This window comes from Sporosarcina sp. FSL W7-1349, from assembly GCF_038003045.1.
Lineage (GTDB): Bacteria > Bacillota > Bacilli > Bacillales_A > Planococcaceae > Sporosarcina.
The window spans coordinates 57672-940282 of the sequence record NZ_JBBOOK010000002.1 but is presented as its reverse complement, the minus strand read 5'-3'; the positions used below and the strand labels follow the sequence as shown (position 1 = coordinate 940282).

The 882611-nt window shown below is 45.7% G+C and carries 823 protein-coding genes, 13 tRNA genes, 6 rRNA genes, 9 pseudogenes, 2 CRISPR repeat arrays, 9 riboswitches and 3 other annotated features (1 of these 865 only partly in view); of the genes and pseudogenes, 649 read left to right on the top strand and 202 right to left on the bottom strand.

Annotated features, from left to right (window positions below):
* Positions 1-308 precede the first annotated feature (308 nt).
* The 7 genes from MKY41_RS18495 to dnaA form a co-directional block, all read right to left on the bottom strand.
* Positions 309-1412 (bottom strand): HD-GYP domain-containing protein, encoded by a 1104-nt coding sequence (locus tag MKY41_RS18495; RefSeq protein WP_340746458.1) that lies wholly within the window; start codon positions 1410-1412, stop codon positions 309-311.
* Positions 1413-1550: 138 nt separating this feature from the next.
* A complete protein-coding gene (gene gyrA / locus MKY41_RS18490; protein ID WP_340746457.1) occupies positions 1551-4046 on the bottom strand; it encodes a DNA gyrase subunit A in 2496 nt (831 codons plus the stop codon).
* Between the two features lie 84 nt (positions 4047-4130).
* A complete protein-coding gene (gene gyrB, locus MKY41_RS18485) occupies positions 4131-6053 on the bottom strand; it encodes a DNA topoisomerase (ATP-hydrolyzing) subunit B (protein WP_340746488.1) in 1923 nt (640 codons plus the stop codon).
* 84 nt (positions 6054-6137) lie between these two features.
* Positions 6138-7256, bottom strand: coding sequence for a DNA replication/repair protein RecF (gene recF, locus MKY41_RS18480; protein WP_340746456.1), 1119 nt, complete (start codon positions 7254-7256; stop codon positions 6138-6140).
* Entirely contained in the window at positions 7246-7485 is a 240-nt protein-coding gene (gene yaaA, locus MKY41_RS18475) for a S4 domain-containing protein YaaA (protein ID WP_041072400.1), read from the bottom strand. Before yaaA ends, recF begins: the two co-directional genes overlap by 11 nt.
* A 160-nt stretch (positions 7486-7645) precedes the next feature.
* The gene (gene dnaN / locus MKY41_RS18470) at positions 7646-8782 is read right to left on the bottom strand and encodes a DNA polymerase III subunit beta (RefSeq protein ID WP_340746455.1); all 1137 of its coding nucleotides are present in this window, start codon (positions 8780-8782) and stop codon (positions 7646-7648) included.
* A gap of 165 nt (positions 8783-8947) precedes the next feature.
* Entirely contained in the window at positions 8948-10300 is a 1353-nt protein-coding gene (gene dnaA / locus MKY41_RS18465; protein ID WP_340746454.1) for a chromosomal replication initiator protein DnaA, read from the bottom strand.
* Positions 10301-11099: 799 nt separating this feature from the next.
* On the opposite strand from dnaA, the gene rpmH reads away from it, so the two are divergent.
* From rpmH to MKY41_RS18410, 11 genes are all read left to right on the top strand, one after another.
* Complete coding sequence (rpmH, locus tag MKY41_RS18460) at positions 11100-11234, top strand: 50S ribosomal protein L34 (protein ID WP_084212392.1); 135 nt, start codon at positions 11100-11102, stop codon at positions 11232-11234.
* 151 nt (positions 11235-11385) lie between these two features.
* A complete protein-coding gene (gene rnpA / locus MKY41_RS18455) occupies positions 11386-11733 on the top strand; it encodes a ribonuclease P protein component (RefSeq protein ID WP_340746487.1) in 348 nt (115 codons plus the stop codon).
* A 125-nt stretch (positions 11734-11858) separates the two neighbouring features.
* Positions 11859-12665 carry a membrane protein insertase YidC gene (yidC, locus tag MKY41_RS18450; RefSeq protein WP_340746453.1) on the top strand — a complete coding sequence of 269 codons (807 nt, stop codon included), beginning with the start codon at positions 11859-11861 and terminating at the stop codon, positions 12663-12665.
* Positions 12662-13435: an RNA-binding cell elongation regulator Jag/EloR gene (gene jag, locus MKY41_RS18445; protein ID WP_340746452.1), complete on the top strand. Its 774-nt coding sequence runs from the start codon at positions 12662-12664 to the stop codon at positions 13433-13435. Before yidC (MKY41_RS18450) ends, jag begins: the two co-directional genes overlap by 4 nt.
* Positions 13436-13750: 315 nt before the next feature.
* Positions 13751-15136 (top strand): tRNA uridine-5-carboxymethylaminomethyl(34) synthesis GTPase MnmE, encoded by a 1386-nt coding sequence (gene mnmE / locus MKY41_RS18440; protein ID WP_340746451.1) that lies wholly within the window; start codon positions 13751-13753, stop codon positions 15134-15136.
* 49 nt (positions 15137-15185) lie between these two features.
* Positions 15186-17075, top strand: a complete 1890-nt coding sequence (mnmG, locus tag MKY41_RS18435; protein ID WP_340746450.1) for a tRNA uridine-5-carboxymethylaminomethyl(34) synthesis enzyme MnmG — start codon at positions 15186-15188, stop codon at positions 17073-17075.
* Between the two features lie 77 nt (positions 17076-17152).
* Positions 17153-17869 (top strand): 16S rRNA (guanine(527)-N(7))-methyltransferase RsmG, encoded by a 717-nt coding sequence (gene rsmG / locus MKY41_RS18430; protein ID WP_340746449.1) that lies wholly within the window; start codon positions 17153-17155, stop codon positions 17867-17869.
* Between the two features lie 89 nt (positions 17870-17958).
* The gene (gene noc / locus MKY41_RS18425) at positions 17959-18822 is read left to right on the top strand and encodes a nucleoid occlusion protein (protein ID WP_340746448.1); all 864 of its coding nucleotides are present in this window, start codon (positions 17959-17961) and stop codon (positions 18820-18822) included.
* Positions 18823-18977: 155 nt separating this feature from the next.
* Entirely contained in the window at positions 18978-19739 is a 762-nt protein-coding gene (locus MKY41_RS18420; RefSeq protein WP_041072386.1) for a ParA family protein, read from the top strand.
* A complete protein-coding gene (locus tag MKY41_RS18415) occupies positions 19732-20571 on the top strand; it encodes a ParB/RepB/Spo0J family partition protein (protein WP_340746447.1) in 840 nt (279 codons plus the stop codon). Before MKY41_RS18420 ends, MKY41_RS18415 begins: the two co-directional genes overlap by 8 nt.
* 167 nt (positions 20572-20738) lie before the next feature.
* The gene (locus MKY41_RS18410) at positions 20739-21446 is read left to right on the top strand and encodes a DUF554 domain-containing protein (RefSeq protein WP_340746486.1); all 708 of its coding nucleotides are present in this window, start codon (positions 20739-20741) and stop codon (positions 21444-21446) included.
* A 1-nt stretch (position 21447) separates the two neighbouring features.
* Here the strand turns inward: MKY41_RS18410 and yyaC are convergent, their stop codons facing one another.
* Positions 21448-22002 carry a spore protease YyaC gene (yyaC, locus tag MKY41_RS18405; protein WP_340746446.1) on the bottom strand — a complete coding sequence of 185 codons (555 nt, stop codon included), beginning with the start codon at positions 22000-22002 and terminating at the stop codon, positions 21448-21450.
* Between the two features lie 185 nt (positions 22003-22187).
* On the opposite strand from yyaC, the gene MKY41_RS18400 reads away from it, so the two are divergent.
* The 3 genes from MKY41_RS18400 (at position 22188) to ychF (ending at position 24381) form a co-directional block, all read left to right on the top strand.
* Positions 22188-22973 carry a mechanosensitive ion channel family protein gene (locus MKY41_RS18400; protein WP_340746445.1) on the top strand — a complete coding sequence of 262 codons (786 nt, stop codon included), beginning with the start codon at positions 22188-22190 and terminating at the stop codon, positions 22971-22973.
* Between the two features lie 18 nt (positions 22974-22991).
* A complete protein-coding gene (locus MKY41_RS18395; protein WP_041072384.1) occupies positions 22992-23189 on the top strand; it encodes a DUF951 domain-containing protein in 198 nt (65 codons plus the stop codon).
* A 91-nt stretch (positions 23190-23280) separates the two neighbouring features.
* Entirely contained in the window at positions 23281-24381 is a 1101-nt protein-coding gene (gene ychF / locus MKY41_RS18390; protein WP_340746444.1) for a redox-regulated ATPase YchF, read from the top strand.
* A 221-nt stretch (positions 24382-24602) separates the two neighbouring features.
* On the opposite strand, the gene MKY41_RS18385 is transcribed toward ychF, so the two are convergent.
* Positions 24603-25169 carry a DUF3267 domain-containing protein gene (locus tag MKY41_RS18385; protein ID WP_340746443.1) on the bottom strand — a complete coding sequence of 189 codons (567 nt, stop codon included), beginning with the start codon at positions 25167-25169 and terminating at the stop codon, positions 24603-24605.
* Positions 25170-25394: 225 nt separating this feature from the next.
* Here MKY41_RS18385 and rpsF point away from each other — a divergent pair, with 225 nt between their 5' ends.
* The 30 genes from rpsF to MKY41_RS18235 all read left to right on the top strand — a co-directional run bounded on the left by rpsF (position 25395) and on the right by MKY41_RS18235 (position 62108).
* The gene (gene rpsF, locus MKY41_RS18380) at positions 25395-25682 is read left to right on the top strand and encodes a 30S ribosomal protein S6 (protein WP_041072381.1); all 288 of its coding nucleotides are present in this window, start codon (positions 25395-25397) and stop codon (positions 25680-25682) included.
* A gap of 47 nt (positions 25683-25729) precedes the next feature.
* Positions 25730-26251 carry a single-stranded DNA-binding protein gene (gene ssb, locus MKY41_RS18375; RefSeq protein WP_340746442.1) on the top strand — a complete coding sequence of 174 codons (522 nt, stop codon included), beginning with the start codon at positions 25730-25732 and terminating at the stop codon, positions 26249-26251.
* Positions 26252-26299: 48 nt separating this feature from the next.
* Entirely contained in the window at positions 26300-26536 is a 237-nt protein-coding gene (rpsR, locus tag MKY41_RS18370) for a 30S ribosomal protein S18 (RefSeq protein WP_340746441.1), read from the top strand.
* Positions 26537-26740: 204 nt separating this feature from the next.
* Positions 26741-27679, top strand: coding sequence for a YybS family protein (locus tag MKY41_RS18365; protein WP_340746440.1), 939 nt, complete (start codon positions 26741-26743; stop codon positions 27677-27679).
* Between the two features lie 13 nt (positions 27680-27692).
* Entirely contained in the window at positions 27693-29663 is a 1971-nt protein-coding gene (locus MKY41_RS18360) for a DHH family phosphoesterase (protein WP_340746439.1), read from the top strand.
* Position 29664: 1 nt separating this feature from the next.
* Positions 29665-30111 (top strand): 50S ribosomal protein L9, encoded by a 447-nt coding sequence (gene rplI, locus MKY41_RS18355; RefSeq protein ID WP_041072372.1) that lies wholly within the window; start codon positions 29665-29667, stop codon positions 30109-30111.
* Between the two features lie 15 nt (positions 30112-30126).
* Entirely contained in the window at positions 30127-31479 is a 1353-nt protein-coding gene (gene dnaB, locus MKY41_RS18350; protein ID WP_340746438.1) for a replicative DNA helicase, read from the top strand.
* A 231-nt stretch (positions 31480-31710) separates the two neighbouring features.
* Positions 31711-33753 (top strand): sigma-54 interaction domain-containing protein, encoded by a 2043-nt coding sequence (locus tag MKY41_RS18345; RefSeq protein ID WP_340746437.1) that lies wholly within the window; start codon positions 31711-31713, stop codon positions 33751-33753.
* A 172-nt stretch (positions 33754-33925) separates the two neighbouring features.
* Positions 33926-35071, top strand: coding sequence for a M20 family metallopeptidase (locus tag MKY41_RS18340; protein WP_340746436.1), 1146 nt, complete (start codon positions 33926-33928; stop codon positions 35069-35071).
* Complete coding sequence (locus MKY41_RS18335; RefSeq protein WP_340746435.1) at positions 35068-35829, top strand: SDR family NAD(P)-dependent oxidoreductase; 762 nt, start codon at positions 35068-35070, stop codon at positions 35827-35829. The genes MKY41_RS18340 and MKY41_RS18335 overlap by 4 nt, the downstream gene beginning before the upstream one ends.
* A 101-nt stretch (positions 35830-35930) precedes the next feature.
* A complete protein-coding gene (locus tag MKY41_RS18330; protein ID WP_340746434.1) occupies positions 35931-37289 on the top strand; it encodes a glutamine synthetase family protein in 1359 nt (452 codons plus the stop codon).
* Positions 37290-37304: 15 nt separating this feature from the next.
* Positions 37305-38741 (top strand): NAD-dependent succinate-semialdehyde dehydrogenase, encoded by a 1437-nt coding sequence (locus MKY41_RS18325; RefSeq protein ID WP_340746433.1) that lies wholly within the window; start codon positions 37305-37307, stop codon positions 38739-38741.
* Positions 38742-38763: 22 nt separating this feature from the next.
* Complete coding sequence (locus MKY41_RS18320) at positions 38764-40167, top strand: APC family permease (RefSeq protein ID WP_340746432.1); 1404 nt, start codon at positions 38764-38766, stop codon at positions 40165-40167.
* Between the two features lie 21 nt (positions 40168-40188).
* Complete coding sequence (locus tag MKY41_RS18315) at positions 40189-41601, top strand: amidase family protein (RefSeq protein WP_340746431.1); 1413 nt, start codon at positions 40189-40191, stop codon at positions 41599-41601.
* A 128-nt stretch (positions 41602-41729) separates the two neighbouring features.
* Positions 41730-42926: an amidohydrolase gene (locus tag MKY41_RS18310; protein WP_340746430.1), complete on the top strand. Its 1197-nt coding sequence runs from the start codon at positions 41730-41732 to the stop codon at positions 42924-42926.
* A gap of 21 nt (positions 42927-42947) precedes the next feature.
* On the top strand, positions 42948-43862 hold the full coding sequence (locus MKY41_RS18305; protein WP_340746429.1) for an alpha/beta fold hydrolase: 915 nt from the start codon (positions 42948-42950) through the stop codon (positions 43860-43862).
* A gap of 484 nt (positions 43863-44346) precedes the next feature.
* Complete coding sequence (locus tag MKY41_RS18300) at positions 44347-45789, top strand: peptidoglycan DD-metalloendopeptidase family protein (protein WP_340746428.1); 1443 nt, start codon at positions 44347-44349, stop codon at positions 45787-45789.
* 244 nt (positions 45790-46033) lie between these two features.
* Positions 46034-46744 carry a response regulator YycF gene (gene yycF / locus MKY41_RS18295; RefSeq protein WP_041072366.1) on the top strand — a complete coding sequence of 237 codons (711 nt, stop codon included), beginning with the start codon at positions 46034-46036 and terminating at the stop codon, positions 46742-46744.
* A 3-nt stretch (positions 46745-46747) separates the two neighbouring features.
* Positions 46748-48571 carry a cell wall metabolism sensor histidine kinase WalK gene (walK, locus tag MKY41_RS18290; protein WP_340746427.1) on the top strand — a complete coding sequence of 608 codons (1824 nt, stop codon included), beginning with the start codon at positions 46748-46750 and terminating at the stop codon, positions 48569-48571.
* On the top strand, positions 48562-49926 hold the full coding sequence (locus MKY41_RS18285; RefSeq protein ID WP_340746426.1) for a YycH family regulatory protein: 1365 nt from the start codon (positions 48562-48564) through the stop codon (positions 49924-49926). Before walK ends, MKY41_RS18285 begins: the two co-directional genes overlap by 10 nt.
* Positions 49913-50719, top strand: a complete 807-nt coding sequence (locus tag MKY41_RS18280; protein WP_340746425.1) for a two-component system regulatory protein YycI — start codon at positions 49913-49915, stop codon at positions 50717-50719. The genes MKY41_RS18285 and MKY41_RS18280 overlap by 14 nt, the downstream gene beginning before the upstream one ends.
* Positions 50720-50730: 11 nt before the next feature.
* Positions 50731-51519: an MBL fold metallo-hydrolase gene (locus MKY41_RS18275; protein WP_041072358.1), complete on the top strand. Its 789-nt coding sequence runs from the start codon at positions 50731-50733 to the stop codon at positions 51517-51519.
* Between the two features lie 432 nt (positions 51520-51951).
* Positions 51952-53223, top strand: a complete 1272-nt coding sequence (locus MKY41_RS18270; RefSeq protein WP_340746424.1) for a S1C family serine protease — start codon at positions 51952-51954, stop codon at positions 53221-53223.
* Positions 53224-53381: 158 nt separating this feature from the next.
* Positions 53382-53546: a CxxH/CxxC protein gene (locus MKY41_RS18265; RefSeq protein WP_340746423.1), complete on the top strand. Its 165-nt coding sequence runs from the start codon at positions 53382-53384 to the stop codon at positions 53544-53546.
* 79 nt (positions 53547-53625) lie between these two features.
* Positions 53626-54105, top strand: coding sequence for a 23S rRNA (pseudouridine(1915)-N(3))-methyltransferase RlmH (gene rlmH / locus MKY41_RS18260; protein WP_340746422.1), 480 nt, complete (start codon positions 53626-53628; stop codon positions 54103-54105).
* 144 nt (positions 54106-54249) lie between these two features.
* A complete protein-coding gene (locus MKY41_RS18255) occupies positions 54250-55080 on the top strand; it encodes a DUF6414 family protein (RefSeq protein WP_340746421.1) in 831 nt (276 codons plus the stop codon).
* Positions 55070-56182: an AAA family ATPase gene (locus MKY41_RS18250; RefSeq protein ID WP_340746420.1), complete on the top strand. Its 1113-nt coding sequence runs from the start codon at positions 55070-55072 to the stop codon at positions 56180-56182. The genes MKY41_RS18255 and MKY41_RS18250 overlap by 11 nt, the downstream gene beginning before the upstream one ends.
* A gap of 1354 nt (positions 56183-57536) precedes the next feature.
* Positions 57537-58982: a GGDEF domain-containing protein gene (locus MKY41_RS18245; RefSeq protein WP_340746419.1), complete on the top strand. Its 1446-nt coding sequence runs from the start codon at positions 57537-57539 to the stop codon at positions 58980-58982.
* A 401-nt stretch (positions 58983-59383) separates the two neighbouring features.
* On the top strand, positions 59384-60070 hold the full coding sequence (locus MKY41_RS18240; protein ID WP_340746418.1) for a response regulator transcription factor: 687 nt from the start codon (positions 59384-59386) through the stop codon (positions 60068-60070).
* Positions 60057-62108, top strand: a complete 2052-nt coding sequence (locus MKY41_RS18235) for a HAMP domain-containing sensor histidine kinase (RefSeq protein ID WP_340746417.1) — start codon at positions 60057-60059, stop codon at positions 62106-62108. The genes MKY41_RS18240 and MKY41_RS18235 overlap by 14 nt, the downstream gene beginning before the upstream one ends.
* A gap of 419 nt (positions 62109-62527) precedes the next feature.
* On the opposite strand, the gene MKY41_RS18230 is transcribed toward MKY41_RS18235, so the two are convergent.
* The 5 genes from MKY41_RS18230 to MKY41_RS18210 form a co-directional block, all read right to left on the bottom strand.
* Complete coding sequence (locus MKY41_RS18230) at positions 62528-63280, bottom strand: iron ABC transporter ATP-binding protein (RefSeq protein WP_340746416.1); 753 nt, start codon at positions 63278-63280, stop codon at positions 62528-62530.
* Positions 63277-64341: an iron chelate uptake ABC transporter family permease subunit gene (locus MKY41_RS18225; protein WP_340746485.1), complete on the bottom strand. Its 1065-nt coding sequence runs from the start codon at positions 64339-64341 to the stop codon at positions 63277-63279. Before MKY41_RS18225 ends, MKY41_RS18230 begins: the two co-directional genes overlap by 4 nt.
* Positions 64342-64343: 2 nt before the next feature.
* Positions 64344-65360 (bottom strand): ABC transporter permease, encoded by a 1017-nt coding sequence (locus MKY41_RS18220; RefSeq protein ID WP_340746415.1) that lies wholly within the window; start codon positions 65358-65360, stop codon positions 64344-64346.
* 19 nt (positions 65361-65379) lie between these two features.
* On the bottom strand, positions 65380-66417 hold the full coding sequence (locus MKY41_RS18215; RefSeq protein ID WP_340746414.1) for a siderophore ABC transporter substrate-binding protein: 1038 nt from the start codon (positions 66415-66417) through the stop codon (positions 65380-65382).
* A gap of 426 nt (positions 66418-66843) precedes the next feature.
* Positions 66844-67482 carry a hypothetical protein gene (locus MKY41_RS18210; protein ID WP_340746413.1) on the bottom strand — a complete coding sequence of 213 codons (639 nt, stop codon included), beginning with the start codon at positions 67480-67482 and terminating at the stop codon, positions 66844-66846.
* 428 nt (positions 67483-67910) lie between these two features.
* Between MKY41_RS18210 and MKY41_RS18205 the strand changes: the two genes are divergently transcribed.
* Complete coding sequence (locus tag MKY41_RS18205; protein WP_340746412.1) at positions 67911-68639, top strand: DarT1-associated NADAR antitoxin family protein; 729 nt, start codon at positions 67911-67913, stop codon at positions 68637-68639.
* Positions 68640-68741: 102 nt separating this feature from the next.
* Positions 68742-69788: an ankyrin repeat domain-containing protein gene (locus MKY41_RS18200; protein ID WP_340746411.1), complete on the top strand. Its 1047-nt coding sequence runs from the start codon at positions 68742-68744 to the stop codon at positions 69786-69788.
* A 167-nt stretch (positions 69789-69955) separates the two neighbouring features.
* Here MKY41_RS18200 and MKY41_RS18195 read toward each other — a convergent pair whose 3' ends face one another.
* Together MKY41_RS18195 and MKY41_RS18190 are read right to left on the bottom strand one after the other, a co-directional pair.
* On the bottom strand, positions 69956-70156 hold the full coding sequence (locus tag MKY41_RS18195; RefSeq protein WP_340746410.1) for a hypothetical protein: 201 nt from the start codon (positions 70154-70156) through the stop codon (positions 69956-69958).
* A gap of 60 nt (positions 70157-70216) precedes the next feature.
* Positions 70217-70363 carry a nucleotidyltransferase domain-containing protein gene (locus MKY41_RS18190; protein ID WP_340746409.1) on the bottom strand — a complete coding sequence of 49 codons (147 nt, stop codon included), beginning with the start codon at positions 70361-70363 and terminating at the stop codon, positions 70217-70219.
* 143 nt (positions 70364-70506) lie between these two features.
* On the opposite strand from MKY41_RS18190, the gene MKY41_RS18185 reads away from it, so the two are divergent.
* Positions 70507-70863, top strand: a complete 357-nt coding sequence (locus MKY41_RS18185; protein ID WP_340746408.1) for a nucleotide excision repair endonuclease — start codon at positions 70507-70509, stop codon at positions 70861-70863.
* Between the two features lie 80 nt (positions 70864-70943).
* Here the strand turns inward: MKY41_RS18185 and MKY41_RS18180 are convergent.
* From MKY41_RS18180 to MKY41_RS18165, 4 genes and pseudogenes are all read right to left on the bottom strand, one after another.
* A pseudogene (locus tag MKY41_RS18180) lies at positions 70944-71054 on the bottom strand (DNA alkylation repair protein); the annotation flags it as partial.
* Between the two features lie 45 nt (positions 71055-71099).
* Positions 71100-71423 (bottom strand): hypothetical protein, encoded by a 324-nt coding sequence (locus MKY41_RS18175; RefSeq protein WP_340746407.1) that lies wholly within the window; start codon positions 71421-71423, stop codon positions 71100-71102.
* A gap of 124 nt (positions 71424-71547) precedes the next feature.
* Positions 71548-72855 carry a stalk domain-containing protein gene (locus MKY41_RS18170; protein WP_340746406.1) on the bottom strand — a complete coding sequence of 436 codons (1308 nt, stop codon included), beginning with the start codon at positions 72853-72855 and terminating at the stop codon, positions 71548-71550.
* Positions 72856-72905: 50 nt separating this feature from the next.
* Positions 72906-73274: a DUF2500 domain-containing protein gene (locus MKY41_RS18165; RefSeq protein ID WP_340746405.1), complete on the bottom strand. Its 369-nt coding sequence runs from the start codon at positions 73272-73274 to the stop codon at positions 72906-72908.
* 313 nt (positions 73275-73587) lie between these two features.
* Here MKY41_RS18165 and MKY41_RS18160 point away from each other — a divergent pair, with 313 nt between their 5' ends.
* Positions 73588-75621: a hypothetical protein gene (locus MKY41_RS18160; RefSeq protein WP_340746404.1), complete on the top strand. Its 2034-nt coding sequence runs from the start codon at positions 73588-73590 to the stop codon at positions 75619-75621.
* A gap of 14 nt (positions 75622-75635) precedes the next feature.
* Positions 75636-75956 carry a hypothetical protein gene (locus MKY41_RS18155; protein WP_340746403.1) on the top strand — a complete coding sequence of 107 codons (321 nt, stop codon included), beginning with the start codon at positions 75636-75638 and terminating at the stop codon, positions 75954-75956.
* Between the two features lie 92 nt (positions 75957-76048).
* On the opposite strand, the gene MKY41_RS18150 is transcribed toward MKY41_RS18155, so the two are convergent.
* Positions 76049-76753: an SDR family oxidoreductase gene (locus MKY41_RS18150; protein WP_340746402.1), complete on the bottom strand. Its 705-nt coding sequence runs from the start codon at positions 76751-76753 to the stop codon at positions 76049-76051.
* 348 nt (positions 76754-77101) lie between these two features.
* Here MKY41_RS18150 and MKY41_RS18145 point away from each other — a divergent pair, with 348 nt between their 5' ends.
* The 24 genes from MKY41_RS18145 to MKY41_RS18030 all read left to right on the top strand — a co-directional run bounded on the left by MKY41_RS18145 (position 77102) and on the right by MKY41_RS18030 (position 101480).
* The gene (locus MKY41_RS18145; RefSeq protein WP_340746401.1) at positions 77102-77596 is read left to right on the top strand and encodes a PaaI family thioesterase; all 495 of its coding nucleotides are present in this window, start codon (positions 77102-77104) and stop codon (positions 77594-77596) included.
* Positions 77597-78436: 840 nt separating this feature from the next.
* On the top strand, positions 78437-79441 hold the full coding sequence (locus tag MKY41_RS18140; protein WP_340746400.1) for an ABC transporter substrate-binding protein: 1005 nt from the start codon (positions 78437-78439) through the stop codon (positions 79439-79441).
* Positions 79442-79534: 93 nt separating this feature from the next.
* Positions 79535-80386: an ABC transporter ATP-binding protein gene (locus tag MKY41_RS18135; RefSeq protein WP_340746399.1), complete on the top strand. Its 852-nt coding sequence runs from the start codon at positions 79535-79537 to the stop codon at positions 80384-80386.
* The gene (locus tag MKY41_RS18130; protein ID WP_340746398.1) at positions 80376-81161 is read left to right on the top strand and encodes an ABC transporter permease; all 786 of its coding nucleotides are present in this window, start codon (positions 80376-80378) and stop codon (positions 81159-81161) included. Before MKY41_RS18135 ends, MKY41_RS18130 begins: the two co-directional genes overlap by 11 nt.
* Complete coding sequence (locus MKY41_RS18125; protein WP_340746397.1) at positions 81158-81904, top strand: ABC transporter permease; 747 nt, start codon at positions 81158-81160, stop codon at positions 81902-81904. The genes MKY41_RS18130 and MKY41_RS18125 overlap by 4 nt, the downstream gene beginning before the upstream one ends.
* Before the next feature lie 64 nt (positions 81905-81968).
* Positions 81969-82757, top strand: coding sequence for an alpha/beta fold hydrolase (locus tag MKY41_RS18120; protein ID WP_340746396.1), 789 nt, complete (start codon positions 81969-81971; stop codon positions 82755-82757).
* Between the two features lie 148 nt (positions 82758-82905).
* Positions 82906-83664, top strand: a complete 759-nt coding sequence (locus MKY41_RS18115) for an IclR family transcriptional regulator (RefSeq protein ID WP_340746395.1) — start codon at positions 82906-82908, stop codon at positions 83662-83664.
* Positions 83665-83866: 202 nt separating this feature from the next.
* On the top strand, positions 83867-85141 hold the full coding sequence (locus MKY41_RS18110) for an MFS transporter (protein WP_340746394.1): 1275 nt from the start codon (positions 83867-83869) through the stop codon (positions 85139-85141).
* 213 nt (positions 85142-85354) lie between these two features.
* Positions 85355-85891: a cupin domain-containing protein gene (locus tag MKY41_RS18105; protein ID WP_340746393.1), complete on the top strand. Its 537-nt coding sequence runs from the start codon at positions 85355-85357 to the stop codon at positions 85889-85891.
* Between the two features lie 77 nt (positions 85892-85968).
* Positions 85969-86895 carry a VOC family protein gene (locus tag MKY41_RS18100; protein WP_340746392.1) on the top strand — a complete coding sequence of 309 codons (927 nt, stop codon included), beginning with the start codon at positions 85969-85971 and terminating at the stop codon, positions 86893-86895.
* Positions 86896-87003: 108 nt separating this feature from the next.
* A complete protein-coding gene (locus MKY41_RS18095; RefSeq protein ID WP_340746391.1) occupies positions 87004-87795 on the top strand; it encodes an SDR family oxidoreductase in 792 nt (263 codons plus the stop codon).
* Between the two features lie 28 nt (positions 87796-87823).
* Positions 87824-89503, top strand: a complete 1680-nt coding sequence (locus MKY41_RS18090) for a thiamine pyrophosphate-binding protein (RefSeq protein WP_340746390.1) — start codon at positions 87824-87826, stop codon at positions 89501-89503.
* Between the two features lie 14 nt (positions 89504-89517).
* Positions 89518-90963: an aldehyde dehydrogenase family protein gene (locus MKY41_RS18085; protein WP_340746389.1), complete on the top strand. Its 1446-nt coding sequence runs from the start codon at positions 89518-89520 to the stop codon at positions 90961-90963.
* A 15-nt stretch (positions 90964-90978) separates the two neighbouring features.
* Positions 90979-91764 carry an aspartate dehydrogenase gene (nadX, locus tag MKY41_RS18080; RefSeq protein ID WP_340746388.1) on the top strand — a complete coding sequence of 262 codons (786 nt, stop codon included), beginning with the start codon at positions 90979-90981 and terminating at the stop codon, positions 91762-91764.
* 22 nt (positions 91765-91786) lie between these two features.
* Positions 91787-93097 (top strand): aromatic ring-hydroxylating oxygenase subunit alpha, encoded by a 1311-nt coding sequence (locus MKY41_RS18075; RefSeq protein ID WP_340746387.1) that lies wholly within the window; start codon positions 91787-91789, stop codon positions 93095-93097.
* Positions 93098-93121: 24 nt separating this feature from the next.
* The gene (locus MKY41_RS18070; RefSeq protein WP_340746386.1) at positions 93122-93631 is read left to right on the top strand and encodes an aromatic-ring-hydroxylating dioxygenase subunit beta; all 510 of its coding nucleotides are present in this window, start codon (positions 93122-93124) and stop codon (positions 93629-93631) included.
* A gap of 72 nt (positions 93632-93703) precedes the next feature.
* Positions 93704-94492, top strand: coding sequence for an SDR family NAD(P)-dependent oxidoreductase (locus tag MKY41_RS18065; protein ID WP_340746385.1), 789 nt, complete (start codon positions 93704-93706; stop codon positions 94490-94492).
* 24 nt (positions 94493-94516) lie between these two features.
* On the top strand, positions 94517-95467 hold the full coding sequence (locus tag MKY41_RS18060) for a VOC family protein (RefSeq protein WP_340746384.1): 951 nt from the start codon (positions 94517-94519) through the stop codon (positions 95465-95467).
* Between the two features lie 76 nt (positions 95468-95543).
* Complete coding sequence (locus MKY41_RS18055) at positions 95544-97304, top strand: 2-oxoacid:acceptor oxidoreductase subunit alpha (protein WP_340746383.1); 1761 nt, start codon at positions 95544-95546, stop codon at positions 97302-97304.
* Positions 97285-98154 (top strand): 2-oxoacid:ferredoxin oxidoreductase subunit beta, encoded by an 870-nt coding sequence (locus tag MKY41_RS18050; RefSeq protein ID WP_340746382.1) that lies wholly within the window; start codon positions 97285-97287, stop codon positions 98152-98154. The genes MKY41_RS18055 and MKY41_RS18050 overlap by 20 nt, the downstream gene beginning before the upstream one ends.
* A gap of 50 nt (positions 98155-98204) precedes the next feature.
* Positions 98205-98450: a ferredoxin gene (locus MKY41_RS18045; RefSeq protein WP_340746381.1), complete on the top strand. Its 246-nt coding sequence runs from the start codon at positions 98205-98207 to the stop codon at positions 98448-98450.
* Between the two features lie 284 nt (positions 98451-98734).
* Positions 98735-99805 (top strand): ABC transporter substrate-binding protein, encoded by a 1071-nt coding sequence (locus MKY41_RS18040; protein ID WP_340746380.1) that lies wholly within the window; start codon positions 98735-98737, stop codon positions 99803-99805.
* Between the two features lie 18 nt (positions 99806-99823).
* Positions 99824-100630, top strand: coding sequence for an ABC transporter ATP-binding protein (locus MKY41_RS18035; RefSeq protein ID WP_340746379.1), 807 nt, complete (start codon positions 99824-99826; stop codon positions 100628-100630).
* Between the two features lie 10 nt (positions 100631-100640).
* On the top strand, positions 100641-101480 hold the full coding sequence (locus MKY41_RS18030) for an ABC transporter permease (RefSeq protein ID WP_340746378.1): 840 nt from the start codon (positions 100641-100643) through the stop codon (positions 101478-101480).
* A gap of 200 nt (positions 101481-101680) precedes the next feature.
* Here MKY41_RS18030 and MKY41_RS18025 read toward each other — a convergent pair whose 3' ends face one another.
* On the bottom strand, positions 101681-103039 hold the full coding sequence (locus MKY41_RS18025) for an IS1182 family transposase (protein WP_340745675.1): 1359 nt from the start codon (positions 103037-103039) through the stop codon (positions 101681-101683).
* A gap of 802 nt (positions 103040-103841) precedes the next feature.
* Here MKY41_RS18025 and ltrA (MKY41_RS18020) point away from each other — a divergent pair.
* Positions 103842-105128 carry a group II intron reverse transcriptase/maturase gene (gene ltrA, locus MKY41_RS18020; RefSeq protein ID WP_340745601.1) on the top strand — a complete coding sequence of 429 codons (1287 nt, stop codon included), beginning with the start codon at positions 103842-103844 and terminating at the stop codon, positions 105126-105128.
* A gap of 177 nt (positions 105129-105305) precedes the next feature.
* On the opposite strand, the gene MKY41_RS18015 is transcribed toward ltrA (MKY41_RS18020), so the two are convergent.
* The gene (locus MKY41_RS18015; RefSeq protein ID WP_340746377.1) at positions 105306-106202 is read right to left on the bottom strand and encodes an EamA family transporter; all 897 of its coding nucleotides are present in this window, start codon (positions 106200-106202) and stop codon (positions 105306-105308) included.
* A 217-nt stretch (positions 106203-106419) separates the two neighbouring features.
* Positions 106420-107007: a hypothetical protein gene (locus tag MKY41_RS18010; RefSeq protein ID WP_340746376.1), complete on the bottom strand. Its 588-nt coding sequence runs from the start codon at positions 107005-107007 to the stop codon at positions 106420-106422.
* A gap of 156 nt (positions 107008-107163) precedes the next feature.
* On the opposite strand from MKY41_RS18010, the gene MKY41_RS18005 reads away from it, so the two are divergent.
* Together MKY41_RS18005 and MKY41_RS18000 are read left to right on the top strand one after the other, a co-directional pair.
* Positions 107164-107442: a hypothetical protein gene (locus MKY41_RS18005; protein WP_340746375.1), complete on the top strand. Its 279-nt coding sequence runs from the start codon at positions 107164-107166 to the stop codon at positions 107440-107442.
* Between the two features lie 92 nt (positions 107443-107534).
* Positions 107535-108260, top strand: a complete 726-nt coding sequence (locus tag MKY41_RS18000; protein WP_340746374.1) for a 3-ketoacyl-ACP reductase — start codon at positions 107535-107537, stop codon at positions 108258-108260.
* 60 nt (positions 108261-108320) lie between these two features.
* Here the strand turns inward: MKY41_RS18000 and MKY41_RS17995 are convergent, their stop codons facing one another.
* Entirely contained in the window at positions 108321-108485 is a 165-nt protein-coding gene (locus MKY41_RS17995; RefSeq protein ID WP_340746373.1) for a hypothetical protein, read from the bottom strand.
* Positions 108486-108690: 205 nt separating this feature from the next.
* Here MKY41_RS17995 and MKY41_RS17990 point away from each other — a divergent pair, with 205 nt between their 5' ends.
* Positions 108691-109887 carry a DUF4317 domain-containing protein gene (locus tag MKY41_RS17990; protein WP_340746372.1) on the top strand — a complete coding sequence of 399 codons (1197 nt, stop codon included), beginning with the start codon at positions 108691-108693 and terminating at the stop codon, positions 109885-109887.
* Positions 109888-110010: 123 nt separating this feature from the next.
* Here MKY41_RS17990 and MKY41_RS17985 read toward each other — a convergent pair whose 3' ends face one another.
* The 3 genes from MKY41_RS17985 to MKY41_RS17975 form a co-directional block, all read right to left on the bottom strand.
* Positions 110011-111345, bottom strand: coding sequence for a CitMHS family transporter (locus tag MKY41_RS17985; protein ID WP_340746371.1), 1335 nt, complete (start codon positions 111343-111345; stop codon positions 110011-110013).
* Positions 111346-111555: 210 nt separating this feature from the next.
* A complete protein-coding gene (locus MKY41_RS17980) occupies positions 111556-112263 on the bottom strand; it encodes a response regulator (protein WP_340746370.1) in 708 nt (235 codons plus the stop codon).
* Positions 112256-113911, bottom strand: coding sequence for a sensor histidine kinase (locus tag MKY41_RS17975; RefSeq protein ID WP_340746369.1), 1656 nt, complete (start codon positions 113909-113911; stop codon positions 112256-112258). Before MKY41_RS17975 ends, MKY41_RS17980 begins: the two co-directional genes overlap by 8 nt.
* Positions 113912-114097: 186 nt before the next feature.
* On the opposite strand from MKY41_RS17975, the gene MKY41_RS17970 reads away from it, so the two are divergent.
* The 5 genes from MKY41_RS17970 to MKY41_RS17950 all read left to right on the top strand — a co-directional run bounded on the left by MKY41_RS17970 (position 114098) and on the right by MKY41_RS17950 (position 120468).
* A complete protein-coding gene (locus MKY41_RS17970) occupies positions 114098-116473 on the top strand; it encodes a polyprenyl synthetase family protein (protein WP_340746368.1) in 2376 nt (791 codons plus the stop codon).
* Between the two features lie 139 nt (positions 116474-116612).
* Positions 116613-117596, top strand: coding sequence for an MBL fold metallo-hydrolase (locus tag MKY41_RS17965; RefSeq protein ID WP_340746367.1), 984 nt, complete (start codon positions 116613-116615; stop codon positions 117594-117596).
* A gap of 37 nt (positions 117597-117633) precedes the next feature.
* The gene (locus MKY41_RS17960; protein ID WP_340746366.1) at positions 117634-118017 is read left to right on the top strand and encodes an FAS1-like dehydratase domain-containing protein; all 384 of its coding nucleotides are present in this window, start codon (positions 117634-117636) and stop codon (positions 118015-118017) included.
* Positions 118018-118153: 136 nt separating this feature from the next.
* Complete coding sequence (locus MKY41_RS17955; protein ID WP_340746365.1) at positions 118154-118714, top strand: FAD-dependent oxidoreductase; 561 nt, start codon at positions 118154-118156, stop codon at positions 118712-118714.
* Positions 118715-118974: 260 nt separating this feature from the next.
* On the top strand, positions 118975-120468 hold the full coding sequence (locus MKY41_RS17950) for a malate:quinone oxidoreductase (RefSeq protein ID WP_340746364.1): 1494 nt from the start codon (positions 118975-118977) through the stop codon (positions 120466-120468).
* Positions 120469-120519: 51 nt separating this feature from the next.
* Here the strand turns inward: MKY41_RS17950 and MKY41_RS17945 are convergent, their stop codons facing one another.
* The 3 genes from MKY41_RS17945 to MKY41_RS17935 all read right to left on the bottom strand — a co-directional run bounded on the left by MKY41_RS17945 (position 120520) and on the right by MKY41_RS17935 (position 122837).
* A complete protein-coding gene (locus tag MKY41_RS17945) occupies positions 120520-121062 on the bottom strand; it encodes an ECF transporter S component (protein WP_340746484.1) in 543 nt (180 codons plus the stop codon).
* A gap of 177 nt (positions 121063-121239) precedes the next feature.
* Positions 121240-122661 (bottom strand): amidase, encoded by a 1422-nt coding sequence (locus MKY41_RS17940; protein WP_340746363.1) that lies wholly within the window; start codon positions 122659-122661, stop codon positions 121240-121242.
* Positions 122658-122837: a hypothetical protein gene (locus MKY41_RS17935; RefSeq protein WP_340746362.1), complete on the bottom strand. Its 180-nt coding sequence runs from the start codon at positions 122835-122837 to the stop codon at positions 122658-122660. The genes MKY41_RS17940 and MKY41_RS17935 overlap by 4 nt, the downstream gene beginning before the upstream one ends.
* A gap of 584 nt (positions 122838-123421) precedes the next feature.
* On the opposite strand from MKY41_RS17935, the gene MKY41_RS17930 reads away from it, so the two are divergent.
* The 7 genes from MKY41_RS17930 (at position 123422) to MKY41_RS17900 (ending at position 131048) form a co-directional block, all read left to right on the top strand.
* Entirely contained in the window at positions 123422-124444 is a 1023-nt protein-coding gene (locus MKY41_RS17930; RefSeq protein WP_340746361.1) for a methionine ABC transporter ATP-binding protein, read from the top strand.
* A complete protein-coding gene (locus tag MKY41_RS17925; protein ID WP_340746360.1) occupies positions 124441-125094 on the top strand; it encodes a methionine ABC transporter permease in 654 nt (217 codons plus the stop codon). The genes MKY41_RS17930 and MKY41_RS17925 overlap by 4 nt, the downstream gene beginning before the upstream one ends.
* A gap of 15 nt (positions 125095-125109) precedes the next feature.
* Positions 125110-125937: a MetQ/NlpA family ABC transporter substrate-binding protein gene (locus tag MKY41_RS17920; RefSeq protein WP_340746359.1), complete on the top strand. Its 828-nt coding sequence runs from the start codon at positions 125110-125112 to the stop codon at positions 125935-125937.
* 95 nt (positions 125938-126032) lie between these two features.
* The gene (locus MKY41_RS17915; RefSeq protein WP_340746358.1) at positions 126033-127226 is read left to right on the top strand and encodes a M20 metallopeptidase family protein; all 1194 of its coding nucleotides are present in this window, start codon (positions 126033-126035) and stop codon (positions 127224-127226) included.
* 136 nt (positions 127227-127362) lie between these two features.
* Positions 127363-128352 carry an alpha/beta hydrolase gene (locus MKY41_RS17910; protein WP_340746357.1) on the top strand — a complete coding sequence of 330 codons (990 nt, stop codon included), beginning with the start codon at positions 127363-127365 and terminating at the stop codon, positions 128350-128352.
* A gap of 117 nt (positions 128353-128469) precedes the next feature.
* Positions 128470-129498 carry a spore photoproduct lyase gene (gene splB, locus MKY41_RS17905; protein WP_340746356.1) on the top strand — a complete coding sequence of 343 codons (1029 nt, stop codon included), beginning with the start codon at positions 128470-128472 and terminating at the stop codon, positions 129496-129498.
* Positions 129499-129590: 92 nt separating this feature from the next.
* Positions 129591-131048, top strand: coding sequence for a protein adenylyltransferase SelO (locus MKY41_RS17900; protein WP_340746355.1), 1458 nt, complete (start codon positions 129591-129593; stop codon positions 131046-131048).
* 26 nt (positions 131049-131074) lie between these two features.
* On the opposite strand, the gene MKY41_RS17895 is transcribed toward MKY41_RS17900, so the two are convergent.
* Together MKY41_RS17895 and pgeF are read right to left on the bottom strand one after the other, a co-directional pair.
* Complete coding sequence (locus tag MKY41_RS17895) at positions 131075-131563, bottom strand: SRPBCC family protein (RefSeq protein ID WP_340746354.1); 489 nt, start codon at positions 131561-131563, stop codon at positions 131075-131077.
* A gap of 15 nt (positions 131564-131578) precedes the next feature.
* Positions 131579-132337 (bottom strand): peptidoglycan editing factor PgeF, encoded by a 759-nt coding sequence (gene pgeF, locus MKY41_RS17890; RefSeq protein ID WP_340746353.1) that lies wholly within the window; start codon positions 132335-132337, stop codon positions 131579-131581.
* Between the two features lie 146 nt (positions 132338-132483).
* Between pgeF and MKY41_RS17885 the strand changes: the two genes are divergently transcribed.
* On the top strand, positions 132484-132864 hold the full coding sequence (locus MKY41_RS17885) for a VOC family protein (protein WP_340746352.1): 381 nt from the start codon (positions 132484-132486) through the stop codon (positions 132862-132864).
* A gap of 52 nt (positions 132865-132916) precedes the next feature.
* On the opposite strand, the gene MKY41_RS17880 is transcribed toward MKY41_RS17885, so the two are convergent.
* Positions 132917-133804, bottom strand: a complete 888-nt coding sequence (locus MKY41_RS17880) for a PhzF family phenazine biosynthesis protein (RefSeq protein WP_340746351.1) — start codon at positions 133802-133804, stop codon at positions 132917-132919.
* A gap of 389 nt (positions 133805-134193) precedes the next feature.
* Here MKY41_RS17880 and MKY41_RS17875 point away from each other — a divergent pair, with 389 nt between their 5' ends.
* From MKY41_RS17875 to MKY41_RS17865, 3 genes are read left to right on the top strand one after another with little or no spacing between them, the layout of a single operon-like run.
* Entirely contained in the window at positions 134194-135231 is a 1038-nt protein-coding gene (locus MKY41_RS17875) for a hypothetical protein (protein ID WP_340746350.1), read from the top strand.
* Positions 135224-137200 carry an McrB family protein gene (locus tag MKY41_RS17870; RefSeq protein ID WP_340746349.1) on the top strand — a complete coding sequence of 659 codons (1977 nt, stop codon included), beginning with the start codon at positions 135224-135226 and terminating at the stop codon, positions 137198-137200. Before MKY41_RS17875 ends, MKY41_RS17870 begins: the two co-directional genes overlap by 8 nt.
* On the top strand, positions 137184-138893 hold the full coding sequence (locus tag MKY41_RS17865) for a DUF2357 domain-containing protein (protein ID WP_340746348.1): 1710 nt from the start codon (positions 137184-137186) through the stop codon (positions 138891-138893). The genes MKY41_RS17870 and MKY41_RS17865 overlap by 17 nt, the downstream gene beginning before the upstream one ends.
* A gap of 59 nt (positions 138894-138952) precedes the next feature.
* Here MKY41_RS17865 and MKY41_RS17860 read toward each other — a convergent pair whose 3' ends face one another.
* Complete coding sequence (locus MKY41_RS17860; RefSeq protein WP_340746347.1) at positions 138953-141025, bottom strand: helix-turn-helix domain-containing protein; 2073 nt, start codon at positions 141023-141025, stop codon at positions 138953-138955.
* A 196-nt stretch (positions 141026-141221) separates the two neighbouring features.
* Here MKY41_RS17860 and MKY41_RS17855 point away from each other — a divergent pair, with 196 nt between their 5' ends.
* Genes MKY41_RS17855 through MKY41_RS17820 form a run of 8 tightly spaced genes read left to right on the top strand, consistent with a single transcriptional unit; the run spans position 141222 to position 149490 of the window.
* Positions 141222-141665: a MaoC family dehydratase N-terminal domain-containing protein gene (locus tag MKY41_RS17855; RefSeq protein ID WP_340746346.1), complete on the top strand. Its 444-nt coding sequence runs from the start codon at positions 141222-141224 to the stop codon at positions 141663-141665.
* Positions 141666-141677: 12 nt separating this feature from the next.
* Complete coding sequence (locus tag MKY41_RS17850) at positions 141678-142109, top strand: MaoC/PaaZ C-terminal domain-containing protein (RefSeq protein ID WP_445683349.1); 432 nt, start codon at positions 141678-141680, stop codon at positions 142107-142109.
* A gap of 50 nt (positions 142110-142159) precedes the next feature.
* Positions 142160-143323 carry a thiolase C-terminal domain-containing protein gene (locus tag MKY41_RS17845; protein WP_340746345.1) on the top strand — a complete coding sequence of 388 codons (1164 nt, stop codon included), beginning with the start codon at positions 142160-142162 and terminating at the stop codon, positions 143321-143323.
* 11 nt (positions 143324-143334) lie between these two features.
* Positions 143335-143766, top strand: coding sequence for a Zn-ribbon domain-containing OB-fold protein (locus tag MKY41_RS17840; protein WP_340746344.1), 432 nt, complete (start codon positions 143335-143337; stop codon positions 143764-143766).
* A 16-nt stretch (positions 143767-143782) separates the two neighbouring features.
* Positions 143783-144976: an acyl-CoA dehydrogenase family protein gene (locus MKY41_RS17835; protein ID WP_340746343.1), complete on the top strand. Its 1194-nt coding sequence runs from the start codon at positions 143783-143785 to the stop codon at positions 144974-144976.
* 21 nt (positions 144977-144997) lie between these two features.
* Positions 144998-146161, top strand: a complete 1164-nt coding sequence (locus MKY41_RS17830; protein WP_340746342.1) for an acyl-CoA dehydrogenase family protein — start codon at positions 144998-145000, stop codon at positions 146159-146161.
* A gap of 38 nt (positions 146162-146199) precedes the next feature.
* Complete coding sequence (locus MKY41_RS17825; protein ID WP_340746341.1) at positions 146200-147678, top strand: aldehyde dehydrogenase family protein; 1479 nt, start codon at positions 146200-146202, stop codon at positions 147676-147678.
* Between the two features lie 57 nt (positions 147679-147735).
* Positions 147736-149490: a class I adenylate-forming enzyme family protein gene (locus MKY41_RS17820; protein ID WP_340746340.1), complete on the top strand. Its 1755-nt coding sequence runs from the start codon at positions 147736-147738 to the stop codon at positions 149488-149490.
* Positions 149491-149627: 137 nt separating this feature from the next.
* Here the strand turns inward: MKY41_RS17820 and MKY41_RS17815 are convergent, their stop codons facing one another.
* On the bottom strand, positions 149628-150575 hold the full coding sequence (locus MKY41_RS17815; RefSeq protein WP_340746339.1) for a YsnF/AvaK domain-containing protein: 948 nt from the start codon (positions 150573-150575) through the stop codon (positions 149628-149630).
* Positions 150576-150852: 277 nt separating this feature from the next.
* Here MKY41_RS17815 and MKY41_RS17810 point away from each other — a divergent pair, with 277 nt between their 5' ends.
* Positions 150853-152247 carry a vWA domain-containing protein gene (locus MKY41_RS17810; protein WP_340746338.1) on the top strand — a complete coding sequence of 465 codons (1395 nt, stop codon included), beginning with the start codon at positions 150853-150855 and terminating at the stop codon, positions 152245-152247.
* Between the two features lie 132 nt (positions 152248-152379).
* Here MKY41_RS17810 and MKY41_RS17805 read toward each other — a convergent pair whose 3' ends face one another.
* The 4 genes from MKY41_RS17805 to MKY41_RS17790 all read right to left on the bottom strand — a co-directional run bounded on the left by MKY41_RS17805 (position 152380) and on the right by MKY41_RS17790 (position 156301).
* Complete coding sequence (locus tag MKY41_RS17805; RefSeq protein ID WP_340746337.1) at positions 152380-153876, bottom strand: tripartite tricarboxylate transporter permease; 1497 nt, start codon at positions 153874-153876, stop codon at positions 152380-152382.
* Between the two features lie 21 nt (positions 153877-153897).
* Entirely contained in the window at positions 153898-154350 is a 453-nt protein-coding gene (locus MKY41_RS17800; RefSeq protein WP_340746336.1) for a tripartite tricarboxylate transporter TctB family protein, read from the bottom strand.
* A 76-nt stretch (positions 154351-154426) separates the two neighbouring features.
* Complete coding sequence (locus MKY41_RS17795; RefSeq protein ID WP_340746335.1) at positions 154427-155437, bottom strand: tripartite tricarboxylate transporter substrate binding protein; 1011 nt, start codon at positions 155435-155437, stop codon at positions 154427-154429.
* A gap of 75 nt (positions 155438-155512) precedes the next feature.
* On the bottom strand, positions 155513-156301 hold the full coding sequence (locus MKY41_RS17790) for an RraA family protein (RefSeq protein WP_340746334.1): 789 nt from the start codon (positions 156299-156301) through the stop codon (positions 155513-155515).
* A 112-nt stretch (positions 156302-156413) separates the two neighbouring features.
* Between MKY41_RS17790 and MKY41_RS17785 the strand changes: the two genes are divergently transcribed.
* On the top strand, positions 156414-157349 hold the full coding sequence (locus MKY41_RS17785; RefSeq protein ID WP_340746333.1) for a LysR family transcriptional regulator: 936 nt from the start codon (positions 156414-156416) through the stop codon (positions 157347-157349).
* Between the two features lie 177 nt (positions 157350-157526).
* Here MKY41_RS17785 and MKY41_RS17780 read toward each other — a convergent pair whose 3' ends face one another.
* Positions 157527-158723 (bottom strand): coenzyme F420-0:L-glutamate ligase, encoded by a 1197-nt coding sequence (locus MKY41_RS17780; RefSeq protein ID WP_340746332.1) that lies wholly within the window; start codon positions 158721-158723, stop codon positions 157527-157529.
* 207 nt (positions 158724-158930) lie between these two features.
* Here MKY41_RS17780 and MKY41_RS17775 point away from each other — a divergent pair, with 207 nt between their 5' ends.
* The 3 genes from MKY41_RS17775 (at position 158931) to MKY41_RS17765 (ending at position 160687) form a co-directional block, all read left to right on the top strand.
* Entirely contained in the window at positions 158931-159818 is an 888-nt protein-coding gene (locus MKY41_RS17775) for a LysR family transcriptional regulator (protein ID WP_340746331.1), read from the top strand.
* Between the two features lie 153 nt (positions 159819-159971).
* On the top strand, positions 159972-160409 hold the full coding sequence (locus tag MKY41_RS17770; protein ID WP_340746330.1) for a hypothetical protein: 438 nt from the start codon (positions 159972-159974) through the stop codon (positions 160407-160409).
* A complete protein-coding gene (locus tag MKY41_RS17765; RefSeq protein ID WP_340746329.1) occupies positions 160397-160687 on the top strand; it encodes a YxcD family protein in 291 nt (96 codons plus the stop codon). The genes MKY41_RS17770 and MKY41_RS17765 overlap by 13 nt, the downstream gene beginning before the upstream one ends.
* A 64-nt stretch (positions 160688-160751) precedes the next feature.
* Here MKY41_RS17765 and MKY41_RS17760 read toward each other — a convergent pair whose 3' ends face one another.
* Both MKY41_RS17760 and MKY41_RS17755 read right to left on the bottom strand, forming a co-directional pair.
* Positions 160752-162425 (bottom strand): ABC1 kinase family protein, encoded by a 1674-nt coding sequence (locus MKY41_RS17760; protein ID WP_340746328.1) that lies wholly within the window; start codon positions 162423-162425, stop codon positions 160752-160754.
* Positions 162426-162678: 253 nt separating this feature from the next.
* Complete coding sequence (locus MKY41_RS17755; protein WP_340746327.1) at positions 162679-163980, bottom strand: uracil/xanthine transporter; 1302 nt, start codon at positions 163978-163980, stop codon at positions 162679-162681.
* Positions 163981-164144: 164 nt separating this feature from the next.
* On the opposite strand from MKY41_RS17755, the gene MKY41_RS17750 reads away from it, so the two are divergent.
* Positions 164145-164756: a methyltransferase gene (locus MKY41_RS17750; RefSeq protein ID WP_340746326.1), complete on the top strand. Its 612-nt coding sequence runs from the start codon at positions 164145-164147 to the stop codon at positions 164754-164756.
* A 34-nt stretch (positions 164757-164790) separates the two neighbouring features.
* Here MKY41_RS17750 and MKY41_RS17745 read toward each other — a convergent pair whose 3' ends face one another.
* Positions 164791-167238 carry an EAL domain-containing protein gene (locus tag MKY41_RS17745; protein WP_340746325.1) on the bottom strand — a complete coding sequence of 816 codons (2448 nt, stop codon included), beginning with the start codon at positions 167236-167238 and terminating at the stop codon, positions 164791-164793.
* 447 nt (positions 167239-167685) lie between these two features.
* On the opposite strand from MKY41_RS17745, the gene MKY41_RS17740 reads away from it, so the two are divergent.
* The 3 genes from MKY41_RS17740 to MKY41_RS17730 are packed head-to-tail and all read left to right on the top strand — an operon-like array spanning position 167686 to position 170016.
* Positions 167686-168849 carry an ROK family transcriptional regulator gene (locus MKY41_RS17740; protein WP_340746324.1) on the top strand — a complete coding sequence of 388 codons (1164 nt, stop codon included), beginning with the start codon at positions 167686-167688 and terminating at the stop codon, positions 168847-168849.
* Between the two features lie 58 nt (positions 168850-168907).
* The gene (locus MKY41_RS17735) at positions 168908-169486 is read left to right on the top strand and encodes a chromate transporter (RefSeq protein WP_340746323.1); all 579 of its coding nucleotides are present in this window, start codon (positions 168908-168910) and stop codon (positions 169484-169486) included.
* Positions 169486-170016 (top strand): chromate transporter, encoded by a 531-nt coding sequence (locus tag MKY41_RS17730; RefSeq protein WP_340746322.1) that lies wholly within the window; start codon positions 169486-169488, stop codon positions 170014-170016. The genes MKY41_RS17735 and MKY41_RS17730 overlap by 1 nt, the downstream gene beginning before the upstream one ends.
* A gap of 90 nt (positions 170017-170106) precedes the next feature.
* On the opposite strand, the gene MKY41_RS17725 is transcribed toward MKY41_RS17730, so the two are convergent.
* On the bottom strand, positions 170107-170424 hold the full coding sequence (locus MKY41_RS17725; protein WP_340746321.1) for a winged helix-turn-helix transcriptional regulator: 318 nt from the start codon (positions 170422-170424) through the stop codon (positions 170107-170109).
* A gap of 161 nt (positions 170425-170585) precedes the next feature.
* Between MKY41_RS17725 and MKY41_RS17720 the strand changes: the two genes are divergently transcribed.
* The 10 genes from MKY41_RS17720 to MKY41_RS17675 all read left to right on the top strand — a co-directional run bounded on the left by MKY41_RS17720 (position 170586) and on the right by MKY41_RS17675 (position 181263).
* The gene (locus tag MKY41_RS17720) at positions 170586-171440 is read left to right on the top strand and encodes a VOC family protein (protein ID WP_340746320.1); all 855 of its coding nucleotides are present in this window, start codon (positions 170586-170588) and stop codon (positions 171438-171440) included.
* A gap of 29 nt (positions 171441-171469) precedes the next feature.
* Positions 171470-172066, top strand: coding sequence for an NADPH-dependent FMN reductase (locus MKY41_RS17715; protein WP_041072241.1), 597 nt, complete (start codon positions 171470-171472; stop codon positions 172064-172066).
* Between the two features lie 270 nt (positions 172067-172336).
* Positions 172337-173521, top strand: coding sequence for an MFS transporter (locus MKY41_RS17710; protein ID WP_340746319.1), 1185 nt, complete (start codon positions 172337-172339; stop codon positions 173519-173521).
* Positions 173522-173998: 477 nt separating this feature from the next.
* Positions 173999-175174, top strand: coding sequence for an ABC transporter substrate-binding protein (locus MKY41_RS17705; RefSeq protein WP_340746318.1), 1176 nt, complete (start codon positions 173999-174001; stop codon positions 175172-175174).
* A gap of 69 nt (positions 175175-175243) precedes the next feature.
* Entirely contained in the window at positions 175244-176116 is an 873-nt protein-coding gene (locus MKY41_RS17700; RefSeq protein WP_041072235.1) for a branched-chain amino acid ABC transporter permease, read from the top strand.
* 18 nt (positions 176117-176134) lie between these two features.
* Positions 176135-177166, top strand: coding sequence for a branched-chain amino acid ABC transporter permease (locus MKY41_RS17695; protein WP_340746317.1), 1032 nt, complete (start codon positions 176135-176137; stop codon positions 177164-177166).
* A complete protein-coding gene (locus MKY41_RS17690; RefSeq protein ID WP_041072233.1) occupies positions 177159-177926 on the top strand; it encodes an ABC transporter ATP-binding protein in 768 nt (255 codons plus the stop codon). Before MKY41_RS17695 ends, MKY41_RS17690 begins: the two co-directional genes overlap by 8 nt.
* 1 nt (position 177927) lies before the next feature.
* Positions 177928-178653, top strand: a complete 726-nt coding sequence (locus MKY41_RS17685) for an ABC transporter ATP-binding protein (RefSeq protein ID WP_340746316.1) — start codon at positions 177928-177930, stop codon at positions 178651-178653.
* Positions 178654-179021: 368 nt separating this feature from the next.
* Positions 179022-179402 (top strand): RNA polymerase sigma factor, encoded by a 381-nt coding sequence (locus MKY41_RS17680; RefSeq protein ID WP_340746315.1) that lies wholly within the window; start codon positions 179022-179024, stop codon positions 179400-179402.
* 115 nt (positions 179403-179517) lie between these two features.
* Positions 179518-181263 carry a TolB family protein gene (locus tag MKY41_RS17675; protein ID WP_340746314.1) on the top strand — a complete coding sequence of 582 codons (1746 nt, stop codon included), beginning with the start codon at positions 179518-179520 and terminating at the stop codon, positions 181261-181263.
* A gap of 364 nt (positions 181264-181627) precedes the next feature.
* Here MKY41_RS17675 and MKY41_RS17670 read toward each other — a convergent pair whose 3' ends face one another.
* The 4 genes from MKY41_RS17670 to MKY41_RS17655 form a co-directional block, all read right to left on the bottom strand.
* Positions 181628-182176 carry a hypothetical protein gene (locus MKY41_RS17670; protein ID WP_340746313.1) on the bottom strand — a complete coding sequence of 183 codons (549 nt, stop codon included), beginning with the start codon at positions 182174-182176 and terminating at the stop codon, positions 181628-181630.
* Positions 182177-182195: 19 nt separating this feature from the next.
* On the bottom strand, positions 182196-183419 hold the full coding sequence (locus MKY41_RS17665) for an FAD-dependent oxidoreductase (protein ID WP_340746312.1): 1224 nt from the start codon (positions 183417-183419) through the stop codon (positions 182196-182198).
* A gap of 134 nt (positions 183420-183553) precedes the next feature.
* Complete coding sequence (locus MKY41_RS17660) at positions 183554-184333, bottom strand: IclR family transcriptional regulator (protein ID WP_041072223.1); 780 nt, start codon at positions 184331-184333, stop codon at positions 183554-183556.
* Complete coding sequence (locus MKY41_RS17655; RefSeq protein ID WP_340746311.1) at positions 184333-185133, bottom strand: IclR family transcriptional regulator; 801 nt, start codon at positions 185131-185133, stop codon at positions 184333-184335. Before MKY41_RS17655 ends, MKY41_RS17660 begins: the two co-directional genes overlap by 1 nt.
* Before the next feature lie 173 nt (positions 185134-185306).
* On the opposite strand from MKY41_RS17655, the gene MKY41_RS17650 reads away from it, so the two are divergent.
* The 6 genes from MKY41_RS17650 to MKY41_RS17625 all read left to right on the top strand — a co-directional run bounded on the left by MKY41_RS17650 (position 185307) and on the right by MKY41_RS17625 (position 191658).
* Positions 185307-185735, top strand: a complete 429-nt coding sequence (locus MKY41_RS17650) for an acyl-CoA thioesterase (RefSeq protein ID WP_340746310.1) — start codon at positions 185307-185309, stop codon at positions 185733-185735.
* A gap of 32 nt (positions 185736-185767) precedes the next feature.
* Positions 185768-187030 carry a phenylacetate--CoA ligase family protein gene (locus MKY41_RS17645; RefSeq protein ID WP_340746309.1) on the top strand — a complete coding sequence of 421 codons (1263 nt, stop codon included), beginning with the start codon at positions 185768-185770 and terminating at the stop codon, positions 187028-187030.
* A 66-nt stretch (positions 187031-187096) separates the two neighbouring features.
* On the top strand, positions 187097-188527 hold the full coding sequence (locus tag MKY41_RS17640; RefSeq protein ID WP_340746308.1) for an MFS transporter: 1431 nt from the start codon (positions 187097-187099) through the stop codon (positions 188525-188527).
* A gap of 299 nt (positions 188528-188826) precedes the next feature.
* Positions 188827-189873: a TRAP transporter substrate-binding protein gene (locus MKY41_RS17635; RefSeq protein ID WP_340746307.1), complete on the top strand. Its 1047-nt coding sequence runs from the start codon at positions 188827-188829 to the stop codon at positions 189871-189873.
* Between the two features lie 16 nt (positions 189874-189889).
* A complete protein-coding gene (locus MKY41_RS17630; protein ID WP_041072216.1) occupies positions 189890-190387 on the top strand; it encodes a TRAP transporter small permease in 498 nt (165 codons plus the stop codon).
* Positions 190384-191658 (top strand): TRAP transporter large permease, encoded by a 1275-nt coding sequence (locus MKY41_RS17625; RefSeq protein WP_041072215.1) that lies wholly within the window; start codon positions 190384-190386, stop codon positions 191656-191658. Before MKY41_RS17630 ends, MKY41_RS17625 begins: the two co-directional genes overlap by 4 nt.
* Positions 191659-191734: 76 nt before the next feature.
* Here MKY41_RS17625 and MKY41_RS17620 read toward each other — a convergent pair whose 3' ends face one another.
* Entirely contained in the window at positions 191735-192484 is a 750-nt protein-coding gene (locus tag MKY41_RS17620; protein ID WP_041072213.1) for an IclR family transcriptional regulator, read from the bottom strand.
* A 361-nt stretch (positions 192485-192845) separates the two neighbouring features.
* Between MKY41_RS17620 and MKY41_RS17615 the strand changes: the two genes are divergently transcribed.
* The 15 genes from MKY41_RS17615 to MKY41_RS17545 all read left to right on the top strand — a co-directional run bounded on the left by MKY41_RS17615 (position 192846) and on the right by MKY41_RS17545 (position 212923).
* Complete coding sequence (locus tag MKY41_RS17615; protein ID WP_340746306.1) at positions 192846-193790, top strand: fumarylacetoacetate hydrolase family protein; 945 nt, start codon at positions 192846-192848, stop codon at positions 193788-193790.
* 484 nt (positions 193791-194274) lie between these two features.
* Entirely contained in the window at positions 194275-195399 is a 1125-nt protein-coding gene (locus MKY41_RS17610; RefSeq protein WP_340746305.1) for a cupin domain-containing protein, read from the top strand.
* Positions 195400-195497: 98 nt separating this feature from the next.
* The gene (locus MKY41_RS17605) at positions 195498-196709 is read left to right on the top strand and encodes an FAD-dependent monooxygenase (RefSeq protein WP_041072207.1); all 1212 of its coding nucleotides are present in this window, start codon (positions 195498-195500) and stop codon (positions 196707-196709) included.
* Positions 196710-196917: 208 nt separating this feature from the next.
* Positions 196918-199104, top strand: coding sequence for a helix-turn-helix domain-containing protein (locus MKY41_RS17600; protein ID WP_340746304.1), 2187 nt, complete (start codon positions 196918-196920; stop codon positions 199102-199104).
* A gap of 163 nt (positions 199105-199267) precedes the next feature.
* Positions 199268-200122, top strand: a complete 855-nt coding sequence (locus tag MKY41_RS17595) for a 3-hydroxyacyl-CoA dehydrogenase family protein (RefSeq protein ID WP_340746303.1) — start codon at positions 199268-199270, stop codon at positions 200120-200122.
* A 17-nt stretch (positions 200123-200139) separates the two neighbouring features.
* Positions 200140-200919: an enoyl-CoA hydratase-related protein gene (locus tag MKY41_RS17590; RefSeq protein ID WP_340746302.1), complete on the top strand. Its 780-nt coding sequence runs from the start codon at positions 200140-200142 to the stop codon at positions 200917-200919.
* Between the two features lie 97 nt (positions 200920-201016).
* A complete protein-coding gene (locus MKY41_RS17585) occupies positions 201017-202573 on the top strand; it encodes a class I adenylate-forming enzyme family protein (RefSeq protein ID WP_340746301.1) in 1557 nt (518 codons plus the stop codon).
* Between the two features lie 14 nt (positions 202574-202587).
* Complete coding sequence (locus MKY41_RS17580) at positions 202588-203013, top strand: acyl-CoA thioesterase (RefSeq protein WP_340746300.1); 426 nt, start codon at positions 202588-202590, stop codon at positions 203011-203013.
* The gene (locus tag MKY41_RS17575) at positions 203010-204713 is read left to right on the top strand and encodes an acyl-CoA dehydrogenase family protein (RefSeq protein WP_340746299.1); all 1704 of its coding nucleotides are present in this window, start codon (positions 203010-203012) and stop codon (positions 204711-204713) included. The genes MKY41_RS17580 and MKY41_RS17575 overlap by 4 nt, the downstream gene beginning before the upstream one ends.
* Positions 204714-204842: 129 nt before the next feature.
* Complete coding sequence (locus MKY41_RS17570; RefSeq protein WP_340746298.1) at positions 204843-206018, top strand: acetyl-CoA C-acetyltransferase; 1176 nt, start codon at positions 204843-204845, stop codon at positions 206016-206018.
* Positions 206019-206586: 568 nt separating this feature from the next.
* Positions 206587-207873, top strand: a complete 1287-nt coding sequence (ltrA, locus tag MKY41_RS17565; RefSeq protein WP_340745601.1) for a group II intron reverse transcriptase/maturase — start codon at positions 206587-206589, stop codon at positions 207871-207873.
* Positions 207874-208469: 596 nt separating this feature from the next.
* Positions 208470-209738 carry an MFS transporter gene (locus tag MKY41_RS17560; protein ID WP_340746297.1) on the top strand — a complete coding sequence of 423 codons (1269 nt, stop codon included), beginning with the start codon at positions 208470-208472 and terminating at the stop codon, positions 209736-209738.
* A 67-nt stretch (positions 209739-209805) separates the two neighbouring features.
* Complete coding sequence (locus tag MKY41_RS17555; protein WP_340746296.1) at positions 209806-210450, top strand: LytTR family DNA-binding domain-containing protein; 645 nt, start codon at positions 209806-209808, stop codon at positions 210448-210450.
* A 128-nt stretch (positions 210451-210578) separates the two neighbouring features.
* On the top strand, positions 210579-212093 hold the full coding sequence (locus MKY41_RS17550) for an acetyl-CoA hydrolase/transferase family protein (protein ID WP_340746295.1): 1515 nt from the start codon (positions 210579-210581) through the stop codon (positions 212091-212093).
* A gap of 212 nt (positions 212094-212305) precedes the next feature.
* Positions 212306-212923 carry an NAD(P)-dependent oxidoreductase gene (locus MKY41_RS17545; protein WP_340746294.1) on the top strand — a complete coding sequence of 206 codons (618 nt, stop codon included), beginning with the start codon at positions 212306-212308 and terminating at the stop codon, positions 212921-212923.
* 4 nt (positions 212924-212927) lie between these two features.
* Here MKY41_RS17545 and mgtE read toward each other — a convergent pair whose 3' ends face one another.
* From mgtE to MKY41_RS17530, 3 genes and pseudogenes are all read right to left on the bottom strand, one after another.
* Complete coding sequence (gene mgtE / locus MKY41_RS17540; RefSeq protein ID WP_340746293.1) at positions 212928-214286, bottom strand: magnesium transporter; 1359 nt, start codon at positions 214284-214286, stop codon at positions 212928-212930.
* Between the two features lie 836 nt (positions 214287-215122).
* Entirely contained in the window at positions 215123-215827 is a 705-nt protein-coding gene (gene rluF / locus MKY41_RS17535; RefSeq protein WP_041072193.1) for a 23S rRNA pseudouridine(2604) synthase RluF, read from the bottom strand.
* Between the two features lie 240 nt (positions 215828-216067).
* A pseudogene (locus tag MKY41_RS17530) lies at positions 216068-216847 on the bottom strand (amidohydrolase); the annotation flags it as partial.
* On the opposite strand from MKY41_RS17530, the gene MKY41_RS17525 reads away from it, so the two are divergent.
* From MKY41_RS17525 to MKY41_RS17515, 3 genes are all read left to right on the top strand, one after another.
* Positions 216761-217144 (top strand): GAF domain-containing protein, encoded by a 384-nt coding sequence (locus MKY41_RS17525; protein WP_340746292.1) that lies wholly within the window; start codon positions 216761-216763, stop codon positions 217142-217144. The pseudogene MKY41_RS17530 and the gene MKY41_RS17525 overlap by 87 nt on opposite strands.
* Positions 217062-218303: a PucR family transcriptional regulator gene (locus MKY41_RS17520; protein WP_340746291.1), complete on the top strand. Its 1242-nt coding sequence runs from the start codon at positions 217062-217064 to the stop codon at positions 218301-218303. Before MKY41_RS17525 ends, MKY41_RS17520 begins: the two co-directional genes overlap by 83 nt.
* A 122-nt stretch (positions 218304-218425) precedes the next feature.
* Positions 218426-219364, top strand: a complete 939-nt coding sequence (locus tag MKY41_RS17515; protein ID WP_340746290.1) for an MBL fold metallo-hydrolase — start codon at positions 218426-218428, stop codon at positions 219362-219364.
* A gap of 163 nt (positions 219365-219527) precedes the next feature.
* Here MKY41_RS17515 and rpoN read toward each other — a convergent pair whose 3' ends face one another.
* Positions 219528-220856 carry an RNA polymerase factor sigma-54 gene (gene rpoN, locus MKY41_RS17510; RefSeq protein ID WP_340746289.1) on the bottom strand — a complete coding sequence of 443 codons (1329 nt, stop codon included), beginning with the start codon at positions 220854-220856 and terminating at the stop codon, positions 219528-219530.
* A 218-nt stretch (positions 220857-221074) separates the two neighbouring features.
* Here rpoN and MKY41_RS17505 point away from each other — a divergent pair, with 218 nt between their 5' ends.
* The 12 genes from MKY41_RS17505 to MKY41_RS17450 all read left to right on the top strand — a co-directional run bounded on the left by MKY41_RS17505 (position 221075) and on the right by MKY41_RS17450 (position 234985).
* Positions 221075-221854 (top strand): riboflavin kinase, encoded by a 780-nt coding sequence (locus MKY41_RS17505; RefSeq protein WP_340746288.1) that lies wholly within the window; start codon positions 221075-221077, stop codon positions 221852-221854.
* A 247-nt stretch (positions 221855-222101) separates the two neighbouring features.
* Complete coding sequence (locus MKY41_RS17500) at positions 222102-222962, top strand: 3-hydroxyacyl-CoA dehydrogenase NAD-binding domain-containing protein (RefSeq protein ID WP_340746482.1); 861 nt, start codon at positions 222102-222104, stop codon at positions 222960-222962.
* Positions 222959-224152 carry a thiolase family protein gene (locus MKY41_RS17495; protein ID WP_340746287.1) on the top strand — a complete coding sequence of 398 codons (1194 nt, stop codon included), beginning with the start codon at positions 222959-222961 and terminating at the stop codon, positions 224150-224152. The genes MKY41_RS17500 and MKY41_RS17495 overlap by 4 nt, the downstream gene beginning before the upstream one ends.
* 22 nt (positions 224153-224174) lie before the next feature.
* Complete coding sequence (locus MKY41_RS17490; RefSeq protein WP_340746286.1) at positions 224175-224939, top strand: electron transfer flavoprotein subunit beta/FixA family protein; 765 nt, start codon at positions 224175-224177, stop codon at positions 224937-224939.
* A 15-nt stretch (positions 224940-224954) separates the two neighbouring features.
* The gene (locus MKY41_RS17485; RefSeq protein WP_340746285.1) at positions 224955-225926 is read left to right on the top strand and encodes an electron transfer flavoprotein subunit alpha/FixB family protein; all 972 of its coding nucleotides are present in this window, start codon (positions 224955-224957) and stop codon (positions 225924-225926) included.
* Between the two features lie 58 nt (positions 225927-225984).
* On the top strand, positions 225985-227403 hold the full coding sequence (locus MKY41_RS17480) for an NAD-dependent succinate-semialdehyde dehydrogenase (RefSeq protein WP_340746284.1): 1419 nt from the start codon (positions 225985-225987) through the stop codon (positions 227401-227403).
* Positions 227404-227736: 333 nt separating this feature from the next.
* Entirely contained in the window at positions 227737-228792 is a 1056-nt protein-coding gene (locus tag MKY41_RS17475; protein ID WP_340746283.1) for an LLM class flavin-dependent oxidoreductase, read from the top strand.
* A 98-nt stretch (positions 228793-228890) separates the two neighbouring features.
* A complete protein-coding gene (locus MKY41_RS17470) occupies positions 228891-229967 on the top strand; it encodes a TRAP transporter substrate-binding protein (protein ID WP_340746282.1) in 1077 nt (358 codons plus the stop codon).
* A 65-nt stretch (positions 229968-230032) separates the two neighbouring features.
* Positions 230033-230518 carry a TRAP transporter small permease gene (locus tag MKY41_RS17465; protein ID WP_340746281.1) on the top strand — a complete coding sequence of 162 codons (486 nt, stop codon included), beginning with the start codon at positions 230033-230035 and terminating at the stop codon, positions 230516-230518.
* 11 nt (positions 230519-230529) lie between these two features.
* A complete protein-coding gene (locus tag MKY41_RS17460; RefSeq protein WP_340746280.1) occupies positions 230530-231837 on the top strand; it encodes a TRAP transporter large permease in 1308 nt (435 codons plus the stop codon).
* Between the two features lie 15 nt (positions 231838-231852).
* Positions 231853-232794: a phosphotriesterase family protein gene (locus MKY41_RS17455; protein WP_340746279.1), complete on the top strand. Its 942-nt coding sequence runs from the start codon at positions 231853-231855 to the stop codon at positions 232792-232794.
* 265 nt (positions 232795-233059) lie between these two features.
* Positions 233060-234985 carry a sigma 54-interacting transcriptional regulator gene (locus tag MKY41_RS17450; RefSeq protein WP_340746278.1) on the top strand — a complete coding sequence of 642 codons (1926 nt, stop codon included), beginning with the start codon at positions 233060-233062 and terminating at the stop codon, positions 234983-234985.
* Between the two features lie 143 nt (positions 234986-235128).
* Here MKY41_RS17450 and MKY41_RS17445 read toward each other — a convergent pair whose 3' ends face one another.
* The 12 genes from MKY41_RS17445 to MKY41_RS17390 all read right to left on the bottom strand — a co-directional run bounded on the left by MKY41_RS17445 (position 235129) and on the right by MKY41_RS17390 (position 248229).
* Entirely contained in the window at positions 235129-236313 is a 1185-nt protein-coding gene (locus MKY41_RS17445) for a CaiB/BaiF CoA transferase family protein (RefSeq protein ID WP_340746277.1), read from the bottom strand.
* Between the two features lie 19 nt (positions 236314-236332).
* A complete protein-coding gene (locus tag MKY41_RS17440) occupies positions 236333-237502 on the bottom strand; it encodes an acyl-CoA dehydrogenase family protein (RefSeq protein WP_340746276.1) in 1170 nt (389 codons plus the stop codon).
* A 5-nt stretch (positions 237503-237507) separates the two neighbouring features.
* On the bottom strand, positions 237508-238269 hold the full coding sequence (locus MKY41_RS17435; protein ID WP_340746275.1) for a carboxymuconolactone decarboxylase family protein: 762 nt from the start codon (positions 238267-238269) through the stop codon (positions 237508-237510).
* The gene (locus MKY41_RS17430) at positions 238266-238778 is read right to left on the bottom strand and encodes a flavin reductase family protein (RefSeq protein WP_340746274.1); all 513 of its coding nucleotides are present in this window, start codon (positions 238776-238778) and stop codon (positions 238266-238268) included. Before MKY41_RS17430 ends, MKY41_RS17435 begins: the two co-directional genes overlap by 4 nt.
* The gene (locus MKY41_RS17425; RefSeq protein ID WP_340746273.1) at positions 238775-239329 is read right to left on the bottom strand and encodes an NADPH-dependent FMN reductase; all 555 of its coding nucleotides are present in this window, start codon (positions 239327-239329) and stop codon (positions 238775-238777) included. Before MKY41_RS17425 ends, MKY41_RS17430 begins: the two co-directional genes overlap by 4 nt.
* A gap of 18 nt (positions 239330-239347) precedes the next feature.
* Positions 239348-240106, bottom strand: a complete 759-nt coding sequence (locus MKY41_RS17420) for an SDR family NAD(P)-dependent oxidoreductase (RefSeq protein WP_340746272.1) — start codon at positions 240104-240106, stop codon at positions 239348-239350.
* 33 nt (positions 240107-240139) lie between these two features.
* Positions 240140-240952 (bottom strand): enoyl-CoA hydratase-related protein, encoded by an 813-nt coding sequence (locus MKY41_RS17415; protein WP_340746271.1) that lies wholly within the window; start codon positions 240950-240952, stop codon positions 240140-240142.
* A 20-nt stretch (positions 240953-240972) separates the two neighbouring features.
* Entirely contained in the window at positions 240973-242208 is a 1236-nt protein-coding gene (locus tag MKY41_RS17410) for an acyl-CoA dehydrogenase family protein (RefSeq protein WP_340746270.1), read from the bottom strand.
* Between the two features lie 16 nt (positions 242209-242224).
* On the bottom strand, positions 242225-244336 hold the full coding sequence (locus MKY41_RS17405) for an acetate--CoA ligase family protein (RefSeq protein ID WP_340746269.1): 2112 nt from the start codon (positions 244334-244336) through the stop codon (positions 242225-242227).
* Between the two features lie 478 nt (positions 244337-244814).
* Positions 244815-245561: a glucose 1-dehydrogenase gene (locus MKY41_RS17400; protein WP_340746268.1), complete on the bottom strand. Its 747-nt coding sequence runs from the start codon at positions 245559-245561 to the stop codon at positions 244815-244817.
* Between the two features lie 47 nt (positions 245562-245608).
* A complete protein-coding gene (locus tag MKY41_RS17395; RefSeq protein WP_340746267.1) occupies positions 245609-247033 on the bottom strand; it encodes an NAD-dependent succinate-semialdehyde dehydrogenase in 1425 nt (474 codons plus the stop codon).
* 14 nt (positions 247034-247047) lie between these two features.
* Positions 247048-248229 (bottom strand): iron-containing alcohol dehydrogenase, encoded by a 1182-nt coding sequence (locus tag MKY41_RS17390; RefSeq protein WP_340746266.1) that lies wholly within the window; start codon positions 248227-248229, stop codon positions 247048-247050.
* 469 nt (positions 248230-248698) lie between these two features.
* Positions 248699-248945: a binding site (T-box leader), on the top strand.
* A gap of 73 nt (positions 248946-249018) precedes the next feature.
* On the opposite strand from MKY41_RS17390, the gene MKY41_RS17385 reads away from it, so the two are divergent.
* Genes MKY41_RS17385 through trpA form a run of 6 tightly spaced genes read left to right on the top strand, consistent with a single transcriptional unit; the run spans position 249019 to position 254833 of the window.
* On the top strand, positions 249019-250383 hold the full coding sequence (locus MKY41_RS17385; protein WP_340746265.1) for an anthranilate synthase component I family protein: 1365 nt from the start codon (positions 249019-249021) through the stop codon (positions 250381-250383).
* Positions 250384-250415: 32 nt separating this feature from the next.
* Positions 250416-251444, top strand: coding sequence for an anthranilate phosphoribosyltransferase (gene trpD / locus MKY41_RS17380; protein ID WP_340746264.1), 1029 nt, complete (start codon positions 250416-250418; stop codon positions 251442-251444).
* Positions 251441-252229, top strand: a complete 789-nt coding sequence (gene trpC, locus MKY41_RS17375) for an indole-3-glycerol phosphate synthase TrpC (protein WP_340746263.1) — start codon at positions 251441-251443, stop codon at positions 252227-252229. The genes trpD and trpC overlap by 4 nt, the downstream gene beginning before the upstream one ends.
* Positions 252226-252840, top strand: a complete 615-nt coding sequence (locus MKY41_RS17370; RefSeq protein ID WP_340746262.1) for a phosphoribosylanthranilate isomerase — start codon at positions 252226-252228, stop codon at positions 252838-252840. The genes trpC and MKY41_RS17370 overlap by 4 nt, the downstream gene beginning before the upstream one ends.
* Positions 252841-252842: 2 nt before the next feature.
* Positions 252843-254048 carry a tryptophan synthase subunit beta gene (gene trpB / locus MKY41_RS17365; RefSeq protein WP_340746261.1) on the top strand — a complete coding sequence of 402 codons (1206 nt, stop codon included), beginning with the start codon at positions 252843-252845 and terminating at the stop codon, positions 254046-254048.
* Entirely contained in the window at positions 254045-254833 is a 789-nt protein-coding gene (gene trpA, locus MKY41_RS17360) for a tryptophan synthase subunit alpha (RefSeq protein WP_340746260.1), read from the top strand. The genes trpB and trpA overlap by 4 nt, the downstream gene beginning before the upstream one ends.
* Before the next feature lie 406 nt (positions 254834-255239).
* Here the strand turns inward: trpA and MKY41_RS17355 are convergent, their stop codons facing one another.
* From MKY41_RS17355 to MKY41_RS17345, 3 genes are all read right to left on the bottom strand, one after another.
* Complete coding sequence (locus tag MKY41_RS17355) at positions 255240-256214, bottom strand: transposase (protein WP_340746259.1); 975 nt, start codon at positions 256212-256214, stop codon at positions 255240-255242.
* 189 nt (positions 256215-256403) lie between these two features.
* Positions 256404-256652, bottom strand: a complete 249-nt coding sequence (locus MKY41_RS17350; protein ID WP_445683348.1) for an AbrB/MazE/SpoVT family DNA-binding domain-containing protein — start codon at positions 256650-256652, stop codon at positions 256404-256406.
* Positions 256653-256796: 144 nt separating this feature from the next.
* Entirely contained in the window at positions 256797-257606 is an 810-nt protein-coding gene (locus MKY41_RS17345) for an aminoglycoside N(3)-acetyltransferase (RefSeq protein ID WP_340746257.1), read from the bottom strand.
* Positions 257607-257714: 108 nt separating this feature from the next.
* Here MKY41_RS17345 and MKY41_RS17340 point away from each other — a divergent pair, with 108 nt between their 5' ends.
* From MKY41_RS17340 to MKY41_RS17310, 7 genes are all read left to right on the top strand, one after another.
* Positions 257715-258695: a DUF4003 family protein gene (locus MKY41_RS17340; protein WP_340746256.1), complete on the top strand. Its 981-nt coding sequence runs from the start codon at positions 257715-257717 to the stop codon at positions 258693-258695.
* Between the two features lie 237 nt (positions 258696-258932).
* A complete protein-coding gene (locus MKY41_RS17335) occupies positions 258933-259376 on the top strand; it encodes a GNAT family N-acetyltransferase (RefSeq protein ID WP_340746255.1) in 444 nt (147 codons plus the stop codon).
* Between the two features lie 121 nt (positions 259377-259497).
* Positions 259498-260421: a S66 peptidase family protein gene (locus MKY41_RS17330; RefSeq protein ID WP_340746254.1), complete on the top strand. Its 924-nt coding sequence runs from the start codon at positions 259498-259500 to the stop codon at positions 260419-260421.
* A gap of 3 nt (positions 260422-260424) precedes the next feature.
* A complete protein-coding gene (locus MKY41_RS17325) occupies positions 260425-261510 on the top strand; it encodes a mandelate racemase/muconate lactonizing enzyme family protein (RefSeq protein ID WP_340746253.1) in 1086 nt (361 codons plus the stop codon).
* 23 nt (positions 261511-261533) lie between these two features.
* Complete coding sequence (locus MKY41_RS17320) at positions 261534-262451, top strand: C40 family peptidase (RefSeq protein ID WP_041072177.1); 918 nt, start codon at positions 261534-261536, stop codon at positions 262449-262451.
* A 65-nt stretch (positions 262452-262516) separates the two neighbouring features.
* Positions 262517-262975 carry an acyl-CoA thioesterase gene (locus MKY41_RS17315; RefSeq protein ID WP_173426040.1) on the top strand — a complete coding sequence of 153 codons (459 nt, stop codon included), beginning with the start codon at positions 262517-262519 and terminating at the stop codon, positions 262973-262975.
* A gap of 229 nt (positions 262976-263204) precedes the next feature.
* Positions 263205-264896, top strand: coding sequence for a methyl-accepting chemotaxis protein (locus MKY41_RS17310; RefSeq protein WP_340746252.1), 1692 nt, complete (start codon positions 263205-263207; stop codon positions 264894-264896).
* 656 nt (positions 264897-265552) lie between these two features.
* A riboswitch (cyclic di-AMP (ydaO/yuaA leader) is annotated at positions 265553-265692 on the top strand.
* Between the two features lie 74 nt (positions 265693-265766).
* Here MKY41_RS17310 and MKY41_RS17305 read toward each other — a convergent pair.
* The 3 genes from MKY41_RS17305 to MKY41_RS17295 are packed head-to-tail and all read right to left on the bottom strand — an operon-like array spanning position 265767 to position 269470.
* The gene (locus MKY41_RS17305) at positions 265767-266870 is read right to left on the bottom strand and encodes a Ger(x)C family spore germination protein (RefSeq protein ID WP_340746251.1); all 1104 of its coding nucleotides are present in this window, start codon (positions 266868-266870) and stop codon (positions 265767-265769) included.
* Positions 266857-267990: a GerAB/ArcD/ProY family transporter gene (locus MKY41_RS17300; RefSeq protein WP_340746250.1), complete on the bottom strand. Its 1134-nt coding sequence runs from the start codon at positions 267988-267990 to the stop codon at positions 266857-266859. The genes MKY41_RS17305 and MKY41_RS17300 overlap by 14 nt, the downstream gene beginning before the upstream one ends.
* A 4-nt stretch (positions 267991-267994) precedes the next feature.
* A complete protein-coding gene (locus MKY41_RS17295) occupies positions 267995-269470 on the bottom strand; it encodes a spore germination protein (protein ID WP_340746249.1) in 1476 nt (491 codons plus the stop codon).
* A gap of 353 nt (positions 269471-269823) precedes the next feature.
* On the opposite strand from MKY41_RS17295, the gene MKY41_RS17290 reads away from it, so the two are divergent.
* From MKY41_RS17290 to MKY41_RS17240, 11 genes are all read left to right on the top strand, one after another.
* Complete coding sequence (locus MKY41_RS17290) at positions 269824-270405, top strand: hypothetical protein (RefSeq protein ID WP_340746248.1); 582 nt, start codon at positions 269824-269826, stop codon at positions 270403-270405.
* A gap of 241 nt (positions 270406-270646) precedes the next feature.
* Positions 270647-271441 carry a hypothetical protein gene (locus MKY41_RS17285; protein WP_340746247.1) on the top strand — a complete coding sequence of 265 codons (795 nt, stop codon included), beginning with the start codon at positions 270647-270649 and terminating at the stop codon, positions 271439-271441.
* 12 nt (positions 271442-271453) lie between these two features.
* Positions 271454-272248, top strand: coding sequence for a hypothetical protein (locus MKY41_RS17280; RefSeq protein WP_340746246.1), 795 nt, complete (start codon positions 271454-271456; stop codon positions 272246-272248).
* A 2-nt stretch (positions 272249-272250) separates the two neighbouring features.
* Complete coding sequence (locus MKY41_RS17275; protein ID WP_041076267.1) at positions 272251-272619, top strand: GntR family transcriptional regulator; 369 nt, start codon at positions 272251-272253, stop codon at positions 272617-272619.
* Positions 272612-273310 (top strand): ABC transporter ATP-binding protein, encoded by a 699-nt coding sequence (locus MKY41_RS17270; RefSeq protein WP_340746245.1) that lies wholly within the window; start codon positions 272612-272614, stop codon positions 273308-273310. Before MKY41_RS17275 ends, MKY41_RS17270 begins: the two co-directional genes overlap by 8 nt.
* Complete coding sequence (locus MKY41_RS17265; protein WP_445683356.1) at positions 273267-274235, top strand: ABC transporter ATP-binding protein; 969 nt, start codon at positions 273267-273269, stop codon at positions 274233-274235. The genes MKY41_RS17270 and MKY41_RS17265 overlap by 44 nt, the downstream gene beginning before the upstream one ends.
* Positions 274213-275148, top strand: a complete 936-nt coding sequence (locus MKY41_RS17260) for an ABC transporter permease (RefSeq protein WP_340746243.1) — start codon at positions 274213-274215, stop codon at positions 275146-275148. Before MKY41_RS17265 ends, MKY41_RS17260 begins: the two co-directional genes overlap by 23 nt.
* A gap of 73 nt (positions 275149-275221) precedes the next feature.
* The gene (locus MKY41_RS17255; RefSeq protein WP_340746242.1) at positions 275222-275968 is read left to right on the top strand and encodes an ABC transporter ATP-binding protein; all 747 of its coding nucleotides are present in this window, start codon (positions 275222-275224) and stop codon (positions 275966-275968) included.
* Positions 275965-276357 carry an ABC transporter permease gene (locus MKY41_RS17250; RefSeq protein WP_052483861.1) on the top strand — a complete coding sequence of 131 codons (393 nt, stop codon included), beginning with the start codon at positions 275965-275967 and terminating at the stop codon, positions 276355-276357. The genes MKY41_RS17255 and MKY41_RS17250 overlap by 4 nt, the downstream gene beginning before the upstream one ends.
* 812 nt (positions 276358-277169) lie before the next feature.
* On the top strand, positions 277170-278249 hold the full coding sequence (locus MKY41_RS17245) for a nuclease-related domain-containing protein (RefSeq protein ID WP_340746241.1): 1080 nt from the start codon (positions 277170-277172) through the stop codon (positions 278247-278249).
* A gap of 584 nt (positions 278250-278833) precedes the next feature.
* The gene (locus tag MKY41_RS17240) at positions 278834-280750 is read left to right on the top strand and encodes a DUF2207 domain-containing protein (RefSeq protein WP_041072142.1); all 1917 of its coding nucleotides are present in this window, start codon (positions 278834-278836) and stop codon (positions 280748-280750) included.
* Positions 280751-280960: 210 nt separating this feature from the next.
* Here MKY41_RS17240 and mscL read toward each other — a convergent pair whose 3' ends face one another.
* Genes mscL through MKY41_RS17225 form a run of 3 tightly spaced genes read right to left on the bottom strand, consistent with a single transcriptional unit; the run spans position 280961 to position 282363 of the window.
* Positions 280961-281347: a large conductance mechanosensitive channel protein MscL gene (gene mscL, locus MKY41_RS17235; protein WP_340746240.1), complete on the bottom strand. Its 387-nt coding sequence runs from the start codon at positions 281345-281347 to the stop codon at positions 280961-280963.
* An 18-nt stretch (positions 281348-281365) separates the two neighbouring features.
* On the bottom strand, positions 281366-281695 hold the full coding sequence (locus tag MKY41_RS17230) for an MGMT family protein (RefSeq protein ID WP_340746239.1): 330 nt from the start codon (positions 281693-281695) through the stop codon (positions 281366-281368).
* Positions 281692-282363, bottom strand: coding sequence for a phosphatase PAP2 family protein (locus MKY41_RS17225; RefSeq protein WP_340746238.1), 672 nt, complete (start codon positions 282361-282363; stop codon positions 281692-281694). Before MKY41_RS17225 ends, MKY41_RS17230 begins: the two co-directional genes overlap by 4 nt.
* Positions 282364-282578: 215 nt before the next feature.
* Here MKY41_RS17225 and ytxJ point away from each other — a divergent pair, with 215 nt between their 5' ends.
* The 7 genes from ytxJ (at position 282579) to MKY41_RS17190 (ending at position 288394) form a co-directional block, all read left to right on the top strand.
* Entirely contained in the window at positions 282579-282905 is a 327-nt protein-coding gene (ytxJ, locus tag MKY41_RS17220; RefSeq protein WP_340746237.1) for a bacillithiol system redox-active protein YtxJ, read from the top strand.
* Positions 282906-283044: 139 nt separating this feature from the next.
* A complete protein-coding gene (gene fabG / locus MKY41_RS17215) occupies positions 283045-283785 on the top strand; it encodes a 3-oxoacyl-ACP reductase FabG (RefSeq protein ID WP_340746236.1) in 741 nt (246 codons plus the stop codon).
* Positions 283786-284222: 437 nt separating this feature from the next.
* A complete protein-coding gene (locus MKY41_RS17210; protein ID WP_340746235.1) occupies positions 284223-284507 on the top strand; it encodes a hypothetical protein in 285 nt (94 codons plus the stop codon).
* A gap of 396 nt (positions 284508-284903) precedes the next feature.
* A complete protein-coding gene (locus MKY41_RS17205) occupies positions 284904-285959 on the top strand; it encodes a fatty acid desaturase (protein ID WP_340746234.1) in 1056 nt (351 codons plus the stop codon).
* 156 nt (positions 285960-286115) lie between these two features.
* Positions 286116-286463: a hypothetical protein gene (locus MKY41_RS17200; protein WP_340746233.1), complete on the top strand. Its 348-nt coding sequence runs from the start codon at positions 286116-286118 to the stop codon at positions 286461-286463.
* 187 nt (positions 286464-286650) lie between these two features.
* Entirely contained in the window at positions 286651-287781 is a 1131-nt protein-coding gene (locus MKY41_RS17195) for a sensor histidine kinase (protein ID WP_340746232.1), read from the top strand.
* A gap of 1 nt (position 287782) precedes the next feature.
* On the top strand, positions 287783-288394 hold the full coding sequence (locus MKY41_RS17190; protein ID WP_340746231.1) for a response regulator transcription factor: 612 nt from the start codon (positions 287783-287785) through the stop codon (positions 288392-288394).
* 45 nt (positions 288395-288439) lie between these two features.
* Here MKY41_RS17190 and MKY41_RS17185 read toward each other — a convergent pair whose 3' ends face one another.
* Positions 288440-290470, bottom strand: a complete 2031-nt coding sequence (locus MKY41_RS17185; RefSeq protein WP_340746230.1) for a hypothetical protein — start codon at positions 290468-290470, stop codon at positions 288440-288442.
* Positions 290471-290642: 172 nt separating this feature from the next.
* On the opposite strand from MKY41_RS17185, the gene MKY41_RS17180 reads away from it, so the two are divergent.
* The 3 genes from MKY41_RS17180 to MKY41_RS17170 all read left to right on the top strand — a co-directional run bounded on the left by MKY41_RS17180 (position 290643) and on the right by MKY41_RS17170 (position 293269).
* Complete coding sequence (locus MKY41_RS17180) at positions 290643-291536, top strand: D-alanyl-D-alanine carboxypeptidase family protein (RefSeq protein WP_340746229.1); 894 nt, start codon at positions 290643-290645, stop codon at positions 291534-291536.
* Between the two features lie 63 nt (positions 291537-291599).
* Positions 291600-292901, top strand: coding sequence for a D-serine ammonia-lyase (locus tag MKY41_RS17175; RefSeq protein ID WP_340746228.1), 1302 nt, complete (start codon positions 291600-291602; stop codon positions 292899-292901).
* Between the two features lie 89 nt (positions 292902-292990).
* The gene (locus tag MKY41_RS17170) at positions 292991-293269 is read left to right on the top strand and encodes a hypothetical protein (protein WP_340746227.1); all 279 of its coding nucleotides are present in this window, start codon (positions 292991-292993) and stop codon (positions 293267-293269) included.
* Positions 293270-293304: 35 nt separating this feature from the next.
* Here MKY41_RS17170 and MKY41_RS17165 read toward each other — a convergent pair whose 3' ends face one another.
* On the bottom strand, positions 293305-294039 hold the full coding sequence (locus MKY41_RS17165; RefSeq protein ID WP_340746226.1) for a YqcI/YcgG family protein: 735 nt from the start codon (positions 294037-294039) through the stop codon (positions 293305-293307).
* Positions 294040-294245: 206 nt separating this feature from the next.
* Between MKY41_RS17165 and MKY41_RS17160 the strand changes: the two genes are divergently transcribed.
* On the top strand, positions 294246-295646 hold the full coding sequence (locus MKY41_RS17160) for a hypothetical protein (RefSeq protein WP_340746225.1): 1401 nt from the start codon (positions 294246-294248) through the stop codon (positions 295644-295646).
* Positions 295647-295807: 161 nt separating this feature from the next.
* Positions 295808-296776: an NAD(P)H-dependent flavin oxidoreductase gene (locus tag MKY41_RS17155; RefSeq protein ID WP_340746224.1), complete on the top strand. Its 969-nt coding sequence runs from the start codon at positions 295808-295810 to the stop codon at positions 296774-296776.
* A gap of 226 nt (positions 296777-297002) precedes the next feature.
* On the opposite strand, the gene MKY41_RS17150 is transcribed toward MKY41_RS17155, so the two are convergent.
* Positions 297003-297554, bottom strand: a complete 552-nt coding sequence (locus MKY41_RS17150) for a Uma2 family endonuclease (RefSeq protein WP_340746223.1) — start codon at positions 297552-297554, stop codon at positions 297003-297005.
* A gap of 216 nt (positions 297555-297770) precedes the next feature.
* On the bottom strand, positions 297771-299225 hold the full coding sequence (locus tag MKY41_RS17145) for an amidase (protein ID WP_340746222.1): 1455 nt from the start codon (positions 299223-299225) through the stop codon (positions 297771-297773).
* A 105-nt stretch (positions 299226-299330) separates the two neighbouring features.
* Between MKY41_RS17145 and MKY41_RS17140 the strand changes: the two genes are divergently transcribed.
* A complete protein-coding gene (locus MKY41_RS17140) occupies positions 299331-300086 on the top strand; it encodes a response regulator transcription factor (RefSeq protein ID WP_340746221.1) in 756 nt (251 codons plus the stop codon).
* Between the two features lie 170 nt (positions 300087-300256).
* Here MKY41_RS17140 and thiW read toward each other — a convergent pair whose 3' ends face one another.
* Genes thiW through thiM form a run of 4 tightly spaced genes read right to left on the bottom strand, consistent with a single transcriptional unit; the run spans position 300257 to position 303051 of the window.
* The gene (gene thiW / locus MKY41_RS17135; protein WP_340746220.1) at positions 300257-300754 is read right to left on the bottom strand and encodes an energy coupling factor transporter S component ThiW; all 498 of its coding nucleotides are present in this window, start codon (positions 300752-300754) and stop codon (positions 300257-300259) included.
* Positions 300751-301419: a thiamine phosphate synthase gene (gene thiE / locus MKY41_RS17130; RefSeq protein WP_445683347.1), complete on the bottom strand. Its 669-nt coding sequence runs from the start codon at positions 301417-301419 to the stop codon at positions 300751-300753. The genes thiW and thiE overlap by 4 nt, the downstream gene beginning before the upstream one ends.
* A complete protein-coding gene (gene thiD, locus MKY41_RS17125; protein ID WP_340746219.1) occupies positions 301409-302242 on the bottom strand; it encodes a bifunctional hydroxymethylpyrimidine kinase/phosphomethylpyrimidine kinase in 834 nt (277 codons plus the stop codon). Before thiD (MKY41_RS17125) ends, thiE begins: the two co-directional genes overlap by 11 nt.
* Complete coding sequence (gene thiM, locus MKY41_RS17120; protein ID WP_340746218.1) at positions 302239-303051, bottom strand: hydroxyethylthiazole kinase; 813 nt, start codon at positions 303049-303051, stop codon at positions 302239-302241. Before thiM ends, thiD (MKY41_RS17125) begins: the two co-directional genes overlap by 4 nt.
* 82 nt (positions 303052-303133) lie before the next feature.
* A riboswitch (TPP riboswitch) is annotated at positions 303134-303241 on the bottom strand.
* 135 nt (positions 303242-303376) lie between these two features.
* Here thiM and MKY41_RS17115 point away from each other — a divergent pair.
* From MKY41_RS17115 to wrbA, 3 genes are all read left to right on the top strand, one after another.
* Complete coding sequence (locus tag MKY41_RS17115) at positions 303377-304573, top strand: DUF3238 domain-containing protein (protein WP_340746217.1); 1197 nt, start codon at positions 303377-303379, stop codon at positions 304571-304573.
* A 74-nt stretch (positions 304574-304647) separates the two neighbouring features.
* Positions 304648-305259: an alpha/beta hydrolase gene (locus MKY41_RS17110; RefSeq protein ID WP_340746216.1), complete on the top strand. Its 612-nt coding sequence runs from the start codon at positions 304648-304650 to the stop codon at positions 305257-305259.
* Positions 305260-305317: 58 nt separating this feature from the next.
* A complete protein-coding gene (wrbA, locus tag MKY41_RS17105; RefSeq protein ID WP_340746215.1) occupies positions 305318-305923 on the top strand; it encodes an NAD(P)H:quinone oxidoreductase in 606 nt (201 codons plus the stop codon).
* Between the two features lie 52 nt (positions 305924-305975).
* Here the strand turns inward: wrbA and MKY41_RS17100 are convergent, their stop codons facing one another.
* Positions 305976-306530, bottom strand: coding sequence for a hypothetical protein (locus MKY41_RS17100; protein ID WP_340746214.1), 555 nt, complete (start codon positions 306528-306530; stop codon positions 305976-305978).
* Positions 306531-306649: 119 nt separating this feature from the next.
* On the opposite strand from MKY41_RS17100, the gene MKY41_RS17095 reads away from it, so the two are divergent.
* Positions 306650-307237, top strand: coding sequence for a TetR/AcrR family transcriptional regulator (locus MKY41_RS17095; protein ID WP_340746213.1), 588 nt, complete (start codon positions 306650-306652; stop codon positions 307235-307237).
* A 265-nt stretch (positions 307238-307502) separates the two neighbouring features.
* Here the strand turns inward: MKY41_RS17095 and MKY41_RS17090 are convergent, their stop codons facing one another.
* From MKY41_RS17090 to MKY41_RS17080, 3 genes are all read right to left on the bottom strand, one after another.
* Positions 307503-308921 carry a sensor histidine kinase gene (locus MKY41_RS17090; RefSeq protein ID WP_340746212.1) on the bottom strand — a complete coding sequence of 473 codons (1419 nt, stop codon included), beginning with the start codon at positions 308919-308921 and terminating at the stop codon, positions 307503-307505.
* The gene (locus tag MKY41_RS17085) at positions 308918-309619 is read right to left on the bottom strand and encodes a response regulator transcription factor (RefSeq protein WP_340746211.1); all 702 of its coding nucleotides are present in this window, start codon (positions 309617-309619) and stop codon (positions 308918-308920) included. The genes MKY41_RS17090 and MKY41_RS17085 overlap by 4 nt, the downstream gene beginning before the upstream one ends.
* A gap of 145 nt (positions 309620-309764) precedes the next feature.
* Entirely contained in the window at positions 309765-310919 is a 1155-nt protein-coding gene (locus tag MKY41_RS17080; protein WP_340746210.1) for a S1C family serine protease, read from the bottom strand.
* Positions 310920-311198: 279 nt separating this feature from the next.
* On the opposite strand from MKY41_RS17080, the gene adh reads away from it, so the two are divergent.
* Both adh and MKY41_RS17070 read left to right on the top strand, forming a co-directional pair.
* On the top strand, positions 311199-312740 hold the full coding sequence (gene adh / locus MKY41_RS17075) for an aldehyde dehydrogenase (protein WP_340746209.1): 1542 nt from the start codon (positions 311199-311201) through the stop codon (positions 312738-312740).
* A 28-nt stretch (positions 312741-312768) separates the two neighbouring features.
* Entirely contained in the window at positions 312769-313125 is a 357-nt protein-coding gene (locus MKY41_RS17070) for a DUF779 domain-containing protein (RefSeq protein ID WP_340746208.1), read from the top strand.
* Between the two features lie 37 nt (positions 313126-313162).
* Here MKY41_RS17070 and MKY41_RS17065 read toward each other — a convergent pair whose 3' ends face one another.
* Complete coding sequence (locus tag MKY41_RS17065; protein WP_340746207.1) at positions 313163-313552, bottom strand: thiol-disulfide oxidoreductase DCC family protein; 390 nt, start codon at positions 313550-313552, stop codon at positions 313163-313165.
* A 185-nt stretch (positions 313553-313737) separates the two neighbouring features.
* Here MKY41_RS17065 and MKY41_RS17060 point away from each other — a divergent pair, with 185 nt between their 5' ends.
* On the top strand, positions 313738-313908 hold the full coding sequence (locus MKY41_RS17060; protein ID WP_340746206.1) for a hypothetical protein: 171 nt from the start codon (positions 313738-313740) through the stop codon (positions 313906-313908).
* A gap of 139 nt (positions 313909-314047) precedes the next feature.
* The gene (locus MKY41_RS17055) at positions 314048-314356 is read left to right on the top strand and encodes a hypothetical protein (RefSeq protein WP_340746205.1); all 309 of its coding nucleotides are present in this window, start codon (positions 314048-314050) and stop codon (positions 314354-314356) included.
* Positions 314357-314620: 264 nt separating this feature from the next.
* Here the strand turns inward: MKY41_RS17055 and metH are convergent, their stop codons facing one another.
* Both metH and MKY41_RS17045 read right to left on the bottom strand, forming a co-directional pair.
* The gene (metH, locus tag MKY41_RS17050; RefSeq protein ID WP_340746480.1) at positions 314621-318070 is read right to left on the bottom strand and encodes a methionine synthase; all 3450 of its coding nucleotides are present in this window, start codon (positions 318068-318070) and stop codon (positions 314621-314623) included.
* Positions 318051-319910: a bifunctional homocysteine S-methyltransferase/methylenetetrahydrofolate reductase gene (locus MKY41_RS17045; RefSeq protein WP_340746204.1), complete on the bottom strand. Its 1860-nt coding sequence runs from the start codon at positions 319908-319910 to the stop codon at positions 318051-318053. Before MKY41_RS17045 ends, metH begins: the two co-directional genes overlap by 20 nt.
* An 80-nt stretch (positions 319911-319990) precedes the next feature.
* Positions 319991-320095: riboswitch (SAM riboswitch) on the bottom strand.
* 188 nt (positions 320096-320283) lie between these two features.
* Between MKY41_RS17045 and MKY41_RS17040 the strand changes: the two genes are divergently transcribed.
* The 5 genes from MKY41_RS17040 to MKY41_RS17020 all read left to right on the top strand — a co-directional run bounded on the left by MKY41_RS17040 (position 320284) and on the right by MKY41_RS17020 (position 323566).
* On the top strand, positions 320284-320469 hold the full coding sequence (locus MKY41_RS17040) for a histidine kinase (RefSeq protein WP_340746203.1): 186 nt from the start codon (positions 320284-320286) through the stop codon (positions 320467-320469).
* A 204-nt stretch (positions 320470-320673) separates the two neighbouring features.
* Complete coding sequence (locus MKY41_RS17035) at positions 320674-321267, top strand: biotin transporter BioY (RefSeq protein ID WP_340746202.1); 594 nt, start codon at positions 320674-320676, stop codon at positions 321265-321267.
* The gene (bioB, locus tag MKY41_RS17030) at positions 321268-322272 is read left to right on the top strand and encodes a biotin synthase BioB (protein ID WP_340746201.1); all 1005 of its coding nucleotides are present in this window, start codon (positions 321268-321270) and stop codon (positions 322270-322272) included. It abuts the gene before it with no gap.
* 417 nt (positions 322273-322689) lie between these two features.
* On the top strand, positions 322690-323163 hold the full coding sequence (locus MKY41_RS17025) for a MerR family transcriptional regulator (RefSeq protein ID WP_340746200.1): 474 nt from the start codon (positions 322690-322692) through the stop codon (positions 323161-323163).
* Entirely contained in the window at positions 323144-323566 is a 423-nt protein-coding gene (locus MKY41_RS17020) for a hypothetical protein (RefSeq protein WP_340746199.1), read from the top strand. Before MKY41_RS17025 ends, MKY41_RS17020 begins: the two co-directional genes overlap by 20 nt.
* A 321-nt stretch (positions 323567-323887) precedes the next feature.
* On the opposite strand, the gene MKY41_RS17015 is transcribed toward MKY41_RS17020, so the two are convergent.
* Positions 323888-324589: a hypothetical protein gene (locus MKY41_RS17015; RefSeq protein WP_340746198.1), complete on the bottom strand. Its 702-nt coding sequence runs from the start codon at positions 324587-324589 to the stop codon at positions 323888-323890.
* Between the two features lie 131 nt (positions 324590-324720).
* Between MKY41_RS17015 and MKY41_RS17010 the strand changes: the two genes are divergently transcribed.
* The 67 genes from MKY41_RS17010 to rpsI all read left to right on the top strand — a co-directional run bounded on the left by MKY41_RS17010 (position 324721) and on the right by rpsI (position 379214).
* Entirely contained in the window at positions 324721-326403 is a 1683-nt protein-coding gene (locus tag MKY41_RS17010) for a hypothetical protein (RefSeq protein WP_340746197.1), read from the top strand.
* 51 nt (positions 326404-326454) lie between these two features.
* The gene (locus MKY41_RS17005; RefSeq protein WP_340746196.1) at positions 326455-326652 is read left to right on the top strand and encodes a hypothetical protein; all 198 of its coding nucleotides are present in this window, start codon (positions 326455-326457) and stop codon (positions 326650-326652) included.
* Between the two features lie 230 nt (positions 326653-326882).
* Positions 326883-327353, top strand: coding sequence for a CtsR family transcriptional regulator (locus MKY41_RS17000; RefSeq protein WP_340746195.1), 471 nt, complete (start codon positions 326883-326885; stop codon positions 327351-327353).
* A gap of 32 nt (positions 327354-327385) precedes the next feature.
* Entirely contained in the window at positions 327386-327943 is a 558-nt protein-coding gene (locus tag MKY41_RS16995; protein WP_340746194.1) for a UvrB/UvrC motif-containing protein, read from the top strand.
* Positions 327933-329021 carry a protein arginine kinase gene (locus MKY41_RS16990; protein ID WP_340746193.1) on the top strand — a complete coding sequence of 363 codons (1089 nt, stop codon included), beginning with the start codon at positions 327933-327935 and terminating at the stop codon, positions 329019-329021. The genes MKY41_RS16995 and MKY41_RS16990 overlap by 11 nt, the downstream gene beginning before the upstream one ends.
* A gap of 225 nt (positions 329022-329246) precedes the next feature.
* Positions 329247-331703 carry an ATP-dependent Clp protease ATP-binding subunit gene (locus MKY41_RS16985; protein ID WP_340746192.1) on the top strand — a complete coding sequence of 819 codons (2457 nt, stop codon included), beginning with the start codon at positions 329247-329249 and terminating at the stop codon, positions 331701-331703.
* Positions 331704-331781: 78 nt separating this feature from the next.
* A complete protein-coding gene (gene radA, locus MKY41_RS16980) occupies positions 331782-333152 on the top strand; it encodes a DNA repair protein RadA (protein ID WP_340746191.1) in 1371 nt (456 codons plus the stop codon).
* Between the two features lie 255 nt (positions 333153-333407).
* Positions 333408-334520 carry a PIN/TRAM domain-containing protein gene (locus MKY41_RS16975; RefSeq protein ID WP_340746190.1) on the top strand — a complete coding sequence of 371 codons (1113 nt, stop codon included), beginning with the start codon at positions 333408-333410 and terminating at the stop codon, positions 334518-334520.
* Between the two features lie 68 nt (positions 334521-334588).
* The gene (ispD, locus tag MKY41_RS16970) at positions 334589-335305 is read left to right on the top strand and encodes a 2-C-methyl-D-erythritol 4-phosphate cytidylyltransferase (RefSeq protein ID WP_340746189.1); all 717 of its coding nucleotides are present in this window, start codon (positions 334589-334591) and stop codon (positions 335303-335305) included.
* Positions 335280-335756, top strand: coding sequence for a 2-C-methyl-D-erythritol 2,4-cyclodiphosphate synthase (gene ispF, locus MKY41_RS16965; RefSeq protein WP_340746188.1), 477 nt, complete (start codon positions 335280-335282; stop codon positions 335754-335756). Before ispD ends, ispF begins: the two co-directional genes overlap by 26 nt.
* 71 nt (positions 335757-335827) lie before the next feature.
* On the top strand, positions 335828-337291 hold the full coding sequence (gene gltX, locus MKY41_RS16960) for a glutamate--tRNA ligase (protein WP_340746187.1): 1464 nt from the start codon (positions 335828-335830) through the stop codon (positions 337289-337291).
* 83 nt (positions 337292-337374) lie between these two features.
* Positions 337375-337593: a binding site (T-box leader), on the top strand.
* A gap of 96 nt (positions 337594-337689) precedes the next feature.
* Positions 337690-338346, top strand: a complete 657-nt coding sequence (cysE, locus tag MKY41_RS16955; protein ID WP_340746186.1) for a serine O-acetyltransferase — start codon at positions 337690-337692, stop codon at positions 338344-338346.
* Entirely contained in the window at positions 338343-339743 is a 1401-nt protein-coding gene (cysS, locus tag MKY41_RS16950) for a cysteine--tRNA ligase (RefSeq protein WP_340746185.1), read from the top strand. The genes cysE and cysS overlap by 4 nt, the downstream gene beginning before the upstream one ends.
* Before the next feature lie 5 nt (positions 339744-339748).
* The gene (locus tag MKY41_RS16945) at positions 339749-340171 is read left to right on the top strand and encodes a Mini-ribonuclease 3 (RefSeq protein ID WP_340746184.1); all 423 of its coding nucleotides are present in this window, start codon (positions 339749-339751) and stop codon (positions 340169-340171) included.
* Positions 340168-340926 carry a 23S rRNA (guanosine(2251)-2'-O)-methyltransferase RlmB gene (rlmB, locus tag MKY41_RS16940; RefSeq protein ID WP_340746183.1) on the top strand — a complete coding sequence of 253 codons (759 nt, stop codon included), beginning with the start codon at positions 340168-340170 and terminating at the stop codon, positions 340924-340926. The genes MKY41_RS16945 and rlmB overlap by 4 nt, the downstream gene beginning before the upstream one ends.
* Positions 340923-341438 (top strand): NYN domain-containing protein, encoded by a 516-nt coding sequence (locus tag MKY41_RS16935; RefSeq protein WP_340746182.1) that lies wholly within the window; start codon positions 340923-340925, stop codon positions 341436-341438. Before rlmB ends, MKY41_RS16935 begins: the two co-directional genes overlap by 4 nt.
* A 71-nt stretch (positions 341439-341509) precedes the next feature.
* On the top strand, positions 341510-342157 hold the full coding sequence (gene sigH / locus MKY41_RS16930; protein WP_340746181.1) for an RNA polymerase sporulation sigma factor SigH: 648 nt from the start codon (positions 341510-341512) through the stop codon (positions 342155-342157).
* A 147-nt stretch (positions 342158-342304) separates the two neighbouring features.
* On the top strand, positions 342305-342451 hold the full coding sequence (gene rpmG / locus MKY41_RS16925; protein ID WP_084212380.1) for a 50S ribosomal protein L33: 147 nt from the start codon (positions 342305-342307) through the stop codon (positions 342449-342451).
* Positions 342452-342503: 52 nt separating this feature from the next.
* Positions 342504-342689 carry a preprotein translocase subunit SecE gene (secE, locus tag MKY41_RS16920; RefSeq protein WP_340746180.1) on the top strand — a complete coding sequence of 62 codons (186 nt, stop codon included), beginning with the start codon at positions 342504-342506 and terminating at the stop codon, positions 342687-342689.
* A 132-nt stretch (positions 342690-342821) separates the two neighbouring features.
* Complete coding sequence (gene nusG / locus MKY41_RS16915) at positions 342822-343355, top strand: transcription termination/antitermination protein NusG (RefSeq protein ID WP_340746479.1); 534 nt, start codon at positions 342822-342824, stop codon at positions 343353-343355.
* Between the two features lie 169 nt (positions 343356-343524).
* Positions 343525-343950 (top strand): 50S ribosomal protein L11, encoded by a 426-nt coding sequence (gene rplK / locus MKY41_RS16910; protein ID WP_340746179.1) that lies wholly within the window; start codon positions 343525-343527, stop codon positions 343948-343950.
* Positions 343951-344070: 120 nt separating this feature from the next.
* On the top strand, positions 344071-344769 hold the full coding sequence (gene rplA / locus MKY41_RS16905; RefSeq protein ID WP_340746178.1) for a 50S ribosomal protein L1: 699 nt from the start codon (positions 344071-344073) through the stop codon (positions 344767-344769).
* A 44-nt stretch (positions 344770-344813) separates the two neighbouring features.
* Positions 344814-344959, top strand: a sequence feature (ribosomal protein L10 leader region).
* Between the two features lie 34 nt (positions 344960-344993).
* On the top strand, positions 344994-345494 hold the full coding sequence (gene rplJ, locus MKY41_RS16900) for a 50S ribosomal protein L10 (protein WP_340746177.1): 501 nt from the start codon (positions 344994-344996) through the stop codon (positions 345492-345494).
* Positions 345495-345560: 66 nt separating this feature from the next.
* On the top strand, positions 345561-345926 hold the full coding sequence (gene rplL, locus MKY41_RS16895; RefSeq protein WP_340746176.1) for a 50S ribosomal protein L7/L12: 366 nt from the start codon (positions 345561-345563) through the stop codon (positions 345924-345926).
* A 102-nt stretch (positions 345927-346028) separates the two neighbouring features.
* Positions 346029-346631: a class I SAM-dependent methyltransferase gene (locus tag MKY41_RS16890; protein WP_340746175.1), complete on the top strand. Its 603-nt coding sequence runs from the start codon at positions 346029-346031 to the stop codon at positions 346629-346631.
* A 220-nt stretch (positions 346632-346851) separates the two neighbouring features.
* Positions 346852-350394 carry a DNA-directed RNA polymerase subunit beta gene (rpoB, locus tag MKY41_RS16885; protein WP_340746174.1) on the top strand — a complete coding sequence of 1181 codons (3543 nt, stop codon included), beginning with the start codon at positions 346852-346854 and terminating at the stop codon, positions 350392-350394.
* Positions 350395-350848: 454 nt separating this feature from the next.
* Positions 350849-354451 carry a DNA-directed RNA polymerase subunit beta' gene (gene rpoC / locus MKY41_RS16880; protein WP_340746173.1) on the top strand — a complete coding sequence of 1201 codons (3603 nt, stop codon included), beginning with the start codon at positions 350849-350851 and terminating at the stop codon, positions 354449-354451.
* A 131-nt stretch (positions 354452-354582) separates the two neighbouring features.
* Positions 354583-354831, top strand: coding sequence for a 50S ribosomal protein L7ae-like protein (locus MKY41_RS16875; protein ID WP_340746172.1), 249 nt, complete (start codon positions 354583-354585; stop codon positions 354829-354831).
* Between the two features lie 102 nt (positions 354832-354933).
* Positions 354934-355353: a 30S ribosomal protein S12 gene (gene rpsL / locus MKY41_RS16870; RefSeq protein ID WP_041072020.1), complete on the top strand. Its 420-nt coding sequence runs from the start codon at positions 354934-354936 to the stop codon at positions 355351-355353.
* A gap of 38 nt (positions 355354-355391) precedes the next feature.
* Positions 355392-355862, top strand: a complete 471-nt coding sequence (gene rpsG / locus MKY41_RS16865; RefSeq protein WP_340746171.1) for a 30S ribosomal protein S7 — start codon at positions 355392-355394, stop codon at positions 355860-355862.
* Between the two features lie 259 nt (positions 355863-356121).
* Positions 356122-358200, top strand: a complete 2079-nt coding sequence (gene fusA, locus MKY41_RS16860; protein WP_340746170.1) for an elongation factor G — start codon at positions 356122-356124, stop codon at positions 358198-358200.
* Positions 358201-358328: 128 nt separating this feature from the next.
* The gene (tuf, locus tag MKY41_RS16855) at positions 358329-359516 is read left to right on the top strand and encodes an elongation factor Tu (protein ID WP_340746169.1); all 1188 of its coding nucleotides are present in this window, start codon (positions 358329-358331) and stop codon (positions 359514-359516) included.
* A gap of 772 nt (positions 359517-360288) precedes the next feature.
* Positions 360289-360597 carry a 30S ribosomal protein S10 gene (rpsJ, locus tag MKY41_RS16850; RefSeq protein WP_041072006.1) on the top strand — a complete coding sequence of 103 codons (309 nt, stop codon included), beginning with the start codon at positions 360289-360291 and terminating at the stop codon, positions 360595-360597.
* Positions 360598-360640: 43 nt separating this feature from the next.
* On the top strand, positions 360641-361270 hold the full coding sequence (gene rplC / locus MKY41_RS16845; RefSeq protein ID WP_340746168.1) for a 50S ribosomal protein L3: 630 nt from the start codon (positions 360641-360643) through the stop codon (positions 361268-361270).
* Between the two features lie 28 nt (positions 361271-361298).
* Entirely contained in the window at positions 361299-361922 is a 624-nt protein-coding gene (gene rplD, locus MKY41_RS16840) for a 50S ribosomal protein L4 (RefSeq protein WP_340746167.1), read from the top strand.
* Positions 361922-362206: a 50S ribosomal protein L23 gene (rplW, locus tag MKY41_RS16835; RefSeq protein WP_340746166.1), complete on the top strand. Its 285-nt coding sequence runs from the start codon at positions 361922-361924 to the stop codon at positions 362204-362206. The genes rplD and rplW overlap by 1 nt, the downstream gene beginning before the upstream one ends.
* Before the next feature lie 45 nt (positions 362207-362251).
* Positions 362252-363082, top strand: a complete 831-nt coding sequence (gene rplB / locus MKY41_RS16830) for a 50S ribosomal protein L2 (RefSeq protein WP_340746165.1) — start codon at positions 362252-362254, stop codon at positions 363080-363082.
* A gap of 60 nt (positions 363083-363142) precedes the next feature.
* Positions 363143-363421, top strand: coding sequence for a 30S ribosomal protein S19 (rpsS, locus tag MKY41_RS16825; RefSeq protein WP_340746164.1), 279 nt, complete (start codon positions 363143-363145; stop codon positions 363419-363421).
* A gap of 19 nt (positions 363422-363440) precedes the next feature.
* Positions 363441-363785: a 50S ribosomal protein L22 gene (gene rplV, locus MKY41_RS16820; RefSeq protein WP_340746163.1), complete on the top strand. Its 345-nt coding sequence runs from the start codon at positions 363441-363443 to the stop codon at positions 363783-363785.
* A 3-nt stretch (positions 363786-363788) separates the two neighbouring features.
* Complete coding sequence (rpsC, locus tag MKY41_RS16815) at positions 363789-364445, top strand: 30S ribosomal protein S3 (protein ID WP_041071992.1); 657 nt, start codon at positions 363789-363791, stop codon at positions 364443-364445.
* Between the two features lies 1 nt (position 364446).
* Positions 364447-364881, top strand: a complete 435-nt coding sequence (gene rplP / locus MKY41_RS16810; protein ID WP_041071990.1) for a 50S ribosomal protein L16 — start codon at positions 364447-364449, stop codon at positions 364879-364881.
* On the top strand, positions 364871-365071 hold the full coding sequence (gene rpmC, locus MKY41_RS16805; protein WP_009499049.1) for a 50S ribosomal protein L29: 201 nt from the start codon (positions 364871-364873) through the stop codon (positions 365069-365071). Before rplP ends, rpmC begins: the two co-directional genes overlap by 11 nt.
* 17 nt (positions 365072-365088) lie before the next feature.
* Positions 365089-365352, top strand: coding sequence for a 30S ribosomal protein S17 (rpsQ, locus tag MKY41_RS16800; protein ID WP_041071986.1), 264 nt, complete (start codon positions 365089-365091; stop codon positions 365350-365352).
* 40 nt (positions 365353-365392) lie between these two features.
* Positions 365393-365761 (top strand): 50S ribosomal protein L14, encoded by a 369-nt coding sequence (gene rplN / locus MKY41_RS16795; protein ID WP_041071984.1) that lies wholly within the window; start codon positions 365393-365395, stop codon positions 365759-365761.
* A 35-nt stretch (positions 365762-365796) separates the two neighbouring features.
* On the top strand, positions 365797-366108 hold the full coding sequence (gene rplX / locus MKY41_RS16790) for a 50S ribosomal protein L24 (protein WP_041071982.1): 312 nt from the start codon (positions 365797-365799) through the stop codon (positions 366106-366108).
* A 27-nt stretch (positions 366109-366135) separates the two neighbouring features.
* Complete coding sequence (gene rplE, locus MKY41_RS16785; protein ID WP_041071981.1) at positions 366136-366675, top strand: 50S ribosomal protein L5; 540 nt, start codon at positions 366136-366138, stop codon at positions 366673-366675.
* A gap of 20 nt (positions 366676-366695) precedes the next feature.
* Complete coding sequence (rpsN, locus tag MKY41_RS16780; protein WP_007085277.1) at positions 366696-366881, top strand: 30S ribosomal protein S14; 186 nt, start codon at positions 366696-366698, stop codon at positions 366879-366881.
* A gap of 30 nt (positions 366882-366911) precedes the next feature.
* Positions 366912-367310, top strand: coding sequence for a 30S ribosomal protein S8 (gene rpsH, locus MKY41_RS16775; RefSeq protein ID WP_340746162.1), 399 nt, complete (start codon positions 366912-366914; stop codon positions 367308-367310).
* A gap of 30 nt (positions 367311-367340) precedes the next feature.
* Positions 367341-367880 (top strand): 50S ribosomal protein L6, encoded by a 540-nt coding sequence (gene rplF / locus MKY41_RS16770; RefSeq protein WP_340746161.1) that lies wholly within the window; start codon positions 367341-367343, stop codon positions 367878-367880.
* Positions 367881-367914: 34 nt separating this feature from the next.
* Positions 367915-368277, top strand: coding sequence for a 50S ribosomal protein L18 (gene rplR / locus MKY41_RS16765; RefSeq protein WP_340746160.1), 363 nt, complete (start codon positions 367915-367917; stop codon positions 368275-368277).
* 22 nt (positions 368278-368299) lie between these two features.
* The gene (gene rpsE / locus MKY41_RS16760) at positions 368300-368800 is read left to right on the top strand and encodes a 30S ribosomal protein S5 (protein ID WP_340746159.1); all 501 of its coding nucleotides are present in this window, start codon (positions 368300-368302) and stop codon (positions 368798-368800) included.
* Between the two features lie 13 nt (positions 368801-368813).
* Complete coding sequence (gene rpmD / locus MKY41_RS16755; protein ID WP_340746158.1) at positions 368814-368996, top strand: 50S ribosomal protein L30; 183 nt, start codon at positions 368814-368816, stop codon at positions 368994-368996.
* A 32-nt stretch (positions 368997-369028) separates the two neighbouring features.
* On the top strand, positions 369029-369469 hold the full coding sequence (rplO, locus tag MKY41_RS16750; protein WP_041071970.1) for a 50S ribosomal protein L15: 441 nt from the start codon (positions 369029-369031) through the stop codon (positions 369467-369469).
* Positions 369469-370761, top strand: coding sequence for a preprotein translocase subunit SecY (gene secY / locus MKY41_RS16745; RefSeq protein ID WP_340746157.1), 1293 nt, complete (start codon positions 369469-369471; stop codon positions 370759-370761). The genes rplO and secY overlap by 1 nt, the downstream gene beginning before the upstream one ends.
* Positions 370762-370803: 42 nt before the next feature.
* On the top strand, positions 370804-371460 hold the full coding sequence (locus MKY41_RS16740; protein ID WP_041071966.1) for an adenylate kinase: 657 nt from the start codon (positions 370804-370806) through the stop codon (positions 371458-371460).
* Positions 371461-371876: 416 nt separating this feature from the next.
* The gene (gene infA, locus MKY41_RS16735) at positions 371877-372095 is read left to right on the top strand and encodes a translation initiation factor IF-1 (protein WP_041071954.1); all 219 of its coding nucleotides are present in this window, start codon (positions 371877-371879) and stop codon (positions 372093-372095) included.
* A 38-nt stretch (positions 372096-372133) separates the two neighbouring features.
* Positions 372134-372247 carry a 50S ribosomal protein L36 gene (rpmJ, locus tag MKY41_RS16730; protein WP_084212378.1) on the top strand — a complete coding sequence of 38 codons (114 nt, stop codon included), beginning with the start codon at positions 372134-372136 and terminating at the stop codon, positions 372245-372247.
* Between the two features lie 24 nt (positions 372248-372271).
* The gene (gene rpsM / locus MKY41_RS16725; protein ID WP_041071951.1) at positions 372272-372637 is read left to right on the top strand and encodes a 30S ribosomal protein S13; all 366 of its coding nucleotides are present in this window, start codon (positions 372272-372274) and stop codon (positions 372635-372637) included.
* 25 nt (positions 372638-372662) lie between these two features.
* The gene (rpsK, locus tag MKY41_RS16720; protein WP_041071949.1) at positions 372663-373052 is read left to right on the top strand and encodes a 30S ribosomal protein S11; all 390 of its coding nucleotides are present in this window, start codon (positions 372663-372665) and stop codon (positions 373050-373052) included.
* 136 nt (positions 373053-373188) lie between these two features.
* Complete coding sequence (locus MKY41_RS16715; protein ID WP_041071947.1) at positions 373189-374133, top strand: DNA-directed RNA polymerase subunit alpha; 945 nt, start codon at positions 373189-373191, stop codon at positions 374131-374133.
* Between the two features lie 32 nt (positions 374134-374165).
* Positions 374166-374546, top strand: coding sequence for a 50S ribosomal protein L17 (rplQ, locus tag MKY41_RS16710; protein ID WP_041071945.1), 381 nt, complete (start codon positions 374166-374168; stop codon positions 374544-374546).
* Positions 374547-374949: 403 nt separating this feature from the next.
* A complete protein-coding gene (locus tag MKY41_RS16705; protein ID WP_340746478.1) occupies positions 374950-375795 on the top strand; it encodes an energy-coupling factor ABC transporter ATP-binding protein in 846 nt (281 codons plus the stop codon).
* Entirely contained in the window at positions 375771-376637 is an 867-nt protein-coding gene (locus tag MKY41_RS16700) for an energy-coupling factor ABC transporter ATP-binding protein (RefSeq protein ID WP_340746156.1), read from the top strand. Before MKY41_RS16705 ends, MKY41_RS16700 begins: the two co-directional genes overlap by 25 nt.
* Positions 376637-377434 carry an energy-coupling factor transporter transmembrane component T family protein gene (locus MKY41_RS16695; RefSeq protein WP_041071943.1) on the top strand — a complete coding sequence of 266 codons (798 nt, stop codon included), beginning with the start codon at positions 376637-376639 and terminating at the stop codon, positions 377432-377434. Before MKY41_RS16700 ends, MKY41_RS16695 begins: the two co-directional genes overlap by 1 nt.
* A 12-nt stretch (positions 377435-377446) precedes the next feature.
* The gene (gene truA / locus MKY41_RS16690; RefSeq protein WP_340746155.1) at positions 377447-378199 is read left to right on the top strand and encodes a tRNA pseudouridine(38-40) synthase TruA; all 753 of its coding nucleotides are present in this window, start codon (positions 377447-377449) and stop codon (positions 378197-378199) included.
* 165 nt (positions 378200-378364) lie between these two features.
* The gene (gene rplM / locus MKY41_RS16685) at positions 378365-378802 is read left to right on the top strand and encodes a 50S ribosomal protein L13 (RefSeq protein ID WP_041071939.1); all 438 of its coding nucleotides are present in this window, start codon (positions 378365-378367) and stop codon (positions 378800-378802) included.
* Positions 378803-378821: 19 nt separating this feature from the next.
* Positions 378822-379214, top strand: coding sequence for a 30S ribosomal protein S9 (gene rpsI / locus MKY41_RS16680; protein WP_340746154.1), 393 nt, complete (start codon positions 378822-378824; stop codon positions 379212-379214).
* A gap of 68 nt (positions 379215-379282) precedes the next feature.
* On the opposite strand, the gene MKY41_RS16675 is transcribed toward rpsI, so the two are convergent.
* The 5 genes from MKY41_RS16675 to MKY41_RS16655 form a co-directional block, all read right to left on the bottom strand.
* Complete coding sequence (locus MKY41_RS16675; RefSeq protein WP_078818355.1) at positions 379283-380323, bottom strand: tyrosine-type recombinase/integrase; 1041 nt, start codon at positions 380321-380323, stop codon at positions 379283-379285.
* Between the two features lie 318 nt (positions 380324-380641).
* Positions 380642-381748 (bottom strand): replication initiation factor domain-containing protein, encoded by a 1107-nt coding sequence (locus tag MKY41_RS16670; protein ID WP_078818353.1) that lies wholly within the window; start codon positions 381746-381748, stop codon positions 380642-380644.
* An 81-nt stretch (positions 381749-381829) separates the two neighbouring features.
* On the bottom strand, positions 381830-383164 hold the full coding sequence (locus tag MKY41_RS16665) for an FtsK/SpoIIIE domain-containing protein (RefSeq protein ID WP_217698593.1): 1335 nt from the start codon (positions 383162-383164) through the stop codon (positions 381830-381832).
* Positions 383148-383534 carry a hypothetical protein gene (locus MKY41_RS16660; protein ID WP_078818352.1) on the bottom strand — a complete coding sequence of 129 codons (387 nt, stop codon included), beginning with the start codon at positions 383532-383534 and terminating at the stop codon, positions 383148-383150. The genes MKY41_RS16665 and MKY41_RS16660 overlap by 17 nt, the downstream gene beginning before the upstream one ends.
* 19 nt (positions 383535-383553) lie before the next feature.
* Positions 383554-383841, bottom strand: a complete 288-nt coding sequence (locus MKY41_RS16655; protein WP_078818351.1) for a hypothetical protein — start codon at positions 383839-383841, stop codon at positions 383554-383556.
* Between the two features lie 152 nt (positions 383842-383993).
* Between MKY41_RS16655 and MKY41_RS16650 the strand changes: the two genes are divergently transcribed.
* The 9 genes from MKY41_RS16650 to MKY41_RS16610 all read left to right on the top strand — a co-directional run bounded on the left by MKY41_RS16650 (position 383994) and on the right by MKY41_RS16610 (position 395323).
* The gene (locus MKY41_RS16650; RefSeq protein WP_078818350.1) at positions 383994-384710 is read left to right on the top strand and encodes a hypothetical protein; all 717 of its coding nucleotides are present in this window, start codon (positions 383994-383996) and stop codon (positions 384708-384710) included.
* Positions 384711-384757: 47 nt separating this feature from the next.
* Positions 384758-385873 carry an adenine-specific methyltransferase EcoRI family protein gene (locus MKY41_RS16645; protein WP_078818349.1) on the top strand — a complete coding sequence of 372 codons (1116 nt, stop codon included), beginning with the start codon at positions 384758-384760 and terminating at the stop codon, positions 385871-385873.
* Positions 385874-387043, top strand: coding sequence for an HNH endonuclease family protein (locus tag MKY41_RS16640; protein ID WP_078818348.1), 1170 nt, complete (start codon positions 385874-385876; stop codon positions 387041-387043). It abuts the gene before it with no gap.
* Between the two features lie 418 nt (positions 387044-387461).
* Complete coding sequence (locus MKY41_RS16635) at positions 387462-388217, top strand: class I SAM-dependent methyltransferase (protein WP_340746153.1); 756 nt, start codon at positions 387462-387464, stop codon at positions 388215-388217.
* 468 nt (positions 388218-388685) lie between these two features.
* The gene (locus MKY41_RS16630) at positions 388686-391799 is read left to right on the top strand and encodes a hybrid sensor histidine kinase/response regulator (protein WP_340746152.1); all 3114 of its coding nucleotides are present in this window, start codon (positions 388686-388688) and stop codon (positions 391797-391799) included.
* A 399-nt stretch (positions 391800-392198) separates the two neighbouring features.
* A complete protein-coding gene (locus MKY41_RS16625; protein WP_340746151.1) occupies positions 392199-392567 on the top strand; it encodes a GntR family transcriptional regulator in 369 nt (122 codons plus the stop codon).
* 18 nt (positions 392568-392585) lie between these two features.
* Positions 392586-393275: an ABC transporter ATP-binding protein gene (locus MKY41_RS16620; protein ID WP_340746150.1), complete on the top strand. Its 690-nt coding sequence runs from the start codon at positions 392586-392588 to the stop codon at positions 393273-393275.
* Positions 393272-394102 carry a hypothetical protein gene (locus tag MKY41_RS16615; protein WP_340746149.1) on the top strand — a complete coding sequence of 277 codons (831 nt, stop codon included), beginning with the start codon at positions 393272-393274 and terminating at the stop codon, positions 394100-394102. Before MKY41_RS16620 ends, MKY41_RS16615 begins: the two co-directional genes overlap by 4 nt.
* A 15-nt stretch (positions 394103-394117) precedes the next feature.
* The gene (locus MKY41_RS16610; RefSeq protein WP_340746148.1) at positions 394118-395323 is read left to right on the top strand and encodes a hypothetical protein; all 1206 of its coding nucleotides are present in this window, start codon (positions 394118-394120) and stop codon (positions 395321-395323) included.
* 544 nt (positions 395324-395867) lie between these two features.
* On the opposite strand, the gene MKY41_RS16605 is transcribed toward MKY41_RS16610, so the two are convergent.
* A complete protein-coding gene (locus MKY41_RS16605) occupies positions 395868-396386 on the bottom strand; it encodes a YfiT family bacillithiol transferase (protein ID WP_041071930.1) in 519 nt (172 codons plus the stop codon).
* A 229-nt stretch (positions 396387-396615) separates the two neighbouring features.
* On the opposite strand from MKY41_RS16605, the gene MKY41_RS16600 reads away from it, so the two are divergent.
* Positions 396616-397992: a VWA domain-containing protein gene (locus MKY41_RS16600; protein ID WP_340746147.1), complete on the top strand. Its 1377-nt coding sequence runs from the start codon at positions 396616-396618 to the stop codon at positions 397990-397992.
* 270 nt (positions 397993-398262) lie between these two features.
* Positions 398263-400383 (top strand): ATP-dependent Clp protease ATP-binding subunit, encoded by a 2121-nt coding sequence (locus MKY41_RS16595; RefSeq protein ID WP_340746146.1) that lies wholly within the window; start codon positions 398263-398265, stop codon positions 400381-400383.
* Between the two features lie 192 nt (positions 400384-400575).
* Here MKY41_RS16595 and MKY41_RS16590 read toward each other — a convergent pair whose 3' ends face one another.
* From MKY41_RS16590 to MKY41_RS16580, 3 genes are all read right to left on the bottom strand, one after another.
* A complete protein-coding gene (locus MKY41_RS16590) occupies positions 400576-400977 on the bottom strand; it encodes a GNAT family N-acetyltransferase (RefSeq protein ID WP_445683355.1) in 402 nt (133 codons plus the stop codon).
* A gap of 367 nt (positions 400978-401344) precedes the next feature.
* Positions 401345-402049: a dihydropteridine reductase gene (locus MKY41_RS16585; protein WP_340746144.1), complete on the bottom strand. Its 705-nt coding sequence runs from the start codon at positions 402047-402049 to the stop codon at positions 401345-401347.
* A 413-nt stretch (positions 402050-402462) separates the two neighbouring features.
* Positions 402463-403311, bottom strand: coding sequence for a pyridoxamine kinase (locus tag MKY41_RS16580; RefSeq protein ID WP_340746143.1), 849 nt, complete (start codon positions 403309-403311; stop codon positions 402463-402465).
* 460 nt (positions 403312-403771) lie between these two features.
* Between MKY41_RS16580 and MKY41_RS16575 the strand changes: the two genes are divergently transcribed.
* The 3 genes from MKY41_RS16575 (at position 403772) to MKY41_RS16565 (ending at position 406728) form a co-directional block, all read left to right on the top strand.
* Positions 403772-404356, top strand: coding sequence for a response regulator transcription factor (locus MKY41_RS16575; protein WP_340746142.1), 585 nt, complete (start codon positions 403772-403774; stop codon positions 404354-404356).
* Positions 404353-405753 (top strand): sensor histidine kinase, encoded by a 1401-nt coding sequence (locus tag MKY41_RS16570; RefSeq protein ID WP_340746141.1) that lies wholly within the window; start codon positions 404353-404355, stop codon positions 405751-405753. The genes MKY41_RS16575 and MKY41_RS16570 overlap by 4 nt, the downstream gene beginning before the upstream one ends.
* A gap of 78 nt (positions 405754-405831) precedes the next feature.
* A complete protein-coding gene (locus MKY41_RS16565) occupies positions 405832-406728 on the top strand; it encodes a hypothetical protein (RefSeq protein WP_340746140.1) in 897 nt (298 codons plus the stop codon).
* A gap of 282 nt (positions 406729-407010) precedes the next feature.
* Here the strand turns inward: MKY41_RS16565 and MKY41_RS16560 are convergent, their stop codons facing one another.
* Positions 407011-407517 (bottom strand): GNAT family N-acetyltransferase, encoded by a 507-nt coding sequence (locus tag MKY41_RS16560; protein ID WP_340746139.1) that lies wholly within the window; start codon positions 407515-407517, stop codon positions 407011-407013.
* Positions 407518-407581: 64 nt separating this feature from the next.
* On the opposite strand from MKY41_RS16560, the gene MKY41_RS16555 reads away from it, so the two are divergent.
* Positions 407582-408361 carry a DUF2268 domain-containing protein gene (locus tag MKY41_RS16555; RefSeq protein WP_340746138.1) on the top strand — a complete coding sequence of 260 codons (780 nt, stop codon included), beginning with the start codon at positions 407582-407584 and terminating at the stop codon, positions 408359-408361.
* Positions 408362-408410: 49 nt separating this feature from the next.
* On the opposite strand, the gene MKY41_RS16550 is transcribed toward MKY41_RS16555, so the two are convergent.
* Positions 408411-408518 carry a YjcZ family sporulation protein gene (locus MKY41_RS16550; RefSeq protein WP_340746137.1) on the bottom strand — a complete coding sequence of 36 codons (108 nt, stop codon included), beginning with the start codon at positions 408516-408518 and terminating at the stop codon, positions 408411-408413.
* Between the two features lie 184 nt (positions 408519-408702).
* Between MKY41_RS16550 and MKY41_RS16545 the strand changes: the two genes are divergently transcribed.
* From MKY41_RS16545 to MKY41_RS16535, 3 genes are all read left to right on the top strand, one after another.
* Positions 408703-408957 (top strand): hypothetical protein, encoded by a 255-nt coding sequence (locus MKY41_RS16545; protein WP_340746136.1) that lies wholly within the window; start codon positions 408703-408705, stop codon positions 408955-408957.
* 371 nt (positions 408958-409328) lie between these two features.
* A complete protein-coding gene (locus MKY41_RS16540) occupies positions 409329-409958 on the top strand; it encodes a nitrite reductase (RefSeq protein ID WP_340746135.1) in 630 nt (209 codons plus the stop codon).
* A 42-nt stretch (positions 409959-410000) separates the two neighbouring features.
* Positions 410001-410585, top strand: coding sequence for a beta-class carbonic anhydrase (locus MKY41_RS16535; RefSeq protein WP_340746134.1), 585 nt, complete (start codon positions 410001-410003; stop codon positions 410583-410585).
* A 57-nt stretch (positions 410586-410642) separates the two neighbouring features.
* Here MKY41_RS16535 and MKY41_RS16530 read toward each other — a convergent pair whose 3' ends face one another.
* Positions 410643-411206, bottom strand: a complete 564-nt coding sequence (locus tag MKY41_RS16530; protein ID WP_340746133.1) for a cysteine hydrolase family protein — start codon at positions 411204-411206, stop codon at positions 410643-410645.
* A 121-nt stretch (positions 411207-411327) separates the two neighbouring features.
* Between MKY41_RS16530 and MKY41_RS16525 the strand changes: the two are divergent.
* The 8 genes and pseudogenes from MKY41_RS16525 to fni form a co-directional block, all read left to right on the top strand.
* Positions 411328-411429: pseudogene (locus tag MKY41_RS16525) on the top strand (AsnC family transcriptional regulator); the annotation flags it as partial.
* Positions 411430-411601: 172 nt separating this feature from the next.
* Complete coding sequence (locus MKY41_RS16520) at positions 411602-412018, top strand: MarR family winged helix-turn-helix transcriptional regulator (protein WP_340746132.1); 417 nt, start codon at positions 411602-411604, stop codon at positions 412016-412018.
* 58 nt (positions 412019-412076) lie between these two features.
* Entirely contained in the window at positions 412077-412718 is a 642-nt protein-coding gene (locus MKY41_RS16515; RefSeq protein ID WP_340746131.1) for an SDR family oxidoreductase, read from the top strand.
* 43 nt (positions 412719-412761) lie between these two features.
* A complete protein-coding gene (locus MKY41_RS16510; RefSeq protein ID WP_340746130.1) occupies positions 412762-413757 on the top strand; it encodes an LLM class flavin-dependent oxidoreductase in 996 nt (331 codons plus the stop codon).
* A 90-nt stretch (positions 413758-413847) separates the two neighbouring features.
* On the top strand, positions 413848-414288 hold the full coding sequence (locus tag MKY41_RS16505; RefSeq protein ID WP_340746477.1) for a MarR family winged helix-turn-helix transcriptional regulator: 441 nt from the start codon (positions 413848-413850) through the stop codon (positions 414286-414288).
* Positions 414289-414530: 242 nt separating this feature from the next.
* Positions 414531-415931 (top strand): DHA2 family efflux MFS transporter permease subunit, encoded by a 1401-nt coding sequence (locus MKY41_RS16500; protein WP_340746129.1) that lies wholly within the window; start codon positions 414531-414533, stop codon positions 415929-415931.
* A 161-nt stretch (positions 415932-416092) separates the two neighbouring features.
* Positions 416093-416911, top strand: a complete 819-nt coding sequence (locus tag MKY41_RS16495) for a phytoene/squalene synthase family protein (RefSeq protein ID WP_340746128.1) — start codon at positions 416093-416095, stop codon at positions 416909-416911.
* A gap of 84 nt (positions 416912-416995) precedes the next feature.
* Positions 416996-418027: a type 2 isopentenyl-diphosphate Delta-isomerase gene (fni, locus tag MKY41_RS16490; protein ID WP_340746476.1), complete on the top strand. Its 1032-nt coding sequence runs from the start codon at positions 416996-416998 to the stop codon at positions 418025-418027.
* Between the two features lie 69 nt (positions 418028-418096).
* Here fni and MKY41_RS16485 read toward each other — a convergent pair.
* From MKY41_RS16485 to MKY41_RS16475, 3 genes are all read right to left on the bottom strand, one after another.
* Positions 418097-419424, bottom strand: a protein-coding gene (locus tag MKY41_RS16485; RefSeq protein ID WP_340743350.1) for an IS3 family transposase whose coding sequence is annotated in 2 segments (ribosomal slippage) — positions 418097-419046 and positions 419046-419424 — 1329 coding nt in all. Because the reading frame shifts where the segments join, the coding sequence is not laid out codon by codon here.
* A 144-nt stretch (positions 419425-419568) separates the two neighbouring features.
* Complete coding sequence (locus MKY41_RS16480) at positions 419569-420528, bottom strand: hypothetical protein (protein WP_340746127.1); 960 nt, start codon at positions 420526-420528, stop codon at positions 419569-419571.
* A gap of 139 nt (positions 420529-420667) precedes the next feature.
* Entirely contained in the window at positions 420668-421210 is a 543-nt protein-coding gene (locus MKY41_RS16475) for a manganese efflux pump MntP (RefSeq protein WP_340746126.1), read from the bottom strand.
* A 230-nt stretch (positions 421211-421440) separates the two neighbouring features.
* Here MKY41_RS16475 and MKY41_RS16470 point away from each other — a divergent pair, with 230 nt between their 5' ends.
* The 11 genes from MKY41_RS16470 to MKY41_RS16420 all read left to right on the top strand — a co-directional run bounded on the left by MKY41_RS16470 (position 421441) and on the right by MKY41_RS16420 (position 431812).
* Positions 421441-422691 carry a diguanylate cyclase domain-containing protein gene (locus tag MKY41_RS16470; RefSeq protein WP_340746125.1) on the top strand — a complete coding sequence of 417 codons (1251 nt, stop codon included), beginning with the start codon at positions 421441-421443 and terminating at the stop codon, positions 422689-422691.
* A gap of 134 nt (positions 422692-422825) precedes the next feature.
* Positions 422826-423278 carry a cupin domain-containing protein gene (locus MKY41_RS16465; RefSeq protein ID WP_340746475.1) on the top strand — a complete coding sequence of 151 codons (453 nt, stop codon included), beginning with the start codon at positions 422826-422828 and terminating at the stop codon, positions 423276-423278.
* Positions 423279-423488: 210 nt separating this feature from the next.
* Positions 423489-423785 carry a rhodanese-like domain-containing protein gene (locus MKY41_RS16460; protein ID WP_340746124.1) on the top strand — a complete coding sequence of 99 codons (297 nt, stop codon included), beginning with the start codon at positions 423489-423491 and terminating at the stop codon, positions 423783-423785.
* Between the two features lie 349 nt (positions 423786-424134).
* Positions 424135-425106 (top strand): aldo/keto reductase, encoded by a 972-nt coding sequence (locus MKY41_RS16455; protein WP_340746123.1) that lies wholly within the window; start codon positions 424135-424137, stop codon positions 425104-425106.
* Between the two features lie 28 nt (positions 425107-425134).
* Positions 425135-426463: an LLM class flavin-dependent oxidoreductase gene (locus tag MKY41_RS16450; RefSeq protein ID WP_340746122.1), complete on the top strand. Its 1329-nt coding sequence runs from the start codon at positions 425135-425137 to the stop codon at positions 426461-426463.
* Positions 426464-426470: 7 nt separating this feature from the next.
* The gene (locus MKY41_RS16445) at positions 426471-427250 is read left to right on the top strand and encodes an ABC transporter permease (protein WP_340746121.1); all 780 of its coding nucleotides are present in this window, start codon (positions 426471-426473) and stop codon (positions 427248-427250) included.
* A 17-nt stretch (positions 427251-427267) separates the two neighbouring features.
* Positions 427268-428275: an ABC transporter substrate-binding protein gene (locus MKY41_RS16440; RefSeq protein ID WP_340746120.1), complete on the top strand. Its 1008-nt coding sequence runs from the start codon at positions 427268-427270 to the stop codon at positions 428273-428275.
* 10 nt (positions 428276-428285) lie between these two features.
* On the top strand, positions 428286-429059 hold the full coding sequence (locus tag MKY41_RS16435; RefSeq protein ID WP_340746119.1) for an ABC transporter ATP-binding protein: 774 nt from the start codon (positions 428286-428288) through the stop codon (positions 429057-429059).
* 11 nt (positions 429060-429070) lie between these two features.
* Positions 429071-429865: a sulfurtransferase gene (locus MKY41_RS16430; protein WP_340746118.1), complete on the top strand. Its 795-nt coding sequence runs from the start codon at positions 429071-429073 to the stop codon at positions 429863-429865.
* A 97-nt stretch (positions 429866-429962) separates the two neighbouring features.
* Entirely contained in the window at positions 429963-430676 is a 714-nt protein-coding gene (locus MKY41_RS16425) for an N-acetylmuramoyl-L-alanine amidase (protein WP_340746117.1), read from the top strand.
* A 77-nt stretch (positions 430677-430753) separates the two neighbouring features.
* Positions 430754-431812, top strand: a complete 1059-nt coding sequence (locus MKY41_RS16420) for an Mrp/NBP35 family ATP-binding protein (protein WP_340746116.1) — start codon at positions 430754-430756, stop codon at positions 431810-431812.
* 16 nt (positions 431813-431828) lie between these two features.
* Here MKY41_RS16420 and gerD read toward each other — a convergent pair whose 3' ends face one another.
* The gene (gene gerD, locus MKY41_RS16415) at positions 431829-432443 is read right to left on the bottom strand and encodes a spore germination lipoprotein GerD (protein ID WP_340746115.1); all 615 of its coding nucleotides are present in this window, start codon (positions 432441-432443) and stop codon (positions 431829-431831) included.
* Between the two features lie 143 nt (positions 432444-432586).
* Between gerD and MKY41_RS16410 the strand changes: the two genes are divergently transcribed.
* Positions 432587-433270, top strand: a complete 684-nt coding sequence (locus tag MKY41_RS16410) for a KinB-signaling pathway activation protein (RefSeq protein WP_340746114.1) — start codon at positions 432587-432589, stop codon at positions 433268-433270.
* A gap of 136 nt (positions 433271-433406) precedes the next feature.
* Here the strand turns inward: MKY41_RS16410 and MKY41_RS16405 are convergent, their stop codons facing one another.
* Positions 433407-434069: a hypothetical protein gene (locus tag MKY41_RS16405; RefSeq protein WP_340746113.1), complete on the bottom strand. Its 663-nt coding sequence runs from the start codon at positions 434067-434069 to the stop codon at positions 433407-433409.
* 182 nt (positions 434070-434251) lie between these two features.
* Here MKY41_RS16405 and MKY41_RS16400 point away from each other — a divergent pair.
* The 14 genes from MKY41_RS16400 (at position 434252) to MKY41_RS16335 (ending at position 445275) form a co-directional block, all read left to right on the top strand.
* Positions 434252-434326: transfer RNA gene (locus tag MKY41_RS16400), tRNA-Asn, on the top strand.
* Positions 434327-434333: 7 nt separating this feature from the next.
* A tRNA-Thr gene (locus tag MKY41_RS16395) sits at positions 434334-434406 on the top strand.
* A 270-nt stretch (positions 434407-434676) separates the two neighbouring features.
* A tRNA-Glu gene (locus tag MKY41_RS16390) sits at positions 434677-434751 on the top strand.
* 49 nt (positions 434752-434800) lie between these two features.
* Positions 434801-434885, top strand: a tRNA-Tyr gene (locus MKY41_RS16385).
* Positions 434886-435048: 163 nt separating this feature from the next.
* A tRNA-Gln gene (locus MKY41_RS16380) sits at positions 435049-435123 on the top strand.
* A gap of 190 nt (positions 435124-435313) precedes the next feature.
* Positions 435314-437047: a sensor domain-containing protein gene (locus tag MKY41_RS16375; RefSeq protein WP_340746112.1), complete on the top strand. Its 1734-nt coding sequence runs from the start codon at positions 435314-435316 to the stop codon at positions 437045-437047.
* A gap of 78 nt (positions 437048-437125) precedes the next feature.
* Entirely contained in the window at positions 437126-438031 is a 906-nt protein-coding gene (gene rocF, locus MKY41_RS16370) for an arginase (RefSeq protein WP_340746111.1), read from the top strand.
* Positions 438032-438234: 203 nt separating this feature from the next.
* A complete protein-coding gene (gene sigW, locus MKY41_RS16365) occupies positions 438235-438798 on the top strand; it encodes an RNA polymerase sigma factor SigW (protein ID WP_340746110.1) in 564 nt (187 codons plus the stop codon).
* Between the two features lie 12 nt (positions 438799-438810).
* Positions 438811-439446, top strand: a complete 636-nt coding sequence (locus tag MKY41_RS16360; RefSeq protein WP_340746109.1) for an anti-sigma factor — start codon at positions 438811-438813, stop codon at positions 439444-439446.
* Positions 439447-439629: 183 nt separating this feature from the next.
* Entirely contained in the window at positions 439630-440466 is an 837-nt protein-coding gene (cdaA, locus tag MKY41_RS16355; RefSeq protein WP_041071890.1) for a diadenylate cyclase CdaA, read from the top strand.
* On the top strand, positions 440459-441757 hold the full coding sequence (locus tag MKY41_RS16350) for a CdaR family protein (RefSeq protein ID WP_340746108.1): 1299 nt from the start codon (positions 440459-440461) through the stop codon (positions 441755-441757). Before cdaA ends, MKY41_RS16350 begins: the two co-directional genes overlap by 8 nt.
* A gap of 26 nt (positions 441758-441783) precedes the next feature.
* Complete coding sequence (gene glmM, locus MKY41_RS16345; protein ID WP_340746107.1) at positions 441784-443133, top strand: phosphoglucosamine mutase; 1350 nt, start codon at positions 441784-441786, stop codon at positions 443131-443133.
* A gap of 144 nt (positions 443134-443277) precedes the next feature.
* A complete protein-coding gene (locus tag MKY41_RS16340) occupies positions 443278-444873 on the top strand; it encodes a diguanylate cyclase (protein WP_340746106.1) in 1596 nt (531 codons plus the stop codon).
* 36 nt (positions 444874-444909) lie between these two features.
* Positions 444910-445275 (top strand): response regulator transcription factor, encoded by a 366-nt coding sequence (locus MKY41_RS16335; RefSeq protein WP_340746105.1) that lies wholly within the window; start codon positions 444910-444912, stop codon positions 445273-445275.
* 101 nt (positions 445276-445376) lie between these two features.
* Here the strand turns inward: MKY41_RS16335 and MKY41_RS16330 are convergent, their stop codons facing one another.
* The 8 genes from MKY41_RS16330 to MKY41_RS16295 form a co-directional block, all read right to left on the bottom strand.
* A complete protein-coding gene (locus MKY41_RS16330) occupies positions 445377-445775 on the bottom strand; it encodes a VOC family protein (protein WP_340746104.1) in 399 nt (132 codons plus the stop codon).
* Positions 445776-445853: 78 nt separating this feature from the next.
* Positions 445854-446561 (bottom strand): DNA alkylation repair protein, encoded by a 708-nt coding sequence (locus MKY41_RS16325; RefSeq protein ID WP_340746103.1) that lies wholly within the window; start codon positions 446559-446561, stop codon positions 445854-445856.
* Between the two features lie 315 nt (positions 446562-446876).
* Complete coding sequence (locus MKY41_RS16320; protein WP_340746102.1) at positions 446877-449702, bottom strand: hybrid sensor histidine kinase/response regulator; 2826 nt, start codon at positions 449700-449702, stop codon at positions 446877-446879.
* Between the two features lie 111 nt (positions 449703-449813).
* On the bottom strand, positions 449814-450632 hold the full coding sequence (pstB, locus tag MKY41_RS16315; RefSeq protein ID WP_041071879.1) for a phosphate ABC transporter ATP-binding protein PstB: 819 nt from the start codon (positions 450630-450632) through the stop codon (positions 449814-449816).
* 13 nt (positions 450633-450645) lie between these two features.
* Positions 450646-451521: a phosphate ABC transporter permease PstA gene (pstA, locus tag MKY41_RS16310; protein WP_340746101.1), complete on the bottom strand. Its 876-nt coding sequence runs from the start codon at positions 451519-451521 to the stop codon at positions 450646-450648.
* 1 nt (position 451522) lies between these two features.
* Positions 451523-452461, bottom strand: a complete 939-nt coding sequence (pstC, locus tag MKY41_RS16305; RefSeq protein WP_340746100.1) for a phosphate ABC transporter permease subunit PstC — start codon at positions 452459-452461, stop codon at positions 451523-451525.
* A gap of 474 nt (positions 452462-452935) precedes the next feature.
* Entirely contained in the window at positions 452936-453874 is a 939-nt protein-coding gene (locus MKY41_RS16300; protein ID WP_340746099.1) for a PstS family phosphate ABC transporter substrate-binding protein, read from the bottom strand.
* A 132-nt stretch (positions 453875-454006) separates the two neighbouring features.
* Positions 454007-454447: a YtoQ family protein gene (locus MKY41_RS16295; RefSeq protein WP_340746098.1), complete on the bottom strand. Its 441-nt coding sequence runs from the start codon at positions 454445-454447 to the stop codon at positions 454007-454009.
* A gap of 167 nt (positions 454448-454614) precedes the next feature.
* Here MKY41_RS16295 and MKY41_RS16290 point away from each other — a divergent pair, with 167 nt between their 5' ends.
* The 8 genes from MKY41_RS16290 (at position 454615) to MKY41_RS16255 (ending at position 463357) form a co-directional block, all read left to right on the top strand.
* Positions 454615-455223 (top strand): class I SAM-dependent methyltransferase, encoded by a 609-nt coding sequence (locus tag MKY41_RS16290; protein WP_340746097.1) that lies wholly within the window; start codon positions 454615-454617, stop codon positions 455221-455223.
* Positions 455223-455417 carry a YwbE family protein gene (locus MKY41_RS16285; protein ID WP_340746096.1) on the top strand — a complete coding sequence of 65 codons (195 nt, stop codon included), beginning with the start codon at positions 455223-455225 and terminating at the stop codon, positions 455415-455417. The genes MKY41_RS16290 and MKY41_RS16285 overlap by 1 nt, the downstream gene beginning before the upstream one ends.
* Before the next feature lie 120 nt (positions 455418-455537).
* Positions 455538-456686: a PstS family phosphate ABC transporter substrate-binding protein gene (locus MKY41_RS16280; RefSeq protein ID WP_340746095.1), complete on the top strand. Its 1149-nt coding sequence runs from the start codon at positions 455538-455540 to the stop codon at positions 456684-456686.
* Positions 456687-456697: 11 nt separating this feature from the next.
* Entirely contained in the window at positions 456698-457705 is a 1008-nt protein-coding gene (locus tag MKY41_RS16275; RefSeq protein ID WP_340746094.1) for an NAD(P)H-dependent flavin oxidoreductase, read from the top strand.
* A gap of 239 nt (positions 457706-457944) precedes the next feature.
* Positions 457945-459684 carry a sensor histidine kinase gene (locus MKY41_RS16270; RefSeq protein ID WP_340746093.1) on the top strand — a complete coding sequence of 580 codons (1740 nt, stop codon included), beginning with the start codon at positions 457945-457947 and terminating at the stop codon, positions 459682-459684.
* The gene (locus MKY41_RS16265) at positions 459684-460415 is read left to right on the top strand and encodes a LytR/AlgR family response regulator transcription factor (RefSeq protein ID WP_445683346.1); all 732 of its coding nucleotides are present in this window, start codon (positions 459684-459686) and stop codon (positions 460413-460415) included. Before MKY41_RS16270 ends, MKY41_RS16265 begins: the two co-directional genes overlap by 1 nt.
* A 140-nt stretch (positions 460416-460555) precedes the next feature.
* Positions 460556-462013: a carbon starvation CstA family protein gene (locus MKY41_RS16260; RefSeq protein ID WP_340746092.1), complete on the top strand. Its 1458-nt coding sequence runs from the start codon at positions 460556-460558 to the stop codon at positions 462011-462013.
* A gap of 264 nt (positions 462014-462277) precedes the next feature.
* Positions 462278-463357, top strand: coding sequence for a serine hydrolase domain-containing protein (locus MKY41_RS16255; RefSeq protein ID WP_340746091.1), 1080 nt, complete (start codon positions 462278-462280; stop codon positions 463355-463357).
* Positions 463358-463370: 13 nt separating this feature from the next.
* Here the strand turns inward: MKY41_RS16255 and MKY41_RS16250 are convergent, their stop codons facing one another.
* Genes MKY41_RS16250 through MKY41_RS16235 form a run of 4 tightly spaced genes read right to left on the bottom strand, consistent with a single transcriptional unit; the run spans position 463371 to position 465134 of the window.
* Positions 463371-463805 carry an SMI1/KNR4 family protein gene (locus MKY41_RS16250; RefSeq protein WP_340746090.1) on the bottom strand — a complete coding sequence of 145 codons (435 nt, stop codon included), beginning with the start codon at positions 463803-463805 and terminating at the stop codon, positions 463371-463373.
* Entirely contained in the window at positions 463805-464545 is a 741-nt protein-coding gene (locus MKY41_RS16245) for a hypothetical protein (protein WP_340746089.1), read from the bottom strand. Before MKY41_RS16245 ends, MKY41_RS16250 begins: the two co-directional genes overlap by 1 nt.
* The gene (locus tag MKY41_RS16240; RefSeq protein ID WP_340746088.1) at positions 464542-464931 is read right to left on the bottom strand and encodes a hypothetical protein; all 390 of its coding nucleotides are present in this window, start codon (positions 464929-464931) and stop codon (positions 464542-464544) included. The genes MKY41_RS16245 and MKY41_RS16240 overlap by 4 nt, the downstream gene beginning before the upstream one ends.
* Entirely contained in the window at positions 464928-465134 is a 207-nt protein-coding gene (locus tag MKY41_RS16235) for a helix-turn-helix transcriptional regulator (RefSeq protein ID WP_340746087.1), read from the bottom strand. The genes MKY41_RS16240 and MKY41_RS16235 overlap by 4 nt, the downstream gene beginning before the upstream one ends.
* 248 nt (positions 465135-465382) lie before the next feature.
* Here MKY41_RS16235 and MKY41_RS16230 point away from each other — a divergent pair, with 248 nt between their 5' ends.
* The 18 genes from MKY41_RS16230 (at position 465383) to MKY41_RS16145 (ending at position 490689) form a co-directional block, all read left to right on the top strand.
* Positions 465383-466123 (top strand): MerR family transcriptional regulator, encoded by a 741-nt coding sequence (locus MKY41_RS16230; RefSeq protein WP_340746086.1) that lies wholly within the window; start codon positions 465383-465385, stop codon positions 466121-466123.
* 236 nt (positions 466124-466359) lie between these two features.
* Positions 466360-468732: a CRISPR direct-repeat array (repeat unit 32 nt; unit sequence GTCGCACTCCTTGCGAGTGCGTGGATTGAAAT).
* Between the two features lie 357 nt (positions 468733-469089).
* A complete protein-coding gene (locus MKY41_RS16225) occupies positions 469090-469374 on the top strand; it encodes a transposase (RefSeq protein ID WP_340746085.1) in 285 nt (94 codons plus the stop codon).
* Between the two features lie 163 nt (positions 469375-469537).
* Positions 469538-471991 carry a CRISPR-associated helicase Cas3' gene (cas3, locus tag MKY41_RS16220; protein ID WP_340746084.1) on the top strand — a complete coding sequence of 818 codons (2454 nt, stop codon included), beginning with the start codon at positions 469538-469540 and terminating at the stop codon, positions 471989-471991.
* A 15-nt stretch (positions 471992-472006) separates the two neighbouring features.
* The gene (gene cas5c, locus MKY41_RS16215) at positions 472007-472735 is read left to right on the top strand and encodes a type I-C CRISPR-associated protein Cas5c (protein WP_340746083.1); all 729 of its coding nucleotides are present in this window, start codon (positions 472007-472009) and stop codon (positions 472733-472735) included.
* On the top strand, positions 472732-474690 hold the full coding sequence (gene cas8c / locus MKY41_RS16210; RefSeq protein WP_340746082.1) for a type I-C CRISPR-associated protein Cas8c/Csd1: 1959 nt from the start codon (positions 472732-472734) through the stop codon (positions 474688-474690). The genes cas5c and cas8c overlap by 4 nt, the downstream gene beginning before the upstream one ends.
* Positions 474665-475543, top strand: a complete 879-nt coding sequence (gene cas7c, locus MKY41_RS16205) for a type I-C CRISPR-associated protein Cas7/Csd2 (RefSeq protein ID WP_340746081.1) — start codon at positions 474665-474667, stop codon at positions 475541-475543. The genes cas8c and cas7c overlap by 26 nt, the downstream gene beginning before the upstream one ends.
* On the top strand, positions 475530-476189 hold the full coding sequence (gene cas4 / locus MKY41_RS16200) for a CRISPR-associated protein Cas4 (protein WP_340746080.1): 660 nt from the start codon (positions 475530-475532) through the stop codon (positions 476187-476189). The genes cas7c and cas4 overlap by 14 nt, the downstream gene beginning before the upstream one ends.
* A complete protein-coding gene (gene cas1c, locus MKY41_RS16195) occupies positions 476186-477217 on the top strand; it encodes a type I-C CRISPR-associated endonuclease Cas1c (RefSeq protein ID WP_340746079.1) in 1032 nt (343 codons plus the stop codon). The genes cas4 and cas1c overlap by 4 nt, the downstream gene beginning before the upstream one ends.
* A 10-nt stretch (positions 477218-477227) precedes the next feature.
* Positions 477228-477518, top strand: a complete 291-nt coding sequence (gene cas2, locus MKY41_RS16190) for a CRISPR-associated endonuclease Cas2 (protein WP_340746473.1) — start codon at positions 477228-477230, stop codon at positions 477516-477518.
* A gap of 167 nt (positions 477519-477685) precedes the next feature.
* Positions 477686-480851: a CRISPR direct-repeat array (repeat unit 32 nt; unit sequence GTCGCACTCTTCATGAGTGCGTGGATTGAAAT).
* Positions 480852-481513: 662 nt separating this feature from the next.
* Positions 481514-481765, top strand: a complete 252-nt coding sequence (locus MKY41_RS16185; protein ID WP_340746078.1) for a hypothetical protein — start codon at positions 481514-481516, stop codon at positions 481763-481765.
* Between the two features lie 536 nt (positions 481766-482301).
* Entirely contained in the window at positions 482302-483591 is a 1290-nt protein-coding gene (locus MKY41_RS16180; protein WP_340746077.1) for an ABC transporter substrate-binding protein, read from the top strand.
* 140 nt (positions 483592-483731) lie between these two features.
* Positions 483732-484598 (top strand): branched-chain amino acid ABC transporter permease, encoded by an 867-nt coding sequence (locus MKY41_RS16175; RefSeq protein ID WP_340746076.1) that lies wholly within the window; start codon positions 483732-483734, stop codon positions 484596-484598.
* 6 nt (positions 484599-484604) lie between these two features.
* The gene (locus MKY41_RS16170) at positions 484605-485606 is read left to right on the top strand and encodes a branched-chain amino acid ABC transporter permease (RefSeq protein ID WP_340746075.1); all 1002 of its coding nucleotides are present in this window, start codon (positions 484605-484607) and stop codon (positions 485604-485606) included.
* Positions 485593-486369 carry an ABC transporter ATP-binding protein gene (locus MKY41_RS16165; protein ID WP_340746074.1) on the top strand — a complete coding sequence of 259 codons (777 nt, stop codon included), beginning with the start codon at positions 485593-485595 and terminating at the stop codon, positions 486367-486369. Before MKY41_RS16170 ends, MKY41_RS16165 begins: the two co-directional genes overlap by 14 nt.
* Positions 486353-487057, top strand: a complete 705-nt coding sequence (locus MKY41_RS16160) for an ABC transporter ATP-binding protein (protein WP_340746073.1) — start codon at positions 486353-486355, stop codon at positions 487055-487057. The genes MKY41_RS16165 and MKY41_RS16160 overlap by 17 nt, the downstream gene beginning before the upstream one ends.
* A gap of 26 nt (positions 487058-487083) precedes the next feature.
* Positions 487084-488595, top strand: a complete 1512-nt coding sequence (locus tag MKY41_RS16155) for a class I adenylate-forming enzyme family protein (protein WP_340746072.1) — start codon at positions 487084-487086, stop codon at positions 488593-488595.
* Positions 488596-488607: 12 nt separating this feature from the next.
* Positions 488608-489762 (top strand): acyl-CoA dehydrogenase family protein, encoded by a 1155-nt coding sequence (locus MKY41_RS16150; RefSeq protein WP_340746071.1) that lies wholly within the window; start codon positions 488608-488610, stop codon positions 489760-489762.
* A gap of 42 nt (positions 489763-489804) precedes the next feature.
* On the top strand, positions 489805-490689 hold the full coding sequence (locus MKY41_RS16145) for a 3-hydroxyacyl-CoA dehydrogenase family protein (RefSeq protein ID WP_340746070.1): 885 nt from the start codon (positions 489805-489807) through the stop codon (positions 490687-490689).
* Positions 490690-490723: 34 nt separating this feature from the next.
* Here MKY41_RS16145 and MKY41_RS16140 read toward each other — a convergent pair whose 3' ends face one another.
* Positions 490724-491353, bottom strand: coding sequence for a TetR/AcrR family transcriptional regulator (locus tag MKY41_RS16140; RefSeq protein WP_052483848.1), 630 nt, complete (start codon positions 491351-491353; stop codon positions 490724-490726).
* A 220-nt stretch (positions 491354-491573) separates the two neighbouring features.
* On the opposite strand from MKY41_RS16140, the gene MKY41_RS16135 reads away from it, so the two are divergent.
* Genes MKY41_RS16135 through MKY41_RS16125 form a run of 3 tightly spaced genes read left to right on the top strand, consistent with a single transcriptional unit; the run spans position 491574 to position 495059 of the window.
* The gene (locus MKY41_RS16135; RefSeq protein ID WP_340746069.1) at positions 491574-493073 is read left to right on the top strand and encodes a class I adenylate-forming enzyme family protein; all 1500 of its coding nucleotides are present in this window, start codon (positions 491574-491576) and stop codon (positions 493071-493073) included.
* A 14-nt stretch (positions 493074-493087) separates the two neighbouring features.
* The gene (locus MKY41_RS16130; RefSeq protein ID WP_340746068.1) at positions 493088-494263 is read left to right on the top strand and encodes a thiolase family protein; all 1176 of its coding nucleotides are present in this window, start codon (positions 493088-493090) and stop codon (positions 494261-494263) included.
* Between the two features lie 13 nt (positions 494264-494276).
* Positions 494277-495059 (top strand): enoyl-CoA hydratase-related protein, encoded by a 783-nt coding sequence (locus MKY41_RS16125; protein ID WP_340746067.1) that lies wholly within the window; start codon positions 494277-494279, stop codon positions 495057-495059.
* A gap of 386 nt (positions 495060-495445) precedes the next feature.
* On the opposite strand, the gene MKY41_RS16120 is transcribed toward MKY41_RS16125, so the two are convergent.
* Entirely contained in the window at positions 495446-495682 is a 237-nt protein-coding gene (locus MKY41_RS16120; protein ID WP_340746066.1) for a hypothetical protein, read from the bottom strand.
* Positions 495683-495965: 283 nt separating this feature from the next.
* Between MKY41_RS16120 and MKY41_RS16115 the strand changes: the two genes are divergently transcribed.
* The 4 genes from MKY41_RS16115 to MKY41_RS16100 all read left to right on the top strand — a co-directional run bounded on the left by MKY41_RS16115 (position 495966) and on the right by MKY41_RS16100 (position 500759).
* On the top strand, positions 495966-496562 hold the full coding sequence (locus MKY41_RS16115) for a hypothetical protein (protein WP_340746065.1): 597 nt from the start codon (positions 495966-495968) through the stop codon (positions 496560-496562).
* 89 nt (positions 496563-496651) lie between these two features.
* The gene (locus MKY41_RS16110; protein WP_340746064.1) at positions 496652-498769 is read left to right on the top strand and encodes a DUF2339 domain-containing protein; all 2118 of its coding nucleotides are present in this window, start codon (positions 496652-496654) and stop codon (positions 498767-498769) included.
* Between the two features lie 103 nt (positions 498770-498872).
* Positions 498873-500069 carry a class I SAM-dependent rRNA methyltransferase gene (locus MKY41_RS16105; protein WP_340746063.1) on the top strand — a complete coding sequence of 399 codons (1197 nt, stop codon included), beginning with the start codon at positions 498873-498875 and terminating at the stop codon, positions 500067-500069.
* A 69-nt stretch (positions 500070-500138) separates the two neighbouring features.
* Positions 500139-500759 carry a LysE/ArgO family amino acid transporter gene (locus MKY41_RS16100; RefSeq protein ID WP_340746062.1) on the top strand — a complete coding sequence of 207 codons (621 nt, stop codon included), beginning with the start codon at positions 500139-500141 and terminating at the stop codon, positions 500757-500759.
* A gap of 261 nt (positions 500760-501020) precedes the next feature.
* Here MKY41_RS16100 and MKY41_RS16095 read toward each other — a convergent pair whose 3' ends face one another.
* The 4 genes from MKY41_RS16095 to MKY41_RS16080 form a co-directional block, all read right to left on the bottom strand.
* Positions 501021-501428, bottom strand: a complete 408-nt coding sequence (locus MKY41_RS16095; RefSeq protein ID WP_340746061.1) for a DUF3021 domain-containing protein — start codon at positions 501426-501428, stop codon at positions 501021-501023.
* On the bottom strand, positions 501425-501883 hold the full coding sequence (locus tag MKY41_RS16090) for a LytTR family DNA-binding domain-containing protein (protein WP_340746060.1): 459 nt from the start codon (positions 501881-501883) through the stop codon (positions 501425-501427). The genes MKY41_RS16095 and MKY41_RS16090 overlap by 4 nt, the downstream gene beginning before the upstream one ends.
* Positions 501884-501944: 61 nt before the next feature.
* Entirely contained in the window at positions 501945-502691 is a 747-nt protein-coding gene (locus tag MKY41_RS16085) for an ABC transporter permease (RefSeq protein WP_340746059.1), read from the bottom strand.
* A gap of 12 nt (positions 502692-502703) precedes the next feature.
* Complete coding sequence (locus MKY41_RS16080) at positions 502704-503417, bottom strand: ABC transporter ATP-binding protein (protein WP_340746058.1); 714 nt, start codon at positions 503415-503417, stop codon at positions 502704-502706.
* Between the two features lie 341 nt (positions 503418-503758).
* Between MKY41_RS16080 and MKY41_RS16075 the strand changes: the two genes are divergently transcribed.
* The 4 genes from MKY41_RS16075 (at position 503759) to MKY41_RS16060 (ending at position 506184) form a co-directional block, all read left to right on the top strand.
* Complete coding sequence (locus MKY41_RS16075) at positions 503759-504574, top strand: VanW family protein (protein ID WP_340746472.1); 816 nt, start codon at positions 503759-503761, stop codon at positions 504572-504574.
* Between the two features lie 98 nt (positions 504575-504672).
* Positions 504673-505059 carry a hypothetical protein gene (locus tag MKY41_RS16070; protein WP_340746057.1) on the top strand — a complete coding sequence of 129 codons (387 nt, stop codon included), beginning with the start codon at positions 504673-504675 and terminating at the stop codon, positions 505057-505059.
* A gap of 62 nt (positions 505060-505121) precedes the next feature.
* Complete coding sequence (locus tag MKY41_RS16065; protein WP_340746056.1) at positions 505122-505670, top strand: hypothetical protein; 549 nt, start codon at positions 505122-505124, stop codon at positions 505668-505670.
* A 280-nt stretch (positions 505671-505950) separates the two neighbouring features.
* A complete protein-coding gene (locus MKY41_RS16060; protein WP_340746055.1) occupies positions 505951-506184 on the top strand; it encodes a hypothetical protein in 234 nt (77 codons plus the stop codon).
* 71 nt (positions 506185-506255) lie between these two features.
* Here the strand turns inward: MKY41_RS16060 and MKY41_RS16055 are convergent, their stop codons facing one another.
* The 4 genes from MKY41_RS16055 to MKY41_RS16040 form a co-directional block, all read right to left on the bottom strand.
* Positions 506256-506975, bottom strand: a complete 720-nt coding sequence (locus MKY41_RS16055; protein WP_340746054.1) for a YebC/PmpR family DNA-binding transcriptional regulator — start codon at positions 506973-506975, stop codon at positions 506256-506258.
* A 111-nt stretch (positions 506976-507086) separates the two neighbouring features.
* Positions 507087-507779: a Crp/Fnr family transcriptional regulator gene (locus MKY41_RS16050; RefSeq protein ID WP_340746053.1), complete on the bottom strand. Its 693-nt coding sequence runs from the start codon at positions 507777-507779 to the stop codon at positions 507087-507089.
* 12 nt (positions 507780-507791) lie between these two features.
* Positions 507792-509678 carry a heavy metal translocating P-type ATPase gene (locus MKY41_RS16045; protein WP_340746052.1) on the bottom strand — a complete coding sequence of 629 codons (1887 nt, stop codon included), beginning with the start codon at positions 509676-509678 and terminating at the stop codon, positions 507792-507794.
* A gap of 14 nt (positions 509679-509692) precedes the next feature.
* Positions 509693-509914, bottom strand: a complete 222-nt coding sequence (locus MKY41_RS16040) for a heavy-metal-associated domain-containing protein (protein WP_340746051.1) — start codon at positions 509912-509914, stop codon at positions 509693-509695.
* A gap of 165 nt (positions 509915-510079) precedes the next feature.
* Here MKY41_RS16040 and MKY41_RS16035 point away from each other — a divergent pair, with 165 nt between their 5' ends.
* The 4 genes from MKY41_RS16035 (at position 510080) to MKY41_RS16020 (ending at position 513740) form a co-directional block, all read left to right on the top strand.
* Positions 510080-510760 (top strand): phosphoribosylaminoimidazolesuccinocarboxamide synthase, encoded by a 681-nt coding sequence (locus MKY41_RS16035; RefSeq protein ID WP_340746050.1) that lies wholly within the window; start codon positions 510080-510082, stop codon positions 510758-510760.
* A 688-nt stretch (positions 510761-511448) separates the two neighbouring features.
* Positions 511449-511982, top strand: coding sequence for a diaminobutyrate acetyltransferase (ectA, locus tag MKY41_RS16030; protein WP_340746049.1), 534 nt, complete (start codon positions 511449-511451; stop codon positions 511980-511982).
* 73 nt (positions 511983-512055) lie between these two features.
* On the top strand, positions 512056-513336 hold the full coding sequence (gene ectB / locus MKY41_RS16025; RefSeq protein WP_340746048.1) for a diaminobutyrate--2-oxoglutarate transaminase: 1281 nt from the start codon (positions 512056-512058) through the stop codon (positions 513334-513336).
* 14 nt (positions 513337-513350) lie between these two features.
* On the top strand, positions 513351-513740 hold the full coding sequence (locus MKY41_RS16020) for an ectoine synthase (RefSeq protein ID WP_340746047.1): 390 nt from the start codon (positions 513351-513353) through the stop codon (positions 513738-513740).
* A gap of 9 nt (positions 513741-513749) precedes the next feature.
* Here MKY41_RS16020 and MKY41_RS16015 read toward each other — a convergent pair whose 3' ends face one another.
* Positions 513750-514064, bottom strand: a complete 315-nt coding sequence (locus MKY41_RS16015; protein WP_340746046.1) for a hypothetical protein — start codon at positions 514062-514064, stop codon at positions 513750-513752.
* A 128-nt stretch (positions 514065-514192) separates the two neighbouring features.
* Between MKY41_RS16015 and MKY41_RS16010 the strand changes: the two genes are divergently transcribed.
* Positions 514193-514738, top strand: a complete 546-nt coding sequence (locus MKY41_RS16010) for a superoxide dismutase family protein (RefSeq protein WP_340746045.1) — start codon at positions 514193-514195, stop codon at positions 514736-514738.
* 161 nt (positions 514739-514899) lie between these two features.
* Here MKY41_RS16010 and MKY41_RS16005 read toward each other — a convergent pair whose 3' ends face one another.
* From MKY41_RS16005 to MKY41_RS15995, 3 genes are all read right to left on the bottom strand, one after another.
* Positions 514900-515067: a hypothetical protein gene (locus MKY41_RS16005; RefSeq protein ID WP_340746044.1), complete on the bottom strand. Its 168-nt coding sequence runs from the start codon at positions 515065-515067 to the stop codon at positions 514900-514902.
* A gap of 122 nt (positions 515068-515189) precedes the next feature.
* Entirely contained in the window at positions 515190-516329 is a 1140-nt protein-coding gene (locus tag MKY41_RS16000) for a zinc-dependent alcohol dehydrogenase (RefSeq protein ID WP_340746043.1), read from the bottom strand.
* Between the two features lie 67 nt (positions 516330-516396).
* Positions 516397-517524 carry a CAP domain-containing protein gene (locus MKY41_RS15995; protein ID WP_340746042.1) on the bottom strand — a complete coding sequence of 376 codons (1128 nt, stop codon included), beginning with the start codon at positions 517522-517524 and terminating at the stop codon, positions 516397-516399.
* Positions 517525-517753: 229 nt separating this feature from the next.
* On the opposite strand from MKY41_RS15995, the gene MKY41_RS15990 reads away from it, so the two are divergent.
* From MKY41_RS15990 to MKY41_RS15970, 5 genes are all read left to right on the top strand, one after another.
* Positions 517754-518620 carry a putative RNA methyltransferase gene (locus MKY41_RS15990; RefSeq protein ID WP_340746041.1) on the top strand — a complete coding sequence of 289 codons (867 nt, stop codon included), beginning with the start codon at positions 517754-517756 and terminating at the stop codon, positions 518618-518620.
* A gap of 117 nt (positions 518621-518737) precedes the next feature.
* Positions 518738-518896, top strand: a complete 159-nt coding sequence (locus tag MKY41_RS15985) for a hypothetical protein (RefSeq protein ID WP_340746040.1) — start codon at positions 518738-518740, stop codon at positions 518894-518896.
* Positions 518896-519033 (top strand): hypothetical protein, encoded by a 138-nt coding sequence (locus tag MKY41_RS15980; protein ID WP_340746039.1) that lies wholly within the window; start codon positions 518896-518898, stop codon positions 519031-519033. The genes MKY41_RS15985 and MKY41_RS15980 overlap by 1 nt, the downstream gene beginning before the upstream one ends.
* 168 nt (positions 519034-519201) lie before the next feature.
* Positions 519202-519672, top strand: a complete 471-nt coding sequence (locus tag MKY41_RS15975) for a hypothetical protein (RefSeq protein ID WP_340746038.1) — start codon at positions 519202-519204, stop codon at positions 519670-519672.
* On the top strand, positions 519669-519839 hold the full coding sequence (locus tag MKY41_RS15970) for a hypothetical protein (protein ID WP_340746037.1): 171 nt from the start codon (positions 519669-519671) through the stop codon (positions 519837-519839). The genes MKY41_RS15975 and MKY41_RS15970 overlap by 4 nt, the downstream gene beginning before the upstream one ends.
* A 23-nt stretch (positions 519840-519862) precedes the next feature.
* Here MKY41_RS15970 and MKY41_RS15965 read toward each other — a convergent pair whose 3' ends face one another.
* The 4 genes from MKY41_RS15965 to MKY41_RS15950 form a co-directional block, all read right to left on the bottom strand.
* Positions 519863-522013, bottom strand: a complete 2151-nt coding sequence (locus MKY41_RS15965) for an MMPL family transporter (protein ID WP_340746036.1) — start codon at positions 522011-522013, stop codon at positions 519863-519865.
* Positions 522014-522267: 254 nt separating this feature from the next.
* A complete protein-coding gene (locus MKY41_RS15960; protein ID WP_340746035.1) occupies positions 522268-522468 on the bottom strand; it encodes a cold-shock protein in 201 nt (66 codons plus the stop codon).
* A gap of 156 nt (positions 522469-522624) precedes the next feature.
* Positions 522625-523623 carry an inorganic phosphate transporter gene (locus tag MKY41_RS15955; protein WP_340746034.1) on the bottom strand — a complete coding sequence of 333 codons (999 nt, stop codon included), beginning with the start codon at positions 523621-523623 and terminating at the stop codon, positions 522625-522627.
* A gap of 12 nt (positions 523624-523635) precedes the next feature.
* Positions 523636-524256, bottom strand: coding sequence for a DUF47 domain-containing protein (locus tag MKY41_RS15950; protein WP_340746033.1), 621 nt, complete (start codon positions 524254-524256; stop codon positions 523636-523638).
* A 166-nt stretch (positions 524257-524422) separates the two neighbouring features.
* Between MKY41_RS15950 and MKY41_RS15945 the strand changes: the two genes are divergently transcribed.
* From MKY41_RS15945 to MKY41_RS15925, 5 genes are all read left to right on the top strand, one after another.
* Positions 524423-524956 carry a hypothetical protein gene (locus MKY41_RS15945; protein ID WP_340746032.1) on the top strand — a complete coding sequence of 178 codons (534 nt, stop codon included), beginning with the start codon at positions 524423-524425 and terminating at the stop codon, positions 524954-524956.
* Between the two features lie 90 nt (positions 524957-525046).
* On the top strand, positions 525047-526591 hold the full coding sequence (locus MKY41_RS15940) for a flotillin family protein (protein WP_340746031.1): 1545 nt from the start codon (positions 525047-525049) through the stop codon (positions 526589-526591).
* A 253-nt stretch (positions 526592-526844) separates the two neighbouring features.
* The gene (locus tag MKY41_RS15935; protein ID WP_340746030.1) at positions 526845-528056 is read left to right on the top strand and encodes a multidrug effflux MFS transporter; all 1212 of its coding nucleotides are present in this window, start codon (positions 526845-526847) and stop codon (positions 528054-528056) included.
* Positions 528057-528145: 89 nt separating this feature from the next.
* Positions 528146-529528 (top strand): class II fumarate hydratase, encoded by a 1383-nt coding sequence (fumC, locus tag MKY41_RS15930; protein ID WP_340746029.1) that lies wholly within the window; start codon positions 528146-528148, stop codon positions 529526-529528.
* Positions 529529-529620: 92 nt separating this feature from the next.
* Positions 529621-530121 carry a PCYCGC motif-containing (lipo)protein gene (locus MKY41_RS15925; protein ID WP_340746028.1) on the top strand — a complete coding sequence of 167 codons (501 nt, stop codon included), beginning with the start codon at positions 529621-529623 and terminating at the stop codon, positions 530119-530121.
* Positions 530122-530165: 44 nt separating this feature from the next.
* Here the strand turns inward: MKY41_RS15925 and MKY41_RS15920 are convergent, their stop codons facing one another.
* Both MKY41_RS15920 and MKY41_RS15915 read right to left on the bottom strand, forming a co-directional pair.
* Positions 530166-531050 (bottom strand): DUF3298 and DUF4163 domain-containing protein, encoded by an 885-nt coding sequence (locus tag MKY41_RS15920; RefSeq protein ID WP_340746027.1) that lies wholly within the window; start codon positions 531048-531050, stop codon positions 530166-530168.
* Positions 531047-531544 carry an RNA polymerase sigma factor gene (locus tag MKY41_RS15915; RefSeq protein WP_340746026.1) on the bottom strand — a complete coding sequence of 166 codons (498 nt, stop codon included), beginning with the start codon at positions 531542-531544 and terminating at the stop codon, positions 531047-531049. The genes MKY41_RS15920 and MKY41_RS15915 overlap by 4 nt, the downstream gene beginning before the upstream one ends.
* A 163-nt stretch (positions 531545-531707) precedes the next feature.
* Here MKY41_RS15915 and MKY41_RS15910 point away from each other — a divergent pair, with 163 nt between their 5' ends.
* From MKY41_RS15910 to MKY41_RS15890, 5 genes are all read left to right on the top strand, one after another.
* A complete protein-coding gene (locus MKY41_RS15910) occupies positions 531708-532697 on the top strand; it encodes a GNAT family N-acetyltransferase (RefSeq protein WP_340746025.1) in 990 nt (329 codons plus the stop codon).
* Complete coding sequence (locus MKY41_RS15905) at positions 532697-533365, top strand: Dph6-related ATP pyrophosphatase (protein WP_340746024.1); 669 nt, start codon at positions 532697-532699, stop codon at positions 533363-533365. Before MKY41_RS15910 ends, MKY41_RS15905 begins: the two co-directional genes overlap by 1 nt.
* Entirely contained in the window at positions 533362-533943 is a 582-nt protein-coding gene (locus tag MKY41_RS15900) for a hypothetical protein (protein ID WP_340746023.1), read from the top strand. The genes MKY41_RS15905 and MKY41_RS15900 overlap by 4 nt, the downstream gene beginning before the upstream one ends.
* A 3-nt stretch (positions 533944-533946) precedes the next feature.
* A complete protein-coding gene (locus MKY41_RS15895; RefSeq protein WP_340746022.1) occupies positions 533947-534252 on the top strand; it encodes a hypothetical protein in 306 nt (101 codons plus the stop codon).
* A gap of 349 nt (positions 534253-534601) precedes the next feature.
* Positions 534602-535162 carry an integrase gene (locus MKY41_RS15890; RefSeq protein WP_340746021.1) on the top strand — a complete coding sequence of 187 codons (561 nt, stop codon included), beginning with the start codon at positions 534602-534604 and terminating at the stop codon, positions 535160-535162.
* A gap of 165 nt (positions 535163-535327) precedes the next feature.
* Here the strand turns inward: MKY41_RS15890 and MKY41_RS15885 are convergent, their stop codons facing one another.
* Together MKY41_RS15885 and MKY41_RS15880 are read right to left on the bottom strand one after the other, a co-directional pair.
* Positions 535328-536392 (bottom strand): DUF4179 domain-containing protein, encoded by a 1065-nt coding sequence (locus tag MKY41_RS15885; RefSeq protein ID WP_340746020.1) that lies wholly within the window; start codon positions 536390-536392, stop codon positions 535328-535330.
* A complete protein-coding gene (locus tag MKY41_RS15880) occupies positions 536367-536915 on the bottom strand; it encodes a sigma-70 family RNA polymerase sigma factor (RefSeq protein WP_340746019.1) in 549 nt (182 codons plus the stop codon). The genes MKY41_RS15885 and MKY41_RS15880 overlap by 26 nt, the downstream gene beginning before the upstream one ends.
* A 172-nt stretch (positions 536916-537087) precedes the next feature.
* Here MKY41_RS15880 and MKY41_RS15875 point away from each other — a divergent pair, with 172 nt between their 5' ends.
* Both MKY41_RS15875 and MKY41_RS15870 read left to right on the top strand, forming a co-directional pair.
* The gene (locus MKY41_RS15875; RefSeq protein ID WP_340746018.1) at positions 537088-539739 is read left to right on the top strand and encodes a BTAD domain-containing putative transcriptional regulator; all 2652 of its coding nucleotides are present in this window, start codon (positions 537088-537090) and stop codon (positions 539737-539739) included.
* Between the two features lie 67 nt (positions 539740-539806).
* Entirely contained in the window at positions 539807-540607 is an 801-nt protein-coding gene (locus tag MKY41_RS15870; protein ID WP_340746017.1) for an SDR family NAD(P)-dependent oxidoreductase, read from the top strand.
* Positions 540608-540727: 120 nt separating this feature from the next.
* Here the strand turns inward: MKY41_RS15870 and MKY41_RS15865 are convergent, their stop codons facing one another.
* Complete coding sequence (locus MKY41_RS15865) at positions 540728-541273, bottom strand: 2,4'-dihydroxyacetophenone dioxygenase family protein (protein WP_340746016.1); 546 nt, start codon at positions 541271-541273, stop codon at positions 540728-540730.
* A gap of 193 nt (positions 541274-541466) precedes the next feature.
* On the opposite strand from MKY41_RS15865, the gene MKY41_RS15860 reads away from it, so the two are divergent.
* Together MKY41_RS15860 and MKY41_RS15855 are read left to right on the top strand one after the other, a co-directional pair.
* The gene (locus MKY41_RS15860) at positions 541467-541799 is read left to right on the top strand and encodes a zinc ribbon domain-containing protein YjdM (RefSeq protein WP_041071762.1); all 333 of its coding nucleotides are present in this window, start codon (positions 541467-541469) and stop codon (positions 541797-541799) included.
* A 127-nt stretch (positions 541800-541926) separates the two neighbouring features.
* Positions 541927-542196: an excalibur calcium-binding domain-containing protein gene (locus MKY41_RS15855; protein ID WP_340746015.1), complete on the top strand. Its 270-nt coding sequence runs from the start codon at positions 541927-541929 to the stop codon at positions 542194-542196.
* A gap of 44 nt (positions 542197-542240) precedes the next feature.
* On the opposite strand, the gene MKY41_RS15850 is transcribed toward MKY41_RS15855, so the two are convergent.
* The 7 genes from MKY41_RS15850 to nfsA form a co-directional block, all read right to left on the bottom strand.
* A complete protein-coding gene (locus MKY41_RS15850; RefSeq protein WP_340746014.1) occupies positions 542241-543218 on the bottom strand; it encodes an aliphatic sulfonate ABC transporter substrate-binding protein in 978 nt (325 codons plus the stop codon).
* 122 nt (positions 543219-543340) lie between these two features.
* Positions 543341-544336, bottom strand: a complete 996-nt coding sequence (locus MKY41_RS15845; protein ID WP_445683345.1) for an aliphatic sulfonate ABC transporter substrate-binding protein — start codon at positions 544334-544336, stop codon at positions 543341-543343.
* A gap of 24 nt (positions 544337-544360) precedes the next feature.
* Positions 544361-545113: an ABC transporter permease gene (locus MKY41_RS15840; RefSeq protein WP_340746013.1), complete on the bottom strand. Its 753-nt coding sequence runs from the start codon at positions 545111-545113 to the stop codon at positions 544361-544363.
* A complete protein-coding gene (locus MKY41_RS15835) occupies positions 545046-545888 on the bottom strand; it encodes an ABC transporter ATP-binding protein (RefSeq protein ID WP_340746012.1) in 843 nt (280 codons plus the stop codon). The genes MKY41_RS15840 and MKY41_RS15835 overlap by 68 nt, the downstream gene beginning before the upstream one ends.
* A gap of 74 nt (positions 545889-545962) precedes the next feature.
* Positions 545963-546892 (bottom strand): cysteine synthase A, encoded by a 930-nt coding sequence (gene cysK, locus MKY41_RS15830; protein ID WP_340746011.1) that lies wholly within the window; start codon positions 546890-546892, stop codon positions 545963-545965.
* Between the two features lie 121 nt (positions 546893-547013).
* Complete coding sequence (locus tag MKY41_RS15825; protein WP_340746010.1) at positions 547014-548201, bottom strand: class I SAM-dependent methyltransferase; 1188 nt, start codon at positions 548199-548201, stop codon at positions 547014-547016.
* A gap of 97 nt (positions 548202-548298) precedes the next feature.
* Positions 548299-549030 (bottom strand): oxygen-insensitive NADPH nitroreductase, encoded by a 732-nt coding sequence (gene nfsA, locus MKY41_RS15820; RefSeq protein ID WP_340746009.1) that lies wholly within the window; start codon positions 549028-549030, stop codon positions 548299-548301.
* 212 nt (positions 549031-549242) lie between these two features.
* Between nfsA and MKY41_RS15815 the strand changes: the two genes are divergently transcribed.
* On the top strand, positions 549243-550886 hold the full coding sequence (locus tag MKY41_RS15815; protein ID WP_340746008.1) for an AMP-binding protein: 1644 nt from the start codon (positions 549243-549245) through the stop codon (positions 550884-550886).
* Positions 550887-550941: 55 nt separating this feature from the next.
* Here MKY41_RS15815 and MKY41_RS15810 read toward each other — a convergent pair whose 3' ends face one another.
* From MKY41_RS15810 to MKY41_RS15800, 3 genes are read right to left on the bottom strand one after another with little or no spacing between them, the layout of a single operon-like run.
* Positions 550942-551406, bottom strand: coding sequence for a nucleoside deaminase (locus tag MKY41_RS15810; protein ID WP_340746007.1), 465 nt, complete (start codon positions 551404-551406; stop codon positions 550942-550944).
* A gap of 27 nt (positions 551407-551433) precedes the next feature.
* The gene (locus MKY41_RS15805; protein ID WP_340746006.1) at positions 551434-551943 is read right to left on the bottom strand and encodes a 3-isopropylmalate dehydratase small subunit; all 510 of its coding nucleotides are present in this window, start codon (positions 551941-551943) and stop codon (positions 551434-551436) included.
* Positions 551943-553187, bottom strand: coding sequence for a 3-isopropylmalate dehydratase large subunit (locus tag MKY41_RS15800; RefSeq protein WP_340746005.1), 1245 nt, complete (start codon positions 553185-553187; stop codon positions 551943-551945). Before MKY41_RS15800 ends, MKY41_RS15805 begins: the two co-directional genes overlap by 1 nt.
* Positions 553188-553480: 293 nt before the next feature.
* Between MKY41_RS15800 and MKY41_RS15795 the strand changes: the two genes are divergently transcribed.
* From MKY41_RS15795 to MKY41_RS15730, 14 genes are all read left to right on the top strand, one after another.
* Positions 553481-554815: an MmgE/PrpD family protein gene (locus MKY41_RS15795; protein ID WP_340746004.1), complete on the top strand. Its 1335-nt coding sequence runs from the start codon at positions 553481-553483 to the stop codon at positions 554813-554815.
* A 16-nt stretch (positions 554816-554831) separates the two neighbouring features.
* Positions 554832-556214: an FAD-dependent oxidoreductase gene (locus tag MKY41_RS15790; RefSeq protein WP_340746003.1), complete on the top strand. Its 1383-nt coding sequence runs from the start codon at positions 554832-554834 to the stop codon at positions 556212-556214.
* Entirely contained in the window at positions 556214-556918 is a 705-nt protein-coding gene (locus MKY41_RS15785) for an isochorismatase family protein (protein WP_340746002.1), read from the top strand. Before MKY41_RS15790 ends, MKY41_RS15785 begins: the two co-directional genes overlap by 1 nt.
* Complete coding sequence (locus tag MKY41_RS15780) at positions 556915-558297, top strand: dihydroorotase (RefSeq protein ID WP_340746001.1); 1383 nt, start codon at positions 556915-556917, stop codon at positions 558295-558297. Before MKY41_RS15785 ends, MKY41_RS15780 begins: the two co-directional genes overlap by 4 nt.
* Positions 558298-558353: 56 nt before the next feature.
* Complete coding sequence (locus MKY41_RS15775; RefSeq protein WP_340746000.1) at positions 558354-559592, top strand: ABC transporter substrate-binding protein; 1239 nt, start codon at positions 558354-558356, stop codon at positions 559590-559592.
* 60 nt (positions 559593-559652) lie between these two features.
* Positions 559653-560525, top strand: a complete 873-nt coding sequence (locus MKY41_RS15770; RefSeq protein ID WP_340745999.1) for a branched-chain amino acid ABC transporter permease — start codon at positions 559653-559655, stop codon at positions 560523-560525.
* Entirely contained in the window at positions 560522-561487 is a 966-nt protein-coding gene (locus MKY41_RS15765; protein WP_340745998.1) for a branched-chain amino acid ABC transporter permease, read from the top strand. Before MKY41_RS15770 ends, MKY41_RS15765 begins: the two co-directional genes overlap by 4 nt.
* A gap of 1 nt (position 561488) precedes the next feature.
* Positions 561489-562214, top strand: a complete 726-nt coding sequence (locus tag MKY41_RS15760; protein ID WP_340745997.1) for an ABC transporter ATP-binding protein — start codon at positions 561489-561491, stop codon at positions 562212-562214.
* Positions 562207-562917 carry an ABC transporter ATP-binding protein gene (locus MKY41_RS15755; RefSeq protein ID WP_340745996.1) on the top strand — a complete coding sequence of 237 codons (711 nt, stop codon included), beginning with the start codon at positions 562207-562209 and terminating at the stop codon, positions 562915-562917. Before MKY41_RS15760 ends, MKY41_RS15755 begins: the two co-directional genes overlap by 8 nt.
* A 43-nt stretch (positions 562918-562960) precedes the next feature.
* Positions 562961-563725: an IclR family transcriptional regulator gene (locus tag MKY41_RS15750; RefSeq protein ID WP_340745995.1), complete on the top strand. Its 765-nt coding sequence runs from the start codon at positions 562961-562963 to the stop codon at positions 563723-563725.
* The gene (locus tag MKY41_RS15745) at positions 563722-565050 is read left to right on the top strand and encodes an MmgE/PrpD family protein (protein ID WP_340745994.1); all 1329 of its coding nucleotides are present in this window, start codon (positions 563722-563724) and stop codon (positions 565048-565050) included. The genes MKY41_RS15750 and MKY41_RS15745 overlap by 4 nt, the downstream gene beginning before the upstream one ends.
* Positions 565051-565129: 79 nt before the next feature.
* Complete coding sequence (locus tag MKY41_RS15740) at positions 565130-565744, top strand: flavin reductase family protein (RefSeq protein ID WP_340745993.1); 615 nt, start codon at positions 565130-565132, stop codon at positions 565742-565744.
* A gap of 106 nt (positions 565745-565850) precedes the next feature.
* Complete coding sequence (locus tag MKY41_RS15735) at positions 565851-566999, top strand: CaiB/BaiF CoA transferase family protein (protein WP_445683354.1); 1149 nt, start codon at positions 565851-565853, stop codon at positions 566997-566999.
* Positions 567000-567028: 29 nt separating this feature from the next.
* Positions 567029-567970 carry a hydroxymethylglutaryl-CoA lyase gene (locus tag MKY41_RS15730; RefSeq protein ID WP_340745991.1) on the top strand — a complete coding sequence of 314 codons (942 nt, stop codon included), beginning with the start codon at positions 567029-567031 and terminating at the stop codon, positions 567968-567970.
* Positions 567971-568021: 51 nt separating this feature from the next.
* Here the strand turns inward: MKY41_RS15730 and MKY41_RS15725 are convergent, their stop codons facing one another.
* Entirely contained in the window at positions 568022-568387 is a 366-nt protein-coding gene (locus MKY41_RS15725; RefSeq protein ID WP_340745990.1) for a hypothetical protein, read from the bottom strand.
* A 45-nt stretch (positions 568388-568432) separates the two neighbouring features.
* Complete coding sequence (locus MKY41_RS15720) at positions 568433-568909, bottom strand: nucleoside deaminase (RefSeq protein WP_340745989.1); 477 nt, start codon at positions 568907-568909, stop codon at positions 568433-568435.
* Between the two features lie 167 nt (positions 568910-569076).
* Here MKY41_RS15720 and putP point away from each other — a divergent pair, with 167 nt between their 5' ends.
* The 16 genes from putP to MKY41_RS15640 all read left to right on the top strand — a co-directional run bounded on the left by putP (position 569077) and on the right by MKY41_RS15640 (position 588674).
* Entirely contained in the window at positions 569077-570564 is a 1488-nt protein-coding gene (gene putP, locus MKY41_RS15715) for a sodium/proline symporter PutP (RefSeq protein ID WP_340745988.1), read from the top strand.
* 339 nt (positions 570565-570903) lie between these two features.
* Positions 570904-572001, top strand: coding sequence for an IS200/IS605 family element RNA-guided endonuclease TnpB (gene tnpB, locus MKY41_RS15710; RefSeq protein WP_340745987.1), 1098 nt, complete (start codon positions 570904-570906; stop codon positions 571999-572001).
* A 270-nt stretch (positions 572002-572271) separates the two neighbouring features.
* Positions 572272-573543 (top strand): GTPase HflX, encoded by a 1272-nt coding sequence (hflX, locus tag MKY41_RS15705; protein WP_340745986.1) that lies wholly within the window; start codon positions 572272-572274, stop codon positions 573541-573543.
* Positions 573544-573798: 255 nt separating this feature from the next.
* On the top strand, positions 573799-574728 hold the full coding sequence (locus MKY41_RS15700; protein WP_340745985.1) for a DUF6612 family protein: 930 nt from the start codon (positions 573799-573801) through the stop codon (positions 574726-574728).
* 329 nt (positions 574729-575057) lie between these two features.
* On the top strand, positions 575058-576008 hold the full coding sequence (locus MKY41_RS15695; protein ID WP_340745984.1) for an ABC transporter permease: 951 nt from the start codon (positions 575058-575060) through the stop codon (positions 576006-576008).
* The gene (locus tag MKY41_RS15690; protein ID WP_340745983.1) at positions 576001-576951 is read left to right on the top strand and encodes an iron chelate uptake ABC transporter family permease subunit; all 951 of its coding nucleotides are present in this window, start codon (positions 576001-576003) and stop codon (positions 576949-576951) included. Before MKY41_RS15695 ends, MKY41_RS15690 begins: the two co-directional genes overlap by 8 nt.
* Positions 576948-577709 carry an iron ABC transporter ATP-binding protein gene (locus tag MKY41_RS15685; RefSeq protein WP_340745982.1) on the top strand — a complete coding sequence of 254 codons (762 nt, stop codon included), beginning with the start codon at positions 576948-576950 and terminating at the stop codon, positions 577707-577709. Before MKY41_RS15690 ends, MKY41_RS15685 begins: the two co-directional genes overlap by 4 nt.
* A gap of 56 nt (positions 577710-577765) precedes the next feature.
* The gene (locus tag MKY41_RS15680; RefSeq protein WP_340745981.1) at positions 577766-578743 is read left to right on the top strand and encodes a siderophore ABC transporter substrate-binding protein; all 978 of its coding nucleotides are present in this window, start codon (positions 577766-577768) and stop codon (positions 578741-578743) included.
* A gap of 162 nt (positions 578744-578905) precedes the next feature.
* Positions 578906-580936 carry a FapA family protein gene (locus tag MKY41_RS15675; RefSeq protein WP_340745980.1) on the top strand — a complete coding sequence of 677 codons (2031 nt, stop codon included), beginning with the start codon at positions 578906-578908 and terminating at the stop codon, positions 580934-580936.
* A gap of 120 nt (positions 580937-581056) precedes the next feature.
* Positions 581057-581866, top strand: coding sequence for a zinc transporter ZupT (gene zupT / locus MKY41_RS15670; protein ID WP_041071728.1), 810 nt, complete (start codon positions 581057-581059; stop codon positions 581864-581866).
* Positions 581867-582396: 530 nt separating this feature from the next.
* Entirely contained in the window at positions 582397-583602 is a 1206-nt protein-coding gene (locus MKY41_RS15665) for an MFS transporter (RefSeq protein WP_340745979.1), read from the top strand.
* A gap of 218 nt (positions 583603-583820) precedes the next feature.
* Positions 583821-584477: a uracil-DNA glycosylase gene (locus tag MKY41_RS15660; RefSeq protein ID WP_340745978.1), complete on the top strand. Its 657-nt coding sequence runs from the start codon at positions 583821-583823 to the stop codon at positions 584475-584477.
* Between the two features lie 8 nt (positions 584478-584485).
* A complete protein-coding gene (locus MKY41_RS15655) occupies positions 584486-586219 on the top strand; it encodes an ABC transporter ATP-binding protein (protein ID WP_340745977.1) in 1734 nt (577 codons plus the stop codon).
* Positions 586220-586275: 56 nt separating this feature from the next.
* On the top strand, positions 586276-586869 hold the full coding sequence (locus tag MKY41_RS15650; protein WP_340745976.1) for a DNA-3-methyladenine glycosylase: 594 nt from the start codon (positions 586276-586278) through the stop codon (positions 586867-586869).
* A 69-nt stretch (positions 586870-586938) separates the two neighbouring features.
* The gene (locus MKY41_RS15645) at positions 586939-587457 is read left to right on the top strand and encodes a type 1 glutamine amidotransferase domain-containing protein (RefSeq protein WP_340745975.1); all 519 of its coding nucleotides are present in this window, start codon (positions 586939-586941) and stop codon (positions 587455-587457) included.
* 161 nt (positions 587458-587618) lie between these two features.
* Entirely contained in the window at positions 587619-588674 is a 1056-nt protein-coding gene (locus MKY41_RS15640) for a YkvI family membrane protein (protein ID WP_340745974.1), read from the top strand.
* A 60-nt stretch (positions 588675-588734) separates the two neighbouring features.
* On the opposite strand, the gene hmpA is transcribed toward MKY41_RS15640, so the two are convergent.
* A complete protein-coding gene (hmpA, locus tag MKY41_RS15635; RefSeq protein ID WP_340745973.1) occupies positions 588735-589922 on the bottom strand; it encodes an NO-inducible flavohemoprotein in 1188 nt (395 codons plus the stop codon).
* A gap of 198 nt (positions 589923-590120) precedes the next feature.
* On the opposite strand from hmpA, the gene MKY41_RS15630 reads away from it, so the two are divergent.
* Together MKY41_RS15630 and MKY41_RS15625 are read left to right on the top strand one after the other, a co-directional pair.
* Entirely contained in the window at positions 590121-590564 is a 444-nt protein-coding gene (locus MKY41_RS15630) for an Rrf2 family transcriptional regulator (RefSeq protein WP_340745972.1), read from the top strand.
* Between the two features lie 44 nt (positions 590565-590608).
* Entirely contained in the window at positions 590609-591535 is a 927-nt protein-coding gene (locus MKY41_RS15625) for a manganese-dependent inorganic pyrophosphatase (protein WP_340745971.1), read from the top strand.
* Between the two features lie 154 nt (positions 591536-591689).
* Here the strand turns inward: MKY41_RS15625 and MKY41_RS15620 are convergent, their stop codons facing one another.
* Positions 591690-593060 (bottom strand): FAD-dependent oxidoreductase, encoded by a 1371-nt coding sequence (locus MKY41_RS15620; protein WP_340745970.1) that lies wholly within the window; start codon positions 593058-593060, stop codon positions 591690-591692.
* A 157-nt stretch (positions 593061-593217) separates the two neighbouring features.
* Here MKY41_RS15620 and MKY41_RS15615 point away from each other — a divergent pair, with 157 nt between their 5' ends.
* Together MKY41_RS15615 and murB are read left to right on the top strand one after the other, a co-directional pair.
* A complete protein-coding gene (locus tag MKY41_RS15615) occupies positions 593218-593859 on the top strand; it encodes a DsbA family oxidoreductase (protein WP_340745969.1) in 642 nt (213 codons plus the stop codon).
* Positions 593860-594364: 505 nt separating this feature from the next.
* Positions 594365-595276 (top strand): UDP-N-acetylmuramate dehydrogenase, encoded by a 912-nt coding sequence (gene murB / locus MKY41_RS15610; RefSeq protein ID WP_340745968.1) that lies wholly within the window; start codon positions 594365-594367, stop codon positions 595274-595276.
* A 70-nt stretch (positions 595277-595346) separates the two neighbouring features.
* Here murB and MKY41_RS15605 read toward each other — a convergent pair whose 3' ends face one another.
* A complete protein-coding gene (locus MKY41_RS15605) occupies positions 595347-596018 on the bottom strand; it encodes a histidine kinase (protein ID WP_340745967.1) in 672 nt (223 codons plus the stop codon).
* Positions 596019-596356: 338 nt separating this feature from the next.
* Here MKY41_RS15605 and MKY41_RS15600 point away from each other — a divergent pair, with 338 nt between their 5' ends.
* From MKY41_RS15600 to MKY41_RS15570, 7 genes are read left to right on the top strand one after another with little or no spacing between them, the layout of a single operon-like run.
* Entirely contained in the window at positions 596357-598756 is a 2400-nt protein-coding gene (locus MKY41_RS15600; RefSeq protein ID WP_340745966.1) for a Na+/H+ antiporter subunit A, read from the top strand.
* Positions 598743-599165: a Na(+)/H(+) antiporter subunit B gene (locus tag MKY41_RS15595; RefSeq protein ID WP_041076199.1), complete on the top strand. Its 423-nt coding sequence runs from the start codon at positions 598743-598745 to the stop codon at positions 599163-599165. Before MKY41_RS15600 ends, MKY41_RS15595 begins: the two co-directional genes overlap by 14 nt.
* A 3-nt stretch (positions 599166-599168) precedes the next feature.
* Positions 599169-599507: a Na(+)/H(+) antiporter subunit C gene (locus tag MKY41_RS15590; RefSeq protein ID WP_340745965.1), complete on the top strand. Its 339-nt coding sequence runs from the start codon at positions 599169-599171 to the stop codon at positions 599505-599507.
* Positions 599500-600975, top strand: a complete 1476-nt coding sequence (locus tag MKY41_RS15585; RefSeq protein ID WP_340745964.1) for a Na+/H+ antiporter subunit D — start codon at positions 599500-599502, stop codon at positions 600973-600975. Before MKY41_RS15590 ends, MKY41_RS15585 begins: the two co-directional genes overlap by 8 nt.
* Positions 600976-601033: 58 nt before the next feature.
* The gene (locus MKY41_RS15580) at positions 601034-601516 is read left to right on the top strand and encodes a Na+/H+ antiporter subunit E (RefSeq protein WP_041071686.1); all 483 of its coding nucleotides are present in this window, start codon (positions 601034-601036) and stop codon (positions 601514-601516) included.
* Complete coding sequence (locus MKY41_RS15575; protein ID WP_041076197.1) at positions 601516-601800, top strand: Na(+)/H(+) antiporter subunit F1; 285 nt, start codon at positions 601516-601518, stop codon at positions 601798-601800. Before MKY41_RS15580 ends, MKY41_RS15575 begins: the two co-directional genes overlap by 1 nt.
* Positions 601778-602155 carry a Na+/H+ antiporter subunit G gene (locus tag MKY41_RS15570; protein ID WP_041071683.1) on the top strand — a complete coding sequence of 126 codons (378 nt, stop codon included), beginning with the start codon at positions 601778-601780 and terminating at the stop codon, positions 602153-602155. The genes MKY41_RS15575 and MKY41_RS15570 overlap by 23 nt, the downstream gene beginning before the upstream one ends.
* Positions 602156-602196: 41 nt before the next feature.
* On the opposite strand, the gene MKY41_RS15565 is transcribed toward MKY41_RS15570, so the two are convergent.
* On the bottom strand, positions 602197-602616 hold the full coding sequence (locus MKY41_RS15565) for a universal stress protein (RefSeq protein ID WP_041071680.1): 420 nt from the start codon (positions 602614-602616) through the stop codon (positions 602197-602199).
* Positions 602617-602863: 247 nt separating this feature from the next.
* On the opposite strand from MKY41_RS15565, the gene MKY41_RS15560 reads away from it, so the two are divergent.
* From MKY41_RS15560 to MKY41_RS15550, 3 genes are all read left to right on the top strand, one after another.
* Positions 602864-603235 (top strand): ArsR/SmtB family transcription factor, encoded by a 372-nt coding sequence (locus MKY41_RS15560; protein WP_173425989.1) that lies wholly within the window; start codon positions 602864-602866, stop codon positions 603233-603235.
* Positions 603222-605336 (top strand): heavy metal translocating P-type ATPase, encoded by a 2115-nt coding sequence (locus tag MKY41_RS15555; RefSeq protein WP_041071676.1) that lies wholly within the window; start codon positions 603222-603224, stop codon positions 605334-605336. The genes MKY41_RS15560 and MKY41_RS15555 overlap by 14 nt, the downstream gene beginning before the upstream one ends.
* A gap of 110 nt (positions 605337-605446) precedes the next feature.
* A complete protein-coding gene (locus MKY41_RS15550; protein WP_041071674.1) occupies positions 605447-606559 on the top strand; it encodes a GNAT family N-acetyltransferase in 1113 nt (370 codons plus the stop codon).
* 56 nt (positions 606560-606615) lie between these two features.
* On the opposite strand, the gene MKY41_RS15545 is transcribed toward MKY41_RS15550, so the two are convergent.
* Positions 606616-606771 carry a lmo0937 family membrane protein gene (locus tag MKY41_RS15545; RefSeq protein WP_173425988.1) on the bottom strand — a complete coding sequence of 52 codons (156 nt, stop codon included), beginning with the start codon at positions 606769-606771 and terminating at the stop codon, positions 606616-606618.
* A 125-nt stretch (positions 606772-606896) separates the two neighbouring features.
* Between MKY41_RS15545 and mntR the strand changes: the two genes are divergently transcribed.
* The 5 genes from mntR (at position 606897) to MKY41_RS15520 (ending at position 610640) form a co-directional block, all read left to right on the top strand.
* Positions 606897-607322, top strand: coding sequence for a transcriptional regulator MntR (gene mntR, locus MKY41_RS15540; RefSeq protein ID WP_041071672.1), 426 nt, complete (start codon positions 606897-606899; stop codon positions 607320-607322).
* Entirely contained in the window at positions 607319-608167 is an 849-nt protein-coding gene (locus MKY41_RS15535; protein ID WP_340745963.1) for a CvfB family protein, read from the top strand. Before mntR ends, MKY41_RS15535 begins: the two co-directional genes overlap by 4 nt.
* Before the next feature lie 65 nt (positions 608168-608232).
* The gene (locus MKY41_RS15530) at positions 608233-609120 is read left to right on the top strand and encodes a DUF1002 domain-containing protein (protein ID WP_340745962.1); all 888 of its coding nucleotides are present in this window, start codon (positions 608233-608235) and stop codon (positions 609118-609120) included.
* 133 nt (positions 609121-609253) lie between these two features.
* Positions 609254-610216 (top strand): ring-cleaving dioxygenase, encoded by a 963-nt coding sequence (locus tag MKY41_RS15525; RefSeq protein WP_340745961.1) that lies wholly within the window; start codon positions 609254-609256, stop codon positions 610214-610216.
* 142 nt (positions 610217-610358) lie between these two features.
* A complete protein-coding gene (locus MKY41_RS15520) occupies positions 610359-610640 on the top strand; it encodes a GNAT family N-acetyltransferase (protein ID WP_340745960.1) in 282 nt (93 codons plus the stop codon).
* 339 nt (positions 610641-610979) lie between these two features.
* On the opposite strand, the gene MKY41_RS15515 is transcribed toward MKY41_RS15520, so the two are convergent.
* The gene (locus tag MKY41_RS15515) at positions 610980-611474 is read right to left on the bottom strand and encodes a GNAT family N-acetyltransferase (RefSeq protein WP_340745959.1); all 495 of its coding nucleotides are present in this window, start codon (positions 611472-611474) and stop codon (positions 610980-610982) included.
* Between the two features lie 276 nt (positions 611475-611750).
* Between MKY41_RS15515 and MKY41_RS15510 the strand changes: the two genes are divergently transcribed.
* The 8 genes from MKY41_RS15510 (at position 611751) to MKY41_RS15475 (ending at position 621308) form a co-directional block, all read left to right on the top strand.
* The gene (locus MKY41_RS15510) at positions 611751-612098 is read left to right on the top strand and encodes a hypothetical protein (RefSeq protein ID WP_340745958.1); all 348 of its coding nucleotides are present in this window, start codon (positions 611751-611753) and stop codon (positions 612096-612098) included.
* Positions 612099-612229: 131 nt separating this feature from the next.
* Positions 612230-613681, top strand: a complete 1452-nt coding sequence (locus MKY41_RS15505) for a hypothetical protein (protein ID WP_340745957.1) — start codon at positions 612230-612232, stop codon at positions 613679-613681.
* A gap of 23 nt (positions 613682-613704) precedes the next feature.
* A complete protein-coding gene (locus MKY41_RS15500; protein ID WP_340745956.1) occupies positions 613705-616248 on the top strand; it encodes an LPXTG cell wall anchor domain-containing protein in 2544 nt (847 codons plus the stop codon).
* Between the two features lie 9 nt (positions 616249-616257).
* The gene (locus MKY41_RS15495; protein WP_340745955.1) at positions 616258-616854 is read left to right on the top strand and encodes a class D sortase; all 597 of its coding nucleotides are present in this window, start codon (positions 616258-616260) and stop codon (positions 616852-616854) included.
* 570 nt (positions 616855-617424) lie between these two features.
* Positions 617425-618711: a group II intron reverse transcriptase/maturase gene (gene ltrA / locus MKY41_RS15490; protein WP_340745601.1), complete on the top strand. Its 1287-nt coding sequence runs from the start codon at positions 617425-617427 to the stop codon at positions 618709-618711.
* Positions 618712-619139: 428 nt separating this feature from the next.
* Positions 619140-619970 carry a membrane protein insertase YidC gene (gene yidC / locus MKY41_RS15485; protein WP_445683353.1) on the top strand — a complete coding sequence of 277 codons (831 nt, stop codon included), beginning with the start codon at positions 619140-619142 and terminating at the stop codon, positions 619968-619970.
* Between the two features lie 48 nt (positions 619971-620018).
* Positions 620019-620270: a hypothetical protein gene (locus MKY41_RS15480; RefSeq protein ID WP_340745953.1), complete on the top strand. Its 252-nt coding sequence runs from the start codon at positions 620019-620021 to the stop codon at positions 620268-620270.
* A gap of 165 nt (positions 620271-620435) precedes the next feature.
* Positions 620436-621308 carry a M15 family metallopeptidase gene (locus MKY41_RS15475; protein WP_340745952.1) on the top strand — a complete coding sequence of 291 codons (873 nt, stop codon included), beginning with the start codon at positions 620436-620438 and terminating at the stop codon, positions 621306-621308.
* Positions 621309-621345: 37 nt separating this feature from the next.
* Here the strand turns inward: MKY41_RS15475 and cls are convergent, their stop codons facing one another.
* Positions 621346-622818 carry a cardiolipin synthase gene (gene cls / locus MKY41_RS15470; protein ID WP_340745951.1) on the bottom strand — a complete coding sequence of 491 codons (1473 nt, stop codon included), beginning with the start codon at positions 622816-622818 and terminating at the stop codon, positions 621346-621348.
* 379 nt (positions 622819-623197) lie between these two features.
* Positions 623198-623830 carry a LexA family protein gene (locus tag MKY41_RS15465; RefSeq protein ID WP_340745950.1) on the bottom strand — a complete coding sequence of 211 codons (633 nt, stop codon included), beginning with the start codon at positions 623828-623830 and terminating at the stop codon, positions 623198-623200.
* 136 nt (positions 623831-623966) lie between these two features.
* Here MKY41_RS15465 and MKY41_RS15460 point away from each other — a divergent pair, with 136 nt between their 5' ends.
* Both MKY41_RS15460 and MKY41_RS15455 read left to right on the top strand, forming a co-directional pair.
* The gene (locus tag MKY41_RS15460; protein ID WP_340745949.1) at positions 623967-624080 is read left to right on the top strand and encodes a helix-turn-helix transcriptional regulator; all 114 of its coding nucleotides are present in this window, start codon (positions 623967-623969) and stop codon (positions 624078-624080) included.
* Positions 624081-624339: 259 nt separating this feature from the next.
* Positions 624340-626034 carry an HD-GYP domain-containing protein gene (locus tag MKY41_RS15455; protein ID WP_340745948.1) on the top strand — a complete coding sequence of 565 codons (1695 nt, stop codon included), beginning with the start codon at positions 624340-624342 and terminating at the stop codon, positions 626032-626034.
* A 243-nt stretch (positions 626035-626277) separates the two neighbouring features.
* Here the strand turns inward: MKY41_RS15455 and MKY41_RS15450 are convergent, their stop codons facing one another.
* On the bottom strand, positions 626278-627456 hold the full coding sequence (locus MKY41_RS15450) for an MFS transporter (RefSeq protein ID WP_340745947.1): 1179 nt from the start codon (positions 627454-627456) through the stop codon (positions 626278-626280).
* A 400-nt stretch (positions 627457-627856) separates the two neighbouring features.
* On the opposite strand from MKY41_RS15450, the gene MKY41_RS15445 reads away from it, so the two are divergent.
* The gene (locus MKY41_RS15445) at positions 627857-627997 is read left to right on the top strand and encodes an Lmo0850 family protein (RefSeq protein ID WP_173425987.1); all 141 of its coding nucleotides are present in this window, start codon (positions 627857-627859) and stop codon (positions 627995-627997) included.
* Positions 627998-628244: 247 nt separating this feature from the next.
* Positions 628245-628646, top strand: coding sequence for a hypothetical protein (locus tag MKY41_RS15440; RefSeq protein WP_041071651.1), 402 nt, complete (start codon positions 628245-628247; stop codon positions 628644-628646).
* A 103-nt stretch (positions 628647-628749) separates the two neighbouring features.
* Here MKY41_RS15440 and MKY41_RS15435 read toward each other — a convergent pair whose 3' ends face one another.
* Both MKY41_RS15435 and MKY41_RS15430 read right to left on the bottom strand, forming a co-directional pair.
* On the bottom strand, positions 628750-629931 hold the full coding sequence (locus MKY41_RS15435) for an FtsW/RodA/SpoVE family cell cycle protein (RefSeq protein WP_041071649.1): 1182 nt from the start codon (positions 629929-629931) through the stop codon (positions 628750-628752).
* Positions 629932-630036: 105 nt separating this feature from the next.
* Positions 630037-631230 carry an FtsW/RodA/SpoVE family cell cycle protein gene (locus tag MKY41_RS15430; protein WP_041071647.1) on the bottom strand — a complete coding sequence of 398 codons (1194 nt, stop codon included), beginning with the start codon at positions 631228-631230 and terminating at the stop codon, positions 630037-630039.
* A gap of 225 nt (positions 631231-631455) precedes the next feature.
* Here MKY41_RS15430 and MKY41_RS15425 point away from each other — a divergent pair, with 225 nt between their 5' ends.
* The 6 genes from MKY41_RS15425 to MKY41_RS15400 all read left to right on the top strand — a co-directional run bounded on the left by MKY41_RS15425 (position 631456) and on the right by MKY41_RS15400 (position 638880).
* Entirely contained in the window at positions 631456-632523 is a 1068-nt protein-coding gene (locus MKY41_RS15425; RefSeq protein WP_041071645.1) for a D-alanine--D-alanine ligase, read from the top strand.
* A gap of 12 nt (positions 632524-632535) precedes the next feature.
* Positions 632536-633912: a UDP-N-acetylmuramoyl-tripeptide--D-alanyl-D-alanine ligase gene (locus tag MKY41_RS15420; protein WP_041071644.1), complete on the top strand. Its 1377-nt coding sequence runs from the start codon at positions 632536-632538 to the stop codon at positions 633910-633912.
* Positions 633909-634598, top strand: a complete 690-nt coding sequence (locus MKY41_RS15415) for an alpha/beta hydrolase (protein WP_340745946.1) — start codon at positions 633909-633911, stop codon at positions 634596-634598. Before MKY41_RS15420 ends, MKY41_RS15415 begins: the two co-directional genes overlap by 4 nt.
* Before the next feature lie 464 nt (positions 634599-635062).
* Positions 635063-636547, top strand: a complete 1485-nt coding sequence (locus MKY41_RS15410; RefSeq protein WP_041071640.1) for a DEAD/DEAH box helicase — start codon at positions 635063-635065, stop codon at positions 636545-636547.
* Between the two features lie 358 nt (positions 636548-636905).
* Entirely contained in the window at positions 636906-637385 is a 480-nt protein-coding gene (locus MKY41_RS15405; protein ID WP_340745945.1) for a PH domain-containing protein, read from the top strand.
* Positions 637375-638880 carry a PH domain-containing protein gene (locus MKY41_RS15400; protein ID WP_340745944.1) on the top strand — a complete coding sequence of 502 codons (1506 nt, stop codon included), beginning with the start codon at positions 637375-637377 and terminating at the stop codon, positions 638878-638880. Before MKY41_RS15405 ends, MKY41_RS15400 begins: the two co-directional genes overlap by 11 nt.
* A gap of 56 nt (positions 638881-638936) precedes the next feature.
* Here the strand turns inward: MKY41_RS15400 and MKY41_RS15395 are convergent, their stop codons facing one another.
* Positions 638937-639560 carry a rhomboid family intramembrane serine protease gene (locus MKY41_RS15395; protein ID WP_340745943.1) on the bottom strand — a complete coding sequence of 208 codons (624 nt, stop codon included), beginning with the start codon at positions 639558-639560 and terminating at the stop codon, positions 638937-638939.
* Positions 639561-639629: 69 nt separating this feature from the next.
* Between MKY41_RS15395 and acpS the strand changes: the two genes are divergently transcribed.
* The 29 genes from acpS to tsaD all read left to right on the top strand — a co-directional run bounded on the left by acpS (position 639630) and on the right by tsaD (position 660428).
* A complete protein-coding gene (acpS, locus tag MKY41_RS15390) occupies positions 639630-640010 on the top strand; it encodes a holo-ACP synthase (RefSeq protein ID WP_340745942.1) in 381 nt (126 codons plus the stop codon).
* Between the two features lie 236 nt (positions 640011-640246).
* Positions 640247-641245, top strand: a complete 999-nt coding sequence (locus MKY41_RS15385; RefSeq protein WP_340745941.1) for a LolA family protein — start codon at positions 640247-640249, stop codon at positions 641243-641245.
* A gap of 330 nt (positions 641246-641575) precedes the next feature.
* A complete protein-coding gene (alr, locus tag MKY41_RS15380) occupies positions 641576-642721 on the top strand; it encodes an alanine racemase (protein WP_445683344.1) in 1146 nt (381 codons plus the stop codon).
* A 133-nt stretch (positions 642722-642854) separates the two neighbouring features.
* Entirely contained in the window at positions 642855-643145 is a 291-nt protein-coding gene (locus MKY41_RS15375; protein WP_331711256.1) for a transcriptional regulator, read from the top strand.
* A gap of 4 nt (positions 643146-643149) precedes the next feature.
* On the top strand, positions 643150-643500 hold the full coding sequence (locus MKY41_RS15370; protein WP_041071628.1) for a type II toxin-antitoxin system PemK/MazF family toxin: 351 nt from the start codon (positions 643150-643152) through the stop codon (positions 643498-643500).
* Between the two features lie 144 nt (positions 643501-643644).
* Positions 643645-644472, top strand: a complete 828-nt coding sequence (locus tag MKY41_RS15365) for an STAS domain-containing protein (RefSeq protein ID WP_340745939.1) — start codon at positions 643645-643647, stop codon at positions 644470-644472.
* Positions 644472-644834: an STAS domain-containing protein gene (locus MKY41_RS15360; RefSeq protein WP_041076187.1), complete on the top strand. Its 363-nt coding sequence runs from the start codon at positions 644472-644474 to the stop codon at positions 644832-644834. Before MKY41_RS15365 ends, MKY41_RS15360 begins: the two co-directional genes overlap by 1 nt.
* A gap of 2 nt (positions 644835-644836) precedes the next feature.
* Entirely contained in the window at positions 644837-645238 is a 402-nt protein-coding gene (locus MKY41_RS15355; RefSeq protein ID WP_340745938.1) for an anti-sigma regulatory factor, read from the top strand.
* A 14-nt stretch (positions 645239-645252) separates the two neighbouring features.
* Entirely contained in the window at positions 645253-646287 is a 1035-nt protein-coding gene (locus tag MKY41_RS15350; protein WP_340745937.1) for a PP2C family protein-serine/threonine phosphatase, read from the top strand.
* 53 nt (positions 646288-646340) lie between these two features.
* Positions 646341-646679 (top strand): anti-sigma factor antagonist, encoded by a 339-nt coding sequence (locus MKY41_RS15345; RefSeq protein ID WP_340745936.1) that lies wholly within the window; start codon positions 646341-646343, stop codon positions 646677-646679.
* Positions 646666-647139 (top strand): anti-sigma B factor RsbW, encoded by a 474-nt coding sequence (rsbW, locus tag MKY41_RS15340; RefSeq protein WP_340745935.1) that lies wholly within the window; start codon positions 646666-646668, stop codon positions 647137-647139. Before MKY41_RS15345 ends, rsbW begins: the two co-directional genes overlap by 14 nt.
* Positions 647114-647899 carry an RNA polymerase sigma factor SigB gene (gene sigB, locus MKY41_RS15335; RefSeq protein WP_340745934.1) on the top strand — a complete coding sequence of 262 codons (786 nt, stop codon included), beginning with the start codon at positions 647114-647116 and terminating at the stop codon, positions 647897-647899. The genes rsbW and sigB overlap by 26 nt, the downstream gene beginning before the upstream one ends.
* Positions 647899-648495, top strand: a complete 597-nt coding sequence (locus MKY41_RS15330; RefSeq protein ID WP_340745933.1) for a PP2C family serine/threonine-protein phosphatase — start codon at positions 647899-647901, stop codon at positions 648493-648495. The genes sigB and MKY41_RS15330 overlap by 1 nt, the downstream gene beginning before the upstream one ends.
* Positions 648496-648572: 77 nt before the next feature.
* Positions 648573-650738, top strand: a complete 2166-nt coding sequence (locus MKY41_RS15325) for a Tex family protein (RefSeq protein ID WP_340745932.1) — start codon at positions 648573-648575, stop codon at positions 650736-650738.
* Between the two features lie 8 nt (positions 650739-650746).
* A complete protein-coding gene (locus MKY41_RS15320; protein ID WP_340746470.1) occupies positions 650747-651208 on the top strand; it encodes a SprT family protein in 462 nt (153 codons plus the stop codon).
* 203 nt (positions 651209-651411) lie between these two features.
* Positions 651412-651483: transfer RNA gene (locus MKY41_RS15315), tRNA-Glu, on the top strand.
* Between the two features lie 54 nt (positions 651484-651537).
* Positions 651538-651612 (top strand) — tRNA-Gln (locus MKY41_RS15310).
* 175 nt (positions 651613-651787) lie between these two features.
* Positions 651788-651863: transfer RNA gene (locus MKY41_RS15305), tRNA-Lys, on the top strand.
* 67 nt (positions 651864-651930) lie between these two features.
* Positions 651931-652017: transfer RNA gene (locus MKY41_RS15300), tRNA-Leu, on the top strand.
* A 20-nt stretch (positions 652018-652037) separates the two neighbouring features.
* A tRNA-Arg gene (locus tag MKY41_RS15295) sits at positions 652038-652114 on the top strand.
* Positions 652115-652132: 18 nt separating this feature from the next.
* Positions 652133-652206: transfer RNA gene (locus MKY41_RS15290), tRNA-Gly, on the top strand.
* Between the two features lie 212 nt (positions 652207-652418).
* Positions 652419-653970: ribosomal RNA gene (locus tag MKY41_RS15285) — 16S ribosomal RNA — on the top strand.
* A gap of 360 nt (positions 653971-654330) precedes the next feature.
* Positions 654331-657263 (top strand): 23S ribosomal RNA (locus tag MKY41_RS15280).
* Between the two features lie 73 nt (positions 657264-657336).
* Positions 657337-657452 (top strand): 5S ribosomal RNA (rrf, locus tag MKY41_RS15275).
* Together the 16S, 23S and 5S rRNA genes with 7 tRNA genes alongside form the textbook arrangement of a ribosomal RNA operon.
* Before the next feature lie 103 nt (positions 657453-657555).
* Positions 657556-657631 (top strand) — tRNA-Asp (locus MKY41_RS15270).
* A 179-nt stretch (positions 657632-657810) separates the two neighbouring features.
* The gene (tsaE, locus tag MKY41_RS15265; protein ID WP_340745931.1) at positions 657811-658263 is read left to right on the top strand and encodes a tRNA (adenosine(37)-N6)-threonylcarbamoyltransferase complex ATPase subunit type 1 TsaE; all 453 of its coding nucleotides are present in this window, start codon (positions 657811-657813) and stop codon (positions 658261-658263) included.
* Positions 658260-658964 (top strand): tRNA (adenosine(37)-N6)-threonylcarbamoyltransferase complex dimerization subunit type 1 TsaB, encoded by a 705-nt coding sequence (gene tsaB, locus MKY41_RS15260; protein WP_340745930.1) that lies wholly within the window; start codon positions 658260-658262, stop codon positions 658962-658964. Before tsaE ends, tsaB begins: the two co-directional genes overlap by 4 nt.
* Positions 658951-659415: a ribosomal protein S18-alanine N-acetyltransferase gene (rimI, locus tag MKY41_RS15255; RefSeq protein ID WP_041071612.1), complete on the top strand. Its 465-nt coding sequence runs from the start codon at positions 658951-658953 to the stop codon at positions 659413-659415. Before tsaB ends, rimI begins: the two co-directional genes overlap by 14 nt.
* Positions 659412-660428, top strand: coding sequence for a tRNA (adenosine(37)-N6)-threonylcarbamoyltransferase complex transferase subunit TsaD (gene tsaD, locus MKY41_RS15250; RefSeq protein ID WP_340745929.1), 1017 nt, complete (start codon positions 659412-659414; stop codon positions 660426-660428). Before rimI ends, tsaD begins: the two co-directional genes overlap by 4 nt.
* Positions 660429-660743: 315 nt before the next feature.
* Here the strand turns inward: tsaD and MKY41_RS15245 are convergent, their stop codons facing one another.
* Positions 660744-662678 carry an ABC transporter ATP-binding protein gene (locus tag MKY41_RS15245; protein ID WP_340746469.1) on the bottom strand — a complete coding sequence of 645 codons (1935 nt, stop codon included), beginning with the start codon at positions 662676-662678 and terminating at the stop codon, positions 660744-660746.
* 123 nt (positions 662679-662801) lie between these two features.
* Here MKY41_RS15245 and MKY41_RS15240 point away from each other — a divergent pair, with 123 nt between their 5' ends.
* The 3 genes from MKY41_RS15240 to tatC all read left to right on the top strand — a co-directional run bounded on the left by MKY41_RS15240 (position 662802) and on the right by tatC (position 664544).
* A complete protein-coding gene (locus MKY41_RS15240) occupies positions 662802-663452 on the top strand; it encodes a redox-sensing transcriptional repressor Rex (RefSeq protein ID WP_340745928.1) in 651 nt (216 codons plus the stop codon).
* 67 nt (positions 663453-663519) lie between these two features.
* A complete protein-coding gene (tatA, locus tag MKY41_RS15235; RefSeq protein ID WP_041071608.1) occupies positions 663520-663702 on the top strand; it encodes a twin-arginine translocase TatA/TatE family subunit in 183 nt (60 codons plus the stop codon).
* Positions 663703-663719: 17 nt separating this feature from the next.
* Positions 663720-664544, top strand: a complete 825-nt coding sequence (gene tatC, locus MKY41_RS15230; RefSeq protein WP_340745927.1) for a twin-arginine translocase subunit TatC — start codon at positions 663720-663722, stop codon at positions 664542-664544.
* A gap of 124 nt (positions 664545-664668) precedes the next feature.
* Here the strand turns inward: tatC and MKY41_RS15225 are convergent, their stop codons facing one another.
* Both MKY41_RS15225 and MKY41_RS15220 read right to left on the bottom strand, forming a co-directional pair.
* Entirely contained in the window at positions 664669-665853 is a 1185-nt protein-coding gene (locus MKY41_RS15225; protein ID WP_340745926.1) for an NAD(P)-dependent alcohol dehydrogenase, read from the bottom strand.
* Between the two features lie 362 nt (positions 665854-666215).
* On the bottom strand, positions 666216-668048 hold the full coding sequence (locus MKY41_RS15220) for a sigma-54-dependent Fis family transcriptional regulator (RefSeq protein ID WP_340745925.1): 1833 nt from the start codon (positions 668046-668048) through the stop codon (positions 666216-666218).
* A gap of 320 nt (positions 668049-668368) precedes the next feature.
* On the opposite strand from MKY41_RS15220, the gene MKY41_RS15215 reads away from it, so the two are divergent.
* Complete coding sequence (locus tag MKY41_RS15215) at positions 668369-669871, top strand: aldehyde dehydrogenase family protein (RefSeq protein ID WP_340745924.1); 1503 nt, start codon at positions 668369-668371, stop codon at positions 669869-669871.
* A 66-nt stretch (positions 669872-669937) separates the two neighbouring features.
* Here the strand turns inward: MKY41_RS15215 and MKY41_RS15210 are convergent, their stop codons facing one another.
* Entirely contained in the window at positions 669938-670675 is a 738-nt protein-coding gene (locus MKY41_RS15210) for a CPBP family intramembrane glutamic endopeptidase (RefSeq protein ID WP_340745923.1), read from the bottom strand.
* A gap of 195 nt (positions 670676-670870) precedes the next feature.
* Here MKY41_RS15210 and groES point away from each other — a divergent pair, with 195 nt between their 5' ends.
* From groES to MKY41_RS15195, 3 genes are all read left to right on the top strand, one after another.
* Positions 670871-671155, top strand: a complete 285-nt coding sequence (groES, locus tag MKY41_RS15205) for a co-chaperone GroES (RefSeq protein ID WP_041071599.1) — start codon at positions 670871-670873, stop codon at positions 671153-671155.
* A gap of 63 nt (positions 671156-671218) precedes the next feature.
* Positions 671219-672847, top strand: coding sequence for a chaperonin GroEL (gene groL, locus MKY41_RS15200; protein WP_041071597.1), 1629 nt, complete (start codon positions 671219-671221; stop codon positions 672845-672847).
* A gap of 277 nt (positions 672848-673124) precedes the next feature.
* Complete coding sequence (locus MKY41_RS15195; protein WP_340745922.1) at positions 673125-673742, top strand: hypothetical protein; 618 nt, start codon at positions 673125-673127, stop codon at positions 673740-673742.
* A gap of 119 nt (positions 673743-673861) precedes the next feature.
* Here MKY41_RS15195 and MKY41_RS15190 read toward each other — a convergent pair.
* Positions 673862-673948, bottom strand: a pseudogene (locus tag MKY41_RS15190) (hypothetical protein); the annotation flags it as partial.
* Between the two features lie 253 nt (positions 673949-674201).
* Here MKY41_RS15190 and pdxR point away from each other — a divergent pair.
* Positions 674202-675638, top strand: a complete 1437-nt coding sequence (pdxR, locus tag MKY41_RS15185; protein WP_340745921.1) for a MocR-like pyridoxine biosynthesis transcription factor PdxR — start codon at positions 674202-674204, stop codon at positions 675636-675638.
* A 683-nt stretch (positions 675639-676321) separates the two neighbouring features.
* Here pdxR and MKY41_RS15180 read toward each other — a convergent pair.
* Positions 676322-676819: pseudogene (locus MKY41_RS15180) on the bottom strand (MBL fold metallo-hydrolase); the annotation flags it as partial.
* 37 nt (positions 676820-676856) lie between these two features.
* Positions 676857-676928: transfer RNA gene (locus MKY41_RS15175), tRNA-Asn, on the bottom strand.
* A 210-nt stretch (positions 676929-677138) separates the two neighbouring features.
* Here MKY41_RS15175 and MKY41_RS15170 point away from each other — a divergent pair.
* On the top strand, positions 677139-677567 hold the full coding sequence (locus MKY41_RS15170; protein WP_340745920.1) for a hypothetical protein: 429 nt from the start codon (positions 677139-677141) through the stop codon (positions 677565-677567).
* A gap of 69 nt (positions 677568-677636) precedes the next feature.
* Here the strand turns inward: MKY41_RS15170 and MKY41_RS15165 are convergent, their stop codons facing one another.
* The gene (locus tag MKY41_RS15165; protein WP_445683343.1) at positions 677637-677903 is read right to left on the bottom strand and encodes a YqhV family protein; all 267 of its coding nucleotides are present in this window, start codon (positions 677901-677903) and stop codon (positions 677637-677639) included.
* A 329-nt stretch (positions 677904-678232) separates the two neighbouring features.
* On the opposite strand from MKY41_RS15165, the gene MKY41_RS15160 reads away from it, so the two are divergent.
* The 6 genes from MKY41_RS15160 (at position 678233) to MKY41_RS15135 (ending at position 684716) form a co-directional block, all read left to right on the top strand.
* Positions 678233-679240, top strand: coding sequence for an iron-siderophore ABC transporter substrate-binding protein (locus MKY41_RS15160; RefSeq protein WP_340745919.1), 1008 nt, complete (start codon positions 678233-678235; stop codon positions 679238-679240).
* 5 nt (positions 679241-679245) lie between these two features.
* Positions 679246-680316 (top strand): FecCD family ABC transporter permease, encoded by a 1071-nt coding sequence (locus tag MKY41_RS15155; RefSeq protein WP_340745918.1) that lies wholly within the window; start codon positions 679246-679248, stop codon positions 680314-680316.
* 52 nt (positions 680317-680368) lie between these two features.
* Positions 680369-681415 carry a FecCD family ABC transporter permease gene (locus MKY41_RS15150; protein WP_340745917.1) on the top strand — a complete coding sequence of 349 codons (1047 nt, stop codon included), beginning with the start codon at positions 680369-680371 and terminating at the stop codon, positions 681413-681415.
* Between the two features lie 37 nt (positions 681416-681452).
* Positions 681453-682289, top strand: a complete 837-nt coding sequence (locus MKY41_RS15145; RefSeq protein ID WP_041071585.1) for an ABC transporter ATP-binding protein — start codon at positions 681453-681455, stop codon at positions 682287-682289.
* A gap of 654 nt (positions 682290-682943) precedes the next feature.
* Positions 682944-683087, top strand: coding sequence for an IDEAL domain-containing protein (locus MKY41_RS15140; RefSeq protein ID WP_340745916.1), 144 nt, complete (start codon positions 682944-682946; stop codon positions 683085-683087).
* A 214-nt stretch (positions 683088-683301) separates the two neighbouring features.
* A riboswitch (cobalamin riboswitch) is annotated at positions 683302-683497 on the top strand.
* 151 nt (positions 683498-683648) lie between these two features.
* Positions 683649-684716: a methyltransferase domain-containing protein gene (locus MKY41_RS15135; protein ID WP_340745915.1), complete on the top strand. Its 1068-nt coding sequence runs from the start codon at positions 683649-683651 to the stop codon at positions 684714-684716.
* A gap of 75 nt (positions 684717-684791) precedes the next feature.
* Here MKY41_RS15135 and MKY41_RS15130 read toward each other — a convergent pair whose 3' ends face one another.
* Complete coding sequence (locus tag MKY41_RS15130; RefSeq protein WP_340746467.1) at positions 684792-685247, bottom strand: GNAT family N-acetyltransferase; 456 nt, start codon at positions 685245-685247, stop codon at positions 684792-684794.
* 255 nt (positions 685248-685502) lie between these two features.
* Here MKY41_RS15130 and MKY41_RS15125 point away from each other — a divergent pair, with 255 nt between their 5' ends.
* From MKY41_RS15125 to MKY41_RS15080, 10 genes are all read left to right on the top strand, one after another.
* Positions 685503-685892, top strand: coding sequence for a VOC family protein (locus MKY41_RS15125; protein ID WP_340745914.1), 390 nt, complete (start codon positions 685503-685505; stop codon positions 685890-685892).
* Positions 685893-686349: 457 nt separating this feature from the next.
* On the top strand, positions 686350-687357 hold the full coding sequence (locus MKY41_RS15120; protein WP_340745913.1) for an ABC transporter substrate-binding protein: 1008 nt from the start codon (positions 686350-686352) through the stop codon (positions 687355-687357).
* 65 nt (positions 687358-687422) lie between these two features.
* On the top strand, positions 687423-688439 hold the full coding sequence (locus MKY41_RS15115) for a FecCD family ABC transporter permease (RefSeq protein WP_340745912.1): 1017 nt from the start codon (positions 687423-687425) through the stop codon (positions 688437-688439).
* The gene (locus MKY41_RS15110) at positions 688432-689466 is read left to right on the top strand and encodes a FecCD family ABC transporter permease (protein ID WP_340745911.1); all 1035 of its coding nucleotides are present in this window, start codon (positions 688432-688434) and stop codon (positions 689464-689466) included. The genes MKY41_RS15115 and MKY41_RS15110 overlap by 8 nt, the downstream gene beginning before the upstream one ends.
* A 68-nt stretch (positions 689467-689534) precedes the next feature.
* On the top strand, positions 689535-690284 hold the full coding sequence (locus MKY41_RS15105; protein ID WP_445683352.1) for an ABC transporter ATP-binding protein: 750 nt from the start codon (positions 689535-689537) through the stop codon (positions 690282-690284).
* 15 nt (positions 690285-690299) lie between these two features.
* Complete coding sequence (locus MKY41_RS15100; protein ID WP_340745909.1) at positions 690300-691352, top strand: NAD(P)/FAD-dependent oxidoreductase; 1053 nt, start codon at positions 690300-690302, stop codon at positions 691350-691352.
* Positions 691353-691747: 395 nt separating this feature from the next.
* Positions 691748-692986 carry a mechanosensitive ion channel family protein gene (locus MKY41_RS15095; RefSeq protein ID WP_340745908.1) on the top strand — a complete coding sequence of 413 codons (1239 nt, stop codon included), beginning with the start codon at positions 691748-691750 and terminating at the stop codon, positions 692984-692986.
* A gap of 15 nt (positions 692987-693001) precedes the next feature.
* On the top strand, positions 693002-693733 hold the full coding sequence (locus tag MKY41_RS15090; protein WP_340745907.1) for a pirin family protein: 732 nt from the start codon (positions 693002-693004) through the stop codon (positions 693731-693733).
* A gap of 23 nt (positions 693734-693756) precedes the next feature.
* Positions 693757-694422: a ferredoxin reductase gene (locus tag MKY41_RS15085; RefSeq protein WP_340745906.1), complete on the top strand. Its 666-nt coding sequence runs from the start codon at positions 693757-693759 to the stop codon at positions 694420-694422.
* Between the two features lie 101 nt (positions 694423-694523).
* Entirely contained in the window at positions 694524-694823 is a 300-nt protein-coding gene (locus MKY41_RS15080; RefSeq protein WP_340745905.1) for a hypothetical protein, read from the top strand.
* 166 nt (positions 694824-694989) lie between these two features.
* Here MKY41_RS15080 and MKY41_RS15075 read toward each other — a convergent pair whose 3' ends face one another.
* Complete coding sequence (locus MKY41_RS15075) at positions 694990-695763, bottom strand: IclR family transcriptional regulator (protein ID WP_340745904.1); 774 nt, start codon at positions 695761-695763, stop codon at positions 694990-694992.
* Positions 695764-696718: 955 nt separating this feature from the next.
* On the opposite strand from MKY41_RS15075, the gene MKY41_RS15070 reads away from it, so the two are divergent.
* The 24 genes from MKY41_RS15070 to MKY41_RS14955 all read left to right on the top strand — a co-directional run bounded on the left by MKY41_RS15070 (position 696719) and on the right by MKY41_RS14955 (position 724749).
* A complete protein-coding gene (locus MKY41_RS15070; protein ID WP_445683342.1) occupies positions 696719-697558 on the top strand; it encodes a fumarylacetoacetate hydrolase family protein in 840 nt (279 codons plus the stop codon).
* Positions 697559-697576: 18 nt separating this feature from the next.
* Positions 697577-698677, top strand: coding sequence for a cupin domain-containing protein (locus tag MKY41_RS15065; protein ID WP_340745902.1), 1101 nt, complete (start codon positions 697577-697579; stop codon positions 698675-698677).
* Positions 698678-698704: 27 nt separating this feature from the next.
* Positions 698705-699934 (top strand): FAD-dependent oxidoreductase, encoded by a 1230-nt coding sequence (locus MKY41_RS15060; protein WP_340745901.1) that lies wholly within the window; start codon positions 698705-698707, stop codon positions 699932-699934.
* A gap of 236 nt (positions 699935-700170) precedes the next feature.
* Positions 700171-701289 carry a TAXI family TRAP transporter solute-binding subunit gene (locus tag MKY41_RS15055; RefSeq protein WP_340745900.1) on the top strand — a complete coding sequence of 373 codons (1119 nt, stop codon included), beginning with the start codon at positions 700171-700173 and terminating at the stop codon, positions 701287-701289.
* A gap of 141 nt (positions 701290-701430) precedes the next feature.
* Entirely contained in the window at positions 701431-703440 is a 2010-nt protein-coding gene (locus MKY41_RS15050; RefSeq protein ID WP_340745899.1) for a TRAP transporter permease, read from the top strand.
* 24 nt (positions 703441-703464) lie between these two features.
* Positions 703465-704904 carry an aldehyde dehydrogenase family protein gene (locus tag MKY41_RS15045; protein WP_340745898.1) on the top strand — a complete coding sequence of 480 codons (1440 nt, stop codon included), beginning with the start codon at positions 703465-703467 and terminating at the stop codon, positions 704902-704904.
* A gap of 26 nt (positions 704905-704930) precedes the next feature.
* Entirely contained in the window at positions 704931-706661 is a 1731-nt protein-coding gene (locus MKY41_RS15040; protein ID WP_340745897.1) for a thiamine pyrophosphate-requiring protein, read from the top strand.
* A 386-nt stretch (positions 706662-707047) separates the two neighbouring features.
* A complete protein-coding gene (locus MKY41_RS15035; RefSeq protein WP_340745896.1) occupies positions 707048-707242 on the top strand; it encodes a hypothetical protein in 195 nt (64 codons plus the stop codon).
* 20 nt (positions 707243-707262) lie between these two features.
* Positions 707263-708345 (top strand): sensor histidine kinase, encoded by a 1083-nt coding sequence (locus tag MKY41_RS15030; protein WP_340745895.1) that lies wholly within the window; start codon positions 707263-707265, stop codon positions 708343-708345.
* A 292-nt stretch (positions 708346-708637) separates the two neighbouring features.
* Positions 708638-709999: an ethanolamine ammonia-lyase subunit EutB gene (locus tag MKY41_RS15025; RefSeq protein WP_340745894.1), complete on the top strand. Its 1362-nt coding sequence runs from the start codon at positions 708638-708640 to the stop codon at positions 709997-709999.
* 16 nt (positions 710000-710015) lie between these two features.
* Positions 710016-710873, top strand: coding sequence for an ethanolamine ammonia-lyase subunit EutC (gene eutC, locus MKY41_RS15020; protein ID WP_340745893.1), 858 nt, complete (start codon positions 710016-710018; stop codon positions 710871-710873).
* A gap of 80 nt (positions 710874-710953) precedes the next feature.
* A complete protein-coding gene (locus tag MKY41_RS15015) occupies positions 710954-711241 on the top strand; it encodes a BMC domain-containing protein (RefSeq protein WP_340745892.1) in 288 nt (95 codons plus the stop codon).
* Positions 711242-711270: 29 nt separating this feature from the next.
* Positions 711271-711933: a phosphate propanoyltransferase gene (pduL, locus tag MKY41_RS15010; protein ID WP_340745891.1), complete on the top strand. Its 663-nt coding sequence runs from the start codon at positions 711271-711273 to the stop codon at positions 711931-711933.
* A 637-nt stretch (positions 711934-712570) separates the two neighbouring features.
* The gene (gene ahpC, locus MKY41_RS15005; protein ID WP_340745890.1) at positions 712571-713140 is read left to right on the top strand and encodes an alkyl hydroperoxide reductase subunit C; all 570 of its coding nucleotides are present in this window, start codon (positions 712571-712573) and stop codon (positions 713138-713140) included.
* A 175-nt stretch (positions 713141-713315) separates the two neighbouring features.
* Complete coding sequence (gene ahpF, locus MKY41_RS15000) at positions 713316-714845, top strand: alkyl hydroperoxide reductase subunit F (protein ID WP_340745889.1); 1530 nt, start codon at positions 713316-713318, stop codon at positions 714843-714845.
* A gap of 133 nt (positions 714846-714978) precedes the next feature.
* Positions 714979-715425, top strand: a complete 447-nt coding sequence (locus tag MKY41_RS14995; RefSeq protein WP_340745888.1) for an SRPBCC family protein — start codon at positions 714979-714981, stop codon at positions 715423-715425.
* A gap of 16 nt (positions 715426-715441) precedes the next feature.
* A complete protein-coding gene (locus MKY41_RS14990) occupies positions 715442-716200 on the top strand; it encodes an AAA family ATPase (protein ID WP_340745887.1) in 759 nt (252 codons plus the stop codon).
* Between the two features lie 199 nt (positions 716201-716399).
* Complete coding sequence (locus MKY41_RS14985; protein ID WP_340745886.1) at positions 716400-717023, top strand: TetR/AcrR family transcriptional regulator; 624 nt, start codon at positions 716400-716402, stop codon at positions 717021-717023.
* Between the two features lies 1 nt (position 717024).
* A complete protein-coding gene (locus tag MKY41_RS14980) occupies positions 717025-717414 on the top strand; it encodes an OsmC family protein (RefSeq protein ID WP_340745885.1) in 390 nt (129 codons plus the stop codon).
* Positions 717415-717443: 29 nt separating this feature from the next.
* Positions 717444-718793: a cytosine permease gene (locus tag MKY41_RS14975; protein WP_340745884.1), complete on the top strand. Its 1350-nt coding sequence runs from the start codon at positions 717444-717446 to the stop codon at positions 718791-718793.
* A gap of 24 nt (positions 718794-718817) precedes the next feature.
* Positions 718818-720926 (top strand): hydantoinase/oxoprolinase family protein, encoded by a 2109-nt coding sequence (locus tag MKY41_RS14970; RefSeq protein ID WP_340745883.1) that lies wholly within the window; start codon positions 718818-718820, stop codon positions 720924-720926.
* Entirely contained in the window at positions 720923-722395 is a 1473-nt protein-coding gene (locus MKY41_RS14965) for a hydantoinase B/oxoprolinase family protein (protein ID WP_340745882.1), read from the top strand. Before MKY41_RS14970 ends, MKY41_RS14965 begins: the two co-directional genes overlap by 4 nt.
* Positions 722392-724140: a hydantoinase B/oxoprolinase family protein gene (locus MKY41_RS14960; RefSeq protein ID WP_340745881.1), complete on the top strand. Its 1749-nt coding sequence runs from the start codon at positions 722392-722394 to the stop codon at positions 724138-724140. Before MKY41_RS14965 ends, MKY41_RS14960 begins: the two co-directional genes overlap by 4 nt.
* 111 nt (positions 724141-724251) lie before the next feature.
* Positions 724252-724749, top strand: coding sequence for a hypothetical protein (locus MKY41_RS14955; RefSeq protein WP_340745880.1), 498 nt, complete (start codon positions 724252-724254; stop codon positions 724747-724749).
* A 96-nt stretch (positions 724750-724845) separates the two neighbouring features.
* On the opposite strand, the gene MKY41_RS14950 is transcribed toward MKY41_RS14955, so the two are convergent.
* Positions 724846-725025: a hypothetical protein gene (locus MKY41_RS14950; protein ID WP_340745879.1), complete on the bottom strand. Its 180-nt coding sequence runs from the start codon at positions 725023-725025 to the stop codon at positions 724846-724848.
* 165 nt (positions 725026-725190) lie between these two features.
* Here MKY41_RS14950 and MKY41_RS14945 point away from each other — a divergent pair, with 165 nt between their 5' ends.
* The 7 genes from MKY41_RS14945 (at position 725191) to MKY41_RS14915 (ending at position 731711) form a co-directional block, all read left to right on the top strand.
* A complete protein-coding gene (locus MKY41_RS14945) occupies positions 725191-725310 on the top strand; it encodes a YjcZ family sporulation protein (protein WP_144399635.1) in 120 nt (39 codons plus the stop codon).
* Between the two features lie 164 nt (positions 725311-725474).
* Positions 725475-726308 carry a DUF2971 domain-containing protein gene (locus MKY41_RS14940; RefSeq protein WP_340745878.1) on the top strand — a complete coding sequence of 278 codons (834 nt, stop codon included), beginning with the start codon at positions 725475-725477 and terminating at the stop codon, positions 726306-726308.
* Between the two features lie 121 nt (positions 726309-726429).
* Positions 726430-727887 carry an aldehyde dehydrogenase family protein gene (locus MKY41_RS14935; protein ID WP_340745877.1) on the top strand — a complete coding sequence of 486 codons (1458 nt, stop codon included), beginning with the start codon at positions 726430-726432 and terminating at the stop codon, positions 727885-727887.
* A gap of 163 nt (positions 727888-728050) precedes the next feature.
* Complete coding sequence (gene thiD / locus MKY41_RS14930) at positions 728051-728896, top strand: bifunctional hydroxymethylpyrimidine kinase/phosphomethylpyrimidine kinase (RefSeq protein ID WP_340745876.1); 846 nt, start codon at positions 728051-728053, stop codon at positions 728894-728896.
* A gap of 14 nt (positions 728897-728910) precedes the next feature.
* Positions 728911-729207, top strand: coding sequence for a YciI family protein (locus MKY41_RS14925; RefSeq protein ID WP_340745875.1), 297 nt, complete (start codon positions 728911-728913; stop codon positions 729205-729207).
* A 260-nt stretch (positions 729208-729467) separates the two neighbouring features.
* Positions 729468-730757, top strand: a complete 1290-nt coding sequence (locus MKY41_RS14920) for a purine/pyrimidine permease (protein ID WP_340745874.1) — start codon at positions 729468-729470, stop codon at positions 730755-730757.
* A gap of 375 nt (positions 730758-731132) precedes the next feature.
* On the top strand, positions 731133-731711 hold the full coding sequence (locus MKY41_RS14915; protein ID WP_340745873.1) for a hypothetical protein: 579 nt from the start codon (positions 731133-731135) through the stop codon (positions 731709-731711).
* A 16-nt stretch (positions 731712-731727) separates the two neighbouring features.
* Here MKY41_RS14915 and MKY41_RS14910 read toward each other — a convergent pair whose 3' ends face one another.
* Together MKY41_RS14910 and MKY41_RS14905 are read right to left on the bottom strand one after the other, a co-directional pair.
* On the bottom strand, positions 731728-732972 hold the full coding sequence (locus MKY41_RS14910; protein ID WP_340745872.1) for a dicarboxylate/amino acid:cation symporter: 1245 nt from the start codon (positions 732970-732972) through the stop codon (positions 731728-731730).
* A 153-nt stretch (positions 732973-733125) separates the two neighbouring features.
* Complete coding sequence (locus tag MKY41_RS14905; protein ID WP_340745871.1) at positions 733126-734007, bottom strand: LysR family transcriptional regulator; 882 nt, start codon at positions 734005-734007, stop codon at positions 733126-733128.
* Positions 734008-734156: 149 nt separating this feature from the next.
* On the opposite strand from MKY41_RS14905, the gene MKY41_RS14900 reads away from it, so the two are divergent.
* The 7 genes from MKY41_RS14900 (at position 734157) to MKY41_RS14870 (ending at position 742532) form a co-directional block, all read left to right on the top strand.
* The gene (locus MKY41_RS14900; protein WP_340745870.1) at positions 734157-735920 is read left to right on the top strand and encodes a thiamine pyrophosphate-requiring protein; all 1764 of its coding nucleotides are present in this window, start codon (positions 734157-734159) and stop codon (positions 735918-735920) included.
* The gene (locus tag MKY41_RS14895) at positions 735907-737400 is read left to right on the top strand and encodes an aldehyde dehydrogenase family protein (protein ID WP_445683341.1); all 1494 of its coding nucleotides are present in this window, start codon (positions 735907-735909) and stop codon (positions 737398-737400) included. The genes MKY41_RS14900 and MKY41_RS14895 overlap by 14 nt, the downstream gene beginning before the upstream one ends.
* A 129-nt stretch (positions 737401-737529) precedes the next feature.
* Complete coding sequence (locus tag MKY41_RS14890) at positions 737530-738441, top strand: malate dehydrogenase (RefSeq protein ID WP_340745869.1); 912 nt, start codon at positions 737530-737532, stop codon at positions 738439-738441.
* A gap of 201 nt (positions 738442-738642) precedes the next feature.
* Complete coding sequence (locus MKY41_RS14885; RefSeq protein WP_340745868.1) at positions 738643-739719, top strand: TRAP transporter substrate-binding protein; 1077 nt, start codon at positions 738643-738645, stop codon at positions 739717-739719.
* A 76-nt stretch (positions 739720-739795) separates the two neighbouring features.
* Positions 739796-740272 carry a TRAP transporter small permease gene (locus MKY41_RS14880; RefSeq protein WP_340745867.1) on the top strand — a complete coding sequence of 159 codons (477 nt, stop codon included), beginning with the start codon at positions 739796-739798 and terminating at the stop codon, positions 740270-740272.
* Positions 740272-741543 (top strand): TRAP transporter large permease, encoded by a 1272-nt coding sequence (locus tag MKY41_RS14875; protein ID WP_340745866.1) that lies wholly within the window; start codon positions 740272-740274, stop codon positions 741541-741543. The genes MKY41_RS14880 and MKY41_RS14875 overlap by 1 nt, the downstream gene beginning before the upstream one ends.
* Positions 741544-741593: 50 nt before the next feature.
* Positions 741594-742532 (top strand): ketopantoate reductase family protein, encoded by a 939-nt coding sequence (locus tag MKY41_RS14870; protein WP_340745865.1) that lies wholly within the window; start codon positions 741594-741596, stop codon positions 742530-742532.
* A gap of 524 nt (positions 742533-743056) precedes the next feature.
* Here the strand turns inward: MKY41_RS14870 and MKY41_RS14865 are convergent.
* On the bottom strand, positions 743057-744736 hold the full coding sequence (locus tag MKY41_RS14865) for a hypothetical protein (protein ID WP_340745864.1): 1680 nt from the start codon (positions 744734-744736) through the stop codon (positions 743057-743059).
* Between the two features lie 665 nt (positions 744737-745401).
* On the opposite strand from MKY41_RS14865, the gene MKY41_RS14860 reads away from it, so the two are divergent.
* The 7 genes from MKY41_RS14860 (at position 745402) to MKY41_RS14830 (ending at position 754109) form a co-directional block, all read left to right on the top strand.
* Entirely contained in the window at positions 745402-747123 is a 1722-nt protein-coding gene (locus tag MKY41_RS14860) for a sulfate adenylyltransferase (RefSeq protein WP_340745863.1), read from the top strand.
* A gap of 253 nt (positions 747124-747376) precedes the next feature.
* Positions 747377-747805, top strand: a complete 429-nt coding sequence (locus MKY41_RS14855) for a MarR family winged helix-turn-helix transcriptional regulator (RefSeq protein WP_340745862.1) — start codon at positions 747377-747379, stop codon at positions 747803-747805.
* Between the two features lie 4 nt (positions 747806-747809).
* Positions 747810-749003, top strand: coding sequence for an MFS transporter (locus MKY41_RS14850; RefSeq protein ID WP_340745861.1), 1194 nt, complete (start codon positions 747810-747812; stop codon positions 749001-749003).
* A gap of 56 nt (positions 749004-749059) precedes the next feature.
* Positions 749060-749587 carry a hypothetical protein gene (locus MKY41_RS14845; protein ID WP_340745860.1) on the top strand — a complete coding sequence of 176 codons (528 nt, stop codon included), beginning with the start codon at positions 749060-749062 and terminating at the stop codon, positions 749585-749587.
* 329 nt (positions 749588-749916) lie between these two features.
* A complete protein-coding gene (locus MKY41_RS14840; protein ID WP_340745859.1) occupies positions 749917-752109 on the top strand; it encodes a YcdB/YcdC domain-containing protein in 2193 nt (730 codons plus the stop codon).
* 153 nt (positions 752110-752262) lie between these two features.
* Positions 752263-753819: an ABC-F family ATP-binding cassette domain-containing protein gene (locus MKY41_RS14835; protein WP_340745858.1), complete on the top strand. Its 1557-nt coding sequence runs from the start codon at positions 752263-752265 to the stop codon at positions 753817-753819.
* 134 nt (positions 753820-753953) lie between these two features.
* Entirely contained in the window at positions 753954-754109 is a 156-nt protein-coding gene (locus MKY41_RS14830; protein WP_340745857.1) for a hypothetical protein, read from the top strand.
* Positions 754110-754526: 417 nt separating this feature from the next.
* On the opposite strand, the gene MKY41_RS14825 is transcribed toward MKY41_RS14830, so the two are convergent.
* Positions 754527-755630 (bottom strand): nitric oxide synthase oxygenase, encoded by a 1104-nt coding sequence (locus MKY41_RS14825; RefSeq protein ID WP_340745856.1) that lies wholly within the window; start codon positions 755628-755630, stop codon positions 754527-754529.
* Between the two features lie 296 nt (positions 755631-755926).
* Here MKY41_RS14825 and MKY41_RS14820 point away from each other — a divergent pair, with 296 nt between their 5' ends.
* The 8 genes from MKY41_RS14820 (at position 755927) to MKY41_RS14785 (ending at position 764120) form a co-directional block, all read left to right on the top strand.
* Positions 755927-756649, top strand: a complete 723-nt coding sequence (locus tag MKY41_RS14820) for a hypothetical protein (RefSeq protein WP_340745855.1) — start codon at positions 755927-755929, stop codon at positions 756647-756649.
* A gap of 95 nt (positions 756650-756744) precedes the next feature.
* On the top strand, positions 756745-757488 hold the full coding sequence (sigI, locus tag MKY41_RS14815; RefSeq protein ID WP_340745854.1) for an RNA polymerase sigma-I factor: 744 nt from the start codon (positions 756745-756747) through the stop codon (positions 757486-757488).
* A complete protein-coding gene (locus MKY41_RS14810) occupies positions 757488-758552 on the top strand; it encodes an anti-sigma factor domain-containing protein (protein ID WP_340745853.1) in 1065 nt (354 codons plus the stop codon). The genes sigI and MKY41_RS14810 overlap by 1 nt, the downstream gene beginning before the upstream one ends.
* A 227-nt stretch (positions 758553-758779) precedes the next feature.
* Positions 758780-760735 carry an aconitate hydratase gene (locus MKY41_RS14805; protein ID WP_340745852.1) on the top strand — a complete coding sequence of 652 codons (1956 nt, stop codon included), beginning with the start codon at positions 758780-758782 and terminating at the stop codon, positions 760733-760735.
* 17 nt (positions 760736-760752) lie between these two features.
* Positions 760753-760920 carry a hypothetical protein gene (locus MKY41_RS14800; protein WP_340745851.1) on the top strand — a complete coding sequence of 56 codons (168 nt, stop codon included), beginning with the start codon at positions 760753-760755 and terminating at the stop codon, positions 760918-760920.
* A 317-nt stretch (positions 760921-761237) separates the two neighbouring features.
* Positions 761238-761954, top strand: coding sequence for a (Fe-S)-binding protein (locus MKY41_RS14795; protein ID WP_340745850.1), 717 nt, complete (start codon positions 761238-761240; stop codon positions 761952-761954).
* Positions 761955-761973: 19 nt separating this feature from the next.
* Positions 761974-763401: a LutB/LldF family L-lactate oxidation iron-sulfur protein gene (locus MKY41_RS14790; RefSeq protein ID WP_340745849.1), complete on the top strand. Its 1428-nt coding sequence runs from the start codon at positions 761974-761976 to the stop codon at positions 763399-763401.
* A complete protein-coding gene (locus MKY41_RS14785) occupies positions 763401-764120 on the top strand; it encodes a LutC/YkgG family protein (RefSeq protein WP_340745848.1) in 720 nt (239 codons plus the stop codon). The genes MKY41_RS14790 and MKY41_RS14785 overlap by 1 nt, the downstream gene beginning before the upstream one ends.
* Before the next feature lie 54 nt (positions 764121-764174).
* Here the strand turns inward: MKY41_RS14785 and MKY41_RS14780 are convergent, their stop codons facing one another.
* Complete coding sequence (locus MKY41_RS14780) at positions 764175-764936, bottom strand: collagen-like protein (RefSeq protein WP_340745847.1); 762 nt, start codon at positions 764934-764936, stop codon at positions 764175-764177.
* Positions 764937-765128: 192 nt separating this feature from the next.
* Here MKY41_RS14780 and MKY41_RS14775 point away from each other — a divergent pair, with 192 nt between their 5' ends.
* From MKY41_RS14775 to MKY41_RS14740, 8 genes are read left to right on the top strand one after another with little or no spacing between them, the layout of a single operon-like run.
* A complete protein-coding gene (locus MKY41_RS14775; protein WP_340745846.1) occupies positions 765129-765545 on the top strand; it encodes a hypothetical protein in 417 nt (138 codons plus the stop codon).
* A 48-nt stretch (positions 765546-765593) separates the two neighbouring features.
* Positions 765594-766010: a hypothetical protein gene (locus MKY41_RS14770; RefSeq protein WP_340745845.1), complete on the top strand. Its 417-nt coding sequence runs from the start codon at positions 765594-765596 to the stop codon at positions 766008-766010.
* Positions 766011-766024: 14 nt separating this feature from the next.
* Complete coding sequence (locus tag MKY41_RS14765) at positions 766025-766606, top strand: SCO family protein (protein ID WP_445683340.1); 582 nt, start codon at positions 766025-766027, stop codon at positions 766604-766606.
* A 15-nt stretch (positions 766607-766621) separates the two neighbouring features.
* Complete coding sequence (locus MKY41_RS14760) at positions 766622-767380, top strand: hypothetical protein (RefSeq protein ID WP_340745843.1); 759 nt, start codon at positions 766622-766624, stop codon at positions 767378-767380.
* Positions 767381-767671 (top strand): hypothetical protein, encoded by a 291-nt coding sequence (locus tag MKY41_RS14755; RefSeq protein ID WP_340745842.1) that lies wholly within the window; start codon positions 767381-767383, stop codon positions 767669-767671. It abuts the gene before it with no gap.
* Positions 767672-767684: 13 nt separating this feature from the next.
* Complete coding sequence (locus tag MKY41_RS14750; protein WP_340745841.1) at positions 767685-767975, top strand: hypothetical protein; 291 nt, start codon at positions 767685-767687, stop codon at positions 767973-767975.
* 16 nt (positions 767976-767991) lie between these two features.
* Positions 767992-771633: a multicopper oxidase domain-containing protein gene (locus MKY41_RS14745; protein ID WP_340745840.1), complete on the top strand. Its 3642-nt coding sequence runs from the start codon at positions 767992-767994 to the stop codon at positions 771631-771633.
* Between the two features lie 55 nt (positions 771634-771688).
* On the top strand, positions 771689-772330 hold the full coding sequence (locus MKY41_RS14740) for a hypothetical protein (RefSeq protein WP_340745839.1): 642 nt from the start codon (positions 771689-771691) through the stop codon (positions 772328-772330).
* Positions 772331-772375: 45 nt separating this feature from the next.
* On the opposite strand, the gene MKY41_RS14735 is transcribed toward MKY41_RS14740, so the two are convergent.
* The 5 genes from MKY41_RS14735 to MKY41_RS14715 all read right to left on the bottom strand — a co-directional run bounded on the left by MKY41_RS14735 (position 772376) and on the right by MKY41_RS14715 (position 777808).
* On the bottom strand, positions 772376-772636 hold the full coding sequence (locus MKY41_RS14735) for a hypothetical protein (RefSeq protein ID WP_340745838.1): 261 nt from the start codon (positions 772634-772636) through the stop codon (positions 772376-772378).
* Between the two features lie 336 nt (positions 772637-772972).
* Positions 772973-774070: a 3-phosphoserine/phosphohydroxythreonine transaminase gene (gene serC / locus MKY41_RS14730; protein ID WP_340745837.1), complete on the bottom strand. Its 1098-nt coding sequence runs from the start codon at positions 774068-774070 to the stop codon at positions 772973-772975.
* Positions 774071-774728: 658 nt separating this feature from the next.
* Positions 774729-775478, bottom strand: a complete 750-nt coding sequence (locus MKY41_RS14725) for a cyclase family protein (RefSeq protein ID WP_445683339.1) — start codon at positions 775476-775478, stop codon at positions 774729-774731.
* Positions 775479-775496: 18 nt separating this feature from the next.
* Positions 775497-776690: a cystathionine beta-lyase gene (metC, locus tag MKY41_RS14720; RefSeq protein ID WP_340745836.1), complete on the bottom strand. Its 1194-nt coding sequence runs from the start codon at positions 776688-776690 to the stop codon at positions 775497-775499.
* Entirely contained in the window at positions 776687-777808 is a 1122-nt protein-coding gene (locus tag MKY41_RS14715; RefSeq protein ID WP_340745835.1) for a methionine biosynthesis PLP-dependent protein, read from the bottom strand. The genes metC and MKY41_RS14715 overlap by 4 nt, the downstream gene beginning before the upstream one ends.
* Before the next feature lie 313 nt (positions 777809-778121).
* Positions 778122-778226, bottom strand: a riboswitch (SAM riboswitch).
* Between the two features lie 155 nt (positions 778227-778381).
* Here MKY41_RS14715 and MKY41_RS14710 point away from each other — a divergent pair.
* The 26 genes from MKY41_RS14710 (at position 778382) to MKY41_RS14585 (ending at position 811358) form a co-directional block, all read left to right on the top strand.
* Positions 778382-779233, top strand: a complete 852-nt coding sequence (locus MKY41_RS14710; protein ID WP_340745834.1) for an aldo/keto reductase — start codon at positions 778382-778384, stop codon at positions 779231-779233.
* Between the two features lie 450 nt (positions 779234-779683).
* Entirely contained in the window at positions 779684-781156 is a 1473-nt protein-coding gene (locus MKY41_RS14705) for a nicotinate phosphoribosyltransferase (RefSeq protein WP_340745833.1), read from the top strand.
* Between the two features lie 231 nt (positions 781157-781387).
* Complete coding sequence (nadE, locus tag MKY41_RS14700; RefSeq protein WP_340745832.1) at positions 781388-782212, top strand: ammonia-dependent NAD(+) synthetase; 825 nt, start codon at positions 781388-781390, stop codon at positions 782210-782212.
* Between the two features lie 160 nt (positions 782213-782372).
* Positions 782373-783326 carry an AAA family ATPase gene (locus MKY41_RS14695; RefSeq protein ID WP_340745831.1) on the top strand — a complete coding sequence of 318 codons (954 nt, stop codon included), beginning with the start codon at positions 782373-782375 and terminating at the stop codon, positions 783324-783326.
* A complete protein-coding gene (locus MKY41_RS14690; protein WP_340745830.1) occupies positions 783323-784525 on the top strand; it encodes a DUF58 domain-containing protein in 1203 nt (400 codons plus the stop codon). The genes MKY41_RS14695 and MKY41_RS14690 overlap by 4 nt, the downstream gene beginning before the upstream one ends.
* A complete protein-coding gene (locus MKY41_RS14685) occupies positions 784522-786726 on the top strand; it encodes a transglutaminase-like domain-containing protein (protein ID WP_340745829.1) in 2205 nt (734 codons plus the stop codon). The genes MKY41_RS14690 and MKY41_RS14685 overlap by 4 nt, the downstream gene beginning before the upstream one ends.
* Before the next feature lie 30 nt (positions 786727-786756).
* Positions 786757-786858: riboswitch (purine riboswitch) on the top strand.
* A gap of 126 nt (positions 786859-786984) precedes the next feature.
* Positions 786985-788388, top strand: coding sequence for a glutamine-hydrolyzing GMP synthase (gene guaA, locus MKY41_RS14680; RefSeq protein ID WP_340745828.1), 1404 nt, complete (start codon positions 786985-786987; stop codon positions 788386-788388).
* A riboswitch (purine riboswitch) is annotated at positions 788382-788482 on the top strand. It overlaps the preceding gene by 7 nt.
* A gap of 109 nt (positions 788483-788591) precedes the next feature.
* Entirely contained in the window at positions 788592-789926 is a 1335-nt protein-coding gene (locus MKY41_RS14675; protein ID WP_340745827.1) for an NCS2 family permease, read from the top strand.
* Between the two features lie 339 nt (positions 789927-790265).
* Positions 790266-791817 (top strand): 16S ribosomal RNA (locus MKY41_RS14670).
* A 360-nt stretch (positions 791818-792177) separates the two neighbouring features.
* Positions 792178-795110 (top strand): 23S ribosomal RNA (locus MKY41_RS14665).
* 70 nt (positions 795111-795180) lie between these two features.
* A 5S ribosomal RNA gene (gene rrf / locus MKY41_RS14660) occupies positions 795181-795296 on the top strand.
* A 508-nt stretch (positions 795297-795804) separates the two neighbouring features.
* Positions 795805-796332, top strand: coding sequence for a DUF2179 domain-containing protein (locus tag MKY41_RS14655; RefSeq protein ID WP_445683338.1), 528 nt, complete (start codon positions 795805-795807; stop codon positions 796330-796332).
* A complete protein-coding gene (locus MKY41_RS14650) occupies positions 796329-796517 on the top strand; it encodes an NETI motif-containing protein (protein ID WP_340745825.1) in 189 nt (62 codons plus the stop codon). The genes MKY41_RS14655 and MKY41_RS14650 overlap by 4 nt, the downstream gene beginning before the upstream one ends.
* A gap of 85 nt (positions 796518-796602) precedes the next feature.
* Positions 796603-796702, top strand: a riboswitch (purine riboswitch).
* 182 nt (positions 796703-796884) lie between these two features.
* Entirely contained in the window at positions 796885-797373 is a 489-nt protein-coding gene (purE, locus tag MKY41_RS14645; RefSeq protein WP_340745824.1) for a 5-(carboxyamino)imidazole ribonucleotide mutase, read from the top strand.
* Complete coding sequence (gene purK / locus MKY41_RS14640; protein ID WP_340745823.1) at positions 797370-798491, top strand: 5-(carboxyamino)imidazole ribonucleotide synthase; 1122 nt, start codon at positions 797370-797372, stop codon at positions 798489-798491. Before purE ends, purK begins: the two co-directional genes overlap by 4 nt.
* 108 nt (positions 798492-798599) lie before the next feature.
* Complete coding sequence (gene purS, locus MKY41_RS14635) at positions 798600-798854, top strand: phosphoribosylformylglycinamidine synthase subunit PurS (RefSeq protein WP_340745822.1); 255 nt, start codon at positions 798600-798602, stop codon at positions 798852-798854.
* Positions 798851-799543 (top strand): phosphoribosylformylglycinamidine synthase subunit PurQ, encoded by a 693-nt coding sequence (gene purQ / locus MKY41_RS14630; RefSeq protein ID WP_340745821.1) that lies wholly within the window; start codon positions 798851-798853, stop codon positions 799541-799543. The genes purS and purQ overlap by 4 nt, the downstream gene beginning before the upstream one ends.
* Complete coding sequence (gene purL / locus MKY41_RS14625; RefSeq protein WP_340745820.1) at positions 799527-801755, top strand: phosphoribosylformylglycinamidine synthase subunit PurL; 2229 nt, start codon at positions 799527-799529, stop codon at positions 801753-801755. The genes purQ and purL overlap by 17 nt, the downstream gene beginning before the upstream one ends.
* Positions 801731-803155, top strand: coding sequence for an amidophosphoribosyltransferase (gene purF / locus MKY41_RS14620; protein ID WP_340745819.1), 1425 nt, complete (start codon positions 801731-801733; stop codon positions 803153-803155). The genes purL and purF overlap by 25 nt, the downstream gene beginning before the upstream one ends.
* Positions 803156-803166: 11 nt before the next feature.
* Positions 803167-804225, top strand: a complete 1059-nt coding sequence (gene purM, locus MKY41_RS14615) for a phosphoribosylformylglycinamidine cyclo-ligase (RefSeq protein ID WP_340745818.1) — start codon at positions 803167-803169, stop codon at positions 804223-804225.
* Complete coding sequence (gene purN, locus MKY41_RS14610; RefSeq protein WP_340745817.1) at positions 804222-804791, top strand: phosphoribosylglycinamide formyltransferase; 570 nt, start codon at positions 804222-804224, stop codon at positions 804789-804791. Before purM ends, purN begins: the two co-directional genes overlap by 4 nt.
* Before the next feature lie 57 nt (positions 804792-804848).
* Positions 804849-806384: a bifunctional phosphoribosylaminoimidazolecarboxamide formyltransferase/IMP cyclohydrolase gene (purH, locus tag MKY41_RS14605; RefSeq protein WP_340745816.1), complete on the top strand. Its 1536-nt coding sequence runs from the start codon at positions 804849-804851 to the stop codon at positions 806382-806384.
* Between the two features lie 12 nt (positions 806385-806396).
* Positions 806397-807656 (top strand): phosphoribosylamine--glycine ligase, encoded by a 1260-nt coding sequence (gene purD / locus MKY41_RS14600; protein ID WP_340745815.1) that lies wholly within the window; start codon positions 806397-806399, stop codon positions 807654-807656.
* A gap of 91 nt (positions 807657-807747) precedes the next feature.
* Positions 807748-807845: riboswitch (guanidine-I (ykkC/yxkD leader) on the top strand.
* 60 nt (positions 807846-807905) lie between these two features.
* Positions 807906-808247: a DMT family transporter gene (locus MKY41_RS14595; RefSeq protein ID WP_340745814.1), complete on the top strand. Its 342-nt coding sequence runs from the start codon at positions 807906-807908 to the stop codon at positions 808245-808247.
* The gene (locus tag MKY41_RS14590) at positions 808247-808561 is read left to right on the top strand and encodes a DMT family transporter (protein ID WP_340745813.1); all 315 of its coding nucleotides are present in this window, start codon (positions 808247-808249) and stop codon (positions 808559-808561) included. The genes MKY41_RS14595 and MKY41_RS14590 overlap by 1 nt, the downstream gene beginning before the upstream one ends.
* Before the next feature lie 229 nt (positions 808562-808790).
* Positions 808791-811358: an EAL domain-containing protein gene (locus tag MKY41_RS14585; RefSeq protein ID WP_340745812.1), complete on the top strand. Its 2568-nt coding sequence runs from the start codon at positions 808791-808793 to the stop codon at positions 811356-811358.
* Positions 811359-811400: 42 nt separating this feature from the next.
* Here the strand turns inward: MKY41_RS14585 and MKY41_RS14580 are convergent, their stop codons facing one another.
* The 4 genes from MKY41_RS14580 to MKY41_RS14565 form a co-directional block, all read right to left on the bottom strand.
* The gene (locus MKY41_RS14580) at positions 811401-812519 is read right to left on the bottom strand and encodes a Ger(x)C family spore germination protein (protein ID WP_340745811.1); all 1119 of its coding nucleotides are present in this window, start codon (positions 812517-812519) and stop codon (positions 811401-811403) included.
* The gene (locus MKY41_RS14575) at positions 812498-813616 is read right to left on the bottom strand and encodes a GerAB/ArcD/ProY family transporter (protein WP_340745810.1); all 1119 of its coding nucleotides are present in this window, start codon (positions 813614-813616) and stop codon (positions 812498-812500) included. The genes MKY41_RS14580 and MKY41_RS14575 overlap by 22 nt, the downstream gene beginning before the upstream one ends.
* Positions 813613-814986: a spore germination protein gene (locus tag MKY41_RS14570; RefSeq protein ID WP_340745809.1), complete on the bottom strand. Its 1374-nt coding sequence runs from the start codon at positions 814984-814986 to the stop codon at positions 813613-813615. The genes MKY41_RS14575 and MKY41_RS14570 overlap by 4 nt, the downstream gene beginning before the upstream one ends.
* Before the next feature lie 146 nt (positions 814987-815132).
* On the bottom strand, positions 815133-815825 hold the full coding sequence (locus tag MKY41_RS14565; RefSeq protein ID WP_340745808.1) for a class I SAM-dependent methyltransferase: 693 nt from the start codon (positions 815823-815825) through the stop codon (positions 815133-815135).
* 245 nt (positions 815826-816070) lie between these two features.
* Here MKY41_RS14565 and MKY41_RS14560 point away from each other — a divergent pair, with 245 nt between their 5' ends.
* From MKY41_RS14560 to MKY41_RS14495, 14 genes and pseudogenes are all read left to right on the top strand, one after another.
* Entirely contained in the window at positions 816071-817789 is a 1719-nt protein-coding gene (locus tag MKY41_RS14560; RefSeq protein WP_340745807.1) for an adenine deaminase C-terminal domain-containing protein, read from the top strand.
* 9 nt (positions 817790-817798) lie between these two features.
* Positions 817799-818860, top strand: a complete 1062-nt coding sequence (locus tag MKY41_RS14555; protein WP_340745806.1) for a DUF3048 domain-containing protein — start codon at positions 817799-817801, stop codon at positions 818858-818860.
* Positions 818861-818890: 30 nt separating this feature from the next.
* Positions 818891-819211 (top strand): YerC/YecD family TrpR-related protein, encoded by a 321-nt coding sequence (locus MKY41_RS14550; protein WP_340745805.1) that lies wholly within the window; start codon positions 818891-818893, stop codon positions 819209-819211.
* 620 nt (positions 819212-819831) lie between these two features.
* Positions 819832-820524, top strand: a complete 693-nt coding sequence (locus MKY41_RS14545; protein ID WP_340745804.1) for a heptaprenylglyceryl phosphate synthase — start codon at positions 819832-819834, stop codon at positions 820522-820524.
* A gap of 50 nt (positions 820525-820574) precedes the next feature.
* Positions 820575-822812, top strand: coding sequence for a DNA helicase PcrA (gene pcrA, locus MKY41_RS14540; RefSeq protein ID WP_340745803.1), 2238 nt, complete (start codon positions 820575-820577; stop codon positions 822810-822812).
* 92 nt (positions 822813-822904) lie between these two features.
* Positions 822905-823303, top strand: a pseudogene (gene tnpA, locus MKY41_RS14535) (IS200/IS605 family transposase).
* 11 nt (positions 823304-823314) lie between these two features.
* Positions 823315-824415: an IS200/IS605 family element RNA-guided endonuclease TnpB gene (tnpB, locus tag MKY41_RS14530; RefSeq protein ID WP_340745802.1), complete on the top strand. Its 1101-nt coding sequence runs from the start codon at positions 823315-823317 to the stop codon at positions 824413-824415.
* A 136-nt stretch (positions 824416-824551) separates the two neighbouring features.
* The gene (ligA, locus tag MKY41_RS14525) at positions 824552-826564 is read left to right on the top strand and encodes an NAD-dependent DNA ligase LigA (protein ID WP_340746464.1); all 2013 of its coding nucleotides are present in this window, start codon (positions 824552-824554) and stop codon (positions 826562-826564) included.
* 6 nt (positions 826565-826570) lie between these two features.
* Positions 826571-827695, top strand: a complete 1125-nt coding sequence (locus MKY41_RS14520) for a CamS family sex pheromone protein (protein ID WP_340745801.1) — start codon at positions 826571-826573, stop codon at positions 827693-827695.
* Between the two features lie 332 nt (positions 827696-828027).
* Positions 828028-828315 (top strand): Asp-tRNA(Asn)/Glu-tRNA(Gln) amidotransferase subunit GatC, encoded by a 288-nt coding sequence (gene gatC / locus MKY41_RS14515; protein ID WP_340745800.1) that lies wholly within the window; start codon positions 828028-828030, stop codon positions 828313-828315.
* Positions 828316-828340: 25 nt separating this feature from the next.
* Complete coding sequence (gene gatA / locus MKY41_RS14510) at positions 828341-829807, top strand: Asp-tRNA(Asn)/Glu-tRNA(Gln) amidotransferase subunit GatA (protein ID WP_340745799.1); 1467 nt, start codon at positions 828341-828343, stop codon at positions 829805-829807.
* Positions 829807-831237, top strand: coding sequence for an Asp-tRNA(Asn)/Glu-tRNA(Gln) amidotransferase subunit GatB (gene gatB / locus MKY41_RS14505; protein ID WP_041071397.1), 1431 nt, complete (start codon positions 829807-829809; stop codon positions 831235-831237). Before gatA ends, gatB begins: the two co-directional genes overlap by 1 nt.
* 160 nt (positions 831238-831397) lie before the next feature.
* The gene (locus tag MKY41_RS14500; RefSeq protein ID WP_041071394.1) at positions 831398-831967 is read left to right on the top strand and encodes a thioredoxin family protein; all 570 of its coding nucleotides are present in this window, start codon (positions 831398-831400) and stop codon (positions 831965-831967) included.
* A 43-nt stretch (positions 831968-832010) separates the two neighbouring features.
* Complete coding sequence (locus MKY41_RS14495) at positions 832011-832922, top strand: diacylglycerol kinase (RefSeq protein ID WP_041071391.1); 912 nt, start codon at positions 832011-832013, stop codon at positions 832920-832922.
* A 502-nt stretch (positions 832923-833424) separates the two neighbouring features.
* On the opposite strand, the gene MKY41_RS14490 is transcribed toward MKY41_RS14495, so the two are convergent.
* Complete coding sequence (locus MKY41_RS14490; RefSeq protein WP_340745798.1) at positions 833425-833853, bottom strand: NUDIX hydrolase; 429 nt, start codon at positions 833851-833853, stop codon at positions 833425-833427.
* Between the two features lie 425 nt (positions 833854-834278).
* Here MKY41_RS14490 and MKY41_RS14485 point away from each other — a divergent pair, with 425 nt between their 5' ends.
* From MKY41_RS14485 to MKY41_RS14465, 6 genes are all read left to right on the top strand, one after another.
* Entirely contained in the window at positions 834279-835625 is a 1347-nt protein-coding gene (locus tag MKY41_RS14485; RefSeq protein ID WP_041071386.1) for a cytochrome ubiquinol oxidase subunit I, read from the top strand.
* On the top strand, positions 835622-836647 hold the full coding sequence (locus tag MKY41_RS14480; RefSeq protein ID WP_340745797.1) for a cytochrome d ubiquinol oxidase subunit II: 1026 nt from the start codon (positions 835622-835624) through the stop codon (positions 836645-836647). Before MKY41_RS14485 ends, MKY41_RS14480 begins: the two co-directional genes overlap by 4 nt.
* 12 nt (positions 836648-836659) lie before the next feature.
* Complete coding sequence (gene cydS / locus MKY41_RS20820; protein ID WP_442852882.1) at positions 836660-836779, top strand: cytochrome bd oxidase small subunit CydS; 120 nt, start codon at positions 836660-836662, stop codon at positions 836777-836779.
* A 168-nt stretch (positions 836780-836947) separates the two neighbouring features.
* Positions 836948-838312: a 23S rRNA (uracil(1939)-C(5))-methyltransferase RlmD gene (gene rlmD / locus MKY41_RS14475; RefSeq protein WP_340745796.1), complete on the top strand. Its 1365-nt coding sequence runs from the start codon at positions 836948-836950 to the stop codon at positions 838310-838312.
* A gap of 886 nt (positions 838313-839198) precedes the next feature.
* Entirely contained in the window at positions 839199-839408 is a 210-nt protein-coding gene (locus MKY41_RS14470) for a YuzF family protein (RefSeq protein WP_041071377.1), read from the top strand.
* 24 nt (positions 839409-839432) lie between these two features.
* Positions 839433-840323 (top strand): manganese catalase family protein, encoded by an 891-nt coding sequence (locus tag MKY41_RS14465; protein ID WP_041071374.1) that lies wholly within the window; start codon positions 839433-839435, stop codon positions 840321-840323.
* Between the two features lie 64 nt (positions 840324-840387).
* On the opposite strand, the gene MKY41_RS20815 is transcribed toward MKY41_RS14465, so the two are convergent.
* Together MKY41_RS20815 and MKY41_RS20810 are read right to left on the bottom strand one after the other, a co-directional pair.
* Positions 840388-840570 carry a transposase domain-containing protein gene (locus tag MKY41_RS20815; RefSeq protein WP_445683351.1) on the bottom strand — a complete coding sequence of 61 codons (183 nt, stop codon included), beginning with the start codon at positions 840568-840570 and terminating at the stop codon, positions 840388-840390.
* A gap of 66 nt (positions 840571-840636) precedes the next feature.
* Positions 840637-840947: pseudogene (locus tag MKY41_RS20810) on the bottom strand (IS66 family transposase); the annotation flags it as partial.
* 61 nt (positions 840948-841008) lie between these two features.
* On the opposite strand from MKY41_RS20810, the pseudogene MKY41_RS14455 reads away from it, so the two are divergent.
* A pseudogene (locus MKY41_RS14455) lies at positions 841009-841560 on the top strand (IS66 family transposase); the annotation flags it as partial.
* 106 nt (positions 841561-841666) lie between these two features.
* Here the strand turns inward: MKY41_RS14455 and MKY41_RS14450 are convergent.
* Both MKY41_RS14450 and MKY41_RS14445 read right to left on the bottom strand, forming a co-directional pair.
* The gene (locus MKY41_RS14450) at positions 841667-842107 is read right to left on the bottom strand and encodes an Hsp20/alpha crystallin family protein (RefSeq protein ID WP_041071372.1); all 441 of its coding nucleotides are present in this window, start codon (positions 842105-842107) and stop codon (positions 841667-841669) included.
* 527 nt (positions 842108-842634) lie between these two features.
* Positions 842635-842853: pseudogene (locus MKY41_RS14445) on the bottom strand (transposase); the annotation flags it as partial.
* Between MKY41_RS14445 and MKY41_RS14440 the strand changes: the two are divergent.
* The 15 genes from MKY41_RS14440 to ltrA (MKY41_RS14370) all read left to right on the top strand — a co-directional run bounded on the left by MKY41_RS14440 (position 842840) and on the right by ltrA (MKY41_RS14370) (position 854857).
* On the top strand, positions 842840-843262 hold the full coding sequence (locus MKY41_RS14440; RefSeq protein WP_340745794.1) for a hypothetical protein: 423 nt from the start codon (positions 842840-842842) through the stop codon (positions 843260-843262). The pseudogene MKY41_RS14445 and the gene MKY41_RS14440 overlap by 14 nt on opposite strands.
* 31 nt (positions 843263-843293) lie before the next feature.
* Positions 843294-843515: a CPCC family cysteine-rich protein gene (locus tag MKY41_RS14435; RefSeq protein ID WP_197539996.1), complete on the top strand. Its 222-nt coding sequence runs from the start codon at positions 843294-843296 to the stop codon at positions 843513-843515.
* Between the two features lie 198 nt (positions 843516-843713).
* Positions 843714-844142: a DUF4275 family protein gene (locus MKY41_RS14430; protein WP_340746463.1), complete on the top strand. Its 429-nt coding sequence runs from the start codon at positions 843714-843716 to the stop codon at positions 844140-844142.
* A gap of 318 nt (positions 844143-844460) precedes the next feature.
* Entirely contained in the window at positions 844461-844895 is a 435-nt protein-coding gene (locus MKY41_RS14425; protein WP_340745793.1) for a hypothetical protein, read from the top strand.
* 284 nt (positions 844896-845179) lie between these two features.
* Positions 845180-845740: a DUF4256 domain-containing protein gene (locus MKY41_RS14420; RefSeq protein ID WP_340745792.1), complete on the top strand. Its 561-nt coding sequence runs from the start codon at positions 845180-845182 to the stop codon at positions 845738-845740.
* A gap of 236 nt (positions 845741-845976) precedes the next feature.
* Positions 845977-846132 carry a PhoU domain-containing protein gene (locus MKY41_RS14415; protein ID WP_158333628.1) on the top strand — a complete coding sequence of 52 codons (156 nt, stop codon included), beginning with the start codon at positions 845977-845979 and terminating at the stop codon, positions 846130-846132.
* A gap of 35 nt (positions 846133-846167) precedes the next feature.
* Positions 846168-846458 (top strand): phosphate signaling complex PhoU family protein, encoded by a 291-nt coding sequence (locus MKY41_RS14410; protein WP_340745791.1) that lies wholly within the window; start codon positions 846168-846170, stop codon positions 846456-846458.
* 417 nt (positions 846459-846875) lie between these two features.
* On the top strand, positions 846876-847403 hold the full coding sequence (locus MKY41_RS14405) for a nitroreductase family protein (RefSeq protein WP_041071358.1): 528 nt from the start codon (positions 846876-846878) through the stop codon (positions 847401-847403).
* A gap of 133 nt (positions 847404-847536) precedes the next feature.
* The gene (locus MKY41_RS14400; protein ID WP_041071355.1) at positions 847537-847737 is read left to right on the top strand and encodes a hypothetical protein; all 201 of its coding nucleotides are present in this window, start codon (positions 847537-847539) and stop codon (positions 847735-847737) included.
* Positions 847738-847891: 154 nt separating this feature from the next.
* Positions 847892-848419 (top strand): YceI family protein, encoded by a 528-nt coding sequence (locus tag MKY41_RS14395; RefSeq protein ID WP_340745790.1) that lies wholly within the window; start codon positions 847892-847894, stop codon positions 848417-848419.
* 121 nt (positions 848420-848540) lie between these two features.
* Entirely contained in the window at positions 848541-849524 is a 984-nt protein-coding gene (locus MKY41_RS14390) for a ring-cleaving dioxygenase (protein WP_340745789.1), read from the top strand.
* 134 nt (positions 849525-849658) lie between these two features.
* On the top strand, positions 849659-850600 hold the full coding sequence (locus MKY41_RS14385; protein WP_340745788.1) for a ring-cleaving dioxygenase: 942 nt from the start codon (positions 849659-849661) through the stop codon (positions 850598-850600).
* Between the two features lie 67 nt (positions 850601-850667).
* A complete protein-coding gene (locus MKY41_RS14380) occupies positions 850668-851300 on the top strand; it encodes a nitroreductase family protein (protein ID WP_340745787.1) in 633 nt (210 codons plus the stop codon).
* Between the two features lie 261 nt (positions 851301-851561).
* A complete protein-coding gene (locus tag MKY41_RS14375) occupies positions 851562-852971 on the top strand; it encodes an alanine/glycine:cation symporter family protein (RefSeq protein ID WP_340745786.1) in 1410 nt (469 codons plus the stop codon).
* 599 nt (positions 852972-853570) lie between these two features.
* The gene (gene ltrA, locus MKY41_RS14370; RefSeq protein ID WP_340745601.1) at positions 853571-854857 is read left to right on the top strand and encodes a group II intron reverse transcriptase/maturase; all 1287 of its coding nucleotides are present in this window, start codon (positions 853571-853573) and stop codon (positions 854855-854857) included.
* Between the two features lie 86 nt (positions 854858-854943).
* On the opposite strand, the gene MKY41_RS14365 is transcribed toward ltrA (MKY41_RS14370), so the two are convergent.
* Entirely contained in the window at positions 854944-855111 is a 168-nt protein-coding gene (locus MKY41_RS14365; RefSeq protein ID WP_340745785.1) for a hypothetical protein, read from the bottom strand.
* 105 nt (positions 855112-855216) lie between these two features.
* Here MKY41_RS14365 and MKY41_RS14360 point away from each other — a divergent pair, with 105 nt between their 5' ends.
* Positions 855217-856140, top strand: a complete 924-nt coding sequence (locus tag MKY41_RS14360; RefSeq protein ID WP_340745784.1) for an SDR family oxidoreductase — start codon at positions 855217-855219, stop codon at positions 856138-856140.
* Positions 856141-856471: 331 nt separating this feature from the next.
* Entirely contained in the window at positions 856472-857605 is a 1134-nt protein-coding gene (locus tag MKY41_RS14355; protein WP_340745783.1) for a response regulator, read from the top strand.
* Positions 857606-857646: 41 nt separating this feature from the next.
* Here MKY41_RS14355 and MKY41_RS14350 read toward each other — a convergent pair whose 3' ends face one another.
* Positions 857647-859194: a methyl-accepting chemotaxis protein gene (locus MKY41_RS14350; protein WP_340745782.1), complete on the bottom strand. Its 1548-nt coding sequence runs from the start codon at positions 859192-859194 to the stop codon at positions 857647-857649.
* Positions 859195-859400: 206 nt separating this feature from the next.
* On the opposite strand from MKY41_RS14350, the gene MKY41_RS14345 reads away from it, so the two are divergent.
* Entirely contained in the window at positions 859401-859754 is a 354-nt protein-coding gene (locus MKY41_RS14345; RefSeq protein ID WP_340745781.1) for a hypothetical protein, read from the top strand.
* Positions 859755-860057: 303 nt separating this feature from the next.
* Here MKY41_RS14345 and MKY41_RS14340 read toward each other — a convergent pair whose 3' ends face one another.
* The gene (locus tag MKY41_RS14340) at positions 860058-861074 is read right to left on the bottom strand and encodes a hypothetical protein (RefSeq protein WP_340745780.1); all 1017 of its coding nucleotides are present in this window, start codon (positions 861072-861074) and stop codon (positions 860058-860060) included.
* Between the two features lie 389 nt (positions 861075-861463).
* On the opposite strand from MKY41_RS14340, the gene MKY41_RS14335 reads away from it, so the two are divergent.
* The 4 genes from MKY41_RS14335 to MKY41_RS14320 all read left to right on the top strand — a co-directional run bounded on the left by MKY41_RS14335 (position 861464) and on the right by MKY41_RS14320 (position 867033).
* On the top strand, positions 861464-862459 hold the full coding sequence (locus tag MKY41_RS14335) for a YecA family protein (protein ID WP_340745779.1): 996 nt from the start codon (positions 861464-861466) through the stop codon (positions 862457-862459).
* Positions 862460-863014: 555 nt separating this feature from the next.
* On the top strand, positions 863015-864997 hold the full coding sequence (locus tag MKY41_RS14330) for a methyl-accepting chemotaxis protein (protein ID WP_340745778.1): 1983 nt from the start codon (positions 863015-863017) through the stop codon (positions 864995-864997).
* Positions 864998-865067: 70 nt separating this feature from the next.
* The gene (locus MKY41_RS14325) at positions 865068-866045 is read left to right on the top strand and encodes an MBL fold metallo-hydrolase (RefSeq protein WP_340745777.1); all 978 of its coding nucleotides are present in this window, start codon (positions 865068-865070) and stop codon (positions 866043-866045) included.
* A gap of 262 nt (positions 866046-866307) precedes the next feature.
* A complete protein-coding gene (locus tag MKY41_RS14320) occupies positions 866308-867033 on the top strand; it encodes a 3D domain-containing protein (RefSeq protein WP_340745776.1) in 726 nt (241 codons plus the stop codon).
* Between the two features lie 63 nt (positions 867034-867096).
* Here MKY41_RS14320 and MKY41_RS14315 read toward each other — a convergent pair whose 3' ends face one another.
* Complete coding sequence (locus tag MKY41_RS14315) at positions 867097-868620, bottom strand: Na+/H+ antiporter NhaC family protein (protein WP_340745775.1); 1524 nt, start codon at positions 868618-868620, stop codon at positions 867097-867099.
* Between the two features lie 13 nt (positions 868621-868633).
* Positions 868634-869797 (bottom strand): saccharopine dehydrogenase family protein, encoded by a 1164-nt coding sequence (locus MKY41_RS14310; RefSeq protein ID WP_340745774.1) that lies wholly within the window; start codon positions 869795-869797, stop codon positions 868634-868636.
* Between the two features lie 196 nt (positions 869798-869993).
* On the opposite strand from MKY41_RS14310, the gene MKY41_RS14305 reads away from it, so the two are divergent.
* The 11 genes from MKY41_RS14305 to MKY41_RS14255 form a co-directional block, all read left to right on the top strand.
* Positions 869994-870800 carry an alpha/beta hydrolase family protein gene (locus tag MKY41_RS14305; RefSeq protein WP_340745773.1) on the top strand — a complete coding sequence of 269 codons (807 nt, stop codon included), beginning with the start codon at positions 869994-869996 and terminating at the stop codon, positions 870798-870800.
* An 89-nt stretch (positions 870801-870889) separates the two neighbouring features.
* The gene (locus MKY41_RS14300) at positions 870890-871441 is read left to right on the top strand and encodes a DJ-1/PfpI family protein (protein ID WP_340745772.1); all 552 of its coding nucleotides are present in this window, start codon (positions 870890-870892) and stop codon (positions 871439-871441) included.
* Between the two features lie 187 nt (positions 871442-871628).
* Positions 871629-872549, top strand: coding sequence for a peptidase U32 family protein (locus MKY41_RS14295; protein ID WP_340745771.1), 921 nt, complete (start codon positions 871629-871631; stop codon positions 872547-872549).
* Positions 872550-872567: 18 nt separating this feature from the next.
* Entirely contained in the window at positions 872568-873815 is a 1248-nt protein-coding gene (locus tag MKY41_RS14290) for a peptidase U32 family protein (protein ID WP_340746462.1), read from the top strand.
* A 107-nt stretch (positions 873816-873922) separates the two neighbouring features.
* Positions 873923-875650, top strand: a complete 1728-nt coding sequence (locus MKY41_RS14285) for an AAA family ATPase (protein ID WP_340745770.1) — start codon at positions 873923-873925, stop codon at positions 875648-875650.
* Positions 875651-876097: 447 nt separating this feature from the next.
* The gene (locus MKY41_RS14280; RefSeq protein WP_340746461.1) at positions 876098-876940 is read left to right on the top strand and encodes an STAS domain-containing protein; all 843 of its coding nucleotides are present in this window, start codon (positions 876098-876100) and stop codon (positions 876938-876940) included.
* Positions 876941-877516: 576 nt separating this feature from the next.
* The gene (locus MKY41_RS14275) at positions 877517-878290 is read left to right on the top strand and encodes an ABC transporter ATP-binding protein (protein WP_340745769.1); all 774 of its coding nucleotides are present in this window, start codon (positions 877517-877519) and stop codon (positions 878288-878290) included.
* A 15-nt stretch (positions 878291-878305) separates the two neighbouring features.
* A complete protein-coding gene (locus MKY41_RS14270) occupies positions 878306-880204 on the top strand; it encodes an AMP-binding protein (protein WP_340745768.1) in 1899 nt (632 codons plus the stop codon).
* A gap of 3 nt (positions 880205-880207) precedes the next feature.
* Positions 880208-881092 carry a branched-chain amino acid ABC transporter permease gene (locus MKY41_RS14265; RefSeq protein WP_340745767.1) on the top strand — a complete coding sequence of 295 codons (885 nt, stop codon included), beginning with the start codon at positions 880208-880210 and terminating at the stop codon, positions 881090-881092.
* Between the two features lie 4 nt (positions 881093-881096).
* The gene (locus tag MKY41_RS14260) at positions 881097-882158 is read left to right on the top strand and encodes a branched-chain amino acid ABC transporter permease (protein ID WP_340745766.1); all 1062 of its coding nucleotides are present in this window, start codon (positions 881097-881099) and stop codon (positions 882156-882158) included.
* Positions 882159-882230: 72 nt separating this feature from the next.
* Positions 882231-882611, top strand: the start of a protein-coding gene (locus MKY41_RS14255) for an ABC transporter substrate-binding protein (RefSeq protein WP_340745765.1). It continues 894 nt past the right edge of the window; only the first 381 of its 1275 coding nucleotides appear in the window; the start codon lies at positions 882231-882233; its stop codon lies beyond the right edge, outside the window.

Genomic DNA, 882611 nt, shown 5'->3' with positions numbered 1-882611 from the left:
AAAGATTCGTTTTGTTCGTTTCACCGACGGGGTCGGCTTCCGAACTTTATTTGTTGACGTTTTGCTGTTCAGTTTTCAAGGTTCATTTCGTTGCCGTTGTGTTTCGCAGCAACTCTTATATCATACCAAGCTGCATTCATAATGTCAACAACTTTTTTCAATTTCTTTTTTCGTTGTTTGCCGTTATGTGAAGCGCAACGTTCTCTACTATACTCCGATGTCTTCTACTTTGCAACCCCTAAATTAAAAAAAGTTGTTTCTTTGATAAAGAACAGCTACCGAGCTGATATGCCCGTAGCTGTTCCTCTTCACTCTAACACTCTTTCGATAGCTAAGTGACGATTGGTTGTGAGGTCGATAATCGATTCATCATCGTTTTTCTTCACCATCGGTCGTAGCCGGGCATCACGGTGAACGAAAATGACTTCCCCAACATCGCCATTCGTCAATTTGACTTTCGTGCCGATCGTAATATTGGCGACAAGGTCATGCAATGCTTGGACAACTTTGATATCGAATTTGCCAAACTCCTCTTCCTTGATCATTTCAATCACTTTGAAGGGCGACTCTCGTTTTCGATAGACACGTTCCGATGTCATTGCATGAAAGACATCTGCCACGGCAAGAATTTGCGAGAAGATGGAAATGTCGTTCATTTTAATACCTTTTGGATAGCCGCTACCGTCTAGCCGTTCATGATGTTGAAAGATCGCTATTTTCATTTCTGGGCGTAGAAATGGAGTTTCTTGTACCATTTGATAACTATAGACGGTATGTTTTTTTACTTCTTTGAATTCATCTTTCGTTAGAAAGGAAGCTTTTTCTGTTATCGACCGGTTGATTTTGGCCATGCCGCAATCCGCCAGAACTCCGGCAAGACCCAATTGCAAGACTTGTCCTTTCGGAAACTCCAATTGCTTACCGATCATGGCTGCCAAGATACCGACCGCAATGGAATGATGATAGAGATAATCCTTTGAATTGGAAAACTCATTCAGGACAGTCAACATTTTTTTCTGTTCAATGAAGGTTTCTACCAGTGGAAGAGCAAGTGTACGAACTTTTGCAATATCCGGCTTTACTCCCGCACGCCAACCTTGAAACTCTTTTCGGAAACTTTGAACGACCGACTCATAGCGGTCCTGCAAGTTCAACTTTTCCATCGGGATAATTGCCAACACATCATCCGGGCTCAAGGACTGGGTTCCAGCCGACACGTTCTCCTCTTTATTGATCTGCACTCGTTCTTCCACTTTGACTTTACGTATACCGAACGCTTGGAGAATTTCAAAATGCTCCAGTACAAGCATCGTCCCTTTACGGACGATGGGATCCTTCGTATTTACGAATATATCCTCACTTAAAATAAAACCCGGACGCAAATCACTAACGTCTGTATAAGTTTCTACCATCGCTTTCCCCCGCTTTCAATCCTTTTTGCTTCCTTAATCATACTCCAAATTTTGGACATTGACGATAGGGAATAATTTGCCGCCCTAAATAAAAAAAGTTATTGAAACGCCCACTCAGGACGTTTCAATAACTTCAGTTCATTCATCATTCATTTCATCTTCATCTTCTGGCATGAGATCTTCTTCATGCTCTTCCTCTTCCAACACTTCTTTTTCAACCTTCGCAACAGTGGCGACCAGTTCATCTTCCCCTAACCGGATCAGCCGTACACCTTGCGTACTCCGACCAATGATGGAAATGTCATGGACGTCCATCCGAATCAAAATCCCATGGATCGTGATCAGCATCAAGTCTTCCGACCCGTCTACCGTCTTCATCGCCACTAGCAGGCCATTCCGATCGGTGACATGCAATGTCTTCAATCCATACCCGCCACGGGTCTGAATCCGGTATTCGTCTTCCGGTGTCCGTTTACCGAATCCTTTTTCTGTAACGACCAGAATTTCATCGCCTTCATGGACCGTATCCATGCCGACTGCATAATCCCCTTCACGCAGACGGATCCCGATGACTCCGCCTGCAAGACGACCCATGGAACGGACATCCTCTTCATTGAATTTGATGAGCATGCCTTCTCTCGTTCCAATGACAATATTATCTTTGCTATTCGTCATTTTCACGCCGATCAATTCGTCTTCGCCGCGCAATGTAAGAGCAATCAGTCCGTTGGAGCGGATATTGGCGAATTCAGCTACCGGTGTCCGCTTTACGATTCCATTACGAGTTGCGAAGAACAGATATTTATCAGCATCGAATTCTGGTACCGCAATCATCGCTGTTACTTTCTCGTCCTTGTCTACGCCTAACAGGTTAATAATCGGCAAACCTTTCGCAGTCCGGCTGAATTCCGGTACTTGGTAACCTTTCGTCTTGAAGACACGGCCCCGGCTTGTAAAGAACAAGATCGTATCATGCGTCGACGTATTCAGGAGATGCTCCACAAAGTCATCGTCATTCGTGCCCATTCCTTGAATTCCGCGCCCGCCCCGGCGTTGACTACGATATGTGCTGGCCGGCAACCGTTTAATATACCCGTTATGTGTAAGTGTCAAAACAGAGTTCTCGACAGGGATCAGATCTTCGTCTTCGAGCATTTCAGCACCGCCTGAAGTGATTTCCGTCCGACGTTTGTCTGAAAAACGTTCTTTCACTTCCAGCAATTCCTCCCGGATGATCTGGACCAGTTTCTCTTCATCTGCCAATATGGCGCGAAGCTCAGCAATCAACAACTGAAGCTCCTGATATTCGTCCTCAATCTTATCCCGTTCCAAACCTGTCAATCGTTGCAGTCGCATGTCCAAGATGGCTTGTGCCTGGCGTTCGCTCAAGTTGAAACGTTCCATCAAACCGCTTCTAGCTTCATCCGTCGTTTTGGATCCCCGGATCAAGGCGATGATTTCATCGATATGATCAAGCGCAATTCGCAGACCTTCCAAAATATGTGCCCGATCTTCCGCCTTGTTCAAGTCGTACTGTGTCCGTCTCCGGATGACGACTTTTTGGTGCTCCAAATAATGATAGAGGATCTCTTTCAATGCGAGCACTTTCGGAACGCCGTCCACGAGTGCCAGCATATTGATACCGAAGCTCGACTGGAGGGCTGTCTGTTTATATAAATTGTTCAATAGTACATTGGCGTTTGCATCTCGTCGGACTTCGATAACGATCCGCATGCCTGTCCGGTCGGATTCATCCGCCAAATGTGTGATGCCGTCGATTTTCTTCTCGCGGACCAGCTCCGCGATCTTCTCGACCAAACGGGCCTTATTCACCTGATAAGGCAGTTCGGTGACGATGATCGTCTCCTTGCCGTTCGCTTGCTGTTCGATTTCCACTTTCCCGCGGATAATCAAAGAACCTCTGCCTGTTTCATAGGCTCTGCGGATTCCGCTTCGTCCCATGATGATCCCGCCTGTCGGGAAGTCAGGTCCGGGTACGATTTCCATCAGCTCTTCCGTCGTAATGGCGGAGTTGTCGGCCAATGCCAAAACCGCGTCAATCGTTTCCCCCAAATGGTGTGGAGGGATATTAGTCGCCATTCCGACCGCGATCCCGGACGTTCCATTGACGAGCAAGTTCGGAAACCGGCTTGGCAGGACTATCGGTTCTCTTTCTTGACCATCATAGTTATCCTGGTAATCAATCGTATCTTTATTAATATCACGTAATAATTCCATCGCAATACGGGACATACGGGACTCCGTGTACCGCATCGCGGCTGCCGAGTCCCCGTCTACGGACCCGAAGTTCCCGTGGCCATCGACGAGCATATAGCGATAGTTGAAATCTTGTGCCATCCGGACCATCGTATCGTACACAGCGCTATCACCATGCGGATGATATTTCCCGATGACGTCGCCGACAATACGCGCGGATTTTTTATGTGGTTTGTCCGCCGTATTCCCCAAATCCTGCATTGCATAGAGAATACGGCGATGTACCGGCTTCAACCCATCCCTGACATCGGGGAGCGCCCGGGAAACGATGACGCTCATTGCGTAATCGAGGAATGAGGTTCTCATTTCAGAACTGATATTGATGCCTTGGACACCACGTTTCGGCATATCTGCCATATTGTTAAGCTCCTTTCAGAAGTCGTCTAAACGGAAAAAGCAGGCCGTACAGTATTACGGCCTTACCTTCTCATCTACCATGTATTACGTATCTAAATTTTTCACATACAGTGCATTATCTTCGATGAATCTGCGTCGGGGTTCGACTTCATCACCCATCAGTTGCTCAAATGTGGCATCTGCATCCAACGCGTCCTCTAGCTGGACTTGCAGCAATGTACGTTGCTCCGGATCCATCGTCGTATCCCATAGTTGCTCCGCGTCCATTTCCCCAAGCCCTTTGTAGCGGGTAATGACGGGTTTCGGAGACGCCGGCAACCGGTTGATGATTTCTTGCAGTTCCTCTTCATTATAGCAATATTCTTCATTTTTTCCTGATTTCACGCGGTACAAAGGAGGCTGTGCGATATAGACGTACCCCGCCTCGATGAGCGGCCGCATGAAACGGAAGAAGAATGTCAGAAGCAACGTACGGATATGCGCTCCGTCCACATCGGCATCCGTCATGATGATGATTTTGTGATAACGTGCCTTCTCCAGTGCGAACTCTTCTCCGATCCCCGTGCCAAGCGCAGTGATCATCATGCGAATTTCTGCATTGCCTAAAATCCGATCCAACCGAGCCTTCTCGACGTTCAATATTTTACCACGAAGGGGGAGGATTGCTTGGAAATGGCGGTCCCGTCCGCTTTTTGCGGAGCCTCCCGCCGAATCTCCCTCAACGATATACAATTCACTGATAGCCGGGTCCCGTGAGGAGCAATCCGCCAGTTTCCCAGGCAGGCTGGACACTTCAAGTGCAGATTTCCTTCTTGTGAGCTCCCGTGCATTTTTCGCTGCCAGCCGTGCACGTGCCGCCATCAAGCTCTTATCGACAATTTTACGTGAGACATTCGGGTTCTCTAACAAGAAACGTTGGAATCCTTCTGAGAACAAGGAATTGGTAATCGTGCTCACTTCAGAGTTCCCTAGTTTCGTTTTTGTCTGTCCCTCGAATTGCGGGTCCGGATGCTTGATGGAAATGATAGCGGTCAATCCTTCCCGCACATCATCCCCCGACAAGTTGGGATCAGCTTCTTTCAGCATGCCATTTTTACGCGCAAAATCATTAATGACACGGGTCAATGCCGTTTTAAATCCGGATTCATGCGTCCCGCCTTCATACGTGTTGATATTATTGGCGAATGAAAACAGATTTTCTGCATATCCTGCGTTATATTGCATGGCAATTTCAATTGAAATCCCATCCTTCTCGCCTTCGATGAAAATCGGTTCCTCATGAATCGGTTCTTTATTTTTATTCAAATGCTCGACATATGATTTGATGCCGCCTTCGTAGTGGAAAATATCCGAGCGGATTTCCACGCCGCGCTCATCGGTAATCGTAATGCGAAGACCGCGGTTCAAATAGGCAAGCTCACGAAGACGATTCGCTAAAATGTCATATTCATAGACAGTCGTTTCTGTGAAAATTTCCGGATCGGCTTTGAAGCGAATTCGTGTCCCAGTTTCATCCGTTTCACCGATGACAGTCAGTTCCTTCGTCAAATTTCCACGTTCAAATTCGATTGCATGAACTTTTCCATCTAGTTTCACATAGACTTCCGTCTTCTCGGAAAGAGCGTTGACGACAGATGCCCCGACGCCATGGAGCCCGCCGGAGACCTTATAACCGCCTCCACCGAATTTCCCCCCGGCGTGCAGAACCGTCATGATGACTTCAACTGCGGGCCGACCCGTCGATTCTTGGATACCAACCGGGATTCCGCGTCCATTATCATCGACTCGGATCCAATCATCCTTCTCGATAGTCACTTCAATATGGTCACAGTAGCCGGCAAGTGCCTCGTCAATACTATTGTCCACAATTTCCCATACGAGATGATGAAGACCTTTGGAACTTGTTGTCCCGATATACATGCCGGGCCGCTTGCGGACAGCCTCCAGCCCCTCCAGAACTTGGATCTGATTCGCATCATAGGCCACTTGCATGTCTTTTTCTTCCATTGCCAAACTGTTCACCTTTCCTTCCCCGAACATTGATCAAAGTCATTTCCGGACAAAAACCTATATATATCAATAAACCGATCATTATGTGATCTTTGTTGCTTTGCCTGCCGATACTTCAAAAATTTCGGCTTGCCGGATGGTGTCATGGTCAATCCCGGCAATATTCGTCGTGGTGACGAAGGTTTGTACTTGCCCTTGGATCGTGTTCAATAAATGGGATTGCCGATAATCATCCAATTCGGATAATACATCATCGAGCAGAAGGACCGGCGCTTCGCCGATCTCCTGTTTTACCAGCTCGATTTCCGCAAGTTTAAGGGACAGCGCTGTCGTCCGCTGCTGCCCCTGCGAGCCATACGTCTGGATGTCATAGCCGTTGACGAAGAAATGGAGATCGTCCCGATGCGGACCGACAAGCGTCATGCCGCGTTCCAATTCCCGCCTCCTCACTTCATGCAAACGCTTTGCGAGTATTTCTTCCATTTGCTCCACAGTCTGCCCGGATTCAAGCTCTTTTAAAGTCCCATATGACACTTCAAGCGTCTCCATTCCCCGGGAAATTCCCCGGTGGATAGGTTCCGCCCATTTCTGCAAGAGATCCATGAAGTAGAACCGTTTACGAATAATTTGTACGGCCACTTGAATATACTGCTCTGTATAAATATCAAACATGACATCGGTGAAGTCTAGCCTGCCCCGATTGTCTTTCAGAATTGCATTCCGTTGCTTTAAGACTTTTTGAAATGTCAGAAGGTCATGCAAGTAAACCGGAGAAATCTGGCCAATTTCCATGTCCAAGAATCTCCTTCGCACTTGCGGACTTCCTTTTACAAGATTCAAATCTTCCGGCGCAAACATGACAACGTTCAATTGACCGATATAAAGGCTGAGGCGATTCTGTTCCAGATGGTTCACACGCGCCTTTTTCCCTTTTTTTGAAATGGTCAACTCTAACGGCACCTTACCGTATTTCCGTTGGATGTCCCCTTTTATTTTACCATGTTCTTGATCCCAGCGTATCAATTCACGATCATTTGAAGTCCGATGGGATTTCGCCATCGATAAAACATAGACCGCCTCCATGATATTTGTCTTGCCTTGCGCGTTTTCGCCGATCAGCACATTAATTTGAGGAGAAAAAGATAAATCGAGAGAAGCGTAGTTCCGGTAGTCGGTCAGTTCCAAACGTTCAATGTACATCCGTTTGTCCAGCGGGCAATCCATCTATTTTAAATTTACCGATGCCTGGTACATTGACGATATCACCATGCCGAAGTTTTTTGCCACGACGGCGTTCTTCTTCGCCATTCACATAGACAATATTCTCTTCCAAGAACCATTTGGCCATGCCGCCTGAACTGATTGCATTGGTCATTTTCAGCAATTGGCCAAGCGTTACAAATTCAGCATCGATTTTCAATAATTCCATCGACTCTCAACCCTTCACAATTAATGTATATCCTTATTTTACAGGAGTTTTCGCGGTAAGTAAAAAGGATAGTCATTTTGAATGACTATCCTGACCTATTTACGCTGGTGGCTTATCAATACTCAGCAAGCATTTGGATACCCGCTGAATAAAGACAAAATCAGTAGGTTCTGACAGGCAAGATCAGTTGAAGGATCGAATCGTCATCAACCGATTTTAAGATGAACGGGCGCATCGCTCCTGTGAAATGGAGGACGACATCTTGTCCATCGATTGCCTTCAGCGCATCCATCATATATTTAGCGCTGAATGAAATTTTCAGATCTTCCCCGGAAATGTCAAGTGCTTCGATCAGTTCCTCGACTTTCCCTACTTCAGGAGAATTGGAGGAGACTTCAATCGCTTTTCCTTCGTCAGCAACGAAACGGACGATGTTATTCCGCTCTTCGCGTGCGAGCAAAGAAGCCCGATCGATCGCCTGCAATAGCAGTTTACCGTTCACTTTCACCGAAGTTTGATACTCCGATGGGATCAGACGGGAAGTATCTGGGTAATTCCCTTCCAATAGCCGGGAATAAAACAATACATTACGCGTTTTGAACAAAACTTGGTGATCCGCAATGACGATATCCACAAGTTCTGCATTATCGGGCAAGATCTTGCTCAGTTCCTGAAGGCTTTTCCCTGGAATGACGACACTGAACGGCACGTCAGAAAGACCTTCCGGAGAAGTGATCCGCCGGGCCAAACGGTGACTATCCGTCGCCACACATTCCAAATTTCCATCTTTCGATAACCAGTGGACCCCTGTCAAAATGGGTCTTGTTTCATGTTGGGATACAGCAAATACCGTTTCGCGAATAATGGATTTCATCAAATCTGCTGGAAACGTAAAACGATATTCATCCCGCATTTCAGGAAGGATTGGATAATCTTCCGCATCAGATCCGATCAGATGGAATTCCGATTTGCCGGAACGAATATGTACTTGAAGTCCATTGGCAACTTCAATCGTAACATCATTGGTCGGCAACTTCCGGACAATTTCACTAAATACCTTTGCTTGCATGACAATCGAACCTTTTTCAATAACCCGTATGATCTGCTCCCCATCTTCCTCAGCAGGGATAAACGTGCAAATCGTTATATCTGAATCGCTTCCTGTCATCGTAATGCCATTTTCCGTCACTTCGATTTTTATCCCCGTCAGGATCGGAGTGGCAACTTTTTGGCTGATCGCCTTCATTACATCTCCGATTCCGTCGAGCAGTCGATTACGCATGATTTCAAATTTCATGTTCTACCTCGCTTATATATTTATTAATTAAATAAAGTAATAGTAATAGTAGTAGGGCGTGTGGATATGTGGATAAGTGATTTCAACTAAGAAATTCAAAGGTTTTCCACATGTGTATAACCTGTTTACGAAGTGGTACACGTTATCCCAAGTTATTCACAGCCCTCAGCCACGGCCAAGCGCGTTTTTGATTTCTTGCAGATCTTGCTGCAGCGCTTCATCGTCTTTTAACATTTTTGAAATTTTTTCATGGGCATGAATTACGGTGGAATGGTCGCGGCCCCCGAACTCAGAGCCGATTTTGGGCAATGAGGCGTCCGTTAGTTCCCGCGATAAAAACATCGCAATCTGCCGAGGGAAGGCGATGGAACGAGTTCTCTTTTTAGCAGTGAAATCTTCCAGACGGACATTGTAATGTTCTCCGACGGATTTTTGGATATCCAAGATTGTCACAGCGCGCGGTCTAGTATTCGGGATGATGTCTTTCAGTGCTTCAGCTGCCAAATCGATATTAATATCCGTGTTCACGAGTGAAGAATACGCCACGACTCGGATGAGGGCGCCTTCCAGCTCTCGGATGTTCGAGTCAATCTGGTTGGCGATGTATAACATCACTTCATTCGGGATATCAATAAGCCCATCTGCTTTCGCTTTTTTCCGTAGGATGGCAATCCGTGTTTCCAGATCCGGAGGGGCGATATCTGTGATCAATCCCCATTCAAAACGCGATCGGAGCCGATCTTCCAGCGTAGGGATCTCTTTGGGCGGCCGATCACTGGAAATGACGATTTGTTTGGATTCCTCGTGTAGTGTATTGAATGTATGGAAAAATTCCTCTTGCGTTTGTTCTTTTCCGGCAAGGAATTGAATATCGTCTATCAAAAGGACATCCACGTTCCGATATTGATTGCGGAATTCGACAGCTTTGTTATCCCGTATAGAGTTAATGAATTCATTCGTAAACTTTTCGGATGATAAATAGACAACCTTAGCTGAAGGATTCTGCTCCAGGACATAATGGCCGATTGCATGCATCAAATGGGTCTTGCCGAGCCCGACTCCTCCATAGATAAAGAGCGGGTTATAGGCCTTGGCAGGCGCCTCGGCGACAGCGAGTGATGCAGCATGGGCGAATCGGTTTCCTGATCCGATAACGAAAGTGTCAAAGGTATATTTCATATTCAACATGGCAGGGGATGACATCGATGGCCCTTTTTCTACCGGCGGTTTCACGGATGGTTTAGGCATCGCAAAATCATTCGACTCCATATCTTCCGGTACATAAAATTGGATGATCCGGTCTTCCCCGGTCAATTCGGAAAGAATGCCTGTGATCAGGTGTACGTAGTTATTTTCTAACCAATCCTGAGCAAAGGCATTGGGGGCTGCTATCGTGACAATCTCATCACCATAGGACATCAATTTTGTCGATTTCAACCATGTTTCAAAGCTGGGTCTCGAAATTTTCTTCTCGACTTTCGCCAAAACCTCATTCCATAGTTCCTCAAAATGTTCCAAGCCTGCGCCTCCTTTGCAAATAATAAAAAAGCCGAAGATATGTATTATACACAATTTCCAGGCTTGTGGATAACAATTATCAAATTATGTTGAAAAAATTATCCACAACCTATCAACAATTGTGGATAACTAAACATGTATAAAAATGTGTGAACAACAAAATCCATTACATTGTAACAGGAAACGACAAGCAATACAAGGAGTCAAACGACTTATCCACATCATCCATTCATGTGGATGAAACCTTTATCCACAGGGCTTGGTATGTGAAAAACCTGTAGATAAACGATGTGAATAAAAAAATAGGACAAGGGAACAATTCACAGAGACATCCTCCGAAAAAATCTCAGGGCTGTTGATAACTTTCGAACAGGGAAAAGAAAAAAGAATGCACTCGGAATTTGGTAAAATCGGATATAGATTTCGCGGACCGGTGAAATTGCGTGGAGTTCCTTAGTTGGATCTGAATAGCGGGTCAAACTGATGCCAAGAGATGATATTTCTCGAGAATCGCCGATAATCTGGATCAAGGGCTGATAATTCCGGGGGACTGCTGATATTTTGTGTCAAGTGCTGATAATTTTGGAGAACTGCTGATACCTTACGCCAAGCGACGATAATTCCATAGAACCGCTGATAACTCGTTCCCAAGCGTCCATAATAACGCTCATAACTTCCCCCGCCAACCGGGGATTCGTCCGTGAATTCACAAAAAAAAGTTGACTATCGTCGGGATGACGGATATACTATTCAAGACTGTCACACAGGAAACAGGCAATTATCCAGGAGGTGTCTATAGATGAAACGTACATTTCAACCAAATAAACGTAAACGTAGTAAAGTTCACGGCTTCCGTGCGAGAATGAGCACGAAAAGCGGACGTAGAGTAATCGCAGCACGTCGCCGCAAAGGAAGAAAAGTGCTTTCAGCATAAGGCCACTGACATCAGTGGTCTTTTTTCTTGTCCTAGATAGATGAATAGGTAGTTTCTTGAGCGGTGTCCGTCACTGGAAATGCCCGTTTGAAGAGCAGCCTTTTATGGAAGAAGAGCTGTCATTTATGAGGAAGCAAGGCAGGTGCAGAGGTTGAATAAACGCCAGCGGATTAAAAAGAATGAAGAATTCCAGCAAGTCTTCAAAAAGGGAAAGTCATTTGCCAATCGGCAATTTGTTGTCTATTCCTATAGGAAGGAAGAGCAAAATGAGTTCCGGATCGGCCTATCCGTCGGAAAAAAAATCGGGAATGCCGTAACACGGAATCGCATCAAACGTTATATTCGGCAAACGTTCCTCGAATTGCGGGATGAAGTGCGAAATGACATGGATTATATCATCATCGCCAGACATCAGGCGGCCAGTCTTGATTTTCATGAGACGAAAAAAAGTTTACAACATGTTTTGCGAATCGCACGAGTTCTAAGGAAGAATAAGTAGAATGACACATTTGAAAATGATAGACTGAAAATAAGATCTTTCTGTCCGATCCAGTGGACAAGCCCGTCTGCTCGATGGGGTACGGAAAGTAAGAAGTAGAGTAGAAATGATTTGGGGGAAAAAATTTGAAAAAGAAACTGACATTGCTCCTCTTGCTGACCGCCGTGTCGGTGTTCCTTGCAGGCTGTTCGGAATTTAATCAGCCGATTTACGCGGAGAGCGAAGGGTTTTGGAACCGTTTTATCGTCTGGCCTCTCGTCTCTCTAATTGTCACATTTAAAGATTTGCTTGGGACATACGGTCTGGGAATCATTGCAGTGACGGTCATCATCCGGCTCATCTTGTTGCCTTTGATGATCAAACAGACACAAAGCTCCAAAAGGATGCAGGAAATCCAGCCGGAATTGAAGGCATTGAAAGAGAAGTATGCGTCAAAAGACGCGGTCACTCAACAGAAATACCGTGAAGAAATGCAAAAGGTCATGACAGAGCGGAAGATCAATCCGGCTGCGGGTTGCTTGCCGATTCTCATTCAAATGCCGATTCTGATCGGATTCTACCATGCAATCAGCCGGATGAACGCTACACCGGAAATCAATCTCGGCAACTTTTTCTGGTTCGAGTTGGCTGCACCGAGCATTACGTTAGCCATCCTCGCGGGACTCATGCAGTTTCTCGTCCTACGAACCGGGCCGGCAATTGATAATCCGCAGATGAAAACGATGATGTACATTATGCCGTTCATGATCATGGTCTTCGGTACGTTCTTGCCAGCAGCTTTGGCATTATACTGGGTAATCGGGAACATCATCTCCATTGTCCAAAACTTCTTCATTTATAAACCATTCAAGAAAAAAGAAGTGGAACCTGTAAATGAACCTGTGAAAAAGCAAGGTAATAAACCTGTTAAAGCGGGAGGGAAGCGGAAATGACAAGTTTGACGCGAAGGGGAGCCACTGTGGAATTGGCGATCTCGGCAGCATTACAAGCACTTAACGTATCACGTGATGAAGTGGAAATCGAAGTCATCGATGAAGGGAAAAAAGGATTTCTCGGTTTCGGTGCCAAAGAGGCTGTAGTGACCGTTACCGTAAATGAAGTGAATGAACCTTCCGTCTCAGAACTACCGATCATCGACGAATCGCAACTGAAACAAGAAGAAGTGGATGTAGCAGAGCCTGATTCTACGAAGGTTTTAGAAGAAGAACCTTTGGAAGAGGAACCAAATTTGGAACCTATTGCAGACGATCAATCGGCTGTCGAAACAACCGAAGCCTATTTGCAATCGGTTGCCAAAGAAATGAAAATCGATGACTTGCAGGTGGCCCATGAGGTCAACGGCAAATACGTTACATTCCAATTAGATAGCAAGAAAGCGGCCATGCTGATCGGAAAACGGGGTCAGACATTGAACGCCTTGCAGCAGCTGGCCCAATTAGTCGCCAATAAATCATCCGATCAGTTTAAAGTAGTCCGCATTGACATCGGAAATTATCGGGAACGCCGGGAGCAATCATTGCAACAACTTGCCGAACGGATGGCTGACAAAGCTGTACGTAACGGACGGAAAGTGCAACTCGAACCAATGCCTTCCCATGAACGTAAAGTAATCCATCATGCCCTATCGAACCGGCTCGATATCGAGACCTATTCGGAAGGGGCGGATCCGCACCGATATCTCGTCATCGAACCGATCAAATAATGTAATAACTGAGGGCTATCCAGAATCAGTGAAAGCTGATTCTCTGGATAGCCTTCTTTTTGTTAGGTTACAATAGGAAACTCGGCCGGGAAAGCGAGCCGCGGAAAATGAAACTTCCCGGCTGAGTTGTCAATCCATAAGGATGATAGCTCAAAATGTGGATAACATGACAGCATATAATGTTGTAACTTATCCACACTTTTTTGATCTTGGACGCTATGAGAAATGACCGATTTGTGATACTATATTATGTTAGATAGTTGAATCTAACGATGTTATCCACATGTGAGTAACTGGCCAGGAAGGATGAAGAGCGTGCATTTTGATACAATAGCTGCCATTTCGACTCCAATGGGGGAAGGGGCAATCGCCATCGTCCGGCTAAGTGGGGACGAAGCTATCCATATTGCAAATAAAATATTCCGTTCGCCATCAGGAAAGCAACTGATGAACGAACCATCCCATACGATCCATTACGGCCACTTGGCAGAGCCGGCTACAGGAGAAATCGTGGAAGAGGTCATGGTTTCTTTGATGAAAGCGCCAAAGACCTTCACGAGAGAGGACGTAGTCGAGATCAATTGCCACGGAGGCCTTGTCGCGGTCAATCGCGTTTTGAAGTTGGTGTTGAAGGAAGGGGCCCGATTGGCAGAACCGGGAGAATTCACGAAACGTGCCTTTTTGAATGGCCGGGTCGATCTTTCCCAAGCGGAAGCGGTCATGGACTTGATCCGTGCCAAGACAGACCGGGCCATGAATGTTGCATTGAACCAGATGGAAGGAAAATTATCCAGGCTGATAGGGGATTTGCGACAGGCGCTGCTCGAAACGTTAGCCCAGGTGGAAGTCAATATCGACTACCCGGAGTACGACGATGTAGAGGAAATGACGGTCCCGCTTATGATTGAAAAAAGTACTTGGGTACGGGACGAAATCGATAAGCTGTTGCGAACTTCCTCCCAAGGGAAAATCCTGCGGGAAGGGCTTTCCACTGTCATCATCGGACGGCCGAACGTCGGGAAATCATCTTTATTGAACAGCATCGTTCAGGAAAATAAAGCGATTGTCACCGACATTGCGGGGACAACCCGTGATATTATTGAGGAGTACGTCAATGTTCGCGGTGTTCCACTCCGTCTCGTCGACACGGCGGGCATCCGGGAGACAGAGGATATCGTCGAACGGATCGGGGTCGAGCGATCGAGACAAGTATTGAAGGAAGCCGATTTAATCCTCCTCGTACTGAATAGTTCCGAGGACCTGACGGAGGAAGACGAGCGGCTTTTCGAAGCGGTGGCCGGAATGGATACGATCGTCGTCATCAATAAAACCGATCTGCCGCAAAAAATCAATATGGATCGAGTGCAGGAACTCGCCGGCACCGGAAAAATCGTTACCACTTCCCTGTTGAAGGAAGAAGGCGTCGATGAACTGGAAGAAGCGATTGCCGGCTTGTTCTTTGAAGGTACCATTGAAACGGGAGATTTGACGTACGTTTCTAATGCTCGGCATATCGCCTTGCTGCATCAGGCACGTGCCACGATACAGGATGCCCTTCATGCAGCAGAAGCAGGTGTACCGGTCGATATGATTCAAATTGATGTCACCCGTACATGGGAAATCCTCGGGGAGATAATCGGGGATACCGTTCAAGATAGTTTGATCAATCAATTGTTCTCGCAATTTTGCCTTGGAAAATAAATAAAATGTCGAAGGACATTATTCTATAAATTAGGAAGGATGAACGAACATGCCGAAATTTGAAGCGGGCACGTTCGATTGTATTGTCATCGGAGCTGGCCATGCCGGCGCAGAAGCGGCATTGTCTGCAGCAAAGATGGGTGCATCGACATTAGTGTTGACTATGAACTTAGATATGATCGCTTTCATGCCATGTAACCCGTCACTTGGCGGTCCTGCAAAGGGGATCGTCGTACGTGAAATCGATGCGCTCGGCGGTGCCATGGGGAAAGTGATTGACAAAACACATATCCAAATGAGGATGTTGAATACAGGGAAAGGTCCAGCCGTACGGGCTCTCCGTGCGCAAGCGGACAAAGTGCTGTATCAACAAGAGATGAAACGTATTATGGAATCGCAAGAGAATTTGACTCTGCGGCAAGGCGTCGTTGAAGAATTGATTGTCGAAGAGGATGAAGTGAAAGGCGTCATCACTCAAATCGGGGCAATCTACCGAGCGAAAACGGTCATTATTACAACCGGGACTTTCCTCCGTGGTGAAATTATCATCGGGGACTTGAAATATTCGAGCGGTCCGAACAACCAAATGCCATCCATCAGCTTGGCGGACAATATCCGGGAACTTGGATTTGAAATGGTCCGGTTCAAAACCGGAACTCCTCCGCGTATCAACAGCAAAACGATCGATTACAGTAAAACGGAAATCCAACCGGGCGATGATGTACCCCGGGCTTTCAGTTATGAAACAACAGAATTCATCATGGACCAGCTTCCTTGCTGGCTGACATACACTTCCCCGACCACCCATCAGATCATCAATGAAAACCTTCATTTATCCCCGATGTATTCGGGAATGATCAAAGGGAAAGGGCCGAGCTATTGCCCATCGATCGAAGATAAAATCGTACGCTTCGCGGATAAATCCCGCCACCAAATTTTCTTGGAGCCGGAAGGGCGGAATACGAACGAAGTATACGTCCAAGGTTTATCGACCAGTTTGCCGGAACATGTGCAACGGAGATTGATCGAGAGTGTGCCGGGACTTGAAAAAGCGGAAATGATGCGTGCGGGATATGCCATCGAGTACGATTCAGTCGTCGCAACTCAATTGTGGCCGACCTTAGAAACAAAACGGATCCGCAACCTGTACACAGCCGGTCAAATTAACGGCACGTCCGGGTATGAAGAGGCGGCAGCACAAGGTCTGATGGCGGGCATTAACGCAGCTTGCCGGGTGCTTGGCAAAGAGGAGCGCGTCCTCGCCCGTTCGGATGCGTATATCGGTGTCTTGATCGATGATCTTGTTACAAAAGGGACAAGCGAGCCATATCGACTCCTTACATCCCGTGCCGAATACCGTCTTCTTCTCCGCCATGACAATGCCGACATGCGTTTGACGGAAATCGGCTATAAACTTGGATTGATCAGCGAAGAACGGCATGAAGCATTCCTTGTGAAAAAGCAACAAATCGAGGAAGAAATCGAACGGCTACGTAAGATTTCCATCAAACCGAACGAAGAAATCCAAGAAATCATCCGTGCGGCAGGCGGAACGGAACTTCGGGAGTCCATCAAAGCAGCAGACCTCTTGAAACGTCCAGAGATGAAATACAATGATATCATCCGCATCACTCCATCAGAGGAACAACTTTCTGAAGAAGTGGCGGAGCAAGTGGAAATCTTCATCAAGTATGAAGGCTATATCCAAAAATCGATGCAGCAAGTCGAAAGATTGAAGAAAATGGAAAATAAGAAAATACCGGAAAATATCGATTATGATGCAATATCAGGAATTGCAAAGGAAGCAAAAGCTAATTTGAACCAAGTGCGTCCTTTGTCCATTGCACAAGCATCTCGTATATCCGGCGTCAATCCAGCTGATATTTCAATTCTACTTGTGTATATTGAACAAGGGAAAATTGCAAAAATATCAGGCTAAATTCCAAGCTGGTGCGGATCAAATCTCCGCACCTCTTTTTTTGAGGAAATCCATGTCTAGTATAGGAGGGAAGATTGGTGAACGAAGAGACATTTCTCCAAGCACTTACGGAGCAAGGGATTGAATTGAATCCAACCCAAATTCATCAATTCAAGCGGTATTTTGAACTGCTTGTCGAGTGGAATGAAAAGATGAACTTAACGGCGATTACCGATTTGCCATCTGTGTATCTCAAACATTTTTATGATTCCATCTCCGCAGCTTTTTACGTCGATTTCACAGGGAAGAAGACGTTATGTGATGTCGGGGCTGGGGCGGGCTTCCCTAGCATCCCGTTAAAAATCTGCTTTCCCGAGTTGAATGTGACAATAGTTGATTCATTAAACAAACGAATCGGCTTTTTAACTAACTTGGCAGAGGAATTGCAACTACAGAATGTTCACTTTGTCCATGCCCGAGCGGAGGATTTTGGTCAAAATGCAGCATATCGGGAGCAATTTGACATGGTGACTGCGCGTGCCGTTGCACGGTTATCGGTGCTCGCTGAATTATGTGTTCCACTTGTGAAATCAGGCGGGATCTTCATTTCCATGAAAGGCGCTGCCGCAGAAGAAGAATTGGCTGATGCAAAAAAAGCACTCTCCGTTTTGGGTGCTTCTCTCCAAGAGCAATTCCGTTTTACATTGCCTGTTGAAGAGAGTGAACGTAATATTTCCGTATTTGTCAAAGAAGGGAAAACTCCGAAGAAATATCCCCGTAAACCCGGAGTTCCTAATAAATCCCCAATTCAATAATTTGTTTCACGTGGAACAATAAAAGGGATATACTATTCTTATGACGAACTATTGGATTAGAGAGCAGTCAAAAAAAGGTGGTGCCGGGAATGAAAAGTCCTTTTTCACGTTTTTTCGGAGGCGGAGACAAAGAATCAACTAGTTTAGTGAATGAAGAAAATAATCAAGAGAAAATTGAGCAAGTTAAAATAGATTGGATTAAACCAAATAAATATCAACCTCGGACAATCTTTTCAGAAGAGAAGATTGAGGAATTAGCAAGAACAATCCACACACATGGGGTCATCCAACCGATTGTCATACGGAGAACCGGCGAAGAAAAGTATGAAATCATCGCTGGGGAACGCCGATATCGGGCCATGAAAAAGTTGGGTTGGACAGAAGTGCCTGCTATTATCCGTGACTTAGATGATAAGGAAACCGCCTCCATCGCACTCATCGAGAACTTGCAGAGGGAAGAACTGACAGCAATCGAGGAAGCATACGCCTACGAAAAATTATTGGAACTTCATTCGCTCACACAAGAGGCATTGGCCCAGCGATTGGGAAAAGGGCAATCGACAGTTGCCAATAAATTACGATTGCTGAAACTACCGGAAGAGATCCAAAAGGCCATTATGGAAAAAAAAATATCCGAACGGCATGCACGCGCACTGATTCCATTAAAAGAGGTTGAGTTGCAATTACTCGTCTACAAGGAAATAGTGGAACAGCAACTGAATGTCAAACAGGTGGAAGAAAGAATCCAGCAATTATTGAATCCAGATGAGAAAGTTAAAGAAAAAAACAAGGCGCCACGCCGCAAGTCCGTGAGCAAAGATGTCCGCATTGCAGTCAACACGATCCGGCAATCGTTGGCGCTCGTCACAAAAAGCGGGATTCACGTCAAAACCGAAGAAGAAGACACGGAAGATTTTTACACCATTACGGTAAAAATACCAAAGAAAAAATAGATCGATCAACTCTTGCTGGACGAAAGCAGGAGTTTTTTTAAAGTTTCGGCAGTTAACCTTTCCCTTTCTAAGGTTTTCTCACACTTCTACAAGTATCTTTGATAAACTAGGAATATGGAAAATGAACTTTTAAACAGATAGAAAGAGGTGCAAGCGTGGGCAAAATAATAGCAATCGCCAACCAAAAAGGGGGAGTCGGAAAAACGACGACATCCGTGAATTTAAGTGCTTGCCTTGCCCATATCGGCAAAAAAGTTCTTTTAATTGATACCGATCCACAGGGGAATGCCACCAGCGGGGTAGGCGTCAATAAAGGCGATGTGCATCACTGTATTTACGATATTTTAATTGATGACGTTGATATTAAGGAAGTAATTCATCCGACCAAAGTAGAAAATTTGGACGTCATTCCCGCTACAATTTCATTGGCAGGGGCTGAAATTGAACTGGTTTCCACGATTTCAAGAGAAGTCCGATTGAAGCATGCAATCCAGGAAGCTAAATCGATGTATGACTATATCTTGATTGACTGTCCTCCCTCCCTCGGTTTATTGACAATCAATGCTTTGACGGCTTCGGACTCCATTATCATTCCGGTCCAATGTGAATATTATGCCTTGGAAGGGCTTAGTCAACTATTAAGTACAATTCGCCTCGTACAAAAGCATTTAAATGAACATCTCATGATTGAAGGCGTATTACTCACCATGTTCGATGCCAGAACGAATTTAGGAATCCAAGTCATTGAGGAAGTAAAGAAGTATTTCCAAGACAAAGTTTATCGGACAATCATTCCAAGGAATGTACGGCTAAGTGAGGCACCGAGTCATGGCGAGCCGATTATTATGTATGATGCACGTTCTCGAGGAGCAGAAGTTTATTTAGAGTTGGCAAAGGAAGTGGTACAAAATGGCTAAAGGGCTTGGAAGAGGATTAAATGCTTTATTCCCCGGCGAGTCTATGGCAAAAGGGGAAACGATTGAACAAGTTCATGTGAAAAGTATCAAAGTAAACCCGTACCAGCCTAGAAAAAAATTCGATGAAACGGCAATACAGGAATTGAGCGACTCCATTAAAGAACACGGTATCCTTCAACCGATCATTTTGCGCAAGATGGGGACGACCTACCAAATAGTAGTCGGAGAGAGACGTTTTCGGGCAGCTAAATTGGCAGGTCTGAAAGAAGTGCCCGCTGTTGTTCGGGAATTGACGGATACTGAAATGATGGAACTGGCAATTCTCGAGAACTTGCAGCGAGAAGACCTTACGCCGATTGAGGAAGCGGAAGCCTATCAAAACTTGATGGATAATTTAAATTTGACACAAGAGCAGCTTGCATTCAGACTCGGAAAAAGCAGGCCTCATATAGCGAATCATATCCGACTTCTGTCGTTACCCGAGAAAATCAGGAACTATATTACTGACCATAAGCTCTCCATGGGACATGGCCGAACATTATTAGGCCTCCGTCGGAAAGAACAAATACTCCCCGTTGCGGAAAGGACAATCGAAGAAGGCCTGAATGTCCGGCAACTTGAGAAACTCGTGCAACGATTAAATGAAGATGTTCCACGTGAAACAAAGCAGGATAAAAAGAAAGATATTTTCCTAGTAGAGCAAGAAACTAATTTAAGAGAGTACTTCGGGACGAATGTTACCATTAAAAAGACGAAGAACAAAGGGAAAATTGAAATTGAATTTTTCTCAGAAGAAGACTTGGACCGGATTCTTGAATTACTAAATGAGTGAGTATTGTACCTATTTTGCGATATGGGCAGAATAGGTTTTATTTTTAATTTACTATGTAACTGTATTGAACGAACAAATGATTTGTACGTGGTGACTCCAGTTGCTTGGAGTGGAAGGCAACGGTGGTGCAAAAAGAGACGTAATTGGTTGGAAGGTGAATGGAAGTAATGGTGCTGTTTGGAACGTTAGTCAACTTCTTTTTAATTCTGATCGGGGCATTGATCGGAAGGTTTCTACATAATATCCCCGAAAAGATGAGAGAAACGGTTATGTATGGAATCGGACTAGCTGTCGTGGCGATTGGATTACAGATGACTTTTGAAAGTACGCAAGTATTAATTGTCATCATTTCCATAGTCGTAGGAGCGGTTCTAGGGGAATGGCTTGATTTGGACAAGAAGGTAAATGAACTGGGCGAATGGATTGAATCTAAAATGCCAGCATCGGATACGAAAGGGCTGGGAATTGCACAGGGCTTTGTGACAGCCACTCTCATTTTCGTTGTCGGATCGATGGCCATTATCGGGGCAATCGATAGCGGTCTCCGCAATGATCATGATGTCCTCGTCATGAAAGGGATTATTGACGGATTCACTTCGATTATCCTCAGTTCGACTTTAGGCATCGGTGTTGCATTTGCAGCGATACCTGTATTAGTATACCAAGGAGTCATCACGTTGTTTTCAACACAAATAGGTCGCATCGTACCAGACGAGCTGTTGCAGTTTTTTATATCTGAAATGACAGCGACGGGGGGACTGATGATTGCAGCCATCGGATTGAACTTGCTTGGGTTAACAAAAATTCGGGTCGCCAATCTAATCCCAGGAATCTTCGTAGTCGGGATTATCGTGACGATTGTCTTTTTGTTTTGAATCAAGCATTGCGATTGTAAGCGAGTTGTAGGGCGCGAGCAATGACCCGGCTCATTTCATAAGGCAAGTGAAGGCGGGTGCTTTGCAAGACCGCATGCTCCATAAATCCGCCGATATTTACAATCCCTTTGATGGAGACATCTCCGACGGGAGGCAACTCCTTTCCTACCGCTTTTCCGGGTTGGATGGGACCGCTATGGAAAAGCAATTGTCCGATAGAACTGCCTTTCCCAAGGCAAGCATCAATGGCGACAATGAAGGCATCCGGATTGGCTTCCCTGCAAGCATCCAAATGCTGTTGCAAATTAAGGGCATGCAAGGGGTTTTCCAATGTTCCGATTACGGGAAAAGGGAAAAGTGGACTTTCCGAAAGATGCAAACCTGTCAATGGACCGAGAGAATCGCCTGTCGAACGATCGGTTCCAATACAGAAAAACACGATTTCCTTGGAGGTAAACGGGATATGCTGAAGAAACAAAGAACTTAATTTCCAGACGACTCCTGTTTCCTTGTAATGGATCCGGTAATCATGAGATGAAGCAATCATAGCATGCATAGAAAAACTCCAATCATCTGTTTTAAAAACGCATGAAGATTCCTCCATGCAGTTTACGCTAATTTTCAGATAATTATACGGGAGGGAGAGAAGAATTAGTGGCTCTGCCAAAAGTAGATATACCTGAAGAGGTAGAAAAAGCGAGTAAGTTCATATTCAGTCCAGAGACTTGGGAGAAAATCGGAATGACATCTCTGCGAATTTTCCTCATTGTCTTGTTAGCGGTGCTAGTCGTCAGAGTGGGAAATGTGTTTATCAATCGTATTTTCAAGTTGAAATGGAAAGGTCCGCTCCGTCATTCGGAACGAAGAGAAATCACGCTTCTCCGACTGCTGCAGAACACGCTGTCTTATATCGTTTACTTTTCCGCTATCTTGGCAATCCTGTCCTACTTCATGGATATAAGAGGGCTTCTCGCTGGGGCCGGGGTGCTTGGGCTTGCAGTCGGATTCGGGGCACAAAGTTTAGTGAAAGACGTCATTACCGGCTTTTTCATCCTTTTCGAGGATCAGTTTTCCGTCGGGGATTATGTGAAGATTGGATCGGCAGAAGGAACGGTTGAGGAAATTGGATTGCGGACGACGAAGGTCAAGTCGCCGACGGGGGAAGTGTCCATCATTCCGAACGGCGGCATTACCCAAGTGGTCAATTATTCATTGGAGAACTCATTGGCCATTGTCGATGTGCATATTCCTTTTGAGGCCGGCATCGACAAGACGGAAAGCTTGATGGAGAGCTTTTTGGCCAATTTGCCGAGCGGACATGAAGAGTTCATCACGGCGCCCAAGCTGATCGGTGCCCAGGAATTCACCGATACCGATATGACAGTCCGCATTATTGCGGAGACGCAACCGATGAAGCACTATGATTGTGCGCGCGTGATTGCAGTTGGCTTGAAGAAATATTTGGATTCGGAAGGGATTCAAATCCCTTACCCGACACTCATCACGAAATCATTTACCAGTTCATAGGAAAGGGATGTGGGAAGGATGAAGGAATTTGGCCTGCACGATATTGTAGAAATGAAAAAACAACATCCGTGCGGAACGAATGCTTGGAAAATCATCCGCATGGGTGCCGATATCCGCATCAAATGCGAAGGCTGCGGACATAGTGTCATGATTCCACGAAACGAATTTTCCAAAAAGATGAAAAAAGTGCTAGTGAAAGCCGAACCAGAGGCTTGAACGGATAGACATCCCGGTTCGTTGTCCTTATAATGGAAGAGTTGACTACGAAATCAATTGAATTGATATATATGGAAAGGTTGTGGAAACAATGGCGTTAACAGCTGGGATTGTCGGCCTGCCAAACGTGGGGAAATCGACGTTGTTCAATGCAATTACAAAGGCAGGGGCGGAAGCGGCGAACTATCCGTTCTGTACGATCGATCCGAACGTCGGCATCGTCGAGGTGCCAGACGAACGGTTGCAAAAGTTGACCGAGTTGGTCACTCCGAAAAAGACGGTACCGACCGCGTTCGAATTCACCGATATTGCAGGGATCGTCGAAGGGGCGAGTAAAGGGGAAGGGTTGGGAAATAAATTCCTTTCCCATATCCGGGAAGTGGATGCCATTTGCCAAGTCGTCCGTTGTTTTGCGGATGAAAACATTACACACGTCTCCGGGAAGGTCGATCCAATCGCCGATATCGAAATCATCAACTTGGAATTGATCTTGGCTGATATGGAGAGTGTCGACAAGCGTTTGGTCCGCGTATCGAAGATGGCCAAACAGAAAGACAAAGAGGCCATGATCGAGGAACCGGTTTTATTAAAACTGAAAGCGGCGTTCGAAGAAGAGAAACCGGCGCGTTCGGTGGAATTGTCCGAGGATGAGTACAATGTCGTCAAAGGCATGCACTTGTTGACGATCAAGCCGATGCTCTACGTGGCGAATGTATCGGAAGATGAAATTGCCGACGCGGACAACAATGAATATGTCCAAGCTGTCCGGGAATTTGCGGAGAAAGACAATGCGCAAGTCATCGTAGTGTGCGCGAAGATTGAGGAAGAAATGGCGGAGCTGGAAGACGATGAGAAAGCCATGTTCCTTGAAGAGCTTGGCATCAAGGAGTCAGGATTGGATCAATTGATCAGAGCTGCTTACCATCTTCTCGGGTTGGCCACGTATTTCACAGCGGGCGTGCAAGAAGTCCGGGCTTGGACTTTCCGCAAAGGGATGAAAGCGCCGCAATGTGCGGGCATTATCCATACCGACTTTGAGCGCGGGTTCATCCGGGCAGAAACTGTCGCCTACGACGATCTCGTAGAAGCAGGCTCCATGGCATCTGCCAAAGAAGCGGGGAAAGTTCGCCTCGAAGGTAAAGAATACATCGTCAAAGACGGAGACGTCATGTTGTTCCGCTTTAATGTTTGATTGAATAGTAAGAAGCCCTGCCGTGGAATACCGCGGCAGGGCTTTATTTTTGAGGAGGCTGGTAAATTTCTGGGGTGCGCTCATAAGTCGAGGTCTCGTGCTTATAACTCTGCGTTCCACGCCCATAAGTCGAGGCTCTGTGATTATAACTCTGTGTCTCGCGCTCATAAGCCATCATCACCTTATGATTCACGTCCACCACCCCAGTTCCCACCCTCAACTCACTCCTGTACTTTCCTTTGCTCAGGTCTGAATAAATACAGCTTAGGCATTTGGGGATCATCTTTCACAAGCCACTCATCCGGCAACTTCCGCAGTTCCCGGTACATGGCAAAGTCCCCCGCCGCCCCGCCGATCAGGAAAGCGGCGAGCCCCAACAGAAGGCCGTTGCTCATGGCGAGCCCGGCAATGGCCGGCACCACTCCCGTTGTCCAGAATGGCAGGAGCAATGCTTTTCGGATGGCCCGGTTCGTCATCAACTGGTCGGTAGTGGCATAGGCGACCCCCATCTTCCAATTGACCCCGACCACCATCCGCTTCCAGGGCACGTTGCCAAAAATGCGGAATCCAAGCAAATGGAATCCTTCATGCAATACGATCAATACTACATAACCGACGATAAATAACAGTGTATTCCAGAGCGTGATCTCGATTGAAAAGCCTTTATCGATCAATATTTTCGTCACGAATAAAAGAACTAGGGACACTCCTGTCAGCAGCATACTGAACTTCGCCACTTTTGGCAGATCTAGTTCCACAATATGATCCGGACTGTTTTGTTCATCCATCCTACCCACCACCTACCTCGTTGTAAAGGTGACAGTCACCTTTATAAATCTGAAACGATTCAGAATCATTTTTAAATTGTTTAGGTGACTGTCACCATTATACAAGAAAAAAAGTTGTAAGCCTAACGGAGATGTGATAGAATGTGTTGATGTGAGTAATAAACATTACTTACTCCTTGCCCGCTGGTCACAGCAGGGCCCAAGTCCATAAGGAGGTGACTGAAGATGAGAACGTACGAAATCATGTACATTATCCGCCCAACGGTAGAAGATGAGGCGAAAAAAGCATTGATCGACCGTTATGATGAAATCCTTACTTCGAATGGAGCGGAAATCATCGAGTCGAAAGAGTGGGGCAAGCGCCGTCTTGCATATGAAATCGACGACTTGCATGAAGGTTTCTACCAACTTGTAAAAGTGAACGCAGGAACTGAAGCAATCGATGAGTTTACACGTCTAGCGAACATCAACGAAGATATCCTTCGTCATATGGCTGTTCGCCTTGAGAAATAATTCAAATAGAGTGGCACTTACAAAATGATGAGGGAGGTTGAATTGTATTGATTAACCGAGTTGTTTTAGTAGGAAGGTTGACCAAAGATCCGGAACTCCGTTATACGCAGACAGGCATTGCCGTTGTCCGCTTCACATTGGCGGTCAATCGGGCTTTCCAGAACCAGTCAGGTGAACGGGAAGCGGATTTCATCAATTGCGTCGCATGGCGGAAACAGGCCGAGAACATCGCGAACTTTTTAAAAAAAGGCAGTCTTGTCGGAGTGGATGGCCGTATTCAGACGGGCAGCTTCGAAGGACAAGATGGCAAGCGCGTGTACACAACAGAGGTCGTTGCCGACAGCACGCAATTCTTGGAACCGCGCAATGCCAGTGCGAACACGGAAAGAGCCGGATCGTACCAACAAGGCGCACCGTCTTATGGCGGCCAGCCGCAGAACAACCAACCTTACTACCAGCCAAATCAACCACAACACCAACCGAGTCAGCAAAACTATACACGTACCGATGATGATCCGTTTTCGACAGGCGGTCCGATTGAAGTATCAGATGACGACCTGCCGTTCTAAGACCGGGCAGCAGCGGACGAATCTAAGTGAATAAGGAGGGAATACGATATGGCACCACGTCGTGGAGGCAAAAGACGCCGTAAAGTTTGTTATTTTACATCTAACAACATTACACACATTGATTATAAAGATACTGACCTACTCAAGAAATTCGTTTCTGAGCGTGGAAAAATCTTACCTCGCCGTGTGACAGGAACAAGCGCGAAGTACCAACGTAAGTTGACAACTGCAATCAAACGCGCACGTATCATGGCACTTCTTCCTTTCGTAGCGGAAGATAAATAATTTCTTTCATCATGACCGCCTTGTCAGTCCGGCACATCCGGCTTACAGGCGGTTTTTTGCTCTTTTTATTTTACTATTTGACGGGAATGTATGTTCTGTTTTTGGTCTAAATGAAAAAAGCATGATACAATTGAAAGATTGAGGGAAATAAAATCAGAACAGGTGAATGTCAGGTTCCCTGCTGCTGACCGGAGGAACGAACCTATGCCAGATAATGCAAGAAAGATCACATATGGAGCGATGATGATTGCACTCTTTGCCATCTTGCTTGCGGTCTCTCTCTATGTGCCCTTTATCGGAAATGTGACGATGCTCTTCATCCCATTGCCGATCCTGTTATACCGGCTCACCTATGACCGGGCATCGTCCCTGCTCGTTACGTTTGCAGGCGTGCTGTTGTCAATGTTGGTCGGGGGGCTCTTCCTGATTCCGCTCGCTTTTATCCTCGGCCTGCTCGGTTTTGTAATTGGAGAAACCGTCAAGTTGGGAAAATCGAAATTGTATATCTTCATGGCAACTGCTTTGTCTTTACTCATTACTACTATCCTTATGTATGTAGGGGCCGTTTTCTTATTCCAATTCAACTTTGTGGATGAACTGTTCCGCATCCTACGCGAAATGCAAGACCAAATGACGGAAACAATGAGGACGTTTGGCGGACTGCCGGAGGGCTACGAGCAGATGATGGAATCGACGTTCACCATGTACGAGAACACCATCCCGGCCATTTTCATCTTGGGGATCTTTTCAGTCGCATTTATCCTTGTCTCCTTGAATCTGGCGGTGGCTCGGCGTCTGCGGCATGAAGTCCCGAAATTTCCGCCATTCCGGAATATGAAACTTCCCTTCATTACTGCGGTCGTTTATGGAATACTAATCCTGATCACCCTTTTTGTCAAAATGGAGCCGGGTTCCGACCTCTATTTGATGACGATGAATGCGACCATCATCTTGCGGGTCCTATTCTTGTTGCAAGGGATTTCGTTGATCCATTACTATATGCACACGATGAAGGTCCCGAAGGCCGTGACCGGGCTGCTGACGGTCCTAGCGCTATTGCTAAGCCCGATGACGACATTCCTTGGAATTGTGGACACGGGCGTGAATATTCGTGCCTGGATCGGAAGAGACAAGACAAAGTAAGGAGCTGGGAACGATGACATCTTTTTTTAGAATAAGAGCAATCCGGTATCCATTACTAGCCCTTTCTCTTCTTGGTGTCTTGGCGGCCGTGTTGCTGTTCTTGTCCAATTTCTGGTTCGGTCTTTTGTACACCGTCCTGTTCGCCATCTTCATCGGGGCTGCATGGAAAGCGGAAGAGCGCACCTACCTCGAAACGGAAAAACATATCGAAACCCTGTCGTACCGCATGAAAAAGGTCGGCGAAGAAGCATTGTTGGAAATGCCGATTGGAATCATTTTGTTGAATGAAAACCAGGTGATCGAATGGGCCAACCCTTTTGCCGCCAAGATGTTCAACATGGAAACGTTGATCGGCGAAGAATTGTTCAGCTTATCCGACCAATTCGAGCCTTTGGTGAAAAGTGAAACATCCGAGCATTCCCTGCTGACGATTGGAGATCGCTCGTATAATATTTTTTATAAAGTGGAAGAAAAACTTATTTATTTATTTGACGTCACAGAACAAGTAGAGATGGAATCGTTGTATGACGCGGATCGGACCGTGCTCGGCATTCTACTCGTCGATAACTACGACGAGGTTGCCCAGACAATGGACGACCAAACGCGAAGTCAGCTCAACTCTCTTGTTACCTCGTTGGTCAATGATTGGGCAACGAAGAATGGAATCTTCGTGAAACGAATCGCCTCCGACCGGTTTCTCGCCGTTTTCAATGAAGGGACCTTGGTGGTGCTGGAGAAATCGAAGTTCTCCCTTTTGGATGAAATCCGGGAAACGACAGCGAAACAGAGCACTTCCCTGACGCTCAGTATCGGGGTTGGAACAGGATCGGACTCCCTCATTGAGCTGGGAGAACTGGCGCAATCCAGTTTGGACTTGGTGTTAGGCCGGGGCGGCGATCAAGTCGCCATCAAACGGTCCGACGGCAAGTTGAAGTTTTACGGTGGGAAAACGAATCCGGTGGAAAAACGGACGCGTGTCCGGGCACGCGTCATCTCCCATGCGTTGCGCGATCTAATCCAAGGGAGCGACAAAGTGTTTGTCATGGGGCATCGCATGCCGGATATGGACGCGATTGGCGCATCCATCGGTGTCAGGAAGATGGCTCGCATGAATAATGTAGAAGGATATATCGTCATCAATTTCAATGAGCTGGATGGTAGTGTCACGCGGTTGATGGATGAAATCGAGGGCGAGCCGGAGCTTTTCCGGCAATTCATCAGCCCGGATGAGGCATTGGCGATGATGACGAGTAAATCGCTCGTCATTGTAGTCGATACCCATAAACCGAGCATGGTCATTGATGAACGGATTGTGGACAAGGCCGAGAAAATGGTCGTCATCGATCATCATCGACGCGGTGAGGAATTCATCAAAAACACGATGCTTGTCTATATGGAGCCATATGCCTCGTCAACTGCCGAACTCGTTACGGAATTGATCGAATATCAACCAAAACATGAGAAGCTGACAATGCTCGAATCAACCGCATTGCTAGCCGGTATCATTGTTGATACGAAGAGTTTTACGCTCCGTACAGGTTCGAGGACGTTTGAAGCGGCCTCTTATCTTCGGACGAACGGGGCGGATACAATTCTCGTTCAGCGCCTGTTGAAAGAGGACATCGACACGTATGTCAAACGGGCAAAATTGATTGAGACCGTCGATTTAGACGACGATGGTATTGCCATTGCCACCGGGGCGGATGGGGTTGCCTACGGTTCGGTCTTGATTGCACAAACGGCCGATATCTTGCTGACGATGCAAGGCGTGACGGCATCGTTTGTCATTGCACCGCGTGCCGACGGAAAGATTGGTATCAGTGCCCGGTCTTTAGGTGAATTCAATGTCCAGTTGATCATGGAAGAGCTGGGCGGCGGTGGGCATCTGACCAATGCGGCCTGTCAATTGGAAGTCGATTCAGTAGAAGAGGCCGAAGAAATGTTAAGAGCAGTCATTCAAAATCATACGGAGAGGGGAAATTGAGATGAAAGTGATTTTCTTGAAGGACGTAAAAGGGACAGCGAAGAAGGGCGAAATCAAGGAAGTGTCTCCTGGATACGCACAGAACTTCCTGTTTAAAAATAATGTGGCTGTTGAAGCAACGCCAGGAAACTTAAGCAAATTGGAAGGCCAGAAAAAGCGTGCCGCCCAAGATGCTGCTGAAGAGTTGAAAGAAGCCCAAGCCTTAAAAGAGAAGCTGGACAATATCACCGTCGAGATGAAGGCGAAATCGGGAGAAGGCGGACGCCTCTTCGGATCGATTACAACGAAGCAGATTGCGGAAGCTCTAAATAAAAGCGAAGGCATCAAAGTGGACCGTCGGAAAATGGAATTGCCGGATGCCATCCGTGCGCTTGGTTACACGAATGTCCCGGTGAAACTGCATCCAGAAGTGACGGCAACTTTGAAAGTCCATGTAACCGAAGAATGATAAGGAGATAGTACGATGGACCAGATGATCGATCGCGTCCCCCCACATAATAACGAAGCGGAACAGTCGGTCATCGGAGCAATTTTCCTTGAACCGCAAGTGCTCATCACAGCGGCGGAAATCCTCACGCCAGAAGATTTCTACCGGATGGCGCACCGGAAAATTTTTGATACGATGATCGGCTTGAGTGATAAAGGCCAAGCCATTGACGTCGTTACGGTAACTGAAGAATTATCGGCTAAAAAGGAATTGGAGGATGTTGGCGGCATCTCCTATTTGACGGAGCTGGCCAATGCCGTTCCAACCGCTGCCAACATTGTCCACTATGCAAAGATTGTAGAAGAGAAAGCTTTACTGCGCCGTCTGATACGGGTAGCCACTTCCATTGTCGAGGATGGCTATACGAGAGAGGACGAAGTCGAGGCGCTTTTATCCGAAGCAGAAAAGAAAATGATGGAAGTCTCCAATCGCAAAAATGCGGGTGATTTCCGTCATATCAAAGACGTGTTGGTCGAAACATACGACAACATCGAGCTACTTCATACACGTAAAGGTGAAGTGACCGGGATACCGACCGGCTTCCGGGATCTGGATAAAATCACTGCCGGTTTCCAGCGCAATGACCTAATCATCGTTGCCGCCCGCCCCTCCGTCGGGAAGACGGCGTTCGCATTGAATGTGGCACAAAATGTTGCTACGAAGACAGATGAGAATGTAGCCATCTTCAGTTTGGAGATGGGTGCCGAGCAACTCGTCATGCGGATGCTTTGTGCGGAGGGCAATATCGATGCGCAAGTGCTGCGGACCGGAAACCTGGAGGCGGAAGACTGGCGGAAGTTGACAATGGCTATGGGAAGCTTATCCAATGCGGGGATCTTCATCGATGACTCCCCCGGAATTCGGATCAATGAAATCCGTTCCAAATGCCGACGTCTCCAGCAGGAACATGGCCTTGGCATGATCATGATCGACTATTTGCAATTGATCCAAGGAAGCGGTCGTTCCGGAGAGAACCGCCAGCAAGAAGTTTCCGAGATTTCCCGTTCCTTAAAGGCGCTCGCCCGTGAGTTGAAAGTGCCTGTCATCGCATTGTCCCAGCTATCCCGTGGCGTGGAACAGCGTCAAGACAAGCGTCCGATGATGTCGGATTTACGGGAATCGGGAAGTATCGAGCAAGATGCTGATATCGTTTCGTTTCTGTATCGTGAAGACTATTATGATAAGGAAACAGAGAATCAGAATATGATTGAAATCATTATAGCCAAGCAGCGGAACGGTCCGACTGGTACTGTAACACTCGCCTTCGCCAAGGAATATAACAAGTTTGTCAATATCGACTGGAGCCAGCATGCCCCAGCAGCGTATTAAAATTGCAAAAACACGAACGTCCAGATAAAAGATCGGGATGTTCGTGTTTTTTAATAGGGTTGTATTGCCTAGTTGATTGTGTTGATGATTTTGATCTATCATATAAGGGACACCTCTTCCAATTAGAACGAGGTGTTTTTCCTATTATAAAAATTGCTAGCAACGTTAGGGATAAACTGAAAATCCAATATAGCATATCAGTGTTAAATTACTGAAAATAAAAAGTTTGGGGTGATTATCATTAACAGACATATTAGCATAGCTATTATTGCTGGAAGAGAAGAAACGGCAGTGGGTTTAACAAAACAACTAAGGAACTTAATTGGTGATTATATTTCATTTTCCCCCTTTTCAATGGAGCAGTGGTCTAATAATACGACTAAATTTGATTTGGTTTTAGTAAGTACACAAACTATGTTTATGCATAAAGGTTCTCTTAATATTAATATGGACACTGAGATTCTTTATATTAGAAGAACGTTATTAAAAGACAGTTGGGAAAAGTTGCTTTCCCTTACTCCAGGAAAAGACATTCTATTAATTAATGACAATAAAGATTCCGCGGTGGAAAGTATTTCATTATTATATGAATTGGGAGCTAGACATATCAAGTTTATCCCAGCATATCCGGGCATGAAGAATGTGCCCAATGTTAGTGAGGCAGTAACTCCTGGAGAACAAAATGAAATCACAGAGAATGTAAAAAGCCTTATCAATATTAAGGAGCGAGTAATAGATACAAGTACAATTGTAGACATATTATCTCGGTTCGATTTATTAAATAGCGAATTACGAAAAAAAATGAAGGACTATTCCGATAAAATTGTTCCCAGGTCAATTGGTTTACAAACAACAATGCAAAATCTTATGGACAACACAGATTATTTAACGCAGACGTTAAATAATGTTCAAGATGGAGTAGTAGCTTTTGATGCAAGTAATAAAATTACCATCTTTAATAAAGTGGCGGAACATCTCTTTCAGCAAAACTCTTGGGATCTTATAGGGAGAAAAATTGATTACTTACTAAGCACTGTTAGTAAAGACTTTACAAATTTAAATGATATAAAACATAAGGTATGTTTTATTAACAAGCAAAAGGTGATTATGAATGCAGTTTTTTTACAAGGAGATAACAGTAAAGATTTAGGAGGTATCATTACTTTTAAAATTGCAAAAGAAGTAGAAGAACTGGAAATCAAGTTACGTTTGAAGATAAAAGAAAGAGGACATGTCGCGAAATACAAGTTTACTGATATTATTTCAAAGTCAAATAAGATAGAGAAACTAAAAGGGCTAGCTAATAAAATGTCAAGAAGTGATTCTAATATTTTAATAATAGGAGAAAGTGGAACAGGAAAAGAATTATTTGCTCATTCAATCCACAATTATTCTTCTAGAAACCTATTTCCTTTTGTTGCGGTAAATTGTAGTGCTTTACCGGAGAACTTATTGGAAAGTGAATTGTTCGGTTATGATGAAGGTGCTTTTACTGGAGCAAAAAAAGGGGGAAAACAAGGACTATTTGAGCAAGCACATAAGGGAACAATTTTTTTGGACGAAATTGGTGATATTTCACCTAATATGCAGAGTAGGTTATTGCGTGTGTTACAGCAAAAAGAAGTTCTAAGGGTAGGCGGAACCAAAGTAATCCCAGTAGATGTACGAGTAGTAGCGGCTACGAATAAGAATTTATTTCAATTAGTTCAAGAAGGAAAGTTCAGGGATGATCTATATTATCGCTTAAAAGTTCTTCAATTGGATATCCCACCATTAAGAGATAGGATTGAAGATATTTGGCCCCTCACAAATCACTTTATGTTGAAAAGAGGGGCAAGCCTGATATTCAGTTCTGAAGCAAAACATTATTTTGAGACCTATAACTGGCCGGGTAATATAAGAGAGTTAGAAAATGTAATTGAATATTTATCTATAATGTCCAATGGAGAAATAGATAAAAAAGATCTCCCATTTTCAAACTTATCCTTGGAAGAGGTTAAGAAAGAGGAAGAGAATGATAAAGGCCTACGTCGATTATCCAAACAGGATATAAAACAATTTTTGTTAATATTAATTTATGAAATGAATCAGTATGGACTGTCGGCTGGTCGAAGATCATTATTAAAAGAAGCAAGGGATAATGGCATCAGTATTAGTGAGATGGGGATTAGAAAAGAATTAAAAATACTAGAGGAGGAGGGATATATCTCCATCGGCAAAGGTAGGTCTGGTTGTTCATTAACAAATAAAGGAATTGAAGTAGCACAATTATGAATAATAATTGGGATAACAACGGGATTATAATTGGATTAAATCCCGTTGTTATCCCCTTTTTTTATTCCTTTACACCATTTATTACTGAATTAACTGAACATTTATCTTGGCACAGTTCTTGCATATAAGTTTATGAGGTGAACTTTTATAATAAGTAGGGGGTTGTTTTTGAATGGTTAGTAAATCTGGGGAGGTGAAGCAATTGGATTATTGTAAGCCGATGGAAAGCAGTAAAGAGATAGAGTTAACAAAAACTCTTATCAAGTATAAAGCAGTGAAACCAAATGAAATCAATTCTTGTATGGATTTTTGTTCTGCCTGGTTGCAAGAACATGGTATGAACGTTGAGGTATTAGAAAATGAAGGACTTAAAATAATTGTTGCAAACTTGCCGAATAAAAATAAAAGTCTCCCAAAAGTAATTTTAAATGGACATATTGATGTTGTCCCAGGAGGAGAGGGTGTTTTTCAACCAAGAATAGAAGATGGTAAATTATACGGAAGAGGAAGCTATGACATGCTTGGCGCGGTTGCGACTATGATGTTAGTCATGAGTGATCTTACGAAGAGGGACAACCTCAAATATAATGTTTCCTTAGTTCTAGTTCCTGATGAAGAAAAGGGAGGAGAAAACGGCAGTAAATTTTTAGTCGAGAATGGATATTTGGCGGATTTTGTAATTTGTGGAGAACCTACTAATTACAATATTTCCATCCAAGCCAAAGGTGTTTTACAATTAAAAATTACCGTAAAGGGAAGGTCTGCCCATGCGAGCCGACCATGGCAAGGGGACAATGCTATTGAAAAAGCGATGGAAGTCTATCGAAAAATAAAAAATTTACCATGCTTTCAGGAAACAAACACCTTTTTTCCAAAGGAATCTTTTAATCTTTCCACTATTATTGGCGGAGGGGTGATCAATCAAGTCCCTGATGTATGCTCTTTTGATCTGGATATTCGATTACTTCCGGAGCAAAATCCAGAAGAGATTTACAATCTTATCAAATCTGAGGTTCAAGGTGCAGAAATCACTTTACTGAAAATGGGTGTACCAGTCTTGGTTGATGAAGATAATATTTTTGTTAATCAATTAAAGACTATTGCTAATAAGGTAACAAAAAAAGATATCCATTTTATCGGTCAATACGGAACGGCTGATACAAGATTTTATTCAGAATACGGTGTTTCCGCAGTAGAGTTTGGACCGGCGGGAGCAGGCCATCATGGACCAGATGAATTTGTTTATGTGCAATCTCTAATTAATTATAGAAAGATATTAAATGATTTTTTACTACATTCCAGGAGGGAAACTTTATGAAACTAAAAAATAAAACAGCAATTGTGACAGGTGCTGGTTCAGGAAATGGCAGAGCTATCGCATTAAAATTCTTCAGTGAAGGGGCAAATGTTGTTATTGCAGACTTGAATGAGGAAGGTGCACAAGAAACCTTAAGACTAGCGGGCGCTGAGAGTAATGGATTAGTGATTAAAATGGATGTCACAAAGAGAGATGAAGTTCAAAGAATGATCGATGAAACGGTACGTACTTTTGGAACGATAGATATTTTGGTAAACAATGCAGGAATCGTAGGTTTCACACCTTTTTTGGAATTGGGCGATAAAGAATGGGATCAAGTTCATGACGTAAATTTGAAAGGGCCTTTTTTATGCTCACAAATTGCTGCCAAAGAAATGATTAATGCAGGTAATGGCGGAAGAATTATTAATATTACATCTGTGGAGGCTCATGTAATTGTGTCAAGTAGCGGAAAATGCCAACCACATTATAATTCGTCAAAAGGAGGATTAAATTTATTAACTAAAGCGATTGCAATAGAACTGGCCCAATACGGTATTACGGCAAATAACATTGCACCTGGAGTGGTAGAAACACCTTTTACAGCGTCGGGATTAAGTAATCCAGAAGCGAAACGTTGGGTATTAGATCGTTTGCCTGTAGGCCGAATTGGTAAACCAGACGATATTGCCAATGCCGCATTATTTTTAGCTTCCGACGATTCTAGTTATATGACGGGAAGTACCGTTTTTGTCGATGGCGGCTGGACAGCAATTTAATGCTTTTGATTGGGTTGAGGGAGCCTCGACCATTTCCTATGGAAATCCATCAGGCTCTTCATCACCCCTGTCGAAAAAGCTTACGAGGGAGGATTACGAAATTGAATTTAAATGCTGATACGTTAAAAGATTTTATTAATGAAAAGAAAATAGAGTCAATGATTGTAGCTGGGATTGATATGCAGGGAAAATTATTTGGGAAAAAGATTCCGGCCAAACACTTTCTGGATATTATGAATGAAGGCGTTTACACGTGCGCTGTAAACTTGGCGTGGGATGTAAACTTGAACTTCTTGGATAACTATGATTTCTGTAGTATGGAAACGGGCTTGCATGACATCAAACTAGTACCTGATTTGACAACGTTGCGTCTTTATCCGGGGGTTGAGAAAACAGCGATCGTTTTGGGGGATCTGTTCGAAAAAAATCAGGAACCGGTTACGGTTGCTCCCCGGAATATATTGAAAAAGCAGATTGAAAAAGCGGAGGGTCTTGGTTTCAAGGCATTTGCCGCCTCGGAGTTGGAGTTTTATGTATATAAGGAAAATCATGATTCGGTAAGGGAAAAAGGCTTTAATAACTTACAACCTCTCTCTCCCTATCCAATCGATTATTCTATTTCCCGTTTAAATATAGATGATTGGTTTTTAAGTAAAATTGTAAATGAGTTTGAAAAGGCGGACATTGATATCGAATCGGTTAAAGGAGAATTGGGGAAAGGTCAGTATGAGATTAACTTTAAGTATAGTGATAGCCTAACAATGGCCGACCAGACAGCGATATATAAAAGCGGCACAAAAGAGATTGCAGCGGTAAATGGCCTCTTGGCAACGTTCATGGCGAAACCGGATACGAATGATGCTGGAAGTAGTGGGCATACACATATCAGTCTTTGGGATAGTAACGGTGAAAACAATCTGTTCTATGATCCAAGCAGTACAGATGGATTATCCAAGATTGCTAAACACTTTTTGGCCGGAATGTTAGAACTGACGCCTGAACTGATGGTGCTATATGCCCCTTATATTAATTCCTATAAGAGGATTATAAACACTGGTGGTGCTCCATCGACAAATACATGGGGAATCGATAATCGTACGACTGCCTACAGAATTGATGGGAAAAACAACTCCTGCAGGGTTGAGAACAGAATTCCTGGCGCAGATGCCAACTTTTATTTAGTCATGGCGGCGTGTTTGGCATCCGGTCTATACGGAATAGAGAATGAGCTGGAATTGCCGTCCATGACGACTACTGATGCTTATGTGGACCCGAACGTGCCTCAACTTCCTACTAACTTGGTAGAAGCATTGGACCGCTTTAAAACTAGTGAAAGGGTCAAGGAAATTTTAGGCGAAGACGTGGTGAAACATTATACAACCGCTGTTGAGAATGAGATAAGGGATTATTTCTTTGAGGTCACGGATTGGGAGAGAAGGAAGTACTTGGAGCATATCTGAATAGTGGAGGTTATTATGAGAAATTGGGATTATCTATGGATAAATGGAAAGCAAAAAGAGATTAGCGAGTCAATAGCTGTTTTAAATCCGAGGAACGAAGAAGTGATCGGATATGTACCCTTGGCAAATCTTGAGACAGTGGAAGAGGCGATACAAGCAGCGACAACCGCCTTTCCCGATTGGTCCAGTCTATTGGGAGAAGAACGCTCAAATTATTTGGAAGGTTGGGCAAATCTAATAGAGGAGCAGGAGCAATCATTAGCAGAGTTATTATCATTGGAACAAGGAAAACCCTTAAGCGAAGCAATAGGTGAAATTAAGGGAACTTGTGTTATCATTCGATGGTTTGCCCAAGAAGGTAAAAGAATATATGGTGAGATTCTTCCTTCAATAGGACAAACCCAACAATTAATGGTTTTACAAAAACCGGTTGGATGTGTAGGTTTGATCACTCCTGCCAATGTTCCGGCAGCTATATTGGCAAATAAGGTGGCACCCGCACTAGCAGCAGGATGCACTTTCGTGTTGAAGCCGGCAGATCAAACGCCGATGATCGGACTTGCATTAATTGAATTACTTAATAAAACGGGTATCCCGAAGGGCGTTGCAAATATTGTAACGGGAAATGGAGAAGAAATTGGGCAACGGATTGTTGCCGACCCGCGCCTCAAAAAAATTGCATTTACGGGTTCAACGGTAGTGGGAAAAAAGATTGCTGCACAAGCTTCTAATTCAATTAAAAGATTAACGCTTGAACTGGGTGGTAATGCACCAGCAATTGTATGTAAGGATGCAAATATTGAGGATGCTGTCGCTAAAATTATGTCAAATAAATTCGAGAACTCAGGGCAAGTTTGTAATGGTATAAACGTTGTTTATGCGCATGAGTCTATAAAAGAGGAAGTTGTAAGATTATTAAAAGAAAAAGTGGAAGGGCTTTCTTTTAATACTCATACCAATCCTCAAGGTACGATTGGCCCCTTAATTGACAAGTCTTATATTTTAAGAGTCGAGACTATTGTTAAAGACGCGAAAGAAAAAGGGGCGTCCATTCTTGTTGGTGGTAATAAATCTGATACGGCGGAAACATCAGAAGGCTATTACTTCGAACCAACATTAATAGATGATGTAACTCAAGAAATGAGCATCACTCAAGAAGAAGTGTTTGGCCCTGTGTTGCCTGTTTCCAGCTTTAGCAGCGAGGAAGAAATTCTTGAAGTGTGCAACAACATTACAAATGCTTTAGCGGCCTATGTCTTTACTTCGGATCTTCAAAAAGTAAATGTCATGATGAACCAACTCGAGTTTGGAAGTATAGGTATTAATCAAACCTCCTTGGCATTTCCACAAGCCCCGTTTGGCGGCCTAAAAGAAGGCGGCATTGGTCGGGTAGGTGGAAGAAGAGGATTAGAGGAATATTTGGAATTACGTTATATAGCTTTAACAACATAACCTGGAGAGGTGAAATGAAAATATGCAAGTACAAGATACAAGTGTAAAGGTGGAATCATATGCTCAACAAGAATTAAACCAAGATACAGGATATAAACAAGAACTAAATCGTGCATTAAGTCTTAAGGATTTGATCATATACGGTCTCATAACGATGCTTCCGATAGCACCCATTCAAGTATATGGCACAATAGCAAAAGGAAGCCTTGGAATGGTTCCGTTAGTTTATTTGGTTGGGATTATAACTATGATGTTTACAGCGTTTAGTTATCGTTCCATGAGTCAAGAATTTCAAATCTCGGGTTCAACCTATTCTTATGTTCAGCGTGGGTTGAATCCCCATTTAGGCTTTTTAACGGGATGGTTAATTGTCATAGATTATCTGTTAGTTCCCTCCTTGCTTACGCTATTTGCAAGTATATGGATGAATAGCATTGTGCCAGCCATTCCCGTTTTCCTATGGGTGATTACATTCGTTGCAATCAATACATTCATTAACGCTAGGGGAATCACACTGGCCGCTAAAACGAATTCAATATTCTTGGTATTCGAGATGATTGCCGTTTTGTTATTTATCGTTTTTGCGATTAAGTTTGTCTTCATTGATGGAAATGGAATGGGAGGATTCTCTTTAGCTCCAATCTTCCAAGCCGATGTAATCGATTTAGGCTTTATAGCTACGGCCACCTCGATTGCTGTGTTCGGGTTTTTGGGATTTGATGTAATCAGTACACTTTCGGAAGAAGCTAAGAATCCATCTAGAAATATTGGTCGGGCAACCATCCTTGCGTTACTGATCATAGGGATAATATTTATGGCACAGACTTACATGGCGTCATTGGCACACCCTAACTTTGAAGATCTAGATGTTGATATGGCGTTTTTTGATATTGCGAGAGAAATAGGCGGCAACTTTTTATATTATCTTTTCCTTATTGTTGGTGTTTTCGCAGTTGGTATTGCCAATGCACTTGTTGTACAGTCTGCTATTTCAAGGGTTCTCTATTCGATGAGTCGTGATAAGGTCATTCCATTTTCGGGCGTATTGTCAAAAGTACATCCCAAATACAAAACTCCATTCAATGCAACTATCTTTGTCGGGATTATTACAATCATCATCGCTTTATTTGGTTCGGTTGAGGAAGTTCTGAAGCTAGTGAACTTTGGGGCTCTTACATCCTTCATGATGCTGAATCTAACAGTATTTGTTTACTTCTTTATCAAAAAGAAGAGAAGAGATGTAAAGGGCACTTTTAAATATTTAGTGATGCCTTTAGTCGGTTTAAGTATTTTAACATACGTTTGGAGCGGTCTAGGAACACCGACATATATTGTAGGTTTCAGTTGGCTGTTCATCGGAGTTGTCATTGGATTTATAAAATCAAAAGGATACAAAGAAGTGCCAACCACTATGAAGGGTTTATAAACATATAATGGAGGGATTTCATTGGGGAGTGACAAACTATGGAAGTGGACAGCTGTAGAACTTGCCGAGGCAATTAGAACAAAGAAGGTATCCTCCCGGGAGGTTACTTTAAGTTGTTTAAATCGTATTGAAGAAGTTAACCCAAAAGTAAACGCGCTTGTGGAAGTTTCTTCAGATGAAGCCCTAGCAAGCGCGGATGCTGCTGACCGGGCGATAAGCGCAGGAAAACCTCTTGGTTCCTTACATGGAGTACCAGTTTCAATTAAGGTAAATACCGACGAAGCTGGTCACGCAACAACGGAAGGGCTTCCAGCTTTTAAGGATAATGTTGTTGGAACGGATAGTCCGCAGGTCGCAAATCTTCGGAAGGCTGGAGCTATTTTTGTGGGTCGAAGCAATACACCTTCTTTTTCGTTCAGATGGTTTACAAATAATGAACTACATGGCAAAACCCTCAATCCTTGGAACAATTCGCGAACACCTGGAGGGTCCAGCGGCGGGGCTGCCGCCTCGGTAGCCACTGGCATGACACCTATCGCACATGGGAATGATTTAGCAGGTTCTCTTCGTTATCCCGCTTATGCGTGTGGAGTGACAACTATCCGCCCTACTGTGGGACGTGTACCCAGTTGGTCCAGTCTGGGTTACAGCCTGTCCATCCAAAGTATGGGTGTCCAAGGGCCAATAGCTAGAACAGTGGGTGACCTTCGTTTAGCCCTTGCAAGTATGAGTAGGTTTGATCCGGGTGATCCGGCTTTTGTACCAGCTCCTTTAATCGGTAAGCCGCTGCCCCGCCCTATCCGTGTAGGATTATTGAGGGATGTCGGCATAGCAACACCAACTTCCGCAGTTAATAAAGCTTTGGATGAAGCTGCAGATCGGTTATCGGATGCAGGTTATATTGTGGAGGAGGTAGAGTTGCCCCTCTTCGACGAGGCTTTTAAGCTTTGGCATTTGCTTTGTTTGGAGGATTTTAGACAAGCTATGCCGTTGGTTGAACAATTTGGTGATGAAGAGATAAAACAATCAGCAAAGAACTGGTTCACTGTGAACGAGGAATGGTGGGGAGAAGCACCACAACTTTCCGATATACTCGGCGGTTATCAGCAACGTGGTGCACTTATCGTTCAACTTCAACAGTTCCTTGAGAAGTATCCATTATTACTGCTTCCAAATTCCGCCGAACAGGCATTTGAGCAAGATGCGGATATTATTAGTACAGAGCGTACGCGCCATGTAGTGGTAGCACAATGGCCGATGATTGCGGTAGCACTTTTTGGGGTTCCTGCAATCTCAGTTCCGACATCTGTTGAAGATGGCCTTCCTATGGGTGTTCAGATTGTCGGTCGAAAATTCCGGGAGGATACCCTATTTGAAGCAGCTGAAATTATTGAAGCACATGCTAGCATAGCAACACCGATTGATCCAAGGTAAACATGAAACCAGTGTTCGAGCACTGCAATTTGGCGGAGTAGTATGAATTTAATAGGTGTGCGGGAACCGGGCGCCTGCGCACCAAGCAAATAGCAATTTGGAGATAAAAGTATAAAGGGTGAAAAGGTATGAAAGAACTCCTGAAACAACTTCATAAAGCGATTGATGAAACGAAAGAAGAAATGATTACAATTCGCAGAGACCTACATAGACATCCTGAACTCTCATTTCAAGAAGAAAGGACACCGAAAATAATTGCCGATTATTTGGAAGAGTTGGGTGTGGAGGTTCGTCGAAATGTTGGAGGAAGAGGGGTTGTAGGAATCTTGAAAGGGGGATTACCTGGCAAAACAATCGCTTTAAGGGCAGATTTTGATGCACTTCCTATTCAGGAAAAAACAGACGTGCCCTATAAGTCTACTGTTCCAGGTGTTATGCATGCATGTGGTCATGATGGACATACAGCCGCATTGTTGGCAACGGCCAAAGCCCTTGCGAAGAATAGTGATAGTCTACCGGGTAATGTTGTATTTATTCATCAATTTGCGGAGGAAGTAGTTCCTGGGGGAGCAAAGCCCATGATTGAAGATGGATGTCTTAATGGCGTAGATGCCGTGTTTGGATGTCATCTTATGAGTGGAATGCCATTTGGTAACGTGTATTACCGAGAAGGATATATACAAGCGGCGGCTGATACTTTTGCCATTCGGGTAAAAGGAAAAGGCGGACACGGGGCTACTCCACATAACACAGTAGATCCAATTATTATTGGCTCGCAAATCGCCATGAATCTCCAAACAATTACAAGTCGCAGGCTTGATCCGTTGAAAGAATTGGTAGTATCAATCGGCTCCTTTCACGCAGGCGAAGCATCTAACGTAATTCCTGATAGTGCCGAACTAACTGGAACTGTCCGTTCCTTTGACCCCGAAGTAAGAAGTATGGCAGAAAGGAGCCTGAAAAAAATCGCCTCCTCGGTAGCGGAAGCGAATGATGCAATAGCGGAAATTTCGTATGAAAGAGGATATGACTCACTATGGAACCATTGTGAAGAAACAAAAATTGTAAAAGAATCCCTTGAAAATGTTGCAGAAGTAAAGGAAGTACTTGAAACACCGCCAATAATGCCGAGTGAAGACTTTTCTTACTATACTCAACAAGTTCCTGGATCATACTTTTTCATAGGAGCTCAAATGGAAAACCCATCCGATGTATTTCCACACCATCATGAAAAATTCAATTTTGATGAACGGGCGATGACGATTGCCGCGAAAGGTTTCTGCTCAATTATTCTATCTAGCCAACAACAGACGTTTGTGAATTAAATACAAAAAGGGGTGTAGAAGATGTACGCAAAGATCAATGGTACAAGAATCTATTTTGATGTCGAAGGGATGGGCAGTGTACCCGATGGACCTATTATGAGGCAAAAGCCTGTTTGTTTTGTGCTACACGGAGGTCCGGGTGGGGATCATACCTTATACAAGCCTTATTTGACACCTCTATCTGAGATGATGCAGCTCGTCTATATCGACAATCGTGGAAGCGGCTTTTCGGATGAAGGGCCCCAATCGACGTATACGCTGGAAAATAACGTGAAAGACGTGGAAGCGCTACGGGAACATCTAGGCTTGGAAAAAATCGTGATTTTAGGACAATCATACGGAGGAATCACAGCTTTAAGCTATGCCGTAAAATATCCTGAGCGAATAGCAGGCTTGGTCCTTATAACCACATCTTCAAGCCACCGTTTCCTAGAGCGATCCTATAAAATACTGGAGGAAAAAGGGACCGAACAGCAGAAAAGTATTGCGGAGAAGGCTTTGGGTGGTAAATTCGAATCGAACGACGAATACTTTAAGTACTTGGAAGAGACTGGTTCCCTTTATTCGCACGCCATTAAAACAGCTCCGCCCCCAACTCAAGAAGAAATCCGGATGATGCAAGATGCCATGGCCAGATGCAAAGTTAATTATCAGGCGGCAAACGAAGGATTCCGGGAGGGAGGATTTTTGAGGAGTTACGATGTCACTGATCAATTACAGAAGGTAACTTCTCCAACACTAATCATTTCGGGTCGCCATGATTGGATTGCTCCTGTCCAAGAGGCGGAGGAGATGGCAGAAAAACTCCCCGATAATGAGTTAGTGTTCTTTGAGCAGAGTAGTCACATGGTTATGAGTGATGAATACGAACTATTCATCTCCACTGTGAAAGAGTTTGTTGATAGAAGATTAACAGAAAAAACGTTTGTTAGTTGAATTTTATTTTAGGATTTCAAATCGGTCAAGAAACTGCTGACGGAATGGGGACTGTCGAAATCGGGCAGTCCTTGTCTTTTGTCGTGAAGGCCGTAAAAACCTCAAACACTTATAATATAATCCCCCTTCAATCGCTTATAACAGGGCCACGAAGTTCCTATAGAAGGGTGCCCTCTCACCTTTTTCCCTATCCTATCCACAAAAATAAAGAATAACAAAGAATTCTCATGCTATTTATCCTGCGAAAAAACCAATTATATGGTATAAACTATTAAAAATTGGATGCAATGATACAATTGCATTACAAAATGGTTGTTTTGCCCAAGTGTCTTGCTAACTATGATAGATTGGAGAAGTGTGAAAAAAGATATACCGATGTAATTGGATTTACAACAGAACGAGTTGTATAGAAAGTACCCGGTCAGATGAGCTGACGGCAGGGTGTTACAGATCGGTTGAACAATGGAAGGAGTACGGAGGATCCATGTTTTCCAAGGAAGTCCGAAAAGGAAATAGGATAGCAAAGGCATTTCCAAAATTCATACTTATCGCTGTATTGTTAACGGGGATTGGATTGAACGTAGGGTTTGCCAACGAACCGGAGAAAGACAACCTGGCAACAGTCTATCATGTCTATACCAATGATGAATACATAGGCAAGATTTCAGATAAAGAGAAGATTGAACAATTGAAAGAACAGAAACTAGAAGAAGCTGCTACACAATATGAAGACCTGCAATTGAAAGTAGCAGATCTATCGGTTATTCCGGAAAAAGTATTTGAAACCGGCTCCGAAGACGATACAGTCCTGGATACCTTACAGGAAAAAATGGCTGTCGAAGCGGAAGCGGTTGGCATTCTCGTTGACGGAGAACCAGCTCTCTATGTAAAAGACATGGATGCATACCGAAATGTGATCCGAGATCTGAAATTGCAAACTGTCACAGAAAAGGAACTCAACGCATTCGAGAAACGCCAAGCGTACAATGAACCTTTACCCCCTTTGAAAGAGAATGAAACACGCGTTGCGGATATTATGATGAGCAGCGACATCCAGGCGGACGAAGGACAAGCCGCACCGGAAGATGTGTTGAATGTGAAAAAGGCCGTTCAGCTATTGAACAAAGGGACATTGGAAAATAAGAAATATGTCGTTCAACCAGGCGATGTCCTAGGAAAAATAGCGGCAGCTCATGACATGACGACCAAACAGCTATTGGAATTGAATCCGGACTACAAGGCGGATACCGTTCTGCAGCTGGGTGATGAGTTGAATGTTACGAAGTTTGAGCCGTTCGTTGAAGTGGAAGCTCATTTCGAATCAAAACGGAAAGAGCCGATCCCCTTTAAAACAATAAAAGAGCAGGACAAAACCCTATTAAAAGGGGAAAAGAAAGTAACGCAAAAAGGCGTTGACGGAGAGAAAGTCGTCACCGAATTGATTCGCAAGCAAAACGGCGAAGTGGTTGGGCGCTCCATCCAAGAAGAGACAGTCACCGCAGAACCGACGGATAAAGTGCTGGTCGTCGGCACGAAAGTGATCGCCTCGCGAGGGACAGGTTCGTTCGTATGGCCGGCAGTCGGTGGTTATATCTCAAGCCATATGGGATCACGCTGGGGTCGGACGCATCTCGGAATCGATATTGCCCGCCCTTCCAACCGGACGATCAAAGCTGCCGATAATGGTGTCGTCACTGCTGCGGGTCCAAGCGGTGCATACGGAAACCGTATTATTGTCAGCCACAAAAATGGCTATGAAACGTTATATGCACATTTGTCTTCCATTGATGTTAGTGTCGGACAAACCGTGGCACAAGGCGCGAAAATCGGCGTCATGGGTTCCACGGGCCGATCCACCGGCGTCCATCTCCATTTCGAAGTATTGAAAAACGGAGAAAACATCAATCCAATGAGTGTTTTGAAATAAAATGCGGGGGCTGTCCAAAAAGGACGGTCCCTATTTTTTATCCCCCCGATATGTGTCTTAGCCTATGCCCTTCATCCCGTTTGCGAACTATTCGACAAAAAACGGGAAATATTGCCCGGGAAATAGCATCGAAAAGTCTTGATAGCACGTGCGAAACAGCACAAACAGTGATAGAGTTAAAGGATGACCACAACATCTAATCTCATAGAAAATAGACGCAAAATGGCGAGAAAGGGAAGTGGATATGCAAGACAAAACGATATTAGTTGTAGACGATGAGAAACCGATTGCCGATATACTTGAATTCAATCTGAAAAAAGAGGGATTCAATGTATATTGTGCATATGACGGGGAGCAAGCGTTGGAACAGGTCGAGGAAGTAAAGCCTGACCTGATGCTCTTGGATATCATGCTTCCAAAACGCGACGGAATGGAAGTCTGTCGGGAAGTACGTAAAAAATACGATTTTCCGATTATCATGTTGACTGCCAAAGATTCCGAAATCGATAAAGTGCTAGGGTTAGAACTCGGTGCGGACGATTACGTGACGAAGCCATTCGGCACACGGGAACTGATTGCGCGGGTGAAAGCGAATCTGCGGCGCCATATGAAAGTGGTTCAGGAAGAGCAAGGGGAGTCGACGAATGAAATCACGGTCGGGAATCTGGTTATCCAGCCGGATGCTTACCTCGTGCTAAAGCGGGATGAGACGATCGAATTGACACACCGGGAATTCGAACTGCTTCATTATTTGGCCAAGCATATCGGTCAAGTGATGACACGTGAACATTTACTGCAAACGGTCTGGGGCTATGATTATTTTGGCGATGTCCGTACTGTCGATGTCACCATCCGCCGTTTACGGGAGAAGATCGAAGATACTCCGAGCCATCCGGCATGGATTGTGACGCGGCGTGGGGTAGGTTACTACCTGCGTGATCCGGAACAGGAGTAAGCTATGCAGAAGGTCGGTTTCTTCCGTTCGATCCACGTCAAACTCGTATTGATATACGTATTGCTGATCATGGTTGCTATGCAAATTATCGGCCTTTACTTTGTCCAGAAACTTGAGCAGACATTGAAAGACAACTTCACGAATTCAATCACCGATAAGATGAACCTTGTGGAATTCAGCGTGCGTGAGGAATTAATAAAAGAGCGTTCAACGGACGATCCGACACTCGAACAGAGTTTACGGACCGTCCTTTCGGGGTTTAACTCGGATGATATCAATGAAATTAGGGTCGTCAATCCCAGATACCGCATTCTGGCGACATCGGTCTTGGATAATCAAGTGATGGTCGGTCAACGATCGTTGGATGACACCATTAAAAGATCGATTGCATCGGAATCACCCTACGAAAATATCTACTATGATGAAACCATGCGGGAGCGGATTATGGTCCGGGCGCAACCGATCCTGTTTAATGGTGAAGTGATCGGGACGTTGTATGTAGTATCGAATATCGAGAACGTCTATCAGCAGATTGATGAAGTCACTCAGATCCTTGCGGGCGGTACCGCGTTTTCATTAACCATTACCATTATCATCGGCATTTTCATCGCCCAGACAATTACGCGACCGATTTCTGATATGAGGCGGCAGGCACAGGCGATGGCAAAAGGGAATTTCTCGCGCAAAGTGCGGGTGTATGGGAATGATGAAATCGGTCAGCTGGCGATTGCGTTCAACCATTTGACAAATCAGTTGCAAGAATCCCAGTCCACGACAGAAAGCGAGCGTCGGAAACTGGCATCCGTCCTTGAGAACATGACGGATGGCGTCATTGCAACCGACCGGAAAGGACGCGTCAGCCTGATTAATGATTCGGCCCTGTCCATGTTCCGCTTGACGCGCGACCTTGTGCTCAATCGCCCGATTGCGAGCATTCTTGGGCTGGAACAGGAGTACACATTCGAGGATCTGATCCAGATCAAGGATTCAATCGCTCTCGATTTCAGTACAGATGAAAGACCGTATATTTTGCGGGCAACATTTTCCGTTACACAGCGGGAGACCGGATTTGTGAACGGGCTGATTGTCGTTCTGCATGATAATACGGAACAAGAAAAAATCGATATGGAACGCCGGGAATTCGTCTCCAACGTCTCCCATGAATTGCGTACGCCGCTGACGACGATGCGCAGTTATTTGGAAGCTTTGGCAGAAGGGGCTTGGCAGAATGAGGAGATCGCCCCCTCTTTCCTTCATGTAACCCAGACGGAGACGGAGCGGATGATTCGATTGGTGAACGATTTGCTGAAACTATCGCGGATGGACAGCCAGGACTATGACCTAAACCGGGAATGGGTGGATTTCAACCAGTTCTTCAATGCCATCATCGATCGTTTCGAATTCTCCAAATCGCAAAATGTACATTTTCGCAGACTGTTGCCTTCCACTGAGTTATTTGTCGAAATCGATCCGGATAAGATGACGCAAGTCTTGGACAATATCATCTCAAACGCGTTGAAATATTCACCGGACGGCGGAGATATCCGGTTTGGATTGAGTTTGCAAGGCGACTTTATCAAAGTGATGATTTCCGATGATGGGATGGGTATCCCGAAAGAGAATGTCAATCGTATTTTCGAAAGGTTCTACCGAGCGGACCGCGCTAGATCGAGGGCAATGGGCGGCACGGGCCTCGGCTTGGCCATCGCCAAGGAAATGATCGCTGCCCATGGCGGTGAGATTTGGGCGGACAGTGAAGAAGGACAAGGGACAACCATCTTCTTCACATTACCATTTGAGCAACAAGAGGAAGGTGAATGGGATTGAAATATATCGAACCGATTAAGTCTGTGATCCTGCTATTGCTTGTCGTTTTGAGTGTCACTTTCACCTTCTCCATTTGGACGTATACTCCGCGCCTAAAATCGATTGAGGAGTTGCCGACTATTGATATCTCGATTGCCGACCGGATGGAAATAGATAAAGTCATTAAGCCATACAAAATCGTTTTTAATTTTGATGATGGATTGAAAGGAACGTCCCAGGCCGAAGAAATCGATTCTGTCATGGAAGAGATGAAGAAATGGCGAATTTCGGACCTCACCTTGGCAGACGGAAATTTTGGAATGGATAAATGGGCAACATTGATGAGAAAACACCATCATTTCTCATTGCATTTCCAAGGGTTGGTTCCCATTCCGCTCTACGACAAAGTCTTGAACATCGAAGAGGAAATAGTGCCGGAAGCTTCCTTCGACCGTCTTGTTGTCGATTGGAAACCGGAAGCAGAAGGAGTCGACTTGAACCTTTTCTTTGTCAACAGCAAGGACGGTCTGCTCTATAGGGCGAAAGGGAAGGTCGATGACTATCGGACATTCCAACAGAGCGTTGTTGCTTGGGCAGCGGAGTTTGAGGAATATACGGACGTCAATCCGGAAAATCCAGCAACTTTTATCGCAGTGCCGGCTGTGCCGGTGGAAACCGTCCGTACGAAATATTTCCAAGAGGAGATCAGCCCGAACCGGAATCGTGATTCTTTGCCGAACCGCTTCCGGGATGCGCTCTTCACCGATCCGAACGCGGTCCGTCGCAGCCAGGTCGATTCGGTGACGGAGGAATTCGCGGACGATCACGCACAGATGAAAGTTGATACAGAGAAGAAGATGTTGAGTTTTGTCCTCCCTGCTGCCCAAAGTACCGAGAGGGCAATCCCTTCCGAACTATTAGAGAAGACAATTGATTTCATCAATGAACATAGCGGATGGACATCGGAATACCGTTACATTTTCATGAATCCAGACTCCCGCTTCGTAAAATTCCAATTGTATATCCATGGGTTGCCCGTTTACAGCGAGACTCCCGGTTCTACGGAAATAATGGGGATTTGGGGGGATAACCGGATTTTCCGTTATGACCGACCGTATTATACGCTCGATTTGCCATTGACATCCGAAACGGAGACGATTTTCCTTCCATCCGGCCGGGACGTCGTGGAGACGCTAAAACAGTTGAGCGATGAAGATTTCAGTCAAATTGAGGAGATCATACCAGGCTATTACATGGAGCGGGACATAGATCGTAGGCTATTTACGATGGAACCTTCCTGGTTTTATTTAAAAAGTGGCACGTGGATTCGTTTTTCTGATGAAATGACCGGGGGTGAGGATTATGGATTGGAGTAAGACCAAAACGATCTTCATCGTTATTTTTTCCATTTTGAATGTCTTTTTGTACTCTCTTTACCTCAATCGGCATATGGAGTCACAAAACTTGCAGGTGATGGGGAAAACGTCGATTGAGGAAGCGCTGAAGATGGATAATATCACGCATGATCCCCTTCCCCCCCATCAGAATGACGCTTCTTATATTTCAGCCAAAGCGGTCGCTTTTGACAAGGAGGAAGTCGGGAAACTGGAAGGCCAGTCTGCCGTCATCGTAGGTGAAACGGTCCTCCAGTCGGTGTTGGACAGCCCTGAAACGGTTCGCAATGCGAAAGGCGATTACAATTTCACCGATTTCCTCAGCAAGTATGTGCTCAATGGAAAGGAATATCAGCTGTGGGAGGTGGACGAGGAGGAAGGAACAGCCCTCTTCTTCCAACAGGCACTGGGCGAACCGATTTACTTCAGCACCCATGCAATGCTGACGGTCTATTTGAACAAGGACGGCAAAGTGATCAGCTACGAGCAGCGGATGTGCGAAGAATTTGTCAGCTATAATCGGAAGAAGGACCTCCTCTCTCCAATCGAAGCAATCGGTTCATTGTCCAACCGTGGTTATATAAAACCTGATTCGAAAGTGAAACGGGTCACACTTGGCTATTCCACGTTGCTGACCGAAACGCTAGTATTTGCTCCGACTTGGAATGTTCGTGTAGAATTGAAGGATGGAACGATTGAAAATCACTTCATCAATGCAATTGAAGGTAAAGTCCTAGAGTTCCAATTGGACGCTTCCGATGAAGAGAAGGAATGAGGTTTTGAACCATGCGCTTTAGTGTACTTGCCAGTGGTAGTACAGGCAATGCGATTTATATAGAGAACGAGCAGCATGCATTTTTGGTTGACGCCGGTTTCAGTGCGAAAAAGTTGGAGGGGCTCCTGGCTGGCATCGACCGTTCTTTGAAACAAGTTGACGGTATTTTTGTCACACACGAGCATAGCGATCATATTAAAGGGATTGGCGTCGTAGCGCGGAAGTATGGCATGCCGATCTATGCAAATGAAAAGACGTGGAAGGCAATGGACGGGCTCGTCGGCACGATTCCGCTCGAACAGCGTTTCCAGTTCGACATGGATACTGTCCAATCATTCGGTTCCTTGGACGTCCAATCCTTTGCCGTTTCCCATGATGCGGCGGACCCGATGTTCTACGTGTTTCATGAAAATGATCGGAAATTGGCGATCATTACGGATACCGGTTATGTGAGCGATCGGATGAAAGGAATTATCCAAGGCGCTGATTCTTTTGTATTTGAAAGCAACCATGACGTCAGCATGTTGCAGATGGGCCGTTATCCGTGGTCGGTGAAACGGCGGATCCTCAGCGATGTCGGCCACGTCTCCAACGAAGACGCGGCGGTCGCCATGAGCGAAGTCGTAAAAGAAAAAGAGACGAGAATTTATCTGTCCCATTTGAGCAAAGATAATAATATGAAGGACTTGGCCAGGATGAGCGTATCCCAGACATTGGAGACATGCGGCATCCGAACTGGCGAATTCGTTCATCTGTACGACACGGATGCAGAAAAGCCGACCGAGTTGGTCACAGTATAAGAACCTCACTTCGGTGGGGTTTTTATTTGAATTAAAAATCTGCGGCCGTGCTCATAACTTCAGGTTTCGCGCTCATAAGTGTCCGTGCCGCGCTTATAACTTCGGATATCATGCCCATAAGTGCCCGTGCGGCGCCGATAGTGTCGGATTCCACGCCTATAAGAGCTCGTGCTGCGCTCATATTGTCGGTTCTCGCGCCCATAAGTGTTCTTGCTACGCTCATAACTTCGGATACCGCACTTATAGGTGTTCATTCCACGCCCATAACCTCGGGAATCACGCTCATAAGCGTTCGCGCCGCCGCACTCATAACCTCGGTTCCCGCACCCTTCGCTTCCGCATAAAAGCATCCCATTTGAAACACTTCTCGATTTTTGAAAAAATGGAATAAGGGTAAGGTAAGTAAAAGACTGTATGGAAAGGAAGAGGCGCATGGATGAGTTCAAAAATTATCCGGACGATCGGGAGCGTCAACCTTTGAATGAAACCGAACCGGTAATTGAAACGAGAAGGGAAACCGCAACTCCACCTCCCCGGCCGCCAAAACGGAGCGGTGGATTTCTCCCGGGCTTGCTGGGTGCCATCGTCGGGGGGCTGCTCGTTTGGTTGTTAATGACCAATGTCGGCGGGACGGGCGAGAAAGCGACAAGCGGGAATGATGAAAAGTTGGGCCTCACCGACAATGTCCAGTCGGAGCGTGTTTCGCTCGATATATCGAATGACGTGACAGAGGTGGTCGGAAAGGTGACGGACGGCGTCGTCGGTGTCACCAACTTGCAGACGGTGCGCGATTTCTGGTCGACCACCGAAACGACTCAGGAAGCGGGTGTCGGTTCGGGCGTCATTTATAAGAAAGCCGGAGATAAGGCATACATTGTCACCAACCACCATGTCGTCGAAAATGCACAGCAGCTGGAAATTACATTTGACGATGGATCGAAAACCGAGGGGAAACTGATCGGCAGCGATATTTGGACCGACCTGGCTGTTATCGAAATCGATGCCAAGCATGCGAAGACGGTTGTCGAATTCGGTGATTCGGATGCCTTGAAACGGGGAGAGACGGTCATTGCCATCGGGAATCCGCTCGGTCTCGGATTTTCGGGTTCGGTGACGGTTGGAGTCGTTTCAGGGAAGGACAGGTCAATCCCAATCGACCTGAACCGGGACGGCATCATTGATTGGCAGGCGGACGTGTTACAGACCGATGCTGCCATCAACCCGGGCAACTCCGGCGGAGCGCTCATCAATATGGCTGGTCAGCTGATTGGCATCAATTCAATGAAAATCACGGAATCGACTGTCGAAGGGATTGGGTTGGCCATCCCGACCAATCTCGCGGTTTCCATCATCGAACAGTTGGAGACTACCGGAACTGTCAACCGCCCGACTATGGGTGTCACCCTGCTCGATTTGCGAAGCGTGCCGGCTAGACAGCAACAGGAAGTGCTGAAATTGCCGGAAGATGTGACGGATGGCGTGGTTGTCACCGACGTAGCTCGGAATTCCCCGGCCCAGGAGGCAGGTGTCCAAAAGTATGATACAATTGTCGAGATGGACGGCGAGAAAATCGAGGACATGGTCACCTTGCGTAAACATCTTTACAATACGAAACGAGTCGGTGATACAATGACCATGAAAGTATACAGGGAAGGCAAATTGCTCGAAATCGATATGAAGCTGCAATCGGGAAATTCATTCTGATGTCATGACGTTACAAATAGTTTTCAACAGATAATTATCCACAGCGGGTAGAGTAGCCAACAGACAGCTATTTCACCCGCTTTTGCTATGTTTTCAATCGATGTGGATAAATCAAAATATTTGTGCATAACTTTGTGAAAAAGAAAGCAGGTGGTAAAATGAAGATAGTGAGCTGTCAAACCCATATAAATCATGCGTTAGACGTCTATGTTGCCAAGGAAAAAACCTTGCCACAGATGAAGTTTGTACCGGAAGAAGAGAAGTTATCCACAAAGTGCGACTACTGTGAACAGCCTGCTTTATATGTTGTGGCGAACGAATAATCGGGCACAAGATGTTGAGAGGGCCTGTGGATATGTGAATAACTTCTGTGAATAACATTTTAAAAAGGGTGGACAACCTGTGAATATTACAATTGTGACAGTAGGAAAACTAAAAGAAAAATATTTAAAAATGGGAATTGACGAATATGCAAAACGCCTTGGTGCCTACGCCAAAGTCGACTTAGTGGAGGTTGCGGACGAAAAAGCACCCGAATCGTTAAGCGAAGCCGACATGGAAATAGTGAAAAAGAAAGAAGCCGAGCGGATTTTGTCGAAAATCGGAGCGGATGCCTATGTCATTGCGTTGGCGATCGAGGGAAAAATGAAAACATCCGAGGAGTTGGCGGCGGGACTGGAGTCGTTGATGACGTACGGTCGCAGCAAAGTCGTATTCGTCATCGGTGGATCACTGGGGCTTCATGACAGTGTGTACAAACGGGCGGATGAATTATTGTCGTTTTCGAAGATGACGTTTCCACACCAGTTGATGAAGTTAGTGCTGTTGGAGCAAGTGTATCGAGGGTTTCGGATTATGCGGGGGGAACCGTACCACAAGTGAATGGCAAACAGGAAATAGTGCTGAAGCTTACTAATAAAATTTTAAATCACATAATTTGGTATAATTGATGTAAAGACAGCAATGAGAAGTAGGAGGTGATTACTCCTACTTTTTTTATAAGACTCTGGGGGAGGTATTATATTAATGAAAGCTAACTCAAAACCCACCTTTCTAAAAATTGTATATTTTGACGAAGGTTCAGCATTAGATTATTTAGAAGCTAAGCATGGGGGAAGATATGATAAAGTTTCTTCCGATATTATTCAGCGGGCTAAAACACTTGCAGGAGAAGTAGGTTTAGAGGTTTCAACCGACCCAAAGTTATTTTCTTTTATAATTGATTCATTAATAGGAATAAAAGGTCGGGTTTCTGGCAGGGCAGCTTATGATAGGAAAAGTGAAACTAATATTAGTGAAACAGTAAGTAGTACTGTATTGTCAAATTTTATTGACGATGTATATGAGAGTGTTCAAGATAGTAACTTTGGGATATTTAATAAAATCAACTTATCTTTTATCCCAAATTCAATTACATTTCTTAAAACAATCTCTCCAATGCTTAAAATAATAAAAGAGGAATCATTTGAACAACAAATGCCAATCCATTTAGGTGCATTAGACCAAATATTTAGTGATGCAAAGGGCTATTACGAATTAATATCCCAGGAAGAGGGAGAAAAGAGGGTTTTTAGATTTAACATTAATGCTTTAAGAAATAACTATAGATTAAATGATTTAACTAAAATGGATATTACAATCATTGGAATAAAAGTGGGGGAGTGTACAGAAGAACAGCTGGAATGGGAAGCTGAGTTTAACGAAGAAAAAAGAAATGAACAAAAAGCGGAAAGAAAGAGTAGAGTAGCTCATATTATTGAGGATGAATTACAAGATGAAGAAAAAGTACCTGACGTTATAAAAACATTGGATATTTATGATGTCATTTTAGCTGGAGTGGTTAATAATGAACGTTAAGGTTTTTTATGGACCAGATAATGCATTTAAAGAGTTTATTGAAGAAACAACTTTTGTAACAATGAATGATATTATGCTACAAGTTATTGAAATTGACCGCTCGTTTACAATTCGAAGTGAGGGCTCTGAATATGAGCCAAAAGAATTTTTTTATGAAACCATTGTCTGTCATAGACAAGAATACTCATCAATGTCGATTAATTCGATTAATAACATAATGTTAATCTTGAAAAATGTGAAATTTAACACTTTATATTTTCAAAATCCTCCAAATAATATTATTGAGGTAATACGAAGAAATTTCGTTGTCGATTTTATTTATTATGACTACGGGAAAATTGGCGTTCAAAGCTTAATTGAATTTAAAAGACTCTTTAGGGATAGATTGATAGGACAGGAAAAGGCACTAAATGTGCTGCTTCCTGTTCTTAATATCCCGAAGGTAAGGTCATCACAAAAACCAATAGTAATAATGTTTTATGGACCTCCTGGTGTAGGTAAAACAGAAACTGCAAAGTTAATATCACAAGCAATATATGGAAGTGATAAAATTAAGAGATTTCAACTATCAATGTTTCAAACAGACCAAGCGTATAGATTTCTATTTGGTTCAAAACCACAAGAGGATAGTTTAGCAAAAAGTTTGATGAGTAGGGAAACAAATGTCATTTTATTGGATGAATTTGATAAAGTACATCCTAATTTATATAGTGCATTTTATGAACTTTTTGATGAAGGTCAGATAGTTGATGGTAATTATACTGCTAAGGCTGATAATTCAATATTTATATGTACGTCGAATTATCTAACTACGTCCGAAATTGAAAAAAACGTTGGTGGAGCAATATTTTCAAGAATAACAGAGTGTATTAAATTTGAACCATTAAACGAGAATGAAAAATTAAAAATAATGACAACAGAGTTTAAGCGGAGTTTCGAAAGTCTTGCTCTAGACGATAAAGAAAAGCTCTCACATTTAGAAGAAGAAATGTTATTAGAATTATCATCGGATATAGATGAATACGTGAATACAAGGGATATTAAAAATACAGTTGACATGTATCTAAGTTATAAATTATTAAAGGAATTACGTGTATTGTAAAAATACAATGCAAAGGTATTTGAGGTGAGGGCATAGATATAGAATATAAGTTAAAGAACCTTGGGGTGTGACCGACAAGTAGAAATGAACCCTTTCTTATCTCAAAATGCTGAATAAGATTGAACCCTACTTTCCAGTATGAACTTGCATGATGGCCTTGTTTGGCTGAGCCAGTATATTGGGGCTACATGGCTTATAATTTTGCTCACAGAGGCCCGTGTAAAGTGACAATGTGTACGCTCTATCTTCCAGTTGTAAAGTGTTCACTTTAATTTAGCTAATAGTGTTTAAGTTTATATGACGGTTACATGGGGTTTTGATTGACGAATATACGATTAATATAAATGAATCAGATTACTTCTTGTTTCCACATTGAAATAAAAAGGTAATTCAAGCTACACAAAAAATTGAAGTTCATAGCAAAGAAAAAATAATTTGAGTTTTTTAATAAAACGAGGCTGGATAATTTGTTTACTTTGATAAATAATATTAAAGAAATAAAAGATTTCTCACTGAAAAAAATACAATTTATTCTTATATTTACTTTGTTGTTTCTTTTTTATATAAAAGAATTTCATGAGGTATACTTTATTAGTTTATATGAAAACATAGAAAATATAACCATGAATCTGAATTATTACTCATGGGAATACTTAATTATGATATTACAATTATTCCTTATTTTATCCATGGTAATTACTTTAATTTTAGTAATCTTATTAAATATATTTGATAATACTTTATGGAAATATAACGAAAGAACTAAAATATTGTCATTGGAAAGGATTATTGCCAAAAAAAAGTGTACTCAGTTATATGTTGATTTTTCTATTTGGTATTTTATTATACTCGGATATAATTATTTGTTTGATGGAAATTATATTAATAATAGAATTATTATTTTTATTGCATCATGGAGTATTCTAATGTTATTTATTAAATTATTTCTTTTTCTTTTTGCTACTAATGATGATGATTGGATATACAAAGATTATTAAACATATATAGAAAAGTAGAGAAAATAAAAACTCATTTTGATACACCATGGCGAACCGTATCATAAGTAATTGAGGTTTTTTAAAAATTTTGGTGACTATATGCGGTTTCATAAAATAACTTGTCCAGTGATGAGTAAGCAGGAAAAACACCGCATTCCCTTCCGTTTCCGCCAAATTCCAAGTATTTTACTCGCTTAGGAAAGAGCCGTATTATTTCTTCTGCCCTATTGTCTTCGTGAATAATAGGGCTTCTTTATATTTAGTTACGAAAAAGGATCTATTCTGTTGACTCACAGTGTATAATAATCTTAATTGTATTAAAATACTTAAAATACACTAAAAGGAATTTGAGAAAAATGGGATTCTATTCAATTAAACATATTGACGACCAACAAGATTTTATTTCGTACTCAAATGAGTTATTTTTTGAACGACTTAAATTGGTTTCTTTTATGCTCATTTTCACCTATCCCGGCTTCTTTTACTCTGATGTATTTCTATTAAATAAGACAGACCCGGTTTATAGATGGGTTCTTGCCTCTATTCACCTTACAGGTTTTTTTCTGTCCATTATTTTTATTCTCATTTATTATTTTTACAAGAGTGCGCCTATAGGTCCCATTATCCATATCTACACCGTGTTATTCTTATTTATTGGCGCGACGGCTTCTATAAACAGTCAGTTATTGAATGGTAATATTTATGCTTATATCATTCTTTTACTTGGGGTTTCTGTTGTTTTTCCTATTCATCCTGGCCCGCTTTTAATTTATTTCAGCAGTAATCATATTTATTTTTTGATTGGGTTGCTTTTCATGGACCCTAACCACTTTTCGCTGAATACAAACATAATTAATTCAACCGGGGCTGCTGTAATTTCCTATACGATTGCATTTATGCTCTATCGGCTGCGAAAAAGGGATTTTGAAAGTAAATGCAAGTTAAGAAGAAATACGGATAGTTTTAGAAGACTATTTCATATGAATCCATATCCATTAATTCTTACAAACCTACAAAATGATGAAATATTGCTTATCAATCATCAGGCAATTGAATATTATCATTTGCAGGATCAAGACATGACGAAAGTGGATGGAAAATTTTTATTCGCCAGTCCCTATGAAAAGCAGATTATATTAAAAATGCTTGAAGAGCATCAAAGTATCAAAAATTATGAACTGGAGTATCAAGTAAATCCCAGTCTAAAAAAATGGGCTATGCTAAGTCTGGAATTGGTCGAGTATTTGGATCAGTCCTGTATTCTAATTGGGGTTACGGATATTACCAACCTGAAGATAAAGGAAGAAGAGCTGCTTAAGCATGCTTCTTTCGATACACTGACAGGTGTGATGAATAGGCGGAGCGGAATGGCTTTGTTGGAAGAAAAAATTCACGGGCCTTATCAACAAGAATTTTATGTTTGTTATATTGATATAAATGGGTTGAAAACCGTCAATGACAACTTCGGTCACTCAGCTGGAGATGATCTCATCAAGACAAGCTGCGAAATCATTAATTGCAATATTGACTCCGGCGATGTGCTATTCCGAATGGGCGGTGACGAATTTATCATCGTTTTCTTCGGTAAGAATAAAGAAAAAGTGGAAGAGACATGGATGGATATTACACGAGATTTTCATCGTTTTAATCTGTCGGGGGAAAAGACCTATGAACTTTCAGCGAGCCATGGAATCGCCTATTATAAGCCCGGCATGCTGACCACTGTAGAGGAAATCCTAGAAGCGGCAGATCAAACTATGTACGAAGAGAAAATCTCAATGCGGAGGATACCGTCCAGCTAAACTCCTAAACTCAGTGCTTGCCCATTATGATTATGTTAGTTGAAACAACACTCATAATTATTGTATTAAAAAATCTATATAAAACCTCATTTAGATACATCACGGTGATATTTTTGCTTTAAATTTATCAAATTAGATATGAATACAAAACGAAAGCCGATTTTCTGGGCAAACAGAAAATCGGCTTTTTCAAATTGTTTACGGATTTTTTCATATATTTAGAGTTATATAATTTTCTATGTTCACGGCGTGTATTTGGCATAGACAGTTGTTTAGGATAAACACTAAGAAAATATTAAGAATGGGTATGTGTGTTTGTTAAGATTTAATGAGTATCATATCTTTATACGAAGCCTATAGGGATGACACATGAACCGAAAGAGATGGAGGAGAGAATGTAGTTGAACATTTTGATTTGTGATGATGATAAAGAAATTGTAAGGGCAATTAGTATTTATTTAGAAAATGAAGGCTATCAAGTATTCAAAGCTTACAATGGGCTAGAGGCCATCGATCTGATTCGAGATCATACTATTCACCTAATTATTATGGATATTATGATGCCAAAAATGGATGGGATCACGGCGACGATGAAGATTCGGCAAGATAATATGATTCCGTTAATCATGCTTTCTGCTAAGTCGGAGGATCATGATAAAATACTCGGATTAAATATCGGAGCAGATGACTATATGGCCAAGCCGTTTAATCCGTTAGAACTTGTGGCTAGAGTGAAATCGCAGCTACGAAGGTATACGACATTTGGCAGTCTTGAGGTGAGTAGTCATGTATTTCAATCGGGCGGGCTCATGATTGATGATGAACAGAAAGTCATTACGGTTGATAAAGAAGAGGTTCATTTGACACCAGTGCAGTATAAAATTGTAAAGCTTCTCACAGCAAATGCCGGGAGAGTATTTACAATTGAAGAGATTTACGAAAAGGTATGGAATGAAAGGGCCATCAATCCAGAAAACACTGTTTCAGTCCATATTCGAAAGATTCGAGAAAAAATTGAAATTAACCCGAAAGAACCGAGGTATCTAAAAGTTGTATGGGGAGTTGGGTATAAAGTTGAAAAATATTAGTCATGCACGTATTACGAAAGTGGTTGTGTTTCTCGTGGCAATCATTTGCTTAACAGGTATAGCGAGGGCACTGATTGACTTGGAATACAATAGGGTCCAACTTAGTGATGTAAATACGGATAGTTATTTTGAAAGCCAGTCGTTCGCCAAGGAAAATTACGGCCTGTTTCACACCTTAACGGAATTAATCGGAACATATAAAAGTGAGGCCTATATTTTAAGTGGTAAGGCACTGACGAAAGCAGATAGCCGAGTCATTGAAGACGAGTTATACAATGAATATTATTATTCAAATGAATATGATCACGATCTAAAAGAAGCAGATAATAAGCGCATTTTCAAAGAAGAATATGCGGATAAGATCAAGCGTAAAAAAGAAGAACGTATGCGAATGCAAGTCAGGGAATTTTATCAGTTAGTCGAGAGACTAGAAACCTATGAAGGTATCATCTATTATGCGAGTGATGGTGAACATGTATTTTCCAATAGTGAAATGAATAAGAAAGAGCAGTTTGAAACCTATGATGCCTATATGTTAGTCGGGGATTATCAACAAAAAATGTACCCATCTAAAGTGGCGAAAAGTCACTACTATGATTATTTTACGCCTACAGTTGATCAGTTGAATTCACAAACAGATGCGATATATGTCGCATTTACGGATGCTTTTCTACAGAAAAAAATACAAGAATGGGAAACAGATAAAGCAGAAGCCAAAAGGCTTTTAAATGAATCCATAGCATTTTTAGTAGGACTTATTGTATCTTTTATTTATTTAATGATTGTGATTGGAAGAACATCGTTTAAAGATAAGGACATTCATTTTCATGTTATTGACAAACTCTATAATGACCTTAATGTGGCGATTGTTGTTTGTTTACTGTCGATGTGGTTCGTCATGATTGTTGAAGTGTTCCGTGAAATCTACCTGCTTCTCACGGTACCTATTTTTATCATTGCCTTACTGCTGATTTTATCGCTCGTCAAGCATATTAAAAATAAAACAATCCTTTCGCATACACTCATCTATCAAATTTTTAAAAAGGTATTTCTTGCGATAAAACATGTATTTGACAGCGGTAGCTTAGCCGTGAAAACCGTACTGCTTGTCATTGGTTATCCAATAGTAGTTGCGGCAACGTTTTTTATGTTTCCGATTACGATTGGTCTAGCTGCCTGGCTTGCGCTAAAAAAGGTGAAGTCGTTTAACCGCATTAAAGAAGGCGTAGAGCACATTAAAAATGGTGATCTTCAGCATAGAATTGAAATAGACGGAAAAGGGGAGTTTAGCCAACTCGCGGGGAACATTAATCGTATTACCGAGGGGTTAAATAAATCAGTGGATAGTGAAATTAAGAGCGAGCGTTTAAAAACAGAGCTCATTACAAATGTTTCGCATGACATCAGAACGCCATTAACGTCAATCATTACGTATGTCGATTTATTAAAAATTGAAAACGACCCTGAAAAAATTGCCGAATATGTAGATGTATTAGATCAAAAATCAAAAAGACTCAAGCACTTAACGGATGACTTATTTGAGGCGGCTAAAGCATCAAGTGGAAGTATGCCTGTTCAGTTAGAACGGATTGACATCGTATCATTACTAACGCAAGGAATAGGAGAAATGGATGAAAAAATTGAAGCATCGGCATTAGAATTTAAGTTTGCTCATCCAACAGAAAAAGTGTATGTGAAGGCTGATGGCAAATTGCTGTGGCGTTCCATCGAAAACTTATTTTCGAATATTTTTAAGTACGCACAGCCTGCATCAAGGGTATATATTGATGTTGAAGACTTAGGCAATGAAATACGCGTGACGCTTAAAAATATTTCAGCCTATGAATTAAATATTTCAGCTGATGAGCTAATGGAACGCTTTAAACGAGGCGATGAATCTAGATCAAGTCAAGGTAGCGGATTAGGGTTGTCGATTGCTGAAAGCCTTATTTACAACCAGCGCGGAAAGTTCTTAGTTCAAGTAGATGGCGATTTATTTAAGGTGATGATTTATTTACCAAAATTTCTAAATGAATAATGTATCAAAGGAATAGGATATGTGAGTGTCCTATTCTTTTTCTATGTGTAGATGCGAATAAAAGTGCTAGAAATGTTGTTGAAAAGTTTCAACGTTTTTCAGGCTAAGAAAAACATGCTTATGCGACGTACAGATCGAAAATTATTATCAAATTTTAAAAAATATCTTATTCATGCGAAATGGATAAGGTACTTTTTTTCATGAAAAACCGCACTTGGCTACATCTCGGAGAATCATATTATAAGTAACGGCAAACCAAGTAAGAGTGAAAATACTTCAAAAAATAATGAAAGACCAATTCTCGTACTGAAGAAAGACATAGGTTAAATTCATTTATACACTCTTTTAGAGGCATATTTGGCAAGTAGGCAATGGTAGTTTGGAAATTAAAAATGTAGCTACTTGCCAACCCAACATAATTAATAAATCGCTACGGGCCCATAAGGACTGTCGATAATTTCTATTTTCGTTTCAAAAATATCTGATAAAATTTCTGGGTCCATGATCTCTTCTACTGTTCCAAAAGCGGCAATTTGTCCATCTTTCATCGCACAAATTCGATCAGAATATTTGGCTGCAAAATTTATATCGTGCATAACGGTTAGAATCGTTCTTCCAAATTCATTCGCAGCTTGTCTTAAATGCTCCATCATTTGAACAGAACGAGCAACGTCAAGATTGTTCAGAGGCTCGTCTAACAGTACATATTCAGTCTCTTGGCACAAAACCATTGCAACATATGCCCGTTGCCTTTGACCACCTGAAAGCTCATCTAAATATCTATTTTCCAGATCAGTCAAGTCCAAAAAATCGATATACTTAGAAATAATAGCCTCATCCTCTCTCGTTAACCTTCCCTGTGAATGAGGAAAACGTCCATATCCAGCCAGTTGTCTAACAGTAAGCCTCGTGACAAAATGGTTTTCTTGTCGCAAAATAGTCACGATTTTTGCCAAGTCTTTCGATTTTGATTTAGAAACATCCATATTTGCTACCCTAATTTGACCTTCATCCATATCCAAAAGTCTTCCAATCATCAAAAGGGTCGTAGACTTTCCCGCACCATTTGGTCCAATTAACGAAGTAAAACCGGCTTTTGGTATTTCAATATCTAAAGGTCCTATTTTTACCTTGTCCGTATACAACTTTCTAGCATTCTCAATTTTTATCATAGTGCCCTCTTCCTTAAAATTACAATTAGAAATATGATTCCACCAAACAGTTCGATAATGACTGAAACTACACCTTGCGCATTGAACACATGATACATAACAAAGTATGCGCCCGTTAGTATCAAAAATCCTATAGCGAGAGCCATTGGAAAAATATATCTGTGATCATGAGTAGGTGCCGCTTGATAACTCAAAGTTGCAACTAAAAATCCAAAGAAAGTAAGCGGTCCAACCAAAGCCGTTGAAATTGACATCAACACAGCAACTAAAATAAGTGTATAAATGATACTAGGTTGATGTTTAACTCCAAAAGTAGTAGAGACATCCTTTCCAAGTGACAATACATTTAATTTCTTGGAATATGTAAGAAGTAAAATTCCTACAATAATTACCATTGGAATGACAATCGGAAAATAGGCAGCATCCGCATTATTAACAGAACCAAACAATCTTGCCTGTAAAATATCAAACTCGGACGGTGAAAGTAATCTTCTCATAAAAGTAGACACGGATCGCAGCCCAGTTCCAATAATGATCCCAACCAAAAGCATAAGTTGTAAATTGCCATACTTACCGGAAAGCAACCATCCGTAAAGGATCAAGCTCATTAAGACCATAGCTGTAACTTGAAACAGAAATGATCCAGTACCACTGAAACCTATTAATGCACCGGCACCAAAGAAAAATATCGTACTCGTTTGAATGGCTGAGTACAGTGATTCAAAGCCTAGAAGTGAAGGTGTTATAATCCGATTATTTGTAATCGATTGGAAAGCAACGGTCGACAAACTATGACAAACTGCAGCAATAATCATTGCAGTAAGAGCTACGATTCTTCTCATTACAACCGGGATAAAAGAAGGTGAATCTACTGGAACCGGATTGTTATAAACTAAAAGTCCATACGAAGAAAGAACGCCCAAAGCAATCAATGTGATTAGCAAAATCCAATAACGTTTTTCCTCCTTCCTAGAACGAAAAGCTCTAGCGGATCTCTTTTCCTGACGAAGGCTAGAATCGATTTCGACACTATCTGTACTTCTATATCCCAATGCGTTCATCTTCATCTAAGCCTCCTTGGTTTTCTTCGTCTCAATAAAATAGCAATAAATACGACTGCCCCCACTGTTCCAAGTATTAAAGAAACAGGCACTTCAAAAGGCATGATAATTGTTCGAGAAATGATGTCACAAACCGTTATCGTACCCATTCCGATTACACATACCCAAGGCAAATTACTTCTAAGGTCATCTCCTCTGAACATGGAAACAATATTCGGAACAATTAAACCTAAAAAAGGCAAGTTTCCAATCACAGCTGCAACAATTCCAACTGCTAAAGAAATTAGACCCGTAGCGAAAAGGACGAGCCAATTATAATTTACTCCAAGACTTGTGGCTACATCTTCCCCTAGTCCAGCTAAAGTCAATCGATTCGCATACATGAAAATAAGAATCGTAACGATAACAATTACCCATAAGTATTCATATCTTCCAATTTGGACAGCCGCAAAAGAACCTACAAACCAATTTTCAATACTTTGTGTTGCTTGAAAAAGGAGTCCGATAAAAGTGGAAACTGCGGAAATGACTGCTCCTAGCATCAGCCCAATGATCGGAACAATTAAAGACGAGCGAAGTTTAACTCTTCTTAAAAACAAAAAGAAAATCATCGTACCTATAAAAGAAAAAATGATTGCACCCGTCATTCGTAAAGCTAAAGTGGGTGCAGGAAATACTAAATACACAATAAGGAGTCCCAAACCAGCCCACTCAATAGTCCCTGTTGTGGTAGGTTCAACTAAACGATTCTGTGTAATAAGCTGCATGACGAGCCCCGCCATTGACATGGCAGCTCCAGTAAGCATGAGTGCCGCTGTTCTTGGAATACGCGTTATGAAAAACATATCCATTCCATCTTCTTGTCCGCGTATATCATAAACGCCGGTAAACAGTGAGATGATGCCTAAAATAAAAACAACTATCACAGCGAATATAAAAGGTTTTGTCCATATCTTATTGTAGTTATAAAGCTGGGGTTGAGAATAATTCCCAACCCCAGTAACACTATTCTTTTGCACTATGTGATACTCCTTTAGATTACTTAGCTAGCGTATTTGCAAGGTTTTCAAATAACTCTAGATAAGTTTGGATGGATTCGTTTGTGTAAGTGTCATTTGGTGCATAAACGATCTTTCCTTCAGTAATAGCAGTTACGTTTTGAAGAGCAGGCGCATTATCAATAACATCTTGGGCAGGAACCGCATCAGATTCAGATGATACTGCCGCATCACGATCCATTACAAAAATCCAATCAGGATTACTTTGTGCAATTGCTTCGACAGAAACTTCATCACCTTGGTGATCTGATGTAGATTTGTCAACTTCTAATGCCGGAGTCCAGCCAAAAATTTCATACATTGGTCCCCAAACACGTCCAGAATGAGGAGCCGCAAAACCAATATTTCCGCCAGAAACGATCACACTCATAACTGTATCCGTTCCATTATAGGCAGACTTAGCATCTTCGATAGCTTTATCAAAATCAGCATTCAATTGTTTAGCCTCTTCATTTTTATCAAAGATTTGGCCCAAAGTAGTTGTCGCATCTTTAAGCCCATTTACTAAGTTTTCACCCGGTGTAGAAGCTTCCTCAGAAACATCAATATTCAGATCAATAACAACTGCATTTGGTACTAACTTTTTTATGTCTTCATAATAGTTACCAAATCTTTGACCAACAATTACAAGTTCAGGATCCACAGCCGCGATAATTTCAAGATTTGGTTCACGGTGATTTCCGATGTCTTGAACTGACTCATCACTTACATATGGTGAATCCGCAGGCATTACAGCTTTTGGAGCAGCCGCTAACTTAATTTCCCAATCAGATAAAGTTTCATACGTTCTATTATCCAAAGCAACTACATTCTTAGGATTTATCGGAACAGTAACCGTTCCATGAGCATCCGTGATTTCAACCGTTGTTGCCTCTTCTGTTTCAACTTCAGTAGAATCATTTACTTGCCCATCGGTTTCGGTTTCACTCGTTCCACCAGTTTCATTCTTTGAATTTGAACAAGCCACCAACACCAAAGCAAAAATCGCCATAATGACAGTTAATTTAAACTTCCTCATTTCTCTACCTCTCTCCTTATGTATTAAGTTTTACAGACATACAGATTATTGAATTGATAAGGTCACTATCTAGGTTTTATTTTTATGCGTGCCTTTACATACGAATTATCTTTATCTCTATTTCACATAGTGCACAGCAACGGCATAAAAACAATTGATAATGATTATCAGTATCAATCTTCTACTCAAGTATAACCAAGAAAAAAATATTATCAACCTGAATTATTCTGTGAGTTAGATAAATTTTAATTGTTGCGCTTTGTTGAAGGCATTCTAAAAGGAGTGAGGGTAGACGGTGAAAAGTGCACCCTGTCCTCGAATGAGCCGGGATGAACCATGCCACGAGTGAATAGCAAACGAAGTTCGTGCGGTTCAAAAAAACCACTTAGAACATTGATACAACAACGTTCTAAGTGGTCAACATATTTAGTCATGTAATTTGTAATGTTTAAATGCTTGAATAGGAGGCTTGCGCTTTTCAAAGAAGTCGGGGTCATGATAGGGAGGGTCTAATTGGCTCAGATCAAAGGAATCTTCGGTACATGAAATATATAAACTATAACCTTCTTCATCTTCAGGGAAAAATACTTCTTTTTTCTCGCCAAACTGAAGTGCTTGATCAATCGTATCCTTTAACCTTTGTAAGGCTGCACGATTGCCAACGATAAAGGCATCACCATGCCAACTTGGCTGTCCATAAATGTGTAGGTATTCATCTTCCTCACTATAGGTTAAGGAAGTTTCAATTTGCTGTATGATTTTTTCAGGTTCATCTTCAGTAATAAATATATCTTGATGAAATCCTACGAATGCCTTTGACTTAAGATTACAAATGAATTCCTCTTTTACATCGCATTCCTGTATAAATAAATACATTTCTTCATGAACTTCGCTTGCATATAAAATAACTTGAATCTGTTGAGTGTTTTTTTGGAAGATAAGTTGTTTGAAGTGAGGTAACGAAACTTTTTCTTCTACAAGTGTAAAGCCTTTCGAAACAATCGTTTGCTTTGGAAAGGTTAAGTAGTTTTTATGGCTAAAAGTATACCAATATAAATTATTCATAACAGCCTCCTTTATTAACATTACGAGTGTATCTGTAGTATACAGGTTCACTGGAAAAAGCGCATTTAGGCATGTCGTGTTAAATATTTCTATAAGTAATACTTGGGTTAATTTCATAACTAGTTTTGTCACTTGAGGGGCTTTTGGAAAACTAATTGGTTATACAGGCGTCCTACAAGTTGCTAATATATAAGTTGAAATAAATAACTTCTTCTAACTGTTGATTTCCGTTCCGAGCGGACGCTTTCCGCGGGCACGGCTTCAATCTCCTCGTCGCTGCGCTCCTGTGGGGCTTTCAGCTCGTGCTGTTCCCGCTGGAGTCGCCGCTCTGCACTCCAATCAACTAGGTTAATAGCTAAAATAATAAATTCAATCTATATATATGAATAATAAAAAGACTTTAAATACAGTGAGTAGGAGGAGGATATATGGCACAAAGACCGGTTTTTATATCAAACAAAGATGAAAAAGAATTGGTAGAAGCGAAAAACATCGAATTCGAATGGTTTCCTGGATTCTCGGTAAAGCAAAAACAAAGATCCATACAATCTTTACATGAAAGTATCTTGGAAGAATACCCTACCCTAAAAGTTTTAGAAGTTTCCAGTAAAGCAGATAACGAATTGGGAATAGCGCTCAGCGCATTTAATCTAATGATAGAGACAAAGAAGATTAAGTCATTTAGTGTGGAAACCGCATTTCAGGCAAGTAAGGTTTTTGAATTTGGCGGCCCCTTTCTGGACCTTTATGAGAAGACATCGAGAGAAGCTAAAAAAGATCCAAGAATCAAAAACAGTGGCAAGCTAATTCGTTTTCAATTTTTTAAAAGAGAATTTGACCTTGAACCTAAGACATTTTTCTATGATTGGTTGTATATCAATGCCTTGTCTTTAAACAAGGAGCTTAGTGAACAAGTAGTTGAATATGATGCCTTTACAGATATTGAATTTAATCCGCAAAAGTCTATCAATTGTCAAGCAAGGTCTGTGGCCCTGTATGTCTCTTTGTATAGACTAGGCTTACTCAACAAAGTATTGTTATCAGTTGAGGATTACAAGGAAATAGTCGTTGGAGAAGTTGGTCTGAAAAACGTAGAAGTAGGAGAGAAGGAGGAAAATGAGCAATTAAATATTTTTGATAAATTAATCGATGAATAAAAGACGGGGGCGAGTAATCCAACGGAATTCAAGCATTCAGCACACACGGAGTAATCAAGGAATAGCTCGAATTTTATACAACAAGGCAGGGGGGCTGGACTTATGAATAACCTTGAAGATTTAGTAGAAGCAATTATCAATGAGCCAATGTTACGGGAAAAAACGTATACGTATTTCATTTTAGGGACTGAGAACTCGTTTACGAGCGGATATTTTACAATCGTTGAAAATGAAGCTTCATATGACGGTGACATCACGGTTGCTCTCTTTAACAAGTATGCTGATACGATTCAAACTTTAATGCGGGGACAAGGCATTCTTTGTATCAAAGCAGATGCGGGTATATTGGTTGACCATAGCTTGGTGAAAGATATAAATCCTGAGTTATTTGATGCGGATCTCTTTGAGCTGCTCAATTTCCAAAGATATAATTTGGAGCCCGCGGAGGGGGAAAGAAAGGAGGTCTTGCGGGAATCATTAAAAGCTGAAAAAATTAAACAAACATTAGTTTTTGCTTGTTATATGAATGACATCGGGCGGATTAGAGAGCTCGCCCCCAGTGCGAAAAAATCCCAGTTAGACAAGGTTTTGAAATATAGCGGTACGCCGCTGCAATTTTGCAGTAAACACGATAATGTGGAGGCATTTCAGCTGCTTGCTGAAAAGGGTGCAAATGTTGGAAAGCGCGCTTTGGCCCAAACGTCCCTAGAAATTGCTTTTCAATATTCCAGTGATATCGTGAATTATATCCATTCTCATTTTCCGGATGTTTATGAAAAAGAGGTAAAAAAGAAAGGTTTTGGGATTGCCCTTCGTTGTCAGGATGAAGCGCTGCTGGAAGACATTTTAAAAATGGACTGTGACTTGAACCAGGAAGGAAAACCGTTCCCTCCGCTGCATAGCTTTGCGGATGCTCATAATGTGGTCGGGATCAAATTCCTTCTAGATCACGGGGCTGCGATTGAAGGTAGAAATCAGTATAAACAAACGGCTTTGCACAGGGCGATTCAAGCTCAAAATGCGGCTGCTGTAGAAATACTATTACATTATGGTGCAGACATTCATGCTGAAGATCACACCGGGAAGACAGCTAGGGAGTTGGTGCAAACCTGTGACAATCAAGATATTCTTTCTATCATGCAGTTCTAGCTACTGGTGAACAAATGGTTACCTCACAAACGATGGAAATATTGAAGTATGTCATCATTTATACACTCGTCAATACTTCCATCCTGCTTTTTCTAGGTTTGCCTTCGTACACTTCCCGAATCCTTTTCACACAACGTTCAATCGTAGCTACTTTATTCAAAATAACATCATTCATCCAACACACTTCCTCGTTCCTTAATCGCCTCAAGAAGGGGTGCGCGCTGCTCGTTCAATGTCGCATACATGCTGTACGCTCTCATCCTTTGCCGGATGTATTCACTTTCGTCTTGGATGTAAATAGGTGTTCCTTGCTCAAAAATTTGCATGGTGAATACCGTGTCGATTTCTCCAATATTGACAACATCCACCTCCCGCCCGCAAATGAGGGCAAGCTCGCCTGCAAGGATGAACTGATCGTAAAACGATAGCTACTTGTCGCTGAAATAAGCAAGATCTACGTCACTTTCCTCATGTACGGTCCCTTTTGCGAAAGAACCAAAAAGGATGATGAAATCAGGATTCACCTGTTGTTTTAATTTTTCTATAAGTTGTTCCTTAATGTCATTGCTTGGCATGCAATCACCACCTTATAAACTTTAATCAGAAAAACAGTACTTACCTTACCGCTTCGCTTAAGTAGGCAACCGCATTACAATTACATGAGTATCCCGATTCAAGGTATGATAAGGTTTAATAAGAAATTGAAGGAGGAACGTCATTGATAAACATAACTATTCCAGAACCCGCGGTGACCATCACTAAACGAGACAACCTTGAAGAAAGTAATACGTACGGATTTTCGGATTTCCATTCGATTCCTCGGGACAAGGGCGGCATCTTCATGTTCTATAACAAAAACCAAGAGCTCTTATTCGTCGGGAAAGCAAGGAAGCTGAGACCGAGAATTAAAAAACATTTTGAGGATACGGTATCCCCGATCAAAAATCACCGGGATGAAGTCACCAAAATTGAGGTATGTGTCGTAGAAGACCCTGTACATCGGGAAATTTACGAAACGTATATTATCAATGAGCTTAAGTCGAAATACAATATAGACAAGGCTTTTTATAGATAAGGGTGCCTGTGATCAAACTTTTATGGTTGTTTAAACTTTAAGTGGAACAAACCTGTGAGTTTCCGCACAGGCGCCGGTTTTTAACATCTTATATAATTCCGTTTGAAACCAATTCTACCTTTATCTATCTCTTTTTGAATACTGTCGTAAGCGTTGAGGAAACTGCTTTTTTTCTTACATTTTTTTCGTTCGTTCCTTGCCTAGAGCTTCCGGCTACTGCATCTTGGTATCAAGATTCAATTTTCTTCATCACCATCCCGTATTTTGTAATAGCCCAACATCGCCAATCCATTCAAACCGATCGTCACCAACAGGAGTATGATTGCAGCGGTTCCGACAGCACCCATTGTGTCCAAAAGGGACGACCAATCCTCTTTTTTGACGAGATGATGGGTATATATGATTTGGAAAGCGAAGGAAATCGAACACGCTCCCATACTTATTACGGAGAGGATGACCCATTTCCGATGGCCGGGCCGATCCATTCGCTTTAAATAAACAATTGGCAGGATCCACGCAATAAGGCCGAGTGTGATGCTGGCGAAATTGAGCATACCCATTTAACTTTTTCCTCCTTTGCCTTGTCGCCTTTCTGTAGTGGACCACCTGTAAACAGATAAAGTTCCACAGTGACAGCAAAAAGACACCGGCCATCCGTAGGGCCGGTGTCTCTGTTTACCATGCTTAATCCACATAATAATTCCTCAACCCGATCTGGATATCCTTCACATCCGAATTATGCAGGAAGAACAAGGTTCTATGGAGTTTCCCATTGTCGCTTATCATCGTAATCGTATTGTTTTGAATCTCATACGTCCCTTGCTCCTCTTTACCGGTTTGGCTGGCATGGGTTGAAATATCACCGGTTACCGTCAGACTGCCAAGGCTCAAGCCGGACAGTTCGAAGGTGCCATCCGTGCGCAAGGTCAATGTGTATCTCCATGAATTGGCGGCCGGCGTAATGCCGATCAAGCCGGAGTATCCCAAATACGTGTAGGTGTCATTCAAATTCATGTCGCTCGAGACGGGTTCCACATGATCCAATGAAATTTCATTTATGACAAGCGAGCCTTTCTCCGACTTCTCGATAGGCAATGATTCTCCGGTGCTCAGCTTGAGCTGACCGTTGCTGATCGAGTACGTCAGGCACTCCTCCTTTTTACAATCAATCGTCTCCGGCCCTCCATTTGCTGGCAGGCCGATGAATACCTTTTTCTTCGGCAGGAACGTATAGAAATCCCAACACATGCCGCCGCATTCATATCCGCCCATATCACTTCTAAATCCCGCATACATCCCGTCCAGTTTCTTCAGATCGACAGGGGGTTTCGGCTTCTTTTCTATTTGAGGCTCTACGCTTTCCGTAGACTGTGAATCCTTCTGTTTCGCAGCAGCATCTTCCAAATATTCATGGATCGCTTCATCCAAGTCAGCCCTGCTAATATTGTTTTCATTCATGAATTTTCTAGTAATAATGGAGACTTCGGAAGTATAGGGATCCCAGTAAACAGCGGCTCCCGTGGCATCCTGCACCAAATGCAGCGGCACTTGCAGCGTTCCATCTATTTCCTCGGCTGCCGCTTGAAGGGGGAACCTCAGTTCATTCACTTCCGCCTCGTTTTCTCCAATAAATAATGTGATTGTCTTCTCACTATCTTGTAACGTAAGCAATTGTTCCTCCGGATCCCAGCCGATATTCATTCCCAATGATTTGAAAACCGGCTGGACCGGTACGTACGGGAGCTCATTCATCAACATGGCAGGGGTTGGGGTTTTCAACTCTTTCGTATCAAGGAAGATCTTTTGGATGGAAACAGTCGTCTCAATAGGAGTAGCAGTCAAATCTGTTGTAGGATCGGCGGAATGGGAAGAACTCTCGGACTGCTCGGCAGGCCCGGGCGGATCCGTAGCAACTTTCGACTCTTGCGAACAAGCTCCCAAAGCCAAAATTGCGGCAAGCCACATCATTTTAAAGAAAGGTCGGGCAGACATTCTACATCCTCCTTACATACAGGTCGCCGTAATTTTTGAAGCTTTGCTCTTTAGGAATGTCGCTCAAACCCCAAGTACCGCGCGCCTTTGAAACGCAACATCCCCAACATATCCTTCTCCAGTCTGCTATAGTCCGCTTGAGGCACCCTCAATTCCATCTCGTCGCTACTTTCGACTTTAAAGGTAACATAATACATCGTCGCATACGGCCTTGCGCTGTCCTTGCGACTCCGCTCTTTCACTTGCTTGCCGACGACCCAGGCAGGAACAGCAAGCTCCGGGGAGTTCTTCGTAAGCCGCCATTGCTGGATGAACCTTACCCCACGGAAGATGAACTTAATAATGAAGACCGCAAAAAATATAGCAATGAACAGTGGAAAATATGTAAACATCGCTTGGTGAAAACTGACGAAATCCATTGCAACCCCTCCCTTCACTGTAAAGTATATGAAACCGCAGTGAAAAGCTGCATAAAGAATCCTGTGTAAGACCTCCATTACAATCCGGTTTCTAGGAGTCATTGTGGAATATCTTCCATTCAATTAAAATAGACCTATGACAGAGTTTTAGACTTAGGAAAATGGTAGATGACAGGTAGAATATGTATAAATCTTTTTAGCTATATAGAATGAACAAAAATTTGGACTTGGCCACTCCCGTTGCTTGTGCTCATTTCTTTAGTTTATTTTATATAATAATAAAACAACTTGGAAATAAGGGGGGAACTAATGAGTGAATAATGATTATGAATCAGCCCTGCGCAATTCATTTTTCCACAAAGGCTTCCTTGTCTATAATGGAGATCTCATTAGGACTGACTATTCATACCATGATGGAGTCATCACAGTTCAAGAGGCAGGTATACAGCCCATTGCATTGGAGTCCATACTGGAAGTAAAAGTAGAGGAATTTGACACGGGCTTATACAACTTTCACTTACTTGGGATTTTCTACATCAATAATCAAATGGTAAATGAATTGGAAATTCGTCAGTATAATCGTCATAATAATACGGTGTTGTGGAAGTTATTAAAAAATAAAATCGTTGAGGAATGCCAATGTAAATTGGTTATCGCAACTGAAGAAAAAAGTATCGACTTAATAGTTGACGTAAAAAAGACTGAGGATAAAATCACAATAAAAGATACCGTTTATAAGAGAAACATAGTTATTTTTCATAAAGACGATGAGATATACCTATCTAACAATGTTATCGTGACGTCTGATGAGAAACAATTATATTATTTACTATTTAGCGAGAATGAAGTCCCGTTTGATTTATCTACCTACAATATAGTAAAAGACCGTTATTTCTACGAATGCTGTGGAGTGAGCGGTTCCTTAAATGACTTGAAATTGAATGAAGACAAAATCAGTTTAATGGTGTTTGATGAGGAACTCTGGATCTTCCTAGACTATGGAGACATCCTTAGTCTCAACTTGGCGCAGCTAGCGGTATGCTTACAACGGGATGATGGAAGTACAGTTATTCAATTTACAAACCAACATAATATGAAATCGTATTTTACTTTTACAAAGCTCCTTGAAGAATTGGAGACGAAAATAGAAAAGGCTTGGAACGATCGGGAGGATAGTGGAAATCAAAAAAATATAGTCATTGATGAAACCGGAGATCCGTACCTCATTGAGTACAGGGACGAAGAGTGGTGTTTTTATCAATCCAATGAATATGGTTTTGTCATTTCTGCTGTCAATATAATGGGAATTAAAATTGTGGAGCATAGAAGTTCTGAGGAGATTTTAATTGCCATCCGTGATTCCTCTTCTGTCGAAAATGAACATAGATTGTACGTTCGTGAAAGTGTCTTGGCTGATTTAATCGGGATCACTTATATGGTGAAAAAATTCCCTTTAGTAAAGGAAGCATCCGTAACAGACTTATATACAAGTTGGTGCAGGCAAATCAATGATTATTTAATCTATAATTTGTTTGGACAACTGGCCTTATTACATAAAGGCATTAAAAAAATAATGGAAAACGAATCAGTAAACGATAAAAACCACCAGATCTTAAATTTTATGTACCATGCAATAAAAGAGCAAAGAAAATTGTTGGATATCATTTCGATCGAATTTCCGAAGGCCTTGTCGAGAGAAGAAGAAATTTTTTTGCAAACTAAACAGGTGGAGAAGTATGAGTGGATGCAGACGCAGTTGCTGACGTTATCCAGTCAGATTCAACGTCATCTAACGGAAATTGAGCAATCGCTAAACGCTTTGAGCTTTGCGATCATTCCCCGAAAAACGATGAACTCAGTACAGAAGGATAAATCAAATAAAAGTTATTGGACAGCCGGTATTTTAGCCGGTCTAGGAATCGTGACGGGGGGTATCAGTCTCGTTGCGGTGGGCGGCGTGTTGGGGTTAAATACGCATTTATCAAATCAAAGTAATATAAAAAGAAACCAAATTATCGAGGAAAACGACAATAGCAAAATAGATTTTTATATTACGAAGGCATTGGATTCCTTTGAACATCTCATGCAAAATATGTTACCTTATTATATTTACCAAGCGAGCAACATCTATTATTCCACCTCCCGTCACCATGGAAAATTTCTACTGAAGGACAGTTCTTTGGAGGAAGACGATATTAAGAAAAAGGCCATGTTTAATAGGTTGATTGAATTGTATATTACCAAGTCGATGCCGTTGGAGGAGGGCAGCTTAGTAAACAGGGCGGATGTCATAGAGGAGCTAATGAAATCCAGGGATAGCAATGCCGCAATACTGATAGGATACTGAGGGAGGCTATAGGTATGTTGAACAAAAATCCGTTTAGACCTGATGGATGGACGCAAACTGATCCTTTTCTGGATATGAATCAAAATAATATCCCGGATACCCATGATTTATTTGTTGATCTTGATCGGAATGGGATTCAAGACGACCATCAAGTGACACTCGATCTTGATAAAAATAATATAGATGATCGAAATGACCCTTTTTTTGACTTGAATCAAAATGGCATACCAGACCATCTGGAATTAAGCCTAGACATGGATAACGATGGCATCCCGGATGAGCATGATATTTTTGTTGATTTAGACGGAAATGGCATTACCGATGGAATCGTATAATTGAGGAGCCTGTGCGCCGGACTTTCATGCTTGTTTAAATATCGTGTTTATTGAAAAACAAACATGTTAGCTCTGAGCACAGGCACCTATTTTTAAATTGGTCTGACCGTGATTTCGTTGACATTCACATAAGCTGGCTGAGTCACTGCATAAACGACTGCCCGGGCGATGTCAGCCGCCTCCAGCTTTTTCCGATCGTCGTCGAACGGACTGTTTGAACTCAACGGGGTTTCCACCATGCCGGGTGAAATGTTGGTGACACGTACGCCAGTTTTGGCCAGCTCTTTTTCCAGTCCCATGGAGATGGCGCGTATAGCAAATTTCGTTGCACAGTATACGGTCAGCCGCTCCGTGACCTCAAATCCCGATTCGGAACCGATATTGACGATATGGCCGCTTCCCCGCTCCACCATCTCAGGTAAAACAGAATGAACGCCGTACAGGACGCCTTTAATATTAATATCAATCATCTGCTCCCAGTCAGCGACCACACCTTGCAATACTCGGCTCGACCCCATGCTCCCGGCGTTGTTTACATAGATATCTACGCTGCCGAATGCTTGTTTTGCTCGCTCGGCTAGGGAGTCCACGTCCTGTTGCTTGGCCATGTCTGCTGGGACACAGAGTATTCTTCCATCCTTATCTAACTCTGTTGCTATCTGTTTAAGCTTTTCTTCATTTCTCGCAGCTAGCACTACATTCGCACCGTGTCCGGCAAGCTCTTTTGCAATCGCCGTTCCGATTCCACTACTGGCACCGGTCACGATGGCTGTCCTACCTTTCAATTGGTCCGTCATTGTCATTTCCCCCTTAATCCAGAAAATATTACGCTTAAAAAGAATTTATTGGTGTTTAGGATGATGCGTCTATACAAACATTGCCAAGGAAATTCTTTTGTTGCTCACTGTAACGCAAAACTTCTTGCACTTCAAACGTTCTACGTTAGTCCTTTGCATAGGCGTCGGTTTACTAAGATTCCCCCCTGATTGTTCAATGCGTAAAAATCTTTACTTCCACTTTAGAATATTCTAATTTTTATTGATAAAAAGAAAATAATGGGTTATACTTAAGCAACTCAAATGATTGAGCGCTCGCTCGGTGTAGGGAGAGGAGTCTATTTACTAGACTTTTAAGGAGGAAGAAAGATGGAAAAACTTGTTGTAGAAAAAGCGATTCAAGATATTTATCCAGATGATTTCGCTTGGTGCTATGGGTGTGGCCGACTGAATGAAGAGGGCCACCACCTTCGAACTGGTTGGGAAGGAGACAAGACAGTCACCTACTTTACGCCGGATTCAAAATACTCGGGAGGGATTCCAGGATTCATCTATGGTGGCTTAATCGCTTCTTTAATTGATTGCCATGGATCAGGATCTGCTGCGCTTGCGCTGCACCGTAAAAACGGGAATGAAATTGGCGACGGGTCCGTACCACCCCGATTTGTCACGACTACGCTCAATGTAGAATACCTGAAACCGACTCCTCAAGAGGTTCCATTAAAAGCCGTGGGGACTGTCGAGGAAATCCACCCGAAGAGATGGAAAGTCGAGACCGAAATGTACGCCGAAGATACTCTTTGCGCCCGGGGTACAGTAGAGCTTGTCATCATGCCTAGCACTTTTCAAAAAAAGGATGATTAATCTCATCTACAAAACAAGTTAACCGGATGAAGGTTAACTTGTTTTTTTGTGGTTTATTTATATTCGCTCACTATTACACTTTCAGGTTATATAGTAGAATGAACCTCTATTTTTCTCTCAATAAAATCTTCCCTCACAATATACATTCTTTCTTTTTACTATTGTTTGCTAAACAAATCACGATACGTGAGGCGTTCTAGTAGGCGGTGATAAATGTCCTCGTCCACCTAATATCCAATACACTGAGAATCCATTAATTTCAGCCTATATAATTGACCCTATTTAGGATACCGATGTTCGCATAATAAAGTAGTGAAACAGGCAATGTCTCTTCTGGAAGAGATGAATGTTCAGCATAGTTTTAATTCAATAGGCCATGCAGAAAAAGTATTTAGTAATACAGAGCAACATAATGTGCGCCTGGATACAGTTTGGTGAGATAAAGCAAATGAAAGATGTAAAAGAAATTTTTGCGTAGGGTTATAAGGGTTATCTCCCCTATAAGTTTTGCGAGTCTATAGGGGGGATTTCACTTAAACAAGGCAAGAACGCCCCCTACGTACCACTTTCGATGTGCAGGGTTGTTCTATATAGAATACAAGTGTTTTTCTAGAATTATTTTTCATTCTACTATTGCCCTTAGCTTGGAAGTTTGTAAAAGAGAGAAAAAATATTGTATATGTGGTTGACAAATCTGAATTTGCTGATAATAATTATAAGACCGTTACTTACAACATAGTTTTGCATATGAAACAAAATGTAAGCGGTTAATATTATTGGTGGGAGGTAGAAGCTGGACACAATCCTACGTATTTTAATATACAAAAAGAGGGGGATAAGATGAAAAGGTTAATGTTAGGCATGTTAATGAGTCTATTTGCAGTTGGAATGATAGGTTGTAGTTCTGCAAGTGAAGCGGGTTCTTCTAGCGGCAGTAAAGAAGATGGTCCGGTGAAAATTAGAATTGGAATTGGTTATGCAACAGAGGAACCTCTTTGGCTGATGAGTGCGGCGCCTGAACTTACAAAATATAATGGGGATAAATATGAGCTGGAATTTCAGCAGTTTAGAGCAAATGCGGACCGACTTAATGCGTATCGCGCAGGCCAACTTGAAGGGGGATCCCTTGGTCAAGGGGCTCTAATTATGGCAGCTGATCAAGGCGTAGATTTGAAGGTTGTGGCAAGTATAGCAAAAGACACTCCGAATAAAGGGTTCAACTTTCCCTTCATGGCGAAAAAAGGATCAGGTTTAGAGTCAGCAAAAGATTTAAAAGGAAAAACGATAGGAATACCCGATTTCAAGTCCCCAACCGACATGTGGGCACGTACTGCTCTTAGAAATGCTGGGTTAGATCCGGATAAAGACGTGAAATTCTCTGTTTTGCCAACTCCAGCTGTTGAGGAGTCCATAAAAAGCGGAAAAATTGATGCTGGTCTAGTACCACAGCCGTTTTATGCTGAATTGGAGCCGAAAGGTGAACTTCAAACTGTCTTCACTTCCAAAGATGGAGTTCCTGTCGATGAGGACTTTTTGTCTCTTTTCTTTAATCCTAAGTTTATTAGTGAAAATGAAGAGGCATTCCAAGCCTTTATTGAAGATTATCAAGCTACTATGAAATATTATTTGGAAAATGAAAAAGAGGCACGCCAAAAATTGCTGGATAAAGAATTCGTGTTGGCGGACCAAGAGATCTACCTGAATATGCTTGACAGTAACCGTTCCGAGGACCTTTCTTTAAATCGGGAGAGCTGGGAAGAGGTGCAGCAAATCATGCTTGAAGAGAAATGGATTGAAAATAAAGTGGACTTGGATAAGCTCTTGGACGAATCGTATTTAAAGTAATTTCTGTGTTAGCGTTGCAGTCATGGTTTGCAGGTGCCTTGCTGACATGAAGTAGTGTGCAAGGCGCCTGTATATTTGAGCGGGGGTGCAAATATGAAAAACAGCAAAGTGGTGGCAAGAAGTTTTCCAACAGAGGTCAATAAGGAAACTGCTATTAAAATCGAAGGTCTCCGTAAAGTTTTTGCGAAGAAAAATGAAGAAGTTGAAGCGATTAAAGGGATTGACCTCGACATAAAAGAAGGTGATTTCGTCAGCATCGTAGGTCCAAGCGGTTGTGGGAAAAGTACTTTTTTGCATATAGTAGGCGGTTTTATTGATAAAACTTCAGGTAAAGTGATTGTTAGAAAGAAAGAAGTTGATAAACCAGGGCCAGATCGGGGGATGATGTTTCAGGAGTCGGCTTTATTCCCCTGGAAGAAAGTATACGGGAACGTTGCATGGGGATTGGAGGTCCAGGGTTATTCTAAAAAAGAAATAAAAGATCGTGTGGAGCACTATTTGTCTTTGGTAGGATTATGGGATTTCCGTAACCATCTTCCCTCGGAGCTTTCAGGGGGGATGAGACAAAGGGTTTCTTTGGCAAAAGTACTTGCATTTAATCCGGATGTACTTTTGATGGACGAGCCATTCGGTGCTTTGGACGCGCAAACTAGGGAAAAAATGCAGGCAGAACTTCAGAGAATCTGGTCGGAGTCGAGAAAAAGTGTTCTCTTTGTAACACATGATATTGAGGAGGCTGTTTTTTTAAGTGATTACGTAGTAGTCCTAACGAAGCGACCGTCTATAGTAAAAGAAATTATTCAGATACAACTCCCGCGACCGCGCGGAATTGAGATAAGAAAGTCTTATGAATTCGTAGATTACCGAAATCATATTTGGGATTTACTCCATGCTGAAGAAAATGTCAAGAGTATAGGGGGAGGGGGCATCTCATATGCAAGGTAATATGAATGCTGTCAGGTTCACTGTTTATGCAATAATTGAGCTGGTGTTATTCATATTGCTTTGGCACTTTCTATCAAAAATGAGTACGTTTCCGACATATCTTTCTAGCCCGTCAGCAGTTTTAGGTAACATCTGGGAAATGTTCTCCACAAAAGAAATATTTCCTCATATAGAAATTAGTCTATACCGCACACTTGTAAGTTTTCTTTTGGTTGTCATTATTGGAACCGGATTAGGAATATTGGCTGGATATTTTAAACCGATTGGTAGGTTTTTCGATCCGCTTATTTCATTTTTTAATCCGGTTCCCAAAATAGCTCTGCTACCGGTTTTTTTAGTATGGTTTGGGGTTACTGACACAACAAGGATCCTTATAATTTTTACATCCGCCTTTTTCCCTTGCTTCATTGCCACAATTGATGGAGTACGAAGTATTGATAAATTGCACTTTTGGTCGGCTAAAAATATGGGAGCTAGTCAATTACAAGTTCTCAGACGGGTTATTTTACCGGCTGCTCTGCCAAAAATCTTTGACGGCTGGAGAGTGGCGCTTGCCTTATGTTTTGTTATGATGTTTTCTTCTGAAATGATCGGAACATCTTCAGGACTAGGATTAGGATTTTTGATCTTGAATGCGGATGCCTATGGACGTACTGATATTGTCCTTGCGGCAATATTTGTTATCGCCGCCTTAGGCTTTATTTTTGATCGCCTGTTAATTGGCATACGTTCACGTGCTCTTTGGTGGAATAGACAGGAGGAGGGTAAGCAGTGAGCAAAGTTTGGCAAGGAATTAGTAAATACCAGTCACTCATTCTTATTGCGGTGCTTTGGCAAATCGTGGCTATGACTCATCTTTTTCCGGAACAGTTATTCCCCGATTTAAAAATCATTTTTACATCCTTAATTGAGTTATTCGTCTCTTCCAACTTATGGACTAACATTTCTGTTACATTATACAGAATTTTAGGCGGTTTTTTCCTAGCGGCTTTAATAGGTGTGCCTATTGGAATATTTATGAGTCGTTCCACAGTGTTTGACAATATAATGCAACCGATTTTCACTGCTGGGTATCCAATTCCCCGAGTTGCTATCTACCCAATTATAGTCTTGCTTTTTGGATTAGGCTCGGCTTCTAAAATATTTATCATCTTTTTGGAATGTATATTTCCAATTGTAGTTAACACTTATTATGGCGCTAAAAGGGTAGATCGTTTACATATTTGGAGTGGAAAAAATATGGGGGCAAATGATCGACAACTGTTTTGGAAAGTTTTTATACCAGGAACAATGCCTGCTATATTTACAGGCTTTAGAATTGCCCTTCCCATAGCAGTTGTCATAGCGGTGTTAACGGAAATGATTAGTTCAAGCAATGGAATCGGCTACTTGCTTACGTATTTATCAGCCTCATTATCACAAAGTAAAGTATTGGCTGCTGTTATTATAGTTTCTACTTTAGGATACCTATTAGATCGTTTGTTGTTGTTTATTAGGAAAAAGTTTGTTTACTGGTGAGATGTAGACAAACAAATGATTCTTTGCCCAAGATAAAAAATTCAAAATTAGTGAGGTTTTAAGAATGCCAACGGTTCAACTGAAAGATTTTACGATACATTATAAAAAAGAAGGGAACGGACATCCTCTTATTATTTTACATGGCTTGGGAAATAACTCCCAGTCATGGAAAAGTCAACTTGAATTATTAAGTCATAAATTTACCGTTATTGCTTGGGATGCACCGGGCTATGGCGAGAGTTCTGACCCGAAGGAAGAGTTTAAACATTTCTCACAGTTTGCGGACGTGCTTAAAGAATTTGTCGATAAGCTAGGCTACAAATCTATTTATCTTTTGGGACATTCTATGGGTTCAGCAATTGCCATTGATTTTACAAGCCGATATCCTGAAACGGTAAATAAGCTAATTATTGCCGATCCCACAAGGGGGGCAGCGGGCTTGTCAGAGGAAGAGAATCAAAAAAAACTGCAAAATCGCCTCGATTCGATAAACAATCTGAATCCGACAGAACTGGCGAGACAGCGGGCAAGAAACCTACTTTCATCCAATGCCTCGCCAGAAGTAATAAAAGAGGCCGAACGGATAATGTCCCAAGTGAGACCGTCGGGATACCGCTCTGTAACTTATTCGCTATCTAATTTGAATAATATGGATTTGCTGCCGACAATATCTGTTCCAACACTTGTTATATGTGGAGAAGAGGACAAAGTAACGCCTGTTAGCGAATCAGAAGTGTTTCATCAATCCATTCAGGGATCAAGGCTCGAAATCATTCCAAACGCAGGCCATTTATGTTATCAGGAAGATCCGGATACATTTAATGAAAAGGTTATTAACTTTTTAGGAGAATAACAAGTAGTGTATTACAGAAACTGGTAGAGGATTTAATGTCTCTGCCAGTTTTTTGTATTATTTCAAGACAGAATAATGTTGTGCCATCTTAGTTTTGACTTTATGATTAGGTAAGACGCTGAAAATGTTATAAGGAGATGCATTATTAATGAGTGAAGTAGAGACAGAGAAATATACCGTGAATTCCCTAGTTAGAGGACTAGAAATATTAAAGCTTTTCAATGAAGAAACCCCTACTTTATCTTTACTGGAAATCTCAAAAAGTCTAGGGGTCAGCAGGACTGTGCCCTACCGTTTTCTCCATACACTACAAAGTATGGGGTATCTCGATCAGGATGAAAGCACTAAGCGGTATAGCTTGACCCCAAAAGTACTAGAATTAGGATTTGCCTATTTGAACAGCTTGAAATTGCCAGAAATTGCACAACCATATATTGAAAAGCTGAGAGACGAGCTGGATACGTCTTGCCATTTATCCATCTTAGATGGCCCAGAAGTCGTTTATATAGGCACTGCTCCGGTAAGGCATGTTTCAGTTGTTAATGTGAATATAGGAACGAGGCTGCCGGCACAATCGCTTGCAAATGGAAGAGTGCTGCTAGCATTTCAACCGAGGGAAAGATTGATAGAAAAGTTTGCAGCGAACCAGGAAATAAATAGTTCTTCTTTTCAAAAGGAACTTGAAAAAATTAGAAAACAAGGTTATGCAATAACAGAAGGAGATTTTCTACCAGGTGTTCGTTCAGCTGCCGCTCCTATTTTTGATCATACAGGAAGCGTGAAGGCGGCGCTAAACGTGGTAGCAACGGAGGCTTTGTTACCGGAGAAACTCCTTATAGAAGAGGCTTTGCCGAAAGTACTTGAAGTATCGGCAAAATTATCCGAGTACTTAGGGTATAAGAAATAACTAGAAAAATCTTACGTGTCTGCTGACAAGTAAGATTTTTTTTATTAAAGACTATTGACAATATATTTTGAAACTATTAAGATTTTTCATATGTAAAACAGTGTTTCGGTTATGAAGAACTCTATAACTACATGTCAGAACAGTTAAAATAGTTATAAAAGAGAAATAATCGGAAATTGATTTTTGGAAAGGGGAGAAACATATGATTCAAAATAACAAACGGTGGCTGTATGTGGCTTTGCCTATTTTCTTTTTCTGGTTTTTTGGTCAAATTGATAAGATGGGTATTTCTATCATTCAGACAGACCAAGAATTTTTAAATGCTTTGGGGTTAACAGGTGATGATCGGAGCGCAAAAATAGGATTGATCACATTTGTTTTTACTATTTCGTATGCGCTTTCAAATCTATTCTGGGGCGTTATTATCGATAAGCTGGGTGCTCGGCAAACGGCTATTCTGGGGTTAGCGGTCTGGACTGTGACAATGATTATGGCGGGATTATCGACTACATATGAAATGTTCTTGATTAGTAGAATTATTCTCGGGTTGGGGGAAGGGATGATGATCCCTGTTTCGGGAAAATTCATTTCAAACTGGTTTAACCGACGAGAATTAGGAAAGGCTCAAGCTTCCTGGATTACGGGGAATTACTTGGGGCCTGCTCTGGGGGCATTGATTCTTGTTTTTATCATCTCAACTCTGCATTGGCAGGCGGCGTTTTTCATTCTTGCTGGTTTTAACTTGTTTATTAATATTCCGATGTTCCTATTCTTAACAAGAAATACTCCTGAAGAACATCCAAGGGTAGGTAAAGATGAGCTGGAATACATTCGAATGACAGATTTCCAAGATGAGGCACCGACTCGAAGCTTTACACATGATTTCCGTTATTGGGTTGTTTGGTTTGGAATGTTGGTTGCCTCATTTTTATTTTTTGGTATTAGCATATGGTTACCAACTTATTTGTCCGAGGGACGCGGTTTTGCTCAAGAAGGCATGAAAAACATAACCTCGATATCATGGTTGTTTGCTCTCGTTTTTGTTTTAATTTCCGGCTATTTATCTGATAAGACGAGAAGACCAAGTTTAATGGCTACTGTTTTGTTTGGAATCACAGCATTATTTCTCGCTTATGCTATTATGGCCCCGAATGCAATCATTGCTGGCCTTTGTATGGGACTGGCTATGGGAGCGCAAGGCGGGGTTTTCCATCTAAGTAATCTATTTATCGTTAAGTTTTCAACACCTGAAACTGCTGGACGGGCTGCAGGTCTTATGGGCTTCACAAATATAATGGGAGGCTTTTCAAGTTATATTATGGGCTGGTTGCGTGATGCGTCTGGAGGGAGTTTCAGTTCTTCCATTATTATGCTGATCGTGGCCTCAATTCTCGGTTTACTCGCTTATCTTTTTACTCTTAAAAAAGAAGCAGCAGATTGCCGGGTCTACAATCAAACGGCTGAACGAATTGGCTAAGAAACCTATACGCATAGACGCTATTTTTAGCGTCTATGTTTTTTTTGTTAAATTTGCTATTTTTCATATCGATAAAGTTACCATTAAATTATATGTAAACATTCTAAAAATTTAATCTTGACAGCGTTATCATTATTTATTAACATAGAGTTGTAAATGAAACATTGTTTTGTATATGAAACAACATTAGGAAACAAAAGGGAGGAAATTTAGATGGCAAATGAAAAATTTTCAGTTGAAGAGTTTGAAAAAAAGCATGTGGCAAGACTTAAGGATCGGACGTTGGATTGGAACGTTTTGAAGTTTCAAGAAGAAATTGATCCAAAGTATAAGCGTGCACAAATGCGTTACATTGGACGGGGTGCGACAGCCAATGCAGATGCAAACGTAATTGCTGCGGAACATTTTACATTAAGCACAATGGTTTTACCTCCAGGATGCGTAGGACCTTTGCATTTGCATGATGATGTAGAAGAAGTTTTCTTCATTTTAAAAGGTAACGTCACGGCGATGATTAAGGAAGTCGACAATGACGAAGTATATGAAATCAAACTGAGCGAAAGAGATTGCATCAGCAGCCCTCCTGGCGTGCATCGCGGAATCCGCAATGACAGTGATGAAGAAGCGATGATGCTTGTCATGCTGGGTGCAAGCAAGCCGAATCTTCCGACTTATCCGGAAGGCAGCGAGCTTGAAGAGCTCCGCAAGCAGCGTGCGGCTGAACGTGAAGCAATCATAAACAAAGGCTAAGTTTTAACCACATATATTGCATGCGACCTTCTAGTTTTCAAGAGAGATAATTTAAAGATGATGGGAGGTTAAACCAAATGCTTGGAATTACTCATTTGCGCCATATCAGCTTGATCACTCCAAATTTTGATGAGCAAGTCGCTTTTTACAGTAATGTTTGGGGACTGGATCGAGTGGAGACTTCGGAAGAGGATACGGCGTACTTTCGGGGGGCTGGTCCCGAGCATCATATCTTAAGTCTTCATAAAGGAGATAAAACGGGACTGCATCATTTCGCTTTTGGAATGGTGGATAAAAATGCTGTTGACCGAGCAGCCGAAATTCTCCAATCCAAAAATGTAAGATTGGTTGACCCGCCAGGCTATCTGGAAGAAGCGGGCGGAGGATACGGACTTAGATTCCTAGATCCTGAAAACCGGTTGATCGAATTGTCTGCTTGGGTGGAAGTGCAAACATCCATCTGGAGTAAAAAGAACGTCGATCCCGTTAAACTAAATCACATTGTCATGAACACAACAGATTTAGATGGGATAGTGGAATTTTATACAGATGTGCTGGGCTTCAAAATTACAGACTGGAGCGAGCACCAGATGTCTTTCCTCCGCTGCAACAAAAAGCATCATTCCATAGCCTTCAACCAAGCGCCTCATACCTCTGTGAACCACATTGCGTACGAACTCGACTCGGTAAACGAAGTGATGAGAGGGATTGCGAACGTCCGGGAAGCTGGCCTGAAAGAACTCTGGGGTCCGGGGAGACATGGGCCGGGAGATAACATCTTCTGTTATTTCCAAGATCCAGGCGGATTCGTTATGGAGTATACATGCTACTTAGAGACGATTGAAGATGAATCCGAATGGAGAGCGAGAGTATGGAAACGTGTTCCCCACTTGATGGATCAATGGGGCATCGCTGGACCACCATCGCCGGAAGCAAGGAAAGCGATGGGCGGAGAACCTGACTTGGGCTGGGCTGTCGTAGACAGTATTCATCCATCCATTTAGTATTAATTAAATTATTCAGTGAATTGAACAAGCAAGAAGCGAATGGAGACATTGCTTCTTGCTTGTTCTGCACTAACTATTAAGAAGTGCTTGAAAGGAGTAGAGGAAATGGATCTGGGGCTTATGGGAAAAGTGGCCGTTATAATGGGAGGCACTTCAGGCGTGGGGTTAAAGACAGCGGAAACATTCTTGCAGGAAGGTGCTAAAGTGGCCATCTGTGGACGTAGCGAAGAGCGAATGGAGAAGGCTGTTCAGCATTTGCTGGCATACGGAGACAAGGAAAATATATTCGCTGAACAATGTGATGTCACGTCGAAGGAAGATGTTGATTCTTTTATAAATGGAACGGCTGAAGCATTTGGCGGAATCGATATCCTTGTAAATGCAGCCGGTCAAAGTGTGATGGGCTACTTCTTTGATATTACAGATGAGCAATGGCAAGAGCAAATTCAATTGAAGTATTTTGCCATTATCTATGCGGTGCGGGCTGTTCATCCTCATTTAGTGAAAAGAGGAGGAGGCAGGATTATTAATATCAATGCTACGCTCGCAAAAGAACCGGAAAGACATATGGTTGCTACAGCGGCTACACGTGCGGGTCTCTTAAATTTAAGCAAAACATTATCACAGGAACTTGCTGGAGATAACATACTGGTGAACTCTGTCAGCTTAGGACTGATTCGAACTGATCAGTGGGAGCGCAGACGATTAAAAAATGCGCCTGATATGGATCCGGAAGAATATTATGCTGAATTGGCGAAAAAGCGGAACATCCCGCTTGGCAGAGTAGGTGAAGCGGAAGAAGTGGCTGACGTGATTGTTTTCTTGGCTTCAGAAAAAGCAAGCTACGTTGCAGGTTCAGTAATTGAAACGGCAGGAGCGCTTGGAAAGGCACTTTAAAAATAATGGATTGAGAGTTGAATCTATAATGGAAACTAACTTGAATTTTACAGTTGCGGATGCGGTGGTAAAAGAGCTAGTGCGGGCAGGGGTCGAAGTTGCATTTGGTATCGTGAGTATACATAATATGCCCATTTATGACGCAATCTTGAGGGAAGGTACCATACAGTTAATCTGTTCAAGAGGAGAAAGCGGAGCGGTAAACATGGCTGACGGCTATGCTCGGGCTACCGGAAAATTAGGTGTCGTAATAACGAGTACCGGCACAGGTGCTGGAAATGCAGCGGGTTCGTTGGTCGAGGCATGGGCTGCTGGCGTGCCGCTTCTTCACTTGACGGGAGAAGTGGCATCTCCTTACCTGGGAACGGGAAGAGGATACATCCATGAATGTAAAGATCAATTATCGATGATGAGTGGAGCGTGTAAAAATGCAGTTCGATTGCGGCAGCCGGATCAGGCGTCTTCTTTAATGAAGAAATCCATTCAAGAAGCTCTTACTGCGCCTGCCGGACCGGTGTCCGTTGAAATACCAATCGACTTTCAATCTGCCATTGTTGATGATGTAACCATTGAAGAATTGAAGAGTGAATATGCAAGCCTTTCTAATCTAGTTATTCCGGAAAAGGCTGCTAAGTTAATTGCCGAAGCAAAAAGGCCGGTAATCTGGGCAGGCGGCGGCGTGAATTCTGCAAAGGCATCGAAAGAGCTGCAAAAACTAGCTGAACAAATTGGAGCCGCTGTCATTACGAGCCAATCCGGAAAAGGAAGCATTCCGGAAAATCATCCGCAGTGCATTGGTCATTTTGCGGCGTATGAAGCTACAAAAGAGTTTTTGAAAAATGCAGATTTGCTCATTAGTGTAGGGATTCGGTTCAGAGGAAATGAAACATCCAACTGGAAAGTACCTGTCCCTGAAAAACATATCGCAATCGATGCGGATTGGATGGCTATCAATCGAAACTATCAAGTGAATGTCGGTTTAGTTGGAGATGCAAAAGCTATTTTGGGCAGCTTGAGCGAAACGGTGGAACAGCAGTCGATCACACCGGATGCTTCCTATTTGGAGGAAGTGCTGGAGTTAAGAAACAAAGTCCGGGCCGAACTAAGAGCAACGCTTGGTCCTTATGAGAAAATTTTGGATGGCATGTCGGAAGTATTGCCTCAAGATACGATTCTCGTTCGAGATGTAACAGTACAGGCGAACGTTTGGGGAAGCCGTTTGTACGAAATCTATGAATCGGGTACTTCCATCCATGCTTCCGGGGGCGGAATCGGTCAAGGGCTTCCAACAGCAATCGGAGCTCAAATAGGTTGCAAGAATAAAACCGTTGTTTTAATGGCAGGCGACGGGGGCTTCATGGTCAATGTAGGGGAAATGGTGACGGCGGCTGAAGAAGAACTTCCATTGATCGTTGTTCTATTCGATGATTCCGGGTATGGTGTCCTTCGCAACATTCAAGATGCAGCTTACGGACGCCAGGTGGCTGTAGATCTATTAAGCCCGGATTTCGTAAAATTGGCTGAGTCAATGCACTTTGATGCAGTCCGAATTCAGTCGGCGGATGAGTTTGCAACCGAATTACAGAAGGCGGTAGAGAATCGTAAACCTTCCATGATTGTTGTGGATATGGATAAAGTTGGGCCGATGGCGAAACCATTTGGAGGACCTCCAGGAGCAGCAGAGGCGTTCAAACCAAAGAGAATTTAACAGGAGGTAAAAAAATGATTGCTACTTACCCTGAAACATCAGGAAAATGTCTTATTAATGGCGAATGGCGGAGCGTAGATAAAAAAGCAAATGTTATCAATCCAGCCCATACGGATGAAGTGGTCGGGGAAGTTGCCTTATGTTCTAACGAATTAGTTAATGAGGCAATTGAGTCCGCAACACAAGCGTTTAAAAAATGGTCTCGTTCCGATATAAATGATCGTTCAATCCGTATGAAAAAAGCAGCGGATGAGCTTGCCCAAATTGTGGAAGAGAGTGTATCCCTGTACGTCAGGGAAAACGGGAAGGCGTTAGTCGAAGCGAAGAAAGATCTGCTTAGATGTGTGGATGTCATGAGAGGCTCAGCCGAGGAGTTGCTCGAGTGGTGGAAACCCGAAGAGTATACCGATGGGCAGAAAGTGCAAATCAGAAGACGACCAAGAGGAGTGGCAGCGGTTATTACGCCTTGGAACTCACCGATGATTTTGACTTTTAAAAGGGTCGTTCCAGCCATTCTTGCCGGAAATCCAGTCGTAGTGAAACCGGCTACAAACTGCCCATTAACTATCATGAAATTTCTCAAAGTGGTAGCGGCGTATTTTCCAGAAGGGGTCATCAATGTCGTGACAGGGTCTGGCAGGGAAATCGGAGACCAACTTTGTACCGACTCCCGTGTAAGAACGATCGCTTTCGTAGGCGGTACTGAAACTGGAAAGGACATCATGAAGAAGTCCTCCGGTTCTCTTCAAAAAGTATTCATGGAATTGGGAGGAAACGACCCGGCCATTGTCCTCGAAGACGCCAACTTGGACAAAGAGACAATTGAACGGTTGAAAGGCGGCATTTTGCGGGCGGCCGGCCAAGTATGCTCCGCCATTAAGCGGATTTATGTCCACGAATCTCGTCATGATGAATTAGTGGGAAAATTGACGAAAGCATTTGAAAGAGTTGTCGTAGGCGACGGCATTCAGCCGGATGTGACAATGGGACCGTTGAATAATGAATCCCAATTCAATTATGTAAATGGACTGCTTGAAAGAATATCCCAAACAGACGCGACTGTTGTGACGGCTGGAATCCAATTGGATCCGGAGACATGGGAGCAAGGATATTATATGCTGCCATCCATTGTAACAGGAGTGCAACAGGACAGCGAAATCGTCCAAGCGGAACAATTCGGCCCGGTCATTCCTATATTGTCGTTCTCCACGATCGACGAAGCTGTGGAAATGGCGAATGATAGCCAGTTCGGTCTGCGGGCTTCCATTTGGACCCTTGATGAGGAAAAGGCAGTGGAGATGGCAGACCGGTTGGAAGCGGGGGCGGTATTCCATAACAATCATACCGTCTTCAAAGACTTAAGACTGGATTTCCCTGGACTGAAAGAGAGTGGAGTGTCGAGAGAGACTAGACACGGCAGCTTGGAGTTATTTGCAGATTCATATGGATTTGCTGACTAGGAAGGATGAAATTGTATGAGGTTAGGTTTAATCGGTTGCGGCAATATTGGGGAATTTCTCTTGCAATCAATCAATATTGGCAATCATCTTCCAGGTGTGAAAATCACATCCGTATTTTCTCGCCGCAGTGAGGTGGCAAGTCGAGTTGCAGAAAAATACAATGCAGCTGCTTATGGAGAGATTGAGGATTTTCTAAAATCTGGTATTGATACAGTCGTTGAAGCGGCTACCATCAAGGCTGTACAAGAGTATGGCGTAAAAGTCTTGGAGAGCGGTTCGGATCTAGTTGTTAGTAGCATCGGCGCAATGGCTGATAATTTGTTTTTGGAGAAAGTTCAAGAAGTCTGCGATAAAAAGAGTGTTGCCGTGTACCTACCATCCGGCGCAGTGGGGGGGCTTGATATTTTAAAATCTGCCAAAGCGGCTGGTGGTTTGGATTCTGTCTCTTTGACTACAAGAAAGCCCCCGACAGCTCTGCCGACGGGAGAAATAGTAGAAGGAGAAAAAGTCTTATTTGAAGGTTCTGCCAGTGATGCAATCAAACAGTTTCCGAGAAACATAAATGTCGCGATTGTACTCTCGCTTGCAGGACTAGGACCGGAAAAAACAAAAGTAAAAATCATCGCGGATCCGGCTGTCGTCCAAAACAGGCATTTGGTAGAGGCGGAAGGATCATTTGGCAACTTCAAGCTTAATATTGAGAATAATCCAATGCCGACCAATCCGAAAACAAGTTTTCTTGCAGCGTTAAGCGTTCTCTCGACACTTCAAAATAAAGGTCAATCCCTACAGATTGGCTAATAAAAGCGGGGAGGAATAGAAAATGATCAAAACCGAAAAGAAGCAGCAGTTATCAAGCGAGATGACAAAAGTGGAATTGACGGATCATATAAAAGAGACGGTCCATCCTGAAAAGGGTGTCGTCCCGGCGTATATTTTGGGCGATGAATCCGTCTATCAACTGGAACATGAAAAAGTATTTCTGAAAACGTGGGTGTTCGTCGGACACGAATCGGAGATCCCGAAAGAGAATGACTTCATGACGCGGGAGCTCTCAGGATATTCCATTATTATCACACGTACCAAAGGCAATAAAATCAACGCTTTTTACAATATGTGTACACACCGAGGCATGAAGCTTTGCCGTGCTGACAAAGGAAATAAAAAGGCATTCCAATGCCCGTATCATGGCTTCAACTTCAAAAACACGGGCGAATGTATCGGGGTTCCGCTCCAAAAAGACATTTACGGTGAAGACTTCGACCGTTCGAAAATGGGCTTGAACGAAGTGCGGATCGAATCATATAAAGGACTATTATTTGCTACATGGAATGATGAAGCAGAGCCGTTGAAAGAATTCTTGGGAGATTTTACATGGTATTTGGATCTTCTCGTTGGCCGTGCAGAAATGGAAGTTGTTGGCGAACCTCAACGTTTTATCGTAAACTCCAACTGGAAAGTCGGGTCGGACAATTTTGTCGGAGATTCTTACCATACAATGGTCACTCATGGATCGATTGCGAAGCTGGGTATGGTCCCTAGCGCGACCTATTCCAAAAAAGGATATCAAGTCCACACAGAGAATGGCCACGGTCTGAACTTGGGAATGCCGAACCCTGTATTCGCCTTCCCCGAGGAATTGAAGGAAGAGTTCAAATCGAATCTTACGGATGATCAATTCGATGTTTTAAGCAATATGAAGAATATGATTGGAAACGTATTCCCGAACCTTTCTTTCCTTATTTCTCATACAGAGATAAAGGGACAACACATCTCGAATACCTCTGTCAGAATGTGGAGACCAATTGGTGTAGATAAAATGGAAGTAACGGCTTGGATGCTTGTTGAAAAGGATGCTCCGCAAGAATGGAAAGACCGTTCAAGAGACGCATTTGTTCTCACATTCAGCCCATCCGGTATCTTCGAACAGGATGATACGGAAGTCTTCACGGATATCACGTTAACGGCATTGGGCACGATGCCGTTTGAAAAGAATTTGACGTATAACTATACGATGGGTCTACAACGAAAGCCTGTAGATTTCGTAGGTCCAGGCGTCGTGTATGATGATAAATTTTCCGAAGCGAGCCAACGGAACTTCTATAAATACTGGCTTGAACTCATGACGAAGTGATGAAATTTTTCAAGGGGGATTGAAATGAATATTGAAAGAATGCTGATCAACGCTGAGTTTGAACAATGGCTGTATCATGAAGCTTCATTGTTAGACAATATTGAGTTTGACGATTGGTTCCATTTGATGCATTCAAGCCTTCGGTACCGCATGCCTGTCAGAGTGAATAAGGAAGGAACTGAAAGGCCGGACTACTCGGAAAGCATGTTCGCTTTCCATGATGATATTGAACTTTTGAAGTTGCGAGTGGATCGTTTGAAGACGGACTACGCATGGGCAGAAATCCCTCCATCTAGAACCCGCCGTTTCGTCAGCAACGTGCGAGTTACTGAGTATGAGAAAGAGAAAAGCGCCAAGGTGAATAGTTATTTGCTCATTTATCGCAGCAGAAGCACTGACATTCACCATGACTTGATTTCCGGTGAACGAATCGATGAGTTTTTGTATGAGGATGGAGAATGGAAATTGGCAAAACGGGATTTCATCGTCGATCAATCCACAATCAATACACGGAATCTTGCCATTTTTGTCTAACTTGCGACTGATAATAATATATGGAGTCCTGCCAGAATGCCGAGACTCCAAGGTTGAAAAGAGGTATCCATGATGGGAACAGGTTTGCGGGAAAAAGTTGTAATCGTTACAGGCGGCACATCAGGAATCGGAGAAGCTGTCACGAGAAGGTTCATCCAAGAAGGAGCACGTGTTAGCGTGATGGGCCGTTCCAAAGACAGACTGGATAAGATGGCAGAAGAATTCGGCAACAATCTGCTGACGATTCAAGGAGATGTTAGCAACTACGAGGATAATCGGAAAATAGTAGAGGCGACGGTTAAGAAATTTGGAAAGCTGGATGTATTTATCGCAAATGCGGGTGTATTCGATGGCTTTGCAAAATTCATGGACGCTGATCCAAAGGCAGTAGAAGAAGCGTATCATTATTTGTTCGACATCAATGTTAAAGGTTCTTTTTTAGGGGCAAAAGCAGCGGTTGATGAATTGTTGAAAACAAAGGGGAACATTATTTTCACCGTGTCGGGGGCAAGTTTTTATCCCGATGGTGGGGGCGTCTGGTATACGGCAAGCAAACACGCCCAAATTGGCCTATTACGTCAGCTTGCCTTTGAATTGGCGCCAGATGTGCGGGTGAATGCAGTTGCTCCGGGCGGCACATTGACAGCATTAACTGTTATTCCACCGCTGCAGCCGTTTGTGAAGATTATTGACAATGAAACAAAAGCAAAAAATATAAAAAAACGCAATCCGCTACAAATTGCCATGTCATCCGAGGACCACGTCGGGGCCTATGTTCTTCTGGCTTCAGACGAAGCCAGAGCGATTACGGGAGAAATTATTTCAAGCGATGGCGGTTTATCGGTTCGCGGGTTGGGCTGATTTTGAAATGTAAGGTGTGTTGATATGAAACCATTGCTTGGAAACGATAAAATCAATCAATTAGCCTTTGTCGTGAAAGATATTGACGCGGCAAACGGAGCCTTTACAGAACTATTGGGAATCAAAAAAAATGAACCTTTTTTGACTGGAGATAGTTCCATTTCCAAAGTGGTCTTTAAAGGGGAACCAACAGAGTCAAGATCGAAATTGGCTTTTCTGAACACACCGACCATCCAATTCGAACTGATCGAACCGGATGAGAATCCTGGTACGATGCGAGAATTCTTGGATATCGTCGGAGAAGGCCTACATCATATCGCTTTTGACGTTAATTCCATCGCTGAATATGCACCGGTCATGCAGCAGAACGGCTACCCTGTTCTGCAGACGGGTGAATTTACTTTCAGCGATGGCCGTTACGCCTATGTGGATACGTTGGAAGATTGCAAGACATTAGTAGAGCTGCTGGAAAGCGCGGACCCGCGTGAGACGGAATGGGAAAGACCTCAAGATTCCAACGTCCAGCCTCTTCTCGGAACTAACAAAGTCGAACAGTTGGCTTTTGTCGTGAGAAATCTCGATGAGGCCGCCGATGCTTATTGCAAATTGCTTGGGGTGGAGAAGCCGGAGGTAATTCATTCGGGTCCAGGCGAATTGACCAACGTAATGTATAAAGGCAAACCGACAGAAGCGAAGTCCAAATATATGTTCATCAACACCCCTATGATTCAAATTGAATTGATCGAACCGGGCGACTCTCCAAGCACTTGGAAAGATTACCTCGATCAGCATGGCGAAGGGGTCCATCATATTTCATTTGTCGTGGAGAATATGGAAGAGAAAATGAAACTGCTTGAAGAAAAGGGCTATCCCGCTATTCAAACAGGGAATTTTTACAACGGCAAAGGGCGGTATGCCTACATGGATACAACGTCGACTTTTAAAATAATCATTGAACTGTTAGAGCGTTTTTGATCAAGAGCAACAATAAATGTTTGACTAATCAAATTCCTCAATGTCGGCAGATGGGAGTATAGGAGTGAAAATTACGATGAAGAAGCAACTAACTTGGAAAGTCGGGGGGCAACAAGGAGAAGGGATTGAAAGCACAGGTGAAATCTTCTCCATTGGTTTGAACCGGCTTGGCTACTATTTATATGGATACCGCCATTTTTCTTCAAGAATCAAAGGAGGCCATACAAATAATAAAATCCGCGTAAGCACTGAGAAGGTGGATGCGGTTTCCGAAACGGTAGATATCCTTGTCGCTTTCGACCAAGAAACAATTGATTTGAACCATCATGAATTGACCGGAGAAGGCATCATTATTGCAGATGCGAAGTTCAATCCTCAAAAACCGGAAACGACAGATGCTCAGTTGTTCTCTGTTCCGCTTACTGAAATAGCTTCCAATTTAGGCACATCATTAATGAAAAATATGGTCGCAATTGGTGCTACTTGCGCAGTCATGAACCTGGAAGTCGACGTATTTACAAGTGTCATCAGAGAGATCTTCGGAAGAAAAAGCGAAGAGATGGTGCAGAAAAACAGGAATGCAATGCAGGAAGGTTTTCAATTTATGAAAGAAAACCTTGGGGGCGCTGCGGGCTTGTCCTTGGCGGAGGCTGACGGTACAGGCAGAATGTTCATGATCGGAAACGACGCGATCGCGATGGGTGCATTGGCTGCAGGTGTACGGCTTATGCCTGCTTATCCGATCACTCCCGCTTCTGACATAATGGAATACCTAATCAAAAAGTTGCCGAAAGTCGGGGGTACTGTTATTCAGACGGAAGATGAAATTGCGGCGGTGACAATGGCGATCGGTGCCAACTATGCGGGTACCCGCTCTTTTACAGCTTCTTCTGGTCCGGGTTTGTCTTTGATGATGGAAGCGATTGGGCTGGCTGGCATGACAGAGACACCGCTTGTCGTTGTTGATACACAACGGGGAGGTCCTTCCACAGGGCTTCCAACAAAGCAGGAGCAGTCTGATTTGATGCAGATGATTTACGGGACACATGGCGAAATCCCGAAAGTAGTCATTGCGCCGAGCACTGCGGAAGAGGCTTTTTATGACACGGTGGAAGCGTTCAACATTGCGGATGAATATCAGTGCCCGGTCATTCTCTTGTCTGATCTGCAGCTTTCGTTGGCGAAGCAGACTGTTACACCATTCGATTTAGACCAAGTTGAAATCCGAAGAGGCAAAGTAGCTGAGGTAGTGGGAGAACCGGAAGACAAGACGGCATATTTCAAGCGCTACGAAGTCACAGAAGATGGAATTTCACCGCGCGCCCTTCCTGGAACAAAGTATGGAATTCATCATGTAACAGGCTTGGAGCACGACGAAGAAGGAAGGCCGAACGAATCTGCAGCGAATCGTCAAAAACAAATGGAAAAGAGAATGCGCAAATTGAATTCGCTGGTGGAAAAATTCCCGACCCCGATTACAGCATATGCGCCTCATGAAGAGCCGGATCTACTTTTGATGGGATTCAATTCTACGCGTGGCGCCATTGAGGAAGCAATCAAGGAGCTGAGTCGGGAAGGAATCAAAGTCAATCATGTGCATATCCGGTTGATCCACCCGTTTCCAACCGATCAAGTCAAATCGTATATCGAATCTGCCAAAAATGTCCTCGTGCTGGAGAACAATGCGACAGGACAGCTGGCTAATTTAATTAAAATGAATGTGGGACATATCAATAAAATTAGCAGTAAATTGAAATTTGATGGAGATCCATTCTGTCCAAAAGATGTGTATACTGCAAGCAAGGAGGTACTGGAACTTGAGTACATCAACATTTAAGGATTTCAGAAACTCTGTAAAACCGAATTGGTGTCCGGGCTGCGGGGACTTTTCCGTGCAGGCGGCTATTCAGCGGGCTTCCGCAAATGTTGGAATTACTCCTGAGGAACTTACCCTCGTATCAGGGATTGGATGCTCCGGCCGCATATCTGGCTATATCCGATCGTATGGGTTTCATGGAATTCATGGACGCGCGCTTCCCATTGCGCAAGGAGTAAAAATGGCGAATCGCGACCTCACAGTCGTTGCTGCTGGTGGAGACGGCGATGGGTTTGCGATTGGGATCGGTCATACGATCCACGCGATGCGACGCAATATGGATATTACGTATATCGTAATGGACAATCAAGTGTATGGATTGACGAAAGGGCAGACGTCCCCGCGTTCGGATAGTGGGTTCATTACAACTACGACACCGGAAGGATCCATTGAAAAGGCCATTTCACCAATGGAGACGGCATTGATCAGCGGTGCAACATTTGTGGCTCAAAGTTTCTCCACGGATATTAAAGAGCTGACCTCCATCATTGAAGCAGGTATCCAGCACAAAGGCTTTTCTATTATCAATGTATACAGTCCTTGTGTAACTTACAACAAAGTGAACACATATGACTGGTTCAAGGAGAACTTGGTGAAATTGAGCGATATTGATGGATATGACCCTACAAATCGCACAATGGCTATGAATGTTCTCATGGAGAATAACAGCTTGGTAACAGGGATTATCTATCAGGAAGAAAGACCTTCTTACCAATGTATGGTGAAAGGGTATGCAGATGCTCCTTTATCCAAATCGGATTTGAACTTGGATCCAGAGCTTTTTCAAGAACTTATCAATGAGTTTATGTAAGTTTTAATGAAGTGCAGCCTACGTCTACTTAATAGGAAGGAGTTGCTGAAATGGCTAAATACACACGAGTAGACCAAGAGACATGCATAGCCTGCGGCGCTTGCGGCGGGGTAGCCCCGGATATCTTCGATTATGACGAAGAAGGCATTTCATATAGTATTTTAGACGATAACCGAGGCATCACTCCGATAGATGGGGACCTTCAGGAAGACTTGGTCGACGCCTTGGATGGATGTCCAACCGATTCCATCAAAATCGCGGACGTTCCGTTTGCAAGTGAAGAAAAAGCGGGTTGAATTCAAGAATATTAATCGTGTTCTCTATTCAAGTACATGAGAAGATAAAGTATTCTGTAGAAGATTGTACTGTTGGAAGTTAGAGAGCGGCAAATTTTACAGGAAGTAGCATGAATGGCATGTTTTTTAAGTGGCCGGAACGGAAGCTGTTCTTCATAACGGCTTTCGGTTCGGCCAATTCCATTCTAGCAGGAGTTTCTTATTGTTTCGTTGCAGATAGGAAAAAAAGTATGGCCTGAAAATAAAAAAGAGTAAATTCACTGAAGAAAAGGAGATCTGCCAAGATGAAGAAAATCGGAGTAACCCTACTTATAGCAATTATAGCTCTGTTGCAAGCTTGCGGAGGGGACGCTACTTCCTCGTCAAGTTCTAATGGTTCCGAAGGTGCTGTGTCTTCGGATAACCCAGTAGATATCACATTTGCTGAACCGGCAAGAATTTTATCCTTCGCCCCGCTTTATATTGCAATTGAGGAAGGATATTTTGAAGAGCAAGGCATCAATGCCAAAATATCCTCCGGAGGGGGTGGAGCGCAAGTCATTGCCACGCTTCTCTCAGGGGACTCACAGTTTGCAATTAACGCGCCTCGTGCCATGTTTTCCGCTTTGGATTCTGGTGAAGACTTAATCGCGATTCAATCGCTAAACTCGGCATTGACTTATGAAATTGCACTTTCGGAAAAGTATTTGGAAAACAAAAATATTGATTTTGAATCTCCATTAGAGCAAAAATTAGAAGCTCTTCAAGGAGCTACAATTGGAATAGACCAAGTTGGAGATTCAAGCGATGTCTATTTGCGTTATTTAATGGAAAAATACAATCTGGATCAATCCGGCGTAAAAGGAGTCAAATTAACAGGCAGTGGCCCTAAAATCGGGGGCATGCAAGAAGGGATTATTGACGGTGGAATCCAATCCCCTCCATTCGCAGCGCAAGTCGATGCCAACGGAGGCGGAGAGCTGGTCCTGCGCCTAAGTGAAGAAGAGATGTATGCAGATTTAGTTTGGGAAGTCGTCTTTGCCAAAAAAGAATATATCGAGAAAAATCCAGAACTTGCAAAGAAAGTAGTAAAAGCATTAGGGCTTGGAATTGAGCTTGCACGTGATAATCCTGAAAAAGCGGCTGCTTCAATTGTTTCTTATTTTGACGGTATTGATGAGGAAATGATTGCATCCTCCTTAAAAGGACTTCAAGCCACTTATGTAGGAAACGGGGAAATGACAAAAAGCGGCTGGGATAATGCACAAGGACCACTTGTGGAATTCAGTGAGCTGTCCGGTGTTTCAAAAGAGCATGATACGACAGAAGATGTCCTCTGGACGAATAAATATATCAAAGAAGCATTTTCTGAATAAAGAACGGAGGCTGTGAGGATGGTACAAGCCGTTAAAAATGAGTATAAACTGAGCACTCAATATCTTGACGTCACTTATATTAATAATAAAACAGGCGCCGAAGTTGTCGCTTTGCAAAACATTAATTTGAATATCAAGGAAGGGGAATTCATCTGTATTGTAGGTCCCTCTGGATGTGGGAAGACTACCTTTCTGAACACGGTTATCGGATTTATAAAACCGAGTAAAGGAAGAATCTTATTGGACGACAAAGTTATCGATGGCCCGGGCAAGGACCGAGCCATGGTTTTCCAATCCGCAAGCCTTCTGCCTTGGAGGACCGTAAAAGACAATGTTTTGTATGGTGTGCAATTGCAAAAAAGATTAAATAATGAAACAAGGAAATTAGCACAAGAATATATTGAAATGGTCGGTTTGAAAGGTTTTGAAAACTCATATCCTCATGAGCTCTCAGGCGGTATGCAGCAACGCGTGAATTTGGCTCGTGCCTTAACGGTGGATCCTTCTTTGCTCCTATTGGATGAGCCTTTCTCGGCGTTGGATGCACAAACACGTGAGTTCATGCAGAAAGAACTGCTGAGAATATGGAGTGAAACAAAGAAAACAAGTATTTTTATTACCCACCAGATTGATGAGGCAGTATTTTTGGCAGACCGGGTATTCGTGTTTGGTGCAAGACCTGGCCATCTAGTAGAAGACATCCCGATTGAATTGCCAAGGCCTAGAGATTTAAATATTAAACGTGAAAGAAAATTCTTGGAATACGTTGATAGGATTTGGGAATTGATTGAAAGAGAATCTCCGAAACAGGGGTTCGATATGTAGGAGGGATAGAATGTCAAAAGAAGGTGTAATCGAAACAGAAAGACATTCCAATAATGAAAGAAAAGGTAACAAAAGAGATAAAAAAATATCTAGCGGCCAGAAGAATCTTTTGATTAGTACGTTGTCTGTCATAATGTTTTTGGTCTTATGGGAGACAGCTTCCTATTATCGTTGGATTAATCCTTTATTCATTAGTTCACCGATCGCTATCCTGGTAGCGGCCAAGTCTTTGATAGTCGATGGGACGTTTTGGACGAATATCGGCGTCAGTGCTTATGAGTTTTTGTGGGGATTTGTTTTGGCAGCGGCTATTGGAATTCCTATGGGTATTTTTGCCGGCTGGAATGCAACATTTAATTCGATCATCAGTCCTTTCATATCAGCCCTTTATGTGACGCCTAAGGTTGCATTACTGCCTGTTATTGTAATCGCTTTTGGCATTGGATTGACTTCAAAGATCGTAATTGTATTTTTAATGGCGTTTTTTCCGATTGTAATGAGTGCTCAAAAAGCAATGAGTACGCTGGATCAAAACTTGATTAAAGCTGCTCGAAGCTTTTCGGCTAGCGAATTTCAAATTTTTACGACCATTGCCTTGCCTTCTACTGTTCCCTTCTTGCTAAATGGAATCCGCTTGGGGTTAGGACAAGGGCTAATTGCCATTGTAGTGGGTGAAATGTTCGCTTCCACTGCTGGAATCGGATACCAACTAACAAACGCGGGCCAAAATCTACGAACGGATGAAATGTTTGTTGGCGTTTTAGTAATAGCCCTGACCGGTGTCCTGTTAAACGCATTAATCGGCGTAATTGAGAAGCGTTTTTCCTTATGGAAACCAGAGCAGAACTGATCACAGCTTAAAAGTGTGCACCACAAAATTCGAGTGCTATTCAAAATAGCTTTACATTTTAAAACAAACGTCAATGTTACACATTGACGTTTCAGACTGTAGACAAAAGGGTTGGAAATCAATTTGATTTCCAACCCTTTTCCTGTTTTAAGCGTTTTTTTACGGAAATGAGCCCTACCACTCTTCTATTTTTCTTTCTATTACGCCGTGGCTGGCGCTTTCCACGTCCAGCTGGCCAACTTCTTAAGATTCAAAGCAGCAAACGTAAGCATCGCCTGCATGGACAATTTTTTTAGCCCTCGTAGGGTTGTCCATCGCATGCCATGCTTTTCTTTGGCGTCGGCAAAGACACGTTCAATCGTCTCTTTACGCCTCCCGTATATCTCTTTGATCTCATGATGATGTCTCAAATCCTCCGCTACATCCAGGTAATCCTGCCAGATATGACGTTGAATGATCTTCTGCTGATTCTTACTTTGAGTGCATTGACTGATCACCGGGCACGATGCACAAATGGATGGTGCCGAGGCATACTGACGGTATCCCTCCCTTGTGGTCGTCCTATAGGGTAAGACTTGTCCTTCCGGACAGAGATAGCAGTCATAGTGCTCGTCATAGACATACTCGTGTTTTCGGAAGAAACCCTCCTTGGTCATTGGCCGTTTGTAAGGAAGTGCAGGAAGGATCTGATGTTCAATCAGGAAGTTCGCAATCGCGGGCGTCTTGTAGGCTGCATCGGCGGCAACGGCAATTGGCCGCTTCACTTTGTCGATGATCTTCTGTACCAGCGGCTCAAGCATATGGCTGTCATGGACATTACCTGGAGTGACGATGTTTGCGAGAACAAATCCCTTTTCATCCGTAGCTGCATGGAAGGAATAGGCGAACTGCTTGGTCCGTTCGTCCTTTACATAGTAGCCACTCTCCGGGTCTGTCGTTGACTCCTTGATCTCTTTATGTTCTTCCTTTTCGAACTTCTCCGGAGGGAACGGTTTCTTCCCATTCTCTTCTCGGTCCATGTTGAGCTCCTCCTGGAGCTTCTTCTCATATGCCCGGGTCTCTTTCCGAACCACTTTCTTTTGAAACTTGCGCTTGTTCGCACTCGCTTTCACATGGGTGGAGTCGATAAAGACATGATCCGGGCTAAGAAGCCCACGATCTGCGACCTCCTTCAGCACCCGATAGAAGATCTGTTCAAATAGATCCGTATCTTTAAAACGGCGAATGTAGTTCTTCCCGAATGTGGAAAAATGGGGCACCTCTGTATGAAAGCCAAAGCCGAGAAACCAGCGGTATGCCATATTCGTTTCAATTTCTTTGATCGTTTGGCGCATGGATCGTATGCCGAAGGTATATTGGATGAATGTCATTTTGATCAGTACCACCGGGTCGATACTGGGTCTCCCGATTGTCGAGTACAGGTCTTCCACCAATGGATAGATGAACGCGAAGTCAATGGCTGCATCCAGTTTACGTACCAAATGATCCTGGGGCACCAACTGTTCAATAGTCAGCATTTCCAACTGTTCTCGTTGGTTCATTTGATTCTTCGTCATCATATCCATCACCTCTGTAAGTTTGAAGGAAAAACTGTTGATTGGAGCGGAGGATGGCGACTCCAGCGGGAACAGCACGAGCGGAAGACCCTGGACTGAGCGCAGCGAGGGAAGCGGCTGAAGCCGTGCCCGCGGAAAGCGTCCATCCGCAGCGGAAATCAACATTTCCTAAGATTACTTCCATTGTAAAAGAAAAAAGACTGTAGGCAAACTCCAAAATTTCTGGAGTTTGTCTACAGTCTGAAACGTCAATGTTACACATTGACGTTTGTCTAGGGTGTGCCCGGCATGGGCTATAACTTGGTGGTGAAAGTCCACTACAGGCTTGGCAGTAGGAACTGTTAGCTTAAGGCAAGGGTGTCCACCGTGAGGTGGAATCTGAAGGAAGCCGGCGGCAAAATCCCGAACCGACGGACAGAAACTGCATATGAGGCTGAATTGGAACGGACGAGTTTGCCGTACAAAACAAAGTCCAATACTGCCCGAGTTCCATACAGTAAATGCAGCGGTTACATGGGAGGAAGGTTATAGCTCTTACCCGGGGAGGTCTTACAGGGGTTCCCGACAAGAGGGATGGAATATCCCACAGGAACAAACCGGTCAGTGATGGCAGGTTGAACTGTAAGAAGTCAGCAGAAGCCATAGTAGTCCATAAGGACGAAGGGCTGAACAATAATAATCCTGAAATGAAATGGAGGTAAAGACAGTGCAAAGACCACAGAAAACATCGGCAGATGGCTGGCCGCAAAGGGATAGGTTGGAAACCGAAGAATATGCGGGAGCGTGCAGTCCTGTCTTTACAGAAATGGAGCGACAGGATGGTATCGATTTGATTGATAAAGTAGTCGACATCAACAACCTCTTTAACGCTTGTAAGAAAGTGAAGGCAAATAAAGGGGCGCCGGGTGTCGATGAAATGACAGTAGATGAACTTTTAGGTCATGTAGCCAAATACCGAACCCAACTTATTAGAAAGCTGAAAGACGGTTCGTACGAACCACTGCCAGTAAAACGTGTTGAAATTCCAAAGTTAGATGGGTCAATGCGAAAACTCGGCATACCGTGTGTACGGGATCGAATGGTTCAACAAGCCATCTATCAGGTGATTGGTAAAATCATTGACCCTCATTTTTCGGAGAGGAGCTATGGTTTTCGTCCAAAACGGAATCAGCATCAAGCCATTAAGCAATCCATCACATATTATGAACAAGGTTATAGAGTGGTAGTCGATTGTGATTTAAAAAGCTACTTCGACACCATTAATCATCAGAAGCTGATGGAATATCTAAAAGAGTTCATAAACGACAAGATTGTCCTAAAGTTGATATGGAAGTTTCTAAAGAGTGGCATCCTTGAAGATGGACTTATCAGTCCAACAGAAGAAGGTGCTCCGCAAGGTGGCGTACTCTCCCCGATTCTTAGCAATGTCTATTTGAATCAATTAGATAGGGAACTTGAAAGACGGGGGCATAAATTCGTACGATTTGCGGATGATTTCTGCATATACGTGAAAAGCAGGCGAGCAGGGGAACGTGTTTTGGAAAGCATTACAAAGTTCCTTGAACATGATTTGAAGCTGACAGTGAACCAAGAAAAGAGCAAGGTGGGTTCTCCGGTCAAACTCAAGTTCCTCGGTTTCTGCCTCCATTCCACATCTAAAGGTGTGGGTTGTAGACCACATCACTCCGCAAAAAGTCGATTCAAATCAAAATTAAAGAAAATCACCAAACGGAATCGCCCGGGCCGCTTTGACGAGATTGCCAAAGAAATCAACCAAGTGACAATAGGTTGGATAAACTACTATGGAATTGGCTTTATGAAAAGTTTTATCAAATCCATGGCACAATGGCTGAACCATCGGTTACGTCAACTGATATGGAAACGTTGGAAGAAGATATGGACAAAATACCGTCAGTTACGAAGGCTGGGAATTTTACATGAAGAAGCTTGGAAAGTATCAAATTCCCGAAAGGGATATTGGAGAGTCTCCAAAAGCGAAACTCTACATAAAGCAATCAAAGCAGAAACGCTCACCAAGTGGGGTCTGAAAGACCTGAATCACTTGTATGAGCGTCGATACTTAAGTTATTGAACCGCCGTATACGGAACCGTACGTACGGTGGTGTGAGAGGTCGGGAGCTAATCACTCCCTCCTACTCGATTACCGTTGGTAAAACGTTACTCTTCAAATGCTCCTTCCCTCGCTTCAAGGTCGCCACAATTGATTACAGTTAATCTAGGCCATTCAATAACCCCTGAATAATAAACACTAACTATGCTTCCGAATCCGGAAAAGGTTTGGGCCGATTTCATTAAACGCAATCGCGGCCAGGATAATGGCGGTGCCTAGCCACTGAAGTGGTGTTACGGTTTCCGACAAAATGATGCTGGCGGATAGGATGGCGATCGGCAATTCAATAGATGTCAATATATTTGCGATTCCTCCCGACACTAACGGTGCGCCCAATGCAAAAAAGAGCGGAGGGAGGACTGCTCCAAATAATGACACCCCGGCGGCTGTAGTTAACAGGTTTTGTTCCAAAGGCAGGATAGATGGAAGATCACGCATAAATATGACAAGCACCATGATAGTCGATCCGGTTACCATCAAAGAGCTCCGAGTCCAGGCATCGACTTTTACAGCAACCTTTCCACTGAAAAAAATAAAACCTGCATATGTGAATGCAGATAAAATACCGAATATAAAGCCTTTTATCGGCAGACCTTGTATGTCTCCATTTACAATATTTGAAGCGAAAAAGACCCCTATTAAAATTAAAATAATAGACAGGACTGTGATGGGGGCGGGCTTCGCTTTGCTAAAAATCCATTCCAACAGGAAGCCGATCCAAACGAATTGGAACAATAAAATGATAGCCAAGGAAGCGGGCAGATACAGCATGGAACCATAATAAAAAATACTGGTTAACCCGACAAAGCAACCGGTCATCATAATTTGAAGGATATTCTTTTTATGGAGCCCTTTGAAACTGGAGCGTTTCATTAAAGTGATAGACCATAAAAGGAATGAGGAAATTACCATTTGTACGATATTGATTTGGCCGAGTGTATAGCCGTAGCTAAACCCTAACTTCGCAAATATCGGGGTAAACCCAAAAAACGAAGCGCCTATTAATATAAATAAAATACCTTTATTTACGTTCATGATGAAGACCCCCTTGGTGCTGAAGCATAACTACATTATTTTATCATATAAGCAGGGATCGGAGGCTTTTAATTCGGAAAATTGTCGCATTGAAGCAAAATAGCCTAGCTCATTTTGAACTAGACTATAATTAGTATTCAAATTGAATCTTTCGCTATGATGGGTCATTTTTTAAGTCAGCCAACACCGCGTAAAAATCAGGGCCCCATCGGAATACTTATTCTATAATATTTTCAACCTTAATAATCGTGTTTGTGGCATCTAAATAAGTGAAACGATACGGTTGCCCTTTATAGATCCGAAAACTCTTCCCATGGAGTATCATTTCGCCTTCGTCCGTTTCAATTAGTACATTCTTCGAACGTCGAGGTCCTCTATATACATCCCTTACTACTAATTCTTTAACCTGCCATTCACCATTGGCATAATCTCTCATATCCTGAATCGATTTTTTTGTTTCATTGCCACTGAAAACTAATAGAAATATGGCAATGAGCAAGGTGAAGATCCCACCAATTGCGAATTTGATGACCGAAGATTTTTTGATCTTTTGAGGATTATAAATAGTTATGACAAAGGAGAGATACAGGAAAAACGAACAGAGCACCAAAGCAGCAGCGTACACAAAGGTTATTCCAATGAAATTGATGACGAACGCGTTATAAAGATCCGTCGCGGATCGATTCCAAGTAATTAGAATGGTTCCTATGAAAACCAAAACAACGGGGATGAGTAAAAAGCGAAATATGATCCGTAGTTGCTTTTCGTTCTTTTCTTTATTTCCCTTTACTGATTTCTTTTTCATAAACAACCTCACATTCACCTAGTTTGTCCCGCTTACACAAAGAATATCATAACCATCCTCCTTCCAAGTAGTCCATTCCCTTCTGTCCACGCATATTTCCAAGACATTTCACAATACTAAGCTCGTCGTTAAATATCAGGAAGGGAAGTAATATCAATGGCCAAAGATACACCAAGTTGGAAAAAGCTACATCCAGGTACGTTTTCAAACAACTCTGTTCAAAAGGCAGAACGTTCCGTGAAACAAGCGATGTCGCATCCAGAAGAGATAGCGATCGAGCATGCTTTCAATTCAATAGCACGTGCGGAAAACGCCGTCGTGAATGCGGAACAACATGATGAGCATAAGGATACGGTTCGGCAAAACAAAGAACAGTTGAACTTGATGAAACAGCAATTGAACGAAGTGCAGGAGATTGTGGAAGATCAGCCATAACATTCGAATCTCAAAACCAAATCCATGCCTCTAATCCCCATTCATCGTATAATGGGAGCGATCGTACAGACAGCATGGAAGGAGACAGCAAAATGGCACAATCATTACATGGAAAAGTCGCGTTCATCACGGGCGCAGCACGAGGAATCGGGAAGGCGACTGCGATCGCATTAGCAAAAGAAGGCGTACATGTCGGGTTGCTCGCAAGAACTGAGTCCACGTTGAAAGAAGTGGCCGCGGATATTAAAACATTAGGTGTCAACGTAGCGTATGCTGCGGCCGATGTGTCCTCGAAAGAGCAAGTGGAAGCAGCGATTGCTTCCTTAACGAATGACTTAGGGTCTGCCGATATTTTAATTAACAATGCAGGAATTGCTTCATTTGCATCTGTGTTGGATATGGATCCGGAGGAATGGAAGAAGATTATTGATGTGAACTTAATGGGGACTTATTATGTGACCCGTGCCGTTTTGCCTCAGTTAATCGAAAAAAATGGGGGAGACATCATTACGATCTCCTCGACGAATGGTTTAAATGGGGCAGCGACATCCAGTGCATATAGTGCATCCAAGTTTGGCGTGATCGGGTTCACCGAATCATTGGCGCAGGAAGTTCGCCGAAATAATATTCGGGTTTCTGCATTGACCCCTAGTACGGTTGCCACGGATTTGGCATTGGATTTAAGTTTAATTAAAGAAAATGACGATGCTAAACTAATCCAAGCTGAAGATATTGCCGAAGTTATCGTCAACCAATTAAAGCTGAATCCACGTATTTACACGAAAACAGCAAGCTTCATCGCAACAAATCCATTCTAATTGTTAATGAAAAGCTAATTATCCATTCCTGATGGGTAGTTAGCTTTTTGCTTAGGCAGTTCAACGGTTTCGCTTTTCTTCTTTAACGGATAAAATTTTTACTTCAGCTCCCAATTCCCCTCTGACGACTTTTCTCGCGCCGATGGAGTTTCTTGCAGTGACTTGCTTGATTTCCCTCGTCCCTTTCACTTCCATGTCCACTAGGAAGCATTTTGATCCGCACATCATCGAAATCCCTAATTTCCTCAGCCCTTTCCTATCATTGTAGGTTAAAACTTACACGATAGGAATTAATCTGCTAACTCCACGTAACGTCGATTCATTCCTGCCTATGTCGGAACCCTGTTATAATAAATGAGCGTCACAAGCTGAACGGTTAGCTTTGGATGCTCTTTTTTTGAATCTTACTAACCGGGGAGTGGGAACATAGATGAACAAGAAGGATATCGCGGATATTCGCAAACATTTCAAGTTGGATACCGATTTACTGAAAATCAATGATATTTACAACGTATACATCAGACAGGAAAGCAGTGAAATCTATCATGAGAAGGGCCAGCCGTTTTCCCTGTTGGATCGGGAGCAGCAGGAACTGTTTCTCGCCAATTTCAAGAAAGTGTTAGGCGGGAAATTGGATATGAAGCTGTTTGAGGTGAAGTTCCAGCGTCCAGCGGAGGAGCAGACGGATCATGCGCAACAGCTTTTGTATGCGGGGCTTCATGCTGAGGACGTCGTAGATTGGAAGGCGGATATGCAACGCCTTGCCCTGAAGATGGTGCAGGACGTCCAATATGAAAAGGATTTAGTCGTCACTTTCATTCGCGGCACCTATTTCAAGCCGACGAAACGGCATTCGGAAGAATATGAGGTTGCGGAACGAGATGAGGTCTATTCCACCCCCTTTATCCTCTGCAGCATGAATCAGACCGAACAGCCGAAGCGGTCCCTCGTGTTCGATTTTACCGAACGGGAGTTTAAGTCGAGTTTTATGAGCGATCCCATCATCAATCTCACTTCTCCGATTGGCGGTTTTTTATTCCCTTGCTTTACGAATAACGCTGCGGATGTCAATCACCTCCTGTATGCAGCTGGCAAAGCGAATAAGCCGGATTTCCATCTTATCGAAAATGTCCTTAATGGTGAGGAAATCATGACAGCCGAAGATGATAAAGCTGTCTTTGAGGAGATCGTCAAGGAAGTGGTCGGGGAAGAAGTGAAAACACGAACCCTCGCCAACGTCTACGACGAAATCAACAGTTTGTTGGTTGTGGAAGAGGAGAATGAAAAAGAAGATGAGAGTCTCCCCACGTTGGACACGAAAGAAGTGGAACGTGTGCTGAAGGCGAGCGGTGTGAAAGATGTAAGTACGGAAAAAGTGGAAAGGGCCTTTCAGAAAGTGGTCGAAGACAAATCATATGAGTTGAAAGCGACGCATATCGTCCCGAGCTATACATCGAAATCGATCAAAATCGAAACGAAAGTAGCCAATATCGCTATCAGCCCGCAAGACTTACGGTTTGTGAGACAAGTTACTGTCGACGGCAAGCGCTGCTTATTGATCGAGGTGGAGGAGGATGCGGTAATCGAGGGGTTTACGCTGCTTTCGGAGGAGTTGTTGGAGAAGTAGAAAGTTGCCGACGGCTCAAGAGGATTATACGAAGTAGTTTTGGCCTGATAAAACCCTTCCAGAGATAGCAAGAAAAAAGGTATCAGCACAACCGCTCGGGAGTGTCTGATACCTTTTTTGCTTTTAAATTACAATAACACCAAGCAAAACTGCAATAATTAACAGAACAATGCTGAGTCCCCACATCATCATGAAGGAATAACGGATATGTTTCCCCATTTCCAGGCCAGCGAGCCCAAGCGCTAACCAAAGTGCAGGTGATAATGGGCTTACGAATGTACCGACAATGTTTCCGATGATCATTGCGTAAGCCGTGGAAAGTGATGGGATGCCGAATGTAAGGGCAACCTGATCAATAATTGGCAACAGGGCAAAATAGTATGCATCCGTGCTTAGCAGCAAGTCGAAAGGTACGCCGAATATACCGATAATGAGATGTAAATACGGAGCAACAAATGCCGGTAGAACGGTTACTAAATCTGTGGCAATTGACGTCAGCATATTCGTACCGTTTAAAATACCTAAGAAAGATCCAGCGGCCAAAATAATCGTCGCCATCATAATTCCGCCTGGTGCGTGCACTTTAATGCGTTCCATTTGATCTTTTACTTTCGGGAAGTTGAGTGGCAATGCAATACTGACACCGATCATGAACGCAAAACCTGCCGGAATAATGCCCCATACAAGCACGCCGATCACAGCAATCGCCAGAAGGGCATTGATCCAAAGAAGTTTTGGACGTAATAAATCATTCTCTTCTGCTACAGCCGCCGCCACTTGTGCATCAGCAATCGTTGCCTCAGAAATTTCATCCTCAAGCTCTTCTCCTGCTACAGCTCGTTTCGCAATCAATCGTTTTTCACGATAGCCCAATATGACGGCAATCATGACTAATAAAACAAGACCGATAATTTGAATTGGAATCAATGGTTTCCAAAGTTCCGTAACATCCAGATCCAGCACAGAAGCCGTTCTACCAAGCGGACCTGCCCAAGGAACCATATTCATGATAGATGCGGCAGTTCCGACAAGCATTAGAAGTAAATAAGGGTTCATTTTCAAGCGTTTGTACAATGGCAACAATGCAGGAATAGTAATAAGGAATGTCGATGCACCGGATCCGTCCAAGTGCGCAATTGCGGCAATGATAACGGTCGCAATTGCAACTGCAATGACATTCCCACGTGAAATCGCAATCATCCGATTAATAAGCGGGTCGAATAATCCGACGTCTTGCATAATTCCAAAAAATAAAATGGCAAAGATGAACATAATGGCAACGCTTGCAACTTTCGTAGTTCCTTCTGTGAAAAACACACCAATTTCATCGAAACTGAAGCCTGCAGCAAATGCTCCTACAACTGGCACTAACACAAGCCCGACTATGGGAGAAACTTTTCCGCTTATGAGTAGTGCTACAATGATGACAATCGTTATTAAACCTATAATACTGAGCATATTATCTCCTTTCCAGTGAACAGAAGTGCACTTATGAAAGAGAAGGGCATTCATTTCTGCAAGCGGATACATCCTTGATGCAAAAACATCGCCGTACAAAAAAATAACCATCTCTATTTCAAAATATTCTAGTTAGAAATTTATCATAGAAAGGTTATGAGTATAAGTTTATTTAATTAAAAACACTAATGTGCATTCTGAACGTTTTGTTCATTTTGTCCACGGCACGTATTTTCGCTCGGGACGCCCGATATCCCCGTACTTCAACTGGGCATCCGCTTCTTTTATGGACACTAAATATTCCAGATATCGCCTGGCGGTCGATCGGCTCACCCCTACGTTGCTTCCGGCATCCAATGCCGTGATGCCAGATTCACCGCTTTCTTGTAAAATCCGCTTTATCTTGTCCAAAGTCAGTTGATCGATTCCTTTCGGCAACCTTTCATCATCTTCTCTTGGTGGCATTGAGGTAATCTGCAAGCCCGTCAGCAGGTCGATTTCTTCTTGCATGAGCTCTGTCTTTGTCGTCAAAAGATGCCTTTGGTTTCGGAAACTCAATAGCGTTCGTTCAAATCGGTCAAAGTCCACTGGTTTTACCATGTAATCGAAAATTCCGCCACGCAGTGCTTCTACAATGGTCTCCACTTCATTTGCAGCTGTCATCATAATGACATCAATTTCAGTAAACTCGTTTCGCAATGTCCAAAACAAATCTAATCCTTGAACGTCGGGAATGTAGACATCCAATAAAATAAGCTGTGGCAAATCGCTGGCGCCGCGCAAATAAGTGAGTGCCTCATCTCCTGTTTTTACGATCCCCGCTACGACAAATCCTTCCACACGATTAACAAATTGACGGTTGATCTCCGCGATTCGAAAGTCGTCTTCCACAATTAATACTTGAATCGCATCAAGCATCCGATTCACCCCTTTCTTTTGGCATGGAAAGCACGAAGCTTGCCCCGCCCAGATCACCTTCTTCTAAATAAAGTTCTCCGTTTACTCCCTCAATCAGTTGCTTTGTCAGCGCCAACCCGAAACCGCCATGTTCGCCCTTCTTTAATGTAAATCCTTGGTCAAAAATCATTTTTACATATAAATCAGGTACGCCCTCACCCGCATCGTCTATTTCAAAAATGATATCCTTTCCGATATCCGTAAAAAATATCGCGATTTTCCGATCATCTGGTGGATTTTTTCTCACTGCATCCATCGCATTATCAATCAAATTCCCGATGGCAGTCAACAGGGCTTCTCTTTGCTTTTCATATAAAGGGGTTGCCAGTCTGCTATCCTCTTGAATTCTGATTTCGATCCCTAACTCACTCGCCTGATTTATTTTGCCAAGTAAAAGGCCGCTTACTTGTGGGTCAGACACTTTCTGAATGAGCAAACGAATCCAGTTTTTTTGCAGCGAGCTTTCCTGATGAATATAAGATAGCGCTTCTTCCTTTTTATCGAGCTGTAATAATCCAAGGATCGTATAAAGCTTGTTTGAAAATTCATGCGTTTGGGCTCGCAACGCATTTGTATATTGTTTTATCGATGTCAGTTCCTTTGTTAACAAATCAATTTCAGTTTTGTTCCGAAATGTGAAGACTGTCCCGATCAATGACTTTTCGTGAAAAATAGGAACTTTATTAGCAAAAACAATTGTTTTGCCAATCACCAGCTCTTGATCGATTCGATCATTTTCATCTTGAAGAAAATGGAGTAATTGCTTTGCCTGTTCCAATTCCTTGATGGACTTTCCTTCATATTGATTGGGATGAGTGACTTGATTGAACAATAAACGCTGCGCCGCAACATTAATCATCGTAATCATACCGTGTTGATTCACCGCAATAATGCCTTCATGCGTTGATTGGAGAATCGTCTCTTTTTGGACGAATAGATGAGCAATCTCTTCCGGTTCTAAACCGAACAATACTTTTTTAATATAAGATGCAATAAGAATGGCACCGATTACCGCGGCTATCGCTATATTTAATAAGACAATCCATAAGTGGATATTATAAGACCTTATGATCGATTGGATATCATTCACTAAAAATCCGACCGATACGACGCCCACAATTTTTCCGTCCAAATATACGGGGACTTTGGCTCGCACCGAGTCACCCAAGGACCCTGCAGCTTTCGAGACATACGACTCGCCATCAATCAACGCTTTTTCATTGTCTTCTCCGACCATTTTCTTTCCGATTTTGTCGATGTCAGGGTGGGCATACCGAATTTCCTTCGTATTGCCGACGACAATGAATTCAGCCTTTGTCGCTTTTTGAATGGGTGCAACAAGGGGATTGATAATAGATGAGGGATCCTCTTGCCCGAAGGCCTCGGCCAGTTCAGGAATATGCGCAACACTTTCAGCTACACTAAGCGCGCGGTCCCCGACTTGAGCTTCCATCGTGACGGATATGAAATGACCAATAAAAAGTCCGATTACCGTAATAATCGCCATGGAAAGGGCAGCTACTAGTAAAATCATTTTCATTTTGAAGCTAATAATGATATTTGGTTGAAGATGCGGGTTTTTACCCTGTCTTTTATGGATTAGACTCATTTTTGTCGGCTCCTAACAATGCTATGCCATCCAATCATAATAGTAATCCCGGATAATATGTTAGTATTTGTTTAGGTTTGTAATGCCAAGGCATGTACATCATTCAGACAATGCTTTGCAATTGCATATAGTAGAAATGGTTATTATCACAGACATCCAAAAAATACGAAGTTGAGGTCATGTAGTGTGAATGAAAAGTTACTAAAAAATGCCGATGCCTGTTATCGGCTTGCTGAGAAGAAGGCTGTCGATTATTTTGCATCACTTTCTGTACAGCTCGTAAACAAGATCTATGCTACTACCTTGACAAAAGATATACAAACTTGGAAACAGAATCATTTACCTTCTTCGTGGGTCTCCTTGTTGCTGCGTGGAAGGGAAAAAGCTGATTCGCAGGAGTATTTCAGTTATATCCGATGGTTGGACTACACCGGGAAACTGGATCATTACTTGGATCGAAGCATTTCCTATATTTTCTTGCGAGATTTGGGCAAGGACCTGAATTCATCGCATACGCAGAACCGGATTCGGGACATGGCAGCCAAATTAAAAAAACAACTGCCCCTATCCGCTGACGGGGGCAACGCTGACTTGTTCAGCATCACCGGGTTGTACCGTTGGGCTCAGAAGGAAAGCGTAGAATCGACGATGATCTGGGTGATGAACAAATTGAAGACCGTGTCTTCCCTTATTCCACAGGGGATGAATGCTGAAGAGGCTCAACGGAAACTGATTAAAATCATTGCGGGAGTCATCCTGCACCAAGTTGAAGAAATGGACGATGATCTGCCGGCTGAAGAACGGACCCGGAAATTGGATGAAGCGATTAGACTGGGCTATTCCTATGGTTTGACATACCCTTTTATTGATGATCTTTTGGATTCGGAAGCCTTGTCAGGTGAGGAGAAAAAACAATATTCCGGTTTGATACGCACCACCCTTATTACAGGGACTGTACCTGAATTAGGAGATTGGATCGGAATGAATAAAGAGCTGATCCGGTCGATTCATTCAGAACTCCGTGACGCTTTTATGTATATTCAGGCATGTCTGCGACAAGAGACAAACGAAAGTTTCTTCGAGCAATCGTATGTGTTTTTTCATTCCCAGGAAGTGGACCGGGAAAAGAGTTTATCCAATGCTAATTACACCAATGAAGAGCTTTATGTACCGATCATTTTAAAATCTGCTTCGTCCCGTTTGATTGTCCGTTCCGTGCTGAGTGCTGGGGAGGATGAGGGATTTGACAACCGAACATTCTTTTACGGCATTTACAACCAGCTGGCCGATGATTTCGCCGATATGTTTGAGGACTGGGAGGCCGATGCAGTCACCCCCTACACCTATTACATGAAATACCATCGGTCGCGTCCGGATCTTATCAACCCTTTTGAATTATACTGGACGGTCATCACCAATCTGATCCATACCGTGTATCACTCGGACGTCAAGACAGGTGAAGTGATTTTAAACCGTGCAATCAATGGGCTGAAAAGATTTAAAAAGCGGATGGGAGACAAAACATACAACGAAGTGATGGAGCTCTTTGCACCGGGAGATCTCAAATTCGATCGGCTTATCCAAAAGCTGGTTCGACAAGCGGACGACGTGGATTTCTTTGATAAACTGCTTCGGGACCATATGTTAGCCCATTTTAAAGAGGAACGGAAAGAGCGGGAAGACTTTTTACACATTGCTGAAACCGTACGCAACGAGATAAACAACATCTTACCTATCCATGAAAACGGGGATGCCGCTTTCATGGAAGAAGAACCAATCGTGAATGCTGCAAACTACAGTCTGGAAGGCGATGGAAAGCGCCTTAGACCAATTGTGACTTGGGTTACCGGTGTTTATGAATATGGCTTGGAAAAGTCTGCAATCATGCCGCTTCTAAAATCATTGGAATATATGCACACAGCTTCCCTGATTTTCGATGATCTGCCAGCCCAAGATAATTCTTCTGTCCGCAGAGGGCGTCCAACGCTGCATCATGTGTATAATACAGCCGTTGCCGAATTAACTGGCCTTTATCTGACCCAAAAGGCGGTTGAGGAACAAGCGTCACTTGAACAGTTTGACCCGGGAGCGGTGCTTCGCTTGATTCAATATTCGGCCGGAAAGACAGCGGATATGTGTAAAGGGCAGGCAATGGACTTGAATTCCAAAGGCAAACTGTTGACATTGGAACAATTGAATACGATGTGCTTTTATAAAACCGGCATCGCATTTGAAGCTTCTCTCGTCATGCCAGCCATTTTAGCAGGGAAACAGGAGCGGGAACTAAAAGCGTTGAAAAGATTTGCCTACCATGCCGGTATCGCGTTTCAGATTAAGGATGACTTGCTTGACGTGGAAGGCAATCTGGCTGTACTCGGCAAACCAGTTGGAAAAGATGTCGAAAACAATAATTCAAATTTCGTAACAATCCTAGGTGTCGAGGGCGCCCGAAAATCACTATGGGACCATTATTGTACCGCAATGGAAACGTTGCAGGAGATGCAGTTTAACACTCCCTATTTGAAACATATATTACATTATATTGTGAATAGGGATTATTGAAGGACGTTGGCTTCTTTGCTCATAAAGAAGTCAGCGTGTTTTTATTTAGGTCAATTCAGTGAAAATTTATTTGAATTTTTCAGTGAATTCTATATAATGGAATTGAGTGAGCGTTCGTTCATAAAGGAGGGAGTAAATTTTGGGGAAATCCGGAGTCATTTTCTTTGAAAGGACATTTCCAAGTGCCAATATGGTTCTTATCAACGATCAGCAACCCATTCTGATTGATACTGGTTTTGGTAGTGATGCACTGGAGACCGAGCAGTTGATCAGAGAAGCAGGCGTTGCATCAGAGGATTTGCATTTGATTGTAAACACCCATTATCATAGCGACCATGTAGGTGGCAATTTTCATTTCCAAAAAAATTACGGTACTCGGATTGCGGCTCACAAATGGGACGCCGAGTTGATCAACTTACATGACCAAGAAGCGTGCGCAGCAGAATGGCTAGACCAACCTTTAGAGCCTTACCATGTCGATACTAAACTTTCCGATCATGACGAAATCCATACAGGAAGCAGAACTTTGCAAGTCTTACACACGCCGGGACATACATTGGGACATATTTCTATATACGATCCGGAAGCCGAGACATTGATTTGCGGGGATCTCTTCCACGGCAATGATATTGGGTGGCTGAATATTTTCCGGGAAGGTGTTTCATCGATTCAGCGGTCGTTGGAAAGTCTGGATCGGTTGTCTAAACTTCGAATTCAACAGGCATATTCAGGGCATGGACCGCAAATCGATGATCCTTTGGCGGCTATTGACGCGGCGAGAGGCCGCTTTGAAAAATGGCTTGGATCGCCGGAGAAAATTGCTTGGCATGCTTGCAAGCGGATTTTTTCATTTACTTTGATCATGAAAGATGGAATGGCGAAGGAAGAGATTGCTCCTTACTTGCTCAGCTGCGGTTGGTTCCATGACTTTGCGCGCCATTCCTTTCAATTACAGCCTGAGGAATTTATTCAGGTCTTGCTGGATGAAATAATCCGTTCGAGAGCAGCAAGTTGGCATAATGACCGGTTGATCGCCACTGCTCCATACAAAGCGCCGGAAAAGAACTGGATGGATCAGAACGTTAAGCCAAAAGATTGGAAAGCTCAAGATATTTTCACATAATCGGATCCTATGATTTCATTCCTGGGGGGAGTTCAGGTTGAGTTTACAAGTTGGCGAGGTTATTCATTTTGAACGGACCTTTACAAAAGAAGATGTTGAACTGTTTACAAAAGCATCGCGTGATGAAGGGGATCACCATATTACCCCAGATGAACAAGGGAGACTTGTCATTCAAGGGTTGTTGACCGCTACCCTGCCGACAAAAGTGGGCGGCGATCATAATGTACTCGCCCGGACGATGAATTTTGAGTTTTTTAGACCCGTTTTTACCGGAGATACTATACTATGTGCCGTCACGATTGAGAGATATGAAAAGACTGAGAATGGCAGGATATCCATTTTAACCTCCTTTGAATGCACCAATCAGGATGAAAAACTGGTATTGAAAGGGAACTTTGAAGGGGTCATTTTAAAACAATAGAATGCGAAAGGTCTCTTATATGGGACTCTTTTTTGTGCTTGGCACCAAGCGGTATGTATGCAAAAAGTTTCGATTATTACTATAATTATAAGGGAGATTATGTAACATACTTAATTGAGAGCAGGGGGAGACAGGAATGTATGAAATCGCAGTAATTGGAGCAGGGCCGGCTGGAGGCAGCGCTGCCTTATATGCAGCAAAAGCGGGAAAGAAAACGATTATGTTAGATAATGATAAAGGCGTAACAAAAAGGGCGTTGTTGAAGAATCACTATGGGGTGGCTGAAATTACCGGACCCGATATGGTAGCAGTCGGTATTGAGCAGGCAAAACAGTTTGGAGCCGAGTTGATCAATACAACCGTAACTGCCATAAGATCTACTGAAAATGGCTTTGAAATCGAGACAGAAGGCCAAGTCGTCGAGGCCCAACATATCATTTTGGCGACTGGGATGCTGACGGATTTAGCGGAAGCTGCTGGTTTACAGACAAAGCCGGGAACGGAACCGAGGATTAAAACCATCTTTGATGTGGATGCTGCCGGGAAAACGAATATAGAAGGAATTTGGGCAGCCGGCACTTGTGCAGGCGTCAGCATGCATACGATCATTACTGCCGGAGACGGAGCAAAGGTTGCCATTAATGTAATCAGTGAACTAAATGGAGAGCGTTATGTAGACCATGATATATTAAAATAATTTGAAGCCGTACATGTATTTGAAAACAAATACATGTACGGCTTTATTTTTCCTATTTTGCTATAATAAAATAGGAAATTAAATAAACGGACTTATACACACATTTGTCGATATTTGTGATATAATATATAAAGTTTGTGAGACTCTACACAAAGTCATAATATACAGAAAAGATTAGAAGTCATGTTTTGTCTTGCTATGACGCCTTAGTAAGAGTGACCGCATCTTTTCTGCAAATTCTATAGAAGGATATGGTAAAGATGAGCAACGGAAAAACCCAAACAGACGTTATCTTAATTGGTGCTGGAATCATGAGTGCGACTTTGGGGACACTGCTGAAAGAATTAAGGCCGGACTGGAAAATTACAGTGTTTGAAAAGCTCGAAGATGCAGGAGTGGAAAGCTCGAACGAATGGAATAATGCCGGAACAGGGCATGCAGCATTATGTGAGCTTAATTACACGACCGAAAAACCGGACGGAACCGTTGATATTAGCAAAGCTATCAATATCAACGAACAATTTCAGCTTTCTTTGCAGTTTTGGTCTTACTTGGTCAATAGTGAATTGATCCGTAATCCGGAGGACTTTATTATGCAATTGCCTCATATGAGCATGGTCCAAGGGAAAGACGATGTAGAATTTTTGAAGAAACGTTTTGAAGCAATGACGAAGAATCCATTGTTCCAAGGGATGGAATTCTCCGATAATCCGGAAAAACTGATGGAATGGATTCCGCTCATTATGCAAGATCGGCAATCGAATGAACCAATCGCGGCTACGAAAATCGACACGGGGACAGACGTCAATTTCGGTGCATTGACGCGTATTTTATTTGACCACTTGAAGAGCAAGGGCGTGGAATTGCACTATCAACATACAGTGAGTGACATTAAACAGACGAGCGACGGTGCATGGGAACTGAAAGTGCGCAACTCCAGTGGGATCAATCGCCATACTGCTAAATTTGTTTTCATTGGCGGCGGCGGTGGAAGCTTGCACCTTTTACAGAAGACAGGTGTTCCGGAAGCGAAGCATATCGGCGGATTTCCGGTCAGTGGGATCTTCATGGTATGTAACAATCCGAAAGTCGTCGAGCAGCACCATGCAAAAGTGTACGGCAAAGCAAAAGTCGGTGCTCCACCGATGTCCGTGCCGCATCTCGACACACGCTTCATCGACAATAAAAAATCATTGCTCTTTGGACCGTTCGCCGGCTTCTCTCCGAAGTTCCTAAAAACGGGCTCCAATATGGACTTGATCACTTCTGTGAACCCGAGCAATGTGTTTACGATGTTGGCGGCAGGCGCGAAAGAGATGTCTTTGACAAAATATCTGATTCAGCAAGTGATGTTGTCAAAAGAGCAGCGCATGGAAGAGTTACGGGAATTCATCCCGAATGCGAAAAGCGAAGATTGGGATCTAGTTGTTGCAGGCCAACGTGTACAGGTCATCAAAGACACAGAGGCAGGCAAAGGGACCCTTCAATTCGGTACGGAAGTCATCACGGCTGCTAACGGCACAGTTGCCGCGCTCCTTGGTGCTTCTCCAGGTGCATCCACGGCTGTCCATGTCATGCTTGAAGTACTTGCTAAATGCTTCCCGCAACATATGGAAGAGTGGGAACCGAAAATCAAAGAAATGATTCCTTCCTATGGAAAATCCTTAATGCAAAACCCGGATCTTCTGGAAGAGATTCATGCCTCTACTGCCGAATCCCTTGGTTTACACAATCAAGAGTTGGCTCATAGTTAACTAAATGAAAAATGCTTGCGGGAGATCGTCCACCGCAAGCATTTTTTGTTTTCATTTAAAGATAGGAGTTTTTTTCAACATCGCGCAAACCGGAATGGCGATCGCAAGTCCGATAAAGTTTTGAATCAAGTCTCCTGGAATGGACGCCAATGGAACGATGAGGCTATGGAACATGATGGCTTCCCCAATATAGTAAACTGCCACCATTAGAGGGATGGAGACAACTGTCGCGATTAAGTTAAACGCGAAGCTATTGCCTCGGCGGCCGTTCGACCAGGCAATCTTCCCGACGACGTAGCCTTGCAAACCGCGCGCCGCAATCGTGATCGGCGCCCAGATCGCATAGCCTCCGAGCAAATCGAAAAGCCCCATGCCAAGCGCCCCGGCGATGGCCCCTTTCTTCGGCCCGAATAAAATGGACGCTATGAAAAGCATCGCCGTTCCAAGGTGAATCAAGCCGCCGCCGTTTATCGCCATGGGCAGCCTTATATTCAATAACATCGTTGACACAAGTACAAGCGCCGCTAACACGGCAGTCAATACGAGGTCAAACGTTTTCGTTCGAGTACGCGAATAACTCTCTGTTTTTTGCATCATCTGTCACCTTCCCTATCCGGAAATTCTATGAATTTAGATTAAGGGAGAACTGACATTTTTAAAAGTGTCAAATTAGGCTAAAGTTTAGTGGTCAGATTAAGGAAGGTAGATAGATGAAAAAGTTCCACGTGAAAAAATGCTTGCGCGATGACTGATCACGCAAACATTTTCATATTACGACAATTGTCCAATTCCTGTCGGAGTTTGGCGGAATTCCGGATGGATCTGTTCCAACGCATGAGCTACATTGAGCAATCGTGACTCTTGGAAAGCTGGACCGACAATCTGCATGCCGACCGGAAGATTCCTCGCAAAACCGCATGGAACGCTAAGCGCCGGCAGTCCGGTTAAGTTGAACGGCCCCGTGAAGCGAATAATATGATCTAGGAAGCCGACATCCTCACCGTTCAGCTGGACGATATCTTGTCCGATTTTCGGAGTCAAAATAGGGGTTGTCGGTGAAATAAAGACATCCACTTGTTTGAAAAGGTCATTAAATTGGCGATTCAGCTGCATGCGAATTTGCTGTGCTTGCAGGAAGTCTACACCGGAAGGAATTTCTCCGAGTTTCAGCAAGAAACGGACGTCATCTCCGAAATCCTCCTCCCTTTCAACAAGATTATCATGATGGATGGCGCTCGCTTCCGTAATGATTGTAATTAGTTCGGCGAATTCAGCGTACGCCAAGGCAGGAATTTTGACGATTTCTACGACTGCCCCCTCTTTTTCCAAAGATATAAGCGCCTGGCGGACAGTTTTCTCCACATCCGAATCGACATTATGGAAGAAGTAGTCTTCATTGATTCCAATTTTTAATCCTTTGATGGATCCAGTCAATTCATTCGAATAGCGGGTCGAATTCACACGCACCGAAGTCGGATCTTTTGGATCGTATCCCGAGATAGCCTCGAGCACATACGCGGCGTCTTTCGCACTTTTCGTCATCGGGCCGATATGATCCAAAGACCAGGCAAGTGGAAATGCACCATATTTACTGACCAAGCCATGGGTCGGCTTTAACCCGGTGATTCCACAGAAGGAAGAGGGGATGCGAATGGAACCGCCTGTATCGGTGCCTAATGTGGCAATCGTCATATCGGTCGCAGTCGATACGCCCGAACCGCCGCTAGACCCTCCGGAAATGCGCTCTACATCCCATGGATTTCGACAGGCTCCGAAATGCGGATTATTATTCGTAGCTCCCCATGCGTATTCATGCAAATTCAGCTTACCGGTAAATACGACACCAGCTTTTTCGAGCTGATTGACGACCGTTGCATTTTCAGTCGGAATAAAATCCTGATGTATTTTGGAGCCCATCGTAGTCGGCTCATTGGCAATATAAATATTATCTTTAATGGCCATCGGAATCCCATGAAGCGGCCCCCGATAACGGCCTTCCTGTATTTCCTTTTCAGCAAGTCGGGCTTGGTCGAGAGCCTTTTCTTTTGTGATTGAAATGAACGCATTCACTTCTTCATTGAGTGCCTCGATTTGGTCGAACACATCATTTGCCACGTCGACTGGCGAGACTTCCTTGTTTTCGATCAAAGGAGCTAATTCCGTAATGGTTTTCTCATTCAATTTTTGGCTCATTCCACTTCCTCCTTTAATCGATGAACAAGTCCGATATCATGCTCTTTCCCATCCGCATGGCGTAGGCCGTCCCGTAAACTTTGAATTGTTCCCCATTGATTTGTCAGTGCTTCCAGTTCGATTGCATTCACTTTTACGTCCTTGGCTAACAACAATTTCTCAATAGTACTCTTCAAAGAAGTCCCTCCTCTTTTTTCACTACGTAGATTACTATTCTGAATAGTTTGCCAAAGTCCTGCATAAAAAAAGCGTGTCTGCAAATAAATCTGCATACGCGCTAGGGAAGTTGTGATGAAAATGATTGTAAATAGGTGGATTAAAGTCGGTGAAACAAATTGTTCAGTTTCATGTCGTGGCGTCCTGTTTTGGAACTTAAATAAGCGATGTCCACTTTGAGCCCTTTTATCTCTCCTGAGATAGTTTCAAATAGCCCCCTATGCTCGTCCATTTTGTCGTCGAGTATTTAAAGTTGCTACGCATTTCGGTAGTTAAATGATCCATTTTAGATTCCATGTTCTCCATCCGAGTTTCCAGCTTATCCATTCGTGTCTCAAGCCGGAGTTGTCCCGATTTCCATCTTTGATTTCCGATAGAATTTGATGTAAAAGTTCTTCCATATTTATCAGCTCAACCCAGTGTAGTCTTTCAATAATGGTTATTATTTCAAAAAGTGATTGACAACCAGAAAAAAAAGGAAGATAATAATTAACAACTCCTATAAGTTAAGTAGGTTTAATTTCTGAAGAGGAGGCTTTTATTTTTGATAGAGTTTCAAGGGATTCATAAAGAATTTAAACATAAGGGAAAGAGCATGGTCGCTTTAAACGATGTTTCCTTGAAAGTTGAAAGAGGGGATATTTATGGAGTGATTGGGTATAGCGGAGCCGGAAAAAGTACTCTTCTCAGAATGGTCAATGCCTTGGAAGTGCCGACGACAGGAAAAGTGATGGTCAAAGAAAAAGAATTAGGTGCTTTATCCAACCATGAACTTTCACAGGTGAAGAAAAACATCAGTATGATATTCCAACATTTCAATCTGCTGGAGTCTAAAACGGTTTTCGATAATATTGCCATCCCCCTTATTTTAAATAAAGTGACCAAAAAAGAAATCCAGAATCGGGTCGCTGAACTTTTAGATTTTGTTGGATTATCCGACAAGAAAAACAGCTATCCAAGCCAATTATCCGGTGGACAAAAACAGCGGGTTGGGATTGCCCGAGCATTGGTCACGAACCCGGAAATTCTGTTATGTGATGAAGCTACGTCGGCACTGGATCCGAAAACGACTGTTTCCATCTTGGAATTATTGAAACGGATCAATGAAGAATTTCATATTACTATTCTCGTTGTCACCCACGAGATGGAAGTAATCCGTGAAATCTGCAATAAAGTTGCGGTTATGGAACAAGGCCAAGTGATTGAATCCGGAAATGTTATTGATGTTTTTGGAAACCCGCAAGATCGTACAACGAAGGAATTTGTAAAGACCGTGATTCACGATGAGATGCCCCAAAGTATCGCACAAGAGCTCCGGCAATCGACGAGGAATAAGAGGGTGTACCAATTTAAATTCTTTGGAAAAACAACGACGAATTCCCTATTATACGAGCTTGCTAAAAAGTTTGATGTCGAATCCAATGTTGTTTTTGCCAATGTGACAGAACTTCAAGGGACAACGTTAGGGATTTTTACAGTGGCGTTTTTTGGAGAAGACACGGAAATTGACCGTGTATATCAATACGTGAAAGAAAAGGATATTCCTGTACAAGAGGTGAGGCTATGAATGGCGTGTCAACCGAATTAATTATCCGATCTATTTATGAAACCATTTATATGGTATCTGTTTCTCTATTGATCGGTACACTGATCGGTGTTCCGTTAGGTATTCTATTGGTTATGACACGATCAAATGGGATCAAGCCGAACCGGGGATTTTTCACCATACTGAATGGCTTCATCAATATTTTAAGGTCGGTTCCATTCATTATTTTACTGGTCGCCATTACCCCATTGACACGATTTATTGTGGGGCAAACATATGGTTCAACCGCTGCGATTGTTCCTCTTTGCGTATATATATTTCCGTTTATAGCACGATTAGTCGAGAATTCATTGTTGGAGGTGGGGCAAGGCATTATTGAGCTTTCAAAATCCTTAGGCGCCTCTACGTTTCAGACGATCCGTTATTTCCTTTTGCCCGAAGCGATGGGCTCGTTGGTATTGACTTTGACAACCGCGACAATTGGGCTTATTGGGGCGACAGCCATGGCAGGAACCATCGGTGGTGGCGGCGTCGGAAGCCTAGCCATCACCTACGGATACGAGCGATTCAACACGTTTGTCATTTTCTTGACGGTCATTATTTTGATCATCATTGTTCAGATTATCCAAGGGTTCGGCAATCGATTAGCAAAAAAACTTAGACATGAGTGAAGGAGATAAGGAATAATGAAAAAATTATCTTTAGTCATCAGCATGCTAGCATTGTTTGTGTTCGTTCTCGCTGCTTGCGGCAAGAATGACGACACAGCTGGGGAAGAAAAAACGAATATTAAAGTCGGGACATCACCTGGTCCGTATAGTTTATTATTTTTGGAGGCGGTTAAGCCGATTTTGGAGGAAAAAGGGTATACGGTGGAACAAGTAGAGTTCAATGATTTGCTTCAAGCCGACGTGGCGTTGGCAGATGGAGGCGTCGATCTGAATGTTGATCAGCACACCGCTTATATGGATAACTTCAATGAAAACAAAAACGCAGATCTTGTCAGTTTAACTCCGATTCCAACGGTTCCAGCGGGATTGTTCCCTGGTAAAAAGACTTCTTTGGATGAGTTAGCGGATGGTGATACAATCGGCATTCCGAATGATGCTTCCAATGCAGCGAGGGCCTATGCGATTCTTCAAAAAGCCGAACTTATCAAAATGAAAGATGGCGTGGAGGTAATGAAGGCAACTTCCCAAGACATCGAAGAAAATCCTCGTAACTTAAAAATTGTCGAAATGGACTCCGCTCAAATTCCTCGATCGTTAACTGACCTGGACTATGGCGTTGTACCGGGAAGCATTGTATATGCTTCCAATATGGACCCTTCAACAAAGCTAGTTTCTGAGGATGTATTGGATCATTTGGTATTAGTGGCGGTCACCACGGAGAAGAACAAAGATCTACCTTGGGCAAAAGATGTAGCAGCAGCGTATCAATCTGATGAATTCAAGGCGTATATGGAAGAACATAATAAAGACGATTACTGGTTTATTCCAAAAGAATTACAATAAGAAATGAAAAGGTCGGGCCTGTGGGGACTAGTAGATGGAAAATCTGCAATTGATCCCTACAGGCTTTTTCAGTAGGAAGAGAGGAGAACGAGTAAATGGTAGTGAATAGCGGGATATCGAATCAAATCAATGAGAAATTATCGGAGAGCTTCGAAGAGATGGTGGATTGGAGACGGCATATGCATCAGCATCCGGAGCTGTCCTTCCAAGAGGAGAAGACTGCCCATTATATTCAGGAAAAACTAATCAGCTTTGGATTGCAGGTCAAGACACATATTGGCGGGTTTGGTCTAATAGGTATTCTAGAAGGGGAGAAACCTGGAAAGACGGTTGCCTTGCGGGCGGATTTCGATGCCTTGCCTATTCAAGATGAAAAGGAAGCCCCTTATAAATCGCAAAATTCGGGAGTGATGCATGCGTGTGGGCACGATGGTCATACTGCTGCCTTGCTGGGAACTGCAAAAGCATTAAGTGAGTTTCGTCAACATTTGAAAGGAACAGTGGTTTTCCTCTTTCAACCGGCAGAAGAGACACCGCCCGGGGGAGCTAAGTCCATGGTGGAGGATGGCGTTTTGGAAGGAGTTGACTACGTATTCGGCGCTCACTTGGATTCGCAGGCTCCAATTGGCACAGTATCGGTCGGATCAGGATATCAAATGGCGGCAGTCGATAAATTTTCGATTTGTATTCAAGGCCAAGGCGGGCACGGGGCCAGACCACATGACACAGTAGACGCGATCGTGATTGCAAGCGATGTCGTCAATGCCTTGCAGAAAGTTGTAAGCCGTCATGTAGACCCTCTGCAATCCGCGGTTGTGACCATTGGCGTGCTACAGGCTGGGAGTGCATTCAATATCATTGCCGATAAAGCGACGCTCGAAGGAACAGTCCGCACCTTTGACGCAGCTATTCGCAAACAAATAGAAAAACAGATTCAACGTATCGTCGAAGGGGTTACTTCTGCATTTGGTGCTTCTTATACCATTGACTATTTGAATGGTTATCCGGCTTTATACAATCATCCGAAAGAAACGGAAACCGTTCGAAATTTGCTGAAGGCTGCTTTTACGGAAAAACAGGTAGTAGAAATGCAACCTTCCATGGGAGCGGAGGATTTCTCTTACTTTTTACTAAAGAAGCCCGGAACTTATTTTAGAGTCGGCTCCCATAATGAAAATAGTTCCACTCAATTCCCGCACCACCATCCGAAATTCGATTTTGACGAAAGAGCATTATTGAATATAGGAAAATCTTTTATATCGATAGTGGCTCACTATTTGGTTGATTAAGATTCCGTCAAGCGGACCTGGCTGCATATTTTGAAACAATTGCGCTGAATCTTCTTCTTTTCAGTAGAAACAGGTATGCTCTTTTTCATTTTTCAAGTATAATAATAGTAAGTGATATAGAGAAAGGGAAGAAGAGATGAAACGAAAAGGCTGGGGTCGGTTGATCGGGGCGTTGGTGGGGATTTTGCTTGTGGGAATGATAGCCGCCAGTTTCTTTTTTTATGATTTGGCGATTAAGCGAGGGCCGAAAGAATACTTGCAGGGGAATACCGATTTGGAAGTTTCCGATAAGGCGATGGATGTGTTTTTGAATGGCGATTGGAAACAGTGGGTCGCAGTTCAACCATTCGAGCAACTGCATATGCAATCGAGGGACGGCTTGGAGCTATCCGGTTATTTTTTGCCGGCAGCTGTGCCGACCGATAAGTTAGTCATCTTGACGCATGGGTATTTGGGGAATGCAAAGCAAATGGGCCTGTTCGGCCAGTTTTATCATGATACATTACAGTTCAATATTTTCATGCCGGATGCACGCGGGCATGGCAAGAGCGGTGGAGATTATTACGGCTTTGGCTGGCCGGATCGACTGGACTTGATCGACTGGACGAATCTGTTAGTGCAAAAGCTTGGAACCGATACCGAAGTGGTCTACCATGGATTGTCGATGGGTGCGGCAACGGTGCTGATGACGAGCGGGGAAGATGATTTACCGGAACAGCTGGAAGCGATCATCGCGGACAGTCCATATGCGTCGGTATATGATCTCTTTGCTTATCAGATGAAGCGGATGTTTCACCTTCCGGCATTTCCTGTATTGGATAGCACGAGTGTCGTGACGAAGATGCGGGCGGGTTATTCGCTCCGGGAAGCGAACGCGTTGCGGGAAGTGGCGAAAACGGATGTTCCGATTTTGTATATCCATGGAAAGGGCGATACGTTTGTGCCCACGGAGATGTCGGAAAATCTATATCGCCATACGCGAAGCGAATCGGAAATCTTCTTGGTCGATCTCGCCAATCATGGGGAGTCCTATGTATTGGAAAAGGGAGTCTATCAGTTGAAGGTCCGTAATTTCCTGTCTTCACATTTGAATGAGGACTTACCGAAATTGGCCAACCAAGAGTAATTCGAAAAAACACTCACTTTTGTGGAGTGTTTTTTTGTTTGGTGTCCGTCCTGCGGGGGCATAAATTCCCCGCCTTTCGGCAACCTAACAAAAAGACGTGAGAAAGGTGTGAAAGTCATGAAACAACCTTTCATGCCCCAGTTAGTCTATTTTGAGCCGAATGCGCTGGACTATCCACTTGGGAAGGAACTGAAGGAGAAATTCGAGAAGCTGGGGATCGAAATCCGTTACACCACTTCGCATAATCAAGTCCGGAATTTGCCGGGGGAAACGGATCTTCAAAAGTACCGGATCGCAAAGTCGACGTTAGTCGTCGGAATCCGGAAAACGTTAAAGTTTGATACGTCCAAGCCATCCGCCGAATACGCCATCCCCTTCGCGACGGGGTGCATGGGCCATTGCCATTACTGTTATTTGCAGACGACGATGGGGGCCAAACCGTATATCCGGACGTATGTGAATGTCGAGGAGATCTTGGAGGCGGCGGATCAGTATATCGAGGAACGTGCTCCGGACATTACCCGGTTCGAAGCAGCATGTACGTCGGATATCGTTGGAATCGATCATCTGACACATACTTTGAAAAGAGCGATCAATCATTTCGGCCAGACGGAATTGGGCCGGTTGCGCTTCGTAACGAAATTCCATTATGTCGACCATTTACTCGATGCCGAGCATAACGGCCATACCCGCTTCCGATTCAGTGTCAATGCCGATTATGTCATCAAGAACTTCGAACCGGGCACGTCACCTCTGGACAAACGGATCGAGGCGGCAGGAAAAGTGGCACGTGCCGGGTATCCGCTCGGGTTCATCGTCGCACCGATCTATCTCCACGAAGGATGGCAGGAAGGGTATTATCATTTATTTGAACGGCTTGATGCGGAATTGCCTCAGGATGCGCGGGACGATATTACATTTGAATTCATCCAGCATCGGTTCACGAAGCCCGCTAAAAAGGTAATTGAAAAAAACTATCCGAAGACGAAGCTGGAATTGGATGAATCGAAAAGGCGCTATAAATGGGGCAAATACGGCATCGGGAAATATATTTATCAAAAAAATGAAGAGGATGAAATAAAAGAGCGGTTGGAGGCGTATTTGGAGGAGTTTTTCCCTGCTGCGAAGCTGGAATATTTCACCTGAACTATGCAAGCCGCCCTTTGTTTGTCGTCGGTCGTTCGTGGTATAACTTCAGTAGGAGCCTTTTATCCAAATAAATCAATGTAGGAGAAGATATGGGAACTAATAAAGTAGGATGGAATTTTGACAATAGCTATTCCCGTCTGCCTGAGTCGTTTTACACGAAAATCGAACCGGTACCTGTAAACTCACCTGAACTTGTCATCTTGAACGATGCGTTGGCAGAATCCCTTGGTTTGGACCTTGCTGCGTTGCGAGGAGAAGGAACGGCTATCTTTGCGGGCAATCAAGTTCTGGAAGGTGCTATACCTCTTGCCCAAGCTTATGCCGGTCATCAATTTGGCCATTTCAATCGGTTGGGAGACGGTCGGGCAGTCTTGCTGGGCGAACAGTCGACGCCTTCCGGGGACCGTTTTGACATTCAGCTAAAAGGCTCGGGCCGGACGCCGTATTCCAGGGGCGGAGATGGCCGCGCGGCATTGGGACCGATGTTGCGCGAATACATCATTAGTGAAGCAATGCAGGCGCTCGGCATTCCGACGACCCGCAGCCTGGCAGTCGTGACCACTGGGGAGCCGGTATATCGCGAAACCGTTCTGACTGGCGCCATTCTCACTCGGGTGGCGTCCAGCCATCTTCGTGTCGGCACGTTCCAATATGTGGCGGCCTGGGGCACCGATGAAGATCTGCAGATTCTTGCAGATTATGCAATTGAACGGCATTATCCAGCCATTCGGTCTGCCGCGAATCCGTATCTTGCTTTGCTGGAGGAAGTCATGAAACGACAGGCCAAGCTTATTTCCCAATGGCAGCTCGTCGGGTTCATCCACGGGGTCATGAACACGGACAATATGACGATCAGCGGGGAAACAATTGACTATGGCCCGTGTGCATTCATGGATACGTATGATCCGAAAACAGTATACAGCTCCATCGATGTCCAAGGACGATACGCCTATCGCAATCAACCCCCAATTGCCGCATGGAATCTATCGCGATTTGCAGAAGCGTTATTGCCGTTGATTGATGAAGATACGGAACAGGCGATTGAAATGGCCCAAGAGGTGATTTCCGGTTTTGCTTCCCTGTATCAATCCGAATGGTTGGCGGGCATGCGGGCGAAACTGGGGATACGTAACGAAGAAGAAGGGGATCGGACCCTATTTGAAGCGTTACTGGATATGATGGAAGAGCATGAGGCGGATTTTACAAATACGTTCCGGGCCTTGACGTTCGGGACGTTCGAAGGTTCATCCCTTTTCCAATCGTCGGAGTTTACCGAATGGCACGGAAATTGGCAGGAACGGTTAAGCCGACAGCCGGAAGGCAAGGATGACTCCTTCAAGTTGATGAAAGACAGCAACCCGGCCGTAATTCCGCGGAATCATCGAGTGGAGGCCGCTCTTTCCGCAGCGGAGCAAGGGGATCTTAGTGTGATGAGACGGCTGTTAGGCATCCTTTCGACCCCCTATGCGCATTCACCAGAACAGAAGGAATTTGCAAACCTTCCACCTCGGACGATGGTTCCGTATCAGACATTTTGCGGGACATAACAAAAACCTCATGCCGCCTGGGTTCTTCAGGTAGCATGAGGTTTTATTTCATCGATTGCATTTGTATATTTTTCATACCAAAACTTCCATTCATCCTTGCGGTTATCGACGCTTTTTCCATCGGCCAAAGCGCAGATCACATCTAGGCAAACATGCCATCCTGCCAAATCCTTCGGGGTGTGATCTGTCAGGTGTGCGATTTTTTCCTGCATTAGTAGTCGGCTACCGGCAGACTCTTCGGTCAGCTCAAACCGGACATGTTCCGCCCACCAATTGAATTCTAAAAGATGCCCCATTTGGAAATCCGTAATTTCGAGTTCTTCCAAGTGGCCATCCTGCATGTCAAATGCCATGAATCCCCCTTTCCGGAGATCGCCGGCGCGCAGTTCAGGAAACCACTGGGCCAACTTGTCATTTTCGGTTAACCATGTCCAAACTTCTTCGGCAGGGTGCGGGAGATGGCGTTCGAATTGTGCCATGTAACCTTGTTGCGTTTTGCTGATCTTCGCTATCACAATGTTCCTCCTCGATTATTTCCTCATAATAAAGCTTAAATGCCTTCCACACTGTTTATCTTGCCGATAGGAAAATCCCGAGGGGCTATCATAGGTGCAAGTCGTATCCATAGCGATTTGCTCCAGTGGGATGCCCGCCAGCTCACACTGCTGTTTCACTGTAAGTTGGTTATCGATATGATATTTCCGGGTAGTTTCGTTGTAGTACATAAACTCATCCGCATAACCGAGGGCCTTGAATTTATCATAGACATCTTGATCGACTTCAAACCGTTCTTGACTGAGGGATGAACCGATCTGCACATGAAAGTCGGCCGGGTCGCATTGTTCGGCTTGTTGTAAATGTGAAAAGACTTTTCGAGTGATTTCTTTGACGGTTCCTTGCCAACCTGAATGGATGACACCGACAAGGCCCTTCACTTCATTATAAAAAATGACGGGGACACAATCTGCCGTGAAGCCGCAAAGTACAAGATTGGAATCCAGCGTGTACAAGGCGTCCGTGTCGGCGATGGCAGTGTCCAGGCGTTCCGCTCCTCGCCCTTTGTCTGCAAGCGACACCTTTTGCATATTCGAGCTATGGGTTTGATTGGCGCAAACAAAATCCTCAAGTGTGCATCCTAAGGAAACGGCTAGGTTTCTTCGGTTTTCAATCACGTCATTTGGATTGACACAAGCATGCAGCGCCATATTATTTTTTTCCGGTTCCATTTCAGTCTTTAGCGTTATACCCGCTTGGAACTGTCCATTGTCAATGTATAGTTTTGTTTTCATATTATCACCTGCCTTTACTATACATTAGGCATGCCCCGAAGTTCACCTGGGACCTTAAATTCATTAATACTTTCAATCTATGCAGGAAAATTTAGATCATAACGGGAATACTTCAAATTAGATATAGCGTAAAGGAGGAATAGCATGTGATTCATCAGTTGGGACAAGTGATGTTGTATGTTACGAATCAGGATGATGCCTTGAAATTTTGGAAGGAAAAAGTGGGGTTTGCTGTCATTTCCGAGGAGGATAACGGACAGGGAATGCGATGGATTGAAGTCGCTCCGACTCCGGAAGCGGAAACAAGTATCGTTCTTCATAATAAGGAATTTATAGCGAAAATGGAACCCGAATTAAACCTTCAAACCCCGTCACTGCTGTTTTACACAGAAGATCTTGACAAATTCCGTGAAAACTTATTGAAGCAAGGCATTACGGTAGGAGAAGTAATGACGATGCCTACGGGAAAAGTCTTTAATTTTGCCGATGACGAAGACAATTATTTTGCTGTGCTCGAGAAAAAGTAAAAATTGTATCTGGAATGGCAGTTCTACGAAGGCGGAACTGCCATTTATATTTTCATATCGTTATTTTAATTCCCTCGACAAATACAGCTGTTCCCGAAATCGCAATGCTCAGGTCATCTTGCGCATTGACATGGACAATTACACGTCCGTCCTTCCCCATTTCCTGGCCTTGTTCTACGACTATATCGTATGTTTCTTTTAACTCAGGTTTGAGGTAAGTTGCAATATATGCACCTAACACACCGGATGCCGTACCTGTGACAGGGTCCTCGATTATACCTGCGTCAGGCGATGAAAAGTGCCTGGCATGAAGATCCGCATCATCGTTTAATGCTGTGAAACTGAAAGGATGAATGGACGACTTTGGAAGTTCTTTTAAAATTTCCGGAAATTGTGCCGTTTGCGGTTTCATTTGCTTAAATACGTTGACATCTACAATGGGAACACATAAGGTCCACTGCCCCGTACTGCCATAGACAATTGGATATGTTGTATCGATGGCGGAAACAGGGATGTTTAGACTTTGGGCCAAATCCTCTATTATCCCTTCGAAATACCGGAACTGCGGTTTTGCGTGATGCATCCGAATTTGATAAAAGGCATCATCCTTTGAAACACTTACCGGAAGGACACCGGCTAATGTTTCAATTAAATAGTTTTCTTTCAGGGGAAGAACGTTTTGATCGAGGAGAGCCGCAATGGAAGCCATTGTCGCATGTCCACAAAGAGGTGTTTCATAACCGGGTGTAAAATAACGGATCCGAATGTCTGCATGATCCGATAAGATGGGAAATGCACATTCACTAAACCCGACCACTTTGGCCACCTGCTGCATTTCTTCGGTAGAAAGGTGTTCCCCGTTCAGTATAATTCCGGCTGGGTTCCCTTTCCCCGGTTTTATTGAAAAAGCATCATAATGATAAACCTGTATTTCTTTCAAAGGACATCCTCCTTGCAAAATCCGTTTATCCTATTCTACCGTACCTGTTTCGTAAGTAATATTATTTTGTTGGAAAACTCAAAGGCGCTCTATCAAGGGATGCAAATCACCAACATCATAATTAGGATGGCGAAGAAGGAAAGTTTCTGCCAGCGGAATAAGGGCATTGCCAAAAGAATATGAGGCCGGGAAGCGCAATGATTATAATAAGAAAAAAGTGGTTTTTCACGGTAGAAGGGGCATTGAAATGTCCCCACGAAATGAAATTTTATTCTTAATTATATAGGTAGGAGGACCTGTTGCGATAGGAAGTAATTAAAAAAGTTTGAAGAACATCCGCAAATTCAAAACCATTATTATAGTATAATAGACTTAAGGAGGGGGAAGTATTGAGTGAACTTTTAGAAATTGATCAGGAACAAGTAGAACGGTTAGAAGATAGGGATTTTATTAAATGGATGATTGAGGAGTTGTCCAGCGAGGAGCTGGCCATGTTGCTTTTTGTCACCAAAACAGAGAAAAACGTAAAAAAACTAGTCAAATTGCCGATTCCATTTTTACAAAACAAAGTGTTAGCAAAAGCTGTGCGATCCAAATTAAGAAGTATGGAGTTAATACCGCCATTTCCTTTTTATATTGAAAAAATGGGAGAGAAAGAGATTGAATCCAAAGACGAAATAATGGAAGTGGTTCAAGAAGAGAATTGCGATGCCAGGAAGGCAGCTCTCATATTTTATCTACAAAATCATTATGAGGAGGCTTGGGAATACTATGAAACTAGAGACGAAGAAGAGACGGCGGCGAAAGAGGCAGATGTAGTGGAAAAAGAGAGTGAGCCGGAAAAGCCGAGTGAAAAGCAGGTCGTTTCAGCGAAAATCGAGAACAAACTACAGTCAAAAATCGAAAAATTGACAATAGAGAAAGAGGAATTGATTGCCCGTAACAACCAACTGAAACAAGAAGTGAAAGAGAAAAACACAGAATATATTAAGGATCTGAACCAAGCGAGACAAGCATTGGCCGAAGAGAAAAAGTTAGTAACCGAATTGGAAGAGCAACTGACGAAATTTAAATCGGATATCGAGAAGCTGCGGGCTGAAAATGCGGCCTTACGGGTGGAAAATTCGAACGCAGTGGAACAAGCAAACTTACCGCCTCGAGCCAAAGAAAAATTAGCCATGATTGGCCATCCAAAAAATAGCCGAATTTTAGAGAATGAAGCATTTCATATTACTGTTTTCGAATTGGACGAACTGCAAAATTTCATAGAAGAGGCAGATCAGTATGCCTACATATTTTACCTTAGCTATGTGATCGATGAAGTAGTCTATGAAGAGATGGTACCAGAAACGATTAGAGAAAATATTAAACGAATTGAAAGTTTTATGCAACTGAAAAAAGTGATGGGGGAAATTACATATGTATAGATTTTGGGAGCCATTTATCTTAGGAGTAGTAGCTGAAACGGCGGAAGCACGGTATCCGGGCCAACGCTCTGTTTTTATTAATAACTCGAATGAGATCCAGTTTTCAATCCGGATTCTTTCGACTCCGCCCCATAGCTTCCCAAACAGTCAGCGGGTAATCACTTGTTGGGGCAGCGACTTGGAGCAACATGGATTTGAGGATCATTATTTCGACAAGGAACAGCGGATCCAAAGCCTAATAGATTTTCTCGATGGACAACTTCTTGTTTTTCAAGTGGAAAAGCGGATCGGTCCAAATGTCGAGTATTTTACGGCGAAAAACATTCATCTTTTACCGAAAAAAGCATCGTTCACGCCGGAATCCAGTTATATTCCCGTACCTCTTTTCACGGAGAACAAGGACAAGGCTACACAGGAGGATTTCACATGGGAACAGTTCATCCAGAACTTGAATGATGGAACATACATAGGCCGGAATGAGCATGTTTCGAGAGAGCCGGAAGATACACCTCGCATTCTCTTGTATAAGACGATTGACAATGAATATTATGCAGTCGGAGAATTCATTAGCCACCATTATGCCCATGGCGGCTTTAGTTTTGAATCGGAAGATAAAACCATCAAATACAATTTGGTGGATAAAAAAGTTATGAATGAAATCTATAATTTCCAAGATGTCATGTTCGTAGGCATGGATCAAGACCATGAAATTATCACGTCGCTGCAGGATGAGAGTGCGACCGCGAAGACGACGACGGTCCAAGTCCCCATGCAGGATGAAGCGGTCCTAGAGGAAAAGGAAGTTGTCCATGTCGAAAAAATGCCGGAACCTGTCTCAGTGAATGAGGGCGAGGATAAGCTCAAAGGGATGGAAGAGGCATTCATGGAGCAATTTTTAACTGAAACAAAAAAGATGAATCTGATGTACAATACCGAGGATTTGTACAACTTTCATACTTGCGTCAAAACGGGCGGACTGACTATTCTGGCAGGGATGAGCGGGACGGGGAAATCCCAGTTAGTCAATGCCTATCAGAAGGGTCTGCATTTGGATGCCGATAAGTTCTTGATGATCCCGGTTAGCCCGACATGGACAGATGACACCGACTTAATTGGATATCCGGACATTGTCAATAATGTCTATCGCCCGGCGGACACGGGTCTCGTCAACTTGCTGATCGAGGCGGAGAAGAATCGCTCGGAAACGTTCGTCGTCTGTTTTGATGAGATGAACTTGGCAAAAGTGGAACATTATTTTTCTCAATTTCTTTCCGTCCTGGAAATGGAAAAAGGCCGCCGGAAACTGAAGTTATACAATCGGGACCTGCAAAACAAATTTTATAACGGTTCCTATTACCCGCCGGAAGTGCTGATCGGGGATAATGTCATCTTTACAGGTACGGTGAACTTGGATGAGAGCACCCATCAATTTAGTGATAAGGTTCTGGATCGCTCCAATCTTCTCACCTTGCACGTAGAACCTTTTACTAAGATGTTGCTCATGGACAGCCAGCCGGAAAAAGGAGAGTCGAAGACGAAAAATTCCTATGCGGTCCATGCCTTTATTTACCAAGACCGAAAGTTGACTCTGTCCGACTATGAGCTTGAGTTTTTATGGAATGTCCATCAATTATTGAATACCGTCACCCCGAATATGGGAATTGGTCCACGGATTGTGAAACAAATTGATTTATATATTAAGAATTTGTCTCATTTGGATGGTTGTCCAATCGACCGGGAGAAGGCGTTCGATTTGCAGTTTGCGCAACGGATTCTACCCAAAATACGGGGGTCGGAAGAAATGCTGCAACATCTGTTGGGTGTTTACAATCCGGACACAAAAGAAAGCCAAAACTCCAAGCTAATTCAGCTATTTGATGAATATGACTCCATTTCTGAATTTGAGAAATCCCGGTTAATCCTTTCAGAAAAAGCGAAGGAGCTTACGAGAAATGGTTACACAATTTAAAGTCGCGTTCATTGAAACATACGGGGCTGTACAAAAAACGATTGCTTGCGACCATTTCCGTAGAAGAATGGATCTCGATTATTTGGCAGATGAAGTGCAGTTGATGGAAAACTCGGTGCTGCAGTTGCAGTTCGACGCGCCTGCCGGCTACCGTTTGTACATGGACGGGTTAGACCAATTGGAAGTGGATTTTGTCCAAGAGGATGAGAGGGGATTATATCTCCACCCATCCTCCGATCCGTATGTCTTGTACAATCCGGAGCGGTATAATAAGCCATATCCATTCATACCGGGCACTTACTTCCTCATGATTACAACCGACCAGGAGGAAGTGTATGAAGCAAGGGCGAAGGTGACGACAAAGCGAATCACGGAAGACCAGCATGTGAAAATGATTGAAGAGATAGAGGAAGCGGTCAAAGGCTTGTCTAGCGAACTGACAAGCCGCCGGAAGATTTTCAGTGAAGTCGCTTTGGATATTTTCGGTCCTGAGAAGGTCGAGGAATACTCTGTCATCTTGTCGCGACGGGATAATATCATTAATGGACTGAATATTATCGAGAAGAATAGAAGGTATTCAGTCATCAAAAGCTATCCGGTCATCCCGAAAGCGAAGGCGAAGAAAATCGACAGCAAATCCATAAAATATTTGATGATGCATCCGGAGCAGCAAAAGACGATCCAAGCGCCGATTTCTACCGTGACATATGACATTCCGGAAAATCGGATGATTAAAAAAATCGTGCTTCTAATTTTGAACTATGTTAATGAAATGAGGAACTGCTTTTTGCATCCCTACGCTAGATCGCATAATAAGGTCCAGGCCGATTTGCTAAAAAAAGAAATCCTCATCTTGCAAAATCGATTGACTTTATTTTTGAATGAACGATGGATTCGGAATATCCCGGAGAGCGCCACCGGAGAGATCCCGATGGCGTTCTTCTCAGTAGGAACGTATAACACATTCTATAAGTTGTATCGCATGCTGAAGAAAGGGTCCGCGCAAAAAGCGAATGCGCCGAAGTTGCAATTTCACTATAAACGATCGGATTTACTATACGAAATATGGGGCTATTTGCGTGTCATCAAAATCTTAAAAGAGGAGCATGGATTTGAGATTACACGCAACTGGTTCCAAATCGACCAGAACACCTTGGACCAAGTGATTGTGCCGAGACAGCATGACTCCGACTATGTCGAATTGAGTAAGAACAATAAAACGATCCGGATTTTTTACGATGAGAGGATACCGGAACGAAGAGGTGACATTTCACCGCTCCGCACAATGTACACGATGAGCAATAATAGACCAGATTGCAGAATCGACGTATGGGTGGATGCCAAATACAAAGGTTCATTGATCATTGATTTTAAGTATCGGAAGAAAGAATACTTATGGAACGATGATTTGCTTGGCAATCGCCAGCCATCCAAAGTGATGAGGCAGCTAGAGTCCTATTCAAGCGGTATGAAATCCCATACGCTGACATTGAATGAGGAGAAAAATCCATTGATTGACGCGCAGCCCGTCACCGAAGTGTGGGCTGTCTATCCGATCAGAAGAGAGACGACGGATACAGATTACGAGCTGAATGAATACGACGTCCGATTAATCGACTTGAGTCCCGATGTCGAAATCGAGCATTTCAGCCAAATGCTCGAAAAAACGCTTCAAGAAATCATACAAAGGTGACAGTCACCCTTACAATTCAGACACTATTCCGAATCGTTTCCAAATTGTATTGGTACCTGTCACCCGATTCCCATCGATTCTTTCAGGTAGCAGGCTAGTTGGAGGCGGAGGACGTCTTCCGGGTTTTTGAAGGAGAGGTCCAGGCATTCTTCTATCTTTTTGAGCCGTTGGTAAAGCGTATTGATATGGACGTGTAGCAACTGGGCGGCTTCGACAGCGGAGCGGTTACATTCAAAATAGGTCAGTAATGTCTTTTCCAATGTCTGATTTGTTTTGTCCACCATTCGGAGCGGTTCGAAAATCTCGACGAGGAACCGTGAAATTTCTTCTGTGTTTTGATTGGTAAAGAGACGATTGATGCCGATATCCGAATACTTTACCAAACGTCCCCTGATTTGCCGGGAAGCCGGATTGGATAATGCAATTTGCGCTTCCTGGTATGATTTTTCGATGAGATGAATGCCTTCGTAAATGCTCCCCATGCCGCCGCTCAGCTTGAATTTCTTTGTCGACGACGACTCCATCAGTATGTCGTTCAGTTGTTTCTCAAATTGGATGCAATCTGAAGAGGTCGGCAAGGCGGCTAGGACAATAACTTTGTTTTGATACCCGAAGATGGTTTGAATGTAAGGCGCCCCATTTTTCTTGATTTGTGCGATGAGCCGGTGTACATAAGCTGCGAGCAATTGGGAATCCGTATAATCCGTGTACTGGAATACGACTGTGGCGAATTGGTTGTCTTCCTGTATGCCCAATTCGGATGCGGTCTGAAGGCGTACTGTCGGATCGGTTGTCTGGATCAGACTGTTAAAGAGTTCCCGCTGGTTTTTATAATAAAATTCACTGATGTTCTGTTTCTGGACGAGTTCAAGCGCGAGGACCGAAAGCCCTTGCTCTATCGCCATTTGACCCAACCGGCTTAGCGGTTTTTGGGCGTTGATAATGAGACAGCCCAAAATAACGGTCCCGGAACGGATCGGATACAAATGATGCGTTACTTCTCCGTCCTTCATAATTTCATATGAATTTGTCCCTCTTCGTTCTGCCGCAATTTTCAATAATTCTTTGAACGGTATATTATGCGGAATTTTTTGGCTGGCAGGGAACCATTCATGCTCCATTAGATCGACAAACAGTAATTTCTGCCCGATCATGCGGCTGAGTTCCTGCACGATTTTCTTCGCTCCCATATTCCGGATCGATAAATTCGTCAAGGTCGAGTGAATATCATCCCTTTTGATGAGATGATGGTTCAGTTCTTTGATGTCAGCGAATTGTCTGGCGTTCCGGATGGCAATCCCGACTTGAGTCGTAAAGACTTTTAGCAACCATAAATCTTGCTCATCTAATAGATTCTCTGTCCTCAACTGCCCCAAATACATGACACATTCCACTTTTCCATCGACAAAAATCGGATAGGCCAATACCGATTTGATTGTCGTTACATAATCGGAAGTGCTGTCCCAAAGTCGGGCATTTTCCACAGATATTCGTCGAATCCCCTTTTTGCTCATATCGGTCGGATCTTGAATAAGGATCGGAATGCCCCATTGAAAAGAATGCCCGATCGGCCCCTCCCCGATTTCGAATTGCATCTGCCAAATCCCATCTAGTAGATACCCTTCGGATGCTTTGCACACAAGCCGGTCCGATTTGGAATCATGCAGCCAAAGTGTCCCATAATCCGCATTCGTGATGACTTCCAATGTATTGACCAAGATATTGGAAAATACCTTATCCAAATCAAGGGATGATGTCGTATCGCTTATACTCTCGATGATTGTGTTCAGCTTTGCCTGTCCGTTGTCGACCACATAATCAGAATAGAGCGGATAAAGCAGATGATAGAGCACTTGCAAGTCCTGCAATCTGAAATGGGTTTCGCTTTGAAATGTTATCGTCAGATGATAATCCGCCGAATAAATGAAATAAACGAACGTTTGTCCATGGAGCGAGAGCTGTTGGATAGAAGGATACAATGAATCCGGACGAGGCGGTACATGGATTGTTCGTTGACTGCTCTTTCCAATCGGCCGGCCGGATGGATTTTCAAAAGTAGTTTCCCAAATTTGAAAGGCGATTGGTACTTCTCTCTCCTGCAAAAATGATTGGATTAGCTGTAAATCAAACAAGGCATTCGCCCTCCTCTGTCCCTGTATGTTGGTATATTACTTCAAAACTCTACTAACTCCTCTTTAATAATGTAAATTCCTACAATTAAATAAATCTAAATATATATGAACCTACATTGTCATACCATTCTGGTTGGCATAAGATTTAATCAATAAGGAATATTTAGAAAATATTATCAGCTAGGGGGTGCTGTATTTGGACTTGGATAAAAGTCTGATTGGTTTGAGAGGCCAACCATATATCGTGGATGTGGAAAGAAGACATATTCGTCAATTTGCAGAGGCAATCGGTGATTCGAATCCACTGTACAAAGACGAAGAATACGCGGCAAACTCACCGTATGGCGGAATTATTGCACCGCCGACCTTCCTCATTGCGTTGAGTGAAGGGAATGATTTGCCGCTGGATCTGGATTATCGGCGTATGCTTCATGGAGAACAGGAGTTCATCTATCATCGTCCAATTCGCTTAGGGGATCGACTAGAATGCCAGATGGTCGTTTCCGATTTATACGAGCGGAAAGGAAAGAGCGGGCCAATGCAGTTTTTAGTGCTAGATACTGAAATAAAAGATGAGACTGGTGAATTGGTGGCAGTTTCACGGAGCAATATCATTTATCGACCATTACCTGCAAAGTGAGGAGGCGCATCAGTGAGTATAAATTTGACGATCAAGCCGGATTTATTGGAAGAGGGCCAGCAGTTGGAACCGATGACGAAGCCCCCTGTAACGAAGGTGCAATTGGTGAAATATGCAGGGGCTTCGGGAGATTTTAATCCGCTCCATACAGATGATGAATTTGCTCGAAGTATCGGAATGGACGGAGTGATTGCCCATGGGATGCTCGTGATGGGCTTTTTGGGCCAGTATGCGATGGAACTGGCGGGCGAGCAGGCCGAGATTGCCCAGTTCAACATGCGATTCGGTGCGGTGACACGGCCGGGCGACGAAATTACTTGCAAGGGCAAGGTAGACAAGCTGTATGAAGGGGACGGAATACAATTTGCCCGCCTGGAACTGTATGCAGAAAAGGCACCGGGAGAAGTGGTTGGCAGCGGGAATGCTATTTTGCGTTTCCGGTAGTGAGAGCTAAATAAATTTGAAATGCAATGGATTAAAGAGGAGGGGTTCCAATGGATAAGATATCCAATAAGTATGCCGTTGTCGGAGTGGGAGAATACGAACGATCCAGAAAGTCAGGGACAACACCGCTGCAAATGGCATTGGTGGCTGCCCGAAACGCCTTGCAAGACGCGGGGCTGGAGGCATCAGATATAGATGGCATCATGAATTATTCAACAGGCGGCGACTCCTGCACATCTCATGAGGTCGCTACCTATTTAGGCGCCCGTCCGAAGTATGTCAAAGACATAAGTGGAGGCGGAAGCAGTACGGAAATGCTAATTGGAGATGCGATCGGCATGATCGACGCGGGTTTGCTGAACACTGTTTTGATTTACCGATCGATGAATGGGGCTTCAGGTCAACTCGTCGGACGGGGCTATGACCCCAACATGCTGCAGAACGCGTTGCCGGGCGGAAGTTTCATCATCCCGTATGGATCGGCCAGTCCGTCTCAATGGTTCGGCATATTCGCCACGCGCCATATGCACCAAACCGGTTTGACAAAAGAGCATCTGGGACAAGTGTGCATTGACTTTTATGAACATGCGCAGCGCAATCCGAAGGCTCATTTGAACGGCAAAACGCTGACGATGGAAGAGTATCTTAATACGCCGGATATCAGCTCTCCCTTCAATATCCATGATTGCTGTTTGGAATTGGATGAAGCGAATGCCATCATCGTCACTTCGGCGGACCGGGCGAAAGATTGTAAATCGCGGCCGGTCTATATTATGGGAATTACCCCACGGGAAACACATCCCCATGCCCATTATTGGTCTGATCTTGACCAAGTTGCCGCAGATCATGTGGCGCCTGCACTCTATCAATCAGCCGGCGTAAAACCGGAAGATATCCAAGTGGCGGCTATCTATGATTGTTTCAGTTGGGTCGTGTTGCGCCAGTTGGAGGCCTATGGTTTAGCGCCTCGCGGTGAGGTAGGCGATTTCGTAGCAGCCGGGAACTTGAAGATGGGAGGCAAGTTGCCGACGAACACGGCGGGCGGCATGTTGGCAGAAGGTTATACGCATGGCATGAATAATGTCCTGGAAATCGTCAGGCAGTTGCGACATGAATATAAAGGGTCCGATCGCCAAGTGGAAGATTGCGAGATCGGGATTTGTACCGGTTGGAGCGGTCCAGATCTGGCAGGGGCCATGATTCTTGGAAACTAGGAGGTTTGACAATGACTATACAAACAAAATATGAAAAGCCGATCCCTTTGAAGAATGAGGATAACCGACCTTACTGGGATGCAGCCGACCGTCATGAGTTGGAAGTGCAAAAATGCAATGATTGCAAGTCGTACTTACACCCACCGGGGCCTGCCTGTCCAAAATGTGGGAGCGCGGCTGTCGAATGGGAAAATCTCGGATCAGACATTAAGGCAACCCTCTCTTCCTACGTCATTTCCTATAGACCATTTCTTCCTGGCTTCCAGAATGACTTGCCGACCATCATTGCGCAGGCGGCTTTGGACGACAAGCCGGATGTCCGGATTTTATGTAATTTGCTCGAATGCAAGCCGGAAGATGTCAAAATCGGAATGCCGGTCCAAATGACTTGGCAAGACATAACAGAAGAGCGAGCATTGCCACAATGGAAACCGACTGATTGAAAAAGGATGTGAGTTCATGAATTTCACTTTTACGAAACAGGAAGAAGCGTTCCGATTGGAATTGCGTTCCTGGTTGGAAGAAAATTTACCGGATGGCTGGAAAGCTGGAAATCGGGAATTGCCTCGGGATAAAGGGGAGTATTCCAAGTTCCTAAGGCAATGGCAACGCACGTTGTATGAAGGCGGATGGGCCGCTATCTCTTGGCCGAAAGCCTATGGGGGACGGGAAGCCACGTTAATGGAGGAAATCATCTATCACCAGGAAATGGTCAGGATTCAGTCCCCTCCACTCGTGAATTACGTCGGCATTCATATGGTCGCTCCCACTTTGATGCAGATGGGGACGGAAGAACAGAAGCGTAATTTTATTGAAAAGATCCTAACGGGCGAGCATGTCTGGAGCCAAGGGTATTCAGAGCCGAATGCCGGTTCGGATTTGACGGCAATCGAAACGACTGCTGTGAAGGACGGCGGTAAATGGGTCATCAATGGTCAAAAGGTGTGGACGAGTTTCGCCCACGTTTCTGACTTCTGTTTCCTGCTTGCCAAGACAGGCCAGTCCGAAAAGAAACACGAGGGAATTACTGTCTTTCTCCTCGACATGAATCAACCCGGGGTGGAAACAAGACCGATTATTCAAATGGACGGCAAGCAGGAATTTAATGAAGTCTATTTGACGGACGCCATTGCCTACGATTCGGACGTTGTGGGGGAAGTCGGCAAGGGATGGGCGGTGCTGATCGCCCTTATGCTACATGAACGCTCGGGCATAGCCGCGCAAGTATTCACGTTGGAAAGACAATTCGACGATCTAGTCGAAATGGCGAAACAAGTGAAAATCGACGGAGTTCCACTTGTGGAAGACCCGATTGTCCGCAATAAAATGGCGGGCCTATATGCACGCATCCGCGGTGCCCTTTTGACGTATTACCGCAACATCACCCACACGTTGAAAAATGGGCGACCCGGCCCTGAAAGCTCGCTGGATAAATTGCTGGTCAGTGAACTGACAAAGGAATTATTCGAATTTGCTATCGCCATCCAAGATCATCATGGAGTGATGACGGAAGAGGATGCAATTTCAAATAAGTCATGGCAAGAGGGCTACTTAAGCTCGTTCGGTGTCACAATCGGCGGAGGAACAAGCGAAGTCCAGCGCAATACGATTGGAGAAAGAATACTTGGGCTGCCAAAAGATCTAGGCCGTTAAGGAAGGAGAGGTGAAAGTTAGATGGATTTTTCATTAAGTGAAGATCAAGAGATGTTTCGCGGAACATTGCGCAAGTACTTGAATCATGTAGGCGGGACAGACGTTGCACGGGAGTTCATCAAAGGGAATACGACGCTGGTCGATGAAGTGTCTACTGGGTTGGCCGAACTCGGCAGTACAGCCATCCCGGTGTCCGAGGAGTACGACGGGCTTGGGCTGGGACCGTTGGATCTCGTCCCTTTCTTTGAAGAAAGCGGCCGGGTGCTCGTGCCAGGCGTGCAAGCAGAGACGTTGGCCTTAGCGGTCCCTCTGCTGGAGAAGTACGGGACGGAGGAACAAAAGAAGAAATACTTGCCTGGAATTGCAAGCGGTTCCATAACAGTCACACTTGCTTGGTTGGAAGCCGGCAAAAGCTATGGGCCGGATGAGATCACATGCCTTGCCCGTCAAGAAGGGGATGATCTCATTCTGGACGGTGTCAAAATGCTCGTTCCCCATGGAGATGTCTACCTCGTCTTGGCAAAGACAGCTGAAGGCATAGGAGGAGAAGGCCTTTCCTTAATTCTGGTCGATCAAACAGAAGGGATCACGACGCGGAGGCTGAATGTGTTGGATGAAACCCAATATGTCGTGGAATTGACGATGGACCAGGTGAAAGTGCCGAAGTCGCAAGTGCTAGGGGCGGTTGGCCAGGGTTGGGACGTCCTGCAGGAGGGGTTGCTTTCATTCAATGCGGCTCTAAGTGCAATGATGGTCGGCGCGATGGATGAAATCGTCTCCATGGCGGCGGAGTATTCGAAAATCCGTATCCAGTTCAATCAACCAATTGGTCGCTTTCAAGCGATTAAGCATCGAATCGTGAACATGAAATTGGACTTGGAGACTGCCCGTTCTCTTAGCTATTACGCCAATTGGGCGGTAGAGAATCAAACAGCTGACCGGGAAGCGGCAGTGTATAGTGCCCGCTCGTTTACTACGGAGGCGTTCGCACGCCTGGCAGCCGATAATATCCAGATCCACGGCGGCATTGGGTTCACTGAAGAAATCGATTGTCATTTGTTCTTGAAGCGAGCCCGTTACTACCAGAATTACTTGGGGTCTGTACGGAAATCAAGGGAACGGATTGCGGAAGGATTGGATTGGTCAGCTAAGAAAAGTGAGCGGGATGTTGTGTCGATCGGGTAATCGCTTTACGGAAAAGATCCATAAAGGGAGGAATAGCATTGGCAATCGCAACGGAAATGAAGGAGTATTACAATTTAATCGATGGAAAAGTAATTCCTGCTGCTTCGGGAGAGACTTTGGAAAGCATTAATCCGGCAACGGGAAAAGGGTGGGCCAAAATTCCGAGAAGTAAACAGGAGGACGCGGAGGCGGCCATTCTAGCTGCAAGGAAGGCGTTTCCCGCGTGGAAGGCTTTGCCTGCCAGTGAACGTGCCGACTATTTGCGCCGTGTTGGCGACTTGATTGTTGAACATGGCGAAGAATTGGCTGCGTTGGAAACGCAGGACAATGGCTGGGTCATCCGGGAAACGACATATGGCCTGATTCCCGTACTGAAGCAATTATGGGCAGACGCGGCGGGAGCTACCGCTGTAGCCAGCCGGGGCGAAACGGTGCCAGTCGGTCCGACTAGTTTCGGCTATACGCTTCGTGAGCCTCTCGGTGTCGTCGTCGGAATTGCGCCATGGAATGCCCCGCTGTTCACTTTTACGATTAAAGCAGCATATGCACTTGCCGCAGGAAACACCGTCGTCATCAAACCGTCGGAACAGGCGGCTGTCTCTTCCTTGCGCTACGCGGAACTGCTCAATGAAATTCTCCCGCCAGGCGTTGTTAACGTCGTCTGTGGATCGGGGAGGGAATTAGGGGATGTTCTAGTAAGTCACGATGAGGTCAATAAAGTGAGCTTGACGGGTTCAGGCGGGACTGCCCGAGCCATCGCCAAAGCGACGGTCAACCGACCGAAGCCGCTTGTTCTAGAGCTTGGGGGGAAATCGGCGAATATCGTATTTGAAGATGCCGATCTTGATAAAGCGGTCGAGGGCATTACAATCGGAAGTATTTTCACGGGCAATGCAGGGCAAATTTGCGTAGGCGGTTCTCGGATTTTAATTCAACGTTCAATCTTTGATGAAGTTGTGAAGCGGATGAAAGAGCGGATGACGGATCAGTCCCTCAATCAATTAGGGGATACGATGAATATAGAAACGACAATGGGGCCGGTTGCGAATGCATCCCAGTATGAAAGCGTCCGTTCCTATATTGAAGTCGGAGTGGAAGAAGGCGGTGAAATCATTTTCGGTGGTCGTCATGGCGGAGAGCTGCTAATTCCCGATCAGCCGGAAATGGCGGGAGGATATTGGATCGAGCCGACGCTGTTGAAGGTGAAAAATAATACGAAACGGGTTTGCCAGGAGGAGATTTTCGGTCCGGTTGCTGTTGTCATGCCATTTGACACGGAAGAGGAAGCCATTCGGATTGCCAATGACACGGAATTCGGTTTAGCAGCAGGAATCTGGACAACTGATCTGAGCCGTGCCCATCGGATGATTCAATCGATGGAAGCTGGAAACGTCTGGGTGAATACGTATGCTCGCGTGGGAGCGGACTTGCCGTTTGGCGGCGTGAAGGCCAGTGGACAAGGGACGGACTCGGCATTGGAGTATACGTATGAGAAAGCCTGTGTGATTGAAATGTAATTACAGGTCCAGCTCACTTTAGGCTTTTCCACTTAAATTAGATGGGGGCGGTAAAATTTGAAGGTTGATATAACGAAAAATCGAAGTTATGACGAAGCCATGCCGGAAAAAATCGATATTCCGAATGTGCCGGTCAACGCCATCTTGAAAGGGAGCGTGAGACGCTATGCCCGAAAAGATGCTTACATCTACCGTGATCGCCGGATTACGTACGAGCAGGTTTACCGTGAGTCCTGGAAGTTCGCGAATGCATTGCGCAAGATGGGTGTCGGCAGAGGAACGGTCGTTTCCGCCCATTTGCCGACGTGCCCTCAGTACATCGCAGCCTATTATGGGATTGTGTTGTCGGGTGCCACCTATTCGCCCATCAACCCGTATCTTCCGGAAGCTGATCTGCTCTTTCAGCTGAATGACTCGGACACGGAAGTTGTAATTACACATGAATCCGTGGCTGATTCAGTACGGAGGTTGTTCGATCGCACTAAACTGAAGAATGCGATCGTGACGGGAGATCAGGAGATGTTCTCGAATGATGACCCGATCAATACCTCTTTATATGGTGAAAAATGGCATAGTTTCGCGGCTTTGAAAGCGGCTAACAGCGAGGAAGAGTTCAATCCGGGAGTTGATCCGGAAAACGATCTCGTGCACATCGCCTATACAGGGGGGACGACGGGAAGCCCGAAAGGTGTCATGATCACTCATGCAAACTTGGTAAGCAACGTGTGCCAAATGGCGGGATGGGTTGCGGGATGCCTGCCACGTGTGGAAGACGACGGAGCTCTCGTATTCGAGCCAGCTGAAAAGGATGAAGCAAACTATATAGAGAAATATAAAATTCCGCTTGGTGAAGAAATAAGACTCAGCCCTTCCCCGCTATTTCATATTACGGGAGGCATCGGACTTATCGTTTCACCAATGGCACAAGGGGCGACGACTGTATTGCCCGACCGGTTTGAACCGGTGCAGTTCTTGGAATTCATCGAGAAATATAAGGTCTCTTCTGTCACAGGGGCGCCGGCTATGTGGAATGTCTTGTTGAATATGCCGACTATTAAAGAATACGATTTCTCTACCATCCGGAATGTCAGTTCAGGGGCCGCTCCACTTTCCAACGAAGAGGTGAAGCGATTGAAATCGACGTTCCCGAATGCCCGGGTTGTGGAAGGATATGGGCTGACCGAAGCGACAGCCTCCGTAGCCACGGGTGTCTGCGTAACAGGCGGGATTTTCAAATTAGGGACAGTCGGATTGCCTTCCTATAACACTGAAATTAAAGTCGTCTCTTTGGAAGGAGAAAGTGATGAGCCGTTACCAGCGAATCAGGGTGGTGAGATTTGTATCCGGGGTCCGCAGGTGATGAAAGGGTATTATAAAAAGCCGGAAGAGACGGCGGCAACAATTAAAAATGGTTGGCTGCACACGGGGGATATCGGGATCATTGATGAAGATGGTTACTTGTCCATTATCGACCGGAAGAAAGATATGCTCATCTATAATGGCTATAATATTTATCCGAGCCGAATCGAAGAGATTCTAGTGACACATCCGGACGTGGTAAATGCTATTGTTATCGGCAAGCCGGCAAAAACGGTCGGAGAAATCCCAAAAGCATTTGTCATTCCAAGACAAGGAGCAACCGTGTCAGAAGAAGAGATAATGGAGTTTATCAATACGCGGGTTGTTCATTATTCCAAAGTTCGGGAACTGGAATTTGTCGATCAATTTCCAATGACAGCTGCCGGAAAAATATCAAAAGTCGCGTTAAAAAACAAGGAACTTGAAAGAGATTTAGAAAAAATGAAAGAGTGAACCATGTGGGTAAGAAGATAAATAAAATAATGGCTAGGTAGACTGTCCTCCACTCGCATATTGAATTGGAGGGCTTTCTTTTTATTTTCATAAAAACAACCGTGGCAGGAAATATGCCACGGTTGTTGGTATACCTCTTATAGATTGTCCCACTTCTTCGAACGGGTTTCGTCGAAATCGCCTTCTACTTCGACATTTCCGTCCCGCTCCAGATGGGCTTCTTCCCGTCTTACCGTATCATCGACCGTTTCCATGCGCTCGACATCGCGTTTTTTCACTACGATTTCTTCCGTGACGACCGGTTTTTTCGTTACTTCCAGGCGTTCTTCGGTAATTGGAATGTGAATGGATTCGTCGTCCTCCATCAGTCCGGCGCGACCTTCGTAAATGTCTCCATCCACGACGGGACGACGCTCCACATAGACTTCCTCATGTGACACGGGCACATCCATCGATTGACGCTCTTCCACAACATCCTTCTCGAGGGAAACATGCCCGGTTTCGACATTGCGCTTGTTCACCTGAAGGCGCTCCTCGCGCAGAAGCATACGTTCCTCGTCCGTCATGCTTGGCGGTGTCTCATAATCGGTGCGATCCAGCAAGGCCTCCCCGCCGACTCGTCCAAGTTGGTCGGCATCGATACGATCGACATCCAGATCATCCGCCATATAAGTGCCGGTCCGCTCGATATTCGGGTTCATGCCATGATCATGGGAGCTGAAATGTTCGCGGTCCCCTTCATACAGTCGGTACGCCTCTCCTTCATCGACGTACAACAGAAGGGCGCCGTTGTTAATGTCGTTCGAATATTGTCTTGCCTCGGTTTCATCGATTCCCAAGCGGTCGAACATGCTCCACACATGGTCCTCCCCGCTGATGAAACTCATGAAACGGTCCAGCCAAGATTCGTGGGCGGTTTCCACTTCCGCTGACGTCCCACTGCGGAGCATCGACAGATTTGTATCATCCTTGGCAATGACATACATATTATCTTCAGAATAGCCTTCTGTTCGAAGTTGATCCATTTTATCCATTAACGCAGATTCACTATGAAACAAGCCAACAAATCGTTTTTCGTTGTTCATTGAAGTTCCTCCTCCTATATTTTGCTTACACCTTCTATTTACCCCGGTCTATTACAATAAATCTTACATTATGAAAAGAGTTGTAATGTTTTTGTAAATTCTTTGTAATCTGGTGCCTGGCACCCAAACAAACGTGAAAGTTCAAATATTCACGTTTGTTTAAACTAACATGAATGTTTGCGTGCCTGGCACCTTTTTCACAGGCTTAAAATAAGGAATAAATTCTCAGGAACTCCCTTCCTATCAATGCGTAAATAAGAGGAGGAGGGGTTTACACATGGCTCAAACGAAACGCTTACTTATCATATCGGCTTTACTTGCCAGCTTGTTGTTCATTGCGGCGTGTCAGGGAAAGACGGCACCAAATGAAGAACCTGTGGCTTCCGCCGAGACGGAAGAAAATAAGGAAGGTACGCAAGATGAAATTCCTGTTGCTGCGTCAGATATCGAAGGAATGCTTGCCCAACAGCCGGGAGAATTGGTTGAAGCGCATATGGATCCCGAAATCGAGGCAGCACGAACGGTTAATTTTACACAGTACATGAACTACTACGACAAAGATTTCAAGGAAGTCATGGAAAAGGAATTGCCTTCATACTTTCAAGGACAAAAAGATCTGGACAGTGAGCAAATCTATAATTATCTAGTCCACCAATTAGGTTCAGGACAATACCAAACTTTGTATGATCAGCTGCTTGCTATCGAACACGGCTTTGAAATGCCGGAGTTGCCTGAGGGGGAAGACGAAGTTGAAATGGCGAAAAGATCAAAAACGAACGTCGTCATTTTAATGGATGCGAGCGGCAGCATGAAGGCAGAAATTGCAGGCAAGTCCAGGATGCAGTTGGCCAAGGAAGCGATCGGGAAATTCACGGAAGGGCTGGACGATGAAGTGAACGTGTCGCTGCTCGCCTACGGACATAAAGGAGCGGGGACCGAGGCTGACCGAGAATTGTCTTGTACAACCGTCGAAGCCGTCTATCCATTAAGCGGGTTGGACCAAACCGGTTTTCAGAAATCGCTTGATTCCTTCCAAGCAAGTGGCTGGACACCTCTCGCAGGCGCTATTGAGGAAGCTCTCGACATTCTGGAGCCATACGGGAATGAAGAATACCGGAATATCGTCTACATCGTCAGTGACGGTATCGAAACATGCGGCGGTGATCCGGTGGCGGCTGCGAAACTTCTGCATGAAAGTAATATAGAAGCGAAAGTCAATATCATCGGATTTGATGTGGACGATGAAGGGCAGAACCATCTCAAACAAGTGGCCGAAGCAGGTGGGGGCCAGTACGCGACTGTACGGGACGAAGCCGGATTTGAAGAAGTGCTCGTGAAAAAGTGGAAGCCAAGCATTTTCCAAGTTATCGGACAGCAAGGCGTCAAGCTGCATGAATCGGTACACTTCAAGGAAGACCTCATCAACACATACAGCTTGCTGACCAACCTCTCCGACCGGGAGGCAGTCCGGATCAGCGATGCAGCCTATCTGTTGAAGCGAAACGAGTTAATCGACGAAGAGGTTGCCCAACAGGTCATTGAACGTGCGAAGGAAATGAAAGAACTCCGAAACTCGCATTTCAAGGAGATTGTCGAGCAGAAAGAAGCGGAAGCCGAGGCTGCAAAACAGGAAATCGATCAAAAGGTGGAAGAATGGAAGGCGAAATGGTGACAGGTACCCGAACAAACATGAAAGTTTAAACAAACGAAAAAACTCAAACAATCATGTTTATTGAAACTAACATGATTGTTTGAGTGAAGCTTAAGTAATTAAATAAATTACTGTATTCTATTATGGTTGTATTTAAATAGGAGTTACAGTACTGTTCTTCCTTTTTTTAATGGAAGATATAACACTTACTAATATGATGATTAGAATCAGGGTCAAGATTACTAAGGAGAATGGCCGTGTGAAGAATATGGAATAGCTACCTTTAGCCATCATAAGAGCTCGACGGAGATTTTCTTCAATAATGTTGCTTAATACGAAAGCGAGAATAAACGCTGGTAAAGAAAAATCCAATTTTTTCATAAAGAAAGCAATAATTCCGACTATCAAGGCTAACCAAAGTTCAAAGAAAAGAGATTGAGCCGTGAAAACACCAATAATGGAAAACATTAAGACAATCGGTATTAAAATTGTATTAGAAACCGTTAGAACTCGTGCAAATAAAGGTGAGATAAATTTTCCTAAAATGAACATTGCAATCGAAGTCAATAGAAAACCATAAAATATACCTAAAACAAGATCTTGGTTTTTAGAAAAAACATCTGGCCCTGGTGTAATCCCATGAATAATAAAAGCTCCCATAATAACAGCAATAGCCGGTGAACCGGGAATACCCAATGTAAGTAATGGAAGCAAAGCTCCTCCTACAGCGGCATTGTTCGCAGATTCTGGACCAGCAATCCCTTCCGGATTTCCTTTTCCGAAGGATTGTGGATCTTTTGAAAGCTTTTTTGCACTTGAATAACCAAACCAAGATGCAGTGCCCGCACCTAAACCTGGGAATATTCCAATAATTGAACCGATGATTGAACCTGAAAAAGTAGGAAGTGATATCTTTTTGAACTCCTTAAAATCTATACCTACCTTAACTTTTTTTGAATCAGTTTTATAGGTTTTATTTAAATCATTGCTAATCATTGAAAAAACTTCAGAAAAAGCAAAAATCCCAACAATTAACGCGACCATTCCTATTCCATCAAGTAATTCCAGTCGACCCATAGTAAATCTGGGGGCTCCAGTAAATAAATCCATCCCAACTGTTCCTGCCATCAATCCGAGAACAACTGAAATCATGCTTTTAATAATGTCCTTTGAACTTAAAGCAGCTACTGCTAATATACCTAAGACACCGACTAAAAAGTATTCAGGAAATGATAACTTAAGGGCTAAGGACGACATGGGAACTGACAATAGAATAAGTACAAATCCTCCAAATAATCCTCCAATTGTGCTGGCTACCAAAGAATATCCTAATGCTTTTCCAGGTGATGTTTCTCTTGCTAAAGTATTGCCGTCTAATATAGTAGCCGCTGCTGCAGGAGTACCGGGGATTCCTAAAACGATTGAGGAGATTGAACCCCCATATTCACATGCTTGATAGGCAGCCAACATAAGTAAAACAGCGGCTAAAGGGGATAAGGTATAGGTAACGGGTAGTAGTAAAACAAGGGTAATCATCGAACCGAGACCCGGTATAGCACCAAATAATAAGCCTACAAAGGTTCCTAGCAAAATAACAAGCAAAATTTCTAAGCTAAATAAACTAGAAATATCAAAGTTAATGTAATCCATAAGATGCACCTCTTCAAATAATTAAAGATTGATCGAGATAATAACATCAAACAAAAGATAAACAACCAGCGTTACACCGAGAGCTATTGAAGCTTTATTAAAAAGATGGCGTTTATTTCTTTTCTCTTTAGGGCTATACAGTGTGAATAAAGTTAATAGAAATATAAAATTTAGGATATAGAAGTATCCGATTGAATACCAAGATATAAAGAAAATCATCGTTAAACCGATAGTCAGTAAGATTAATTTAAAGTTTGGAAAGGTGATCTGTTCTACTTCTTTTTTTGCTTTTGTTTGAATAAAACTGATGATGCAAAGGATAATTAGGGCCACCCCTAATATAGTCGGGAAGAAACCTGGGCTTACGGAAGTTGTACTAGATAACTGAGATTTATTACCTGCGGACAGAAGGTAAATAACAGCTAAAATCGCTAAAGCCGAAAGCATAATATAGGTTGCTGTTTTCTTATTCATTTTGAAACCTCCAAGTACTATCAAATAACGACAAATGTAACTAAAGGTTTAGTTACATTTGTCTCAAAAAAGATTCTTATTCAACTAGGCCCATACCTTTTAAGATTTCACCTTCCGAGTTGAAACTATCTGAAATTACGCTTTGAAATTCTTCCGGGCCAGCAAAATCCGGTTCAACGCCTGCGGCTATCAATTGTTTCTTTAGCTCTTCATCTTCCATCGCTTGCTTGAAAGCATTATTTAAAATCCCAAGTTCCTTATCAGGTATACCTTTTGGCGCTAGTACTCCGAAAAATATATCTGTAGAGGCGTTTATACCATGCTCCTTCAAAGTAGGCACATCTTTATAAGCGTCTCCCTTGATACTTCCCATATTCGCTATAACATGGATGTCCTCTGAATTCATTTGCCCTGCAAATTGTTGTGCAGAACCACTTGTACCTTGAACATGCCCTCCTAGCATAGCGATAAATGCCTCACCACTTCCTTCAGCGGGGATGTTTACTGTCTTTCCTCCAATCTCTTTACTAAATTTCTCCATTGCTATATTTGCTGGATTACCTGAGCCTGATGATGTATAGGTAAATTCCTCCGGGTTTTTTTGGATATATTCTATTAAGTCATCCAAAGTCGTCCAAGGGGAGTCACTCTTAACGGCTAGAAGTATCGGGCTCGTTGCGATTCTAGAGATGGGCTGGAAACTATCATGAGTATATGATGTGCTTCCATAATGAGGCTGATTAGTAATCGCACCGCTAGCAGTTAAACCTATTGTATATCCATCCGGTTTAGCATTAAGAACTTTGGTAAGGCCAATTACGCCTGCGCCTCCCGGTTCATTAATAATTTGGATAGTTTGTCCATTCGGTAGATAATCATTTACGGATCTTTGGATTAATCTAGCAATTTGATCTGTAGACCCACCGGCACCATAGGGTACTATCATTTCAATTGGTTTTGTCGGGAAGCTATCTTCTTCCGTTTTCCCGCCTGTTGCATTAGTTTCTTTAGAGCTGCCGCAAGCAACCAATACAATAGATAAAACAATAAGAAGAGATATAATTGAAAACGCTTTCTTTATCGGCATATTAATTCCTCCATTGTAGAAGTTTTAAAAAAATATTTTGGGGGATTTAAAATCCCCCAAAACTAACCACCCAAATTACCCATCGTATCTTTTTCTAAATAAAGTCTTTAATTGATCAATAGGAGCTTTATTAATAATCAGATCGTGCATCCGCTCTTCTTCATTCACTATGGATTGAGCCTGTTCCAAAACATATTCAATCTTGTCATAGGGTATCACACAAATTCCCGAGTCGTCGGCTACCATTAAATCTCCTGGGTTAACTACCACATCATGCAATGTAATAGGACCGTTTACCTCTATAGCTTCAATTCTAAATTTTCCAGTGATAGGTGTTTTACCGCAACTCCATACAGGATAATCAATATTTTTAATTGTGGTAACATCCCTTACAGCCCCGTTTACAATATTTCCAGCTAAACCAAGGGATTGTGCGACTGTACAGGAGTGACCACCCATATTAGAAATATCTAAATTACCTCCCGTATCAGTTACAAGTACGTCGCCGGGCTCAGCTAAATAATAAGCATCACGTGTGGACATTTTAATAAAATCTTTGTCCACATATCCTTGGGTAGGAGTTTTTCTGGCCCGTATATTTCTCACAGTTACCGCTGGTCCAGCTATTTTTTTTCCAGGTATGACGGGAGGGATATACGATGCTGGAATTGCCCCGGAAATCCCAAGTGAATCAAGAACATCTGATACTGTCGTTGTTAGATCTTCAATTTCTAAAAATTGATCAATTATTTCCTTGCTCACGCGAGGGAATTTAATTTTTTTAATACTTTCCTGTGGGACCAACCCCCATATTCTACCGCTCTCTTTATATTCTTGGTACTCCTTTTCTAACTGAGTATTCATAGAGTTATTCCTCCTTTTATGTGTTGAATAGAGCTTATCATATAGTTCAAACTAATGGTAAATATCAAATATTAATGATAATATAGGTGAAAACTATGGGAAGGGATGCTTAATGAATATTGAACAGCTATATTATCTAATTGAAATAGCCGATTCAGGCTCCATCACGCAAGCTGCAAAGAAACTACATATTTCACAGCCCAGTATTAGCCAATCCATAACTAAATTAGAGGAAAAGTTACAAGTGACTATATTCAAGCGATCAAGGATGGGAACATATCCAACGGAAATTGGTGAAACAATTATAAAAAAAGCAAGAGAAATTATTTTCAAAATAGAAGAATTAGAGAGAGTGGGGAAAACAAAAGATTCTTTGATAGCGGGAAGTCTTTCATTAGCTGCGATTCCAAGTTTATGTATAACACTGTTACCGAAAGCATTGGAAATTTACAAGAATAAATATCCCAACGTCAAGATAGAAATAGTGGAAGGAGGATCCATGCAAGTAAAAGAACTCGTAAAGACCGGCAAAGTGGATTTGGGACTAGCTTCTAGTCGTGAAATATCGGATTATAACGAAGAACTCATTTTTGAATCGTTATTGACCGGACAAATTATGGCTTGTGTAGGGAAGCAATCAAAATTATCTAATCGGAAGGAAATTTCTTTTAAAGAAATTGTGAAACATTCGATTGTGATATTCAATGAGCAATATAGGATGAACCCTTATATACTGAATAAATTGAGGGAATATGGAGAACCGGACATATTATTAACAACGGGTAACACAGAAATCTTAAAAAAGGTAGTTATCGAAGGACTTGCTATCGGTTTTTATGCAGATATTGCGTTGAAAAATGATCCGTATGTATACAATGGCGATATCATCCCATTGTATATTGTTGAGCAGAAAAAAGATCCAAGTACGAATACGCATTTTGGGATATTATATAAAAGTAAAACACATTTATCGGCAGCCTGTGAAGAATTTATAAAGGAATTGAGAACCCAAGGAATGAATTTAAAAAGAGTATCTAATATGAAATAGTTAAATGACTCAAATTAATGGGAGTAGAAATAAGGATATTTGGACAAGTGAAAATTTATTCGGTCCAGATAGTATGTTATTTAATACCTATAGTAAGAGGAGATTATAGCTAATTTTCGACGTTCAATAGACACGACAAGCCGACGATAGATTTAATTATCGTCGGCTTGCATGTTTTTATTTCGTGTAGTTATCAAAATATCCTTGGATGAACACAATTGGTGTTCCTTTGTCGCCACTTCCCGACGTAAGATCGGAGAGTGAGCCGATTAGGTCGGTCAGTTTCCGCGGGGTTGTCCCCTGGGATTCCATTGCTCCGACGAGATCGTCTTCTTTGTTTTCAATGAAGTCCGCAATCGCTTTTTTCAGTTCGTCACCGCGAAGGTCGGCAAAGTTGTTGTCCGCCAAGTATTTCAATTTAATTTCATTCGGGGTTCCGTTCAGGCCGGCTGTGAAGGCCGGGGAAACAACGGGATCCGCCAATTCCCAGATTTTACCGACCGGGTCTTTGAAAGCTCCGTCGCCGTAGACCATGACCTCGATTGTCTTTCCGGTCTTATCGGATAGCATTTGCTGAATGTTGTCGACGATCGGCTGGCAGTCTCGCGGAAAGAGCTTGATACTGTCTTCAGTCGCTTTGTTTGATCCGAGCAAGCCAAACTCTTCGTTATAGCCGCTGCCGTTGACGGATTCAGCCAAGATGTCGTCCAAGCTGTAAATCTTCTCTCCGCCGTTCTCTTTCAAAATCCGTTTCGTCCGATTCCGTGTATGAATATCACAAGTCAGCACGCTTTTTGTATATTGCAGAATCGTTTTGGCATTATTGGAGAAGACGACTTCACATTCGATGCCCTGTTCTTCCACAATCGATTTATAATATTCGATGTAATCGACACCTGTAAAGGTATGTTTATTGTAACCGAAATGCTCGCGGAATTCTTTTTCCGTCAATACATCCGTCCATGGATTGACTCCCTTTTCGTCGAGATGATCGATCTCTACCAAGTGGTTGCCGACTTCATCCGATGGATAGCTCAGCATGAGAACGATTTTCTTGGCTCCTTTGGCGATACCCCGAAGACAGATAGAAAAACGGTTCCGGCTCAAAATCGGGAAAATGACACCGATTGTATCATCTTCGAACTTAGATTGAACGTCTTGGGCGATGTCGTCCACTGTTGCATAATTGCCTTGAGCTCGGGCCACAATGGATTCCGTTATGGAGACGATATCCCGATCATTGAATGAAAAACCTTCGACTTCAGAAGCTTTCAGCACACTATCCACAACAATCTGTTCGATGTTATCGCCTTTGTTGATGATCGGACAGCGCAGACCTCTCGAAACAGTTCCCACGATTCTCTCTTTTTCCAATATGATCGCTCCTTATAACTGTTAACATTAATATCAATTATGCCTCGGCATACGTAAGTTGTCTTCTTTAGCTTTCCCAAAAAGATCCGGGACAACCGTCGGAGACTTTATCTGAATTCAGATAAGCACTACCTATTTGTACTATACAATGGATTCATGGTATAAGTAAAATTAATATATCTTATAATGGCCATAAGGGGAGTTTATATGGTAAGCAAATTGGATTTATACCGTGTCTTTTGCATTGTCGCGAAAAGTGAAAGTTTCTCCAAAGCAGCAGTCGATTTATCCATGACGCAACCTGCCGTCAGCCAGGCTATCATGCAGCTCGAGCGAGAATTGGACACCCGTCTTTTCAACCGGACACCTAAAGGGGTTACGTTGACTAGCGAAGGCAGACTGTTATTTGAATACGCAAATTCCGCCCTCAACTTACTTGATACCGGTGAAAAGAAAATTTTAGAGTATAAAAATCTAGTAGCGGGTGAATTGAAAATCGGGGTAGGTGATACGATTTCCAGGTATTTTCTTCTACCCTATCTCGAAGCATTCCATACAAAATACCCGAACATCAAATTTAAAATCGTCAATGGAACGACTGTTGAACTTATCGCCTACTTGAAATCCGGAGAGGTCGACATTGGCATCTGCAATTTCCCGATTGACGATCCTACATTGGAGTTCGGCCCCCGCATCGAAATACAGGATACGTTCGTCTACGGGGACAAATATAGAAGGATTTTATCGAAACCTGTCGATTTTGCTGAACTAGTGAAGCTGCCTTTGATCTTCTTGGAATCCAAATCGAATTCGCGTCAATACGTGGAAGACTTTATCCTCTCCAAAGGAATCAAGATTTCCCCCGAATTCGAGCTGGGCTCCCATGAACTATTGCTAGAGTTTGCGAAAATCAATCTGGGGATCGCCTGTGTGACAAAAGAATTTTCAATGGATTACTTGAATCGGGGCCTTGTGCATGAAGTGAATCTTATCGAAAAAATTCCAAAGCGCCATATCGGGGTCTGTTACATGAAGTCGGTCCCTCTTTCCTCCGCTTCTACGAGATTCGTCCAGATGATTGGGAATAAAAAATGAACCACTTGTGAATAAAGTAAGAAATGGAATAAGAAAAATCAAGAAAAACAGCTTTCTTTATTTTGTTTTTCACTGAAAATCGAATATGATTAGTGTAGAGGTTTCTATTTATATAATGAAGCTAAAAATTGAAACATAATGGAGGACTTGAAATTGAAAAAACTTATCGCTGCTTTACTTGCTGTCACTTTAATTCTATCCCCTGCGGGGAACTTCATTTTCCAAGACCATATCACTGCCGAGGCGAAATCCTATAAATCCGGCAAGAAAAGCTTCAATGCTCCTAGCAAACCGGCGCCTTCCAAGGCGGAGAAGAAGAAAGAGGATTCGGCCGTCCCAAATAAGGCTACGAATACACCGACTGGGAAAGGCGGTTTCTTCTCGGGCGGCTTGATGAAAGGGTTATTCATAGGCGGACTGGCAGGTCTGCTATTCGGAAGCCTGTTTGCCAATATGGGCATGCTCGGTTCCATCTTAGGGTTCGCAATTAATATGCTGGCCATTTTCTTTTTAATTTTCCTGATCCGTAAAGTGTTCGCTTTATTGAAAGAGAAAAAGAAGAAAGAAGATGTCAATCCATGGAGAAGCTGATCATTCCGGAACAGGATATCATTAATGCCTTATGTGTTTTAGTATCACGGAAAGAACGAGTAGAGCCTGAAGACGTTGAGGTGGAACTGCTCTATGATGATGTGAATGGCTATCATGCCGAGGCTTTTGTAAATGGCTCAAGGCAGAATTTGCAGACGTATCATCTGATCGAAGCGCTGCGGTCGTGGCTGAAAGATTACTTGAACATCGATCCATTCGCCGCAGGGATTCAACTGCAAATCGACGACGAACAAGGTATGATTGCTGTCATTCATTGAAAATCGGGAAAAGGGACTGTCCGGCATGGGCAGTCCTTTTTGAATCTTGAAATCCGTGGGCCTCCTACATCCGGCCCGATCGGAATATCGATACGATCATATAGAAGAACATCAACGCCGCGATGATCGATCCCGCTTCGATGACAGGCATCCGCCAAATCACATTCTTTTGCCCGGCAATCGCTGAGCCGATAATCAGCCCCGTCATGAGAATGCTGAAAGCGAGCAGAATGATACTGAACGATAGACGGTTGCTAATTTGGTCAAATCGGCGCAAAATGATTTTTACTTGTTGGACATTGATATTTAATTGCAGTTTACCGCGCTGGATCGTCTGTGTCGCTTTTTTCACATCTTTCGGGAGATGAAGCAAGACGTCCACATTTTCAATGAGCCGATGCCATGATTTCTTGGCCAGTCGCAAGGGGCTAAATCGTTCTAGAAGCAATTTTTCCCCGTATGGCTCAATCGCCTTCATTATATTGAAGTCCGGGTCCAAAGTGGCTAGGATATTCTCCAGAGACAGGATCGCTTTTCCAAGAAGGGTGATTTCCGACGGAATGTTGATTTGATGGCGACGGGCGACGGCGAACAACTCCACTAGCACCTCGCCCAAATTCAATTGTTCAAAGGACATGTCATAGTAACTCCATTGAAGATCATCCAAATCATGCTCCAGCTCTTTCAAGTCTGTTTCATTGGATAGCAGTTCCATATCCGTAAACGTCCTGATCATCCCTTTCGAATCCCCTTTTCGTAGGTGGATGATCAATGAGGCAAGATGGTATTTCATTTCCTTCCCTAACCGACCGACCATTCCGAAGTCGATATACGAAATGACATTGTTCGGTAAAATGTACACATTTCCCGCATGCGGGTCCCCATGAAAGAATCCATAGACCAGCACTTGATGGAACATCGAATCGACGAGCCGTTCGGCAATCAATTTCCGATCATACCCTGCTACCTCCAATCGATCCACTTGTGTCACCTTGATTCCATCAATCCGTTCCATGGCCAATACTTTCGGTGTGGTCGCTTCCCAATACGTTTTCGGGATATAAATATGGGGATTGTCATTGAACTGCTGGGCAATTCGCTCACCGTTTCGGCCTTCCGTAGTGTAATCCAATTCCTTTCGCAACGAAAGGGCCACTTCACGGATCATTTGGCGAATTCGATAGGGCTGGGCCCACTCTGTATTTTCCTCCAAAAATCCGGACAATTCATCCAGAATCGCCAAATCAGTCTCAATGGTCGGTTGGATATTGGGGCGTTGCACCTTGACGGCAAGCGGCTCACCCGTCGGCAAGGAAGCGAGATGCACTTGCCCAATCGAGGCTGTCGCCAGAGGCACTTCATTGAAATCGTCAAAAAGGATTTCCAGGGAATTTCCCAACTCGGCTTCTACGATTCTCCGGACCTCGGAGAACGGGAAGGGCTCCACATGATCTTGCAGCTTCTCCAGTTCCCGGGTGATTTCAATAGGAATCAGGTCGCGCCGGGTGCTCGCAATCTGCCCGAGCTTGATGAAAGTAGGCCCCAACTCTTGTAAGGCTAATCGAAGCTTGATCCCGATATTTCGCAAATTCATATCCAATTCATCATCGATCTGTCCGGCTCGAGAATCTCGTTCCGTGAGCCCGACCCGAAACAGGAAATGACTGAAGCCATTCCGTAAAAACGCATTGATGATTTCTTGATAGCGTTTCGTATGTTTGAGTTTATCGCGTAACATTGAAAATCCCTCCAAATCGGAATGCCAGTAAACGTAATATTTCGTTCGCGCCCATAACGAGGGATTGGCGCTTATAACTAGGCTCCCCGTGCTCAAAAGCCTATATTCTGCGCCCATAACCCCGACAAACGTCCATAATCTCCATCCTTGTGATAGAGATCGCTTACTGTACAATACCCGAATGAAGAGAAGAGAATCGTTTCGTCCCCAAATAAAAAGAGCCGCAACAAAACTGCGACTCCTGGTAAATAATCTAAGAATTCATTTGTAACCTTGCCCCGATCCAATAAATCATCTCCATCAGCAAGGCGGCCAATATGCCCATCAATAATCCGTTTGATACGAGGGGCTGGATCAGTTCGGGCATCGTGGCGAAGACGCTGGCGGGCAACGTCATGATGGATAGCCCCAACAATGCCGGCAAGGCCACGCGATAAACGGTTTTCGGTTCGAATGTCAGCCCCTCGATATTGCGGAGGGCAGAGCGGAATAATTGTAAGTAGGCGACAAATAACACCGTATTCCCGACGCTATGCGGGATGGTTGAGAAGAATGCGCTTAAAGGTGGCACCAGCCCGAGAATGATGAATAATACGGAGCCGACGACGAACGGGGCCCGTTCCTTGATTCCAGTGGATTGCAAGAATCCTAATGACGACGCATACGGCGCATAGGGGACGAGGCCGAGCACCCCTGAAATGGTCGTCAAGGCACCGGTGATGAAAAAGGAGCGCTTGTATTGTGTCGGCGTCGTCTCCTTCTCAAAGATGTCCTCCGCCCCTTTCAGCGTAGCGACGGTGTTTGTCGTATTCAGCAGGCCCGTGATGACAACGGTAAGTACAATCCCCCATTCCAGTGACGGGGGTCCCCATGGAAACCAATTTAGAAATGGAGTCGTCCGAATTGTCTCCGCAGCTTCCCCTGGGAATAGCAGGATGGCCCCGACCCAACCGATCGTCATGCCAACTAGCAAATTCAAACTACTGACAATCCCTTTCCCCTTCACGTGAATGAAAATTGTCAACGCAGCCAGTAGAAATGAAAAGCTGGCCATCTTCAAATCGATTGCATCGCCCGTATTCAGGCCGACCATCCCTTTTAGAAAAATGGTAATGAGTTGATTGGCCAATAAAAGCAAGAAGACGAACATGACAATCGGGGTGAACCACTTTTTCAGGACTTCCCCCATGCCGAGTAAGCCTAACACCATGACAAGCACACCGGAGATGAGGACACCGACGGCAATACTTCCGCCGACAGTCAATAAATCGAGGTTCAACGTGCTTGCCGTAGCGGCCAAACTGAGAATGACCCCCCACCACAATCCGGATTGGCCTTCCATTAACGCCAAGCGATGCCCCGCAAATCCTTGGAGCAGGCACGCGATTCCCGTAACAATGAAGGAACGTTGGATGGCGGATACAATTTCGACTTGTTCCAATCCGAAAGCGCCTCCGACGGAAATCGGAATGACGACGGTGTTGGCAAACATGAAGAACAACCATTGAAAACCGGCCAACCCGGTAACTGACCATTTTAATTGATTTGACTCCATCCAACCAATCCTTTCCGAAGCAACCAACCGCACTCCTATAGCAATTTGTCGAAAAAGTTGCTGAACTATCGGACTATTATAACATAAGAAAGAAAAGGGTTGAATGAAGTTTGATAGAATAGAACTACTACTGGAAATTTTGCTAGGATAGGCGGGTGGCCACAATGGATGATAAAGAATACGATCGATTATTAGGGGTCCAAACAGCGGGGATGCGGGAATGGCTGACACAGTCATCGCATTATAACCGGTACGAAGCGACTCCTTATTTGGCGTTGGAGGCATTGTTCCAGGAATATGATCTGAGCCGGGAAGATGAGGTTGTCGATTTTGGCAGTGGCAAGGGGCGTCTCGCTTTTTATATCGCGAATCGGTTTCGTGCAGCTGTTGTCGGCATTGAAATGAATGGGCAGCTCTATCAGGAGGCGCTTGAAAACAAGGCCAAGTTCGAAGCGAAAGGGAGCCGTCGTGATCCTGCACTGATCCAATTTGAATGTTGCCGGGCTGAGGAATATGCGATTCAGCCGATGCAAAATAGGTTTTATTTCTTCAATCCTTTTTCTGCGCCGGTTTTCATGACAGTGGTAGGCCGCATTTTGCAAGCGACAGAAAATCGGGAAGCCGATATTATTCTCTATTATCCGACGGACGCCTATATAGAATTCTTGGAAATGCGGACGCCCTTCCGATTGGCCAAGGAAGTTCCGGTCCCTGGCTTATTTGAAAAAGATGAAAACGAGCGGTTCCTAGTCTATCGCAAAGAAAAAACAGAATAACGCAACCGGGGTTGCGCCGCCGGTTGCGTTGTGATTAGCTGGAGACTTCCGAGTTGGTATGTGCCTCGATGAGGAGTTCTTCCACTTCGTTGATGGGAAGAGGTTTCGAGAAAAGATAGCCTTGTACTTCATCGCATTGTAAATTGCTAAGGAAGAGGGCCTGCTCCTCGGTCTCCACGCCTTCGGCAATGACGTTGAGGTTCAAGTTTTTTGCTAAGTCGATGATGGACTTGACAATGACCCGGTTTTTAGGCGACATCTCCCGTACAAAGGATTGGTCGATTTTCAAATGGCTAATCGGAAAGGATCCCAAATAGCTAAGGGATGAATAGCCTGTTCCGAAATCATCGATGCTAACGCTGACCCCGATTTCGTTCAGCTGGGACAGGACGGATAAGCAATGGTCCACATCCATCGTCATACTTTCAGTGATTTCGATATTCAACTTTTTAGGATGTAGTCCTGTTTCATGGAGTATGTTTTGGACTTGCGATACAAAAGCCGGCTGCATGAACTGCCGCGGAGAGACGTTGACGCTAATGCGGACAGACGGGAGGCCTTTCTTTTCCCAATTCTTCACTTGCGTGCAAGCGGTTCTCATGACCCAATTCCCGATAGGCAAGATCAGGCCTGTCTCTTCCGCAATCGGGATGAAACGACCTGGTGAGATGGGGCCGAGTGACGGGTGATCCCACCTTGCGAGTGCTTCCAACCCTTTCAGTTGTCCGGTTTTCGTATTGAATTGCGGTTGATAATGCAGGTAGAGCTGCCCTTTTTTCAATGCCTGGCGAAGCTCCATTTCGAGAAGCGTTTTTTCCAGCATAGCCTCCCGCAACTCTTTGGTGAAAAATTGATAGGTGCTCTTCCCATACTCTTTCGATAAATACATGGCAGAGTCCGCATTGCTCAATAAGGTGTCGTAATCATCTCCGTCTTGAGGGAACATGCTGATGCCGATGCTTCCAGAGATATAAACTTCAACCGAGCTGAATAGGAACGGCTCCGAAATCTCATCGATGATCCGGGCGGCGACGGACTCGACTTGAGCTGTATTAGTGGACGGGAACATTATGACAAATTCGTCCCCATTCAAGCGGGCGACCACGTCTTTGTCGCGCACACAAACTTTGAGACGCTCACCCACGGCTTTCAGCAATTGGTCTCCCACAAGATGGCCCATCGAATCATTGACGTTTTTGAACCGATCCAAGTCGATGAACATGATAGCCAACTTTTCTTCTTTCAATTTCGCCTTTTGAATTGCTTCCTTGACACATTCCTTTAAAAGCCTCCGATTCGGCAAACCTGTCAGTGAATCGTAATAGGCCATGCGCTCAATTGTTCTCTCCGCCTGCTTCCGCTCGGTAATATCGCTTGCCGTCCCGACAACTTCCACCACTTGTCCATCTTCAAAGATAGGAGACAAGTAAAAAAGGAAAGTGAAATCACGAAAACTTAATTCGAAATCGGTCTCTTTTCCTTGCATGCCGAGCATCAAATGTTTGTATACATTGTCGGTGGTCGTCTTTAGATGTTTGATCTGCTTCATATTTACGTTGAGCTTTTCCGCTGTAAAGTTGAATTTTTCGGCAATTTTCCCTTCAATCAGCGTGAAGACGATCTCTCCATCCTCATCCAAAGTGTATTTGAAGATGGCATTTTGTAGATTTTTGACGGTTTGTCGAAAATCGTTCTTCAATGCTTCTTGTAACGACTCTTCGGCCTCTTTCTTTGCCGTGATATCCGTCCTGATGGCGATATACTGATAAGGTTTTCCGCTTTTATCGAGGAAAGGCACGATGGTTGTATTGACCCAATAGGCACTTCCGTCCTTTGCCTGGTTTCTAATATCCCCTCTCCAAATCTGGCCGCTCCGAATTGTCTGCCACATGTCCCTGAAGAAGTCTTTCGGGTGGTGGCCCGAGTTGACGACTCGATGTGTTTTTCCGATCAGTTCTTCAGATGAATACTTGGAGAGCTTGAGAAACTTATCATTAACATATGTGATTTTGCCTGCAGGGTCGGTCACGACAACAACGGAGGACTGGTTTAACGCATTTTCTATGTTTCTAAGATTTTCGACCGCTTCCTTGTATTTGAAATCGGTCAACTCTTTGCTTGTAATGTCCGTATCAACTGATAAGAAATGGGTCGTAGCGCCATGTTCGTCCAAAATGGGAATGACAGTGGCATAAACCCAAAAAGGAGAGCCGTCTTTCGCAAAGTTCTTCAAATTCCGCTGCCAAACTTTCTTTTCGGCAATTTCCTTTTCCACTTGTGGAATGGAACGCTCCGCCGCAAAGTGTGGGTGGACCATACTGAAGCTCTGCCCAATAAGCTCGCTTTCCTCGTACTGGGACAAGAGGCAGAAGTTTTTATTGACATATGTGAACAATCCTTGGCGATCTGTGATCCATACACAAAACTTCTCATCCAACAGAAGAGAGATAGACGGGATATTTTTAATTGCATCTAATACCATGGCACTTCTTCCTTTCTCTCACATATTGAATGACGGTTCGATGAGGGCTGTTTCGCAACAAATAGTCGAAAATGTATACAATATAGCGAATTATAGGTACTATGTATTATAACACCTTGCATAATATATTTCTATTAAAAGAAGATAGATTCTGATAATTGGAAATGGAAAATATGGATGCTCTTTACACAGAAATAATAAAAACGCCTATCATTCACAAAGTGTTGCAAAGCTAATCGATTCCAAGGTTTCTTTTTGGATGGGGAAGTACGTAAATATGTATCAAAAAACGTGGATATATACAGTTTTTCTTCAAAAGATGGAAAATAGGAACTGCAAAATTATGAATGTACATTCATCGATAGTATTATATAAATAGCATTATTTTATTTCAAAAAATATTGAAAATGCCTTATAATGAAAAATAGAAAGAGTAGGTGAATGGGAATGAAGGAATTTTTAACGGATGATTCAAGGAAAAATGAGTTACCGAAAAAGATCTATAAATTGATTCATCGTTTCGGACCCATCACCAAGATCGATTTAGCGCAGCATATTCAACTGAAGCCGACGACGATGACGCGACTGATTGACGAATTGCTGCAAGCAGGATACATACGGGAGGCGGGCATCGGGCCTTCCAGTGGCGGTCGACCACCCATTCTGTATGAAGTGATTGAAACCGCCGCATGGATAATCGGTATCGACCTTTCCCGAAATGTAAGTCGGATCGTCTTGACGGATATGCAATTCAATATGGTGGATCAGCATGTAATGCTTATGACAAATCGCCATACGCCCGATATCGTGTTTGATGAAATTACTGGCGTCATTCGAAAGTGGCTCCAAATTTATTCGATATCCGACGATGCACTTCTCGGAATTGGCGTCGGGGCGGTTGGACCAATTTTGAGGACGGAAGGAAAAATTGTGGGTGCTGAATCTTTTCTGGCATCCGGGTGGGAGCAGGTCAGTATTCCGGCAAGGCTTTCTGAATTCCCAGCTGTCTTGTCGGTCGATAACGGGGCGAACTCCGCTGCGATTGCCGAACATTATTTCTATGACGAACTCTATTCAAATCTCATATATTATATTAATGGGTACGGAATACGGGGCGGCGTCCTCCATGATGGAAAAGTCATATCCCATCGTCAAGGAGATACGAGTGCTTTAGGACACATCATCGTGCAGGCGAATGGCAAGGTCTGCGTTTGTGGGAAAAGTGGTTGTCTTTCCGCTTATGCGACATTGGCTGCCATGTTGGAAGAATTCGAGGCTGCGAGTGATAGATCCGGTCTATCCGCGGAGCAATTTATAGAGGAAATCTCTGCTGGAAATGAAATAGCAGTTTCTATTGCAAAACAGGGTGCCTTTTATTTGGGAATTGGGTTAGCTAATATGGTCAATACGCTCCGTCCGGAAATGGTCGTCCTTCATGGCGCGCTCGTTTACGGGACCTCTTTTTTCTTCGATGAGGTTATTCAGAGCGCCAAGGCCCATATTTATTCGAATGATGTTTCATTCCCTACATTCAAAGAAGGTTCCTTGCGGGAGCAGGCCATTGCCCTTGGCAGCGCCATCCAACTTTTTCAATCGTTTTTTAACGAATAATATTTATTTGTATACTTTTGTCCGAAATAGTGAAAAGAATTCAAAAGGGGATGCCTGTATGAAAGATAAAAAATTTCGCCTATTACTTCACTTGTTCTGGACTTTTTTTAAGATTAGTCCCATCACATTCGGAGGCGGATTTGCGATGATGCCGATGATTAAAAAAGCAGTGGTGGAGCAGCGAAAGTGGCTGGAGAAAGAAGAGATTATTGATGCTTTTGCTTTGGCCCAGTCCGCGCCAGGATCGGTCGGTGTCAACTCCTCCGCTTTCATCGGCTACCGGATTGCAGGATTCAAGGGAGCTTTGGCTGCAACGATTGGCATCATGATTCCGACATTTTTCATCGTCATCGCCTTAAGTCTGCTCTTCTTTACAGTCCGGGATCAGCCGGCCGTGGAGGCAGCATTTAAGGGGATTCGGCCTGTCGTTGTGGCGCTTATCGCTTATGCGGCCATCCTGACGTTTCGCTCCTCGGTTCCAGACAAAGCGACGTTGGTTCTTTTATTGACGGCTCTTTTGTTGTTGATCGTTCTGCATATCCATCCGGTTCTCCTCGTGTTTGCCGGCTTGGCAAGCGGAATCGTCGTTCATTTTGTAAGAAGATCGAAAAAAAGAGTCGAGGAGGCGAAGTCGTAATGCTCTGGAATCTGTTCATTACGTTTTTTATCGTTGGGTTTGTTTCTTTTGGCGGCGGATATGCCATCATTCCGGTGATCGAACATGAAGCGCTTCGTCATGGATGGATGACCTCTCAGCAATTGATTGATATTATCGCAATTGCGGGAATGTCGCCGGGACCGATTGCGACCAATACCGCTGTCTTCATAGGCTTCGAGGCAGCGGGATTATGGGGCGCCATCATTTCTGCTATTGCTATCACTTTGCCATCCGTCTTGATCGTGTTTCTAATTGCGACGTTCTTTTACAAAATTAACGACATGCCAATCGTCCAATCCGCATTTTACGGCTTGCGTCCTGTCATCACGGCATTGATCCTGTTCGCAGCCTTTTCATTTTCCCGGACGAACGGGCTCCTCTCAATTTCGTGGGATGCAGCAGTCGGCATTGGCCTCTTCGCCCTTGGTCTCTTTGCGTTGTGGAAGTTGAAATGGCACCCCGCTCTTATTATATTGATTGCGGGTGTGGTGGGTGTAGTAGTGTATTGAAGAAAATGGATCATGTAAGCTAGAAACAGGTGAAGGAAAACGTTTTGTTTTTCTCCACCTGTTTTATTTTAGCTTGCTTTTGCAAATAATTTACTCAGCTCCATCTTCCAGCCAGTTCTGTGACCAATTCTCTATTTCCTTCATGAGAGGTTCCAATGCAAATCCTTTATCGGTCAATGAATATTCGATACGGACCGGGGTTTCAGGGTACACTTCCCGTTTGACGATACCCTCGTTCTCCAAGTCTTTTAACCGCTCGGATAGTACTCTTCCACTGACGCCGATGGTGGATTCAATATTGCAAAAACGCTGTGGACCGGCTAGCAGTTGATAAATAATCAGGCCGGTCCATCGTTTATTTAATAGAGACATGGCTTTTTCGAATCTGGGACAAATTGATTTATTCAATGATATCAACTCCTTACTTCTATTATACCCATATTTATAAATAATTAAATTGTATTTTGTTTATCACTTACTTGACATACTATATTAACGGTAGTATAGTTGCTTACATAAAGTAAGTATTGAGGACTTTGTAGTATCAAAATATATGAGGAGGAACTGTAATGAACTTTCATCAACCCCCATCCACTTTTGTCGGGCAAGTAAATTTGAAAGTGGAAAGCTTGGAAAAGGCTATGAAATTTTATACAGAAATCATTGGCTTTCAGATCATAAATCAAACCGAAAAAACAGCGGACTTGTCTGCAGATGGAACGACGGTCTTACTATCGTTGGAGCAGCCGGAAAATGTGATGCCTCCACAAGGAAGAACGACGGGGCTGTATCATTTTGCCCTGCTTTTGCCAAAACGCTCTGATCTGGCGAATATTGTGTTTCACTTCATTGATAAAGCGATTCGCATTGGCTCCTCGGATCACCTTGTGAGCGAGGCGCTATATTTGTCAGATCCGGATGGGAATGGGATTGAAATTTACACGGATCGTGATCCGTCTGTCTGGAGTTGGAAACAGGACGAAGTAGCCATGACGGTAGATCCGTTGGATTTTCAAGACCTGCTGTCGACTGGAAAACAAGGCGACTGGAAAGGATTACCGTCAGGCACGGTAATGGGTCATATCCATTTGCATGTTTCTGAATTGCAGAAAACAGAAGAGTTTTACAGCAAGGGGCTAGGCTTCGAAGTCGTTAACCGCTATGGTGGACAGGCGCTTTTCATATCTACAAGCAAATATCATCACCATATCGGATTGAATACATGGAATGGCGTCGGGGCCCCTGCGCCAGCAGCGAATAGTGTTGGATTAAAATCATTTACGCTCATACTGCCGAATGAAGAAAAGAGGAAGCAGATTATCGAGCAACTGACACAAATTGGAGCAGCTGTTACAGAAGAAAATGGATCCATTTATACAGTGGATCCTTCCGGAAATCGAATTGTCCTACAGATCAAGAGGTAAGCCAAATTATTGGATAGGTGGTAAGAACATTGGGTTTTTTTGATAAATTATTCGGGAAACAAGTAGAGGAGAATGAAAACATGGCTGAAAAACTAAACATTGGAATTATTTTAGGAAGCACACGTCAAGGCCGGGTAAGTCCGCAAGTTGGAGAGTGGGTAAAAGGAATTGCAGATCAACGTGACACTGCCAATTATGAAATTGTGGACATTGCTGATTTCAAATTACCGTTTTTAGGGGAAACCGATGGAACAGAGCCCGGAATTGCAGCTTGGAATGAAAAACTTGCTAAGTTGGACGGATTTGTTTTTATCGTGCAAGAATACAACCACAGCATCACAGGCGCATTGAAAAATGCTCTCGACTTTGCTCGGGAAGCTTGGAACGACAAAGCAGCCGGAATCGTTAGTTACGGATCGACTGGCGGAGCGCGTGCGGCAGAACATTTACGCGGCATCTGTGGAGAATTAAAAATTGCTGATGTCCGTACTCACCCAACACTATCTCTATTTACGGATTTTGAAAACGGAACAGAGTTTAAGCCCCAATCGCTACATCTGGATAATGTAAACGCCATGCTCGAAGAAGTGGAAGCGTGGAGCGGTGCGTTGAAAACTTTGAGATAATAAGGCCATCCGGACGAACTTAGTTTTTCAGAGAGTCGAGCGATAGCGTGACAATTTCCGCGAAGCACGGGATAGCCTAAAATTTGAAAAAAAGCGAGTTTATTAGTTAGCTTTCTAATAAACCCGCTTTTTCTTCATGTACTCACCTTTTGAAGGGGACAAGCTAAATAGTAAGAAGTACTTCTCCAAGTCTTGTATAATGATACGATTGAAACCGACGGCGATTTTTTTAATAGTTTCATACACTAGGAAAGGAAGAGGGGGGATTACGTGAATAGTGGACCGTTATGGACAAAGGCTTTTATCTTTGTGTCATTATCGAACTTTTTCTTGTTTATCACGTATTATTCATTACTTATTACTCTACCGTCTGCGGCGATTAGCCACTATGGAGCATCGGGGACAGAGGCAGGGCTTTTTACAGCAGTTTTTTTAGGAGCAGCGATTATCATTCGCCCTTTTCTTGGCCCTTGGATTGAAAGGGTAGGAAAACGATACATATTTATCGCTTCGTTACTTGTATTTACCGCAGCTTCCTTTTCGTATGGGTTGTTTGATTCCATTTTCCCTTTACTAGTTATCCGCTTTGTGCACGGACTCGGTTTCGGAATCGCCACGGCGATCACGGGTGCCATCATTGCGGACATCGTGCCGGAGTCTAGAAAAGGGGAAGGCATGGGGTATTTTGTCATGTCCAGCAATCTCGCAATGGTGATCGGCCCATTTATCGGATTGACGGTCTTTGGAGAATTCTCAATCTTTGTATTGTTTTGGGTAGGAGCCGCCTCCTCGTTGCTAGCTTTAATTTTAGGGGTGGTGACAAAACTCTCTAAAGAAACAGCGGTTCCATCCGTTTTAGAGGCAAAGCCGAAAGTGTCTGTGTTTGAAAAAGCCGCGATGCCAATTGCGTTAACAGGGGCATTTTTTGCTTTAGCCTATTCAACGATTCTGTCATTTATGGCGGTCTTTGCGATGGAACGGGGATTAGAGGACGAGGCGAGTTACTTTTTTGCCGTGTTTGCGGTCGTTCTCATTCTATCTCGCCCGTTTACCGGTCGCTGGTTTGATCAATACGGAGCAAATATCATCATTTTTCCTTCCATCCTATTGTTTGGATGTGGGATGTTGTCGCTCGGTTTATCCCATAGCGCGCCCCTATTTTTTGTCGCGGCAGGTTTGATCGGGCTTGGTTGGGGAACGCTCTTCCCGCTATTTCAGACATTAGCCATTCAAAGTGTAGAACCGTCGCGTCGACCGGTTGCCATGGCGACGTTTTTATCGATATTTGATATTGGGATCGGCGGCGGATCATTACTAGCCGGAACTTTGGCAGGTACAATGGAGTTGGGAACTCTCTATGTGTTTAGTGCGTTCTATATTTTCCTAGGCACTGCCGTTTATTATTGGACGTATAAGAAAGGGCAAAGGGCTCGTTTGGTTGAAGAGGTCCAATAGAATAGTTGATTGTAAATACGGATGTAGGAAAAGGAGTGTAGAGCACGTACAGCCTTTAAATGTTTAGTTAAGTAACAATCTGCTATGTTCATCACTGTCAAAGAAGTAAGAATAAAGGAATACCAGAAAAGCCGTCATGGGAAATGGGTTGCCCGATTTTCCATGACGGCTTTTTCTTTGTTTATATTGATATTTCCGAATATTCATCACTTATGCGGATAAACGAAATTGATTTTCCTACATAGTGAGGATGCTTGTGATTTTGCATTAAATTATACTGGGGGTACTTAGCTGGTAGGAATTTCAGCATTCCTGCTTCCGTATTGGAAGCGCTTCCAGTGGCGGCGATAAAAATGATGCACCTCGGGTTGCCGAGGGGTCTGGACAGAGGAGGTTGAAAAGCGGGAGAGATGCCGGACGCTGCGTGTTAGATAAAATTTTCTGCACTACAAAACGATTATAGGGGGCTGGGTTCAGATGAAAAGATATGTAAAGGCAAAGAGTTTGGCTATTTTGGCCATGGTACTGTTATTGATAATGGCGGGCTGTGGATTGGATGAGGAAACAAGTAGTGCCGATACGGGTAAAAAGGATGACGAGGTTATCAAAATTGGGGTCATCATCGCGGAAACAGGACCTGCCTCCACTCTTGGCAGTACGCAGGTCAACACAGTGAAGCTGCTACAAAAGCAGTTGGAGGAAGCAGGTCCGATCGACGGCAAGAAAATCCAGCTCGTCAAGCATGATTATGAAACGGATGACACGAAAGCGGTCGTTGCGATGGACAAACTTCTTTCCGAAGGGGTCGTAGCAGTCGTCGGTGCGACGCAGACGAGTACATCAATGGCCATCATGCCAAAAGCGATTGAACATAAAGTCCCGCTGTTTACCGTTGCTCCGATTGAACAGGACAATGAGTACGTTTATAGCATGGCGCATAGCAACACGGTAATTGTCACTCCGATTGTCGAGTACTTGAACAAGCATAATATCAAGAAAGTCGGCTGGCTGAATGCCTCGGACGGGTTCGGCGTAGTTGGTCTTCCGGCATTCAAGGAATTGGCTGAGCAAAACGGCATTGAAATTGTGGCTCATGAAGAATTCGACGCGACTGCAACGGATATGACGATTCAGTTGACGAAAGTGAAGAGCAAAGATCCGGAAGCTGTCATTGTTTGGTCCAGAACACCAGGTGCCGGTATTGTAGCGCGTAATTTCAAATCACTCGGTTTTGATGTTCCGATGATCCAAAGTACCGCGGCGGCCAACCAAGGATTCTTGGATCAAGTGAAAGACGACAATGAAAATGTCATGGTCGTCGGAAGTAAGCTGAGCGTTGTGGAACAATTGCCGGATTCCGAACAAAAAGAGATGTTGCTTGCTTTCCGTGATTCCTATGCGGCTGAATTTGGCGGCGGTGAGCCGGATCTCTTCGGTGCGCATGCAATGGATGGGATGGAAATCATCATTAACGCCATCAAAGCTGGAAACTTTACACCGGAAGATATTCAAAACTATTTGCAAAACGAATCCGGAGAATATTTGGGTAAAACAGGTACATTTAACTTCCAGGAATCCCAAGCAAGCTCGCTGGCGGATGGAATCTCGGTTTTGGCAATCGAGAACAATGAGTGGAAATATATCGAAGAATAAACACGAAAGCATTGCATGGACCTATGGTAAAACCACCTACCATAGGTCTCTTTCGAAAGGGGTATCAATATGGATGTATTCATGCAATATTTGATCACTGGTTTGACAGTTGGCAGCATTTACGCTTTACTGGCTGTCGGTTTCGTCACCATTTATAATGTAACGGGCATCTTGAATTTGGCACAAGGCGAATTTGCTATGATCGGCGCCTTGTCCTGTGTGACGTTTGTCAATTTGGGCATACCGATCCTCGGTGCCATTCCGTTGGCTATCTTGTTGACAGCTGCCATCGGTTTTGGTGTGGAACGGTTGGCCATTTTTCCGGCCAGGAATGCCACGACGATTATCCTGATTGTCATTACATTAGGAATTTCAATCTTCTTGAAAGGAATGGGCTTAATCATTTGGGGAACATCGCCGAAGCCGCTGCCATCCGTCATTGAAATGAAGCCAATCCAGTTCATGGGAGCGGTCATCAATCCGCAAAGCATTTTCATTTTTGCGGTTCTTATCATTTTATTGGTCGTTCTCTATTGGTTTTTCGAGAAAACATTCATCGGTTCCGCGCTAAGGGCAAGTGAAAAGAACCCACGTGCTGCAAGCTTGATGGGGGTCAATATTAATACGATGTCTTCGTTGGCTTTTACTTTGGCGGCTGCATTGGGCGCCTTGGCAGGTGTCATGATCGCTCCATTGACGGATGCCACGTATGAAATGGGATTTTTCATTGGAATCAAGGGCTTCGTCGCGATGATTTTCGGTGGCATGCATAGCATTCCGGGAGCTGTTGCAGGCGGCTTGCTGTTAGGAATTATCGAAGCTTTTTCCGGCGGTTATATTTCAACGTATTATAGCGATGCCATTGCGTTCGCTTTCTTGCTCTTTGTTTTATTCTACAAACCGAATGGATTATTTGCGACAGCTACAGGTGAACGGGTATAGAAAGGGGGAGGCGGCATTATGGAAAATATCGATAATCTATTATACGGAAGCCGGTGGAAAGGGTTTTTAGGGTTGATGGCCGTTGTCCTGGTTCTACCGCTTTTCGTCCGTTCCCAATATCTCTTCACGTTGTTAATCCTAATTGGGATCTATTGCATCGTTACGATTGGGTTAAGTTTGCTGATTGGGTATGCGGGACAGATTTCGCTCGGTCATGCAGCATTTTTTGGAATCGGGGCGTATGCATCGGGCATCTTGACGGCAAAATATGATATGTCGGCTTGGCTCGCCATGGTCATTGGCATGGTCGTGACATTCATCATCGCTTATCTCATCGGTATTCCGATCCTGCGATTGAAAGGACATATCCTCGCTTTGGCGACCATTGCGGTGAATATTATCGTCTACACGTTGATGCTTGGCTTGAGTGAGTATACGGGCGGCGCAGGCGGATTGGTTGGCATTCCGAACCTATCGCTGTTCGGATTGAATTTAGGCAATCAACTCTATTTCTACTTTTTCGTCTGGGCGGTTGTCGCCTTGGTTATCCTGTTTTCAATGAATATCATCCGCTCCAATGTCGGACGTTTGCTGCGCAGTATCCATGACAGTGAAATTGGGACGGAAACATTGGGAATCAACTCGGCGAAATATAAAGTGCTGATTTTTGCAATCAGCGCCGTTTTCGCATCATTGGCAGGTAGCCTCTATGCTCACTATATTAACTTTATCGCCCCACCAACATTTTATATTACGTTTTCCATTCTGTTATTGGTCATGGTGATGGTCGGCGGCGTCCATTCCATTTGGGGAGCCATGATCGGTACGGCCGCAATCATGTTTTTGAATGAACTCATCCGCTTCGTCGGTCATACATATTTCAACATCGGCGGAGAGGTGGAAATTGTCGTATATGGACTCATTATCGTCATCGTCATGATTTATATGCCGAAAGGGTTGATTGGCGTGCTGGATTCCATAAGGAAAATGGTGTGGAAGGGCAGGAAGAAGGAAGCTGTCATTCCCGAGGAAGGGGTTAATTATGAATAAGCTCCTGGAAGTGAAAGGGTTAACGAAGCGGTTCGGTGGAGTTGTCGCGGTCAATGACGTCAGTTTCACGGTCGGCGAAGGGGAAATCGTCGCGGTGATCGGTCCGAATGGTGCGGGGAAAACCTCGCTGTTCAATATGATTTCTTCGTATTCCACACCGACGGAAGGCGAGGTCCTGTTCAAGGGGGAACGGTTGACGGGGAAAAAAATCTATGAACTGGCCAAACTCGGCATCTCCCGGACTTTTCAAAACTTACAGATTTTCAGCAATATGACAGTGCTGGAAAACGTCATGATGGGAACGTACGTCGATTTGAAAACGAATATTTTCGGGGCGGGTTTCCGCTTTCCAAGCGTCAAGCGCAATGAAGAGAAGGCGTATCATATCGCCATGGATGTCCTGAAAATGGTCGGACTCGAACCGTTGAAATTCGAGCAGGCGGGCCAACTCTCCTATGGGCAGCAAAAGAAATTGGAATTCGCCCGTGCCATCGTTTATAAACCGTCACTCATCATGCTGGACGAACCGATGGCTGGCCTGAATGACGCGGAAACGAATATGATGGCGGGCTATATTTCGGATTTGAAAAAACAGGGGCATTCCTTTTTATTCGTCGAGCATAAGATGGCGACCATCATGGAACTGGCCGATAAAATCGTCGTGTTGGACTTCGGCTCCAAAATTGCGGAAGGCACGCCGGAAGAAATCCAAAAGAACGAAAAAGTCATCAGTGCGTATTTGGGCGAGGAGGCGGTGTAATATGTTTACAGTACGTGATTTGAGCACGAGGATCGGGAAGATCCAAATCTTGCATTCCCTTGATTTTCATGTGGAAGAAGGGGAAATCGTATCGATTATCGGGGCGAATGGCGCGGGCAAAAGCACATTATTGAATACGCTGGCGGGCTTGTATCCTGCTGCCACGGGAGAAGTGACGTTACGCGGGGAGAAGATCAGCGGGCTGCCTTCACACAAAGTGGTCGCCAAGGGATTGAGCCTCGTTCCGGAAGGGCGCCAAGTCTTTTCCAACCTCACCGTGAAAGAAAATCTGCTTTTGGGCATGTACACCAAGTATTACAAAGACAAAGAGCAGGTTAGTAAAAATTTGGAGCATATGTTGGAGATGTTCCCGGGGTTGAAGAAACATTATACCAACCTAGGGGGAAACATGAGTGGGGGCGAGCAGCAAATGCTTGCCATTGGCAGAGCGCTCATGTCCAATCCGAAGATTATCCTGCTGGACGAACCTTCCATGGGCCTGGCCCCTAAAATCGTCAGCGAAATATTGGAGATTTTATTGCGAATTAAAGAAGAGATGGGCACGATGGTCATCCTCGTCGAACAAAACGTCAAAGCGGCATTGAAAGTGGCAGACCGGGCGTATGTCATGGACCAAGGGAAATTCATCTTGAACGGCACGAATGAAGAAATCAACTCCAACGAACAAGTGCGGTCGGCTTATTTGGGGATTAAAGCGACGGGGTGAGTTTTGGCATGAGGTTAAGCTGAAACGTTTCAAGGTTGTGTAGGTATATTGTGAGGTATGGCGGAAGTGTTTCGAAGTCGTGTGGATATGTTGTGAAGCAGGACGAAAACGTTTCGGAGTTGACCGTGAATGTTACGAAGTTAGTCAAAAACGTTTCAAGGTATATAGGAAATACTGCAAGGTTGAATAGTACCCATTATGAGATCTGTTGTTAGGTAGTCCGAGGAGTCAGTAAATTATGACTTCCCGGACTTCTTTTAATTGCTTCTATAAAATTCTCGCAAACGTAAAGTGAAGTGAAAAGATTTATCATCCGTTGTTACGTTTTTTAACCAAGAAACGTTTATTTCATTTTTGGGGCTGCCATAGTGCATGTGAAATTTATTCAATTGTATGATGCGTATTTTGATGACGTGTATCGATATGTGTATGTGAAGACAGGGAACAAATGGGACGCGGAAGATCTGGTGAGTGATATTTTTCGAAAAGCTTTTGAGAAGCGCTCTTCGCTAGCCAAGCATCCGAATCAAAAAGCTTGGCTTTTTATGATTGCCCGCAATACAATTATCGATTTCTATCGGAAAAAGAAAAACGTACCGATTGGGGATTGGATGGAGCATTATGTGAGTCCAGTGGATTTTGAAGATCCCTTTAAGGGGCGAATGAAAAAGAATGTTTGCAGAAAAGCTTGCCCCATCTGTCAATGGAAGACCTGGAAATCACCCAGTTGCGGTATTTTGCTAATCTGAAATTCAAAGAAATGGCCATGATTTTAAACAAAGAGGAAGGTTCCCTTCGCGTCAAGTCAAATCGAATTACGAAAAAATTAGGCATTCTAGTTAGAAAGTGTTTGGGGGAATCATAATGGGACAGGAGAAAATTGAAAACTATCTTCATGAATTACGGGAAAACATAGAGGTGGATGAAGAAGTAAAAAGGAAGCTCCGTGCTTCATTTATTAAAAAAGAAAAAAACAGAAGGAATTCATGGCTTCCTCTAGTAGCTGCAGCCATCTTGTTTTTAGCCGTTTTGCTGCCTAATCTATCGACGAAACAAGTGCGGGCCGGCTCCTTGATGGTGGAAAACGGAATTTCTTTTTTTGATATTGGAAGTGGAGAGATTATGGCGTATACGCATGTTGATGGCCATTTCTATCTTTCGTTGAAGGACAAAGGTATTTTCATTTATGAAAATGAGGGGTTGGAGAGGATTTCTGAACAGACGGCTGATCGTTTTAGCCGAACTGCCCAAGGGGAACATTTGCTGTTCGTCCGAAACGGGGATGTTTTCCTATTGCATTTGAAAACATATGATACGGAGCAAGTATTGAAAGGCGATTATAGTGAACCTGAATGGAAGGACGAGGATCATTTTTATATTACGTCGAATCAAACCATTATGGAAGCCGACTTGCAGACAAAAGAAGAGAAAGCCATCGTAAAGGGAGAACGGCCTTCTTTTGTGACGAAAGAACAAAAACTTGTATTTCACCGTGACGGCAAAATCCTTCTATATGAACTAAAAAAAGGCGACGAAGAAATCGTGGATGACGGCAAGAGTCCGTCCATTTCAAACGATGAAAATTATATATCGTATGTCAAGACAAGTTCGGGAGTGGAGGATGTGTGGATAGCGGATCTAGATTTGGAAACTAAGAAAAAAGTGACGACCAATCCGCCGCCGCGATATGAGTCTACGGAGAAGGCGATCTATCGCTACCAATCCCCGATTTGGGGCGAAGAAGAGCGGCAGCTGTATGTCATGAAAACGAGAATTGACGGTGACCATGAGCCCGTGCAGATTATGAAAATCGAGTTGAGCGATGAAGAGATGACTGCAACACAAACGGTAAAGAGCTTTCTCCAAGCTCTCGTTGTGAAAGATGATGATTATGCGATGGGGTTAATGAAGAATCCTCCTGCGTTTTTAACGTATTCGAATCCTCGGCAAATTGGATTTCAAATCATTGGAGTGAAAGAACAACAGCAGTCGGCAACGGTCGAAGCTGAAGTGGATTGGACGGATACCGCTCTACCGTATTATCAAATCACAACATATGAATTTGCCTTGGTGAAGGAGAAAGGACGATTTGTTATTAACCAAGTGAAAGAAATGCCGCAAATCGAGTTGTCCGCTAATGATCAAAATCAAATTCAGTTAGCGAAGGGTGAAAATAAGGAAATAATTTTTTCACTTCAAGATGTCCCTCAAGCGTTTATTGCAGATGAAAACGTCCGTTTTAGCTCGTTGGTCATCACGCATGATGAAAAAACAGTCATTTTCAGTTTACAAGGCGAGGAGCAAGTCGTGGTTTTGGCATTTGATCGGGAAACAAAAAGTTTTAATTTGTTGACAGCCATTCCAGATGCGGTGATGACACAATTGGCTTTGGATTCCACAGGCCGTTATGTGGCGGCGGATTATTATACAAATTCTTCTGGATCAAACCTGACTCTGTTCGATGTAGCCAAAGGCAAGCAAATCGTGCAATTTGCCGACACATATTCCGTACTTTGGAGAGGCAACCGACTCATTGTGCAGGAAGTGGCCGAGTCACATGCGTTGCTGTATGAATATGATCCTCAAACGGAACGCAAAAAAAAGTATTAAGACATTGTTACGAATGATAAGATTCCCCGTTATATAACATGAAAGACAAAGGGCCCTTGTCAAAAACAATGCCAGGAGGATATGTTAGGATATTTCGATTTTGTGCAACGGCGTTGTGGGGTTTGGCGAAAACGTTTTGAGGTTGTGCAGTTACGTTGTGGGGTTTGGCGAAAACGTTTTGAGGTTGTGCAGTTACGTTGTGAGGTTTGGCGAAAACGTTTTGAGGTAGTGCAATAACGATGGGGGCATTGGTTGATACGTTGCGATGTTCGAGTAAAATGTTGTGAAGTGAAGCAGGTACGTTGCTGAGTAGAATGAAGGGGAAAAAGGGAGATCTCACGACATGGGGATCTCCCTTTTTGATTCATACAATGTAAATCGTATTGCCCTCTAGTCCGAGTACAGTATGTCCGGATTCGACGATGTCGAGCACAGGTTGGAAGAGTTCGGTTTCGGCTAAAGCAGCGGTGCCCGCCATCACACTGATATACATCGCGTTGCCGACGAGATAGCTGATTGCTTTTTCTTCGGTCAATTGGTTGAATGCCCCTGCGTAGGACGGGTGGAATACCGCTTCCGGCAAGGCGTCAACCATTGATTCCAATAACGCATTTCGTTCTTTTTCGTCAATCTTCTTTTTCAACTGATCTGGGATGTCTTTTAGCGCTTGCCAGACGTCGCTGTTTTCGAAAGTCAGTTTTCCAATAGTCGCCGCGATGTCTTCCTTGGCTACCCATTCTACATTAAATTGCTGAACGTCCAATGCTTCGACGAACTGCCGCACCTGTTGTTTCACCGCTGTATCTGTAATTCCAATTTTGCTAAACCAATTAAGAGAAGTCAGTTTTTCCGCAAGGTCGGTCAACGATAACGCTTCCGGGCCGTAGGTTTCTTCTTTGAATTGTACAGTCATCTTCCATGCCGCCTCCTTTTTAATATTTTGTCGTCAGTTCAGGCGGGCCGAATTTGGGTCCGTATGGGCCCTCATCGAGCCAACGTCCGAGTCTCGGCACGATGGAAACGAGGGAAGCTGCGAGTTCCCGTTTCATGTTCATTTCCGGTGAGTCGCCTTGGATATGGTGAAGGGCCGTTGTCGAGCCATCGCGATTCCAGAGGGCGGCGATTCTGCGTTCTTTCGCTGCTGCGTCGATGGCTTCCCGACGCTGTTCTTCCTCGTCCGCATGAAGTGCTGCCTGGATGCCGCGCACCGCAATGATGGCGTCGGGCACACCGGAATTTAATCCGCGTGCACCGAATGGGGCGAATAAATGGGCGGCTTCCCCTGCCAACAGTACACGTCGTTTTTCGTCGGTGAACGAATCCGCGACGACTTGATGGAATCGATAGGACGAGACCCATGTGATCCGCTCTGCATATTTCGGATCCATCACTTTCGGCAGCCATTCTTTCACACCTTCGATGCTCGCGAAGTCTTCCTCTTTGTCATCCGCCAACAGTTGCAGATCGATTCGCCAGCCGCCTTTGAATGGGACATGCAAGACATTCCGATGACCCATGGCCGGGTGTTGGTAATGAAAGACCCGTTCGATCGGAAGCGGATTCTCTTCGTCTTCCGTCACATCGACGACGAGGAATGTGTCATGCGTCCGCGGTCCTTCGAATGTCAATCCTGCCTCTTGCCGGACAACCGAACGGCCACCATCGCAACCGATTACATATTGGGCATCCCAGACATCGCCCGTCGTTGTCTTCACTTTGACGCCGTCTTCCCCGATATTCAGTTTTTCCACCGGCTGTCCATAGACGAACTGCACACCTGCTATTATGCAGGCTTCGTACATATGCTTCTCGATTTCATGCTGATGAAGGGACGTAAAATGCGGCAAACGGTTCGGATCTTGTGTATCCGTCGCGCCATAGTGGCGGACATATACTTCTTTCCCGCGATAGAGCGTCCGTTTGACGGGCCAAATAATTCCGTTTCTTGCCAAGGTGAAGCCGAGTCCTTTCGAAGCTTCTTCCAATAACTTCAATGTTGCGCTATGCAGGTAGATTGCCCGACTTCCCGCACGGGGTGCATCTTTTTCTTCCGCTTCGATCACCACACAGGAAATGCCTTGGTTTTGCAAGGCGAGGGCCGCCGTCAAGCCGACCGGCCCGGACCCTACAACTACCACTTCAACATTTTTCACCATATTAAAAACTCCTTTGTCTCGTTTTTTAATCTGTCTTGATTATAACGAAACCAAAGGAAGCGAAACATAGTATCGTTCTTCTATGCGGAACACTTTTCATGAAATTTATTGAATAGAATTAAAAATTAAAAAACCTAAGCCTCGTAATATCCTAGATGCTCGGAAATCTCTTTAGCTGCGCTGACCACTCTTTCGATCAACTCCGGGAATCGGTCGTGCGTGATAGTCGAAGTGGAGCCGATGATGGCGAGGGAGGAAACGACGTGTTGGGAGTAATCACGAATCGGTGCGGAGATTCCCATGAAGCCTTCGAAGAATTGTTCGATCGAGATTGCATATCCTCTTTTGCGAATCAGCTCCAACTCTTGTAAGATTGCCTCCTTTTTCGTCAACGTCCTGGGTGTATAGGGATACAACGGATTGGACAGCACACGCTCAATAGTCCTGTCATCTTGGAAGGCCAGGATGCAGAGCCCTTCCCCGGTACAATGGATCGGGTTTTTCCTGCCGATCGAAGTGATGAGCCGGTTATGCCGTTCGCTCTCTTTTCGAAACAGGTAGACGACCTCATCGTTTTCCAATAAACAAATATGAGCGGTTTCATTCACCTCGTTGACTAGTTCGCTGACGACAGGAAAGGCTTCCCGGTACATTTCCCGGTGGGTGGAGACGACCCCGCCCAATGTCAAAAGCGACAGGCCCAGCCGGTATTTACCGCTTCTCGGGTTTTTGGACAGGAATCCTTCCTTTACCAATAAGGCAGCGATTCGATGGGCTGTGCTTTTGGGCACGCCGATTTGTTCGGCAATGCTCGTCAGCCCGATCTCGGTTTGTCTTCTATTGAATAATCGCAGCATGCGCATGGCATTTTTCACGGATGTAATCAAATATTTATCGGATGGTGTCTGTGTCATCACGCTTTCCCCTCCTCGAACAGTCTTTTCCGCAGTTTGACGAGATTGGATATCCGTCTTGCGGCTGCCACCACTTCTTCCACGCACTTCCGCTGCGCTTCCTTTTCTTTCAACCGGATCACTGGACCTGTGATGTTCACGGAAGCCATGACTTCATCTTTGCTATTGAAAATCGGCGCGCCGATGGAAATCACCTTTTTCTCGAAACCTTGGATATCGATGACGTAACCTAAGCGCTTGATTTCTCTTAATCTATCCCGTAATTGCTGGGGATCGGTAATGGTATGTTCCGTAAATTTTGGTAAGGGGCGAGATAGTATTTCATCTACCACTTCGTCTGATTCAAAAGCTAGGATCGCTTGCCCGGTGCTCGTGCAGTGAACAGGATTCCGGCGACCGATATGAGTCGTCACATGAACGGAATATTCATTATCGATCTTTTGTAAATAAATAACCTCTTGTCCTTCCCGTATCGCCATATGGGAACTTTCCCCCGTTTTTTCTGTTAACGCATTCAGGATGGGGGTGGCTTCTTCCACGATGGGCAATTGGGAATTCACAATATTCGTCAAGGCCAAGACTGAAACGCCGAGGCTGTAATGGTTGGATTGCGGATCTTTGTAGACGAACCCTTCACTCGCCAATGTCGAAAGCAAACGATGCGCCGTACTTTTTGCGATGTCTAATTGTTCCGCGACATCGACCACCCGCAGTTCGGGTTGATCCATGGAAAAGGCTTTTAAAATACGCATCGAATTTTCAATAGATGAACTTCGTTGAAGACCTTGTCCGGTTTTCATGAAAATCCTCCTTTTTTAGTCAGTTAAGAACGAATTATCAGAATAAAAATAAAAAAGTTATGTTTTGTTCCATATAGAAGAACAAAAAGGTATAAATGCTAAAACCATCATACTAAGATTGTCAATACACACGCAAATAAGACTAAATTGTGAACTTCTAAGGAGTGTGGAAAATGTCAGGAATTACGTATGAATGGAGCGTGCAGTGGGGGGACACGGATGCAGCGGGGATTGTTTTCTATCCGAACTTTTACAAATGGATGGATCAGGCGACGCATCATTTTTTCAAGTCGATCGGGTTTGCGACTTCCATTTTGATGACAGAAGAACAAATCGGATTGCCCTTACTCGAAACAAACTGTAAGTTTTTCCGGCCGCTAGTATTTGAAGATTCTTTTACTATTCGTACAACGGTCGTAGAAATGCGGGATAAAGTCTTCCAACTTCAGCATCGCTTTTACAAAGAAGACGAGTTGGTGGCGGAGGGAAGCGAGATTCGCGCATGGACTTCGTTTGCAGGAAAGAAGCCGAAAGCAGTTTCCATCCCTGGAATGGTCAAAGATAAAATGGCTGCTGCCGAGTCCGGTGCCAGCAGAGTGTAGTCTGTAACAAAACACAAAAAGGATGGGATCATATGATTACGCAAAGTTCTTCTCCAAACAAATTACATCAGGACCAACTTGCTCGATTAAATGACTTGCTTGCGTTTACTAAAGGGCAAAATGCGTTTTATCAAAAAAAACTGGAACAGGTGCAATTGCCGCTTTCTTCATTAGAACAGCTACAGGGCCTTCCTCTAACGCTGAAGCAAGAGTTGGTGGAGGATCAAAAGAATAATGGTATGTATGGCAGTAACCATTCTTATCCTGTTGAGGACTATATCCGTTATCACCAAACCTCGGGAACATCGGGTTCTCCGCTGAAGGTATTGGATACGGCTGAAAGTTGGTCATGGTGGGAGGATTGTTGGTTGGAGGTGTACCGTTCCAGTGGTGTTACGAAGGCGGATCGCGTGTTTCTCGCATTTTCATTCGGCCCGTTCATCGGGTTTTGGGCTGCGTTCGAAGCGGCGAAGAGAAACCAGTCCCTCGTTATCACGGGAGGGAGCCAATCCACGAAAGAACGTCTATATTGCATGATGGAAAATGAAGCAACGGTTCTCCTCTGTACGCCAAGTTACGCTTTGCATCTGGCGGAAGTGGCGGAAGAACTGGAAGTGGATCTACAGAATAGTACGATCACCAAAATTATAACAGCGGGTGAGCCGGGCGGTTCCGTACCTTCCACCCGGAAGCGGATCGAGACGCTTTGGGGAGCGAAACTGTTCGACCACGTAGGCATGACCGAGATGGGGGCATATGGGTACTCTTGCTCCGAGCAAAACGGAATTCATGTCAATGAAGCCGAATTCATCGCCGAAGTGTTGGATCCAGAAACGTTGGAACCGGTTGCTGTCGGAGAAAAAGGGGAGCTCGTGTTGACCAATTTGGGGCGCTATGGTTACCCGCTCATTCGGTATCGGACAGCGGATGTCGTGTTGAATTCCGAGGAAGTTTGTGCATGCGGCAATCCATTCAAGTTTTTCCCGGGAGGCGTACTGGGACGCGCCGATGACATGGTCGTCATCCGGGGCATCAATATCTATCCTTCCTCCATTGAGGCGATTGTCCGGGAGTTCGCTGAAGTGAAGGAGTTCCGGATTGTCTACTACACCGAGAACGGAATGGACCAGATTAAAGTTCAAATCGAATCGGATTCCAATATAATTGCGGAATTGGCTGCACTTTTACGAGATCGTGTCGGGTTACGGATTGCTGTTGAAAATGTGGCGTCCGGTTCGCTTCCACGCTTTACAATGAAATCAAAACGGGTGCTAGACGAGCGAGTGAATAGATAATAAGTAATACTGAAATGTAAACGATTACAAGGAGACTATCCATTTTCAATTTAGGGGAGGAAAACGATGACTACAACTGGGAAACCGTATTACCGCGTTTGGGGATTATTATTTGTCGGTTGGTTTATTTCCTATTTTGACCGGACGATTACAGGGCCGATTGTCACATGGATGATTGAAAATGATGTCGCCTTTCTTGCATCCGTTGACAATCCGTACGCACTTGGGGGATTGTTAGGAAGTCTCTTTTTTGTCGGCTATATGCTGACTCAATTTCCGGGTGGGTATTTCGGCGACAAATTCGGTTACCGGAATATGATTTTGATTAGTATTTTCTGGGCAGGGGTTACAACGTTGCTTACCGGACTGTTCAACGGGCTCTTTCTGTTCATTGCCCTTCGGATTTTGACGGGACTTGGGGAAGGTGTCCTTTATTCCAATGACCGTTCATTCATTGCACAAGTGACACCGCCTAAAAAGATGGGGTTGGGCATGGGGGTCGTCATCAGCGGTCTGTCGGTCGGCTTGACGGCGGGTCTGTTGGTCACGCCTTATATGATTGAAATGTCGCGCGGCTTTCTCGGTAATGATGCGTGGAAAGCACCTTTCTTCATTTTAGGTGCGTTGACGATCCTCATCGGCTTTGTCCTAAAGAAGTATTTGATCAAAACGGAAGAACGGGAACCATCCGATGTGAAAATGGCTTTGCTCAATATTGGCCGCTATTCTCTCGTCTTTCTCGCCATTATATTGGGCGTGTATTATATAGCAGACTTCTTCAAGCTGGGCGAAGTAAATATTGCCATCATTTTTACTCTGTTCGCCTTTTTATTTATCGCTTATATTTACAAAACGAAAAAAGAAGTTGCACCCGTATTGCGAAATCGCAATCTAGTTCTCTTGTATTTGTCTGCCATCCCGATCCTCTGGCATTTATGGTTTTACGGATTTTGGTCCGTTGCAATTGTCCAAGAATTTGGCGGCAGCGGGTTCTTGGCTGCGGCGCTCATCGCATCTTTTAATGCGGTTGCTGGTCTGATCGGTTTTCCATTGGGTGGAGCGATTTCAGACCGAGTAGCCCATAAGGAAAATGGGCGCAAGAACGTTCTTGTTTGGTTAAGTGTCGGGTTGACCATTTCCGTTTTCGTATTTGCCTTTTACATGGTCAGCGGCAAGAACAATCCAGTTATCATGTCGACCATCCTCTTTGTCTCCGGTTTGTTATTTTTTGCAGTACAAGCGGTTCAACATGCCATGGTGACTGAATTGGCTACGGAAAAACAGAGAGGTTCAGCGTTTGGTATGTGGAATCTGATTGCAGAAATCGGCGCTTTGCTATCCCCCGTCATTTCGGGTGTTCTCCGGGATAGTACAGGAGGGTGGGGCGCACCGCTTTTTTTAGATGCAATTTTACTAGGCATCAGCTGTCTCCTCATCGTCTGCATCGGGCAAACGCGGGTCGTTTCGCTGAAACAATCTATTCAGAAATCAATATGAGTTATTGAGGGGCGTCATTAGGAAATTTCTAAATGGCGTCTTTTTTGATTGCATAGCAAATTATAAACTTCCGGCTTGTGCAACTACTACATTTGCTTAACGGTTGTTTTGTTTTTCATCTAGTAAGCATTGTAAAAATTAAAAAATAGGTTGACTTCGCAATTGAATGAATTATATTATAAGTGAAGCAAGTCCACTATTTGTACAAAAATACGGGCTTGCTTTGTGGTCTATGATAGGATTTATAAATATTATCAAAAATCACAAGACATTTTATTAAAAAAAGAGGGGGAAGAACAATGTCATTCTTCAAAAAAATGAAATCGGTTGCATTCGTTTCGGTTTTGGCGTTGGCAGCCATGTTAGCGGCATGCGGCAATGGCGGTGATACTGCTTCATCAGATAAAGGCGGCGACACAGAAGGAGCTGCGGCGGGTGAAAAGTATACTTTTAAAATTTCTCACGTTACTCAAGAGTCTCATATTTGGCATAAAACTGCTGAAAAATTTGGTGAAGAACTGAAAGCACTTTCAGACGGTCGGATGGATGTCGAAATTTATCCTGCTTCCCAACTAGGCCAAGAGAAAGACATGGTACAACAACTTGAAACGGGTTCATTGGATTTCGGCTTCTTGACAAATGCGTACATGAGTACCCGTCAAGATTCCCTGAATGCTTGGTTCATGCCATTTGTTTTCAATAACTTGGAAGAAGCAAATGAACTTCGCAGCTCGGATGCTGCAAAACAAATGTTGGAAGAATTAAGTTCACAAAGCCTAGTCGGAATGGACTTCATCTTTGCTGGTAACCGTCACGTACTTTTAAAAAGCGGTACTGTAGAATCTCCGGCTGATTTGGCAGGTAAGAAAATTCGTATTATCGGCAGCCCGTCCATGCAGTCTTTCTGGGAAAAAACAGGTGCCGGTCCTACTGCGATGCCACTTCCTGAAGTGTATACATCCCTTCAGACTGGCGTAATCGATGGAATCGACATTGACTTGGACGCACTGGTTACTGAAAAGTACTATGAAAACGCTGAAAACCTGACACTTACAAACCATATGACATTCCCGGCGGTTATCGTTATGGGACAACCTTCTTACGATAAACTCTCTTCCGAAGATCAAGAGATTGTAAAAGAAGCAATGCAAAAAGCAGTAGACTGGGGAATTCAAGAGTCGATCGCGCGTGAAGAGAGCAACTTGCAAACATTGAAAGACAGCGGCGTCAACGTTGTTGAATTGACTGACTCCTCTGCATTTGATGCTATTTCACAGGAAGTTCGCGACGAATACTCTGCGAAATCCGATGTGATTAAATCATTCCTGGAGGCCGCGGCAAAATAAAATCGGGGGAATTTCTATGAAAGCTTTACACCGCCTGAGCAATTGGGTGTATTCCATTGAAAAATTTGCTGCGATCATCCTATGTGGCACCATGCTGTTTTCATTAGCAGCTGGTGTCCTTTATCGCTATGTCCTGAGCTCGCCGCTGACTTGGTCAGATGAGATCGCCATTTTTTCACTAGTCTGGCTTTCTTTTATCGGCGGCAGTATGAGTATTAAGCGTAAAGAGTCCGCAGCAGTTTCAATTTTAATGGATAAAATGAAAGGGAAGCTTCGCACTGTCCTTTTAGGGATCGGCATGCTTGCACTGTTGGCGTTTGTCGCATATATCTTCTATTTGTCTATCGGTTGGTTATCCTCGCCAAACATTCGGGTGCAAAAGTCCAGTTCAATTGGCTTGCCAATGATTTACGCTTATTTGAGTATACCGGTATGTTTCTTGTTCATGGTGATTCATACACTGGAACTCGTTCTGGATAACTTTTTCGGCAAGCAAGGAGGTTCCGCGTCATGACATTTGCACTGTTGGCTTTTATTGTCCTGCTCCTTCTGCAAGTGCCGATTGCTTTTGTATTAGGTTTGACGACCATTGTTTACATTATCGCATCTAATAATATGGGGTTAATGGCAACTGCTCCCCAACGACTGTATTCAGGTTTAGAGAACTTTGGTTTGCTCGCCATCCCGCTGTTCATGCTCGCTGGGGAATTGATGAACTCGGGGGGCATTACAAAACGCTTGATCGAGTTTTCGAAAACGCTTGTCGGGCATTTTCGAGGCGGTCTTGCATATGTCAATGTTATTTCCAATATGTTGCTCGCGTCTATTATCGGTTCGGCAACCGCTCAAATTGCCATGATGAGCCGGACGATGGTTCCTTCTATGGAGAAGAATGGGTATACGCGGGAATTTAGCTCGGCGACAACTGCCGCGGCAGGTCTTCTTGGACCGATTATCCCGCCTAGTATGATGTTTATCATCTATGGGGTGGCGTCAGGTGCTTCCATTGGCGATATGTTCATCGCCGGGATTCTTCCGGGCGTAGTGCTTGCCGTTTCGTTTATTGTATTAATCGGCTATGTTGGTACAAAGGAAAAATGGCCGACGCAAGAAAGAGCGAAATTTGCCGAAGTGGTCAAAGCCTTTCTTAATGTCATTCCGGCATTGGCCGTTCCGGTTATTATTATTGCGGGTATTTTAAGTGGAGTATTCACTCCGACAGAATCCGCAGCATTTGCCTGTATCGTTGCGTTATTGGTCGGTTTCTTCTTTTACCGCGAATTGAAAATCTCGCAAATTCCAACGATCTTTATTAACACGGCGGTAACGACTGCGACGATTACAATGCTCATTGCCATGGCGAATTTGTTTGGATGGATGCTGTCTTTTGAAAGAATTCCACAACAAATTGCAGAATGGATGGTTTCTTTAACAGATAACCCTCTCGTTTTCTTGTTGATCGTCAATATATTCCTACTCATTGTCGGTATGTTCATGGACGGCATGGCGGCATTGATCATTCTCGTTCCAATTTTTACACCGCTTATCGCGAATTATGGAATTGATCCGATCCATTTCGGGGTTATTATTTGTATTAACCTGACAGTCGGCTTGTTGACGCCGCCAGTAGGCGCTGGGCTTTACATTGCCTCTGCGCTTGGAGATGTCAAACTGGAAACGCTCATCAAATCGATTTGGCCGTTTCTCATTGCGTCTTTTATCGCATTGCTAGTCATTACGTATTGGCCGGATCTCGTACTCTGGCTGCCATCCGTTTTAAAATAAACAAAAGAAAAAGCAGTATCGGCGTGAAGTTGCCTGATACTGCTTTTTTCATCCATATAAATAGTGTTGGGAACGCTTACCCTTTGTATCCGAAAATTCCGGAGATCTCTTTTTGCCGTTCCACTAAATATTGGCTCAGTGGCTCGTTGAAGGAGACCGGGATGTTATCGGAAAAACCGACGACTGTGATGGAACCGACGAGCTTCTCATTAAAAGTGAGGATGGGGATCGAGACAGAGGAAACGGATGTAATCAGGGGTTCCCTAGCAAACGCTATTTTCTCTGCAAGGATTTGACGTCTCTCTTCTTCGCTCAGGGGAGTGGACGTCACTTGTCCTTCTTGCTGTCTGAATTGTTTTTGGCTTTCCAAAAACGTATTAAAGATTTTACCGGATGATGATTGCTGCGGCAGAAGCGTCCCGATTTGAGCACCAATGTTCAGCACTTGATCGGAGTTCCAGATTTTTGCCACGATCGGTCCATCGATGCTCCAGACGGCAAACAGGGTCGAGCATTTGGAATGCTGGCTGATGGTTTGTAAATAAGGCGTGATGAGCGCAATCGTATCTTCATTCCGGATGGCGGCCGTGCCGTATTGAATCAGTTTATTGCCAAGATGGTAAAGACCTGTGGATTTATCGCGAAATAAAAGCTCAAGATGGACGAGCGTGTTCATATATTTATATAAGTTACTTTTCGTGATTTCCGTTTTTTCCTGTATATCTGAAAAGCTCATCGGCAATTCATTTTCTTTAATAACGTCCACTATTTTAATCCCGATCTGCAGGGATTGAATCATGGAGCCGTTTTTAATAATTTCTACCATATCGTTCCTCCAAATATTTTCTTTTCTACTGCTAAGTATAGGTAATCCTATGGGGCAATACAAAGTTTAATTTAAACCACTCCTTAGAATTTACGGAAATTTAAATAAGATAGAATATTGACATTCCCCTTTACATTATAATATTATATATATAGTGAACATCTTATCAAATAGATATAAAAAGTGAAAGGGGTTGTTTTGTTAGAGAATTCCCCATCTTGAGAACTGATCATGCAGCGCGCCGAAAAAATGGCTCAGCTGTAAAGAAGTTTTAAGAGAAAAATGAATGCGTTTACTTGAGAGACAACTTACAGTTAGGTGCAAACGGCCCTAAACTACTGACAAGGCAAAGGAGATTCCAATGAAACTTATTACATTTACGACAGCAGGTCATTCACGTATCGGAGCAGTTGTGGAAGAAAACAAAGTGGTGGACTTGAATTATGCGTACCAAGCTTTACTGAAAAGCCAAGAGAAATACCGTTATAAAGAAATTGCTGAAGCTTTCGTTCCAGCAAAAATGGAAGCGTTTTTACAAGGCGGCAAAGAAAGCATGGGCTTGGCACAAGAAGCGATTGGTTACGCTCTTGAGAATCCGGACAGCTTTGAGCATCAACTCATTTATGAAAAATCGGCGGTCAAAGTGGAAGCGCCTGTGACGGCTCCTAGCAAAATGATCTGCGTAGGTCACAACTATCGGGAACATATCTTGGAGATGGGCCGTGAAATTCCTGAATTCCCGGTTGTATTCGCGAAATTTGCCAATACAGTAATCGGGCCAGAAGACGATATCCCGTTCCATCCAATTTCTGAACAATTGGATTATGAAGCGGAGTTCACGTTCGTAATCGGGAAACAAGCGCGTAACGTATCCGAAGAAGATGCACTTGATTACGTGGCGGGTTACACAATCGCAAACGATGTCACATACCGTGATATTCAACGCCGCACACTCGAATGGCTGCAAGGGAAATCGGTTGACGGCAGCGCACCGATGGGACCTTGGCTTGTGACAACTGACGAACTGACAGATCCATCCGGTTTGGACGTTGTATTGACGGTGAACGGAGAAGTCCGACAAAAAACGAATACGGCGAACCTCGTGTTCTCTGTTCAGAAACTTGTTGCCTTCCTATCCAACCTGATGACTCTTGAGCCGGGAGATGTTATTTTGTCCGGTACACCAGGTGGAGTAGGCGTGGCAATGGATCCACCAACCTTCTTGAAAGATGGCGACGTGGTGAGAATTGAAATTGACAAAGTCGGAGTGCTTGAAAACCGGGTAGCTTTGCAAGAAGAAAACTAAGTTGTCAACCGTTGCCAATATGCCCTCCACTTTCTATTGAGTGCCGGGCATTCGCCTGAATTCGTAGGGTAGTGAACATATGGAATGCACAAAAGACTTGGACTCGGTAACTCTAGTTGCTTGAAGTGGAAGGCGGCGACTCCTGCGGGGTGAAGCGCGAATGGTGAGACCCCGCAGGAAAAGCCGTTACGAAGAACGGCTTTTGCGCCAAAAAGCGAAGCGTTTGGCAGCAGCTTTTTACTTCGGAAGAATGTAGCGTTGGCAATGCTGGATGCCTTAATCTCTGCAAAGTGCGCAGGAATACGGCAAATCGAACCCTTCGCTGTTCGATTGGCTCACCCGCGCCCCGCGGAAAGCGTCCGCCTGCTCCTGTCGCTGCGCTTTCGTCGCAAAAGAAATTTGGAACGGAAAGCAACGGTCGGTTGTTCTTGTTTCTTTAGTTTATTTTATATAGTTAAAAATAGGGAAGAAGGATGTGGGGAAGATGGCAGAACAAAATGTTGATGTTAAAGAGTTCATGAAGAGTGATACGGTTAAAGACTTCACAAAAGATATCCAGCAATACAATCTTGGTCCGCTTTGGGAAGCGATTCCGGAAATCATGAATAAATCACCGAAACCACATGCGGAAGCATACCTTTGGAGCGCAGAGCTTCTGCATAAAAAGTTAATGGAAGCTTCCGAGATTTTCACACCGGAACGCGGGGGAGAACGCCGTGCGATCTATTTCCAAAACCCGGGTTTGACGTATCGCCAGCCTTGGGGTTGGGCGTCAACTACACAAACGCTTTACGCGGCCGTCCAGTTGCTTCTTCCTGGTGAGGAAGCACCATCCCATCGTCACTCGCAAAGCGCCCTTCGTTTCATTTCCGAAGGGGAAGGGGCTTATACGATCGTTCAAGGAGAGCGGGTATATATGCAGGAAGGAGACTTCCTCATCACACCGAAAACCTTGTGGCATGGCCACGGTCATGTCGGCGACAAACCGATGATCTGGATGGATGCGTTGGATATCCCGACAATCTACTCTATAGGCGGTACATTCTTTGAGCCCTACGCGGATGGCCTGCAACAGCCGAATGTTCCGGATAATTTCTCCGAGCTTCGCTATGCTGGCGGCATGATGCGTCCGGTCGGAGACGACAAATATACCGTTGCTCCGCTTGCGAACTATAAATGGAGCCGCACGGTCGACGCGATCAAGGGCTTGATGAATTTTGACCCGGATCCGAATCACGGCTTTGCAATTGAATACATCAACCCATCGACAGGAAAATCGGCGAACCCGACAATGGGCTCCCGTATGCAGTTCCTGCCGAAAGATTTCCATACAAAAGCGCTTCGTCATACTCATTCGACAATCTATCATGCACATAAAGGTTCCGGTTACACCGTCATCAACGGCGTGCGCTTCGATTGGAAAAAAGGCGACTATTTCGTTGTTCCGAACTGGGCTTGGTATGAGCATGTTGCCTCTGAAGATTCCTATCTCTTCTCTGTCAACGACTTGCCGATCATGGATCGTTTTGAGCTAGAACAAGAAGAGAAAATGGAAGCGAATAATGGATTCCAAGAAGTCACAGGCGAATTTAAAGCAGCATTCAGATAAGCCGCTCGTGTATATTTTGGGAGGTCCCCCTCTGGTCCGCCACGAGGGGTCTCCCCTTTTCATCAAATTAATTTATTTTTAAATTTGGAGGTCATCCTATGGGAAACAGTAAAAACAATCCGTTCATCGTAATCGGCGGAGGAATCGGCGGTCTTGCCACTGCCTTAGGTCTCGCGCAAACGAATCAATACGTAAAAGTATTGGAGCAAGCCCCTGAGTTTTTGGAAATCGGGGCGGGAATCCAACTCGCGGCGAACGCCACAAATGTACTCCAACGCCTTGGTGTAATGGACCGGATCAACGATATCGCAGTATTCCCGAAAAGGCTTGTTCTGATGGACGCTTTCACAGGAGAAGAGCTATCTGCATTGGATTTAGGCGATGTGTACAAAGAGCGCTACGGGGCTCCGTATATTGTCTTGCACCGTTCGGATCTACACAAAGCACTCTATGAAGCTTGCTTGGAAAACTCGTACATTGAATTGCATACAGACCACTCGATCGTCAAAACGGAACAGGACGGTGACCAAGTGACGGTCACGGCGGCAAACGGAAATGTCCATACTGGAATGGCAGTCGTCGGTGCAGACGGCATCTGGTCCAAAGTGCGCCCACTTTTCAGTGATGACGAGCCGGTCTGCTCGGAATATGTCGCATACCGTGGAGCAATCCCGATGGAAGAAGTGACGAATATCGGCAATCTGGATGATGTGTATATGTGGATCGGGCCGAATCTTCATCTTGTTCAATATCCAGTTCGTCGCGGCGAGCTGTACAACCAAGTGGTCGTGTTCAAAAGTAACCAATACCGCAAAGAGATTGAGAAAACGGACGACTGGGGCACGCCGGAAGAAATGGACGAAGTGTTTGCTGGAACTTGCGATCTAGTGCAAACCGCTATTTCCTTCATTCAACGTCAAAAAAGATGGCCGATGTATGATCGGGTTCCAATTTCCAACTGGACAGAAGGCCGCGTGACATTATTGGGCGATGCAGCACACTCCATGCTTCAATATTTGGCACAAGGCGGTTGTCAAGCATTGGAAGATGCCGCGTACCTCGCTGATATGATTGAAGAAAACAGCACTGTGGAAGAAGCATTCAAGAAATACCAAGAAGAGCGTATTCCGAGAACTGCGTTCGTTCAAAATAATGCACGGATGTGGGGAGAAATCATCCATGCAGAAAGACCGGAAACGATTTTGCTTCGCAATACCATTTTAGAAAATCGCACATCCCAAGACTTTACATTTATCGATCAGTTCCATGGCTACAAAAACTATAAGACCAAAGTGAATAACAAAGGATAATCGATTTCCTATCTTGACTACTGAGTACTATTCCCGACGCAAATAATCGGGAATAGTTTTTTTATCTTTAAGCAGTAGTATCTCGCTTTTGTATATGGGGACGGATTCGGCTTAAGATAAACGCCTCTGAATACAGAGAAAGCTCCGTCGCATATCCAATACATGGTACACTGAATAGTGAGAATAAACGGAGAGTGGTGACTATTTCATGTCTGGAATTGTCAGGAATAAGGTCATACAGCGACTGGAACATCATTTACGGACCACTTCACGGCAACTGATCAAGATCGATACGGAAGAGGAAGCGATCCAGTTCTTGCTCGATTCATTCAAAACGGAGCTTTATTGCGATTTTGTCGGAGTCATCCTGGCCGAGTCGGATGAATTCATTCCGAAGGCGTGGGCAGGAGAAGTGGGAAACATCCGCACGGCATTTCCGCTTCCGATCGAGGCTTGTTCGTCCCGGCTGCTTTCCTATAGTACGAAGGATAAGGAAACGGAAGGGCCGGAAACTTGTGCTTTGACGAAAGTGCTGAATGGCTCGGATGTGAAAACATGGTTCACAGTTCCCTTGATCGATGGCTCGAATAAATACGGGTTTTGTATCATCGGGTTTTTTACATACATCCCATTGCTCGAAATGGACACGATCTTCGATGAATTTGGGAAGGATGTGGCCGTCGCAATCGGGGTGGCCAGGGCCAAGGACCACCAGTTGAAGAAAGTGGAAGGAATCGAATGGATCAGTAAAAATTTGTCCATCAATAAATCTCTGGAAGACAATATCCGAGAATTCACGCTTCGTGCAGCAAAGGGTACAGATGCCGCCTCGGCTTGCATTTATTTATACAATGACAGCGAAGGGTGTTTCGAGCTACAGTATCCGGTGTTTGGCTGTTTTGCCCATACCGAAAGAATCTCCATCCGAGATAAAAACTTTTTGAATGAATATTTCCCGTTTCTGGAGCAAGTCGGCGGAACGCAGCTGACCATTCCAATCGTAGTCGATTTGAAAACAATTGGGGTGTTGCACGTCGAGCGTAAAAAAGGGGATTTGCTGTTTGCGGACGATGATGTGCAATCGTTGAAGCTCTTAAGCGATCATATCGCCATCTTGCTGAAAAACGCACAATTGTATCAAACGGAAAAAAATCACCGGGAGCGATTACAGGTCCTTCTGGATTACCAACAGGCGCTCGTTAAGGAAACCGTTGTCAATGATGGATTCCAAGGTGTGGCGGATATGCTGGTCCAGTTGTACGAGGACTCTGTCATTCTATTAGACCGGTTTTTCCGACCCTTGTTCTATAGAATGGAAGGGTCCGCTGAAGAAGTTTTGGAACAATTTATAAATGCAGCGGAAAGCAGGCGTAGCACTGTGGAAGGATTCCATGTGACTCTGCCAGGCGGCGAGCATTTCTCCATTTGGCCGATCAATGGCGTCAATTCGCTGTTGGGATATTTAGCGATTCAAATGAAAGCGCAGGAGCTGGATGAATTCGACCAATTGACCATTGAATTGGCCCGGAATATTTGCTCCATCCAATTCATTAAACAAAAACTTGTATTGGATGCGAATGAACAGGCGAAGGATACGTTCATGGGAAAATTATTAGTGGAAACGATCGAAGATGAAAAGAGCATCCTGCAATACGCGAATCTGTTCCAATGGGATATGTATCAGCCACATCGTGTAGCGACCTTATCAATTACATTGGACGAGGATGAATTGGAAGGCTCGAACTTGCTGGAACAAAAAGCGAAAAAGACGTTGGCGTGGGAATATATCATGGATCGGATCACGGCTAGATACCGGGGCATCCTGACCGCCACATACCATGAGAATTATCTATTCATCGTCCCGGTGGCAGAAGAGGACAATCGGAAACGTTCTTGGAGAACCTTCTATAATCATGTGGAAGAAGCGGCTGCCAAGAGTCCGACCAACTGCAGAGTTCATCTTGGCGTCGGAAGCAAAGTAGCTGAACTCGACCAATACTACATCAGCTACGAACAGTCTCTCCAAGTGTTGAATGTCGTCCAAAACCGCTTCTTGTCCATCGGCTATTCATTGTTCGAGGAGTTGGGATCCTACACAATCCTTTACCACCTTGATCATCCGGTTGTCGATATCTTCATGGACAGCCAGCTTGGCATTCTCCTCGACTATTCAGAAAGCAAGAACATCGATCTGTTGAATACACTGCGCGTGTATTTGCAAAACAATGGGAACGCCAAAAGCACCTCCGAGGAACTATTTATCCACCGCAGTTCGCTTATTTATCGTCTGGAAAAGGTGGAGGAACTCCTCGGTGTTGACTTGAACGACTCCGAAGTTCGCTTTAATTTGATGATGGCGTATAAATTATATGATATGAAGCGACAGGCGCTTTAGGAATAGTAGACAGGCCTCCACAATATGATGCCATAGCGGAGTGCCTGTCTTTTTCATTGAAAATGACGGGAAAGCCAGATTCTATTCCTACACTTTGTAGGTACTATTCGAATTGATTGAATTTTATAATGAATATACAAATTAGAAAATTGAGGTGTATATCATGACGATTCAAACAATTGGAGTAGTGGGAGCGGGTTCCATGGGAAGCGGCATTGCCAACTTGGCAGCGCTAAATGGATTTAACGTGATTTTGCGGGATATCGAGGACCGCTTTCTGGATAACGGCATGAAACGGATTGCCGGTTTCATGCAGAAGAGTGTGGAGCGCGGCAAAATGACGGAAGACGAAAAAGAAGCGACGCTTGGTAGAATTCGGACTACTACAAATATGGAAGATTTTAAGGATGCCGACCTCGTCATCGAAGCCGTCATTGAAAATATGGACTTGAAAAAAGAAGTCTTCCAGCAACTCGATGAAATTACGCGGGATGAGGTCATTTTGGCAACGAATACCTCCTCCATGTCCATCACGGAGATTGCTGCGGTGACGAAGCGACCTGACCGTGTGGCCGGTCTTCATTTCTTCAATCCGGCACAATTGATGAAATTAGTTGAGATTGTGCGAGGCTACAACACAAGTGATGAAACGGTCGAGCAATTGAAAGCGGTTGCAGAACAATTGAAAAAAGAACATGTTGTCGTCAACAAAGACACACCTGGGTTCATCGTCAATCGGGTCATGATTCCGCACTTCATCGAAGCTATCCGTCTGTTGGAAGAAGGAGTGGCCTCTGCTGAAGACATCGACAAAGCCGTAAAATTTGGTTTGAACTATCCGATGGGGCCTTTCGAACTTCAAGATTATGCGGGGGTGGATATCGGTTATTTCGTCATGGAATATTTCCAGAAGGAATTTGACGATACCCGTTTCGCTCCACCGTTGTTAATGAAACAAATGATGCGGGCCGGCCGCGTTGGTAAAAAAGCGGGTGCCGGATTCTACGACTACGAATGATAAAGGAGTGCAGAAAGATGACATTTGAACACTTATTGGTAGATATCAAAGATTACGTAGCAACGGTCACGATAAACCGGCCGCCGGTCAATCCGCTAAACAGTGCGGTTTTCAAAGAGCTTGGGAATTTAATTGACCAATTGGATCAGAACGACGAAGTACGGGCCATCGTCTTGACGGGCAGCGGGGAAAAAGCGTTCGTCGCGGGCGCCGATATTATGGAAATGGCATCCTTGGACCTGGCGGGGATCAATCAAATGAACAAAGTTTCCCGGAGCGTCTTCAATAAGATAGAGCAATCGACCAAACCGATTATCGCGGCCATCAATGGATTGGCGCTAGGTGGCGGTCTTGAGTTGGCGCTCACCTGCGATCTCCGGATATCGACGGAGCGGGCAAAATTTGCATTTCCGGAAGTGGGTCTCGGCATCATCCCGGGCGGCGGCGGTACGCAACGCCTTCAAAAAATCACCGGCATGGGCGTCGCCAAGGAAATGTTGTTCTTTGGCGAAATGATCAGCGCAGAACGGGCCTACCAATTGAATCTTGTCAATAAAATCGTTCCGCAAGAGGAACTTCTGCCAACGGCGCAAGCATGGGCTGCCAAACTCGCCTCGAAACCGCCGATTGCGCTGCAAATGGCGAAGTTGGCAGTGAACACGGGCAGTAACACGGATATTGACTCGGGGTTGATCGTGGAAGCGGCTTGCTTCGGAAACGCTTTTTCGACCGAGGATCGGAAGGAAGGCTTGACCGCATTCGTTGAAAAGCGCGAGCCGGTCTACGCAGGTCGATAATTTCACACCATACTTTGCCGGCGGGTGACTGTCTCAGGATTCAGTCGCCTGCCGCGCCTATCTTGGATAATAGATCTGAAGAAAGGGGCTGGAACCGTTGAAAAAACGAGATGATGTGAGTGTTTATGGGTTACTCGAATATGTAAGCAACGAAATGCCTGATGTCGAAGCGATCTATGATTTTATCACTCCCCGCAAGACGTATAAAGAACTGAAGCAAGATGTCGATCGGTATGCGGATTTATTGACTGCGCAAGGGATTGAAAAAGGAGATCGCATTGCGGTATCTTTGCCGAATTGGTACGAAACAGCCGTCTTGCTGTTCGCTGCCGGAAAGGTCGGTGCCATTACGGTCCCTTTCAACCCAGGTTACCGCTCATATGAAATTACATATATTTTAAGAAACGCCACCCCGAAGATTCTTTTTATTACGGATAAGTTTGCGGACAATATGTCGTATGAGGAGGCGTATCAGATAGTTCCCACCATAGTGGGGGTGAAATTCTCGGACGAACGCATTGATTGTCTGGAGGATTGGCTTCATGAAGAAGTGCTGGCTGTTCCGGAAGTGCCGATCGACCCGGCAGAGGATGTCTATCTGATCCTTTATACGTCTGGGACGACGGGAGATCCGAAAGGGGTTATGTTGACGCATCGTTCGTGCGTCATGTCAGGGAATGTCGGGGCGGATGGACTGCAATGCACGGAGAAAGATGTCTTTATCATTTCTGCCCCCTTATTCCATATCTTCGGCATTGCGATGAATTTATTCACCGCTACGGCAGCGGGGGCCCGGATGGTGCTGATCGAAAAGTATAATCCGAAATTGATCTTCGAAGTGACGGAGAAAGAAAAAGGAACCATCAAGCAAGCGGTGCCGACGATGTATTTGAAGGAGTTGGAATACGAGGATTTTGATAAATATGATCTATCTTCGCTACGGGCTGGCGTTGTGGCGGCTTCCCCGATTTCACCGGATAAAGTGAAAGAGATCCGGAAAAAGTTCAATATTAATCTGATCCAAGCATTTGGAACGTCGGAAACGGCTACAACGACAGTGGGCGCCTTGGATGATCCGGAAGAAAAGATCCTCAATACTCTAGGCCGTCCGATTAAAGGTGTAGAAATTAAAATTGTTGATGCCAACCGTGTAGAAATCCCGGCGGGCGAAGTCGGCGAAATTGCAATCCGCGGCGTGACGAATATGAAAGGATATTACAATATGCCGGAACAGACGGCTAAGGCGGTGGACCACGAAGGCTGGTACTATTCGGGCGACTTAGGTAAGGTGGATGAGGAAGGGTATCTCACTTTCGTGGGACGCCAAAAAGAATTGATCATCCGCGGCGGGTTCAATATTTATCCGCAGGAAATTGAAAACCTCATCATGCAGCATCCCGCAGTCGGTACCGCCATCGTAATCGGATTACCGGATAAAGTGCTCGGGGAAGTGGTATGCGCGGTCATTAAGTTATTGCCGAATGAAAGCTGTACCGAGCAGGAGATCCTGGACCATTTGAAAAGTAAGATTGCAACCTATAAGTTGCCGAACCATGTCCGGTTTACAGACGAGTTTCCACTGACGCCAAGTGGGAAAATCCAGAAGATGCGAGTGAAAGAACAGATTGTAAATGAAGGAAGCGTTCGCGTATAAGAGGAGGAACGAAAATGGCGATTGATTATAGATTTAAAGTGAGATGGGGCGACACCGATCCCGCGACGATTGTATTCTTTCCTAATTTCTATCGTTGGATGGACGAAGCCTCCCATGAATTTTTCGAAGAGATCGGTTATCCGACGTTGGAATTAATGGAAACCGAACAAGTGGCCATCCCATTGCTTGAATCGAAATGCAAATTCAATACACCGCTCCGTTTCAATGACGATGTCGTGGTGAAGACGGAAGTGGCAGAATTGCAAAAACGGATTTTCAAGCTGTCGCACCGATTCTACAGAGGAGAGACGTTCATCGCGGAAGGCTATACGCTGCGCGCCTGGACATCTTTCGAAGGGGAGACCCCGAAGGCCGTCCCGATTCCCGATGACGTCCGCGAGAAACTGGCGGCCCATCTGGAAGGGGTGGAGTCCAAATGACCACTGTCCTGAAGCATATTAATGATTTCATGAAAACGGATGAAAACGTCGATATCGTTTTCACGCCGGAAGACTTTACGGATGAGCATCTTATGATGAGGGATGCACTGAAAAAATACTTGGAAAACGACCTGCTCCCTGTTCTTCCTCAAATCGAACGACAGCAGTTTGAAGAGACGAAGAAAGCGGTGAAGAAAGCAGGGGATGTTGGCTTGCTCATGGCGGATATCGAGGAAGAAGACGGAGGCCTGGGCCTCGGGAAAATCACAGCGGCCATTATCAATGAAGACATTGCTCTTGGACGCTCGTTCTCTATCACATTCGGCGGCCAGACCGGCATCGGGGCATTGCCGATCGCCTATTTCGGCTGTGAAGAACAGAAGGAGAAATACTTGCCATGCTTGCTTTCGGGCGAGAAGATCGCGGCCTATGCGCTGACCGAACCTTCTTCCGGAACGGACGCGATGAGCTTGCGGACTACCGCCAAATTATCCGAAGACGGAACGCATTATATTTTGAACGGAGAAAAGCAATGGATTACTAATTCGGCGTTCGCTTCCATTTTTATCGTTTACGCCAAAGTGGATGCTGAGAAGATTACGGCCTTTATCGTTGAATCGGATTACGAAGGTGTATCCACCGGCGCGGAAGAGGATAAGATGGGCTTAAAAGGCTCTTCCACGCGCTCGCTAATTTTGGAGGATGTCGAAGTCCCAGTCGAAAACGTCATCGGCGAAATCGGCCGGGGCCATATTATCGCGTTCAATGTTTTGAACCTAGGCCGCCACAAGATCGCCTTGACGTCGCTCGGAACGGCGAAGCGAGCTCTGGAATTGGCCGTGACGTACGGAAACGAACGGAAGCAATTCAACCGTCCGTTAACCCAGTTCAATTTATTGAAAAACAAAATCGCCGACATGGCCATTCTCTCCTATGCGAACGAAAGCCAGCTATACCGTACCGCGGGCGCTATGAATCAAGCGTTCGAGCAGCGCAAAGAATCGGACGGCTCCTACGCCAAAACGATTGCACCGTTCGCTGTCCTCTGTTCCATCAACAAAGTGTTTTCTACGGAAGTGCTCGACTTTGTAGTGGACGAAGCGGTCCAAATCCACGGCGGCTACGGCTATATGGCCGAGTACGAAGTGGAAACCCTTTATCGGGATTCCCGCATCAATCGAATCTTCGAAGGAACCAATGAAATCAATCGGATTCTGATTGCTTCCACTTTATTCAATGAATACGAGAATACAGAGGAAACGGAATTCGGGTCAGACGGCATCCTGGCTGCTGAAAGACAAAAGCTGAAACTGTTCCGGAAGCTCTTCCATGAAATGGGGAAAGCCGTAAAAGCCGCCGGATTGGAACAGTTAAATGAAGAACAGGAAATTGCTGCATTTCTCGCAGATCTAGCGATTGCCATTTATGTAGCGGAAAGCATCATCTTGCGTACGGAAAAAGCGATTCATGCACAAGGTGAATTGAAAAGCGGACAAAAACTAGATTGCGCAAGAGTTTTCATTCACGAAAAGGCGCAGGAAATCGGAACCGCTACATTGAACATAATGAATTTCTTCAAAGATGGGGAGGTTTTCTCCAATATCGTCTCCCGTCTCATCACGAGCAGCCCGATCCATATCGTGGAAACGAAACGGCGCGTGGCAGATCGGGTCATCTCGGTGGAAAAGTATGTAGTGTAACTTGAATCAGCTAAATACGATTTGTAGATTCAAGTTATGTCTTCGGCGGATCTCAATGAAGGGGAAGCTTGATCATTTAATCTGGCCGCCATTACGCCGAGGCGTAACTGATAGAATAGGGGTGGAAACATGAGAGAAATAGTTGTCCTGCAAGGAGCGAGGACACCATTTGTAAAATTCATCGGAGCATTTAAGGATATTTCAGCGACCGACCTTGGCGCCATCGCGGCAAAAGGGGCTATTGAAAAGTCGGGTATCTCTGTGGAGGACATCGACCAAGTCGTGTTCGGAAATGCGCAGCAATCTTCTAAAGACGCGCACTATTTCGCCCGCCATGTCGGATTGAAAGCGGGAGCGAAGCAGGAAACCCCGGCACTGACCGTAAACCGCATTTGCGGGACGGGAGTCGAGGCGATTCTCACAGGCGCCCGCTATATTTTGACCGGCGAAGCGGAAGTCGTATTGGTCGGCGGGGCGGAAAGCATGACGAACACTCCGCATGTGCTGAAAGGTGCGCGTTCAGGCCATTCGCTCGGCGGCGCTCAAATGGAAGACTGGCTGTGGGATGGATTGTACGACACGTACGCAGATTGCACGATGGCGGAAACGGCTGAAAATTTGGCAGCCAAGTATAAAATCCCGCGAGAAGAAGTAGATCGGCATGCGCTGTCCAGCCAACAACGTGCCTATGCCGCGCGGGAAAAAGGGTATTTGGCAGAGGAGATTGTGCCAGTTGCGGTGAAGACGCGAAAAGGCATGGTAGACGTGACGGAAGATGATCATATCCGTGAAACGAGCATGGAGCAACTAGCCAAACTGCCTGCCCGGTTCGTCGAAGACGGTGTCGTCACCCCGGGAAATGCCAGCGGAATGGTGGATGGAGCGGCAGCGCTCGTCATCGCATCGAGGGAATATGCGGACGCGCACGGGTTAAAGCCAATCGCCCGCCTCGTTTCGTGGGATGTCGTCGGTGTGGAGCCGAAGTACATGGGCATCGGCCCGGTCCCGGCCATCCAAGGCGCGCTGAAAAAAGCGGATCTGACAATCGAGGACATGGATTTGATTGAAATCAATGAAGCCTTCTCTGCTCAATACTTGGCTTGCCAGAAGGAATTGGGCTTTGACTTGGACATCGGCAATGTCAACGGCGGCGCTGTCGCCATCGGCCACCCGCTCGCCGCAAGCGGAACACGGATCTCCTTAACTTTGATCAATGAATTGCGTCGCGGAAATAAAAAGTATGGTGCTGCCGCAGTCTGCATCGGTGGCGGACAAGGCATCGCCGCCATTTTCGAAGCATTGTGAGTGATTGAACCGTATCCTGGGCTGGGGTACGGTTTTTGCGGTGTGCCCGGCATGGGCTATAACTTGGTGGTGAAAGTCCACTACAGGCTTGGCAGTAGGAACTGTTAGCTTAAGGCAAGGGTGTCCACCGTGAGGTGGAATCTGAAGGAAGCCGGCGGCAAAATCCCGAACCGACGGACAGAAACTGCATATGAGGCTGAATTGGAACGGACGAGTTTGCCGTACAAAACAAAGTCCAATACTGCCCGAGTTCCATACAGTAAATGCAGCGGTTACATGGGAGGAAGGTTATAGCTCTTACCCGGGGAGGTCTTACAGGGGTTCCCGACAAGAGGGATGGAATATCCCACAGGAACAAACCGGTCAGTGATGGCAGGTTGAACTGTAAGAAGTCAGCAGAAGCCATAGTAGTCCATAAGGACGAAGGGCTGAACAATAATAATCCTGAAATGAAATGGAGGTAAAGACAGTGCAAAGACCACAGAAAACATCGGCAGATGGCTGGCCGCAAAGGGATAGGTTGGAAACCGAAGAATATGCGGGAGCGTGCAGTCCTGTCTTTACAGAAATGGAGCGACAGGATGGTATCGATTTGATTGATAAAGTAGTCGACATCAACAACCTCTTTAACGCTTGTAAGAAAGTGAAGGCAAATAAAGGGGCGCCGGGTGTCGATGAAATGACAGTAGATGAACTTTTAGGTCATGTAGCCAAATACCGAACCCAACTTATTAGAAAGCTGAAAGACGGTTCGTACGAACCACTGCCAGTAAAACGTGTTGAAATTCCAAAGTTAGATGGGTCAATGCGAAAACTCGGCATACCGTGTGTACGGGATCGAATGGTTCAACAAGCCATCTATCAGGTGATTGGTAAAATCATTGACCCTCATTTTTCGGAGAGGAGCTATGGTTTTCGTCCAAAACGGAATCAGCATCAAGCCATTAAGCAATCCATCACATATTATGAACAAGGTTATAGAGTGGTAGTCGATTGTGATTTAAAAAGCTACTTCGACACCATTAATCATCAGAAGCTGATGGAATATCTAAAAGAGTTCATAAACGACAAGATTGTCCTAAAGTTGATATGGAAGTTTCTAAAGAGTGGCATCCTTGAAGATGGACTTATCAGTCCAACAGAAGAAGGTGCTCCGCAAGGTGGCGTACTCTCCCCGATTCTTAGCAATGTCTATTTGAATCAATTAGATAGGGAACTTGAAAGACGGGGGCATAAATTCGTACGATTTGCGGATGATTTCTGCATATACGTGAAAAGCAGGCGAGCAGGGGAACGTGTTTTGGAAAGCATTACAAAGTTCCTTGAACATGATTTGAAGCTGACAGTGAACCAAGAAAAGAGCAAGGTGGGTTCTCCGGTCAAACTCAAGTTCCTCGGTTTCTGCCTCCATTCCACATCTAAAGGTGTGGGTTGTAGACCACATCACTCCGCAAAAAGTCGATTCAAATCAAAATTAAAGAAAATCACCAAACGGAATCGCCCGGGCCGCTTTGACGAGATTGCCAAAGAAATCAACCAAGTGACAATAGGTTGGATAAACTACTATGGAATTGGCTTTATGAAAAGTTTTATCAAATCCATGGCACAATGGCTGAACCATCGGTTACGTCAACTGATATGGAAACGTTGGAAGAAGATATGGACAAAATACCGTCAGTTACGAAGGCTGGGAATTTTACATGAAGAAGCTTGGAAAGTATCAAATTCCCGAAAGGGATATTGGAGAGTCTCCAAAAGCGAAACTCTACATAAAGCAATCAAAGCAGAAACGCTCACCAAGTGGGGTCTGAAAGACCTGAATCACTTGTATGAGCGTCGATACTTAAGTTATTGAACCGCCGTATACGGAACCGTACGTACGGTGGTGTGAGAGGTCGGGAGCTAATCACTCCCTCCTACTCGATTTGTGTTTAACGTTCCTTGGAGGGCGAGAGAGTGCTGATAATGTGATGGGAATCCTGATAAGTTGTGGGAAGTGCTGATAAGTTGTGAGGAATGCTGATAAGTTGGGAGGAATGCTGATAAGTTGTGTGGTATGCTGATAAGTTGTGAGGAGTGCTGATAAGTTGTGAGGAGTGCTGATAAGTTGTGAGGAGTGCTGATAAGTTGTGAGGAGTGCTGATAAGTTGTGAGGAATGCTGATAAGTCGCGAGGAATGCTGATAAGTTGTGAGAAGTGCTGATAAGTTGTGAGGAGCGCTGATAAGTTGTGAGGAGTGCTGATAAGTTGTGAGGAGTGCTGATAAATCGTGGGGAGTGCCGATAAGTTGCGGGGAGTGCTGATAAGTCTGGTTCTCTCGCTCATAACCCCGAGTCCCGCTCCCATAAATCCTCACCAAACGCCCCCACCCTTTCCTAATCTCATTTTCCTATTATTTTCAGACATATAGTATTGTAAACTAGATGTAGGAAGTGGAGAAGGGGTGAGAGGTTGAGGAATTATAGCAAGGAAGAGAATAGTTGGATGATGTATGACTGGGCGAACTCAGCATATTCCGTTATCATCACGACAGCGGTGTTTCCGCTGTATTACAAGTCGGTTGCAACGAATGCCGGGGTGGGCCTGGCCGATTCGACGGCTTATCTTGGATATACGGTCGCCATTGCGACGTTCATCTTGGCGATGATCGGGCCGATTTTGGGCACGATTGCCGATTACCAGGGGATGAAGAAGAAGTTTTTCCTCTTCTTTTTCGCGACGGGCACGATGGCGACAGCTTCGCTTGCCTTGGTCCCGACGGATAAGTGGCTGCCCCTGTTGATCATCTACACGTTGACCGCCGTCAGTTTCCATGGGGCGAATATTTTCTACGATGCGTTCCTGGTTGATGTGACAACCGAAAAGCGGATGAATATGATTTCTTCCCGCGGTTTCGGTCTCGGCTATATCGGGAGCACGATTCCGTTTATCATCAGCATCGCCATCATCATACTGGCGGGAGCCGGAACTATCCCGCTTTCCACATCGGCTGCGAGTCGGATCGCTTTCGTCATCACTGCGGTTTGGTGGCTCGTGTTCACCATTCCGATGGTAAGGCATGTACATCAAATCCATGCCATCGACCGGGAACCGCGTTTGTTGGCGGGCAGCTTCCGCCGGCTTGGGAATACGTTTAAAGAAATCCGCAATTATCGTGCTGTCTTTTTATTCTTGCTTGCATATTTTTTCTACATTGACGGTGTCGGAACGATCATTTCCATGTCAACGGCGTACGGAACGGATTTGGGGATCGGTTCGACGAGTCTACTGATCATTTTATTCGTCACGCAAGTGGTGGCCGCCCCGTTTGCGGTCCTCTATGGAAAATTGGCGCAGAGATTCACCGGAAAAAAGATGCTCTATGTAGGGATTTTCGTATATATGATTGTTTGTTTTTATGCGTTCTTTATGAAGACAACGCTTGATTTCTGGATATTGGCGATGTTGGTCGCTACATCCCAAGGGGGTATCCAGGCGCTAAGCCGGTCTTATTTTGCCAAGCTCGTGCCCAAAGAGAAATCCAATGAGTTTTTCGGGTTCTATAATATTTTCGGCAAATTCGCCTCGGTCATGGGGCCTTTACTTGTTGCAATGACCGCCCAATTGACGGGAAGTTCCGCATACGGCGTGTTCAGTCTCGTCATCCTCTTCATCATCGGAATCATTGTGCTGAAATTTGTCCCGGAACCGGCCGCCCAGATGGACGAAACCGTGTCGTAAGGTTTGTACCTGCGCCTTTCCATCTTCTATAATGAAGTGGAATCTGTGTAGGGAGAGGATCCATCTGATGGAGATGCTTAGTATAAATGGGTTGTTGGACGTCATTGGGGAATTGTTCTCGGATGAAATTTCAATCGCTGTTTCCAATAAGGAAGAGTATATTTATTATCGGTCCAGCAAGCGGATTGATTTGAAAATCAGGCCAGGCGACCCTGTGCGAGAAGGGACGATTGCCTACAAAGCGATCAAGGAGAAGCAGAAGGTGTCCGAATTCATCAATCGGGATGTATTCGGCGTGCCGTATCATGGGATGGCCGTACCGTTTCAACAGGATGGCGTGCTACAAGGGTGTGTGATGGCAATTTATCCGGCTTATACGGAAGGGAAATCGGTCATTACGGTGAAATCCCAAGATGGCTGGGTCCCTGTGCCTTTTGCCAAAGTGCAATATGTGGAAGTGAAAGACCGGAAAACATTTGTCGTATCCGATGAAATCGTCGGCATCCATAAGAATTCATTGCAAAGCTTCGAGTATTTGTTGCCGCGGGATTCTTTCGTGCGATGTCATCGCTCTTTCATCGTCAATGTCCATCATATTAAAGAGATTTACCCGGACACTCACTCCACGTTCGTCCTGTCGATGGAAGACGGCACTCGGATTCCGGTCAGCCAGTCGTATTCGAGCTATTTCCGCAAATTATTAGGTTTTTGAATGAACTGTTCTAAACACGGGAGTCGCTGTCTCAGGCTCCTTTTTTGCCGTTCAAGCCATGAAATCTCTTTTGTGAAAGCGATTTAGATAGAATTATCTAAATGAGATAAACGAAAGAGGAAGATAAAATGGATAAACAGCTAGAGCGTATCAAATGTAAGCCCTTACAAGATGTAGTCGTCACGCCTGGAGAGGCAGCTTCCTGGGTCAAGGACGGTATGACGTTGGCGTTAAGCGGTTTCACTCGTGCAGGCGATGCGAAGGCGGTTCCGATGGCATTGGTCGAACGTGCGGAAAATGAATCCTTTAAAGTGAACGTCTATACAGGCGCATCTCTTGGCTCTGATATCGATAAATTATTTGCGGAAGCGGGCATTGTTAACAAACGTCTCCCTTTTCAAGCTGACCCGACAATGCGCAAGAAGATCAACGAAGGCGCGCATTTATTTGTAGATCATCACCTGTCCCATACCGCGGAGTGGATTCGTTCCGAAGTGATCGATCCGATTGACTTTGCCATTCTGGAAGCGATTTCAATTACAGAAGACGGAATGATCATCCCGACAACGTCCGTCGGAAACTCGCTGACGTTTGCCCAACATGCCAAATCGATTATCGTGGAAATTAACTTGGCCCACTCTGAACTTTTGGAAGGCATCCATGATTTGTATGCACCGGGCAAGCAAGGGGAACGCGACCCGATTCCGTTGACAAAAGCGGATGATCGCATCGGCACGATTGGCATCCCGATTGACGTAGAGCGGGTGAAAGGGATCGTTTTCACGAACCAACTCGATTCTCCGTCCACGATTGTTCCGCCGGATGAGGAGACGGAAATCATGGCTGGCCACTTGCTGAACTTCCTCCGTTCGGAAATTCAGGCAGGCCGCTTGACTGAGAAATTGGCACCGCTTCAATCGGGAATCGGCTCCGTTGCGAATGCGGTTCTTCACGGCATGGTCCATTCAGAATTTGAGGAGTTGGAAGTTTACTCTGAAGTGTTGCAGGACGCAGTATTCGACTTGATAGATGCCGGAAAAGTACGTTTCGCTTCCTGCGCATCCATCACGCTATCTGAAGACAAAGCAAATCAGGTGTTCCACGACTTGGAAACGTACCGGGATAAACTCATCATGCGCCCGCAGGAGATTTCGAACCATCCGGAAATCATTCGGCGTCTTGGTTTGATTTCTATCAATACGGCATTGGAGTTGGATATTTACGGCAATGTCAACTCGACACATGTGTCCGGGACGAAAATGATGAATGGCATCGGCGGTTCCGGAGATTTTGCACGGAATGCCAGACTCGCGATTTTTGTTACGAAATCAATTGCCAAAGGCGGCGCGATTTCAAGCATTGTCCCGTTTGTCACACATGTGGATCACACAGAACATGACGTCGATGTCATTGTAACGGAACAAGGCTACGCCGATCTACGCGGGTTGGCTCCCCGGGAACGGGTGGAGTTGATCATCGAAAACTGCATGCACCCGATGTACCGCGAGCAAATGCGGACATATTATAATGAAGCGCTGCAACGAGGCGGCCATACACCGCACGTCATTGAAAAAGCATTCTCCTGGCATACCCATTTGGCAACCCACGGCACGATGCTTCAAAAAGTGGCGCAACCGGTGTGAATGAAATAGAAGAAAGCCGTCTGTTTTGTCATTTTGGCAAGATGGGCGGCTTTTTTATGGGTTTATACAATGGGAGAGTATGTTTTTTCTTGGGGTGTGTGAGTTTGCCTTCGAGGTGTGTCAGTTTCCCGGGGTTCCCCAGTGATCCATACTTATGTCTTTGTATCCCGAAGAAAATTCGGTATGGTGGAGGGAGAAGGAGGCGTTTTCCAATGAAAATCGCATTATTTGGGGCAACGGGCCGGGTCGGAGGCGAATGGTTGCGACTTGCCCTCGCTGACGGACATGAAGTAACAGCCCTTTCCCGGTCACCAGAAACATTGGCATCTCATGAACAGCTCCGGGTGATTGAAGGGGATGTCCGTCATTTTGAAGCTGTAAGCAGGGCCGTCGCTGGGGCGGAAGCCGTTTTCAGTGCACTAGGCACCGATCGGACGACGACTTTGACAGAAGCAACGCCCCACTTCATCCGGGCGATGGAGCAGTCGGGGGTCCGTCGGATTGTCACGATTGGGACAGCGGGTATCCTGCAAAGCCGAACAACCCCCGAATTGCTCCGTTACGAAGCGGGTGATTCCAATCGTCGGTTGACGTTCGCTGCCGAGGAACACCATAAAGCATTTGGGATGCTGCGACAATCGGGATTGGATTGGACAATCATCTGTCCAACCTATTTACCCGACGGTCCTGCCGCCGGAGCCTACCGTATTGAACGAGATTTCTTACCAGAAGAGGGCAAGGAAATCTCAGTCGACGACACTGCCCAATTTGCGTACACTGAATTAGTGGAGGGCGACCACATCGGCTATCGCGTCGGTATCGCCTACTGAATTCCTAGCTTAATTTGGAAAGGAACATCGTGGCGATTCCGAAATAGATAAGAAGGGATAAAATATCGTTGATGGTCGTAATCAAAGGGCCAGAAGCTACCGCCGGGTCGACTTTGAATTTATTCAAAATCAACGGGATGACGGTACCGGCAATCGTCCCGATAATCAATGTTGCCAACAGCGAGGAACCTACGACGAGGCCGAGCGTGAAGCTGTCCTGCCAGATATACGCAATGATCGAGATGACGACGCCGCAAGTGAGTCCAATGATAATGCCGACAATCAATTCTCGGAACAGGAGCTTCAATGATTTTTTCATATCGACATCCTCCGACACAAGGCCGCGTACGACGACGGCGAGCGATTGGGTCCCGGTGTTCCCGGTCATGCCGGCAATCATCGGCATGAAGAAAGCGAGTGCGACTACCGTTTCCAACGTCTCTTCAAATTTTGAGATGATGCTGCCTGACACCAAGCCGATAAAAAGAAGAAGAATGAGCCAAGGCAGCCTTCGTTTGGCCGCTACCAACGGTCTCGTTCGGAAATCGATTGATTTACCCGAAGCCAAAAGCATCTCAATATCTTCATTCGCTTCCCGTACGACGATATCCAGGACATTCTCGACGGTAATGGCGCCGAGCAGCACATTGTTTGAATCGACAACCGGCAGTGAATCGAAATCATACTTTCCGATTAACCGTGCGACATGCTCCTGCTTCATCAGCACATCGGCTTTCACGAGCTTCGTCGTCATGATATCGCTAATTTTCGCTTGGGGATCAGCCAAGATCAGATCCCGATAGGAGACGACACCGACGAGCTTCCGTCCCTCGTCGACGATATACAGGTAATTCAAGTATTTGGCGAGTTCCTGGAATTTTTTTAATTCCTGTTCCGCCTCTTCTACTGTCATTGTCGGGAACACCGCAAGATAGCGGCTGTTCATAACCCGCCCGGCCGTCTTCGGCGGATAATCCAGAATGTGCAGAATCTCTTCCATTTGCTCGCGTTTCATATGGGCAATCAACCGATCCACTTTGGAGTTGGAAAGACCAGAAAAAAGGAAAGCGAGCTCATTGCTCTGCATCAGTTCCAAAATATCGGTAGAGCGCTCGGGACCGATCATTTCCAGCACGCCCAATTGTTCGTCTTGATTCAAGTATTTTAGTAAGGAAGTCAACTCTTCAATTGTCAGGAATTCCAAAAACAATGGCCGCCGCTTTTTAGGCAAGTCTTTATACTGTTTGGCAATTTCATAGGGATCCAACTCTTTCAGAAGATCATGGAAGGTTTCTTTTTTCCCGTCCTTCAACACTTGTATGAGGGCGCGAGCTACTTCCACTTCATCCATTTTCGGCTCCATTGCATCCACCTCACTCAACTATTCAAAATGGTGACTCTCTCTCCTATTCCCCTAAATGTGCAGGAAGGAAACTATATAAAACGTACTAAAGAAGTGGACACTACCAGCCAACCGTTGCTTACCGTTCCAGGCGGACGCTTTCCGCGGGCACGGCTTCAATCTCCTCGTCGCTGCGCTCCTGCGGGGCTTTCAGCTCGTGCTGTTCCCGCTGGAGTCGCCGCCTTTCACTACAAGCAACTGGAGCCACCCATTACAAATCATTTGTTCGTTCTATATAGTTTCAGCATTGACTTGCCGGTTTCCCGGTTTTCTGAGAATTTTTCGTAGCCAGTTTGGGACTGAGCTCTGAAAGTTCGCGGGGTTGCCCTAACAGCTGGCGAAATAGCACTGAGAGTTTTCCCGCGTCCTTATAGTTTGGGACCGGGGTCTGACAGTTCGTAGGATTGCCCTTACAGTTGGTGGAATAGCCCTGAGAGTTTCTCCGCGCCCTTACAGTTTGAAGCTGGGCCCTCACAGTTCGTGATATTGCCCTTACAGTTAGCGGAATAGCCATGAGAGTTCCCCCCGTGCCCTTACAGTTTGACGCTGAGCCCTGACAGTTCAACGAATTGTCCTTACAGCTGGCGAAATAGCCCTGAGAGTTTTTTCGCGTCCTTATAGTTTGGGACCGGGGTCTGACAGTTCGTAGGATTGCCCTTACAGCTGGCAAAATAGCCCTGAGAGTTTCTTCGCGCCCATACAGTTTGGGACTGGGCCCTGACAGTTTCAGGCTAAGCTCTCACAGTTCCATAAATAAGAATGACCCACCCCACTATCGGGGCAGGTCACTTGATGTGCTATCGTTTCGGTGCATAATTCAACATCTTGAACATCGTTTCCAATTCCGCGTCCGTCAAGTCACGCCATTGGCCAACAGGTAAGTCGCCGAGATGGATATTAAGAATGCGGGTTCGCTTCAGTTTTTGCACATGGTAGCCGAGCGCGGCGCACATGCGGCGGATTTGGCGGTTGAGTCCTTGCGTCAGCGTAATATTAAACGTGCGGGGGCCGAGTTTTTTCACTTTGCAAGGTTTGGTCGTCGTGCCGAGGATTTTGACGCCTGACTCCATTTTCCCAATGAAATCCGAAGTGATGGCGTGATCCACGGTGACGATATATTCCTTCTCATGCCCATGTTCCTCGCGCAGAATTTCATTGACGATATCGCCGTCGTTCGTTAGCAGCAGAAGGCCCTCGGAATCTTTGTCGAGTCGGCCAATGTGGAAAATCCGCAGTGGATGGTTGATGAAGTCGACGACATTGCCTTGAATATGCCGCTCGGTCGTGCTTGTGATGCCGACGGGTTTATTCAACGCGATATATACGAGTTGTTCTTCCGTCTGGACGGGTTTCCCATCTACGTAAACTTCATCGCTGGGTTCCACACGGCTGCCGAGTTCGGCCGGCTGTCCGTTAATAGTTACACGGCCGTCCTCGATCCACTTGTCTGCACCCCGGCGGGAAACGATGCCCGCTTCGCTTAGGAATTTATTGATTCGCATGCCTGTCATCCTATCTATGAAGGTTTTCTTCATTGTACCGACAGTTACTCATTTTTTCAAAAATAGGCAAGGAGTTGTCCCAAAGCCCGGAAAATCACCAGAAAGGGCTCACTTCCCGCGGAGTCTCGCCGTTTTTGGCGATTTTCCGAGATGTATCCTACAAAGAACAGGCTTCAGAAAATTGATACACTTTTCTAAAGCCTGTTTCTAATTATCTAGACAGCCTCAATTCAATTAAAATTACTCATGGCCGTAGTAATCACAAACAACATGAGCTACGGATTTTGCTGATACAAGTAGTGCCTCTTCATCAATATCAAATTTAGGATGGTGGTTCAGATACGGTTTGACAACCCCTTTCGGTTGGCAGCCGATAATATAGAAAGTTCCCGGTATTTTTTGAGTGTAATAGGATAAGTCTTCAGAGCCGGAATTGATCGGAATCTCCGTAATCTCGTGAATGACCGGATCATTTGCCTGTTCTAGAATGGAGACGACTTTCGCTGTCACCGTCGGATCATTGTATAAGGGTGGATAATCCGGAACATACGTGAGCTCGCAGTGGACGTCGAATTCCAATTCAATTCCATTTGTAATTCGGTGGATTTCCTCGGCAATGATCTTCTGGCTGTCTTCCGTCATATATCGGACATCCCCTTCCAGTTCAACACTATGCTTGATAACGTTAAATGCTCCTTTTCCGTCGAATGAACCGATTGTAACGACTCCCATTTCATATGGATTTAATCGACGACTAATAATAGTTTGGATTGCGGTGACGAAATAAGCGCCTGCTACAATCGGGTCATTCGCTTGATGCGGGGATGATCCATGGCCTCCCTTGCCTTTGATGGCCAGCTTGAAGTAGGTCCTGCCCACCATGGAGAAACCGCTTCGGTAGCCAATTACCCCTGTCGGTAAATTCGGCATTAAATGCGTGCCGAAGACAGCGTCCAAATCATCGAGGACTCCAGATTCCACAATGCTTTTCGCGCCACCTGGAGGTGTTTCTTCTGCATGTTATTTCAAGATGGAATCGGGAGACTTTTTAAATCTGAAGAAGAAGTTGAAAGGGGAATGCGCCGCAACAATATATCGGAAACAAACTATGTATCTTTAACTACATCATCACATCCTGGCTTCCCCAGTTCCTTCATTGCCGTTCCTATTTCGATAGCGGAGAAAAGAATCGGTGTAATGACTGTCCATCAATGGCGTGGAAAACAACCGTTCGATGAACATGACCTCCTGTTACTGCAAGGATTTGCCGAGCAAGCAGCTGGAAGAACGGAACTTCCAGCTTCAAAAAAGGTATGAAGTCCATGAAGCACTGACCAATATCTCACTGGAGAATAAGGGTCTGGAAACGATTATTCGTGAATTCAATCAGATGATATCCAGGCCCGTCTTTTTTTACAATGTCATTGATAATTTGTTTTATTTTGCCTACCCAAGCCAAGCATCCGATTTTACGACGGAAGAATTAAAAAAAATGTTCGCGGCCAACCGGAAACCCCAATATGTGGAGAAGGGCGTGTCCTCACTTGAAACGTATTATCTGCTTCCCATTCACAATGGGAGTGTTTTCCTTGGATGTTTCATTATCCCGACAAATGGTGTCATTTCTGAATCGGACCGCATGATATTGGAACAAGGAAGTTCGATCATTGCCATGGAATTAATAAAAAAGCAGACCGTGACAGAATACTTTTATAAAAAAACATATGAACAGTTTCGGGAATTGCTTTCACATAGAATCGCGGAACATTTACAAAGCTTTGGAAGCCGGATGGGGGTTGATATCAATTCCTATTGGTATATGGCCATCATTGAAATCCCCAGCTACAATGATTTACAGCAACTTGAAATTGAAATACATCAACTGGTCCTGAAAATACAAAAAGAATTGCGCTCACAAGGAAAAATGATCTTTGGGATCCAAAATCGGGTATTCATCCTTTCTCCATTACCAGAACCTGATGCACTGGATACAGTGCAGGAAACGTTGGCGACTATACAAGAACAATGGGTGAAGGGCAAAAACTCCCCATTCCTTGGAGGAATCAGTGCCGTTTATAAAGGATTAGAGAACGTTGGAAAATGTTACGACGAAGCCGAAGATACGATAAACTACTTGTCCGGACACAATCGATTTGAGTTAATGCAATATGAAAACATAGGCTTGAACCGTTTGTTTTTGCATCAACAACCGCATATAATCGAGCAATTTATCAATGAAGTTTTTTTCCCATTATCTCATGAAGCGAATAGCGAGTTGGAAAGAACGATTCTTGTGTATATGAAAACAAACCGTTCTGCAAGAGAAGCGGCCAAAAAGCTTCACATTCATCCCAACACTCTTTACCAACGCATTAAAAAAATTGAGGATTTGTTACAGATTGACTTGGATAACAGCGATGACATTCTGAAGATTCATTTAGCTTGTTATTTGAAGTTGTCCAAGTCATTTTTATGAATTCTCTTTGCGAACAAGGAGCTAGTTACAGGTCGGTGTCACATATAGGACTTATTGGCATAGATTTTGCTTGGATTTTAGGTAAGAATAGAAAAATTTATTAAATTGTATGGAGGTGGAGTATGGGGATTACAGAAATTATGGACTCTATTTATAAAATAACATTGCCCTCTGTTTATAACGCAGCAGTCAATTGTTATTTAATAGAGCATGAAAATTCTTATGTACTTATAGATACAGGCGAAAATAATGATGAAACTAAAAGATTTTGGGAAGAATTCCTGCCAACATTGGAAAAACCAATTTCTCATATTTTATTAACACATATCCATACAGATCACGCCGGTTGTTGTCACTTTTTGTTACAGAAAGCAGGTCCAAAAATCATCGCTTCCTCGAAAAGTAAGGAAAAGCTTAAAACCATGAAAACAGATCCTACAAATGTCGGTTTGATAGAAACTGCCATGCGATATGGCTATACGTATCCTTATTCTCCGAAAACGCTTATAAATGAACAAGAAGCCTATGACTTTGAGATTGATGAGACTGTTGAAGATGGCGATATTCTCCAGATTGGCTCCTTAAAATTTCAAGCAATTGCAACGCCGGGTCACGCAGTCGATCAATTTTGCTTCTATGAACAAAATAGGCAAGTGCTATTCGCAAGTGATCATCTAATTCAAGATTTCAGTCCGCTTCTAATAGTTGAAAATATTCAATTCAATCCACTTGAAAACTACCTTCGATCGCTGAAAAAAGTTAAATATATTCCATGTAAATTAGCTGTATCGGGTCATGGCGACGTCATTGAAGATACTGTTGATTTAATCAAAAGCATTGAGACGAGACATGTAGAGAGGCTTCATCAATTTAAAGAACTGCTCATACAGAAACCACATACGTTTGAGCAAATAATTCAGTTTCTCTATAAAAAAGATATTACAAAGTCTTCTCCGCAAATTATGCAAACATTGAGCTACTTAAACTATCTTTTAGAGGAGGGGAGTTTGCAAATAATAAACAATAAGGATGGAATCGCACTCCAAATAAATCATATATAAACATTGTTAATTAAATGAAGAACTCCCTCAACACAACTTGCCATTAAGCAACTAACGTTGAGGGAGTTATATTTTTTATTTGCTTTTGTACGGAATACTGGGTGTGTTACTACATGATGAATTTATTACTAGCTGTGCGTTAGGCTCGGATGGTCATTACAATTTATAAATATAAACGTTTATTAGAATTTGGGATATTTAGTTCTTTACGATATTTTGTGACAGTCCTTCTCGATATTTGAATCCCTTTTTGGAGTAACCCTTCCGTTAATTGCTGATCGGATAACGGAGAATCTTTATATTCCTTAGATACCAATTCTTGTATGTGTTGTTTTATCTGAGATACTGAGTCCGTTTTCCCGAAGCCATTCGTAAGGCCTTTTGTAAACAATGAACGGAAGGGGAAGATACCAAGAGGAGTATGAATATACTTTCCTCGGATAGCCCTACTAATAGTTGATTCGTGTAGCTCGAGGGCGTCTGCCATATCTTTGAGCCGCATTGGTGTAAGCGCTGTCATTCCGTGTTCAAAAAAGTTCGGCTGCAATTCGAGCAATAAACGAGTCAAGCTGTAGATTGTTTTATCCCTTTGTTCAATGCCCTGCATGAGTAACATAAGGTCCTTTAAACAATTTTGATAGTAATTTTTATACTCCGGGTTTGTTTTTAACAAATCCGCATAAACCTCATTAATTTCAATCTTGGAGCGGGAATTGGTATTCAATTCTATAACCCATTCATTATGTACCTTTTTGACATACACATCGGGTATTACATAAGTCGGACCAACCGCACGTTCGTTGATCGAAGGAGGGTTTAGGCTGCGTATATAGTCCAACGTTTCTTTGACCTGTTGGATGGAGGCTTTATAAGTTGTGCTTAAAAACTTGATCGATAGATCTGCAACTTCAGACAAATGTTGCTCTACAAATGTTTGTGCCAGCGGCGGAGCATTTACATCGTTCTTAATTTGGATTACTAAATATTCCTGTATATTTCGTGCTCCGACTCCAATTGGTTCGAACGTCTGGAGCAGATGCAACATCCGTTCCACTAGTCCCGCTTCTTTGCCCAATTGATTTGCGATGTCGAAAATATTCTCAGATAAAAAGTATCTTTCATCCAGATGATGAATGAGGTACTTAATAACTCTGATTTCGGTTTTACATAAGTTACTATCCAAAGGAATTTGTTCGAGTAAAAAATTTTCAATAGGCTCTTTCTGCGGTAATGCTGTCTGGATCCTGTCAAAGTATTGGTCCTGCTGTTTTGGAATCGTCGGATTGCTTTTTTGAATGGTCGAGAAATCGACTATATTATTCATATGTTTCAACTGGGGTTCTATCACATTTAAGAGTGGATTCTCATTTGCTTTCTCATAAATATGCTTTTCCAGTTCGTAGTCTGAAAACTGTAAAATCTCAAGATGCTGAATCAAATCGACTGTTAACGTTTGTGTTAATTGAGTTGTAACCTGCATGCTTAAATTCATTTCCCGTTCCCTCATTTCTCAACTGTTTTACCTATCCCCAATCCATGAACTGTTAGCAAAGAGCGATAATTATTCGAATTTCTTCCTCTCCCTTGCGGAATTATGACAAGTTCGTGGCAGAAAACTCTGTTGCAAGCAATCTTACTATCCTTTCTCGGAAAAATCTACTAATAATTAAATATTTTCTGTTTGTTACGTATATTTGGTATGAAAGTTGCTTGGGGTTTGGTAGAGGGTTCTACTTAATTCTGAAGCAACTAAGGAGGTATTTCATGAATCGTATACCAGATATTCAAACAACTTTTACCGGAATGGTGATTAGGGGCAATCAAGTGGGAAGGACATTAGGTTTTCCGACTGCAAATCTGTCCTTGCAATCGAAGGCTAACTTTCCTGCCCTTAATGGCGTATATAGTGTATTTGTCAAATACCAAGATGAGCAATTTATGGGTGTGATGAACGTTGGCGTAAAGCCCACATTTGAAAGCGAAATGCGGGAAAAAATATTTGAGGTGCATATTTTTGATTTCAATAAAACAATTTATGATGAAATGCTGGAAGTGGAGGTCTGCCAATTTATACGTAATGAACAAAAGTTCGGCTCAATCAAAACTATGATTCGTCAGCTCAATAAAGACTGTTCAACCGCCAAAGAGTATCTGAATGAGTTGAGAGATAAAACGAAGAAGCTCAAACAGTATCCTTCTTCCTTGCAAGATAAGAAGCACGAAATGATTATTCATATGCCGGATCTCGAATTTGCCCGATTTTGTGATGAAACATACGGGGTCAACCGTGGCATTTATAACACGGTCGACAAATGGTTTGCCGATCATCAAGTGAGCAATATTGTAAAGCGGCGTGAATCCATATTGCATTTTTTGGATTGGGTCACCTTCTATTTTCCCGAAGCCAAAAGGGTGAAATTCGGATCGAAAGGGTTATCCGAGCAGCTGGAGCACTTTTTGTACAATGTTCGAAACAAAGCACTGGCATGAGAATTGCTCTGTGCAAGAAGAAGGGAGGGATTAAATGACTTGCTTGGCTCTATTGCTGGAAAGCTTGTACGAGCCATATTGTCTGATAGGAAAGATAAACAGGAAGGGACAACCGCTTTCATTGAAAAACGGGTTCCACAGTTCTAAGGACAATTATCTTTCGTCTCAATATGAAACGTTGATTTTCATTTTGAAACAAATTAATGCAGAAGAGAATATATTCGAAAGACGGGGGAAGGAATTACTTATGAAAAAAATCAGTGTTATTGGCGCGGGGGTAATGGGACGGGGCATTGCTTACACAGCTGCTCTTCATCAATTTGATGTCATCCTGCATGATATCCATGAAAGTTCATTGGAAAATGCTATGAAGCAAATGGAAGTCGATTTGGAAAAGGCGATTCAAAGGGGTTATGCAAAGGAGACGGATAGACAATCGTTAAAGCGCATTTCCTTGACGACGGATTTAGAAGTTGCCGGTAAAAATGCCGATTTGGTTATCGAGGCTGTTTTGGAGGATATGACATTGAAAATTGATGTCTTTCAGAAGCTGGATGAAATCTGCCCGGTACATACTGTTCTAGCGACCAACACTTCAACGATGAGCCCGACGGAAATCGGAGCGCAGACAAAGCGCGCTCCCCAAACAATTGCAATGCACTTTTTTAATCCTGTGCCTCGGATGAAACTAGTGGAGATTGTGAGAGGGCTGGACACATCTGATGAAACATATGAAATCGTTAAAGAAGTTGCGTTGCAAATGAACAAGGAAGTGATCGAAGTAAATGAGTTTCCCGGTTTTGTCACAAGCCGGATGAACTGCATGATCGGGAATGAAGCCATGAATATGTTGATGGAAGGGGTAGCCTCCGCTGAAGATATCGATAAGGCTTTGAAACTTGGCTTGAACCATCCGATGGGTCCGCTCGAGCTGGCAGATTTGGTAGGGCTCGACTCTCGTCTGCGCAATATGGAGTATTTATATGAAACGCTAGGAGAGAAGTATCGCCCTTGTCCGCTTCTCATTAAATATGTGAAATCAGGTAGACTGGGAAGGAAATCGGGGCAAGGATTTTATGACTATAGCAAGCAGGAGGAACATGTATGAGACAGGCAGTCATTCTTGATTCAGTCCGAACCGCTATTGGGAGATTGGGCGGAGCCTTGAAGACAGTGGAGGCTGATTACTTAGGTGCTGATGTCATCGGTGAAATTCTCCGCCGTACTAATATGGATGCGAATTTAATTGATGAAGTGATATTGGGCCAAGGGAAGCAAAGTACGGATACTCCAAACTTGGCCCGTGTGGCATCCCTTCGTGCCAAACTACCGCTCGAAATCCCGGGTTATACGGTGCATCGTCAGTGCGGTTCCGGAATTCAGGCTATCAATAATGCGGCACAGCAAATTCAAACAGGTCTTGCGGACTTTATTGTTGCAGGCGGAGTGGAAAGTATGAGCACAGCCCCTTACTATATCCGAAATGCGCGGTACGGTTATGGGGCGGGCAATGGTTTGCTGCTAGATCCAAATACGGAAAGCCAGCCCCGTTCTCAGCCGATTGACCAATATGGCTCGTTCACGATGGGTGAGACCGCAGAGAACCTAGCGGAAAAATATAATATATCCAGAGAAGAGCAAGATGAATTCGCACACCGCAGCCAGCAGTTAGCGCAAGAAGCGATCAGCGGTGGAAAATTCAAAGATGAAATTATGGATATTGAAGTGAAGGAGCGCAAATCGTCGACACGGTTCAATGTGGATGAACACCCGCGTCTGTCTTCGCCGGACCAATTGGCAAAGCTCAAGCCTGTTTTCAGAAAAGATGGAACCGTCACAGCAGGAAACAGCAGTGGACGGAATGATGGGGCGTCCGCAGTGATTGTTGCATCAGAAGATGCGGCGTTACAGCATGGTTTCAAGCCGAAAGCCCGTATCATTGCGCAGGCTGCAGCGGGTGTATCTCCCGATATTATGGGAATCGGCCCTGTTCCCGCAACGGCAAAGGCATTGAAACAGGTCGGCTTGTCACTCCGAGATATCGGCTTAATCGAATTAAATGAAGCATTTGCAGCGCAATCTTTAGCGGTTGTGAAGGAGTGGGATATCCCGCTCGATCGCATCAATGTCAATGGTGGTGCGATTGCGCTCGGACACCCGATCGGAGCGACAGGAGCTATTTTAATGACGAAGCTGTTGCATGAGATGGAACGCCGGGGAGAACGGTATGGACTTGTATCGCTCTGCATTGCAGGCGGTTTGGGAATTACAACAATTGTTGAAAACTTACAAGTTTAATAATAGTGAGGAGAGAAGTATCGTGAATATTTATGTTTTGCTTAAGCGCACTTTTGATACCGAGGAAAAAATCGATATTCAACAAGGGAAAATCCGCGATGATGGAGCTGAATTTATCATCAATCCGTACGACGAATATGCAATTGAAGAAGCTATTTTATTGCGGGATCAGCATGGCGGAAATGTAACCGTTCTTACCGTGGGTGAGGAAGAGGCGGAGAAGCAGTTGCGTACTGCATTGGCGATGGGGGCAGATGAAGGCATGCTCATTAGCGATGAGGACCTAGAGGAAGGAGATGCGTGGACGACTGCTTCCATTATCGCAAAATATTTAAAAGATAAAGAGCCGACGATCATTCTGGCCGGCAACATGGCGATTGACGGTGGATCCGGACAAGTCGGCGCTTTAGTCGGGGAATTGCTGAATATCAGCGTTGTCACGACAATTACAAAGCTATCTATTGACAATGGGATTGCAACAGTGGAACGCGACGTAGAAGGCGATCATGAAATTGTCGAAGTGGCATTGCCTATATTGGTGACTTGTCAGCAAGGCTTGAATGAACCACGATATCCATCATTGCCCGGCATTATGAAGGCAAAAAAGAAACCGCTGGAAACTTTGGAGCTTGATGATCTGGATATGGAAGACATCGAGAGCATGACAGAAGTTACGGAAGTCTTTTTGCCAAGCGCAAAAGCAGCGGGCCGGATTTTGGAAGGTGAAGTGAATGAGCAGGTAAAAGAATTGGCAACTATTTTACGGACAGAAGCAAAAGTACTTTAAGGAGCTGACAAAAAGATGAGCAAAATTTTAATAGTTGGAGAGTACCGTGAAAATGAATTGCGCAATGTTTCTCTCGAAGCCATTGCTGCCGCAAAACAATGGAATCCTGACAGTGAGGCAGTGGCAGTTCTATTGGGGAATGGAGTCCAAGAACACGCACAAAAAATGATTCAGCATGGAGCGGACCGCGCAATTTTACTTGAAAGTCCCAACCTTTCCCACATAACGGCAGAGGCCTATACGCAGGCGCTATTACAAGCTATCGAATCCGAACAGCCGACTGCCGTCATCCTAGGTCATACATCTCTTGGCAAGGATATAGCACCGAGACTAGCCGGTCGCTTAAACGCAGGCTTGCTCTCTGATGTGACAAAAATTGAAGGACAGGGCAATGAGGCGCAATTTGTACGGCCGATTTACTCTGGAAAAGCATTTGAGAGGCGAAAAGCAAAAACGGAAAAAGTGTTCGTTACGATTCGTCCTAATAATATTGAATCGCTTCCTATAAATGCTTCCCGTTCTGGTGATATTACGACGCAAGCTGTTGAGCTGACAGATTTGCGCGTCCTCATTAAAGAGGTTGTGCGGAAAGCGACAATGGGAGTAGATTTATCGGAAGCGAAGGTGGTCGTATCGGGAGGACGTGGGGTCAAGGGTACTGAAGGATTTGAGTTGCTGCAGCAATTGGCGGACGTATTTGGAGGAGCTGTCGGTGCTTCCCGGGGAGCTTGCGATGCGGATTATTGTGATTATGCATTGCAAATTGGACAGACGGGCAAAGTGGTCACCCCGGATCTCTATATCGCGTGCGGCATTTCAGGAGCCATCCAGCATGTTGCCGGAATGTCCAATTCCAAGATTATCGTAGCCATTAACAAAGATCCGGAAGCGAACATTTTCTCCATTGCGGATTATGGTATTGTAGGCGATCTCTTTGAAGTTGTTCCGCTTTTAATTGAAGAGTTTAGCAGTATTGCAGTTTCCTAAGGAACGGGGTAGCCAGCTATGGTTACCCTTTGGAGGCCTAATGTAAGGAGGAAGACAAATGATGGGTGGCAGTTGGACCATAAAAGATCACATGATCCGAGTAGAAAATCCCGCCACAGGCGAGTTGGTGGCGGAAGTCAGCAAAGGGCAGAAAGAGGATGCATTCGCAGCACTGGAAAGTGCCAAGGCGACATTCCCTTCCTGGTCTAAGACAACCGGTCTGGAGCGTTCCCGGATTTTGGAAAAGGTGGCCCATCGGATAGAGGAAGACAAGGATCGGCTGGCCCAACTGATTACGAAAGAGATGGGAAAGCCTTTAGCAAACTCTTACTATGAGGTGGAAAGTTCGGCATCGTATTTCAAATGGTTTGCAGAAGAAGCGCGCCGGATATACGGCGAGCAAATACCGAGTTCAGCTAAGAACAAGCGGTTGCTCGCTATTAAACAGCCGATAGGAGTAGTGGCTGCCATCACTCCGTGGAATTTCCCACTGCAGATACTAAGTCGGAAATTGGCTCCCGCCTTGGCGGCTGGTTGTGCATGTCTGATCCGCCCTTCCAATCAGGCTCCGTTAAGTGCTTTGGAATTGATGAAAATCTTCGAAGAAAGCGGGATGCCGAATGGAGTTGTTAATATCGTCATCGGAGAAGCTGAAGAAATTACCGATGTCTGGCTATCCAGCCCGGAAGTGAAAAAAATTTCATTTACCGGTTCAACAGAAGTTGGCATTGAGCTAATCAAAAAATCGGCAGATACGGTGAAAAAAGTATCGATGGAATTAGGAGGGCATGCCCCTTTTATCGTTTTTGAAGATGCAGACTTGGAGCTGGCGGTCGAGGGGGCGGTCAATATTAAGTTTAGTTCGTCCGGGCAGCAATGTGTATGCGCGAACCGCATTTACGTACATGCCAGCGTTTATGATGAGTTTGTCTCACGGTTCACTGAAAAGGTAAAGCAACTACCTGTTGGAAACGGAGAGGATATGCGGAACCGGGTAGGTCCACTCATTAACCAACGTGCGCTTGTGAAAATGGAAGAACAAGTACTGGATGCGGTTGAAAAAGGAGCTGTTCTACTATGTGGAGGCAAAAGATGTACGGAAGACCATTTAAAGGAAGGTAACTTTTACGAACCGACTGTCCTAAGTGAAGTCAATGATACGATGCTGATTACTAAGGAAGAAACTTTCGGACCGATTGCTCCGATCATGAAATTTGAAGAAGAAGAGGAAGTGCTCTACCGGGCCAATAATACCAACTTCGGACTCGCGGCTTATTTCTATACAAATGACTTATCGCGCTCACATCGGGTTTTTGAAGCGCTGGAATATGGAATTGTTGGCATTAATGATGCCTCCCCTTTTACTGTGCAGGCGCCATTCGGCGGGTGGAAATTAAGCGGGCTGGGAATCGAAGGCGCGCATGGGATTGATGAATATCTGGAAACGAAAGTGGGATCGTTTTTGATGTCCATCTGATTAAATTCACTAAGTAATCGTTTCTTACATAGAACGATTCGTTTCAAAAATGGAACATTAGTTATTTGTAGTAATCCATGATTAACCCTAAGACCATTGAAGAATTTAGGACACAAGTCAACAAGCGTCTATTAATAGGTGAAATTAGTAAGAATTGAAGATAAAAATTTAAAAATAGGCCATGGAACACTTGTGAAGCAGTATATTATCGAACGAATTTAAATTTTACAGAAAAGATACTTGTTTGGTATCTAAGTTGCTTGTAAGTGAAGAAGAGTTTAATTTCTCTAATAAATTGAATTCTATTAAATATTTTAAAAGGAGATGGACAAAATGGCTGAACTAGGAAAAGATATGACATTCGGGTTGTTTTTCTTAAACTCAGTACCCCCTAATAAAACCGATGCGGAAGAACTACGAGATGGATTGGAACAAATCAAGCTTGCTGATGAATTAGGTTATCATTCTGTATGGGTAGCTGAGCACAATGCCAGAGCATATGGGGTGGTCAGTTCGACATCTGTCTATTTATCTGCCGCGGCAGCAACAACCAAAAAAATCAAATTGGGATCGGCCGTTACACGCTTGCCTCTTCATCATCCACTCCAGGTGGCTGAAAATATGAATCTCGTCGATGTCATTAGTGATGGACGACTCTATTTGGGGGTCGGAAAAGGGTACGACAAACTAGAGTTCGACGCTTATAATATCGATTTTGAAGAACGCCATGATCGTTACTTGGAGTCTCTTGATATTTTAACAACGGCGTTGCAAACAGAAAAGGTTTCGTACTCAGGAAAATTCTATAACATTGAAAACATCCCGGTGTACCCGCGACCGGTTCAAAAAGACGGCCCGCCGATTTTTGTGATGGTATCCTCCAATGATGCGTCGATGGTCAATGCGGCTAAGCAAGGGCATTCCTTCGTACTGGGAGGCATCACAAACGAGGACACGAACCACAAGATCAAATTGTATCGTGAAGAGGCCCTTTCCTCGGGCTTGACACAAGAATATGTTGAGGAAGCAGTCGCACGTTCCGGCAAGCTCTTGTTCTGCTATGTGGCCGAAACTACGGAACAGGCTCAGGAAGAATACCGCCAGGGACTGGAATGGTATATGAGCGAACGTGACAACCGCCCAACGTTCGGCGTCATTAGCCGGGAACGCAATGTCGATTATGACCGTTTCCTTCAATCCGAAAATACTCTGGTTGGTTCTCCGGAAAAAGTAATCGAGGATATTAAGCGTTACAAGGAAGAAACGGGCCTTAACAATATCATTTTGTGGATGAACATCGGGGGACAACCGCAACATCAAGTTCTTAAATCTATGGAACTGTTTTCTGAAAAAGTAATGCCTTACTTTGATAGTGTCAAAATCAAGTGATTTATGCCGTCAATTGGGTCAAGTAGAGAAAACCGCTGTAGATAGAAAAACAATGGATCCTTCGGTCACTAACAAATTCGTATAAAGGAGATGAAGAAATGAAAAAGAAAAATCTTGTGTTCTTACTTGTTTTGACCTTGTTTGGTGTACTGATGGCAGCGTGTGGCGGAGGGGACGATGCTCCTAATGCTTCAGCGGATAGCAGCAAGACTTATGAATTTGATTTGAATGTCTCCGCATCGGCATCCAGTACATTTGTCAAGGAAGTGGCAGAGCCGTGGGCGGAATATGTCGAAGAAAAATCGGACGGCCGATTGAAAGTGAATGTATATTCTGGTGCGGCATTGGGATCATTTAGCACAAGTTATGCGGATATTAAAGGGAATGTATATGAATCAGGCTTCATCATTCCAGGCTTATTTACAGATACTGATCTATTCCCTCTTACAATTGGTGATATCCCGTTTCTATTGCAATCACCCGAAGTTGCGGAGAAAGTCCTAACGGAATATATAAATGAACATGTAACAGAAATCTCAGATGACGTGACCTTCATCAGTGTTACTTCTACAGATGCCTTCCAAATATTTGGGAAAGAACCGATGAAAAAAGCATCCGATCTTAAACACAATAAAATTTCCGATACGGTTGCTGGTCGAATCGAATTGTTCAAAACTTTGGGGGCTACGCCGGTATCCATGACAAACACGGAATTGTACGAGTCGCTTGAACGTGGTATTACAGACTTATCCGTCTACACAGCAGTAGGTGCACTTGGTTATAAATTTGACGAAGTGACGAATTGGATGACTAAAGTGGACCTGGCTGTCAGCGTATTGCCGTTCTTTGTCAGCACGGAGTTTTTAGATTCACTGCCTGAAGACCTACGAGACCAATTCATTACCGATATTGGGCCGAAATATACTCAGCTGGCAACGGAAGTCTATACAAATGATGCAGAAGCTAGCATAGCCAAATATGAAGAGCTTGTTTCAGATCGGAATGGAGGCGTTTACATTCCAACGGAAGAAGAGTTGAAGGAATGGAAAGCGCCGATCAAGAAGCAAATGGACGATTGGGTAGCGGAAGCGAATAAGCGTGGTTACGACGGACAAGCCATGATGGATACGTACGTAGAATTACTGAAGAACGAAGGGGTCATAGTTCCGGAATAAGAAACACTCGGCAAAAGTGCATAATGGATATGCACTTTTGCTTCCTATAAAAGGGGGGAGAGAATATGACAATCATTAATAGATTCATCAAGGGACTTGCATTCATCAATGCATACATAGCGTATGGGGCCTTACTCTTCATGATGGCTTTTGTCGGACTTGCAGCAATTTCTAGGGCGTTCAACCATCCAATTATCGGGGATATGGAACTCGTTCAAATAGCGATGGTCGCTTTAGTCGTCGGGTCTATGGCATATACCGAGTTTCGAAACGGGCATGTTGAAGTAGGAATTCTGGTAGATAATTTCCCTCCGTTTATTCAAAAGATATTGAATATCTTTTCTCTGGTTTTAACAGTGATTTTTTGTGCTGTTGTCTCGTATGCCTTTATCGTAAAATTTGACCCTATGCATTCATCTGTCTTACTGGGGATTAAATTTTACCCGCTCAAAATCTTGCTCATTGTCGGGTTTATTGCATGGGCTTTAGTGGCACTTCAAAAGACCATCGTGTTACTCACATCCAAAGAATACAAGAAATTTGACGAATAGGGGGGATATGGATGGGTGTAGAAATGGTAGGGGTTTTAGTCATTGTTGCTGTGTTTCTCTTGATGTTTTTACGAGTACCTATTGTTCTGTCGATGGCTCTCCCTTCATTTGTGGCCATTTTGTACTTGAAGAGCAGTAATACTTTATTTACATCAATAGAAAGCGTCATTTGGGAACAGAGTTATAACTACACACTAAGCACGATCCCTCTATTTGTTTTAATGGGCCAATTATTATTTGTTTCCGGATTCAGCGATGAGTTATTTCAAACGTTCCGGAACTGGTTTGGTCGTCTCAAGGGCGGATTGGCTATGGCGACGATCGGCGCTTCTGCAGTATTTGCCTCTTCGTCAGGTTCCAGTCTAGCAACGACAAGTACAATCGGACTTGTATCATCGAAAGAGATGCTAAATAGGGGCTATTCCAAGATGCTGACAGGCGGTTCGATCGTGGCTGGAGGAACGCTCGGTATATTAATCCCACCTAGTACGATGTTCATCATCTATGGGATGATTACAGAACAGTCAATTGGAAAACTGTTGATTGCAGGCATCGTGCCAGGTATTTTGTTGACTCTTTTCTTCATATTAACTATTTACTTGGCAATTTTAATCAATCCTAAACTCGGCCCGTCCGAGGGGGAAGCCAAAGTCTCTTGGAAAGAAAAGTTTCGGTCGATTAAGTCCAATATTTGGATCATTTGTTTATTTATTGTGGTCATGGGCGGCATTTACTTTGGTTGGTTCACAGCAACGGAGGCTGCAGGGATCGGTGCGTTAGGTGCATTCCTGATTGCGTTGATGCGCAGAAAGTTAACGAAAGCGAGTTTGTCGGAAGCTGTATTTGGTACAATTAAAACAACCGGGTTCATTTTTGCCATTGTGTTTGGCGCATTTGTACTGAACTATGTGTTGACCATCACCCGTGTGCCGAATCTGTTAGCGGATTTTCTATTCTCTAGCAATCTATCGCCATTTACTTTCTTCCTTTTGCTCGTAGTGATGTATCTGATACTCGGTGCCATCATGGATACATTGGCGATGGTGGTCGTGACGATTCCAATTTTGCTGCCGACCTTGGCATTGTATGATTTTGATTTGATCTGGTTTGGTGTGATTATTGTGCTACTTGTGGAAATGGCCTTGATCTCGCCTCCAGTTGGCATGAACTGTTTTGTATTACGCGGAGTTGTGAAGGAACTCGATTTAGGAAGCATTTTTAAAGGGGCCTTTGTTTTTGCGGTTCCGATCATATCGTTAATTTTTTTACTATACTTTTTCCCGGATATTGCAACATTCCTGCCGAATGCTGTGAAATAGAGAAGGGGGACATCCATGAAAATCAATTCAGTAACAGGTGCATTGGATCTCGATAATCTAGGCTATACATTGATTCACGAACATATGAGAACGAGATCCGAGGCGGTGGCGGTTCAATTCCCCCATTTGTACGATGAACAGGAGGAGTTTGAATTAGCTGTAAGGCAAGTCGCTGAGGCGAAGCGTTTCGGTGTAAAAACGATATTTGACCCGACCGTGATGGGGCTGGATCGGGATGTCCAACTAATGAAACGAATTTCTAGGGAAACAGGGGTGCAAATTATTCCGGCAACCGGTGTGTATACTTTTAATTTTCTCCCTTCCCGATTTGCGGTAAATAGCATCGCCTTTTTGGCGGATCAGTTTATTCGGGATATTGAAGTCGGCATACAAAACACGGGGATTAAAGCTGGGTTTCTGAAGTGTGCGGCAGATGCACAAGGGATTACTCCTGACGTGGAGAAGGTCATTCGAGCGGTCGCGCGTGCCCACTTGCAAACCGGTTTGCCTATTATGACGCATTCGCATCCCGCCACGGAAACGGGACTCAGACAAGTAGAAATCTTCAAAGAAGAGGGCGTCAATATGGGGCGGGTTTTGATTGGCCACTGCGGAGACACTGATAACCTTGAGTATATCGAAAAAGTTCTCGATTACGGAGTTTTCATCGGGATGGACCGTTATGGGCTCACCAAAGCGTTATCAACCGAGAAGCGGAATGAGACGGTCAAGAAGCTGGCCGATAAAGGATATGCTGACCGGATGTTCCTATCCCAAGATTATTGTTGCACCACTGATATGTATAAGCCGAACCATTTGAAAAAAGAAGCGTATCCAGATTGGTCTATGACGTTTTTATTGAGAGAGGTTATTCCAACATTATTGGAACAAGGAATAACGGATGAACAAATCCAGATTATGATGGTTGAGAATGTAAAGTCTTGGTTTAGCAAATGAGGCATACCTCAACTAAGAAATTTGCATCGATGCTCTGATGAATTAAAGGAGAAACGCTCCATTCTTTGGCATGCAGTCAAAGAAGGGGCGTTCTTCCTAGGATGAATGAGGAAGTGGCGACCAGAACAGAGACTTCGGCTTTCATCAAAGTGGCGGCTTCCCTGTTTTTCAAAGGATGAATAAAAAGTGTACAATACTAATCAGTTGGCAGGCAACGAATGCTCAACTGATTATTTATTTTCCGGGGGAATGGAGTGGAGTTTCAATGCTGAAAATATTAGTTGCGGGTTCTTATCCGCTCGTAGATTATATGAAGCAAGAAATTCAGAAAAGAAGAGATACGATTAAAGAACTAACAATCCAAGAAGTTGAATCAACACATATTTTAAACCATCCTCAATATATTGGCAGCGAGGACGTTCTAATTTGTGGTGTCGTATTGGCGGAGAGATTAAGAAGTATGAATGTCAGAGGCCGTATTATTCCGTTGCGGTTACAGACAAAAGACTTTTTAAATGCTTTGATCGAAGCATCCAATTACTCGAAAAAAATCTGCATCGTCAATTACTATAAGGAGTTTATCGAGTCCAACACTGTCAATGACCAGCATTTAAATAATATATTAGGACTGAATATTCAGCAACGTGTCTATACAACAAGAGAACATGCCGCTGAAGTAATTCAATCCTTATCTGCCGACAAAGATTTGGTGGTCATCGGTTCGGGCTTAATTGTAAACATGGCTAAGGAAGCCGGCATGCAGGGGGTGCTTTGGTATGGCGATGAAACGATTAAACTGGCGGTAGATATTGCTTTTAATATTTTGAATGCTAGAGTGGTCGAAAAGAGCAACCTGAAGCGGCTTGAGTTGATCATGGAGAATTTCCAAGAGGGCGTGATCAGTTTAAATGTCACAAGCCGAATTATAAGTATGAACCAGGCAGCCATCAATTTCTTGGAATTGGACGATTTGCATGACCCGACTTCACTGCTGATTACAGACATCTTGCCCGAGAGTGAATTTCTAGGAGCCTTGCAGTCGCAGAAAGTCCTGTCGGATGTTGTGATGAATTATAAAGGTAAAAACTTTTTGGTGAATACTCATTTGATATATGTCGATGGTCTTCTGGATGGTATGGTAGTCATATTTTCGGATGTTGAATTGTTGCAACAAAAAGAGAATAAGGTGCGGCGCAAGTTAAATACTAGATTTGAGGGGGCAAAATATAATTTCTCAGATATTATTGGAGAAAGCCCGCAAACAATGAAGGTTATTTCAAAGGCTAAGCAATTTGCCCGAACCCATTCCAATGTGCTGATTTTAGGGGAGACCGGGACGGGGAAAGAGCTGTTTGCCCAAAGCATCCACAACGCGAGTCAACGAGCCAAACACCCATTTGTCGCTGTAAACTGCGCGGCTATCCCGGAAAATCTTTTAGAAAGCGAATTCTTTGGTTACAGTGAAGGTGCTTTTACAGGAGCTTCAAAGGGCGGGAAGGCAGGGCTGTTTGAAGTGGCTCATAACGGTACAATTTTCCTCGATGAGATCGGGGAATTACCATTAAGCATGCAGGCCAAATTATTGCGTGTACTGCAAGAGAAAATGGTGCGCCGCGTCGGTAGTGCCACCGCAACGCCAATCAATGTACGTGTGATTTCTGCAACCAACGTGAATTTAATCGAAAGCATCCAAGCGGGAGAGTTTCGCGAGGATTTATATTATCGGATCGCTGTGCTCAATCTCTTTTTGCCGGAACTGAGAAATCGCAGAGAGGACCTGGGCTTATTGTTAAAACATTTCACCAAGTACCATTACCCGCAATATTATCCAATGGTGGAGAAATACTATTTAGATGTACTTCCACTGCTCGAGCAGCATCAGTGGAAAGGGAATGTGCGCGAGTTCGAAAATACGATTGAGAGATTGTATGCGTATGTAGAAAACCCAAATAAAACTTCGAGGGAAATGTTTCTCGGTTTTTTGCAGGAAGCGATTGAGGAAAACTTCTTCTTACTGGGACGTGGCGAGGAGGATAATCATTCATTTCACCAGGCATTAAAAGAAGTGGAGATTGCAAAAATCCAGGAAGTATTAGAACAGACGAATGGTAATAGACAAGAAACGGCCAGAATATTAGGAATCAGCAGAAGTACTTTATGGAGGAAGTTGAGTGAGGCGGGAATTAAGTAACCAAAAGAGGAGCTAAGTGAAGTGACAGCTTGTAAACAAGCGGTTGGTAAAAACGTGCGATCTGAAAGGCGAATAAAACTTCTGCATCTGCAACCAATCGGCCGCCAGATACAGAAGTCTTCGCGAAAATCATATGTTGCACGTCATATAACCTCTCGAGCCCGCAGCTCTTTAATGGTTTCTTCTGTATAGCCGAGATCTTGTAATACATCATTTGTATGTTCACCTAGCAATGGGGGAGCATACCGTACAGTCGGCGGGGTTTCTGAAAACTTTACCGGGAAAGCCGGTACTTTCAAATCCGGTATGTTCGGGTGCTCTATTTCGACCATCATTTCTCTAGCGATGACTTGGGGGCTCGTCATGACTTCTTCAATGTTTTGAATTTTGCCGCATGGTACTCCAAATGACTCCAGCCTTTCGATGATGTCCGCGCTATCAAGTTGAGAGAATCGTTCACTGATTAAACTCTCCAATTCCTCTCGGTATTGGACACGGTTGTAATTCAAAGTATAACGCTCATCGCTTCCCAAGTCATGCCATTCGAGAGCCTGGCAAAACTTTTTCCATAATCCATCATTTGCGACAGCCACTACGACAATTGCATCTTTTGCATGAAAGCCGCTGTACGGAACAAGGGAGGCATGAGCTGTTCCCATTCGTTTCGGATATGTACCATTAGCCATATAGCCTGTAGCCATATGATTTAACAGGGCAACTTGACAATCGAGTAAACTAACATCTAAATATTGTCCAACATCATTTCTTTGGACTCCCATCAAGGCACTGACAATTGAAAACGCTGCAAATGTGCCGGTAGACAAATCTGCAATAGACATGCCGGCTTTCGCAGGCTCCTCTTCGGTCCCTGTAATGCTCATGAGACCGCTGATTGCCTGCAATAATACGTCGTAACCAGCTTTATCCTTGTCGGGCCCAGTCCGTCCAAAACCAGAGATTGAGCAAAAGACGAGCTTGGGGTTGATCTCCTTCAAGACTTCGTAACCTAATCCTAGTTTCTCGATTGTCCCGGTTCGGAAGTTTTCAATGACCACATCGGCATCTTTAACAAGTTGTTTTACAATCTCCACCCCTTCTGGAGATTTCAAATTTACCGTAATGCCTCGTTTATTACGGTTTGCTGATAGGAAATAGCAGCTTTCCTCATTCCATTTTGGGGGAGTGAATCGTCTTGATTCATCTCCCGATTTTGGCTCTTCCACTTTAATGACGTCCGCTCCCATGTCTGCCAGCAACATGGTCGTATAGGGTCCGGCTAACGTCCGGGATAAATCGATTACACGAAAACCTTCCAAAGGCAGTTTCACGGCTATCCCTCCTAATGATTCACGATCTAACTTGACTATATTTATTGAATTCCTTTATAAGCTGAGAAGCAATAATGTTTTTCTGGATTTCTGACGTACCTTCGTAAATTTTGGTGATGCGTGCATCACGGTAATAGCGTTCAATCGGATACTCGCGGATATAGCCGATACCACCGTGAATTTGAACCGCCTTGTCTGCGATTCGGTTATATACTTCCGATCCTAGCAATTTTACCATGGCGGCTTCCTTAATGACTTTCTTGCCGGAATCGACCAAGTTTGCCACATGATACGTTAGGGCGCGTAAAGATTCGATGTCTAGCGCCATCTCCGCCAAATAGTGCTGGATGATTTGCTGTTCTATAATTGGCTTTCCAAACTGGGTACGTTCACTGGCATATCGAATAGACATTTCCAGTAGTTTTTGGCAGGAGCCTAAATTACGGGCAGCCAGACCGGCACGGCCATTTGCCAAAATTTTGAGTGCGTTGACATAACCTAATCCCTCTTCGCCTAGTACATTCTCAATGGGGACTTCGCAATCCTCGAAAAACACTTCGGCTGAATGTGAGCCGCGCAAGCCCATTTTTTCTTCGTGTTTGCCAATCACCAAGCCTTTAAAGTCCTTTTCGACGATGAAGGAGGTGATCCCTTTAGCACCTTTTGATTTATCCGTTACTGCCATCACGGTAAACACTTGGGCTTCGGGAGCGTTTGTAATATAGTGTTTTGAACCGTTTAATATAAACTTATCGCCTTTACGGACTGCTGTTGTTTGCAATGCGGTGGCATCCGACCCCGCACTTGGCTCGGTCAATGCAAAGGCTCCAATATATTCACCAGTTGCCATTTTCGGAAGGTATCTACGTTTTTGTTCTTCGTTTCCAAGCTCGACGATGCCGACCGAACCGATGCCGGTATGTGCGCCGATCAAGGTCGTATATCCATTGCTCGTTCTTCCTAATTCTTCGTAAATGCCGCATTTACCGACCATATTTAACCCAAGGCCGCCGTATTCTTCGGGAATACTGAGACCAAACAATCCCATTTCCTTGCTTAACGCAATGATCTCTTCGGGGATTTTATCTTCCCTTTCAATTTGATCCGCATATAAATCTACCTTATTGTCAATAAAGTCCCTTACGCTGATTTTCATATCCAAAATTTCTTCTTGAAAAATAGTTACCATGCCGTTCATCCTTTGCTTAGATTTTTCTGTCGGCGTACTTCTTCCTCTAAAATCGGCAATCCCATTGATAACGAATGGTAGCCGAGGGAGGAGGTGAGCTGGAATACTTCCAGAAGCTCGCCTTGCGTAGCACCATGCTTGAGAGCATTTTCAATATGCACTTCAATGCCCTTTTCAAATAAATGCGTTGTGGATGAATCGATTGCAATATAGATGAATTCAATTATCTTTGGTTCAAGTATCCCGCGGCGCATGGGCTCTGTCAGAAACTCATAGTAGTATTGGAAAAACGCGGTATCCATCTGAATCAAGTCATCTCTGAATTGATTCCAATAGCCCATCGTCTTGATGAACTGTTCTTTTAATTGCTCGCGTTCGCTGTGATTGTGGGATTCGTCTATCAATTGTCCAGAACCTCTGAAATGTTGCATCATAATTGGAACGCCAACTGCGCACGTATGGACGCCTAAAATACTAACTACTTTCAAAACTTCGGAAATCTCTTCTTTTGTGGCCCCGAGTGATAATGCTTTTTGGATATGAGTCCGGGTTGCCTCGGCATACAAATGAGTGGGGGAGGCGCTGATGGCAATATTGAGAAGTTCTTTGATCTTCGGCTCGAGATATCCGTTTCGCCAAGGCGACGAAACAAAGTTTTTGTAAATTTCCAAGAACTCCGGATCATCGGCCAACAGTTGTTCAACTTGCTCATCCCAGTATGCCTCGTGGCTGGAAGACTGGACTTCCTTTACATGCTTGCCGTTCATGATTGACTACCAAATTCTAAAGGAACCGCGCCTACTTTCCGTTTAAAATAAAGCATCGGATCCAATTCGGATTTTTCAATATCAATGACTTCACCGATTAAAATATAATGATCTCCCGCATCAACTTCTTGGACTTTTTTGCATTCCAATGATGCAAAGGAACCTGTTAAAATCGGCAATCCGTTTTCTGAAAGGGACCAATCCTGTTTCCCAAATCGATCCGCTTCTGTTTTGCTTGCAAAGGTCCAGCAGGCTTCCGCTTGGTCTGCGGCCAAAATGTTCACTGCAAACTTATCGGCTGGGCCAAATGCTGAGTAGCTATTGGCACGTTTGTCGATGCACCAGAGGACAAGCAGTGGCTCAATCGAGACAGAAACAAATGAATTGGCAGTGAGGCCGATAGGATTACCCTTTTGATCTATTGTAGTGATGACCGTGACACCGGACGGATAGCTTCCCATGACTTCTTTGAATAGCTGTTCGGACATTTCCTTATTTTTCACTTTCATGATAGTTCCACCTTTCCCGCATGGATTTGTTTCAAAACTGTAGTGTACCGATCTATAAATGAATCGACTTCTCCAAGTTTCAACTCTCCCGTTAACCGGTTCTCTTTATTAAAATCCGATGATAAAACAAACAGGTATTCAGGCAGTGACCACATTTTCAAGTAACTGGCAATCGGTTTTACATAGTTTTCGATCGCTAAATAGTGAAGGGGATTTCCGCCATTCGCTGCGAATGCTGTAAATTTATCTGAAAATGCGGAGACGGGCACTAATTCAAACAGATTCTTGAGGGCGCCCGGCATGGAGCCGTGCAAAATGGTAGTCCCGATGAGAAATGCGTCGGCTTCTTCAATCTTGCGGATAACCTCTTTTGTATCACTGCCGTATTGCTCTGTTGGGCGACCATCACAAAGTTCAAGCGAGTATTCCTTTAGATCGACGAGATCCGTCTCACATTCGGGATATTGTTGCTTCACTTGCTGCATGAGATGCTCGACAAGAACACGGGTCTTCGAACCGACGAGTGTACCGCTAATTCCAACCACTTTCATTAGACATCCTCCTCAAATTTAAGGTGCTCCTGTCACGTATAAGGTCTGACCCGTAATATAGCTGGCCTGTTCTGACGCCAAAAATAGAATGGCATAGGCTACGTCTTCCGGTTTGCCAGTACGGCGGATCGGATTGTGCTGTATGAACGCTTCTTTTGCCTTCTGAAAATCAGCAATGCCCCGTTTCGCCGCCGAATTTGCAGAGACAAGACTCATTTCAGTATCAATAAAACCTGGAGCAATTGCATTCACATTGATGCCTTTTGGTCCGAGTTCCATCGACAGTGAACGTGTGATGCCTTGCACGCCTGCTTTGGCAGCCGCATAGTTGACACGACCCACAGCCCCTAGAGCGGCTTGGGAAGAAATAAGGACAATCTTCCCAGTGCCCTCTGCTGACATATAAGGGGCTGCCGCCTGGCATATCAAGTAGCTTCCTTTCAAGTTCACATCAATGACAACATCCCATTCTTGTTCGGTCATTTGGTCAATCAGGTTATCCTGTAGCACACCAGCACAGTTAATTAAAATATCAATCTGGCCAAAGTGGGCATATGTCTTGGAAACGGCTTCCTTCACTTGAGCTGCTTTTGTGAGGTCAACAGTTTCCGCGATGACTTCAGTACCTGTTTCCTGTAGGTCGGCAACAATCGAGGAAGTGTCCTGGACATCAAAGATTGCGATTTTTGCTCCTTCTTTGGCCAGCAACTGTGCTGTCGTTGCCCCGATACCACGGGATCCGCCCGTAACTATAGCCACTTTATCTTGAAAACGCATTGACAACACTCCCGTTCTGGCAGAGTTTCTCTCTTACACATCCTGTTCGTTGAACCACTGAATTGCCCCTTTAAGGCCATGTTCCTCAATCTTTTGCTGTACTAGTTTGATGCCATCCGCAGTATGGATGATTGCATCTTGCTCAGGGCCGAACATAATGCCTGTGCGGAATCCTTGCAAGTCCATGATGCGGTTATGCGCTTGCTTCTTTAGTTTCAAAATATCCAAAGGCGTCTTTGCAATGCCGCGTGCAATGTTCAAAGCTTCCTCTTCCAACTGACCGGCAGGCACACATTTTGCTGCGATGCCGTACTGCTCCGCTTCCTTACCGTTAATCCGGCTGCCAGCAGTGAGATCAAGCATCTTTGCACGCTGATGCCCGACATGCCAACCCCAATAAATGCCGACAAAGCCGCCGCCAAGCGGCAAGGAAGGGAATCCGAATTGCGTATCTTCATCCGTCACGACGATGTCACAGCAGGCGACTAGTTGTGTGCCGCCCGCAAGTGCATATCCATGGACTTGGGCAATAATCGGCTTTGGATATTCCCAAATACGAATCCAGCGGCGAGTATAAGCTTCAAGTTTATTCTTATCTTCAATGACTGTCGGGATATTGTACTTGGTTACGTCATATCCAACGCTGAACGCTCTTCCATTCCCTTTGATGATCAAGACGCTGACGGAATCGTCTTTTTCCAATAAATCCAACGCTTCATCCAACTCCTCGAACAATGCTGGGTTCAAGGCGTTTAACTTTTCAGGACGGTTTAAGATGATGTAAGCAATTTTTCCTTTTTTCTCAACTAAGATTGCTTTTTCCGTTACAGATTGGTTTTGTGTCATGCTCAGTTCCTCCTCTATAATTAGCTGAATGTCAAATCACCTTTTAGCAAGCTACGTGCGACGGTACGACGGTGGATTTCGGAAGTTCCATCTGGAATGCGCATGAGGCGGGCCATTCGATAGCCGGCTTCCAGCTCCAATTCATTGGAAAGTCCCATACCGCCATGTATTTGAATGGCTTTGTCGTAAACGCGTCCTACCATTTCCGTACAATATGCTTTCACCATGGAAATCTCTTTAGCAGGCGTTTTCTTAGAGTTTTCGATTTTCCATGCGCAGTGCAAAGCCATATTCCGTGCTGCATAAATATCCATTGCGCATTCGGCAATCATATTTTGGATCATTTGATGTTCGGCAATTGGTTTGCCGAAAGTTTTTCGGATTTGTGCGTATTCTACGGCTTTCTTAAGTGCCCATTGTGCCGAACCGATACATTTTCCACTCATACCGAGACGCCCGTTATTAATCCCGTGAATGGCTTTTGTGAAACCATGGTCCACTTCACCGATGACATTCTCGTGAGGCACACGCAAATTATCAATTGTAATGATGGCCGCATCCCCACCAAGCGATCCCATTGTGGCAATTACGGAATCTACCGTAAATCCTTCCGATTTTGTTTCCACAAAGAAGCAAGAGATGCCGCCTTTACGCTGTGCATGTAGTTCTGGATTCGTAATAGCGAACAGCATGCAGTAGTTCGCGTAAGGAGCATTTGAAATCCATTGTTTTGTCCCGTTAATGACCCACTCATCGCCGTCGCGAACTGCTTTCGTCCGGATACCCCAAACGTCGGATCCTGCATCCGGCTCTGTCAATCCGAAACATAGTGTCTCTTCGGCACTTGCAATTTTCGGCAAATATTTTTCCTTCAATGATGGCTTCAATCCGCGCAATACAGGGGTTAATCCATTTGTAAAAGGAGATGGAATAATGACCTGATCGATTAACTTCCGGTTCGGGTAGAATTTATTGATGGCTTCGGCAACGAGAAGGGCAGTAATTGGCCCAAGCTGCTCTCCGCCAAGCTCTTTGTCCCCAAGCATTGTGTAGAAGCCGGCTTTAGCTGATTCCATCCGGACAATTTTCCGGAGTTCCTCTACCTTTGGATGGCGTCGGCCGTCTTCCAAATAGTAATTCCGCTCATTATATAAGAGGTCGTGGTTCTCTTCCTCGAGAGGAATGACCACTTTTTCGATAAATTGCTTTAACGCGTTAATAATTTCTTGTGTATCTTCAGGAATTGTGAAATCCATAGTTATATTCTCCTTTTTAATTAATTGCTATTTTATTTTGTTGTGCGAATGTCATTAAGCCGTCTGCGATTTTGACACCTTGCCCTTTACTGAAAACCATGATGGGATTCAAATCTGCTTCGAGAAGGTCATCATCTAGGCTGACGATTAGTTCACTGAACTTAGCGATGACTTGGCTCAGTTCATCGATGTCTTTGGCAGGCTTGCCGCGGAAGGCTTCCAGGACTTTGCCGGCTTTCAGTTCTGCTATCATTTCTCGTGCATCAGCTGAAGAGATAGGAGCTTTCCTCATGGAAATGTCCTCTAAGACTTCTATATAGATACCACCTAATCCGACAATCACCATTTGTCCAAAAATGGGATCTTTCTTCGAGCCGACGAATAGTTCTGTATAATCCCCTTTGAGCATTTCCTGGATCAGTACACCTTCAAAGGCGGCATCCGCAGTGTCTTCAATTATCTTTTTTAGTTTTCTAAATTCAGAAATGACATGTTCTTCTGATTGGATATTCAAGCTGACGAGGCCTTTGTCCGTTTTATGTAGGATTTGAGGCGACATGCCCTTTAGGACAAGCGGATAACCGATTTTATTTGCATTGATAACCGCCTCTTCCTCGGTAAGGGCTAAAAACTCGTTCGTAATCGGCAAATCAAATTGCTGCAGAAACTGTTTGGTGCCAAATTCAGTCAACACAGTATCCAATTTCGTCATATCGATGTCTTGTTTTTCGATATGTCGAGGAGTAGGGGCATTTTTGAACTCTTCAAATTGTTTCATTGCTTTTAGAACCGTCACTGCTCTAGTAGGGTCTTGCAAAACGAATACGCCTGCTTCGCTGAATGCTTGACTGGATTCAGGACTGTTAATGGTTACTGAAACTTGCGGTATACGTGGGTATCGGTCTCGCATTTTTTGCAAGGAGGCAATACGGCCTTTGATCGAATCATGTTTGAGTCCGGCAAATCCTAAAAAGACGATGGTTGCATCATATTCACCGCTTGATAAAACCGCTTCCATAAAGTCTTCCAACAAATTAGGGAGGTAGGATATTTGCGCAGTTGTATCAATTGGATTTTGAGTTCCGGCAATTGGTAAAATTGATTGTAACTGTTTTTTAACCATTGGAGGCGTTTCGGGCAGTTTAAACTGCTGCTGTGCAAGTTGATCTGCTAATAAAATTCCTACGCCGCCCGAAATGGTAAATACGGCTACTCGATTCCCTTGCAAGGGTGGCAATTGGGAAACGGCATAGGTTACATCCAGAAATTCATCAATCGTCTCGGCTCGGAAGACACCATTTTGGCTGAATATCGTGTCAAATACACGGTCTGAGCCTACAATTGAGCCAGTATGAGACATGGCGGCCTTCATACCTACTTCAGTACGACCAACTTTCAAGGCAACGACAGGCTTCTGATTAGCACGAGCCAATTGGAAAGCTTTAATCAATTTCTCCCCGTCTTGCACTCCTTCGATATAACATGCAATAACATTGGTATTCGGATCGGTCGCCAAGAACTCAATACAATCGGCTACATCAATATCCGCTTCGTTTCCGGTTGCTACGAAATAGCTGAACCCAATATTTTGTTTTCTAGCCAATGTAAATACATGGGAACCGAACGCTCCGCTTTGACTGACAAAGCCGATAGAACTCTTTAAAGGCTTTTCCTCTTCAAGGATCGTAGAAAAAGTTCCATAAAATCCGCTTTCTACGTTGAACAGTCCAAGACAGTTCGGTCCTAGCACTCGAATATTATGCTCTTTTGCAATCTGAAGAATTTTATCTTGTTCCTGTTTGCCGGCTTCTCCGATCTCTCCAAAACCCGCACTGAAAATAACAACGGACTTTACGCCGTGCAAGGCGCACATCTTGAGATTCTTAATAACGACTTGACTAGGCAGTGCAATAATTGCAACATCAACCGGTGACGGCACTTGTAAAATATCTGAATAACAGGTGAGACCATTAATCTCTTCATATTTTGGATTGATTGGATAAATGGCTCCCTTGAAACCATATCGTTGAAGATAGCTTAAAGGCCTTCCGCCAATTTTCTTGGCATCCGGTGAAGCGCCAATAATAGCTACACTTTTCGGATTAAATAACGCTTCTAGATTATTCAAATCAGTTTACCCCCTTCCAATTTCTTTCCATGAGTCAAAGCTAGAGCTTTTTAACAACAAAGCCTTGTTACACTCTCTTTAGAAGCAAGACAGGTGCCAAACTCAATAAAAGAATAAGGAAAAATTTTTAATAGTCTAATTTGTAATAAAGTGTTATTTAAATTGTCATTTTGAAGATTATGTTATGGATATTAACTTATTTTGGTAACGAGGTAATTGAGTAAAGCTGAAACTTTGATGTATGTTCCAACATTACGTTTCATTTTTGAAACAATGGAGTATTGATTGGGAGACCAAGAATGAAAGGAAAAACATAAAAGAGGGATTATCCGACTTTTTAACGAAGGCTTTCGCCACCCACCGCCATTGTAAGGCTGCTTATAACTCAAATGAAAAAAGTGAACCTCGCATCGTGTTTGTAGACTAGACAAACGACGAAAGGAGTTTCACTTGTAAATTTACTCATTGAAAGGAATGGCTAAATTTCGGCAAGTAATCCACCATCCACAACAAACTCCGAGCCTGTTGAATAACTTGATTCATCTGATGAAAGGTACAATATCATATTTGATACTTCATCCGTGCGGCCAAATCGTTGTGCCGGAATTTGCTTTGCCCGATCATCAATTTCTTTTTGACTATTGTAAGCCAGATTCGTTAATTCGGTTCTAATGCTGCCAGGATGGACTGAGTTTACACGAATATTATATTTTGCGAATTCAAGGGCGGCAGTTTTTGTCATTCCTCTTACAGCAAATTTTGAAGCAACATAGGCAATGCTATTTTCTCTTCCTGCTATGCCGAGTATGGATGATACATTCACAATGGATCCGCCTTTTGTTTTTTTCATAGAAGGAAGAACTGTTTTGAGTCCTAAAAAAATGGATAGTTGGTTCACTTCAATTACTTTCTTATATTCTTCCTCGGATAATTCTTCAATTGATCCCTTTATGGACATGCCGGCATTGTTGACAAGAATATGAATGGGCCCAAATGATGCCTCAGTCTCTCTTACAACATTCTCCCAGTCGGAAAGCTTAGATACATCATGCTTGAAAAACTTTGTATGACTTCCAAGTTCTTTTTCCAACTGTTTGCCTTCTTCTTCGAGTATATCGGTAAACGCCACTTTCGCACCTTCTGCGACAAATTTTCTAATATGCGAGGCGCCTAATCCTTTTGCGCCTCCTGTAATAATTGCTACCTTCCCATCAAGTCTTCCCACTATAAAAACCCCTTTTTATAGTAACTATTACTCGCTTCCAGCATGGATTAAAGTTTAATGCCGACAGACACTAACTTTGTTTCCAAATAATCATCCAGCCCGTAAAAGCCGCCTTCCCGTCCTAATCCGCTTTCTTTAACGCCGCCAAACGGTGCTTGTACCGTAAACGGACTGCTGTCATTCGCTCCTACCATTCCGTACTCCAGCTTCTCAGAAACTCGATATACTCTCGATACATCATTTGTATAGAAGTAGGCGGCAAGCCCATATTCAATATTATTTGCCTTCTGGATCACTTCTTCTTCTGAGGTGAAGCGAATGAGCGGTGCAACCGGACCGAACGTTTCCTCGAAGCAAATTTTCATATCGTCCGTCACATCAGCCAACAATGTAGGAGAATAGAAATAGCCGTCTGCGAAATCGCCTTCAGTCAGCCTATGGCCGCCGTGCAGAACTTTCGCTCCCTTTTCTAGAGCATCTGCTACCTGTTCTTCTACTTTTTCAATGCCGCTTTTGTTCGCCATGGAACCGATTTGATTGGATTCGTCTAACCCATTTCCAACCTTAAGTTGTTCAACTTTCTCTAGAAAGCGTTTCGCAAATTCGTCATAGATAGAATCGTGTACATAGACACGGTTGGCACATATACATTGTTGGCCTGTAGAAGCAAATTTGCTGCTGACGACCCCATTTAAAGCCAAATCAAGATCAGCATCCTCAAATACTATGAACGGAGCATGGCCCCCCAATTCCATCGAAACTTTCTTCACTGTATCGGCTGATTGACGTATTAAAATTTTCCCCACTTCTGTAGATCCGGTGAATGAAACTTTCCGAACGACTTTGCTTTGCATAAGGACGTCCCCAATTTCACTCGATTTGCCAATTGTTAAATTCACTACTCCTTTAGGAATCCCAACTTCGTCGAATATTTTAAACAATTCTACTGATGATAAAGGTGCTTCAGAAGATGGTTTAATAATAACTGTGCAGCCCACGGCTAAAGCAGGGCCCAATTTTCGTGCTGTCATTGATAAAGGAAAGTTCCACGGTGTAATAGCTGCAACAACCCCGACAGGCTGGTGGATTACGGTGATGCGTTTGTTAGGTGCGGATGCTGGGATCGTCTCTCCATAGACCCTTCTCGCTTCTTCTGCATACCATTTAAAGAAGGCGATTGCTCCATTAACTTCATTGCGTGCGTTATGGATAGATTTTCCCATTTCTTTCGTAATCACTTGAGCAAGATGTTCTTTCTTTTCTTTGAGTTTGTCTACAATTGCTTCTAAATAAGCTGCGCGTCGATCTGCGGTCAGAGCCGTCCATGCCGGGAATGCGGCTTCTGCGGCTTGGATCGCTTCCTCTGTCTCTTTGCTACCTACCAAATCGACATAATCCACTACTTCACCTGTTGCAGGATTTGTAACGGCCAGTTGCTTGTCTGTTTTAATCCATTGTCCATTAATATACATTCTAAAATTCCTCCTTATTGTGGTAACACTTTGTTGTATATGTTAATAACATCTTCTTTGAGCACTTGTCTTGAGTTAGCTAAAATCATTCGTTGCTCATCCAGTGCATCATTAGCCAACCGTTCCATCACTTCTTCAGTCACGTCAATATTTAAGTAGCTAAAATCATTCGGGATTTCCAAAGATGTAATCAATGATTTGATCAAATCCGGAAGTTTATTCGCGGCAGTCTGATCTTCTTCCATTACTAACTCTCGTCGAAATATCCTGGCAATATCCGCATACTTCCGATAGTTGGAGATTAAGTTGAATTCTACGACGTGCGGCAGGAGAATGGCATTAGCTACTCCATGTGGCACATTATAAATTGCTGACATAGGGTGGGAGCAAGAGTGGACAAGGCCTAATCCGGCTAAACTAAAAGCCATCCCGCCAAGAGTGCTTGCTAAATGAATTTGTGCCCGAGCTTCTAAGTTATTTGGCTGTGCGTAACTCTCCGCTATATTTTCTGTTATCATGCGCATTGCCTGCAACGCTAGTCCGTCAGATATCGGGTGGGCTCTCACGGACGTATAAGCTTCAATGGCATGGACGAGCGCGTCGATAGCGGTGGCGGCGACAATATGTCGCGGCAGGGTAACTGTTAATAACGGGTCGATGAAGGCAATCTTGGGAATTAGATTTGGTGAGGATACCGCACATTTCCGACCTGCCAAATGGTCTGTCACAATCGCAACCGCTGTCACCTCCGACCCCGTACCGACTGTTGTAGGCACCGCAAACAATAGAGGGATCGGATTTGTAATCTCTATTCCTCCTCTACGGAAATCAAGGATATGACCAGTATGCGCCACAACGACGCCGACTGCTTTGGCAAAGTCCATTGCGCTGCCGCCGCCAATCGCCAAAATCATGTCACAGGCATTTTCCGCATATACTTCAGCGCCTCGCATAATAGTCTCCGCCCGCGGATTAGGCTCCACTTCTGAAAAAATGATCGTCTCAATTTTATTTTCTGTTAAAGGGGCAGTAATGGAGTCAATTAATCCAGCCTTAACTAAGCCGACGTCTGTCGCGATGAACACTTTGCTTTTCCTTGCTTGTTGAATCTCACGAAGAAGTTCATTTTTTACAACATTTAAACCGAAACGGACATTTGCGGGGAGGCAAGAATTGAAATTTAAATTTTGCAACATGCTCTAAATCACCCTTTTATAAGTTTGTTTTTGTTACTGAATGTAGCATTGAAGGATAATATAATCTCTTAAGAGACTGCTATTACGATGAATGCCTGTGCTTCAAATTTGTTCATACAAGAGTTTTCAACTTTTCTAGGTCAATTATTGTTTAAGCAAAGGACATGCCAAGCAATAAAGTAATCTGCAAACAATACAAAAAAATGTGAAATAAAAGTATGATAAACGCTTTTAATAGAACGTTTTTAAATAGATTAATTATCTGTATATACCTAGGAGTAGTGTTTCTTTTAGTAAACGCCCGTTTCAATGTGAAACAAATCTATTTTAATGGAATAACAGAAAAGCTTGACAATTATAGCAGTTCATAATAAGATAGACACAACTTTTTTGTTCGGTCAACGGGTAGAAGGTGCCGGGAGCGGTGCCGCCCATAGGACAGATGAGTCTAGTAGAGAAGAGCATAGCTGAGAAATTGATGAATAAGAAGAGTAGCACCGGTGTGCGATTGTAGAGAGTCAGTGGATGGTGGGAACTGATACGCAGCGGGTGTGAATGGGCTTAGGAGAGTCACCGATGACGGCCGTTTTCGGTCTGTTGGAGGTGGACGTGGATCCCGCGTTACGGGATGCATGCACGCTTTTTCAGTAGTGCATTCGAGAGGGAGCGAAGGAGCTCCAATATGAGGTGGCAACGCGGTGAAATCCGTCCTCTGCTAATGGATGAGTCTGTCCATTGGCAGGGGACTTTTTTATTTCCAACTAGTCAACGAGCAGAGGAGAGAGAATGATGAGTGTAGAGAAGACGAGTTTGCGGATGACGATGAAAAAGCTGGAGGGGGATTCCCTGACGCCGATCCTGATTTTCCGGAGATTGCAAGGCAAGCGGAAATTTTTGTTGGAGAGTTCCTCCCTCCATGACGGGCCCGGACGGTATTCTTTCATCGGCGTGGAACCGTTGAAATGTTATCGCGGCGGCAATGGACAAATCGAGGAAATTATCTATGGATCTGATAAACAATATGTTCACGAAGGAGATTTATACACCCTGTTAAAACGGCTCATGCCTCGGGTGACCAATGATCTGGAGTTCCCGTTCACTGGCGGTGCGGTCGGCTACGTCAGCTATGACGCCACGCAGAAGCAGTCCAAAGAAGGGCTCGGAACGCCGGACGTCAACTTCAATATTTATGATTCGATCGTCATTTTCGACCATGTATTGAATGAAGTGACCCTTTTGCACACGCAGATCAATCCCGAACATGGAGCACCTGACCTGGAGGCACTCGCTGAACAGATCATGACGGGCGCGGTGGAGGAAGAGACGGAGTTTTCTCTTTCAGAATATCGAAGCGATACATCGCAAGAGGAGTACGAGGAACTGGTCCGTCAATCGATCGTTCATATCGAACAAGGGGAAATCGAGCAGATTGTCCTATCGAGACGAATGGAAGCCGATTTCGAGGGGGATCCTTTCTCGATTTATCGGAAATTAAGAAGGCGCAACCCGTCTCCTTATATGTACTATATGGAATTCGACGATCATACCGTAATTGGTACGTCTCCCGAAAGTCTCGTCAGCGTATCGGATGGAACCGTGATGACGAATCCGATTGCCGGTACGCGCAGGCGGGGCCGGGATGATGCGGAAGACCAGGCGCTCGAGGAGGAGCTGCGCAATGATCCGAAAGAGCTGTCCGAGCATGATATGTTGGTGGAACTGAGCAAGCGGGAGATGGCGGCTATCTGTGATACGGCAAGCATCGAGATTGCGAGTTATATGAAAACCGTCCGCTATGAACATGTCATGCATCTTGTGTCTGAAGTGGAAGGGGACTTGGCGCCGGGGCTGCATGCGTTGGATGCGTTAAAAGCGACTTTGCCGGCAGGAACGGTTTCGGGTTCGCCGAAGCGGCGGGCGATGGAATTGATTGAGGAATTGGAAAGTGCGGGCCGCGGCATTTACGGCGGGGCGATCGGTTACATCGGCCTCAACGGCAATATCGACTTCGCCTTGACGATTCGCACGATGGTCATCAAGGACGGAAAAGCATACGTCCAGGCAGGCGCGGGCATCGTGGAAGCTTCCATTCCGGCATTGGAGTACAAGGAAACGGTGAATAAAGCACGATCCCTTTTGGAAGTCGTAAAGTAAGACTAGAAAAGCTGAGATGAGGAGAGATAGCAATGAAGAAATTTTTGAGAATAGTGGAGAACAACCGGAATTTGACGTTTGAGGAAATGACAGAAGCGGCGACGTTGTTATTCGATGAGGAGACGGACGTGCAGGAAATGACCGAGTTTTTGATTGCGTTGTCCCGAAAAGGCGAAACCGCGCAAGAAGTGGCGGCGTTGGCATCGGTCATGAAATCCTTGGCAGTCGATCTCGGCGTGCCGGCCGGCAATTATTTGGATAACTGCGGTACTGGGGGCGACGGATCGAATAGCTTCAATATTAGCACGACATCCGCTTTTGTTTTGGCGGGTGCCGGCGTGAAGGTCGCGAAGCATGGTAACCGGAAAGTGTCGAGCGCGGCGGGTAGCCATGATGTGTTGGATGCACTTGGCATCCGTTCGGATTTCAGCCCGTCGGAGATCAGGGAGCTGCTTGACGAAGAGGGGATTGCCTTTTTATTCGCCCCGCATGTCCATCCGAAATTGAAACGAATCGTAGGTGTGCGGCAGCAGATTGGCAAGCCGACCATTTTTAACTTGGTTGGTCCTTTGACGAATCCAATTGACTTGAAAACCCAGTTCACAGGCATCAACCGTCCGGATTTCATCATGGAGTATGCTTCGGTGCTGCGCATGCTTGGCAGGGAACGTGCGATTGTCGTGTCGGGCACCGGCGGGATGGATGAGGCGTCGCTTGCGGGGCAGAATGCGTTTGTCCTGCTGGATAAAGGAGATTTGATCCCTTTCGCGTTGCGGGCGGAAGATGTTGGTTTAACCCAGGCCGATCCTTCAACTATTCGCGGGGGCGATGGGCAGGAAAACGCGGCGATTATCCGGTCGGTGTTGAGCGGTGAACGCGGACCAAGGTTTGACACGGTCGTGTTCAATGCGGGAATCGGACTATTTGCCAATGGGCGGGCGGCCACGATACAGGAAGGCGTCGATCGGGCGATTGACAGCATCCTATCCGGAAGAGCGATGGAGAAGATGGAAGCGATCATCGCCTATAGTCGAAATGAACAGAAAGCGGTGGCAAGATGACGATTTTAGATAAAATTATAATTAAAAAAAAGCAAGAAGTGGAACAGATGCTGGCTGCGGATGAGTCGTTTCCCAAAAATGAAACGATCCGGCCATCCCTTTTTGAGAAACTGCGGAAGGCAGAGCAATTACAAGTCATTTCAGAAATGAAACGCGCCTCACCTTCCAAAGGGTTAATTGCCGAAGGCGCGGATCCGGTGGCACAGGCAAAAGCATATTACGAAGCAGGGGCTGCCTGCATTTCGGTTTTGACGGATAATCCGTTTTTCCAAGGCAGCTTCGAAGACTTGGCGGCGGTGGCGGAGGCGGTGCCGATTCCGCTGCTTTGTAAGGATTTCATGATTCACCGGGTGCAGATCGACAAGGCAAAAAGCGCGGGCGCGTCCGTCATTTTGCTGATTGTGGCGGCGCTGGATGATGAGACACTTGCGGACCTTCATGCGTATGCGACATCCCTCGGCTTGGATGTGTTGGTGGAAGTCCATGATTTGGCGGAGTTGGAGCGTGCGTTGGCGGTGGATGCCAAGTTGATCGGCGTCAATAACCGTGATTTGCGGACATTTGAGGTGGATTTGATTCAGACCGAAATGGTTGCGGCACGTTTTCCGTTCGATGAGGAGCGGGTGCTAATCAGCGAGAGCGGCATTTGGGGGCCGGAAGATGCAATTCGTGTCGCCAAAGCGGGGGCCAGTGCGGTATTGGTCGGCGAATCGCTCATGCGCAGTGATTCGGTGGGATCGGCACTGCGTTCGTTGCAAGTGGCGAAAGCGGGCGTCGCAGAATGACGAAAGTGAAGATTTGCGGCCTGAAGGAGCGCAAGCATGTTGAGGCCGCAGTCGAGGCGGGAGCCGATGCGATCGGCTTCGTCTTCGCGCCGAGCAGTCGGCGTGTGACGGTGGAGGAGGCCCGGGAACTAGCGAAGTTTGTTCCCGAAGGCGTCCTGAAGATCGGCGTGTTCGTCGATGCGACGGAGGCGGAATTGAAGCGCACTTTCGCGGAGGTGCCGCTTGATTTCATCCAATATCATGGCGATGAGGAGCCGGAGTTCATTCAACAGGTTGGATTGCCGGCGATTAAAGCGGTGTCCGTCCATGATGAAGAGGATGTGCGGCGGGCCGCCCGGTATGATGTGGAATATTTCTTATTTGATACGCCCGGGACGGAATTCAAGGGCGGCAGCGGGAAAACGTTCGATTGGACCTTGTTGGAAGAGGCGGGGGTCCGGCCGGAGCAATTGATTTTGGCTGGCGGGCTGACGGTCGAAAATGTCGGCGAGGCGATTGTGCGTGTTCATCCGTATATGGTGGATGTCTCCAGTGGAGTGGAAATCGATAAAAGAAAAGATGTGGGCTTGATCCGCAGTTTTCTGGATGCGGTCAAAATGAAGGAGCGATAATGATGGGACAACTGACGAAGACAGCGGAGACGAAAGGGCGCTATGGTAAATTCGGCGGCCAATATGTACCAGAGACATTGATGACGGCTCTTTTGGAACTGGAGCAGGCATATGAGGAAGCGATCGCCGATCCGGCATTCCAAGAAGAACTGGACTATTATTTGAAAGATTATGTAGGGCGGGATAATCCACTGTATTTTGCGGAACGGCTGACGAAAGAGCTTGGCGGAGCGAAAATCTATCTAAAACGGGAAGATTTGAACCATACAGGCGCACATAAGATTAACAACTCCCTCGGTCAGGCGCTTTTGGCTGCACGGATGGGGAAAAAGAAAATTGTTGCAGAAACGGGCGCGGGACAGCATGGCGTGGCGACCGCCACAGCGTGTGCATTGCTCGGCTTGGAGTGCGTCGTCTTCATGGGAAAAGAGGACGTCCGGCGGCAGGAGCTCAATGTGTTCCGGATGGAATTGCTCGGCGCTACCGTTGTGTCGGTCGACAAAGGTTCGGGCACATTGAAGGACGCGGTGAATGAGGCGCTGCGCTACTGGGTCGCGAATGTGGAAGATACGCATTATATCCTCGGTTCGGCGCTCGGACCCCATCCATTCCCACGAATTGTACGCGATTTCCAACGGGTCATCGGAGATGAGACGCGGAAACAAATTCTTGAAAAAGAAGACCGATTGCCTGATGCCATCGTAGCGTGCATCGGTGGAGGCAGCAATGCGATCGGCATGTTCCATCCGTTTGTCGATGATGAAGAAGTGGCGTTGTACGGCGTGGAAGCGGCGGGCAGTGGAATTTCCACGGGCCAGCACGCGGCGGCGATCGCGGGTGGACGGGAAGGTGTCCTACATGGTGCCTATATGTATATTTTGCAAGACGGCAACGGGTTCATCCAGGAAGCGCACTCGATTTCCGCTGGGCTGGATTATCCGGCGGTCGGTCCCGAGCATTGCCATTTGCACGACATCGGCCGGGTGAAATATGAATCGGTGACTGACGCGGAGGCGCTCGAGGGCTTACAATTGCTTTCAAGGATTGAAGGAATCATCCCGGCATTGGAAAGTGCCCACGCAATCTATTATGCAGCAGAGCTGGCGAAGGAAATGAAACCGGATGAAGTTCTCGTCATTTGCCTGTCGGGCCGCGGGGACAAGGATGTACAAACGGTGCGCGATGCTTTAGGAGGTGCGGAGAAATGAAGAAATCCGATTTGACCCAGGCGATTATTGGCTGCGCAGAGCGAGGGGAAAAAGCATTCGTTCCGTATATTATGGCGGGTGATGGTGGACTTACGACGTTGAAAAAGAATATTTTATTTTTACAAGAGGCGGGTGTGACGGCCATCGAGGTCGGGATTCCATTCTCCGATCCTGTGGCGGATGGCGAAGTCATCCAGGCTGCGGGGGAACGTGCCCTTGCACACGGCATTAACTTGCGTGCCGTGATGAAGGAGCTTGCTTCCTTCCAAGATGAAGTGACGGTGCCGCTTGTCATTATGACGTATCTGAATCCGGTGTTGAGCTATGGGCTGGAGACGTTCGCTCGGGATTGCGAGGCGACCGGGATTAGCGGATTAATCATCCCGGACTTGCCGTTGGAGGAGAGCGGTCTCGTACGGGAAGCGCTCGAAGGAACGGGTGTCGGTCTGATTCAGCTTGTCTCGTTGACGAGTCCACAGGAGCGTATCCGGAATATCACGGCTGCGGGGGAAGGGTTCATTTACGCCGTCACAGTCAATGGGATCACAGGGGTCCGGAACGAATTCCGCGACGACCTCGGCATCCATTTGCAGCAATTAAAAGAAGTAAGTCCTGTGCCGGTGCTAGCCGGATTCGGCATTTCTACGCCGGAGCAAGTGCGTTCTATCGGCGCGTTGGCGGATGGCGTCATTGTTGGCAGTGCCATTGTGGATGCTTTCCATCGGGGAGATTTGCAGGCGATTGAGACGCTGGTGAAGGCGGCGAAGGAAAAAGTGCATAGTTGAGAGGAAGGGCTGTCCGGGAAACGGGACAGCTTTTTTGTGTGCGATGGGTAATCGCACACTGTGTACTGGTATAACCAGGGCTTTGGTTTTTGTACCAATATTTGTATAAAAAGATAGGATAAGGTAGTGTGGGGTTAAATAAAATGAAAGGGATGTGAAGTACTAAATGAGATGGGTCAAAGTAATAGTAATTATAATAGCGATATATTTAATATTATGGTTCGGTCTAAAACCGCAACATAAACCTGAAGATATTAACAAAAATGAAGTGATACCCGAGGTGCAAATTGAATAATAAAGCAAATTCTTAAATTCGTTAATGTTGCATGAATGAGTTCAAAGTATTTCGATTATGTTTTTTACTTTAAAAAGAAAAAAGAGAAGAGCCAAAACAGAGGCAAGTAAGTTATATGGCCAAAGTGAGAAGAGCATTTCCACACCGGCGCAAGTGCGTTCCATCGAGGGGATTTACAGGCGATCGAGGCGCTGGTGAAGGCGGCCAAGGAAAAAGTGCAGCGACGCTTTTGCCCAGGCGAAGGGCTTGCGACATCCCTTTCATGTGAAGGTCCTCGATCACGACGCCGTCATAGCGGTCTGCCAATTTTCGGGCCTCCTTATGCAGGTAGTCCTTTCGCTGGTTCGCCGCTTTCTCATGCAGCCGGGCCACCTTGATCCGCTGTCTGTTCCAGCGAGAAGAGCCTTTTGTCCTTTTGGATAAAATCCGTTGTTCTTTTGCTAGCTTCTCTTCCATCTGTCGGTAGAACCGCGGGTAATTGGATTTCTTACCCCTTTCACTTTCGACGAACAGACCCTGCATGGCAAAATCCAATCCGACCACTTCCCGGATCTCTTTTTTACTTGGTGCATGTTCGTATTTGGTCAAAATGGAAACATGGTATTTTCCTGTCGCAGAGCGGGAAAAAGTGCAGGACTTGATGATGTGGTGCGTCGGGATGTCACGATGCTGTTTCATTCTGAGGGGTTGGAGTTTCGGCAGTTTGATGGAGACATCCAGAAGCTTAATGTTCCCGTTGACCATATTAGTCGTGTAGGACTGTCTGGATCTGCGGCTTTTGAATTTAGGGTAGCCGGATTTGCCGGAAAAGAAACGGGAGAACGAATTTTGCAGGTTCAACTGGGCGTTCGCGAGTGCCAGACTATCCACTTCCCTGAGCCACCCGAACTCCTTCTTGTACTTGGCAGGTGTCGGAAACCTCTGTTTCTTTAGCAATTCCTTGTCCTCTTTGAATCGCTCATAGGTTTCCTGGCGTTCGGCAAGCATTTTATTGTAGACAAAACGGACGCAACCAAATGTCTTGACGAGAAATTCTTCCTGCTCCTTTGTCGGATACAACCGGAATTTGTAGGCTTTGTGTGCCATTTTATGTCACCTCGCTCCCCCCATTACAGCGGGAATGTATGTTCCTATTATAGCAGAGAATAAAGTTTTGGCTACCGCCAACCGAAATTCATCTCTCCCTTACCGTTGTGCTTGCCCTTCACACACTTGAAGAGGGAGACTTCTTTCGGAGTGCTGTTAAATCGCCTCTCTTTGGCAAAGCTTCGGGCATTACAGGTATTCACGCCCTTCGGTTTCGAAATCAATCTCTTCGTGTCGATTTTCGGGGGTAATTTGTGCCAATAGCTCTTCCAATGTGTATTTTTTTCGGGGTCTTTTTGGTTTCAATGTGATACTCTCACGACCACTCACATGTAATTCCAGCTCAGAACCTTGGTCGATGCCGATCCAATCAGCAACTTCTTTTGGAATACGAATACCTAAACTATTTCCCCATTTTTGGACAGTAACTGTAGCCATGTAATCAGCTCCTTTACTTTGAGTCGTTTTAGTTTCCAGTTGCTTCCTCGGATTCATTATACCATCTTCGGTAAGGTGCCCCAAGCAGCCGTGTTTGTTTTTAACATGATTGTTTCGAACAAACGTGAATGTAGAAATTGGCACTTACCGCCGTACCGCAATCCAACCTGTCCCGAAGCGAATCAAAGGCTGCATCGGGATGATTTTGCAATTCGCTTGTCCGAGTTTTCGATTTTGTACGATGCCAGGGTTCGCTGTTTCAAAAGCAGTCCCTAATTCCGGAAAGACGCCGGAGTCGACGTCGACCATTTCGTATGTAGCCCAAACTCGTTTTCCATCTTGCATCATAGCGGAGCCTTGTGAGATCATCGGCGGTCGGTGTGCCAAATATTCACTTAGATGAAGGGCGGTGCAAGAATCATAGCCGACGCCGATCAGCAGGATTTTGACATCCGTCTCGATCATCTTGCCGAGAGGTGAACCCTTCCCGAACGAATCATCCAGCGGGTGTGTCTCCATCCATTCTTCCGCATGCTTGCCCCACGCCATGAACGAGTGGGCAGGGTGGGGACTGCGGATCGTCTCCGGGTGCCGATGGAAGCAGTCCGCAATCTTCCCCATCTCCCGCAGGTGAGTCAAATGGGGATCGTATGCGGGCATCGTTTGGCGAATCGGTTCATGCCAATCTTCCGGTACAGCTGGCATCATCCAATACGATGGATCCGAATTGTCCGTCGATTGAGCAGGCATGACGATCGTTCCTTCCGACGTCACAGTTTCCATCAATGCCTCGACGACCGCCTGTGCTCCGCCGGCGACCCAGCCGATCGATTTCAATGAAGAATGGACCATGATCGCATCGCCCGATTGGATGCCCATTTCTCGAAGATTATTCTTTAAAGTTTCTTTTGATTGGAACAAGTTTGTATGTAAAATGACTTCGAATTCCGACATGCTCATCACTCCTTGTAAGCCAAGAATAGCAAGCCAGCGCGGTTTCGCCAAGCCTCTCTGAAACTTTTCCCATATTGAATCGTACATATAGGAAAGGGGGCGTGCGGATTGGATGCGAATCGGATTAAACAAGAAGTGGAACTGACCTATAGTAAAGTGAAATCATTGGCGGGTTGGACGGTGGATAAAAACATTGTGTTGACGATTACATCGTATTATGTGACATCGGATCGGGAATTTGATGCGGTCCGATTGAACCGTTCCATGGATGCGCTTAAACAACGATCCGGCTGGTTTTCTCCGCTTCGCGGCCATCTACTGCCTATGATTGCGGCATTTCTAGATCGCCGTAGCTTGCCCATCGAACAGGGGGTCGAGCGTTTATTGGCGAAGCAGCAGGTGTTGAAGAGTGCCGGCTTCCGCAATACGATTCATTCTTATTTGGCCGCCCTTCTTATGACGGACGACCTGGATGTGTATGAGCAAGAGGCGCGGCAAGCGAAAAAACTCTATGATGCCATGAAAAAACAGCATTATTTCCTAACGTCGGACGATGATTACGCCTATGCGCTCCTTCTCAGCAAGCGAGGGGAAGACCCGACCGAACATGCGAAAGCGATGCGTGCCTATTACGATGCACTCCGTACTGCCGGATTCAAGTCGGGGAATGAACTGCAATGGCTCTCCCAAGTGATGACCTATATACATATTGAATTCGATGAAACACTCGTTGCGCGGGCTGCCGAAACCCTAGACCGATTTAAGCGGGATACGAAAGTTCGGCCCGTCCACTATCCGATGATCGGCTTCTTGACCGTTTTCAAAGTGGCGGATGCAGATGTGGCTGCGATTATTGATTTGACCAAGGTGTTGGAAACGGCGAAGCCGCTGAAATGGAACCGGGAAATGGCCTTATCGATCGGCATCGGGTATATTATGCACCAACTGGTCGACCCGGCTCATGTCGATGAAACAGGCATCAGCCTGGCGGCGTCCATCGAATTGATCATCCAGGCGCAGCAAGCCGTCATGGCCGCCACAATCGCAGCGATGGCCGCTTCCTCCGCCAGCAGTTCGTCCAATTCGTAAGGAGCGGGGGACTCGAAAAAATTCATAAGAAATTGATGTTGGATAATTTCCAACATTACATACTGAAAAAGTCGGCACCGAATGATAATTTATATGGTTTTAATGTGATTTATGAAAATGATGAATTGATGTCATTAACATTCTGCCATCGCGTTCAAAGCGGAAACGAATAGACTAGATCATGAGCAGGGCCGGGTTGCAGAAGAAGACTTATCTAAAGGGTGGGGGAGAATTCAAATGGAAATATATCGAGCGACGACTGAAGATCTAGAAGGGGTATCACATTTATTCAACTCATATCGCATGTTTTATGCACAAACATCTGATTTGGGAGGCGCGAAAAGCTACCTGAAAGAACGTTTAGAAAACGAGGACTCTATAATATTCGTTGTGAAGAACGAGCAAAGATATGTAGGATTTACACAGCTTTACCCTACATTTTCATCAATATCAATGAAAACAGCATGGATATTAAATGATTTGTATGTTGATCCAGAAGTCAGGAAACAAGGAATAGGAGAGATGCTTTTACATAGAGTGAAAGAATACGCTATTAAAACAGGTGTTATAAGCATTAGCCTAAGCACAGCGCCGGATAATTACTCTGCCCAAAGGCTGTACGAGAAAAATGGATATGAACAAGATTCACAATTTTATCACTACGAATTAAGTTTGACATAATAATTATCTGATTCGTTTTTTAGTTATAGGACACGATTTCTGAATAGAATAAAAGAACCGATTCTGTTCCGCGCCGGGACAGAATTTTTTACAGATCGGAATGGAAAGGATGTCATTGAAAATGAGAATACGACCACGACGTTTACAAAAAGGGGATACAGTCGGCATTATTGCCCCTTCCAGCCCACCGAATCCAGAGTCGCTGGAGCGTTCGCTTGCTTTCTTGGAACAGCTCGGTTTGAAATGGAAGTTCGGAAAACAGGTATACAACAGAAATGGATATTTGGCAGGGACTGACGAAGAACGGATGGCGGATTTACATGATATGTTCACAGATCCGTCTGTCCAAGGGATCTTCTGCGCAGGCGGCGGGTACGGATCTGCACGATATATCGACCGGCTTGATCTGCCTTCTATGAATGAAAACCCGAAGATCTTCTGGGGCTTCAGCGACATTACCTTCCTCCATACGGCGATTGGGCAATATTCCGATCTGGTGACGTTCCATGGGCCGATGCTCGCGTCTTGTGTCGGAAAGGATACCTTCCATGAATTGTCGGGCAAGATGTTCCGCCAGCTGTTCGAACCGATGGAGCTTCATTACACAGAAGCCATTTCCCCGCTTTCGACCATCCATGGCGGTGCGGCGCAAGGCGAGCTCGTCGGAGGGAATCTTTCTCTATTGGCAAAGACGATCGGTACGAAATTCGAAATTGAAACGCGTGGGAAGCTGCTGCTCATCGAAGACGTCGGAGAGGAGCCGTATCGGGTAGACGGCTTGTTGAACCATATGCGAATGGCCGGCAAACTTGATGAAGCGGCCGGCATTGTCGTCGGTGATTTTGCGAAAGCGGAGCCGAAGAACGAGAATGATTCTTTATCGCTCGACGAAGTGTTCGACCATTATTTAGGCCGTCTCGGGAAACCGGTTGTGAAAGGTTTCAAAATCGGTCATTGCGAACCGCATTTTGCCGTACCACTTGGCGTAGAGGCAAGGCTTGACGCAGACAATCGGTCCCTCACCATTTTGCCAGGGGTGGAATGAAGGATGAAAATCCGGTCCATCGATACATTCCCGGTCGCCGTTCCCTTGAAAAAGCCATTCAAAACGGCCCTCCGGACGGTGCATACCGCGGACGCCATCTACGTGAAAGCGACGAGTGAAAATGGGAGCGTTGGCTGGGGCGAGGCGGTTCCGACTCATGTTATCACGGGAGAGTCGTTCGGCAGTCTAACCTATGTCATTCAGGAAGTCTTAGCTCCCCGGCTGATCGGCATGGATATTCGATATCGGGAAGCACTGTTTGAAAGGCTTACCCGCTCCATCATCGGCAACACAAGTGCCAAAGCGGCCATCGATATGGCCATCTATGATTTATGGGGGCAATTGGCAGGAATGCCGCTGTACCAACTGTTGGGCGGTTACCGGCAGGAGGTGGAAACCGATTACACCGTCAGCGTCGACAATCCGCAAACCATGGCGGAGGATGCGGAACGTTATATTGCAGAAGGGTTTCATTCATTGAAAGTGAAAGTCGGCATTGGAGAAATCCGGGACGATCTTGAACGGATCCGGGCCATCCGGGAACGGGTCGGGAACAAGCCGAAAATCCGGCTCGACGCCAATCAAGGCTGGCAGCCGAAAGAGGCGGTCCTCGCCATCCGGAAGATGGAGGACGCAGGATTCGATATTGAACTGGTCGAACAGCCGGTACATGCCGATGACCTGGAAGGATTAAAGTTCGTAACGGATCAAACGGGAACGCCCATCATGGCTGACGAAAGCATGTTTTCCGCGAATGATGCGTTACGGATTTGCCAACTGCGCGCGGCGGATCTATTGAACATTAAATTGATGAAGTCAGGCGGCATCCGAGAGGCGCTGAACATCAATGCGATTGCGGAAGCGCATGGCATCCAGTGCATGGTCGGCAGCATGATCGAGACCAAACTCGGTGTCACGGCCGCCGCCCATTTCGCGGCAAGCCAACCGAATATTACCAGCTACGATTTCGATGCTCCCTTGATGTTGGCATCCGACCCAGTGTCAGGGGGCATTCTCTACAGTAAAAGCAAAATCCGTCTTCCGGGCGGACCAGGTTTAGGTGTGCATCAAATAAAGGACATTGGATAACCAAAAGGAGGCGAGATGCCGAGATGTCAACTCCTACGTGGTATTGTGCTGTTTCTGTCGCAACAGTCTGGACATCGCCTGAAGCTGTACGCCCGCAAGACGAGGCAGGTCTAGCGAATCCGGCACGCCCGCAGGAATGGATTGGTAGCTTGCGTTTAGCAGATCGGTTGGAGTTAAGCGAGGCCGACCGCGTCCAGACCCAATTAGTATACGGCGAGCCTGTTGCCGTGTTGGAAACGAACGGGGAATGGGCAAAAGTGTGTGCCGTTTGGCAGTCATCCGGCAAAGACAATCGGGGGTATCCCGGCTGGGTTCCGCTTCAGCAATTGAAAGAAGCGCAACCGATCCGCGCGGAAGGATTCGCAAAGGTGACGGCGGGCAAGGCGCAGCTATGGAATATCGATGGTTCACCTTCCCTCGTCTTGCCGTTCAATGGGATGTTGCCTTACCGGCATGTAGTGGATGGGAAGGTCCATGTGTGCACGCCGGGTGGGGAAGGGATTTTGCGGTTAGCTGATGTGGAGTTGGCCCCCTCGGTTCACCAATTCCCGAAGTTGCCTGCAGAAACAGCAGTCGAAAAAGGGCTGGCATTTCTGGAACTTCCCTATTTATGGGGCGGGACCTCCTCGTACGGCTTTGATTGTTCCGGTTTCACCTATTCCATGATGAAAGCATGCGGCCGTTTCATTCCCCGGGATGCAGCCGATCAAGCCCGTGAAGGTATGGCCATTTCAACAGGGGATCCGTCTTTGTGGCGAAAGGGGGACTTACTATTCTTCGCGTCGGATGAAGGGCGCGGGAAGGTACGCCATGTCGGGTTTTATTACGGAAACGGGTTGCTTTTCCATGCACCTTCGACCGGTAAATCGATTGAAATCATCCGGCTGGCTGGGACCCCGTATGAAAGGGAGCTTTGTGCGGTCCGCCGGTTGGGTGTTTGATTCGACAAATGAGGGAAACGGGTTTACGATAGGGAAAAGGAGGGAGACCATTGGAAAAGAAACCGATGAGTGCATCCCGCACGATTCAAACGAAGATCATCCTGCCTTCGGATATCAATCATTTACAGACGATTTTCGGGGGACACGTCTTGGCCTACATCGATGAGATTGCCGCCATCACTGCCATGAAACACGCAAAGACGGCGGTCGTTACCGCCTCAATCGACTCTGTCGACTTCCTGTCGAAAGCGCGGGTCGGGGAAGTGCTGGAACTCGAAGCGGTCGTCAGTTCCACAGGTCGTACATCGATGGAAGTGTTTGTTTCCGTCTGTTCGAGCAACTTGCTGACCGGCGAATCGAATTTGACGACAGAATCCTTCCTTACGATGGTCGCCATGGATGAAAACAACCGACCTGTCCCTGTGCCGGCCATCTATCCGGAAACCGAAGCCGAAACAAAATTATTCGAATCGGCACCCGCCCGGAAGGAACTCCGAAAACAACGGAGAAACATGAGGCATTAATCAATGATCATAGAAGGCCATCCGCAAAGGGTGGTCTTTTATGCTGTCTGAACATTCCTTTTTCAGCAAAACTTCCCTCAAACTTTAATAATTGGATTGCCTTCTACCTCAATAAGTCCTATAGTAAGAATAGAGCTAATTGCTTGGTAAAGGAAATTACATAATAGCCAATAGACCTAGTGGGGAGAGAAAGACACCGGGGGAAGAAAGGGCTTGTCGGGGGAGAAAAATGAAACTGAATTCCATTTCGAAAAAATTATTTGTCAGCTTTACCTCTATTATTATCCTTACGATTATCGTAGGGGCAGTTGGATTTATGTCTGTCATGCAATTGAATAAGAATTACTCCAATTTGTTTGACGAAAATATAAAGAAGGTCGATTTGGTCGATGAGTTGATCAGCCATAATCAGAGCATATCGGCTAATCTATATAGCTATGTTCTATTCAAAGAGCAACGGTATATAGCTAATATTACTAACGAAGCAGAACAGTACAGTCAAACCTATGAAGAACTGAAGGCGATGCTTACGGGCAGCCCTGATATGGAAACAATTGAAGAGATGGGAGAACGCAATGATAACTATATGAACCTTGTCCAGACCAGCATAGATAGTTTTATCCAACAGGATCAAGGCCAATTGGATATCAATGTACGTGGGACGAGTACTGCCATGGTTCTATTTATGTCGTTGGCGGAAAGATTGAAAGAGTCGCAGTACGAGGAAATGAGTGAAACACGGCAAGCGCTTGACCAATTGTCGGATACGACTTATCTGATCATTGTAGTTCTAAGTGGGCTGGTCGCTTTGATCAGCAGTGTAATCGCTTTAATCATCAGTAGGAATATTGCGCGTCCGGTCAAAGGCATGACGGAGGCGCTCGAGCAAGTGGCAGAGGGCAATTTGCAAGTGGAAAAGATAAATATTAAAAACAAGGATGAAATCGGTGTGATGGCGACGGCGTTCAATAAAATGACGGATGATCTTCGTCAGGTCGTTGTCCATTTGCATGATTCGGCGGTCCGTCTTGCAGCGCAGTCAGAGGAGTTGTCGGCCAGCTCCGAGGAAAGTGCCGCTTCATCCGCGATGGTCGCTCATGTAGCGGATGAAAACATGCGGGGCAGTGAGCGGCAATTGGAAATTGTCGGGGAAACAACTGCATCCGTAGAGGAGATGTCGGCAGGAATCGAGCAAATTGCTGAGAACAATGCCAAAATGCTGCAATCATCCAATTTGGTAGGATCGCTTGTCGAACAAGGCTCGGTCACATTCCAGCAAATGGCGGATCAAATGAAAGACATCCAAAGTTCTATTACAGACACCGCTTCCACCATGAAAGTGCTAGAGGAGAACTCCAACAGCATTCAAACGGTGACGGCTTTGATCACGGACATTTCCGAACAAACCAATTTACTCGCCTTGAACGCCGCGATTGAAGCTGCACGGGCAGGTGAACATGGAAAAGGATTCGCCGTGGTGGCGGAGGAGGTCCGCAAATTGGCGGAGCAATCCAAGCAATCGGCTTCGGAGATCGAGCATATTGTGAAGTTGATTCAAACCGATACGGAGAAAGCATCCCAATCCATTCAAACAGGAAGCCATAAAGCAGATGATGGCCTGAATTCCGTTACGGACTCGTTGCAATTATTCGAGCAGATCGAGGGGGCTACTGCCGAAACAGGACAAAGCGTACGCCTTGTATCGGCGGCAATCGAAGATATCCAAGCGAGAACAGCGACAGTCATGACAGGCTCAACGCAAGTACGTGATTTGGCAGAGCAGGCAGCTGCCAGTGCTAATGAATCGAGCCAGTCCGTTCGCGAACAGCTGGCGACCATGGAGGAAATTACAGAAAGCGTTCAATCCTTGGCATTGTTAGCCGAAGATTTACAGATGGAAGTAAGCAAGTTCCGAATTTAAGGATAATTAGAAGAGGCGGCTCGGCGTTCGTTATGGAACGTCCGAGCCGCCTTATTTTATTCCACTTGAAAAGGGGCGGCGACGGAAACTTCATGAAAGGGTTCCCCTTGGGAAAGGAATGTTTTGACGAGCCGATAGCTCCCCGGCATGAGGGTGATTCCAAGATCTCTCACAGAAAATGACTGACGAGCCTCGCTTCCGGCGGCCAGGACATTTCCGAAGTCTCGAAATTGGGGGTTTTTCAAAAAGACGGCATCTGAATAGGTGAGGATGTACCACTGGTGTAATTTTAAGTATAACTTTGCCGCACTGGCAAGGATATACTTAAATTTATTTTTGGCAAGAAATATACTAAATAGGTTATTATCAAGTGAAGGAACATGAAATATCAAGAAGTTATGGTAGTAAAAATTGTTTTTCTATGACTAAAATTGAATCTGTGACGTAAAGCTAAGTTTTCCAAATGGAAAGCTTATGCTTTATTTTTTTATGGAAATCTTAGGGTTGTTTTTAAGAAAAACTATGGCGTTATTTTTTATCCTTGATAAACACATTCAACAAACGGGCCAGGTTGTTGAATAACATTTTTAAAGAAAAGTTGGTATTGTGAATACAAGTGTTATAAACAGGAGTAAAATAAGCTCGTAATTAAGAAAACTATCAAAGCCAAATCTCAACAATTGAGAACGGAGGACCCAATCTTTTGGGGTTAATTCTGCATTGCAGAAAGGATGATATATATACTCTTTCGCCATCCTAACCCGTCGGCTAATGCGAAGGAGATGGTAAAGGACTTCCATTCCTAGATGCGTTATTTACAGCTACTTCTGCTATATTTTGTTTACGTTATAAGTTATTCAATAGGAAAAATTAAAAGTTTTGCCTTTTTGAATTGGCATCCGTCAAAGGATCAATATTAATTTTGTATTTTATTTTAATGTCCATCTTCTCAAACATTTCAATCCATTTTTTTTCTTCCATTGGTTTTGAGAATGGTCTTTTTGTTTGTATGCCAAGCTGTAATGGATCCACTTTCAATTCTTGCATCTTTTTAATTAGTTCATGTGTTTGTTTTTCAAGATGGATTTCGATATCTTTTTTCATATTTTCTAACTGCTTTGGGTCAAATAATTGCTTCTCTCCCCGGTATTCTTCAATCCTAGTGTCTATTTTCACGGTATAGGTCATTGTAGAATAGCTGCTATCGATATCTACTATTATTTTAGATCTAACATGACCCAGTACAACTTCAAATTCTGGAATCGGTAAAACGCTTAAGTAGTGATTGTTGTTTATCAGCTGGAAGATACGATCATCTAAAGATGAAATCGTTTCAACTAGCTTGTCATCTTGAAACAAGGCTGTACCTTCATAGTTGACCCCATCCTCTTCTATTTTGAATACAGGCAAGAAAGGATCTGAATAAGGAGTATAGAGCAAATTTTTAAATTGATGAAGATTAACGACAGTTAATTCTCCTTGGTTTTTTTCTTCGTAATGCTTCAGCATTCGGTAAAACGAGTAATCAAAGTTTTCATCTTTGTCCAATTGACTTTCCAAGTATTCATCAAAATTTCCTTTTACGATAACTAAATAGATTCTCAAAGAAATATCCGGATCAGTCAATAATACATTTATAATGGACATAATCCCGTCTTTTCCAAGTTCATCACTAATTAACAGCATCCGCATTTGTCCGTATTTAATTTCCTGGTAGAAGTTTAAGTTGTACTTCTGTACTCCCTCCTTTAATAAGCTGACTTCCTGCGACATAACAAACTTATTTTCTTTACTTAGAGGAGGCATAATTGTACTGACTTTTAATTTCCCTTCATCCCCCTTACTAATTGACAAAAAAGTAACGGGAGAAATCTCTTCAATAAGGTTATTTTCGGTAAAAGGGGCACAGCCAGATAACCAAAATGTCATAAAAAGGAGTATCAATCTTTTACATATCTTTTTATATAGACACATGTTTTTTAACCCCCTGTTCTTTTTTCATTACTAAAACAATAACAAGTGGAACAAGAAAATAGCTTATGCTTCCAGCTATAATTTGAAGATTAAGTAAAAAGTTCTCCTTCTCCCAGGGTTTCCAAAATAATTCATTCAGAAGAACCATTCCGATAAAAATAAGGATTACACTGAATAATAAACCTTTTCCACTGGATGGCTTGCTCATTTTACCAAAAGCTATTTTAGATGCTCCATAAAACAATAGTAGAAATAGAGAAACCGCAAAAACTAAGTTAAATAATTCAAAGGAAAGCATGATCATATCAATTCGTTCAAACACTGGGTTTTGATAATAACGGAACATATTAATAATTGGATATTGACTTTTACTTAAATAATTGGAACCGAAATAAAGTAGGGATGCTATAAATAGGAATACATACTCTACAACGGTGAGAGCGTTGCCGTAAGATAAATAGCGAAAGGTTTTATTGTTTGTTTTAAGCCATGGTCCCAAAAACACCAGAAATTCCGGCCCAGAATAGGAAGACAAAATTAAAAAAAAAGCTTTCCAATTTTCTACTTTCCACTCCATTGGAATAAGTGGATACAAATCACTAAGTTGAGCTATTGGGGGAAAGAAGAAAAAAACGAAAAATGTGGCCATCCAAAATGTACAGAAAAAAGAAATCAACACAAAACGAATGGTATGTTCAATGCCCTTACCTGCGACATAAAAACAGAACAACAAAATAAAAAAGACAAGAAAATTTGTATCTGTTGATGGAAGTATAAATGTTTGAACAATTTCGCTGAATCCTAAGGTTATGACGGAAAGTTTAAGTAGAATAAAGAACAACCCGATGAAAGAGAGAAATCGCACCAATTTTTTCCCGAACAATTGGACAAATCCATTATATCCATTGCTAGATAACCGGGTTAAAAGCCACTTAGATAAAAGAAGAAGGTTTAGTTGGGATAATATCCCGACAGCTATAAGCACCCAAATCATATATGGATTGATCAAGATGTTTGGCATAATCAGAAAAAAGTATAGCATTTGGAGGCGATTTACCAACAACATGGCATAGAGCCCATTATAAGTTTCATTCTTTTTAAATAATTGGTGGGTTTCCATCAAGTCATCTCCTAGTTTTATATCTCTTCAGTTTTAGAGGTTTAAGATGCTTTGGACGCTCCAACATTTTGTCTAATGGCCCTCGTATGAATAAGTCAATCCAATCCTTTCCAAAGAAAGGGGAAACTGGTGAAAAATAGGGTTGCTTGATTGAAGACAAGCTATTAAGATGGGCCAAAATGGCAATGATCCCAAGTGCGATCCCAATTATCCCAAATAAAGAAGAAAAAACAAGAAGCATCAATTGAATGAATGAATTTGCTTTTGTCATAAGGTAATTGGGAATAAGAAAGGAAGCTATCGTCGAGATCCCAACCATGACAATTAATACGTTGCTAGCGAATCCAGCCTCAACAGCCGCTTGACCAATCACAATACCACCAATAACCCCAAGTGTTTGACCTGTTTTTGTAGGCATCCTTAAACTGGCTTCTTTTATGATTTCAATAAAAATTAACATGATAAATGCTTCCCAAAAAGGAGTGAAAGGAAGCTTGCTCCTTGAGTCGACCAAGACCAGCAGTGTTTGTATAGGAATCATTTGATAGTGATGAGTTGTCAATGCCACATAGAAAGGAATCAATGTGATTGACAGAATGAAGCTGATATATCGGAGGATTCGCAAAAAACTGGAAACTGCCCATCGATTAATATAGTCCTCGGGTGATTGGAACAAATGGAAAAAAGTAATGGGTGCAACAAGAGCAAATGGTGTATTGTCTACCAGAAGGGTGATCTTTCCTAATCCCAGAGAATAAGCAACTACATCCGGCCGGTCAGTTTGCTGTAACTGAGGAAAAATACTGTTTTGATTTTCCTCCATGAATGCCGCAATTTGAGAAGAGTCAAAGAAGAGATCAAAATTAATTTCAGAAATCTTCTCTTTGACTGTTGAAACAAAATCTGGATTAGTCAACCCCTCTATGTACATTAAAACAACACTTGTCTCACTCATAGAACCGACAGTAAACTTCTCTGCTTTCAGTTCATGTATGGGGAGTCGTCTTCGAATAAGCGTAATATTTTGTTCTATTTGTTCACTAAAGCTGTCCTTCGCTCCGAACAAGATGGTTTCTGTTTCGGAAGTTTCAATGGCACGTCCAATAGGATTTTGTAACGGCACAGCTAACCAAAGGTTTTGAGAAGAATCAAATAACAAAATGGACCCTGAAAACAACTGTTTTTTTGCCTCTATAAAAATAGGAATGGGAATAATTGAGGAATTCACAATGCAATCTTGAAGATCAGGTTTGGAACAATTAGTTAAAGGTTTTATAATGCTTTCATTTAATTTTTCTTGGTCAATAAGAGTTCGTATGTAAACAAGATGAATTTTTCGAATATCGGAAACGTCAATTTCGACAAATTCTGCATCATCCATTTGAACGAGGCTTTTTTTCAGAGCTTCTATCGATAATTCTGATTCAGCTATTGATTGAGCAGCAAGCTTACTTTCAATTCGTTTTTTTTTCCAAAACATGTACATCCCACCCCTCTAGTCTTACTTAAATATTCATACACATTATTAGCAATTTAATATTAAAATATACATAACACGTAGAGGAGCATAACGACCCAAGAATTGTTAACCATACATATGCCAAAAATAAAATAATTATCTAAAATGATGCCAAAAGTTAAAGAGTTAAAGATAAACCCAATTCAATCAATCTAATACTTATAATTTGAGTGGATATAAAAATCGAATGCGTTGAAAGGGTTGATATTACTGTACTGGCAAAAATATCGCTAAGTAAACGGCGAAGAAATAATTAAAATCACACCGGGAAGCGAAAAAATGAACAATCCCGATTTCACCTATATCGAGGAGGAATGGAAGATTTCCTGAAAGAGAAAGCGGCGTGGATCCGGCAACATGGTTCAGTGGCACAGCAGACGTTGCAAAAGATTGCCGATGATCGGGTGCGGCTCCGTTCGTTGCTACGGGAAATCGAAGAAGCTTTCGATTATGGGAAAATCGCGGTCCATGCATTGGACAAAGCGATGGATAAGCTAGGTTCCGCCGAAGGGATGTCGATATGGGATACGTTCCTAGACGGCGGCTTGGTCGTCTCCGCACTTAAATATTCAGAAATGAACAGCTCAGAAGACTTGATCCATCAAGCGCAACGGGCATTGCGCCATTATCGGACCGAGTTGATGGATGTCCAAAATATTGCAGCTGAATCCTTCACAATCAGTCAAAATGACATCTTTACGTTCACAGATCTCTTCTTTGACAATATCTTCTCCGACTGGACGATCCATTCCCGGATCACCGATGCGCAGAATCAAGTGCAGAATGTACTTCGGGATGTACGGCGAGTGCAGGACCAGTTGGCCAGGAAACGCGATGAAGCGCAAGAGGAACTGGGCCGACTCGACCAGCAGGAGAAGGATATTATTGTTTCTTAATCGAGGAAGTCGCCTACCTGGACCGTATTTGAAAAACGGGAGCTCCTGTCAATCGGGAGTCCCACTCAAACTTCATAGCTAGCTTCTTCAATACGAATCCTTAATTCGTCCAGCGCATCCAAGCTTCACCGGGATGCGTTTTTTGTGTTGTTTATATGTTCATATACATTCATCCTTTACACATCCTGCGCATATAGTGTACTATATAACTAGAACACCGATACAGAAGGGGGTTACCACGTTGAAGCAGTGGAACGGGTTGTTGAAGAAAGAGTGGATTTCGATGAAGTGGCCGTTGCTTGCAATGGTCATTATAGGCATTGCCGTCCTGACGGTTTTTCCGTTTTTATTCATTCGGACATTCGGTTTGGATGTTCATTTCTATGAAATTACGTTGGTCATGAGTTTTCTTTGGGCGCTTGCTGGTACTCTGGTCCCGGTGGGAACGTTGCTTGTTTTGTTGGAGCGGGAGATGAAGCGGCCTGATGTATGGCTGCATTCAACGGTATCGATTTTTAAGTTGATTGGATCCAAAATGGCTTTTGCTGTACTGATTGGTATTATCAGTTTCTTAATACCGACTTTGGTGTTGGCCATCGAATACAATTTTGTCTACTTGCCGATTTTTGTGATGGGCGATATGTTCCGTTTCGGCGTCTGGTTTTTGATCACATTGTTTTACGCATCCGTCGCCGTCATGGGCTTTGGATTTTTCTTATGGGTGCTGTACCGATTGTTGAAACAAGTGATCAGAGGGTTTGCGGTGCCGGCGACTCTCTTGCTATTCGTCTTCTTTATATGGCTGGCGGCCCGTGTCGGACAAACGGAACTGTATGAGCGGATCGTGCAGGTCGGTAAAGTGGATTTATCGAAAGTGGCAACTCTTCAGACACCAGCCGGGGAATCATATGAATCCGGCCATTCCTTGTTTTATACAGCGGAGTTCTACACTGGGGAACTCGTGTTAGACGTCCTGCTCATGTTGGCAATGTTCATCGGTGGAGCCGTCTTGTTCGAGAAGAAAATACGGTTATGAGGAGGTTAGAAGATGAAAAGCTGGCGGGGGTTGATATGGAAAGAGTGGTTGCTGCTCCGATGGGGAGTAGGTCTTATCGCGGTCCTATCCTTTTTTGTGATACTAGGCGGGCCTCTAGCGATTCAGAAGCTGTTAGGTGTCCCGGGGAGTTACTTCAGTCATGCTCTAGTTTTTGGGGGAACTTGGATTGTCCTTCATTTGTTTGTTGGACTGTTCCTCCTTTTTACGAGTTTGGGAAATGAAATGAAACAGCCGGAAATTTGGCTTCATTCTCCTGTCCCGATGGCCGGGCTTGTTGGAGCGAAAGTGGCGTTCGCTTCAATTGTTACGACCGCTTCCCTGTTGTGGAATGGTCTGTTGCTCGGAATCGCCTTTTATTTATCGGAAGGGGGCGGCACGATTCCATTTGAGGAAGGGGTCCTTCCATTGCTCAGTGTGATGGTTGCCCTGTTTCTCCGCTCCCTCTTTGTCATGGGACTCGGCTTTTTCTTCTGGTCTGTCTATCAAGTATTGCATTCGCGGATTGGTAAATTCCTAGGCGCAACAGCTTCTTATATAATCTTCTTCCTAAGTACGATCTTATGGGAGAAGGTTCGGGTCTCGGGGATCCTTGACTCGTTGAAGGCGTTTGGACCGGTCAAATGGACGGATGCCGCCTTCTTCAATGAATCTGACAGTTATTTCTTCATGGGCATTGTTCCGGAAGGCGTTGTCTTCACCATCGGCGGGTTGCTGGTCTATGGTGCGGTGACCGTTGTCCTATTCATGGCCGGCGGGGTTTTATTTGAAAAGAAAGTGAGGTTATGACGATGGGCATTGAATTTCTACCTGATAAACCGATTTATCAACAGCTCATCGATCGCATTATCGGCGAAATTATCCGAGGCACTTTGCAACCAGGAGAGAAATTGCCTTCCGTCCGTGATTATGCAGTGGAGGCCGGGGTCAATGCCAATACGATGCAGCGTGTGTATAAGGAGTTGGAGCAAATGGAAATCACCGAAACGAGAAGGGGCCAAGGGTCGTTTGTGACGGAAGATGAAACGAAAATTGCGAAGGTCCGGGATGCGATGAAGGATCAATTGATCACGTCCTTCATCCAAAGTGTGGAGGCGTTCGGCTTTACGACGGATGAAATGATCCATCATTTACAAGAGCGGGGTGGGAACGATGATTGAGCTGAAAAACGTGTCGAAAAAGTATGGTAGCCGCAGGGCGCTCAACGATTTGACGCTTGCGCTGCCGAAGGGGAAAATCGTCGGATTGGTCGGGGAAAACGGTAGTGGCAAGACGACGTTATTGAAACTCATCGCAGGGCTGTTGACGCCGAATTCCGGCAGTGCCGAGTGCAATGGTGAAAAAATTACGCGGCGAATTGCCTCTTCCGTAGCGTATATGCCGGATGCGGATTTATTTTATCCCTATTTGACGGTGGGGCAGTTGTTTGAGTTTTATGAGTCGCAATTCGCCGATTTCAATCCGGTCAAGGCGAAAGAGATGGCCCAGTTTTTAAATATCGGGCTGGATTCGAAAATGAAGAACTTGTCCAAGGGAAATCGTGGTCGTGTGAAAATTGCGGTGACGCTTGCACGGGAGGCTGACTACTATTTGCTGGATGAGCCGTTTTCGGGACTGGACCCGATGGTGCGGGAGGATATTTCCAAGGGGCTGATCCGCTTCACAGATACGGAACGGCAAACGATTGTCATGTCCACACATGAGTTGAAGGAAGTGGAACCATTGCTCGATGAAATTGTCGTGTTACGCGGGGGCCGCCTGCTTGCGCATGAGTCGGTTGATGAAATCCGTGATGTCCATGGAATGGATGCGACCGCTTGGATGGTATCGCTGTTTAGGGAGGGAAAGTGAAGTGGAAACGAAACCGATTGTAGAGTTGCGCGGATTATCGAAATCAATCCGCTCGAAGAAACTGGTCGATGATTTGAACTTGGCGCTATATCCGGGTCAGATCACCGGATTTCTCGGGCCCAATGGTGCGGGGAAAACGACGACGATCCGGATGATGGTCGGTTTGATGAAACCTTCAGGCGGAGATGTGGTGATCGATGGGGTGTCGCTGGCAGAGTCATTCGAAGAAGGGATGGGGAAAGTCGGGGTCATCGTCGAAAATCCCGAGATGTACGGATATCTGTCCGGCTATAAGAATTTGCTCCATTTTGCCCGGATGCACAAGGGTGTGGCGAAGGAGCGGATTACGGAAGTCGTCAGTCAGGTTGGACTGCAAAACCGAATTCACGAGAAAGTGTCCACATATTCTCTCGGGATGCGCCAACGTTTAGGTTTAGCCCAGGCATTGCTGCACCGCCCGCGGTTTTTAATATTGGATGAGCCGACGAACGGGTTGGATCCTGCGGGTATCCGCGAGTTCCGGACGTATTTGCGGGAGATCGCGGAGAAGGATGGGATTTCCGTGTTCGTATCGAGCCATATGCTGTCGGAAATCGAGCTCATGTGCGACCGGATTGCCGTCATCCAGAATGGTCGATTGATTGATATCCGCAATATGGAGGAGTCGAATGAAAGCCATTACTATATAGAAGCATTTCCGGTGGATTCTGCGGAACGCTTGTTGGTGGAGGAAGGATTTACGGTGGAACGTTATAAGGAAGGATTGACGTTTGCCGCGGAGAAGATGCAGATTCCCGGGCTGATTCAGCAGTGCATGGAGAAGGGGCTTCGGTTATTCGAAGTACAGCCGTTCCGCAAGACATTGGAAGATCAATTTTTGGAAATGACGGGAGGTGGGCAGATTGCTGAAGCTCGTACAAAATGAATGGATGAAATGTTGGGCAAGGAAAGGGACCTGGGTCATGGCCGGATTGTTGGTCGTTCTCATCGCGGGGATGCTTGGTTTGACGAAATGGGTTGCATCTTCGGAAGGAACGGAGGATTGGCGGTCAGCGGTACAGGAAGAATTGGCGGGAGTTCAGGAATTGGCACAGGATCCGACCCTGACAGCCAGTGAAAAGGAGCAATTGATGGGGGAAGAGAAGGTGTTGGAGTATCGGCTCGCCCACGATATCGCTCCGATTGACTCTAATAGCCGGGAGGGCATCATCATGGATTCCGCCGGCATCGGATCCATAGCGGTCCTTTTTACAGTCATTGTGGCAGCGGGCATTGTCGCTTCGGAATTTTCACAGGGAACGATTAAAATGCTGCTCTCCCGTCCTGTCAAACGGTGGAAAGTGTTGACGTCAAAATATGTGGCGGTCGTGGCCTTCGGGATTTTATTGATGTTTATCGGGTTTGCGATATCGATTATCGGGGCGTACATCTTATTCCCGTCGGGGGGCGGCCAGGAGCTTGTTTGGAATGGACAGGAAGTCGTGACAGCTTCGATTTGGGGCAAAGGCTTATATTTATTGCTTTTGTCCTTCGCGAATGTGTTCATCATCGCCACCTTCTCTTTCATGATCGGCAGCGTGTTCCGTTCCAGTTCTCTCGCTATCGGGTTGTCCCTGTTTATTTACTTTATGGGATCCACCGTCGTTGTCCTGCTGTCCAAATACGAATTCGTGAAATATATCGTGTTCACTCATATGGATCTGACTATGTATGAGACAGGTTACCAAATCGTGGAGGGGATTACGTTGCCTTTCTCTTTGGCAGTGCTTGCAGTGTATCTCGTACTGTTCCTGGTCATCAGCTATTCGACCTTTACCCGGCGGGATGTGGCGGCATGAATGGGTGCTGAATGAAGAATAGTAATGTTATGCTATAATCCTCGTATTCTTACAAAGAACAGAGGAGAATGAAATGGAAATTGTTCAAAACTCTCCGTCCGATGAGCCGGCATTGCAGCTTCGGGACGTTTCCTATTCAACAGAGGGTATCGATATTTTACGAGGGGTGACAGGTCCTTTCCGGTGCGGGGAGATTACCACCCTGGTCGGTCCTTCCGGCGCGGGAAAAACGACTTTGCTGAAACTATGCAATGGGTTGGTGAGCCCGACTGGCGGGAACATTTACGTGGAGGGACGGGAGATTACCCATTTTTCGCCTACGGAACTTCGGCGCCATGTCGGGATTGTGCTGCAAAACTCGCCTATGACAACAGGCAGCGTGTTGGATAATATAGCGTTGCCCCTTCGATTAAAAGGCCAGGAGCTTTCGGCGGAAGAAGCGGTAGATGTGCTCGAGCAGGTTGGCTTGGATCCCGATTTTATCCATCGCGATGCAAATGGCCTTTCGGGAGGACAGCGGCAGAAAGTGTCGATTGCTCGGACTTTGCTCAATGATCCCCAAATTCTCTTGCTGGATGAAATCACGTCGGCTTTGGACCCATCGTCGGTACGTGAAATCGAGGCATTGATCCGCAAGCTGAATACGGAAAGAGGAATCACGGTCATTTGGATTACGCATAATTTCGAACAGGCCAAACGGATGGCCCATTCGGTTTGGGTGATGGTCCGGGGAGAACTTGTGCAGACGGGTGAAATTTCGCTATTGGAGAAATCCAGCAATCCGATGGTGGACCGTTTTGTAAACGGGGTGTCCGAATGACTCCGTTGGCATTGGCGCTCACCTTGGTATTTGTCCTGATTCCATTGGCTTTATCCAAAACGCTCGGTTTGCGGCTGGAACGGGATACGATGATCGCGACAATCCGTTCCATCGTGCAATTATTGCTAGTCGGGTTCGTCCTGCAATTCGTATTCGACTCGGAAAGTTATTTATTCATCGTGCTGATGGTTGCCTTGATGATTGCCGCGGCTGTGCAGAACGCCCGCAAGAAAGGGGGAGGCATCCGGGGCATTACATGGAAGTTGGCTGTGACCTTTGTTGCGATTGAGCTGCTGACGACGGCCGCCACGAGGAGCGTCTGTCTCGGCTTCTTATCCTATCCATCTCTTTTCAATGAGAGGATGCAACTGATCCGCCTGGGCCGATAGGCCGTTCCAACGAAAAAAGCCCTCCATTGTGGGGGGCTTTTTTCGTTGGCTCAATTATTTGAACTGAATGTACGAACGAGACCTAAAATTGTGCCGATTCCAATAAATGCGAACAAGAAATACATGATGTATAAGAACCACATACTGAACGTCACTCCTTTTATACAGAATCCTCTTTCCATTGTATCACCTAACCGATGGCGAGGCAATGCTGCACGGGCGGGGAGCGGCGGAATTGTGGCGGAATGGTTGCGGAGGTCGCGAGTGAACTGGCGAGTGCAAGCAAATCCAGGTGGGGCGCAAGGATCGTGGCTCCAGTGCAAGTACCCTGTGAGTGAGTGCAAGGAATCGGGCGTGGAGTGCAAGCAAAATAGGGAAAGCAAGCAAATCTAATTGGAGCGCAAGGAACCGTGGCTCCAGTGCAAGCACCCTGTGAGTGAGTGCAAGGAACCGGGCGTGGAGTGCAAGCAAAATGGAGAAAGCAAGCAAATCTAATTGGAGTGCAAGCAGCCGTGGCCCCAGTGCAAGCACCCTGTGAGTGAGTGCAAGGAATCGGGGGTGGAGTGCAAGCAAAATGGAGAAAGCAAGCAAATCTAATTGGAGCGCAAGGAACCGTTGCTCCAGTGCAAGCACCCTGTGAGTGAGTGCAAGGAACCGGGCGTGGAGTGCAAGGAATTATTAGTTGAATACAAGAAATCGCAATCTGTAAACGAAAAAGTTTTATAAAAACTAGTCAAAATCAGAATTTGAAGGAGTTAAAGAACGGTTTAGCTATCCAAAATCGTATTTTGCCGCTTAATAAGGGGGATTTGATGACAAAAATAGGATCAAATTATAACTTTCTATTTCCATATGGTTTCCAATTGAAGTCTGTGTTACGCTCAGCAGAGGAGGTGAATGGACAGTTGATAGTCAAAAAAAGGTCTGTTCCATACAATTTAATCGGAATGCATGCTATGCAGGAGAGGATTTTACCCACCCACCCATTTGCAGAGAAGCTTAAAGAGCGGATCCGGATTGCTCAAGCTGGTATCGTGGATCAAATCTTTTTGAAGTATCAATTTGGTTTCGAGCATTATATATTCCACGACTTGAATTTAACTTCAACCGGAAAATTTCAACTGGACACGCTGTTTCTTTCTCCTCAAGGTGTTTACATCTTGGAAATTAAAAATATTGCGGGCCGTATTCATTTTCCAAATGAGTGGAATCAAATGGTCCGTGTCCTGGATAACGGTCAAACGGATGCTTTCGAGTGCCCCTCCGTCCAGCTGGAGCGGAATTGTTTTCTATTGGAAGATTGGTTTCATTCCAGAAATCTTTCTGTTCCGATTACAGGCGCTGTCGTCTTCACTCAATCCAGGCAGTTGATCGAGAATTCCCGGCCTCGTTTGACCATGCTTTTCCCATATGAGCTTCCAAATGTTCTCCGAAAACGAGAGCAAAAGCCCCCCATCTTAGATAGTAAAACCTTATCAGTGATAGTACATGAACTATCGAGTGCACACCAGGATTTCAATCCATTTCCACTATGTAACACGATGAATATAAGTCCACTTGATATAAAAAGTGGTGTTCAATGCGAGAATTGCGGGATGCTTGGCATGGATAAAATATTCCGTGGCTGGATTTGTCCGGGTTGTCACCATGTTAGTAAACGAGCGCATCAGCGGACTATCCAGGATTGGTTCATGCTGGTAAGTGAAACTATGACAAATCGGGAGTGTCGGGAATTTCTCCATGTATCAGCGAACTATACTGCTGCCCGATTGCTCGGCGAGTTGCCTCTTGAACCAGAAGGGATGAGCAGGGGGAGATTTTATCGTTTTCCCTTAAATCTGATGAAAGAGGATTATGAGAAAAGCCCTGATTCGCAAGGAACGCTCCACTGAGTGCACGAACCTGCCATCCGAGTGCAAGGAATCCCTGGTTGAGTGCAAGCAAAGGCGTTGGGAGTGCAATAAAACCGTCTGCCTAGCGTAAAATCTAACGCCCTGCAAGGAACGCTCCACTGAGTGCACGAACCTGCCATCCGAATGCAAGGAATCCCTGGTTGAGTGCAAGCAAAGGTGTTGGGAGTGCAATAAAACCGTCTGCCTAGCGTAAAATCAAGTGTCCTGCAAGGAACGCTCCACTGAGTGCACGAAACTGCCATCCGAGTGCAAGGAATCCCTGGTTGAGTGCAAGCAAAGGCGTTGGGAGTGCAATAAAACCGTCTGCCTAGCGTAAAATCGCCCTGCAAGGAACGCTCCACTGAGTGCACGAAACTGCCATCCGAGTGCAAGGAATCCCTGGTTGAGTGCAACGAATCCTGCTGGGAGTGCAATGAACCATCTTCTGGGTGCAAGCAAAACCATTTCGGCCATCCCATGACCATTTCACCACACACCCCTGTCTTTCCGCTCTATTTCCGCTTGCCATGAAACCGTCCGCTGGCTCCAGCCGTATACGTAGCAACAGAAATGGGGGTGTTCGGATGAGAAACGTGGTAGGGGTTCTTCTGGCAATCCTGTTTTTCATGCTGCCGGCTCCTCTCGTGGAGGCGAAGTCTTATACGATTGATCAGGTGCAGATTAAAGGATGGCTTCAGCCGAACGGGGATATGGTCGTCAATGAAATCTTCACGTATACGTTCGACGGCGAGTTCACGCAGCTGCATCGATCCTTCCCGCAGAGGCATAATTCGCAAGTCGATACGTTCGAAGCTTATTTGCTTGATCGCAACGATGCTGTTGTCGGCGAGGTGACGAATGAGATGTTGACGCCGGCTGCCGTGACGCAAGAGGGCTTGACCCGGACGACGGCCGTCCAAGCGAAGGATCAAACGATTTCTGTCCTCTACATCTATTATTTGCGAAATGCGGTGCAATCCACCGATACATATAGTGATCTCAATCTCACTTTTTTCGAAGAGGGCTCGAATCATGATGAAGATATTCAAAATATTAGCATTGCGTACGTTCTGCCCGGTGCTGTAGGCGAATCCAACATCCATGGGTTTATGTACGATCGAAACGGAGGAGTGAGCCATCTGTATGAGGATGGCATCATCTTTGAAACGCCAGCGTCCGAGGCCCGAACCTTAACGGCGACGCGGGTTCTATTTCCTTCAAGCATTATGACGGAGCAGCAAAAGTCAGCAGAATCGCAGTCCTTTGAAAAGGTCGTTGCCGAGGAAACGCAGAACTGGGAGGCCTATCAGAAGAGGTTGGCCCGTACCCCGACGATTAAAATGATGGTCAAAGGAGGAGCCATTTTCTTCGCCCTCCTCGCTGCTTTGTTCTTATTCATGCGCCAGCGCCGGGTCGTGCCGTTCGGCAGCATCGATTTCGTTCTTCAAACCGATCCCGTCTATCTAGCATATATCGATCGGAATGGTGCCTATCAATCGAGGAATTTCTTGGCGGGACTGCTCTCTTTGGCGGAAAAAGGCCATGTGAAAATCATGACGGAACCATCCGCAGAACGGTTTAAGAGACATCCTTCCGCCCCGGAAAAAACCCTTGCCTTCCAATTGGTGCCGAGTACGCAACCATTGCTGCCTCATGAGAAGACCTTGGTAGCTTGGTTATTTAAAAGCGGTTTGAAAAATAGGACGTTCCATTTGCAAGATATCGCAGGGCAGGCAAAAGGGGAGAAAGAGCGGAAAATGATGTATTTGCGTCGCTATTATACCTTTGATAAAAATCATCGTATTTGGCACGAGGAAGTCCGGACCCTTCTTGAAGAGGCGGGTACGTTGTCCAATAAACTCCCGACTGTTCTTGGTTGGATTACATTTATCCTTACCGCAATACTGATGTCATCGGCTTTTTATGTGAACAATCCAAGCACCTGGAACTTTGTGCTTCCGGCCATTCTCTTAGCTATGGCCCTTGCTGGATTTAGAAAAAATCGTCTTGTTCCGATTTTTTATTTTGGTGTGTTGTTTTTCCTCTCGCGGGAATGGGCACCGAGCGATCTGCAAAATGCGACCTTATTCCTTCTCTTGTCAGGGGCGATTTTTATTGGCAGCCTTTCCGATTCCCTCATTGTTTCAAAGAGTGGCCTGCATGCAAAAATTAGCATCCGAAAATTCCAAGCGAGCCTATCCAAAGGATTACCATCCCATCTTTCGGAAGAGGACCAGAATCGCTGGCTGGCACGTGCGTATTTATTGAATAAAGAGAAGAGGACACTTCCGAAGCTCAATGCGTCCGTCTTACCCGCCGTTCCTATGGCCACTTTGTTCGCTTTGGAAGAAGACCCGATGCAGTTCATCCGTTCCACTTGGGACTCGATGAATATCCCGACGGGTGGCGGGTCCAGTGGCGGTACATCCGACTATGGCGGCGGCAGTTACAGTGGAGGCGGAGGTGGAGATGGCGGAGGAGGCGGCGCAGGAGCGGATTGAACAAAAAGGGGCTGTCTAGAAAGTGGATTTTCCGGTTAAACACGCAAAAAGCAAGGGCTCTGGTCGCTTTCCGCGGGCCAGCCGACGAGCCTCCTCCGGCTTACAGCCGTGCGGGGTCTCGTCGGCCGGCTTTCCCGCAGGAGTCTCCCGGCGCCCTTGCTTTTTGCTAGTATCCAACTCTGTGCCTGGACTTTTCGTACAGCCCCTTTGTCATGCGCGCCGTTCTTCTTTTAATAGATCACGGATTTCCTCAAGGAGGACTTCCGTCTTATCCACTACCACTTCTTCTTCTTCTTCTTTGACTTCCTCTTTCCGCTTAAATTTCAGCAGGAGGCGGATGACGAAGAAAATCGAAAAGGCGACCAGAAGAAAATCGATGATCGATTGAAGGAACAATCCGTATGTAATGTTAACTCCCCCGATTTCCTGATGAAGTTTGGAAACGTCGATCTTCCCGGTCACCGCACCGATGATAGGCGTGATGATGTTTTCCACGAGGGAGGTCACGATTTTACTGAAAGCTGCTCCGATTACAACAGCAATCGCCAGATCGAAGACGTTGCCTTTGAAGGCAAATTCCTTAAATTCTTTCCACATATTTTTCTTCCCTTTCTTTTAAAATTCTTCCGTGTCAGGTGGAAACCAGCGGTACACCGCCAGATCCACTTTCCCATCCGGCGTAAAGCGGATTCCTTCCGTCTCCAGCAAATCCTGCTGACGGGTCCCTTTTGCCTCGGCATCCGGGGGAAATGAAATCCCACCTTGCGTATTGATGATCCGATGCCATGGCAAGTCATACTTGGCGCTCATTGAATGCAGGATGCGCGCTACTTGACGGGCCCCCCGGCGATTTCCGGCGGAGGCTGCCACTTGTCCGTATGTCATGACATAGCCTGCTGGAATGTCCCGGATGATTTGGATAACACGTTCAGTAAATGGGCTCATGACGGATCTTCGGCCTCCTGTTGTCCGACTTTTATCCTTTTTCGTTCGTACGCTCCATAAAAAACGGACGAGATGATGAACCAGGTGGCGCTGATGCTCATTCCGGCTACCACATCACTTGGATAATGGACTCCGAGATAAATGCGGCTCGCCCCGATGGATACCATCATGACGCCGGCAAGGAACAGGACAAAGATGCGTCCGCTCGACTTTTTGATAGCTTTCCATGACAGGTATGCCAAGACGCCGTATAAGCTGACCGCCAACATGGCATGTCCGCTCGGGAAGCTGTAGCCTCCGATTTCCGCAAGGCGGTGCAGAGTCGGGCGCTCCCTCTGGAAGATGATTTTCAAGATTTGATTCAAAGCTCCGCTTCCAATAACGACGACCAACACGAAAAGGGCTTGCTCCCGGCGGTTCCCGAAAAAGAGGGCAATCGCGAGGAGGATGGCAAGAGAAACGACTACGGAACCAGATCCGATGGTGGCCAAGAAGTTGGCCCATTTCGTCAGCCACGGTTCTTCCACTCCTTGGATGAGGGCTATGATCGGGCTGTCGAAAGAGCCGATCGTATTTCGGCTGATGGCCATTGCCAGGTAAGCAAACAGTCCAAGGAGCGGAATGCATGAAAGCAACGCCCATACATGGCGCGAATCAGATGTACGCAATGAAAACCCTTCCTTTCCTCTGTCCCATATTGTACCGTTACGCGGAAATGACATCAAGCGAGCCCTTGCCATTCGAAAAAGGTGGATGAATTGATGCTAGCTGCTTTCCCCTCGGTAGGGCTGTTGCTCTTCGCACATAGAAAAGAGCTGAGCTGAAGTTTACCATGTTCAGAGCCGGGAAATGTATGATGAAAGTAAAAAGGAGTGGATGGTAAATGAAAGAGATACAGACAAGCCGAGAATGGAAAGAAGCGTTAGAGAAGTCGAATGAAGCGCCGCAGTTTGTCATGAAACATAGCTCGACCTGCCCGATCAGCGCCTCCGCTTTCGGAGCCTTCCGAAATGTGGAGACGGACGTGCCGAAGCAATACTTGGTCGTGCAGCAGAGCAGGTCCTTGTCCAATGAGATGGAGGATGAGCTTGGCATCCGGCATGAATCACCTCAATTATTCCTATTGAAAGACGGTGAGGCGATTTGGAATGCATCGCATCATGACATCAGTGAACCGAAAATCCAGCAAGCGATTCAAGAATATTGTTAAGTGAAACCGGGTATCTTGTACAAAGGTGCCCGGTATTTTATTCCAATGGAAAGAGGCCGTCGCCCATCCGGCTTCACAGGTCGGGTACTATGATAGAGCGAGGTAGCTCACATTTGGAGTGAGAGAAAGGGGATGCGGATTGCGCTTACAAGACAAAGTAGCCGTCATTACAGGCGGTGCCAGGGGAATTGGCGGAGCCGCCGCTACGTTATTCGGAAAAGAAGGGGCCCGTGTCGCGGTACTTGATTTTAATGAAGAAATCGGCCGCAGCAAAGTGGAGCAACTGCTAAAGGATGGCGTCGAGGCATCTTTTTTCCAGGTAGACGTTGCCGATTACGACAATGTCAAGCAAGTGGCGAAGCAGGTGCTAGAGACGTTCGGGAAAGTGGATATTCTCGTGAACAATGCGGGAATCACAAAAGATGCCATGTTGGTGAAATTAACTCCAGAAGCATTCAAACAGGTACTTGATGTGAATTTGACCGGCATTTTCAATTGCACGCAAGCATTCTTGCCTTCCATGATCGCTCAAGGAAAGGGCAAGATCATCAATACATCCTCGATTTCGGGCACCGGCGGGAATGTCGGGCAAACGAATTATGCCGCCTCCAAGGCGGGAATCATCGGGATGACCCGGACGTGGGCAAAGGAGTTCGGGCCGAAGGGGCTCAATGTCAATGCCGTCGCACCGGGTTTCATTGAAACCGGAATGATCGACACCATTCCCGAAAAGGTGTTGAATCAAGTCCGGGCGCTCACCCCGTTCCCTCGGCTGGGAAGACCGGAAGACATCGCAAATGCGTATCTATTTCTGGCTTCGAATGAGTCGGACTTTGTAAACGGAACCGTCTTGGAAGTGGACGGCGGCATGCTGAAATAGTAGGAAGAGAAGGCCTATCCTGGGGGATAACAGGTTCGGTTCACGGAGAGAAAACATTAAGGAACAAGCTAATCGGGGACACAATTCACATACGAATTGGTGTCCCCTATTTTATTGATATACCAATGTTTTGAAGGGTTTAGTGCGATAAACTGCACTCAAATTCGCATCCACATTAACAACACCACATAAATTTATGTGATGTTGTTAATCGCTATGCTAAAGCGATTGCGAATTGTATAACCAATTATGTTGCAAGTTTTAAGGGGAATAAAGATTTTCGAAGGATTTTAGGAACTCTATGCTAAAACAAGTTAAAAGAGTTTGGGAGTAATTGTTATTCAACAAACGAACCGTTTTGTTGCAATTATGAAACTATTTACTATCTCGTTCCGTCTTAATTAATAAGAATTTTTAGTATGAATGGAGATATAATTATGTGGTTAATACTAGGACTTGTCGCAATAATAGCGACTTTTATTAATCTTTACATGTATGGAACTGGCAAAGATTATAAATTGGCAATGGCAATGGGATTATCATTTACAGCACTAACACTTGTTGCAGAATACAGTATGGTGTCTGATTGGGTAAAAGTGGAAGATTGGTCTGCTTTATTAGATGTAGTGCCCTCGATGGAAACAGTGTTATGGGTTTTGACGATTATATCGATTTTATTAAATATAACTCCTATACTTTTAGAGCTGAAAAACAAAAAATAATTACTTATTGTCGCATCACTTATATAATGTTCAATTATTGTATAAATCTGTATGTAAAACTAGCGGGTGCGGTTGTGGAACAATCAATACGAACTTTCTAACCGCAAAATATTATAACAAGAACGTTCAAAGTTTTGAGCGTTTTTTTGTTTTTTCTATTACTGATCCGTTGTCGAAACATATGCTTCTTAGGCCGTTATTTACATTGATTTTAGCGTTTTTCTCCCCCTCAACCGAACCCGTTATCTGAAGGAGAGGGCCTTTTTTTGTGAAAAGATTCACAAAATGTGACATCTATCATCTCTCCTGTCATGACGTTTATGTCTGTTGCGGAAGGGTAGGATTTCTTATGATTGAATCATGAAATAGAACGAGTATCAGATTAGGAGGATTTGCATGAGTAAAGAAAAAACGAAGAAGTTACATCAAGACGTTGCTCCTTTTGCAAAATCGGATAAGAAAAAAAGCGTTTTGCAACTAATCAATACGATTCCACCGGTGATCATTCTTTGGTTTTTGGCGTATCAGAGCTTGGATGTCTCCATTTGGTTGACGTTGGCTCTTTGTGTAGTGAATGCTGGATTTGTTGTCCGGACATTCATCATTTTCCATGACTGTACACACGGTTCATTTTTCAAAAATAAAAAAGCGAATGATATTGTAGGAACGATGACAGGTGTCCTGACGCTATTTGCCTATGAGAAATGGAAGCGGGAGCACTCGATTCACCATGCGACAAGTTCGAATTTGGATAAACGAGGCGTTGGGGATATTTGGGTGATGACAATTGAAGAATACGTTCAAGCATCGAAATGGCAACGGCTGGCGTACCGTTTCTACCGGAACCCGCTAGTCATGTTCGGATTGGGACCGATGTATCTCGTCCTCATCTCCAGCCGATTCAATCGGAAAGATGCACGACGGAAAGAGCAGTTAAATACGTATTTGACGAATGTGATTCTTGTTGGCCTATACACGGGACTGATCCTGTTGATCGGCTGGCAGTCGTTCTTGCTAATCCAAGGCTCGACCATGTTCGTGGCAGGGATGCTCGGCATCTGGTTGTTCTACATCCAGCATACCTTCGAGGACTCATACTTTGAGGAAGAGTCGGAGTGGGATTATGTGAAAGCGGCAGTTGAAGGAAGCTCTTACTACAAGTTGCCACGTGTTTTACAATGGGTGACTGGCAATATCGGATTCCACCATGTGCATCACTTGGCACCGCGCGTTCCAAACTACAATTTGGAAATGGCACATGAATTGACGCCGCCTCTTCAACAGGCAACGACAATTACTATCAAGACGAGTCTGGAATCCCTCAAATATCGATTGTACGATCCAGCTCGCAAGACATTTGTCACGTTCAAAGATGTGAAACATTTGGTCCGTGCGAAGAGCAAAGGGGTTTCCATCGATTTGAAACCGAAGCGAACAAGTTTGAGCAAATGAATGATCGAAGGGGCTGTTCGCTAAAACGAACAGCCCTTTTGTCGTGAAGCGGAGCGACTGGTCACTGTTTATGGCATATGTTTATTGGCGGGACATCTCTAGACATATCAGCGGTTGTGGGAAGATATCAGCGTTCGTCCGTAGTTATCGGCGGTTGTGGGTAGTTATCAGCAGTCGTCCGTAGTTATCGGCGGTTGTGGGAAGATATCGGCATTCGTTCGGAGTTATCAGCGGTTGTGGGAAGATATCGGCGTTCGTTCGGAGTTATCAGCGGTTGTGGGAAGATATCGGCATTCGTCCGGAGTTATCAGCGGTCGTGGGAAGATATCGGCAGTCGTCCGTAGTTATCGGCGGTTGTGGAAAGTTATCAGCATTCGTTCGGAGTTATCAGCGGTTGTGGGAAGATATCAGCGTTCGTCCGTAGTTATCGGCGGTTGTGGAAAGTTATCAGCATTCGTTCGGAGTTATCAGCGGTTGTGGGTAGTTATCAGCATTCGTCCGTAGTTATTGGCGGTAGTGAGAAGATATCAGCGTTCGGATCCACCAACGTTTCCCCAACTTATCACCGCAAGCTGTGATTTTCAAGCGTGCGCAATAGAGGAGCTGAAGGAGAAACCAAATGCAATTAACACGAGACATATTGAAAAATTTGGTACAATGAAAGAATTAGACAGGGCGGTGAAGGTGAGGCATGCACAGTTGGTATAGTATATTCCCGAGAAATCCATGGCTCAGTATTTACGCATGGGTCATCTTTTGTTTATTGCCGTTCTTTTTCATTTTCCGCTCCTCCTCTCCGATTGAGATTGCGGTTGGCATTTCGTTGTTATTCCTCTTTTTCCTGTCGTACATGTTTTCATTCAAATCGAAGAGCGGGCTTGTGTATATGTGGCTTAGCTTTGAAATGGTCATCAATATTGCCATGACGCTATTGTTCGGCTATGTGTACTTGTCGTTATTCACGGCGTTTTTCATTGGTAATCTCCGCAATCCCGTCGGTTTTTTCATCGTGTATGGGCTGCATATTGCCTTTACGATTCTGGCGATCGTGGCAGGTTTCTTTTTGGAAATCAACCTCTTCCTTCCATACGTGCACTTTATTTTGATTACGGTGATCGGCGTTGTCCTGTTGCCGTTCAATTTATACAATCGGAACAAGCGGGAGAAGTTGGAGGACCAGTTGGAAGATGCGAAGGAGAAGATTTCTGAACTTATCATCCTGGAAGAACGGCATCGGATTGCACGTGATCTGCATGATACACTTGGCCAAAAATTATCGATGATCGGTTTGAAGAGCGACTTGGCAGCCAGACTTTTGACGCGGGATCTGGAGGCTGCGGGGAAAGAACTGCAAGAAATCCGGCAGACGGCCAGCACCGCCCTGAAGGAAGTGCGGGAACTGGTAGCGGATATGCGGACGGTAAAGTTAGAGGATGAATTAATTCGGATTCGTCAAATCCTGAAAGCCGCTGAAATGGATTGCACTATTGAAGGAGATCCCGTGTTCAGCAAGATTCCTACTATTGCGGAAAATGTCTTGAGCATGTGCTTGAAGGAAGCGGTGACGAATGTCGTAAAACATAGCTTCGGGACCGCTTGCCATATTACATTTGCACAGTTGCCGAACGAGTATCTCATCAAGGTCGAAGACGATGGAATCGGCATTTCCGGGCGCGGCGAGACATCGCCGGGAAGCGGGCTGAAAGGGATGCGGGAGCGTCTCGAATTCATCAACGGCAGCCTGCATATAGAAGGCGGGGCAGGGACGAAGCTGTATATACGTGTTCCTGCGGTCCTAAAACAAATTGTGGAGGAGGATTAAGATGATCCGGATTGTCATAGCAGAAGACCAAGGAATGATGCTGGGTGCCTTAAGCTCCCTTTTGAATTTGGAAGAGGATATGGAAGTCGTCGGTAAAGCGAAAAATGGAGAGGAAGCGGTCGCACTTGTCCAAGAACTTCAACCGGATGTGTGCATCATGGATATCGAGATGCCGATGAAGACCGGACTGGATGCGGCGGAAACTCTCCAGGGAAGTGCCTGCAAGATTATCATTTTGACGACCTTCGCCCGGACCGGCTATTTCGAACGTGCGCGAAAAGCGGGGGTGCGCGGCTATTTATTGAAAGATAGCCCGATTGAGGAGTTGGTCAGCTCGATTCGGACGATTATGGACGGTCGGCGGATTTATGCACCGGAACTTGTAGACATTGCGTATGGTGACGACGATGACACGGAGAATCCGCTGACAGAGCGTGAAAACCAAGTGCTCAGTCTCGTAGCTGAAGGAAAAACGACGAAAGAGATTGCGGGTGAACTCTTTCTAACGCCCGGCACAGTCCGGAATTATATCTCCACCATTCTTGACAAGCTCGGCGTAGGCAATCGCATCGAAGCGATTTCCCGATTTAAAGAAAAAGGCTGGTTTAAATGAAAGACGGACGGTCTCCAGATAAGACCGTCCATCTCCAATTTCCTGTCATATCGAAATTTCCTCGAAGGATACCTTCCTTAATTCTCCGCCTTTCATTTGAAGAAGGGCTGGCTGAACGGCATTTTCCCCTATTATCAATTGTCCTATATTATTACCTGTCTCGACGATAGAGCTTCCTGGACGTTTCGATACATAATACAACTCTTCTTGCCAAGGCGCATCACATGGCGGCTCGGATCCGCCATTCCGAATGTTGAAGGAATCATCGCAATGGCGACGGATCGTCACTCCTTTCCGTTTGTTGCTATTCCAACGGATTGCGGTGCGCATGAGGAATCCCCAAAGCCCGGAAAAACTCATATTGTTGGAAGGGCTGCTCGTCACTTGCAAAATACTTGCGTTAAATCCGTTCTTCCACCGAATCCGGGAGTGAACGACGGACGCATAATGGACATCTCCTGATAGAATGATGCACCTCGAAGGACGCCATTTCACAATATGCCGCAGAAACTCGTTGAACGCTTTCCCGTTATATTTCCATGCTTCGAAATCCATCATTTCATGCACTGGAATCCCAACGGAGCGCAATGGATAGACATAGGAATGAAGGAAGGACTCGATGATGCCCATTCCGTATAGCGGGGTCGGGGAGATGATAATCAATGGATCGCCACGTTTCCAGCCGGACGCATGCAGCGTTGACGAAATGGCTTTCCATCCGGCTGGGCCAATCAATCTGGGACCGCGGACATTTTCTTTATAGATCCAACCAATCTTCACCGGCAATGGGTTCGCGTCGTAGAAACGCATCGTGCGCGTGTTGAGGAACAATGCCGCCGGCCGGGTAGGTGCGACGAAATGCCAATGGCGGAACGACCAAATGCAGTCCATCCAATCCGTGTGGGCAGGTGTACCGACAATGAGCCTGTCGAAGTAATTTCTCATCGACTGAAGGAACGCCTCCTCGTACCGCTGCGGCTCATTGCCCCAACCTTGGAATGCCCAATACGCACACAAACCATTTGTCACGACGTGCTTTCCGAGAGGCGATCGGGAAACATGATCTCGCCAATCGGCCGTCAAATTCCAATCATCCGTCACATCGTGATCATCAAAAATCATATACGTCGGCATATTTGCCAATAATCTACGAATCCGTCGTACATCCCCGATTGTCTGCAGAAGATCCTCTGTTTGCCGTTCATAGTTGCGCCTCTGCTGATCTCTTTCCTTTTCATCGTCCGGAAAAATGAAATGAAATTCATCCTTCTTCACAAGTTCATCGAAAGAAGGCAGCGCGACAGCTTCCCATAATACAGGGCTCCAAGACAACAAATACATAGCCGCATACTCGCCGAAGGTCATTAAATGATTAAGAGGATTGGACGATGTGAAGCGGCAAAACTGTTCCATGATGAATTGCCGCCCGTTCACTTTGTATAGCGAGCGGTGAAAAGGGGGTTGCCCCAACCGATGATCCAAGCGGGATAGCTCCTCCTCGCCGATGAAACTTGAAGCGACAGTGCGAATGACTGGAAACAGGGGGCTAGCCACATCATCTGCATAAATCTGATCGCCTACGAGGAAGAGCGCACTCGGACGCTCCTGCAAGCGGCTTGCGGCTGTATGCAGGAGTTCATCGCCTGCCGTGAGCGAATCTTCTCCTTTCCCATGAAATTTACGGCAAGATGCATAGAGGAAGTTCGGAGAGGACGATTCGGGGAGATAAAAGGAAGGATACGGAATGCCGGGATAGACAATAGACTGGGCATCCTGTTCGGATAGGTATCCGAGGCTGGCCAAGTCATGGAATTCTCCATAACCGGCGAAAGTCAAGTCGTAGCCAAGAAGGGTATCCATGGGAAAATCCCCGTACACTTGCACGAGGTGAATAAATAATTTTTCTCCGGCACGGACGGATTCGGTTACAGACCAAGTCGGCAAGAGGGATCCATCGACCAAGTTGAAAAGCGCTGCTTTTATTTGAAAAGAGCGGCTTGTAGCAATCCATATGGAAACCGAGTTCTTTTCGACCCGTCGTAAAATTGGACCTGCCAGCACAATGAGATTTTCCATTCAAACGACACCACCACTACGATTGATTACTTTAGCATATTCGCGTGGGAGCAGGTGGTGTGTGCGTAAGGACTAGAGGAAAAGTTAAGGAATTCTTCAGAATTGCAATAGCCAATTCTTCAAGATTATGTCGCATGCTAAAAATAGAGAATCTTACAAAGGCGTGATGACATTGTTAAAGAAGTGGGGATTGATTCTTCTTATTCTAGTAAGCAGTGTGGTAGTAGTTGTGAAGAAGGAGGTCACCTTTACAAAGGAAGTCGTTTCACTGAGTATTCCCGCCAAAGCTGTCCTCGTGATGGAGGCGGATTCGGGGAATATCCTTTATGAGGAAAACGGCTCGGATTCGTTGCCAATCGCAAGTATGACCAAGTTGATGACCCAATATCTTGTATTGAATGCGGTGAATAGCGGGGCGCTGTCTTGGGACAGCCTTTACGCGCCCAGTGAGTATGTATTGCAAATTGCCGGGACACCCGGGGCGGTCAAGCTTGGAGTGGAGGCAGGAGTCGATTATAGCGTCCGCGAGCTTTTTACCGCGATGACGGTCATTTCGGCAAATGATGCCGCAGTCGCTCTCGCTGAAATGGTGGCGGGGACGGAAGAATCCTTTGTCGAGATGATGAATGCACAAGCCAAAGCTATCGGCTTACGTGAAACCATCTTTTATAATGCAACAGGCTTGGATGGCGATTATATCGGCAGAAGTGCGGAGGAAACGAATCATTCTTCTGCTCGGGATGTCGGGGTTATTGCGAAGGAATTGATTGCACGACATCCGGAAGTGCTGGAGTTTACGAAGGTTCAGGATTTCACAACACGCCAGGGGGTTAAAATGTGGAGCACTAATTTGATGTTAGAAGGGATGTCGCAGGCGTTGCCCGGAATCGACGGGTTGAAAACAGGTTATACGGAAGCAGCTGGCTCTTGTTTTGCAAGTACCGGCGTATTTGACGGAAGGCGTATCATTTCAGTCGTCATCGGAGTGGAAGCTGTGGAACAGGATACGATTCATCCCCGGTTCGAACTGACGCGGGAATTGATGGACCGCTTCGTGTTGGATTAACAACTCGATCGAGTCACATGCTATACTATGGCTACTACTTTTCCAAAAAGGAGTGGCTAACACATGGATGTGAAAGTGTGGAAAGAGAAAATCCCGCAAATCGGGCAGATGATGGAGGGAGAGGAGATTGTCTGGATAAATCCTCTTCTGGAATCGACCGAAAGCGGCTTGGCAAAAACAGAATTGACGGCTGCGGACGTCCGGGATGCATCAGACCGCCTACGCCGATTTGCTCCTTATATAGAGCGGGTTTTTCCGGAAACTGAAGATTCAAAAGGTTTGATCGAGTCACCGCTTACAGCCATCCCCGAGATGAAAGAGGCATTGGCTGTCCAATACGGGGTTTCGATACCAGGTGAATTGCTTTTGAAGCAGGATAATCGTTTGCCGATTTCCGGTTCCATCAAGGCAAGAGGTGGCATTTACGAAGTGCTGAAACATGCGGAAACGCTTGCCTTCCAACATGATTTGATATCCGAAGGGGAGGACTATAGCCAATTTGCAGAGCCGGTGTTCCAGGAACTGTTTGCGAAACATAAAATTGCGGTCGGATCAACGGGGAATTTGGGATTGAGCATCGGGATCATGAGCGCGAAGCTCGGATTCCATGTCACGGTCCATATGTCGGCCGATGCAAAGCAGTGGAAAAAGGACATGTTACGTGAAAAAGGGGTTACCGTTGTCGAATACGCGGATGATTACAGCAAGGCTGTCGAAGAAGGGCGGCGTCAGGCGGAATCTGATCCGTATTGCCATTTCATTGACGATGAGAATTCGAGGGATCTTTTCTTAGGCTATGCAGTTGCGGGCGAACGGGTCGCGCAGCAATTGAAAGAGCGGGGAACGGTCGTGGATGCGGGACATCCTTTATTCGTCTATTTGCCTTGTGGAGTCGGGGGTGGCCCGGGCGGCGTGGCATTCGGGCTGAAGCTCGTTTTTGGCGATCACGTCCATTGCTTATTCGCCGAACCGACCCATTCCCCTTGCATGACACTCGGGATGATGACCGGGTTGCATGATGCGATTTCCGTACATGATTTTGGGCTCGACAATAAAACCGCAGCGGACGGTCTGGCAGTCGGAACCGCATCAGGATTTGTCGGGAAAACAATGCAGCCATTCATAGATGGCTGTTACACCGTATCCGACAATAATTTGTTCTCCTTATTGAAGTTGCTGGCGGACAAAGAAGGGATCTATCTGGAGCCATCCGCGCTTGCGGGTATGCCGGGTCCGGTGAATAGTATCCAGGCGGAAGCGGAAAAGGCGGATGCTGTCGAAGCGACCCATATGGTGTGGGCAACAGGTGGTGGCATGGTGCCTGAAGAAGAAATTAAACGCTATTATGAAATGGCGGGGAAATAATTCGTTTTATTTCCCGGGAAATCGACAGCAAACGGGAAATAATCGGAAGCTTATTGCCTATACTAGGAATGAAATTGAGCGGTGGAGGGATGACTGTGAATCAAGACGGCATGAATTCAAAGATATCGCTGCAACAAATTGTACCGATCGGGGATTCTTTTGGTGTCACTCTTACCGAAGAAATGCTTAGCCATCTGGGAGTCGTCGGCTGGGAAGAGGTCCAAGTGGAGATGAGAAAGGATGAATTGGTGATCAAAAGAATCGGCTCATCCGGATCTCCTGAATCATTGACACAAGAGTTCTTCGAAGTCTATAATGAACCATTGGACAATTTTGGGCCAACGATGGAAAATTTGAAAAATGAATAATAACCAAGAGGAAAGCCGTCCATCGTGGACGGCTTTCATTGCATTTCCTTATGGGAGAACGGGCATTTCCCGACAATCGGCTCACTATCGTCCCCGATGAAAAACTGTTTCCATTCATTATGCTCGGGGTCGCCGTAATGGCTGATGTCGGGGTGCTTCGGCAACTGATCCCACACTTCGACACGTTCGCGGACTTTTTCACGCGACATGATGCCACCCTTTTCCGTCCCTTTCAACCCTTTAAAAATCTTGCGCGGTTGAAAACCGATGACCATGGCATTTCCGAGATCACGAGTTTTTCGCTGCTTATAGGCAGGTGTGTTGCCGAACGCAAAAATCGGTTCTCCGTGAAAATGGAAGTCCCATAAATAATGGTCTGGATCTCGCGGGCTATCCGCCGGCCATTCGACTTCATCCTCATCATGTAAGTATTGCAGGATTTCCCAGAACTGCTTTCGATACTCTTCCAAAGTACCTTCCTTCTCAAACGGCTCGACAAACACGAATAACCCATGCCGTTTATGTTTGGGATCCTCGAACAGCTGCAAGAAAGACTGGAGTGCTTCCGGTAAATTGGACCAGTCATCCTGCGTCACATACGCATAGCGCAGCTCCCCCTTCAGTTCACCGCTCATTCCGAAATAACAGGGAAATGTTTTATCTGTCACTGTTCTGTGGAAGGTCTCATACTCTCGCAATAACCAATCCGGCAAATCTGTACGATTGAAAAAATCCTCTTTTGTTAATAAAGCCCCATATTTTGTAATCAAATCGACACCCCCAATTCCAGCTATGACTTTCGTTATTCCCTTAAAAAGGAGAGATGAAACTCTGTCTACGACCTTTCACCATATGCGGAAGTACAAACGAACGTAACTTGCCGAGAAATCAAAACCTTTCTTCTTTTGAAAGTTACGGGTATGATAGAATTTATTATAGAAGATTCAGATTATACATAGAAAGAAGTAATCATACCATGGGCCAGACAATCGTTCTTCGCAATCAATTGCGGATGACTAAAATGGAATATCGCGGGATTTTAGCTATTCTATTAGTCGTCAATTATATATTGATCCAGCTGCTGGATAACCAGATTATCCGAAATTTTGCCAGTGTGTACACTTGCTTTTATATTTTGGTCTCACTGCCCACTTTGAGAGGGATGGTCGGGCGAATGACGTATGTCCTGCTCATCTCGACAGTCGCCTTATTAGTCGCGCAACCTAATTTTGTGCCGATATTGTTAGAAGGAGCCATCACGAACCTATCTATCGTTTGCATTTTAGTGTTAGCCCCCTTGCTCGGCATTCCGGTTAGGACGGGAGATTATATTGAGAGTTTACAAAGGGTATTGTCCAAGTTAGGAAACCGGACAGGCATCTCTTATGTCATATTCCTATTGCTGACGCATCTGCTGTCGGTTGTCTTGAATGTCGGCTCCATCGTCATCAACCTGCATTTACTTTCGAGTTCCAACTTGAAGTCGAAACGATTGATCGCCAGTATTCTAGTGCGAGGTTACACGACCATTACGACATGGTCCCCGTACTTGGCGATCATGATTTTGGTGATCGGCCAGTTGGACCTTGCATGGAGTTCAGTGGCTCTGCATTCATTCGGCTTTGTACTTATTTCCCTAGCGGTCGCTGTTGTGTTGGAAAGCAAAGCGTTCCGTAGCGAAAAGGCTTTGATTCGGGCAGATGTCCAGCAAATGAAGGAAGACGATTCGCCGAAGAAGACCGTCCTGAAACTGGCTGAGTTGGTGGCCGTCCTATTTTTATCCACCGGGTTAGTCTTATCGGTGATGCAGATGACCGACATCGGGATGGTCATGTCCATTGCGGCGGTATCTATCCTATTTCCTTTAGTCTGGTGCCTGCTCAAAGGGCAATCCGGAAAATATGTAGAAGAGGTGAAACGGCATACGACGAGCGCTATACCAAGTTTACAGGGGGAGTTTACGCTATTTCTGGTTGCGGGGATATTCAGTTACGTATTCGTCCGTTCGCCGCTAAGTGACCAATTCATCGGTCTTTTAAATTGGGCATTCGGCTCTTCTACACTATTACTCGGTATCTTTCTCTCTATCACGATGATCGGGGCGGCGGTGGCCGGACTGCACCCAGTCGTCTTGCTGACGGTTTTTGTCATGACAATTGATCCGGCGGTCATCGGATTTTCCTCGATGCAATTCGCTTTCCTCTTATTAGGAAGCACCGCAGTAGCCAATACAATTTCACCGAGCACAGCAGTGAACAATCTATTGTCCAAAGAATTGCGCATCGATCTGTTCACCATCTCGTTCAGGTGGAACTGGCGCTACGCCGTCGTGCTGTTCTGCATTCTTCATGTTTATTTGCATGTGGTGGTGGCGTAGTTGGGGAGTGCTGATAATTTGTCGGGAGCGCTGATAACTGGCCGGGACTGCTGATAACTTCGCGATAGTGCTGATAACCCGGCGGGAACACTGATAACTTGTCGGAAGCGCCGATAACTTCAAGCGAGTGCTGATTCATTTCAAATGGGAGGTATGTACATATGGTCGAGACTCAAATTACGAAGCTGTTCAACATCCGCTACCCCATAATCCAAGGAGGGCTGCAAGGGCTCGGTACGTCGTCATTGGTTTCCGCGGTTTCCAATGCGGGAGGTCTCGGGTTGATCACCGCGGGGAGTTACGGGACGAAGGAGGAGATGGTGCGGGATATCGAGGAGACGCGAAGTCTTACAGATCAACCGTTTGGCGTCAATATCGCCATCGGGACGCGCAAGTCGATGGACGAATTCGTCGAAGGAGCGATTGAAGTGCGAGTGCCGGTCGTCTTCACATCGGGGAATAATCCGACTCCATACATGGCTGATTTGAAGTCGGCGGGCATGAAGGTCGTTCACGTGGCACCCTCTGTCCGCTTCGCGAAGAAGGCGGAGTCGCTCGGTTGTGATGCGGTTGTTGTCAACGGATTTGAGTGCGGTGGACATCCCGGCATGGAAGACACGACTAGTTTGACGCTTGTTCAAAAAGCGGTGAAAGAGCTTTCGGTTCCTGTGATAGCGGCTGGCGGATTTTCTACGGGCCGCTCCGTATTGGCGGCGCTCGCTCTTGGAGCGCAAGGCGTGCAGATGGGATCCCGGTTTTTATTATCGAAGGAAGTCCAACTCCCACAGCGGCTCAAGGGTTTATTGCGGGAGGCGAGCGAAACGGACACAATCCTTGTAAAGAAATCGATTGGTCGGACGGCGAGGGTATTCAAGACGGAACATGCGATGGAATTGGCCCGACTCGAAGAACAAGGCGCGACGTTTGAAGAAATCTTCCCGTATATAAGCGGGGAGGCCTACGAGGAAATGCTAAAAACGGGCAACACGGATGTGGGCGTCCTCTCGCTCGGCCAAACAATTGGGCTCATTGATGAAATCAAATCCGTTGCAGAAATTATCGAGGAAATAATGACGGACTACCAGACGGCATTGAATCAATTGGTGAATTTGCAGTCGGCCGTCCGGTAATTGAAAAAGGCAGCTCTCCTCGGAAAGCTGCCTTTTTGTATGAGGTTATTTCCCTGAGGAGGCATCGTAAGCGATCAAGATGACTCCTAATTTTTGCTCCAGTGCCGTCAGTTCCTCCAATTGCTTGGCATCCAAATTCGCCACTGATGTCCGATTTGATGGCATCGCGAACCCTCCTTTTTTGCTATACGCGATAGTGTATCCAAAGAGGAGGAGGCTTATCCTGTCAATCAGAGAAGACGGCGTCTAAATCGATGGCCAAATTTCTAAAGTGGAAAGAGGTAAGAGAATCCTCTTTCCCAAACACGGCCCGTTTTCGATATCGACCTTCCGCCAGCCCGTAGACTTCAATGGTTTTATTAACTGGATCGACAAGCCAGTATTCAGAAATGGCTGTTCGCTCGTATAAATTAAACTTGTGGTTCCGATCCCGTAAAGCGGTTGCTGGAGAAGGCACTTCGACAACGAGCTCGGGAGCTCCGATAGCCCGTTTGTCCCCAATCCGATCCTGATTGCAAAAAACGGAAATGTCTGGCTGGACCAAGGTATAGGGGTCCGTTTCGTCCAATTGCACATCAAAAGGTGCCATATACACAGAGCAGTCCCCTTTTCCATAGTGGGATCGCAATGAAAAAAACAGCTCGCCCACAACCCTTTGATGAAGAGGCGATGGAGCAGGCGTCATATTATACGGTGTCCCGTCAATCAATTCCCAATATCCATCCCGCTCACTGATTTCCGCGACGGTCATCCGATGATCCGAACTTGACTGAGCCATAAAAACACCCCCGCACGTTTTCATAAAGTATAGCACATCGGCATGTAAACCTATCCCGAGAGAACATTTGGCAGTATAGAAATTGAATAAGAAACGAAATAGGAATTGGTGAGGAACGGTAGGAAGTGTGGGTAGGGGAAGAGGAGAGGCGGCAGAAGCCAATCCATCTTACAATTGAAAAGCCCGTCGTCTCCACATCAGACAACGGGCTTTTCATCACGAAATGGTCATCAATTTACGAATGGGAGGCTTCTTCTCCTTCCACGGTTTCGCTTCTTCCAATTGCGCCGCTAATTGCAGAAGCGTGGTTTCATCCGCAAATCGGCCAGTGAACTGCATGCCAATCGGTAAACCTTCGTTACTCCATCCAATCGGAAGGGAGATGGATGGTTGTCCCGTTGCATTGAACAGGTTGGTGAATGGCGCATAGGTGAAGATTTGTTCTGTCCATTCGACCGCATCTATTGAAGGATTGTTGGAATTCAGCAATCCTAATGGCGTTGGCAGCGTAGCAATGGTTGGCGAGAGTAAAACATCATAGTCCGTGAAAAATTGTCCGACTTGGCGGGAGACGGCTGCATTGGTGTCAATGGCTTCCAAAAGATCAGACGCTGGCATCGCTTTCCCGTATTTATAACATTCCCAGATGGCCGCTTCTATATTATCTTCACCCGGCTGACGACCTAAGGCAGACGCGACTCCATTGATCATATGGTGAATGTTAGCTGTCCAGATACGGACGGTTGCCTGGCTAAATGACTCCGCATCGTATTGAGGAGCGGCTTCCACTACTGTATGGCCTAAATCCTCCAGAAGTTTGACGGTTTCATGCAGCTCACGAAGACATTCCTCGTCAACGGGCACTCCTGATGCCGGCTTTCCTGTCCATGCAATTTTCAATGGCTTCGGTGTTGTTTTCATTGCCTGGGCGTATGGGGTTTTCGGCGGTTCTGCCCAGGCGTAGCAACCGACATCCGGGCCGGCGACCGCATCCAACAAGGTGGCTGTGTCACGGACAGTCCTGGATAGTGCAAACTCGATGGCGATGCCATTGAGCGGTTCACTGTTGAAAGGCCCGGCTGGAATGCGCCCTCTCGTCGGTTTCAACCCGACTAATCCGGTACAGGCGGCGGGAATCCTAATCGACCCTCCGCCATCATTAGCATGGGCAAGAGGTGCGATGCCGGCCGCGACCGCGGATGATGAACCTCCACTGGACCCGCCCGGACTGCGGTTTGTATCCCACGGATTTTTTGCCGGCTCGCCATAGAAGGTTGCCTCTGTCGTCGCATTATAGCCGAATTCCGGCGTTGGCGTTGTCCCGACCGTTACGAGACCGGCTTTGCGGAAACGGGCCATCAATTCACTATCTACAGGGAATGTCATACCTTCTGCTAGGCGGCTTCCCATATTGGCGGGAACCCCTTTGGCATGAAGGACTAGCTCTTTTATTAGGAATGGTACTCCTTCAAACGGGCCTTTCGGCAGTCCTTGTTTGATTTCCTCCAACGCTTGGTCTTCGATTGTTGAGGCGACTGCATGGAGTGCAGGATTCAAATCTTCGATGAGATCGAGTGATGTTTGAACCAGTTCTTCGGGTTTTACTTCCTTATTCTTCACTAGTTCCGCAAGACCGATTCCATCATAATTCACATATTCTGATTTTTTCATCTTCTCTCCTCCTTTTTTTCATTGTAATCAAAGAGGATAACGGATACTATTACCCGAAAGAGTTACATGACCATTTAAAATATTCTGAACCAGGAGGAAGATCACTTGTTGCAATTGACGCAAAAAGAGTACAAGAAGATCATGGAAGGTTTGGACCGGGTTGCATTTAACTCGGATAGTAGCAACTTAACAGCGTATCGTCAGAAAGTGGTTGATTGTCTGTTTGAAGTGTTTGGCTATACCAATTTATTTTGGCTACTTGATGACGAAGGGCGGCTAATGGATCCGATCTTCACTAATATTGAAGACAAATCGATGTATGAGTATTTTGAAACGTATCACACCCATGATGTATTGGCGCCGGGGAATATACCGAATGGAGTGCCCACAGCTCCAATCCTGAAAATAAAAGATGTTATGCCGTATACCCAATTTAAAAAGACGGAATACGCATTACACTATTTCGATCGGTTTGGTTATATCGATGAGATGGGAATTTACATTTATGATAAATCGAAGTTGGTCGGGGTAATCGGATTGGTCCGGAAGAAGGAAGAAGGCCATTTTAGTGAGGTCGACCGAAACTGTATCCAGTTCCTTATAAAGTCGATTGAGGGGGCTTTTAATGCAGCGGCCATGATTAGTCAGGAGCAGAGAGAACCGATTTTGGAGGCAAGATTAACTAGTCGAGAAAAGGAAATAGTGAAACTGGTTCGGCAAGGTTTATTGAATAAGGAAATTGGAGAGGCGTTGTCCATCAGTGTAAATACCGTGAAAAAGCATTTGCAAAACGTCTTTCAAAAGATGGGGGTAGAGAACCGGACCGAATTGGGATATCTATTGTCTCGGATAAATCTATGAGTAAAGTCCTCATTTAGGAATAAACTTGTGAACTTGACGAATATCCGCTCCAAAGTGACGGATACCTATGCCGCAGTGACGGATATTCCATCAAAAGTGACGATTATCCATCGATAAGTGACGATAAAATAACGCCAGCACCCGCTTCCGGGATTACTGGCGTTGCATGTTCATTCCATCTGTCCAATCTTCGACGAAATCCGGGTATCCTGCAAACGGGCGGCTAGTACAAGGCCGAGCAGGGCGCCGCTGACGCTCGAAACGAGGAAGGGCGGGACGAAGAAGAATGCTGTGAACGTCGTGCCCATCAGAATTTTGGCGTACGGGACGGCGAACAAGGAGGCGAGGATGCCAGTACCGACCATTTCACCTACGCCGGCGAGCCAGGCCTTTCCAAATCGTTTATATAGTATACCCGCCAAGAACGCGCCGATCATGCCGCCGGGGAATGCCAACAGGGAGCCGGTGCCGGTCAAAATCCGCACCAATCCCGTTAAAAAGGCAATGATGACGGCGGGCACTGGTCCGAGCAGGATCGCCGAGATGACGTTGACGGCGTGCTGGATCGGATAAGCCCGTGCGATACCTGCCGGGAATGAAACGAACGTCGAACCTGCCACCGCAATCGCGACGAACATCGTCATGATGACCATCTTGCGAGTATTCATGATGAAGCCCCTTCCCTCTGTACGATTTCTCCGATCGCTGCCGCAAATTTCTGGGCCGTGGCGAAAGGATCGTCTGCCGACGCAATGGCCGAAATCAAGGACACCCCGCTGGCACCGGCTTGAATGACGGGCTCGAAGTTATCTAGTGTGATGCCTCCGATGCCGACAATCGGCAGATCGGGATGAAGTGAAGTCGTTTTCCGGATCAACCCAGTTCCCGCGACCGGCTTGGCATCCGCTTTCGAAATGGTCGCATAAACGGGACCCATGCCGACGTAATCCGCGCCGGCTGCTAACGCTTGTTGAACCTCTTCCAATGTGTGGGTAGAGACGCCTAGGATTTTATTGGACCCGAGCCGTTCCCGCACGCGTCCCGCTTCCATGTCGTCCTGTCCGACATGGACGCCGTCTGCATCGACGGCTATCGCCAATTCCACGTCATCATTGACGATGAACGGGACGTTGTAGCGCTGACAGAGCTGCTGGCATTGCTGCGCAAATTCCCGTTTTGCCTCTCCGGTCAACGCTCCTTCCCCTTTTTCCCGTAATTGAAAACAGGTTACACCTCCCTGGAGTGCCGCTTCCAACACATTGAGCGGTTCGACTGCTCCGGTATTATTCGATCCCATGATGAAATATAATTTCAACTGCTCTTTAATCGACAAGGACGACACCCTTTCCTGCGTTTTCGCCAAGGCGACGATAGGCCCAATGATTGGTCGGGCCGTGTCCGGCGCCCAGTTCCAATCCATCCCGAATGGCCGCTTGGATGAATTGTTTCGCCTCCGCCACGGCTTCTCCAGCCGTTTTTCCGTTTGCCATCCATGCCGTGATGGCTGCTGAGAACGTACAGCCGGTACCATGCGTATCCTTCGTGTTAATCCGCTCCGAGCGGAGAATGAACCGCTCGCCATCCGCGGAGAGGAATAGGTCTTCCGCAAATTTTTCGTTGTGGCGATGGCCGCCTTTCATAACGACTGCCTGGGCCCCGAGCTCCAACAATTTCTCCGCCGCTTCCAAGACGTCGTCATCCGTTTCGATGGAAACCCCTGTCAGGACTTCTGCTTCCGGGATGTTCGGTGTGATGACTGCCGCAATCGGAATAAGTTCCTGTTGTAACGCATGCACTGCCTCTTCTTGCAAGAGGGAAGCGCCGCCTTTTGCAATCATGACTGGGTCAATGATCAATGCCGGTGGTCCGTACATTCGTAATGTCTGTGCCACCGTTGTAATGATGTCAGCCGAAAAGAGCATCCCCGTCTTCACCGCACCGACATGGAAATCCTCCAAGACTGCCTTTATCTGCGCAATGACACCAGCTGCTTCAATCGGATAGACGCCATGTACGCCAAGTGTATTTTGTGCCGTGACCGCGGTCAGTGCGGATGTACCGAATACATCCAATTCCTGAAAGGTTTTCAGATCGGCTTGGATGCCGGCCCCGCCCCCGCTATCTGAACCAGCGATCGTTAACGCTACTGCTGTCATAGTGAAATGCCTCCTTGTGAAATAAAATCCCCTATTGTAATCAATCGGTCTTCCGTTAAAGCCAATCCATTCAGAAAATGAACTGCAAAATCTCCGGGTCCTGTGGCCGCTTCTGCCGCATGTTCCCCAACTTGTTTATAGAAAGCCAAAGCCGTGGCGGCCGCCTCCAATGGTTTTTCATTCGCCACGGTTAAAAAAGCGCCTACTACGGAACTTAACAGGCAACCCACGCCAGTCACTCGCGTCATTAATGGGTGTCCGCCAGTAATGGACAAGAGATTCTGTCCGTCCGTGACGATATCGACTTCGCCAGATACCGCAACGAGGCAATCGTGGGTAGTTGCGACTTGTTTTGCCAATTTCACCACGTCCGCTTCTCCCTCTCCGGCGTCGACGCCTTTCGCCTGCCAATCAACACCTGCAATGGCCGCCAGTTCCCCTGCGTTACACCGAATGAGCGTGACATCGACCTCCTCCAAAATACGCAGCACAGACTGCTTGCGGAACGCAGTCGCTCCGGCTCCGACCGGGTCCAGAACGACCGGTTTCCCATGCGCATTGGCACTCTTGCCAGCGAGAATCATCGCCTCGACCGTGACCGCCTTCAAGGTGCCGATATTCAGGACGGTACAAGAAGAGACGGCCGCAATTTCAGCAGCTTCCTCGACCGCATCCGCCATCACCGGAGACGCACCCAACGCAAGCAGGCCGTTCGCCTGGAAGTTGGCCACGACAATATTCGTGATGCAGTGAACGAGAGGTTGGTCCTTCCGTAATTGTTGTAGAAGAAGTTTTGGTGAGTTTGACATGACAATCCACTCCTTTTTTGACATTAAAAAATCCGCCTCCTGATCGGATCAGGAAGCGGACGTGTTGGAAAAATGAACGATTGCAATTGCCACTCCACTTCCCTCCGCTGGCATCAACCAGATCAGGTTCCAAGGGTCCGCATATCCATACGCGTCTCAGTCCTTCTACAGGACTCCCCTAGTGGTGAAATATGAATTTATTTTCCACTTCACTATAACATAGTTTCAAGTGATAGCAATAAGGGAATTCGGAATAAGATGCCCAACCAGGTTTAGTCTCTTCCAAAACAAGCAATTATGAAGAGTAGAAGGAGGCTTCGCGTCCATGCAGTCATTATTTGAGATTCAGACAGTCTTGCACAAGGCGGATCTCATTTCATTCACATGGAATGATGTCGGCGGACTGTATCGTGTGTATAAAGATGGAACGCATTTGTACGAAGGGACGGTCGCGGAGTTCAGTGATGGGGATTTCACCCATGCGAAATTCTATACGTACACGGTCGAACGGCTTGAAAATGGGGAAGTGGTCGATGTGATCGTTCTTCAAACATCTGCGTTCGCAGAGGAAAAGAATAAGGAGAATCCCCTGCAATCCATCGTCATGACAACAATTGTTGCCAAGACACAGATTGCGCTGTCTTGGGAGAAGATCAAAGACATCGAAGAATATCATATTTTCCGCAACGGGGTTTATGTAGAAACGGTGAGAGGGAATCGTTATATTGACCGGGACATCCTAGTAGACGAACCTTCCATCTACTCCATCCACGCAGAACGCCCCTTGGCCCAGTCCGAGGAACGGTTGAACGTCAGCAAATCCGTTGTGTCACAAGTGTTTGGCGCCGTCAATCCGTTTGCTACGAAAGAAGAGGCGGAAGTAGAGCAATTTTTAATGACAAAGGAAATTGCATCCCCGAGTCAGTTGCTGTTGCCTGTCAAGGAGAAGAAAGCTCGGAAACGGGTGGACCACTGGAAATTCCGCTATACGACTTTCTTGCAAGAGCAATGGATTACGAACCCCAATGTCCTGTCGCCGAACCATTATTTCAAAGGAGATGGCCGAGGTTTTGCTTCGGACGGCAAAGGTTTCCGGACGCGGGTCGATATCGAACTTACCTATGATTTAGCTCGTTCTCCATTGACCTTTACGAAGCAGGTCGGGGAGTCGGTCGCCTATAATTATTTGAAGCGTTTTCGGGAACGGGCGACCGCTTCACCCGACGGTATCACGCTGGAACGATTGGATCACGGGGAAGATGAGACCGGCTTTCTCCTTCAGCATGCAGTCGGCAATCCGCTGACTACAGCACCGCAAATCGACTACGAAGTAACGGCGGTCATGCGGCGGGACGGTTTGTTCGATATTTGGGGCTATCATGATCAAGCCCCACATCATGAAGTCTATTTGGCTAGAGGCGATGGAGATTGGGAAGACATCCACCTCGCGGCAAGCAAAGGACTTGCCTGGATGTCGCGGATTGTCGCTTGGCAATATTGGCGCATTTCGAACCTGCAGTGAAACAGACTTTTTGACAGCCGGGAGAAGCACTGATATATTTATCTTGAATTAAAGATAAATTACGAGGTGAAGAAATGATCCATATATTCAAAGAAGGACAGAATCCGAAAAGGCCAACCTTGCTTCTGCTGCACGGCACGGGCGGAACGGAACAGGATTTATTGCAATTGGCGGAGTGGGTCGATCCGCAAGCATCGGTGTTGAGTGTGCGTGGGAATGTGTCGGAACACGGCATGCCCCGTTTCTTCCGGCGCTTGGCGGAAGGAGTGTTTGACGAGGAGGATTTGATTGCCCGGACGGCAGAATTGCACCAATTCCTTGACGAGGCTGCCGAAAAATATAACTTCGAGCGTTCCAATGTGGTGGCGATCGGGTATTCAAACGGTGCCAATATTGCGGGGAGTTTGCTATTCCATCATGCAAACAGTTTGAAGGGGGCCATCCTGCATCATCCGATGGTTCCTCGACGCGGGGTGGAGTTGCCCGATTTGGCAGGGGTCCGGGTGTTCATAGCTGCAGGGAAGAACGATCCGATGTGTCCGCCGGAAGAAGCGGAGGAATTGGCGAATTTATTGAATGGGGCAGGTGCGAAAACGGCGATTCATTGGGAAATGAACGGTCATTCACTCACCCGATCGGAAGTGGAAGCCGCGGCGGATTGGTATGGAAAGAACATCGTCCAGTGAATAAAAAGAAGATCGGATAGACATGCTATTTTGGAAATCAAGAGAGGAGAAGAGGAATATGGTGAAAACAGCCATTGTGTATTATAGCTCGACGGGGACCAATTACCAGCTCGCTCAATGGGCGGCGGAGGCGGCGAAGGAAGCCGGCTCGGAAGTCAAGGTGTTGAAAGCTCCTGAGACTGCACCTCAAGCAGCTATTGATTCTAATGAGGCATGGCGGGCGCATGTGGACGCGACAAAAGACGTGCCGGATGTTGCTCCAGCGGATTTGGAATGGGCGGATGCCATCATTTTCAGCGTACCGACCCGGTTCGGCAATATGCCCGGGCAGATGAAGAACTTCCTGGATACGACAGGCGGTCTTTGGGCGCAAGGCAAGCTTGCGAATAAAGCCGTGAGCGCCATGTCCTCTGCACAAAATCCACATGGCGGCCAAGAAGCGACTATCCTCTCTTTGTACACGACCATGTATCACTGGGGAGCGATTGTCGCAGCACCGGGCTACACGGATGCCGTCACATTCGGGGCGGGTGGTAACCCATATGGAACAAGCGTCACGGTGGGACAGGATGGCAAAATGATTGAGGACGTGCAAGCTGCTGTCAAACACCAAGCTAAACGCACTGTACAAGTGGCAGAAGCATTGCAACATCTGAACGCATAAGAACAACCGGCCTGCGGGGGCCGGTTGTTCTTTTTTAGGTGCGCCCGTACCATTAGGAAACATTATGTTTCTTTTTTTCCGGCCGTGGCCAAATGAAATACGAAACAGAAATTGCGAAGTCGATGCCAAGGATAAGTGCCCATGTTTTCAGCACGCCGGATAGGGCGGTCGTTTTTTCCGAATCACCGATGAGATAAATCATCAGCAGTAACAGAGCACCACCGATTAAGAAAGCAACAAGATGCTGGAATGACCCTTTCATGGAGTGGCGTGCGTATGCCCAACCGGTTTTTCGCTTTGGCTTCTCGCCTTGTTTTTTGACATAGTAGCGAAACCGTTCATCAGCCCAACGAATCATGCTTTTACCGAACGCAATCGATACGCCCAGGTACACAGCGGCCAAGGCATGGATCTGTGTTGCCGCTGCGCCGTTGTATAAATCTATTGCGGTGACGGTCAATAATAGAAGATCGATAACGGGAGTCAGGGCCAAGAAAAACAAGCCGAGCTGTTTCCGGTTGAACACATAACGGGTCAGTAACCCAAGCAGGATGACGATCCAAAAACCAATCTCACATGCAATAATCGTCCAGGCGATCAAATTCATAAGCGCACACTCCTTTTTAATACAATTGTATTAATTTAAAGTTATTATACATTATTTGTTTTATTTAATACAAGTGTACTATATATTGCGCAGAAAAATTAATTTGCTAAAATAAAAGTATGCCGAAAATTGTCGATCACGAGAAAAGACGCGAGCAGATTGCCGAGGCAATGTGGCGGGTCATTTTGGATAAAGGGATGGAAGGGGCAACAGTGCGGAATATTGCGGAGGAGGCGGGGCTCTCGCTCGGAGCGCTCCGTCATTATTTTTCGAACCAAGATGATTTGCTAGTCTATGCAATGACTCTCGTGCAAGAGCGGGCGACCGCGCGAATCGGATCTGTCGTAACAAGGGATTTGCAGCCGAAAGAAATGGTCATCGCCGTTTTGTTGGAAATTGTGCCGGTGAATGCCGAGACACGTGCTGAAATGGAAGTGTGGTTTGCGTTCATGGCTCATGTCCGGCATCGGAAAGATACATTAGCGATACCAGAGGATATGATTTTGGAAGGTGTACAAAAACTGGTGGGCCATTTAGCGGCAAGCGGGGTGTTGAAAGAAGGGCTTGATTTTGAGTTGGAGGTTGAGCGGCTTTATTCCCTCATTGATGGAATTGCCATCCATGCTTTCTTCGAGCCGAAGCGTTTGAAGAGTGAACAAGTGATTGCCACGATCCGCTACCACATCGATTCCATCTGTCAGCAGTGAAGAAATTTTTGTTTGTCGTAAGTTTGATGTCATTCAAAGAGAAGGGATTATTTATTTGGCCCAAGCAGAATGAAAGGCTGTCTCCAAGATGTACAAGGGGACAGCCTTTTTAAGTTGCAACGGATGCCAGACGGAGGTTAATTGAATTGGTTCGAGGTTTGATTGCATTGCCGACCAGCTTGCTTGCATTCCGTAGCCGGTTGCTTGTACTTTAGTCCGGTTCGCTTGCAAGTCGGCACTTTCGCTCGGGAAAACATCCGGACGTTCAAGAATCTCCCGCAGTTTTCGGCAAGGCAATGGTGAACACGGTTCCTTGTCCCTTCGCACTGGCGACTTCGATCGTTCCGCCGTGGAGGGTGATCAGTTGTTTGACGATGGACAGGCCGAGGCCGAATTCCCCGTATGGATTCGTTGTCCGGGAGACGATCGCCTTGTAGAAGCGGCTCCAAATCTTTTCAATTTCTTCCGGGTCCATGCCGATTCCGGTGTCCTCGATTTCAATGATGGTGTATTCTTCTTCGTCGAAGCCCCGTAGTCGAATCAATCCATTCTCTGTGAACTGGATGCTGTTTTTTGTAATATTGATCAGCACTTGCAGAAGCCTGTCATAGTCGGCCAGAACATGGATTGTCGGCTCGACCTCGATCTGAATGCTATTCCCTCTGTTCTGTGCCTGTCCTTCCAATTGTTCCTTCGTAATCTCGAATAAATCGATGAGCTGGATGCTCTGCTTATCGAGTTTCACTTGATTGGCCCGAATCTTTTCGTAATCGAGGTTTTCATTCACCAGACGGATGAGCCGCATTGTTTCACTGCTCGCTAGGTTCAAGCCTTTTTCCTTTTCCGATTCAGAAATCATATCATTGCGCAACCCTTCCATGATGCCGCGGATTGTCGTCAGCGGAGTCCGCAACTCATGGGAGACATCCGCCATGAATTGCCGCCGCCGATTTTCCAGGTTCTCGATTTCTGCTTGCGACGCTTCCAACTTTTCCACCATCCGATTGAAATCACCGGACAACTCCCCGATTTCGTCAAAATTCGAGGAAGGGATCCGGACAGTATAATCTCCTTGGGCTACATGTGACGCACCTTGCCGCAATCGTTCGACACGTTTCACATGGAACGTCGACAAAATCCAACTGATGAGAAGTGCTACTCCTAAAGCGATCAATGTCGTGTAAATCAAATAATGATTCATCTGCGAAATGATCTCCCGAGATCCTTTGATGGGGGAGGTGAGCAGGATGCCACCGATGAACTGGTTGTTATGGATATAAGGAAGCAAAACGAACGTGACGCCGACGTCAAATCGTTTATAATCCTGCTTGACGATGACGGAATGTCCATTTGTAATGAGGTTCCACTCTTTTTCATTCAACTCCACCAAAGGCGTTTTCAAGCCGGTGGAATAAATGATTGCGGAATTCTCGTCGAACAGGCTGTATTGGATATCCCGCCCGTTCAGCACATGACCGTACGATTGGAGAATCCGGTTGGAATTCGGCCGATCCCTTTCGATGTCGCGTAAGATTTCCTTGCCGTACAAGGTGAGCTCTTCAGTTTTATTGTCATAGACGAATCGCTCAATATAATGGGAAAACAGCAGGCTCAACAGCAGAAAGGCGATTAAGATGACGCTAATATGGCTGGCGAGCTGCTGGTAGAGGACCTTCACTTTCATGCCGGGTCACCACTTGTTTCATCAAATCGGTAGCCGACCCCCCAAACAGTATGGAAGAAGGGGCGGTCTTCCGTCGAGATTTTCGTGCGCAGCCGTTTGATATGGACATCGACGGTGCGATCATCCCCGTAAAAATCATAACCCCAGACACGGTCGAGGAGCTGCTCCCGGGAAAACACCTGTCTCGGATGTTGAAGGAAGAAATGAAGCAGATCGAATTCCTTCGGTGTCAAGTTGGGGATCGGCTTTCCGTCAAGCAACACTTCCCGGGTGTTGGTGTCCATTTTAAAATGGATTGTCCGGAGAACCCCTTCTTCCTCGGGAGGGACAGGCGGCTGAGCATAACGTCGGGTCACCGCCCGGATACGCGCCATGAGGGCGAGGGGGCTGAACGGTTTCGTCACATAATCGTCCGCACCCATTTCCAAGCCGAGCACTTGATCGGATTCACTATCTTTGGCGGTCAGCATGATAATCGGAATATCGACATCAGCTTGCCGTAGTTTCCGACAAATCGTGACACCGTCCATGCCGGGGAGCATCCAATCGATGATCAGGCAATCCCAATGTTCGCCGCTTGCCCGCTGATAGCCTTCCAATCCGTCCTGGACAAATTCCCCGTCGATCCCTTCCTTGGAAAAGAAGAGCTCAATCATCGAGGCCACGCTTTCATTGTCTTCAATCACTAATATTTTCATGGGCCGCCCTCCTTGTCCTTTCATTCAAGGTAAAACGATTTCGGGAAATAATCAACCTTGGAGGATTATCAAGGAAGTCGGCGTTTCAAGAAGTACGGGCAATTTCCGATCAATACTGTAAATAAAAAGTGTTGCGCTTTTGTTTTTACCCTTCTCTAGATGACGTGCTCGTCAAGGTCAGTTCGATGGTCTGTTTTTCATTGCCACGATAGATTGTGAACTTCGCTTTGTCGCCGACCGATAACTCGGAATAGAGAAATTTACGGAGTTCTACGGAATTTTCGATGTCTGTTCCGTTGATCGCCGTGATGACATCCTGTTGTTGCAAGCCGGCTTTTCCTGCTGCTGAAGAAGGATCGACGCTTGTAACCAAGACACCGCCTGTCACGGATTTTGGAAGGTCTTGAACGTACATGGCCGGTACTTCGGCAAGATCGGCAAGACCGATGCCGATATAGGCCCGTTCCACTTGGCCGTGTTCGACCATCTCCTCAAGAAGCGGGATGACGTCATTGCTCGGAATGGCGAAGCCGAGGCCTTCCACACCGTTCTCGGCAATTTTCAAGCTGTTGATGCCGACCACTTTTCCGTCCGTATCAAGCAGAGCACCGCCGCTGTTACCGGGATTGATGGCTGCGTCTGTTTGGATAACGTTCATTTCCCAGTTGCCCGCCGAAGTTTTGACGTCTATCGACCGGTTGACCGCACTGACAATCCCTTGGGTGACCGTTCCGGAAAAATCAAGTCCGAGCGGATTCCCGATCGCGATGACCTGATCGCCAGCACGGAGGGTGTCTGAATCGCCGAATTCCAGCACGGTTTCGGCATATTTGGCATCAATTTTCAAGACAGCGAGATCGCTTAACGCATCTTTTCCGATGATTTCGGCATCCGTTTTCTTACCATTGTCCAAGACGACTTCCACTTTGGCCGCCCCATCGATTACATGGTTGTTTGTGACGATTAGCGCATTATCTCCATCAATTTTATAAATCACGCCTGAGCCGGAACCGGCCTCGATACTTTGGCTGGCCTGTGCAAACCGATTCCCCGTATTTTGATAATTGACGATGCCGACAATCGCTCCGGAAGCTTGTTCTACCATATCCGATAGGGAAGCCGCACTTTTTACGGAAGTAGGTTGCACTTGATAATTGGCCGTTGCCGTTTCACTTCCCGAAACCTCTTGCGTCTTAGCGGTGAGCAAGTCGGTGTTTGCAACAACGCCCAATGTCAACATCGAGCCGAGGACACCTGCCGCCAGAGTAGATAAGAATTGTTTGCCTTTTGAATGTTCCATTGTATCCGTCTCCTTTGTAATTCATCTGCTTCAATCTTACGAATGAATTATGAACAAATTATTACGGGTGATTGAACAAACCTTTACAACCCGACATTTCTAATTTTACATAAACTTAATAGTTGAAAAATTTGAGGTAGTCTGACAGAATGATAGGACAAGCTCCAATATGTAAATGAAAAAGAGGACATATCAGGGAAGCTTGCAGCATATGGTAATCTTGCGTGCAAATTGAGCCGCCGGTTACCAAACGAAAAATAATCAAGGGAGGAATGGAATTTGGTACAAGCCACAGAAAGTCAAGTTTATGCGTTTCCAAACACGGATGGAGCAAAGGTGAACTTCAAGGAACGGTACGACAATTTTATTGGCGGTAAATGGACAGCCCCTGTAAACGGGGAGTACTTTGATAATGTCACACCGGTGACAGGAAAAGTATTTACCCAAGTTGCCCGGTCGACGAAGGAAGATATCGAGCTTGCCCTGGATGCAGCCCATGCGGCGAAGGATTCATGGGCGAAGACGTCGGTGACGGAACGTGCGAATATTCTTTTGAAAATCGCCGATCGCATGGAAGAGAACTTGGAAATGTTGGCTGTTGCAGAAACTTGGGAAAACGGCAAGGCGGTCCGTGAAACATTGAACGCCGATTTGCCGCTCGCCATCGATCACTTCCGGTATTTCGCGTCGGCTATCCGTTCGCAAGAGGGCGGTGTAAGCCAGATTGATGACGATACAGTTGCGTACCATTTCCATGAGCCGATCGGAGTCGTCGGCCAGATCATCCCTTGGAATTTTCCACTTCTCATGGCGGTTTGGAAACTGGCACCCGCCCTTGCTGCAGGGAACTGTGTCGTATTGAAGCCGGCAGAGCAGACTCCTTCTTCGATCATGGTCTTAATTGAACTTATCGAGGATTTATTGCCGGCAGGCGTAGTCAATGTCGTCAACGGTTTCGGATTGGAAGCCGGAAAACCGCTTGCCTCCAATCCGCGGATCGGCAAGATTGCGTTTACAGGAGAGACGACGACAGGTCGACTCATCATGCAATATGCTTCGCAAAATATTATTCCGGTCACGCTGGAACTAGGCGGAAAATCGCCGAACATCTTCTTTGAGGATGTGATGGCGGAAGACGATGAATTCCTGGATAAAGCGATTGAAGGCTTCGTCATGTTTGCGCTGAACCAAGGGGAAGTGTGCACATGCCCTTCGCGCGCCTTGATTCAGGAGTCGATTTATGATGAATTCATGGAGCGTGCTCTGGAACGTGTCAAAGCGATTAAAATTGGAAACCCGCTTGATCCATCTGTCATGATGGGTGCCCAGGCATCGACGGAGCAACTGGAGAAAATTTTGTCCTATCTCGATATCGGCAAGCAAGAGGGCGCAGAATGCCTGACCGGCGGGGAGCAGAACCGACTGGAAGGGGAGTTGGAAGGCGGCTACTACGTTCAGCCGACAGTCTTCAAAGGGAATAATAAAATGCGGATTTTCCAAGAGGAAATCTTCGGTCCGGTCTTGTCGGTGACGACTTTCAAGACGAAAGAAGAAGCGTTGGAAATCGCGAATGATACATTGTACGGTCTCGGTTCGGGCGTCTGGACACGTGACATCAATACGGCGTACCGGTTCGGTCGGAAAATCGAGGCGGGACGCGTCTGGACGAACTGCTACCATGCTTACCCTGCCCATGCAGCGTTTGGAGGCTATAAAGCATCGGGAATCGGACGCGAAAATCATCTGCAAATGCTTTCGCACTATCAGCAGACGAAAAACATGCTCGTGAGCTACAGCCCGAATAAGCAAGGGTTCTTCTGATCGGATCAATCGAAGGGATGTGGAAGCTTTGCCGGATCGCGTCATCGCAACGGACGCAGCTTTGGAACTGATCGATTTCCTGAAGCGGAAACACGGTCCGCTTCTGTTCCATCAGTCAGGCGGTTGCTGTGACGGCTCTTCACCGATGTGTTATCCGGAGGGCGACCTGATCATCGGCGATCAGGACGTGCTGCTTGGATCTATCGGCGAAGTCCCGTTCTATATGCACAAAAACCAGTTCGACTATTGGAAGCATACCCAGCTCATCATCGATGTCGTGGAAGGTCGGGGCGGCATGTTCTCGCTCGAAGGTGTGGAAGGGAAACGCTTTTTAACGAGATCCCGTGCCTTCACGGCAGAGGAGAATCAGCAACTGCAAGCTTAATACAAAAAGGCTGTCCGAGACATCGGACGGCCTTTTCTTAAATGAACCGTTTTCGAATCTCAGGAGGCGGAAGCATGCAGGCATCTTTTTTCCCGAACCACTTATAACGATTTTTTGCTACATAATCATAGACAGCATCCCGGATTGGACGCGGAACGAGGATGAAAAGGAACAATAAATGCCAAAGCCCATCCAGCTTTTTCGCGATATGGAGGGCCGCAGAGGATTTGGTATACGCTTTTCCCTTTTCAATCAAAACGATGCTGTCGACATCATCGGGGATATGATACTGTTTTTTGAGTTGCTCCCCGGTTTCGCTTTGCAGCGAGGCAAACAGGAAATGGGCAGCTGGATCACGTTTCAGGATGAACTGTACACTGGCGTCACAGAAATTGCATTCTCCATCAAACAGAACAATACGTTTCATCTCTACACCTCCTGCATAATCTTCTCTATCTTATAGTATAACCTCTGCCATCCCATTGAAACGTCTTCTGCATATACCTTTACAAAAGACAGAATACTCCGTATAATAGAGTATAAGAATAGATTGCAAGGTTTAGGTGTTTCAACGTATTCTGTCACGGAATAATGGTTGAGGAGTGATCGATGATGGAACGCCAGTTTATTGATCCAACAGAAATGGAGCTTCGCAGGGATGAGGATTTTATCGCTTCCTTGGGCATGGTCGGAGAAGGCGCGCCTGACTATGAAACGGCCAGGCCAAAAAGGTCCGAGCCTGAAGGATTTGATGAAGAGGATTTGCCAGCTGCTTACCAGTAAGAAACCTCACAATGGTTGTGGGGTTTTTATTTTTTTGCATGTAAATATGGAATTTTTACGGTAAAGTGCTAGGCTCTGGTTGCTCGCCCGTGCTTTTGCTTCCCTTCCGCATGTAATAGAGGAAGGAGGAGGTGAGAATATGATGATGCATCACGGACATCACCATGGACATTGCCACGGTCAGGTCATGCCAATGAGCCAGGCGGAGGCGGTTGTGTGCCCGACCCAATATCGTTGCCACAATTCATTTATTCCACGAGAGGTCCCTTATATCCATCCATTTGTCAATGTGAACGTACAGCACTACGTTGACGTGCCAAGACATTATTATACAGAATTGAATGAAACGGTCATGGGCCCACCAGTTCAGGCGCGCCCGGGATTCGGACCGACGATGGGTGGAGGATTTGGCCGGGGGTTTGGCCGAGGCCGCAGACCTTGGAGATAATAAAGAAATGAGCATGATTAATAAAATTGCCCTGTCCGCCGGTTATTCACCCGCGGACGGGTTTTTTTGTTGGGAATGACAAATCTTGGCTGGGGAAATGAGAGGTTAAGGTTTTCAACTAGGCGTGAGAGATGTCCAACGAACTGACCAAACTGTGCAACCAATCCAGGAAGTTGTCCAACAACCAAGTGCCGTTATCCAACAACCCCGCCAAACCGAAAAACCCCACCAAAACGTTTTCGTTTTGATGGGGTGACAGTCAAATTAATCCACATTAAAGTAGCGTGCATCCGGGTGGGCGAAGACGATGGCAGAGACGGAGGCTTCTGGCTCCATCATAAACTCTTCGGTGAGGTGGACGCCGATATCTTCCGGCTTCAGCAAACCGAATAGTTTCGCCTGGTCTTCCAAGTTTGGACAGGCCGGGTAGCCGAAGGAGAAACGTTGGCCTTCGTATTTCGCCGCGAACCGTTCGCGCATTGTGAAGTCGGTCGGATCGGAAATTCCCCATTGGTCGCGCATTTCTTGGTGAACCCGTTCGGCGAATCCTTCCGCGAGCTCCAACGCGGTCGCTTGGAATGCGTGGCTCTCCAAAAATTTCCCTTCTGCTTTTAATCGGTTGGCATATTCGCGGACGCCATGTCCCGCGGTCACTTGCATGAAGCCAACATAGTCCATGATACCGCTGCTGACCGGTTTCAAATAATCGGCCAGGCATAGGAAAGGTTCCTTGCTTTGGCGCGGGAAAGTGAAACGTTCGATTTCCGTTTTCCCATCTTCCGGGTCATAGATGATGACATCGTCGCCGTCGGATTGAGCCGGGAAGAATCGATACATCCCGGACGCTGTCAGATTGCCGGACTCCAGGAAGCCGGTGACCATTTGATGCAGCTCGACTGCCCGCGGTTCCCGCTCTTCCAGCATTTTATCGACATTGCCACGCAGGCCGAGATGATGGCCGATCAACGTGCGCATATTGACGTATGGATACAGATGAGAAACGGAATAGTCTTTCAAGACGCGTCGACGCAAGTCGGTCGGCATGCGAACCGGCACGTCTTCCCGAACCGTTTTCACCGGACGTACCGCCACAGCGACAGCTCCTGCATCGGCTTGTTTCGCCGCTTTAATCGCGTCGTTTTCAGCCCGGCGCTCTTGCTGTTCAATCAATTCATTCAACAAAACTTGTTTTTCTTCTTTATCTTGAAGACGGTTGGCCAGTTCGAGTCCGTACATCGCGTCTTTCGCATACAGGACCGGACCATCGTATTCTGGTGCAATTTTCGTTTCAGTGAATCGGCGCGTCAAGGCAGCACCGCCGACAAGGACCGGCAAGTCGATTCCCACGGCTTTAAAATCTTGCGCCGTCAACACCATTTGTTGTGCCGATTTAACAAGAAGTCCCGATAGGCCAATGATATCTGGCTTCTCTTTACGAATGGCTTCAATCAGAGTGGTAGGGGTCACTTTGATGCCGAGATCGACGACTTGATAGCCGTTATTGCTTAAAATGATGTCGACCAGGTTCTTCCCGATATCGTGGACGTCCCCTTTGACGGTCGCCAGGACGATTTTCCCTTTGCCCGTATCATCCGCGGATTTATCCATGAACTGCTCCAGGAAGGAAACGGAAGCCTTCATCACTTCCGCACTTTGCAACACTTCCGCCACAATCAGCTGATTATCGTTGAATAAACGGCCGACTTCCGCCATGCCTTCCATCAATGGCCCATTGATGATATCCAATGGGGCATCATACATTTTCAAAGCGGCTTCCAAGTCGGGGATCAATCCCTCTTTCGTCCCTTCCACGACATAATAGCTCAGTCGCTCCGGCACGGTTTTCGGGATATCGTCTTCCGTCTTCTCTTTTTTCTTGCCGCGATAGAAGTTCGTGAACTCGGCCAGCGTTTCATCAGTTGTGGAGAATAATAGATCGTTCGCCATCTGCACTTCCGCTTCCGGGATCGAAGCATAGCGTTCCAATTTTTCCGTATTGACGATCGCGTAATCGAGTCCGGCTTGCGTACAATGGTACAAATACACGGCATTCAGCACTTCACGTCCGACTGGCGGCAGTCCAAATGACACGTTACTCACCCCGAGGATCGTCAACGCACGAGGCATTTTCTCCTTAATCATGCGGATGCCCTCAATCGTCTCTACAGCGGAGCCGATGTATTGCTCGTCCCCGGTACCGACTGGGAAGACGAGCGGATCGAAGATGATGTCTTCTGGAGCCAATCCCCATTTATTGACCAATAGCTCATAGGAACGCTCCGCCACTTCCAACTTCCGTTCGCGGGTGACTGCCATTCCGATTTCATCGATCGTTCCGACGACGACGGCCGCCCCGTATTTTTTCACGAGAGGCATAACGGCATCGAAACGCTCTTCGCCATCCTCCAAGTTGATGGAGTTGATGATCACTTTCCCTTGGGAATATTTCAAAGCTTCTTCGATGACCTTTTCATCCGTCGAGTCGATGACAAGAGGCACTTTCACCTTCTTGACGACTTCCTGCATGAATTTCTTCATATCTTCTAGTTCGTCCCGGTCCGGATTCGCCAGACAGATATCGATAACGTGAGCACCGCCGCGCACTTGGGCACGCGCGATTTCGGATGCCTCTTCAAACTTCCCATCGACAATCAATTGCTTGAATTTCCGGGAACCGATGACATTCGTCCGTTCGCCGATTAAAAGCGGGCGCATCGTATCGTCATAGAGAAGGGGGTCGATTCCGGAAACGGCATGGCCATGCGATTCTTCCGGACGTGGACGAGGCGCTTTCCCATCAACCGCTTCCCGGATGGCGCTGATATGTGCTGGAGTCGTTCCACAGCAACCACCGACGACGTTTAACCACCCTTTATCCGCAAATCCTTCCAGCTTTTTGGAGAGGGATTCAGGCGATTCATGGTAATGACCTTCTTCATCCGGCAAGCCGGCATTCGGATAACAGCTGACAAAGCTTGTCGCCAAATCGGATAGGGAACGCAGATGGTCCGTCATGAATTCCGGCCCTGTTGCGCAGTTCAAACCGACGGAAAGCGGCTTAATATGCTCGATGGAAATATAGAATGACTCGATTGTTTGGCCGGCGAGCGTTGTTCCCATCGGCTCGATCGTACCGGAAATCATGACAGGGATTTCTTTCCCAGTCTCTTCGAATGCACGCTTGATGCCGAGTGTCCCGGCTTTGACATTCAGCATATCTTGGCTCGTTTCCATTAAAATCAAGTCACAGCCGCCTTCGATCAGCGCTTTCGCTTGCACGTAGAAGTCTTCAGTCAGTCCGTCGAACGTCGCGCCGCCTGTAACGGAAAGCGTTTTGGTCGTTGGCCCCATCGCACCCGCGACAAACCGCGGCCATTCCGGGGTGGAGAAATCCTCCGCACATTTCTTCGCGATTTGGGCCGCTTGGAAATTGATTTCATGCGCCCGGTCGCCCAAATCATAATCATCGAGGACGATCGGAGTGCCGCCGAATGTGTTCGTGCAGATGATGTCCGCGCCCGCTTCCAAGTATTCGCGGTGAATCCGATCCAGCACATCCGGACGTGTAATATTCAAAAACTCATTACAGCCGTCGTACTCTTCGCCGCCGAAATCGTCCGGCGTCAAGTCGGCTGCCTGCAGCATTGTGCCCATTGCACCATCTATGATGAGAATTCTCTTCTGAAGTTGTTGTTCAATTGGATGAGTCGGCATGGACAAGTTCCCTCTCCTTCTTTGCATCTAGTTCTTTAATGTGTTGAATCAATTCCAAAGACATATCGTAACGAAGGAAAGGCGTGATGATATAGATGCCGTTGAATAACCGGGCCGCTGTATCGACCAGTTCCTTGGCGATTTGAATACCTTCCTCTGTCGATTTCTGACGGTCGTCTCCGCAAGCGCGCATCCGTTCCAATACTTCGTCCGATAATTTGATGCCTGGCACTTCATTATGCAGGAATTCCGCGTTTCGGATATTCGTCAACGGCATGATGCCGATGAAAATCGGTGTATCAAGATGTTTCGTCGCTTCGTAGATTTCCTCAATCTTCTCTTTTGAATAAACCGGCTGGCTGATGAAATAATCTGCGCCGCTTTCAATTTTCTTCTCCAACCGCTTGACGGCACGCTCTACCACCCGGACATTCGGGTTGAAGGCGGCTGCGACCGAGAAGGATGCTTTCTTCTTCAGCGGTTTGCCGGAGAAGGAAATCCCTTCATTCAACTGCTTGATCAGTTGTGTTAATTCCATACTGTTGACGTCGTAGACATTGGTTGCACCCGGGAAGTCGCCCACTTTCGTCGGGTCTCCCGTAACGGCTAGAATATCTTGGATATCGAGCGCATCCAGCCCCATCAAATGTGATTGTAAGCCGATCAGGTTACGGTCACGGCATGTAATATGGATGAGCGGCCGGATGTTGTACTGTTGTTTCAAGATTGCGCCCATTGCAACATTGCTGATCCGCGGCGAGGCGAGCGAGTTATCGGCCATTGTGATGGCATCGACACCTGCTTCGTTCAGCAAGTTGGCACCTTCGACGAATTTTTCAATTTCTAGTGTCCGCGGCGTGTCGAGTTCGACGATGACAGACCGCTCCCGCTTCACTTTTTCGTGGATCGGTTCGTTGACAGCCGGTTTTGCTTCCCGGATGACGACCGGTTTCTGCTGTTTCACTTCTTTCGCCACGACTGGCGCCAGTCCGGCGAGCTGTTTTTTCGCCGCTTCAATATGCTTCGGTGTCGTACCGCAGCAGCCGCCGATCAAACGGACCCCTTCATTGCGAAGGGACAGGGCGGCCCGGCCGAAATAATCCGCTTCGGATACATAGACGATCCGGCCATCTTCTACGTCAAGAAGGCTCGCATTCGGGTAGGCGGATAAAAATGCCTTCTCCGGCAAAGTGACTTCTTCAAATGCTTGGTTTGTATGGAACGGGCCGAGACGACAGTTGACGCCGACTACATCCGCACCGAGCGCCTCCAATCGATGAAGTGCTTCATTCAAGGAAAGACCGTTTTGCAACACGCCCGGTTCATCCATCGATACTTGGGCGATGATCGGGGTGTCGGTCATAGTGCGAAGCAACTGGACGACAGCGGATAATTCCTCAAAATCGTAATATGTTTCGAGCAAAATTCCATCTGGATCTCCCATCAGCAAATGTTGCGCCTGTTGCTGGACGATCGACTGGATTTCTTGCAAGGTAGCATCGCTTTTCCGGATGCCGCGAATGCCCCCAATCGTACCGAGCACAAACTGTCCGCCGGGAGCCGCCGCTTTCTTCGCAATCTGGATGGCTGCCTCATTGAACTCTTTCACCCGGTCTTCCATGCCATAGCGTGCCAGTTTCAGAGCGTTCGCGCTGTAAGTGTTCGTCTGAATGACGTCTGCTCCCGCCTGGATATAATCTTGGTGGATCTTTTCAATAATTTCAGGCTTTTCAACATTCAATTCTTCATAGCAAAAGTCGATTCCATACGAATAAAGTAGAGTCCCGATGGCACCATCAGCGGTCAGCACATCGGTTTTCAATTTATCTAGCAATGACATGGATTTTGTTCTCCCTTTCTTAATTAAAGTAAAAAAAGCCTTCATTCAGAAAGAAGGCTTTAGACGTGTATATTCACTCCTTCTTATCTTCCAGGCGATTGAGGCCTGCTGGAGGTAGCACCTTGCCGCCCGGCTGGTTGCTGAAGCTTCCCCGGGCCAGTTCCCTCAGCTTCTCTTGATAAGAATCATTATTTTATTTGAATTGTTGAAAACATCGTATCGTTAAAAAGCCCTGACGTCAAGTCTTTTCTGAAAATCCCGAGTAATGTATCGGATTAGGAGGAGTAGGGTCTGTTTTACCAAAAGCGAATTCTGTTCCAGGAGTGTGGTATTATAGAAAGCATCAGAACAAAGCAAGCAGAGGGTGAAATGATTGAGAGCTTTGAAATTTATCATCCCGATTATGTTCGTTGTCGGCGGGTTCAGCTGGATGATGTTGAGTAAAAATTATCAGGAAGTCCCGCCGACATCTCGTGTATTCATTACCATTGGAGCAATGATCGTGAGCGGGGGCATTTCGTTTTTCCTTTTCCCGAAAAATGAAGGAGGAAAAAACTGACGGGTGGCGATAAGCCATCCGTTTTTTTTTTTTTGTCAGGAAATTATTAAATCTTGGCTCGGGGCTAGCTTTCTAATCAGGCATGTTTACGATCAGGCCACTTTTAAGACACTCTATGTGTTAACTATATTTAATATTACATTGACACAAAATGAGTTATATTTTATTCTGATAAAGATAACTGAACGCGGGGGGGTGTGGGAAGTGGGGACAGCAACAGTGAAGTCGAAAAGTGGCATAAGTGCCTTGACGCTTGTGTATAGTGGGATGTTTGCCGCACTGATGATGATCGGTGCCAATATTACGTCGTTTGTACCGTTTCTTGTTATCGGTGGAGTGCCGATCACTTTGCAGACGTTCTTTGCGATTCTCGCCGGGCTTCTACTTGGAAGTCGGATTGGCGCAATTGCGATGACGGTCTATATGTGTATCGGACTCGCAGGGGCACCGGTATTTTCGAAATTCCAAGGCGGATTCGGGTTTATCTTAAATCCGACATTTGGATTTGTCGTGTCCTTCATCTTAACAGCGTATGTAGCAGGGGAAATCGTAGAGAAAAACGGGAAATTGCAAAGGTACATCGTAGCTGCTCTTGCCGCGATGGTGGTCAACTACGTCCTAGGCACGAACTGGTTGTATTTTGCGTATAAGTTCTGGGCAGCGGCCCCAGATGCGTTTACGTATAAAGTAGCTTGGATTTGGATGATGCCGCCGCTGCCAAAAGACATCTTGCTTGCGGTTTTGGCTGGGATTTTCGGTCATCGCATGTATAAGATATTGAAAGTGAGGCATGGATAAATGAGGGATTATAACAAGTTGGCCGAACAAGTGCTGAAGGGCTACCAATTGACGGACGAAGAGGCGCTGGCCATCCTAGACAGTCCAGATGAGGATTTATTGCCGCTTCTGCACGGAGCGTACCAAATTCGCAAACATCACTTCGGGAATAAAGTGAAGCTGAACATGATCATCAATACGAAATCCGGTCTCTGCCCGGAAAACTGCGGCTATTGTGCGCAGTCCATCGTGTCCAAGGCACCTGTTGAGAAATACGCCATGATGAAACAGGAAGAGATCGTGGCGGGCGCCGAGCGCGCAGCTGCAGTCAACGCGGGCACATACTGCATCGTGGCGAGCGGACGCGGGCCGGTTAACAGCGAATTGGAAATTGTCATTGATTCCGTAAAGGAAATCAAGTCAAGACATCAAGACATGACGATCTGCGCATGCCTCGGCATCCTAAAGCCGGAGCAGGCGGTACGGCTGAAAGAAGCTGGCGTCGACCGATACAATCACAATTTGAACACATCCGCCAATCATCATGAGAACATCACGACTTCGCATACATACGATGATCGGGTAAATACGGTCGGCCTGGCAAAAAACGCGGGCATCTCCCCTTGCTCGGGTGTCATCGTCGGGATGCGCGAAACGAAAGAAGACGTTGTTTCGATGGCACGCAGCCTTCATGCGCTCGACGCCGATTCAATCCCGGTGAATTTCCTCCATGCAGTGGAGGGGACACCGCTCGGCGGGACGGATGAATTAAACCCGCGCTATTGCTTGAAAGTATTAAGTCTGTTCCGCTTCATCAATCCTTCGAAGGAAATCCGGATTTCCGGAGGCCGCGAAGTAAACTTGCGCAGCTTGCAACCGCTGGGACTCTACGCGGCGAATTCGATTTTCATCGGGGATTATTTGACGACAGAAGGGCAAGAAAGCGACCGCGATCGCCAAATGCTCGAAGATCTTGGCTTTGAAGTGGACTTGGAACCATTGAATAGAGAACCTGTTTCGGTTTGATTAAACGAAGGGACTTCCTGATCGAGGGAGTCCTTTTTCGTATACGGCGCCATTTGCAGTGCTGATCCCGCATTAATTCAAAATCCGGTGTCGGGATTTATATGCCTTTGATTTCTTTCAAATAATCTTCATTCACGTTTGAAAACCGTAGGATCGCCATTTCAAGCGGTATTTCCCAAATCAAAAAAAGCACAAAACCCAGAGACGATTGAAACAGGTTAACCAACCGATACCAAACAGACATTAAAAGAAATGATAAAACGTCCACTTGCGGAAATGGAAGAAGCTCGACCGAATATGGGAGAGGGGCGAGGTAGCGTTTAATCGAAAAATGCACCGGGCATAATATTTTGATTTAAAAAGGAATTCAAAAAAATGAATTGACACTGGAGTCAACTCAAATGTTATTCTGGATTCATGGAAAAACTTTATTCTATACAAGAGGCTTCGCAGATACTTGGGATGTCTAAGGATACACTTCGGTATTATGACCGGATCGGGATTATTTCGCCGTCTCGGAAAGACAATCGGTACCGCAGGTATTCGAAGGAGGACCTCATAGACTTGATGAATGTTCAGATTATGCGGTATGCGGACTTTTCTCTTGACGAAATCAAAGGGAAATTTGGTTTCCACAAGATGGAAAGCATGGATTCCGTATACTGCGAAGAGGTTGCTGCGTTTCTTGATGCCAAGAACGCAGCAACGCGCAAGAAGATTAAGCATCTGGAAAAGGTCATTCAGCTACTCGATATAGCAGCTGAAACGTTAAGAGATTTTAATAACGAAAGCGATCAAAGGTTGGCAGAATTCGTCCGTGAACTTTACAAGGATATCCGAGAGGTTGAACCAAAAATATTTGAGGAGGGTTGTGATCAACATCAAGGTTAGGAATTTTTATTATCTGATTGCAGGCATTCTTGCGGTGCTGTTTGCCGTCACGCATGCATGGAACGGGCAATCCGTTGTGCTGCCGACGCTCGACTTTGGAGCCATGCCGATAGATACCCGGACGGTATTTACGTATGTTTGGCACATTATAACGGCGGAAAATCTGGTCTTCGGCATCGCATTCATATTCATGTCATTTCAAAGTGAGCGATCGAAGGTCCATTTTGCTGCATGGATGATCGTGGCCATCCTAATCGTCCGATTGATGGTCATTCTTGGCATAACGGCACTACTTGAAGTTTCAGCACTCAGGAATACGTTTATAGATTCAATTGCCATCGTAATCTATGTTACCTTGATCATACTGGGCACCACTATGAAGAAAAGACAGCCCACTGGTTAGCGCTACAGTGACAGAAGTGTTCGAAAATTTCTGTAACATAAAGTCACGATGGATATGGTACTTTACCCTTTGGATATGCTTTGTCTAAAGGGTATTTTTATAGTAAAAATACACAGCTTTGTTAATCTACAATTATCAGGCGTCATTTTTGCATAGCGATGTATCGGAATTGGGGTTATTCGTTGTATTTCACTTGACCTTGATTGCGCCTGCCCTTGGGTTGCTTACAAGTCATCCAGTTTCGCTATCGGCACAGACTGTGGATGAACGAATATCTAGCCCAGACAATAAAAAGCGCAGAGTTCAATCTGTGCTTTTTACTTATATTCTATCTGAAAGAGGGTCCCTATCCGCATGCCACATGACAAGCTGATCCTGTCTCTCAAAAAACTCTTTGACTGAGAAGCTGCCATCAAAAGGCTGGGCGTCGATTGTTTGGAAGAGCGTGTCGAATTGTTCCGGCAGCACTTCCGAAATGATGAGGGACGTAATGGACGCGGGGATGGCGAACTCTTGGATCCGTTCATTCCACCCGGTCAGGACCTCTTCGTCGAAAACAACAGAAGAAGTATAGATCATTTCTCCGTCCGCGTCAGGGTGGCGAATGATGAGCCGGGCTCCGACGTAATCGCTTTTTCGGCCTTTGAATCCGCGATTTGTCCAAACGCCGATCAGTATCCGATCCATGGTCCCGTAGTGGATTTTTGTCACCTTCTCCTCTTCGGTCCATTCATTGATGGCGTAAATGGTGTACGCTTCCTCCTCTGCCACCGCAATGATCTTCGTCGGCTTTTTATTTTGCGTCAGACGGTAAATCTTGAAGGCAATTCCAAGGAATAAAGCGAAAAAGCTGCCGAATAGAAGAACCATCCACCATTCGCCCATGACGAGAAATGAATAAGTGGCATAGCCTGTCGCGTAGAGCCCCGATCCTAAAAAGATCGCGATGATGATTAAATAAAAGAACCACTTCGGCTTCATCTTCCCCGTGGCAATCGTTTCGTCATATAAATTCCTTCCCATGCCAGTTCCCCTTTCCGCTTTTCTTTCTTACGACCTGCCCATTTGAAAAGTTTCAACAATCCGATGAAACGTTCCGGTCTTTCCATCGTATAATAGATAACCAAATCTTAATACGGAAAAGAGTGTTTCATATGATCAATTTGCTTATTTTTTCGATTGTTGCAGGAATTCTAGCGATGTTGATCGTTGTACCTTTAACGTCAGCGGCAAAGGAGAAAGACACACGGCTTCATTTCAATAAATGGCAAGCGTCGGCTGGCTTGGTGATTGTTGCAGCGCTCGCTATCTTCGCATTCTATTACATCACCAACATGGACAGGAATTGGACATCCCTTTGGATTGTACTTGTAGTGGCGGCTCTATTGGGAACCTTGGCAGCGACTGGCAAGGAGCGCTTCTTGAAAGGTGTTCTGTTCCTTGGCACGCTAATCCTTGGAGTGTATATGCTTAGCGCGCCGCTGTTCAATGCCAACCAGAAATACAAGGCGGTGGAGATGGACCAGCAAGTGGAGATCCAAGCATTTGATGAGACGAAGACCCCCGCAAGCGTTCCGCCGAAATTCGCGCGGAATAAAATGAAAAAGGCATTCGGCCAAGTGCCGAACACGAGCTATTATGAGCTCGGGCATTTGCAGATCCAGAAAGTGAACGGCGACTTCGTCTACATCGCGCCTGTCGAATTTTCGGGCTTTTTCAAATGGCTGAACGGGAAGACGACACCGGGTTATTTCACGATGAGCGCGACCGATTCGGCGGATAATCCGAAATTTGTCAAATCGGAAATGGCCTATACCCCGTCCTCCTTCTTCCACAAACAAGTGGAACGCCATATTCGGATGGATTACCCGGACTTGATCTTCTACGGGGATGTCCAACTGGAGATTGACGAGGAAGGGAAACCGCATTATATCCGGACGTACGGGGATTTTATTACAGCCCGGAATGGGTTTGACGTGAAAGGGATCGTGATGGCGGACCCGGCGACAGGTGAGACGAAGAAGTACGCCCTGTCGGATGTGCCGGAATTCATTGACGGGGCGGTTTCCCCGGAAGCGGTCAGCTTGCAGAACAGCTACTTCGGAAAGTACGTCCATGGCTTCTGGAATTCGGTTGTCGGGAAGAAGGACGTGAAACTGCCTTCGGATGAAGGGACGGAATCGAATGTCAGCCCGGTGTTCGACGAGACGGGGCATATGTATTACTTTACGGATTTCACAAGCCCGAAAGAAGGGGTGGATTCAATGCTCGGCTATGCGCTCACGGATGGCCAGACCGGGGAGGCAGTTTATTATACGGGGAATCTGGAAGAGTCCTATATGGATTCGCAAGGGACGTTGCAGATCATCGAGAAGAAATTCATTGAGAAGAAGTGGACGGGCGAAATGCCGGTATTGTACAACTTTTACGGAGAAGCGAGCTGGCTGACGCCGGTGTTGGACTCCAACGGCTTCCTGCAGAACTACTTCATCGTTTCCGCAGCAAATCCCGAAATATCGGTGTACGGCAACTCACCTAACGAGGCGCTAAGATTGTACAAAACGGCTTTGCAGCGGGGTGGCAGCACGGTGGACGGAAGTTCGAATGCGGAAGAGGCCAAAGCGGCGGTAACTGTGAAACGCGTGTTCAAAGAGCGTGTCGGCGAATTCACTCTCGTATCCATTTTGGCGGATGACGGTCGGAACTTTATCATTTCGACGGAGGCGGCACCGCTGGCAGTATATGTCCAGGAGGGTGACCGATTGGTGCTGACGTATTTGGAAACTGGCGAGTTGTTCCTGCCGGTGAAGGAATTAATCAATACGTCGATCGAATAAGATGCCTGTTTTATGAAAATCGCTTCCTGGCCTTGGTCTGGGGGATCGACGTTGAATAAACAGAACTGCGAAAAAAGCAGCTGGCAGAATGATTTTCGCCAGCTGCTTTTTATATTATCCGGTCAATCGGTTCGTATTGAACATCAAAAAATATCCCATCCTGATATGTATAGCGGTCTTTTCTCTTTCCATCTTCTTATCAGTTTATCCTTGAACTTCATTTCTTCCAGCGGCGAAATAGGTGTTTAATTCATGTGTAAAAGATCTCCTCTATGGGTATTGGTGAATCTGGAGCTTTTTGTTTCGAACGTTAGAGTCATAAAAAATTCTAGATTTTCACTTTACCCGGCTGGCTGTAGTCTAAACCGATTCCGTCCGCGTTGCATATCAATTGCAATAAAAGGGTTTATTCGTGTACAATTAAGTCAAAGATAGTCAAAGTCAACGGATTCTGACCTGAGGAAGAAAGAGGTGAGGATATGCGAAACATTTCTGACATTATTGAAGGGTATTTAAAGGCGATAATCGAAGAGGAAGAGAAGAGTGCCATTGAGATTAAACGCAGCGAAGTCGCGGAAAAATTCCAGTGCGTCCCCTCACAAATCAACTACGTCATTAAAACACGATTTACGGCGGAACGCGGGTATATTGTCGAGTCCAAACGCGGAGGCGGAGGGTATATCCGCATTATCCGGGTCCAGGCCAATTCGCATAAAGAACTGATTGAACATATTTTGGAAGGAATCCAGGGTGGCGCCTCTTACACGATGGCCGAAGATGTTGTCCACCGACTCGTGGAAGAAGACGTCGTATCGGAACGGGAAGCGCGGATCATTCTTGCCGCAGTGGACCGGGCGACCATTAAACAACCATTACCCGAGCGCGATACGATGCGCGCCCGAATTTTACAGGCGATGCTCCTGACACTCCTGTATGAGCAGATGGACTGAACGTCAATATTAGAACGAGGTGGGTGCTCCATATGATGATATGTGAAAATTGCAAAGAACGTCCGGCTTCCGTCATCTTGACCCAGGAAAGTATGGGAGGGTCGATGGAACGCCAATTATGTGAGAAATGTGCATTCCATTCCCAATCCCTTCAGTTTGATCCGAACCAGGAGCCGTTATCGATCCAACAATTCCTTTCGCAATGGTTTGGCGGGCCAGATTCGTTCCAAAGCCAGCCTCAGACGAGAGGGGAGATGATGCGGGGGCCGGAATGTCCGAACTGTGGGCTGACATTCCAGAAGTTCCTGGACATCGGGAAGTTTGGATGCGCAACGTGCTATGCGACCTTCCGGGAAAGGCTGCCGCGTATTTTCGGGAAGCTTCATAACGGTCATACGAAGCACGTCGGCAAAATTCCAGTCTCCTTCAATGAAATCTACGCGGTGAAAAAGAAAATAGAAGAAATTCGAGTGAAAATGCGGGAAGCAGTTGAAGCGGAGCGTTTTGAAGAGGCAGCCATTTTGCGTGATGAAGCGAACGCATTGAAATTGCGGCTTCAGGCGGGAGGTGAAGAGAGCGATGTCAATTGAACGATTCATGCAGCAATCCGTGACAGGGTGGATGACTACTCATGGAGAACATTCCGATATTGTCCTATCGACACGGATCCGGCTCGCTAGAAACTTGACGGGGTACCGGTTCCCGATCGCATTTTCGGAAGAGGCGGCCATGCAGGTTGATAAAGAAATCTCGGCAGCCTTGCTTGATTCGAGCCAAAAAGGGTACACCTATATGAAGATGGCAGATTTACCCGCCATGGAACGGCAAGTCCTCGTGGAAAAGCATTTGATCAGTCCGCAACTTGCAAATCCGGAACGGAACGGCGCGGTCATCCTATCGGAGGACGAAACTGTCAGTGTCATGGTGAATGAAGAGGATCATATCCGGATCCAGTGCATTTACCCCGGGCTTCAACTGGAAGCGGCCTATGAACAAGCGGACCAAGTGGACGATCAGCTAGAGAAGGTGCTGCCATACGCGTTTGACGAGGAGTTCGGCTATTTGACGAGCTGCCCTTCTAACACGGGAACGGGAATGCGTGCTTCGGTCATGATGCACTTGCCCGCGCTTACTATCACGAAGCAGATTGACCGGATCATCCCTTCGATTGCCCGGCTCGGCATGGTCGTGCGCGGCAGTTACGGAGAAGGGAGCGAGGCGCTGGGTAATATTTATCAAGTATCGAATCAGACGACTTTAGGCAAGACTGAACAAGAAATCATAACAGATCTTGGTAATATAACCGATCGTCTGATTGCCCATGAACGGAAATCCCGGGAACTGCTCCTTTCCAAATCGCGGATTGCCTTGGAGAATCGCTTGTACCGATCGCTCGGCACGCTTCTCTATGCGCGGCTCCTGCCCTCGGGTGAAGCGGCGCGCTGCTTGTCGGATGTCCGTCTTGGCATCGATCTCGGCATCATTGAGGACGTCGACATGTCCATTCTGAATGAACTTATGATTTTCATGCAGCCGGGCTTCCTGCAACAATACGCTGGAACTGATCTTTCAGAGGAAGAACGCGATATCCTTCGGGCCCAGTTATTCCGGGAAAGGCTGGATGTCCAAAATGCAAAAGCTTCTTCGGAAGGAAACGCGGATAGTTGAGCATCTATTTTGCGTAACGGTTCCACAGCAGGTATAATCTAAGTCAAAGATAGTCAAAGTCAATTTGATGGATAGCGGTTTTCATTCCGGTCCCTATGAATACACTGAAACAGGCTATCTTTAATTCAACCCGAAATGCTAGTATGAACGCGTTTTACCTTCACTCCTTCGGCTTTTGCTGAAGTGGATGGAATAGGATCATATATAGATAGGAGAGGAATGAATATGATGTTCAACCGATTTACACAACGTGCACAAAAGGTATTGCAGCTTGCGCAAGAAGAAGCCATTCGCATGAAACATGAATCGATCGGCACGGAGCATATCCTGCTCGGATTGATCCGGGAAGGCGGCGGCATCGCAGCAAAAGCGCTGGAAGCGATCGATGTTAGTTTCGAAACCATTGAACAAGGCGTAGAAAAATTGGTCGGCACCGGCTCCAAAGACGTCGGCCCGATCGTCCATTACACACCGCGCGCTAAAAAGGTAATTGAACTATCTGTGGATGAATCCCGCAAGTTGGGCCATTCGTACATCGGCACAGAGCATATTCTACTTGCGTTGATACGTGAAGGGGAAGGCGTGGCCGCACGGGTATTGAACAACGCAGGGGTCAGCCTCAACAAAGCTCGTCAACAAGTCTTGCAATTGCTCGGCAGCAACGACAGCTCCGGCGGCAGCCAAGGCGCCGCTAATTCTGCCGCTACGCCGACCTTGGATAGTTTGGCTCGCGACTTGACTGAAATCGCGCGTGAAGGCACTCTCGATCCAGTCATTGGCCGCGGCAAGGAAATCACACGCGTTATTGAAGTGCTGGCACGTCGCACAAAAAACAACCCGGTCTTGATCGGGGAGCCAGGCGTCGGGAAAACGGCGATCGCAGAAGGGCTGGCCCAGCAGATCATTAACAATGAAGTCCCGGAAATCCTTCGTGACAAGCGTGTCATGACGCTGGATATGGGTACCGTCGTCGCGGGAACGAAATACCGCGGCGAGTTCGAAGACCGCATGAAAAAGGTAATGGAGGAAATCCGCCAAGCCGGCAATATTATCCTCTTCATCGATGAGCTCCATACGCTGATCGGTGCTGGAGGAGCGGAAGGCGCGATTGACGCTTCCAATATCCTGAAACCGTCCCTTGCCCGAGGCGAGTTGCAATGTATCGGTGCTACGACGTTGGATGAATACCGAAAATATATCGAAAAAGACGCTGCGTTGGAGCGCCGTTTCCAACCGATCCAAGTCGACGAGCCGACTGTCGAGGAAACCGTCCAGATTATCTACGGTCTGCGCGATCGCTATGAAGCGCACCACCGTGTGAAAATTACGGATGAAGCAATTGAAGCGGCGGCGAAAATGTCGGATCGCTATATCTCCGACCGTTTCCTTCCGGATAAGGCGATCGACTTGATTGACGAAGCGGGCTCGAAAGTGCGCCTTCGCTCGTATACGACTCCTCCAAATCTGAAAGAGCTGGAGGCAAAGTTGGAGGCGATCCGCTCCGAGAAGAATGCGGCCGTCCAAAGTCAGGAATTCGAAAAAGCGGCTTCTTTCCGCGACAAAGAGCAGAAGATGAAAGAAGAACTGGATAAGACGAAAACGGCTTGGAAAGAAAAACAAGGCAAAACGGAGTCGGAAGTGACGGTTAACGACATTGCCGAAGTGGTAGCGATGTGGACTGGAGTGCCTGTCTCGAAGATTGCGACGACGGAAAGCGCCAAATTATTGAACATGGAAGAATTGCTCCATAAGCGTGTCATCGGCCAAGGTGAAGCAGTAACTGCCATTTCACGGGCGATCCGCCGGGCGCGTGCTGGTTTGAAGGATCCAAAACGCCCAATCGGTTCCTTCATCTTCCTTGGACCGACAGGGGTCGGGAAAACGGAACTTGCGCGAGCGCTCGCTGAATCGATGTTCGGAGACGAAGATGCGATGATCCGGATTGACATGTCCGAATACATGGAGAAGCATTCGACCTCCCGTCTCGTCGGTTCGCCTCCGGGATATGTAGGTTACGATGAGGGCGGCCAGTTGACGGAAAAAGTCCGCCGCAAACCGTACTCAGTCGTCCTATTGGATGAAATCGAGAAGGCCCACCCAGACGTCTTCAACATCTTGCTTCAAGTGTTGGAAGACGGCAGATTGACAGATTCGAAAGGCCGTACAGTAGATTTCCGCAATACGGTGCTGATCATGACATCGAACGTCGGTGCCGAAGCGTTGAAGAAAAACCGCTATGTTGGCTTCAATCTGCACGGCACGGACCGCGACTACGAGAGCATGAAATCGACGATGCTCGACGAATTGAAGAAAGTATTCCGTCCGGAGTTCTTAAACCGTGTGGATGAAATGATTGTCTTCCACTCACTCGAAAAAGAACATTTGCGCGAAATTGTTTCACTTATGTCTAACGAGCTGGTCAAACGTCTTGAAGAACAGGAGATCGAACTGCAAGTCACAGACGCAGCGAAAGAGAAAATCTCCGAGGAAGGCTATGATCCGGACTACGGAGCACGCCCATTGCGCCGTGCTATCCAGAAACATATCGAAGACCGCTTATCGGAAGAGCTCTTGAAAGGCACTGTCCTGACAGGCGGCCAAGTGGTTATCGACGTAGAAGACGGGGAATTCACCGTCCGGACGAACAAGAAAAACGAAGCAGTAGAAGTTGGAGAAAAATAAAGGATGAAACGGATAGCCCGCCCGCCGAATTAATTTTTCGGCCGGGATGGGCTGTCCGTTTCACGTTGGGGGAGCTTTATGGCTAAACGGAAAACGAAATTTATGTGCCGCTCCTGCGGTTATGAGTCGCCGAAATGGATGGGACGCTGTCCGGGCTGTGGAGAATGGAATACGATGGATGAAGAAGTGGAAATCGTCCAAAAAGGACCGCGTGGGGCGTTCCAGCACTCTGAAAATATACGGCAAAAGGCGATGCCGATCAGCGCAGTCGAAACGGTGGAAGAACCGCGGGTGGAGACGGAGCTCGGGGAACTCAACCGGGTGCTGGGCGGCGGTATCGTCCCGGGTTCATTGATCCTGATCGGGGGCGACCCGGGCATTGGGAAATCAACCTTGCTGTTGCAAGTGTCCTCGCTTCTCTCAAATAAAAAGCAACGCGTCTTGTATATTTCCGGAGAGGAATCGATCCGCCAGACGAAGCTGCGGGCGGAGCGGCTCGGGGTCGCGTCAGATGAGCTTTTCATTTACGCTGAAACGGACTTGGGGCAAATCCATGAAACCATTTCGGATGTCAAGCCGCGCTTCGTCATCGTGGACTCGATCCAGACCGTCCATCATCCGGAAGTGACATCAGCTCCAGGCAGCGTGTCACAAGTCCGGGAGTGTACGGCTGAATTGATGAAAATCGCAAAAACACAAGGGATTGCCATTTTCCTCGTAGGTCACGTGACGAAGGATGGCCAGATCGCGGGTCCGCGGCTGTTGGAGCATATGGTGGATACCGTCCTGTATTTCGAAGGGGAGCGTCACCACACATACCGGATTTTACGCAGTGTCAAAAACCGGTTTGGCTCGACGAATGAGATCGCCATTTTCGAGATGTTGCAATCTGGTCTGAAGGAAGTACTGAACCCGTCCGAACTGTTTCTGCGGGAACGGTCCCAAGGTGGGGCCGGCTCGACCGTAGTCGCCTCCATGGAAGGGACGCGCCCGATCCTAGTGGAAATTCAAGCGCTTGTTACTCCGTCCAGTTTCAATTATCCGAAGCGGATGGCCACTGGAATCGATCAAAACCGGGTATCCTTGCTTATGGCGGTACTGGAAAAACGGATGGGCATGCTATTGCAGGCACAAGATGCGTATATCAAAGTGGCCGGTGGCGTAAAACTAGATGAACCTGCTATCGATTTAGCGGTATTGATGAGCGTCGTCTCCAGTTATAAAGACGCTGCTGTGGGGGTATCCGACTGTTTCATTGGCGAAGTCGGATTAACGGGAGAAGTCCGTAGGGTATCCCGAATTGAACAAAGGGTTGTGGAAGCCGCCAAACTAGGGTTCGAGCGGGCTATCGTCCCATCCTCCAACCTCGGCGGATGGGACTATCCGAAAGGTATCCAAGTGGTCGGTGTCGATACGATTAGCGAAGCTTTGAAGGTTGCATTTGGATAACAAGATGGATAGAGCTTGCGAGACAGCCGGAGCATGGCTTCCCGGGAGTTTGGCTCGCATTTCCTAGGAACCTCGGAAGGTGATCGGCAGTCTTATGAAGATAGGGCTAAATTCGGCTCCAGCCTATGTTCAAAACAGCTTTCAAAAGGATAAACATGTATAATGACAGGCAACGGAGATGTCGGAAAATGCTTTCTCCATGCAAGAATCGGCTTTTTCGACATCCTTCGCTAAACAGGAAAGGAGGTCGTAGACATGTTGAAACGTGTAGTGCAAGTTGGGCTTCTGCTGATCGGCGGGACGCTTGGTGTCTTATTTTTACCGCATTTATTTACCTTATTTTCATTCACCTCCAAGCCGATGATCAACAATCCGTATGTATCCGCTATTCTCGGGGCCGCTATTTTTTACGTCGTCAATCTCTTTTTAACCGAACCGATTGTCAATTTCATCAAATGGATGGAAGATCGTCTCTTAAAGGCGCCGATTTTCGATTTGCTCTTCGGGACAATTGGTCTTATTGTCGGCTTAAGTTTGGCTTTTCTCGTCAGTTTCGGATTGGGAAACATCGAAATTCCGGTCATCGCATCCATCACACCAATTCTGTTATCCATCCTGCTCGGTTATCTTGGATTCCAAGTAGGTTTCAAGAAACGGGAAGAATTCATCCAAGCGATCTATGCGGCCAGAAATGCGGGGCAGAAAAAGAAGGAAGTGGAAGGTGGAGATACTTTGGCGCCTTCGCAACAAAATAAGCCTTACAAAATTTTGGATACCAGCGTCATTATTGACGGACGCATCGCGGATATTTCGACGACCGGTTTTTTGGAAGGAATCCTCGTCGTCCCCCAATTTGTCCTGACGGAACTGCAGCATATTGCAGATTCATCTGATACATTAAAGCGGACAAAAGGGAGACGCGGGCTCGATGTCTTGAAAAAGCTGCAAACGGATGAAGGTCCCAATGTCCAGATCACGGATGAAGATTTCAGCGATGTAGCGGAAGTGGACCTGAAGCTCGTCCGCCTTGCAAAACGCATGGGCGGCTATGTCGTGACAAATGATTTTAATTTGAATAAAGTCGCGGATTTGCATGGTGTCTCGGTGTTGAATATCAATGACCTGGCGAATGCGGTGAAACCGGTCGTCATCCCGGGAGAGGAAATGCACGTCGTCGTCATCAAGGACGGCAAGGAGCATAACCAAGGTGTTGCCTACTTGGATGATGGGACGATGATTGTAGTGGAAGACGGCAAACACCATATCGGCAGTGCGATAGACGTTGTTGTGACGAGCGTATTGCAGACGTCGGCAGGGCGCATGATTTTCGCCAAACCGAAAAATGGCAAGTCGGCCCGAGCGAACTAAGGCTTGGAATTTTCTTGATTCAGCTAGAGCCAGCGAGGCGTAATTGATAAAGTAGAGGAAGATGGATAGTGGAGTATACGGTCATGTTGCCTGCCGCCGGAAGCGGGAAGCGGATGGGAGCAGGCTTCAATAAACTTTTCTTGGAGATCGGCGAGACGCCGATCCTCATTCATACACTCCGGGTATTTGACAGCGACCCTGCATGTGCGGGCATCCTGCTTGCCGTCAAGCCCGAGGAACGTGAACAGATTCGCAACATGCTTGAACGGTTCGGAATTACGAAAGTGAAAGCGTTTGTCGAAGGAGGCGAGGAGCGGCAACATAGCGTCGCTTCCTGCATCGGCGCGCATGAGGGGGGCGGTATCGTCCTCGTCCATGACGCGGCTCGACCTTTCATCCGGCGCGAAGTCATCCGGGAGCTTGTCCGCACGGCTGCTGCGCAGGGAGCGGCCATTGCGGGCGTCAAAGCGAAAGATACGATGAAGATGGCGCGCGATGGAGTAGTGGAAAAGACGGTCGACCGAGAGGCGCTTTGGATCATCCAGACGCCCCAAGCTTTCCGCTATGAAGTATTGCAAGAGGCAGCGCAACGGGCGGAAGTGGACGGCTTTCTTGGCACGGATGAATCGATGCTCGTGGAGCGGATCGGGCATCCGGTCCATCTCGTGGAAAGTACGTATGATAATGTGAAAATGACGACACAGGAAGATCTCGCATTTGGCGAGATCCTATTGAAACGAAGACTAGAGGAGGATTTGAATGATGCGGATCGGACAAGGCTTTGATGTGCATAAATTTGCGGAAGGGCGGCCGCTGATCATCGGAGGGATCGCGATTCCTCACGAGAAGGGATTGACAGGCCATTCCGATGCGGATGTCCTATTACATACGATCACGGATGCGGCGCTTGGCGCAATTGGGGAAGGTGATATCGGCAGGCATTTTCCGGATACGGATGCGGCCTACAAAGATGCCGATTCAGCAGTGTTGTTGATGGAGATTTGGGAATTGGTAAAGGAAAAGGGCTATCGATTGGGGAATATCGATTGCACGATCATCGCCCAAAAGCCGAAAATGTCCCCTTATATCGAACAGATCCGGACGCGTGTCGCGGAATTATTGGAAGCGGACGTCTCCCAAGTTAATGTGAAGGCGACGACGACAGAACAACTGGGATTCACGGGACGGGAAGAGGGAATCGCTTCCATGGCAACGATCCTGCTCGTGAAATCTTGACATCTTCCAAAGGCAGCGGCCGAGTGGTAAAATGGCACAGTAAATAAATGAGAACGGAGATGGAATCATCCATGACAACAGAGGTACGTGTACGTTATGCACCGAGTCCGACTGGACATCTACATATCGGCGGGGCACGGACGGCGCTTTTCAATTATCTATTCGCCCGCCATCATGGCGGCAAATTCATCGTTCGCATCGAGGATACCGATACAGAGCGGAACATCGAAGCCGGCGAATTGTCACAGCTTGATAACTTGAAATGGCTCGGCATCGAGTACGATGAATCCGTCGATGTCGGCGGTCCATACGGGCCATACCGTCAGATGGAACGACTCGATCTTTATTCAAAACATGCGCAGGATATGCTTGATAGCGGCCATGCGTATAAATGTTTCTGTACGACGGAGGAGTTGGAAGCGGAGCGGGAGAAGCAGAAGGCATCCGGCATCGCGGCTCCGATGTATGCTGGCACATGCCGGAATTTGACGGCGGAAGAAGTGGCAGAGAAGGAAGCGGCGGGCATGCCGTATACGATCCGTATGAGAGTGCCGGAAAATGTGACGTATAAAGTGGAAGATCTTGTCCGTGGTACGGTTGCGTTTGAATCCGAAGACGTCGGGGACTGGGTACTTGTGAAAGCGAATGGCATCCCGACCTACAACTTCGCGGTGGTCATCGACGACCACTTCATGAGAATCTCCCACGTCTTCCGTGGAGAAGAACATTTGACGAACACACCGAAGCAATTGATGATCTACGATGTCTTCGGCTGGGAGTATCCACGTTACGGCCATATGACATTGATTGTTAATGAAGATCGGAAAAAATTGTCGAAACGGGACGAATCGATCATTCAATTCATCTCACAATATAAGAATCTTGGGTATCTGCCTGAAGCGATGTTCAACTTCTTCGCCCTGCTCGGCTGGTCTCCGGGCGGTGAAGAGGAGATTTTCACGCATGATGAGCTCGTAAAGCTGTTCGATGAAAGCAGATTGTCCAAGTCCCCTTCCATGTTCGATAAGCAGAAATTGACATGGATGAATAACCAATATGTGAAGAAATTATCGTTAGACGAAGTCGTTGCCTTGGCGTTGCCGCATTTACAGGAGGCGGGACTGGTGAAAGGCGAGCTGACGGAAGCGGAAAGTGCATGGGTCCGTGATCTGATTGCCCTGTATCATGACCAGCTTAGTTTTGGTGCAGAAATTGTCGAGTTATCCGCCCAGTTCTTCAAGGATGATATTGAATATGATGAACAATCCCAGGAAGTCTTGGCAGGGGAACAGGTTCCGGAAGTGATGGCTTCTTTCAAAGGGCAGCTAGAAGATTTGGAAACGTTCGATGCTGCGTCGATTAAGGACGCTATCAAAGCGGTCCAGAAGGAAACGGGCCATAAAGGGAAGAACTTGTTCATGCCGATCCGGGTGGTGACAACGGGTCAGACGCATGGTCCGGAGTTGCCGGCTGCTATTGCGTTGATCGGTAAAGAGAATGTGCTGGATCGCGTTTCGAAATACGCTAAACAATAATATTGACTTTCATTGTTCGCGATGTAAAATGATAGGTAATTGATTTGACCTAATGCGCCTTTAGTACACTGAAATATAGAGTATATAAATCGTCGAGAAGGAGAAGTACGTATGGCAAGCACTTCAGAGAGGATCATCACCGGCTGTAAGTGATCCGTGCCTCTGCCATACCGAAATGCCCCTTTGAGAGCCGTGCCGAAATGCAAGTAGGCCGGACGTATCGCCAGCGTTACAGGCGTTCAAGCGGAAAGGTATTTGTCCTTTCAAGCGGAGTGGAACCACGCATGCAATGCGTCTCTGTCATTTTTTGGCGGAGGCGCATTTTTTTATTGTCATCATCCAGCTCCGGGTGCTTGAATCGGTGTCTGTGCTTTTGGTTAAAAAAGGAGGGAAATAAGGTGTTTGGAAGGATGAAAGAGGATATTCAGTGCATATTCGAACAGGATCCGGCGGCGCGCAGCACGATTGAAGTCGTGTTGACGTATTCGGGGTTGCACGCCATTTGGGCGCATCGGATTGCGCACGCCCTGTATAAACGAAATTTCCGGTTCCTGGCGCGGGTCGTGTCGCAAGTGAGCCGATTCTTTACAGGCATCGAGATCCATCCGGGTGCGAAGATCGGACGTCGCTTTTTCATCGACCACGGGATGGGAATTGTCATCGGAGAAACTTGTGAAATCGGCAATGACGTGACGATCTACCAAGGAGTGACCCTCGGAGGAACCGGGAAGGAAAAAGGGAAACGTCACCCGACACTCCACGATAATGTGTTGGTGGCCACCGGAGCGAAAGTGCTCGGATCGATCACCATTGGGGAACGAAGCAAGGTTGGAGCGGGTTCGGTCGTCTTGAAAGATGTGCCGCCCGATGCAACGGTTGTCGGCATCCCGGGCAAGGTCGTCATGATGAACGGCATGAAAGTGGAGCGGCATGATCATCAGAACTTGCCGGACCCGGTCGCGGACGTCTGCAGCCGTCTGGAATCTGAAATTCAACGGTTGGAAAAACGGTTGGCAGAACTGGAGAAAGAAGAAGTGAAGGAGGGGCGGCTATGAGTATTCAAATTTATAATACGCTGACACGAAAGAAAGAGCCTTTTATTCCCATTGAAGAGGGAAAGGTGAAAATGTATGTGTGCGGGCCGACTGTTTATAACTACATCCACATCGGGAATGCGCGACCCGTCATCGTATTTGATACCGTCCGCCGTTATTTGGAGTACCGCGGGTATGACGTAACATACGTCTCGAATTTTACGGACGTGGATGACAAGATCATCAAGGCGGCCAATGAGCTCGGGGAAGAGGTTGGAGAACTGACCGATCGGTTCATCGAAGCTTATTTCGAGGATGTCGGGGCGCTCGGTTGCGGGAAGGCGGATGTCCATCCCCGCGTCACCGAACATATAGAAGATATCATCCGCTTCATCGGCGTCTTGGTCGAGAAAGGGTTTGCGTATGAATCGAAGGGAGATGTCTACTACCGGACCCGCAATTTCGAAGGATATGGCAAGCTGTCCCACCAATCAATCGACGAATTGAAAGTCGGAGCGCGTGTCGAACAAGGGGAGAAAAAGGAGAATGATCTCGATTTCGCCCTATGGAAAGCGGCCAAAGAAGGGGAGATTGCTTGGGAGAGCCCATGGGGTGCCGGCCGTCCGGGGTGGCATATCGAATGTTCCGTCATGGCGCGCGAGCATCTGGGCGACACGATCGATATTCATGCGGGCGGACAAGATTTGACGTTTCCGCATCATGAAAACGAAATCGCGCAATCCGAGGCGATGACGGGCAAAACATTCGCCAACTACTGGATGCATAACGGCTACATCAATATCGATAATGAAAAAATGTCGAAATCACTCGGTAATTTTGTCTTGGTCCATGATATTCGCAAGCAGATTGACCCGAAAGTATTGCGCTTCTTCATGCTGTCCGTCCATTATAGACATCCTGTCAATTTCTCGCAGGATCTTGTGGAAAGTGCGGCGAACGGCTTAGAGCGGATCCAGACGGCTTATAATAATTTGCAGCACCGTCTGAAGACATCCGCCGATCTCGGCGATCAGAAGGATATCTGGAACTATAAGATCGATGAACTCGTCCATACTTTTGAGACAGCGATGGATGACGATTTCAATACAGCAAACGGCATTGCCGCCATTTTTGACTTGGTGAAGCTGGCGAACGTGTATTTATTGGAGAAAAACACACAGGCTGAAGTGTTGGAACGGTTCATCGCGACATTTGACCGATTGATGGGCGTATTGGGATTGCCGTTCTCTGATGAAAGCGAATTGCTCGATGAAGAAATTGAGGCGTTGATTGAAGAACGGCTGGCGGCTCGTCGTGAACGCAACTTCGCCCGTGCGGATGAAATTCGGGATGAATTGAAAGCGAAAGGCATTCTGCTGGAAGACACCGCGCAAGGCACACGTTGGAAAAGGGGATGACGGCGATGTACACGTTGCGCGACCAGGACGTCAAACAGCTGAATGCTTTAGCGCTTGCCTATATGGGAGATGCCGTCTATGAACAGGCGATCCGCGAGCATCTGCTCCGTTCTGGCAGAGTGAAGCCCCAGGTCCTGCATAGGGAAGCGACGCGCTATGTATCGGCGAAATCACAAGCCGCTATCATCAAGGACATGGAACAGTCCGGATTTTTGTCGGAGGAGGAAGCGGCGGTCCTCCGACGCGGCCGCAATGCGAAGTCCGGCTCGGTCCCGAAAAACACGGATGTCGTGACGTATAACTACAGTTCCGGATTTGAGGCAGTAATCGGCTTCCTGCATTTGCTTGGCAGGAAGGAACGGGTGGAAGAGCTGATCGAGGCCTCTATCCGATTTGTCGAACAACCGAAGGAGGAGGGGTCGCGATGACAGCGCCCGAAACAGAATTAATCGGAGGGAAAAACCCCGTTGCTGAGGCTTTGCGCTCGGGCAGGGAATTGAACAAGATCTGGATTGCAGAAGGTTTAAATAAAAAAAGCATTGGGGAAATCCTTGCATTGGCGAAAGAGGCAGGGGTCCTCGTCCAAGCGGTTCCGAAACAGAAGTTGGATGCCATGCTAGACGTCAATCATCAAGGGGTCATCGCCTCGGTCGCGGCTTATACCTACGCAGAGCTGGAAGATTTGTTCAGTGTGGCTGAGAGACGGGGGGAAGATCCGTTTTTCCTCATTCTCGATGAATTGGAGGATCCCCATAACCTCGGTTCCATTTTGCGCACCGCCGATGCGACGGGAGTGCATGGGGTCATCATTCCGAAGCGACGTTCCGTCGGGCTGACAAGCGTCGTGGCAAAAGCGTCGACAGGGGCGATCGAGCATATTCCGGTCGTGCGGGTGAATAATTTGTCGCAAACTGTCGAGGAACTGAAAAAGCGGGGAGTCTGGATAGCGGGGACGGACGCATCCGGTTCAGCCGATTACCGGATGATGGATGCCACGCTGCCTTTGGCTGTCATTATCGGCAGTGAAGGAAAAGGGATGTCCCGGATCTTGAGGGAGAAGTGTGATTTTCTCTACCAGCTACCAATGATAGGGCATGTCACATCGCTGAACGCTTCAGTGGCCGCTTCCGTGTTGATGTATGAAGTATTACGGAAACGCCAGCCACTACCGTCGCAGAGATGAAAAAGGATATCCTGCTGGTGGACGGGTATAACATCATCGGTGCATGGAAAGAACTCCGCCGCATCAAAAAAGAACGGCTTGCCGATGCGCGGGACCGTCTGATCGAACTGATGGCAGAATATAAAGGGCATACGGGATGGCGGGTCATCATCGTCTTTGATGCCCACCTCGTCCCGGGCATCGAAAAACGTAAACGGCAGTATGAAGTGGAAGTTGTGTTTACGAGGGAGAATGAAACGGCGGATGAACGGATTGAAAAACTTGTCTCGGAATTGAGTGGTCGTCGTGTCCAACTCCATGTAGCCACCTCCGATTTAACCGAGCAGTGGGTCATCTTCGCGCAAGGAGCTCTTCGGAAATCGGCGCGTGAGTTAGAAATTGAGATGGAAAAAATTCAAAAAGATATTTCTTCCAAGGTGAAAGATATTCAAGAGAAACGCCCGATTTCAAAGATTCCCTTGTCGGATGAAGTGGCGGAAATATTCGAAAAATGGCGGCGTGGAATCGAATGAACGGTTGACTGTAAAATTTTCCTTACGGTATACTTGTTAAAATAGCTACAATGAACCGGGGTGATCAGTTGGTGGAGAAAGCATACGTCAAAGGTGATATGTGGGATTTCACCGGCCTTTCCGATGCGGAGATCATAACGATCATCCATGAAGGAAATACAGAGGCGCTAGATTTTCTAATTACAAAATATCAACCATTTGTCAGATTGAAAGCGCGCTCATACTTTCTCATGGGTGGAGATCGGGAAGACATCATTCAGGAAGGGATGATCGGGCTTTACAAGGCGATCCGAGATTTCAAGGAAGACAGATTAAGTTCGTTCAAGGCATTTGCGGAGTTGTGCATCACGAGACAAATCATCACGGCCATCAAGACCGCGACCCGGCAAAAGCACATCCCGTTGAATACGTCTGTTTCTTTGGATCGGCCGGTTTTCGATGAGGAGTCGGACCGGACTTTGCTGGATGTTATTGCAGGGCCTGTGCTTGATGATCCGGAAGACCTGATGATCCATAAAGAGGACTTCATCCGGATGGAGGAAGAGATGAACAAAGTGCTGAGCGGCTTGGAAAAGCAAGTACTGGCTCTTTATTTAGAAGGGCAATCCTATCAGGAGATTTCCGATGGATTGAACCGCCAAGTCAAATCTGTCGATAATGCGCTGCAGCGGATCAAACGGAAACTCGAACGCTACATGCAGGTTGGTGCGGTGCAATAGCCACCGGGACCCCATTGTATTGACACTATCTCCGTTAGGTGGTACTCTTTAGCATGACCATAGGGAAAATGGGTAAACCTGATTGATGTGGAGACTAGCGGATTTACAAGTCCGTTTATCGAATAGAATGTTGTAGGATGAGGAACTATGAAGAAAATCAGTTTGAGTTGCGATCAATGTGGATCTCGTAACTATTCCGTCCCTGCCCAGAACAATCGGCCGACGGAGCGTTTGACGATCAAGAAATTCTGCAAACATTGCAATCAACATACCGTACACAAGCAGACCGCATGAGAGTCCGCTCGGTTGACAGGCAATACATCTTTACTCGGAGGGTTACAGTATAATGGGCAAGTTAACGGGTTTTTTCAAAAACGTCGTCTCGGAAATGAGAAAGGTCAGCTGGCCGAAACGCAGAGATTTGACGCGCTATACAATTGTCGTCATTTTTACCGTCATATTCATGGCAGTGTACTTCGGACTCATTGACCTCGGTATTTCACGGATCATGGAATGGTATATTGCTATCTAATCAGTGGCATGAATAATCCCCTTGAAAAATATCCCGTCTGTGTATGAACGGGTTTTTTCATTTGTCCGGGAATTCGGTGCCTTACGCTTTTCTAGTAAAGGAGGGACGGGCGAGTAGTCCGCGTTTATGGAGATGGAGAAAAATTGGTATGTCGTTCATACGTACTCAGGTTATGAGAATAAAGTGAAGGCCAACCTGGAAAAGCGTGTGGAGACGATGGGAATGCAAGATAAGATCTTCCGCGTCATCGTTCCGGAAGAAGAGGAAACGGATTTCAAAGACGGAAAAAAACGGACCGTCATGAAGAAGACATTCCCGGGCTACGTTCTCGTGGAAATCATTATGACGGATGACTCCTGGTATGTCGTCCGGAACACGCCGGGCGTAACCGGGTTCATCGGATCCTCAGGCGGGGGTGCGAAGCCGACGCCATTGCTTCCTGAAGAGGTTGAATTCATTCTCAAACAGATGGGCGTCAAAGACAAGAAAACCGAAGTTGATTTCGAGCTTGGCGAAATGGTGCAAGTGCTGGAAGGACCGTTTGCGCACTTCCAAGGGAAAGTGGAAGAACTCGACATGGACAAAGGCAAAGTGAAAGTTTCCGTCGACATGTTCGGCCGTGAAACGAAAATGGAATTGGACTTTGATCAGATTGAAAAATTATAACTGATTTACACTTGCATGGATTGTGTAATAGTGGTATCATTTCAAAGGTCAGACTGTAATCTGATAGTCTGGACGGATTAACCAATTCTACCGGCGTAAGCCGGCAGGCACATATTGAGTGGGAGGGGCAACCCATTTACCACATCACGGACTTAAGGAGGTGTGTCTCGTGGCTAAAAAAGTGATCAAAGTTGTTAAATTGCAAATCCCTGCTGGGAAAGCGAATCCGGCACCACCGGTTGGACCGGCGCTAGGTCAAGCGGGTGTGAATATCATGGGATTCTGTAAAGAATTCAACGCGCGTACGGCGGATCAGGCAGGTCTTATCATTCCTGTTGAAATTTCCGTATTCGAGGACCGTTCATTCACATTCATTACTAAAACTCCACCGGCAGCAGTATTGCTGAAGGTTGCAGCTAATCTTCAAAAAGGTTCGGGTGAGCCGAACAAAAAGAAGGTTGCTACTGTAAAACGCGATAAAGTTCGCGAAATTGCAGAAACAAAAATGCAGGACTTGAATGCAGCGTCAGTTGAAGCGGCGATGGCAATGGTTGAAGGTACTGCTCGCAGTATGGGAATCACGATCGAAGACTGATTTCGATTCCGTTATGCGGTTTCTTTGGTAGTGGGGGTTGCGCTCGTTCCTTGGAACACGCAACCCTTATTCGTGGGAGGTTTAATCCGTTAAAACCACAAACAAGGAGGAAAATTTCAAATGGCTAAAAGAGGTAAGAAGTTCACAGAAGCTGCGAAGCTCGTGGACCGTACAAAAGCATACGACTTGAAAGAAGCGATCGAGCTTGCGAAGAAAACAAGCACGGTCAATTTTGATTCAACAGTAGAAGTGGCATTCCGTCTTGGAATCGACACTCGTAAAAACGACCAGCAAATCCGTGGAGCGGTCGTGCTACCACATGGTACTGGTAAAACACAACGTGTACTCGTTTTCGCAAAAGGCGATAAACTTAAAGAAGCGGAAGCTGCTGGTGCAGACTATGCAGGCGATGCTGAATATATCACTAAAATCCAACAAGGTTGGTTTGACTTCGACGTAATCGTTGCAACACCTGACATGATGGGTGAAGTCGGTAAAATTGGTCGTGTTCTCGGACCGAAAGGCCTTATGCCTAACCCGAAAACAGGAACTGTAACATTCGACGTTGCGAAAGCGATTGAAGAGATCAAAGCGGGTAAAGTAGAATACCGTGCGGACAAAGCGGGTATCATCCACGCGCCGATCGGTAAAGCGTCGTTTGATAACGAAAAATTGGAAGGCAACTTCAAAACAATTTTCGAAACGATCCAAAAAGCGAAGCCGGCAGCAGCAAAAGGAACGTACATGAAGTCTGTCAATGTGACGACTACAATGGGTCCTGCTGTTAAAATCGATCCTTCCAGCGTTGATATTAAATAATTATTGACATACGAGAATTAAGCTGATAAAATAACTCTCGTTATGATTTATATCCATTTGTACCGTAGACAGCAGGGGCGGCTTGCCGCTTAATGATCCTGCCGAGGACAAGACGCTCTTTAATTTTAAAGATGACGACTTTTCTGCCCTCGTGTCTACTTCTGTAGACCGGGGGCTTTTTCATATCGGTATAAGTGACCCCAAACTTTTTAGGAGGTGTCCAGATGAGCAAGGTGTTAGAAGCTAAACAAGCTGTTGTTGGTGAAATTTCGGATAAGTTGAAAGCATCGGCGTCTGTCGTTGTCGTAGACTACCGTGGTCTTAACGTCAGCCAAGTTACGGAACTGCGTAAACAGCTTCGTGAAGCAGGCGTTGACTTCAAAGTTTACAAAAACTCAATGACGCGCCGTGCTGCTGAAGCTGCAGGACTGGAAGGGTTGAACGAACATCTGACAGGACCGAATGCGATCGCATTCTCAACGGAAGATGTAGTAGCCCCTGCGAAAATCTTGAATGATTTCGCAAAGAAAAACGAAAAGCTTGAAATTAAAGCTGGTGTAATCGAAGGGACAATCGCTACAGAGGCAGACGTCAAAGCATTGGCAGAACTTCCATCCCGCGAAGGTCTACTTTCTATGCTTCTCAGCGTACTTCAAGCTCCAATGCGCAACTTCGCGCTTGCAACAAAAGCAGTTGCAGACCAGAAAGAAGAACAAGGCGCGTAAGAAAGCCGCCTGAACGAATAACCCAGGCCATTGCCTGACACAAAACAATTTTAGGAGGAAACACAAATGACTAATCAACAAATCCTTGACGCGATCAAAGAAATGACAGTTCTTGAATTGAACGACCTTGTAAAAGCAATCGAAGAAGAGTTCGGCGTAACAGCTGCTGCTCCAGTTGCAATGGTAGGCGGCGCTGCTGGTGGCGAAGCTGCTGCTGAGCAAACTGAATTCGACGTAATCCTTGCTGCTGCAGGACAAGAAAAAATCAAAGTTATCAAAGCGGTTCGTGAAATCACAGGCCTTGGCTTGAAAGAAGCGAAAGAAGTCGTTGATAACGCTCCAAAACCAATCAAAGAAGGCGCTTCTAAAGAAGAAGCTGAAGAGATCAAAACAAAACTTGAAGAAGTTGGAGCAACAATCGAACTTAAGTAATCTCGTAATATGGAAGAAAAGCTCGTCGAAAACGGACGGGCTTTTCTTCGTTTTGTCTTATCGTAGAGCTGTGTGATTGAATAAGGAGGGTGCGAAGACGGCATGTCTGAACATTATTACTCGGTTGACCCGAAAGTGAAAAGCGATCCGAAAGAATGGACCGCTGAAATACGTGGCATTCGATTGAAATTCAGGACAGATGCAGGCGTATTCAGTAAAGGGGATGTCGATTTCGGTTCGAGACTATTAGCGGAGGCCTTCGAATTGGCTGAAGCGGAGGGCGATCTTCTGGATGTTGGGTGTGGCTACGGGCCGATTGGCTTGTCGCTTGCTGCTTCATTTCCTAAACGGACAATTCAGATGGTCGATGTGAATGAACGTGCACTTGCCTTGGCGAAACATAACGCACAGCAGAATGGGATAAACAATGTGAAGATCTATTCGAGCGATGCACTGGATTCCGTAATAGTGGAAGGGTTTGCGGCGATTTTGACGAACCCGCCAATCCGGGCTGGGAAAGAAACGGTATTCAAGATTTACGGAGAGGCTTACTCAAAACTTGGAGCCGGCGGTGAACTTTGGGTTGTCATTCAGAAAAAGCAGGGAGCCCCTTCGACGATGGCCCGTTTAGAGGAGCTGTTCGGCAACGTGGAGACGGTCGTGAAGAGGAAAGGGTACTTCATTTTAAAGGCAATAAAGTCTTGACTTGCGCTCTTATTTGCTCTATAATTGTTAAATGCAGAAATTATTATATTGCGGTCGTATGCCCTTTTGCATGAAATTTGGAAATGAAAGGCATACTGACGATAGATAACGGATTGTCAAACCGAAAATGAGCTCTTGCCGGAACTCGTTTTCTTTTTGTTTTTTCGATATCATACAACATTTTTATGATTTCGCAAAGGACTAATATATGTTTTGAGGGGTGAAAGAGTTGACAGGTCATTTAGTTCAGTATGGTCAACACCGTCAGCGCAGAAGTTTCGCACGGATCAGCGAAGTGCTCGATCTGCCGAATCTGATTGAAATCCAGACGGCATCTTATGAGTGGTTCTTGGAAGAAGGATTGCGGGAGATGTTCCACGATATTTCTCCGATTCAGGATTTCACTGGAAACCTTTCGTTGGAATTCATCGATTACCAATTGGGCGAGCCCAAATATCCGGTCGATGAATCAAAAGAGCGTGACGTCACATATGCGGCACCATTGCGTGTGAAAGTACGCTTGCATAACAAAGAGACGGAAGAAGTGAAAGAGCAAGACGTCTTCATGGGGGATTTCCCTCTCATGACAGAAAACGGGACATTTATCATCAATGGTGCGGAACGGGTTATCGTTTCCCAGCTCGTCCGTTCTCCGAGTGTCTATTTCAACGATAAGACAGACAAGAACGGGAAACGCGGCTTTGGAGCAACAGTCATCCCGAACCGCGGTGCATGGCTCGAGTATGAAACAGATGCCAAGGATGTCGTCCATGTGCGGATTGACCGTACGCGGAAACTTCCAGTCACCGTCCTGCTTCGTGCTCTCGGGTTTTCTTCCGATCAGGAGATCCTCGAGTTGATTGGGGATAATGAATACCTCCGCAATTCGCTCGAAAAGGATAATACCGAAGGGTCTGAAAAAGCCTTGCTCGAGATTTACGAGAGGCTGCGTCCGGGTGAACCACCTACGCTGGACAGCGCGAAAAACCTCCTGTTCTCCCGTTTCTTCGATCCGAAACGCTATGATCTGGCCAATGTCGGCCGTTATAAAATGAATAAAAAGCTTCACTTGCAAAATCGCTTGTTCAATCAAACCATCGCCGAAACGCTAGTGGATCCTGAAACAGGGGAAATCCTTGTCGAAAAGGACACGCTTCTCGACCGGCGTACGCTCGATCGCCTGATCCCTTATTTGGAAAAAGGCATCGGTACGGAAGAATTGACACATGCAGGCGGCATCCTAGACGAACCGATCGTCATCCAGACGGTGAAAATCTATGCGCCGAAAAGTGAAGAGAAACAAGTGATCAATGTCATTTCAAATGCAAATGTGGACGAATCGGTCAAGCATGTCACACCTGCGGACATCGTGGCGTCCATCAGCTATTTCTTCAACCTCCTTCACGGAGTGGGGAACACAGATGACATTGACCATCTTGGGAACCGTCGTCTCCGTTCGGTGGGCGAGCTCTTGCAAAACCAATTCCGGATCGGTCTTTCCCGAATGGAACGGGTTGTCAAAGAACGGATGTCCATCAACGACACGCAATCGATTGTGCCTCAGCAACTGATCAATATCCGGCCGGTCATCGCGTCCATCAAGGAGTTCTTCGGAAGCTCCCAACTATCGCAGTTCATGGATCAGACGAATCCGCTTGCCGAATTGACGCATAAGCGGAGACTATCCGCACTCGGACCTGGTGGTTTAACGCGGGAACGTGCAGGGATGGAAGTCCGGGACGTTCACTATTCCCACTACGGGCGGATGTGTCCGATCGAAACACCAGAGGGTCCAAACATCGGACTTATTAACTCCCTGTCGACATTCGCGAAAGTGAATAAATTCGGTTTCATCGAAACGCCGTACCGGAAAGTCGATCCGGTAACAGGGAAGGTTACTTCTCAGATTGATTATTTGACCGCGGATGTAGAAGACAACTATATCGTCGCGCAAGCGAATGCCATCCTCGATGAAGATGGGTCATTCGTCAACGATGAGATTGTCGGCCGTTTCCAAGGGGATAATACCGTATTCAAGCGCGAACAGATTGACTATATGGACGTATCACCGAAACAGGTTGTATCGGCCGCGACGGCTTGTATCCCGTTCCTCGAGAACGATGACTCGAACCGTGCCCTTATGGGAGCGAACATGCAGCGGCAAGCTGTCCCTCTTCTAAATCCGGAAGCGCCGCTCGTCGGTACAGGAATGGAGCATGTGTCCGCACGTGACTCCGGGGCAGCTGTCCTTTCGAAAGTCGACGGTATCGTAGAACATGTAGAAGCGAAGGAAATCCGTGTGCGCCGGATTGAAACGGTGGATGGAAAAGAAGTAAAGGGTGACCTCGTGACGTATCGTCTCGAAAACTTCATCCGTTCCAACCAAGGGACTTGTTACAACCAACGTCCAATCGTTAGCGTCGGCGACCGGGTCAAGCCTCTCGATATCTTGGCTGACGGACCTTCGATGGAAAAAGGGGAACTTGCGCTTGGACGCAACGTTCTGACTGCATTCATGACATGGGATGGTTTCAACTATGAGGATGCAATCATCATCAGTGAACGTCTCGTCAAGGATGATGTCTTCACTTCCGTCCATATCGAAGAGTACGAATCCGAAGCACGTGATACGAAACTAGGACCGGAAGAAATCACGCGCGACATTCCGAACGTCGGTGAGGATGCACTCCGCAACTTGGACGACCGAGGAATCATCCGTATTGGTGCAGAAGTGCGTGATGGCGATATCCTAGTCGGAAAAGTAACACCAAAAGGGGTTACAGAACTGACTGCCGAAGAACGTCTTCTTCACGCTATCTTTGGTGAAAAAGCACGTGAAGTCCGCGACACTTCGTTGCGTGTGCCGCACGGTGCCGGCGGGATTGTCCTGGATGTCAAAGTGTTCAACCGAGAAGACGGCGACGAGTTGCCGCCAGGTGTGAACCAATTGGTCCGCGCCTATATCGTCCAAAAACGGAAAATCTCCGTTGGGGATAAAATGGCCGGACGTCATGGTAACAAAGGGGTTATTTCCCGGATCTTACCTGAATCGGATATGCCGTACTTGCCAGACGGCACGCCAATCGATGTCATGCTTAACCCGCTTGGGGTTCCATCGCGGATGAACATCGGGCAAGTATTGGAAATGCACCTTGGCATGGCGGCCCGCAACCTTGGCATCCACACTGCTTCCCCTGTATTTGACGGGGCGAATGAAGAGGATGTCTGGAATACGATGGAAGAAGCCGGCATGAACCGTGACGGTAAAACAATCCTTTATGACGGACGTTCAGGAGAAGCGTTTGATAACCGCGTTTCTGTCGGAGTCATGTACCTGATCAAACTGGCTCACATGGTCGATGATAAACTCCATGCCCGTTCCACTGGTCCTTACTCGTTGGTTACCCAGCAACCGCTCGGCGGAAAAGCGCAATTCGGTGGGCAACGTTTCGGGGAGATGGAAGTGTGGGCGTTGGAGGCGTACGGCGCCGCGTATACACTTCAGGAAATCCTGACAGTGAAATCGGACGATGTCGTCGGACGTGTGAAAACATATGAAGCAATCGTCAAAGGGGAAAGCGTTCCGCAACCGGGCGTTCCAGAATCTTTCAAAGTTCTAATCAAAGAACTTCAAAGCTTGGGCTTGGACGTCAAAATGCTATCCCTTGACCTCGAAGAGATCGAGCTTCGTGACCATGATGAAGACGATGATATGCAGCCGACTGATGCGCTGAATCTTATCAAAGAAGACCAGCCAGTCTGATTTCCGGAACGATGAAGAAGTGCTGAGAAGGGGCCCCATTGGTGCTCCTTCTCAGTATCTGCAAAAGTCCGGATTTAATGTGTACGGAAAAGTTTAGGATATATAGGATGAGCAAATGATTTGTACTCAGTGTCTCCAGTTGCTTGAAGTGGAAGGCGGCGACTCCGGCGAAGGACGTTACGAAGAACGGCCTTTGTGCCAAAAAGCGTAGCGTTTGGCAACAGGAAGATGCCTTAATTTCTGCAAAATGCGCAGAAATACGGCAAATCGAACACTACGCTGTTCGATTGGTTGAAGCCATGCCCGTGCAAAGCGTCCGCCTGCTCCTGCCGCTCCGCTTTCGTCGCAAATGACTTTGGAACGGAAAGCAACGGTTTACAGTGATGTGCATTTCATATAGCGATTGATTTGGGAAAGCCAACTGCAGTGATAAGACTAGAGGGAGGTAGGCTCCTTGATAGATGTTAATAATTTTGAGTATATGAAAATCGGCCTCGCTTCACCGGATAAGATTCGATCTTGGTCCTATGGTGAGGTGAAAAAGCCGGAAACGATCAACTATCGGACATTGAAACCTGAAAAAGACGGTCTGTTCTGTGAACGTATTTTCGGACCTACAAAAGATTGGGAATGTCATTGCGGTAAATACAAACGAGTGCGCTATAAAGGCGTAGTCTGCGATCGTTGCGGCGTAGAAGTGACTCGGCAAAAAGTCCGTCGTGAACGAATGGGGCATATCGAACTTGCTGCACCAGTAACGCATATTTGGTATTTCAAAGGGATTCCAAGCCGAATGGGCCTCATCTTGGATATGACACCACGTGCGTTGGAAGAAGTCATTTATTTCGCCTCGTACGTCGTGGTGGACCCGGCGGATACGCCGCTTGAAAGAAAGCAATTGCTTTCTGAAAAGGAATATCGCGTGTACCGGGAAAAATACGGTAATAAATTCCAAGCGTTAATGGGTGCGGAGGCGATTGAACGTCTTCTGATGGCCATTGATTTGGAAAAAGAGATGGAAACACTTAAAGAGGAACTGAAGACTGTCCAAGGACAACGCCGTACGCGTGCAATTCGTCGCCTGGAAGTCGTCGAGTCGTTCCGAAATTCCGGCAATAAACCGGAGTGGATGGTTCTTGAAGTGCTACCGGTCATTCCTCCTGAATTGCGTCCAATGGTTCAACTTGATGGGGGACGATTTGCGACGTCCGACTTAAACGATTTGTACCGTCGTGTCATCAACCGGAACAACCGTCTAAAACGCCTGCTTGACCTCGGTGCGCCTGGCATCATCGTCCAGAACGAAAAACGGATGCTGCAGGAAGCTGTCGATGCCCTCGTCGACAATGGCCGTCGCGGCCGCCCGGTCACTGGACCAGGAAACCGCCCATTGAAATCCCTCTCTCATATGTTGAAAGGGAAACAAGGACGTTTCCGTCAGAACTTGTTAGGGAAACGGGTAGACTATTCCGGACGTTCGGTTATCGTTGTTGGACCAAACTTGAAAATGTATCAATGCGGACTGCCGAAAGAAATGGCCGTCGAGTTATTCAAACCGTTCGTCATGAAAGAACTGGTCGAGCGCGGTTTGGCGCATAATATCAAAAGTGCGAAACGGAAAATCGAGCGGCTCCATTCGGAAGTATGGGATGTCCTCGAAGACGTCATCAAGGAGCATCCGGTCTTGCTTAACCGTGCCCCGACGCTTCACCGTCTTGGAATTCAAGCGTTCGAACCGATCCTAGTGGAAGGCCGCGCCATCACACTTCACCCGCTCGTATGTACGGCATATAATGCTGACTTCGACGGTGACCAAATGGCCGTTCACGTTCCGCTATCAGCTGAAGCCCAGGCGGAAGCGAGACTACTCATGCTTGCGGCTCAGAATATCTTGAACCCGAAAGACGGAAAACCGGTTGTTACACCGTCCCAGGACATGGTATTAGGGAACTATTACCTCACATTGGAACGGGAAGGCGCAACGGGAGAAGGAGCTGTTTTCCGTGATGTGAACGAGGCGTTGATCGCCTACCAGAACGGTCATGTCCATCTTCATTCCCGGATTGCGATTCAAGCCGGTTCTTTGAAAAACCCGACGTTTACGGAAGAGCAGAATAGACAGCTTCTCCTGACGACTGTCGGAAAAATCGTCTTTAACGAAATCTTGCCGGAATCATTCCCTTATATTAATGAACCGACGGATTTCAACTTGCAAATCGAAACGCCGGAGAAATATTTCATTCCGGGAACGGTGGATCCGAAAGAGCATTTGAAAGAAATGAAAATCGTTCCGCCGTTCAAGAAGAAAATTTTGGGGAATATTATCGCGGAAATCTTCAAACGTTTCCACATTACAGAAACGTCCCGGATGTTGGACCGGATGAAAGACCTCGGTTTCAAATATTCCACACGGGCTGGTATTACAATCGGTATTTCCGATATCGTCGTATTGCCGAACAAGGACGAAATCTTACAGGAAGCGCAAGATAAAGTAGATAAAGTCATGCAGCAATTCCGCCGTGGTTTGATCACGGAAGAAGAACGGTATGACCGTGTCATTTCGTATTGGAGCCATGCTAAGGATGTCATTCAGGATAAGCTGATGGACTCCCTGGAACATACGAACCCGATTTACATGATGAGTGACTCCGGTGCCCGGGGTAACGCATCCAACTTTACACAGCTCGCGGGAATGCGTGGTCTGATGGCCAACCCGGCTGGGCGGATCATCGAACTTCCGATTAAATCCTCGTTCCGTGAAGGGCTGACGGTACTCGAGTACTTCATCTCCACGCACGGTGCGCGGAAAGGTCTGGCGGATACGGCGTTGAAAACTGCCGACTCCGGTTACTTGACTCGTCGACTTGTTGACGTGGCGCAAGACGTCATCGTCCGTGAAGACGATTGTGGCACGGATCGCGGATTGGAAGTCAAAGCGTTGACAGAAGGTACGGAAATCATCGAAAGCCTCGATGAACGTATCGAAGGCCGCCATGCGAAGAAAACGATCTACCATCCTGAAACGAATGAAGTGATCTTGCAGAAAGATGCGTTGATCACTGCAGATACCGCCCGTATCATCATGGAAGCGGGCATCGAAGAGGTATCGATCCGTTCTGCATTCACTTGTAACACAAAACACGGCGTATGTAAGAAATGTTACGGTATCAACCTTGCGACAGGCGAAAAGGTCGAAGTCGGCGAAGCGGTCGGAATCATTGCGGCTCAATCGATCGGTGAACCGGGAACACAGCTTACGATGCGTACGTTCCATACAGGTGGGGTTGCAGGGGACGATATCACACAAGGTCTTCCGCGTATCCAAGAGATTTTCGAAGCGCGGAATCCGAAAGGGCAAGCGGTTATTTCGGAAATCAAAGGGGAAATCGTCGACATCGATGAAATTCGGGAAGGCCAGAAAGAAATCACGATTCAAGGCGAAGTGGAAACGCGCAAATACTTGGCTCCATATAATGCCCGTCTGAAAGTGGAAATCGGCGATACGATTGACCGAGGCGAAGTTATTACGGAAGGTTCGATCGATCCGAAAGAATTGATTGTCGTAAAAGATGTTGCAACGGTTCAGGAGTATCTGCTGAAAGAAGTTCAGAAAGTATATCGTATGCAAGGGGTTGAAATCGGCGATAAGCACGTCGAGGTCATGGTCCGTCAAATGCTGCGGAAAGTCCGCGTCATCGAAGCGGGAGACACCGATCTGCTTCCAGGATCCTTGCTCGATATCCATCAATTCGCTGAAGCAAATGCAGAGGTATTGCAAGTTGGCAAAGTGCCAGCTACATGCCGACCTGTCATTCTCGGGATTACAAAAGCCTCGCTCGAGACGGAATCCTTCCTATCGGCGGCGTCTTTCCAAGAGACGACGCGTGTCTTGACAGATGCGGCGATCAAAGGGAAAACCGATGAATTGCTCGGCCTGAAAGAGAATGTCATCATCGGGAAACTGGTGCCGGCTGGAACAGGAATGCAGCGTTATCGCCATATTGAAATGGTGCATGACGAAGAGGATAGCATGTCCGAAAAAGTTGCAGCGGAATAAAGGCAAATCCGGAAAACGGGGGGCATAAAAAAATCCCCCCGTCTTTTCCATTATGTGTTGACAGTTTTATCTTCAGGTGATAATATACAAAAGGTTGATAGTTAAATGTCTGCGCTTTGGAGGATATGCTCATGTCTTATGAAAAAGTCGAACAGGCAAAAAAGACGATCATCGGTACAAAGCAGACAGTGAAAGCAATACGCGCCGGCAACGTGATTGAGGTCATCATTGCAAAGGATGCCGAAGGGCGAGTCGTCACTCCGGTATTGGAAGCAGCGGAATCTCACGGCGTACCTGTCAACTACGTAGAGTCGAGGGAAAAGCTCGGAAATGCGTGTGGCATACAAGTCGGAGCAGCAGTAGTTGCAATCACTGGATAATGGTTTTTGTGTGAATTAACACAAAGACTTTGTTTTTACCCAAAAAATGAACCACCTGGATGTGTGGTATTACTAAACCATGTTCGAAAGGAGGAAAAACCGATGCCTACAATTAACCAATTGGTCCGCAAACCACGTAAATCGAAAGTGGCAGGATCTAAATCACCAGCGCTCGGAAAAACTTACAACAGCTTCAAAAAGTCAATGACCAACGTAAACTCTCCACAAAAACGGGGTGTCTGCACACGTGTTGGTACAATGACACCGAAGAAACCGAACTCGGCTCTTCGTAAATATGCACGTGTACGTTTGACGAACTCGTTGGAAGTTAACGCATATATCCCGGGTGAAGGCCACAACCTGCAAGAGCACAGCGTTGTGCTAATCCGCGGCGGTCGTGTAAAAGACTTACCGGGTGTTCGTTACCACATCGTTCGTGGTGCGCTTGACACTGCTGGAGTTACAGGTCGTATGCAAAGCCGTTCTATGTACGGTGCGAAAAAACCAAAAGAAAAGAAATAATCATTCTGAACTGATCATCTCGAAAGGAGGAAAACAACATGCCTCGTAAAGGTCCTGTTGCAAAACGTGACGTACTTCCGGATCCAATTTATAATTCGAAACTCGTCTCACGTCTCATCAACAAAATGATGGTTGACGGTAAAAAAGGTACATCCCAAAAAATCCTCTATGGTGCGTTCGAACTTATCAGAGAACGTTCCGGAAAGGATCCAATCGAAGTATTCGAAGCAGCGCTTAACAATGTTATGCCTGTACTTGAGGTCCGCGCACGCCGTGTAGGTGGAGCGAACTACCAAGTTCCAGTTGAAGTCCGTCCGGATCGCCGTACGACTCTCGGCCTTCGTTACCTTGTGAACTATTCCCGCAGCCGCGGTGAAAAAACGATGGAAGAACGTCTTGCGAACGAAATTCTTGACGCTTCCAACAACACAGGTGCTTCCGTAAAACGTCGTGAAGAAATGCACAAAATGGCGGAAGCGAACAAAGCATTCGCTCACTACCGCTGGTAAGATCGGATGGTCTAATTTAACAGGTCTTTTCGTTAGGCGATCGAGGGTCCATCCGGATTCAGGATTGCCTGCCGAAAAGTCCGGGCAATCATCAACGGCGCTTTCAATGCGCAATTTCACATTGCCCCGTTTGAATTGGACATCCATTTTTACATTCAGCTGGCCACTAATCCAAAGGAGCGGGTGGCATCTGTTTCAGCCGCTTCTATTTGCTGAATGAAGTGAATACTCTAATCCGAATCGGAAGGAGATATACAAAATGGCTAGAGAGTTCTCCTTAGAGAATACTCGTAACATTGGTATCATGGCTCACATCGACGCCGGTAAAACGACGACGACAGAGCGGATCCTTTTTTACACTGGTAAGATCCACAAGATCGGTGAAACGCACGAAGGGGCTTCCCAAATGGACTGGATGGAGCAGGAGCAAGAACGTGGAATCACGATCACTTCCGCTGCCACTACAGCACAATGGAAAGGCCACCGTGTTAACATCATCGACACACCAGGACACGTAGACTTCACAGTCGAAGTAGAACGTTCACTTCGTGTACTTGATGGTGCAGTTACAGTTCTTGATGCTCAATCAGGTGTTGAGCCTCAAACTGAAACGGTATGGCGTCAAGCTACGACATATGGTGTTCCACGTCTTGTATTTGTCAACAAAATGGACAAAACGGGTGCGGACTTCCTATATGCAGTGAAGACACTTCATGACCGTCTTCAAGCGAATGCACATCCAATCCAATTACCGATTGGTGCGGAAGATACATTCAGCGGAATCATCGACCTTGTCGAGATGAAAGCGACAATGTACGGGAATGACCTTGGAACAGATACAACTATTGAGGAAATCCCGGAAGAGTACCGTGCGCAAGCTGAAGAATACCGCGAGAAACTAATCGAAGCAATCGTTGACTTTGATGAAGATCTCATGGAAAAATATCTCGGCGGCGAAGAACTAACAGTGGAAGAAATCAAGACTGCAATTCGTAAAGCAACACTTGCAGTTGAGTTCTATCCGGTCGTTTGTGGTACTGCCTTCAAGAACAAAGGGGTCCAACTTGTGCTTGACGCGGTTGTCGACTACCTTCCATCACCGATTGACATTCCTCCGATGAAGGGGATGAACCCTGACTCTGAAGAAGAGGAAGAACGTCATTCAGACGACAACGAGCCATTCTCTGCTCTTGCGTTCAAAGTTATGACAGACCCGTTTGTCGGGAAACTTACATTCTTCCGTATCTATTCCGGCGTACTTCAATCCGGTTCATACGTATTGAACTCGTCAAAAGGCAAACGTGAGCGTGTAGGTCGTATCCTACAAATGCACGCGAACAGCCGTGAAGAAATCTCGGAAGTGCATGCAGGTGAAATCGCTGCAGCAGTTGGTTTGAAAGACACAGGAACAGGCGACACGCTTTGTGACGACAAAGCGCCAATCATCCTGGAGTCCATGGAATTCCCCGAGCCGGTTATTTCGGTTGCGATCGAACCGAAAACAAAAGCGGACCAAGACAAAATGGGTCAAGCCCTTGCCAAGTTGCAAGAAGAAGACCCGACGTTCCGTGCACATACAGACCAAGAAACAGGCGAAGTTATCATTGCTGGTATGGGTGAACTTCACCTTGACATCATTGTTGACCGCTTGAGACGTGAATTTAAAGTGGAAGCGAACGTAGGGGCTCCACAAGTTTCCTACCGTGAAACATTCCGTCAATCTGCTGAAGTCGAAGGTAAATTCGTACGTCAGTCAGGTGGTCGTGGTCAGTTCGGTCACGTATGGATCGAATTCTCCCCGAACGAAGAAGGAAAAGGTTTCGAATTCGAAAACGCAATCGTCGGTGGGGTTGTTCCGCGTGAGTACATCCCAGCAGTTGAAGCAGGTCTACGTGACTCGCTTGACAACGGGGTTATCGCCGGCTATCCATTGATCGATATTAAAGCACGTCTATTCGATGGTTCTTACCACGATGTTGACTCCAACGAAATGGCGTTCAAAATTGCCGCTTCCATGGCATTGAAAAACGCTGTATCGAAAGTTAACCCAGTTCTTCTTGAGCCGATGATGAAAGTAGAAGTCATCATTCCGGAAGAATACATGGGCGACATCATGGGTGACATCACTTCACGCCGTGGACGCGTAGAAGGTATGGAAGCCCGCGGTAACGCACAAGTCGTACGTGCAATGGTACCACTTGCTGAAATGTTCGGTTATGCAACATCTCTTCGTTCTAACACGCAAGGCCGTGGAGTCTTCTCCATGGTATTCGATCACTACGAAGAAGTTCCGAAATCCATTTCAGAAGAAGTTATCAAGAAAAATAAAGGTCAGTAATAAGAACTCGTTCTTGTTTCCGACCATGAATCCTTGTAAGATATGGGTAGTTGGTGGAGCCCCTTGCTCCGCTGGCACCCGTAGCTATAGAAATACAAAACTTTTATATTTTAAGGAGGATTTCCAAGATGGGAAAAGAAAAATTTGACCGCTCCAAGGAGCACGCTAACGTTGGTACAATCGGTCACGTTGACCATGGTAAAACAACTCTAACTGCTGCAATCGCGACAGTTCTTTCGAAAAAAATGGGTGGAGAAGCGAAATCATACGCAGACGTTGATAACGCACCAGAAGAAAAAGAGCGTGGAATCACGATCAATACTTCACACATCGAGTACGAAACTGACAAACGTCACTACGCACACGTTGACTGCCCAGGTCACGCCGACTATGTTAAAAACATGATCACTGGCGCTGCTCAAATGGACGGCGGTATCCTAGTAGTATCTGCTGCTGATGGCCCAATGCCACAAACTCGTGAGCATATCCTTCTTTCACGTCAAGTAGGTGTTCCTTACCTAGTTGTGTTCATGAACAAATGTGACATGGTTGACGACGAAGAACTTCTTGAACTAGTTGAAATGGAAATCCGTGACCTTCTTTCTGAGTATGAGTTCCCTGGCGATGACATTCCAGTTATCAAAGGTTCTGCTCTAAAAGCTCTTGAAGGCGAAGCAGAGTGGGAAGAGAAAATCGTTGAATTGATGAACGCAGTTGACGAATACATCCCAACACCACCACGTGACACTGAAAAACCATTCATGATGCCAGTTGAGGACGTATTCTCAATCACTGGTCGTGGTACAGTAGCAACAGGCCGCGTTGAGCGTGGACAAGTTAAAGTCGGCGACGTAGTAGACATCGTCGGTATCGTGGACGAAGCAAAATCTACAACTGTTACAGGTGTAGAGATGTTCCGTAAACTTCTTGACTATGCAGAAGCTGGTGACAACATCGGTGCACTTCTTCGTGGGGTAGCACGTGATGACATCCAACGTGGACAAGTTCTAGCTAAACCAGGAACTATCGTTCCACACACTAAATTTACTTCTGAAGTATATGTTCTTTCAAAAGAAGAGGGTGGACGTCACACTCCATTCTTCTCAAACTACCGTCCACAGTTCTACTTCCGTACAACGGACGTAACTGGTGTTATCGAACTTCCAGAAGGCGTAGAAATGGTTATGCCTGGAGATAACATTGAAATGACAGTAGAATTGATCGCTCCAATCGCTCTTGAAGAAGGTACAAAATTCTCAATCCGTGAGGGTGGCCGTACTGTAGGCGCTGGCGTTGTAGCAACAATCCAAGCTTAATCATACATTCGCGCGAATGAAAACCCGCCCCCCGTGGCGGGTTTTTGATTTGCTTGGAAATAGCAGGTTGCAATAAGGAAGAAAGGGCGCCTGGTGTCTAATAGAAGGTGCTCGCAACTTGGGAATTGGGTTAATCAAATTTGGGCGCCGCACTGATGGATGTGCAAATGTTGATAACTATGATGAGGTGCTGATATTCGTATCAGGGCTGATAACATTAAAATTGCGCAAATGCTGATAACTTTTCGCTAGAGCTGATAACTATGGCGGAATGCCGATAACTTCGCGCAAGTGCTGATAACTCGGTGCCAAAGCTGATATCTTTGATAGAACGCTGATAACTTTGTACAAGCGCTAATAGATTCTACAGGATAACGAAACTATTGTGGAATTACTGATACGGTCTTTTCAGACAACGCTGTTCGCGCTCATAACCACGTATCCCGCGCTTATACCCACTTGTCCTCCCGAAAATACCCCATACAGCACCCTCTCAATCGCCACTCCACTCACTCCCCGTCTAGCAAAAATGTTCGGACTATTAGTGACAACCTTGCATTACAAGCGGGATGAGTTTATAATAATAAAGTCTTAGAAAGAATTTCGGCAAAAGGCTTGCGGGATTCTTTTTCTTTATGTATAATGTTGAATGTTGGTCTTTGACTGCGATGAAGCGGGAGGTTGCCGACACACCCGGCCGCTTTGCCATGGCATGTGTGTGGGAAATTTCCGTGGAGAATGTCTAGAAAATAGGCGAGAAGGAGGGAAAATAATGGCAAAACAAAAGATTCGTATCCGTTTGAAAGCATATGATCATGGGATTCTTGATCAATCGGCAGAAAAGATTGTAGAAACTGCAAAACGTTCGGGTGCTAGTGTGTCGGGTCCGATTCCACTACCAACTGAAAGATCGGTTTACACAATCCTTCGTGCGGTACATAAGTACAAAGATTCGCGCGAACAGTTCGAGATGCGTACACACAAACGTCTGATCGATATCGTCAAACCGACTCCACAAACAGTCGATGCGTTGATGAAACTTGATTTACCATCTGGCGTTGACATTGAAATCAAACTCTAATTGATAAAAAATATTATTCACATTAATTCAGGAGGTGTGACAAATGACCAAAGGAATCTTAGGAAGAAAAGTCGGTATGACGCAAATCTTTGCTGAAAACGGCGATCTGATCCCAGTGACTGTTATCGAAGCTGCTCCAAACGTAGTTCTTCAAAAGAAAACTGCTGAAACGGACGGTTACGAAGCAATCCAACTTGGATTTGAAGATAAACGTGAAAAGCTTGCAAACAAACCTGAAAAAGGCCACGTTGCAAAAGCTGAAACGGCACCTAAGCGCTTCATTCGCGAATTCCGCGGATTAGACGTAAATGGGTACGAAGTTGGTCAGGAAGTCAAAGTCGATACATTCGCAGAAGGCGATATCGTCGACATTACAGGAACATCAAAAGGTAAAGGATTCCAAGGTGTTATCAAACGCCACGGACAATCACGCGGACCTATGTCCCACGGTTCCCGTTACCACCGTCGTCCCGGTTCCATGGGTGCGGTTGACGGACAACGCGTATTCAAAGGGAAAAAGCTCCCTGGACGTACTGGCGGTAAAACCGTAACAATCCAAAACCTAGAAATCGCACGGGTGGATGCAGAACGCAATCTGCTACTCGTTAAAGGAAACATTCCTGGAGCACGCAAATCACTAATCCAAGTGAAAAGTGCCGTAAAAGGAAACTGATTATCAGTAAAGGAAGGAGGAAAACAGAATGCCTAAAGTATCCGTACTAAACCAGACTGGTTCTGCTGTCGGCGACATCGAACTGAACGATGCGATCTTCGGAATCGAGCCGAATGAAGCAGTCCTATTCGAAACATTGGTTCAACAACGCGCTTCTTTGCGCCAAGGGAACCATAAAGTAAAAACACGCGCGGAAGTCGCTGGCGGCGGCCGTAAACCATGGCGCCAAAAAGGGACTGGACGTGCACGTCAAGGTTCCATCCGTTCACCACAATGGCGTGGCGGTGGTATCGTATTCGGTCCAGCACCACGTAGCTACAGCTACAAATTGCCGAAAAAAGTCCGCAGATTGGCTCTTCGCTCTGCACTTTCTTCAAAAGTACGTGAAGAGAACCTAATCGTTCTTGAAGGACTTTCATTTGATGCGCCAAAAACAAAAGAATTCTTGAAAGTTCTATCCGCTCTTTCTATCGACAAAAAAGCATTGATCGTCACAGCTGATCTAGATGAAACAGTTGCACTATCTGCACGTAACATCCCTGGTGTCAGCGTCGTCACTGCAAACGGCATTAACGTTCTTGACCTTGTCGGACATGACAAACTTGTCATGACGAAAGCAGCAGTCCAAAAAGTAGAGGAGGTGCTTGGTTAATGGAAGCACGTGATGTATTAAAACGTCCGGTCATTACCGAGCGTTCTTCTGAACAAATGGAATTCAGGAAATATACATTCGAAGTCGACACTCGTGCGAATAAAACGCACATCAAACAAGCAGTCGAAGAAATCTTCGGTGTAGACGTTGAAAAAGTCAACGTTCAGAACTACAAAGGCAAGTTCAAACGTATGGGTCGTCATGCAGGTTACACAAACAAACGCCGTAAAGCGATTGTTACTCTAACTGCAGACTCGAAAGACATCGAACTTTTCGAAATCTGATTGAAATGACATTAGCTAGTCAATTATACGAAGGAGGGAACACCAATGGCGATTAAGAAATACAAACCTACCTCCAACGGACGTCGTAACATGACTTCTTCGGACTACTCCGCGATCACAACGGATAAGCCGGAAAAATCATTGCTTGCACCGATTACACGGAAAGGCGGCCGTAACAATACAGGTAGGACTACTGTTCGTCACCAAGGTGGCGGCCATAAGCGCCAATACCGGATCATCGATTTCCAACGTCGCAAAGATGGCATTCCAGGACGCGTTGCTACAATCGAATACGATCCAAACCGTTCGGCGAACATCGCTCTAATCAATTATGCAGATGGGGAGAAACGTTACATCCTCGCACCGAAAGGATTGCAAGTCGGCATGACAGTCATGTCTGGTCCGGATGCAGATATCCGCGTGGGTAACACACTTCCACTAGAAAACATTCCAATGGGTTCGACAATCCATAACATCGAGTTGAAACCAGGTAAAGGCGGACAATTGGTACGCTCTGCTGGTACTTCAGCACAATTACTCGGACGTGAAGGCAAATATGTCATCATCCGTCTACAATCTGGCGAAGTCCGGATGATCCTATCCACTTGCCGCGCTACAATCGGTCAAGTCGGAAACGAACAACATGAATTGATCAACATCGGTAAAGCAGGTCGCTCCCGCTGGTTAGGCAAACGCCCAACAGTCCGCGGATCTGTCATGAACCCGAACGATCACCCGCACGGTGGTGGGGAAGGCCGTACACCAATCGGTCGTCCGAGCCCAGTTACTCCTTGGGGTAAACCGGCACTTGGTCTTAAAACGCGTAAGAAAAACAAAAAATCCGACAAACTCATCGTTCGTCGTCGTAAAAAATAATGTGGATGCACTGCGGTTCAATGATTGGACCGTAGTACACACACGGAGGGAGGTTCCGACATGGGCCGCAGCTTGAAAAAAGGACCTTTTGTTGACGATCACCTAATGAAAAAGGTGGAAGTACAAAAGGATTCAGAGAAAAAACAGGTAATCAAAACTTGGTCTCGCCGTTCAACAATCTTCCCGTCGTTCATCGGAATGACGATTGCTGTATACGACGGTCGTAAGCACGTACCTGTTTATGTGACTGAAGATATGGTAGGTCATAAACTAGGTGAATTCGCACCGACGCGCACATACAAAGGACATGGCGCCGACGATAAGAAAACAAGACGTTAATTGAGAGGAGGTTATTTCGATGCAACAAGCAAAAGCTACTGCCCGCACAGTCCGTATTGCTCCTCGCAAAGTCCGTATGGTCGTTGATCTTATCCGGGGCAAAAAAGTCGGTGAAGCTGTCGCGATTCTACGCCTGACGCCAAAAGCGGCATCTCCGGTTGTAGAGAAGGTATTGAATTCAGCTCTAGCAAACGCTGAACACAACTATGAAATGGATGTCGAAAACCTAGTAGTTAGCGAAATCTTCGTTGACGAAGGTCCGACAATGAAACGTTTCCGTCCACGCGCACAAGGTCGTGCAAGTGCGATCAACAAACGTACGAGCCACATCACTGTAGTGGTATCAGAAAAGAAGGAGGGATAATTCGTGGGTCAAAAAGTACATCCTAACGGGTTGCGGGTCGGTATCATCCGTGACTGGGAGTCAAAATGGTACGCAGAAAAAGACTATGCGACTCTTTTACACGAAGACTTGAAAATCCGTGACTTTATCGAAAAACGTCTTGTAGACGCTTCTGTTTCTAAAGTGGAGATCGAGCGTGCTGCAAAACGCGTTAATATTACAATTCACACTGCGAAGCCAGGTATGGTAATCGGAAAAGGTGGCTCCGAAGTCGAAGCACTTCGTAAAAGCCTGAACGAATTGACTGGCAAGCGTGTACACATCAACATCGTTGAAATCAAACGCGCTGACCTTGATGCGAAATTGGTTGCAGAATCAATTGCACGTCAATTGGAAAGCCGTGTATCATTCCGTCGTGCACAGAAACAAGCGATCCAACGCACAATCCGTGCTGGCGCGAAAGGAATCAAAACACAAGTATCCGGACGTCTTGGCGGTGCTGACATCGCACGTGCGGAACACTACAGTGAAGGTACTGTTCCACTCCATACGCTTCGTGCAGATATCGACTATGCGCACGCAGAAGCAGACACAACTTACGGTAAACTAGGTGTCAAAGTATGGATTTACCGTGGAGAAGTCCTTCCAGTGAAGAAGAACTCTGAGGAAGGAGGCAACTAATATGTTAATGCCTAAACGCGTTAAATATCGTCGTGTATTCCGTGGAAAAATGCGCGGAACTACAAAAGGCGGAGCATCAGTTCAGTTCGGTGAATACGGTCTGCAATCATTGGAATCTTCTTGGATTACAAACCGTCAAATCGAATCTGCACGTATCGCCATGACACGTTACATGAAACGTGGCGGTAAAGTTTGGATCAACATCTTCCCGCATAAACCATATACCAAAAAGCCTCTTGAAGTCCGGATGGGTTCCGGTAAAGGTGCTGTTGAAGGTTGGGTAGCGGTTGTTAAACCTGGCCGTGTAATGTTTGAAATCGCAGGTGTTTCAGAAGAAGTTGCACGTGAAGCGCTTCGCCTGGCATCTCACAAACTTCCTGTCAAATGTAAGTTTGTAAAACGTGAAGAAATTGGTGGTGAATCTAATGAAAGCTAAAGAAATCCGTGACTTGACAACTGCAGAGATCGAGCAAAAAGTGAAATCACTGAAAGAAGAGCTTTTCAACCTTCGCTTCCAATTAGCGACAGGACAATTAGAAAACACTGCACGCATCCGGGAAGTCCGCAAATCCATTGCGCGCATGAAAACCGTAATACGTCAAAGAGAAATCAGTGCAAATAACTGATGAAGGAGGTTGCAGCCATGACTGAGCGTAACCAGCGCAAAGTATATACAGGCCGTGTCGTATCCGACAAAATGGATAAAACAGTTACTGTAATGGTCGAAACGCAAAAGAAGCACTCTTTATACGGCAAGCGTGTAAAGTATTCTAAAAAGTTCAAGGCCCATGATGAATTGAACGAAGCGAAAATCGGAGACATCGTCCGCATTATGGAAACTCGTCCATTATCGGCGACAAAGCGTTTCCGTGTAACGGAAATCGTCGAGAAAGCGATCATCATCTAAATTACGTTCGGAGATTTAAATCCGAGAGGAGGGTACCTCAATGATCCAACAGGAAAGTCGTATGAAAGTTGCCGACAACTCAGGCGCTCGTGAAGTTCTCACAATCAAAGTACTAGGCGGAACAGGCCGTAAGATTGCAAATATCGGTGATGTTGTCGTATGTACAGTGAAGAAAGCTACACCAGGCGGCGTTGTCAAGAAAGGCGACATCGTAAAGGCAGTTATCGTTCGCACAAAAAGCGGAGTTCGTCGTAAAGACGGTTCCTACATCACGTTTGACGAGAACGCATGCGTTATCATCCGTGACGACAAGAGCCCGCGTGGAACTCGTATTTTCGGACCAGTTGCTCGTGAACTGCGCGACAGCAACTTCATGAAAATCATTTCACTCGCTCCAGAAGTTCTTTAATCCCATGAGAGTGCCAATCAAGGAGGTGCGACAGAATGCATGTTAAAAAAGGTGATAAAGTGATGGTCATCACTGGTAAAGACAAAGGTAAAACCGGTGTGATTCTTGCTGCTTTCCCTAAAAAGGACCGTGTGCTTGTTGAAGGTGTGAACATCATCAAAAAACATACGAAACCGAATCAAGAAAATCCTCAAGGTGGAATCATCAGCCAAGAGGCGACGATCCATGTATCGAACGTCATGGTCATCGATCCTAAAACAGGCGAGCCAAGTCGGGTAGGATACAAGTTCGAAGATGGCAAAAAAGTTCGTGTTGCTAAAAAATCCGGTGAATCACTGGATAAATAAGCGACAAGATGAAAGGAGGTCCAATAGATGAGCCGTTTAAAAGAAAAGTTCAATACAGAGATCACACCTGCTCTCATGAGCAAGTTTGACTATACATCCGTAATGCAAGTACCAAAAGTGGACAAAATCGTCATTAACATGGGTGTTGGTGATGCGGTCCAAAACGCTAAAGCACTTGATGCGGCAGTGGAAGATTTGACAATCATCTCCGGTCAAAAGCCGGTCATCACAAAAGCGAAGAAATCGATCGCTGGATTCCGTCTTCGTGAAGGAATGCCAATCGGAGCGAAAGTTACATTACGCGGTGAGCGTATGTACGAATTCCTCGATAAGCTGATCTCAATTTCCCTACCGCGTGTACGTGACTTCCGTGGTGTTTCCAAGAAAGCATTCGATGGTCGCGGAAACTACACACTTGGTGTGAAAGAACAACTTATTTTCCCTGAAATCGACTACGATAAAGTTTCTAAAATTCGCGGTATGGATATCGTCATCGTTACGACTGCAAACTCAGACGAAGAAGCTCGTGAGCTCTTGACGCAGTTCGGCATGCCGTTCCAAAAGTAAACTAAGAGGGAGGCGAAAACGTGGCTAAAAAATCAATGATCGCTAAACAACAACGTACGCCAAAGTTCAAAGTGCAAGAGTACACACGCTGTGAGCGCTGTGGCCGTCCGCACTCTGTCTATCGTAAATTCAAACTTTGCCGTATTTGTTTCCGTGAACTAGCATACAAGGGACAAATTCCAGGCGTTAAAAAAGCTAGCTGGTAATCCCCTAAATTTGGGAAGGAGGTAAATGGAATGACAATGAGTGATCCGATCGCAGATATGCTTACACGCATTCGTAACGCGAACATGGTTCGTCACGAGAAGCTTGAAGTACCTGCTTCTAACATGAAAAAAGAAATCGCAGAAATCTTGAAACGTGAAGGTTTCGTCCGCGATGTTGAATACGTGGAAGATAGCAAACAAGGCATCATCCGCATTTTCCTTAAATATGGTCAAGACAACGAGCGTGTCATCACTGGTCTAAAACGTATTTCGAAACCAGGTCTTCGTGTCTATGCGAAATCGAACGAAGTGCCAAAAGTTTTGAACGGCTTAGGCATCGCCCTCGTTTCCACATCACACGGCGTGTTGACTGACAAAGAAGCGCGCGCGAAACAAGTAGGCGGAGAAGTAGTAGCATACGTCTGGTAATCCGCAACAAATGAATGGAGGTGCAATGGAATGTCCCGTATTGGCAATAAGCCGATTGAGGTACCTGAAGGCGTGACAGTCACTATCGCTGATAACAACTTCGTCACTGTCAAAGGACCGAAAGGCGAACTTACAAACACATTTAATTCGGATATTAAAATCGAGCAGGAAGGCAACGTGATCACGTTAACACGTCCTACTGATTCCAAAGAACACCGTTCCATCCACGGAACAACACGTTCTCTTCTTGACAACATGGTAACAGGTGTTTCAAAAGGATTCGAACGTTCATTGGAATTGATCGGGGTCGGGTATCGTGCTCAGCTTCAAGGAAAGAAACTAGTCTTGAACGTCGGTTACTCACATCCAGTTGAGTTCACACCAGAAGATGGCGTCGAAGTCGAAGTTCCTTCCAACACGAAAGTCATCGTTCGCGGTATCAACAAAGAACGCGTTGGTGCACTTGCATCGAACATCCGTCAAGTACGTCCACCAGAGCCATACAAAGGCAAAGGGATTCGCTACGAAGGCGAACACGTACGTCGTAAAGAAGGTAAAACAGGTAAATAATGCCGCTTAAAGGCATCCGGAAGGAGTGACCACGATGATTACGAAACAAGACAAAAACGCAGTGCGTAAAAAACGTCATAGCCGTGTCCGTACGAAAATCAGCGGAACTGCAGCTCGTCCACGTTTGAACGTTTTCCGTTCCAACAAGCACATCTATGCGCAATTGATCGACGACGTCAACTCAGTGACAATTGCAAGTGCTTCAACAATGGATAAAGAGTTTGCCGGCGAATCGAAATCAGACACTGCGGCAGCAGCCAAAGTGGGCGAAATGATCGCGAAAAAAGCGACTGAAAAAGATGTGAAAACAGTTGTTTTCGACCGTGGCGGATACTTATTTCACGGCCGTGTAAAGGCTCTTGCGGACGCAGCTCGTGAAAACGGTCTGGAATTTTAATTAAGAAGGAGGGACATATTTCATGCGTCGTAATGATCAAAATAAAAGTGAATTCGAAGAGCGCGTAGTTACGATTAACCGTGTAGCTAAAGTTGTGAAAGGTGGACGTCGTTTCCGCTTCACTGCTCTTGTCGTAGTCGGAGATAAAAACGGACGTGTCGGTTTCGGTACTGGGAAAGCACAAGAAGTTCCAGATGCAATCCGTAAAGCAATCGAAGATGCGAAAAAGAATTTGGTTGTCGTACCGATGGTCAAAGGAACTACTCCACACGAAGTAATCGGTCGCTTTGGTGCAGGACAAATCCTCATCAAACCAGCTGCACCGGGTACTGGAGTTATCGCAGGTGGACCTGTCCGTGCGGTACTTGAACTTGCAGGTATCACAGATATCCTTTCAAAATCCCTCGGATCCAGCACGCCGATCAACATGGTCCGTGCAACAGTAGCAGGATTGAAAGAATTGAAACGCGCTGAGGAAGTAGCCAAACTACGCGGTAAATCTGTAGAAGAACTGCTAGGTTAAGGGGGGAAACACAATGGCGAACAAACTTGAAATCACCCTTACAAAAAGCGTAATCGGCTCGAAGCCGGCACAACGCAAAACAGTCGAAGCACTTGGACTACGCAAACTGAACCAAACAGTGGAGCACGAGGATAACGTCGCAATCCGCGGCATGATCAACAGAGTGAATCACTTGGTCACAGTCAAAGAACAATAATTCCTATCTTGAAATAAGGAGGTGCCAAAAAGATGAAACTACACGAAATGAAACCAGCCGAAGGTGCTCGTAAACAACGCAAACGTGTTGGACGCGGAACAGGGTCGGGTCACGGTAAAACATCTGGTCGCGGTCATGACGGTCAAAATTCACGTTCCGGCGGTGGCGTGCGTCTAGGGTTCGAAGGTGGACAAATCCCACTTTTCCAACGTCTGCCTAAACGTGGGTTCACAAACATCAATCGCAAGGAATATGCGATCGTTAATCTTGATACTTTGAATCGCTTTGACGAAGGTGCGGAAGTGACTCCAGAGCTTTTGATCGAATCAGGCATCGTGAGCAACGCCAAATCTGGGATTAAGATTCTTGGAAACGGAACTCTTGAGAAAAAGATCACTGTCAAAGCTCACAAATTCTCCGCTTCTGCAAAAGAGGCCATTGAGAAAGCGGGCGGGCAAACCGAGGTGATTTAATGTTTCAGACGATCTCCAACTTCATGCGTGTTAGAGATATCCGGTCTAAAATCATTTTCACACTGCTTATGCTCATCGTTTTCCGTCTCGGGACATTCATTCCCGTACCGAACGTTGATGCAACTGCTTTACAACAGGAAACAAACCAATTTATTGGGTTACTAAACACTTTTGGCGGTGGCGCGTTAGCGCAATTCTCCATCTTTGCGATGGGAATCATGCCATACATTACGGCATCCATCATTGTGCAGCTTTTGCAAATGGATGTTGTGCCGAAATTCACTGAATGGGCGAAGCAAGGGGATGTCGGAAGACGGAAACTTGCGCAGTTCACACGGTATTTCACTATAATCCTTGCGTTTATCCAAGCGATTGCCATGTCTTTCGGTTTCAACCGGATGTATGATGGCAAGCTGATCATAAGCGAAGGTGTTTCGACATATGTGGTTATCGCGATCGTATTGACGGCAGGAACTGCATTTCTTCTATGGCTGGGCGAGCAAATTACGGCGAAAGGTGTCGGAAATGGGATTTCCATTATCATCTTTGCTGGGATTGTGTCGGCTATCCCGAATGCAGTCAACCAACTTTACGCAACTCAGATCCAGGATGCGGGCGATGCGCTATTCATCAAACTGGCGATCATGCTCCTATTGCTCCTTGTGATCATAGCGGTAATTGTCGGAGTCATTTACGTCCAAGAAGCCTTGCGTAAAATTCCGATCCAATATGCGAAGCGTGTCACAGGACGCGGCCAAACGACGGCTGGCCAACAGACACATTTACCATTGAAATTAAATGCTGCAGGGGTCATTCCCGTGATCTTTGCTGTGGCGTTTTTCATAACACCACAATCGATTGCTGCATTTTTTGAACCGAACAGTGTGACAGCGTTCATCATGAACACGTTCGATTACGAGAAGCCATTAGGTTTGGTCTTCTATGTTGCATTGATCCTCGCGTTCACGTATTTCTATGCGTTCATCCAGGTGAACCCGGAAAACATTGCAGACAATCTGAAAAAACAGGGCGCATATATCCCGGGCATCCGTCCAGGGAAGAACACGCAGGACTACTTGACCAGCACGCTGTACCGACTTACGTTTGTCGGTGCGATCTTCCTGGCGACCGTTGCCGTCATGCCGATTTTCTTCATCAAGTTCGCAAATCTCCCGTCTGCCATGCAAATTGGCGGAACAAGTTTGCTCATCGTCGTCGGGGTTGCTCTGGAAACGATGAAACAACTGGAGTCGCAGCTCGTGAAGCGGCATTACAAAGGGTTTATCAAATAATGTCCACTGGAAACACCCGGTGGCATGAGGAGGGCAAGGCGTATGAATATCGTATTAATGGGTCTGCCTGGAGCCGGTAAAGGAACACAGGCGGACGGTATTGTCGAAAAGTACGGAATCCCTCATATTTCTACAGGCGATATGTTCCGTGCTGCTATCCAAGAAGGCACGGAACTTGGAGTCAAAGCGAAGTCGTTCATGGATCAGGGTGCTCTTGTTCCTGATGAAGTGACTATCGGAATTGTACGTGAACGATTAAGCAAATCCGATTGCGATCAAGGTTTTCTACTCGATGGTTTCCCGCGGACTGTACCACAAGCGGAAGCGCTCGACGCGCTGCTTGCTGATATGGGTCGCAAAATCGAGCATGTTCTCAACATCCAAGTAGAGAAAGATGAATTGGTCGCAAGACTGACAGGTCGTCGCATCTGCAAAGTGTGCGGTACTTCTTATCATTTGCAATTCAACCCTCCGAAAGTCGAAGGGAAATGTGATAAAGACGGCGGCGAACTCTATCAGCGTGCGGATGACAATCCGGAAACTGTTACGAACCGTCTGGAAGTAAATATGAATCAGACGGCACCGCTTCTAGCTTATTATGAAGCTGCAGGTGTGCTGTCGAACATCGATGGGCAACAGGACATCAAGGACGTTTTCAATGACCTGGACGCAGTATTGAAAAAAGCGAGCGTTCAGTGATCCTTTCCGGGCACAGAGTGTCATTGCAGGTTTTCACTGTGTCAGCTGCACGGAAGGGACATTACAACGAGCTGCAAAAGCATATGGTGCCCGGTATAGGAACTGGTCGGAGTTCAGTGGGTATGCCGTTCTGGAGCACACCGAATGCATTTTCCTGCATGTGCATGTATAATGTGTTTTGTGGAAAGAACTGTATAACACAATGAAAACTCATCCACGGCCACTTGGTTATCTGCCATCAACCTTGATGCGGATACCAATTTGTGAGCCAGGAGCGGCCAGCGGGAAACGAAATGTGACAGACGTCTTTCGAACATCATTCATGCACTCCGGACATATGTTGTAGGATGCTGAAAAGCGACCGAGGCCGCTCGATGGTGAGAACCTTTATTGTATATAGAAGGGAGACAGGATTGATGGCGAAAGACGATGTAATTGAAGTTGAAGGAACCGTAGTCGAAACGTTGCCTAACGCGATGTTTAAAGTGGAGCTGGAAAACGGCCACACGATTCTTGCGCATGTATCCGGTAAGATTCGTATGCACTTTATTCGCATCCTGCCTGGCGACAGAGTGACGATGGAACTTTCGCCTTACGATTTGACACGTGGTCGTATCACATACCGTTTCAAGTAAACTTTTGCACTCCGGACTATTGAAGGAGGTTGGGTAAGATGAAAGTAAGGCCATCTGTAAAACCGATCTGTGAGAAATGTAAAATCATCCGCAGACGCGGCCGAGTCATGGTAATCTGTGAAAATCCAAAACATAAACAACGACAAGGTTAATTCAAAAGGAGGTGCACACTGTATATGGCACGTATTGCTGGAGTAGACGTTCCGCGCGATAAGCGCGTTGTCATTTCATTGACTTACATTTACGGTATTGGTAAAACAACTGCACAAAAAGTGTTGGCGGGAGCCGGCGTTTCTGAAGAAACACGCGTTCGCGACTTGACTGATGCAGAACTTGATAAAATTCGTGAGCAAATCGACAGCTTGAAAGTCGAAGGGGACCTTCGCCGTGAAACTTCCCTCAACATCAAACGTTTGATGGAGATCGGTAGCTTCCGTGGAATCCGTCACCGTCGCGGCTTGCCGGTTCGCGGTCAAAACACGAAAAACAACGCACGTACACGTAAAGGTCCAAAACGGACAGTTGCTAACAAGAAAAAATAATAAGTAAAGGAGGGTTCTTCTTAACATGGCACGTAAACAACAAACTCGTAAACGTCGTGTGAAAAAGAATATCGAATCTGGAATCGCGCATATTCGTTCGACGTTCAACAATACAATTGTAACTATTACTGACATGCAAGGAAATGCACTTTCATGGTCCAGTGCGGGTGCACTAGGTTTCAGAGGTTCCCGTAAATCGACTCCGTTCGCTGCTCAAATGGCTGCAGAAACAGCTGCAAGAGCTTCCATGGAACACGGACTTAAAACGTTGGAAGTAACTGTTAAAGGGCCAGGTGCTGGTCGTGAAGCGGCAATCCGTTCACTTCAAGCAGCAGGTATCGAAGTTACTGCAATCCGTGACGTTACTCCAGTTCCGCATAACGGATGTCGCCCACCAAAACGCCGCCGTGTATAATGGCTTTTATTCCATTTGATTGAGAAACACAATTTTTGCCAATACTAGAATTGTGCGATTGCAATTTGCCGTCTGTGAAAATCGATTTCAATATGGAACGGCCTATACATTCGACGTTTTGAAGGAGGGTAAATGAATGATCGAAATTGAGAAACCGAAGATTGAAACAGTTATGATCAGTGAAGATGCCAAGTTCGGTAAATTCGTTATCGAACCGTTGGAGCGTGGGTACGGAAACACGTTAGGAAACTCCTTGCGCCGCATCCTTCTTTCCTCATTACCAGGGGCTGCCGTAACGTCTATTCAAATCGATGGGGTCCTTCACGAATTCTCGACAATTGAAGGTGTCATGGAAGACGTTGCCACCATCATTTTGAATGTGAAGAAACTGGCTCTCAAAATCTATTCGGACGAAGAGAAAGTGATTGAAATAGATGTTAAAGGGGAAGGGACGGTCACTGCTGCTGACATTACGCATGATAGTGATGTGGAAGTACTGAATCCGGAACTTCATATTGCGACCCTCGGTAAAAACGGACATCTGCGCATGCGCATGTATGCCATCCGTGGGAGAGGCTATGCACCTTCCGATCAGAACAAACGTGAGGATCTTGCGATTGGTGTTATTCCGATCGACTCTATTTACACTCCAGTTTCACGCGTCAACTTCCAGGTGGAAAACACTCGTGTCGGTCAAATGACAAACTTCGATAAGTTGACACTTGATATATGGACAGATGGCAGCATCGGTCCAAAAGAAGCGGTTTCGCTCGGGGCAAAGATCCTGACAGAGCATTTGAATATTTTTGTCGGCATGACAGATGAAGCACAAACTGCTGAAATCATGGTGGAAAAAGAAGAAAACCAGAAAGAGAAAGTCCTTGAGATGACGATCGAGGAATTGGATCTTTCCGTCCGTTCTTATAACTGCCTGAAACGTGCAGGCATCAATACCGTCCTCGAACTTGCCAACAAGACCGAAGACGAAATGATGAAAGTGCGCAATCTTGGCCGCAAATCACTAGAAGAAGTCAAAGCAAAACTAGACGAGCTGAATCTTGAGTTGCGTACTGAAGATTGAGCGATCATATAGATTGAAGGAGGGAAACTTCGATGGCATACAGAAAATTGGGTCGTACAAGCTCACAACGTAAAGCGATGCTTCGCGATCTTGCTACAGATTTGATTGTACATGAACGGATTCAAACGACAGAAGCACGTGCGAAAGAAGTGCGTTCCGTTGTTGAAAAAATGATCACGCTTGGAAAACGCGGTGACTTGCATGCACGCCGTCAAGCTGCACAATTTATCCGTCGTGAACTTGTCACAACTGAAGATGCAGAAGGCAACGAACAAGAAGTGTTTGCACTTCAAAAACTATTTGACAACGTAGCACCTCGCTATGCAGAGCGTCAAGGCGGCTACACTCGTATCCTGAAAATGGGACCTCGTCGTGGAGACGGCGCACCTGTTGTGGTAATCGAGCTTGTCTAATTTCATGCAGCTAGCATGAACTGAAACTTACGGCAACTGCCGAAGGTTTTCGGATCGGATCCTTTTGGATTCGTTCCACTTTCAAAAAGGGTGTGTCTGACTTGTGCAGAGCCACACCCTTTTTGAAAATAAATCTCCATTTATACGACAATTTGAAAAGCTGAGTGTTATGATCAGCGGCGGAGCTATTGCCGACTGGTCTAGCTCTACGCACCTCATCCGCTGGGTCGGATTGAGCACCCGGCACCAGTCATAGATCTGTGCGCATTTCTTCGGATGAGGTGCGCGCTTTTTTTTATTGCTTAGAAAACTATAAACTTTCTACAAGCTATAAATTAGTTTCTAAGTTGAGGAAATTATGTCTTAGGCGCCCTACGCTTTTGTTAATCGGAGGTGGTTGATGATGAAGGAAATTCTGTCCATGGACCAAGTGAGCTTTTCCTATCACGTGGAAGGCGAAGAAGCGAGAAAAGCGGTCGATCAGGTGTCCTTCACGGTCAAAGAGGGAGAATGGATCGCCATTGTTGGTCATAATGGATCGGGCAAGTCCACTCTCGCCAAATTGATGATCGGATTGCTCTTTCCGAGTGAGGGACAAGTCAATCTGTTCCTGGAACGGTTGACGGAAGAGAACTTATGGGAACTCCGTTCGCGGATGGGGATTGTCTTTCAGAATCCGGACAACCAGTTTGTCGGTTCGACCGTGCAAGATGATGTAGCATTCGCCTTGGAGAACAACGGAGTCCCTTTTGAAGATATGGTGGCCCGTGTGCACGAATCGCTGGAAAAAGTGAAGATGGCCGATTTCCTTGATCATGAACCGCATCATTTATCAGGGGGACAGAAACAACGGGTGGCCATTGCCGGCGCGCTTGCCTTGCGTCCGGAACTTCTCATTTTAGACGAGGCGACATCGATGCTAGATCCCCAAGGGCGGGATGAGGTCATTCGGGTTGTCAGCGAACTGAAACAGGAAACGGGACTGACGGTCATCTCGATCACCCATGACTTGGAAGAAGTGCTGCTCGCGGATCGGATCATTGTCATGAACCGAGGCAATATGCTGAAGGTCGGCACCCCGGAAGAAATTTTCGCAGACGGGAAGGAACTCGAGAAGATCGGACTGGATTTACCGTTCGCTTTGAAGGTGTCCGGATTGTTGCGGGAGGCAGGGTTGCCGCTAGATGGCGAGCATATGACGGAAGAAGAGTTGGTGAATGAATTATGGACATCTCACTTCAGCAAGTAGGGTATTTGTACGGGAAGGACACGCCGTTCGAGAAGCGGGCTTTGCAAGACGTGAACGCGACAATCGCCTCGGGTTCCTATACGGCGATTATCGGACATACGGGATCCGGGAAATCGACATTGCTCATGCATCTGAATGGCTTGCTCAAGCCGTCTGAAGGGGCCGTGCAGATTGGCACAGCGAAAATTTCCGCCGGGACCAAGGCGAAGGGATTGAAGGACATTCGGCGCAATGTTGGGATTGTCTTTCAATTTCCGGAGCATCAGCTTTTTGAAGAGACCGTGGAAAAGGATATCATGTTCGGCCCGATGAATTTCGGCGTCCCTGAAGAGGAAGCGCGGAGACGGGCACATGAATTGATCAAGCTGCTCGGCCTTCCTCCCGAGGTTGCCCAGAAGTCCCCGTTCGACCTTTCCGGCGGCCAGATGCGCCGTGTCGCCATTGCGGGTGTCCTGGCCTTCAATCCATCGATCCTCGTCTTGGACGAACCGACGGCGGGCCTGGATCCCCGGGGGCGCAAGGAGATCATGGATCTTTTTTACCGTCTGCATAAGGAGAAGAACCTGACGACGGTCCTTGTCACCCACAGCATGGAGGATGCAGCCCGTTACGCCGATCATGTGATTATCATGCACGGAGGACGGTCCGTCATGGACGGAACACCGGAAGAAGTGTTCAGCGATGCAGAGAAATTGGGTGCCTACCGGCTCGGTGTTCCGCGTTCGGTCAAATTTCAGCGGGATATCGAGAAGTTGATCGGCCGGCCGCTGCCTGGATTGGCATTGACGGAAGAACAGCTGGCCGCGGCGATTGCTGCCGCTGCAAAGGAAGGTGGCCGCTAATGCTCGAGAAGATGATTTTCGGCCGCTATATCCCGGGGGATTCGTTTGTCCATCGATTGGATCCCCGTTCGAAACTATTATTCGTCTTTTTATTCATCATTGCCGTCTTTTTGGCGAATAATGTCGCAACGTATGCGATATTGTTGGGCTTCACGTTATTGACCATTTTCAGTTCCCGGATCCGTCTTTATTTCCTGATCAATGGGTTGAAGCCGATCATTTTTCTGATCATCTTCACGATGCTCATGCACATCTTTTTCACGAAGGACGGCGCCTTGCTGTTCGATTGGAAATTCATCAAAGTGTATGAGGAAGGGCTGCGGCAGGGGATTTTCATCTCTATCCGATTCCTCGTCCTTGTCTTGATGACATCGGTCTTGACGCTGACGACATCCCCGATTTCCATAACGGACGGGATGGAGGATTTATTGGGGCCGTTCAAGCGGTTGAAGTTGCCGGTCCATGAGTTGGCCCTCATGATGTCCATTTCGCTCCGGTTCATCCCGACCTTGATGGACGAGACCGATAAGATCTTGAAAGCGCAGTTGGCCCGCGGATCCGATATCAGCACGGGTTCTCTCAAAGAGCGGGTTCGTGCGGTCATTCCATTGCTCGTACCGCTCTTCGTCAGTGCCTTCAAGAGGGCGGAGGATCTGGCGGTCGCGATGGAGGTACGAGGTTACCGCGGAGGCGAGGGAAGGACGCGCTACCGTCAGTTGCATTGGCATTGGCGGGATACGGTCACGATGGCTCTCCTCGTCGTCCTTGGCGTGATCCTCGTGCTGTTCAGATCGTAAGGAGTGGAAAGAATGCGGACGAAACGTGTGAAAGCTACCGTTTCCTATGATGGGACCCATTTTGCCGGGTATCAGTTTCAGCCGGGCATGCGGACCGTCCAGTCGGAAATCGACAAAGCGCTGCGAAAAGTGCATAAAGACAAAACCGTCTATTCAGTGGCGAGCGGCCGGACTGACGCAGGCGTCCATGCCTATGGACAAGTGATCCATTTCGATACGAAGCTCGCGTTGGAGCCGGATCGATGGATCATGGCATTGAATGTGTTATTGCCGAAAGATATCCGGATTGTCGGGGCGGAATATGTTGACGACGACTTCCATGCGCGCTATTCAGCGACGGGAAAGACTTATATTTTCAAATGGTCGTACAGTGAAATCCAAAGTCCGTTTGAACGCAATTATGCCGTTCATCTGGGAAGGTGGAAGCCCGACGTGGAACGGATGCGGGAAGCGGCGGCGTATTTCCTCGGCGAGCATGATTTTACAAGTTTTTGCTCGACGAAAACGGCGACGGCCAGCAAAGTGAGGACAGTCCGCTTGCTGACGCTGGAGGAACGTGAGAATCTGCTCGTCTTGACGATTGAGGGAGACGGCTTTTTATACAATATGGTACGGACGATTGCGGGGATGTTATTAGCGGTTGGCATCGGCTGGAACGCCCCGGAGGATGTCAAGGAAATCTTAGAGTTGAAGGACCGGAAAAAGGGCCCGAAAACCGCGCCAGCACACGGTTTATACCTTCATAGTGTGACCTATGAAGCATGAGGCAACTTTTCCTGGCGTTTTTCCGGAAATTGCTTGACTTATTGTGGAATACCCTATAAGATGAATAATGGTATTTCAATAACCCCACAAAAAAGCCCCGGAAGGTTTCTTGTGTTTAGGGATAGAGAAAACGGAACAGATTGATTTATTAGGAGGATAACGACTATGCGTACAACATTCATGGCGAAAGGTCAGGAAGTCGAACGTAAATGGCTAGTGGTAGACGCTGCAGGACAGACACTTGGTCGTCTGGCTTCTGAAGTGGCTTCCATTCTTCGTGGAAAACATAAACCGACTTTCACACCACATGTTGACACAGGTGACTATGTCATCATCATCAACGCGGATAAAATCGAATTGACAGGTAATAAATTGAAAGATAAAATCTACTACCGCCACACTGGACATCCAGGCGGCATCAAGCAACGTACAGCGCTTGAAATGCGTAACAACTACCCAACAAAAATGCTTGAATTGGCGATCAAAGGGATGCTTCCAAAAGGTCCACTCGGCCGTCAAACAGGCAAGAAACTTTACGTCTACGCTGGAGCGGAACATCCGCATGCGGCACAAAAACCGGAAGCATACGAGCTTCGCGGATAATTAAGAGGAGGAACCACCTTTGGCACAAGTACAATATCTCGGCACTGGCCGTCGTAAAAGCTCAGTAGCTCGTGTACGTCTCGTTCCTGGAGATGGCAAAATCGTCATCAACAACCGCGACGTCGAAGACTACGTACCATTCGAAACACTTCGCGAAGTCATCAAGCAACCACTCGTTGCAACTGAAACTCTTGGAAGCTACGATGTCCTTGTAAACGTCCACGGCGGCGGCTACACAGGACAAGCGGGCGCAATCCGTCACGGCGTTGCACGCGCACTACTTAACGTAGATCCTGACTTCCGTCCAACATTGAAATCTGCTGGATTGCTCACACGTGACGCTCGTATGAAAGAACGTAAAAAATACGGTCTTAAAGGCGCTCGTCGTGCACCTCAGTTCTCAAAACGTTAATCAATTCCTTATTGCATCAACGTTTACAAAGGTTTTTTGGTTCAAGTTGGCGCAAATCAGCTTGAACCTCATAAAGAACTTAACAGAGTTAAAGCATCAGCATCTTGCTGGTGCTTTTTTTCTGGCATTAATTCCAGATAATAATTCTGTGTGGTTTGGATATTGACGTGTCCTAATCGTTTGGAGACATATACAAGATCAATGTTCTGTGCAAATAAAAATGATGCGTGAGTATCCCTTAAACCATGAAAAGTAGTTCTCTCAATGCTTAGCATTTCTAAAAGCTCTGCTAATTGTTCAGACTGTTTAAAGCCACCAAATCCAAATATATATCCGTTTTCTTTTACAGGTATTTGCTGAATCAGCTCATACACGTCTTTATTTATCGAAACATCACGTTTTGCATTTGGTGATTTAAGTGAGGTATCGACAGACGTCGGACTGATTGATTGTCTCACTTGTATACCGTGTTCGTATAGGTTCTCTGGGCGAATCCCCAGCAGTTCTCCGCGACGCATACCAGTTTCAAGGGCTACGAGTACAAGCAAGTTAAACTCGTCTTCTGGATGCTCTAGAACGTATTTACGGAGCTTCTTAAAGTCAGTGATGGATAGAGCTTTATTTCGTTTTGGTGGATTCACTCCGCGTGTTTTTAACAAGCCGGCAAAGTCGTTCGTAATATAGCCACGTGCATAAGCATCACGTAGTGCTGTTCTAATTTTCAAAAGAACTTCATGCGTAGTTTTTCGGGAGTGAGTTTCCGCGTATTCGTCAATTTTGCTTTGTACCACAATGTCATTCAGATCTTTCAACTGAATGTCTTTAAAAAGATTTCTGATTACTCCAAGTACCCGTGTGTAGTTCTGGAATGTTGTTTCTTTTACGTCTTTGATCTTCACTACATAAATCCAATTCTCGAAGAAGTCAGCAAAGGTAGTATTTCTGTGCGCAAGCTCCTTACCTCCGCCTTTTGCCAATTCCATTTCTAAACTCCAGAGTTGAGCTTCTTTCTTAGTCGGAAACGTCTTAGATATTTTACTGTGCTTACCGTGTTTATATAGGGAAATTTGCGCCCTGTAAGATTTCCCTCTTTTTATGATACTAGCCATGCTATCAATTCCTTTCGTGCGAATAGTTGATAGATGCTAGTTGAATACAATTGTATTGTATTCTGAAACTAGCATATTATCAACCAAAGGTGAATTATATAGACTGGTTTTCGATGAAGTTAATCAGTGATTTGATTGTGTAGCGTTCTTGTCTGCCAATCATGAATCGGCTAAGTGTGTCGTGTTGCCTGATGTATTTATCGAATGATTTTGGATCAAGACCTAGAAAGCGTGAAGCTTGTTCTCTAGTTAGCAAGTATGGGTAGTCTTGTACAATTGAATCTGCTCTCATATAGACAACATCTCCTTTTATGAAGTTTACTTAAACGGACAGCCTTGCATTTGGTACAGGACAGTATATTTGTTTAGCCATGCTATAACGTCATCATTTGGTTCGTAATTTTCAAATTCGTCATATAGAAAATTCATACATTTCTTTAATCCTTCATCTCCCCAGATACGCCAAACTTTAAATAGGTAGGGAAACAAACCAGACCCATTTAAAATGTGCTTCTGAGACTGCTCTAATAAATTCGTACGGGGAGAAGGTGAGCTGAACATAAATGATCTCTGCTTTAACAAATCAAGCATCTTTTTTGTATAGGTCGTTAACTTCTGTGATTTACTATAGTAGAACTGGTAACGATCGGTTAAGGCTGAAACTAATAAGTCTTTAAGCTCTGTATCATTAGTGATGTCCTGTATTCTATCTGATAAGTCATGTGCGTAGGGCCCTTTATAGACAGCTTCAAAGCGTACCCAGTCGTCATAATGAATTGCTTCATCGTATCGGACGCCCATAGTTTCTACCTGCTCTTTCTTTTTATCATAGACCCTTAATAAAGCTTTTATATTTTTTGCTTTAGAGCCTAGATAAAAAGTAGAGGTGATATTGTCTTTAGTTATTGCAGACAATACGGAATTGTTTTTTCTTCCAGCGGCAGTTTTAACAATCTGATTCTTTTTTGAAAGCTGATTATAAATTGTATTCACATTTAATTTTTCATTTATAAAATCGATTGCAATGTCGATTCTTGAAAGACGAGAGGTGTATAATGAACTTTTGTTTACGTTATTGACGAACTGGTGCAACTGCATAGTTGAGGTATATAGTGATTCATAGCTCTTTCTATATTGCATCCAAGCGTGTGCTGAAAACTTTATGCAAATGCCCATCTGTATAAAATCAGGATGATAAGCAATTGCTAAGTAATATGGAGCATTGTCACATACAAAACCAATCGAATAACCTTGCGGTAAAGAGTATGTCGTTTCTTTTAAATTACCTAGTACGGTTTCTAATTCAGATAGGGTGACAAACTCATTAATAATGTTGATCGCTATACTCTCCCAACCTTCTACATGACTGGGCTTTGTCGTTGATTGTAAGACTAGAGTAAACTCATCGACTTGAACATCTAGCAAAGGTCATCACTCCTTTCAAGTCACGAAACCTTGCCATATCAAGCATAGACGTGATTTTTTTGTGAGGAGGAGCGGGGGTTGTTACACAACCCCTCGCTCCTTTTTTAAAAAGGTCACAGCTTCTAAAATGTCAAAATCTAAATAACTGAAGTGACATATTTTCGGTGTGTTAGCTACAATCGGACAAGTGAAGACACCCTGACCCAAGTTGAAATCTCTTGATGGGATATCTACTCCAGTACCAAATGCAGTTGTATAGGTTTGATTTTCCGCATTGCCAAGAACGAACTTAACGGGAAGATTTTCACGTAAATTAGTCGGCAATAAAGTGGCATCTGACTTCTGCATTACAATCCATAGGAAAAAACCTAACTGTCTTCCTTGTAGAACGACCTGAGACATTAGCTTCATAACTTCATCACGTTTCTTTTTTTCCATCGTCTGTAATACGGTTTGGAAGCTAGCAAATTCATCAAAAATAAATATATACGGTTCGTATTGAAAATCAGCATAGGTAGCTTCTAACTTTGTGTTCAATTTATTTTTAAGTTCAGTTTTTCTATCTTCCATACTTTTATTGAAACTTTGTAGTAAGGTGATGATATCTTCCATACTTGTGGCAGTACATTCAGCTGAAATTCTTTCACCGAGCACAGCGAGACTTGAGTTTTTGGGATCAGCGAAGTAAATATTATACTTCACGTTTTTAGTTAACATTTGAAGAATTAGCGAGTACAGTGCATATGTTTTGCCTGATCCAGTTTGACCAACAAGCAAAGTACCGTACAATGAAATATTTGTAGATTTATCGATGACTAATGTGTAGTCGTCTAATTGTAAGGAATAACTTCTAATTGCTTGAAGGTCGTTAAATTTAAGTTGCTGATCTATAGTGCTGTCATAAATTTCGAAAACAAAGAAATTTTCATTTTTAGATAAATATGCTCTGTCCACAATGAAATTCTTTAGCGCAAAAGAGATACTCACATCGCCAATGTCTTTGTTAATATTTATGTTTTCAATGGACAAAATTGCATTTGAAAAATTGGTCTTGAATTCTATGTTGATTTTTGGTAACTCGGCTATTTCTGTATTGAGGTAAAGTCTTTTATTGAAGTAGTTAGCATCCAAGAATGCTCTTCTTAGTCTTAGTACGTTTACATAGTGATTAAAAGCATACTTTAAACCCCTATATGCTTTATTACGGTACAACCAAACAACCGCTTGAAACAATACAACTACAGCTACCAATCTAGTGATTAAAGTACTCATGTCTTTTAATTGATCGACTCCCAACATGAGTTGGGAGTCGATTAGATTCAGGGAATAAGCTACGACAGTAAGCATTAGCAAAGAACTGTAAAGCAAGATTGCATTTTGCTGCCTTTTAGTTCGTAACTTACTTTGGCTTAACATTGATTTTCTCCACATTTTTAAAGCGAAGAATCAAGTCAAACCCGATCACAAAAGACTTTTCATTAATGAAGTCGATCAATCGTACATACTCGCCTTTGCTAACTTCAATACGCTCTTTACCATTTAAGACGGTAACATCAAAGGTATTCAGGATATTGTTGTCTCGTTTCATACCTGTTTTTTTATCAATACCGTATTCAGTCTCATCTTTGGTGATTGACAGAGTTAACGTAATGCCTTTTTCATCTGGGTCTTTTTTGCTGATATAAGGGCGTTGGGATACCAGACGATACATATTTCCAGTATTTTTTAGAAATTCTTCTGCTTTGAACTTAGTTTCAGTGAATACCCATGCGTTTGCGATCGGCATATTTCATAACCTCTTTCTTTTATTTTTTCTTTTGACTGATTTTTTGTAACTGATCGAGAGCGTATTCGAGTCCATAGATTGTGTTGACGACTTCGTCAATTCCTTTAACTGCTAGTTCACAGTTTTTAAAGATGAGTGTGATTTTGTCGTCGCCAAGTCTATCTCTGTAACTTTTTAGGGTTTCTAAGTTTTCATTGAGGTTTTCTATCGTTAGTTCTGATGAGAAATCCTCTAGGAAGTGACCGATACTTACTATTGCAGGGTATGACCATTTCGCCGACCCTAAGTGATAACCTGCAAAACTCATGAGGCTTCTCCTCCTTTCTGGTATACTTGAGAAAGTAATTGCTTAAAAACTTTCTAACTCAATTATAAAACTAGTGATTTTTCGGGAAAAATGAAGTTAAATGCTAACAACGTTGATATATGTAGGGTATTAATTATGTGAGGTGATTTTAAATGAACTTTTGGAAAGGAGAGTCAAGTCAAATAGAGGATTTAAAGAATCAATGGTTTTCAATGGAAGAAGCTATTGAAGAATTGGCGCTCGATGGAAATAAGATAACAGAGTCTTCTTTTCGTAGAGAGGCAAATCGAGTCGATCTAAATAAAGAATTTGCTCAAATTGGTAAGCCGCAAATTAAAGATGAAAAGTTAGAGGGTAAAGGAAGACCTAGAAAACTATATAATCGTGCATTTGTAGAAGCTCTAAGATCATTCGCAATTAGCAATACCTACGTGCGGGTTGAGGAGGAACCAATTGACTACTTTATAAGTAATGACTGGAAAGATGATATCGAAGTCGAATTTAAAGAAGTTATGAACAACTACTTAGACAATAAGCATATCTATAGTGCTGTTGATGAGCTGACCAGAATTGTCGGTGAAACTATAATACAAAAATACAATGCTATAATTGGACAAAATAAGTTTTTAATACATCAAAATAAAAAATTAGAAGACTCTAAAGAGTATTATATTGGTATGTACCGAGGAGTTGAAGAGAACGCCAATATGTTAAACAATCTTGCAGGATTTATTAAAAGCGACATTTCAGAATCCTCAGCAATGTTAAGCAAAAAAGAAGAGTACCACATTAAATTAACACTAAATATTAATCAACAATTAGAAGAAATACTAGAATTATTAAATGATATCAAAAGAAGTGGCAAGTAAGTATATAATACAAGCTAATGACGAGTATAAAAAGTGAGGGAGAAAAAATGACAAGAAAGGCAACGAACAAATACTTGCACAAGGCGAAAAAATCAAAAAGCGATGAATTTTATACATTGTATAGTGATATTCAAAAAGAAGTTGAAGCGTATCTAGAATATAATCCTGATGTATTCAGGAATAAAGTTGTATATTGTAACTGCGATGACCCATATGAGAGTAACTTTTTTCGTTATTTTGTTTTAAACTTTAAAAGAATTGGCTTGAAAAAGCTTATTACTACCAGTTACAAACCTTCTCCTGTCGCCAATACACAATTGGAATTGTTTAGCGACGATGAAAGTCTTACAGAATTATATGATCACCTCCCTAAGGTAACTGCCAACAGATTTATTATTAATGAAGTAGGCGACATAGATGGAGACAACGAATTTAACTTGAAAGATGTGGCATTGCAGCTCAAAAAAAATAAGCAAAATGAATGGATGCCACTAGAAGGCGATGGTGATTTTCGTAGTGAAGAGTCCATAGCTTTATTAAGGCAATCCGATATCATAGTTACTAATCCACCATTTAGTCTGTTCCGGGAGTATGTACAACAACTCGTTGACTATAATAAAGAATTCTTGATAATAGGAAATATAAATGCTATTTCGTATAAAGAAGTATTCCCTTTAATTAAGGAAAACAAAATTTGGTTAGGAACTGGAATGGGTAGATGGATATCAGGTTTTATTGTTCCCGATTCATACGAGCTATATGGAACAGAAGCTCGAATAGATGAGGAGGGAAATAGAATCGTTTCCACCAATAATTGTTTATGGCTTACAAATTTAGATCATGGAAAGAGACACCAGGAATTACCACTAATGACCATGAGTGATAATATTAAGTTTAGTTCCCATAAGAATGTTAGAGGGAAAGAATATGAAAAGTACGATAACTATGACGCGATAGAGGTTCCTTATACTGATGCTATACCCAGTGATTATGACGGTGTGATGGGAGTACCTATCACTTTTTTAGATAAATATAACCCGGAACAGTTCGAAATTGTGGGAGGTTACAACTATTCCCTAGATTATGATGGAAATACATGGAATGGGAAAGTTAATGGAAAGTACGTTTATAAAAGAATTCTGATTAAAAAGAAGGCTGACTAAATGAAAACTATATTAAGAACAGATATTACAGTCGAGAATATATGTGAAGGCTTTGTTTATAATGAGCTTGAAGGGCGAGGCTTGTTTGGACTTTCAGGGAAGCTTGTTATACAACCAGAATACCAAAGGAATTATATTTATGCTTCCGAAGATGGTAAAAGGGAAGTTGCTGTTATTGAGTCAATATTAAAAGGGTACCCTATTGGTTTAATATACTTTAATAAAGTCAGCGAGGATAATTTTGAAGTCCTAGATGGACAACAACGCATCACAAGTATTGGTCGCTTCATTACAAATAAATTTGCAATAAAAGACGAGAATGGTATGGAGCAAATTTTTGACGGTTTGGCATTAGATAAAAAAGAACAGATATTAAGAACAAAACTTCTAATCTACGAGTGTGAAGGAACGGAAAGTAAGATAAAAGAATGGTTTAAAACAATAAATATTGTTGGTGTTCCTCTTAATGATCAGGAATTACTCAATGCTGTATATTCAGGTCCTTTTGTTACTCTTTGTAAAGCAGAATTTAGCAATAGCCGAAATTCAAATATTCAAAAATGGAGTGCCTATATAAAAGGAAATGCCCATCGACAGGATTTTTTAGAACGTGCTCTTGAGTGGGTGAGTAAAGGGAATATTAGCGAATATATGACTCGGCATCGTTATGACAATAATATTGATGAATTAAAAACTTACTTCAATACGGTTCTTGATTGGGTTTCCAACATATTTATAGATGTTGAGGATGAAATGAAGGGATTAGAATGGGGTAGACTTTACGAACAATATCATAGTAAATCGTATAGTCCAAAAAAGGTTTCTGAAGAAGTGCGAAAACTATACGGAGATCCATATATTAAAAAACGCAAAGGAATTTTTGAGTATATTCTTGGCGGTTCCTTAGATACAAAGTTGCTTGAAGTAAGAATTTTTGACGAGGCTACCAAAAAAAGTGTGTATTCGCAACAGACTACAAAAGCGAAGAAAAAAGGCAATTCAAATTGTCCGCTGTGTGCGATAGGTCATGATTCAAATAAAAATAAAATTTGGACATTAAAAGAAATGGACGCCGACCATGTTACTGCATGGAGTAAAGGCGGAGCAACTGACGTTAAAAATTGCCAGATGTTATGCAAAATTCACAACCGTGCAAAAGGTAATAAATAATTTATACTTGACCATTTATCTAAGGATTAGGAAAGTAGTTTTTGTAGTATTCAACTAGCATCTACTTATTGTTGTGGTGCAAAGTGGTTCAAGTAATGTGAATTACAATCCATTTACATACATCTTAATCCATTTAAAAATTCCTGAAATGTCGGTATAAATGGATATTGATGTATACAATATGCTTGGAATTTATTTGTATATTTCTCAAAACGTTAATATCAGCATCATATCAACGTTTACAGCCTCTTCCCGGGATAATCGGGAAGGGGTTTTTTCATGTTGAGAATTGGATTGAATACCCTTAGTTAAAAATCAATGTAATCCCCGAATAATTTTGCCGTTGTTTCCTTTTGTATTAACAGGGGAGACTAATTTTAAAGAGAATGAAACCATTAAAAATGGAAAAGGTGATTTTATGAAATCAACTGATAAATTCACAGACAAAGCTGAGGTATATGCAAAATACCGTCCTAGTTACCCCCCTGAATATGTAGAGTATTTAATTGCGGAATCTGGTTTACAGGAGGGGTGTATGATTGCAGATATTGGTTCGGGAACTGGAATATTTAGCAGGCAGCTGCTGGAGAGGGGATTTACTGTCATCGGGGTGGAACCAAATGATGATATGAGAACTTTGGCGGAACAATCGTTGCAGCCCGATTCCCGTTTTATTTCGCTTAGGGCAACGGCTGAAAACACAACTATTAATGATCATAGTGTCGATTTAGTAACCGCAGCACAGGCATTTCATTGGTTTGACAAAAACAAGTTCAGCGTAGAATGCCAACGGATTTTGAAACAGGATGCAAAAGTGGCCCTTGTATGGAATAGCCGAGACGAATCGAGCGATATAAACAAGGAAAGTGCTGAAGTTTGCCAAAAGTACTGCCCCAATTTTAGCGGGTTTAGCGGTGGAATAGAGGAAACTCCAGTTGTATATCAGCAATTTTTTAAAGATGGCAAGTATGAGTTAAAGAGTTTTCGCAATGACTTGCAATTTGATTTCAAAGGATTTTTGGGCAGGTATTTATCCGCTTCCTTTTCCCCCGAGAAGACCGACAAGAAGTACAATCCCTTCATTGCTGCATTAACGAATTTATTTGAGAAATATAGCGAAAATGGCAAAGTAATTATCCCCAATAATACAAAAAGCTATTTGGGGGAAGTATGATGATTTCAAAATTCCCCAATCGGGTGTATAAAGAGCATGCTTACGAAGCCCTTGCGTTCGACTTTTTTCGGATGCAGGGCTATTTATCTTTTCCAATTTCCACAATTATTTAAGGGGAATTATGCTGTCAGTACATTTCTTTATAGCCTTATAGTCTAATTTCTCATTCCTCAAATTAAAAAATTATACTTTTTTTGCTTCGGAAAGACAACTTTATAAAATCAAAGCATCCTAATGATAATTGGTCCTAAGCATCTACTATGGGTTCCTTTTCCACTAGAGACCTTTTCAAACAAGCGATGAACTTCATCCTATTTCTACCCAGACCATGCTAAGATGAATATAGAAGATATAACAACATACGGAAATGGGACATCGATACAGAAGACATTCAAACCTGTTTGAATTAATAGAAGCTCTTAAACAAACAAGTCTATTTCTTGGTCGAGTCTTTTAGGAGAGTGTTGGATGGGGTTTATATATAAACTGCGGTCGTTCGTTTTTATTGCTATTTTATTTTTAATGATGGGGTTTGGCAGTGCCAGTGTTTCGGCAGAGCAGCCCGATTCGTTGCAAATGCTTGATTTTGAAGATGAGCTAAACTCGAAAACTTTTTATACGGCATTAGATGGAGAATGGAGCTTTTTTGATAAGGAATTGCTGTCGCCTGAGGAAGTGAAAGCAAGGGGTAGAAGCGGAACGGGACGAACCGTTTCGTTGCCCAGCTCGTTTCAAACCCAAACGGGGGAGGTCAATTCTTTTGGAACTTATAGTGTAATGGTCAAAATTCCAGAGGAATATGTCGGAAAAACATTGGCAATTCATATCCCGTTTCAATATAGTGCCTATACACTTTTCGTCGATCAAACCGAGATTGTCGACAACGGCATGGTGGGGAGGGATTCTACTTCCCATCGCAGTGAAATGGCGCCGAGGACGGGTTATTTCATTGCACAATCAGATGAAGTACAGCTTACTGTCCAAGTATCTAGTTTTGACCACATCCGGGGAGGGTTTGAGAACTCTATTTATATGGGGGATGCTTCGGTTGTTTCCAAACAATTCAATACGAATATGATTGGCACCCTATTTATGAATGGGTGTATTTTCATTATGGGCATGTTCATGATTTTATTTGCCTGGTATCGGAGACAGGAGCATGTGTTTTTCATATTCGGAATTTTTTCCATGCTCATCTCTGTTCGGGCCCTATTTTCCGTTCCCTTTTACTACACGCTCGTCTTTTTGGATATGTCTTGGCTCTGGGGAACCCGGCTGGAGTATATTTTGACGGAAGCGACCTCCATGTGTTATGTCATTTTACTATGGAAATGGCATGAAAAGGAGTTTTCCAAAAAGGTGATGTATGGACTCGTCCTCGTGCATATGGCGACCATCGTGGCGACTTTATTTACACAGCCTGTCTTTTTCCAAGCACTTTTCTTCAAGGTATTTAATTTGGCTATCCCTACTTTTTTCTATCTATTATATGTTATTTATAAAAGCATCCAGAACAATAACAAGACCGCGAAAATCAACCTGGTCGGGATGCTTCTCATATTTTTTGCATTCTTCAATGATTTTGCCATAGGGAACAATTGGTACCAAGGGACGGAGCTGATGCTGCCAGCGGTCGCTGTCTACATACTAATCCATGTCATCTTGATGAGCAAAGGTTATGCGGAGACGACCCGGAAAACGGAACAGCAGAATAGGCAATTGCTTGCTTTAAACTCGTCCAACGAAAAACTTGCGGCTAAACTCCAAAAAGAGATTAAACACAAGGATGATTTCCTTGCGAACACGTCCCATGAACTTCGCAATCCGTTGCACGGCATTCTTAATATCTCGCAATCCATTTTACAAAATGGATCGGATCGACTGGATGAAAAGACATATAATGATTTGGAACTTCAACTGACAATCGGCTATCACATGTCACGGACACTGGAAGATTTGCTGGATGTCACCCGTTTGAAGGAGCATCGTATTCAGTTGCAAAAGGATCGTCTCGATATACAGGCAATCGCATTGGCTGTTGTCGACATGCTTAAAGTTTTAATTGACAATAAAAATATTCAATTGGAAGTTCGCATCTCAGATGATTTTCCCGATGTATTGGGGGATAAAAACCGGCTTATTCAAATTTTGTTCAATCTTCTTCATAACGCGGTGAAATATACGACGGAGGGTATCGTTACAATCGATGCGGACATTCAAGGAGAAACAGCCCGCGTCCATATTGCCGATACGGGCATAGGGATAAGCGAGAAAGCACTGCGTACGATTTTCAATCCGTATGAACAAGTAGATTCCAGCATGACGGCAATCGGAGGCGGGCTCGGTCTAGGTCTTAGCATATGTAAACAGTTGGTCGAATTGCACGGAGGTACGATAAAAGCAAGTTCGGTCCAGGGGAAAGGTTCGGTATTTACGTTCACCTTGCCATTGGCGGGAGATTTCGTCGAGGAGAAAGTTGCGGAATCAGCAATTCCGACAAGCACGAGCGGGGTTCTCGTTAAAGGGACACCGGTTGCCATGCATCAGGCGATGTTTCAGGCATTTTCAAAAAAAGCAGCTTCCTCCTATAGACCGAAAATTTTGGCTGTCGACGATGATCCGGTGAATTTGAAAGTGTTAACCAATATCCTTTCACAGGATTATTATGAGGTGAAGACCGTCACAAGCGGGAAAGAAGCATTACAACAGCTGGAACTAAAAAAATGGGATTTGGTCATCTCAGATGTTATGATGCCCAACCTATCGGGATATGAATTGACCCGCGCCATCAGAGAGAAATTTTCAATATCCGAACTTCCCATCCTTCTTTTGACGGCGCGAAGCAACCCGGGGGATATCTACACAGGTTTTCTGGCAGGAGCAAATGATTATGTGACAAAACCGGTTGACGCAGTGGAATTGAATGTTCGGGTTCATTCTCTAACAGACTTACAAGCATCCATCCATGAACGATTACGTATGGAAGCGGCCTGGCTTCAAGCGCAAATTCGCCCACATTTCATGTTGAATACACTTAATGCGATTGTTTCATTGAGCGAAATGGATATACCGCGCATGAGCCGTCTCCTGGAGAGGTTCTCCCATTATTTGCAAAGCAGTTTTTATCTCAAAAATTTGGACAAGGTCGTCCCGCTTCAAGATGAACTCGATTTACTTACATCTTATTTATATATTGAGAAGGAACGATTTGGGGAACGGCTTCATATAGAATGGGAATTGGACAAAATCGAAGAGAAAGTCATGGTGCCGCCCTTGTCGATTCAAACATTAGTAGAAAATGCCGTTAATCATGGAGTATTAAAGAAGATAGATGGAGGTACGATCCACATACAAATCCGAAAAAAGGACGGTTATGTGGAAATCGCTATTATAGATGATGGAGTAGGAATGGAAGAAGAAATGATTAAACAACTATTTACGATGCAACCAGACCAGAAAAAAGGTATTGGATTACTCAACACTGAGCAACGCCTGAAGCGATTATATGGCAAGGGGTTGCATGTTTCCAGCACACCAGGCGTCGGTACGGCTATTAAATTCACAATACCAACGGACATCTAAAAGTGACAATAGTAAAGAGTATAAAATATACAGTTTTAAAGTCGCCCGTAGTGTACTACAAATATTGAACATGGTTATATATGATTCTCTACAACCCTTTCCTGGTCTTATCCGGGGGAGGGTTGTGGCGTTTTCCGAGCGGATGTTTTATTGGAGGTGTGATACTTACTTGCGTCAGGTCAAACGTGAAAAATGCTGTTTGACATTAAAAGTGTATTAAGTGTATAATACAAAACATGAAGTGTATTAACACATTAATACATAACAGCTATTTTCCAAATGGATTCCATTATGGCAGGCTTCATACAATATTTGCAGATGGCGTCTTGTACATTTTTTTTGCGGTTGATGTATTACGCTCTTAATACAGTGTATTAATAAATTTTAGGAGTTGGGTCTATGGCGGTAAAGTTTAATAATCGAGATCCTGTTTATGTGCAAGTGATTCGGCATTTTAAAGAACAGATTGCAAAAGGTACCTTTGAGCCGGGTCAGGAGATTCCGTCAAGAAGGGAACTGGCGAATCGGCTTAAGATTAATCCCAATACGGCGCAGCGAGCGTATAAAGAAATGGAGGAACAAGGGTTGATTTTCACAGAGGGGAATTTACCTAGCCGCATTACGAAAGATGAGCAGGTGCTAAAAATGGTAAGAGAGGAACTGATTTTGGAGGCGGTTGAGACGTTTGTTCAGTCGGTTCGAACCATCAATGTACCTGTACACGAGGCTTTGAATTTAGTGAAGGATACGTACGAAAAGGGAAATTAATTAAATAGGGGGATCTTCATGATTGAAATAAAAGATGTAACAAAGAAGTTTGGCAAGAAGAAAGTGTTGAAAGGCGTGTCTTTTACCGCAGAAAAAGGGAAGATTACTTGTTTAATTGGCATCAATGGTGTCGGGAAAACAACTATTATGAAAGCGATTATGGCATTAACGCCGATTAATAGTGGTGAAATCCTCATTGATGGTGCCAAAATTCATAAAGAGAGCTATGAAAAAATTACCTTCATACCGGATACCATAACAATGCTGCCGCATATGCAAATACGAGAAGCCTTTGTATTCATGGCCGACTTTTACGACAGCTGGAACAAGGCCCGTGCCAGTGAACTTCTTCACTTTTTTAAACTGAATGAAACAGATCGAATTTCTGAACTGTCAAAAGGAAATACCGCCAAAGTAAACCTGATTCTCGGGTTAGCCATGGATGTCGATTATGTCTTAATGGACGAACCTTTTTCAGGGATTGATATATTTAGCCGTGAGCAAATTGCCGACGTATTTACGAGTCATTTAATTGAAGGCCGCGGCGTTATTATCACGACGCATGAAATTAATGATATCGAACATTTGATTGATAAAGCGGTTCTGCTAGATAACGGTGTAGTTTTAAAAGAATTTGATACAGAAGAAGTAAGGGAAACAGAAGGGAAATCGGTAATTGATGTCATGAGAGAGGTGTATCAAGCATGAATCGCTATTTGAAGTTAGTCAATTTCGAGTTTATCCGTTTTTTAAAGCTATATCTCGTTTTAATTGGACTTACGATTCTTTCGCAAGTTATTGGGGTTATTGTGGAAGCCCAATTGTATGTAAATCGGGCGAATGAGTTGATTTACAAGGAATTCATGCCAAAGAGTGAGTTTATCGAAAGCTATGGGCCGATGTCTTTTTTTAATATTACTCAGACAGCGTGGTTTATGGGACCCATTGTAGTTTCCGGCGTTATATTAGTGATTTATGTCTTCTTTATTTGGTATCGTGATTGGCTTGGAAAAAACACATTCAGTTATCGTTTGTTCATGTTGCCAACAGCGCGTATTCATATCTATTTAGCAAAAGCGACAACGATTTTACTTTATGTTTTAGGCCTCGTTGCCTTACAACTAGTATTATTGCCAGTTGAAATTCAGGTGTTACAGTGGATGGTTCCAAGTGAGTTTCGTACGGATCTTTCTGTTAGTGAGATTACGAATATCAACAATTTGGATATCTTGTTTCCAAATACTTTTATTGAATTTATTCTTTATTACGGCACTGGTATTGCAGCTGTATGTATTGTGTTTACAGCCATTTTGTTTGAACGTTCTTATCGCCTAAAAGGGATTGTGTATGGTCTTCTGTATTGTGGTGTTTCCCTTTTCGTCTTTTTTGCACCGATACTAGTGAATGAGTTCATGTTAAAAAGTTATTTTTATCCAAAGGAACTGTTTTTCATGGAGTTATCGGCAGGTCTTCTTGTCCTAGCTTGTGCAATTTGGATAGGCCACTTTCTGATGAAGAACAAAGTAAGGGTTTGACGGGAGGTCATACAGATGAAGCGCTATTGGAAAATCATTTCGATTTGTTTGGTTACGCTGCTTGTTATCGGAACTTTTTACACACAATCAAGTTTCGCCGCAAATAAGCGTGTGGAAATTGAATTTGAAAAAGTAAGCGGCAATGAGGATGAAGTGAAGAACGTAATGATAGACGGTGTTTATTGGGATCGCTCGTCCCAGCCCATACAAATTACTAATGAAGAAACCAGAGATCTAAATAATCAATCCTTTCTACAAAAATTGGATAGAATACATGTACCGCCGATGTTTGATGATTTAGTGAAACAGCAAAAGAATTTTATGCGGAGCAAGGATCTGGTGCCTAATTATTTTTTTGAAGATGAAAAATTACTGGCATATGCCAATGTTACAGCGAAAACCTATGTGCATCCTGCAAAGGATTTATCCTTTGATATTGAAGTGCTGAATAAAGAAACAAAAGAAAGTACAGCACTCCGGCTAGATGTCCCAGAAAGAGAGAGTTACGGTTGGATGCAGGTGGAGGCTGTTCAAGTAGTAGATGGTGAATTAAAGGTGATCACCCAGGGGTATCGAAAAGATAGCAAGGGGGAATACCAATTCCATGTCTATACAATTGATGTGGAAGAGGGGAAACTGGTAAGTGATAACATCATTGCTTCTACTCCCACAGTAAAGAATGGATGGTCTGACATGCAAGTAATCAATAATGTTGAACCTTTCCAACGATTTAACTATCTTTTGATTCGAATCGAGGCTTTTGAAGAGGAATTGGTACAAAGCGATGGTCAACCAACTACAGTCGCGTCTGAATACCTGGTGTACAATATAGAAAAGAATCGATCCGAAAAGTTAGTGGGACCTGACGACATACTGGCAACTATAGACGGCGCATCGACAATCATTAACTCTACAATTTATGTTCCGTCACAAGCAGCGAATGGTTTAGAGGTCAACCGGTATGATATCGAAACTGGTAAATGGGACGAAAAGTTGACCTTTGATTTACCAGATAGTACGGGTGAAGAGCAGACATCTTATAGTAAGGTGATGAATGGAAAAATATATATTGTTTATGCTACAAGTAGTGGACAAGCCCTAATTATAAGTGATTTGCCAACAGGGGAGTCATTATATGAAGGAAAATTAAAATTGAAACATCAACAAGAAGACCATCAGGATTTTCAACTTTATATAAATGAAATAGGGTTTACTCAATAAAAAGATAGGATGCTTTTTTCGATTGTCGTCTCGTACAAACCTAAGAATGTTGTTGGCAGAACAGCATCTTTGTAAGATATTAAACCTAATAAAAGAAATGGTACAATAATTATAGTTACCATGAAAGTCGGCAAAAACCATCCTAATTTCAATGTGATTCTATTTTTTTTCATGAAATTCACCTTTCATTTTAAGACCGAATATAATAGGTATTTTTATTCGAATGAATTTGAGCTACTTTGTACCCTCCTTTAAGAGCCCTTATGATTGTACAACATACTATACTGAAATAGTAGCTATATTTAACAATGAAGATATATCGTAAAACTATTGAGGTATAAAGAGTAGATAAGAGAGGAATGAGAGGCAATGGTTTTGAAAGATGCTTCTACCAGTCTTGGTAGCACGTTCTACAAATTTTCAGGCTCCCATAGGCAGCATGGACTTGCACAGTGGATGAAATAAAAGCCAGGCATCTGCCTTTTAAGGATGCCTGGTGTTTTGCAATCGTAAACAACGAATGTTTGCTATAAGGTTAAAGCGGTCAAGACTTTCCGTCTGCCAATGCAAGTTTGATATGGGCTAAGTGATGCTCTTCATGCCATGCTAATTTCGCCAATTTTGTTGCCACGGTAATCTCACCGTTTACTTGATGAATGAATGACCGATTTAGCTGCTCTTCCGTTATATTGCCGAACAGTGCTGCGAGACGTTCATTTATGCCTGCCAACATTTTAATGGAGCTTTCTACGGGAAGCTCGGTATCCGGCTGGACGGCCCACTTGTCCTGATTGAAAGCCGGGACTGTCGGAGTGTCTTCTGTCAAAGCCAGTTTCAGGCGTTGGTACATATTCAGCTGGGAATCCGCTATGTGATGAACAAGCTGACGTACAGTATAGCTGCCTTCGCGGTATGTTTTCTCTAATTCCTCATCGCTTAATGAGCCAACCGTTTGTCTTAGTCGATCCGCGTATGTCTTGATTTCCTTCCACCATTTTTGAATATCGGCTACGCTTACGTTTTCGGGAACTTGCAATGGCCCGATTGGAAACTTTACATCCATTTTGCCATACCTTCTTTCTGTGCTATTTGTTTTGCTTCTCCACTAAATATATCATTAATCTTACAATTGATGAATTATTCCGGAAATTTTAGCCGATTCAAACCAATTGAAACTACCCTGAATGCACAGACACTGGCTGCGTCATTCGGATGATTTTACAAATCCGGTCTTTTGTCGACTGCTAAATTCGCTATAATTCAATTAATACAATGACAAAGGAGAAAGAAGGATGAAAAAGCTTTTATATGGCCTGATTTGTACGCTTATCCTGTTGGCAGGCTGTACGGCTAAAGAAGAAACGCAAGTTCAGGCGGAAAATCAGGCGCAGACAGAGACAAAAACGGCGGCTGAACAAGAATCGAACGAATTTGAACTAGCGAAGCCCGAGTATTACGAGGTTGCTGGCGTTGATCGTGAATTGACGGACGTGGAAAAAAAACTTCTCCGGAAACCGGGTATTTACGGCGGAAATAACTACGATGAAGAAAAAGTCAAGGAAGCGATGGACGAGTGGCCGGATAATCTGACGGAGGAGCAGTATTTGAATGAAATGCTGCATCTTCTTGGAGAAGATTATTATGAGGGGATGAAGACTTTTCTAACATTCGATCCAACGGTGGCGGTAGATTATGAAAGGCCCGATGGACAAGTGAACGAGCCGAAGCTGAAAACGGCACATTACGCCATTTTGATCGATGCGAGCGGAAGCATGAAAGCGATGGCGGACGGCAAATCACGTATGGATTCGGCGAAGGATGCGGTCTTGGATTTCGCCAAACAGATACCGGAGGATGCGACCGTGTCGATGCGGGGGTATGGCCATAAAGGCTCCGGCAACCAATCGGACAAGGAGCTTTCCTGCAGCAGCACGGAAAATTTCTATAATGGGAAGTTTGAAGAGACGGCGTTCCGGGAGGCACTACACAACGTGAAACCCGCAGGCTGGACGCCGATCGGACTTGTCCTGGAAACCGTGAAAGAAGATATTCCGGAAGATACGGATGAAGCGGTTGTCTACGTAGTAAGCGACGGCATCGAAACCTGCGGCGGCGATCCGGTGAAAGCGGCGGGAGAACTCGTTTCGGGCAATATTCAGACGGTCGTCAATATTATCGGCTATGATGTCGATAATGAAGGGCAGACCTTGCTGAAAAAAGTGGCCGATGCAGGGAACGGGGAATTCATCTACGTTAATTCCGAGAAAGAACTGAAAAAATATATGCGGAAGCAATACGAAGTGATTCAGCAGCAATGGTGGGACTGGAAAGAGAAAGGCCAAGACGAAGCATGGGATCAGAAAGTCGTCCTCCAAGATCTTGCCTGGGATACAAAAGTTGAGCTGCAGGAAAAGTCGCTAAGGGAAAAAGAACGGATGCAGGCTGCAGAAGAGTATCTTCGAACGAAGTATGAGGACAGCGGTCATCCCGCCCGCAATCTGTCACGTAATTTGATTGCCGATCAGCATGCAAAATATAATTATGTCACAAAGACGGGCAACGATCTCTACAGTGAAAGTACGAGAAACGGCAATAAACTCTACAATGACATTACCAAAGAGGGAAACCAGAAATATAACGAAACGATTCAAAAGAAAAACGCGGAGTAAGTGAAATTCAGAAAATTACTTTTATATGAAGCGCCTGCTAATCGATAATCGATGGGAGGCGCTTTTTCCTTGTTGTTCTGTAGGGAGGATAGTCTAGCCGACTCTACCTCCCTTCAAAATTTGTCTAATATCACAAGCATATCTCTTGAAAGTCAAACAAGGTCAGGGTAAAATGGTATCAAGGTCAAAGTTAGTCAACATCAATGACCTTTTATTCTAAAATATGCTGTTTGAAATAAAACCCTATATAAACAAAAGGAGGAGCTTATTATGAAATGTCAACATTGCGGCAAAAACGAAGCAACGGTGAACTTTAGACTTCAACTGAACCGGCAGGCGATGCAAATGCACATATGCCAGGCATGCTACCAAGAGATGCAAGGTCAATTTGCGGCAGGACATATGCCTTCCTTCAGCAATGAAATGAATCAATTCTTCCAGGAGAACGGGGGGAAACAAGCCCAGACTCAAGTAAGACAAGCAGAAGGCCGTGCTCCCGGCCTGTTGGACCAGCTTGGCAAAAACTTGTCCGACGAAGCGAGAGAAGGGAGAATTGACCCTGTCATCGGGCGGGATACAGAAATCAAACGTGTCATTGAAACATTGAATAGAAGAAATAAAAACAATCCTGTCTTGATCGGGGAGCCTGGCGTCGGTAAAACAGCGATTGCTGAAGGGCTGGCGGTGAAGATCCAGGAAGGCAATGTGCCAGCGAAGCTGCGGAACAAAGAAGTGTATGTTCTTGACGTAGCGTCACTTGTGGCAAATACGGGCATTCGCGGCCAGTTTGAGGAACGGATGAAACAGCTGATCGAGGAATTGGAATCACGGTCGGAAGTATTGTTGTTCGTAGACGAAATCCACTTGCTGGTAGGAGTGGGGACTGCGGAAGGATCCAAAATGGATGCGGGGAATATTTTGAAACCGGCATTGGCGCGTGGTACTTTGCAGCTGATCGGCGCGACCACTTTAAAAGAATACCGTCAAATTGAAAAAGATGCGGCACTTGAACGACGTTTCCAACCGATTATCGTGAAAGAGCCGTCTGCGGAAGATGCCGTCCAGATTTTGAACGGTATTAAAGATCGCTATGAAAGTTACCATGAAGTGCTCTATCCGGATGACGCGGTGCGGGCCTGCGTAACTTTATCGCAGCGTTATATCCAAGATCGATTCCTGCCGGATAAAGCGATTGACTTGATGGATGAAGCAGGGGCCCGTTTGAATTTAGTGCAAGTCGATGAAGATTCCGATTCCATGCGGGCTCGCCTGCAAGACATCATCCAGCGAAAAGAGCAGGCGGCAGAACAGGAGAATTATGAAAAAGCTGCACAATTGCGCGAAGAAGAAATGCAGCTCCGAGAAAAACTGGAAGCTGCCGTGCAAAACGGTGAAATTCAACAAGCTGAAGTGACTGTTGCCCATATCGAACAGATTATAGAAGAGAAGACAGGGATACCTGTAACGAAGCTACAGGCGGCAGAGCAAGTGAAAATGAAAGGACTTGCGGAAAACCTCAGCAAAAAAGTCATCGGACAAGCGGAAGCGGTCGATAAAATCGCGAAAGCAATCCGCCGTAGCCGGGCCGGTCTCAAATCGAAAGACCGTCCGATTGGATCCTTCCTGTTTGTCGGCCCGACCGGTGTCGGGAAAACGGAAATTACGAAAGTGTTGGCGGAAGAGTTATTCGGCTCGCGCGATTCGCTCATCCGTCTTGACATGAGTGAGTATATGGAAAAACACGCGGTGTCGAAAATTATCGGTTCGCCTCCAGGCTATGTCGGCCATGAGGAAGCGGGTCAGTTGACGGAATTGATCCGCCGCAATCCATACTCGATTGTCCTGCTCGATGAAATCGAAAAAGCACATCCTGATGTGCAGAACATGTTCTTGCAAATCATGGAAGACGGGCGGCTGACTGATTCCCACGGCCGGACTGTCAGCTTCAAAGATACCGTCATCATTATGACGAGCAATGCCGGTACAGGCGTGAAGACGTTGAGCGTCGGTTTCAATAAAACCGAACATGAGTCAGTGACGATGCTTGAAACATTGGGTGACTACTTCAAGCCAGAGTTCCTGAACCGCTTCGACGCCATCGTTGCGTTCAATGAATTGACGGAAGAAAATCTTCTGGAAATCGTAGACTTGATGTTGGAAGATGTACAAGAGGCGATTGAAGAGCATCAGATCGACATCACCATCACGCCGGAAGCGAAACAGATGCTGGTCAAGTTGGGCTATGACAAACGGTTCGGCGCCCGTCCGCTCCGCCGAGTCATCCAGGACAAAATCGAAGATCCATTGACAGACCTTCTATTGGAAGGGGATCCTGTTGAAAAGATCCTCGTTGAGGCAGCAGAGGAAGACATCACAGTTCGGAGAGTATAATCAGGCACCAGGCCCCTTAGCATTCAGGGGCCAGGTTTTTAGATTTGAAATGAAAGAGACGAAGCCCCCTTCCCGGTAAGATTAGGGAAAGGGGCTTCGCGTCTGCAGAAAGGACATTCAAAGACTTAGAAGAACGAGCGCCGACATGCCTCCAGCCCGAACAGCAACGTGGTTCTTGTATCGCGCAAGGAGTTAAAGCACTTTCTTCATTAACATAATGGGAAGGGTGACACCGTTTGGTCTCTGTATGCTCTCTTCCTCGCAAATCCGGTACCCGATGGACTTGTATAACTGGATATTCTTCGCCACCGCCATTCTGACTTTGCATAGCATGGCGGGCATGCCTTGTTCCTTTGCACGGTCCTCCAATGTTTTCAGCATCATTTTGGCGATGCCTTTCCCTTGTTTGTCAGGGAGGACGGACAGCCGGAAAAAATACAAACCCTCTTCTGTCAGTTGGAAACGTACCATTCCGACCGGTTCGTTTTCCTCATAGGCAATCAATGCGTTTTCGCCGGTTCTCATGGCGTCTGCAATAGACTGGACAGTTTCCTCCAATGCACTGGATGGCGGGGTTTCATTTTTATACACCATGAACGCTTGGATCATGACATCGTGGATCACTGCTGCATCAGTAGAAATCGCTGAATGTATCCTCATTACTAACCTCTCCTTTTATAATAATTATTCATTATAACTAATTTTTATGCGAAAAGGAAGAGGTGGTGCAGTCGGTGCTCTTTCGGTTGTTACACCGATTTATAGGGATCGGAAAGAAAAGTATGAATGGGTAGTAACGAGTATTCAACGTGGTCACTGCCAAATGGGGCAAATGATAGCCAAAAGCGGTGAGATAAAAGGTAAAAAAAGAAAACGCACAAAATTAATCTGTGCGTTAGTGTGACAAGCTATTTTTTTATTTCACAATCGCTCTTGTTACCAAGGAAACAGTCTGTCTAGCTTAGATTGATAAAAACTCAGGCAGTTGTTGTTCACGCTTATCGAGCACAATTTGTTCCGGCTTGATGCCCTGCTCACGTAGTACTTCAATGTTCTGTACGAGAAACTCGTCGCTACCGACAACATAGAAGAGTCCATCCTTGTCTGCAGCGAGATTTTTCACTTCTTCATAGTAGTCTTTACGGTTATCGACGAACTGTGAGGTGAAATTCTTATCAGGTGCGGACTCAAAGATAGTAGTGAATAAGAAGTCTTTCGATGAATCGATGTTCAAGGAATGAATTTGATTGACGTTGTCAGCACGTTCGAAATAATCAAGTACAAGAGGTCTGAAAGTTGCTAGTCCGACACCAGATGACAGCAGGTAAACATTTTTGCCATCTCTTTTAAGTGGTACATTCGAATGAGTTTTAAATATTGCAACCTCATTGCCGACTTCAAGATTTCTTAAAATCGATTTAAACTCAGAGCACTGCTCTCTGATACGTGTGGTAATACCGATAGAATTTTCGTGCGGTAAAGTGGAGATGGACATATGGCGAATCAGGCTGCGGTTCGGTTTATCTCCGGCATTAAAACCTTCCAATGCGAAGTGGGTGTGGGAACCTTCTTCCCATGTAAATCCTTCCGGACAGTCGAGCAGGTACGTTTTAACCTCGGGCGTTTCTTCAATAATCTTATTTATTTTAGTCCAGTAAATTTGCATTATCTATTCTCCTTACTCAATGATATATCGTTTCTATAACCTAGTATACATTAATTGATAACTATTCTCAATTAAGTGGATTGATTATTCCAGATAATTTATTCAAATTAAACTTAGAAGGGAGTACTGAACCTGAATAATTCGTAGTTCCGAACGACGTGCTAATTACAAAAAGGATGGGGAAAAGGAGGATATTAATACGAATGAAATGAAAGAGGAACATATATATCGAAAAGAACGTTACGTCGGCCATTCCTAGAGCACCGTTCCTAATGAAGGGGTCAAGGCAAGCTATAAAAATGGTATTTTGAAATTAGTCATGCTGAAATTAACAGACAGGCACTAAAAGAAAATTGATATGAAATCCCAATAGACCGGCATATGCCGGCCTATTTGGTCGATAAAAGTATTCTTCACAACAACAACCTCAAATACTTCTCAAAATTCACCCCCGCCACGGCAGGTGTTCCTTCCGCGTCCGTATCCTGAATGGCCGCAGTTAAAAATGTTTCTGCAGTTTGGATTGCTTGCGTCAATTTTTCCCCGCGCATCAGACTGCCCATGATGACGGATGCAAATAAATCCCCCGTACCGGAATAGCTTTTCCCGTTAAACGGCACAGAACTGTAAAAGGATCGTTCACCGTCCACATACATATTGCCGATCAACCGGGAATCCGTCAGGCTGGATGGCGGATCGATCCCGGTAATGATAATCTGGGCGCCGGTTTCCCGCTGCAGCTGCTGGCCTGCTTCTTGAATCGCTTTGAAGAAGTCGTTTTCATTTTTATAGCGGTGCAGTCTACCATACGATAATCCGGTCAGCAGGCAGCATTCCGTTACATTTGGTGTTATGACATCGGCCTGTTTGATGAGTTCCTTCATTTGCGCCAGCAGGTCCTCATCAAAGTTTTGATACGCTTCCCCGATATCTCCCATTACTGGATCCACAAGCAAAAGGGTATCTTCCTTGTAAAACGTATCTAAAAAACGAAGGATATGGGCAATTTGCTCTTTTCCCGTAATGAACCCGGTATGGATGCCGTCAAAATTCGCATTCAGCTTGTCCCATTCTTCTGTGAAAAATGGCATTTTCTCAGTGAGATCCTCGCCGAAATAGCTCGGGTATTCTGTTTGCGCAGAGAAGATGGCGGTTGGTAAAGGGCATGCCTGGACACCCATGACCGAAAGCACGGGAATGGCTGCTGTGAGTGAGCATTTACCAAACGATGATAGATCTTGGATGACCGCGACTTTTTTCATAATTTCCTCCGTAGTTATGTGACTAGTCAATTACCTTCATCATATCAAAAGGGGCGGTGTCTGTGTATGAAACAATTACATCGAGTCCAATTAGGTGCAAAACAAAGTATGAAGTGATTCCAGTAAATCAAATTCGATATTATTCTAGATGAGAAGATTCTTAGCAATGAAATCTCCAGACGAAGCTGCATTGATCCCCTGCCAACAGAACTTCGAATCAATATCCAAAGAATGAGTCAAACTCGGGATTTTCAATCAGGAATGGTAGTTGTTTCGAGGTTATTTCGCAAAAATAATAGGAGGAAAAGGACAAGAGTAACTGTAAGCCACGATTCAGTCTTTACAACTCCATAACAAATCAGTAGTACCATTAGTGTTAAAAGGGGTGGTGAAACTATTGTGGCAGCCATTTTAATAGTGGAAGATGAAATAGCTATCAATGAATTAAAATTTACAGCTGGTGGGGCATCAATGTACTTCTGTCTTTGACGGGGAAGCCGCCGCTTCTACCATACAAAACCAACAATTCGACTTGATTATTTTAGATATCATGCTGCCGGGGCTAGACGGTTATTCCGTATTTGAACAAGTTAAAGATACGCCGACGATCTTCTTGACGGCACGGACTAGCTTGGCTGACCGTGTAAAAGGGTTATCTATGGGAGCGGACGATTATTTGACAAAGCCTTTTGAAATGTTGGAACTGTTGGCACGTGTGGAGGCGGTGTTACGTCGAACTAAAAAAACGAAAAGTTGTTTTGAACTAGGCAGTGTGAGGATAGATTTTGATAGCTATCAGGTGTTTTACAAGGGTCAACTCGTTGCATGCACACCGAAGGAATTTGAGTTATTAGAGGTATTGGTTAATAATCGCAATATTGCACTGTCTCGAGACAGACTTCTTGAGCTTGTGTGGGGGTATGATTTTGAAGGCGATACTCGAACAATTGACGTTCATGTCCAAAAGCTGCGAAAAAAATTAGGATGGGAGAATGTGATTAAAACGGTGTACAAAGTAGGGTACCGCTTAGAGGTCCAGCTATGAAACATCGTACCTTTTTAACAACCTTTTTGCTTTTCCTATTCGCTTTCAATCTAGGCATACTAGTGATCTCTTTTACAATGTTCAAAGATGTGGTTAGACATGCAGAGGAAAGAACTTTGGCAGAACATTACATTATGACATCTGCGATGTTGAAAGATCTCCAGGCTTTGGAAAGCCGTGGGGTTTCTATAGAAGAATCTGTAGACTCTCTGCTCCAACCATATAGTAATTTTTCGGGTGATAAAAAGGGAAGGTTAGCGCTTTATAAGGATGATCAGCTTGTCTATTCCAGTCGACAAGAAATCGTATGGCGGAATGATTTTCTGCACATGCCGAGGGACGGGAGTCGACTCGTGCAGTTTGAGAAGTCGGATGACCGTAACTATGTCATCGTTTCAGGCAAACTTCCCGTACCCTACGATTCGTACGCAATGGTCTATGTGTATGACACGACAGATGCTGTCAAAGCTTGGGGGAAAACGAAGAACCTCTTGTTTCTAGTAGGATTGTTAATTTCCATTTTGCTTGCTGTAGGTCTTCTAGTGTCGCTTAATCGAATATTTAAGCCTTTATCGCAGATTTCCGAGACTTCTCGAAATATTGCGGCTGGTGCATATGAAACAAGATTGCCGGTTTCGGGAAAGGACGAGCTTTCCGAAATGGCGCAAAGCTTCAATTATATGGCGGAGGAAATCCAACGTCAGATGGGAGAACTAATTGCAGCCGCAGAAAAAAAGCAACAGTTTATTGATAATTTTGCCCATGAACTCCGCACACCGTTAACGGCCATTTATGGATATGCCGAGTACATGCAAAAGGCTGCTTTGACCGAGGACGACAGGCTGTCATCCATCAGTTATATTATGTCGGAAAGTCGACGTATGCAAGCATTGGCGAATCAATTGCTCGATCTCGCCAATCTAAGAAATGATCAAATCATCCGGGAAGCCCAGCATGTGACCGACCTTTTTTACACTGTCCAACAGACGTTACATAATAAGATAAGAGAAAAAGAAATCCAAATCGAATTTTATAGTGAATTGGATGTCATTTGGGGCGATGTTCACTTGTTGAAAAGTTTGTTTGTCAACCTAATGGATAATGCCATCAAGGCGTGTGGACCGGGAGGCCATATTATTGTACGTGCTGCTATGGAAGCCGGGAAGCTAACCATTAGTATTCAAGATAACGGGCAGGGGATGCCTCCTGAAATTCTCCCGCATATTACGGAGCCTTTTTATCGTGTAGAAACATCACGAAATCGGAAAGAGGGCGGAACTGGATTAGGACTTTCCATTTGCAAACAGATTGTTTTGCTACACGATGCAGAAATGGAGTTTATCAGTTCCGTTGGTGAAGGGACAACAGTGAAAATTATTTTTACAACTTCATTATAACTCTATGATTATTCTGTAATATGGCCATTTTATACTGCTTATGTGATCACATAATAAAAGGATAAAGGAGTAAATCAAATGGCGAAAAACAGATCAGAACGAAAAGGTGTTACAAAAACGGTTCTTTCGGTCACGACAGTCATTGGAGCAAGCACATTGCTTTCCTTGGGAATCTTGCAAGCAGCAACAGCGGCGGAATTTAAAAAAACAAATACAGTTCCAACGATTTACGCAAATTATATTGGAGATTTGTTACAATCCGAAGAACACAGTTTGCCTGAAGGGTACAAAAAAGCAAATTATACGGTAGAGGCTATTGATCTTGAATACTATCACAACCAAACGCCAACGAGCAAAGATATGAGTAAAGTAGATGCAGCGGAAATTGGTGCACAGGCTCTCTGGAGAGTATTTGACGTGAATTTGGAGGGGCAGGTGGTTGAAATGGGCTACCAACAAGCAACCGACAGTCTTCCTCGCTCGGCTTGGCATGGTGAAGCGATCATTAACGGGGAACTCCTTTATTATTTCACTGTGGACTCAGTGACGGGAGAATTATTTGGGATAGGTCGGGGAGACAGAACACTGGATGGGAATGTTTCAGTAGCCTTTGATGCAGCCCTTGATAAAAATCCACAGGAATTCGTTACATTAGCCAAAGAATTGGCGGAGGAATATAACATTGTTCACGGCGCAGTCGGTTCAGTAGAGTACAATGGCCAAGGTTATTCCAATAATGATCCGACTATTTCTGTTGATGTTACGGGTGAAAATGGTGAGATTGCTTTGATGACTTTTTCTCGATACGATAAGGAACTGCTTGGTATTGGTTATAGTACATCTTATAAACACACCCTGGAGTACTCGGAAAAGATTCAAAAAGAGCTGCAGGAAAAAGTTAAAGAGCTTGAAAAGTCAGTGCCTCCTACCACTGAAAATGAGGCACCTATTTTGAAGAGCATTGAGTTGGAATGAAAAAATAACATTCTGGCATATGCGAATTTCCAGTGAAGGATAGGACAGGACTAGAGTTTAGAAAATTCCGGGAGTGCTATTTTTTAACTCCACTTAACAAAACCCAAGAATGTTGTTTGAACAGCATATTGGGTTTTGTTTTTCTATTGATTAACTATTTACAGATAGAAATTTAGTTGTGTATGTATTGTTTTTTTAGCCTGATCCTGGGGAATCGTATAGCTGACTCCTTTTGCAAGGTTTAGAGATGAACGGCTGTTTTGATAAGTTGTGGTTGATGTTTCATTGACAGGTTTGATCGTTGTCGAAAGCTGTGCTAGTGGATCCCAAATCCAACTTCTTCTCCATCAGAGTAGCGACATTGACAAATCCCAGTTTTCGATAAAGTTCCTGTGCCCGATTTCCCATAAAGACATTCAATTGCACTTTGCTGCAACCGTCCGCTTTCAGTAGTTCAAATGCTTCGTGACAGAGCATTTCCGCAATCCCTCGCCCGCGTTTGTCGGGCAGTACATAAATTTCATAAATGAATCCTGTCATTTCCTCCGAGAATGGATCACTCGTCTGACAAACGCCAATCCAACCCGCCACCGCATTTTGTTCGGCAAATACCAAAAAGTATCCACCATCCGCTAAAAAAGGTGAAAGCATCCCCATCGCGATCTCTTCCGTCGGCTCCAAAAATCCCATTGTCGCTTCTTTCATTACATCCACGGCCTGTTTGATAATGTCCATTGTCTCGATCTCAGTTGCCCTTCTGATTGTCATTCCGACTCTCCGTTCTTTCACTTATTCACTCCTGTACCCGGATGCTGCCGGCATCGCATAGAATACGGCAAAGGAGTGTGAACCCATGGGTGTGGTCAAAACAAACGACTGGCTGAGGGAATCGGACGGAAATCCCATCGGACTTTGCAAGAAACTGTCATCCTTCTTTCCCAACGCTTCTGTTACGGATATTTATTATCATTTATTGGCATACGGTATGTACACCTCGGCGCAAAACGGAAGGGACATGAGGGAAAAGCTCGAGGAAAATAAAGTCTGGACCATCGCCCAACATGAATTCGAGCAGCTGCAACAGCTATGGCAAGGTCCCGACGTACCCATCTTCATTTTCCCGTCGGATTCAGACAATGAACTACTGATGCGCGAGTTCAACGGAAAATCGGGGATCGCTTACCAAGATAAGCTGTTCTTGTTCATAGCCCCTCATAATACGAAATCGGAAATCCAGGCATTATTGACACATGAATACAGTCATGTCTGCCGATTAACAAAATATCCAAAAAGGGAAGAGGAGTATGTGTTACTAGATACGATCATCTTGGAAGGGCTGGCCGAAATGGCTGTCTATGAAAGGCAAGGGGAGGGTGCAAATCCCGCCTGGCTTTCATTGTATGCCGACGAGGTATTGGAGAAGTTGTGGAAAGAGTCAGTGTATCCGGAGAAGGATCAGGCAAAAAGGACAGCGATCCATCAAGAGGTGTTATATGGCTTGGGGTCATATCCTAAAATGACCGGTTATTGTGTGGGTTATTATTTAGTCCGCAATTTTTTGAAAGGCAAGACGTTGCATACTGGTGATCTGTTCACCTATCCATCATCCCGAATAGCGCAACTGCCCACTTAAAAAAGGGAAAAGCGCATAAAACTGCGTGCTTTTCCCTTTGCAAATTCTATTAATAGTATCCTCCACCCCAATATGAGGCACCAACAATGATTAACAGGATGAACAGTACAACGATCAAGGTGAATCCTCCTACGTAGCCTCCGACGGATTCCGACATGCTTCCACACCTCCAAATAACCTGATGCTCATATTCTATGTATAAGAAATGTGCGCGCACTGGACAGTATCCCAATTTCCGTAGCATTTTGAATTTCCACGAAGCTGTGGTGTGTTTGTCCCCTAAGAGGCATCGTTATCCACATATGATGATGTATGTTCAAGTGAAATGAGGTGACAACAAGATGTCAATTCAACATTACCACTCCTTATGCACTCGGCATGTCGGGAGGGCGGTCGTAATCGGAACGCGGGATGGAAAAACCCATAGGGGTATCATTCAAGGTGTCCGGAATAACAGAGTCTATTTGCAACCGATTGGCGGCCGGAACTTGGGTGGGTTTGGATATGGATTCGGTTTTGGTCGCGGCCGTGCCTTCGCTTTCGGTATTGCTCTAGGCGCTATCGCTACCTTCGCCTTACTGCCTTTTTGGTGGTGATTCAATGGAAAAACCGGATGGCAGACAGATCCTACGTCGTCCATCCGGTTTTTGATGTCTGTGCTCTCACGTAATATATATAGAAGGAAGTGGAGAAAGAGGCTGAAGGATCCGATGTGCATGAAATCTCATCTGCACTCCGGCTGCATGGAGAGGATATGGATCCCCACAAATCTCCTTTTTATTTCCCCGCTGAATTTTACTTCTTTACATACCTGACGGGGGTAGGGTAATATGAAAACAGAACAGAAGGATAAGCTGTTGGAAAACTTAATAGAGACTTACCATATAGATTTCAAGGCTGTTTGAAAAAGTGGAATAGAATCAGGAGTAGGACGCTGAAAATAGATTAGAAAGGTGTGAGAAGTGGAATGAATCAAATAGAGAGAAAGGTGAAACTGGCTGTAAATGGGGGTATTTCATTTGGTGCTAAATTAAATGCGAAACAACTGGCTGTCATTGTGGAATATATGGGTGATCACGATGAACTGGAGTTGACCACTTTTCAACAACTATACATCGAGGTATCTGAACAAAAGGTGGAATACGTCAAGGAAAAATTTAAGGAGGTGGGATTGTCCTGTTATCCGGTTGGGAATTTTGTCAAAAGTCTTCGAACCTGTAATTTTTGTAAAGGGGAAGAACAAGAAGGAATGCCAGTAGCCATTGAACTAAATGAGCGAATAGCAGGAAAACCAGTCCCCTTTACACTACGGCCTGCCTACACGGGTTGTCCAGTTGGCTGTGGCGAACCTTTAGTAAATGATATCGGCGTCATGAAAGTAAAAGATGGGTATAATTTACATATTGGCGGAAAAGCCAAGGGAAAGGATGCTCAAATTGGCACGTTATTGCTGGAGCAACTAACACCTGAACGGCTTTATGAGGTTGTCGAAAAAATTATTCATCTCTATGCTGAACAGGGCAAAAAGAGGGAGTCATTTGTAAAGTTTATTAATCGTTTTGGTTTTGAAAATTTGAAAGATGAAGTAGCTGGATAAAGAGAAGGATTCAGTTGAGAAGTAAAAAATAGGAGGTACAATATGTCTTCACTGACAGATATATTAGAATTCAACAGCCGATTCGTCGAAGAAAAAGAATATGAGCCCTACATTACAACAAAATATCCAAATAAAAAGCTAGTTGTATTATCTTGCATGGATTCGCGACTCGTCGAACTTTTACCAAAGTCGATGAATCTACGGAATGGTGACGTAAAGATTGTGAAAAGTGCAGGGGCAGTCGTCAACCATCCATTTGGCAGTATTATGCGTAGTATTCTCGTCGCGCTTTACGAACTAAATGCGGAGGAAGTGTTCATAGTTGGTCATTATGATTGTGGGATGAGTGCAGTGGATCCTGATATCATGATTGAGCATATGAAAGAACGTGGTATCCCGGACAAAACATTTGATACATTAAAATATTCGTCGCATGATATTAAAGGTTGGCTTCGAGGCTTTGGCGATGTAAAAACAAGTGTGTTAAAAAGTTGTGAAGTTGTCCGGAATCACCCATTACTAGCAAAAACTATTCCGGTACATGGACTTGTCATGGATCCAAAAACAGGACTTCTCGATCTGTTATCAGATGGCAATGCTTATATCGAACAGTCGAATAAAGCATGATGAAGAAAGGCTGTTCAGAAGAAATAATCTGGACAGCCTTTCGCATGTAATGGTTCTTTATAATTTGCTAGCTTCTAGTTGTAGGAAGTCTTCAGTCGATTTTACCTCGCAATACATGCCATTAAGTGCACCGACAAACGCATAATGGACTTGTTCGGCCGGAACAACCTTATCTTGATAGGATAAAGTTCTTGTAGCACAAGCATCTTCAATAAGTGTCGTCTCAAAGCCTAGGTCAACAGAAGCTCTGACTGTTGCATCAATGCACATATGAGTCATCATGCCGACAACAACTACTTTGGTTACGCCGTTTTCTCTTAATTTGCTTTCCAAATCAGTCTGTAGATAGCTGTTCGGGAAGTTTTTCACGATGATGTTTTCATCTTCCAAAGGTTGAACAGTTTCATGGATTTCAGCGCCCTCTGTATCCGGGAGGAAGAATCCTAATGACGGATCGGCTGCAATATGCTGAACGTGGAAAATGTTTTCCTTGTTGCTTTTTCTAAAATGTTCAAGCACTTTAGCAGCATTCGCAGCCGCTTTATCTGGGTTCACTAACTCCATTCTTCCGTTTTGGAAATAGTCATTTTGAATATCTACAATGATTAGAGCTGTACTCATAATTCTCCACCTCATTTAGCGTATTTTGTTACATCCCAATCATATACCGTGTGCGGTATTTTATCGATAGGTTGACGAAACGCTTTTGAACAAAACAATTTCATGGTGAAAGGAATTTATTATGGAACTCGATAACATTGATTTTCAGATCCTTCGGTTATTATCCGAAAACTCACGTATCCAATGGAAAGACTTAGGGGAACAAATTCATATGACGGGGAAAACAAAAAGGTATAATTCCTCGCGTTGGGGAATTATGAATATATCATTGATTTTGAGAAGAAGAAAAAATCATACCGGCTCCTGAGTATAGTCCATCTAATCTTTTTACTTGAAATAAAAAAAATTTCCCGATATGGTTAGCCTACTAACTAATCATGGAAGAAGGTGAACTTTTGATTGAGGATGAAATTCGGGAACTTCTCGATGACATATCCGCCAAAAAGCGAAGAAGTTATTCGGAAATGTTGCGTCAATTGGATCTTCATATCGGCCAAGATCAGCTATTATGCCGGTTATGGAACGAAGACAGTATTACACAGAGCCAGTTGAGTGAACGGTTGAATTGTGAACCGCCCACTGTTGCGAATACGGTCAAGGCATTAGAAAGTTACGGTTTGATTTATCGGCAGCGTGATCCATCCGATGGCAGGATTAACAGAGTGTACTTGTCACCGAAGGGTCAAAATATGAAAGAGCCCATTGAAGCTGTTTGGAGAAAGCAGCAGGATAAGTTATTGGAAGGCATGTCTTCCGAGGAACTTGCAACATTGAAAAAACTTTTGAAAAAAATGGCTGAGAATTTATCGTAGGCTCATTTTTTTATTGGAACCATTAGCATACTAATGAATAGTGGAGGCATGATCATTCATGAAAGTTTTTGTAGTTGGCGCAAACGGACAGATTGGTCAACATCTTGTCCAGTTACTTAAAGCTAGTACGGAACATACGGTAAGAGCGATGGTTAGAAAACAAGAACAAGCGGAAGCGTTTGAAAAGGCAGGCGTCGAAGCAAGATTAGCCGATTTGGAAGGCAGTGTAGATGAAATAGCGAAAGCGGCCAAAGGTTGTGACGCCATCGTCTTCACGGCGGGATCCGGCGGACATACGGGCGCCGACAAAACATTGTTAATCGATTTGGATGGGGCGGCGAAAACGATAGAAGCTGCGCAGAAAATCGGCATCCATCGTTTTATCATGGTCAGTGCGATCCATGCTCATAGGAGAGAAAAATGGAACAGCATTAAACATTATATGGTTGCCAAACATCACGCAGACAAAATCCTTGAGCAAAGCGGCTTAACGTATACAATTATCCGCCCGGGTGGATTGTTGAATGAACCAGGCACCGGAAAGGTTTCCATTGCGGAAGACTTAGAAACCGCTTCGATTCCGCGGGAAGATGTAGCGCAAACCATCCTTGCTGCTTTGCCGATGGAAAATACGTTTAACCGTTCATTTGACCTTGTGTCGGGAGAAGATGCAATTTCAGATGCGCTGGATCAGTTATGAAGCGCTTTTTGAGGATTAAATTAATTGGAAGGATACTGAAAATATGAGATTAAGTATATTGGACCAAGCCCCGGTTACAACCGGGAATAAGGCGGCGGATGCTTTACTCAAAGCGGAAGAATTGGCTGTTTTAGGCGATCGGTTAGGCTACCATCGGATGTGGATGGCGGAACATCATGCGACTAGGGATTTTGCAAGTTCCGCTCCAGAAGTGATAGCCGCCCATTTAGCTGCGAAAACGAAAAATATACGGATCGGCACGGGTAGCGTAATGATGATGCATTACTCCCCACTCAAATTGGCCGAGGTGTTTAAAACGTTAAGCGCCTTTTCACCGGGCCGCATAGATTTTGGCGTGGGCCGTGCTCCGGGTGGGGACCAGCTCTCCATCTATGCGCTATCTGAAGGACGTCAGCCGATGGTACACAATATGTATGAAAAATTTGATACGGCTTTGCAGTTGATCAACGATGAAATTCCCGCAGATAACTTGTATCAGAAAACAATTGCGACCCCGTCCGAAGTCGTTTTGCCCGAAGCTTGGCTGTTGGGCTCGACGGGCAATAGCGCTGTGCAAGCGGGGGTGAGGGGTGTCGGCTATTCATTTGCCCAGTTTTTCAATGGCGAAATGTCCAAGCCTATTTTAGATGCCTATAAAAAGAACTTTAAACCTTCCGCCTTCATGGAGAAACCACAAATCAATGTTTCCTATATGGTGACGACCGCGGAGACTAAAGAAGAAGCGGAGTTCGAAGCGAAGCCCCAAGACATTTGGCGTCTACTGTTCATGAGAGGCAAGCTCGCCCCAGTGTTGACACCTGAAGAAGCCCGGGATTATCCGCTGACGGAAATGGACCGCATGATCATCCAAGATAACCGTAAAATCCATTTAGTAGGAGATGCAAAAGAAATCGCGACGGTGCTGCAAGCCGAACAGGAGCAATATGGATTTGATGAAGCGATGATTGTCAGCATCCCCCATTCACAAGAAAAGCGTTTGGATGTGTATCGTTTATTGGCGCGGGAATTGTTCGTATGAACTTCATCATCCAAGAAAAACGTCAACCAAATTGAAATTCAATTGCAGGTTTTGTATAGTAGGGGCGAGAGTAGGATTGGAGTGAATGACTTGATCCCAAATTCCGAATTACAAGACTTGGATTTGATTGATTTATTGAGTGAGCGTCACAGTTTACTCCGTAGAATAACGGAAAAAGCTTGGAATGATCAAAGTGAGATTTATATTTCCAATTCTGAGTGGTATATCATGGCCCGGATTTATAAAAAGCGGCCCACCATTTCATATGTGACCAAAAATGTGGAAATCTCACGCCAAGCCATCCATAAGTTCATCAAAAACCTTTCCGCAAAAGGTTTAGTCGAAATCCATGATGTTGAAAACAATAAGAAAGAAAAATGTGTCCAGTTAACCGCTTTAGGTGAAGAATGCTATGAAAAGAACATCAACTTGAAAGCCGAGCTTGAACATAAAATTGCAGAAAAAATAGGCAGTGAACGAGTCGCTCTCCTTCATGATTTACTAAAATTAGACTGGGGAATAGAAGAATAACGAAAGCCCTTCTTTGTCAAATGGACTTGACGAAGAGGGGCTTTTTGCTATTGCGGTTTCAATCTTTATTTTACTGTCTCCTATGTTAACTAATTTTATAATATCGAAATAAAAAATATTGTCAACAAGGTTGACGATGTGGATTTTTATTTGATATAGTAACTAAGCTAGTGTGTGGGGGTGTACTACGGAATGGATACAAAATCGCTGAAAAAGAACATCGCGACTAAGAGGAGATTTTTATGGGTACACAGATTCAAGTGAAAAATCCAAAGACCATGACCTTTATTCTCATGTTAGGTGCCTTTATCGGGTTGTTTGGTGAAACAGCATTAAATATGGCATTAACAGATATTATGGATCAATATTCGATCAAACCCGGCACAGCGCAGTGGCTCACTACGGGATATTTATTAGTGTTAGCGATCTTAGTACCAATCACGGCATTGTTGATGAAATGGTATAGTACAAGACAATTAGTGATCTGCGGATTGGTGATTTCGCTGGCAGGGGCGATTTTAGCCGCATTGTCTCCCAGCTTTATTGTGTTACTGCTTGGCCGTCTCGTACAAGCAGTTGGAACAGGCCTGATCCTACCTGTTATGACAACTGTTCTTTTGATTATCTTCCCGGTTCATCGACGTGGGGCGGTCATGGGGATCATGGGTCTTGTTATCACGCTAGCTCCCGCTTTGGGGCCGACGCTTTCAGGGGTTATCATCAGTACATTGGATTGGCCGTATATCTTTTGGTTCAGCTCGGTTTTCTACGTGCTCTTGACGATATATGCTATCGCTAAAATCGAGGATGTCTCTGAAATCACGAAGCCGAAGATCGATTTTCTGTCGATTCTATTATCGACGATCGGTTTTGGTGGATTAATATTTGCCTTGAGTACGATGGCTGAAAAGCCCATCTCGGCACCTATCGTATGGGCGCCTTTACTTGCAGGAATCATCGCGCTTGTTTTATTTGGCGTTCGTCAAATGACAATGGAACAGCCGATGGTGAATTTACGCGTCTTTAAGTACCCGATGTTTACACTAGGAACTCTTATGATGTTCCTTGGAATTTTGATCATTTTATCAACGGCTATTTTATTGCCGATTTATTTAAAGAGCGCCTTACTGTTCAGTGCGGTAGTGGCCGGATTAATATTGCTTCCCGGGAATGCAGTCAACTTTATCATGTCACCGATTGTCGGTGCATTATTTGATAAATGGGGGCCACGCGTTTTCATAAGGACTGGGTCTATTATTGTATTGATTGGGAATATCATTTTTATGTCCGTCATTTCAGCAACGACTCCAACTTGGCAAGTCATCGCAGCGTTCATGGTGCTATTCTTTGGGCTGACGATGGTCATGATGCCTTCACAAACAAATGCCCTCAATCAGTTGCCGCGCCAATTGTATGCAGATGGCTCGGCGGCGATGAACACATTGAATCAGGTAGCTGGAGCTGCCGGTACGGCCATTGCGATAACAGTGTTTACAGCTGGACAAAGCGGACATATCGCAGCCTTTCCGGATTCCTCCGAACCGATGATTGTAGCGGCTGGAGTAAAATATGCCTTCCACTTCATCACGGCAATTTCAGCTGTTGGGTTCCTAGGCTCGTTCTTTGTCAAGAAAGCAAGGTGACAGTCACCCATACAATTCGGACACTATTCCGATTAGTGTCCAAATTGTAAAGGGGACTGTCACCTTTTTCAGCCTTTTTTTCTGTTTTATTATATTTTTTTCAGAAATTGAGTTACGATGGTGTATAGGAGAAAAACTTAATAGGGAGAAAGGAGCTCATCATGGCTGAATTAGCATTTCCGAAAGATGCGATGCGTGTACTTAAAGAGACGAGCCGTACCTTTTATATTCCGATTACCTTTTTAAAAAGGGAGTTAAAACATTCGGTTGCATCCGCTTACTTGATATTCCGTGCAATAGATGAAATTGAAGATCATGCAGACTTGGACAATGATGCCAAATATACAATGTTGATGAAAGTCAGCGAATTATTCGAACAACCATTTAATAATGAAGAATATTTCCGGATTCTAGGATCGGAAAAAGCGAACCTGCCCGACGTTACCGTTCGTTTGGAAGAATGGGTACAAGCTTGCCCGAAGGACGCGCAGCCGATTGTCATGGATGCTGCTCGGGAAATGGCATGGGGTATGGCGAAATGGGCAAAAGAAAACTGGAATATCCAGACACGTGAAGATTTGGATGACTATACATATTACGTGGCTGGACTCGTTGGCGTCATGCTTTCCGATCTCTGGGCGCTTTACGCAGATGAACAAACAGACCGTGAACTGGCGATTGGCTATGGACGCGGGCTTCAGGCTGTAAATATTTTGCGGAATGAAGAGGAAGATTTGGACGAACGGGGTGTCAATTTCGTGCCCGAAGGTTGGACCCGTGCGGAGCTGTTCAAATATGCAGAAGAGAACTTGGCGAAAGCGGATGAGTACATGAAGTCTCTCCATAAGAGAAGCATTGTGTTATTCTGCCGTCTGCCCCTTGCCTTGGCCCACAAAACATTGAAGGCCATGAAAGAAGGACGGGAGAAAATGACACGCGCCGAAGTGGAACAAACGGTTGAGGAAGTAAAAAGCGAGTAACGGATATGAAAAAGATTTCCCGGTATGAACCGAAGCACCTTGCGCACAGGTTCATTCCACAAAAGATAAGGCAGGTGTCAGATGGTGACTGATTCGATCCAACAGCGAAAATCCGAGCACATCACGATTTCATTGAATGAAAAAGTGACGGGAGAGTCCATCTCCACAGGATTTGACTCGCTCTCTTTTATTCACAATGCGCTTCCGGAAATCGATTTTGATGAAATTTCCATTGAAACCGAATTTCTGGGCCATCGATGCAGAACCCCGTTCCTCATCAGTTCCATGACCGGGGGAACGGCATTCGCGGAGACGATCAATCGGAATCTGGCGGAAGCTGCCGAGGAGCGGGGCTGGGTGATGGCACTCGGATCGACGAGGGCACTCCTCGACAAAGACGCACATCATGCCTCGTTTGAAGTGAGGAAATACGCCCCGAATGTTCCGATCATCACGAACTTGGGCGCAGTTCAGCTGAATTATGAGTTCGGCATCGAGGAATGCCGGAAAATTATCGAGATGACGGACGCGAATCTGCTTGTTCTTCATTTGAACAGTATCCAAGAAGTCATCCAGCCAAACGGAAACACGAATTTTGCCGGCCTGCTGGGGAAAATTGAGCAACTGTGCGGCGCGTTGGATGTTCCGGTTGGCATCAAAGAAGTCGGATGGGGAATTGACGGGAAGACGGCGAGGAAGCTATGTGATGCAGGAATCTCCTTCATTGACGTGGCGGGGGCCGGCGGAACGTCCTGGAGCCAGGTGGAGAAATTCCGCTCCGGTGATCCGGTCAAGAAGGAGGCGGCTGAAGCGTTTAGCGAATGGGGCATCCCGACGGTCGAAAGCATCCGGTCGGTCCGCGCATCGATAGACGAGCAGCCGATCATTGCGAGCGGCGGATTACGGACGGGCCTCGATGCTGCCAAAGCGATTGCGCTTGGCGCCGACATGGCAGGATTCGGACGGTCCCTTTTAAAAGAAGCGACCGAAAGTACGGAAGACGTTCTCCGAGTTCTTGAAACGCGCGAATTGGAACTCAAGATGGCGATGTTCGGCATCGGCGTGTCGTCGATAGAAGCATTAAAAGGAACTCCGCGTCTCATAGAACGGAATTGAAAACAGCCCTTCCCTAGGATTTGAACTGAGCCCCATATAATGGACAGTTTAAAAAAACGACGTTTTAATCTAGGCAGCTAAGAGATGACTTCGGTATTGTTCCGGAGTCATCTTTTTTAAATCCCATTGTTTGCGTGTGCAGTTGTAGTGACCCATATATTCATCTATCATTATTTTCAGCTCTAACAGACTGGATGCTTCCTTGTAGTCTACATCGTCCTTAAAATGACCAAAAAATGATTCGATAGGTGCGTTGTCCAAACAATTCCCCCTTCGGGACATGGACTGTGTGAGTTGCATTGCTTTCACACGTGCTTGGTATTCTGGGTGTGTATAGTGAAAACCTTGATCAGAATGAATCATTGCTTCTGGATGGACATTTCCGTCTAATGCTTCCTTAAGCTTACGTAAGGTTCGATATACAATACCCATACTTAAGCTTACTGAAAGTTCATAAGCGATTATTTCACGGCTAGCTATATCCTTTACACAGGAAAGATAAGCAGTTTGTCCAGTTTTCATTTGGAGATAAGTAATGTCTGTGACGAAGATTTTGCCTGGTTCATCTTGAGTGAATTGTCGATTCAAGTGGTTTGGCACCGTACGGTGTTCTTGAGTAGCCTGAGCTATATTTCTATAAGGATTTTTTCTTCGTATTTTGGTAAAGAGATTAAACTTACGCATTAAACGAAGGATCTTCTTATGATTCATAGGGGTCTCCAGTAATCCCTCTAGCGTCATATAGAGGCCTCGATAGCCGATTTTCCCTTTGAATGCATCATAAACACATTTAAGTAACAGGTAATCTTGATAGTCGTTTTCCTCGCGGACGGCATGACTCTCCGATTTTTCTAGCCATGCATAGTAACCACTTCGATGTACTTTTGCCACTCTGCACAGGTGCGCTGTGAATCCCTTTAATTGAAACTTGCGAATCACTTCATTAATAACCTGATATTTCTCAGCTGATGTCAGTATTACTTCTTCGCCTGCCTTTCTAGTTCTTCTAGCTTTTTTAACAACTCGACCTCAGCTTCAAGATATTTAATTCGTGCTTCAGCTTTTTCAAGTTTTTTCTCAGGAGATAATCCTTTAGTTGATGGACGTCCAGTACTTCCTTTTCCACGGCGTTCCTCAAAAAATCCCTCTTCACCGTGAAGCTTATAGGTTCTTCTCCAACGACTAAGAGATTCTTTAGCTTTCTTCGTACCAATCATTTCTAAGTCAAATCCATTTTCAATAAAAATTTGAGAAGGACCTTTACCGCCCTGATTCTCTTTGACAGCTAACAATTTGAATTCGGGATTGTATTGGATCGAACGATCAGAAACTGATTTCACATTAGGATTAGCTTCTAATATTCTACGTTGGTGTTCATTGAAGATTATTTTACTCATTGAAAACACTCCTGTCAGGATAGTCATTTTAGTATACTTAGGCTTTTAGACAGAAAAAACCCCAAATGGGGTCACTTTTTTAAAAGTGTCTACCATTTGGGGTTCAGTTCAATTAATGGGGAAGGGCTGTTTCTGTATGTCTCGTTATTTGTTCTTCCTTTTCTTCCGCTTCCACAATAAATAAGGAAGCACGCTCAGGAGGATTGTTAAGATCAGGGAAACGACCATGATCGTGACGGTATCGGTCAGTGATATATAGAAGATATCCATGAAATCCATTTCCTGCGCGAATACCTGATACGGATTTTGGGTGTTGTAAACGATTGGCATTTCGTCTTGGTATTTATTATACGTATGCCAGGTGACCCCTTTGGCGACAAAGAGGTTCTCCTGGCTGTTCGGCTTGTACATGAGTGTCAGGTAATATTCATGGTCTCCATACAAGGACGGGTTATGATCGATTCCCCGATCGATGACGAGCGCGGTCGTCTTTGTGTGGGATTCCCCGAAAAACTTTTCATAGCCATTGGCTAAGGCGTCTTTCCATTCGATTCCCCCAAATAGAAGGAGGACGGCGAGGACTCCGTAGAAAAGAAAAGTCAGGGAGACATTTCCGATTGCATTGACAAACTTTCGGATGGCGGGCCGTTCGAACAGTTGCCGGAAAGGTTTGATTTTCAGGAGGACATACAGGATGTAGCCGATTGGATAGAGGCTGAATAGGGCCAGCAACAGGTAGAACCACATCTCTTCTTCCTGCAGCAGTGTATCCGTATAGAATTTTCCCTCTACCGCATACCCCGTAATTGTATCTCCGACTTCCACCTGCTCATATTGCTCCCGATCGACGCCGATCAGAGAAGAGTTGGCTGGTTTCGGCACCCTGCTTTTCGGGATGGCGTCCAATTGGAAAGAGTACCGGGGACCTTCCAACAGATCAAGGACGACATATTTTTGGACGACCCGCTTTTCCATCGGATGCTGTTCTGCTTCATCCATGAATGCCCGGTGCTCCTGCCAGTTTCCATAATTTATATAAATTAAAAACAGGAACACAGCAAAGGCGATTAACTTCGGTCCCGTCAGTGTCCACTTCTGCTTCATGCGGATGTCTCCTTCTATCCGTGCGCTCAAGTTACTAGTTTCAAGAGAAAGCGTTGAGCTTAGTGTACCATGGTAGACCGCGCTGGTGGGAGAGAGGGTGAGAGAAAGTGCCTGGTACCGATTTTGAGATGCCAAGCATCTAAGAGAGTGCTTCCACGATGCCGATGAATATTAACAGAATTCCGCCGATGCGTTCCGCGCGCTTGCCGAACCACGTGTGGCCAATTGTTTTTCCAAGGCTGACGCCGATTGAAATAGAAATAAAAGAGAAGAGGCCGATCACAAATGACGTGACGAAGGGCGGCATGCCGGTAACCCCTGCCCCGAACCCGATGGAGAGGCAATTGAGGGAAAGAATGAATCCTAGAACAATCGATTCTTTCCATTGAATCGTTCCCAATCCCTCTCCCTTCGGAGAAAAGGGCGCAATCGATTTCTTGAGAAGGATCCAGGCACCCAGGCCAATCAGCAAAATGCCACCGAGCACATTTGCAAGGAAGGCGGAAAAGTATTCCGCAAGCCAACTGCCCGCCGTCATGGAAAGGTAAGCACACCCCATGGATATTAACGAAATGACAAGATTATATAGGAACGGAATCCGGTTGGAGCGCAACCCGTACGCCACACTGATCCCCAAATTATCAAGATTCGCAGCTACGCCGATGATCAAGACCGTCAGCATTGTATCGCCCCCTCAGCACGAATTCCTATTCTACAAGTATATGAGGGAGATGAAGAGGGGGTGAATTCTGGTGAATCTAATGCGGTTCTTTAGGCTATTATATAAAAATAATTTTAATATTGTTGCCATGCCTTTCGATCTGTTATTTGGTGAAAATTGTATTTCTAATCTATCTTACATTTGATATAATCAAACCAAAATTACAGAAATCATCAGAGGATGGTATGAATATGAAAGAACCGATCGAGCAAATAGGGACGGATGAAGACAGATATCGCATGTTGGTGGAACATGTCAGCGACTGGATCTGGGAAGTGGATGGAAATGGCATTTATACGTACGCAAGTCCCCGTATCCAAGACATATTGGGATATACACCGGCCGAGGTCATCGGGAAAACTCCTTTCTATCTGATGGAGGAGTCGGAAGGGAAGCGGATCGCCCCGATATTTGAATATCATGTCGCAAACCGATTGCCGATCAAAAGCCTCGAAAACATCAATCTTCACCGGGCTGGCCATGAAGTAATATTAGAAACGAGCGGTTCTCCGATCTTGGATGAAGAAGGAAATTGCGTCGGTTACCGGGGGATCGATCGGGATATTACGTTACGAAAACAGTATGAACGCAGACAGCAGCAACTGTTAGATATAATGGAAGCTTCTCCCGACTTTATTGCCACGTTGGACATTTCGGGGAATGGCTTGTATTATAACCCGGCCGCCCGTAAAATCATGGGGATTCATGAGGAGGACGCCATCAGGGGCAAATCAAACCTCGTGTGGGAGACAGGTATTATAAAAAGCAAGGGAATTCCAACTGCAATTGAAAAAGGATTTTGGAAAGGGGAATCCGTGATCCTCGATAAGGATGAAAACGAAATCCCTGTATCCCAAATCATTGTGGCCCATAAATCTCAAGAGGGCGTTGTCGAGTTCTTATCGACAATTGCGCATGATATTTCGGAAAGAAAAGAACTTGAAAAAGTCGTTCATTATCAAGCGAACTATGATTTGCTCACGGACTTGCCGAACCGAAGATCGCTTCATCATAAGTTAGCGCAGATGGAAAATCTGGCCGGGGACCGGAAAGTCGCCGTGCTGTTTATCGATCTGGATAATTTTAAGGAGATCAATGATCGCCTAGGTCATGAAGTCGGGGACCGGATACTCCAAAAGACGGCTTCTCTTTTGCGGAGTTGTGCCGGTGTAGGGGATTTCATCTACCGCTATGGAGGCGATGAATTTCTTTTGATTACTGAAAATATCGACAACTATAATGACGTAGAAGAAAAGATGAACCGGATTATGAAGGCCTTCCAGGAACCGTTCCAGTTGAAAGGGCAGTCGTTCCAAGTGAAAAGCAGCATCGGAATCAGTGTGTATCCCGATGATGGAAAAGACATGGCATCGCTCATCCAAAATGCCGATCATGCGATGTATCGAGTAAAACGGGAAAGAAAAAACCACTTTACAAGGTGACCGTCCTCATACAATCCGGCAAACTGTGGTCATTACGCCACCTTCGGCATATGCTAATACGATCAACTTTGAAAGGATTGGGGTCTATCTATTTCGTTCCGTATTGGTGTCCACACCATTATCACCGGTGTGTCATCCCGCATTTTCCGGTCGGGCAGCAGCCGGTTGCCGGGCATGGAATTATGTTACAGGACCGTGGAAAGCAGCCGTTCGTCATCAATATCAATGAGGCGGCAAGGGTGAATGATACATTCCGCACGGCGATCTGGACAGGAGATCATCTGCAAGTGACCGTAATGAGCATCGGAGTCGGGGAAGACATTGGTCTGGAAGTTCATCCTACGGTGGATCAATTTTTGCGGGTGGAAGAGGGGCAAGGCCTTGTGCAAATGGGAGATGCGAAAGATCGATTGAATTTTGAGGTGCCTGTACGCGATGACGATGCCATCATGGTACCAGCGGGCACATGGCATAATTTGATCAATACGGGTCATACTCCGTTGAAACTCTACACTATCTATGCCCCGCCTGAGCACCCGTATGGCACAGTCCATCGGACGAAAGCGGACGCCATGGAGGATGAATGAGGGTCAGCAGATTCAAAAACAGAACGTCCACGGAAAGCGTTGCGCATCGTGGACGTTCTGTAAGCTATACGGAGCTGGGTATGGGACAGTGCCGAATTCCTGAATAAACGCCGGAAAACCAAAACTCCCAACTTCGGTTTGGAAGAGTAGACGAAACCCGATTGGCTCGCTATGATAGGTCTATGACCGAATGTAGGGAGGCTTTTTGGAATGAAGGAAATTACAGCTGCAGAAGTGCAAGAACGTTTGGAAAACGGTGAACAGCTTCATTTGATCGACGTACGGGAAGCTGATGAAGTCGCTGCGGGGAAAATCCCGGGAGCGGTGCATATCCCGTTAGGTGACATTCCGCTGAAAATGCGGGAATTGGAAGAGTCTACGCCGTATATCCTCGTTTGCCGTTCGGGCGGTCGTAGCGGTCGCGCACAAGAAATTATGGCCGATGAAGGCTACGACGTGACGAATATGGTGGGCGGCATGCTTGATTGGAAGGGCACAACAGAATAATAAATTAGATGATGGGACCTTTGCGGAGGTCCTTTTTTGCTTGTTTTTTACGCATTAATCGCGAGAAATACCTTTCAAAGCCATAAGGCTAAGGTGTAGGTGCAAAGGATCGGAGGCAGTCAACCGTTGCCAAATAATATTTTGAACCCGGGCTGAACTTCTTTAATAGGTAAGCGCTTTGAGCCTACTATTATCAACTTTCATCTACGCTCCCTGTTTTCTAAGGTGTTTTGGTTGAAAAGAGTAGTTGACTATAAAACTTCTAGTAGCTATAATATTAAAAATACTTATAATACCGATAAGACAAGTATACATTATAAGTTTTATAAGTTTGATAGGGGTGGAGTGAATGGAATATCGAAGGCTGGGTAGAACTGGAGTGCAGATTTCGAAAGTTAGCCTAGGTACCATGGCGTTCGGACGCTGGATTGACGAAAAGGCATCAGCAGATATTTTATATAAGGCGCTTGATTTAGGAATTAACGTCGTTGATACAGCTGATATTTATGGAAGAGGGATGGATAACGGCAATTTCGATCAATTGGGTGAGTCTGAAACCATTCTAGGCAATATTCTCAAACAGAAACGGAAAGATGTTCTCATTTCCACAAAGTTGAATAATCGGATGGGACCGTTCATTAATGATCGTGGTCAGAGTAGACATCATATTTTTCGTGCGGTTGAAGCGAGTCTACAACGATTACAAACAGATACTATTGATATCCTCCACGTTCACCGATTTGACCCTAACAGTACATTCGAAGAATCGTTACGGGCTCTGGATGATTTAATTTCACAAGGTAAGATCCGTTATATTGCTTGTTCAAACTTTGCTGCGTGGCAGGTAGCGAAAGCTCATGGCGTTAGCGCCTTGCATCATTTTGCCCGTTACGAAAGCATTCAAGCGGAGTATAGTTTAATCTCGCGTCAAATCGAGCAGGAAATATTGCCGTTTGCAAAATCGGAGCAGGTCGGCATCCTTGCCTACAGTCCTCTAGGTCGTGGTATTTTAGCGGGCAAGTATTCGTCGGCGAACCCACCACCTAAAGATTCGCGATTAGCGGCTGGAGAAGTAAAGTTAAAAGAATTGATTGCCCAAAAGCATATTTTTGAATACGTAGACGCGCTTGATGACATTGCCAAACAGATAGGGTGGAGCTTGCCGCAACTTGCGTTTAACTGGGTAGCCAATCATCCAGATGTCACATCTGCGATTCTTGGCGCAAGTAAATTATCACATTTGGAAGAAGCATTGAAATATGTGGATCATCGATTAACCAATGATGAACTTGAACTCATTAATAATGCTTATCAAATCTAAAAAAATCATGAAGCGAGGCATAGTGATAATGAATAGACAATTACATTTAGGATATTTTTTATTTGGTACAGGTTATCACCCCGCTGGCTGGCGACTACCTGAAGGGAAAGCGGATGGTTCATATGATATTGATTTTATTGTGGAAACGGCTCAAAAGTTGGAAAAAGCAAAGTTTGACTTTTTCTTTTTAGGAGATCGATTAGCGACCACACCATCGATGCAGCATATCTTCCCTTCCCAGATGACGCGTTTAGAGCCGTTTACGCTTATCTCCTATATAGCGGCGGTCACGAAGCAGATCGGTTTAATAGCGACAGTCAACACGACATATTCGGAACCTTATAATGTGGCTCGTTACACGACATCGCTTGACCATTTAAGCAAAGGCCGTGCCTCATGGAACGTGGTGACGGGTTCGGATCCCAATGCAGCTTTGAACTTTAGCCGGGATAAGCATTGGGATAATGAAAAACGTTATGATTATGCGGAAGAATTTATTGAAATTGTAAGAGGCCTGGCGGATACATGGGAGGATGATTCACTTCCCAAAAACAAGAAAACAGGTCAATTTGCGGACCCGGCAAAGGTTCATGAGTTAAATCATGTCGGTGAAAATTTTTCTGTCCGTGGTCCATTGAATGTGCATCGTCCCATCCAAGGCCAAGTTCCTCTTATCACGGCGGGGTATTCGCCTCGCAGTCAGCAATTGGCTGCCAAGTATGCGGATATGGTATTTACAGGTGGGAATGATCTCGAAGAAGCGAAACGATTCTATCGAGAAGTGAAAGCGAAGTTGGCGACGTATGGCCGCGAGGAACAGGATTTAAAGGTTTTGCCTGGACTCGTGCCGATTGTTGAAGAAACCGATGAGGCTGCCATTCAGAAATATAACCAATTAAATGAATTACTCGTCACAGATTTCGATTTGACAGCACTCTCTGAAAGGATTGGTTATGATTTTAGCCAACATGACATTCTAGATGCTGTACCGAATTTAGTCGGCACAAAGCAAGGCGAGAAGTGGCTCAAATTAACAAGTGCAGCTATTGGAACAGAGGACATCACCATTAAGGACTTATTCTACTTCTTCACTTCTGCTGTCCGTGGCCATTTGTTCGTCGTGGGCGGAGCGGATAAAGTTGCCGATTTGATTGAAATGTGGTTTGTAGAGGAAGCGGCGGATGGATTTAATCTATGCCCGCCATACTTGCCGGGCGGACTTGATAAATTTATCGATTTGGTGATTCCGCGTTTACAACAGAAAGGGATTTTCCGAACGGACTATAGCGGAAATACATTCCGGGATCATCTAGGTTTGGAGCGGCCGGAAAATCGATTTAATCGTGTAAAGGTGTGAAGTGATCGTGGCGAAATCAAAAAACAAAAAGCAGGCCTTGCTTCTCGCTTTCCAGCTCTTGTTCTTGGTTATCATTCTTGGAGCTGTTGAAATGCTTGTGCGTAAAGGCATGATCAACAGCCTCTATATACCGGCGCCTACCAGTATTATTCAAGATCTATTGAAACTATTCGAGGGTGGGTTTATCTGGCCGCATTTCTATGCGACCTTATCAGAGTTTGTCGTCGGTTATAGTATTGCGGCGGTGTTAGGGATCGGGTTCGGTATGTTTTTACTGTTAGTTCCGTGGGCAGAGCAATTTTTTCAGCCTTTCATCTCGGCATTGATGGCCATTCCTAAAGTCACGATTGTACCTTTATTAGCCCTTTGGCTTGGAATCGGTTTGACTCATAAAATTACGATCGTCTTTCTTTTTTGCTTCTTTACTATTCTGGTGAATACAATGACAGGCATTAAACAAACAGAAGAACGGCATTTGAAAGTGGCTAAAGTATATGAAGCAACAGTATGGCAAACAATTTGGAAAGTAACTCTTCCTTCTGCAGCGCCAACCATTCTAGCGGGATTGAAAATCTCTGCCGCCGCAGGGCTGGTCGGAGCCTTATTTGCAGAAATGCTTGCCTCCAAAGCAGGCTTGGGAAATGTATTAGTGAAGGCGACCACTCTATTTGATACATCACAAGCCTTTGCGATTGTCGTCCTCGTCACAATCATGTCCGTCTTAATCATTTCAGTGATTGATGTATTGGAAAAAAATATATTTTTAAGATGGAAAAACAAAATCTGATTTGGAGGAGACCTGACATGGGAAAGAAATTTCTTATCACTGCGCTTTTAATCCTGACTGTTCTTATTGGTGCTTGTGGGAATAAAGGGAAGCAGGCGTCGACCAATCCCAATAGTAGTCCGGAACAGAGCGGTGGAACTGGGGAAACTGAACGCATTACTATTAAATATGCTCCTCTAAGTGGTGTTAGCGGTATTGCGGTGCAGTTCGGCGCTGCTAAAGGTTTTTTTGAAGAGGAAGGCTTGGATGTTGAATTTATTAGTGTTCAAGATCCTATCACGGGTTTGTTGAGCGGGGATATCGATATAGCGGATGCACCTACTACGAATGCCATTCTATCAGCTGGTAAAGGGGCGCCAATTAAAATGGTTTCCTCTCTGTTCCGTTCTAAAGGGGCATTTTACTTAATTGGCCAGGGAGATATTGAATCCATTGAAGAGTTGAAAGGGAAAACAATTGGGGCCGCGAAGTTTGGCAGCGGTCTTGACGTCTATACACGGACGATTCTTCAAGAGCATGGACTCGATCCGGATAAGGATGTCACACTTGTGGCGAACGGAACTCATCAAGAAGCTTATGCTTCCTTCACAAATGGTCAAGTGGATGCCACTATCATTCATGAACCGTGGGTGTCGTATGCGGAAAGTGAGAAAACCGGTAAATTGTTAGCGCGTGGTTGGGATTACTTACCTACGTTCCACACAGGTGTGTTAGTAGCGAGTGACGATGCAATTGCAGAAAAACCAGAAGCCATTAAACGTCTGTTAAGAGCTTACTTTACCTCCCAGAAATATGCCAAAGAAAATACGGAAGAATTTAAAGAGTTTTATTTAGCGAATAGTAAAGTGGATGCCGGGGTATTGAGCCTCGCATTGGAACGGGAATTGGAAATTTGGGAAAATGATCCGAATGTCTCGATTGATTCATTGAATGACACGCAAAAAATTCAACAAGATTTGGGATTTCAGGATGAACTATACGACGTCGAAAAGTTTGTAGATTTACGATTCATTCCAGAAAACTAGGAGGGGTTGCATGGCCCAGTTTAAAGTTCAGGGGGTATCGAAAGTATACGAAGGATCAGTACCCACGGTCACACTTCAGGATATTGATCTTCAATTTGAAGATGGTGAATTTATATGCATTCTTGGTCCGAGCGGTTGTGGGAAAAGTACGCTTCTGGAATTATTGGCAGGCCTTCAAAAAACGTCGCGAGGTCATATTTATATCGACGACGAAGAAGTGACAGGTCCCAATAAGAAATTGGGTGTCGTATTTCAAGATCCTTCCCTATACCCTTGGCGGACCATCTCGAAAAATGTAGGGCTCGGCCTTGAATTCGCTCGGCATCACAAAAAAGAAATTCCGAAGCTTGTCGAGGAGTATCTGAAATTGGTGGGGCTTGAGCAGTTTGGTTCCAAGTATCCGCATCAATTATCAGGTGGAATGCGGCAACGTGCAGGAATTGCCCGCGCGTTGGTTGGTTCTCCTGAAGTCCTTTTAATGGATGAACCATTCGGTGCGGTCGATCACTTAACACGATTAGGTCTGCAAGATGACTTATTAAAGATTTGGGAGACTGAAAAGAAGACGATCATTTTTGTAACACATGATGTAAGCGAGGCTGTCTATTTGGCAGATCGAGTTGTCCTCTTATCGCCGCGTCCCGGGAAAGTGCAAGAAATATTCCAAATTCAAGCACCGCGCCCCCGCAAACGTGATGATATTGTCTTATCGGATATTCAAAACAAGATCTATCAATCCATTAACCATGTGAAAACAAATGAGGATCTTGAATATATGATTTAGAGGTGGAGCGAATGTCGAATTTCGTGGATACGGCTTGGTTGAAAGACTCTTTGGAAAATGAGGATGTCATTATTTTAGATGCACGTTATTCGCCGACTGACGCGGATTATGGGTTTTCTCACTATATAAAAGGACATATTCCGAATGCTCGCCATGTAGACATTTCGGCCATTACAGACGAGCAATCCGATTATGGCGGGGCAAAGCCGCTGCCGTATCCGGATCAGCTGGCGGGGATATTTGGTTCTCTAGGTATTCATGAACAGTCCACCGTAGTGATATACGACGATTATATTAAACCGGAATCCGCAAGAATTTGGTGGTTGCTGAAATTCATTGGCCATGAAAAAGTATTTGTATTGAATGGTGGATTTGCCCAATGGAAGGCGGATGGCTATCCGATAGTGCAAGAAGAGACTATCGTTCAGGCGAAGGAATACATACCATCGCCTCGCTGGGAAATTGCATTAAAAAAAGACGATATAGCGGGGGTTATTGAGCAGCAATCAGCTCACTTAATCGATGCACGAAACGAAAAGGTGTATGCCGGTACCCTAGGGAAGTCTGGCCATATCCCGACAGCTGGCAATTACTTTTGGCGACGCCATTTGAACGGCAACCAATTGAAACTAAAAGACGATATACAAGTGGGTATTCAGCATTATAAAATTTCGGATTCAATCGTACATTACTGCGGGTCCGGTATTTCAGCATGCTTCAACTATTTGTTGTTTGATGAAATTGGGTATCAAAATATTAAACTTTATCCGGGTAGTTTTACTGATTGGTCTGCTTCCTCAGACTAATTCTATCTTTCTACCTCACCATACCTTCCTTGTGAAAGGTAAGGGCATATCCCACTCTCTTCCCGCGTATAGTGATGGAAAAAGGGCGGTGTCGAGAATGAAGCGATGGGTTATCATTTGTATACTTTTCGGTTTCTCTTTAGGGATTGTGCTATACGGTGCGAACGCCTCGGATCGGGGCTTTTTCATGCCGGCTGAGCTGGGCGGGGTCAAAATCGTCATCGATCCGGGACATGGAGGGCTAGATGGCGGGGCCTCATCGGGAGATGTGGTGGAACGAGACATCACCCTGAAAATCTCGCATGAACTGAAAAAACAATTGGAGAAAAAGGGATCTACCGTTGTCATGACCCGGTTGAAGGAAGGGGATGCCTTGGCGGAGCATGCGCCGGGTGAGGAATTCGGGACGACGCGGGAACGGAAGTTGGCGGACTTGAAATTGCGTGAACAGATTGCGCTGGACGAAGATCCGGATATGTTCATCAGTGTCCATGTCAATGCGATTCCGGATTCGAAGTGGCGGGGTTCGCAAGTGTTTTATCATCCCGAGGGCCATCCGCATGGAGAACAGCTGGCTAAATCCATCCAATCGTCCTTTCAGGAGAATTTGAAAAATACAAACCGGGAAGCCTTGGCGATCAAGGGTGTTTATTTATTGAAGAAAGTTCCGACGCCGGCTGTGCTGGTGGAGACGGGGTTCATTTCAAACGATGAGGAACGCACGCTTCTCACCGATACGGCCTATCAGAAAAAGGTCGCCGAAGCGATCCTAGACGGAATTATTCAATTCCACCAATCGGATGAAAAATAAAGCCTTCTAATCGTGACACTTCGTGGGCTATGGTATACTTGGGAGGTGAATAATTAAACCTCCAAGGGGTGTCTGAATTGATCAATGAACAACAAGTTCGGGAATTGCTAGGTCCTCTAATGGATCCGTTTTTACATAAAACGCTTGCGGAGACCAATGGGATCGCAGAAGTTACAATTAAAGAAGAAAAGCAGCATGTCAGCGTCAAGCTGGCTATTGCAAAAATCAATACAGCTGAACAAATGGCACTTCAGATGAAAGTCGTGGAAACGTTGAAAGAGGCAGGCGCTGAATCTGTCGGCATCCGTTTTGAAGAGTTGTCTAAAGAAGTGCTTGAACAATTTCGAGGCACGGCTACTGCTGCGGAAGCGCAAGATATTCTGTCCCCGCTCAGCAACGTGGAGTTCATCTCGATTGCATCCGGTAAGGGGGGCGTCGGGAAGTCGACGGTTTCCGTCAACCTCGCCGTCTCTTTGGCGCGTCTTGGGAAGAAAGTCGGCTTGATCGATGCGGATATTTACGGATTCAGTGTGCCGGACATGATGGGCGTCACGGAACTGCCGGTTGTCCAAGGAGATCGGATTATTCCGGTAGAGCGTCTTGGTGTGAAAGTGATTTCCATGGGATTCTTCGTAGAAGACAATGCACCGGTCGTCTGGCGCGGCCCGATGCTTGGTAAAGCATTGGACCAATTTTTCCGTGACGTGGAATGGGGCTCGCTCGACTATCTCATCCTAGATTTACCGCCGGGTACAGGGGACGTAGCCTTGGATATCCACCAAATGATCCCGATGTCTAAAGAGATTGTCGTGACGACTCCACATCCAACGGCCGCTTTTGTCGCAGCGCGTGCGGGGGCAATGGCGCTTCAGACCGATCATGGATTGCTCGGAGTTATCGAAAACATGGCCTGGTTCGAATCTAAAACGACTGGAGAAAAGGAATATGTCTTTGGTCAAGGGGGCGGCGTGCGCCTTGCCGAGGAATTGCGCACGGAACTGCTCGGCCAGATTCCACTTGGACAGCCGGATTGGAACGAAGAGGATTTCGCTCCATCGGTGTATGCAGAAGATCATCCAATCGGTCAGATTTATATGGACATTGCTAAAAAAGTGGTTGCCAATACAGGTAAATGAAAAAAGATGGAGGGGGTCATTGACCGCCTCCACCTCCACTTCCTCCAGACTCCTCTTCTTGGCCACCTCCACTTTCGCCACCACCTCCGCCGCTTTGCCCGCCTTTTGTCTCGCCAGCTTTCATAATAAGCTCCTGCCATTTGGTTTGCAGTAGCGGGCTGCTAATCGTTTCTTGAACGACTTTTTCCAGATGCTTTTTCATATTTGCGGACTGCATTACGGTTTCCAGTTGCTTCTGCATATCGGGTTGTCCAAAAAACTCCTCCATTTCTTTCTGGAAGGAGGAATCATTCATGAGTGCTTTCATCACATCTTGTTGCTGTTCTTTCATGCTTTTGGCAATTGTTTCCGTAAACTTCGGATCTTCAAACTTTTTCTTCCAAAACTCATCGCCCTTTTTGGAGAGCAGCGTATCTTCAATGGATTTCTTCACTTCGGCCTGCTCCAAAATGAGCAATTCCCGGAATTCCGGGTCGGCCAGCATTTGCCGGATTGCCTTTTTCCCATCTTCCGTTTGGAGTGCATCCGTCGTCATCTTTTTCAGCTCATCGTATGTCGGTCCGGATTGCTGCATACTGCATCCAGTCAAGAGAATCGCCGCTAATAGAAAATGAAAGCCCTTGTTTTTCATGGAATTGAACTTCCCTTCCATCACCATTTTCATTTATTGTTCACAAAATGGCGCAGAATATGCATCGTTTGTGTAATGAAATAGATTTTTGAAGAAAACGTTGTTACACTAAAGACAGTATGTACAAACGGAGGAACCAGGTCGTGACAATACGAAATTGGATAAAATTCTTTTTTAACGCCTTATTCATAGGGGGAGCCATCACAGCGATCGTTGGTTTGATCGTGCGTTGGGAGTTCTTTTCTACATATTTAGCAAACGGTGAGATTTGGCAATTTATCGGTGCGTTTCTCTGGATGATCTTCCTTGGATTTACGATGAGTGTGGTAGCGCAGATGGGCTTTTTCGCCTATTTGACCGTCCACCAATTCGGAGTCAATATTTTCAAATCATTGACGTTATGGAATTGGGTCCAGTTGTTAATCATCACGGTCGTGTTATTCGACCTTGTCTTTTTTAGATTCCAGCTAACTTCCGGTGAGCCAGGACGTACGTTGCTGTATATCGGTTTGCTCGTCTCCCTGATCGGAGTAGCGGCCGTCACAGCGTATTTCAAAGCGAAATGGACGAAAAAGCATACGCTTATTTCAGCGCTATTTTTCATGATTGTTATCACGACGTTGGAGTGGCTGCCGGCTTTGATGGTGCGTTCGGGCAATATCGACACATGGGTGACAATCTTATTGTTCCCGCTTCTTGCGGTCAATTCTTATCAAATTCTTGCACTGCCGAAATACAATCGACAATCGGATGAAGATAAACAGCGGTTGGATGAACGGAAACGGCTGCGCAAAGCGGCGAAAGCAAAAACGGCCAAAGCGAAATAAGAAAACAGCACAGGACTGCTCCTGTGCTGTTTTCTATATTAAGAGGAAAGTTCCCGTTCGCAAGAAAAGCGGCATGGAATGCAAGCAACGGTACAGTAGTGCAATGAATCCCTGATTGAGTGCAAGCAATTCGCTTTCACTCTGGGATTTTCTTCGTTTTCACCGTCGTGCCGAAGAGGACATCTTCCATAGGAAGGAAGGTTCGCCCTTTATACAATGGATCGAGGGTGTCTAACTTCACCCGTTCGTGGCGATGGTGAGGAACGGATATAATCTCTCCCTCTTTCGGGGGCGGCACTGCTCCGCCTGTCCAAATGAAAGAGGATCCGAGCGCATTCACTTCCGCTTCCCATAATTGTTTTTGCAAGGATTGAGGGAAGCGCTCATCGATTGTTCGGAACCAGAGGGGCTTCACTCCAAATGTCTTTTCAAACCGTTTTAGTTGAGAGGCAAGCAGTTCAGGACTCTCTTCGTAGGCTGTGCCACTGTCGCCAAGCAATCCCACCGGAATATTTTTTTCATTGATTTGCCTAACGGTTTCTGGGAAGCGGTCTGTCCAATCCATATCAACCATCAGTAGTGGATAGGGTGCTTGCAATTCTTTGATCCAGTTTTCCACTTCAACATCCCCAAACGATATATTGACGGTCAGGGCCGAGCCGCTTGTTCCGCGCACAATGGCAGCCGGTTGATCCGTGACCCGGAAGACCGAGGTAAGCGTTCCCGACTCGAGGGATGGGGGGAGGAAAAGAAAAAGTGTGCAGAACACCATGCCGAAAAAAGCGATTTTATAGCGCATCCGAAACCCCCTGTTTGCAAAGTTACTCCATCTTATGAAAAAGGTTTGACGGATATGCCGAGCGCATGGTAGACTAAAAAAGTCGTCAGGAACAGGATGATCCATTTCCGGTAAAATGATGTTGAAAAAGTAAAATTAACTGGTATAATGGAGTTTGTCGTTAAATGAATACATATTACGATTCCGCAGTAGCTCAGTGGTAGAGCAATCGGCTGTTAACCGATCGGTCGTAGGTTCGAATCCTACCTGCGGAGCCATTTACATGCTTCCATAGCTCAGCAGGTAGAGTGCTTCCATGGTAAGGAAGAGGTCGCCGGTTCGAGCCCGGCTGGAAGCTTATTTTAATTCATGATAAGTTGCGATTTCCGGTAGAGGAAATCGCTTTTTTTGTCCAAATTGGATAGGAAGTATGGGGGATAATATCCATGAAGGGGAAGATAACGAGGGAGAAAATATTCCGAATAATGGGATTATAAAAACTTGCGGAAAGCGCTTGCGCATTTCTGGCGAATTTGCTAATATAACACTTGTGCCGTTCAGCTTGATAGTCCGACAAGAAAACAATGATTGTCGAATTGAAGAGGAATGGATCCATCATATTGAAAATGGCCCCTTGGTCAAGCGGTTAAGACACCGCCCTTTCACGGCGGTAACACGGGTTCGAATCCCGTAGGGGTCACCATTTTTTTTGGATTGTAACACATAGTTTCCGGAAAATGATTCATATTACTGGTGGGGTAGCGAAGTGGCTAAACGCGGCGGACTGTAAATCCGCTCCCTCCGGGTTCGGCGGTTCGAATCCGTCCCCCACCACCATTTATTTTCAAAAGAGATGCGCAGCTTATCGCCTCGTTAAAATGGGGAGAAGCAAGCAGGTCGCGGAAGCGATTGAGAGAAGGAAGGAGCGTACTCAGGTACGTGACTGACTGAGCGAAGGAAGCTGACAAAGAGATGCGCAGCTTATCGCCATTTTAACCATTGGGGTATAGCCAAGCGGTAAGGCAACGGACTTTGACTCCGTCATTCGTTGGTTCGAATCCAGCTACCCCAGCCATTTTCTGTATCATTTTACCAAACCATGTTTATGTATATTTCGACGAAATCCTTAATTTTAAATTAAGGATTTTTTTCTATTTATTTAAGAGTGAATTAGGAGAAGTTTAATAGATTTTACGGTACAATAGAAGAAATCCATGATACGAAAGTAATAAATGTGGGAATATTCGTTATGATGAGGCGATACCATGCAGGAAAAAACTAACAAAAGTATACAAGATGTGATACGTTTCGACGGCACACTAAGCGACCAAAAGATATTTGAAGACATCGCCTACGCACTTGACCAGTCTGCCATCGTCGCGATTACGGACAGGACCGGTAAAATTTTGTACGTGAATGAGTTATTTACCAAGATATCCCAATACAAGGCAGAGGAGCTCATCGGTTCGACCCACAGCATTGTCAATTCCGGCTATCATTCGGCACGGTTCTTCAAAGAGATGTGGGCTACGATCGGGAAAGGGAAGACGTGGCGGGGGGAAATACGGAACAAACGGAAAGATGGGACATTTTATTGGGTGGATACGACGATTGTTCCTTTTCTGAATAAAAAAGGAAAGCCGTATCAATATATTTCAATTCGGAATGATATCACCCAGCGTATCGAATCAGAAGTGATGGTCCGGAACTTGGCATACAATGATCAATTGACGGATCTGCCCAACCGGATCTCCTTTCGCAAGCAAGTCCATCATGCGGTGGATAAGGCCGAAAAGAAGAGGGAGAAATTGGCTTACGTCCGGGTCAACATCGATCGTCTTCGATATATTAACGATTCCCTTGGCTTCGAGGCAGGGGATTATGTCCTTTCCGTCATCGGCAGAAGACTGCGGGCGTTCTATCCAGCTAAACAGATTATCGGCAGACTGTCGGGCGATGAGTTTGCCCTTTTATTACATGGATGTAGAAACCATGAGGATGTCGGACAGCAGATGCAAGAAGTTCTTGCCTATTTGGAGGAACCGATTGAAGTGATGGGCCAATCGTATGTGCCTTCCTTCAGCATTGGCATCGCCCTATATCCGGAGCATGCGACGAAGGCTTCGGAACTGGCGATGAAGGCGGAAAAGGCGATGTCGATCAAAAAAGAACATGGAGGGGGCGGCTACGAGCTTTATCAGCAAGGAACCGCTACGAAATCCTTGGAACGTATTTTGTTGGAAAATGAACTGAGGAAAAGTGTGAAATTGGGACAGTTCCATATCGATTACCAGCCGAAGATCAATCTGCGCACAAATGAACTGGCTGGAGTGGAAGCACTCGTTCGTTGGAATCATCCAGATCTTGGGCGCATTCCTCCTGATAAATTCATCCCAGTGGCGGAAGAGACGAAGATCATCGTCCCGTTGGGGGAATGGATTTTGCGGGAAGGATGCAGACAGGTGAATGATTGGATACAGAAAGGATTCGCGCCATTCCGGGTGGCCATCAATATGTCTCCCGTGCAAGTGGAAGATCCGGGTACTGTGTCAATGGTTCAAAAAATTCTCGACGAGACCGGTACGCCTGCGGAATTAATTGAGATTGAAGTGACGGAAACCACATTTGCAGATCGGGAAGGACTGCGGGAAAAGATGCAGACCCTCCGTGATATGGGCATCACCGTGGCAATCGATGACTTTGGAACCGGATATAGCACGTTCAGTTATATCAAGGATTTGCCGGCGGATACTTTGAAGATCGATATGTCCTTCATCCGGGATATCCATGAGAATGAGGAGAGCCGTGCCATCGTCAAAGCGATCATCGCCTTGGCGGATACGGTCGGCTTGCGGGTCGTGGCGGAAGGGGTCGAGTACGAGGAGCAGGCCGAGATTTTACGATCCTTCGGTTGCACGGAAGCCCAAGGGTATTTATTCAGCAGGCCCATTCCTCCGGAAGTCTGTGAGCAGTTCATGAAACGGGCGGAAGATGTATAAATATCCGGGAACCTGTTGAGTTGAGCCAACCTTACCGAAAGCCTTAAAATAGGTTCAACTAAAGGGGAGGTATGGGGAATGGACAAATTACACATTTCATTGATCGGGGTTCCTCTCGATTATGGACAGAGCCGCCGCGGCGTGGATATGGGGCCGAGCGCCATGCGGTACGCAGGAGCGGTGGCCCGATTGGAAGCAATCGGACATGAAGTGAAGGATGAAGGGAATATATATGTAGGTGCAGCAGCCAGCGAGAAACCGAGCCATTCGAACTTGAAGAATTTAGAAGAAGTAGTTCAAGCAACCACCGCTCTGGCTAAAAAAGTGGAAAAAGTTTTGGAAGCGGATCGGTTCCCGCTTGTCTTGGGAGGCGATCATAGCATCGCAATCGGGACGCTTGCAGGGCTTGCGACGAAATATGAAAACTTAGGCGTCATCTGGTATGATGCGCATGCAGATATGAATACGGAAGAGACGTCCCCATCCGGTAACATTCACGGAATGCCCCTTGCCGTTAGCATGGGCCTCGGGCATGAGAAGCTTGTCGCCATCGGGCCGGCAGGGCCAAAAGTGAAGCCGGAGAATATTGTCATCATCGGAGCCCGCTCAGTCGATCCGGGTGAACGGGAATTGATCAAGGAAAAAGGGATTAAAGTGTATACGATGCACGAAATCGACCGGGATGGGATGACGGCAGTCATGAAGGATGCTATTGCTTACTTGCAGTCACGCCATTTGGATGGTGTCCATCTGTCGTTGGATCTGGACGGGCTGGATCCTCTCTACACGCCAGGGGTCGGCACGCCGGTGCCCGGGGGCATTAGTTATCGGGAAAGTCATCTCGCCATGGAAATGCTGGAGGACGCGCGAATGATCACATCGGCTGAATTCGTCGAGGTCAACCCGATTTTGGATGACAAGAATAAGACGGCAGATGTGGCAGTCGGCCTGATGGGTTCCTTGTTCGGGGAGAAGTTATTATAAACGCGATCGGATTGTACACGAACCCGGAATCCGCGGGGCGTGGCAATCCTTTTTAAGTTCCTTGAAATGGGAGGTATTTTACAAAACTTTAGGAGAAAAACATCGCCATCTTTGATAAAATAAAAAATAGTGATAAAAAATGAAACCTGTCGATACCTTCGGCCGTATATGAAGGGACAGCCGCACCGGGGGATGAAATAACAATGGATGACCTGGTCAATAAAAGGATTAATGAAGTTTTAAAAGGCAACCAGGATGCCTTTGAGGAAATTGTAACCTTATTCCAGCATCGGCTGTATCAGGTGTGCTATCGGATGCTGGGGAATGCGCAGGAAGCGGAAGACATTGCGCAAGAAGCGTTTGTGCGTGCTTATATCAATATCCATACATTTGATCAAAAACGGAAATTTTCTACGTGGCTCTTTCGAATTGCGACCAATTTGTGCATCGACCGGATTCGGAAGAAGAAGCCGGATTATTACCTGGACGCCGAAGTGCCGGGGACCGAGGGCTTGAATCTGTACTCGCAAGTGGCGGCAACCGATGAATTACCGGAGGACCAAGTGGAAAAGATGGAGTTGCAGGAACGCATCCACTATGAAATCGGCAGACTTCCGGACAAATACCGATCTGTGATTACGCTTCGTTACATCGAGGAATTGCCGTTGCAGGAAATTGGAGATATTTTAGAATTGCCGCTTGGGACCGTAAAGACCCGGGTCCATCGCGGGCGGGAAGCACTTCGAAAACAGTTGGGTACTATGTAGGAGGGAATTGGTATGAATACGTGTCCTGAATATGTTGTCGAATATATGCACGCGTATTTAGACGGAGATATCAGCCGGGAAGAAGAGCGGCTGCTACGAGAGCATTTGGATACTTGTCCCGAATGCAAAGAAATTATGAATGGATTAAGCGAATCCATCGCCTTTCTAGGGAGTGCTACCCAAATACAAGCTCCGGAAGGATTTGTGGAAGGGGTCATGGCAAGGCTCCCGAAAGAGAAATCCCAAGCCGGTTTTAACCGTTGGCTACGCAGACATCCGCTATTCGCAGCGGCTGCGTTGTTTTTTATCTTGATGAGCGCTACGTTATTCTCGAGCTATGGCAATGACCAACAATTCTCCGTGACGAAGCAACCGAATCTGATTGTGGAAGGGGAGACAGTGATTGTGCCAGAAGGGCAAGTCATCGAGGGCGACCTAGTCGTGAAAAATGGTAATCTTCGCATCGAGGGACAAGTCGAAGGCAACGTCACTGTTATCCGCGGTACGAAATATATGGCTTCCACGGCGGTGGTCACCGGCAATAGCGAAGAAATCGATGAAGTCTTCGATTGGCTTTGGTATAAAATCAAGAAAACGGTGAATGATGTCATCCCTTCCTCGGGTGGGGATCGTTCGACCGATGAGTGATAAACGAAAGGGAATGACCGGATCGCCGTGGCGTCCGGTTTTTTGGATGGTGGAATTATTAGGATCCTCATGAAAATCGCTTATCGGGGCCGAGCAGGCGCCCCGTGCTTTTGGCATTACATGAGGCGCTTTTATGCTATACTGTACGCATAGGAAATTGTGTAAGGAAAGTAGGCGAAGCACATGCCCAAATGGCAAGATTTTATTGATTTAAGTCCGGTCGCACCACTTATCACTATTGTGGATGTGCTTCTTGTCTGGTATGTTTTTTATAAACTGATAACGATCATCCGAGGGACAAAGGCAGTCCAACTGTTAAAGGGAATTATCGTTCTGATTATCGCCCGGCTGCTGACGGATGTGTTCGGACTCGATACATTGCGTTGGATGATGGACCAAGTGCTGCCGTACGGGTTCTTGGCGATTATCATCATTTTCCAGCCGGAGCTGAGACGGGCGCTTGAGCAGCTCGGGCGAGGCCGGCTGTTTGCGCGAACGATGACGCAGGAACTGGAAGAGCGAGATCGGCTGATTGAGGCATTTGTGAAATCGGTCAGCTATATGGCCAAACGTCGCATCGGAGCCCTAATTTCCGTTGAAAAGGAAACGGGCTTGAGCGAATATATTGAAACCGGGATTCCGATGAATTCCGATATTACGTCCGAATTGCTCATCAATATTTTCATCCCGAATACTCCCCTTCATGATGGAGCCGTTATCGTTACAAAAAATCGGATTGCGGCAGCCGGCTGTTATCTTCCGCTTTCCGAGAGTCCCTTCATCTCAAAAGAATTGGGGACGCGGCACCGGGCGGCCCTGGGCATCAGTGAAGTGACGGATGCTGTGACGATCATCGTTTCGGAAGAGACCGGAGCTGTCAGCATAACGGCGGATGGGGATATCAACCGGAATCTGGATATGGAGGAATTTGAAGTTCAATTGCGTCGACTCTGGTTTGGTCCGGAATCCAAGCAAGCGGAAACGCCTATCTGGAAATGGAGGAAGAAAAACAATGGATAAACTTATGGATAGCCCTTGGTTTCTCCGTTTCACGGCATTGTTCCTTGCCATTGTGCTGTTTTTCTTTGTCAAAGCAGGGGAAGAGAAGACGGCAGGAAAATCGATCGGCGACACGATGGAGGACATCCGCGATGTCCCGGTCGAAGTGTTTTATGATACAGAGAATTTAGTAGTGACCGGGGTGCCGGAAACGGTAAATATGAGCATTGACGGTCCCGCCAACCTGGTTCAATCAACGAAACTCCGAAAGGACTTCACGCTGCGGCTGGATTTGAGCAACTTGCCGATTGGCCGGCATTCGGTGGAGATCAAGACGGAAAATATCTCGGATAAGTTGCTAGTCCAGCTGGATCCTGCGACAGTTACGGTCGATATCGAAGAGAAAATTACAGAAAGCTTCCGCGTCGATCCCGAACTGAATGATCGGTTGCTGGCGGAAGATTATTATATTGTAGATATGAAAGCCGATCCTTCGGTCATAGAAGTGACGGGTGCGAAAAGTGTCATCGAATCGATTAGTTTTGTGAAAGCGACTGCCACCGCGGATCAGGGCATTTCCAAATCATTCGAACAACAAGCCCGTGTCCGCGTTTTAGATAAAGATTTGAATAAGTTGAATGTCACCATTGTTCCAGAACAAGTGACTGTCAAGGTCGAGGTGGCTCAGTACCAGAAAGAAGTACCGATTGTCCTCCGTACCGCCGGAACGCCACGGGAAGACGTCCAAATCCGTGGACTCTCGACAAATGCGAAAACCATCACATTGACTGGCTCGCGGAAAGCATTGGATCAAATCGATGAATATACTGTGGATGTGGATATATCCAAAGTGGATGGACAAGGGCAGCTCGATGTACCGTTGAAAAAGCCGAAAGGTATATCGAAGATGTCCTTGGATAAATTGAAAGTGAGCGTTGACGCTACTACGACGGACCAGAAGCAGGATCAGGAAGAAGAGAGTGACTCATCCGAGCAAGCGGAGTCTCCGCCGCCTGCTCCTGAACCGGTCGTCACGAAAGAATTTAACAATATCGCGGTAGAGGTAAAAGGGCTGGATGAAAAATTTAAAAGTTCCTATCAGAAACCGCAAAACGGTTCCGTCTCCTTGAGCGTGACCGGAGAAAAAAGTGTCGTCGATCAGATGGCGTCTTCTGATTTCAATGTCTATGTCGATGCCTCCGGAGCAGAGGCGGAAGGGGAGCTGACACTCCCCGTTTCCGTAGATGGCCCCGAACAGGTACAATGGAAGCTTTCTGAAGAAAAGGTGACGATGAAAATCGAACTTGCCTGATATATGTTTTGAAAGGGAGTTAGGAGATGACAAAGTATTTTGGCACGGATGGTGTCCGTGGAGTTGCAAATAAGGAATTGACCCCTGAGCTGGCATTTAAGTTAGGCCGTACGGGAGGTTATGTGCTAACGAAAGAAATCCAGGAGAAAGCGACGGTGCTCGTCGGAAAAGATACACGGATTTCAGGCCAACTGTTGGAAAGTGCTTTGATTGCCGGCTTGTTGTCAACTGGGGTGGAAGTGATGACGCTTGGCGTGATCAGCACACCGGGAGTTGCCTACTTGACCCGGGCGATGAACGCGCAGGCGGGTGTCATGATCTCCGCTTCACATAATCCCTTTGAAGATAACGGAATCAAGTTCTTCGGCTCGGATGGTTTTAAATTGACAGATGAGCAAGAAGAGGAAATCGAACGGCTGTTGAACGAGCCGGAAGACACACTGCCACGTCCGGTCGGAGCAGATGTCGGTACCATTACAGAATATTTTGAGGGTGGCCATAAATACATCCAATACTTGAAGCAGACAGTGGATGAGGAATTTACAGGCATCCATATCGCTTTGGATTGTGCGAACGGCGCGACATCGACTTTGGCGACGCATGTGTTTGCGGATCTGGATGCCGATTTGACGACAATGGGAACTTCTCCTAATGGAGTGAATATTAACGCCGGAGTCGGCTCCACGCATCCGGAAGAACTTTGCAAACTGGTCTTGGAGAAAGGTGCCGATATCGGATTGGCCTTCGACGGTGACGGGGATCGGTTGATTGCGGTAGATGAGCATGGAGAAATTGTGGACGGCGATCAGATCATGTATATCATCGGAAGCCATTTGCACGCAGAAGGGCGCCTCAAGTCGGGCACAGTCGTTTCAACGATCATGAGCAATATGGGCTTTTACAAAGCACTTGCCGACAAAGGAATGACAAGTGTTCAAACAGCGGTGGGTGATCGCTATGTCGTCGAGGAAATGAAAAAAGGAAATTACAATCTTGGCGGGGAGCAGTCCGGGCATATCGTCTTCCTGGATTTCAATACGACAGGCGATGGACTCCTCACTGGCCTTCAGTTGGTCAATATTATGAAACGCACAGGGCGTAAGCTGTCCGAACTGGCTGCCGAAATGCGGGTCTATCCGCAAAAACTCGTTAATGTGCGGGTCACTGATAAAAACGCGGTGACCGAAAATGATAAAGTCGCTGCAACGATTACCGATGTAGAGAAAGAAATGGCCGGCAACGGGCGGGTACTCGTCCGTCCATCCGGAACAGAACCGGTTGTCCGGGTTATGGTCGAAGCGCCGACGGAAGAAGCGTGTACCCAATACGTGGAACAAATTGCAGATGTCGTTCGTCAAGAATTGGGAACAGAATAACAAATGTCTAGGTTGGATTTCGTGTCCAACCTTTTTTCTATGTGTCTTTATTCTTAATTTGTACATTTTAGGAAGTTGGTTTATAATTTGAGTATGTCTATGTATCTAGTGAGTGAGGAGTAGAATTAAGCTGGAGGTTTTTAAATGGGTAAGAATTATCAAGACTTGCTGCGTGAACGAGTTCAGGGAACATTTGCGGAGTGGGAAGAGAAAACAGTCATCACCGAAAAAGAGTTATACAAATTCGTACATACATTAAAAGGCACGTCGGGTACCATCGGATTGGACGCCCTGTCCGCTTTTTGTTCCGCGCAACTTGATATTTTATCTGCCCACAATGAAAGCACAATTCCTGTCCACACGCTCAATAACTTCAAAAACCGGATTTGGCGTGTTATGGAAGGGGAGCAGGATTTGAATGAGTTTCAACTTCCACCCGTGTATTTGAATAGCCTGGATGAAGAGACGGCTGTCTTGATCATTGATGACGATTTGGAATTTGTTTCGTATGTCAAGGAGCCGCTTGAAAAGATGGGGGCGCAAGTGATCATCGCATTGAACGGCAAACGGGGAATCGAGCAATTTTACTCCGTCCGGCCGCAGTATGTGTTGATCGATTTGTATTTGCCGGATATGATGGGTTTTCAAGTGCTCGAACATATATCCGAAACAGCACAAGCCCGCCAGGTGATCACGATCATTACAAGCGTCGACGCTTCCCAGGCCAATCGAGTGTCAGCATATCAGAGCGGGGCAATGGACTTCTTGAAAAAGCCGTTTGATATGGATATTTTCATTCCATATCTGTTGAATCGCGATAAAATGCGCAAAATGATCGGCCAGTCGGTCATCACAGATGGGCTGACGGGTGTCGGAAACCGTCGTCACTTCGATGAGATGATCTCCTACTTTGCGGAGTTGTCGGAACGGTCAGGTGTCGGCTTTTCACTTGTCATGCTGGACCTCGACCACTTCAAAAAAGTGAATGACCAATACGGCCACCCGGCGGGGGATGAAGTGCTAAGGATGTTAGGGGCGATCGCCTTGGAAGAAAAACGGGAGACCGATCACGTCTTCCGATATGGCGGGGAAGAGTTCTCCTTCATTCTACACGGGGCGAACGCGGAAAAAACTACCGTATTTCTCGATCGATTGCGGGAACGGTTCAATGCCGTCGAATTTGTAGAAGGGGACCACCGTTTTTCCGTCACATTCTCTGCCGGGATCGCGACATTCGGGGGCAGTATCGAAACGGCGATCTCCGAAGCTGACCAAGCTCTCTATGAAGCGAAGCGGAGCGGCCGAAATCGGACGGTCGTATACGATGCCACAGTGCGGGCCAAACGGAAACTCCATATTATAGTCATTGACGATGATACATTGATCCGTACGATGCTTTCTGAACAACTCGCTACACTGAAGTTGCCGGGAATTGAAATTGATGTTCAAGCGTATCCGAACGGACCTGCCTTTTTGGATTCGGATTGGTACCGGCCAGAGGAATATTATATTGTTCTGCTGGACGGCATTATGCCGGAGATGGACGGATTGGAAGTGCTCAGCCGATTGAAGCGAGACGTGGATCAGAAGAATGTCCTCGTCTCCATGATGACCGCCCGTACCGGTGAATCGGATATCAAGGCTGCCTTGTGGTTGGGGGCCGATGATTATATTATGAAACCTTTCCAGCCGAAGGGCATCGTGACACGCGTACAAAAGCTGTCAACACGGATTTTATAATAGATGGGGAATGCAGGAGAGGAGTTTGACGGGTCGATGGAAACCAAAAGAATTCTGGTCGTGGATGATGAAGAAATATTGCGGATGCTCATTATGGATACCCTCGAATTTGAAGGGTATGCGGTCGAGGAAGCCGAAGATGGAAAAGAGGGGTTCGAGCGCATTGCAAATGAATCGTATGATTTAATCATCCTGGATTATATGATGCCCCATTTGACGGGGATGGAAGTGCTGGAAAAGATCCAGCCCCTCCAACTTGAAGTGCCGATTATCATGTTGACCGCCAAAGCCCAACAACAGGACCGAGACATGGCCTATCAGTTCGGCGCCAAATATTTCATGCCAAAACCTTTCAGCCCTTCTGAACTCGTTGCTTTGGTGAATGAAATTTTGAATGGATAACTAGTAAAAAGCCCAATTTCTTAGGTTTCATGAGAAATTGGGCTTTGGGTGTTATTTTGGGAAAGCGCCTGATGGGAGATGCCGCACCCATTGCAACTAAATTACTCAGGTAGGTTCAACTGCCAAGATACGCCGAACTGATCATTCAGCCAACCGAATTTTTTGCTGAACCCATAATTATCGATAGGCATGAGTACTGTGCCATTTTGCATCATTTTATTATAAAGACTGTCGATTTCCTCTTCTGTATCACACGTAAGATAGATTGAAAAAGAAGGAGTGAACGTAAACTTATGGTCAACATGACTGTCGATGCACATGAACTCCTGCCCTTTTAACGAGAATACAGCTTGCATCACTGTACCTTCTTTGCCGGGTCCTTCAGCTCCATATCGAGTAATGCTTTTAATTTCTGAATCCTCAATGAGTGATGTGTAGTAATTCATAGCTTCTTCTGCAATACCGCCTTGAAACATTAAAAATGGCATTACGTTTTTCATATGTAACGTCCCTTTCCCTACTAAATTTTATTGTTTCAACCCGTTGTTTAATTCCCAACACCTTGATGTAAAAAAGCATTAACATCTTACGTATTTACGTTTGAAACCAAGTCTCCCTCGATCCATTTCTTTCTGAATACTTTCGTAAGCATTTAGGAAACTGCTTTTTTTCTTGTCTCGTTTGACTTCTACTGTACCGACTTCCTTTGCAGTCTCGACGGCCTTTTCATGGAGCGGCACATATGAAATCCCCACGGTGTACAGAAAATGGTTCATAGAAGATTTTGTTCGTTCCGGCGAGTCATGAATCGTGTTTTTCACGAGATCCAACATGTGGGAAATCTTACTCTCCGTAAATTCATTGTCCTTCCGATTCCCTAATAGCCAGCAGTAGCAACTCCAGCCCGCTGACATCCTCAGTTCATCGCCGCTCGCAATCCATTTATCCGCAACGTTTTGTGCAATGTCTGACTCTGATAAAGTGACTGCTACAACATAATCGGACAGCATATAGAAATAGGCTCTATCTATCCAGCGATCAAAATTCGACGCAGACATAGCTTTCGGGTCTGCAATAATGCCTGCAAAGTACATGGCATCATAGTTGCCTGTTGCATAAAGTTCTTCCGCTAACGGTTGATTTATTTTTATTTTCTTTGCGATTGGTTTCATAGCTCCTGTAGCTACACCAAACAGGGGCTCATGTGCACCGTTGTTGATGTAAGTCTTTTTGATGCGCTCCTTACCAAGCGTTTCCAGTTCCTGCATCACCATTTCGAAATCCATCGTATTCTACGCCCCTCTCTATAATCACCTTAGACCGACTCTTTAAATCGTATTAGATCCAGCTCGCAACATTTCGGTTGAACCTTACCACAATATTATCGAACTTCCCAACGTTTTGCGCCGACCTTGCAACGTATTCCTCGAACTTCACAACGTATCCAGCATCTCACCACATATTTCCCAAACTTCCCAACATCTAAGCGCAACTAAGCAATGAAATACGTTCACCTCGCAACATTTTGCATCCACTTCCCAATGCTGAATGTATCCGCCCAAGTCCAAAACAGGGAACCCATATTGGATTCCCTGTGTCTCTTACTCGGTTGCCGCAGCCTCGTCCGGATAGAGAATCAGGCCATCGCGCTTTTGCAGGGCTTGTGCGATGGTGTTGGATAATTCTTGGAGCGGATACGGTTTAGTCATGTAATGGTCGACGTGGAACCGGTTGACAAGATCCTTCTGTTCCTCCAAGGCAGAAGAGATGACGATCGGGATATGCCGAGTGGCTTCTTCTTCTTTCAACCGCTGAACGAGGTCCCAGCCTGTCTGTTTCTCGCCAAGAAGCAAGTCGACGACAATACAATCGGGCTGTTCTTCCTTAGCATAGGTGAAAGCTGGATTTACTTTGGATTGGTGGATGACCGAGTAGCCCTTCATCTTCAACTCTTCCCCGAGCAACAGGGCGATGCTGGAGTCATCTTCCACAATCATCACCGACGGGCTATTGGCTGACAGAAGCTCTGTTTTGGCCAATGCCTTCAATGGTAATGAAAAGAATACCGTCGTGCCGATATTTTCTTCGGATTCGATCCAGATCTTCCCTCCATGCTGTTCCACAATTTCCCGGCAAATGGCCAGTCCCAGGCCCGTTCCGCCGATTTTGCGGCTATAGCTATTATCGAAGCGTTGAAACTTCTCGAACATTTTCCCGATTTGATTAGCCGGAATCCCGATTCCTTCATCCTCGATGGAAACGACGGCCCGGTCCTCCTCGGTTGTAATGGTAATGCGAACTTTTCCTCCGTCCGGCGAAAATTTCAAAGCATTGCTCAACAAATTGGTGAACACTTGGACTAATTTGTCATGGTCTGCCGTGATGACCGGCTGAATGGCTTTGTCGACAATCATGATGGAATGGTTGTCGTCCACTTGGATCATGTCCATCACTTCTTTCGCCACTTCGGAAAGATTCATTTCATCCATTTGATAGGATTGGCGGCCCGATTCCATCCGTTGCAGATCCAGGAAATCGTTAATGAGGCTCGTCAGCCGTTTTGCTTCTTTGTGGATTGTTTCCAAATAGCGCTTCTGCCGTTTGCCGTCCATCTCTTTCGATAGTAAAAGCTCCGTGAAACCGAGCACGCTGGAAAGAGGGGTCCGCAATTCATGGCTCACTGTGGAAACAAGTTCTGTCTTCATCCGGTCGATTTCGTATTCTTGGGTAATGTCACGGTGTACAAAAATTGTGCCAATCCGTTCCTGATCGATGATAACGGGCACGCTGTACACATTCATCACTTTCAAGTCGTCTCCTGAAATTCTATAAGACGTTTGGGAGACATGGTCCGAATCAAGGGCTGCTTTGAAAAACAACTTTAAGTCGCCATTGTCCCTTGCCTTGTCCAACACATGGTCGAGCCATTTTTCCGGGTCGATCCCTTGTGTCTCCGATTCTTTTGGAAACTCGAATAAGCGGAAGAGGGATCGGTTGTAGATATCCTGTACGCCGTCCTTTGAAACGAATCGGATTCCTTCGTTAATGTTATCCAAAATTGTCTGACTCAACATCCGCTCCCGGTTGACTTTTTCATATTGTTCCACCCGGTCGATCGCCAGCACAACCCGTTTGAGCAGCCCGTATATATCAAGCGTATCTTCCTCCGAGAACGGCCGCCCGATCCGCGAGAAAGCTACGGTCACGTCGAGTTGTGTTGAATGTTCCTTAATTCCGGCAAAGTAGTCATAGACATACGTCCGGCCAGTGGAAATGCCTTTTTCGTAATTCGCTTCTCGCTTCATCACAAAATAAGGCTCCTTGCCTAATCGTAGCTGAATATATTCGAACTGCTCCTGCTTGAAACTTTCGAAGCGTTCATCCGACAGTCCCTTCAAGCTGCACTCTCCGCTTTGCGGCAACCAGACAGCACCCAGATCGAGGTTATACAATTCATCAAAGTATTGGAGTACGATACCCAAAATCTCTTGTTTGTCCAACGAAAATGACAATTGGTGATTCAGCCCATTATAGCGCTCCAATCGAATTTTAGTGTGCCGTGCCGAAGACAGCGCCGATTCCATGCGGGTTTGCTTATCCATCAGTTCTTCCTGTTGGGAAAGGAGTTCTTCGTTTTGGGCAGTCAACTCGTCTTCCTTCGTTTGGATCGTATGGATCATCCGGGCGAAGGAATCGGAAAGCGCACCAATTTCATCTGTCCGTGCTATTGGATTGAATTGGAAGTCCAGCCCATCCTGATACCGATCAGCCGCCCACTTCATCTGTTCGATCGGACGGATGATGTCAATGATGACCCGTCGGATGATCCAGAGGATGGCGAGCAATAGCGCCGTCCCGCCGAGCAAGATGTAGAGATAGAACAGATTCAATTGCTTCGTCAGTTTTCCAAACATGCTGAGAAGTCCGTCGTTTAGGTTTCCCTTGTATTTTTCCGAGTAGTCAATAAATTTATTGACGGTATCATTCGTGCCGCCAATGGAAAGTTTCCGCAATCCTTCATAATCATTTGCTTGGACAAGGGAAATGCCGTAAGGAAGGGTGACTTCCTCATAGCGGGTGAGGAACCCCTCAATTTCGTCAATTAATTTCCGTTCTTCTTCATTTAATTGGCCAGCCCGTAAGTGATCGATTGCTTGACGGATGTTTTTCATTTCCGCATAGGCTGCGTCCAATTCGGCATCGATTTGGAAGGCGTAATATCCTCGCGCCCGCAAGAAAAGGCCGTTGACGGAACGGGACAGATCCTCCATAGCCATTGCTTTTTCATAGGTGGTTTGCCGTTCCGCGGCCAAGTTTTCCCACTTATGATGGAGGAATAAATAAGTCCCGAAGATAATGGGTGCCAAAATGATCAGCAAGACCAACGTTGAGCGTTGATATTTTCTCCGCAACCCGCCTTTACTCATAAAAAGTCCTCATTTCTTTTTGAAATTCCTTCTAGTTGTCTACTATTCTACCATGAGGACATAAAAAAAGTTATCCGCTTCTTGTGGGGCGGATAACTTTCTATGGATGATTCAACCGAACCGGCCGTTGATATAATCATCGGTCCGTTCGTCGGTAGGTGTGCTGAAGAGGGTGGTGGTACGGTCGCATTCGACGATTTCCCCATTCAGGAAGAATGCGGTTCGGTCGGAGATGCGGGCCGCTTGCTGCATATTATGAGTCACGATGGCAACTGTGACATCGTTCTTAATTGAATTGATCAATTCTTCAACTTTATGGGTTGAGACAGGGTCAAGGGCGGATGTCGGTTCATCCATCAGGATCACTTCAGGATCAATCGCGAGACAGCGAGCAATGCAGAGCCGTTGCTGTTGGCCGCCGGAAAGGCTGTATGCACTCTTATGGAGACGGTCCTTCACTTCGTCCCACAGAGCCGCTTTCCGTAAACTGTCTTCGACAATGGAATCCAGCACGGATTTGTTACGGATGCCATGGATTTTCGGACCGAACGCCACATTTTCATAGATCGATTTCGGAAAGGGATTCGGTTTTTGGAAGACCATTCCGACTTTCGAACGCAACTCTTCGACGGGCATCGCCTTGCCGAGAATATTATTGCCCATCAAGGTGATATTTCCCGAAATCGTCACATCCGACGCGTTCTCGACCATTCGGTTCAACGTTTTCAAATAAGTGGATTTTCCGCAGCCGGAAGGCCCGATAATGGCGGTCACTTCTTTTTCGTTGATGGTTAAATCGATATTTTTTAATGCATGGGACGTGCCGTACCAGACGTTCAGGCCATTTGTTTCATAGACAGGCTTCTGCCAGTTGGTGTTTTTCACCACGCGAAGCTGTTTCTCTTCTTGTCTGTCTCTCAATAAAGTCATCGGGAGGTTCCTCCTATCGGTTTTGAAGCTTTTTTTCTGATCTGTTTCGGAAATAAATTGCAACTGCATTCATAGAGACGAGAATGACGAGCAACACGATGATTCCGGCAGAAGCGGCGTCGGCAAATTCAGGCTGCGGTCGCTTAGCCCAATCGTAAATTTGCATTGGCAAGGCAGTGAACGTGCTCAGTGGCCCGGTCGGTAGAAAGTGGACGATGACCGGAATGCCAAGGACGATAAGCGGTGCCGTTTCCCCGATGGCGCGCGAGAACGATAAGATGCTGCCTGTCAAGATTGAGCCAATAGCAGATGGGAGAACGACGTGCACAATCGTCTGCCATTTCGTTGCGCCCATTCCGTATGACGCTTCCCGCAGGGCGTCTGGAACAGAGCGGATCGCTTCTTGCGAGGCAACGATGATGATTGGCAAGATTAACAGACTCATCGTCAATCCGGCAGCGAGTATGCTGTTGCTGAGCGAGAACGCACGGACGAAAACCGTCAGTCCGAGCAATCCAAAGACGACGGATGGGACGCCGGCGAGATTGCTGATATTCATCTCAATAAAGGCGGTCCATCTGTTTTTCGGCGCATATTCTTCGAGATAGATGGCGGAACAGAGACCTAGGAACAGGGAAACCGGAATGACGACCGCCATAAGGGCCAAGGTACCGACGAGCGCCGCTTTGATACCGGCTTGCTCAGGGAAGCGAGATCCGAAATTCGAGAAGAACGAAAGGTTCAACCGTCCGACGCCATCTGCTGCGATTCCGTAAAAGAGGAAGGCGATGATGGCGAGTAAAAGGACAGCCGCCGCGCTGAACAGCCACTTCACAGCAGAATCTTTGGCGAGCCGCCGGTTGGTCTTCGATGGAAGAACACGTACCATATCAATACTCCTCCCTGAATTTGGTCTTGATGAACAAAGCGATCCGATTCATAGCGAACGTGAAAAGGAACAAGGTGAAGCCGACCGCATAAATGGAATAGTAGATTGTTGTGCCATAGCCGGCATCCCCCGTGGCCACTTGGACGATATAAGAAGTCATCGTCTGGATGGAACCGGTCAAGTCCAGATTGAATGCGGGTGTCGAGCCGGCGGCGAGCGAGACGATCATCGTTTCCCCGATGGCGCGGGATGCTGCCAAGATGATAGAGGCGGCGATTCCCGAAATAGCGGCCGGAAAGACGACTTTGACGGCCGTCTCGAATTTGGTGGCACCAAGTCCATACGCACCTTCGCGGAAGGAGGCGGGCACAGCGGACAGCGCATCTTCCGACAGCGAGACGATCATCGGCAGGATCATAATGCCGACGACGATTCCTGCACTTAGCGCGTTAAACAGTTTCAAGGCGGGAATGAAAGACTGTAACCAAGGTGTGACGAATGTCAGGGCGAAGAAACCATAGACGATCGTCGGGATTCCCGCAAGCAATTCAATGACAGGCTTGATAAATTTCTTGATGGTTGGCGAGGCGTATTCACTTAGGAACAAGGCGCAAGCCAAACCGGCCGGAACGCTGACGAGCAAGGCCACGACAGCGATTTTCAGCGTGCCGACAACGAGCGGCAAGACACCGAATGCTGGTGCTGCATTGGAAAAGGGTGCCCATTCGGTGCCGAACAGGAAATCCGCCACTTTCACTTGGCCGAAAAACGTGAAGGTCTCTTTCAATAAGGTAAACACAATGCCGAACGTCGCCAGGATCGTGACGCACGTGACCGCCAGCAAGAGATGCGGCACGAGTTTCCCGAACGTCTCCCTCTTTTTCGCGGCGGCAATGAGGTCACGGGTCCTGGTCTTCTCAACCGGTTGAATCGCAGTCAACACGAGCACTCCTTTAGGGTGGAATTTTTTAAAATGGCATAGGCCATGGATGTTTCGTAGTTGGTCTTGAATGTTGGGTGGTTCTTTGTAAACGTTTCGAGGTAGGACTCGAACGTTGCAAGGTTCTTCTGAAATGTTTTGGAGTAAGCTTCAAACGTTATGAGGTTTCCAAAACGTTTCGAAGTTAGTTTCGAATGTTATAAAGTTTTTTGTAAACGTTTCGAGGTAGAAATCGAATGTTGCAAGGTTCTTCTAAAATGTTTTGAACTTGGCTTTAAACGTTGTTAGGTTCCTGAAACGTTTCGAAGTTGGTCTCGAATGTTGTGAAGTATCTTGAAAACGTTTCGAGGTAGGACTCGAACGTTGCAAGGTTCTTCTGAAACGTTTTGAACTTAGCTTCAAACATCATTAGGAACCTGCCCCCGAATAAAGAAAGCTGCTCGATGAATCAGGAGCAGCCTGGGGTGGGGCTGTTTAGTTTACAGCGTCCAATGCGTCACGTGTCTTTTTATATTCTTCTTCCGGCAGTTGGACGTAGCCGACTGCTTTGGCCATATCAGCTGAGTTGTCGATGACAAACTCCATGAAGTTACGTACTTCTTTTTTATTTTTGACAGCATCATTATTCACGTAGACGAAAAGCGGGCGGGAGAATGGTGTGTATTCACCGGATTCGATTGTTTCCGAGTTCGGTTCCACCCCGTCGATCAGAACGGCTTTCAATGAATCTTTATTTGCTTCATAGTACGCGTAGCCAAAGAATCCGATTGCGTTGACATCGCCTTTGATTCCTGTCACAAGGACATTGTCATCTTCAGAAAGTGTTGCGGCTTTGACGAGGTCGCCATCTTCTAGGACGACTTCATTGAAATAGTCGTAGGTTCCAGAATCTGTACCCGGTGCGTAGAATACAATTTCTTCATCCGGCCAGCTTGGGTCAATGTCTGACCACTTTTTGGTTGTGCCATCTTCGACCCAGATGTTTTTCAGGTCTTCCACTGTCAAGGAGTCGATCCAGTTGTTCTCTTTATTCACAACGACGGTCAGGCCGTCATACGCGATTGGCAATTCCGAATAATCAATTCCAGCTGCTTCTAACTTTTCTTTTTCCTCATCTTTGATGGGACGGGAGGCATTGGAGAAGTCCGTCTCGCCTGCGATGAATTTTTCAAATCCGCCGCCAGTTCCCGATACGCCGACTGAAACCAATACGTCTTTTTCCACTTGGGCGTATTCTTCCACGATTGCTTCCATGATCGGTGCGACTGTCGACGATCCGTCACCCGCGACTTTTCCGCTCAGTGCATTCCCTTCTGACGTTTGGGCGGCTGTGTTTCCGTCCCCTCCGTTACAGGCAGCCAAAAATAGCGAGCAGGCTAGTCCGAGCGATGCAAGTACTGTCGTCTTCTTCATCTGTTGTAATCCCCCTCAACTCATTTTCATTACACTTCAAATCGTAAGGGACAAATATTGAGGGGGTATGAATAAGATGTAAAGGTTATGTAAATAAAAAACCTTGCTGATGCCTCAGCAAGGTCCAATCGTTCATTCAAAAATATAATGCAGTGCTTTAATAGCCTGGTCGACATTTTCCAACGTGGCATGCGCTTTGCGGGAGATTTCTTTCAGCGCGTGGTGATGGGCCTCTGGGCGGATGAGGATCAAAGGCTTCCCGAGTGCGACGGCCGTGCTTGCGTCCATAGCTGTGTTCCATTGCTTATACTTCTCGCCGAAGAGCGCAATGACAAGGTCGGCTTTTTTCATCAACAGCTCGGTCCGTAAATTATTGAAGCTGGAGGCCGCTGCATCTTTGAAGATGGCATTCGGCTGCTTGCCCAATATTTCCTCTCCGATGTTATCGGAACGGTCATGATCTTCCATCGGCCCGACAAAGTCGATCGGCAAATTCAAAGCGGCGCTCTTCTGTTTCACTTCTTCGCGCCACGACGAATGGATCTCTCCGGCCAAATATACAGTCAGTCTCATTTTATCATTCCTCCATTACTTGATACTCCAAGTATAGCATTCATTATCAGAAAATTGCCCCCGCTGCATTGACGGTTTACACTTAAAGGAGGAAGGTTAAGGATGAGAACCTTATGCCTTTTATATACGATGTATCCAGCGAAATAATATTTAAAGGAGGCAGTCCAATGACGAATTCGTGGCATGATCGATTTTCAGCGGACGAGTATGTATATGGAAAAGAGCCGAATCATTTTGTGATGGAAGCTGCACCGGTGTTGACGGGAGGCAAAGTGTTGTGCATCGCGGAAGGGGAAGGGCGCAATGCGGTCTATTTGGCCTCGCGCGGCTTGGATGTAACCGCCTGGGATTTTGCGCCCGCCGGATTGGAGAAGACCCAGCGGTTAGCGGGGGAGAAAGGTGTCCAGGTGCATACCGAACTTCATGATTTAGCGGAGGTGGATTGGCAGGCCGAAGAGTGGGATGCCATTGTCCATGTTTTCGGCCATGTCCCGCCGGCTGTGCTAGAACGGACCCTGACGGGAATCAAGAAAGCGTTGAAACCGGGCGGGGTCTATATCAGTGAATTATATACGAAGGAGCAGCTGACATATGGCACGGGCGGACCGCGCGACGAGTTGCTGCTCATCGATCCGATTCAACTGCTGCAAGCGTTCGATGGATATTTCATCAAGCATTTCCACGTCGGTGAAGTGCATCGGGAAGAGGGCAAGCTCCATACCGGTACGGCTCATGTAGTGCAAAGCATTTTCAGGAAGAGAGAGGGGACCTTGTAATGAATGGACGCAATCGAGCAGATGTGAAGCCGGGTTTGAGAGTCGCTGTCATCTTGAAAAAAGACCAGCGGACCGGTGTGAAGACGGAAGGCGTTGTGAAAGATTTATTGACCAACTCCAGCTTCCACCCGCATGGCATTAAAGTGAGGTTGCAGGACGGCCAGGTTGGGCGCGTCTGTGATATTTTGGAGTGATTCAAAATCAGGTCAATAGGGATGGAGGAGAACAAGCCATCTGAAATAGGGGCTACATAGGAGGTTTGTTTGCAACCCTGGTTAATCCGCCAGTGTCTTTCATCAAAAGGGGGAATCGATTTGGGGAAATTCGGGAGTGTTGTGTATGTTGTTGTAGTCATGGCATTTCTGTTGCCATTTGTTCTGATTGGCGGACTGTATATCTTCTTCATGGGTATGAAATTCCTGCTGCCGTTGATCGTAGTTTCCTATCTCATCATCGGGACGTTGATGGTCATGAGTTTTTTCCCGGTGACCCGTCACAAGAAGCTTATAAACCGTATCATGCTGGCTGCGATGGTACTGGCAGCCGCTATTGCTGTACCGGGAATTTACCATAAAACCCGGCCGGTCATCCAAGACGGATATGTTTCTACATACGATTATGCGCCTTTTCAAGAAGGTACAAAAGCAGTCTCACTCGATCAACCAGCGACACTGAAACTGGCAGAAAATCTTCCAATCTTAGACGGGGCGACTGCCTTGTATCCGGTCTACTCCGCTTTCGCGCAGGCAGTCTACCCTGAAAAGGAGTATGACCAATACAACAGCGAGGTGATGTCGAACCGGACCGGAAAAGCTTATGACAATCTACTCAATGGTCGGGCGGACATCATCTTTGTCCTCAGTCCTTCCGAGGCGCAGTTGGCAAAAGCCGAGCGGATGGGCAAAGAGTTGAAGCTAACTCCGATCGGACAGGAGGCGTTCGTCTTTTTCGTCAATGCAAGAAATCCGGTACAAGGTTTGACGACGGATGAATTGAAAGGGATTTATTCTGGGAAGATCACGAACTGGAAAGAAGTCGGCGGGAAGAAGAAATCGATCCGCGCTTTTCAACGGCCGGAAGATAGCGGAAGTCAGACTGCCCTGCAACATTTTATGGGGGATGTTCCGATCATGGATCCGCCGGTGGAAGACATCGCATCGTTGATGGGCACAATCATCGATCAGGTATCTGACTATAAAAACTACAATAATGCCATCGGGTTTACGTTCCGCTATTATTCCACGCAAATGGTGAAAAACAATGCCATCCGGTTGCTGCAAGTGGATGGGGTGGATCCGAATGTCGACACAATCCGGTCGGGAGATTATCCGTTGACCAATGAATTTTACGCAGTGACGGCAGGAAGTGATAACCCACATATCGAACCTTTCCTAGAGTGGATTGTATCGGCGCAAGGACAGGAAATTGTAGAAAAGACTGGATATGTGCCGATTTCCGAATAGGGGGAAGCGAGATGACTGTGTTGGAATTATTGGGAATCAAACATCCGATCATCCAAGCGCCGATGGCCGGGGTGACGACACCTGAATTTGTGGCAGCATCCGCGGAAGCGGGGGTGCTTGGTTCGATCGGAGCCGGGTATTTATCAGCGGAGCAGACACGGGATGTCATTCGCCAGGTGAAGATGCGGACGGATCGGCCGATTGCAGTAAATCTATTCGTGCCGGAGACAGTCGAAGTAGGAGAGACCGGCTTACAGGAAGCTTATGAAGCGTTGCGGCCAATCGGCGAGAAATTGGGGATGGCTTCGTGGGAGATCCCGATGTCGAAGTCTGAATTCGACGCGCAGATCCAAGTCCTGCTCGAAGAAGGGGTAGCAATTGCTTCATTCACTTTCGGGCTGCCCGATGACGCGGCGGTTCGGAAGTTGAAGGAGGGCGGACTGGTGCTCATCGGGACGGCGACAACCGTGGAAGAGGCGATACTAGCCGAGCGGGCGGGAATGGATGCGGTCGTGGCGCAAGGCAAGGAGGCGGGAGGACACCGGGGTTCATTCGACGGGGAACTGCAATTCATCCCGTTGGACGAGCTGCTTCCAGAAGTCGTGGAAGCTGTCCAGATTCCCGTTATCGCGGCGGGCGGCATTGGGAATAAAGGACAAATGGACCGGGCGCTGCGACAGGGTGCGCAAGCGGTGCAAATTGGGACTGCCCTGCTGGCGGCAGAAGAAAGCGGGGCTCATCTGCTCTATAAAGAAGCAGTGTTGAACGCCGAGGAAGGAAGCACCGTGTTGACAAAGGCGTTCACTGGCAAGACGGCGCGCGGTATTCGCAACGAATTCATTGAGCGAATGGAAGACGCTGTTATCGCCCCGTATCCTTACCAGAACGACTTGACAAAAGCGATCCGGGCGGAAGCGGCGAAGCAAGGGAAGCCGGAATGGATGTCATTATGGGCGGGGGAGAGCGTGGAAACGAGTACAGACGGAACCGTACGGGAAATCATTGAACGCTTTTTATAAGGAAAAGTGCCTCGGCGAGACGGGAAACCGTGAGCGTTGAGGCATTTTTTTGATTTCGATAGGGTTTCCAACCAAATAGGGCAGATGTACAACGAACGGGACCGGGTGTCCAATCAATTGCCCGAGATGCCCAACGAACCAGCCAGCCTTCCCACATTATCTGAAAATATAGATACCGGCACCCGCGATAATGCAGTATACTTTATTCAATATGATATCTGTGGGAAAGGGGGATTGCCATGCTGGATTTGCTGGTCATCATGCTGGAGCGCGTCGGGATGATTGTGGCGGTCGCTTTCATCCTGACCCGTTTGGAGTTTTTTAAAAATATGGTGCATCAGGATACGCTCAATCGGAAACAGGAAATGAACGCCATCCTCTTTTTTGGTTTCTTCGGAGTGATCGGCACGTATTTTGGGGTCGCATTCAACACGGATACTTTGCATTTCAATAGTGTGGCGCTCGAACTGGCGGCGGATGAGGCGATCGCCAATTCCCGTGTCATCGGGGTCGTTGTCGCCGGATTGCTCGGCGGCTATAAGATGGGAGTGGGTGCCGGATTGATCGCCGGATTGCACCGGATGTCGCTCGGTGGATTCACGGCCATCTCCTGCGGTTTGTCGACGATCATTTCTGGCTACATCGCGAGCGCATTCTATAGAAAAGGGAGACATGTAAAGCCGCTTGCCGCGTTCGGCATCGGAGCCATGGCGGAAGCGGTCCAGATGGGCCTCATCTTAATTATCTCAAAGCCGTTCGACAAGGCGCTGACATTGGTTCAGACGATCGGCATCCCGATGATCCTTGCGAACGGAATCGGCGCGGCGATTTTTCTCGCCATCGTTTACAATGTCATCAGCGATCAGGAGAAGACGACTGCCCTGCAAGCGCAGAAGACGCTGCGCATCGCCGACCAGACCCTCGGCCATTTGCGCCAGGGCATGAATCATGCCACCGCTCTCGCTGTTTGCAATATCTTGTACCGGGAATTGAAACCGAGCGCCGTCGCCATGACGAACAAAACTGAAATCCTTGCTCACGTCGGCGAAGCGAGCGATCATCATCAGGCGAGCAGTGCCATCCAGACCGATGTTACGAAAGAGGTTGTGCGGGAGGGCCGGCTTGTCGTTGTGAATGAAGACGCCATCCATTGCATCCGGGACGACTGTCCGCTCGGGGCGGCAGTCATTGCGCCACTGGAACAAGGCGGGAAGACGATTGGCACATTGAAGCTCTATTATCCATCCGAGAAAGCGATCACCGACGTCACGGTCGAACTTATCTCAGGGCTTAGCTCCTTGCTGAGCAATCAACTCGAAATCGCCGAAGCGAACCGGCTGCAACAACTGGCGAAAGATGCGGAAATCAAAATGTTGCAAGCCCAGATCAGTCCCCACTTCCTGTTCAATTCGATGAATATCATCGTGTCGTTGATCCGGACCGATCCGGACCAAGCCCGCAAACTGCTAACCTCGCTGTCCTATTTCCTCCGTCAGAACTTGGAGGGGACGACGGCGGAAAAGGTGACTCTGGAACAGGAACTCTTGCATGTCGAGGCGTACCTGAAAATCGAAGAGGCGCGCTTCGTCGATAAACTGACGATCTGCTACGATGTGGACAAACGGATCCTCGGCGAAATGATCCCGCCGCTTACGCTCCAGCCGATCGTGGAGAATGCCATCAAGCATGGCATTCGGGACATGGAAAAAGGAAGCGTCGTGAAAATTTTGATGCGGAAACTGAAAGACGGTATCGAAATCGCTGTGCAGGACAACGGCCGGGGAATCCCTTCCGAACGGCTAGTTGAACTGGGGGCCCATCAAATCTCTTCAGCCACTGGTACAGGAGTCGGCTTGTTCAATGTCAACCGCAGACTCGTCATGACGTTCGGAGAGCAGGCGGCCCTGCAAATCCGCAGCGATAGCACAAGAGGGACGAATGTGTTCTTTACCATTCCGAAAAGGGAGGTGGCCAGCTGATGCGTGCCATTCGGACGTTGATAGTCGATGATGAACGCTATGCACGGGAGGAGTTGACCTTCCTGCTCGGCAATTTCCCTTCCATTCAAGTCGTGGGAGAGGCCGATTCGGGGGAAGCGGCAATCATGAAGACATTGCAGTTGCAGCCCGATGTCGTATTCCTCGATGTGGAAATGCCGAAGATGGGGGGCATGGAAGCGGCCAAGTCCCTTCTTGAATTGAAAAAGGTGCCGCTCATCGTGTTCGCGACCGCCTATCCGCAATTTGCAGCGGAAGCGTTCCGCATCAATGCGGTCGATTATTTATTGAAACCGTATGATGAAGATCAGTTGAAACAGACGATTGGAAGGATTGAGAAATTATTAGAAACACCCCAAACGCCGGGCGACGTGGCAAGCCATATCGGGAAGCTGGCGGTTGAGATGGACGGCGAGATCGACTACATCCTCATCCGGGACATACTTTATATGTACAGGGATGAGAAGGTGACGAAGATCATTACTTCGCGGCGGGATTATGAAGTTCGTACTTCATTGAAAGAGTTGGAGAGCCGGCTTGCTTCCTTTCCTTTCTTCCGCATCCATAAGAGCTATTTGGTCAACTTGAATCATGTCAGCCGCTTGACGCCTTGGTTTAACGGAGCCTACCAGTTGGAAGTGGAAGGACGGCAGGAAAAGCTGTCCGTCAGCCGAAATTACGTCAAGGACTTGCGTCAGCGGTTGGAGCTATGAACCTCTCTGCATGTCAGTCTATCTTGGCAGCATAATAATCCGGTATTCCTACATGTTGCGACGGAATCGGTCTTTTCGTTGCCTTCCTCTTTTATAATAAATGAAAGCGTTGTCATTTATTGAGAAAAGGGGGAGCATTCATGTATACATTTCTATTTGGCATCGTCTTGCTAATTGTCGGGTACTTCACGTATGGCAAATTCATAGAGAAGATGTTCGGCGTGAAAGAGCAACGGGCTACTCCGGCTTATACGAGCGGGGACGGCGTCGACTATGTGCCGATGAGCACGACAAAAAACTCGTTGATCCAGCTGTTGAACATCGCAGGGGTCGGTCCGATTTTCGGTCCGATCATGGGGGCGCTCTATGGCCCGATCGCGTTTATCTGGATCGTCATTGGCGCCATCTTCGCCGGAGCGGTGCATGATTATTTGACAGGCATGATTTCCATCCGCAACCGCGGCGCACATTTGCCGGAGCTAGCGGGCAAATTCCTTGGTAAATTCATGAAGCACGTCGTAAACGCATTTGCTATCCTGTTGCTAGTCCTGGTGGGGACAGTATTCGTTTCGGCACCGGCAGGTCTCTTATATAATTTGATGAACGGCTGGGCGGCGATGGGCATTATCGTAGCGGCCATCTTCATTTATTACATTCTGGCAACCTTGCTGCCGATCGATAAGATCATTGGCCGGTTCTACCCAATCTTCGGTGCATTGCTCATTATCAGTGCAGTAGGTGTCGGCGGCGGGATGGTCCTGACAGGCGCCAATATCCCGGAATTGACGCTGGCGAACCTGCATCCGGATAAACTGCCGATCTTCCCGCTTCTGTTCTTGACGATTTCCTGTGGGGCGCTGTCCGGCTTCCATGCAACCCAATCGCCAATCATTTCACGGACGACGCAGAAAGAGGGCCAAGGACGGAAGATTTTCTACGGCATGATGATTGCGGAAGCGATCATCGCCATGATCTGGGCAGCAGCAGGCATGAGCCTTTTCAACGGTCCAGTCGGGTTGAATGAACTTCTAGCTGCAGGCGGTCCTGCCATGATCGTCAGTGAAGCTTCCACAATGATGCTTGGTGCTGTCGGCGGAACATTGGCGATCCTCGGGGTCATCATCCTGCCGATCACTTCCGGCGATACCGCATTCCGAAGCGCACGCATGATCATTGCGGACTACTTCAAAGTATCTCAAGTCAAACTGGTCAGCCGTCTATGGATCGCATTGCCAATGTTCGTCATCTCTATCGTCTTGACTCGCATTGATTTCGACATCCTGTGGCGCTATTTCTCTTGGGCGAACCAGTCGACCGCGGTCATAGCACTGTTCGTCGGGGCGATGTATCTCTTCATTGCCGGCAAGAACTATTGGGTCGCCCTCATACCCGGGACATTCATGCTCATGGCGACCACGACATATATACTGAACGCAAAGATCGGATTCAACTTGCCGATGGGCGTCGCTTACATCGGAGCGACCGTCATCTCGATAGCTCTCGTGGCCATCTTCTTCGTCGCCGCCAACAAAGCGCGCGCCGAACAGATTCCGCTGGAGGAAGACGTATCGAATTGGAAAGGTATGACTACGGTCTGAGTGAAGAAAAGCTATCCCTTTGGTCGAGGGATAGCTTTTTTAATGGGATGGTGGGGGCGGATATCCGTCCAGTTCACAAGTTTATCCGTCAATTTTTTGGGGGAATCCATCAAGTTCACAAATTTATTCGTCAGATACGCTAGCATATCCATCACTTTTCATAGTTTATTCCCGAATCAGGACCTCCGTCCCAGTATGGGCATCATCATGATATAATGGACGCTTAAAGAATAGATTGGATAAAAAAGGGCGGGGGATGAAGAAGTGGGGGCTTCCATTGAAAGCTTTTTTAGGAAAAAAGTGCGGAGAGATCCGAAAATACATAATGCGTTATTGCTGGTGTATTCCGAAAGGCAGGGCATTGATGTGCAGCTGTCGGAAGGCAATGTGGATCATCATCCCCGTCAGCCGTATTATATCGCCAGCGTCAGCAAGCTGATCACCGCCGTTTTGGTCGGGATGCTGGCGGAACGTGGCACGATTCGTTTTGACGACCCGATTTCCAAGTATATTGACCCTGCATTGATGAGGGATCTCCATGTCTATAAAGGGACCGATTACTCCGGAGACATCCGGGTGAAGCATCTGTTAAACCATACGTCAGGTCTGCAGGATTTCGTCGAAGAGCGGCCGAAACAGGGAAAGTCGATGATAGATATTTTACTAGAGGAGCCTTCCCGGCAATGGACGCCGCGCGGGGTGGTTGAGTGGGCCAAACAGCATTTGACGCCGCATTTTCCGCCGGGCGAGGGGTTCCATTACTCGGATACGGGCTATCATCTGCTCGGCCTGGCCGTTGAAAAGGCGACGGGGCAGCCGCTCGGGGATGTATTGCGGAAGATGATCTTCCAACCGCTCGGAATGACCCATTCCTATCTCGCCTTCTCGGACGCTGTCGTGGAAACGGAGCTGCCGGTGGCCCGTTTATATTTGCAGAACGGGGATATGACTGATCGGACCAGCTTAAGTTTCCTGTACGCGGGAGGGGGCATCGTCTCGACAACGCAGGATCAGCTCCTTTTCATGAAAGCGTTGGTCCATCATCAACTGGTGAATGAAAAGACGCTTGCCATGATCAAAAGCGATTGGTCGAAGTTCTTTATCGGCATCGAGTACGGCTATGGGGTGATGAACATCAAAACTGTCCCGTTTGTCATGCCTGCGAAATATAACGTCTGGGGCAACGCAGGATCGACAGGTTCCTTCCTGTTCTATCATCCGCGGATGGACGCCTACGTGATCGGAAGCTTCAACCATTTCCGCTATGATAAAAAAGGAATCCGCTTCATGCTGCAGGTAGTCGATCATTTGTTGAAAGGGGAAAAACGGAAAACGTCATTGTGAGAGGCTTTCGCTTTTACACGGTAATCCGGTCATTCACCCAGCCGTCGATGAAGTCTTTCAAAGACGACGCAACCCAAGTGCGGCTGTCGTCCTCGTGATTCCAGACGAAAATATCATCCCGCTGGATCTGCCCATTCAAAATAGAATAACCGAACAGGTCGCCCGCTCCACTGTCCGAGAAAAACAGAAGATGGTCGAAAGGCATGTAGAGATCCTTGTAATCTGCAAAATTCCGGAAGAACAGATTCTCCTCTACTATTTTATCCGCAGGCCAGATGAGCGGACAGTTGAATTCGTCGAAGACACCGTCCGTTTCATTTAGCAAGGTTAGCAGATCTGGAGGAAGAAATACATGAAGCTCCTGGTGGACCCTTGCGATAGAAGCATGATCAGCGGGTTCTGTGAAGTGATATCCGTTTGCGATGCTTCGTATATATGATTTCCACATTAGATGTTCCGACCTTTCCTTGTTTTTTTATTCAGCCGAAGAGCTAGGATCAGCAGGATGACGCCAAGCAGTGCGGTAAAGAACGGGTAAAGAAATGGGAAGAACAAGCTCGGAAACCCTTGGAGGATGTCCGAATGAAACCCCATCGCCATCAACCCGGTGTTCGAGAAGTTCACCAGTTTCACACCTAACGGGTTGCGGTGGCGTTCCTCATATGTCAAGGTCTCTTCGGTTGTCTTGTCCTCCTGGATCGTGAGGATTTTCCACTTCCGTTGTTCCATTTCATTGTCGTCTGTAAGCCTCTGGATGATTTTGACCTGATCCACTCCCGTTAGTCGATCATGGACCTTCACGACGTCGAGCCAGGAAAAATAGCGGCTGCCCCGCTGCCGGTTGGAAAGCCAAATCGGATCCGCGGTGGAGGCTTCTTTGTTATTTATGAACCAATGGATATTTACAATATCGCCAGGCGGAACCTTTTCCTCCCGATCCCACGGTGTCAAAGGCGCTTGGTTGCCGGTTTCCTCCTCCTCGATCCGGATGGTCTGCCCATCGATATCCAGTTGTTGGGTGTCTATAATGTCCTCGAAACCAAATTCATCGATATAGGCATGATGGAGCGAATACCGCATTTTCACGATCCAGTCGATCCACCCTTCCCGCAGAATGACAAACAACGGGCCGAAGGAAACAGCGAGGAGCAGCACAGCTGCGGCTAGCAAGAACGTTGGTCGCTTCATTGATATTTCCTGGCCACGAGAAACTCGACGAACGGCAACGTGCACATGGCAAGCGCCAGAATGATCAGAAGAAAGATATTGGAAGAACCATAGATCCATTGTTCAGTGGCCACCGCAAGCAGGATGGCGACAAGCAAGATAAAATAGCTGATTTTTGCACTTTTTTCAGTAATCCGCTGACCAAGCTCCTCTTCTTGCAAGATCCCGTCCTTCTCCTCTTTCGTTCCCCATGTTATTGCTGAAAAGTACATCATTAACAGGATGCTGATTGACCCGATTTCATTGAACCCGATTTCCTTCCCGGCTGCTAATTTATAAATCGTGAAAATGATGACGCCAAGCGTCGCCAATCCGATCAGGGTGGCACCGATTTTTCGTGAACTCATTCCGATCCCTTCCTTTCATCCAAAAATAATTCATCCACCCGAACTCCCAATATACGAGCCAGATCGAATGCCAACTGCAGACTCGGGTCATATTTATCGTTTTCGATCGCATTGATCGTCTGCCGGCTCACATCACACAAGTCCGCCAGCTTCCCTTGCGACAGCCCTCGTTGTTCCCGGTATGTTTTTATGAGATTTTTCACGCATCATACTCCTCTTGGTGTTAAACATCTTTTACACCCCTAAGTATAAGTGGTATGGTTGTAGGTGTCAAATATGTTTTACACTTAGAAGTTTTGGGGGATGTCAAATAGACAGCCGGGCTAGTCTGAGGTATGGGTCATGCTGATTACCAAGTGACCGCCTGGGTGATGATATTTTTATATAAATCGCTGTTGACCCTCACGTTACGTGATAGCTCATAATGGAAATCAGAAAGGAGGTAGGGGCTATGAAAGTGAAGGAAGTATCGTCGTTGACTGGAGTAAGCGTGCGGACGCTACATCACTACGACGAAATCGGACTGCTCGTGCCCGATGGGGTGACTGAAGCGGGATACCGGTTGTATTCGGACGATAACTTGGCGACGCTGCAGCAAATTCTATTCTTCCGGGAACTCGGTTTCCCGCTGAGGAAAATCAAGGAGCTGCTTGAAAGTCCATCCTTCGACCGGCAGGAAGCGTTCGAACTGCAGCGCGACATGTTGATTGCCAAACGAAACAAATTGGACGTAATGATTGACACAATCGAAAAGACCATCCGACATGAGAAAGGGGAAAGAACGATGACGAATGAGGAAAAATTTAAAGGATTTGATTTCAGCCATAACCCATATGAACAAGAGGCAAGGGAACGATGGGGGGACCAGGCCGTTGATGAGTCCAATAAAAAGATCGGCCAATTCGGTCCAGAACTGCAAGAGGAGATGAACCGCATCTATTTTAAGTTGGCCGATCTGCGCCATCTCCCTCCGGCATCTGCAGAAGCACAGGAAGCAATCGGTGAGTGGTATGTTTTTTTGAATAAAATGGGTTCCTATTCCTTGGAGGCATTCAAAGGGTTGGGGGAGATGTATGTGGCGGATGAGCGGTTTACCAAGAATATTGATCAGTTCGGGAAGGGATTGGCGGAGTGGATGCGAGATGCGATGGGCGTGTATGGGGGAGAATCGAAAAACAGGAGTAAGGGGTGAGATAGGGGTAGCTAATCACTTAACAGTCTATAAGTATGATTAAGCATTTAAAGGTATTGATTTTTTAGTGCGAACCTAAAGCGATCATGAAATTATCGGGAGATTCGCACCTGGAAAAATTGAGAATAAAGTATTTTATGGATATAATTGGTGATGAAGAAATGTAGGTAAGAACAAAATTGCTTAATTTCCAACGTTAATTTGTTGAATTTCACTTTTTACACGTCTTTTTCGCTGTCGCACTCCTTGCGAGTGCGTGGATTGAAATGTAAATATGGGCTGACCGCCTGCGTCACTGGCTCGTCGCACTCCTTGCGAGTGCGTGGATTGAAATAGGCTCTTCTGTTATTACGCCTTCGAAGACTGATGTCGCACTCCTTGCGAGTGCGTGGATTGAAATCTGTGTTGTTGGCTAATAAATATTTAAACACATCAGTCGCACTCCTTGCGAGTGCGTGGATTGAAATTCGACTGTCACGAGAATACAACTTTCCAAAATTGCGTCGCACTCCTTGCGAGTGCGTGGATTGAAATTCGACTGTCACGAGAATACAACTTTCCAAAATTGCGTCGCACTCCTTGCGAGTGCGTGGATTGAAATAAGAATGAAGTTCTTTACATTTATGATAAGGAGAATGTCGCACTCCTTGCGAGTGCGTGGATTGAAATAATATACTCATAAAACACGTCAATCGGCATTGCTTCGTCGCACTCCTTGCGAGTGCGTGGATTGAAATAATGTCGGCATGATTCGCAAGGCGTTTTTGGAGAGTCGCACTCCTTGCGAGTGCGTGGATTGAAATTCGTTAGAAGCTCCTGATAGAACAATTGAGCGGGGTCGCACTCCTTGCGAGTGCGTGGATTGAAATCACCCTTCGAGTTTGGTAGGAATGTGCATATTCTGTCGCACTCCTTGCGAGTGCGTGGATTGAAATCACAGTCGCTACACTTTAAATAGTGAACATCACTAGTCGCACTCCTTGCGAGTGCGTGGATTGAAATCATTTGACTCACATTTGTTTATGATTACTTTATAGTCGCACTCCTTGCGAGTGCGTGGATTGAAATAAATTTAAATTGGATGAATAAGGAGGCGTGTTTATGTCGCACTCCTTGCGAGTGCGTGGATTGAAATTAATGCTTGACGGTATCCAAATTCAAGACCAAATGTCGCACTCCTTGCGAGTGCGTGGATTGAAATTTAAAGGCCTTATTTTTGATTCGCTCTTTACGTGGTCGCACTCCTTGCGAGTGCGTGGATTGAAATTCTTCAATCTGCAAACGAATTGGTTCAAGAATTTCGTCGCACTCCTTGCGAGTGCGTGGATTGAAATGGTGGTGATCGATGCCGATAGCGTCCCGGGTGCCAGGTCGCACTCCTTGCGAGTGCGTGGATTGAAATCAACGGGCACTCAATCGGATCGTAATCGTAAAAAGTCGCACTCCTTGCGAGTGCGTGGATTGAAATCGCCGTCGTGATCTCGTGATGGCAATCGGCACAACGTCGCACTCCTTGCGAGTGCGTGGATTGAAATACCAATTGGCGCTATAATTCCACCAATCAAAACAGGTCGCACTCCTTGCGAGTGCGTGGATTGAAATCCTTCAGTCGAAAGAATTGGAAAAGGAAAAACTGGTCGCACTCCTTGCGAGTGCGTGGATTGAAATCGTATTTATAGCGACGACTACGGATGCGAACTCGAGTCGCACTCCTTGCGAGTGCGTGGATTGAAATCCCAGAAATACGGCAGGTCGGCCGGTGCCGAGCGAGTCGCACTCCTTGCGAGTGCGTGGATTGAAATCATCATGCTAATCAGCATTGGGATAATTAGGGCTCCAGTCGCACTCCTTGCGAGTGCGTGGATTGAAATTCCGTCGATCAATTTGTCTGTGACAGGATTTTCTGGTCGCACTCCTTGCGAGTGCGTGGATTGAAATCACAGGAGCAATATGCACCCGCCCCGGCACCCTGCCAGTCGCACTCCTTGCGAGTGCGTGGATTGAAATTTTAGAAAACCTAAAACCAGATATATCTAAAGACGTCGCACTCCTTGCGAGTGCGTGGATTGAAATATCTAAGTATGATTCCAGATTGAATTATTATCGTGCGTCGCACTCCTTGCGAGTGCGTGGATTGAAATACCTGCATTTCGAGGTACACGCGGGGCGTTGGAACAGTCGCACTCCTTGCGAGTGCGTGGATTGAAATGTCCTACTGCAATTGACCAAGCTTTTATCGATGCGTCGCACTCCTTGCGAGTGCGTGGATTGAAATTTTAACAAACACACCATTGACCATTTTGCCTTTGGTCGCACTCCTTGCGAGTGCGTGGATTGAAATAATACTGTCACCTCCCCACGTCTCGACGAATCGCAGGTCGCACTCCTTGCGAGTGCGTGGATTGAAATTCTGATACATAAGCAGAAAAAGCGCCCACAAGGAGGTCGCACTCCTTGCGAGTGCGTGGATTGAAATCCCGCAAATGCTTTCTCCCGGATATGGTCCTGGTATGTCGCACTCCTTGCGAGTGCGTGGATTGAAATCTACGCTTCCACAGGCTTTTAAAAGGATGGTGAGTCGCACTCCTTGCGAGTGCGTAGATTGAAATCGTAACGGGACTTGATACTCAACCACTTCGGAAGCGTTGCCATTCCTTGCGAGTGCAATCAAAATGATCACCCAATAGTATCGTTTAGTCGCCACATTCCGTGTGAGTGTACAAAGGGAAAACTTTTAATAATTTGTGTTTGTGTTATAATTCTGTTGTCGTACTCGGATAAGTACGTGGATTGAAAATAAGTTTTATTCAATAAAAATAGGGGATTGCCAAAAAAAGTCGGTAAAATTCGATTTTGGCAATCTCCTTTTTTATTTATAATAGTTTGACAACTTCCAATTGTATAGTTATATTTATCAATAAATATATGGATTAATTATTTAATAAAACTTAGAAAGGAGAAATTTTGTGCTTAAAAAAAGATCAAGAAGGACGTTTCCTCCCGAATTCAAAAAACAAATTATCCAACTCTATGAAGCTGGAAAACCTAGAACTGAGATAATGCAGGAGTATAATTTATCGGCTTCTTTGTTTAGTAAATGGGTGAAACAATATCAAACCCTTGGATGCCATAGGGAGAAGGAATGGGAAAAACCTATAGAAGCTGAGCTGGTCAGGTTACGTTTTGAAACTCAACACTTAAAGTGGCAAAATGACATCCTAAAATTAGCAATACAAATTATGGGGCGGTGAGCAAAGTTCAATGAGGGGGGACTTGTTATTTATTATTGAAACTACATACTCTAGGGAAAATAGATTAGGTTTATAAGATGAACCCAAAAATAGTATATTTAGATTACTTTTGCCAGCTAATATGGTAGAATATTGGTATGATATTACTGGAGATGGTGTAGCTATGATTGCCCATATGAGGAAGACGGATCATAAAATTCAAGCAGTACAAGATCATTTGACATCAGTTGCATCGCTTGCAGAAAAATATGGGGAAAAAGCAGGGTTTGCATCGATGGCTGCTCTTTCTGGTTTTTTACATGACATGGGTAAAAACACGAATGCTTTTAGTGTTTATATTGAAAATGCAGTGAAAGAAACTGATCAACCCTTGGAAAGGATTGATCATTCGACGGCAGGTGCGAAATATCTGTACGAAACCTACTATGTTGGCAAGCCGCAAAATCATGCTGAGGTTATTAATAACCTGGTTGTAGAAGTCATTGGCATGGTTATACTATCCCATCATTCGGGCTTACAAAACTTTATACAAACGGACGGTAGCCAATCTGATTTTTTTAGAAGAGTATGCAGAAAAGATTTGCCTTACTATGAAGAAGTGTGTGCTGAGTTCCTCAAAATTCCGGGAAATAGAGAGAAGGTCGATAAATTATATCATGACTCATTGGAAGAAATGAAAGCGTTTTCTACTGGTGTTCAACAGATTATGCAAAACTATCGGACAAAGGGAAATGGAACTGTACAGGATATTTCCCCGTTTGTTTTTAATAGCTTGGCAATGAAATATATTTTTAGCTGTCTAATCGATGCGGATCGAACAGATTCTCGACGATTTGATGAAGGGGATACATTACCTGTGCATACATCAAATCAAGCATTCTTTATAGAGAGCTATAAGCACTTGACTAATCAATTAGAAGAGTGGGAAACAGGTCCAAAGGCATCAAAACCTATTAACAGACTGCGGGCAGAAATGTCAAAACGATGTGATGATCTTGCAGAAGAACCATCCTTTATTTATCAATTATCCATTCCGACAGGCGGGGGGAAAACATTTGCAAGTTTACGATATGCCCTGCAACACGCCAAATCAAGCCTAAAGCCAAAAGACCGGATTATTTATGTAGTTCCCTATACCACAATTTTGGAGCAGAATGCTGATGCGGTTAGGGGAATCATAAAGAATAAAGAAATGGTATTGGAACATCATGCAAACGTAATTGATGATGTCGCTGGTGAGGACGAGCCCGACTATTATCGGCAATTGGCAAAGAAGAAAATGCAGCTTGCTCGGGACAATTGGGATTACCCAATTATTTTTACGACAATGGTTCAGTTTCTAGATACTTTCTATGCCAAGGGGACACGCAAAGCCCGAAGACTACATAATCTCACAAATGCAGTCATTATCTTTGATGAAGTGCAGTCCGTGCCTGTTAAACATATTCCTTTGTTTAACAGCGCAGTGAACTTCCTTCACCATTTCGGCAATAGCAGCATTTTACTCTGCACTGCGACGCAACCGACACTTGCGAAGACAAAGTATCCGATCCTTATGGGAGAAGACGCGGAAATGGTGAGAAATCTGCCAGACGTCGTGAAGGCCTTCGAGCGAGTGTCTATTGAAAATAAGGTGGAGACTGAGGGGTGGACAGCTGAAAAGATTAGCCGTTTTGCGATAAATGAGTTGGAGGATAAGCAATCATTGCTTATCATTTTGAATACAAAAAAAGCGGTTTTAAATGTATACCAGCAACTAAAAAATACAACTGATATTCCTGTTTACCATTTAAGCACATCGATGTGTCCCCAGCATAGAAAGGATATTTTAAAAGAAGTGAATGACAAGCTTAACTCACCCGAGGAGCGAGTGATTTGTGTTAGTACTCAATTGATTGAGGCTGGGGTGGATATCAGCTTCGAATGTGTCATTCGGTCGCTAGCGGGCTTGGATTCCATCGCGCAGGCGGCTGGCCGATGTAATCGGCACGCTGAAAGGGAAAAAGGAATCGTCTATATAATTCATGCTAAAGATGAGGAGCTATCCAGATTGCCCGAGATTGCCCTCGGTCAAAAGGTGATGGAGGAAGATATCCTTAGCCGCGAGGAGTTTGCTAAAGATTTGCTGAGTCCGGCCGCTATTCAAACTTACTTTGCCTTTTATTTGAAAAAAGCGGAACGGGAAGTTCAAATGACGGATTCGTTACTGAATGTTGAACTCGTTGAATTACTGGAACGCAGTCCCAAATACTTAGCAGCAATGTCGCAAGAAAGCCCTAAAACATTAATGGGTTCAATGTTCAAAACGTTGGAATCGCATTTTGAGGTGATCGAAGCTCCGACAACTGCGATTTTGGTACCTTATGGTGAGGGAGAAGATTTGATTGGCAAATTAAATGAAGATATAGATGACTATGACAAGCTCAATGAATATCTGAAAAAGGCTCAACAATATTGTGTGAATGTCTATCGCCATACACTTCAGCAGTTGGCGTCGGATGGATTGATTGTATCCCTCTATAATGACTCGATCTATGCCCTGAAAGACGGTGGCTATCATGATGAGTATGGGTTGGAGACGGAGGGAGAAGGGAAGTTAGGTCAATTAATTTTTTAATGGGGGTGAGTAATTATGCGAAATCAAATTGAATTCATCGTTTATGGTAAATACGGACTGTTTACGGATCCGATTACTAAAATCGGAGGAGAAAAATTCACATACCAGATTCCTACCCACCAGGCCCTTAAGGGAATCGTAGAGTCCATTTACTGGAAACCTACCATTGTCTGGTTTATCGACGAAGTAAGGGTAATGAATGCCATTCAAACAGAAGTGAAGGGAGTACGTCCGACCAAGTATCAGGACTCAAGCAATGAACTTGCCTATTACACATATTTGCGAAATCCGGCTTATCAAGTGCGAGCTCATTTTGAGTTTAACGAATTTCGTGAGGATCTTGCCTATGATCGCAACGAGCACAAGCACCATAATATTGCCAAACGCTCGGTGAAACGGGGCGGACGCCGAGACATCTTTCTCGGCAGCCGGGATTGCCAAGGCTATGTGGAAGAATGTGAATTTGGAAGCGGGACTAGCTTCTATGACGGGTATGGGGAAATTAGTTTTGGTCCTATGTTCCATGGATTTAATTATCCAGATGAAAGCGGGAGAAATGAGCTAGAGGCGAGAATATGGAATCCTGTTATGAAAGATGGGGTTATTCTATTTGACCGTCCGGAAGAATGTCCAATTGTTCGGCCGATTAAAAAACAAAGTTCAAAGGCATTCGCATTAGGTGAGAATTTCAAATCGGTTGAAGAAGAATATTATGAAGTGTTTCCAGAGGAGGTGAACAAATGAGCTGGATGAAACATTTATATGATGTCTATGAAAATAATGATGAGAAAGTGGGGGATTTTGAACAACGGGGAGAAGGACAGCGCTTTACATTGCTGCCCGTGTCCCATGTTACACAAAGTGCGCAAATTGAGGTGGTGCTCGATCGGGAAGGGAATTTCTTTAAAGCGACTGTCGTGCCGAAGGAAAAGGCACGGACAATTGTACCTGCCACGCTTGACTCGGCAAACCGGGCGGGTTCGACCGTCGCCGCACACTTTTTGCATGATAAATTATTTTATGTAGCAGCCGACTACATGAAGTATGGGGGAGAAGAAAAACGTTCTCAAAATTATCTTTCTTATATTGGACAGATGAGAGACTGGGCTGCAAGTGAGTTTACTCACTCAAAAGTAACGCATATCTATAACTATGTAAAAAAAGGGACATTAATCGAGGACCTTGTCGAAGAAAAAATTTTATTTATTGATGAAGATAATAAATTAATTGAGAAATGGACATCACAGGATGATAAGAAATATGGTATCGAAAAACCCGATATCTATAAAGTCGTCACAGGACAGAGCAGTGAGGCGCTTGTGCGCTTTAATATCTTAAGCGAAACGCCAGATGACCCTCCTCCGTGGGAGGATAAAACACTTTTCCAAGCTTTTCAGAAATATCTTGAGAATAAAATGAAAGAGACGGCAGAATCGGGATATTGCTATATAAGCGGAAAATTCTTGCCGTTGACTGAGCGGCATGGATCGCGACTGCGGAATGCCGGAGATATGTCAAAATTGATCTCTTCCAATGACAAAAGGGGATTTACATACCGCGGGCGCTTTGACCAGCCGAGCCAAGCGGTCCAAATTGGATATGACGTTTCCCAAAAAGCGCATAACGCATTGCGCTGGCTTATCCAGCGACAAGGCTACCGTGCTGACACAAGAAATTTTGTGACATTCGGTGTCGAAAAGCCTGTCGATGTGCAAGTGTTTGACGGATCAACCGATTTACTTGCATCGTTTTATGGGGTAGATTCTACAAAAATTGAACAGGATGAGACGGGTCTCGTCATTGCGGAACAGGTACAGCAAGCGCTGAAAGGGAAAAAACATAATTTTCAGCTTGAGGGAATTAAAAATATTCTTGTGATGGCGGTAGACGCCGCAACGACTGGAAGATTAGCGATTATTTATTATCAAGAGTTGGATAGCAAGTTGTTTTTGAATCGATTGGCTCACTGGCATGACACATGTAAATGGCACCAAGTCTACTTTGATTCGTCGCGCAGGAAGATCACTTATAATGTGGGGACCCCGTCAACCTATCATATTGTTGAATCCGTGTATGGCGAAAGAGCGGACGAAAAAGTGAAAAAAGAATTATATACTCGATTGCTTCCTTGCATTGTGGATGAGGCTCCGATTCCGAAAGACGTTGTTCGGTCGATCTTCAATAGGGTCAAAAATCCAATGAGTTTTAATAAAGATCTATCCAATCCAATAGGTGAATGGCAGCGGACACTACATATTGCCTGTGCATTGATTCGTAAGCAATATGAGAAGGAGGAGATTGACATGGCGCTAGAATTGAAAAACCGGGAACGAGACTACTTGTTCGGAAGGCTGCTAGGTGTGGCAGAAGTTTTTGAAGCTGAAGAATTAAAGCAGAAAAATGATGCAAGGGCAACAAATGCTGCTCGCTATTTCAATGCTTTTAGCCAACACCCTGCACGCGTATGGCTGACTATTCAGAAGCAGCTTCATCCCTATAAAGTGAGGCCATCAAAATTTAGCAGACGTTACATTAAATTATTACAAGAAATAGAAGATCATATCAAAATTGAAGATATGAACAACACGGCATTAGGTCCATTATTCCTGATCGGTTATAGTAGCCAGGTCAGGGATTTGTACACAAAAAAAGATCGGAAAGAGGAGAAGAACGATGACGCCCATCCAGAACAAAATTGATTTTGCAGTTGTGTTTACAGTCGATAAGGCCAATCCGAACGGTGATCCGTTGAACGGAAACCGACCGCGTCAGGATTATGACGGGTTTGGAGAGGTTTCAGATGTTGCCATTAAACGTAAAATCCGAAATCGCTTGCAAGATGAAGGTGAGTCGATCTTAGTCCAATCAGACGAACGTCGAAATGATGCGTACCGGAGCATATTAGCTAGAGTAGAGGGAAATGAAGAAGTGGCCCCGTATTTTGCCAAGAACAATAAAGAGCCGAATAAAGAGGAACTGGTTGAAACATTTGCGAGTAAAGCCTGGTACGATGTCCGAGCATTTGGACAAGTATTTGCGTTTAAAGGGACAGATGTTTCTGTAGGTGTGCGGGGACCTGTATCGATTCATACCGCAACAAGCGTTCACCCTGTGGATATCACAAGTTTACAGATTACAAAAAGTGTAAACTCCATTACAAATACGAAAGATCCAAGTCAAAAAACATCCGATACGATGGGAATGAAGCATCGGGTGGATTTTGGAGTATATACTTTTTGTGGCAGTATTAATCCTCAATTGGCAGAGAGAACCGGTTTTTCACAAGAGGATGCAGAAAAGCTTAAACAAGCGCTGATTACCCTTTTCGCAAACGATGCTTCCTCGGCCAGGCCTGATGGAAGCATGGAAGTGAATAAAGTGTTTTGGTGGGAGCATAATTCGAAACTAGGCCAATATTCTTCGGCGAAAGTGCATCGATCAGTAAAAATCGAGCTAAAAGATGAAGATAAACTTCCGAAGTCGCTAGAAGACTACACCATTAATGTTGAAGAGCTTGAGGGTCTGCCTGTGAAAAAATATGACGGTCTATGATTCCTCTGAATTCTTGTCGCTCTCCGGCATCCAACATTTCGAGTTTTGTGAAAGGCAATGGGCGTTAATTCATATTGAGCAAGAATGGGAAGAAAATGTGCTGACCATAGAGGGAAATCAATTGCATGAGAGAACGGATGACCCTTTCATTAGAGAAAAACGAAAAGGCGTTCTGTATGTACGTGGATTACCTGTTCACTCTGCAATTCTCGGATTAACTGGAATCTGTGATGTAGTAGAATTCTATAAAGATGAGAATGGTGTCACATTGGACAAAGAGGAAGGGAAGTACCTCCCAATCCCTGTTGAGTATAAAAGAGGAAAACCCAAAAAAGACCAATCGGATATTTTTCAGCTAACGGCGCAAGCGATTTGTTTAGAAGATATGCTTTTTTGTAAAGTTTCGCAAGGAAGTTTATTTTATCATGAAATTCGGCGTCGGATTGATGTGGAAATCACTGAGGAACTGAAAAAACAGGTGAAAGAGACAGCTCGGCGCATGCACGAGTATTATCAAAGACGGCATACACCCCGAGTGAAAACTGGGAAGCACTGTAAAAACTGTTCGCTTCGCCATATCTGTTTACCTGAATTATTAACGAAAGAGTCAGTTGCAAGTTATATGAAAAGGATGTTGGCGGAATGAAGAAGTTGCTAAACACGCTGTACATCACATTACCGGATGCCTATCTTGCACTAAAAGGTGAGAATGTTGTAATCGTGCAAGACGAAGAGGTCATTGGTCGGGTGCCACTTCATAACTTGGAGGCCATTTGTACGTTTGGTCGACAGGGTGCGAGTCCGGCGTTAATGGCAGCTTGTATGGAAAAGTCGATTGCAATTACCTTTTTATCTACTAGTGGACGATTTAGGGGAAGGGTCATCGGTTCTACAAAAGGGAATGTTACATTGCGAAGAACCCAATATCGGTTTGCGGACGACGAGGAAAAGAGTACTGAGATTTCGAAACACTTTTTAATTGGAAAGCTCTATAATGCAAAATGGTCTTTAGAGAGAATAACAAGAGATCACGCTTTACGCATAGACTTGGAAAAATTTAAAACCAAATCTGCTTTTCTCTCGGAGTCGATTCAGCAACTTACGGTAGCCGATAACTTAGAAGTATTGCGAGGGATTGAGGGAAATGCCGCAAGCGCCTATTTTTCTGTAATGGACGATATGATTTTACAGCAGAAAGAAGATTTTTTCTATAAGGGAAGAAGTCGTAGGCCGCCACTTGACAATGTAAACGCATTATTATCATTCGTTTATACTTTACTCGCTTCTGATGTTGGTGCAGCACTTGAGACCGTAGGCTTGGATGCGTATGTCGGTTTTTTGCATCGTGATCGTCCTGGTCGCATGTCCCTCGCTCTTGACGTAATGGAAGAGCTAAGAAGTGTTTATGCAGACCGATTTGTTTTATCACTAATTAATAAAAAGCAAGTACAAGCCTCCGATTTTCTGAAAAAAGAGAGCGGTGCAGTTATCATGACTGATAAAGCGAGAAAAGAGATATTACAATTATGGCAAAAGAGGAAAGAGGAACAAATTACACATCCATTTTTGAAAGAAAAGATTTCATGGGGATTGGTGCCTCATGCGCAAGCGATGTTGCTGGCTCGCTTTTTAAGAGGGGATCTTGACGCATATCCACCATTTTTATGGAAGTAGGTGTGTTTCTATCTTAGTATTGATCACGTATGATGTGAGCATAACGTCAGAGGGAGGAAAGAAGAGGCTAAGAAGAGTAGCAAAAAAGTGTGAAGACTTTGGGGTGCGCGTTCAAAATTCAGTCTTTGAATGTGTATTAGATGCAACGCAACTCAAAATATTGGAGATCGAATTAGAAAAAATAATCAACCCGGAAGTAGATAGTCTCCGTTTTTACAGGTTGGGCAATAATTATAAAACGAAAGTGAAACATGTAGGTGCTAAGCAAAGTTTAAGCGTTGATGAACCATTGATTTTTTAGTGCGAACCGGAAGCGCCCATAAAATCCCCAGGAGACCCGCACCAAAAAAAGAACCGAAAACCGTTAAGTCTTGGTAGAATGTTATGTTTAATAGCTAAAAAATAGCGAATTGGATCATTTTCACTGTAAACTAAGTTGAAATTCACCTTTTTTACTGCTTTTTCGCAGTCGCACTCTTCATGAGTGCGTGGATTGAAATATCCTCCAATACATCAACAGCCGCCTCCAATGCGGTCGCACTCTTCATGAGTGCGTGGATTGAAATTACATCCACCTCTGTATATTTTACATCTTGATTGCGTCGCACTCTTCATGAGTGCGTGGATTGAAATTTCGACCATCTTTGTTTATTGGTGTTCATCAGTTCGTCGCACTCTTCATGAGTGCGTGGATTGAAATACCTGGAATGTAACTCCAAACGGTTTCCCATTTATGTCGCACTCTTCATGAGTGCGTGGATTGAAATATTAGTTGCTAGTACCTGTGCCTGACGGGAACCAGTCGCACTCTTCATGAGTGCGTGGATTGAAATCTTGTTTGTATATCTTTATTATACACTAACTAAAAGTCGCACTCTTCATGAGTGCGTGGATTGAAATTATAGCCCATCATTTTGGCTTTGCTTAGTGACTCGTCGCACTCTTCATGAGTGCGTGGATTGAAATAACGCGAGTGGAGTATCACAACATCTTTTCAACTCGTCGCACTCTTCATGAGTGCGTGGATTGAAATGACAAATCAAAACTCATAGGATACAGTCATTAAAGTCGCACTCTTCATGAGTGCGTGGATTGAAATAAACATAATCATCCTCCTAGTGGCTATTTAGACACCGTCGCACTCTTCATGAGTGCGTGGATTGAAATCATAATACTTTTCATTTCATTTTTGTCATAGACGAGTCGCACTCTTCATGAGTGCGTGGATTGAAATACTGAGTAAAAGTTATCTTTATGTTTAGTGATAAGTCGCACTCTTCATGAGTGCGTGGATTGAAATCTATTTAGAGCATGGTATTTAGTTAATTGGAGGCAGTCGCACTCTTCATGAGTGCGTGGATTGAAATTAGAGTTTTAAGATATAGATTCACACACGAATTCGTCGCACTCTTCATGAGTGCGTGGATTGAAATCTCAGCTCGTCTCTCTTTAATAACTCTAGCAATCGTCGCACTCTTCATGAGTGCGTGGATTGAAATACCTTTTTCATAGTCAAACATAGATGGAATATACGTCGCACTCTTCATGAGTGCGTGGATTGAAATTGTTTTCCATGTATTGCTTTGGAGCTGTAAAGGGGTCGCACTCTTCATGAGTGCGTGGATTGAAATTGATAGTGTCTCGTCACGTAATAACTTTCCATCTTGTCGCACTCTTCATGAGTGCGTGGATTGAAATTACACTGTGAATGTTAACATGAATATTGAATTACTAGTCGCACTCTTCATGAGTGCGTGGATTGAAATATGATACATCTTAGTCATATCTAAATCTGACATTGGTCGCACTCTTCATGAGTGCGTGGATTGAAATTAAAACAGAGTTTAATCCATTAGAGAACTCATCTTGTCGCACTCTTCATGAGTGCGTGGATTGAAATCGAGAAGCATGTAATACCTTTTGATCTGCCAAAGTAGTCGCACTCTTCATGAGTGCGTGGATTGAAATTCCAATGAAAAATTTATAAGCTTCATTCCAAAAGAGTCGCACTCTTCATGAGTGCGTGGATTGAAATCCATCGATGTCATCTTTAATTGATCCTTTGTAAACGTCGCACTCTTCATGAGTGCGTGGATTGAAATTCTTGTTTCATCTGCAACACCCCCAAGACAAATTGTCGCACTCTTCATGAGTGCGTGGATTGAAATACAAAAAGAAGCTTTATTAAATCTGAATCATCTTGTCGCACTCTTCATGAGTGCGTGGATTGAAATCGCTAATAGACGACTACTCAAAAGACGAGTCGGCGTCGCACTCTTCATGAGTGCGTGGATTGAAATCGAAGGCCTGTCCGTGTAGGCTCGACGTTATATAGTCGCACTCTTCATGAGTGCGTGGATTGAAATTTGTGCCATAGCTACGGTCTTGGGCTTCGCTACCGGTCGCACTCTTCATGAGTGCGTGGATTGAAATGATAGTGGAGGTGGTCTAATGAGTACAGTAATAGCACGTCGCACTCTTCATGAGTGCGTGGATTGAAATGATGTTGAAAAGGAGTTTATTGCGGCCCAATACGGTCGCACTCTTCATGAGTGCGTGGATTGAAATGTCAAATGCCCATGAATGACCCGCCGCTCCCCAGTCGCACTCTTCATGAGTGCGTGGATTGAAATATCGAGTTTTGATTCGATGGATATGACTTCTTTTGTCGCACTCTTCATGAGTGCGTGGATTGAAATCGATTTACGCGGAACTAATTCGCGCGCAACATAAGTCGCACTCTTCATGAGTGCGTGGATTGAAATAATTGATATTGAGGATAAATTGCACGTTGCCGAAGTCGCACTCTTCATGAGTGCGTGGATTGAAATCTCGCTACCCTCTACTTCAATAGCTCTTGCATTACCGTCGCACTCTTCATGAGTGCGTGGATTGAAATAGTTTGTATCCGAGAGGGCTGGACATAAAGATGTTGTCGCACTCTTCATGAGTGCGTGGATTGAAATAATAGACGGATACTCTCAAAGTAATTTAAATGCCGTCGCACTCTTCATGAGTGCGTGGATTGAAATCGAAATGGACCAACATTTTTCTCAAAACTCTAGTGTCGCACTCTTCATGAGTGCGTGGATTGAAATAATGGATTCTTCTAAATTAGCAGCTATGGATTCTGGTCGCACTCTTCATGAGTGCGTGGATTGAAATGCTTTATTCCCCTCAGAGCAAAGTTGCGAGCAGTGGTCGCACTCTTCATGAGTGCGTGGATTGAAATCAACAAAGCTACGAATCTTTTGCAACCCTCGTCGTGTCGCACTCTTCATGAGTGCGTGGATTGAAATCCTTCGTTCTTCGTAATAATGCAGGACAGCTTTTGTCGCACTCTTCATGAGTGCGTGGATTGAAATATTATTGCGTCGATCAATGCTTGGTCAAATTGATGTCGCACTCTTCATGAGTGCGTGGATTGAAATATAAAGTAAAATCATATCCGCCGCCTGGTCAGCATACGTCGCACTCTTCATGAGTGCGTGGATTGAAATATATAAGCGTCGCTCACCCGTATCAATGCCGTTTTGTCGCACTCTTCATGAGTGCGTGGATTGAAATTTGAGGATCCCGCTTGTATGGGCCGGGATCCCCACGTCGCACTCTTCATGAGTGCATGGATGAATGGTGTTCAAGTGATTTCATTCCCTATGTATTCTTACGGAAATCCTGGCAAAAGGTCCTACTCGAATTAATGAAAAAATGGTTTCCTGATCACTCGAAGGCCCAGGAATTAAACAATGATTTATATAGACGATATCCGAAAGGATTCTATGTGAACGCGGAGCAGAAAATGAAGGATGCCAAAGGAGCAGCCAAATACATAGGTAGGTAATAGGCGAGACTGGCCATCGCCGAATCTCGAATTGGTGGATACGATGGGAAGGTAGTCGAATTCTGGTACGAAGATCATAAGACAGAGAAACGGGTTGGCGTGAAGCAGCCGGTCTATCGATTCCTGTCCCATATTTGACAGCACATCCCACCAAAACACTCCAGATTGGTGGGCCGTTTTGGGTTGTATAGCAGAAGGTGGTCGTATCAGAAGGCAAATCAAATCCCAAGCCTTCATGTCTTCATGCGTACAAAGCAGCTTCCCTTACTTTTGGAAAGAAGGAAAAAGAGAAAAACGTATCGGGAACGGACGATAAAGCTTTTGATTAAGATTCGTTTATTTGTCCGTGTTGCCATCTGGAGATGGGACCAGGTCGAGATCTGACATGCCGACTACGGTATCCTCTATCATTATATGGAAGCGAAAAATGATCAAAAGATAGGAGAAATCCAACGATGCCAACAGACGAAGAGCTGGATGAACTGAATCGGGCATTTTTACGATCATTAGAAGAGGATGACTCGTTCGGATTGAACGGAAAAATAAGTACAATTGAATTTAAGTGTAGGGGTTGTCGGGAAATAGATGACGTTCCCGATCTTGTAGTGGCGGGCTTTCAAGGCGACTTAAAACAGAATGAGGAAGTCGAAATCGAATATCCTTTTTGTGGGGGAACCATACATAGATCAAAAAAAGATTCCAAGTGAATCGACTTCACTTGGGACGGGGAGAGAAGCGCTTTAGCGCTTTTTTTCTTTTAGTTGAAGAACCATTCATTATGTAATATTTATGAATTGGGGTTTGGTAATAAAACTCTCATTTTTTTAATTAAATGCAGAAAATAATTGATATCCTATTCAATTACCGAATAATTCGTTTGAAATAACTGTTGACAATATTCAAATATTAAACTACTATACATTTAAAGTGATGGTTAGTTCATTGTTGAAAATGCTAATAAACATTGGGGAATATGGATTAATTTATGTTTGTGTTGGAGTTTATGGGTAAATAGTGAATCGTATTCATTGAGAGTATTTTGGTTTGCTGAATTATATTTATTAACAAAAATGTAAGCGTTTCCTGATGTTAAGTATAGAAAGTTGAGGAAGATCGGTTTTAATTTAATGAATGTAACGTCAATATTCCGGAATGGAGGTGGTGGTTCTTGTGTAGAAATGGAATTGCGAGGCCGCAAGGACAAAGTTTTTAACCAAAATAAATCTTAGGGAGGAAATGCAAAATGGATAAGCGAGGATATCGGAAAAAATGGCGGAAGATTGGTATCAAAGGCTTCTTATGTTTAATGATCATTATGTTATTGGCCGCGTGTAACGGTGAGCCGGAGGGAACTTCAAGCAGTGCGGATGCTTCGGAAGGAAAGAGCGATTTGCCGCAAGGGGTAACGGATAGTGAAATTCTTGTTGGTTTTGTAGGTCCGCAAACCGGGGCTACTGCCATTTATGACTCGAGCCGGAAAGCGGTTGAATCCTATTTCAATTACATCAATGAAAACGGGGGAGTCAATGGACGGACGTTGAAGTTGGTTGCCTATGACAATCAAGGGGAACCAGCGAAAACCGTTCAAATGGTAAAAAGACTTGTGGAGCAGGATAAAGTGTTTGCAATGGTTGGAAACGTAGGATCCAGTGCCAACTTAGCGGTTTTGGATTATTACAAGCAGACAGGCATTCCTGTCATTATGCCAGGGACAGGAAATAAACAATTGATGGATCCGCCGATTCCAAACGTATTGGGTGGCAGTGTCATCAATTACTCCATTGAAGCGAAACTTCTTTTGGATTATGCGGTCAATCAAGCGGATGCCAAAACGATTGCCATCGCCTATCAGAATGATGATCTAGGAAAAGAAGGATATGAAGCGATCAAAGAAGCAATCGGTAATTATGCGGATGTAGAAATTGTAGAAGAAGTGAATTTCTTGCAAACGGATGTAGAGTTCAGTTCGCAGGCTCAAAAGATTCAAAATGCAAAACCGGATGCTGTCATTGTATTGAGTACACCGAATCCGGCAGCTAACTTTAAAAAGGCTCTTTATCGGATCGGGGCAAATGATATTACGTATATTGTTGCGTCTGTAGGCGGTAATGACTCGAACCTCTTTGAACTTGCGGGAGAAGATGTTTGGAATGGAACGATTTCAGCTGCTACGATTCCGATCCCGGGTGGAGGAGATGAAAGCGACAGTTTGAAGTTGTTTGTTGAACGATTCGGGTCCGATCATCCGAAAGAGCCGTTGGTTGGTGTAAGTCAATCGGGCTGGGGAAGTGCGGAAGTGTTCGTTGAGGGCTTGAAACGGGCCGAGGATAACTTAGACTGGCCAAGCTTTTTGGAAACCTTCTATACATTTGACAACTGGAAAGATTCCATTTACGCAGGTGTTTCATTTTCCGAGGAAAATCACTATGGCGTCACATCGTTGTATTTGACAGAAGCGAAAGACGGAAAAATCGAATCTACTTCTGTCATTATGACAGTCGATCCGAAAACGGGTGAAGTTACTTCGGATTAAAAGAGAAAAGAAGAAAAGGCGTCGAGTCTCTTCTTCTTTTTCTACAAGTTGGGTAAGTTGATTTGGTATATATCGGTTGAGTCAGGACGTCATGATGTAGAGATGTAATTGAATTTGAACGCGAAAAGGTGGGACGCAAAATGCAAATTATTATCAGTGGATTGATCTTCGGCTGTGTGTATGGTCTGGCAGGATTAGGGATGGTGCTCATTTATAAAACGACCGGCGTAGTGAATTTTGCGCAAGGGGAGATGGCGATGATCACGACATTTGTCAGTTTCCTGTTTCTATCCAGCCTGAACTTGCCGTATCTGGTCTCCTTTTTCCTTGCACTCGCCTTTGCCGCGATACTCGGTATTGTCATTTATCAAGTGTTCATGAAGCGGATTCAGAACCAATCCCATATTTTCCAGATGGTAATGACGCTAGGATTGTTTCTCATTCTGAATGGGGTTGCCGGATTGATCTGGGGGCATCATCCGACGAGTTATCCGGAAGCTGTGCAAGGGGCTCCTTTTCAAATTGGCTCGGTTTTTGTGACGCCAAATGAGTTGTTTGTTGTTGGATTGACTGCTGTTTTAATGTTGCTGTTCTTCTTTTTCTTCAAATATAGCAAAGTGGGGTTGGCGATGCGGGCCTCGTCACAGGATATTACGGCAGCCGAACTGATGGGGGTGAAAGTGTCGACGGTCTTTCTGTCCATTTGGGCAATCGGAGCTATCCTTGGTGGAGTAGCCGGCATGATGACTGCGCCTATCACTTTCTTGAATATTAATATGATGTTCACAGTTTTGGTAATGGCTTTTGCGGCCGCGGTACTTGGCGGGTTTGTCAGTTTGCCCGGTGCGTTGGTCGGCGGATTGATCGTTGGGGTGTTTGAAAATCTAGTCAGCTACTACGGTGCTCCGGAAATGAAAATGGTGTATACCTTCCTGTTGATCGTGGCAGTGCTTTACATTCGTCCACAAGGCATATTCGGCGGAGAAAAAATGGTGAAGAAGGTGTGATGAACAATGAAACAACTTCTTGGGAATAAAAAAGCGTGGGTCAGCTTGTTGATTTTATTTGCCCTGGCATTTCCGATGTTGGTCGGGAATTCGGGTTATTTCATGACACTCTTCGTCCTGGCTTGTGTGTATGTCATCGCGGCGATGGCTTTGAACTTACTAGTTGGTTTCGGTGGACAGATCTCCGTCGGAAATGCAGCTTTCCTCGTAATCGGGGGATATACGGTCGCCATTTTAGCGGGGAAATATAATTTGCCGATTTGGCTGTTGCTTCCGCTTTCTGGAGTGGTGACAGGCGTGATCGGTTTGGTTATCGGCTTGCCGGCTGTCCGATTGAGTGGCCACTTTTTAGCCGTGGCGACGCTTGGGTTCGGTTTATCTGTTCCGCAGATCGTATTGAATTGGGATACCATGACGAATGGTTATTCGGGTCTCTCGGTTTCCCGGCCCGCCTTCCTCTCTTCCGACATTCAGTTTTTCTATGTCGTCGTCCTCATAACCCTCCTAGTTATCTGGGTCATGAATAATATTGTGAAAAGCGGATTGGGCAGGGCATTTATTGCCATTCGTGACAGTGAAGTGGCTGCGCAGGCAAACGGTATTCATATTGCATTTTATAAAACGATGATGTTTGTCATCAGTGCCTTTTTCACCGGCATCGCGGGCGGATTATACGCGTATTGGATCGGGTTTGTCAGTCCGGATGATTTTAGTATCGTGACGTCGCTTATGTTACTTGCCATGATTGTGGTTGGCGGGATGGCTTCCATTCCTGGTGCCATCATTGGTGCCGTGCTCTTTACGATTATTCCGCATTTCACGAATGCGTTCGTCGGGATTACGAATATTGTCATTGGTTTGGCGGTCGTGCTCGTGCTGTTTTTCCGTCCGAAAGGGATCGTGTCCCTCTTTGATTTTGCGAAAAAACCACATAGTAAACAAGAGTCGAGTGAGCCTGCATCGGCTTCCGCGTCTGTGAAAGGGGTGGCGAGAGATGTTAACCTTTGAAAATGTGACTGTCCAATTTGCGGGATTGACTGCTGTTGATCGTCTGTCGTTCACAGTACCGGAAGGCAGTATTTATTCCATCATCGGGCCAAACGGAGCGGGAAAAACGACCGTGTTCAACTGCATTAGCCGTTTCTACACACCTACAGGCGGCCGTATCCTTTTCAATGAAAAAGATTTATTGAAAGTGAAACCGCATGAGGTCGTACGGGAAGGCATTGCCCGAAGCTTCCAAAATGTCGAGTTGTTTTCCGAAATGACGGTGTTAGAAAACCTATTAACCGGATTGCATCCTTTGATGAAACGCAATATTTTCTCCATTTCCGTCCATTTGCCTTCTGTCCGGAAAGCGGAAAAAGAAGCGAAGGATAAGGCGTATGATGTGATGGAAATGCTCGATATTACGGAACTTGCTCATGAAAAGGTATCCGATCTTCCTTTCGGTTATCAGAAGATGGTCGATATCGGCCGTGCGATGATGGCGGAACCGAAACTGCTGCTGTTGGATGAGCCGGTTGCGGGTATGAATCCTGTTGAAACGCAGCAAATCAGCGAATTGATCATCCGTCTGAAAGAGGAGATGGGATATACCATTTTATTGATCGAGCATGACATGTCATTGGTGATGAAAGTGTCGGATTATTTGACTGTTGTCAATTTTGGTCAAAAGATTGCGGAAGGGCTGCCGCAGGAAGTGCAAAATGATCCGGTTGTCATCGAAGCCTATTTGGGGGAGGTGGAGCCTCTTGTTGAAGCTAACTGATATTCATACGTATTACGGAAAGGTTCATGCGTTGAAAGGAATTTCCATTCAAGTGGAGGAAGGATCCATAGTGTCACTAATCGGCGCAAATGGAGCTGGAAAATCGACTACACTGAAAACAATTTCCCGACTGATCCAGCCGAAACAAGGTCATTTCGAATGGAAAGGGTCTTCCTTCATTCGAAAACCTTCCAATGAAATCGTCAAACAAGGGATCATTCATTGTCCGGAAGGGCGCCGTGTGTTTCCATTGCTAACGGTTGAGGAGAACTTGAAAATCGGAGCGTATCAATCAAAAGATAAGAAAACGGATGAACGTAATCTGGAAAAAGTGTTCACGTATTTTCCACGGCTGAAAGAGCGGCTTCAGCAAAAAGCAGGTACTTTGAGTGGTGGAGAACAACAGATGTTAGCGATTGGCCGGTCTCTGATGGGGAATCCAAAAGTATTATTGTTGGATGAACCATCCCTTGGGATTGCACCAATCATCGTCCGGGAGATTTTTGAGATTATCAAGGCGATCAATAAGGAAGGGACATCCATCCTGTTAGTGGAGCAGAACGCTCATATGGCATTGGAGATTTCCGATTACGCGTATGTATTGGAAAACGGTCGGATTGCCTTGGAAGGAAAAGCAGAAGATCTGCGGCAAAATGAGGAAATTAAACAATTATATTTGGGCAAGTAGGATTGAGTTTTTCGGGAGGTGGATGTATGATTTCGACCATTTTAAAGGAAGGATTACAAAAAAATCCTCACAAAATTGCAATATACGAGAAAGACAAAGCATTCTCTTATGAAGAACTCGATCAGCGGATTGGTCAGTTGGCGGAAGGGATGAAAAAGTCTCTCCGTCTCGAACAAGGGGATGTCTTGGCCATCCAAGCTTCCAATCGGATTGAATTTGTTTGGACGTTATATGCGTGCTGGCGACTGGGCGTGGCGGTGACAACGATGAATCCTGCTTTGAAGCCTGATGAAATCAAACATCAGCTGGAAAACTCAAACGCCAAATGTTTTTTCTATGAAAACTCATGTAAAGAGAAAGCGGCGGAAGCTATGCGCAATATGGAAATCCATCCGGTTCAAGTATTGCTGGATGGGCCGGTGAATGAGAGCGAAATTCGTTTTTCATCCCTGTTTATAGGTCGAGGAATTTCAGAGCAAGAGATCGATCAAGACGCGGTCGCACTCATTATTTATACGTCTGGAACGACAGGTAAACCAAAAGGGGTTTTATTGACCCATCGGAATGTTGTGAGCATGATCCATGGTGTGATCGAGAGCCTTCATTTACAGGAGAGTGACCGTTCGTATTTAATTTTGCCGTTATTCCATGTCAATTCCATTCATTTTACACTAAGCGCGCCTATTTATCTTGGGGCAAGTGTGGTGCTGACAAACCGTTTCGATCCGAATGAGTTTTTACGAAACGTTGAGCAGTTCAAGCCTACCTATACAGTAGGTGTGCCGACTGTCTATAAACTGCTGGCGGATCTTCCCTCCGAAGAAATCCAGAAATATGATCTAAGCCCATTGAAATTCGGCCTATGTGGTGGAGCTCCTCTTACAGAAAGTGAATTTCATAGATTTCAACAAAACTATCCATTTCAATTTTTGGAAGCTTGGGGATTGTCAGAAGCGGCGGCTTGTTCGACATCCAACCCTTTACATGGCACGCAAAAGATCGGCTCCATTGGTATCCCGCTTCCGGGCCAACAAGTGAAAGTTGTAGATGAACAAGGAGGGGAAGTCCCACGGGGCGAGCGGGGAGAATTGATTGTCAAGGGAGATGTCGTCATGGCGGGTTATTTGAATAACCCGGAGGCGACGGAGGAAGCGTTGCGGGATGGCTGGCTATACACCGGGGATATTGGGTATGAAGACGAAGATGGCTATTTCTATCTCGTCGGAAGAAAAAAGGATGTCATTATTCGGGGCGGCATTAATATTTATCCGAAGCAAATCGAGGAAGTTCTTTATGAAATTTCTTCTATTAAAGAGGCGGCAGTCGTCGGGATTCCTGATGAAAAATACGGGGAAGAAGTGGTCGCTTATGTCAGTGTTCACGAAAGTGATCAGTTGAGCGAAGAGGCTATTATTACGTACTGCAAAGAAAAAATGGCGAATTATAAATGCCCTGTGAAAATATACTTTTTGGATGCTTTGCCGAAAAACTCGGTTGGTAAAATCGTGAAACACGAACTAGGCAAAATTACTGTGTAAGGGGTTGGGGAAATGGCGGTAAAAGAGAAAGAAGTCCAAGAGGAATTAGATATATTTTCTAGTACAATACGAGGATTTGCGCAGGAGAAAATCGCTCCTGTGGCAGCGTCCATTGATGAAAATCATCAAGTCCCTTCTGGTTTGATGGAAGAGATGAAGGAAATGGGGATGTTCGGCGTTCCCTTTCCGGAAGAACACGGAGGCAGCGGATTCGGGTGGCGGGCGTATTACATGATGGTGGAGGAGCTTGCGAAAATCGAAGGCTCGATTCCGGCGATTATTGGAGCACACACAACGATTGCATCGAATACGATTTATGTCGCAGGGACAGAAGAGCAGAAAAGGAAGTATTTAACGCCGCTCGCTCAAGGGAAGTATTTGGGCGCCTTCGCTTTGACTGAACCGGGAGCAGGTTCGGATGCGGCGGGAATTCGGACTGTGGCGAAGAAAGATGGAGACGATTGGATCATTAATGGAAGCAAGTGTTTTATTACAAACGCGCCTTCCGCAGACGTTTTCGTCGTGTTTGCCAAAACGGATATGGAAAAAGGAGCCCGCGGCGGAATCACAGCGTTCATCGTCGAAAAAGGGGCAGAGGGCCTATCCATCGGGAAAGTGGAGAAAAAATTGGGAATCCGGGGCTCGGAAACGAGTGATGTCATTCTGGATAACGTTCGTGTTCCTTCCTCCCAAGTCCTCGGCGAAGTGGGGGAAGCCTTCAAATATGCGATGAGAGTCATGCAGAATGGCCGGTTGTCCATTGCAGCCCAATCGCTCGGCTTGGCCAAAGGGGCTTTTGAAATGGCAGTAGAATATGCCAAAGAGAGACAGCAGTTTGGAAAATCGATTGCGAGCTTCCAGTCGATCCAGAACAAAATTGCCGAAATGAAAATGGAGATTTTCGCTATCGAATCTATGCTGGAGAGCGCCATCCGGCTGATGGAAGAAGGGAAACCATTTAACTTGGAAGGGTCCATCGTGAAAGCCTATGCTTCGGAAAAAGCGGATGCAATTATCAATGAATCGCTTCAAGTATTTGGCGGTTACGGCTATACGATGGATTTTCCAATCGAAAGAATGCTTCGTGATTCGCGGATCAATCGTATTTATGAAGGAACGAGCGAAATTCAGCGAGTGGTTATTGCGAAGGAAGTCTTTCGTGGATGAACGAATAAGCATCATGATAAATTCACAATTCCGGAGGTTCGTATGAAAAAGATCAAAGAAATTACCCAGGTCGCCGTGGTAGGCGCAGGAGCGATGGGGAGCGGCATCGCCCAAGTATGTATTCAATCTGGCTACTCTATCGTCTTGTATGATGTCAATGAGAGTCAGCTAAAACTAGCGGCTTCCAATGTATTGAATCGATTGAAAAAGTGGGCCGAAAAGAAAAATAGGCAAGAAGAGTTCCAACTTTTAGAAGGACGTCTGGTAATTGGGGAAAGATTGGAAGATATCGAGAGTGCGGATATTGTAATTGAGGCGATTGCAGAACAGTTAGATGTAAAACAATCCTTATTTAACCGATTGGAAGACATTGTTTCTTCTGATACGATACTGGCTTCCAATACTTCAGGTATATCAATAACAGATATTGCGCTCGGCTGTAAGAACAAGGAACGAGTGGTTGGCACACATTTTTTTAATCCGGCGCCTATTATGCCTGTCGTGGAATTAATACAAGGAAAACATTCTTCAGAGGAAACTATTAAAACGGCAACAGCTTTTATTGAGAGCCTGGAAAAGAACGTAGTGCTGGCAAAAGATGTCCCCGGCTTTATCGTCAACCGGATCATCACGCCCATGTTGAACGAAGCGATGCTTTCTTATGAACAAGGGATTTCAACGAAAGAGGATATTGATACAGCATTGAAGAAGGCGATGGGACATCCGATGGGGCCGCTGGAGTTATCCGATTATATCGGCTTGGATACGCTACTGTACTTCATGGAGCATGTCTATGCCGAAACTGGAAACGAAGCGTATAGACCGGGAGAGTTTCTCAAGGAACTAGTGAGGAAAGGGCATCTAGGCTTGAAAACGGGAAAAGGTTTTTATGAATATGAAGAAGCAAATGCAAAAATAACAGGCTGACTAAAAGAAGCGGCGTGTTTGCCGCTTCTTTTGGTCAATTTTTTCTGGGAGATGCAAGCCATTGTTCTCTTTCGTTGTTGGAAAAGTTATAGATGGATTGCAAGAGCATTTTATAGGCATCCTCCACTTTGCGCATCAATGAATATTTATGTTCCGATAGAACCCAAGCTGTTACGAATTCATCCAATGTGCCGAAGATAAGTATTTGCAAGGAAGAGGTCGATACATCCGTTCGGAATAAACCTTCTTCTTGTCCTTTTTCTATAATTTTCCTCAATAATTGGAAATAACGTTTTGTTCCTTTTTTGACAACGCTTCTTGACGATTCGGTAGGTTGGCGTGATTCGATCTGAACCACTTTTGCCATGTCATAATCTTCACCGAAAAAGTCAAAATGATTGCGGATTAATTCATACAGCATAATCCGTGGATCTTGAAGTGGTTCGATTAAGCTCTCTGATTTTGGAACATGACGATGATAAATGGCCGTGTCAAATAATTGGATCAAGATATCTTCTTTATTTTTAAAATATAAATAAACAGTGCCGTCACCAATATCAGCTTCTTTAGCTATTTTTGAGATGGAAGCACCATGATATCCTTCCTGGGCAAATACTTTTTTGGCAGCTTCCAAAATACTATAATACTTGTCATTTTTCTTCATAAGCTCTCACTCCAATTTATTTAATTGAGGACAAATTCACTTGATGATATAAAAGTAGCTGGAATTAAATAATATTTTGACAATTTAATCGATTTGAAATAGAATAATGAATATAAATTCATTTATTGAACATTGTAAAACAAAGGTTTAAACTAGTCAAATTAGTTTTAAGAGGAAATTTTTGAACTGGTATTCATTTAAATCGATTGGAGGAATCATAATGAATGTAATACATGAGATTACGAGATTTTCCATTTCTAGTCCCGACAAAATTGCTTTAAAAAATCTGCATTCTACAATTACATATGAAGAATTGGAACAGAAGATCAATCAGACAGCCAACGCATTTCTGTCATTTGGTGTTGAAAAAGGTGAACGCATCCTCATTCAAATAGGGAACCGATTTGAATTCATCTATTGTTATTACGCCGCCATGAAAATCGGTGCCATCATCGTGCCAATCAATCCTCTCTATACCCCCAATGAAATGAGCTTTATAGTGGAGGATTGCCAGCCGGTCGTCTATGTCTGTGAGCAATTGGCGAAAAACAATATCGAGACAGTAAACAAGCATTCAGAAAATGTAAAGAAGATAGTCGTGCTCGATGATAAATTGGAAGAATTGAATTTTGAAAGATATATGACCGAACAATCCGGGGTATACGAGGCGAATATTGAAGATGATGATGCTGTCTGTCAAATCCTCTATACGTCTGGAACGACAGGTCATCCGAAAGGGGCAATGTTAACGCATGATGGACTTGCTGGAAATGCTAAGACCTATAGTGAGCATTTAAAGTGTACATCCGATGATATTGGATTGATTGTCGCGCCTCTTTATCATGCAGCGGCGCAAACGAACTGCTTGAATACGATGATCCTATCGAATGCAGGTTGCTACATCATGGAGAAATTCGTCCCGATAGTTGTATTGGACACGATGGAAAAGGAGCAAATTACGTATTTTTTTGGTCCACCGACCATGTATGCGATGCTGTTAAATGACCCAAATATCGAGAACTATCAATTCAATTTACGGATTGCTTTCACGGGTGCGGCGTCCATGCCTGTGTCGGTCCACAAACGATGGAAGGAATTATTCGGGTTTGACATCTTGGAAGGCTATGGCTTGACCGAATGTTCGCCTGTCGTTAGCAATCACGGTCCAGATGGTCCGATTAAACATGGATCAATCGGTCCTGCGATTGAAGGGGTATCGGTCAAAATTTTTGATGAAAATGATCAAGAAGTGCCAGTGGGTGAAATTGGGGAAGTCGTTGTCCAAGGGCCGAATGTCATGAAAGGGTATTGGAATAGGCCGGAAGCTACAAAAGAGGCATTGCGTGGAGGGTGGTTCCATACGGGTGACGTTGGTTATCAGGATGAAGATGGGTATTTTTATATCGTTGATCGGAAAAAAGATATGATCAACCAAGGCGGTTTGAAGATCTATCCACGGGAAATCGAGGAAATCCTCTATCAGTACGGTAGTTTTCTCGAAGTGGGTGTTGTCGGAGAACCGGATGCGATTAAAGGGGAACAAGTTGTTGCCTATGTAACATTGAAGGATTCTAAAGGTTCCGTTGATTTTGAGGATGTTGAAAAGTTTTGTAGAAAGAATTTAGCTCCTTATAAAATCCCGAAGAAATATTACGTTCTTGATGAAATGCCGAAAACACTGAGTGGAAAAATATTAAAGACGCAACTGGTGAAAGCCTGAAGGGGGTTAGAACAATGAAAGAAGTAGTCATTGTCAGTGCCAAACGAACAGCGATCGGCACATTTAATGGAATGTATAAGAATGTATCCGCCAAAGAATTGGCCAAAACGGTAATGAAAGCAGTAGTCGAAGAAAGCAACGTGCCTCCTGAAGCAATTGACGAAATCATTGTCGGAAATGTAGATCAATCCTCCGCATTCTCGAATGTCGGTCGAATTGCCGCCTTGGAATTGGGGTTCCCTGAAAAGATTTCGGCCCATACAGTTGGACAAAACTGTGCTTCTGGTATGCAAGCTTTGGTGAATGGCATCCAGGCGATCAAATCGGGAGATGCTGAAACGATTCTCGTCGTTGGTACAGAGAATATGAGCCAAATCCCGCATTTATTAAAAGGGACCCGGTCCGGCTATCGGCTGGGGCATCATCAAGTGACGGATAAGATTGTGGAAATGCTTCATGACCCGTTCGTCGATATGACAATGGGGGAAACGGCGGAAGTAGTGGCGGAAGAACACGGCATTACACGGGAAGAGCAAGATGCCTTTGCACTTCGCAGTCATGAACGGGCATTGCAAGCACAGCGAGATGGCGTATTTGCGAAAGAAATCGTTTCCGTCACGGCGACAAAGCGAAGAGAAACCGTGACATTGCAAGAAGACGAAGGCCCGAATGAAAGAACATCCCTCGAAGTGCTTTCCACATTGCGGACAGCTTTCAAAAAGGATGGAACAATCACCCCTGGCAATGCGTGCGGATTAAATGATGGGGCTGCCGCTGCGCTGATCATGTCCAGGGAAAAAGCAGATGAACTTGGGGTCAAGCCGATTGCACGGATTGTGGCGAACGCTTCAGTCGGGGTTGATCCGAAACGGATGGGCTTGGGACCAGCTTATGCCGTGCCGAAAGTTTTGGAAAAGGCAGGCTTAACGATGGAAGACATTGACCTCGTCGAACTGAATGAGGCGTTTGCTGCACAAGCGCTTGCTTGTGTGAAGCAGTTGGAGCTCGATCCGGAAAAAGTGAATCCGTTCGGTGGGGCCATCGCGTTGGGGCATCCCGTCGGAACGACCGGCCTGCGTCTGATCGTCACCTTGCTAAACGGTTTGCAGCATTTTGAGAAAAAACGCGGCATCGCCACATTGTGTGTCGGGGGCGGCATCGGCGGCGCGGTCATCGTTGAGAGAGTATAGGGGGGAGAATTTAATGAAAACAATTGATATTGTAGACATCGAAATCAAAAATGAAGTGGCCATCCTGACAATTGAAAATCCGCCGGTCAATACGATCAGCAATGCGACGATGGCATCGTTAAATCTGGCGCTCGATCAGGTGGAAAAAGCGGATGACGTCAAAGTGGTCTTATTACGCGGCGCCAATGGCCATTTTATGGCGGGAGCGGAACTGAAGGAATTTAACGAAATCGAGACAAAAGCAGAAGCGAGTCGCGTATCGTATATCGGGCATCATTTGATGAACCGCATTGAGTTTTTCAAGAAGCCGGTTATCGCGCTAATCGAGGGAGCTTGTCTAGGCGGAGGCTTGGAACTGGCGTTAGCTTGTCATATGCGGATCGGTAGTTCCAACAGCCAATACGGATTCCCGGAAATCACGCTGGGTATCATTCCAGGAGCAGGTGGTACCCAACGGCTGCCCAAACTCATCGGAATCGGAAAAGCCCGGTATTATATATTATCAGGGGAGCGGATCCGCGCTGAACAAGCGGAAGCATTAGGCATCATCGACCGGGTCGTCGAAGTGGAGGAGTTGCTCGAAGCAGGAATGCAATGGGCGGAAGCCATCGCGAAAAATAGCCGCATCGCCATCCACCACGCCATGGACGCTATGAACACCGGACTGTTCGGCACCCACTTCGAAGGCTATAATCGCGAAGCCGAGCGCTTCGGCGAATGCTTCGAAACGGAAGATAAGAAAGAGGGCGTCGCGGCATTTTTGGAGAAGAGAGAGCCGAAGTTTCGGAATTGCTGAAGTAAAGGAGCGTCAGGTATCCAAAGCCTGGCGCTTTTCTTATCTTCAATCACTCCTCATCCTGATAAAGCTCAAACCAATTCCTTTCATACGGTTTTTAAACATCCCGACATAATAGCCCTGGCGTAAAGCGGCGGTTTTTTGTTTGATGACTCGGAGAGTGAAAAGTAGTGCCAGATAGCCAAGGGCCTCGTCAAGCCCCTCGAATTATGGGAAGGACCAGATCGCCTAGCAACTCAAACTACTATTGACTCCATATAATTGGCTGACTATTTTTAGTTTCTATTTCCGTACTTGTCAAAAATAGCAGCTTTAAAGTTCTGATAAAACGTCACTGGTCGTTTTATACCCAGCTTATCCACGTTACCCACATTATCCACAAACCCTTAATTTTTCTTTCGGCAATACATATTGTGTAATAATTCTTGGTTTTTACTTAAAGAATAATCGATACCGTTCTTTGAAAATGAACCTTCATAGCTTGTGCTGCATAGCTTTTCTGCATCCAGCCAATCTATCATATAGGGGATTTCATCATAGTAAAAAATAATAAGATTGTTGGCGCCGCAGCCTTGGATATATGATGTATTGTGGATAACTTGTTGATAATTTTTAATTTTCATAATGTCCGCCGGATGGTCACTTCGTATTTTTTGATTTCTTTGCAGATGGTTTCGCCTTTCGCACGCATTGCCGGGTAGTTCAACCCCTCTAACCTGTAATTTGGAAAAAATTTATTGAAAATGAAACGTTTCCCGGTTAGAAACGTTTAGTTAGATAGAGTCGAAATCATGTCGTGCATGCCGTCTACGTCTGGAGTCTGAGTCCATTTCCAACTGCAGCCGGTTCCGATGGATTGTCGAACTGAGCATACTGGAAATAAGAGATTGGCAGAGGGTGGACGTTATGGAAAAGACGATTTATATTGTGCTGACTGATACGGGGACGTTGTTGTCCAAGGGGATCGCTTTGTATACGAAGGAGCGATTGAATCATGTATCAGTAGCGTTCGACGCGGAGCTGCGCGATATGTATAGTTTCGGAAGGAAGCAGCGTCATAACCCGTTCGTCGGTGGTTTTGTGAAGGAGAACGCGGTTGCCGGCATTTTCGGGCGGGCGGATTGTGCGGTGTATAGTTGTACGGTGACTCCTGAACAATATGAAGAGATTCGGGGTGCAATCGGCCGGTTCGAGGAAAATCCGGATCAGTACCGCTATAATTTCATCGGCTTATTTGCTGTAGCCCTGAAAAAAGAGATCCAGCGGGAGAACGCATTTTTCTGTTCCCAATTTGTAGCCACTGTTATGAATGAAGGCGGGGTCCCCTTGTTTTCGTGGGAACCGCATTTCGTGCAACCTCGGCATTTTGCCCGGTTGCCTCGCTTGCGGAAGAAGTACGAAGGGGATTTGCGGACCTATCTGCGGCGAATGAGAGGGGACGAAGAGCGTCAGCCGTTGCCAAGCGGCCTGTGGAGAGGGTTGGCGCTGCGGCTGTTGGCGTGAAAGAGCGATTGTCCAGGGAGGCAGTTGCTCTTTTTTAAATAGGTTTGGAATATTATGTTACAATCGAATGAAAAAAAGGGGGGAGTGCCATGCAGGACGACTTGCAATCGGTAGTGGAGCGGGTAGCCCATCTGGAAGCGGAAGTGGCATCGCTTAAGCAGGAGTTGGCGGACCTTCGTTCGCAAGCATCCGTGACGCCTGCACGACCAGTAACTCCACCGCAGCCGGCAGAAATGCCGAAGCCCATCCCGAAAACCGGCTTCCGGCCGCTCCGTCCGAAGGAATCCGCAGAACCGGATCAGCCGAGGCAACCGAAGCCCGAATCCAAGCCAAGGCCGGAATTCAATTTGGAACAGGCGCTTGGCATCTGGTTGCCGCGGGTGTTCATGTTTATCCTTCTGCTCGGCTTGCTATGGGGATTGAAAGTGGGCATGGACTATGGGGTCATCACCAATCCGGTGCGCATAGCGCTCGGGTACGGCGGAACGGTTCTTCTCTATTACTTAGGGGTGCGGTTCATCCGGAACGGGAAAACAGGGTTCGGTTTAACGCTGCTCGGCGGTTTTCTGGCGCTTGGCATCTTGACGACGTTTGCTGCGCATCATCTCTATGGCTATTTCTCTTTCGCCGTCGCGTTTGTCGTCGGCGTCGCCTATATTGTTGCGGGCTTGTGGATGTCGCAGAAGATGCGTTCTGAGACTTTAACAATCTTTTCCGCGCTCGCTGGGTTCCTGTTGCCGTTCCTGCTGGAGGGGGAAGGTGCGACCGCCGTCCAATTTTGTTTGTATATCTTGTTGCTGTTCCTGTCACTGTTCTACGTTTCGCTGAGTCAGAAGCATAAGTATACATTTTACGTGACTTTCCTGTTGTTCCATTTGACGCTATTGATCTATGGCATCCTAGATGGGACATATGGAGATGAAACGATTCTCGTTGGTACGGTCATGATTCAGCATTTGGCTCTCCTATTCTTTTATGTCCGTGGTAGAGTTTCCCGGCATGTCTTTACCGAAGCGCTTCTTTATACGAATTTCGTCTTTTCCATCGGCTGGATCAAACTGCTGCCTCACACCGAGGAAGTGGCGGTCTATGGACTGCTGGCATTGCTGTATATTGTTCTGGCCGGCATGATGTTCCGTAAACAAGACGATTTGCTGCAAGGGGTATTGTCCGCTGTCGCGGTCTTCGCAGTGAGCGTGTTCATCCTGTCTTTCCGAATGGAGCATTACCCGGTGCGCCTGATGCTGCTCCTGGTAAACGGCGCAATTGGTATCTGGATTGGGTTGCGGTTCCGGACGTTGCGCACGGTGGTGACAGGATCGCTCGTGTACGGCTGGGTCTCGCTGACCATTTTCGGGATGTTGCCATTGCAGGAATTCATTTCACTGGAGCATGGCGTTTGGCTAGTTTTCCTTGGCTCGCTGCTTTGGATCTATCATTTGTTGTACCGGTTTCCGCCCGCTAAGTTGGAGGGTAAGCTAATTTTGTTGGACCGGAGTTTGATTGTTGGCCAACTGATCTTCCTGTTCTATCTCTATCAACTTGTGCACTTGTGGACCATCCAGTCTTCGCTCTCCCATGCCACGGCAACACATGTCCAGTACCTTGTGTTCATCGGCGTGTTTCTAGCGATGTACGGGTTCCATAAGTGGAAGCATGGGCTTTACCTGACCCATGCCGCGGTGTTCGGATTTTTGCTGATCGGCCTTTTCCTTCTGCCGATGGGGCTGACGTATTCATTTGAGGATGGCGGGTTTTTATTCAACCTGGTGGTGCAAATCTTGTATGTTGTTCTTCTGACGGCGATGATCCGTGCGATTTTGATGGATACCTTCTATATGAAACAGGAAGCTTTGAGACTGAAGGTCTCCGGTTTGGCGGTCGTCATGCAGATCCTCTATTTCCTGTTTTTGAATAAATGGTATTTCGCCTGGGTGGATCGGTATGGCTGGGACTCGGAGTTTGTCCTGCTGGTCCATACTTTCCTTTTATTCGCCTTTGCCTTCCTATCCGTGAGCATCGGGCGGAAGCTAGGATGGCGGCAAGTGAAAGTGCTTGGCGTCGCATTGATCGGGCTTTGTATCCTAAAGCTGTTTTTCGTGGATCTGGCGGCTATATCCATCATGATTCGCGCCATTCTGTTCATCGTCGTGGGAATTGTCGGGCTTGTCTATTCACGGACGTTGTTGAAGGAAACAGGGGAATGAAAAAGGAGAGGGATGAAAAGATAACGGTTCTAGTTCCTCCGCTTTTCGCAATTTAGCCGCAAACATGCGATAATGAAACAAACTACGAAATAAGGATGAAATCATGGCGAAAACAATTGATGTACAAGTGAATGCGAAACATAGTGCGGAGCTGAAGAAGGGGTATCCGCTCATTTTGAAGGATGCGGTCCTCAATCCAGATGTCTTAGTGAAAGAAGGCAGCCTGCTACGGTTGTTGGATAAAGATCGCCGTTTTATCGCGAAGGGGTATTACGGTGTCCAGAATAAAGGCATCGGCTGGGTGTTGACGCGCAAGGAAGAGGAAGAGATCGATTTTGACTTTTTCCAGTCCAAAATCCAGGCGGCGCTGGCTCGGCGCGAGGCACTGTTTGCCGATCCGGAGACAACCGCATTCCGTGTGTTCAATGGCGAAGGCGACGGGATCGGTGGGCTGACAATCGATTATTTTGCGGGCTACTATATGGTGAGTTGGTATAGCGAAGGGATTTATTCCCTAAAACATCATGTATATGGCGTATTCGAGAAAGTGGTCGACTACAAGGCGATTTACGAGAAGAAGCGGTTCGATACGAAAGGCCAGTATATCGAGCAGGATGACTTTGTCAAAGGGGAGCCGGGAGATTTTCCGATCATTGTCAAGGAAAACGGCATGAACTTCGCCATCGATTTGAATGACGGGGCGATGACCGGGATTTTCTTGGATCAGCGGGATGTGCGGAAGGCAATCCGCGATCATTACGCGGAAGGGAAACAGGTGCTCAACACATTTTCCTACACGGGCGCGTTTTCCGTGGCCGCGGCAATGGGCGGCGCCATCAAGACGACGAGTGTTGATCTGGCGAAACGTAGTGTGGCGAAGACGATCGAGCAGTTCAGTGTAAATGGCATCGATTACGAACAGCAAGATATTAAAGTGATGGATGTCTTCGATTACTTCCGGTATGCGAAGCGGCATGAATTGAAGTTCGACCTTGTCATCCTCGATCCACCGAGCTTTGCCCGTTCGAAGAAGTACACGTTCAGCACGGCGAAGGACTATCCCGCCTTGCTGATGGATGCGATTGCAGTCACTGAGAAAAACGGAATCATTGTCGCTTCCACGAATAATTCAAGCTTCGGGATGAAAAAATTCAAAACGTTTATCGAGAAGGCATTCGCAGATGCCGGATCAAAATATAAAATTCTCGAAGAATCTTCTTTGCCGAAGGACTTCCGGACGAATCGGGATTTCCCGGAATTCAATTATTTGAAAGTTGTTATCTTAAAGAAGTTGAAATAAGTCAAAGACCGCGCGGGTTTGTGCTGCGCGGTCTTTCCGTAGACTGAAATCGGTTTGGAAGTGGAACAATTGTTAGAAGCCATCATACATGGAATCATTCTTGCCTTCGGGCTTATTGTGCCGCTAGGCGTGCAAAATGTGTTTGTGTTTAATCAAGGCGCGCTGCAGCCTGTGTTCAGCAGGGCATTGCCCGTCGTCGTGACAGCCGCTGTCAGCGACACAATCCTCATTCTCGCCGCGGTGTCGGGCGTTTCCTTGCTCGTCCTGACATTTGGCTGGCTGGAAAATATCATTTTTGGTTTCGGTATCCTCTTTTTGCTATTCATCGGATTCTCCCTATGGCGCAGTGAGGCCGCGTCGCCGGAAACGGAAGCCGAACGGTTTACCGCCAAACGGCAAATCATCTTCGCGGCATCAGTCTCTCTTTTGAATCCGCATGCGCTTCTGGATACGATCGGAGTCATCGGCACGAACTCACTGAACTACGAAAACGAGGAAAAATGGGCATTTACTATGGCCACTATCATAGTTTCATGGCTTTGGTTCATCGGCCTGGCTGCGGCGGGGCGCTTCCTCGGAAGGCTTGACGCCAGCGGCAAGCTCATGCATGGGTTAAATAAAATCTCAGCCCTCATCGTATGGGCAGTCGCCGTTTATATGGCGATCCAACTTATTGAGAATGTCACATAACGTAGAAAATGAGAAACCTAAGCTTGCTATTTAAACGGCATGCCTAGGTTTTTATTGGGATATGGAGTCCCGGGCGGCCTCGAAACGTATTCAACGGACCTCATGGCATTTCCGCGGAACCTCACAACATTATCAGGGAATTTTCCAACGTTTTGGTTGAACTTCGAGACACATTCATCCAACCTCCCAACATTTTCGAAGGACCTCCCAACATTCCTGTACGACTCCGAAACATATTCTAATCCTCACTCGCTAAACGACTCATTCCGCCAATTCGGCATTCAGTTTCTCCGCTTGCTTCCTGAAATATAGATAGAAGGAAAGCCAGATAATCGTATAGACGACTACGAACAGCAACAGGACGAGCAAAGCATTGCGGAGGGAGAACGGAATCCATTGCAGGCCAAATGTGACGATGAAATAAAGAATAGCTACTGTGATGAAATGGGCGGCGGTCTGTTGCGCGAGGCTTAGCTTTTCATTTTCAAAATAGAGTGGGCTGACGGTGAAAAACCAGCCGGAGAAGATGCTGCCTAGCGTGTTTTTGACGAAGATTTGGGCATCGAGCGTTTCGGCGCCGCTCGCATAGATGAAAAGAAATGTGAACGCTACCGAGAGGAACGCTCCGAAGAAGATGCCGAGTATGCTGCGGGTGAGAAATGTTTTCATCCGTTTTTCCTCCTGTTCAATTTAAGTGCTTCTTTGATCGTATTGACGTAGGTGCGGGAGACGTATTCTTTCGCACCTGATTTGAAATGGACGCAGAGCGTTCCGTTGAAGGAGGCTTCGAATCGGCTCAGTTCATGCAGATTGGCGATGACCGATTTCGACAGTCGGATGAATTTCGAGGAAGGCAGCAGCTTCTCCAATTCATACAACTTTTCCTTCAACTTGAACGTCCCATCATTGGTCACTGCCATGACGGAATCGCCTTCTGCGTAAAAATAATGGATCTCGACCGGCTTTAGAATATGCTGCATTTCTCCGTCCTTACCGACGAGGAATTCGGTTTCCTGGCCTTTTATGAAATCAAGCAATTCTTGGATAGAAGAATCCAATTCATTGCACTGAATGATAATCTTTGTTTCTTCGTAGTCGGAATCGATGCTTAAAGATATTTTCATAGCACTCTCTCCTTTCGACAATAGTGTACCGGACATGGTAGCTATTGTCTGTAAGAAGTTTTCAGGCGACTCGCTTTTTTGAAGCTAACCGCAGGACGAGGAGAGCGATGATCGACAATCCTGCTACATAGCCGATCGATCGCCAGGTATCGGTGTTCCACTGCCATTGGCCGTTCCAGACGGCGATGAATAATTGATTCATATGATAAAGCGGGTTGACGCCCGCAATCAGCTGAACGAACTGTGGCATAAGGTCGACGGGCATCGAAAATCCGCCTGTGATCATGACGATCTGGAACAGGACGATGGAGAACACCAAAGCGCCGTTCAGACTGTTGAAGAAGGAGTAGATTGCTGCCGAAATGACGAGCAACAAGGCATTCAGCACGATGAAAAAACTGTAGGATAATATAAATTGCAACGGACGAAACGCGAGATCGTAAGCGATTATGCCGATGAGCAGCACAAACAAATAGCCGAAACTTGTAATGATGATAGATTTTAGAATGCTGGAGACCAGCAACGTCCTTGCAGGAACGGGTGAAAGGCTAATGCGCTTTTCCACTCCAGACACCCGGTTCATCACTTGGTCGAAGCCGAATGCGAAGAAGACGACACCGAATGTAATAAGCAGGATGAATGACGGCGTGTATGTCTCAGCGTAAGATAAGTTCCCTGCATATGTGGCATCCCCGAACAATTGGCCCATGAAAAGATACGTGGCAGGCGGTACAATGATCGTAAAGATAACATAGAACAATTCTCTTGAAAACATCAGCAAGTCGTATTTTAATTGGGTCGCTAACATGTGAACTCCTCCTTAAATAGATACCTTTTGTAAGTAGAAATCATGTATGGATGAAAAGCCGGAAGCCAAAATTTCATCCGTCGGTCTGAATACTTCAGCGACGCCTTCGTTGATCAGCAGCACTTTGTCGCAATACAGTTCGACCTCATCCATGTTGTGGGTTGTCAAAATGACGGTGCCGCCGGTCGATTGATTGTACGCTGTGATGTACTGCCAGAGCGTGTTCCGCATATGCGGATCGAGGCCGGTCGTCGGTTCATCCAGAATCAGGAGTTTCGGCTTGGACAGGAAGGCGATGGCGAGGCTGACAATCTGCTTCCACCCGCCCGATAGTTTGTCGAAATACTTTTTGCGATGGGGCTCCAGCTTGAAGTCGACCATGATTTCCCCGATGTCGATAGAGGAGCGGTAGTACGCCTTGAACAGTTTCAGCAGTTCCTCGACCTTCAGTGTTTTATAAAACTGGGTCGGTTGCAGAACCACGGAAATCTCTTTCCGCAGTCCTTCCAGTTCGCCGATTGTAAGAGACTGAATGTTTTGATCAAAAACAGTGACTGTTCCACTGTCATAAGATTTCAGCGTCATGAGAATTTCGAGGAACGTCGATTTGCCGGCACCGTTTTTGCCGATAACGCCGATGATTTCCCCGGCCTGCGCTTGGAAATTCACTCCTTTGAGGACGTGGTGGTTGCCATATGATTTTTGAAGATCGTTCACTTGGATCATCGTAAATCCCTCCGTGCTTTTGTTTGATGTCCAGCTCCGAGCGCCAGAGAATCGAACAGCGAAGGGTCGATTTGCCGTATTTCTGCGTTCTTTGCAGAAATTAAGGCACCTCCGGGGTCATAAGCCATGCCAGCCATGCGGCAAAGAACGCCGCCCGTCCGGCATGGCTTATGCCTGTCGCCTCTATGCGGGCGCCCTGCGCTTTTCTTGTTACTGAAAGTATATGGTGGTTTTATAAATGGCACAGCCGGTTCTCGGTGAGATGCTACTTTCTACAGGTGAGTTGCAGAAAAGACCGGGTGAAGTACAGAAAGAAATGGGAGGGGAAATCCGTGGATTCAATGAAACCGAAGAAGCGCAGTGCTTTGCGGATATACATGGGGACGAAAGCGTACCGTTTGAAACGGTATGCAGAGTGGATGTTGGATAGGAAAATGTATGCGAGGACAAAAGGGGAGGACAAGCTTGGGCATGTGTGGTTTAAGCATCAGACCCCGTTGATGCGTCAGTTGAAAGACGTCGAGATGGAATTGCAATCCAATAAGGTGACGAATCTAAAAATTGCGGCGCAACGGGTGAATCGGATTGTCATCAAACCGGGGGAGACGTTTTCCTATTGGCGGCTGATCGGCAACACGACAAAACGGAAAGGGTACGTCGAGGGGATGGTGCTGCATTACGGGAAGGTGACGGTCGGTGTCGGGGGCGGTCTGTGCCAGCTGTCGAATTTGATTTATTGGATGACGCTTCACACGCCATTGACGGTGACGGAACGGTATCGCCATAGCTACGACGTATTCCCGGATTCGAAACGGAACCAGCCATTCGGCAGCGGAGCGACATGTGCGTACAATTATTTGGATTTACAAATTAAGAACGAAACGAATGAGACCTATCAGCTCATTGTCTATCTGACCGATTTGAACTTGGTTGGGGAGTGGCGATCAACGGCCCCGGCGACACGGAAATATGAAGTGTACGAGAAGGACCATAGTTTCACTCGTGAGTTTTGGGGCGGCTATGTACGGCATAATTCCATTTATCGAAAAGTGTTTGATTTGGACGGCGAGCAGATTGAGGATGAGTTCATCACCGAAAATCATGCTATTACGATGTACGAACCGTTTTTGACGTATGAGGAAGCCGGTGATGTTTGAATTTCCAAAATGTCACAAATCCGTTGGATGACAAGTACCGCAGACCCTAGTAAGCTGAAGATAATAAGCTGTGAAGTTTCTGTGAGGAGGTTGTCGCAGTGAAACGGATGCTGGTTTTAGTACTAGTCGTGGCGGCTTTTGGATTGGCGGGATGTGCCTATACGTATAGCGATGAGGACGGGTATCGGATGGCAGTCATCAATTCGGGTTTCCCCGTACCCAAAAATGCGTATGAAATCAAACCTGAAGCATGTACGGGGGAAATCGCCAAATCGGCAAAATATAAATTGAAAGACATCGGTGACGCAGAAGGCACACCGCCTGCTGCATACTTGGGAGAGATTGAAAAATGGGGCTGGACGGAAGTGGAAGAGAGCCGAGTTGGCAATGTCCACTTTTTCAAAAAGGAAGGCAAGATCATGTCTATCGTCGTTCAGAAGAATATTTTCGATTTGTATGAGTTGACGGAGGATGTGAAGTTGTAAGATTCATTTGAAACATAATAGGGTTTCCATACGTACAGTGGATAAGTGGAAGGGAGAGCGCTATGCGGAGACGGAATCCTTTGCTGTTCGCTGTTGTCTTGGTGGTCGGCGCCGTAATACTGTTCTGGATGAGAGAGAAGCCGCTCAACGGGAATGATGCAGAATCGATAGGCCGGATACTTCTGGAGCAGGAACAGCACGGAGATGTAACGATTTTGGAGATTAAAGATGTTGAAAAGTACCGGGTCGTTACGTATTTGCATAATGACACCAATCAGGCGCTGGCGATGTTCCGGAAGAATGCAAAAGGGAACTATGAGTGGGTGCGAAGCGAGAAACAGACAGGTGAACCGCTCGCTATCTTCAACACTAGTCTTCTTTACATGGACGTCCAAGAAGGACCGTCATTCATTTTTGTGACTAATTCGGAAAATCAGGTGGCTGCCGTGCAAGTAGAGGTGAACGGATTTTCGGAAAAAATCGAACTGCCGGTCGGTGAGGCGGCTGTGAAGTGGTTGGATATACCGAAATCGGGAGAAGGACAGTATGCCTTTACTTTTACTTATTTCGATCAGGACGGGAATGAAATAGAAGAGATGGGGAACGGATGATGTGACACGGCATCATCTTTTTTGTTTCTCTTGAAACGTATGTTCGCGTTTGGTATATTAGATTTAATAGTCTGAATAAAAGGGATGGAATTATGCTGGCTGAATTCGTGTTGGAACAAACGGATGACTATGAAGCGGATGGGGATTTTGTAAATCAGGATGGGTTATGGAAAAAGGTGATTGGTTTTATTTTATAGATTATTTATTACAACTTCCGGTTAATTTGAGGAAAAGGCTTAGTGGCAACATGATTCCATTATTGAAAAAGGAGGACAGCCAGATGCTACAATCCGATAAATGGGAGTTATCCCCGACGTTGGAAGAGGCACTTGCCATGAAACAGAGGGAGGGCGAGGAGAAGGGGAGGCTTGAAGGAAAAATCGAGGGGCAGTTGGAAGAACGCCGGAACTTAGCAAAGGCCATGCTAAGCGAAGGGTTTGCTGCCGAGCAGATTATCAAATTGACCAAGCTGAGTGCGGAGGAAGTGGGACTGCTTAAGAAAGGCTTATTGTAGGAAAATTGTATTTTATATCTATGAAAAAACAGTCCCATGGTCAAGGTGACTATGGGACAGCGGAATCTTGTTTATTCACTTAATTCAACATTGTGATACACTTGCTGAACGTCTTCTAGATCATCTAGCGCATCAATCATTTTCTCGAATTGGGCTTGTGCTTCTTCGGAAAGTGCAATTTCGCTTTGTGCGAGCATCGTCAATTCCGCAACTGTAAACTCGGTAATGCCTGCTTCTTGGAAAGCTTCTTGCACTACGTGAAATTGGTCGGGTTCGGCATAAATGATGACTGTGTCATCTTCTTCCAAAATATCGCGAACTTCTACATCGGCTTCCATCAAAAGCTCGAGCACTTCATCGGCGGTCTTCCCCTCGAGACCGAAAACCGCGGTGGCATCAAACATATAAGATACGGATCCGCTGACCCCCATATTCCCGCCGTTTTTCCCGAACGCAGCACGGACTTCGGAAGCAGTCCGGTTCACATTATTCGTCAACGCATCAACGATGACCATTGAACCGTTTGGCCCAAATCCTTCGTATCGGAGCTCGTCGAAGTTCTCATCCGATCCGCCTTTTGCTTTTTCGATGGCCCGGTCGATAATGGCACGTGGTACGCTGTACGTTTTCGCCCGTTCCACTACGATTTTCAACGCCTGATTCAATTCTGGATCCGGTTCGCCTTGTTTGGCAGCTACATATATTTCACGTCCGAATTTCGCGTAAATACGACTTGTATTGGCATCCTTCGACGCTTTCTTTTCTTTAATATTATTCCATTTACGGCCCATCTGTCTTCACTCTCTTTCAATAGCATAGAGTTAACTGTACTATTATACATCCATTGTTTAGATGGAAACAAGTAGAAAGTCGTGTGAAGCCGGCTGGTAGTCTGGAACCCTTCACACGAGCAACAACGCATCCAAGTCGATGATCTCGATTTGGCGCTGTCCTCTTTGACGGATCCAACCGGCGTCTTCGAAATCGGAAAGTTTGCGGCTGACTGTTTCGGGGGAAGTGCCGAGGTGGGAAGCGATGTCCTTCCGTGTCATCGGCAAGGCAACCATCAGCGATTTCTGCCCTTCCGCTAGGTCTGCCAAGTAGAGGGCGACCCGGGTTTCGACAGGTTCCAGCGCAATGATCGTAGCTTGTTTTTCTGATTTTGCAAGACGGGAGGAGAACTCCGTCAACACTTTCAGGGAAATGGCGGGGTATTTCAGAAGAAACTGTCGAAAGTTGTCCCGTCCCATGACGCATAGCTCGACCGGCTCCAATGCTTCAGCGTAGGAATCATGGACTGATTCGGTGAATAAAGAGAGTTCCCCCGTGAAGTCGCCGGGCTCCAATACTCGGACGAGTTGTTCTTTACCGTTTTCCGCCAACCGGTATATTTTCACGCGCCCTTTATGGACGATGTACAGTCCGTCCGACCGCTCTCCGGCGCGGTAGATCGTATTTCCGCGGCGATGCGCGACAGAATTGGTTTCTTTGACAATCTCCGCCATCTCGGACTCATCTAGATGATTGAAGATCGGGACGATGGATATGCACATTTTCTGTATCTCCCCGTTACCGCCTTTATTAGGTTCTGCCAACTATCTCCCTCCTCATTCCAATGCGGGCTCTGCCAGTGTGTGTTCCGTTACCTTCTTTTTTCCATTATAACGGATCAAACGGATGGCATTCAAAATAACTGCTAGGACGCTCAGTTCGTGGATGAGCATACCGGTTGCGAGGAACACTTTTCCGAGCAGGACGCCAATCAGGAGCAGGATGACTGTTCCGACTGCGAAGAAGGTGTTTTGCTTCATATTGCGGACGGTCGCTTTGGCAAGTGAGTAGGCGTGCGCGAATTGGTCGAGTCGGTCTGCCATAAGGACCACATCGGCGGTTTCCATCGACACATCTGTCCCGCCTTCACCCATCGCGAGTCCGATATCCGCTGCCGCGATGGCAGGGGCGTCGTTGATGCCGTCCCCAGCCATGGCGACCCGGTTTCCGGCTTCCCGCAGCTTTTGTACCATGGCGACCTTATCCTCGGGGAGCAGATCGGCATGGACTTCATCCAGACCGAGTTGAGAGCCGACGAGTTGTGCCGTATGGCGGTTGTCTCCCGTAAGCATGATCATTCGTTTGACGCCGGCCGCTCGCATATGAGCCAAAGCGTTTTGGGCTTCAGGACGAATCCGGTCGGCGATGGAAAAGATACCTGCCATTTGTCCGTCGATGGCCGCGAAAATTGCCGTATTCCCCGCTTTTTCGCGTTTCACCGCATATGCTTCCTCGGCAGTTTCAATGACGATGCCTTCCGCTGCCATCAATTTTCGGTTCCCGATGACTAGTAAGCGGTTTTCAATGCGAGCGCAGATTCCGTTCCCTTTGATCACCTCCGCCTCTTCAGGCTCTCTGACGATTGCCAATCCCCGCCGTTTCGCTTCCTTGACGATCGTCTGGCCGAGGTGGTGTTCGGAAATCATTTCAGCTTCCGCAACGATGCGGAGCAATTCCTCTTCATTCCCCCCGAGGGCATGGATGTCCGTCACTTCGGGGCGTCCGCGTGTGAGCGTGCCGGTTTTGTCGAATACGACCGTGTCGATTTTTGCCAGCTTCTCCATGATGTCGCCGCCTTTGATGAGGACTCCGTTCCGTGCGCCATTTCCGATCCCTGCAACAATCGAAACGGGGGCGGAGATGACGAGTGCACCCGGACAAGCGATGACAAGGAAGGTGAGCGTCATTTCAATATTGCGAGTGAAAATATAGACGAGAATGGACAGGACGACGATGGACGGCGTATAGATATTGGCAAACCTATCGAGGAATTTCTGCGTTTTCGACTGAGATTCCTGGGCCTCTTCCACCAGCTCGATAATCCGGGCGAACGTCGTATCGTCGCCGACGCGGTCCGCGATGACTTCGATGTAGCCATTGTCGACGATTGTCCCGCTGAACACGCGGTCGTCCGCCATTTTGGTTGCCGGGACGGACTCACCTGTGATGGCGGCTTCATTCAAAGTCGCTTGGCCTGTCAGGATTTGTCCGTCGACTGCGACTTTTTCACCGGAGCGGATGAGGACATGATCGCCTTCCTCCACTTCATCGACCGGAATCGTCACAGATTCGCCGTCACGGATGACGGTCGCTTCGAGCGGTGCCATGTCGATAAGTGATTTCAGGGACGAACGGGTTTTTTCAAGCGTCCGGGCTTCCAAATAGGCACCGAATAAAAACAGGAACGTCACGGCAGCCGATTCGATGTATTCACCGATGAACAAGGCACCAACGACTGCGATTGTTACTAATAATTCAATGCTGAATGCTTTCATCCGAAGCGCCTTGAGCGCTTTGAAAGCAATCGGAATGCCGGCGACGATTGTCGAAGCGATCAACAGTCCTTGCTTCCAGTCGGGCAGGTCCAGGAAGTGGAGGGCGATGGCCGCCGTGAGTAGGATCGCTGTGACAGCCGTGATTCGGAATGTCCATTTGGCATTCATATTCAACACTCCAATCAGGATACTTTTTGTGATAGGACGGGGTAACCCAAGTTGACGATCACTTGCTGGATGTCATCTACCTGGACGAGATTTTCATCGAACTGCGCCCGAACCTTCCCGGAATGGAAAAGCACTTTCGCTTCTTGGACGCCATTCATTTTCTTCAATGAACTTTCGATCTTTTTAATGCAGGATGGACAGCTCAACGGTTCTAAACCAAATACGACTTTTTTCATTTTTTATTCCTCCTTGTTTTCTTCTTGTCTATAGCATAAGGGAAGACTTGGATTGAATCCTTGACCCCCGTCAAGTTAGGAACAATCTTTACTTTTTCTTCTAGCCGAAGTGCTTTATACTAAGGATGGCACTACATTTTCGAATGGAAAGGAAACGTGGCACCCATGAAACTCGTGTACCAAGGCAAGACGAAAGATGTATACAAATTACAGGATGGCAATGTGTTATTGAAATTCAAAGATGATGTAACCGGCGAAGATGGCGTCTTCGATCCGGGTGCGAATACAGTGGGTTTGACGATTGAAGGAGCAGGGAAATCGGGGCTTCGAATGACAAAATATTTCTTCGAAAAGCTAGTGGACAAGGGGATTCCGACCCATTATGTCGAGGCAGATCTCGAGAGCGTGACGATGACGGTCAAATCTGCGACTGTTTTCGGCAAAGGGCTGGAAGTCATTTGCCGTTATCGGGCAGTGGGTAGCTTCCTCCGCCGATATGGCGCTTATTGCGAAGAAGGAAAACCACTTGATGCCTTCGTCGAAGTGACGATCAAAGATGATGACCGCAACGATCCGCCGATATCGGAAGACGGACTTGCGCAGCTTGGCATCTTGACGAAAGACGAATATGCAACGCTGCAACACCTCACGCAAGAGATTTCAGGTGTCGTAAAAGAAGAGCTTTCTGCAAAAGGCCTCGACTTATACGATATCAAATTGGAATTTGGCCGGGATGAAGAGGGGCGAATTATGCTCATCGACGAAATTTCGGGTGGGAATATGCGTGTCTATAAAGACGGAGAATATATCCTTCCGCTTGATTTGGAAAAATTATTTTTTGAATAAAAATTCAGGACCCCGCGAAGTGAAGCACTCGCGGGGTTTGTTGCTGTTTTTTGCCATCTTGCTCTATGAAAATTTTGATAGAATCGTTTGACTTTTAGAATTTGCTACTCTATACTAGGCAACTAGTGTCACATATGGCACTAAAATGAATCGTTTACTTCTTCGCCTAGACGAATGAAAACCCCATCACGAAAGGCAATGATGGCCTTTGGCAGGGTTGCCGAAGCCTATTTGATCGAGTTGGTTGGGTGGATGAACGAGTATGGCAGTGAAATTCAAGATATCGAAAGTGTCTTTCATATCAGCGAATCCTGTGCACCAACAAGCTGTTTCTGTAATGAACAAAAGGATGCCCGATCCTTTTGCAAAGGCGCTATTTTTTGCTCTTCATACTGCAAGGCAGAAAGCAAGCCCATTTTTGTTATCGTCCCTCATTTTCCCGAGGCGGCGATTCCTACGTAAGTTCCCTTGCTAATCCACAATGTAAAACCCACGTATGACCTGTGAGGACGGCCGTTTGGCGACTCACGCTCTAAATTCAACAACAAATCCAACTTTACTTTATTTACAATTCGTCTGGCAGAAGAGGTGAATGGTTTTTCGACAGCTGAGAACGGCATCAGGAAGCCAATAGGGGTTTCCAAGAAAAAACATCCCCATGGATGATAGGACTTGGAGGAAATCATTTTTGTCAGTAGGAAAAGGAAGTGCAACCGCAGTAGTCGAAAGCGATTCCCTTGTATTTCGGTTACCGACGGAAGAGGACGGCAAAGAGATTTGGCAGCTCATTAAAGAGACAGGCGTCTTGGATCTGAATTCTTCGTACAGTTATTTGATGTGGACGAAGTATTTTGATGAGACGAGCGTTGTCGTCGAAGCGGATGAACAACAGATTGTCGGATTCATCTCTGGATTTATTCCACCGAAGGCACCGGATACGCTTTTCATTTGGCAGGTGGCGGTGGATGCGTCCCAACGGGGGAAAGGCATCGCGTCCCGCATGTTGCAGTCGATTTTACAAAGGGATGTATGTCGGAATATTCGGTGTTTGGAGGCGACTGTAAGCCCTTCCAACAAAGCGTCGGACGCTCTGTTCCGCAAATTGGCGAGAGACTTGGAGACTGGATGCCGGGTGACGGAGTGCTTTACGGAAGAACAATTTCCTGGAACCGGGCATGAAGCCGAATGGCTTTATACGATCGGCCCATTTGAAAAGTTTTGACAAGGAATGAGACGAGAACAGCTTTATTTAAAACCCTATTAAACAAATTTATTTAATGGAGGAATGTCAACCAATGGTACTGACAATGGACCGAAATCCGATGGAAATTTTCGAACACCATGAGTCACAAGTAAGGAGTTACAGTCGCAGTTTCCCGACCGTATTCAAGAAGGCGAAAGGCTATAAGATGTGGGATACGGATGGGAAGGAATATATCGATTTCTTCGCGGGAGCGGGTGCTCTGAACTACGGCCACAATAATGAAAAAATGAAACAGAAATTGATTGAATATATTTTGGAAGATGGAATTTCACATAGCCTGGATATGGGAACGGAAGTCCGCGCCCAATTCCTCCAGCAATTCCATGATGTCATTTTGAAGCCGAGAAACTTGAATTATAAAATCATGTTTCCTGGACCCACAGGTACAAATACGGTGGAAAGTGCTTTAAAGATTGCACGCAAAGCGACAGGAAGGCAGAACATCATTAGCTTCACGAACGGCTTCCATGGAATGACGCTCGGCGCGTTGTCTGTGACGGGGAATTCATTCAACCGCGAAGGGGCAGGGGTTCCGTTGACGAATACGGTTGCAATGCCGTTTGACACGTTCTTGGATGAAGGGGATTCAATCGCTTATTTGAAACAGTATTTGCAAAATGCGGGCAGCGGCATGGACTTGCCGGCAGCGGTCATCTTGGAAACGATCCAAGGGGAAGGCGGCATCAACGCAGCTAGCTTCGAATGGCTGCAAGAGATCGAGAAACTCTGCCGTCGTTATGACATGCTGCTCATAGTGGATGATGTGCAAGCGGGCTGCGGGCGGACCGGAACTTTTTTCAGTTTCGAACCGGCGGGCGTCCAACCAGATGTCGTCTGCCTGTCCAAGTCGATTGGCGGTTATGGCTTACCATTTGCGATCACGCTGATCAAACCGGAATACGATATTTGGGGTCCTGGCGAACATAACGGGACGTTCCGCGGTAATAATTTGGCAATCATCGCGGCGACAGAAGCGCTGTCTCATTGGGAAACGGATGAGTTCGCCAAATCGGTCCAAGAGAAATCGAAGATCATTAAAGCGCGAATGGAAACGATTGTCGACAAATACCCGCAATTGAAAGCGACGGCGCGTGGACGTGGATTCATGCGCGGCATCGCTTGCGGGGAAGGCAAGGAAGATTATGCGGGGAAAATTTGTGCCAAGGCATTTGAAAAAGGATTGATCATCGAGACATCTGGGCCTTCCAGCGAAGTCGTTAAGTTTTTAGGATCATTGACAATCGATGAAGAAGGACTGCATAAGGGATTCGATATTTTAGAAGAGGCGATTGAAGAAGTCGTCCGGAACTAAAGGGAGATGAGAAAATGATTGTACGCACATTGGATGAAGTTATCGGGACGGAAAACGAGATGAAGGCAGAGACGTGGTCGAGCCGCCGCTTTTTATTGAAGAAAGACGGCATGGGCTTTTCCTTCCACGAAACGATCATTTACGCTGGGACGGAAACGCATATCCACTACCAAAACCATTTGGAAGCTGTCTATTGCGTGGCCGGAGATGGAGAGATCGAAACTATCGCGGATGGCAAAGTGTACCCGATCACAAACGGGACGATGTACGCGTTGAATGAAAACGACGAACATTATTTGCGGGGAGGCAAGGAGGATATGCGGCTGATCTGCGTATTCAACCCGCCGCTCGTCGGTTCGGAAACGCATGATGAAGAAGGCGTTTATCCATTGTTGGAAGCATAAGAGAATCCCTCACGATTCCGGGAAATCGTGAGGGGTTTTTCGCTTTTCGGTTGAAAGCGAGATGGCGACGATGATATTGATCGTCCCGAAAATCATGACGGCGACATCGGGCAAGATATTGCCGCTGCCGTTGAGCTCGTCGGCAATCGTCCCTTGCACAAGACCGAGATTCCAAGTGATAAGAACGATAATTCCAGAAATGAGGCCGAGGCAAAATCGGGTGACGCGCCGGGCTCTGTTCTTAAAGAGCATGAGGAAGATCAGTAATAAAATGATGATAAGCATGACGTCGATTTGAATCAGCAATTGATTAATTGTATCCAATCAGAGAGCCCCCTTTCTCGTGTTGGACGAGAAATCAGGGAAATGGTTCCGGAGGGGAAATTTCCCACACATAATTATACCGTTTTAGGCCATCCTAACTTGTGAGCAATTTTCAAGGAGGAATGGAAATGAAAACTAAGTATGGCATAGTAATCCTAGTGGCAGTATTAGCATTGACAGGGTGTGGGAAATCGGCGCAAATGCCGGTAAGCGGAGAATCGATGGAACCGGTTTCCGCAACACTACTCAATACGAAAGGAGAGGAAATCGGAAAAGCCCACCTGGAGGAGCAGACGGAAGGCGTAACGATCAGTTTGCAGGCAGAAGGGCTGTCGCCGGGAATCCACGGTATTCACATTCATGAGACGGGTGTCTGTACGCCGCCCGATTTTGAATCGGCAGGGGCGCATTTGAACCCGGCAGGTAAGCAACATGGCTTCGAAAATCCGAAAGGTTTCCACGCGGGCGATCTGCCGAATATTGAGGTGCCGGAAGATGGAAAAGTAGTCACCCAAATCACGACGGCGGAAGTTACATTAAAAAAAGGGGAGCCGAACTCGCTGTTGGACGGCGACGGCAGTGCGTTGGTCATCCATGCGGACCCGGATGATTACAAAACGGATCCAGCAGGCAACTCCGGTGCGCGTATCGCCTGTGCTGCCATAGGGAAATAAGTAGTAGGGCCGATTGTCACGTCTTTTGCCCGAACTGTCATGGCAATCGTCCGAACTGTAAGGTCCCGGGACGAAACTGTCATGTCTCGCCCGAACTGTCATGGCAAATCGGCTAACTGTCATGGCAATCGTCCAAACTGTAAGGGCTCGGAATGAAACTGTCATGTCTCGCCCGAACTGTCATGGCAAATCAGCTGACTGTCATGGCAATCGTCTGAACTGTAAGGTCCCGGGATGAGACTGTCATGGCTCTCCCAGACTGTCATGTCAATTAGTTCAACTGTAACGGCACTCGTTCGAACTGTCAGGGCCCGGTATGAAACTGTCATGCTCGGCCACCAACTGTCATGTCCCACCCGTACTGTGAGGTCTCAAAACTATCACGTCTAAATCAACCAAAAACCAGCCCGAGCGACAACTCTCGCTCCGGGCTGGTTCATGTCCACATCATTCACGGTTTCAGAATGACTTTCACACACTCGTCGCCGTGTTCGTAGAAATGTTTATAGGCCAGTGGCGCTTCTTCGAGTGGCACGACGTGTGAGATAATTTCCGTCGGGTTGAATTCGTCCTTCGTAATCTTGTCAAAGAGCATTGGCATGTAATGGATGACAGGTGCTTGTCCCATTTTTAGCGTAATGTTCCGTTCAAACATATCGCCGAGTGGGAACATATTGTATAGCAGCCCGTAAACTCCGGTCAATTGGATTGTGCCAAATTTCCGGACGGAATTATGGGCGATGTCGATGGCGCTAAGGGTGCCGCCTTGGAGTTTCATCTTCTGACCGACTTTTTCCAATATATTCTTTTTCCCGTCCATCCCGACGCAGTCGATGACGATATCCACACCGCCGCTTGTCATTTCTTTAATATGGCCCCCAATATCGTCAAAGTCCTCAAAGTTCAACGCTTCGACTCGATTCATCTTAACAGCGCGTTCAAGCCGATATGGGACGTGATCGACGGCCAGTACCCGTTTAGCGCCTTTCATCCAAGCGAATTTCTGCGCCATCAGCCCGACCGGCCCGCAACCGAGCACGGCAACGGTATCCCCGCCTTTTACGCCTGCATTCTCAACACTCCAATAGGCAGTCGGAAGGACATCCGACAGGAACAACAATGCCTCATCCGGCAGTTCGCATGATTCGGGGATGACAAATGGAGTGAAGTTTCCATAAGGCACCCGCAAATACTCAGCTTGTCCCCCCGGATAATTCCCGTAGCGTTCCGTGAAGCCAAAGTAGCCGCCCGTGTCGATATGAGGGTTCCGATTCGAATTGTCGCATTGGCTCTCCATATCATGTTCGCAATAAAAACATTGACCGCAGGATATGTTGAACGGGATGACGACGCGGTCTCCCTTCTTCACTTTCGTCACGGCAGGGCCTACTTCCTCGACGATGCCCATCGGTTCGTGTCCGATTACATAGCCTGGGTGTGTTGGCAAGCCGCCCAAATAAATATGCAAGTCCGATCCGCAAATGGCGGTCGACGTCACTCTGACAATGATGTCATCATTTTTCTCAATGCGCGGCGCTTCCACTTGTTTTACTTGGATGTCCTTAACACCTTGAAAAGTCACAGCTTTCATGAAGTCCCTCCTCGGTTCAGGTTAACCTTACCGTTCCCTTCCCAAGTCTGGACTAATCCCGTTGAATTTATTTCGTCAAAAAATTCTCCGTGAAATAGGGTTGTGATTTTTCATTGAACGCGACGCCTGTGCCGAGGTGGCTATAGCCGGTGAGTAAAATATTTTCCCGATGGCCTTCCGAGTTCATCAGTCCTTCGTGGGCAAAGATACTGCTCGATTGCCCGTACGCCAAATTTTCGCCTGCCCCCCGGAACTTGATGCCGTCATCCGCCATCCGGTCGAACGGCGATTGCCCGCGTAGGTTTTCATGGCTGAAATAATCATGGTCGGCCATATCGACACTGTGCTTACGGGCGGTTCCAGCCACGACTGGTTCCCATTTCAACGCATTCAGGCCATGCCGGACACGTGCCGCATTCGTCAAATCGAATAATTGTTGCTCGAACCCGTTGCGCAATGTTTTATCCCCGACTGCATACAGAGCGTTCTTTTTCTGTTCCAATGAAGCTGCGATCAATTGGATGGCCGTCACGGTTTCCCCTTGATGCAGATCGTAAAAGACATACGTATACAGATCTCCTGTTTTAAACACATCATATCCTTCGCTCTCTTGCAAAATATAAATATTGAACCCTTTGCGGATCTCTTTCAACGGTTCCCCGTAAATCTCCCGCACTTTCGACTTCGGAGAGCCATACTGAATCCCGGTTGTCGAGGAAATGAGGTCGTCATTCGTATAAAGGGCGTTCACCCGTTGTTCCGCATCGACGGACACCATGACAAAATTTTGATAATGCTCGTGGTAGGTCCGCCAATCGGTTCCATATTCGTTTTTCGTTACGTTTTTCGGCTCTCCAAGTTCGGCGGCTACCTTTTCCAGCGGATCGCCCAATTCAATATTATGAATAGATAAAGAGGCGTGTTCGGGTTGAGTCAGCACTGGTTTTTCAACCTTGGGAACGGGCTCATCTTCTTCGAATGAACGGGTCTTCAGGTAGAGGACCGCTTTGTTCACGGCCTCGCTTATCGTATCGATTGCATTGGCAACCGTGTCATAATTGATAACCGATTCGACTTTTTCATCAATCGGATCGAGGAAGGAAAGATCGATCACCTTTGAAACAGGTTCTTCCCATAATGGTTTTGCAAAATACAGTGCGAATAGAAGAAAGATAAAAAGAAATAATCGCTTCATCAGTTCGCCTCCTTTGCCATATTGTAACCTTTTCAACCAACCAGAATACAGTCAATCGAACCGCGCAGGGTTCGATTTGCCGAAATAAAGCATTTTCCGCTCGCGGACCTTTTGGTGTACCAGTGCATGTCGAGGCCAAGCGGGCACCTTGCGCTTAGGTTTCGGATCTGGCCGAAAAACGGTATACTGGTAGCACTATAGTATAGGGGACGATTTAGGAGGTTCCAGGATGGCAGTATTGAAAAAAATGATAGCGGCGGAACTGTTGGAGGCCAATGAAGGGCTTTTCCGTTGCCCGATTTGCATCGCAGATATGACGTTGCGGGACAAGGCGCAATTCGTTTGCCAAGCAGGGCATTCATTTGATTTGGCCAAGCAGGGGTACGTCAACTTGGCACCTCAGGCACATGCGACGAAATATGATAAAGAGCTTTTCACGGCACGGAGCCATGTGATGGCGTCGGGATTTTTTGATTCAGTCGTCGATTTTATTGCAAAAGCCATTCAGGAGCGGCTTGGTGACAAGAATAAGCTGACTATTTTGGACGCGGGTTGTGGGGAAGGAACCCATCTGATGAATGTTCTCGGTGCACTGGGCGGAGAACGGGTCGGGGTCGGAATCGATCTGGCGAAGGAAGGGATTGTAGCGGCGGCCAAAGCCTATCCGGGCACCATTTGGACAGTGGCGGATCTAGCGAATTGTCCGTTCCGTGACGCCGGGTTCGATGTTATCCTGAATATTTTATCGCCAGCAAATTACGCAGAATTCACACGGCTTCTCCGTTCGGGCGGGTGGATAGTGAAAGTGGTACCAGAAAAACAGTATTTGCAAGAGCTGCGCGAGATTTTCTATGCCGGGAAGGAAGCCAAGGAGGAGACGGATCCGGTAGGACGCTTTTCGGAACAGGTGTCTGACGTTCATGTTGAACACATCACCTATCCGTTTGAGCTGGACCGGGGATTACTAGCTTCGCTAATTCGGATGACGCCATTGACTTGGGGGGCCGACGAGGAAAAAGTGGCGGAAGCGCTGCAAAGCGGCCTTTCTTCGATCACAATCGATTATAAAGTTCTGATCGGGCAGAGAGCGGAATAGGAAGGGGAAGATAAATATGTTTGGAACAGGTGTCACACCTACTTGGTTTTTTATTGTGGCGATTGCGGTTATTTTATTGTTAGTTATTTTCATTGAGTGGAAAACGAGGTGAGTGGAGTGGCGACGATGAAAAAGGTCGGGAAGCGGCAGCGGCCCAAACTTACCGCTGAGCAGGAATTGTGGCGGACGAGCGATATTTTGGATCAGGATGGATCGATTGAACATGCCCGGTTCGAAGGGGGGGGCAGGTCGGGAGTTCGAGTGGTGAACGATTGATGTTCGATGACGTCCGATTCCGGGATGTGTCCTTTGCCGGAAGTGATTTAGCGGGCGTGGAGTTTGTCGATGTGGTATTTTGCGAGGTGCTAGCTGGATCGGATCAATTTTTCCGAAACCAGCTTGAACGGGGTTGATTTATCGGACAGCTCATATGAACAGCTGGAAGTGACATTAACCAAAATCGCGGGGTGCATCGTATCGAGGGAGCAAGCCATAGGTTTCGCCCGTGCGCTCGGTGTAACCGTAGTGGGAGAATAATGCTATACTAGAATCGAAATCCGAGTGGAAAAGAGTGACGACGTATGCTAACTTTTGAAGAAAAACAAGCGATTATTGAATCATTTCCCGAATTGACAAGGAAAGACGTGTCGATGAAACGGGTGAACTATCATTATGAAGACAGTCTGTTTGAGAAGACGGTCGTCGTCCAGCATCTTCATCCGAATGGGAATGGTTTCGTCTACGTGGCGGGCATTCCCGGCTATAATCCGGATGAACGGGGCCTCGTCAATATCCGGGAGGCGACCGAAGAGGAGTTGCGTACAACGGTGGCAGATGCAATTCGTGCACTATCCGAAGAACCGGAGGAAGCTCCACCGTTCGAGCAGGCATGGGTGAACAAAGCGGGGGAGGAACTTATCTTGAAAGAAGAGATGGGCTTCTGGAATCTATACCATGGGTTGAACTTGGAAGAGAGCTTCGGTGATCATGCCGAGGCATTGGCATATTTGCGGGAGGAGCAGTTCAAACCATCTGGAGGTGAAGGGGAATGAAGGGCCAACATCTTGTCATTGGCCTGATTGTCCTTGTTCTGGCTGTTATCGCTGTCTTATACTTGACGATGACGTCCACCTTTAAAAAGGATGAAACCGGAATGGAACCGGCCGCTTTGGTTATCGAAATGGTGGATGAAACAAAAGCGCTGGCAAATCTAAAATGATTTGTCAGCGCTTTTTGCATTTATTATTTGTCTTCCAAATGCCTATTCCCGGATCGATACAGCCCCTTGCCGAAAGGCAGCCACCAGTTCCATTTCCCGAACAGTTTCATTAAGCTCGGCACAAGCAGGAGGCGGATGACGGTCGCATCAATGGCCACGGCAATCGCGATGCCGACACCAATCTGTTTGACGGGCAGGACATCCGTGAAGGCGAAAGCACCTGTCAACACGATCATGATCAACGCCGCGGACGTGATGACCTTACTTGTTGTCGCCAGTCCTTCGACGGTGGCCTTGTCATTGTTGAAGGATTTCGCATATTCCTCTTGCATCCGAGAAATTAGGAATACCTCATAGTCCATGCTTAGGCCGAACACGAGACTGAAGACGATCACTGGAATGATCAGTGCGATAGTTCCGGCCGGAATACCGAAATGACCGTATTGGAAAATGTAGACGAGGATTCCAAACGTGGCGGACAGGCCGATGACATTCATCACGATCGCCTTGAGCGGGATGATCACCGAACGGAAGGCAAACATGAGAATGAAGAACGTCGAAATCAGGATCACTGCCAAGACAAGTCCGATTTTATCCCAGATTTCATCGAAGATTTCCTGATTGAATTTTGGTTGGCCGCCGATCAATAGATTCCACTCTGTTTCCTTCTCAGCCCAATTCCGTACCCAATCTTGGGCTTCATCGGATGTTCCGTCGGCCGCAAGTGTGACAGGCACCATCAGTTTTTCATTCTGTACAAATGCTTCCTGTACCGGTTCGAGCTGGGTTTTCATTTCCGGTACGAGGTTTGCTTGTGTCCACTCTTCCGGAGATGCAATGCCGCTTGCGGTGAAGAGGGTCGTCACTTCATCGACCAATGGATCCTCGCGCAATGTCTCCTCGAGCGATTTCATCGAAGCGAGTCCATCTTCGTCCGTCCAGCCGCCTTCGCGTTCTGCAATGATGTAGACGGATGATTGGTCGCCCAGTCCGAAGGTGTCCTCCATCAACTCGTACGCGGCTCGGGTGTCATAAGATTTCGGCAAGGAGTCGATTTGCGGAATCGTCAGCTCCATATTCTTCACCGGAATCAAGGCGATGCCGAGCAGCACTAAGGCCGCAATCGTAATAAGGATCGGCCGCTTGATCACTTGGTTGGCAAATTTTCGCCAACCGTCCTCACCGGTCGATTTTGGTTTGATCAATTGCCATTTGTCGATCTTCTCACCAAGTGCGAGAAGGACGGATGGCAATAAAGTGATGGAACTGAGAACCGCCATGCCGACGACAATCATGCCACCGACCGCGATATTCTGAAAAATATCGACGCGGATGAGCAGCATGGCACCCAAACCGATGAAGACACAGAATGCGGAGAAAATGACGGAGCGTCCCGCCGTCCGGATCGTAGTCGTGACCGAATCCGCAATGTTCTCGGTCCGCCGCTCTTCGCGATATCGGCTGATGAACAAAAGGGCGAAGTCGATACTGAGCGCAAGTCCCAACATCGGAATGATGTTCATGACGAAGATGGATAAATCGAACCGCCCGCCAAGAATAGTTAAAATCCCGAAAGCGGAAACGACCGTCACGACCCCGATAATAAGAGGGACAAATGAAGCGACGACGGTGCCGAACGCAAAGAGCAGAACAATAATCGCAATCGGCAAACCAATCGCTTCCGCGGTCATCAAATCTCGCTGGCTTGCCGTGTTGATGTCTTTCGAGATAGCGGAAGCACCGGTTAACGTGATTCCGGGTTCGTTGCCAATGGTCTTCCGGATATCGGAGACAACACCGGACATACTTTCCACATCGCCATCGAAATGGAGCAGGGCATACGAGACTTTGCTGGCAGTATCCGCTTGTTCCGGATGGTCTAGTGGGGAAACAATGTCCGAGGTGACCCCGAGTTCCCCGACTGCATCGAGCACGGTCTGGATTTGTTCATCGGACGTCTGGTCGAACACGAGAAACATCGTCTCCGCAGGCATGCCAAATGAGTCGGATACGATATCCATTACATCCGAATGCTCGCCGTCAACGCGGAACCCATCGCCCTCCAGCATGCTCGGCAGACGAATGGCAAACACAGCCATGATGAGAAAAAAAGCGAGCCATGCGACGATGACCGCTTTGTACCTTTTCGTTACAAAACGTGCAAGAGCGCGCATATCTGTCATCCTTCCTATGTACATAGATTCTATTCTTCTATAATAAAGGAAAACGGGTGGAAAGTCTTTTGATACAAATAGGGGCAGGCGGGAGTGAGAAGCGAAAACGGTTTCAGGGTCGTGCAACAAAGGGGGTTCCAACGAAATCCCTAAATTGTGCGATAAGTCCGCGAAAGTAGAGCATTTCCGTTCTATTTTTAAATATAAAAAAAAGCCATCCCCTCGAAAGGAAATGGCTCTTGAGTGTGTAAAAATTAGTTTTTAGTTACGTTTGTAGCTTGAAGACCGCGTTGGCCTTGCTCGATTTCAAATGTAACATCTTGACCTTCTTCAAGAGTTTTGAAGCCGTCGCCTTGGATAGCAGAGAAGTGTACGAATACGTCGTCGCCGTCTTCACGTTCGATGAATCCAAAACCTTTTTCTGCGTTAAACCATTTTACTTTACCTTGTTCCATGTTTGTTTCCTCCTCGTGTGCATCGCACACATTGTGTTACTATCCTTGCTCAAGTCTTGAAGCGGTCTAGATGAAGTCGAGACCATCGCGCCGAACAAAAATAATTCTCTTTTATAATAACATGGGCATTTCCACAATGCAAGAGAAATGATTCACTTAAAAAAATAATGCAAGCAATTGGTAGACGATTGCCGCGATTGTTGCGGAAATCGGCAATGTGATAATCCAAGTCATGACGATCTTTTTTGCCACTCCCCATTTGACGCCTTTGACCCGCTGCGCTGACCCAACCCCCATGATGGAGGAGGAGATAACGTGCGTCGTACTGACCGGCAGATGGATGAGCGTTGCTCCGAAGATGATCGCAGCGGAGGACAGGTCGGCCGCGGCTCCGTTGACGGGACGGATTTTCATGATTTTCCCGCCGACGGTTTTAATGATCTTATAGCCGCCGATTGATGTCCCAAGCCCCATCGCCGTGGCGGCTGCAATTCGGACCCATAATTGGATATCGTCTGAAGTTTGAAGTTCCGCGGCAATCAGGGCCATCGTGATGATCCCCATCGCCTTTTGTGCGTCGTTCGTCCCGTGAGTGAACGATTGCAAAGCGGCAGTCCCGATCTGTAAATAGCGGATCCTCTTATTCTGCTTGAATAAATTCCGGTTTTTCATAATGACCTTGAATAGCGACATCATTAAAAAACCGCCCGCCAATGCGATGAAAGGCGATAGGATCAATGCCTGCATGATCTTCAGAAAGCCGGTATAATTCAAGATGCCAAAACCGGCTGCCGAAATGGCGGCCCCTGCAATGGAGCCGATGAGCGCATGCGAAGAACTGGAAGGGATCCCGTAATACCAAGTGATCAAGTTCCAGGCGATCGCAGCTATCAAAGCCGCCAAGATGACAAGGGATCCGTTTTCCAGAACGAAGGGATCGACAATGTCTTTCGAAATGGTTTTTGCCACTCCGGTGAACGTGAGCGCCCCGACGAAGTTCATCACCGCTGCCATATAGACGGCGGTCCGTGGTTTAAGTGCCCGTGTCGACACCGATGTCGCAATCGCATTCGCTGTGTCATGGAATCCATTAATGAAGTCGAATGCGAGCGCAAAGACGACGACCAATATGGTCAGGAAGATTAAAGTATCCACTACCGCTCCTCCTTAGGCGTTACGCATGATGATTGTTTCGATTGTGTTGGCTACGTCTTGGCAATGGTCAGCGATATCTTCCAACTGTTCATAAATATCTTTATACTGAATGATGAGGATCGGGTCTTTTTCCCGGATGAAGAGTTGTTTGATAGATGTCCGATGCACTTCATCGCAAATCCGTTCATATTCTTTGATTTGAACGGCATGGTCCCGCATTTCGACCAATTTCTTCCGCGCTAATAATTCCATCGCTTTGACGATTTCATCTGTGCTTTTCACGATATTTTCCATGAAGCTTTGGATGTACTCATCAATTTCGATTAGGGAGAACATTTCCAAATGGGCAGCAAAATGCTCAATTCCATCCAAAATGTCGTCCATTTTAATGGAAAGTTGCAGGATATCCTCTCGCTCGATTGGTGTCATGAATGACTTATTCAACTTGGCGATCAGATCGTGGATCAGGTCATCGCCTTCCGTTTCATATTCTTTTAATTTGACCGTCACTTCTTTTAGATCTGCGACCGAGTGCACCTTGAAATCGTGGGCGTAGTGCATCGCTTCCCGAACGTGCTGGGCAATCGTCAAAAGAGCTGTAAAAAAAGGATCGGGTTTTCTTGGACTGAACATACTTGTGCCTCCATCCGTTTCCGGAAATGATTTTAATCTTTTCCATCATAACAAATCACGCTCGTCTTGTTGCAAATTTCGACATGATTATATTACAAAATTTCATCAGGTTGAAACTTTTGGTAAGTTGGACCGTAAATTAAGGTAGAAGTGGGGAGGTGATGGTTTGGAGATTTTCGGCATGTCGCTTGTGCAAATGTATCTCGTCGTGCTCATTATATCCGGTCTGGCCACAGTGCTTTATGTGCTATTCAGCGATTTGGCGGAAGGAATCGGAGAGGGGACGCCATTATTGGATCCCGCCGTCCTACTGCCATTCATCACCTTCGTTTCTGCATCCGGCTATGTGTTGGAGCTGACCACATCCTGGCATAGCGGCCTTATTATTAGCATTGCTTTGATTATTGCGGTCATACTTGATTTTTTACTCTATTTCTTTGTGCTGCTTCCGTTAAGGTCGGCCGAAGTGTCGCTTGCCTATACGGATGAATCGCTCGTCGGGCAAGTCGGGAAAGTCATCGTGCCAGTTCCGAAGGATGGTTTTGGTGAAATTGTCATTGAATCGGTGAACGGAATCATTTCCAAACGGGCTGCGGGGTACGAAAACGAACCGATTGAGTACGACAAGGAAGTGTTGATCATGGAAGTGCGGGATGGCACCTTCATTGTGAAAGAGTATGAGCCTTTCCGTTTCAAATAATGAGAGCGAAGGTTGCCCGATGCCAAGCTTGGCAGATGATCAACAAGATTGGATTTAATTAGTTCTTATAATGAAGAAGGGGGAATTGAAATGGGTATTTGGATTGCAATTGGGGTCGTCGCCTTTGTTTTATTGGCGGTTATCCTCGTCTACATTTCGAAGTATCGCACGGTCGGGCCGGATGAGGCGCTGATTGTGACGGGGAGTTATTTAGGATCGAAAAACGTGCACACGGATGACTCGGGCAATCGGGTCAAAATCATCCGGGGCGGCGGGACTTTTGTGTTCCCGGTATTTCAACAGTCAGAGCCGCTCAGTCTGTTGTCCAGTAAATTGGAAGTGACCACGCCGGAAGTGTACACGGAGCAGGGTGTGCCGGTGATGGCGGACGGAACGGCGATTATTAAGATCGGCGGTTCGATTGCTGAAATCGCCACAGCAGCCGAGCAGTTTTTAGGCAAATCAAAAGAAGATCGCGAAAACGAAGCGAAAGAAGTGCTGGAAGGCCATCTCCGCTCGATCCTAGGTTCGATGACGGTGGAGGAGATCTATAAGAACCGGGATAAATTCTCCCAAGAAGTGCAGCGTGTCGCTTCCCAAGACCTTGCGAAGATGGGACTAATCATCGTATCTTTCACTATCAAAGACGTCCGGGATAAAAACGGCTATCTCGACTCGCTCGGAAAGCCGCGTATCGCACAAGTAAGGCGGGACGCCGACATCGCGACCGCAGAGGCGGAAAAAGAGACGCGCATCAAGAACGCCGAGGCTTCCAAAGAAGCGCAGAAAGCGGAATTGGAACGGGCCACGGAAATCGCGGAAGCGGAAAAGGAAAACCAGCTGAAAGTGGCGGAATTCCGATTGGAGCAAGACGTCGCGAGAGCCCGAGCGGACCAAGCATATGAATTGCAGACCGCCCGCTCTAAACAGGAAGTTATGGAACAGGAAATGCAGATCCAAATTATTGAGCGGCAAAAGCAGATTGAATTGGAAGAGAAAGAGATCCTGCGCCGGGAAAGACAGTATGATTCCGAAGTAAAGAAAAAAGCGGATGCAGACCGCTATGCCATCGAGCAGACGGCAGCTGCCGACAAGTCGCGGCAACTCGCGGAAGCTGATGCGGAGAAATACCGGATTGAGGCCCGGGCGAAAGCGGATGCGGAAAAAGTTCGGCTCGATGGTTTGGCGAAGGCCGAATCCCAGCGTGCGCAAGGGGAGTCGGAAGCTGACATCATCCGTCTGAAAGGTCTCGCGGAAGCCGAGGCAAAACGCAAAATTGCTGAGGCATTCGAACAATACGGTCAAGCGGCAATGCTCGATATGATCGTGCGAATGATGCCGGAATACGCGAAACAGATCGCAAGCCCGCTATCGAATATCGATAAGATCACAGTTGTCGACACGGGCGGCGGTGAAGGTGGCGGGGCCAATAAAGTGACATCGTACGCCACGAACCTGATGTCCTCCCTTCAAGAGACATTGAAGGCCTCTTCGGGCATCGACGTCAAGGAAATGCTCGAAAACTACGCCGGCAAGAACAACTTGCGTCCAAGCATTGACCAGTTGGCGCAGGAAGTCCGGGTTAAGGATGAGAAACCTGTGGAAAAGGAATTGCCAGTTGCTGAAGAGGTATAACAAAGGGCTCGATCCCGTCCAGAATTCCGGGCGGGATCGGGTCTTTTTTTCGATTCCGAGTGCATACATTTTTGCAAGCGCTCATATATTTGTGTTCCGCACCTATAACCCCGTCTCCCACGTTCATATGTTTGAACCCCTCCGCCCGACTCCCTAAGCAGTTGCCTTTTCCTCTATCAACCCCGCATGATATAATGGCAGACAGCTATATTAGTGAAAATTCCAAATAGAATAATAGGAAGTGGGATGGTGCATGAGACAAATAGAAACGAATCTGGAAGGTTCCAGATCGCTCGCAAAAGGCTGGATTGTCATCCTGCTTGGTTCATTGACGGCATTCGGCCCGCTGTCAATGGATATGTATTTGCCGGCCTTGCCGACGGTGGCCAAGGATTTGACGGCTACCACTTCGCTCGTCCAGCTCAGTTTGACGGCCTGCTTGCTGGGCCTCGCAGCCGGGCAGCTGATTTTCGGACCGCTCAGTGATATCCGGGGAAGGCGTAAACCGCTCATTTCAACGCTTATTACATATGCCATCGTATCTGTGCTCTCTGCCTTCAGTCCGAATATTATCGTCTTTATCGTATTGCGTTTCATCCAAGGGCTGACAGGGGCAGCGGGAATCGTCATTGCACGGGCGGCGGCTCGTGATTTGTATTCGGGGAAAGATTTGACTAAATTCATGGCGCTTTTGGCGCTTGTTATGGGGGTAGCCCCGATTTTGGCTCCGATCGCCGGAGGAGCGGTATTGCAATTTTCTTCGTGGCCAACCATTTTTATCATTTTAGGCTTGTACGGCTTGCTCATGTTCTTTTCCGTCCTGTTCTTTCTGCCGGAAACCTTGCCGGAGGAAAAACGTTCGGAAGGCAGCATCCTCGCCGTTTTCAAAACGTTTAAAAGTTTGCTCAGCAATCGGACGTTCATGGGTATCGCCCTGACTCAGTCTCTCGTCATGTCGAGCATGTTCGCTTATATTGCAGGTTCGCCCTTCGTATTGCAGAACATCTATCAGATTACGCCGCAGCAGTTTTCTTTGCTTTTTGCACTAAATGGCCTCGGCATCATCATCGCTTCCCAGACGGCGGGGCGGCTGTCGAGTACCGTACGGGAGAGTAAATTACTCCTTGCTGGGTTATGTATCTCCCTCGCCGGCAGTGTTCTGCTCTTGCTCGGCATTTTGCTTGGCTTGCCATTGCCTGTCATCGTAACGGCATTATTCCTAGTGGTATCCAGTGTCGGAATGGTATCAGCAACCGCATTCTCGCTTGCCATGGAGAGTCAAGGGAAAGTTGCGGGGAGTGCCTCGGCGTTTCTTGGGCTGCTTCCTTTTATCGGGGGGGCCATCGTTTCGCCACTTGTCGGAATCGCCGGTGACCAAACCGCCCTCCCTATGGCAATCGTCATCATAGTGTGCAGTTTCTCAGCTTTGTTTATTTATGTAACATTGGGAAGAAGCCGAAGCTAGGTTAGTCAAGGGCTTATCATTTTATTTCTCCGCCCAATAGGTGCATGATAGATAGTAGTGGTAAAAAACTTTTTAAGAGGTGCTAATAAATGGACTATCGTATTGAACATGACACATTCGGTGAAATCAAGGTTCCGTCAGACAAACTGTGGGGCGCCCAGACGCAGCGGAGCAAGCAGAACTTCAAAATAGGCGGAGAACGGATGCCGATCGGTGTCGTACGTGCATTTGCACACTTGAAAAAAGCTGCGGCCATCGCCAGCCATGCACATGGCAATCTCTCTGAAGCGAAGATGAAAGCTATTTCCGCGGCGGCGGATGAAGTACTGGAAGGAAAATGGGACGATCATTTCCCGTTAGTCGTCTGGCAGACTGGAAGCGGTACCCAATCCAATATGAATATGAACGAAGTCCTTGCCAATCGAGGCAATCAATTACTCGAGGAATGGGGCGAAACGGAGCGTCTTCATCCAAACGATGACGTCAATAAATCGCAAAGCTCGAACGACACGTTCCCGACGGCGCTGCATGTTGCGGGCGTTACAGCGGTCGAGAAGCAGCTATTGCCGGCACTCGACAAATTGAAAGCGACACTCGGGGAAAAATCCGAAGCTTTCATGGATATCATTAAAATCGGCCGTACGCATTTGCAAGATGCGACGCCTTTGACACTAGGCCAGGAAATCAGCGGCTGGCATCGCATGCTCGAGAAAACCGAGTCGATGATCCGGACCAGCGTCGAATCGATGAAAGAGCTGGCCATCGGCGGAACAGCGGTCGGCACCGGCTTGAATGCACCGAAAGGATTCGGCGATCAAGTCGCGGAGGAAATCTCGAAATCGGTTGGCATCGCCTTTTCATCAGCGGAGAATAAATTCCATGCGCTCACTAGCTACGATGAAGTCGTCTACACGCATGGCGCATTAAAAGCATTGGCGGCGGATCTGATGAAAATCGCCAACGACGTTCGCTGGCTGGCAAGCGGTCCGCGCTCGGGCATCGGGGAAATTACAATTCCAGAAAATGAACCCGGTAGCTCCATCATGCCCGGAAAAGTGAACCCGACCCAGAGTGAGGCATTGACGATGGTCGTCTCTCAAGTGATGGGGAATGACGCGACAATCGGATTTGCGGCAAGCCAAGGGAACTTCGAATTGAACGTCTTTAAACCGGTTATTATTTATAACTTCCTTCAGACGGTCACTTTGTTGAGTGACGCAATGATCAGCTTCAATGACAATTGTGCAGTCGGAATCGAGCCGAACCGTGAGGAAATCGACAATAAAGTGAAAAACTCCCTCATGCTTGTAACGGCGTTGAACCCGTACATCGGATATGAAAACGCCGCGAAGATTGCCAAGAAGGCGCATGCGGAAGGGACGACTTTGAAAGAAGCGGCACTTGCGACCGGATTATTGACTGAAGAGCAGTTTGACGAATATGTCGTTCCGTCGAAAATGATTGGGAAGTAAGAAAAGAGCTTGTCCACAAATCTGTAACCCCTCAATGCCAGGAATTCAGGTAAAATGGGGGAAATGGTGTAGATGAAGGAGTGGACAGCACGTTGAAGAAATCAGCAATCCTAGTATTGTTTTCATTCATGCTCCTATTGGGGGCTTGTGGCTCCGAATCGGGAACAAGCGGGGAAGCCCATGAACTGGCGCATGGCGAGCAGCATCACTTGCCAAACGGCGATTTGCAGGAAGTGACTGCGTCAGCGGATGACTTACCAGCATTTTTGGATGACAAGCCGGAAGATATGCGGCTTGTTTACCAGCTGGCCGGGAAGTCGGCGGATATTCTGGAATGGATGCCCTGCTATTGCGGATGCGGCGAAAGTGCGGGCCATGGCAGCAATTTGAATTGTTTTGTCGATGAAATACGGGAAGACGGATCCGTCGTGTGGGATGATCATGGTACACGATGCCTCGTCTGTCTGGAAATTGCGGTGAAATCCGTGCAACTGGACCAGGAAGGTAAATCATTGAAAGAGATCCGTGAATTCATTGACGAAACATATCAGGAAGGCTACGCTAAGCCAACCGATACGCCGATGCCAGCATGAAAAAAAGCAGACACCCAGTCGGGCGTCTGCTTTTTTCATTTTCCTTATTTTATATACAAATCGCTCACAAGTACATCTTTAATGACGTCTGTCGGAATCTCGAATGTCACAACACCCATGTAACCTGGGGCGACTTCATATTTATCGAACGAGACGACCAGCTTGTTTTGTGCGGTAATGTAGAATGGCTGATCGGGCCGGATTTGTTCGAACCCTTCTATAAATTCGTCATCTGGCAGAAAGTATGCTTTCATGTCATCCTTGGCCATTTGGTCTTTCATTTCATACAGAATATAGGCGCTGATGATCGCCACATAACTTTCATCTTTGAAGAGACTCGGCAACGTGATCAACAGTCCATTCTCCTTATCGACCGTATCATATTTCATGACGGTGGACGAGGAACCGACGATATTCACTTCGTAACGGGCGATCGACAACAGTTGGTCGGTTTCCGTCAGCACTTCATATCCCGAGTCTACACCAAGATGTCCGCCGCCCGCCCATTGTTCCATGTCGGCAACGTCTTTTTCGAATTGTTCATAGAGCGCTTTGTTTTCCGCTATATATTTCTCGTTCAGGGCAGTTTGCAGCTCGGGATTGTTCAATCCTTCCAGTGCCGGGGTGTTCAGATCCGCTTGGTAGGTTCCTTGGTCCACTTTAATTTGCTGCACGGTGATTACTTCCACAATTGACCCGAGGAACGGCACGTTGGCCATCGTTTGGGCGAAGGTGGGACTGACGTTGATGCTGCCGACAAATAGGGCGGCGGCTGCGGCGGCACCGATTACCCACTGCGGCGCACGTCTCCTTTTCTTTGGCTGATGCTTTTGTTTCGCTTGCCGGATGGCCGATTGGACAACCTCCTCCAGTTCTGTAGGGATTTCGATGTTCTCATAGTCTTGTTTTAGTGGTTTTAGCTTTTTCATACGTTGAACTCCTCTCCGACTGTCAAGCGTAGCTTCTTTAATGCTGCATAGAGCCTTGTTTTCACTGTATTGACATTGTCCCCTGTAATGTCTGCAATTTCTTCGATTTTCAAATCCTCGAAAAAACGCAAAAGAATGATGGTTTTATAAACGGGCGGCAATTCATCGATCGCTTGCTGTAAATCCAAATCGGCCCATTCCATTTCTGTCGTTGGCAGATGAATGCCTAACACATCGTCCTCCATCACCGTCATCCGCTTATTTTTGCGAATAAAATCAATGGCGGTGTTGACGAGAATCCGGTAAAACCACGTTTTCAAATATCGGATCTCTTCTAGACGATCGACGGATTGTAGCGCTTTTAAGATAGCTTCCTGCACGATATCGAGTGCATTTTCTTTGTTGCGGACGTAGCCATAGGCAAGCCGGTAATGGGACGCTTTATTTTCTAGAATAAACTGCTCGACGAGCTCGAAATTTGTATTCCTTGTCATGACAATCAATCACCTTTTCTATGATCCAACGCTTCGCGAAACGTTCTAAATGATTTGACGGAGCAGTATGTGAAAAAGTTGTCAGGTTCTTTCATTCAGAAAATTAAAACGGGTTGCTGGAAATTATGGTACAATTTCAGTAATGAAGAACGGGGGGATGACGATGATCCGGTTTGTTCAATTTGATGAAACGTACATACCACAAATGGCGGAATTGCTGGCGGAACGGCATGCCTTGGAACGTAAACGCTTTCCGTTTCTGCCCGACCGCTTTGAAAGCCCCATCGCCGCGGCTGAGTTGTTGATTGAAGAAACAGCCCGGCCGTATGCTGCAGGAGTGGTGGCGCTCCGACACGATGAAGTGATCGGGTATATGCTGTATGAATTCAAGCAAGACGCGGCAAGGGGAAGATATGTGTCGATCGGTTATCCGTCACTTGCTGTCAAGAACGGGGAGCATCCGCAGCTCGTCCGTCTTCTATACGCGGAAGCGGGGGCGGAATGGGTGCGCAATGGATATTTCGAGCATGTTCTTTACGTACCGGTCGGAAATGACGCCATCATCCTGGAATGGCTGGAGCAGTCATTCCGTTTCGACCAGCGGTATGCTGTACTGCCGTTGGAGGACTATGAACCAAAAGGGAATGGAACCACAACAGTGGAATTCCGGAAAATTGAGGACGATCCTGCTATCCTGCAAAAGATGGCTCACTGGAATAGTTTGCATCAGGCAACAGCCCCGGCCTGGAAGCCGATTACAAAAGAGAACCTAGAAGAAGAGCGGAAAAACTATGAAGAGCTGGCTGGGAATCGAGGAATCCAACTCTGGATTGCGGAGCAAAATGACATCCCCGCGGCTTTCCATGTCTACAAGCCGCAAGAGGCGAACACGATGGTCGCTTCAGAAAATGCCGCATATCTCGTCTCCGCCTCCACTAATATGGAACTGCGTGGCAAGGGAATCGGGAAAGCCATTGCGGATCATTGCTTCCGGGAGATGCGAAATCTCGGCTATGAATACATTTTAGTGGATTGGCACACGCCGAATCACTTGTCCTCCTACTATTGGCCAAAATTAGGTTTCCAATCGTACATGATCCGGATGGTACGAACTGTGGATTCCCGGATCGCCTGGGCGCACGGGAGCCAATGATGGAAAATAAAACATTTGTCGCTTCCTGGAGTGGAGGCAAAGACTCTGCCATGGCTTATTACCGGGCCGTGCAATCCGGTGCACGCCCGGTGAGGTTATGGACGATGTTTGAAATAGGCGAGGAGATTTCAAAATCCCATGCTCTCCCGATTGAATTAGTGGAAGCGCAAGCCGAAAGCCTTGGCGTCCCTTTGATGACTCGTGGGGCGGATTGGAATGGGTATGAGGAACAGTTTTTGGACGCGATGCGGGAATGCAAAGAAGCAGGGATCGATATTGGTGTTTTTGGCGATATCGATCTGGAGGACCACCTGGAATGGGTGCGCAATTCCTGTGCCAAAGCGGGATTGGAGGCGGTCCATCCGCTTTGGAAGGAGTCCCGGCGAAAAATTTTGGAAGAATTCATCGAGGCGGGATTTGAAGCGTATCTTGTCGTGGTCAATACGAAAATGATGCCAGCCCGTTTTGTCGGCCGCCGGTTCACGATCGAGTTGATGGATGAACTCGAAGCGCTCAGTATCGATTCTTGTGGAGAATCCGGCGAATTTCATACCGTCGTCGTCGACGGCCCCATTTTCAATAAGCGGGTGCCGATCAAGCTTTCTAGTCCATACGAGCGGGACCACTATGTCTTTGTCAAAGCCGGATTGCAGGAGGGGGCCCGTTGAAAGTGAAATGGAAATTGGCGCTCGGCGTGGCGCTATGCGTCTTTCTTCTAGCGGCTTGTTCGTCAGCGAAGGAATTATCCATCTCGACGAGGAGTCTGACGGAGAAGGAACAGATTCTCGTGAAAAATTCAGGTGGTGCCGATATGGAGTATTTTGTGATTAACGGAGATCTGCCGGAAGGGCAAACTCTAGGAATCACGCTTGAAGTACATGAAAAGGGAAAATTGGTTTCGGAAAATGAACCAGGGGTGTTTAACGAGGACTTCTTGGCAGATCGGAATATCAGTTTTGGTATCCGGCAGGGCTGGGGAGACCAGAACGATGAATTGATCTTCAGTTCTTCGGGTGGATTGATCGGGTTACAGTTGGCCCCGTTGAAGGGAGCATCTTCCCATGGGGCTTTGATTGATGAAAAAGTGGTTTTGCAGATGGGGGAGCCCGTTTATCTTGCGTATTGGATCACTTCCGAAGATTTGAGCATTCGCGGTTTCGGAAATGCAATCGATGAGGAAGAATTGGCAGCACTGAAAGCGTATGATCGTGCTGTTTTATTGAAAGCCGAGCTGCGGGAGGATTAATGTATGAAGAAATTCGGTCTTTTATGTTTTTTTCTCCTGCTCAGTGCTTGCAGCAAGCCCGAAGTATTCGAACATATCGAGGTATCCAGCTTCGAAACGATGACCGAGTCTACAGGCTCCGTGATCAAATTCATCCCGTCAGGTTATGTAAATTCTAATAGCATCACCTATACAAAAGATTGGCGGGATAAAACAAAGATGGAAGTATCGGCAATCGAGGATCATTATGATGTGGATGGCAACTATATAAAAACCGTTGTTTTCTCTTCTTCAGATGAATATAAAAAGTTTCACAATCAAGTTGGCTGAGAAAGAGAAGAGAGGGAACTAAACGAACCAGCGACTATTTTGCTGCCGTCTGAATTTAAACAAACGACTATTTTGGAATTGACAGAGGAAGAGAAAAAACAAGTGAAGCAGCATGTGGAGGATTTTGTGAAACCTCTGGAATAAGTAAAACAACTGTCCATGAATTTGACATAAAGGACAGTTTTTTTATCCTAATATAGTTTATCTCCCTTGAATTCAATCTATTTTTCTTGCATAATAATAAATAGAAAAGAACGTATTTATACCATTTACCCTGTTATATTCCCGTCTTTATGAATTGCAAACCTGCCATGTGTAAAATATAGATAAGAGAGTAAGGGAAATGTGAATGAAAAAAAGAATAATGATGAAGCGCATTAAGCAATGGATTCGTTCCACAGCGGATGCCGTCCATATGGATACTGTCATGAAACGTCAACAGACTGGAGTCAACATGACGTATGACTTCATACAGGACATGGTCGGCTATGACTTGGAGCGATTGCAAAAAGCGCGACGGGAAATGAAACAACCGGTTTCGCTGGAAACCTATGTCCGCACACTGACGATGCATGAACTCGGCCATGCGGTAGACCGTGAGGCATTGCTGGCCTCATTCGATAGAACGGTTGAAATTTTCAAGATGAAAAAAAACTATTCTGCCGCGGAACAGCGTCGAAATCCCGATACATTTGCCATGCTGATCGAAGAGCATGAGATGAACATCACCTTTGAAGAAACGGCTTGGGATAACGCCGAAAGGATGAACCGCCTATATGGCATAGCGGACTGGAACGATTTCTATAATGTGAAAGCGCATAGCCTTTCGACATACAAAGCTTACTATGAACGGGATTTGCATTCATATCAACGATTAGTGGAAGCAGCAAGCGTCCCGGTTGCTGGATAAAAAACTGTCCAACCTCGAATGGGTGGACAGTTTTTTGTTCTTAAAGTCTTTATTGTAAGCTAATGGTGGTTGGGCGCAAGGAACTTGAGCGCAGTGCAAGCAAACGATGGTTGAACGCAACTATCCCGCTTCCGTTTACAATCAATACACTATCCGCTCACCAATTTATGGAAATTCCACAGTGAAGCTCTCAAATTCGATCGGTTCACCGGAATACGGTTCGAACTCCAATTGCGTCTCGGTGCCGTCCTCTTCAATAGAGACTCCGCCGCCTCCAGACGCGTGTTCGACCACTGGCGTAATCGTCAACTTCTTCACGTCATCTTCGATTGGATCAAATAGCCGATTCCCGGTAAAGAATTCCCTTCCGTCTTTTACCGTGCCTTGGCTTCCGCCGGAGTGGGAACCAAGTTCATGACCCGTATCGTCGACGACTTTGAAATCAATGTTGCTCATTAGGAAGAAATCCTCATCCGCTTCCGCATCAAACCGGATGAGCAAGCCCGCTGGACTGCTTTTCAATTCAGTGATGGACAAACTGATATCTCCGGCTTGCTGTATCTCGTCAATAGCCAACACATTCACATTCGATTGGGCCTTGACCGGAATTTTAAACTTCCATCGGTGCCCTTCCTCGCTTTCGAACTTCAATCCTAAGGTGAATTCATCGGGCAAATCTGTCATGGCATCGATGCTAACCAAGCCAGTCCGATAAGTCGGTGTGATGTCCTTTTCCTCCAAACTGCCGCCATAACTGCTCGGGCTCCTGCCGTTTACAAATATATCAGGAAACCCTCTTGTAAAATAAAACTCGTCCATTGGTTCTTTCGTTTCCAATGAATAACTGACGGTCAACCGCGTTTCATCGTAAAAGACTTCATTGATCGTAAGTGTGTCGCCTTTCACCGTCTTGGAGGCATCGACAATCTGGGTCATGCCGAGATCACTCACCTGCACCAAGCCGGCGTCCCCCGACTCACTGAAAATGGATCCGATCAGTGGAATCTGCGATACGATGTTGGCCATGGCCGGTGAAACAGAGGCAGATCCGACCAGCAACCCAAACGCAACTGCGGCTGCGCCGGCTGAATACACCGTCTTTCTCCAAAATGATTTCTTCCGCTTCGGCGCATGTTCTGCAACCGTCGTTGCGATGATCGCATCCAATTTATCGACAGGCACCGGAATGTCGTCAATCTCCTTTTTAAATGCTGGAATGTTGTCTGTCATCCAAATACACCCCTTTCAATTTTGTCCGCAAGATCGTTAATCCCCGCCGGATATTCGTTTTCACGGTGCCTTCGGGGCAGCCGAGAAACGTCGCAATCTGACCGACCGTATAATCCTGGTAATATCGCAAGAGCAGCACGGTTTTATACTTCTCTTCGATTTCATCCATCGCCTGCAAAAGATCCATCTGGTCTTCCGATTCCGGTGAACTTGACTCTCCCAAGCTCTCCAACATCTCCGGGCTCAATGGAACCACTTTTTGCTTTGTTCTCAAGGATGCAATCGCTGTGTTAATTAAAATTCGGGTAATCCAAGTCGAGAAATACGCATCCTGCTTTAATGAAGCGATCGACTTCAACGCTTTATAAATGGTGTCTTGGAATATTTCCAGCGCTTCTTCCTCGTTTTTCATATACACATATGCCATCTTGTACAACTTCTCTTTTTCTTCATGAATGAGCGCCTGAAAAGCCTCTGTATCGCCTTTCTTTGCCCGCGCCACCAACTTCAACTTCGTGGTCAACCGACCCTCCTCCTTTCCCGCTTACTTATTAGAGCAATTAGGGGGGTGAAACGATTCAATATTTAATGGAAATTAACATCAAGACGTTTGTTTCGCTGCGTTGCACTTTTATCTATCTATTGCTAACATTAAAAATACGGTTAGAACAATTAGTTTTTAGGGGGAGAGAGTCATGTCTCAAGTAGCAACGAACGTATTGCACGGCGATCAGCTTATGCCACGGAATCGATTATTTTCATTGCTATCATCGCGCTCTTCGAAACACATTTTTCTCCTTACGGCGGGAGCCGGGTACGGAAAAACGTCTTTGCTGGTCTCTTTTTTTCGGGAATATCCCCAACAGGTCTGCTGGGTGAAGTTATCTGAACCGGTATACGATTTTGCTTCGTTTCAACAGCTTATACCGGTCGGTTCCATAGAGCAGGCTTCCTGGATTGTTGTAGATCAGTCGGAAAATCTGTTGTTCAATGCGAAAGAAACGGAAAAATTTATTGCTTGGATTGAACAGTTGCCTCCTGCAAATTCAATTGTTTTATCTGGTCGAAAACTTCCCGATGAACTCCCCGTGAGCCGTTGGAAAGTCCAACGGCTCGCTTCAACGATATATAAAAACGAGTTGGCGTATACAGTTGAAGAAGCGGAAGAAGTACTGGGACATGTTTATAAATTGCAACTTAGCAGCTATGAAATTGGAAAATTACATGCTGATTTAGAAGGATGGCCAGCCGGATTTACTTTATTTAATGAAAGTAGAGTGAATGATTCATCCTTTACAATCGAAGACTCGACATCTGATCTGTATCATTACATAACTGCTGAAGTTAGTGGTAACTTACCGGAGGAATTTCGATTATTTCTCATGCGGATATCGTTATTCCGTACCTTGCAAGCGTCTTTCTTGCAAAGCTATTTACCCGAAAGCCCAATTTATGACTATATAAAAGAAATGGAACGCACTCAGTTATTGTTATCAACAAAGCAAGGGGATGCCCTTCAGTTGCATCCTCTATTCCGGAAATATTTTTATAAACTTGCCGAGAAAAAGTGGGGCACTCTGAGGATGCAATCAGACCACTTGAAAATTGCCTATTTATATAAGGAACAATATCAGTTTTTCGAAGCGCTGTCACAAGCTTTCGTCGCCCGAGATGAGGAATTCATTACGGATATTTTTGTGGAAATAATAGATCGATATGAACCGATTGAATTCCTTCGCTTGCTGGATGGGTGGCTGGAACAGCTTTCTCCGTCTATTGAATTATCAAGTATGAGCTTATTTTTGTTTCGCTGTATTCCTGTTGAATTGGCAAGCCAATTGAGGAAACCGTTGCAATCAATTGCAGAACGATATGAGGAAGAAGATGCCTCTGTTTGTGCAGACTTTTTTCATCGTTTGGCGAATATTACATTTTATCAAGGCGAATTAAAGCAAGCGGTTACGTATTACGAGAAAAGTCTTCACTACTCGGAGTTGAATGGAATCGAATCTCTGACTGCACTCAATATGAGCATGCTCGCTCAAACGCACCGTTTCATGAACAATATGGAAACGGCGTTAGTTCTTTGTCGCCAAGCTTTAGTAATGTCCGAATTAAAAGGGTTTAAGCACTCACAGATGCATTCCCTTTGGACGATGGCCGAGCTGCTAATTGAAGCAGGTGACTTGCGGAAAGCCCGAAGATTTACGGAACAAGCGATAAATGTGTCACAGGAAATTGACGAAACATCAATCGTCTATCCATTATGTACAATGAGTAAATATTACCGTAAGAGTGGCCAAAATGATGAGGCACTCCATTGGGCCAATCAAGCGATTGCTCAAGCTGATCGTATTGGGGTGAAAGTGGATAAAGGCTGGGCTCTCGGAGAATTGGCTTTATGTTTTCATGCTAATGAACAATTCAATGAAGCAAAACAAAGTATAGAAGAGGCTGCTGATTTCTTTAAGGAGCTCCGCCATCATCTTTGCATAATCCAACAAAAACAGATTTGGATGTTAAGGGACCAAGGGTACATCGGGGAGGCGGACCGCCTGCAAGAAATGATGTATCAAACCGCATCGGAATTGGAATATACATGGTTACTCGAAGGATCACCTAACATAAATAAACCAAAGCTGCATATGAATCTGCTAGGTCCTTTGTCGATTCGATTGGGCGATGACAAAATTCAGGTTAGACGGCGGGCAAGCTTGCATCTTTTGCTATTATTAGCGACCAATCCAGGAAGAAGGTGGTCGAAAAATGAATTGATAGGTGCTTTGTTTCCTGAAGAAGAGGAAGATGCAGCGTCAAACCAATTATATGTTGCGCTGTCTGTCTTACGAAAGCATTTGGAGCCGGACCTTAAGAGTGGGAGAATGTCGAAATATATCACATACGACGGTTCGCATTATATTTTCCATTTTGAAGAGGTAGAAATGGATACGGAATGTTTAAAAAGAGTAATGGAGCAACCATATAGTTCTGACTTACTGCGAATGGCGGTTACATTGTATCAGGGTGATTTATTAAGCGAATATCCCCATGAGGAATGGCTCTTTGAAAGCCGATTGTCTTTCCGGGAAAGGTATATACGTGCCCTTCAGAAATGGACTGATCAATGTAGGCAGGATGGTAAATACGATGATGCGATTGAGATATTAGAGTTAATTTTAAAGCTAGAGCCATTGGAAGAAGAAGTGCATTTGGATTATGCTTTGCTTCTTCATAAGACCGGGAAAAGTGGAAAGGCGCAGAAGGCAGTAGAATGGGCGGTCGGTTTATTCAATAAGGAATTGGGTATAAATATCCGTCCGGAATTCAATAAAATCTACTCTAGGTAAGGTCACAGTAAGATTCTTCACCGACAATGAAAGCGGTTCAATTACAACATTGGAAGGGGAGAATTGTATGAAAAAGTTTACAGGTCAGACCGCACTAGTGACAGGAGCAGCCAGTGGTATCGGAAAATCGATTGCCAAAAAACTGGGGGACGAAGGTGCATTTGTTTGGATTACGGATATTAATGAAAAAACGGGACAGGCTGCGGCTCAAGAAATTGTGCAAGAGGGTGGGAAAGCGGAGTTTCTTCCGCTGGATGTGCGCTCGGTAGAAAATGTGACGAACGTAATTGACCACATCGTAGCACAGAATGGATCCTTGGAAATTCTCGTTAACAATGCGGGAATACCCGGAAATCCAGCGCCAATCGAGCAAATGAGTGATAGCGAATGGAACACGATGCTAGACATTCACGTAAATGGATCGTTTTATTGTTTACGTGCAGCCGCATCTCAAATGAAAAAACAGAAGTACGGAAGGATTATTAATATGTCCTCCTTGGCTTCCGAAACGGCGCTTCAATATTTTGCTCACTATGCAACTGCTAAATATGCGTTGCTCGGTTTAACAGAAAGTAGCGCAAAAGAATTGGGACCATTTGGGATTACGGTAAACGCATTAAAACCAGGTATTATCCGATCCGCGTTGACGGGTGGCCTTCTAGAAGTGGCCGAAGAAAGATTTGCAACATCGACACCGACCGGGACAGTGGGCTCACCGGACGACGTAGCGACAGCCGCGGCATTTCTGGCGTCACCCGATAGCGGTTTCCTAACGGGTATTTCGATTATCGTGGATGGTGGCTTTAGGCTTGTCAATGAAATGGACAAGGTCATGATCGATATGGCAGCCGCGACGGCGAACGAATAAAAATAGCAAAAACACTCCTCGTATAACTCTAAAGAGCGATACGAGGAGTGTTTTTGAATCAATTAAAAGGCCGTTCAGAAAGCAGGAAAGCACTTTCTGAACAGCCTGGTACAATGATATTCAATCTTGCAATTCGGTCGTCCCAAAGGTGTAATCAACAACAGTCGTGTGTTGGAGTGCATTGTTTTCTTTCGCCATATAATAGTGGAGTCGGGCATCAGCCATAACGGCAAGATTTCCGTCATCATCGTAACCGCCAATCGGACCATGGGAAACCGCAAGCATCGTGCATCCTTCAGGAGAAGTGAACGGTTCGTGGACATGTCCAGCGGGTTCGCAAGTGTAATATCCAGGATGTCCGCGGTCATCGCCTTCTTGATCATAGAAGAAGGTCCCTTCTATGATATAGGCTTCCGAGTTTTGGAGATGCCAATGGACTGACGCTTTTGTATTCGGGTCAACTTTTAATAACAAAGTGAAGTTGCCAGAGACAAGATCACAATATAAAAGCTTAAAATGAGTTCCAGGCATCAACCAATCGGTCCATTCAATCCAATCGGGATTAATAAAATCACGGCGGTTCTCATTCGTTTTTGGCGTGAGGCCAGGATTTTTCATCCAAAAGATGGGTGAAAATTGTTTTGCACTGTTTGTTAATTCAGACATGTACTATTCCCTCCTTTTAATTGGTTAACAATTGTTAACAATTTCATTGTAGAATGCCTGTCTTACTGTAAGCTTACTGGCCTTCTACAGCCCGGAAAAAATGGGGCCGACTTGTCAATAACGGTAGACTATGCCAGTATAGAAGCGGAGAGCTTGCTTGCCATCGGAAGTAATTAAGAGGAGGAAATGGAACATGGAACTACCAAATTGCCCAAAATGTAATTCAGAATATACGTACGAGGACGGGAATATGTTAGTCTGCCCGGAATGTGCACATGAATGGAACCCACAAGAGGAAACGGTCGAAGAGGAGAAAGTCTGGCGTGATGCGAATGGGAATATCCTCAGCGACGGGGATACCGTGACGGTCATTAAGGATTTGAAAGTGAAAGGCAGCTCAAATCCCGTTAAAATGGGGACGAAAGTGAAAAATATAAAACTCGTGGATGGCGATCATGACATCGATTGTAAAATCGACGGGTTTGGCGCCATGCAATTGAAATCGGAATTTGTGAAAAAAATATAAATTCCTTTCAAGAAGGGTTCTCCCGTTTTACAAACAACCCCTTCAAATATATTTCATCCAAAATCATCCAAATTATCTCTTGAAACTTAAGATGAATCAGATTAAGATTCAATTGGAGGGTGATGATATGAAAAAAGTAGCAGCATTACTATTGACACTTGCCATTGCGCTTAGTTTTTCTTTCAGCGTAACTGAAGTGGAAGCTGCAGGACCGAAAATAGTAAAGTTCGCGAACTGCAAAGAATTGAATAAAGTGTATCCAGGTGGCGTGGCAAAATCCGCTTCCGTGAAAAATAAAGGCGGCAAAACAAAATACAAGCCATTTGTATCTGAAGCACTATACAATGCCAATGCAAAGAGCGATCGGGATAAAGACTTTATCGCTTGTGAAAGATAAAAAGCACGTGACGGAAGGCAAAAGTCTTCCGCCATGTGCTTTTATCATTTTCCTAACGACAAATCGATCAAACCTTTAATTTCATTGCTATCAATATAGCCAGCTTCTTTGCTAATATCCGCCATTTCCTGAATGACCTGTTCGTTGATATCTGTCGTGACTTCCAGACGTTGGAACGCGGCGGCTGTTTCTTCTTTATTGATTTCTTTACCTGTGAGACTTTTAATATGTTTGATGAACAAGTCTTGCGCTTCTTCTGGGTTTTGCTGGATGAATTCAATTGCTTTTTTATGAGCTTGCAAGTAGGCTGCCGCCAGTTCTTTATTTTTCAGAAATTCCTCGCTGGCTGCTACTACCGTGTTCGTAGAGTCTTTGCCCCAAGCGAATTCGTCCCAATCAAGAATTAGTTTTCCGTTTACTTGTGATTCCAAAATATTGCCCCATGGTTCAGGAGAAGCGGCGGCATCCACAGATTTTTGGACAAACAATGTAGTGGTTTCAGCGGGAGAGGTTGCAAACAATTCAACAGTACCGCCATTTGTTGTAGTTCCTAAATTTGCATCTTTGAGCGCTTTTCGAATCATGATGTCTTGGGTGCCCCCAATTCCGGGAATAGCAACTTTTTTTCCGTCCAGATCACTAAACGATGTAATACCGCTATCTTCTCTTGCTACAAGGACGGCACCTCCATTAACCGCGCCGGAGAGTATATGGTATGCAGGGGTTTTGACGTAAAAGTTAAGGACGGGGCTAGGACCGACTGTTCCAATATCAATGGATTTCGTAGCCATTGCTTCCATGAATAGCCCTCCAAAGCTGACCGTTTTCGTTTCAATCGTTATTTCATCGCCGAAAGCTTCTTGAAAATAGCCCTTCTCCAGTCCTATTATGGTGGGGATATGTGTCAAGTTTGGAAAGTATCCGATTTTCACAGCGGAATTTCCGCTTGCTTTGGATTCATTGGAGCATGCACCAATTACGCCGATTAGTAGAATAAATAGAACCAGTTTTATTTTTCTCATTTCAAATTTCTCCCGTCATCTTCACTGTTCGAATTTTTCAGAAATGTGATTATAAGAAAAAAACCACGTGCCTGTAATCCCGTTCTTACCGTGGGCTACGTGGGGGAGTATGATTCGTTATATTATGGAAGTAATGAAAGATCGATCAATCCATCGATATCATCGCTATCAATATAACCAGCTTCTTTGCTAATATCGGCCATTTCCTGAATGACTTGTTCGTTGACATCAGTCGTGACCTCCAGTCGCTGGAACGCGGCGGCTGTTTCTTCTTTATTAATTTCCTTGCCTGTCAGGTCTTTAATATGTTTGATGACTAAGTCTTGTGCTTCTTCCGGGTTCTGCTGGATGAATTCGACTGCTTTTTGATGAGCTTTCAAGTAGGCTGACGCCAGTTCTTTATTTTTTAGAAATTCATCACTAGCCGCGACAACCGTATTTGTGGAGTCTTTACCCCAAGCAAATTCGTCCCAGTCCAGAATCAGTTTGCCATTCGCTTGAGATTCGAGAATATTGCCCCAAGGCTCCTGAGTGGCTGCGGCGTCGACGGAGTTTTGAACAAATAGAGTAGCTGTATCTGCTGGAGCCGCAGCGAATAATTCTACTGTTCCACCATTATTCGTTGTTTCCAAGTTTACTTCTTTCAATGCTTTTCGAAGCATGACATCTTGCGTACTGCCGATGACAGGAATTGCTACTTTTTTACCGTCCAGATCAGCCAGTTCGGATACGCCACCGCCTTCACTGGCAACGAGCACCGCGCCTCCGTTGACTGCTCCGGAAATCAGGCGGAATGTCGGATTTTTTACGTAAAAGTTAAGCAGTGGGCCCGGTCCAACTGTACCGACATCAATGGATTTTGTCGTCATTGCTTCCATGAAGAGACCGCCATTGCTGACCGTTTTCGTTTCAATTTTCACATCGTCGCCAAATTCTTCTTGGAAATAGCCTTGTTCCAGTCCTACAATTGTAGCGATATGCGTCAAGTTCGGGAAATACCCGATTTTCACAGTGCTGGAATTAGACGAAGAGGAGGAGTCCTCCCCGCCTCCCGAGCAGGCGCTTAAGACGCCTAGCACCAAAACAGAAATAAGTGCGAATATCCATGTCTTTTTCATTATCATTTTCCTCTTTTCTGTGGGTCAAGCAAGACCCCATTTTTTCTGAACCGAACGTTCTAAGCGTAGGAATACAACGTTATCCATAATTGTTCCGATGATTGCAATGATGATCATGACAGAAATGACTAGATCCATTTGTCCAAGCGATCTACCGGTTTCAAGCAGCTGGCCAAGACCACCGCCGGAACCGAGAAGTTCCCCCGCCATTAACGCCCGCCATGAAAATGCCCAGGCAATACGTAATCCGGACAATAATTGGGGAACGGACGCCGGTAAAATAACAGTGCGAATGAAATGCAGACCGGTCGAACCGAATGTCTTGGCGACCCGCTGGTAAAGCGTCGGAACATTCCGGAATCCGCTCGTAGCGCTAACGGTCATTGTCCACGTGGCGCCAATCGTGACGATAAATAAAATGGAGAAGTCATTCAAACCAAACCAGATAATCGCCAGAGGGAACCAGACGATGCTCGGAATGGATTGCAAGGCGGTGACTAGGAAGCCGAGTGTATCTTCCACCAATTTAAACCGCCAGATCAGATAGCCCATGATCAAACCTAACACAATGGCAATGGCAAAACCGATGAGCAACCGACTCATACTTTTTCCGATGGCCGCCAATATCTGCCCGTTGACGAGACCGTTGACCAATGTTTCAAGGACCTGTGTCAAACGGGGGAACATGAAATCCGGCAGTCCCGAAAATCTAGATGTGACTTCCCATATCGCCGCTATCATTGCGATGAAGATGATTCGTCTTAAAGCTGTAGTCATCGCCCATCTCCTCCTTCAACACTTTCTCGATTTCTTCTTCTAAAATAGACAGCACCCTTTGTTCGGTATGAAGCGTCACACTATCTGCCAACACGCCATCCGTCGAAGTGGGAACAGTGATAATTTCTTTGATCTTCCCGGGGCGCGTGGCAAATACGACGACTTTTTCGGAAAGGAGAACTGCTTCACGGATGTTATGAGTGACGAAAAAGATTGTCACTTTCGTCTTTTTCCAGATTTCAATAAGTTCTTTATGCAGCACCATTCTCGTTTGTTCATCCAACGCGGAGAAGGGTTCATCCATTAGGAGGATATCGGGTTCCATGACCAACGCACGAGCGATGGAGACCCGCTGTTTCATTCCCCCTGAGAGCTGATGCGGATAAGAATGGATATATTTGCTGAGATGGACCATTTTTAAAATATCAATCGCCTTGGCTTCCGCCTCTTGTTTCGGCATCTTTTTTAGCAATAAACCATAGGTGACATTGTCCAAAACAGTCAACCAGGGGAACAGGCCGGCCTCCTGGAAAACAACGACACGATCCGGCCCGGGTTTCTCCACTTGCTTTCCGGAGATGCGAATACTGCCTCCATCCGGTTTTTCCAAACCTGCAATCATATAAAGGAGTGTCGACTTCCCGCATCCTGACGGGCCGACGATCGAGACGAAGCTCCCTTTTTCAATATCCATGTTGATATGGTCGAGCACTTTGACTCGTTCTTTATTTTCATTCGTAAAACTTTTTTCGATACTATCAATCGTCAAATACATTTCCTCACCTCAAACTTTTCTAATCTATTTAGTCGGGATTAAACTGAAGGAAGTACTGTGTTTGTACTTTCCTATCAAGAAGTGAATAAATCACTGGATAAATAACGTTCACCAGTATCGGGCGCTATGCAGACAATCGTCTCTTCCGGCGTCAGTCGTTTTGCCACTTGTAAAGCTGCATAAACAGAAGCCCCGCCGCTTGGTCCAAGCAAAATTCCTTCGCGAGCGGCCAAGTTTCGTACAGTTTCATAGGCATCCTCATCTTCGATTTTCAAGATTTCATCATAGACTGATGTATTCAAAATCGGAGGGATGAATCCTGGGCTAGTGCCGACCAATTTATGTTTTCCGGGTTTCCCGCCAGAAAGGACAGGGGATCCCGCGGGTTCCACAACATGAACTGTAATGTTCTTATCATATTCCTTCAATGTTTCACCTGTACCGGTAATAGTCCCGCCCGTTCCTGCTGTACCGACGAATGCGGAAAGTTTCCGGCCTATGGATTCCATGGCAGAGATGATTTCCGGCGCGGTTGTTGTCCGATGAATGTCCGAATTGGCTTCATTTTCAAACTGCATTGGAATATGGCTATTGGGCGTTTTCGCCGCAATCTCCTCCGCTTTTTGAATGGCTCCGGGCATTTTTTGGTCGCTTGGTGTCAGCACGACTTCCGCCCCGTACGCTTTCAATATATTGATGCGTTCCATTGTAGAGGAATCCGGCATGACAATGATCGTTTTGTATCCGCGGGCTGCGGCGCTCATCGCTAGACCGATCCCCGTATTCCCGGATGTCGGCTCGATGATCGTAGCCCCCGGTTCCAATAAACCCGCCTTCTCCGCTTCGACAATCATATTATAGGCAGCCCGGTCTTTGACGCTCCGACTGGGATTGAAATATTCAAGTTTCACATACACTTGCGCACCGCTTGGATCTGGCAGCCGATTCAACTTCACAAGCGGCGTGTCCCCGATTAGGTCCGCTATGTTGTTCACAACGCGCAAAACGACTCATCCTTTCCTGATCAATTACGTCTTAGTGTAATCGCGATGGATTGATTATAACAGATACAATTCCGATAATATATACTAAATTATATGGGATTAAGAATAAACTAGCAAGCTTTCATTTTTTCTGCTCGTTAAGGGATAGGTGGCGGCTTTGTAAAAGCTCCTTTTCCAAAAAAGGTTTGGCCCCGAGCATGTCCCGAAAGGCTTCGTATGTCTGGACAGCTTCCAGTGATGCCTGTTTGCCTGTTTGGTATGCGCGGATCAAGATATTCTTTGGCGTATGCTCCATATCAATGAATTCCAGCAACTGGGTTTCATATCCGACGAGAGTGAGCAGTTCCGCACGGATTGAATCAGTGGCAAGGGCAGAGAAGCGCTCCTTGATCAGTCCATGTTTCAACATGACTTGAAGCTCGGGCGATTGGATTTGGCTGAACAGCTCATGTTGGCAGCACGGCACACTCAAGATGACGCTGGCTCCCCAGCGGACCGCCCGGGCGAGCGCCATATCGGTCGCGACATCGCAAGCGTGAAGGGTGACGACCATGTCGACGGCATTTTCTTTATCATATTCATTAATATCCCCGACAAGGAATTCCAATTTGTCGTATTCCAAGTCTTTTGCGATTTGCTGGCATTCTTCAATGACTTCTTTTTTTAAGTCAAGACCGGTCACATAAATATCCAATCCTTTTTCAATCCGCAAGTAATGGTAGAGGGCAAACGTTAAATAGGACTTCCCGGAGCCGAAGTCCAAAATGCGGATTGTCCGGTCTTTCGGCAAGTGGGCGAGTGAATCGTCGATAAACTCGATGAATCGATTGATCTGCCTGAATTTGTCGTACTTCTGCTTTTTCACTTTCCCGTCGGGGGATTGGACGCCTAGTCGGATGAGGAAAGGGTACGGTGTTGTTTCATCGAGCAAATATTGCTTTTTTCGATTATGGGATAGATCGACGACTTTTTTGGAGTGCATTTGATCGGATTTCCACATGACTTTGAATTTTTTCGAAAGTTGGACATGGATTTTTTCGTCGAGGAACTCGGCATGTACTTGTTTGAACCGTTCCAACAGGTCTTTTAGCTTCCCGCGGACATCACCTGAATGGATGTTTTCGTGTTGCAGGACACGCTCATATTGATATTCAAACTGTATATGCAATTCGCCTTTCAATTCGATCGGCTTCACCTTGACTCGCTTCACTTCATCCGATTTTGTGCGAGATTGACTGATTGTCCCGCTGATGAAAGAACCATCGGTCATCCGCCGTGCCAGTTCGTTCACTAATTCTTCAAATTGCATGACCATCGCTCCTTCCTATTGTCCCTTACAGCATATCAAAAAGACCCCAATTTTGGGATGAAAAAAGCCAGCGCTTGGGCTGGCCACAAATAATGACTTAATTGAACTTAAATCCTCGTTTCGCGAGAAATTCCTTCATATAGGTCCGTCGCGGGCTGGATAAGAAATCCGCCATCTGATTGGACCATTTGACGTCTTTCTGATTGGAGCCGCGGTTTTGATAATACGCATTCATCGTCTCATCGTAGGCGGTTAGGAGTTCGTCGTATTTTTCGGCGTCATACGTATCTTCGTGAATGATTGCTTCGACTGGCAAGCGTGGTTTCACTTCATTCGCTTCGTCCGGAACGCCAATCGTCACGGCGAACATGGGGGCGACGCCATCCGGCAATCCGAGCAGGTCGCTTATTTCCTGTGGTGCATTGCGGACTCCGCCGATATAGCAGATGCCGTATCCCTTGGACTCCGCAGCAACGACGACATTCTGCGCAAATAAGGCGACGTCAGTGGCACCGACCAGCATGTTCTCCGCATAGGAATAATCAATTTCCTTGCCGGCTAATGCTGCTGCTTTTTCTAGGCGACAATAATCGGCACAAAAAACGAGTGCTGCTCCGGCTGTCGAAAACTGTTTTGGATTTTTGGTGAGCTCTGCCAATTTCCTGCGTTTTTCTTCATCTGTCACATGGATGACGGAATAGGCTTGAACAAAGTGGGAGCTTGCTGCATGCTGTCCGGCACGGATCAATTCGCGAACCTCTTCTTTTGACAACTGGACATCCTTGTATTTGCGGACGGACGCGTGGGATGTCAATAATTCGATAACCATAAAATCCTCCTTTGTATTGCCAACATAGCTTCAGCGTACCAGATTTTTGAGAGGAGGCTCTATTGGAAAGCATCTCGACAGGGATAAGAGAGATTTTTGTAAAAAAACTGGGCTTTTTCTCCAAAAAAATAAAAATCTACTGTACGTTGTTCTGAATTTTATGATAAAATAGGCCGTAGAGTATGAATTTTCAGGGGAAGGGGATTTGCAAAATGGCATTACTGAGCAAAACGGTTGGGGAGATTGTAAGAGAGCAGGCATCACGTTTTCCTGAGAACGAAGCCTATGTCTATCCGGAACACGGCATCCGAAAGACATATAAGGAGTTCGACGAAGAGACGGATCAATTAGCAAAAGCATTTATGGGAATGGGCATTCAAAAAGGGGAGCATGTCGCCATTTGGTCGGATAATAAAAGACAATGGCTCTTAAGTCAATATGCGACAGGGAAAATGGGGGCAGTCCTTGTCACAGTAAATACGAATTATCAAGCTGCTGAACTGGAATATTTGCTAAAACAATCCGATTCGACAACGCTTATTTTAGATGAAGGATTTAAAGGTACTAGTTATATAGATATCATTCAAAAGGTTTGCCCGGAGTTGGTGGATGCGCAAGGCGGGGATATTTCATGTGAAAAACTTCCGCATTTCAAGCGGGTCATCCTAATGACGGAAAAAGAAGAAAAAGGGATGTACAAGTGGTCCGAATTCCTAGCACATGGGGAGAGTGTGACGGATGAACAGTTGGAAGAGCAATTCAAGTCCCTTGATCCCGATGACGTCATTAACATCCAGTATACGTCCGGAACGACCGGTTTTCCGAAAGGTGTCATGCTGACACATAATAACGTGGTGAATAACGGAAAATTGATTGGGGACTTTCAGAAATTGACAGAAAAGGATCGGGTCTGCATCCCAGTACCGTTCTTCCACTGCTTCGGATGCGTTTTGGGAACGCTTTCAGCCGTTACTCATGCGTCAACCATGGTTTTGGTGGAGCAGTTTGAAGCGTTGCGTGTGCTTCACGCGGTGCAGGACGAGAAATGTACGGCTCTTCTCGGGGTTCCGACGATGTTCATCGCAGAACTTAATCATCCGGAATTCAAAAACTTCGACACGTCGTCATTGCGGACCGGCATCATGGCGGGTTCCACTTGTCCGATCGAAGTGATGAAGAGAGTCATAGACGAGATGGGAGCTCATGAAATTACAATCTGTTATGGCCAGACCGAATCATCCCCGGTCTTCACTCAAACGAGGACAGATGATCCCATCGAAAAGCGAGTGTCCACTGTCGGCCGACCGCATCCTCTTGTAGAAGTGAAAATCATCGATCCGGAAACAGGAGAAGAAGTGCCCGTCGGACAACCAGGCGAACTGTGCACACGCGGCTATCATGTCATGAAAGGGTATTACAATAATGAAGAAGCGACTCGCCAAGCGATTGATTCGGAAGGATGGCTTCATACGGGAGATATCGCAATCATGGACGAGGACGGTTATATCGATATTACCGGACGACTTAAAGATATGATTATCCGAGGGGGAGAAAACATATATCCTCGCGAAGTGGAAGAGTTTCTCTATAAGCATCCAGGCATTTTGGATGTCCAAATCGTCGGTGTACCAGATCCGAAGTATGGGGAAGAGATGATGGCTTGGATCATTCCGAAAGAAGGCGCAGATATTAACGAGGAATCCGTCCGCGAGTTTTGTAAAGGGAATATTTCCTACCACAAAATTCCGAGATATATTGAATTCACCAACGAATTCCCGATGACCGCTTCCGGGAAAATTCAAAAGTTCAAACTTCGTGAAATGTCCGAGGAGAAAGTGACACAGCATCAGTCATAACTTACAAAAGAAAGTGCCTCCACTGCATGCAAGCAATGGAGGCGCTTCTTTTTTATTATTTATGAGCTTCAGCCCATTTCTTAAATGGGGAAGCTGCATTATTGGTCGGCTGGTGGACGAATGGAACTGAACGTCGTTCCGGCTCTTTCTCCAAGTCCGCAAAAAAATGCTGCATCGGATTTCGGAGGTCGACAATTTGAACAGCCTTATTGCGGCTGCACGCATAATAGATTTCTTTAATATGGGCCCAATACGCTGCCGCTGTACACATTACACAAGGTTCCCCGCTCGCATACAAAATGGCTCCCGACAAATCAACGGAGCCGATCAAACCAGCTGCATCCCGAATCGCTAGAAGTTCAGCATGGGCGGTCGGATCATGCTGAATCAATGATACATTCATTCCGCTTCCAATCCGTTTTCCGTTTTTTACAACAATGGCAGCGAACGGACCACCTCCGTCCTCTACGCTTTGAACGGCCAACTGTACGGCTTCTTCAAGCCACTTTTCATGCGACAATTCTACTCTCCTCTCCCCATGCAAAAATTATAATTTGCCTGCATCTAGCTTATAGGATTGGTTCTTTTTCAAGTAATTAACAAGACCACCCTCGTTCAGAATCTGTACCATGACATCGGGCATTTTCGTGCCCTCATACTGCTCACCATTTGCTTGATTGAGTACAGTGCCGGAAGTGACATTGATTTCAAGCGCATCTCCCTTTTGGATGTTATAATTTTTCAGCTCAATTACAGGGAGACCGATGTTAATCGCATTCCTAAAAAATATTCTTGCAAACGAGTGTGCGATGACTGCCGAAACGCCTGCCGTTTTAATTGCGAGCGGAGCTTGCTCCCTTGAAGATCCGCAGCCGAAGTTATCTCCCGCTACAATAATATCACCGTTTTGCACGACTTTATGGAATTCTGGATCAAGATCTTCCAAAACATGGTTTGCCAGTTGCTGTAAATCCAATGTTTTCGTATATTTGCCTGGAATGATACGGTCGGTGTCAATGTTGTCGCCGTATACATGTGCTCTTCCTATTAGTTTCATTACAATGTTCCTCCTTTTATAGCTTGAGGATTTGTAATTTTTCCTCTGAGCGCAGCGGCCGCTACAAACGCAGGAGAACCAAGGTATACATTGGAGTTTCGATTGCCCATCCGTCCTTGGAAATTCCGGTTTGTCGAAGATGCCACGTTTTCCCCGTTTCCGGGAATGCCTTGATGCGTGCCGACACAAGGTCCGCATCCCGACGGCAAAAAGGTAGCGCCGGCAGCAGATAAAACCTCTACCGTTCCGTCAGCGAGCGCATCTTGAAAGACTTGCCGGGAAGCCGGCGCGATGATGAGGCGGACCTTCGGATGCACTTTTTTGCCTTTTAAAATATTCGCGGCTTCATGCAAGTCTTCCAGTCTGCCATTCGTGCAGCTTCCAATAAATGCTTGCTGAATCTCCACTTCCTCGACTTCTGAAATATCCATCACATTATCAGGTGAGTGGGGAACAGCCACCTGAGGTCCGATTTTCGAAACATCAATATCAATGACACGGCTATAGACCGCGTCAGGGTCTGCCTCAATCTGTTCGTATTCATAAGGCAACTGCAAACCTCTCGTGTCCACTAAGCCTGCTTTCGCTCCCATTTCAATTACCATATTCGCCAATGTCATTCGGCTGTCCAAGGTCATTTCCTCGACGACATTGCCCGTAAATTCAATCGCCTCATAAGTAGCTCCTTGAATACCAAGCTGGCCTGCCAAGTACAAAATTAAATCTTTTGCCGTCACACCGAGCTGCAATGTTCCGTTTAGCGACACTTTAATAGTAGTCGGAACTTTCACCCATGTACTGCCTGTTAGCATGACACCCGCAAGGTCCGTAGAACCGACGCCTGTTGCAAAAGTCCCGATTGCTCCATATGTACATGTATGTGAATCGGCTCCCAAAACAAGCTGCCCAGGTTTGGCGTGCCCGTCTTCAATCATTAGCTGATGGCAAATTCCTTCCCCTACATCGTATAGCTTAATATTCTGTTCAGCTGCAAACTCACGCATCAGATCATGCAGGGAGGCAATTTGCTGGTTTGGCGCAGGTGATGCGTGGTCAATAATCAAAGCCATTTTGGAGGAATCCCAAATTTTTGTTCCTCCCATATTTTGAAACGCCTTAATCGTCAAAGGAGCAGTGGTATCAGTAGCCATGACAAAGTCAACATCTACAATAGTCAATTCACCGCTATGAACTTTTGTGTCGGAATGATTGGAGATGATTTTTTCTATGATGGTTTGACCCATGAGAATTCACCTTTCTATTTTTAAATTAGCAGAACGATACAGATAATGAGGGGAATTTCGTTCCGTATTATGGAACGCGTTCCGTGAAGGTTGTATCTTAATAGTATGAAAACTAGTATTGAAAGTCAATGACAAACAGCTGACTAGTGAAAAATTTCTGATAAATACTGAGTATTATAGTAAATAATAAATAAAATATTTAGAATAATTTATTGACTAATTGAAAAATACAGTGTTAGAATAGAACTAAATTCAAAACGCGTTCCGTATTGCGGAACACGGAGGTTGTGATAATGGGGTATACAGAAAGTTTATCAAGATTTGCAAAGAACTACCGTTTTTCAGATAGTGATAAGAGTGTAATTAATCAAGCGAAACTGCTCATGTTAGATTCATTTGCCGCAATTATGGAAGGCAATATGAAACCGGGGGAAGCTTTTCGTATGAGACTGCGGTTATCACAATCCGTGCCTAACAAAAACCGATTTGGCCTGATTCTGGGAACAGAGGATGAATCAGACTACCCGACAGCAGCACTTATTAACGGAATCGCTATGGTGTCGGATGAAATGGATGAGGGAAATCCGTTGGCCAAAGGACACCCGGCCTGCCACTTTCTCCCGGCGTTTATTTCACTCGGACTGAAGCATAATGTGTCAGGGGAAGATTTTTTATCGGCGTTTATCGTAAATTATGAAATTAGCGCCAGAGCAGGAGCGAGTGTCCAGGCAAAGCAAGAAATTCATCCGCATGGCAACTGGGGAGTATTCGGAAATGGTTTTGGTGTAGGGCGGCTGCTCGGTTGGGAGAACGAGGAGTATTACGTTCAAGCATCTCTGCTTAGCAGCAGCTACAGTTTACCGACGCTCTGGGATTCTGTGATGGAGGGACATAAAGTTAGAAACAGTATTATCGGTTTCAATAATTTGCACACTGTCTTCATCCCAGATCTCATCAACTCAGGATTCAGCGCATCGCCTGTAACATTCGAAACGATATTCGGAAAACTACTAGGAAATCAGGCGGATACTGAATTGCTCGCAAGCGGACTCGGAACCGATTATTACTTGCTGAAAAGTTATTTTAAGTTCTATTCCTATTGCCGCTTCTGTCATTCTCCGATTGATGCCGTTTTATCGATTGCGGGAGATGTGGAATTAGATGAAGTTAGCGAAATAACGATCGATACATATTCGTTGGCAGCGAAGCTGAATGGTACATCCGTTGCGAATGATTTCGCCGGAAAGTTTTCCATCCCGTTTGCGGTAGCTACAGAGTTGTTGAGGTCAAAGCAGGTTAATACAGATTCAAAAGATGGTAAGAGCCAAATGCAGCGCCTGATGGGAAAAGTTAAAGTGACAGAAAATCAGCAGTTTACCGCAATGCTTCCTTCTAAGCGGGTTACTTCCGCAGCGATTTTACTGAAGGATGGGAGACGGCTTGAAACGGTGGCCGAGAGAGCAAAAGGCGATGTAGACGAGCCGCAGCTGCATGAAAAAGTAGTTGAAAAATCTAAAAGGGCATTGTCTCCTATTTATGGAGAAGAAAAGACAGCGCAATTCTTAGACAATATTTTGAGAATAGAAGAACAAGAGAACCTAGCGTTTCTTTATGAAATGAAACCTTAAAAAGGAGACATGCAATATGTGGGATGCAGAGGTGGATGTAATTGTAGCCGGAGGAGGTGGGTGCGGGCTTGTTGCAGCGCTGGCAGCAGCTGAAAAAGGTTTGGAAGTTGCCATCTTTGAAAAGACCGAATTCCTTTTAGGCAATACGGCTGCAAGTGCCGGAATGATCCCGGCGGCGGGCACCCGATTCCAAAGAGAACTTGGGATTGTAGAGACGCCTGAAGAGATGGCCGAGGACATTTTAAAAAAGAATCACTATGAGAGCGATCCGGACCTGACACTTGCTGTATGCAAAGCGTCGGCTCCTTTAGTTGAATGGATCCATGACAGCCTGTCTATTGAAATGAGCTTAGTCGAGGAATTTAAATATCCGGGCCAGCGCAACTATCGCATGCATGCGCCGCCGTCCAGATCCGGCCTAGAATTGATGAAAAAGTTGAGAAAGAACGTAGCAGACCGCGATAATATTTTCCTGATGATGAAATCTCAAGTGACAGAATTGATCTTGGGAGATAATCAGAAAGTAATTGGCGTTGTTACAGAGTCTGATGGAAATACCCAGCGGATTAAAGCGAAAAAAGTCATTCTTGCGACGAACGGATTTGGCGGAGACAAACAGATGGTTCAGCGATATATTCCTGAAATCTCAGAGGCAATCTATTTCGGCTATGAAGCAAATACAGGCGACGGCATTAAAATGGGACTACAGGCCGGAGCGGCTGCAGAAAATATGACCGCATATCAAGGCCACTCAGCTGTCAACGAAGGGTCAGGCCTATTAGTAACATGGGGCACCATTATGATGGGCGGCTTTATGGTAAATGTAAGCGGTAACAGATTTGAAAATGAGACTATGGGTTATTCCGAATTTGCGGTAGAAGTTCTAAAGCAGCCGGAGAAGTGTGGATTCCTTATATTTGATCAAGCAATCTATGACAGTTTGCTATCAATAGAAGACTTTAAAAATTTAAGCGAAACGACTGCTTTTAAAAAGGCTGACACGATGGAGGAACTTGGAGAGCGTCTCCGAATCGACCCGGCGTCCTTGGCTGAGACGTTTGGTTGTTTCCAGCGTAATGAAAACGGGCAACAAGACGAATTTAAAAGAAACAGTTTTGAGAAAAAGCTCGAGACGCCGTATTACGGAGTAAAAGTAGTTCCTGCTTTATTCCATACGCAAGGCGGTTTGAAAATAAATGAAAATGCACAGGTGTTGGATGAACAAGGCAGGATTATCGAGAACTTGTATGCCGGAGGCGGGGCGGCTGTCGGCGTGTCAGGTAGGCATGCTTATGGCTATATGTCCGGCAACGGTCTATTAGCAGCATTAGGATTTGGAAAAATTGCGGGAGAACATGCTGCGAAAACAATTACAGACGAACAAGGGGTTGCTAAGTAATGAAACATGTTTGGGAAGATGTACTAACACCAGTCGACAAGCTAGTTATTGAGAAAGGAGGATACGGCAAAAGCCGCGGCCTGGGGAACAAACCGTTGCTAGTTATTATTGATACCCAGCATAACTACGTTGGAGCAGATAAGCCAATTGAAGATCAATTAGAAGAGTGGCCAAGCGGGGGCGGATCTTTGGCTTGGGAAGCGATCCGCAAAATTGTCAGCTTGCGAAAACTGGCAAAAGAAAATAGAATTCCTGTGCTGTATACGAGAAATGTTCAAAAGAAAACGAGTAATTTTGATTCGTTTGCGGCTAAAGCGTCGCGGGATAATACGAAATACATTGATGGAAACCCAGCAGCTGACATCATTTCCGAGTTGACGCCTGACGAAGATGATTTAGTCGTGGACAAAAGCTATGCAAGCGCTTTTTTCGGCACTCCGCTCATTAGCTATTTGATCAAAATGGGAATCGACACATTAATCATCGTTGGCGGTTCAACTAGTGGTTGTGTACGGGCGACTGCAGTCGACGCGGTAACCCGCAATTTCAATGTCGCTGTCATCGAAGATGCCGTTTATGACCGGATTCAGCTGTCCCATAAAGCCGGACTGCTCGATCTGTGGATGAAATATTGCGATGTAATCAAAACGGAAGAAGTGGAAAAGTATTTGGAGGAAATTTGCAAGGAGGCGAATCAGGCGTGAACGTTCAACTACTCATCAAAAATGGCAGCGTTGTTATCCCACGGGAAGGCGTAGTCGAAATGAATATCGGTATAAATGACGGTAAAATTGTCGGCCTGTTCGATAGTGAGCAGCAGGTCCAAGCAGATCAAATACTTGATGCCGCGGGTCTTCATGTATTTCCAGGCGTAATTGATGCGCACCAGCATTTAGGAATTTATAACTCCGTGGAAGAGGACTTTCTCGATACGAAGCAGCATGCCGTCGGCGGCGTTACAACGGTTGTGAACTATGACCGCCAGCCTGTCAGTTATTTAGATTTCTTTCCAAAGGTTCAAGAAATTGGAGAACGTTATAGCTACATTGATTTTACTTATAGCTTGGGAATTTTAAAGGAACAGCACTTGGATGAGCTAGAGGAATTGGTTACGAGACATGGACTGACTTCGTTTAAGTTCTTCCGGAATTACGAGCGCCAGCTGAATGACAAGTTTAACATCACGGATGGCATTGACTTGTCCGGATACGACTTAATGCGCATTCTGGAGAAATTCAAGTCCATTTCCCCAAAATTGCTGCTCTCCGTCCATTGTGAAAATATGGACATTAACCGGAAGCTGACAGCTCATTATAAACAATCCGGCGAAAATGACGGCTTGCGCACATGGGCAAAAACAAGCCCGGGATATGCTGAGGCAGAGTCTTTGCTGAGCACCTTATACTTGAACCATATCGTGGAAGGAAATATTTTCATTGTTCACTTAGGTTCTGCAGAAAGTGTTGAAGTGCTGGAGAAAACTCCTTGGCTGTTGGAAAAAGGAGTGAAGGTCGAGACCTGTCCGCATTATCTGTGTCTACATGAAGATCATGAAATCGGTCTCAAAGCAAAAGTCGGCCCGCCGATTCATACAACGAAAGATGCCGACCGTTTGTGGGAAGCCATCCGGAACGGCACAATCAATGCAATCGGCACGGACCATGTACCAAATTCTACAGTGCAGAAATTAGGCAAGGATAAAGACGTCTGGAGCACGCAGTTCGGATTTCCAAGCGTGGCCGCACTGTTTCCAGTTATGCTGACCGAGGGATATAAAAATCGACAGCTTCCGCTCGAACGAATTGCCGACATTACCTCCTTGCAGCTGGCCGAGTCGTATCAGCTGGATACAAAAGGACGCATCCAAGTCGGAGCCGATGCAGACTTCGCCATTGTTGATCTGAACAACAGCAAGAAGGCAACAATGGATCGGCTCTATTCACAGAGCGACTATAGCGTCTTTGAAGGAATGGAATTGATCGGTTGGCCGCAATACACAGTCAGCCGCGGAGAAATCATCGTAGAAAATGGAGTGCCGACGAAGGAAAACGGCCGTGGAAAATTTATTAGGAGATCCATTTAAACAACAAATAGTTCTGCAATGCAATCAAATGAACTATATAAAAGGAGGATTTAGTAATGAAGAAAAAAATGTTGTTTCTATTTATGGCAGTTCTGCTTCTAATTGCGACCGCGTGTAGTGATTCTTCGGGCAATGCAGAATCAAGTGGCAGCTCATCCGGAGGCGGGAAGGATAATGTTGTGAAAATTGGTTCTCTCCATCCATTAAGTGGGGGACTTGCAATGGAAGGGCAGGAAATGCGCGATGCAATCCGGCTGGCAGTAGAGGAAACAAACGAAGCTGGGGGAATACAATCTTTGGGGGGAGCGAAAGTAGAATTAGTTGAAGCAGATCACGAAGGTGCGCCGGAAAAAGGCGTTTCCGAAGTGAATAACTTGGAGCGAGCAGGAGTTCTTGGAATTATCGGAACCTATGCAAGCGGCGTTGCGTTGCCGGCAACACAAGAAGCTGAGCGTTCTGGCATTCCGTTCGTAATTGATATTGGTTCTGCGGATGAACTGACTGAACGGGGTTTTAAATATACTTTTCGTCTGCAGCCACCAGCCACATCTTTCTCGAAAGATTTCCTGAATTATTATGAAGAGTTGAATAAGTCGGCAGATACTCCATTGAAAACGGCAGTACTCATCCACGAAGACAGTGTATTCGGATCAAGCGTAGCTAAAGCAATTGAGGAACATGCCAATGAATATGGACTGGAAGTACTGGCTACATTGCCGCACGCTGCTTCTGCTGCAGATTTATCATCTACCATTAACCGTGTTAAATCGCTTAATCCTGATATTGTAGCTACTACAACGTATTTAAGGGATGGAGTAATGCTGGTTGAAGGATTGCACAATGCCGGCGTTAAGTCAAAAGCGATTATCGGTGTAGCTAACGGTGCATTCAGTAATGCAAGCTTCATTACAGATTCAGCAGACATTAATAATCTCATTATGGACGTCAACTATTCAATTAATCCAAAAAGCGAGCTAACGGCTGAGGTTAAAGCGAAATTTAAAGAAAAATACAATAAAAATCTAGGACCGAATGCTGCTTATTCGTATATGGCAGCTAAGGTGCTCATTGATGCAATTGAACGAGCTGGTAAAAATGATCGGGATGCTGTTCAGAAAGCACTGACTGAAACAGATTATCATGATCATATCCTACCGCAGGACTCAATCAAATTTGACGAAAAAGGACAAAACATGAATGCCAGCGCAGTTCTGAATCAAATCTTTGATGGTGAGACAAAAGTTGTTTATCCGGAAGCGTTTAAGGAAGAAGATCCGGTTTACCCTGCAAATTAACTGTATGGGAGCAAAAGATTTCTCTGCTGCTCCCATGCCTTTTAAAAAGGAGGCATAATAATGTCATTTGGTTTATTCCTTCAATCGCTGATCGATGGTTTATTAATGGGGGGAATTTATGGCCTGGTAGCAATGGGCTTAACTCTGATCTTTGGAGTTATGAAGATTATTAACTTTGCACAAGGTGCGCTCATGATGCTTGGTATGTACGTCACTTATTGGCTCTTTGCTTTAATAGGTTTGAATCCATACTTATCTATCCCCCTCAGTGCACTTGTTTTGTTTGGGGTGGGGGTACTTATTCAAAAAGGGATACTGTCCAGAATGATGGATGCTCCTGAACATAACCAACTGCTTGTAACCCTGGGCATTATGTTATTTTTGGAGAATTTCGCCCTTGTCCTATTCAGCCCCGACTTCCGCAGTATTAAGATTGAGGGAATGCCGGCAACGCTTTCGGTTCTTTCATTAAATGTACATACGGCGAAATTAATTGCATTTATCTTTGCAGTCGTCCTTGCTATTTTACTGTTCTGGTTTTTGCGGAGCACGTTTTTGGGCAAGGCGATCCGGGCCACTTCCATTGAACGGCAGGGCGCTGCCCTAGTTGGCATCAACACGAGCAAGATCAATTATATTGCGTTCGGTCTTGGCGCCGCGCTTGCTGCAGTTGCGGGAAGCTTGATCACTCCTTTTTTCTACACCTCTCCTGACGTAGGAGCAGCTTTTATATTAAAGGCATTCGTCGTTGTCGTGCTGGGCGGGCTCGGCAATTTTATCGGCGCCTTAGTCGGCGGTTTGATGATCGGAGTTGCGGAAGCCTTGGGCGGAGCCGTTCTACCGGGAAGTTTAAAAGAGTTGATGACGTATTTAATCTTTATTCTAGTGCTTTTGTTTAAGCCTAATGGTTTGTTTGGAGGGAAAGCGCGATGAAAAAATCATTTCTATTTTCCCTAATCGCTTTAATAGCCTTGGCCTGTGTACCACTGTTTGTAAAGGATCAGTATTTTATGCATATTTCTATACTTATCCTTTATTATTCATTGGTCAGTCAAGCTTGGAATATTTTGAGCGGCTACTCGGGCCAATTTTCTTTTGGTCATGCTGCTTTCTTTGGAACCGGTGCATACACTTCGTCCATCCTATTAACGAAATACTCCGTATCTCCTTGGATTGGCATGCTGATAGGTGCGGTAATTGCTGCGTTAATAGGACTGTTTATCGGCTTTCTTTCATTCCGTTATAAGCTTCGAGGCGCTTATTTTGCGCTCGGAACACTGGCTTTTGCAGAAATTCTTCGGATTATTGTTCAGAATTCCGATTACTTTAATAAAACTTTAGGCGTATTGATTACGATTAATCCGGAGCCGCTTATGTACCAATTCAGTACGAGAGTGGGATATTATTACACTATTTTAATTTTGACGGCCCTTGCCACGCTGCTAGTTTACTTTATCAGCCGATCCAGACTTGGCTATAACTTGGTCGCCATCCGGGAGAATGAAGAAGCGGCTCAATCACTTGGCGTCAATACATTTAAAAACAAGCTGGTCGCTATTTCATTGAGCGCGGCGTTAACAGCAATCGGCGGAACATTTTATGCACAGTATATTCTTTATATCGAACCGCCAACGACATTCGGTAATGATGTTTCAGTCGCCATTTTGCTTCCTGCCATTATTGGAGGTATGGGAACAATACTCGGTCCTTTTGTTGGCTCTTTGGTCATCGTTCCGCTTGGCGAAATGACAGCCAAAATTTTTGGCGGATTTGCAGGTGTCCACCTAATGGCTTATGGAATTATCCTGGTAGTTGTCATCTTATTTTTACCGGGCGGCATTGTTGGATGGATTCAGGACCGATTAAGGGCGAAGCAAATGAGAAGAGGTGATTGACATGGTTCTATTGCAATTAGAAAAGGTGACGAAACGATTTTCCGGTTTGGTCGCTGTCAATCAAGTGGATCTGACATTAAATCGAGGAGAAATACTTGGACTGATCGGACCGAACGGCGCCGGAAAAACTACTTTGTTCCACTCTATCTGCGGATTTCACCAGTCCGAAGAAGGAGTGATTGAATTTGAAGGGGAAAATATTCGTTCATTAAAACCAGAGTACATTTGTAAAAAAGGAATTGCACGGACCTTCCAAATTGTGCAGCCTTTTGGAAATCTTACATTGCTGGAAAATGTTATCGTGGGCGCGTTTAATACGGTTAGCAAGTATCAAGAGGCGAAAGAAATTGCCATGGAACAGCTCGAATACTTGGGCATGGCCGATAAGGCTCACGTACGGATGAAGGACTTAACTTTCGCCGAACAAAAGAAAGTTGAAGTAGCGCGTGCTCTGGCTACAAAACCGAAGCTGCTGTTTTTAGATGAGGTCATGTCGGGATTGAACCCGTCGGAAGTAAACGAGTTTATCGAGCTGATCAAAGACATTCGAAACAAAGGAATTACCATTTTATTCATCGAGCACTTGATGTCCGCTGTCATGGCATTATCGGATCGTGTGGTTGTTATGCATCTCGGCCAAAAAATAGCGGAGGGAAGGCCGGAAGAAGTAACGAAGGACCCAAGAGTGGTGGAGGCCTATCTAGGGGAGGAGTTAAAACATGCTTAAAGTATCTAACTTAGTAGCCGGCTATGGAAATATACAAATATTGCGGAACCTCTCTTTTGAAGTAAAACGGGGTGAACTTGTTACGATATTAGGAACGAACGGAGCGGGAAAAACAACAACGATGAGAGCCATTTCTGGAATCCTCCCCCTTACATCGGGAGAGATTCATTTTGACGGCCAGCCAATCCACAAAAAGACGACCGAACAAATTGTGAAAAGTGGATTGATTCAAGTGCCCGAAGGCAGAAAGCTTTTTTCGGATATGACGGTACTGGAGAATCTGGAGTTGGGCGCTTTTACAAAGCATACAAGAAAGAACCTCCAGAAAAACATGGACTATTGCTTCGAGTTGTTTCCCATTTTGAAAGAGAGAAAAACACAGATTGCCGGAACGATGAGTGGCGGCCAACAGCAAATGCTGGCGATCGGCCGAGCGCTGATGTCTGAGCCTAAACTTCTCATTCTGGATGAGCCGTCCATTGGTCTGTCTCCGTTGCTGACCCAGCAAGTATTTGATATCATTTCTGAAATCAAAGAGAACGGAGTGACGGTCCTGCTGGTGGAGCAAAACGTCAATCAGGCATTATCCCACGCCGATCGGGGATACGTGCTAGAAAACGGAGAAATTGTCATGGAAGGTATGGCAAAAGACTTATTGAATGATGAAAAGCTGAAAGCATCCTACTTGGGTATCACGACATAGTCGCTCTTTGTTCTCGAAGCAGAAAGATAGGTGCAAATTTATTATGAACAAATCTATGGAGAAAATGTTTGAGATTTTAGCTTTATACACGATGGAGCGGACGAGTTTGTCGATTAGTGAAATCCAGGAGGAATTAGGACTTCCGAAAAGTACGGTATTCCGCATCTTAAACACACTGGAGAAAGGAAACTTCATTGAAAAAAATGAAGATAACCATCGCTATTCTTTAAGTTTTCAATTTTTTCGGCTCGGCAGCATTTACCAAAGCCAATTGGATTTTCGCACGGTCGCTTTACCAATTATGAAAAAGCTGGCGGAAGATTCGTCGGAAACCGTAGAGCTGAATATCATTGATCAATTGAGCCGGGTGTGCATTGAAAAAATTGACAGCCCATTGGCAGTCCGAAACTTTGTAAGGGTAGGTGAACGGAAGCCGTTGCATTTAGGGGCTTCAGGAAAGATTCTAATTGCTTTTTTACATGACGAGGAAAGAGAACAAACGGTTCGGCTACTGGAAGAAAAGCATGAGACCGAGCTGAGCAAATTGAGAAAGGATTTAGTTGAAATCCGTCAGAATGGCTATGCATTTACGACCGGCGAAAGAGTGCCGGGCAGCTTTGCTATTGCAGCCCCGATTTACGAAAGCAATGGAGAATCCACTGCAAGCATTACACTAGCAGGCCCGATCCAAAGACTTTCTCCCGAACGGGAACAACATTTGATTCAGTTATTGATGAGGAGCTCAAAAGAAATCTCCGAACGGCTGGGCTACTTCCAGGCGGGAGGAAAAAAAGAGGGTAGTTTATGAAGCGATTAATTGGACGGATTGTGCAAGCAGCTCCCGATGACATCGGCGAACAGACGATGGAATCTGCAAAAAAAGTATTGCTTGATACGTTAGGTTCCCTAATTTTAGGGATGAAGGAAGCTAGCATACAAAACCTTTTAGCTCCGTACAAATTATTCGGCCCCGGCCCCTATGCCGTGCTTGGAACAGATGTCAGGCTGGATCTTTTTTCAGCTGCGTTTGTCAACGGCACTGCATCCGTTGCGGTGGAGCTTGATGAAGGCAACCAATGGAGCAAAGGGCATCCGGCTGCGCATGTCGTGCCTGCCATGCTTACTTACGTTCAAACTAAACAGCAATATGACGGGCGGTTATTTCTGAGTAATTTAATAAAATCCTATGAATTATGCTCCTATTTCGGAAGAGCGACAACACTGCAGCCTGAAGCACATGCTCATGGTACATGGGGAGTTTCAGGAGCCGCGGGAAGCATATTGCTGATGGATCAAGTCGGAGAAGAATCATTGCAAGAAGGGCTGCAAATTAGCGCTTCTTTTGCTATGCCGACTAGGTGGACGGCTGCTCTGGAAGGATCGCCGCTCCGCAATGTATATGCCGGCCAGGCGGCAGAATCGGGAATTAAGACAGCGGCCTTGCTGCAGGCCGGTTACCGCGCGCCAAATCAAAATATCGAATATGTCTTCGGCCAAATAATTGGGCAGGCTTTTCAGCCCGATTGCATGAGCGGAGTGATGGATGGCTGGGATATTGACCGCAATTATTTCAAATCCCATGCGTTTTGCCGCTATGCGCACGCCCCTCTGGAAGCATTCCAGGCAATTGTCCAAGAACATGGCATTAGGCCGGAGGACATCCGTAAAATTGATGTATTTACGTACCAGCGGGCAGCTACTCTGAATAGCAGCCAGTATCATAATGCCTTGTCCGCCAAGTTCAGCATTCCATTCGCGCTTTCCTCCTGGCTATACACTGATTCTTCGGCCCACTCTATTTTTAACGAAGATGTTTTGCAAAACAGCGTCATCCGGGATCTTGCGGAGAAAGTCGAAGTGAGGGCATCTGCCGCTCTCGAGGTGGATTATCCGACCATAATGCCGGCTGAAGTGGTTGTTTTCTTGAATACGGGCGAGGTTTTCAAGAAAAGATTGGATAATGCATTGGGCGGTCCTGAAGAGGTTTATAGCTTATCGCATATTATTCATAAGTTTAAAGAAAATAGCAACGGAACTTATGCCGAGGACCGACAGGAAGAAATAGTAGATTGGATAGTAAACATGGAGAATAAGCAAAATATGAAAGAATTGATCGACCTGGTTTGTTTATAAAAGCCATGCCTTATTCCGAACGGGGGTGTAAAGTCGCCGGATGAGGGAGATCCGCCCCTTTCTGCCGGCGGCAAAGCGTATGATATATGAAATGGAAACCCTTAGTGAAAGAGAAAAATATCGTGTCATGACAAGCTGTATCGTGCCGCGCCCGATTGCCTGGATTACAACAGCAGATGAAAATGGCCTTGCCAATGCGGCACCGTTCAGTTTCTTTACAGGAGTTTCAATCGATCCTCCGCTCGTCATATTCGCTGCGGAACGGAGACAAACAAAGAAAAAAGATACGGTTCGCAATATTGAGGCAACGGGCCAATTTGTTATTAATCTGGTGACCGTCGCCAATGTGGATCAAATGAATGAAACATCCAAAGATTATCTTCCTAATGAAGATGAATTGAAAAAAGCCAATTTAAGCGCCGTTCCATCCAAATTTGTTTCGCCTCCTTCTATAAAAGAGTCGCCCATCCGTATGGAATGTGTGCTCGAACGGATTATTGAAATCGGATCTTCTCCCCATAGCCTGGTCATCGGAGAGGTGAAGGCTGTCGAAGTGCAGGATGGGCTCATTCAAGGAAACAGAATTGATATGAAGCAGCTCGAAGCAGTCGGTCGGATGGGCGGAAAATGGTATGTTAAAACAGATCATTTATTCGAACTGGACCGGTTGGATTGGAGGAAGGAAGAGGTTTGAAATTGGGAGATGCTGGCGTACTGCAATGAAAGGAGAATGAGATGTGAACAGACAACATGAAAAACATGGTCCTTTATCTGGCATCCGCATTTTGGATTTGTCGACAATGATTGCTGCTCCATTTGGAGCGACCTTGCTTGGAGACTTTGGTGCAGAAGTGATCAAAGTAGAGATGCCCGGCAAGGGAGATTCCTTGCGCAGAATGGGCCCCTTTAAAGGTGATGAACCGCTTCGCTGGCCGGGATTGGCGAGAAACAAGAGATCGTTGACTTTGGATTTGCACGGCGAAGAGGGACAGGAAATTTTAAAAAAACTCGTTGCCAAATCGGATGTTGTCATAGAGAATTTCCGACCCGGCACTTTAGAGAAATGGAATGTGGGATACGAAGATCTGAAAAAAGTGAATGAAGACTTAATTATGATCCGCGTAACCGGGTATGGGCAAACCGGTCCGTATTCTCCAAAAGCTGGATTTGGAACGCCTGCGACTGCTTTTAGCGGGTATACGTATTTACAGGGATATACGGACCGCCCGCCAATCAGCCCTTCTTTTTCATTGCTTGATTATATAACAGGGGTGTACGTTGCGTTTGCTACATCGACGGCACTTTATTACCGAGATGCAGCGGAGGGGACAGGCCAATACGCAGATATTGGGCTGTATGAGTCCGTGTTTCGAATGATGGAATTCCTTGTTATTGATTACGATCAGAATGGTGTCATTAAAGAGCGCTCTCCTGGTCTGAGCGGGCATTCGAGTCCGGCAGGCACGTTTCAGACGAAAGATGGACATTGGATTGTTCTCGTCACCTCTTCCGACCGGACGTTTGAGCGGCTGGCCCAAGCGATGGACCGGGAAGATATGCTGTCCGATGACCGTTTTTACACCAACGCTGTCCGGTTGCAGCATTTTGATCTGACTAATGGCATCGTGGCCGATTGGGTGAAATCGAAAGATCGAGATGAGCTGCAAAAGCTACTAGATGAATACGGTGTTCCGATCAGTTCGATTAATAGTATCGAAGACATTTTTGAGGATGAACATTACAAAGCTCGTGAAAATATTGTAGAAATCGAACACCCGCGGCTCGGCAAAGTAAAAATGCCGGGAATTGTGCCTAAGTTTTCCGAAACGCCGGGCTCCATCCGCAATGTGGGTCCGGACTTGGGCGCAGATACGAACGCCATTTTGAAAGATTTGGCAGGTTTGACTGATCAAGAGATTCAGTCATTGAAAGAGAATAGTATAGTCTGACTCGTTTCTATAAGAAGGGAGGAAAACAATTGAGCAATCGTCCAATTACCATTACAGAAGTTTGTCCGCGAGATGGCTTCCAAAGTATGCCGGAAACGATACCGACTGATGAAAAAGTAGAGATTATTAACCGAATATTTGATTGCGGCTTCAAGCAAGTCGAAGTGACATCGTTTGTCCATCCGAAAGCGATCCCACAAATGAGGGACGCCGACGAAGTGTTGCAGCGAATTAACCGGCCAAAAGATGTGATTTTACGGGCGCTTGTACCAAATTTGCGAGGGATGGAGCGCGCGATTGCCGCCAAAGTGGATAAAGTAAAGCTGATGTTATCCGCTTCGGATTCTCATAGCTTGAACAATGCAAATGCTCATACATTCCAAGCGATGGAAGGATTTAAACCATTGGTGGAACGAGCTAAAGGGACGGACGTCAAAATTGGCGGTTCCATATCCGTCGCGTTCGGCTGTCCGTATGAGGGCGAAGTACCGATCAAGCGGCATCTGGAAATTTGCAAACGTTATGAGCAATTGGGTATTACAGACATTTCATTGGCAGACACGACCGGGATGGCCAACCCGTTTCAAGTAAAGCGGATTCTTCGCGAGCTGAGAGAGCATTATCCAAGCTTTCATTTTTCACTTCATCTGCATAATACACGCGGAATGGCTTTTGCCAATGCAGTCGCCGGATTCGAAGAAGGGGTTACCGATTTTGACAGTTCGATTGCAGGCTTTGGCGGCTGTCCATACGCGCCGGACGCTAGTGGTAACATCGCCACGGAGGATTTAGTCCATGGGTTTGAGGAGATGGGAATTGCGACAGCAATTGATCTGGATAAGGTTATTGAGTTGGCTAAAGATTTGCAGGAGCGGTACCCCGCACAGGCAGACAGCTTTATTTTGAAAGCCGGTAAGTGTTCAGATCTTCATATTGCACCCTCTGCCCAACAAAAAATAGGCGGTCAATAAAGAGTAATAAAGAAGCGTATTCCTTGCCAACCTCAAGGAATACGCTCTTTCTCATTCATATAGCTTATTTTCGAATGAGCCATCTTCATGATAAATAGATAACACGCCGTTTTGATCATTGACGTACGGTTTTGCTTTTTCCAATAACTCGTGTTTAGTTGTTTCTTTAAAAATGGCACGTGCCCCGTCAGCTTTTATTAAAATCCAGTCATTTTGCCGTGGTTTCACTTCATATTCTGGACGGTCGCCATTTTCGCCGTGGATATATTCCCTAGCTTTGGCCGTGGCAATCGCAATCGCCCGGCTTTCCTCGTAGTTTTCTTTTAACAAGGCATTCGCAATTTCAATCGCCTTTCCTCGGACTTCCGGCTCCAAGTTCTTAAAAGAAGCGGGATAGTCCTGATCGTTCCAAGGCATTTCATATCGCCTCCTTACAAATTCATTTCCCTTCTCATTTCCAAATTAAACGTCCGAATTCCCGTGAAATTGATTCCATTCATGAAAGGGAGAGAGGGCGTTGGCCGTTTTTAATTGGATAAACGGAACTCGGCGGTCTTCTGGGGCTTTCGATTGGTCCAGGAAATAAGCGGCGAGCGGATTCGTGAACTGGGCTTCGTCTAACGCCTCCGATTTGCTGCACGCATAATATATCGTTCCGACGGTGGACCAGTAAGCGGCGCCGAGGCACATCGGGCAAGGTTCGCCGCTAGCATAAAGGGTGCAATCGGATAAATCGATAGTGCCGAGAAAAGCACAGGCTTCCCGAATGGCGAGCAATTCAGCATGTGCGGAAGGATCGTTTTCGATATGTACACGATTGGTGCCGCGGCCGATGACTTTCCCGTCTTTTACAACGATTGCTGCGAACGGACCGCCCCCTTTTCTCACATTCTCCAATGCCATATCAATCGTTTCTTGTAACCATTTTTCATGACGCATAACGTCTCCTCCTTGTCGAATAGGGTTTATTTCCCGGGAAATTTCGCGGTGTTAGAATCAATTTGTCGTTTCATGTCCATCATACAACATGTTAGAGGGCAATTGGGATTCCGTGATAATTGATATGGGTATAGATTGTTATAAGCAGTAGTCAGGAGGAGATCGATTTGACGAATGAGATGTATCAACTGATTGCCATTGTCTTATATATGGCCGCTATGCTCTTCATTGGTTGGTATGCGTTCAGGCGTACGTCCAACTTGACGGATTACATGCTAGGAGGCCGTTCTTTGGGTCCTGCTGTTACGGCACTTAGTGCGGGGGCAGCCGATATGTCGGGCTGGCTATTGATGGGGCTCCCGGGGGCCATTTATACTGCGGGTCTTGGCGAAGCTTGGATTGCAATCGGTTTGACGATTGGAGCGTATTTGAACTGGTTGCTTGTCGCACCGCGACTCCGTGTCTATACTCAAGTTTCTAATGACTCGATCACGATTCCAAGTTATTTGGAAAACCGGCTCAAGGATAAATCCCGTTTTTTACGCATCGCATCTGGAATTATTATTCTCATTTTCTTTACATTCTATGTTTCCTCCGGCATGGTAGCAGGCGGGAAATTTTTTCTGAGCTCTTTCGGTTTAAGCTATCATGCAGGCGTATTGATCGTATCAGCCGTTGTAATCGCGTACACATTATTTGGTGGATTTTTGGCAGTCAGTTACACCGACGCGGTTCAAGGGTTTATTATGTTTTTTGCTTTAATACTTGTTCCGATTGTCGGAGTTTTTATAACAGGCGGCTTTTCGGAAACTGCAGCCACGATTCGTGAGGTGAACCCGCAATTATTAAATCTAGTGTCCGGAGCTACGTTTTTGGGGATTTTATCTTCTATAGCGTGGGGGCTCGGGTATTTCGGACAACCCCATATCATCGTTCGTTTCATGGCAATCAGTTCGGTAAAAGAGACCAAGAGCGCGCGTCGAATTGGGATCAGCTGGATGCTGTTCAGTCTTGTCGGAGCAATTGCGACAGCGCTTGTCGGGATCGCCTATTACCGCCAACATGTGGATGCGACTTTAGTGGATAGCGAGACGGTGTTCATCGCGCTCGGCCAGATCATTTTTCACCCGTTCATTGCTGGGATTATGCTAGCTGCCGTTTTGGCCGCCGTTATGAGTACAATTTCATCTCAGTTGATCGTCACTTCGTCTGCATTGATCGAAGACTTGTACAAAGCGGTTTACAAGTCGGACGCATCGGACCAGCACTACGTCTTTCTAGGGAGGATGGCCGTACTTGTCGTTTCCGTTGTTGCGCTCATCTTGGCTTGGCCTAATAAAGAATCTATCTTGAAACTAGTGTCCTTCGCTTGGGCCGGGTTCGGTGGGGCATTCGGGCCCATCATCCTCCTATCCCTATACTGGCATAAAATTACGGCAAAAGGAGCGCTTTGGGGGATGGTGGCGGGCGCGATCACAGTCGGCGTTTGGGGAAATATTAAGGTGTTAACGGATACTCTTTATGAGATTGTCCCGGGGTTCCTGATCTGTCTAGTCGTCACCTACTTGGTCAGCTTGGCGACATACCGTCCAGATCCTGAGATCGAGAGAGAGTTCAATGAGACGTTGGAGCTGTTGGAAAAGGAAAGATCATAAGGGGGAGAGGTCTTCCGGGCGGCCTTTTGTTCGGTTGCTTCTTGCCTTGCCGCCATCATTGTTATCGCATCCCTTTGAAAACCAATGAGCGCACTCACGTGACTTCAGTCATGAGTTAGCGAATGCCCTTGATTTACTTTGCTGCTGCACATGTCTAGTATCATATGTAGGGTGATAAATGTAGATAAAGCCAATAAAGGAAGAGGATATGTCTATATGTTGCACTATCATATTGTATGGTGTGTAAAATACAGGCATACGATCCTGTGACAACACCGAAAAACAAATGAAGCATTACATTCAAAACCAGCAGATGAATCACAGATAAGGAGGGATCACATGCTGAAAGCCTATAAATACAGATTGTATCCAAACGCGGAACAAAAAGAGTTCTTCGCGAAGTCTTTCGGCTGTGTCCGCTTTATTTACAACCAAATGCTGGCTGACCGAATGGGACTGTATGAAAGATACAAGGATGACAAGGACCAGCTCAAACTGCATAAACCGAGAACATACACTTCGTTTAAAAGAGAATTCGACTTCCTGAACGAAGTGGATAACCTGGCTTTAGCGAATGCCCAGTTGGATTTAAAAGCCGCTTACAGGAAATTCTTTAAAGAAGGCGCTGGCTTTCCAAAATTCAAGTCGAAGCACAGAAGTAAAAAGTCGTACAAAACAAACAATCAAGGCGGCAATATCCGCATAGAAGGCAATCAAGTCAAATTGCCCAAAATTGGTTTCGTGAAGATCAAATATCATCGACCATTCGACGGTTTGATTAAGTCGTGCACGGTCAGTCAGACACCTACCGGAAAATACTTTATTTCCGTTTTAGTGGAGATGGAAGAGGCTGACTGGATTCCTGCTACAAACAAAATCGGAATCGATTTAGGTTTGTCAGACTTCGCCATTACAACGAATGATGACGGCAGGAGTGAAAAATACAGCAATCCGAAGTTTCTCAGAAAGTCTGAGAAACAGCTGATCAAAGTGCAAAAAGCGCTTAGCAGAAAGAAAGCCGGAAGCAAAAACAGAGAGAAAGCCCGCTTATTATTGGCCAAGAAGCATGAGAAGATTGCCAATCAGCGAAAAGACTTCCTTCATAAATTGTCTTACAAGATAACTAACGAAAACCAAGTAATTGTTATCGAAACTTTAAAATCATCGAATCTGTTACAGAACCGCAAACTGTCCAAGTCAATTTCCGACGTAGGCTGGTATGAATTCACCAGACAGCTGGCGTATAAATCCGCCTGGCTTGGCCGCACGCTCATCCAGGCGGATCAATGGTTTGCTTCTACCCAAACATGCAGTGTATGTGAACATAAAGGCGAGAAATTGTCGCTGAACATCAGAGAGTGGACCTGTACAAATTGCCAATCCACACACGACAGGGACATCAACGCCAGCCGAAACCTGCTCAAGCTGGCGAATTAATAACACACGGGGAGGGTTCACCCCTTTGAGCTTGGTCAATTTAGATGGCTGACAAAAGCATCTACTACCCAAGAAGCTCGTCACTTTAGTGATGAGAGGTTCACACATGCTATCATTTGAAGCAATGGAATTCCGCTAATAGGAGGTTTCATTCAAATGAAATTATGCGTACAGATGGAAAAGAGCGCTTTCTACGGATAAGAGCACGTTTTGAAAATGAAAGGATATGGTAAGATAGGAAATAGCATCTTTTCCGGAAGGGGTCGTAGGATGGATATATTGGTGGAATACGCAATCCTTGTCGGAGTCCATGAGCAAACTGACGAGCATTTCGATTATACAATGGAAGAATTGAAAAATTTGGCGGAAGCGATTGATGTAGAAGTTGTCGGGATGGTGACGCAAAATTTAGAAAGACGCCATCCTTCTTTATACGTCGGCAAGGGGAAAGTTGGAGAGATTCGGCATTTATATGAGGAAACCGATGCTAACCTTGTCATTTTCAATGATGAACTGACGCCATCCCAAATTCGTAATATGGAGCAGGAGCTGGAATGTAAAGTGATCGACCGGACGATGCTCATCCTCGATATTTTCGCGAGACGGGCCCGGACGAAAGAGTCTCGAATGCAGGTCGAGCTGGCGCAGCTGCAATATACGTTGCCGCGTCTGGTCGGGTTGCGTGCATCCCTTAGCCGGCAAGGGGGCGGGACGGGCGGCGGTTTCCAGAATAAAGGGGCCGGGGAGACGAAATTGGAGCTCGACCGCCGGAAAATCGAAGACCAGATCGCCAAACTGCGCCGGGATTTGGAGCAAATGAAGGACCAGCGCGAAACCCAGCGCAAGCAGAGGAAAAAGAGCGGAACGCCAGTCGTTTCCATCGTCGGCTATACGAACGCGGGGAAATCCACGTTGATGAACAAATTGCTCGCCAAAATGGATCCGGAGCATGCGAAACAGGTATTTGAGGAAGACATGCTCTTTGCGACACTGGATACATCCGTCCGGAGAGTGAAGCTTATTGATAATAAACAATTCATCTTGACGGATACAGTCGGATTCGTTTCGAAATTGCCGCATCATCTCGTGAAAGCATTCCGCTCAACATTGGAGGAAGCGCGGGACGCTGATCTGCTTTTACATGTCGTGGATGTGTCGAATGCGGAGTACCAATTCATGATGAATGTGACCAATGACACACTTCACGATGTTGGGGTGGAAAATGTGGAAACGTTGAAGGTGTACAATAAAGCAGATCTAGCCAATATTCCCTATCCGGAAGTCCGGGGCGACAGCGTTTGGATTTCAGCGAAAGAGGAAGCGGGTCTTGAAGAGCTGATCAGTTTGATCAAGAAAAAGATCTTTGAACAATATGTCACCTGTAAATTGCTCGTTCCGTTTGAACGGGGAGATGTCGTCGCCTATTTGAACGACAAAGCGACTGTGAAAAATACGGAATATGAAGAGGACGGCACACTGTTGACCGTGGAGATGGATATCATGGAACGAGAGCGTTTCGAGGAATTTATTATCAGCCATTAAAAAAGCTGCACCCTATTCTGAATGGGGTGCAGTTTTCACTTAAAGAGAAAGGTGGTGGGATAATAGAAGTATACCCAATCCTTTTCGAGGTTAAACCAGACTTTCCATAGGAGGTAAGAGTACGTCGAATGGCTTAAGGGATATGAATAAGACGTTTGATTCAAAAATGAAATTCTGCAAAAAAGATGGAACTCTTCGTCGGCAGGACCGTATGAATGAGAGAGCTGTAAATAGTTTAGAAAGGGTGGAGTAGATTTGAAAAATTGGTTGAAAGGGCTGGCCATCGTCATGTTGGCACTAGCTTTAAGCGCATGTAATTCGACGGCGACACCGAAAACGGAGACTCCTGCAGATCCGGAACCGAATACAAATGAGGAAACTGACAAGGAAGCGAATGAGGAGGCCGATGAGCAAAGCGAGCTGACGGCTATGGAAGTCTATGAGAAGGCGATGGAAGCTTCTGAAGATTTGAAGAGCATGCACGCCAAAATGGACATCCAACAGAAAATCGAGGTTCCTAGCGAAGACTTGAAGATGGATAGCAAGATCAAGATGGATATGGACATGATCATGGAGCCGCTTGCCATGTATCAAAAGATGAACATGGACATGGGTGAGCAAGGTGCCATGGCTACAGAAATTTACATGACAGACGCAGGATTCTTCATGTTTGATCCTGAATCTGAGCAATGGCTGAAATTCCCGAAAGAAATGTCGGACGATATGATGGAACAAATGGGAGGCGGAACGGATCCGACTCCAGACATGGAAATGTTCAAAGAGTTCACGGACGACTTCCAGTTCGAGCAGACTGACGATGAGTTCATCTTGACTCTTTCCGCGGAGGGCGAAAAATTCAACAGCTTGATGAAGAAAGCAATCGCGGACAGCATGCCAGCGGGTATGGAGATGGGTGAGGAAGAAGCTGAATTGATGGAAAACATGAACGTCAAAAGTTTGAATTTCGAGATTTTCATTGATAAGGAGACATTCCAAACGAACGCATTCAATATGGATATGGACATGACGATGGCCGTAGAAGGTCAAGAAATGCACATTATCCAACAGATGAAGTCGATCATCAGCCAAATCAATGAAATCGATAAAATCGATGTTCCACAAGATGTCCTGGACAACGCTGTAGACATTACGGAAGCGATGGAATCACAAGAAGTCGCACAATAAATGAAATGAAACGCCGGCCCATTGCGCCGGCGTTTTTCTATGGAAGGATACTGATTATTTATCATGAAAGATAGGATAAGGCGGCCTCCCTAGCCGTCCTACTATTCATTAATAAATGTCATAAACTTGGCATAATTATTCTCCGCCTCTACTGTATTGACTTGAAGCGATTCCCCTCTCAAAGAAACAAATCAAGGCTATAATCAATGATAATCATTTTCAATTATGGATTGACACGTTTTTCTGACATGATATAATTAGGTTACAGTCGACTGATAATCATTTTCATTTATTGAAGTCGGGTGCAAATAAACGATACCGGGGATCTTATGAAGAAACGTTACTTGATCATCGCTTTAATCATCCTATCATTCCTATCTCTTTTCGTAGGAGTGAGCCATATTTCACCGATGGATCTGCTAGATTTCCAGTCGGAAGAGACGGAGATATTTTTAATCAGCCGTTTGCCAAGACTTGTTGCCATTCTGCTCGCCGGAGCGGGGATGAGTATCGCAGGTCTTATTATGCAGCAGTTGAGCCGAAATAAGTTCGTTTCACCGACAACAGCTGGTACATTGGACGCGACGCGGCTCGGAATTTTGGTTTCGATGCTATTGTTCGCAAACGCCTCGACACTAGAGAAAATGGTTGTCGCCTTTGCATTTGCGCTTGCCGGCACGCTGTTGTTCATGCAAATCTTGGACCGTATCAAGTTCAAGGACGCGATTTTCATTCCACTCGTCGGGTTGATGTTCGGGAATATCTTGTCGTCGATCACTACGTTCTTCGCTTATAAAGCGAATGTGATCCAAAACATGTCGGCTTGGTTACAGGGCGATTTCTCGATGATCATGAAGGGACGTTACGAACTTCTATACATAAGCATACCGGTGCTTATCATTACGTATTTGTATGCGAACCGCTTTACGGTTGCGGGGATGGGAGAGGACTTTTCCAAAAACCTCGGTCTCGCTTATAAACGGATTGTCAATATTGGATTGATCTTGGTGGCGCTCATTACGACAACTGTTGTGTTGACCGTCGGCATGATTCCGTTTTTAGGACTGATCATTCCGAATATCGTTTCGATTTTCAAAGGAGATCATTTACAGAAAACCTTGCCGCATACGGCGTTGCTCGGCGCGATTTTCTTGCTCATCTGTGACATACTCGGACGGATCCTCATTTATCCGTACGAGATTTCCATCAGCTTGATGGTCGGCGTTATCGGCAGTGCGATCTTCCTCTACTTGCTGTTTAGGAGGAAGGCGTATGCGTAACTCAACGAAAATACTATTATTAACAGTTTTTGCGGCCGTTTTTTGTGGTCTCTACCTGTTTCAAGGATTGAATGGAAGCTTTGACTATGCGTTACCGCGTCGGGGCATCAAGGTGTTAGCGATGGTTATCACAGGTGTTGCGATTGCCTACTCGACTGTCATCTTCCAGACAATCACTCATAATCGGATCTTGACGCCGAGCATCATGGGACTCGATTCACTCTATCTTTTATTGCAAACCGTCGTCATCTTCTTCCTCGGTTCGGGGCATGTGACGGTCGTCAATAAACATGTGAATTTCATCTTGTCCGTGGCGACCATGATCGTATTTGCGCTTCTCTTGTATCGTTTCCTGTTCAAGTCGGGCAGACAGCCGATCTACTTCTTGCTGTTGGTCGGTATCATCGTCGGAACGTTCTTCGGTAGTATCTCGACGTTCCTGCAAGTATTGATCGATCCGAACGAGTTTTTACGGGTGCAAGATAAAATGTTTGCGAGCTTCAATAACGTCAGCGGGGAACTGGTCTGGTGGGCACTTGGCTTTGTCGCAATCGCCCTTGTCATCGGATGGCGTTCGATGGATGAACTCGATGTTCTTTCACTTGGAAGAGATACGGCCATCAATCTTGGCGTTTCCTATGACAAAGTCGTTAAGATGATGCTCATCCTATCCGCGGTGCTCATATCGGTATCCACTGCGCTTGTTGGACCGATCACGTTTTTCGGTTTGATCGTCGCGAATCTTTCTTATCAATTTTTCAAAACATATAAGCATTCCATTCTAATTATCGGTGCCTCTGTCATGAGTGTAATCGCCCTAGTCGGTGGGCAATGGGTCGTCGAACGGGTCTTCACCTTTTCCACGACACTCAGTGTCATCATCAACTTCATCGGCGGCGTTTATTTCATCTATCTATTATTGAAGGAGAGTCGATCCACATGATCCAAGTCCGGGAACTATCGAAGTTTTATGGAAAAAAAGCGGTCGTTGAAAAGGTGTCCGTCAATATTCATCGAGGGAAGATCACGTCTTTCATCGGACCGAATGGGGCAGGGAAGTCGACACTCCTTTCAATGGTTAGCCGTCTCCTGGATGCGGATACCGGAGAAGTGCTGGTAGACAACGACAATGTCCGGAAAATGAAATCGAACGACTTCTCCAAAAGGGTTTCGATTTTAAAGCAGTCCAACTTCATGAATGTTCGCCTGACAATCCGGGAACTCGTTTCCTTCGGACGATTCCCACACTCAAAAGGGAGATTGACAGCGGAAGATATCCGCATCGTCGATCAGGCGATGGATTATATGGAACTGATGGATATGCAGCACAGTTATATGGATGAGTTGTCGGGCGGACAGCGCCAGCGTGCATTCATCGCCATGACGATCGCTCAGGACACCGATTATATTTTATTGGATGAACCGCTCAACAACCTGGATATGAAACATTCCGTGCAAATCATGAAGATCTTGAGAAGGCTTGTGGATGACTTAGGGAAAACGGTCGTCATCGTCCTGCATGACATCAACTTCGCTTCCGTTTATTCGGACCGGATTGTTGCGTTGAAAGACGGGCGCGTCGTCAAAGATGGTTTGACCCACGAAATCATCGACTCGGATGCCTTGAGAGAGATCTATGACATGGAAATTCCGATCAAAAAAATGAATAACTGTCGAATTTGTGTGTACTTTAATTCGTGAGTAACCGTGTATATTAAAAATGAAAACTAATTCTTAAAGAAAAAGGATGGAAACTGATGAAGAAATTTTCAATCGCCTTAATGATGTTCGCCCTTATGGCTTTACTTGTAGCTTGCGGGTCAAAGGAAGAAACACCGGAAAGCTCAACAGCCAACGAAAATAATGAACAAAGCGAGCAAAGTGAGCCAGCTGCAGAAAATGAAACATTGACCATCACTCACGAATTGGGAGAAACAGCTGTTGCCAAAAATCCTGAAAAAGTGGTCGTCTTTGATTTCGGAGCACTAGATACATTGGATGAGCTTGGAGTGGAAGTGGCTGGTTTGCCACGCGCCAACGTCCCTGGATACCTTTCAAAATACGACGATGACAAATATGTGAATGTTGGCAGCTTGAAAGAACCGGATTTTGAAGCGATTCATGCGATGAAACCGGATCTAATTTTGATTTCTGGACGTCAATCGGAACTATACGATCAATTCACTGAAATTGCGCCAACGATTTTCGTTGGTGTTGACACTGCGCATTACATGGATTCATTTAAAAAGAACATGGGTACTCTTGCTGAAATCTTCAACAAAGAAGATGAAATGAACGCAGAGCTGGCAGAGATTGATGAGCAAATTGCAGCGATTAGCGAAAAAACTGCAGAGTCTGACAAAAAAGCATTGATCATCCTTGGGACAGAAGGAAAAGTAAGTGCATACGGCCCGAATTCCCGTTTCGGTATTATCCACGATGTATTCGGTTTTAAACCGGCTGACGAAAAAATTGAAGTTTCCACTCACGGACAAAACATTACATTTGAGTACATTTTAGAACAAAATCCGGATGTCCTATTTGTAATCGACCGTGACGCGGCAGTCAGCGAAGGTGCTAGTGCCAAGGATTCCATCGAGAATGATCTTGTGAAAAAGACCAATGCGTTCCAAAACGATAAAATGATTTACTTGAACGGTGAATATTGGTACCTATCCGGTGGCGGCTTGAAATCCATGAAAGAAATGGTTAAAGAAGTCGAAGCTGCTCTATAATAAGGGAGAAAAGAACCACTCTGCAATTATGCGGAATGGTTCTTTTTTTAGGATGAAAGTTGTGCTAATAATTAGAAAAGTACATAGGATATGATAGAATAAAAATACATAGAAAAGAATGAAAGGTGTGTTCAGATTAGCGTAGAAGTGAGGTGGGAAGACATGGGGAAGTCCATTACGGTCAAGGCGGAAACGATTGAAGAAGCCGTGCAACTGGCGTTATCCATCCTGGCTCTGCAAATGGAAGATGTGCACATCGAAGTCATATCCAATCCAGGCAGAACCCTTTTTGGTCTTCGAAAGACACTGGCGGAGGTGAATGTATCTCAAATTGTAGAACATTCCACCATTCCACACGCAATGATGAACATAGAAGAGGAACTGGATCGGGCGTTGCTCTCCGCCGTAGGAGAGGCGCCACATTACACAGGAATCGGCATTGCAGTCGAAAAAACGGAGTCCAAGTCACGAATCTATCAAAAACGGGTTGACACAGTCTTTAATGGCGATACGTATCCCGTTCTATGGCCGGCATCGAACGTCCGGCTCTATGTTAATGAACAACGGACGATGGACCGTGTTATCATCACGCCCGGAGACGAAGTGAAGGTTAAAATTAATGACGAATGGATCCCTCCGCAATTTTCCATTCAACTGATTGAGCATGATATGTTGGCCTTGCTTTCATTCACGCCTGGAAAAAAGCTAAGACGGACGCTAGCGGACACCGATTTTGCATCGGTCCTGTATATCGAGGCCGACGAGGAGACTGAACCGTATAATGATCTGGAGCCACAGAAAATCGTGGATCGGTTGAAAGAAATGGGTGTCCAGCAAGGGCTCATCTTTCCAACCATCAAAAAAGCGGTGGAGGCCTTGGAGCCGTTTGAAGCAATCGTAGCCAAAGGGGATCTTCCCGTTCCTGGATTGGACGGAGACCTGGAAGTGCATATCCGCTATGAAGACAAAACGCCGGAGGAGACCGAGCGTGTCGATTACCGTGAAATGAAGACCATCTTGAATGTGGAAGCAGGTCAGATCATCGCAACGAAGATTGCAGCGATACCTGGTAAAGAGGGGCGGAGCCTCCTCGGGGAAGTGATTCCGGTGAAACCGGTGAAAGACGTAATCATTCGAACCGGAAAGAATGCCAAGCAAATCGATCAGGATATTGTAGCGGTCATTTCGGGAAGGCCGACATTGGATTGGAGAGGAAAGTTCGTGAAAATCGACGTAAACCACGAATTGCATCATCGCGGTGAAATCAACTTAGAGAGTGGCAATATTCGGTTTGAGGGGGATGTCCGGATCGACGGCAATGTTCATCCATCAATGTTCGTTCGTGCATCCGGCAATCTGCACGTCGGGGGGACGGTGACAAAGGCCACCATCCATGCCATGAAATCCGCGTTCGTCAAAGGGAATGTGTTTTCGTCCACGGTTATCGTCGGCCAAGAGGAATTGATCATCGGAGAGCTTGTAATTCAATTGAAAGAGATCCTAGTTTACATGGAACAAATTCAGGCTGCCGTCCAACAAGTGTTTTTAGTCCGAGGGGAAACGGGCGATGACGTCGAGGAGGCCGAATTAAATTTGCTCATCCGCCTGTTGCTTGAGAAGAAATACACATCCTTTCAGGAATTAAATCGGGTGTTCATTCAAAACGTCAAAAACCATACACAGGACTTGACGTCGGAGTGGACGGAAATCGCGCAGAAGTGTTATGGCACATTTATCAGCTCATTGAATCAGGATGTTCGGGATATGGCAGGGCTCGAGCAACTGATTTTGGAAGCGCGGACACTCGTGGAGCTGTACGGGGAAACGCCGGAACCGACATCGATTTTGACGATTCCCTACGCCATCAACAGTGTCTTGCATTGCAATGGCGACATTGAGGTGATTTCCAAAGGCTTGTATCATTGTTCGGTGACTGCCGGTAGGGATGTTATCGTGCAAGGGCTTGTCCGAGGCGGGGAAATCAATGCCCGAGGCAAGGTGTCCTTGTTAGAGACGGGATCCAAGAATAATGTGAAGACGATTGTCAAGACGGGGCCGACTGGCAGCATCACGATTGGAACGGCACACGCCGGGACGGAAATACAAATAGGGGTCAAAAGACATCGTTTCATGCATCCGAAAATAGGGGTATTTGCAAGAATAAGCGAAATGGGAGAGTTATTGGTCGATTAATCGAACATTTGGATAGGAATGGTCATACGATAGAAACATCAATATTTTGGCCGAAATATTGTATAAAGGAAACTTTCATCATACAATAACACTATCTAGAAGTAGAAGGATGTTGGATGCATGGACGGAACGATTCTTTATGCCTTTGCCCTCACCCTGTTTGCAGGATTGGCGACGGGCATCGGTAGTTTACTTGCCTTTTTCACGAAACGGACGAATACTAAATTCTTATCAATAGCCTTGGGGTTCTCGGCGGGTGTCATGATTTATGTCTCGCTCATCGAAATTTTTGTCAAAGCGAAAGATGAGCTAGTTGCAGAACTTGGCATGACGCAAGGCTATTGGATGACAGTCGCCGGGTTTTTCGGTGGAATGCTGCTCATCGCGCTGATCGACCATTTCATCCCGGCGATCGGCAATCCGCATGAAGTAAAGAGTGTTGAGGATGTGGATGCAGGTCCGTCGAATGATGAGTATGCCAAGCTGAAGAAGATGGGTATGTTTACAGCGTTGGCGATCGCCATCCACAACTTTCCGGAAGGAATTGCGACATTTACATCGGCCTTGCAAGACCCGACGCTCGGGGTCGCCATTGCCATCGCAGTAGCTATTCACAATATCCCGGAAGGAATTGCTGTCGCCATCCCAATCTTTTACGCAACCGGCAACCGCAAGCAGGCTTTTAAACTGTCATTCTTGTCGGGACTTGCGGAACCGGTCGGTGCGATTGTGGCATTTTTGATACTGATGCCTTTTTTGAACGGTATCATGTTCGGCGTCATTTTCGCAGCAGTTGCGGGCATCATGGTGTTCATTTCTCTTGATGAATTGTTGCCGGCTGCGCAAAAGTACGATGAAGCCCACTTATCCATTTACGGATTAATGGCGGGAATGGCGGTTATGGCCATCAGTCTAATACTCGTTGCATAGACGAATAATGATAGAAAGGGGCTGTCCGAAAACCGGACGGCTCTTTTTGTATCGAATGGCGCCATGTCCTTTTGGTCTATCCCTGACCTCGAAACGGTTGGAATGAAGTCCACAACGTTCTGGTTCCACCTCACAACAAAATGTCGCCACCTCGAAACGAATGCACCAAATATCGCAACGTTTTTTCACCACATCTCGACCTCGAAACGTTTGGAATGAAGTCCCTAACATTCCGGTTCCACTACCCAACATAATCTAGCTACCTCGAAACATTTACGTAGAACCTCCCAACACTACTCTCACTTCTCAACGTTTTAGCCCAGCCTCCCAATGTTTTCTTAACACCTCTCAACGTTTCCCGAAAACCTCACAACCTCCATTCCGAACCTCCCAAAGCAACCCAAAACCTCCCAACATTCCTCAACAGGGCGGAAAAATTATTTTTTCAATGAGGGCATTGTGAATACTCGACAATTGTCGTATAGTTAAGTTGTCTTTACACCAGAATATACAATGAGAGGCAGATATATATGACAACTGGGAAGCAAACGATTTCTCGTAATAAATTATTAGGGATTGCCGGGACCGGCTGGATGTTCGACGCAATGGATGTTGGGATTTTATCTTTCGTCATCGCGGCCATTGCGGTGGATTGGCAATTATCTCCTTCCGAAATGGGCTGGATTGGCAGTGTGAACTCGATCGGGATGGCAGTCGGCGCATTTTGTTTCGGTTTGTTGGCTGATCGGATCGGCCGAAAACAGGTGTTCATGCTGACGCTCGTCCTGTTTTCGGTGGCAAGTGGCTTATCGGCGGCCACGACTACATTGGCTGCATTTCTCGTATTGCGGTTTCTAGTAGGGGCGGGGCTTGGCGGTGAATTGCCGGTCGCTTCCACGTTAGTGTCGGAAAGTGTCTCCGCGAAAGAGCGGGGACGGGTTGTCGTCCTGCTGGAAAGCTTTTGGGCGGCGGGTTGGTTGCTGTCCGCGTTGATCGCCTATTTCATCATTCCGGATTACGGTTGGCGGATTGCGTTGGTCCTCACCGCGTTACCTGCATTTTACGCCATTTACCTTCGACGGAACTTGCCCGATTCCCCGAAATTCGAACAAGAGGGCAAGCCGAAGGAAACGATTATGTCTAAAATGAAAGGCATCTGGACGAAGAAATACGCGCGCCGGACTTTGATGCTGTGGATTGTCTGGTTCACGGTCGTCTTCTCTTATTACGGCATGTTCCTTTGGCTGCCGAGTGTCATGGTCTTAAAAGGGTTCAGTATGATCAAGAGTTTCGGCTATGTCCTACTCATGACACTTGCCCAGCTGCCGGGCTATTTTACCGCGGCCTGGCTCATTGAGAAGGTCGGCCGGAAGTTCGTCTTGGCGACCTATCTGCTTGGAACCGCCGCGAGTGCACTTGCTTTCGGAAATGCGGATACCCTCGCGATGCTTTTGTTATCGGGGGCATTACTCTCCTTCTTCAACTTGGGTGCATGGGGCGCACTCTATGCGTACTCGCCGGAACAATACCCGACCGCTATTCGTGCGACTGGCTCCGGCATGGCGGCGGCTGTCGGTCGAATCGGCGGCATTTTCGGACCGCTGCTCGTCGGTTGGCTTCTCGCCGCAGACTACGGTTTCGGAACAATCTTCGGCATCTTCTGCGTCGCCATCGTCATTGGCGTTCTGGCCGTTGTATTTTTGGGGACGGAAACGAAACAGATGGAATTGGAATAACATTGGACCAGCCTTCTTGCAGGGGCTGGTTTTTTGTCGAGAGTCGATCTTATTTTGGGAATTTATAGCTTCCGCCGTCGTCTGAACAGTCCGGCTGATTACCCTTATGTTTGATTCCCCCCTCCAAACGAATTTTCAACAGAAGAACACTTAACGCCTTTCCTTTAGCCCGAACCCACACTTCTGCTAAAATGAAAACAAAAGAAAGGGGTGCTCGGATGTTTCGCATACCAGAGTCGATTGCGGATCTTGGCAAGCGGCGGATTGAAGGGTTTCCGGTAGAAGGGTTTGTCTATGGGGAAGGGCCGGAACATCCCGAGCTGATGTTGATCGGGGAAGCGCCTGGGGAGTTTGAGATTGTCGATGGCATTCCGTTTATTGGCCGGGCCGGCAAGGAATTGATGAAATCCTTGGGAACGATTGGATTAACACGTGAAGATGTATACATCACGAGCGCAGTTCGGAGCCGTCCGTATCGCTGGGGTACAAAGAAAGAGCGGGACGGGACAATGACGGAGCGGAAATACAACCGACCGCCGACGCAAAAAGAGATTTTGGCCCATGCTCCTGTCCTTGACTATGAACTTGTCAACGTCAAGCCGAAACTGATTGTCACCCTTGGCAATGTCGGCTTACAACGGTTACTCGGGAAATCGGCGAAAGTGACCGAGCTTCATGGACAATTGTTGGAACGTCCCATCCAATATTTACATGAACTTGAGGACCGCACTTTCCATTGGACGGAAAAACGCTATAAAATCGTTCCGACATTCCATCCGGCCTCTATTTTCTATCGGCCTTCGCATCGGCCAGACTTGGAAGCGGATTGGCTGGAAATTGGGCGCATTTTAACAGAAATGAAAAGCAAAGAATAGGTGATCCGATGAAAAACCAACCGATGCAAAAAGGGGAGACGAAGCAGTTTTTCGTTCTCTTGAAAGGGTTAAAGTGGCCGATCGGGGTCGCGGTTGTGGCACTCCTTCTTTCATTGATGGAAACGGCAGCCGGACTCGTCATCCCGCTTATCACAAGGGATCTGGTCGATACCTTGTCCAGTGCCCTGTTCAACTGGAAAACAGCGGCGCTGCTGTTCGTCATATTCATCATTCAAGCGGTGACCGGTGGCGTCTCATATTATTTATTGACGTACATCGGCGAGACGATTGTCGCCGATCTGCGGAGCCGGTTGTGGAATAAAGTGCTCCGCCTTCCGGTCCCTTATTTCGATGCAAATGAAACGGGCGAAACGATGAGCCGGATTACCCAGGATACGACAACATTGAAAGACTTGGTCACGAATCATCTCGTCACCTTCATATCCGGGCTGATTTCGATTGTCGGTTCAATCATCATTCTTTTCGTTCTCGATTGGAAAATGACCCTCATTATGCTGATCAGTATTCCGATCAGTATGGCGATCATGTTTCCGCTTGGCCGGATTATGCACAAAGTGGCGAAGGCGACGCAGGCGGAAATGGCATCCTTTTCGGGCCATCTCGGCCGTGTTTTAGGAGATATCCGCCTTGTCAAGACGTATCGAGCGGAGCCGATCGAGGCGGAGAAGGGCAGCCAGGCAATCCGGTCGCTTTTCGGCTTCGGCTTGAAAGAAGCGAGGATTCACGCTGTCATTTCGCCAGTGATGACCCTGATGATGATGAGCATCCTTGTCGTGATCCTTGGATATGGAGGTGCTCAAGTGTCGCGGGGTACTCTGTCAGCAGGTACCCTTGTGGCGATCATTTTCTTCATGTTTCAGATTATCATGCCGTTTGCGCAGATGGCTCAGTTTTTCACTTCTTTCCAGAAAGCGGTCGGGGCGACGGAACGAATCCAGACGATTCTGGGCCTGCCAAGCGAGCGGGCGGAAGGGCAAGAGGCTGTTCCATCAGGGAATATCCGATTTGACCATGTCTCATTTTCCTACGAAACGGGGAAACCGGTCTTATCGGATGTCTCGTTTGAAGTGCGACTGGGAACAGTCACGGCCTTTGTCGGACCGAGTGGCGGAGGGAAAACGACCCTCTTTTCATTGTTGGAAAGGTTTTACGCTCCCGTGGAAGGAGTAATTTCGATAGACGGAATGCCGATTGACAGGATCGCCTTGTCGGAATGGCGGAGGAAAATCGGTTACGTTTCCCAGGAGAGTCCGCTATTGAGCGGAACGATTCTCGATAATATTGCATATGGCTTGGAACGGCGCCCTTCCATGGAAGAAGTCCGGAATGCAGCGGAAGCGGCGAACGCACTGGATTTCATCGAAGCGATGCCCGACCAGTTTGAAACGCTGGTCGGCGAGCGGGGCATGAAGCTATCAGGTGGGCAACGGCAGCGGGTCGCTATAGCCCGTGCTTTACTCTATAATCCGGAAATTCTGCTGCTGGATGAGGCGACCTCCAATTTGGATAGCGGTTCGGAAACCCATGTGCAAGAAGCGCTCGCCCGGCTTATGGAAGGGCGAACGACTCTCGTCATCGCGCACCGGCTGGCGACCATCATTCATGCGGATCAATTGATCTTCTTGGAGAGCGGGGAAATCACCGGCAGGGGGACCCATGAAGAATTGTACCGCCATCATGCGCTCTATCGGGAATTTGCGCAAGGACAAGGATTGGCTTAACTTCATGTGTAGGGAGTCCCTGTTACGGATAAAGTAAGGGAGAGAGGAGGAGGACGTTGTACAAACCGGTTTCGGATTCATTTTTCAAAGAGCCTGTGTTGGAGTTGGCGTATCGTTTGGTCGGACAATATATTGTGCATGAATCGGAGGAAGGATTGATTGTCGCCCGCATTGTAGAGACGGAGGCGTACCATGGTCCGGAAGACCGTGCGGCGCATAGTTTCGGCAATCGCCGGACGAAGCGAACGGAGATCATGTTCGGAGAGCCCGGTTCAGTCTATACGTATCAAATGCATACGCATACGTTGATGAATGTGGTGGCAGGACCGGTTGGCACACCCCATGCCGTCCTCCTGCGTGCCGCGGAACCCGTAGTAGGTCAGGAACTGATGGAGGAAAGACGGGGCGGTCATCTGAAAATAACCGATTGGACAAATGGTCCGGGGAAATTATCGAAGGCCCTAGGCGTGACGATGCGATATTATGGCCATAATTGGGGTGAGGAACCGCTGTTCATTGCCGAAGGGCCGGGATCTGCGGAGATTGAAGCGGGACCCCGGGTAGGGATTGGTAATTCCGGTGAGGCGGTCCATTATCCATGGCGTTTCTATGAAAAAGATAATCCTTTTGTCTCGAAGTACCGGCCGTAGGTTTAGAAGATTCCATCCGTGGAATAGTAGCCATGGACCTTCATTTCAGAAAAGGAGTGTTTCGACAACATGGCTAAAATTGCAACGCTAATAACGGATTTGTTCGAAGACTCGGAGTTTACGAAGCCTGCGAAAGCATTCCGGGACGCTGGGCATACAGTGGAAACGATTGAAAAAGAGGCGGGCAAGGAAGTGAAAGGCAAGCAGGGTGATGCGACCGTGAAAATCGATCATGGCATTGATGAAGCGAAGCCGGATGATTACGATGCACTGTTCATCCCGGGCGGCTTTTCACCGGACCAGTTGCGGGCAGATGACCGTTTTGTTCAGTTCGCCAAACAGTTCATGGACGAGAAGAAGCCTGTCTTCGCCATCTGCCATGGGCCTCAGCTGCTTATCACGGCCAAAGCGTTGGAAGGCAGGGGAGCGACAGGGTACAAGTCGATCCAGGTCGATATGGAGTACGCAGGAGCGAAATATATGGACAAAGAAGTGGTCGTTTGTTCCGATCAATTGGTGACAAGCCGGACGCCTGATGATATCCCGGCATTTAACCGGGAATCGCTGAAACTATTGGAAGGAAAATGACAATAGCATAAATGACAAACCTTGATAGCTGCGGCTGTCGAGGTTTTTTTATTGATAAAGGCCCATGTATTCCCGTCTTAATACTGGTTGATTGCATGGTAAGGGCATGATAAAGTTAGACAAGTAAAATTCAGACAGACTTCTCTCAATTGGAGGACAATATGATAAAGATTATAAAAATGGGCAGTGCTTTTATCGGCATTATTGTAGGAGCCGGTTTTGCTTCTGGCCAAGAAATTTTGCAGTATTTCACAAGTTTTGGAATGTTGGGTATTGCAGCTGCTATCCTTTCCACCGCTTTGTTTGCGTATCTTGGCATGACATTGACAAGGATCGGCAGCCGTATGCGGACCACTTCCCATAAAGAAGCGATCTATCAAATCAGCGGCCGGTATATTGGAATCTTGGTCGATTATATTATCATTTTTACCTTGTTCGGTGTGGGAGTTGTCATGGTTGCCGGAGCGGGGTCCAATCTACAGCAACAATTCGGATTGCCGGCTTTCGTCGGGAGTTTGCTGATGATTGTGCTTGTCTACTTAACAGTATTATTGAATGTTGATAAAGTGGTGGGCGTGATTGGAAGTATTACGCCTTTTCTCATATTGTCGGTTATTGTCACATCGGTTTATTGTTTGTTTGCTATGGATGAGCCGTTCACCTCGTTGGATTCGTTTGCCCGTGACGTGCCGACAACGTTGCCGAACTGGTTCATCTCCGCGGTGAACTACGTTTCCTTCAATATTGCGGTCGGTGCCTCGATGTCCCTTGTCATGGGAGGCGCAGAGAAGGATGAACAGGTTGCCAAATGGGGCGGTTTCGTCGGAGGACTCGGCTTGGGGATTTTGATCCTGTTAAGCCATCTAGCGATTTTCTCGAAAATCCGCTCGGTCGCCGAGACGGAAATGCCGATGCTGGCCATCATCAATGAAATTTCCCCGGTTTTGGCGATTTTTATGTCGCTCGTTCTGTATGGTATGATTTTCAATACGGCCGTCAGCATGTTCTACGCGTTCGGGGCGCGGTTTATTCCAATCAATGCTCCGAGCTTCCGTCTTTTTGTCCTTATTTCACTTGTCATCGGATTTGCCCTGAGCTTCTTCGGGTTCACAAAACTCGTCGCTTATTTCTACCCGCTCATTGGCTATTTGGGCTTGTTCCTCGTCGGGGCATTAATTTTCGCGTCTTTCCGGCTGCCGAACAAATCTCCCCGGTAGTTACAAAAAAGTGGAATAGTAAAACGCCGTCCTCCGGTTTGGGGAACGGCGTTTTTCGTATTATGCGTGAGCCAATTCGAGTTGGACGGCTGGGCCGAAGAATTCGAAGTGGACTTTTTCTTTCGAGATGCCCATCGCATACAATTCAGTAATGACGGCTTGCATGAAGGCAGTCGGACCGCAGACATAGATGTCTCCGCCTTTCAACACGTTCGCTTCCAAGAATGCCCGGTTGATGAAACCATCCCCTTCTTCTGAATAAAGGACAGCGTATTTCGCATCCTTCATAGAAGCAGCCAATCGTTTGACATCCGTGTCAAATGCTTGGTGTTTCCGGGTACGTGCAGAATGCAGGAAGGCAACCGGACGTTCCGGTGATGTTTTCGCGATTGTTTCGAGCATGGCCATCATCGGTGTGACACCAACACCGCCACTGATCAATGTGACTGAAGTTGTGCTTTCCGTATTGAGATAGAAATCTCCAGCGGGCGCACTTACTTCCAATGTGTCGCCGACGTTTGCTTGTCGGTGCAAATAGACGGATACTTTTCCGTTTGGTTGGCATTCGTCTTCCCGTTTGACCGAGATGCGGAAATACTCTTCATTTTCCGCTTGAGACAAGCTGTATTGACGGTTCAATGTGTATTCTTCACCAGGAATCTTCACTTTCACTGTAATGTATTGGCCTGGTTTATAAGAAGGCAATTTCTTGCCATCGGCTGGTTTGAGGTAGAACGAAGTGATGACGTCACTTTCTTCCACTTTATCCGCAATCGTGAACTCTTTGAATGTTCTCCAACCGCCATTCGCTTGTTCCGCTGCGTCGTACATCTCTTTTTCGATACCGATGAATGCGTCGGCGATCACGCCGTAAGCTTCACCCCAAGCGGCGATGATTTCCGGAGTTGCTGCATCCCCGAGCACTTCTTTGATGGCGCCAAGGAGATGGTAGCCGACAATCGGATATTGGTCAGCCGTGATGCCGAGGGATTTGTGTTTATGCGCAATTTGAACGACAGCCGGAATGATGGCGCCCAAATTGTCGATATTGGCCGCTGCCGCATAGACCGTGTTGGCCAAAGCTGTTTGTTGACGGCCTTGGGATTGATTTGCGTGGTTAAAAATGTTCAGAAGTTCTGGATGTTCATTAAACATGTTTTTGTAGAATACAGTTGTGATCGTTTTTCCGTGCTCCTCTAATACGGGTACGGTTGATTTGATAATGTCGATTGTTTCTTGAGATAACATTGCGTGCACAACCTTTCTTGTTTTGTATGATTCAACAATAATCCTTTTTGTTATTTAAAGCTATATAAAAAATACAACTTTAATCAATGTTAGACACTTTGACACATTCCCTTCAATTTTTTGACACATATTGGAGCTACATTCCTTCAATGCTTTAACTGAAGGCGTTATAATAGTATTAGAAAGTGCGGTGAGATTATGCGTTTGACTATGTATACAGATTTTTCATTGCGACTCTTGATTTATCTCGGTGCAAAGGAAACGGGAGAACTGTCAACTGTCCAGGAAATCTCGGATGCGTATAAGATTTCGAAAAACCATTTGACAAAAGTCGCCCATGAATTGGGGAAAATGGGTCTCATCGAAACAGTCCGAGGCCGCGGAGGCGGAATCCGTTTGAATGTCGAACCGGATCAAATCAATATCGGCGAACTGGTGCGGAAGACGGAAGACGATTTCCATCTGGTCGATTGCTTCGTACCGGGTTCGACGAAATGCGTCATCGCTCCCGCATGCCGCTTGAAAGGCGCGTTGGCTCAGGCGATGAATGCGTATTTGGCGGTACTGGACAGTTATACGATTGCAGATTTCCTTGTCAATAAAGATGAGTTAGCTGCCTTATTATTTGAGCCGTCTTTGTGATAAAATGAAGGCGAACTTATATTGGAGTAGGGGGAACAGGTACCATGGGAAAAGTTTTAGTCTTCGGACATAAGAACCCGGACACGGATTCAATTAGTTCGGCAATTAGCTATGCTTATCTGAAGCAGCAATTAGGGATGGATGCGGAGGCGGTGCGCCTAGGCGCGGTGACTAACGAAACGGCTTATGCACTCGAGCATTTTGGTTTTGAAGAGCCCCGCTTGATTGAAAAAGCGAAACCTTACGCGGATCAAGTCATCCTGGTTGACCATAATGAAAAACAGCAAAGTGTCGATGATTTGGATTTGGTGCAAGTATTGGAAGTGGTGGACCACCATCGGATCGCAAATTTCCAGACGAACGATCCGCTCTATTACCGCGCAGAACCGGTTGGATGTACAGCTACAATCTTGAATAAACTGTACAAAGAGAACGGTGTGGAAATTCCGAAGAATATCGCAGGTCTGATGCTATCCGCGCTTATTTCGGATTCCCTCCTGTTTAAATCTCCGACCTTTACAGAAGAAGACCGGGCGGCGGTCGAAGAATTGGCGGCCATTGCGGAAGTGGATGCGGAAGAGTATGGACTGGCCATGTTGAAAGCCGGTGCTGATCTCACTGATAAATCATTGGAGGATCTGGTTACACTAGATGCAAAAGAATTCACGCTCGGCGATATTAAATTGGAGATTGCCCAAGTGAATGCGATCGATATTAATGATGTGATGGATCGCCAAGCGGAGTTGGAGCAATTACTTGAAGGTATCATTGCCGAAAAAGGATTGAATCTGTTCTTATTCGTCGTGACGGATATCCTGAATAACGATTCTGCTGTCCTAGCATTAGGAGATGCTGCCGTGCGTGCGGCTGCGGCATTCAATGTCGAACTCGTCAATAACAAAGCTACTTTGCAAGGCGTCGTTTCCCGTAAAAAACAAATCGTGCCTGTTTTGACAGAGGCGCTTAAATAAGAAAAGGCCATGCCGGCTGCGATAAAAACCGGTATGGCTTTTTTTATTTAATAAGTTTGTAGAGGTGGATTGGGGGATGCTTGTATCCGTTGGACAGTTGCTTGCAAATCGGGTATTTTCAATCGACGAGCTTCGTTTGAGAAGCTGGGATTGATCACAAATCCAGCGGTTTCATCGCCGGTCCTTCCAGCACGGAGCCGTCTTTTCGGAATCGGGAGCCGTGGCATGGACAATCCCATGTCTCATCGCCTTCATTCCAGCGGGTTCGGCAGCCCATATGTGTACAGATCGGGTTGCCAAATCGGGTTAGGTGCCCGCCTGCAAATTCTTTTACGACTAAACTGTTCACTTTTAAGGCCTGCATGAAGAAAGAGCCGAAGCCGGTCCGATTCGGGGAATACAGGGCCGCCGCCTTATTGGATTGACCCAGGATCTGGTCGCTGATGATGCGGGCGCTCGCAAGGGAATTGGAAAGTCCCCATTTTCGGAATCCGGTACATAGGTATACATAGGGCATGCTAGAGGTGATGACTCCTGCATACGGGATGATGTCTGGCGTTTGCGGATCTTGGGCTGACCAGCCATGAGTCGGCTCGGACAGTTGGTAGACGTCCTGGATTTCTTGATACAGCCGGTCATAATGTGTTTGGGTTTCTTTCTCTGTTCCGGCTGTGTGGCTTTCCCCGGATAGGAGGAAGTAGGACTTTCCGTCAATGTGGGCAGTCCGGACCGAACGTTTTGGCGAATCGACGGAAATGTATTGCCCTTGTAACGGCATGGCTGCTTCGGTTGCGACGATGTATGAACGGTCGACAGACAGTTTCATGATTTGCAATCCCCGGATCGCTTCTACGGGGTAATGTGTACAAAGGACCAACTCTTTAAAACGGACCTCCGCCCGGGACAGAAGAACCAAATAGCGTTTATCCAAATCCATGCCAAACACGTCAGACTGCTCGTAAATTCGGGCGCCTGCCTCGACAGCAAGCTGGGCTAGCCGTTGTCCGAATCGGACGGGGTGAATTTGCGTCTCTCCCCGGATTTTCAGCGTAGTTTCGAAAGGTAACGGCAACTCGAAGTCTTTCCCAAGGCTTCCCGGGATGCCCAGTTCCTGATAGGCCTCCACTTCCCGCCGCAATTGGGCCGTCCCTTGTTTCGTCTGAGAAAAAAGGATAGACTCGGATTCCATTAACTCTTCCGCCCGAGCAATGGATCTTCCGAAGTCTACTGCCTGTTTATTTACATTATAATAAGTTCTGGCGTTTTCCTTTCCGAACTTCTTCAGCAGATCGGAATAGACGAGGTCGTGTTGGACAGTCAATTTTCCAGTCGAATGTCCTGTCGCTCCGTGTAAAATGGAGTCCTTTTCGAGTAACACGACATCTTTCCCGGCCATTGCCAGAAAATAAGCAGTGGCAATTCCGCTCAACCCACCTCCAATGATGCAGACATCACATTCGATATCGTTACCGAGCGGCGGGTAGGAATCTCGGGAATAAGCCGTTTGCAGCCACAATGAAGTCATAGCGAACCCTCCGTTTACTTTCCATTGAACTCAACAGCAACGTTCAGAGTTAGAATGAAACTGTACGATCTTTCCCATTTTGAACACAACTCGGTAGGCATATACATTGTTGTTCGAGCGGTCTCTATTTAAAATGAATTAAAAAGGTGGAATTTCAATGAAAATAGAAATCTGGTCAGACTATGTATGTCCTTTTTGCTATATCGGTAAACGGCGGTTAGAAGAGGCGTTGCAGGAAACAGGATTGGGGCTTCAAGCTGAAGTAGTTTTCAAAGCTTATCAGTTGGATCCCGACGCACCGGAGTCTTCCGAGGAATCGGTAGTGGCGGGACTTGCCCAAAAATACGGCATTAGCCAACAAGAAGCACAGCAGATGTTGCAGAATGTAGCCGAACAGGCGAAGACGGTCGGCTTGCAATATGATGTGGACGCGATGCGGCCGGCCAATACGTGGAACGCCCATCGACTGGCCAAGTTTGCTGAGCAGGAAGGGGTGGCAGCGGAGGTGGCCGAACGCCTGATGAAAGGCCATTTCGTATTAGGCGAGGCGATCGGTACGGAGGAAGCCCTCCTAAACATCGCTGAAGAAGCGGGTATCGAAAGGACCCTGGCTGCAGAAATGCTTGCATCGGATGAATTTTCGGATGAGGTGCAAGCGGATATCACGGAAGCCCGGCAGTTGGGAGTCCAAGGGGTCCCTTTCTTCGTCATCAATCGGAAATACGCCATCTCGGGGGCACAGCCGACGGAAGCGTTTGCCGGCGCCTTGCAGAAAGTGGCGGAGGAAGAATCCTCTTAAGATCAATAAAGCGAAAATGAACGGACCGAGGGACCATGTATCCAATTTAGGTCCGTTTTTTTTATGTCCACTTTCTTCTATAACAATATTTACATCTTTATCTCGAATGTCTTGAATTGAAGAATTAACACCATTGCGATAAAATTGTAATGAATAATGCCTTGTCAAAATAGTGGATTCCAAGCATACTTATAAAGGTGAAAGCTTTTTCCTCCTCATTTACGGGCAGACCTCTCTCCTGAACCAGGTTTGAATTTGTTCGTTCCATACGTTGATATTTATCTCCCAAAATAAATACTGCCCCCTATCCAACCTGATGATTAAGCCGAAGTGAATCGCGTATAATGGCCTATATGGATTGGTAAAAGTGACAAGTAGCGCGGCGTGTCCCGATTTTCTGCTGAAGTGTCGGAGGACTGCGGCTATTTTTGTGTGGCGTAGGATGGGATTGTGAGTTCTTCACGTGAATTAGGAAAAGGTATTGATTGGAAAGGACTGTATGTGGATGGCAAAGCATCAGTGGGTAACTGATCTGCGGAAAGAAATCATACAAGGCGACATTTTGATAGATGAACCATTATGCAATTATACGATGACGAAGCTCGGCGGTTGTGCCGATGTATTGGCGATACCCGGGACGATGGACGAAGCGGAAGCAATTGTCCGATATGCCCACCAGGAGGAGATCCCCCTTCTTTTGCTCGGCAACGGGTCGAATATGGTTGTGCGGGATGGGGGGGTACGAGGAATCGTCCTTCATCTTTCCAGATTGAATGCCATTCGCGTCGATGGGACGGAGGTCCATGCGGAAGCGGGGGCACTGATCATCGATGTCTCTAGGCAAGCGGCCCGAAAATCGTTGACCGGATTGGAGTTCGCCTGTGGCATTCCAGGCTCGATCGGAGGCGCGATGGTGATGAATGCCGGTGCCTATGGCGGCGAGGTCAAAGACGTCATCAAACAAGTGACTGTCCTGACAAAATCCGGAGAACGGTTGGTCCTGTCGAAAGATGAGCTCGAACTGGGCTATCGTCAAAGCATCATTGCGAAAAAAGGGTATTATGTGTTGTCAGCCAATTTTGAGCTAACGATGGGAAATAAGGAAGAGATTGATGCGAAAGTGGCGGATTTGACATTTCAGCGGGAGTCTAAACAGCCGCTCGAATATCCGTCCGCTGGAAGTGTGTTCAAACGGCCGCCTGGATATTTTGCCGGCAAACTGATCCAAGATAGCGGATTGCAAGGCAAGGGCCATGGAGGCGCAGAAGTTTCTCTGAAGCATGCCGGGTTTATCATCAATAAAAACAATGCAACGGCTACGGATTATATCCGGACGATTGACATGGTGAAAGAAGAAGTGAAGAAACGATTCGGGGTCGAATTGGAATTGGAAGTAAAAATCGTAGGTGAAGAGTAGTCGGAGATTTCATCACGGACACGAAACAGGCGGATGACCTACTGGTGGTTCGTCCGCCGTTCCATGTCCATCATTCGATTTTACAACTGACCAATGAGGGATCAGCTACTTGATCATCTATGATTGGTACTTGGCACATCTTGTTATTGTGCATGAATTTAAATATCCCGTTGTTGAAATCCGTTCCGATTTCTTTGAAAAATATGCCCTCGAAGCGGACATCCTTGGAAAGAGTGAAGTTGATGCGAAAGCCGGAGCCATCCTCGACCAAGTAGGCACGTACCCCTTTTTCGAATAACCCTTCACTTTCATCCCGAATGGAACGCGCGACCGACACGACATGAAAGTCGACAAATGTAATTTCGCGTAACAATACATTCATGAAGGAACCTTTGGTGATTTCTTCCCATCTGCTTTGCGCAGTTTGCCCGATAATTATTTGAGTAATATTATATTGATGTGCGACTTCCTTAATCACTTTTGCAGTGGGAAGTTTTTCATTATCCCGGACAATGAATTCTTCCACTTCCAGCTCCTCGGCCAATTGCTTCCAACTTTCCAGATACTCGGATTTTTCGGCATCGAAATCATCGAGGGGGAGTGGATCGACAGTCAATATATACAGTGGGCAGTCCATAATACTTGCAATTTTATGTCCGCGCCGGATGAGACGTTCACCATTTGGACCGTAGTAGACGCAGACGAGAATACTCTCGTCCATACGGCCTTTCACTTTGCCCATGACGGTAGTCACCTCTTGAATAGTATTTGATACATTTTTCAAACCATGAAATTATATAAGATAACGATGAGTTTGACAAGAAGAAATTGATGGGAACTTGTAGACTGTGCCCGAACTGATAAATAGTGTATACTTTTTAATGTAAACTCATCGGAGTTCCTCTTAAATGGTACCTATGGCTACCTATTATCTCGTCAGTGGCGCTGTGAGTCAAGTATGCCATGAATTTGGATAGATTCTATTCTAACTCTATCACCGAACAGGTTGCAATACCCTTTTGACCTTACTTTTCGTACCCCTATCTTTTTCAATGTCCTTTCCATATTGGAGGTTTCGATTTGATTATTACGTTTGCTATCTTTGCCCCTTTTTTAGCTGCTGTGTTGGTCCCTTTCATATATAAGCGGATTCCCAATCGGAATATTGGTTGGTTTGTTTTGATTGTTCCGCTTTTGTTATTTCTTTTATTGTCCAGTTTCATACCTAAGGTTGCTTCTGGAAACGTATATATACATACGATTCACTGGATAGATTCGGCTGGGATCAATTTTACGACCTATTTGGATGGTCTCAGTATCATTTTCGGACTACTGATTACTGGGGTGGGAGCGCTTGTTATCCTTTACTCCATATATTATTTATCGGAACGTGAATCATTAGGGCGTTTTTACGTTTATTTACTCATGTTCATGGGTGCGATGCTCGGCGTTGTCTTTTCGGACAACCTTATGGTTCTCTATGTCTTCTGGGAATTGACGAGTATTTCCTCTTTCCTGTTGATCGCTTTCTGGTACCATCGTAAAAAATCCAGGTACGGTGCACAAAAATCAATGCTCATCACGGTAACGGGTGGGGTTGGAATGTTCGCCGGCTTTATCATGCTCTTTGTGATGACCGGTTCCTTTAGTGTACGTGAGATTATTACAACAATCGGTCAATATACCGATGATCGTTTGTTCCTGCCAGCAATGGTCCTCGTTTTACTTGGCGCTTTTACCAAGTCGGCTCAGTTTCCTTTCCATATTTGGCTTCCAGACGCCATGGAAGCTCCCACGCCAGTCAGTGCCTATTTGCACTCTGCAACCATGGTCAAGGCGGGCATTTATTTAGTAGCGCGTTTTACGCCTATATTCGGCGGGGAAGCGGCATGGCTTTACGCTGTTAGTTGTGTCGGGATCTTCACGTTATTTTGGGGATCGCTTAACGCGGTGAAGCAGACCGATTTGAAAGCATTGCTTGCGTATTCCACCATCAGTCAACTTGGTCTGATCATGAGTCTTCTCGGCTTCGGCTCCATAGCGCTTCGGGAAGGCTACAGTGCGGATTCCATCATTTATACACAAGCAACCTTTGCGGCACTTTTCCATCTCATCAATCATTCGACGTTCAAAGGGGCCCTCTTCATGGTTGTCGGTATTGTGGACCATGAGCTCGGTACGCGGGATATCCGGAGACTCGGCGGACTTGTGGCGGTTATGCCTGTTACGTTTACCATTGCCATGATCGGCAGTTTTTCGATGGCTGGGTTACCCCCATTTAATGGTTTCCTCAGTAAGGAGCTGTTTTTTGAAGCTGTTTTACAAGTGCGGGATCTTGATATTCTGTCTCTGGGAACGTTGTTTCCTGTCATTGCTTGGATTGCGAGTGTATTTACGTTTGTCTACTCCATGATCATCGTCTTTCAAACCTTTCTCGGGAAGCACCAGCCGGACAAGCTGGACCGGCCAGCGCATGAAGCGCCGATTGGCATGTTAATAGCACCTTCTATCCTTGCGATGCTCGTCCTCGGTATTTTCTTTTTCCCAAATCTGATCGGTTCTTATTTGTTACGTCCTGCGATGATGGCGGTTTTCCCGGCATTTGCGGACGCCTCGGGATTGGTACCGGAAATCGCAGCGTGGCACGGTTTGAATCCTGCGTTTTGGATGACGGTCGGTGTCGTCACTGTCGGCTTTCTCCTTTATTTCTTTCTCCATTATTGGAAGGGCATATACAATATTGCGCCGAGGCGATGGAGCCTTGATTCAATATACAATGGCCTGTTGAACCGAAGTGAACAGGGAGCGTTGATCATGACCGGAAGGTATATGACTGGTTACCTCCGGGACTACTTCGCCTATATTTTCATTTTCTTCATCATTGCAATCGGCGGAGGCTTGTTTTGGACAGGGTCGGTAACGATCGATCTATCGAATGATGCTTCCATTACTGTCAATGAATACATTATCGTCTGTGTCATGATGGTTGCGGCAGTCGCAATACTTTTTGCAAAATCCCGCAAGACCGCGATTATTTTGAATGGAGTGCTTGGCTATTCTATCGCCATCTTGTTTGTTGTATTCCGTGCACCGGATCTGGCTTTGACTCAAATCGTCGTAGAGACGGTAACGACTGCATTGTTCCTCCTTTGCTTTTATTTCCTGCCAGATTGGAAGAAGGAGAACTCTGCCCGGGCCACTAAAGTGGTCAATGGCTTGATTGCCATTTCAGTGGGGACCGTCGTCACAGTTCTAGCACTTGTCGTACAGGGCAATAAAATGTTCGAGTCGATATCGGTTTACTTTGAAGATGCGTACGATCTTGCAGGGGGGAAGAATATTGTCAATACGATATTGGGAGACTTCCGTGCATTCGATACCATGCTTGAAGTCGTAGTGCTATTCCTTGCAGGGATCGGTGTTTTTACATTAATCAAGCTGAAAGCCGGTAAAGGGGGGCGTGATGTTGAAGATCAATGATGTCATTTTACGGACTGTCACAAAGATTGTCGTATTCATTATTTTGACATTCGGGGTGGAGCTCTTCTTATCCGGACATAATAATCCGGGTGGGGGCTTCATTGGCGGACTTGTCCTATCTTCCGCGTTCGTCCTGCTTTATCTGGTGCATGATATTGAAACAGTCCATAAAGGAATTCCGTTCGATTTCAAAAAGATTGCTGCATTTGGCGTCTTCCTGGCAGTCGGAACGGGCGTTGGGTCGCTCTTGTTCGGCGCGCCTTTTCTGACGCAGACTTTTGATCATTTCCATTTACCGGTTTTTGGGGAAACGGAACTGGCGACTGTTATTTTGTTTGAAGCAGGGGTAGCGCTAACGGTCGTGGGCGTGGTCGTAACCATTATTTTAAGTATAAGTGAGGATGTGTAGCAGATGGAAACGTTAATAACGATACTGGTAGGAGTGCTCGTCACAGTTGCGGTCTATTTGCTGCTATCCAAAAATTTAATTCGGGTGATCCTAGGCACTGCTCTTTTATCCCATGCTGTTCATTTATTGTTAATGACGATGGGCGGACTAAAGAAAGGTAGTGTCCCCCTGTTGGGTGAAAATGCCGATAGTTATACAGACGCTCTTCCGCAGGCGCTGATTTTGACGGCAATCGTGATTAGTTTCGCCGTAACGGCCTTTTTACTTGTACTCGCCTATCGTACATATAAAGAAACTGGTTTTGACGAACTCGATGCATTGAGAGGGTTCAAAGATGAATAACAGTATTGTTCTGCCTATGATCATTCCATTGCTGACGGGAATCGTGCTCGTTTTTTTGCGATCGAATGTGAAAGCTCAACGGGCGCTTAGCATTGTTTCCATTCTCTCAGTAGTCGGTGTCAGTCTGTATGTATTGGACCGCATCCAGTCCGAAGGGATTTTGCGGCTCGATTTCGGGGGATGGTTGCCTCCGTACGGAATTCTATTTGTAGCGGATTCATTTTCCGTCCTGTTGGTGTTAACATCCGCTATTGTGACGGGAACCATTCTTCTTCATGCTTTCTTTTCAATCGGCAAAAAGCATGAGCATATGTTTTTTTACCCCTTTATCTTTTTCCTGCTTGCAGGTGTCAACGGGTCATTTTTGACTGGCGATCTCTTTAACCTTTTTGTCTGTTTTGAAGTTATGCTTCTCTCATCTTATGTGCTTATTACGCTTGGGGGAAGAAAAGTACAACTAATCGAATCCATTAAATATGTCGCCATCAACGTTCTATCCTCTTGGTTCTTCCTTCTAGGGATTGCGTATCTCTACGGTACGGTGGGTACACTGAATATGGCACATTTGTCAGTACGTATCGCAGAAGTGGGACAAGGCCCCCTGCTGACCGTGATCAGCATTATTTTCCTGATCGTCTTTAGTTTGAAAGCCGGACTGCTTCTTTACTTCTGGTTGCCAGGTTCCTATAGTGCGCCTCCGACAGCGGTGGCCGCTTTGTTCGGGGCTTTGTTGACGAAAGTCGGAATTTACGCGATGATTCGGGTTTTCACGCTGATTTTTTATCATGAACCTGAAGTTACCCATACGATTATTGGCATTATGGCGGTGTTGACGATGATTGGCGGAAGTATTGGAGCAATTGCCTATAACGACATCCGGCAGATTGTTTCTTATAATGTAGTCATTTCCGTCGGGTTCATCCTAGTAGGTCTTGCTGTTTCAACGGAAGCGGCTTTCCAGGGATCTATTTATTACCTCATCCACGATATGATCATCAAAGCGTTGTTGTTCCTTATTGCAGGTACACTGGTGTCTTTGACGGGTACTGCGAAAATAGAGGAAATGAGTGGGCTGATCCGGAACTATCCGGTTCTGGGATGGTTGTTTTTTATCACCACGTTATCCCTGACCGGAATTCCGCCATTTAGCGGCTTCATTGGAAAGATGTACGTCGGCCAAGGAGCAATTGAAGCAGGCTCTTTTGTCTTGCTTGCCGTTGCTTACATATCAAGCATTTTTGTCCTGTATTCGTTACTGCGAATCTTTCTGAACTGTTTTTGGGGCGAAACGATCATTAGTGAAGATGATGATGTGCCTCTTCGAAAAGGGTTGCTAGTTCCCGCGGTGATTTTAGGTGTATTCACCATCGCATTGGGGATCGGGGCGGAAGGTCTTGCCCCGTATGTAAGTGATGCCGCCAGAACATTGATGAACCCCGAGATTTATATCGAGGCCATTTTGGATTGAGATGGTTCACGGAAAGTGACGTTTTCCCCAAACGACAGGAAAGAAGAGGTGACGGATCTTGCCAGCCCAGCTGCTATTAAATTTATTCATCGCATTTCTTTGGATGACCTTAATGGATGAAGACGAGCTAAATTTTACGACTTTCTTTGCCGGCTTTCTTGTCGGGATTGGAATCATTTTTTTCATGCACCGTTTTTTCGGCACTCAGTTTTATTTGCGTCGGTTGTTTTCATCTTTCAAACTGCTGCTCATTTTCATTTCCGAGCTTACGCAGTCGAGTATTATCGTGTTAAAACAGATATTAAGCCCAAAGTTGAAAATAAAACCGGGTATCTTCAAATATGAAACGATTTTGCAAAGTGATGTGGAAGTGACGATGCTTTCGCTTCTCTTAACGCTGACCCCAGGATCGGTCGTGATGGAAGTTGCGCCGGAAGGGAATTTGCTTTATATCCATGCGATGGACGTTGAACAGTCTCGCGAAGGACTGATTAAACAGTTGAAGAATTTTGAAAAGGCGATTATGGAGGTGACTCGATGATGATTGAGCTCATGCTGAAAATATCCGTTGTGCTATTTTCGATTACCATTGCGATTGCGGTTTTGCGCATTATCCTTGGGCCATCCATGCCGGACCGGGTCATTGCCTTGGATGTCATCGGAGTCAACCTGATTGCAACGATTGCGGTCATATCAGTCATTATGAACACGAAAGCTTTTTTGGAAGTCATTCTGATCTTAGGAATTTTGTCGTTTATCGGAACGATCGCTTTCTCTAAATCTATTGAGAGGGGTGTTATCGTTGAGCGTAGACGAGATCGGTAAATTTATAGGCGCGGTCTTAATTTTAACAGGCGGGATTGCCAGTGTGATTAGTGTGTTCGGGCTTATCCGATTACCGGATGTGTATACGAGGTCCCATGCCGCGACGAAAAGCTCCACACTGGCGGTATTGCTGACCTTATCCGGGGCTTTTCTATATTTTTTATTCAGCGAACATTTCATCAGTGTCCGGTTGCTGTTGGGAATCGTGTTCGTGTTTTTGACAGCACCCGTCGCAGGACATCTCATCATTCGGGCGGCCTATCGATCGAAAGTGAAATTGGCTGACATCTCTGCTGAGGATGAACTGTATGAGGTGCTGCATGGCGAGGAGAAGGAAGAAGAAAGCGTGAAATGAGGAAAAGGCTGTTACCGATGGACGGGGTAACAGCCTTTTTCTTATTTTACGATCAAAACAGGTGCTTTCACCCGTTTTGCCACTTTATGACTGACGCTGCCGAGCACCATCTCTTGAAACGCATTCAATCCACGGCTTCCGAGAATGACCAGATCGAAATGGCCTTCATTGGCATAGTTGACAATGGTCGGGCCGGGTTCGCCATGTTTGATGACCATTTTATATGAAATATCCTGTTCCTTGAATAAGTCCTCGATCGGAGCGATCCGATTTTTCCGGTCAATGTGCAAGTCGTCTGCGCTGGCATCCAGGATGACATCCGCCCGGATTCGATCGTAGTCCAAGATATAAATCAATTCCACAGTTGCACCGGGGACCAACGAAGCCAAATGGGCGGCCTGCTGTGCAGCTCGTTTCGAGTTCTCCGACCCATCAACCGCCAATAATATTCTGTTATACATCGAATCCCTCCTTTTCTTTTAGTATATGAAAAAGTGTAGTAAATCTCTAACAGAAACCTTTGTTGGATTTTTGGGGTCGGCGGTTTTTTCGGAGTTCGTTGCTTATGAGAGGTTATCAGCATTTGACAGGAGTCATCGGCACTTACTTGAAATAACATTCAAATGTCTGTTTGATTATCCTTGTACCTTGGAAATTAATTGTATATACTAAGATTAATCAAACCAACATTTGAATGAGGTGTCCAGAATGACGTTGAAAGATGTTTGTGACATTACAGTTGTCCATGAAGAGGTCGTAGAGCGGATTCAAGGTGTGCTCCCGGAGTTGGGCGGTATGGTTCAAATTTTTAAAGCGTTGGCGGATGAAACACGTTTGAAGATCGCGTACTCGTTAACACTGGAAGAAGAGATGTGTGTGTGCGATGTAGCAGCGGTTATCGGAGGATCGGCTGCCACCGCTTCTCACCATCTCCGGTACTTGCGGGACCATGCCCTCGCAAAATCAATGCGCAAAGGCAAGATGGTCTACTATTCACTGGCCGATGACCATGTCCATCAACTTGTGAAAATCGCGTATGACCATGCCGTCGAAGAAGGTGATCATCATGACAACAGTTAATGAAACTGAATATCGATTGGAAAACTTATCATGCGCCAATTGTGCGCTGAAATTCGAACAGAACGTAAAGAACCTTCCCTCTATTGAAGAGGCCCAAGTCAACTTCGGCGCTTCCAAATTGCGATTCAGCGGCAATGCCACAATCGAGGAACTTGAAGCTGCGGGCGCCTTTGACGGCATCAAGGTCGTTCCACTGCAACAGAGCAAGCGTGATGTTGCACCAAGGACCCCATTTTTTAAGAAAAAAGAAAACGTAGTTTCTTTCATTTCACTGATATTCTTAATAATCGGTTCGATCGTCTCCTCTCAAATGGGTGAAGCGCATCCTGCGGCCATCGCACTCTTTGCTGTCTCCATCGTAGTCGGAGGGGTTGGCATGTTCCGAACGGGCTTGGCCAATCTTGTCCGGTTAGAATTCGACATGAAAACGCTCATGACGATTGCCATCATCGGGGCGGCCCTCATCGGAGAGTGGCGCGAAGGAGCGGTTGTCGTATTCCTATTCGCGGTCAGCGAAGCCCTCGAAGCGTATTCAATGGACAAAGCGCGTCAGTCCATACGGCAACTGATGGATATTGCACCACCTTCCGCATTGGTCAGACGGGATGGCGAGCTAGTTGAACTATTGACCGAAGATATCGTCGTTGGAGATATTCTCGTCGTCCAGCCCGGACAAAAGATTGCGATGGACGGGACTGTCCTATCCGGGAAGACGACCATCAACCAAGCTGCTATCACAGGCGAGTCCGTCCCGGTTTTGAAAGAACAGGGGGATGAAGTATTTGCCGGAACGCTGAATGAAGAGGGAGCGCTCGAGGTCCAAGTGACCAAATTGGTCGGCGACACGACCATCGCAAAAATTATCCATCTCGTAGAGGATGCGCAAGCGGAAAAGGCGCCCTCTCAAAAGTTCGTCGATAAATTTGCCAAGTACTACACGCCGATCATTATCGGCATCGCCATTTTAGTAGCCGTCGTCCCGCCGTTGTTCGGAGGGGACTGGAATGCATGGATTTACCAAGGGCTCGCTGTTCTTGTTGTCGGCTGTCCATGTGCACTTGTTGTCTCGACTCCCGTCGCCATTGTTACCGCAATCGGCAATGCTGCCCGTCAAGGCGTGCTCATCAAAGGCGGCGTCCACTTGGAGGAAACAGGCCGTCTGAATGCGATTGCCTTCGATAAAACCGGTACATTGACGAAGGGATATCCGGAAGTGACGGATTTCATTGCAGCAGAGGGGATGGAAGCCCGCCGTTTGCTTGGCATGGCCGCCGCGGTGGAATCACTGTCCCAACACCCTCTTGGCAAAGCGATTGTCAACTTCGCAAGGGCTAACGGGGCGGGCGCCGCTGAAGTATCCGATTTCCAATCGGTAACAGGAAAAGGGGCATACGGCAAGGTTGACGGCGTCATGGTTTCAATCGGAAGCCTCGATTGGGCGAATGAACTGACCCACTTGCCGTCATCTGTCTCAGAGCAAGCCGCCACTCTTCAGCAAGAAGGAAAAACCGTCATGGCGATCGTGCTGGACGCTCAATACGGTGGATTGCTTGCCGTGGCCGATCCGGAGCGGGAAGAAAGCCGGACGGTTCTTGCGAAACTGAAAGAAATCGGCATCCGGCATACGGTCATGTTAACAGGAGACCATCCCGGCACCGCAGCCGCCATCGCCGATAGGCTTGGCGTCACCGATGTCCGTGCAAGCCTGATGCCGGAAGATAAACTGACGGCCATTAAACAATTGAAAGATCAATACGGCCGTGTCGCGATGGTCGGAGACGGCATCAATGACGCGCCTGCACTCGCTGCATCTTCCATCGGCATTGCAATGGGTGGAGCGGGAACGGACGCCGCACTCGAGACGGCGGATATCGCATTGATGGCAGATGATTTACGGAATTTGCCGTATACGATGAAATTAAGTAGAAAAACGTTGCGAATCATAAAAGAAAACATTATGTTTGCATTAGGGCTTAAAATTATAGCGCTGCTTCTCATCATTCCCGGATGGCTTACCCTCTGGATCGCCATTTTTGCGGATATGGGAGCGACTTTATTGGTCGTACTGAATTCCTTACGACTCTTGCGTGTTCAAAAGTAGACAACACCATTCCGCCACTTTGATTGGCGGGCCCGTCACAATAAAAAGAGCTGGTTTAGCATACCAGCTCTTTTAGACATGTATGTGAAATAGAATGGAGGCGGTACAAGATGCACTTGGAAGAATGGACGATGGAAGAGCAGGAGCAGCTGATCCATTTCATGACGACGAACACATGGCCCTATCATGGAATTCCACGCCCTGGCCGCGATATGATTGAAAAGGCAATTGAAGAAGGCGGTTATGAATCGGATGAAGTGAAAACCTTCTGGGTGGAAAATGAAGAAGGGGAAAAAGTCGGCATCGTGAAAATCTACGACTTGCAAGATGAGATTCCGCTCTTCGATCTGCGAATCGGGGATGCCTCGCGCGGTTTTGGCTATGGTCCGAAAGCGCTCCGGCTCGTCGCGGAGTATGTATTCGGATTGAAAGAGAAGAAAATCCGATTGGAAGGCCATACCCGCCAAGACAATCTAGCTATGAGAAAAACATTCGAACGGGCCGGGTTTGTTAAGGAGGCTCATTTACGGAATGCTTGGTTCTCGCCAAAGGAAAATAAGTATTATGATGCCGTTACATATGGAATCACCCGAGAAGACTTCATCATGGGAACGACGACGCCTGTTATTTGGGAAGATGGGGACAAGCCTAAGGCCTTTGTGTCGCCACGGCGCATTCCGGATTTTCCGGAATCATTTGAATCGGAACGTCTTCTAATCCGGGCTCCTAGAATAGAGGATGCACCCGATGCGCTACATGCGATCCAACGCTCATTGGAAGGGCTGCGGAAATGGATGCCGTGGGCGCAACCGGAACCCGAGCTACATATGACGGAGGAAAGTTTGCGAAAGGCAATGGCGAACTTTATTACGAGGCAAGACTTGCGGTTTCATATTTACCATAAAGAAACAGGGGAATTCATCGGTTCTTCCGGTCTCCACCGGATCGATTGGTCCATCCCGAAATTCGAAATTGGGTATTGGCTGTCAAAGGATTTTCAAGGAAATGGCTATATGACGGAGGCCGTTGTTAGAATTGAACAGTTTGCTTTTGAACGACTGGGAGCAAGGCGGGTGGAGATCCGTTGTGATGAGGCGAATATGAAAAGTCGCCGGGTTGCGGAGCGGGCGGGCTTCGTCCTGGAAGGCGTTTTGAAACAGGATAGCTTGTCGCCTGATGGAAATGTTTTACGGAATACATGCATCTATGCGAAAATAGACTGAAGAGGATGGAGCATGACTGAGAAAGGGATGCCGACATGTTGTCGACATCCCTTTCGTTACACGGTCCGTTTTCCCGTAAAGAGCTGGATGACAAAAATGATTCCGGCAACTACGAGCAGGAGGTGGATCAGTCCACCGCCAATTTTGAAGACAAGCCCTAATACCCAAAATACGATCAGGGCAACGATAAGCAACCAAATAATTCGGCCCATGCAGATCACCTCTTTCCTGATCATGTCTTACCTCAATTTTACCCTGCAAAAAGTTCGGCTAAACATGAGGGGGCTAAAGGAGTAGAGAAGGTGCCGTGCGGGAATATAAACAGGAGGCGTTCCGATTGGCTACACCGGGGATGGAAGATTATATCGAACAGATTTATTTGCATATCGAAGCGAAGGGGGAGGCGCGGGTATCGGATGTCGCGGAATCACTTGCCGTCCTTCCTTCCTCCGTCACGAAAATGGCGCAACGCTTGCATCGAGAAGGCTATGTGGTCTATGAACGGTATAGAGGACTCGAGTTGACAGAAAAAGGAATGCACTTCGGCGAGAAGCTCGTGCGGCGCCATGATTTGCTGGAGCAGTTTCTCCGTATTATTGGAGTAGAAGAGAAGAATATTTATGGAGACGTAGAAGGGATTGAACACCATTTGAGCTGGAATGCGATGGATCGGATCACCGACCTGGTCGAGGCGCTGAAACAAGACGAGGAGTTCGTCCGGAAATTGAATATGGGAAGAGAAAAGGAAGGCGATTGGGAATGAAAGAATTGCAACCTGGTACGATGACCGAACTGGAAGTGATCGCAAAAGAAGGATCTCGATGGATCTTGGAAGGCGATGTTCAAATGAATGCTTCGGATGCGGATGAGACGCTAGAAGTAGCGGATCGTGTAACCGTGTTCCTCTATGTCAACCGGCGGAAGGAGCTGTCCGCCACGACGCAGCTCCCTCGGGTGACAATCGGATCGTATGGCTGGGCCCGGGTCATCCGCATCGATGCCAAGGAAGGGGTCTACGTCGATATTGGGGCTCCTGTGGAAGTGCTTGTGAATAAAGCAGATATGCCAAGGGTCCGTGCCCTTTGGCCTCAGACGGACGATATGCTATATATGACGCTGCGCACCGATTTGGGAGGCACTCTTTTTGGCAGGTTGGTGACGGAAGAAAGAGCGCTCGAGCAAATTGCGGCGGCGCCCGCTTCCTTGACGAATGCCAATTTGAAAGCGAGGGCGTATCGTTTATTGCCTGTCGGTTCGTTTTTATTAAGCATTCCGGAAAATTACCGGATTTTCATCCACCAATCGGAACGGGAGAAAGAGCCGCGTTTAGGCGAGGAATTGGATGTCCGGGTAATCGGAGTCCGAGAAGATGGGACGTTGAACGGCTCTTTGCTGCCGCGGAAACAGGAGCGTTTGGCGGATGATTCGGAAGTGATTCTCCGTTATTTGCAGGATAGCGGCGGCCAAATGCCATTCACCGATAAATCCAACCCGGAGGAGATCCAGGAAATGTTCACGATGAGCAAGGGGGCCTTCAAACGGGCACTCGGCAGGCTGATGAAGGAAGGGAAGATCACCCAGGAAGATGGGTGGACAACTTTGAAATGAATTCTCTTCCGGGAACTTTTCAGGTTCTCCCAACGTATTAATCCGTATAGGAGAGGAGAATGATTATGAGACGGTTCATCACGACACTAGCGGCCCTTTTGCTGGCGGTTGGAGTGCTGTTCCCACAAAGCACCAAAGCTGAAAAGGCGATCGATGAAAAACTTGGTGTCCCCATTGTAGTGTATGGCGCCAACTTATCAGAAACTGAAAAAGAGACGATGAAGAAAAGCTTGGGAGTTGACCAAGAGACCGAAGTCGAAGAAATCACGGTCGACGGCAATGACCTAGTCAAATATATTAAGAACGGCAATAGCAAGGCGAGAATGTATTCATCTGCCAAAATCACCCGACAGGAAGAAGGGAAAGGGCTCGTCATTTCTATCGTCACAGAAGAGAATATTACAGAAGTGACACCCGAGATGTATGCAAATGCCATGTTGACGGCAGGAATCGAGGACGCAATCGTCGAAGTGGCATCCCCGAAAAAAGTATCGGGACACTCCGCGCTTGTCGGCATTTACAAAGCATATGAAGTGACGGGGGAAACACTTGACACGGAACGTACCGATGTGGCGAATGATGAGTTGAATCTGGCAACAAAATTTGCAAAGGATTCCGGCATAGACCAGGAGAAAGTAACAACCCTCCTGACGGAAATTAAAAAGCAGATCGCTGAACAAAATCCGGCGACGAAGGAAGATGTCGAACGGATTGTCAAGGAACAATTGTCTAAACTCAATATCGAGTTGAATGAGGCTGACCGCCAATTGCTCATCGATTTGATGGACAGGATCCGGAATTTGGACATCGATTTCTCCAAGTTTTCCGACCAGCTGAATGATATGGCTACGACAATAAAAGACAAATTCGGTGAAATCGATCCCGGTTTCTGGGAAAAAGTGAAACAATTTTTCGCGGACCTGTTCGAATCGATTAAATCTTGGTTCAATTGATAACTATAGAAACGAGAGGCTGTCCGGCAACCGGGCGGCCTTTTATTTGCAAACAGATTCTTTGTAATCCTTTAAGAAGCATGATAAGATTTAATTACCTTGAATTCAAGATAATTAGAGAGGGGTTTTTCCAATGCGATTAGAGGGAATCCATCATGTGTCCGCTATTACAGCAGATGCAGAGAAAAATTTTAATTTCTTTACAAAGGTCCTCGGCATGCGGCTCGTAAAGAAGACCGTGAACCAAGATTCGACGTCATCGTATCATTTGTTTTACGCGGATGCGGTCGGGACGCCAGGGACAGATATGACGTATTTCGATATCCCGATGGCAGGAAGAACATATCCGGGCGTCTCGAGTATTAGCAACACGGCGTTCCGGATCATGTCCGAAGAGGCGCTGGATTTCTGGCAACAGCGGTTTACAGAGCTTGGCATTGAGCAGGATGCGATAGAAGACCGATTCGGTCGCAAGACGTTAGCATTCCAGGATCAGGAAGGGTCCCGGCTTCAATTGGTCGTCGACGATGGCAAAGGAATTCCGTACGGTGTTCCATGGGTTCGCGAGGATATTCCGGAACAGTATGCGATTGTCGGATTAGGCCCGGTCACGTTGACGGTCCGCCGTGCCGGATCAACAGTGGATGTGTTAACGTCGGTTCTTCATTTCAAGGAAATCGGCTCGTATCCATCAACCGTGGAAGGCATGCCGGACATCCGGGTGTTCTCGACAGGTGAAGGTGGTCCGGCCGGGGAGGTCCATGTCGAAACGAGAACGGATCTTCCGGCGGAAAGGCCGGGGCGGGGCAGCGTGCATCATGTGGCGTTCCGCATTAAATCGATGGACGACTATGATCGCTGGGAAGAATGGTTGCGGAGCCAAGGCTTCATGACGAGCGGATTAGTCGACAGGTTTTATTTCAAATCAATTTATTTCCGGGAGCCGAATGGCATCCTCTTTGAACTGGCGACCGATGAACCGGGCTTTGCGACAGATGAGCCGCTTGAATCATTGGGCGAATCGCTGGCTCTCCCGCCATTCTTGGAGCCGCGCCGGGAACAGATCGAAGCCTCCCTGCGGCCATTGGACATTTGACCAGAAGAATCGTAACCAATTCGCCGAAAAATCGAAACATTAACGCAACCTGAATTGTACAATTTGTGATAAAGTAATAAAAAACCATCCGGCAGGTGAAAACTGTATCGGATGAAGTGCAGTTTAGAAAGGGGTAGTTACTATGGAATTCGAATTAGTAGAACTCGGCGGTGACGCGTTTGCTTTCCGCAAACAAGAGGATGGGAAGACGATTGCGGAAATTACATGGACTTTGCTGGGGGATGTCATGGTCATGGACCATACTTTCGTTTCCCCAACATTGCGAGGCCAAGGGGTTGCCAAGCAACTGCTCGATCGGGCGGCAGAATACGCGCGGGAAAACGAATTGAAGATGGAAGCCGTCTGTTCCTACGTCGTGACGGCGTTTGATCGCTATCCGGACTATGAAGATGTCATAGCGTGAGCATGATAAAAGGCAATCCCCCGGTTTAGGTGGATTGCCTTTTATTTGAAACCTGTCATGTAAATCCCTCACAATGATAGCATGATGAAGTACACAATCGTCGTTAATGTGGATGCACCGGCGACAGTATACAGCATGTCGGCAGAGTTGAAAATTAGCTCTTTCTTCATTTGTATCGTCCCCATTTCTTAAGATGTTGTATCTGTATATCATCATAAATACCCGCGTGTCGTTCAGGATAAACATGGTAAAGCGAGAAAAACTATTTCCGCGTCCGTTCCATCGAAGAATTTTTGCAAACAAAAACGCTCCCTAGCGAATTAGGCAGCGTTCTACACCTCAAGCCAGCACAGGCTCTTGGATATAATATACATATTGGGCTGTTTCCACAGGATGCCCTTCGAAAAATTCATCAAACACATCCAGCAGTTCAAAGCCTTGTTTTTCATAGAATGCTCGTCCGATTTCATTGTGGCGATCTACATAGACAAACAATTGCAGGGCATCTTGTAATTCGGATAGCGCATATTCGAATAGTTTCCGTCCAAACCCGTATTGTTGATGGGACGGGAGGATATAAAGTGCTGTCAGTTCGGAGTCTCCGTCTTCGTCTTTCTTCGTGAAGTTCGCAAAGCCGACTGGCACTCCATTGTGTTCTGCGATAAGCATGCAGGTCTTTTCCATCCGTTTCCGTAACATGGCTTCTGAATAGGCTCGGTCGATAAAGTCCGTTTGAATTTCTTCGGGTATGATTCCATCATACGTAGCGCTCCATGTTTCTCGAGCGATGTGTTGAACATGAATGATATCTGCTTCTGTCATAGGTCGAATCATTGCGCTATCACCTCAGCAATCCTTTTTGTTATCATAGCAAAGAAACCGGGCAAAGACTATGGTTGTAATCAAATTGATATATTCGAAATGAACTTGGAAGACTTAGCTAGTTGGCTGGTGAATACTGTGAAATCTGCGGGTTAAAGGATTTTATCAGGAAATGTTTCGAGGCGTGCAGACTGTCGCCGTTTGCTAACTAGAAGTTTCTAATTCTGGATTAAAGGGTATACTCCCTGTACAATCCAATATAAATTCACTTTTGGAAGGATGATGGAGATGGCACGTAAACGAAATACTTTATTGCTTGCTACTTTGGCAACCGGTGCATACGCGTATTTTAGTAAGAAAGAGAACAGAGACAAGGCGCAAGTCGCATTCAACAATATGAGGACGAAACTCGATTCGCTCGTCCAATCACAAAAATTGAACCGTTCGCCAGATACGAAGGCCGGCCATTCGGATCCATATGATTTACAGGACAACAAAATGGTAAGTGAAGGGGCTCAGACAAGTGTCCATTACTACAATGAAGAGGTCCAGGACACAAAGTCGACACCTGAAGACGACGGCCTCTACCACAAAAAGCCCACTGGCGATTCACCAGTCGGAAACACAACTGCATAACTAACTACCTTACGCTTCCTGTCCAGGGAGCGTTTTTTCTTTGGCCTGAAAACGTTTATCGGATAATAGACTGGGTACGAATGATAGAAGAGGAATAATTCTTAAAACTTCTAAAGGGAGGAGGTGTAAAGGTGAGAAAATGGACATTCTTCTTAGCGATTATCTTATGTTGCATCGGATTGCCGGCGTTTGTCCAAGGTGAAGAGTATGATCCAGTCGGAGGTTTATTGAATCAAGTTGATCATGCCGTTCAGGAGACGGTTTCTTCTGTCGGAAAGACAGTCGGTGATACTTTGGAATCGACAGGGGAAACCGTTATCCAGACGACAAACTTAATAGAGAATACTGGTAAAACCATAGGTGATCCTACTTCGCAGACTACTCTCGGAGAAGACGTAGGTTCCGTTGTTCAATCGGTCACATCAGTTGTGGAATCCGAAGTCGGGACGGTGCAGACGGTCACTGCGGAAGCGACCGGAATTGTCAAGGAGTTTCCAGAGGTCGAATTGGTAACTCCAGTTGTGGATGAAACAGCCGATTTTGTACAAGGGACAGCAGAGCGGACGTTGGATTTTACAACGGACACGTTGCGGGAAGTCGGTACTCCTTACGAACAGCCCGTGCGGAATATAGTGAGCAGCACAGAGAACTTCGTAGGAGAAACATTGGAAAGTACGGTCCCTGTCGTGGAAACAACGACAGAAACCGTCCAAACAGTCGTTGAAGATGTGACCGCCGTTACCGACATCGCGCCGAATGTTCCTTTGGTAACTTCCGTTTTAGAAGAAACAACATCCGGTTTACAAGAGGTTGTCGGGCATACAAGGGAGGCAGTGGATGAAACCGTCTCCACGGCTGTAAAAGGAGTGGCAGCCCCTCTGAAAAGTACTGGGGCAGAACGTGAGCCGGTGGAACAAATGCCGCAACCTGAACAACCGATAGTGGCAGAGAACGAAAATGCCGATGCGGGACAACCTGAACAAAAAATGCAAATCGATGAATTAGACAGTCCGGATACCCAGAAGGCAACCTCTAACAGCGGATCTTCAAGCATACCAGCAGTCAAACCTACGGAAATGAAAGAAGTGGAAACTGCAATGGAGATGGTCCCTGCCGTGAGAACGGAACCACCGGCGTCGATTGAAGAAGCACCGAAAACAGAGATTCCAGAAAAAGTAGCGGAAACGGTGAACGCAGATGCGGATACGGAAGAGACGATTGAACCGTTCGATGCCGTCGAACCTACAACAGCATCCGGGAACTCTGCCGGCAAACAGACCGAAGCATCGAAGATCCACCCTATGAACGAGCCGCTTCCTGAAGGGGCGCCGGGAGAAAGAATTCCGAATTTCACGGTTTCCGTTTCGGCGGGCAGCTCTTCGATTACGTTGATACCGGCCTCGCCGGGTGGCACGCATGCCGATTTAGGAGTCAACGCCATGCTAGCGGATTCGTTGCACTGGCTGTTACCGATCAAACCACGTTGGAATCGGCAGAATGAGCGAATCTGGACGCAATGGACCCATGCACCACCGGGACAACCACCCCAAACAGCTCCTTTTTTATACGTTAATCAATTCTAACTATAAAAAAGGAGAGTTAAAAAATGAAAAATAACTGGATGAAACAAGTCGGAATGCTGCTGGGGGCAGGAGCGATCTTTTTATGGAACCCTGCTGCAAGCGATGCAAATAGTGAAATTCTGAATGCTGATGTCGAGTTGTTGGATGGTGACGCCATCGCGGATGTGAAGCTGGAAAATGTGCCGCTTTTAGGTGACATGGATCTTGAAATTCCGAGCAATTCGCCATCCCAGCTGGACGAAGACAAAGGGGATTCCCGATCAGCGGTGCAATTAGAAGTGCAGGACGGAATTGTGGAGAATTTGAAGGTCGATGTAGCTCCCGCTTCAAGTTCCGGAAATGAGCAGATGGTGGAAGCAACGCAATCTATTGCATCTGTCACCCTCGATACTCCGGTAACGAAGGAAGTGAGTGCGGAAGTGGCGACATCGACGAAGCAAAGCGGTGAAGCAAACGCTACTTCGCAAAAAGCGCTTGTGGAAATCAATGCAGAAGACTTGCCAGTTGTAGGAGAGGCGCATGTCGGTGTACTGGATAATCATGAAAGCAATGATAATGGTGCGCAGACCGTGGATCAAGGCGTTGTGGAAGTCGATATCGCATCGCCGGACCTTCTGGGCGACACGCATGTCGGTGTTTTGGATAATCACGCGAGTACAGACGAAAGTTCCACAACTCGTGACGACGGTGTGATAGAAGCGACTCTTGTGGATACTCCGATTTTGAGAGAAGCACATATCGGCGTACTGGATGACCACGAAAGAAATGAAGATGGTGCGCGGACCATGGATCAAGGCGTTGTGGAAGTCGGCATCGCATCGCCGGACCTTCTGGGCGACACGCATGTCGGTGTTTTGGACAATCATACGAGCACGGATGAGAGTTCCTCAACGCATGAAGGCAGTGTTGTAGAAGCGACTCTTGCGGAACCTCCGATTATAGGAGAGACGCATATCGGCGTGCTGGATGATCCTGACAGCAATGATAATGGTGTGCAGACCGTAGACCAGGGCGTCGTGGAGGTAGAAATTGCATCCCCGGATTTTCTTGGCGAAACGCATGTCGGTGTGGTAGAAGCGACCATTGCGGAAGCTCCGATTTTGGGAGAAACACATATCGGTGTGCTGGATGAGTATGAAAGCAATGAAGATGGTACGCAGACCGAAGACCAGAGCGTCGTGGAAATCGACATCGCATCCTCGGATTTTCTGGGCGACACGCATGTCGGTGTTTTGGACAATCATACGAGCACGGATGAGAGTTCCTCAACGCATGATGGCGGTGTGGTAGAAGCGACCATTGCGGAAGCTCCGATTTTGGGAGAAACACATATCGGTGTGCTGGATGACCAAGAAAGCAATGAAAATAGTGCACAAACCGTGGATCAAGGCGTTGTGGAGGTCGATATCGCATCGCCGAACCTTCTGGGCGACACGCATGTCGGTGTTTTGGACAATCATACGAGCACGGATGAGAGTTCCACGACTCGTGATGTCGGTGTCGTAGAAGCGACTCTTGTGGATGCTCCGATTATAGGAGAGACGCATGTCGGCGTACTGGATGGCCATGAAACCGAGCATTCGGATAGCTCTTCAATTTCCACCGGTTTGGCTCAAATTGGTTTGGACGGTCCTCTGTTGGAAGAGGCAACAATCGATAATTTGAGAAAGCATAACGTTACAGACACTGAAGGCGCTTTAGGAAAAGAAGGGGTTCTGATGAGCAATCTGCCCATACCTGTACTCGGGGATGTACAGGCGGGTGTGTTGGTAAGGGAAATGTCTGCTGCTGCTCCGGTAGCGCCGAACGACAAATCGTCAAACGAAGTAACCTTGCCGGCCGATTCGGTCAACGATGCTCTATCCAACGGGGGGACCCCGCCCTCTTCGGGTAATGAAGGAAATGTAGATAACACAACTATAGGGGCAACCCTGCCGACAGGAGACGAAGAAGGGATGACCCCATCCGATGAAGTAGCGCCGCCTGCATCAGGAAATGAAGAAAACGCAGAAGACGCTTCAAATGAGAGGACAACCTCCCTGACAGGGATTGAAGAAGGGACGGCTTCAGCCAATGGTTCCAACCCACCTATGCCAGGAAACGAAGAGAACGGGGGGAACGCCCCGATTAAAGTGACTCCCCTGACTACAAGTGATGGAGGAAATGTCCAATCCGGCGTTGAAATCCCTCCCGCTTCCGAGGAAGGAAGAATGCCACAAAGCCAGGCTCCGAATGACGGGATTACCGAGCAAGTACAGGAATCTGATGCTACTGGTACCTCATCAATGAAACTTGGAACTTCAGGCAATGGGACGACGATTGAGGACACCGACATAACCTTCGCTGGACTCGCTTCCGGCACGGGGATAAGCCCCGCAAGCGGATGGGCTGTGAATAACACGGGATCTGATGGGGATTCGGCAAGGACGGGGCAAATGTCCGCTCTCGGGGACCAACTCCCCAAGACGGGTGGATTTTTTGATTCATCTCTCTTGTTCGCCATTGCCGGCCTACTTGTATCAGCGGGGGTCATGATCCGGTTTCGGACTTCAAGAGCCTATAAGTAGGTGATGCCGATGAAAAAGCGGATGACTTGGATTGGAAATCTGTTGATCTTGTCAGGATTGGCAGTTACACTGATCGTCTCTCTCGGACTGAGACAAAACGACTCGGCAAGGGAGGGCCGACTGGATGCGTTTGCTGCTATCCAGGCGGAAGCCGGTGCCGCACCGAACAAGCTGGAAGCGGCCGATGTCTCCCCGGGTTCCGAAATACAGGACATCGAAGGCATCCTATCCATTCCGACCATTGATCTGAAAGAGCCGATCATGATGGGGGTCGACGAATCGGTACTGTCGACTGGTTTGGGGGCTATTGAAGGAATGGATGCACCCGGTGCACCGGACGGCAGCTACGCGATCGCTGGCCATCAGACCTACGCCTTCGGGGAATTTTTCAACCGCTTGGATGAACTGGAAATAGGAGAGCGTTTTACTTTTGAAACAACAGCGGACATATTGCAGTATGAAATCTTTGATATTCAAAAGGTTCGCCCTGACCAAGTGGAGGTTCTGGACCGGCAACCCGGATTGTCCCTTTTATCCCTCATCACCTGTTACCCGAAACGGTCCAATGAATATCGGTTGGTCGTTCAGGCCAAGTTAATTGAATAACTGCGAGTAACGGGGGAATCTGGCATTCTCCCGTTTTTGGCGGTGTGCCCGGCATGGGCTATAACTTGGTGGTGAAAGTCCACTACAGGCTTGGCAGTAGGAACTGTTAGCTTAAGGCAAGGGTGTCCACCGTGAGGTGGAATCTGAAGGAAGCCGGCGGCAAAATCCCGAACCGACGGACAGAAACTGCATATGAGGCTGAATTGGAACGGACGAGTTTGCCGTACAAAACAAAGTCCAATACTGCCCGAGTTCCATACAGTAAATGCAGCGGTTACATGGGAGGAAGGTTATAGCTCTTACCCGGGGAGGTCTTACAGGGGTTCCCGACAAGAGGGATGGAATATCCCACAGGAACAAACCGGTCAGTGATGGCAGGTTGAACTGTAAGAAGTCAGCAGAAGCCATAGTAGTCCATAAGGACGAAGGGCTGAACAATAATAATCCTGAAATGAAATGGAGGTAAAGACAGTGCAAAGACCACAGAAAACATCGGCAGATGGCTGGCCGCAAAGGGATAGGTTGGAAACCGAAGAATATGCGGGAGCGTGCAGTCCTGTCTTTACAGAAATGGAGCGACAGGATGGTATCGATTTGATTGATAAAGTAGTCGACATCAACAACCTCTTTAACGCTTGTAAGAAAGTGAAGGCAAATAAAGGGGCGCCGGGTGTCGATGAAATGACAGTAGATGAACTTTTAGGTCATGTAGCCAAATACCGAACCCAACTTATTAGAAAGCTGAAAGACGGTTCGTACGAACCACTGCCAGTAAAACGTGTTGAAATTCCAAAGTTAGATGGGTCAATGCGAAAACTCGGCATACCGTGTGTACGGGATCGAATGGTTCAACAAGCCATCTATCAGGTGATTGGTAAAATCATTGACCCTCATTTTTCGGAGAGGAGCTATGGTTTTCGTCCAAAACGGAATCAGCATCAAGCCATTAAGCAATCCATCACATATTATGAACAAGGTTATAGAGTGGTAGTCGATTGTGATTTAAAAAGCTACTTCGACACCATTAATCATCAGAAGCTGATGGAATATCTAAAAGAGTTCATAAACGACAAGATTGTCCTAAAGTTGATATGGAAGTTTCTAAAGAGTGGCATCCTTGAAGATGGACTTATCAGTCCAACAGAAGAAGGTGCTCCGCAAGGTGGCGTACTCTCCCCGATTCTTAGCAATGTCTATTTGAATCAATTAGATAGGGAACTTGAAAGACGGGGGCATAAATTCGTACGATTTGCGGATGATTTCTGCATATACGTGAAAAGCAGGCGAGCAGGGGAACGTGTTTTGGAAAGCATTACAAAGTTCCTTGAACATGATTTGAAGCTGACAGTGAACCAAGAAAAGAGCAAGGTGGGTTCTCCGGTCAAACTCAAGTTCCTCGGTTTCTGCCTCCATTCCACATCTAAAGGTGTGGGTTGTAGACCACATCACTCCGCAAAAAGTCGATTCAAATCAAAATTAAAGAAAATCACCAAACGGAATCGCCCGGGCCGCTTTGACGAGATTGCCAAAGAAATCAACCAAGTGACAATAGGTTGGATAAACTACTATGGAATTGGCTTTATGAAAAGTTTTATCAAATCCATGGCACAATGGCTGAACCATCGGTTACGTCAACTGATATGGAAACGTTGGAAGAAGATATGGACAAAATACCGTCAGTTACGAAGGCTGGGAATTTTACATGAAGAAGCTTGGAAAGTATCAAATTCCCGAAAGGGATATTGGAGAGTCTCCAAAAGCGAAACTCTACATAAAGCAATCAAAGCAGAAACGCTCACCAAGTGGGGTCTGAAAGACCTGAATCACTTGTATGAGCGTCGATACTTAAGTTATTGAACCGCCGTATACGGAACCGTACGTACGGTGGTGTGAGAGGTCGGGAGCTAATCACTCCCTCCTACTCGATATATGAAAAGAGTTTTTCTCCAAATGGACTGTTGAATCGTGAGGACCTTGCGCGGGATACCTTATGGGGAAAATAGGAATCATAATTTTCCTTTATTTCTACGAAGCGTTCGGAACTTTCCTGCAACTGTTCGAAAATGTGCCTTAATTTCTACAAAGAGCACAGAAATTAAGGCAAATCGGGCCCTGTGCGGTTCGATTGTCAACGGACATTCATTGTAATGGGCAGACCTTTTGAGGTATACTTTTCATTAGTCTTGTACTGCAAGCCTCCGGCAAATTTTTTCATTGTCTTAGGCGCAATTGATTAATAGTGGGTGAATGTATTGAGGAAAAAAATCGGTCTATGGACCTTATTGATGACGGCCGCCATATTGTTAAGCGGATGTGCCGGTGTGGAGAACAAAGAGGGCACGTTTTACAGCTTTTTTGTAAAACCGATGGACTCCCTGCTTCATTTCTTCGCCGATAAGTTCAATGGAAGTTACGGTCTGGCGATTATTTTGATCACCGTCCTCATCCGGCTTGTACTGATGCCGTTGATGTTGAAAAACTATAAGGCCCAGCAAGAGATGAAAGTGAAAATGGATGCGTTACGTCCTGAAATGGAAGACATCCAGAAACGGATGAAAGAGGCTCGTGAAAAAAATCTGCCAAAAGAAGAGCAGATGAAGATTCAGCAAGAAATGATGGGTCTCTATTCAAAGCATGGCGTCAACCCATTGAACATGGGATGCTTGCCGTTATTAATCCAGATGCCGTTCATCATGGGGCTCTATTTTGCAATCCTGTACTCGCCAGATGTGAAGACGCACCAATTCCTATGGTTCAGTCTGGGTGAGCCGGATATAATCATGATGCTTCTGGCAGGTCTCGTATACTTTGTCCAAGCGCGTGTGTCTCTCTGGACGATGCCAGAACAGCAAAAGCAGCAAATGAAGATGTTCATCTACATGTCGCCGATCATGATCATGTTCATCTCCTTCAAAGCAATGGCGGCTCTGCCGTTATATTGGGCCGTCGGGGGTCTGCTCCTCATTTTCCAAACGTACCTTGGCCGGAAATTCTATTATAAAGAAGTGACAGCTGCCAACGTCGATTTGACGGAAGCGAAGGAAGACGTCCAGAAAATTGAAGAAGAATTGGAAGAGGACATCAAAAAAGCGGATAATAAGAAGAAGAAAAAGTGACAGAACAGGCTGGAGAGCAATCTCCAGCCTTTTTGGAGGGGACCTTATATGGATTTTAAATGGATTTCGGGAATCGCCATTGTGCTGGCTGGAGTCGCTTCCCTGTATTTCATCGTCAAGGGGAATCTGAATTATGCAGTGCTGGCGATGACGGCTTTATTCACCATGACCAACGGTTTTCGTGCGAAATCATTCCGTGAACAGGGATTTGAACGGCAATCGAAGTGGATGGCCGGCATGGCCTTGTTTTTCGGGATTGCCTTCATTGGCATGCTGATTTATATTGTCTGGGGCCAGTAGATGGAGGAACAGAACCTTCGCTAAACCGTCCTATTGGCAGGCGAAAACTGTTCCGTTTGCTCCAGACGAGGATGGCCGTATTCTAGTTATGAATATGGACACATAATGATAGAATGAGAACACAGCAGAGAAGCGAGATTTTTGGCAGAAGGAAGGCTAGCAGGAATGAAAAAAAGAAATTATCGCGATCGGAGGAAAAAAAGAGGGAATGGGTTGACCATTGCCTTGATCCTATCCGGTATTGTCATGACGGGAGCTGTCGCTTGGGTAGGGATGAACGATTGGGATATTGAGCAAAGTATTAATCGGTTGAAGGGAAATGCAGGGCCAGCGGAAGAAACAGTACCCGGTGAGGAGTCGGGGATTTTATTGCCGACAGGCGGAGAGGTCGAGGAAGGGACACCAGAGGAACCTACTGCGCCATCTACAGCCGAACCGGAGGAAAAGGCTCCTGAAGTGGAGGCGCCGCCGGCAGTGGATGCAGGTGGTTATATCGAAGGGCAGGAGCTTCCGACCGAGCCGACGTATATCAAAGGGATGCTCATTGCGAGCAAAAAATATCCGTTGCCGAAGGACTATGATCCAGGAGAGAGCCCGGAAGCCCGCGCCGCGTTCAATAAAATGGCCGCAGAAGCGAAACTATCCGGTTTCAACCTGACCGCCTTTAGCACGTATCGGTCGTTTGAGTACCAGACGACGCTGTATGAGCGATATGTCGCGCGGGACGGTAAGGAGGCGGCGGATCGGTACAGCGCCCGCCCGGGATATTCCGAACACCAGACAGGTCTCGCCTTCGACATCGGGGAAGTGAACTTTGAAAAGCACTGGGCCTCGTCGACATTTGAAGAGACGGAAGCTGGCAAATGGGTGGCTGCCAATGCGCATCGATACGGTTTCATCATGCGCTATCCGAAAGGCAAGGAAGCGATCACTGGCTATATGTACGAATCCTGGCATTTCCGTTATGTTGGAGAAAAAATCGCAAACGAGATTTATCAGCAAAACAGCACATTGGAAGAGCATTTGGGGATCAAATGAAAAACGGACACTCCGGCATATGGGGTGTCCGTTTTTCTTATAAAATTGGTGAAACGAGCCTGGATATCGACTCTTTCAATTTGATTCTCCTGGAGCGTTCTTCATACAGTTCAAACGTCAATTCGGTCGCCAGCTGCATATCATGTTCGAATAGTTCGGCGAGGGCATGGGAGGTTTCTCGATCATAGATGAATGCATTCACTTCAAAGTTCAATTTAAAACTCCGCACGTCGATATTGGCGGTACCAACGGTAGACAATTCATCATCCACCACAATCTGCTTCGTATGGATAAATCCGTTATCATAAATATAAACCCGTGCGCCCGCTTTCAACAGCTTGCCGACATTCGAATAGGTCGCCCAATAGACAAACATGTGATCCGGCTTGTTCGGAATCATAATCCGCACGTCAATCCCCGACAGACAGGCAATCCGGAGGGCATCCAGGAAGCTGATATCCGGGATGAAGTAAGGGGTCTGGATGTAAATGTACTTCTTGGCGAGGAAAATCATTTTCAAATAACCGTCTTTAATATGTTCCCACTCCGCATCCGGCCCGCTCGAGACGATTTGCATCCCGACGCTGCCCTTGCGCGGAATGGCCGGGAAGTAGCGATCCGAATATTCGATCTGATGCTTTTCGGAGGAGGCTTGATTCCAATCCAGGATGAAACGGGTTTGCAATGGATGCAACGCACTGCCCTCGATCCGGAGATGGGTATCCCGCCAGTAGCCAAATCGCTTGGACAATCCTAAATACTCATCCCCTACATTGAAGCCGCCGATATAGCCGATCCGACCATCGATGACAACGATTTTCCGGTGGTTCCGATAGTTCAAGCGCGGGTTGATGAGCGGAAGGATGGCGGGGAAGAACGCTTCTACTTCTCCACCTGCTTCAACTAGCTCTCTCAGATGCTTTTTTCGTAACCCGCGTGACCCGATATCATCGAACAGGACCCGGACCCGGACGCCTTGTTTCGCTTTCCGTATAAGTACATCCAAAATCTGGTTTCCCAAGTTATCCAAACGCAAAATATAATATTGGAAATGGATATGATCTTTCGCTTGCTCCAAGTCTTTGAGAAGAGAGGCGAATTTTTCTCTTCCGTCATTGAAAATCTGTACATCATTATCCTGTGTCAAGACCGCATGGTTATTTCGCAAGTGCATGTAAATCATGTCTTTGTAATGAGCCGTATCATCCAACCGGAAATCGAGCGTGCTGTCTTCGATCGCTTCGATTTGGTAATCAATCAATTGATCAATTCCAATTTTATGGCGGCCTTCCCAACGGAATAGTTCATCCTCCCGTAACCTTCTGCCGAGTAGGAGGTAGATGAAAAACCCGAAAAACGGGATGAAGAACAGAACGAGAAGCCAAGCCCATGTAGCGGTAGGGTCTCGTCTTTCCAAGAAAATTAGGGCGATTGCCAGGAGGATGTTCAGGATGAGGATGATCGTAACAGACAGACTAATCAAGTGAGTCACCAAACGCCCTCCTTCCATGTGTCGTCATATGTTCCATTATAACGGAATCTTAATGGAAAGGGACAGCGAAGCAACTAAAGTGCCAGAAACAATTACACCTATTCTATTGTATGGGCTGAATAAGAAAAAGGTTTCGCTATGAATGGAATAATGGCGTATTAGTATTCATCAATTCATGTTATCCATGTCCCGGAATCCAAGTGAAAAGTGTAAGGGGCTAAGGGGTGAAGTTTCTTAATAGAATTCAGGTGATTTGAGCGGTCACTTCTTTTTCAATTGGTTGTGGTATCTATAAAGTCACTTGCAGTAGGAGCAGATACTAATATGGATTTTATTAGTCATGAGAACAGAGCAGCGAATGGGCTGCTTTGTTCTTGTTAATTTCAATCGATTGGAATTAAAGATCTTGTGTAAATCGAACAGCCTTACCGATTATTTTTACTGGATTTGCCTTTGTTACGATTATCGGTTCGTGCTCGCTGTTATCAGGGATAAGCAATAATGTATTCTCCTGTTTTTTCACCCTCTTCAGGGTGGCCTCGGTTTTACCATTTACAAGGACCGCTGCGATTTCACCATGTTCTACCTCGCTCTGTTCTCGGATAAGAACATAAGATCCGTTTGGTATTGTCGGTTCCATTGAATTTCCTTTTGCCTTAAGGTATATCAAATTCCCAGCAGGGAGGCTTTCAGCCAATTCAATTCGGTAATCCTCGTAATTTTCTGCTACTAATATTGGATCTCCACAAGAAATTGCTCCCAATACAGGGATTCTGACTGTACGTTGGGAAACTTCAATCAGGTTATTTGGCTTCATTTCAATTAAGTCTGATTTTAAAACTCCGAAATAATCCGCCAAGGCTTGTATTTTATCTATCCGTGGATATTTTTCACCTCTAACCCAATTCGATACGGTCATGTCACTAACTCCTATATTTTTAGCAAGTATTTTTTGATCAATTCCTCTCCTCTCTATTAATTTTTCCAAATTCTCTCCAAGTATTTCCCTTTGCGATTTGATTGTTCTCACCTCTCTTTACATTTTATTATAAACTTAAAGTTTTGATAAGGATAGACTATTTGTCAAATAAATAAACTTTAAGTATTGAAATTAAACTTTAAGTTTACTATTATATATACAAGGTTCGAATTTTGGGGGGAGAAATATGCAGTTATCACTCGAAGCGTTGCGGGTAAATGCGAATATGACACAACAAGATGTAGCAGACCGTTTGGGTGTTTCACGTTCTACTGTTATCAAGTGGGAGGGGGAGTCGTAGAACCAAAAGAGCTTGTAATCTATGCACTTGCAAAGCTTTACAATGTAGAGATTGACATAATCCGAATTCCGACTTAGTTTTTTAGTAAACTTTAGGTTTAAAAACTTTATGAGATAAAGAAAAATCTTATTTTGCGGAAAGAAAGAGGGCGGGTTAAATTGTGAAGCACTTTAACGACTCCAGCGGTATTACAGTTTTCTCTCTAAACTTAAAACGTACAGTGCTAGTTGTATAGAATGAAAAGGGGGACTCTACTAAAATGGCCTCATTCATAACGAAAAGTATTAAAGAAGTGCTAACGAATGACGTGGTAGCTACGGATGTTTATAGTGATGGTCGGTTAATTATCAGTAAAAACACACCATTAACAGAAAGGTTACTGACTCTGCTGAAAAATAGATGTATAAAGGAACTAGCTATTATTGTGGATGAAGTGAAGGAAAAAAACAAAATAAAGAGTGTGGCACAAGTAGATGAAGAAGTCGGAAATAATAAAGAACGGGGTTATTTAAATGAACTATTTTTTGAAAACTTGAAACAAGTTGGTATGGAATCCAGGTATGGAAACTTGTTAAGTAGCTCTGAAGATGTGGAGTTTGTCATGAAATTATTCAGAGATATTATGAGAAATGAGATAATCGCCAATAAGTTGAATAAATTGAAGAATTGGGATTCGTATACATTTTTTCATTCCTTTGATGTTTTTGTAATAGGATCTTTATTTGCAAGACGAAAAAGTATACCGAATATAGAGTCGGTTTCTTTGGGCTATTTACTCCATGACATCGGTAAATTACACATTCCACAGCGACTATTAATGCTTGAACGAAAATTAAGCTATAAAGAATTTGAAGTAATGAAAACGCATACAACGAAAGGATGCGTAATGCTACAAACCTTGGGACTAAATCATATTGCGCCATATGCAAAATCACACCATGAACGTACAGATGGCACGGGGTATCCCAGCCGCTTAAAGGGACACGAGATGGATCAAGAATTGAAAATACTCCATATAGTTGATGTCTACAGTGCACTGACATTTAATCGACCTTATCGAAAAGCCCTTAGCGCTTCAAAAGCATTAGATACTTTATTTCGCGATGCTCACCATTATGATATAGGTTTGTTAAGAGATTTCATTGAGTTATTGAAAATTTATCCGAATAATTCGTCTGTCCTCCTTTCAGATAATACACATGCCAAAGTAGTCCATGTCAATGAGGCGCTGCCAATGTTCCCTGTAGTCAAAAGAAGTAACGATCTAAATGATTTCCATCTACCGTATAACTTTAATATTAAAGTTAGTAGAATGATTGAGTATCAATCCAAATCCTTCCAAGATAGATTTAAAGAGTTCTCCAAAAGTTTAATTGGAGGATATGAGGAATTATTCATGGCTGAGTTTATTGATTTAGCAGATGGGATGAAAATTGAAGAAATATATAAACAAATCATTATCCCTGTAACGAGGGTGCTTACAATTCTATATGAAGGACATGTAATGGATAAAGATGAATACTATTTACGGATTTCATCTGTCTTACGATTACTACAATCGGTTGAGGATCTTATTTTGAAAACCAATCATTATAAAGGGCAAATATTATTAGTCGCGGAGGGGAGTCACAACTTAGCTGTGCATTTAAAGGTATTGGAGGGACTGCTGCATATAGAAAATATATATCCGATTGTTATAAATAAATCAATTTCTATGGAGCAGTTAGAGAAAACTGTAGCAGACTTCAATGTAGAAAAGGTGTTCATCTTTAATTCCACTGATGATACGGAGCTAAAGGAAGTAAAATGTTTACCTAACATCATGTTCAGAAGCATGACATGCAAAGAATTGGATAACTTTATAAATTCCGAAGTGTATTTCTCCAACCAATCCAACTCAATTTGTGAATGGCTAGAAACGCATTCAAAACCTTTAAACTCTATAGTACAATAATTAATTCCTTTTCCCATTCTTATTTGGGTAACCGAGGCTCACGCCGATAGAACCTCATGTTTGAGACTTTGTGTTATCAGGAAATTAAAATATTCAGATGAAACAAAACTTGGGATGCCTTTTCCTGAACACGCCATAAACTTTTCTGATTTCTTTTCCCAATAACGATTTAGTAGAAGTTTCAGATGTTGCTCTATGACAAACAAGGCAACTCCCTAACAAAATTGGAGTTGCCTTATCCTGTTATTCCGAGGTTACGGTCTCGGCATTACGCAATGATTGAGAGGATTTTCTAAAAGCAACTAATAACACAATCGTTAGTAAGGCTAGAATAGCGGAAACATAATACATATTGCCCGCTTCTCTTGTGAAAATCCACGTGAACAACAGCGGACCAATAATGCGCCCCATATTATCCATCGAGTAGGTCATGCCGGCAGCTGTTCCGTATTTTCCACCCGATTCCTTTGTTGTCAGGGAGACGAGCACGGTCCGGGCCAATGCGTTTCCAGCAGTGAAGACGCTTAGCGCGAATCCGGCCCAAAATAGGTTTGTCGTGAACGGAATGAGCAGCAAGCCGGCTGCTGTAATCAATTGTGCCACGAGAATCCATGTCGTTTCCGTCCCGTTTTTCACCCGGCGCACGACACCGCCCTGGATGGCCGCATCGACCAAGCCGCTCGCCATGAACAAGTAGCCGACCTGCAACGGCGTAATGCTGATTTGATTGATTTGAAACAACTGGAACGTCGCTTCAATTCCTGCCAGGATGAACGTCACCATGAACGAGGTCAAGAAGAGATAGCGGATCCGGTATTGCCATAACGTGGCGCCGCCTTTCGGGAGGAGCGCCCGTTTGTTGGCCTCACCCCGACGCTCAGGCTCTTTCAACACAAACTGGGCATAGACTAGGAGAAGCAAGGTAAGGATACCGGATGCCAAATAAGGGGCTTGAAGATCGATATGGCCCAATATTCCACCGATAGCCGGTCCAAAAATGAAACCGAGCCCAATGGACATGCCCAGGAGACCCATGTATTTATTTCGATTCTCCTCATCCGTCATATCCGCGACAAACCCGGTGACCGCCGTATATAGCGCCCCTGAGAACACCCCACCGACTACCCGAGAGAAATAGAGAAGCGCCAAGTTTTGCATGAACAACGCGAATAAAAAGAAACTTGCGCTGAAACCGACGAGCCCGACCAGAATCAACTTCTTTCGGCCGGTTCGATCGGAGAATGCGCCCCAAAACGGGGCAGTGAAAAAGGATGCGAGCGCATACACAGTGAGCAGTCCACCAACATGCACCTCGGAATACCCCTCATGAAGAACCACTTCAGGCAAGATCGGAATGACGATGCCGAATCCCAAATACACAAAAAATTGAACGGACATCAAAAGGAGAATTGCTTTTTTCATAAAAAAACCTGCTTTCTAATGAATTGCTACTCTCATTTTACTCGTCTGAACGGAAACGTACAAAGAAAATGGACAAAGGTGCCAACCGATGGACGCGGAACTGTCATGGCAATCGATCAAACTTTTTAATATCCCGCGCCATCCCGGCAAAATTCCCTCCTCCCAAATAGCTTCGTAAAGAAAAACAGAAGCAAATGTATAAAACGTTTACAAAAGGGCGAAATTTGTAACAGAAATGAAAGATTCAAGATTGGGGAGGGGTGGTATGATAAGAATGACTGGATATTGGTATATTTTAGATTCTGCAATCAAGCGGAATATGACTGATTTTCATTATCAATTAAGGAACTTTTCTTGGCTCATTGCGTCAGATTATTACAGAAAGGTCGAGGTGGAATAGATGGCAAAAGAAGTGGACTTGAAAATGATCATTTCCAACTTGGCGAAGTTGGGTGTTTCGGCAACAATGACGAAATCCCGTCTAGACATGCTGAAAGCCCTCGCGCCGCCTGCACAAGACCCGCAAATCCAATCTCAATGAAGTGTACGCTAAGAAAACGACGCCGTTTCCTTGGCGTTTTTTTTAACTAGCCTCCGTCAAGATCTCCGCACTTCCGTAAGTGGCGGGATAATACTAAATATGTTTTCAATCCAGTGGGGGTTCCAGCCCCGGCTGAATCAAGTCAAGCCTTCGGCGGATGTCACGGATTCGGGGGGTAAATCGAGAAAGCCTGGTTTCCAATCTGAAAATCGTCACGTCGAAGCATAATTGATAGGAGTCAAAACAAATGACCGGTCATCTGGCCCGAACGAAAAGGATCGCTGTCGGTACGTTGCAGACAACTGCCATCTTGTATCTGTTCCTTCTGACTCTCTCCCTCGTCCTCACGGCATTTTCCAGCAAGGAAGAGCCCTTGCCGGCATTCGCAAACAACCAATATCAACTGATGAAATTGAATGAAGAGCATGTTATCGGAAAGGCCAACGCGGATGGTCGATTCGACGTGCTGTTGACGGATGTGAAAGGGTATTGGCAGGGAGCGGGAACGACTTATATTGCAGGGGGAGCGGAGGAGTTCCTCGTGATTGACGAGAAAACCGGCGCCTTCCACTTGAAAAAAATCCAAGATGCGACCTCAGAGGAAGCGGAAGAGCTGGCTAAAATCACCATATGGAAGCCTCTAGAATGAACAAAAGGGCTGGGTGTCTGAAGCCCAGCCCTGAACATAGAGTTATCATTTCCCATACAAGAACAAAGGACTGCCGCTGGCTTGGAGGCCAGAGCAGTCCTTTTTAGTCATCCTCATCCGAACTGAACATATAGGTGCGATGATGGAACTTCATGCTGAAAACAAGTCCGATCGCTAGCATATTCCCCATGAGCGAACTTCCGCCGTAGCTGATGAACGGAAGGGGAATCCCGGTAATCGGCAGCAATTGAATCGTCATGCCGATGTTTTCAATGACGTGGAAGGTAATCATGGCGATGATTCCTGCACAAATATACGTACTGAACGGGTCTTTTAATTCCAGCGTAATTTTCGTCAAATGGTAAATGAGAAAGAAATACATGCAAATGACGATGCTGGCGCCGACGAAACCCCAATCTTCTCCGATTGTCGTGAAGATGAAGTCGGTATGGCTTTCCGCTACATACACTTCGCGTCCTTGGAACCCTTTTCCGAAAATTTCTCCGGATCCGATGGCATTTAAGGAGGTGATGAGGTGGCGGCCTTCATTTGACGAATATGAATAGGGATCGAGCCAGGAATAGATCCGCTGAAACTGGTATGGTTTAAAACCGAGTTGGACGAGGAAGTCTTGCGCATACATCGCCATCCAGAGGAGGAGGCCGCCTAGACCGACCGCTCCTGAAAACAACGGCAACAATATGCGCCACGTAATTCCACCGACGATGACCATGGCGACAGTGATCGCCAAAAAGACGAGGGCGGTCCCAAGGTCCGGCTGTAGTAGAATGAATGTCAGCGGGATAATGAGCACGAGTCCGATCTTCCCGAGTAAATAAAAATCGGATTTGATCGTCTTTTCGACAAACTTTTCATGGTGCTGCGTGATCATCCTCGCCATGCCGATGATGAAAAACGTCTTCATGAACTCGGCAGGCTGGATGCTTCCGATGCCGGGCAAATGGAACCAGCTCTTCGCGCTATTCCGTCTGGCAACGAGTTCCATGCTTTCAGGCAATATGAAGAGAAGGGCCAACAGTAACACACCGCCGCCATAAATCGCCCAGGCGGCTTTTTTATATTGTTCGGGGTCCAAGTACATCGCGATTGCGATAATGACGGCCCCGACGAAATACCATTGAATCTGAGACGGGATGAAGTTCCGGTTATACTGCCCGGTTGTCTGCGCGGAGGCGATGGCGATCAGACTGACAATCCCGAATAGCAGCAGGATGAAAGCAAGCGTCCAGTCGAAACGCTCCATCGGCTTTTGATCTGTTTTCATAGGTGTCACCTTTATCCTTACTGTAAGATAGTGCAGACTCTATTATACCGGAGTCGTTACAGTGCCGCGCAAGTGTCAATTGTTACAAATGTTTTTAAAGCGAATTCACTCATCTTCATCCGTACTGAACATATACGTCCGATGATGGAATTTCATGCTGAAGACTAGCCCGATTGCCAGCATATTACTGAACAACGAGCTCCCGCCATAACTAATGAAAGGCAAGGGGATTCCGGTAATCGGCAACAGTTGGATGTTCATTCCTATATTTTCAATGACGTGGAACGACAGCATCGCAATGATTCCCGTACAAACATACACGCTAAATGAGTTCCCTCTCAATTCCAATGCCACTTTCGTCATATGGTAAATCAGGATGAAAAAGAGGGTAATGACGATGCTGGAGCCGATAAACCCATATTCTTCACCGATTACACTGAAGATGAAATCAGTATGGTTTTCAGGGATATACACTTCCCGCCCCTGAAACCCTTTTCCCGTCAATTCGCCGGAACCGATCGCCTGCATGGTGCGGATGAGGTTGTACCCTTCATCGGTTGGATAGGAATGGGGATCAAGCCAGGAATAGATTCGTTCAAAATGATGCGGATAAAAACCGAGCTTTCTCATGAAGTCTTGAGCGTACAACGCCATCCACATCAGGCTTGCCCCTCCGGCAGCTGCCGTCAGGAAAAGAGGTAACAGGATCTTCCAAGAAATCCCGGCAACAATAATGATGGCCGCTGTGATGGCGATGAAGACGAGAGCCGTCCCGAGATCGGGCTGCCTCATGATGAATATAAGCGGAACGATTAAAATAAGCAGGATTTTGCCGAGCAACAGGAAATCTTGCGATATTGTCTTTTTTTGCTCCATATACCGTTCCTGATGCTTGGCAACCATATTGGCCATCCCGAGGATGAAAAAGGTTTTAATGAATTCCGATGGCTGGATGTTACCGATAACCGGCAATTTCAACCAACGCTTCGCCCCGTTTTTGACTTCTGCAATCTGTCCTTCTCCACCTGGGGCAAGCATGAGGAATAATAACAGGAAGACGCCAAGGCCGTAGAGCCACCAGGAAATCTTCTGATATTGCTCGGGCTCCAAAAACATCGTCATGGCAATGATGAAAATGCTGAGAAGATACCAACGGATTTGCAATGCTACGTAATTGATGCCGTATTGGCCAGATGTCTGCGCCGATCCGATCGCAAAAAAACTGACGATCGAAAACAATAATAAAATAAAGGCGAGCGTCCAATCGAAGTGGTCCGCCGGCCTGGTTGCAAGTTTCATATCATTCACCTGTCAGTATCGTAATATCCACCTATTTTAGTATAACTCATTGAAGTCCTGGATGCATATGTACCTATTGGACGAATGGAACAGGATGAAGTTTCCTGTCCGTCCGGACTACCTTAGGAAACTTCATGACAGGCACAAACATATTTTATTCATGAGTGGGTCGACTTCATGGTAAAGTAAAGGAATGAAAACTAACGGACAGCGAGGGGAACCGATATGAAAAAGAAGTTAGGATTGGTCTACGGAGGCAAGTCGGCGGAGCATGAGGTTTCATTATCGACAGCACGGGCTGTGACGAATGCAATCGATTTCGGAAAATATGAAGTGATTCCGATTTATATAACGTATGAGGGCGAATGGCGTAAAGGCAAGCCGCTTGCACAACCTGCCCAAACGATTGAGGAGCTGCGGCTCGAAGGGGAAGGGGCCAGTAAGCCGGACACAATACAGAGCTTTTTGAACGGGGAAGGGCTCCCTGATATCGTTTTTCCTCTGTTGCACGGAACGAATGGCGAGGATGGAACGGTCCAAGGGCTATTCGAAGTGATGAACTTGCCGTATGTCGGGAACGGGGTACTCGCTTCGTCGGCCGGCATGGACAAAGTCGTCATGAAGCAATTGTTCGCGCAAGTCGGCTTGGAGCAAGTGCCCTATGTCCATTTTATCCGAAGCGATTGGAAGAAAGGGAAGGAGCAGTGGTTGGACCGGATGGAACAGGAGCTGAGCTGGCCGATGTTCGTCAAGCCTGCGAATCTCGGGTCCAGTGTCGGCATCAGTAAAGCGGCGGACCGCCAAGAGTTGAGTGATGCGGTTGAACTGGCTCTGAAATTTGACCGGAAGATCATTGTGGAACAAGGGGTCACTGCGCGTGAAATCGAAATGGGCGTTCTCGGCAATGACGAACCCGCCTGCTCCGTTACAGGAGAAATCAAACCGATCGCCGCTTTTTACGATTACGAAGCGAAATACCAAGACGATAGCACGGAACTGGTCATTCCTGCCGACATCCCGGATGAAGTGGCTGCCAAGATGGAAGACATGGCGCTCCGTGCATACAAAGTATTGGATTGTGCGGGACTCGTGCGAGCTGACTTCTTCGTGACAGCTGCAAATGAAGTCCTCATCAATGAAGTGAACACGATGCCCGGTTTCACGCCGACGAGCATGTTTCCATTGCTTTGGCAAAAAACAGGTGTCTCCTATCCCGAATTGATCGATAAACTGATTGAATTGGCATGGGAGCGGCATACGGAAAAACAGACATTACAATATACAATGGATTGAGCGTGGTAGGAAATGAAACGACAATTGAACGAACTGGCCGCTTGGCTGGGCGCGGATGGGCAACATATTGAAAGTGTCCTAGTAACCGGAGTTTGCATCGATTCACGGACTGTGGCGGAAGGGGATCTGTTCATCCCGTTTCGGGGCGAACGGGTCAACGGGCATCAGTACGTGCAGAAAGCGATGGAACAAGGGGCGGCCGCCTCGCTTTGGTTACGGGATGAGCCGAATCCTCCAACTGATGTGCCGCTGCTCTTCGTCGAGGATGCGGAGCAGGCCCTTCAGCAGCTTGCCCGAAAATACCGGGAAGAACTGGACTGTGTTGTGATCGGAATCACTGGATCAAACGGGAAAACGTCGACGAAGGATTTGGTCGCCAGCGTCCTCTCCCCTTATTTCAATGTGCGAAAGACGGAAGGCAATTTCAATAATGAGCTGGGCTTGCCGTTGACCATCCTTTCATTGGAACAAGAAACGAAAGTGGCTGTCTTGGAAATGGGAATGAGCGGCTTCGGGGAAATTTCATTTTTATCCGAACTTGCCAAGCCTCATTACACCGTCATTACGAATATCGGAGAAGCGCATATGCAGGACCTCGGTTCCCGTGCCGGAATTGCAAAGGCGAAGTTCGAAATTATCGATGGACTGCAAGCGGGCGGCAAACTTTTTTACGATGGCGACGAGCCTTTATTGCAAGAACTGATTGCGCAGCATAGTGAGTTGGACGCCGTGTCGTTCGGCTTCTCTCCGGAAGCTGCTTTGACTGCTAAAGCGATTGAATCAACGGACGGAGGCAGCCGTTTCACGGTGACTGGCGCAGTGGAAGGTGAGTTCACCATCCCGGTCTATGGCGCGCACCAAGTGAAAAATGCGCTGGCTGCGATCTTGATTGCGAAGGAATTAGGGCTTTCGCAAGAAGGGATACAGGCGTCCTTGCAAGACAGTGAACTTACCGCCATGCGCATGCAGCCGATCGTTGTCGGCAATGGCGCTCTCATTATCAACGATGCGTACAATGCGGCGCCGACATCGATGCGGGCAGCGTTGCGGTTTATGGATGAAACCGATTTGCGGGAGGAAAAGTGGCTCGTGCTCGGCGATATGCTCGAACTGGGGACGGAAGAGCAGCAATACCACGAGGAACTCGCGGATGATATCGAATCGTTGGAGTTGAACGGAGTGCTGTTATACGGTCCTCGGATGAAGTGGCTGCACGACGAACTGCAACGCCGTGGCTTTTCAAGAAAGCTTCATTGGTCGGAACAGTCGTATGAACCGTTAATTGCCGAATTGGCGGAGGGCACTGGAGAACATTCCATCATCTTGCTGAAAGGATCGAGAGGGATGGCGCTCGAGAATATATTGGAAGGCTGGAGCAAGGGACAATGAAGACCGGTGTTTTGCTCATTCACGGTTTTACGGGCGGTCCGTATGAAGTCCGCCCGTTCGTGAAATTTTTGCAAGAAAAGACGAATTGGAAGATGGCCGTGCCGACGCTTCCGGGGCATGGCGTAAAACTGGAACTGGGGAAAGCGTCAGCTGCGTCTTGGCTGATGGAGGCGGAGACCGCGTTCCGCAAATTGCAGAAGGAGGTCGACCGCGTCATCGTCGTCGGATTTTCGATGGGCGGGTTGATCGCCTTGTACCTCTCCCTTCGATATCATGTCGACAAACTTGTCCTGCTCAGTGCGGCGGCTAAATACATCAGCCCGCGCATCTTGCTCGAAGATATCCGGATCATGCTGGCGGAATCCATCACGAAAAAGCACTCGCCGAACACGTTTTACCACCTGTACAATTACAAGTTGACCCACACGCCGCTTCAGGCGACCATCGAATTTTTACGGGTTGTCAAAATGGTGGAGCCGTATTACGACCTCATTCAAACACCGGTGTGTATCGTTCAAGGTAAAAAAGACGGCATTGTCCCGTTCGCATCGGCGGAACATTTATACAAATCCCTCGGCTCCGACGAAAAGGTCCTCCTCCAATCCGATACAGGCAAACATCATATTTGCTACAGTGACGATTGCCACACATGGTTCAAGGACGTCCTTGCGTTTTTGGGGAAATGAAGGAATCATCTATTCATATGCCTGAATTTCCGCCGGAATCTGGGAAGAACTTAGGCCTTCATTCCCACTTTGTTATTCCGTTACTCAATCTTTTTCGCAACTAAGAATAAAAAGCAATAAACTGATTATTACTAATAAAGCGGATTGATTGCATGGCGGGTTTGGGCATGATACACTGTAGTGAGCATTGGATACATTTACACGTGACTCTTCAACCGCTGAAGAGTACTTTTTTTTGAATAAAAGGTTTGATCGACAGATAATGGTCCTATTTAGCGACTGTGGTTGACCGAACCGCTCGGCAAAAGACCGGGCTTTCCTTTTCAACGATACCCTCTTTGGAAGAACGCTTCCCTAGAGATGACAAAATATCGGAAACGTTCTTTTCCAGGCTCTAATTTGCCGCGCTTTCATTTGAAAATGTAACCAATTGTCAAATGAAAAATAAAAGGAGATTGAGAAGTTTGACAAATTTTTCAGAGTTAAATATCAGTGAATCGACACAGAATTCACTGAAACGAATGGGTTTTGAAGAAGCTACCCCAATCCAGGAAGGCACCATTACATTCGGGATGGAAGGCCGGGACATCATTGGTCAAGCCCAGACAGGTACGGGAAAAACAGCCGCTTTTGGAATTCCGATTATTGAAAAAATTGACACGAGCAATCCGGCTGTACAAGCGCTTGTCATTGCCCCGACTCGTGAATTGGCTATCCAGGTTTCCGAGGAAATCTATAAAATCGGTTACGGCAAACGGGCCCGCATCCTTTCCGTTTATGGCGGTCAGGAAATCGGACGTCAAATTCGTGCGTTGCGGAATAATCCGCAAATCGTCGTAGGGACGCCAGGTCGTATCTTGGACCACATCAATCGTAAAACATTAAAGCTGTCTGGCGTTCAAACGCTTGTATTGGACGAAGCAGATGAAATGTTGAACATGGGATTCATCGAAGACATCAACACAATCTTGGCAAGTGTGCCGGAAGAGCGCCAAACGTTGCTATTCTCGGCAACGATGCCTGGACCAATCCGCAAAATCGCGGAAACGTTCATGAAGAACCCAGAAGTCGTCAAAATCAAATCAAAAGAAATGACAGTCGAAAACATCGACCAATATTTCGTCAAAGCGCATGAAAGCGAAAAATTCGAAATCCTATCCCGTTTATTGAATGTCCACCAACCGGAGTTGGCGATCGTTTTCGGACGGACGAAGCGCCGTGTTGACGAGTTGTCACACGCGTTGAGCATTCGCGGGTACTTGGCAGAAGGAATCCATGGCGATTTAACACAAGCCAAACGGATGTCAGTTCTTCGCCAGTTCAAGGAGAATAAAATCGATGTTCTTGTCGCGACAGACGTGGCGGCACGTGGACTCGATATTTCAGGTGTTACTCACGTATACAACTTCGATATCCCGCAAGACCCGGAAAGCTATGTGCACCGGATTGGTCGGACAGGCCGCGCAGGTAAAAGCGGAATGGCTATCACATTCGTGACGCCACGTGAAATGGGGTACTTGCGAATCGTCGAGGAAACGACGAAAAAACGCATGACACCACTTCGTCCACCATCCTCGGATGAGGCTTTGGTCGGGCAGCAACGAGTAGCTGTGGAGCAGTTGACGGAGGTCATCGAGAAGAACGAATTGAGCGATTACTCACAGTTGGCAGCTGAACTACTTGAAAAATTCGATGCCAATGACTTGGTAGCAGCAGCTATTAAATCATTGACGAAAGAACCGGATGGAACGCCAGTATCCATTACGGAAGAGCGTCCGTTGCCGATGCGCCGTGGTTCCTCACAAAATCGCGGGGGCTATAAAGGCAATCGCAGTGGAGGCGGCCGTTCCTTTGGTGGAAGCCGTAGCGGCGGATCACGTCGCAGCGGTGGCCGAGACGGTTCACGGAGAGACGGAAATCGCTCACGCTCCAACAAATACGATCGGTAATTACAAAATCCAGGCGTGCTCTTCAGCGCGTTCTGGATTTTTTAATTATCCACGTTGGATTTTCGCCGGGTGTGTGGGTTCTCGTTCAGGTTGTATTGGTTTGTCCAAGGAGTGTACGAAGGTGCGACAGTTGTTGTCTTTGAGGGTATACGACTTTCTGTTCAAGGTATGCCAGTTCGTCCCGAGGGTGTGCGAGTTTCGCTGGAGTGTGACAAGAGAGTATACAAGTCCCCGCCATGGGTGTGCCAGTCGCTGAGCCTCGCTTACCGCCGCATGGTCGAATCATCTATTAGAGATAATGAAACATTTCCGCATCCCAAACGTATAAAAGGAAGAATAGAGGAAGAGGTGGGTTTTTATGCGGGCGCAACCGGTGAATCGGATATCGAAGAAAGGGCTGGCCGTTTGGCGGGTGTACGGGTTAATTCAGACCGTGCTCATTCTAGTAGTTGCAGCTGGAGCCGGTACATTGGCTTACATATTTGATTGGCCCACATGGGTGTATGTGGTGGCGGGGGTGGTCGTTCTCGTCTTTGCTTATCTTGTCATTTTTCTGTTCCCGAAAGTGCGATGGATGCGATGGCGATATGAGGTGCGGGAGTCGGAGATCGAGCTGCAGCATGGGATTTTCATCGTCACACGTACGCTGATTCCGATGGTGCGCGTTCAACATGTCGATACCTCACAAGGTCCGATCTTGCGCAAGTATGGTCTGTCGGTCATCACCATTTCGACTGCCGCGACCAATCATTCCATTCCCGCGCTATTAATGGAAGAGGCGGATGAACTGCGGAGCCGGATTTCCGTGTTGGCAAGGGTGGCAGAAGATGATGTCTGAGAACCGGTATAAATTGCATTGGGTTGCGGCGGTCATCGAGGCGTTGAAAATGATGAAAGAAATGATTTTCCCATTCCTCTTCCTCATCGTGGCCAATGGCTGGAGAGTGCCGGCTGGAGGGAAGTGGTATGAGTATTGGTCTTTCATTCTCTTCGGTATCATTGTCCTGCTCCTCTTGATCAGCGGAATTATCAAATGGAAGCGGTTTGTCTACTGGTTCGAGGAGAGTGAATTGCGGATCGAGTCGGGCTTATTCGTCAAGAAGAAGCGGTACATCCCCTTTGACCGGATACAAAGCCTGGATTATACGGAAGGTATTTTCCACCGTCCATTTCAACTCGTTAAGGTGAAAGTAGAAACGGCGGGCAGTTCTTCGCTGACGAAGGCCGAAGCGGAATTGACGGCTATTACGAAGGAGGCCGCCAATCGGATTGAACAGGAAATAGCGCAAGCGAAACAGAAAAGGCGAGTTCCGGTTGTCCAGGCGGAAGATGCCTCCGTGGAAATGGAGAATACGCTGGAAGAACCGATTGTCGAAGCACCTGTATCCAGGAAAGTGTACGCGATGACTACCGACGAGCTCTTGCTATTGGCGACCACTTCCGGAGGGATTGGGGTCATTTTATCGGGGGTTGCCATCTTCCTATCACAATTCTCTGACTTGATCCCCTTTGAATGGATGTTTGAGGAAGTATCCGCATTTATCAAATTCGGATACCTGATTGTCGCCGTTACGCTCTTCCTCGGTTTCTTGCTCGTCTGGGTGTTGTCCGTGTTCGTGACGTTATTGTCCCACTACGGGTTCACTGTGGCACTGGAAGGGGAGGACTTGGTCATCACGCGGGGGTTGTTGGAAAAGAAACGGATTACCGTGCCGCTCAAGCGAGTTCAAAGCGTCAGTGTCATCGAGAACCCGCTCCGGCAAGCTTTTGGCTATGCAACGGTCGCCATCCATAGTGCAGGAGGGGCGGCGGAAGGATCCAAAATCACCCTATTCCCATTAATTAAGAAAAAGGCGATCTGGGAGCCGCTGCACGACATCTTCCCGGAGTTGGATATCCGCGAACCGACACATCAATTGCCGTTGCGGGGAAGGTCGTTCTATTATCGGATCGATTTCCTATGGATGCTGCCGGCTATCGGGGCAATCACGTATTATTTCTTCCCGTACGGTCTTATTTCGCTGGCTATTATACCGATTATCATCGCTCTCGGTATCTGGCAGCATCGTTCTGCCGCCTATAGCCTGTACGGCAATCAATTGACGATGCGTTTCAGGGGAATCAGTTTGCAAACCGCGTTCGTCATGCGGAAACGGATCCAATCCATGGACATGAGGCAGAGCTATTTCCATAAACGCAAGCAGGTGGCGACCATTGTGGCGACCGCCAAATCCGGCATCAGCACCCATAAGATCCATGTCCATCACATGGAACAGGCGGAGGCCGAACGAATCCTCTCCTGGTATGAAAAAAAGAATCCGCCGGAATCATGACAAAGAGGCTGTCCGACCGGACAGCCTCTTTGTTTCCCCATGTGCAGGCGGGGGATTCATTTGACCCGCTGGATTTTCTTTTTCCTCCAACTGACGATGCGCTTCGGATGAAAATAGCTGAGCCCGATCAAAAAGCCGACGATGAAGCCTGTAATATGGGCGACAATATTAATATTCGGCTGCAAGAAGGTCATAATTAAACTGATGATGATAATCGGCAGCATGACTTGCCTAAGTTGTGGAAAGGCATTTTTCGTATAATAGACAAGCGCTCCGAATGCGCCGAAGATGCCGAAAATAGCGCCGCTCGCCCCGACGCTGATTGTCATCGGGTCTTTCAGGAAAAACGTGGCAATATTGCCGAATAGCCCGGCCAGTACATAGATGTTGAGAAACCGGAGTTTTCCCGCGAGTTTCTCCAGTTCGGGACCGAAAATGAAAAGAGAAAACATATTGAAGAGCAGATGCATCAGTCCCCAATGAAGGAACATCGGAGTGATCAACCGCCACCATTCGCCTTCTGCGATCAAGTAGTTGGCGCCGGCCCCACTGTACAGAAGGGGCTTCCCGATGAATGGCAGCATGGTTACGATATGGATGACGATGTTGATAATCAATAAAGCAGTGACAACCGGATAGAGCCGGATGTATTGTGAAAAGCTCTCTGTACGGATAAACATATCTTCACCTCAATCTGTCTCCCATTATACAGATATTCTATGCAGGAAGGAAAGGAGGTAACTCTTAAAATGATTGCAGGAATCGGGCTCGATATCGTGGAATTAAATAGAATCGCCAAAATGGACGCCCGGTCGGATAAACTCCGCTTGCGCATTCTGGTTGCCGATGAATTGGCATCCTATGAATCTCTCGCATCCCACAGGCGGATTGAATTTCTAGCCGGTCGGTTCGCGGCGAAAGAAGCCTTCGCCAAAGCGATGGGTACCGGAATCGGTGCGGACTGCCGGTTCGAAGACATCGCCATTTTGCCTGACTCGAAAGGGAAGCCGGTGCTCTATTTCAAAGGAGAACCGGCAAACGGCCTCGTCTCCATCACTCATACCCAAACAGTAGCGGCAGCCCAAGTGGTTTTATTGGAACTCCCATCAAACACGTCTCGGTGTAATTGAGTCTGGATTTTTGAACTTGAGGCCTGTACCTGACGTTTCATATTTGGTACACAGGGAGGCGTTTGGCAACCGCTATAACATTCCTTTCATCCTTCAGAGGTGGGGGTCTTCTAAGACTGTCGCTGCGTATTTGGTACAAGCAACTTTGCCGAGCAAAGATAAAATCATCTCGCATAAATGCTCATCCATTCTCATAAGATGACCTACCCGATTGAAATGAGAAAGGATGAACTGAAATGCGTAGCCGATTAGTTGCTTTTTTGTTAGTCGTTATCATGGTACTCCTTGCGGCATGTGGATCTCCATCAAAAGAGGATGTCATGAAGAAACTGAGTGGGAAGTGGAGTGATACGAAAGGATACGATCTGCAAGCGACAATGGAAATCAAAACCGGGGCAGAACCGCGTGTCTACGATGTCAATGTATGGCATACGAAACCTGATTTTTATCGGGTTAATGTGACGCAAGAGGGAAGCGAGGATTCCCAAATGATCGTGCGCAATGAGGAAGGGGTCTTTGTTGTCACGCCTTCGCTTGGCAAAACCTATAAATTCCAAAGCGATTGGCCGGCTCAAAATAGCCAAGCGTATTTGATCGGCACATTGTCCGACGATATTAAGGCGGACAAAAATTCGACCATGACTGAAAAAGACAAGACGTATATTTTCGAAACTGCGACCCGGAACAACCACAAGAAAGTGTTGCCAACTCAACAAATCCATATCGATAAAAAGACATTACTTCCGAAATACGTATCGATTTTGGATGAAAATAAAGAAGAGAAAATCCGGATTACGTTTAAGAAAATTACTTTAGGCATGGAACGGAAATCGACCGATTATGATGTGGAAGTGGAAAACACAGGCACGGAAACGCCGCCGACTGAAAAAGAAAGCATGGCACTTTCCTTATATCTCCCATCCATCGAATGGGATGGCGTTTCGCTAGTGGACGAAGAGATGGTGCAAACCGATAACGGCATCCGGTCATTCATGACGTATGGAGGCACGAAAGAATTCATCATCGTCCAGGAGCCGGCTTCAAAACCAGAAAGCAAAATGGCAGTTTCCGTTGAGGGAGATCCAGTCGACCTCGGATTTACAGTAGCCGCTTTGACGGAAAAGTCGATTAGCTGGGAAAGTGACGGCGTTTCGTTTTTCATCGCATCCGATATGTTGACGCAGGATGAATTGATTGAAGTCGCGGCTTCCATGCAGCCGGAACAAACAAAATAAAATGGATTGACGCGAGCTGGTTGGGGGAATAATAATAGGGCTATTATCTGAACTCGGCGGAGCACTCCTGTTTCTTGCCAAGCGGCAGAATGTTCAACGGCTATTGTCCGTTGAATTCAGATAAAGCCTTCAGCGGATGTCACAGATTTTGGGAATCGTGATGCCTTAATTTCTGCAAAGACCGCAGAAATACGGCAAATCGAGCTCATTGCTGTTTCAATTGCGATGCCTTAATTTCTGCAAAAACCGCAGAAATACGGCAAATCGAACCCTTCGCTGTTCGATTCGCAATTACGACGAGGCGTAATTGATAAAAAACGAGGGATGTTCGTGGAAAACCCTATTCATTACCGCCCAACCAAGGCGATTGTCGATTTGACAGCGATTCAACGTAATATTAAAAATATGCAAATGCACGTAGGTCCGGGTGTGGGGATCATTGCTGTAGTGAAAGCGAATGGCTATGGCCATGGTGCCGTACAAGTGGCTCGGGCTGCTCTTGAAGCCGGTGCGCTGCTGCTTGCGGTGGCTACGCCGGATGAGGCGGTCCAACTTCGGAAAGCGGGCATAACGGGCGATATCCTCGTCCTCGGGCCATCTCCGTACGAGTTTGCCAAGCGGGCTGCCGAGTTGGGAATCATCTTAACTGTGGCAGCTTCGGAATGGCTCCAGGCGGTGCTAGGTTCGTATGCCCCCGGTTCATTCCAAAAAAGATTGAAGATCCATGTGAAAATCGATTCAGGAATGGGTAGAATCGGAATACGGGAAGCGGACGACTTGGCAACATTGATCGAGATGATCGGCAAGTCGGATGACGTTGAACTGGACGGAGTTTTTACGCATTTTGCCCGGGCGGATGAGGAGGATCCGTATCACACGGAAAAGCAATTCAACAGGTTCATGGCCCAAGTTAACCGACTTCCCGAAAAGCCCCGATTGATACACGCAGCCAATAGTGCGGCGGCATTGCTTCACCCAGAATATGCGCTGGACGCGATTCGGTTCGGCGTAAGCATGTATGGCTTTGCACCATCCGCTTACGTGGCTCGAATGCTTCCTTTCCCATTAGAGAAAGCAGTCCAGCTCACGACCGAGCTGTCGCATGTGAAACTGCTGGAAAAGGGAAGTCCGATCAGTTATGGCGGGACCTATGAAACGACAGAGGATGAATGGATCGGAACGTTGCCGATCGGCTATGCGGACGGACTGCGACGCGGTTTGCGGGGGCAGGCCGTCCTAGTCGGCGGGCAGCGGGTACCGATCGTAGGAACCATATGTATGGATCAATGTATGGTAAGACTTCCCCATGAATTTCCGATCGGCGAACCGGTTGTGCTAATCGGAAAACAGGGGAATGAAGAAATCACAATGGAAGAGTGGGCACAACGACTCGATACAATTCCGTACGAAATTACGGTGTCCTTGAGAGGAAGGATACCCCGAATATACGCAACGACAAATGGACAACATGTATAATACTTGCATATTCGACAAAACCTCCAGTTAATTTGCAGAAACCTGTCAGTAATATTCTTTCTATGTCTTCTCATTGTCGATGTTCAATGGTAAGATGTACTTGTATAGAAATGAGGGAACGGGTTTGTCGGAGGTGCTGACGTTGCGAGCTAATAAAAACATGAAGGAAGTCATTGTTAAGATTCCGAAACGGATGCTGAATGAAAATGAACATACGGTCGTCCATCAGGAGCCGGAACGTGGTGATTTCGTTTATATTTCGACAAGGCGATATGTGTCTGACTACGAAGCGGATACGATCCGAGAAGAAATGATGAAGGGCTATGTCGAAATGTCGCAAATCAATCTGAAAATTGCCGCGGAATGCTTGCATGTTGAGTTTGAAGCCCAGCATACGGTGGAACGTCTCGTAAGCGGAGGATGAAAAGTTGGCAATTAAACGTGGAGACGTCTTTTTTGCAGATCTGTCGCCTGTCGTCGGTTCTGAACAGGGAGGGACGAGACCGGTCCTAGTCATTCAAAATGACATAGGAAACCGGTTCAGTCCGACAGTGATCATTGCAGCAATTACTGCGCAAATCCAAAAAGCGAAATTGCCTACACATGTTGAAATCGATGCGGCGCGTTATGGTTTCGAGCGGGATTCGGTTATTCTGCTCGAACAGGTCCGCACGATTGACAAGTCGAGGCTGACTGATAAAATTACGCAGCTAGATGATCATTTGATGGAAAAGGTCGATGAAGCGTTGGAGATAAGCTTTGGCCTCGTCAAATTTTGAGCATACATATAAAAAAACGCGATGGAGCATGACTTCATCGCGTTTTTTGTATCTAAAAATGAAAAAACGTGTTTTCCTATCCATTTTTAGATACAATTGAAAGTACAACTACCTTGTCAGTTGAAGGAGGAAATCCGTTACGGTATGAATAAGAAGATGATAGTGGCAATCCGGGAGAACATGGATGAGATAATTGAACGATGGCAGGAAGAGATGAAAGATGAAAAGGGCGAGCGTTTTTTTCACTTCATGCCGACAGATCTGATAAATAAGACAAGCAAAGAGTTTGCTGAATTGATGACGTCGAATATTGCGGAAGAGGACTCGGTCAATCCTGAGAAATTGGCGAATTTCACAGAAAAAGTGGTCCGTTTCGGATGGTCCATCAAGTTTGTCAATAAAGCGATCGACAATTTCATGACAACGACCTTCAAAATTCTAGAGGAGCATGGAGTTATCGGGAATGACAATATGCGGGATCATATCCGGCTATTCCTGAATTGGATCAATCCGCTTCGAGAAAGCATGATCGAAGCCTATTCCACGGAATGGGAACGGACAGTCAGTTTACAGAGGATTGCATTGCAGGAGCTGTCCGCTTCTCTCATTCCCGTATTTGAAAAGATATCGGTCATGCCGCTCGTCGGTACGATCGATACGGAACGGGCCAAGCTGATTATGGAGAACTTGCTGGACGGTGTTGTGAAACAGCGGGCGGAAGTGGTCCTGCTGGATATTACGGGCGTTCCCGTCGTAGATACTATGGTTGCGCATCATATTATCCAAGCGGCGGACGCGGTCCGGCTTGTCGGGGCAAAATGCATGTTAGTCGGAATTAGACCGGAAATCGCCCAAACGATTGTGACCCTTGGTATTAATCTTAATGAATTTACAACAACCAGCACGCTACAGCGTGGGATGCAGGAGGCACTGGCACTGACAAACCGAAGCATAGTGGAGGTTGAAGAATGATGAATATGCGCATACCGATTTTAAAACTGGATGATACACTCATCGTGTCCATCCAATGGGAACTGGACGATCAGAAGGCACTGCAATTTCAAGAGGATCTGTTGGTCAAACTATATGAGACTTCCGCGAGGGGAGTAGTTATTGACTTGACTCCGATTGACTTTATCGATTCATTCATCGCAAAAGTGTTGGGGGATGTCATCAGCATGTCCGGCTTAATGGGAGCTAAAGTTGTCATTACGGGTATACAACCCGCCGTTGCCATTACGCTAATTGAGCTCGGCATCCGTTTAGAGGACGTTATGACAGCACTTGATCTCGAAAACGGATTGAAAAAACTTCAAAAAGAACTGGAGGCCTGAGCATGAATCACCGGTCTTCTGTGGATATTTACACGGAATGGGATATTGTTGCTGCGCGACAGTTAGGCCGGAAAGAGGCGAAGCAAATTGGTTTCGGGACAGTCGATCAGGCGCGCATTACAACAGCGATAAGTGAATTGGCAAGAAATATCTATTTATATGCGGGCAAAGGCAGAATTGAAATAGAGAGATTAGCTGCTGGAGGTTCCATGGGGATGCTCATTATCGCGTCTGATGAAGGACCGGGAATTCCAGATGTCCGCAAAGTGATGGAAGATGGGTTCTCCACTTCCGGAGGTCTTGGAGCCGGCATGCCGGGTGTCAAGAGATTGATGGATGAATTCAAAGTGGAAACGGAACCTGGTGTGGGTACAGTGATTACTGCAACCAAATGGCTCCGGTAAGGAGATGAACATGGATGCCCAAAGAGGTAGGGAAACAATATAGGGCCCTTTTGAAGCAATATATAAATAATCAGAGCGAAGAGGGCCTGTACTTTGGACAACAGTTTAGCAGGCAGTTTATCGAGAAGAACATTGCTCCCGAAGAAGTCATCAGCATGCATAAGATAGGGGTAGCGGAATTATTCCCGGACCTTCCTGACGAGTTGATGCTGACATATGATTTCCTCATTGAGATGATGATCCATTATGGACTTGCCTTGCAGGAACATCAAAGCCTTGTACGGAAACAGGAAGAAATCCGGGTGGAGATGAATCTGGCCACCAAAGTCCAGGACACTTTATTGAAAACGAAACTACCGGATGTGAAAGGGTTGGACATCGGTTATCTGACCATGCCGGCCAAACAGATGAGCGGGGATTATATCTATTTCCTGAATGAGGCGAGCAACGAAGCTTGTGTGGCTGTTGCTGATGTCATCGGGAAAGGGATTCCTGCCGCGCTGTGCATGTCGATGGTCAAATTCGGCATGGACAGTTTGCGTAAAGAGAACACCAATCCGCACCATGTGTTGGATATTGTCAACCGGATTGTTGAGAAGAGCGTGGATGATTCAATGTTCATCTCGATGTTCTACGGAAAATACGATGCCGACCGCTCGGTTTTTTCATATGCTTCGGCGGGGCATGAACCGGCTCTGCTTTTCAAGGCGGCGGACCGCTCATTTACGGAGCTTGACGCGAAAGGGCTTCTGCTAGGGGTCCAACCGAATGTCGTTTACGAGGAGCATTCCGTTGAGCTGGAGACCGGCGATTTTATAGTTATCATGACGGATGGTGTGACCGAAGCACGGACGGAAGATGGGTTCATCGATCAAACGGAAATCCAAGCGATGATCGGGGAAATGAGCGAAGCGTCTGCGCAGGAGATCGCAACCACCGTTTATGACAAGCTTGTTAGTCTTCAAAACTTTATTCTCCATGATGATTTTACGATTGTCATAATTAAAAAGATAAATGACGTTTTAAATGATGACGACCAGGGTAAATAACTCACTAGCGCATCTTTGCGTGCAAATCAATATAGAGAGTATGGGGTGTGGACATGACTTTACAAGTTGAGTTGCTGGAAAATGATAGTGTTCATTGCTTTAAGATTGTAGGAGAGATTGATGCATTTACGGCGCCTGTGTTAAGGGAGCGTCTTGCATCTATTGATATAGCTGAAGGAATGCAGACAGAATTGGATTTAGCTGAAGTGGATTATATGGACAGCACAGGTCTCGGAGTGTTTGTCGGCTTCTATAAGACCGTCAAATCGAATGGAGGCCATATGAAAATTACAGGTGTCAATGCCCGTTTGAAAAGGCTTTTCGATATAACTGGGTTGGTGGAAGTGATGGACATCGTAGAAGAAAGTGGGGACCGAGATGCAACCGTATGATTATATCGAAATCCGTGTGCCGGCGAAAGCGCAATACGTGGGTGTCGCCCGTTTGACGATATCCGGTCTTGCCAGCCGCCTTGGCTTTACATATGACGAAATAGAGGATTTGAAAATCGCCTCGAGTGAAGCAATCACCAATGCAGTCCAGCATGCATACGAAGAAGGTGAAGAAGGCGAAGTAATCGTCGGCTGTGCGTTATTCGAAGACCGGATGGAAATTATGGTGGCGGACCACGGTAAAAGCTTTGATTTTGATGAAATGAAAAAACATATAGGACCTTATGGCGAGCAGGAAGAGGTGCAATTTCTCCGAGAAGGTGGATTAGGCCTGTATTTGATGGAGACGCTAATGGATAGCGTACAAATCCATCAGAAAGAAGGTGTCACGGTCTTCATGACCAAATATCTCGGTAGAGAGCGAGGGGAAGAGGATGTCGAAAGAACAATCTCCTCGTAACACGGGAACGAAAGAACAAGTGCTCCAGTGGATCAAAGAATTCCAGGAAAACAACGATGAAGAAGCCCAGACGAATCTTGTCCTTCATTATGAACGCTTGGTGCATTCCATTGCGCGGAAGTATTCGAGCGGCAAACCTTATTATGAAGATATCGTCCAAGTCGGCATGCTTGGATTATTAGGGGCGATCCGCCGGTACGATTCTGAGTTCGGAAAAAGTTTTGAAGCGTTTGCCGTACCGACGATTATCGGGGAGATTAAGCGTTTCCTGCGGGATAAGACATGGGCTGTCCATGTGCCGCGGCGTATTAAGGAGTTAGGGCCTCGCATCAAAGCAACAGTCGAAACGTTGACGACCGAACTGCAACGATCTCCTTTGGTGAGCGAGATTGCCGAATATTTGGAGGTCGATGAAGAGTCTGTGCTGGAAGCGATGGAGATGGGCAGAAGTTATCAAGCCCTGTCCATGGATCATACATTGGAAGCCGATTCCGAAGGTGGGACGGTCACCCTATTCGATATTATCGGGTCGACCGATGGCGGGTATGAAAAAACGGATCAGCGCATGATCGTCGCCAACGCGCTTAATGTCTTGACAGAAAGGGAAAGGCAAATTATTCAATATACATATATTGAACAGTTAAGCCAGAAAGAGGCGGGAGAACGCCTCGGCATTTCACAGATGCACGTTTCCAGACTTCAGCGAAAAGCGATTAAGAAATTACAAGAAGCCATATTGTCAATTGGTGGTGCATCATAGTGGAAACCTTTGTCAATGACCATGTTGAGGCCTACATCTATCAGCAAGCGAAAAATGGGAATCATATCTCGGGAGATGCGTATTTCGTCCACTCGGAAAATGACTATTTCATTTGCGCGATTGCCGATGGACTGGGGAACGGGCCGATTGCCCACCAATCGGCCCAAGTCATCCCTGACATTTTAAAAGAGTTTCATCATGAGACAGTCGATGAGTTATTAATGCGTTGCAACATGAAAATGATGCACAAACGCGGGGCGGCTGTTGCGATTGTGAAAGTGGATTACACGACAAAGACGATCCATTATAGTTGCGTCGGAAATGTCCGTTTCTATGTGTTGCAGGACCAAGTGAATATGATCTACCCGCTGCCGGTCATGGGGTATCTTTCCGGAAAACCGCAAAATTTGAAGATGCACCAATGCGAGTATCGGAATGGCGATTTGTTTATTCTTCATTCCGACGGAGTCGACTTAAAGAGTCCGAAATCCTGCTTGAGAAATAGCAAAGAACCGTATCGGTTGTATCAAAATGTTTTGCCGACTATCAATCATAATGACGATGCCACCTTTATAGCGGGGCGCCTGCTTCTTTAGAATGGGAAGCAGGTTTTTTTGCGTCTAATTCTTATAACCATGTTAAAATTGAGGCATGTGAAGGAAGGGTGATGGGATTGACAAAGCAGATAGCCAAGGCAACGGCCGAAAGGGCAGGCATCCGCCTGGGACAAGTGGAAAAAGTGATCGCGTTATTGGAGGAAGGGAATACCGTCCCTTTCATTGCCCGATACCGGAAAGAGGAAACGGGTTCATTAGATGAAGTGCAGATCAAAGAGGTCGAAGATTCATACCATTACGTAAGGGCACTGGAGCAGCGGAAGGAAGAGGTCATCCGCTTGATCGAGGAGCAGGGCAAGTTGGACGATGAACTGAAGAAATCAATCGAAGAAGCGACCGTCCTTCAACGGGTGGAAGATCTGTATCGGCCGTTCAAACAAAAAAGACGAACCCGGGCTATGGCCGCGATTGAAAAAGGGTTGGAACCGCTCGCGGATGCCTTACTGTCATTTTCCGCAGAAACCCCAGAAAAGTTGGCAGAGCCTTTTGTAGATGAAGAGAAGGAAATACCGACTGTGGAAGAAGCATTGGCGGGAGCACGGGACATCATCGCAGAGCGGGTGGCGGATGACGCAGCTATTCGGGAGAAGGTCCGTAACCGGGCGTGGGCCGGTGGAACAATTGTATCGGCAGTGCGCAAAGAGGCGGTCGATGAACGGAATGTCTACGAAAATTATTATGAATATGAAGAACCGTTGAAAAAGATCGTACCCCATCGAGTTCTCGCTTTGAACCGGGGAGAGAAAGAAGAAGTGCTTCGAGTCGCAATTTCTTTTCCCGCCGAGCAAATTCTTGTAGATCTCGAACGTCAAGTGATCCGCAAGCTCGGTTCCCCGACTGCTGATCAAGTGAAAGAGGCGGTCGGCGATGCCTTCAAACGATTGATTGCCCCGTCGGTGGAACGGGAAATCCGGGCAGCTTTGACCGAAAAGGCCGAAGAACAAGCCATTCATGTATTCTCGGAAAACTTGAAAAGCCTGCTCTTGCAACCTCCGTTAAAAGGGAGGGTGGTGCTTGGAGTGGATCCAGCTTTCCGAACCGGCTGTAAACTGGCTGTTGTCGATGAAACAGGGAAGCTGCTCGAAATCGGCGTCATCTATCCGCATCCACCGAAACCCGACAAGGAAAAATCAAAGCGGGCCATCTTGGCGTTGTTAGAGAAATATCCGATTACGTTGATCGCCATCGGAAACGGGACAGCCTCGCGGGAGACGGAATTGTTCATAGCGGACTGCATCCAGGAAGCCTCCTCCCCGGTATCCTATGTCATTGTGAATGAAGCAGGGGCCAGTGTGTATTCGGCTTCATCCCAGGCGCGGGAAGAATTTCCGGATCTTCAGGTCGAGCAGCGAAGCGCGGTTTCCATTGCGCGCCGGCTGCAAGATCCATTATCGGAACTTGTGAAAATTGATCCGGCTTCGGTCGGGGTTGGACAGTACCAGCATGATGTCTCCAAAAAGCGTTTGGCAGAATCTCTGTCATTCGTCGTGGAAACAGCGGTCAACCGAGTGGGAGTCAACGTAAATACGGCATCTTCTTCCTTATTACAATATGTGGCCGGTCTATCGAAGACGGTTGCGGAAAACATAGTGAAAGCTCGCGAGGAAAATGGCCTATTTATGAAACGAGGACAATTGAAGAAAGTACCGCGCTTAGGGGCAAAAACATATGAACAAGCAATCGGATTCCTAAGAGTGCCAGAAGCGGCCGATCCGTTTGATTCAACAGGCATTCACCCCGAAAGCTATCCGTTGGCTGAGCAAGTGCTGCAAGAAGCAGGCGTCGATAAAAAATCGATCGGCAAAAAAGAAGCAGCTGAATCGATCGCTACAATCGACAGCAAAGCATTGGCCGCCAAACTCGGAGTGGGTGAAGTGACATTAAAGGATATTATTGAAATATTGCAGCGGCCGAACCGGGATCCGCGGGAGGATTATCCACAACCGTTATTAAAAGCGAATGTACTGGATTTGGATGATTTGGTGAAAGGGATGGAGATGCAGGGAACCGTCCGGAATGTAGTCGATTTCGGCGCTTTCGTCGATATCGGCGTAAAGGAAGACGGATTGGTTCATATATCCAAAATGAAAAAAGGATATGTCAAACACCCGCTAGACGTCGTATCATCCGGCGATATAGTTACGGTGTGGGTCGATGGGGTAGACAAGGAGAAGGGCCGTATTTCATTGACCATGCTGCCTCCCGGATCCAAAGAGGGATAATCATGCAAATGACAGAAGAAAAACTGCAAACATTGATTGAAACCATATCCATGGAGGTATTCGGCAAACCATTTCGCCACGCAGCCCGAATCAATAGTCGATTACGAACGACAGGAGGACGGTATAAACTATCCGATCATTCCATCGAAATCAATCCGCTCGTTTGGGAAATGCACGGGGAGGGCGAGTTGATCGGCGTCATCAAACACGAGCTTTGCCACTATCACCTTCATATAGAAGGAAGAGGCTATCGACACGGCGATCAAGATTTTCGGGAATTGATGAAGAAGACGGATTCGCCACGTTATTGTAAAACACTAGCAGAGCCAAGTAGGCGACGGACAACACTGCACTTCTACAAATGCACCAAATGTCATTTGTCTTATAGAAGGAAACGGAGAATGGATCCGAAAAAGTATCGCTGTGGCAAATGCGCAGGAGCCATCGTCGAAGTACCCTCCATAGGATGAGTCAGATCGTTGAGCGCAATCGATGCGCTGTTTTATAAATCACATAAGCAATGCCGTCGGTGCTGGGAGATAGCGGCCTGACGGCATTCTTGCATGTAAATTAAAAAGTTTATAAAAACAGTTGACGAATAGGACAACACTGTCTATAATAGAAAAAGTCGATAAGGAACAACGCATTGCTTCCCCGACACAACAACTTATATGGCCCCTTGGTCAAGCGGTTAAGACACCGCCCTTTCACGGCGGTAACACGGGTTCGAATCCCGTAGGGGTCATCTCTTATAAAAAAAGAGTATAAGGACAGAGGTTTCTGTCCGATGCAAACTTATTGGGGTATAGCCAAGCGGTAAGGCAACGGACTTTGACTCCGTCATTCGTTGGTTCGAATCCAGCTACCCCAGCCAAGTTTTTTAGCCGCTTCGCGGATAAAAAACTTTGCGAAGGACGCGGAGCGTTCAGAGCAAAACGGCACAGCCGCTTTTGCGATAGACCCGAAGGGTTTGGAGCAAAGCTCAAGCTAGGCTGAAGAAATTGGATAAACATGAATCATCAGTAGTTAAGTTTTAATATCACAAGCACGAGCCATTAGCTCAGTTGGTAGAGCATCTGACTTTTAATCAGAGGGTCGCAGGTTCGAATCCTGCATGGCTCACCACTTTCTAAAAAAAGTAGTTGACATTCTCAGTGAAAGCTGTATACTAGAGTAGTCGCTAAAATAAGACGCGGTAGTGGCGGAATGGCAGACGCGCTAGGTTGAGGGCCTAGTGGGGGTTAACCCCGTGGAGGTTCAAGTCCTCTTTACCGCACCAAATACCTTTTCAATCTAGGAGCGCCCGTAGCTCAATTGGATAGAGCGTCTGACTACGGATCAGAAGGTTATGGGTTCGACTCCTGTCGGGCGCGCCAAATATATAATATAAAAACGCGGGTGTAGTTTAGTGGTAAAACCTCAGCCTTCCAAGCTGATGATGAGGGTTCGATTCCCTTCACCCGCTCCATAAAAAACACTTGACTATAAAATGTTGAGATGTTATACTAGAAAAGTTGCTAACGAGCAACGGATACATGAACCTTGAAAACTGAACAGCAAAACGTCAACAAATAAAGTTCGGAAGCCGACCCCGTCGGTGAAACGAACAAAACGAATCTTCGGATTCGAAATTGACATCTTAAATGATGCCAGCAAGAAATGAGCTATTCATTTTCTTCTATTATGGAGAGTTTGATCCTGGCTCAGGACGAACGCTGGCGGCGTGCCTAATACATGCAAGTCGAGCGGACGGATGGGAGCTTGCTCCCTGAAGTTAGCGGCGGACGGGTGAGTAACACGTGGGCAACCTGCCCTGCAGATGGGGATAACTCCGGGAAACCGGGGCTAATACCGAATAATCAGTTCCTCCGCATGGAGGAACTCTGAAAGACGGTTTCGGCTGTCACTGCAGGATGGGCCCGCGGCGCATTAGCTAGTTGGTGGGGTAACGGCCTACCAAGGCGACGATGCGTAGCCGACCTGAGAGGGTGATCGGCCACACTGGGACTGAGACACGGCCCAGACTCCTACGGGAGGCAGCAGTAGGGAATCTTCCACAATGGACGGAAGTCTGATGGAGCAACGCCGCGTGAGCGAAGAAGGTTTTCGGATCGTAAAGCTCTGTTGTAAGGGAAGAACACGTACGGGAGTCACTGCCCGTACCTTGACGGTACCTTATCAGAAAGCCACGGCTAACTACGTGCCAGCAGCCGCGGTAATACGTAGGTGGCAAGCGTTGTCCGGAATTATTGGGCGTAAAGCGCGCGCAGGCGGTCCTTTAAGTCTGATGTGAAAGCCCACGGCTCAACCGTGGAGGGTCATTGGAAACTGGAGGACTTGAGTACAGAAGAGGAAAGCGGAATTCCACGTGTAGCGGTGAAATGCGTAGAGATGTGGAGGAACACCAGTGGCGAAGGCGGCTTTCTGGTCTGTAACTGACGCTGAGGCGCGAAAGCGTGGGGAGCAAACAGGATTAGATACCCTGGTAGTCCACGCCGTAAACGATGAGTGCTAAGTGTTAGGGGGTTTCCGCCCCTTAGTGCTGCAGCTAACGCATTAAGCACTCCGCCTGGGGAGTACGGTCGCAAGACTGAAACTCAAAGGAATTGACGGGGACCCGCACAAGCGGTGGAGCATGTGGTTTAATTCGAAGCAACGCGAAGAACCTTACCAGGTCTTGACATCCCGCTGCCCGGCATGGAGACATGCCTTTCCCTTCGGGGACAGCGGTGACAGGTGGTGCATGGTTGTCGTCAGCTCGTGTCGTGAGATGTTGGGTTAAGTCCCGCAACGAGCGCAACCCTTGATCTTAGTTGCCAGCATTCAGTTGGGCACTCTAAGGTGACTGCCGGTGACAAACCGGAGGAAGGTGGGGATGACGTCAAATCATCATGCCCCTTATGACCTGGGCTACACACGTGCTACAATGGACGGTACAGAGGGCTGCGAACCCGCGAGGGGGAGCCAATCCCATAAAACCGTTCCCAGTTCGGATTGCAGGCTGCAACTCGCCTGCATGAAGCCGGAATCGCTAGTAATCGTGGATCAGCATGCCACGGTGAATACGTTCCCGGGTCTTGTACACACCGCCCGTCACACCACGAGAGTTTGTAACACCCGAAGTCGGTGGGGTAACCCTTACGGGAGCCAGCCGCCGAAGGTGGGACAGATGATTGGGGTGAAGTCGTAACAAGGTAGCCGTATCGGAAGGTGCGGCTGGATCACCTCCTTTCTAAGGATATTTACGGAATATGAACCTTGGGTTCATACGTTGACGTTTTGCGTTCAGTTTTGAAGGTTCATCTTTGAGATGGATTTTCAAATCGAAGGGTTTCGAGAAGCAAGCAGTACTAGGAAGCGAACGAGTGAACACCGGAGCGTGCTTAGGCACGTGAGGATGTGAACGAGTGAAGCTGACAACGTAATGCGCCGCTTATCGGAAGCCGACTTGTTCTTTGAAAACTGGATAAAACAACATTGAAAGCAACAAACACAAGTAATCAACCGAGTCGATCACTTTTTGTGATTGAACATGCAATTCTTTGTAACGATCCGGACGCCATATCGCTATGGCCGAACGATCGACCATTATGGTCAAGTTAGAAAGGGCGCACGGCGGATGCCTTGGCACTAGGAGCCTATGAAGGACGGCACTAACACCGATATGCTCCGGGGAGCTGTAAGTAAGCATTGATCCGGAGATTTCCGAATGGGGAAACCCACTGCCCGTAATGGGGCAGTACATGTACGTGAATACATAGCGTACATGAGGCAGACCCGGAGAACTGAAACATCTAAGTATCCGGAGGAAGAGAAAGAAAATTCGATTCCCTGAGTAGCGGCGAGCGAAACGGGAAGAGCCCAAACCAGGAAGCTTGCTTCCTGGGGTTGTAGGACACTCTATACGGAGTTACAAAGGGATGGGTTAGGCGAAGCGACCTGGAAAGGTCCGCCGCAGCGGGTAATAGCCCCGTAGCCGAAAGTCCATCCCCTCCAGAGTGGATCCTGAGTACGGCGGAACACGTGAAATTCCGTCGGAATCCGGGAGGACCATCTCCCAAGGCTAAATACTCCCTAGTGACCGATAGTGAACCAGTACCGTGAGGGAAAGGTGAAAAGCACCCCGGAAGGGGAGTGAAAGAGAACCTGAAACCGTGTGCCTACAAGTTGTCAGAGCCCGTTAAGGGGTGATGGCGTGCCTTTTGTAGAATGAACCGGCGAGTTACGATTCCATGCAAGGTTAAGCCGAGAAGGCGGAGCCGCAGCGAAAGCGAGTCTGAACAGGGCGAATGAGTATGGGGTCGTAGACCCGAAACCAGGTGATCTACCCATGTCCAGGGTGAAGGTAAGGTAACACTTACTGGAGGCCCGAACCCACGTACGTTGAAAAGTGCGGGGATGAGGTGTGGGTAGCGGTGAAATTCCAATCGAACCTGGAGATAGCTGGTTCTCTCCGAAATAGCTTTAGGGCTAGCCTCAAACAACGAATCTCGGAGGTAGAGCACTGTTTGGACTAGGGGCCCATCCCGGGTTACCGAATTCAGACAAACTCCGAATGCCGATGATTTAGGTTTGGGAGTCAGACTGCGGGTGATAAGATCCGTAGTCGAGAGGGAAACAGCCCAGACCACCAGTTAAGGTCCCCAAGTATCCGTTAAGTGGAAAAGGATGTGGCGTTGCCCAGACAACCAGGATGTTGGCTTAGAAGCAGCCACCATTTAAAGAGTGCGTAATAGCTCACTGGTCGAGTGGCGCTGCGCCGAAAATGTACCGGGGCTAAACGGATCACCGAAACTGTGGATTGACACCATTGGTGTCAGTGGTAGGAGAGCGTTCCAAGGGCGTCGAAGCCAGACCGGAAGGACTGGTGGAGCGCTTGGAAGTGAGAATGCCGGTATGAGTAGCGAAAGAAGGGTGAGAATCCCTTCCACCGAATGCCTAAGGTTTCCTGAGGAAGGCTCGTCCGCTCAGGGTCAGTCGGGACCTAAGTCGAGGCCGAAAGGCGTAGACGATGGACAACAGGTTGATATTCCTGTACCACCTCCCCGCCGCTATCAGCAATGGGGGGACGCAGTAGGATAGGGTGAGCGCGCTGTTGGTCATGCGCGTCGAAGCAGTGAGGTGTGGAACGAGGCAAATCCCGTTCCTGTAACATTGAGCTGTGACCGCGAGGGGAATTATTCCCCGGAGTCCCTGATTTCACACTGCCAAGAAAAGCCTCTAGCGAGGCGGGAGGTGCCCGTACCGCAAACCGACACAGGTAGGCGAGGAGAGAATCCTAAGGTGATCGAGAGAACTCTCGTTAAGGAACTCGGCAAAATGACCCCGTAACTTCGGGAGAAGGGGTGCTCTGGTAGGGTGAATAGCCCGAGAGAGCCGCAGTGAATAGGCCCAGGCGACTGTTTAGCAAAAACACAGGTCTCTGCAAAACCGTAAGGTGACGTATAGGGGCTGACGCCTGCCCGGTGCTGGAAGGTTAAGAGGAGAGGTCAGCGCAAGCGAAGCTTCGAATTGAAGCCCCAGTAAACGGCGGCCGTAACTATAACGGTCCTAAGGTAGCGAAATTCCTTGTCGGGTAAGTTCCGACCCGCACGAAAGGCGTAACGATCTGGGCACTGTCTCAACGAGAGACTCGGTGAAATTATAATATGCGTGAAGATGCGCATTACCCGCGACAGGACGGAAAGACCCCGTGGAGCTTTACTGTAACCTGATATTGAATTCCGGTGCAGCCTGTACAGGATAGGTAGGAGCCTTGGAAGCCGGAGCGCCAGCTTCGGTGGAGGCATTGGTGGGATACTACCCTGGCTGTATTGGACTTCTAACCCATGCCCGTGATCCGGGCAGGAGACAGTGTCAGGCGGGCAGTTTGACTGGGGCGGTCGCCTCCTAAAGTGTAACGGAGGCGCCCAAAGGTTCCCTCAGAATGGTTGGACATCATTCGCAGAGTGCAAAGGCATAAGGGAGCTTGACTGCGAGACCTACAAGTCGAGCAGGGTCGAAAGACGGGCTTAGTGATCCGGTGGTTCCGCATGGAAGGGCCATCGCTCAACGGATAAAAGCTACCCCGGGGATAACAGGCTTATCTCCCCCAAGAGTCCACATCGACGGGGAGGTTTGGCACCTCGATGTCGGCTCATCGCATCCTGGGGCTGTAGTCGGTCCCAAGGGTTGGGCTGTTCGCCCATTAAAGCGGTACGCGAGCTGGGTTCAGAACGTCGTGAGACAGTTCGGTCCCTATCCGTCGCGGGCGCAGGAAATTTGAGAGGAGCTGTCCTTAGTACGAGAGGACCGGGATGGACACACCGCTGGTGTACCAGTTGTCTTGCCAAAGGCATCGCTGGGTAGCTATGTGTGGACGGGATAAATGCTGAAAGCATCTAAGCATGAAGCCCCCCTCGAGATGAGATTTCCCTTTACATTCGTAAGTAAGATCCCTCAAAGAAGATGAGGTGGATAGGTCCGGGGTGGAAGTGCGGCGACGCATGGAGCTGACGGATACTAATCGATCGAGGACTTGACCTCAATACAAAGGTTGCATGGCTTGTGGCAGACAATGTTGGTTTTATCCGGTTTTGAGCGAACAAGCTCAATCAAGTCTGGTGACGATGGCGAAGAGGTCACACCCGTTCCCATACCGAACACGGAAGTTAAGCTCTTCAGCGCCGATGGTAGTCGGGGGTTTCCCCCTGTGAGAGTAGGACGTCGCCGGACTTGCCCATACATTTCGACATATTTTGTGACATGGTTAGAACTGATCAATTATAAATCTGCAGTTAAGAAGCCTCACCTTGTCGAAATGTTATACATAGTTTAAGGTCCCGTGGTGTAGCGGTTAACATGCCTGCCTGTCACGCAGGAGATCGCCGGTTCGATCCCGGTCGGGACCGCCATTTATTTTGTCATCTATAACCGATTCCGCGGATTCTTTCCGGAATCGGTTTTTTGTATACTTTTTTATAGAAGGCTTCCTATCGGAGAAATGGAATTGTTTCCGAACTAAAACCGGTTTGCTTTCCGACCGGATTGTTATTAGGTACACTAGAACAAAGCATGTGAAAGGAATTATGACATGATAAAGGAAATTGAAGTACACTCTGTTCAGGAGACGGAAGCGCTTGCCGATCGGTTGGCCTCTTTTCTTGCCCCTCCGGATGTCATTTTATTAGAAGGTGATTTGGGCGCCGGGAAGACTACGTTTACGAAAGCTTTGGCCAAGGCGCTTGGCGTCACCCGAACGGTCAATAGTCCGACTTTCACGATACTGAAACAGTATGAAGGGCGGCATCCGCTCAATCATCTGGATGTGTATCGGTTAGCGGATAGCGAAGAGGATCTCGGTTGGGTAGAATTATTTTACGGCGACGCCATTTCGGTTGTAGAATGGGCGCATCTCATTGAAGACGATCTGCCATCTGAACGACTGGAAATCCGGATTGCCCATAAAGGGGAAGATTTCCGTACCATTACCTTAAAGCCTACAGGGGCCCGATATGAAAAGATTTGTGAGGAGTTGGCATTATGATCTGGCTAGGTATCGATACCTCGAATACTCCCTTATCCATTGCACTTGTGAAAGACGGGGAAGTGCTTATTGAAGAAAGTGCCACGCTGCCTGTGACGCATTCCTTGCGGGCGATGCCGGTCATTGAGGAGTTGTTGGGGAAATCCGGGTTGGCCCCGGATGCGATTGATCGCATAGCGGTTTCTGAAGGCCCTGGCTCTTATACGGGTGTCCGGATCGGTGTCACGATTGCGAAGACCCTTGCATGGACATTGGACAAACCACTTGTCGGAGTATCCAGTTTGAAAACGCTCGCGGCTAATGGGCAGCTGTTCCCTAACTTGATTTGTCCGATGGTGGATGCGCGTAGGAACAATGTCTATTCAGGTGTATTCCAGTTTGAGCAAGGTAAGCTGACTGCCCTCATGGATGATGGCCACTATCCATTGGAGGAACTGCTGTCCTTTTTGAAGGAGCAATCGGTTCCTGTCCTATTTATCGGAAAGGATACCATTCTGCATCGAGCGATGATTGAGGAACGTTTAGGCGAGCTCGCTTCATTTGCTCCTCTGTCCTTGAATATTCCTCGGGCTTCTGCCCTCATTGATCTGGCAATGCGAGAAGAACAATCGGAGGAAGTGCATACGTTTGTTCCTGAGTACCGCCGTCTTGCCGAGGCAGAAGTGAATTGGCTGAAGGAGCAGCAACATGGAAACAAGTAACCTTCAACATATTGAATATCGGAAAATGACACGGGAGGATATTCCTGCTGTCGTGGCCATTGAGGAAGAAGCATTTGCCACTCCTTGGTCCCCGGAAGTGTTTGAGCATGAGATGACGGGCAATCAATACGCCCACTATATTGTCGCCGTCCATGAAGAGGACGTAATCGGGCATTGTGGAATGTGGATCGTGCTGGATGAATGCCATATTACCAATGTGGCGGTCCGCGTGCATATGAGAGGCAACCATATCGGGGAAGGGCTGATGAGACAAGCCATCGCCTATTGCAAGGAGAAGGCTGTTCGATTGATGACATTGGAAGTGCGGGTGTCGAATCATACAGCCCAAAATCTTTATAGAAAGCTTGGTTTCCAAGAAGGCGGCATACGAAAAAACTATTATACGGACGACCATGAAGATGCGCTCGTCATGTGGGTGGAATTTGAATGAAAGACATGTATGTATTAGGAATAGAAACGAGCTGTGATGAGACTGCGGCTTCTGTTGTGAAAAACGGTTCAGTAATCGTCTCCAATATTGTCGCTTCTCAAATTCAGAGCCAAAAACGCTTTGGCGGTGTCGTGCCTGAAATTGCGTCACGCCATCATGTGGAGCAGATTACACTGGTCATCGAAGAAGCTTTGAAGGTAGCGGAACTTCAGCCAAAGGATTTGGATGCGGTGGCCGTCACGGAAGGGCCTGGTCTTGTCGGAGCTTTGCTGATCGGCATCCATGCAGCGAAGGCATTCGCTTTTGCTCATCAACTGCCTTTGGTCGGTGTCCATCATATTGCCGGCCATATTTACGCCAATCAACTTATCCAACCAATGGAGTTTCCTTTGTTGGCCCTGATTGTCTCGGGAGGCCATACTGAACTAGTATTGATGGAGAGCCACGGTTCATTCCGATTGATTGGAGAAACACGGGATGACGCGGCAGGAGAAGCGTATGACAAAGTGGCCCGTGTGCTCGGCCTCCCTTATCCTGGAGGTCCTCATATTGATAAACTCGCAGCGGAGAGTGAGACGCCTATTGAGTTTCCAAGGGCCTGGCTGGAGCCAGACTCATATGACTTCAGTTTCAGCGGGTTAAAGTCAGCGGTGATTAATTACAAACATAATCACGAACAGAAGGGGGAGTCGGTGGATCCTGCGCAAGTGGCGGCCGGCTTCCAAGCGAGCATCATCGACGTACTTATGACAAAAACACGGAAGGCGGCTAAAGAATTCGGCGTCAAACAAGTGATTGCCGCCGGTGGGGTTGCAGCCAATAATGGCTTGCGCATGTCCTTGGAGAGAGTCTTCCAAGAAGAGGGCATTCCTTTTTACGTGCCGCCCATTGCGCTGTGCACCGATAATGCTGCGATGATTGCCGCCGCGGGATCTGCCATGTTCGTGGATGGAATTCGAGGAAATCTCGCGATGAATGGAAGACCTGGTATGCCGCTTGTCTCCTGGAAATAATCGAAAACACGGAATTTGACAAACCTAGTCAAATTCCGTGTTTTTTTGAACAACTGATTTTCATTTGTCAATAGAGAACGTGTGCACTTATGCACAATTTGTTGATAACTTGTGCATAACATTAATCATACTGAATTTAATCAAGTTGATAAAAGGATAACTTTGTGAATAACTTAAGAAGTTTTTGTGGGTAATGTGGAAAACTATGCTCGATTGCTGAATTCATCAATTTTCTATTGTGGACAAATTTGTGGAGAAAGAACGACGTGTTTCGACAAGACTCTACAAAAAAGCTCCCGTACATGGGAGCTCCGATCACTTCATATAGGTTTCCAATTCTTCCTGCGCAAGGAGCCACTCCTCCGATTTCTCGTCATGGTCCGCTTGCAGCCCGTCGATTTGGGCTTGCAGGTCCATCAATTTGACATGGTCATTTGCATAATCGGGTGTGGACAGTTCTTCTTGCAACCCGGCGATTTGCAGATCTAGCGCAGCGAGGGAAGTCTCCAGCTCATCAATGCGTCTCGTCAATCTTCTCGCATGTCGTTTCCACTCTTTTTGATCGGCTCTTTCCGCTTCAGGTGGCAAGTCGGAACGTTTTGGTAAAGGCTGCAATTCAGCTTGTAACTCTTCCTGCTCCGTCTTTTTCTCTAAATAATAATCATAGTCGCCAAGGTATTCTATGGAGCCTGAATCACTGATTTCCATCACTTTCGTGGCAATGCGGTTAATGAAATACCGGTCATGTGAAACGAAAATAATGGTTCCTGGGAAATCGTCCAGTGCATTCTCCAATATTTCCTTGCTATCGAGATCCAAATGGTTCGTCGGCTCATCCAGCACGAGCGTATTGGAGCGCAACAGCATCAGTTTTGCAAGCGATAATCGGGCTTTTTCCCCACCTGATAACGTAGTGACCGACTTTTCCACATCTTCCCCGGAGAATAAAAAACGCCCTAACACGCTGCGCACGTCTTTTTCATTCATCATTGGCCATTCATCCCATAATTCCTGCAGGACGGTGCCCGAGCCGACCAAAGTCGCCTGTTCCTGATCGTAGTACCCGAACTGCACATTCGTGCCATAACGGATTTCTCCGGAAAGCGGATCCTGCTTTTTAACGATTGTTTTCAACAATGTCGATTTACCAACGCCATTCGGACCGATGATCGCAATCCGATCTTGTTTATATACACGCATGTCGATTCCTGTAGAGACAGGGACATGATCATACCCGATGGCCACTTTCTCAAGGCCCAACACGTCATTGCCGCTCGGGCGGTCGATGGAGAATGTGAAGCTCGCCGACTTTTCATCGCCTTCCGGGGAATCCATCCATTCCGTGCGCTCCAATTGCTTCCGCCGGCTTTTCGCCATCTTGGAGGTCGAAGCCCGCGCGATATTCCGTTGAATGAAGTCCTCCAACTTTGCTCTTTCGCTCATCTCTTTCTCATAGAGCTTCTGGTCGCGCTCAAAGTTTTTCGCTTTTTCATCAATATAAGCACTGTAATTGCCCGTGTACTTCGTCACTTTCTTCCTCGATACTTCATAGACAATGGTGACGATTTGGTCAAGGAAATATCGGTCATGCGAAACGATGAGGATAGCACCTTCATAGGAGACGAGGTATTTTTCCAGCCAGGCGAGCGTTTCAATGTCCAAATGGTTCGTCGGCTCATCCAGAATGAGCAAATCGGGTTTGCTCAATAGCATTTTCGCGAGCGCCAGCCGGGTTTTTTGGCCTCCGGACAATAAGTTCACCTGTTTGTCGAAATCATCCGGAAAGAAGCGCATGCCATGCAAGACGGAACGGATATCCGACTCAAACTGATAGCCCCCGGAATCCTTGAACTCGATTTGCAGGGCATCATATTCTTTCATAACCCGCTCATATTCGGCCGGCTTTTCATAAATGTCTGGATGGGCCATCTGCACCTCAAGCGAACGGAGCCGTTGTTCCATCACTTGGAGGGATTGGAAGACGGTCATCATCTCTTCCCACACAGTCAACGGGGAGTCCAAGCCGCTATGCTGCTCCAAATACCCGATTTGGACATCTTTTGGGATGATCAAGTCACCCGAATCCGGAGTCATTTCCCCTGCAATCAATTTTAGAAGGGTGGACTTACCTGCGCCATTCCGTCCGACCAACGCAACCCGATCACGATGTTGCACTTCCAGTTTTACATTTTGCAATATATCAGTTCCGGAGAACGATTTTGATAATCCGTTTACTTGTAACACAATCATAATTCGCACCTCGATTCCTCTTCAGTTTAATGGAATGGCGCAAACCGTGCAATGGTCGGCTTTACATCATTCCGTATCTACTGTACGATAGAATAGGCTCATAGAACTTGCAGGAGGTTTACTATGTCGGAGGAAACGCCAAAAATTCCACAGGCAACGTCCAAACGATTGCCCCTCTATTATAGATTTTTGCAAAACTTTGCAAACGCAGGAAAGAAACGAGTTTCATCCAGCGAATTAAGCGAAGCAATGAAAATCGACGCCGCCACGATCCGAAGAGATTTTTCTCATTTCGGGGCGTTGGGCCGAAAAGGATATGGGTATGATGTTCAATACTTAGTCGATTTTTTTCGCCAGACGTTGGATCAGGATGAAGAGACGGACGTCGCTTTAATCGGTGTCGGAAGTCTGGGAAGCGCTTTTTTAAAATATAATTTCCAAAAGAACCATAATACTCGGATTGTCATCGCATTTGACCCAAAAGCTCCGTTGGAAGGGAAATTGAGCAGCGGGATTCCCGTTTATCATCCGGATAAAATAGAAGAGAAGATTTTAGAACTCGGAGTCGAGGTCGTCATTTTGACCGTGCCTTCCCGGGCCGCCCAGGAAATCACAGACCGGCTTGTGGCAATCGGCTTGAAAGGAATCCTGAATTTCACCCCGGTGCGACTGGCTGTGCCTGAAGGGATTCGTGTCCTGACAATCGATTTGTCGGTGGAATTGCAAACGCTTATTTATTTCATAAAAAATGACGTAAAAGATTCACAAATATGAACGGCCGCCAATAGAAATTTCGACATGTTTCGTGTAGAATGGATGTATTATGAAGGAGGTGCCCGGAATGCCAGGTCCAATGAGTTTAATCATCATTGCTATCATTGCATTACTCGTATTCGGTCCGAAGAAGTTGCCTGAAATCGGAAAGGCGTTCGGTTCTTCGTTGCGGGAGTTCAAAAACGCGACAAAAGGCCTCGTTGAAGATGATGAAGTAAAAAAAGTCGAAGACAAGAAAGAAGTTAAGTAAGTTAGGATGTTTGTCCGATGAAAGAAAAAAACTTAACGATCATTGAACATATAGATGAAATTAGAAAACGGCTGATGGTAATCGTCGTTTTCTTTCTTATTGCGGTGGCGGGCAGTTTTTTCATCGCCAAACCCCTCATCCACTTTTTGCAATATGATGGCGCGGCCGAAAATATAACACTCAACGCGTTTAAAGTGTTAGACCCTCTTATGATCTACGTGAAAGTGGTCGTGATTATCGCATTTGTTCTCATTTCACCGGTTGTCATGTATCAGCTATGGGCCTTTGTCTCTCCAGGTTTGCATGAAAAGGAAAGGCGGGCGACACTAAGTTATATCCCGTATTCATTCCTTCTTTTCTTAGGCGGGGTTGCCTTTTCATATTTGATATTACTTCCATATGTGTTGAAATTTACGATGAATATATCGAATGAGCTCGATATCGTGCAAACGATAGGGATCAATGAATATTTCTCGTTCCTGTTCCAATTGGTCCTCCCATTCGGATTGATCTTCCAATTGCCGGTCGCACTGCTGTTTCTGACAAGGCTCGGCATCCTGAACCCGCAATTGCTTGTGAAAATCCGGAAGTACGCCTACTTCACGTTGTTCGTCATTGCGGCATTTATTACGCCGCCTGACCTGTTATCCCATTTATTCGTCACAGTACCGTTGTTCATTCTATATGAAATCAGTATTTTCATTTCCCGATTCGGGTACCGAAAATATTTGAAAGCGGAAGAAGAAAGGCAACAAGAAGAGGAAGAGGCGGAGCGGCAGCGGTTATTTGCTGAGGCGAAAGCAGAACAGCAGCGGCAGATTGAGGAATTCAATGCAAAATGATTAATAAAAAAGCTGTTCCGTGTTTAGGCACATTGCCATACAGAAAAACGGCAGCTTGTACATAAATAAAGTTACCCCCTGATAATTGTATCAGGGGGTATTAATTTATCTCTTTATTTGTTGATTAACTTTCCATTACTGGTTCATCTTTACGATAATCCTCATCGATAATTAGAATCGGTTTAATCGTTTTTCCACTATTGGAGTCTTCGCTTGCCTCATTAATCTCGTCGAACTTATAAAATTTCACTAACTTATCAAACGGGAATTTACCTTCTTTGTGGTATTGAATAAGTTTTGGAATCGCGAGCTGTGGAACAGCATCGCCCATTAAAACACCTACTACTTTACGATTGTTCAGTGTTAATTCTGTAAATGGATTGAATTCAAGTGAATTAGGCGTAACGGCTAAAGGAACTGTACTTCCGCCAATCGTGAGAATATCAAGAGATGATTTCATGACGGACGATATACCCGTTGTATCGATTGAGTAATTGACCCCTATGCCGCCAGTAATTTCAGCTATTCTTTCTTCAAGATTCTCGACTCTGCTATTTATCGTATGGGTTGCTCCAAGTTCCTTGGCCCTTTCCAGACGTGAATCATGAATATCAATAGCAATAATTGGTGAACATCCTTCGATTTTTGCTGTCATAAGTGCACCAAGGCCTACAGCTCCTGTGCCAAATATCGCAATCGAGGAATTGGTTTCTGGTTTCAAGCCATTAACGATTGTGCCAAATCCAGTTAATAAGCCGCACCCTAACGGTCCCACTAATCGCAAATCAGTTTCCGAATCAACTTTAATCAAATTATTTGCATAAGTAATGGTATACGTTGAAAAAGAACTTTGATTAAAAAAGTTGGATACTGGTGTGCCATCTGCCTTAGTAAATATATAAGTGCCATCTGAACGCGGGCTGCCAAAATTTATGGGTGTCCAATCCTTACAAGATGAAGGATGTCCCGTACGGCAACTAGGACATGTGCCGCAATAGTCATAAGCCATTACGACTTGATCCCCCACGGCGAGATCTTTAACTGCACTCCCAACCTTTTCAATAATGCCTGCCCCTTCATGTCCAAAAACGGCAGGCATCGGATATTCAGCATCTCCAATACGCAATGCTTCATCTGAGTGACATATACCAGTTGCAACCACTTTTACAAGCACTTCATCAGCACGGAGTTCACTTAGTGTTAACTCCTCCATTTCATATTTCTCATTAACTCCATTAACTACAGCTGCTTTAACTTTCATACTATTTTTCACCTTAGCATCTTTAACTGCTGCTGTATTAGTTTGCATAATAAAGTCCTCCATATTTCAATTTTTTGTGTACATGTCAGAATCAGCTTGCGCTTGGTTTTCACGTACTATTTTTTGTGTATGGTGAGAGTTACGTCTTTGGGACCTAGAGTCGGATCACGTACATTTCCGGCTCCAAGTGGTTTCGTTTGTTCTACCATTTGTGCCGCTCTCATTGTAAAACCTCCTTTAATTTTAAATCCATTGATTCACTATTTTATACTGCAAGATTTATGCCAACACGAAAACGCTTGCAAATCGTGTTTTTCTTATATTGAAGTTGTTTCATTATGGAATGGGAATGGACAATAACGGAACATAAGAGTGAGGATTCTTGTTTGATATAATTGTGAATCTCACCTTTAAATCGGGTATTTAAGTTTTTTCAGCTTTCGATAGAGGGTGGTTCGTCCTATTCCGAGAAGACGTGCTGATTGAGAAATATTACCGTCCGTTTTTTGCATTGCTTTTAAGATGGCTTCGTTTTCCAGTTCTTCTAAAGCGGATTCTGCAGATTGATCCATTTGTGTAAAATGGGTGCGGATGTACGTTGGGAAACAATGAAAGTTAATAATGCTATTTTGCGATAAAAAGGCCGCCTCTCTTAAAGCACTGACGAGCTGGCGAACATTTCCGGGCCATGTGTAGTTTTCAATTAATTGCTGAGCGCAGTTTGAGAGTATGAGCGTGCTCACGTTCAGCTCTGATTGAATGTCTTTCAATAAACGAAAAGCATATTGCAAACGGTCGGTACGTTCCCGCAACGGCGGCAGTTCGACATGGATTCCTTGCAAGCGGTAAAACAAATCTTCACGGAAGCTGCCATCTTGAACCTTTTTCCATAGTTCGGTGTGAGTTGCGGTAATGATCCGGACATCTATTTCTTTCGGTTTTGTGCCGCCGACTCGTGTTACTTGAAAGTCTTGCAGTACCCGCAATAGTGCAATTTGTATTTCCATTGGCAGCTCGGCGATTTCGTCCAGTAATAAAGTGCCGCCATTGGCTCGCTCAAAGACTCCCGCATGACCGGATTGCTTTGCTCCTGTGAAAGCGCCCGGTTCATATCCAAACAATTCACTTTCCATTAAACTTTTTGTAATCCCTCCGCAGTTCAATGCGACAAATGGCTGCTCTGCTCTTGGGCTTGCATTATGGACCGCCTGGCTGACCATTTCTTTCCCTGTACCGCTCTCGCCTGTAATCATAATCGTATAATCGGTGGCGGCTGCTCTTTTAGCAATTTGTAGTGCGGATTGGAATGCTTTGTCTTTTCCATAAAGATCCTGGAAAGAATAGCGGGATATTTTGGTTTTTCTAATTGGCTTTTTTTCAATCTTCGAAAATGAAGTAGACCTTGGACGTGTATCGATTAAAGTGGAAGCAAGGAAACGACTGTCTTCTTGGCTTGGTTTATGAAGATGAACTACTGACTCATTTACTGTTCCTTGTAACAGTTGCTCTGAATTCATTAACAGTTCACTGATGTGCATCTCTTGAGGGGAAAGTTTCTTGAGATTTAAGAGATGAAGGGCCTCACGGTTTGCTCCGATTAGATGACCGTGTTGGTTCAAAGAAAGCAATGCCTGCTTGTCCGCATTTTCTTTAGGAAGCAGTGAAATAACAATTTGCGGATCCGCCTGGCAAAGGAGCATGCGGTTTTCAATTTTTCTTGCAATCGCGTCTGTGAATTGAAGTAATGACGGCTGATATAGATCTGAATAACCGCTTACATTTAACACTGCAAGTAGATTACCGCTTGGATCAAAAATAGGAGAGCCAATGCAGTAAAGCATATGGTGGGGTTCTAAATAATGGTCTTTGCCTACAACTGCAAGTGTTTTTCTTTCGATGCTGACTGTTCCTGCAGAATTTGTGCCGCGTATTTCTTCTGACCAGCAAGCTCCATTTTGCACATGTATTTTTTCAGCATCTTTCAGGAACTTTGGATCTCCAATACTTTCAATAATAATGCCCGATGGATCTGAGACGGAGACAATGGCATGTGACGGTTTCAGGAAGTGTGCTAAATGTTCAAGAGTTGGATAAATATCCTGAAGAAAATATTCCTTTCTCTGTCTATGTTGTCTCAATTCATATTCTGGAAGGATTGCGTTCTTTGCATTTGCAAAATCTACACCGTACTTTTTGCTTCGCTCCTGAGACTTCTTTATTGCGTCAGCAGATGAACAGTTCATACCTTATCTCTCCAATCCACTATAAATCTATTAATATTGAATATACAAAAAACTCTATCAAATAATTAATAAGAATTCAAACGTTTCATTTTAGCGTACAAACTGTTCCGCTATGGAACATCATCCGAAGACAAAAGTGTGTTAAATGGGCAATTTCAATTGGCATGAAACTTGCAAATGAAATATCGACAGAAACTTTAAAATAATTCAGGGTGGGTGAGAACTTAGAAACCTTACTGAAAGAAAAGCTGGTGATTTGAGATCTTTTTACTTTTTTCATTGAGCCGTAACTATTTTGTGAAAAATGGAGGAGGAAAAATATGTCCAGTGTTCAAACAGTAGACGTGAGCCCAAAAGTAGCTAAGTTTTTGAGTGAAGGACCTAAAAAGCTGTTTATTGGCGGCGAGTTTATTGAATCAGCATCGGGAGAAACTTTGGATTCAGTGAATCCTTCCACCGGAGAAGTACTCGTTTCTGTTTACGCGGCAGATAAAGAAGACGTGGATCGGGCTGTGGAAGCGGCGGAAAAGGCATTTCTAGGAGACTGGAAAAAAATCACCCCAAGTGAGCGGGGACGTTTAATTTGGAAACTGGCTGACTTGATGGAAGAGAATTTAGAAGAACTGGCACAATTGGAATCTCTGGACGGCGGCAAGCTGATCAGCCATGCGAGAGCCGTCGATGTTCCGTTGGCGATTGACCATTTCCGCTACTATGCAGGCTGGGCGACAAAAGTAATGGGCCAGACAATTCAAAGTTCTACCGGTCAAAATATGTTGACATACACAAGGAGAGAGCCAATCGGGGTGGTCGGACAAATCATCCCTTGGAACTTTCCGCTCCTGATGGCTGCCTGGAAACTTGGTGCCGCGTTAGCAACTGGAAATGTTGTGATTTTAAAGAGTGCGGAACAAACACCATTATCGGCTCTTTATCTCGGACAGTTAGTGCAGGAAGCCGGTTTTCCTCCGGGCGTTGTGAACTTGATAACGGGGTATGGGAAAACAGCGGGGGAAGCGATTGTCCAGAACCCGCGCATCCGAAAAGTCGCATTTACCGGATCAACAGCAGTCGGAAAGCGCATCATGCAGCAAGCATCCGGCAACTTGAAACGTGTATCGCTTGAATTAGGTGGTAAATCCCCGAACATTATTTTCCCGGATGCTGATTTTTCAAAAGCAATTCCCGGCGCATTAATGGGAATTTTCTTCAATCAGGGTCAAGTGTGTACTGCGGGTTCCCGTCTTTTTGTGCATAAAAAAGTGTATGACAATGTAATGGCGGACTTAACTAGCTACGCATCCAACATGAAACAGGGACCGGGTATGGATGAAACGAGTGAAATTGGCCCGCTTGTCTCTAGCCAGCAGTTTGAACGAGTCAAGAGCTACTTACAGAAGGGCCATGAAGAGGGAGCGAAATCACTGACGGGAGGTCAGCCGCTCGATCGATCTGGTTTTTTCATTCCGCCGACAGTTTTCTCGGGAGTGGATGATAATATGACGATTGCTCGGGAAGAAATATTCGGTCCTGTCATCGCAGCTATGCCGTTTGATGATGAGGAGCAGGTTGCCGATGTCATTCGCCGGGCGAATGATACGGAATATGGACTAGCAGCCGGAGTTTGGACAACAGATGTCCGAAAAGCACACCGGGTTGCGCACGAACTAGAAGCGGGAACTGTTTGGGTGAATTGCTACAACGTGTTGGATGCGTCCATTCCGTTCGGCGGATACAAGCAGTCAGGCTACGGCCGTGAAATGGGATCTGAAGCGCTTGATTTATACACACAAGTAAAAGCTGTTTGGGTTGATTTGAATTAATTTCACTGATTTCAAAAAGAAAACTGCCGCAGATGGCCGGATAGACCGGTCATTCTGCGGCAGTTTTTAATGTAGCCCGAATAGGATGATGGCTTGTTTCATATCTTGTAATTGTTGAATCTTGTCGATGTTCAGCTGGACAACCGCGACGAAGCCGTTCATGAGGAAATGGGCGATCATCGGAGCCAGCAGTCGTTTGGTCCGGTAGTACAGATAGGAAAAGACAAGCCCAGGCATAAGATACATAAGCAAGTGTTCCAACTCATTATGGACCACAGCGAAGATCAAGCCGCTCACGATGGCGGCAATCCAGAAATTCGTTTTTTGGAAGATGCCTCCGAAGATGACACGCCGGAAGACAATTTCTTCTAAAAACGGCGCAAATAACACCATTGGGATGAGCATGATGGGAGAGAGTCGTGCAATCTCCGAAAGAACAGCGGTGTTTTCAGATCCCACTTCCACCCCCATGGCTGTTTCAATCGTTGCGGCAAGCATTTGCCCGCCCATAGCGAGGAAAAAGCCTAGAAATCCCCATAGAATTGTGTTTCCAATCGAGGCTTTTTTGCCAGTGAAGATTTTAAGATACTTCTTATTCGGCATGATGAATAAAAGGAAAAGAGCCGAGGCTATTAAATTGACGGTAAACAGAGACCAGGCGACCCCGTTAAAGACTGCTTCCTGCTCGGACATGCCGGGGCGGCTTTGAAAATAGCCAATTAATAATTTTCCTAAGTAGATACTGCCAATTTGCATGGCTATATAAGTCAATACTAAGTAAATCGAGACTTTCCAGTTTTTCAATCCATCCACCCTTTCCTTGGTGCATACAAGCGCACTTTTTTCCGCTGTCGTCAATTTTATCGGTTTCCCGAGAGATAAGCAAAGAGGAAATGTTTTCGCTTGCATTTTATTTTGAACTTCATTATGATAATAATTGTGTTAGCACTCCATTGTGATGAGTGCTAAAAAGGAAAATATTTGAGGAGGTTGTTTCACTTGTTGAAACCATTAGGTGACCGTATCGTAATCGAACTGATCGAAGCAGAAGAAAAAACGTCAAGCGGTATCGTACTTCCGGATTCCGCAAAAGAAAAACCGCAAGAGGGGAAAGTCATTGCGACAGGCACCGGTCGTGTGCTGGAGAACGGCCAACGTGTTGAGCTGGAAGTGAAAGAAGGCGACCAGATCCTCTTTTCCAAATATGCAGGAACAGAAGTGAAGTACGAAGGCAACGACTACCTCATCCTGCGTGAAAGCGATATCCTTGCAATTATCGGATAATTGAAAATGAAAAATGTATGACCTATCAAATGAATAGATGAAAATTCAGGAGGGACTTACAAAATGGCGAAAGAAATCAAGTTTAATGAAGACGCACGCAGCGCAATGCTACGTGGTGTAGATACATTAGCGGACGCTGTCAAAGTAACGCTTGGACCAAAAGGGCGCAACGTCGTTCTAGAGAAAAAATTCGGTTCTCCACTTATTACTAATGATGGTGTAACGATCGCGAAAGAAATCGAGCTAGAAGACGCGTTTGAAAACATGGGAGCGAAACTCGTTGCAGAAGTCGCTTCTAAAACAAACGAAATCGCAGGGGATGGAACGACAACTGCGACAGTTCTTGCACAAGCGATGATCCGCGAAGGGTTGAAAAACGTAACAGCTGGCGCAAACCCAGTTGGCATCCGCAAAGGGATTGAGCAAGCAGTTCTAAAAGCAGTCGAAGAACTAAAAGGCATCTCCGATGAAATCGAAAGCAAACAAGAAATCGCACAAGTTGCAGCGATCTCCTCCGGCGACGAAGAAGTCGGCGAATTGATCGCTGAAGCGATGGAGCGCGTAGGCAACGACGGCGTCATCACAATTGAAGAATCCAAAGGGTTCACGACTGAACTGGACGTAGTAGAAGGAATGCAGTTCGACCGTGGGTATGCTTCGGCATACATGGCAACGGATACAGATAAAATGGAAGCGGTATTGGACAATCCGTATATCTTGATCACTGACAAGAAGATTACGAACATCCAAGAAATCCTTCCGGTTCTAGAGCAAGTCGTACAACAAGGTAAACCATTGTTGATGATTGCGGAAGATGTTGAAGGGGAAGCACTTGCAACACTAGTTGTGAACAAACTTCGCGGAACATTCAACGCAGTTGCTGTCAAAGCACCAGGCTTCGGAGATCGCCGTAAAGCGATGCTAGAAGACATTGCTGTATTGACAGGCGGACAAGTTATTACAGAAGATCTTGGCCTTGACTTGAAATCTACTGATATTTCACAGCTTGGTCATGCAGCGAAAGTTGTTGTCACAAAAGACAACACAACGATCGTCGAAGGCAGCGGAGATTCTGACCAAATCGCAGGCCGTGTGAATCAAATCCGCACACAATTGGAAGAAACTACTTCCGAATTCGATAAAGAAAAACTTCAAGAGCGCCTAGCGAAATTGGCAGGCGGCGTAGCAGTCATCAAAGTTGGAGCAGCTACGGAAACTGAATTGAAAGAGCGCAAACTTCGCATCGAAGACGCATTGAACTCCACACGGGCAGCAGTGGAAGAAGGAATCGTCTCCGGTGGAGGAACAGCACTCGTCAACGTTTACAGCAAAGTGGAAACATTGCTAGAGTCCACTGAAGGCGACGTAGCAACAGGCGTACGCATCGTCCTACGTGCTCTTGAAGAGCCAGTTCGTCAAATTGCCAACAACGCAGGCCTCGAAGGTTCCATCGTTGTGGATCGCCTCAAACGCGAAGAAGTCGGCATCGGCTTCAACGCAGCAGACGGACAATGGGTTAATATGATGCAAGCAGGTATCGTGGACCCAACAAAAGTAACGCGTTCCGCACTTCAAAACGCAGCGTCCGTCGCAGCAATGCTTCTCACAACGGAAGCAGTCGTCGCAGACCTGCCTGAGAAAAACGCAGCGCCTATGATGCCGGATATGGGTGGCATGGGTGGAATGATGTAAGGAAAACTCTAAATCCCCGATATACCAAGGGTTAGAGCAATTTTCATTAAACCGTGGTTACTTTATTGGTCATAAGCGCCAATAAAATAACTCCAAATAAAGAGGTCTCTCATTAATTCACTGAATTTTTGAGAGGCCTCTTTTTCTAATTCTCTTGTCAGGCGTCTGTATATTACGTCCGTCGAGCTACTGATGAATGCAGAGTCTGTGGAAATCACTTTCAAATTGTATGGTTTTTAAATATCGTTTGTGGAGTGGATTTATAAAAGAGAATCTATTGCTTATTGCACTATTGACTGTCATTTTAACTAAAATCTCAAACAAAGGGGTAGACAATTGGCTTAGCCATATAGCGAATGCCAACAACCAAACATTTTATACTTATCACTATACACTTGGCATCAATGGACTTATACTTGCAATTCCTTCTGCGATTGTCAGCATATTTCTCGTAAAAGGGGCACTTAAACTGGAAGAAAGGTATTTGCCTTCACCAATTCTCAGTAGGTTTAATGCTTTTGGGATTTGGTGTTTTAAAATTTTACTTAAAATAGGAAAAATGTTGATTAAAATTGGAGGGGTTTTAGTACTTGGTTTTTTCTGGATTATTCATGCGATTACGGGCAAGTTCGAGATCGGAAAAGGCGGATCTTCGTTCAGCGGTCATTCTGTCAGGCACAATTCAAATAGTTCATATGATAGGGAGACGTTGAAAAAGGAAGCAGATTGGGAAGCAAGACAAAAGGAAAATGAAGCCAGATATGCTTGGAAACATGCAAATGATCAGCGCCGATACAATAAGGATACTTATCATTATAATTATCGGGTCAATCGGGCAAAAGCAATGACACACGAAGCTAATAAAGCGAAAAAGAGAGCAAGGAATCTGCGTTGAGTTTTCGGTGAGGCTAACTATATCGCATGAAAGGGTTTCCGGCGATAATTATTGAAAATAATTGAAAAGGGCAGTCACAGAAGCTCAGTTTTCACTGACTTTCTGGACAGCCCTTTCTTTCAAATCTCAATAATAAACGGCACAATCATCGGCCTTTTTTTGGTTCGTGCGAATAACAGTTTTTCGAGGGATTTCCGGATAGAATGCTTGAGATCATTTCTTCAATAATTATGTCTATACTTGGTACGATCGCTTAAATTTTGAGCGCGAAAAGCTGTAAAAGTAAAATGATATAATTGAAACAAAAAATGACTTCGTTAACGTAATGGCCGAGGTCATCTTTAACACTTCTATAGTGATACTGATGTCAAGAGATGAGATAATAACATTTAATATTTCGCTATGAGCATAATACGAAATTTGTTATATTGAAAAATTATAAATAAAGGGTGGAGTTTAATGCAATTTATGCTAGACCGTTCAATAAAAAAACCTATGTATAGGCAACTTGCAGAACAAATAGAGAATAGGATTATATCGGGAGATTTATCTCATGACCGGCCATTGCCATCTGAACGTGAGTTAGCAAAAAAGTTACAGATAAATCGGAGTACAGTTGTGACTGCTTATGATGAGTTAGAAGCGAGTGGATTAATTGTCAGAAAAAAAGGAAGCGGCACTTATATAAATACGGATATATGGGGATTAACTCATAAAAGAGTTCCCAATTGGGGGAGATATGTAGAGGATGGCTCATTTCTTCCGAATCTTCCGTTGGTGCAGAAACTTCGTAATGAAACTGAGCAAGAAGGAATGATTAACCTATCAAGCGGGGAACTTGCAGCAGATTTACTACCGAACGTCCAATTCGCTAGGATTCTTAAGGATCATGCGTTTGATGAGCATTTAGGTTACGATCATCCTTTAGGCGATGCGGGATTACGGGAGACAATTTGTAAACATGTAAAAACTTATAAAAATATGGTTGTTGAGCCAAACTCCATACTGATTACATCGGGTGCTCAGCAAGCAATCCACCTAATCGTTCAATGCCTGTTAAAGCCAGGTGATACAGTAGCTATTGAAGATCCATCCTACGCATTCTCTTTACCGATCTTTCAATCGTTTGGTATTAGAACGCTATTACTCCCAGTTGATCAATATGGCTTAAATCCTGATGATATTGTAGCTTTACAAAGAAAACATCGAATTCGTATGCTTTTTTTAAATCCTGATTATCAAAATCCTACTGGCACAAAAATGTCTCTGGAACGTCGAAAGAGAATATTGGAAATATCATCAAAGTACGGTATTCCCATAATAGAGGATGATCCTTATAATTTGACGTCATTCGATGGGTGCATTGGACCCACGTTAAAGTCAATGGACGATAATGAAAATGTTGTATACATTAGTTCGTTATCAAAAGTTGTTGCATCAGGATTACGCATTGGTTGGATTATTGGACCAGAAAAAGTGATTCAGCGTTTATCCGATGGCAAACAGCAAATTGACTTTGGTCATAGTATTTTTCCTCAATGGATAGCGAATCAATTTCTAGATTCCCCTCAATTTGACAAACATGTTTCAACTTTAAGAATTCAACTGAGGGAGCGTAGAAATGCGTTAATTTTAGCATTGGACAGTTTAACTAAAAATGAGGTTACATATTTAGTGCCACAAGGCGGAATTCATTTATGGTGTAAAATAAATCACGAAATTGATGAATATAAGTTACTTGAAGAATCTATGAAAAAAGGCGTTTCATTTGTACCTGGAAGAATAATGGGTTCAACAAATGGATACGTTCGATTTACTTATGGAAAAGGTAACGGAGCCTCAATACAAGAAGGCATTTCAAGGTTTGTCTACGCGCTGAGAAGTTCTGAGATATGAAGGTATTTTATTCTCGGGTGGTGTTTGAAAAAATGTTTACATTTTAAAGACTGCCAATGATTTTTCGGTTACCTCATTTATTCCTAAGAATTGTGTCGTTGTTGTATTGTTACATCAACAACGTAATATAAGGGACGATTATGAATAATCCACCCCTCGGTCAAAGAGTCTATAGGGTGAATCTAATGAATGTATCATTGAAATACGAACTTTTTCAGTGGGTTTAGACGGTTCCTGTGACTCGAAAAAACATGTGCTTCTTCACTGGTCCCGAACCGTCCTCCGTTGTTAAATAAATATAAATATAGCTATAAGAATCAATATAACCATGATTGGGATTGATAAAGCATAGATCCACAGCAACTTGGAAAAACTTTTTCCACTACTGTATTTATTATCCATAGAATTAGCAACGGATATGGTCAAAATAAGTCCGATAGCTAAAACAATGACCACGAGAACCGTTGATACGATAAGGGCAACCTTCATGCCTTCCTCCTTTTTAGAAATAAATTTCTTCGTTCTATATGTTATAATTCTATAATATAAAGCATGTTCGAGGACCATCCAATTAGGGGTTATTTAAACCAACCACTTTTTTTGTAGCGAGTATCTTGTCGTCGAGTGCCAGTCACTCACACAATTAAAAATGTAAAAGAGATTAAATAATCAAAAAACTTTGTAACGACAGTCCCTTGGGGAGTTTGGAAGACAATCCCTAAGCAATCGGGGATGCTATGACTTGTTTTGAAGAAAGAGACGCTGATGTCACCAAATTCGAAGGTGGAATCATTGTCGACTAATACGCGTTCCGTCTCCCTCAGCAATCCATGCTCCCTTAACCTCAGTTCAATCAAACCGAGCGTCAACCTCGTCGCATAGACAGGCATGTTCAATTGTTTCAATAAATACGGAATCCCGCCGATGTGATCTTCATGGCCATGTGTGACGAGCAACCCCCGAATCTTCTCTTTATGTTGCTGCAAATAGGAAATATCTTGGATGATCAAATCCACACCTAATAGGCTTTCGTCCGGAAATTTGGAACCACAGTCGATGATCAAAAGATCGTCTCCATACTCGAGCACATACATATTCTTTCCAATCTCATTAATGCCGCCCAAAGCGAAAATAGATAATGTTTTAGCTGAATTCAACGTAAAGCCCTCCCATTCTTCCATTGCAGAAAAAAACCCCTTCAAAGAAGAGGCCTTTAGACTCCGAAAGTAGGACTCGAACCTACGACCGATCGGTTAACAGCCGATTGCTCTACCACTGAGCTATTTCGGAATGAAATGATAATGACCTTATAGTGCCCGGAAAAGCTAAAGATATTCACTCGGTTTTTCCAAAACGCAAAGTATCTGTGCAAGACAAAGGCATAGCCGCAAATTTCATTTGTTGCAGACAGAATGGATTTCATTAAGAATAGGATATTAAATACATAACAATTGATGGCGCCTGCTTACCATCGTTATTCAATGGGAGGTGAACGGGGAAATGGAAATCAGGATGCTAATCGGCCTTACGCTCGCTCTTATTGTTTTTCTAAATTTTGTTTATCAAACCATCCGGTTGTTCAGAGGTTTGAGTCATCAAATGTATGATAAAGACACAGTTCAGCGGTTTCAATGCAGCAAGTGCGATGAAAGTCATTCATTGACAGGCCCAGAATTAAAGAAACTTCGCTGGGCGCCACGGATTCAAAAAAGGACATTCCGCAGTCAAAGTACGGCGATTGTTTTCCAATGCCCGCATTGCCACAAACGTGCGTCGCAAACCGTGCTTTATGACACGAATGTGACGAGAGGGGCGGGGATGGTGCGTGTCCAGATGAATGAAGAACAAAAGCCGCTTATTTTACAATTTTTGATCAGAGGTCTGCTGCCATTCTTTTTATTAAGCATGTTCTCCCGTTTTTTCTTTTGAATGAATGTCATTTGACTTGAAAAGACAGAGGCCTGCCATGGATTTCTGTCTTCTCTTGGATACTCATCCTCATTCAGATTTCAAACTGATAAGAATAAGGGTAATTCCGGCAAATAAACAAATCATCCGGGTTAATGAAATCTTTTCAGCTAGGCCGAATAATGCGATTCCCGTTGTAATGATTAACACACAAGGGCCCACTAGTGCCAATAACGTATTGATGTAAAAAGCTTTTTCTAAGTCATTGAACTTGTACATCAACATGGCAGCTGTAATATCCACACTTCCCGAAAATATCCGTAATAAGATAATCATAAGCAGAGATTTCTCAATCAATCACAGAGCCCCTTCCACTAGAAATGAAACCTATCATAGTGTATGTGGGCTGTTTTACTTTCATTAAAGAACTATGGGCTTGGGGACCTGGTTCAAGAATAGAGAAAAGGTATTCTGAACATTGTGCTCTCTAAGAAGCAGTGAATCGAAGGGGACGTGACACCGGGGTTATTGTCTAATTAGCTTATCCCGTCACTTTTTGATTTCCACAATTTAAAGTTCTGTGAGTAGTTGACAAAGTGAATGTAATTCCTAATAATAAAGTATGATAATGATTATCATTATCTATGAAAGTGCTTTGTGAGAGGCATTGAGAGGAGATTTCAACAATGAAGAAAAGGTCAAACCTACCTAGGCTATTATGCTTTCTAATGGTTATTATTGCGGCAATTGGATTAGTTGGATGTGGTTCTAAAACAAAAGAAGAACCTGAGAATAAATCAGATAATACTGCAGATACCGCTGCGAGTGCGGCAGTAGAAACGAAATTCGGCAATATAGAGATTACAGACAAGCCTAAACGTATTGTCGCTCTTGGCTGGGGGGATGCAGAAACCGCTTTAGCTCTTGGAGTAGAACCTGTTGGCGCCAGTGACTGGCTTGCTTACGGCGGCGAAGGTGTCGGCCCTTGGTTAGAAGGAGCATATCAGACTGCTCCCACCATTCTTGGAACGATGGAGCTCGATTATGAGCAGATTGCGGCACTTGAGCCAGACCTGATCCTCGATGTTAGATCTTCCGGAGATCAAGAACGGTATAATCGCCTTGCAGAAATTGCTCCAACCATCGGTGTTCCTGAAGGGGGAGACAGCTATTTGACCTCTTATCAACAACAGGTTCAAATGATCGCAAAAGCTATAGGCAAGGAAGCCGAGGGAGAGCAGCTATTGCAGGATATTGACGCCGCTTTTGAAAAAGCGAGAACGGATTATCCGCAGTTTGCCGGCAAAACGGTAGCAGTAGGTGCATACACATCTGAAGGTTGGGGAGCATATGTGAATGGTGATGCACGTGTTGACTTTATGACTGAACTTGGATTTACAAATAAAGAGGAAATTGAAAAACAAGCAAACGGTGCTTTCTATATTAAAGTGGCAGACGAGCAATTGGAACTTCTAGATGCTGATTTGACAGTTGTTTTACCGATTTGGGTAGAGACAAAAGAAGTGACAGGGAATGTGCTTTATCAAAAAATTCCTTCCGTTGCAGATGGGAGATCTCTCATCATTGAAGGCGATTATGCAAATGCCTTTTCGTCAGGTACAGCACCATCTTTATTATGGGCAATTGAACAATTGCCAACTATGCTTGATAAGGCTTTAAAAGGCGGGGAGTGAAAGCGGTGAAAGCGAGCACGCAGCCAAGTGGCGGACCGAAAAATGCAGTTGAAAAGAAGGGGAAGCCAGTTGCTGCTTTACGGTTGCGACGGATTATCGGATTGGTCTTCGCTCTGCTCCTTTTAGCAGTCGTTGTCTTTCTAAGCCTCATGATTGGAGCAAAGCCACTTCCTTTTGAAGTTGTTTGGAACGCTCTGTTCTCCTCCACCAATAGTTACGACTATACGATCATTCATGAGTCCCGGATACCACGGACTATCATTGCCCTTGCAGCTGGACCAGCTTTTGGCCTGGCTGGGGCGGTAATCCAGGCTTTAACACGCAATCCATTGGCTGACCCAGGCATTCTCGGTGTGAATGCTGGGGCAGCCTTTGCTGTTGCATTGGCAGTAGGCGTTTTTTCGATCACCTCCATATCTAGTTATATTTGGTTTGCACTCGTTGGGGCTTTCATTGCAACCGTTGCCATCTATTTCATCAGCGGCGGCGCAGGCAGGAAGTCGCCTACTCCGGCACAAATTACCCTGGCCGGCGTAGCGATGGCTGCGGCATTGGACGGAATTACTACTGCGTTATCTTTGACGAATAGCCGGGCGTTTGCGGGGATGCTGAACTGGAGAGTTGGTTCGTTAGCAAGAAAAAGTCTGGAGGATCTTTGGCCGATCATGCCCTTTCTTGCAGTAGGTATTTTAATAGCTTTAGCGATTGCTCCAGCTTTAAATGCGATGGCCTACGGCGATGATCGAGCCGCGTCACTCGGGGTGAATGTGAAGATGATTCGAATCTTCGGTCTTGTTTCCATTACTTTATTAGCAGGTGGGGCAACGGCAATCGCGGGTCCTATCATTTTTATCGGTTTAATGGTTCCCCATGCGGTGCGCTGGTTTATTGGTCCTGACCAACCATGGATTTTTATCTATTCCTTGATCGTTGCGCCGTTGATTTTACTTCTATCTGATATTATTGGAAGGATTGTCTTGTCTTCAGGAGAGGTTCCCGTCGGTATTATCACAGGATTCGTCGGTGCCCCGGTTTTGCTTATCTTGGTAAGGAGAAGAAAAGTGAGCAGTTTATGAGAAGGGGGCAGGGCGGTGATAATAAGGGCTGTCGATAGAAGGAGTGACTTTTATGGGGCGTATTGATTTTGGAAGGAAATATTGGCTGGTCAAAGGCCCGATGAAGTTGCGCGTAGATGTCAGAAGTATGGCCATTACTGCAGTTTTCCTTACGGCTATTATTGGACTTTCTATTTTTTCTCTTATGGTTGGAACTATTACATTAAGCGTGTCAGAGGTGTTTTCCGCGCTATTTGGAGACTTGACGGGATTTAAACGGACTGTTGTTATCAATTGGCGGTTACCCCGGATCGTAGCTGCTATTGTTTTTGGCGCTGGCCTGGCAATAAGCGGTTCTATTTTCCAATCGATCACCCGGAACCCTTTAGGCTCACCTGACATTCTTGGTTTTACTTCCGGTTCCTATACAGGAGCTTTGGTCGTAATGCTCGTATTTAAGTCGATGTCCTTTGTCAATATCGCAACCGGGGCACTGATTGGAGGGTTTGTAACAGCTTTCGTCATTTATCTATTTGCATTTCGCAAAGGGACGCAGGGCTTTCGAATAATTATTGTCGGTATCGCCATTTCGACTTTATTAGGCAGCGTCAATTCTATGTTGCTGCTGCAAAGTCAAGCTGAAGTCGCATTGACAGCAGGTGCTTGGGGAGTAGGGTCTTTGAATGGGATCGATTGGGCACATGTGATTCCAGCAGTCTTATTTATAGCCGTTTTGATTATCTTAGCAGCGATCATGAATCGGCCTCTCCGTGAAATGGAATTGGGCCGGGATGCAGCCAAGTCCCACGGTGTCCATTTTGAACGGACCCAATTGGCAGTGATTTTGATCGCGGTAGCTTTAACAGCAACTGCGACAGCCATCATGGGACCGGTGACGTTTGTTGCATTAGTTGCTCCACAAATTGCACTGCGTCTTGCAAATACGGCTGAAAGCTTAGCTCCAACGGCCGCTGTCGGTGCATTTGTATTATTAAGCGCTGATATTCTGGCACAGCGGATGATTCCCGGAATGATTTTGCCTGTAGGCGTGCTGACTTTATCGTTGGGTGGTATGTACTTAGTGTGGTTATTGTTCCGTCAAGCACGTTCCATCGTGTGAATTGATCTTATATTCTTGAAAGAGGTTGTAATTGCTTATGGGTAGACCAAAAACAGATAGACAAGGACAGACGACTTTACATGTGCATTCGCGTCTCGGAGTTGAAAATATCACCGCTCAATACGATCAAAGAGTGATCTTCGAAAAACTCTCAATTGAAATACCGGACAAATCCTTTACAGTCATTATCGGACCGAATGCGTGTGGAAAATCCACCCTGTTACGTACCCTTTCCAATCTGATCAAACCTTCAGCTGGTCATGTACTTTTGGATGGTAAAGAGATAAGTTCATATAAATCAAAAGAGGTAGCAAAAAAGCTTGGGCTGTTGCCACAATCATCTATTGCTCCTGATGGAATCACTGTTGCGAATTTAGTGGCACATGGACGTTATCCCTATCAAAATCTTATTCAGCAATGGACGGAGGCAGATGAACACGCCGTATTAACAGCGATGGAGCTGACCAATACATTAGATATTGCCAATCGCTATGTCGATGAGCTTTCCGGAGGGCAGCGACAGCGAGTCTGGGTGGCGATGGTGCTTGCCCAGCAAACGCCATTGCTTTTGCTGGACGAGCCGACCACTTACTTGGATATCTCCCACCAAATTGAACTGCTCGAATTATTTACAGATCTCAACGAACAGGGAAATACGTTAGTAGCTGTGCTTCATGATTTAAATCATGCTGCACGCTATGCCACTCATCTGATTGCTATGAAAGCGGGCAAGGTGATTGCTCAAGGCAACCCATCCGACATTGTTACGGAAGAACTTGTCGAGGAAGTGTTCGGACTGAAATGCAAAGTCATTCAAGATCCGATAACCGATACGCCGCTAATTGTCCCCCTTGGTCGTGACCGCTCTAAGTAGTCGGAAAAATACTTGAGTTGCCCAATCCCTCTTAACCAACAGGGCAGTACTATTTCCTCTTTCCCAATTCGAACATTCATTCCATTAGTACATGAAATAAAGGAACCAGCTGATACCTTTATTTCATGTACTCTCCGCAAATATGTTAACCCGTAATAATTCTTATCAACCTATCATTCAACGCCAATTCACTTGACTCTAATAGTTTATTTCATTTAAACTAAACATAATTGAAAATGATTCTCATTATCATTAATTTATTTTGGATATGTATAACTTTTACTGGAATTAAAAGCGTTTAATTATTAAATGCAAAATCAATGTGCCATCAAAAGGTATGAGCAGAATTTCAAAAACAGAGCTCGATGCTTATGAATAGGAGGGAATGCCTGTGATTCAGTATTTCATTGCTAACGAAACATTTACTCATCATATGGACTGTTTTTGTCCAGACAAAAGACATGTAACTATGGTAACAATTCATAAATGGGATATCATCGAAGCATTTAAGGTTTTACCTATGAAAATAAGTGGTATGTTCTAGCTACGATTTATAATCGAGGGCGTTTATATATCGCTCTTGCAGATTTGGAACAATACTCTAAGCAAGGAAAGCTAGTACCAGATTATGACTTGGATTTGAAGATAAACTTTTTGGAATTTCAAATAGACAAGTCGTTGGAAATTAGAGACAAAGAACTGTTTTTACAGTACACCAAAGAATTAAAAGAGGTGCATGTCCTTAAAATGAAGATGGAGAATTTCTACGAAAATAAAGAAGTCATGAATTATCGATGATACGTATTAGAATTTTTTAAGGCATTTCACCTAGTTTGTCCCAGAGTCAAAGCGAGAAGAATGTTACGACAAGTGCGGACCGAAACTAAAATGGTTTGCAGAATAAAAGCTAGCACCTAGTAGAAGATAGGTGGCTATCGTCGCGAGGAATCGCTGTTAAATTGTCTTAGTGACTGTCACCGCATTCAGAATATGGTACGATGATGAGGGAAAAGTGAATATTTCTTAAATAGGTGCCGTCCTTGTAGATTGGAAGGACGGCTTAAAAGGGAAGTTTGGTGAAATTCCAACACGGTTCCCGCCACTGTAAATTCCGAGCAATTTGCATAACGCCACTGCTGTATGAAAGCGGGAAGGCGCAAGTTGTGTAGAAGATAAGTCAGGAGACCTGCCTATTTACGGACACAGATGAACCTACGGGAGATAGGAAAGTGTTTACGGAAAGAATGGTCATATTTTTATAAAGACATATACTTTTTTCTGATAAGCATGTACCCCTCAATAGGTGTGCGTGCTTTTTTATATTAGAAAATATGAAATCAGTCAAAAGGAGGACTTTGAATGTCGGTAACCAATTGCCAAGTGTGTGGGTTTATCTACAGTGAATGGTTTGGGGATACGAGAAATGGAGTGCCTAAAGGGACATCCTTACACGAACTGGCTGGCAGCTTGTGCAACCGCTGCGGGATGCAGGGGGAGAGGCATGTGAAAGAGTTGAGCGCCATCTATGAAAGCATGGAAGCGGATTATTATGATCAATTTGCAGGGAAGTCGGGGATTTCTTTTTATACAGATTTACTAGAGCGTGATGAATTGGCTCAACATGTGCTGGAGGTTGGGGTGGGCACAGGACGCATCGCAATTGAGATCAGCCGAAAGGGCATACCGGTGACAGGTATTGATAATAGCGGGGACATGTTAAAGTTCGCGAAGAAAAAAGCGAAGGCTTTATTTAGAAATCGCCCTTCTTTACTTGATGTCGTTGAAATGGATGCTTTGCAGCTGGATCTCCCCAAAACCTTTTCACATATTCTCTTGCCTGACGGATTCCTCCAGCATTTTACAGCAATAAGCGAACAGGTGACACTGCTTCAGAAAGTACATAGCCATTTGAAAAAAGATGGTATTTTGGCGGTTGACATCATCTTACCGCCAGTGGGCCGGGAGTGGACTTTCAGCCATCGGAAGAAATTGATGAATCGCCAAGAAATCTCTTTGGATATCCGGAGAGGGACTTCTTTGACCCGGCAAGTTTACTACTATGAAGCGACATTTGAAAAATTCGTCAACCGGAACAGCGAGGGCAGGTATCGCGTGGATCGCGAGTTGAGTCTCATGCTTCCGAAAGAAGCAGGGCTTTTGTTGGAGAGTCAAGGCTTTACCGTGGTGGAGATGGTGAACAACTATCAATCGCATAAGCTGCAGGGCTGGGCATCGTCTTATTTAGAGTATTGCGTTGTTACTCCTTCCTTAACGAAAGAGGAAAGTTTACAGGAAACCATCCAGGATGGACTCCAACCGTTTCAAGAAAACGTTTGGCAGAATGGAGGGTATCCATTGGGAGGAGTCATGCAAGAACGGCATGCGGGCGACGTCGAGTATTGGACAATCATTGCGAGAAAAGCATGACACGTTTGCTGGTCATGCCTTCCATTGTAAAAACACCAGCTCCATAACCGGGTCCTCCTGATAAAGGGGTCCACTTTACTCAACCTCTTCAAACTTTGTAATTAATTCCTTCAGCATTAAAACATGCGGGATTCCGGCTTCCATAAATACAGTAGATGAAGTAAGATAGCCCAGTTTATGATAAAAGCCCTCGGCCTGCGTCTGCCCATGTAATTTAACGCGGGCCAATCCCTTTTGTGCTGCGATTTTTTCCAACGCTTCGATAATTCCTTTTCCAATCCCGAATTTACGATAATGCTCTAAAATGCAAATCCTTTCTAGTTTTCCATAGCCATCCATCACTCGTAATCTTCCCGTTCCAACAGGTTTTCCATCGTAATAGACTAATATGTGTTCACATGGTCCATTCAATGTATCAAAACTGTCAAATTCCTCTTCTAGCGGAACGCCCTGTTCGTGAACAAATACTTCTTTCCTGATCGCAAAGGCTTTTTGTAAATTCTCTTCAGTTGTAATTACTTTTGATTGCATCATTCTTCAGTCCTTTTTGGAATTAATTTTAGACAATCGATAATGAATGTTCTACATTTATAAGTATATATATCTTTTTTATTGCATGTGCAAAATTTTAGGGAGTTCCTTATAAAGAAAAAGGAAAATATCCCACCGAGAAGGAAAGAATAATCGTATCAAAAAAACTTCTGACAAGTGTATGGGGCTTACTGCTGAGGGCCAGATTGTTAGCAGAGTACCATGCGTCCAAATCGCAAAGGAGACAAACACAGTATGAAAATCATTGTTACGAGTATATTTGTACAAGATCAAGGAAAGGCATTGGAGTTTTATACAGAAAAGTTGGGGTTTGTAAAAAAGCATGACGTTCCCGCCGGTGAATTCCGATGGATTACCCTTGTTTCCCCCGACGATGCAGATGGGACCGAGCTTTTACTCGAACCGAATAACCATCCTGCCGCAAAGGAGTATCAACAGAAAATATTTGCCGATGGTATTCCAGCAACCATGTTTAGCGTTCCAGATATTCACAAAGAGTACAAGCGATTATTGGAATGCGGCGTGCAGTTCACTATGGAACCGACGCAAATGGGCGAAGTCACACTAGCGGTCTTCGACGATACATGCGGCAACCTGATTCAGATTGTGCAGCAGACGAAATAACCTAAATCCCCTCTTGTGTCTTTTAGCGCAAGAGGGGATTTTTTGTGACACTCTATAAAGTATGTCGGACCAATAAGATTTTTAATTAATAGGATTCAACAACAATCTCGGACATTATATTAGGGATTGCAGATTTGATAAATTCCTCTGGTGGCTCCTTCTTTCCAATTCTTCTTCATACTCCCAACTGAATATAAGAGCAGTAATTCTTCATCTAGAAATGACGTAACTATATCATTTGTGATGATGACAAATCCTGTTTGTTGGTTACCAACCAATTGATGTATTTCCTCAGTAGCAACTTTTTTCCTGTAAACGTGGAAAAATCTCTCCTGCAAAAATATAAAAAACACTAGAATTTCACAAAAGATGTGGTTATAATTCAAAGTATGGACCTATAATTGATAATGATTTTCATTTTCGTTTAGAGGTTTAATAAAGTTGAGGAGAGAAGAGAATGAGTGTTGTTACAGGTATATTTCGCAAGAACGTAATTTCTTTATTTGTATTATTAATAGCAATTGCTGTATTAGCAGCAGGCTGTGGAAGTTCAGAAGCAGAACAAGGATCTGCTGAGCAGAATAAGGATACATCCGATTCAGCAGGTGAAGAAAGCCGTACCATCACGCATGCTTTGGGAACGACGGAGATAAAAGGGACTCCTAAACGGATAGTGACTTTGTATCAAGGGGCAAATGACGCGGCTGTGGCGCTTGGTGTCAAACCGGTCGGAATTGTAGAGTCATGGGCAGAACAGCCGGTCTACAACTATTTGAAAGAGGATTTGGATGGGGTTCAAATTGTCGGGCAGGAAACTCAGCCTAATTTAGAGGAAATCGCGAAATTGAAACCGGATTTGATCATCGCCTCCAAGATTCGCCATGAGGAAGTATATGAGCAATTATCGGCAATTGCGCCTACTGTAGCACATGAAACGGTATTTGCCTTTGATGAAACTGTTGAACTGATGGGGCAAGCGTTAGGCCAAGAAGAAAAAGCGAATGAAATTATGGATAGCTGGAACGAGCGGGTAGCGGATTTCCAAGTGAAGATTAAGGAGGAAATGGGTGATCAGTGGCCGCAACATGTTTCTGTTTTGAATTTCAGAGCAGACCATGCCCGGATTTATGTGACTGGATTTGCAGGGTCTATTTTATCGGAACTTGGATTTGAAGGTCCAAAAAACTTGCAAGATAAGAGTCAAGATATTCTGAAGCTGACGGACAAAGAAAGCATTGCTGAAATGAACGCAGATACGTTTTATATCTTTATGGATTCGAGCGATCCGGCTGTTGTGAAGAATTATGAAGAGTGGACCAACCACCCGTTATGGAAAAACCTCGATGCTGTAAAGGCGAATCGGGTTTATGAGGTTGATGAAATTGTTTGGAATCTTGGCGGCGGCATCCTCGCGGCCAACTTAATGCTGGACGATATTTATAATCGTTTTGGTTTAGAAAAATAAGAAAGGGGGAGGGGGCTCGCCCTCCTCTTTCGTTTTTCATTTATTGCAGAGAAAGCAGGTGTCTTATGAGGAGTTTCCATTCTCGTACGCCTTTTAAAATTTCCGTTTTAGCTCTAAGTTTTGTCGTTGTCTGTCTTTCGTTTTTTTTAAGTATCGCTCTCGGACAAACTTCCATCTCCATACAGACAACCGTGGAAGCGTTATTGAGATTCGATGAAACGAATACGGAGCATATAATCGTAATGACATCCAGATTGACAAGGGCTGTCGTTGCCGCCTTGATAGGTGCCAATCTTGCAGTCGGGGGGGCACTCATGCAGGCAATGACAAGAAATCCATTAGCTGCACCCGATATACTCGGCGTCAATGCGGGGGCGTTATTCTTTATTGTGCTGTCAGCCACTTTCTTTTCAGTCGATTCCTTACAGACGTATATGTGGGTTGCCTTTTTAGGGGCTGCCTTTGCCGGCATTTGCGTGTATTTCCTAGGATCATTGGGGAATGACGGGCTGTCTCCCATTAAAATTGTTTTAGCAGGAGCGGCTATTTCCGCACTTTTCATCTCTTTTACACAAGGGTTGCTCGTCATTGATGAGCAAAAAATTCAAAGTGTATTGTTTTGGCTGGCTGGTTCAGTTGCCGGCAGAAGTATGGATATGTTATTGCCTGTGTTGCCTTATATGCTTGGTGCATTAGTGTTTGCACTTTTTTTAGGAAAACCTGTTACCATTCTGATGTCTGGAGAGGATATTGCCAAAAGCTTAGGCCAGCGTACGGTGCTTCTCAAAGTAACGATCGGAGTGATTGTTATTATTTTAGCGGGAAGCTCTGTTGCCGTGGCTGGCTCTATCGGTTTTATCGGACTAATCGTTCCTCATGTGGTAAAGGGGCTTGTCGGCCCCGATTATCGATGGGTGATTCCTTTGAGTGCACTATTAGGTGCCAGCTTGCTTCTGTTAGCCGATGTGGCTGCTCGGTTTGTCATCGAACCACAGGAAATGCCCATTGGTGTCATGACTGCATTTATCGGGACGCCATTTTTTATCTACATTGCCCGGAGAGGGTTGGTGAAAAGTGGGTAAATACATTTCGTTGAAAAATAAATCGGAATCCGTTTCCTTTCAAATTCAAACGAAAACGATGGCGGTTTTGCTGATTCTCAGCTGTTTATCCATCATCCTTTTCGTATTCAGCCTTTCTATGGGGAGTAGCTCTATAAGCCCATGGGCAGTGCTCAAGGCGCTAACCGGCACAGGAGAACAAGATTTCATCCTTCATCAATTAAGGCTCCCGAGAGTGTTGCTGGCATTCATGGTAGGTGCAGCACTCGGTGTTGCAGGTGCTATTTTGCAAGCGGTTGTTCGAAACCCGCTCGCTTCTCCGGACATCATTGGGATAACGGCAGGAGCCTCCGCGGGTGCTATCCTCTTTTTTGTTTTTTTAATGGGGAGCGTCAGTGCCGGCTTGCTTCCATTTGCAGCTATTATAGGAGCCGCCATCGTTGCGGGTGTTATCTATTTGCTCGCTTGGAATAATGGAGTCACCCCGATTCGGCTAGTCTTGATAGGAATTGGTGTGGCGGCTGCGATGAAAGCAGTTGTCATGATGATGCTTGTTTTAAGCGATACCGCAGTAACGACGAAAGCGTATCTTTGGCTGACCGGAAGTTTGTATGGATCTAACTGGAGTCATGTGTATGCCATGCTTCCATGGATAATAGTATTCATTCCCCTGACAGGGATTCTTGCTCGGTCCGTTAATGCTAAGGAATTAGGGGATGATGTTGCAGTCGGGCTTGGGGTGAAGGTTCAATCGAGACGTTTTACACTCTTGTTCGTAAGTGTGGCTCTAGCTGGCTCCGCTGCTGCATTTGCCGGGGGCATCGAGTTTGTCGGATTAATAGCACCGCATATCGGGCGGATGCTGATTGGGCGATCGTTTGCAGCGTTAATACCCGTGTCGGCGTTGCTTGGCGGAATGATTGTCGTGCTGGCGGATCTTGTAGCCAGAACTGCTTTTTTACCGCTGGATATCCCAGCGGGCGTATTTACAGCATGTATAGGAGCACCGTTTTTTATTTATTTGTTGTTCCGCAATCGAAGTATGTAATCGGTTAGAAAGGAGTGGTGAGAGTGAGTACGTTGGAAGCAAGTTCCCTGACTTTGGGATATAGTGAAATGAAAATTATCGAGGATCTACATTTGACGATACCTAAAGGGAAAATAACCGTCTTTGTCGGGGCGAACGGCTGCGGGAAATCGACATTATTGCGATCGTTGGCTCGCCTCCTGAAACCGCAATCGGGTGGGATAATTTTAGATGGAGAGGAATTACGGAGTTTGTCCACCAAAGAGGTGGCCAAGAGGCTTGCTATTCTCCCGCAAACGCCGCTTGCCCCAGAAGGGCTGACTGTTCTGCAGCTAGTGAAGCAGGGGAGATACCCCCATCAAAGCTGGTTGAAGCAGTGGTCGAAAGAAGACGAGGTTGTTGTGAATCGTGTTCTCGAACTAACGAACATGAAAGAATTTGCGGAAAGGCCTGTAGACTCCTTGTCTGGCGGGCAGAGGCAACGGGCGTGGATTGCGATGACGTTAGCTCAAAAAACGGAAATTATTTTACTGGATGAGCCGACAACCTACTTGGATTTGGCTCACCAGATTGAGATTTTGGACCTCCTATTTGATCTGAATGAGATTGAAAACAGAACGATTGTCATGGTGCTGCACGATTTGAATTTGGCATGTCGGTACGCTCATCATATTGTAGCTATTTGTGATAAAAACATCTACGCACAAGGGAAGCCAGAAGACGTCATTACTCCACAAATGGTGAAGGATGTCTTTTGCATGAGCTGCGATATTGGAAAAGATCCGATTTTTGGCACACCATTATGTATACCGTATGGAAAAGGTAGGAAGATAGAATGATGAGGTGTTTTCCAGATGAAGTCTAAAGAAATTCTGGATGTGACGATTATCGGAGGTGGTCCTGCAGGATTGTTTTCTGCGTTTTATAGCGGCTGTCGGGAGCTGAAGACTAAACTAATTGAGTATCATCCGTATCTTGGCGGTAAATTGAATGTTTATCCCGAGAAAATGATCTGGGATGTGGGTGGGATTGTCCCTACTCCAGCTCATCAATTAATTGAACAGATGGTGGGGCAAGCAAACACATTTCAACCTGAAATATTGCTCAATACAAAAGTGACGTCCATTTCAAAAAATGAAAATGGTATCTTCATAGTACATACTGCAACAGGGGAAGAGCATTATTCGAGGACAGTCATTTTAGCGATCGGCGGGGGAATCTTAAAACCGACGAAGCTCGAGATTGATGGGGCTGAGCGATTTGAAGTTACGAATCTCCATTATACGGTCAAATCCCTTGCTCAATTTAAAGGAAGAAAAGTGCTTATTTCGGGTGGTGGGAATTCTGCAATTGATTGGGCAAACGAATTGGAGTCGATTGCGGAGCAAGTGTATATAACGTATCGAAAAAATACATTGAAAGGTCATGAAGCCGAAGTATCGAGGTTGCTGAATAGCACAGTCCAATGCTTTTTGAATACAACGATTGAAAAACTTATAGCATCCGACAGTCATGAAACAATTGAGCAAGTGGTCTTACGAGACGAGGAGACTGGTGAAAGTATTTACGTGGAAGTAGATGAAGTCATTATCAACCATGGCTTTGAAAGAGAACGGGAGTTAATTGACAACAGTACGGTTGATATTGAGATGGCCACCGACATTTGGGTAGCCGGCAATTCGATGGGAGGAACATCCGTAGAAGGTTTGTTTGCTGCTGGAGATATTCTGGAACACGAGGGGAAACTCCGGCTGATTGCAGGTGCATTCCAAGATGCGGCGAATGCGGTAAATCGAGCAAAACAATTTGTAATGCCTGATGCCAGTTCTCGTGGGGTCGTTTCTACTCATAACGAAATGTTCAAAGAGAAAAATAAAGAGATGCTTAAGCAAATTGTTTCGAAGTAAGTCTGGCTTTAGGGTATCTGTGCAAGATTCTAATATTGATGTGAACAAAAATTTGAAATCCAGCGGGAACCTGGCACTCCCATTAATAGACGGTGTTTGTTTTTATTTCTTTAATGCACCGGAAGGTTTTCTAATTAATCACGTATCCTGGTTTTCTCTAGGGAATAGGATTCCTATTATATCGAAACGATTCAAAATTAATGATCCAAAGAAAGTTTTTTAGGAGGAGAAGAGGATTTGCCCTTTTCCTCCTTTTTTTATTTAGAAAATGGTTGAGAGGCATGCCGAATTTCATGGTTGCCTGTCATTATATTAACCAACAATATGCTGAAAAGGAGAAGACCTCTTGATTCTGTTATAATAGAAAGCAAGCTATATGTGATGGAGGGAAACAAATGAACTTTATTCGTAACCGGCTCTTGGGTTACGGAGTGGATGAGGCGTGGGTTGGCTATCTTTCAATTGCCATTATGATTGTTTTTATCGCGTTACTTTGTATCCTCGCGAATTTTATTACGAAAAAAGTGGTCATCCGATTCATCACTCATATCGTGAACAAGAATAAATTCAAATGGGATTCTATTTTGCTAGAACGAAAAGTGTTCCATAAGTTGTCTCATATTGTACCGGCTATCATCATTTATACTTCCGCAGTAACCTTTTCCGCTTACCAATATGTCATTGAAAAGGCAGCATTGGCTTATATCATTATCGTAGCGTTAATTGTGATTAATAGTTTATTAAGTGCTGTGAATGATGTGTACCAAACGTATGAAGTGTCGAAAGTGAAGCCAATCAAAGGATATATCCAAGTGATCAAAATAATTGTCTTCATTTTGGGCATTATTTTAGTCATTGCGAATCTGGTTGGCGAGAGTCCACTTATGCTGCTCAGTGGGATTGGGGCCCTTTCCGCAGTGCTGATGCTCGTTTTCAAAGATTCCTTATTAGGGCTGGTGGCAGGTGTTCAGCTATCTGCCAATGATATGGTGCGCGTGGGCGATTGGATTGAAGTGCCAAAGTATGGCGCAGATGGGGATGTCATCGATATTTCCTTGAACACAGTGATGGTACGGAATTTTGATAAGACGGTGACGATGCTTCCGAGTTATGCACTTATTTCGGATTCATTCAAAAACTGGCGAGGGATGCAAGCATCCGGCGGCAGGCGTATCAAGCGTGCGCTGTATATTGATACAACAAGTATTGCATTTTGCACGCCGGAAATGATTGAGAACTATAAAAATATCCACTACCTTTCGGATTATATTACGGAGCGGGAACGTGAAATCGTAGCGTACAATGAAACAAATCAGATCGACCGCAATAATATTGTCAATGGGCGGGCGCTAACGAATATCGGTGTTTTCCGAGCCTATATTACGCAATATTTGCAACACCATTCAGGCATTCATCAGGATATGACGTTAATGGTTCGGCAATTGGCACCCGGGGAGAATGGGCTGCCGATCGAAATTTACGCCTTTACGAATGATACGGCATGGGCCGTATATGAAACGGTGCAAGCTGATATTTTTGATCATTTATTTGCGATTGCACATGAATTTGGACTCCGTGTGTTCCAAAATCCAACAGGTAGTGATTTTCAAAGGGTGAGTGAGAAACTTAGTTAGAAATGGGGTTTTTAGTTGTTACAAAAACTATCGGCCGGAAACCATCAGCAACCGTTCCGGGGACCATTCACCATTACACGTGTTCAACCAGGTAGAATTTTGGGAGATAACACAGATACCGCATTCGGCCCATTGGCGATCATCGATCATGCGGTCATGAAAAAAGGGTTAACCATTAAAATGCACGAACATATCAATGATGAAATACTAAGTTACGTAAGGACAGGTGTTATGCACCATAAAGATTCTGCCGGGTTTGAAGCGCCGATCGCATCCGGGAAACTCATGATGATGAATGCAGGGGCGGGCTTTTGGCATGAGGAAAAAGTGAAAGAAGACGAGGTCGAGATGCTCCAAATCTTTATTCGACCGAAGGAAACAGATCTTTTACCGAGCATTCAATTCCACAACAAGCCGGCAGACAATCCCGATTGGTATGTCATGGTAGGACCTGAAGGAAGTAACGCTCCCCTTTATGTTAGACAAAACGTCTATATATTAGATGCGCATCCTAAAGCCGGCGAGGAGCTGAAGATTCCAGCCTATGCTGGACTTACGCCATTTTTATACGTGATGGATGGAGAAATTACGGTCCAAAACCTCGTCATTGGGACACAAGAAGCGGTAACGGATTTAGTTAACCCACTACCAGATTTATCTGCAAATGAAGACGCGACGATTGTATTATTCTTTGTCGAGATGGATGCACAGATGTCTATGGATGGGACCATTAGTGGACTGAAGTAAAGCGGAATAAAGGAGGATCCAATATGGCACAAGACAAGATCAGCGTGATTGTAGAAGAAATTAAAGAAGAAACGCCTCTCGTGAAGTCTTTTAAGCTAACCTCTGCAGATGGCTATGAGTTACCTATGTTTAGTGGAGGTTCACACATTACTACCTATATTGATCCTCCGAATCAAGAAACACTCGTACGCACCTATTCATTGATCAACAATTCCAAGAAAACAAGATACTATCAAATTGCTATTCAGTTAAATGACAAATCCCAGGGCGGGGCTTTTTATTGGCATCATCACGTGAAGCGGGGCGATCGTTTAGAAATTAGTTATCCGAGTAATTATTTTCTCCTTAGTTTTCAAGCGAAGCATCATGTGTTTTTTGCGACGGGTATTGGGATTACCCCTTTTTTATCCATGATAGAAGACATCGAACACACCAGTGAAACATTTGAGCTGCACTATGCCGCCAAATCTAAAAATAAGTGTGCCTTTTATCATTTCCTCAAAACAAATTATCCAGATCAGGTGAACTTCTATTTTTCAGAAGACGGCAATAAAATGAGCAAGGACCTGCTGGAAAACCAACCAATCGGCTCACATGTGTATTTCTGCGGAACAGAGGAAATGATCAATGAATTTTCCAAAACTGCCACAGCATTAGGTTATCCAGAGAAAAGTATTCATTTCTATTGATAGGCATCTCAGTGGGCAGGATCTTTGCGCTTGCTGAAAATCAGGTTTGAAAGCCCGTACGCCAATTTTTAAATTAAGAGAGATGTGGGAAATGCGGGATTGTGCAGCAAGATATTATTTCTAGAAAAGACTTGGCTGGAGAAACGATTGCGGTTTTTTATCAGTTTATAAAAGCGGTGTTCTTTCTCAAAAGATGTGTTCAAGACAGTGCACCTTGCTCTTGCAAAGGAAGATTAGCTATTATCCGGAAGCAATCCCGTCCGATGCGATCTACCGGACCTCTGAGAACCGTTAGCTCTTCGGGCATCAGAGAATCAGGTATGAGTGGCCCAAATACTGGTAAACCATTCAAAATACCGGCAGGCAAAAGCAGCACAGAAGCAGAGCGGACAAAAGAATAATACTGAACGTAACGCAATTGAGGGGAAATTTGGTGATTACAAACGCAAGTAAAGGCTCAGCCTTATTCAGGCCCACTTTCGATATACAAGCGTAAGCGTCATTTACCCCCAATTACTCTTCATGAACCCATTCCTATTGCCAAGTTCTAGGAGTGCTATAAGTAGTTTATGTTACTTGGTTATGCCCCATTCTTTGAGAGATTTTCTTAGATGTTTCCAAAGTAATTTCCATTATTTCATTGAGTTTATTATCGATTTGAATTGCGGGTCCTAATACTCCAATTGCTGCGATAACTTCATTGCTTACATCAAAAATAGGCGCTCCTACACCAGTTACACCTATATTAGTTTCATTTGATTCGACATAAATTTTCCTTTTTTTAATTTCGTGGAGGCGAGTCCGCCAAGCTTCTTTATCCATAATGGAGTAAGGGGTATGTTGGATATTAGAAGTTTCAATTATCCTGTCAATATAACTTTGGGGAAGGTAAGCTAATATCATGGGGCCCAAAATTCCATATAAAAATGGCCTTCTCTGTCCAACATGAGAGGAAAATTTTAAGCCTTCATGATTTTCTTTTTTATAAACATAAAGTATTTCATCACCATCTTTTACAGCCATTACAACAGTCTGCTTAGTTTTATGATGCAATTCATTTAATAGTTCCTCAGCTTCTTTTCCCAAATCAAGTGTTGAAGAAAGAAGATAACTAAATTCCATTAGTCTAAGTCCAAGTTGATAAGCAGACTTTTCTTCAATAAATTGTACAAACCCTCGATTTTCTAGAGTGCATAAAATTCTATAAACAGTGGAGGCTGGAATTTTCGTCAATTCTGAAATTTCTTTCGTTGTTAATGAAGTGTGCTCTATAGAAAAAGCTTGTAAAATATCGATTGCTCGATCAATTGACCGAATAGGCATAAGATTGACTTCCCGCATTATTTATCCTCCTAAATTTATATATGGATGATATTCACGCTAAAAAATAAAATGTTTTTATTAATAAGGCTAATAGTGTTTCATCTTTCATTCAACTCCAATCCCATTCGTTGCTAATTTCGAGGCATTCTAAACAAGTTCTTATTTTCAAAATCTGAAATGCCAAGAGAAGGATTTATGGATTACTATACGAGAAATAAGTGAGCGCGTAAAGTTAGGCGGATAAAAACTTAATCCGGAAAGGAAGAAATATGTAATTTAGTAATGAACGGTTTACCTTATATTAATCTCCTTTACTAATAAATTGCTGGGACTCCAGGTGGATAAATTGGCCAATTCTACCCCTTTTTTCTCCATCACTTTACGCCATTGTAAAGTTCTGTCATAAATCTATTTATATCATAGTTTTCGGTTTTTTGCAGGGTTAGATATCTACTAAGCCTTCTTTAGATAAACTGAGTATCTCTTGTTAAATGAAAATTTCAAAGGCAAAAAGTAATCTTGAAGAGCTCGTCCTAGTACTCAATTTCCGCTGAAAAATAGAAAAATTGAAACGCTATATTGTATCCATGATTTATATGTCTTTGTGCAAATTTACTCATTAAGATCAAAGAAGGAGATTGTCTGGTTTGTACAGATTTTACAACGAAGTCCCTTCAAAGAAAATGTGAAAATCGGGTTGGTAGAATATAATTCTCTTTAATACGTTAGAAAAATAAAGCAGAGGGAGAAAGAAACATCTTTCTCCCTCTGCTTTATTTTTGAGACCTGTCCATCAGTACAAAAGCTATTTAATTGTTTATAAACTTTGCAGTGCTTAGATAATAATTCGAGTTAATTACAACTGTTACTAAAATATTCAAAATATTCTTGACCTCAAAATCTCATTGTGATATATTTTATTTAACAAAAACGAGTTTAACAACTCACTACGCGAGAAGAGGATGTGTCTAAATTGAAAATTGCAATATTTAACGAATCAATTCCTGGAATTATTAAGGAGGATAGAATTTTTGATATTAGTAACCTTATACCTTGGAATTCAAAAGAACCGCAAATTTCTTTAGTTAAACTGATGGAAAACTATGAAGACTTAAAACTTGAAGTTGATGATTATATTTTGAAAGCAAACTCTTATCCATTAGAAGATGTCGTTTTAAGGCCTCCAGTTCCAAAACCGGGAAAAATTATTGCAGCTCCAGTTAATTATTACTTACATCAAGACGAAATGAATGAACAATTTGACAATGCTGAATATACGATAGAAAAACTTGGCTTCTTCTTAAAAGCTCCGTCCTCTATTATCGGACCTAATGAAACTGTTAAACTTCCCTATAAAGATAGAAGGACGGACCATGAGGCTGAGTTAGCTTTTGTGATTGGCAGAAAGGCTAAAGACGTTCCTGCTTCAGAAGCATGGAAGTATATTTTTGGTTACTTTGCTTTAATGGATATTACTGTAAGAGGAAAAGAAGATCGACCTTGGAGAAAATCATTTGATACATTTACGCCTATTGGCCCTTGGATTGTAACAGCTGATGAAATAGAAAATCCAAATGAGCTCGGTTTTAAGCTTTGGGTAAATGAGGAAGAACGTCATTCAGCGAATACAAGGGATTTGATTTATAATTGCTATCAATTTTTAGAAGCGGCGTCCGCAGTCATGACACTGGAACCGGGAGACATTCTTACTACGGGAACGCCTGAGGGAGTTGGGCCAATCACAAAGGGAGATATAGTCCGAATTCAGATAGATCGAATAGGGGAATTTTCTGTTTCAGTTGACTATAAATAAGGAAAGGGGTAAATCGTTATGAATGCTTCGAAAGAAATTCTTTCATTTAATAAAAAGCTAGAAGGAGAGAACCTTGGACCATTATGGTCTTCTATTCATCAATTAAATACCATTGAGCCCGAGGCAAAGCCAATTCCATATTTGTGGAAAAAAGAATTGATTGAGCGAAACTTAGAAGAAGCAGAAGAGCTTCTTGAAGTGGGTGCCGGAGCTGACCGACGTGCTGTCTTCCTAATAAATCCTGGGATGAAAGACTTGAAACCAGTTGGATGGGGAGGAGCAACACAAACACTTTATGCGGCGGTTCAAGCGGTGAAACCAGGTGAAATCGCACCTTCACATCGGCATACAACAACGGCGTTACGTTTTATTATGAAGGGAGAAGGAGCTAAAGGTCGGGTAAATGGTGAGAAAATCACGTTTGAACCAGGGGATTTCTTAATTACCCCTAGTTGGGTATGGCATGATCATGCGAATGAAGGAAATGAAACTGTGTATTGGATGGATTGTTTGGATTCACCGTTTACAAAATATATGAATGTAAGCTTTACAGAGTTTTATCCTGAAAAACAACAAAAGCTTTTAGTTCCGGATGATTATAGTTCAACGCGCTACCAAGGTGGAATGGTCCGCCCGATATCGGATCGTCAGCCAAGCCTTGCCCCCTTGGGTCGCTACAAATGGAATCAGACGAAAAGTGGCCTAGATGGATTAAGTAAGCTTAATCCAGACTTATTTGATGGATTTGCAGTGGAGTATATAAATCCTTCGACTGGTAAAGATGCAAATAACCGTATTGGCTCAAGAATGCAAAAGCTGAGTCCTGGTTTTCAAGGAAAGGCTCATCGTCATGTTCATAGCAATGTTTATCATGTTTTCAAAGGAACCGGTTACACGGTTATGAATGGCGTTCGGTTTGACTGGTCCGAAGGAGATTTTTTCGTCATCCCTTCCTGGATTTGGCATGAACACGTTAATACTTCTGATTCGGAAGAAGTGCTCCTATTTTCTACAAATGATTTGCCGATAATGGAAGCATTTGATTTTGAAAGAGTAGAAGAGTATGAACTTAATAATGGTCATCAGGAAATAAAGGAAGTATTTAAACCAATTTACTAAAAAAACATAGGTACAGGAGTGGATTTCATGGAAAAAGATCCTATTATTATTGCTGGTGCTGGGCCAGTAGGAGTAACGTTGGCGGAAATCTTAAGTTCGAAAGGAATACCAGTCCTTCTATTTGAAAAGAATGATGTACCAAATCGAGAATGGAGAGCTTCAACATTTCATGCCGGTACATTAGAGTTGTTAGAAGAAACTGGGCTCGTTGAGGAACTCATACAACGGGGTTTAAAGGCTGATAAAGTGCAATATAGAGACCGAAAGAATGGCCTATTCGCAGAATTTGATTTTGCTATGTTGAAAGATGAAACAAAATATCCTTATCGTTTGCAATGTTCCCAAGCAACCTATGTAGAGGTTGTATTTGAAAGACTGCGGAAAAGACCTTTAGTTGATATTAGATTTGAGTCCGAAGTGGTTGATTTTATACAGGATGATAATGGTGTTACGGTCATTGTTAAAACGCCTAAAGGAAAAGAGACATATCGTACGCCATACTTGTTAGGCACAGACGGAGGTCGTAGCACGATAAGGAAGAAGTTGGGGGTTACATTCGAAGGATATACACATGAAGAGCGCTGGATGCTTGTAGGGACAACAAGACCTTTTGATCAGTATATTTCAGATCTCGCTTATGTGAATTACATTGCTGACCCCAAAGAGTTTTTATTTATTTTGCGAGTTCCCGATGCCTGGCGTATATTATTCCCGGTACCCCCTCATGTAAAAGATGAAGATGCTTTAAATGAAGATACAATTCAACGAACTATGCAAGAGGCGCTAAATACAAAAGATTACTTTCCTATTGTAGAAAATACTATTTATAAGATTCATCAAAGAGTAGCAGGAAAGTTTTATGAAAATCGGGTTGTCCTAGTTGGGGATGCAGCACATCTAAACAGCCCAATGGGCGGTTTAGGATTAAACAGCGGAATCCATGATGCTGTCGATCTTAGCAAACGCATGATAAGAATTTGGGAAAGGACAACTAATGCAAAAGATGAGTTGGACATGTATAGCACGGTACGTAGAAAAGTAGCCATTAACTATGTAAAAGAAATTAGTGAGAAAAATACCTCTACATTAAAAGAAGAAAATCAAGAACAACGTGCAAAATTACAAAAAGATATGGCTGATCTTGCAAACGATCCTATCCGTGCAAAACAATGGATGCTACGTTCAGCAATGATTGCAAGTGTTAGAGAGCAAGGAATAGGAGAACCGCCATCAAGGCAAACGAGTTTCCAGTCATGATTGCTTGGTATTCAACAATAATGTAAACGCTTACCAGAGGGTATACCTAGATGCGTTCTAATCATAAAGAACTCAAATGCCCCTGCTGATTTATGTTAAGCTTCCAACGTATATACACACTTGTAATTGATTGAAATCAATAAAATGTGGGTGTAATCATCTTTGTGTATAGTGTCGGTTTAAATTACGACAAGACGTAAGTGGTCATAAAATATAAATAAAAGGAGAAAAACCCTATGAGGCCAAAAAACGTACGGAGGATACTTGTAAACTTATTGACAATATTAGGTGTTTTAATATTTGTCGCGGGTTGCAATGAAAACGCTACACCGAAATCTGGTAATAATACGTCGGCAGAAGATGTTAGTGAAACTAGTAAAGATACAACCAAGGTTAATAGGAACATTAGTATTGGGACAACTCCGGTTGGAGTATCTTACAATTCCGTAGGTACAGGCTTGGCCAAAGTAATTAGCACCAATTCAGATGTTAAAATGTCTGTAAAACCTTCAAATGGAATTAGTGCATGGGGGCCTCAATTAAATAGGGGAGAAATCGAGTTAGGAGTTGCTTCTGGACCTGACTTAGTATGGGCATTCAGAGGAGAAAATGGTTATGAACCAACTAAAAATATGCGGTTGTTAGTGAGAGGTAACTATTTGGGTGTAACGGGGGCGGCCGTTCGAGAAAACACATCTATACACAGCATAGCGGATTTAAAAGGAAAGAAAGTCGCTGCTGATTATCCAGGATCAGCCATTGCTAAAATGGTATTAGAAGCGGCATTAACAGTTAATGGTTTAGGATGGGCTGATGTACAACAAGTTCCAATACCTACTACTTCTGCAGGAATCGAAGCCATTCAAGATAACCGAGTTGATGCGGCGTTTGCACTTACACCCACAACACCCATTGCTCAGGAAGTTCATAATGCTGTAGGTATGCGCTCAGTTTCATTTCTAGATAATGTTTCAGTAAATGATATTGACAGCGTTGAACAAGAAACAATTGATAACATCAACGCAATCGTTCCAGGCGTGAGATTAGCAGTTATAAAAGAAAGCGGATATATTGCCGAAGATCAGATCGGGTTAGAATATCCTTCACTGATGGTAGCCTCTTCACATTTATCAGATGAGGTTGCTTATGAAATAATGGAAACACTTTGGATGAATTATGAAGAACTCCATCCAATTCATGATTGGTTCACAACATGGACTCCCGAAGGAATGTTTGATCCAGAACCAGATTTACCATACCATCCTGGAGCAGTCCAGTTTTTTAAAGATAAAGGAATATGGAATGATGAAGTGGAAAAAAATCAGGAAATACTATTAGAACAGGCTGCCTCCTAATCATAATAATTAATAATAGTGAACAGAAGATTTAGCATTATCAGCTTATTTATAAGTCGCTAATGCTAAATTGTTCGTTCACCCATCAGAATAAGTGTGGAAAAACATAGTCCTATAATGTAGTTACGGGGAGGGATCATGATGAATAATACGGAAGAAAATTTTAAAAAGGATTTGAATTTGGAAAAGGTTGAAGAAATAGAGTTTCAAAAGTACAGAAAGTTCGAAGGTTCATTTCTTAAGACTTTACTGAGTACTAACTTGGCTTTAATACCCATAGTAGGTATTTTGTACATTTTAGGAATTCACCAAAAGCTAGGATTAAGTATTTATACCGAACAATATATTGGTATATTTCTTGGCCTAGTTTTATGTGCTGTTTACTTAAGTGTACCCGCAACTAAAAGGGCCTCTAAAACAAAGATTCCTTGGTATGATTGGATTTTGGCTGCATTAGGATTGAATGCAGGGTTATATATATTATTTTTTTATCCAACCATTGTCATGGGAATGGGTACAGTAACGACAAATCGTTTTATTCTAAGTGTAATGGCTGTTTTGTTAATCATGGAGGCGATAAGGAGATTACTAGGTAAAGGATTACTTATCGTTGTTCTTGTATTTTTATTTTACGGATACTTTGCACCTTATTTCCCAGGAATATTTAAAGGGTCATCCACTCCTGTGGATCAGTTGTTTAACTATATGTATCTTGATTCAAATAGTTTATTAAATTTATTAGCAATCGCTGCAACGATCGCATTAAGTTTCATATTCTTTGGGCAAATTTTATTATATTTTGGTGGAGCAGATATTCTAAATAACTTTGCTATTTCCGCATTTGGTCGTTTTCGTGGTGGCCCTGCGAAAGGTTCAATATTAGGTTCTAGTTTGGTAGGTACCATTACGGGTGGTCCGGTAGCAAACGTAATTTTAACAGGTTCCGTGACAATCCCCTTAATGAAAAAAAGTGGCTATTCTTCGGAAGAAGCAGGTGCAGTAGAATCTGTTGCTTCCACAGGAGGGCAAATTATGCCGCCTGTAATGGGAGTTGCTGCTTTTATTATAGCTGAAACACTAGGAGTTCCTTATGCAGACGTAGCCTTAGCAGCGTTGATACCAGCTCTCTTCTTTTATCTTTGTCTCTTTTTCCAAGTAGACTTTATTGCCGGAAAAAAGGGAATCAAAAGAATGGAGAAGAAAGATATTCCCCTCATGGTTAATGTACTTAAAAAAGGGTGGATGGTTATTCCAACTCTTGCTTCCCTTATCTACCTATTGTTTTTCTTAGGCTATTCACCGCAAATTTCAGGTTTGTATGCCTCTGTGGTCGGAATTGTTTTCTTGTCCTTTCAAAAAGAAATAAGGAAAAAAATGATTAAATTATTTCCTGTTATTTTTATTGATACCGGAAAAGTTATGTTAGAGATTGGAATTGTCCTTTCAGCTGCTGGATTAATTGTTGGAATTACTGGGATTACTGGTCTCGGATTCAACTTAGGATTAATACTTACCAGCCTTGCCGAATACGGGTTATTTTTTCTATTAGTAGCTAGCGCCATAGTTTCAATTATATTAGGAATGGGTATGCCCTCTGTTGCAGCATATGCTCTTGTAGCAGTTTTGGTCGCACCAACTCTTGTGGAGCTGGGAATTGATCCATTAGCTGCTCATTTGTTTGTTTTTTACTTTGCAATTTTGTCTAATTTCACTCCCCCTGTAGCAATGGCCTGTTTTACAGCAGCTCCAATCGCCAAAGCGGATCCAACAAAAATTGGTTTTCAAGCAATGCGGTTAGGTGTGATTGGTTATATAGTCCCTTTCCTCTTTGTCTATGCACCGGAATTGTTACTTCGCTATAACAATCCTGCGCCTTGGTTGGAAACAATCACAACAATTGGTACCGCATTAATTGCGTGTTACTTATTGGCTATGGCATTTGAAGGTTATTTGTTCCAGGCTTTAACACCAATTAAGCGAGTCATTATTTTTATATTAGCCGGTTGTTTATTTGTCCCAATATCTGTGTGGGAGTATAGCTGGATATTGAATAGCGTTGCATTTGTTTCCTCTATAATTTTCATAGTAAAAGAATGGAGAATACGAAATAAAATGAAGGAGTCTGCTTTTTCTTTATTGCATGCCAAATAAGATAAAGAGGTGGCTTTTCTAGTTATGAAAATTAATTTACTTATTAATAATGTTGAGATCGAGACAGAAAACTATTCTGAAGTAAATGATCCAGGGCGTCTCACTGATGTGGTTGGACACGTTGCAATAGGAAAAGCGCAGCACGTTGAACAAGCCGTGAAAGCAGCACATGAAGCTTTCTTATTATGGCGGAATGTCTCTTTAACAGAACGTATTAGACTATGTTTAAAAGCAGCAGATAGATTGGAAGCTGAAAGTTCATCATTGGCAAAAATAATTTCAAAAGAAAATGGAATGCTATTGGAGACGACTAAAGCGGAGATTCATGTTGCCGCAACGGGAATTAGAAATGTTGCAAGTTTAGCAGAATCTGCATTGAAATCAGAATATATAGAAGACGGGATGAGTTGGGTTCAGGTAGAAAAAAGACCAATGGGAGTAATCGCGGGCATTGTTCCATGGAATGCGCCTATGATTCTAACAATGCAAAAGCTCGCACCAGTATTAATTGCAGGTAATACGATTGTGTTCAAGCCATCGCCATTTGCTGCAATGGGCGTATCGATAGCCCTGAAGAAAATATCTGAAATATTTCCCCCTGGGGTTATTAATGTTGTACATGGTGATGCAGATGTTGGTTCAGCATTAACAACACATCCACTCATTAGAAAAATATCTTTTACAGGAGGAGGGGAAACTGCGAAGCATGTTATGAAAGCCGCCGCAGACGCATTAAAAAGTATTCACCTTGAGTTGGGAGGAAATGACGCTGCCATCATCTTACATGATGTTGATTTAGATGAGGTCGTTCCAAAAATTGCAAGTGCAGTATTTAGACGATCAGGGCAGTATTGTTATGCAATTAAAAGAATTTATGTGCCAAGTAATTTATACAAGCAGTTTTGCGAAAAGATGTGTGTACTGACAGATGAATATAAAATTGGCCATCAATTAAATAAAGAAGCTAATTTTGGACCGATTAATAATAAGAGGCAATTTGAAAACATTAAAGATTTGATTAACAGAATAAAAAGTAGTAACGCAAAAATGATTGAGTTAGGCAAAAAACTTGAACCCGAGAATTGGGACAATGGTTATTATTTAAGACCAATTATTGTGACAAACCCGGAACCAGATGATGAAATTGTTCGATGCGAACAGTTTGGCCCAATCATCCCGATTATCTCCTATGAAAGTGAAGAAGAAGTAATCAGAATGGTTAATGACACCGAGTATGGATTAGGCTCATCGATATGGTCAACCGATGAGGAAAAAGCTTTGAAGATCGCAAGGGAAATTGAAGCAGGAATGACGTTCATAAATGGTGCGGGACAAACTTCATTAGGTTATAAATATATGCCATTCGGTGGAATAAAGCAAAGTGGTATCGGTAGAGAAAATTCCAAGATGGCTTTTGATGAATATATTGAGATTCATGCAATTAATCTGCACAAAAGAGAATAAAACAATATCATAGGGGGAGGATATATTTGAATCTAGAAATGGACTTAATAAATACGGCAGATGCAATGTTAGATGCGCTCCAAGAAATGGGAGTAACCTATCTGTTTAGCAATCTAGGAAGTGATCATCCAGCAATAATTGAAGGCCTGGCAAAGGCAAAAGCGTTAGGTCGACCACTTCCAGAGGTTATTATTTGTCCTCATGAATATGTTGCTCTATGCGCTGCACATGGTTATTTTTTGTTGAGCGGCGAGGCCCAGGGAGTATTTGTACACACAGATGTCGGTACGCAAAACTTAGGAGGTAGTTTACATAATGCACTCCGTTCACGGATACCCGTCTTTATTTTTTCTGGGGAAACCCCCTATACAATGGATGGGGAATTACCAGGTAGTCGAAACTCACACATTAATTACTTGCAAAACGTTTATGATCAAAGAGGGATTCTAAGAAACTACGTGAAGTGGGAACAAGATATAAGAACTGGGAAGAATGTTAAACAGCTCGTTTATAGAGCATTTCAACTGGCATATAGTGAACCCAAAGGACCTGTTTACTTAACCGGGGCTAGGGAAGTTTTAGAAGAAGTGGTCCATTCTTCGGAAGACTTATCTTCCAAATGGAAGCCGGTTGAAAAGAACTCTTTATCTTGGGAAAGTGTTTCCTTTATCGTAGAAAACGTCGTGAATGCTAGTAATCCTGTCTTAATTACCTCTCACTTGGGAAAAAATGAAAAAAGTGTGGAGCAAGTTGTTAAGTTCTGTGAAAGCTTAACTATTCCAGTAATTGAAGTTAATCCTACTTACCTGAACTTTCCAAGCGATCACCCATTGCACCTTGGATTTAATGTAACTGAATTAATTTCGGATGCGGATGTGATTATAGTAATAGACTCAGATATTCCTTGGGTGCCTTCTATGAATCAGCCAAACGAGGATTGTAAAGTAATATTTATAGACACGGACCCTATAAAATCCGATATCCCGTTATGGCATATACCATCCGAAGTTTTTTATCAGGTAGATTCTTATTTAGGATTGACTCTGTTAAATCAATATATTGATAGTATTGATTTGGATGAAAATAAATTTAAAGAAAGATATGTGAAATTAAAGAATATACATGAAAAGCAGCGAGTTGAATGGAGAAAGGCGGAGGAAGAACCTAGCGACGGTATTATTACTCCCGAATGGCTTACGGCTTGCATAAGAAATGCAATTGATGAAGAAACAATAATTTTAAATGAAACTATTACGAATTCGATGGCGGTGCAAAATCATTTGCCACGGAATAAGCCAGGCACTTTATTTGGTAATGGAGGATCTTCATTGGGATGGAATGGGGGTGCAGCCTTGGGTGCAAAACTTGCAAAGCCCGACAAAACAATAGTTTCTTTAACAGGCGATGGCACTTATCTATTTAGTTTACCATCCTCTGTACACTGGCTTTCAAGGAGATACAAAGCCCCTTTTTTAACGGTTATTTACAATAACCAAGGTTGGAATGCAACTAAAAATAATTTATTAAGACTCTATCCAGAAGGTATTGCAAATCGGGATGATAGATATTGGGTTAATTTCGATCAACCTGCAGACCTTGCGAAAATTGCTGAAGCTGCAGGGGGCGCATTAGCCCTAACGGTTTCTGATCCATCTGAACTTCAAGAAGTTCTAAATAAAGGAGTAGAAGCTGTAAAAGCAGGTCGTTCTGCAGTCATTGATGTTAAACTTCAAAAAATTTCTGAACAAAAGGATTAGGGAAACATTGGTACTGAAATAAATAAGAAGTTACTAACGGGTGTCCCTATTTTATTGCACAGAAGATAGCGTTTCTAGTTACTAATAAAATCTCGTTTATAATTTATCTACTACTCCCCGAAATAGTAGGCCCATTTATGTTTTGTTTTTTAGAAAGTTAAAAATACTATCGGCGAAATTAACAGTAGTAGTGTAAGATGAGGATGATTAACAAAATAATAAATGAGGTAAAGGCGCCTTTCACATCCTGAGGAATTTTTTTCAGGATTACGTGAAGGTGCCTTTTTTTCGTGTTATTTTCATTCAATAGGAACTCTTACCTCTGAAGGTGGCACTAATGTCAAGACGTAATAAAGCAAGTGAAGCGAAATAAAGGAGGATCCAATATGTCGCAAGATAAGATCAGCGTGATTGTAGAAGAAATTAAAGAAGAAACGCCTCTCGAGGTTATCCAGAGAAAAGTATTCATTTCTGTTGATACTCTTCTCGGCAGGCAGGATCTTCGTGCTTGCGGTGTCACGGAAAAATATTTCACAATATTGAATATACTACTCACTTTTGATATAGTGTCTGAAAGTTAGAAAGAAAGGATACTTTTATCATGAATGGAGTTTTAGACTTATGCCAATTAACCGGTTTATCAAACGAACAGTGTAAAATTATTTTAGGCGTGGCTCAAAACCTTCAAATAATCGCTGACATTTCTCAAGCAGATATATTTATTGATTGTCTGTTGGAAGAGGAAAATGCAGCTTTAATTGTAGCTGAAGCAAAACCTGCTACAATTCCATCTTTATACCAAAACAGCTTATTAGGACAGATAGCGTTGGAAGACATGGAACCAGGTGTGTTATTTAGTTTGAAAACTGGAAAGTCAATTTCCGGATCAAGGGGCATTACGGAGGAATCTGGAGTGATGCAGCAAGATATCGTACCGATAAAAGACTTGGCCGGAGAGACGATCGCGGTTTTAATTAAAGAAAAAGACATCTCACGTGAGGTACAGCAAGAAAAGAACATCGGAAAACTTATGAAAACAACTGAAGCTGATGACAAACAAGATGTAATTAAGTCCATAATCGTTCAGGAAATTCATCATCGGGTGAAAAATAATCTACAAGTTATTTCAAGTTTACTCCGCTTACAAAAGAGGCGTACTTCCTCCAAAGAGGTAGCCAATGTGTTTCAAGACAGTATATCTCGTATATCCAGTATGGCCTTGGTTCATGATCATTTAGCGCAAAGTGGAATCGGGGAGGCCAATGTTAAGACTTTAATTAAACAAGTTGCGTCTTTGCTTGTCACTTCATCCAGTACTCCTGATCAAAACATTTCGGTATCTGTTGAGGGGGAATCCGTATTTTGTCCATCGGATAAAGCAACAGCTGTAGCACTCATTGTTAATGAATTAATACAGAATAGTATAAAACATGCTTTTCTTTTACGTGATGAGGGAAACATTGATATCACTTTAACGGTTCGAAAACAGATGGTTACTATTATCGTAATGGACAATGGATGTGGGATAGGTGATTCGTTTTTACCTAGTGAAACATCATCTTTAGGACTACAGCTGGTTGATATGTTGGTTGAAGAAAGACTGCAAGGTGTACTTTCATTCCTCCAATCCGACAAAGGGACAAAAGTTTCTATAACCTTTCCGATAATAGAGAGTCAAGACTGATAAGTATATAGTGTTAAAATGCACAATAACTAGATTTATATACAATGTTTTTAGATAAATAAAAACACTCTTTACAAAATTAATAGCAGTAGTGTAAGATGGGGATGATTAACAAAATGATAAATGAGGCAAAGGCGCCTTTCACGTCCTGAGGAATTTTTTTCAGGATTATGTGAAAGCGTCTTTTTTTCGTGTTATCTTCGTTCAACAGAAAACTCCCACCTCTGAAGGTGGCACTAACGCCAAGGCGTAATGGATTGGAAGCGTTATCAAACAAAAGGGGTGTTGCACGGTGAAATTGTCTTGTGTAGTAAAAGGAACTCATTATTCGTTTACGTCGGTGAAAGATGTACTGGCCAAAGCAAGTGAAGCGAAATCAGGTGATGTCATGGCGCGGGTGGCGGCAGAATCATCGCTTGAGCGCATGGCAGCAAAAGTAGTGCTCAGCGAAATACAGCTGAAAGATATTTATGAGAATCCGGTCATTCCGTACGAAACAGACGAAGTGACACGTCTGATTTACGATGATATTAGTGAGACGATTTACAAAGAGATTCAAAGCTGGACAGTGGGTGAACTGAGAAATACTATTCTTTCCTATGAAACAGGTACGGATCAACTTTTGAAACTTTCAAGAGGATTGACAAGTGAAATGATTGCGGCTGTCGCCAAGCTCATGTCGAGTATTGACCTTGTACTCGCTTCGCAGAAAATGAAATATCAAGCACACTGCAATACGACCATCGGGGAGCCGGGTCGCCTAGCATTCCGCTGCCAGCCAAATCATCCAAATGACGTGCCGGAGGGAATCTTGTACTCCTTGAAAGAAGGTTTGTCATACGGAGCAGGTGATGCGGTAATCGGCATTAATCCAAATGTGGATACGGTCGAGTCAGTTAAAAGGCTTTTGACCTTGTCGCATGAATTTATGGAGCAATGGAAGATACCAACGCAAAACTGTGTACTGGCCCATATTACGACACAAGTGGAGGCTTTAAGACAGGGGGCCCCAATTGCGCTCATGTTTCAAAGTTTAGCCGGTACACAAAAAGGTAACGAAGCATTTGGCATTTCTAAAGAAATTATTGATGAAGGCTACGAGATGATGGCTCGTTATGGTACATCAGCAGGCCCGAACTTTATGTATTTTGAAACGGGACAAGGCTCGGAAGTCTCGTTAAATGCGGCCCATGGTGTAGATATGCAGACGCTGGAAGCGAGAACCTACGGGTATGCACGTCACTGGAAGCCTTTCATGGTGAATAACGTTTCCGGATTTATTGGACCGGAAACACTTTATGACGGGCGCCAGCTAATTAGAGCGGATCTTGAAGATGTATTCATGGGGAAATTGCATGGCTTGCCAATGGGCATCGCCCCAACCTACACGAATCATATGGATGCCGATCAAAATGATCAAGAAGTGGCCGGGATGTTAACCGCATTGGCGGGAGCAAATTTCTACATGGGTGTACCAGGTGGAGATGATGTCATGCTGAATTATCAAGATACAAGCTATCACGACGATGCTAGTTTACGTGAGCTTCTTGGGCTGCGTCCGCTTCGCGAATTTGAAAAATGGATGGAAAATATGGGCTTAATGGAGAATGGAAAACTGACAAAACGTGCAGGAGATTTATCGATCTTCGACTAAAGGGGGGAGGGGTACAATGGATATTCAAGAAATTGTTCGAAAAGTAGTGGAAGAACTGTCAAAAGACAAGGAATTTCCAAAAGAAAACACGGCGCTAGTGACAGAAGAGGTTATCAATTTTCCAGAGGAACGGGTACGGGGAGTGGAGGCACCGCATAACGAGGAGTCTATTAAACGAGCCCAGAGTATTTCACCTGCCCGAATTGGAATTGGCCGGGCTGGAACCCGGATGCAGACGACTAGCTATTTGCAATTTTTAATTGACCATGCGGCTGCACAGGATGCGGTTTTAAAAGATGTAAGTGATGAGCTTCTTCAAGAAATGAATCTGCATAAATTGGAAACGGAAGCTAAGGATATGAAGACCTACTTGATGGATTTGGATGCTGGACGAAAGTTGTCGGATGAATCTGTTACATGGCTGAAGGAGAATGGCGACAAAGGGAAAGATGTCCAAATTATTGTATGTGATGGATTAAGCTCCTCTGCTGTAGAAGCCAATATAAGGGACCTGCTTCCTGCTTTAATGCAAGGATTGCAATTGAAAAATATTAGCGTCGCCAAGCCGTTTTTTATTAAGCGGGGGCGTGTATGGGTACAGGACGAAGTCGCAGCCATCGTGGATTGTAACCTTGTCATTTCGTTGATAGGTGAACGGCCGGGCTTAAATACCGATGAAAGCTTGAGTGCCTACATGATCTATCGACCGAATGAAAACACGGTTGAGGCCGACCGGACCGTCATTTCCAATATTCATAAAGGCGGGCTTGCCCCGGTGGAAGCCGGTGCTCATATATCGGAGTTGATGGAGCAAATGCTGCTGGCTAAGTCTACAGGGGTTTCATTTGCCCGGAAAAGCAACGCTAAATTATAGTGAAATGCTTTTGTAATGAAAGTGAGAGTGCCGGTACTTGTTATTTATGGGTCAAAATGATTTGTTAGGAGGAAGCGACGATGAATCGAGAAGGTACAGCATTAGGAATGGTCGAAACTAAAGGTCTCATTGGCTCAATTGAGGCAGCGGATGCAATGGCTAAAGCGGCAAACGTTAACCTGATTGGGAAAGTACATGTAGGTGGCGGGATTGTAACGGTTCTTGTCCGAGGTGATGTCGGCGCTGTGAAAGCAGCAACGGACTCAGGAGCCGCAGCAGCCCAACGTGTAGGAGAACTGCTTTCTGTGCACGTCATTCCAAGACCGCATAATGAACTGGAAATGATTTTGCCAAAAGGACAAAGCTAAGCTGTTTTATCTAGAAAGGCGTGAACGATATGGACAGGCAATTGATTGAACAAATCGTCGCTGACGTGACGGCCCAACTTCGAAAGACTGCTGTCTCTGTGTCGCCAGATAGCACGATCCCGGTTGTGGTTTCAGCTCGACACGTTCACCTGTCCCCTGAGCATATTGAAGCCCTATTCGGCAAGGGATATGAGCTGACGAAACGAAGGGATTTATCCCAACCGGGTCAGTTTGCTTCAAATGATACCGTTGTAATTGCGGGGCCGAATGGGAGTCTGGAACGTGTACGTGTTCTAGGTCCTGCCCGCAAGCTGACGCAAGCTGAAATTAGCTGGACCGATGCCATGAAAATTGGCCTTCGCCCGCCAATACGTGAATCTGGCAATATAAAAGGATCAGCGTCATGTACCCTTATTGGTCCCGCTGGAAGCGTATCTCTCCCAGAAGGGCTGATTATTGCCCAAGCCCATATTCATATGTCTCCTAGAGATGCGAAAAACTTTGGAGTGATCAATGGAGAATTTGTGACAGTTGAAGTTAGCGGTGAACGGCCGTTGACAATCGATAAAGTATTGATTCGTGTGTCCGATCGTTATCGCCTAGAAATGCACATTGATACTGACGAAGCAAATGCGGGTTTTATCAGGTCTGGTGCCCCGGGACGAATTGTAACCGAACGTACAAGTATTTAAGTGCAAGCGGCAAACCGAAGATGATCGGTTACGTTGGAATTGGAAAGCCACAAGTAATGAGCATTTTTTGAATCAATAAGAATATTTGATATCTCTTGTCGCTCTTCATAGCGATTTTTCAGGAGCCATCATAAAAAGTCGGTAATTAGCGACTTTCTGTGATGGCTCCTTTTACATTCCTTCATATGTAAATATACTCCTGTGTTACGGCGGATTTGAAAATGACCTGGCAATAGGGAGTCTAACTACTTTACTCCTCTCCATTGTTTGCAAGGAAGATAGATACTCGTTCATGAATGTCCTGAATTACATGAAAAGCAAGCATCTCACCACTTTATATACATTTCTTAATCGAGAATTGTGTAACATAGTTGAGAATTAATAGTTATATATAATTTATAATTCATCAAGAATAAACAGGACATCTTAATACTTGCTGTCACTATTTATACATAAAGATAGAAAAAACGACAATTATGAGTGTATTTGTTGACAAAAATGACTGGTTATACAATAATTAATATGTAATTAGAATTATTATAGTTAAGCAGTGATCCTCACATAATGATTGCTGCGGTTTAGGTTTTGACGAAATGACCTAGACTAACTATAAATAACACATTAGGAGGAATTATTTATGTCTTTAATCGGAAAAGAAATCCTACCATTCAAAGCGTCAGCTTACAACGCTGGTACAGGTGAGTTCATCGATGTAACTGACGACAACATGAAAGGTCAATGGAGTGTTGTTTGCTTCTACCCAGCAGACTTTACATTCGTTTGCCCAACTGAACTTGGCGATCTTCAAGACCAATACGCGACACTAAAAGAGCTTGGCGTTGAAGTTTATTCCGTTTCTACGGACACACACTTTACACATAAAGCGTGGCACGATCACTCTGATACAATCAGCAAGCTTGAATACATTATGATCGGTGACCCTTCCCAAACAATTACACGCAACTTCGATGTACTTGACGAAGAGGCTGGTCTTGCAGATCGCGGTACATTCATCATCGATCCGGACGGCGTTGTACAAGCACTTGAAATCAATGCGGGTGGAATCGGACGTGATGCAAGCATCCTAGTCGACAAAATCAAAGCAGCACAATATGTACGTAACAACCCAGGTGAAGTTTGCCCGGCGAAATGGAAAGAGGGCGAAGAAACCCTTAAACCGAGCCTTGACCTAGTAGGTAAAATTTAATTTCGCGATAGCGGAATAACGGGGGCGGCCCCTTTTCTTTAGGGATAGGGGCCCCCTTCTTTTTTTGAGGCGTTCGGTGGATGCCTTAGATGTTGAATTGACTAACTCGATTCAACATCTAAGGCAATCACGCCGACTTATGTTTAAGTAAAGTACAAATTAAGGAGTAGATTACATGATACTAGATGCAGATATAAAAGCACAATTAGCCCAATACCTTAAAATGATGGAGGGCGATGTGCTGCTTAAAGTTAGCGCGGGAGATGATAAGGTTTCGCGTGAAATGCTGGAACTTGTGAATGAACTAGCCACCATGTCATCACGCATTAAAGTGGAGCATGCAGAGTTGGAAAGAACTCCTAGCTTTAGTGTCAATCGCATCGGCGAGGATACTGGAGTTGTTTTCGCCGGTATTCCGCTTGGACACGAATTCACTTCACTTGTCCTGGCTCTATTGCAAGTGAGCGGCAGAGCGCCAAAAGTGGATAAGAAAGTCATTGAGCAAGTGAAGAAAATCGAGGATGTACTTCACTTTGAATCATATATTAGTTTGAGCTGTCAAAATTGCCCGGAAGTGGTACAGGCACTTAACCTCATGAGCGTATTGAACCCGAACGTTACGCACACGATGATTGACGGGGCGGCGTATAAAGAAGAAGTGGAGAGCAAAAATATTCTTGCTGTCCCAACGGTATACTTGAATGGTGAACCGTTCACAAACGGCCGTAAGACGATTGAAGAAATCTTGGCTGAACTCGGAAGCGGCCCGGACGCATCAGAGTTTGCCGATAAAGATCCATTTGACGTACTCGTTGTTGGCGGAGGCCCAGCTGGTGCGAGTGCTGCGATCTACGCGGCTCGTAAAGGGATTCGCACTGGAATTGTCGCTGAGCGTTTCGGCGGTCAGATTTTGGATACGGCTGCGATTGAGAACTTCATTAGTGTAAATCGCACGGAAGGTCCTAAACTAGCGGCTAGTCTTGAGGAACACGTGAAAGACTATAATATCGATGTGATGAATTTGGTACGTGCGAAACGTTTGGAGAAGAAAGACCTCATTGAAATCGAATTGGAAAACGGTGCTGTTCTGAAGAGTAAATCCGTCATCCTTTCAACAGGAGCGCGCTGGCGCAATGTCGGCGTACCGGGCGAGGCGGAATTCAGAAACAAAGGGGTCGCCTACTGTCCGCATTGTGATGGTCCATTGTTTGAAGGCAAAGATGTTGCGGTAATCGGTGGCGGAAACTCCGGTATCGAGGCGGCAATCGACCTTGCGGGAATCACCAACCATGTAACCGTCCTTGAATTCGCACCTGAACTAAAAGCCGATTCTGTTTTGCAAGATCGTCTGTACAGCTTGCCGAATGTCACTGTCGTGAAAAACGCTCAAACAAAGGAAATCACCGGTACGGATAGCGTAAACGGGATTACGTATATTGATCGTGATTCAGGTGACGAACACCATGTCGAGTTAGCTGGTGTATTCGTTCAGATCGGTTTAGTCCCGAACACGGATTGGCTAGGCGACGCAGTGGAACGCAATAAATTCGGTGAAATTGTTGTCGATAAGCGTGGCGCCACGAACGTCCCAGGCGTATTTGCAGCGGGAGACTGTTCAGATAGCGCGTATAAACAAATCATTATTTCAATGGGATCCGGAGCGACTGCATCACTAAGCGCATTCGATTATCTCGTTCGAAACTAAATCATTCCTATGCAGAGGAACAGGTCAAAAATAGACCTGTTCCTTTTTTCATCCAAGAAATTATGATAAAAAGAAAATTAGTATATGATAGAAGTAAGTTACGCAGAGGGGAAAAAACTAGGGAGGATATTTTATGAAAGCATGGACCAGGAATATTGAAATACATGCACCGATCGAACAAGTGTGGAGTTTTTTTGACGGCTCGTTAGATAAAATGCAACAAATCATGCCTCAAGTCGTGGAACACAAGCTAGTTCACCTAACGGAAAATAAGGTAGGAAGCATCTATCGCCAGAAATATAAGGAAGGGAAACGCATAGAAGAGTATGACGTGGAAACATTGGAATATGTGGATGAGCCTGCTCATAAAAAGCTGAAAGTCGGCTTTACCCTTGCACACCTATTTGAAATTACGGCTCAATATGAATTAGTGAAAATACAGGACCATCAAACTTCGTTGACCTACACCGTAACCAATCGCCCGTTAAAGTGGTTTGTCAAATTATTTTTATGGTTTGCAACGGATAAGGTGGTCAACGAATTTTTAGAACGTGTGAAAAAGCAAGCCGAAAAACAGTAATTCTGGAGGGGGAGTCATGGAGTTTCTAAGAAATACCCAATATATCAGAAGTGTGAAACTGCAACGTGATCGAGTTCCATCTTTCCACACGTTTCCTTTTCAGTTACCTAGCATTGCCACGTTGGACGAGCTTTTTCTCCATCCGTATGTCACGTTTTTCGTAGGGGAAAACGGGATGGGGAAGTCCACCTTATTGGAGGCGATTGCGGTGGCAGCTGGATTTAATCCGGAAGGGGGATCCTTTCACTTCAATTTTTCAACGTATGACTCGCATTCTAATTTGGATGATTATTTAACGTTAATCAAAGGCGTTAACAGACCGAAAGACGGGTATTTTCTCCGGGCTGAAACGTTTTACAATGTGGCTTCCAATATTGAAGAATTGGACAGTGATCTTGCGGCAGCTCCCCGTATTATTGATTCATACGGAGGGGTCTCCCTCCACCAACAGTCACATGGCGAATCGTTTTGGGCCACCTTCATGAACCGGCTGCAAGGAAAAGGGATTTATCTTATGGATGAGCCTGAAGCTGCGTTATCTCCGTTGCGCCAATTGTCCATGCTATCCCGAATTCATGAATTGGTCGGACAACAGTCGCAATTTATCATCGCTACTCATTCTCCAATCATCATGGCTTATCCGAATGCCCAAATCATTGAGTTTACAGAGGGCGGGGCAAAGGAGACGTCGCTTGAAGAAACGAGTCATTATCAAATGATGAAACAATTTTTTGATGATAAAGATCGGTTACTGCATCACTTATTGAATGAATAACAGCACTCTATTTCTGAATCAAAAACTGCCATTCCCCTTGTCTGATAGGGAGAGGCAGTTTTTTATTCTATTTAATCCCTTCACCTTGACTCAGCTAGCAGAAACGTATTATATTATTCATATCATTTATATAGGTTTTAGGGAGTTAAAGAACAAAACTGACTGACTTGTCAATCAGGTGAGGAAAGAGGTAGAGCGGTTGGTTAAAATCGACAGGAGAGAGGAACTGTTACAGGTTGCCCTCGAAATTTTTGCGACGAAGGGATATCATGCAACCAAAATTTCAGATATCGTCAAGCAGGCAGGAGTTGCCCAAGGAACTTTTTATTGGCATTTCAAAAGCAAAGAAGAAATAGCGAAGGAAATTATTGAGGATGGGAAGGTTAACTTGCTCGCTGCGATTCAACAAGGGTATCGACAAACATACGGAACGAGCGAGGATATGATCGAATCTACCATCTCCCTAATGAGAAAGATTTTTACGTTTGCAAAAGAGCATAGAAATCTTATGACGATTTTGCTGATTAAAGGCAACGGGGCTGATCCGGAAATAAGAGAAGCGATCACGGAAACGATAACAGAAGTCGAAAATGCCTTTAAACAAAATATCCAGCGGGCGACAGAACTTGGCATGCTGGAGTCAGCTTCGAATATTGAGCTCCGGGCAGGCATGTTGACCAGTTTGGTGTTGGGGACTCTATCACGATGGCTATTTGGCCCCGAAAATGATCTGGATCATGTCCCGACATCCACGGTGGAAGAGATTACAGATGCGTTAGTGCAGTTTGAATTTTACGGGCTGATCGGCCAAAGGAGGGTGTAAGTTGTCTATTATCAGAAGAATAAATGGGGAATACGGAATTCATAACGACAACGGCATGCAGGTGAAAGGGATGGAAGCAGCGAATGGCAACGGCCTTTCGCCAATTGAATTGCTGGAGTCGTCTTTAGGATTATGTATTGCTATCACGATGCAAAGAATGTTCGAAAGGGATGGAGTGGCAGTGGCCGAACATGAATTTTCGGTTGCCGTCTCGGCGACGAAAGCTGTCGAAGGTCCTTCCCGCATCGAGCAATGTGTCGTGAAGGTTCGATTGCCGGATCATTTTACACCGGAGTACAAAAAGAAGTTGATGGTTTCGGCGGAGAGAGCATGCACGATAGGGAATACATTGAAACAAGGCATTACGATTCGCACTGAGGAGTCAATTTGACTCACTCCAGTAAATAAGGAGATGGGAATATGGAAAACAATACGAATCAAATTTCCCGGGGACAAACTGATGACTTTGCGATCACTTCAGTCCCGGCGGCTCATCGGAAGTCGCCTATTAATATTGCGGTTACTAGCTGTGCTTGGGTCATTTCTTTATCAACAATCGTCACGGGCGGGGCTCTCATTTCAGGATTAAACTTTCAAAATGCAGTGTTCGCAGCGGTCTTCGGTATGCTGATTTTAGCCATTTATGGTTTTTTCCAAGGAGCGATGGGAGCCAAATACGGGATTTCGACCACTGTTCTTGCGCGTCAGGCTTTTGGTCGACACGGCGCGAGTTTGTTTGGGATTTTATTGGCGGTCACAATGGGAATCGGCTGGTTTGGTTGGCAGGTAGCTTTCTTCGGAACGACGATTAATGAAATGTTCCCGAATCATTGGCTTACCGAGCCAGAAGTAGCGGTTGTTTGGGGAGGCATCTTAATGATGCTTACCGCTTTTATCGGGTATCGGGGACTTGCCGCGCTTAGCTTTATTGCTCTTCCTTTAATGGTCATTTTGTCGATATGGGGCGTTATCAGTGCAGTAAATTATTCTGGAAGCTGGGCAAACCTGTTGGTATACGAACCAGCAGGAAATCCGATGACAATTTTCGCGGGCATCACGATTGTCGTAGGGAATGCTGCATTGGGCGCGGTCGTCTTCCCTGACGTGACACGCTATGCGAAAACAGCGGTGTCGGGCGGTGTCAGCGCATCGGTCGGTTACTTTTTTGGCGGTGTCTTTTGTATTATTGCGGGTGCTGCTATGGCGATCGCGGCCCAAGTTCCCGATATCGGATCGACGCCGAATATCCCTGCTGCCATGAGCAAGCTGGGACTAGGATTCTTTGCTTTCTTGATCTTGATTTTTGCCCAATGGACAACAAATGACAACAACCTATATACAGGCTCCTTGGGGCTTCGGAATGTTGTCAAAGTCCCGAAAAAAGTGTTAGTTGTGACTATGGGGACGATTGGGATCATCATCGCCTTGATGGGGATTCAAGATATGTTTGTTCCATTTTTATCATTTTTAGGGCTATACGTTCCGCCGATTGCAGGCGTCATGATTGCAGATCATTGGATTGTTGCACCGAAGATCCGCAAAAAAGAGTATAGTTTCGGGCCAGGAGCGACTTATTCGGGTTTAAATGTGGCGGCCATCGTTTCTGTCATCATCGGCGGTTTTGCCGCATCTAAACTGGCATTCGGCATCGGATCTATCAATGCCACAGTTCTAGCTTTCTTGCTTTATATTGTGTTGGCTTTTATTTTAAATAAATTGAATGTGCGTTATGAGTTTGGAAAAGTTGAGGAAGAGTCATCCGGATTCTAACGAGTAAAAGGAGGAAAAAGCTTCATGGTGAATGAGCAAAATCAATGGGTGTTTGGAATAGATGTCGGTGGGACCTTTACGGATTTAGTCGTTATCGATGGCGAGGGGAAGATGACCTCAACAAAGACACCGTCAACACCGGATCAATCGGACGGTGTGATGAACGGAATTCAAAAAGTTGCGGATCTGCTTGGCCGGGACATCAAAGAAATTTTGGCCAACAGCCCGTTAGTTGTACATGGAACGACTGTCGCCACGAATGCCTTGTTGGAGTATAACGGTGCCAAAGTAGGGTTGCTTACAACAGAGGGGTTCCGTGATGAAATCGAGTTCCGGCGCGCCTATAAGGAAAGTGTATTTTCCCCTAGGCTGCAGGCACCTTTTCAAATCGTTCCGCGAAGATATCGGGTTGGCATTCCGGAGCGCCTGGATCACACTGGTAGCGTAATTAAAGAATTGGATGAAAGAGCAGTGCGTGAAGCAGTGCGCGGTTTCGTCCAGGAAGGGATCGAAGCGATTGCCGTGTGCTTCCTTTTCAGCTTCATGAATCCTGCACATGAAAGCCGGGTCCGGGAGATTATCCAAGAAGAAGCGCCAGGCATGTTTGTTTCGTTATCTTATGAAGTCTTGCCGCAAATCCGAGAGTTTGAGCGTGTCAGCACGACGATTGTCAATGCTTTTATCGGGCCTTCCATGCAAAGCTATTTGGAACATTTGGATGAGCGTCTTCGTGCAGACGGGTTCACCGGTGAATTGTTTGTCATGCAGTCTAACGGCGGCGTTCAAAACGTTATGCAAAGTGCTAAATTTGCTGCTGGCAGCCTTCTATCGGGCCCGGCCGGTGGAGTGACAGCCGCTTCTTTCATTGGGGAAAAATCAGGTTATGAGAATGTCATCACGGTCGATATGGGTGGAACGAGTTATGACGTTTCCGTTATTGAAAAATTAAATCCGGCCATCACGACCGAAAGCTGGATCAGCCGATATCGTGTCGCCTTGCCAATGATGGATATCCACACGATCGGTTCGGGAGGGGGAAGCATCGCTTGGATCGATAATGGAGGCGCCTTGCAAGTCGGACCTAAAAGTGCGGGCTCGAATCCCGGACCTGCTTGTTACGACAGAGGGGGAGAAGAACCGACTGTCACCGATGTGAACGTGTTCTTAGGTTATATCAACCCTGATAACTTCCTCGGCGGGGAAATGAAGCTGGACCGTTCATTGGCGGAAAAAGCGATTCGTACCCGAATTGCGGAACCGCTCGGTATTTCAACAGTAGAAGCGGCCCTTGCCATTTCACAAATTGTCAACAGCGATATGTCCAATGCCGTTCAATTTGTCACGACACAACGCGGACATGATCCGCGTAGCTTCGCGCTCATGGCGGTTGGAGGAGCTGGAGCCATCCATGCCGGGAAGCAAGCCGAAGATCTTGGCATCAACACCGTCATCGTCCCTTCATTAGCGCCGGTTTTCTGTGCGCTTGGTGATGTGGCGGCCAATTTGAAAGTGACGGAGCTGCGTACTCGTTTTGAAAGTCTGGACCAAGTGGATCTTCAGGCAATGAACGCTGATTTTGAAAATATGGAACAGATTGCGCGTGAAAAACTGGGCAGCCAATCGGTCACGAATCAGTTTGAAACCCGCCGTTTCATCGATATGCGCTATGCAGGTGAAGTGCATGAAGTAACCGTACCTGTAAAATCCCGGACCCGCCGTATCACAGAATTGAATTTGGAAGCGACGGTTGCGGAATTCCATGAACTTCATGAAAGAATGTTCGCCCATAAAGATCCGGGGCATGATATCGAAATCTTAAACCTACGACTTGACTTGGCGGGCGTCAGAGAGCCTGTGAAAATGAAAGAAGAAGCCTTCCGGCAAGAGGATCCGAGCGAGGCGTTGGCCGGCGTCCGGGAGATGCACTTCGATGTGGAACCGACTCAAACACCGATTTACGACGGGGCGTTGCTGCAATCAGGCAATTTGATTGTTGGACCAGCGATCATTGAACAATGGGGCACGACAATTGTTGTATACCCTGGCCATGAGGCGCTAATCGATGCCTACCGCAATTGTGTTATTGAAGTGAAACATTCCGCCGCTCCAAGACAAAGGGGTGGGAATGAATGATCCAAGCCCAAATTTTATATAGCAAGCTGCAGTCGATCAGCAAGGAGATGGGTCATAACTTACAGAGAATTTCCCGTTCCCCTCTGCTGTCGCAGGATCGTTCGTTTGCCACGGCCATATTTACAAATGAATTGAAACTGGCTGTTCAACACCAATACGAGCCGGAGCATTTATTCGCCGTCAAAGAAAGTGTGGAGAATGTATTCGACTATTTCTCTTTCGATATTGCAGATGGGGATGTGCTATTGGTGGCAGACCCCTACAGCGGCGGGACGAAAGGACAATCGTTGACGATGGCGGCACCTCTCTTTGTAGAAGGGGATCTTGTCCTATTTCCAGTCATCCGTGCCCAAATGATGGATCTGGCCGGCGAATATCCGGGCGGTTTCCATCCGGACGCGTTCGAAGTGTGGCAGGAGAATATGCGGATCACCCCGGTCAAGCTGTATAAGCAAGGCGTGCTGCAAGCCGATATTTTACGCTTTTTACTGTCGAATAGCCGGGTGCCGACCTCTTTTAAATCGGACTTGGATGCGATGTATACTTGTTTGCGCGGTGCCCAACGACAATTGAAAAAGCTTCTTGGCAGCTATGGCAGGCAAACCGTAGAGACATCCATTGAAGGGATCTTTCAATATAGCCAGAAGCGAGTGGAACATCATCTTTCACAACTTCAAGAAACGGAAATGCAGGCTTATGTGGAATTTGACATGACGCCAAGTGATAGAAATGCGATTGCGGTCAGCATTTCAGCTTCGGCCGGTTCGGTCACGATTGACTTGACAGGAGCGTCAGCGCAGTCAGAAAAACCGATTAATTCCCCGATTGCTTTAACGAAAGCTTTTGCAGTCTGGCCATTTCTTGCCATGATTGCGGATGAGGTTCCCATCAATGAAGGTGTGACGAAACCATTTACCATTCAGACGATGGCCGGTTCCATTTTGGATCCGAAATTTCCAGCATCTACTGCTTTGGCGCCAAGCATCACAGGTCATTTTCTAGCTGAAGTCATCTATCAAGCGATCCAAAACGGGCAGGGGCAAATGGAAGAGTTCCCGCCGATTTATGGAACCGGTCCGCAGGCGATTTTCTATCCGGAGCTTGGCACGAAGGTGGAAACAGAACCGATTGTTCTGGTACCGGGATATCCGACGGCAAAGCAAGGATTCGGGTCACCTGCCTTATTCGGGCAGCGGCTGCTCATCTCGGCTGAGGAATTGGAGCTGTATCATGGCTTCAAAATCGTATCACGCGAATGGAAGGATGGCCATTTGGAAGTCGCGTTACTGAATCAGGAGGAAGATGTTTATTTCAATCTGCTTCTTCCTTATAGTGATTCCGGTAAATATGGATCTGTCACAATAGAAGGGGAAGAGATGGCCACATTGACTCAAAGCGTGGCTTATCAACATGTGGAAAAAGGCGATCTACTCGTCTTTACGTACGCTGGGAAGGAGGAAGAAGGATGAGAAACGAGGACTTGATTTTATCACAGGTAGTCGGAGGGTCTCTTGATGCGGTTGCAAGGGAAATGAGTGCGACCGTGACAAGGACGGCCCGTTCCCCACTGTTTAATGAAGCGCATGATTTCACGACAGGTGTCTTTGACCTTTCCGGCAAGAAATCCCGGCTCGTTGCCCAAGCACCGGGCTGCACATTGCATCTCTATGCAGTGGTGGGAGCGGTGGATCACTTATTGGATGCGTTCCGCTATGACCTTCATCCAGGTGATATTTTACTCGTCAATGATCCATATCACGGCGGCTCGCACAGTTTGGACTGGACGATTGTCATGCCTGTTTTTTATAACCGGAAACCTGTTCTGCTGCCGGCCGTCCGAAGCCATATGGGGGACAACGGAGGGCCTGTCGCAGGAGGATATAATCCGCGTTCGCAAGACATTTGGCACGATGGACTCCGCATTCCTCCTTTGAAAATTTATGAACGCGGGGAAAAGCGGCAGGACGTCTTTGACTTAATTGTCGCCAATAATCGCCTTTCCCATTGGCTGGAAGGAGATCTGAACGCGATGATCGGCGCGTGTAAAGTGGCGGCTGAACGTATTCAGTCCATGCTGGATAAGTATGGGGCCGAGAAAGTGGTCAAAGCCATTGATCATCGAATTCAATATACAGAAAACAGGGTACGAGATGAGATAGGCAGCTGGCCGGACGGCACGTATGTAGGAGAAACGTTTGCCGATCATGATTTTCAAGGGAATCGTGACATTAAAGTGAAGGCTACGGTTACTGTGGACGGCAGCGATCTGCATATCGACTTCACCGGATCTTCGCCGCAAGTGAAAGGGTTCATTAATAGCCCGTTGTCGAATACAACGTCATTTGCCTTTGTCGGGATTTCGACTTGCTGCGATGAAGACATTCCAATCAATGAAGGCTATATGAACCCTGTTACGGTGACGGCACCGGAAGGGACAGTGGTGAATCCGCGTCTGCCGGCGCCATGCGGGCATGCCACGGCATGTGTTGGGGCGGAGATTGCGGAAGCTGTACTGGAAGCGATCTCCCAGTGTGCTCCAACCAGAGTGGGGGTCAATGCCCACAAGCTGCCGCTGGCCTATTCCCATGGAAAATACGATGATGGCAAACCGTGGGTCAATCTGAATTTCTATGGATATACAGGCGGTGCGGGTGCAGCCTATGAAACAGACGGTTGGGGCCTTTATCCACCTGTTATGACGGGTGTTATCCTTCCGTCTATTGAAATGAATGAAGTACAATATCCAAGCCGCGTCTTGAAACATGAATACATGAGTGACTTTACAGGTGTCGGACGTTGGAGAGGTACGCCAGGCTTGGATGTGCAAATTCAACATCTCAAGGAGAGTTCCACCAGTGTCATGATGGCGGGCGTCCGAAATACGACAAAAGGATATTGCGAGGGCAAGAACGCACCGTCGAATAAAGTCATCGTCAATTACGGAACAGCCGAAGCGCAAGTGATTGAAGAAACCGCCTTTGAAGTGAAAATGCCGGAAGAGGGAATCATCCAATTTTACCGGGCCGGCGGCGGTGGCTGGGGAGATCCATTGGAAAGAGACCCTGCCAAAGTACTGGATGATGTGTTGAATGAATTTGTCAGCATGGAATCGGCGCTGCATGACTATGGCGTTGTCATCGATCCGAAAACCCGTACGATCGATGTTGCCGAAACAAAGCGGGTCCGGGCTTCCTGGAATTCCCAAAAAAAGTGAGTTCATTGCAATGAATTCCAATAAGATCTCCGACTGTCTGGAAACAGCTAGTCGGGGATTTTTTAATGGTATAATGGACGGAAATACAAAAATTAGGGGGTGACGGATCAGATGGATAAAATAGAAGAATTGCTGAAGGCTTTGTTTGAGGAGCAAAAGAACCAACGTGAAATGCTAGTGACGTTTCAGCAGGAAATGCGGGAAACCCGTGAAGGGCTGACGGAATTTCAGCAGGAAACTCGTGAGGCCTTGGCGGGGCAGCAGGCATCTCAGCAGGAAACCCGTGAAACGTTGGTAGAGTTTCAGCAGGAAATGCGGGAAACTCGGGAAGAGTTGACGGAATTTCAAAAGGAAACTCGTGAGGCCTTGGCGGGGCAGCAGGCATCTCAGCAGGAGACCCGTGAAACGTTGGCAGAGTTCCAGAAGGAAATGCGTCAATTCCGGGATGAGACGGGTAAACGATTTGATACTCTTGAAAAATTAGTCATTCAAAATGGTGAAAAATTGGACAACCATCGGGACTATTCCGGTAAAAAGATGACTTTTATGGAACACAAAAGCTATGAACTTGAACAGCGAATATTTGAACTGGAAAATCGGTATGAATAAAGTTAGTATTTTGTGATAATTTTTGAAACCTGGTGAACCTAGATTACGTAACAAGCCCATCCTCCGAATCGGCAGATGGAAGAGGGGCTTGTGTGATTAGTCACTGCTAGTCCGATTCCGCTCTAATTCCCCTACTGTGTTCTCATATTGTTTCCGCTGCTTTTCGGCGTTTTGTTTAGGCTCCAGGTCGGGGAATTCCTTTGCCTCTGGAATGCCTGTGAAGCGAGCCTCTCGTCTATCCTCGACATTCGTCTCCACTTGGAATTTTTCAGTCAAGAAGCACCATTCCTTCCTAATTTCATTTATCCTTTACAATACCCTGAATTCTCGGAAATAACCGGGATAACATAAATCGACCCAAGCAATGCGCCTCGATTACCTAAGCCAATACGAAGGGGTGTCATATACTGTACTACACTCTTGTGGATGGAGGTGTCAACTATGGGTGCAGGTACAGGCGGATATGGCGGCTATGGCCAGGGAGCAGGATTTTATCTAATCGTGGTCCTTTTCATCCTTCTGATTATTGTCGGTGCTTCTTGGGTAGGTGGCGGTTATTAAGAACTGATACGCTATCCGGGCAGGTCCAATTGAATGGGCCTGTCTTTTATTTTCACCTAACTTTCCTCTCTTCGACGTCTTTTCCACAATGTTTGTTTGGCAAGCATGATTTACGAGTATATTACTATGTACTACGAAAACGCGTGTAAAGTGGGGCGAAGATTGTGAAAGAGCGATTGCTGGCGTTTTTGAAACGCGGAGATACGAAAGGGGCCCTGGCTTATAAGAATAAAGATATCCCCGACTTGCTTTATAAATTTTACCCTCTGTTGGACGAGCGGTTTGCCAATTATGAACAGGTAAACGAAAATCGTCTTGCTCTGTTAGGGGAAAATGAGTTTTGGATGTCTTCGTACTCGAACTTAAATGATCCGTATGAATTTAAAGCCTTGCTTTATGAAGAGGCCCATTTGGCTCCTAAGGACCTGCATTCCGATGCCTTATACCAATTCATCAAAGAGCGGCAGAGCCATTATGGAATCGGCTGTTTTAGCACGAATTTCAGTCGGAATATGCCGATGTGGGCCCATTATGCAAATAATCATAAAGGGTATTGTGTGGAATACGAAGTGGTCGATCCGCGGTATATTTTTAAAGTGTTTTATGAAGAGAAGCGGCAGAGAACTACTTTTTTATTTCCATCGGCGATTCAGGAAATCCAGGAGGTTGAGCAAGGAAAAAGGCGCAGGATCTCTAATAATACAGAAGTGATTTTCCTTCTTCTGTTCTTAACCAATTTCATGAAGCATGAAACCTGGTCTTATGAGGATGAATATCGGATTTTATACAATTTCCACCGCAATATCGGCGAAGGGCGGACAATTTCTAATGGGAAATTGGGGATTTGGCCGAAAAGCATTTACCTCGGCTTGGCGATCAGTGATGATCATCGTTCCGCTTTAATTGAGATTGCAAAAAAACTCCAATGTGCGGTGTATCAGATGAAATTGGATGACAACAGTGAGTTATTTGAGCTGACGACAAATCAGATTGGTTGACCTATTGATGGTCAGTTAGTGTGGGCACTCTGATTTATTGTTTGAAGCTCCTTTCAACACTTGCGTTTAATCCCTCTCTTTAGAGGAAAAGTAAGGGGAAGAATCCTTTAGGAGGGGTAATGTGGAGAAGTATATTGGGCTAGATCAACAATTTATAGCTGGGCAATGGCGCGAGGGTACGGGGAAATCGGTTTATCAAAACAAGAATCCGTATACGCAGGAAGTCATCCAGGAAATTTATATGGCGAGCCAAGAAGATATAGATGAGGCCTATGAATCGGCCGCGAAGGTACAGAAGGAATGGGAGCAAGTCAATGCGTTCCAGAAATCTGAGATTATGGAGAATGCCGTTCGCATTATGAAGGAGCGTCGGGAAGAGCTAGTGGAGTGGTTGATGACTGAAGGGGGATCTTCATTCATCAAAGCGAATGTGGAAGTGGACTTCTGCATTGCCATCACACGGGAGGCCGCCAGTTTCCCAATGCGGATGGGCGGTGAAATGGTCCCGTCCCTTGTACCTGGAAAGGAAAACCGGCTGTTCCGCAAACCGTTAGGCGTATTGGGGGTCATCAGTCCATTCAACTTTCCGATGTATCTCTCGATGCGTTCGATAGCACCTGCATTGGCCGTAGGGAATGGGGTTGTGCTGAAGCCGGACGAGCAAACGGCAATGACGGGCGGTATACTTCTCGCGAAAATATTTGAAGAAGCCGGATTGTCGGAAGGTTTGTTCAATGTGGTCATCCCCTCGATTGAAGAGGTGGGCGATGGATTTGTCGACCATCCGATTCCACGGATGATTTCCTTCACAGGTTCCACCCCTGTCGGAAAGCATATTGGGGCGCTCTGCGGAAAAAACGTCAAGAAAGTGGCTTTGGAGCTTGGGGGCAACAATGCTTTGATTGTTTTGGAAGATGCAGACTTGGACAAAGCGGTCCACTCCGCGATTTTCGGCAAGTTTATGCATAATGGACAAATCTGCATGGCCATCAACCGGATCATCGTCCAAGAGACTGTCCGGGACGCTTTCTTGGAGAAATTCATCGAAGCCGCTAAGAAAATCCCGGTTGGGGATCCGTTTAATAAAGAAAATATGATCGGCCCTTTGATCAACCCGGGAGCAGTGGAACGGATTCTCGGAGAAATTGAAAAGGCGAAACAGCAAGGCGCCGAAGTCGTGCTGGAAGGGAAGGTGGAAGGCAGCGTCATGCACCCGACTATCCTGACATCTGATACGAATGATGTTGCCACGGCCCAGAATGAAATGTTCGGTCCGGTGGTTACGGTCATCCCATTTGCGACAGAAGAAGATGCAATCCGGATTGCCAATGATACGCAATATGGGCTAAGCGGTGCGGTCCATGCAGGTTCCATAGAAAAAGGCGTCCAAGTGGCACTTAAGCTGGAAACCGGAATGGTGCATGTGAACGACCAAAGCGTTAACGATGAACCGCTGATTGCATTCGGTGGAGAAAAGGAATCCGGAATCGGACGCTTCGGCGGCAGATGGTCACTGGATGAATTCACAACCTACCAGTGGATTTCGACACAAGATGTGACAAGGGAATACCCGTTTTAAGGAGAATGCGGGTGAAAAGCTGACGAAATGGCGGTTCAACGCCTGCTCGTCAGCTTTTTTCGGGAATCTGACCTTCGCCGATAATCCGATATTGGTTCTTTCAACCCTGTCACCTAATCCGATATAATGAAAGTCAAAAGGGTATCGGAAAGGGCTTGATTACATGAATGTACCGCGAGCGTTGACCATTGCTGGTTCGGCGGCACGTGGCGGAGCCGGCATTCAAGCAGATTTGAAGACATTCCAGGAGTTTGACGTGTTTGGCGTTTCCGCCGTTACTGCAATTGTCGCGAGACATCCAAAAACGGAACAAAGAGTTTTTCCTCAATCGTTGGAAGCGATTGAAGCGCAGTTGGTTACAATCGAAGAAGATATCGGTATGGATACCATGAAAACTGGGATGTTGTTTACGAAGGAAATCATCTCCTTTGTCGCCAACTGGATTTCCCAAACGGATGTCAAAAGCGTAGTGGTGGATCCAGTGATGATCGGGAAAATGGGTTCGGCTTTATTGAAAGAGGATGCGATGGAAGCGATGCGTTCTGAATTATTGCCGCTCGCCACAATTATCACGCCCAATATGCCGGAAGCCTCCTATTTGCTAAATAATATGGAACTGCATACCGTCGACGATTTGAAAGAGGCGGCTAAACGTTTGCGGAGCCTTGGACCGAAGTATGTATTGGTCAAAGGGGGACGATTGGATGGACCGGCCGTGGATGTGTTATACGACGGAGAACAATTTGATTTATTGGAAGCTCCGCGCATTGATACTATCCATACGAATGGAGCGGGATGCACGTATTCGGCAGCTATTGCAGCAGGACTTGCAAAAGGGCAAGAGGTGCGGGATGCTGTGAGGGAAGCGAAGAAATTCATCACTGCCGGAATCCGGCATTCGCTCACGTTCAAGCAAGGGGTCGGCCCTTTGTATCATGCCGCGTACGAAAAGTATGGCGAAATAGATTGTATTGTCACTACAGAAAAAAGCGTTGAGCCTGTTATGTAAAGGGGGAAGAATGTATGCAATTCATTGTAATGGCGTATGATGGCACGGACGACGAAGCGCTAAGCCGCAGATTGCGGGCGCGGGAACAACATTTGCAATCGGTTACTCAACGAGCTGAGGCAGGCGAGCATTTATACGGAGCGGCCTTACTCGATGACGATGGCAAGATGATCGGTTCCATGATGGTGGTGGAGTATCCATCCCGTAAAGAGTTGGATCATTGGCTAAAAGTGGAACCTTATGTGCTCGGGGATGTATGGCGGAAGATTGAAATTAAACCATGCCAAGTGCCCCCTGCCTTTCTGAAATGAAGAACACAGACAATCCCTTTCCGTATCTGAAATTGGATATGGAAAGGGTTTTATTATGTGTTAGCAGAACCTAGGGAACCTTTTTCCAATGCCACCTCCTCCAGGCCATTTTCCGTTCCGGAATGCAATCAATATCAAGCTCAATGGAAACCGAAGACTCCCAGCGCCAGTTCTCGCAAGCGGCTGTCCCATCCTGACACCATGTGCGTGGTATACTGGAAGCCAACAAAAAGTGAACCGTACACCGGAGGAATGTACCCATGAAACAACTTGCTGGAGGCCTGCAGTGGGCGATCTTCCTGATTGCATCGTCCATTGCGGCCCCTATTGCCATCGCGCATATTTTTGGCATGGATCCGATCGATACGTCGCTTTTCATGCAACGGACAATCCTGATTCTCGGCATCGCGGGTCTCCTTCAAGTGCTGATCGGCCATCGGTTGCCGATCAATGAAGGGCCCGCCGGACTATGGTGGGGCATCTTTGTCGTCTACGCGGGAATGGTCGGCGTCTTTTACCATACAACGACGGAAGCTCTGCAAGCTTTACAAAGCGGAATGCTATACAGCGGCGTCCTGTTCATCCTATGCGCGGCTACGGGGCTTGTTGAAAAGATGAAGCGGTTATTCACACCTGCGATCACCTTCACGTACTTACTGCTGCTCATCTTGCAATTAAGCGGGACCTTTTTGAAAGGGATGCTTGGTGTCGAAACGATGGAGGACCGCCTTGACTTGGCAATTGTGGCGGGCAGCTTGGTCGTTCTTTTCATCACCTTTCTCGCCATGGGGAATAAACGGCCTTGGATTTCAAAATACGCAGTCCTCCTATCCATCTTGTTCGGGTGGGGAATCTTCCTATTGATCGGTAAAGCCCCTTCGCTCGTTCAAGGGTCAAAACCGATCATTCAACTGCCTGGCTTGTTCGTTTTCGGCCCCCCTGTCTGGGACGGCGGCGTTTTCGTCACAGCGTTGTTTATCACGATTCTGCTGATCGCCAATCTTCTTGCTTCTGTCCGTGTCATGGAACAAATGTTGAAGCATTCCTTTTCCATACAACCGCCTGATCGGGTACGGCAGGGTTCATTCATTTCAGGCATCAGTCATCTTCTCGCGGGTCTGTTCTCTGCCATCGGTCCGGTTCCTATCTCAGGGGCGGCCGGCTTTGTCGGCACGACGCGAATGGCGTCCCGGCTTCCGTTCCTGATCGGCAGTATCCTCGTCATCCTGATTACATTCTTTCCGAGCATCATGTCCGGATTTGCTGCATTGCCGGCGCCCGTTGCCTATGCCGTGACATTTGCCATATTCACAAAAATGGTCTCCATGGCTTTCGAAGAACTCGATGCAGACCCGGAGAAGGAGAGAGCGCGAAAAGCGGTTGCATTCGGCCTTATGGTCGGAGTTGGGATGATGTTCGTCCCGGCTGCCAGCTTTTCGGATTTGCCCGCAGTCCTGGCGGCTACGCTCTCCAACGGATTGATTGTCGGGACAATTGTCGCAATCCTGATCGAGCAGGCATTGATTCGAAAAAGTAAGGGGAAGGAATAAACAAGGCAATTGTGGAGAAAATCCAGTAATCAAAAAAGTAGAGAATGGAATCAACGGGATTCCTTCTCTACTTTTTATATGCCGGTGAATAGTCTTTCCAATTATTCGCATCCATAGATCGGATCACATGCTCTGTTCCATAGATCATTACTTCTTTGAGAGAGAACGGGAGAGTGAAAGATGATGTAACTATTTGAATTTGCGGAGGTCTACTATATGAAAAGGAGAGATGAAGATTGAGGAAATGGGTTTTCATTGCAATGTTATTTGTTGCGGGGTGTACACAGAACGATACTCGAACTGGTTTAAGTGAGGATTCCTCCCCAAAGTCCGCAATTGACTGGGTTGATTTCATACAATGGGAAGGGGCCATATATGAGAAGAATTGGCAAGCAAGCCGCCTCACTGGAGAGGCAATGGACCCCAGGCAAAAAGCTTGGGGAAGTGCAATTCATGCTAGATGAGCACGCAGATGCCGGGCATATGCTGGAAAATGGTGATGCCGCCTATTTGCCTATTGGAACGAGCGTGTATGAACTGGAAGGCTACAGTCCGGCATTCCGGCTTTTGGCAGACGGCGACATATACGAAGTTAAGGAACCTACCTCGGCACAGACAATCGGTGACTTTCTGGATATTGAAAATCACGTAGATAGCATTGCCTTGGTTAGCAATAAGGATAGGTCTGAACTTGGACAATTGTCCCAGACTTCAACGAAGGAATTGATAACAGAACTCCTTGCCTTGCCATATGACTCTTCGCTGCGTGATCAGAATGCGCAAACCCGCTTGTTTTTTCAAATCCGTTTAAAGGACAGCACGACAATCCGTTTGACTTATACGCCGGAATCAGGAATCATCAACAACTATGCAATAGTTTCCGATGAAATGAAGTCTCTGTTGGAAAGGGAAGTGGCTGCGATACAGGAGGCAGGGAGGGAACCGGAAAGATAACAGGCAATCCGTCCAATTACCGGATTGCCTTTTTCTCTTTCTTTATGGCACGTCTTTTTTCATGTTGATCAATGAGACTCGTTCCGACCAAATCACCGGTCACGTTCAAAGCAGTGGCGCCCATGCCGATCAATGCGTCAATCGCGGTCAATAAAGCGACAGCTTCCATAGGCAGTCCAAGTTGGGCGAACACGGTGGCGATCATGACGATTCCTGCTCCCGGGACTCCCGCCGTGCCGATTGAGGCGAGCGTTCCGACGAGTACGACCATCAGCATATCCGTAAAACTTAGCGGGGTGCCGGCGATATTCGCGGCAAACACGGCAGAAACCGCAATCCGGATGGCGGCCCCGTCCATATTGATGGTCGCTCCGAGCGGTAGACTGAAACTATAGAGACTGTTGGAAATTTTCATCTGTTCCGCCGCGTTCAACGACAAAGGCAACGTCCCTGCACTGCTCTGGGTGACAAAGGCGGTGACAATCGGCGTGCGTCCGTATTTGAAAAACGGGCCAAGCTTGACGCCGAACAGCAGCATAAGAACGATATACAACAGAAAATGGGCAATCAAGGCAAGATAAAAAACCCCGATCATGCCACCGAGGGAGGCGAGCGTATCCAACCCTTGGCTTCCGACCGTCTTTGCCATAATGGCGAAGATGCCAATCGGCACGTATTGTAAAATCGCTCTTAAAATGAGTAAAGACGCTTCATTCAACGCCGTAATAGTTGTGAATAAACTTTCCCCGAGCTCCTTGAATGGCTCGGAAGACCGCATGGCGGAAATTGCAATTCCGAAAGCCAGCGCTGTGAAGATGATGCCGAGCAGATTGAGCTCCGTAAAAGCGGAAAAGATATTCGACGGCACAATGTTAAGCAAGACGCTAATTACATCGGGATGCTCCGGGACATCAACTTGCTCCGTGCCTTCCAGCTGCATCCCCGTCCCCGGATGAAATAGGCTTGCAATGAGAAGACCAACGACAATAGCGATCGCTGAGCTCAATGTGTAATAAGTGAATACCTTACCGCCCATCCGTCCCAAGTTTCCGATATTCGTCTGATTGATCCCGACAATGAGCGTGAACAGAATGAGTGGGATGATGAGAAATGTCAGCAAGCGAATCAGCAAATCACCGAACGGCGCCAATACCGAAGCCTGCTCACCCATAACAAAGCCCGCCAAGACCCCGAGAACAAGGGCAACTGTAATTTTGACGATCAGAGAAGTATGCAAGTAAGTATTCCATAGCTTTTTCAACTTAACTCCTCCTTTTAATACGAGTCGTCTTGATTATATCCTTACCCTAATGCCAAGAGGATACACGAAGATGTATATCAAAATGTGAGCTTAAAGGTGAGGAGAAGCTGAAAGTGAAAAAGAAAAACTATTGCAGTTCTGTAGATAAATGCTCTATTTATTCACATTATAATGATTTGTTAAATGGTCAATAAACGCTTGGACTGCCGACGAAGTAAAATTTCCTTTTCGAAAAATAAGGCCTACTTCATTTGTTGGCAGTGAATCTACTATATTCAGTAGTTTAATTGGAAGATCTGCGACATCCTTTGCGTAGATTTCCGGTACTATCGTGATCCCATTATGTAGTTGGGTCATCCTTATTAATGAGTATATATCGGATAATTCAACTATGGGATTTAAAGTAAACCCTAATTCTAAACAATGCTTGTCGATAGTTTGACGCAACAAATAATGTTTAGGCAATAAAAAGAGAGGGTGTAATTGCAATTCGTGCATGTAAATACTATCTCTATTGGAGAACGGATGAATATACGAAACAGCTACAGAAAGTTTAGAAGAAAATAGTGGGATCGTTTGTAGCTGTTCGTGATAAACGGGTAAAAAAATTGCGCCAATATCCAGCTCAGAGTTAAGCACTTTTTGAACAATTTCTTCAGAGGTAAAATCAAATACTGATAGTTTTATCTTTGGATATTTTTCGTGAAAGGATAGAAGAGGAGAATATAAAAAGTGATTGCCGGACGATCCAATTCGCAATTGTCCACGGTGTAACCCTTTTAACTCTTCAATTTTTTCACTTGCACAATCAATCTCCAGAAAAATTTGGTTTACATGTTCAAGAAGAATAACCCCGGCAGGCGTTAATTCAATTCTTTTTCCAACTCGGAAAAAAAGCGTAGTATCTAGCCGGTCTTCAAGCAAACGGATTTGCTGACTCAGGGTAGGCTGGCTAATACCAAGTTTCTCTGCTGCCCTTGTGAAATGGAGTACTTCGCATACAACACGAAAGTAATTTAGTAGGCGTAATTCCACGTTTCTCCTCCTTCATAGTCTCAGACTATTAAAACAATAGATATAATAGTATTGTACTATTCTAATCTCTGTAATACAATTCTTACAACAAGATAATTCATACATTTCTCAATAATTAGAGATGTAAAATTCAAGGAGGCTAAAATTCTTTGGAAATTAAATACACAACTAGTATGGCTTTGTTAGAGGCCTTGCACGAAGCAGGAGTTTCCTATTTATTCTCCAATTTTGGGAGTGATCATCCTGGAATAATTGAAGCACTAGCCATAGCAAAACGAGAAGGAAAAGAGCTGCCAAAAGTGATTACCTGTCCACATGAAATGGTGGCATTAAGTGCAGCTCATGCTTATGCACAAGTAAGTGGAAAACCTCAAGCTGTTTTTGTTCATGTGGAATGTGGAACTCAAAACTTGGGGGCTGGTCTTCATAATGCTTGGAAAGGACGGGTGCCTGTACTAGTATTTGCGGGCAGTTCTCCATTTACACAAGAAGGCGAACTTCTTGGAAGTAGGAATGAATTTATTCATTGGATTCAGGATGTACCCGATCAACGAGGAATTGTAAGGGGTTACATGAAGTATGATAATGAAATTCGTACGGGGACAAATGTGAAGCAGTTGGTTCATCGTGCATTACAAATCGCCAATAGCAGCCCAAAAGGTCCTGTCTATCTAATGGGAGCACGGGAAGTGATGGAGGAGACAACAACCAGAGTTGAAATTAATACAGAACAATGGCAACCAATCTCCGCACCGGCCATAGCACCCAAAGAACTTGATCTACTGATAAGCGACTTACAAAAAGCAAAAAATCCACTCGTTATTACATCATATCTAGGAAAAAATAAAGCAGCAGTGGGGGAATTGGTGAAGTTTTGTGAAGCATTTGCCATTCCAGTTATAGAATCTGTCCCTAACCATATGAATTTCCCATCTACGAACAAACTTCATTGCGGGTATCAGTGGAACAGCCCAGAACAAAATGACTTGATTGAGGAAGCAGATCTCATTATCGTTATTGACAGCGACGTGCCCTGGATTCCGTTGTTTAATAAGCCTTCTGAAGACTGTATTGTCTACTATATTGATGAAGATCCTCTGAAAGAAGGCATGCCGCTATGGTATATCCCTTCCAAACGTTTCTTTGAAGCTGATGCAGAAACTGCACTTCAGCAAATCAATGCAAAGATTGCAACAGTAGACATCCCGAAGGCAGAAGTGGATAAACGCCGGGAGAAGATAGAAGCGTACCATAACAAGCAACGTACCAAATGGGAGCAAGCAGAAGGGTTTTTAGAAGATAGAATTACAGCGGAATATGTTACGGCATGTATCCGCGAGTTATGTGATGAAAACACAATTATTGTAAATGAGGGAATTTCCAATTACCAAACCTCCTACACGCATTTGAAGAGAACGGTTCCAGGTTCGATTCTAGGAAGTGGTGCCGGTGGCCTTGGTTGGAACGGGGGCGCGGCCGTTGGGGCAAAACTCGCAGATCTTTCCAAAACGGTTGTATGTATTACTGGAGACGGCTCTTATATGTTCAGCGTTCCTTCTAGTGTCCACTGGTTATCTAGAAAATATAACGCTCCATTTTTAACGGTTATTTATAATAATAGAGGTTGGAAATCGCCAAAACTATCAACACTTGGTGTCCATCCAGACGGAGTGGCAAATGAAGAGAATGAGTTTTATGTAGATTTCACTCCACATGCAGACTTATCAAAAGTGGCAGAAGCAGCAGGAGGCGCCTATGCAAGAAAAGTAGAAAATCCTGCGGATGTGAAAGAGGTGTTAAGAGAAGCTTTCGCAGCCGTCAAATCGGGTCGTTCTGCGGTAGTTGATGTTTACTTACCATCGATTCAAGAAGAAAATAATATGAAGGCGGGGAAAGAGCATGCAACAGTCTGAGACAATTACGAAAAGCTATCTGAACGGGGAAGTAGTCGAGGGGAAAAGCTTCATTAACGGAGAATGGGTTGAGGGGAAGAGTAATCGGATTTACAAAGATCTAAATCCCTATGACCGATCAATCATTGCTGAAACCCAGTTAGCGTCGAAAGAACAAACCGTCCGGGCTTTTGAAGTGGCAGAAGAAGCGCAAAAGGAGTGGGCAAAGTCTTCTGTTGAAGAGCGTAACGAAGTAATTAAAAAAGCCTCAGAGTACTTGACAGAGCATCGCGAGGAAATTGTGCAGCTGATTAGTCGGGAGACAGGAGGAACGCTTTTAAAAGCAAATATTGAACATGGCCTTGCGATGGCAGTCTTACTTGAAGCATTGAATTATACAGATCAACTTGGAAAAGTGAATGAAGTCCCTGGTGGACCTGAAGGAAAAGTGAATAAAATTTATCGACTGCCATTAGGTGTAATTTCCTCCATTTCACCATTCAATTTTCCAGTCAATTTATCTATGCGCTCCATAATACCTGCTATTGCGCTCGGAAACGCGGTTGTTCATAAGCCGGATATTCAAGTGGGGCTTGTAGGGGGAGTCATCCTGGCAAAAGCATTTGAGTATGCCGGTCTTCCAGCAGGGGTATTTAATATGCTGTTAACCGATATTGAAGAAATTGGGGATGAGATGTTAACAAATCCAATTCCTCGTTCGATCAGCTTTACAGGTTCAACAGCAGTTGGTCGTCATATCGGTTCGATTGCAGGTAAAAACTTTAAGAGAGTTTCACTTGAATTAGGCGGGAATAGCCCGTTCGTTGTATTATCCGATGCAGATATTGACCAAGCAGTAAATGCAGCCATCTTTGGCAAGTTCATTCATCAAGGCCAAATTTGTATGATAATTAATCGCATTATTGTTCACAAAAATATACATGATGAGTTCGTGGCGAAATTTACAGATAAAGTGAAAGGTTTAGCTTATGGAGACCCACAAGATCCTAATACGGTCATTGGGCCGCTTGTTAATGAGCAACAACTTCAAAAAGCAATCGGATTCATCGATTTGGCGAAACAAGAAGGGGCAACAATGGTGCTTGAAGGAAAGCGAGAGGGGAATGTCTTGACGCCTTCCATTATTACAAATGTGAAGAACGACAGTAAGGTAGCACAATCTGAACTATTTGGACCCATCGCTTTAATTATTAGGGCTGAAACAGATGATGAGGCAGTGAAATTGGCAAATGAGACAGATCATGGGCTAAGTTCGGCAATTTTCACAAGTGACTTGGAAAAAGGGGAAAAGTATGCCTTAGCTATCGATTCGGGAATGACGCATGTCAATGATCAAACGGTAAATGATGCGCCCAATATTCCTTTCGGGGGTACGAAAGCAAGTGGGATGGGGAGATTCGGGAATCCATGGGTGATTGATGAATATACAACGATGAAATGGATTTCTGTTCAGACGAAATTTAGAGATTTTCCATTCTAAAATGAACTGGGTGGATTGAGGTTTGGCAAACGTTCGTTTCTTAGATATAAAGATTCAGAGATACTCAATTGAAGATAGATTGCTAACCTGGAAAATTAGGTTAGCAATCCGTGTTGAAGGGAGTCAAGCATGAAAATATCTATTATTGGCGGCGCAGGCACATTAGGCTCGGCAACCGCTTTTCGACTAGGACAAAATGAACAAGTGCAAGAAATATGCCTACTAGATATAAATGATATGTTAGTCACTAATCATATTATGGATTTTCAAAACACCTATCCTGAAAAAAAGATTTATAAAGGGAATTATGAGGATCTGGCAGAATCACAAATTATAATAATTACTGCAGGAGTACCCAATCGAAATGATGTTACTTCGAGAAACGAATTTTTAGAGGGAAACATTTCGTTATTTCGTGAATTCGGTAAACAGATTAAACGATACTGTGAAAGCGCTTTCATACTGACGGTATCCAATCCAGTGGATGCTCTTAACTATTTTTTGTATCGCGAATTTAAATTCAAAAAAAGTCAATTGCTTGGTTATACGTTGAATGATTCACGAAGGTTTGAACATTCTATTCGGACTATCATGAAAATCGATAGTGCTGAAAAAGTGTTTAGCCCTGTTATCGGAGAACATGGAAGAACCCAAGTTCCGCTTTTTAGTCAAGTTCGAATAAATGATGAAAAAGTATCGATAAATTCTCAAGTGCAGCAGGCTGTTCGAGAAAAGGTAAGCAATTGGTTCACCGAATTTAATAGTCTGAATATTGACCGAACTACAGGTTGGGCCACTGCTGCCGGTATTGGAAAAATTGTAGACGGCATTACAAACAATGAAAAGATGAAGACGATAGGGTCTGCAATTCTAGATGGAGAATATGGGATTTTCGAAATAAGCATGGGAGTCCCGGTTGTCGTTGATCAAAATGGTACCGTCTCTATTCCAGAGTGGCAATTGACAAATGAGGAAAAGCTTGCTCTTCAATGGTCAGCGGATACGATTAAACAGATAATCCACCCGTTTGTATCTAGTTAAAATGGATAAGTTTGAGTTTCCAAATAGCTCATGTGATGGTCCTTTTTATCATTCTATATATTTTCAACTTACTTTCGAAAAAAGTATTCCAAAAGTTCCATCTAGAAGAATTAAGACAATAATTTGAAAACTCATTCATCTATAATAAACCGTGAGAAAACGTTTACATCAATGAATTATAATTTCAAAGGAGGAATTGTTATGTCTAAGAAAATGTTGTTTGCTTTTCTCGTAATCATGTCACTAATGGTATTAACAGCATGCGGAGGGTATTCAAAAGACGACGGTAGTACGGCATCTGCGGAAGGGGAAGCTGATACGGCTGTAAATGATTCGGCTACAAGTGCCGAGACAGGTAATGCTACAGGTAATGCTACTTATAAGTTACGTCTTGGGCACCAGTCACCTGAAGCAACGAATATTCATGAATATGCCGTACTCTTTAAAAACTTGTTAGAAGAAAAAACGGATGGTGAAGTCCAAGTTGATATTTTCCCGTTCAGACAACTTGGAACAGATCGGGAACTTCTTGAGGCTATGCAGTTTGGTACTTTGGATTTCGGGGTAATTAATGGACCTCCCATTTCAGGTTTTGCACCCGAAACAGCTGTAGTTGACTTGCCATTTTTGTTCCGCAATTGGACTCATGTGAAAGGATTTCTAGATTCAGATGTAAGGGATGATTATTTAGAATTAACAGAATCCGCCAATTTGAAAAACATGGGAATTATGGCACGTGGTTTCCGGCATATTACAAACTCCAAAAAACCACTTGAAACAACTGAAGATGTAAAAGGAATGACGATTCGGGTAATCGAGAGTCCTGTCTATGTAAATGCTTATAAAGAGTTAGGTGCTAGTCCACAAAGTATGAACTGGGGAGACGCTTATACAGCGCTCGAACAAAAAGCGATAGATGCGCAAGAGAACACAATGGATATAATCCATGACGAAAATGTAGCAGAAGTCCAAGATTATGTATCCAAAACAGGTATAAACTTTGTATTCAGCTTCATCATGGCGAGTAAGATGGAATTCGATAAGTGGCCTGAACATATCCAGGAAGCCGTTTTGGAAGCTGCTTATGAGGCAGGGCAAGAAATGACAGAGCTAAACGAACATAATGAGAGTGAGTTCGAGGAGAAGTTGAAAGCAAAAGGAATGGAGATCAACGATTTTGATCGTAACCAGTTTGAAGGGAAATTTGAGAAAACATATGAAGCGTGGAATAAGGTACATGGTGATAATTTACTGAAGAAAATTCAAGAGATTCAATAACTATATTATCTTCAGGCTGCCTTTCTACAAAAGAGCAGCCTGAGCTTAAGATAGAAAGCTTTAAGGGGGGAGCAGTATGTTGGAAAGAGTTAGTTACTGGATTGATTCAGCATCTCGAGTATTTCTTATAATCTTTTTAGTCTCAATGACAGCCGTGTTGGCAACGCAAGTAGTATTACGTTATTTTTTTCAATTAGGTATTATCTGGTCCGATGAACTTGCCAGGTTTCTGATGATTGCTCTCGTATACATCGGCGCTTCCTCGGCTGTACGTGATAACAGTCATATTACGGTTTCAGTATTCGAAGATAAGTTTCCGACATTACGAAAATGGTTTGCTCCCATCCAGTGGATTATGATCTTTATTTATAGCCTATTTTTAATTAAATTTGGTTGGGACACTCTGAAAGTTGTGGAAGCTCAGAGTTCCGCAAATATGGGGATTTCCATGGCCTGGATTTATGCGGTGATTCCCCTATCGGGATTGTTAACGATCATTCATTTGGTAGGGAGATTAGGTAAGAAGAAGGTTAAACAGAAGGAGGGGTTCTGATGGTTGTATTGTTTTTTGCTTTGACGATTATTTTATTTTTGCTTGGCGTCCCAATGGCGATCACCATCGGACTTTCTTCTATTATTTACGTTCTGCTTGCAGATATTACCCCTATGATTGTGGTCCAGCGACTTTTCACAGGAGCCGATGTTTCGGCATTAATGGCCATACCATTCTTTATACTGGCTGGAAACTTAATGCTTACAGGAGGATTGGCACAAAGGATATTAGATCTGGCCAATTCGTTAGTTGGTAAAATTACTGGTGGTCTAGCTTTAGTGACAATCTTGGGGTGTATGTTTTTTGCAGCTATTTCCGGCAGTGCGATCGCTACCGCAGCTGCACTTGGCACGCTAATGATACCGGCAATGGAAAAAAAAGGATATGGTCGAGGATTTGCAACAGCTATAGTTTCGAATGCAAGTCCGATGGGAGTTATCATTCCACCAAGCGTGTCATTAATAATTTATGGAAGTTTGTCGGGTTCCTCTATCAAGGATTTGTATATTGTGGGAGTTCCGGCTGGCCTAATTGTGGGATTGTCTCTTTTAATAGTTGTCTATGTGATTTCAAAGAAGCGTGGATATAAAGGGAATGACGAAGCCTTTGAATTTTCAACGTTTCTAAATGCTTTACGCCGTTCTTTATGGGCGCTAGGAACCCCGGTTATATTACTTGGCGGTGTCTTTTTAGGGGTAGTGACGCCGACAGAATCAGGGGTTGTCGCTGTCATTTACGCCGTTATTGTCGGTCTATTTATTTACCGAGAATTAAAGATAAAAGACCTCATCGGAATTATTCTAGATTCTGCAAGATCGACAGCAGTCATTATGTTCATCGTTGCCAATGCGGCTCTCTTTGCATATGTTTTGGCATATGAAAATATCCCGACCATGATAGTGACGAGTGTAATGTCCCTCTCCGAGAATCCAATTATAATTTTATTATTAATCAATATCATTCTATTATTCTTTGGTGCTTTTATGGACACCATGGCAATCTTGGTTATTGTAGTACCAATGTTCTTGCCAGTAATTATTGCCCTTGGGATAGACCCAGTCTTATTTGGAATTATTGTGGTAGTAAATACAGCGATTGGAATGGCGACACCACCATTTGGAGCTACATTGTTAATTGCATCTAATATTGGGAAACATCCGCTGATGTCCGTGGCTCGAGAATCAGGGTGGCTGTTACTTGCCTTAATTATCGCTTTGTTTATCATTACATATATTCCCATTGTAGTAATGTTCCCTCTTTGGGGTTTTTAAATGTTAACAGTTAGTTTGGCAGATCTGAGAAGTGGACAGGAGGGGTTAATGTGAAAGTAATAATTGCCGGGGCCGGTGCAATGGGATGCAGATTTGGAAGTTCTTTATTTAATGAAAATGAAGTAATCCTGGTCGACAATTGGAAAGAACATGTAGATAAAATAAACCGAACGGGATTATCTATCACTGATGATAAAGGAACAGCCCTTATACCTATTTCGGCAAAACTGCCTGAAAATTGTAACGAAAAAGCGGATTTATTAATAATCTTTAGCAAATCAATGCAAACAGATAGTATTATTCAAAGCTGTTTGCAGATGATCACATCAGAGACGAAAATTCTAACACTCCAGAATGGAATTGGAAATGTAGAAACCCTGACCAAATGGGTACCAGTCGAGCAATTATTTGCTGGGATTACAACATATGCTGCCAATCTAAATGGTCCTGGGACTGTAGAAGCTACTGGATCAGGAATTATTGAAATAATGCATATTACAGGAAAAAGACGAAGAGAAGCAGAATTACTCATTCAATTATTCAATAAATCAGGGTTAAAGGCCGAACTATCAGGAAATGTTATACAAAGTATTTGGGAAAAAGCAGCTTTTAATGCAGTCTTAAATCCACTTTGTACCCTAACCTCGAGCACAGTTGGACAAATTGGTGCATATGGAATAATTGGGGATGTTATTAGAAGTGTTCTAGGTGAGATAGAGTTGGTTGCTGAAGCGGAAGGCGTAGATTTTGATAAGTTGCAGGTAATGAATGTAATTGAAAATGTTTTTAATCCCAATATGTCTTCGCATCATTATTCTTCTATGTATCACGATCTACAAAATGGAAGAGAAACAGAAATAGAATATCTAAACGGGGCATTCATAAAGAAAGCTAATCAATATAATATTCCTACACCTTATAACACCTTACTTTATCATTTAATAAAAATTGCTGAAGGAAATCGGAAGATCGTTCATGAGTTTAGTTGAAAATTATCGTTCACTTGTCAGAATCCAAAAAACTTCCCCTAGCACTCAAAAGTGTTAGGGGAAGTTTTTTAATTCGTATAAGAAAGCACCGCATTCTTGCTAAAACGCAGCAATGCTTGTTTTGCCTCGTCTCTGTTCGTGTATTCAAAGATTCGATAGTCTTTCTGATTAAATACGGTAATGACCCACATGGTATGATCCCCTGTCTTTTAGTTTTTTGCCTTGCAATAAAGCCATAAACTGAGATGCTCGCGTGGACTGATAGGAAATGCCTTACTTGATTCTTATCATACCGCATTGTATTCAGAAAAAAACCTTTTTGTGAATCAATTCACAATACGTTCATATTCAAAACGCTTTCATTGAACAAATTGTGAAAAGACAGTCATAATCAGGGGAATACCCATTCTTCACCGACCACATCGACGGGGAATGAAGGATTGCACATCACGAACCGAAAGGCATTAACAGCCAATCGGTTCGCGATTTTTTCATTTCAACGTTATGGTTGAAATAAAGTTATTTTATTTCGTGAAAAAGCTGAATAGGGAATTATAAGAAGAAACGACTTGTTGGTAATAGCCAACGATTTTATCCCAAGCTGTGTTTGGAACAGTTTCTTCTGACTCATCGGCAACTGCGTCTTCGTCAGTAGCTGTTTCATCCGTAGCATCGTCTTGAGCCGGTTCTTCGGTTGCTTCTTCATCAGTAGTTGTTTCATCCGCAACGTCGTCTTGAGCTGGCTCTTCGGTTGCTCCTTCATCAGTAGTTGTTTCATCCGCAACGTCGTCTTGAGCTGGCTCTTCAGTTGCTCCTTCATCAGTAGCCGTTTCATCCGTAGTATCGTCTTGAGCCGGTTCTTCGGTTGCTCCTTCATCAGTAGTTGTTTCATCCGCAACGTCGTCTTGAGCTGGCTCTTCAGTTGCTTCGTCCTCAGTAGCTGTTTCATCCGCAGCGTCGTCTTGAGCTGGCTCTTCAGATGCGTCGTTATCAGTAGTTGTCTCATCTGCAACGTCATCTAGTGCCGGTTCTTCAGCAGTTTCGTCATCAGTAGCCGGTTCTTCCGCTGTTTCATCGTCACCTGGCAAAATTAGACCCAGATGATCTTCTAAAAGGATTTGATAGTATTCAATTAAACTGCTATAGCTTCGTACGATGGATCTATATTCATTCTCTAGCTCTTCTGTTATACTAGCATTATCTGTATTTGGGTCAGTTGACACTGTATCTTCATTGATACTTTCGTCGGCTGGCTCTTCTTCTGTTGCCGTATCATCGGCTTGTTCTTCCTCAACTACCGGCTCGCCCGTAGTTTCGTCTTCGGTAGTCTCATCTACAGGAACTTCTTCTGCAATTGGCTCATCCGCAGCATCGTCCCCAGCAGTATTCTCATCTACAGGAACATCCTCTGCTCCCGTCTCATCCGCAGCCTCATCAGTCACTGCATCATCAGCGGTCTCTTCGTCCGAGGTTGACTCATCCGCAGCTTCGTCCTCAGCAGTATTCTCATCTACAGGAACATCCTCTGCTCCCGTATCATCCGCAGCCTCATCAGTCACTGCATCATCAGCGGTCTCTTCGTCCGTAGTTGACTCATCCGCAGCATCGTCCTCAGAAGTATTCTCATCTACAGGAACATCCTCTGCTCCCGTCTCATCAGCTTCCTCATCGGTAACTGTCTCATCTGTGGACTCTTCGTCCGTAGTCGGCACATCCGCAGCTTCGTCTTCAGTAGTATTCTCATCTACAGGAACATCTTCTGCACCCGTCTCATCCGCAGCCTCATCAGTCACTGCATCATCAGCGGTCTCTTCGTCCGTATTCGGCTCATCTGCAGTTTCGTCATCAGTAGCCGTTTCATCTGCCGGCTCTTCATCAGCTATCGGCTCGTCCACATCATCTCCGTCATTTAGAGGATCGGAAGGCTCATTCGCATCGTCAGCATCATCTTGATCCGGAGTTGCTTCTTGCCAGTTCTTATTTGCAATCGTGCGTATGAATTTCCCTTTTTCCGGGGAACCTGGAATGCTCGTTGCGTAATAGGAAACCTCGGCACCGTGATTTTTAAAAGTTGTTTCCTCTGTGTTTTCATTTGCTAGAGCTGCACCGCTGGCTCCGAATAGAGCAGCTGTTAGCATAGAAGTCGACATGACAAACGGTAAAACCTTTTTGTTTTTGTTTTTTTGATTTGTGTCCTTAACCAAGAATCATCCTTCTCCCTTCATTTTTGAAAAATTTTCACTGACAGACGACATACTAAAACATGGCGGTTTTTTATTTGGTTTTTATGATTTTCCTCCTTTATCAGCGGATATTCGGGTCTGTTCATTTGCCGTGAGTTGATGATCGTGTTGAGTGTAGCGACCCCTCTGCCTGTTCACAACAATAGCAAAAGAAAATAACAGGTAGGTGACAATCTCATATCAAGTTGGTTGGGAATATGAACCTTCAATTACAAACAAATAACAGTTAAATCAGGGATAAATTGGTTGCCTGTAGGGTCTTATCCATTAGCTTTTACAACTTTATCTCCTAGATAGGCGGCAGAAAAGTCATAAAAATTGCAATACAGTTGAGTGAAATTTTTAAAATAAAATGTCATAGTGTCTTACTTAAATCTATTATTTTGTAATAAAACAAATATAGGGGAAATACTTGCGATATATAATCAAATAACTGGGAATTTGATTTGCTTCTATTTATTATCACTATCGTTCGATAGCAAATTCTATTAAAAAATATAAATAAAAATTTAATTTTTCGGAAGTATTTGACTTTTATTATTTGGAAGGGTACATTCAGAATATGCAGTTTGTTTTTCCATTTGTAGATATGCTGTACAACAATTTTTGATTGAGGGGGAAACAAGATGTTAAATGTTTCAGAGAAAAGCAGGTTTTCCGATTACCCGCAGCAGCCACATGGAGGCAAATTAGTGAATAAGGTAGTGACAGGAGAAGAGCGGGAGGCGGAGATGCTACGCGCCAAGGAGTTGCCGACCATCATGGTCGATATGGAAGCGATCATTACGCTCGAAATGATTGCGACCGGCGTATTGTCACCGAACGAAGGGTTTATGAATGAAGCGGATTACAAATCCGTCCTGACAACAGGCCGTTTGGTGAACGGCGTGATTTGGCCGGCTCCACTCAGTTTTGCACCGATTGGAAACCGCAATGCGGAGATCATTAAGTCACTGTCCGTCGGCGAGGAAGTAGCCCTAGCAGATGAAAACAATGAGCCGGTTGCGATTCTCCAAATTGAGGATATTTTCAAATATGATAAAGACTTCCGTGCTTCCAATCTATTCGGAACGACCGACCGGAATCATCCGGGCGTCGACGCAATCTATCGACGTATGGGAGACGTTGCATTAGGTGGACCAATTCGTTTGCTGCGCCGTGTCGACTGGGGACCGTTCGAAAAGCTTCGTCTGGAACCGAAAGATACATGGCATACATTTTATGAAGAAAAGAAATTCCGTTCAGCTGCCGGGTTCATTACAGGAGCGAATCCTTTGCACCGGGGGCATGAATACATCCATAAGAATGCGTTGGAGGAAATCGACGGCTTACTTCTTCAGCCACTCGTCGAGATGGCGAAGCGCGAGTATACCCGGCATGAGTTCCGGATGCTGTCGTACCGCAGTGTGCTGGAAACGTATTATCCTAAAGGACGCTCGATTTTAGCGCCGTTGCGTGTCACTTATATTTTCGCAGGTCCCCGGGAGACGGTGCTGCATGCGTTGATCATGAAAAATTACGGTTGCACCCATGCACTCATTGGCCGGGATCATGCGGGTATCGGCGATTATTATGATAAATACGCCAGCCATAGTATTTTTGATGAATTCAAGCCGGAGGAGCTCGGCATTGATGTCCGGCTGTTCCATGAAGTTTTCTATTGTACCCGCTGTGATGCGCCGGCAACGACGCAATCCTGTCCGCATGACGAAAGGTACCGTATCAATATTTCTGGAACGGGAATCCGGGAAATGCTGCGACATGGGATTATGCCGCCAAAGGAAATCGTCCGTCCGGAATCGGCACGAATTGCCATTCAAGGAATCCAGCCAAAAGGATTGGATGTGAATGAAAGCGCTATCTCCCCGGTCGGTAAAACGATCAAGAGCATGTTCCCGTTCTATTTAGAGAGAACGAGACTCGGTGGAGCTCTGCGGAAAACGCCACTCACTGTCGAGGATTTAACGAATCTCGATTTGGAAATGGTCAACTTGGATGTGCGGGCTAACGCTGATCGGGTCTACCAGGATATCTTTGACGAATACAGCAATGTCGGCGATACGAATCGCAATCTGCAGCCGGATTGGATCAGTGACGCCCGGGAATCCTTACGCAAGCAACAACAAATGGTCATTTCCGACTTGGAGGAAAAAGTGGGTCAGGCTCCTGCGGCTGCTTCTGACGAGTTCATGTACCAAGACAAGGAAGAATCACAACGCGAATTGGAAGTCGCCAAACAGATTCTTGACGACATTCCAAAAGATCTCCGGGCAGAAGATTACCAATACCGGACGTGGAATGTCTTGCCGTATCACCGTTATCGGGGTAGTGATGAGCCGAGTGAATAAGTAATAGATAGAAAACATCCGCCAAACCGATTTCTGGCGGATGTTTTTCGCTGTTTTATAAAGAGTTTGGGGGGGGGGAGTGAAAAGAATTGAAGGAAATCGTTACGAGGCCGAGCAGAGATGGTAAGAACATTATAATAGGGGTTGAAACGATGCAATCTAACTTCAATCCGTCTTGATTGCTTCATATGCCTACATATATTATACTTTTACTTAGTTTCACAAACTAACAATAATGAAATGGAGTGAGGACTTGAAGCCGCATAAGCAGTTGTTTTATGAATATGCAACGTTGCATCGTCCCTATATGAATCAATTAAACGCCCAATTGGCTCCGTTTCACCTGTCGTTGCCGCTTTGGCTGATGATGAGGATTCTTTATCATGAAGGGGAGCATACTATTAGTCGACTTTCAGAGAAAAGGAATGTCGAGAAGCCGACGACCACAAAGATGGTTCAACGTTTGGAGGAACTTCAATTGGTGGAGGCGCGTTCGGGAAGTGATCGACGGACCAGAAATATTCATTTGACGGAGCACGGACTGGAAGTGAGCCAGCAAGCGGAGGCCAAGATTAGCCATTATCAGGAAAGTTTATTGGAAGGCGTCTCGGAAGAGGAACGGCTCTTAGTGGCCCGTGTACTCCAAGACATTTCGAAAAATATAGTAAAGTATAAAGGATGAGTCTATGCAACAGGAAGAAAAATTATGGACAAAGGATTTCATATCCATTTCAATCGTAAATTTCGTTCTTATGCTTTCGATGTATCTATTATTGGTGACGATGGCGACGTATGCCACTGGACAATACGGGGCCAGCGCAAGCACGGCCGGCTTGGTCGCCAGTATTTTCATCCTCGGCTCTTTGGTAGGTCGGTTGTACGGCGGCAGCCGGATTGCCAAAGTGGGAAATAAAAAAATGTTGATTTCCGGGAGCGTATTTTTTGTTATCATTACGCTCTTTTATTTTATTCCCGGAAACTTATATTTCTTGATTGCCGTCCGCTTTTTGCATGGGATTGGTGTCGGGTTGGCGACTACAGCCACGGGAACGATCGTGGCCCAAGTGATCCCGCCAAGCCGGCGCGGGGAAGGAATTGGTTATTTCAGCTTGAGTGCCGTATTATCAACGGCAGTCGGGCCGTTGATCGGACTCATGCTCATCGATAAATTTGGCTATACGAGTATCTTCATTTTTTCGCTTGTAATGGGGATTGTCAGTTTGCTTATCGCCTTGCCTGTCCGGTCGCCGAAATTTGAATACAAGCCGCAAACTGAAAAAGGTTTTACGTTGAAGAACTTTTTCGAACCGTCCGCTTTGCCTATCTCTATCGTCATGTTGGTCGCGGCTCTCGCTTACTCTGGCATTCTTTCATTTGTCACCGCTTATGCGCATGACCGAAACTTGGTGACGGCTGGAAGTTTTTATTTTTTGGTCTATGCCATCATCATTTCGCTGTCCCGTCCGTTTACGGGAAAACTAATGGATATCAAGGGCGGAAACAGTGTGGCGTATCCTGCGCTAGTTTTATTTGCACTCGGTATGTGGGTGTTGAGTCAAGCCGACACAACCTTTATGTTCCTACTCGCTGCCGCCATTATCGGATTGGGGTACGGAAATTTTCAATCGTGCACGCAAGCGCTCGCTATTAAAGTTACCCCGCCGCACCGAATGGGGCTGGCAAACTCGACCTATTTCATTTGTCTGGATCTTGGGTTGGGCTTGGGTCCATTCTTGTTGGGGTATTTGGTGCCCGCTTTCGGTTACAGCGGCTTGTATTTGACGTTAGTCGGCGTTATTGTCGTGGGGATTTTGGTGTATTATTTGCTGCATGGCAGAAGGGATCAAGAGATTCATCGCTCGGTTGAATCGGCCAGGTGAAATTGTTGAAAATAAAATTAGCGGCGGCATAACTTAATTGAATCGGAGGCATTGCCATGTATGATCCAACCATATTCGAGAATTTGAAAGTGGCGTTTGAAAATCATGTATATGATCTTGATAATTTGGAACGCAAGATAACAATTACAAACCGAGTGGATCGAATGGATTTTGCCATTCTGGCTCGGGAGTTTGCCATTCAATTCACACTTATTGATTCACAGGAAGTGACGGCGGAAATTGGGTTACAGGCTTCCTTGCAAGACTTGGCCGGAGAAATACTAGAAGTGCCCGGGGAAAATATAGGCTGTTCCTTATCTTTAGGCTTTACCAAACATGTCGATGATCCAGCCAGTCAGTGCAAGCAAATCGAGCAAGCACTGCACGCGATTTGGGAAAATGAGATTCAAGTTACACAAACGCTAAGCCACGTCTATCCACCCGAAGCGCCGGGCTACCTGAACACCATTGAAGTGAAATTCAACCTGAAAATCAATGAAGAGCATATGGGAGAGATTGCGGATTTTCTTCACCATGTGCTGCGAACAGTGGATGTACTATCGGCGATCAGATCGATTGGGTGACAGGCACCCAAACAATCGTGTTTGTTTGAAAAAACGTGAATGTATGCACAATTGTGGTTGCTTAGAGTGCGAGAAAAAGCCATGTGAATCTAGTCGGCGCGCGGCTGGCCATGGCTTTTTTTTATGCAGGCATCCTTTTCAAAAAAGATAAACACTGTATATACATCTTTGCGGTATCAAGTTTATTTAAACAGGATGGCAGGCATTTTTCCCCGGCTGCAATCATACGATTCGGTGGGAGGCTAGTTAATGGTGGTGTGAAATCCTAATATTAACAATTCATTGAAGATGAAGTATACTGAATAGACTATGAACTTAGGAGGATGGTTTTGGCTAAATCAAGGAAAATCAGTACTTTACTCACCTGCTCTGCTTTATCATTTGGACTGTTCGCATCCGCGGCACAAGCATCGACCTATATGGACGAGCAATCTACCAAAGTGCCAATTGAAGTCGCTTCCACGGAAGTTGATTTCAGCAAAAATGATTTGATTCAGAAATTTCGTGACTTGTTTCCCAATCAGTTCGATTTCCTATCAAGCAATGACTTTCAGATGAGCGGCGGTCATATGTATCCCGACGATGAAAAAATTCGGTATCATCTCTATTTTTCGAAGGCAGTCAATGGGAAGCAATTGCACGGAAGTGTTGGGTTCGTTGGGGATGATTTGGAAATTGAACATTTCTCTTTCCAACCTCTGAACGAAGCGGATGCTTTATTTCCCGCAAAGGTATCAAAAGAAGAAGCAAGGAAAATAGCAATTGAATTCATGAGTCACATTCCGACTGAAGAGGCATACCAATTAGAAACGGATATTCAACAGTATTACCCACACCGAATACTGACGGAGCCTATTCGCTATTCGTTTATGTTTACACGGACGAAACATCAAGTGCCGATTGCAGACCAGAAAATGCAAGTCACAGTTCTCGGAAATGGGGACGTAGTAGAGTTTTATAAGAACCCGGTTCACAAAGGGGCGGCCACTTTTGAGGATGTCGCAAAAGTGAAAGACGAGAAGGAAATTTTACAGAAAATCAAAGACAATCTCTCCGTCGATTTGTATTATTCCATCAATATGGATTATCAGAAGGGAAAACGCACGATTGAGCTCGTCTATCAACCTAGGACAAGTAACGTTCACGCTCTGACAGGTCAATGGCAAAGGGCAAACAGCTACTCAACAGAGCCTCCGAAGAAAACGAAAATAGAAAAGATTGTGGCAGAGCCGCTACCGCCAAAACAAGAGGGCATCACAAAAGAAGAAGCACGTAAACTGGCGGAACAGCTTTTGGAAAGTAAATCCGATGATGTCAAATTGACAATCCAATCGGTTGAAGAAATGAAAAATCATAATGGACAAGAAGTGTTCAGTATTCACTACATGTATCAAGTTGCAAATGGCGGGTATGGAACCACTCTGGAAATAAATAAACATACGGGCGAAATCATTCAATATGCCGATATGTCGTACCAAATGTTGGAACAGGCTGGCAAGGAAGCGCCGAAAGGGAAGCCGGTTTCCGAGAAGGAAGCCCTTGCGTCTGCCATCCAACATTTGAAAGAGTGGGCTCCGTCCTATTTGCATCATTATGCTTATCCTTTGGATGAAGCCCATGTGGATGAGCAATCGGGTGTGTATTATTTTTCATTCCCAAGAGTGGTCAATGGGATTCCAGTAATAGGGGATCAGATTAGTGTAAGTATCAATCCGGATAGCTCTTTAAACAGTTTTTACGTTCAATATCAAGAGGAGGCTCAATGGCCAGTCGCCAATGAAATTATCTCTGAAGAAGAAGCAAGGGCCATCTATGAAAAAGCACTAAGCGCTCAGCTGAATTATACGAAAAAAGCAGAGGCGCAACACTATGACCTCATCTATGTTCCTGTATTCAACGGACAGTCCTTCAGTACACTAGACGCCAAAACGGGAAAATGGAATAGCTTGACGGGTGAGGAAAACACTATTGTCGTCACGCATCCTTGGGCGGAAAAGGAATTGAATTATTTACTGAACGCCAAAATTCTCGATGTGAAAGATGGAGAAACCTTTAACGGCGATGCCCTTGCTACGAAGGGGGAAGCCTTGAAGGTGATCGTGAATTCGCTGACGTATTTCTATGCGGACTGGTATGGTGAACGGGAGGATCGAAGCCAGACGTTTGATAATATAAATCCGGATCATCCGTACTATCAAGTCGTTGAACATGCGGTAGGAATGGGCGTCATTAAGCAAGATACGAGTTTCGATGTGGATGCGCCAATCACGCGGGAAGAACTGGCAGTTTGGTATATTCGCATACTTGGACTCGAACAGGCAGCTAAACATAGCGACATCTACAAACTCGACCTCCAAGATGCTGATCAAGTTCAGGCGGGGAACAGAGGATATGTCGCCTTGGCAAACTCCATCGGCTTGCTGCCGGCTGAAAAAGGTCACTTCAACCCGGATCAAGAAGTGACATACGCAGAGTTGGCCGTCTCTATCATCCGGCTCGCCCACGAAATGTCGGAAAGGTGACAGGCACCCGAACAATCGTGTTAGTTTAAATAATCGTGTAAGTTCAAACAAACGTGAAAGTTTCTACTTTCACGTTTGTTTTGGTGCCTGGCACTGGGAGGGAAATCCGGATATAATAGTAGCATTCTGAATGAAGGAAAAGGTGTAGAGCGTATGGGTTTATTGACTGTCAAAAATTTAAGTCACGGTTTCGGGGATCGGGCGATTTTCGAGGATGTGTCTTTTCGTCTATTGCAAGGAGAACGGATCGGATTGATCGGAGCGAATGGGGAAGGAAAATCGACGTTCATGAATATTATCACCCGCAAGCTGGAGCCGGACGCGGGAACGGTTACTTGGGCGAAACGGGTGCGGGTCGGTTATTTGGACCAGCATGTCGTGTTGAAACAAGGGATGAGCATTCGGGATGTTTTGCGGACCGCTTTCCAATATTTATACGACTTGGAGGCGGAGATGAACATGCTCTTTGCCAAAATGGCAGAGGTCGAGGCGGACGAACTCGAGGCGCTCTTGGAAGAAACCGGCCAGATGCAGGATGAACTGACGAATCGGGATTTTTATATTATTGATTCCAAGGTCGATGAAGTGGCGAACGGGCTCGGGCTGGATGAATTCGGTCTCGACCGGGATGTCCATGATTTGAGTGGAGGGCAACGGACGAAGGTGTTACTCGGCAAACTATTGCTGGAGAAACCGGATATCCTCCTTCTCGATGAGCCGACCAACTATTTGGACGTCGAGCATATCGAGTGGCTGCGGAATTACTTGCAGAACTACGACAATGCGTTCATCCTGATTTCTCACGATATTCCATTCCTGAATAGTGTCGTGCAATTGATTTATCATATGGAAAATCAGCAGATCACCCGCTATCCTGGCGATTATGATGAATTTCTACGCGTCTACGAAATGAAGAAGCAACAGCTGGAGGCGGCTTACAAGAAGCAGCAAAAGGAGATTGCCCATCTGAAAGACTTCGTTGCCCGCAATAAAGCCAATGCGGCGACGAGCCGGATGGCGATGTCACGGCAAAAGAAGTTGGATAAGATGGATGTTATCGAGTTGGATGCGGAAAAGCCGAAGCCGCATTTCGATTTCAAACTGGCCCGCACGCCGGGACGATTCTTGTTCCAAACGGAGAACCTGATCATCGGCTATGATGAGCCATTATCGAAAGAATTGAATTTGACGATGGAGCGGGGCCAGAAAATCGCATTGGCCGGTGCAAACGGCATCGGGAAAACGACGTTGCTTCGAAGCATCCTGGGTGAAATCCCCTCCCTAGCCGGTTCCGTCGAACTCGGGGACCATTTGGAAATCGGCTATTTCGAACAGGAAATGAAGACGGAAAACACCCGCACTTGCCTCGAAGAGATCTGGGAGGAGTTCCCTCATTTCACGCAATATGAAGTGCGTGCGGCGTTGGCCCGCTGCGGTTTGACGACGAAGCATATCGAAAGTAAAGTGAAAGTGTTGAGCGGCGGCGAACGGGCAAAAGTACGCCTCTGCAAATTGATCAATCGTGAAACGAATTTACTCGTCCTCGACGAACCGACGAACCATTTGGACCAAGATGCGAAAAATGAATTGAAACGGGCGTTGAAAGAGTATAAAGGCAGCGTCCTCCTCATATCACATGAACCCGATTTTTATGAAGGGCTTGTCACAGATGTATGGAACGGCGAAACCTGGACGACGAAAGTCTTCTAAAGGTGTCACCGCTACAAATTAAGCGCAATTCCGAATTATTTCCAAATGACATGGTGACTGTCACCAGGTTGTTCCTGTTTTGATTCAGAAGAAATGGGAATAATATGAGAAATGGACAGGAGGAGTGCGAAACGATGAGCAAAAGTTATGCTGGCGACAAAGACGGACCGAATAAAAATTCACAAGACGCGGCAAGCATCGCAAATGAAGCTGCTCGAAAAGCGGAGCAGCAAGTGGAAGACATCAAGAGAGAAGCCGCCGACGAAATGAAAAAACAACAAGGCCAATAAATACGGGAAAACACCGGAGGAACCCAAGTGAATTGGGGCCACCGGTGTTTTTTGACTTTCCAACATACCCCTTCGTTCCACCAAGTTCCCACAGCATAGGAACTTGGTCTCTGTTATTCTTGAAGAAATAATTTGAATTTTTCTCTCCGACCACCTCAAAATGAAAAGTCCTCATTTCCTTCCATTTTTTGAACGAAACACTTGAGGATTCTGAGGCTCCTTTTGATGAGTGGTAAGGTCATACCCTCGAAATGGTGCCGGATCAGGCTGTAGGGGAATTTTTAATAGGGACAAGCCGAAGTGACAATCATTATTACTACCATCTTTCCGAGTGTCGACAGCCATAAGATGCTTCAACTATTTGAATGGGTGAAGCATCTTTTTATTTTAGGTTGATTATCTATACCTGAACGGATGTTAATTTTCTCCTGGATCCTTTTGATAAAAATAATTCGGCGTGAAGATGTCATTGTTATAAGGTTTATGAAAAATATGAGTCGTAGCAGGGGAGAGTGGCGGAATGAGCCATGTCCAATTCCCTGTGACAGCTCTACCACATTCTCGTTCTCTTTTTTCAAAGCTTTGAAATTGCTTCGCAGCGGTATGATGGTCAACAAGCGTGACCCCCGCTTTTTGATAGGAATGCAGAACTGCAATGTTTAATTCAACCAACGCCTTATCTTTCCACAGCGAACGATTGGACCTCGTATCTAATCCCATAAGCTCTGCAACTTTTGGGAGTAAGTTGTAGCGATCTGGATCCGCCAAGTTTCTCGCCCCAATTTCAGTCCCCATATACCATCCATTAAATGGAGCCATTGGATACTCAATACCGCCGATGTCCAAGCGCATATCTGAAATGACAGGAACCGCATACCATTTCACACTGAGATGGCCCAACCCCTCTAGTTCTGGATGAGTAATCGGTACTTCTTTGACGATTTCTTTTGGCAGTTCAAATAGTTTAGGCGTTTTTCCATGTTCTTGAATTACTAAAGGAAGAATGTCATATGGTGTTTTTTCACCTTGCCATCCAAGTTGCTCACACATTTTTGTTAGTTGGATGGAGGTTGAATCACCAATTACGTTATTCCCGTCTTCATATCCGGCATACCGAATTAATTGATGGTTCCAAATCCGGATTGGATCGATTTCCTCTTTCCTTGGAGCAAAGACCGTAATGGTCGAGCGAATATCCCCTTCGTTTGTTGCAAACTGTATATGATTCACCATTTTTTCAAAAGCATCCTCAGCCGTTTCGACATCCCGTTCATCAAACACATGCAACGTATCCCAAAGTAGACGTCCAATGCAGCGGTTGCTATTGCGCCAAGCCATTTTGGCCCCGTGCTCCACTTCAAAACGCTTGTGGGTATAAGTCCCGATTGTTGAAATTTCCTCTTGTATTTCTTCAACCCGTTTCAGTTGTAACTCTGTAGACAATTCAAGTTCATTGTAACAGGTATGAATAAATTGGGTGGCCTCCTTCAATAGGGCATTATTTTTAATACATAGCAACATAAATGATCCCTCCATACGTTGAGTGTAACATTGTTACTTGTAAATTAATGGAGTAAATTAGCCAATTTATTGAACTTTCATGTACCTGTCTTTAATGGGAGGCTGGAATAAAAAACCGCAGGATGCGGAAGGTTCCCCCTCCATTGCACGAAGTTCCCACAGCCCAGCATCTCGGACTCTGCTATCCTTGAAGAAATAGATTTAAAATTTTTCCCACCGACCCCCTCAAAATGAAAAGCCCTCACGAATAACTGGTTGTCCACATAGGACCAGAATAAAAATGAGGTGATCGATTCATGCAAAAGAAGTGGAAGAAAACAGGAGCAGCAATTTTGATCGCAGGACTAACTGTAACGGGGACAGGCTATGCGTTAGCGAATGAAAAATCGGACGAGCCGATTGATTTGAGTCAACTTAACCCGGAACCACAGGCAGTTGTTATAGAATTGCCACCCATTACAGTTGGAACTTCTGATGAAGAAGTTGTATTAGATGAAGAGGAAACAAATGGTGGGGAAACAGTGGTAGATGAAGAAACTGATGGTGAGGAAACGGATAAAGAAGAAGGTAAAGAGGATGAGGTCACAGATGACACAAGTGATCTGCCGAAAATTCCTGAAGGCTACACGGCCGGCAATTTGACCGCCCTTGCTAAAGCATATGAAAATGTACAAAACCCAACTGCAAAGGAATCCATTAAACGAAATATGGAACGCTCCATCGCGAAATGGGAAAGCAAGCAGCCGGCAACAGAAACTCCAGAGCAAACTGAACCGGAAGAAACGGAACAACCTAAAACGGAAACTCCCGAACAACCAGTAGTGAAAGAGCCGGCGAAGGAAGAAAAGCCAGCAAAAGCAAACCCGGTTAAATCTCCACAAGCAGAATTGAATGCAAAACATAAAGAAGAAAAAGAAGTATTGAAAGCAGCTCAAAAAGCGGAGCGCGAAGCTTTGAAAGCAGAACGCAAAGCAGAGAAAGAAAAGCAGAAACAAGGGAAAAAAGAGAAGAAAGATTAATGGATGGTGTCAAACTAAGACACTAGTCTTTTCATTACCCATTGCTCCCATTAACAATCACAAGCAATTGGATCTGATGGGAACGGAGGATACCTATGCTTTTGTCTACCATACTAGGAATATTCAATAAGAAGTCTGATACAGCATTGAATGAGCTTGTATTGAAGGCAAAAAGCGGCGATGGGAAGGTGATGGACGACCTTCTCATCGCATTTACTCCGTTCATGAAGAAAACCGCTTCTTTTGTGTGCAAACGGTTCATTGACGAGCATGATGATGAGTTTAGTATTGCGATGAACGGTTTCCATGAAGCCATCGTGGCGTTTGATCCAAATCGTGACGCATCGTTGACGACATTTTCCCATTTGATCATAAAGAGGCGCCTGGTCGACCATATTCGTAAAGAGACGGCCAGGAACGAAACAGTCCAGTTATTGAAAGAGGAAGATTCCAATCAAAGGCAATACGTGTTCGAACAAACTTCTATCGACTTCCATTCCAAAGAACAGCAAGACTTGGAGCGCCAAGAAGAACTGCTGGAATACGCCAAGTTGCTGTCGGAGTATGACTTATCATTCGATGAACTGACAAACTGTTCCCCGAAACATGCAAAATCTAGGAAGATCGCATTTCAGATTGCCCAAATCATTGCGGAAACTCCTGATTTATATATATATGTAACCGAAAATAAAAAGCTGCCCATTAAAGAATTGGAAGAGATCGTTGAAGTTTCCAGGAAAACGATTGAACGACATAGAAAATATATTATCGCTGTATCGTTATTGCTCCAGAGCCAATTCGTTTACATAAAAGAATATATCAAAGGGGAACTCCGATGATGCGCATACACAGAGGCATTGTTTGCGAAAAGAATAGTAAATATACCGTGTTTCTGACGAATCAAGGTGATTTTTTACGTGGCATCCCCATCGGAGCTATGCCAGAGATTGGGGAAGAAGCTGAGTTTCACCTTATTTCCACAGGAACTTCTTCCTTACAAAAAGGAAAGCTGCGATTTATTGGGGCCGCTCTGGTCGCTGCTTTGTTCTTCTTGTTCATCGTAGCCTCTATGATTTCTCCAAATGATGAAGTGATGGCGTATGTCCAATTGGAAACGGATACTGCATTGGAGCTCGGTGTGAATGGAGAGGGCGAGGTTATATCCTTACGTTATTTGGATGAAACATCGGATACTTTGGCAAAATGGGGAAAAAAGTCTCCTCCTATCCGTGAAGTATTGGATCGGCTTGCCAAGGAAGTTTCGCCGAAGCTGGATGAAAAGCAAATTATCGCGACTACAATTCTTGTAAATCAGCAAAATGGACATCAAGCGAACGAGATCATTGGAAGTGCCCTCCACGACATGCAAAACATCCATAAAGACTTGAAATGGGAAGTCGTGGAAAGCACTGTGGAAGAAAGGGACCGCGCTAATCAAAAGCAAATGTCCATCCAAAAATACAAGCAAACTGAACAAGCTCCGCCTCTGAAGGAAAAGAAATCATCCAAGGAGATGGGACCTCCCGAGAAGTCAGGATTGGTGCCACACCAACAGCAAACAGAGTCACCTAATCCGGAAAATGATTCAACTGTACCAAAGAACGGAAAATTCCACGGCAAAGAAAAACAACAGAAGCCCATTGAACGGATAGAAAATAATTCAGAGAAAGCTGTAACAATACCAAAAAGTTCTGGGAATTCGGGGGAGGGGGAAAAAGGAATACAACCTCCGACGACGAAAGAAAAGCCCAGGAATCCTGCATCAGAGAAAAAGAATGAAGGAAAAAAGAGGCCAAACCCGGCTTCTGAAATGAAAAAGGAGAGCAAAAGCTTTTCCAATCCCCAAAAAGAAAAACCAAATACCCCGGCCACGAGCAAACATCAGGGAAACAGCGGCAGCTGACAAAAACCGAAGGAGAGTCACTCTTCCAAGCGGTATTCCTGACTAGTTTCTCATATTAAAAATTCTAGAGATATCAGCTTCCCATGAGTGTTCTACACTTCTGGGGAGCTTTTTTAAATGGCAGTTCCTTACGTATGAAGTGCTTGTCCGAAGGGGCAACCTGTAAATGCATAAATGTATGGCCGCAGGCAGGGTGATTAGAAATTTAGCAAAGAGGAGGAATTGGAGTGGCATTAAATCTTACCCAAAAACTGATCCAATCCCATTTAGTCTCCGGCGAAATGGTGCCGGGGGAAGAGATTGGCCTGAAAATCGATCAAACGCTCACTCAAGATGCAACAGGCACGATGGTCATGTTGGAATTGGAAGCAATGGGGGTCAAGCGGGCACAGACAGAAGCTTCCGCGCAATATGTCGATCACAACATCATCCAAGTGGATAATAAAAATGCAGATGACCACCTATTCTTACAAAGCGCCACCCGCCGTTTCGGCCTTTATTATAGCCAGCCAGGGAATGGTGTCAGCCACCCGGTTCATATGCAGCGCTTGGCCAAGCCGGGTAAAACATTATTGGGCTCGGACAGTCATACATGTGCCAACGGATGCATGGGCATGTTGGCGATGGGCGCGGGCGGCTTGGATGTTGCTTTGGCAATCGCAGGGGAACCGATTTTCATTAATATGCCGAAAGTGTGGGGAGTGAAGTTGATCGGGAAATTGCCGGACTGGGTCAGTGCCAAAGATATCATTCTGGAGTTGCTGAGAAGATTTGAGGTCAAAGGCGGTGTCGGAAAAATTATCGAATACTACGGCCCTGGGCTGGAAACGCTCAGTGCGATGGATCGTCATGTCATCGCGAACATGGGGGCAGAATTAGGGGCGACGACATCTGTTTTTCCGTCAGATGAAACGGTCCGGGAATTTTTGAAGCAGCAAGGGCGGGAGGAAGACTGGGTTGAACTTACTGCTGACGAGGGGGCCGCATATGACTTATATGAGGAAATCAATTTATCCGAGTTGGAGCCGTTAATTGCCAAACCGTCTAGCCCCGGGAATGTTGTTCCGGTGGCAGAGGTGGCGGGCACGGAGATCTATCAATCCTATGTAGGCTCTTCTGCAAATCCGGGATACCGGGACTTCGCCATTGCGGCAAAGATTGTAGAGGGAAAAAGGATTCCATCCGGAGTTTCGTTCGACATCAATCCAACCTCCAGGCAATTGCTTACGGATTTGGTGAAAGAAAGCCATGTGGCAAGCCTATTGGAAGCAGGAGCCCGTTTACATCAAGCGGGTTGTAACGGTTGCATTGGCATGGGGCAAGCGCCCGCCACCGGTCGGAATAGTTTGCGGACGACCCCACGGAACTTTCCGGGACGTTCGGGAACGCGGGAGGATTCTGTTTTTTTATGCAGCCCCGAGACGGCTGCGGCATCAGCTCTAACAGGAAAGATCACGGATCCACGAACATTGGACATGCCGTATCCGAAAGTGGCAGATCCGGAACATCCGACCATTGATACAAAATTGCTAGTCGAACCGTTGCCTTTGGAAGAAGCGCAAAAAGTGGAGCTGCATAAAGGGCCGAATATCTCACTAATTCCCGAATTGGACGAGTTGCACGATTCGATGGAACTGCCAATTCTGTTGAAGATGGGCGATAATATTTCAACAGATGAGATTTTGGCGGGAGGAGCGAGAGTTCTTCCCTATCGAAGTAACTTGCCTGAAATTAGTAAATTTTCATTTGAAATTATTGACAGGACATACTATACCCGAGCCCAAGAGAGTAAAATGACAGGCCATGCCCTTGTAGCCGGTTCAAACTATGGACAAGGCTCAAGCCGGGAGCATGCCGCCCTGGCGCCAAGATACCTTGGATTGCGCGTCGCCTTGGTCAAGGACTTTGCGAGAATACACTGGCAGAACTTGGTGAACTTCGGCGTACTGCCGTTGACTTTCATTGATCCGCTGGACTATGACCTGTTGGAAATGGGGGATGTATTGGTATTCTCCAATCTGCGTCAGACGATTCAGTCGGTCAATGAATTCCCAATCGCTATCAAGGACAAGGATAAGCAATTGTTGGTACAGCACGCACTATCCAAACGGCAGATTGAGGTCATGTTAAAAGGCGGCATGATTAATTGGGCTAAAGAAAGGCAAAGACTATTGCACAGCTAACGAAAGGAGCCAACTCAATGATTGACCGAGAAAACACTTGTAAAGCTTGTGAAGGGAGCGGCATGCTTGCGGATGACGAAGGTTGGCAATATGCCTGCAAGGTGTGCGGCGGGGGCGGCGTGTTAAAGGCAGCCAATGGATCCCATGTGATGGAAGTCGACCCGAACAACCGGTTGTTGGATTAATACTGAAGCAAAAACAAGCGTCCCTTCTACGCATTCGAAGAAGGGGGCGCTTGTTTTTTGCAGCAGTGAAAGAAGTGGAATAGGCTGGGGGGGAATAGTACCTGTCCTCCCAATCTTTTCTCCGACCTCACAACGCTCCTTCCGAACCTCACAATATTCCCGATGAACTTCAAAACGTTCACGCTCCGCCTCCCAACATCACCTCCCATCTCCTATTGAGCGCATCTTTTCATAGTGTTACTATAAAACTAGACAGTCATGATTTAGGCGGTCGCGGTGGCGCGGGTGCGTCATCGATTGGAAGGGAGATGCCTCGTATGAAAGTGACCTTGTTTGCCACCTGTTTGGTAGATATGTTCCAAACGAATGTCGGCAAGGCGACGGTAGAGTTATTGGAACGCCTTGGCTGCCAGGTTGAATTTCCGGAGTCGCAAGTGTGCTGCGGCCAACCTGCGTACAATTCAGGCTATGTGAGAGATTCCAAAGAAGCGATGAAGAAGATGATCGATACGTTCCAAGATGCGGAAGTGATTGTCTGTCCTTCCGGTTCCTGTGCCTATATGTTCCATGAATATCAACATATTTTCGAAGGGGACCCAATTTGGGAGCCGAAAGCTAAGAAATTAGCGGAGAAGACGTATGAATTAACGGAATTTATTGTCGATGTCTTGAAGGTGGAGGATGTTGGCGCCCGTTTGGAAGGGAAAGCGACGTTCCACACGTCCTGTCATATGACCCGGCTGCTCGGTGTCAAAGAAGCACCGGTTAAACTGCTGAAACAGGTCAAAGGTCTAGAATTCACAGAGTTGCCGAATAAGCATCAATGCTGCGGCTTCGGAGGTACTTTCTCGGTGAAGATGGCACAAATTTCGGAACAGATGGTTGACGAGAAAGTGCAACATGCGGAAGAGACAGAAGCGGACTTGCTGATCGGGGCAGATGCGGGTTGCTTGATGAATATCGGCGGCCGGATGGAACGGGTCGGTGCTCCGCTGAAAGTGATGCACATTGCAGAAGTATTGAATAGTCGATGAAACGGGAGGTGTATGTCAAATGCCTATGAAAATCGGAACTGAAAATTTTAAAGAACGGGTCGACACGGGACTCCACGATGATTTCATGCGCGGCGCGGTGTCGGCCGCTCAAGATCGTCTGGAAAACAGGCGGCTTGCAGCAGCGGAAGAGCTCGGGAATTGGGAAGACTGGCGCTCCTTGGGCGAGGAAATCCGTCAGCATGTTCTGGCCAATCTCGATTTCTATTTGAATGAGCTGAGTGAGAATGTGGCCAAGCGCGGGGGCCATGTCTTTTTTGCGGAAACCGCGGAAGAGGCCAATCGCTATATTGTCGAGGTTGCGAAAAAGAAAGAAGCCAAAAAAGTCGTCAAATCGAAATCGATGGTAACGGAGGAAATCGATTTGAATGCGAACTTGGAGAAGGCTGGATGTAGAGTCATCGAAACGGATTTAGGCGAATATATTTTGCAAGTCGATGATCATGATCCACCATCTCATATTGTCGCACCGGCTTTGCATAAAAATAAAGAACAAGTGCGCGATGTATTTACAGAAAAATTGGATTATCAAGGCAGTGAGCAGGCGGAGGAACTTACGCTGCATGCCCGTAAAATGTTGCGGGAAGATTATTTGACAGCAGATATCGGCATCACAGGCTGCAATTTCGCTGTCGCTGAAACAGGATCGATCTGCCTCGTGACGAATGAAGGGAATGCCGACCTGTCCACGGCACTGCCGAAAACGCAAATTACCGTCATGGGGATGGAGCGGCTCGTCCCGACGTTCGAGGAGTTGGAAGTGCTCGTCGGTTTATTGTCTCGCAGTGCCGTCGGGCAGAAATTGCCGAGCTATGTGACAGTGCTGACAGGACCGAAAGGCGAGGGGGAAGTCGATGGACCGGAGGAATTCCACTTGGTCATCGTCGATAATGGGCGTTCGGATATTCTGGGCAGCGAGTTCCAGTCGATCCTGCAATGTATCCGTTGCGGGGCGTGCGCCAATATTTGCCCAGTATACCGGCATGTCGGCGGCCACTCGTACGGTTCGATCTATTCGGGTCCGATCGGCGCTGTCCTGTCTCCGCTGCTTGGCGGATATGATGACTACAAGGAACTGCCGTACGCTTCCACGTTATGCGGAGCGTGTACGGAAGTCTGCCCGGTGAAAATCCCGCTTCATGACTTGCTCCACAAGCATCGGCAAGTGATTGTCGAGAAGGAAGGCAGAGCACCGATTTCAGAGAAATTGGCGATGAAAGCATTCGGGCTGGGAGCGGCTTCGCCTGCTCTTTATAAGATGGGCTCCAAATTTGCGCCTACGGCAATGAACCCCTTCACGGCGGGTGATAAAATTTCCAAAGGTGTCGGCCCATTGAAAGCGTGGACGGAGATCCGGGAATTTCCGGCACCGCATAAAGAGCGGTTCCGCGACTGGTTCAAAAACCGCCCGAAAGGAGAGGACGAGTGATGACGGGAACTATTCAAAATCGGGACAAATTTCTTGGCAAGCTGGCTAACCGGCTCGGCAGGGATTCGATTGCGACGGATGTACCACGCCCGCAATGGAGCCGCCAGCCCCAGGAAGGTGTTTTGAAAAACGCCACGCCCGACGAATTGCTTGAAGTACTGAAAACTCAATGTCTTGTCATCCATACGGATTTAGTGACGACCAATCTGGAAGGCTTGCCCAAACGGCTTCATCAAGTCGTGGCCGATTACGGCGGCGGTCCTGTTATTACGTGGAAGGACGAGCGGTTCGAGAAGTTCGGCTTGACCCCATTGTTCAACGAAACTTGGCCCGCTGAGAACATCGATTTGCATGTATGGAACCCCGAACAGGGGGAAGCTAATATCCAATTCGCAGAGCAGGCCAATGTCGGCATCACAATCAGCGACATGACCCTGGCCGAATCGGGGACGGCAGTTTTATTCAGCGAGCCGGATAAGGGGCGGACAGTCAGCTTCTTGCCATTCAAATCCGTCATCCTCATCCCGAAAAGTACAATTGTCCCGCGGATGACCCAAGCAGCCCGGGCGATCCGCGAGAAAACAAAAAATGGTGAACAGCTCGCATCATGCATCAATTTCATCACCGGCCCGAGCAACTCCGCCGATATCGAAATGATCCTCGTCGTCGGTGTCCACGGCCCGGTAAATGCGACGTATATTGTGATAGAAGATTTGTAAAACGAAAAACATCCTGACGGGTTTCCACCTGAAAGGATGTTTTTTTAGGTTGAGTTATCCGACTTGAAGAATGAGTAGACTGGCATACTTGTAGCTGCAATGTTCCTGCAAGTGAGCAACGACTTGGATCACGTCGCCCGCATGTAAGGAGAGCAACTGAGTGGATGTCAAAGTTGCGGATGTCGTCGATTCGGTCATGGAAGGAAGGGGGGCATCGCCGCCGTTTACTTTCAGATAGAAAGAGGAAGGATCGCAGTTGAGCATTTTGGAATCCAACAAGACTTGATAACTGATTTGATAGACACCATTCTTTTTCACTTGCAATCCGGCTTCTGCCGGTGCCACATCTCTCAACGGACCGGTAACCGGCAGGTGGATCGGACCGGAAGTCGATTGTCGGGTATCCGTGTAGGCAAACCCGTAAGCCGAATCGAATGTTCCGGCAGGTCCCGTTTCTCCTCGCGGCCCCGGTGGCCCTAGATCTCCTTTCGGTCCTTGGTCTCCACGTTCCCCTTTCGGTCCAGGAGATCCGGCAGACCCCCGTGGCCCGCGTTCTCCCTGAGATCCGCGCTCGCCTTTTTCTCCACGTTCTCCTTTCTCACCCCGCTCACCCGGCAGTCCTTCCAATCCATGAAATCCTCGTGGCCCGCGTTCCCCCTTTGGGCCAGGCGGTCCCGGTTCTCCTCGTTCGCCCGGTGGTCCGGGACAGCCCGGTTCACCAGGTGGTCCTTGATAGCCTCGCGGTCCCCGTTTCCCTCTTGTGGCTTCGCCGCATGTACAAAAAATGTCTTGATGACATTTCGGGCATCGCTCCATTTGTTTTCCTCCTTTCCTTCAACTGGAACGAATCATATTCGGGAAAATCCCTTTAGTATTGTATGTAAAAAGGAGGTAAAACGAAAGGGCACCCGCCGTGAAAAGGGAATCTGCTCCGCTGCAATCGAAGGACAACTTCCGTTTGCATACTCCATGTCATAGCGTAAAGAGAGAGGAAGGGGGATCCCCGGAATGGATACGATAATCTGGCTCTTCCTATACTTGGATGGTTGTTTGTTTTTCGGTTTTTATTTGTATGTGCGGAAAATCAAGAAACGAATCGGCTTTCAGCTAGGGATGAATATTAGCATGGCAATGGGCGGAATGATGGCCATGCTGTCCGGTGTTCTGCTCATTCTTCAATTTCCTTTTCACTTTACGTATATTACGATGCTATCCGCACTGGTCGGGATGGGGACGGGCGCCCTATTTGGCCATCTTTTTGATTATCAGACGTTTGTGACAGGTCTGACGAATGGCTCTATTGTCGGATTGATGGCACCGATGATCGGGACTGTCGTCGAGATGCCCGTGCTATTCGTTTGGAGCCTCCACATCTTATTTGCCATCAGTTTAATGGTGATTTTGAGTTCCATTCAAAGGTCGTGAGGCACGTTGCTGCTCATCTTAGTTTTATTTTTTTGGAATGTCGGTGAAATGGGGATTATCTATCAAGTGTTCCGGAAGAAGCACTTACTTTTTGACGATCGGTATACGAAGGCGATGTGTATGGCATTGGCCTCGATTTCTTCATTCGTCATTGCCCTTTATTTGAATTTACTCCTCCCTGCTCATCCGGTTACGTATTTTCTTCCTTTCTTCGCAGGAGTTTGGATTGGTTGGCAATTCGGTTCGTTCATGAAAGCACCTGCCCCTTTGAATGGCGTGTATAACGGCATTCTAGGCGGCGTGATGGGCATGATGTTCGGTGCTGTCCTTCAAAATCCGGCGCTTTGCAACATCCCGATGGAAACGGAAGCATTCATTACCTCCGATCTCATAAGCCTCGTTATTTTTTGTGCCGCACTTCATACACTCGTCAATGCTGTTGTCCGCTATTCGCTAAAAAAATGAAGGAAGGGATGCCGTTGCTGAGAATCGTATGGAGTATCGTTGTCCTTGCTCTTGGGTTGATTGCATTTTACTTGTTTTGGCCCCGCACGCTTACACTGCCGCATATCGGAACTGTGCAAGAGTGGCCGTTTACAGAAGTGAATGGCCAAGAGGCGGCTCATCAAAATAAGCCGAAACTAGTTACTTTTTTCTTTACCGATTGTCCGGATGTTTGCCCGATGACCTTTTTTGATTTAAAAGAGCTTAAGGGCGTGATGCAGAAAAAAGGAATTGCGGATCATGAGTACAGTATCCTAGCCGTTACGCTGGATCCTGAATATGATACGGAAGAACGAATTCGTCAATACGTGGAGAATATGGGGATATCGAGTACGAATTGGTTGTTTTTGAGAGGGACGGAGGAAGAGACGAAGCGATTTACGCAATACTTTCATTTTACCTATGCTAAAAATACAGAAGGATTTATAACTCATTCCACATCCATGTATATCGTTGATCCTCAAAACCGCATCCGCTCGCATCATAATATGGCCATCGGGACAAGAAGTGTGAATCTCGAGGAAATTGCCGATCATTTGGAGCAATTCATCGAATAAGGAGGTGGCTGCGGCATGTCTGAAAAGTTAAGTGGGTCGGCAACAGACCGACATCCGGAACCGAACATCCCGAGCTTTCCATCGTATTCCTCCCCAACAAGTGCAGTTTCAGCAGAGGAAACCCGAATTTTAACAGAATATATCCAACAGAAAAATCTATTTAACGTGGTCAACCGAGATGAATCACGTCGGAAAGCACTTCTATTAAAACAATTCTTTAAAATGAAACGGCATCAGCAAGTGGTCGTCATTTCGACTCGCAAGCAGGGTGAAACAGTCAAGACCGAGGGCAAGGTCGCGACAATCGGACGAAATTTTGTCATGTTGACCGATTTGAAAAAACGCATCTGGATTCCATACGAAGCTATCGACTCCGCTACGATCCCCTTTGGGTTCCCTACTTATTCAACTCCACATCAACATCATATTTATGACAATCAACTTCAGCAAAAGCTGGTTCAGCGTTTTGGAGAGACCGTCTCTAAAAAAGATGCACTCGTTCGCCAGTTTTTTGAGGAAACCTTCCATACGAACCTCTCTACTTGGAAAGGGATCCGGATGGAGGTGCACACGGGGGAAGCCTCGTATTTTGGCAAATTAAAGGACATTTCCAAAACGGAATGCGTTTTACAACAATTCAATCAAGAGCGACGAATCCCCTTAACGGCTATCCGATACATGGCAACTGCCGGGTACATTTCTCTCTTGAAACGGGTTGGGTCAAAATGGTCAATGGCCCTTAGCCAAACAATTAAACGATGGAGGGATCGGTGAATGGAACATATCGAGGAGAGTTTGTATGGAAAGTTGGAAAAGTTGAAAGGGGAGGAACTCCTCGTCATCACTAAAGCGACACAATTGAATCTATTAGGTCAAGTGTTCCGGCCGGTTTTCGCGGGAACGGTCTCCGAGGTACAGCGGGGGCATCTGACACTTTCCCCGGTCATTATCAAAATGGTGAATGCTCCATTTTATCGGTGTCCCTTTCCATTAAGCATCCCCTTGGAGCAAATCGTTTCGTATTCAACGGAAGTGCCAAGTGACACATCCTTTCCACTAACGTAAAGGAGGGTCGAAAATGACACGGGAACATGGATTCAAATCGACCAATGATGTGAAAGAGGAAGCGATTATCGAATATTTTCGAAAGAATATCGGGCGCAGGGTCTTCATCTTAACCGAAGCCTTTCCTTTTATGTTCATCGGAAAAATCAAATCGCTCGTCGAAGATATGGCTGTTCTGGACGTGGAGACCACGTCTATTCCAGCTTTAGAGGGGAAGGAATGGGTAGTCCATATTCATTCCATCGAAGTTTTTTATGTGGAGACGGGGATCGGTGCTAAAATCCCTCATCTCAAAGATAGTTAGAAATGAGGAGTTGCAAATGCTCAGACGCTATCACGTAGTGGCAATTCCGATTCGGATGGTGCTGAACACATTCGGCGACCATAATCCGAACGGAATGATGTATGTTTTGAAAGAAAATGAAGAGAAAGTGAAACAATTGGTGAAGGAAAATCCCTTCACCCCGGTGGAACTTGTACAGCCTCTCATTATTCGGGCGAATGAAGGGGACACAGTGGAAATCTTGCTGGAGAATCAATTGCCGTTTCACGTAGGACTGCATTTCCAACAAGCGGAATACGATGTCCGGGCGGCGGATGGCGCCAACGTCGGGTTGAATGAAGATAGCACTGTTCCGCCCTGCGGATCCCACCTTTATCGGATTCATGTCGTGAAGGAAGGCATCTATTACTTTTCGGATTTGGGCCACCCTTCCAGCGGTGAAAATGGCACGAATGGAAATGGTCTATTCGGAGCCTTGTTTGTCCAGCGGCGTTTTTCATGGTGGACAGATCCGGAGACCGGGAAGCCGATGAATAGCGGAGTGTACGCGGATATCCACCATCCCATTTTACCGTCGTTCCGGGAGTACGCTTGGGTGTTCCATGATGAAATGGAAGTGGATGATCTGACGGGAAACCGGCCGATCCATCATCTGACTAACCAAGAAGAAAGCTCGTTCCATGGGGCCAATTATCGGTTTGAACCGATTAATCGACGGCAACAACTCATCGCTGAAGGGGTCGTCTGTCCCAATTGTGAAGGGGAGGAAGTCCACCACGATTCCTGGGTCTATGGAGATCCTTCGACACCCGTTTTACGCGGGTATGTCGGGGACCCGGCGAAAATCCGGGCCGTCCATGGCGGAGTGAAGGAAACGCATGTGTTTCATTACCACGTCCACCAATGGCTGAGCGATGCGGATGATTTGGAGTCGGAAATCATTGATGCCCAATCCATTAGCCCTCAAACCCATTACACTGTTGAACCGCTTTACGGATTGGGCAGCTTGCAAGGTTCGTTCGGAGATTCGATTATCCATTGCCACTTATATCCGCATTTTGCAGCAGGCATGTGGGGATTGAATCGGGTGTTCGATACGCTTCAAGACGGGAGTCAATGCTATCCGAACGGCGTTCCAATCCGAGCGCTGCAACCGTTGCCCGACCGGAAAGCCCCGCCCGAGCCGACAGCCCAAAGACCGGGGTTTCCGAATTTCATTCCTGGAAAAGTTGGCTATAAAGCACCCCGCCCGCCGCTCAGCATAAAAGGGGGGCGCGGGCTGACGGAGTTGGAGCGTCATGCGGCCATTGAGAACCCGAGGCCGGGTGCCGTCTTTACGGATCCATGTCCCAAAGGTGCGCCTGTCCGTGAATTCAATATCTCCTTGATTGAGTTGCCTATTACGTACAACAAGCAAGGATGGCATGATCCCAAGGGCAGGATCTATGTGTTGGATGAAGATTTGGAGGATATTTGTGCGGGAAGGAAAGAACCTGAGCCTCTTGTCATTCATGCACCGGCCCATACCTGTTTCCGCATTAATTATACGAATCGATTGCCGCATATTTTGGATGGGGATGCGTTTCAATTGGTCACTCGGACTTATGAAAACGGGTTTCATATTCATTTCGTAAAATTCGATGTGCTCGTGAATGATGGGGCGAATGTCGGGTGGAACTACGATTCGTCCGTCTTGTCGGGTGAAACAATCCAATATTCCTATTATGCTGAAGTCGAAGTAAAAGCATGGTTTTTCCATGATCATCTCTATCCGAACGCCCATCAGCAGCATGGTGTGTTCGGCTCGGGCGTCGTCCATCCTCGTTTCACAGAATTCCTCGATCCGCGAACTGGAAAGCCTGTGGTGCACGGAACGCAAATCACCGCAAAGCATCCATTGATTCCGGATTACAGGGATTTTGCTTTATTTGTCCAGGATTTCACTTTATTGTTCGACCGGCATGGAAAACCGCTGCAACCGCCGAGATATCCAAGTTCCGATGATGATCCTGGTTTATTCGGCGTGAATTATAAGAACGAACCGTTGCAATTCCGGTTGGGGAAAGATTGCGACCCTGCTTATACATTCAGTTCCTATCAGAATGGGGATCCCGTTACGCCTATTTTAAAGGCATACGAGGGTGATTCGATCCGAATCCGGCTCCTGCAAGGCTCACAAGAGGAATCCCATAGCTTCAACGTCCATGGGCTAAGATGGCATAAGGAGCGGAGCAATCTGGCCTCGTCCATTAAAGATCAGGAGCATATCGGAATTTCAGAATCCTTCACGATGGAAACGTATATTGAAAGGGCCGGCGACTATCTCTGGGCGTTTGAGACAGAGGAGGATTTATGGAATGGACTCTGGGGATTGATCCGGGCTTATGATGAGAAAGTGCCGGATTTGATTACGCTATCAGATCGGCCCGAGCCGTTAAAACGGTCTAAACCGTTGCCGGAATATACGGGTTCGAAGCCGCCGCAAGCGGAGGATCCGAGTGTTCACCCTGTGAAGGGGCCAGTCCGTCAATTCGATGTAGTCGCTTTCCAAACTCCGCTTCTCTATAACGATTTTGGCGACCATGATCCACATGGCATCATTTTTGCTTTGCGGGAAGATCGGGAGGCTATTTTAAAAGGGACCAAACATCCGGAACCGCTGATTCTCCGGGCCAATGTGGGGGATACCGTGGAGGTGACGTTGACGAGCGAGTTGGAGTTGGATAAATTTCCGTTTCCCGACGGCATCTATCCCTACCCTGTCGTGAAAGAACAAGCGTGTTATCCTCCGTCCCTACGGATTTCCTTGCATCCTCAATTGATTCAATACGATGTCAAAACGTCGGCCGGGGAAACGGTTGGATTCAACGGCGATCAAACGGTGGGACCGGGAGAGAAGCGGACGTATCGGTGGGTGGTGGATTCCCAAGTAGGCGTTTGCGGTTTGTGGGATATGGCGGATATTCGCAACCATAAATCGCAAGGTGCGTTCGGGGCTTTCATTGCAGAGCCAAGGGGCACGAAGTATGTGGATCCGTACACATTACTGCCTGTGAAAACAGGAGCGAATGTCGTGTTGCGCAATCCGTTCTTACCCGATATCCGAGAGTTTGTTGTAATCATGCACGATGGAATCCGATTGTATGACAAACAAGGGCAGGTCATCTTCGATCCGGTTGATGGCATTTTGGTGCCGCCCCCAGAAATCGATGAAGATTTATTGGACACTTATGATCAAGGGTCCCGGGGGATTAATTATCGGAGCGAGCGGTTGATCAACCGTTATCAGAAACATCCGAAGCTGAATGAGTTGTTCAGTTCCAAGGTGTTCGGGGACCCGGCGACTCCCGTTTTTGAATGTTATGTGGGAGAACCGGTGACCATCCGGCTCGTGACGCCGGCGGAAAGAAGAAGAGCGCATTCTTTTCATTTACATGGACATCGATGGCGGTTCGATACGAAAGACATCGAATCTCGGACAGAGGCCTTTGTCGGATTTCATGTCGCAGGGGCGACAAAGAATTTAGAGTTGCTGGGGGGCGCGGGAGCCTACGGGAAATTTCCGGGTGACTATTTATACCGCTCCGGAAATATTCGATGGGATATCGAACAGGGCATGTGGGGCATTATGCGGGTTCACGAGAAGCCCGTTGAAAAATTACCGAAATTGGAGCAGTGAAGGGAGGAGAAGTATCTTCTCCTTTCTTTTTATAATGGAAAGGAGGTGTCAAGTAATGAAAGAGCGTGATGGGAAAGATTGTCCGGAAATACTCTCGAACCCCCAGCTCCCCTCTCCTACGGACGATCTGCCGCCTAAACTTCGCGAAGATATCCAAGATGCGAATGACTTATTACTGGATTTGGCCCTATCGGATGACCGATCAATCGATGAAACGTACCAAAAGGTGTTCGACGGATTGAAGGACCTATCCGTAAAAGTGATAGATCAGTCCGGAAATGCGGTCGAAGGGAAGGTGATACTGGCCGGTTTTGATTTTGTCGTCCTCGAAGGGAAGGCGAGCAGCGTCATTTTACCGTATTCGAACATCAGAAAGGTGCTGCCCGCGGGCCGTTTTGCCGATCCTTTCCCGGCCCCCGATCTGTTGGATGCTTCATCGGGTTGCAAGCGCGAACTAGCCTTTCGTTTCGGGGAGACGGTTGCCTCCTCGCCTGAATTGATCCATTTGTTCTTCAGAATCCGATTAGCCGTTTTTTTATTGACGTTGGAGAAACTGCCCTTTGAAGTGATAACCGAAGATTCTGCATTTCAGGGAAAGCTTGCGTACGTGAGCAAAGAAACGATTTGTTTAGCTACCGAGGAAAAAGAGATAGAGATTCCTATAGGCCGCATCCGTTTGATCCGGGTCGTTTATTGAAAAAGAAGAAGTCAGCCAATCAATAGTCGGCTGACTTCTTTCGGGTTATTGACAAGTTTGGTAAGGTTGCTCACCAACAACCTCGACATGCGCAATCTGATCGAGTGAAAAAATCCAAGTTATCCCGGTCGGGTGTTCCCGCTTTTCAGATTCGTTCTCCTCCTCCGGAATACTTAAGGTTGTCTCACTTTCCTGTGGGAGGGCGTCGTCGACCAGCACTTCCACGAAATTCGATCCGACCGAAACGATGGTCCCGGTCACTTCATCTCCGCTCTCCAGCTTAAAATGCGCTTCCTTCCACAACAAACGAAGGAGTCTGGAGTGGAACCCGTTCTGCAAGCCGGCCAATCGGATACTGAAGTGACAGCAACTGCTTCGGCAACATCCACAATGATGGCGGGAATGCCTACAACAACAATCGGAGTGGTGACATGAAGAACATCCACACCTATGATCCCCGAATCGTATTGTGGAACAGCCACAATCGCATGATCCCATATTATAACCTCCCCTCGGCTTTACACTTACTATATGTAGCGGCTTGGAAAGTCCTTGGTTGGTCAACCTATGGGTTATGAGCAGAATGAAAGAGACCTCCAGTCATCGGGAAGGTCCCTAAGACTAGAGGTCTGGTAAAGCCGATTAGCTATTCTTTGATTGGAAATCCAGCATGAAATCACGGAGTGCCTGGCACGCTTCAACCGGGACTGCATTGTATGTGGACGCACGGCATCCCCCAACCGAACGGTGGCCGTTCAAGCCGACGAATCCCGCTTCTTTCGCTTCCGCGAGGAATTTCTTCTCGAGCTCTTCATTCGCCAAGTTGAATGTAATATTCATGAGGGAACGGCTATCCGGCGTGGCATGGCCCGTGTAGAAGCCGTTGCTGTTATCGATTGCATCGTAGATCAACTTCGCCTTTTCCTCGTTTTGCTTCGCGATCGCTTCCAAGCCACCCTTTTCTTCAATCCAGTTCAACACTTCGCCGAGCATGTAAATACCGAATGTCGGAGGTGTGTTGTACAATGAATTGTTTTTGACATGGGTGCTGTATTTCAACATCGTCGGAAGTTCAATTTTCGCTTTTTCCAAAAGATCTTTGCGAATGATGACCACAGTCACACCGGATGGTCCCAGATTTTTTTGCGCTCCCGCATAGATCATCCCGAATTGGCTGACATTCACTGGCCGGGACATGATATCGCTCGACATATCGGCGATTAATGGCACATCGCCCGTCTCCGGGAACTCGCCCCACTGCGTTCCATAGATCGTGTTATTCGAAGTGACGTGGACATAAGCGTCCGTAGAATTAAATTGAAGTTCGTCCAGCGCCGGGATATTGCGATATTTATTGTCTTTCGTGCTCGCCAGCTCATATGGTTGACCTAGCAATTCAGCTTCTTTATATGCCTTTTCAGACCAAGAGCCCGTCATGACGTAACCCGCTTGTTGTCCTTCTGGCAAGAAATTCATCGGAATCATAGAAAATTGCAGGCTCGCTCCCCCCTGGAGGAAAAGGACTTCATAATTTTCCGGAATGGCAAATAACGATTTCAAGCGATCGATTGCGGCATTATGGACTTCTTCAAAAGCAGCACTGCGGTGGCTCAATTCCATGACAGACATGCCCGTACCGCGGAAATTGACCAATTCCTCTTGCGCTTTTTCTAATACCGCCAACGGCAGTGCAGATGGACCCGCGTTGAAATTGTATGCACGTTGATTAGTTTGACTCAAGTTGAACACTCCTTCTAGGAAACAAATATATATGAAATTATACACCTTTGAAAGTGGAAATGGTTGAAAATATCCGAACATTTTTTGAGAAATTCTCTTGAATGATAAGCGAACGGTGGATTTTTGACGATTCATTTTTCGGATTGCTGATAATGGTGCGGGATTGCTGATATTGTGTCTGGACTGCCGATAACTTCGTGGGATTGCTGATAACTTGCTCGGACTGCTGATAACCGCGTTGAAGTGATATCTTACTCTGATTGCTGATAACTTCGTGGAATTGCTGATATCTTGTTCGGACTACTGATAACTTCGTGGAATTGCTGATATCTAGCTCGGACTGCCGATAACTTCGTGGGACTGCTGATATCTAGCTCGGACTGCCGATAACTTCATGGAATTGCTGATATCTTGTTCGGACTGCTGATAACTTCGTGGGATTGCTGATATCTTGTCACGATTTCTCGTCTGGGTTGCCAATAACCTCGCATCCCAGGCTCAAAAGTCTGCACCTCGCGCTCATAAGTCCCCGTTCCACGACCATAGCAACCCCCGCCACCGATCAAAACCTACCTATCAACAAACAGTCCAATCATCATGCTATCCACTTCAATAAGAAAACAGCCCCATCACGGTAGGGCTGTTGGAAAATCCACTATTACGGCAGAATGGCGAAGGAGCGGACCGGGAAGCCGGATGCTTTCTCCGGTTTTGGAACGATATTGAAGATAACCGCTCCTTTTGCCGGCAGCTTATCCAAGTTGGTCAATAACTCAATTTGGTACGTATCCTGTTCCAATACGTAATATTCGCCAAGCAGGGCATTGTTCTTCTGGAAGTCGATGGCGGAGTCCGTGTCATAGGTTTCGTGGCCGACCGCTTTCACTTTCCGCTCTTCGAAGAGGAACTTCAGCGCCTCCAACCCCCACCCCGGGATGCGGTTATTGCCATCTGCGTCCTTGTTGTCGAACGCTTCTTTATCCGGCCAGCGTTTGCTCCAGTCTGTCCGCAGCGCGACGAATGTGCCTCCCTCGATTTCCCCGTGTTCTGCTTCGAAGTCGAGGATGTCTTGAACCGCCAGCGTAAAATCGTGGTTTTCCGCAGCTTCTTTTGATTTGTCGATGACGACCAAAGGCAAGACCAGTTCTTTCAGCTCCAGTTCCTCCAAATAGCGCGTATCGCGCACAAAGTGGATCGGCGCGTCGATATGGGTTCCGTACTGGCCGGCGAACGTGAATTGCTGAGCGAAAAACCCGTCATCATGGTCGAATAAAGTAACGGTTTCCGCCGCGTCGAATGCGGAGAAATGAGGGGAATCCTTCCCGAATGTATGCGTCAGGTCAACCCATTCTTTCGACTTCACCAGTTGAATCGCTTCGAGAACTTCATTGGTCAATGTTTTTGTCATGACAAATCCCTGCTTTCTTTATTTTATTTCAACAACTGCAAAATCTTCATTCACTTCGGCAGCCGCCTGCAGCGCTTGTTCGAAATCTGCAATCAAATCATCGACATGCTCGAGACCAACAGAAAAACGCAGCAGGCCGTCGGTGATTCCTCGTTTATCCCGCTCCTCTTTCGGCATTGCCGCGTGGGACATTTGCGCCGGATAGGAGAGGATCGACTCCACTCCGCCAAGACTGACGGCAAATACCGGGATTCGGATATGGTCGACGAATGCTTTCGCCGTTTCTCGATTCGGCAGGCGGAAAGATAGTACTGCCCCGGCGTCCGATGATTGGGCCGCGTGGATGGCATGGCCCGGATGGTCGGCCAATCCCGGGTAATAGACGTGTTCGACTAACGGGTGTTCATTCAAATAATCGGCGATTTTCTTCGCGGAGGCGGACGATTGGGCCAACCGTGCGCCGAGCGTCTTGATGCCCTGGATGAGGGAGAATGAGTCTTGCGCTCCCAAAATGGCTCCGAATGAGTTTTGGATGAAGGCAAGTTGATTGCCTAGTTCTTCATCTTTTGTCACTGCTAATCCAGCGATGATATCGCTATGGCCGGACAAAAATTTCGTTGCGCTATGCAGTACAATATCTACACCGAGTTCAATCGGACGTTGGTAGAGCGGCGTCATGAACGTATTATCCAGGAACGTCAGGCAGCCGTTCGCTTTAGCCAGCTCAACGATAGCGGCGATATCCGTAATCCCAAGACGCGGGTTCGATGGCGTTTCCATGTAAATCACTTTCGTATTCGGGCGGATCGCTTGGGCTGTCGCTTCCAAATCCGCCAAGTCGACAAATGTGTGCTCAATGCCGAATTTCGTTAATACTTGCGTGATGAAACGGAACGTCCCGCCATAGACATCTTCCGTCACCACAATATGGTCCCCAGATTTCAGCAGCATGAAGGCGGACGAGATGGCTGCAATCCCGGATGCGAATGCCAGTCCTCTTGCGCCGCCTTCCAACTCGGCGATGGTCTTTTCCAGCGCATCCCTCGTCGGATTGCCCGAACGGCTATAATCATACGGGCCGAATGAATCGAAATTTTCCTGATGAAAAGTGGAGGATAGATAAATCGGTACATTCACGGCTCCCGTTTTCTGTTCAAAGTTGCCGCTCGTGGATGCGTGGATGAATTTCGTTTCCAATCGCTGGTTGCTCATTGTTGGGGTACCCCGCTTTCCAATTTCGCGAATACTTGCTTCAAGTCGTCAATCAAATCTTCCGCCTCTTCCACACCGACGGAAAAACGCAACAGCCGATCACAGACACCGCGCCGCATCCGTTCTTCTACTGGAATATCGGCATGGGTTTGCGTCGTTGGATAGGTGATGAAGCTTTCCACTCCACCCAAGCTTTCCGCAAATGTAATAAGTTGAAGATTTTCCAGGAATGTTCCGACCCATGCGCTCTCTTTTAAACGGAACGACAGCATGCCGCCTCGTCCGGCATAGAGGACGTCGGTCACTTTCGGTTCGCTCTTCAAATATTCGACAATCGCCTTCGCGTTGGCATCATGTTGTTTCATTCGTAAATGAAGCGTTTTGAGGCCACGGATAATGAGCCAGGAATCGGAAGGGGAGAGCACCGCCCCGATGGCATTATGGTTTTTGCCTAGACGTTCGCAGAGTTCTTCGCCTTTCGCCACGACGAGACCGGCGAGGACGTCGTTATGTCCCCCGATATATTTCGTCGCGCTATGGAGGACGATATCCGCTCCGTCTTCAATCGGACGCTGGAAATAAGGCGTCAAGAAGGTATTATCGACAATTAATAGCAGACCGTGCTGTTTAGCCAGTTTTGCATATGCTGCAAGATCGATTTCCTGCATAAGGGGGTTTGTCGGCGTCTCGATGAATAAAGCCCGAGTGTTTTCGGAAATGAGTTTCTCCACTGCCTCAATATTAGTAAAATCGGTATACGTAGTATGAATTGAATACACATCGGAATAGTAGTCTAAAAGACGATACGTACCTCCGTAAATGTCTTCCGGGACGATGAGTTCATCTCCCGAACGGAATAGGGAAAGGACAAGTTGGATTGCCGCCATCCCTGAACTACAGGCGAAACCCGAATCTCCGTTTTCCAGTTTCGCGATGCCGTCTTCCAAAATCGACCGAGTTGGATTTTTGGTCCGAGTGTAATCATAGCCAGTCGATTTTCCAATGCCGTCATGCTTATAAGCGGTGGATAAATAAATCGGCGGATTGATCGCCCCTGTTTTGGGATCGCTATGATTCCCCAGTTGCACTAACGTCGTTGCCAAACTTCTCTTAGTCATCGTGTTCATCCTTTTCTAAATGAAATCAATTACGCCTCGGCGTAATTGCGAATCGAACAGCGAAGTGTTCGATTTGCCTTAATTTCTGCGTTCTTTGCGGAAAGTAAGGCACCCTCAATGTGATGTCCTTTCAAAATCCGTGAATTCCGCCGGAGGCTTTGGGCCAACAGGATGTTGGTTACTCAGACGTTGCCGCAGGACACGGCGTTCCAAGTCTGAGTTCCCCTATTCAGCGGGAGAATACCCGCTGAATAAGATAAAAAAAGAGCGCCCTTTTCGAAGAAGAGGACCCTCAGTATGTATGAAGTCAATCTCCTTATCTTCAAGGCTGCTCGCCTATTGGAATTAGCACCATACCTGAAATAGGCTGGTTGCCGAGACATCGTAGGGCCAATCCCTCCGTCTCTCTGGATAAGAATACAAATATGAAGTTGTGTGAAAAGATTAATTTATCCAACTCTATCATGAGAATCTTTTTAATGCAAGAGCTATTTTCTAGGGAAGCAACCTTCTGTAGCGAATTGGTTCTCTGTGATAATATGTTCGTATTACATATGGGTAGGAGTGGTAGGAATGGTAGCTAAACATTTGCAGGATTGTACTACTTTGTCCAACGGCGTCCAAATGCCGTGGATGGGCTTGGGGGTTTACCAGTCAAAGGGGGAAGAAGTGGTAGACGCGGTGAAATGGGCATTGGATGCAGGATACCGCAGCATCGATACGGCCGCGATTTATCGCAATGAAGAAGAGGTCGGACGAGCGCTCAAAGAATCGAGTGTTCCGCGTGAGGAAATTTTCGTAACGACAAAAGTGTGGAACTCGGATCAAGGCTTCGAGGCTACGTTAGAGGCATTCGACGATAGTTTGAAACGGTTGGAACTTGAGTACGTCGATCTTTATTTGGTCCATTGGCCGGAAGCTGGAAAATACAAAGAGACGTGGAAAGCGTTGGAAAAGCTCTACAAAGACGGGCGCGCACGGGCAATTGGCGTCTGCAACTTCAACATCCATCATCTGGAGGACTTGATGGCAGACGCGGAAATCATGCCGATGGTCAACCAGGTCGAATACCATCCATGCTTGACACAAGTCGAACTTCTGGCATTTTGCAAGGAGAACGGAATTCAGATGGAAGCATGGTCCCCTCTCATGCGAGGACAGCTTCTGGAAAATCCGGTGTTGGTCGAAATCGCCGAGAAATACGGAAAAACGGTTCCACAAGTGATGCTGCGCTGGGACTTGCAAAACGGCGTCGTGACCATTCCGAAGTCAGTGAAGCAAAGCCGGATCATCGACAATGCGAACGTGTTCGATTTTGAACTCACTGCAGAAGAGGTGGAGGCCATCGGGACGTTGAATGAAAACAAACGCGTCGGTCCGGATCCGGATAACTTCGATTTTACAGGCGTTACCGTGAAACGATGAGGAATATGGAAAATGCCGTGGCAGCCGCCCGGCATTTTTTGATTAGCACGCAAGTTCCCGCGTACTCCGTGTCTTGCGCTTATAAGTTGTGCTTTCTCGCTCATAAGTCTGCGTATGCGCTTATAAGTAGTAGTTCTTCGCACATAACTCGTCGTTCGTGCTCATAAGTCGTACCCTTCGCTCATAACTTTGTCTCCACGCTTATAAGCCCTGCTTCCTCGTTCATAAGTCGTGCCCCTGAAATCATAATCCCCTCACCCGTGCTCATATCCTATCGCCCTACTTCCAGGCCTCGACGCAAACACTCAAATCCCATGAAAACACTGCATTCTCCCGTATCAGTTCCCATGGAAATTGGGAATCCTAAAGGTTAGAACCCGCCAGATTCCGGGTACATGTAGTATACTCGGTATACTAATACATATTTGGAAGTGGAAGAAGGAGATTGGAATGAGTTCAAATTACACAGACGATAGCTGGACATTGCATACGGATCTGTATCAGATCAACATGGCCGAGTCCTATTGGGCGGATGGCATCCATAATCGCAAAGCCGTATTTGAATTGTTTTTCAGGAAATTGCCATTTGGGAACGGCTATGCCGTTTTTGCAGGGTTGGAGCGCATCCTCGATTATTTGCGGGATTTGCATTTCACCGAGAGCGATCTAGCCTATCTCCGTGATGAATTAGGCTACCGGGAGGATTTTCTTTCGTATTTGAAGGATCTTCGATTTACGGGAGACATTTACTCCATGCAGGAAGGCGAAATCGTCTTTGCCAATGAACCGATCATCCGGGTGGAAGCACCACTGATCCAGGCGCAATTGATCGAGTCAGCGATCCTCAATATCGTCAATTACCAGACGTTGATCGCTACGAAAGCGAGCCGCATCAAACAGGTGGTGAAAGATGAAGTCGTCATGGAATTCGGAACACGGCGCGCCCACGAGATGGACGCCGCGATTTGGGGAGCCCGAGCGACCTACATCGGCGGTATCGAAGCGACGAGCAATGTCCTTGCAGGGAAACGATTTGAAATCCCAGTGGCAGGTACGCATGCTCATTCGATGGTCCAAGCATATAAGAGCGAGTATGAGGCCTTTCATTCCTACGCCAAGCGCCATAAAGACTGTGTATTCTTAGTTGATACATACAATACGCTGAAAATCGGCGTGCCGACCGCTATCCAAGTGGCGAAAGAACTCGGGGATCAGATCAATTTCCAAGGCATCCGGCTGGATAGCGGCGATATTGCGTATCTCTCGAAAGAGACGCGCAGAATGCTGGATGAGGCAGGGTTCCCGGATACAAAAATTATTGTCTCCAATGATTTGGATGAATACACCATTCTCAACTTGAAAGCGCAAGGCGCCCGGGTGGATGTGTGGGGAATCGGAACGAAGCTGATCACAGCCTACGACCAGCCTGCTTTAGGGGCTGTTTACAAGATTGTCTCCATCGAAAATGAGGCAGGCGAAATGGAAGATACCATTAAGATCTCTTCATCCACCGAAAAAGTGACGACCCCCGGACGGAAAAAATTGTACCGGATCATTGACCGGGAAAACGGCATGGCAGAAGGGGATTATATCGCGATGTATGATGAAGATCCGGCTTCCGAAAAGCGCATCAAGATGTTCCATCCAATCCATACGTTCATTTCCAAGTTCGTGACGAATTTTGAAGCGAAGGATTTGCATGTTAAGGTCGTCGACCAAGGGGAAATCGTCTATAAAAATCCGCCGCTCCGCGAGATGCGGGAATATGCCAAGGAAAACTTGACTCTTCTTTGGGATGAGTATAAACGGTCGTTAAACCCGGAGGAATACCCGGTCGATTTAAGTCAAAAGTGTTGGGACAATAAGATGCGCAACATACAAGAAGTGCAAGATATGGTAGAAGACTATATCCGAATTCAATAATTTTTTTGTACTGGCAGCGAAACGTCAGCTACAGAAGACTCCACTTCTAAAAAGAGTGAAATGAATTCGGATAAAGCCTCCGGCGGATGTCACAGATTTTGAAAGGACATCACATTGAGGGTGCCTTAATTTCTGCAAAGGACGCAGAAATACGGCAAATCGAACACTTCGCTGTTCGATTCGCAATTACGCCAAGGCGTAATTGATTAAAACAAATGAGGTGGATGAGCGTTGACTACATTGCAGGAGAAAATCATAGCTGAGTTGAAGATGAAGCCGGTGATCGATCCGAAAGAGGAGATACGCAAGTCGATCGATTTCATGAAAGCCTATTTGCGGAAAAATCCATTCCTTCATGGGTACGTCCTTGGAATTTCGGGAGGGCAAGATTCGACGCTTGTCGGAAAGCTGGCTCAAATGGCCGTCGATGAATTGAATGGCGAAAATGGCGATGATTATAAATTCATCGCGATCCGTCTACCGTACGGCATTCAATTCGATGAAGACGATGCGCAGGAAGTGTTGGATTATATCGGACCTTCTTTAACGTATACCATCAATATCAAAGAGGCGGTCGATGCGAGCGAGCGGGCGCTAGTGGCGGCAGGCATCACGTTATCGGATTATGCAAAAGGCAATGAGAAAGCCCGCGAGCGGATGAAGGTCCAATATTCGGTGGCGGCCATGCATAACTGCGTCGTGTTGGGAACCGACCATGCTGCCGAGGCGATCACCGGATTCTATACGAAGTTCGGGGACGGGGCGGCGGACCTTATGCCGATCTACCGGCTCAACAAGCGGCAAGGAAAACAGTTGCTGCATGAACTGAATTGCCCGGAGCACCTGTACACGAAAGTGCCGACTGCCGATCTGGAGGATGAAAAACCTGCCATTCCGGATGAAGTCGCGTTGGGTGTCACCTACGACGACATCGATGATTACTTGGAAGGGAAGCAGATTGCAGAAGCGGCGCGGAAGACGATTGAAAACCACTTCCTTCGTTCGCAGCATAAGCGGCATATGCCAATTACTATTTTCGATGACTTTTGGAAATGAAGGACAGGGCCTCCCTGTCCTTTTTTACGCTTGAAGCGTCCAGCTTCATTCATTGTAGAAGATACGTTCTTCCTGTATGATGTTAGTAAGTTAAGCCTACAGACGAAACGATTGAATGTGAATAGCCGTCAGATTTGCTTTAGCAATGGGGGAAACGAGAATGACAAATGAAGAAATGATCGGAAAAGTATTGGATAATATAGAGAAAGTCATGATCGGCAAGCGGGAAATCGCCGAGCTTAGTTTGACCGCCCTGCTTTCGGGCGGGCATGTCTTATTGGAGGATGTGCCGGGCGTCGGGAAAACGATGCTAGTGAAAGCGCTCGCAAAATCGATTGGCGCCGACTTCAAAAGGATTCAGTTTACGCCGGACCTGTTGCCGTCCGACGTTCTTGGAGTGTCCATCTACAATCCTAAAGAAATGCAGTTTGAATTCCGGCCGGGTCCAATCTTAGGCAATATCATTTTAGCCGATGAGATCAATCGAACCTCCCCGAAGACGCAATCCGCTCTCCTTGAAAGCATGGAGGAATCCTCTTTGACAGTGGATGGGGAAACGATCCGTATTCCTCAACCGTTCTTCGTCATGGCCACCCAGAACCCGATCGAGTACGAAGGGACGTACCCGTTGCCCGAAGCGCAGTTGGACCGCTTTTTATTCAAGCTGAAAATGGGGTATCCATCGAAGACGGAAGAGGTGGAGGTCCTTCGGCGGGCCGTAGAGGAAGTGGCCGTCGAGAAATTGGACTCGGTCATTACGCTGACTAACTTGCGAGAATTGCAGCAGGCCGCGAAGGCAGTGACGGTCGATGACACAGTCAAGTCTTATATTGTCGACTGCGCAACTGCGACTCGGGAAGACCCCGATATCTATTTGGGTGTCAGTCCGAGAGGATCGCTTGCTCTCATGAAAGGCTGCCAGGCATTTGCATTAGGGAAGGGTAGGACCTATGTTACTCCGGATGATGTACAGTATTTGGCTCCATTCGTGTTTGGTCATCGGATTATCTTGAAGCCCGAAGCCCGGTTCCAAGGAGTTTCTACTGCAATGATCCTTGACCGGGTTTTGGCCGATGTTCGTGTGCCAGTTGACCGGTCCAGGTTTTTGAGATGAAGGCCCGTCACCAGATTGTTCTGATCGGGCGGTTGCTTTTCGTGATATCCCTTCTCGCTGCCTCTTTTATATTTGCCATGTTCCAAGGCGGCATCGTCAGCTGGACCATCTTTTATATCCTAGTGCCGTTTGTCAGTTACTCGGTTCTGCTTTTTCTATATCCGATTTCTGCCATCAAAGCGGAACGAGAAGTGATGACGCCTCGTGTGTACCGAGGAGGCAGTTTGACAGTGGTTGTCCGATTGAAACGTAAATTTCGCTTTCCGTTGCTCTATGTTGTTGCAGCAGAAGTCGGAGAGGGTTCAAGACTTCCCGCATGGGCAGGCAGTCAAATGAAGCAGATCTTTTTGTTTGGCATGTCGAAAGAAGTGGAGTGGACGTATACGATCGATCGGATGCCAAGGGGGGAACATCAACTTCGTGGAATTAAGATCGAACTGTCTGACTTTTTTGGCTGGATAAAAAAAGCAGCGCTGCTCGACTTGCCGGAAACGGTTCTCGTCTATCCGAAAATGACGGATTTCCACTACGAACCGAAAGACAGTCCTTCGGAAACGGGTTCCCAAGTCATTTCCCGGAATGTCCCGAAAGATATGGCGTTGGTGACAGGGGTGCGTGATTATCAAGCGGGTGACCGGATGGCCTGGATTCACTGGAAGTCGTTTGCGAAAACACAACAATTGATGACGAAAGAGTTTGATGAAGGCAAGGCGAAGCAGATATTTGTCGCATTGGATGGCAGGCGATCTGATGTGTTTGAAGACCAAGTCGAACTCGCTGCTTCCTTGCTACGTGAGACATCAAGAAAACAAGCGGGTTTGACATTCGCCATTCTCGGATCCCAACCGCTTTTAATCCCTTCCATCCAATCGGAAGTCCAATTTCACCAAGCATTCGTCCAGTTGGCAAAGGTTAGACCGTCGGAAGAGGAAGGGCTGCCGATCGCCGAAATGGCGGCAGTCCCTCAAAGTGAAAATATTGTCATTATCACCGGCAATCCTGACGAAGTGCTGTTCCAGTCGTTGCTCTCGCACTTTCAACAGGCACGCTCAATCGTCTGTTTTGTCGTAGTGGATCAGGAAAGCGGCCTGACGGGGAAACGGGAAGCTGCCATCCGGATGGCCCGATCAAAAGGGGTCAATGTCTATACGCTATATCGAAAACCGTTTTCGGATACATTCAATGAGGTGGCCCGATGAGAACTGAAAGACAGATTGACAAATGGATGCTGATTTTACTTTATCTACTCGCTTTTGTCCTGCTTTGGGAATGGCTGCTGCCTGTGATGGAATTGACATCGTCGGGCAGTTTGGTCTTATTTCTACTATTTGTCGCATTGTTTTTCCTGATGGCTCTATTTAATATCAAATGGTGGCTTGCCATACCGGTGAAACTGCTTTATATCTTATGGGCCGTCCATTATATATTTTTTCATGAACTGTTTTTCTCTCAGCAAGCGCTTATCTTGTTGAGGGATGATTTTATCGCAAATATTGTGGTACTTCTGAAAGGGCAATGGGAGGGGATTTCAAATCCGTTCCGGACGATGTTGTTTTTTGCGCTATTATGGATGACAGCGTATTTAATACGGTATTGGATTGAAGTGAAGAAGAGCATTTTATTGTTCTATGTCATGACGGTTGTCTTTATTGCCTTCATTGACACGTTCAGCCCATATTCAGCAGAACAGTCGATCTTCCGGATTATGGTATCGGGCTGCTTGTTGCTTGGGTTGTTAACGATCTCCAGGCTTGCTCAAAAACATCGGAAGCCACTCCGTTTTCGAACATACCTCTTCATCTCTATTCCGCTATTGCTCTTTGTCTCAACAGGCGGGTTGTTAGCCCATTATTTGCCGAAAAGTGAACCGGTATGGCCGGATCCTGTACCATTTGTCAGAGCGGTCGTACAAGGTGTCGAGGAGTCAGGCAATCTCGCCGGAGTTACGAAGAGTGGCTATGATCCAGATGATTCCAAACTGGGTGGCTCCTTTGTCCAAGACGATACGTTGATTTTCGAGGCGAAAGTGGCGGATCGGCAATATTGGAAAATCGAGACGAAAAATACGTATACCTCCAAAGGTTGGGAGCAGGTCTCCCAGTCCAATGAACAAACGATTTATCACATGGGAGATGAACTCCATGCAATCAATGAAGACGAATCGTTGCGAACGGCTGAACTAATCTTATCTAATCCATTTCCGTTTGTTGTTTATCCGTATGGCCTGCATAAAGTGCATGCGGACGATAATTATCAGCTAATCAAGACGAATGCGACGGGTAAATATGCAACCGTAATCGCCAATTCGAATAATACCTCGTACTCTGCGGTCGAGCTCCCTTCTTACCTTCTGGAATTCGAGGAGCATAAGTATAGCCTGCAAAAACTTCGCGCAACAAAAATGGAGGATTTCTCCTATACGACGGAAAATCTGAATCCTTATTTACAATTGCCTGATCAATTGCCGTCCCGGGTGAGGGAACTTGCGATGGACATTGCGGGGGAATCGGAAAGCGTCTATGAAAAAGCGAAGGCGATCGAGAGGTATTTTGCGAGAAACGGCTTTGTTTATGCCCAACAGGACATCCCTGTTCCAAGAATGGGCCAGGATTATGTGGATCAGTTTTTATTCGAAACGAAGCGGGGGTATTGTGATAATTTCTCCACTTCCATGGTCGTCATGCTGCGATCGATCGGCATCCCGGCCCGTTGGGTGAAAGGGTTTGCCCCGGGCGAGGAGGCGAGGAACGCCGATGGGGAGAAGATCTACCGCGTCACCAACAACGAAGCCCATTCCTGGGTGGAAGCCTATATGCCGGGTGTCGGCTGGATGCCGTTCGAACCGACAATCGGTTTTACGAATACAGCCGATATCGAGTATGACCTTGATTTGAACGTCGGCAATGCGGACACGCAGGAAAAGCAAGAGCAGCGGCCTCAGGAAACGGAAACGCATGGACCGAAAACCACGACAAAGCAGGATGCCAGTTTCAGCTCTTTCATCGAAGCTTTGGATAAATGGTTCCAAACAAATACGATGAAGACGGTATTCTTCGGATTTGCTCTGCTATTGGTCGTTTCCATGGTGTATGTACGGCGGGCCAAATGGTTGCCTGCCCTGTTGACGCGGTGGCGGCGATCTGAGTCGGGCGATTGGGAGATGTTCCGGAAACAGTATGGAAGCTTGCTGAAACAATTGGATCGAATCGGCTTGAAGAGGCGGCACGGCACGACGTTGGCCGATTATGCCAAGGAAGTCGATCGTCATTTTGGCGGAACTTCCATGAGCTTATTAACCATTGCTTATGAAAAAGGCTTTTACGGTGGGGAGACAGCAGATCACGATTGGATGAATTTGCAGAAAATATGGGAAGATTTAATAAAAAAGACTGTGGGTTGATTTTTGATTTTATTAGAAGTAAGATAAAAAAAGAATAAGCCCGATATGCCTCATATATGTTCGATAATCGGTTCGAATGTTTCTACCAAGTCACCGTAAATGACTTGACTATGAAGGCGAAATTAACTCAGTCATGGGTTGTTTTCGCCTTTTTGTAGATAATGAGACGCGTGGAAAGAAAGCCTTTCTAACGTGTCTTTTTTTGATAATCGGGTATTCTATGGGCAATATCGAAATAAAAAGGAAGAGGTCGGTCGAATGTCAACAGCTCCTTTATTAGTAGAACAGGAAAAGATCGTAGTACTCGATTTGGGCAGCAACTATAACCAACTGATCACACGGACAATCCGTGATCTTGGCGTGTATAGTGAACTCCATGCACATACAGTGTCTGCAGAGGAAATCAAAGGAATGAATGCCGTTGGGATCATCTTATCCGGCGGACCAGCATCCGTTGAGACAGAAGCATTGACGATTGATCCGGAAATCTTTTCAGCTGGGATTCCTATTCTTGGTATCAATTACGGGATGCACTTGATTGCAAAACAATTAGGTGAGGACACCCCGTCAAAACCGCAAGATTCGATCATCGCAATTGGCGGCGATGCAAACAAGACCTACGGGATTGATTTTCAACCAGAAGCCGGCGGGTCTGTGAATGGCCTCGATTTTCTTCGCCAGTTCGCATTGACAATCTGCGAAGCGAAAGGCGACTGGACGATGGAAAGATTCATCGAAATTGAAGTGGAAAAAATCCGTACGACAGTTGGAGATAAAAAAGTCCTTTGTGCCCTTAGCGGTGGGGTCGACTCTTCAGTGGTTGCGGCGTTGATCCACCGGGCTATCGGTGATCAATTGACCTGCATGTTCGTGGATCATGGCCTTTTGCGTAAAGGGGAAGTAGAAAGTGTTGTCGATACATTCAGCAACAAATTTCATATGAATTTCATTAAAATCGACGCCAGAGAGCGATTCCTTACTAAGCTGAAAGGCATCACCGACCCTGAAACGAAACGTAAGACGATCGGTAACGAATTCATCTATGTATTCGATGATGAAGCGGCAAAACTGGATGGCATTGACTTCCTTGCACAAGGGACAATCTATGCGGATATTATCGAAAGTGGAACGGCGACAAAAGAAGTCATCAAATCCCATCATAATGTCGGCGGACTGCCGGAAGATATGGAATTTGAATTGATCGAACCGTTGAAGGCATTGTTCAAAGATGAAGTACGTGCAGTCGGTGCAGAACTCGGACTCCCTTCCGATATCGTACATCGCCAACCGTTCCCGGGACCGGGCCTTGGTGTTCGTGTGTTGGGAGAAGTTACCGAAGAGAAGCTTGACATCGTCCGCGAGGCCGACTGGATCCTCCGCGACGAAATCGCGAAAGCGGGTCTTGACCGTGAAATTTGGCAATACTTCGCTGTCCTGCCTGACATTCGCAGCGTCGGCGTTAGAAACGAAAAGCGTTCTTATGACTATGCTGTCGGAATTCGCGCAGTCCATTCCATAGATGGAATGACGGCGGATTGGGCAAGAATCCCTTGGGAGATCCTTGAAAAAATCAGCACAAGAATCACAGCGGAAGTGGAACATGTAAATCGCGTCGTTTATGATATCACTGCAAAACCACCTGGCACAATCGAGTGGGAATAATTAAATAATCGCATCGTATAATTTTGGGAATATGGCCCTTAAGTCTCTACCGGACACCTTAAATGATCCGACTACGATTTTTGAATTAAAAACGAGATCTTTTTAATTTAACTGTCATTAGGGAAGCATATGATTGCACATCGTATGTTTCCTTTTTTTGTTATCGGTTATTTACTATTTAAACTAAAAAAAGGGCGGTTATCATGAAGAAATATTTTGAGTTTGAAAAGCTAGGGACGAATTACCGGAGGGAAATCATAGGCGGATTAACGACATTCTTAGCAATGGCCTACGTTTTGGCAGTTAACCCTATTATGCTTTCACTAGATACAGTACCTGACCTGCCGGATGCCATGCGCATGGATAAGGGAGCGGTCTTCGTCGCAACCGCACTCGCCGCGGCTGTGGGTTCTCTATTCATGGGGGTAATCGCAAGATATCCGATTGGACTTGCTCCAGGTATGGGATTGAATGCCTTCTTCGCATTTTCAGTTGTTTTAGGCTATGGTATCCCTTGGCAGACTGCTTTGACAGGCGTTTTAGTTTCGGGATTGATTTTCATTGTCCTATCATTGACAGGCTTACGTGAGTTGATCATTAACGCCATACCGGCACAATTGAAATTAGCCGTTGGTGCGGGAATCGGATTATTCATCACTTTTCTGGGACTCCAGAATGCTGACATCATTGTTGCGGAGCCGAACACGCTGGTCACGCTCGGAGATTTAAGTGCCGGCCCTACACTGCTAGCGATTTTCGGTCTAGTAGTCACCATTATTATGATGGTTCGGAAAATCAAGGGTGCCATCTTCTACGGAATGATTATGACGACAATACTTGGAATGATTGTCAGTCTGATTGAGGTACCGACAAAAATCGTCGATAAAGTTCCAAGTGTCGCTCCAACATTCGGCGCTGCGTTTGATGCTTTTTTCCATGACCCAGCATCCTTGATGACGACGCAATTCTTAGTCATCGTCATCACCTTCCTTTTTGTCGACTTCTTTGATACTGCCGGAACTCTCGTAGCAGTAGCGACCCAAGCAGGGTTAATGAAGGACGACAGGCTGCCACGCGCAGGACGAGCTTTGCTAGCGGACTCGATGGCAACAGTGACAGGGGCTATTTTCGGAACATCAACGACGACCTCTTATGTTGAGTCGACTGCGGGAGTAGCCGCTGGGGCAAGAACAGGCTTCTCTTCTGTTGTTGTTGGTTTGCTGTTTCTTCTATCATTGTTCTTCTCACCATTGTTATTTGTCATTACGCCAGCGGTAACAGCGCCGGCGCTCATCATTGTAGGTGTACTAATGGTATCGGCATTAGGGAACATCGAATGGAATAAATTCGAAATAGCAGTCCCGGCATTTTTCGTCATCATTTCCATGCCGCTGACATATAGCATAGCAACCGGAATCGCAATCGGGTTTATCTTCTATCCGATTACTATGCTGGTGAGCGGAAGAAGAAAAGAAATCCACCCCATCATGTATGGACTATTCGTCATTTTTATCTTGTACTTTATCTTCATTAAATAAAAAATGGGGCTTCTTCTTATAGAGAGGGAGCCCTTTTACTATAATAGGAGCGGCGGCCTTTCAAAGAGGATGAAGAGATTTTTAAAAAAACTTGTCTATAAGTGTTGACTTCTTTTCGAGAACTTGTTATATTAGTTAAGCAGTCGGGACGAGATAACAAGAAACACTAACTTCCGACAAAAAATGAACCTTGAAAACTGAACAGCAAAACGTCAACAAATAAAGTTCGGAAGCCGACCCCGTCGGTGAAACGGACAAAACGAATCTTCGGATTCGAAATTGACATGAAATTGACATCTTAAATGATGCCAGCAAGAAATGAGCTATTCATTTTCTTCTATTATGGAGAGTTTGATCCTGGCTCAGGACGAACGCTGGCGGCGTGCCTAATACATGCAAGTCGAGCGGACAGATGGGAGCTTGCTCCCTGAAGTTAGCGGCGGACGGGTGAGTAACACGTGGGCAACCTGCCCTGCAGATGGGGATAACTCCGGGAAACCGGGGCTAATACCGAATAATCAGTTCCTCCGCATGGAGGAACTCTGAAAGACGGTTTCGGCTGTCACTGCAGGATGGGCCCGCGGCGCATTAGCTAGTTGGTGGGGTAACGGCCTACCAAGGCGACGATGCGTAGCCGACCTGAGAGGGTGATCGGCCACACTGGGACTGAGACACGGCCCAGACTCCTACGGGAGGCAGCAGTAGGGAATCTTCCACAATGGACGGAAGTCTGATGGAGCAACGCCGCGTGAGCGAAGAAGGTTTTCGGATCGTAAAGCTCTGTTGTAAGGGAAGAACACGTACGGGAGTCACTGCCCGTACCTTGACGGTACCTTATCAGAAAGCCACGGCTAACTACGTGCCAGCAGCCGCGGTAATACGTAGGTGGCAAGCGTTGTCCGGAATTATTGGGCGTAAAGCGCGCGCAGGCGGTCCTTTAAGTCTGATGTGAAAGCCCACGGCTCAACCGTGGAGGGTCATTGGAAACTGGAGGACTTGAGTACAGAAGAGGAAAGCGGAATTCCACGTGTAGCGGTGAAATGCGTAGAGATGTGGAGGAACACCAGTGGCGAAGGCGGCTTTCTGGTCTGTAACTGACGCTGAGGCGCGAAAGCGTGGGGAGCAAACAGGATTAGATACCCTGGTAGTCCACGCCGTAAACGATGAGTGCTAAGTGTTAGGGGGTTTCCGCCCCTTAGTGCTGCAGCTAACGCATTAAGCACTCCGCCTGGGGAGTACGGTCGCAAGACTGAAACTCAAAGGAATTGACGGGGACCCGCACAAGCGGTGGAGCATGTGGTTTAATTCGAAGCAACGCGAAGAACCTTACCAGGTCTTGACATCCCGCTGCCCGGCATGGAGACATGCCTTTCCCTTCGGGGACAGCGGTGACAGGTGGTGCATGGTTGTCGTCAGCTCGTGTCGTGAGATGTTGGGTTAAGTCCCGCAACGAGCGCAACCCTTGATCTTAGTTGCCAGCATTCAGTTGGGCACTCTAAGGTGACTGCCGGTGACAAACCGGAGGAAGGTGGGGATGACGTCAAATCATCATGCCCCTTATGACCTGGGCTACACACGTGCTACAATGGACGGTACAGAGGGCTGCGAACCCGCGAGGGGGAGCCAATCCCATAAAACCGTTCCCAGTTCGGATTGCAGGCTGCAACTCGCCTGCATGAAGCCGGAATCGCTAGTAATCGTGGATCAGCATGCCACGGTGAATACGTTCCCGGGTCTTGTACACACCGCCCGTCACACCACGAGAGTTTGTAACACCCGAAGTCGGTGGGGTAACCCTTACGGGAGCCAGCCGCCGAAGGTGGGACAGATGATTGGGGTGAAGTCGTAACAAGGTAGCCGTATCGGAAGGTGCGGCTGGATCACCTCCTTTCTAAGGATATTTACGGAATATGAACCTTGGGTTCATACGTTGACGTTTTGCGTTCAGTTTTGAAGGTTCATCTTTGAGATGGATTTTCAAATCGAAGGGTTTCGAGAAGCAAGCAGTACTAGGAAGCGAACGAGTGAACACCGGAGCGTGCTTAGGCACGTGAGGATGTGAACGAGTGAAGCTGACAACGTAATGCGCCGCTTATCGGAAGCCGACTTGTTCTTTGAAAACTGGATAAAACAACATTGAAAGCAACAAACACAAGTAATCAACCGAGTCGATCACTTTTTGTGATTGAACATGCAATTCTTTGTAACGATCCGGACGCCATATCGCTATGGCCGAACGATCGACCATTATGGTCAAGTTAGAAAGGGCGCACGGCGGATGCCTTGGCACTAGGAGCCTATGAAGGACGGCACTAACACCGATATGCTCCGGGGAGCTGTAAGTAAGCATTGATCCGGAGATTTCCGAATGGGGAAACCCACTGCCCGTAATGGGGCAGTACATGTACGTGAATACATAGCGTACATGAGGCAGACCCGGAGAACTGAAACATCTAAGTATCCGGAGGAAGAGAAAGAAAATTCGATTCCCTGAGTAGCGGCGAGCGAAACGGGAAGAGCCCAAACCAGGAAGCTTGCTTCCTGGGGTTGTAGGACACTCTATACGGAGTTACAAAGGGATGGGTTAGGCGAAGCGACCTGGAAAGGTCCGCCGCAGCGGGTAATAGCCCCGTAGCCGAAAGTCCATCCCCTCCAGAGTGGATCCTGAGTACGGCGGAACACGTGAAATTCCGTCGGAATCCGGGAGGACCATCTCCCAAGGCTAAATACTCCCTAGTGACCGATAGTGAACCAGTACCGTGAGGGAAAGGTGAAAAGCACCCCGGAAGGGGAGTGAAAGAGAACCTGAAACCGTGTGCCTACAAGTTGTCAGAGCCCGTTAAGGGGTGATGGCGTGCCTTTTGTAGAATGAACCGGCGAGTTACGATTCCATGCAAGGTTAAGCCGAGAAGGCGGAGCCGCAGCGAAAGCGAGTCTGAACAGGGCGAATGAGTATGGGGTCGTAGACCCGAAACCAGGTGATCTACCCATGTCCAGGGTGAAGGTAAGGTAACACTTACTGGAGGCCCGAACCCACGTACGTTGAAAAGTGCGGGGATGAGGTGTGGGTAGCGGTGAAATTCCAATCGAACCTGGAGATAGCTGGTTCTCTCCGAAATAGCTTTAGGGCTAGCCTCAAACAACGAATCTCGGAGGTAGAGCACTGTTTGGACTAGGGGCCCATCCCGGGTTACCGAATTCAGACAAACTCCGAATGCCGATGATTTAGGTTTGGGAGTCAGACTGCGGGTGATAAGATCCGTAGTCGAGAGGGAAACAGCCCAGACCACCAGTTAAGGTCCCCAAGTATCCGTTAAGTGGAAAAGGATGTGGCGTTGCCCAGACAACCAGGATGTTGGCTTAGAAGCAGCCACCATTTAAAGAGTGCGTAATAGCTCACTGGTCGAGTGGCGCTGCGCCGAAAATGTACCGGGGCTAAACGGATCACCGAAACTGTGGATTGACACCATTGGTGTCAGTGGTAGGAGAGCGTTCCAAGGGCGTCGAAGCCAGACCGGAAGGACTGGTGGAGCGCTTGGAAGTGAGAATGCCGGTATGAGTAGCGAAAGAAGGGTGAGAATCCCTTCCACCGAATGCCTAAGGTTTCCTGAGGAAGGCTCGTCCGCTCAGGGTCAGTCGGGACCTAAGTCGAGGCCGAAAGGCGTAGACGATGGACAACAGGTTGATATTCCTGTACCACCTCCCCGCCGCTATCAGCAATGGGGGGACGCAGTAGGATAGGGTGAGCGCGCTGTTGGTCATGCGCGTCGAAGCAGTGAGGTGTGGAACGAGGCAAATCCCGTTCCTCTAACATTGAGCTGTGACCGCGAGGGGAATTATTCCCCGGAGTCCCTGATTTCACACTGCCAAGAAAAGCCTCTAGCGAGGCGGGAGGTGCCCGTACCGCAAACCGACACAGGTAGGCGAGGAGAGAATCCTAAGGTGATCGAGAGAACTCTCGTTAAGGAACTCGGCAAAATGACCCCGTAACTTCGGGAGAAGGGGTGCTCTGGTAGGGTGAATAGCCCGAGAGAGCCGCAGTGAATAGGCCCAGGCGACTGTTTAGCAAAAACACAGGTCTCTGCAAAACCGTAAGGTGACGTATAGGGGCTGACGCCTGCCCGGTGCTGGAAGGTTAAGAGGAGAGGTCAGCGCAAGCGAAGCTTCGAATTGAAGCCCCAGTAAACGGCGGCCGTAACTATAACGGTCCTAAGGTAGCGAAATTCCTTGTCGGGTAAGTTCCGACCCGCACGAAAGGCGTAACGATCTGGGCACTGTCTCAACGAGAGACTCGGTGAAATTATAATATGCGTGAAGATGCGCATTACCCGCGACAGGACGGAAAGACCCCGTGGAGCTTTACTGTAACCTGATATTGAATTCCGGTGCAGCCTGTACAGGATAGGTAGGAGCCTTGGAAGCCGGAGCGCCAGCTTCGGTGGAGGCATTGGTGGGATACTACCCTGGCTGTATTGGACTTCTAACCCATGCCCGTGATCCGGGCAGGAGACAGTGTCAGGCGGGCAGTTTGACTGGGGCGGTCGCCTCCTAAAGTGTAACGGAGGCGCCCAAAGGTTCCCTCAGAATGGTTGGACATCATTCGCAGAGTGCAAAGGCATAAGGGAGCTTGACTGCGAGACCTACAAGTCGAGCAGGGTCGAAAGACGGGCTTAGTGATCCGGTGGTTCCGCATGGAAGGGCCATCGCTCAACGGATAAAAGCTACCCCGGGGATAACAGGCTTATCTCCCCCAAGAGTCCACATCGACGGGGAGGTTTGGCACCTCGATGTCGGCTCATCGCATCCTGGGGCTGTAGTCGGTCCCAAGGGTTGGGCTGTTCGCCCATTAAAGCGGTACGCGAGCTGGGTTCAGAACGTCGTGAGACAGTTCGGTCCCTATCCGTCGCGGGCGCAGGAAATTTGAGAGGAGCTGTCCTTAGTACGAGAGGACCGGGATGGACACACCGCTGGTGTACCAGTTGTCTTGCCAAAGGCATCGCTGGGTAGCTATGTGTGGACGGGATAAATGCTGAAAGCATCTAAGCATGAAGCCCCCCTCGAGATGAGATTTCCCTTTACATTCGTAAGTAAGATCCCTCAAAGAAGATGAGGTGGATAGGTCCGGGGTGGAAGTGCGGCGACGCATGGAGCTGACGGATACTAATCGATCGAGGACTTGACCTCAATACAAAGGTTGCATGCTTGTGGCAGACAATGTTGGTTTTATCCGGTTTTGAGCGAACAAGCTCAAGAGTCTGGTGACGATGGCGAAGAGGTCACACCCGTTCCCATACCGAACACGGAAGTTAAGCTCTTCAGCGCCGATGGTAGTCGGGGGCTTCCCCCTGTGAGAGTAGGACGTCGCCGGGCGGACAGGTCATTCCCAATGGGGAATGGCTTTTTTTTTATTGCCTTTTTTCAGGTAGGTGAGAAGTAAGGTGCGGTGTAATGTATCCGATCCGGTGAGAAGTTATCAGCGGTTGTTCAGAGGTATCAGCATTCTGCAAAAGGTATCAGCGGTTGTCTAAAGATATCGGTATTCTTACGGAAGTTATCAGCATTTGTCTGAGAAGGGATCTATGGATTGATTGCAATGATATAGAGACACCCACCCTGAATTATGAGCAGGTCGCAACACTTTCACTCGCTTACATCACACTTCATGATCTATCTAAGACGTCGAGCAAGGATTTTCTCATCCAAGGGCCGGAACTAATTCCAATTCCAAAGCCGTTTCGTTTTTTTATTGGCTTCAAGGGTATATACTCAATATTCATATGTTTTTCACCCTCTCCCAACAATTGCTTGGAAGAAAGTCTCTTGAATTCGGCAAGGATTCCCTATAGGATGGGAACTACCTATGAAGGAGGTGGCCCTAATGCTAACGGTGCTGATCATTTTTGTAATTAACATTGTGTATGTAACCTTTTCCACTGTCCGAATGATCTTAACCTTAAAAGGGTATCGCTATATTGCGGCATTGGTTAGTGTGTTCGAGGTCGTCATTTATGTCATCGGTCTCGGTCTGGTCTTGGATAATCTCACGAAAATTGAAAACTTGGTAGCGTATGCGCTCGGATTTGGGTGCGGTATTATCATAGGCTCCAAAATCGAAGAAAAGATGGCACTTGGCTATATTACAGTGAATGTGATTACGGCGGATGCCGGTTCAGAATTACCGAGCCGCCTTCGAAAAGAAGGATATGGTGTAACCGATTGGCTGGCACATGGCTTGGATGGCAATCGAGCGGCTATGCAAATTTTAACACCTCGAAAATTTGAATTAAAACTTTATCAGACCATTAAAGAGATCGACCCCAAAGCGTTTATTGTCGCGTATGAGACGAAAACGATTCATGGCGGTTTCTGGGTGAAATCGATTCGGAAAGGGAAATTGTTCAGATGACAAAGAAGAAAACGGTGTGGTTTGAAGTGGAAGAACATGAAACTATCGAGGAATGCTTGGGACGCATGGCCTCCGAGGGATATATTGTTGCGGGACGGAAGGAGGAACCGATTTTCACCGAAGTGGATGGCGAGTACCTTCCTGTCCGGCAACGCATTCAATTTAAAGGATTATTAGATGAATAACTATAAAAAGACGAACGATACAAAAATGACTTAAAACATCGTTCGTCTTTTGCATTGACGGATGAGCTTTGTCTTGTTAAAATATGTAGAGTAATAAGAAATCCCTCATATATGCAAAGGAATTGGCCTTTGTGTTTCTACCAGGACACCGTAATGTCCGGACTATGCGGGAAGAGCACTTCATCCAGGATTGAAGACGGCAAGTGGGAAGGGGCACCCGAACAGGTCCTCCATCCACTTGACGTATTTCTTCGATATCCCCGGACTTAGCTCTTCATGCATATGAGGAAGCTAATCTCCGGGGATATTTTTTGATTTATAGTAAATTTAAAATTCGCATATTGATTTGAAAAGGGGCAGATATCAAGTGGAACCAAAAATCGGCGTGATCATGGGGAGCAAAAGCGATTGGGACACGATGAAACATGCATGCGATGTCCTTGATGAATTGAATGTTCCGTACGAGAAAAAAGTGGTTTCAGCACATCGGACACCGGATTTTATGTTCGAGTATGCTGAGCAGGCTCACGAAAAAGGATTGCAGGTGATTATTGCGGGGGCAGGGGGTGCTGCCCATCTGCCCGGTATGGTCGCTGCCAAAACGGTTCTACCTGTCATTGGCGTGCCGGTCCAATCCAAAGCGTTGAATGGTATGGACTCCTTACTCTCCATCGTCCAGATGCCGGGCGGCGTTCCGGTGGCCACAATGGCTATCGGCAAGGCGGGGGCTGTGAATGCAGGCCTTCTTGCTGCCCAGTTCCTTGGTGTCCATGATGAAGCATTGAGGGGACGAATTGAAATGCGTCGTGACGAAATGCGGAAAATTGCCTTAGAAAGTAGCGGTGAATTAGTGTGAAGACCATTTTACCGGGACAGACGATCGGCATCATCGGCGGAGGCCAGCTCGGCCGAATGATGGGATTGGCGGCGAAAGAAGCAGGATTTAAAATTGCGGTTCTCGACCCGACGATGGATTCTCCTTGCGGCCAGATTGCCGATATCCAGATTGTCGCTCCCTATAATGACGAAGCGGCGCTTGAAGAATTGGGCGAGGTGAGCGATGTCATCACATATGAGTTTGAAAATATTGACTTTGAGGGGCTAAAGCGACTTTCCGAAATTGCGCATGTCCCGCAAGGCGCCGATCTCGTCCGGATTACACAAAACCGGATCACCGAGAAAGCGGAAATCCGACAAGCCGGCGCCCCGGTCGCTCCTTATATTGCAGTCCAGACGTTTGATGAATTAAAAGATGCCATCGACACAATCGGCTTTCCTTGCATCGTCAAAACGGCATTTGGCGGGTATGACGGCAAAGGGCAATTGAAATTAGATTCTCCGGAACATTTGCCAGAGGCAGAATCGCTCTTTGCCCATTCGGCCTGCATTGCGGAAGCGTTTGTTCCATTTATCAAGGAAATCTCTGTCATTATTCAGCGGAATGCTGCAGGCGAATCATATTGTTTGCCAGTAGCGGAAAACATCCACAAGCATCATATTTTGCATGAATCGATCGTACCGGCGCGCGTAGCCGCATCGGTCATCCAACGAGCTGAGGAAGCGGCACAGAAAATTGCTGATCACCTACAGTTGGTTGGTACGTTGGCAGTTGAAATGTTTGTGCTGGAAAACAATGAAATCATCATTAACGAATTGGCCCCACGGCCGCATAATTCGGGTCATTATTCCATTGAAGCGTGCAATGTTTCCCAATTCCATCAACATATCCGTGCTGTCTGTGGGTGGCCGCTCCGCAAGCCGAAATTATGGGCATCTTCCATCATGGTCAATGTCCTAGGGGAACATGTCGCCCCTCTGATTCGGGTCATCAAACAACACCCCGATTGGTCGGTCCATCTGTACGGCAAAGCGGAGGCTAAAGAGAAGCGCAAGATGGGGCATATTACAATCATGACTGAAGATATCGAGAATACATTGCAAGAAATTGCAGCTACGGGCATCTGGGAAGATTGAGCAGATGGCAGTAGGCGCATAAGCAGCGGCTTTACTTGATTTTCAAACGGTACCGTAACGACGGTCTTTCAACAACTTTAATCTAATTCCATTTGGGAGGAACCAAACATGACGAAAGTAAATGTATTTGTAACACTTCGTGAAAGTGTAGTAGATCCACAAGGAATTGCGACGCAAGAGGCTCTTCAAACATTAGGTTTCAGCGAAGTGACCAATGTCCGCGTTGGCAAGCTGATTGAACTTGAACTGGACGGATCGCAACAGGAAATCGAAACGCGTGTAACGGAAATGTGCGAGAAGCTTTTGGTGAATAAAGTTATTGAAAATTACCGCTTTGAAATCGGGGAGGTTGCGGGCAAATGAAGTTCGCTATTTTAGTGCTTCCGGGCTTAAGTTGCGATGTGGACATGCATCACGCTGTCACCAAAGTGGTGGGCGAAGACGCAGACCTCATTTGGCATTTGGATGCTGAACAAAAACTAGGACAATATGATGCGCTCCTCATTCCGAGTGGTGCTTCCTACGGGGATTATCTCCGCCCAGGCGCACTCGCTCAAGCCTCACCAGCTATCGAAAGTGTAAAGGCCTTTGCCGCATCCGGGAAACCAGTATTGGGGGTCGGGAATGGATTTCAAATCCTTGCAGAAGCAGGTCTATTGCCGGGCGCGTTTCTTCAAAACAAAGGATTGAAATTCAGAACAGGCAATGCGAAACTCGCCATCCGAAATAAAGATTCCAAATTTACCTCTGAATATGCAGAAGGACAAGACATCAACATCCCTTTTGCACACCAATACGGCAACTATTTTGTCGATGAAGAAACATTGACGGAATTGAAGCAGACAGACCGCATCGTCTTCACATATGTGGAAGATAATCATGACGGCAGCACAGATGCAATCGCCGGCGTGTTGAATGATGAGGGTAATGTGTTGGGTATGATGCCGTTGCCAGAACGGGCGGTTGAAAAAATCATCGGTGGAACAGATGGATACCCATTATTTCAATCAATCTTGAAAAATTGGAGTGAAAACAATGTCAGCCATGCATGAACCGAACGTACAACAGATCAAAGAGGAAAAGTTGTATCGCCAAATGGGGATGACCGATGAGGAATTCGAACGCGCGGAAAGCATCTTAGGCCGCCTGCCGAACTATACGGAAACGGGTCTCTTCTCTGCCATGTGGTCTGAGCATTGTTCTTATAAAAGTTCGAAGCCAATCCTCCGGAAATTCCCGACAAAAGGGGAACGTGTCTTGCAAGGTCCGGGAGAAGGGGCCGGGATTGTCGATATCGGTGATAATCAAGCAGCTGTCTTTAAAATGGAGTCGCATAACTCACCTTCTGCCATCGAACCTTTCATAGGAGCGGCGACAGGAGCGGGCGGCGTTCTCCGTGATGTCTTTTCCATGGGCGCTCGTCCGGTAGCACTCGTCAACTCCCTTCGGTTCGGCGATTTGACGGAAGAACGGGACCGTTATCTATTGGAGGAAGCCGTTGCGGGGATGGCCAGCTACGGGAACATTATCGGGATCCCAACGATCGCCGGTGAGGTGCAGTTCGATAACAGTTATTCCAAACGTCCTCTCGTCAATGCGATGGCGGTCGGTTTATTGAACCACGAAGATATTCAAAAAGGGGTCGCTTCCGGAGTCGGCAATATTGTCATGTATGCCGGTGCGACGACTGGGCGCGATGGCATACACGGAGCTACGATGTCGTCAGTCGAAGTAGCAGTAGATGAAGAAGCGGAATTGCCGGTCATGCAGGCAGGAGATCCATTCCTTGAGAAACTGGTCATGGAAGCCTGCTTGGAGCTAGTCAAATCGGATGCGCTCATCGGAATTCAAGACATGGGCGCGGCAGGCCTGACTTCATCTTCGGCCGAAATGGCCTCGAAAGCGGGCTATGGCGTCGAGTTGAACCTCGATCTTGTCCCGCAACGGGAAGAAGGCATGACGCCTTACGAGATGATGTTGTCCGAGTCGCAAGAGCGGATGTTGATCGTCGTGAAAAAAGGCCGTGAACAGGAAGTCACCGATTTATTCGCAAAATATAATATCGAAGCGGTAGCGATCGGGCACGTGACGGATGACAAAATGCTTCGCCTCCTCCACAAAGGGGAAGTGGTGGCGGAAGTATTGGCAGATGCACTGGCCGAAGACGCACCGGTCTATCATAAAAAATCCGAAGAGCCGGCCTACTTCAAAGAGTTCCAGGCGATGGACATGACGGAGCCAGTCGTCGACGATTTGAATGAAACATTGAAAGCTTTATTGAAACGGCCGACAATCGCTTCAAAAGAATGGATTTACAATCAGTTTGATACGCAGGCTGGACATAATACGGTCGTGGCGCCAGGTTCTTCTGCAGGGATCATCCGGGTAGAAGGGACGAATAAAGGCCTTGCGATGACGGCGGATTGCAACTCCCGTTTTGTCTATCTCGATCCGGAAACTGGTGGGAAAATCGCCATCGCGGAAGCGGCACGGAACTTGGTTTGTTCCGGTGCAGAACCGATTGCGATCACGGATTGCTTGAACTTCGGCAGCGCAGATAAGCCGGAAGTATTCTGGCAGCTTGAAAAATCGGCGGACGGCATTTCAGAAGCGTGTGTAAAATTGAACACGCCAGTCATCAGCGGAAACGTCTCTCTTTCCAACGAAGTGAACGGCGTGCCAGTCTATCCGACACCGACTATCGGGATGGTAGGGATCGTTCATGACTTGTTGGAAGTGACGACGACTGTATTCAAAAATGCTGGAGATCTCATTTACATGATCGGAGAAACTGCCATGGATTTCGGCGGCAGTGAATTGCAACAAATGACCGAAGGGAAAATCTTCGGGCGGGTTCCTGCGATTGATCTGGATGTGGAGGCGAAACGCCAACAGGAATTGCTTACGGCGATTCAACACGAACTTGTCCAATCGGCAACAGACTTGTCGGAAGGCGGCTTTGCCGTAGCACTTTGCGAGAAGGCATTCGGCACAGAAAACCTGGGTGCCGAAGTGGCCATTTCCGGTTCGGCGGTCACTGCTTTATTCAGCGAAACTCAATCACGATTCCTTGTTACAGTGAAGGAAGAGAATGCAGCCGCTTTTGAAAAACTGGTGGATGACGCAGTGAAGATCGGTACCGTGACAGACAACGGCCGACTTGTCATAAAAGGCGACAACGCTACATTGATTGACGGGACGGTAGAGGAATTCCGTTCCGCTTGGAAAGGGGCAATCCAATGCTTGCTGAACTCAGAGGCATAAACGAAGAGTGCGGCGTGTTTGGCATTTGGGGAAATGAAGATGCGGCGCAGATCACGTACTATGGTCTGCACGCGCTGCAACACCGAGGGCAGGAAGGCGCAGGTATTGCAACGAAGAATGGAAAAGGGCTCCAAGTCATTAAAGGCGAAGGCTTAGTGAATGAAGTGTTCTCCGGCGACAAGATAGAAGGGTTGAAAGGGCGAAGTGCAATCGGGCAAGTCCGTTATACGACGGAAGACGGCCGCGGCATTGAGAACGTCCAACCCCTCGTATTCCGTTCTACGACAGGAAGCATGGCCATCGCTCATAATGGGAACCTCGTCAACGCGCGTGACTTGAAAGAACATTTGGAGAAGCAAGGCAGCATTTTCCAAACGACATCGGATACAGAAGTGCTCGCCCATTTGATCAAGAGAAGCAGCGGCTCGTTGACACAGCGGGATCGTGTGAAAAAAGCATTGGCGATTTTGAAGGGTGCTTTTGCCTTTGTTCTATTGACGGAGGAAGGTCTCATGGTGGCGCAGGATCCGAACGGCTTGCGTCCGCTATCCCTCGGGAAGCTGGGGGATGCGTGGGTAGTCGCTTCGGAGACATGTGCGTTTGATATTATCGGTGCGGAACATATCCGTTCGGTCGAGCCCGGAGAATTATTGATCATCAATGATAAGGGGCTGCAGTCGGAACGGTTTGCGCCGGCCGCGGATCGGGCAATCTGTTCGATGGAGTATGTTTACTTCTCCCGGCCGGATTCGGATATAGATGATATCAACATCCATATGGCACGGAAACGATGCGGAAAGCAGTTGGCCCGGGAAGTCCACATCGATGCTGATGTCGTGACCGGGGTGCCGGATTCAAGCATTTCGGCAGCAATCGGATTTTCCGAGGAGAGCGGCATTCCATATGAGCTCGGTCTCATAAAAAACCGATATGTCGGTCGGACGTTCATTCAACCCTCCCAGGCTTTACGGGAAAAAGGGGTGAAGATGAAGCTGTCCCCGGTCCATCAAGTGGTCAATGGCAAACGGGTTGTCATGGTTGACGACTCGATTGTGCGGGGAACGACTTCGAGACGGATCGTGTCGTTACTGAAAGAGGCAGGCGCCACGGAAGTCCATGTCGTCATCGCTTCTCCTCCGCTCGTCAGTCCATGTTATTATGGGGTGGATATCAGTACGGACTCCGAGCTCATTGCAACGGGCCGGTCCGTAGAGGAGGTCCGGGAACTGATCGGTGCGGATTCCCTGACATTCCTTTCAATAGAAGGAATGTTGAACGCGATGGGCCGTTCCCCTCAAATGAAAAATTGTGGGCAATGCTTGGCTTGCTTTACGGGCGAATATCCGACAGACATCTATTCGGATACAGCGATGCCACATGAAAAAGAAATCGTACGATAGGAGGCCTTTCCATGTCGAAGGCGTATGAAAAAGCGGGTGTAAATATTGAAGCGGGCTATGAGTCCGTTGAACGTATGAAGTCGCATGTGGCTCGGACGGCGAGGAAGGGTGTCGCGGGTACGTTTGGCGGATTCGGCGGCATGTTCGACTTGTCCGCTCTCAACTTTAAAGAGCCGGTTTTGATTTCCGGAACGGATGGGGTCGGGACGAAGTTGAAGCTTGCGTTCCTGGCGGACAAGCACGATACGATCGGAATTGATTGTGTGGCAATGTGCGTGAATGATATCGTGGCGCAAGGAGCCGAGCCATTGTATTTCCTTGACTATATTGCGCTTGGAAAAGCGGTTCCGGAAAAGGTCGAAGCGATCGTAAAAGGAATTGCGGATGGCTGTGTCCAATCGGGCGCCGCATTGATCGGCGGGGAAACGGCGGAAATGCCGGGCCTCTATGATGTGGATGAATATGACTTGGCGGGATTTGCGGTCGGTGCATGCGAGAAGAGCGACATCATCACAGGAGAAAAAGTGGCGGATGGTGATGTTCTTGTCGGAATTGCTTCGAGCGGGATCCATTCCAACGGCTATTCGCTCGTCCGGAAAATCGTTTTGGAAGATCAAGGCTATGCAATCGACCAAACGATTGAAGGCTATGAAGAGCTAGGCACAGTCGGCGACGCATTGCTCCAACCGACGAAAATCTATGCAAAACCGGTCTTGCAAATGCACAAGGAACTGAATGTCCATTCGATGGGCCATATTACAGGCGGAGGATTCTTCGAGAACTTGCCTCGTATGTTGGCGGAAGGGTTCGGAGTAGAGATTGATCTTGGGTCTTGGCCAGTTCTTCCGGTATTCAACATGCTGAAAGAAAAAGGCGAATTGACGGATAAAGACTTGTATAGCGTCTTCAATATGGGAATCGGTTTTGTCGTTGCACTACCGGAAGCTGATGCGGCGAGAGCGATTGAAATCGCAGCGGAACATGGTGAACAGGCATATTTGATCGGCCGTGTCGTAAAAGGCGAAGGTGTTGTGTTCACAGGAACGCACGACGGGAGTTTGGAAGCATGACCGATAAGAAAAAAATTGCCGTTTTCGCTTCTGGAAGCGGCAGTAATTTTGCGGCAATCGAAGAAGCTTGCCGCAACGGGGAACTGAATGCGGAAATCGTCATGATGGTGACAGATAAGCCCGAGGCGTACGTCGTGGAACGGGCAGAACTAGCAGGAGTCCCGGTCGCAGGTTTCCGTCCGAAAGATTATGGGGCGAAGCAGGCTTATGAAGAAGCCGTTCTCTCCGTACTGCAGGAAGCGGGGGCGGAATGGCTTATACTGGCAGGCTATATGCGGCTAGTCGGTCCGGTTTTATTAGAAGCGTATCCGAACCGGATCGTCAACATCCATCCATCGTTGCTTCCTGCTTTCCCTGGTAAGGATGCGATCGGCCAGGCCATCGAAAAGGGCGTCAAAGTGACAGGCGTCACCGTCCATCTGGTAGATGAAGGGATGGATACAGGGCCGATCTTAGCACAGCGCGCGGTCGATGTAATCGAATGCGATGTGGACAAGACGGCGAAAGCGATCCATGCGGTGGAGCATGGGTTGTATAAAGAGACTTTGCAGCAGTTGTTTAACTAGGAAGCAGTAAAAATGAAAAATTGATCTGTCCATTACCAAAAAACGGAGGGTTTATTCGTGAAAAAACGTGCATTGCTGAGTGTGTCGGATAAAAGCGGCATATTGGAATTCGCCCAGGCGCTGGAAGGGCTGGGTTATGAGCTTTTATCGACAGGCGGAACAATGAAGCATTTGAAAGACAACGGTGTCGCGGTGACAGCGGTTGACGAGGTGACCGGTTTTCCGGAAATCATGGAAGGCCGCGTGAAAACACTTAACCCGATGATCCATGGCGGGCTGCTGGCCAAACAGGATGATCCATCACACCAAGCGCAAATGGAGGAACACGGCATCCGTCCGATCGATATCGTCTGCGTCAATCTGTATCCATTCAAAGAAACCATTTCCAAACCGGATGTATCTGTCGAAGATGCGATTGAAAATATCGATATCGGCGGTCCGGCCATGCTTCGTGCATCTGCGAAGAACCATGCCTATGTGACCGTTATTGTCGACGCTGTAGATTACGATCAAGTCTTGTCCGAATTAAAAGCGGAAGGCCACACGACACCTGAAACACGCCGCCGTCTTGCAGCGAAAGTGTTCCGTCATACCGCAGCGTACGATGCACTCATTTCGGGCTATTTAACAGAGCTGACGGGCGAAGAATTCCCGGAACAAGTGACGTATACATACGAGCTGAAGCAACCGCTCCGATATGGAGAAAACCCACATCAAAAAGCGGCATTTTATAGCCGTCCGCTCGGCTCGGATTTCTCGATCGCCTATGCGGAGCAATTGCACGGCAAAGAGCTTTCGTACAACAATATCCAGGATGCCAATGCGGCAATCCAGATCGTTAAGGAATTCGATGCGCCTGCAGCGGTTGCGGTGAAACATATGAATCCTTGCGGCGTCGGAACGGGAGTAACGATTTCTGAGGCATTCAATAAAGCATATGAAGCGGATCCGGTTTCCATTTTCGGCGGAATTGTCGCACTCAACCGTGAAGTCGATGCGGCGACGGCTGAGCAATTGTCGGGGATTTTCCTGGAAATCGTCATTGCACCTTCCTTCACGCCGGAAGCGATTGAACTGCTGACAGCGAAAAAGAACATCCGCCTATTGACGATTTCATTCGAACAAAACAAGAAAGACCAGTGGAACACGGTATCTGTAGAAGGCGGACTGTTAATGCAGGAGCCGGATGCGTACGGTTTCGCGGATGCGGATATTCGCGTTGCAACCGACCGTGAGCCGACGAACGAAGAATGGGAAGCATTGCGCCTTGGCTGGGCAGTTGTGAAGCACGTGAAATCCAATGCGATCGTCGTCTCGGATTCCCAGATGACGCTGGGCGTCGGAGCGGGTCAAATGAACCGTGTCGGAGCAGCGAATATCGCATTGACGCAAGCAGGGGAGCGTGCCAAAGGGGCGGCACTCGCATCTGACGCATTCTTCCCTATGAACGATACCGTTGAAGCAGCGGCACAAGCCGGCATTACGGCAATCATTCAGCCGGGTGGTTCTGTGAAAGATGAAGATTCGATCAAGAAAGCGAACGAATACGGCATCGCCATGGTCTTCACAGGCGTCCGTCATTTCAAACATTAAGGGGGAAATCCAGTGAAAGTACTCGTTATTGGCAGTGGCGGCCGGGAGCATGCGATTGCCCGTCAGTTCAATCAATCACCTTCCGTGAAGAGCGTATTTGTCGCTCCGGGCAATGACGGCATGAAAGCCGATGCGGAAGTCGTCGCAATCCAGGCGACGGATTTTGAAGCACTTGCGGCATTCGCCAAGGAAAACGGCATCGATTTGACCTTTGTCGGTCCGGAGCAACCGTTGGCGGAAGGAATTGTGGACTATTTTGCAGAGCAAGGCCTGACAGCTTTCGGACCGACGAAAGCAGCGGCTTTGATCGAAGGCAGCAAGTCATTCGCAAAAGAATTGATGGTCAAATATAATATTCCGACCGCGGCATATGGCACCTTCACCGATGCGGAAGAGGCAAAGGCGTTCATCCGCGAGCAGGGCGCGCCGATTGTCGTAAAAGCGGACGGCCTGGCAGCAGGCAAAGGCGTAATCGTTGCGACTACATTGGATGAGGCGCTTGAAGCAGTGGATGATATGATTGGCAATCAAAAATTCGGCGAGTCCTCCTCCAAAGTGGTCATCGAAGAATTTTTGGACGGCGAGGAATTCTCGTATATGTCTTTTGTCCACGACGGGCAGATCTATCCGATGGTCATCGCCCAAGATCATAAGCGTGCCTATGACGGAGACAAAGGTCCGAATACGGGCGGAATGGGTGCGTATTCTCCGGTTCCGCAAATCTCGGAAAGCGTCGTGCAAGAGGCATATGACAAGGTCGTCGTACCGACAGTGGAAGCGATGGCGGCGGAAGGAACCCCGTTTACGGGAATCTTATATGCCGGTTTGATCCTGACAAAGGAAGGGCCGAAAGTGATCGAGTTCAACGCACGTTTTGGCGATCCGGAAACACAAATCGTCCTCCCGCGAATGGCGTCCGATTTCGGTGAATTCATGTCCGCTCTGATGGCGGGACAACCGTATAACCTGAAATGGCATGACGAGTCGATGCTCGGTGTCGTCGTCGCAGCGGACGGGTATCCGGGGGATGTCGTAAAAGGCAATCCATTGCCGAATCTGGATGAATTGAGATCCCACGGGCTGGAAGTATTCCACGCTGGAACAAAATTGGAAGGCGATCGCTATGTCGGCAATGGCGGACGTGTGTTGTTAATTGCCGCGCAGGCGGATTCGTTGAAGGAAGCGCAGGAAAAGGTGTACGCAGGTCTCTCCCAGCTTGAATGGGACGGATTTTTCTACCGGAAAGACATCGGCTGGCGGACATTTGAATAAAAGCATAGCGTAGAGTCCTGTCTCAAGTAAAGGAAGTAAATGCCTTTGATACAGGCTTCGATATGTGCTAGTATTAACGTAATTGCATAAACTAAATGTTTTCTAGGGTTCCGCAACATTGTTGTTGGTCTGGTCCGAGGGAAAACTCACAGCATAGCTGTGCCACGGACGGATAAAAGCCTAGGAGATTCTGTAAACAGATCTCCTAGGCTTTTTAGTTTGGCAAAAAATAGATTGGAGGAATTGTCAATGAATGCAAACTGGATGAAAGTATTCATCGCTGCTTTTTTTGAAGTTTTTTGGGTCATCGGATTAAAACATGCAAATGACTTTTGGACATGGACTGGAACAGTAATTTCCATCATCATCAGTTTTTATTTAATGATAATGGCTGGACGAAAACTTCCCGTGGGAACGGTATATGCGGTTTTTGTTGGTCTTGGTACAGCAGGGACCATCTTTTCTGAAATTCTATTCTTTGAGGAACCATTTAAAATAGGAAAAATCTTATTGATTTTATTTTTATTAGCTGGGGTCATTGGCTTGAAATTAGTGACAAAGGACGAAGTTCAGGAAGGGGATGAAGTTTAATGGCATGGACATCGTTAATCTTAGCAGGCTTATGTGAAATGTTCGGGGTTGCCATGATCAATAAATTGCATAAAGATCGCAATTGGCAAGCGTTAGTATTATTAATACTCGGATTTGGATTCAGTTTTCTATTTCTTGCGTACGCGATGAAATCACTGCCAATGGGGACAGCCTACGCAATTTGGACCGGAATCGGTGCTTCTGGGGGAGCCATATTAGGGATGATTTTATATGGCGAGTCAAAAGATTGGAAAAGAATAGTTTTTATAGCAATGGTGTTAGGGGCAGCGATTGGTTTGAAGCTCATCTCGTAAGTCGTTGAATTGTTTTTTAGATAATAGTTATTTCAGAGGAGGAGTATGGTGAATAATCGGGTATAGATTCATACGTACTTCTCCTTTCTTTTTACAGTGATCATTAGCCTTGTTGCTAATCGGTTTTAAAAAGTATATATGCTATACATAATATAACTTTAGAACTATTGTTAGAATAATAAAGTTTAGACTATTATAATGGGACAACTTGTCGAAAGGCGGCGAATTTATGAGGAAAATCCCGAATCCATTTACGAAAAATTCCCCGGCTATAAATAAATCGTCCACCGATTTTGATAAGCATTTGAATCACTTTGAAGAAATGATCGATTTCGGTATGTGGAAATATGATGTTCAGGAGGACAAGGGGTTATGGTCTGAAAAGATGTTTGAAATTTTCAACATACCAATTAAACAAGCTCCTTCCTTCAACAAAGTTCTGGAACGGGTCCATGCAGATGATCAAAGTAAGTTTCTGGAATGGTATCAGAAAGTGCTGCAGGATAAAACCGGCTATCGCCTCACCTATCGGATTGTCAAAGAGGATGGGGAGTTGAAATTTCTGGACCAGACTTGCGATGTGATCGTCGACGAGACCGGGACAGTCACCCATTTAATAGGAACTACCATCGACATTACGGAGAGTCGGAAGATAGAGCAGGCATTACGGAAACATCTCCATAAAGCGAGAAAAGTCGCAGAAGTTATCGAAGCGGGCGTGTGGTCGGTGGATGTGCGAAATAATTCGATGTACTATTTGTCCCCAAGACTTTCTGCAATTAGTGGTTACGAATCCATTAACCTGACCGACGATCAGAATACATGGCGGAACATTATCCATAAAGACGACGTGCCCCGATATGATGAAAGAAATGAAAACCTGAATCCGGATCAAGTGGAGAGCATTGAATACCGGATTTTTCATAAGGACGGGGATATCAAATGGGTCCGGGATGAAGTGATCCCCACGTATGACGAAGACGGGCAGCTTATTTCGCTGGAAGGAATCATAACGGATATCACGAATTTTGTGGAGAGCGAACGGCGAATGGCTTATTTGGCATATCATGATCATTTGACAGGCCTTCCCAATCGCCGATTATTTGATGAAAGACTGGAAGATATTCTGGAAGAGTCGAAAGCAGAAGGAAAGACATTCTCTGTTTTTTATATGGATGTGGACGGATTCAAACGCATCAATGATTCATTGGGACATAAAATGGGCGATCGATTATTGGAGGAATTTTCGCAAAGGGTCAAGGAAATCCTTCCTGAACAGACCCTCTTATCCCGTCTTGGTGGAGATGAGTTCGCAGTCATTGTTCCGAATATTTCAGGAAGTAAGGATACCGTTGAAATAGCGAAAAAGTTAATAACAAATCTCCAACAGCCTTATAAATTCGACACAGTGGAGCTTTATGCGACGGCTAGCATCGGGATATCCATCTACCCTTTGGACGGCGATAACGCGAAAGCTTTACTCGATAAAGCCGATATAGCATTATATCGCGCAAAGGAGATGGGAAAAAACACCTACCAGCTCTTCATGCCATCCATGAATGTGGAAACTTACAAATTGTATACGCTCGATCAGGATTTGCGGAAAGCGATGGATCGAAATGAGTTCTTTCTCCATTATCAACCGAAAGTGGAGTCCAAAACGGGATTGATGGTAGGCGCAGAAGCATTGATTCGCTGGTATCATCCCGAATGGAAATTGGTTTCGGCCGGAGAATTCATCCCTTTGTCCGAGGAGAATGGATTGATTTTCCCGATTACCTCTTGGGTGTTCCGTTCGGTTTGTGAACAGTTGAAAAAATGGTCTAGGGAAGGGGTGAAGCTTGTCCCGATTGCCATCAATATTTCCCCAAAACTATTTTTGAAAAATGATTGGGAAGTAGAGTTAGTCCAGATTATTGAAGAAACCGGTATTGATCCGACGTTACTGGAATTGGAAATAACGGAAAGTGAACTCATCAAAAATGGCGATTCCTTTATTCATTCCATAAACAAACTGAAATCCTATGGAATCAAAATTTCATTGGATGATTTCGGCACAGGGTATTCTTCCCTTTTCTACTTAAAGCAGTTTGAGTTGGATACACTCAAGCTGGACCGTTCTCTGATCACCCCACTGGATGAAAAATCATCCATCATCAAGGCAGTCATTCAATTAGCCCATGATATGAACATGACCGTCGTGGCGGAAGGCGTTGAAACGATAGAACAACGCGAATTCCTTAAGCAACAGGAATGCGACCTCATACAAGGCTATCTATTCAGTAAGCCGATACCAGCCGAGGAATTCATCGATCTCCTTCACCAGCCTATTCTTCGACCTACTAAACATAACTCATTTCAGCCTGGAAAAGAGAGAAGAAAGGGATTTCGGATTGAACCGGCCTTTCCCCTTTCCGCTCATATGACAATCGCCAAATACAAGGGAAACTATGTCACGATGGGAACGACTGAAATTTTGATTGAAAATATCGGAGTTGGCGGTCTTCGGTTTTTATCAACTGTCAATCTACCGGTAAACCCGGACATTATCCTAAAATTCGAGACCGAAATACTCGGAGAAACGACCAGTGTAATGGGTACAATCGTCTGGCGTGAAGTAGTCGGAGAATTTTTCCGGTACGGGATTCAATTCAATACTTCTGAAAGCATGCAACAATCGCTGGTTCGAACCTTGAACCGTTTCGCCATCCAACTAAAAACAGATCCAGCCCCTCCCAATTGCAGTTTCATGAAAGATGGAATTTTTAAGCGGCTTTCTGAAATAAAGAATGGTTGATCGTCATGCAAAACAGACCACGCAGCTACGTGGTCTGTTGTCTTATTCGATCGCTCCCGTGCTTTTTAATTTAACATTCACCATGACATTGAATTTGATTTCGGGATATATGCGTTCCCATTCATCCATCAAATCCTCCCGCGATAGTCTCGTCGCTCGGTAACGCAAGCCGAATCCGAACGGATCGACATTGTTCTCTTGGAGCTTTGTCAATAACTCCATCACTTTCTTTTTAACATCTTTTTCCGCTTGCTCACTGTACTTTTTTAAATGCCTATTGTCCAAAACCTTACTTGATTCACTGATAACACCACTCTTCTTAATATATATATCGATTCGAGGGGCACCTTCGTCGAGGATGATTTTATATTTCATTTTTACTCTGTTGATGAATAACACCATGTGATGATCATCTTCTTTAATTTCATAGTTAAACTCGTTTACATCTTTTATAAGTGAATTTAAATATTTCGTTTGGAGTTGTGTCAGTTCTACCGGCTCTCCCCCCCATTTGAGTACGAGTGATTTATTTACTTCAAAATGTTTCTTCTCCTCATTAATATCGATGATAGGTAAAACGGCATTTATGCCCTTGTTTAATGCTTTTCGTCTCATTTCGAATAGAAAAGTTGTCGAGATATAAGGACTATCCGTACCGGTATTATCGAAAAAATTGAATAAAGCAATCGTTGCAGGAGGTTCAGTATCCGGCGCAAAGGTAACCGTTTCCTCAGCAGTCTTTTCAGAAACGGCAACATAAGCGATCATTTGAATATCCCCACGTCTAGTGAAAACATCCATGAACGTGTTTAAATCCTTTGAAATCAATTCTTTGTTAATAACGATGCTTCTCGCATGACCTAAATCCAACTTTTTATCAACATAGGATTCCATTTTACGGATTGCTTCTGCAATCGAATCCGAGTCATGCGATAAATACGTAAAGTCTTGTGAAATAGCTTGTTTGACGTCACCAGCCGGTTTTGCGAGCTTCAATGTCACTTTGAAGCCATCTCTCACTTTTTCAGAAGGATCTATGCCAATTGCCAATACAAAAATCCTTTTGTCAATATCTTTGAAGGCGCAACCTGTTTGAAGAAGCAAGGATGCTATCATCGCAATGAAGAAAAAATTTTTCATCACTTTTCGCTTTCCCGCCATTTGGATGCAGCCCCTTTCTTCGCTAAGAGTAGGCATCCGATCAGCAAAAAGACTATAACCGGCAAGAAATATTCGTCAAATATTCTGAAAGATCTATAAAGCCCGTCAAGCGAAATAGTAGCTATTTCGTACATGGCGATTGCCCAAAAGCACACGATAAAAAAAGGAGTCGTTAAGTTATACCTTTTCCATTTGAACCGTTTGAACTGCACGGCGCCTGAAAGCAACTGGAGGGAAACATGCCAAAGCATCGTAATGCTCACAACAGCAAGGACCAAAAAAGCGCCGATGAAGAAAAAGAGGATTCTTTCGATGACTCCATATTTCATACGCATGGAATCACTTGTCATGATCCATGGATACAGAACATTATCCAACGAATCAAATCCTCCCAACCCTACGGGAATGAAATAAGTTGATAAGAGAAGAAATGTGCAGATTGCTGTTAAAAGAGCCATTCCTTTCCACGTCGGTTTTTTCAGTTTTGTGAAGAATCGGTTGAAAATCACTAAATTTGCTATCCCGATGCTAATATAGAGCGAGGAGCTAAAAGCCGCATAATCAGGCAAGTGATTAATGTGCATGATAGCAACACGCACGTAATCCCATTGGAAGTAAAAGTTAGAATACCCTTTTATGAGGATGAAAGCGATAAAAGGGACGATAATAAGAAAAATGATTTCGGTCAAATAAAAAATACCTCTTGGAGTCATCAAGATGCCATAAGTGATGACAAGCACAAAAGTCAATAAGATTATACTAATGTGCATATCCGGTGTTACGAAACGGATGATGATGGATGTATAGATGATTAATGATATTAGCCCCGCAAAATACCAGCATACAGAGAAAAAAAGAAGGACAGGCGTCGCAATCCACTTTGGTGTGTACGTTTTTAAAATTTCGGGCAAGCCTTGACCCGGGAAATGTCTGAATAAAGAAATGATAATATAAGAAACGATAATTATAACAGGAAGAACAAGAATGAGCGAAAGGATTGTTCCATTATCGTTTCCGGCGACGAGAACCCTCGGTGTAAGGGCAATTATATTTGCGAGCATGTTCACCAAAATTAAATAGAAAAGGAAACGGCTCATTTTTTGTCCATCCTTAATTCATCATTTTTATTCATCCACGGAATGCTTAAATACGGTCTCCCATAGCTTTCTTTATTTACTAACAGCATGATGAGCCCTATGAAACCAACTACTAACCCAACCGCACCAAATAAAATCGTGTAAACAAGAAGGAGAAGCCTAAGTACCCGTATCGCAAAACTCATTTCGTTGATAGGGATAATGAATGTGGAAATAGCAACTGCTGAAATGACGATGATCATAATATTTGAAGTAAGGGCGGCTTCTGTTGCTGCCGTACCTAAAATGAGACCGCCAACAGTCGTTGCAGTGGAACTGACAGCTTTCGGCAACCGCATACTCGCCTCGGTTAGCAATTCGACGAAAAATAACATGAAAAACACTTCAATAAACGAGGGATACGGTACACCGATCCTGCCTCCCGCAACAGTGAGCGCGAGTTCTAATCTCATGATATCCGGATTATACGATGTCACTACGACATATATACTAGGAAGCAAAAGACATACGAACAAACCCATATATCGCAGGAGAATAGTGAATGTCGTCACGCTGAAGATGTGGTAATTGTCTTCCATTGAAGACATGAAATCGAAAAAGATAACAGGTGCGATAATAACATCTGGGCTTCCATCAATTGCGATAATCACTTTCCCATCGTTCAAATTGTAGACAATCCGGTCGGGTCGTTCCGTTATTAACGCCGATGGGAAGAGAGAAAACTTTCCCTTGTTAAGAAAATGTTGAAGGTCACCCGCAGATTGAAACAGACGGGTTCCGATATTTTTAAACCGCTTCTTTATTTCCTTCAATATAACTGGATCGACTTGATCGTCATCATACAGCAAGGTGATCAACTGATTAGCGCTATTTTTCACTATGAGGGATTCAACTTTTAAAGAAGGGTTAGCATAGCGTTGCCTGATCAAATTGACCAATGTTTCAATATCCTCACTTAATCCTTTTTGCGGCCCATGAATGGTAGGTTCCATCAACGTTTCTTGCACTTCGTTGTTTTTGTTGAGTCGGAAATCCAACAAAAATATTTTATCTCCAATCGCAATCAATACAGCACCTACAGTAAGCAAATTTAGCAATTGGGACGTGCTAGGCATATCGATTTGGTTTGGCAAAGATTGTATATATGAAGAGAAACTTTCTTTGGAAGCCATTTCAAAGAAGGGACGAATAACCGTTTGCTGGAGTGTGTTTCCATCCACAACAGTCTTCACATATAAAAGAAATGCGCAATGGCCTTTAATTTGTAAAGGTGTATGAATGATGTCCTCTGATGGCTTGAGCTGTTTCAATAGTTCATTGAATAATGCCGGTGCCTCCGGGAGTCCAGGGGTTCCTTGTTTTTCAGTCAATTGCGTCCCTCCCTTCTAGTGGAGCATAGAAAAAGTTCGTCATTAGCGTTCCCGGTAACATGGGGAATGATACGCACTTTCTGGAGGAATCGATAAAAAGCCCCGGCTCCATTAGGAATCGGGGCGATGTTCTATTTAGTTATCACTCATTGCGCTTTGCAAATCCAGCCGCCGATCATGTTCGTGGAGAAGAACTTGGCGATGTTCCGGAAGCCGGCCTGTTCCAGCAAAGCGACGATTTTGTTTTCTGGGAGGAACGAAAGGCTCCGAAGCGTTTTTTCCATTTCATCCACTTCTGTTTGCGTTAGTTTTGTCGAGTCCAGCCAGTAGGCCTTCCAAAGTGCGAATAATTCATCGAATGCAGGATCAGCCGGATCGCCGTACATGGTTGCCATGACAAAGGGCGCGCCGGTGGGAAGATGTTGCCGAATTTTCTTTAACAACCGCAGCTTTTCATCTTCTTCCTTTACAAAATGAAGGACGAGCAAACAGGTAGCGGCATCGAAAATTTGTTCTGTTTCTACATCATCGACCGTTCCTTCTATAAATTCCACCCGGTCCACCATTTGCGTCTGTTCGGCCTTCATCCGGGCCAATCCCAACATGGAAGCCGCTGGATCGACTGCGGTGAACGTCCAATCGGGATTGCTTGTCCCGAAAGCGGTCAGTTCATTTCCTCCGCCGGCGCCGACGACAAGCAATCTGGCTTGCGGCGTACAATTTGCCCGCAGGAAAGTTTGGACCAGCCGAAGCATCGCATCGTAGGAAGGGAGGTTCCGTCGAATCCCCCGATCGTATTCATTCGCCAATTCTTGATTGAACGTCATTTTTTCCGTCATCTTATCAAATCCCATCTAGGTAGTGTATAAAGATAGTTTCCACAAAACTTGGAAGATTCCTTTCTGCTTCCTTTCATCTTAAAAATCCAGGGCATCTGCTGGAAGATGATGCTATATCTTGTGATATTGTCGTTGTGATAATCTTGTTGCAGCCAGACCTACTGGACAAAGATCATCTATTTTTCTTTTCCACGCTATGCTACGATTATGAACAGGGGAATGTTACATAGAAAGGAAGAAATGTGATGTGGGAAATGAATGAAATACAACAACAATTGCATATCATCAATGGAAAACAAGCGCCCGATCTACTCATTACCAACGCAACCTACTTGCATTCCATCTATAAAAAATGGTTTACAGGGAATATTTGGATTGCGGGAGATCGGATTGTCTATGCAGGAAAGGACATGCCTGCCGTTACAGAAGGGACCGAAATCTTCGATGCCGCGGGCAAGAAGATTGTCCCTGGTTATATCGAGCCTCATGTCCATCCGTTCCTTTTGTATAATTGTGAAACGCTGGCGGATTATGCAGCGCGTCTGGGAACGACGACATTCATCGCAGATAATCTTCTCCTGTTCCTGACATTGGGCAATGAGAAATCCTTTACGCTATTGGATCAGTTCGCGAAGATGCCGTTCTCGTATTATTGGTGGACACGGTTTGATTCTCAGACGGCCCATCAACAGGAGAAGGAATTATTCAGACCGGAATCGGTTGCCGAGTGGTTGAAGCGATCTGATATCCGGATGGGAGGCGAGTTGACAGCTTGGCCGCGTCTTGTGAAGGGCGACCCGGATATGTTCGCTTCGATCACTACAGCGAAAGCGGCGGGCATCAAAATCGAAGGGCACTTGCCGGGTGCTTCGGACAAGACGTTGGCACGAATGAAGCTTCTCGGAGCCGATGGAGATCATGAAGCGATGACTGTGGAAGAAGTGGAAGCGCGGCTGCTCCATGGCTATGGGGTCACACTCCGCCATTCCTCGATCCGCCCGGATTTGCCGGATCTGTTAAAAGGCTTGGTCGAAAGAGGACATGATGTATTCGATCATCTGATGATGACGACGGACGGGGCGACTCCTTCATTCTATAGCGACGGCATGATGGATAAATGTATCCAAGTCGCACTAGATGCGGGTGTGCCTCCGATTGATGCCTACCAGATGGCTTCTTATAATATAGCCCGCTATTATGACATGGTCGATCTACATGGTGTTATTGCGACAGGCCGCTACGCTTCGCTCAATATTATAGAAGATGAATTCCATCCGGTTCCAACGGATGTCCTGTCGAAAGGGACCTGGTTGAAGCGAAACGGCGAATCGACGGGCTCGTTAGGAACGATCGACTGGTCGGTGGTCGCTCCGTTCGCTCCGCCGTTCGAACTGGAGGATTCGGATTTCCGCTTCGATAGTGCGATTGGAATTGAAATGGTGAATGATGTCATCACCAAACCGTATGAGGTCACTATTGACACGACGGAAAACCGTTTATCGGAAGAACATGACGAGAACTTTTTAATGCTCATTGACCGCTTCGGGAAATGGCGGGTCAACACAATCATTAAAGGCTTCGCCACGAAGGTGCAAGGGTTGGCTTCTTCCTTCTCCAACACGGGCGATATCATCTTGATCGGAAAAGATAAAAGAGAAATGCTTCGAGCATTCGACGAGATGAAACGGATCGGTGGAGGAATGATCCTGACGGAGAACGGGGAAACCATCGCAACTATCCCGTTGCCGCTCGGTGGAGGCGGATCGATTGAGCCATTGGAAATCCTGATCGAACAGCAGAATGAGCTGGTCCAGGCGTTGGCGGAGAGAGGGTATGCGTATGGGGATGTCGTTTATACGTTTCTGTTTCTCCAATCGACTCACTTGCCGTATATCCGAATCACCCAAGTCGGCTTATATGATGTCATGAAAAATGAAGTGCTCGTTCCATTCACGGAAAGATAGGGGGACAATATGAAAGGGATAATGAGAGCATGGCCAATATTGTTGGCCAGCATCCTGTTGCTGTGTACAGCGTGTTCAAAAAAAGAGAAGGTGGAGGCGGAAGTAATTCCGCTTCCATCGCCGAGTACAGATCAAGAAATAGTCGAGGAAATCGAACCGATTCCTCAATATCCGCAACCGTTTACCGGTATATTGTCGGATACGGAAAACAATCGCCGTCCTGTGTTGGCGACGATTAATAATCATCCGCTTGCCCGTCCACAGTCGGGCATCAGCCAGGCGGATATCGTGTATGAAATGGCGGCGGAAGGCAATGTGACAAGGTTTTTGGCTTTATTCCAAAGTGATTTGCCCGAAGAGATCGGGCCGGTACGGAGCGCCCGGGACTACTTCGTCCATATCGCCAAAGGAATCGATGCGTTTTATGTAGCGCATGGGTACAGCCCGGACGCTCAGACGCTATTGCAGAATCGGACGGTCGATCACATCAACGGCATGCAGTATGACGGGGTTTTATTCCAACGGTCCAAAGAGAGAAGGGCTCCGCACAACTCCTATATTAGTGGGGATAATGTGTTGGCTGGGGCAGAGAAAGAGAATGCTTCGATGGAAATGGAGAAGCAGCCTTCCCTTTCTTTCCATGAATCGATTGAAAATGCTAAAATAGGCGATATGGCATCGTCCATCACCGTCCGTTACGGCGCCGATCCTAATTTTACAAGCGTATATACCTATGACGCGGAGAAAGGGACATATGGGCGAACCGTGAATGGCATTTTAACGGTCGATAAAGCTGACGGTGAACAGGTGGAGCTGTCCAATATTCTCGTATTTGAAGCGGCGCATCGGACGATCGATAATGTCGGCCGGCAAGCGATTGATATCAACTCGGGCGGCCGGGCTTTGTTATTCCATGCGGGAATCGTGAAAGAGATCGAATGGAAGAACGAGAATGGATTTTTGACGCCTGTGGAAAATGGACTTTCGGCGAAATTGATTCCAGGGAAGTCTTGGATCCATATTGTCGCGTCCAATCCGGGAATGGCAACGTCGGTCACCTATACACCGTAATGAAATCATGTGAAGAGAGGGATTCCTTCTATGCAAATCGATAAGATCCGCAGCCACCAGACGGATCAATTGTTCAAAGCGATACTTGAATTGAAAGACCTCGATGAATGTTATCATTTCTTTGATGATTTATTTACAATCGGTGAGCTGCAATCGCTCGCCCAGCGGCTAGAAGTGGCTCGGATGTTGAAGCTGAAAAAAACGTACGACACCATTCAACATGAAACGGGAGCGAGCACTGCAACGATCTCCCGGATCCGCCGTTGCGTCGACTATGGCTCGGGCGGCTACAGCAAAGTGTTGGCGCGTCTGTACCCGGAACTGGAAGACAAAAAAGAGGATTCGGAATGATGGAAAACCGGAGGGGCGCGAGCGCCCCTCCGGTTTTTTCATGGGGTGTTCGCAAATCTGCGCCAGTGCAGATAACCTTGTGTCCAGCGCTTGATAACATCGTGCAAGTGCTGATAACTGTGGGCCAGCGCTTATAACTCCGTGCCAATGCTGATAACTGTGCGCCAGTGCTGATAACTTCGCACCAGTGCTGATAATTCCGCGCCAGTGCTGATAACTCTGTGCCAATGCTGATAACTCCGTGCCAGTGCTGATAACTCTTCGCCAGTGCTGATAACTTCGCGCCAGTGCTGATAACTCCGTGCCAGTGCTGATAACTGTGCGCCAGTGCTGATAACTCTGTGCCAATGCTGATAACTCCGTGCCGGTGCTGATAACTTCGCACCAGTGCTGATAACTGTGCGCCAGTGCTGATAACTGTGCGCCAGTGCTGATAACTCTGTGCCAATGCTGATAACTCCGTGCAAGTGCTGATAACTTCGCACCAGTGCTGATAACTCTGTACAAGCACTGATTACTCCAACAAACTTTCACAATCCCAACCCCCGGCCGGAGAAGATTCCGTCCGGGTTTTTTGGTATACTGAAATGAATGTACTTTTTGGGAGTTGGGTGTTTACGATGGATTACATATTATGGCGACATGCCTTTAAATTAGATCCGGCCAAGCCGATTGCGGATGAGGAATTGGAGCGATTGGCGGAGTCGGGGACGGATGGGATCATTGTAGGCGGAACGGATGGAGTGACCTTGGAAAATGTGTTGGATCTGCTCGTCCGACTGCGACGCTATTCGGTGCCGATTGCGCTTGAAGTGTCGACGGTCGAGTCGGTGACGCCGGGGTTTGATTATTATTTCATTCCGACCGTCTTGAATTCGACGAAGACGAAGTGGATTAACGGGATCCACCATGCGGCGCTGCGGGAATACGGCCATATGATGAATTGGGATGAAATTATCACAGAGGGCTATTGCATCTTGAATCCCGTTTGCAAGGCTGGGCAATTGACAGGCGTCACGGAAGTGCCGGATGAGGAGGATGTCATTGCCTATGCCCGGATGGCGGAGCATCTTTTCAAGCTTCCCGTGTTTTATATAGAATATAGCGGGATTTATGGCAAGACTGCAATCGTGGAGGCGGCCAAGCGTGTCCTCGACAAAACGCGCCTATTTTACGGCGGGGGAATCACCAATGCCGAGGAAGCCAAACAGATGGCAGGCATCGCCGATACGATCATTGTGGGCAATATCATTTACGAAGACTTGAAAGCCGCCCTTTCTACTGTCGAAGCGGTGAAATCCGTTTCCTCTTAAGGACGAATTGTGTATAATAAAGAACAAATGTTCCGAAAGGACGAGAAGCTATGAATACAATTTCAGAAAACCTGCTCGCCGGCATGAATCCGGAGCAAGCACGGGCTGTGAAGAAAACGGAAGGACCTCTCCTCATCATGGCGGGGGCTGGATCCGGAAAAACCCGGGTGCTGACGCATCGGATCGCCTATTTAGTCGTGGAGAAAAACATCTACCCTTCCAACATATTAGCGATCACGTTCACCAATAAAGCCGCTCGGGAAATGCGCGAGCGGATTGACGGACTGTTGGGCCACGGGACGGGCGAACGGATGTGGGTTTCGACCTTTCACTCGATGTGCGTCCGGATTTTACGCAGGGACATTGATCGGATTGGCATTTCGAAGAATTTCACGATTCTCGACACTGCCGATCAGTTGACGGTCATTAAAAGCGTCTTGAAAGAATTGAACCTCGATTCGAAGCAATATGATCCCCGTTCCATGCTGAATGCCATCAGTTCCGCAAAAAATGAATGTATCGATGCGCACGAATACCGCGGGCAGATCAATTCATTCAACCCATTCGAAAAGACGGTGGCGGATGTCTATGACGGCTATGCGAAGCGACTGCGCCAAAACCAGTCGCTCGATTTCGATGACCTCATCATGTTGACCTTGACCCTATTTGAAAAAGTTCCCGATGTCCTCGAGTTTTATCAAAATAAATTCCAATATATCCATGTTGACGAGTACCAAGATACGAACAATGCGCAATACCGCCTCGTCCAGATGCTGGCGAGCAAATTCAAGAATATTTGCGTCGTGGGTGATTCCGACCAATCGATCTACAGATGGCGGGGGGCCGATATTGGCAATATCCTGTCCTTTGAAAAGGATTACCAAAATGCTGAAATCATCCTTTTGGAACAGAACTACCGATCGACGAAACGGATTTTGGATGCGGCGAATGATGTCATTACGAATAATCGCAGCCGCTATGATAAAAAGCTAAGGACTGAAAACGAAGAAGGCGAGCCGATTTATGTCTATAAGGCAAGCGATGAAAAGGATGAATCCCAGTTTGTCGTCGGCAAAATTTTAGAGTTGAAGGAACGGGAAAACCTGAAACTCGACCAATTCGCCATCCTCTATCGCACAAATGCGCAATCACGGGTTATTGAGGAATTTTTGGTGAAGTCGAATCTCGATTATACGATTGTCGGGGGCACGAAATTCTACGACCGGAAAGAAATCAAGGACTTGCTGGCGTACTTGCGGTTGATCGCCAATAATGCGGATGATTTGGCGCTCGCCCGGATCATTAATGAACCGAAGCGCAGCATCGGCGCCACGTCATTTGATCGGATGGCGAGATATGCAATTGAACGGGATACCCCGATTTTTGATTCGTTGAAAGAAGTCGATTTCATGGGGCTGACACCGCGTGCAGCCAATGAAGTCGCGAAGTTCCATGAACTCATCGTAGGTTTCACCCAAATGCAGGAGTATTTAACGGTGACGGAACTGGTCGAGCAAGTGTTGGAAAAAACGGGATATCGGGCGATGCTGCAAAATGATAAGACAATCGAATCGGAAAGCCGCTTGGAAAACATCGAAGAATTCCTGTCCGTAACGGAGGCTTTCGAAAAACGGGCGGAAGAGGAAAACGGAGACCGATCGCTCATCGCATTCCTCACCGATCTTGCTCTCATCGCGGATATCGATTCTTTGGATAAAGAAGAGAACCAATCGTCGGAGAAAATCGTCTTGATGACGATGCACGCAGCGAAAGGATTGGAATTCCCGGTCGTCTTCATTATCGGCATGGAGGAGAACGTCTTTCCGCATTCCCGTTCTATCGGGGATGATGAGGAAATGGAAGAAGAGCGCCGATTGGCGTATGTCGGAATCACGCGTGCGGAACAGAAGCTGTTCTTGACGTCTGCTTCTTTCCGGATGCTGTTCGGCCGGTCGAGCTATAATAGCCCATCCCGCTTCATCAGTGAAATATCGGACGAAATCATCGAGCTCATCCCGGGAGAAGACGACTTCGGTTTCGGGTCGCGTTCTTCCGCACGCCCGGCTGCTCCGGTCCGCCCAGCGGTCAAAAAGCCCCGGTACCAGTCCAGCGGTGGCGAGAAGCTTGGATGGAGACCTGGTGATAAAGCGGTCCATAAAAAATGGGGCACCGGTATGGTCGTCAGTGTGAAAGGGATGGGTGAAGAAGTTGAACTCGACATCGCCTTCCCGGATCCTGTCGGCATTAAACGGTTGCTTGCAAAATTTGCACCGATTGAAAAACAATGAGCGAACTCTTGTGACTTCAGCCATGAGTTAGCGAATGCCCTTGATTAACTTTGCTGCCGCACATGTGTAGTATCCTATATAGGGTAATAAACATGGATAAAGCCAATAAAGGAAGAGGATATGTCTATATGTTGCACTATCCTATTGTATAGTGTGTAAAATATAGGCTCCAAGGAGAAGTGGAGACGGATGTAAAGGAAATTCTGACGGACATTGCTTCTGCTAATGAAATCGTCATCCTGGAGATGGAGACAGATAAAGCCCATGTTCATATGCTGGATCAGCTGTAAGTCTCAGCACGCAATTCCTTCCATTATGATGGCTTTTAAAGGCTCCTCTGCCCGCAAGTTGTTTCTCAGACATCCGGACTTAAAGAATAAGTTCTGGGGAGGCCATCTGTGGAATCCCAGTTATTTTTATCGATAGTCCGTGACAACACCGAAGGACAAATGAAGCATTACATTCAAAACCAGCAAATGAATCACAGATAAGGAGGGATCACATGCTGAAAGCCTATAAATACAGATTGTATCCAAACGCGGAACAAAAAGAGTTCTTCGCGAAGTCTTTCGGCTGTGTCCGCTTTATTTACAACCAAATGCTGGCTGACCGAATGGGACTGTATGAAAGATACAAGGATGACAAGGACCAACTCACACTGCATAAACCGAGAACATACACTTCGTTTAAAAGGGAATTTGACTTCCTGAACGAAGTGGATAACCTCGCTTTAGCGAATGCCCAGCTGGATTTAAATGCCGCTTACAGGAAATTCTTTAAAGAAGGCGCCGGCTTTCCAAAATTCAAGTCGAAGCACAGAAGTAAAAAGTCGTACAAAACAAATAATCAAGGCGGTAATATCCGCATAGAAGGCAATCAAGTTAAATTACCCAAGATTGGTTTCGTGAAGATCAAATATCATCGACCATTCGACGGTTTAATCAAGTCGTGCACGGTCAGTCAGACATCTTCCGGAAAATACTTTATTTCCATTTTAGTGGAGATGGAAGAGGCTGACTGGATTCCTGCTAAAAACAAAATAGGAATCGATTTAGGTTTGTCAGACTTTGCCATTACGACGAATGATGTCGGTAGGAGTGAAAAATACGGCAATCCGAAGTTTCTGAGAAAGTCCGAGAAACAGCTAGTCAAGGCGCAAGAAGCACTCAGCAGAAAAAAAGCCGGAAGCAAAAACAGAGAGAAAGCCCGATTATTATTGGCTAGGAAGCATGAGAAAATTGCCAATCAGCGAAAAGACTTTCTTCATAAATTGTCTCACAAGATAACCAACGAAAACCAAGTGATTGTTATCGAAACCTTAAAATCATCGAATCTGTTACAGAACCGCAAACTGTCCAAGTCCATTTCCGACGTAAGCTGGTATGAATTCGCCAGACAGTTGGCGTATAAATCCGCCTGGCTTGGCCGCACGCTCATCCAGGCGGATCAATGGTTTGCTTCTACCCAAACATGCAGTGTATGTGAACAGAAAGGTGAGAAATTATCGCTGAACATTAGAGAATGGACCTGTACAAATTGCCAATCCACACACGACAGGGACATCAACGCCAGCCGAAATCTGCTCAAGCTGGCAAATGAATGACACACGGGGAGGGTTCACCCCTTTGAGCTTGGTCAATTTAGATGGCTGACAAAAGCATCTACTACCCAAGAAGCTCGTCACTTTAGTGATGAGAGGTTCACAAAGCGTAATCAGGGTGGAGGAGAAAAAGATGGACATGGATCGAATGGCGCTCGAAAAACGGGTGGAGGAATTGAATCGGCTGTTGACAGAATACGGCCATGCCTATTATGTATTGGATAAACCTCTCGTCCCCGACTCCGTATACGATCAATACATGCAGGAATTATTGACGATCGAGGCGGAGCACCCTGACCTGATCTACCCGGACTCCCCGACGCATCGGGTAGGCGGGGAGATTTTGGGCGGTTTCGGGAAAGTCGTTCATGAATTCCCGATGCTTAGCCTCTCGAACGTATTCAATGAGGAAGACCTGAAGGAATTTGACAGAAGGGTCCGTGCCGCAGCAGGCTTGGATATAACGTATGTATGTGAATTAAAAATCGACGGTTTGGCCATTTCCCTTAAATATGTCAACGGTCGATTGGAACAAGGTTCGACGCGCGGCGACGGCACGATCGGGGAAGATATCACCGCCAATCTTAGGACCATCCATTCAGTCCCACTCCGTTTGAAACAGCCGTTGACGATCGAAGTGCGCGGAGAAGCGTATATGCCGAAAAAATCATTCGTCAATTTAAATGAAGCCCGGGACGAGGCGGGAGAAGAACCGTTCGCCAATCCGCGCAATGCAGCGGCAGGTTCATTGCGTCAACTTAACCCCAAAATAGCGGCCAGCCGCAATTTGGCGATTTTCATATATGGAATCGGGGGGGATGGCAGTGCATACGGGCAAGACAGCCATTCGGATTCCCTTGATTTCCTGGACTCGCTCGGATTGGTCATAAATAAAGAGCGGAAACGCTGTACCACGATTGAAGAAGTGATAGGATACATCACCGAATGGACAGAAAAACGGATGGACTTGGAATATGAAATCGATGGAATTGTCATCAAAGTCGACCGGTATGAAGACCAGGAACAGCTTGGTTTTACAGCGAAAAGCCCGCGGTGGGCAACCGCCTATAAGTTCCCTGCCGAGGAAGTGACGACCCGATTGATTGAAATCGAGTTGAGTGTCGGGAGAACGGGTGTGGTAACACCGACAGCGATCCTCGAACCGGTCCGTGTTGCCGGGACGACGGTCGGACGTGCCTCTTTGCATAATGAAGATCTCATCCTTGAGAAAGACATACGGATCGGCGACACCGTTATCATTCGGAAAGCGGGAGATATCATTCCGGAAGTTGTCGCCCCGCTTATCGAACAACGGACGGGCGATGAAGTGCCGTTCCGGATGCCCGACCACTGTCCGGTCTGTGAGTCCGAATTAGTCCGGATCGAAGGGGAAGTCGCCCTGCGCTGCGTCAATCCGCAGTGCCCGGCGCAAATGAAGGAAGCGATCATCCATTTCGTTTCACGAAATGCAATGAACATCGAGGGGATCGGCGAACGCCTCGTCGACCAGCTCTTCCATTCCGACCTCGTCCATGACGTGGCTGACTTATATACTTTGGACAAAGACCAATTGCTGCAACTGGAACGGATGGGGGAGAAATCGGTCTCGAATCTGTTGGCCGCTATCGAAGCCTCCAAAACGAATTCATTGGAAAAGCTGCTCTTCGGACTTGGCATCCGTCACGTCGGGGAAAAGGCAGCAACGATTCTGGCGGAAGAATTCGGCTCGCTGGCTGCACTGATGGAAGCTGACACGGATCGGCTGACGACCATCCATGAAATTGGAGAAAAGGTGGCCGATTCCATCACGACCTATTTCAGTAATGAAGACGTCCAAAAAGTGCTAGAGAAGCTGGCTTCCTACGGCGTGAATCTGACGTACACGGGACGTTCCCGCAGCGAAGTGCCGACGGAAGGACCATTTGCCGGAAAAACGGTCGTATTGACAGGGAAGCTCTCCATTTTGACCCGAAGTGATGCGAAAGAAAAAATCGAGGCGCTCGGGGGCAAAGTAAGCGGGAGTGTCAGCAAGAAGACGGACCTTGTCATTGCAGGGGAAGATGCCGGATCGAAGCTTGTAAAAGCCCAGGAATTCGGAATTGAAGTTTGGGACGAAACACAATTGGTCGATGCCCTTGGCGAGAAGGAGTAAGCTTGTATGAAGAAATTAGTAGCAATGACCGGACTGGCAACCGTATTGTTTTTGGGCGGATGTTTGCCCTCCGCTACAACTGATGATGAAATCCTCCAGGAAGGTGAAGAAACTGTAGAAGAAACGGTGATGATTCCTGAGGTCCAACTGAAAGATGAGTTTTATCGGACGCTATTGCCATTCAAAAAGAGTGCGAGCCGGGGCATGATCGTCAATAATGTCTATACGAAATACGATATGAGAGAGGCAGAAAGAGGATTGCTGCGCATCTCCACTCAATATTTCGACCCGAAGGACCACTTCTTCCAGGAAGGCCAATATATTGATCGAGACATGGCACGCGCTTGGCTATCCAGAAGCTCTACCGATGAAAAAGGGTTAAATCCCCCTGTGAAAGAGGGGATGAGCGAAGAGGAAATTTCCGAGCAGGCACCCATTTATCTGGCTCATATCGTCGAGCAAAATTACTTAGTCATGACCGATGAGAAGAAAGTAAGGCTCGACGGCATTTCCATCGGCCTTGCCCTGAATTCCATCAGCTATACGAGAAGCGGGAAAGAAACGGTCATCCCGGACAGCAAAATTCAGCAAGAAGGCATGAAAATGGCAGAAGAGATTGTCCGCCGGCTTCGCACACAAGAGGGGTTGAAAGATATCCCGATTGTCGTCGGTTTATTCAAACAGGAAAGTCGGAATTCTATCGTGTCCGGTACGTATTTTGCCAAAGCGGTCGCTGGAAAAGGGGATGAAGTTCCCGGAGGATGGAAAGAAGTGAATGAGCAGTATGTTGTATTTCCGGCTTCCTCCTCTATTGATCGATATCGGGAAATTAATACGGACTTCAATAAATTCAAACAGGATATCGACAATTATTTTCCAAGTTTTGTCGATGTCATTGGAACGGGATTCTTCAAAGAAGGGAAGTTGAACTCCCTTCGCATTGAAATTCCGATCCAGTTTTATGGAACGAGCGAGGTTATCGGGTTCACCCAATATTTGACGGGACTTGTTGTGAAATATTTCTCGGATATCCACATCGAGGTGACTATCAAATCGGTGAATGGACCGGAAGCGCTGATAGTGAAAGAGGCGGGGAAAGAAGAACCATACGTTCATATATATGGATATTGATGATTCAGCGAATATTTTTCTTCCGATAGTGGTGGGAGGAATGTAAAAAAGTATATAAAACAATGAACTTCATATACCTTGCTGAATCAATAGCCTCCGGCGGATGTCACGGATTTTGAGGGGGACTCAGGGCAATCCAAACTGTCTAGTGCCTTAATTTCTGCAAAGAGCGCAGAAATTAAGGCAAATCGAACCCTTCGCTGTTCGATTCGCAATTCAAGATCCGGACGCAATTACGCCGAGGCGTAATTGATTGACGACTATCGTAACTTTTCATCGCTTGGAGAAGGTGTTATTATTAATCGTACAGTGAGTAAATGGGAGGAAAAAAAATGACGCAATTTACGAAAGACGATGTACAGTATTTCGCCAATTTTGTCAGAATCGGTATTTCTGATGAAGACGCTGAAGTGTACGCGGAGCAATTGGCGGATATGATCCAATTTTCCAATGTATTGAAAGAGGCGGATACGGAAAATGTCGCTCCGATGACACACCCGATCCCGCTATACAATGTGTTGCGTGAAGACGTTCAAAAGGACGTTCTAGACCGCGATGAAATGCTGGAGAGCGTAAAAGAGCATGAGGACGGGCTTATCAAAGTGCCATCCATTCTTTAAGGAACGGAATTGAGGAGGGAAACAGATGACGTTAGTAAACAAAACGGCGGCTGAACTTCAATCGCTTTTACATAGCCGTGAAGTGTCCGTCAAGGAATTGACGCAAGACACGTTGAATCATATCAAAAAAGTGGATGACAAAGTTCAGGCATTCCTGACAGTGACCGAAGAAGAGGCGATTGCGAAAGCGGAACAATTGGATAACGGCTCCGAAGACAATCGCGGTCCTCTTTTCGGGCTGCCAGTCGGAATCAAAGATAATATTGTTACCAAAGGCGTTAAAACGACTTGTGCCAGTAAAATGCTGGAGGATTTCGTCCCTGTCTATGACGCAACGGTTGTAGAAAGATTGGACGCGGCGGGCATGGTATCTGTCGGTAAACTGAACATGGATGAATTTGCGATGGGATCTACAACTGAACGATCAGCATTTCAAAAAACGAGAAATCCATGGAACCTCGACTTTGTACCGGGTGGATCATCAGGCGGTTCGGCAGCTGCTGTCGCAGCGGGCGAAGTGTTATTCGCACTTGGTTCGGATACGGGCGGGTCTGTTCGCCAACCGGCTGCTTTCTGTGGTGTCGTCGGGATGAAACCGACATACGGACGCGTATCACGCGCTGGGTTGGTTGCGTTTGCTTCCTCCCTCGACCAAATCGGAACAATCACCCGTACGGTGGAAGATAATGCGCTTCTTCTTAATGCCATTTCGGGAGTCGACTACCGGGATAGCTCTTCTTCCCCAGTAGAGGTGCCGGATTTCAAATCCGCTTTGACAGGCGATGTCAAAGGGATGAAAATCGCGGTTCCAAAGGAATACCTTGGTGAAGGCGTCGCGGAAGAAGTGAAAACTGCAGTTCGTGAAGCATTGCAAGTGTTGGAATCACTTGGTGCAGAATGGGAAGAAGTTTCGCTTCCACATTCCAAATACGCTTCAGCAACTTACTACGTCATCGCCTGTTCGGAAGCCTCATCAAATTTATCCCGTTTCGATGGTATCCGGTATGGATACCGTCCGGAAGGCGTGAAAAATTTGGAAGAGCTTTATCTGCGTTCCCGGTCTGAAGGATTCGGCCATGAAGTGAAAAAAAGGATCCTCTTCGGAACATATGCGCTTAGCGCGGATCATCATGAAGATGTATACGTGAAATCGCAAAAGGTCCGTACGTTGATTGCTCAAGATTTCGCGTCCCTCTTTGAAAAATATGATGTTATCATCGGACCGACTTCGGCGACACCGGCCTATGAAATCGGTGGGCTTGTCAAGGATCCATTGACTTTGTATGCCAATGACGTGCTGACTGTTCCGATCAACCTTGCAGGAATCCCTGCGATTTCCGTGCCTTGCGGATTCTCTGAAGGATTGCCGATTGGTTTGCAGATCATCGGCAAACATTTTGATGAAGCGACTTTGTACAAAGTGGCACATGCGTACGAACAAGCGACGGAATTCCATAAGCGCACTCCGGCCATTGGGGAGGGAACCAACTGATGAACTTTGAAACGATTGTCGGACTTGAAGTCCACGTAGAATTGAAAACCGATACGAAAATCATGTCACCGGCACCAGCCCATTTCGGCGCAGAACCGAACATGAACATTCATGTGACGGACTTGGCATACCCGGGCGTGCTTCCGACGTTGAATAAACAAGCAATCGAATTCGGCATGAAAGCGTCGATGGCGTTGAACTGTGAAATTGCGCCCGTCATGAATTTTGACCGGAAGCACTATTTCTATCCGGACAACCCGAAAGCATACCAAATTTCCCAAGATGAACGTCCGGTCGGATCCAACGGCTGGATTGAAATCGAAGTGGATGGGAAAAAGAAAAAAATCCGCATCGAGCGGGTCCATTTGGAAGAGGACGCGGGTAAACTGACGCACTCCGATTACGGCTATTCGTTAGTCGACTTGAACCGGCAAGGCACACCTCTTGTCGAAATCGTAACGGAAGCGGATATCCGCTCTCCGGAAGAGGCGTATGCGTTTCTTGAAAAGTTGAAGGCAATCATCCAATATACAGGCGTTTCCGATGTACGGATGGAAGAAGGATCCCTCCGTTGTGACGCGAATATTTCGTTGCGTCCATTCGGACAAGAAGAATTCGGTACGAAAACCGAGTTGAAAAACCTCAACTCGTTCAACTTCGTGCGCCGTGGCATTGCCAATGAAGTCGAGCGCCAAGAAAAAGTCTTGTTGGCAGGCGGAACGATCCAGCAAGAGACGCGCCGCTACGATGAAGCGACTGGTGAAACAGTGCTCATGCGTGTCAAAGGAAGCGCAAACGATTATCGATTCATCAATGATCCGGATCTGCCGGAAGTCCATATCGACCAAGAGTGGATAGATCGGGTGCGAGCGGAGATTCCAGAGCTTCCGGACGCACGGAAAGAGCGCTATGTGAAAGAGTTGGATCTTCCTGAATACGATGCACACGTACTGACTTTGACAAAAGAAATGTCCGATTTCTTCGATGCGACAGTAGATGCCGGGGCGGACGCCAAATTGGCTTCCAACTGGCTGATGGGTGACGTTTCAGCCTATCTGAATGCAGAACAGAAGGAACTGCACGATACGGCACTCACTCCGGAAGGACTCGCCAGCATGATCAAACTGATCGTAGACGGCACGATTTCTTCTAAAATTGCGAAGAAAGTATTCAAGGAATTGATTGAAAAAGGCGGAAACGCCGAAGCAATCGTCAAGGAAAAAGGACTTGTCCAAATTTCCGATGAAGGCGCACTACTCAAAATCGTCACGGAGACATTGGATGCAAACGAGCAATCGATCGAAGACTACAAGAACGGGAAAGACCGGGCTGTCGGCTTCCTTGTCGGCCAAATCATGAAAGCGACAAAAGGACAAGCCAACCCTCAATTGGTCAATAAAATCCTTCTTGAAGAGATTAAAAAACGATAACCGATCTGCTGCGTCCTATGCAAGGCTTGAAAAAGAGTCCGAGCATAGGACGTTTTTCGCTAGACAATCAAGAAGAGCATCCTTCGTTTTAACCGCGGAACTTCGGAATTGATTCGACCTGGAAGTATCCGTACACTAAAGGAAAGGAGTGTGGAAGCAGATGAAATCAGAGAAGCAATATTTTGATGAAGCCATTTCACTTGAGCAATATATGGATCGAATGGAGAAACATAAGGACAACAGCTTTCATGTATATGAACAGTTCGAGGTGCCCCAAGATGATGAGTTCATCGAAATCTTGAAGGACAAGCAGCCGAATCTGTTAGTCATTACGGAAGATTGGTGCGGAGATGCGATGATGAACAATCCTGTCTTGCGTCGGATCGCCGAGGCGGCTTCACTTGATGTGCGAGCTGTCTACCGTGATGAAGATACGGATCTGATCGATCGTCATCTTACAAACGGCGGTCGATCCATCCCGGTGTATCTCCTGTTAGATAAAGGCGGAGAGGTTTTGGCGAAGTGGGGACCGCGCGCCGAAACGATTCAAGAGTACGTCATGGGGCTTCGACAGGAGCTGCCTTCTTCCGACGCGCCAGATTTCGAAGAAAAACAGAAAACGCTGATCGAGCGATTGACGGCGGAATATTCATCAAAACCGGAATTATGGTTGACAGTCTACGAAGATATCCGAAAAACCTTTCTTCCGGTTCTTCAAAAGCAAGCTTAATACATCATCTGTATGAATCTGTATGAATTGAGAGGGAAATGGGATGAAACGTGCACGAATTATTTATAACCCGACCGCTGGACGCGAAATCATTCGAAAGCATTTGGCGGAGATCCTGGAAAAAATGGAGTTGGCCGGGTACGAAACGTCCTGCCATGCGACAACAGGCGAGGGAGATGCGATGGCAGCAGCAAAATCGGCGGTTGCCCGGGGATTCGACATCGTCATAGCAGCGGGCGGGGACGGAACGTTGAATGAAGTCATTGCAGGCGTCAGCCCATTTGAAAACCGGCCGACCATCGGATTGATTCCGGTAGGGACGACAAATGATTTTGCACGGGCCCTGAAAATCCCGCGCGATATTGAGGATGCCGTCGACATCATTGTCCAAGGGCAAACCGTTCCGGTAGACGTAGGAATGATGAACGACCGCTACTTCATCAATATTGCGGGGGGCGGCCGAATGACGGAATTGACCTATGACGTCCCAAGCAAATTGAAAACGGTGCTCGGCCAGCTCGCTTATTACTTGAAAGGGATCGAGATGCTCCCGTCCATTCATTCATCACATGTAAAGATCGAATACGATGGCCAAGTGTTCGATGATGAAGTGATGATGTTTTTGGTCGGCTTGACCAACTCGGTGGGCGGGTTCGAGAAACTTGCACCGGATTCCAGCATCAATGATGGAAAGTTTACATTGCTTATCCTGAAAAAATGCAACATCGCGGAATTCATACGCATCGTGTCACTCGCCTTGCGAGGGGAGCACTTGGATGATCCCCTCGTCATCTCCAGCAAAGCCGAGAAAATTACAGTAACCTCCAACGAAGAAGTGCTTCTGAACCTCGACGGCGAATATGGAGGTGTCCTCCCGGCAACCTTCCAGAACCTATGCCGTCACGTGGAAATGTTCGCCCCCGTTGAAAAGCTGCGGGAGAAAGATCGCCCTTAATAAGTGTGGAAAACCCCATTATCTGTTTGGGGTTTTTTGTTTGGTTTTGGGAGGGGCGGGGATGTTTCGAGGTATTGTGGTGTTGTGAGGTTGGGTGGGGATGTTTCGTAGTGCGCGGGGAGTGTTGTGAGGTTAAGTGGAAGTGTTTCGAGGCGTGGGGTAGGCGTTGTGAGGCTGAGTAGAAATGTTTTGAGGTAGGTGAGACGTTGTGAAAATTAAGGAAAAGGTCTGTCCCATTCCAACTGTCATGGCAAATCTTCAAACTGGAAGGGCAATTCTCTGAACTGTCATGGCTCCCGCGAAAACTGCATATCCCGGTCGAATTGTCATGGCAATTCTTCAAACTATAAGGGCAATTCCCCGGATTGTCATGGCTCGCGTGAAGACTTTCATGGCAAATCCCCTACACCAGGGAAAATCATCTTCTCTCGGCAAAACCCAAGATGGAATCCCCAGCAACAAAACAAAAGGCCCCTTCTTTTCGAGGAGCCTGCTTACATATTTAAATAAAATCGAGTGCTTCATCCTGTTTACCGGCCAGCTGCGGCAGGTTATCGAGTGGGATCCATCGGTTGCAATAAATGGATCCGTCGTCTTTACCATCGCTATCGACACGATGTTCCCATGGGGAAAGCACCTCGCCGGTGTAGGTTAAATGGAAAATATTCCGTTCGTAGACCAAATCGCGGTCGCGCGGGAAATGCTTATTCTTGGTCACTTTCCCTCGCAGTTCGAGTTTGTCCCGTGTGATGCCAGTTTCCTCCTCGATTTCTCGATATAAGGCATCCATGAGCAGTTCGTCTTTTTCGATAGTTCCCCCAGGCACTTGCCAGCCTTCTTCGGGATGCTCCTTATTTTCGAACACAAGGATTTTGCGTTCGGTTCCTTCACCAGATGTGATATAAGCTAAGACTTTCCGTTTTAACTCCATTGTGTTCACCCCGATTTTATTTTTTTAGTTTACTCATTGTACAAAACATTCCAATAACTCGCAAGTGGATTGTTTGAAAAAAGACAAAACAACAGCTTGAAATCTTTTGCAAATTGTTGGCAATGGTTGGATTTCCTTCACAAAGGGTTCATAAACAATTCACGGATTTCCAATAATATAAATGTTAAGAGACTGCATAGCGGGTATAGAATAGAGTCAGGCTATAAAATCAGTACCCTTTTCAAAGAACGAGATCGGAGTTCCATTACCCCTTTAGCCCGCTAATGAATCCAGTGGAAAGGACGTGAGCAGTCCTATGTATAAAAAACAGGAACGGCGACTGATGTGGTTAGTCTTTATCGTGGCGGGTATCATGTTGGTATCCATCATCGGCAGAGTGTTCGGAAACTAAGGAGGAGACTGGGATGGGAAATGAAGAAGCTGTCTTTTTTTCACGGGTTTTAACCGAATTGACCTTATCATTCCATATCATTTACGCGACAATCGGTGTCGGGGTGCCGCTCATGATCATGATTGCCCAATGGGTCGGCATCAAAAAGAACGACGAACATTATATATTGCTGGCCCGACGTTGGGCACGGGGGTTCGTCATCACTGTGGCAGTCGGGGTCGTCACCGGGACGGCCATCGGGTTGCAGCTTTCTTTATTGTGGCCGAATTTCATGGAGTTAGCGGGCAACGTTATCGCGCTTCCTCTCTTCATGGAGACGTTCGCGTTTTTCTTTGAAGCAATTTTTCTTGGAATTTATTTATACACATGGGACCGGTTTGAGAATCAGAAGAAGCATTTGCTATTGCTGATCCCGGTTGCATTAGGAGCTTCATTTTCCGCGGTGTTCATCACGATTGTCAATGCGTTCATGAATGCACCGCAAGGTTTTGACATCGTCAATGGCGAACTCGTCAACATCAATCCGATTTTGGCGATGTTCAATCCGGCGATGCCGACGAAAGTGGCGCATGTTGTGGTGACTGCGTATATGACTGCGGCGTTTGTGCTTGCTGCCATTGCGGCGTTCCGCCTGTTGCGGGGATCCGATCATGTCTACCATAAAAAAGCCCTTTATTTGACAATGAAGTTGGGGTTGGTCTTCTCGATTGCCGCAGCCGTCATCGGGGACTTTTCAGGAAAATATCTAGCGGAATACCAGCCGGAGAAATTGGCGGCTGCTGAATGGCATTTTGAGACAGAAGAAAATGCACCGCTTGTCCTGCTCGGTGTCCTGTCGGATGGGGAAGTGAAGTATTCCATCCGGGTCCCGTACGCGCTTTCCATTTTGGCGCACGGCAATCCGACTGCGGAAGTGATTGGATTGGATCAATTTGCGGAGGAAGATATACCGCCGCTCTATATCCATTATTTATTCAACATCATGGTTTTTATCGGGATGTGGATGGCATTATTGGCCGCGGTTTTTTGGATTGGAGTCAAGCGGGGCTGGCGCATCGTTTCCTCAAAATGGTTCCGCTGGCTGATCGTCCTTGGAGGGCCTCTGTCCATCATTGCAATAGAAGCGGGTTGGTGGTTGGCGGAAGTCGGCAGGCAGCCATGGATCTTGCGAAATATCATGCGGGTGTCCGAAGCGGCCACGTCCAGCAACCATGTCGATACAATGCTCTGGCTGTTCGCGCTACTCTATCTCATCTTGGGGATCGGAAGCATAGTCGTGCTCACCAGGATGTTCCGGAAGAACCCGGTAGAGAAAGAAATTGAAGACCGTCAAATGGAGAAAGGCGGTGACATGCTATGACGCTTGAAATTTTGGGGATTTCCGTGTTGTGGACGTTCCTGTTCGGTTACATCCTCGTTGGGGCCATCGATTTCGGAGCCGGTTTTTTCAACGCGTATAGTTTATTGACAGGAAAACAACGGGTGTTGACGAATGTCATCCAACGCTATTTATCCCCCGTTTGGGAAGTGACGAATGTCTTCCTCGTCTTCTTCTTCGTCGGAATCATCGGGTTCTTCCCGAAGACGGCGTTCTATTACGGAACGACGCTGTTGGTCCCCGTCAGCATCGGGATTATCCTGCTGGCGATCCGGGGTTCGTACTACGCCTTTGAAACTTACGGAGCTCGGGGGCATAAAGGCTACTCGTTCATGTATGGGGTTGCGGGGATCTTAATTCCTGCTTCGCTCTCCATCGTCTTGACCATTTCGGAAGGCGGATTTGTGGAAATGATCGATAACCATCCGGTGCTCGACTATTGGAAGCTGTTCACGAGCCCGCTCACCTGGTCCATCGTCGTGTTGAGCATCGCAGCGACGCTCTATATATCAGCTGTTTTCCTGACTTGGTATGCGAATAAAGCAGGGGACATGGAAGCGAGGGAACTCCTGCGGAAATACGCGCTCATTTGGTCGATGCCAACCATCGTAACGGCGGGTGGAATCATATTCGAGTTGCGGAAGCACAACCCCGAGCATTACAGCAATATTCAAACGTTCTGGCCGATGTTCCTACTGTCGGCATTGCTGTTTGTCGGAACGGTATGGCTTTTATGGAAAGGGAAAAAATATGGGCTGGCATTCGGTCTGTTGGCGGGGCAATTCTTCTTTGCTTTCTTCGGGTACGGAGCGTCGCATTATCCGTACTTGCTTTACCCGTACTTGACGATATACGACAGCTTCACCAATCCGGCCATGGCGATTGCACTCGTCGTCGCATTCGTTCTCGGCCTAGGCCTGCTCATTCCATCGTTGGTGCTGCTCCTGCGATTGTTCCTATTCAATAAAGAATACGTCCGTGGAAAAGAAGATTTCCATGTGTGAGGAGGAATTGACGTGAACGACTTTTTAATCTTCTACGCGCCCTTCGTTGTCCTGCTCGGCTCCCTCGCCGTCGGATTTTGGATCGCTCCGATGGATGGTGCGGTGACGAAAGAAGAGGAACGGGAAAAGTGAGGAATCGACCCCGAGAGCACGGTATCCACCGTTTCTTGGGGTTTTGGGTTTAGAGGGAAATAAAGAATGAGAACTCATTCAAGTATGATGCACAATGTCATGCCCGGTGCGTAAAAAATCCCCGAAAACATGCTACACTAAGGACATCAGAAATTTGGAGGAAATGTAATGTCTTATATAGTGAATAAAAACGACCGCCTTCACGTCACGGTGGAAGACTTGACCCATGACGGGGCCGGCGTCGCAAAGGTCGACGGGTATCCGCTGTTCATTCACGGAACGCTGCCGGGGGAGGAAGTGGAAGTCCATGTGACGAAAACGTTGAAGAACTATGGCTTTGCCAAGCTGCTCGAAATCAGAACACCTTCCGCCGATCGGATCATCCCGCCATGCCATGTCTTCCCGCCATGCGGCGGCTGCCAAGTCCAGCATTTGTCTTATGAAGCGCAACTCGAGCAAAAAAGAAAGTCGGTGCGCGACGTCATCGATCGGATCGCTAAGCTGCCACATGTGCCGGTCCACCCGGTGAAAGGGATGGAAGACCCATGGCGCTACCGCAATAAATCCCAGATCCCCTTCAGCACGAGGGACGGACAAGTCATCTCAGGTTTCTATCAGTCCAAAACGCATAAAATCGTTGATACCGATGTCTGCATTATTCAGACAGAGGAGGCGGATGCAATCATGACTGCGCTGAAACGAGAACTGCATTCGCTTGGCATCGACACGTATGATGAAAAAACACATCGCGGTATGCTGCGTCATGTCGTAGTCCGGAAAGCACGAGCAACGGGCGAAGTGATGGTCGTCCTCGTCACATTGAAAAAGAAATTCCAACAGAAGGACGCAGTGGTCGAGCTGATCCGGAATACAGTGCCAGGCGTGACGTCCATCATGCAAAACCTCAACAGCAACAAAACGAATGTCATTTTCGGAAACGAAACGATCTGCCTCTACGGAAAATCGGTCATCATCGACTCGATTGGCGACATCCAGTTTGAGATTTCGGCGCGCTCATTTTACCAAGTGAATCCTGTCCAAACGGAAGTCTTGTACAAACAAGCGCTCGATTACGCGGAGTTAACCGGTGAAGAAACAGTCATCGATGCCTATTGCGGGATTGGGACAATCTCTTTATTTCTGGCACAGCGAGCAAAGGAAGTGTACGGAGTGGAAATCGTTCCACAAGCGATCGAAGACGCCAAACGGAATGCCGAACTGAATGGCATTGCCAACGCGATCTTTGAAGCAGGGGCGGCGGAAGACGTTATTCCAAGGTGGTATGCAGAAGGCAAACGGTTCGAAGTCCTCGTCGTCGATCCGCCGCGAAAAGGATGCGATGAAAAACTGCTGCAAACCATTCTGGAATACAAGCCGAAACGCGTCGTCTACGTCTCCTGCAACCCCGGCACCCTCGCCCGGGACTTGCGAATCTTGGAAGATGGCGGCTACGAGACGAAAGAAGTGCAGCCGGTGGATATGTTTCCGCAGAGTAGTCACGTAGAGACGGTCGCACTGCTGGAATTAAAATAATAATTGAAACCCTTGAGAATGCTTGTTTGACGGCATTTTTGAGGGTTATTTATATGTCTGAAATCGAGATGTGGGAGAAATTTTAGGTGTTACGCCGCCCACATCCTCCAGTATCCCTTTTTGATTTAGTTGTTCGGAAACAGTGACCACATCAATATTTTTATAGCCACCCTTTATACTCTTTAATTCTGGTTTTAATTCTTCCTCTGGAATAAGTAATGATAAGGTTTTGAATAGTTTGTCATCACCTTTGTTGCTTAACTCTGCTGCTAATTTATTTACATACCAATTAGGTGCTCCTGTCGCAATTAATCATATCGGCACATGTTTCAACAGATTTTTCAAAGCGATAAATAAATACAACTTCAATATATCTTTGTCCATCTTTCGAGTGCGGCTTAATGACTTCTAATTTTTGAAATAGGCACGAGATTTACTGGTGTTCCATACAATTATAAATTGTTATACACAACTTCCAGTGGCTTGATAATATTGTATTGACGTTGAAACAGTTCGTCCTGACGTTGAAATAGTTTGTCAAGAGTTTTCGTTATACTTTGAATGGCATTACCTGTGCCATAGTTTATTCTGGAACTCTACAAGCCCTTGCTTTATCTTTTCAATTTTATTGTCAATTACATCGGCGTATGCGAGCCATAGTGGAAATTCGTACATAAAAGGATTAGATTAGTCATGCCTAGGTCCAGTTTAAAAAATTGGGTATTGCTAGGCCTAGTTTCGTATTGCAAAAAATGTGCTATTGCCGTTTATTATTTTCAGGATAGTATTTAACAACAAGAGTCAAATTGAACAGTTGTTTTTCAGTCTTTTTTCATATCGAGAAACATATACTCAGTAAGAATGACTTTAGAATAGGAGGATCTAAATGACAAACAACAACCTGTTAAGCTTTTATGATCCATATGTTTATCAGACATTAACAACCATTGTTGGTAAAATGGTTACGGTTCAAACCATAAGAGGTAGCGTTCGTGGCTCCTTGAAAAATGTATTGCCAGATCACATTGTTGTCGAATCTGACCAAACTCCCTTTTTTATTCGTACCCAGCAAATTATTTGGGTTTTTCCTGGTTAACAAAAAGGAAGTGGAGGGGAATTAATGTTTAAAAGAATAAATAAATTGGCAATTGAACTTCCTATACCTGCACACGGCGATATGAATGCTGCAGCAGCAGTACAAGAGCTCTTAGGTGGTAAGTTTGGAGAAATGTCCACCTTAAATAATTATATGTTTCAGTCTTTTAACTTCAGAAATAAAAAAAAGCTAAAGCCATTCTATGATTTAGTGGCAAGCATTACAGCAGAAGAATTTGGTCATGTAGAACTTGTTTCTAATACGATTAATTTGTTATCGGTAGGTAATACTTTTCCTGGGAATCCTGATATCACTCCACTTCAAAATGGGAAGGATGCGAGAAACACCCTCCATTTTATTTCCACAGCTCAAACGGCTATACCTGGTGATTCAATGGGTAGACCTTGGACGGGTGATAATGTTTTTAATAGTGGTAATCTCGTTTTAGATTTAACCCATAACTTTTTTCTAGAGATTGGCGCACGTACACATAAAATGAGAGTTTATGAGATGACTGATCACCCAGTTGCTAGAACGATGATTGGGTATTTACTTGTTCGTGGAGGAACACATATCCTCGCCTATGCGAAAGCAATTGAAATAGCAACAGGAGTAGACTTGACGAAAATGCTTCCAGTTCCAAATCTTGATAACTCAAAATTTGATTATGCCAGACCGTTCATAGAAAAAGGCTTAAGCAATGTGCTATTCACATGGAGCGAAACAGAATACAGGGATATCGGAATGATTTGGAAAGGAACAAATCCGGAAAATGGGAAACCGCTTGAAGTGAAAATTGGTACTCCTGAAGGCGGACCAATTCCAGACTTAGAGGAATTACCTGAAGAATTCGCTCCTGGTATTACTAGAGACGATTATGAATTAATCAAAAAACGTCTAATGGAAAATTTATAATGGATTTTTTGTAGGAAAGTAAGCGTCAAATAGTCCCCACCTATTAAAAAAGATGGGGACTGACTTATAATCTATTTATCATGTTGAATAAGACAGCGAGTTGGAAGACTATTCGACCAAGGAAGTAACTGATCAATGGCGTTCTCATACTCGCATCTACATTGGGAAGCTTCTCGAAAATGTACATCAAGTATTGATAAGGATTAAGCCCATTTTCTTTGGCTGTTTCTACAATACTATAAGTCACAGCACTAGCCTTCGCTCCTTTCGGAGTGTTTGCAAAAATCCAGTTTTTTCTTCCAATGACAAATGGCTTAATGGATCTCTCACTTCTATTATTATCAATCTCCAGTCTACCATCCTCTAAGAAAGCCTCTAGCTTATCCATTGATTGCGACAGTATTTGATCGCTTGTCCAAGTGCACTCTTTGGTAACACTTTTGGTGTTTGCGTGCGAAGCCATACTGAAAAAGCACCAAGAAGCGGTCGGCTTTTTTCTAGTCGCACTTGATGACGTTCATCAAAAGATAAATCTTTGATTTCTCGTTCAATCGCAAAGAGTTGGTTACAGAACTGCAGGCCTTCTTTGGCTGTGACATCTTTCGACCGTTGTTGTTCAGGCAAAGCTTTTAGAGCTTCATCGAATTTACGACGAGCATGTGCCTTATTCGAGAACTTAGATAAGGCACACGTGCGCCGGTATTGGCTCAAGGCCGACAGCAAGAATGGCCGAATTGGCGTGGAGTATTGCGACCGCCTTTATCATCTGGAGCGGAAGTTCAGGAATTTGCCTCCGGGCAAACGACGAAAGGCGCGGAACAAGCACTCCAAACCAATTGTCGAGGAATTCCTTCAGTGGGTGGAGCAATCTCCTTTCTATGGAAAAAGTGCGCTCGCGACAGCAGCGGAGTATACACTGAACCGGGCGGAAGGGCTACGGGCATTCCTGAAGGACGGCCGGCTCGAGATCGACAACAATCCCGCTGAGAATGCCATCCGACCGAACGTCATCGGACGTAAAAATTGGTTATTCTCCGTGAGTGAAGGGGGTGCGCAAGCAAACGCCGTCTGTCTATCCCTTGCCGAAACAGCTAAGGTCCATGGGATTGATTTTTACTCCTATCTCCAGAAGCTATTTACCGAACTGCCGAATTTGAACTTCCAGCAGGACCCTGACCTGTTGGACAAATATTTGCCCTGGTCTAAGAACATCCGCCTTTCCTGCGGAAGAAAATAGCCCTGCATTCGTAAAAAACTCGAATGCCAGGGCTATTTGTGCAGCTGTGCGCCTTCATGGGCGTTTTTATATTACGGGCTTACATAACAGGTAATAGTTTACTCATTTAGTGAAAGTCTACATCAATTTTCTTTTTGTTATCATTTGTTTTCTTTGGCATTCTGACTTCAAGAACACCGTTCTTATAGGTTGCTTTTACTCCCTCATTAGATACAGGGCTTGGCAAGGATACAGTCCTATGAAAGCTACCTGTATAGCGTTCTTTTCTATACATACTTTCTTCTTTAATCTCATTTGTTTTATTGATGGTACCGTTGATGCTTAACATATTATTTTCAATATCAATATTTACATCTTCCTTTTTCTCAAGACCTGGAATATCACATGAAGCAATTACTTCATTTTCAGTTTCATGCACATCAACTCTGATACTACCAAAATTATTGTTTTCCATCCCAAGATCTAGAGGGAAGTCAGAGAAAAAACGGTCAAAATTTCTTCGCATATTTGCTAGTTGTCTAAATGGATCATACGGTGTTAATGACATACAAATCACTCCTTGTTTTTTATTACATGTATTTTGTTCTTGGAATTAAAAAATATACAAGGAAAGTTATGTGTATAAGAAATTTTATATTGTGAAAAATATTAAAGGTTAAATTTGGATTATAAGGGAGATTTATGTGAATTTTTTTAAAAAACAGGCTAAGCAAATTGATGTTGAAAGTATTAAAAAACAATTATCTAACTCTCCTGATTTAGTTAATAGAACCGTAACAGTCGGAAATAAAACAATTGAATGTACTTTTAAAAGATTCTTGTTAACCGTATATCAATAGAAAAAAATATTATTTCTTTCTTAAATAATTCTACATCTGAAGAAATTAATCTAAATTACTTGTTTGAACATTTACCAATTACCGAAGTTAAAGAACTAGTTGAAACAAATGATATTTCAAAGTATATATTGGATGGTTTCACTTTTATTTATTTACCTGAATCAATTTCATAATTCCTCTTTTTAAAAATACAAACAAGAGCAGAATTTGTGGATTGTATTTAAAAAAACAGAAATCATTCTGCTTGAACTTGGCTCAAACGTGCGCCGATTCGATCGGCAGCGAGTTTTGAAGCGTTGTAAATAAGCACGTGTAAGTCGAAGTGAACTTTCGCGCGTTTTCCTGTCCGATAGCGGACGTTATTCAATTGAAAGAACTCTTTCAGATAAGCATTAACACGTTCCACAGCGGTCCGGCGATGAAAAAGGATCTTCCATGCTTTGGAACCACGGGCCGAAAGTGGTATGGATACCTATTTAGATATTTATAGCCCCGAAACCGTACTTGAACAGCTAAATCAAGCATATAAGAATCGTTTTTATGAAGAGGATGAACCCACCCCTTTGTGCCATATATTTGGACAACAGATGTGGCATAGTAATGCCTATCTTATTGCCAATCGAACAGCTTTAATGGAACTTAAAGAAGCGATTGATGTTGCATTAAAGCATAAAGAAATAAGGTTAGGGTTATCCCCTTCAGATGGTGAGGGTTACGATTTATTTATTAAATGTGTTGAGGATGATTTTGAATGGGAAGAGTTGGAAATGCCATATCACGATAGAGATTGTTATGTACCTGATGAAACGGTAGGGATTCCACCACACAAGACATTTAAGCAGTATAAACGTCATTTGCGTTAAAAACTTTATCTGATTAAAGGGAGAGATTAGATTGAAACGGGAAAAGTGTCCTTGTTGTGGTTTTCCAACAATTGAAGAACGGGGAATATTTGATATATGTGAACTTTGTTATTGGGAAGACGATGGACAAGACGACCCAAATGCGAATGAAGTATGGGGAGGTCCAAATGGCAATTATTCTCTTACAGAAGCGAGAAAGAATTTTAAAGAACACCTCATTATGTACCGAGATAGGAGAAATATAGAAAAATAAACCGATAAAGAAGTTGAATTAAAAAAATCTTTAATAAGTATGTTTGTTGAATTAGACAAGTGCAAACCTGATTCGTCAGAATATGAGGCACTTTGGAGGAAGATAAAGTCATACGAAAATATTTTAATGGAGATTTCTTATGAAACATACGGTTAGCAATTTGATTAATAAAAAGTGGGTGTCATGTTGGAAAATATGATGGATTTAGTATCTTTACTAAGAATGAAAAAAGTGAAAGTAAGAGAAATACCTAAATGGGGAGTGTATTTGAGAAAGCAGTGGGAAGATAGTTTTGTAAACCATCTGAATGATAAGGAAAAGAAGTCTATTTTTCTCCATGACTATGGCTACCTCTGGCATGTGTTTAGTTATGAAAGAAGGAAATACTTAAAAGAACAAGAAGCTGATACAGCATTTAACAAAGAACAAAAACAGTTTTGTTATGTTTTTTATCAGCATTTGGATGATGCTTATATACTTGAAAATGCTTCTTATTTAACAGCCGAGGACTTTGTAAATGAAGAAGATGTTTACGTAGTAGATAAAGAATTTAATTGGACTTACGTAAGAACGCATGAAACAGGCTGGTGCGGTCCGTATTTCAGTCGAAAAGACAAAACAAACTAAAGCTATATGGATTGGTTAGCAGTCAATCGTGATGACATTGATAGTTAAAATTGACGGATATTATCACCAAATTCTAATTAAAGGGAAAAGGTGTTCAAAAAAGGAACTTATGAAAAGGTATATAAATGCCAAAGCTCTTACTTCAGATATTTTAGACCTTCCAGCTATATTTTGCCGAATTAACAGCTTTGACCAACTTGCCTATAATGAAGACATAGAGGTTGATTATGTAATTGATACCGACACCGATAGAATATATAAACCGTCTTATTAAGTGGGCAACTCTGCTCACTTTGATGATAGAGGAGAGGAAATAGCTTGAAGGTTATATTTTCGATATTAACAATTTTATGTATGGCAATCGCTTTAATAGGAAGCCAATTACAACAAGGAGAAACAATGGTTCTTTTAGATGAAAAAATATCAGAAATTAAAATTTCAGAGTCGAATGGAACAGGAGAAATGAATGAGGAGATTATTTTATCAATCAAAGAAGAGGAATCATTAGATGTTTTTGAAAAGGCGATTACGACTTCTGTCAAACAACCAGGGGAGGTTAAGATATCTGAACCTGATTACGATGTAATGGTGGAATACGAGGCAGAAGAAGGGGGACTGCCTACACATGGAATTCATTTATGGTTAGGAAAGGAAAATGAGAAGAGTACGTTTATGTATATTACCGATGATTCGATTTATCTTACATCCCCACAAATGACAAAGGAGTTAAGAAGGTTGATACTATCGGAATGATTATCACTTAACGTAACAGGAAATAATGTGGAAGATACGGAGAAAAGAAAATGGATTTGAATGATATTGAAAGACAACTGGTACTGATAAAAATTCAGAAATGAAAACGTAGGAATAGCAAGGGTTTGAGAAAAGTGGTGTAGCAATACAATAATATTTCTGAACAGCGCGAATGAAATCTATGTTGCCATAACACTCATCCCATATTGAATCGGTGGCTGGATTGGAATAGAACAATGACAGTTGGGGATATGCTTGTCACAAGACAAAATGAGGAGGCCGACATGAGTAATAAGGAGTTATCACCAGAACAACGTGAAGAATTACTCAAAACATTGCAAGCCCGTTTTGCAGAAAACATGAACCGCCATGATGGTCTCGAATGGACGAATGTCCAAGCGAAGCTGGAAGCGGCTCCTGATAAATTATGGTCGCTTCAAGAAATGGAAACGACCGGTGGTGAGCCGGATGTTGTTGGCTATGAAGACAAGACGGACGAGTATATTTTTTATGATTGTTCAACGGAAAGTCCGAAAGGTCGGAGAAGTGTTTGTTATGACCGGGAGGCGTTGGAGTCGAGAAAGAGACATAAACCGGAAAACAGCGCTATGGACATGGCTGCTGCCATGGGGATTGAGTTGTTAACAGAAGAACAATACCGTGAACTGCAGAAGCTTGGAAAATTTGATATGAAAACATCAAGTTGGGTACAGACGCCCGCTGCCATCAGACATCTCGGCGGCGCCCTTTTCTGTGATCGGCGTTATGAGCATGTCTTCTTGTACCATAATGGGGCAGACTCCTACTATGCTGCCCGGGGCTTCCGCGGCTCGCTCCGAGTTTGAAATTGCACGGTTGGCGTGTTAGTCAAAAGCAAGTAAAAAGATCAACGCACAGGGTGATGGTTCTCTGTACGTTGATTTTTATTTTATTAATTGCATATTTTCCAAGCCCTGTCCATACAGTGCCTTGAAAATATGGTAATCCTATATAAGTTGAATTTACTATTACCTATTAACTTAGTTGATGAGTAATCGAGTCCATATCCCGCTTGTAAATGTACTCTTGGAGGAATGCAACCATGCCGAACACAGCGATTGATAATCTAGACCAAGAAATCAATCCATTTGCTGTATGGCTGATTGCAAAAGTGCAACCCTTTGCAACGGATCTTCGGAGAATCATTGCGTCCTTAAAAATCAAATCGGACATCGAGCGGCAGCTAAAATCGGGATAACGGAATCACTGATCAATATTATAAAGCTGGAGTAAATGAATGAGATTTCGCTTAAAATGCTGAAAATGGCAGTGTCTGCGTTTATCGATGGAAATATAACACTCACCAAGGAAGTAGCGGAATTGGACGACCAAGTCGACAATCACTATACCAAAACATATAAAAACATCACTGAATATTTACGGGAACATCCAGAAGAAACGGCACAGCTCGTCCAATTATTATTCATCAATCGTTATCTGGAACGAACTGCCGACCACATTACAAATATTGCTGAAAGCGCAGCGTATTTGATAAAAGGTCAGATCTATGATTTGAACCAATAAAATTACCTGGAACCTTAAATTTTCACTTTTTACCCACTTTCCCGTCAATATTTTCACCGTGTCATCATCTACTACAGAGATAGAGAAATCTTTACGGTAGGGGTGATTAGCGTTGGCGAAAAGAAATCGAGGAAAAATCTTAAATAAGCTACCTTCCAATGCGCGGGGAAGCTGCCCGTTATGTGAACGAAAAAGGATAAAGTTATTGTATCCCGTTAAAGTTGAACCGACAAAAATCGTGAAGGTCTGCAAAAATTGCAGAAATAAATGATATCCCCCACTTTATGCTATCCTACATCGCTTTTCTCAAGCGGTGTTTTTTGCATATAAATCGACAAATGAATTACAGCCGGAACTCGAAGCGAATATGCTATAATCAGATTGAATAACTAAACAATCAGGGAGGGAGTCCGAACGATGCTTGTTTCAGAGGCGATCAGGCAAAGAAGAGAGATCACGAAATATCAAGCGAAGGAAATACCTAACAATGTTTTAGAGGAAATTATTGAGTCTGCTTATTTGTCCCCAACCGGCAATAACCTGCCTTCGAGGGAATTCATTGTTGTTCAGAAAAGGGAGATGCTGGACCATTTGGCGAAGACGACGCCATTTGTTCCATGGTTAACGGAGACAACCGCGGCTATCGTGATAACCGGGCGCCCGGATGTCAGTAAGTATTGGTTGCAAGACGCATCCATCGCTTGCGGGTTTATTTGGCTAAGTGCCGTGGAACAGGGATTAGGTGCGGCATTCGGAGCGGTGTATCATTCGGAAGATGAGCTGGAGTCTGAACGTCGGGAAAGCCATGTGCGGGATGCGTTGCATCTCCCGGGTGATCGTCGTGTCGTGGCCATCATCGGTCTTGGCTATCCTGCTGAAATCCCTGCGCCGAAAAAACATGTGGCTAAGGAAGCCATCGTCTTCTATGAAAACTTTCAAAAATGACAGCTAAAAAAGTCCTCGATTCAGAAATATGAATCGGGGACTTTTTTCAGAAGGCCATTATAAGCAGTAAAGGAATATTAATACATATATGCTATCATTAACATCATAAAGTTGAGACGAGGAGGCGCCGTGTATGCTAATCGGTTTAATGCAAGGGTTGGGAATACTTTATTACTGGACGTGGATGATTTGGCCGTTTGTGTTCGTTTTTTCGTTGGTCCATGCAATCACTTCTTTAGTCAAAGATGAGAGGGCGTCCATGAAACCGGCTTTGGCTGCGTCTGTTTCGCTACTCATGATAGTGGCGGGAATAACTGCGCCGGGTTTTAATTAATCAACAGCTGAATTCAAAATTGAACGAGCCAAAGTGGTTGACAGTGATTGGATGTTCATGGTATATTTATCTCGAATTAAAGATAATTGTTTTCGAGGTAAAGGGAAATTAATTATCAGATCGAACTATTAAAAATTATTGGGAGGAATTTATAATGGCAAAATGGACAGTTGACGCATCTCACTCAAGCATTGGTTTTGAAGTGAAACATATGATGGTATCTAAAGTGAAAGGACAGTTCAACTCTTACACGGCGGACGTGGAAGCTGAAGATTTGACGGATTTGACAACGGCGACAATCGCATTTGAGATTGATACAGCTAGCATTGATACAAATAGCGAAGACCGCGACAATCACTTGAAATCGGAGGATTTCTTTAATGCCGAAACGTATCCGAAGATTGTGTTCAAATCCACCGACATTGCGAAAAAAGGCGATGACTATAAAATAACTGGAGATTTGACTATTAAAGATGTAACGAAACCAGTAACTTTTGAAGTCGAGTACGGCGGTAAAGGGACAAATCCATGGGGAGTGGAAGTGTACGGTTTTGAAGCGGAAGCTAAAATCAACCGTGAAGAATACGGACTTACTTGGAATGCCGCGCTGGAAACGGGTGGTGTCCTAGTAGGTAAGGACATCAAAATCAAAGTCGAATTGCAATTAAATCCACAGGCTTAATATTTTGCTGAATTCAAGCGAGTGGGCTGATGACATGAAAGAATGAGTCACCAGCCTACGAGCTTTAATTTTAACTATATATCTCGAATTCGAGATAATTATGAAAACGGAGGAATTGAAAATGAAAGAGTTAAAAGGCCTTCACCATATTACAGCTATAACAAGCAGCGCAGAAAAGATATATGAGTTTTTTACGTATACGTTAGGTTTGCGTTTAGTTAAAAAAACAGTCAACCAAGACGACATTAAAACCTATCACTTGTATTTCACGGATGATGTCGGCAGTCCGGGAACAGATATGACGTTTTTCGATTTCCCTGGTATCCCTAAAGGAGTGCACGGCACTAATGAAATCTCAAAAACATCTTTTCGGGTTCCGAATGATGCGGCGTTGGAGTATTGGGTAAAACGATTTGAAAAATACGGAGTGAAACATAAAGGCATCCAAGAACAATTTGGGAAAAAGATTTTGCCGTTTACCGATTTTGATGACCAACAGTATCAATTGATTTCAGATGAGCAGAACAAAGGGGTCGCTGCCGGAACTCCTTGGCAGAATGGCCCTGTGCCGCTGGAATACGCAATTACAGGATTAGGCCCTGTCTTTGTTCGGACTTCTCATTTCGATTACTTCAAGGAAATGTTGGAGACCGTAATGATGACGAGGGAAATCGCGCAAGAAGATTCATTCCATTTATTCGAAATGGGAGAGGGAGGCAACGGCGCTCAAGTGATCGTTGAGTACAATACCGTTTTACCGCAGGCGCAACAAGGATTTGGCACGGTTCACCATGCTGCATTCCGGGTGGATGAGCGTGCAGATTTAGAAGCATGGCAACAACGTTTACTCGAATACCAATTACCGAACTCAGGCTATGTCGAGCGTTACTATTTCGGGTCTCTCTATACAAAAGTGGCCCCATCGATCCTTTTTGAATTAGCCACGGAAGGTCCTGGGTTTATGGGAGACGAGCCATATGAAACACTTGGAGAAAAATTGTCTTTACCGCCTTTCTTTGAAGAAAAGCGAGAAGACATTGAATCGCTTGTACGTCCGATCGATACGGTTCGAAGCAACAAGAAATTCGAAAAAGAGTATTTGTAAGGACTAATTCAAACCGAACAACATGTGCATGGTCACATGTTGTTTGTAACCGAATGAAGGTTGATTACATCGTTGTCAAGCCGATTGAAGGATGTGCTCAATCTTTATACGTTACAATATTGGAGGAGATTATATTGAAAAAGCAGACGACGGGAATCCATCATATTACAGCAATCGTGGGCCATCCTCAAGAAAATGTCGATTTTTATGCAGGCGTACTTGGCTTACGGTTAGTGAAGCAGACGGTTAACTTCGACGATCCCGGGACATACCATTTATATTTTGGAAATGAAGGTGGGGCACCTGGCACCATTATTACGTTCTTTCCTTGGGCGAATGCTTACCAAGGTCGTATCGGAGATGGTCAAGTAGGGGTCACCACCTATGTCGTACCAGTTGGCGCATTGGATTTTTGGAAAGACCGTTTAACGAAATTCAACGTGGCGTATTCCATGGCTGAACGATTTAGTGAAACGTATATTCAATTTGATGACCCACACGGTTTGCATCTGGAGATTGTGGAACGCGAGGGCGGGGAAGAAAACGGTTGGACCTTCGGCGGACTTACAAAGGACGTTGCCATTAAAGGGTTTGGCGGTGCGGTTCTTTATTCTAGCCGTCCCGAAGAGACGAAGGAAACGCTGGTCGAGGTAATGGGTTTGGAAGTGGTTGGAACGGAAGGGGACTACACCCGTTTGAAAGCGACTGCGGATATCGGGAATATTGTCGACTTAAAGATGACGCTTGGAACACGGGGCACAATGGGCGTCGGCACTGTCCACCATATTGCATGGCGGGCTAAAGACGATGAGGATCACCAAGAATGGCAGGAATACGCAATGAGTAAAGGGCAGCATGTGACAGAAGTGAAAGACCGGAATTATTTCAATGCACTCTACTTCCGCGAGTCGGGTGAAATCCTTTTTGAAATCGCAACCGATCCGCCGGGCTTCGCACACGATGAAACACCGGAAACGATGGGGAGTCGATTGATGTTACCCGTGCAATACGAACGACATCGGGAGCAGTTGGAAAAATCATTAATTCCAATTGAAGTGCGTCCGCTTGAGGGATGAATGAGGGAGGCGCCCACACGACTCCTGCGAACTCCAATAATAAAATAAAGAAAGGGCGATTGGGGAAATGAATTTTGAAGAATTGGTCGTCTCTCGTCATTCCGCGGTGAATTTTGTGGAAGATGAAAAAATGACGGAAGAGGATTTTAAAAAAATCTTTGAATTGACTAAGCTCGCACCAAGTTCATACAATTTGCAGTTTGCACATTATATGGTGATCACGGACGAGACGAAGAAAGAACGGGTAAAAGAATTAAGCCATCATCAATATAAAATCCATACAGCAAGCGCAGTTGTAATTGTAATGGGGAATAAAAACAGTATCGAAATGCCCGAGGTTGAAAAAATCTACGGACCTTTAAAAATGCTGAAAATAATGGATGAGCTGGATTATAAGATGACGATGGAAATGATAAGTGGTTACGCTGAAGGGTTAAAAAGTTCGCCAAATGAGTTAGATGTGGAAATGGCGCGAAACGTTGGAATCCACGCTATGCTTTTCATGTTGAGTGCCAAGCATTTCGGTTTTGATACTTGTCCTATGCATGTCCATCATGTTGATGAATTACGTGAAGAGTTTACGATACCGGATCACTTAAGTCCCGTCATGATGATTACCATTGGGAAAAGTGTGGATAAAGTGCGTTCGCGCGGGTATCGCAAACCGGTTGGGGAATTTGTTAATTTTAACGGTTTTTAAATAAATCCATTTAATTGAAGATAGTGCCGTGTACTCTGAATAGTTGAGTACCCGGCACTATTTTTTATCCAGATCACAAGATCAGTGTTTAATAGGCAATGTCCCAAGAGCCCGCGTTTGGAAGGTGGAGAAATAGGGGAAAGTAGGTGGAGGGGTAAGGCCCTTTTATTTACATATGAATACTATTACAAAACGTGGTTTGAATGGGATTGCATTCATACATCTCCGAGGTAAATATAACTAGGGAAAGGAGTGCTTGGTTTGTACGAGTTGTATCAAAAGTTCATTGGCAGTTTTAGTGATTGGTTATACAGTTATATTCTCATCATTCTTTTGATTGCTGCCGGTCTTTATTTCACATTCCGAACCAATTTCGTGCAATTTCGTATGTTTAAGGAATCGATCAAATTGGTTGCTGAACCGAAAGAGGACAAAGATTCGATATCTCCATTCGAGGCGTTGATGGTATCAACGGCATCCCGGGTCGGTGTCGGTAATATCGCGGGGGTTTCGACTGCCATTGTATTAGGCGGTGCCGGTTCCGTCTTTTGGATGTGGATGATTGCCATTATTGGAGGGGCCTCGGCGTTCATCGAAAGTACCTTGGCCCAAATTTATAAAGTTCGTGATAAGGATGGAGGCTCTTACGGGGGACCTGCTTACTACATTCAAGCGGCACTGAAAAGCAGGTTTTTTGGTATGGTCTTTGCGGTCGTCTTGATATTTACTTATATGGGCGGTTTCAATATGGTTGCGGCGTTTAACGTTGCTTCTGCATTTGAAAGCTACAGTTTTTATAATTCATCGACGCCCATTATCGTAGGTGTAGCTTTGGCGATTCTGACAGGACTGAGTATTTTTAAGGGCGGTAAAACGCTGAGTAAAATCACCAGTATCATCGTTCCGATCATGGCGCTTTCCTATATCGCCGTTTCGCTTATTATTGTCGTGACGCACTTGAATTTAGTGCCGGTCATGTTCAGTTCGATTTTTTCCCAAGCTTTCGATTTTCAAGCGGCATTCGGCGGTTTTGCCGGTTCTGCCATTATGTACGGAATCAAACGTGGTTTGTATTCCAATGAGGCTGGTGTCGGTTCTGCCCCGAATGCCGCGGCGGCTGCGAGTGTTTCCCATCCAGCGAAGCAAGGACTTGTCCAGATGCTTTCCGTGTTCATCGATACCTTACTGATCTGTTCAGCGACTGCCTTCATGCTGTTATGCTCGGGTGTAACGCCTACTCCTGAAATGAAGGGGGTTCCCTATGCGCAGGAAGCGCTCTCTGCGACATTTGGTGAATTTGGTGTATCCTTTATCACGTTTGCCCTGTTTTGCTTTGCCTTTACGACAATCATCGGGAACTTCTTCTACGCGGAATCGAATTTCAAATACTTGGTTCAAAAAGATCCGAGTAAGGTAACACTTACTCTTTTCCGGTTGGCTGCTGCCGTCATCGTCTTCTTTGGCGCACAACTCGAATTCTCGATTGCTTGGGACACTGCGGATGTCTTGATGGGAATCATGGCATTGATCAATATTCCGGTTATTTTGATACTCGGACGGATCGCATTCCGATGCCTCGATGATTATACGAAGCAGAAGAAAGAAGGAAAGAATCCCGTCTTCAAAGCGCAATCCATCGGCTTAAAAGAGAAAACGGACTTTTGGAATTAAACTGAATTTGAGGGATTGCTATGCGTACAGAAAGTGAGGGGACTGTCCGAAAAGGACGGTCCCTTTTTATGGTGTGCCCGGCATGGGCTATAACTTGGTGGTGAAAGTCCACTACAGGCTTGGCAGTAGGAACTGTTAGCTTAAGGCAAGGGTGTCCACCGTGAGGTGGAATCTGAAGGAAGCCGGCGGCAAAATCCCGAACCGACGGACAGAAACTGCATATGAGGCTGAATTGGAACGGACGAGTTTGCCGTACAAAACAAAGTCCAATACTGCCCGAGTTCCATACAGTAAATGCAGCGGTTACATGGGAGGAAGGTTATAGCTCTTACCCGGGGAGGTCTTACAGGGGTTCCCGACAAGAGGGATGGAATATCCCACAGGAACAAACCGGTCAGTGATGGCAGGTTGAACTGTAAGAAGTCAGCAGAAGCCATAGTAGTCCATAAGGACGAAGGGCTGAACAATAATAATCCTGAAATGAAATGGAGGTAAAGACAGTGCAAAGACCACAGAAAACATCGGCAGATGGCTGGCCGCAAAGGGATAGGTTGGAAACCGAAGAATATGCGGGAGCGTGCAGTCCTGTCTTTACAGAAATGGAGCGACAGGATGGTATCGATTTGATTGATAAAGTAGTCGACATCAACAACCTCTTTAACGCTTGTAAGAAAGTGAAGGCAAATAAAGGGGCGCCGGGTGTCGATGAAATGACAGTAGATGAACTTTTAGGTCATGTAGCCAAATACCGAACCCAACTTATTAGAAAGCTGAAAGACGGTTCGTACGAACCACTGCCAGTAAAACGTGTTGAAATTCCAAAGTTAGATGGGTCAATGCGAAAACTCGGCATACCGTGTGTACGGGATCGAATGGTTCAACAAGCCATCTATCAGGTGATTGGTAAAATCATTGACCCTCATTTTTCGGAGAGGAGCTATGGTTTTCGTCCAAAACGGAATCAGCATCAAGCCATTAAGCAATCCATCACATATTATGAACAAGGTTATAGAGTGGTAGTCGATTGTGATTTAAAAAGCTACTTCGACACCATTAATCATCAGAAGCTGATGGAATATCTAAAAGAGTTCATAAACGACAAGATTGTCCTAAAGTTGATATGGAAGTTTCTAAAGAGTGGCATCCTTGAAGATGGACTTATCAGTCCAACAGAAGAAGGTGCTCCGCAAGGTGGCGTACTCTCCCCGATTCTTAGCAATGTCTATTTGAATCAATTAGATAGGGAACTTGAAAGACGGGGGCATAAATTCGTACGATTTGCGGATGATTTCTGCATATACGTGAAAAGCAGGCGAGCAGGGGAACGTGTTTTGGAAAGCATTACAAAGTTCCTTGAACATGATTTGAAGCTGACAGTGAACCAAGAAAAGAGCAAGGTGGGTTCTCCGGTCAAACTCAAGTTCCTCGGTTTCTGCCTCCATTCCACATCTAAAGGTGTGGGTTGTAGACCACATCACTCCGCAAAAAGTCGATTCAAATCAAAATTAAAGAAAATCACCAAACGGAATCGCCCGGGCCGCTTTGACGAGATTGCCAAAGAAATCAACCAAGTGACAATAGGTTGGATAAACTACTATGGAATTGGCTTTATGAAAAGTTTTATCAAATCCATGGCACAATGGCTGAACCATCGGTTACGTCAACTGATATGGAAACGTTGGAAGAAGATATGGACAAAATACCGTCAGTTACGAAGGCTGGGAATTTTACATGAAGAAGCTTGGAAAGTATCAAATTCCCGAAAGGGATATTGGAGAGTCTCCAAAAGCGAAACTCTACATAAAGCAATCAAAGCAGAAACGCTCACCAAGTGGGGTCTGAAAGACCTGAATCACTTGTATGAGCGTCGATACTTAAGTTATTGAACCGCCGTATACGGAACCGTACGTACGGTGGTGTGAGAGGTCGGGAGCTAATCACTCCCTCCTACTCGATTCGTCCGCCTTTTTCCTTAGATGACGGGGTAATACGGCTCGCAACGGGGATTGTAGTAATAGGGCGGTCTTTCGCCGATTTTAGGCAGTTGAAATATATAGGAGCCGTATGCTACGGGGACAGTTTCTTCGGAAAAGTCCTCGAGTAATAAGTCGACTTCTTCGCAATGCTGATTAGCCGGCATGATCATCCTCCCTTCCTTCATTTGTTCCTATCGTATTCAATGACCAAAGCAATGTGCTGCAACATACACTGACTTGAATGATTATTTTGGAGAAAAGGTGAATACATGAAGGAGTTTCAAGTGGATCCCGGGCAGGAATATCCGCTCTATCCCAATTACGGCAAGATTACGCAGTATGAGGACGTCGCAATCACAGTCCCCGAGCAGCGCCAAGACCGGCAGCCAGGTGTGGAAAAATTCATGGTGCCGAGACCGATCATCGAGAATCCGAATTATAAGGGAAGTGGTAAACTGACTGGAAAAGTGGCTTTGATTACCGGAGGGGATAGCGGAATCGGAGCGGCAGCGGCGATTGCGTTTGCAAAGGAAGGAGCCCGTGTCGCCATTTCTTATTTAGATGAACAGGAAGATGCGGAACGTACAAAGAAGAGAATTGAACAACTCGGCCAGCGCTGTTTACTGCTGCCCGGTGATTTACGAAGAAAACAACAATGCCTTGATATCGTAGAGAACACTGTCCGGGAATTCGGTCGGTTGGATATTCTTTGCAATCATGTCGGAATCCAATTTCAGCAATTGAGTTTGTTGGACATCACCGATGAACAGTTTGATGAAACGTTCAAAGTGAATGTCTATTCCCATTTTTATACGACCCGGGCCGCATTGCCGCATTTGAGAGCAGGAAGTTCCATCATCAACACCGCGTCGGTCGTTGCGTATGACGGAAACGAACAATTGATTGATTATACGGCTACAAAAGCGGCGATTGTCGGGTTTACTCGTTCGTTAGCTAACAGTTTGGTGAAGGAGGGAATCCGAGTGAATGCTGTGGCCCCAGGCCGGATTTGGACTCCGCTCATCCCATCCAGTTTTTCTGCGGACCAAGTCACACTGGCGGGCAACCCGATGGATCGGCAAGGGCAGCCATTTGAACTGGCGCCCACTTATGTATATTTGGCATCCGATGACTCCCGTTTCGTCACCGGCCAAACGCTTCATGTAAACGGCGGCCAAGTGATGTCTTCTTAAGCGGATCAAAAGAACATGACAACCACCCTGCGCCGTGACTGGGCACAAGGGTGGTTTGCGTAGAAATCAATAAGTTTCAACCACCTCTCAATTAAACGAGTACAGTCCCTTACATCATTCGGTTATGATGAGCAATACTATTTCTATGATTTTGCTTTTATTTACACTTGACGTTAATAGACTCCTTGTAAATCAGAATTGGTAGATAGCTGGGTATGATAGAATGAAAGGGTGACTGAATAGTATGGGGAATCGGCAACGTAGGATCCAACACTATATCAGAGCGGTACAAAAATGAATGATATATTTCCCTAGCCGAGGAGGACTTGCTATGAAGGCGATCTTGATCGATGATGAGCCGTTAGCGCTGCAGTTTTTGGAACATCAACTTACAAAAGTTGCTGACATCGAAATAGTCGGCGCATTTACGGATCCATTTGCAGGACAAAAGGCAGTAGAAGAGAATGAGATCGATCTCGTATTTTTGGATATTGAAATGCCTCAAATGAACGGAATTGATCTGGCTGGCAAAATTATAGAAAGAAAACCACAAATACATATCGTTTTTGTAACAGCCTATGATGTTTTTGCGATTCAAGCATTTGAGTTAAATGCTTTGGATTATGTATTGAAACCTGTTCAGGAAGAAAGAATCCTAAAGACCATTGAACGGATTGAACAAAGAAGACTGGATGCGCCCGAATCTGTTTCCCAGGCAGCGGATCCCCTTCGGTTAAATCTATTTCAACAAGTTTCGATTTCAATCGGTGGACAAACGCTGGCTCCCTTTCATTGGCGAACGAGCAAGGTGCAACAATTATTCTTTTACTTCATCCATTATAAAGGGCGGGTCATTAGTAAATCAGAAATAATTGAGTTGCTGTGGCCAGACCTTGACATAAAAAAGGCGTACGCTCAACTCTATACGGCTATTTACCATATCCGGAAAACAGTAGAACCCATAAGTGATTATTTTATCATCACTAGCACTTCAGAAGGTTATCTTATGACATTGGAAAATGTTGAATTGGATGTAGACGAGTTTGAACGGATTATCCATAGTAGTGTGCCGTTATCCGCTGAAACGATTGGAGATTATGAACAAGCTCTTGATTTATATAAAGGAGAATATTTGGCCGATTCTGATTATGTGTGGGCGGAAAATGAACGGCATCGCTTGCAGCTGCTTTGGATCCGTACATCCTTACAACTCCTTAATTGGTATGATTCCACGAAGGATTGGGAAAAGGCGATGCAGCTGGGATTGGCTCTTTGTGATCGAATGCCGTTGGAGGAAGAAGCCCATTTTACCTTGATGAAAGTATTTGCCGAGGTAGGTAATCGTGTTGCGGTTCATTCGCAATATAGTTTGTTACAGGAAATCTTAATGAGAGAATTGGGGTTGTCTCCCAATCGCTCCGTTACGGAATGGTATGAAGGCTGGAAAGGAGAACATAAGGAATGAATAACAACTGCATTTCTTATGTTCTCTTGTTTTAAATCGGTTTAGATTGCTGCTTGCTTGGCATAAGTAGAATGAATGCCATCGACCATTTCATCCAAGTTTTGTATTAAATCTTTCACGGAGACCGAAATCTGATAGAGGGAATCCGAATAAACAGATTGCTGTTCTGCCGCGGCTAAAATACTTTCGATATTATGGAAGGAGTAGGAGGTAATTGCCGAAACTTCTTCCATTATGTGATGGGTCTTTTCGGAATGATCTAAGAGTTCTCCCGAAATATTCGACACGTCGAATATTTGGTTTTCTACTTCTTTTGTTGATTTGGCTATCGTTGAAAAGATTTCTTTCGTTTGGTCGATCTGCAATATGCCTGTTCGTACTTCTGCCAGACTGACATCCATCCTGTCAGAAAGATGTTCCATTCGCTGATGAAGCGTATGGACCACGGCTTGTATTTCCTGCGCTGAACTGTTCGACTGCAACGCCAGTTTCCGGACTTCTTCTGCGACCACCGCAAAACCTTTTCCAAACTCCCCGGCCCGAGCCGCTTCAATTGAAGCGTTTAGGGATAATAGATCAGTCTGACTGGCAACGGCAGATATCAATTCGATGAACTTATCGATTTCAAGCGAAGTCTCATTCAATTGCTGTATCGTTTCATTCACATGGTCAATGGTTCCTGTTATTTTGTGCATCTGGTCTGCTAAATTGCGAATCGTGTCCATGCCGTCTTTTGCTTGGACGGTCGTGCTAATTGCGCTTTCATTTACCCGGCTTGTACGTGTATTTAATTGTTTAATATCTGCAACCATATATTGGATACGTTGTTCGCCTGAACTTAACTTACGTATTTGCTCATCAGCCCCGCTTGCAATCATTTGAATGGAGGAGGCAATTTCCTGACTGGCCTTGGCGGATTCCTCGGAACTGCTCGTCATTTTTTCGATATGTCCAATTACGGATTTACTGGTCTGATTAAGGCGATCCAACACTTCCTGTAACATATTTTGCTGGCTTGCCACTTGTTCTTCATATGTTTGGGAACTCGCTCTTTTCGAGAGGACGAGCAAGATGGTGGCACCGCTCGTTAATAATAAAAAGACAGCATGGATTAGCAACAATGAAAATCCATAATCCGGCCCCCCACAAACTAATGCCGGGAAGAAAAAGTAACCGGCGAAATGTTGAATAGCAAAAATCCCGGTGCTTACTAAAATAAGTTTGATGCTGTCATAGTAGGCAATCATGGCGATGACCATAAAGATTGAAAAATGGTATTCGATCAAACCGTTCCCATTCGCAATGATCGAGATACTGCTGAAAGTCATCGCAGTGACAACGAATAAAGGGATAAGGGGTGATTCGGGTTTCGTCTTATATGCGAGAATGGAAGCTGAAAATAATGATGCCGAAGTAATCAAGAATAGGCATTGCAGGAGGAATGAGCCATTCGAAAGCCCTCCCATGCCGTACAATACATAGGCGTTCAAGAAGTTGAAAAATCTGTGACCTATAAAAGTTGCCAATGCTAAAGCGAGTGTAATGCCTGATAACATAATCATTAATACATCTCTCTTCAAACTTTTCACTTACTTTTACCTCTTTCTTCATCTTTCTATTTTCCTGGATGGGTATCCAAATTGTTTCTCTCCCCTTCGCCTAAATCGGTAAATAGTTAGCAGTCGCTAGAGTTATTTAGTTCTATAGTCAAAGGCTGATATATGGGGCAAAGGGATGATTCATCCTAGCCATCATCGCATAACCAACTCTACAGTTTCTTTACAAAAAGGAATTATTGAAACTGTCGTCAATATTATTTGGATTTGATATGGATGATGAAGGACAACGACTCTTAAAAGAAGTAGCGGATGCTGGTAACGGGGAATTTGCATATGTCAGTTCCGAACAGGATTTACAGAAATATATGAGAGCACAGTATGAAGAGATGATCAAACAATGGGAAAAATGGAGACGGGAAGGCACTCGCCAAACGACAGAGATTGCGCGGGAGAAGAAGGAGTGGGCAAAAGAAATTGGTGAACGCATTCGCGAAAAGAATGAACGGGAACGTGACCGAATGCTCGTTGCCCGAAATTATCTACACCAAAAATACGGAGAAGATCCTCTGCATTCCACAAACCTGTTGTAGTTGACGGACACCAGCATACAGGGGGGAAATGGAGGTATGGCGTATTCAGTGCCAATGATACCCGGTTGGAGACGTTCGAGGAAGAAAGGGAACAGTATTTCGAGTACTTTGATGAGGGTGTTGAAAAAGAGCAGGAATTAAGAGGAAAGAAATGGGAAGGTCTGTAGAAAAGTAGGGAAGTATGAACGGAGAATAGTTGCAGGGAGAAGTGTTGACTCACTTCTCCCATTATATTGTTCTTATAGAGGTGGTTAAAGGGAACCGTTGCAATTCTCGCCAAGGCGTGTCAGTTTCTGGGCGGGATCACTCTGCTTTCTCCTGTAACTCCACTTTTGCCATTTTCCCTTCCCCTTCGTCCTCCACCAAGCTGCCAGTCATCTTTCTCCCGTTTTCCCCGTAGGTTGTCAACACGTCCGGGTAGCTGGTTCCAAATATATCCGTCTCGACGGTAATTTCGTAATCGGCCAAATTCTTGATCCGTTCGTTGGTTTCCGGATTTTCAAAGAGGATACGGAAGGAGCCATCCGGATTTACCGTCGCATGGCCGATAAATCCGGAAGTGATATAGTTCGGAATGAGGGCCCGTCCCCGTAGTTTTGTCCCTTCCAGTAAATTACTTTTTCCCGAAACGTAAATATATTCGTCATCTTTTGTAACGTCGATCGAGTCGATCCGGATTTCGGTTGTTCCATAGTCCTCTGGCTGATCCCACTCGGGCGCTATGATTTCTGCTTCAGTTTGACCTAAATTCTGTGCAATTTCCACAATCGCGGATGCTTTTTGGTATTGTGTTTCCTGATCGTAATCGGAGAGACGGACGAATTGGCCTTCCAACCGGTCTCCGGTCTCTCCGTAATGGCCCCGGATGTCTTCGTTTTGGTTGATCAGTTCAAACTTGATCTCCACGGTTAGATGGCCGTCCACTTTTTCCGGAAGCTCTGTTTCGAAAGTGAAGCTGCCATCCGGTTCGACCATCGCCACCCGATTTCCGCCAATGAGATAGCCTTCCAGCCAATCAATTTGCACATAGAGCTTAGATCCTTCCAAAAGATTGGACTTGCCATCAATCGTAAGCTTCTGTCCTTCCAGCTTGACGTCTCCCGTAAAATCAATATCCATTTCGCCAATATTTTCAGAAAGCGCCACGTCCTCCGGTTCATCCTCCACTTCCTCTTCTTTTTGAATATCCGGCTCTCTTTCGCTAGATGAAGTCGGCACATCTGCTTCCGCACTCTCCGTCTCCTTAATCCCGGCATCCTGGTTACAGGCTGCCAAAAGAAATAGACTGGCGATTGCCAGCAGACTTATCGTTTTTCTCATCTTACAGGGCCCCTCTCGAAATAGAATCTCTGTTTCGTATACGGGTGTCTAGTTGAAATGTTTCAAATCGACGGTATTCTGGCCGGAAAACGATTCTTTGGACACTGGGGAGTAGGACTATTTGCTAGACTGTTTCTCATGGGAAGAGGGGGCAAGCGTTATGATAGAATGAAAAAATATAAACAGGGAGAATGACGGAGAACTTGGATTGGCTAGGATGGTAAGTAATTAAACTACTTACTTTTTGCATTTGAATTTGAAAGTGTTTAGTGCCGTATTAAGCTAATACCATTTCGCTCGTTCTGTGGAAGTATTTGGTGACCCTGCTTCTTTGCCCGTAAGGATGTTACACTAATACAGTCCCAAATTTAAAAAAGGAAGTGTTAGTTGTGATTGGACGTAATGATCCGTGCCCTTGTGGCAGTGGAAAGAAATATAAGAAATGTTGTGCATCGAAACAGGCAGTCTCTATGGAGGCAGTTCAATCGGAAGAGTTAGAACGAGTATTGCAAGCATTCTATGAAGAATATCCGGAACGAAAAGACATTCCCGAATACTTGGATTTGGCAAATGAATGGAAGTCTTCGCTCGGAACGTATTTGCTGGAGGAGATGATCGAAGCCATCGTCTTGGATGAATTCTTTTTCCACCATCGCCCTGACATTTGGCAAGGATATTTGGCAAAACAACAGAAAAAGTTGGTGCGTCCATCCGTTTTACGCGTACTCGAGGAATGGCAACAGCCACGTGTGTTTATCGGTGAAGTGATAGAAGTGGATGACGCTTATCTCACTGTACATAAGATTGTAGAGGATGAGACAATCCGATTGCGGCGGGAGAGCGAGAAACCTGTTCCGGTTGGAGTCCATCTCTATTGTTTCATTTTACCAGAGGGCGTTTCGGACAAGGAAAATCATTATTTGGCCGTGTCGAGCTTAATCTTTTTCCCGACGGATCATACTGCCGCGATCCAAGAGTTTGCGAAGCGATTGGCAACTCAAGACGAGTACACGGCTCCGAAGTACTTGAAGGAACAGGCCATCGAATTTTGGAAACTGCTTGGAGAAGATGGCTATGAAGGCGGGGAGTTCACTAATTTCGAAGCAGGCGTCCTTTTGCATGTCATGGAGTTTCTGGAGAAACACAATCGGGAATCCGAGCAGCTGTTGGAAATTGTAGAGGACTTTTTAGTGGAACAGCAACCGAACGCCCGAAAAGACGTCGCGATTGCCGCAGGGGCCATTCGATTCGGCCAGGAACAGGCGTTTTTTGAACCGTTGACCATGACGTTGAAAGAGATGGCCGAATGGTTCAGCGTTTCCCCTTCCTCGATGAATAAGTATTACAAGGAATTGGGTGAATATCACAAATCCAAACTAAGTTAAACTGTTGGGCATCCTCTGAAGAAAGAAGATGCCCAACAAACCAGTTATGGAATGGTTGCTCTGAATCTCGAATGCATCTTCAAGTGTTGGCCAGGTTTTTGTTATTGATAATATATAGGTTGAGCAAATGGTTAGTATTCGGATTCTTAGTTGCTTGGAGTGGAAGGCGGCGACTCCAGCGAAGGCCGTTACGAAGAACGGCCTTTGTGCCAAAAAGCGTAGCGTTTGGCAACAAATCGAACCCTTCGTTGTTCGATTGGCTGAAGCCATGCCCGCGGAAAGCGTCCGCCTGCTCCTGTCGCTGCGCTTTCGTCGCAAACAAAATTTGAAACGGAAAGTAACGGTTTGCTAGTGCTTTTCATTTCTTTAGTTCATTTTATATATATTGAATTTCATTTTTCCCTATGGTTTAATTTAGAGAGGAAATAGACCTGCATTCATTAGGTACGAAAGTTTCGTAAGCAGAAGGTCTTTGTACATAAAGGAGGGCTATCGGATGGTTTATCTCGATGGTCCTTTTTGTATTGACATGAAAACGGGAGAGGAATTCTTGAGATGAAAAGGATTTTAGCATTGAATAGCTTGAACAAAAAGTTGTTCACCATTTTCTTAGCCGTTGCTTTGATTCCAGTAAGTTTACTTATAGTAGGTATTTATTGGGCAGCGGAGCAGGGCTTCGATAAAATGATGACGGCTCAACAACAGGATTTGGAGGTTGCGGTTCAAACACAAGTGACAAAAGTTTCTAATGACTTATTAGCTTTAACTACGATGTACGCCCAACAAGATGAGTTAGTTACTGCTTTTGAATCGGGTGAACGCGGTGAACTCCTGCAAGTCGTCAACGGTCTCTATCTACGTCTGCAAGCTGAACATGAAATGAAAGTGTTCGAACTTGGAGACTTATCCGGTAGAGTATATTTACGAGCGCATCAAACAGAAAAATTTGGAGATGACAAAAGCGGAATTTCAGCCATTCAATCCGCGTTAGAGGGCCAATCGTTTTCCGGATTTGAATTGGGGAACAGCGGACTTTCTGTTCGTGCATTCGCTCCTATTTCAAGAAATAATAAAGTGATTGGAACATTGCAAACAGGGATTGACGATACCTTTCTTCATGAATTACATGACATGTTGCAAGGAGTTGCCATTGATCTCTATAACGATGAGGGCATTATTATGGAGTCATCCAATGAGGAAAATGTAGGGAAATCTATCGAAAACTCCACCATTTTGGACTCGATTGCCAATGGGGAAACTGTCTCTAAAAGCGATGGGAAGAATTTGATCTCCTACATGCCCATGTACGACCCAACAAACCAACATGTCATTGGAATGATCGGGATCGAGCAAGATATGTCGGTCGTACATCATACAAAGGAACAGATTGTTTGGATTGGACTTCTCCTCGCCCTTTCGACGGTAATCATTGTACTTTTCGTTTCCATTTTGTTCAGCAGATCGTTATCCAATCCGATTAAACAAGTTTCCAATTGGATGGGGGATATGGCGTCTGGTAATCTGGCAATAGAAATCAAGGAAAGCAACCGGAACGATGAAATTGGAAGATTGACCGGAGCGATGCAAGTGATGAAAGATACCTTGCATGATACAATTCAACAAGTGGCAAACGCTTCTTCCCATGTTGCTGAGCAGAGTGAAGAGCTATCACAGGCGGCGAATGAAGTGAAGAGCGGCTCTGATCAAATTGCCTTAACGATGCAGGAAATGGCGGAAGGGTCAGAGAAACAGGCAGATCAACTAAGTGAATTAGCGGACACGATGAACAGTTTTTCATCGGAAATGTTCGAGTTAAATGAGAAAGGTGAACAAATTCATCAAACCTCAGTGGAAGTGCGAACCATGACAGATACTGGGAAACAGCTCATGGAATCTTCAGCGAAGCAAATGATGACAATTGATCAGATGGTGCAAGAGGCAGCAAGAAAAATGAATAACCTTGATAACCAGACCCAGGAAATATCCAAGCTCGTTTCTGTCATCCAGGAAGTGGCGGATCAAACGAATCTTCTGGCATTAAATGCAGCGATTGAAGCTTCCAGAGCCGGTGAACATGGAAAAGGATTTGCAGTTGTCGCGGATGAAGTGAGAAAGCTGGCAGAGCAAGTTTCGGTCTCTGTTTCGGAAATCACTGGCATTGTAACGGGAATCCAATCCGAATCCGCCGAAGTGGCCAAATCATTGGAAAATGGATATCGAGAAGTGGAGCAAGGGACCCGTGATATTACAAAGACAACGGAAACTTTTAATGGAATCAACGATGAAATTGCTGATATGGGCGACCTGATTAGTGAAATTACCGAAACGTTAGCGGACTTTGCTGCCAGTAGTGAACGGTTGAATCGTTCAATAGAAGAGATTGCCTCCATCTCGGAAGAGTCTGCATCCGGGGTCGAAGAGACAGCCGCGACGAGTCAACAATCAAGCAGTTCGATGGAAGAAGTGGCAGTCGGTTCGGATAAGCTAGCTGCTTTGGCAGAAGATATGAATCGTCAGGTGCGCCGTTTTACACTGTAACATTCAGTACCCCCCTTCTTAGGTGAGGGGGAGCAACCTGAATGATTATCAAGGAAAGGACGTGGGAACATTGACCTCTATTACGACAAGTCAAGGCGTGCAAATCCATACCATTAGCGTGCCGGCTAGTAACAGTTCACTGCGCTCGTTTAATTTTTATTTACTACATGATGGGAAATCATTAGCGCTAATCGATGCCGGAATTTCATCGGAAAATTGCTGGGAACAGTTGACTGATACATTGGAAGCGAATGGTTGGAGCATTCCCGACATCGACCGCATTTTGCTAACCCATCATCATGGCGATCATGTTGGCTTGGTTCCTCGCATCTTGAAGGAACGGACGATACCGGTGTACGCTCATCCAACGGCTATCCCACGTTTAAAAATGGATACCGACTTCTTGGAAATGCGATATCGTTTCTTTCAACGGTTATACAAAGAAATGGGCTGCGAAACGGCCGGTGATGCCCGACTGGCGAAATTTCAGGAGACGATCCGAAACGCCGATCAGCTTGCAGTGAAGACGGATATCCTGCCAATCACGGAGGGGGAGATCGTTGCCGGATTGACTGTCTTGGAAACGCCGGGCCATTCACTGGACTCAATCAGCTTTCTGGATCCTGCTCGGCAATGGCTGATCGTCGGGGATGTGTTAATCGCCCATTCTTCCACGAATGCGATTATCGATCCGGACTTGGAAGGGAACCGCTTGCCTTCCGTCGCCCAGCATCGCGCCTCTTTGCTGAAGCTGCAGGAAGTGGATGCCGATACGATATTCCCGGGCCACGGTGATTTGATCGAGGAGCATCGGGACCTAATCCAGTCCAAGATATCGAAAATGGATAGGAAAGCGGAACGGATCAAGGAGCTGATCCGGACAGGAGTTTCCACCGCAAACGATCTGGCGGAAGCCTACTACGGCGAGACGTACCGGAAGGAGTTCTCCTTGGTCATTTCAGAAATTATCGGTCATCTGGATTATCTGGAAGGGGAAGGATATATCCAAAAAACGATGAAGCAGGGCGTTTGGCATTATCAAATATGAAGACTAACAAAGATTCGGGTACCGCTGATGGTATCCGGATTTTTTGTTGTTGCACGTAATTATCCGAGGCGGCCTCTAGCTAAATATTTCATTGTATAACTAGTTAAAATGCCTTTTACATCAACACCAATTTTCAAAACAAATTTTACTTGTTTTGAAAATTGGTGTTTTTTTTAGTTTACGAATGTATGTATTTAGAAGTTTTGTGGCAATACTTGGTTCAGCAAGTCGCAATTATCCATATTTAAGGAGGAGTAATCAGTTGAAAATTAAAGTAGGAATCATACTGGCTTTATTAATGACATGTTTCACTGCCCCTTTGGCAGAAGCTTCTATTTGGGAGAACTTTGAAATGACGTTTGGGGAATATACGTTAAAAGACTATCTTGAAGAGTGGACAGAGTCGCAGAATTCAAGTGATGAAAACGAAAAGACTGACGACACGTATACAGTAGTAGAAGGGGATAATCTGTATCGAATCGCTCTCAATCATGCGATTCCTTTATTCGCTTTAAAAGAGTGGAATGAATTGACTGAGGATTTGATTCATCCCGGAGATGTTTTGATTATTAACGGAGAAGAACTGGTGGAAGCCCTTACGACGACGCCGAAGGAATCGATTGCCGCATCCCCGGCTTCTGAAACTGAAAAATCGGTTCCTGCACCGAAAGCGGCCGTTCCACCTGCAAAAGCGAGCGGGAAAGAGATGATGGTAACGGCCACGGCCTACACAGCATATTGTAAAGGATGCTCCGGGACAACAGCGTATGGGATCGATCTCAGGGCGAATCCGAATCAAAAAGTGATCGCGGTCGATCCACGTGTCATTCCTCTAGGAAGCAAAGTGTGGGTGGAAGGCTATGGAGAGGCACTGGCAGCGGATACCGGCGGAGCGATCAAAGGGAATAAAATCGATGTCTTCATCCCTTCCCATTCCAATGCGATGGAATGGGGTGTCAAAACGGTGAAACTCCGTGTTCTCAACTAACCTAATTTAGCGAGTGAAAGCGACAACTGCAACGGAATTCCCAATCCGTTGCAGTTGTTTTTTTTAGCTGACGGCCGTAGCCTTGGGATCCCGCTTCAGCCATAATAATACGAGGACCAAAGCTGCCAAATTCACAACTAGTCCGAGCCAGACAACGGAAGTGATACCGAACACGATATAGCCTGCGAATGAAGTGAGGGCTACCGTCAAAGCATAGGGAAGTTGGGTAGAAACATGATCCATCAATTCACAATCGGCCCCGATTGCGGAAAGGATTGTCGAATCGGATATCGGTGAACAGTGATCGCCGAATACCGCCCCTGCCATGACAGCGCCGATAGCCGGCAACACCCACTCTGGATTCGTAGAGCCGACTATTGTTGCGCCAATCGGGATCATGATGGCGAAGGTCCCCCAAGAGGTTCCCGTCGCAAATGACATGACACAACCGAGGGCGAAAAGGATCGCCGGGATGATCCACATCGGCACATTGCCCTCGACTAGGGAAGCGAGGAATTGTCCTGTTTCCAAGCGACCGACAATATCCCCGATCGACCAAGCGAGAACGAGGATCATCGCCCCGCCAAGCATATTTTCCATCCCTTTCGTGAAAGTCGAAAGGAACTCTTTTGCTTTCATCTTTTTGCGGGGGATGTAAAGGACCGCCGCCACAATGACCGAAAGAACAACACCATATACGAGGGCCAATGTAATATTCCCTTCCCCGGAAGCCTCCATAAGGCTTACCCCGCCATTGAAAAAACCTCCCGAGTTGAGGAAAAAGAAGACCGTCGCGATAATCATCGTCAGAATCGGGAGCAGCAAGTCGAAAGCATGTGAAAAAGGGACTTTTTGGGGCACGGTTCGTAATTCACCAAGTCTAGGCAAGGAAGAGGTTTTTTCATAGGCTTGTTGGTCATGCTTACGCATCAACGGAAAATCCATTCGCCACCAAATGATGAGAAATACCATAACCAAGGAGCCAATGGCGTAATAATTGGCTGGCAGGACGTAGAAGAACGCGGACACCGGGCTATGCCCGAGCCCGTAAGTCTTGATCGGATCGGCCAATAAAGAAAAGATGTAAGCCCCCCAACTAGACAGGGGAATAAGAACGCAAATCGGGGCTCCAGTCGAATCGATCAAGTATGCGAGTTTCGATCGGGATACGCCGTGACTATCAGTAATTGGACGCGCAATTTGCCCGACTGCCAAACTATTGAAATAATCATCGATGAAAATGGCATAGCCTGTGAACATCGTGACGAGCTGGGCTCCTACCCGAGTTTTCACTTTAGACATCGCCCATACACCGAATCGTTCCGTAGCCCCCGATTTGGTAAGCAATGCCGTCACCCCGCCTAACATGAGAGCAAATATTAAAATCGGTGTTGTCCACTCGGGATCTGCCACTTGATTGAAAACCGTTTGGAATGAATCGCTTAATCCGCCGGTGATAGAGAAATTGGCTAATAGCAACGCACCGCTTATAACGCCAAGGAGCAATGATAAGATGACTTCCCGCGTAATAATGGCACAGCCGATTGCGAGAAGTGGAGGCAGTATCGACCACCAAGTCGCTTCCATTTCAAATCCCCTTTCAAATAGTATTTATAACGGTCTGCCTTTCCAAAATCGATACACCGCGTTTCTTCATTTCTTCTATGAAATTGGCCCCTGGCACAATTTGCTCTGGTGCAAATACCCCCTTCCTATCTATTAGTCCTGTAGCAATCATCTGAGCGACGACGGAAATACTGTAAGCGGTGGAACACGCCATGGCAGTAACGGAGTTTTCCCGGTCATAATCCGTTTGCAATTCGAATTCATGGCGCAGTCGATTATGTCCTTTCACGCCCTCCAGTAGAACGCGCACGAGCACTACGTCTTCTTTATCTCCAAGTGCGATAATCGGTTGAAGAACTTTCGTAAATACATCACGGGGACGCACGTCTTGTCCATTTATTTCGACGGACAAATCCTCTCTCATCAAGTTCAAATCCGATAATAGCTGTATTTTTTGGGCATGCCCCGGATACCGGATCGTTTTATAATCCAAGTGACGGACAGCGGGAAAAGTATCTGGCAAAGTCGATGTGCCGCCTGCGGTATGGAAAGCTTCCAATCTCCCAAAGCCATCAAAATGGATTTCCTCGACTTCTGAAAGGGCGGGGACTGATTGTTTCACGCCGTCCCGAATGATCGTTGCTTCGCCTTCATATTGATAGAGGATCCCTTCTATCGAATAGACTTGATTATATTCCAGTGGGGGTTCGGGCACTTTCGGCAGGCCGCCCACACGCAACTGGACCGTCTCGACTGCATCGAATTTGGAGGCACCATAGCCGACTAAGATGTTCGTCAATCCTGGAGCGACGCCCAGTTCGGTTATATATGTGACCCCTTTTCGTTTCGCTTCCTCATCCAATGCCAAGATGTCATGGGCGATTTCATTGACATTTCCCCCTAAGTCCACTGCATGGATGCCCGCCTGGATCGCCAATTTGGCAACCGTTTCATTAAGCGTGTAGACTGTTGCATTGATCAGAACATCACTATTTGCGATAGTACGGATAAACCTTTCCCTGTCTGAAGGGTCTGCTTGTACTGCCTTCAGTCTCGAATCGTTGAACTGTCGACAAACCTGCAAGGCACGGGATTCTTCCAGGTCACCGACCAGCACTTCTTCCATTTCCGGATTGGCAAGTAAATCCCGGACAGCCTCTTTCCCCATTAACCCAGCTCCTAAGACAAAAAAACGCATAGGCTTTCATTCCTCCTCTTTTCGATTGCAAGTCCTAAGGAAAATCCTTTCCATACCATATGTTTGAAGCAGCGTTATTATTTCAAGGGGGACAGCAATTTGTGTTTTTCGATTGCATTCTGTCTAATGGTCCCGTATAATACCAAGTAAATAGGTATGGATAATAAACTTTCATTATAAGGAAAGGAAGGATCGCATGAGTCAACCGTTTACTGTTTTCGCTTCAGCCGATACGAATTTGTCAGGAGCACTTCATCTCCCGGAAAAGAAACAAAAATTCACAACACCGCTTATCGTGTTGCTGCATGGTTTTGTCGGAAATAAAGTGGGGGAGCACCGCTTGTTTGTCAAAGCGGCACGCCATTTTACAAGTAAAGGGTATGCAGTCGTCCGTTTCGATTTTAGCGGTTGCGGAGAAAGTGACGGAGACTATGCACAGGTGACCGTGACAAAACAGCTGCAAGAAGTGCAAGCTGTCTTGGATCATCTTTCTTCCATTAAAGAAATCGACGCGCGGAATATCATTTTGATTGGACATAGTTTAGGGGGAGCGGTTGCCGCTATGACGGCGGCGCAGGACCGTCGGATTAAAAAGCTTATTTTATGGTCACCAGTCGGCACGCCTTATGACGATATTACCGCCATATTGGGATATGAGAAGGTGAATGTGGCGAATGAAAAAGGGAAAGTGGATTACCACGGCTTCTATGTAAGCCGTCCATTTCTCGAAGATCTGAAAAAGCATCATCCGGTCGAGGCGGTCCAGTTGTATAAAGGCCCCGCTTTGGTGATTCATGCAAATGAAGACGAAGATATCCCGAAAGAGCATACTGCCCGCTATCTTGCGGCGTTGCACAGTAGACCACTGCATCAATTTGCAGAAACGCATTATATTGAAGAGGCGGACCATACGTTTTCCAGCTATTCATTTGAAGAGGAATTGTTCAGGACGACGACGGATTGGCTAGATAACATTGAGTTTCTAGGAAGGATTGCTTTGTAAGAAGGAGGATTCCCTTTGGGGAAAGGGTTTCATGACGAAATGTCGAATAGATGCATGGAAGTGAAACTATATAGATGGAGGTATCCGCAATGAGCAAGAAAGTTCTAATCGTTTCTGGAGATGCAGTCGAAGCACTGGAAATCTATTATCCGTATTATCGCTGTCTTGAAGAAGGATTTGACGTCACCATCGCATCGCCCTCCGTAAAAAAGTTGCAAACTGTAAGCCATGATTTCATTGAAGGCATGGAGACATATGTCGAGAAGCCGGCGTATGGCCTTGATTCGCAAATCGCATTTTCCGATGTGAATCCTGCTGATTATGATGGGCTGATCATTCCGGGAGGCCGGGCTCCGGAGTATATCCGCTTGGACGAATCGCTGCCCGGAATCGTCCGGCACTTCTTTGAAGAAAATAAACCGGTTGCGGCTGTTTGCCACGCTGCCCAAGTGCTGTCCGTCGTTCCAGATTTGATGAAAGGCCGGGAGTATACGGCCTATATCGCATGCAAGCCGGATGTGACTGCTTGCGGGGCGACTTATATTGAAGAAGGTCTGCATACAGACGGCAATCTTGTTTCCGGACACGCATGGCCTGATTTACCTGGACTCATGCGGGAATTTATGAAATTAATGAAGTGAAAATAGAATAGAAGATTGAAGTGGGAAACGCAAAGTTGCTGGAGAACCTGTCACTTTGCGTTTTTTTTGTGATTCATTTCCTGAAAATGTTGAATTGTGTTCAAAAAGTAAGGGTTTTCCCTAATACATTTATCGGGGTCCTCCTCTTTATAATATGGTCGATAGTGACTGGAAAGGAAGAGTGTGTATGATGGAGCTGATTGCAACAGCGGAATCGGTGGAACAAGGAAAATCCTTGTTGGACGCAGGAGTCGATACCGTATATGTAGGGGAGGATGAGTTCGGACTGCGTCTGCCGGCCTCTTTGTCTTTAGATGATATTCGAACATTAACAGATTATGCGCATGATAATGGAAAGCAAGTGCATGTAGCGGTCAATGCGCTGATGCACAATGATCGTATTGAAAAGATCCTGCCTTATTTGGAAGGCCTAGAGTCGATCGGTGTCGATGCAATGACCGTTGGGGATCCGGGAGTCATTCATCTACTGAAAAAGAACAATATCTCGGTCCCTTATATTTACGACGCCCAAGTGATGGTGACAAGCGCTAACCAAGTGAACTTCTGGGCGAAGCGGGGAGCAGTCGGCGCCGTGCTGGCTCGCGAGTTGACATATGAAGAATTGAAAATGATCCAGGAGCAAGCGATCGTTCCGGTGGAGGTCCTTGTATATGGAGCCACTTGCATCCATCAATCTAAACGACCGCTCGTCCGTAATTACTTTGGATATATTCAGGAAAAGACCCCTTCCATGGAAGAGCGTCAATTGTTTTTGGCGGAACCGAAAAAAGAGGATACCCATTATTCCATTTACGAAGATATCAACGGAACTCATATATTTGCGACAGATGATGTGAACCTCATGCCGCAGCTTGGAAAATTGGCCGATGCTGGTCTGACACGGTGGAAGCTGGATGGCGTGTTTGCGAGAGGAGAACGGATTATCGAGATTGCCCGCCTTTTTGTCGAAGCGAAACAGGCGTTTGAAAATGGAATATGGTCGGATGATTTGTCAATCCGATTGAATGAGCGATTACATTCCCTTCATCCGCATGAACGGGCATTGAGTGAAGGCTTCTTTTTGAAAGACCCGACAGAGATCCAATAAAGAGAGGAAATTACCATGATGAAAACAATGGAAAAACGAGTGATTACTAAAAAGCCGGAAGTCTTGGCACCGGCGGGCACATTGGAGAAACTGAAAATGGCCATCCGCTATGGGGCGGACGCCGTGTTCATCGGAGGAAACGCTTACGGACTCCGCAGCCGGGCGGGCAATTTCACATATGAGGAAATGCGTGAAGGAGTGGAATTTGCCCAATCCTACAATGCGAAAGTCTATGTTGCCGCGAATATGGTCGCCCATGAAGGGGATGTGGAAGGGGCAGGGGAGTTTTTCCGCACGTTGCGCGACATCGGCATCCATGCCGTCATCGTCTCGGATCCAGCTTTGATTGAGATTTGCGCAATGGATGCGCCAGGGCTGCCGATTCATTTATCGACCCAAGCCTCGGCAACGAATTATGAAACATTGAACTTCTGGAAAGAGGAAGGACTGGAACGGGTCGTGTTGGCCCGAGAAGTTGGAATGGATGAAATTAAAGAAATCCGCCAGAAAACGGACGTGGAGATCGAGGCTTTTATCCACGGGGCGATGTGCATTTCCTATTCCGGCCGGTGTGTATTATCGAATCATATGGCGGATCGGGACGCGAACCGCGGAGGATGCACGCAATCCTGCCGATGGAAATATGAGTTGTATGAAGTGCCGGAAGAGGGGGAAAAGGAGTCCTTGCTCGGGGGAGAGGCGATGGAAGCCTTTTCGATGAGCTCTGTCGATATGGCAATGATTCGGCACATACCGGATCTGGTGGAGAATGGTGTGGATAGTTTGAAGATCGAAGGGCGGATGAAGTCAATCCACTACGTATCCACCGTCGCCAATGTCTATCGCCAGGCGGTGGACGCTTATTGCAATGACCCGGATAATTACGAGTTCAAGCAGGAATGGGAGGACGAGCTTTGGAAAGTGGCGCAACGAGAGCTGGCAAGCGGTTTTTATTATGGAGTACCGACTGAGAATGAACAACTATTCGGCAAGCCTCGTAAAATCCCGGCCTACAGTTTTATCGGACAAGTGCTCGACTATAACGAAGAAACAGAAATTGCGACAATCCAACAGCGCAATGTATTCAGCGTCGGGGACGAAGTCGAGTTTTACGGCCCAGGATTCACACACGCCTACCAGACGATCGATGTCCTATGGGATGAGAATGATGAACCGATCGACCGGGCACCGAACCCGATGATGATTGTCAAAACAAAAGTGGAAGTTCCTGTAAAGCCGTTCGATATGATCCGGAAAAGGAAGTAAGCGAGAGAGCGGCCTGAAATTGTAATAATATCTTCATCAATCAAGCTGTTCAAGACTCCTTTAATTCTATATAATAGATATATCTTTTAGTAAGGAGTTGGAGTGGCTTGAAGCCCATTTCGAAGTTTGCAACAAAGATTGTCGTCCTGGCCCTCTTAGTCATTGGAACTGTAACAACTGCTGGATGGTATCTCTTTGGTGCGACCGAGGGGACTTCGATCTCATTTTCCCAGATGGAGCAGACGATTGCGGCTCAGCACGGGAAACCGATGTCCCTGAAAGAAAAGGCGGACGGTACACTGTACTTGAAGACGGATGATGGTTTGTACGTCACACAAGTCAGACCGCAAAGCGAATTAGTCGAACAACTGGTTCAAAAATATAATGTTTCATATAAATATAGCGGCTCCGGCCAAACAGGCGGATTGATCCTCGGAGGGTTGATCATCCTATCGCTGGTCACTTTTTTCATCCTTCATAAGAAAGGGAAGTTGGGAGTCGGTGCGTCTTCTATGAAGAACAGCACTTCAAAAGAGACCCCTCTGCCTGACATTACAATGGAAGATATCGGGGGCATCCCGACAGAAATGAAAGAAGAGATCTTACAAACGTTGGAAATTGTCAAAGATCCGAAACGTTCTGAAAAAGTCGGTATCAAACCTCCGAAAGGCATCCTTTTATATGGACCTCCGGGAACCGGGAAAACGTTGTTGGCGCAAGCGATTGCCAATGAAATCGGAGCCACCTTCTTCTCGGCTAGTGGAGCAGCTTTCACTGAGCTGTTCGTCGGCGTCGGAGCATCCCGCGTCCGCACCCTTTTCCAAAATGCGAGGAAGCAGCATCCTGCCGTCATCTTCATTGATGAAGTGGATGCACTGGCAGGCCGCCGAAAACAGCACGGCGGGGAAGAAACGGAAAAAACGTTAACGGAATTGCTCGTTCAATTGGACGGAGGCAATGACAATGATGGTATCCTGTTCATCGCGGCGACCAACCGGAAAGACATGTTGGACGAAGCTTTCCTTCGTCCGGGGCGGATTGACTTTTCCTTCCAAGTCCCATTGCCGGATATGATGGGCAGAAGGGAAATCATCGACATCCATACGCGCGGCAAACGGTTGGCTGCGAATGTGTTTGCTTCGCTGGATGCCTTGGCGGAAAGCACATCCGGTTTTTCCGGTGCCGAATTAAGTTCTTTATTTGAAATGGCGAGCCGCAGGGCAATCCGGGATGGACGGGAAGAGATCGATAAGCATGACTTGGATTTCGCTATTGACCGGACCATTTTAGGGAGCACGTCCCGATCTTTGAACGATCCGGAAACGAAGCGTCGTGTTGCGATCCATGAATCAGGCCATGCGCTAATTGCAGCCTTGACGAAACCGAATTCGGTCCGGAAAGCGACGATTATCCCCCGTGGACAAGCGCTAGGCTATGTGGCTCCAATCCAGAAGGAGCTCCATTTGCAAACCGCGAGTGAATTGTTGGATCAGGTGAGCATGATTCTCGCAGGAGGAGTTGCGGAACGGTTATACCTCGGCGAGCACAGCATCGGGGTTAGCGGCGACGTCCAGCAAGCGAAGGATATACTGGAGAGAATGGTCGATACCGGCCTTTTCCAAGACGGTTTCACATTGACCTTCAGCAAGGGCGAAAAAGAAGTGAAGATGCAATCCCTCTTTAATGAAGCACTTCGTAAAACGGAAGCATTGATTCAAGAGAATGCCCAAGCCTTTGAAACACTGGTGGAAGAGCTTTATCATAAAGAGACATTGGATGGCTCGGAAATCCAAGAAATCATCAGCAAACATACAATGGAACTCGTTGTATCCTGAGGCAGGGGAATTATTTCTCCTGTCTTTTTTTGATTCTCACTTATATAGGATGGACACATGATTTGTAGTGAGCGGTTTCAGTTGCTTGGAGTGGACGGCGGCGACTCCCGCGCGGAACGGAAATCATCGGTGGGAAATCTGTTTTTAAATTTTAGTTCAATAGATACAGCCTACTATGGATGAGTCTCTTGGCTTATTCTGTCTATTCATTATAGAATATTGCTTATGAGTAAATATCTATTCCGTGATGAAAAAACAAATCTTTGAGCCTATAAAAGTTGTGCTATAATGAGTATCAAAACTTTAGCAGGCAGGGAACCTCTGCTTCTTGCTTGTTTGTATTCTTCAGTTTCATTGACAGCATCGACGTGAAGACACCTAGAAGTATTTGAATAAACCAACCCATTTTTTAAAAATGGATGGAAGGTGGAAGACGAGTTGAGTGGTATGGATGTACAACTTCATGAATATTTAATTGATAATTTGGAAGCAATTACAGATGAGTGGCTCACGTACCGGGATGAGAAAGAAGGATCGATTTACTCGATTGATGCCGACCGCTCAACGGAGGTTCTGCTTCGGGAGCAGAACCGATTGACGAACATTACAATAGCCAGCAGTCTTTTGGACAATAAAGAGGAGTTTGAGAACAATAAGAAGAGCTGGGCAGCCATTGTGGCGGAGAGCCGGGTGAATAGCAATACGCCAATCCATGAAGTGTTGGATGCTTTGAGCAATGTCAGGCATACCTTCTGGACCTTCGTGCAACGGTTTGCTTCTTTGAAAAAGAATGAAGTAGATCTGGAAGATATCATTCATTGGGGAGATCTGATCCATATTGCATTTGACGAGCTGAACGTTCAATTTGCGGAGATGTATCACGCCATCATTGATAAGAGATTCATGGCACAGCAAAGTCTGATTGAGGAGCTATGGACTCCCGTCATAAAAATTGACGATACTGTCGGGATTTTGCCATTGATCGGAGATATCGACACGATGCGCGCTCAGGCTTTCATGGACTATCTTCCCAATAAATGCGTAACGGTAGGTGTCCGTCATCTATTCATCGACTTGTCGGGCGTCAAGATCATCGATACGATGGTGGCTCATCAAATCTTTCAGATTACGCAAGTCTTGAAACTTTTAGGTATTCATTCGACGATAACCGGAATTCGCCCGGAAATTGCCCAAACTGCTATTCAATTGGGACTTGACTTTTCGCAAGTGGAAACGTTCAGCTCTTTGCAGCAAGCTTTTAAGGGCAGATATTATGTGGCGTCTGAGTGACATGCAATCCGGCTATTATATAGGAAACGATTTTATGTAAAAAAATTGTTTTGCAGGTGCGCAACCCGAGTAGAGGGATAATCGGCGCATATAAATATGCTATGAGTAATTGATCGATTTCAATATGAGCAGAATTTTATAAAGCCTCGGAAATAAAAAAATTGTCGAATTAAAACCATTGCAGGTAGAGAAATTTACCGCAATGGTTTTTTCTTGTATATGAAACAAAGTGAAAAAAGAAAAACTGTTATAGGATAAGGATTATTAAGTATGGATAACATTTTTTGGTTCGTTCATGGAGGAGAAATGGCGGAGCTAATTGTTTGGTATGGCGATAAATGTTAATATAATGGCATTTTTAACAGTCTTAAGTTATAAGGAACTGCGAAGTAATTAGGAGAAACCACATTCAATTCCGTTTATTTCTATACTAATATAATTAATTTTAATAATTCCGATTCTTATACTTTATAACTTTCGTAAAATTACGAAAAGTGCATTGACAAATTATCTAGTTCTCTGTAGAATCATGACAACGCTTACAATTAGTTGTGGACGGGAAGAGGGGGATTCAATGTGGGACCTATACTAGAAATAGAAAATGTGTCTTTACAATTTGGGGGTGTAAAAGCACTAGATAGCGTTACGTATCATATTGAAGAAGGGGAGATTTTCTCGCTGATTGGGCCGAATGGTGCTGGGAAGACAAGTATGTTGAACTGCATCAGTGGGCTTTACCAGCCGACCAGCGGATCCATACGGTTCAAAGGCCAAGAGATTATAAATATGAAACCGTATATGCGCACAACATTGGGCATTGCCCGGGCTTTCCAGAACATTGCACTGTTTGCACAGATGTCTGTGCTCGATAACTTGAAGTTAGGTCGGCATACGCTGATGAATTCAGGACCGATTACCGGGGGCTTCTTCGTGGGAAAAGCATCGAATGAGGAGATCGCACATCGACGTAAAGTGGAAGAAGTAATCGAGTTTCTGGAGCTTCAGGACATTCGGCATACGCCTGTCGGAACGCTGCCATATGGATTGCAGAAGCGGGTTGAGGTGGGGAGGGCCTTGGCATTAGGCCCTGAACTGATTCTGTTGGACGAGCCGATGGCAGGGATGAATAATGCGGAGAAGGACCTGATGGCACGTTTCATATTAGATATGCATGAGGTCATGAACGCTACCGTTGTCTTGATTGAGCACGATCTGGGGATTGTAATGAGTCTTTCTGACCATATTGCCGTCTTGGATTTCGGAAAACGTATTGGCTTCGGGACACCTGAGGAAATCCAGAAAAATCCGGACGTCATTAAAGCATACATTGGGGAAGAAAACGTTATTTAAAGGGGTTGACATGCGATGGGATTAGAAAGAACATTGCCTGGACTTTTAGCTGAACGGGCGGCTAAAGAAAAGAATGAAGTCGCGCTCAGGCAGAAGTACCTCGGGATATGGAACGAAATCACCTGGGGGGAGTATTATGAAAAAGTCGAGCAACTTGCGCTCGCCTTATCATCAGATCGGTTTCAATTTAAAAAAGGCGAGATACTAGCAATCATTGGAGAGAACAAACCTCAATGGCTCTTTTCACAAATGGCTACTCAAGTATTGGATGGTATTTCAGTCGGGATTTACCAAGAGTCATTACCGGAGCAAATTGTCTATTATCTGAATGATTGTAAGGCTCGTATTGTCATCGTTGAAGACCAAGAGCAAGTGGACAAGCTTCTTGAAATCGAAGAGCAAATTCCATTGGTGGAGCACATCATTTACTACAATCCACAAGGTATGCGTTATTACAAACATCCGAAGCTGGTCGACTTTGACGAGTTATTGGAACAAGGCAGCTTGTTGACAAAAGATCAGCCGGACTTTTTTCGGACTCAAACTGAACGGTCGCTCGGAAAGGATATGGCAGTCATTGCCTATAGTGCAGCAACGACTGGCAATCCGAAAGGAGTCATGTTGACCCATGATAATCTGATCAATGCGGCAGAAAGTTTGATAGCGATTGACAAGATGACGAAAAAGGACGACTATTTCTCTTTTCTGCCACTTTCGTGGATCCATGAGAAAGTGCTCAGTACGATCATACCGCTACTGACTGGAACGGTCGTCAATTTCCCTGAGAAGCCGCATACGGTCATCGGGGACCTTAGAGAAATCGGACCACAGACTTTGATGGCGCCTCCACGGGTCTATCAGACGCTCATGTCCAATTTCACAATCCGTATGGAAGGGTCGACCTGGTTCAAAAAGAAAGTCTTCAATCTGTTCAAAAAGTATGGGGACCGGGTTGCCGAAGCGAAGCTGAATAACCGGAAGCCTTCTGGTGGCGACCAGTTCATGTATAAGCTTGGTGACTTCCTTGTCTTCAGTGCAATCCGTGACCACTTGGGCTTATCCAGAACGAGGCGCGCATATGTGGCGGGGGCTGCCCTGCAACCGGACGCATTTCACTTCTACCATAGTATCGGACTGAATTTGAAACAGACGTATGGTGGAACCGAATTTGCCGGTATTGCATTCGTTCACCACGACGATGACATCCGGGCGGGAAGTACAGGTATTCCTCTTCCGAATACGGAAGTGCGGGTCGAGGAGAATGGGGATATCTTCGTTAAGAATCCTGCAATCTTTTCCCAGTATTTAAACGAAGAGGATCGGAAGTTGGTCGTAGACGGATGGATTTCCATTGGTGATTGCGGTCGGATGGACGACGACGGTCATTTGTATATCCTGGATAGACAGGAGGATATAGTCACAGCACCGAATGGGAATACAATTTATCCGAGAATTGTTGAGAACACATTGAAATCAAGCCCTTACATCCAAGAGGCGGTCTGCTACGGGAAAGACAGACCATATATGACGGCAATATTGAATGTCGATATGAACAGCGTGGGTCGATGGGCGGATAAAAACCGCATCATCTATACGGAATACTCCGACTTGTCGAGACATCCGCAAGTTGTCGATTTCATCGAACAAGAAGTGACCAAATTGATGAGTAAAGTTCCGCCTGAGGCGAGGGTTAAGAAATTCGCTATCCTTCACAAGCAATTCAATGCGAATGACGGTGAGCTCACTCGTACGTTGAAAGTGAGACGGAAATTTATTGAAGACAAGTACAGATCGCTCATTGACGGAATGTATTCGGACAGCCATGAAGTGATGATGACCGAGTCGGATCTGGACAATGTAGAGGAAATCAGTCTTCAAGTCATTCAGTTGAAACTTGAGCAGGAGGTGGCGTAACATATGACGTTTTTCATTCAAATGCTTGTCACCGGAATCGTTGTAGGCAGTATTTATGGACTTGTGGCACTGGGTTTCGTCCTCATCTATCGGGCGAGCGATGCGTTGAATCTGGCGAACGGGGAGTTCGTCATTATCGGGTCTTACATTTGCTTGATTCTTATGACAGCTTATAAAGTGCCTTTCATAATTGCAGTGGCAATTACTTTGGTTTTCAGTGCTCTACTTGGGTTAGTTGTGGAAAGGCTTGTAGTTCGGCCATTGATGAATGCACCGGTCATTTCTGTCATTATGGCGACCATTGGATTATCCAGTCTATTGGGGGGAGCCGTGCACATGATTTGGGGGCATCAGACAAGAACTTTCCCTCAAGTATTTCCACCTACGCCGCTTAAATTTGGCGGCATCATTATAACACCGGTTTACTTGTGGTCGTTTATCGTTGTAATCGTCTTGCTAACCATATTTTCACTGTTCTTCAAATTCTCCAAAATGGGAATCGCCATGCGTGCAGTAGCTGATGATCAGCAAGCGGCAATGTCGATGGGGATTAGCGTCAAATATGTCTATGCTACTACTTGGGCGATTGCGGCAGTCGTTGCGGCGGTCGGTGGTATCCTATTAGGAAACATTAACGGGCTGAGCCCTACGATGGCTTCAATTGGCCTAACCGTTTTGCCGGTTGTCATCTTGGGAGGTCTCGACAGTGTGCTGGGGGCCATTGTCGGCGGATTCATCATCGGAGTCTTGCAAAGTTTGGCTGGAGGATATTTGGATCCGCTTATCGGTGGGGGTCTGAAAGAGGTTGTGCCATTTATCATCGTCCTCCTCATTTTGATGATCAAACCATACGGATTGTTCGGCAGACGGGGAATAGAAAGGGTGTGAGCTCGTGCGTAATCCATTTGCAATGAATAGTGGGAAATATAAAACATCATATAAAGAAGATATGAAAATGTTTGGGACAACGTCGGTCAAAATCAAATGGGCAGTCATCGTGCTGCTCGTTCTGGCTGTACCTCTTTTCACGTCCAGTTATTGGGTCGGATTGTTGACGTTATGTGCGATTGCATCAGTTGGTGCAATCGGCCTCAATCTTCTGACAGGATATACGGGTCAAATCTCCATCGGGGTAGGTGCTTTCCTCGGAGTGGGTGGTTATACTTCGGCAATCCTGACATCCACATTGGGACTGAGCTTCTGGATCGCTTTACCATTGGCGGGTATTGTCACAGCGGTTGTCGGCGGGTTGTTCGGCATTCCATCGCTCCGTCTAAAAGGACTCTATTTGGCCATTGCAACATTGGCAGCGCAAGTCATTATCCTATTTGTCATCAGTCGATGGGATAGTCTCACAGGAGGAACGGCTGGGTTAGTTCTTAGCCGCCCGTCAATAGGCGAATTTTCTCTTTCCAGTAATACCGCCTATTACTACTTATGCGTCGTCATCTTATTGTTGACTGTCCTTTATGCGACAAACCTGTTTCGGTCTAGGACGGGACGCGCTTTCTTGGCGGTCCATGAACGGGATATCGCTGCACAGATCATGGGGATCAACCTATTTAAATACAAAGTTATGGCATTTGCCATCAGCTCCTTCTTCGTCGGCATTGCCGGGGCCTTATTGGCGCATTACACGATGATCGTGAGCCCTGAATTGTATAGCTTCCATGTGTCCATTGAATATTTGGCTATGATCCTGATCGGTGGGCTTGGCAGTATTATTGGTTCCATCTTCGGGGCAGTATTCATCACATTATTACCGGTTTTGCTAAGTTTGCTTGTTGATGTCCTGGCTGGCATCATGCCCGATCTGTATCAGCTTTTCTCCTCTTTAAAAGAGTTCGTATTCGGAGCCGTGATTATCCTTTTCCTTATTTTCGAACCAGGCGGATTAGCGCATATATGGTTGAATATTAAAAAGTATTTCAGATTGTGGCCATTTTCGTATTAGGGGCGGGAACTCGAAACCGGACATGTATATGTTCATAGGTTTCTTTCCATACAAAAAAAGGGGGAATTTGATATGAAGAGCAGGAATAAATTTTTAGCTTTATTGGTCGGTTTGATGATGCTCTTAATCCTTGCGGCTTGCGGCGGCGGGGATGATGCGGGGAAAACAACGACAACTGACGGGCCGGCAGAAGGCGCATCCACAAGCGGCAATGACGGCGAATCTGCCAGCTCAGGCGAGAAACGTAAAGTTGTTGTTGGTGGTTTGTTCGACCTTACAGGAGGTACAGGCGACGTTGGAACACCATTCGCTGAAGGTGAGCAAGCATTCTTTAAACATTTGGAAAAAACAGGCGGCATTGAAGGGGTTTCCATTGAACTAAACGGAAAAGACTATGCTTATGCAATTCCGGAAGCACAAAAAATCTATCAGCAGCTTCGTGACAAAGAGAAG

What these genes read in the sequence shown, in the direction of transcription:
- MKY41_RS18495 (WP_340746458.1), bottom strand. Translation starts at nt 1,412, where the DNA reads ATGGTAGAAACTTATACAGACGTTAGTGATTTGCGTCCGGGTTTTATT.
- gyrA (WP_340746457.1), bottom strand. Translation starts at nt 4,046, where the DNA reads ATGGCAGATATGCCGAAACGTGGTGTCCAAGGCATCAATATCAGTTCT.
- gyrB (WP_340746488.1), bottom strand. Translation starts at nt 6,053, where the DNA reads ATGGAAGAAAAAGACATGCAAGTGGCCTATGATGCGAATCAGATCCAA.
- recF (WP_340746456.1), bottom strand. Translation starts at nt 7,256, where the DNA reads ATGTACATTGAACGTTTGGAACTGACCGACTACCGGAACTACGCTTCT.
- yaaA (WP_041072400.1), bottom strand. Translation starts at nt 7,485, where the DNA reads ATGGAATTATTGAAAATCGATGCTGAATTTGTAACGCTTGGCCAATTG.
- dnaN (WP_340746455.1), bottom strand. Translation starts at nt 8,782, where the DNA reads ATGAAATTTGAAATCATGCGTAATCGACTGCTCGACGGAATCGGAGAT.
- rpmH (WP_084212392.1), top strand. Translation starts at nt 11,100, where the DNA reads ATGAAACGTACATTTCAACCAAATAAACGTAAACGTAGTAAAGTTCAC.
- jag (WP_340746452.1), top strand. Translation starts at nt 12,662, where the DNA reads ATGACAAGTTTGACGCGAAGGGGAGCCACTGTGGAATTGGCGATCTCG.
- mnmG (WP_340746450.1), top strand. Translation starts at nt 15,186, where the DNA reads ATGCCGAAATTTGAAGCGGGCACGTTCGATTGTATTGTCATCGGAGCT.
- noc (WP_340746448.1), top strand. Translation starts at nt 17,959, where the DNA reads ATGAAAAGTCCTTTTTCACGTTTTTTCGGAGGCGGAGACAAAGAATCA.
- MKY41_RS18415 (WP_340746447.1), top strand. Translation starts at nt 19,732, where the DNA reads ATGGCTAAAGGGCTTGGAAGAGGATTAAATGCTTTATTCCCCGGCGAG.
- MKY41_RS18410 (WP_340746486.1), top strand. Translation starts at nt 20,739, where the DNA reads ATGGTGCTGTTTGGAACGTTAGTCAACTTCTTTTTAATTCTGATCGGG.
- yyaC (WP_340746446.1), bottom strand. Translation starts at nt 22,002, where the DNA reads ATGCATGCTATGATTGCTTCATCTCATGATTACCGGATCCATTACAAG.
- MKY41_RS18400 (WP_340746445.1), top strand. Translation starts at nt 22,188, where the DNA reads ATGACATCTCTGCGAATTTTCCTCATTGTCTTGTTAGCGGTGCTAGTC.
- MKY41_RS18395 (WP_041072384.1), top strand. Translation starts at nt 22,992, where the DNA reads ATGAAGGAATTTGGCCTGCACGATATTGTAGAAATGAAAAAACAACAT.
- ychF (WP_340746444.1), top strand. Translation starts at nt 23,281, where the DNA reads ATGGCGTTAACAGCTGGGATTGTCGGCCTGCCAAACGTGGGGAAATCG.
- MKY41_RS18385 (WP_340746443.1), bottom strand. Translation starts at nt 25,169, where the DNA reads ATGGATGAACAAAACAGTCCGGATCATATTGTGGAACTAGATCTGCCA.
- rpsF (WP_041072381.1), top strand. Translation starts at nt 25,395, where the DNA reads ATGAGAACGTACGAAATCATGTACATTATCCGCCCAACGGTAGAAGAT.
- rpsR (WP_340746441.1), top strand. Translation starts at nt 26,300, where the DNA reads ATGGCACCACGTCGTGGAGGCAAAAGACGCCGTAAAGTTTGTTATTTT.
- MKY41_RS18365 (WP_340746440.1), top strand. Translation starts at nt 26,741, where the DNA reads ATGCCAGATAATGCAAGAAAGATCACATATGGAGCGATGATGATTGCA.
- MKY41_RS18360 (WP_340746439.1), top strand. Translation starts at nt 27,693, where the DNA reads ATGACATCTTTTTTTAGAATAAGAGCAATCCGGTATCCATTACTAGCC.
- rplI (WP_041072372.1), top strand. Translation starts at nt 29,665, where the DNA reads ATGAAAGTGATTTTCTTGAAGGACGTAAAAGGGACAGCGAAGAAGGGC.
- dnaB (WP_340746438.1), top strand. Translation starts at nt 30,127, where the DNA reads ATGGACCAGATGATCGATCGCGTCCCCCCACATAATAACGAAGCGGAA.
- MKY41_RS18340 (WP_340746436.1), top strand. Translation starts at nt 33,926, where the DNA reads ATGGTTAGTAAATCTGGGGAGGTGAAGCAATTGGATTATTGTAAGCCG.
- MKY41_RS18335 (WP_340746435.1), top strand. Translation starts at nt 35,068, where the DNA reads ATGAAACTAAAAAATAAAACAGCAATTGTGACAGGTGCTGGTTCAGGA.
- MKY41_RS18325 (WP_340746433.1), top strand. Translation starts at nt 37,305, where the DNA reads ATGAGAAATTGGGATTATCTATGGATAAATGGAAAGCAAAAAGAGATT.
- MKY41_RS18320 (WP_340746432.1), top strand. Translation starts at nt 38,764, where the DNA reads ATGCAAGTACAAGATACAAGTGTAAAGGTGGAATCATATGCTCAACAA.
- MKY41_RS18310 (WP_340746430.1), top strand. Translation starts at nt 41,730, where the DNA reads ATGAAAGAACTCCTGAAACAACTTCATAAAGCGATTGATGAAACGAAA.
- MKY41_RS18305 (WP_340746429.1), top strand. Translation starts at nt 42,948, where the DNA reads ATGTACGCAAAGATCAATGGTACAAGAATCTATTTTGATGTCGAAGGG.
- MKY41_RS18300 (WP_340746428.1), top strand. Translation starts at nt 44,347, where the DNA reads ATGTTTTCCAAGGAAGTCCGAAAAGGAAATAGGATAGCAAAGGCATTT.
- yycF (WP_041072366.1), top strand. Translation starts at nt 46,034, where the DNA reads ATGCAAGACAAAACGATATTAGTTGTAGACGATGAGAAACCGATTGCC.
- walK (WP_340746427.1), top strand. Translation starts at nt 46,748, where the DNA reads ATGCAGAAGGTCGGTTTCTTCCGTTCGATCCACGTCAAACTCGTATTG.
- MKY41_RS18285 (WP_340746426.1), top strand. Translation starts at nt 48,562, where the DNA reads ATGGGATTGAAATATATCGAACCGATTAAGTCTGTGATCCTGCTATTG.
- MKY41_RS18280 (WP_340746425.1), top strand. Translation starts at nt 49,913, where the DNA reads ATGGATTGGAGTAAGACCAAAACGATCTTCATCGTTATTTTTTCCATT.
- MKY41_RS18275 (WP_041072358.1), top strand. Translation starts at nt 50,731, where the DNA reads ATGCGCTTTAGTGTACTTGCCAGTGGTAGTACAGGCAATGCGATTTAT.
- MKY41_RS18270 (WP_340746424.1), top strand. Translation starts at nt 51,952, where the DNA reads ATGGATGAGTTCAAAAATTATCCGGACGATCGGGAGCGTCAACCTTTG.
- MKY41_RS18265 (WP_340746423.1), top strand. Translation starts at nt 53,382, where the DNA reads ATGAAGATAGTGAGCTGTCAAACCCATATAAATCATGCGTTAGACGTC.
- MKY41_RS18255 (WP_340746421.1), top strand. Translation starts at nt 54,250, where the DNA reads ATGAAAGCTAACTCAAAACCCACCTTTCTAAAAATTGTATATTTTGAC.
- MKY41_RS18250 (WP_340746420.1), top strand. Translation starts at nt 55,070, where the DNA reads ATGAACGTTAAGGTTTTTTATGGACCAGATAATGCATTTAAAGAGTTT.
- MKY41_RS18245 (WP_340746419.1), top strand. Translation starts at nt 57,537, where the DNA reads ATGGGATTCTATTCAATTAAACATATTGACGACCAACAAGATTTTATT.
- MKY41_RS18230 (WP_340746416.1), bottom strand. Translation starts at nt 63,280, where the DNA reads ATGATAAAAATTGAGAATGCTAGAAAGTTGTATACGGACAAGGTAAAA.
- MKY41_RS18225 (WP_340746485.1), bottom strand. Translation starts at nt 64,341, where the DNA reads ATGAACGCATTGGGATATAGAAGTACAGATAGTGTCGAAATCGATTCT.
- MKY41_RS18215 (WP_340746414.1), bottom strand. Translation starts at nt 66,417, where the DNA reads ATGAGGAAGTTTAAATTAACTGTCATTATGGCGATTTTTGCTTTGGTG.
- MKY41_RS18210 (WP_340746413.1), bottom strand. Translation starts at nt 67,482, where the DNA reads ATGAATAATTTATATTGGTATACTTTTAGCCATAAAAACTACTTAACC.
- MKY41_RS18205 (WP_340746412.1), top strand. Translation starts at nt 67,911, where the DNA reads ATGGCACAAAGACCGGTTTTTATATCAAACAAAGATGAAAAAGAATTG.
- MKY41_RS18200 (WP_340746411.1), top strand. Translation starts at nt 68,742, where the DNA reads ATGAATAACCTTGAAGATTTAGTAGAAGCAATTATCAATGAGCCAATG.
- MKY41_RS18190 (WP_340746409.1), bottom strand. Translation starts at nt 70,363, where the DNA reads ATGCCAAGCAATGACATTAAGGAACAACTTATAGAAAAATTAAAACAA.
- MKY41_RS18175 (WP_340746407.1), bottom strand. Translation starts at nt 71,423, where the DNA reads ATGGGTATGCTCAATTTCGCCAGCATCACACTCGGCCTTATTGCGTGG.
- MKY41_RS18170 (WP_340746406.1), bottom strand. Translation starts at nt 72,855, where the DNA reads ATGTCTGCCCGACCTTTCTTTAAAATGATGTGGCTTGCCGCAATTTTG.
- MKY41_RS18165 (WP_340746405.1), bottom strand. Translation starts at nt 73,274, where the DNA reads ATGGATTTCGTCAGTTTTCACCAAGCGATGTTTACATATTTTCCACTG.
- MKY41_RS18155 (WP_340746403.1), top strand. Translation starts at nt 75,636, where the DNA reads ATGTTGAACAAAAATCCGTTTAGACCTGATGGATGGACGCAAACTGAT.
- MKY41_RS18150 (WP_340746402.1), bottom strand. Translation starts at nt 76,753, where the DNA reads ATGACGGACCAATTGAAAGGTAGGACAGCCATCGTGACCGGTGCCAGT.
- MKY41_RS18145 (WP_340746401.1), top strand. Translation starts at nt 77,102, where the DNA reads ATGGAAAAACTTGTTGTAGAAAAAGCGATTCAAGATATTTATCCAGAT.
- MKY41_RS18140 (WP_340746400.1), top strand. Translation starts at nt 78,437, where the DNA reads ATGAAAAGGTTAATGTTAGGCATGTTAATGAGTCTATTTGCAGTTGGA.
- MKY41_RS18135 (WP_340746399.1), top strand. Translation starts at nt 79,535, where the DNA reads ATGAAAAACAGCAAAGTGGTGGCAAGAAGTTTTCCAACAGAGGTCAAT.
- MKY41_RS18130 (WP_340746398.1), top strand. Translation starts at nt 80,376, where the DNA reads ATGCAAGGTAATATGAATGCTGTCAGGTTCACTGTTTATGCAATAATT.
- MKY41_RS18120 (WP_340746396.1), top strand. Translation starts at nt 81,969, where the DNA reads ATGCCAACGGTTCAACTGAAAGATTTTACGATACATTATAAAAAAGAA.
- MKY41_RS18115 (WP_340746395.1), top strand. Translation starts at nt 82,906, where the DNA reads ATGAGTGAAGTAGAGACAGAGAAATATACCGTGAATTCCCTAGTTAGA.
- MKY41_RS18110 (WP_340746394.1), top strand. Translation starts at nt 83,867, where the DNA reads ATGATTCAAAATAACAAACGGTGGCTGTATGTGGCTTTGCCTATTTTC.
- MKY41_RS18105 (WP_340746393.1), top strand. Translation starts at nt 85,355, where the DNA reads ATGGCAAATGAAAAATTTTCAGTTGAAGAGTTTGAAAAAAAGCATGTG.
- MKY41_RS18100 (WP_340746392.1), top strand. Translation starts at nt 85,969, where the DNA reads ATGCTTGGAATTACTCATTTGCGCCATATCAGCTTGATCACTCCAAAT.
- MKY41_RS18095 (WP_340746391.1), top strand. Translation starts at nt 87,004, where the DNA reads ATGGATCTGGGGCTTATGGGAAAAGTGGCCGTTATAATGGGAGGCACT.
- MKY41_RS18090 (WP_340746390.1), top strand. Translation starts at nt 87,824, where the DNA reads ATGGAAACTAACTTGAATTTTACAGTTGCGGATGCGGTGGTAAAAGAG.
- MKY41_RS18085 (WP_340746389.1), top strand. Translation starts at nt 89,518, where the DNA reads ATGATTGCTACTTACCCTGAAACATCAGGAAAATGTCTTATTAATGGC.
- nadX (WP_340746388.1), top strand. Translation starts at nt 90,979, where the DNA reads ATGAGGTTAGGTTTAATCGGTTGCGGCAATATTGGGGAATTTCTCTTG.
- MKY41_RS18075 (WP_340746387.1), top strand. Translation starts at nt 91,787, where the DNA reads ATGATCAAAACCGAAAAGAAGCAGCAGTTATCAAGCGAGATGACAAAA.
- MKY41_RS18070 (WP_340746386.1), top strand. Translation starts at nt 93,122, where the DNA reads ATGAATATTGAAAGAATGCTGATCAACGCTGAGTTTGAACAATGGCTG.
- MKY41_RS18065 (WP_340746385.1), top strand. Translation starts at nt 93,704, where the DNA reads ATGGGAACAGGTTTGCGGGAAAAAGTTGTAATCGTTACAGGCGGCACA.
- MKY41_RS18060 (WP_340746384.1), top strand. Translation starts at nt 94,517, where the DNA reads ATGAAACCATTGCTTGGAAACGATAAAATCAATCAATTAGCCTTTGTC.
- MKY41_RS18055 (WP_340746383.1), top strand. Translation starts at nt 95,544, where the DNA reads ATGAAGAAGCAACTAACTTGGAAAGTCGGGGGGCAACAAGGAGAAGGG.
- MKY41_RS18045 (WP_340746381.1), top strand. Translation starts at nt 98,205, where the DNA reads ATGGCTAAATACACACGAGTAGACCAAGAGACATGCATAGCCTGCGGC.
- MKY41_RS18040 (WP_340746380.1), top strand. Translation starts at nt 98,735, where the DNA reads ATGAAGAAAATCGGAGTAACCCTACTTATAGCAATTATAGCTCTGTTG.
- MKY41_RS18035 (WP_340746379.1), top strand. Translation starts at nt 99,824, where the DNA reads ATGGTACAAGCCGTTAAAAATGAGTATAAACTGAGCACTCAATATCTT.
- MKY41_RS18030 (WP_340746378.1), top strand. Translation starts at nt 100,641, where the DNA reads ATGTCAAAAGAAGGTGTAATCGAAACAGAAAGACATTCCAATAATGAA.
- MKY41_RS18025 (WP_340745675.1), bottom strand. Translation starts at nt 103,039, where the DNA reads ATGATGACGAAGAATCAAATGAACCAACGAGAACAGTTGGAAATGCTG.
- ltrA (WP_340745601.1), top strand. Translation starts at nt 103,842, where the DNA reads ATGGAGCGACAGGATGGTATCGATTTGATTGATAAAGTAGTCGACATC.
- MKY41_RS18015 (WP_340746377.1), bottom strand. Translation starts at nt 106,202, where the DNA reads ATGAACGTAAATAAAGGTATTTTATTTATATTAATAGGCGCTTCGTTT.
- MKY41_RS18010 (WP_340746376.1), bottom strand. Translation starts at nt 107,007, where the DNA reads ATGAAAAAGAAATCAGTAAAGGGAAATAAAGAAAAGAACGAAAAGCAA.
- MKY41_RS18005 (WP_340746375.1), top strand. Translation starts at nt 107,164, where the DNA reads ATGGCCAAAGATACACCAAGTTGGAAAAAGCTACATCCAGGTACGTTT.
- MKY41_RS18000 (WP_340746374.1), top strand. Translation starts at nt 107,535, where the DNA reads ATGGCACAATCATTACATGGAAAAGTCGCGTTCATCACGGGCGCAGCA.
- MKY41_RS17995 (WP_340746373.1), bottom strand. Translation starts at nt 108,485, where the DNA reads ATGTGCGGATCAAAATGCTTCCTAGTGGACATGGAAGTGAAAGGGACG.
- MKY41_RS17990 (WP_340746372.1), top strand. Translation starts at nt 108,691, where the DNA reads ATGAACAAGAAGGATATCGCGGATATTCGCAAACATTTCAAGTTGGAT.
- MKY41_RS17985 (WP_340746371.1), bottom strand. Translation starts at nt 111,345, where the DNA reads ATGCTCAGTATTATAGGTTTAATAACGATTGTCATCATTGTAGCACTA.
- MKY41_RS17980 (WP_340746370.1), bottom strand. Translation starts at nt 112,263, where the DNA reads ATGCTTGATGCGATTCAAGTATTAATTGTGGAAGACGACTTTCGAATC.
- MKY41_RS17975 (WP_340746369.1), bottom strand. Translation starts at nt 113,911, where the DNA reads ATGAGTCTAATCCATAAAAGACAGGGTAAAAACCCGCATCTTCAACCA.
- MKY41_RS17955 (WP_340746365.1), top strand. Translation starts at nt 118,154, where the DNA reads ATGTATGAAATCGCAGTAATTGGAGCAGGGCCGGCTGGAGGCAGCGCT.
- MKY41_RS17950 (WP_340746364.1), top strand. Translation starts at nt 118,975, where the DNA reads ATGAGCAACGGAAAAACCCAAACAGACGTTATCTTAATTGGTGCTGGA.
- MKY41_RS17945 (WP_340746484.1), bottom strand. Translation starts at nt 121,062, where the DNA reads ATGCAAAAAACAGAGAGTTATTCGCGTACTCGAACGAAAACGTTTGAC.
- MKY41_RS17940 (WP_340746363.1), bottom strand. Translation starts at nt 122,661, where the DNA reads ATGAGCCAAAAATTGAATGAGAAAACCATTACGGAATTAGCTCCTTTG.
- MKY41_RS17925 (WP_340746360.1), top strand. Translation starts at nt 124,441, where the DNA reads ATGAATGGCGTGTCAACCGAATTAATTATCCGATCTATTTATGAAACC.
- MKY41_RS17920 (WP_340746359.1), top strand. Translation starts at nt 125,110, where the DNA reads ATGAAAAAATTATCTTTAGTCATCAGCATGCTAGCATTGTTTGTGTTC.
- MKY41_RS17915 (WP_340746358.1), top strand. Translation starts at nt 126,033, where the DNA reads ATGGTAGTGAATAGCGGGATATCGAATCAAATCAATGAGAAATTATCG.
- MKY41_RS17910 (WP_340746357.1), top strand. Translation starts at nt 127,363, where the DNA reads ATGAAACGAAAAGGCTGGGGTCGGTTGATCGGGGCGTTGGTGGGGATT.
- splB (WP_340746356.1), top strand. Translation starts at nt 128,470, where the DNA reads ATGAAACAACCTTTCATGCCCCAGTTAGTCTATTTTGAGCCGAATGCG.
- MKY41_RS17900 (WP_340746355.1), top strand. Translation starts at nt 129,591, where the DNA reads ATGGGAACTAATAAAGTAGGATGGAATTTTGACAATAGCTATTCCCGT.
- pgeF (WP_340746353.1), bottom strand. Translation starts at nt 132,337, where the DNA reads ATGAAAACAAAACTATACATTGACAATGGACAGTTCCAAGCGGGTATA.
- MKY41_RS17870 (WP_340746349.1), top strand. Translation starts at nt 135,224, where the DNA reads ATGTATAGATTTTGGGAGCCATTTATCTTAGGAGTAGTAGCTGAAACG.
- MKY41_RS17865 (WP_340746348.1), top strand. Translation starts at nt 137,184, where the DNA reads ATGGTTACACAATTTAAAGTCGCGTTCATTGAAACATACGGGGCTGTA.
- MKY41_RS17845 (WP_340746345.1), top strand. Translation starts at nt 142,160, where the DNA reads ATGGATAAGATATCCAATAAGTATGCCGTTGTCGGAGTGGGAGAATAC.
- MKY41_RS17840 (WP_340746344.1), top strand. Translation starts at nt 143,335, where the DNA reads ATGACTATACAAACAAAATATGAAAAGCCGATCCCTTTGAAGAATGAG.
- MKY41_RS17835 (WP_340746343.1), top strand. Translation starts at nt 143,783, where the DNA reads ATGAATTTCACTTTTACGAAACAGGAAGAAGCGTTCCGATTGGAATTG.
- MKY41_RS17830 (WP_340746342.1), top strand. Translation starts at nt 144,998, where the DNA reads ATGGATTTTTCATTAAGTGAAGATCAAGAGATGTTTCGCGGAACATTG.
- MKY41_RS17815 (WP_340746339.1), bottom strand. Translation starts at nt 150,575, where the DNA reads ATGAACAACGAAAAACGATTTGTTGGCTTGTTTCATAGTGAATCTGCG.
- MKY41_RS17810 (WP_340746338.1), top strand. Translation starts at nt 150,853, where the DNA reads ATGGCTCAAACGAAACGCTTACTTATCATATCGGCTTTACTTGCCAGC.
- MKY41_RS17805 (WP_340746337.1), bottom strand. Translation starts at nt 153,876, where the DNA reads ATGGATTACATTAACTTTGATATTTCTAGTTTATTTAGCTTAGAAATT.
- MKY41_RS17800 (WP_340746336.1), bottom strand. Translation starts at nt 154,350, where the DNA reads ATGAATAAGAAAACAGCAACCTATATTATGCTTTCGGCTTTAGCGATT.
- MKY41_RS17795 (WP_340746335.1), bottom strand. Translation starts at nt 155,437, where the DNA reads ATGCCGATAAAGAAAGCGTTTTCAATTATATCTCTTCTTATTGTTTTA.
- MKY41_RS17790 (WP_340746334.1), bottom strand. Translation starts at nt 156,301, where the DNA reads ATGAATACTCAGTTAGAAAAGGAGTACCAAGAATATAAAGAGAGCGGT.
- MKY41_RS17785 (WP_340746333.1), top strand. Translation starts at nt 156,414, where the DNA reads ATGAATATTGAACAGCTATATTATCTAATTGAAATAGCCGATTCAGGC.
- MKY41_RS17775 (WP_340746331.1), top strand. Translation starts at nt 158,931, where the DNA reads ATGGTAAGCAAATTGGATTTATACCGTGTCTTTTGCATTGTCGCGAAA.
- MKY41_RS17765 (WP_340746329.1), top strand. Translation starts at nt 160,397, where the DNA reads ATGGAGAAGCTGATCATTCCGGAACAGGATATCATTAATGCCTTATGT.
- MKY41_RS17760 (WP_340746328.1), bottom strand. Translation starts at nt 162,425, where the DNA reads ATGTTACGCGATAAACTCAAACATACGAAACGCTATCAAGAAATCATC.
- MKY41_RS17755 (WP_340746327.1), bottom strand. Translation starts at nt 163,980, where the DNA reads ATGGAGTCAAATCAATTAAAATGGTCAGTTACCGGGTTGGCCGGTTTT.
- MKY41_RS17750 (WP_340746326.1), top strand. Translation starts at nt 164,145, where the DNA reads ATGGATGATAAAGAATACGATCGATTATTAGGGGTCCAAACAGCGGGG.
- MKY41_RS17745 (WP_340746325.1), bottom strand. Translation starts at nt 167,238, where the DNA reads ATGGTATTAGATGCAATTAAAAATATCCCGTCTATCTCTCTTCTGTTG.
- MKY41_RS17740 (WP_340746324.1), top strand. Translation starts at nt 167,686, where the DNA reads ATGAAGGAATTTTTAACGGATGATTCAAGGAAAAATGAGTTACCGAAA.
- MKY41_RS17735 (WP_340746323.1), top strand. Translation starts at nt 168,908, where the DNA reads ATGAAAGATAAAAAATTTCGCCTATTACTTCACTTGTTCTGGACTTTT.
- MKY41_RS17730 (WP_340746322.1), top strand. Translation starts at nt 169,486, where the DNA reads ATGCTCTGGAATCTGTTCATTACGTTTTTTATCGTTGGGTTTGTTTCT.
- MKY41_RS17720 (WP_340746320.1), top strand. Translation starts at nt 170,586, where the DNA reads ATGAACTTTCATCAACCCCCATCCACTTTTGTCGGGCAAGTAAATTTG.
- MKY41_RS17705 (WP_340746318.1), top strand. Translation starts at nt 173,999, where the DNA reads ATGAAAAGATATGTAAAGGCAAAGAGTTTGGCTATTTTGGCCATGGTA.
- MKY41_RS17700 (WP_041072235.1), top strand. Translation starts at nt 175,244, where the DNA reads ATGGATGTATTCATGCAATATTTGATCACTGGTTTGACAGTTGGCAGC.
- MKY41_RS17695 (WP_340746317.1), top strand. Translation starts at nt 176,135, where the DNA reads ATGGAAAATATCGATAATCTATTATACGGAAGCCGGTGGAAAGGGTTT.
- MKY41_RS17690 (WP_041072233.1), top strand. Translation starts at nt 177,159, where the DNA reads ATGAATAAGCTCCTGGAAGTGAAAGGGTTAACGAAGCGGTTCGGTGGA.
- MKY41_RS17685 (WP_340746316.1), top strand. Translation starts at nt 177,928, where the DNA reads ATGTTTACAGTACGTGATTTGAGCACGAGGATCGGGAAGATCCAAATC.
- MKY41_RS17675 (WP_340746314.1), top strand. Translation starts at nt 179,518, where the DNA reads ATGGGACAGGAGAAAATTGAAAACTATCTTCATGAATTACGGGAAAAC.
- MKY41_RS17670 (WP_340746313.1), bottom strand. Translation starts at nt 182,176, where the DNA reads ATGACTGTACAATTCAAAGAAGAAACCTACGGCCCGGAAGCGTTATCG.
- MKY41_RS17665 (WP_340746312.1), bottom strand. Translation starts at nt 183,419, where the DNA reads ATGGTGAAAAATGTTGAAGTGGTAGTTGTAGGGTCCGGGCCGGTCGGC.
- MKY41_RS17660 (WP_041072223.1), bottom strand. Translation starts at nt 184,333, where the DNA reads ATGACACAGACACCATCCGATAAATATTTGATTACATCCGTGAAAAAT.
- MKY41_RS17655 (WP_340746311.1), bottom strand. Translation starts at nt 185,133, where the DNA reads ATGAAAACCGGACAAGGTCTTCAACGAAGTTCATCTATTGAAAATTCG.
- MKY41_RS17650 (WP_340746310.1), top strand. Translation starts at nt 185,307, where the DNA reads ATGTCAGGAATTACGTATGAATGGAGCGTGCAGTGGGGGGACACGGAT.
- MKY41_RS17645 (WP_340746309.1), top strand. Translation starts at nt 185,768, where the DNA reads ATGATTACGCAAAGTTCTTCTCCAAACAAATTACATCAGGACCAACTT.
- MKY41_RS17640 (WP_340746308.1), top strand. Translation starts at nt 187,097, where the DNA reads ATGACTACAACTGGGAAACCGTATTACCGCGTTTGGGGATTATTATTT.
- MKY41_RS17635 (WP_340746307.1), top strand. Translation starts at nt 188,827, where the DNA reads ATGTCATTCTTCAAAAAAATGAAATCGGTTGCATTCGTTTCGGTTTTG.
- MKY41_RS17630 (WP_041072216.1), top strand. Translation starts at nt 189,890, where the DNA reads ATGAAAGCTTTACACCGCCTGAGCAATTGGGTGTATTCCATTGAAAAA.
- MKY41_RS17625 (WP_041072215.1), top strand. Translation starts at nt 190,384, where the DNA reads ATGACATTTGCACTGTTGGCTTTTATTGTCCTGCTCCTTCTGCAAGTG.
- MKY41_RS17620 (WP_041072213.1), bottom strand. Translation starts at nt 192,484, where the DNA reads ATGGTAGAAATTATTAAAAACGGCTCCATGATTCAATCCCTGCAGATC.
- MKY41_RS17615 (WP_340746306.1), top strand. Translation starts at nt 192,846, where the DNA reads ATGAAACTTATTACATTTACGACAGCAGGTCATTCACGTATCGGAGCA.
- MKY41_RS17610 (WP_340746305.1), top strand. Translation starts at nt 194,275, where the DNA reads ATGGCAGAACAAAATGTTGATGTTAAAGAGTTCATGAAGAGTGATACG.
- MKY41_RS17605 (WP_041072207.1), top strand. Translation starts at nt 195,498, where the DNA reads ATGGGAAACAGTAAAAACAATCCGTTCATCGTAATCGGCGGAGGAATC.
- MKY41_RS17600 (WP_340746304.1), top strand. Translation starts at nt 196,918, where the DNA reads ATGTCTGGAATTGTCAGGAATAAGGTCATACAGCGACTGGAACATCAT.
- MKY41_RS17595 (WP_340746303.1), top strand. Translation starts at nt 199,268, where the DNA reads ATGACGATTCAAACAATTGGAGTAGTGGGAGCGGGTTCCATGGGAAGC.
- MKY41_RS17590 (WP_340746302.1), top strand. Translation starts at nt 200,140, where the DNA reads ATGACATTTGAACACTTATTGGTAGATATCAAAGATTACGTAGCAACG.
- MKY41_RS17580 (WP_340746300.1), top strand. Translation starts at nt 202,588, where the DNA reads ATGGCGATTGATTATAGATTTAAAGTGAGATGGGGCGACACCGATCCC.
- MKY41_RS17575 (WP_340746299.1), top strand. Translation starts at nt 203,010, where the DNA reads ATGACCACTGTCCTGAAGCATATTAATGATTTCATGAAAACGGATGAA.
- MKY41_RS17570 (WP_340746298.1), top strand. Translation starts at nt 204,843, where the DNA reads ATGAGAGAAATAGTTGTCCTGCAAGGAGCGAGGACACCATTTGTAAAA.
- ltrA (WP_340745601.1), top strand. Translation starts at nt 206,587, where the DNA reads ATGGAGCGACAGGATGGTATCGATTTGATTGATAAAGTAGTCGACATC.
- MKY41_RS17555 (WP_340746296.1), top strand. Translation starts at nt 209,806, where the DNA reads ATGGAGATGCTTAGTATAAATGGGTTGTTGGACGTCATTGGGGAATTG.
- MKY41_RS17550 (WP_340746295.1), top strand. Translation starts at nt 210,579, where the DNA reads ATGGATAAACAGCTAGAGCGTATCAAATGTAAGCCCTTACAAGATGTA.
- MKY41_RS17545 (WP_340746294.1), top strand. Translation starts at nt 212,306, where the DNA reads ATGAAAATCGCATTATTTGGGGCAACGGGCCGGGTCGGAGGCGAATGG.
- mgtE (WP_340746293.1), bottom strand. Translation starts at nt 214,286, where the DNA reads ATGGAGCCGAAAATGGATGAAGTGGAAGTAGCTCGCGCCCTCATACAA.
- rluF (WP_041072193.1), bottom strand. Translation starts at nt 215,827, where the DNA reads ATGCGAATCAATAAATTCCTAAGCGAAGCGGGCATCGTTTCCCGCCGG.
- MKY41_RS17525 (WP_340746292.1), top strand. Translation starts at nt 216,761, where the DNA reads ATGCGTGCCGAAGACAGCGTCCAAATCATCGAGGACTCCAGATTCCAC.
- MKY41_RS17520 (WP_340746291.1), top strand. Translation starts at nt 217,062, where the DNA reads ATGAACATGACCTCCTGTTACTGCAAGGATTTGCCGAGCAAGCAGCTG.
- MKY41_RS17515 (WP_340746290.1), top strand. Translation starts at nt 218,426, where the DNA reads ATGGGGATTACAGAAATTATGGACTCTATTTATAAAATAACATTGCCC.
- rpoN (WP_340746289.1), bottom strand. Translation starts at nt 220,856, where the DNA reads ATGAATTTAAGCATGCAGGTTACAACTCAATTAACACAAACGTTAACA.
- MKY41_RS17500 (WP_340746482.1), top strand. Translation starts at nt 222,102, where the DNA reads ATGAAAAAAATCAGTGTTATTGGCGCGGGGGTAATGGGACGGGGCATT.
- MKY41_RS17495 (WP_340746287.1), top strand. Translation starts at nt 222,959, where the DNA reads ATGAGACAGGCAGTCATTCTTGATTCAGTCCGAACCGCTATTGGGAGA.
- MKY41_RS17485 (WP_340746285.1), top strand. Translation starts at nt 224,955, where the DNA reads ATGAGCAAAATTTTAATAGTTGGAGAGTACCGTGAAAATGAATTGCGC.
- MKY41_RS17480 (WP_340746284.1), top strand. Translation starts at nt 225,985, where the DNA reads ATGATGGGTGGCAGTTGGACCATAAAAGATCACATGATCCGAGTAGAA.
- MKY41_RS17475 (WP_340746283.1), top strand. Translation starts at nt 227,737, where the DNA reads ATGGCTGAACTAGGAAAAGATATGACATTCGGGTTGTTTTTCTTAAAC.
- MKY41_RS17470 (WP_340746282.1), top strand. Translation starts at nt 228,891, where the DNA reads ATGAAAAAGAAAAATCTTGTGTTCTTACTTGTTTTGACCTTGTTTGGT.
- MKY41_RS17465 (WP_340746281.1), top strand. Translation starts at nt 230,033, where the DNA reads ATGACAATCATTAATAGATTCATCAAGGGACTTGCATTCATCAATGCA.
- MKY41_RS17460 (WP_340746280.1), top strand. Translation starts at nt 230,530, where the DNA reads ATGGGTGTAGAAATGGTAGGGGTTTTAGTCATTGTTGCTGTGTTTCTC.
- MKY41_RS17455 (WP_340746279.1), top strand. Translation starts at nt 231,853, where the DNA reads ATGAAAATCAATTCAGTAACAGGTGCATTGGATCTCGATAATCTAGGC.
- MKY41_RS17450 (WP_340746278.1), top strand. Translation starts at nt 233,060, where the DNA reads ATGCTGAAAATATTAGTTGCGGGTTCTTATCCGCTCGTAGATTATATG.
- MKY41_RS17440 (WP_340746276.1), bottom strand. Translation starts at nt 237,502, where the DNA reads ATGGTAACTATTTTTCAAGAAGAAATTTTGGATATGAAAATCAGCGTA.
- MKY41_RS17435 (WP_340746275.1), bottom strand. Translation starts at nt 238,269, where the DNA reads ATGAACGGCAAGCATGTAAAGGAAGTCCAGTCTTCCAGCCACGAGGCA.
- MKY41_RS17430 (WP_340746274.1), bottom strand. Translation starts at nt 238,778, where the DNA reads ATGAAAGTGAAAAATAAGGAAATGTCCGAACAGCTATTCAAAGAAGTC.
- MKY41_RS17425 (WP_340746273.1), bottom strand. Translation starts at nt 239,329, where the DNA reads ATGAAAGTGGTTGGAATTAGCGGTACACTCGTCGGTTCGAAGACCCGT.
- MKY41_RS17420 (WP_340746272.1), bottom strand. Translation starts at nt 240,106, where the DNA reads ATGCGTTTTCAAGATAAAGTGGCTATAGTTACGGGCGGATCCCGTGGT.
- MKY41_RS17415 (WP_340746271.1), bottom strand. Translation starts at nt 240,952, where the DNA reads ATGACACAAAACCAATCTGTAACGGAAAAAGCAATCTTAGTTGAGAAA.
- MKY41_RS17410 (WP_340746270.1), bottom strand. Translation starts at nt 242,208, where the DNA reads ATGGATTTCACAATTCCTGAAGATACACAAGAAATTATTAACGCGTTA.
- MKY41_RS17395 (WP_340746267.1), bottom strand. Translation starts at nt 247,033, where the DNA reads ATGTATATTAATGGACAATGGATTAAAACAGACAAGCAACTGGCCGTT.
- MKY41_RS17390 (WP_340746266.1), bottom strand. Translation starts at nt 248,229, where the DNA reads ATGTTGCAAAATTTAAATTTCAATTCTTGCCTCCCCGCAAATGTCCGT.
- MKY41_RS17385 (WP_340746265.1), top strand. Translation starts at nt 249,019, where the DNA reads ATGAGTGTAGAGAAGACGAGTTTGCGGATGACGATGAAAAAGCTGGAG.
- trpD (WP_340746264.1), top strand. Translation starts at nt 250,416, where the DNA reads ATGAAGAAATTTTTGAGAATAGTGGAGAACAACCGGAATTTGACGTTT.
- trpC (WP_340746263.1), top strand. Translation starts at nt 251,441, where the DNA reads ATGACGATTTTAGATAAAATTATAATTAAAAAAAAGCAAGAAGTGGAA.
- MKY41_RS17370 (WP_340746262.1), top strand. Translation starts at nt 252,226, where the DNA reads ATGACGAAAGTGAAGATTTGCGGCCTGAAGGAGCGCAAGCATGTTGAG.
- trpB (WP_340746261.1), top strand. Translation starts at nt 252,843, where the DNA reads ATGGGACAACTGACGAAGACAGCGGAGACGAAAGGGCGCTATGGTAAA.
- trpA (WP_340746260.1), top strand. Translation starts at nt 254,045, where the DNA reads ATGAAGAAATCCGATTTGACCCAGGCGATTATTGGCTGCGCAGAGCGA.
- MKY41_RS17355 (WP_340746259.1), bottom strand. Translation starts at nt 256,214, where the DNA reads ATGGCACACAAAGCCTACAAATTCCGGTTGTATCCGACAAAGGAGCAG.
- MKY41_RS17350 (WP_445683348.1), bottom strand. Translation starts at nt 256,652, where the DNA reads ATGGCTACAGTTACTGTCCAAAAATGGGGAAATAGTTTAGGTATTCGT.
- MKY41_RS17345 (WP_340746257.1), bottom strand. Translation starts at nt 257,606, where the DNA reads ATGTCGGAATTCGAAGTCATTTTACATACAAACTTGTTCCAATCAAAA.
- MKY41_RS17335 (WP_340746255.1), top strand. Translation starts at nt 258,933, where the DNA reads ATGGAAATATATCGAGCGACGACTGAAGATCTAGAAGGGGTATCACAT.
- MKY41_RS17330 (WP_340746254.1), top strand. Translation starts at nt 259,498, where the DNA reads ATGAGAATACGACCACGACGTTTACAAAAAGGGGATACAGTCGGCATT.
- MKY41_RS17325 (WP_340746253.1), top strand. Translation starts at nt 260,425, where the DNA reads ATGAAAATCCGGTCCATCGATACATTCCCGGTCGCCGTTCCCTTGAAA.
- MKY41_RS17320 (WP_041072177.1), top strand. Translation starts at nt 261,534, where the DNA reads ATGTCAACTCCTACGTGGTATTGTGCTGTTTCTGTCGCAACAGTCTGG.
- MKY41_RS17315 (WP_173426040.1), top strand. Translation starts at nt 262,517, where the DNA reads ATGAGTGCATCCCGCACGATTCAAACGAAGATCATCCTGCCTTCGGAT.
- MKY41_RS17310 (WP_340746252.1), top strand. Translation starts at nt 263,205, where the DNA reads ATGAAACTGAATTCCATTTCGAAAAAATTATTTGTCAGCTTTACCTCT.
- MKY41_RS17305 (WP_340746251.1), bottom strand. Translation starts at nt 266,870, where the DNA reads ATGTGTCTATATAAAAAGATATGTAAAAGATTGATACTCCTTTTTATG.
- MKY41_RS17300 (WP_340746250.1), bottom strand. Translation starts at nt 267,990, where the DNA reads ATGGAAACCCACCAATTATTTAAAAAGAATGAAACTTATAATGGGCTC.
- MKY41_RS17295 (WP_340746249.1), bottom strand. Translation starts at nt 269,470, where the DNA reads ATGTTTTGGAAAAAAAAACGAATTGAAAGTAAGCTTGCTGCTCAATCA.
- MKY41_RS17290 (WP_340746248.1), top strand. Translation starts at nt 269,824, where the DNA reads ATGGAAGATTTCCTGAAAGAGAAAGCGGCGTGGATCCGGCAACATGGT.
- MKY41_RS17280 (WP_340746246.1), top strand. Translation starts at nt 271,454, where the DNA reads ATGAAAAGCTGGCGGGGGTTGATATGGAAAGAGTGGTTGCTGCTCCGA.
- MKY41_RS17275 (WP_041076267.1), top strand. Translation starts at nt 272,251, where the DNA reads ATGGGCATTGAATTTCTACCTGATAAACCGATTTATCAACAGCTCATC.
- MKY41_RS17270 (WP_340746245.1), top strand. Translation starts at nt 272,612, where the DNA reads ATGATTGAGCTGAAAAACGTGTCGAAAAAGTATGGTAGCCGCAGGGCG.
- MKY41_RS17265 (WP_445683356.1), top strand. Translation starts at nt 273,267, where the DNA reads ATGCGACCGCTTGGATGGTATCGCTGTTTAGGGAGGGAAAGTGAAGTG.
- MKY41_RS17255 (WP_340746242.1), top strand. Translation starts at nt 275,222, where the DNA reads ATGGAAATTGTTCAAAACTCTCCGTCCGATGAGCCGGCATTGCAGCTT.
- MKY41_RS17250 (WP_052483861.1), top strand. Translation starts at nt 275,965, where the DNA reads ATGACTCCGTTGGCATTGGCGCTCACCTTGGTATTTGTCCTGATTCCA.
- MKY41_RS17245 (WP_340746241.1), top strand. Translation starts at nt 277,170, where the DNA reads ATGACAAAAATAGGATCAAATTATAACTTTCTATTTCCATATGGTTTC.
- MKY41_RS17240 (WP_041072142.1), top strand. Translation starts at nt 278,834, where the DNA reads ATGAGAAACGTGGTAGGGGTTCTTCTGGCAATCCTGTTTTTCATGCTG.
- mscL (WP_340746240.1), bottom strand. Translation starts at nt 281,347, where the DNA reads ATGTGGAAAGAATTTAAGGAATTTGCCTTCAAAGGCAACGTCTTCGAT.
- MKY41_RS17230 (WP_340746239.1), bottom strand. Translation starts at nt 281,695, where the DNA reads ATGAGCCCATTTACTGAACGTGTTATCCAAATCATCCGGGACATTCCA.
- ytxJ (WP_340746237.1), top strand. Translation starts at nt 282,579, where the DNA reads ATGAAAGAGATACAGACAAGCCGAGAATGGAAAGAAGCGTTAGAGAAG.
- MKY41_RS17210 (WP_340746235.1), top strand. Translation starts at nt 284,223, where the DNA reads ATGTGGTTAATACTAGGACTTGTCGCAATAATAGCGACTTTTATTAAT.
- MKY41_RS17205 (WP_340746234.1), top strand. Translation starts at nt 284,904, where the DNA reads ATGAGTAAAGAAAAAACGAAGAAGTTACATCAAGACGTTGCTCCTTTT.
- MKY41_RS17195 (WP_340746232.1), top strand. Translation starts at nt 286,651, where the DNA reads ATGCACAGTTGGTATAGTATATTCCCGAGAAATCCATGGCTCAGTATT.
- MKY41_RS17190 (WP_340746231.1), top strand. Translation starts at nt 287,783, where the DNA reads ATGATCCGGATTGTCATAGCAGAAGACCAAGGAATGATGCTGGGTGCC.
- MKY41_RS17185 (WP_340746230.1), bottom strand. Translation starts at nt 290,470, where the DNA reads ATGGAAAATCTCATTGTGCTGGCAGGTCCAATTTTACGACGGGTCGAA.
- MKY41_RS17175 (WP_340746228.1), top strand. Translation starts at nt 291,600, where the DNA reads ATGGATGTGAAAGTGTGGAAAGAGAAAATCCCGCAAATCGGGCAGATG.
- MKY41_RS17170 (WP_340746227.1), top strand. Translation starts at nt 292,991, where the DNA reads ATGACTGTGAATCAAGACGGCATGAATTCAAAGATATCGCTGCAACAA.
- MKY41_RS17160 (WP_340746225.1), top strand. Translation starts at nt 294,246, where the DNA reads ATGGGCCAGACAATCGTTCTTCGCAATCAATTGCGGATGACTAAAATG.
- MKY41_RS17155 (WP_340746224.1), top strand. Translation starts at nt 295,808, where the DNA reads ATGGTCGAGACTCAAATTACGAAGCTGTTCAACATCCGCTACCCCATA.
- MKY41_RS17150 (WP_340746223.1), bottom strand. Translation starts at nt 297,554, where the DNA reads ATGGCTCAGTCAAGTTCGGATCATCGGATGACCGTCGCGGAAATCAGT.
- MKY41_RS17145 (WP_340746222.1), bottom strand. Translation starts at nt 299,225, where the DNA reads ATGAAAAAATCAGAATATGTGAATTATGATGGAATCGGTCTTGCGGAA.
- thiW (WP_340746220.1), bottom strand. Translation starts at nt 300,754, where the DNA reads ATGAATACTCGCAAGATGGTCATCATGACGATGTTCGTCGCGATTGCG.
- thiD (WP_340746219.1), bottom strand. Translation starts at nt 302,242, where the DNA reads ATGACAGCAGTAGCGTTAACGATCGCTGGTTCAGATAGCGGGGGCGGG.
- thiM (WP_340746218.1), bottom strand. Translation starts at nt 303,051, where the DNA reads ATGTCAAACTCACCAAAACTTCTTCTACAACAATTACGGAAGGACCAA.
- MKY41_RS17115 (WP_340746217.1), top strand. Translation starts at nt 303,377, where the DNA reads ATGCAGTCATTATTTGAGATTCAGACAGTCTTGCACAAGGCGGATCTC.
- MKY41_RS17110 (WP_340746216.1), top strand. Translation starts at nt 304,648, where the DNA reads ATGATCCATATATTCAAAGAAGGACAGAATCCGAAAAGGCCAACCTTG.
- wrbA (WP_340746215.1), top strand. Translation starts at nt 305,318, where the DNA reads ATGGTGAAAACAGCCATTGTGTATTATAGCTCGACGGGGACCAATTAC.
- MKY41_RS17100 (WP_340746214.1), bottom strand. Translation starts at nt 306,530, where the DNA reads ATGAATTTGATCGCCTGGACGATTATTGCATGTGAGATTGGTTTTTGG.
- MKY41_RS17095 (WP_340746213.1), top strand. Translation starts at nt 306,650, where the DNA reads ATGCCGAAAATTGTCGATCACGAGAAAAGACGCGAGCAGATTGCCGAG.
- MKY41_RS17090 (WP_340746212.1), bottom strand. Translation starts at nt 308,921, where the DNA reads ATGAAAGTGAAGGTCCTCTACCAGCAGCTCGCCAGCCATATTAGCGTC.
- MKY41_RS17085 (WP_340746211.1), bottom strand. Translation starts at nt 309,619, where the DNA reads ATGAAAATATTAGTGATTGAAGACAATGAAAGCGTGGCCTCGATGATT.
- MKY41_RS17080 (WP_340746210.1), bottom strand. Translation starts at nt 310,919, where the DNA reads ATGGAACATTCAAAAGGCAAACAATTCTTATCTACTCTGGCGGCAGGT.
- MKY41_RS17065 (WP_340746207.1), bottom strand. Translation starts at nt 313,552, where the DNA reads ATGAAACGTATTGTTCTGTTTGATGGAGAATGCAATTTCTGTGACGCC.
- MKY41_RS17060 (WP_340746206.1), top strand. Translation starts at nt 313,738, where the DNA reads ATGGAACGCCAGTTTATTGATCCAACAGAAATGGAGCTTCGCAGGGAT.
- MKY41_RS17055 (WP_340746205.1), top strand. Translation starts at nt 314,048, where the DNA reads ATGATGATGCATCACGGACATCACCATGGACATTGCCACGGTCAGGTC.
- metH (WP_340746480.1), bottom strand. Translation starts at nt 318,070, where the DNA reads ATGCCGACTCATCCAATTGAACAACAACTTCAGAAGAGAATTCTCATC.
- MKY41_RS17045 (WP_340746204.1), bottom strand. Translation starts at nt 319,910, where the DNA reads ATGTCATTGCTAGATAAATTGAAAACCGATGTGCTGACCGCTGATGGT.
- bioB (WP_340746201.1), top strand. Translation starts at nt 321,268, where the DNA reads ATGAGGGATTATAACAAGTTGGCCGAACAAGTGCTGAAGGGCTACCAA.
- MKY41_RS17025 (WP_340746200.1), top strand. Translation starts at nt 322,690, where the DNA reads ATGGAAAAACTTTATTCTATACAAGAGGCTTCGCAGATACTTGGGATG.
- MKY41_RS17015 (WP_340746198.1), bottom strand. Translation starts at nt 324,589, where the DNA reads ATGGGAAGGAATTTATATGACGAAACGATTGCCACGGGGAAGATGAAG.
- MKY41_RS17010 (WP_340746197.1), top strand. Translation starts at nt 324,721, where the DNA reads ATGATCAATTTGCTTATTTTTTCGATTGTTGCAGGAATTCTAGCGATG.
- MKY41_RS17000 (WP_340746195.1), top strand. Translation starts at nt 326,883, where the DNA reads ATGCGAAACATTTCTGACATTATTGAAGGGTATTTAAAGGCGATAATC.
- MKY41_RS16995 (WP_340746194.1), top strand. Translation starts at nt 327,386, where the DNA reads ATGATGATATGTGAAAATTGCAAAGAACGTCCGGCTTCCGTCATCTTG.
- MKY41_RS16990 (WP_340746193.1), top strand. Translation starts at nt 327,933, where the DNA reads ATGTCAATTGAACGATTCATGCAGCAATCCGTGACAGGGTGGATGACT.
- MKY41_RS16985 (WP_340746192.1), top strand. Translation starts at nt 329,247, where the DNA reads ATGATGTTCAACCGATTTACACAACGTGCACAAAAGGTATTGCAGCTT.
- radA (WP_340746191.1), top strand. Translation starts at nt 331,782, where the DNA reads ATGGCTAAACGGAAAACGAAATTTATGTGCCGCTCCTGCGGTTATGAG.
- MKY41_RS16975 (WP_340746190.1), top strand. Translation starts at nt 333,408, where the DNA reads ATGTTGAAACGTGTAGTGCAAGTTGGGCTTCTGCTGATCGGCGGGACG.
- ispF (WP_340746188.1), top strand. Translation starts at nt 335,280, where the DNA reads ATGATGCGGATCGGACAAGGCTTTGATGTGCATAAATTTGCGGAAGGG.
- gltX (WP_340746187.1), top strand. Translation starts at nt 335,828, where the DNA reads ATGACAACAGAGGTACGTGTACGTTATGCACCGAGTCCGACTGGACAT.
- cysS (WP_340746185.1), top strand. Translation starts at nt 338,343, where the DNA reads ATGAGTATTCAAATTTATAATACGCTGACACGAAAGAAAGAGCCTTTT.
- MKY41_RS16945 (WP_340746184.1), top strand. Translation starts at nt 339,749, where the DNA reads ATGTACACGTTGCGCGACCAGGACGTCAAACAGCTGAATGCTTTAGCG.
- rlmB (WP_340746183.1), top strand. Translation starts at nt 340,168, where the DNA reads ATGACAGCGCCCGAAACAGAATTAATCGGAGGGAAAAACCCCGTTGCT.
- MKY41_RS16935 (WP_340746182.1), top strand. Translation starts at nt 340,923, where the DNA reads ATGAAAAAGGATATCCTGCTGGTGGACGGGTATAACATCATCGGTGCA.
- rpmG (WP_084212380.1), top strand. Translation starts at nt 342,305, where the DNA reads ATGAAGAAAATCAGTTTGAGTTGCGATCAATGTGGATCTCGTAACTAT.
- secE (WP_340746180.1), top strand. Translation starts at nt 342,504, where the DNA reads ATGGGCAAGTTAACGGGTTTTTTCAAAAACGTCGTCTCGGAAATGAGA.
- nusG (WP_340746479.1), top strand. Translation starts at nt 342,822, where the DNA reads ATGGAGAAAAATTGGTATGTCGTTCATACGTACTCAGGTTATGAGAAT.
- rplA (WP_340746178.1), top strand. Translation starts at nt 344,071, where the DNA reads ATGGCTAAAAGAGGTAAGAAGTTCACAGAAGCTGCGAAGCTCGTGGAC.
- rplJ (WP_340746177.1), top strand. Translation starts at nt 344,994, where the DNA reads ATGAGCAAGGTGTTAGAAGCTAAACAAGCTGTTGTTGGTGAAATTTCG.
- rplL (WP_340746176.1), top strand. Translation starts at nt 345,561, where the DNA reads ATGACTAATCAACAAATCCTTGACGCGATCAAAGAAATGACAGTTCTT.
- MKY41_RS16890 (WP_340746175.1), top strand. Translation starts at nt 346,029, where the DNA reads ATGTCTGAACATTATTACTCGGTTGACCCGAAAGTGAAAAGCGATCCG.
- MKY41_RS16875 (WP_340746172.1), top strand. Translation starts at nt 354,583, where the DNA reads ATGTCTTATGAAAAAGTCGAACAGGCAAAAAAGACGATCATCGGTACA.
- rpsL (WP_041072020.1), top strand. Translation starts at nt 354,934, where the DNA reads ATGCCTACAATTAACCAATTGGTCCGCAAACCACGTAAATCGAAAGTG.
- rpsG (WP_340746171.1), top strand. Translation starts at nt 355,392, where the DNA reads ATGCCTCGTAAAGGTCCTGTTGCAAAACGTGACGTACTTCCGGATCCA.
- fusA (WP_340746170.1), top strand. Translation starts at nt 356,122, where the DNA reads ATGGCTAGAGAGTTCTCCTTAGAGAATACTCGTAACATTGGTATCATG.
- tuf (WP_340746169.1), top strand. Translation starts at nt 358,329, where the DNA reads ATGGGAAAAGAAAAATTTGACCGCTCCAAGGAGCACGCTAACGTTGGT.
- rpsJ (WP_041072006.1), top strand. Translation starts at nt 360,289, where the DNA reads ATGGCAAAACAAAAGATTCGTATCCGTTTGAAAGCATATGATCATGGG.
- rplC (WP_340746168.1), top strand. Translation starts at nt 360,641, where the DNA reads ATGACCAAAGGAATCTTAGGAAGAAAAGTCGGTATGACGCAAATCTTT.
- rplD (WP_340746167.1), top strand. Translation starts at nt 361,299, where the DNA reads ATGCCTAAAGTATCCGTACTAAACCAGACTGGTTCTGCTGTCGGCGAC.
- rplW (WP_340746166.1), top strand. Translation starts at nt 361,922, where the DNA reads ATGGAAGCACGTGATGTATTAAAACGTCCGGTCATTACCGAGCGTTCT.
- rplB (WP_340746165.1), top strand. Translation starts at nt 362,252, where the DNA reads ATGGCGATTAAGAAATACAAACCTACCTCCAACGGACGTCGTAACATG.
- rpsS (WP_340746164.1), top strand. Translation starts at nt 363,143, where the DNA reads ATGGGCCGCAGCTTGAAAAAAGGACCTTTTGTTGACGATCACCTAATG.
- rplV (WP_340746163.1), top strand. Translation starts at nt 363,441, where the DNA reads ATGCAACAAGCAAAAGCTACTGCCCGCACAGTCCGTATTGCTCCTCGC.
- rplP (WP_041071990.1), top strand. Translation starts at nt 364,447, where the DNA reads ATGTTAATGCCTAAACGCGTTAAATATCGTCGTGTATTCCGTGGAAAA.
- rpmC (WP_009499049.1), top strand. Translation starts at nt 364,871, where the DNA reads ATGAAAGCTAAAGAAATCCGTGACTTGACAACTGCAGAGATCGAGCAA.
- rpsQ (WP_041071986.1), top strand. Translation starts at nt 365,089, where the DNA reads ATGACTGAGCGTAACCAGCGCAAAGTATATACAGGCCGTGTCGTATCC.
- rplN (WP_041071984.1), top strand. Translation starts at nt 365,393, where the DNA reads ATGATCCAACAGGAAAGTCGTATGAAAGTTGCCGACAACTCAGGCGCT.
- rplX (WP_041071982.1), top strand. Translation starts at nt 365,797, where the DNA reads ATGCATGTTAAAAAAGGTGATAAAGTGATGGTCATCACTGGTAAAGAC.
- rplE (WP_041071981.1), top strand. Translation starts at nt 366,136, where the DNA reads ATGAGCCGTTTAAAAGAAAAGTTCAATACAGAGATCACACCTGCTCTC.
- rpsH (WP_340746162.1), top strand. Translation starts at nt 366,912, where the DNA reads ATGACAATGAGTGATCCGATCGCAGATATGCTTACACGCATTCGTAAC.
- rplF (WP_340746161.1), top strand. Translation starts at nt 367,341, where the DNA reads ATGTCCCGTATTGGCAATAAGCCGATTGAGGTACCTGAAGGCGTGACA.
- rplR (WP_340746160.1), top strand. Translation starts at nt 367,915, where the DNA reads ATGATTACGAAACAAGACAAAAACGCAGTGCGTAAAAAACGTCATAGC.
- rpsE (WP_340746159.1), top strand. Translation starts at nt 368,300, where the DNA reads ATGCGTCGTAATGATCAAAATAAAAGTGAATTCGAAGAGCGCGTAGTT.
- rpmD (WP_340746158.1), top strand. Translation starts at nt 368,814, where the DNA reads ATGGCGAACAAACTTGAAATCACCCTTACAAAAAGCGTAATCGGCTCG.
- rplO (WP_041071970.1), top strand. Translation starts at nt 369,029, where the DNA reads ATGAAACTACACGAAATGAAACCAGCCGAAGGTGCTCGTAAACAACGC.
- secY (WP_340746157.1), top strand. Translation starts at nt 369,469, where the DNA reads ATGTTTCAGACGATCTCCAACTTCATGCGTGTTAGAGATATCCGGTCT.
- MKY41_RS16740 (WP_041071966.1), top strand. Translation starts at nt 370,804, where the DNA reads ATGAATATCGTATTAATGGGTCTGCCTGGAGCCGGTAAAGGAACACAG.
- infA (WP_041071954.1), top strand. Translation starts at nt 371,877, where the DNA reads ATGGCGAAAGACGATGTAATTGAAGTTGAAGGAACCGTAGTCGAAACG.
- rpmJ (WP_084212378.1), top strand. Translation starts at nt 372,134, where the DNA reads ATGAAAGTAAGGCCATCTGTAAAACCGATCTGTGAGAAATGTAAAATC.
- rpsM (WP_041071951.1), top strand. Translation starts at nt 372,272, where the DNA reads ATGGCACGTATTGCTGGAGTAGACGTTCCGCGCGATAAGCGCGTTGTC.
- rpsK (WP_041071949.1), top strand. Translation starts at nt 372,663, where the DNA reads ATGGCACGTAAACAACAAACTCGTAAACGTCGTGTGAAAAAGAATATC.
- MKY41_RS16715 (WP_041071947.1), top strand. Translation starts at nt 373,189, where the DNA reads ATGATCGAAATTGAGAAACCGAAGATTGAAACAGTTATGATCAGTGAA.
- rplQ (WP_041071945.1), top strand. Translation starts at nt 374,166, where the DNA reads ATGGCATACAGAAAATTGGGTCGTACAAGCTCACAACGTAAAGCGATG.
- MKY41_RS16705 (WP_340746478.1), top strand. Translation starts at nt 374,950, where the DNA reads ATGAAGGAAATTCTGTCCATGGACCAAGTGAGCTTTTCCTATCACGTG.
- MKY41_RS16700 (WP_340746156.1), top strand. Translation starts at nt 375,771, where the DNA reads ATGGACATCTCACTTCAGCAAGTAGGGTATTTGTACGGGAAGGACACG.
- MKY41_RS16695 (WP_041071943.1), top strand. Translation starts at nt 376,637, where the DNA reads ATGCTCGAGAAGATGATTTTCGGCCGCTATATCCCGGGGGATTCGTTT.
- truA (WP_340746155.1), top strand. Translation starts at nt 377,447, where the DNA reads ATGCGGACGAAACGTGTGAAAGCTACCGTTTCCTATGATGGGACCCAT.
- rplM (WP_041071939.1), top strand. Translation starts at nt 378,365, where the DNA reads ATGCGTACAACATTCATGGCGAAAGGTCAGGAAGTCGAACGTAAATGG.
- MKY41_RS16675 (WP_078818355.1), bottom strand. Translation starts at nt 380,323, where the DNA reads ATGGCTAGTATCATAAAAAGAGGGAAATCTTACAGGGCGCAAATTTCC.
- MKY41_RS16665 (WP_217698593.1), bottom strand. Translation starts at nt 383,164, where the DNA reads ATGTTAAGCCAAAGTAAGTTACGAACTAAAAGGCAGCAAAATGCAATC.
- MKY41_RS16660 (WP_078818352.1), bottom strand. Translation starts at nt 383,534, where the DNA reads ATGCCGATCGCAAACGCATGGGTATTCACTGAAACTAAGTTCAAAGCA.
- MKY41_RS16655 (WP_078818351.1), bottom strand. Translation starts at nt 383,841, where the DNA reads ATGAGTTTTGCAGGTTATCACTTAGGGTCGGCGAAATGGTCATACCCT.
- MKY41_RS16650 (WP_078818350.1), top strand. Translation starts at nt 383,994, where the DNA reads ATGAACTTTTGGAAAGGAGAGTCAAGTCAAATAGAGGATTTAAAGAAT.
- MKY41_RS16645 (WP_078818349.1), top strand. Translation starts at nt 384,758, where the DNA reads ATGACAAGAAAGGCAACGAACAAATACTTGCACAAGGCGAAAAAATCA.
- MKY41_RS16640 (WP_078818348.1), top strand. Translation starts at nt 385,874, where the DNA reads ATGAAAACTATATTAAGAACAGATATTACAGTCGAGAATATATGTGAA.
- MKY41_RS16635 (WP_340746153.1), top strand. Translation starts at nt 387,462, where the DNA reads ATGAAATCAACTGATAAATTCACAGACAAAGCTGAGGTATATGCAAAA.
- MKY41_RS16630 (WP_340746152.1), top strand. Translation starts at nt 388,686, where the DNA reads ATGGGGTTTATATATAAACTGCGGTCGTTCGTTTTTATTGCTATTTTA.
- MKY41_RS16625 (WP_340746151.1), top strand. Translation starts at nt 392,199, where the DNA reads ATGGCGGTAAAGTTTAATAATCGAGATCCTGTTTATGTGCAAGTGATT.
- MKY41_RS16620 (WP_340746150.1), top strand. Translation starts at nt 392,586, where the DNA reads ATGATTGAAATAAAAGATGTAACAAAGAAGTTTGGCAAGAAGAAAGTG.
- MKY41_RS16615 (WP_340746149.1), top strand. Translation starts at nt 393,272, where the DNA reads ATGAATCGCTATTTGAAGTTAGTCAATTTCGAGTTTATCCGTTTTTTA.
- MKY41_RS16610 (WP_340746148.1), top strand. Translation starts at nt 394,118, where the DNA reads ATGAAGCGCTATTGGAAAATCATTTCGATTTGTTTGGTTACGCTGCTT.
- MKY41_RS16605 (WP_041071930.1), bottom strand. Translation starts at nt 396,386, where the DNA reads ATGGATGTAAAGTTTCCAATCGGGCCATTGCAAGTTCCCGAAAACGTA.
- MKY41_RS16600 (WP_340746147.1), top strand. Translation starts at nt 396,616, where the DNA reads ATGAAAAAGCTTTTATATGGCCTGATTTGTACGCTTATCCTGTTGGCA.
- MKY41_RS16595 (WP_340746146.1), top strand. Translation starts at nt 398,263, where the DNA reads ATGAAATGTCAACATTGCGGCAAAAACGAAGCAACGGTGAACTTTAGA.
- MKY41_RS16590 (WP_445683355.1), bottom strand. Translation starts at nt 400,977, where the DNA reads ATGGTGTATAAAAATGAAACCCCGCCATCCAGTGCATTGGAGGAAACT.
- MKY41_RS16585 (WP_340746144.1), bottom strand. Translation starts at nt 402,049, where the DNA reads ATGCAAATTTACTGGACTAAAATAAATAAGATTATTGAAGAAACGCCC.
- MKY41_RS16580 (WP_340746143.1), bottom strand. Translation starts at nt 403,311, where the DNA reads ATGAAAAAAGTCGCGGTCATCCAAGATCTATCATCGTTTGGTAAATGC.
- MKY41_RS16570 (WP_340746141.1), top strand. Translation starts at nt 404,353, where the DNA reads ATGAAACATCGTACCTTTTTAACAACCTTTTTGCTTTTCCTATTCGCT.
- MKY41_RS16565 (WP_340746140.1), top strand. Translation starts at nt 405,832, where the DNA reads ATGGCGAAAAACAGATCAGAACGAAAAGGTGTTACAAAAACGGTTCTT.
- MKY41_RS16555 (WP_340746138.1), top strand. Translation starts at nt 407,582, where the DNA reads ATGGGTGTGGTCAAAACAAACGACTGGCTGAGGGAATCGGACGGAAAT.
- MKY41_RS16550 (WP_340746137.1), bottom strand. Translation starts at nt 408,518, where the DNA reads ATGTCGGAATCCGTCGGAGGCTACGTAGGAGGATTCACCTTGATCGTT.
- MKY41_RS16545 (WP_340746136.1), top strand. Translation starts at nt 408,703, where the DNA reads ATGTCAATTCAACATTACCACTCCTTATGCACTCGGCATGTCGGGAGG.
- MKY41_RS16540 (WP_340746135.1), top strand. Translation starts at nt 409,329, where the DNA reads ATGAATCAAATAGAGAGAAAGGTGAAACTGGCTGTAAATGGGGGTATT.
- MKY41_RS16535 (WP_340746134.1), top strand. Translation starts at nt 410,001, where the DNA reads ATGTCTTCACTGACAGATATATTAGAATTCAACAGCCGATTCGTCGAA.
- MKY41_RS16530 (WP_340746133.1), bottom strand. Translation starts at nt 411,206, where the DNA reads ATGAGTACAGCTCTAATCATTGTAGATATTCAAAATGACTATTTCCAA.
- MKY41_RS16515 (WP_340746131.1), top strand. Translation starts at nt 412,077, where the DNA reads ATGAAAGTTTTTGTAGTTGGCGCAAACGGACAGATTGGTCAACATCTT.
- MKY41_RS16510 (WP_340746130.1), top strand. Translation starts at nt 412,762, where the DNA reads ATGAGATTAAGTATATTGGACCAAGCCCCGGTTACAACCGGGAATAAG.
- MKY41_RS16500 (WP_340746129.1), top strand. Translation starts at nt 414,531, where the DNA reads ATGGGTACACAGATTCAAGTGAAAAATCCAAAGACCATGACCTTTATT.
- MKY41_RS16495 (WP_340746128.1), top strand. Translation starts at nt 416,093, where the DNA reads ATGGCTGAATTAGCATTTCCGAAAGATGCGATGCGTGTACTTAAAGAG.
- MKY41_RS16480 (WP_340746127.1), bottom strand. Translation starts at nt 420,528, where the DNA reads ATGAAGCAGAAGTGGACACTGACGGGACCGAAGTTAATCGCCTTTGCT.
- MKY41_RS16475 (WP_340746126.1), bottom strand. Translation starts at nt 421,210, where the DNA reads ATGCTGACGGTCTTGATCATCGGCGTAGCTGCGAATCTTGATAATTTG.
- MKY41_RS16470 (WP_340746125.1), top strand. Translation starts at nt 421,441, where the DNA reads ATGAAAGAACCGATCGAGCAAATAGGGACGGATGAAGACAGATATCGC.
- MKY41_RS16460 (WP_340746124.1), top strand. Translation starts at nt 423,489, where the DNA reads ATGAAGGAAATTACAGCTGCAGAAGTGCAAGAACGTTTGGAAAACGGT.
- MKY41_RS16455 (WP_340746123.1), top strand. Translation starts at nt 424,135, where the DNA reads ATGGAATATCGAAGGCTGGGTAGAACTGGAGTGCAGATTTCGAAAGTT.
- MKY41_RS16450 (WP_340746122.1), top strand. Translation starts at nt 425,135, where the DNA reads ATGAATAGACAATTACATTTAGGATATTTTTTATTTGGTACAGGTTAT.
- MKY41_RS16440 (WP_340746120.1), top strand. Translation starts at nt 427,268, where the DNA reads ATGGGAAAGAAATTTCTTATCACTGCGCTTTTAATCCTGACTGTTCTT.
- MKY41_RS16435 (WP_340746119.1), top strand. Translation starts at nt 428,286, where the DNA reads ATGGCCCAGTTTAAAGTTCAGGGGGTATCGAAAGTATACGAAGGATCA.
- MKY41_RS16430 (WP_340746118.1), top strand. Translation starts at nt 429,071, where the DNA reads ATGTCGAATTTCGTGGATACGGCTTGGTTGAAAGACTCTTTGGAAAAT.
- MKY41_RS16425 (WP_340746117.1), top strand. Translation starts at nt 429,963, where the DNA reads ATGAAGCGATGGGTTATCATTTGTATACTTTTCGGTTTCTCTTTAGGG.
- gerD (WP_340746115.1), bottom strand. Translation starts at nt 432,443, where the DNA reads ATGAAAAACAAGGGCTTTCATTTTCTATTAGCGGCGATTCTCTTGACT.
- MKY41_RS16405 (WP_340746113.1), bottom strand. Translation starts at nt 434,069, where the DNA reads ATGCGCTATAAAATCGCTTTTTTCGGCATGGTGTTCTGCACACTTTTT.
- MKY41_RS16375 (WP_340746112.1), top strand. Translation starts at nt 435,314, where the DNA reads ATGCAGGAAAAAACTAACAAAAGTATACAAGATGTGATACGTTTCGAC.
- rocF (WP_340746111.1), top strand. Translation starts at nt 437,126, where the DNA reads ATGGACAAATTACACATTTCATTGATCGGGGTTCCTCTCGATTATGGA.
- sigW (WP_340746110.1), top strand. Translation starts at nt 438,235, where the DNA reads ATGGATGACCTGGTCAATAAAAGGATTAATGAAGTTTTAAAAGGCAAC.
- MKY41_RS16360 (WP_340746109.1), top strand. Translation starts at nt 438,811, where the DNA reads ATGAATACGTGTCCTGAATATGTTGTCGAATATATGCACGCGTATTTA.
- cdaA (WP_041071890.1), top strand. Translation starts at nt 439,630, where the DNA reads ATGCCCAAATGGCAAGATTTTATTGATTTAAGTCCGGTCGCACCACTT.
- MKY41_RS16350 (WP_340746108.1), top strand. Translation starts at nt 440,459, where the DNA reads ATGGATAAACTTATGGATAGCCCTTGGTTTCTCCGTTTCACGGCATTG.
- glmM (WP_340746107.1), top strand. Translation starts at nt 441,784, where the DNA reads ATGACAAAGTATTTTGGCACGGATGGTGTCCGTGGAGTTGCAAATAAG.
- MKY41_RS16340 (WP_340746106.1), top strand. Translation starts at nt 443,278, where the DNA reads ATGGGTAAGAATTATCAAGACTTGCTGCGTGAACGAGTTCAGGGAACA.
- MKY41_RS16335 (WP_340746105.1), top strand. Translation starts at nt 444,910, where the DNA reads ATGGAAACCAAAAGAATTCTGGTCGTGGATGATGAAGAAATATTGCGG.
- MKY41_RS16330 (WP_340746104.1), bottom strand. Translation starts at nt 445,775, where the DNA reads ATGAAAAACGTAATGCCATTTTTAATGTTTCAAGGCGGTATTGCAGAA.
- MKY41_RS16325 (WP_340746103.1), bottom strand. Translation starts at nt 446,561, where the DNA reads ATGGATTTCGAAATGGTGATGCAGGAACTGGAAACGCTTGGTAAGGAG.
- MKY41_RS16320 (WP_340746102.1), bottom strand. Translation starts at nt 449,702, where the DNA reads ATGAGTAAAGGCGGGTTGCGGAGAAAATATCAACGCTCAACGTTGGTC.
- pstB (WP_041071879.1), bottom strand. Translation starts at nt 450,632, where the DNA reads ATGACTTTATTGAGAGACAGACAAGAAGAGAAACAGCTTCGCGTGGTG.
- pstA (WP_340746101.1), bottom strand. Translation starts at nt 451,521, where the DNA reads ATGGTACGTGTTCTTCCATCGAAGACCAACCGGCGGCTCGCCAAAGAT.
- MKY41_RS16300 (WP_340746099.1), bottom strand. Translation starts at nt 453,874, where the DNA reads ATGAAGAAGACGACAGTACTTGCATCGCTCGGACTAGCCTGCTCGCTA.
- MKY41_RS16295 (WP_340746098.1), bottom strand. Translation starts at nt 454,447, where the DNA reads ATGAGACTGACTGTATATTTGGCCGGAGAGATCCATTCGTCGTGGCGC.
- MKY41_RS16290 (WP_340746097.1), top strand. Translation starts at nt 454,615, where the DNA reads ATGACGAATTCGTGGCATGATCGATTTTCAGCGGACGAGTATGTATAT.
- MKY41_RS16285 (WP_340746096.1), top strand. Translation starts at nt 455,223, where the DNA reads ATGAATGGACGCAATCGAGCAGATGTGAAGCCGGGTTTGAGAGTCGCT.
- MKY41_RS16275 (WP_340746094.1), top strand. Translation starts at nt 456,698, where the DNA reads ATGACTGTGTTGGAATTATTGGGAATCAAACATCCGATCATCCAAGCG.
- MKY41_RS16270 (WP_340746093.1), top strand. Translation starts at nt 457,945, where the DNA reads ATGCTGGATTTGCTGGTCATCATGCTGGAGCGCGTCGGGATGATTGTG.
- MKY41_RS16265 (WP_445683346.1), top strand. Translation starts at nt 459,684, where the DNA reads ATGCGTGCCATTCGGACGTTGATAGTCGATGATGAACGCTATGCACGG.
- MKY41_RS16260 (WP_340746092.1), top strand. Translation starts at nt 460,556, where the DNA reads ATGTATACATTTCTATTTGGCATCGTCTTGCTAATTGTCGGGTACTTC.
- MKY41_RS16250 (WP_340746090.1), bottom strand. Translation starts at nt 463,805, where the DNA reads ATGTGGAAATCATATATACGAAGCATCGCAAACGGATATCACTTCACA.
- MKY41_RS16245 (WP_340746089.1), bottom strand. Translation starts at nt 464,545, where the DNA reads ATGAAGCGACCAACGTTCTTGCTAGCCGCAGCTGTGCTGCTCCTCGCT.
- MKY41_RS16240 (WP_340746088.1), bottom strand. Translation starts at nt 464,931, where the DNA reads ATGAGTTCACGAAAAATCGGTGCCACCCTGATCGGATTGGCGACGCTT.
- MKY41_RS16230 (WP_340746086.1), top strand. Translation starts at nt 465,383, where the DNA reads ATGAAAGTGAAGGAAGTATCGTCGTTGACTGGAGTAAGCGTGCGGACG.
- cas3 (WP_340746084.1), top strand. Translation starts at nt 469,538, where the DNA reads ATGATTGCCCATATGAGGAAGACGGATCATAAAATTCAAGCAGTACAA.
- cas5c (WP_340746083.1), top strand. Translation starts at nt 472,007, where the DNA reads ATGCGAAATCAAATTGAATTCATCGTTTATGGTAAATACGGACTGTTT.
- cas8c (WP_340746082.1), top strand. Translation starts at nt 472,732, where the DNA reads ATGAGCTGGATGAAACATTTATATGATGTCTATGAAAATAATGATGAG.
- cas7c (WP_340746081.1), top strand. Translation starts at nt 474,665, where the DNA reads ATGACGCCCATCCAGAACAAAATTGATTTTGCAGTTGTGTTTACAGTC.
- cas4 (WP_340746080.1), top strand. Translation starts at nt 475,530, where the DNA reads ATGACGGTCTATGATTCCTCTGAATTCTTGTCGCTCTCCGGCATCCAA.
- cas1c (WP_340746079.1), top strand. Translation starts at nt 476,186, where the DNA reads ATGAAGAAGTTGCTAAACACGCTGTACATCACATTACCGGATGCCTAT.
- MKY41_RS16185 (WP_340746078.1), top strand. Translation starts at nt 481,514, where the DNA reads ATGCCAACAGACGAAGAGCTGGATGAACTGAATCGGGCATTTTTACGA.
- MKY41_RS16180 (WP_340746077.1), top strand. Translation starts at nt 482,302, where the DNA reads ATGGATAAGCGAGGATATCGGAAAAAATGGCGGAAGATTGGTATCAAA.
- MKY41_RS16175 (WP_340746076.1), top strand. Translation starts at nt 483,732, where the DNA reads ATGCAAATTATTATCAGTGGATTGATCTTCGGCTGTGTGTATGGTCTG.
- MKY41_RS16170 (WP_340746075.1), top strand. Translation starts at nt 484,605, where the DNA reads ATGAAACAACTTCTTGGGAATAAAAAAGCGTGGGTCAGCTTGTTGATT.
- MKY41_RS16165 (WP_340746074.1), top strand. Translation starts at nt 485,593, where the DNA reads ATGTTAACCTTTGAAAATGTGACTGTCCAATTTGCGGGATTGACTGCT.
- MKY41_RS16155 (WP_340746072.1), top strand. Translation starts at nt 487,084, where the DNA reads ATGATTTCGACCATTTTAAAGGAAGGATTACAAAAAAATCCTCACAAA.
- MKY41_RS16150 (WP_340746071.1), top strand. Translation starts at nt 488,608, where the DNA reads ATGGCGGTAAAAGAGAAAGAAGTCCAAGAGGAATTAGATATATTTTCT.
- MKY41_RS16145 (WP_340746070.1), top strand. Translation starts at nt 489,805, where the DNA reads ATGAAAAAGATCAAAGAAATTACCCAGGTCGCCGTGGTAGGCGCAGGA.
- MKY41_RS16140 (WP_052483848.1), bottom strand. Translation starts at nt 491,353, where the DNA reads ATGAAGAAAAATGACAAGTATTATAGTATTTTGGAAGCTGCCAAAAAA.
- MKY41_RS16135 (WP_340746069.1), top strand. Translation starts at nt 491,574, where the DNA reads ATGAATGTAATACATGAGATTACGAGATTTTCCATTTCTAGTCCCGAC.
- MKY41_RS16130 (WP_340746068.1), top strand. Translation starts at nt 493,088, where the DNA reads ATGAAAGAAGTAGTCATTGTCAGTGCCAAACGAACAGCGATCGGCACA.
- MKY41_RS16125 (WP_340746067.1), top strand. Translation starts at nt 494,277, where the DNA reads ATGAAAACAATTGATATTGTAGACATCGAAATCAAAAATGAAGTGGCC.
- MKY41_RS16120 (WP_340746066.1), bottom strand. Translation starts at nt 495,682, where the DNA reads ATGAAAATTAAAAATTATCAACAAGTTATCCACAATACATCATATATC.
- MKY41_RS16115 (WP_340746065.1), top strand. Translation starts at nt 495,966, where the DNA reads ATGGAAAAGACGATTTATATTGTGCTGACTGATACGGGGACGTTGTTG.
- MKY41_RS16110 (WP_340746064.1), top strand. Translation starts at nt 496,652, where the DNA reads ATGCAGGACGACTTGCAATCGGTAGTGGAGCGGGTAGCCCATCTGGAA.
- MKY41_RS16105 (WP_340746063.1), top strand. Translation starts at nt 498,873, where the DNA reads ATGGCGAAAACAATTGATGTACAAGTGAATGCGAAACATAGTGCGGAG.
- MKY41_RS16095 (WP_340746061.1), bottom strand. Translation starts at nt 501,428, where the DNA reads ATGAAAACATTTCTCACCCGCAGCATACTCGGCATCTTCTTCGGAGCG.
- MKY41_RS16090 (WP_340746060.1), bottom strand. Translation starts at nt 501,883, where the DNA reads ATGAAAATATCTTTAAGCATCGATTCCGACTACGAAGAAACAAAGATT.
- MKY41_RS16085 (WP_340746059.1), bottom strand. Translation starts at nt 502,691, where the DNA reads ATGTTAGCGACCCAATTAAAATACGACTTGCTGATGTTTTCAAGAGAA.
- MKY41_RS16080 (WP_340746058.1), bottom strand. Translation starts at nt 503,417, where the DNA reads ATGATCCAAGTGAACGATCTTCAAAAATCATATGGCAACCACCACGTC.
- MKY41_RS16075 (WP_340746472.1), top strand. Translation starts at nt 503,759, where the DNA reads ATGAAACCGAAGAAGCGCAGTGCTTTGCGGATATACATGGGGACGAAA.
- MKY41_RS16065 (WP_340746056.1), top strand. Translation starts at nt 505,122, where the DNA reads ATGCGGAGACGGAATCCTTTGCTGTTCGCTGTTGTCTTGGTGGTCGGC.
- MKY41_RS16060 (WP_340746055.1), top strand. Translation starts at nt 505,951, where the DNA reads ATGCTACAATCCGATAAATGGGAGTTATCCCCGACGTTGGAAGAGGCA.
- MKY41_RS16055 (WP_340746054.1), bottom strand. Translation starts at nt 506,975, where the DNA reads ATGGGCCGTAAATGGAATAATATTAAAGAAAAGAAAGCGTCGAAGGAT.
- MKY41_RS16045 (WP_340746052.1), bottom strand. Translation starts at nt 509,678, where the DNA reads ATGAATGCCAAATGGACATTCCGAATCACGGCTGTCACAGCGATCCTA.
- MKY41_RS16040 (WP_340746051.1), bottom strand. Translation starts at nt 509,914, where the DNA reads ATGAAAAAAGTCGTATTTGGTTTAGAACCGTTGAGCTGTCCATCCTGC.
- MKY41_RS16035 (WP_340746050.1), top strand. Translation starts at nt 510,080, where the DNA reads ATGAAACTCGTGTACCAAGGCAAGACGAAAGATGTATACAAATTACAG.
- ectB (WP_340746048.1), top strand. Translation starts at nt 512,056, where the DNA reads ATGGTACTGACAATGGACCGAAATCCGATGGAAATTTTCGAACACCAT.
- MKY41_RS16020 (WP_340746047.1), top strand. Translation starts at nt 513,351, where the DNA reads ATGATTGTACGCACATTGGATGAAGTTATCGGGACGGAAAACGAGATG.
- MKY41_RS16010 (WP_340746045.1), top strand. Translation starts at nt 514,193, where the DNA reads ATGAAAACTAAGTATGGCATAGTAATCCTAGTGGCAGTATTAGCATTG.
- MKY41_RS16005 (WP_340746044.1), bottom strand. Translation starts at nt 515,067, where the DNA reads ATGACAGTTTCATACCGGGCCCTGACAGTTCGAACGAGTGCCGTTACA.
- MKY41_RS16000 (WP_340746043.1), bottom strand. Translation starts at nt 516,329, where the DNA reads ATGAAAGCTGTGACTTTTCAAGGTGTTAAGGACATCCAAGTAAAACAA.
- MKY41_RS15995 (WP_340746042.1), bottom strand. Translation starts at nt 517,524, where the DNA reads ATGAAGCGATTATTTCTTTTTATCTTTCTTCTATTCGCACTGTATTTT.
- MKY41_RS15990 (WP_340746041.1), top strand. Translation starts at nt 517,754, where the DNA reads ATGGCAGTATTGAAAAAAATGATAGCGGCGGAACTGTTGGAGGCCAAT.
- MKY41_RS15980 (WP_340746039.1), top strand. Translation starts at nt 518,896, where the DNA reads ATGTTCGATGACGTCCGATTCCGGGATGTGTCCTTTGCCGGAAGTGAT.
- MKY41_RS15975 (WP_340746038.1), top strand. Translation starts at nt 519,202, where the DNA reads ATGCTAACTTTTGAAGAAAAACAAGCGATTATTGAATCATTTCCCGAA.
- MKY41_RS15970 (WP_340746037.1), top strand. Translation starts at nt 519,669, where the DNA reads ATGAAGGGCCAACATCTTGTCATTGGCCTGATTGTCCTTGTTCTGGCT.
- MKY41_RS15965 (WP_340746036.1), bottom strand. Translation starts at nt 522,013, where the DNA reads ATGCGCGCTCTTGCACGTTTTGTAACGAAAAGGTACAAAGCGGTCATC.
- MKY41_RS15960 (WP_340746035.1), bottom strand. Translation starts at nt 522,468, where the DNA reads ATGGAACAAGGTAAAGTAAAATGGTTTAACGCAGAAAAAGGTTTTGGA.
- MKY41_RS15950 (WP_340746033.1), bottom strand. Translation starts at nt 524,256, where the DNA reads ATGTTCAGTCCAAGAAAACCCGATCCTTTTTTTACAGCTCTTTTGACG.
- MKY41_RS15940 (WP_340746031.1), top strand. Translation starts at nt 525,047, where the DNA reads ATGGGTATTTGGATTGCAATTGGGGTCGTCGCCTTTGTTTTATTGGCG.
- MKY41_RS15935 (WP_340746030.1), top strand. Translation starts at nt 526,845, where the DNA reads ATGAGACAAATAGAAACGAATCTGGAAGGTTCCAGATCGCTCGCAAAA.
- fumC (WP_340746029.1), top strand. Translation starts at nt 528,146, where the DNA reads ATGGACTATCGTATTGAACATGACACATTCGGTGAAATCAAGGTTCCG.
- MKY41_RS15920 (WP_340746027.1), bottom strand. Translation starts at nt 531,050, where the DNA reads ATGAAAAAGCTAAAACCACTAAAACAAGACTATGAGAACATCGAAATC.
- MKY41_RS15915 (WP_340746026.1), bottom strand. Translation starts at nt 531,544, where the DNA reads ATGACAAGGAATACAAATTTCGAGCTCGTCGAGCAGTTTATTCTAGAA.
- MKY41_RS15910 (WP_340746025.1), top strand. Translation starts at nt 531,708, where the DNA reads ATGATCCGGTTTGTTCAATTTGATGAAACGTACATACCACAAATGGCG.
- MKY41_RS15905 (WP_340746024.1), top strand. Translation starts at nt 532,697, where the DNA reads ATGGAAAATAAAACATTTGTCGCTTCCTGGAGTGGAGGCAAAGACTCT.
- MKY41_RS15895 (WP_340746022.1), top strand. Translation starts at nt 533,947, where the DNA reads ATGAAGAAATTCGGTCTTTTATGTTTTTTTCTCCTGCTCAGTGCTTGC.
- MKY41_RS15890 (WP_340746021.1), top strand. Translation starts at nt 534,602, where the DNA reads ATGAAAAAAAGAATAATGATGAAGCGCATTAAGCAATGGATTCGTTCC.
- MKY41_RS15885 (WP_340746020.1), bottom strand. Translation starts at nt 536,392, where the DNA reads ATGACAGACAACATTCCAGCATTTAAAAAGGAGATTGACGACATTCCG.
- MKY41_RS15875 (WP_340746018.1), top strand. Translation starts at nt 537,088, where the DNA reads ATGTCTCAAGTAGCAACGAACGTATTGCACGGCGATCAGCTTATGCCA.
- MKY41_RS15870 (WP_340746017.1), top strand. Translation starts at nt 539,807, where the DNA reads ATGAAAAAGTTTACAGGTCAGACCGCACTAGTGACAGGAGCAGCCAGT.
- MKY41_RS15865 (WP_340746016.1), bottom strand. Translation starts at nt 541,273, where the DNA reads ATGTCTGAATTAACAAACAGTGCAAAACAATTTTCACCCATCTTTTGG.
- MKY41_RS15860 (WP_041071762.1), top strand. Translation starts at nt 541,467, where the DNA reads ATGGAACTACCAAATTGCCCAAAATGTAATTCAGAATATACGTACGAG.
- MKY41_RS15855 (WP_340746015.1), top strand. Translation starts at nt 541,927, where the DNA reads ATGAAAAAAGTAGCAGCATTACTATTGACACTTGCCATTGCGCTTAGT.
- MKY41_RS15850 (WP_340746014.1), bottom strand. Translation starts at nt 543,218, where the DNA reads ATGAGAAAAATAAAACTGGTTCTATTTATTCTACTAATCGGCGTAATT.
- MKY41_RS15845 (WP_445683345.1), bottom strand. Translation starts at nt 544,336, where the DNA reads ATGAAAAAGACATGGATATTCGCACTTATTTCTGTTTTGGTGCTAGGC.
- MKY41_RS15840 (WP_340746013.1), bottom strand. Translation starts at nt 545,113, where the DNA reads ATGACTACAGCTTTAAGACGAATCATCTTCATCGCAATGATAGCGGCG.
- MKY41_RS15835 (WP_340746012.1), bottom strand. Translation starts at nt 545,888, where the DNA reads ATGTATTTGACGATTGATAGTATCGAAAAAAGTTTTACGAATGAAAAT.
- MKY41_RS15825 (WP_340746010.1), bottom strand. Translation starts at nt 548,201, where the DNA reads ATGCAATTTGAAGAATTAGTGAACGAACTGGCACGGCGGATGACCGAT.
- nfsA (WP_340746009.1), bottom strand. Translation starts at nt 549,030, where the DNA reads ATGGTTATCGAATTATTGACATCCCACGCGTCCGTCCGCAAATACAAG.
- MKY41_RS15815 (WP_340746008.1), top strand. Translation starts at nt 549,243, where the DNA reads ATGGCATTACTGAGCAAAACGGTTGGGGAGATTGTAAGAGAGCAGGCA.
- MKY41_RS15805 (WP_340746006.1), bottom strand. Translation starts at nt 551,943, where the DNA reads ATGAAACTAATAGGAAGAGCACATGTATACGGCGACAACATTGACACC.
- MKY41_RS15800 (WP_340746005.1), bottom strand. Translation starts at nt 553,187, where the DNA reads ATGGGTCAAACCATCATAGAAAAAATCATCTCCAATCATTCCGACACA.
- MKY41_RS15795 (WP_340746004.1), top strand. Translation starts at nt 553,481, where the DNA reads ATGGGGTATACAGAAAGTTTATCAAGATTTGCAAAGAACTACCGTTTT.
- MKY41_RS15790 (WP_340746003.1), top strand. Translation starts at nt 554,832, where the DNA reads ATGTGGGATGCAGAGGTGGATGTAATTGTAGCCGGAGGAGGTGGGTGC.
- MKY41_RS15785 (WP_340746002.1), top strand. Translation starts at nt 556,214, where the DNA reads ATGAAACATGTTTGGGAAGATGTACTAACACCAGTCGACAAGCTAGTT.
- MKY41_RS15775 (WP_340746000.1), top strand. Translation starts at nt 558,354, where the DNA reads ATGAAGAAAAAAATGTTGTTTCTATTTATGGCAGTTCTGCTTCTAATT.
- MKY41_RS15770 (WP_340745999.1), top strand. Translation starts at nt 559,653, where the DNA reads ATGTCATTTGGTTTATTCCTTCAATCGCTGATCGATGGTTTATTAATG.
- MKY41_RS15765 (WP_340745998.1), top strand. Translation starts at nt 560,522, where the DNA reads ATGAAAAAATCATTTCTATTTTCCCTAATCGCTTTAATAGCCTTGGCC.
- MKY41_RS15760 (WP_340745997.1), top strand. Translation starts at nt 561,489, where the DNA reads ATGGTTCTATTGCAATTAGAAAAGGTGACGAAACGATTTTCCGGTTTG.
- MKY41_RS15755 (WP_340745996.1), top strand. Translation starts at nt 562,207, where the DNA reads ATGCTTAAAGTATCTAACTTAGTAGCCGGCTATGGAAATATACAAATA.
- MKY41_RS15750 (WP_340745995.1), top strand. Translation starts at nt 562,961, where the DNA reads ATGAACAAATCTATGGAGAAAATGTTTGAGATTTTAGCTTTATACACG.
- MKY41_RS15745 (WP_340745994.1), top strand. Translation starts at nt 563,722, where the DNA reads ATGAAGCGATTAATTGGACGGATTGTGCAAGCAGCTCCCGATGACATC.
- MKY41_RS15740 (WP_340745993.1), top strand. Translation starts at nt 565,130, where the DNA reads ATGATATATGAAATGGAAACCCTTAGTGAAAGAGAAAAATATCGTGTC.
- MKY41_RS15735 (WP_445683354.1), top strand. Translation starts at nt 565,851, where the DNA reads ATGATTGCTGCTCCATTTGGAGCGACCTTGCTTGGAGACTTTGGTGCA.
- MKY41_RS15725 (WP_340745990.1), bottom strand. Translation starts at nt 568,387, where the DNA reads ATGCCTTGGAACGATCAGGACTATCCCGCTTCTTTTAAGAACTTGGAG.
- MKY41_RS15720 (WP_340745989.1), bottom strand. Translation starts at nt 568,909, where the DNA reads ATGCGTCATGAAAAATGGTTACAAGAAACGATTGATATGGCATTGGAG.
- tnpB (WP_340745987.1), top strand. Translation starts at nt 570,904, where the DNA reads ATGCTGAAAGCCTATAAATACAGATTGTATCCAAACGCGGAACAAAAA.
- hflX (WP_340745986.1), top strand. Translation starts at nt 572,272, where the DNA reads ATGGATATATTGGTGGAATACGCAATCCTTGTCGGAGTCCATGAGCAA.
- MKY41_RS15695 (WP_340745984.1), top strand. Translation starts at nt 575,058, where the DNA reads ATGAAGAAACGTTACTTGATCATCGCTTTAATCATCCTATCATTCCTA.
- MKY41_RS15690 (WP_340745983.1), top strand. Translation starts at nt 576,001, where the DNA reads ATGCGTAACTCAACGAAAATACTATTATTAACAGTTTTTGCGGCCGTT.
- MKY41_RS15685 (WP_340745982.1), top strand. Translation starts at nt 576,948, where the DNA reads ATGATCCAAGTCCGGGAACTATCGAAGTTTTATGGAAAAAAAGCGGTC.
- MKY41_RS15680 (WP_340745981.1), top strand. Translation starts at nt 577,766, where the DNA reads ATGAAGAAATTTTCAATCGCCTTAATGATGTTCGCCCTTATGGCTTTA.
- MKY41_RS15675 (WP_340745980.1), top strand. Translation starts at nt 578,906, where the DNA reads ATGGGGAAGTCCATTACGGTCAAGGCGGAAACGATTGAAGAAGCCGTG.
- zupT (WP_041071728.1), top strand. Translation starts at nt 581,057, where the DNA reads ATGGACGGAACGATTCTTTATGCCTTTGCCCTCACCCTGTTTGCAGGA.
- MKY41_RS15665 (WP_340745979.1), top strand. Translation starts at nt 582,397, where the DNA reads ATGACAACTGGGAAGCAAACGATTTCTCGTAATAAATTATTAGGGATT.
- MKY41_RS15660 (WP_340745978.1), top strand. Translation starts at nt 583,821, where the DNA reads ATGTTTCGCATACCAGAGTCGATTGCGGATCTTGGCAAGCGGCGGATT.
- MKY41_RS15655 (WP_340745977.1), top strand. Translation starts at nt 584,486, where the DNA reads ATGAAAAACCAACCGATGCAAAAAGGGGAGACGAAGCAGTTTTTCGTT.
- MKY41_RS15645 (WP_340745975.1), top strand. Translation starts at nt 586,939, where the DNA reads ATGGCTAAAATTGCAACGCTAATAACGGATTTGTTCGAAGACTCGGAG.
- MKY41_RS15640 (WP_340745974.1), top strand. Translation starts at nt 587,619, where the DNA reads ATGATAAAGATTATAAAAATGGGCAGTGCTTTTATCGGCATTATTGTA.
- hmpA (WP_340745973.1), bottom strand. Translation starts at nt 589,922, where the DNA reads ATGTTATCTCAAGAAACAATCGACATTATCAAATCAACCGTACCCGTA.
- MKY41_RS15630 (WP_340745972.1), top strand. Translation starts at nt 590,121, where the DNA reads ATGCGTTTGACTATGTATACAGATTTTTCATTGCGACTCTTGATTTAT.
- MKY41_RS15625 (WP_340745971.1), top strand. Translation starts at nt 590,609, where the DNA reads ATGGGAAAAGTTTTAGTCTTCGGACATAAGAACCCGGACACGGATTCA.
- MKY41_RS15620 (WP_340745970.1), bottom strand. Translation starts at nt 593,060, where the DNA reads ATGACTTCATTGTGGCTGCAAACGGCTTATTCCCGAGATTCCTACCCG.
- MKY41_RS15615 (WP_340745969.1), top strand. Translation starts at nt 593,218, where the DNA reads ATGAAAATAGAAATCTGGTCAGACTATGTATGTCCTTTTTGCTATATC.
- murB (WP_340745968.1), top strand. Translation starts at nt 594,365, where the DNA reads ATGGCAAAGCATCAGTGGGTAACTGATCTGCGGAAAGAAATCATACAA.
- MKY41_RS15605 (WP_340745967.1), bottom strand. Translation starts at nt 596,018, where the DNA reads ATGGGCAAAGTGAAAGGCCGTATGGACGAGAGTATTCTCGTCTGCGTC.
- MKY41_RS15590 (WP_340745965.1), top strand. Translation starts at nt 599,169, where the DNA reads ATGGAAACGTTAATAACGATACTGGTAGGAGTGCTCGTCACAGTTGCG.
- MKY41_RS15585 (WP_340745964.1), top strand. Translation starts at nt 599,500, where the DNA reads ATGAATAACAGTATTGTTCTGCCTATGATCATTCCATTGCTGACGGGA.
- MKY41_RS15575 (WP_041076197.1), top strand. Translation starts at nt 601,516, where the DNA reads ATGATTGAGCTCATGCTGAAAATATCCGTTGTGCTATTTTCGATTACC.
- MKY41_RS15565 (WP_041071680.1), bottom strand. Translation starts at nt 602,616, where the DNA reads ATGTATAACAGAATATTATTGGCGGTTGATGGGTCGGAGAACTCGAAA.
- MKY41_RS15560 (WP_173425989.1), top strand. Translation starts at nt 602,864, where the DNA reads ATGACGTTGAAAGATGTTTGTGACATTACAGTTGTCCATGAAGAGGTC.
- MKY41_RS15555 (WP_041071676.1), top strand. Translation starts at nt 603,222, where the DNA reads ATGACAACAGTTAATGAAACTGAATATCGATTGGAAAACTTATCATGC.
- MKY41_RS15550 (WP_041071674.1), top strand. Translation starts at nt 605,447, where the DNA reads ATGCACTTGGAAGAATGGACGATGGAAGAGCAGGAGCAGCTGATCCAT.
- MKY41_RS15545 (WP_173425988.1), bottom strand. Translation starts at nt 606,771, where the DNA reads ATGGGCCGAATTATTTGGTTGCTTATCGTTGCCCTGATCGTATTTTGG.
- MKY41_RS15535 (WP_340745963.1), top strand. Translation starts at nt 607,319, where the DNA reads ATGAAAGAATTGCAACCTGGTACGATGACCGAACTGGAAGTGATCGCA.
- MKY41_RS15530 (WP_340745962.1), top strand. Translation starts at nt 608,233, where the DNA reads ATGAGACGGTTCATCACGACACTAGCGGCCCTTTTGCTGGCGGTTGGA.
- MKY41_RS15525 (WP_340745961.1), top strand. Translation starts at nt 609,254, where the DNA reads ATGCGATTAGAGGGAATCCATCATGTGTCCGCTATTACAGCAGATGCA.
- MKY41_RS15520 (WP_340745960.1), top strand. Translation starts at nt 610,359, where the DNA reads ATGGAATTCGAATTAGTAGAACTCGGCGGTGACGCGTTTGCTTTCCGC.
- MKY41_RS15515 (WP_340745959.1), bottom strand. Translation starts at nt 611,474, where the DNA reads ATGATTCGACCTATGACAGAAGCAGATATCATTCATGTTCAACACATC.
- MKY41_RS15510 (WP_340745958.1), top strand. Translation starts at nt 611,751, where the DNA reads ATGGCACGTAAACGAAATACTTTATTGCTTGCTACTTTGGCAACCGGT.
- MKY41_RS15500 (WP_340745956.1), top strand. Translation starts at nt 613,705, where the DNA reads ATGAAAAATAACTGGATGAAACAAGTCGGAATGCTGCTGGGGGCAGGA.
- MKY41_RS15495 (WP_340745955.1), top strand. Translation starts at nt 616,258, where the DNA reads ATGAAAAAGCGGATGACTTGGATTGGAAATCTGTTGATCTTGTCAGGA.
- ltrA (WP_340745601.1), top strand. Translation starts at nt 617,425, where the DNA reads ATGGAGCGACAGGATGGTATCGATTTGATTGATAAAGTAGTCGACATC.
- yidC (WP_445683353.1), top strand. Translation starts at nt 619,140, where the DNA reads ATGACGGCCGCCATATTGTTAAGCGGATGTGCCGGTGTGGAGAACAAA.
- MKY41_RS15480 (WP_340745953.1), top strand. Translation starts at nt 620,019, where the DNA reads ATGGATTTTAAATGGATTTCGGGAATCGCCATTGTGCTGGCTGGAGTC.
- MKY41_RS15475 (WP_340745952.1), top strand. Translation starts at nt 620,436, where the DNA reads ATGAAAAAAAGAAATTATCGCGATCGGAGGAAAAAAAGAGGGAATGGG.
- cls (WP_340745951.1), bottom strand. Translation starts at nt 622,818, where the DNA reads ATGGAAGGAGGGCGTTTGGTGACTCACTTGATTAGTCTGTCTGTTACG.
- MKY41_RS15460 (WP_340745949.1), top strand. Translation starts at nt 623,967, where the DNA reads ATGCAGTTATCACTCGAAGCGTTGCGGGTAAATGCGAATATGACACAA.
- MKY41_RS15455 (WP_340745948.1), top strand. Translation starts at nt 624,340, where the DNA reads ATGGCCTCATTCATAACGAAAAGTATTAAAGAAGTGCTAACGAATGAC.
- MKY41_RS15450 (WP_340745947.1), bottom strand. Translation starts at nt 627,456, where the DNA reads ATGAAAAAAGCAATTCTCCTTTTGATGTCCGTTCAATTTTTTGTGTAT.
- MKY41_RS15445 (WP_173425987.1), top strand. Translation starts at nt 627,857, where the DNA reads ATGGCAAAAGAAGTGGACTTGAAAATGATCATTTCCAACTTGGCGAAG.
- MKY41_RS15440 (WP_041071651.1), top strand. Translation starts at nt 628,245, where the DNA reads ATGACCGGTCATCTGGCCCGAACGAAAAGGATCGCTGTCGGTACGTTG.
- MKY41_RS15435 (WP_041071649.1), bottom strand. Translation starts at nt 629,931, where the DNA reads ATGAAAACAGATCAAAAGCCGATGGAGCGTTTCGACTGGACGCTTGCT.
- MKY41_RS15430 (WP_041071647.1), bottom strand. Translation starts at nt 631,230, where the DNA reads ATGAAACTTGCAACCAGGCCGGCGGACCACTTCGATTGGACGCTCGCC.
- MKY41_RS15425 (WP_041071645.1), top strand. Translation starts at nt 631,456, where the DNA reads ATGAAAAAGAAGTTAGGATTGGTCTACGGAGGCAAGTCGGCGGAGCAT.
- MKY41_RS15420 (WP_041071644.1), top strand. Translation starts at nt 632,536, where the DNA reads ATGAAACGACAATTGAACGAACTGGCCGCTTGGCTGGGCGCGGATGGG.
- MKY41_RS15415 (WP_340745946.1), top strand. Translation starts at nt 633,909, where the DNA reads ATGAAGACCGGTGTTTTGCTCATTCACGGTTTTACGGGCGGTCCGTAT.
- MKY41_RS15405 (WP_340745945.1), top strand. Translation starts at nt 636,906, where the DNA reads ATGCGGGCGCAACCGGTGAATCGGATATCGAAGAAAGGGCTGGCCGTT.
- MKY41_RS15400 (WP_340745944.1), top strand. Translation starts at nt 637,375, where the DNA reads ATGATGTCTGAGAACCGGTATAAATTGCATTGGGTTGCGGCGGTCATC.
- MKY41_RS15395 (WP_340745943.1), bottom strand. Translation starts at nt 639,560, where the DNA reads ATGTTTATCCGTACAGAGAGCTTTTCACAATACATCCGGCTCTATCCG.
- acpS (WP_340745942.1), top strand. Translation starts at nt 639,630, where the DNA reads ATGATTGCAGGAATCGGGCTCGATATCGTGGAATTAAATAGAATCGCC.
- MKY41_RS15385 (WP_340745941.1), top strand. Translation starts at nt 640,247, where the DNA reads ATGCGTAGCCGATTAGTTGCTTTTTTGTTAGTCGTTATCATGGTACTC.
- MKY41_RS15365 (WP_340745939.1), top strand. Translation starts at nt 643,645, where the DNA reads ATGAATAAGAAGATGATAGTGGCAATCCGGGAGAACATGGATGAGATA.
- MKY41_RS15360 (WP_041076187.1), top strand. Translation starts at nt 644,472, where the DNA reads ATGAATATGCGCATACCGATTTTAAAACTGGATGATACACTCATCGTG.
- MKY41_RS15355 (WP_340745938.1), top strand. Translation starts at nt 644,837, where the DNA reads ATGAATCACCGGTCTTCTGTGGATATTTACACGGAATGGGATATTGTT.
- MKY41_RS15350 (WP_340745937.1), top strand. Translation starts at nt 645,253, where the DNA reads ATGCCCAAAGAGGTAGGGAAACAATATAGGGCCCTTTTGAAGCAATAT.
- MKY41_RS15345 (WP_340745936.1), top strand. Translation starts at nt 646,341, where the DNA reads ATGACTTTACAAGTTGAGTTGCTGGAAAATGATAGTGTTCATTGCTTT.
- rsbW (WP_340745935.1), top strand. Translation starts at nt 646,666, where the DNA reads ATGCAACCGTATGATTATATCGAAATCCGTGTGCCGGCGAAAGCGCAA.
- sigB (WP_340745934.1), top strand. Translation starts at nt 647,114, where the DNA reads ATGTCGAAAGAACAATCTCCTCGTAACACGGGAACGAAAGAACAAGTG.
- MKY41_RS15320 (WP_340746470.1), top strand. Translation starts at nt 650,747, where the DNA reads ATGACAGAAGAAAAACTGCAAACATTGATTGAAACCATATCCATGGAG.
- tsaE (WP_340745931.1), top strand. Translation starts at nt 657,811, where the DNA reads ATGATAAAGGAAATTGAAGTACACTCTGTTCAGGAGACGGAAGCGCTT.
- tsaB (WP_340745930.1), top strand. Translation starts at nt 658,260, where the DNA reads ATGATCTGGCTAGGTATCGATACCTCGAATACTCCCTTATCCATTGCA.
- rimI (WP_041071612.1), top strand. Translation starts at nt 658,951, where the DNA reads ATGGAAACAAGTAACCTTCAACATATTGAATATCGGAAAATGACACGG.
- tsaD (WP_340745929.1), top strand. Translation starts at nt 659,412, where the DNA reads ATGAAAGACATGTATGTATTAGGAATAGAAACGAGCTGTGATGAGACT.
- MKY41_RS15245 (WP_340746469.1), bottom strand. Translation starts at nt 662,678, where the DNA reads ATGATTGTGTTACAAGTAAACGGATTATCAAAATCGTTCTCCGGAACT.
- MKY41_RS15240 (WP_340745928.1), top strand. Translation starts at nt 662,802, where the DNA reads ATGTCGGAGGAAACGCCAAAAATTCCACAGGCAACGTCCAAACGATTG.
- tatA (WP_041071608.1), top strand. Translation starts at nt 663,520, where the DNA reads ATGCCAGGTCCAATGAGTTTAATCATCATTGCTATCATTGCATTACTC.
- tatC (WP_340745927.1), top strand. Translation starts at nt 663,720, where the DNA reads ATGAAAGAAAAAAACTTAACGATCATTGAACATATAGATGAAATTAGA.
- MKY41_RS15225 (WP_340745926.1), bottom strand. Translation starts at nt 665,853, where the DNA reads ATGCAAACTAATACAGCAGCAGTTAAAGATGCTAAGGTGAAAAATAGT.
- MKY41_RS15220 (WP_340745925.1), bottom strand. Translation starts at nt 668,048, where the DNA reads ATGAACTGTTCATCTGCTGACGCAATAAAGAAGTCTCAGGAGCGAAGC.
- MKY41_RS15215 (WP_340745924.1), top strand. Translation starts at nt 668,369, where the DNA reads ATGTCCAGTGTTCAAACAGTAGACGTGAGCCCAAAAGTAGCTAAGTTT.
- groL (WP_041071597.1), top strand. Translation starts at nt 671,219, where the DNA reads ATGGCGAAAGAAATCAAGTTTAATGAAGACGCACGCAGCGCAATGCTA.
- pdxR (WP_340745921.1), top strand. Translation starts at nt 674,202, where the DNA reads ATGCAATTTATGCTAGACCGTTCAATAAAAAAACCTATGTATAGGCAA.
- MKY41_RS15170 (WP_340745920.1), top strand. Translation starts at nt 677,139, where the DNA reads ATGGAAATCAGGATGCTAATCGGCCTTACGCTCGCTCTTATTGTTTTT.
- MKY41_RS15160 (WP_340745919.1), top strand. Translation starts at nt 678,233, where the DNA reads ATGAAGAAAAGGTCAAACCTACCTAGGCTATTATGCTTTCTAATGGTT.
- MKY41_RS15150 (WP_340745917.1), top strand. Translation starts at nt 680,369, where the DNA reads ATGGGGCGTATTGATTTTGGAAGGAAATATTGGCTGGTCAAAGGCCCG.
- MKY41_RS15145 (WP_041071585.1), top strand. Translation starts at nt 681,453, where the DNA reads ATGGGTAGACCAAAAACAGATAGACAAGGACAGACGACTTTACATGTG.
- MKY41_RS15135 (WP_340745915.1), top strand. Translation starts at nt 683,649, where the DNA reads ATGTCGGTAACCAATTGCCAAGTGTGTGGGTTTATCTACAGTGAATGG.
- MKY41_RS15130 (WP_340746467.1), bottom strand. Translation starts at nt 685,247, where the DNA reads ATGCAATCAAAAGTAATTACAACTGAAGAGAATTTACAAAAAGCCTTT.
- MKY41_RS15125 (WP_340745914.1), top strand. Translation starts at nt 685,503, where the DNA reads ATGAAAATCATTGTTACGAGTATATTTGTACAAGATCAAGGAAAGGCA.
- MKY41_RS15120 (WP_340745913.1), top strand. Translation starts at nt 686,350, where the DNA reads ATGAGTGTTGTTACAGGTATATTTCGCAAGAACGTAATTTCTTTATTT.
- MKY41_RS15115 (WP_340745912.1), top strand. Translation starts at nt 687,423, where the DNA reads ATGAGGAGTTTCCATTCTCGTACGCCTTTTAAAATTTCCGTTTTAGCT.
- MKY41_RS15105 (WP_445683352.1), top strand. Translation starts at nt 689,535, where the DNA reads ATGAAAATTATCGAGGATCTACATTTGACGATACCTAAAGGGAAAATA.
- MKY41_RS15100 (WP_340745909.1), top strand. Translation starts at nt 690,300, where the DNA reads ATGAAGTCTAAAGAAATTCTGGATGTGACGATTATCGGAGGTGGTCCT.
- MKY41_RS15095 (WP_340745908.1), top strand. Translation starts at nt 691,748, where the DNA reads ATGAACTTTATTCGTAACCGGCTCTTGGGTTACGGAGTGGATGAGGCG.
- MKY41_RS15085 (WP_340745906.1), top strand. Translation starts at nt 693,757, where the DNA reads ATGGCACAAGACAAGATCAGCGTGATTGTAGAAGAAATTAAAGAAGAA.
- MKY41_RS15075 (WP_340745904.1), bottom strand. Translation starts at nt 695,763, where the DNA reads ATGCGGGAAGTCAATCTTATGCCTATTCGGTCAATTGATCGAGCAATC.
- MKY41_RS15065 (WP_340745902.1), top strand. Translation starts at nt 697,577, where the DNA reads ATGAATGCTTCGAAAGAAATTCTTTCATTTAATAAAAAGCTAGAAGGA.
- MKY41_RS15060 (WP_340745901.1), top strand. Translation starts at nt 698,705, where the DNA reads ATGGAAAAAGATCCTATTATTATTGCTGGTGCTGGGCCAGTAGGAGTA.
- MKY41_RS15055 (WP_340745900.1), top strand. Translation starts at nt 700,171, where the DNA reads ATGAGGCCAAAAAACGTACGGAGGATACTTGTAAACTTATTGACAATA.
- MKY41_RS15050 (WP_340745899.1), top strand. Translation starts at nt 701,431, where the DNA reads ATGAATAATACGGAAGAAAATTTTAAAAAGGATTTGAATTTGGAAAAG.
- MKY41_RS15045 (WP_340745898.1), top strand. Translation starts at nt 703,465, where the DNA reads ATGAAAATTAATTTACTTATTAATAATGTTGAGATCGAGACAGAAAAC.
- MKY41_RS15035 (WP_340745896.1), top strand. Translation starts at nt 707,048, where the DNA reads ATGTCGCAAGATAAGATCAGCGTGATTGTAGAAGAAATTAAAGAAGAA.
- MKY41_RS15030 (WP_340745895.1), top strand. Translation starts at nt 707,263, where the DNA reads ATGAATGGAGTTTTAGACTTATGCCAATTAACCGGTTTATCAAACGAA.
- eutC (WP_340745893.1), top strand. Translation starts at nt 710,016, where the DNA reads ATGGATATTCAAGAAATTGTTCGAAAAGTAGTGGAAGAACTGTCAAAA.
- MKY41_RS15015 (WP_340745892.1), top strand. Translation starts at nt 710,954, where the DNA reads ATGAATCGAGAAGGTACAGCATTAGGAATGGTCGAAACTAAAGGTCTC.
- pduL (WP_340745891.1), top strand. Translation starts at nt 711,271, where the DNA reads ATGGACAGGCAATTGATTGAACAAATCGTCGCTGACGTGACGGCCCAA.
- ahpC (WP_340745890.1), top strand. Translation starts at nt 712,571, where the DNA reads ATGTCTTTAATCGGAAAAGAAATCCTACCATTCAAAGCGTCAGCTTAC.
- ahpF (WP_340745889.1), top strand. Translation starts at nt 713,316, where the DNA reads ATGATACTAGATGCAGATATAAAAGCACAATTAGCCCAATACCTTAAA.
- MKY41_RS14995 (WP_340745888.1), top strand. Translation starts at nt 714,979, where the DNA reads ATGAAAGCATGGACCAGGAATATTGAAATACATGCACCGATCGAACAA.
- MKY41_RS14990 (WP_340745887.1), top strand. Translation starts at nt 715,442, where the DNA reads ATGGAGTTTCTAAGAAATACCCAATATATCAGAAGTGTGAAACTGCAA.
- MKY41_RS14975 (WP_340745884.1), top strand. Translation starts at nt 717,444, where the DNA reads ATGGAAAACAATACGAATCAAATTTCCCGGGGACAAACTGATGACTTT.
- MKY41_RS14970 (WP_340745883.1), top strand. Translation starts at nt 718,818, where the DNA reads ATGGTGAATGAGCAAAATCAATGGGTGTTTGGAATAGATGTCGGTGGG.
- MKY41_RS14965 (WP_340745882.1), top strand. Translation starts at nt 720,923, where the DNA reads ATGATCCAAGCCCAAATTTTATATAGCAAGCTGCAGTCGATCAGCAAG.
- MKY41_RS14960 (WP_340745881.1), top strand. Translation starts at nt 722,392, where the DNA reads ATGAGAAACGAGGACTTGATTTTATCACAGGTAGTCGGAGGGTCTCTT.
- MKY41_RS14955 (WP_340745880.1), top strand. Translation starts at nt 724,252, where the DNA reads ATGGATAAAATAGAAGAATTGCTGAAGGCTTTGTTTGAGGAGCAAAAG.
- MKY41_RS14945 (WP_144399635.1), top strand. Translation starts at nt 725,191, where the DNA reads ATGGGTGCAGGTACAGGCGGATATGGCGGCTATGGCCAGGGAGCAGGA.
- thiD (WP_340745876.1), top strand. Translation starts at nt 728,051, where the DNA reads ATGAATGTACCGCGAGCGTTGACCATTGCTGGTTCGGCGGCACGTGGC.
- MKY41_RS14925 (WP_340745875.1), top strand. Translation starts at nt 728,911, where the DNA reads ATGCAATTCATTGTAATGGCGTATGATGGCACGGACGACGAAGCGCTA.
- MKY41_RS14920 (WP_340745874.1), top strand. Translation starts at nt 729,468, where the DNA reads ATGAAACAACTTGCTGGAGGCCTGCAGTGGGCGATCTTCCTGATTGCA.
- MKY41_RS14915 (WP_340745873.1), top strand. Translation starts at nt 731,133, where the DNA reads ATGAGAAGAATTGGCAAGCAAGCCGCCTCACTGGAGAGGCAATGGACC.
- MKY41_RS14895 (WP_445683341.1), top strand. Translation starts at nt 735,907, where the DNA reads ATGCAACAGTCTGAGACAATTACGAAAAGCTATCTGAACGGGGAAGTA.
- MKY41_RS14890 (WP_340745869.1), top strand. Translation starts at nt 737,530, where the DNA reads ATGAAAATATCTATTATTGGCGGCGCAGGCACATTAGGCTCGGCAACC.
- MKY41_RS14885 (WP_340745868.1), top strand. Translation starts at nt 738,643, where the DNA reads ATGTCTAAGAAAATGTTGTTTGCTTTTCTCGTAATCATGTCACTAATG.
- MKY41_RS14880 (WP_340745867.1), top strand. Translation starts at nt 739,796, where the DNA reads ATGTTGGAAAGAGTTAGTTACTGGATTGATTCAGCATCTCGAGTATTT.
- MKY41_RS14875 (WP_340745866.1), top strand. Translation starts at nt 740,272, where the DNA reads ATGGTTGTATTGTTTTTTGCTTTGACGATTATTTTATTTTTGCTTGGC.
- MKY41_RS14860 (WP_340745863.1), top strand. Translation starts at nt 745,402, where the DNA reads ATGTTAAATGTTTCAGAGAAAAGCAGGTTTTCCGATTACCCGCAGCAG.
- MKY41_RS14850 (WP_340745861.1), top strand. Translation starts at nt 747,810, where the DNA reads ATGCAACAGGAAGAAAAATTATGGACAAAGGATTTCATATCCATTTCA.
- MKY41_RS14845 (WP_340745860.1), top strand. Translation starts at nt 749,060, where the DNA reads ATGTATGATCCAACCATATTCGAGAATTTGAAAGTGGCGTTTGAAAAT.
- MKY41_RS14835 (WP_340745858.1), top strand. Translation starts at nt 752,263, where the DNA reads ATGGGTTTATTGACTGTCAAAAATTTAAGTCACGGTTTCGGGGATCGG.
- MKY41_RS14830 (WP_340745857.1), top strand. Translation starts at nt 753,954, where the DNA reads ATGAGCAAAAGTTATGCTGGCGACAAAGACGGACCGAATAAAAATTCA.
- MKY41_RS14825 (WP_340745856.1), bottom strand. Translation starts at nt 755,630, where the DNA reads ATGTTGCTATGTATTAAAAATAATGCCCTATTGAAGGAGGCCACCCAA.
- MKY41_RS14820 (WP_340745855.1), top strand. Translation starts at nt 755,927, where the DNA reads ATGCAAAAGAAGTGGAAGAAAACAGGAGCAGCAATTTTGATCGCAGGA.
- sigI (WP_340745854.1), top strand. Translation starts at nt 756,745, where the DNA reads ATGCTTTTGTCTACCATACTAGGAATATTCAATAAGAAGTCTGATACA.
- MKY41_RS14810 (WP_340745853.1), top strand. Translation starts at nt 757,488, where the DNA reads ATGCGCATACACAGAGGCATTGTTTGCGAAAAGAATAGTAAATATACC.
- MKY41_RS14800 (WP_340745851.1), top strand. Translation starts at nt 760,753, where the DNA reads ATGATTGACCGAGAAAACACTTGTAAAGCTTGTGAAGGGAGCGGCATG.
- MKY41_RS14795 (WP_340745850.1), top strand. Translation starts at nt 761,238, where the DNA reads ATGAAAGTGACCTTGTTTGCCACCTGTTTGGTAGATATGTTCCAAACG.
- MKY41_RS14790 (WP_340745849.1), top strand. Translation starts at nt 761,974, where the DNA reads ATGCCTATGAAAATCGGAACTGAAAATTTTAAAGAACGGGTCGACACG.
- MKY41_RS14785 (WP_340745848.1), top strand. Translation starts at nt 763,401, where the DNA reads ATGACGGGAACTATTCAAAATCGGGACAAATTTCTTGGCAAGCTGGCT.
- MKY41_RS14780 (WP_340745847.1), bottom strand. Translation starts at nt 764,936, where the DNA reads ATGGAGCGATGCCCGAAATGTCATCAAGACATTTTTTGTACATGCGGC.
- MKY41_RS14775 (WP_340745846.1), top strand. Translation starts at nt 765,129, where the DNA reads ATGGATACGATAATCTGGCTCTTCCTATACTTGGATGGTTGTTTGTTT.
- MKY41_RS14770 (WP_340745845.1), top strand. Translation starts at nt 765,594, where the DNA reads ATGGGGATTATCTATCAAGTGTTCCGGAAGAAGCACTTACTTTTTGAC.
- MKY41_RS14760 (WP_340745843.1), top strand. Translation starts at nt 766,622, where the DNA reads ATGTCTGAAAAGTTAAGTGGGTCGGCAACAGACCGACATCCGGAACCG.
- MKY41_RS14755 (WP_340745842.1), top strand. Translation starts at nt 767,381, where the DNA reads ATGGAACATATCGAGGAGAGTTTGTATGGAAAGTTGGAAAAGTTGAAA.
- MKY41_RS14750 (WP_340745841.1), top strand. Translation starts at nt 767,685, where the DNA reads ATGACACGGGAACATGGATTCAAATCGACCAATGATGTGAAAGAGGAA.
- MKY41_RS14745 (WP_340745840.1), top strand. Translation starts at nt 767,992, where the DNA reads ATGCTCAGACGCTATCACGTAGTGGCAATTCCGATTCGGATGGTGCTG.
- MKY41_RS14740 (WP_340745839.1), top strand. Translation starts at nt 771,689, where the DNA reads ATGAAAGAGCGTGATGGGAAAGATTGTCCGGAAATACTCTCGAACCCC.
- MKY41_RS14725 (WP_445683339.1), bottom strand. Translation starts at nt 775,478, where the DNA reads ATGACAAAAACATTGACCAATGAAGTTCTCGAAGCGATTCAACTGGTG.
- metC (WP_340745836.1), bottom strand. Translation starts at nt 776,690, where the DNA reads ATGAGCAACCAGCGATTGGAAACGAAATTCATCCACGCATCCACGAGC.
- MKY41_RS14715 (WP_340745835.1), bottom strand. Translation starts at nt 777,808, where the DNA reads ATGACTAAGAGAAGTTTGGCAACGACGTTAGTGCAACTGGGGAATCAT.
- MKY41_RS14710 (WP_340745834.1), top strand. Translation starts at nt 778,382, where the DNA reads ATGGTAGCTAAACATTTGCAGGATTGTACTACTTTGTCCAACGGCGTC.
- MKY41_RS14705 (WP_340745833.1), top strand. Translation starts at nt 779,684, where the DNA reads ATGAGTTCAAATTACACAGACGATAGCTGGACATTGCATACGGATCTG.
- MKY41_RS14695 (WP_340745831.1), top strand. Translation starts at nt 782,373, where the DNA reads ATGACAAATGAAGAAATGATCGGAAAAGTATTGGATAATATAGAGAAA.
- MKY41_RS14690 (WP_340745830.1), top strand. Translation starts at nt 783,323, where the DNA reads ATGAAGGCCCGTCACCAGATTGTTCTGATCGGGCGGTTGCTTTTCGTG.
- MKY41_RS14685 (WP_340745829.1), top strand. Translation starts at nt 784,522, where the DNA reads ATGAGAACTGAAAGACAGATTGACAAATGGATGCTGATTTTACTTTAT.
- guaA (WP_340745828.1), top strand. Translation starts at nt 786,985, where the DNA reads ATGTCAACAGCTCCTTTATTAGTAGAACAGGAAAAGATCGTAGTACTC.
- MKY41_RS14675 (WP_340745827.1), top strand. Translation starts at nt 788,592, where the DNA reads ATGAAGAAATATTTTGAGTTTGAAAAGCTAGGGACGAATTACCGGAGG.
- MKY41_RS14655 (WP_445683338.1), top strand. Translation starts at nt 795,805, where the DNA reads ATGCTAACGGTGCTGATCATTTTTGTAATTAACATTGTGTATGTAACC.
- MKY41_RS14650 (WP_340745825.1), top strand. Translation starts at nt 796,329, where the DNA reads ATGACAAAGAAGAAAACGGTGTGGTTTGAAGTGGAAGAACATGAAACT.
- purS (WP_340745822.1), top strand. Translation starts at nt 798,600, where the DNA reads ATGACGAAAGTAAATGTATTTGTAACACTTCGTGAAAGTGTAGTAGAT.
- purQ (WP_340745821.1), top strand. Translation starts at nt 798,851, where the DNA reads ATGAAGTTCGCTATTTTAGTGCTTCCGGGCTTAAGTTGCGATGTGGAC.
- purL (WP_340745820.1), top strand. Translation starts at nt 799,527, where the DNA reads ATGTCAGCCATGCATGAACCGAACGTACAACAGATCAAAGAGGAAAAG.
- purF (WP_340745819.1), top strand. Translation starts at nt 801,731, where the DNA reads ATGCTTGCTGAACTCAGAGGCATAAACGAAGAGTGCGGCGTGTTTGGC.
- purM (WP_340745818.1), top strand. Translation starts at nt 803,167, where the DNA reads ATGTCGAAGGCGTATGAAAAAGCGGGTGTAAATATTGAAGCGGGCTAT.
- purN (WP_340745817.1), top strand. Translation starts at nt 804,222, where the DNA reads ATGACCGATAAGAAAAAAATTGCCGTTTTCGCTTCTGGAAGCGGCAGT.
- MKY41_RS14595 (WP_340745814.1), top strand. Translation starts at nt 807,906, where the DNA reads ATGAATGCAAACTGGATGAAAGTATTCATCGCTGCTTTTTTTGAAGTT.
- MKY41_RS14590 (WP_340745813.1), top strand. Translation starts at nt 808,247, where the DNA reads ATGGCATGGACATCGTTAATCTTAGCAGGCTTATGTGAAATGTTCGGG.
- MKY41_RS14585 (WP_340745812.1), top strand. Translation starts at nt 808,791, where the DNA reads ATGAGGAAAATCCCGAATCCATTTACGAAAAATTCCCCGGCTATAAAT.
- MKY41_RS14580 (WP_340745811.1), bottom strand. Translation starts at nt 812,519, where the DNA reads ATGGCGGGAAAGCGAAAAGTGATGAAAAATTTTTTCTTCATTGCGATG.
- MKY41_RS14575 (WP_340745810.1), bottom strand. Translation starts at nt 813,616, where the DNA reads ATGAGCCGTTTCCTTTTCTATTTAATTTTGGTGAACATGCTCGCAAAT.
- MKY41_RS14565 (WP_340745808.1), bottom strand. Translation starts at nt 815,825, where the DNA reads ATGACGGAAAAAATGACGTTCAATCAAGAATTGGCGAATGAATACGAT.
- MKY41_RS14560 (WP_340745807.1), top strand. Translation starts at nt 816,071, where the DNA reads ATGTGGGAAATGAATGAAATACAACAACAATTGCATATCATCAATGGA.
- MKY41_RS14555 (WP_340745806.1), top strand. Translation starts at nt 817,799, where the DNA reads ATGAAAGGGATAATGAGAGCATGGCCAATATTGTTGGCCAGCATCCTG.
- MKY41_RS14550 (WP_340745805.1), top strand. Translation starts at nt 818,891, where the DNA reads ATGCAAATCGATAAGATCCGCAGCCACCAGACGGATCAATTGTTCAAA.
- MKY41_RS14545 (WP_340745804.1), top strand. Translation starts at nt 819,832, where the DNA reads ATGGATTACATATTATGGCGACATGCCTTTAAATTAGATCCGGCCAAG.
- pcrA (WP_340745803.1), top strand. Translation starts at nt 820,575, where the DNA reads ATGAATACAATTTCAGAAAACCTGCTCGCCGGCATGAATCCGGAGCAA.
- tnpB (WP_340745802.1), top strand. Translation starts at nt 823,315, where the DNA reads ATGCTGAAAGCCTATAAATACAGATTGTATCCAAACGCGGAACAAAAA.
- ligA (WP_340746464.1), top strand. Translation starts at nt 824,552, where the DNA reads ATGGATCGAATGGCGCTCGAAAAACGGGTGGAGGAATTGAATCGGCTG.
- MKY41_RS14520 (WP_340745801.1), top strand. Translation starts at nt 826,571, where the DNA reads ATGAAGAAATTAGTAGCAATGACCGGACTGGCAACCGTATTGTTTTTG.
- gatC (WP_340745800.1), top strand. Translation starts at nt 828,028, where the DNA reads ATGACGCAATTTACGAAAGACGATGTACAGTATTTCGCCAATTTTGTC.
- gatA (WP_340745799.1), top strand. Translation starts at nt 828,341, where the DNA reads ATGACGTTAGTAAACAAAACGGCGGCTGAACTTCAATCGCTTTTACAT.
- gatB (WP_041071397.1), top strand. Translation starts at nt 829,807, where the DNA reads ATGAACTTTGAAACGATTGTCGGACTTGAAGTCCACGTAGAATTGAAA.
- MKY41_RS14500 (WP_041071394.1), top strand. Translation starts at nt 831,398, where the DNA reads ATGAAATCAGAGAAGCAATATTTTGATGAAGCCATTTCACTTGAGCAA.
- MKY41_RS14495 (WP_041071391.1), top strand. Translation starts at nt 832,011, where the DNA reads ATGAAACGTGCACGAATTATTTATAACCCGACCGCTGGACGCGAAATC.
- MKY41_RS14490 (WP_340745798.1), bottom strand. Translation starts at nt 833,853, where the DNA reads ATGGAGTTAAAACGGAAAGTCTTAGCTTATATCACATCTGGTGAAGGA.
- MKY41_RS14485 (WP_041071386.1), top strand. Translation starts at nt 834,279, where the DNA reads ATGGGAAATGAAGAAGCTGTCTTTTTTTCACGGGTTTTAACCGAATTG.
- MKY41_RS14480 (WP_340745797.1), top strand. Translation starts at nt 835,622, where the DNA reads ATGACGCTTGAAATTTTGGGGATTTCCGTGTTGTGGACGTTCCTGTTC.
- rlmD (WP_340745796.1), top strand. Translation starts at nt 836,948, where the DNA reads ATGTCTTATATAGTGAATAAAAACGACCGCCTTCACGTCACGGTGGAA.
- MKY41_RS14470 (WP_041071377.1), top strand. Translation starts at nt 839,199, where the DNA reads ATGACAAACAACAACCTGTTAAGCTTTTATGATCCATATGTTTATCAG.
- MKY41_RS14465 (WP_041071374.1), top strand. Translation starts at nt 839,433, where the DNA reads ATGTTTAAAAGAATAAATAAATTGGCAATTGAACTTCCTATACCTGCA.
- MKY41_RS14450 (WP_041071372.1), bottom strand. Translation starts at nt 842,107, where the DNA reads ATGTCATTAACACCGTATGATCCATTTAGACAACTAGCAAATATGCGA.
- MKY41_RS14430 (WP_340746463.1), top strand. Translation starts at nt 843,714, where the DNA reads ATGGATTTAGTATCTTTACTAAGAATGAAAAAAGTGAAAGTAAGAGAA.
- MKY41_RS14420 (WP_340745792.1), top strand. Translation starts at nt 845,180, where the DNA reads ATGAGTAATAAGGAGTTATCACCAGAACAACGTGAAGAATTACTCAAA.
- MKY41_RS14415 (WP_158333628.1), top strand. Translation starts at nt 845,977, where the DNA reads ATGCCGAACACAGCGATTGATAATCTAGACCAAGAAATCAATCCATTT.
- MKY41_RS14410 (WP_340745791.1), top strand. Translation starts at nt 846,168, where the DNA reads ATGAATGAGATTTCGCTTAAAATGCTGAAAATGGCAGTGTCTGCGTTT.
- MKY41_RS14405 (WP_041071358.1), top strand. Translation starts at nt 846,876, where the DNA reads ATGCTTGTTTCAGAGGCGATCAGGCAAAGAAGAGAGATCACGAAATAT.
- MKY41_RS14400 (WP_041071355.1), top strand. Translation starts at nt 847,537, where the DNA reads ATGCTAATCGGTTTAATGCAAGGGTTGGGAATACTTTATTACTGGACG.
- MKY41_RS14395 (WP_340745790.1), top strand. Translation starts at nt 847,892, where the DNA reads ATGGCAAAATGGACAGTTGACGCATCTCACTCAAGCATTGGTTTTGAA.
- MKY41_RS14390 (WP_340745789.1), top strand. Translation starts at nt 848,541, where the DNA reads ATGAAAGAGTTAAAAGGCCTTCACCATATTACAGCTATAACAAGCAGC.
- MKY41_RS14380 (WP_340745787.1), top strand. Translation starts at nt 850,668, where the DNA reads ATGAATTTTGAAGAATTGGTCGTCTCTCGTCATTCCGCGGTGAATTTT.
- ltrA (WP_340745601.1), top strand. Translation starts at nt 853,571, where the DNA reads ATGGAGCGACAGGATGGTATCGATTTGATTGATAAAGTAGTCGACATC.
- MKY41_RS14365 (WP_340745785.1), bottom strand. Translation starts at nt 855,111, where the DNA reads ATGCCGGCTAATCAGCATTGCGAAGAAGTCGACTTATTACTCGAGGAC.
- MKY41_RS14360 (WP_340745784.1), top strand. Translation starts at nt 855,217, where the DNA reads ATGAAGGAGTTTCAAGTGGATCCCGGGCAGGAATATCCGCTCTATCCC.
- MKY41_RS14355 (WP_340745783.1), top strand. Translation starts at nt 856,472, where the DNA reads ATGAAGGCGATCTTGATCGATGATGAGCCGTTAGCGCTGCAGTTTTTG.
- MKY41_RS14340 (WP_340745780.1), bottom strand. Translation starts at nt 861,074, where the DNA reads ATGAGAAAAACGATAAGTCTGCTGGCAATCGCCAGTCTATTTCTTTTG.
- MKY41_RS14330 (WP_340745778.1), top strand. Translation starts at nt 863,015, where the DNA reads ATGAAAAGGATTTTAGCATTGAATAGCTTGAACAAAAAGTTGTTCACC.
- MKY41_RS14315 (WP_340745775.1), bottom strand. Translation starts at nt 868,620, where the DNA reads ATGGAAGCGACTTGGTGGTCGATACTGCCTCCACTTCTCGCAATCGGC.
- MKY41_RS14310 (WP_340745774.1), bottom strand. Translation starts at nt 869,797, where the DNA reads ATGCGTTTTTTTGTCTTAGGAGCTGGGTTAATGGGGAAAGAGGCTGTC.
- MKY41_RS14305 (WP_340745773.1), top strand. Translation starts at nt 869,994, where the DNA reads ATGAGTCAACCGTTTACTGTTTTCGCTTCAGCCGATACGAATTTGTCA.
- MKY41_RS14300 (WP_340745772.1), top strand. Translation starts at nt 870,890, where the DNA reads ATGAGCAAGAAAGTTCTAATCGTTTCTGGAGATGCAGTCGAAGCACTG.
- MKY41_RS14295 (WP_340745771.1), top strand. Translation starts at nt 871,629, where the DNA reads ATGATGGAGCTGATTGCAACAGCGGAATCGGTGGAACAAGGAAAATCC.
- MKY41_RS14290 (WP_340746462.1), top strand. Translation starts at nt 872,568, where the DNA reads ATGAAAACAATGGAAAAACGAGTGATTACTAAAAAGCCGGAAGTCTTG.
- MKY41_RS14280 (WP_340746461.1), top strand. Translation starts at nt 876,098, where the DNA reads ATGGATGTACAACTTCATGAATATTTAATTGATAATTTGGAAGCAATT.
- MKY41_RS14270 (WP_340745768.1), top strand. Translation starts at nt 878,306, where the DNA reads ATGGGATTAGAAAGAACATTGCCTGGACTTTTAGCTGAACGGGCGGCT.
- MKY41_RS14265 (WP_340745767.1), top strand. Translation starts at nt 880,208, where the DNA reads ATGACGTTTTTCATTCAAATGCTTGTCACCGGAATCGTTGTAGGCAGT.